General features: G+C 66.5%; 823 protein-coding genes, 10 tRNA genes, 1 pseudogene and 2 riboswitches (2 of these 836 cut by a window edge). Of the genes and pseudogenes, 447 read left to right on the forward strand and 387 right to left on the reverse strand.

The window, feature by feature from the left end; translation table 11 throughout:
* From boxA to AXYL_RS24910, 4 genes are all read right to left on the reverse strand, one after another.
* On the reverse strand, positions 1-132 hold the start of the coding sequence (gene boxA, locus AXYL_RS24895; RefSeq protein ID WP_013395640.1) for a benzoyl-CoA 2,3-epoxidase subunit BoxA. Its footprint begins 1,107 nt before the window's first position; only the first 132 of its 1,239 coding nucleotides appear in the window; its start codon is at positions 130-132; its stop codon lies beyond the left edge, outside the window.
* A 54-nt stretch (positions 133-186) separates the two neighbouring features.
* Entirely contained in the window at positions 187-1,614 is a 1,428-nt protein-coding gene (boxB, locus tag AXYL_RS24900) for a benzoyl-CoA 2,3-epoxidase subunit BoxB (RefSeq protein ID WP_013395641.1), read from the reverse strand.
* Between the two features lie 57 nt (positions 1,615-1,671).
* On the reverse strand, positions 1,672-3,330 hold the full coding sequence (gene boxC / locus AXYL_RS24905; protein WP_013395642.1) for a 2,3-epoxybenzoyl-CoA dihydrolase: 1,659 nt from the start codon (positions 3,328-3,330) through the stop codon (positions 1,672-1,674).
* Between the two features lie 143 nt (positions 3,331-3,473).
* Entirely contained in the window at positions 3,474-4,382 is a 909-nt protein-coding gene (locus tag AXYL_RS24910; RefSeq protein WP_013395643.1) for a helix-turn-helix transcriptional regulator, read from the reverse strand.
* Between the two features lie 180 nt (positions 4,383-4,562).
* On the opposite strand from AXYL_RS24910, the gene AXYL_RS24915 reads away from it, so the two are divergent.
* The 8 genes from AXYL_RS24915 to AXYL_RS24950 all read left to right on the forward strand — a co-directional run bounded on the left by AXYL_RS24915 (position 4,563) and on the right by AXYL_RS24950 (position 12,141).
* Positions 4,563-5,033 carry a DUF4863 family protein gene (locus AXYL_RS24915; RefSeq protein WP_013395644.1) on the forward strand — a complete coding sequence of 157 codons (471 nt, stop codon included), beginning with the start codon at positions 4,563-4,565 and terminating at the stop codon, positions 5,031-5,033.
* Between the two features lie 65 nt (positions 5,034-5,098).
* Entirely contained in the window at positions 5,099-6,658 is a 1,560-nt protein-coding gene (locus AXYL_RS24920; protein WP_013395645.1) for a benzoate-CoA ligase family protein, read from the forward strand.
* Positions 6,655-7,479, forward strand: a complete 825-nt coding sequence (locus tag AXYL_RS24925; protein WP_013395646.1) for an alpha/beta fold hydrolase — start codon at positions 6,655-6,657, stop codon at positions 7,477-7,479. Before AXYL_RS24920 ends, AXYL_RS24925 begins: the two co-directional genes overlap by 4 nt.
* Positions 7,480-7,515: 36 nt before the next feature.
* Positions 7,516-8,676: an ABC transporter substrate-binding protein gene (locus AXYL_RS24930; protein ID WP_013395647.1), complete on the forward strand. Its 1,161-nt coding sequence runs from the start codon at positions 7,516-7,518 to the stop codon at positions 8,674-8,676.
* 31 nt (positions 8,677-8,707) lie between these two features.
* On the forward strand, positions 8,708-9,589 hold the full coding sequence (locus AXYL_RS24935) for a branched-chain amino acid ABC transporter permease (RefSeq protein ID WP_013395648.1): 882 nt from the start codon (positions 8,708-8,710) through the stop codon (positions 9,587-9,589).
* Positions 9,590-9,591: 2 nt separating this feature from the next.
* Positions 9,592-10,677 (forward strand): branched-chain amino acid ABC transporter permease, encoded by a 1,086-nt coding sequence (locus tag AXYL_RS24940; RefSeq protein WP_013395649.1) that lies wholly within the window; start codon positions 9,592-9,594, stop codon positions 10,675-10,677.
* Positions 10,670-11,434, forward strand: a complete 765-nt coding sequence (locus AXYL_RS24945; RefSeq protein ID WP_013395650.1) for an ABC transporter ATP-binding protein — start codon at positions 10,670-10,672, stop codon at positions 11,432-11,434. Before AXYL_RS24940 ends, AXYL_RS24945 begins: the two co-directional genes overlap by 8 nt.
* A complete protein-coding gene (locus tag AXYL_RS24950; RefSeq protein ID WP_013395651.1) occupies positions 11,431-12,141 on the forward strand; it encodes an ABC transporter ATP-binding protein in 711 nt (236 codons plus the stop codon). Before AXYL_RS24945 ends, AXYL_RS24950 begins: the two co-directional genes overlap by 4 nt.
* 1 nt (position 12,142) lies before the next feature.
* Here the strand turns inward: AXYL_RS24950 and AXYL_RS24955 are convergent, their stop codons facing one another.
* From AXYL_RS24955 to AXYL_RS24975, 5 genes are read right to left on the reverse strand one after another with little or no spacing between them, the layout of a single operon-like run.
* Entirely contained in the window at positions 12,143-13,246 is a 1,104-nt protein-coding gene (locus AXYL_RS24955; protein WP_013395652.1) for an ABC transporter ATP-binding protein, read from the reverse strand.
* Entirely contained in the window at positions 13,243-14,046 is an 804-nt protein-coding gene (locus tag AXYL_RS24960) for an ABC transporter permease (protein WP_013395653.1), read from the reverse strand. The genes AXYL_RS24955 and AXYL_RS24960 overlap by 4 nt, the downstream gene beginning before the upstream one ends.
* Positions 14,043-14,870, reverse strand: a complete 828-nt coding sequence (locus tag AXYL_RS24965; RefSeq protein WP_013395654.1) for an ABC transporter permease — start codon at positions 14,868-14,870, stop codon at positions 14,043-14,045. Before AXYL_RS24965 ends, AXYL_RS24960 begins: the two co-directional genes overlap by 4 nt.
* A 4-nt stretch (positions 14,871-14,874) precedes the next feature.
* A complete protein-coding gene (locus tag AXYL_RS24970; RefSeq protein WP_013395655.1) occupies positions 14,875-16,512 on the reverse strand; it encodes an amidohydrolase in 1,638 nt (545 codons plus the stop codon).
* A gap of 9 nt (positions 16,513-16,521) precedes the next feature.
* Positions 16,522-17,643 carry an ABC transporter substrate-binding protein gene (locus AXYL_RS24975; protein ID WP_013395656.1) on the reverse strand — a complete coding sequence of 374 codons (1,122 nt, stop codon included), beginning with the start codon at positions 17,641-17,643 and terminating at the stop codon, positions 16,522-16,524.
* Between the two features lie 110 nt (positions 17,644-17,753).
* On the opposite strand from AXYL_RS24975, the gene AXYL_RS24980 reads away from it, so the two are divergent.
* Positions 17,754-18,710, forward strand: a complete 957-nt coding sequence (locus AXYL_RS24980) for a LysR family transcriptional regulator (protein WP_013395657.1) — start codon at positions 17,754-17,756, stop codon at positions 18,708-18,710.
* 14 nt (positions 18,711-18,724) lie between these two features.
* Here the strand turns inward: AXYL_RS24980 and AXYL_RS24985 are convergent, their stop codons facing one another.
* From AXYL_RS24985 to AXYL_RS25015, 7 genes are all read right to left on the reverse strand, one after another.
* On the reverse strand, positions 18,725-20,281 hold the full coding sequence (locus AXYL_RS24985) for an acetolactate synthase large subunit (RefSeq protein WP_013395658.1): 1,557 nt from the start codon (positions 20,279-20,281) through the stop codon (positions 18,725-18,727).
* A gap of 160 nt (positions 20,282-20,441) precedes the next feature.
* Positions 20,442-21,194 carry an amino acid ABC transporter ATP-binding protein gene (locus AXYL_RS24990; RefSeq protein WP_013395659.1) on the reverse strand — a complete coding sequence of 251 codons (753 nt, stop codon included), beginning with the start codon at positions 21,192-21,194 and terminating at the stop codon, positions 20,442-20,444.
* A gap of 4 nt (positions 21,195-21,198) precedes the next feature.
* Entirely contained in the window at positions 21,199-21,891 is a 693-nt protein-coding gene (locus AXYL_RS24995) for an amino acid ABC transporter permease (RefSeq protein WP_013395660.1), read from the reverse strand.
* Between the two features lie 30 nt (positions 21,892-21,921).
* On the reverse strand, positions 21,922-22,710 hold the full coding sequence (locus AXYL_RS25000) for an ABC transporter substrate-binding protein (RefSeq protein ID WP_013395661.1): 789 nt from the start codon (positions 22,708-22,710) through the stop codon (positions 21,922-21,924).
* 42 nt (positions 22,711-22,752) lie between these two features.
* Positions 22,753-23,661, reverse strand: a complete 909-nt coding sequence (locus tag AXYL_RS25005; protein WP_041656097.1) for an arginase family protein — start codon at positions 23,659-23,661, stop codon at positions 22,753-22,755.
* Positions 23,662-23,936: 275 nt separating this feature from the next.
* Positions 23,937-24,803, reverse strand: a complete 867-nt coding sequence (locus tag AXYL_RS25010) for an IclR family transcriptional regulator (RefSeq protein ID WP_013395663.1) — start codon at positions 24,801-24,803, stop codon at positions 23,937-23,939.
* A 120-nt stretch (positions 24,804-24,923) separates the two neighbouring features.
* Positions 24,924-25,946 carry an amino acid ABC transporter substrate-binding protein gene (locus AXYL_RS25015; RefSeq protein WP_013395664.1) on the reverse strand — a complete coding sequence of 341 codons (1,023 nt, stop codon included), beginning with the start codon at positions 25,944-25,946 and terminating at the stop codon, positions 24,924-24,926.
* Positions 25,947-26,280: 334 nt separating this feature from the next.
* Here AXYL_RS25015 and AXYL_RS25020 point away from each other — a divergent pair, with 334 nt between their 5' ends.
* The 4 genes from AXYL_RS25020 to AXYL_RS25035 are packed head-to-tail and all read left to right on the forward strand — an operon-like array spanning position 26,281 to position 29,471.
* Positions 26,281-27,279, forward strand: coding sequence for a Bug family tripartite tricarboxylate transporter substrate binding protein (locus AXYL_RS25020; RefSeq protein ID WP_013395665.1), 999 nt, complete (start codon positions 26,281-26,283; stop codon positions 27,277-27,279).
* Positions 27,280-27,294: 15 nt separating this feature from the next.
* Positions 27,295-27,975 carry a 3-oxoacid CoA-transferase subunit A gene (locus tag AXYL_RS25025; protein WP_013395666.1) on the forward strand — a complete coding sequence of 227 codons (681 nt, stop codon included), beginning with the start codon at positions 27,295-27,297 and terminating at the stop codon, positions 27,973-27,975.
* 27 nt (positions 27,976-28,002) lie between these two features.
* Entirely contained in the window at positions 28,003-28,644 is a 642-nt protein-coding gene (locus tag AXYL_RS25030; RefSeq protein WP_013395667.1) for a 3-oxoacid CoA-transferase subunit B, read from the forward strand.
* Positions 28,644-29,471: an IclR family transcriptional regulator C-terminal domain-containing protein gene (locus AXYL_RS25035; protein WP_013395668.1), complete on the forward strand. Its 828-nt coding sequence runs from the start codon at positions 28,644-28,646 to the stop codon at positions 29,469-29,471. Before AXYL_RS25030 ends, AXYL_RS25035 begins: the two co-directional genes overlap by 1 nt.
* Positions 29,472-29,481: 10 nt before the next feature.
* On the opposite strand, the gene AXYL_RS25040 is transcribed toward AXYL_RS25035, so the two are convergent.
* The 6 genes from AXYL_RS25040 to AXYL_RS25065 form a co-directional block, all read right to left on the reverse strand.
* Positions 29,482-30,534, reverse strand: coding sequence for an L-threonylcarbamoyladenylate synthase (locus AXYL_RS25040; protein WP_013395669.1), 1,053 nt, complete (start codon positions 30,532-30,534; stop codon positions 29,482-29,484).
* A 14-nt stretch (positions 30,535-30,548) separates the two neighbouring features.
* The gene (locus tag AXYL_RS25045; protein ID WP_013395670.1) at positions 30,549-31,739 is read right to left on the reverse strand and encodes a 5-(carboxyamino)imidazole ribonucleotide synthase; all 1,191 of its coding nucleotides are present in this window, start codon (positions 31,737-31,739) and stop codon (positions 30,549-30,551) included.
* Positions 31,740-31,744: 5 nt separating this feature from the next.
* Positions 31,745-32,266 carry a 5-(carboxyamino)imidazole ribonucleotide mutase gene (gene purE, locus AXYL_RS25050; RefSeq protein WP_013395671.1) on the reverse strand — a complete coding sequence of 174 codons (522 nt, stop codon included), beginning with the start codon at positions 32,264-32,266 and terminating at the stop codon, positions 31,745-31,747.
* A 100-nt stretch (positions 32,267-32,366) separates the two neighbouring features.
* The gene (locus tag AXYL_RS25055) at positions 32,367-32,939 is read right to left on the reverse strand and encodes a disulfide bond formation protein B (protein ID WP_013395672.1); all 573 of its coding nucleotides are present in this window, start codon (positions 32,937-32,939) and stop codon (positions 32,367-32,369) included.
* A gap of 10 nt (positions 32,940-32,949) precedes the next feature.
* The gene (locus AXYL_RS35160) at positions 32,950-33,108 is read right to left on the reverse strand and encodes a DUF5993 family protein (RefSeq protein ID WP_013395673.1); all 159 of its coding nucleotides are present in this window, start codon (positions 33,106-33,108) and stop codon (positions 32,950-32,952) included.
* 805 nt (positions 33,109-33,913) lie between these two features.
* Positions 33,914-34,795 (reverse strand): phosphoribosylaminoimidazolesuccinocarboxamide synthase, encoded by an 882-nt coding sequence (locus AXYL_RS25065; protein ID WP_013395674.1) that lies wholly within the window; start codon positions 34,793-34,795, stop codon positions 33,914-33,916.
* Between the two features lie 264 nt (positions 34,796-35,059).
* Here AXYL_RS25065 and AXYL_RS25070 point away from each other — a divergent pair, with 264 nt between their 5' ends.
* Positions 35,060-35,515 (forward strand): GFA family protein, encoded by a 456-nt coding sequence (locus tag AXYL_RS25070; protein ID WP_013395675.1) that lies wholly within the window; start codon positions 35,060-35,062, stop codon positions 35,513-35,515.
* Between the two features lie 100 nt (positions 35,516-35,615).
* Here the strand turns inward: AXYL_RS25070 and fba are convergent, their stop codons facing one another.
* Both fba and AXYL_RS25080 read right to left on the reverse strand, forming a co-directional pair.
* Positions 35,616-36,680: a class II fructose-bisphosphate aldolase gene (fba, locus tag AXYL_RS25075; protein ID WP_013395676.1), complete on the reverse strand. Its 1,065-nt coding sequence runs from the start codon at positions 36,678-36,680 to the stop codon at positions 35,616-35,618.
* A 210-nt stretch (positions 36,681-36,890) separates the two neighbouring features.
* Positions 36,891-37,790, reverse strand: coding sequence for an SMP-30/gluconolactonase/LRE family protein (locus tag AXYL_RS25080; protein ID WP_013395677.1), 900 nt, complete (start codon positions 37,788-37,790; stop codon positions 36,891-36,893).
* Between the two features lie 359 nt (positions 37,791-38,149).
* Between AXYL_RS25080 and AXYL_RS25085 the strand changes: the two genes are divergently transcribed.
* Together AXYL_RS25085 and AXYL_RS25090 are read left to right on the forward strand one after the other, a co-directional pair.
* Positions 38,150-39,448 carry a dicarboxylate/amino acid:cation symporter gene (locus AXYL_RS25085; protein ID WP_041656100.1) on the forward strand — a complete coding sequence of 433 codons (1,299 nt, stop codon included), beginning with the start codon at positions 38,150-38,152 and terminating at the stop codon, positions 39,446-39,448.
* 149 nt (positions 39,449-39,597) lie between these two features.
* Entirely contained in the window at positions 39,598-39,987 is a 390-nt protein-coding gene (locus AXYL_RS25090; RefSeq protein ID WP_041656102.1) for a hypothetical protein, read from the forward strand.
* Positions 39,988-40,000: 13 nt separating this feature from the next.
* On the opposite strand, the gene AXYL_RS25095 is transcribed toward AXYL_RS25090, so the two are convergent.
* The 9 genes from AXYL_RS25095 to phnG all read right to left on the reverse strand — a co-directional run bounded on the left by AXYL_RS25095 (position 40,001) and on the right by phnG (position 46,929).
* Positions 40,001-40,435, reverse strand: a complete 435-nt coding sequence (locus AXYL_RS25095; protein ID WP_013395680.1) for a hypothetical protein — start codon at positions 40,433-40,435, stop codon at positions 40,001-40,003.
* Positions 40,436-40,571: 136 nt separating this feature from the next.
* Positions 40,572-41,114 carry an MOSC domain-containing protein gene (locus AXYL_RS25100; protein ID WP_041656106.1) on the reverse strand — a complete coding sequence of 181 codons (543 nt, stop codon included), beginning with the start codon at positions 41,112-41,114 and terminating at the stop codon, positions 40,572-40,574.
* A gap of 21 nt (positions 41,115-41,135) precedes the next feature.
* Positions 41,136-42,335 carry an alpha-D-ribose 1-methylphosphonate 5-triphosphate diphosphatase gene (locus AXYL_RS25105; protein ID WP_013395682.1) on the reverse strand — a complete coding sequence of 400 codons (1,200 nt, stop codon included), beginning with the start codon at positions 42,333-42,335 and terminating at the stop codon, positions 41,136-41,138.
* Positions 42,335-43,057 (reverse strand): phosphonate C-P lyase system protein PhnL, encoded by a 723-nt coding sequence (gene phnL / locus AXYL_RS25110; RefSeq protein ID WP_013395683.1) that lies wholly within the window; start codon positions 43,055-43,057, stop codon positions 42,335-42,337. The genes AXYL_RS25105 and phnL overlap by 1 nt, the downstream gene beginning before the upstream one ends.
* A gap of 2 nt (positions 43,058-43,059) precedes the next feature.
* A complete protein-coding gene (gene phnK, locus AXYL_RS25115) occupies positions 43,060-43,836 on the reverse strand; it encodes a phosphonate C-P lyase system protein PhnK (protein WP_013395684.1) in 777 nt (258 codons plus the stop codon).
* On the reverse strand, positions 43,833-44,726 hold the full coding sequence (locus AXYL_RS25120) for an alpha-D-ribose 1-methylphosphonate 5-phosphate C-P-lyase PhnJ (RefSeq protein ID WP_013395685.1): 894 nt from the start codon (positions 44,724-44,726) through the stop codon (positions 43,833-43,835). The genes phnK and AXYL_RS25120 overlap by 4 nt, the downstream gene beginning before the upstream one ends.
* A complete protein-coding gene (locus AXYL_RS25125; protein ID WP_013395686.1) occupies positions 44,723-45,838 on the reverse strand; it encodes a carbon-phosphorus lyase complex subunit PhnI in 1,116 nt (371 codons plus the stop codon). The genes AXYL_RS25120 and AXYL_RS25125 overlap by 4 nt, the downstream gene beginning before the upstream one ends.
* Position 45,839: 1 nt before the next feature.
* The gene (phnH, locus tag AXYL_RS25130) at positions 45,840-46,457 is read right to left on the reverse strand and encodes a phosphonate C-P lyase system protein PhnH (protein WP_013395687.1); all 618 of its coding nucleotides are present in this window, start codon (positions 46,455-46,457) and stop codon (positions 45,840-45,842) included.
* A 1-nt stretch (position 46,458) separates the two neighbouring features.
* Entirely contained in the window at positions 46,459-46,929 is a 471-nt protein-coding gene (gene phnG, locus AXYL_RS25135) for a phosphonate C-P lyase system protein PhnG (RefSeq protein ID WP_013395688.1), read from the reverse strand.
* A 184-nt stretch (positions 46,930-47,113) separates the two neighbouring features.
* Between phnG and phnF the strand changes: the two genes are divergently transcribed.
* From phnF to phnN, 4 genes are all read left to right on the forward strand, one after another.
* Positions 47,114-47,836 carry a phosphonate metabolism transcriptional regulator PhnF gene (gene phnF, locus AXYL_RS25140; RefSeq protein WP_013395689.1) on the forward strand — a complete coding sequence of 241 codons (723 nt, stop codon included), beginning with the start codon at positions 47,114-47,116 and terminating at the stop codon, positions 47,834-47,836.
* Positions 47,837-47,939: 103 nt separating this feature from the next.
* Positions 47,940-49,139: an alpha-D-ribose 1-methylphosphonate 5-triphosphate diphosphatase gene (locus tag AXYL_RS25145; RefSeq protein WP_013395690.1), complete on the forward strand. Its 1,200-nt coding sequence runs from the start codon at positions 47,940-47,942 to the stop codon at positions 49,137-49,139.
* Between the two features lie 2 nt (positions 49,140-49,141).
* A complete protein-coding gene (locus AXYL_RS25150; protein WP_013395691.1) occupies positions 49,142-49,885 on the forward strand; it encodes a DUF1045 domain-containing protein in 744 nt (247 codons plus the stop codon).
* Positions 49,882-50,460, forward strand: a complete 579-nt coding sequence (phnN, locus tag AXYL_RS25155) for a phosphonate metabolism protein/1,5-bisphosphokinase (PRPP-forming) PhnN (RefSeq protein ID WP_013395692.1) — start codon at positions 49,882-49,884, stop codon at positions 50,458-50,460. Before AXYL_RS25150 ends, phnN begins: the two co-directional genes overlap by 4 nt.
* Before the next feature lie 9 nt (positions 50,461-50,469).
* On the opposite strand, the gene AXYL_RS25160 is transcribed toward phnN, so the two are convergent.
* Positions 50,470-51,441, reverse strand: a complete 972-nt coding sequence (locus tag AXYL_RS25160; RefSeq protein WP_013395693.1) for a LysR family transcriptional regulator — start codon at positions 51,439-51,441, stop codon at positions 50,470-50,472.
* Between the two features lie 106 nt (positions 51,442-51,547).
* Between AXYL_RS25160 and AXYL_RS25165 the strand changes: the two genes are divergently transcribed.
* Genes AXYL_RS25165 through AXYL_RS25175 form a run of 3 tightly spaced genes read left to right on the forward strand, consistent with a single transcriptional unit; the run spans position 51,548 to position 54,922 of the window.
* Complete coding sequence (locus tag AXYL_RS25165) at positions 51,548-53,383, forward strand: gamma-glutamyltransferase family protein (protein ID WP_013395694.1); 1,836 nt, start codon at positions 51,548-51,550, stop codon at positions 53,381-53,383.
* A gap of 55 nt (positions 53,384-53,438) precedes the next feature.
* Positions 53,439-54,413 (forward strand): Bug family tripartite tricarboxylate transporter substrate binding protein, encoded by a 975-nt coding sequence (locus tag AXYL_RS25170; protein WP_013395695.1) that lies wholly within the window; start codon positions 53,439-53,441, stop codon positions 54,411-54,413.
* Entirely contained in the window at positions 54,410-54,922 is a 513-nt protein-coding gene (locus AXYL_RS25175) for a GAF domain-containing protein (RefSeq protein WP_013395696.1), read from the forward strand. The genes AXYL_RS25170 and AXYL_RS25175 overlap by 4 nt, the downstream gene beginning before the upstream one ends.
* A gap of 30 nt (positions 54,923-54,952) precedes the next feature.
* Here the strand turns inward: AXYL_RS25175 and phnE (AXYL_RS25180) are convergent, their stop codons facing one another.
* The 3 genes from phnE (AXYL_RS25180) to phnC (AXYL_RS25190) form a co-directional block, all read right to left on the reverse strand.
* Complete coding sequence (gene phnE, locus AXYL_RS25180; RefSeq protein ID WP_013395697.1) at positions 54,953-55,747, reverse strand: phosphonate ABC transporter, permease protein PhnE; 795 nt, start codon at positions 55,745-55,747, stop codon at positions 54,953-54,955.
* 84 nt (positions 55,748-55,831) lie between these two features.
* Positions 55,832-56,812 (reverse strand): phosphonate ABC transporter substrate-binding protein, encoded by a 981-nt coding sequence (gene phnD, locus AXYL_RS25185; protein ID WP_013395698.1) that lies wholly within the window; start codon positions 56,810-56,812, stop codon positions 55,832-55,834.
* Between the two features lie 32 nt (positions 56,813-56,844).
* Entirely contained in the window at positions 56,845-57,681 is an 837-nt protein-coding gene (phnC, locus tag AXYL_RS25190) for a phosphonate ABC transporter ATP-binding protein (RefSeq protein WP_013395699.1), read from the reverse strand.
* Between the two features lie 197 nt (positions 57,682-57,878).
* Here phnC (AXYL_RS25190) and AXYL_RS25195 point away from each other — a divergent pair, with 197 nt between their 5' ends.
* The 5 genes from AXYL_RS25195 (at position 57,879) to AXYL_RS25215 (ending at position 60,467) form a co-directional block, all read left to right on the forward strand.
* The gene (locus tag AXYL_RS25195) at positions 57,879-58,310 is read left to right on the forward strand and encodes a GFA family protein (protein WP_013395700.1); all 432 of its coding nucleotides are present in this window, start codon (positions 57,879-57,881) and stop codon (positions 58,308-58,310) included.
* A 53-nt stretch (positions 58,311-58,363) separates the two neighbouring features.
* Positions 58,364-58,729: an ArsR/SmtB family transcription factor gene (locus AXYL_RS25200; protein ID WP_013395701.1), complete on the forward strand. Its 366-nt coding sequence runs from the start codon at positions 58,364-58,366 to the stop codon at positions 58,727-58,729.
* Positions 58,722-59,270 carry an SRPBCC family protein gene (locus AXYL_RS25205; protein WP_013395702.1) on the forward strand — a complete coding sequence of 183 codons (549 nt, stop codon included), beginning with the start codon at positions 58,722-58,724 and terminating at the stop codon, positions 59,268-59,270. Before AXYL_RS25200 ends, AXYL_RS25205 begins: the two co-directional genes overlap by 8 nt.
* A gap of 491 nt (positions 59,271-59,761) precedes the next feature.
* Positions 59,762-60,025 (forward strand): translation initiation factor IF-1, encoded by a 264-nt coding sequence (infA, locus tag AXYL_RS25210; protein ID WP_013395703.1) that lies wholly within the window; start codon positions 59,762-59,764, stop codon positions 60,023-60,025.
* A gap of 154 nt (positions 60,026-60,179) precedes the next feature.
* A complete protein-coding gene (locus AXYL_RS25215; RefSeq protein ID WP_013395704.1) occupies positions 60,180-60,467 on the forward strand; it encodes a hypothetical protein in 288 nt (95 codons plus the stop codon).
* A gap of 45 nt (positions 60,468-60,512) precedes the next feature.
* Here the strand turns inward: AXYL_RS25215 and AXYL_RS25220 are convergent, their stop codons facing one another.
* The 3 genes from AXYL_RS25220 to mog all read right to left on the reverse strand — a co-directional run bounded on the left by AXYL_RS25220 (position 60,513) and on the right by mog (position 62,417).
* Positions 60,513-61,379 (reverse strand): peptidoglycan DD-metalloendopeptidase family protein, encoded by an 867-nt coding sequence (locus AXYL_RS25220; protein ID WP_013395705.1) that lies wholly within the window; start codon positions 61,377-61,379, stop codon positions 60,513-60,515.
* A gap of 5 nt (positions 61,380-61,384) precedes the next feature.
* Positions 61,385-61,723, reverse strand: coding sequence for a hypothetical protein (locus AXYL_RS25225; RefSeq protein WP_013395706.1), 339 nt, complete (start codon positions 61,721-61,723; stop codon positions 61,385-61,387).
* Positions 61,724-61,784: 61 nt separating this feature from the next.
* Positions 61,785-62,417: a molybdopterin adenylyltransferase gene (mog, locus tag AXYL_RS25230; protein ID WP_013395707.1), complete on the reverse strand. Its 633-nt coding sequence runs from the start codon at positions 62,415-62,417 to the stop codon at positions 61,785-61,787.
* Positions 62,418-62,696: 279 nt separating this feature from the next.
* Here mog and AXYL_RS25235 point away from each other — a divergent pair, with 279 nt between their 5' ends.
* The 4 genes from AXYL_RS25235 (at position 62,697) to AXYL_RS25245 (ending at position 66,292) form a co-directional block, all read left to right on the forward strand.
* A complete protein-coding gene (locus tag AXYL_RS25235) occupies positions 62,697-63,821 on the forward strand; it encodes a D-alanyl-lipoteichoic acid biosynthesis protein DltD (protein WP_013395708.1) in 1,125 nt (374 codons plus the stop codon).
* Positions 63,822-63,834: 13 nt separating this feature from the next.
* Entirely contained in the window at positions 63,835-63,960 is a 126-nt protein-coding gene (locus AXYL_RS35420; RefSeq protein WP_013395709.1) for a hypothetical protein, read from the forward strand.
* Positions 63,961-64,064: 104 nt separating this feature from the next.
* Positions 64,065-65,540, forward strand: coding sequence for an inorganic phosphate transporter (locus tag AXYL_RS25240; RefSeq protein WP_013395710.1), 1,476 nt, complete (start codon positions 64,065-64,067; stop codon positions 65,538-65,540).
* Between the two features lie 74 nt (positions 65,541-65,614).
* Positions 65,615-66,292, forward strand: coding sequence for a DsbA family protein (locus AXYL_RS25245; RefSeq protein ID WP_013395711.1), 678 nt, complete (start codon positions 65,615-65,617; stop codon positions 66,290-66,292).
* Between the two features lie 16 nt (positions 66,293-66,308).
* Here the strand turns inward: AXYL_RS25245 and AXYL_RS25250 are convergent, their stop codons facing one another.
* Genes AXYL_RS25250 through AXYL_RS25270 form a run of 5 tightly spaced genes read right to left on the reverse strand, consistent with a single transcriptional unit; the run spans position 66,309 to position 69,344 of the window.
* On the reverse strand, positions 66,309-66,923 hold the full coding sequence (locus AXYL_RS25250; RefSeq protein WP_013395712.1) for a glutathione S-transferase family protein: 615 nt from the start codon (positions 66,921-66,923) through the stop codon (positions 66,309-66,311).
* A 42-nt stretch (positions 66,924-66,965) separates the two neighbouring features.
* Complete coding sequence (locus tag AXYL_RS25255; RefSeq protein WP_013395713.1) at positions 66,966-67,313, reverse strand: AzlD domain-containing protein; 348 nt, start codon at positions 67,311-67,313, stop codon at positions 66,966-66,968.
* Positions 67,310-68,023 (reverse strand): AzlC family ABC transporter permease, encoded by a 714-nt coding sequence (locus AXYL_RS25260; RefSeq protein WP_041654252.1) that lies wholly within the window; start codon positions 68,021-68,023, stop codon positions 67,310-67,312. Before AXYL_RS25260 ends, AXYL_RS25255 begins: the two co-directional genes overlap by 4 nt.
* A gap of 56 nt (positions 68,024-68,079) precedes the next feature.
* Positions 68,080-68,397, reverse strand: a complete 318-nt coding sequence (locus tag AXYL_RS25265) for a chaperone modulator CbpM (protein ID WP_041656119.1) — start codon at positions 68,395-68,397, stop codon at positions 68,080-68,082.
* A gap of 2 nt (positions 68,398-68,399) precedes the next feature.
* Complete coding sequence (locus AXYL_RS25270; RefSeq protein WP_013395716.1) at positions 68,400-69,344, reverse strand: DnaJ C-terminal domain-containing protein; 945 nt, start codon at positions 69,342-69,344, stop codon at positions 68,400-68,402.
* 182 nt (positions 69,345-69,526) lie between these two features.
* On the opposite strand from AXYL_RS25270, the gene AXYL_RS25275 reads away from it, so the two are divergent.
* The 7 genes from AXYL_RS25275 (at position 69,527) to fabI (ending at position 76,502) form a co-directional block, all read left to right on the forward strand.
* The gene (locus tag AXYL_RS25275) at positions 69,527-69,856 is read left to right on the forward strand and encodes a DHCW motif cupin fold protein (RefSeq protein ID WP_013395717.1); all 330 of its coding nucleotides are present in this window, start codon (positions 69,527-69,529) and stop codon (positions 69,854-69,856) included.
* Between the two features lie 107 nt (positions 69,857-69,963).
* A complete protein-coding gene (yfcF, locus tag AXYL_RS25280) occupies positions 69,964-70,599 on the forward strand; it encodes a glutathione transferase (RefSeq protein WP_013395718.1) in 636 nt (211 codons plus the stop codon).
* Between the two features lie 17 nt (positions 70,600-70,616).
* Positions 70,617-71,015: a VOC family protein gene (locus AXYL_RS25285; protein ID WP_013395719.1), complete on the forward strand. Its 399-nt coding sequence runs from the start codon at positions 70,617-70,619 to the stop codon at positions 71,013-71,015.
* 181 nt (positions 71,016-71,196) lie between these two features.
* On the forward strand, positions 71,197-73,575 hold the full coding sequence (locus AXYL_RS25290) for a DUF3141 domain-containing protein (RefSeq protein ID WP_013395720.1): 2,379 nt from the start codon (positions 71,197-71,199) through the stop codon (positions 73,573-73,575).
* Positions 73,572-74,516, forward strand: coding sequence for a phosphate acetyltransferase (locus AXYL_RS25295; protein ID WP_013395721.1), 945 nt, complete (start codon positions 73,572-73,574; stop codon positions 74,514-74,516). Before AXYL_RS25290 ends, AXYL_RS25295 begins: the two co-directional genes overlap by 4 nt.
* A 31-nt stretch (positions 74,517-74,547) precedes the next feature.
* Positions 74,548-75,732: an acetate/propionate family kinase gene (locus AXYL_RS25300; protein WP_013395722.1), complete on the forward strand. Its 1,185-nt coding sequence runs from the start codon at positions 74,548-74,550 to the stop codon at positions 75,730-75,732.
* Entirely contained in the window at positions 75,729-76,502 is a 774-nt protein-coding gene (gene fabI / locus AXYL_RS25305) for an enoyl-ACP reductase FabI (RefSeq protein ID WP_013395723.1), read from the forward strand. Before AXYL_RS25300 ends, fabI begins: the two co-directional genes overlap by 4 nt.
* A 2-nt stretch (positions 76,503-76,504) precedes the next feature.
* Here fabI and AXYL_RS25310 read toward each other — a convergent pair whose 3' ends face one another.
* The 4 genes from AXYL_RS25310 to tkt form a co-directional block, all read right to left on the reverse strand.
* Entirely contained in the window at positions 76,505-78,193 is a 1,689-nt protein-coding gene (locus AXYL_RS25310) for a SulP family inorganic anion transporter (RefSeq protein WP_013395724.1), read from the reverse strand.
* A gap of 156 nt (positions 78,194-78,349) precedes the next feature.
* Complete coding sequence (locus AXYL_RS25315; protein WP_013395725.1) at positions 78,350-79,546, reverse strand: phosphoglycerate kinase; 1,197 nt, start codon at positions 79,544-79,546, stop codon at positions 78,350-78,352.
* Between the two features lie 95 nt (positions 79,547-79,641).
* Positions 79,642-80,652, reverse strand: a complete 1,011-nt coding sequence (gap, locus tag AXYL_RS25320; protein WP_013395726.1) for a type I glyceraldehyde-3-phosphate dehydrogenase — start codon at positions 80,650-80,652, stop codon at positions 79,642-79,644.
* A 14-nt stretch (positions 80,653-80,666) separates the two neighbouring features.
* Positions 80,667-82,703: a transketolase gene (tkt, locus tag AXYL_RS25325; protein WP_013395727.1), complete on the reverse strand. Its 2,037-nt coding sequence runs from the start codon at positions 82,701-82,703 to the stop codon at positions 80,667-80,669.
* Positions 82,704-82,969: 266 nt separating this feature from the next.
* On the opposite strand from tkt, the gene AXYL_RS25330 reads away from it, so the two are divergent.
* Positions 82,970-83,701 carry a 16S rRNA (uracil(1498)-N(3))-methyltransferase gene (locus AXYL_RS25330; RefSeq protein WP_013395728.1) on the forward strand — a complete coding sequence of 244 codons (732 nt, stop codon included), beginning with the start codon at positions 82,970-82,972 and terminating at the stop codon, positions 83,699-83,701.
* A gap of 10 nt (positions 83,702-83,711) precedes the next feature.
* Here AXYL_RS25330 and AXYL_RS25335 read toward each other — a convergent pair whose 3' ends face one another.
* From AXYL_RS25335 to AXYL_RS25350, 4 genes are all read right to left on the reverse strand, one after another.
* Entirely contained in the window at positions 83,712-84,179 is a 468-nt protein-coding gene (locus AXYL_RS25335) for a barstar family protein (protein WP_013395729.1), read from the reverse strand.
* Positions 84,176-85,405 carry a patatin-like phospholipase family protein gene (locus AXYL_RS25340; protein WP_237709936.1) on the reverse strand — a complete coding sequence of 410 codons (1,230 nt, stop codon included), beginning with the start codon at positions 85,403-85,405 and terminating at the stop codon, positions 84,176-84,178. Before AXYL_RS25340 ends, AXYL_RS25335 begins: the two co-directional genes overlap by 4 nt.
* A complete protein-coding gene (locus AXYL_RS25345; protein ID WP_013395731.1) occupies positions 85,386-87,674 on the reverse strand; it encodes an NADP-dependent malic enzyme in 2,289 nt (762 codons plus the stop codon). Before AXYL_RS25345 ends, AXYL_RS25340 begins: the two co-directional genes overlap by 20 nt.
* A 142-nt stretch (positions 87,675-87,816) precedes the next feature.
* Entirely contained in the window at positions 87,817-88,704 is an 888-nt protein-coding gene (locus AXYL_RS25350) for an FAD-binding protein (protein WP_013395732.1), read from the reverse strand.
* 43 nt (positions 88,705-88,747) lie between these two features.
* Here AXYL_RS25350 and AXYL_RS25355 point away from each other — a divergent pair, with 43 nt between their 5' ends.
* Positions 88,748-89,908: a pyridoxal phosphate-dependent aminotransferase gene (locus tag AXYL_RS25355; protein ID WP_013395733.1), complete on the forward strand. Its 1,161-nt coding sequence runs from the start codon at positions 88,748-88,750 to the stop codon at positions 89,906-89,908.
* A gap of 58 nt (positions 89,909-89,966) precedes the next feature.
* Here the strand turns inward: AXYL_RS25355 and AXYL_RS25360 are convergent, their stop codons facing one another.
* Entirely contained in the window at positions 89,967-90,788 is an 822-nt protein-coding gene (locus AXYL_RS25360) for a lytic transglycosylase domain-containing protein (protein ID WP_013395734.1), read from the reverse strand.
* Between the two features lie 82 nt (positions 90,789-90,870).
* Here AXYL_RS25360 and ubiD point away from each other — a divergent pair, with 82 nt between their 5' ends.
* Positions 90,871-92,415 carry a 4-hydroxy-3-polyprenylbenzoate decarboxylase gene (gene ubiD / locus AXYL_RS25365; protein WP_013395735.1) on the forward strand — a complete coding sequence of 515 codons (1,545 nt, stop codon included), beginning with the start codon at positions 90,871-90,873 and terminating at the stop codon, positions 92,413-92,415.
* Positions 92,416-92,458: 43 nt separating this feature from the next.
* On the opposite strand, the gene AXYL_RS25370 is transcribed toward ubiD, so the two are convergent.
* From AXYL_RS25370 to AXYL_RS25415, 10 genes and pseudogenes are all read right to left on the reverse strand, one after another.
* The gene (locus AXYL_RS25370) at positions 92,459-93,466 is read right to left on the reverse strand and encodes a CAAX protease (RefSeq protein WP_237709937.1); all 1,008 of its coding nucleotides are present in this window, start codon (positions 93,464-93,466) and stop codon (positions 92,459-92,461) included.
* Between the two features lie 222 nt (positions 93,467-93,688).
* Positions 93,689-94,057, reverse strand: a complete 369-nt coding sequence (locus AXYL_RS25375) for a hypothetical protein (protein ID WP_013395737.1) — start codon at positions 94,055-94,057, stop codon at positions 93,689-93,691.
* A gap of 3 nt (positions 94,058-94,060) precedes the next feature.
* A complete protein-coding gene (locus AXYL_RS25380) occupies positions 94,061-94,477 on the reverse strand; it encodes a phage holin family protein (RefSeq protein ID WP_013395738.1) in 417 nt (138 codons plus the stop codon).
* Between the two features lie 69 nt (positions 94,478-94,546).
* Positions 94,547-94,864 (reverse strand): DUF883 family protein, encoded by a 318-nt coding sequence (locus tag AXYL_RS25385; protein ID WP_013395739.1) that lies wholly within the window; start codon positions 94,862-94,864, stop codon positions 94,547-94,549.
* An 83-nt stretch (positions 94,865-94,947) separates the two neighbouring features.
* Positions 94,948-95,673 carry a hypothetical protein gene (locus AXYL_RS25390; protein ID WP_013395740.1) on the reverse strand — a complete coding sequence of 242 codons (726 nt, stop codon included), beginning with the start codon at positions 95,671-95,673 and terminating at the stop codon, positions 94,948-94,950.
* A gap of 126 nt (positions 95,674-95,799) precedes the next feature.
* Positions 95,800-98,517 (reverse strand): nitrate reductase, encoded by a 2,718-nt coding sequence (locus AXYL_RS25395; RefSeq protein ID WP_148260632.1) that lies wholly within the window; start codon positions 98,515-98,517, stop codon positions 95,800-95,802.
* Between the two features lie 18 nt (positions 98,518-98,535).
* Positions 98,536-99,753, reverse strand: a pseudogene (locus AXYL_RS25400) (NAD(P)/FAD-dependent oxidoreductase); the annotation flags it as partial.
* Positions 99,754-99,761: 8 nt separating this feature from the next.
* A complete protein-coding gene (locus tag AXYL_RS25405) occupies positions 99,762-100,637 on the reverse strand; it encodes an ABC transporter ATP-binding protein (protein ID WP_013395743.1) in 876 nt (291 codons plus the stop codon).
* A gap of 4 nt (positions 100,638-100,641) precedes the next feature.
* The gene (gene ntrB / locus AXYL_RS25410; protein ID WP_013395744.1) at positions 100,642-101,472 is read right to left on the reverse strand and encodes a nitrate ABC transporter permease; all 831 of its coding nucleotides are present in this window, start codon (positions 101,470-101,472) and stop codon (positions 100,642-100,644) included.
* A 13-nt stretch (positions 101,473-101,485) separates the two neighbouring features.
* On the reverse strand, positions 101,486-102,787 hold the full coding sequence (locus AXYL_RS25415) for a CmpA/NrtA family ABC transporter substrate-binding protein (RefSeq protein WP_013395745.1): 1,302 nt from the start codon (positions 102,785-102,787) through the stop codon (positions 101,486-101,488).
* Positions 102,788-103,182: 395 nt separating this feature from the next.
* On the opposite strand from AXYL_RS25415, the gene AXYL_RS25420 reads away from it, so the two are divergent.
* Both AXYL_RS25420 and cysG read left to right on the forward strand, forming a co-directional pair.
* Positions 103,183-103,767 carry an ANTAR domain-containing response regulator gene (locus tag AXYL_RS25420; protein ID WP_013395746.1) on the forward strand — a complete coding sequence of 195 codons (585 nt, stop codon included), beginning with the start codon at positions 103,183-103,185 and terminating at the stop codon, positions 103,765-103,767.
* Positions 103,768-103,870: 103 nt separating this feature from the next.
* Complete coding sequence (gene cysG / locus AXYL_RS25425; protein WP_013395747.1) at positions 103,871-105,286, forward strand: siroheme synthase CysG; 1,416 nt, start codon at positions 103,871-103,873, stop codon at positions 105,284-105,286.
* A gap of 90 nt (positions 105,287-105,376) precedes the next feature.
* Here the strand turns inward: cysG and upp are convergent, their stop codons facing one another.
* The 3 genes from upp to AXYL_RS25440 form a co-directional block, all read right to left on the reverse strand.
* Positions 105,377-106,015, reverse strand: a complete 639-nt coding sequence (gene upp / locus AXYL_RS25430) for a uracil phosphoribosyltransferase (protein ID WP_013395748.1) — start codon at positions 106,013-106,015, stop codon at positions 105,377-105,379.
* A 76-nt stretch (positions 106,016-106,091) separates the two neighbouring features.
* Positions 106,092-107,540, reverse strand: a complete 1,449-nt coding sequence (dacB, locus tag AXYL_RS25435; protein ID WP_041654257.1) for a D-alanyl-D-alanine carboxypeptidase/D-alanyl-D-alanine-endopeptidase — start codon at positions 107,538-107,540, stop codon at positions 106,092-106,094.
* Between the two features lie 110 nt (positions 107,541-107,650).
* Positions 107,651-108,808 carry an ABC transporter substrate-binding protein gene (locus AXYL_RS25440; RefSeq protein WP_041654259.1) on the reverse strand — a complete coding sequence of 386 codons (1,158 nt, stop codon included), beginning with the start codon at positions 108,806-108,808 and terminating at the stop codon, positions 107,651-107,653.
* 235 nt (positions 108,809-109,043) lie between these two features.
* Between AXYL_RS25440 and AXYL_RS25445 the strand changes: the two genes are divergently transcribed.
* From AXYL_RS25445 to tgt, 3 genes are all read left to right on the forward strand, one after another.
* Entirely contained in the window at positions 109,044-109,859 is an 816-nt protein-coding gene (locus AXYL_RS25445; RefSeq protein WP_013395751.1) for an IclR family transcriptional regulator, read from the forward strand.
* A 136-nt stretch (positions 109,860-109,995) separates the two neighbouring features.
* A complete protein-coding gene (queA, locus tag AXYL_RS25450; protein ID WP_013395752.1) occupies positions 109,996-111,054 on the forward strand; it encodes a tRNA preQ1(34) S-adenosylmethionine ribosyltransferase-isomerase QueA in 1,059 nt (352 codons plus the stop codon).
* Complete coding sequence (tgt, locus tag AXYL_RS25455) at positions 111,051-112,187, forward strand: tRNA guanosine(34) transglycosylase Tgt (protein ID WP_013395753.1); 1,137 nt, start codon at positions 111,051-111,053, stop codon at positions 112,185-112,187. The genes queA and tgt overlap by 4 nt, the downstream gene beginning before the upstream one ends.
* Positions 112,188-112,200: 13 nt before the next feature.
* On the opposite strand, the gene AXYL_RS25460 is transcribed toward tgt, so the two are convergent.
* The gene (locus AXYL_RS25460) at positions 112,201-112,941 is read right to left on the reverse strand and encodes an IclR family transcriptional regulator (RefSeq protein ID WP_041654261.1); all 741 of its coding nucleotides are present in this window, start codon (positions 112,939-112,941) and stop codon (positions 112,201-112,203) included.
* Between the two features lie 227 nt (positions 112,942-113,168).
* Here AXYL_RS25460 and AXYL_RS25465 point away from each other — a divergent pair, with 227 nt between their 5' ends.
* The 10 genes from AXYL_RS25465 (at position 113,169) to secF (ending at position 126,452) form a co-directional block, all read left to right on the forward strand.
* Positions 113,169-114,782, forward strand: a complete 1,614-nt coding sequence (locus AXYL_RS25465; protein WP_013395755.1) for an acyl-CoA carboxylase subunit beta — start codon at positions 113,169-113,171, stop codon at positions 114,780-114,782.
* A gap of 28 nt (positions 114,783-114,810) precedes the next feature.
* A complete protein-coding gene (locus tag AXYL_RS25470) occupies positions 114,811-115,974 on the forward strand; it encodes an acyl-CoA dehydrogenase family protein (protein ID WP_013395756.1) in 1,164 nt (387 codons plus the stop codon).
* A 6-nt stretch (positions 115,975-115,980) separates the two neighbouring features.
* Positions 115,981-116,835 carry an enoyl-CoA hydratase/isomerase family protein gene (locus tag AXYL_RS25475; protein WP_013395757.1) on the forward strand — a complete coding sequence of 285 codons (855 nt, stop codon included), beginning with the start codon at positions 115,981-115,983 and terminating at the stop codon, positions 116,833-116,835.
* Positions 116,836-116,845: 10 nt separating this feature from the next.
* Complete coding sequence (locus AXYL_RS25480) at positions 116,846-118,876, forward strand: acetyl/propionyl/methylcrotonyl-CoA carboxylase subunit alpha (RefSeq protein WP_013395758.1); 2,031 nt, start codon at positions 116,846-116,848, stop codon at positions 118,874-118,876.
* Positions 118,873-120,672: an acyclic terpene utilization AtuA family protein gene (locus tag AXYL_RS25485; protein WP_013395759.1), complete on the forward strand. Its 1,800-nt coding sequence runs from the start codon at positions 118,873-118,875 to the stop codon at positions 120,670-120,672. The genes AXYL_RS25480 and AXYL_RS25485 overlap by 4 nt, the downstream gene beginning before the upstream one ends.
* Positions 120,673-120,740: 68 nt before the next feature.
* Entirely contained in the window at positions 120,741-121,715 is a 975-nt protein-coding gene (locus AXYL_RS25490; protein WP_013395760.1) for a tripartite tricarboxylate transporter substrate binding protein, read from the forward strand.
* A gap of 3 nt (positions 121,716-121,718) precedes the next feature.
* Entirely contained in the window at positions 121,719-122,939 is a 1,221-nt protein-coding gene (locus AXYL_RS25495) for a CaiB/BaiF CoA transferase family protein (protein WP_013395761.1), read from the forward strand.
* Positions 122,940-123,130: 191 nt separating this feature from the next.
* Positions 123,131-123,472 (forward strand): preprotein translocase subunit YajC, encoded by a 342-nt coding sequence (gene yajC / locus AXYL_RS25500; protein ID WP_013395762.1) that lies wholly within the window; start codon positions 123,131-123,133, stop codon positions 123,470-123,472.
* Between the two features lie 110 nt (positions 123,473-123,582).
* Positions 123,583-125,463, forward strand: coding sequence for a protein translocase subunit SecD (gene secD / locus AXYL_RS25505; protein ID WP_013395763.1), 1,881 nt, complete (start codon positions 123,583-123,585; stop codon positions 125,461-125,463).
* Between the two features lie 53 nt (positions 125,464-125,516).
* A complete protein-coding gene (gene secF / locus AXYL_RS25510) occupies positions 125,517-126,452 on the forward strand; it encodes a protein translocase subunit SecF (RefSeq protein WP_013395764.1) in 936 nt (311 codons plus the stop codon).
* A gap of 64 nt (positions 126,453-126,516) precedes the next feature.
* On the opposite strand, the gene AXYL_RS34475 is transcribed toward secF, so the two are convergent.
* A protein-coding gene (locus AXYL_RS34475) for an IS3 family transposase (protein WP_413772863.1) occupies positions 126,517-127,865 on the reverse strand; the annotation gives its coding sequence in 2 pieces (ribosomal slippage) (positions 126,517-127,395 and positions 127,398-127,865; 1,347 coding nt in all).
* Positions 127,866-127,932: 67 nt separating this feature from the next.
* A complete protein-coding gene (locus AXYL_RS25525; RefSeq protein WP_148260633.1) occupies positions 127,933-128,259 on the reverse strand; it encodes a hypothetical protein in 327 nt (108 codons plus the stop codon).
* 155 nt (positions 128,260-128,414) lie between these two features.
* On the opposite strand from AXYL_RS25525, the gene AXYL_RS25530 reads away from it, so the two are divergent.
* Positions 128,415-129,092, forward strand: a complete 678-nt coding sequence (locus AXYL_RS25530; protein ID WP_013395767.1) for a VOC family protein — start codon at positions 128,415-128,417, stop codon at positions 129,090-129,092.
* A 35-nt stretch (positions 129,093-129,127) separates the two neighbouring features.
* Positions 129,128-129,838, forward strand: coding sequence for an alanyl-tRNA editing protein (locus AXYL_RS25535; RefSeq protein WP_013395768.1), 711 nt, complete (start codon positions 129,128-129,130; stop codon positions 129,836-129,838).
* 551 nt (positions 129,839-130,389) lie between these two features.
* On the opposite strand, the gene AXYL_RS25540 is transcribed toward AXYL_RS25535, so the two are convergent.
* Positions 130,390-131,151, reverse strand: a complete 762-nt coding sequence (locus tag AXYL_RS25540; protein ID WP_013395769.1) for a phosphatase PAP2 family protein — start codon at positions 131,149-131,151, stop codon at positions 130,390-130,392.
* A 169-nt stretch (positions 131,152-131,320) separates the two neighbouring features.
* Here AXYL_RS25540 and miaB point away from each other — a divergent pair, with 169 nt between their 5' ends.
* From miaB to lnt, 5 genes are all read left to right on the forward strand, one after another.
* Positions 131,321-132,754: a tRNA (N6-isopentenyl adenosine(37)-C2)-methylthiotransferase MiaB gene (gene miaB / locus AXYL_RS25545; RefSeq protein WP_013395770.1), complete on the forward strand. Its 1,434-nt coding sequence runs from the start codon at positions 131,321-131,323 to the stop codon at positions 132,752-132,754.
* A complete protein-coding gene (locus AXYL_RS25550) occupies positions 132,751-133,776 on the forward strand; it encodes a PhoH family protein (RefSeq protein ID WP_013395771.1) in 1,026 nt (341 codons plus the stop codon). The genes miaB and AXYL_RS25550 overlap by 4 nt, the downstream gene beginning before the upstream one ends.
* Entirely contained in the window at positions 133,766-134,239 is a 474-nt protein-coding gene (gene ybeY / locus AXYL_RS25555; protein WP_013395772.1) for an rRNA maturation RNase YbeY, read from the forward strand. The genes AXYL_RS25550 and ybeY overlap by 11 nt, the downstream gene beginning before the upstream one ends.
* A gap of 153 nt (positions 134,240-134,392) precedes the next feature.
* A complete protein-coding gene (locus tag AXYL_RS25560) occupies positions 134,393-135,280 on the forward strand; it encodes an HlyC/CorC family transporter (RefSeq protein ID WP_013395773.1) in 888 nt (295 codons plus the stop codon).
* On the forward strand, positions 135,277-136,905 hold the full coding sequence (lnt, locus tag AXYL_RS25565) for an apolipoprotein N-acyltransferase (RefSeq protein WP_013395774.1): 1,629 nt from the start codon (positions 135,277-135,279) through the stop codon (positions 136,903-136,905). The genes AXYL_RS25560 and lnt overlap by 4 nt, the downstream gene beginning before the upstream one ends.
* 7 nt (positions 136,906-136,912) lie before the next feature.
* Here the strand turns inward: lnt and AXYL_RS25570 are convergent, their stop codons facing one another.
* On the reverse strand, positions 136,913-137,968 hold the full coding sequence (locus tag AXYL_RS25570) for an aldo/keto reductase (protein WP_013395775.1): 1,056 nt from the start codon (positions 137,966-137,968) through the stop codon (positions 136,913-136,915).
* A gap of 355 nt (positions 137,969-138,323) precedes the next feature.
* Between AXYL_RS25570 and AXYL_RS25575 the strand changes: the two genes are divergently transcribed.
* The 9 genes from AXYL_RS25575 to AXYL_RS25615 all read left to right on the forward strand — a co-directional run bounded on the left by AXYL_RS25575 (position 138,324) and on the right by AXYL_RS25615 (position 142,950).
* Positions 138,324-138,399 (forward strand) — tRNA-Ala (locus AXYL_RS25575).
* A gap of 39 nt (positions 138,400-138,438) precedes the next feature.
* A tRNA-Glu gene (locus AXYL_RS25580) sits at positions 138,439-138,514 on the forward strand.
* Positions 138,515-138,577: 63 nt separating this feature from the next.
* Positions 138,578-138,654, forward strand: a tRNA-Asp gene (locus AXYL_RS25585).
* 103 nt (positions 138,655-138,757) lie between these two features.
* Positions 138,758-138,833 (forward strand) — tRNA-Ala (locus tag AXYL_RS25590).
* A 39-nt stretch (positions 138,834-138,872) separates the two neighbouring features.
* A tRNA-Glu gene (locus AXYL_RS25595) sits at positions 138,873-138,948 on the forward strand.
* Positions 138,949-139,019: 71 nt separating this feature from the next.
* Positions 139,020-139,096 (forward strand) — tRNA-Asp (locus AXYL_RS25600).
* Between the two features lie 227 nt (positions 139,097-139,323).
* Complete coding sequence (locus AXYL_RS25605) at positions 139,324-140,817, forward strand: helix-turn-helix transcriptional regulator (RefSeq protein ID WP_013395776.1); 1,494 nt, start codon at positions 139,324-139,326, stop codon at positions 140,815-140,817.
* Between the two features lie 241 nt (positions 140,818-141,058).
* Complete coding sequence (gene bioB / locus AXYL_RS25610; protein WP_013395777.1) at positions 141,059-142,078, forward strand: biotin synthase BioB; 1,020 nt, start codon at positions 141,059-141,061, stop codon at positions 142,076-142,078.
* On the forward strand, positions 142,075-142,950 hold the full coding sequence (locus tag AXYL_RS25615) for an EamA family transporter (RefSeq protein WP_041656135.1): 876 nt from the start codon (positions 142,075-142,077) through the stop codon (positions 142,948-142,950). The genes bioB and AXYL_RS25615 overlap by 4 nt, the downstream gene beginning before the upstream one ends.
* A gap of 19 nt (positions 142,951-142,969) precedes the next feature.
* Here AXYL_RS25615 and AXYL_RS25620 read toward each other — a convergent pair whose 3' ends face one another.
* Both AXYL_RS25620 and AXYL_RS25625 read right to left on the reverse strand, forming a co-directional pair.
* Positions 142,970-144,340 carry an MFS transporter gene (locus tag AXYL_RS25620; RefSeq protein ID WP_013395779.1) on the reverse strand — a complete coding sequence of 457 codons (1,371 nt, stop codon included), beginning with the start codon at positions 144,338-144,340 and terminating at the stop codon, positions 142,970-142,972.
* 86 nt (positions 144,341-144,426) lie between these two features.
* Positions 144,427-144,930, reverse strand: coding sequence for a peroxiredoxin (locus AXYL_RS25625; protein ID WP_013395780.1), 504 nt, complete (start codon positions 144,928-144,930; stop codon positions 144,427-144,429).
* Positions 144,931-145,172: 242 nt separating this feature from the next.
* Here AXYL_RS25625 and AXYL_RS25630 point away from each other — a divergent pair, with 242 nt between their 5' ends.
* Positions 145,173-145,595 (forward strand): hypothetical protein, encoded by a 423-nt coding sequence (locus AXYL_RS25630; RefSeq protein ID WP_013395781.1) that lies wholly within the window; start codon positions 145,173-145,175, stop codon positions 145,593-145,595.
* 926 nt (positions 145,596-146,521) lie between these two features.
* On the opposite strand, the gene AXYL_RS25635 is transcribed toward AXYL_RS25630, so the two are convergent.
* Positions 146,522-147,400, reverse strand: coding sequence for a dienelactone hydrolase family protein (locus AXYL_RS25635; RefSeq protein WP_013395782.1), 879 nt, complete (start codon positions 147,398-147,400; stop codon positions 146,522-146,524).
* A gap of 63 nt (positions 147,401-147,463) precedes the next feature.
* Positions 147,464-151,201 (reverse strand): DUF748 domain-containing protein, encoded by a 3,738-nt coding sequence (locus tag AXYL_RS25640; RefSeq protein WP_041654264.1) that lies wholly within the window; start codon positions 151,199-151,201, stop codon positions 147,464-147,466.
* Between the two features lie 171 nt (positions 151,202-151,372).
* On the opposite strand from AXYL_RS25640, the gene moaC reads away from it, so the two are divergent.
* From moaC to glp, 5 genes are read left to right on the forward strand one after another with little or no spacing between them, the layout of a single operon-like run.
* The gene (moaC, locus tag AXYL_RS25645) at positions 151,373-151,861 is read left to right on the forward strand and encodes a cyclic pyranopterin monophosphate synthase MoaC (protein WP_041654266.1); all 489 of its coding nucleotides are present in this window, start codon (positions 151,373-151,375) and stop codon (positions 151,859-151,861) included.
* Positions 151,842-152,093, forward strand: coding sequence for a MoaD/ThiS family protein (locus tag AXYL_RS25650; protein ID WP_013395785.1), 252 nt, complete (start codon positions 151,842-151,844; stop codon positions 152,091-152,093). Before moaC ends, AXYL_RS25650 begins: the two co-directional genes overlap by 20 nt.
* A gap of 5 nt (positions 152,094-152,098) precedes the next feature.
* A complete protein-coding gene (locus AXYL_RS25655; protein ID WP_013395786.1) occupies positions 152,099-152,566 on the forward strand; it encodes a molybdenum cofactor biosynthesis protein MoaE in 468 nt (155 codons plus the stop codon).
* 20 nt (positions 152,567-152,586) lie between these two features.
* Positions 152,587-153,108: a molybdenum cofactor biosynthesis protein B gene (moaB, locus tag AXYL_RS25660; RefSeq protein WP_013395787.1), complete on the forward strand. Its 522-nt coding sequence runs from the start codon at positions 152,587-152,589 to the stop codon at positions 153,106-153,108.
* A 3-nt stretch (positions 153,109-153,111) separates the two neighbouring features.
* Positions 153,112-154,317, forward strand: a complete 1,206-nt coding sequence (gene glp / locus AXYL_RS25665) for a gephyrin-like molybdotransferase Glp (RefSeq protein WP_013395788.1) — start codon at positions 153,112-153,114, stop codon at positions 154,315-154,317.
* On the opposite strand, the gene mobA is transcribed toward glp, so the two are convergent.
* The 3 genes from mobA to AXYL_RS25680 all read right to left on the reverse strand — a co-directional run bounded on the left by mobA (position 154,302) and on the right by AXYL_RS25680 (position 157,136).
* Positions 154,302-154,850, reverse strand: a complete 549-nt coding sequence (gene mobA / locus AXYL_RS25670) for a molybdenum cofactor guanylyltransferase MobA (protein ID WP_413772877.1) — start codon at positions 154,848-154,850, stop codon at positions 154,302-154,304. The genes glp and mobA overlap by 16 nt on opposite strands.
* Before the next feature lie 67 nt (positions 154,851-154,917).
* Positions 154,918-156,021: a GTP 3',8-cyclase MoaA gene (gene moaA / locus AXYL_RS25675; protein WP_041656140.1), complete on the reverse strand. Its 1,104-nt coding sequence runs from the start codon at positions 156,019-156,021 to the stop codon at positions 154,918-154,920.
* A 35-nt stretch (positions 156,022-156,056) separates the two neighbouring features.
* On the reverse strand, positions 156,057-157,136 hold the full coding sequence (locus tag AXYL_RS25680) for a substrate-binding domain-containing protein (protein WP_013395791.1): 1,080 nt from the start codon (positions 157,134-157,136) through the stop codon (positions 156,057-156,059).
* 138 nt (positions 157,137-157,274) lie between these two features.
* Here AXYL_RS25680 and AXYL_RS25685 point away from each other — a divergent pair, with 138 nt between their 5' ends.
* From AXYL_RS25685 to AXYL_RS25715, 7 genes are all read left to right on the forward strand, one after another.
* Positions 157,275-157,832: a formate dehydrogenase subunit gamma gene (locus tag AXYL_RS25685; RefSeq protein WP_013395792.1), complete on the forward strand. Its 558-nt coding sequence runs from the start codon at positions 157,275-157,277 to the stop codon at positions 157,830-157,832.
* Positions 157,829-159,400: a formate dehydrogenase beta subunit gene (locus AXYL_RS25690; protein WP_013395793.1), complete on the forward strand. Its 1,572-nt coding sequence runs from the start codon at positions 157,829-157,831 to the stop codon at positions 159,398-159,400. The genes AXYL_RS25685 and AXYL_RS25690 overlap by 4 nt, the downstream gene beginning before the upstream one ends.
* A gap of 13 nt (positions 159,401-159,413) precedes the next feature.
* Entirely contained in the window at positions 159,414-162,290 is a 2,877-nt protein-coding gene (gene fdhF / locus AXYL_RS25695; RefSeq protein WP_013395794.1) for a formate dehydrogenase subunit alpha, read from the forward strand.
* A 28-nt stretch (positions 162,291-162,318) separates the two neighbouring features.
* Positions 162,319-163,140, forward strand: a complete 822-nt coding sequence (fdhD, locus tag AXYL_RS25700; RefSeq protein ID WP_013395795.1) for a formate dehydrogenase accessory sulfurtransferase FdhD — start codon at positions 162,319-162,321, stop codon at positions 163,138-163,140.
* 17 nt (positions 163,141-163,157) lie between these two features.
* Complete coding sequence (locus tag AXYL_RS25705) at positions 163,158-163,415, forward strand: formate dehydrogenase subunit delta (RefSeq protein WP_013395796.1); 258 nt, start codon at positions 163,158-163,160, stop codon at positions 163,413-163,415.
* Positions 163,416-163,521: 106 nt separating this feature from the next.
* On the forward strand, positions 163,522-165,189 hold the full coding sequence (locus tag AXYL_RS25710) for an OFA family MFS transporter (protein WP_013395797.1): 1,668 nt from the start codon (positions 163,522-163,524) through the stop codon (positions 165,187-165,189).
* A gap of 138 nt (positions 165,190-165,327) precedes the next feature.
* Entirely contained in the window at positions 165,328-166,446 is a 1,119-nt protein-coding gene (locus tag AXYL_RS25715) for a methyltransferase (RefSeq protein WP_013395798.1), read from the forward strand.
* A 22-nt stretch (positions 166,447-166,468) separates the two neighbouring features.
* Here the strand turns inward: AXYL_RS25715 and AXYL_RS25720 are convergent, their stop codons facing one another.
* From AXYL_RS25720 to AXYL_RS25730, 3 genes are read right to left on the reverse strand one after another with little or no spacing between them, the layout of a single operon-like run.
* Entirely contained in the window at positions 166,469-167,155 is a 687-nt protein-coding gene (locus AXYL_RS25720; RefSeq protein WP_013395799.1) for a DUF1345 domain-containing protein, read from the reverse strand.
* A gap of 34 nt (positions 167,156-167,189) precedes the next feature.
* Positions 167,190-167,714, reverse strand: a complete 525-nt coding sequence (locus tag AXYL_RS25725) for a chromate transporter (protein WP_013395800.1) — start codon at positions 167,712-167,714, stop codon at positions 167,190-167,192.
* Positions 167,711-168,289, reverse strand: coding sequence for a chromate transporter (locus tag AXYL_RS25730; protein ID WP_013395801.1), 579 nt, complete (start codon positions 168,287-168,289; stop codon positions 167,711-167,713). The genes AXYL_RS25725 and AXYL_RS25730 overlap by 4 nt, the downstream gene beginning before the upstream one ends.
* Before the next feature lie 125 nt (positions 168,290-168,414).
* Between AXYL_RS25730 and AXYL_RS25735 the strand changes: the two genes are divergently transcribed.
* From AXYL_RS25735 to AXYL_RS25750, 4 genes are all read left to right on the forward strand, one after another.
* On the forward strand, positions 168,415-169,335 hold the full coding sequence (locus tag AXYL_RS25735) for a LysR substrate-binding domain-containing protein (protein ID WP_013395802.1): 921 nt from the start codon (positions 168,415-168,417) through the stop codon (positions 169,333-169,335).
* Positions 169,336-169,381: 46 nt separating this feature from the next.
* A complete protein-coding gene (gene murI, locus AXYL_RS25740; protein ID WP_013395803.1) occupies positions 169,382-170,185 on the forward strand; it encodes a glutamate racemase in 804 nt (267 codons plus the stop codon).
* Between the two features lie 148 nt (positions 170,186-170,333).
* Complete coding sequence (locus AXYL_RS25745; RefSeq protein WP_041656145.1) at positions 170,334-170,759, forward strand: universal stress protein; 426 nt, start codon at positions 170,334-170,336, stop codon at positions 170,757-170,759.
* Positions 170,760-170,775: 16 nt separating this feature from the next.
* Entirely contained in the window at positions 170,776-171,204 is a 429-nt protein-coding gene (locus AXYL_RS25750) for a universal stress protein (RefSeq protein WP_013395805.1), read from the forward strand.
* Positions 171,205-171,219: 15 nt separating this feature from the next.
* Here the strand turns inward: AXYL_RS25750 and AXYL_RS25755 are convergent, their stop codons facing one another.
* From AXYL_RS25755 to AXYL_RS25765, 3 genes are read right to left on the reverse strand one after another with little or no spacing between them, the layout of a single operon-like run.
* Positions 171,220-172,596, reverse strand: a complete 1,377-nt coding sequence (locus AXYL_RS25755; protein ID WP_013395806.1) for a sensor histidine kinase — start codon at positions 172,594-172,596, stop codon at positions 171,220-171,222.
* Complete coding sequence (locus AXYL_RS25760) at positions 172,593-173,255, reverse strand: response regulator transcription factor (RefSeq protein ID WP_013395807.1); 663 nt, start codon at positions 173,253-173,255, stop codon at positions 172,593-172,595. Before AXYL_RS25760 ends, AXYL_RS25755 begins: the two co-directional genes overlap by 4 nt.
* On the reverse strand, positions 173,255-173,554 hold the full coding sequence (locus AXYL_RS25765; RefSeq protein WP_413772878.1) for a PepSY domain-containing protein: 300 nt from the start codon (positions 173,552-173,554) through the stop codon (positions 173,255-173,257). The genes AXYL_RS25760 and AXYL_RS25765 overlap by 1 nt, the downstream gene beginning before the upstream one ends.
* Positions 173,555-173,774: 220 nt before the next feature.
* Here AXYL_RS25765 and AXYL_RS25770 point away from each other — a divergent pair, with 220 nt between their 5' ends.
* The 6 genes from AXYL_RS25770 (at position 173,775) to AXYL_RS25795 (ending at position 180,679) form a co-directional block, all read left to right on the forward strand.
* Positions 173,775-174,086, forward strand: coding sequence for a PepSY domain-containing protein (locus AXYL_RS25770; RefSeq protein WP_013395809.1), 312 nt, complete (start codon positions 173,775-173,777; stop codon positions 174,084-174,086).
* Positions 174,087-174,160: 74 nt separating this feature from the next.
* Positions 174,161-175,504 (forward strand): ferric reductase-like transmembrane domain-containing protein, encoded by a 1,344-nt coding sequence (locus AXYL_RS25775; protein WP_041656149.1) that lies wholly within the window; start codon positions 174,161-174,163, stop codon positions 175,502-175,504.
* A 63-nt stretch (positions 175,505-175,567) separates the two neighbouring features.
* A complete protein-coding gene (locus AXYL_RS25780; protein ID WP_013395811.1) occupies positions 175,568-176,902 on the forward strand; it encodes a PQQ-dependent sugar dehydrogenase in 1,335 nt (444 codons plus the stop codon).
* 19 nt (positions 176,903-176,921) lie between these two features.
* Complete coding sequence (locus AXYL_RS25785; protein ID WP_013395812.1) at positions 176,922-177,626, forward strand: SDR family oxidoreductase; 705 nt, start codon at positions 176,922-176,924, stop codon at positions 177,624-177,626.
* Positions 177,627-177,725: 99 nt separating this feature from the next.
* Positions 177,726-179,291 carry a DUF1800 domain-containing protein gene (locus AXYL_RS25790; protein ID WP_013395813.1) on the forward strand — a complete coding sequence of 522 codons (1,566 nt, stop codon included), beginning with the start codon at positions 177,726-177,728 and terminating at the stop codon, positions 179,289-179,291.
* Entirely contained in the window at positions 179,288-180,679 is a 1,392-nt protein-coding gene (locus tag AXYL_RS25795; protein WP_013395814.1) for a DUF1501 domain-containing protein, read from the forward strand. Before AXYL_RS25790 ends, AXYL_RS25795 begins: the two co-directional genes overlap by 4 nt.
* 22 nt (positions 180,680-180,701) lie before the next feature.
* On the opposite strand, the gene AXYL_RS25800 is transcribed toward AXYL_RS25795, so the two are convergent.
* A complete protein-coding gene (locus tag AXYL_RS25800; RefSeq protein ID WP_013395815.1) occupies positions 180,702-182,339 on the reverse strand; it encodes an acyl-CoA synthetase in 1,638 nt (545 codons plus the stop codon).
* A gap of 36 nt (positions 182,340-182,375) precedes the next feature.
* A complete protein-coding gene (locus AXYL_RS25805) occupies positions 182,376-183,665 on the reverse strand; it encodes a hypothetical protein (protein ID WP_013395816.1) in 1,290 nt (429 codons plus the stop codon).
* 101 nt (positions 183,666-183,766) lie between these two features.
* Here AXYL_RS25805 and AXYL_RS25810 point away from each other — a divergent pair, with 101 nt between their 5' ends.
* From AXYL_RS25810 to AXYL_RS25890, 17 genes are all read left to right on the forward strand, one after another.
* Positions 183,767-184,606, forward strand: a complete 840-nt coding sequence (locus tag AXYL_RS25810) for a GntR family transcriptional regulator (protein WP_013395817.1) — start codon at positions 183,767-183,769, stop codon at positions 184,604-184,606.
* A 73-nt stretch (positions 184,607-184,679) separates the two neighbouring features.
* On the forward strand, positions 184,680-185,861 hold the full coding sequence (locus AXYL_RS25815; protein ID WP_013395818.1) for an ABC transporter substrate-binding protein: 1,182 nt from the start codon (positions 184,680-184,682) through the stop codon (positions 185,859-185,861).
* Between the two features lie 64 nt (positions 185,862-185,925).
* Positions 185,926-186,855, forward strand: a complete 930-nt coding sequence (locus AXYL_RS25820; protein WP_013395819.1) for a ferritin-like domain-containing protein — start codon at positions 185,926-185,928, stop codon at positions 186,853-186,855.
* Between the two features lie 15 nt (positions 186,856-186,870).
* Positions 186,871-187,776 (forward strand): hypothetical protein, encoded by a 906-nt coding sequence (locus tag AXYL_RS25825; protein ID WP_013395820.1) that lies wholly within the window; start codon positions 186,871-186,873, stop codon positions 187,774-187,776.
* Between the two features lie 19 nt (positions 187,777-187,795).
* The gene (locus AXYL_RS25830; RefSeq protein ID WP_013395821.1) at positions 187,796-188,680 is read left to right on the forward strand and encodes a branched-chain amino acid ABC transporter permease; all 885 of its coding nucleotides are present in this window, start codon (positions 187,796-187,798) and stop codon (positions 188,678-188,680) included.
* Positions 188,681-188,691: 11 nt separating this feature from the next.
* Positions 188,692-189,708, forward strand: a complete 1,017-nt coding sequence (locus AXYL_RS25835) for a branched-chain amino acid ABC transporter permease (RefSeq protein ID WP_013395822.1) — start codon at positions 188,692-188,694, stop codon at positions 189,706-189,708.
* Entirely contained in the window at positions 189,701-190,480 is a 780-nt protein-coding gene (locus tag AXYL_RS25840; protein WP_013395823.1) for an ABC transporter ATP-binding protein, read from the forward strand. The genes AXYL_RS25835 and AXYL_RS25840 overlap by 8 nt, the downstream gene beginning before the upstream one ends.
* Positions 190,473-191,186 carry an ABC transporter ATP-binding protein gene (locus AXYL_RS25845; protein WP_013395824.1) on the forward strand — a complete coding sequence of 238 codons (714 nt, stop codon included), beginning with the start codon at positions 190,473-190,475 and terminating at the stop codon, positions 191,184-191,186. The genes AXYL_RS25840 and AXYL_RS25845 overlap by 8 nt, the downstream gene beginning before the upstream one ends.
* A gap of 18 nt (positions 191,187-191,204) precedes the next feature.
* Positions 191,205-192,077 (forward strand): alpha/beta hydrolase, encoded by an 873-nt coding sequence (locus AXYL_RS25850; RefSeq protein ID WP_013395825.1) that lies wholly within the window; start codon positions 191,205-191,207, stop codon positions 192,075-192,077.
* A 19-nt stretch (positions 192,078-192,096) separates the two neighbouring features.
* Positions 192,097-192,489, forward strand: a complete 393-nt coding sequence (locus AXYL_RS25855) for a RidA family protein (RefSeq protein ID WP_013395826.1) — start codon at positions 192,097-192,099, stop codon at positions 192,487-192,489.
* A 34-nt stretch (positions 192,490-192,523) separates the two neighbouring features.
* Positions 192,524-193,285 (forward strand): SDR family NAD(P)-dependent oxidoreductase, encoded by a 762-nt coding sequence (locus AXYL_RS25860; protein WP_013395827.1) that lies wholly within the window; start codon positions 192,524-192,526, stop codon positions 193,283-193,285.
* Between the two features lie 14 nt (positions 193,286-193,299).
* Positions 193,300-194,523 (forward strand): acyl-CoA dehydrogenase family protein, encoded by a 1,224-nt coding sequence (locus AXYL_RS25865; protein ID WP_013395828.1) that lies wholly within the window; start codon positions 193,300-193,302, stop codon positions 194,521-194,523.
* The gene (locus tag AXYL_RS25870) at positions 194,520-195,563 is read left to right on the forward strand and encodes a phosphotransferase (RefSeq protein WP_013395829.1); all 1,044 of its coding nucleotides are present in this window, start codon (positions 194,520-194,522) and stop codon (positions 195,561-195,563) included. The genes AXYL_RS25865 and AXYL_RS25870 overlap by 4 nt, the downstream gene beginning before the upstream one ends.
* 144 nt (positions 195,564-195,707) lie before the next feature.
* Entirely contained in the window at positions 195,708-196,172 is a 465-nt protein-coding gene (locus AXYL_RS25875; protein WP_013395830.1) for a GNAT family N-acetyltransferase, read from the forward strand.
* 100 nt (positions 196,173-196,272) lie between these two features.
* Positions 196,273-196,641 (forward strand): hypothetical protein, encoded by a 369-nt coding sequence (locus AXYL_RS25880; RefSeq protein ID WP_013395831.1) that lies wholly within the window; start codon positions 196,273-196,275, stop codon positions 196,639-196,641.
* A gap of 30 nt (positions 196,642-196,671) precedes the next feature.
* Positions 196,672-197,184, forward strand: coding sequence for an RNA polymerase sigma factor (locus AXYL_RS25885; RefSeq protein ID WP_013395832.1), 513 nt, complete (start codon positions 196,672-196,674; stop codon positions 197,182-197,184).
* A gap of 1 nt (position 197,185) precedes the next feature.
* A complete protein-coding gene (locus AXYL_RS25890) occupies positions 197,186-198,001 on the forward strand; it encodes an anti-sigma factor family protein (protein ID WP_013395833.1) in 816 nt (271 codons plus the stop codon).
* On the opposite strand, the gene AXYL_RS25895 is transcribed toward AXYL_RS25890, so the two are convergent.
* From AXYL_RS25895 to atzF, 3 genes are read right to left on the reverse strand one after another with little or no spacing between them, the layout of a single operon-like run.
* Entirely contained in the window at positions 197,998-198,759 is a 762-nt protein-coding gene (locus tag AXYL_RS25895; RefSeq protein WP_013395834.1) for a GntR family transcriptional regulator, read from the reverse strand. The two genes, AXYL_RS25890 and AXYL_RS25895, sit on opposite strands and share 4 nt — an antisense overlap.
* 2 nt (positions 198,760-198,761) lie before the next feature.
* Complete coding sequence (gene uca / locus AXYL_RS25900; protein WP_013395835.1) at positions 198,762-202,421, reverse strand: urea carboxylase; 3,660 nt, start codon at positions 202,419-202,421, stop codon at positions 198,762-198,764.
* 44 nt (positions 202,422-202,465) lie between these two features.
* Positions 202,466-204,286 carry an allophanate hydrolase gene (atzF, locus tag AXYL_RS25905; RefSeq protein WP_013395836.1) on the reverse strand — a complete coding sequence of 607 codons (1,821 nt, stop codon included), beginning with the start codon at positions 204,284-204,286 and terminating at the stop codon, positions 202,466-202,468.
* A gap of 369 nt (positions 204,287-204,655) precedes the next feature.
* Here atzF and urtA point away from each other — a divergent pair, with 369 nt between their 5' ends.
* From urtA to AXYL_RS25955, 10 genes are all read left to right on the forward strand, one after another.
* On the forward strand, positions 204,656-205,909 hold the full coding sequence (gene urtA / locus AXYL_RS25910) for an urea ABC transporter substrate-binding protein (RefSeq protein ID WP_013395837.1): 1,254 nt from the start codon (positions 204,656-204,658) through the stop codon (positions 205,907-205,909).
* 20 nt (positions 205,910-205,929) lie between these two features.
* Positions 205,930-207,561 carry an urea ABC transporter permease subunit UrtB gene (urtB, locus tag AXYL_RS25915; protein ID WP_013395838.1) on the forward strand — a complete coding sequence of 544 codons (1,632 nt, stop codon included), beginning with the start codon at positions 205,930-205,932 and terminating at the stop codon, positions 207,559-207,561.
* A complete protein-coding gene (urtC, locus tag AXYL_RS25920; RefSeq protein ID WP_013395839.1) occupies positions 207,558-208,685 on the forward strand; it encodes an urea ABC transporter permease subunit UrtC in 1,128 nt (375 codons plus the stop codon). Before urtB ends, urtC begins: the two co-directional genes overlap by 4 nt.
* Positions 208,682-209,521: an urea ABC transporter ATP-binding protein UrtD gene (gene urtD / locus AXYL_RS25925; RefSeq protein ID WP_013395840.1), complete on the forward strand. Its 840-nt coding sequence runs from the start codon at positions 208,682-208,684 to the stop codon at positions 209,519-209,521. The genes urtC and urtD overlap by 4 nt, the downstream gene beginning before the upstream one ends.
* A gap of 1 nt (position 209,522) precedes the next feature.
* A complete protein-coding gene (gene urtE / locus AXYL_RS25930) occupies positions 209,523-210,221 on the forward strand; it encodes an urea ABC transporter ATP-binding subunit UrtE (protein WP_013395841.1) in 699 nt (232 codons plus the stop codon).
* Between the two features lie 75 nt (positions 210,222-210,296).
* On the forward strand, positions 210,297-210,710 hold the full coding sequence (locus AXYL_RS25935) for a DUF2946 domain-containing protein (protein ID WP_013395842.1): 414 nt from the start codon (positions 210,297-210,299) through the stop codon (positions 210,708-210,710).
* Between the two features lie 185 nt (positions 210,711-210,895).
* Positions 210,896-213,097 carry a TonB-dependent receptor gene (locus AXYL_RS25940; RefSeq protein WP_013395843.1) on the forward strand — a complete coding sequence of 734 codons (2,202 nt, stop codon included), beginning with the start codon at positions 210,896-210,898 and terminating at the stop codon, positions 213,095-213,097.
* 23 nt (positions 213,098-213,120) lie between these two features.
* Positions 213,121-214,650, forward strand: coding sequence for a PepSY-associated TM helix domain-containing protein (locus tag AXYL_RS25945; RefSeq protein WP_013395844.1), 1,530 nt, complete (start codon positions 213,121-213,123; stop codon positions 214,648-214,650).
* Positions 214,651-214,722: 72 nt separating this feature from the next.
* Positions 214,723-215,151, forward strand: coding sequence for an arsenate reductase (glutaredoxin) (gene arsC, locus AXYL_RS25950; protein WP_013395845.1), 429 nt, complete (start codon positions 214,723-214,725; stop codon positions 215,149-215,151).
* A gap of 92 nt (positions 215,152-215,243) precedes the next feature.
* Positions 215,244-215,849, forward strand: a complete 606-nt coding sequence (locus AXYL_RS25955; RefSeq protein WP_013395846.1) for a phosphatase PAP2 family protein — start codon at positions 215,244-215,246, stop codon at positions 215,847-215,849.
* Between the two features lie 13 nt (positions 215,850-215,862).
* On the opposite strand, the gene AXYL_RS25960 is transcribed toward AXYL_RS25955, so the two are convergent.
* The 4 genes from AXYL_RS25960 to ogt form a co-directional block, all read right to left on the reverse strand.
* The gene (locus AXYL_RS25960; RefSeq protein ID WP_013395847.1) at positions 215,863-216,843 is read right to left on the reverse strand and encodes a Bug family tripartite tricarboxylate transporter substrate binding protein; all 981 of its coding nucleotides are present in this window, start codon (positions 216,841-216,843) and stop codon (positions 215,863-215,865) included.
* Positions 216,844-216,951: 108 nt separating this feature from the next.
* Positions 216,952-218,037 carry a tartrate dehydrogenase gene (locus AXYL_RS25965; RefSeq protein WP_013395848.1) on the reverse strand — a complete coding sequence of 362 codons (1,086 nt, stop codon included), beginning with the start codon at positions 218,035-218,037 and terminating at the stop codon, positions 216,952-216,954.
* 207 nt (positions 218,038-218,244) lie between these two features.
* Positions 218,245-219,210 (reverse strand): DUF3829 domain-containing protein, encoded by a 966-nt coding sequence (locus AXYL_RS25970; RefSeq protein WP_013395849.1) that lies wholly within the window; start codon positions 219,208-219,210, stop codon positions 218,245-218,247.
* 73 nt (positions 219,211-219,283) lie between these two features.
* Positions 219,284-219,832: a methylated-DNA--[protein]-cysteine S-methyltransferase gene (gene ogt, locus AXYL_RS25975; protein ID WP_013395850.1), complete on the reverse strand. Its 549-nt coding sequence runs from the start codon at positions 219,830-219,832 to the stop codon at positions 219,284-219,286.
* 149 nt (positions 219,833-219,981) lie between these two features.
* On the opposite strand from ogt, the gene AXYL_RS25980 reads away from it, so the two are divergent.
* Entirely contained in the window at positions 219,982-221,427 is a 1,446-nt protein-coding gene (locus AXYL_RS25980) for an AlkA N-terminal domain-containing protein (protein WP_013395851.1), read from the forward strand.
* A 13-nt stretch (positions 221,428-221,440) separates the two neighbouring features.
* Here AXYL_RS25980 and AXYL_RS25985 read toward each other — a convergent pair whose 3' ends face one another.
* The 9 genes from AXYL_RS25985 to AXYL_RS26025 all read right to left on the reverse strand — a co-directional run bounded on the left by AXYL_RS25985 (position 221,441) and on the right by AXYL_RS26025 (position 230,937).
* Positions 221,441-222,346, reverse strand: coding sequence for a LysR family transcriptional regulator (locus tag AXYL_RS25985; RefSeq protein ID WP_013395852.1), 906 nt, complete (start codon positions 222,344-222,346; stop codon positions 221,441-221,443).
* Positions 222,347-222,395: 49 nt separating this feature from the next.
* A complete protein-coding gene (locus AXYL_RS25990) occupies positions 222,396-222,878 on the reverse strand; it encodes a YajQ family cyclic di-GMP-binding protein (protein ID WP_013395853.1) in 483 nt (160 codons plus the stop codon).
* Positions 222,879-222,957: 79 nt separating this feature from the next.
* On the reverse strand, positions 222,958-223,746 hold the full coding sequence (locus tag AXYL_RS25995; RefSeq protein WP_013395854.1) for a heme ABC transporter ATP-binding protein: 789 nt from the start codon (positions 223,744-223,746) through the stop codon (positions 222,958-222,960).
* The gene (locus AXYL_RS26000; RefSeq protein ID WP_041654275.1) at positions 223,743-224,741 is read right to left on the reverse strand and encodes a FecCD family ABC transporter permease; all 999 of its coding nucleotides are present in this window, start codon (positions 224,739-224,741) and stop codon (positions 223,743-223,745) included. Before AXYL_RS26000 ends, AXYL_RS25995 begins: the two co-directional genes overlap by 4 nt.
* Positions 224,725-225,558 carry a heme/hemin ABC transporter substrate-binding protein gene (locus AXYL_RS26005; protein ID WP_013395856.1) on the reverse strand — a complete coding sequence of 278 codons (834 nt, stop codon included), beginning with the start codon at positions 225,556-225,558 and terminating at the stop codon, positions 224,725-224,727. The genes AXYL_RS26000 and AXYL_RS26005 overlap by 17 nt, the downstream gene beginning before the upstream one ends.
* 18 nt (positions 225,559-225,576) lie before the next feature.
* Positions 225,577-226,623, reverse strand: coding sequence for a hemin-degrading factor (locus AXYL_RS26010; RefSeq protein WP_013395857.1), 1,047 nt, complete (start codon positions 226,621-226,623; stop codon positions 225,577-225,579).
* Positions 226,624-226,704: 81 nt separating this feature from the next.
* On the reverse strand, positions 226,705-229,260 hold the full coding sequence (locus AXYL_RS26015) for a TonB-dependent receptor (protein WP_013395858.1): 2,556 nt from the start codon (positions 229,258-229,260) through the stop codon (positions 226,705-226,707).
* A gap of 175 nt (positions 229,261-229,435) precedes the next feature.
* Entirely contained in the window at positions 229,436-230,449 is a 1,014-nt protein-coding gene (locus AXYL_RS26020) for a FecR domain-containing protein (RefSeq protein WP_013395859.1), read from the reverse strand.
* Positions 230,428-230,937 (reverse strand): sigma-70 family RNA polymerase sigma factor, encoded by a 510-nt coding sequence (locus tag AXYL_RS26025; protein WP_013395860.1) that lies wholly within the window; start codon positions 230,935-230,937, stop codon positions 230,428-230,430. The genes AXYL_RS26020 and AXYL_RS26025 overlap by 22 nt, the downstream gene beginning before the upstream one ends.
* A gap of 136 nt (positions 230,938-231,073) precedes the next feature.
* On the opposite strand from AXYL_RS26025, the gene AXYL_RS26030 reads away from it, so the two are divergent.
* The 4 genes from AXYL_RS26030 (at position 231,074) to AXYL_RS26045 (ending at position 233,873) form a co-directional block, all read left to right on the forward strand.
* The gene (locus AXYL_RS26030) at positions 231,074-231,541 is read left to right on the forward strand and encodes a CopD family protein (RefSeq protein ID WP_013395861.1); all 468 of its coding nucleotides are present in this window, start codon (positions 231,074-231,076) and stop codon (positions 231,539-231,541) included.
* Between the two features lie 143 nt (positions 231,542-231,684).
* Entirely contained in the window at positions 231,685-232,545 is an 861-nt protein-coding gene (locus AXYL_RS26035; protein WP_013395862.1) for a hypothetical protein, read from the forward strand.
* Between the two features lie 155 nt (positions 232,546-232,700).
* A complete protein-coding gene (locus tag AXYL_RS26040) occupies positions 232,701-233,390 on the forward strand; it encodes a helix-turn-helix transcriptional regulator (RefSeq protein ID WP_013395863.1) in 690 nt (229 codons plus the stop codon).
* A 69-nt stretch (positions 233,391-233,459) separates the two neighbouring features.
* The gene (locus AXYL_RS26045; protein ID WP_013395864.1) at positions 233,460-233,873 is read left to right on the forward strand and encodes a VOC family protein; all 414 of its coding nucleotides are present in this window, start codon (positions 233,460-233,462) and stop codon (positions 233,871-233,873) included.
* Positions 233,874-233,953: 80 nt separating this feature from the next.
* Here the strand turns inward: AXYL_RS26045 and AXYL_RS26050 are convergent, their stop codons facing one another.
* Both AXYL_RS26050 and kynU read right to left on the reverse strand, forming a co-directional pair.
* Positions 233,954-235,360 carry an amino acid permease gene (locus AXYL_RS26050; protein WP_013395865.1) on the reverse strand — a complete coding sequence of 469 codons (1,407 nt, stop codon included), beginning with the start codon at positions 235,358-235,360 and terminating at the stop codon, positions 233,954-233,956.
* A 77-nt stretch (positions 235,361-235,437) separates the two neighbouring features.
* Positions 235,438-236,688, reverse strand: a complete 1,251-nt coding sequence (gene kynU, locus AXYL_RS26055) for a kynureninase (RefSeq protein ID WP_013395866.1) — start codon at positions 236,686-236,688, stop codon at positions 235,438-235,440.
* A gap of 138 nt (positions 236,689-236,826) precedes the next feature.
* Between kynU and AXYL_RS26060 the strand changes: the two genes are divergently transcribed.
* Positions 236,827-237,300 carry an Lrp/AsnC family transcriptional regulator gene (locus tag AXYL_RS26060; protein WP_013395867.1) on the forward strand — a complete coding sequence of 158 codons (474 nt, stop codon included), beginning with the start codon at positions 236,827-236,829 and terminating at the stop codon, positions 237,298-237,300.
* 72 nt (positions 237,301-237,372) lie between these two features.
* Here AXYL_RS26060 and trhA read toward each other — a convergent pair whose 3' ends face one another.
* Together trhA and AXYL_RS26070 are read right to left on the reverse strand one after the other, a co-directional pair.
* Entirely contained in the window at positions 237,373-238,002 is a 630-nt protein-coding gene (gene trhA / locus AXYL_RS26065) for a PAQR family membrane homeostasis protein TrhA (RefSeq protein ID WP_013395868.1), read from the reverse strand.
* Between the two features lie 85 nt (positions 238,003-238,087).
* Positions 238,088-239,173, reverse strand: a complete 1,086-nt coding sequence (locus tag AXYL_RS26070; protein ID WP_013395869.1) for a P1 family peptidase — start codon at positions 239,171-239,173, stop codon at positions 238,088-238,090.
* A gap of 194 nt (positions 239,174-239,367) precedes the next feature.
* Between AXYL_RS26070 and AXYL_RS26075 the strand changes: the two genes are divergently transcribed.
* The 3 genes from AXYL_RS26075 to AXYL_RS26085 all read left to right on the forward strand — a co-directional run bounded on the left by AXYL_RS26075 (position 239,368) and on the right by AXYL_RS26085 (position 241,667).
* Positions 239,368-240,150, forward strand: coding sequence for an amino acid ABC transporter substrate-binding protein (locus AXYL_RS26075; protein ID WP_013395870.1), 783 nt, complete (start codon positions 239,368-239,370; stop codon positions 240,148-240,150).
* Between the two features lie 84 nt (positions 240,151-240,234).
* On the forward strand, positions 240,235-240,915 hold the full coding sequence (locus AXYL_RS26080) for an ABC transporter permease subunit (protein ID WP_041656162.1): 681 nt from the start codon (positions 240,235-240,237) through the stop codon (positions 240,913-240,915).
* Complete coding sequence (locus tag AXYL_RS26085; protein ID WP_013395872.1) at positions 240,912-241,667, forward strand: amino acid ABC transporter ATP-binding protein; 756 nt, start codon at positions 240,912-240,914, stop codon at positions 241,665-241,667. Before AXYL_RS26080 ends, AXYL_RS26085 begins: the two co-directional genes overlap by 4 nt.
* Positions 241,668-241,706: 39 nt before the next feature.
* Here AXYL_RS26085 and AXYL_RS26090 read toward each other — a convergent pair whose 3' ends face one another.
* The 7 genes from AXYL_RS26090 to AXYL_RS26120 form a co-directional block, all read right to left on the reverse strand.
* Positions 241,707-242,246 carry a hypothetical protein gene (locus AXYL_RS26090; RefSeq protein ID WP_013395873.1) on the reverse strand — a complete coding sequence of 180 codons (540 nt, stop codon included), beginning with the start codon at positions 242,244-242,246 and terminating at the stop codon, positions 241,707-241,709.
* A 114-nt stretch (positions 242,247-242,360) separates the two neighbouring features.
* Positions 242,361-244,520, reverse strand: coding sequence for a TonB-dependent receptor (locus AXYL_RS26095; RefSeq protein ID WP_013395874.1), 2,160 nt, complete (start codon positions 244,518-244,520; stop codon positions 242,361-242,363).
* 55 nt (positions 244,521-244,575) lie between these two features.
* On the reverse strand, positions 244,576-245,226 hold the full coding sequence (locus AXYL_RS26100) for a hypothetical protein (RefSeq protein ID WP_013395875.1): 651 nt from the start codon (positions 245,224-245,226) through the stop codon (positions 244,576-244,578).
* Positions 245,223-245,828 carry a hypothetical protein gene (locus AXYL_RS26105; RefSeq protein WP_013395876.1) on the reverse strand — a complete coding sequence of 202 codons (606 nt, stop codon included), beginning with the start codon at positions 245,826-245,828 and terminating at the stop codon, positions 245,223-245,225. The genes AXYL_RS26100 and AXYL_RS26105 overlap by 4 nt, the downstream gene beginning before the upstream one ends.
* Positions 245,829-245,831: 3 nt before the next feature.
* Entirely contained in the window at positions 245,832-246,569 is a 738-nt protein-coding gene (locus AXYL_RS26110; RefSeq protein ID WP_013395877.1) for an ABC transporter ATP-binding protein, read from the reverse strand.
* Positions 246,562-247,647: a FecCD family ABC transporter permease gene (locus tag AXYL_RS26115; protein WP_080551096.1), complete on the reverse strand. Its 1,086-nt coding sequence runs from the start codon at positions 247,645-247,647 to the stop codon at positions 246,562-246,564. The genes AXYL_RS26110 and AXYL_RS26115 overlap by 8 nt, the downstream gene beginning before the upstream one ends.
* Positions 247,631-248,701: an ABC transporter substrate-binding protein gene (locus AXYL_RS26120; RefSeq protein WP_013395879.1), complete on the reverse strand. Its 1,071-nt coding sequence runs from the start codon at positions 248,699-248,701 to the stop codon at positions 247,631-247,633. The genes AXYL_RS26115 and AXYL_RS26120 overlap by 17 nt, the downstream gene beginning before the upstream one ends.
* Before the next feature lie 112 nt (positions 248,702-248,813).
* On the opposite strand from AXYL_RS26120, the gene AXYL_RS26125 reads away from it, so the two are divergent.
* The gene (locus tag AXYL_RS26125; protein WP_148260634.1) at positions 248,814-249,509 is read left to right on the forward strand and encodes a Crp/Fnr family transcriptional regulator; all 696 of its coding nucleotides are present in this window, start codon (positions 248,814-248,816) and stop codon (positions 249,507-249,509) included.
* Positions 249,510-249,536: 27 nt separating this feature from the next.
* Here AXYL_RS26125 and AXYL_RS26130 read toward each other — a convergent pair whose 3' ends face one another.
* A complete protein-coding gene (locus AXYL_RS26130) occupies positions 249,537-250,220 on the reverse strand; it encodes a M23 family metallopeptidase (RefSeq protein ID WP_041654282.1) in 684 nt (227 codons plus the stop codon).
* 277 nt (positions 250,221-250,497) lie between these two features.
* On the opposite strand from AXYL_RS26130, the gene AXYL_RS26135 reads away from it, so the two are divergent.
* From AXYL_RS26135 to cyoD (AXYL_RS26190), 12 genes are all read left to right on the forward strand, one after another.
* Complete coding sequence (locus AXYL_RS26135; protein WP_013395882.1) at positions 250,498-251,787, forward strand: MASE1 domain-containing protein; 1,290 nt, start codon at positions 250,498-250,500, stop codon at positions 251,785-251,787.
* On the forward strand, positions 251,777-253,318 hold the full coding sequence (locus tag AXYL_RS26140; RefSeq protein WP_013395883.1) for an acyl-CoA-binding protein: 1,542 nt from the start codon (positions 251,777-251,779) through the stop codon (positions 253,316-253,318). The genes AXYL_RS26135 and AXYL_RS26140 overlap by 11 nt, the downstream gene beginning before the upstream one ends.
* Before the next feature lie 28 nt (positions 253,319-253,346).
* Positions 253,347-253,772 (forward strand): DUF2946 family protein, encoded by a 426-nt coding sequence (locus AXYL_RS26145; protein WP_013395884.1) that lies wholly within the window; start codon positions 253,347-253,349, stop codon positions 253,770-253,772.
* A 61-nt stretch (positions 253,773-253,833) separates the two neighbouring features.
* Entirely contained in the window at positions 253,834-254,457 is a 624-nt protein-coding gene (locus AXYL_RS26150) for an SCO family protein (protein WP_013395885.1), read from the forward strand.
* Positions 254,458-254,485: 28 nt separating this feature from the next.
* The gene (locus AXYL_RS26155; protein ID WP_013395886.1) at positions 254,486-254,980 is read left to right on the forward strand and encodes a copper chaperone PCu(A)C; all 495 of its coding nucleotides are present in this window, start codon (positions 254,486-254,488) and stop codon (positions 254,978-254,980) included.
* 250 nt (positions 254,981-255,230) lie between these two features.
* Positions 255,231-255,590, forward strand: coding sequence for a DUF4148 domain-containing protein (locus tag AXYL_RS26160; protein WP_013395887.1), 360 nt, complete (start codon positions 255,231-255,233; stop codon positions 255,588-255,590).
* Between the two features lie 234 nt (positions 255,591-255,824).
* Positions 255,825-257,027 (forward strand): ATP-binding protein, encoded by a 1,203-nt coding sequence (locus AXYL_RS26165; protein WP_013395888.1) that lies wholly within the window; start codon positions 255,825-255,827, stop codon positions 257,025-257,027.
* Positions 257,028-257,032: 5 nt separating this feature from the next.
* Complete coding sequence (locus AXYL_RS26170) at positions 257,033-257,584, forward strand: response regulator transcription factor (RefSeq protein WP_013395889.1); 552 nt, start codon at positions 257,033-257,035, stop codon at positions 257,582-257,584.
* Positions 257,585-257,842: 258 nt separating this feature from the next.
* Positions 257,843-258,751: a ubiquinol oxidase subunit II gene (gene cyoA, locus AXYL_RS26175; protein WP_013395890.1), complete on the forward strand. Its 909-nt coding sequence runs from the start codon at positions 257,843-257,845 to the stop codon at positions 258,749-258,751.
* A gap of 2 nt (positions 258,752-258,753) precedes the next feature.
* Positions 258,754-260,730, forward strand: coding sequence for a cytochrome o ubiquinol oxidase subunit I (cyoB, locus tag AXYL_RS26180; protein ID WP_013395891.1), 1,977 nt, complete (start codon positions 258,754-258,756; stop codon positions 260,728-260,730).
* Between the two features lie 3 nt (positions 260,731-260,733).
* Positions 260,734-261,348 (forward strand): cytochrome o ubiquinol oxidase subunit III, encoded by a 615-nt coding sequence (gene cyoC / locus AXYL_RS26185; protein ID WP_013395892.1) that lies wholly within the window; start codon positions 260,734-260,736, stop codon positions 261,346-261,348.
* Positions 261,348-261,698, forward strand: coding sequence for a cytochrome o ubiquinol oxidase subunit IV (gene cyoD, locus AXYL_RS26190; protein WP_013395893.1), 351 nt, complete (start codon positions 261,348-261,350; stop codon positions 261,696-261,698). The genes cyoC (AXYL_RS26185) and cyoD (AXYL_RS26190) overlap by 1 nt, the downstream gene beginning before the upstream one ends.
* An 82-nt stretch (positions 261,699-261,780) precedes the next feature.
* Here the strand turns inward: cyoD (AXYL_RS26190) and AXYL_RS26195 are convergent, their stop codons facing one another.
* The gene (locus AXYL_RS26195; RefSeq protein ID WP_013395894.1) at positions 261,781-264,297 is read right to left on the reverse strand and encodes an ankyrin repeat domain-containing protein; all 2,517 of its coding nucleotides are present in this window, start codon (positions 264,295-264,297) and stop codon (positions 261,781-261,783) included.
* Between the two features lie 178 nt (positions 264,298-264,475).
* Between AXYL_RS26195 and AXYL_RS26200 the strand changes: the two genes are divergently transcribed.
* Entirely contained in the window at positions 264,476-265,108 is a 633-nt protein-coding gene (locus AXYL_RS26200; protein ID WP_013395895.1) for a nitrogen fixation protein NifQ, read from the forward strand.
* Positions 265,109-265,117: 9 nt separating this feature from the next.
* Here the strand turns inward: AXYL_RS26200 and AXYL_RS26205 are convergent, their stop codons facing one another.
* Positions 265,118-267,202: a TonB-dependent receptor gene (locus AXYL_RS26205; protein ID WP_013395896.1), complete on the reverse strand. Its 2,085-nt coding sequence runs from the start codon at positions 267,200-267,202 to the stop codon at positions 265,118-265,120.
* Positions 267,203-267,280: 78 nt separating this feature from the next.
* Between AXYL_RS26205 and AXYL_RS26210 the strand changes: the two genes are divergently transcribed.
* The 3 genes from AXYL_RS26210 (at position 267,281) to AXYL_RS26220 (ending at position 268,757) form a co-directional block, all read left to right on the forward strand.
* Positions 267,281-267,496: a SlyX family protein gene (locus AXYL_RS26210; protein WP_013395897.1), complete on the forward strand. Its 216-nt coding sequence runs from the start codon at positions 267,281-267,283 to the stop codon at positions 267,494-267,496.
* A 286-nt stretch (positions 267,497-267,782) separates the two neighbouring features.
* On the forward strand, positions 267,783-268,139 hold the full coding sequence (locus tag AXYL_RS26215) for a DUF4148 domain-containing protein (protein WP_013395898.1): 357 nt from the start codon (positions 267,783-267,785) through the stop codon (positions 268,137-268,139).
* Positions 268,140-268,376: 237 nt separating this feature from the next.
* Positions 268,377-268,757 carry a hypothetical protein gene (locus tag AXYL_RS26220; RefSeq protein WP_013395899.1) on the forward strand — a complete coding sequence of 127 codons (381 nt, stop codon included), beginning with the start codon at positions 268,377-268,379 and terminating at the stop codon, positions 268,755-268,757.
* Positions 268,758-268,895: 138 nt separating this feature from the next.
* Here the strand turns inward: AXYL_RS26220 and AXYL_RS26225 are convergent, their stop codons facing one another.
* A complete protein-coding gene (locus tag AXYL_RS26225; protein ID WP_013395900.1) occupies positions 268,896-271,196 on the reverse strand; it encodes an NADP-dependent malic enzyme in 2,301 nt (766 codons plus the stop codon).
* Between the two features lie 107 nt (positions 271,197-271,303).
* Here AXYL_RS26225 and AXYL_RS26230 point away from each other — a divergent pair, with 107 nt between their 5' ends.
* From AXYL_RS26230 to AXYL_RS26250, 5 genes are all read left to right on the forward strand, one after another.
* Complete coding sequence (locus AXYL_RS26230; RefSeq protein WP_013395901.1) at positions 271,304-272,272, forward strand: LysR substrate-binding domain-containing protein; 969 nt, start codon at positions 271,304-271,306, stop codon at positions 272,270-272,272.
* 106 nt (positions 272,273-272,378) lie between these two features.
* Positions 272,379-272,927, forward strand: coding sequence for a hypothetical protein (locus AXYL_RS26235; protein WP_013395902.1), 549 nt, complete (start codon positions 272,379-272,381; stop codon positions 272,925-272,927).
* A complete protein-coding gene (locus tag AXYL_RS26240; RefSeq protein WP_013395903.1) occupies positions 272,924-273,418 on the forward strand; it encodes a hypothetical protein in 495 nt (164 codons plus the stop codon). Before AXYL_RS26235 ends, AXYL_RS26240 begins: the two co-directional genes overlap by 4 nt.
* Positions 273,419-273,554: 136 nt before the next feature.
* Positions 273,555-274,361, forward strand: coding sequence for an AraC family transcriptional regulator (locus AXYL_RS26245; protein WP_013395904.1), 807 nt, complete (start codon positions 273,555-273,557; stop codon positions 274,359-274,361).
* A gap of 82 nt (positions 274,362-274,443) precedes the next feature.
* Positions 274,444-275,400 (forward strand): DMT family transporter, encoded by a 957-nt coding sequence (locus tag AXYL_RS26250; protein ID WP_013395905.1) that lies wholly within the window; start codon positions 274,444-274,446, stop codon positions 275,398-275,400.
* Here the strand turns inward: AXYL_RS26250 and AXYL_RS26255 are convergent.
* Positions 275,387-275,869, reverse strand: coding sequence for a MarR family winged helix-turn-helix transcriptional regulator (locus AXYL_RS26255; RefSeq protein ID WP_013395906.1), 483 nt, complete (start codon positions 275,867-275,869; stop codon positions 275,387-275,389). The genes AXYL_RS26250 and AXYL_RS26255 overlap by 14 nt on opposite strands.
* A gap of 133 nt (positions 275,870-276,002) precedes the next feature.
* Between AXYL_RS26255 and AXYL_RS26260 the strand changes: the two genes are divergently transcribed.
* On the forward strand, positions 276,003-277,406 hold the full coding sequence (locus AXYL_RS26260; RefSeq protein ID WP_013395907.1) for an MATE family efflux transporter: 1,404 nt from the start codon (positions 276,003-276,005) through the stop codon (positions 277,404-277,406).
* 64 nt (positions 277,407-277,470) lie between these two features.
* Here AXYL_RS26260 and AXYL_RS26265 read toward each other — a convergent pair whose 3' ends face one another.
* Positions 277,471-278,361 carry a LysR family transcriptional regulator gene (locus AXYL_RS26265; RefSeq protein ID WP_013395908.1) on the reverse strand — a complete coding sequence of 297 codons (891 nt, stop codon included), beginning with the start codon at positions 278,359-278,361 and terminating at the stop codon, positions 277,471-277,473.
* A 124-nt stretch (positions 278,362-278,485) separates the two neighbouring features.
* Between AXYL_RS26265 and AXYL_RS26270 the strand changes: the two genes are divergently transcribed.
* Complete coding sequence (locus AXYL_RS26270) at positions 278,486-278,899, forward strand: hypothetical protein (RefSeq protein ID WP_041654287.1); 414 nt, start codon at positions 278,486-278,488, stop codon at positions 278,897-278,899.
* On the forward strand, positions 278,896-279,666 hold the full coding sequence (locus tag AXYL_RS26275; RefSeq protein ID WP_013395910.1) for a sulfite exporter TauE/SafE family protein: 771 nt from the start codon (positions 278,896-278,898) through the stop codon (positions 279,664-279,666). The genes AXYL_RS26270 and AXYL_RS26275 overlap by 4 nt, the downstream gene beginning before the upstream one ends.
* A gap of 9 nt (positions 279,667-279,675) precedes the next feature.
* On the opposite strand, the gene AXYL_RS26280 is transcribed toward AXYL_RS26275, so the two are convergent.
* Positions 279,676-280,500 carry an SDR family NAD(P)-dependent oxidoreductase gene (locus AXYL_RS26280; RefSeq protein ID WP_013395911.1) on the reverse strand — a complete coding sequence of 275 codons (825 nt, stop codon included), beginning with the start codon at positions 280,498-280,500 and terminating at the stop codon, positions 279,676-279,678.
* A gap of 219 nt (positions 280,501-280,719) precedes the next feature.
* Positions 280,720-280,869, reverse strand: coding sequence for a hypothetical protein (locus AXYL_RS35215; RefSeq protein WP_013395912.1), 150 nt, complete (start codon positions 280,867-280,869; stop codon positions 280,720-280,722).
* A gap of 244 nt (positions 280,870-281,113) precedes the next feature.
* On the opposite strand from AXYL_RS35215, the gene AXYL_RS26285 reads away from it, so the two are divergent.
* Complete coding sequence (locus AXYL_RS26285) at positions 281,114-281,446, forward strand: hypothetical protein (RefSeq protein ID WP_013395913.1); 333 nt, start codon at positions 281,114-281,116, stop codon at positions 281,444-281,446.
* Positions 281,447-281,477: 31 nt separating this feature from the next.
* Here the strand turns inward: AXYL_RS26285 and AXYL_RS26290 are convergent, their stop codons facing one another.
* Both AXYL_RS26290 and AXYL_RS26295 read right to left on the reverse strand, forming a co-directional pair.
* The gene (locus AXYL_RS26290; RefSeq protein WP_013395914.1) at positions 281,478-282,014 is read right to left on the reverse strand and encodes a GNAT family N-acetyltransferase; all 537 of its coding nucleotides are present in this window, start codon (positions 282,012-282,014) and stop codon (positions 281,478-281,480) included.
* A gap of 7 nt (positions 282,015-282,021) precedes the next feature.
* Entirely contained in the window at positions 282,022-282,594 is a 573-nt protein-coding gene (locus AXYL_RS26295) for a helix-turn-helix domain-containing protein (RefSeq protein ID WP_013395915.1), read from the reverse strand.
* A gap of 97 nt (positions 282,595-282,691) precedes the next feature.
* Between AXYL_RS26295 and AXYL_RS26300 the strand changes: the two genes are divergently transcribed.
* The 6 genes from AXYL_RS26300 to AXYL_RS26325 all read left to right on the forward strand — a co-directional run bounded on the left by AXYL_RS26300 (position 282,692) and on the right by AXYL_RS26325 (position 288,108).
* Entirely contained in the window at positions 282,692-284,236 is a 1,545-nt protein-coding gene (locus AXYL_RS26300; RefSeq protein ID WP_013395916.1) for a phospholipase D family protein, read from the forward strand.
* A 6-nt stretch (positions 284,237-284,242) separates the two neighbouring features.
* Positions 284,243-284,902, forward strand: a complete 660-nt coding sequence (gene alkB / locus AXYL_RS26305; RefSeq protein ID WP_013395917.1) for a DNA oxidative demethylase AlkB — start codon at positions 284,243-284,245, stop codon at positions 284,900-284,902.
* Between the two features lie 96 nt (positions 284,903-284,998).
* A complete protein-coding gene (locus AXYL_RS26310; protein WP_013395918.1) occupies positions 284,999-285,991 on the forward strand; it encodes a formylglycine-generating enzyme family protein in 993 nt (330 codons plus the stop codon).
* A gap of 53 nt (positions 285,992-286,044) precedes the next feature.
* On the forward strand, positions 286,045-286,854 hold the full coding sequence (locus AXYL_RS26315) for an AraC family transcriptional regulator (RefSeq protein ID WP_013395919.1): 810 nt from the start codon (positions 286,045-286,047) through the stop codon (positions 286,852-286,854).
* Between the two features lie 94 nt (positions 286,855-286,948).
* Positions 286,949-287,317, forward strand: coding sequence for a cupin domain-containing protein (locus AXYL_RS26320; protein ID WP_013395920.1), 369 nt, complete (start codon positions 286,949-286,951; stop codon positions 287,315-287,317).
* Between the two features lie 44 nt (positions 287,318-287,361).
* On the forward strand, positions 287,362-288,108 hold the full coding sequence (locus AXYL_RS26325) for an SDR family oxidoreductase (protein ID WP_013395921.1): 747 nt from the start codon (positions 287,362-287,364) through the stop codon (positions 288,106-288,108).
* Positions 288,109-288,124: 16 nt separating this feature from the next.
* Here the strand turns inward: AXYL_RS26325 and AXYL_RS26330 are convergent, their stop codons facing one another.
* The gene (locus AXYL_RS26330; RefSeq protein ID WP_013395922.1) at positions 288,125-288,643 is read right to left on the reverse strand and encodes an MgtC/SapB family protein; all 519 of its coding nucleotides are present in this window, start codon (positions 288,641-288,643) and stop codon (positions 288,125-288,127) included.
* A 152-nt stretch (positions 288,644-288,795) separates the two neighbouring features.
* Between AXYL_RS26330 and AXYL_RS26335 the strand changes: the two genes are divergently transcribed.
* Positions 288,796-289,569 (forward strand): SDR family oxidoreductase, encoded by a 774-nt coding sequence (locus AXYL_RS26335; protein WP_013395923.1) that lies wholly within the window; start codon positions 288,796-288,798, stop codon positions 289,567-289,569.
* 28 nt (positions 289,570-289,597) lie between these two features.
* Here the strand turns inward: AXYL_RS26335 and AXYL_RS26340 are convergent, their stop codons facing one another.
* The 3 genes from AXYL_RS26340 to AXYL_RS26350 form a co-directional block, all read right to left on the reverse strand.
* Entirely contained in the window at positions 289,598-290,287 is a 690-nt protein-coding gene (locus AXYL_RS26340; RefSeq protein WP_041656173.1) for an HAD family hydrolase, read from the reverse strand.
* Positions 290,288-290,367: 80 nt separating this feature from the next.
* On the reverse strand, positions 290,368-291,240 hold the full coding sequence (locus tag AXYL_RS26345) for an alpha/beta fold hydrolase (protein ID WP_013395925.1): 873 nt from the start codon (positions 291,238-291,240) through the stop codon (positions 290,368-290,370).
* Positions 291,241-291,269: 29 nt separating this feature from the next.
* On the reverse strand, positions 291,270-292,325 hold the full coding sequence (locus AXYL_RS26350) for a sugar phosphate isomerase/epimerase family protein (RefSeq protein WP_013395926.1): 1,056 nt from the start codon (positions 292,323-292,325) through the stop codon (positions 291,270-291,272).
* A 137-nt stretch (positions 292,326-292,462) separates the two neighbouring features.
* Between AXYL_RS26350 and AXYL_RS26355 the strand changes: the two genes are divergently transcribed.
* The 3 genes from AXYL_RS26355 (at position 292,463) to AXYL_RS26365 (ending at position 296,686) form a co-directional block, all read left to right on the forward strand.
* Entirely contained in the window at positions 292,463-293,059 is a 597-nt protein-coding gene (locus AXYL_RS26355; RefSeq protein ID WP_013395927.1) for a TetR/AcrR family transcriptional regulator, read from the forward strand.
* Between the two features lie 100 nt (positions 293,060-293,159).
* Positions 293,160-295,793, forward strand: a complete 2,634-nt coding sequence (acnA, locus tag AXYL_RS26360; RefSeq protein WP_013395928.1) for an aconitate hydratase AcnA — start codon at positions 293,160-293,162, stop codon at positions 295,791-295,793.
* Complete coding sequence (locus AXYL_RS26365) at positions 295,790-296,686, forward strand: GntR family transcriptional regulator (RefSeq protein WP_013395929.1); 897 nt, start codon at positions 295,790-295,792, stop codon at positions 296,684-296,686. Before acnA ends, AXYL_RS26365 begins: the two co-directional genes overlap by 4 nt.
* A 15-nt stretch (positions 296,687-296,701) precedes the next feature.
* Here the strand turns inward: AXYL_RS26365 and AXYL_RS26370 are convergent, their stop codons facing one another.
* The 10 genes from AXYL_RS26370 to AXYL_RS26415 all read right to left on the reverse strand — a co-directional run bounded on the left by AXYL_RS26370 (position 296,702) and on the right by AXYL_RS26415 (position 309,504).
* Positions 296,702-299,167, reverse strand: a complete 2,466-nt coding sequence (locus AXYL_RS26370; protein ID WP_013395930.1) for a TonB-dependent receptor — start codon at positions 299,165-299,167, stop codon at positions 296,702-296,704.
* A 96-nt stretch (positions 299,168-299,263) separates the two neighbouring features.
* Positions 299,264-300,226 carry a FecR domain-containing protein gene (locus AXYL_RS26375; protein ID WP_013395931.1) on the reverse strand — a complete coding sequence of 321 codons (963 nt, stop codon included), beginning with the start codon at positions 300,224-300,226 and terminating at the stop codon, positions 299,264-299,266.
* Positions 300,223-300,741, reverse strand: coding sequence for a sigma-70 family RNA polymerase sigma factor (locus AXYL_RS26380; RefSeq protein WP_041654293.1), 519 nt, complete (start codon positions 300,739-300,741; stop codon positions 300,223-300,225). Before AXYL_RS26380 ends, AXYL_RS26375 begins: the two co-directional genes overlap by 4 nt.
* 91 nt (positions 300,742-300,832) lie before the next feature.
* Positions 300,833-303,298, reverse strand: a complete 2,466-nt coding sequence (locus AXYL_RS26385) for a TonB-dependent siderophore receptor (RefSeq protein WP_013395933.1) — start codon at positions 303,296-303,298, stop codon at positions 300,833-300,835.
* Positions 303,299-303,419: 121 nt separating this feature from the next.
* Entirely contained in the window at positions 303,420-304,421 is a 1,002-nt protein-coding gene (locus tag AXYL_RS26390; RefSeq protein WP_013395934.1) for a FecR domain-containing protein, read from the reverse strand.
* Between the two features lie 11 nt (positions 304,422-304,432).
* Positions 304,433-304,942, reverse strand: coding sequence for a sigma-70 family RNA polymerase sigma factor (locus AXYL_RS26395; protein ID WP_013395935.1), 510 nt, complete (start codon positions 304,940-304,942; stop codon positions 304,433-304,435).
* 155 nt (positions 304,943-305,097) lie between these two features.
* The gene (gene fhuE / locus AXYL_RS26400) at positions 305,098-307,371 is read right to left on the reverse strand and encodes a ferric-rhodotorulic acid/ferric-coprogen receptor FhuE (protein ID WP_237709939.1); all 2,274 of its coding nucleotides are present in this window, start codon (positions 307,369-307,371) and stop codon (positions 305,098-305,100) included.
* 287 nt (positions 307,372-307,658) lie between these two features.
* Complete coding sequence (locus tag AXYL_RS26405) at positions 307,659-308,657, reverse strand: FecR family protein (RefSeq protein ID WP_013395937.1); 999 nt, start codon at positions 308,655-308,657, stop codon at positions 307,659-307,661.
* A complete protein-coding gene (locus tag AXYL_RS26410; protein ID WP_013395938.1) occupies positions 308,654-309,157 on the reverse strand; it encodes an RNA polymerase sigma factor in 504 nt (167 codons plus the stop codon). The genes AXYL_RS26405 and AXYL_RS26410 overlap by 4 nt, the downstream gene beginning before the upstream one ends.
* A 104-nt stretch (positions 309,158-309,261) precedes the next feature.
* Positions 309,262-309,504: a hypothetical protein gene (locus AXYL_RS26415; protein WP_013395939.1), complete on the reverse strand. Its 243-nt coding sequence runs from the start codon at positions 309,502-309,504 to the stop codon at positions 309,262-309,264.
* 245 nt (positions 309,505-309,749) lie between these two features.
* Between AXYL_RS26415 and AXYL_RS26420 the strand changes: the two genes are divergently transcribed.
* Positions 309,750-311,855: a PTS sugar transporter subunit IIC/EAL domain-containing protein gene (locus tag AXYL_RS26420; protein ID WP_013395940.1), complete on the forward strand. Its 2,106-nt coding sequence runs from the start codon at positions 309,750-309,752 to the stop codon at positions 311,853-311,855.
* Here the strand turns inward: AXYL_RS26420 and AXYL_RS26425 are convergent.
* Positions 311,848-312,729 carry a prohibitin family protein gene (locus tag AXYL_RS26425; RefSeq protein WP_041654296.1) on the reverse strand — a complete coding sequence of 294 codons (882 nt, stop codon included), beginning with the start codon at positions 312,727-312,729 and terminating at the stop codon, positions 311,848-311,850. The genes AXYL_RS26420 and AXYL_RS26425 overlap by 8 nt on opposite strands.
* Positions 312,730-313,019: 290 nt before the next feature.
* Here AXYL_RS26425 and AXYL_RS26430 point away from each other — a divergent pair, with 290 nt between their 5' ends.
* The 3 genes from AXYL_RS26430 (at position 313,020) to AXYL_RS26440 (ending at position 315,009) form a co-directional block, all read left to right on the forward strand.
* Positions 313,020-313,469, forward strand: coding sequence for an anti-virulence regulator CigR family protein (locus AXYL_RS26430; protein ID WP_013395943.1), 450 nt, complete (start codon positions 313,020-313,022; stop codon positions 313,467-313,469).
* A gap of 149 nt (positions 313,470-313,618) precedes the next feature.
* A complete protein-coding gene (locus tag AXYL_RS26435; protein ID WP_013395944.1) occupies positions 313,619-314,683 on the forward strand; it encodes a M4 family metallopeptidase in 1,065 nt (354 codons plus the stop codon).
* Complete coding sequence (locus AXYL_RS26440) at positions 314,680-315,009, forward strand: protealysin inhibitor emfourin (protein ID WP_013395945.1); 330 nt, start codon at positions 314,680-314,682, stop codon at positions 315,007-315,009. The genes AXYL_RS26435 and AXYL_RS26440 overlap by 4 nt, the downstream gene beginning before the upstream one ends.
* Here the strand turns inward: AXYL_RS26440 and AXYL_RS26445 are convergent.
* Complete coding sequence (locus tag AXYL_RS26445; protein WP_013395946.1) at positions 314,933-316,219, reverse strand: MFS transporter; 1,287 nt, start codon at positions 316,217-316,219, stop codon at positions 314,933-314,935. The two genes, AXYL_RS26440 and AXYL_RS26445, sit on opposite strands and share 77 nt — an antisense overlap.
* 81 nt (positions 316,220-316,300) lie before the next feature.
* Here AXYL_RS26445 and AXYL_RS26450 point away from each other — a divergent pair, with 81 nt between their 5' ends.
* Positions 316,301-317,098, forward strand: coding sequence for an AraC family transcriptional regulator (locus AXYL_RS26450; RefSeq protein ID WP_013395947.1), 798 nt, complete (start codon positions 316,301-316,303; stop codon positions 317,096-317,098).
* Here AXYL_RS26450 and AXYL_RS26455 read toward each other — a convergent pair.
* Positions 317,091-317,468, reverse strand: a complete 378-nt coding sequence (locus AXYL_RS26455; RefSeq protein WP_013395948.1) for a DUF4148 domain-containing protein — start codon at positions 317,466-317,468, stop codon at positions 317,091-317,093. The two genes, AXYL_RS26450 and AXYL_RS26455, sit on opposite strands and share 8 nt — an antisense overlap.
* Positions 317,469-317,738: 270 nt before the next feature.
* On the opposite strand from AXYL_RS26455, the gene AXYL_RS26460 reads away from it, so the two are divergent.
* The 3 genes from AXYL_RS26460 to AXYL_RS26470 are packed head-to-tail and all read left to right on the forward strand — an operon-like array spanning position 317,739 to position 321,790.
* Positions 317,739-319,256 carry an MFS transporter gene (locus AXYL_RS26460; protein ID WP_013395949.1) on the forward strand — a complete coding sequence of 506 codons (1,518 nt, stop codon included), beginning with the start codon at positions 317,739-317,741 and terminating at the stop codon, positions 319,254-319,256.
* 15 nt (positions 319,257-319,271) lie between these two features.
* The gene (locus AXYL_RS26465; protein ID WP_013395950.1) at positions 319,272-320,327 is read left to right on the forward strand and encodes an HlyD family secretion protein; all 1,056 of its coding nucleotides are present in this window, start codon (positions 319,272-319,274) and stop codon (positions 320,325-320,327) included.
* Positions 320,324-321,790, forward strand: coding sequence for an efflux transporter outer membrane subunit (locus AXYL_RS26470; RefSeq protein ID WP_013395951.1), 1,467 nt, complete (start codon positions 320,324-320,326; stop codon positions 321,788-321,790). Before AXYL_RS26465 ends, AXYL_RS26470 begins: the two co-directional genes overlap by 4 nt.
* Here AXYL_RS26470 and tam read toward each other — a convergent pair.
* On the reverse strand, positions 321,765-322,538 hold the full coding sequence (gene tam / locus AXYL_RS26475; RefSeq protein ID WP_013395952.1) for a trans-aconitate 2-methyltransferase: 774 nt from the start codon (positions 322,536-322,538) through the stop codon (positions 321,765-321,767). The two genes, AXYL_RS26470 and tam, sit on opposite strands and share 26 nt — an antisense overlap.
* Positions 322,539-322,664: 126 nt before the next feature.
* Positions 322,665-323,663, reverse strand: coding sequence for a TerC family protein (locus AXYL_RS26480; RefSeq protein ID WP_013395953.1), 999 nt, complete (start codon positions 323,661-323,663; stop codon positions 322,665-322,667).
* Positions 323,664-323,770: 107 nt separating this feature from the next.
* Between AXYL_RS26480 and AXYL_RS26485 the strand changes: the two genes are divergently transcribed.
* From AXYL_RS26485 to AXYL_RS26495, 3 genes are all read left to right on the forward strand, one after another.
* On the forward strand, positions 323,771-324,664 hold the full coding sequence (locus AXYL_RS26485; protein ID WP_041656179.1) for a LysR family transcriptional regulator: 894 nt from the start codon (positions 323,771-323,773) through the stop codon (positions 324,662-324,664).
* A gap of 84 nt (positions 324,665-324,748) precedes the next feature.
* Positions 324,749-325,147 carry a hypothetical protein gene (locus AXYL_RS26490; RefSeq protein WP_013395955.1) on the forward strand — a complete coding sequence of 133 codons (399 nt, stop codon included), beginning with the start codon at positions 324,749-324,751 and terminating at the stop codon, positions 325,145-325,147.
* A gap of 52 nt (positions 325,148-325,199) precedes the next feature.
* The gene (locus tag AXYL_RS26495) at positions 325,200-325,829 is read left to right on the forward strand and encodes a hypothetical protein (RefSeq protein WP_013395956.1); all 630 of its coding nucleotides are present in this window, start codon (positions 325,200-325,202) and stop codon (positions 325,827-325,829) included.
* Between the two features lie 6 nt (positions 325,830-325,835).
* Here the strand turns inward: AXYL_RS26495 and AXYL_RS26500 are convergent, their stop codons facing one another.
* The gene (locus tag AXYL_RS26500) at positions 325,836-326,237 is read right to left on the reverse strand and encodes a hypothetical protein (RefSeq protein ID WP_013395957.1); all 402 of its coding nucleotides are present in this window, start codon (positions 326,235-326,237) and stop codon (positions 325,836-325,838) included.
* Between the two features lie 145 nt (positions 326,238-326,382).
* Between AXYL_RS26500 and AXYL_RS26505 the strand changes: the two genes are divergently transcribed.
* Together AXYL_RS26505 and AXYL_RS26510 are read left to right on the forward strand one after the other, a co-directional pair.
* A complete protein-coding gene (locus AXYL_RS26505) occupies positions 326,383-326,964 on the forward strand; it encodes an XAC2610-related protein (protein WP_013395958.1) in 582 nt (193 codons plus the stop codon).
* Positions 326,965-327,092: 128 nt separating this feature from the next.
* Complete coding sequence (locus tag AXYL_RS26510; protein ID WP_013395959.1) at positions 327,093-328,136, forward strand: histone deacetylase family protein; 1,044 nt, start codon at positions 327,093-327,095, stop codon at positions 328,134-328,136.
* On the opposite strand, the gene AXYL_RS26515 is transcribed toward AXYL_RS26510, so the two are convergent.
* Positions 328,124-329,023, reverse strand: coding sequence for a LysR family transcriptional regulator (locus AXYL_RS26515; RefSeq protein WP_013395960.1), 900 nt, complete (start codon positions 329,021-329,023; stop codon positions 328,124-328,126). The two genes, AXYL_RS26510 and AXYL_RS26515, sit on opposite strands and share 13 nt — an antisense overlap.
* Before the next feature lie 149 nt (positions 329,024-329,172).
* Here AXYL_RS26515 and AXYL_RS26520 point away from each other — a divergent pair, with 149 nt between their 5' ends.
* Positions 329,173-330,501, forward strand: coding sequence for an aspartate aminotransferase family protein (locus AXYL_RS26520; RefSeq protein WP_013395961.1), 1,329 nt, complete (start codon positions 329,173-329,175; stop codon positions 330,499-330,501).
* A 50-nt stretch (positions 330,502-330,551) separates the two neighbouring features.
* On the forward strand, positions 330,552-331,568 hold the full coding sequence (locus AXYL_RS26525; protein ID WP_013395962.1) for an amino acid ABC transporter substrate-binding protein: 1,017 nt from the start codon (positions 330,552-330,554) through the stop codon (positions 331,566-331,568).
* A 70-nt stretch (positions 331,569-331,638) separates the two neighbouring features.
* Here the strand turns inward: AXYL_RS26525 and AXYL_RS26530 are convergent, their stop codons facing one another.
* Positions 331,639-332,958: an MFS transporter gene (locus AXYL_RS26530; protein WP_013395963.1), complete on the reverse strand. Its 1,320-nt coding sequence runs from the start codon at positions 332,956-332,958 to the stop codon at positions 331,639-331,641.
* Between the two features lie 222 nt (positions 332,959-333,180).
* On the opposite strand from AXYL_RS26530, the gene cyoA (AXYL_RS26535) reads away from it, so the two are divergent.
* The 8 genes from cyoA (AXYL_RS26535) (at position 333,181) to AXYL_RS26570 (ending at position 341,210) form a co-directional block, all read left to right on the forward strand.
* The gene (cyoA, locus tag AXYL_RS26535) at positions 333,181-334,221 is read left to right on the forward strand and encodes a ubiquinol oxidase subunit II (RefSeq protein WP_013395964.1); all 1,041 of its coding nucleotides are present in this window, start codon (positions 333,181-333,183) and stop codon (positions 334,219-334,221) included.
* 73 nt (positions 334,222-334,294) lie between these two features.
* Positions 334,295-336,298 (forward strand): cytochrome o ubiquinol oxidase subunit I, encoded by a 2,004-nt coding sequence (cyoB, locus tag AXYL_RS26540; RefSeq protein WP_013395965.1) that lies wholly within the window; start codon positions 334,295-334,297, stop codon positions 336,296-336,298.
* Positions 336,291-336,932, forward strand: a complete 642-nt coding sequence (gene cyoC, locus AXYL_RS26545) for a cytochrome o ubiquinol oxidase subunit III (RefSeq protein WP_013395966.1) — start codon at positions 336,291-336,293, stop codon at positions 336,930-336,932. The genes cyoB (AXYL_RS26540) and cyoC (AXYL_RS26545) overlap by 8 nt, the downstream gene beginning before the upstream one ends.
* Positions 336,929-337,333: a cytochrome o ubiquinol oxidase subunit IV gene (gene cyoD, locus AXYL_RS26550; RefSeq protein WP_013395967.1), complete on the forward strand. Its 405-nt coding sequence runs from the start codon at positions 336,929-336,931 to the stop codon at positions 337,331-337,333. The genes cyoC (AXYL_RS26545) and cyoD (AXYL_RS26550) overlap by 4 nt, the downstream gene beginning before the upstream one ends.
* Positions 337,333-338,112, forward strand: coding sequence for an SURF1 family protein (locus AXYL_RS26555; RefSeq protein WP_013395968.1), 780 nt, complete (start codon positions 337,333-337,335; stop codon positions 338,110-338,112). Before cyoD (AXYL_RS26550) ends, AXYL_RS26555 begins: the two co-directional genes overlap by 1 nt.
* Before the next feature lie 112 nt (positions 338,113-338,224).
* On the forward strand, positions 338,225-339,331 hold the full coding sequence (locus AXYL_RS26560; RefSeq protein ID WP_013395969.1) for a porin: 1,107 nt from the start codon (positions 338,225-338,227) through the stop codon (positions 339,329-339,331).
* A 135-nt stretch (positions 339,332-339,466) separates the two neighbouring features.
* Positions 339,467-339,850 (forward strand): hypothetical protein, encoded by a 384-nt coding sequence (locus AXYL_RS26565; protein WP_013395970.1) that lies wholly within the window; start codon positions 339,467-339,469, stop codon positions 339,848-339,850.
* 34 nt (positions 339,851-339,884) lie between these two features.
* Positions 339,885-341,210 (forward strand): ParB/Srx family N-terminal domain-containing protein, encoded by a 1,326-nt coding sequence (locus tag AXYL_RS26570; RefSeq protein WP_013395971.1) that lies wholly within the window; start codon positions 339,885-339,887, stop codon positions 341,208-341,210.
* A 23-nt stretch (positions 341,211-341,233) separates the two neighbouring features.
* Here the strand turns inward: AXYL_RS26570 and AXYL_RS26575 are convergent, their stop codons facing one another.
* On the reverse strand, positions 341,234-341,839 hold the full coding sequence (locus tag AXYL_RS26575) for a glutathione S-transferase family protein (RefSeq protein ID WP_013395972.1): 606 nt from the start codon (positions 341,837-341,839) through the stop codon (positions 341,234-341,236).
* A gap of 118 nt (positions 341,840-341,957) precedes the next feature.
* On the opposite strand from AXYL_RS26575, the gene AXYL_RS26580 reads away from it, so the two are divergent.
* The 4 genes from AXYL_RS26580 (at position 341,958) to AXYL_RS26595 (ending at position 345,029) form a co-directional block, all read left to right on the forward strand.
* Complete coding sequence (locus AXYL_RS26580; protein WP_013395973.1) at positions 341,958-342,941, forward strand: helix-turn-helix transcriptional regulator; 984 nt, start codon at positions 341,958-341,960, stop codon at positions 342,939-342,941.
* Positions 342,942-343,040: 99 nt separating this feature from the next.
* Positions 343,041-343,487 (forward strand): gas vesicle accessory protein GvpU, encoded by a 447-nt coding sequence (gene gvpU / locus AXYL_RS35230; RefSeq protein ID WP_013395974.1) that lies wholly within the window; start codon positions 343,041-343,043, stop codon positions 343,485-343,487.
* A 154-nt stretch (positions 343,488-343,641) separates the two neighbouring features.
* Positions 343,642-344,292, forward strand: a complete 651-nt coding sequence (locus tag AXYL_RS26590) for a response regulator (protein WP_013395975.1) — start codon at positions 343,642-343,644, stop codon at positions 344,290-344,292.
* A 41-nt stretch (positions 344,293-344,333) separates the two neighbouring features.
* Positions 344,334-345,029, forward strand: coding sequence for a pentapeptide repeat-containing protein (locus tag AXYL_RS26595; RefSeq protein ID WP_013395976.1), 696 nt, complete (start codon positions 344,334-344,336; stop codon positions 345,027-345,029).
* On the opposite strand, the gene AXYL_RS26600 is transcribed toward AXYL_RS26595, so the two are convergent.
* The 3 genes from AXYL_RS26600 to AXYL_RS26610 form a co-directional block, all read right to left on the reverse strand.
* Positions 345,009-346,004: a MarR family winged helix-turn-helix transcriptional regulator gene (locus tag AXYL_RS26600; protein WP_013395977.1), complete on the reverse strand. Its 996-nt coding sequence runs from the start codon at positions 346,002-346,004 to the stop codon at positions 345,009-345,011. The genes AXYL_RS26595 and AXYL_RS26600 overlap by 21 nt on opposite strands.
* A gap of 86 nt (positions 346,005-346,090) precedes the next feature.
* The gene (locus AXYL_RS26605; protein WP_013395978.1) at positions 346,091-346,735 is read right to left on the reverse strand and encodes a DNA-3-methyladenine glycosylase I; all 645 of its coding nucleotides are present in this window, start codon (positions 346,733-346,735) and stop codon (positions 346,091-346,093) included.
* Between the two features lie 8 nt (positions 346,736-346,743).
* A complete protein-coding gene (locus AXYL_RS26610; RefSeq protein ID WP_013395979.1) occupies positions 346,744-347,154 on the reverse strand; it encodes a lysozyme inhibitor LprI family protein in 411 nt (136 codons plus the stop codon).
* A 100-nt stretch (positions 347,155-347,254) separates the two neighbouring features.
* On the opposite strand from AXYL_RS26610, the gene AXYL_RS26615 reads away from it, so the two are divergent.
* The gene (locus AXYL_RS26615; RefSeq protein ID WP_041654302.1) at positions 347,255-348,073 is read left to right on the forward strand and encodes a metallophosphoesterase; all 819 of its coding nucleotides are present in this window, start codon (positions 347,255-347,257) and stop codon (positions 348,071-348,073) included.
* Here AXYL_RS26615 and AXYL_RS26620 read toward each other — a convergent pair.
* The 3 genes from AXYL_RS26620 to AXYL_RS26630 form a co-directional block, all read right to left on the reverse strand.
* Positions 348,063-350,252 (reverse strand): TonB-dependent siderophore receptor, encoded by a 2,190-nt coding sequence (locus tag AXYL_RS26620; RefSeq protein ID WP_013395981.1) that lies wholly within the window; start codon positions 350,250-350,252, stop codon positions 348,063-348,065. The two genes, AXYL_RS26615 and AXYL_RS26620, sit on opposite strands and share 11 nt — an antisense overlap.
* 109 nt (positions 350,253-350,361) lie before the next feature.
* On the reverse strand, positions 350,362-350,793 hold the full coding sequence (locus tag AXYL_RS26625; protein WP_013395982.1) for a YciI family protein: 432 nt from the start codon (positions 350,791-350,793) through the stop codon (positions 350,362-350,364).
* 195 nt (positions 350,794-350,988) lie between these two features.
* Positions 350,989-352,038 (reverse strand): NADP(H)-dependent aldo-keto reductase, encoded by a 1,050-nt coding sequence (locus AXYL_RS26630; RefSeq protein WP_013395983.1) that lies wholly within the window; start codon positions 352,036-352,038, stop codon positions 350,989-350,991.
* Between the two features lie 160 nt (positions 352,039-352,198).
* Between AXYL_RS26630 and AXYL_RS26635 the strand changes: the two genes are divergently transcribed.
* Positions 352,199-352,975, forward strand: coding sequence for a DUF4239 domain-containing protein (locus AXYL_RS26635; RefSeq protein ID WP_013395984.1), 777 nt, complete (start codon positions 352,199-352,201; stop codon positions 352,973-352,975).
* 33 nt (positions 352,976-353,008) lie between these two features.
* Here AXYL_RS26635 and fhuE (AXYL_RS26640) read toward each other — a convergent pair whose 3' ends face one another.
* From fhuE (AXYL_RS26640) to AXYL_RS26665, 6 genes are all read right to left on the reverse strand, one after another.
* Positions 353,009-355,204 carry a ferric-rhodotorulic acid/ferric-coprogen receptor FhuE gene (gene fhuE, locus AXYL_RS26640; protein ID WP_013395985.1) on the reverse strand — a complete coding sequence of 732 codons (2,196 nt, stop codon included), beginning with the start codon at positions 355,202-355,204 and terminating at the stop codon, positions 353,009-353,011.
* Between the two features lie 258 nt (positions 355,205-355,462).
* Positions 355,463-356,473 (reverse strand): Dyp-type peroxidase, encoded by a 1,011-nt coding sequence (locus AXYL_RS26645; protein ID WP_013395986.1) that lies wholly within the window; start codon positions 356,471-356,473, stop codon positions 355,463-355,465.
* 90 nt (positions 356,474-356,563) lie between these two features.
* Positions 356,564-357,352, reverse strand: coding sequence for an alpha/beta fold hydrolase (locus tag AXYL_RS26650; protein ID WP_041654305.1), 789 nt, complete (start codon positions 357,350-357,352; stop codon positions 356,564-356,566).
* Positions 357,353-357,423: 71 nt separating this feature from the next.
* Positions 357,424-357,732, reverse strand: coding sequence for a DUF1634 domain-containing protein (locus AXYL_RS26655; RefSeq protein WP_013395988.1), 309 nt, complete (start codon positions 357,730-357,732; stop codon positions 357,424-357,426).
* On the reverse strand, positions 357,729-358,586 hold the full coding sequence (locus AXYL_RS26660; RefSeq protein ID WP_013395989.1) for a sulfite exporter TauE/SafE family protein: 858 nt from the start codon (positions 358,584-358,586) through the stop codon (positions 357,729-357,731). Before AXYL_RS26660 ends, AXYL_RS26655 begins: the two co-directional genes overlap by 4 nt.
* Before the next feature lie 10 nt (positions 358,587-358,596).
* Entirely contained in the window at positions 358,597-359,340 is a 744-nt protein-coding gene (locus AXYL_RS26665) for a GntR family transcriptional regulator (protein ID WP_013395990.1), read from the reverse strand.
* A 137-nt stretch (positions 359,341-359,477) separates the two neighbouring features.
* Between AXYL_RS26665 and AXYL_RS26670 the strand changes: the two genes are divergently transcribed.
* On the forward strand, positions 359,478-359,987 hold the full coding sequence (locus AXYL_RS26670) for a DUF1993 family protein (protein WP_013395991.1): 510 nt from the start codon (positions 359,478-359,480) through the stop codon (positions 359,985-359,987).
* Between the two features lie 40 nt (positions 359,988-360,027).
* On the opposite strand, the gene AXYL_RS26675 is transcribed toward AXYL_RS26670, so the two are convergent.
* Complete coding sequence (locus tag AXYL_RS26675; protein WP_013395992.1) at positions 360,028-360,789, reverse strand: class II aldolase/adducin family protein; 762 nt, start codon at positions 360,787-360,789, stop codon at positions 360,028-360,030.
* Positions 360,790-360,994: 205 nt separating this feature from the next.
* Between AXYL_RS26675 and AXYL_RS26680 the strand changes: the two genes are divergently transcribed.
* Genes AXYL_RS26680 through AXYL_RS26710 form a run of 7 tightly spaced genes read left to right on the forward strand, consistent with a single transcriptional unit; the run spans position 360,995 to position 370,124 of the window.
* Complete coding sequence (locus AXYL_RS26680) at positions 360,995-362,524, forward strand: class I adenylate-forming enzyme family protein (protein ID WP_041656191.1); 1,530 nt, start codon at positions 360,995-360,997, stop codon at positions 362,522-362,524.
* A gap of 37 nt (positions 362,525-362,561) precedes the next feature.
* Entirely contained in the window at positions 362,562-363,551 is a 990-nt protein-coding gene (locus tag AXYL_RS26685) for a Bug family tripartite tricarboxylate transporter substrate binding protein (RefSeq protein ID WP_013395994.1), read from the forward strand.
* Positions 363,552-363,565: 14 nt separating this feature from the next.
* Positions 363,566-364,429, forward strand: a complete 864-nt coding sequence (locus tag AXYL_RS26690) for an IclR family transcriptional regulator (protein ID WP_013395995.1) — start codon at positions 363,566-363,568, stop codon at positions 364,427-364,429.
* A 26-nt stretch (positions 364,430-364,455) separates the two neighbouring features.
* Positions 364,456-365,640, forward strand: coding sequence for an acyl-CoA dehydrogenase family protein (locus AXYL_RS26695; protein WP_013395996.1), 1,185 nt, complete (start codon positions 364,456-364,458; stop codon positions 365,638-365,640).
* Positions 365,641-365,653: 13 nt separating this feature from the next.
* Positions 365,654-366,787 (forward strand): acyl-CoA dehydrogenase family protein, encoded by a 1,134-nt coding sequence (locus AXYL_RS26700; RefSeq protein ID WP_013395997.1) that lies wholly within the window; start codon positions 365,654-365,656, stop codon positions 366,785-366,787.
* Between the two features lie 32 nt (positions 366,788-366,819).
* Positions 366,820-368,928 (forward strand): 3-hydroxyacyl-CoA dehydrogenase NAD-binding domain-containing protein, encoded by a 2,109-nt coding sequence (locus tag AXYL_RS26705; RefSeq protein WP_013395998.1) that lies wholly within the window; start codon positions 366,820-366,822, stop codon positions 368,926-368,928.
* A 14-nt stretch (positions 368,929-368,942) separates the two neighbouring features.
* Positions 368,943-370,124 (forward strand): acetyl-CoA C-acyltransferase, encoded by a 1,182-nt coding sequence (locus AXYL_RS26710; protein WP_013395999.1) that lies wholly within the window; start codon positions 368,943-368,945, stop codon positions 370,122-370,124.
* Between the two features lie 430 nt (positions 370,125-370,554).
* On the opposite strand, the gene AXYL_RS26715 is transcribed toward AXYL_RS26710, so the two are convergent.
* From AXYL_RS26715 to AXYL_RS26730, 4 genes are all read right to left on the reverse strand, one after another.
* The gene (locus tag AXYL_RS26715; protein WP_013396000.1) at positions 370,555-371,547 is read right to left on the reverse strand and encodes a Bug family tripartite tricarboxylate transporter substrate binding protein; all 993 of its coding nucleotides are present in this window, start codon (positions 371,545-371,547) and stop codon (positions 370,555-370,557) included.
* 114 nt (positions 371,548-371,661) lie between these two features.
* Positions 371,662-372,573 carry a LysR family transcriptional regulator gene (locus tag AXYL_RS26720; RefSeq protein ID WP_013396001.1) on the reverse strand — a complete coding sequence of 304 codons (912 nt, stop codon included), beginning with the start codon at positions 372,571-372,573 and terminating at the stop codon, positions 371,662-371,664.
* A 39-nt stretch (positions 372,574-372,612) separates the two neighbouring features.
* Complete coding sequence (locus AXYL_RS26725) at positions 372,613-373,749, reverse strand: CaiB/BaiF CoA transferase family protein (protein WP_013396002.1); 1,137 nt, start codon at positions 373,747-373,749, stop codon at positions 372,613-372,615.
* Positions 373,749-374,543, reverse strand: coding sequence for an enoyl-CoA hydratase (locus AXYL_RS26730; RefSeq protein WP_013396003.1), 795 nt, complete (start codon positions 374,541-374,543; stop codon positions 373,749-373,751). The genes AXYL_RS26725 and AXYL_RS26730 overlap by 1 nt, the downstream gene beginning before the upstream one ends.
* 151 nt (positions 374,544-374,694) lie before the next feature.
* Between AXYL_RS26730 and AXYL_RS26735 the strand changes: the two genes are divergently transcribed.
* The 11 genes from AXYL_RS26735 to AXYL_RS26785 all read left to right on the forward strand — a co-directional run bounded on the left by AXYL_RS26735 (position 374,695) and on the right by AXYL_RS26785 (position 384,410).
* Entirely contained in the window at positions 374,695-375,615 is a 921-nt protein-coding gene (locus AXYL_RS26735) for a LysR family transcriptional regulator (protein ID WP_013396004.1), read from the forward strand.
* A gap of 165 nt (positions 375,616-375,780) precedes the next feature.
* Positions 375,781-376,743 carry a Bug family tripartite tricarboxylate transporter substrate binding protein gene (locus AXYL_RS26740; RefSeq protein WP_013396005.1) on the forward strand — a complete coding sequence of 321 codons (963 nt, stop codon included), beginning with the start codon at positions 375,781-375,783 and terminating at the stop codon, positions 376,741-376,743.
* Complete coding sequence (locus AXYL_RS26745) at positions 376,736-377,110, forward strand: Zn-ribbon domain-containing OB-fold protein (RefSeq protein ID WP_013396006.1); 375 nt, start codon at positions 376,736-376,738, stop codon at positions 377,108-377,110. Before AXYL_RS26740 ends, AXYL_RS26745 begins: the two co-directional genes overlap by 8 nt.
* Complete coding sequence (locus tag AXYL_RS26750) at positions 377,107-378,273, forward strand: acetyl-CoA acetyltransferase (protein ID WP_013396007.1); 1,167 nt, start codon at positions 377,107-377,109, stop codon at positions 378,271-378,273. Before AXYL_RS26745 ends, AXYL_RS26750 begins: the two co-directional genes overlap by 4 nt.
* Before the next feature lie 12 nt (positions 378,274-378,285).
* Complete coding sequence (locus AXYL_RS26755) at positions 378,286-379,191, forward strand: SDR family NAD(P)-dependent oxidoreductase (RefSeq protein WP_013396008.1); 906 nt, start codon at positions 378,286-378,288, stop codon at positions 379,189-379,191.
* Between the two features lie 7 nt (positions 379,192-379,198).
* Positions 379,199-380,074: a MaoC/PaaZ C-terminal domain-containing protein gene (locus tag AXYL_RS26760; RefSeq protein ID WP_013396009.1), complete on the forward strand. Its 876-nt coding sequence runs from the start codon at positions 379,199-379,201 to the stop codon at positions 380,072-380,074.
* On the forward strand, positions 380,071-380,739 hold the full coding sequence (locus AXYL_RS26765) for a 3-oxoacid CoA-transferase subunit A (protein ID WP_013396010.1): 669 nt from the start codon (positions 380,071-380,073) through the stop codon (positions 380,737-380,739). The genes AXYL_RS26760 and AXYL_RS26765 overlap by 4 nt, the downstream gene beginning before the upstream one ends.
* Positions 380,736-381,404 (forward strand): CoA-transferase, encoded by a 669-nt coding sequence (locus tag AXYL_RS26770; RefSeq protein WP_013396011.1) that lies wholly within the window; start codon positions 380,736-380,738, stop codon positions 381,402-381,404. The genes AXYL_RS26765 and AXYL_RS26770 overlap by 4 nt, the downstream gene beginning before the upstream one ends.
* A gap of 12 nt (positions 381,405-381,416) precedes the next feature.
* Entirely contained in the window at positions 381,417-382,592 is a 1,176-nt protein-coding gene (locus AXYL_RS26775; protein WP_013396012.1) for an acyl-CoA dehydrogenase family protein, read from the forward strand.
* Positions 382,585-383,541 carry an acyl-CoA dehydrogenase family protein gene (locus AXYL_RS26780; RefSeq protein WP_013396013.1) on the forward strand — a complete coding sequence of 319 codons (957 nt, stop codon included), beginning with the start codon at positions 382,585-382,587 and terminating at the stop codon, positions 383,539-383,541. Before AXYL_RS26775 ends, AXYL_RS26780 begins: the two co-directional genes overlap by 8 nt.
* A gap of 128 nt (positions 383,542-383,669) precedes the next feature.
* Positions 383,670-384,410, forward strand: coding sequence for a hypothetical protein (locus tag AXYL_RS26785; RefSeq protein ID WP_013396014.1), 741 nt, complete (start codon positions 383,670-383,672; stop codon positions 384,408-384,410).
* 11 nt (positions 384,411-384,421) lie between these two features.
* Here the strand turns inward: AXYL_RS26785 and AXYL_RS26790 are convergent, their stop codons facing one another.
* A complete protein-coding gene (locus AXYL_RS26790) occupies positions 384,422-385,867 on the reverse strand; it encodes an NAD-dependent succinate-semialdehyde dehydrogenase (protein ID WP_013396015.1) in 1,446 nt (481 codons plus the stop codon).
* Between AXYL_RS26790 and AXYL_RS35100 the strand changes: the two genes are divergently transcribed.
* Positions 385,851-385,994, forward strand: coding sequence for a hypothetical protein (locus tag AXYL_RS35100; protein ID WP_158307670.1), 144 nt, complete (start codon positions 385,851-385,853; stop codon positions 385,992-385,994). The two genes, AXYL_RS26790 and AXYL_RS35100, sit on opposite strands and share 17 nt — an antisense overlap.
* Positions 385,995-386,031: 37 nt before the next feature.
* Here AXYL_RS35100 and AXYL_RS26795 read toward each other — a convergent pair whose 3' ends face one another.
* The 5 genes from AXYL_RS26795 to AXYL_RS26815 form a co-directional block, all read right to left on the reverse strand.
* Positions 386,032-386,919 carry an NAD(P)-dependent oxidoreductase gene (locus AXYL_RS26795; RefSeq protein WP_013396016.1) on the reverse strand — a complete coding sequence of 296 codons (888 nt, stop codon included), beginning with the start codon at positions 386,917-386,919 and terminating at the stop codon, positions 386,032-386,034.
* 235 nt (positions 386,920-387,154) lie between these two features.
* On the reverse strand, positions 387,155-387,550 hold the full coding sequence (locus tag AXYL_RS26800; RefSeq protein ID WP_013396017.1) for a Zn-ribbon domain-containing OB-fold protein: 396 nt from the start codon (positions 387,548-387,550) through the stop codon (positions 387,155-387,157).
* Positions 387,551-387,573: 23 nt separating this feature from the next.
* Positions 387,574-388,746, reverse strand: coding sequence for a thiolase family protein (locus AXYL_RS26805; RefSeq protein WP_013396018.1), 1,173 nt, complete (start codon positions 388,744-388,746; stop codon positions 387,574-387,576).
* Between the two features lie 151 nt (positions 388,747-388,897).
* Positions 388,898-389,506 (reverse strand): LysE family translocator, encoded by a 609-nt coding sequence (locus AXYL_RS26810; RefSeq protein ID WP_013396019.1) that lies wholly within the window; start codon positions 389,504-389,506, stop codon positions 388,898-388,900.
* Positions 389,507-389,640: 134 nt separating this feature from the next.
* On the reverse strand, positions 389,641-392,226 hold the full coding sequence (locus tag AXYL_RS26815; protein WP_013396020.1) for a hypothetical protein: 2,586 nt from the start codon (positions 392,224-392,226) through the stop codon (positions 389,641-389,643).
* 397 nt (positions 392,227-392,623) lie between these two features.
* On the opposite strand from AXYL_RS26815, the gene AXYL_RS26820 reads away from it, so the two are divergent.
* The 5 genes from AXYL_RS26820 to AXYL_RS26840 all read left to right on the forward strand — a co-directional run bounded on the left by AXYL_RS26820 (position 392,624) and on the right by AXYL_RS26840 (position 395,792).
* Positions 392,624-393,802 carry a phage tail sheath family protein gene (locus AXYL_RS26820; protein ID WP_013396021.1) on the forward strand — a complete coding sequence of 393 codons (1,179 nt, stop codon included), beginning with the start codon at positions 392,624-392,626 and terminating at the stop codon, positions 393,800-393,802.
* Entirely contained in the window at positions 393,799-394,386 is a 588-nt protein-coding gene (locus AXYL_RS26825) for an ATP-binding protein (RefSeq protein WP_013396022.1), read from the forward strand. The genes AXYL_RS26820 and AXYL_RS26825 overlap by 4 nt, the downstream gene beginning before the upstream one ends.
* On the forward strand, positions 394,383-394,598 hold the full coding sequence (locus tag AXYL_RS26830) for a hypothetical protein (RefSeq protein ID WP_013396023.1): 216 nt from the start codon (positions 394,383-394,385) through the stop codon (positions 394,596-394,598). The genes AXYL_RS26825 and AXYL_RS26830 overlap by 4 nt, the downstream gene beginning before the upstream one ends.
* Positions 394,599-394,749: 151 nt before the next feature.
* Positions 394,750-395,289 carry a hypothetical protein gene (locus tag AXYL_RS26835; protein WP_049797862.1) on the forward strand — a complete coding sequence of 180 codons (540 nt, stop codon included), beginning with the start codon at positions 394,750-394,752 and terminating at the stop codon, positions 395,287-395,289.
* A gap of 89 nt (positions 395,290-395,378) precedes the next feature.
* Positions 395,379-395,792, forward strand: a complete 414-nt coding sequence (locus tag AXYL_RS26840) for a DsrE family protein (protein ID WP_013396025.1) — start codon at positions 395,379-395,381, stop codon at positions 395,790-395,792.
* On the opposite strand, the gene soxB is transcribed toward AXYL_RS26840, so the two are convergent.
* The 10 genes from soxB to AXYL_RS26890 form a co-directional block, all read right to left on the reverse strand.
* The gene (gene soxB / locus AXYL_RS26845) at positions 395,777-397,486 is read right to left on the reverse strand and encodes a thiosulfohydrolase SoxB (RefSeq protein ID WP_041656208.1); all 1,710 of its coding nucleotides are present in this window, start codon (positions 397,484-397,486) and stop codon (positions 395,777-395,779) included. The genes AXYL_RS26840 and soxB overlap by 16 nt on opposite strands.
* 34 nt (positions 397,487-397,520) lie before the next feature.
* The gene (locus AXYL_RS26850) at positions 397,521-398,027 is read right to left on the reverse strand and encodes a TlpA family protein disulfide reductase (protein WP_013396027.1); all 507 of its coding nucleotides are present in this window, start codon (positions 398,025-398,027) and stop codon (positions 397,521-397,523) included.
* A 23-nt stretch (positions 398,028-398,050) separates the two neighbouring features.
* Complete coding sequence (gene soxX, locus AXYL_RS26855; protein WP_013396028.1) at positions 398,051-398,707, reverse strand: sulfur oxidation c-type cytochrome SoxX; 657 nt, start codon at positions 398,705-398,707, stop codon at positions 398,051-398,053.
* A 10-nt stretch (positions 398,708-398,717) separates the two neighbouring features.
* Complete coding sequence (gene soxA, locus AXYL_RS26860; protein ID WP_013396029.1) at positions 398,718-399,542, reverse strand: sulfur oxidation c-type cytochrome SoxA; 825 nt, start codon at positions 399,540-399,542, stop codon at positions 398,718-398,720.
* Between the two features lie 87 nt (positions 399,543-399,629).
* Positions 399,630-399,944, reverse strand: coding sequence for a thiosulfate oxidation carrier complex protein SoxZ (gene soxZ, locus AXYL_RS26865; protein ID WP_013396030.1), 315 nt, complete (start codon positions 399,942-399,944; stop codon positions 399,630-399,632).
* A gap of 37 nt (positions 399,945-399,981) precedes the next feature.
* Positions 399,982-400,449, reverse strand: coding sequence for a thiosulfate oxidation carrier protein SoxY (gene soxY / locus AXYL_RS26870; RefSeq protein WP_041656212.1), 468 nt, complete (start codon positions 400,447-400,449; stop codon positions 399,982-399,984).
* A 40-nt stretch (positions 400,450-400,489) separates the two neighbouring features.
* Positions 400,490-401,650 carry a c-type cytochrome gene (locus AXYL_RS26875; RefSeq protein WP_049797863.1) on the reverse strand — a complete coding sequence of 387 codons (1,161 nt, stop codon included), beginning with the start codon at positions 401,648-401,650 and terminating at the stop codon, positions 400,490-400,492.
* Complete coding sequence (gene soxC, locus AXYL_RS26880; RefSeq protein WP_013396033.1) at positions 401,634-402,989, reverse strand: sulfite dehydrogenase; 1,356 nt, start codon at positions 402,987-402,989, stop codon at positions 401,634-401,636. The genes AXYL_RS26875 and soxC overlap by 17 nt, the downstream gene beginning before the upstream one ends.
* A 133-nt stretch (positions 402,990-403,122) precedes the next feature.
* Positions 403,123-404,382, reverse strand: coding sequence for an NAD(P)/FAD-dependent oxidoreductase (locus AXYL_RS26885; RefSeq protein WP_013396034.1), 1,260 nt, complete (start codon positions 404,380-404,382; stop codon positions 403,123-403,125).
* A complete protein-coding gene (locus AXYL_RS26890; RefSeq protein WP_013396035.1) occupies positions 404,379-404,720 on the reverse strand; it encodes a c-type cytochrome in 342 nt (113 codons plus the stop codon). The genes AXYL_RS26885 and AXYL_RS26890 overlap by 4 nt, the downstream gene beginning before the upstream one ends.
* Before the next feature lie 277 nt (positions 404,721-404,997).
* On the opposite strand from AXYL_RS26890, the gene AXYL_RS26895 reads away from it, so the two are divergent.
* Positions 404,998-405,981 carry a Bug family tripartite tricarboxylate transporter substrate binding protein gene (locus AXYL_RS26895; RefSeq protein ID WP_013396036.1) on the forward strand — a complete coding sequence of 328 codons (984 nt, stop codon included), beginning with the start codon at positions 404,998-405,000 and terminating at the stop codon, positions 405,979-405,981.
* A gap of 21 nt (positions 405,982-406,002) precedes the next feature.
* Entirely contained in the window at positions 406,003-407,193 is a 1,191-nt protein-coding gene (locus AXYL_RS26900) for a M24 family metallopeptidase (protein WP_013396037.1), read from the forward strand.
* On the opposite strand, the gene AXYL_RS26905 is transcribed toward AXYL_RS26900, so the two are convergent.
* Positions 407,186-408,145 (reverse strand): LysR family transcriptional regulator, encoded by a 960-nt coding sequence (locus AXYL_RS26905; protein ID WP_013396038.1) that lies wholly within the window; start codon positions 408,143-408,145, stop codon positions 407,186-407,188. The genes AXYL_RS26900 and AXYL_RS26905 overlap by 8 nt on opposite strands.
* 94 nt (positions 408,146-408,239) lie before the next feature.
* Here AXYL_RS26905 and AXYL_RS26910 point away from each other — a divergent pair, with 94 nt between their 5' ends.
* Entirely contained in the window at positions 408,240-408,767 is a 528-nt protein-coding gene (locus AXYL_RS26910; RefSeq protein ID WP_013396039.1) for a GAF domain-containing protein, read from the forward strand.
* The gene (locus tag AXYL_RS26915; RefSeq protein ID WP_013396040.1) at positions 408,764-409,735 is read left to right on the forward strand and encodes a Bug family tripartite tricarboxylate transporter substrate binding protein; all 972 of its coding nucleotides are present in this window, start codon (positions 408,764-408,766) and stop codon (positions 409,733-409,735) included. The genes AXYL_RS26910 and AXYL_RS26915 overlap by 4 nt, the downstream gene beginning before the upstream one ends.
* Before the next feature lie 57 nt (positions 409,736-409,792).
* Here the strand turns inward: AXYL_RS26915 and trpA are convergent, their stop codons facing one another.
* Together trpA and trpB are read right to left on the reverse strand one after the other, a co-directional pair.
* Positions 409,793-410,578, reverse strand: a complete 786-nt coding sequence (gene trpA / locus AXYL_RS26920; RefSeq protein WP_013396041.1) for a tryptophan synthase subunit alpha — start codon at positions 410,576-410,578, stop codon at positions 409,793-409,795.
* Entirely contained in the window at positions 410,575-411,783 is a 1,209-nt protein-coding gene (gene trpB / locus AXYL_RS26925; protein WP_013396042.1) for a tryptophan synthase subunit beta, read from the reverse strand. Before trpB ends, trpA begins: the two co-directional genes overlap by 4 nt.
* Before the next feature lie 116 nt (positions 411,784-411,899).
* On the opposite strand from trpB, the gene AXYL_RS26930 reads away from it, so the two are divergent.
* The 11 genes from AXYL_RS26930 to AXYL_RS26980 all read left to right on the forward strand — a co-directional run bounded on the left by AXYL_RS26930 (position 411,900) and on the right by AXYL_RS26980 (position 424,706).
* Positions 411,900-412,778: a LysR substrate-binding domain-containing protein gene (locus AXYL_RS26930; protein WP_013396043.1), complete on the forward strand. Its 879-nt coding sequence runs from the start codon at positions 411,900-411,902 to the stop codon at positions 412,776-412,778.
* A 67-nt stretch (positions 412,779-412,845) separates the two neighbouring features.
* Complete coding sequence (locus tag AXYL_RS26935) at positions 412,846-413,580, forward strand: hypothetical protein (protein WP_013396044.1); 735 nt, start codon at positions 412,846-412,848, stop codon at positions 413,578-413,580.
* Positions 413,581-413,719: 139 nt separating this feature from the next.
* On the forward strand, positions 413,720-415,801 hold the full coding sequence (locus tag AXYL_RS26940) for a PIG-L family deacetylase (RefSeq protein ID WP_013396045.1): 2,082 nt from the start codon (positions 413,720-413,722) through the stop codon (positions 415,799-415,801).
* Between the two features lie 55 nt (positions 415,802-415,856).
* On the forward strand, positions 415,857-416,600 hold the full coding sequence (locus tag AXYL_RS26945; RefSeq protein ID WP_013396046.1) for a helix-turn-helix domain-containing protein: 744 nt from the start codon (positions 415,857-415,859) through the stop codon (positions 416,598-416,600).
* 106 nt (positions 416,601-416,706) lie between these two features.
* On the forward strand, positions 416,707-417,690 hold the full coding sequence (locus AXYL_RS26950; protein WP_013396047.1) for a fumarylacetoacetate hydrolase family protein: 984 nt from the start codon (positions 416,707-416,709) through the stop codon (positions 417,688-417,690).
* 62 nt (positions 417,691-417,752) lie between these two features.
* Positions 417,753-418,739 carry a Bug family tripartite tricarboxylate transporter substrate binding protein gene (locus tag AXYL_RS26955; RefSeq protein WP_013396048.1) on the forward strand — a complete coding sequence of 329 codons (987 nt, stop codon included), beginning with the start codon at positions 417,753-417,755 and terminating at the stop codon, positions 418,737-418,739.
* Positions 418,740-418,770: 31 nt separating this feature from the next.
* Positions 418,771-419,586 carry a substrate-binding domain-containing protein gene (locus AXYL_RS26960; protein WP_013396049.1) on the forward strand — a complete coding sequence of 272 codons (816 nt, stop codon included), beginning with the start codon at positions 418,771-418,773 and terminating at the stop codon, positions 419,584-419,586.
* A 150-nt stretch (positions 419,587-419,736) separates the two neighbouring features.
* Positions 419,737-420,654, forward strand: a complete 918-nt coding sequence (locus AXYL_RS26965) for a LytTR family transcriptional regulator DNA-binding domain-containing protein (protein WP_237709940.1) — start codon at positions 419,737-419,739, stop codon at positions 420,652-420,654.
* A 152-nt stretch (positions 420,655-420,806) separates the two neighbouring features.
* Entirely contained in the window at positions 420,807-421,952 is a 1,146-nt protein-coding gene (gene ampH / locus AXYL_RS26970; RefSeq protein ID WP_041654315.1) for a D-alanyl-D-alanine-carboxypeptidase/endopeptidase AmpH, read from the forward strand.
* Positions 421,949-423,121: a hypothetical protein gene (locus AXYL_RS26975; RefSeq protein WP_237709941.1), complete on the forward strand. Its 1,173-nt coding sequence runs from the start codon at positions 421,949-421,951 to the stop codon at positions 423,119-423,121. The genes ampH and AXYL_RS26975 overlap by 4 nt, the downstream gene beginning before the upstream one ends.
* 7 nt (positions 423,122-423,128) lie before the next feature.
* Positions 423,129-424,706, forward strand: a complete 1,578-nt coding sequence (locus AXYL_RS26980; RefSeq protein ID WP_013396053.1) for a serine hydrolase — start codon at positions 423,129-423,131, stop codon at positions 424,704-424,706.
* A 20-nt stretch (positions 424,707-424,726) separates the two neighbouring features.
* Here the strand turns inward: AXYL_RS26980 and AXYL_RS26985 are convergent, their stop codons facing one another.
* On the reverse strand, positions 424,727-430,897 hold the full coding sequence (locus AXYL_RS26985) for an autotransporter outer membrane beta-barrel domain-containing protein (RefSeq protein ID WP_013396054.1): 6,171 nt from the start codon (positions 430,895-430,897) through the stop codon (positions 424,727-424,729).
* A 166-nt stretch (positions 430,898-431,063) separates the two neighbouring features.
* On the opposite strand from AXYL_RS26985, the gene AXYL_RS26990 reads away from it, so the two are divergent.
* The 3 genes from AXYL_RS26990 to AXYL_RS27000 all read left to right on the forward strand — a co-directional run bounded on the left by AXYL_RS26990 (position 431,064) and on the right by AXYL_RS27000 (position 435,659).
* Positions 431,064-431,675 (forward strand): class I SAM-dependent DNA methyltransferase, encoded by a 612-nt coding sequence (locus AXYL_RS26990; RefSeq protein ID WP_013396055.1) that lies wholly within the window; start codon positions 431,064-431,066, stop codon positions 431,673-431,675.
* Positions 431,676-431,919: 244 nt separating this feature from the next.
* The gene (locus AXYL_RS26995; RefSeq protein WP_013396056.1) at positions 431,920-434,283 is read left to right on the forward strand and encodes a D-xylulose 5-phosphate/D-fructose 6-phosphate phosphoketolase; all 2,364 of its coding nucleotides are present in this window, start codon (positions 431,920-431,922) and stop codon (positions 434,281-434,283) included.
* Positions 434,284-434,300: 17 nt separating this feature from the next.
* Entirely contained in the window at positions 434,301-435,659 is a 1,359-nt protein-coding gene (locus AXYL_RS27000) for an MBL fold metallo-hydrolase RNA specificity domain-containing protein (protein ID WP_013396057.1), read from the forward strand.
* Between the two features lie 71 nt (positions 435,660-435,730).
* Here AXYL_RS27000 and AXYL_RS27005 read toward each other — a convergent pair whose 3' ends face one another.
* From AXYL_RS27005 to AXYL_RS27035, 7 genes are all read right to left on the reverse strand, one after another.
* Positions 435,731-437,938 carry a TonB-dependent receptor gene (locus AXYL_RS27005; protein WP_013396058.1) on the reverse strand — a complete coding sequence of 736 codons (2,208 nt, stop codon included), beginning with the start codon at positions 437,936-437,938 and terminating at the stop codon, positions 435,731-435,733.
* Between the two features lie 100 nt (positions 437,939-438,038).
* Positions 438,039-439,046: a siderophore ABC transporter substrate-binding protein gene (locus AXYL_RS27010; protein ID WP_013396059.1), complete on the reverse strand. Its 1,008-nt coding sequence runs from the start codon at positions 439,044-439,046 to the stop codon at positions 438,039-438,041.
* Positions 439,043-439,819, reverse strand: a complete 777-nt coding sequence (locus AXYL_RS27015) for an ABC transporter ATP-binding protein (RefSeq protein WP_013396060.1) — start codon at positions 439,817-439,819, stop codon at positions 439,043-439,045. The genes AXYL_RS27010 and AXYL_RS27015 overlap by 4 nt, the downstream gene beginning before the upstream one ends.
* Positions 439,816-440,763 (reverse strand): iron chelate uptake ABC transporter family permease subunit, encoded by a 948-nt coding sequence (locus AXYL_RS27020; RefSeq protein WP_013396061.1) that lies wholly within the window; start codon positions 440,761-440,763, stop codon positions 439,816-439,818. The genes AXYL_RS27015 and AXYL_RS27020 overlap by 4 nt, the downstream gene beginning before the upstream one ends.
* Positions 440,763-441,704 carry an ABC transporter permease gene (locus AXYL_RS27025; protein ID WP_013396062.1) on the reverse strand — a complete coding sequence of 314 codons (942 nt, stop codon included), beginning with the start codon at positions 441,702-441,704 and terminating at the stop codon, positions 440,763-440,765. The genes AXYL_RS27020 and AXYL_RS27025 overlap by 1 nt, the downstream gene beginning before the upstream one ends.
* Positions 441,704-443,458 (reverse strand): ABC transporter ATP-binding protein, encoded by a 1,755-nt coding sequence (locus AXYL_RS27030; protein WP_013396063.1) that lies wholly within the window; start codon positions 443,456-443,458, stop codon positions 441,704-441,706. Before AXYL_RS27030 ends, AXYL_RS27025 begins: the two co-directional genes overlap by 1 nt.
* Positions 443,452-445,260, reverse strand: coding sequence for an ABC transporter ATP-binding protein (locus AXYL_RS27035; protein WP_013396064.1), 1,809 nt, complete (start codon positions 445,258-445,260; stop codon positions 443,452-443,454). The genes AXYL_RS27030 and AXYL_RS27035 overlap by 7 nt, the downstream gene beginning before the upstream one ends.
* Before the next feature lie 142 nt (positions 445,261-445,402).
* On the opposite strand from AXYL_RS27035, the gene AXYL_RS27040 reads away from it, so the two are divergent.
* The 4 genes from AXYL_RS27040 to AXYL_RS27055 all read left to right on the forward strand — a co-directional run bounded on the left by AXYL_RS27040 (position 445,403) and on the right by AXYL_RS27055 (position 449,169).
* Positions 445,403-446,077 carry a TetR/AcrR family transcriptional regulator gene (locus tag AXYL_RS27040; RefSeq protein ID WP_013396065.1) on the forward strand — a complete coding sequence of 225 codons (675 nt, stop codon included), beginning with the start codon at positions 445,403-445,405 and terminating at the stop codon, positions 446,075-446,077.
* Between the two features lie 144 nt (positions 446,078-446,221).
* Positions 446,222-446,845, forward strand: a complete 624-nt coding sequence (locus AXYL_RS27045) for a glutathione S-transferase family protein (protein ID WP_041654320.1) — start codon at positions 446,222-446,224, stop codon at positions 446,843-446,845.
* A gap of 98 nt (positions 446,846-446,943) precedes the next feature.
* Entirely contained in the window at positions 446,944-447,903 is a 960-nt protein-coding gene (locus tag AXYL_RS27050) for an LLM class oxidoreductase (RefSeq protein WP_013396067.1), read from the forward strand.
* A gap of 51 nt (positions 447,904-447,954) precedes the next feature.
* On the forward strand, positions 447,955-449,169 hold the full coding sequence (locus tag AXYL_RS27055; RefSeq protein WP_013396068.1) for a hypothetical protein: 1,215 nt from the start codon (positions 447,955-447,957) through the stop codon (positions 449,167-449,169).
* 14 nt (positions 449,170-449,183) lie between these two features.
* Here AXYL_RS27055 and AXYL_RS27060 read toward each other — a convergent pair whose 3' ends face one another.
* Together AXYL_RS27060 and AXYL_RS27065 are read right to left on the reverse strand one after the other, a co-directional pair.
* Complete coding sequence (locus AXYL_RS27060; RefSeq protein ID WP_013396069.1) at positions 449,184-450,404, reverse strand: hypothetical protein; 1,221 nt, start codon at positions 450,402-450,404, stop codon at positions 449,184-449,186.
* A gap of 55 nt (positions 450,405-450,459) precedes the next feature.
* Positions 450,460-451,509, reverse strand: a complete 1,050-nt coding sequence (locus AXYL_RS27065; protein WP_013396070.1) for a hypothetical protein — start codon at positions 451,507-451,509, stop codon at positions 450,460-450,462.
* Positions 451,510-451,829: 320 nt separating this feature from the next.
* On the opposite strand from AXYL_RS27065, the gene AXYL_RS27070 reads away from it, so the two are divergent.
* Entirely contained in the window at positions 451,830-452,489 is a 660-nt protein-coding gene (locus tag AXYL_RS27070; RefSeq protein WP_013396071.1) for a glutathione S-transferase family protein, read from the forward strand.
* Between the two features lie 19 nt (positions 452,490-452,508).
* On the opposite strand, the gene AXYL_RS27075 is transcribed toward AXYL_RS27070, so the two are convergent.
* From AXYL_RS27075 to AXYL_RS27105, 7 genes are all read right to left on the reverse strand, one after another.
* Positions 452,509-453,255 (reverse strand): citryl-CoA lyase, encoded by a 747-nt coding sequence (locus AXYL_RS27075; RefSeq protein WP_013396072.1) that lies wholly within the window; start codon positions 453,253-453,255, stop codon positions 452,509-452,511.
* A gap of 67 nt (positions 453,256-453,322) precedes the next feature.
* Positions 453,323-455,458, reverse strand: coding sequence for an acetate--CoA ligase family protein (locus AXYL_RS27080; protein ID WP_013396073.1), 2,136 nt, complete (start codon positions 455,456-455,458; stop codon positions 453,323-453,325).
* The gene (locus AXYL_RS27085) at positions 455,455-455,952 is read right to left on the reverse strand and encodes a MaoC family dehydratase (RefSeq protein ID WP_013396074.1); all 498 of its coding nucleotides are present in this window, start codon (positions 455,950-455,952) and stop codon (positions 455,455-455,457) included. Before AXYL_RS27085 ends, AXYL_RS27080 begins: the two co-directional genes overlap by 4 nt.
* Positions 455,949-456,698, reverse strand: coding sequence for an SDR family NAD(P)-dependent oxidoreductase (locus AXYL_RS27090; protein WP_013396075.1), 750 nt, complete (start codon positions 456,696-456,698; stop codon positions 455,949-455,951). The genes AXYL_RS27085 and AXYL_RS27090 overlap by 4 nt, the downstream gene beginning before the upstream one ends.
* A 60-nt stretch (positions 456,699-456,758) precedes the next feature.
* Positions 456,759-457,724, reverse strand: coding sequence for a Bug family tripartite tricarboxylate transporter substrate binding protein (locus AXYL_RS27095; RefSeq protein WP_013396076.1), 966 nt, complete (start codon positions 457,722-457,724; stop codon positions 456,759-456,761).
* Positions 457,725-457,746: 22 nt separating this feature from the next.
* Positions 457,747-459,210, reverse strand: coding sequence for an aldehyde dehydrogenase family protein (locus AXYL_RS27100; RefSeq protein WP_013396077.1), 1,464 nt, complete (start codon positions 459,208-459,210; stop codon positions 457,747-457,749).
* Between the two features lie 11 nt (positions 459,211-459,221).
* Positions 459,222-460,415 carry an iron-containing alcohol dehydrogenase family protein gene (locus AXYL_RS27105; protein ID WP_158307671.1) on the reverse strand — a complete coding sequence of 398 codons (1,194 nt, stop codon included), beginning with the start codon at positions 460,413-460,415 and terminating at the stop codon, positions 459,222-459,224.
* A gap of 81 nt (positions 460,416-460,496) precedes the next feature.
* Between AXYL_RS27105 and AXYL_RS27110 the strand changes: the two genes are divergently transcribed.
* The 4 genes from AXYL_RS27110 to AXYL_RS27125 all read left to right on the forward strand — a co-directional run bounded on the left by AXYL_RS27110 (position 460,497) and on the right by AXYL_RS27125 (position 464,732).
* The gene (locus AXYL_RS27110; protein ID WP_013396079.1) at positions 460,497-461,318 is read left to right on the forward strand and encodes an IclR family transcriptional regulator; all 822 of its coding nucleotides are present in this window, start codon (positions 460,497-460,499) and stop codon (positions 461,316-461,318) included.
* Positions 461,315-462,346 (forward strand): NAD(P)H-dependent flavin oxidoreductase, encoded by a 1,032-nt coding sequence (locus AXYL_RS27115; protein ID WP_013396080.1) that lies wholly within the window; start codon positions 461,315-461,317, stop codon positions 462,344-462,346. Before AXYL_RS27110 ends, AXYL_RS27115 begins: the two co-directional genes overlap by 4 nt.
* Before the next feature lie 258 nt (positions 462,347-462,604).
* The gene (locus tag AXYL_RS27120; protein ID WP_013396081.1) at positions 462,605-463,576 is read left to right on the forward strand and encodes a Bug family tripartite tricarboxylate transporter substrate binding protein; all 972 of its coding nucleotides are present in this window, start codon (positions 462,605-462,607) and stop codon (positions 463,574-463,576) included.
* Positions 463,577-463,580: 4 nt separating this feature from the next.
* Positions 463,581-464,732 carry an acyl-CoA dehydrogenase family protein gene (locus tag AXYL_RS27125; protein WP_013396082.1) on the forward strand — a complete coding sequence of 384 codons (1,152 nt, stop codon included), beginning with the start codon at positions 463,581-463,583 and terminating at the stop codon, positions 464,730-464,732.
* A 13-nt stretch (positions 464,733-464,745) separates the two neighbouring features.
* Here AXYL_RS27125 and AXYL_RS27130 read toward each other — a convergent pair whose 3' ends face one another.
* The gene (locus AXYL_RS27130) at positions 464,746-465,234 is read right to left on the reverse strand and encodes a sigma-70 family RNA polymerase sigma factor (protein ID WP_013396083.1); all 489 of its coding nucleotides are present in this window, start codon (positions 465,232-465,234) and stop codon (positions 464,746-464,748) included.
* Between the two features lie 137 nt (positions 465,235-465,371).
* Between AXYL_RS27130 and AXYL_RS27135 the strand changes: the two genes are divergently transcribed.
* The 4 genes from AXYL_RS27135 to AXYL_RS27150 all read left to right on the forward strand — a co-directional run bounded on the left by AXYL_RS27135 (position 465,372) and on the right by AXYL_RS27150 (position 470,244).
* Complete coding sequence (locus tag AXYL_RS27135) at positions 465,372-466,358, forward strand: FecR family protein (protein ID WP_013396084.1); 987 nt, start codon at positions 465,372-465,374, stop codon at positions 466,356-466,358.
* A 126-nt stretch (positions 466,359-466,484) separates the two neighbouring features.
* Positions 466,485-468,893, forward strand: coding sequence for a TonB-dependent siderophore receptor (locus tag AXYL_RS27140; RefSeq protein WP_013396085.1), 2,409 nt, complete (start codon positions 466,485-466,487; stop codon positions 468,891-468,893).
* A gap of 122 nt (positions 468,894-469,015) precedes the next feature.
* Positions 469,016-469,636, forward strand: coding sequence for an NAD(P)H-dependent oxidoreductase (locus tag AXYL_RS27145; RefSeq protein ID WP_013396086.1), 621 nt, complete (start codon positions 469,016-469,018; stop codon positions 469,634-469,636).
* Positions 469,633-470,244 (forward strand): TetR/AcrR family transcriptional regulator, encoded by a 612-nt coding sequence (locus AXYL_RS27150; protein ID WP_013396087.1) that lies wholly within the window; start codon positions 469,633-469,635, stop codon positions 470,242-470,244. Before AXYL_RS27145 ends, AXYL_RS27150 begins: the two co-directional genes overlap by 4 nt.
* Positions 470,245-470,330: 86 nt before the next feature.
* On the opposite strand, the gene AXYL_RS27155 is transcribed toward AXYL_RS27150, so the two are convergent.
* The 4 genes from AXYL_RS27155 to AXYL_RS27170 form a co-directional block, all read right to left on the reverse strand.
* Positions 470,331-471,344, reverse strand: a complete 1,014-nt coding sequence (locus AXYL_RS27155; protein ID WP_013396088.1) for a cyclase family protein — start codon at positions 471,342-471,344, stop codon at positions 470,331-470,333.
* 80 nt (positions 471,345-471,424) lie between these two features.
* The gene (locus AXYL_RS27160; protein ID WP_013396089.1) at positions 471,425-472,105 is read right to left on the reverse strand and encodes a DsbA family protein; all 681 of its coding nucleotides are present in this window, start codon (positions 472,103-472,105) and stop codon (positions 471,425-471,427) included.
* 80 nt (positions 472,106-472,185) lie between these two features.
* Positions 472,186-473,094, reverse strand: a complete 909-nt coding sequence (locus tag AXYL_RS27165) for a LysR family transcriptional regulator (protein ID WP_013396090.1) — start codon at positions 473,092-473,094, stop codon at positions 472,186-472,188.
* Positions 473,095-473,100: 6 nt separating this feature from the next.
* Entirely contained in the window at positions 473,101-473,568 is a 468-nt protein-coding gene (locus AXYL_RS27170) for a MarR family winged helix-turn-helix transcriptional regulator (protein WP_013396091.1), read from the reverse strand.
* Positions 473,569-473,757: 189 nt separating this feature from the next.
* Between AXYL_RS27170 and AXYL_RS27175 the strand changes: the two genes are divergently transcribed.
* The 6 genes from AXYL_RS27175 to AXYL_RS27200 all read left to right on the forward strand — a co-directional run bounded on the left by AXYL_RS27175 (position 473,758) and on the right by AXYL_RS27200 (position 480,935).
* On the forward strand, positions 473,758-474,210 hold the full coding sequence (locus AXYL_RS27175; protein ID WP_013396092.1) for an Ohr family peroxiredoxin: 453 nt from the start codon (positions 473,758-473,760) through the stop codon (positions 474,208-474,210).
* Between the two features lie 198 nt (positions 474,211-474,408).
* A complete protein-coding gene (locus tag AXYL_RS27180) occupies positions 474,409-476,121 on the forward strand; it encodes a cytochrome c biogenesis protein DipZ (RefSeq protein WP_013396094.1) in 1,713 nt (570 codons plus the stop codon).
* Between the two features lie 274 nt (positions 476,122-476,395).
* Positions 476,396-476,917, forward strand: coding sequence for a spore coat U domain-containing protein (locus AXYL_RS27185; protein ID WP_013396095.1), 522 nt, complete (start codon positions 476,396-476,398; stop codon positions 476,915-476,917).
* A 12-nt stretch (positions 476,918-476,929) separates the two neighbouring features.
* Complete coding sequence (locus tag AXYL_RS27190) at positions 476,930-477,658, forward strand: molecular chaperone (protein ID WP_080551101.1); 729 nt, start codon at positions 476,930-476,932, stop codon at positions 477,656-477,658.
* 32 nt (positions 477,659-477,690) lie between these two features.
* Entirely contained in the window at positions 477,691-479,970 is a 2,280-nt protein-coding gene (locus AXYL_RS27195) for a fimbria/pilus outer membrane usher protein (RefSeq protein ID WP_013396097.1), read from the forward strand.
* Positions 479,967-480,935 carry a spore coat protein U domain-containing protein gene (locus AXYL_RS27200; RefSeq protein WP_013396098.1) on the forward strand — a complete coding sequence of 323 codons (969 nt, stop codon included), beginning with the start codon at positions 479,967-479,969 and terminating at the stop codon, positions 480,933-480,935. The genes AXYL_RS27195 and AXYL_RS27200 overlap by 4 nt, the downstream gene beginning before the upstream one ends.
* Positions 480,936-480,938: 3 nt before the next feature.
* Here AXYL_RS27200 and AXYL_RS27205 read toward each other — a convergent pair whose 3' ends face one another.
* Positions 480,939-481,172 (reverse strand): hypothetical protein, encoded by a 234-nt coding sequence (locus AXYL_RS27205; protein WP_013396099.1) that lies wholly within the window; start codon positions 481,170-481,172, stop codon positions 480,939-480,941.
* Positions 481,173-481,400: 228 nt separating this feature from the next.
* Between AXYL_RS27205 and AXYL_RS27210 the strand changes: the two genes are divergently transcribed.
* Complete coding sequence (locus AXYL_RS27210) at positions 481,401-483,752, forward strand: mechanosensitive ion channel domain-containing protein (RefSeq protein WP_041656312.1); 2,352 nt, start codon at positions 481,401-481,403, stop codon at positions 483,750-483,752.
* A gap of 14 nt (positions 483,753-483,766) precedes the next feature.
* On the opposite strand, the gene AXYL_RS27215 is transcribed toward AXYL_RS27210, so the two are convergent.
* Entirely contained in the window at positions 483,767-484,429 is a 663-nt protein-coding gene (locus tag AXYL_RS27215; RefSeq protein WP_013396101.1) for a glutathione S-transferase family protein, read from the reverse strand.
* 146 nt (positions 484,430-484,575) lie between these two features.
* On the opposite strand from AXYL_RS27215, the gene AXYL_RS27220 reads away from it, so the two are divergent.
* On the forward strand, positions 484,576-484,905 hold the full coding sequence (locus AXYL_RS27220; RefSeq protein WP_013396102.1) for a winged helix-turn-helix transcriptional regulator: 330 nt from the start codon (positions 484,576-484,578) through the stop codon (positions 484,903-484,905).
* Between the two features lie 15 nt (positions 484,906-484,920).
* On the opposite strand, the gene fes is transcribed toward AXYL_RS27220, so the two are convergent.
* From fes to AXYL_RS27270, 10 genes are all read right to left on the reverse strand, one after another.
* Positions 484,921-486,510, reverse strand: coding sequence for an enterochelin esterase (gene fes / locus AXYL_RS27225; protein ID WP_237709942.1), 1,590 nt, complete (start codon positions 486,508-486,510; stop codon positions 484,921-484,923).
* Between the two features lie 60 nt (positions 486,511-486,570).
* On the reverse strand, positions 486,571-488,199 hold the full coding sequence (locus AXYL_RS27230) for a PepSY-associated TM helix domain-containing protein (protein WP_013396104.1): 1,629 nt from the start codon (positions 488,197-488,199) through the stop codon (positions 486,571-486,573).
* Between the two features lie 15 nt (positions 488,200-488,214).
* Complete coding sequence (locus AXYL_RS27235; protein WP_013396105.1) at positions 488,215-488,505, reverse strand: hypothetical protein; 291 nt, start codon at positions 488,503-488,505, stop codon at positions 488,215-488,217.
* Positions 488,492-488,779: a hypothetical protein gene (locus tag AXYL_RS27240; RefSeq protein WP_013396106.1), complete on the reverse strand. Its 288-nt coding sequence runs from the start codon at positions 488,777-488,779 to the stop codon at positions 488,492-488,494. Before AXYL_RS27240 ends, AXYL_RS27235 begins: the two co-directional genes overlap by 14 nt.
* 79 nt (positions 488,780-488,858) lie before the next feature.
* Entirely contained in the window at positions 488,859-491,033 is a 2,175-nt protein-coding gene (locus AXYL_RS27245; RefSeq protein ID WP_013396107.1) for a TonB-dependent receptor, read from the reverse strand.
* Positions 491,034-491,374: 341 nt separating this feature from the next.
* Positions 491,375-492,079 (reverse strand): substrate-binding domain-containing protein, encoded by a 705-nt coding sequence (locus AXYL_RS27250; RefSeq protein WP_080551102.1) that lies wholly within the window; start codon positions 492,077-492,079, stop codon positions 491,375-491,377.
* Entirely contained in the window at positions 492,037-493,203 is a 1,167-nt protein-coding gene (gene argE / locus AXYL_RS27255) for an acetylornithine deacetylase (RefSeq protein WP_013396109.1), read from the reverse strand. Before argE ends, AXYL_RS27250 begins: the two co-directional genes overlap by 43 nt.
* A complete protein-coding gene (locus tag AXYL_RS27260; RefSeq protein ID WP_041654330.1) occupies positions 493,200-494,168 on the reverse strand; it encodes a Bug family tripartite tricarboxylate transporter substrate binding protein in 969 nt (322 codons plus the stop codon). Before AXYL_RS27260 ends, argE begins: the two co-directional genes overlap by 4 nt.
* Before the next feature lie 74 nt (positions 494,169-494,242).
* Entirely contained in the window at positions 494,243-495,850 is a 1,608-nt protein-coding gene (locus AXYL_RS27265; protein WP_013396111.1) for a thiamine pyrophosphate-binding protein, read from the reverse strand.
* Positions 495,851-495,916: 66 nt separating this feature from the next.
* Entirely contained in the window at positions 495,917-497,116 is a 1,200-nt protein-coding gene (locus AXYL_RS27270) for a pyridoxal phosphate-dependent aminotransferase (RefSeq protein ID WP_041654332.1), read from the reverse strand.
* A gap of 73 nt (positions 497,117-497,189) precedes the next feature.
* On the opposite strand from AXYL_RS27270, the gene AXYL_RS27275 reads away from it, so the two are divergent.
* Together AXYL_RS27275 and AXYL_RS27280 are read left to right on the forward strand one after the other, a co-directional pair.
* Positions 497,190-498,089 (forward strand): LysR family transcriptional regulator, encoded by a 900-nt coding sequence (locus tag AXYL_RS27275; protein WP_013396113.1) that lies wholly within the window; start codon positions 497,190-497,192, stop codon positions 498,087-498,089.
* Between the two features lie 165 nt (positions 498,090-498,254).
* Positions 498,255-498,890: a lysozyme inhibitor LprI family protein gene (locus AXYL_RS27280; protein WP_237709943.1), complete on the forward strand. Its 636-nt coding sequence runs from the start codon at positions 498,255-498,257 to the stop codon at positions 498,888-498,890.
* A 91-nt stretch (positions 498,891-498,981) separates the two neighbouring features.
* Here the strand turns inward: AXYL_RS27280 and AXYL_RS27285 are convergent, their stop codons facing one another.
* Complete coding sequence (locus AXYL_RS27285) at positions 498,982-499,662, reverse strand: GntR family transcriptional regulator (protein ID WP_041656331.1); 681 nt, start codon at positions 499,660-499,662, stop codon at positions 498,982-498,984.
* Between the two features lie 187 nt (positions 499,663-499,849).
* Here AXYL_RS27285 and AXYL_RS27290 point away from each other — a divergent pair, with 187 nt between their 5' ends.
* The 7 genes from AXYL_RS27290 (at position 499,850) to AXYL_RS27320 (ending at position 507,880) form a co-directional block, all read left to right on the forward strand.
* Positions 499,850-500,845, forward strand: coding sequence for a Bug family tripartite tricarboxylate transporter substrate binding protein (locus tag AXYL_RS27290; protein WP_013396116.1), 996 nt, complete (start codon positions 499,850-499,852; stop codon positions 500,843-500,845).
* A 14-nt stretch (positions 500,846-500,859) separates the two neighbouring features.
* Positions 500,860-502,386 carry a M81 family metallopeptidase gene (locus AXYL_RS27295; RefSeq protein ID WP_013396117.1) on the forward strand — a complete coding sequence of 509 codons (1,527 nt, stop codon included), beginning with the start codon at positions 500,860-500,862 and terminating at the stop codon, positions 502,384-502,386.
* A 123-nt stretch (positions 502,387-502,509) separates the two neighbouring features.
* Positions 502,510-503,940 carry a pyridoxal phosphate-dependent decarboxylase family protein gene (locus tag AXYL_RS27300; protein WP_013396118.1) on the forward strand — a complete coding sequence of 477 codons (1,431 nt, stop codon included), beginning with the start codon at positions 502,510-502,512 and terminating at the stop codon, positions 503,938-503,940.
* 43 nt (positions 503,941-503,983) lie between these two features.
* Positions 503,984-505,105, forward strand: a complete 1,122-nt coding sequence (locus AXYL_RS27305; RefSeq protein WP_013396119.1) for an ABC transporter ATP-binding protein — start codon at positions 503,984-503,986, stop codon at positions 505,103-505,105.
* 11 nt (positions 505,106-505,116) lie between these two features.
* A complete protein-coding gene (locus AXYL_RS27310; protein WP_013396120.1) occupies positions 505,117-506,163 on the forward strand; it encodes an extracellular solute-binding protein in 1,047 nt (348 codons plus the stop codon).
* 2 nt (positions 506,164-506,165) lie between these two features.
* Positions 506,166-507,020 carry an ABC transporter permease gene (locus tag AXYL_RS27315; protein ID WP_013396121.1) on the forward strand — a complete coding sequence of 285 codons (855 nt, stop codon included), beginning with the start codon at positions 506,166-506,168 and terminating at the stop codon, positions 507,018-507,020.
* 26 nt (positions 507,021-507,046) lie between these two features.
* Positions 507,047-507,880, forward strand: coding sequence for an ABC transporter permease (locus AXYL_RS27320; protein WP_158307672.1), 834 nt, complete (start codon positions 507,047-507,049; stop codon positions 507,878-507,880).
* Between the two features lie 23 nt (positions 507,881-507,903).
* Here the strand turns inward: AXYL_RS27320 and AXYL_RS27325 are convergent, their stop codons facing one another.
* Both AXYL_RS27325 and AXYL_RS27330 read right to left on the reverse strand, forming a co-directional pair.
* On the reverse strand, positions 507,904-508,803 hold the full coding sequence (locus AXYL_RS27325; protein WP_013396123.1) for an arginase family protein: 900 nt from the start codon (positions 508,801-508,803) through the stop codon (positions 507,904-507,906).
* A gap of 148 nt (positions 508,804-508,951) precedes the next feature.
* The gene (locus tag AXYL_RS27330; protein ID WP_013396124.1) at positions 508,952-510,133 is read right to left on the reverse strand and encodes an MFS transporter; all 1,182 of its coding nucleotides are present in this window, start codon (positions 510,131-510,133) and stop codon (positions 508,952-508,954) included.
* A gap of 326 nt (positions 510,134-510,459) precedes the next feature.
* Here AXYL_RS27330 and AXYL_RS27335 point away from each other — a divergent pair, with 326 nt between their 5' ends.
* Positions 510,460-511,674: a GGDEF domain-containing protein gene (locus AXYL_RS27335; protein ID WP_013396125.1), complete on the forward strand. Its 1,215-nt coding sequence runs from the start codon at positions 510,460-510,462 to the stop codon at positions 511,672-511,674.
* Positions 511,675-511,745: 71 nt separating this feature from the next.
* On the opposite strand, the gene AXYL_RS27340 is transcribed toward AXYL_RS27335, so the two are convergent.
* The 6 genes from AXYL_RS27340 to AXYL_RS27365 all read right to left on the reverse strand — a co-directional run bounded on the left by AXYL_RS27340 (position 511,746) and on the right by AXYL_RS27365 (position 516,692).
* The gene (locus tag AXYL_RS27340; RefSeq protein WP_013396126.1) at positions 511,746-512,762 is read right to left on the reverse strand and encodes a hypothetical protein; all 1,017 of its coding nucleotides are present in this window, start codon (positions 512,760-512,762) and stop codon (positions 511,746-511,748) included.
* 1 nt (position 512,763) lies between these two features.
* A complete protein-coding gene (locus AXYL_RS27345) occupies positions 512,764-513,345 on the reverse strand; it encodes a hypothetical protein (protein WP_013396127.1) in 582 nt (193 codons plus the stop codon).
* 130 nt (positions 513,346-513,475) lie between these two features.
* On the reverse strand, positions 513,476-514,084 hold the full coding sequence (locus AXYL_RS27350) for a hypothetical protein (protein ID WP_013396128.1): 609 nt from the start codon (positions 514,082-514,084) through the stop codon (positions 513,476-513,478).
* 137 nt (positions 514,085-514,221) lie between these two features.
* A complete protein-coding gene (locus AXYL_RS27355; RefSeq protein ID WP_013396129.1) occupies positions 514,222-514,620 on the reverse strand; it encodes a hypothetical protein in 399 nt (132 codons plus the stop codon).
* An 11-nt stretch (positions 514,621-514,631) separates the two neighbouring features.
* Positions 514,632-515,561, reverse strand: a complete 930-nt coding sequence (locus AXYL_RS27360) for a DMT family transporter (protein WP_041654337.1) — start codon at positions 515,559-515,561, stop codon at positions 514,632-514,634.
* A gap of 153 nt (positions 515,562-515,714) precedes the next feature.
* A complete protein-coding gene (locus AXYL_RS27365) occupies positions 515,715-516,692 on the reverse strand; it encodes an alpha/beta fold hydrolase (protein ID WP_013396131.1) in 978 nt (325 codons plus the stop codon).
* Positions 516,693-516,764: 72 nt separating this feature from the next.
* Between AXYL_RS27365 and AXYL_RS27370 the strand changes: the two genes are divergently transcribed.
* On the forward strand, positions 516,765-517,190 hold the full coding sequence (locus AXYL_RS27370) for an RrF2 family transcriptional regulator (protein WP_013396132.1): 426 nt from the start codon (positions 516,765-516,767) through the stop codon (positions 517,188-517,190).
* Between the two features lie 51 nt (positions 517,191-517,241).
* On the opposite strand, the gene AXYL_RS27375 is transcribed toward AXYL_RS27370, so the two are convergent.
* Positions 517,242-518,225 carry a Bug family tripartite tricarboxylate transporter substrate binding protein gene (locus tag AXYL_RS27375; protein WP_013396133.1) on the reverse strand — a complete coding sequence of 328 codons (984 nt, stop codon included), beginning with the start codon at positions 518,223-518,225 and terminating at the stop codon, positions 517,242-517,244.
* A gap of 291 nt (positions 518,226-518,516) precedes the next feature.
* Positions 518,517-520,046: an MFS transporter gene (locus tag AXYL_RS27380; protein WP_013396134.1), complete on the reverse strand. Its 1,530-nt coding sequence runs from the start codon at positions 520,044-520,046 to the stop codon at positions 518,517-518,519.
* 175 nt (positions 520,047-520,221) lie between these two features.
* Between AXYL_RS27380 and AXYL_RS27385 the strand changes: the two genes are divergently transcribed.
* The 4 genes from AXYL_RS27385 (at position 520,222) to AXYL_RS27400 (ending at position 524,406) form a co-directional block, all read left to right on the forward strand.
* Complete coding sequence (locus tag AXYL_RS27385) at positions 520,222-521,121, forward strand: LysR family transcriptional regulator (protein ID WP_013396135.1); 900 nt, start codon at positions 520,222-520,224, stop codon at positions 521,119-521,121.
* A gap of 191 nt (positions 521,122-521,312) precedes the next feature.
* On the forward strand, positions 521,313-521,600 hold the full coding sequence (gene groES, locus AXYL_RS27390) for a co-chaperone GroES (RefSeq protein ID WP_006221616.1): 288 nt from the start codon (positions 521,313-521,315) through the stop codon (positions 521,598-521,600).
* Between the two features lie 37 nt (positions 521,601-521,637).
* Positions 521,638-523,278 (forward strand): chaperonin GroEL, encoded by a 1,641-nt coding sequence (gene groL / locus AXYL_RS27395; protein WP_013396136.1) that lies wholly within the window; start codon positions 521,638-521,640, stop codon positions 523,276-523,278.
* Positions 523,279-523,479: 201 nt separating this feature from the next.
* Positions 523,480-524,406: a YihY/virulence factor BrkB family protein gene (locus AXYL_RS27400; protein WP_013396137.1), complete on the forward strand. Its 927-nt coding sequence runs from the start codon at positions 523,480-523,482 to the stop codon at positions 524,404-524,406.
* Positions 524,407-524,417: 11 nt separating this feature from the next.
* Here the strand turns inward: AXYL_RS27400 and AXYL_RS27405 are convergent, their stop codons facing one another.
* Together AXYL_RS27405 and AXYL_RS27410 are read right to left on the reverse strand one after the other, a co-directional pair.
* Complete coding sequence (locus tag AXYL_RS27405; protein WP_013396138.1) at positions 524,418-524,915, reverse strand: MarR family winged helix-turn-helix transcriptional regulator; 498 nt, start codon at positions 524,913-524,915, stop codon at positions 524,418-524,420.
* An 82-nt stretch (positions 524,916-524,997) separates the two neighbouring features.
* On the reverse strand, positions 524,998-525,834 hold the full coding sequence (locus AXYL_RS27410; protein ID WP_013396139.1) for a helix-turn-helix domain-containing protein: 837 nt from the start codon (positions 525,832-525,834) through the stop codon (positions 524,998-525,000).
* Positions 525,835-525,981: 147 nt separating this feature from the next.
* Between AXYL_RS27410 and AXYL_RS27415 the strand changes: the two genes are divergently transcribed.
* The 6 genes from AXYL_RS27415 to AXYL_RS27440 all read left to right on the forward strand — a co-directional run bounded on the left by AXYL_RS27415 (position 525,982) and on the right by AXYL_RS27440 (position 531,291).
* The gene (locus AXYL_RS27415) at positions 525,982-526,536 is read left to right on the forward strand and encodes a GNAT family N-acetyltransferase (RefSeq protein WP_013396140.1); all 555 of its coding nucleotides are present in this window, start codon (positions 525,982-525,984) and stop codon (positions 526,534-526,536) included.
* Positions 526,537-526,614: 78 nt separating this feature from the next.
* Positions 526,615-528,072: a 2-hydroxymuconic semialdehyde dehydrogenase gene (locus tag AXYL_RS27420; protein ID WP_013396141.1), complete on the forward strand. Its 1,458-nt coding sequence runs from the start codon at positions 526,615-526,617 to the stop codon at positions 528,070-528,072.
* 24 nt (positions 528,073-528,096) lie between these two features.
* Entirely contained in the window at positions 528,097-528,552 is a 456-nt protein-coding gene (locus tag AXYL_RS27425) for a RidA family protein (RefSeq protein WP_013396142.1), read from the forward strand.
* A gap of 6 nt (positions 528,553-528,558) precedes the next feature.
* Positions 528,559-529,527, forward strand: a complete 969-nt coding sequence (locus tag AXYL_RS27430; RefSeq protein ID WP_013396143.1) for a LysR substrate-binding domain-containing protein — start codon at positions 528,559-528,561, stop codon at positions 529,525-529,527.
* Between the two features lie 139 nt (positions 529,528-529,666).
* On the forward strand, positions 529,667-530,218 hold the full coding sequence (locus tag AXYL_RS27435) for a 3-hydroxyanthranilate 3,4-dioxygenase (protein ID WP_013396144.1): 552 nt from the start codon (positions 529,667-529,669) through the stop codon (positions 530,216-530,218).
* A 62-nt stretch (positions 530,219-530,280) separates the two neighbouring features.
* A complete protein-coding gene (locus tag AXYL_RS27440) occupies positions 530,281-531,291 on the forward strand; it encodes an amidohydrolase family protein (protein WP_013396145.1) in 1,011 nt (336 codons plus the stop codon).
* A 28-nt stretch (positions 531,292-531,319) separates the two neighbouring features.
* On the opposite strand, the gene AXYL_RS27445 is transcribed toward AXYL_RS27440, so the two are convergent.
* From AXYL_RS27445 to AXYL_RS27495, 11 genes are all read right to left on the reverse strand, one after another.
* Positions 531,320-532,384, reverse strand: coding sequence for an Ldh family oxidoreductase (locus tag AXYL_RS27445; RefSeq protein WP_013396146.1), 1,065 nt, complete (start codon positions 532,382-532,384; stop codon positions 531,320-531,322).
* 40 nt (positions 532,385-532,424) lie between these two features.
* Positions 532,425-533,987 (reverse strand): mannitol dehydrogenase family protein, encoded by a 1,563-nt coding sequence (locus tag AXYL_RS27450; RefSeq protein WP_013396147.1) that lies wholly within the window; start codon positions 533,985-533,987, stop codon positions 532,425-532,427.
* Positions 533,988-533,990: 3 nt separating this feature from the next.
* Positions 533,991-535,202, reverse strand: a complete 1,212-nt coding sequence (gene manD / locus AXYL_RS27455; RefSeq protein ID WP_013396148.1) for a D-mannonate dehydratase ManD — start codon at positions 535,200-535,202, stop codon at positions 533,991-533,993.
* Between the two features lie 46 nt (positions 535,203-535,248).
* Complete coding sequence (locus AXYL_RS27460) at positions 535,249-536,784, reverse strand: UxaA family hydrolase (RefSeq protein ID WP_013396149.1); 1,536 nt, start codon at positions 536,782-536,784, stop codon at positions 535,249-535,251.
* 24 nt (positions 536,785-536,808) lie between these two features.
* Positions 536,809-537,675: a fumarylacetoacetate hydrolase family protein gene (locus AXYL_RS27465; protein ID WP_013396150.1), complete on the reverse strand. Its 867-nt coding sequence runs from the start codon at positions 537,673-537,675 to the stop codon at positions 536,809-536,811.
* 29 nt (positions 537,676-537,704) lie between these two features.
* Positions 537,705-538,451 carry an SDR family oxidoreductase gene (locus AXYL_RS27470; RefSeq protein ID WP_013396151.1) on the reverse strand — a complete coding sequence of 249 codons (747 nt, stop codon included), beginning with the start codon at positions 538,449-538,451 and terminating at the stop codon, positions 537,705-537,707.
* Positions 538,452-538,464: 13 nt separating this feature from the next.
* On the reverse strand, positions 538,465-539,871 hold the full coding sequence (locus tag AXYL_RS27475; RefSeq protein WP_013396152.1) for a TRAP transporter large permease: 1,407 nt from the start codon (positions 539,869-539,871) through the stop codon (positions 538,465-538,467).
* A gap of 44 nt (positions 539,872-539,915) precedes the next feature.
* A complete protein-coding gene (locus AXYL_RS27480) occupies positions 539,916-540,542 on the reverse strand; it encodes a TRAP transporter small permease (RefSeq protein ID WP_013396153.1) in 627 nt (208 codons plus the stop codon).
* A 64-nt stretch (positions 540,543-540,606) separates the two neighbouring features.
* Entirely contained in the window at positions 540,607-541,581 is a 975-nt protein-coding gene (locus AXYL_RS27485) for a sialic acid TRAP transporter substrate-binding protein SiaP (protein ID WP_013396154.1), read from the reverse strand.
* A 61-nt stretch (positions 541,582-541,642) separates the two neighbouring features.
* Positions 541,643-542,677 carry an L-idonate 5-dehydrogenase gene (locus AXYL_RS27490; RefSeq protein WP_013396155.1) on the reverse strand — a complete coding sequence of 345 codons (1,035 nt, stop codon included), beginning with the start codon at positions 542,675-542,677 and terminating at the stop codon, positions 541,643-541,645.
* 49 nt (positions 542,678-542,726) lie between these two features.
* Positions 542,727-543,464, reverse strand: a complete 738-nt coding sequence (locus AXYL_RS27495; protein ID WP_013396156.1) for a FadR/GntR family transcriptional regulator — start codon at positions 543,462-543,464, stop codon at positions 542,727-542,729.
* Between the two features lie 172 nt (positions 543,465-543,636).
* Here AXYL_RS27495 and AXYL_RS27500 point away from each other — a divergent pair, with 172 nt between their 5' ends.
* Genes AXYL_RS27500 through pyrF form a run of 3 tightly spaced genes read left to right on the forward strand, consistent with a single transcriptional unit; the run spans position 543,637 to position 546,229 of the window.
* Positions 543,637-544,035 (forward strand): diacylglycerol kinase, encoded by a 399-nt coding sequence (locus AXYL_RS27500; protein WP_013396157.1) that lies wholly within the window; start codon positions 543,637-543,639, stop codon positions 544,033-544,035.
* 49 nt (positions 544,036-544,084) lie between these two features.
* Positions 544,085-545,404: an NAD(P)/FAD-dependent oxidoreductase gene (locus AXYL_RS27505; RefSeq protein WP_041654339.1), complete on the forward strand. Its 1,320-nt coding sequence runs from the start codon at positions 544,085-544,087 to the stop codon at positions 545,402-545,404.
* Positions 545,405-545,410: 6 nt separating this feature from the next.
* Complete coding sequence (gene pyrF, locus AXYL_RS27510; RefSeq protein ID WP_013396159.1) at positions 545,411-546,229, forward strand: orotidine-5'-phosphate decarboxylase; 819 nt, start codon at positions 545,411-545,413, stop codon at positions 546,227-546,229.
* Positions 546,230-546,271: 42 nt separating this feature from the next.
* Here the strand turns inward: pyrF and AXYL_RS27515 are convergent, their stop codons facing one another.
* The 6 genes from AXYL_RS27515 to ribBA form a co-directional block, all read right to left on the reverse strand.
* Positions 546,272-546,838, reverse strand: a complete 567-nt coding sequence (locus tag AXYL_RS27515) for a CinA family protein (RefSeq protein ID WP_013396160.1) — start codon at positions 546,836-546,838, stop codon at positions 546,272-546,274.
* On the reverse strand, positions 546,835-547,341 hold the full coding sequence (locus AXYL_RS27520) for a phosphatidylglycerophosphatase A (protein WP_041656413.1): 507 nt from the start codon (positions 547,339-547,341) through the stop codon (positions 546,835-546,837). The genes AXYL_RS27515 and AXYL_RS27520 overlap by 4 nt, the downstream gene beginning before the upstream one ends.
* A gap of 56 nt (positions 547,342-547,397) precedes the next feature.
* Positions 547,398-548,363, reverse strand: a complete 966-nt coding sequence (gene thiL, locus AXYL_RS27525) for a thiamine-phosphate kinase (RefSeq protein WP_013396162.1) — start codon at positions 548,361-548,363, stop codon at positions 547,398-547,400.
* A 235-nt stretch (positions 548,364-548,598) separates the two neighbouring features.
* Positions 548,599-549,093 carry a transcription antitermination factor NusB gene (gene nusB / locus AXYL_RS27530; RefSeq protein ID WP_013396163.1) on the reverse strand — a complete coding sequence of 165 codons (495 nt, stop codon included), beginning with the start codon at positions 549,091-549,093 and terminating at the stop codon, positions 548,599-548,601.
* A complete protein-coding gene (gene ribH, locus AXYL_RS27535; protein ID WP_006391339.1) occupies positions 549,062-549,592 on the reverse strand; it encodes a 6,7-dimethyl-8-ribityllumazine synthase in 531 nt (176 codons plus the stop codon). Before ribH ends, nusB begins: the two co-directional genes overlap by 32 nt.
* A 10-nt stretch (positions 549,593-549,602) precedes the next feature.
* Complete coding sequence (gene ribBA / locus AXYL_RS27540; RefSeq protein ID WP_013396164.1) at positions 549,603-550,778, reverse strand: bifunctional 3,4-dihydroxy-2-butanone-4-phosphate synthase/GTP cyclohydrolase II; 1,176 nt, start codon at positions 550,776-550,778, stop codon at positions 549,603-549,605.
* A 151-nt stretch (positions 550,779-550,929) separates the two neighbouring features.
* Between ribBA and AXYL_RS27545 the strand changes: the two genes are divergently transcribed.
* From AXYL_RS27545 to phnE (AXYL_RS27570), 6 genes are all read left to right on the forward strand, one after another.
* Positions 550,930-551,745: an HAD-IIB family hydrolase gene (locus AXYL_RS27545; protein WP_013396165.1), complete on the forward strand. Its 816-nt coding sequence runs from the start codon at positions 550,930-550,932 to the stop codon at positions 551,743-551,745.
* Positions 551,746-551,757: 12 nt separating this feature from the next.
* Positions 551,758-552,576 (forward strand): IclR family transcriptional regulator, encoded by an 819-nt coding sequence (locus tag AXYL_RS27550; RefSeq protein WP_013396166.1) that lies wholly within the window; start codon positions 551,758-551,760, stop codon positions 552,574-552,576.
* A gap of 161 nt (positions 552,577-552,737) precedes the next feature.
* On the forward strand, positions 552,738-553,736 hold the full coding sequence (gene phnD, locus AXYL_RS27555; protein WP_013396167.1) for a phosphate/phosphite/phosphonate ABC transporter substrate-binding protein: 999 nt from the start codon (positions 552,738-552,740) through the stop codon (positions 553,734-553,736).
* A 6-nt stretch (positions 553,737-553,742) separates the two neighbouring features.
* Positions 553,743-554,513 (forward strand): phosphonate ABC transporter ATP-binding protein, encoded by a 771-nt coding sequence (gene phnC / locus AXYL_RS27560; RefSeq protein WP_013396168.1) that lies wholly within the window; start codon positions 553,743-553,745, stop codon positions 554,511-554,513.
* Positions 554,510-555,394, forward strand: coding sequence for a phosphonate ABC transporter, permease protein PhnE (gene phnE, locus AXYL_RS27565; RefSeq protein ID WP_041654340.1), 885 nt, complete (start codon positions 554,510-554,512; stop codon positions 555,392-555,394). Before phnC (AXYL_RS27560) ends, phnE (AXYL_RS27565) begins: the two co-directional genes overlap by 4 nt.
* Positions 555,391-556,215, forward strand: coding sequence for a phosphonate ABC transporter, permease protein PhnE (gene phnE, locus AXYL_RS27570; RefSeq protein ID WP_013396170.1), 825 nt, complete (start codon positions 555,391-555,393; stop codon positions 556,213-556,215). Before phnE (AXYL_RS27565) ends, phnE (AXYL_RS27570) begins: the two co-directional genes overlap by 4 nt.
* An 87-nt stretch (positions 556,216-556,302) precedes the next feature.
* Here the strand turns inward: phnE (AXYL_RS27570) and AXYL_RS35360 are convergent, their stop codons facing one another.
* Positions 556,303-562,251, reverse strand: a complete 5,949-nt coding sequence (locus AXYL_RS35360) for an autotransporter domain-containing protein (RefSeq protein ID WP_013396171.1) — start codon at positions 562,249-562,251, stop codon at positions 556,303-556,305.
* 340 nt (positions 562,252-562,591) lie between these two features.
* On the opposite strand from AXYL_RS35360, the gene AXYL_RS27580 reads away from it, so the two are divergent.
* The gene (locus tag AXYL_RS27580; protein ID WP_013396172.1) at positions 562,592-564,250 is read left to right on the forward strand and encodes a CYTH and CHAD domain-containing protein; all 1,659 of its coding nucleotides are present in this window, start codon (positions 562,592-562,594) and stop codon (positions 564,248-564,250) included.
* Between the two features lie 78 nt (positions 564,251-564,328).
* Here the strand turns inward: AXYL_RS27580 and ftsY are convergent, their stop codons facing one another.
* Positions 564,329-565,405 (reverse strand): signal recognition particle-docking protein FtsY, encoded by a 1,077-nt coding sequence (gene ftsY, locus AXYL_RS27585; RefSeq protein ID WP_049797867.1) that lies wholly within the window; start codon positions 565,403-565,405, stop codon positions 564,329-564,331.
* 343 nt (positions 565,406-565,748) lie between these two features.
* Between ftsY and rsmD the strand changes: the two genes are divergently transcribed.
* The 4 genes from rsmD to AXYL_RS27605 all read left to right on the forward strand — a co-directional run bounded on the left by rsmD (position 565,749) and on the right by AXYL_RS27605 (position 568,475).
* A complete protein-coding gene (rsmD, locus tag AXYL_RS27590) occupies positions 565,749-566,315 on the forward strand; it encodes a 16S rRNA (guanine(966)-N(2))-methyltransferase RsmD (protein ID WP_041654349.1) in 567 nt (188 codons plus the stop codon).
* 58 nt (positions 566,316-566,373) lie between these two features.
* Entirely contained in the window at positions 566,374-566,877 is a 504-nt protein-coding gene (gene coaD, locus AXYL_RS27595; protein WP_013396175.1) for a pantetheine-phosphate adenylyltransferase, read from the forward strand.
* Positions 566,878-567,003: 126 nt separating this feature from the next.
* Positions 567,004-567,255 carry a YfhL family 4Fe-4S dicluster ferredoxin gene (locus AXYL_RS27600; RefSeq protein WP_006385941.1) on the forward strand — a complete coding sequence of 84 codons (252 nt, stop codon included), beginning with the start codon at positions 567,004-567,006 and terminating at the stop codon, positions 567,253-567,255.
* The gene (locus tag AXYL_RS27605) at positions 567,252-568,475 is read left to right on the forward strand and encodes a benzoate/H(+) symporter BenE family transporter (RefSeq protein WP_013396176.1); all 1,224 of its coding nucleotides are present in this window, start codon (positions 567,252-567,254) and stop codon (positions 568,473-568,475) included. Before AXYL_RS27600 ends, AXYL_RS27605 begins: the two co-directional genes overlap by 4 nt.
* Positions 568,476-568,501: 26 nt before the next feature.
* Here AXYL_RS27605 and AXYL_RS27610 read toward each other — a convergent pair whose 3' ends face one another.
* Positions 568,502-568,888, reverse strand: coding sequence for an MOSC N-terminal beta barrel domain-containing protein (locus AXYL_RS27610; protein WP_013396177.1), 387 nt, complete (start codon positions 568,886-568,888; stop codon positions 568,502-568,504).
* Complete coding sequence (locus AXYL_RS27615; RefSeq protein ID WP_013396178.1) at positions 568,885-571,404, reverse strand: AsmA family protein; 2,520 nt, start codon at positions 571,402-571,404, stop codon at positions 568,885-568,887. Before AXYL_RS27615 ends, AXYL_RS27610 begins: the two co-directional genes overlap by 4 nt.
* A 394-nt stretch (positions 571,405-571,798) precedes the next feature.
* Here AXYL_RS27615 and AXYL_RS27620 point away from each other — a divergent pair, with 394 nt between their 5' ends.
* From AXYL_RS27620 to AXYL_RS27635, 4 genes are all read left to right on the forward strand, one after another.
* Complete coding sequence (locus AXYL_RS27620; RefSeq protein ID WP_013396179.1) at positions 571,799-573,397, forward strand: MDR family MFS transporter; 1,599 nt, start codon at positions 571,799-571,801, stop codon at positions 573,395-573,397.
* Positions 573,398-573,400: 3 nt separating this feature from the next.
* Positions 573,401-573,847: a MarR family winged helix-turn-helix transcriptional regulator gene (locus AXYL_RS27625; RefSeq protein ID WP_013396180.1), complete on the forward strand. Its 447-nt coding sequence runs from the start codon at positions 573,401-573,403 to the stop codon at positions 573,845-573,847.
* Positions 573,848-573,965: 118 nt separating this feature from the next.
* Positions 573,966-574,721: a sulfite exporter TauE/SafE family protein gene (locus tag AXYL_RS27630; protein WP_013396181.1), complete on the forward strand. Its 756-nt coding sequence runs from the start codon at positions 573,966-573,968 to the stop codon at positions 574,719-574,721.
* A gap of 35 nt (positions 574,722-574,756) precedes the next feature.
* Entirely contained in the window at positions 574,757-575,134 is a 378-nt protein-coding gene (locus AXYL_RS27635) for a hypothetical protein (RefSeq protein WP_013396182.1), read from the forward strand.
* Between the two features lie 232 nt (positions 575,135-575,366).
* On the opposite strand, the gene ychF is transcribed toward AXYL_RS27635, so the two are convergent.
* From ychF to AXYL_RS27680, 9 genes are all read right to left on the reverse strand, one after another.
* Positions 575,367-576,458, reverse strand: coding sequence for a redox-regulated ATPase YchF (gene ychF / locus AXYL_RS27640; RefSeq protein ID WP_013396183.1), 1,092 nt, complete (start codon positions 576,456-576,458; stop codon positions 575,367-575,369).
* Positions 576,459-576,555: 97 nt separating this feature from the next.
* Positions 576,556-577,341 carry a type II CAAX prenyl endopeptidase Rce1 family protein gene (locus AXYL_RS27645; protein WP_013396184.1) on the reverse strand — a complete coding sequence of 262 codons (786 nt, stop codon included), beginning with the start codon at positions 577,339-577,341 and terminating at the stop codon, positions 576,556-576,558.
* Positions 577,341-577,937 (reverse strand): aminoacyl-tRNA hydrolase, encoded by a 597-nt coding sequence (gene pth / locus AXYL_RS27650; RefSeq protein WP_013396185.1) that lies wholly within the window; start codon positions 577,935-577,937, stop codon positions 577,341-577,343. Before pth ends, AXYL_RS27645 begins: the two co-directional genes overlap by 1 nt.
* Positions 577,938-578,034: 97 nt before the next feature.
* The gene (locus tag AXYL_RS27655) at positions 578,035-578,649 is read right to left on the reverse strand and encodes a 50S ribosomal protein L25/general stress protein Ctc (RefSeq protein ID WP_013396186.1); all 615 of its coding nucleotides are present in this window, start codon (positions 578,647-578,649) and stop codon (positions 578,035-578,037) included.
* Positions 578,650-578,796: 147 nt separating this feature from the next.
* Positions 578,797-579,747, reverse strand: a complete 951-nt coding sequence (locus AXYL_RS27660; protein ID WP_006227587.1) for a ribose-phosphate pyrophosphokinase — start codon at positions 579,745-579,747, stop codon at positions 578,797-578,799.
* 140 nt (positions 579,748-579,887) lie between these two features.
* Positions 579,888-579,964: transfer RNA gene (locus tag AXYL_RS27665), tRNA-Gln, on the reverse strand.
* A 1-nt stretch (position 579,965) separates the two neighbouring features.
* Positions 579,966-580,877, reverse strand: a complete 912-nt coding sequence (ispE, locus tag AXYL_RS27670; RefSeq protein ID WP_013396187.1) for a 4-(cytidine 5'-diphospho)-2-C-methyl-D-erythritol kinase — start codon at positions 580,875-580,877, stop codon at positions 579,966-579,968.
* Between the two features lie 72 nt (positions 580,878-580,949).
* Positions 580,950-581,492 (reverse strand): lipoprotein insertase outer membrane protein LolB, encoded by a 543-nt coding sequence (lolB, locus tag AXYL_RS27675; RefSeq protein WP_049797959.1) that lies wholly within the window; start codon positions 581,490-581,492, stop codon positions 580,950-580,952.
* A 53-nt stretch (positions 581,493-581,545) separates the two neighbouring features.
* Entirely contained in the window at positions 581,546-583,432 is a 1,887-nt protein-coding gene (locus AXYL_RS27680; protein ID WP_041654355.1) for a tetratricopeptide repeat protein, read from the reverse strand.
* Between AXYL_RS27680 and mutM the strand changes: the two genes are divergently transcribed.
* The 4 genes from mutM to AXYL_RS27700 all read left to right on the forward strand — a co-directional run bounded on the left by mutM (position 583,431) and on the right by AXYL_RS27700 (position 587,347).
* Positions 583,431-584,258 (forward strand): bifunctional DNA-formamidopyrimidine glycosylase/DNA-(apurinic or apyrimidinic site) lyase, encoded by an 828-nt coding sequence (gene mutM, locus AXYL_RS27685; RefSeq protein WP_013396190.1) that lies wholly within the window; start codon positions 583,431-583,433, stop codon positions 584,256-584,258. The two genes, AXYL_RS27680 and mutM, sit on opposite strands and share 2 nt — an antisense overlap.
* 139 nt (positions 584,259-584,397) lie before the next feature.
* Positions 584,398-585,351, forward strand: a complete 954-nt coding sequence (locus AXYL_RS27690) for an MBL fold metallo-hydrolase (RefSeq protein ID WP_013396191.1) — start codon at positions 584,398-584,400, stop codon at positions 585,349-585,351.
* A gap of 111 nt (positions 585,352-585,462) precedes the next feature.
* Positions 585,463-587,133, forward strand: coding sequence for an FAD-dependent oxidoreductase (locus tag AXYL_RS27695; protein WP_013396192.1), 1,671 nt, complete (start codon positions 585,463-585,465; stop codon positions 587,131-587,133).
* A gap of 19 nt (positions 587,134-587,152) precedes the next feature.
* Entirely contained in the window at positions 587,153-587,347 is a 195-nt protein-coding gene (locus AXYL_RS27700; protein WP_013396193.1) for a DUF2783 domain-containing protein, read from the forward strand.
* Positions 587,348-587,353: 6 nt separating this feature from the next.
* Here AXYL_RS27700 and AXYL_RS27705 read toward each other — a convergent pair whose 3' ends face one another.
* Entirely contained in the window at positions 587,354-588,262 is a 909-nt protein-coding gene (locus AXYL_RS27705; RefSeq protein WP_013396194.1) for a LysR family transcriptional regulator, read from the reverse strand.
* 167 nt (positions 588,263-588,429) lie between these two features.
* Between AXYL_RS27705 and hmgA the strand changes: the two genes are divergently transcribed.
* Both hmgA and fahA read left to right on the forward strand, forming a co-directional pair.
* The gene (gene hmgA, locus AXYL_RS27710; RefSeq protein WP_013396195.1) at positions 588,430-589,728 is read left to right on the forward strand and encodes a homogentisate 1,2-dioxygenase; all 1,299 of its coding nucleotides are present in this window, start codon (positions 588,430-588,432) and stop codon (positions 589,726-589,728) included.
* A 125-nt stretch (positions 589,729-589,853) separates the two neighbouring features.
* Positions 589,854-591,173, forward strand: coding sequence for a fumarylacetoacetase (fahA, locus tag AXYL_RS27715; RefSeq protein WP_013396196.1), 1,320 nt, complete (start codon positions 589,854-589,856; stop codon positions 591,171-591,173).
* Here fahA and AXYL_RS27720 read toward each other — a convergent pair.
* From AXYL_RS27720 to AXYL_RS27755, 8 genes are all read right to left on the reverse strand, one after another.
* Positions 591,170-592,087, reverse strand: coding sequence for an acyltransferase (locus tag AXYL_RS27720; protein WP_041656426.1), 918 nt, complete (start codon positions 592,085-592,087; stop codon positions 591,170-591,172). The genes fahA and AXYL_RS27720 overlap by 4 nt on opposite strands.
* A 525-nt stretch (positions 592,088-592,612) precedes the next feature.
* Positions 592,613-594,508 (reverse strand): LTA synthase family protein, encoded by a 1,896-nt coding sequence (locus tag AXYL_RS27725; protein WP_013396198.1) that lies wholly within the window; start codon positions 594,506-594,508, stop codon positions 592,613-592,615.
* Between the two features lie 144 nt (positions 594,509-594,652).
* On the reverse strand, positions 594,653-595,381 hold the full coding sequence (locus tag AXYL_RS27730; protein ID WP_013396199.1) for a FadR/GntR family transcriptional regulator: 729 nt from the start codon (positions 595,379-595,381) through the stop codon (positions 594,653-594,655).
* 77 nt (positions 595,382-595,458) lie between these two features.
* Positions 595,459-596,193, reverse strand: coding sequence for a phosphatase PAP2 family protein (locus AXYL_RS27735; RefSeq protein WP_013396200.1), 735 nt, complete (start codon positions 596,191-596,193; stop codon positions 595,459-595,461).
* Between the two features lie 63 nt (positions 596,194-596,256).
* Entirely contained in the window at positions 596,257-597,627 is a 1,371-nt protein-coding gene (locus tag AXYL_RS27740; protein ID WP_013396201.1) for a sensor histidine kinase, read from the reverse strand.
* Complete coding sequence (locus AXYL_RS27745) at positions 597,624-598,340, reverse strand: response regulator transcription factor (protein ID WP_013396202.1); 717 nt, start codon at positions 598,338-598,340, stop codon at positions 597,624-597,626. Before AXYL_RS27745 ends, AXYL_RS27740 begins: the two co-directional genes overlap by 4 nt.
* Positions 598,341-598,365: 25 nt before the next feature.
* A complete protein-coding gene (locus tag AXYL_RS27750; protein ID WP_013396203.1) occupies positions 598,366-599,781 on the reverse strand; it encodes an FAD-binding oxidoreductase in 1,416 nt (471 codons plus the stop codon).
* Between the two features lie 116 nt (positions 599,782-599,897).
* Positions 599,898-600,527: a BPTD_3102 family carboxylase-like protein gene (locus AXYL_RS27755; RefSeq protein WP_041654358.1), complete on the reverse strand. Its 630-nt coding sequence runs from the start codon at positions 600,525-600,527 to the stop codon at positions 599,898-599,900.
* A gap of 332 nt (positions 600,528-600,859) precedes the next feature.
* On the opposite strand from AXYL_RS27755, the gene AXYL_RS27760 reads away from it, so the two are divergent.
* Both AXYL_RS27760 and pgi read left to right on the forward strand, forming a co-directional pair.
* Complete coding sequence (locus AXYL_RS27760) at positions 600,860-602,251, forward strand: phosphomannomutase/phosphoglucomutase (RefSeq protein ID WP_013396205.1); 1,392 nt, start codon at positions 600,860-600,862, stop codon at positions 602,249-602,251.
* 7 nt (positions 602,252-602,258) lie between these two features.
* Positions 602,259-603,812: a glucose-6-phosphate isomerase gene (pgi, locus tag AXYL_RS27765; RefSeq protein WP_013396206.1), complete on the forward strand. Its 1,554-nt coding sequence runs from the start codon at positions 602,259-602,261 to the stop codon at positions 603,810-603,812.
* A 26-nt stretch (positions 603,813-603,838) separates the two neighbouring features.
* On the opposite strand, the gene AXYL_RS27770 is transcribed toward pgi, so the two are convergent.
* The 10 genes from AXYL_RS27770 to coq7 all read right to left on the reverse strand — a co-directional run bounded on the left by AXYL_RS27770 (position 603,839) and on the right by coq7 (position 616,692).
* Positions 603,839-604,972, reverse strand: a complete 1,134-nt coding sequence (locus AXYL_RS27770) for a glycosyltransferase family 4 protein (RefSeq protein ID WP_013396207.1) — start codon at positions 604,970-604,972, stop codon at positions 603,839-603,841.
* On the reverse strand, positions 604,969-606,126 hold the full coding sequence (locus AXYL_RS27775; protein WP_013396208.1) for a glycosyltransferase family 4 protein: 1,158 nt from the start codon (positions 606,124-606,126) through the stop codon (positions 604,969-604,971). The genes AXYL_RS27770 and AXYL_RS27775 overlap by 4 nt, the downstream gene beginning before the upstream one ends.
* Positions 606,123-607,238, reverse strand: a complete 1,116-nt coding sequence (locus AXYL_RS27780; RefSeq protein ID WP_013396209.1) for a glycosyltransferase family 4 protein — start codon at positions 607,236-607,238, stop codon at positions 606,123-606,125. The genes AXYL_RS27775 and AXYL_RS27780 overlap by 4 nt, the downstream gene beginning before the upstream one ends.
* A 3-nt stretch (positions 607,239-607,241) precedes the next feature.
* Positions 607,242-609,173, reverse strand: coding sequence for an asparagine synthase (glutamine-hydrolyzing) (gene asnB / locus AXYL_RS27785; protein ID WP_013396210.1), 1,932 nt, complete (start codon positions 609,171-609,173; stop codon positions 607,242-607,244).
* Positions 609,174-609,218: 45 nt separating this feature from the next.
* Positions 609,219-610,361: a glycosyltransferase family 4 protein gene (locus tag AXYL_RS27790; RefSeq protein ID WP_013396211.1), complete on the reverse strand. Its 1,143-nt coding sequence runs from the start codon at positions 610,359-610,361 to the stop codon at positions 609,219-609,221.
* Complete coding sequence (gene murJ / locus AXYL_RS27795; RefSeq protein ID WP_013396212.1) at positions 610,362-611,711, reverse strand: murein biosynthesis integral membrane protein MurJ; 1,350 nt, start codon at positions 611,709-611,711, stop codon at positions 610,362-610,364. It abuts the gene before it with no gap.
* Position 611,712: 1 nt separating this feature from the next.
* Positions 611,713-612,738 (reverse strand): SDR family oxidoreductase, encoded by a 1,026-nt coding sequence (locus AXYL_RS27800; RefSeq protein WP_013396213.1) that lies wholly within the window; start codon positions 612,736-612,738, stop codon positions 611,713-611,715.
* A 9-nt stretch (positions 612,739-612,747) separates the two neighbouring features.
* Positions 612,748-614,025 carry a Vi polysaccharide biosynthesis UDP-N-acetylglucosamine C-6 dehydrogenase TviB gene (tviB, locus tag AXYL_RS27805; protein WP_013396214.1) on the reverse strand — a complete coding sequence of 426 codons (1,278 nt, stop codon included), beginning with the start codon at positions 614,023-614,025 and terminating at the stop codon, positions 612,748-612,750.
* A 103-nt stretch (positions 614,026-614,128) separates the two neighbouring features.
* The gene (locus AXYL_RS27810; protein ID WP_013396215.1) at positions 614,129-615,235 is read right to left on the reverse strand and encodes an MraY family glycosyltransferase; all 1,107 of its coding nucleotides are present in this window, start codon (positions 615,233-615,235) and stop codon (positions 614,129-614,131) included.
* 779 nt (positions 615,236-616,014) lie between these two features.
* Positions 616,015-616,692: a 2-polyprenyl-3-methyl-6-methoxy-1,4-benzoquinone monooxygenase gene (coq7, locus tag AXYL_RS27815; protein ID WP_013396216.1), complete on the reverse strand. Its 678-nt coding sequence runs from the start codon at positions 616,690-616,692 to the stop codon at positions 616,015-616,017.
* Between the two features lie 122 nt (positions 616,693-616,814).
* On the opposite strand from coq7, the gene AXYL_RS27820 reads away from it, so the two are divergent.
* The 4 genes from AXYL_RS27820 to AXYL_RS27835 all read left to right on the forward strand — a co-directional run bounded on the left by AXYL_RS27820 (position 616,815) and on the right by AXYL_RS27835 (position 621,332).
* Positions 616,815-617,258, forward strand: a complete 444-nt coding sequence (locus AXYL_RS27820; RefSeq protein WP_013396217.1) for an OsmC family protein — start codon at positions 616,815-616,817, stop codon at positions 617,256-617,258.
* A gap of 110 nt (positions 617,259-617,368) precedes the next feature.
* On the forward strand, positions 617,369-618,340 hold the full coding sequence (locus tag AXYL_RS27825; protein ID WP_013396218.1) for a thymidylate synthase: 972 nt from the start codon (positions 617,369-617,371) through the stop codon (positions 618,338-618,340).
* A gap of 358 nt (positions 618,341-618,698) precedes the next feature.
* The gene (locus AXYL_RS27830) at positions 618,699-620,762 is read left to right on the forward strand and encodes a putative bifunctional diguanylate cyclase/phosphodiesterase (RefSeq protein ID WP_013396219.1); all 2,064 of its coding nucleotides are present in this window, start codon (positions 618,699-618,701) and stop codon (positions 620,760-620,762) included.
* An 84-nt stretch (positions 620,763-620,846) separates the two neighbouring features.
* Positions 620,847-621,332: a dihydrofolate reductase gene (locus AXYL_RS27835; protein WP_013396220.1), complete on the forward strand. Its 486-nt coding sequence runs from the start codon at positions 620,847-620,849 to the stop codon at positions 621,330-621,332.
* Between the two features lies 1 nt (position 621,333).
* Here the strand turns inward: AXYL_RS27835 and AXYL_RS27840 are convergent, their stop codons facing one another.
* Positions 621,334-622,761, reverse strand: coding sequence for a PLP-dependent aminotransferase family protein (locus tag AXYL_RS27840; protein ID WP_013396221.1), 1,428 nt, complete (start codon positions 622,759-622,761; stop codon positions 621,334-621,336).
* 161 nt (positions 622,762-622,922) lie between these two features.
* Here AXYL_RS27840 and AXYL_RS27845 point away from each other — a divergent pair, with 161 nt between their 5' ends.
* From AXYL_RS27845 to AXYL_RS27890, 10 genes are all read left to right on the forward strand, one after another.
* Complete coding sequence (locus AXYL_RS27845; protein ID WP_013396222.1) at positions 622,923-624,248, forward strand: aspartate aminotransferase family protein; 1,326 nt, start codon at positions 622,923-622,925, stop codon at positions 624,246-624,248.
* Positions 624,249-624,342: 94 nt separating this feature from the next.
* Positions 624,343-625,836 (forward strand): CoA-acylating methylmalonate-semialdehyde dehydrogenase, encoded by a 1,494-nt coding sequence (locus AXYL_RS27850; RefSeq protein ID WP_013396223.1) that lies wholly within the window; start codon positions 624,343-624,345, stop codon positions 625,834-625,836.
* 250 nt (positions 625,837-626,086) lie between these two features.
* Positions 626,087-627,595, forward strand: coding sequence for a M81 family metallopeptidase (locus AXYL_RS27855; protein WP_013396224.1), 1,509 nt, complete (start codon positions 626,087-626,089; stop codon positions 627,593-627,595).
* An 82-nt stretch (positions 627,596-627,677) separates the two neighbouring features.
* Positions 627,678-629,243, forward strand: a complete 1,566-nt coding sequence (locus tag AXYL_RS27860) for an ABC transporter substrate-binding protein (protein ID WP_013396225.1) — start codon at positions 627,678-627,680, stop codon at positions 629,241-629,243.
* A 26-nt stretch (positions 629,244-629,269) separates the two neighbouring features.
* A complete protein-coding gene (locus AXYL_RS27865; protein WP_013396226.1) occupies positions 629,270-630,211 on the forward strand; it encodes an ABC transporter permease in 942 nt (313 codons plus the stop codon).
* 2 nt (positions 630,212-630,213) lie between these two features.
* The gene (locus tag AXYL_RS27870) at positions 630,214-631,119 is read left to right on the forward strand and encodes an ABC transporter permease (RefSeq protein ID WP_013396227.1); all 906 of its coding nucleotides are present in this window, start codon (positions 630,214-630,216) and stop codon (positions 631,117-631,119) included.
* A gap of 5 nt (positions 631,120-631,124) precedes the next feature.
* Positions 631,125-632,816: an ABC transporter ATP-binding protein gene (locus tag AXYL_RS27875; RefSeq protein ID WP_049797960.1), complete on the forward strand. Its 1,692-nt coding sequence runs from the start codon at positions 631,125-631,127 to the stop codon at positions 632,814-632,816.
* Between the two features lie 34 nt (positions 632,817-632,850).
* Positions 632,851-634,260, forward strand: coding sequence for an amidase (locus AXYL_RS27880; protein ID WP_013396229.1), 1,410 nt, complete (start codon positions 632,851-632,853; stop codon positions 634,258-634,260).
* A 33-nt stretch (positions 634,261-634,293) separates the two neighbouring features.
* Entirely contained in the window at positions 634,294-635,769 is a 1,476-nt protein-coding gene (locus AXYL_RS27885) for a M81 family metallopeptidase (protein ID WP_013396230.1), read from the forward strand.
* Between the two features lie 238 nt (positions 635,770-636,007).
* On the forward strand, positions 636,008-637,972 hold the full coding sequence (locus AXYL_RS27890; protein ID WP_013396231.1) for a DUF945 family protein: 1,965 nt from the start codon (positions 636,008-636,010) through the stop codon (positions 637,970-637,972).
* Positions 637,973-638,067: 95 nt separating this feature from the next.
* Here AXYL_RS27890 and gcvP read toward each other — a convergent pair whose 3' ends face one another.
* The 8 genes from gcvP to AXYL_RS27930 all read right to left on the reverse strand — a co-directional run bounded on the left by gcvP (position 638,068) and on the right by AXYL_RS27930 (position 648,885).
* Positions 638,068-640,941, reverse strand: coding sequence for an aminomethyl-transferring glycine dehydrogenase (gene gcvP / locus AXYL_RS27895; RefSeq protein ID WP_013396232.1), 2,874 nt, complete (start codon positions 640,939-640,941; stop codon positions 638,068-638,070).
* 102 nt (positions 640,942-641,043) lie between these two features.
* Entirely contained in the window at positions 641,044-641,421 is a 378-nt protein-coding gene (gcvH, locus tag AXYL_RS27900) for a glycine cleavage system protein GcvH (protein WP_013396233.1), read from the reverse strand.
* Between the two features lie 98 nt (positions 641,422-641,519).
* Positions 641,520-642,620 (reverse strand): glycine cleavage system aminomethyltransferase GcvT, encoded by a 1,101-nt coding sequence (gene gcvT / locus AXYL_RS27905; protein ID WP_013396234.1) that lies wholly within the window; start codon positions 642,618-642,620, stop codon positions 641,520-641,522.
* 86 nt (positions 642,621-642,706) lie between these two features.
* A riboswitch (glycine riboswitch) is annotated at positions 642,707-642,829 on the reverse strand.
* A 35-nt stretch (positions 642,830-642,864) separates the two neighbouring features.
* Positions 642,865-642,960: riboswitch (glycine riboswitch) on the reverse strand.
* Between the two features lie 55 nt (positions 642,961-643,015).
* Positions 643,016-643,909, reverse strand: a complete 894-nt coding sequence (locus AXYL_RS27910; RefSeq protein ID WP_013396235.1) for a ZIP family metal transporter — start codon at positions 643,907-643,909, stop codon at positions 643,016-643,018.
* A gap of 30 nt (positions 643,910-643,939) precedes the next feature.
* Positions 643,940-644,554, reverse strand: coding sequence for a superoxide dismutase (locus AXYL_RS27915; RefSeq protein ID WP_013396236.1), 615 nt, complete (start codon positions 644,552-644,554; stop codon positions 643,940-643,942).
* A 148-nt stretch (positions 644,555-644,702) separates the two neighbouring features.
* Positions 644,703-645,905, reverse strand: coding sequence for an NAD(P)/FAD-dependent oxidoreductase (locus AXYL_RS27920; RefSeq protein ID WP_013396237.1), 1,203 nt, complete (start codon positions 645,903-645,905; stop codon positions 644,703-644,705).
* Entirely contained in the window at positions 645,905-648,166 is a 2,262-nt protein-coding gene (locus AXYL_RS27925; protein ID WP_013396238.1) for an arginine/lysine/ornithine decarboxylase, read from the reverse strand. The genes AXYL_RS27920 and AXYL_RS27925 overlap by 1 nt, the downstream gene beginning before the upstream one ends.
* 266 nt (positions 648,167-648,432) lie before the next feature.
* Positions 648,433-648,885: a hypothetical protein gene (locus tag AXYL_RS27930; protein ID WP_013396239.1), complete on the reverse strand. Its 453-nt coding sequence runs from the start codon at positions 648,883-648,885 to the stop codon at positions 648,433-648,435.
* Between the two features lie 113 nt (positions 648,886-648,998).
* Here AXYL_RS27930 and AXYL_RS27935 point away from each other — a divergent pair, with 113 nt between their 5' ends.
* Positions 648,999-649,517 carry a GNAT family N-acetyltransferase gene (locus tag AXYL_RS27935; protein WP_013396240.1) on the forward strand — a complete coding sequence of 173 codons (519 nt, stop codon included), beginning with the start codon at positions 648,999-649,001 and terminating at the stop codon, positions 649,515-649,517.
* 55 nt (positions 649,518-649,572) lie between these two features.
* On the opposite strand, the gene AXYL_RS27940 is transcribed toward AXYL_RS27935, so the two are convergent.
* The gene (locus tag AXYL_RS27940) at positions 649,573-650,814 is read right to left on the reverse strand and encodes a sensor domain-containing diguanylate cyclase (RefSeq protein WP_013396241.1); all 1,242 of its coding nucleotides are present in this window, start codon (positions 650,812-650,814) and stop codon (positions 649,573-649,575) included.
* Positions 650,815-650,980: 166 nt separating this feature from the next.
* Here AXYL_RS27940 and AXYL_RS27945 point away from each other — a divergent pair, with 166 nt between their 5' ends.
* On the forward strand, positions 650,981-651,832 hold the full coding sequence (locus AXYL_RS27945) for a VOC family protein (RefSeq protein ID WP_013396242.1): 852 nt from the start codon (positions 650,981-650,983) through the stop codon (positions 651,830-651,832).
* A gap of 4 nt (positions 651,833-651,836) precedes the next feature.
* Here the strand turns inward: AXYL_RS27945 and dcd are convergent, their stop codons facing one another.
* From dcd to apbC, 4 genes are all read right to left on the reverse strand, one after another.
* A complete protein-coding gene (dcd, locus tag AXYL_RS27950; protein WP_041654363.1) occupies positions 651,837-652,400 on the reverse strand; it encodes a dCTP deaminase in 564 nt (187 codons plus the stop codon).
* A 101-nt stretch (positions 652,401-652,501) separates the two neighbouring features.
* Positions 652,502-656,230 carry a translocation/assembly module TamB domain-containing protein gene (locus AXYL_RS27955; RefSeq protein ID WP_013396244.1) on the reverse strand — a complete coding sequence of 1,243 codons (3,729 nt, stop codon included), beginning with the start codon at positions 656,228-656,230 and terminating at the stop codon, positions 652,502-652,504.
* Entirely contained in the window at positions 656,227-658,119 is a 1,893-nt protein-coding gene (locus tag AXYL_RS27960) for an autotransporter assembly complex protein TamA (protein WP_041654364.1), read from the reverse strand. The genes AXYL_RS27955 and AXYL_RS27960 overlap by 4 nt, the downstream gene beginning before the upstream one ends.
* Before the next feature lie 3 nt (positions 658,120-658,122).
* A complete protein-coding gene (apbC, locus tag AXYL_RS27965; protein WP_013396246.1) occupies positions 658,123-659,211 on the reverse strand; it encodes an iron-sulfur cluster carrier protein ApbC in 1,089 nt (362 codons plus the stop codon).
* A gap of 101 nt (positions 659,212-659,312) precedes the next feature.
* On the opposite strand from apbC, the gene AXYL_RS27970 reads away from it, so the two are divergent.
* Together AXYL_RS27970 and metG are read left to right on the forward strand one after the other, a co-directional pair.
* A complete protein-coding gene (locus AXYL_RS27970) occupies positions 659,313-659,588 on the forward strand; it encodes a hypothetical protein (protein ID WP_006226181.1) in 276 nt (91 codons plus the stop codon).
* 261 nt (positions 659,589-659,849) lie between these two features.
* Positions 659,850-661,916, forward strand: a complete 2,067-nt coding sequence (gene metG, locus AXYL_RS27975) for a methionine--tRNA ligase (RefSeq protein ID WP_013396248.1) — start codon at positions 659,850-659,852, stop codon at positions 661,914-661,916.
* Positions 661,917-661,983: 67 nt separating this feature from the next.
* Here the strand turns inward: metG and AXYL_RS27980 are convergent, their stop codons facing one another.
* The 3 genes from AXYL_RS27980 to AXYL_RS27990 form a co-directional block, all read right to left on the reverse strand.
* Positions 661,984-662,721 (reverse strand): sulfurtransferase, encoded by a 738-nt coding sequence (locus AXYL_RS27980; RefSeq protein WP_013396249.1) that lies wholly within the window; start codon positions 662,719-662,721, stop codon positions 661,984-661,986.
* An 85-nt stretch (positions 662,722-662,806) separates the two neighbouring features.
* Positions 662,807-663,604 (reverse strand): META and DUF4377 domain-containing protein, encoded by a 798-nt coding sequence (locus tag AXYL_RS27985; protein ID WP_013396250.1) that lies wholly within the window; start codon positions 663,602-663,604, stop codon positions 662,807-662,809.
* Positions 663,605-663,734: 130 nt separating this feature from the next.
* Positions 663,735-664,265 (reverse strand): META domain-containing protein, encoded by a 531-nt coding sequence (locus AXYL_RS27990; RefSeq protein WP_013396251.1) that lies wholly within the window; start codon positions 664,263-664,265, stop codon positions 663,735-663,737.
* Positions 664,266-664,589: 324 nt separating this feature from the next.
* On the opposite strand from AXYL_RS27990, the gene AXYL_RS27995 reads away from it, so the two are divergent.
* Positions 664,590-665,720 (forward strand): acyltransferase family protein, encoded by a 1,131-nt coding sequence (locus AXYL_RS27995; protein WP_237709946.1) that lies wholly within the window; start codon positions 664,590-664,592, stop codon positions 665,718-665,720.
* Here the strand turns inward: AXYL_RS27995 and AXYL_RS28000 are convergent.
* The gene (locus AXYL_RS28000) at positions 665,701-666,042 is read right to left on the reverse strand and encodes a helix-turn-helix domain-containing protein (protein WP_013396253.1); all 342 of its coding nucleotides are present in this window, start codon (positions 666,040-666,042) and stop codon (positions 665,701-665,703) included. The genes AXYL_RS27995 and AXYL_RS28000 overlap by 20 nt on opposite strands.
* Before the next feature lie 704 nt (positions 666,043-666,746).
* On the opposite strand from AXYL_RS28000, the gene AXYL_RS28005 reads away from it, so the two are divergent.
* Positions 666,747-667,562 carry a winged helix-turn-helix domain-containing protein gene (locus tag AXYL_RS28005; protein ID WP_013396254.1) on the forward strand — a complete coding sequence of 272 codons (816 nt, stop codon included), beginning with the start codon at positions 666,747-666,749 and terminating at the stop codon, positions 667,560-667,562.
* A 432-nt stretch (positions 667,563-667,994) separates the two neighbouring features.
* Positions 667,995-669,206, forward strand: coding sequence for a voltage-gated potassium channel protein (gene kch / locus AXYL_RS28010; RefSeq protein WP_041654366.1), 1,212 nt, complete (start codon positions 667,995-667,997; stop codon positions 669,204-669,206).
* A 3-nt stretch (positions 669,207-669,209) separates the two neighbouring features.
* Here the strand turns inward: kch and AXYL_RS28015 are convergent, their stop codons facing one another.
* Positions 669,210-670,793, reverse strand: a complete 1,584-nt coding sequence (locus AXYL_RS28015) for an EAL domain-containing protein (protein ID WP_013396256.1) — start codon at positions 670,791-670,793, stop codon at positions 669,210-669,212.
* 96 nt (positions 670,794-670,889) lie between these two features.
* Complete coding sequence (locus tag AXYL_RS28020; protein WP_013396257.1) at positions 670,890-671,507, reverse strand: TetR/AcrR family transcriptional regulator; 618 nt, start codon at positions 671,505-671,507, stop codon at positions 670,890-670,892.
* Between the two features lie 198 nt (positions 671,508-671,705).
* On the opposite strand from AXYL_RS28020, the gene AXYL_RS28025 reads away from it, so the two are divergent.
* The 6 genes from AXYL_RS28025 to phbB are packed head-to-tail and all read left to right on the forward strand — an operon-like array spanning position 671,706 to position 679,400.
* Positions 671,706-673,190: an efflux transporter outer membrane subunit gene (locus tag AXYL_RS28025; RefSeq protein WP_013396258.1), complete on the forward strand. Its 1,485-nt coding sequence runs from the start codon at positions 671,706-671,708 to the stop codon at positions 673,188-673,190.
* A 21-nt stretch (positions 673,191-673,211) separates the two neighbouring features.
* The gene (locus AXYL_RS28030) at positions 673,212-674,279 is read left to right on the forward strand and encodes an HlyD family secretion protein (protein ID WP_013396259.1); all 1,068 of its coding nucleotides are present in this window, start codon (positions 673,212-673,214) and stop codon (positions 674,277-674,279) included.
* Positions 674,279-677,023, forward strand: coding sequence for a ribosome-associated ATPase/putative transporter RbbA (gene rbbA, locus AXYL_RS28035; RefSeq protein WP_013396260.1), 2,745 nt, complete (start codon positions 674,279-674,281; stop codon positions 677,021-677,023). Before AXYL_RS28030 ends, rbbA begins: the two co-directional genes overlap by 1 nt.
* 1 nt (position 677,024) lies before the next feature.
* On the forward strand, positions 677,025-678,149 hold the full coding sequence (locus AXYL_RS28040) for an ABC transporter permease (protein WP_013396261.1): 1,125 nt from the start codon (positions 677,025-677,027) through the stop codon (positions 678,147-678,149).
* A 47-nt stretch (positions 678,150-678,196) separates the two neighbouring features.
* Positions 678,197-678,664, forward strand: a complete 468-nt coding sequence (locus AXYL_RS28045; RefSeq protein WP_013396262.1) for a hypothetical protein — start codon at positions 678,197-678,199, stop codon at positions 678,662-678,664.
* On the forward strand, positions 678,654-679,400 hold the full coding sequence (gene phbB / locus AXYL_RS28050; protein WP_013396263.1) for an acetoacetyl-CoA reductase: 747 nt from the start codon (positions 678,654-678,656) through the stop codon (positions 679,398-679,400). The genes AXYL_RS28045 and phbB overlap by 11 nt, the downstream gene beginning before the upstream one ends.
* Before the next feature lie 22 nt (positions 679,401-679,422).
* Here the strand turns inward: phbB and AXYL_RS28055 are convergent, their stop codons facing one another.
* Positions 679,423-680,319 (reverse strand): LysR family transcriptional regulator, encoded by an 897-nt coding sequence (locus AXYL_RS28055; protein ID WP_013396264.1) that lies wholly within the window; start codon positions 680,317-680,319, stop codon positions 679,423-679,425.
* 138 nt (positions 680,320-680,457) lie between these two features.
* Here AXYL_RS28055 and AXYL_RS28060 point away from each other — a divergent pair, with 138 nt between their 5' ends.
* The 9 genes from AXYL_RS28060 to AXYL_RS28095 all read left to right on the forward strand — a co-directional run bounded on the left by AXYL_RS28060 (position 680,458) and on the right by AXYL_RS28095 (position 690,500).
* Positions 680,458-681,075, forward strand: coding sequence for a nitroreductase family protein (locus AXYL_RS28060; RefSeq protein ID WP_013396265.1), 618 nt, complete (start codon positions 680,458-680,460; stop codon positions 681,073-681,075).
* A gap of 18 nt (positions 681,076-681,093) precedes the next feature.
* Positions 681,094-681,972, forward strand: a complete 879-nt coding sequence (locus AXYL_RS28065; RefSeq protein ID WP_013396266.1) for an EamA family transporter — start codon at positions 681,094-681,096, stop codon at positions 681,970-681,972.
* 383 nt (positions 681,973-682,355) lie between these two features.
* Positions 682,356-683,792, forward strand: coding sequence for a cytochrome ubiquinol oxidase subunit I (locus tag AXYL_RS28070; RefSeq protein ID WP_013396267.1), 1,437 nt, complete (start codon positions 682,356-682,358; stop codon positions 683,790-683,792).
* 4 nt (positions 683,793-683,796) lie between these two features.
* Positions 683,797-684,804, forward strand: a complete 1,008-nt coding sequence (gene cydB / locus AXYL_RS28075) for a cytochrome d ubiquinol oxidase subunit II (RefSeq protein WP_013396268.1) — start codon at positions 683,797-683,799, stop codon at positions 684,802-684,804.
* Complete coding sequence (locus AXYL_RS34480) at positions 684,804-684,947, forward strand: DUF2474 domain-containing protein (RefSeq protein ID WP_013396269.1); 144 nt, start codon at positions 684,804-684,806, stop codon at positions 684,945-684,947. The genes cydB and AXYL_RS34480 overlap by 1 nt, the downstream gene beginning before the upstream one ends.
* 27 nt (positions 684,948-684,974) lie before the next feature.
* Positions 684,975-686,384: a PLP-dependent aminotransferase family protein gene (locus AXYL_RS28080; RefSeq protein ID WP_013396270.1), complete on the forward strand. Its 1,410-nt coding sequence runs from the start codon at positions 684,975-684,977 to the stop codon at positions 686,382-686,384.
* A gap of 79 nt (positions 686,385-686,463) precedes the next feature.
* Positions 686,464-686,976: a sigma-70 family RNA polymerase sigma factor gene (locus tag AXYL_RS28085; protein ID WP_013396271.1), complete on the forward strand. Its 513-nt coding sequence runs from the start codon at positions 686,464-686,466 to the stop codon at positions 686,974-686,976.
* Positions 686,973-687,950 (forward strand): DUF4880 domain-containing protein, encoded by a 978-nt coding sequence (locus tag AXYL_RS28090; RefSeq protein WP_013396272.1) that lies wholly within the window; start codon positions 686,973-686,975, stop codon positions 687,948-687,950. The genes AXYL_RS28085 and AXYL_RS28090 overlap by 4 nt, the downstream gene beginning before the upstream one ends.
* Before the next feature lie 105 nt (positions 687,951-688,055).
* Positions 688,056-690,500 (forward strand): TonB-dependent siderophore receptor, encoded by a 2,445-nt coding sequence (locus AXYL_RS28095; protein WP_013396273.1) that lies wholly within the window; start codon positions 688,056-688,058, stop codon positions 690,498-690,500.
* Here AXYL_RS28095 and AXYL_RS28100 read toward each other — a convergent pair.
* The 19 genes from AXYL_RS28100 to AXYL_RS28190 all read right to left on the reverse strand — a co-directional run bounded on the left by AXYL_RS28100 (position 690,497) and on the right by AXYL_RS28190 (position 715,147).
* Positions 690,497-691,474 (reverse strand): Bug family tripartite tricarboxylate transporter substrate binding protein, encoded by a 978-nt coding sequence (locus tag AXYL_RS28100; protein WP_013396274.1) that lies wholly within the window; start codon positions 691,472-691,474, stop codon positions 690,497-690,499. The genes AXYL_RS28095 and AXYL_RS28100 overlap by 4 nt on opposite strands.
* A gap of 74 nt (positions 691,475-691,548) precedes the next feature.
* Positions 691,549-692,778, reverse strand: coding sequence for a tricarballylate utilization 4Fe-4S protein TcuB (gene tcuB / locus AXYL_RS28105; RefSeq protein ID WP_013396275.1), 1,230 nt, complete (start codon positions 692,776-692,778; stop codon positions 691,549-691,551).
* Complete coding sequence (tcuA, locus tag AXYL_RS28110) at positions 692,765-694,180, reverse strand: FAD-dependent tricarballylate dehydrogenase TcuA (protein WP_013396276.1); 1,416 nt, start codon at positions 694,178-694,180, stop codon at positions 692,765-692,767. The genes tcuB and tcuA overlap by 14 nt, the downstream gene beginning before the upstream one ends.
* A gap of 77 nt (positions 694,181-694,257) precedes the next feature.
* Positions 694,258-695,184, reverse strand: coding sequence for a LysR family transcriptional regulator (locus AXYL_RS28115; protein WP_013396277.1), 927 nt, complete (start codon positions 695,182-695,184; stop codon positions 694,258-694,260).
* Between the two features lie 62 nt (positions 695,185-695,246).
* On the reverse strand, positions 695,247-696,155 hold the full coding sequence (locus AXYL_RS28120; protein ID WP_013396278.1) for a c-type cytochrome: 909 nt from the start codon (positions 696,153-696,155) through the stop codon (positions 695,247-695,249).
* Entirely contained in the window at positions 696,148-697,494 is a 1,347-nt protein-coding gene (locus tag AXYL_RS28125; protein WP_013396279.1) for a cytochrome c, read from the reverse strand. The genes AXYL_RS28120 and AXYL_RS28125 overlap by 8 nt, the downstream gene beginning before the upstream one ends.
* Before the next feature lie 214 nt (positions 697,495-697,708).
* Positions 697,709-698,407: a glutathione S-transferase N-terminal domain-containing protein gene (locus tag AXYL_RS28130; RefSeq protein WP_013396280.1), complete on the reverse strand. Its 699-nt coding sequence runs from the start codon at positions 698,405-698,407 to the stop codon at positions 697,709-697,711.
* Positions 698,408-698,506: 99 nt separating this feature from the next.
* Positions 698,507-699,418, reverse strand: a complete 912-nt coding sequence (locus tag AXYL_RS28135; protein ID WP_237709948.1) for a DUF6708 domain-containing protein — start codon at positions 699,416-699,418, stop codon at positions 698,507-698,509.
* 17 nt (positions 699,419-699,435) lie between these two features.
* A complete protein-coding gene (locus tag AXYL_RS28140; RefSeq protein WP_013396282.1) occupies positions 699,436-702,072 on the reverse strand; it encodes a T6SS effector BTH_I2691 family protein in 2,637 nt (878 codons plus the stop codon).
* A complete protein-coding gene (locus AXYL_RS28145; RefSeq protein WP_013396283.1) occupies positions 702,062-702,907 on the reverse strand; it encodes a DUF4123 domain-containing protein in 846 nt (281 codons plus the stop codon). Before AXYL_RS28145 ends, AXYL_RS28140 begins: the two co-directional genes overlap by 11 nt.
* 17 nt (positions 702,908-702,924) lie before the next feature.
* Positions 702,925-705,627, reverse strand: a complete 2,703-nt coding sequence (locus AXYL_RS28150; protein WP_013396284.1) for a type VI secretion system Vgr family protein — start codon at positions 705,625-705,627, stop codon at positions 702,925-702,927.
* A 14-nt stretch (positions 705,628-705,641) separates the two neighbouring features.
* Positions 705,642-708,341 carry a type VI secretion system ATPase TssH gene (gene tssH, locus AXYL_RS28155; RefSeq protein WP_013396285.1) on the reverse strand — a complete coding sequence of 900 codons (2,700 nt, stop codon included), beginning with the start codon at positions 708,339-708,341 and terminating at the stop codon, positions 705,642-705,644.
* Between the two features lie 18 nt (positions 708,342-708,359).
* Positions 708,360-709,451, reverse strand: a complete 1,092-nt coding sequence (gene tssG / locus AXYL_RS28160; protein WP_041654374.1) for a type VI secretion system baseplate subunit TssG — start codon at positions 709,449-709,451, stop codon at positions 708,360-708,362.
* Positions 709,415-711,253 (reverse strand): type VI secretion system baseplate subunit TssF, encoded by a 1,839-nt coding sequence (gene tssF / locus AXYL_RS28165; RefSeq protein WP_013396287.1) that lies wholly within the window; start codon positions 711,251-711,253, stop codon positions 709,415-709,417. Before tssF ends, tssG begins: the two co-directional genes overlap by 37 nt.
* A gap of 54 nt (positions 711,254-711,307) precedes the next feature.
* Positions 711,308-711,796: a type VI secretion system baseplate subunit TssE gene (gene tssE, locus AXYL_RS28170; RefSeq protein WP_013396288.1), complete on the reverse strand. Its 489-nt coding sequence runs from the start codon at positions 711,794-711,796 to the stop codon at positions 711,308-711,310.
* Between the two features lie 62 nt (positions 711,797-711,858).
* Positions 711,859-712,362, reverse strand: coding sequence for an Hcp family type VI secretion system effector (locus AXYL_RS28175; RefSeq protein ID WP_006395404.1), 504 nt, complete (start codon positions 712,360-712,362; stop codon positions 711,859-711,861).
* A 40-nt stretch (positions 712,363-712,402) separates the two neighbouring features.
* Positions 712,403-713,896 (reverse strand): type VI secretion system contractile sheath large subunit, encoded by a 1,494-nt coding sequence (gene tssC, locus AXYL_RS28180; protein WP_013396289.1) that lies wholly within the window; start codon positions 713,894-713,896, stop codon positions 712,403-712,405.
* Positions 713,889-714,413 carry a type VI secretion system contractile sheath small subunit gene (gene tssB, locus AXYL_RS28185; RefSeq protein WP_013396290.1) on the reverse strand — a complete coding sequence of 175 codons (525 nt, stop codon included), beginning with the start codon at positions 714,411-714,413 and terminating at the stop codon, positions 713,889-713,891. Before tssB ends, tssC begins: the two co-directional genes overlap by 8 nt.
* A gap of 44 nt (positions 714,414-714,457) precedes the next feature.
* Positions 714,458-715,147: a hypothetical protein gene (locus AXYL_RS28190; protein ID WP_013396291.1), complete on the reverse strand. Its 690-nt coding sequence runs from the start codon at positions 715,145-715,147 to the stop codon at positions 714,458-714,460.
* Positions 715,148-715,336: 189 nt separating this feature from the next.
* Here AXYL_RS28190 and tssJ point away from each other — a divergent pair, with 189 nt between their 5' ends.
* The 5 genes from tssJ (at position 715,337) to AXYL_RS28220 (ending at position 724,019) form a co-directional block, all read left to right on the forward strand.
* Positions 715,337-715,954: a type VI secretion system lipoprotein TssJ gene (gene tssJ / locus AXYL_RS28195; protein ID WP_237709949.1), complete on the forward strand. Its 618-nt coding sequence runs from the start codon at positions 715,337-715,339 to the stop codon at positions 715,952-715,954.
* Between the two features lie 81 nt (positions 715,955-716,035).
* Positions 716,036-717,382, forward strand: coding sequence for a type VI secretion system baseplate subunit TssK (gene tssK / locus AXYL_RS28200; protein ID WP_013396293.1), 1,347 nt, complete (start codon positions 716,036-716,038; stop codon positions 717,380-717,382).
* 9 nt (positions 717,383-717,391) lie between these two features.
* Positions 717,392-718,171 (forward strand): type IVB secretion system protein IcmH/DotU, encoded by a 780-nt coding sequence (gene icmH / locus AXYL_RS28205; protein ID WP_013396294.1) that lies wholly within the window; start codon positions 717,392-717,394, stop codon positions 718,169-718,171.
* 39 nt (positions 718,172-718,210) lie between these two features.
* Positions 718,211-723,412, forward strand: coding sequence for a type VI secretion system tip protein TssI/VgrG (tssI, locus tag AXYL_RS34485; protein ID WP_013396295.1), 5,202 nt, complete (start codon positions 718,211-718,213; stop codon positions 723,410-723,412).
* Positions 723,393-724,019, forward strand: a complete 627-nt coding sequence (locus AXYL_RS28220; protein ID WP_013396296.1) for a hypothetical protein — start codon at positions 723,393-723,395, stop codon at positions 724,017-724,019. The genes tssI and AXYL_RS28220 overlap by 20 nt, the downstream gene beginning before the upstream one ends.
* A gap of 23 nt (positions 724,020-724,042) precedes the next feature.
* On the opposite strand, the gene AXYL_RS28225 is transcribed toward AXYL_RS28220, so the two are convergent.
* The 9 genes from AXYL_RS28225 to AXYL_RS28265 all read right to left on the reverse strand — a co-directional run bounded on the left by AXYL_RS28225 (position 724,043) and on the right by AXYL_RS28265 (position 732,993).
* Positions 724,043-724,393, reverse strand: coding sequence for a hypothetical protein (locus tag AXYL_RS28225; RefSeq protein WP_013396297.1), 351 nt, complete (start codon positions 724,391-724,393; stop codon positions 724,043-724,045).
* 19 nt (positions 724,394-724,412) lie between these two features.
* Positions 724,413-724,775 carry a hypothetical protein gene (locus AXYL_RS28230; protein WP_013396298.1) on the reverse strand — a complete coding sequence of 121 codons (363 nt, stop codon included), beginning with the start codon at positions 724,773-724,775 and terminating at the stop codon, positions 724,413-724,415.
* Positions 724,776-724,784: 9 nt separating this feature from the next.
* Complete coding sequence (locus AXYL_RS28235; protein WP_013396299.1) at positions 724,785-725,153, reverse strand: hypothetical protein; 369 nt, start codon at positions 725,151-725,153, stop codon at positions 724,785-724,787.
* Positions 725,146-725,463: a hypothetical protein gene (locus tag AXYL_RS28240; protein ID WP_125470144.1), complete on the reverse strand. Its 318-nt coding sequence runs from the start codon at positions 725,461-725,463 to the stop codon at positions 725,146-725,148. Before AXYL_RS28240 ends, AXYL_RS28235 begins: the two co-directional genes overlap by 8 nt.
* 169 nt (positions 725,464-725,632) lie before the next feature.
* Complete coding sequence (locus tag AXYL_RS28245; protein ID WP_013396302.1) at positions 725,633-725,989, reverse strand: hypothetical protein; 357 nt, start codon at positions 725,987-725,989, stop codon at positions 725,633-725,635.
* Complete coding sequence (locus AXYL_RS28250; protein WP_013396303.1) at positions 725,982-726,335, reverse strand: hypothetical protein; 354 nt, start codon at positions 726,333-726,335, stop codon at positions 725,982-725,984. The genes AXYL_RS28245 and AXYL_RS28250 overlap by 8 nt, the downstream gene beginning before the upstream one ends.
* A gap of 61 nt (positions 726,336-726,396) precedes the next feature.
* Positions 726,397-728,781 carry a phospholipase D-like domain-containing protein gene (locus AXYL_RS28255; protein ID WP_013396304.1) on the reverse strand — a complete coding sequence of 795 codons (2,385 nt, stop codon included), beginning with the start codon at positions 728,779-728,781 and terminating at the stop codon, positions 726,397-726,399.
* Between the two features lie 37 nt (positions 728,782-728,818).
* Positions 728,819-732,124 carry a type VI secretion system Vgr family protein gene (locus AXYL_RS28260; protein WP_013396305.1) on the reverse strand — a complete coding sequence of 1,102 codons (3,306 nt, stop codon included), beginning with the start codon at positions 732,122-732,124 and terminating at the stop codon, positions 728,819-728,821.
* Positions 732,125-732,150: 26 nt separating this feature from the next.
* On the reverse strand, positions 732,151-732,993 hold the full coding sequence (locus AXYL_RS28265) for a hypothetical protein (protein ID WP_041654379.1): 843 nt from the start codon (positions 732,991-732,993) through the stop codon (positions 732,151-732,153).
* Between the two features lie 238 nt (positions 732,994-733,231).
* Here AXYL_RS28265 and AXYL_RS28270 point away from each other — a divergent pair, with 238 nt between their 5' ends.
* From AXYL_RS28270 to AXYL_RS28290, 5 genes are all read left to right on the forward strand, one after another.
* Positions 733,232-734,083: a M15 family metallopeptidase gene (locus AXYL_RS28270; protein WP_013396307.1), complete on the forward strand. Its 852-nt coding sequence runs from the start codon at positions 733,232-733,234 to the stop codon at positions 734,081-734,083.
* Positions 734,084-734,111: 28 nt separating this feature from the next.
* Entirely contained in the window at positions 734,112-735,500 is a 1,389-nt protein-coding gene (locus AXYL_RS28275) for a hypothetical protein (protein ID WP_013396308.1), read from the forward strand.
* Between the two features lie 119 nt (positions 735,501-735,619).
* Positions 735,620-739,324, forward strand: coding sequence for a type VI secretion system membrane subunit TssM (gene tssM / locus AXYL_RS28280; protein WP_041656560.1), 3,705 nt, complete (start codon positions 735,620-735,622; stop codon positions 739,322-739,324).
* Positions 739,321-740,304 carry a type VI secretion system-associated protein TagF gene (tagF, locus tag AXYL_RS28285; protein ID WP_013396310.1) on the forward strand — a complete coding sequence of 328 codons (984 nt, stop codon included), beginning with the start codon at positions 739,321-739,323 and terminating at the stop codon, positions 740,302-740,304. Before tssM ends, tagF begins: the two co-directional genes overlap by 4 nt.
* A 2-nt stretch (positions 740,305-740,306) precedes the next feature.
* Positions 740,307-741,101, forward strand: a complete 795-nt coding sequence (locus tag AXYL_RS28290) for an OmpA family protein (RefSeq protein ID WP_013396311.1) — start codon at positions 740,307-740,309, stop codon at positions 741,099-741,101.
* 55 nt (positions 741,102-741,156) lie between these two features.
* On the opposite strand, the gene tssA is transcribed toward AXYL_RS28290, so the two are convergent.
* Positions 741,157-742,263: a type VI secretion system protein TssA gene (tssA, locus tag AXYL_RS28295; protein WP_013396312.1), complete on the reverse strand. Its 1,107-nt coding sequence runs from the start codon at positions 742,261-742,263 to the stop codon at positions 741,157-741,159.
* Between the two features lie 173 nt (positions 742,264-742,436).
* On the opposite strand from tssA, the gene AXYL_RS28300 reads away from it, so the two are divergent.
* The gene (locus AXYL_RS28300; RefSeq protein ID WP_013396313.1) at positions 742,437-742,688 is read left to right on the forward strand and encodes a hypothetical protein; all 252 of its coding nucleotides are present in this window, start codon (positions 742,437-742,439) and stop codon (positions 742,686-742,688) included.
* A gap of 36 nt (positions 742,689-742,724) precedes the next feature.
* Positions 742,725-742,994, forward strand: a complete 270-nt coding sequence (locus AXYL_RS28305; protein ID WP_013396314.1) for a PAAR domain-containing protein — start codon at positions 742,725-742,727, stop codon at positions 742,992-742,994.
* On the opposite strand, the gene AXYL_RS28310 is transcribed toward AXYL_RS28305, so the two are convergent.
* Positions 742,991-743,434, reverse strand: coding sequence for a hypothetical protein (locus AXYL_RS28310; protein WP_013396315.1), 444 nt, complete (start codon positions 743,432-743,434; stop codon positions 742,991-742,993). The genes AXYL_RS28305 and AXYL_RS28310 overlap by 4 nt on opposite strands.
* Positions 743,435-743,602: 168 nt before the next feature.
* Here AXYL_RS28310 and AXYL_RS28315 point away from each other — a divergent pair, with 168 nt between their 5' ends.
* Both AXYL_RS28315 and AXYL_RS35220 read left to right on the forward strand, forming a co-directional pair.
* Complete coding sequence (locus tag AXYL_RS28315) at positions 743,603-745,021, forward strand: tetratricopeptide repeat protein (protein WP_049797869.1); 1,419 nt, start codon at positions 743,603-743,605, stop codon at positions 745,019-745,021.
* 65 nt (positions 745,022-745,086) lie between these two features.
* Positions 745,087-745,251 (forward strand): hypothetical protein, encoded by a 165-nt coding sequence (locus tag AXYL_RS35220; protein WP_013396317.1) that lies wholly within the window; start codon positions 745,087-745,089, stop codon positions 745,249-745,251.
* A 12-nt stretch (positions 745,252-745,263) separates the two neighbouring features.
* On the opposite strand, the gene AXYL_RS28320 is transcribed toward AXYL_RS35220, so the two are convergent.
* Positions 745,264-746,019 carry a 5'-methylthioadenosine/adenosylhomocysteine nucleosidase gene (locus AXYL_RS28320; RefSeq protein ID WP_013396318.1) on the reverse strand — a complete coding sequence of 252 codons (756 nt, stop codon included), beginning with the start codon at positions 746,017-746,019 and terminating at the stop codon, positions 745,264-745,266.
* A 338-nt stretch (positions 746,020-746,357) separates the two neighbouring features.
* On the opposite strand from AXYL_RS28320, the gene AXYL_RS28325 reads away from it, so the two are divergent.
* Both AXYL_RS28325 and AXYL_RS28330 read left to right on the forward strand, forming a co-directional pair.
* Positions 746,358-747,398 (forward strand): DUF2235 domain-containing protein, encoded by a 1,041-nt coding sequence (locus AXYL_RS28325; protein WP_013396319.1) that lies wholly within the window; start codon positions 746,358-746,360, stop codon positions 747,396-747,398.
* Positions 747,399-747,595: 197 nt separating this feature from the next.
* Positions 747,596-749,362, forward strand: coding sequence for a sensor domain-containing diguanylate cyclase (locus AXYL_RS28330; RefSeq protein ID WP_013396320.1), 1,767 nt, complete (start codon positions 747,596-747,598; stop codon positions 749,360-749,362).
* A gap of 13 nt (positions 749,363-749,375) precedes the next feature.
* Here AXYL_RS28330 and AXYL_RS28335 read toward each other — a convergent pair whose 3' ends face one another.
* The gene (locus AXYL_RS28335) at positions 749,376-752,918 is read right to left on the reverse strand and encodes an indolepyruvate ferredoxin oxidoreductase family protein (RefSeq protein WP_013396321.1); all 3,543 of its coding nucleotides are present in this window, start codon (positions 752,916-752,918) and stop codon (positions 749,376-749,378) included.
* A gap of 102 nt (positions 752,919-753,020) precedes the next feature.
* Here AXYL_RS28335 and AXYL_RS28340 point away from each other — a divergent pair, with 102 nt between their 5' ends.
* Positions 753,021-753,926, forward strand: a complete 906-nt coding sequence (locus tag AXYL_RS28340) for a LysR substrate-binding domain-containing protein (protein WP_013396322.1) — start codon at positions 753,021-753,023, stop codon at positions 753,924-753,926.
* A gap of 8 nt (positions 753,927-753,934) precedes the next feature.
* Here AXYL_RS28340 and AXYL_RS28345 read toward each other — a convergent pair whose 3' ends face one another.
* Positions 753,935-754,843 (reverse strand): LysR family transcriptional regulator, encoded by a 909-nt coding sequence (locus AXYL_RS28345; RefSeq protein WP_013396323.1) that lies wholly within the window; start codon positions 754,841-754,843, stop codon positions 753,935-753,937.
* A gap of 126 nt (positions 754,844-754,969) precedes the next feature.
* Here AXYL_RS28345 and AXYL_RS28350 point away from each other — a divergent pair, with 126 nt between their 5' ends.
* The 8 genes from AXYL_RS28350 to prpF all read left to right on the forward strand — a co-directional run bounded on the left by AXYL_RS28350 (position 754,970) and on the right by prpF (position 766,068).
* The gene (locus tag AXYL_RS28350; protein ID WP_013396324.1) at positions 754,970-755,563 is read left to right on the forward strand and encodes an amino acid synthesis family protein; all 594 of its coding nucleotides are present in this window, start codon (positions 754,970-754,972) and stop codon (positions 755,561-755,563) included.
* On the forward strand, positions 755,560-756,348 hold the full coding sequence (locus AXYL_RS28355) for an alpha/beta fold hydrolase (protein WP_013396325.1): 789 nt from the start codon (positions 755,560-755,562) through the stop codon (positions 756,346-756,348). The genes AXYL_RS28350 and AXYL_RS28355 overlap by 4 nt, the downstream gene beginning before the upstream one ends.
* Positions 756,349-756,396: 48 nt before the next feature.
* Entirely contained in the window at positions 756,397-757,368 is a 972-nt protein-coding gene (locus tag AXYL_RS28360; RefSeq protein WP_013396326.1) for a Bug family tripartite tricarboxylate transporter substrate binding protein, read from the forward strand.
* Between the two features lie 106 nt (positions 757,369-757,474).
* Positions 757,475-759,367: a sigma-54-dependent Fis family transcriptional regulator gene (locus tag AXYL_RS28365; protein ID WP_013396327.1), complete on the forward strand. Its 1,893-nt coding sequence runs from the start codon at positions 757,475-757,477 to the stop codon at positions 759,365-759,367.
* 193 nt (positions 759,368-759,560) lie between these two features.
* Complete coding sequence (locus AXYL_RS28370; RefSeq protein WP_013396328.1) at positions 759,561-761,363, forward strand: NAD(P)/FAD-dependent oxidoreductase; 1,803 nt, start codon at positions 759,561-759,563, stop codon at positions 761,361-761,363.
* 139 nt (positions 761,364-761,502) lie between these two features.
* On the forward strand, positions 761,503-762,213 hold the full coding sequence (locus AXYL_RS28375) for a GntR family transcriptional regulator (RefSeq protein WP_013396329.1): 711 nt from the start codon (positions 761,503-761,505) through the stop codon (positions 762,211-762,213).
* Positions 762,210-764,819, forward strand: coding sequence for a Fe/S-dependent 2-methylisocitrate dehydratase AcnD (acnD, locus tag AXYL_RS28380; protein WP_013396330.1), 2,610 nt, complete (start codon positions 762,210-762,212; stop codon positions 764,817-764,819). The genes AXYL_RS28375 and acnD overlap by 4 nt, the downstream gene beginning before the upstream one ends.
* Before the next feature lie 64 nt (positions 764,820-764,883).
* Complete coding sequence (gene prpF / locus AXYL_RS28385) at positions 764,884-766,068, forward strand: 2-methylaconitate cis-trans isomerase PrpF (protein WP_013396331.1); 1,185 nt, start codon at positions 764,884-764,886, stop codon at positions 766,066-766,068.
* A gap of 65 nt (positions 766,069-766,133) precedes the next feature.
* Here the strand turns inward: prpF and AXYL_RS34975 are convergent, their stop codons facing one another.
* The 3 genes from AXYL_RS34975 to AXYL_RS28395 all read right to left on the reverse strand — a co-directional run bounded on the left by AXYL_RS34975 (position 766,134) and on the right by AXYL_RS28395 (position 769,776).
* Complete coding sequence (locus AXYL_RS34975) at positions 766,134-768,326, reverse strand: M48 family metalloprotease (RefSeq protein ID WP_013396332.1); 2,193 nt, start codon at positions 768,324-768,326, stop codon at positions 766,134-766,136.
* Positions 768,286-768,774, reverse strand: coding sequence for a hypothetical protein (locus tag AXYL_RS28390; RefSeq protein WP_041654384.1), 489 nt, complete (start codon positions 768,772-768,774; stop codon positions 768,286-768,288). Before AXYL_RS28390 ends, AXYL_RS34975 begins: the two co-directional genes overlap by 41 nt.
* Before the next feature lie 330 nt (positions 768,775-769,104).
* On the reverse strand, positions 769,105-769,776 hold the full coding sequence (locus AXYL_RS28395; protein WP_013396333.1) for an ankyrin repeat domain-containing protein: 672 nt from the start codon (positions 769,774-769,776) through the stop codon (positions 769,105-769,107).
* Between the two features lie 130 nt (positions 769,777-769,906).
* On the opposite strand from AXYL_RS28395, the gene AXYL_RS28400 reads away from it, so the two are divergent.
* A complete protein-coding gene (locus AXYL_RS28400) occupies positions 769,907-770,779 on the forward strand; it encodes a LysR family transcriptional regulator (RefSeq protein ID WP_013396334.1) in 873 nt (290 codons plus the stop codon).
* Here the strand turns inward: AXYL_RS28400 and AXYL_RS28405 are convergent.
* Positions 770,763-771,965, reverse strand: coding sequence for an amidohydrolase family protein (locus tag AXYL_RS28405; RefSeq protein WP_013396335.1), 1,203 nt, complete (start codon positions 771,963-771,965; stop codon positions 770,763-770,765). The genes AXYL_RS28400 and AXYL_RS28405 overlap by 17 nt on opposite strands.
* Before the next feature lie 637 nt (positions 771,966-772,602).
* On the opposite strand from AXYL_RS28405, the gene AXYL_RS28410 reads away from it, so the two are divergent.
* Positions 772,603-774,294, forward strand: a complete 1,692-nt coding sequence (locus tag AXYL_RS28410; protein WP_013396336.1) for a sodium:solute symporter family protein — start codon at positions 772,603-772,605, stop codon at positions 774,292-774,294.
* Between the two features lie 28 nt (positions 774,295-774,322).
* A complete protein-coding gene (locus tag AXYL_RS35365; RefSeq protein ID WP_013396337.1) occupies positions 774,323-774,445 on the forward strand; it encodes a putative transporter small subunit in 123 nt (40 codons plus the stop codon).
* Between the two features lie 17 nt (positions 774,446-774,462).
* Here AXYL_RS35365 and AXYL_RS28415 read toward each other — a convergent pair whose 3' ends face one another.
* Positions 774,463-775,605, reverse strand: a complete 1,143-nt coding sequence (locus tag AXYL_RS28415) for a glycosyltransferase (protein ID WP_013396338.1) — start codon at positions 775,603-775,605, stop codon at positions 774,463-774,465.
* A gap of 286 nt (positions 775,606-775,891) precedes the next feature.
* Between AXYL_RS28415 and AXYL_RS28420 the strand changes: the two genes are divergently transcribed.
* The 6 genes from AXYL_RS28420 (at position 775,892) to AXYL_RS28445 (ending at position 784,049) form a co-directional block, all read left to right on the forward strand.
* On the forward strand, positions 775,892-776,566 hold the full coding sequence (locus AXYL_RS28420) for a heavy metal response regulator transcription factor (RefSeq protein WP_013396339.1): 675 nt from the start codon (positions 775,892-775,894) through the stop codon (positions 776,564-776,566).
* Positions 776,563-777,945, forward strand: coding sequence for a heavy metal sensor histidine kinase (locus AXYL_RS28425; protein WP_013396340.1), 1,383 nt, complete (start codon positions 776,563-776,565; stop codon positions 777,943-777,945). The genes AXYL_RS28420 and AXYL_RS28425 overlap by 4 nt, the downstream gene beginning before the upstream one ends.
* A 76-nt stretch (positions 777,946-778,021) precedes the next feature.
* The gene (locus AXYL_RS28430; protein ID WP_013396341.1) at positions 778,022-778,513 is read left to right on the forward strand and encodes a plastocyanin/azurin family copper-binding protein; all 492 of its coding nucleotides are present in this window, start codon (positions 778,022-778,024) and stop codon (positions 778,511-778,513) included.
* A gap of 42 nt (positions 778,514-778,555) precedes the next feature.
* On the forward strand, positions 778,556-780,421 hold the full coding sequence (locus AXYL_RS28435; RefSeq protein ID WP_013396342.1) for a copper resistance system multicopper oxidase: 1,866 nt from the start codon (positions 778,556-778,558) through the stop codon (positions 780,419-780,421).
* Positions 780,422-780,429: 8 nt separating this feature from the next.
* Positions 780,430-781,377, forward strand: coding sequence for a copper resistance protein B (locus AXYL_RS28440; protein WP_013396343.1), 948 nt, complete (start codon positions 780,430-780,432; stop codon positions 781,375-781,377).
* Positions 781,378-781,568: 191 nt separating this feature from the next.
* A complete protein-coding gene (locus tag AXYL_RS28445; RefSeq protein WP_013396344.1) occupies positions 781,569-784,049 on the forward strand; it encodes a heavy metal translocating P-type ATPase in 2,481 nt (826 codons plus the stop codon).
* A 78-nt stretch (positions 784,050-784,127) separates the two neighbouring features.
* Here AXYL_RS28445 and AXYL_RS28450 read toward each other — a convergent pair whose 3' ends face one another.
* From AXYL_RS28450 to AXYL_RS28460, 3 genes are all read right to left on the reverse strand, one after another.
* The gene (locus tag AXYL_RS28450) at positions 784,128-785,663 is read right to left on the reverse strand and encodes an argininosuccinate lyase (protein WP_013396345.1); all 1,536 of its coding nucleotides are present in this window, start codon (positions 785,661-785,663) and stop codon (positions 784,128-784,130) included.
* Between the two features lie 103 nt (positions 785,664-785,766).
* On the reverse strand, positions 785,767-786,780 hold the full coding sequence (locus tag AXYL_RS28455) for an NADP-dependent oxidoreductase (RefSeq protein WP_013396346.1): 1,014 nt from the start codon (positions 786,778-786,780) through the stop codon (positions 785,767-785,769).
* A 36-nt stretch (positions 786,781-786,816) separates the two neighbouring features.
* Positions 786,817-787,431, reverse strand: a complete 615-nt coding sequence (locus AXYL_RS28460) for an NAD(P)H-dependent oxidoreductase (protein ID WP_013396347.1) — start codon at positions 787,429-787,431, stop codon at positions 786,817-786,819.
* Between the two features lie 103 nt (positions 787,432-787,534).
* Between AXYL_RS28460 and AXYL_RS28465 the strand changes: the two genes are divergently transcribed.
* Together AXYL_RS28465 and AXYL_RS28470 are read left to right on the forward strand one after the other, a co-directional pair.
* Positions 787,535-788,428, forward strand: coding sequence for a LysR family transcriptional regulator (locus AXYL_RS28465; RefSeq protein WP_013396348.1), 894 nt, complete (start codon positions 787,535-787,537; stop codon positions 788,426-788,428).
* 71 nt (positions 788,429-788,499) lie between these two features.
* The gene (locus tag AXYL_RS28470) at positions 788,500-789,408 is read left to right on the forward strand and encodes a LysR family transcriptional regulator (protein WP_013396349.1); all 909 of its coding nucleotides are present in this window, start codon (positions 788,500-788,502) and stop codon (positions 789,406-789,408) included.
* Between the two features lie 16 nt (positions 789,409-789,424).
* Here the strand turns inward: AXYL_RS28470 and AXYL_RS28475 are convergent, their stop codons facing one another.
* Positions 789,425-790,963 (reverse strand): AMP-binding protein, encoded by a 1,539-nt coding sequence (locus tag AXYL_RS28475; RefSeq protein ID WP_013396350.1) that lies wholly within the window; start codon positions 790,961-790,963, stop codon positions 789,425-789,427.
* Between the two features lie 297 nt (positions 790,964-791,260).
* Between AXYL_RS28475 and AXYL_RS28480 the strand changes: the two genes are divergently transcribed.
* From AXYL_RS28480 to AXYL_RS28510, 7 genes are all read left to right on the forward strand, one after another.
* Entirely contained in the window at positions 791,261-792,019 is a 759-nt protein-coding gene (locus tag AXYL_RS28480) for a class II aldolase/adducin family protein (protein ID WP_013396351.1), read from the forward strand.
* Between the two features lie 47 nt (positions 792,020-792,066).
* The gene (locus AXYL_RS28485) at positions 792,067-793,059 is read left to right on the forward strand and encodes a ketopantoate reductase family protein (RefSeq protein ID WP_013396352.1); all 993 of its coding nucleotides are present in this window, start codon (positions 792,067-792,069) and stop codon (positions 793,057-793,059) included.
* Between the two features lie 33 nt (positions 793,060-793,092).
* A complete protein-coding gene (locus tag AXYL_RS28490; protein ID WP_013396353.1) occupies positions 793,093-794,058 on the forward strand; it encodes a Bug family tripartite tricarboxylate transporter substrate binding protein in 966 nt (321 codons plus the stop codon).
* Positions 794,059-794,101: 43 nt separating this feature from the next.
* Positions 794,102-796,099: a flavin-containing monooxygenase gene (locus AXYL_RS28495; RefSeq protein WP_013396354.1), complete on the forward strand. Its 1,998-nt coding sequence runs from the start codon at positions 794,102-794,104 to the stop codon at positions 796,097-796,099.
* Positions 796,100-796,960 (forward strand): patatin-like phospholipase family protein, encoded by an 861-nt coding sequence (locus AXYL_RS28500; protein ID WP_013396355.1) that lies wholly within the window; start codon positions 796,100-796,102, stop codon positions 796,958-796,960.
* Between the two features lie 157 nt (positions 796,961-797,117).
* Complete coding sequence (locus AXYL_RS28505; RefSeq protein ID WP_041654392.1) at positions 797,118-798,317, forward strand: benzoate/H(+) symporter BenE family transporter; 1,200 nt, start codon at positions 797,118-797,120, stop codon at positions 798,315-798,317.
* A gap of 19 nt (positions 798,318-798,336) precedes the next feature.
* A complete protein-coding gene (locus tag AXYL_RS28510; RefSeq protein WP_013396357.1) occupies positions 798,337-799,659 on the forward strand; it encodes a serine hydroxymethyltransferase in 1,323 nt (440 codons plus the stop codon).
* Positions 799,660-799,665: 6 nt separating this feature from the next.
* Here the strand turns inward: AXYL_RS28510 and AXYL_RS28515 are convergent, their stop codons facing one another.
* A complete protein-coding gene (locus tag AXYL_RS28515) occupies positions 799,666-801,162 on the reverse strand; it encodes a PLP-dependent aminotransferase family protein (protein WP_013396358.1) in 1,497 nt (498 codons plus the stop codon).
* A gap of 131 nt (positions 801,163-801,293) precedes the next feature.
* Between AXYL_RS28515 and serC the strand changes: the two genes are divergently transcribed.
* Together serC and AXYL_RS28525 are read left to right on the forward strand one after the other, a co-directional pair.
* Positions 801,294-802,376, forward strand: a complete 1,083-nt coding sequence (gene serC / locus AXYL_RS28520; RefSeq protein ID WP_013396359.1) for a 3-phosphoserine/phosphohydroxythreonine transaminase — start codon at positions 801,294-801,296, stop codon at positions 802,374-802,376.
* Between the two features lie 54 nt (positions 802,377-802,430).
* On the forward strand, positions 802,431-803,336 hold the full coding sequence (locus tag AXYL_RS28525; RefSeq protein WP_013396360.1) for a LysR family transcriptional regulator: 906 nt from the start codon (positions 802,431-802,433) through the stop codon (positions 803,334-803,336).
* Positions 803,337-803,346: 10 nt separating this feature from the next.
* Here the strand turns inward: AXYL_RS28525 and AXYL_RS28530 are convergent, their stop codons facing one another.
* Together AXYL_RS28530 and AXYL_RS28535 are read right to left on the reverse strand one after the other, a co-directional pair.
* Complete coding sequence (locus AXYL_RS28530) at positions 803,347-804,312, reverse strand: Bug family tripartite tricarboxylate transporter substrate binding protein (RefSeq protein ID WP_013396361.1); 966 nt, start codon at positions 804,310-804,312, stop codon at positions 803,347-803,349.
* Positions 804,309-805,190, reverse strand: a complete 882-nt coding sequence (locus AXYL_RS28535; RefSeq protein WP_013396362.1) for a dihydrodipicolinate synthase family protein — start codon at positions 805,188-805,190, stop codon at positions 804,309-804,311. Before AXYL_RS28535 ends, AXYL_RS28530 begins: the two co-directional genes overlap by 4 nt.
* A gap of 174 nt (positions 805,191-805,364) precedes the next feature.
* Here AXYL_RS28535 and AXYL_RS28540 point away from each other — a divergent pair, with 174 nt between their 5' ends.
* From AXYL_RS28540 to AXYL_RS28550, 3 genes are all read left to right on the forward strand, one after another.
* Positions 805,365-805,811 (forward strand): cupin domain-containing protein, encoded by a 447-nt coding sequence (locus AXYL_RS28540; protein WP_013396363.1) that lies wholly within the window; start codon positions 805,365-805,367, stop codon positions 805,809-805,811.
* A gap of 107 nt (positions 805,812-805,918) precedes the next feature.
* On the forward strand, positions 805,919-806,896 hold the full coding sequence (locus tag AXYL_RS28545) for a tripartite tricarboxylate transporter substrate binding protein (RefSeq protein WP_013396364.1): 978 nt from the start codon (positions 805,919-805,921) through the stop codon (positions 806,894-806,896).
* A 33-nt stretch (positions 806,897-806,929) separates the two neighbouring features.
* Positions 806,930-807,673, forward strand: coding sequence for a GntR family transcriptional regulator (locus AXYL_RS28550; protein ID WP_013396365.1), 744 nt, complete (start codon positions 806,930-806,932; stop codon positions 807,671-807,673).
* A 12-nt stretch (positions 807,674-807,685) separates the two neighbouring features.
* Here the strand turns inward: AXYL_RS28550 and AXYL_RS28555 are convergent, their stop codons facing one another.
* From AXYL_RS28555 to AXYL_RS28570, 4 genes are all read right to left on the reverse strand, one after another.
* Positions 807,686-808,381: a glutamine amidotransferase gene (locus AXYL_RS28555; protein ID WP_013396366.1), complete on the reverse strand. Its 696-nt coding sequence runs from the start codon at positions 808,379-808,381 to the stop codon at positions 807,686-807,688.
* Between the two features lie 11 nt (positions 808,382-808,392).
* On the reverse strand, positions 808,393-808,665 hold the full coding sequence (locus AXYL_RS28560; protein ID WP_013396367.1) for a hypothetical protein: 273 nt from the start codon (positions 808,663-808,665) through the stop codon (positions 808,393-808,395).
* Positions 808,666-808,670: 5 nt separating this feature from the next.
* Positions 808,671-809,513, reverse strand: coding sequence for a YggS family pyridoxal phosphate-dependent enzyme (locus AXYL_RS28565; protein WP_013396368.1), 843 nt, complete (start codon positions 809,511-809,513; stop codon positions 808,671-808,673).
* 112 nt (positions 809,514-809,625) lie between these two features.
* Positions 809,626-810,492 (reverse strand): AraC family transcriptional regulator, encoded by an 867-nt coding sequence (locus tag AXYL_RS28570; protein ID WP_013396369.1) that lies wholly within the window; start codon positions 810,490-810,492, stop codon positions 809,626-809,628.
* Between the two features lie 122 nt (positions 810,493-810,614).
* Between AXYL_RS28570 and AXYL_RS28575 the strand changes: the two genes are divergently transcribed.
* The 3 genes from AXYL_RS28575 to asd all read left to right on the forward strand — a co-directional run bounded on the left by AXYL_RS28575 (position 810,615) and on the right by asd (position 812,763).
* Positions 810,615-811,160 (forward strand): carboxymuconolactone decarboxylase family protein, encoded by a 546-nt coding sequence (locus AXYL_RS28575; protein ID WP_013396370.1) that lies wholly within the window; start codon positions 810,615-810,617, stop codon positions 811,158-811,160.
* Between the two features lie 59 nt (positions 811,161-811,219).
* On the forward strand, positions 811,220-811,792 hold the full coding sequence (locus tag AXYL_RS28580) for a redoxin family protein (RefSeq protein WP_013396371.1): 573 nt from the start codon (positions 811,220-811,222) through the stop codon (positions 811,790-811,792).
* A 122-nt stretch (positions 811,793-811,914) separates the two neighbouring features.
* A complete protein-coding gene (asd, locus tag AXYL_RS28585) occupies positions 811,915-812,763 on the forward strand; it encodes an archaetidylserine decarboxylase (protein ID WP_013396372.1) in 849 nt (282 codons plus the stop codon).
* Positions 812,764-812,775: 12 nt separating this feature from the next.
* Here asd and ptsJ read toward each other — a convergent pair whose 3' ends face one another.
* Together ptsJ and AXYL_RS28595 are read right to left on the reverse strand one after the other, a co-directional pair.
* Positions 812,776-814,071 carry a transcriptional regulator PtsJ gene (gene ptsJ / locus AXYL_RS28590; RefSeq protein WP_013396373.1) on the reverse strand — a complete coding sequence of 432 codons (1,296 nt, stop codon included), beginning with the start codon at positions 814,069-814,071 and terminating at the stop codon, positions 812,776-812,778.
* 133 nt (positions 814,072-814,204) lie between these two features.
* A complete protein-coding gene (locus AXYL_RS28595) occupies positions 814,205-816,469 on the reverse strand; it encodes an Orn/Lys/Arg decarboxylase N-terminal domain-containing protein (RefSeq protein ID WP_013396374.1) in 2,265 nt (754 codons plus the stop codon).
* Positions 816,470-816,637: 168 nt separating this feature from the next.
* On the opposite strand from AXYL_RS28595, the gene AXYL_RS28600 reads away from it, so the two are divergent.
* Positions 816,638-816,712: transfer RNA gene (locus AXYL_RS28600), tRNA-Cys, on the forward strand.
* A 31-nt stretch (positions 816,713-816,743) separates the two neighbouring features.
* Here the strand turns inward: AXYL_RS28600 and AXYL_RS28605 are convergent.
* Entirely contained in the window at positions 816,744-817,628 is an 885-nt protein-coding gene (locus AXYL_RS28605; RefSeq protein ID WP_158307673.1) for a LysR family transcriptional regulator, read from the reverse strand.
* Positions 817,629-817,738: 110 nt separating this feature from the next.
* Between AXYL_RS28605 and AXYL_RS28610 the strand changes: the two genes are divergently transcribed.
* Genes AXYL_RS28610 through AXYL_RS28635 form a run of 6 tightly spaced genes read left to right on the forward strand, consistent with a single transcriptional unit; the run spans position 817,739 to position 822,690 of the window.
* Entirely contained in the window at positions 817,739-818,899 is a 1,161-nt protein-coding gene (locus AXYL_RS28610) for a M24 family metallopeptidase (protein WP_013396376.1), read from the forward strand.
* Between the two features lie 57 nt (positions 818,900-818,956).
* The gene (locus AXYL_RS28615; RefSeq protein WP_041654394.1) at positions 818,957-819,712 is read left to right on the forward strand and encodes an ABC transporter permease; all 756 of its coding nucleotides are present in this window, start codon (positions 818,957-818,959) and stop codon (positions 819,710-819,712) included.
* A 23-nt stretch (positions 819,713-819,735) separates the two neighbouring features.
* Positions 819,736-820,713, forward strand: a complete 978-nt coding sequence (locus AXYL_RS28620) for an ABC transporter substrate-binding protein (protein WP_013396378.1) — start codon at positions 819,736-819,738, stop codon at positions 820,711-820,713.
* 2 nt (positions 820,714-820,715) lie between these two features.
* Entirely contained in the window at positions 820,716-821,519 is an 804-nt protein-coding gene (locus tag AXYL_RS28625; protein WP_013396379.1) for an ABC transporter ATP-binding protein, read from the forward strand.
* Positions 821,516-822,256: an Asp/Glu/hydantoin racemase gene (locus tag AXYL_RS28630; RefSeq protein WP_013396380.1), complete on the forward strand. Its 741-nt coding sequence runs from the start codon at positions 821,516-821,518 to the stop codon at positions 822,254-822,256. Before AXYL_RS28625 ends, AXYL_RS28630 begins: the two co-directional genes overlap by 4 nt.
* A gap of 14 nt (positions 822,257-822,270) precedes the next feature.
* Positions 822,271-822,690 (forward strand): Lrp/AsnC family transcriptional regulator, encoded by a 420-nt coding sequence (locus AXYL_RS28635; RefSeq protein ID WP_013396381.1) that lies wholly within the window; start codon positions 822,271-822,273, stop codon positions 822,688-822,690.
* A gap of 15 nt (positions 822,691-822,705) precedes the next feature.
* Here AXYL_RS28635 and AXYL_RS28640 read toward each other — a convergent pair whose 3' ends face one another.
* Positions 822,706-823,785 (reverse strand): sensor histidine kinase, encoded by a 1,080-nt coding sequence (locus AXYL_RS28640; protein ID WP_013396382.1) that lies wholly within the window; start codon positions 823,783-823,785, stop codon positions 822,706-822,708.
* Positions 823,786-823,898: 113 nt separating this feature from the next.
* Here AXYL_RS28640 and AXYL_RS28645 point away from each other — a divergent pair, with 113 nt between their 5' ends.
* Positions 823,899-824,585 (forward strand): LytR/AlgR family response regulator transcription factor, encoded by a 687-nt coding sequence (locus AXYL_RS28645; protein WP_013396383.1) that lies wholly within the window; start codon positions 823,899-823,901, stop codon positions 824,583-824,585.
* A 162-nt stretch (positions 824,586-824,747) separates the two neighbouring features.
* Here the strand turns inward: AXYL_RS28645 and AXYL_RS28650 are convergent, their stop codons facing one another.
* A complete protein-coding gene (locus AXYL_RS28650) occupies positions 824,748-826,352 on the reverse strand; it encodes a gamma-glutamyltransferase family protein (RefSeq protein ID WP_013396384.1) in 1,605 nt (534 codons plus the stop codon).
* A 10-nt stretch (positions 826,353-826,362) separates the two neighbouring features.
* The gene (locus AXYL_RS28655; protein ID WP_013396385.1) at positions 826,363-827,382 is read right to left on the reverse strand and encodes a Bug family tripartite tricarboxylate transporter substrate binding protein; all 1,020 of its coding nucleotides are present in this window, start codon (positions 827,380-827,382) and stop codon (positions 826,363-826,365) included.
* 143 nt (positions 827,383-827,525) lie between these two features.
* Here AXYL_RS28655 and AXYL_RS28660 point away from each other — a divergent pair, with 143 nt between their 5' ends.
* The 6 genes from AXYL_RS28660 to AXYL_RS28685 all read left to right on the forward strand — a co-directional run bounded on the left by AXYL_RS28660 (position 827,526) and on the right by AXYL_RS28685 (position 834,820).
* Positions 827,526-828,440: a LysR family transcriptional regulator gene (locus AXYL_RS28660; protein WP_013396386.1), complete on the forward strand. Its 915-nt coding sequence runs from the start codon at positions 827,526-827,528 to the stop codon at positions 828,438-828,440.
* 155 nt (positions 828,441-828,595) lie between these two features.
* The gene (locus tag AXYL_RS28665; protein WP_237709950.1) at positions 828,596-830,149 is read left to right on the forward strand and encodes a sensor domain-containing diguanylate cyclase; all 1,554 of its coding nucleotides are present in this window, start codon (positions 828,596-828,598) and stop codon (positions 830,147-830,149) included.
* Positions 830,150-830,256: 107 nt separating this feature from the next.
* Positions 830,257-831,243 carry a Bug family tripartite tricarboxylate transporter substrate binding protein gene (locus tag AXYL_RS28670; RefSeq protein ID WP_013396388.1) on the forward strand — a complete coding sequence of 329 codons (987 nt, stop codon included), beginning with the start codon at positions 830,257-830,259 and terminating at the stop codon, positions 831,241-831,243.
* A gap of 40 nt (positions 831,244-831,283) precedes the next feature.
* On the forward strand, positions 831,284-832,195 hold the full coding sequence (locus AXYL_RS28675) for a fumarylacetoacetate hydrolase family protein (RefSeq protein ID WP_013396389.1): 912 nt from the start codon (positions 831,284-831,286) through the stop codon (positions 832,193-832,195).
* Positions 832,196-832,239: 44 nt separating this feature from the next.
* A complete protein-coding gene (locus tag AXYL_RS28680; RefSeq protein WP_013396390.1) occupies positions 832,240-833,442 on the forward strand; it encodes an aromatic amino acid transaminase in 1,203 nt (400 codons plus the stop codon).
* A gap of 52 nt (positions 833,443-833,494) precedes the next feature.
* Positions 833,495-834,820 carry a M20 metallopeptidase family protein gene (locus tag AXYL_RS28685; RefSeq protein ID WP_237709951.1) on the forward strand — a complete coding sequence of 442 codons (1,326 nt, stop codon included), beginning with the start codon at positions 833,495-833,497 and terminating at the stop codon, positions 834,818-834,820.
* 57 nt (positions 834,821-834,877) lie between these two features.
* Here the strand turns inward: AXYL_RS28685 and AXYL_RS28690 are convergent, their stop codons facing one another.
* The 7 genes from AXYL_RS28690 to AXYL_RS28720 form a co-directional block, all read right to left on the reverse strand.
* Positions 834,878-835,663 carry a crotonase/enoyl-CoA hydratase family protein gene (locus AXYL_RS28690; RefSeq protein ID WP_013396392.1) on the reverse strand — a complete coding sequence of 262 codons (786 nt, stop codon included), beginning with the start codon at positions 835,661-835,663 and terminating at the stop codon, positions 834,878-834,880.
* Positions 835,664-835,687: 24 nt separating this feature from the next.
* Complete coding sequence (locus AXYL_RS28695; RefSeq protein WP_013396393.1) at positions 835,688-836,695, reverse strand: acyl-CoA dehydrogenase family protein; 1,008 nt, start codon at positions 836,693-836,695, stop codon at positions 835,688-835,690.
* Positions 836,696-836,706: 11 nt separating this feature from the next.
* Entirely contained in the window at positions 836,707-837,870 is a 1,164-nt protein-coding gene (locus AXYL_RS28700; RefSeq protein WP_013396394.1) for an acyl-CoA dehydrogenase family protein, read from the reverse strand.
* On the reverse strand, positions 837,867-839,114 hold the full coding sequence (locus AXYL_RS28705) for a CaiB/BaiF CoA transferase family protein (RefSeq protein WP_013396395.1): 1,248 nt from the start codon (positions 839,112-839,114) through the stop codon (positions 837,867-837,869). Before AXYL_RS28705 ends, AXYL_RS28700 begins: the two co-directional genes overlap by 4 nt.
* On the reverse strand, positions 839,111-840,091 hold the full coding sequence (locus tag AXYL_RS28710) for a Bug family tripartite tricarboxylate transporter substrate binding protein (protein WP_013396396.1): 981 nt from the start codon (positions 840,089-840,091) through the stop codon (positions 839,111-839,113). The genes AXYL_RS28705 and AXYL_RS28710 overlap by 4 nt, the downstream gene beginning before the upstream one ends.
* 166 nt (positions 840,092-840,257) lie before the next feature.
* A complete protein-coding gene (locus AXYL_RS28715) occupies positions 840,258-841,241 on the reverse strand; it encodes a Bug family tripartite tricarboxylate transporter substrate binding protein (RefSeq protein WP_013396397.1) in 984 nt (327 codons plus the stop codon).
* A 27-nt stretch (positions 841,242-841,268) separates the two neighbouring features.
* Positions 841,269-842,054 (reverse strand): alpha/beta fold hydrolase, encoded by a 786-nt coding sequence (locus tag AXYL_RS28720; protein ID WP_013396398.1) that lies wholly within the window; start codon positions 842,052-842,054, stop codon positions 841,269-841,271.
* A 91-nt stretch (positions 842,055-842,145) separates the two neighbouring features.
* Between AXYL_RS28720 and AXYL_RS28725 the strand changes: the two genes are divergently transcribed.
* The 3 genes from AXYL_RS28725 (at position 842,146) to AXYL_RS28735 (ending at position 844,970) form a co-directional block, all read left to right on the forward strand.
* Positions 842,146-843,210, forward strand: coding sequence for a GlxA family transcriptional regulator (locus AXYL_RS28725; RefSeq protein WP_013396399.1), 1,065 nt, complete (start codon positions 842,146-842,148; stop codon positions 843,208-843,210).
* A gap of 202 nt (positions 843,211-843,412) precedes the next feature.
* Positions 843,413-843,910 carry a hypothetical protein gene (locus tag AXYL_RS28730; protein ID WP_013396400.1) on the forward strand — a complete coding sequence of 166 codons (498 nt, stop codon included), beginning with the start codon at positions 843,413-843,415 and terminating at the stop codon, positions 843,908-843,910.
* A gap of 97 nt (positions 843,911-844,007) precedes the next feature.
* Positions 844,008-844,970, forward strand: a complete 963-nt coding sequence (locus AXYL_RS28735) for a bifunctional GNAT family N-acetyltransferase/nucleoside diphosphate kinase regulator (protein WP_013396401.1) — start codon at positions 844,008-844,010, stop codon at positions 844,968-844,970.
* 69 nt (positions 844,971-845,039) lie between these two features.
* Here AXYL_RS28735 and AXYL_RS28740 read toward each other — a convergent pair whose 3' ends face one another.
* On the reverse strand, positions 845,040-846,296 hold the full coding sequence (locus AXYL_RS28740; protein ID WP_041654397.1) for a D-amino acid dehydrogenase: 1,257 nt from the start codon (positions 846,294-846,296) through the stop codon (positions 845,040-845,042).
* Between the two features lie 251 nt (positions 846,297-846,547).
* Here AXYL_RS28740 and AXYL_RS28745 point away from each other — a divergent pair, with 251 nt between their 5' ends.
* Positions 846,548-848,866: a molybdopterin-dependent oxidoreductase gene (locus tag AXYL_RS28745; protein WP_013396403.1), complete on the forward strand. Its 2,319-nt coding sequence runs from the start codon at positions 846,548-846,550 to the stop codon at positions 848,864-848,866.
* Positions 848,867-848,950: 84 nt separating this feature from the next.
* Here the strand turns inward: AXYL_RS28745 and AXYL_RS28750 are convergent, their stop codons facing one another.
* The 5 genes from AXYL_RS28750 to AXYL_RS28770 form a co-directional block, all read right to left on the reverse strand.
* Positions 848,951-849,970 (reverse strand): Bug family tripartite tricarboxylate transporter substrate binding protein, encoded by a 1,020-nt coding sequence (locus tag AXYL_RS28750; protein ID WP_148260640.1) that lies wholly within the window; start codon positions 849,968-849,970, stop codon positions 848,951-848,953.
* Between the two features lie 108 nt (positions 849,971-850,078).
* On the reverse strand, positions 850,079-850,858 hold the full coding sequence (locus AXYL_RS28755; protein WP_013396405.1) for an SDR family NAD(P)-dependent oxidoreductase: 780 nt from the start codon (positions 850,856-850,858) through the stop codon (positions 850,079-850,081).
* 130 nt (positions 850,859-850,988) lie between these two features.
* Positions 850,989-851,924: a 4-hydroxy-tetrahydrodipicolinate synthase family protein gene (locus AXYL_RS28760; protein WP_013396406.1), complete on the reverse strand. Its 936-nt coding sequence runs from the start codon at positions 851,922-851,924 to the stop codon at positions 850,989-850,991.
* A 40-nt stretch (positions 851,925-851,964) separates the two neighbouring features.
* Complete coding sequence (gene metC / locus AXYL_RS28765; RefSeq protein ID WP_013396407.1) at positions 851,965-853,185, reverse strand: cystathionine beta-lyase; 1,221 nt, start codon at positions 853,183-853,185, stop codon at positions 851,965-851,967.
* Between the two features lie 214 nt (positions 853,186-853,399).
* A complete protein-coding gene (locus AXYL_RS28770; RefSeq protein WP_013396408.1) occupies positions 853,400-854,359 on the reverse strand; it encodes a LysR family transcriptional regulator in 960 nt (319 codons plus the stop codon).
* Between the two features lie 180 nt (positions 854,360-854,539).
* Between AXYL_RS28770 and AXYL_RS28775 the strand changes: the two genes are divergently transcribed.
* Complete coding sequence (locus AXYL_RS28775; RefSeq protein ID WP_013396409.1) at positions 854,540-854,998, forward strand: Lrp/AsnC family transcriptional regulator; 459 nt, start codon at positions 854,540-854,542, stop codon at positions 854,996-854,998.
* Positions 854,999-855,069: 71 nt separating this feature from the next.
* Here AXYL_RS28775 and AXYL_RS28780 read toward each other — a convergent pair.
* Positions 855,070-855,143: transfer RNA gene (locus AXYL_RS28780), tRNA-Gly, on the reverse strand.
* Positions 855,144-855,328: 185 nt separating this feature from the next.
* Here AXYL_RS28780 and trmB point away from each other — a divergent pair.
* The 5 genes from trmB (at position 855,329) to lysM (ending at position 858,394) form a co-directional block, all read left to right on the forward strand.
* Positions 855,329-856,153, forward strand: coding sequence for a tRNA (guanosine(46)-N7)-methyltransferase TrmB (trmB, locus tag AXYL_RS28785; protein ID WP_013396410.1), 825 nt, complete (start codon positions 855,329-855,331; stop codon positions 856,151-856,153).
* Complete coding sequence (gene pip / locus AXYL_RS28790) at positions 856,153-857,091, forward strand: prolyl aminopeptidase (protein WP_013396411.1); 939 nt, start codon at positions 856,153-856,155, stop codon at positions 857,089-857,091. Before trmB ends, pip begins: the two co-directional genes overlap by 1 nt.
* Positions 857,092-857,105: 14 nt before the next feature.
* Complete coding sequence (gene thiS / locus AXYL_RS28795) at positions 857,106-857,306, forward strand: sulfur carrier protein ThiS (RefSeq protein WP_013396412.1); 201 nt, start codon at positions 857,106-857,108, stop codon at positions 857,304-857,306.
* Positions 857,307-857,587: 281 nt separating this feature from the next.
* The gene (locus AXYL_RS28800; RefSeq protein WP_013396413.1) at positions 857,588-857,905 is read left to right on the forward strand and encodes a hypothetical protein; all 318 of its coding nucleotides are present in this window, start codon (positions 857,588-857,590) and stop codon (positions 857,903-857,905) included.
* A 42-nt stretch (positions 857,906-857,947) separates the two neighbouring features.
* Complete coding sequence (gene lysM / locus AXYL_RS28805; RefSeq protein ID WP_013396414.1) at positions 857,948-858,394, forward strand: peptidoglycan-binding protein LysM; 447 nt, start codon at positions 857,948-857,950, stop codon at positions 858,392-858,394.
* A gap of 234 nt (positions 858,395-858,628) precedes the next feature.
* Here the strand turns inward: lysM and ffh are convergent, their stop codons facing one another.
* Positions 858,629-860,032 carry a signal recognition particle protein gene (gene ffh / locus AXYL_RS28810; RefSeq protein WP_013396415.1) on the reverse strand — a complete coding sequence of 468 codons (1,404 nt, stop codon included), beginning with the start codon at positions 860,030-860,032 and terminating at the stop codon, positions 858,629-858,631.
* 106 nt (positions 860,033-860,138) lie between these two features.
* Here ffh and AXYL_RS28815 point away from each other — a divergent pair, with 106 nt between their 5' ends.
* The 4 genes from AXYL_RS28815 to AXYL_RS28830 all read left to right on the forward strand — a co-directional run bounded on the left by AXYL_RS28815 (position 860,139) and on the right by AXYL_RS28830 (position 862,535).
* Positions 860,139-860,981 carry an inner membrane protein YpjD gene (locus AXYL_RS28815; RefSeq protein WP_013396416.1) on the forward strand — a complete coding sequence of 281 codons (843 nt, stop codon included), beginning with the start codon at positions 860,139-860,141 and terminating at the stop codon, positions 860,979-860,981.
* A 1-nt stretch (position 860,982) separates the two neighbouring features.
* Complete coding sequence (locus tag AXYL_RS35110; protein WP_013396417.1) at positions 860,983-861,246, forward strand: PP0621 family protein; 264 nt, start codon at positions 860,983-860,985, stop codon at positions 861,244-861,246.
* Positions 861,247-861,318: 72 nt separating this feature from the next.
* Positions 861,319-861,897, forward strand: coding sequence for a 1,6-anhydro-N-acetylmuramyl-L-alanine amidase AmpD (gene ampD, locus AXYL_RS28825; RefSeq protein ID WP_013396418.1), 579 nt, complete (start codon positions 861,319-861,321; stop codon positions 861,895-861,897).
* A 17-nt stretch (positions 861,898-861,914) separates the two neighbouring features.
* The gene (locus AXYL_RS28830) at positions 861,915-862,535 is read left to right on the forward strand and encodes a glutathione S-transferase family protein (RefSeq protein WP_013396419.1); all 621 of its coding nucleotides are present in this window, start codon (positions 861,915-861,917) and stop codon (positions 862,533-862,535) included.
* Between the two features lie 17 nt (positions 862,536-862,552).
* Here AXYL_RS28830 and AXYL_RS28835 read toward each other — a convergent pair whose 3' ends face one another.
* Positions 862,553-863,371, reverse strand: coding sequence for an IclR family transcriptional regulator (locus AXYL_RS28835; protein WP_049797872.1), 819 nt, complete (start codon positions 863,369-863,371; stop codon positions 862,553-862,555).
* Positions 863,372-863,700: 329 nt separating this feature from the next.
* Here AXYL_RS28835 and AXYL_RS28840 point away from each other — a divergent pair, with 329 nt between their 5' ends.
* From AXYL_RS28840 to AXYL_RS28855, 4 genes are read left to right on the forward strand one after another with little or no spacing between them, the layout of a single operon-like run.
* On the forward strand, positions 863,701-864,702 hold the full coding sequence (locus tag AXYL_RS28840; RefSeq protein WP_013396421.1) for a 2-dehydro-3-deoxygalactonokinase: 1,002 nt from the start codon (positions 863,701-863,703) through the stop codon (positions 864,700-864,702).
* Positions 864,703-864,711: 9 nt separating this feature from the next.
* On the forward strand, positions 864,712-865,365 hold the full coding sequence (locus AXYL_RS28845; RefSeq protein ID WP_013396422.1) for a 2-dehydro-3-deoxy-6-phosphogalactonate aldolase: 654 nt from the start codon (positions 864,712-864,714) through the stop codon (positions 865,363-865,365).
* Positions 865,362-866,510 carry a galactonate dehydratase gene (dgoD, locus tag AXYL_RS28850; RefSeq protein WP_013396423.1) on the forward strand — a complete coding sequence of 383 codons (1,149 nt, stop codon included), beginning with the start codon at positions 865,362-865,364 and terminating at the stop codon, positions 866,508-866,510. Before AXYL_RS28845 ends, dgoD begins: the two co-directional genes overlap by 4 nt.
* A gap of 46 nt (positions 866,511-866,556) precedes the next feature.
* On the forward strand, positions 866,557-867,867 hold the full coding sequence (locus AXYL_RS28855) for an MFS transporter (RefSeq protein WP_013396424.1): 1,311 nt from the start codon (positions 866,557-866,559) through the stop codon (positions 867,865-867,867).
* Positions 867,868-867,944: 77 nt separating this feature from the next.
* Here AXYL_RS28855 and AXYL_RS28860 read toward each other — a convergent pair whose 3' ends face one another.
* The 3 genes from AXYL_RS28860 to AXYL_RS28870 all read right to left on the reverse strand — a co-directional run bounded on the left by AXYL_RS28860 (position 867,945) and on the right by AXYL_RS28870 (position 870,910).
* On the reverse strand, positions 867,945-869,144 hold the full coding sequence (locus AXYL_RS28860; RefSeq protein WP_013396425.1) for an MFS transporter: 1,200 nt from the start codon (positions 869,142-869,144) through the stop codon (positions 867,945-867,947).
* A 205-nt stretch (positions 869,145-869,349) separates the two neighbouring features.
* Positions 869,350-870,123 (reverse strand): IclR family transcriptional regulator, encoded by a 774-nt coding sequence (locus AXYL_RS28865; RefSeq protein WP_013396426.1) that lies wholly within the window; start codon positions 870,121-870,123, stop codon positions 869,350-869,352.
* Positions 870,113-870,910: an IclR family transcriptional regulator gene (locus AXYL_RS28870; RefSeq protein WP_013396427.1), complete on the reverse strand. Its 798-nt coding sequence runs from the start codon at positions 870,908-870,910 to the stop codon at positions 870,113-870,115. Before AXYL_RS28870 ends, AXYL_RS28865 begins: the two co-directional genes overlap by 11 nt.
* 193 nt (positions 870,911-871,103) lie before the next feature.
* Between AXYL_RS28870 and AXYL_RS28875 the strand changes: the two genes are divergently transcribed.
* The 6 genes from AXYL_RS28875 (at position 871,104) to AXYL_RS28900 (ending at position 878,672) form a co-directional block, all read left to right on the forward strand.
* The gene (locus AXYL_RS28875) at positions 871,104-872,270 is read left to right on the forward strand and encodes an acyl-CoA dehydrogenase family protein (RefSeq protein WP_013396428.1); all 1,167 of its coding nucleotides are present in this window, start codon (positions 871,104-871,106) and stop codon (positions 872,268-872,270) included.
* A 63-nt stretch (positions 872,271-872,333) separates the two neighbouring features.
* Positions 872,334-873,317, forward strand: a complete 984-nt coding sequence (locus AXYL_RS28880; protein WP_013396429.1) for a Bug family tripartite tricarboxylate transporter substrate binding protein — start codon at positions 872,334-872,336, stop codon at positions 873,315-873,317.
* 28 nt (positions 873,318-873,345) lie between these two features.
* Entirely contained in the window at positions 873,346-874,317 is a 972-nt protein-coding gene (locus AXYL_RS28885; protein ID WP_013396430.1) for a tripartite tricarboxylate transporter substrate binding protein, read from the forward strand.
* 3 nt (positions 874,318-874,320) lie between these two features.
* Positions 874,321-875,490: an acyl-CoA dehydrogenase family protein gene (locus AXYL_RS28890; protein WP_013396431.1), complete on the forward strand. Its 1,170-nt coding sequence runs from the start codon at positions 874,321-874,323 to the stop codon at positions 875,488-875,490.
* A gap of 18 nt (positions 875,491-875,508) precedes the next feature.
* The gene (locus tag AXYL_RS28895; RefSeq protein WP_013396432.1) at positions 875,509-876,504 is read left to right on the forward strand and encodes an acryloyl-CoA reductase; all 996 of its coding nucleotides are present in this window, start codon (positions 875,509-875,511) and stop codon (positions 876,502-876,504) included.
* 17 nt (positions 876,505-876,521) lie between these two features.
* Positions 876,522-878,672, forward strand: coding sequence for an acetate--CoA ligase family protein (locus AXYL_RS28900; protein WP_013396433.1), 2,151 nt, complete (start codon positions 876,522-876,524; stop codon positions 878,670-878,672).
* A 19-nt stretch (positions 878,673-878,691) separates the two neighbouring features.
* Here the strand turns inward: AXYL_RS28900 and AXYL_RS28905 are convergent, their stop codons facing one another.
* The 4 genes from AXYL_RS28905 to AXYL_RS28920 form a co-directional block, all read right to left on the reverse strand.
* A complete protein-coding gene (locus AXYL_RS28905; protein WP_013396434.1) occupies positions 878,692-879,957 on the reverse strand; it encodes a type II toxin-antitoxin system HipA family toxin in 1,266 nt (421 codons plus the stop codon).
* Positions 879,954-880,223, reverse strand: a complete 270-nt coding sequence (locus AXYL_RS28910) for a helix-turn-helix domain-containing protein (protein WP_013396435.1) — start codon at positions 880,221-880,223, stop codon at positions 879,954-879,956. Before AXYL_RS28910 ends, AXYL_RS28905 begins: the two co-directional genes overlap by 4 nt.
* Positions 880,224-880,486: 263 nt before the next feature.
* Positions 880,487-882,385: a molecular chaperone HtpG gene (gene htpG / locus AXYL_RS28915; protein ID WP_013396436.1), complete on the reverse strand. Its 1,899-nt coding sequence runs from the start codon at positions 882,383-882,385 to the stop codon at positions 880,487-880,489.
* 172 nt (positions 882,386-882,557) lie between these two features.
* Positions 882,558-883,961, reverse strand: a complete 1,404-nt coding sequence (locus tag AXYL_RS28920; RefSeq protein ID WP_013396437.1) for a DKNYY domain-containing protein — start codon at positions 883,959-883,961, stop codon at positions 882,558-882,560.
* Positions 883,962-884,133: 172 nt separating this feature from the next.
* Between AXYL_RS28920 and AXYL_RS28925 the strand changes: the two genes are divergently transcribed.
* The 3 genes from AXYL_RS28925 to AXYL_RS28935 all read left to right on the forward strand — a co-directional run bounded on the left by AXYL_RS28925 (position 884,134) and on the right by AXYL_RS28935 (position 886,659).
* Complete coding sequence (locus AXYL_RS28925) at positions 884,134-885,522, forward strand: uracil-xanthine permease family protein (protein WP_013396438.1); 1,389 nt, start codon at positions 884,134-884,136, stop codon at positions 885,520-885,522.
* A gap of 168 nt (positions 885,523-885,690) precedes the next feature.
* Positions 885,691-885,775: transfer RNA gene (locus tag AXYL_RS28930), tRNA-Leu, on the forward strand.
* 254 nt (positions 885,776-886,029) lie between these two features.
* The gene (locus tag AXYL_RS28935) at positions 886,030-886,659 is read left to right on the forward strand and encodes an HAD family hydrolase (protein WP_013396439.1); all 630 of its coding nucleotides are present in this window, start codon (positions 886,030-886,032) and stop codon (positions 886,657-886,659) included.
* A gap of 83 nt (positions 886,660-886,742) precedes the next feature.
* Here AXYL_RS28935 and AXYL_RS28940 read toward each other — a convergent pair whose 3' ends face one another.
* Together AXYL_RS28940 and gstA are read right to left on the reverse strand one after the other, a co-directional pair.
* Complete coding sequence (locus tag AXYL_RS28940) at positions 886,743-887,732, reverse strand: tripartite tricarboxylate transporter substrate binding protein (RefSeq protein ID WP_013396440.1); 990 nt, start codon at positions 887,730-887,732, stop codon at positions 886,743-886,745.
* Positions 887,733-887,846: 114 nt separating this feature from the next.
* Positions 887,847-888,461 (reverse strand): glutathione transferase GstA, encoded by a 615-nt coding sequence (gstA, locus tag AXYL_RS28945; protein WP_013396441.1) that lies wholly within the window; start codon positions 888,459-888,461, stop codon positions 887,847-887,849.
* 96 nt (positions 888,462-888,557) lie between these two features.
* Here gstA and AXYL_RS28950 point away from each other — a divergent pair, with 96 nt between their 5' ends.
* A complete protein-coding gene (locus tag AXYL_RS28950; protein WP_013396442.1) occupies positions 888,558-889,466 on the forward strand; it encodes a LysR family transcriptional regulator in 909 nt (302 codons plus the stop codon).
* A 196-nt stretch (positions 889,467-889,662) separates the two neighbouring features.
* Here the strand turns inward: AXYL_RS28950 and AXYL_RS28955 are convergent, their stop codons facing one another.
* On the reverse strand, positions 889,663-890,502 hold the full coding sequence (locus tag AXYL_RS28955) for a DUF3800 domain-containing protein (protein ID WP_013396443.1): 840 nt from the start codon (positions 890,500-890,502) through the stop codon (positions 889,663-889,665).
* 301 nt (positions 890,503-890,803) lie between these two features.
* Here AXYL_RS28955 and AXYL_RS28960 point away from each other — a divergent pair, with 301 nt between their 5' ends.
* From AXYL_RS28960 to AXYL_RS28980, 5 genes are read left to right on the forward strand one after another with little or no spacing between them, the layout of a single operon-like run.
* Complete coding sequence (locus AXYL_RS28960) at positions 890,804-891,079, forward strand: hypothetical protein (RefSeq protein ID WP_013396444.1); 276 nt, start codon at positions 890,804-890,806, stop codon at positions 891,077-891,079.
* Between the two features lie 5 nt (positions 891,080-891,084).
* The gene (mdtN, locus tag AXYL_RS28965; protein ID WP_013396445.1) at positions 891,085-892,134 is read left to right on the forward strand and encodes a multidrug transporter subunit MdtN; all 1,050 of its coding nucleotides are present in this window, start codon (positions 891,085-891,087) and stop codon (positions 892,132-892,134) included.
* On the forward strand, positions 892,115-894,073 hold the full coding sequence (locus tag AXYL_RS28970; RefSeq protein WP_013396446.1) for an FUSC family protein: 1,959 nt from the start codon (positions 892,115-892,117) through the stop codon (positions 894,071-894,073). The genes mdtN and AXYL_RS28970 overlap by 20 nt, the downstream gene beginning before the upstream one ends.
* Complete coding sequence (locus AXYL_RS28975) at positions 894,060-895,607, forward strand: TolC family protein (protein WP_013396447.1); 1,548 nt, start codon at positions 894,060-894,062, stop codon at positions 895,605-895,607. Before AXYL_RS28970 ends, AXYL_RS28975 begins: the two co-directional genes overlap by 14 nt.
* Before the next feature lie 46 nt (positions 895,608-895,653).
* Positions 895,654-896,502 (forward strand): DMT family transporter, encoded by an 849-nt coding sequence (locus tag AXYL_RS28980; protein WP_013396448.1) that lies wholly within the window; start codon positions 895,654-895,656, stop codon positions 896,500-896,502.
* Between the two features lie 7 nt (positions 896,503-896,509).
* On the opposite strand, the gene AXYL_RS28985 is transcribed toward AXYL_RS28980, so the two are convergent.
* The gene (locus AXYL_RS28985) at positions 896,510-897,634 is read right to left on the reverse strand and encodes an FUSC family protein (RefSeq protein ID WP_013396449.1); all 1,125 of its coding nucleotides are present in this window, start codon (positions 897,632-897,634) and stop codon (positions 896,510-896,512) included.
* A 140-nt stretch (positions 897,635-897,774) separates the two neighbouring features.
* On the opposite strand from AXYL_RS28985, the gene AXYL_RS28990 reads away from it, so the two are divergent.
* Positions 897,775-898,791, forward strand: a complete 1,017-nt coding sequence (locus tag AXYL_RS28990; protein ID WP_013396450.1) for an amino acid ABC transporter substrate-binding protein — start codon at positions 897,775-897,777, stop codon at positions 898,789-898,791.
* A 32-nt stretch (positions 898,792-898,823) separates the two neighbouring features.
* On the opposite strand, the gene AXYL_RS28995 is transcribed toward AXYL_RS28990, so the two are convergent.
* Positions 898,824-899,744, reverse strand: a complete 921-nt coding sequence (locus AXYL_RS28995; protein ID WP_013396451.1) for a LysR family transcriptional regulator — start codon at positions 899,742-899,744, stop codon at positions 898,824-898,826.
* 192 nt (positions 899,745-899,936) lie between these two features.
* On the opposite strand from AXYL_RS28995, the gene AXYL_RS29000 reads away from it, so the two are divergent.
* The 3 genes from AXYL_RS29000 to AXYL_RS29010 all read left to right on the forward strand — a co-directional run bounded on the left by AXYL_RS29000 (position 899,937) and on the right by AXYL_RS29010 (position 902,811).
* On the forward strand, positions 899,937-900,911 hold the full coding sequence (locus tag AXYL_RS29000) for a tripartite tricarboxylate transporter substrate binding protein (RefSeq protein WP_013396452.1): 975 nt from the start codon (positions 899,937-899,939) through the stop codon (positions 900,909-900,911).
* Positions 900,912-900,922: 11 nt separating this feature from the next.
* Complete coding sequence (locus tag AXYL_RS29005) at positions 900,923-902,368, forward strand: M81 family metallopeptidase (RefSeq protein ID WP_013396453.1); 1,446 nt, start codon at positions 900,923-900,925, stop codon at positions 902,366-902,368.
* A gap of 161 nt (positions 902,369-902,529) precedes the next feature.
* A complete protein-coding gene (locus AXYL_RS29010; protein WP_006385706.1) occupies positions 902,530-902,811 on the forward strand; it encodes a peptidylprolyl isomerase in 282 nt (93 codons plus the stop codon).
* An 82-nt stretch (positions 902,812-902,893) separates the two neighbouring features.
* On the opposite strand, the gene AXYL_RS29015 is transcribed toward AXYL_RS29010, so the two are convergent.
* The 4 genes from AXYL_RS29015 to AXYL_RS29030 all read right to left on the reverse strand — a co-directional run bounded on the left by AXYL_RS29015 (position 902,894) and on the right by AXYL_RS29030 (position 907,163).
* Positions 902,894-903,634, reverse strand: a complete 741-nt coding sequence (locus AXYL_RS29015) for an ATP-binding cassette domain-containing protein (RefSeq protein WP_013396454.1) — start codon at positions 903,632-903,634, stop codon at positions 902,894-902,896.
* Positions 903,635-903,646: 12 nt separating this feature from the next.
* Positions 903,647-904,609, reverse strand: a complete 963-nt coding sequence (locus tag AXYL_RS29020; RefSeq protein ID WP_013396455.1) for a sugar ABC transporter substrate-binding protein — start codon at positions 904,607-904,609, stop codon at positions 903,647-903,649.
* A gap of 19 nt (positions 904,610-904,628) precedes the next feature.
* Positions 904,629-905,570 (reverse strand): ABC transporter permease, encoded by a 942-nt coding sequence (locus AXYL_RS29025; protein WP_013396456.1) that lies wholly within the window; start codon positions 905,568-905,570, stop codon positions 904,629-904,631.
* 84 nt (positions 905,571-905,654) lie between these two features.
* A complete protein-coding gene (locus AXYL_RS29030) occupies positions 905,655-907,163 on the reverse strand; it encodes a xylulokinase (protein ID WP_013396457.1) in 1,509 nt (502 codons plus the stop codon).
* A gap of 338 nt (positions 907,164-907,501) precedes the next feature.
* On the opposite strand from AXYL_RS29030, the gene AXYL_RS29035 reads away from it, so the two are divergent.
* Positions 907,502-908,071 carry the 5' portion of a 3-keto-5-aminohexanoate cleavage protein gene (locus AXYL_RS29035; RefSeq protein ID WP_013396458.1) on the forward strand. The gene runs 366 nt beyond the window's last position, so the window shows 570 of its 936 coding nt (coding positions 1-570); the start codon lies at positions 907,502-907,504; its stop codon lies beyond the right edge, outside the window.

The following is a 908,071-nucleotide window of genomic DNA, read 5'->3' on the forward strand; positions in this document are numbered from 1 at the left end:
CACCACGTAGTTGTTCGAATCGTGGGTGATCGCCTTGATCGGACAGGTTTCTTCGCAGGTATTGCAGCGGATGCAGATCTCGGGATCGATCAGATGCTGCTTCAGGACTTCTGCTGGTAAGGGAGCGTTCATCTCGGTCTTCCCCATGCTCCGGTAGGCGGCCGCGGGCGCGGCCGCCGCCCCGCTTTAGTTGAAACGGACGTAGTCGAAATTCACCGGCTGGCGGTTGATGCCCATGACGGGCGGCGCGATCCAGTTGGCGAACTTGCCCGGCTCGGTGACGCGGCCCATCAGCGATGCGACGAAGGCGCGGTCCTCGGGCGTGGGCAGCCACTTGTGGCTGTTGGCCTGCCATTGCGCTTCGGAAAGGATCTCGCCTTCGGGCGACATGCGTATGCCGGCCAGCGTGCCGATCTGGCGGTTGAAGGCCTTGTGCGGCACCTGCAGCCGGAACGGCACGCCGCTCTTTTCGATGACCTTGTTCCAGCGGCCGATGCCGGCGACCGAATCGCGGATGAAGTCGTCGCGCAGCACTTCATTCAAGGCGTTCAGCATCGGCACCTCGGTCTCGCGCAGCTGGCCGTTTTCCACGGTCAGCACGCGGTAGGTGTCGTTCTTCAACTGGTGGTCGTCGGTGCGCTTGCTCTCTTCGTAGCGGCCCTTCAGGCCCGAGCCGTAGAAGATGGCGGCATTGGACGACTGGTCCGCGCCAAACAGGTCGATGGTGACGCTGTAATGGAAGTTCAGATAGCGCTGGATGGTGGGCAGGTCGATCACGCCGGCCGCGCGCACGCTAGCCGAATCGTCGGTCTTGAGCTGGTTCATGACCTCGCAGGTGCGCTGGATGACGCGCGAGATGCCGGACTCGCCCACGAACATATGGTGCGCTTCCTCGGTCAGCATGAACTTGGTGGTGCGCGCCAGCGGATCGAAGCTGGACTCCGCCAACGCGCACAGCTGGAATTTGCCGTCGCGGTCGGTGAAGTAGGTGAACATATAGAAGGCCAGCCAGTCGGGCGTTTTCTCATTGAATGCGCCCAGGATGCGCGGGTTGTCGGAATCCCCCGAGCTGCGCTGCAACAGCGCATCGGCCTCTTCGCGGCCGTCGCGGCCGAAGTAGCGATGCAGCAGGTAGACCATGGCCCACAGGTGGCGGCCTTCCTCGACGTTGATCTGGAACAGGTTGCGCAGGTCGTACTGCGATGGCGCAGTCAGGCCCAGGTGGCGCTGCTGCTCGATCGAAGCCGGCTCGGTGTCGCCCTGCGTGACGATGATGCGGCGCAGGTTGGCGCGGTGCTCGCCAGGTACGTCCTGCCAGACGTCGCGGCCCATGTTTTCGCCGAAATGGATCTTGCGCTGGCCGTCCTGCGGCGCCAGGAAAATGCCCCAGCGGTAATCCGGCATCTTGACGTGGTTGAAGTGCGCCCAGCCGTCCGGCTGCACGCTGACCGCCGTGCGCAGGTAGACGTCGAAGCCATGGGAGCCGTCGGGCCCCATGTCCTGCCACCACTGCAGGTAGTTGGGCTGCCAATGCTCCAGCGCGCGCTGCAAGGTGCGGTCGCCGGACAGATTGACGTTGTTGGGGATCTTATCGCTGTAGTTGATTCCAGACATGTCTCGCTCCTGTTCCTTGGGGTGGCCGCGGTCACGCGGCGCGGTGTCGCGGGGCCGTCAGACCCGGTTCCAGTCGAATGCGGCTTGTTCGCCCTTGCCGTACAGTTTGAGCGCGCCCTTGTCGCCGGCGGCGTTGGGGCGGTTGAAGATCCAGTTCTGCCAGGCGGTGAGCCGGCCGAAAATGCGGGTCTCCATCGTTTCCTGGCCGCCGAAGCGCAGATTGGCTTCCAGGCCCGTCAGGGCGTCGGGCGAGAGCGCGCGGCGCTCTTCCAGCATCATTCGCACCTCGTCGTCCCAATCGATGTTGTCGGGCGCGTAGGTGACCAGGCCCAGCTCCAGCGCTTGCGTGGCCGACAGCCGCTGGTCCGCGCGCGCGCGCACCGCTTCCAAGGGGCCTTCCTCTTCGTAAAAGCGGCGCTGCAGCCGGCTCTGCCCATTGACCATGGGATAGGCGCCGAAATTGCGCGCGCCCACCACGATCTGTGCGGGCGCGGATTCGTCCTCGTTGTCCAGCATGTAGCTGCGGTCGGCGGCCAGCGCCAGTTCGAGCAAGGTGCCGGCAAAGCAGGAGCCCGGCTCGATCAGCGCGAACAGGCTGCGCGAGGTGACGTCCAGGCGCGCCAGCGTGCGGCGCAGCATGCCGGCCGTTTCGCGCACGAACCAGTGGTCGGCATGCTGTTGCAGGGCGGCATCGGCAGCCAGCACCAACGCGGCGTCGCCCTCGGTCTTGAGGGTCCAGGTGCCGATGTCCAGCTCATTGGTGCGCATGGTCAGGATGGCGTCGTCCAGTTCGCGCGCCATTTGCAAGGGCCACCAGGCGGCGCCGGCAGCGACGATGTCCCGCAGTTCAGTTTCCACCGCGCCTTCGGGCGCGCGGACCGTCCAGGTGGCCTGGCGCTTCTCGCGGTCCAACTGGATATCCACATAGCGGTAGGAAAGGCCGTCGGCGCTTTCGGTACGTTGCACCGGCGTCAGCGCGATGCCTTGCTCACTGGCCGGGCGGTCGCTGCCCTGCGCCAGCGCCTGCGCGCGTTCGCGCACGGCCTCCTCGAAGCGGGCCGGCTTGACCACCTCGTCCACCAGGCGCCAGTCCTTGGCGCGCTGGCCGCGCACGCCTTCGACCAGGGTGCAGAAGATGTCGGCGTGGTCGTGGCGCACGCGGCGCTTGTCGGTCACGCGGGTCAGGCCGCCGGTGCCCGGCAGCACGCCCAGCAGCGGCACCTCGGGCAGCGCGACGGCGGACGAGCGGTCGTCAATCAGCATGATCTCGTCGCAGGCCAGCGCCAGCTCATAACCGCCCCCGGCGCAGGCGCCATTGAGCGCCGCGATGAATTTCAGCCCGCTGTGGCGGCTGGAATCTTCGATGCCGTTGCGGGTTTCGTTGGTGAACTTGCAGAAGTTCACCTTCCAGGCGTGCGAGGACAAACCCAGCATGAAGATATTGGCGCCGGAACAGAAAATGCGGTCCTTCATGCTGGTCACGACCACGGTGCGTACTTCCGGATGTTCGAAACGGATGCGCTGCAAGGCGTCGTGCAGTTCGATGTCCACGCCCAGGTCGTAGGAATTCAGTTTGAGCTTGTAGCCCGGACGCAGGCCGCCGTCCTCGGCGACATCCATGGCCAGCGTGGCAACCGGGCCGTCGAAGCTCAGGCGCCAGTGGCGGTACTGCTCGGGATCGGTCCGGAAATCAACCCGATTGAGGGTGCTGCTCATAGTGTGTCTCCTCGTACGCCTGCCAAAACAGGAAAAATACTGCACCACATGAATTATTGTGCAGATTAGAGGACAAAAAAAGCCCCGTCAAGCGGGGCATGCACAAAAATGCATATTACCGGCCAGGCCGGCATCGAGCCAGCCTATAGCGGCAGGCCGCAGGCTTTGCGCACCTGGGTGCGCAGGCCGGCAAAGCTCTCCTGCACCTCCAGGTTGCTGGTGACCCAGGTGAGATCCGCCTTGGCGTAGAAGGCCTCGCGCCCGGCCAGGATGCGCTTCAGGTCGGCCATGGCCTCGTTGTTGCCCGACATGGGGCGGAAGTCGCCCTGCGCCATGACCCGGCCCATGTGCTCCTCGGGCGTGGCGCGCAGCCAGACCGTATAGCAATGCGCCAGCAGCAGGTTCAGCGTGGCCGGCTCGGACACCAGCCCGCCTGGCGTGGCCAGTACCATTTCCGGGTAGATCTGCACGGCTTCTTCCAGCGCCCGCCGTTCGTAGCGGCGATAGGCGTTGGGGCCGTACAGATTGTGGATCTCCAGGATGCTGCATCCCGCCACGCGCTCGATCTCGCGGTTCAGCTCCACGAAGGGATAGCCGAGATCGTCGGCCAGCATCTGGCCCAAGGTGGACTTGCCCGCGCCGCGCAGGCCGATCAGCGCCACGCGCTGGGTGCGATTGGGGCGCTGCGCGCCCGCTCCCACCCCGAACAGCTGGGTCAGGGCCTCGCGCGCGCGCTGCAGATCGGATTCCGTGCGGCCGCTGAGCAGTTCGCGGATCAATAGCCAATCGGGCGATTCGGTGGTGACGTCGCCCACCAGTTCGGCCAGCGCGCAGTTGAAGGCTCGGGCGATCTGCAGCAGCACCAGGATGGAGGCGTTGCCCACCCCGTGCTCCAGGTTGGCCAGATGACGCTCCGATACGCCGGTCACCTGCGACAGCCCCTTGCGGGTCATGCCGCGTATGGCCCGCAGGCGCCGCACCCGCTCGCCCAATGCCACCAGGAATGCTTCCCGCCTGGGTTCGGATGGCGCCGCGTCTAGCGCTTGATTCATGTTTACGTGACTCCGCAAAAACCCTGATTACCACGTTTTATGCACTATAGTGCTTGACCCTAATCAATGGAAGCACTATTTTTCCTTCATCGAGTCCAAAGCGGCTCGGCTCATGCGCAAAAAAACAGCAGTCGATTTCATCTCGATTCTGAAGCGCCGACAGTGTAAAGGAGGAGCCCGGTGAGTACGCCTGACCAATTCCATGCCCTGATGCGCGAGGTCGCGCGCCTGACGCAAGGCCAGCCGCTGGACGCCGCGCTGCAGGAAAGCCTGAACCGCGAAGCTGGCCCCCAAAGCGCCCTGTTCCAGGAGATATACGCCACCTGTAGGCAGGGCGTGGCCGAGGGCTGGATGTGCAGCCGGGAAGGCGGCGGCATCCGCTATGGCCGCGTCATCAAGCCGGCGCCGGACCTGGCGGACTGCTCGGTGGACGTGGTCGACATGAACGATCTGGCCGGCCCCCACCACGCCCATCCCAATGGCGAGATCGACATGATCATGCCGCTGACCGAGGGCGCCCGTTTCGACGGCCACGGCGCCGGCTGGCTGGTCTACGGCCCCGGCAGCGCGCACAGCCCGACCGTGAGCGGCGGCCGCGCCCTGGTGCTGTACCTGCTTCCGGGCGGCGCCATCGAATTCACGCGGTCCTAGCGCCGCCTTGCCGCCAGAAAAAAACACACCGCGCGGCCCCACCCACAGGACATCAGGAGACAACCGTGAACGCCTGTCCCGCCGAACTCAACTTCGCCAGCCACCTGGCGGCGCTCAACGCGCCGCGCGCGGCCAAGCCGGCCTACATCGACGACACGCGCCAGATCAGCTACGGCGAACTGGCGGAGCGGGTGGCGCGCATGGCCGGCGCGTTGCGCCAGCTGGGCCTGCGGCGCGAGGAGCGCATCCTGCTGCTGATGCAGGACAGCGTCGACTGGCCGGTGGTATTCCTGGGCGCGCTGCATGCGGGCGTGGTGCCGGTGGCCGTGAACACCCTGCTCACCGCCGACGACTACGCCTACATCATCGGCCACAGCCGCGTGAGCGCCGTGTTCGCGTCGGGCACCTTGCTGCCCGTGGTGCAGGCGGCGCTGGCGCAGGCTTCGGCCGACGTCGAACATCTGGTGGTCTCGCAGCCGGCCGGCCCTCTGCCCGAGGCCGCGCGCGAATTCGAATCGCTGCTGGCGGCGGCGCCGCTTGCGCCCGCGGCGCGCACCCTGTCCGACGAGATCGCCTTCTGGCTGTATTCCTCCGGCTCCACCGGCAAGCCCAAGGGCGTGGTCCACACCCACGGCAACCTGTGGCATACCGCCGAACTCTATGCCAAGCCCGTGCTCGGCATCCGCGAGGACGACGTGGTGTTCTCGGCCGCCAAGCTGTTCTTCGCCTATGGCCTGGGCAACGGGCTGACCTTTCCCCTATCGGTCGGCGCGACCGTCATCCTGATGGGCGAACGCCCCACGCCGCAGGCGGTGTTCCAGCGCCTGACCCGGCACCGGCCCACGGTGTTCTACGGCGTGCCCACGCTGTACGCCAGCATGCTGGCCTCGCCCGACCTGCCCCCGCGCGAACAGGTGGCCATGCGCATCTGCACGTCGGCCGGCGAAGCCCTGCCGCGCGACATCGGCGAACGCTACACGCGCCACTTCGGCTGCGAGATCCTGGATGGCATCGGCTCCACCGAGATGCTGCACATCTTCATCTCCAACCAGACCGGGCAGCTGCGCTACGGCACCACGGGCAAGCCGGTGCCCGGCTATGAAGTGCAGCTGCGCGACGACAGCGGCGCCCTGGTGCCGCCCGGCGCCATCGGCGACCTCTACATCAAAGGCCCGAGCGCGGCCCTGATGTACTGGAACAACCGCGACAAGACCCGCCAATGCTTCCTGGGCGACTGGCTCAAGAGCGGCGACAAGTACACCTGCGACGCGGACGGCTACTACACCTATGCCGGACGCAGCGACGACATGATCAAGGTCAGCGGCCAGTACGTGTCGCCGGTCGAGGTCGAGAACATCCTGGTGCAGCACGAAGCCGTGCTGGAAGCCGCGGTGATCGGCGTGCCGGACCATGACGGCCTGGTCAAGACCAAGGCCTATGTGGTGCTGCGTCCCGGCTTCGAGCCCGACGCCCAGACCGGCGCCGCCTTGCAGAACTACGTGAAGCAGCACCTGGCGCCGTTCAAGTATCCGCGCCAGATCAATTTCACCGAGGAACTGCCCAAGACCGCCACCGGGAAGATACAGCGCTTCCGCCTGCGCCAGCTGGAAGAGGCCACGCTATGAGCGCGTGCGACGTGGCCGAGACCGTCTTTGCCGAGTTCCATGCCGGCGGGCGCGACCTGCGCCTGGAATGCCAGTGGCTCGAGTCCGATCGCGCCGGCGCGCCGCTGCTGGTGTTCCTGCACGAAGGGCTGGGCTCGGTGTCCATGTGGAAGGACTGGCCCCGGCGCGTCTGCGAGGCGGCCGGCTGCCGCGGGCTGGTGTATTCGCGCTACGGCTACGGGCAATCGACGCCACGGCCACCCGAAGAAAAACGGCCGGTGGATTTCATGCACACCGAGGCGCGCGAGGTGCTGCCCGCCTTGCTGCGCGCCCTGGACGTGGACGCCGCGCGCGACAAGCCGGTACTGTTTGGCCACAGCGACGGCGGCTCCATCGCTCTGCTGTACGCCGCGATGCATCCGGACGCCGTCGCCGGCGTGGTGGCCGCGGCCCCGCACATCCTGGTCGAAGACGTCTCGGTCGCCAGCATCGCGCAGGCGCGCCAGGCCTATCTGGAAACCTACCTGCGCGCCCGGCTGGGCCGCTATCACGCGGACCCGGACTCGGCATTCTGGGGCTGGAACGACATCTGGCTGGACCCCGCGTTCCGCCGCTGGAACCTGGACGAATACCTGTCCCGCATCGCCTGTCCAGTGCTTGCCATCCAGGGCCTGGACGACGAATACGGCACCCTGGCGCAGATCCGCGGCATACGCCGGCTCGCGCCCCAGACCGAACTGCTGGAAATCCCCGACTGCGGCCATTCTGCGCACAAGGACCAGCCGGCCCGCGTTATCCAGGCCATCGCCGGCTTCGTCGGCGGCCTGGCACAACCCCGCTGACCTCGCGTCGGCCCATAACAAGCACGGAGACTAACCATGAACCACGCCCTGACCCGGGCTGCGCTCGCCGCGGCTCTGACGCTCGCCGCCACCGGCGCCCAGGCCGCCGACAAGATCAAGGTCGGCTTCATGCTGCCCTACAGCGGCACCTACGCCGCGCTGGGCAACGCCATCGAGAACGGCTTCAAGCTGTACGTCGCCGAGCAAGGCGGCAAGCTGGGCGGACGCGAGATCGAATACTTCAAGGTGGACGACGAGTCCAATCCCGCCAAGGCCGCCGAAAACGCCAATCGGCTGATCAAGCGCGACCAGGTCGACGTGCTGATCGGCACCGTGCACTCGGGCGTGGCGATGGCGCTGGCCAAGGCCGCCAAGGATGCCGACACCACCTTGATCGTGACCAACGCGGGCGCCAATGCCATCACCGGCCCGCTGTGCAGCCCGGGTATCTTCCGCACCTCGTTCACCAACTGGCAGCCCGCCTACGCCATGGGCCCGGTGGCCTTTGCCAAGGGCCACAAGACGGCCGTTACCATCACCTGGAAGTACGCGGCCGGCGACGAGGCCATCGGCGGCTTCAAGGAAGGCTTCGAGAAGGCCGGCGGCAAGGTCGTGAAGGAACTGAGCCTGCCGTTTCCCAACGTGGAGTTCCAGCCGCTGCTGACCGAGATCGCGGCGCTCAAACCGGACATGGTGTTCACGTTCTTCGCAGGCGGCGGGGCCGTGAAGTTCGTGCAGGACTACCATGCAGCCGGCCTGGGCAAGACCATCCCGCTGTACGGCTCCGGCTTCCTCACCGACGGCACACTCGAAGCCCAGGGCGCTTCCGCGCAAGGCCTGCTGACCACCCTGCACTATGCCGACGGCCTGAACACGCCGCGCGACAACGCCTTCCGCGCCGACTACAGCAAGGCCTACAAGGCGCAGCCCGATGTGTACGCGGTGCAGGGCTATGACGCGGCGCAGCTAATGCAGTCGGGCCTCGCCGCGGTCAAGGGCGACTTCGCCAAGAAGGAGGACTTCCGCAAGGCCATGCGCGGCGCCACGGTGGACAGCCCGCGCGGCCCCTTCACGCTGTCCAGCGCCGGCAACCCGGTGCAGGACATCTATCTGCGCCGCGTCGACGGGCTGGAGAACAAGGTCGTCGATGTCGCGGTGAAGAAGCTGGCCGATCCGGCCCGCGGCTGCAAGCTCTGACGCTGACCGCAATCCGCCACAGGGAGGCCCCATGGACATCAGCATCCTGCTCATCCAAAGCCTGAACGCATTCCAGTACGGCTTGCTGCTGTTCCTGGTGGCCAGCGGACTCACGCTGATCTTCGGCATCATGGGCATCATCAATCTGGCCCACGGCAGTTTCTACATGATAGGCGCGTACATGGCGTTCGCGCTGGGACCGGCCGTCGACCGCTGGCTGGGCGGCGGCTTCCTGGCCACGCTGGCGATCTGCGTGCTGGCCGCCGGCGCACTGGGCTATCTGCTGGAAGCCGCCTTCTTCAGCTACCTGTACAAGCGCAACCACCTGCAGCAGGTACTGATGACCTACGGCCTGATCCTGGTCTTCGAAGAGCTGCGCAGCATCCTGGTGGGCAACGACGTGCACGGCGTGCCCCTGCCCGCCTGGCTGCAAGGCAGCATCGCGCTGGGCGATGTCATGACCTATCCGGTCTACCGGCTGTTCATTTCGGCCGTCGGCATCGCGGTGGCGCTGCTGCTGTACTGGGTCATCACGCGCACGCGGCTGGGCATGATGCTGCGGGCGGGCGCCAGCAACCGCGAAATGATCGGCTCGCTGGGCATAGACATCAACAAGCTCTACCGCCTGGTATTCGCGGCCGGCGTGGCGCTGGCGGCCCTGGCGGGCAGCATCGCCGCGCCGGTGTCCTCGGTCTACCCCGGCATGGGCAACGGCGTGCTGATCATCTGCTTCGTGGTGGTCGTGATCGGCGGCATAGGCTCGATCCGTGGCGCCTTCCTGGCCGCGATGCTGGTGGGCGTGGTGGAAACCTTCGGCCAGGTGCTGTTTCCGTCCGCGGCAGGCGTGCTGGTGTATCTGCTGATGGCGTTCATACTTCTTTGCAAGCCCGAAGGGCTGTTCAAGCAGGGCTGACCATGTTGAACCGACTATTGCCCATTGCGGCGCTGCTGGCCCTGGCCGCCTTTGCCTGGAACGGCAGCGACTACTACACCGGCCTGGCGATCAAGATCATGATCTACGCGATCTTCGCGCTCAGCCTGCAACTGCTGGTAGGTGGCGCCGGACTGGTCAGCCTGGGCCATGCCGCCTTCTTCGGCATCGGCGCCTACGTCGCGGCACTGCTGTCGCCGGAATCCGAGGCCGCGGGCCTGTGGTGGCTGCTGCCGGCCGCGCTGCTCGCCGCCGCGGCCTATGCGCTCGTGACTGGCGCGCTGGCGCTGCGCACCCGCGGCGTGTATTTCATCATGGTCACACTGGCTTTCTCGCAGATGGCGTATTACGTTTTCCACGACACCAAGATTGGCGGCGGCAGCGACGGCATCTATCTGTACTTCCGGCCCGAGCTGTCCGTGGGCGGCTGGATGCCGTTCGACCTGGGCGACGCGCGGACCTTCTATTTCTTCGTGCTGGCCTGCCTGGCGCTGGCCTGGGGCTTTCTGGCGCTGCTGCGGCGTTCGCCTTTCGGCGCTGCGCTGGCCGGCATCCGCATCAACGAACAGCGCATGCGCGCGGCCGGCTACTCGACCTATCCGTACAAACTCGCCGCCTATGTGGTGGGCGCCACGCTGGCCAGCCTGGCGGGCTTTCTATTCGCCCTGAAGGACGGCTTCGTCACGCCCGAGCTGCTGGCCTGGGAACAATCCGGCCTGGTGCTGCTGATGGTGATCCTGGGTGGCATGGGCAGCCTGGGCGGCGCGGTGCTGGGCACCGTGGCACTGGTGCTGCTGCAGGAACTGTTCCAGTCGCAGGAACTGTTCGGCGACTACGCGCGCCATTGGCACCTGCCCCTGGGCATCGCCATCATCGCACTGGTGGCCTTGCTGCCCAATGGCCTGGCCGGATTGCCGGCTCAGTTGCGCCAGCGGCGCGCGGCGCGCAACGCTGCGCCCAGCCCGGGCCACGACGCCGCCCGCAATGCCGCGCCCAAGCCGGACACGGCCCCTTCCGGCCGTCCGCCGGCCCCTGCCCGCCTGCCCATCCAGGGAGAGCCCCATGTCTGACGTCCTGCTTGCCGCCAGCGCGGTCACGCGCCGCTTCGGCGGCCTGACGGCGGTCAACGGCGTGTCGCTGCAATTGCGACGCGGCCAGGTCCATGCCGTCATCGGCACCAACGGCGCGGGCAAGTCCACGCTGATCAACATCCTGTCGGGCGAACTCGCGCCCAGCAGCGGCCAGGTGATGCTGGGCGGCCGCGACATCACCGCCTGGCGCCAGCCCGACCGCGCCCGCGCCGGCCTGGGCCGCAGCTACCAGCGGTCCACCATCTTTCCCGAACTGAGCGTGTTCGAAAATTGCAGGCTGGCCGCCCAGGCGCGCCGCCAGCGCTTCTGGCATTGGTGGCGCTCGGCCGCGGAATGCCGCCACAGCGCGGACCTTGCGCGCCACGCGCTGGAACGCACCGGACTGGCCGACGAGGCCGCGCGCGAGGCCGGGCTGCTGCCGCACGGCCGCAAGCGCCAGCTTGAAATCGCCATGTGCCTGGCGGGCGAGCCGCAGGTGCTGCTGCTGGACGAACCCCTGGCCGGCATGGGACCGGAGGAAACCGACCGCATCCTGGAACTGCTGGAAGCGCTCAAGCCCGGCCACGCCATCCTGCTGGTGGAACACGACATGGACGCGGTCTTCCGCGTCGCCGAAACCATCACCGTCATGGTCAACGGCGCCGCCATCGCCAGCGGCAAGCCGGACGAGATCCGCGCCAACCCCGACGTGCGCACCGCGTACCTCGGCGAAGAGACGCATGGAGCCCCGCTATGACCGCATTGATCGAAGCCGGCGGCCTGCACGTCTATTACGGCGCCAGCCACGTGCTGCGCGGCATAGACATGCATATCGCGCCGGGAGAATCCGTCGGCCTGGTGGGCCGCAACGGCATGGGCAAGACCACGCTGATCCGCAGCCTGATGGGCCACGTCAAAAGCGCCCAGGGCAGTGTGCGGGTGGACGGGCGCGACTGCACCCGCGCGCAGCCGCATGCCATCGCCCGCATGGGCGTGGCCTACGTGCCTGAAGGACGCGGCATCTTTCCCAACCTGAACGTGCGCGAGAACCTGCAGGTGGCGGCGCGCGCCGGCCGGGACGGCCGCCAGGAATGGACCTATGCACGCGTGCTGGAGGTGTTTCCACGCCTGCAGGAACGCCTGGGCCATGGCGGCCAGCAGTTGTCGGGCGGCGAACAGCAGATGCTGGCCATAGGCCGGGCGCTGATGACCAACCCCGAACTGCTGATCCTGGACGAGGCTACCGAGGGCCTCGCGCCGCTGATCGTGGCCGAGATATGGAAGATCATCCGGCAGATCCGCACCAGCGGCATGTCCACCCTGATCGTGGACCGCAACTACCGCGCGGTGCTGGAACACACCGACCGCTGCCTGGTGATGGAAAAAGGCCAGATCGTGCAGGATGGCGAGAGCGCGTCGCTGGCCCGGCAGCCGGAGCAGCTGACGCGCTATCTGGGGGTATAGGTCAGGCCGGCTCCGCAGCATCCAGAACCGTGACGGCCGCGGCGTCCAGCACCACGCTTACATCGCCTCCCGGCCGCAAGTCCGCAAGACCAGGCGCGCCGGCGACCAACTCCAGATACAGCGGCGTGCCGCGAGGTGTGCGCAACAGGTAGTTGAGCAGATTGCCCGCATAGCTGAGCGCTTCTACCTTGGCCTGCAGGCCGGGATGCCCCGCAGGCGCCAGGCGTAACTGGTGCGGCCGCACCACCAGACGCACGTTGTCGCCGGCGGCATGCGCACGGCTGACGGCCCCCGCCTGTATCGTGCCCCCTTCGTAGTCCACCGCCACGCCGTCCTGGTCGACGGACCGCACCGTGCCTTCCAGCACGTTGCTGCGGCCCAGGAACTCGGCCACGAACAGGTTCGCCGGCCGCTCATAGAGTTCAGAAGGCGAGCCGATCTGCGCGATGCGGCCGTGGTTGAAGATCACGATGCGGTCCGACATGGACAAGGCCTCTTCCTGGTCGTGCGTCACATACAGGAACGACGCGCCGGACTCCTTGTTCAACTTGCGCAGTTCCCATTGCAGATCCGCGCGCAGCTTTTTATCCAGGGCGGATAGCGGTTCGTCCAGCAGCAGCGCGTCGGGCCGGTACACCAGCGCGCGCGCCAGCGCCACGCGCTGCTGCTGCCCGCCCGAAAGCTGCCGGGGATATCTTGCCGCGTAGGCGCCGAGCTGCACCTGCTCGAGCGCGGCGCGGGCGCGGCTGCGCGCCTCGGCCGCGGATACACCGCGTATCGACAAGGGGAACTTCACATTCTGTTCCACCGTCATGTGGGGAAACAGCGCATAGCCCTGGAACACCATGCCGAAACCCCGCTCCTCGGGCTGACGCCGCGTGATCGGTTCGCCCCTGTGGAAGATCTCGCCCGCAGTAGGCGTGACAAAGCCCGCGATCGACATCAGGGTGGTCGTCTTGCCGGATCCCGACGGGCCCAGCAGCGTGAGGAATTCTCCCGGAGCCAGCGAGAAATCGACGCCATCCAGCGCCACCGTGGCGCCGAACAACTTGCGCAGTCCCTGCACGCGCAGCAGGGGTTCAGATGAAGCAAGAGACGGATTCATGAGGGTTCCCGCTTTCCTTTCCGGTGCGCAAGCAAGCGCTCGACGCACAGGCAGATGAAGGTGATCAAGATCATCAAAGTAGCCACGGCCGCGATGGTGGGATCGACGTTCTCGTTGATTCCATCCCACATCGCGCGCGGCAACAGATAGACGTTGCGCGTGGTGATAAAGAGCAGCACGACCAGTTCATCCCAGGACACGATGAACGCGAAGATCGCGCCCGAAACGATGCCGGGCCGGATGCCGGGCAAAGTCACGCGCCGCAGGACTTGCAGGGGCCGCGCACCCATGGAACGGGCCGCCTGCTCCAGGCGCGGATCGAAATTGGCCAGGGCCGATCCGACCGACACGAACACGAAGGGCGTGGCGGCCACGACATGCGCCAGTACCACCCCGGTGTAGGTATCGAGCAAGCCCAGGTCGATGTACAGGCGGTAGTACGCCAGCGCGCCCACGATGGTGGGCACGATCAGCGGCAGCAAGGCAAGCATGCGAACCAGGCCGCCCATGCGCGCGCCCAGCTTCCACGCACCGATGGCGGCCGCGCAGCCCAGCGCGGTGGCGGCAAGCGTCGAAACCGCCGAAACGGCAACGCTCTGCAGCAGGCTGTCGCGCCAGACCGGGCTTTCCACCAGTTGCCTATAGTGTTGCAAGGACCAGGATTCCGCCGGAAACGACAGATAGCTGCGGTCGGTAAACGAAACGGGAATGACCACCAGCGCCGGCAGAAAAAGGTAGGCCAGCACCAGTGCCGCGACCAAGGCCGCCGCCGCGAACCACCATGAAGGACGTATGCTCATGGCGCACCGAACAGGGAAGGAACGCGCACACAGCGCGACATCAGGATCAAGCTCAGCACCACGGTGACCAGCAAGGCGCTGGCGAACGCGGTCGAGATTCCCCAGTTCATGGTTTCACTGATGCCGAACTCGATGTACTGCGCCACCATCACGGTCTTTCCTCCGCCCAGCAAGGCCGGCGTGATGAAGAACCCCAAGCAGAAGATGAAGACCAGCACCGCCGCTGCCAACACGCCCGGCAGGGACAGCGGCAGGTACACGCGCAGGAAGGTCTGCACCGGTCCGGCTCCCAGCGCGCGCGAGGCCGCCATCAACGACCGGTCCATGCCCAGCATGTTGGTCAGCATCGGCAACACCGCGTAGGGAATCATGTAGTGCACCATGCCTATCAGCACGCCGGTCTCGTTGCGCAACAGCGCCAGCGGCCGGTCGATCAGCCCCAGCGCCATCAGCGTCGCATTGACCACGCCCTCCTTCGACAACAACAGAACCCAGGCAAACGCCCGCACCAGCACCGACAGCCAGAACGGCACCAACAGGCATATCGTCATCCAGCTGCGCACCTGCTCAGGCACGTTGGCCATGACATAGGCCACCACGTAGCCCAGCGTCAGGGCAATGACCGTGGTCCAGATGCATACCCTGGCCGTGGTGGCCATGATCTTCAGATAGAGCGGTTCTGTGAACAGCGCCACATAATTGCCGATGCCCGCGACGGGCTCGGTGAAGCTGATCGCCAGGATGCGCAGGACCGGCAGCAGGAACAAACCTCCGACCAGCAACACCACGGGCAGAACCAGCACGGCGGGAAGCGAGCGCTGCATGGGTTCAGTCCTCCTCGGGAAGTTGATCCGCCCACGATGCAAGCGGCGAACGGAATACGGCGCGGCCGCCGACCAGCGTGGCGCGCACCGCGGCCTCCTTGATCTGGTCAGCGGGAATGCGATACAGGTCACGGTCCAGCACGATCAGGTCGGCCAGCTTGCCCGGCGCCAGCGTGCCCTTGCTTGCGTACTGGCGCTCGGCCCGCGCCGGATTGACGGTGTAGCAACGCATGGCCTCGTCCACCGAAATCGCCTGCGCAGCGCCGATCCCGGCCCCCGAGGCGGTCTTGCGATTGACCATCGACCACATGCCCAGGAAGGGATTGCGGTCGCATACCGGCGCGTCCGAATGCCCGCAGACCAGCACCCCCCGATCCAGCATGTCGCGGTGCGGCCACAGCCAAGGCCAGTCCGATTCGGGCCGGTTGCGCAGATAGGCGTCGCCCAGGTTGTAGGCAAAACCTGCCGCCGAGGAATCGATCACGCCCAGGCGCGCCATGCGCGCCTGGATCGCGGGCGGCGCGCAGCAGCAATGTTCGATGCGCGGCGGCACCGCGCCGGGATGCATGGCAAGCGCATGCTCGAACGCATCGAGCGCGAAATCGATGCCGCGGTCGCCGTTGCCGGTGGCCGCCGCCTGCAGGCCCGCGGCCATGACCCGGCCCACCTTGAAGGCCAGCTCCTCGGCGGAGAAATTCACGTCGCCGAATTCCTGCGGGGCATCCGTCTTGCCTGCCAGGGCAGCATAGGGCCGGTAGTACGCAGCGGTGCGGCCGCTGGTGCTGCCGTCCGATCCATACTCCACGCCGAGCAGGTGCAGGTATTCATCGCCAAAGCCAAAGCGCAGGCCCGACCGGATGACATCGTCGACCAAGGCTTCGTCGCGCCCGTTGAGCATCATGCCCACGCGCACGGGCAGCTTTCCCGCCGCATGCAGCTGGCGGTACGCCTGCATCGCCAGGGCGCTGGTCAGGGCGTTGTGCACGCTGGTGATACCCACCCTGGCCATCTCGCCGAAAATCGCCGGATAGCCTTCGAGGTAGTCGTCCACCCGGTCGCCCGCCGCGATATGCGTCGTGAAGGCGAAAACGCCACGGCCCCGCGCCATGCCCTCGGCCGGGTTCAGGCAATGCTCCGGAACCGTGCGCGCCAGGCCGCTGGCCGCGAGGCCGTCGAACGCGGCCTTGTTGGCCACGCCTACTTGCGCATCCCGTCGCAGCAGAAATACCGGCCGTCCCGGCGCCGCCGCGTCCAGCGCCGCCCGCGAGGGATAGCCGCCGATATCGTTCTCGTCCAGGCGAAATCCCAGGTACCAGGCGCCTGCTGGCGCGCTGCCGTGGAATGCCGCGATGCGCCACAGCAACGCCGCTGGCGAACCGATGCCGGAAAGATCGTCCCAGCGTCCGGCCTTGACCGCCTGTCCGTCCGGATGGCAATGGCTGTCATTGATCCCCGGCATGGCGAAGGCGCCGTCCAGGTCGATCTTCGCCGTGGCGGGCCCGGCCAGCGCCAGGCAGTCCGCGTCCGTGCCCGCGCCGACCACGCGGCCGTGTCGTATCGCCAGCGCCGACACGACGCCCAGGGTTTCATCGAGCGTGGCGATGCGGCCGCCATGCAACACCATATCCGCGTATGCGCTCATGTTGGCGGCTCAACCCGTGATGACTTTGACGTATTCGTTGTAGATGCGGTCCTGGTTCTCGCCATGCCAGGTCGCATCCGCCACGATCTGCTGACGGAAATTGTCATCGTCGGTGGGGTTGTCCTTGCGCAGTTCCGGCGGAACTAGCGCATTCGCCGCGGGGTTGGCCGGCCCGTTGCCCATCAGCCGCAACAACTCGATCTGGCTTTCCGGCGATTGCGTCGAGGCGATGAAGTCGAACACCTTGCGCCCGGCCGGGTTGCCCTTGGGCACCAGCCAGCCTGCGGGAATCAGGATGCCCTGGTTCCAGGTGAAATCGATGGTCGAGCCGGGTTCCCGCCGCATCACGGTCGCGCGGGTATGCCACACCAGTCCCATGCTGGCCTCGCCTTGCCGCAGCAATTGCTGGCTCTCGGCCCCCGTCTTCCAGAAGATCGCGTGCTCCTTGATCGCCGCGATCTTGTCCAGCGCGCGCTTCTCGTCGATGGGATAGATCTTAGCCGCCTCCGCGGGCACGCCATCGGCCATCAGCGCGGCCTCCAGCGAGGCCAGCACGCGGTCCGGCAAGATGCGCGTTCCAGGAAAGTCTTTCGTGTTCCAGAAATCGGCCCAGGTCCGGGGCACGCGATCGCCGAAGGCCTTCTTGTCATACGCCAGCACAAAGCTGTAGATGAAATGCGAGATCCCGTACTCGCTGCTGAAACCGGGCCGCACCTTATTGCGGTCGACGATCGTGTAGTCGATCGGTTCCAGATAGCCGCGCTTGCCCAGCGAATGCGCCGCGGCAAGATTGGCGTCGCACACGTCCCAGACTACGTTCTTCGATTCCACCATGGTGCGGATCTTGCCGAACGAAGGGCCGGTGCCATCGAACTCGACCTTGGTGCCGCTCGCCTTTTCAAAGGGCTTGCCCCATACGGTAGGCTGGTGCTTGATGGCGTCCCCGCCCCAGTTGCAGACGACGATCTTGCCCGCATCGGCGCGCGCGCGGCCCAGCGGCAACATGGCTGAAACGCCAGCCGCACCCAGCAAGGCCAGCAACTGGCGGCGGTGCGCGGAACTCAACGAGGGATCGCTCAGCGCAAGGCGCGCCGCATCGGTCAGGCAAGGGTCTTGCGTAGGCGTCTTCATCGGCTTGCTCCTGTTGGGGATAAGGGAGCGGGCATGATGACGGCGCCATTTCTTTCATGCAATATATGAGCTTTGCACCTATCCGTACTTCCCCCTAGGCCCTCTTGCTCATGAGCCCTCGCTCGCATCTCGGACTGGCCAGATCCCACGAACCGCGCGAACCCAGCTTCGCGCAATTGGGGGTATTCAACGCCATCATGATTTCAGGCTCGGTGTCGCGCGCGGCAAAGCTGTTGGGCATGACGCAATCCGCAGCCAGCAAGATGCTGCGCCAGCTCGAGGACGACACGGGCCTGCTGCTGTTCGAACGCGCGCACCAGCGCCTGGTGCCGACGCCGCAAGCGCTGCGGTTGCAGGAAAGCGTGGAGCATCTCTACGGATCCTATGGCGTGGTGCAGCGCCTGATCGGCAGCCTTGCCAATCCGGACCACGGCAACGTCACCGTGGCCGCCATACCCACGCAGGCAGCGACCTTCATTCCGCAAGCGGTCAAACACTTGCGCGAACGCCACCCCGGCATCACCGTTACGCTGGAAATCCTGGCCAACCAGCCGGTCGTCGACCGCGTGCTGAATGGACAGGCGGATTTCGGCCTGGTGCATGACATCACCGCCTCGCCCGACACGCACAACGAAGATCTCGGCCCACAGCACCTGGTCTGCGTCGCCGCTCGCGGCCACCGCTATGCCGGCCTGGATCACGTCACGGCGCAGGACCTGAAATCCGAGACCTTCCTCTCGTACGGCCCGCAGACGAATTTCGGGAGTTTCCTGGAGATCGCGTTCTCCGAGGCCGGCCTGCACATGCCGGTGTCAGTCGAGGTGACCTCCTCGGCGGCGCTGCTGGCGCTGATACGCGCGGGCGTGGGCGTGGGCCTGGTGGAGCCCGCCGCCATCGTGCCTTTTCCCGAAGACCAGTTCGTGGTCAGGCCTTTCCGTCCCAGCCTGCTGATCCATTCGCGCATTGTGCGCTCGCGCATACGGCCTCTGACGCGGCACGCCGAACTGCTGCTCGACGAATACCGCGCCGTCATCGCCGCGCCCCAGCCCGGCTATTTCCTGAACTGAGGCGCGCGGACCGTTCAGATCACCGCTTCGATCAGGAACGGGCCACGGCGCTTCAGGCCTTCCTGCAGCGCGCGCGCGAATCCTTCCACCGTGTCCACGCTGACCGCTTCCACGCCCATGCCGCGCGCCAGATGCGTCCAGTCCAGATACGGTTCCTCAAGGTCCAGCATGCGGCGGGCGTTGCGGCCCGGCTCCAGCACGCCCACGTTCTTCATCTCGCCGTGCAGCGTGGCGTAGGAACGGTTGGCCAGGATCACCGTCAGGCAGTCCAGGTTCTCGCGCGCCTGCGTCCACAGCGCCTGCAAGGTGTACATGCCGCTGCCGTCGGCCTGCAGGGTGACGACCTTGCGGTCGGGGCAGGCGACCGCGGCGCCGGTCGCCAGGGGCAGGCCGATGCCGATGGCGCCGCCCGTCAGCATCAGCCAGTCGTGCGGCGCGCTGCTGGCGCTGTAGATGGGAAACTCGCGGCCCTGGGTGATGGACTCGTCGCAGACAATGGCTTGCTCGGGCAGATGATGCGCGACCAGCACGTTGACGGCGGCGCCGGTCAGCTTGCCGGACTGCGGCACCTCGTAGTTGGCCGGAGCCGCCGCCAAGCGCGGCGCGTCCTGAGCAATGCCGAGTTCGTCGGCCAGCCACTCCAGCGCATGCGCCAGGTCCTGCTCGGGCGTGCCCAGCACCACCTGCTTGCAATCGGGCGGCGCCAACAGGCTGGGCTTGCCGGGATACGCGAAAAAGCCGACCGGCGCCTTCGCGCCCACCAGTACCAGATGGCGCACATCCTTCAGTTTGGCCACCGCCAGGTCGATGGGATACGGCAGGCGATCCACCGGCGTGCGCGCGCCGCCGCGCTCGATGCGGCGGTTCGAGGTTTCCGATACCAGCCGCACGCCGGTGGCGCGCGCGATGCGGCCGGCGGCGTTCAGCGCGCGCTCGCGCAGTGCGGTGCCGCCCAGCATCAGGGTCGTGACTTCGCCCGATCGGATCGCGGCGGCCGCCGCGCGCACCGCCTCGGCCGAGGTCTGGGCCAAGGCCTCGCCCTTGGCCAACACCGGCGCGGTGTTTTCCGGCAGATCCGTCCAGGCCGCGTCGGCCGGCAGGATCAGCGTGGCGATATTGCCGGGCGAACGGCGCGCCACGCTCACGGCCTCGGCGGCATCGGCGGACAGGTCGGCGGCCTGCATGGTGCGCTTGACCCAGTGCGACATCGGACGCGCGACGCCCTCGACGTCGCTGGTCAGCGGCGCGTCGTACTGGACGTGATAGGTGGCGTGGTCACCCACGATGTTGACCATGGGCGTGCGGGCGCGCTTGGCGTTGTGCAGGTTGGCCAGGCCGTTGCCCAGCCCGGGGCCCAGATGCAGCAGGGTGGCGGCAGGCTTGTCGGCCATGCGCGCGTAGCCGTCGGCCGCGCCCGTCACCACGCCTTCGAACAGGCCCAGCACGCAACGCATCTTCGGTTTGCGATCCAATGCCGCGACAAAGTGCATTTCAGATGTGCCCGGGTTCGCGAAGCAAACATCCACATCGTTGGCCAGCAAGGTATCGCAAAGACTATCAGCGCCGTTCATCGTTTTTCCCTGATCATTTTCCATGGGCGGTGCATGGGCGCATGTGCGCCCGCATGACATGCATGATAGGTAGCGTAGCCGAAACCGGCTAGAGCCATTTCAGGCCGTCGTCATGGAACCATTCCGCAGGTTCCGCCAAGCGGAATTTGCAGGGGCATCCTCAGCCCAGTATCTGCCCAAGGAAGGCCTGCGCGCGCTCGGTGCGCGGCGCGCGGAAGAAATTGTCCGGCGTGTCCGCTTCGACGATCGCCCCCTGGTCCATGAAAACCACCCGGTCGCCGACCTCGCGCGCAAAGCCCATCTCGTGCGTGACGCACACCATGGTCATGCCGTCGCTGGCCAGCGCCACCATGGTGTCCAGCACCTCTTTGACCATCTCCGGATCCAGCGCGGAAGTGGGCTCATCGAACAGCATGATCTTGGGCCGCATGCACAGGGCCCGCGCGATCGCCACGCGCTGCTTCTGGCCGCCGGACAGCTGACCCGGATACTTGGACGCGTGCTGCGGGATCTTCACCCGCTCCAGGTATTCCATGGCGCGCGCTTCGGCCTCCTCGCGCGGCACGCCTTTCACCAGCATCGGCGCCAGCGTGCAGTTATCCAATACGGTCAGATGCGGGAACAGGTTGAAGTGCTGGAACACCATGCCAACCTCTGCACGGATGCGTTCGATGTTCTTCAGGTCGTCGTTCAGTTCGATGCCGTCGACCACGATGCGGCCCTTCTGGTGTTCCTCCAGGCGGTTCATCAGCCTGATGGTGGTGGACTTGCCGGAACCGGACGGCCCGCACAGGATCAGTTTTTCTCCGGGCAGCACCTCCAGCGCCAGGTCGTCCAGTACCTTGAAGTCGCCATACCATTTGCATACGCCCTGCATGGTGATGATAGGGGCGGCGTAGTTCAATCCATCCATCGCATCAGGCCTTGGAAATGTCGTGGTTTTCGCCCGCGCCGCTCCAGTACCCCGGCACGGTCAAGCGCTTTTCGGAACGGCGGAACAGGTACGCCAGCACGCTGCACATGGCGAAGTAGATGACGCCCACCATGGTGTAGACGGTCAACGCCTGAAAGGTGGCGCCCGCCAGCATTTCGCCCGCGCGCATCAGTTCATAGACGCTGATGACGGCTACCAGCGAGGTTTCCTTGATCAGCACCAGCGCGTAATTGCCCAGCGCCGGGAACACGGTGCGCAACGCCTGCGGCAGTACGATGCGGCGCAGCCGCTGCACCTTGCCCAGGCCCAGCGCGCGCGCCGCCTCGTACTGGCCGCTATCTACCGACTGGATGCCGCTGCGGAACAGCTCCGCCAGATAGGCGCCGAAGTTCAGCGTCAGCCCCAGCACGCCGGCGACGAAACCGTTGATGACCACGCCCATCTCGGGCAGGCCGTAGTAGATGTAGAACAGCTGCAGCAGCAGCGGCGTGCCGCGTATCACGTCGATGTAGAAACGCGCGCCGCGGCTGAGCAGCCGCGATGGCGACAGGCGGCACAGACAGACGAGCAGGCCCAGGGCCACCGCCAGGAATGCCGAACAGAAAAACAGCGCCAGGGTCCAGACCGTCCCTTCGGCAAGGGGGGCCAGGTACATGCGCAGGGTCGCGAGATCCAAGTCGTGCTCCTTATCCGTGCCGGTGCGGCGTTACTTGCTCATCAGGTCGGCCACGCCCCACTTCTGCCCGATGGCGGCGAGCTCGCCGTTCTGCTTCATCTGCGCCAGTGCGCTGTTGACGGCCTCCAGCAGCGCGGCATTGCCCTTCTGCACCGCCATGCCCACCTGCCACTTGCGCTGCGGCTGGTAGCCCGTATCCAGCTTCACGCCCGGGATGTTCTTGGTCTTGATCTGGTAGATGATGCTGGGCGGATCCACGATGCCCAGGTCGATGCGGCCGGCGCGCACATCGGCCAGCAGCGTGGAGTAGTCCTGGTAAGTGGATACCTTGGTGCCGGGCATGTCCTTGATCATGTTGAACTGCACCGAGTCCACCAGCACGCCGACGCGCTGGCCTTTCATGTCCTCGAACTTGGCGTACTTTTTGTCGGCCTTGTCGCTGACCACGATGCCCTCGCCCCATTCATAGACCGGCGCCGAGAAATCGATGGCGCGGGCGCGTTCCTCGGTGATGAAGAGCGGCGCGGACATGACGTCGGCGCGGCCCGAGGTCAGCGTGGGAATCAAGCCGGAGAACGGCACATCGGATAGCTTGTCCGACACCTTGAGGTGCTTGGCCACGCCTGCGGCTACGTCCACCATGATGCCCTCCAGCTGGTTCGACTTCGGATTCTTGAAGCCGTGCGGCGGTGCGGATGCCGTGGTGACCACGTTCAGGCTCTGGTCCGCGCGGACCTCGTCCAGCGTGCGCGCCTGCGCGCCGGCATGGACCAGCAGGCTGGCAGCGGCCAGGCTCAACAGGATGGATTTGAGTTTCATCGTTTTCCCCTTGAATGAAGTTATCGGCGTGGCGGACCCGGCTCAGGCCGGACGCCCTTGCGGATACTGCTGCACCGCTACCGCCGCCAGCGCGCAGAATTCCTGCATGACGGTGGCGGCCAGGAAGGCCGTGGCTCCCTGCACGTCTTGCGGCGGCGACACGGTGTTGACGTCGAACGCCACGAAGTTCAGGCCCGCGAGCTGGCGCAGCAACGCCAACCCTTCCTTGGCCGTCAGTCCGCCCCACTCCGGCGTGCACACGCCCGGCGCGCAGGAGGGATCGAAGATGTCCATGTCGAAGCACAGGTACACCGGACGCTGGCCGATGCGCTGCTTGATCTGTTCCAGCGCGCCCTTCTGGTCCTGATCGAAATCGTCGTAAGGCAGGATCGTGTACCCGACCTCGCGCCCGAACTCCAATACGCCCGGCATGAAGGAACTGCCGCGCGTGCCGACGTGGAAGCTGGACGCCACGTCCAGCAGCCCCTCTTCGGCGGCGCGCGTGAACGTGGTGGCCGTGTTGTAGCCAGGAATGGGGTAGGTGTCGGTGTGCGAATCGAAATGCAGCACCACGAAATCCGGATGGCGGCGCGCCACGGCGCGCAGCTGCGGCAAGGTGACCGCGCCGTCGCCCCCCATGGAAATGGGAATGGCGCCCGAATCCAGGATGGCGCCGATGCCGGCCTCGATCAGCGGATAGGATGCGTCCGGATCGCCCGGATGGCAGGCCACGTTGCCCACATCGATGGCGCGCAGGAACTCCGGCGGGTTATCGATGCCGTGGCGCCGGAAGATGTCGATGGGCCGCAACAGCCTGGATTGCTCGCGGATCGCGTCCGGCCCCTGGCGCGAGCCGACCCGGAACGGATGCGTGCCGCAATCAAAGGGAATGCCCACCACGCAGGCCCGCGCCGCGCCCGAGCCGGCGGCGCGAACGGAAGGCAGGCCCATGAACCCGGCGACGGGATGAAAACAGACTTCGGCTGGCTGCTGCACAACTCGGCTCCTGTGTGACGACGCGTACCCAAGATCACTCGGGATCATTATTTAGATTCGATCAAATCGCTGTGCGATATGATCGTGTCGAAATAAGATTAGCGCGCATACAAGCACCCGGCCAATTAGGGATTTTCCCCTAATCGGCATTTTTATATCCGACTAATTTAGTATGAATAAAACGCTCAGCGCATCCGCGCGCAGGCGCTGGCGCGGGGCTTGGGCAGGACTTAGGCGTCGTCGCTGGCGAACGGCATGGCGTCGCGCAAGGCGCCGCCCGGCGGCTCCATTTCGTAGTAGGGACGCGACCGTCCCAGCGTGCGCGACGCGCTGATGGCGTGCGCCGTTTCCACCACTTGCGGGCCGAACACCGCCTGCGCCTGCTCGAACGACCAGCGGCTGGACGGAACCGACACGTTGACCGCCCCTATCGGCGTGCCGCCCGCATCCAGCACCGCGGCGCTGACCGTGATGTCCCCCGGATAGAACTCGCCGTTGGAGCGTGCATAGCCGTGGCGCCGCGCGAACTCCAGCTCGGACAGGAGCGCGTCCATATCCGTGATGGTGGCCGCCGTATAGGACTTACGGTCGCAGCGCTCCAGGAGGCCGCGCGCGACCACGGGATCCAGCCTGGCCAGCACCGCCCTGCCCGCCGCCGTGCAATACAGCGGCAGCCGCATGCCGACCGGCATGTTCACGAACATTTCCTTGTGGGTGGCAAAGCGCGCCACGTAGACCATGTCCAGGCCATCGGGCTCGGCCAGGCTGCAGGTTTCCTGGCTGTTGCGGTTGAGCGTATGCAGGAAAGGATTGCCGCCCAGCACCAGCGGGCTGGTCTGCACATACTTCATGCCCAGTTCCAACGACCAGGGCCCCAGCGAGAACTTCTTGCTCAGGGGATCCTTGCGCAGGTAGCCCAAGGTCCACAGGGTATGGGTGAAGCGCTGCACCGAACTCTTGCTCAGGCCCGTCGCTTCCGCCAATTCCGGCAGGGTCATGGCCGGCTGCCCCTCGCTGAAGGCCCGCAGGACGGAGACGCCGCGTGCCAGCGCGGCGATGAACAATGGGGAATCCTCGGCGTTTCGGGTCTGCGTCATGGCGCGTGGGGCGTCCAGTGGAAAGCGCATAGCGTACCGCATTACGGTGCGAACGTATCGCGTGGCGATGCCATAAAAAAACGGCCCGGAATACCGGGCCGTCTTGACGGGGCGCGAACCTTAACGGATCGGCCACGGATACATGGCGCCGCCCTTGTTCCACAGCGCGTTGGTGCCGCGTTGCAGGCCAAGCTTGCTGTCCTTGCCCACGTTGCGCTCGAACACTTCGCTGTAGTTGCCCACCGCCTTGATGGCGTTGTAGGCCCACTTTTCATCCAGCCCCATGTTCTTGCCCGCGCCCGGCGTCACGCCCAGGATGCGCGCAATATTGGGGTTGTTGCTCTTGAGCATTTCATCCACGTTCTTCTGCGTGATGCCGTATTCCTCGGCTTCCATCAGCGCGAACAGCGTCCAGCGCACGATGCCCAGCCAGTTCTCGTCGCCTTGGCGCACCATGGGGCCCAGCGGCTCCTTGGAGAAGCGCTCCGGCAGGATCTCGTAGTCGTCCGGCTTGGCGACCTGCGTGGCCCGCACCGCGGCCAGTTGCGAGGAATCGTCGGTGAAAGCGTCGCAGCGGCCCGACTCGAAGGCGCGCACGACCTCGGTCACCTTGTCGATCACCACCGGCTTGAACTCGATGTTGTTGGTGCGGAACCAGTCGGCCAGGTTGAGTTCGGTAGTGGTGCCCGGCTGCACGCAGACCGTGGCGCCGTTGAGCTCCTTGGCGCTTTTGACGCCCAGCTTCTTGTTCACCAGGATGCCCTGGCCGTCGTAGAAGCTGGCGGCCACCGCCGCCAGGCCCAGCGAGGTGTCGCGGGTCTGCGTCAAGGTGACGGTGCGCAGCAGCACGTCCACTTCGCCCGATTGCAGCGCCGTGAAGCGTTGCTGCGTGGACAGCGGCGTGCCCTTGAATTTGGTCGGATCACCGAACACGGCCGCCGCAACCGCGCGGCAGATGTCCACGTCCATGCCTTCCCATTCGCCCTTGCTGTTGGTGGCCGAAAAGCCGGATACGCCGTCGGTCAGGCCGCATTGCACGAATCCTTTTTTCTTCACGGCATCGAGGGTGGGCCCTGCCACCGCTGCCTGGGATGCGCAGGCCAGGGCAAGAGCGCTGGCTGCAAACAAGATGGAACGCTTCATGGTCGCTACTCCTGAGAGGGATGCCGCGCCGGCTTGTAAGCCGGCTGCGTTTGAAACCGAGCCCTGCCTTACTGGGCCGGCCGCCAGATTAAGCCATGTCCACGGCGTGAACAACGCAACGGCGCCTAGTGGAAACCCGGAGAACAGGCCGCTGTTCCAGAAGGTTGCCGAGCTGTCCGGTGAACGAACTTTATCCGTCCGCCGGGCCGCGATCGGCGCTTGCCTTGGTGCCATACTTTTTTCGCGTCCCGGGCCCGCCGCTGCCGGCGCCGCGATCTCTCAAAAATAACGGCCGCGCTTCCGATAGCGGCCGATTCATGGAGGAGACCAACCCATGCCCCATGCAAGCACCTTGCAGTCCCGCCGCAGCACCCTCAAGACCCTGCTGGGCACGGCCCTGGCGGCCGCAGGCCTGGCCGCCGGCGCCGTCCATGCGGCCGATGATTGGCCCAGCAAGCCCATCAAGGTCATCGTGCCGTACACGCCCGGCGGCTCGACCGACATCGTTACCCGCATCGTGATGGACAAGCTCGGCCCGCGCTTGAAGCAGACCATCATCATCGAAAACCGCCCCGGCGCCAACAGCAGCGTGGGCTCGGCCATCGCCGCCAAGGCGGAGGCGGATGGCTACACCTTTCTTTCCATCCTTCCGGCCTACATCATCAATTTCCATCTGTACAAGCTGGGCTACAAGCCGGCCGACCTGACGCCGGTGGTGCAGATGGCCGACCTGCCCCTGTTCCTGTTCGTGGCGGAAGAAATTCCGGTGAAGACGGTGGCCGAGCTGGTCGACTATGCGCGCAAGAATCCGGACAAGCTCACCTATGCCTCCAGCGGCAACGGTTCCAGCGCGCACCTGACCGGCGCCGACTTCGCGCTGCAAAGCAAGATCACGATGACGCACGTGGCCTACAAGGGCAGCGCGCCCATCCTGGCCGACCTGCTGGGCGGCAGGGTCTCGATGGTGTTCGACCCCATTCTCGTGCCCATGCAATACGTCAAGCAGAACCGGCTGAAGGCGCTGGCGTTCACCGGCAAGCAACGCTGGCCCACCGAACCCTCGATCCCGACCATGGAGGAAGCCGGCCTACCCGGTTTCGTCACCGGGTCCTGGGCCGGACTGATGGCGCCGGCCGGCACGCCCGCGCCCATCATCGAACGCATGGCGCGCGAGATCAGCGAAATCGTCAAGGAACCCGACGTCAAGCAGAAGTTCCTGGACGCGGGCTTCCTGCCGGCCAGCGGCACCACCGCGCAATTCGCGGAACTGATGAAGACGGACTCGACGCGCTACGCCGGGATCATCAAGCAGGCGCGCATCACCGTGGACTGAACGCGGAGCCCCACCATGATCGACAAGTTCTACGACACGCCCGAGTCCGCCGTCGCGGACATCCACGACGGCGCCACCGTGCTGATCAGCGGCTTCGGCGGCGCCGGCATGCCCACGGAACTGATCCACGCCCTGATCGCGCAGGGCGCGCGCGATCTCACCGTGGTCAGCAACAACGCTGGCAACCACGAGACCGGCCTGGCCGCGCTGATCAAGGCCGGGCGCGTGCGCAAGGTGGTCTGCTCGTTTCCCAAGGCCTCGCACTCCTGGGTCTTCGACGAGCTCTACCGCCAGGGCCGCATCGAACTGGAATGCGTGCCGCAAGGCACCATCGCCGAACGCCTGCGGGCGGCCGGCGCCGGCCTGGGCGGGTTCTATACGCCCACGGCCTACGGCACCGAACTGGCGCGCGGCAAGGAGACGCGCATGATCGACGGCCGCGGCCATGTCTTCGAGCTTCCCCTGCATGGCGACTTCGCGCTGGTGAAGGCCGATCTGGGCGACCGCTGGGGCAACCTCACCTACAACAAGAGCGCGCGCAACTTCGGCCCCGTCATGTGCATGGCGGCCAAGACCGCCATCGTGCAGGTACGCGCCAAGGTTGCGCTGGGCGAGCTCTCGCCCGAGGCGGTGGTGACGCCGGGCATCTTCGTCCAGCGCGTCACCCAGGTGGCCAACGCCGCCTTCTCCAGCTAGGACCCGTTCACACCAGAAGGAATCCGCATGTTCCAACCCCTGACCCGCGAGGCCATGGCGCGCCGCCTGGCCCAGGACATCCCCGACGGCAGCTACGTGAATCTGGGCATCGGCATGCCCGTGCTGGTGGCCGCGCACCTGCCCGCCGGCCGCGAGATCGTGCTGCACAGCGAAAACGGCATCCTGGGCATGGGACCGCCGCCCGCCGACGCCGATATCAACCTGGACTTGATCAACGCCGGCAAGCAGCCCGTGACCCTGCTCGCCGGCGGCGCCTACTTCCATCACGCGGATTCGTTCGCGATGATGCGCGGCGGCCACCTGGACATCTGCGTCATGGGCGGCATGCAGGTCGCCGCCAACGGCGACCTGGCCAACTGGTCGCTGGCCAAGCCGGGCGAGGCGCCGGCCGTGGGCGGCGCGATGGACCTGGCAGTGGGCGCGCGCAGCGTCTACATCATGATGGAACACAACAGCAAGAGCGGCGAACCCAAGATCGTCGAGCGCTGCACCTATCCGCTGACGGGCGCCGGCGTGGTGGACCGCATCTATACCGACCTGGCCGTGATCGAGGTCACGCCGGACGGGCTGCTGGTTCGGGATATGATCGACGGCATGACCCTCTCAGCCCTCCAGGCGCGCACCGGCGCGCCATTGCGCGCAGCCTGATGCGGCCCAATCTTCCCCCGCCCGGCTATGCCGCGCCGCTCGCGGCGGAAGATCATCCCGACCAGTTGCGCGGCGATCCGGACTACATGTTGACGCTGGCGCGCGGCCTGCATGTGATACGCGCCTTCGGCACCCGCCGCCATCCGCAGACCGCGGCCGAACTGAGCCGCCGCGCCGGCCTGCCGCGCGCCGTGGTGCAGCGCTGCCTGCACACCCTGATCCTGCTGGGCATCGCCGAGCAGCACGGCAGGCTCTATGTGCTGACCCCGCGCATCCTGGGCCTGGGCTACGCCTACTTCTCGTCCACGCCCTTCGTCTCGCTGGCGCAGCCGGTGCTGGAAGAGCTCAGCGCCACCATCAACGAGACCTGCGCCCTGGCCATCATGGAAGGCCACGAAATGCTGTATCTGGCGCGGTCAGAAGTCACGCGCCTGCTGGCCACCTCGATGGGGCTGGGCAGCAGGCTGCCGGCTTATTGCACGTCCATCGGGCGGGTGCTGCTGGCGCAGCTGCCGGAACCGGCGCTGGCGCGCTATTTCGCCGCGACCGAGCTGCAGCCATACACGGAATTCACCATCATCTCCGAAGACGGGCTGCGCGCGGAACTTGCCCGCATCCGCGAGCAGGACTATGCGGTCGTCGACCAGGAACTGGAACTGAATGTGCGCGCCATTTCCGTGGCCGTGCGCTCGGCCAGCGGCAAGGCCTGCGGCGCGGTCAACGTCAGCGTCAAGGCGGCGCGGGTGCCGCTGAACCGGCTGACGGAGGAGTTCCTGCCGCCGTTGCGGCAGGCGGTGGAGCGGATCGGGGAGTTTCTGGCGGCGTGAGGCGCAAGCCTCACAGATCCGTCGTATCCAGCGTGAAGGCAGCGGCGGCGCGACCGATTCGGTCGTTGACGGCGTGCCAGTCGTCGGTGGCGGGCGGCGCCTGCACGATGATGCGGGCATAGCCCTGCTGGTCCAGGTCGCGCAGCAGGCCGTAGAGCGCCTGCGCATAGCGCGCCGGATCGGCGGGCACGGCTTGCCATTGCACCCGGGCATCGAGCGCAGCGGGACGATCGCCGTAGGCGACCACCACCACCTTGCCCTCTGGCAGGCCCTGCCCCTGCACCACGTCGCGCAGACGGGCGTCGGTGGCCAGCTCGAGCGCCGTGCGTGGCGCGTAGTGCGCCTTCAGCGTGCCCGAGGCGCGCGGCGCGGCCGCGTCGGGCGCGAACACCTGCACGCCCAGCACGGCTTCGATCTGCGCGGCGCTGATGTGGCCGGGACGCAGCAGCACGGGGCCGGCGCCGCGGTCCAGGCGCGACAGATCCAGGATGGTGGATTCAATGCCGACTTCCGAAGCGCCGCCCTCCAGCACCGGCATGCCGGCCGCGACTTCCTCGGGGAACTCGCTGCGCACGTGCTCGGCGCGCGTCGGCGACACCTGGCCGAACTTATTGGCCGAAGGCGCCGCGACCCCGCCCTGCCCGTTGGGCTTGCCGGCGGCAAAGGCCGCCAACAACGCCTGGGCCACGGGATGCGAGGGGCAGCGGATGCCGATGCTGTCCTGGCCGCCGCTGACCGTGTCGACGATGTGCGGCGCGCGCTTGAGGATCAGCGTGAGCGGACCGGGCCAGAAGGCGTCGATCAGCAGGCGCGCCTCTTGCGGCACTTCCGCCGCCCAGTACGACAGGTCGCCTTGCGGCGCGATGTGCACGATGACGGGATGGTTGGACGGCCGGCCCTTGGCGGCGTAGATCTTGGCGACTGCCTGCGGGTTCTCCGCGTCCGCACCCAGGCCGTAGACGGTCTCGGTGGGGAAGGCGGCCAGTTCGCCGTCCAGCATGCGCTGCGCGGCTTGGGCGATCTCTGCGGCGCTGGCGGAAGCGGTCGGGGGCAAGGAAGTCATGGAGTCGCCACGCTTTACTCGGGAGCCTGCATGCCCAGCGCCGCCGCCACGCGGGCGGCGTCGTCGCGGGCCTGCTGCAGGGTGGGCGCCACGATCGTGATGTGGCCCATCTTGCGGCCGCGGCGCGCTTCGCGCTTGCCGTACAGGTGCAGTTTGGCCGTAGGCACGGCCAGCGCGGCAGCCCAGTCGGGCTCGCGTTGCGCGGTGGCGGTGGCCGACGGATACCAGATGTCGCCCAGGATGTTCAGCATGACGGCAGGCGCCAGCAGGTCGGAACCGCCCAGAGGCAGGCCGGCCATGGCGCGCGCCTGCTGTTCGAACTGGCTCGTCAGGCAGGCATCCATGGTGTAGTGGCCGCTGTTGTGCGGACGCGGCGCGATCTCGTTGACGATCAGGCTACCGTCCTTGAGCACGAAGAATTCCACGCACAGCACGCCGTGATAGCCCAGACCCTGGGCGATGGCTTGCGCGGCCTGCGTGGCGCGGGCCTGCCGTTCGGCGTGGGCCGCGTCCTGCTGCACGGGTGCGGCGGTCGACACCGCCAGGATGCCGTCGCGGTGCACGTTGCGCGCCACGGGAAACACCACGCTCGCGCCGTCGAAGCCGCGCGCCAGCACCACCGAGATTTCGTAGTCCAGCGGCATCAGCGCTTCCAGCACGCAAGCCACGCCGCCGAATTCGGCGAAGGCGGCCAGCGCTTCCTCGCGCGTGCCGATGCGGGCCTGGCCCTTGCCGTCATAGCCCAGGCGGGCGACTTTCAGGATGCCGGGAAACAGGTCTTGCGGCGCGGCACGCAGGTCGGCTTCGCTGCGGATGGCGGCGTGCGGCGCAACAGTGATGCCCTGCGAGGCGATGAAGGTCTTTTCGGCGATGCGGTCCTGCACGATGGCCACGGCATCTCCGGCCGGGCTGACGCGGCAGCGCGTGGCCAGCGTGCGCAGGCTGTCCGCGGGCACGTTCTCGAATTCGGTGGTCACGGCCTGACAGGTCTGCGCCAGGCGCTCGAGCCCGGCCTCGTCGTCGTAGGCCGCCTGGATATGCAGGTCGGCCACCATGCCCGCCGGGCATTCCGCGGCCGGATCCAGCACCGCGACCCTGTAGCCCAGGCTCTGGGCCGCGTGGCAGAACATGCGGCCCAGTTGGCCGCCGCCCAGCAATCCCAGCCAGCCGCCGGGAGCAATCATGAAAGCAGTCGATTGAGTCATTCTGATCAGGCCTCGGGCGGAACCTTCATGTCGCGCGCGGCTTGCGTCTGGCGGGCGCGGAACGCCACCAGCTTCTTGTGCAAGCCGGCATCCGTGCCCGCCAGGGTGGCGATCAGGTGCAACGCCGCATTGGCGGCGCCGGCTTCGCCGATCGCGAACGTGGCCACGGGCACGCCCTTGGGCATTTGCACGATGGACAGCAGCGAATCCTCGCCACGCAGGTACTTGGACGGGACCGGCACGCCGAACACCGGCACTTCGGTCAGCGCCGCCATCATGCCCGGCAGGTGCGCCGCGCCGCCGGCGCCGGCGATGATGCCGCGCAGGCCGCGCGCATGCGCCTCGGCGCCATACTCGGCCATGTCCTGCGGCATGCGGTGCGCGGAGATCACGCGGGCCTCGTGGGGCACGCCGAAGTCCTCCAGCATGGTGACCGCGTGCTTCATGACCTCCCAATCGCTGGAAGAACCCATAATCACGCCCACCACGGGGGTGGCCTCTGCCGCTGCGGAAGTCTTGGCTGTCATAACCGGTGTCGTAGAAGACCGCGGCGCAGGGCCGCGGAGAGTCAAAGGACCGCGGACGGATGCCGCGAAACCCGGTATTTTACCCGGCGCTGGCGCCGGGCTATGTGGCGGAGGGGGAATTCAGCCACTGGTAGCTGGTGGGGTTGTCCGGGCAAGGCCCGAAACCGCATTCCAGCGTGGTGCTGCCGACGTTGGCCAGCGCCATCAGGAAAAACAGGGCCATGACCAGCACGCCCAGCACCGATACCGGCTTGCGCAGCATGTTGTCGCCCCACTTGCGGTCGACCGCCAGCATCACCGTGCAAAACACGATGATGGCGATGAAGGCAATGAACGCCCAGGTGTAGAAGTGCAGGCCGAGCAGCGGCGAACCGTAGCCCGGATCGCCAGGAGCAATGTGCAGCAGCACCTGCCGGCCCGAGGCCAGCAGGCCGCCCAGCGCGCCCGCAATGCTCATTGCGTAGTGCAGCGGCGACGGACCCAGGCGCATATTCAACAGAAAGCCCATGCCGGCCAGCATCAGCGCCACGCGCTGCAACAGGCATAGCGGGCAAGGCAACTCGTCGTAGGCGATCTGCCAGAAGAAGGCCATGCCCAGGGCGCCGGTAATGCCCAGCAGCGCCAGGCCGTTGAGGATGCGCGAGCCGCGCGCGGGATTGCGGGAGAAGATCATCGCCCCGCCCTCAGAACGACAAGGCCAGCGGGCTGGTCATGTGGTACTGGCACCAGGCGGCGAACAGCGCCAGCGTCAGCAGCCAGAAGGTCACGCAGGGGCGGCGCCTGCCCAGCATGCCGAACCACACCGCGATCAGGCCAGTCAGGAAAGGCAACATCATTACCATGCTGGGAGCTCCTTTCTGGGGAACGTCCCCATGCAAGCAGCCTGGAATTATAACGTCACAATTCGCAATAAATCTTATCGAAAGCCCTGATAACACTTGCAGGGCAGGTGCTTTCGGGGCGAAAAAACCCGCTCCATCTGAACCGCCCCCTGGAAGTTGGACGTCAATCCAACTTCCAGGGAGCGGAGCGGCAGGGCTTCGAGCTTGCGGATGTCGGGGTTCTTAAGCCGCCGAGGCTGCCCTGCGCCATTCCGATGCTCGCCCCGGTGGGGCTGCGCTTCGGATGGCTCCGGGGTCCTCGGCTGACAGTCGCCCAATATGTTGGTTTTGGACCTCGTTCATGGGCAGATGCCGTGAGCCGGTGGCCGGGCGGAGGGATCCGAAGCGCAGCCCCACTGGGGCGAGCATCGGAATCCCGCAGTCCGGACGGCGGCGACTCAAGAACCCCGCCTCACAAAGCCGAAGTGCGGAACGGCAGGGCTTCGAGCTTGCGGATGTCGGGGTTCTTCAGCCGCCGAGGCTGCCCTGCGCCATTCCGATGCTCGCCCGGCGGGGCTGCGCTTCGGATGGCTCCGGGGTCCTCGGCTGGAAATTGCCAATGCGTTGGTTCGGACCCGTTCATGGGCAGATGCCGTGAGCCGGTGGCCGGGCGGAGGGATCCGAAGCGCAGCCCACCGGGCGAGCATCGGAATCCCGCAGTCCGGACGCCGGCGACTCAAGAACCCCGCCCCACAAAACCGAAGTGCGATCCGGATTTTCCAAATCCGGATCGCACTAGGAGCGGGCTTTCCTTGGCCGGCAGCGTTCAGGCGACCAGGCGGTCCAGGGCTTCGCGGTACTTGGCGGCGGTCTTTTCCAGCACGTCCTGCGGCAGGCGCGGCGCGGGCGGGGTCTTGTCCCAGGTCTGGGTTTCCAGCCAGTCGCGCACGAACTGCTTGTCGAACGAGGGCGGGCTGATGCCCACGCGGTAGCCGTCGGCCGGCCAGAAACGCGAAGAATCGGGCGTCAGCACTTCGTCCATCAGGTACAGCGTGCCATCGTCGTCCAGGCCGAATTCGAACTTGGTGTCGGCGATGATGATGCCCTTGGTAGCCGCGAACTTGGCGGCTTCGGCGTACAGCTTGAGAGTCACGTCGCGGATGCGCTCGGCCATTTCCTGACCGACTTCCTTGACCACGTGGGCGAAGTCCACGTTCTCGTCGTGCATGCCGAATTCGGCCTTGGCGGCGGGCGTGAAAATGGGTTCGGGCAACTGGCTGGCCTGCTGCAGGCCGGCGGGCAGCTTGATGCCGCAGACGGCGCCGGTGGCCTGATAGTCCTTCCAGCCGGAGCCGATCAGGTAGCCGCGGGCCACCGCTTCCACCAGGATGGGCTTCAAGCGCTTGACCACCACGGCGCGGCCGCGCACCTGGTCGACTTCATCCGGCGCCACCACGTCTTCGGCCTTGATGCCGGTGGAGTGGTTCGGCAGGATGTGGGCCAGCTTCTGCAGCCAGAACTCGGTCAGTTCGGTCAGCACCTGCCCCTTGCCGGGGATCGGGTCGTCAAGAATCACGTCGAAAGCGGAGATACGATCCGACGCGACGATCAGCAACTTGTCGTCGCCCACCGCGTACATGTCGCGCACCTTACCGCGGCCCAGCAGCGGCAAGGACTTGATGCTGGATTGATGCAAAGCAGAAGTCACGGGAATGGCCTATGGCAATAATGAAGATTCCCGCCACGGGCAGGCGCCAGGGCGGGAAGTAGAACGGAATCCGGGAACCGCGGGCAAGGCCGGCGCAGCGCGCGCGGGTCTTGCGAAGGGCATAGGTTACTGCAAATGGACAGGTTTTGCCGGGCCTCCCCTCGACGCCGCCCGGTGGCCGGGTTAGGCTCTGGCCTCCTATATGATGCGCGCCGGCCGCCTCTGGCGTCACGGCGCTGACCCCAAGCCCGGAGACAGAGTCGTATGCAGGATGCTTCCCCCAAACGCAGCGCCCACGCCGACGCGCAAGTGCACCTGACAGGCGGTTGCCAGTGCGGCGCCGTCCGCTACGCCATCACCGATGAACCCATCACGGCGGCGACCTGTCATTGCCGGGACTGCCAGTATTCCAGCGGCGGCGCCCCGGCCCATGCATTGATCTTCCCGACTGGCTCCATCACGCTGTTGCGCGGCAGTCCCAAGGAGCACCGCTACCGCGGCGAATCCGGCCATACCGTCATGCGCAGCTTCTGTACGGACTGCGGCACCCCGCTGTTCGGCAATTCGGCGGGCATGGGCTATGACATCGTGCGGGCCGGCTCGCTGGACGATCCGGAGGCGTTCCACGCCCGCGCCAGCCTCTGGACCGACTCGGCCCCATCCTGGCATCACGTGGACCGCAGCGTGCCGCACTTCCCCCGAAATTCGCCTGCGCCATAGTCCGTGGCGCAGAAAAAAAGAGCGGTCCGCCTGGGCGGACCGCTCTTTTATTGCACTTGGGCGCCGGACGCCCTTGGCGTCACGCGCCTGCTGCGGATGCTTATTGCACCACTTGAGCCAGCTTGCCCGACGCGTATTGCGCGGCGATCTCGGTCAGCGGCAGCGCCTTGATCTTGCTGGCGTTGCCGGCGGTGCCGAACTCGGTGTAGCGAGCCACACAGATCGCCTTGGCGGCGGCGCGGGCCGGCTTCAGATATTCGCGCGGATCGAACTTTTCCGGATTTTCGGCGAAGAAGCGGCGGATCGCGCCGGTCATGGCCAGACGGATATCGGTGTCGATATTGATCTTGCGCACGCCGTACTTGATGGCTTCCTGGATTTCCTCGACGGGCACGCCGTAGGTTTCCTTCATGTTGCCGCCGAATTCGCGGATCTCGGCCAGCAGTTCCTGCGGCACGCTGGAGCTGCCATGCATCACCAGGTGGGTGTTGGGCAGGCGGGCGTGGATTTCCTTGATGCGGGAGATCGACAGGATGTCGCCGGTGGGCTTGCGCGTGAACTTGTAGGCGCCGTGGCTGGTGCCGATGGCGATGGCCAGGGCGTCCAGCTGGGTGCGGCGCACGAAGTCGGCGGCTTGTTCCGGGTCGGTCAGCAGCTGGTCCATGGTCAGCTTGCCGTCGGCGCCGTGGCCGTCTTCCTTGTCGCCTTCCATGGTTTCCAGGGAACCCAGGCAGCCCAGTTCGCCTTCGACCGTCACGCCCAGCTTGTGGGCGGTGTCCACGACCTTCTTGGTCACTTCCACGTTGTAGTCGTAGTCGGCGATGGTCTTGCCGTCTTCCTTGAGCGAACCGTCCATCATGACGCTGGAGAAGCCCAGGTCGATGGCGCCTTGGCAGATCTTGGGCGACTGGCCGTGGTCCTGGTGCATGACCACGGGGATGTGCGGATAGGTTTCCACGGCGGCCTGGATCAGGTACTTCAGGAAGCCTTCGCCCGCGTACTTGCGCGCGCCGGCCGAGGCTTGCATGATCACCGGGCTGTCGGTCTCCGCAGCGGCTTCCATGATGGCCTGGACCTGTTCCAGGTTGTTGACGTTGAAAGCGGGAATGCCGTAACCGTGCTCGGCGGCGTGGTCGAGCAACTGGCGCATGGAGACTAGGGCCATGAGTGGTCCTCCTAAGTACTGTCTATTGAAAGATGGTTGAAGCCTTGCTGAATGGCGTGATTTTACGGGGGATTCGACGAAAGGTCTTGCAACCGCCCGTATCCGGTCCATTCAGATGAGCACGAAAGGCTCAGGCCGGCCTGCAACTCCCCCGAAGGACCGAGGGCGCGGCGGAGCCGCCAGGGCTCCGCGGCAAGGCGCTGGCCTATTTCAAGGCCGCCCGGCGTGGGGGACATCCACCCGCGTCATCAGGATCCGGCCTTCGTGCCTGGCGCGCCGGTTGGCTTCGATGAAATCGGGCGCGGCGGCCATGAACAGGGTCCGGCCGTCCGCTCCACCCAGGGCGGCGGCGAAAATGCCGAATTCTCCGGTGTCGATCTGCTCCAGGATCTTGCCGCCGCGTGCCACGCGCACGATGCGCTTGCCGATGGCGTCGGCCACCCACAAGGCCCCCTCCGCGTCCAGCGCGCCACCGTCGGGCCCGATGGCGGAAGCCGCAATCAGCACGCCCAGGTCGCCGCTGGCCGGCAAGGGGCCGAAATCGGCCCAGTCGCGGCGCGGACCCAGGCCGCCGTCGGCCAGGATGTCGAACTCGGAAATGCGGTTGCCGAAGGTTTCGTTGACGATCATGGTCTTGCCGTCCGGCGTGATGAACGAGCCATTGGGAAAGCACAGGCCATCGGCCACCTTCCGCACGGAACCGTCGGGATCGACGCGCACGATGCCGGTATTGCGGACCGGCTCGCCGGCCATCAGGTCAAAACCGAAATTGCCCACGTAGGCCCTGCCCTGCGCGTCCACGACCATGTCGTTGACCGGCCCGCCCGTCAGCGCCGACAGGTCGGCGTGCACGGCCAGCGCGCCGTCGGCCTCGCGGCGCAGGAGCTTGCGGTCCTTCATGGACGCGATCAGCAGGCGGCCGTCCGGCAGCCAGCCCAACCCGGACGGCTGTTGCGGCACCTGGCAGATCTGCTCGACCTTGCCGCCCAGGTCCACGGCGATGACCTGCTCGGTGTAGAAGTCCGACGCCCACAAGCGGTTCTCGTGCCAGCGCAGCCCCTCCAGATAGGTGTATCCGGACGCCAGCACGGACAATTCGCGTTTCGGCATTGCCTGGTCTCCTTGTGCGGCCCCAACGCGGGGGCCTGTTGTTCGCGTCGCCCGGCCACGCTCTTGCGGGTGCCGGGACTGGACCATTCTGGCATGGCGGCGGGCGATAGTGCAGCGGTGCCAAATTGATACAACTTCGGTATCGCCCGCCTTGCGCCGCCGCCCCAAGAAAACCGCCTCATCCGTCCCCGACCTGACAACTGCGCGTCAGGTGCGTGGCGTTAAGATCGCGCCCCAAGGGTAAACCCGAGCCTCGCGGCCAGCCCTGGCATTCCGTCTCCGGATCCTCTTGCCCGCCTCCATGCCGGCGCGCCCGCCTTCCCGGGCCAGGCAAACGATCCCCGTTTTCCGTTTTGATCATGAACACTAAGAAGCTGACGCGTTATATCGGCATCGCCATGGTGCTGGGCATCGTGGTGGGCTATTTCTGCCACAGGTACGCGCAGAACGAGAAGGAGGCGGCGCAAATTGCCTCGTACTTCAGTCTCATCACCGACATCTTCCTGCGCATGATCAAGATGATCATCGCGCCGCTGGTCTTCGCCACCCTGGTGACCGGCCTGGCCAGCATGAGCGACGCCAGCGCCGTGGGCCGCATCGGCATGCGCGCCATGGTCTGGTTCATCGCCGCCTCGGCGCTGTCGCTGCTGCTGGGCCTGGCGCTGGTCAACATCTTCCAGCCCGGCGCGCACATGAACCTGGCGCTGCCGGACGCGGGCCTGACTTCGGGCCTGAAGACCGGCGATTTCACGCTCAAGGCCTTCATCACGCACGTGTTCCCGCGCAGCATTGCCGAAGCCATGGCCAACAACGAGATCCTGCAGATCCTGGTGTTCTCGCTGTTCTTCGGCGCCGCCCTGTCCTTCATCCGCGGCAAGGGCCACAACACCATCTACAACCTGATCGACGAGCTGGCCAAGATCATGTTCCGGGTGACGGACTACGTGATGCGCTTCGCGCCCATCGGCGTGTTCGCCGCCATGGCCGCCGCCATCACCACCGAGGGCCTGGGCGTGCTGGTCAGCTACGGCAAGCTGATAGGCGAGTTCTACCTGGGACTGGCGCTGCTGTGGGCCATCCTGTTCGGCGTGGGCTACCTGTTCCTGGGCAAGTCCACCTTCCGCCTGGGCGGCCTGATCAAGGAACCCACGCTGCTGGCGTTCTCCACGGCCAGCAGCGAATCGGCCTACCCCAAGACCATCGAAGCGCTGACCCGCTTTGGCGTGCCCAAGCGCATCTCGGGCTTCGTCCTGCCGCTGGGCTACTCCTTCAACCTTGACGGCTCGATGATGTACCAGTCCTTCGCGGTGCTGTTCATCGCCCAGGCCTACAACATCCAGATGAGCTTTACGCAGCAGCTGACCCTGCTGCTGGTGCTGATGGTGACCAGCAAAGGCATGGCCGGCGTGGCGCGCGCCTCGCTCGTGGTGGTCGCGGCGACGCTGCCTATGTTCCATCTGCCCGAAGCCGGCCTGCTGCTGATCATGGGCATCGACCAGTTCTTCGACATGGGCCGCACGGCCACCAACGTGGTCGGCAACAGCCTGGCCACCGCCGTCATTTCCAAGCTGGAAGGCAATCGCGAGGACGCGGCTGAAAGCGAGCCCGCCGTTGCGGATAAAGCCCGCCCGGACCAGACCGCGAGCCAGAACGCCTGAGGCAACAGGCAATGAAAAACGGGCCGCATGGCCCGTTTTTTTTATGGCTTGCGCCAGCTTGACCGGCGCCATGGCCGGGAGCAACATAGAAACCCTTCGCTCCCGATCCCGGCGCGGCGCGCATGGGCGCCACGCTCAGTTCTCATGCCATGAAACGCTTAAGCCTGCGCTGCGCCCTGGCGGCCGCGGCCCTGATGTCCGCCGCTCCCGCCTCATACGCCTGGACCCGCATTTCCTGCGAGTTAGGCGGTACCGTGGCCAACCTGCCGGTTCTGATGCGTCAGTTCCGCACCGATGGCACGGAACTGACGCAGCTGATGTTCAGGCTGAAGGTCAGGAACGCGGACATACCCGAAGGCGCCCGCGCCGATACCGATTGCACCGAATTCGTCGGCCGCGAGATCGACGTAGTGCTTGAGAACATCGCCGCCGACACCGTGCGCAAGGGCAAGTCCCTGAAGATGCTCTACCGCTACGACGATTCGCTGGGGCAAAGCCAGGCGACCAAGTTCGAACTGGAGCGCCAGCAACGGCCCTAGGGCCTGTACCCCTTTAGTCGTTGACCGAGCACGAGACGGGCGCGCCGTCCTCGAATTCCACGTCGTAGGTATGCACCGGGTCCCAGGGCAGCGTGAACCACAGCTCGTAGCCGTCGCCGTCTTCGTCGAACAGCCACAGCGCGCGCAGCACGGCGTGTTGGGCCATGGCTTCGGCGGTTTCTTCCTGGGGCAGCTGGTTGTCGTCCAGGCCGAGCTTCTTGTAGTGCTCGTAGGAATAGTTTTCCAGCAGCAACTCGGCTGCGGCCAGGATCTGGTCGTCGAGGTCGTCGATGATGGCCTTGACCACCTTGGACGCGCTGCTGTCGGGTTCTTCGCCGTCAGTCTGGACCATCACGTGAATGGGCGGACGGCCCTTGCCGGCGGCGACGTTCTCCGCGGCCCACAGATCGGGCTCCTCGGGATCCTGGGTGAAATTGAATCGTGCCATCGCGAACTCCGGAAAAAGGGCCAGCGCGCCGCGGAAATCGCGGCCGCGCCTTCCCGCCATTTAACCAGATGCGCGGCCTCCCGGCTGCGCCTGCCGGCGATGTTTTTGCGACAGACTGCCCTTGCCTCTGCGGATATCAGACGCGCTCCAGCGGCAGATGCGGCAAGTCCGGCAGCGCCACGCGGATCGGATCGCCCGCGCTCACCGCCCCGCCTTCGATCACGACCCCCATGATGCCGGCGCGGCGCATCAGGCTGCCGTCCGGATGGCGGCCCAAAACGGCGGCGGTCAGGCCCTGCTGGTAGTTGTCGAGCTGCGAGCAAGGATTGCGCAGGCCGGTGATCTCGACCACCGCGTCCACGCCGATATGCAGGCGCGCCCCGCGCGGCAGGCCCAGCAGATCGATGCCGCGGGTGGTGATGTTCTCGCCCATGGTGCCTTCGGCCACGTTGAAGCCGGCCAATTGCAGTTCATCATGCAGCTCGCCGTGGATCAGATGGACCTGCCGCAGATTGGGCTGGGTGGGGTCTGCCTTGACGCGCGAACGGTGCTTGACCGTCACGCCCAGGTGGGCGTCGCCTTCCACCCCCAACCCCTTCAACAGCATGATCGCCGGCACGACCGGCTTGCTGAACCCGTGCACGGGGCTGCAAGCCACGGCGATCACGATGGGTTGCATCATCTCTCTCCAGTATCCGGATCAGGCCGTCACGGCCTGCGCCTCGGGTGTACGCTGCTCGCCCGCGCGCACGGGCGGATAGTGCGCCGAGAATACCAGCCGTCCCGCCGACCAGGTATGGCTGATCAGCGGTTGCGCGCCCACTTGCGCCACCGCCACCAGGTCCGCGCGCTGGCCCGGCGCGATGCGCCCGCGGTCGGACAGGCCGCAAGCCTGCGCCGGGTTCAGCGTGACCAGCGCAATCGCCTGCGGCAGCGTCAGGTCGGTTTGCGCGGCCACCGTGAACGCGGCGGCGATCAGCGCGGACGGCTGGTAGTCCGAACACAGGCAGCTGGCCACGCCCGCGCGGATGGCGTCGATGGCGCGCATCGAGCCGCTCTGGCTCTGGCCGCGCAGCACATTGGGCGCGCCCAGGATGGTGGGCAGGCCGCAGGACACCGCGGCACGCGCGGTATCCAGGGTGATCGGGAACTCGCTCATGGCCACGCCCAGGTTGCGCATGGTGGCGATGCGCTGGATCGAATCATCGTCATGGCTGGCGGTGGGGATGCCCAGTCCTTGCGCATGCGACAGCAGCGCCTCCACCCGCGTCACCGCCCCGTCCTTGGCGCGCGTCTTGGCCTGCGCGGCTTCTTCGGCCTGCTCGCGGCTCATGGCGTGGTTGCCCATCATGTATTGCAGATAGGACTCCAGCGTCTTGAACTGCCCCTGGCCGGGCGAATGGTCCATGACCGACAGCAGGTCCACCGCGCCCTCGTCCATCAGCGCGCGCAACACCTCCACCGAGGTGGCGTCGGTGACTTCATAGCGGCAATGGACGCGGTTGTCGACCAGGCTGTGCTGGCGGAAGGCGCGCACGGTGCGCACCACTTCCGCCGCGGTCTGGTTGTTGCGCACGCCCCATTCGCTGTTGGCGAAGGACAGCGCGTGATACGGCGTGGTGATGCCGGCCGCGGCATTGCGGCGGTCGACCTGGGCCACCGCGAAATCCAGCGGAAACAGCACCCGCGAACGCGGCTCGGCTTCCTTTTCGATGGCGTCGCAATGCAGATCGATCAGCCCCGGCAGCAAGGTCTGGCCGCAGAGATCGATCTCGCGGTCCGCGCGCGCGCCGGCAGGTTCGATGGCGACGATGCGACCATCGTCGATCAGCACGGCGCTGTCCTCCAGGACGCGGTCCTGCAGCACCACGCGGGCATGGGTGAGATAGGTGCTTTGCATCATTGCTCCAGGTCGGCCAGGGCGGGTTGGGCGGGACGCAAGGCCAGCGTCTGCGTGGCGACAGCGTCGCGCACTTCGGCATCGTGGAAGATGCCCAGCAGGCAACGGCCCTCGGCCATGGCCTCGCGGATCAGCGCGATCACGACCTGGCGGTTGTCGGCGTCCAGCGACGCGGTGGGCTCGTCCAGCAACAGGATGGGATGGCGGGCAATGAAGCCGCGCGCAATGTTCACGCGCTGCTGCTCGCCGCCCGAAAAGGTGGCGGGCGCCAGCCCCCACAGGCGCGGCGGCACGTTCAGGCGCTGCAGCAGGGTCGCGGCGCGGGAGCAGGCCTCGTCGGCGTCCACCCCCGCCGCACGCAGGGGTTCGGCCACCACGTCCAGCGCCGACACGCGTGGAATCACGCGCAGGAACTGGCTGACGTAGCCGATGACCTCGCGGCGCAGAGCCAGGATGCGCTGCTCGGGCGCGCCGGCCAGCTCCACCCATGCATCATTCCAGCGCACCCGGATGCTGCCCTCGGTGGCCAGATAGTTGCCGTAGAGGCAGCGCAGCAAGGTGCTCTTGCCGGTGCCGGACGGCCCCGCCAGCACCAGGCAATCGCCGGCGGCCGCATCGAAGTCGACCGACTCCAGCACGGGCAGGCGCATGCCGCCCTGGTTATGCAGGGTGAACATCTTTCCGAGGCCCCGCACCTCGATCATGGGAGTCTTTTCAGGCATGCTCAGCTCTGCAAAATGGAAGACACCAGCAACTGGGTGTAGGGATGCTGCGGATCGTCGAGGATCTGGTCGGTCAGGCCGCTTTCGACCACCTCGCCGCCGCGCATGACCAAGGTCCGGTGCGCCAGCAGGCGCGCCACGGCCAGATCATGGGTCACGACGATGGCGGCCAGGCCCAGGTCGGCCACCAGCTGGCGCAACAGGTCCAGCAGGCGCGCCTGCACCGACACGTCGAGCGAGGCGGTGGGCTCGTCCATGAACACCAGGCGCGGATGGGTCACCAGGTTGCGGGCGATCTGCAGGCGTTGCTGCATGCCGCCCGAGAACGAGGTGGGCCTGTCGTCCAGCCGGCCCGCGTCGATCTCCATCTTCTGCAGCCAGTTGCCCGCGGCCTGGCGCAGATCGCCATAGTGGCGATCGCCCACGGCCATCAGCCGCTCCGCGATGTTGGCGCCGGCGCTGACCTGCATGCGCAGGCCGTCCCTGGCGTTCTGCCGCACGAAGCCCCAATCGGTGCGCGACAGCAGGCGCAGGCGCGCTCCCGGCAACGCGGCCAGGTCGGTAAAGCCCTGGTCGCGAGTGTCGTACCAGACACTGCCCGCGTCCGGCCGGGTCTGGTACGACACGGCCGACAGCAGCGTGCTCTTGCCCGAGCCGGACTCGCCGACCACGCACAGTACTTCGCCGGGATACAGATCGAAGTTGACGTTGCGGCAGCCATGCACGCCGTCCCAGGTGCGCGTCATGTTGCGCACCGAAAGCAAAGGTTGGGCGTTCATGCCGCGGCCTCCTGGTTGGATTGTTGCGCGCCCTGCCGCGCCTGGCGGTCGTTGCAGTACTCGGTGTCGGAGCAGACGAAGCGGCGCGTGCCGGCGTCGTCCAGGATGATTTCGTCCAGATAGCTCTCGCGCGATCCGCACAGGTCGCAGCATTCGCTCCAGGTCTCCACGCGGAACGGATGGTCCTCGAAGTCCAGGCTTTTCACCGAGGTATAGGGCGGCACCGCGTAGACCCGCTTTTCGCGGCCCGCGCCGAACAGCATCAGCGCCGGGCTGCCATCCAGCTTGGGGTTGTCGAACTTGGGGATGGGCGAAGGCCGCATCATGTAGCGGCCGTTCACGATGACCGGATAGTCGTAGGTGGTGGCGATGTGGCCATGCTGGGCGATGTCTTCGTACAGCTTGACGTGCATGCCGCCGTATTCCGCCAGCGCGTGCATGGTGCGCGTCTCGGTTTCGCTGGGTTCCAGCCAGCGCAGCGGCTCGGGGATGGGCACCTGGAACACCATGATCTGCCCTTCCGCCAGCTGCGTCTCGGGGATGCGGTGGCGGGTCTGCACGATGGTGGCCGCGGGCGTGGACTCCGTCGTCGCCACGCCCGTGACGCGGCCGAAGAAGCGGCGGATGTTGATGGCGTTGGTGGTGTCGTCCGAGCCCTGGTCGATCACCTTGAGCACGTCGCGGGCGCCAATGATGGACGCCGTGACCTGGATGCCGCCGGTGCCCCAGCCATAGGGCAGCGGCATTTCGCGGCTGCCGAAGGGCACCTGGTAGCCGGGGATGGCGACGGCCTTGAGCAAGGCCCGGCGCAGCATGCGCTTGGTGGATTCGTCCAGGTAGGCGAAGTTGTAGTGGTCGTCGCGTTCGACCGTTGCGTGTTGCGTAGTCATGGGGAAACCGCCTCGTCCATCAGATCGGTGCGCGCGGCCTCGGGCGCGGCGCGTTCGGCGCGCATGCGCCGCAACAGTTCCAGATTGGCCTGGAAGTCCACGTAATGCGGCAGCTTCAAGTGCTGCACGAAGCCCGAGGCTTCGACGTTGTCGCTGTGGTAGAGCACGAACTCGTGGTCGTTGGCCGGGGAGTCGGCACGCTCGCCCAGGTCGCGCGCCTTGAGCGCGCGGTCCACCAGCGCCATCGACATGACCTTGCGTTCGCCGTAACCGAAGGTCAGCCCGTAGCCCCGGGTGAACTTCGGGCCTTCCTCAGCGCTGCCGGCGAACTGGCTCACCATCTGGCATTCGGTGATCTCGATCTCGCCCACGGTGACGGCGAATCCCAGTTCCTCGATATGCATTTCCACCTCCAGCGCGCCGTAGCGGATCTCGGCCGCGAAGGGGTGGGTGTTGCCGTAGCCGCGCTGGGTCGAATAGCCCATGGACAGCAGAAAGCCTTCATCGGCGCGCGCCAGGTTCTGCAGGCGGGCCGCGCGCGAGGCCGGAAAATCCAGCGGCTGGCGGGTCAGGTCGAAGGGTTCGGGATCGCCTTCCGGCACGGCTTCCGCGTCGATCAGGTCGTCGTGCGCCAGCAGGTCGGTGACGCGCGGCATGGCGCTGTCCAGGGCCTCGCCGCCCGGCGGCAAGGCGTCGGCCTCACGCTGCGCTTCCAGCGAAAAGTCCAGCAGGCGCTGGGTGTAGTCGTAGGTCGGCCCCAAGATCTGGCCGCCCGGGACATCCTTGAAGGTGGACGAGATGCGGCGCTGCAGGCGCATGCGGCCGGTGTCGATGGGCTGGGTGTAGCCGAAGCGCGACAAGGTGGTGCGATAGGCGCGCAGCAGGAACACGGCCTCGATCACGTCGCCCGCGGCCTGCTTGATGGCCAGCGCCGCCAGTTGCGGATCGTAGAGCGAGCCCTCGGCCATGACCCGCGACACCGCCAGCGGCATCTGTTCGCGGATCTGCTCCAGGCTCAGCTCGGGCACTTCGCGGTCGCCGCGCCGGTAGTCGTCCAGCATGCGGTAGGAATTGAGGATGGCGCGTTCGCCCCCTTTTACGGCTACGTACATGTCAGTTCTCCTTGCGCGTGCTGCGCGGCAGCGCGCAAATCCGCCGTTGCTGCGTCAGGAACACGTCGACGCCGAGCGGAAAGCGTTGATGATTGATGCGCCATTCGCGCCAGAAGCCTTCGGGCAGCCCGGCCACGCGCAGGACCTTTTGGCTCTGGATGCCCGGGCCGCTGAGGATGACGGGTTCTCCTTCCGACAGAGACTCGACTTCGATCAGCAAGGTGGTGGACAGATCGGGATAGGCCGGGTCGCCCTGGTGGCAGGACGACAGCGCCGGCGCCTTGCCGCCAGCGGGCACCGCGGCAAAGCGCGCCAACGACGGCGACGGCACGATGGGGCAGCCGCAATGAAAGCGCAGGAAGGCGATCGCGTCCGCGCTGACGCTCTCCGGCAGCCACAGCGGCGTGTCCACGTCCACCAGGGTCAGCAGCAGCGCGGTCATGGCGGGCGACAGACCGGCGGGCACGCCGGTTTCGGCCAGGATCTGGTTGATGCGCCCCGGATGGGCCAGCGCGTCGAGCGCGGCGCGGAACGTGGCCTGCGCGTCGCCGACCGGGTCCGCGAACCCCGGGAGCAGCGCCCGGCCCGAGGCCGCGGCGGCTTGTATCTGTTGTTGCATGTCAGTCCTCGCCTCGCACCATCGTGAAGAATTCCACCTTGGTCTGCGCCGCCACGCGGGCCTGGCGCTCGATCCGTTCCGCATGCAGGCGGGCCAGCGGCTGAATCAGCTGGGCCTGCACCGTGTCATGCCATTCCGGCAGTTGCAGCAATGCGTCGGCCACGGCGGCCTGTTCTGCGTGGCGCTGCGAGCGGCCTTGCACATAGGCGACGCCCACCACGCCCTCGTCCATCGTCACCGCGCAACGTGTCACGCTCATTTCGCCCAGATTGAAGCGGGCGCCGGTGCCGCCGCTGCGGGCGCGCACCATGGCCATGCCGGTCTGCGCCGGACGCAGCGTCCGGTGCTCGGGCTTGCCGGCCAGCGCGCAAAAGGCGCCGTCCAGCGCGGCCGGGTCGGCCAGCGCCAGCACGCGCATCCAGGCGGCGCGTTGCGCGCCCGCCGCATCCTGTCCTGTCTTGGGGTGATCCATTTTTTCCTCTAAACGTCTAGACGACTGGATGGAGTATGATCGCTTCGAAAACGAAGTTCAACAGCCTGGCGTGAATTTTTGATGACAGTTGCAGCCTGCCCGCAGCGCCTTTGCGGCGGCCGCCTCATGGTGCACAATCACTGCCATTCTTCATGAAGCTGATGTGACAGCACGAGCACACCCTATGGTCGAAAGAGGTTCCGGCATCGCCGTCTGGCGGCAAATCGGCGAAGCGCTTGCGGACGATATCCGCAACAAGCTCTATGCGGCAGGCGAACAGCTGCCGTCCGAGCCCGAGCTGGCCGCCAAGTTTTCCGTCAACCGCCACACCATCCGCCGCGCGATGGGCGAACTGGAACAAGGCGGCCTGGTCCGCATCGAGCAGGGCCGCGGCACCTTCGTCCAGGAACACGCGATCGACTACGCCATCGGCAAGCGCACGCGTTTTTCCGAGAACCTGCGCAGCCAGGGCATGCTGGGCCACCAGGAAGTCCTGGGCAGCCAGAGCCTGCGCGCGGGCGATATCGCCAAGCACCTGGGCCTGACCCGTACCGCGCCGCTGTTGCGCGTGCAGATCGTGGGCAAGGCCGAAAACCGCCCCATCAGCGTGTCGGAGCACTTCTTCGACGAAAAGCGTTTCCCTGATTTCGCGGAACGCCTGGCTTCCCTGCGCTCGATCTCCAAGGTCTACACCCACTACGGCATCGGCGACTACACGCGCAAGTGGTCGCGCATCACCGCCGCGCTGCCCACGCCCGAGATCGCCCGCCTGCTGGGCCAGCCCAAGACCCGCCCCATTCTTCAAGTAGAAGCCCTGAACGTAGACCAGCAAGGCGCGCCGCTGCAATACAGCGTCGCCCGCTTCGTCGGCGACATGGTGCAACTGATGGTGACGGACGACACCTGACATACAGGCGCCGCCTGCGCGCGCAGGCGGCGCGGAGCACTCATCCATACGGCTTAACTCATCTAGACATCTGGTTGTAATGCAATCCCGCTAACGTCACGCCATGAACACACACACGCACGCCCCCTCGCCCCTGGCCGGTGTCACAGGCCAACGCATCCTGACGCCGCGCGGCGTCGAGCAGGCCAGCCTGCGCTTCCATGGCGGACTGATCGAAGGCTCCGCCGCCGCGGCGCCGCGCGGCGCGCCCTGGTTCGATGCAGGCAATCTGCTGGTGCTGCCCGGCATCGTGGACCTGCACGGCGACGCCTTCGAACGCGCCGTCATGCCGCGGCCCAGTGTGACGTTTCCCTATGACAGCGCCTTGTTCGACGTGGACCGCCAACTGCTGGCCAACGGCATCACCACCGAATTCCACGGCGTCACGCTGTCCTGGGAAGGCGGCTTGCGCGGCGAGGCCTACGCCGAACGCATGTTCGACGCGCTGGAAAGAATGCGCCACCTGATGGGCGCGCGGCACTATGTGCACCTGCGCTTCGAAACGCACCACGTCGGCGGCCTGGAAACGGCCCAGCAATGGATACGCGACGGCCGCGTGCGCTTCCTGGCGCTGAACGACCACCTGCCCAGCATGGCGCGCCGCCTGGGCGACGAGCGCAAGCTGATGCAGTACGCCAACCGCGCCGAATGCGATCTCGACGTCTTCCAGGACCGCATCCGCGCCGCCATGTCGGCGGCCGATTCGGTGGCCGACGCTATGCGCGAACTGACCGCCTGCGCCCAGGAGTCCGGCCTGAAGGTAGCCTCGCACGACGATCCGGATGCCGCCACGCGCCGCTACTACCACCAGCTGGGCTGCGGCGTGGCGGAGTTTCCGCTGACCCGCGAAGCTGCCGGCGTGGCCCGCGACCTGGGCGATTCCGTGGTCTTCGGCGCGCCCAACGTCGTGCGCGGCGGCAGCCACACCGGCGCGCCCAGCGCCACTGACATGATCCGCGCCGGCCTCTGCGACATCCTGACGTCCGACTATTACTACCCTGCCCCGCTGGCCGCCGTGATGAAACTGGCCAACGACGGCGTGTTGCCGCTGGCGCAGGCCTGGGACCTGGTGTCGCTGAATCCGGCACGCGCCGCCGGCCTGAAGGACCGCGGCGCCCTGGCGCCCGGACTGATCGCCGATGCCATCGTGGTGGACGATCAGGTGCCGGGCCTGCCCCGCGTCTGCGCCGCGATCGTGGGCGGCGAACTGCGCTACGCCACGCGCGCATTCGGCGACGGCCACAGCCAGCGCATGGCGGCCTGACCATGCCGCTCGCACATCGCTACGCCCTCTACCTGGCGCCCACCGGCCCCTGGCGCGAACACGGCAGCCGCTGGCTGGGCCGTTGCGCCGACACCGGCGAAGCGCTGCCGCCGCTACCGGGGCAGGACGCGGACTCGCATGCCTGGACCACGGCGCCGCGCCACTATGGCTTGCACGCCACGCTCAAACCACCCTTCCGCCTGAACCCCGGCGTCAGTCCGCAGCAGCTCGACGCGGCCGCGCGCCAGCTGGCCGCTAACGGCAGCCCGTTCTCTCTGGAACTGGAGTGCGAGCCGCTGCGCGGCTTCCTGGCCTGGCGCATCGCCTCGTCCGACACGCAAGGCCAGGCGCGGATCCAGGCCTTGGCCGAGGCCGCCGTGCGCGACCTGGACCCTTTGCGCGCGCCGCCCACGGCCGACGAAACCGCCCGCCGCCAGCCGCAATCGCTGACTCCGGAGCAGCAATCCATGCTGGCGCGCTGGGGCTACCCCTATGTGTTCGAAACCTATGTTTTCCACATCACCCTGACCGGCAAGCTGGAAGGCAAGGCGCTGGCCCAGGCGCAGGCCGAAATCGCCGCCTTTGCAGACCCCTTGCGCGGGCAGGCCATGGCCGTGCCCGGCGTCAGCGTCTACGTGCAGCCTGCGCCGGGCGCGGACTTCGTCGCGGCGCGGCACTACGGCTTTGACGGCTCCAGCACCGACGCCGCGGGCGCCAGCTATCTGCAAGGACCGGCAGCGGCATGACCCCCTCCGTTCCCGCCGACGGCGCCCGGCTGATCTACCTGATGGGCGCGTCGGGCAGCGGCAAGGACACCTTGCTGCGCCTGCTGCGCGCGGAGTTGCGCGGCGACGAGCCCGTGCTGGTCGCGCATCGCTACATCACCCGCGACAGCGGCGATACCGAGGACGCGCTGCGCCTGACCGAAGACGAGTTCGGACGCCGCGCCGCCCTGGGCTGCTTCGCGTTGCGTTGGGCCAGCCATGGCTTGCAGTACGGGATCGGTATCGAGATAGACGCCTGGCTGTCCTGCGGCGCCGCGGTCATCATCAACGGTTCGCGCGCCCACCTGGAACAGGCGCACTCGCGCTACCCGGCCTTGACGGCGGTGGAAGTCACGGTCGACCCCGGCCAGCTCGCGCGCCGCCTGGCGGGACGCGGCCGCGAAAGCGCGGAACAGATCGCCCAGCGCCTGGCGCGCGCCACACAGCCTTTCCCCGTGCCTCTGCAGTGCCAACTGCTGCGTGTCAGCAACGACGCGGCGCCAGAGACGGCCGCCGCCACGCTGCTGGACATCGCGCGCGGCAAGCTGGCAGCGTAAGGGCGCGGTTCAGCGCCACTCGCCCGCGCCCTGAGCCCAGGGCGCGGCGGCATCGCCGCACAGATCCAGCAAGATGTCCGAAAAGCGCTCCTCGGCCGCCAGCGGCTGTTCGCGCTTGCGGCGGATCAGGTTGATCGGCGGCAACTCCCAGCCGAAATCCCAGGGCACCATGCCCAGCTTGCCGCGTTGGCAGAGTTCGCGCGCGATGTCTTCCGGCACCACCGAGATAAACGCCTCGTTCATGGTCAGCATGCCTTCGATCACATCGGTGGAGTACGCCTCCAGCACCGGCGACGGCGGCAGCAACTCGGCGCGGATGAAGTGCTCCACGATCAGTTGCCGCGTCGGCGTGTTGGCGGCCGGCAGCACCCAGTCCATCGCTGCCAACGCGGCCCAATCCGGTTCGCGCCGCGCCAGCCGCTGCGCGAGCCGGCCGTGCGCGATCAGGCGCGGCCGCTGGCGGTACAGCACGCGATGGATCAGGTCGTCCGGCGCAACGGTCGAGGTGGCGCGGCTGATGATGCAATCCAGTTCATGCCGGCGCAGCATCGGCACCAGATGGTCGGTGGTGGCGCGGTGCAGGCTGAGCGTGACGCCGTGGCGCTGGTGCAAACGGCTGATCGCCGCAGTGAGCAAGGCGCTGGACACGTAGGGCACCACGCCCACCTGCAGATGCGCGGAACGGCCGGCGTGCAAGGCCTCGACCTCGCGCGCCCACAGGTCCAGGTCGCTGAGCATGTGCCGCGCGCGCACCAGGGCCAGGTTGCCCAGCGGCGTGGCTTGCAGGCCGCGCCCGGTGCGCGTGAAAAGCGGCGCGCCGAAGATGTCCTCGATCTCCGTGAGCGCCTTGGTGACGGCGGGCTGGCTGATGCCCGCCGCGGCCGCCACGCGCGTCAGCGAGCCGTGCCGGGCGATCTCGATCAGCAACGTCAGGTGGCGATGCTTGAGACGGTTGGCGAGACGGGCGGCATCCCAGGTCACGATCTTTCCTATAACCAATTGGTTATTCAATTATGCCAACAAAGACAAAACCAGTTATTTCATGTCCCTATACTGCAAACACTCCCCTGCTGCCCGGACCGATCCCATGAGCGCTTCCTTCACCACCCGCCCCGAAATACGCGGCACCTTCGGCGTGGTCTCTTCCACCCACTGGCTGGCCTCCCAGGTGGCAATGGGCGTGCTGGAACGCGGCGGCAATGCCTATGACGCGGCGGTCGCCGGCGGCTTCACGCTGCAGATCGTGGAGCCGCACCTGAACGGCCCCGGCGGCGAAGTGCCCATTCTGTTCTGGAGCGAACAGGAGCAACGCATGCGCGCGCTATGCGGGCAGGGTCCTGCGCCCGCGCTGGCGACGCCGGCGTACTTCCGCAGCCTGGGCGTGGACCTGGTGCCGGGCATCGGCCTCTTGCCCGCCACCGTGCCCGGCGCCTTCGGGGCCTGGCTGACCTTGCTGCGCGATTACGGCACTTGGGAGTTGGCTGACGTGCTGCGCCCGGCCATCGACTACGCACGCAACGGCTTTCCGCTGGTGCCGCGCATCTCGCAGGCCATCCTGGCGGTGCAGGCGCTGTTCCGCGACGAATGGACCAGTTCGCGCGAGGTCTGGCTGCCCGATGGCCGCGTGCCCGCGCCCGACGCGCTGTTCCGTACGCCCGCCATCGCCGCCACCTACACCCGTATCCTGGACCAGGCGCACGCCAGCAGCAGCGACCGGCGCGGGCGCATCGACGCGGCGCTGGAGGCCTGGTACCGCGGCTTCGTGGCCGATGCCATCGACGACTACTACACCCATGCGGCGGTGCGCGACACCACCGGCCAGCGCAACCGCGGCTTGCTGCGCAAGTCCGACCTCGCCGATTGGCGCGCCAGCTACGACGAGCCCCTCACCGTCCAATACGGCCGCTACACCGTGGCCAAGTGCGGGGTCTGGTCGCAGGGCCCGGTCCACCTGCAGCAGTTGGCAATGCTGCGGCATTTGGGCCTGGACGGACTGGAGCCGACCTCGCCGCAATTCGTGCACTACGTGGCCGAGGCAGCCAAGCTGGCCTTCGCCGACCGCACCGCCTGGTACGGCGACCCCGACTTCGCGCAGGTGCCTTTGGACGCCCTGCTCAGCGATGACTACGCCCGCGCACGCGCGGCCGGCATCGGCGCCCGCGCTTCATCCGAGTTCCGGCCCGGCAGCCCGAACGGATTGGCGCCGCGCCTGCCCGACCTGGACGCAGCCGTGCGCACCCTGGCCGCGTCCGACACCCGCTTCGGCGTGGGCGAGCCGACCTTCGCGGCGCTGCCACCGGTAGCCGAATGGGCCGCGCGCGAGATCTTCGTGGGCGACACCTGCCAGATCGATGTCATCGACCGCGACGGCAACATGGTGGCCGCCACCCCGTCAGGCGGCTGGCTGTCGTCCAGCCCCGTGGTGCCCGGCCTGGGCTTCCCGCTGACCACCCGCCTGCAAATGACCTGGCTCGACGACGGCGTGCCGGGCCAGTTGCAACCGGGCAAGCGCCCTTGCACCACCTTGTCGCCCGGCCTGGCCCTGCGCGACGGCCAGCCCTACATGGCTTTCGGCACGCCGGGCGGCGATCAGCAGGACCAATGGACGGTGGCGTTCTTCCTGCGCCATGTCATGGGCATGAATCTGCAGGAGGCAATCGAAGCGCCCTCCTGGCACGTCGATCATTTCCCGGGCTCGTTCTGGCCTCGCAGCCTGACCTTGAACCGGCTGACCGTGGAATCGCGCATGCCGGCCGCCACGCTGGAGGCGTTGCGCGCGGCGGGCCACGAGGTCAAGGTAGGGCCGGACTGGTCGGAAGGCCGCATCAGCGCCTGTACTCGCGAACCTGCCGCCGGCGGCGGCCTGCTGCTGCGCGCCGGCGCCAACCCGCGCGGCATGCAGGGCTATGCCGCTGGCCGCTGAACCTGTTTCATCCAACCGGCAGACAGACCGGACACTACGCAAAGGGGTAAACACCATGACACTGCAATTCAAACGACTGCTGCGCACCTGCGCGCTGGGATTGGCGCTGGTCGCACCGGCGCTCACGCACGCCGCCTGGCCCGAAAAACCCATCACCCTGATCGTGCCCTGGGCCGCGGGCGGTTCCACCGACATCCTGGCGCGCGTGCTGTCCGAAGGCCTGACCCAGTCGCTGGGCCAACCCGTCATCGTGGAAAACCGCTCGGGCGCGTCCGGCAACATCGGCACCACCTTCGTGGCCCGCGCCAAGCCCGACGGCTACACCTTGCTGGTGGGCTCGATGAGCACCCACACGATGAACCAGGCGCTCTACTCCAGCATGCCGTTCGACGGCGTGAAGGACTTCACGCCCATCGCCGAACTCGCGCTGGTCACCAACACCCTGGTGGTGAACCCGTCGGTGCCGGCGTCCAACGTCAAGGAATTCATCGCCTACCTGAAGGCCAATCCCGGCACCGTGGCCTACGCTTCCGCCGGCCAGGGTTCCACCAACCATCTGAGCGCCGCGCTGTTCGAGAAGGCCGCCGGCGTGAAGATGATGCACATCCCCTATCGCGGCGGTGCGCCCGCGGTGCTGGACACCGTGGCCGGCCGCACCCAGGTGCTGTTCAGCGCCGGCACGCAGACCCTGCCGCACGTGCAGAACGACAAGCTGAAGCTCCTGGCCGTCACCGAGGAAGCGCGTTCGCCCCTGCTGCCCAAAGTACCCACGGTGGCCGAGACCCTGCCGGGCTATGAACTGTCGGTCTGGTACGGCGCCTTCGGCCCGGCAGGCATGCCACCCGAGCTGACCGCGCGCCTGAACCGCGAGATCAACCTGATCCTCAAGCGGCCCGAAGTCATCAAGAAAATGGGCGACATGGGCGTGCTGCTGACCGAGACCACGCCGGAACAGTTCGGCCAGATCCTGGCGCGCGACGCGGACAAGTACGGCAAGCTGATCAAAGAACTGGGCATCACCGCCGAATGACCGTCAGCATCCATCCCGCCCCGCCAGCGCAGGCCGGCGTTGCCGCCATCGCCCAGGCTTACGCCGCCGCCGATCCCGCCGCGGCCTTCCGCGCCATCGATGCCCATGCGCACGCCGCGCTGGCGCACACGCTGTGCACGGTCAACCGCTATGACGCGCAGGCCATGCGGGTGGTGCGGCTGTACAGCTCCAACCCCGAGGCCTATCCGCCCGGCGGCAGCAAGGACAAGAGCGGCACCGCCTGGGGCCGCCACGTCCTGCTGGAGCAGAAGTTGTTCGTGGGCGAAGGCGAGGAAGCGATCCGCGAGTTCTTCAATGACCACGACGCGATCCAGCGCCTGGGCCTGCGCTCCGTCATCAACGTGCCGGTGGTGTATGGCGAAGTCTGCCTGGGCACCGTCAACTTCCTGATGCCGCGCGCGGCGGTTTCGGACGCCGACGTGCAGGCTGCGCAGTTGGCGGGCCTGCTGGCCCTGCCGGCATTCCAGGCGCTGCGCCCGCAGGCCTGAAGCAGCGGGGCCCGCCTGGGCCCCGCGCCCTCAGATCAGCGCGCGGCGGATACGCGCCGAGGCCATGTCGATCACGACCACGAAGGCCACGATGATGATCATCACCGCGCAGGTTTCGGCGTAGCGGAAGCTGCGGATGATCTCCCACAATACGGTGCCGATGCCGCCCGCGCCCACGATGCCGACCACCGAGGCCGAGCGCACGTTGGATTCGAAGCGGTAGAGCGAATACGAGATCCACAGCGGCAGCACCTGCGGGATCACGCCGTAGACGATTTCCTCCAACGCATTCGCGCCAGTGGCGCGCACGCCCTCCACCGGCCGCGGATCGATCGCCTCGACCGCTTCCGAGAACAGCTTGGCCAGCACGCCGGTGGTATGCACCCACAGCGCCAGCACCCCGGCGAACGGGCCCAGGCCCACCGCCACGATGAACAGCATCGCGAACACCATTTCATTGATGGCGCGGCAGGCGTCCATCAGGCGCCGCATCGGCTGGTACACCCAGGCCGGCACGATGTTCGACGAGCACAGCAGCCCCAGCGGCACGGCCACCACGATGGCCAGGAAAGTGCCCCAGACCGCGATCTGCACGGTGACGATCATCTCGTCCAGGTACATGCGCCAGTCGCGGAAATTCGGCGGAAAGAAGTCAGCCGCGAACTCGGCCATGTTGCCCGAATCGCGCAGCAGGTCGAGGGGCCGCATGTCCGCGCCCTTCCACGACATGACCAGCAGCGCCAGCACGACGCCCCATACGAGCAGGACTGGCAGCGACGATCGCGGCGCGGCGGAAAGGCGAGAGGTCTGCATGGCTACGTTCATAAGAAAAGGCGATCCGCGTGATGGTTTTTTTGGTTGCGGGCCAGCCGGCGCGCCCCGCGGCGCGCCGGCTGGCCGGTAAGAGACTTATTGCTTGGCGGCGGGCTGGCCCAGGCTGGCCAGCTTGCTGTCCAGTTCGGCCAGCTGCTTCTGCTTTTCGGCCTGGCCCAGCGTGGCGTCGGCTTCGACCTTGGCCTTCTCGCGCGCCAGTTCGATCTGGCGGATCGGCACCAATTGCTGGTTGTCGGAGGGACGGAAGCCCTGGTAGGTCAGCGCCTTCAGGTTGGCCAGTTCGCGCTCGGCGTCCTTGCCCTTGCCGTAGTTGACGAAGAAGTCGCGGATGCGGGCCTTCAGGTCGGCGGGCAGGTCGCTGCGCATGACCAACGGATCCGCCGGGATCAGCGGCGACTTCCACAGCACGCGCACGCTGTCGTTGGCGTCCTTGCCGGTGTTCAGGCGATAACGCTCCAGCGCCTCGGTGTTGTTGACGGCCACGTCCACCTGCTTGTTGATGACCGACAGCAGATTGGTTTCGTGGTTGCTGGCGCGCACCGTCTTGAAGAAGGTCTTGGGCTCGATCTTGTTGGCGGCCCACAGGTAATAGCCCGGCACGGCCGTGCCCGAGGTCGAGTTGGGATCGCCCGCGCCGTAGCTCAACGTGCCGCCGCGCTTGAGCACGTCGTCCAGCGTCTTCAGGTTGCTGTCCTTGTTGACGATCAGCAGCGACCAGTAGCCGGGATTGCCGTCCTTGTCGATGACGGAGGCGAACACTTCGCCCTTGGCGCGGTCCACCGCTTCGATCGCGGACTTGTTGCCGAACCAGCCCATCTGCACCTTGTTGAAGCGCATGCCTTCGATGATGCCGGCGTAGTCGGACGCGAAGAAGGGCTTGACCGGCACGCCGATGGCGCGGCTCAGGTCGTCGATGACCGGCTGCCAGACCGACTTCAGGTTGGTGGAAGATTCCGTCGAGATGATGCCGAAGTTCAGGGTCTTGGCGTCTTCGGCGTGGACCTGGGTGGACAGGGCCGCGGCGGCGATCAGGGTGACAAAGGTTCTGCGTAGCATGGAAGGCTCCGGGATAAACGGGTCGGGAAGAATCAGGCGGCTTGCGCCAATCGGGACAGCGGCGCCATGCCGGGCATGGCCGGCGCTTGCGGCGCGTATTCGGGAAGCAACTCGCTCAGTTCGGAGCCGTACAGGTCGCTGAGCATGGACGGCGTCAGGTCCGCGGAAGGACCGTCATAGACCACCTTGCCGTGGCGCAGCGCGACCACCCGCGGGCAGTAGCGCAAGGCCACATCCACCTGGTGCAGCGACACCACCACCGCCACCTTGCGGCTGCGGTTGATCTGGGCCAGCGTGTCCATCACGCGGCGCGAGGATTCCGGGTCGAGCGAGGCGATGGGTTCGTCGGCCAGGATCACGCGGGCGTTCTGCACCAGGGTGCGGGCGATGGCCGCGCGCTGCTGCTGGCCGCCGGACAGCGTCGAAGCGCGTTGAAATGCGTAGTCGTCTATACCAACCTGGGCAAGCGCTTCGAGGCCTTGGCGCACTTCGCCGCGCAGGAACCAGCGCGTCAGGCTGCGCCACAGCGGCACGCGCGGCAGCAGGCCGGTCAGCACATTGGTGATGACCGGCAGGCGGCCCACCAGATTGAATTGCTGGAACACGAAACCGATGCCGGCGCGCGCGGAGCGCACGTCGCGGCTCAGGCGGCCGTCGCGCTGGATCATGCGGCCGTTGACGGCCACGCTTCCCGCATCGCCCGCCACGAAGCCCGACAGGTGACGCAGCAAGGTCGACTTGCCCGAACCCGAGGCGCCCAGCAAGGCAACCATCTCGCCGTCGGCCACTTGCAGGTTCACGCCGTCCAGCGCCTTGGCGCCGGCGTGGAAGCTCTTGCTGAGCCCTAGTACTTCGATGGCGTAAGTCATCGTTGAATCCCCATGGAATGTGTTCATGGCCGCATTCTGTTTTCGCGGCATGACAGCACGATGACCTGGGAATCGATTCATTTGGCGGAAAATAGGGACACCGCAATGATCTGAAAGACGTTCGTCATAAATGGCCGGTTCCAGCCCGGCGCGCCCAGGTATATTGGAAATATTCCCTCACCAGCCTGGCGTTCATCATGATCAAAGGTTCCTGCCTGTGCAGCCGAGTCGCCTACGAGATCAGCGGCCCGCTTACCGACGCCCTCAACTGCCATTGCACGATCTGCCGCAAAGCGCATGGCGCCGCGTTCCGCAGCCGGGCCACGGTCCAGGCCAAGGACTTCGCCTGGACGCGGGGCGAAAACCACGTCACGTGGTATTGCTCGTCCCCTGGCAGCTACCGCGGCTTCTGCGAAGCCTGCGGCACGCCCTTGCTGACCCGTTTCGATCAGACCCCGGACGTCTACGGCTTGCCGCTGGGTCCGCTGGACGATGACCCGGGCATCAAGCCGGCCGCCCATTGTCATGTGGCCAGCAAGGCGCCCTGGTTCGACATCAGCGACGATCTGCCGCAATACCCCGACGCGTATGGCGCGATGGAAGAAGACCATCCGCAAGCGGTTACATAAAAATTCAACCGAGAAGTTGAATTTCTTCGGGAGGGTGGGCTATATTCAACCTTATGGTTGAATCAAATCCCTCCCCCGTCCTCGATGCCGTCTTTCGCGCGCTGGCCGATCCCACGCGCCGCGACATGCTGCGCAGCCTGGCCCAGGGCGAGCAGACCATAGGCGAGCTGGCGGCGCCCCACAGCATGAGTTTCGCGGGCGCCTCCAAGCATGTGCAGGCCCTGGAACGCGCCGGCCTGGTCCGGCGCTCCATCCGCGGCCGCACGCATGTATGCAGCCTCAATCCGGAACCCATGGCCGAGGCCATGCAGTGGCTGCGCTTCTATGAACAATTCTGGTCGGGCAAGCTGGGCGCGCTGGAAGCCGCGCTCATCGCCAGCCGCCCCCCGGCCGCATCTTCTGGAGAACAACATGAGTGATCACGGCGTCGTCCTGGACCCCACCTCCATCCGCTTCACGCGGCTCCTGCCCGCCAGCGTCGACGAGGTCTGGGCCTTTCTCACTGAATCGGAAAAGCGGGGCCTCTGGCTGGCGTCCGGGGACATGGAACTGCGCGAGGGCGGCGGCGTCACGCTGCGCTTCATGCATGCCGACCTGTCCTCGGTGGCCGAGCCCGTGCCCGAGGCCTACAAACCGTATGAAGGCGGCGTCACCACGCAAGGCATCATCACGCGCTGCGAACCGCCGCGGTTGTTGGCGTTCACGTGGGGCGGCTCCCCCGGCCATCCGTCCGAAGTCACGTTCGAGCTGTCGCCCCAAGGCCAGGAGACACGCCTGGTGCTGACGCACCGCAAGCTGTCCTCGCGCGATGGCATGGTGGACGTGGCCGGCGGCTGGCATGTGCATCTGGGCGTGCTCGAAGCCCGGCTGGCCGGCCGCGCTCCAGGCCCGTTCTGGTCCGTTCTCGGCCGGGTGGAAGAAGAATATCGGGAGCGGATCCCGTCCGGCCAGAGTCGTTGAGCAACAACTATCACGGCGCAGTGACAGATAAATACTGGCTAATCGCTGCGCTTTGCAGTAACATAAGTCCGTGATTTTTCCGCAAAAACCGGGCTTCGGTCACTCTGCGTGCCAACCTGTACCCCCTGCGGGCATTGCTCCGGGCCAACCCAGGACGTGCCCGGCTTTGCCGGAACAACCCCGCCCCCACCGGGCGCACCGCCAACCCAACGGTCGCGGGGCCCGGCAGCAACAGATCCATCCCGCTTCTTCCGGCGATTTGCGCAAAACGCGCCGCCGCGACCAAGCCGCGCACCGCGCACACATTACCCTCGCGGCGCGAGTATCCGTCATTTCAGACATCCGCTTCGGATGCCGTGGCCCCTACCCGCGCTTGCCCGGACGTTTTACGTTCAAACCGCTGGATCCGCTAGTCCGGGTCCGACGCGCTTGCCGCCTTGCGCGGCGTGCCTTGCCGCCGGCATGGCTGCGCGTTTTGATAGGAGAAAAGAATGGCTAAAGAAGAACTCATCGAACTGGACGGCATCGTTGACGAAGTGCTGCCCGATAGCCGCTACCGCGTGAAGCTGGACAACGGCATCGAAGTCGGCGCCTACGCCTCCGGCCGCATCCGCAAGCACCGCATCCGCATCCTGGCGGGCGACCGCGTCACCCTGGAAATGTCGCCGTATGACCTGACCAAGGGCCGCATCAACTTCCGCCACAAGGACGAGCGCGGTCCCGCCCCGCAGCGTCCCCAGCAGTTCCGCCGCTAAGCCAGGACCACAGGGCCGGCCCCGCGCCGGCTCCCTTCCTTTCGCGCCAGCCCTAAACCTGGACCGCGAAATGCCGTAATGCGTGGAGCGCCCGTTCATGAAAGAATGGCGCCCTCTGCCAGGCGCAACGCCGGCAGGAAGAGCATGAAGCAAGATGGACCTGACACAAGATCTGCAAGCCGCCGCTGACCAGCTTACCCTTGCGCGAAGAAAATTCGTCAAGGGCGAGGAAGGCCTGCGCCTGCTGCACCAGTCGCGCGAGGCCTTCATCAACAGCCTGCGCAATACCGGCCTGACTTACGCCGACGCCAAGACCAAGTACGACAACTGTCTGGACGACCAGGAAGCCGAGCAGCTCCACGTGCGGCAGCAGATGGACTATGCGGAACGCGTGCACCAGCACGTGCTGCACCTGATCGCGCAGCAGGCCGCCACGGCCTGAAGGCGCGCGGAGCGGCCCCTGCGGCGCCCCCCGCCCCCAGCGGGATCAGGGTTTGAATGCCCCGATGAAGATGGCCGGATCGACGCGCGCGTCGTTCAGGCTGACGTTCCAGTGCAGATGCGGACCGGTCGCGCGGCCGGTCGCCCCCACCTTCCCCACCAGTCCGCCGCGCGGCACCTCGTCGCCGACTTTCACGTCGATGGCCGACATGTGGCAGAACATGCTGACGAAGCCCTGGCCATGGTCCAGGAACACCGTCTTGCCATTGAAGAAGTAATCCCCCACCAGCACCACCACACCTGCGGCCGGCGCCTTGATCGGCGTGCCCGAGGGTACGGCAAAATCCAGGCCCGAATGCGGATTGCGTTCCTCGCCATTGAAGAAGCGCCGCAGGCCGAACGGGCTGGACAGGCGGCCGCCGTTCACCGGACGGTCCAGCAGCAGGTTGCTGGGCGTGACGCCGGCGCGATAGGCGCGGTTGGCTGCGGCCTGCTCGGCCTGTTCGCGTTCGATGCGCTTCATGTCGTCCGGATCCGGATTGACCTGGCGCGGATTCTTCAGCGTGATGTGCTGGGCCTTGTATTCCTTGGCGCCTACCTTGAACGGCAGCGCGCGCTTGCCTTGCGCGTCCTTGACCTCCGCCTGCTGTTCGCCCGGCTTCACGCTGAGCGGGATGCCGACCACGGCGATCCACTGCTTGCCCTCTTCGCGCACCACCAGCACGCGCCGCCCCAGGAAAGTGACTTCGGGCGCGCGCTCGGCGTTGCCCAGGCCGAGGACAGCGACGCCGCCCGGCACGGGAACGTTGAGCTTGCGGCTGATGAAGCCGGCCTGCTGTGCGCGGGCCGGCAGGCCCAGGCAGAGAGCGGCCGCGGCCAAGCCCAGCCGCAGGACGTCGCGACGATGATGCATGGCGTTCACAGGCACAGGTTGGCGGGCTCGATGATGCTCTGGTCGCGGCGCGCGATGCGCGTGGACAGGCGCACGTCGGTCTTGCCCTTCCAGTGTATGGTCGTCAGCACGGCCTCGACCCCCAGGCTGTCTTCCTGGATCAGTTCAAAGCCGTTGCGCACCGCCTTCTGCTGGAAATTGATGCCCAGGTTCTTCCACGATTCCGCCACGCAGGCCGTGTAGTCCTCGGGCGTGCGCTGGGTGGAGCCGTAGAAGACCGGATCGCGGTCGCGCACGTCTTTGACGTTGGCGCAGGCCGACAAGGCTGCCAGGACAGTAAGGGACAAAACGGTGCGGACCTTCATGGCGATGGGACTCTCGAGCGGTGGGAGGTGAAAGGGGCGGCCAATATAACGCAGCGCCGGATCAAGCCTGCGGCGCGCGGCGGGCCGATTTGGGACGAAAGGCTGTAATGACTTCCGGCCGGGTCTCGGCGTACGGGCCGCCGATGAGATCGATGCAATAGGGGATGGCGGCGAAGATGCCCGGCACCAGCACGGCGCCGTCCTCGCCCTTCAGCCCTTCCAGCGTTTCACGGATGGATTTCGGCTGGCCGGGCAGGTTCACGATCAAGGCGGCATGGGCGGGAGTTTCCCGGATGACCGCCACCTGGCGCGACAGGATGGCCGTGGGCACGAAGCGCAGGCTGATCTGGCGCATCTGCTCGCCGAAGCCGGGCATTTCCTTGGTGGCGACGGCAAGCGTCGCCTCCGGCGTGACGTCGCGGCGCGCCGGACCGGTGCCGCCAGTGGTCAGGACCAGGTCGCAGCCGCAGCCGTCCACCAGCTCGATCAGCGTCTCCGAGATGCGCGCGGGCTCGTCGGGGATCAGCCGGTCCACCGCCTGCCAGGGCGAGGCCAGGGCACCGCCCAGCCATTCGCGCAGCGCGGGCAGTCCCAGGTCCTGGTACGTGCCGCTGGAGGCGCGGTCGGAAACGGACACCAGGCCCACGATCAGTTCGTCGGGGTGCTTGCGGGCGATACGGGTAGTGGTGGTCATGGGCTGCACGATCTGGGTAAGGGGCATGCGGGCGGCGCGGTTGCGGCGGCGGGCGAGGTCAATCATGGAAATCCAGAAGAACCCCGCCACAGCGATGCTATCGCATTCTTTCCCTGCGGGAATCGCGGCGGCAGGCCGCGCACCGGCGCCGGACCCTGTGGCAAAAAGGCGAATCGGCTTTGGCCCCGCTTTCCCGCGCTTGTTCCGGTCATTCCTGCTCGATAACATCCGCTAACAAACCTCCCCTATAGAGAGAGCCCCGCGCGGCATTGGTTCCCCATGTTCAAACGCACACTACGGCAGCATGCGCTGGCGGCGGCGCTGGCCCTGGCGGTGGCGACTGCCGCCGGGTGGGCCGCCCTGCACGCCCTGGCGCTGAAGACGGAGCCGGTGCCGGCGGCCGCGCCGGGCATCTACATCCCCAATCTGGGCAATACGCTGCAGGAACAGACGCGCAACCTGTCCCGCATGAGCCAGGCCTTGCGCACGGGCGACCGGCTGGTGATCCTGGGCTCGTCCGAGTTGACCAGCAACGACCTGCGTTTCGTGCCCTACCGCTACCTGGCCGACGAATTGCAGATGCCGGTGCTGGCCTACGGCCATTCGGGCTTCCAGTCGCTGGGCATGCAGCTGGTGCTGGCGGCGGTGGCCGAGGACTTGTCGCCGGCGTCGCGCGTGGTCGTGATGCTGTCGCCGGGGTGGTTCGACGGCGAGGGCGGGCTGGGGCCGGACGAATTCAAGGAGCACGCCAATCCGCTGCTGCCCCGCTTGCTGCGGCAGCCCGAGGGCCGCGCGGAGCTGGTCCGCTGGCTGCAGGCCAAGGGCGATGCGGGCGTCGCCTGGTCGATGGCGGCCGAGCAGGCTTACGTCTTCCGCCAGCGCCTGGTCGATCTATGGGCGCCCGCCCATGCGGCGCCCGCCCCCGAGCGCGAACGCGAGGGGCCGCCCACGGCCGCCCGGGTGGTCGATTGGGAAGCGCTGGCGGCCCAGGCGCAAGGCGCGGAACAAGCCCTGATGGGCGGCAACCGCTACGCGGTGCGAGACGAGTTCTTCAATAAATACCTGCGCAGCATTCCCGCAGGCGGCAAGACCGCCTATCAGCCGCAGCCGCTGACCGGCCGCGACGAGCTGCGCGAACTGGACGCCCTGATGGCTTTGCTGCGCCAGCGCGGCGTCGATGCCCTCTTTGTCATGCAGCCGCTGCACCCCCTGGCTTTCAAGGATCTGGACCGCTTCGGCCCGGTGCAGCGGGAAGTCGCGGCGCTGTGCCAGCGCTACGCCATGCGCTGCATGGATATGTACAGCGCCCCCTTCGAAGTGGGGACGCTGCGCGACGTGCAGCACCTGGGAGAGCTGGGCTGGCTGCGCGTGAACCAGAAGATCGCGGAAGTTTTCTACCCATGAAGGAAGGCCGGCAATGAAACGAACCCTGTGGCTGTGCCTGCTTTACCTGGGCGTCCTGGCGGTGATGCTGATCCAGGCGGACACTGCGGCGAACCTGGGCAAACCGATGGAAATCGAGTTCCAGTATTCGAAATTCTGACCCGGGGCGGGGTCCCTTGCCTGCACTTGGTAGCCGCAAGCAACCAGTGACAGGTCACAAATCTGCAATAATCGGCTCCTCTCGCCGGAACCTCCCCCGCCTCCATGTTCGACCTCTTCCACGGCCTAGACCTCTGGGTTGGCCTCAGCCTTGCGCTGGCCCTGACATTCGTCCTGGCCTTCGAATTCATCAACGGATTCCATGACACGGCGAACGCCGTGGCCACGGTCATCTACACCAAGGCCATGCCGCCGCATCTGGCGGTAGTGCTTTCCGGCATATTCAACTTCCTCGGCGTGCTGCTGGGCGGCGTGGGCGTGGCCTATGCCATCGTGCACCTGCTGCCGGTGGAACTGCTGATCAATGTGGACACGGGCCGCGGGCTGGCCATGGTGTTCGCCATGCTGGCCGCGGCCATCGCCTGGAACCTGGGCACCTGGTACTTCGGCATCCCGGCGTCCAGCTCGCACACGCTGATCGGCTCGATCCTGGGCGTGGGCCTGGCCAATGCGCTGATCACCGACCTGCCGCTGGCGGACGGCGTCAACTGGGGAAAGGCCATCGACATCGGCCTGTCCCTGGTGGTGTCGCCGGTGGCCGGCTTCCTGGTGGCGGGCGGCCTGCTGCTGGCGCTCAAGCGCTGGCTGCCGCTGTCGAAGATGCACAAGACGCCGGAACAGCGCCGCGCCCTCGACAACAAAAAGCATCCGCCCTTCTGGAACCGCCTGGTGCTGGTGCTGTCCGCCATGGGCGTGAGCTTCGTGCACGGCTCCAACGACGGCCAGAAAGGGATCGGCCTGATCATGCTGGTGCTGATCGGCATCGTCCCCGCCAATTTCGTGCTGGACACCAACAGCACCACCTACCAGATCGAACGCACCCGCGACGCCGCCAACCACCTGAACGTGTTCTACCAGCGCAACGAAGCCATGCTGGGCGACTACCTGGCGCTCAAGCGCGTGGACGCGACCACCGAGCTGCCGCGCAACTTCCGCTGCGATCCCGAGCTGACCATGCCGACCATCGCCGCGCTGCAGACCGATCTGCACGGCGTGTCGAATTACGCCGACCTGTCGGCCGAAAAGCGCATCTCCGTGCGCCGCTACCTGCTCTGCCTGGACGACACGGCCAAGAAGGTCGCGCGCATCGAAGGCCTGCCCGCGCGCGAACGCGCCGACCTGCAACGCCTGCGCGCCGATCTGACGGCCACCACCGAATACGCCCCCTTCTGGGTGATCGTGGCGGTCGCACTGGCGCTGGGCGCGGGCACCATGGTCGGCTGGCGCCGCGTGGTGCTGACGGTGGGCGAAAAGATCGGCAAGCAGGGCATGACCTATGCACAGGGCATGTCCGCACAGGTGACCGCCATGGGCGCCATCGGCATCGCCAACGTCTTCAGCCTGCCGGTGTCCACCACCCACGTGCTGTCCTCGGGCGTGGCCGGAACGATGATCGCCAACAAGAGCGGCCTGCAAGGCAGCACCGTGCGCAACATCCTGATGGCCTGGGTGCTGACCCTGCCCGCCTCGATGCTGCTGGCCGCCGGCCTGTTCTGGATTGGAGTGCAGATCGCCGGCTGATGGTCTTACGGCCGTGCAGGCAATCTGCACGGCCGATGCAACACTCTGGCTACCCTGCCAGGCTTCCGCCCGGCATGGCCCGCGTCTACCATGACGCCATGGCTACCTCAAATCCCATCCTGCATTACATTTTCGACCCGCTCTGCGGCTGGTGCTACGGCGCCGCGCCGCTGGTGGAAGCGGCTTGCGCCGTGCCCGGCCTGGACATCGCGCTGCACGGGGGCGGCATGATGACGGGCGGCAACCGCCAGCCGGTCACGGACAGGCTGCGCCGCTATGTCATGCCGCATGACGAACGCATCGCCGGCCTGACCGGCCAGCCCTTCGGCGACGACTACTACGACGGCCTGTTGCGCGATGAGGGCGCGGTGTTCGATTCGGAGCCGCCCACCACCGCCATCCTGGCCGCGCAGACGCTGGCCGGGCGCGGACTGGACATGCTCAAGCGCATCCAGCGCGCCCACTACGTGCAGGGCCTGCGCATCGCCGATCCGGCGGTGCTGGAGTCGCTGGCGGCCGACATCGGCCTGAACCCGGAAGCCTTCCGCGCCGCCTATGCCGCAGCCCAGGGGGCCGAAACCGCCGCGCACATCACCGCCAGCCGCAGGCTGCTGGCGCAGGTCGGCGGCAGCGGCTTTCCCACCCTGGCGCTGGAACGCGCTGGCGTCTACGAAATGCTGGAGCCCAGCCGCTACCTGGGCCGTCCCGAGGAATGGCAGGCAGACCTGCGCGCGCGCATCGGGCGCGGTTAAAGCCTGCGGCGGCGCCTCAGGCTTCCTCGATGTCCCCGTCGCGCTGCAAGGCCCGGTGCATGGCCGGGCGATCACCCAGCCGTTCCGCATAGGCGGTGAACACAGGCGTCTCAGGCACGATTTTTACTTGCATCATGTACTGCAGGGTGCCGCCCAGCACGATATCCACCGCCGAAAACCTGTCTCCCAGGAAAAATGGACGCGCCTGCAAGACCCGGGTCAAAACCTGCTCGACCTCGTCGGCCGACCCCCAGCCCAGCGCGCTGCCAGGGTGCGGCGTCTTGAAGGCTCGCTCGGCCATGGCAGGCTCGAACACGCCGGTGGAATACGCCAGCCAGGTCAGGTAAGGACCGCGCAGCGCGTCGCCCACGACCGGCCCCAGGCCGGCTTGCGGGAACAGATCGGTCAGATAAAGGGCAATGGCCGGCGTTTCGAAGACCGGCACGCCGTCATGTACCAAGGCCGGCACCTTGCGATGCGGATGGATGTCGATGTAGTCCGAGGGCATATGGCCCGCGCCGTCGCTGCCGCGGATGGACACCATTTCGGTGTCGTAGGGCACGCCCAGTTCTTCGAGCAGCCAAAGTATCCGGAACGACCGCGAGCGCGGCGCATGATAAAGCGTAAGCATGGTCGGCCTCCGTGGAAGTCCAACCATTTTGCTCCGCAGGCGTTACGCCGCCAAGGCCAGCAACACCCCGTATCCCGCCATGCCCAGCAGCACCGCGACGCCGGCATTGCTGACCAGGCGCGCAGCCACGGCGGTCACGACCAGGCCGCCGACGTAGGGGCCGATATTCGCCGCCTGGTCGCCAGCGGCCAGCAGGTCGGGCACGATCACCGCCGCCGCGATCCCGGCCAGCAGCGACGGCCCCAAGGCGGCCAGCGCCGAACCTTCGCGCGACAGGTGGCGCAGCAGCCGGCTGCGCTCGGACAGCATGAAAGGCAAGGCGCGCGTCAGGTAGGTGATGGCCGCCATGGCGATCACCGCGCCCCAGAAACCCAGTCCGTCGGTGTTCATGCGGACCTCCGCAGGCGATAGGCGGCGCAGCCGATGACCGCGCCGGCCAGGATGGCGAGGCTGGTATGGCCCAGCGCGGCCACGGCGCCGGCGCCGGCCACCGCCGCGATGATGGGCAGGCCCATGCCCCGCTTTGCGCTCTGGCACACCAGGGCCATGAACAGCGCGGGCAGCGCAAAGCGCATCACCTGGGACAGCATGGGGTAGTGGCGCTCCAGTCCGTCTCCCGCGTACACGCCGACGGCGGTCCCGGCGATCCAGGTCAGCCAGGCGCCCAGACCCAGCGCGATCATCCAGCGCTGGCGGCCCGCGGGCTCCACGGCCTGCAGGCGGTTGAAGGCCGTGGCGAAGACCTCATCGGTGAGCAGGAACGCAACCTTCAGGCGCTGATTCAGCGCCGCGGGCAGGAAACGCGACAGCAGCGGACCGTACAACAGATGGCGGGCGTTGAGCAGCGAGCACAGCGCCACCACCCATAGCCACGGGGTGCCGGCCTTGATGGAAGCGAGCAGCAGGAATTGGCTGGCGCCGGCGTAGACCAGCACGGAAATCAGCACCACTTGCAGCGGCGACAAGCCCGCCGCCACGCCGGCGATGCCGAAGGTCACGGCCACCGGGAAGTAGCCGATCATGACGGGCAGGCAAGATTTCAGGCCATCGATGCGGGCGCTGCCCGCAAGAGCGGGCGCGGGGGCAGGAGGTGTCTGCAAGGGTTTTCGCTGGTGTCGTTCCACAACCAGCTAGTTTACCCATCCGCGCACCGCCGTTACTTGTCTTCCAGGCCCAGCGCGCGCAGTTGCGCCTTCAGGCGGCGGACTTCCTGGCTCAGGTCCAGGATCAGCGCCGCCGCGTCCAGGCCCGCGCCATAGTCCCGCAACAGGCGGCGGGCGTCCAGCGCGCGCTGCAAGTCTGCGCTGTAGAAGCGCCATTCGGCGGGTCCCTGGCCGCTGGCGGTGACGATGCCGACCTCGACCAGGCGCACGACCCATTCGACTTCCTCGCCGCAGGCGCGGGCCAGATCGTCGGCGGACAGCGGCCGGGACTTGCCCACGACCGTGGCGCTGGTGACGACTATTTTTTTCATGGTCATACCCCCAGGTGGCGCCGCGGATTGAAGGGCAGGTCCTGCTGCAGCTTGCGGTAGGCCTCCTTGGCCGCCTCGCTGTCAGCGGGCGGCAAGACCAGGTCCAGCACCAGGTAAAGATCTCCCGGAGGATCGCCTGGAATGCCGCGGCCGCGCAGGCGCAGCTTGCGGCCGTTGGCTGACCCTGCGGGGATCGAGACTTCGACCGTGCCACCCGGCGTGGGCGCATGCACGCTGGCGCCCAATGCGGCTTCCCAGGGCGCCACCGGCAGCGTCATGTAGAGATCGCGGCCGTCGGCGCGGTAGCGCGGATGCGGCTTGAAGCGGACTTCCAGATAAAGGTCGCCGTTCTCGCCGCCGCCGTAGCCCGGCATGCCCTGCCCGGCCAGCCGGATGTACTGGCCTTCGCGCACGCCGGGGGGAATGCGCACGCTGAGCGTGCGGGTTTGCATGTGCGGGCGACCCTGATCGTCCATCTGCATGGAACGCAGGCTGATGTCGCGCGTGGCGCCCTTGAGCGCATCTTCGAGGTCCACCTCGATCGCGGCGTGGTGGTCCTCGCCGCGCGCGCGGAACTCCTGTTGCTGCTGCGTCCCGCCGCGCCGGCTGCGGCCGCCGAACAGCGAGGAGAAGAACTCGCTGAACTGCGCCTCGTCGCCGGGCGCCGCGCCGCGGTGGAATTCGAAGCCTTCGTCCCAGCCGGGCGGCGGCTGGAAGCTGCCCTCGGGCGATACGCCGGCGGCCAGATTGTCGTAGGCCAGGCGCTTTTCCTTGTCGCGCAGCACGTCGTAGGCTTCGTTGACGTCGCGCATGCGCGTCTCGGCGTCGCTTTCCTTGCTGACGTCGGGATGGTATTTGCGGGCGAGCTTGCGGTAGGCGCGCCGGATGTCGTCTTCGGAGGCCTCCCGCTCCACGCCTAGAATGCTGTAGTAGTCCTTGAACTCCATTTGCAGCCCTTGGCAAAGCGTTGCGGCCGCCTCCGGTTGCGCCGGATCCGGCCTGGGATATCAAGAAGATAGGGGTTATGGAGCGATTTTTCAATGCGCCAGGCCAAGCCTGTTCCCGGCCTGGCGTAGTATCTGTTCTTTCAACGGGGCGATTCCGCCCGGACCACAACGCAGGATTCACAATGAAGATGAGCAACATCCCCTTCGGCACCACCGACTGGTCCGAGGTGGAACGCACCGAACACGCCGGCGACACCGGCATGGCCTATTGGCGCACCCGGCAGTTCGGCGACCTGCGCGTGCGCATGGTCGAATACACGCCGGGCTACCTGGCCGACCACTGGTGCAGCAAGGGCCACATCCTGTTCTGCCTGGAAGGCGAACTGCACACCGAGCTGGAAGACGGACGGCAGTTCGTGCTGACGCCCGGCATGAGCTACCAGGTCGCGGACCAGGCCGAGCCGCACCGCTCGTCCACCGCCGTGGGCGCCAAGCTCTTCATCGTCGACTGAGGCCCCGGCGCGACAGGCCCCCCGCAGATGCGTTACGCTTTAAAGTGAAGTAGCCGCGGCCTGCCGCCGCGGCGCATGCCATTTGCCGTCTGACCGGAGACTAGATTTTGGGCGCCCCGCTTACGCTATTCGTCGATTCCCTGTTCCTCAGCCCCTACGCCATGTCGGCCTATGTGGCGCTGACTGAAAAACAGCTGCCGTTCGAGGTGCGCCCCATCGACCTGGAAGCGGGTGAGCAACGCATGCAGCCTTATCAAAGCCGCGCGCTGACCTCCCGGGTGCCGGCATTGACCCACGCGGACTTCTGCCTGACCGAGTCCAGCGCCATCACCGAATACCTGGAAGACGCCTTCCCCGCACCGGTGCACGCCGCGCTCTATCCGCGCGACCTGCGCCAGCGCGCCCGCGCCCGCCAGTTGCAGGCCTGGCTGCGCAGCGACCTGGGCGCGCTGCGCCAGGAACGGCCGACCGAAACCGTGTTCTACGGCGCCGCCGGTCTGCCGCTATCGGATGCCGCGCACGCCGCCGCGGCCAAGCTCATCCACGTGGGCACCCATCTGCTGGGCACGGGCCAGACTTCGGTGTTCGATGAATGGAGCATCGCGGATACGGATCTCGCGGTCATGCTCAAGCGTCTGTTCCAGGACGACCTGCCCGACGCCCTGCGCGCCTATGCCGATGCCCAGTGGCAGCGCCCCTCCGTCCAGAAATGGCTGGAGCACAACGCCGCCGCGCGCGCCTGACCCGAGCGGGAGCCGCGATGCAACTGCTGGATCACGTCTCCATCGCCGTTTCCCGCCTGGACACCGCCCGGCCCTTCTACGACGCCATCATGCAGGCGCTGGGCGCGGACAAGGTCTATGACCGCCCCGACGCGCTCGGCTACGGTGAACGCTGCCGGGCCGGCCACAGCCAGCACAGCTACCTGTCCGTATTCGCCGACGCCGCCGCCGCTGCCCCGGCCGCGCGCCGCCACTGGTGCTTCAAGGCGCCCAGCCGCGCCGCGGTCGACGCATTCCACGCCGCCGGCCTGGCCCATGAGGGGCGCGACGACGGCGCGCCGGGCCTGCGCGAGCATTATCATCCCCACTACTACGCCGCTTTCCTGCTGGACCCTTCGGGCAACCGCATCGAAGCAGTCTGCCACGACCCGGTTTGAACTGTCGCCCGGCTGCCCGGCCCTAAAGGGGACGGGGAGATCAGTCCCATTTGACCTGCGTCAAGACCCTTGATGTTGCACCGCAACATCAGTTGCGGTGTAATGGAGAGGTCAACTCGGCCGGTTCCACTCGGAATCGGCGCGGCGGTTCGCCGCCGCAAGCAACCTACAGGAGATCGCCATGGCCGGATCCGGCAACGATCGCGTACCCGCCCCGCCCTTCAACCCCTGGACGGCCGCCTACGAATACGCAGTGGACGCCTGGCAGCGCGGCGTGCTTTACGCCGATGTGATGCGCCAGCGCGGCAACCAGTACCACGAGCACATGGCCAAGCGCGCCCCGAATGTGCTGAGCATGGAATCCGAATTGGTGATGGACGGCCGCTGCCTGCCGCGGCCCGTCAACTACGGCCTGCTGCGCATCAAGCCGCCGGAAGGCGTGGAAACCGATCCCATCAAGCGCCCCTTCCTGGTGGTCGACCCGCGCGCCGGACACGGCCCCGGCATCGGCGGCTTCAAGCCCGAGAGCGAGATCGGCGTGGCGCTGCGCGCCGGCCACCCCTGCTACTTCGCCACCTTCCTGCCGCAGCCCATGCCGACCCAGACCGTCGAGGACGTGATGATGGCCGAGGCCCGCTTCCTCGAGGAAATCATCGCGCTGCACCCCAACGCCGAAGGCAAGCCGGTGGTGGTGGCCAACTGCCAGGCGGGCTGGCAGATCATGATGACTGCCGCAGTCCGCCCCGAACTGTTCGGCCCCATCATCGTGGCAGGCGCCCCCCTGTCCTACTGGGCCGGCTGGCGCGGCATGAACCCCATGCGCTACGCCGGTGGCCTGTTGGGCGGCAGCTGGCTCACCGCCATGACCAGCGACCTGGGCGACGGAAAATTCGACGGCGCCTGGCTGGTGCAGAACTTCGAGAACCTGAATCCGGCCAACACGCTGTGGTCCAAGCAGTACAACCTGTACGCCAATGTCGACACCGAGGCCAAGCGCTACCTGAGCTTCGAGAAATGGTGGGGCGGCCATGTCTTCCTGAACGGCCCGGAAATCCAGTACATCGTCGACAACCTGTTCGTGGGCAACCGCCTGGCCACCGCCGGCCTGGTGACCTCGGACGGCATCCGCATCGACCTGCGCAACATCCGCTCGCCCATCGTGGTGTTCTGCTCCAAGGGCGACAACATCACGCCCCCGCCGCAGGCGCTGGGCTGGATCCCCGACCTGTACCAGGACGAATCCGAAGTGCTGGCGCATGGCCAGACCATCGTCTATGCCGTGCATGAAAGCATCGGCCATCTGGGCATCTTCGTGTCCGGCAGCGTGGCGCGCAAGGAGCACCAGGAATTCACGTCCAACATCGACATGATCGACGTGCTGCCGCCGGGCATTTACCAGGCCGAGATCGCCGACAAGACGCCCGACACGCCCAACGCCGACCTGGCTTTCGGCAACTACGTGCTGTCGTTCGAGCAGCGCACGCTGGACGACGTGCGCGCCATCGTCGAGCGCAACGAAGAGGACGACCGGCGCTTCGCCGCCGTCGCCCGCATTTCCGACATCAACCTGGGCATGTACCGCAGCTTCGTGCAGCCCTGGCTGCGCGCCCTGGTGACGCCGCAGTCGGCGGAGTGGTCGCAGCGCCTGCATCCGCTGCGCCTGCCCTATGAACTGATCTCGGACCGCAATCCGGTCATCGCGCCCATCGCGCAGGTTGCCGAACAGGTGCGCGAACACCGCCAGCCTGCGTCGGCCGACAACCCCTTCCTGATGGCCCAGGAAATGTTCTCGAACCTGATCGAGACCAGCCTGAACATCTGGCAGGAACTGCGCGATTCCGCCGACGAACGCACCTTCATGGGCGTGTACGGTTCGCCTCTGGTGCAAGACCTGGCCGGCCTGGGCGCGCGCTCCGGCCCGCCGCGCAAGCATCCCGGCGTATCGCCCGAGCATCGCCGCTTCATGGAAGAGCGCGCCGCCGAGCTGCGTTCGCTGATGCTGGAAGGCGGCCTGCGCGTGGCTGCGATCCGCATGCTGCTGTATGTGTCGGGCGCCGAAGGCGGCCTGGACGAGCGCAGCTACGCGCTGATCCGCAAGATGCGCGCCGAATCCGACACCGCGCTGTCGCTGCAGGAATTCAAGGACATCATCCGCGACCAGGCCTTGATGATGACGCTGGATGCGGCTTCCGCCATCCAGGCCATACCGCATTTGCTGGAGGACGCGCCCGCCCCCGCGATCCGTGAAGCGCTGGACACCATGAAGCACGTGCTGGAAGCCGCCGAGCCGCTGAGCGAGGCCGCCCGCACCAGTCTGGACGAAATGGAACGCCTCTTCGAGTACGCCGAGCGCCGCGCGCAGAAGCGCGACGAGGCCCAGCAACCGGCGCCCAAGAAAGCGCCGGCGGTTGCGCGCAAATCGGTGCGCGCAGCGGCGGCCCGGCACGACGCGCCCTCGGCCGCGGCCGAACCTGCCGTCCCGGTGCGCGCCAAGCGCAGCGCCTCCGCCAAACCCGCCGCGCGTCCCGCGCGCAAATCCGCCAAGGCAAAATCCGCATGACGCTGCCCCCTACGTCCCATTACGACAGGCTCATCGCGCGCGCGCAGACGCTGGCGCCGGCGCATTGCGCCATCGCCCATCCTTGCGACGAACCCTCGCTGTCGGCTGCGCTGGAAGCGCGCGACCTGGGCCTGCTCAAGCCCATCCTGGTGGGTCCCGAGCAGAAGATCCGCGCCACCGCCGCCGAGCACAAGCTGAACCTGGGCGATGCCCGCATCGTCGACGCGCCGCACAGCCACGCGGCCGCTGAATGCGCGGTCGCGCTGGTGCGCAGCGGCGAAGCCGAACTGCTGATGAAAGGCAGCCTGCACACGGACGAACTCATGCATGAAGTGGTGGCGCGCAGCACCGGGCTGCGCAGCAGCCGGCGCATCAGCCACGTCTTCATCATGGAAGTGCCGACCTACGCGGAACCGCTCTTCATCACCGACGCCGCCATCAATATCTTCCCGGACCTGGAAACCAAGGCCGACATCATCCGCAACGTGATCGACCTGCACCACGGCTTGGGCCTGGGCGAGCCGCGCGTGGCCATCCTGTCGGCGGTCGAGCAGGTCAACCCCAGCATCCCCAGCACCATCGAAGCCGCCGCGCTGTGCAAGATGGCCGACCGCGGCCAGATCGCGGGCGGCCTGCTGGACGGCCCGCTGGCGCTGGATAACGCCATCAGCCCCGACGCCGCCCGCATCAAGGGCATCCGCTCGCCGGTGGCCGGCGTGGCTCAGGTGCTGGTCGTGCCTGATCTGGAAGCCGGCAACATGCTGGCCAAGAACCTGACCTTCCTGGCCAACGCCGAAGCGGCCGGTATCGTGCTGGGCGCGCGCGTGCCCATCATCCTGACCAGCCGCGCCGACAGCCCGCGCTCGCGCCTCGCGTCCTGCGCGGTGGCCGCCATCTACGCGCATCACCTGGCCCAGCAACAGGCCCGCCCGCTCGCTTGACGCGCCGCTCACCATCCGGAATCACAGCGCCATGACCGATACCATCCTCGTCATCAACGCCGGCAGTTCCAGCATCAAGTTCTACCTGTACGACATCGACGGCGCGCAGGAGCTGGCCCCGCGCCTGGGCGGCCAGCTCGAAGGCATAGGCACCTCGCACCCCAAGCTGAAAGTGCGCGATGCCGCCGGCCAGACCCTGGTCGAACGCGAGATCGCGCCCAGCCACGCGCCCGACGTGCCCAACGGCCAGGAAGTGGTCGGCACTTGGCTCAGCGGCCACCTCGGCGGCGCGCCGCTGGCCGTGGGCCACCGCGTGGTGCACGGCGGACCCGACCTGTCCGAGCCGGTACTGATCGACGACGCCATCCTGGCCAAGCTCGACACCTTCACCCCGCTGGCGCCGCTGCACCAGCCGAACAACCTGGCGCCCATCCGCGTGATCCGCGAGCGCCGCCCCTGGATCCCGCAAGTCGCCTGCTTCGACACCGCGTTCCACCGCAGCCATTCCGACGTGGCCGACCGCTACGCCCTGCCGGAACGGCTGTACCAGGAAGGCGTGCGCCGCTACGGCTTCCATGGCCTGTCCTACGAGTACATCGCGCAGCGCCTGCGGAAGGCGCTGCCGGACATCGCCGGCGGCAAGATCATCGTGGCCCATCTGGGCTCGGGCGTTTCCGCCTGCGCCATGCACCACGGCAAGAGCGTGGACAGCACCATGGGCTTCACCGCGCTGGAAGGCCTGCCCATGGGCACCCGCCCCGGCCGCCTGGATCCCGGCGTGGTGCTGTGGATGATGGAACGCGGCATGAACCACGACGAGATCGAGCACCTGCTCTATCACGATTGCGGCATGAAAGGCCTATCCGGCATCAGCAACGACATGCGCGAACTGCTGGCCAGCGACGCCCCTTCGGCCAAGCTGGCGCTGCAGTATTTCGCCTGGCGCGTGGCCGAGGGCATGATAGGCCTGGCCTGCGCCATGAACGGCGTGGACGGCATCGTCTTCACCGCGGGTGTGGGCGAGAACTCCGCCGAGATCCGCCAGGCCATCAGCGAGCACTGGGGCTGGCTGGGCATCAAGCTGGACCCGGAACGCAACGCCCGCCACGGGCCGCGCATCTCCGCCGACGACAGCCGCATCGGCGTCTACGTGGTGCGCACCAACGAAGAACTGATCATCGCCCAGCACACGCTGGCGCTGGTGAAGCAGCGATGAGCGCGGCACTGCCGCTGGCCGGCAAGCGCGGCCTGGTGACCGGCATCGCCAACGCGGACTCGATCGCCTGGGGCTGCGCCAAGGCCTTCCGCGCCCTGGGCGCGGAGCTGGCCGTGACCTACCTGAACGACAAGGCGCTGCGCCACGTGGAGCCGCTGGCCCGCCAGGTGGACGCGCCGCTGCTGCTGCCGCTGGACCTGACGCGCGCAGGCCAACTCGAGGCTGTCTTCGACAGCGTGGCCGCCGAATGGGGCCAGCTGGATTTCGTGCTGCACTCCATCGCCTTCGCGCCGCGCGACGATCTGCACGGCCGCGTGACCGACTGCTCGCGCGAGGGCTTCCTGCAGGCCATGGACCTGTCCTGCTGGTCCTTCATCCGCATGGCCAAGCTGGCCGAGCCGCTGATGCGCAAGGGCGGCGCGCTGTTCTGCATGAGCTACTACGGTTCGCAGATGGTGGTCGAGCACTACAACATGATGGGGCCGGTGAAGGCCGCGCTGGAATCCGCCACCCGCTACCTGGCGGCGGAACTGGGTCCGCAGGGCATACGCGTGCACGCGATATCGCCGGGACCGTTGAAGACGCGCGCCGCCTCGGGCATCGCCGAATTCGACACGCTGCTGGACCGCGCCCAGTCCAAGGCGCCCGCGCGCAGCCTGGTGTCCATCGACGACGTGGGCGAAGCCACCGCCTGGCTCGCCACCGACGCCGCCCGCCGCATGACCGGGCAGACGATATACATCGACGGCGGTTATCACATCATCGACTAGCGCTAGCCGAGCGCCGCGGGCGGCGCCTGGCGCCAGCGTTCGATCGCTTCCACCGCCTGCTCGGGACTGCCGAAGATCTTTTCACGGCCGATCTTCTTGACCAGGCCCGAGCGTTCCAGCGCGGTGCGGAACTGGCCGTGCCCGCCCGCGACCAGCAGCGTGATGCCGCGCTCGTCCAGCGCATGCTTCAATTCATACAACGCTTCGACCGCGTCGGCGTCGGCCTGGGTCATGGCTTCGGCATCCAGCACGAACCACTGCACGTCGCCCGCCTGCTCGATGATCTCGCGCGCACGCCGGCGAAAGGCGTCAGCGTTGAAGAACCACACCGATGACTCGAACAGCCAGATCACCGCGCCCGGCACCGGCTGGGCCTCGGGATTCAGGTGCAGCTTGCCCAGCACGGTTTCCCCGGGCAAGCGGCCCAGCAAGGCATCGCGCGGATTGCCGGACACGTACATCGCATACAGCAAGGTGGCGCCCACCGACACCGCCACGCCCTGCAGCACGCCAAAACCCACCACTCCCACCGCGGCCAGAATGCCGAACGCCAGCTCGATGCGCGAGATGCGCGCCAGGCGCATGAAGGCGTGGCCGTCGAACAGGCTGATGGCGGCCAGCAGCAGGATGGCCGACAGCACGGCCTGCGGCAGCCAGAACAGCGGCCCGCTCAAGAGGCTCACCACCACCGCCAGCGCCACCGCCGCGGTGACGCTGACCAGCGGCGAAGAACCGCCCGCCACCAGCCCCACCGCCGTGCGCGAGTCCGCGCCCGTCACCACGAAGCCCTGGAACAGGCCCGCCGCCATATTGGCCGCGCCAAAGCCCACCAGCTCGCGGTTGGGATCCACGTGTTCGCCCGTGCGCGCGGCGAAGCTGCGCGCCGTCACGATGCCGCTGGAAAAGCTGACCACCAAGACCCCCGCCGCGCCCAGCAGGATGCCGTCCAGGCCCTCCAGCCGCACCGGCAGGCTCAGCGCCGGCAAACCGGCGGGCACCTCGCCCACCACGGCGATGCCCAGCCCGGGAAAGTTGAACAGCCACGACAGCAGGCAGGCCAGCACCACCAGCAGGATGGGCCCTGGCCAGGTGGGCCGCCATCGCTTCACCGCCACCAGCAGCGCGCAGGAGGTCAGGCCCAGGATCAACGTCGGGATCTGGATTTCGGGCAGGCGCCGCGACAACTCCAGGAAGGGATGCACCAGGCCGCTGTTGCGCAGGCCCACCCCCGTCAGGCCGCTCAGCTGCGACAGGGCCAGCGTAATCGCCACCCCCGCCATGTAGCCGATCAGCACCGGTCGCGACAGCAGGTTGGCCAGCACGCCCAGCCGCAGCGCGCGCGCGATCAGGCAGCCCACGCCCACCGTCAAGGCGATGCCGGTGGCGGCCACCAGCCGGTCTTCCGGCGAGGTCAGCGCCATCCCGGTCAGGGTGGCGGCGATCAGGGTGCAGGTGGCCGTGTCCGGCCCGACGATCAAGGTGCGCGACGAACCGAACAAGGCGTAACCCAGCATCCCGGCGATGGCCGCCCACAGGCCGGCCACGGGCGGCACGCCCATCATGGCCGCGTAGGCCAGACCCACCGGCAGCGCCACCGCCGCCACGCTCAGCCCGGCGGTGACGTCGCGCCGCGCCGATTCCCGGGTGATGCCGCGGAAGTTGTTGAGGCCGGGAATGAAACGTAAGTTCATGATGCTGCGAGGGAAAATCGGGAAGGAAGCGCGCTCGGAGCGGCTGTTTGCGCCAAGGCTACACCAAGCCGGCCAAACCGGGGCAGCCGCCATCAAATAGCCTGCATGAAAAAGCCGCCCCATCGGGGCGGCTTCGGCTTTGCAGGGCAAACCGCTTTACTTGGCGTAGCGGGCTTCCAGCACGGCCACGGCGGGCAGGGTCTTGCCTTCCAGGAATTCCAGGAAAGCGCCGCCGCCGGTCGAGATGTAGCCGACCTGCTCGCCGATGCCGTACTTGGCGATGGCGGCCAGCGTGTCGCCGCCACCGGCGATCGAGAAGCCTGCCGATTCGGCGATCGCACGCGCCACCACTTCGGTGCCGTTGGCGAACTGGTCGAACTCGAACACGCCCACGGGGCCGTTCCAGACGATGGTGCCGGCTTGCTTCAGGATCTCGGCCAGTTGCGCCGCGGTCTTGGGGCCGATGTCCAGAATCATGTCGTCGTCGGCCACGTCTTCAGCCGCCTTGACGGTGGCTTCGGCGTCGGCGCCGAATGCCTTGGCGCACACCACGTCCACCGGAATCGGCACGGCCGCGCCGCGCTGCTTCATGATGTCGATCACGGCGCGCGCCTGGTCGACCTGGTCGGGTTCGGCCAACGACTTGCCGATGGACAGGCCGGCGGCCAGCATGAAGGTGTTGGCGATGCCGCCGCCCACCACCAACTGGTCGACCTTGTCGGCCAGCGATTGCAGGATCGACAGCTTGGTCGACACCTTGGAGCCGCCCACGATGGCGACCAGCGGGCGCTTGGGCTCGTGCAACGCACGGCCCAGGGCGTCCAGTTCGGCGGCCAGCAGCGGGCCGGCGCAGGCCACGGGCGCAAAGCGCGCGATGCCATGGGTGGTGGCTTCGGCGCGGTGGGCAGTGCCGAACGCGTCATTGACGTAGACGTCGCACAGCGCCGCCATCTTCCTGGACAGCGTCTCGTCGTCCTTCTTTTCGCCAACGTTGACGCGGCAGTTTTCCAGCAGCACGACCTGGCCGTGATCGACCTGGACGCCATCGACCCAGTCGCGCACCAGTTGCACAGGCATGCCCAGCAGTTCGGACAGGCGCTGGCCGACCTTGGCCAGCGAATCGGCGTCGGTCAGCACGCCTTCCTTGGGACGGCCCAGGTGCGACGTGACCATGACGGCGGCGCCAGCGTCCAGCGCCATGCGGATGCCGGGCACCGAGGCGCGGATGCGGGTGTCTTCGCTGATGCGGCCGGCGTCGTCGAACGGCACGTTCAGATCGGCGCGGATGAACACGCGCTTGCCGGACAGGGCGCCGGACTTGGCCAGCGCGGACAGAGTGTTGACCTTGGACATATTTGGATTCCTACGATGGGCGTACAAAGGGGACGAACCCATTTTCCGCAAGCGCGGAAAACAAATCCGTCCCCTCTATGGACTAGCCGTGTTGCTTACTTGGCCGACATCAGCGCGACGGTGGTGTCGAGCATGCGGTTCGAGAAGCCCCACTCGTTGTCGTACCAGGACGAGACCTTGACCAGGCGGCCCGAAACCTTGGTCAGCGACGCGTCAACGGTGCTGGAGGCCGGGTTGTGGTTGTAGTCCACCGAAACCAGGGGCTCGGTGTTGTAGTCCAGGATCCCCTTGAGCTCGCCTTCGGAGGCGGCCTTCAGGATGCCGTTCACTTCTTCGGCGGTCGTATCGCGGCTGGCCACGAACGACAGGTCGACCAGCGACACGTTGATGGTCGGGACGCGGATGGCGTAGCCGTCCAGCTTGCCGTTCAGTTCCGGCAGCACCAGGCCCACGGCGGCGGCGGCGCCGGTCTTCGTGGGGATCATGCTCATGGTGGCCGAACGCGCGCGGCGCAGGTCTTCGTGGTAGACGTCGGTCAGGACCTGGTCGTTGGTGTAGGCGTGGACGGTGGTCATCAGGCCGTTTTCCAGGCCCAGCTTGTCGTTCAGCGGCTTGACCAGCGGGGCCAGGCAGTTGGTGGTGCACGAAGCGTTGGAGATGACGGTGTCGGTGGCCTTCAGCACGCCGTGGTTCACGCCGTACACGATGGTGGCGTCAACATCCTTGCCGCCGGGGGCCGAGATGATGACTTTCTTGGCGCCGCCCTTGATGTGCGCGCCGGCCTTTTCCTTGGTCGTGAAGAAGCCCGTGCATTCCAGCACCACGTCGACCTTGAGCTCGCCCCAGGGCAGTTCGGCCGGGTTGCGGTTGGCCAGCACGCGGATCTTGTCGCCGTTGACGACCATGAAGTCGCCGTCGACTTCGACGGTGCCCGGGAACTTGCCGTGGGCGGTGTCGTAGCGCGTCAGGTGGGCGTTGGTCTTGGGATCGCCCAGGTCATTGATGGCGACGATTTCGATATCGTGCTTCTTGCCACCTTCGTAGTGGGCACGCAGGATGTTGCGGCCGATGCGACCGTAACCGTTGATGGCGACGCGAATAGTCATGACTGAGCTCCTTTTTACAAAACTTGCTTGACGGTCTCGGCCACCTTGTCGGCGGTCAGCCCGAAGAACTTGAACAGTGCACCGGCAGGCGCGGATTCACCGTAGCGGTCGATGCCGACGACGGCGCCTTCCAGGCCCACGTACTTGTGCCAGAAGGCGGTGATGCCGGCTTCGACGGCCACCCGCGGCAGGCCCTTGGGCAGCACGGATTGCTTCCAGGCGGCGTCCTGGCGGTCGAACACGTCGGTGCTGGGCATGGAGACCACGCGCACGGCGATGCCTTCCTTGGCCAGCTGCGCCTGCGCATCCAGTGCGATGGCGACTTCCGAGCCGGTGGCGATGATGACGGCGCGGGCGCCTTCGGCGTCGCGCAGCACATAGCCGCCGCGGGCGATGGCCTCGACGGTGGCGGCGTCGCGCGGCACGAACGGCAGGTTCTGGCGCGACAGCAACAGGGCGGTCGGGCCGCCGTCATGCACGTCCATGCCGATGCTGGTCGGGCGCGTCACGGCCGCGTTCCAGGCCACGGCGGTTTCGGCCGTATCGCAAGGACGCCACAGCGACAGGTTGGGAATCAGGCGCAGGCTGGAGGCGTGTTCGATCGACTGATGGGTCGGACCATCTTCGCCCAGGCCGATGGAGTCGTGGGTGAACACGTGCACCACACGCTGCTTCATCAGCGCAGCCATGCGGATGGCGTTGCGCGAGTAGTCGGAGAACGTCAGGAAGGTGCCGCCGAACGGCAGGTAGCCGCCGTGCAGGGCCACGCCGTTCATGATGGCGGCCATGCCGAATTCGCGCACGCCGTAGTTGATGTGGCGGCCGAACTGGATGCCCTTGTCGCCGGCGCGGACGGCGGCAACGCCCTTCCAGTCGGTGAAGTTGGAGCCCGTCAGGTCGGCCGAGCCACCCAGCATTTCCGGCAGCAGCGGCGCCAGCGCGGTGATGGCGAACTGCGAAGCCTTGCGGGTGGCGACGGTTTCAGCCTTTTCCAGCGTGGCGTCCAGGAACGCCTTGAACTGTTCGGCATAGCCGGCGGGCATTTCGCCCTTCATGCGGCGCGTGAATTCGGCGGCTTCGGCGGGGAATTCGGCGGCATAGGCGTCAAATGCCGACTGCCATTCAGCCTGGGCGGCGGCGCCCTGCTTGCGGCCATCCCAGCCATCGTAAATGTCTTGCGGAATCTGGAACGGCTCCGACGACCAGCCCAGCGCGGCGCGCGTGGCGGCGATTTCGTCCTTGCCCAGCGGCGCGCCGTGCACATTGTGCGTACCGGCCATATTGGGCGAACCCTTGCCGATGACGGTGCGGCAGACGATCAGCGTGGGCTTTTCCGATTGCTTGCGCGCAGCCTTGATGGCGGCGTCCACGGCGGCGACGTCATGGCCGTCCACGCCACGGATCACGTTCCAGCCGTAGCCTTCGAAGCGCTTGGCGGTGTCGTCGGCGAACCAGTGCTCGACGTGGCCATCGATGGAAATGCCGTTGTCGTCATACAGCACCACCAGCTTGCCCAGCTTGAGCGTGCCGGCCAGCGAGCAGACTTCATGCGAGATGCCTTCCATCAGGCAGCCGTCGCCGGTGAAGGCGTAGGTGTGATGGTCGACCAGCGTGTGGCCGGGCTTGTTGAACTCGGCGGCCAGCAGCGCTTCGGCCAGCGCCATGCCCACGGCATTGCCCAGGCCCTGGCCCAGCGGGCCGGTGGTCGTTTCCACGCCCGGGGTGATGCCCACTTCGGGGTGGCCCGGCGTCTTGGAATGCAGCTGGCGGAAATTCTTCAGTTCTTCGATCGGCAGGTCGTAGCCGGTCAGGTGCAGCAAGGCGTAGATCAGCATCGAGCCGTGGCCGTTGGACAGCACGAAGCGGTCGCGGTTGGCCCAGGCGGGATCCTTGGGATTGTGACGCAGGTTGCCGGCCCACAAGGCCTGGGCGATTTCCGCCATGCCCATGGGAGCACCCGGATGCCCGGAGTTCGCTTGTTGCACGGCGTCCATCGCGAGGGCGCGGATGGCATCCGCCAAGGCAAGTTTAGGGGCGGTCGGATTGCTCATTCGGAAGGCTCTTTGAAGCTGGCGGGCCTACGATCGAAATAGGGGCCAGTTGAGTAGGTTGCGAAGCATGGGATTTTAGCATCCAGGGGTTTCCCCGACGCCATCGGCCAGAAGGCGGCCCCGTGCTAGGCTACTGGCCCGAGAACAAGCGCCCCCACGCCGGGCCCGCTGCGCCGGCTAGCTGCTCCCCAAGAAGCGTTTTTTGCCTTGGAACGGCCCGGCGGCAAGAAAGTCTTTCTCCACATCAGATCAGTTTGCGCACATTCATGTCAGCCCCCCGTTTCTTCTGCGACATCCCCCTGACCGCCGGCGCCCGCGTGGCGCTGCCGGACGCCTTGGCGCACCATGCGCTGCGCGTCCTCCGGCTGCGCGCGGGCGAAGCCGTGGCGCTGTTCAACGGCCAGGGCGGCGAATATCCCGCCACCCTCGAAGTGGACGGCAAGGCCGGCTTTGCCCAACTGGGCCAATTCCTGCCGCGCGAGGCTGAACTGGCCGGACGCATTACTTTGGTGCAGGGGCTGCCCTCCGGGGACAAGATGGACTGGGTGGTGGAGAAGGCCGTGGAGCTGGGCGCCGCGCGCGTCTGCCCCATCGCCGCGCAGCGCAGCGTGCTGCAATTGTCGGGCCCCCGGCTCGACAAGCGCGTGGCGCACTGGCAGCGCATCGCGCAATCCGCCAGCGAACAATGCGGCCGCAACCGGCTGATGGCGGTGGACGCCCCGTTCACGCTGGCCGACTGGCTGCAACAGCCCGCCGACGGCCTGCGGCTAATGTGTCATCCCGAAGCGAGTGACGACCTTGCCGGCGCGCTGCGTGCCGTGCCGAACCTGCAGGCCCTGACCTTGCTGGTGGGGCCCGAAGGCGGATGGTCGGACAAGGAATTGGCCCAGGCCCGCGAGGCGGGCGTGCAGGCCGTGCGCTTCGGCCCCCGGGTGCTGCGCACCGAGACCGCGGGACTGGCGCTGCTGTCGGCGGCCAGCGCGCTGCTGGCCTGGTAAGGCGGTCAGATCAGTTGTCTTCGCCGTAGGGCGCTGCCGCCACGCCGGGCTCGGGGTCCGGATGGCGTCCGGCGTGCTCGATGACATACGAAAAAATGCGACCGTTTTCGCGCGCGAAATCCGCCGCGTCGGAGCACACGGTTTCGATGCGACCGGCGTCTTCTTCCAGCGCCGGATCGCCCGAATGCAGCTTGTACAGCCACAGCACCACGCCGGTCTTGTGGTCCAGCACGGTGTCGCACAGGCAGTCGTAGAGCGCGTCCAGGTTGCCGCCGAAGTACTCGGGGAAATCCACTGCCTTGACGATGGCGCGCAGCACCGCGGAACGGCTGCGGGCAGGATCGCAATTGGCGACGAACAGGGCCAGGCCAAGCTCATGGGCGGCATCCACCACGGCCTTCTTGTCCAGCCCGTCATGGGCCAGCGCACCGCCGCGCATCAGCTGCCGCTGCAGAGTAGATTGGCCATTGCGCGTCATGCCTGAGCCCCCTTGAAAAAGGCGATCACTTCGTCGTTACGCTGCATCGTATCGGCATAACCCAGTTCAATCAATCGCTTGGTGTAGCTGGATTCAAATAAGAGGTAGGACATCAGCGACCCGCCGCCGGGACGGTCTGGGTCGGACGATACACCGAGTACGCGGAAAAGGGCACGGGCCTGGGCCGGCATATCCTGCAAATGTTCCAGCGCCATGACATCCAGCGATTGGCTGGGGGTGATCGTCAGGACCTCGATGCGGCGCGCGTGGCCCTGCCCGCCGTCCGAACTGGACTGGTCCATCAGGAAGTTGATGCGCTCCAGGCGCTCGACGTCGGCCGACAGGCCGTCCAGGAAAATGCTGGCCAGCGCATGTCCGCCGACCTGGGCCAGCGAGGGATAAGGCGGCGAATCCTCGCGGTTTTCAGGGTGGGTTTCATCGCGGAAGCCCGTGCCTATCACCAGCACCCGATGCGCCCCCAGGTGTATCGCCGGACTGATGGGCGCAAGCTGGCGCATCGAGCCGTCGCCGCACCACTCCCCCTTGCCATGCACCTGCACCTGGCGGGCCGGGAAGACGAAGGGAATGGCGGACGAGGCCATCAGGTGGTCGATGCCGATGGGCGTGGGCAGCGCCAGCCGCAGATAGCGGTGCCAGGGCTCGATGGGCGTGTGCGCCTGGTAGAAGGTCAAGTGCTCGCCGCTGGTGTAGCCCGAGGCCGTGATCGCCAACGCCGACAGCGCGCCGCTTTCAAGATTGGTGCGCAGGTGCTGGAAGTCCAGCACCCGCTCCAGCAAGCCCTGCATGGGGCTGTTGTCCAGCAGCGAATGGGGCCGCTTGCGCGTCAGGCCCGAGTACATCCACCCCAGCGACAGCAAGCCCAGCCAGCGCACGCCGGTACGGATCAGGCCGGGCGCATCGGCCCGGTAGATCATGTCGGTATTCAGGGAGGACCACAGCCGGCGGATGCGGCGCACGCCCAGATGGGGCCGGTCGGCGCGGCAGGCCAGCGCGGCGGCGTTGATGGCGCCGGCGGAGGTGCCGCAGATGATGTGGAAAGGATTTTGAAAGCGCGAGTGCCAGTCCGGATCCAGCAACTCCATGATGGCGCTGAGCACGCCCACCTGATAGGCGGCGCGGGCGCCGCCTCCGGTCAGGACCAGGCCGGTCGGCGTGCGCGGGCACGCCGGACCGGGTGGCGTCACATCAACGCGGTGTATTGACATCGACCACCGTCATCGCGGTCATGTTGACGATGCGGCGCACGGTGGAACTGGAGGTCAGGATGTGCACCGGCGCGTTCGCGCCCAGCAGGAACGGACCCACCGCCACGTTGCCGCCCGCGGCCGTCTTGAGCAGGTTGTAGGCGATGTTGCCCGAGTCCACGTTCGGGCACACCAGCAGGTTGGCCTGGCCCTTGAGCGTGGACGACGGCAAGATACGCATGCGCAGCGCTTCATCCAGCGCGCAGTCGCCATGCATTTCGCCGTCGATCTCCAGGTCCGGCGCGGCCTGGCGCACCAACTCCAGCGCGCGGCGCATCTTCGCGCCCGAGGCCGAACTGCCCGAACCGAAGTTCGAACGCGACAGCAGCGCGATCTTGGGCGCCAGATACATGCGGCGCATCTCGTTGGCGGCGGCGATGGTGAATTCGGCGATCTGCTCGGCCGAGGGTTCGTCGTTGACATGCGTGTCCACCAGCACCACCGTGCGCTCATTCAGCAGCAGGATGTTCATGGCGGCGTACACATTGTGCCCAGGGCGACGGCCGATGACTTCGTCCACGAAGCGCAGATGGTCATGGTACGCGCCCACCGAACCGCAGACCATGCCGTCGGCATCACCCAGGCGCACCATCATCGCGCCGATCAGGGTCATGCGGCGGCGCATTTCCACGCGCGCCATTTCCTTGGTGATGCCACGACGGCACATCAGTTCCCAGTACGTGGTCCAGTACTGGTGGAAGCGCTCGTCGTATTCCGGGTTGGTGACTTCGACGTCCTCGCCCAGGCGCAGCCGCAGGCCCAGCTTTTCGATGCGGGTCAGCAGCACCGACGGACGGCCCACCAGAATGGGACGGGCCAGGCCTTCGTCCACGATCACCTGCACCGCGCGCAGCACGCGTTCGTCCTCGCCTTCGGCAAACACGATGCGGGCCGGAGCGCCTTCGCGCACGATGCGCTTGGCCGCCGAGAACAGCGGCTTCATGAAGGCGCCCGAGTGGTACACGAACTGCTGCAACTGCTCTTCGTAGGCTTCCAGGTCGGCCAGCGGACGCGTGGCCACGCCGCCTTCCATCGCGGCCTTGGCCACCGCCGGGGCGATGCGCACGATCAGGCGCGGATCGAAGGGCTTGGGGATCAGGTATTCAGGGCCGAACGAAATATCGTAGGTGCCATAGGCCGCCGCCACGACTTCGTTCTGTTCCTCTTCGGCCAGCTCGGCGATGGCGTAGACCGCCGCCTTTTCCATTTCGCGGGTGATGGTAGTGGCGCCCACGTCCAGCGCGCCGCGGAAGATGTAGGGGAAGCACAGCACGTTGTTGACCTGGTTCGGATAGTCCGAACGGCCGGTCGCCATGACCACGTCGTCGCGCACCGATTGCGCCAGTTCCGGCAGGATCTCGGGCGTGGGGTTGGCCAGCGCCAGGATCAGCGGGCGCGGGCCCATCGCCGCGACCATCTCGGGCTTGAGCACGCCGCCGGCCGACAGGCCCAGGAACACGTCGGCGTCCTGGATCACTTCGGCCAGCTTGCGGGCCTCGGTCTTCTGCGCGAAGCGCGCCTTGTCCGGGTCCATCAGCACGGTGCGGCCTTCGTAGACCACGCCTTCGATGTCGGTGACCCAGACATTTTCCAGCGGCAGGCCCAGGTCCACCATCAGGTCCAGGCAGGCCAGCGCGGCCGCGCCCGCGCCCGAGGTCACCACCTTGACCTGCTTGATGTCCTTGCCCACGACTTTCAGGCCGTTGATGAAGGCGGCCGACACGCAGATCGCGGTGCCGTGCTGGTCGTCATGGAAGACCGGGATCTTCATGCGCTCGCGCAGCTTGCGCTCCACGGTGAAGCATTCCGGCGCCTTGATGTCTTCAAGATTGATGCCGCCGAAGGTGGCTTCCAAGCCGGCGATGATCTCGACCAGCTTGTCCGGGTCGGTCTCGTTGATCTCGATGTCGAAGACGTCCAGGCCGGCGAACTTCTTGAACAGCACCGCCTTGCCTTCCATCACCGGCTTGGAGGCCAGCGCGCCGATGTTGCCCAGGCCCAGCACCGCGGTGCCGTTGGTGATCACGCCGACCAAGTTGCCGCGCGCCGTATAGCGGTACACATTGGCCGGGTCCGCAACGATTTCTTCACAGGCTGCCGCCACTCCAGGCGAGTACGCCAGGGCCAGGTCGCGCTGATTGGTGAGCTGCTTGGTCGGCGTAACCGAGATTTTGCCGGGGCGACCAAGCTCATGGTATTCAAGGGCGGCTTTGCGGAGATTGGCATCCATAGGGGCGTCTACTAGCTAGAGTGTGTGACACGAAAGGGGGGAATTCTATTCCGATGGCGGACGCCGCGATACCTCGGCAATCCCCGCCTGCCCCTTGGATAAGCATGCGCATCCCATGTTAGCGCCGGCTTACAAATTGTCGCTATTCCGCGATGTGGAATAGGGGAAAACGACCATCGGGATCGAATAGCGCCTTCACCCGGGAATCCAGCCGGGTGGTAGCCAGGCCGGGCGGCTCGTCCCCGCCCACGGGCGCTTGCGGCGCGGGCGCGGCCTCAGCCAGCGTCACCGCCTGCACCCAGGCCAGCGTGCCGCCGTGTCCCAGCAGCAGATGCGCCAGGTTGACGGTGGCGGGCGCTTCCGGCTTCAGGGCGTCCAGCCGGTAGCGGCCCAGCCAGCGCTCGCCGTCCCGGGTGGCGAAGGCATCGCCGCCCGAAGCCAGCTGGAACAACGCCGGGATCAGGCGCTGCACGGTGGCGGAACGCAGGGGCTGGACGTCCGACTCGCCGAAGGGTCCCAGGGTTTCCTCGATGCCGTCCGCCAGCATCACGTCCAGGGCCAGCACCCCCGAGTCCGCGCAGCGCCCGGCGGGCCAGTTGGCCTTGGCCGCCAGCCACGCGGCCAGCGTCAGGTCCGCGGGCAGGCCGGCGAACTGCCTCAGCCCGGCCTCGGCCAGCGCCGCCACCAGCGTCCCAGGCTGCGCGCGCCAGCGCCCGGTATCGCCGGACAGGCGCACCAGCCCGGTCAGGGCGGACGGATCCACCCGCAGAAGCGGGCCGCGGGTCGCCTCGAACGGTCCTTCGGCTCCCGCCAGCGCCAGCGTCACGCGGTATTCGGCGCAAAGCGTGCGCGCATGCGCCACGTCCGCGTCCCGCGCCGCTGCCAGCACGCCGCGGGGGCCGCCCTCTTCCGCCTCGCCCAGATCTCGGACGGATCCCTGGCAGAGCAGGGCCAGCCGCTCCATGAAGGCCGACCACGGGCTGCGGGCCGGACGACGGCCCAGGAGGAAAGCGCGCCGGGATGGCTGCATGACTACAATTCCTTTTTCACTACGAAACGCCTTCGAGAATCCGATGCCCCGCCTTGCCCATCGCACCAATGATTTCCTGACCTTCCAGGTAATGGAACTATTCAAGCAGGCGCAAGCGCTGCAGGCGGCGGGCAAGGACATTATCAGCCTGGGCATCGGCGAACCGGACTTTACCGCGCCCCCCCAGGTCGTGGAAGCGCTGGAGCGCGCGGCGCGCGCCGGCCTCAGCGGCTACAGCCCCTCGGCCGGCCTGACGCCGCTGCGCGAGGCCATCGCCCAGTTCTACCACGAGCAGTTCGGCGCCAAGATCAATCCGGCCCGCGTCATCGTCACCGCGGGCGCCTCCGGCGCCCTGACGCTGGCCTGCGCAGCGCTGGTCAACCAGGGCGGCGAAGTGCTGATGCCGGATCCGTCCTACCCCGCCAACAGTAATTTCGTGCTGGCGGTGGGGGGCGTGCCGCGCCTGATCCCCAGCACGGCGGCCAAGCGCTTCCAGCTGTCGGCGCAGGACGTGGCCAGCCACTGGACGCCCGCCACCCAGGGGGTGCTGGTCGCCTCGCCCAGCAACCCCACCGGCACGTCCATCGACCACGGCGAACTGGCCGAACTGCTGGCGCAGGTCCGCGCCCGCGACGGCTTCGCCATCGTCGATGAAATCTATCTGGGCCTGTCCTACGAAGGCCAACCACGCTCGGCCCTGACCCTGGACGACGACGTCATCGTCATCAACAGCTTCTCGAAGTACTTCCACATGACGGGCTGGCGCCTGGGCTGGATGATCGTGCCCGAGGACATGGTGGCGCCGGTGGAGAAAATCGCCGCCAGCCTGGCGATCTGCGCGCCCACGCTGGCGCAGCACGCTGCGCTGGCCTGCTTCTCGCCGGGCGCCATGAAGACCTTCGAGCACCGCCGCGAAGCCTTCAAGCAGCGCCGCGACTACCTGCTGCCGGAATTCGAGCGCCTGGGCATCCAGGTGCCGGTCAAGCCGGACGGCGCTTTCTATATCTATGCCGACATCGCCAACCTGGGCATGGACAGCGCCGCGTTCTCGCAGCGCCTGCTGCTGGAAGCCGGCGTGGCCGCCGTGCCGGGCCTGGACTTCGGGCCGGCCCATGGCGGCCACACCATGCGCTTTTCCTATGCCACCGGCCTGGACCGGCTGGAGGAGGCGGTCGCCCGCATCGGCCGCCTGCTGCAAGGCTGACCCCAAAAACAAAGCGCGTCCGCAGGGGACGCGCTTTGCAATCGGGCCGGGCCGGCTGTCAGTCGCGCGCCAGCGCGATGCCGGAGGCCAGCGCCAGGCGCCGGCGTTCCGCCTGCACCTTGGCGCCATAGCCGTTGTCGTCCGGTCCCGTGGAACCCACGTAACAGGCCAGGCCGCCATCCACCGAACCGCGGCGGTTGATGCAGTCGCGCAGGATGGTGGCGCCCACGCCGATATTGGCGGCGGGATCCAGCGCGGTCTTGCCGACCGCGTCGAATTTGTCCTGGTGCACGCTGGTCATCACCTGCATCAGCCCCTGGGCGCCCACATGGCTTTCGGCCAGGGGGTTATAGCGGGACTCGATGGCGATCACGGCCAGCACCAGCAGCGGGTCCAGCTGCTTTTCGCGGCTGACCTTGTACACGACGTTCAAGAGCGGGCCGGTGGCGTCATAGGCGACCTTGTACTTGCGCGAAATATAGTTGCGCAAGGCTTCCGCCTGAGGACCGGTGGCGGTCATCACGGCAGGCTTCTTGGGCGCCGGCGGGGCGACACGGGCTGGCCCCAGCATGCCGGTGGCATTGCTGGCGGGGGCAGTGGGAACGGCCATGGCAATTGCCGACGCACTGTCGGAACCCAGTTCGGAACCGGCTTCGGATTCGACGCCGGTTTGCATGGATGAAGGCGCTAGGGCGGTCAACAAGGCTTTGTGCACTTGCAATGCCTGGTCGCGCAAACCAGGCAGGGCGAATCCCATGCTTACCGTCACAATGACCGCAATGCCCAGATAAACGGAGCAGATGCGCAGGGACTCGGCAAGATATTGGTGCACTCCTTGGGCCAGGCTTCGGAACAGGCTGGCCACTGACGCATCGGGCATAAAACCTCCTGCGTTAAAAAAGAGGGAGTCAATGTTAACCTCTCTGTCTACCCAACATGTAACCAAATAGCTGGGATCTGTAGTGAAATACCGCGACCTTAGAGACTTCATCGCCCAACTTGAACGCATGGGCGAGCTCAGACGCATCGCTGCGCCGGTGTCCACCCGGCTGGAAATGACTGAAATATCGGACCGTGTCCTGCGCGCGGAAGGGCCCGCCCTGCTGTTTGAAAACGCGCAGCACAACGGGCAGCCCGCGCAGATGCCGGTGCTGACCAACCTGTTCGGCACCCCGGCCCGCGTGGCCCGCGGCATGGGCGCCGACGACGTCAGCGCCCTGCGCGACATCGGCGAACTGCTGGCATCGCTGCGCGAACCCGAAGCGCCCAAGGGCCTGCGCGACGCGCTGGCCAAGGTCTCGATGCTGAAGTCCGCGCTGTGGGACATGAGCCCCAAGAACGTCAAAAGCCCCGCCTGCCAGGAAATCGTCTGGGAAGGCAAGGACGTGGACCTGAACCGCCTGCCGATCCAGACCTGCTGGCCCGGCGACGTCGCGCCGCTCCTGACCTGGGGCCTGGTAATCACGCGCGGCCCCAACGCGCGCCGCCAGAACCTGGGCATCTACCGCCAGCAACTGCTGGGCCCCAACAAACTGATCATGCGCTGGCTGTCGCACCGCGGCGGCGCGCTGGACTTCCGCGACCACGCCCTGGCACATCCCGGCACGCCCTTCCCCATCGCCGTCGCCCTGGGCGCCGATCCGGCCACCACGCTGGGCGCGGTCACGCCCGTGCCCGACAGCCTGTCCGAATACCAGTTCGCGGGCCTGCTGCGCGGTTCCCGCACCGAGGTCGCCAAGGCCCTGGGCAGCGACCTGTCCGTGCCGGCCTGGGCGGAAATCGTGCTGGAAGGCCATCTGCTGCCGTCCTCCGACCCGCGCGCCATCGCGCCGGTCGTGCCCGAAGGCGTCAACCCGCCGCCGAACACCGATTACGAAATGGCGCTGGAAGGCCCCTATGGCGACCATACCGGCTACTACAACGAGCAGGACTGGTTCCCCGTCTTCACGGTGGAGCGGATCACGATGCGGCGCAATCCCATCTACCACTCCACCTACACCGGCAAACCGCCAGACGAGCCCGCGGTGCTGGGCGTGGCACTCAACGAGGTCTTCGTGCCGCTGCTGCGCCGCCAGTTGCCGGAAATCGTGGACTTCTACCTGCCGCCGGAAGGCTGCAGCTACCGCCTGGCGGTGGTCTCGATCCGCAAGCAATACGCCGGCCACGCCAAGCGCGTCATGTTCGGCCTGTGGAGCATCCTGCGCCAGTTCATGTACACCAAATTCATCGTGGTGGTGGACGAGGACATCAATCCGCGCGACTGGAAGGAAGTGGTGTGGGCGATGACCACCCGCATGGATCCGGTGCGCGACACCTTGCTGGTGGAGAACACCCCCATCGACTACCTGGACTTCGCCTCGCCGGTATCCGGCCTGGGCGGCAAGATGGGCATGGACGCCACCAACAAGTGGCCCGGCGAAACCAACCGCGAATGGGGCACGCCTATCGCCATGGATGCGGACGTCAAGAAGCGGGTGGATGAGATGTGGGGGCAGTTGGGCTTGTAGACTGCAGGCCGGCGCAACGTCCCTCCGATATGCAGCCCGGATTTCAGCGGGGCAGGATCAGAAAGCGTTGATCCTGCCCTGGCCCCAGCCTGGCGACCAAGGCGCTGTTCTCCTGCGCGCTACGCGCTACCAATCCAGTCAGCACGGCCAACGAATTGATCCGATGCGTCTGCGCCAAATGCTGAAAGCGTCTGATTTCAGCCGCCGAGCAGGCCCTTCGTGCGTCCCGCAGCAAGCCGTTGGCCTGCAACAACCGCAGGTTTTCCGGATGGACCAGCATCAGCAGGCTTTCCGCCTTTGCAGCCTTTTCCTGCAAGTGCTGCAAAGCGTCCGTTTCGGTCAGCACGCCATAGCGCTTCCAGGCCGGTTCATGGTGAAACAGGCGATTGCGGAAGTCGCGCAGCGTGGCGACCAGATCGTGCACGTGGGCCAGCATCGCGCCAGCCTGGCGCAACGGCCACTTTCCACGAAACACGGCAGACAAGTGCTTGGGCCAGATCAGCCCGCGCCCCATGAACTCCGCATCCAGCAGAAATTCCCAGGTCGAGAACTCCGTCTTGGCGATGATGCCGTGATGCTGCGGCGTTACGTTGCCGCGTGCTGCGTGGCGACGGCGCTGCTCGGCAACATAGTTGCGAGTCGCCTTGGCGAAGTTCTCTCGCACCGCTTGCACCGCATGCGGCGCATCCGCGCCGGATGCGAAGGAGCGATAACGTAGTTTTCCGCCCGCCCACCAGAACCGTCCCTGGTCAGCCACAAGCGCTTGATCGATGGCGTTGCGCAAGGTGACTTCCACCGCGCCCATCAACGGGTAGAGGGCGCCGCAGACGTGCGCATTCCATAGATACGCACCCATCAGTTCCACGTCGTTCGCCGGCTGGAACACACTTTGATAGCTGCTGATGCGCTCGTTCGTGATGAGCGCATCAATCAGCAGCGGACGGTACTGCAATGTATGGGGCATGTAGCCAAACCTGGAAGAAGGGTCAGGCCGTTGACGGCGGCCGACGGAAATACATACAATCTTCATAAGGTTGGTGATGGCTTCCAATGGGCGCAAGCCTACGACCCATCATGTAAGACCTGATACCCACCCCGGCCTGGAGCCGGGGCTTTTCTTTTCTGGCGCGGGGAACATCACGCCAATGCTATTTCTTCCCCGCTCCCCTAGGCCGAGCATCGGCGCAGTCCAGCAGAATGCGACGCTGAAGCCCCCCTTAAATGAAAAACCCGTCAACGTTCTGACGGGTTTTTCACAGGCAAAGCCGCAGCGTCAGCGTTGGCCAGTCGCCGCATCATCATCGCGCCGCGAGTTCTGCCAGGCCTTGAACAATTGCCAGCCGACAAAGGCGCCGCCGGCGATCTTCAAGAGCTTGGAGCGCTTGCCGCCGCGCATGATCATGGCGGACAACGATGAGCTGACGATGGGATAGCGCCGCGCCAGGCTGATGGCCTGCAAGGCCCAGCGCGATGCGCCGCCCGAGGCCAGGCCCGGCAGCAGTCCCTTGAGGAGCGCCGCAGGTTCCAGCTTGCGTCCGGTTGACGCGATGCTTTGCGCCAGCGATTCGCGTTCGATGGCGGCGCGGGCGCGCAGCAATTCGATGCGCACGGCGCGGTCGACCGTGGGAGACCTTTTCGTCATGCTTCAGCCCTCCTCGCGCCGGCGCGCCTGCGCTTCGTCGTCGTCCTGCGCGTCGCGCACCCGCTCCAGCAGTTCGGCGTCGCGCCCGAGTTCTTCGAGCGTGGCGGAGAACGGCGGCGCACCATAGACCAGCCCGTGGCGCACCGCCACCAGCAAGGCCACGCCGACCAGACCGTAGAAACCCGCCAGCAGGCCCAGGGCCAGATAGCGGTCTTCAGTGGGCCAGAACGCCACCGCGACCGTGACGGTGAAGACCAGCACCGCCAGCGTCAGGAACAGCAGCGCAGCAAACGCCATGCCCAAAAGCTTGAGCAGGCGCGCTTTTTCGTCCGCCGCTTCCAGCGCCAGCAATTCCAGGCGCGTGCGCAACAGCCCGACCACGCTGGAGGCAACGCCGAAAACAGATTTTCGTAGACCCATGGCTGAAAAGGACGCCGGGCGGGAAGCGCGGCCTTGCGCCCGCGCCGCCCGCCCGGATGTCCTGCCCTATCAGCGGCGGCTGATCAGCAAGCCGAGCAGCAGGCCGGTCACGCCTGCGATGCCGATGGCTTGCCAGGGATTGTCGTGCACGTAGTCATCGGTCGCGCGGGCAGCCTTGCGGCCGCGTTCCAGCACGGCGTCCTGTGCTTCGTACAGGGCTTCGCGCGTGCGCTTCAGGGACGTCAACGCGCGGTCGCGCAATTCGTTGGCCTTGTCGCCCGTGCTGCTGGCGGCTTCGCGCAGCAGGCTTTCGGCGTCATTCAGGCTGGACTTGACACTGTCGATGAGTTTTTCTTTTGCGACTTCTTCGGATTTTCTCGTGGCCATTATTTGAGCTCCTGTTGTGTGTCAATGACGGAACCATCATACCAGCCGCCATGCGGGACACACGGCGCGCTTGCTACGGGGTGCTACTTGATTTGCGTAATCTCAACGGCGGACTTGACGCCGCCCTGATCGATGTCCTGCTTCATCACCAGATTGATCGCCGGACAGTACCAGTCCGTCACGGTGGTGTTCATGCCCGGGATGGGAATGGTCAACCCCTGGAACGTGGCCATGGTCGGATCGGAGTTGCGGGTGTAGGTGATCGGATGGCAGGACTGCGAGCCCAGGGCCGTCTTCACCGACGTCTTCTGACCCACGGTTTTCTCGCCGATGCGCACGGTGGTGCTGGGCTGGCCGCCCACCGGCGCTTCCTTGCCGATCTTGAGGCGGAAGGACGAGCCGGGCAGCTTCTGGCCGGCGCTAAGCTGGCCGTCATAGGCGAAGAGACCCAGCATGCGCAGGTCGAACTGACCTTCGGAAGGCTTGGGCGCTTCGCCCGCGCTGGCATAGCGCAGAAAGGTGGCCTGGCCGCCCTTGACCGTCATCAGGTAGTCCAGCTTGGACTTGCCTGGCGGCAGGCCGGCATAACTGAACGTGGCCACGCCTTGCACGCGCGCGCGGCAGTTGTCGCCATTGCTTTTTGTAACTTCGGCGAAGGTCAGGTCGGCGCCCAGCGCCAGGTTGCCGGTGCCGGTCAGTTGCACCGCGCCGCCGTCATGCATGAACTGCGCATCGCACACGCCGGCCTGCGCCGCAGCGGCCGCGCCCAGCGCGCCCACCGTAAAAACCAGGGATGCCATTTTTCGCATCGTCACAAGCCACTCCATGAATCCGGAAAAAACCGCCCGCGCCTGGCGCAGGGTTGGCTTGATACTACACCGGTTGCAAAGCCCGGCGCGTGTCGGAACGTGTCGGCGCGGCCGCGCCAGCGGCGGCTACGCAGGGGTGTCAGCAAGCGCGGCGCGGCTGATCAGCGCCTGGATCTCCGGCACGCAGGAACCGCAGCCGGTGCCGCAGCCCAGGGTGGATTTCAAGGCCGCCAGATCGCAGCCTTGAGCGATGCCGGCCAGGATCGCGGCCTCGCTCACGCCGTTGCAGACGCAGACCGCGCGCGAGCGGACGGCCCCCGCGATCCGCCCCGTCAGCAGCGCCGCCACGCTGGCCGGCGCATCGCCGCCGCCGGCCCAGGACAGCAGCGCATCCTGCGCCCGCAGGTCGCCGGCCAGCAGGAAGCCATACAAGGCGCCATGCGCCACCCTGACCCTGCGCATCTGGCCGCGCGCGGGGTCGTCGAAAGCCACATCGGGCTCGAGCAGGCCCAGCGCATCCGCCATCGCTGCCAGCTCCTGCGCCGGCGGCGCGGCGCAGGCCGCCAGGCGCATGCGCACGCCGCCCGCGCCCACCGGCAGGACCACCGCGTAGTCGAAGCGCCGCAGCCACGGCGCCAGCCGCGCGCGCAGCGTGGCGCCGTCGCCCTGCAGCCAGCCGGCCGCCTGCCACGCCAGGCCGGCCGGTTCCGCGGACACGGCGCAGTGCTTGAGTTCGGGCTGGCGCGAAATGGGATCGGCGGCCGGATTGGTCAGCGCATTCACCCCCAGCCCGGCCATATAGGCGCTGCCCCAATGCATGGGCAGGAACACCTGCCCAGGCGCCAGCGCATCATCCGCCTGCACGGGTAGCACCACACTACCCCGGCGCGAGGCCAGCCTGGCCAGCGCGCCGGGCGCCAGCGCCAACCGGCGCATATCCTCGGGATGCATGGACACCCAGGGTTCCTCGACATGCTGCGTCAGCGCGCGGGCCAGGGACGTGCGCGCCATGGTGTGCCAGTGGTCGCGCAGGCGGCCGGTAGTAAGCCGCAGCGGATACTGCGGCGTAATGGCTTCGGCGACCGGCCGGTACTCCACGTCGCAGAACCGCGCACGTCCGCTGGCGGTGGGAAACACTCCATTGGCATACAGGCGCGCCGTGCCTTGCCCTTGCCGGTAGGGCCATTGCTGCGGCCCGTGCGCGTGCAGTGTCGCGTAATCCAGCGCGCTGTAGTCCAAGTCCCGGCCCGCCGTCGTACGGGCATGCTCGGCAAAGACTTCGCTTTCATCCCGGTAGGCGAACAGCGCCGCCTTGTGCGGGGCCATGCGGGCAGCCAGGCGCAGCGCGACCGCCTGCGCCAAGCGCCAGTCCGGCTGCGCATCGCCTGGCGGATCGATCGCCGCGCGCACGCGGCTGATGCGCCGTTCCGAATTGGTGACCGTGCCAGATTTCTCGGGCCAGGTCGCAGCCGGCAGCACCAGGTCGGCGTAAGCCAGCGTTTCGGTGCCTGCGTACGCCTCCTGCACGATGACGAACTCGGCGCGCTCCAGCGCCGCGCGAACCCGGGCCTGATCCGGCAAGGACTGCGCCGGGTTGGTGGCCGCGATCCACAGCACCTTGATGCGCCCTTCCAGCACCGCGTCGAACATCTCCAGCGCGGTGGCGCCCGGCGCCTGCGGCAAGGCGTCCACGCCCCACAACGCCGCGGTTTCCGCGCGATCCGAGGACGATGCGGGATCGCGGTGGCCCGGCAGCAGCGTGGCCATGCCGCCGGCCTCCCGGCCGCCCATCGCATTGGGTTGCCCCGTCAGCGAGAATGGCCCCGCGCCCGGCTTGCCGATCTGCCCGGTCGCCAGATGCAGGTGTATCAGCGCGGCGTTCTTGTCGGTGCCGCTGGCCGACTGGTTCAAGCCCATGGTGTAGAGCGACAGCGCCGCGCCCGCCGCGCCGAACCAGCGCGCCGCCTGGATGATGTCCGCTGCCGGCACGCCGCAGATCGCCTGCGCCGCTTGCGGCGTGTACTGCCGCACATGCTGCATCAGCGCCTCGAAGCCCTCGGTATGGCGCTGGATGTAGCCGTAGTCCAGCAAACCCTCCTGCTCCATGACATTGAGCATGGCGTGGAACAGGGCCACGTCGGTGCCTGGCGCCAACTGCAGGTGGAGGTCGGCGAACGCCGCGGTATCGGTGCGCCGCGGGTCCGCGACGATCACCTTCATGCCCGGGCGCAGCGCCCGCGCGGCCTCCAGCCGCCGGAACAGCACGGGATGCGCATACGCCATGTTGGAGCCGGCGATCAGCACCGTGTCCGCCAGGTCCAGGTCTTCGTAGCAGGCGGGCGGCGCGTCCGCGCCCAGGGTGCGCTTGTAGCCCGACACCGCGCTGGACATGCACAGGCGCGAATTGGTGTCGATGTTGTTGGTGCCGGCCAGCGCGCGCGCCAGCTTGTTGAAAACGGCGTAGTCCTCGGTCAGCAACTGCCCCGACAAATAGAAGCCCACGGCGTCCGGCCCATGCCGCGCAATCGTGTCGGCCAGCTTGGCCGCCGCGATATCCAGCGCCTGCTCCAGCGCGATGCTGCGCATGGCCTGGCCGCGCGTCTCGCGCCATTGCGCCGACAGCACCCGCGCGCCGTCGCGCCGCACCGTGTCCGCCAACGCCAGGCCTTTGCTGCACAGCCTGCCGCGGTTGGCGGGATGCTGCTCGTCGCCGCGCACGCGCAGCACGGCGCCATCGCGCGTCTCTACCCGCACGCCGCAGCCGGTGCCGCAATAGCAGCATACCGACGCCACTTCGCGCACGCCTTGCGGCGCCGCGTCCACGATATCGATCCGGCGAGCCATGGGCGCATCCATTTCCTATTCCCCCGCCGCGCCTTCGCCCTGCATGAGCCGTTCGCGCAGCGCGCCGATGCGCCGGCCCTCGCGGATCAGCCGCACATACCAGGCGCTGTCCGCCGTGTCGCCATACAGGCAGGCGCCCACCAGCTTGTCGTCGCGGATCACCAGTTTCTTGTAGACGCCGCCCGGGGTATCGGCCAGCGTGATCGCTTCGGTCTGCTCGCCTCCCGCGAAATCGCCGGCGGAAAACAGGTCGATGCCGGTGACCTTGAGACGGGTCGAAGTCACGCTGCCTTGGTAGCGCCCGATGCCATGCAGCGCCAGGTGATTGGCCGCCACTTTCGCCTGTTCGTACAGGGGCGCGACCAGCCCGTAGGCGGTGCCGCGATGGCTCACGCATTCGCCCACGGCGTAGATGCGCGGGTCATAGGTCTGCAAGGTATCGCTGACCACCACGCCACGATTCACATGCAGGCCGCAACGCTCGGCCAGTTCGGTGTTGGGCCTGACGCCCACAGCCATCACCACCAGGTCCGCCCGAATCTCTTCGCCGTCCGCGAAGCGCAGCGCGCGCACTCGTCCGTCGGTCCCGCCCAGGATCTCGCGGGTCTGGCGTCCCAGCAGGAACTTCAGGCCACGCGCCTCCAGGCCACGGCGCAGCATGGTTGCGGCGCCTTCGTCCAGCTGCCGGTCCAGCAGCGATTCCCCCAGATGCACCACGGACACGTCCATGCCGCGCGCGGCCAGGCCGTTGGCAGCCTCCAGGCCCAGCAGGCCGCCGCCTATCACCACTGCGTGCCGGTAGCGCGATGACGCCTCTATCATCCGGTTCACGTCGCCGATATCGCGAAAGGCGATGACGCCGTCCAGGTCGCTACCGGGCACCGGCAGAATGAACGGATTCGAGCCCGTGGCCAGCAGCAGCCGGTCATAGGGCGCCTCGGTGCCATCATCGGCCAGCACCACCCGGCGCGCGCGATTCACGGCGACCACCTTGCGCTCGAGCAGCAGACGAATGCCGTGACAGGCGTACCAGTCCTCGTCATTAAGCACGATGTCCCGCAAGCTCTGCTCGCCCGTCAGCACCGGCGACAGCAGGATGCGGTTGTAGTTGGGATACGGCTCAGCGCCGAACACCGTGATCTCGTACAGATCGGGCGCCAGCTTCAGCAGTTCTTCCAGCGTGCGCATGCCCGCCATGCCGTTGCCGACCACCACCAGCTTCTGCTTCGCATCCATGGCTGCCTCTAGGCGGCTGCGCGCGATGCGCCGGCCTCGGCCAGTGGCTGCGGGTCCACCGTCAGGGCCGCATTGGCCTGGTGCGCCGCCTGCGAACGCTCCGGGTTGCCATGGCGACGATGCAGAAAATCCACCACCGCGGCGCGGCACGCCAGATAGTCCGCGTCATTGGCCAGCCGTACGCGGTCGCGCGGCCGGGACAAGGGCACCGGCAGGATCTCGCCGATGGTCGCAGCCGGGCCATTGGTCAGCATCACGATGCGGTCGGATAGCAGCACGGCTTCATCCACGTCGTGCGTGACCATGACAGTGGTGGTGCGCGTCTTGGCGACGATCTTCAGCAACTCGTCTTGCAGGTGCGCGCGAGTCAGCGCATCGAGCGCGCCGAAGGGCTCGTCCATCAGCAGCACGCCCGGCTCGATCGCCAGCGCTCGCGCAATGCCCACGCGCTGCTTCATGCCACCGGATATTTCGCGCGGCAGCTTATTCTGCGCCGGCAACAGGCCCACCAGTTCCAGCGCGGCGCGTGTGCGCTCGTTCAGCTGCGCGCGCTTTTCCGTCGCGCCGAACACCCGTTCCACCGCCAAGTACACGTTCTGGAAGCAGCTCAGCCACGGCAGCAGCGAATGGTTCTGGAACACCACGGCGCGGTCCGGGCCGGGGCCGGTGATCTCGCGCTCAGCGCACAGCAGCACGCCGCTGGTGGGGCGGGTCAGGCCGGCGATGAGATTGAGCAAGGTCGACTTGCCGCAGCCGGAATGGCCGATCAAGGTGATGAACTCGCCCTGTTCCACGGTCAGGTCGATATCGCGCAACGCCACGAATGCGCCCTTGCGGGTGCTGAACGTCTGACCCACGCGCTCGATGCGTACGTATTTCTTCATGGCGCTATTCCTCGGTATAGGTGAAACGGCGGGCCAGGGCGACCAGCAGGGTTTCCAGTAGCAGCCCCACGATGCCGATCACGAAAATCGCGATGACGATGTGCTCCACTTTCAGGTTGTTCCATTCGTCCCAGAGCCAGAAGCCAATGCCGGTGCCGCCGGTCAGCATTTCCGCCGCCACGATCACCAGCCAGGCGGTGCCGATGGACAGCCGCACGCCGGTCAGCACGTAGGGCAGCACGGCGGGCAGCAGCACCTTGGTGGTTACTTTCCATTCGGACAGGTTCAGCACCCGCGCCACGTTCAGGTAGTCCTGCGGCACGCGCGACACGCCGACCGCGGTGTTGATGATCATGGGCCAGATCGAACAGATGAAAATGGCCCAGATGGCGGCCGGGTTGGCCGCCTTGAACAGCAACAGCCCCAGCGGCAGCCACGCCAGCGGCGACACCGGCCGCAGCAGGCTGACGATGGGCGAGAACATGGCCCGCACCGCCGCATAGCGGCCGATGGCGAAACCCGCCGGAATCCCGATCAGCGCGGCCAGGCCGAAGCCGATCGCCACGCGTTCCAGCGATGCCAGCAGGTTCCAGCCTATGCCTTTGTCATTCGGGCCGTTGTCGTAGAACGGATCGGAAAAGAGTTCGACGGCCGCGCGCCAGGTGACGCCGGGCGTGGGAATTTCCGGTATCCGCAGCGCCACCACCTGCCACACCAGCACAAACAATGCGAAGCCCGCCACGGGCCCTACCACGGCCCGCAGCGCGAGCTCCAGGCGTTCACGCCAAAGGGCAATGAATTCATCGCCGCGGCTCATCGTCGTTACGCTAGACATTGCATGCTCCCTTTCAGACCTTGACCTTGAATCCGTCGGCGTAGGCCGCGGGGTTGCTGCCGTCCCAGACCACGCCATCGATGAGTTTCGAGCTGCGCATCTCGCTGGCCGGCAGCGGCGCGCCGGCGGCCTGCGCCGCCTGCTTGTAGAGGTCGATACGGTTGACCTGTTTCGCCACCGTCAGGTAATCGGGATGATCTTTGAGCAGCCCCCAACGCTTGTGCTGGGTGAGGAACCACATGCCATCGCTCAGGTACGGGAAGTTGGCGGAACCATCGGCGTAAAAGCGCATGGCATGCTCGTCGGTCCAGCGCTTGCCCAGCCCGTCCTCGTAGCGGCCCAGCATGCGGTCGACGATGCCGCTGGCATCCGTGTTGACGTAGGATTTGGCCGCGATGGTCTCGGCGGCTTTCTGGCGGTTGGCGGGCGAGGCGTCGATCCATTTACCGGCCTCGAGTATCGCGGCCGTGACCGCGCGCGCGGTGTTCGGATGGCGCGACACGAAGTCCGCGCTCGTGCCCAGCACCTTCTCGGGGTGATCGGTCCAGATGCCCTGCGAGGTCACGGCCGTGTAGCCGATCTTGTCCAGGATGGCGCGCGCGCCCCAGGGCTCGCCCACGCAATAGCCATCCATGTTGCCCACGCGCATGTTGGCCACCATCTGCGGCGGCGGCACGGTGATGACCTTGGCGTCCTTCATGGGATGGATGCCATAGGAAGCCAGCCAGTAATACAGCCACATCGCGTGCGTGCCGGTGGGAAAGGTCTGCGCAAAGGTGTATTCGCGCTTGTCGGACGCCATCAATTTGGCCAGCGATTCGCCGTCGCGCACGCCCGCCTCCAGCAGCTTGTTCGACAGCGTGATGGCCTGGCCGTTCTGGTTCAGGCTCATCAGCACGGCCATGTCCTTCTTCGGCCCGCCTATGCCCATATGCACGCCGTAGACCATGCCGTACAGCACGTGCACCATGTCCAGTTCGCCGTTCATGAGCTTGTCGCGCACGGCGGCCCAGGAGGCTTCCTTGGAAGGCGTGATCGTCACGCCGTGCTTCTTGTCCAGGCCCAGCACCGAAGCCATCACGACCGAAGCGCAATCGGTCAGCGGAATGAAGCCGATCTTGACCTCGGTCTTCTCCGGCGCGTCGGTGCCGGCGGCCCAGGCGCCGGCGCGCACCAGCGGGTCGACCAGCGACAGCAGGCTGGCGCCGGCCACCGCGCGCGCCGTGCCGCAGAGCCATTTGCGGCGTCCGGCGTTGGCGCTGAGGTCCCCGCCGGCGGCGGCGTCGGTGGAGGGGCTACGGGTCGATGGCGTCATGCATGGCTCCTGGCAAAAAAAACGTCCCGCGCGCCATGGATTCCTATCCGGTGGCGCTGCGGAACGTCGTTGTCCCTGACCGCTGATCGCGGCGCGTTGCGTCGGGCCACCTTCATTGGCAGCCCGATTCCACTGAAGCAAATGCTGTGCCAGAAAGAAAAAACCATGGCCCGATGGGCCGCCAGGCCGCGCCTGCGCTGGCGCGGCCTGGCGTTGCGCCGCGGCGTCAGGGATGGCGGAAAACAGGGCGTGAACCAACTTGGTGCGCAGCCGGTTGCGGCAGCGCACCATCCGCGTGCGGTCCGCGCTCCGCCGCTGTGCGCGCCCCAGCGGCCTGCGCCGCAAAACGCGGTGGCATGGAACTTGCATGACTGGACGCATCAGAGGGGAATCACATGCTCAAGGTCATGCTGCTCAACGATGGCGAAGGACACGCGGCGTCGCTGCGGCAGACGCTCGCCGCGGCAGGCGTGCGCGTCGTGGCCGAAATGGCGCCGGACATGGATCTGGCCGCCGCCATTGCGCAGGCGGCGCCCGACGTGGTGCTGATCGACAGCGACGCGCCCGGCCGGGACACGCTGGAGAACGTTTGCGTGGCCAGCGAACACAGCGATCGCCCGGTCGTGATGTTCACCGACAACGGCAATCGCGAAACCATACGCAGCGCCTTGCGCGCCGGCGTCGCGGCCTACGTGGTGGGCGACGTGCCAGCCGGCCGCATCGAGCCGCTCTTGACGGTGGCGATCGAACGCTTCGCCATGGAGAAGTCGCGGCGCGAGGAGCTGCGCGAAGCGCAATTGCGCCTGGCCGACCGCCAATGGGTGGAAAAGGCCAAGGGCATCCTGATGAAGGCGCGTTCGATTTCCGAGGACGAGGCCCACGGCCTGCTGCGCCAACGCGCCATGCAAAGCCAGAAACGGCTGGGCGAGGTCGCCCGGGAAGTCGTGGAGATGAGCGCCTGGCTGGGCAAATCCACTTAATAAGCTTTGGTTATATGGAACAAAGAAATCAAAAGTTGTGGGGATGAAGCCCCCTTCCTATGATCCAACGACACTATGCCGGGTACGCCCGAGGCGGGCATTCATGAAGCTTTTCCCGATTTTTGCCGATCTGAAAGACAGGCTGGTCCTGGTGGTAGGCGGCGGCGCCGTCGCCGAACGCAAGACGCTCGCGCTGCTGGAAGCCTCGGCCGACGTGCTGCTGGGCGCGCCGGAACTGACGCCCGCCCTGGCCGCCCTGGCCGCTGAAGGCCGCATTCGCCATCTGTCCGGCCGTTTCAATCCCGCCTGGCTCGACGAGGTCTGGTTGGTGGTCGCCGCCACCGATGACCGCGACACCAACGCCGCCGTGTCCGAGGCCGCCGTCGCCCGGCGCATCTTCAGCAACGTGGTGGACGATCCTGAGCTGTCGTCCTTCCAGGTGCCGTCCATCGTCGACCGCTCACCCGTGATCGTCGCGATTTCCTCGTCTGGCGTGGCGCCGGTGCTGGCGCGTCGCATCCGGGAACGCATCGAATCGCTGTTCGACCATACTCTGGGCCAGTTGGCCGGGCTGGCCGCCAGCTACCGCAAGCGCATCCGCGCCAGCCATCCCGACCTGGGCGCGCGCCGCCGCTTCTACGACTGGCTGCTGGACGGCCCGGTGGCCGGCTTCCTGCGCCAGCAACAGCCGGCCCAGGCCGAGGCCGCGCTGGCGGCGGCATTGGCGGCGCCGCGTGCGCCCGACGCCGGCAGCGTGGTACTGGTGGGCGCTGGACCCGGCGACCCCGGCCTGTTGACGCTGAAAGCGCTGCGCGCGCTGAATGAAGCCGACGTCATCCTGCACGACCGCCTGGTCAGCAGCGAGGTCATGTCGCTGGCGCGCCGCGACGCCGAACGCGTATCGGTCGGCAAGCTGCCCGGCGAGGACCACAACGCCACTCAGGCGCGCATCCACAGGCTGATGGTCGAACATGCGCGCGCCGGCCGTCGCGTGGTGCGGCTCAAGGGCGGCGACGCCTTCATTTTCGGCCGGGGCGGAGAAGAGCTGGAGTACCTGCGCGCGCATGGCGTGCGCTATGAAGTAGTGCCCGGCATCACCGCCGCGCTGGCCTGTGCGGCCTACGCCGGCATCCCGTTGACGCATCGGGAACACGCCCAGTCCGTCCGCCTGATCACCGCGCACTGCCGCGAAGACGAAGACAACCTGGACTGGCCCGCGCTGGCCCGTGAAAAACAGACCCTGGCTTTCTACATGGGCGTCGGGCAACTGGATCTGCTGACCGGCCGCCTGCTGGCCCATGGCCGCGCGCCAGACACGCCCTTCGCCCTGATCGAAAACGGCAGCCGGCCCGAGCAGCGCGTGCTGTCCGGCACGCTGGAGCAACTGCCGGTCCTGGCGGCCGAGCACGCCATCCGCTCCCCCGCGCTCTTGATCGTGGGAGAGGTGGCGGGATTGGCGCCGCAACTGCAGTGGTTCGGCCAGCACATCGAGGGGCGGGTCGAGTGCATGGCGGCCTGACGCAGTGAGCACAGGCCGACCTCGCCAGGCCAAATGAAAAACGCCAGCCGCTTCCGGCTGGCGTTTTGGCTCATTGCCGTGCCCCGACCGCTATTCCGTCTTTTGGGTGGTGCCGAAGATACGGTCGCCGGCATCGCCCAGGCCAGGCATGATGTAGCCGTGCTCGTTCAGGCCGTCGTCGATGGACGCGGTGTAGATGTGCACGTCGGGGTGCTTGGCCAGCACCGCGTCGATGCCGACCGGCGCCGCGACCAGCACCAGGGCGCGGATTTCCTTGCAGCCGGCGCGCTTGAGCAGGTCGATCGCGGCGACCATGGAGCCGCCCGTGGCCAACATCGGATCGACGATCAGGGCCAGGCGCTGGTCCAGTTCGCCCACCAGGCGTTCCAGGTAGGTATGCGCTTCCAGCGTTTCTTCGTTGCGGGCCACGCCCACCACGCTGACCTTGGCGCCCGGAATCAGGCTGAGCACGCCGTCCAGCATGCCAATGCCGGCGCGCAGGATGGGCACCACGGTGACCTTCTTGCCGGCGATCTTCTCGACCTGCACCGAACCACACCAGCCCTCGACGGTGGCGGGCGCCAGCGGCAGGTCCTTGGACGCTTCGTAAGTGAGCAGCGCGCCCACTTCCTGCGACAGCTCACGGAAGCTCTTGGTGCTGAGGTCGGCGCGGCGCATGATCCCGAGCTTGTGGCGGATCAGCGGATGGCGGATTTCGTGCACGGGCATGTGCGTAACTCTCCAGAATATTGATAGACAGGGTTTTCGCCTCAGGCGGAACCATGACGGCGCGGCGCAGGCATGCTTATTGTTCGGTAAGCCAGGCGATCAGGGCGTCGTCGAAGGCGCGCACGGCGCCCGCCTGTTCGTGGTTGACGATGCTGACCACCACGTAGCGCTTGCCGCTGGCGCCCAGCACATAGCCCGCGATGGAGCGCACGTCGCGCAGCGAGCCGGTCTTCAGGTGGGCCATGCCCGCCGTGCCATCGCCCTTCAGGCGGCGGCGCACCGTGCCGTCCACGCCGGCGATCGCGAAAGAGGAGATGTACTCCGGCATGACGGGCGAGTTCCAGGCCACGGTCAGCATCGACGCCAGGCTGTCGGCCGACACCCGCGCATCGCGCGACAGGCCGGCGCCGTTGTCGATGACCAGTTCGGGCATGTCCAGGCCCTGCCTGGCCAGCAGTTCCTTGGCCACGGTTTCGCTGCTGGAGACGGTGGCAGGCCGCCGGCCGCGCTCGGCGCCCAGGGTCAGCAGCAAGGTGCGCGCCATGACGTTGTTGCTGCGCTTGTTGATCTGGCGGATCGCCTCGGCCAGCGTGGGCGAATCATGCGAGGCCAGCACCACCGCGTCGGGCGGCACCATGCCGGAACGGACCTGGCCCTTGAAGGTGCCTCCCAGCTCCTTCCAGAGCATGCGGAACACCTCGGTGGCGTAGTCGGGCTGCGACAGCGCCAGGCGGTACAGGCTGAATTCGCCGCAGGAGCCGGCCACCTTGCCGTTCACGCGGATGGTCACGCCCTGCTGGGTGATCAACGGTTCGGTGGTCACCACCGGCGCGCCCGGGCAACGGGCGTCGCTCCATTCGACGCGGCCCTCGATCTTCAGGCCCGGCAGCGGCGGATCGATCAGCGGCACCCATTTGTTGGCGGCGGGGTCCGGCGTGAACAGCAGCCGCAGCGCGCCAAAGCCCACCATCAAGGCGTCCGGGCTGGCGTTATAGGCCCGGTCCGGAGCGCCGTCGAAGGCGCCGGGGTCGGTCGCGACCTGGCCGAAGATGCTGCGGTCGATGACCAGGTCATTGATCTGCTTGACGCCGCGCAGGCGCAATTCGCGCAGCAGCACCCACAGGTCCTGCAACAGGAATTGCGGATCGCCCCCTGCCCGCAGGTACAGCGGGCCGCTCAGCACGCCCTTGGCGTCGGGCCGCGCGCCGGGCGCCGTCATGAACTCGGTGCGCCAGACGTAGTTGGGCCCCAGTTCGGACAGCGCGGCCCAGGTCGTGACCAGCTTCATCACCGAGGCGGGATTGCGCGACTCCTTGGCGTTCAACGCCACCAGCCGCGGCCCGCCCACCTCCTGCACCACCAGGGACAGGGAGCTGTCAGGCAGCTTGCTGGCCTTCCAGGCGTTCACCACGTTGGGCGGCAAGCCGGGAACCTGCGCCCCGGCCACCCCCGCCACCGCGGCCAGCAGCCCGCCGGCCAGCCATCGCTTCAGCCCGCCCATACGCATATTCGCTCGTCCCGTCATGCCACGCCCACCCGGTTGCTCGTCCTGCAAAACCGAGAGCATACAAAACCTGGAAGGATTGCGGCGTGGTGGGCCTTCCTCCCGCCACGCCCGAAGGAGCGAAATGCTCCCTACTTCTGCAGCCGCCACTTGCCGGAAGCGACGGTCGCCATCACCAGCGCCCGCTCATCCAGCCCGTTGTGGTCGGTGGGACTCATATTGACCACGCCGGTCGCGGTGGGCAGGTTCTTGACGTTTTCCAGCGCATCGCGCAGCGCCGCCCGGAACTCGGGCGTGCCGGGCTTGGCGGTCTTCAGCGCCACCGGGACGGCCTGCTGCAGCAGCAGGCCGACGTCCCAGGTATAGGCGGCGAACAGGGACACCGTGCCCGCGCCGTTGGCCGCCTCGTACTTCTTGGCGAAGGCCTGGGCGGTGGACTTGACGGGGTTGGTATCCGGCAGCAGGTCGGCCACCATCACCGGCCCCACCGGCACCCAGGCGCCCTCACAGGCATCGCCACAGACCCGCAGGAAGTCGTTGTTGGCCACGCCGTGGTTGAAATAGATCTTGCCCTTGTAGCCGCGCTCGCGCAGCGCCCGGGCCGGCATGGCGGCAGGCGTGCCCGAGGCGCCGACCACCACGGCGTCAGGCGCCGCGCCGATCACCTTCAGCGTCTGGGCCACGGCGGAAGTATCCGTGGGCGCAAAGGCTTCCTTGCCCACCACCTCGATACCGTGCTTTTTGGCCGCCTTCTCGATTTCCACCCAGAAGGTCTCGCCCAACGCGTTGTTGAAGCCGATGAAGGCCAGCTTCTTCACGCCGTTGGCCGCGGCGTGCCGCGCAATGCCTTCTGCCATCAGCGAATCGGAGTGCGGGGTCTTGAACACCCAGCGGCGCTTGTCGTCCACCGGCTCGATCAGCCGCGCCGACGAGGCCAGCGTGATCACGGGCGTGGTTCCGCTGGCCACGGTGTCCAGCATGGCCATGGTGTTGGGCGTGGTGGAAGAGCCGACGATCAGATCAACCTTGTTCTCCGAGATCAGCTTATGGGAATTGCTGACCGCACGGGTGGTGTCGGACGCGTCGTCCAGCACCACGTACTCGACCTTGACGCCGCCGATCTCGGTGGGCAGCAGGCTGATGGTGTTGCGTTCGGGGATGCCCAGCGAAGCCTGGGGACCGGTGGTGGACAGGGTGGCGCCGATTTTCACCTGGGCCAGCGCGGGCGCGGCGCCCGCGGCCAGCAGGGCGGCCAGCGTGGCGGCCATGAGGGTACGACTAGGGGTCATGCGGAGTCTCCTTGGATACGCGGATGTCTTATGCTTGGCGCCGATCCGCTACGGCGTGGAACTCTGGTTATACGGCGGGGAACCCGGCGGGCGGGTACCTCGGGGGCCCGCTGCGGGTTTGTCCGCAGAGGCTCGCGGCGCGGTGCGGCTGCGTCATTGCTGGTCTCCACGTTGCCAGTGACTGGCTGGCGCTGTATTTTTTAGTGATACACGTATTCTAATAAGAGACAAATTCATGTCAACAGATAGCAGCACGGGGATCCAATCAGCCGAAATCGCCCTGGACGTGCTGACCCGGCTGGCCGAATTGGGCGGCGCCCTGTCCGTGTCCGAACTGGGCCGCAGCCTGGACATGCCGCGTGCCAAGGTGCACCGCTACCTGGTGTCGCTGGAGCGGCGCGGTTATGTAGAGCAGGACGCGGCCAGCGCCCGCTATCGGCTAGGCCCGCAGGCCCTGCACACCGGGCTGGCGGCGCTGGCCGAGGTGGATTTCGTGAAGCTGGCCGCTGGCAGCCTGGACGGCCTGAGCGCCGCCATCGGCCAGACCGTATTCATTTCCGTCTGGGGCCAGCACGGCCCCACCATCGTGCAATGGCGCGACGCGCGGCTGCCGGTGACCGTCAACGTGCGGGTGGGCTCGGTGCTGCCGCTGCTCAACAGCGCCACCGGCCGGGTCTTCGCCGCCTGGCTGCCCGAATCCCTGGCCCTGCCGCGGGCGCTGGCCGAGTGGGATGCGCTGCGCGCCCATGACCCCGATGCCGCCCGGGTGCTGGACGCAACCGAACCGCCCGCCGATCCCGCCGCCGCGCTGCGCCGGCAATGGCAGGCGACGCGCCAGCGCGGCTACGCCAGCGTCAGCGGTCACTTGCTGCATGGCATCGCCTCGGCCGCGGTGCCGGTGCTGGACGCGCAAGGCCATCTGGCCGGCGCCTTCACCAGCCTGGGGCTGCACGGCAGCTTCGACCTGTCGCCGGACGGCGAACCCGTGCGGGCGCTGAGCGCGGCCGCGGCGGATTGTTCGCGCCGGCTGGGATGGAGCCCATCGCGCTGAACCGCGGGCGTGGCGGCCTTCCGTCCCCCGGCCGGGCGCCTCGATTTTGCGGCCGCTTTACAATACAGGGTTGCCCCGGGCCTGCCCGGCTCGTTTTCGCCCCTCTTTTTGCCGCCCTTGCCGGACGGATAGCCGCGTGACCCAGTCCCTCACCGTTGCCGATTTCAACTACGAACTGCCGCCCGAGCTCATCGCCCAGGCGCCCGCCGCCGAACGCACTGGCAGCCGCCTGCTGCACCTGGACGGCGCTGGCCAGCTGCATGACCGGCAGTTCGCCGACCTGGCCGCGCTGCTGCGTCCGCAAGACCTGCTGATCTTCAATGACACCCGCGTCATCAAGGCGCGGCTGAACGGCCACAAGATCACCGGCGGCAAGATCGAGGTGCTGGTCGAGCGTATCACCGAGCCCGACCGGGTCCTGGCCCACGTGCGCGCCAGCAAGTCGCCCGGCCCGGGCATGGTGCTGCGCCTGGCCGACGCCTTCGACGCCACCGTGCTGGGCCGCGAAGGCGAACTCTTCGACATCCGCTTCCCCGGCCCCGTGCTGGACTTGCTGGATGCCCACGGCGCGACGCCGCTGCCGCCCTACATCACGCACGAAGCCGATACCGGCGACGACGAGCGCTACCAAACGGTCTATGCCCGCGAGCCCGGCGCCGTGGCGGCCCCCACTGCCGGCCTGCATTTCGACCAGCCCACGCTGGACCGCCTGGCCGCGATGGGCGTCGAGCGCGCCTTCGTCACGCTGCACGTGGGCGCGGGCACCTTCCAGCCGGTGCGCGTGGACAATCTGGCCGACCACGTCATGCACGCCGAATGGTTCACCGTGCCGCAAGCCACGGTCGACGCGATCGCCGCCGCCCGCAGCCGCGGCGGCCGGGTCATCGCCGTCGGCACCACCAGCGTGCGCGCCCTGGAATCCGCGGCCGCCCAGACCGAAGGGCGCACCGCCCCCGGCCTGCCGCTGGCCGCCGCCCAGGGCGACACCCGTCTCTTCATCACCCCCGGTTACCGCTACCGCGTCATCGACGCCCTGGTCACCAACTTCCACCTGCCCCAGTCGACCCTGCTGATGCTGGTGTCGGCGCTGGCCGGCGTAGAACCGATACGCCGCGCCTACGCCCACGCCGTCGCCGAGCGCTACCGCTTCTTCAGCTATGGCGACGCCATGTTTATCGAGTCCCCCGCCCCATGACCGGACTGAATTTCGAACTGCTCGCCACCGACGGCGGCGCCCGCCGCGGCCGCATCACGCTGAACCACGGCGTGGTCGAGACGCCCATCTTCATGCCAGTCGGCACCTATGGCAGCGTCAAGGCCATGATGCCGCACGAACTGAAGGAAATCGGCTCGCAGATCGTGCTGGGCAACACCTTCCACCTGTGGCTGCGCCCGGGCACGGAAATCATGGAAAAGCACGGCGGCCTGCATGGCTTCATGCAGTGGGACAAGCCCATCCTGACGGATTCCGGCGGCTTCCAGGTGTTCAGCCTGCAAGGCATGCGCAAGATCACCGAGGAAGGCGTGAAGTTCGCCTCGCCGATCGACGGCGCGCGGCTGTTCCTGACGCCGGAAGAATCCATGCGCATCCAGCGCTCGCTGAATTCCGACATCGTCATGGTGTTCGACGAATGCACGCCCTATGAAATCGACGGCCGGCCCGCCACCGTCGAAGAAGCCGCCCGCTCCATGCGCATGTCGCTGCGCTGGGCGCGCCGCTCGCGCGAGGAATTCGACCGCCTGCAGAACCCCAACGCCCTGTTCGGCATCGTCCAGGGCGGCATGTACGAAGCCCTGCGCGATGAATCCCTGGCCGGGCTGCAAGAGATCGGCTTCCACGGCTACGCCATCGGCGGCTTGTCGGTCGGCGAGCCCAAGGAAGACATGATGCGCATCCTGGCGCACGTCACGCCCAAGCTGCCGGCCCAGGCGCCGCGCTACCTGATGGGCGTGGGCACGCCGGAAGACCTGGTCGAGGGCGTGAGCCGCGGCGTGGACATGTTCGACTGCGTCATGCCCACCCGCAACGCCCGCAACGGCTGGCTGTTCACGCGTTTCGGCGACGTCAAGATCCGCAATGCCAAATACCGCGACGACACCCGCCCGCTGGATCCCAGCTGCGGCTGCCATACCTGCGCGAACTTCTCGAGGGCCTACCTGCACCACCTGCAGCGCGCCAACGAAATCACCGGCGCGCGCCTGAACACCCTGCACAACCTGCATTTCTATCTGACCATCATGAAGGAAATGCGCGAAGCCATCGCCGAGGGCCGCTTCGACGCCTGGCGCGCGCAGTTCGCGGCAGACCGGGAGCGCGGCATCGAGTAGAGCGCGGCGCGGGCTAGCGGCGGGGGCCGATCTGGAAGCGGCGAAGCTCCTCGTCGATGGCCTGCGCCAATTCCGCGCCGCGACTGCGCGGCATGCGGTTCGCCGGCGCAACTATCCCTAGCGCCGCGGTGCCGCTGGCGCCGACGGCGAATGCCACGCCCACTCCCCCCACGCCTTGGCCGCTCACCTGGGTATAGCCTTGCGTGCGCGCCTGCCGAACCCAGCGCAGCAATTTCGACAGCGACAGGTCTTTCGCCAGGTATTGCCGCCGGTGGCGTTCGAAATGCGCTCCGATCCTGTCGTCGTCCCATTGCGCCAGCAACGCAAAGCTGGGAATACCCAACCCCAGCAGACGCGCTCCTCCCACGTAATCGGCGTAGGACCGGATGGGGCGCGAACCTTCCTCCAGATGCAGGCAGTGGCTGTAGTCGCCACTACGGACCACCAGGAAAGTGTGCTCATCCGAACGGCGCGCCAGCGCCTTCATGACGGGAACACAGATCTGCGTCAGCGGCGCCTGCGCCAACGCCACCAGGCCCATCCCCATCGACTCCAATCCCAGGCAATAGGCGCCGCTGACCGCGTCGCGCCTTGCATAGCCAGCGGATACGAGCACCGACAACATGCGATATGCGGTCGTCCGGTCGAGCCCCGAATGCGCCACCAGGTCGCGCAGCGCCATGCCGCCCGCCTGTTCGACGCTCAGTAGCCGCAGCAGGTCCAACGCCCGGCCGATGCTCTGTGCTCCGCGCACGGGCCGCGACGCCGAAACGGGGGAACAGGATCGTGTGGCAGTTGCGCGCGGCATGGTCGGCATTCCAGGGGTCTAGTCCAGATGGGTCGATCATAGCGAGATTGTCAGCGAGGCGGATTGTGCACATTGTGCACACACGGACAGATAGTCGTTGCCGCGTCTGCGCAGCTGGCCTGGAATGTCTCCACAACGGCCTGCAGCCACGAAAAACATAACCGCGACGAGACATGATTCCCTACCAATCCCGCCTTCCCGCCGGATCCCCCGCCTTCACCGAACAACGCGCCGGCATGCTGGCCCTCATCGCAGAAATGCGGGCGCTTGAACAACGCGCCCGCGACGCGTCCGAGCGCGCCGCACCGGCCTTCGCTCGGCGCGGCGCCTTGTTGCCGCGTGAACGTGTCGACCGCCTGCTTGACCCTGGCCGGCCTTTCCTGCCGCTGGCGACGCTGGCGGGATACGGCATGGATGGCGCCGACCTGGACGCCTGCGTACCGGGAGGGTCGCAGATCGCCGGGATCGGCTACGTCAGCGGCGTGCGCTGCATGGTCATCGCCACGGACTCCGGCATCGAGGCCGGCGCGCTCACGGAAGCCGGCAATATGAAGCTCATGCGCTGCCAGGAGATCGCGCTCGAGAACCGCCTGCCCTTCGTGCATCTGGTGGAGTCCGCCGGCGCCAACCTGCGCAAGTACCGAGTCGACAAATTCATCCGCGGCGGCGGCATGTTCTACAACCTGGCGCGCCTGTCGGCCGCCGGCCTGCCGGTCATCACCGTGGTGCATGGCTCATCGACCGCGGGCGGCGCCTACATGCCGGGCCTGTCCGACTACGTAATCATGGTGCGCAGACAGGCCAAGGCGTTCCTCGCCGGCCCCCCGTTACTCAAAGCGGCGACGGGCGAAGTGGCCAGCGCCGAAGAACTGGGCGGCGCCGACATGCACGCCCGCATCAGCGGCCTGGCCGAATACGTGGCGGAAGACGACGCCCACGCCATCGCCATCGCCCGCGCGGTGTTGGACACCCTGCCCTGGCCGCGGGCGGCCGCCGCGGGCATCGCCACTCCGCCACGCCTGGATCCGGACGAATTGGCTGGCGTCATGGTGCTGGAGCACCGCCGGCCCATCGATATGCGGGAAATCATTGCTCGCGTGGTGGACGATTCTCTTTGGCTCGACTTCAAGCCGGACTATGGCGCGCAGACAATCTGCGGACATGCCCGCATCGACGGCCACGCGGTGGGAGTCGTCAGCAACAACGGTCCCATCGATCCTGCAGGCGCGACCAAAGCAACGCAATTCATCCATCTCTGCAATCAATCCGGCACGCCGCTGCTGTTCTTGCAGAACACCACCGGCTTCATCGTGGGCCGCGCCTCGGAAGAGGCCGGCATGATCAAGCATGGCTCGAAGATGATCCAGGCTCTGTCCAACTCCCGCGTGCCGCAGATCACCATCCATTGCGGCGCCTCTTTCGGCGCGGGCAACTACGGCATGTGCGGACGCGCATTCCGCCCCCGCTTCTGCTTCTCGTGGCCCAATGCCCGCACCGCGGTCATGGGCGGCGAGCAAGCGGCCGGCACGCTGGAGATCATCGCCCGCCAGCAAGCCGAACGCGGCGGACGTCCCGTTGACGAGGCGGCCCTGGCCGCACAGAAGGCCGAAGTCATCGCGAATTTCGACCGGCAGGCCCGCGCCTTCTACACCAGCGGACACTTGCTCGACGACGGCGTGATCGATCCGCGGGACACCCGCGCGGTGCTCGCGTTCGTGCTTGCCACCATCGCCGAAGGCCAGGCGCGATCGCCGCAGCCGATGCAATTCGGCGTGCCGCGCTTCTGAAACCAATAACCAGAACCAAGGAGACGACATGCTCTACACCCAGCAACACCGCGAACTGATGGACAGCCTCAGGCGCTTCATCGCCGCCGAGATCGACCCTTACGTGGACGAATGGGAAGCCGCCGAGATCTTCCCGGCGCGCGAACTGTTCAGGAAGATGGGGCCACTGGGATACCTGGGCATTACGAAGCCCGAAGCCTACGGTGGCCTGGGCTTGGACTTCTCATACGCCATGGCGGCCTCCGAGGCCATGGGATACGCCCGCGCGCAAGGAGTCGCGATGGGCATCGGCGTACAGACCAATATGGCCACCCCCGCGCTGGCCGCGTTCGGCTCCGACGCGCTGCGCCAGGAGTTCCTGGCGCCCGCGATAGCTGGCGAGGCGGTCGCGTCCATCGGCGTATCCGAACAGGGCGCGGGATCGGATGTGGCATCTCTCAAGACCCGCGCGCGGCGCGACGGCGACGACTATGTGATCAGCGGATCGAAGATGTGGATCACCAATGGCACCCAGGCAGACTGGATCTGCCTGTTGTGCAATACCTCCGAGGGCAATCCGCACAAGAACAAGTCGCTCATCGTGGTGCCGCTGCGGGAAAACGGCAAACGCGTGCGCGGCGTCGAGGTGCAGAAGATCCGCAAGCTCGGCATGTGGAGTTCGGACACCGCGCAGATCTTCCTCGACGAAGTCCGCGTGCCCGTGCGCAACCGCATCGGCGAGGAAGGCATGGGCTTCATCTACCAGATGAAGCAGTTCCAGGAAGAGCGTCTGGACGGCGCAGCGCGGCGGCTGGCCGCCATCATGTGGATTCAGGAGACCGTGGACTACCTGCGGCAACGCCAGGCCTTCGGCCGCCCGCTGCTGGACAACCAGTACATCCAGTTCAAACTGGCCGAACTCAAGACCGAACTGGAGGCGCTGCGCGGGCTGATCTATCTTGCGACCCAAACCTATATCGAAGGCGGCGACGTCGTCGAGCTTGCGTCCATGGCCAAGCTGAAGGCAGGACGCCTGTCGCGCGAGATCACCGATTGGTGCATGCAATTCCAGGGCGGCATGGGCTACACCTGGGACAACCCGGTGTCCCGCGCCTATCGCGACTACCGGCTGTGCTCCATCGGCGGAGGCGCCGACGAGGTCATGCTGATGGTGATCGCCCGCCACATGGGCCTGATGGCCAAGAAAGCCTGAGGCCCCATGGAACACGTCTATCAGCATCTGATCGTCACGCGCCTGCGCGGCTTGTTGTTCGTGACGCTCAATCGTCCCGAAACGCGCAACGCGCTGGGCGCCGAAGTCGTGGCCGAAATGGACCGCGCCATTGCCGGCGCGCCCGGCGAGCCGCCGCCTCGGGCGGTGATCCTGCGTGGCAGCGGCGGCTTCTTCAGTGCCGGCGGCAACGTCGGCAACTTCTCCGCGCATCTTGGCGAACCCGCGCCGCAGCCCGACCCCGTAGCGGCGCGCAACCGCGAGTTCGGCCGCTTCATGGAGCGTCTGGCGGCGCTGCCCATGCCGGTCATCGCCGCCGTGGAAGGCGCGGCGATGGGCGGCGGCATGGGCCTGGCCTGCGCGGCGGACATCGTGCTGGCGACTCGGGACGCGCGCTTCGCGCTGAGCGAAACGCGGCTGGGCCTGATTCCGGCGCAGATCGCCCCCTTTGTCGTGGCGCGGCTGGGGTTGCGCGTCGCGCGCCGGCTGGGGATCAGCGGCGAGCGGATTCATGGAGAGGCAGCCCTGCGCCTGGGAATGGCGGACGAACTGGCTGACGACAGCGCATCGCTCGACATATTGCTGGCGCGCTGGCTTAGCGACATATGCGCCTGCGCGCCGCGCGCCAACGCGCTGATCAAGCCCCTGCTGGCCGAATGCTCCGCACCCCCTGCCGCCGCCAATGGCGCACTCGATCGCGCGGCCGCGCTGTTCGCCCGCTGCCTGCGCGACGAAGGCGCCGAAGGCATCGAGGCTTTCCGCAAGCGCCAGCCTCCGCGCTGGGCCGAAACCATTGCCGCCGAAGACGTGCGCCAGGCCTGCACCAGCCTGCTGGTCCCATAGTGAGAATCACATGATCCACTCCAAGCTTGTCCGACCCTTCCACACCCTGCTGATCGCCAACCGCGGCGAGATTGCACGCCGCATCATGCGCAGCGCGCGCAAGCTCGGCTACCGCAGCGTGGCGGTCTACTCGGACGCCGACACCGACAGCCTACATGTCCGCGAAGCCGACCTGGCCGCGCGGATCGGCGGACCGGCACCCGCCGATTCCTATCTGAATATCGAGGCGGTGCTGGCAGCGGCGCGCGCCACCGGCGCCGACGCAGTCCATCCCGGCTACGGCTTCCTGGCGGAGAACGAAGCGTTCGCGGCGGCCGTGGAGCAAGCCGGGCTGGTCTTCGTCGGCCCGCCGGCTGCGGCTATCGGCGCCATGGGCAACAAGGCTCGGGCAAAGGCCGCAATGAGCCGCGCCGATGTGCCCTGCATACCCGGCTATCAGGGCGCCGACCAGAGCATCGACGCCTTCGTCCGCGCCGCCGGCGACATCGGATTTCCCGTCATGGTGAAAGCGGCGGCAGGCGGCGGAGGCCGCGGCATGCGGCTGGTGCGGGACCCGGCCGCGCTGCCGGCGGCGCTCGCCTCCGCCCGCTCCGAAGCCGCAGCCGCGTTCGGCTCCGACGAGCTGATCCTGGAAAAGGCCATCGAGCGGCCGCGCCATGTCGAAATCCAGGTGCTGGCCGACAGCCACGGCCACGTCATCCACCTGGGCGAACGCGATTGTTCGGTGCAACGCCGCCACCAGAAGATCATCGAAGAAGCCCCGTCCCCGGCCGTGGACGACGCGCTGCGCGCATCGATGGGACAAGCCGCCGTGCGCAGCGCCCGCGCGCTTGGCTACCAGGGCGCCGGGACGATGGAATTCCTGCTCGCTCCCGACGGCAGCTACTACTTCATGGAAATGAACACCCGGCTGCAGGTCGAGCATGCAGTGACCGAAGCCGTCACGGGCCTGGATCTGGTCGAATGGCAATTGCGCGTCGCCGCGGGCGAAATGCTGGACATCGCCCAGGAAGCGGTGCGCATCGACGGCCACGCCATGGAACTGCGCCTTACCGCCGAGGACGTGCCCGCCGGCTTCCTGCCGCAAACCGGTGTCATGCGGCGCTGGCGTCCTCCCCTGGAAATGCCGGGCCTGCGGATCGACCACGGCCTGACCGAGGGTGGCGCCATCCCGCCCTACTACGATTCGATGATCGCCAAGCTGGTCGCCCACGGCCGCAATCGCGAGGAAGCCTGCCGCAAACTGCTGCGGGCGCTGGAACAATGCGTCGCGTTGGGCGTGCCCACCAATCAATCGTTCCTGGCCGACTGCCTGCACGATCCGGTCTTCGCCGCCGCCTCGGGCGTTCATACCGGGTTTGTCGAAGAACGCTTCGGCGCCAGCCTGGCCGCGCGCCCCATTCCCGATGCGGCGGCCGTGGCGTGGGCTGCCTTTGCCGCCCACGCCTGCATGATGGACTCCGCCGGTCCCGAACTCGCGCCGCCGCTTCCGGCATCGCGTCCTTGGCGCGTCGCCTTGACGCTGGATGCAGGTCGTTGGGACGTCTCGGTGACGGGCAGAGCCGGCGGCTGGTGGATCGAGATCACGCCCGCCGGAAGCGGCGCCGGACCCGCTCGGCTCGAACTGCGCGGCGCCCGTTGGCAAGGCCTGGACCGCAGCCGCCTGGAAGCCGAGGTGGACGGCGTCCGCGAAAGTATCTGGATAGCGCCGGGACCGGACGCAATGGGCTTGTTCCACCGGGGACAGGCCTGGGAGTTCCAAATGCCGCCTGCGCACCGGTCCCGCGCTGGCGCGCTTGCCAGCGGCACGCTCACGGCGCCGTTCACGGGCCGCATCCTGCATCTCTCGGTGGCGGCAGACGACCACGTCAGCGAGGGTGATCCGCTGATCATCATGGAGGCAATGAAAATGGAGCACACCTTGTACGCCCCGGTCGCCGGCCGTATCACCGATCTGGCGGCTCAGGCGGGCAGCCAAGCCGCCAAGGATCAGCCCTTGCTGCGCATCGTCCAGGAACCCGCCTTGCAGGCCACGCCATGAGCGCCGTGCGCATCGGCGGCGCCAGTGGATTCTGGGGCGATTCCGCCACCGCCACGCCGCAACTTCTGGACGTCCCCGGCATGCAGTACCTGGTGTATGACTACCTGGCCGAAACCACCATGTCCATCCTGGCCCGTGCTCGCGACAAGGATCCGGCGCTGGGATACGCCACCGACTTCGTCCAGGCGGCGATGGCGCCGCAATTGAGCCGTATCCTGGAGCGCGGCATACGCGTGGTGGCCAACGCGGGAGGCCTGAACCCCCTGGCATGCCGCGATGCCCTGGCGCAGGCCGCGGCGCGCCAAGGGCTGGCGCCTCGCATCGCCGTCGTCAGCGGCGACGACATCCTGCCTCTGCTGCCCGGGCTGCGCGAATCGGGCGTAGACGGCCTGCCCGAAGCACCGTACTCCGCCAATGCCTACACAGGCGCCCGGGGCATCGCGCTGGCGCTGGCGCAGGGCGCCCAGATCATCGTTACCGGCCGCTGCGTCGACAGCGCCATGGTGCTGGGCGTACTGGCCCACGAACATGGCTGGGCCTGGGACGAGTGGGACAAGCTCGCCGCCGGCACGCTCGCCGGCCACGTCATCGAATGCGGCGCGCAGGCCACCGGCGGTCTGTACACCGATTGGCAATCGGTGCCAGGGTGGGACAACATGGGCTATCCCGTCATCGATTGCGCCGCGGACGGCAGCTTCGTCCTTTCCAAACCCGCCGGCACCGGCGGCCTGATCGCTGCAGGGTGCGTCGCCGAACAGGTCCTGTACGAAATCGGCGATCCCGCCAGCTACCTGATGCCCGACGTCACCTGCGACTTCCGGCACGTCCACGTGACGCAGCTTGACGCGGACCGCGTCTCGGTCGGCGGCGCTCGTGGACGTCCCCCCACAAGCACTTACAAGGCCAATGCAACCTGGCGCGACGGCTACCAACTGGCGACCATGCTGGCCATCCGCGGCCCCGCAGCCCGCGCAAAGGCTGACAAGACCGCCGCGGCGCTGCTGGACCGCAGCCGGCGGATGCTGCGTGAACACGGTCTCGCGGACTATCGGGAAACCTGCGTGGAAATGCTGGGCTGCGAAGCACTCTACGGCCCGCATGCCCGGCATCTCCCCACCCGGGAGATTGTCCTGCGCATCGTGGTCCGGCATGAATCGGCCGCGGGCCTGGGCTTTCTGCAACGCGAATGCGCTTCCGCCGGAACCTCCATGGGGCCGGGCACCCGCTCGTCCTTCCAGGGACGCTCCGATATCCAGCCAGTGGTACGCGTCCACTCCTTCCTGTTGCCGAAAACTCTGCTGCAAGAGCACGTGCTGCTGGAAGACCGCGTCATCCCCGTACCGCCTGCGGCCGGCGACGCGCAGCCCGCCCACCTTGCCGCGGCGCAAGCCGAACCGGAGACGGAGCGGGACGAGCCAGCCGCAACGCCGGATGAAGGCCCGTTGGCGACTGTCGCGCTGCAGGCGCTGGCCTGGGCGCGCAGCGGCGACAAGGGTGATACGGAGAACATCGGCGTCATCGCGCGCCGCCCCGAGTTCCTTCCCCTGATCCGCAGGCAACTGGGCGCAGAGCAGGTGCGCGTGTACTTCGCGCACCTGGCACATGGCCCGGTCGAGCGCTTCGACGTGCCTGGTTTGCACGCCATGAACTTCGTGCTGAACGAGGCCCTGGGCGGCGGCGGAATGTCCAGCCTGCGTTCGGATCCCTTGGGAAAGTCCTATGCCCAGATGCTGCTAGACCATCCCATGCAAATTCCCCGGAGTTGGATTGAACATGGCTGGATCGCCCCGTCATAGCGCCGCAAACAGGCCCTGACCCGGCCGCGAATCACGCAGTCCCATAAAAAACAGAGGAGACATACAGCATGAGCCGGATCATCAGTAAAAGTATCGCCGCCCTAGCCATGGCCGGCCTTCTTGCTGGCGCGGGCAGCGCGGGCGCCGCATACCCGGAAAAGCCGCTGCGCGTGGTGGTGCCGTATACCGCGGGCGGCGTATCGGATGCGGTCGCGCGGCTCGTGACCCGCAAGCTGAGCGACGAAATCGGCCAACCGATAGTCGTCGAAAACCTGGGCGGTGCCAACGGTCAGATCGGCTCGGCCGCCGTCGCCCGGTCCGCGCCCGACGGCTATACCTTCCTGGTCGTCGTCATGGCGCATGCCATCAACCCCAGCCTCTATAAGAACATGACCTACGATCCGCTGCGCGACTTGCGCGGGATCAGCCTGTTCGGCCGCATTCCTTTGCTGCTGGTATCGAGCGCCCGCCTGCCGCCCCGCAATCTGGAGGAATTCCTGGCCTGGGCGCGGGCGAATCCCGACAGCGCCACGTTCGCCTCCAGCGGCGCAGGCTCGGGCGCGCATCTGGCGGCGGAAGAGTTCGCCCAGGTCAACAGCCTGCGCATCACCCATGTGCCTTACAAAGGCGTGGGACCCGCGCTACCCGACCTTTACTCCGGGCAGGTGGCCGCCATCTTCGATTCGGTGCAAACCATGATGCCGCAGGTCAAGGCGGGCAAGTTGCGCGCGCTGGCCATGACCAGCGCCAGCCGGTGGCCCGGTGCGCCCGACGTCCCCACCATGGCGGAGGCCGGGGTACCCGATTTCGTCGTGGGCAGCTGGATCGGCATGCTGGCTCCCGCCAAGGTGCCGGACGAGCGCGCCGAGCAGATTTCCGCGGCGGTCCAGCGCGTGCTTGACCAACCCGATGTGCGCGCCCAACTGATCGGCTATGGCATCGATCCGGTCGGCGGCAAGCCCGCGGCATTCGACAGCTTCATCGCCGACGAAGCCGGCCGCTGGGCCGACGTCATCGCCAAAGCCGGCATCCGCCTGGAGTAAGCCATGAGCCCCCGTATCCTGGAAGGCGTCAAAGTCCTGGACCTGACACGCGTGATCGCCGGACCGCTATGCACCCAGATCCTGGCCGACATGGGCGCCACCGTCTACAAGATAGAACGTCCCGGCGAAGGCGACGATACCCGTCGCATGGGCCCCTTCCTGCCTGACGGCCACGGCGGCGACAGCAACGACTCCGCGCTGTACCTGGCCTACAACCGCGGCAAGCATTCCGTGACGGTGGATATTTCCACGCCTGAAGGTGCGGAACTGGTACGCGATCTGGCGCTGCGCTGCGACGTCGTCATGGAAAACTACAAGGTCGGAACCCTGGCCAAGTACGGACTGGACCAGGCCGCGTTGGCCGCGGCCAAGCCCGCCCTGGTCTACTGCTCATTGACCGGCTTCGGACAGGACGGCCCCTACGCGCGGCGGCCAGCCTACGACTTTATCCTGCAAGGACTGGCCGGTGTAATGAGCACTTGCGGACACGCCGAGGGCGCGCCCGGCGGCGAGCCCATGCGCACAGCAATTCCCATCACGGACGTCGTCACCGGCCTGTACGCGGCCATCGCCATCCTGGGCGCCGTGCTGCACCAGCGGCAATCCGGCATGGGCCAGTTCGTGGACGCTTCCATGCTGGACGCTTCAGTGGCCCTCAACGGGCACCTGGCGGTGGGCTACCTCATGTCGGGGCAGTTGCCAAGCAGGCAAGGCAACACCAACCCCATCGCGGCCCCTTCCGAAGTGTTCGCCTGCACCGACGGCCGCATGATATTGGCCGCCGGCAACAACACCCAGTTCCACGCCCTTTGCGAGATCCTGGACCAGCCAGGGCTGGTGGACGATCCGCGCTTTTCCACGAATGCCTTGCGGGTCGCTCACAGAATCGAACTGCGCGATCTGCTGGCACCCCTGCTTGCCAGGCGGCGGCGCGCCGACCTGTTCCCGATCTTCGACCGGGCCGGCGTGCCCTCGGGACCGATCAATGACCTGTCCCAGGTTTTCGAAGACCCCCAGACATGTCACCGGCATCTCGCCCTGTCGCTGCCGCACCCCCGCGGGGGCAATGCCCCCATGCTGCGCAGCCCGCTGGACTTCTCGGCCACTCCTGTGCGCTATGGTCCGGCTCCCATGTTGGGGCAGCACAGCCTGGAGGTCCTGCGCGACGAACTGGGCCTGGACGACTTGCGGCTGGCCGATCTGCGCTCCCGCGCTATCATTTAGGGAAGCTGGGCCAGCGGCTCAGGGGCGGGCCTCCTCCCGCCACCTCTTGTCTTTTCCCGAACAGCCCCAAGTTAGGGCTCGCGCATAACCTCGCTACAATAGTCGGCTTGCCCTATCCATGGCTCGCGCGGGGATGGGCGCATAAAAACACAGACATAAACACCCAAACAGACTAAACGCAGGAGAATTCAATGTCCGTTATCGATACCGCCAGCCTCGTCGTGGCCCAGGCCGCCCCCGAGGGCAACGCGCTGATGGGCATGCTGCCCATCATCCTGATGTTCGTGATCCTCTATTTCCTGATGATCCGTCCCCAGATGAAGCGCCAGAAGGAACACCGCAATCTGATCGCCGCCCTGGCCAAGGGCGACGAAGTGGTTACCGCCGGCGGCATGCTCGGCAAGGTCACCAAGGTCAACGACAGCTACGTTACCGTCGAAGTCTCCGAACTGGCCGACAAGCCCGTCGAAGTGATCATGCAGAAGTCCTCGGTCTCGACCGTGCTGCCCAAGGGAACCATCAAGGCCCTGTAAGCGTCCCACAGGAGCCCCCATCGGGCTCTTGTGCTTGATGGCCCTGCCGCCGCCCGCCGCGCTCGCCGCCCGGGCGGCCCTTTCATCACTTTTACATGAAGTAGCCGGCAATGAACCGCTATCCCCTCTGGAAGTACATTACGGTCCTGGTCGCGGTCATCATCGGCCTGCTGTACACGCTTCCCAACTTCTACGGCGAGTCCCCGGCCGTCCAGGTTTCCAGCGCCAAGGCCACGATCAAGGTCGATCCAGCCATGCTGAACCGGGTCGATCAGATCCTGACCGACGCCAAGATCCCCAATGAAGGGGTCTACTACGAACAAAACGGCACGCTCGGCACCGTGCGCGCCCGCTTTACGTCGACCGACCTGCAGTTGCAGGCGCGCGACCTCATCGACAGATCCCTCAACACCGTCGCCGGCGACCCCCACTACACGGTCGCGCTGAACCTGCTGCCCGCCTCGCCCGCCTGGATGCGCGCCCTGGGCTGGTTCGCGCCCAAGCCCATGTACCTGGGCCTGGACCTGCGCGGCGGCGTGCACTTCCTGCTGCAAGTGGACATGCAGGGCGCCCTGACCGCCCGCTATGACTCCCTGGCCGCCGACGTGCGTTCGGTGCTGCGCGACCAGAAGGTCAACGTGGCCGGCGTCGAACGCTCGGGTCTGGCCATTGCCGCCACCTTCGCCAACGCGGACGACCGCGACCGCGCCATTTCCACCCTGCGCAGCCGCCTGCCCGACCTGGAATTCACTGAACGCGAAGAGAACGGCAAGCCGCTGCTGATGGCCGCCCTGAACCCGGCCGCCGTCACCCGCGTGCAGGATTCCGCGCTCAAGCAGAACATCAACACGCTGCACAACCGCATCAACGAACTGGGCGTGGCCGAACCTGTCATCCAGCAACAGGGCGCCGACCGCATCGTGGTCCAGCTGCCCGGCGTGCAGGACGTGGCCAAGGCCAAGGAACTGCTGGGCCGCACCGCCACGCTGGAAATCCGCATGGTCGACGACACCCCCGCCGCGCAAGCCGCGCTGCTGGGCGGCAGCGTGCCGTTCGGTCTCGAACGCTACAACGACCGCGACGGCCGTCCCATCCTGGTGCGCCGCCAGGTCATCCTGACCGGCGAAAACCTGCAGGACGCCCAGCCCGGCCGCGACTCGCAGACCCAGCAGGCCGCCGTCCACCTGACGCTGGATTCCAAGGGCGCCCGCATCTTCCGCGACGTCACCCGCGACAACATCGGCAAGCGCATGGCCATCCTGCTGTTTGAAAACGGCAAGGGCGAAGTGGTCACGGCCCCGGTCATCCGCGGCGAAATCGCCGGCGGCCAGGTGCAGATCTCGGGCAGCATGAGCTCCGAGGAAGCCGCCGACACCGCGCTGCTGTTGCGCGCCGGCGCCTTGGCTGCGCCCATGTCCATCATCGAGGAACGCACCATCGGCCCGAGCCTGGGCGCGGACAACATCGCCAAGGGCTTCTACTCGACGCTGTACGGCTTCCTGGCCATCGCCGTCTTCATCATCCTGTACTACCACCTGTTTGGCGTGTTCTCGACCATCGGCCTGACCATGAACGTGCTGCTGCTGCTGGCGCTGCTGTCCATGCTGCAGGCCACGCTGACCCTGCCGGGCATCGCGGCAATCGCGCTGACGCTGGGCATGGCCATCGACTCGAACGTGCTGATCAACGAGCGGATACGCGAGGAACTGCGCGCGGGCGCCAGTCCGCAGCAGGCCATCCATCACGGCTTCGAACGCGCCTGGGGCACCATTCTCGACTCGAACCTCACCACGCTGATCGTGGGCCTGGCGCTGCTGGCCTTCGGTTCGGGCCCGATCCGCGGCTTCGCCGTGGTGCACGTCCTGGGCATCCTGACCTCGATGTTCTCGTCGGTGGTGGGCGTACGCGCGCTGGCCAACCTCTGGTATGGCCGCAAGAAGAAGCTCACGTCGATCTCCATCGGTGAAGTCTGGAAACCGAAGACCAACTGAACATGAGCGCGGGCGGCCCGGCCGCCCGCCACAGATAAAGCCTAAGGCGAAAAATGGAATTTTTCCGTATTCACCGCACCATCCCGTTCATGCGCCACGCGTTGGTGCTGAACATCATCAGCTTCGTCACTTTCCTGGCGGCTGTCTTCTTCATCGTCACCCGCGGCTTCCACCTGTCGATCGAGTTCACCGGCGGCACGGTCATGGAAGTCAACTACGCCCAGACGGCGCAGCTTGAAAACGTGCGCGGCGTGGTCTCCAAGCTGGGCTACACCGACTTCCAGGTGCAGAACTTCGGCACCTCGCACGACGTCATGATCCGCCTGCCCTTGCAGGAAGGCCAGACCTCGGCCACCCAGAGCGAAACCGTCATGGCCGCGCTGAAGACCGCCGACTCCGGCGTCGAACTGCGCCGCGTCGAGTTCGTCGGCCCGCAGGTGGGCCAGGAACTGCTGCACAACGGGCTGATGGCCCTGCTCGTCGTGGTCATCGGCATCATGGTGTACCTGGGCTTCCGCTTCGAATGGAAGTTCGCCGTCGCCGGCGTGATCGCCAACCTGCACGACGTGGTGATCATCCTGGGCTTCTTCGCCTTCTTCCAGTGGGAATTCTCGCTGTCGGTGCTGGCGGGCGTGCTGGCGGTGCTGGGCTACTCCGTGAACGAATCCGTGGTCATCATGGACCGGATCCGCGAGAACTTCCGCAAGTACCGCAAGGCGGACGTGCACGAAGTCATCAACAGCGCCATCACGCAGACCATCTCGCGGACCATCATCACCCACGGTTCGACGCAGATGATGGTGCTGGCCATGCTGTTCTTCGGCGGCCCCACCCTGCACTACTTCGCCATGGCCCTGACCATCGGCATCTGGTTCGGCATCTACTCGTCGGTGTTCGTGGCCGCGGCCCTGGCCATGTGGCTGGGCGTCAAGCGCGAAGACTTGGTCAAGCCGGTCAAGAAGGAAGGCGAGGAAGGCGAAGCCGCCTGATTATTTCCGCTTGAAGAGAAACCCGCCGCATTGAACTGACCCCCAGAAGTTGGATGATCAGAAGCTAAAGCCCGAAGGCCTGAGCTCGGTACTGCACCGGACTCAGGCCTTTTAGCTTGAGTTTGATGCGTTCGTGATTGTAATAACGGATGTACTGGCGGATGCCCGCCTGTAACTGCGCGACGTTTTCGAAGCGATTCAGGTGGAAGAATTCGGACTTCAACGTGCCAAAGAAGCTCTCCATGGCGGCGTTGTCCAGACAATTTCCCCTGCGCGACATGCTTTGGGTAAGCGACCGATCTGCCAGCATGCGGCGGTATTGGGGATGTTGATACTGCCAGCCCTGGTCTGAGTGCAGGATGGGGCTGTCGGTGGGCTTGAGCCGCGCCAGCGCTTTCTTCACCATGGTGCCAATAAGCTTGAACACTGGCCGTTGGCTGGTCTCATAGGCCACGATCTCACCGTTATACAGGTCCATGACCGGCGACAGATACAGCTTTTCGCCTCGTACCTTGAACTCGGTCACATCGGTAACCCACTTTTGGTTCGGCCGCTCAGCAACGAAGTCGCGCGCCAGCACGTTGGCCGCCACGTGATGCGACTGGCCTCGGTAAGAGCGGTACTTTTTGACTCGCACCAACGACTTCAGGCCCAGCCTCTGCATCAGCTTCTGTACCGTTTTGTGATTCACTAATTCCCCCGCCTGGCGTAACGCGGCCGTGATCCGGCGATAGCCGTAGCGGCCCTTGTGGCGTGCATAGACCGCACTGATGCGTGCCTTCAAATCAGCGTACTGATCGGCAGCGCCCTGCGCCTTCAGGTGATAGTAGAACGTGCTGCGCGACAGTTTGGCTGCGCGCAGCAACCGTTCCAGCGGATGCTTATGCCTCAATTCTTGGACCACTTGCGCTTTGCAACGAGCGCTTGGGTCTTTTCCGCTTCGATCAAGGCATCGAGCTTTTTTAGGTAGTCCAGCTCCGCTCGCAGGTTCGCGACCTCTTCGCGTAGCTCCTCCTCGGTCATGTCTTTGGGCACTGGCTCGGGGGGATACTTATGTGGCATGGCGCGTTGTCCTCTCGGCTGGGGCTCCAACGCCCCAATACCATGCTTATGATACTGAGCGCGCCATTGGCCTATCGAACCCGCTGACCGAATATCGTAGAGCGCGACCACCTCTCGGTCTGACAGCCCCTCCCGCTCGGCGTGCTTCAACACCCTCAGCTTGAACTGCGCGTCATAGTGACCGGACTTCTTGGCCAAGGCCGCGCGCCCATGGATCTGAAAACCCGACACCCAACGCCGCAGCATCGAGTAGTCGACCTGCAGTTCAGCAGCAATCAACTCAATACTGTGTTGCCCTGATAAACATTTCTTGACCGCGCGCAGCTTAAAGCGCTCGTCGTACTTCGTCATGTAAAAACCCCCGAAGGTTGGATCTACGTCCAACTTTCGGGGGTCAGTTCACATTGCGGCGGGTTTTTTATTGCGCGGCGCCTGGCGGCTTCCGCTGGATCAGGAATCGCAATCCCGCCCGCAAGCCGAACGCGCAGGGGATGACAATGAACTGCAGCAAGCCTGCAAAAATCCAGGCCCAGGCCCAGCGGAAACGCCACGGAATGAATTCCTGCACCCCGTTGTCATCGAAGTACGGGTCATGACTGACAAGCGCCAGGCCGATCAGGTATGAAAACAGTGCGCATGCCGTGACGAAAAGCCAAAACCGGGTTGCGCTGGCCTTCAGGCCAAAACGCAGCCAATACACCGCGCTGGCCGCCAGGGAGGTCAGCAGGCTGACTGCGAACAGCAATGCGAAAAGATGGAAAACCATAGGGTCGATGTCCGCTGCCGGGGTCAGTCAGGCCGATGCGCCGGCGCGCAAGGCCGGGCGCGAGCACTGTACCGCAGGGCGCCGCCACGGTGTACGGGTACGGATCCGCGCGGATTCGCTACCATAGCCGCACCATGAAACTCGTCATCGATCACCTCGTCATCGCCGCCGCCGACCTGGACAGCGGCGCCGAATACGTCGCCGGACTGCTAGGCATCGCCCCCTCGGGCGGCGGCGCGCATCCCCGCATGGGCACCCACAACCGGGTGCTGGGCATGGCGGGCGGCATCTACCTCGAAGTCATCGCCATCGATCCGCGGGCCCCGGCGCCAGCGCGGCCGCGCTGGTTCGGACTGGATCAGGACGCAGTCCGCGCCCGCATCGCCCAGGGGCCCTACCTGGCACATTGGGCGGCTCGGGTGGAGGCGCCGCTGGACCTGACCCTCATGCAGGCCGAACATCCCGCGCGCATCCCTCCCGCCATCCCTATGGAACGCGGGCAGTTGCGCTGGCGGCTGACGGTGCCCGACGACGGCAGCCTGCCCGCGTGGCGCGAAGCCGGCCACGCGGCCGGCGACGGCCTGCTGCCCACGTTGATCCAATGGGACGTCGAGAATTATCCCGGCGTCAGCCTGCCGCCCCAGGACCTGGTCCTCAAGCAATTGTCCGGCAGCCATCCCCAGGCTGGACTGCTGCGCCAGGGCTTGGCCTGGCTGGGCGCCGACCACCTGATCCAGGTGGAACAGGCCGACGGGCCGCCCCGCCTGAGCGCGCAGATAGAAACGGCCGGCGGCCTGAAGATCCTGGCCTGAATCCGCCCCATCAAAAAACATCCGGAGACCTGTACATGCATGCCACCCGCAAGCGATTCGACGAAGACCCTTACCTGGACCGATGCGACGCCACCGTGATCGCGGTCAGCCCCGAAGGCGTCGAACTGGACGAGACCGTCTGCTACGCGCGCAGCGGCGGCCAGGCGGGCGACAGCGGCACGCTGACGCTGGCCGACGGCCGCGCGTTGGCGCTGACCGACACCGTGTATGCCGACGACCGCCAGCGCATCCTGCATGTGCTGGAAGGCGGGATGACGCCGCAAGTAGGCGACCGCGTCTCGGTGGCCATCGATTGGCCGCGGCGCCACCGGCTCATGCGCCTGCATACCTGCCTGCACCTGTTGGGCGCGCTGGTGCCCGCGCCCGTGACCGGCTGCAGCATTTCACCCGACTCGGCGCGGGTCGATTTCGACCTGCCCGAGTCCACGCTGGACAAGGCCGACCTGACCGAACGCCTGAACGCCTTGATCGAGGCCCGCACCGGCGTCAGCATCAACTGCATCACGCCCGAGCAACTGGCGGCCGAACCCGACCTGGTGCGCACCGTGGGCGCTGCGCCCCCGGCCGGCACCGCCAGCATACGCATCGTCGAAATCCCGGGCGTGGATCGCCAGCCCTGTGGTGGCACGCACGTGGCCAACACCGGCGAGATCGGCGCGGTGATCGTTACGAAGATCGAGAAAAAGAGCCGCACCAACCGGCGCGTCGTGGTGAATTTCGCGTAGGGCGTAGTCTGGAGCCGGCCCCTGGCCGGCTTCCGGACACTGGCTTATTTTGCTTCTTCGCAGGTTTGCGGGTTTGCAGGCGAAGGCCGTGTCGCTTCGTAGACCGCACGTCGTCGCGGACGGCTGGGTGGCGGGCGCGAGAGGATATTCATACGCAAGCCACCATCCCTCCCCCCCGACGGCGACACCACCAGAAAACCAATCGCCGCATTCGCGCCAGCGATCACAATCACACTTAAAACAATGACGTATGTATTAATCGGCCGCCCGCGCGGCCGATTAATACGGGCAGCCCAAGACTCGCCCCCGACCACAGCTCCAGCAGCGCCACAGGCCAAGACGCACGTAGCCCGTCGGCGCGGGCGGCGTGGCGGCTCGCAACCTCGATGCGCCCGAGGGAATCTGAAGGAAAGGCCGAAGGCCTTGACGAAGATGACGACGGGGCAGTCCGGAGCGAACGCTCCGGACCGCAATCGTGGGCGCGAGCCGCCACGCCGACCGCGCCGACGGGCGACCTACGAAGCACAAGCCAACGCCAGCAACAGCAACCCTTACTTTTTCCACCAGCGCCAAGGCGCGCGCAGGGGCCACTGATATTCGGCGCCCAACACCCGGGGCGCCAACACATGCCCGACCAGCACCGCGATGCCCGCGGCCGTCATCACATCGGACAGATAGTGGTCCAGATTGACCAGCCGGCTCATGGCCACCAGCACCGCCAGCAGCAGGAAGACCCAGCGCCAGCGCGGCGCCAGGATGCCTAGCGTCACCGCCACGGCGAACGCCGCATAGGTGTGGCTGGAGGGAAAGGAGTTGTAGAGCTGCACGCGCGAGAACGACTCGCCCAGCCCGTAGATGCCCTTCTCGAAGAACAGCTCGGGACGCGCCCGCGCCACCGAACGCTTAAGCACCAGCACCACCAGCCCGCCCACCGCCATCGTCGACAACATCAGCAGGCTGCCGCGCGCCATGCTGGCGTAGCTCATGCGCACCGGGTTGCGCCAGCCGCGCGCCAGGCCGACCAGCCCTATCACATAGAAGGCCAGCGCCACGCCGATATAGGGGCCGCTTTCGCCGAGCTCGCCGATCCATTCGAAGGATTCGTTCACGCCCTCGGAGACCGACTGCTTGATCCACACCGCCAGCGGCAGGTCCACCCACAGCGCGCAGGCGCTGGCGGCCAGCGCCAGGGCGCAGCCCAGCAGCACCCAGGTCAGCGCGGAAAACGGATTGCGGAACTGATCGGGCCCGGGGCCCGCCACGGCGTCGGTCACGGGAGCGGCCGCCGAAGGCGTCAGGGGATTGGTGTTCATCGGTACCGCTACAGGGAAATGAGAAATGTTCCTGGACCCCGGAATCGGCCCAGCACGCTATCGTAACGGCCTGGACGCGCCAGACCAAGAAGCAAATTCGGGCAAGGGTTAAAATCCCGGGTTTCCTACCTTTCTGCCCCCGGGATCTACACCCGTCACGGCGACCATCATGCAAGAAACCACTCTCAAGCGCGCCGACGCCGCGCACGACGGCGCCAGCGCCGCCCTCCCCGCCGCCCAAGCCGGCTCCCCCCGCAAGCTGTACATCCGCACCTTCGGCTGCCAGATGAACGAGTACGACTCGGACAAGATGGCCGACGTACTACGTGGCGACCAGGGCCTGGAACTCACCGACAACCCGGAAGACGCCGACGTCATCCTGTTCAACACCTGTTCGGTGCGCGAGAAGGCGCAGGAAAAGGTCTTCTCGGACCTGGGCCGGGTGCAGCACCTGAAGAAAACCAATCCCAACCTGGTGATCGGCGTGGGCGGCTGCGTGGCCAGCCAGGAAGGCGAGGCCATCGTCAAGCGCGCGCCCTACGTCGACGTGGTGTTCGGCCCGCAGACGCTGCACCGCCTGCCGGACCTGATCAAGCGCCGCCGCGACGAAGGCCGTTCGCAAGTGGACATCAGCTTCCCCGAGATCGAAAAATTCGACAACATGCCGCCCCCCCGCGTGGACGGCGCCACGGCGTTCGTCTCGATCATGGAAGGCTGTAGCAAGTACTGCAGCTTCTGCGTCGTGCCCTATACGCGCGGCGAGGAAGTCTCGCGCCCCTTCGAGGACGTGCTGGTGGAAGTCGCCGACCTGGCCGACCAGGGCGTGAAGGAAGTGACGCTGCTGGGCCAGAACGTCAACGCCTACCGCGGCCGCATGACGGACAGCGACGAGATCGCCGACTTCGCCATGCTGCTGGAGTACGTGCACGAAATCCCCGGCATCGAGCGCATCCGCTACACCACCTCGCACCCCAAGGAAATGACCCAGCGCATGGTGGACGCCTACGCCCGCCTGCCCAAGCTGGTGTCCTTCCTGCACCTGCCGGTGCAGGCCGGCAGCGACCGCGTGCTGGCCGGCATGAAGCGCGGCTACACCACCCTGGAATTCAAGTCGGTGGTGCGCCGCCTGCGCGCCGCGCGCCCCGACCTGACCCTGTCCTCTGACTTCATCGTCGGCTTTCCCGGCGAAACCGAGGAAGACTTCGAAAAGACCATGAAGCTGATCGAGGACGTCGGCTTCGACACCTCGTTCTCGTTCGTGTATTCGCGCCGCCCGGGCACCCCCGCCGCGGACCTGCAGGACGACACGCCGCAGGACGTGAAGCTGCGTCGCCTGCAACGCCTGCAAGCGCTGATCAACGAGCAGGCGGCCACGATCGCCCGCAACATGATCGGCACGCGCCAGCGCCTGCTGGTGGAAGGCCCCTCGCGCCGCGACCCGAACGAACTGATGGGCCGCACCGAGAACAACCGCATCGTGAACTTCGCCGCGCCCGCGCGGCTCATCGGACAAATGGTCGACGTCATCATCACCGAAGCGCACACCAACTCGCTGCGCGCCCGGGTCGCCGACGTGGACCGTACCCCCCAAGAGGCCGAATGACCACTCCCCGCTCCCGCGCCCGCCGCAGCATGCCCATCGTCGTCACCCTGGACGGCGACAACACCCATCTGGCCAACCTCTGCGGCCCGCTGGACGAGAACCTGCGGCAGCTGGCCGACGGCATGAACGTCAAGCTCTCGCGCCGCGGCAGCCGCGTCACCATCGAAGGCGAGCTGGCGGAGCTGGCCAGCCGGGTGCTGCGCCGCTTCCATGAGCAGGCCGTGCACCGCGCCCTGTCGGTCGACGATATCCAGCTCGGGCTGGTCGAGATCGGCGTCGGCCGGCAGGAACAGGAATTGAAGGAAGAGCAGGCCCGCGAGGCGGACCCGCTGCCCGCCCTGGACGACGAAAGCGACAGCATCGCCCTGCGCACCAAGCGCAGCGACCTGCGTCCGCGCACGCCGCGCCAGCGCGACTACTTGAACAACATCCTCAAGCACGACATCACCTTCGGCGTCGGCCCCGCCGGCACCGGCAAGACCTGGCTGGCCGTGGCCTGCGCCATCGACGCGATGGAGCGCGACACCGTGCAGCGCCTGGTGCTGACGCGCCCGGCGGTCGAGGCCGGCGAACGCCTGGGCTTCCTGCCCGGCGACCTGGCGCAGAAGGTCGACCCGTACCTGCGCCCGCTCTACGACGCGCTCTACGACCTGATGGGCTTCGAGAAGGTGCAGCGCCTGTTCGAAAAGCAGACCATCGAGATCGCGCCGCTGGCCTATATGCGCGGCCGCACGCTCAACCACGCCTTCGTCATCCTGGACGAAGCGCAGAACACCACGCCGGAACAGATGAAAATGTTCCTGACGCGGATCGGCTTCGGCAGCAAGGCCGTCATCACCGGCGACCCGTCCCAGGTGGACCTGCCGCGCGGCCAGGACAGCGGTCTGGCGCATGCGGTGAAGGTACTGCACGAGGTGCAAGGCATCGCCACCACCCGATTCACCAGCCGAGACGTCGTGCGCCATCCGCTGGTCGCACGCATCGTCGACGCCTACGACCGCGCCTCCGAAGATGAAGCCTGAACTGTCCCTGTCCGTACAGTACGGCGTCGAGGAAGCCCGCCTGCCCCGCTGGCGCCTGCGCCGCTGGGCCGAGCGCGCACTGGCGGCCGCAGCCGACGACGGCCTGGTGGCGTTCTCGGCCGCGGAGCTCAGCCTGCGCCTGGTCGGCGCGGCCGAGGGCCGGCGCCTGAACCGCGACTTCCGCGGCCGCGACTACGCCACCAATGTGCTGACCTTCGAGTACGGGGTGGATCCGCTGGGGGTTGCGCGCGGCGACATCGTCATGTGCGTGCCGGTGCTGGTGCGCGAGGCCCGCGAACAGCGCAAGGCCCTGCTGGACCACGCCGCGCACCTCACCATCCACGGCGTGCTGCACGCGCTGGGCTACGACCACATCAAGGCCCGCGACGCCAAGCGCATGGAAGCCCTGGAGACCGCCACCCTGGCCGACATGCGCATCGCCGATCCGTACGTGGCAGCCTGACTCTGCCCCTCGGGTCAACCCTGAGAGGATGCCGCGAAATGGCGGCCTGCAAGGCGCAGATGGCGGTGGTTCCCTTCATTTAACGGGCCGTCGTTACAAATTGCAGGCCAGTATCGGTTATGCTGGCCCCTCCATAACTTGTCCTCCCGGACGATGTCTGACCCTTACCCTGCTCCCGAAGCGACTCCTGCTCGCTCAGCCAAACCCGCCACCAAATCCCTTCTAGACCGCCTGCTTTCCCTTGTGCGCCGCCAGCCCGAGGACCGCGAAGGCATCAAGGCCGTTCTGGAAGCCGCGCACGAACGCCAGCTGCTCGACGCGGAATCCTACAAGATGATCAAGGGCGCGCTCGCCGTGTCCGAAGGCACTGTCGGCGACATCATGGTCCCGCGTTCGCGCATGGATCTGCTGGACGTCACGCAGCCCATCCCCTACCTGGTGGCCTCGGTCATCGAGACCGCCCACTCGCGCTTCCCCGTGTACGAAGGCGACCGCGACAACATCATCGGCATCCTGCTGGCCAAGGATCTGCTGCGCTGCATGCTGGAACCCGGCATCGAAGTGCGCACGCTGGTGCGGCCCGCCGTCTTCATCCCCGAATCCAAGCGCCTGAACGTGCTGCTGCACGAGTTCCGCGCCAGCCGCAACCACCAGGCCATCGTCATCGATGAGCATGGCGGCATTTCCGGCCTGGTCACGATGGAAGACGTGCTGGAACAGATCGTCGGCGACATCGAAGACGAATTCGACGAAACCGAGGAAGACTCCATCTTCCCCGAAGGCGAGAACCAGTGGCGCGTCCTGGCGGCCACCGACATCTCGCACTTCAACGAAGTGTTCGGCTGCCAACTGCCCGACGACGAGTACGACAGCGTCGGCGGCTGGATGGGCGGACAGCTGGGCCGCATCCCGCGCCGCGGCGACATCGCCGAGTTCGACGGCCTGCGCCTGGAAGTGGCCCGCGGCGACGCGCGTCGCGCCATCTGGCTGCGCGTCAAGCGCAACGCCGCGCCTCAAGCCTCACCCTCTTCCGACGAATGACCCAGTCCCCGCGCAGCCGTTACCTGCGCGGCGCCGCCGGCCTGGTGCTGGCGGGCGCCGTGCACGCCCTGACTTTCTCGCCCGGGCCCTTGCCGGATTGGGCGCTGGCGGTCACCCAGGTCCTGATGCTGGCCATCGCCGCGCGCGTCACCTTGTATGCGCCTTCCGCGAAACAGGCCTGGCTGCGCGGCTGGCTGTTCGGCTTCGCCAGCTATGCGCTGGGCTTGTACTGGATCTTCATCAGCCTGCACCGCTACGGCGATCTGGCCGCGCCGCTGGCCGTGGCCGCGGTGCTGGCGCTGTCGGCCTTCCTGGCCCTGTTCCCGGCCACCGCCAGCGCGCTGGCGCGCCGCTACGCGCCGCTGCTACCGGATTCTCCGCCTGCCCGCATCCTGTCAGGCACGCTGGCCTGGGCCGCGATGTGGGCCGCGTTCGAATGGCTGCGCGCCGTGCTGCTGACGGGCTTTCCCTGGCTCAACATCGGCTATGCGCAGGTCGACAGTCCCATCGCGGGCTGGGCACCGTTGCTCGGCGTGCATGGCATGGCCTTCTTGGCCGCCTTCGTCGCCGCGGCCCTGGCAAGCCTGTGGCAGCCCTCGCGCCGGGCCGGCGCCGGCTCGCGCCACGCCCTGGCTGCCGGCATCGCGCTGGCCTTGGCCGCTGCCGGCTGGCCGCTGTCCCGCATCGACTGGTCCACGCCGTCCGGCGATCCGCTGAACGTGCGCCTGGTCCAGGGCAACATCGGACAATCCCAGAAATTCGACCCCGCCCTGCTCGACCAGAGCCTGACGCGCCACCTGGACCTGGCGGCGATGCCGCCGGCGCCGGGCGTGCCCGCGCCACAACTGATCATCCTGCCGGAAACCGTGCTGCCGATCTTCCAGGACCAGCTCGATCCGCGCGCCTGGGCAGTCTGGCGCGACCTGGCGGCGCAGCGCAATACGACCATCGCCATGGGCGTGCCGCTGCACGACCGCGTCAACGGCCGCGACCGCTACACCAACAGCGTCATGGGCTTTGACGGCAATACGCCAGTCGAGCAGCTCGTGGCCGGCAACACCGCCATGCGCTACGACAAGCGCCACCTGGTGCCCTGGGGCGAGTACGTGCCGCCCGGCTTCCACTGGTTCGTGGACATGCTGAACATTCCGCTGGGCGACTTCGACCGCGGCGCGGTGCGCCAGACGCCCTTCGCGGTCGGCGGCCAGCACGTCGCGTTCAACATCTGCTACGAAGACCTGTTCGGACCGGACCTGCTGCCCGCGCTGCAGCCCGGCCCCAATGGCGAACCGGGCGCGACGATACTGGTGAACGTCAGCAACCTGGGCTGGTTCGGCGATTCCTGGGCCTTGCGCCAGCATCTGCAGATCGGCCGCCTGCGCACCATGGAAACGGCGCGTCCCATGCTGACCGCCACCAACACCGGCATTACCGCCGCTATCGACGCAAAGGGCCACGTGGCGGCCCAACTCGCGCCGCTGCAAGCCGGCGTGCTGCCGGTGGCGGTGCAAGGCATGACGGGGCTGACGCCCTATGCGCGCTTTGGCGACAAGACCGCGCTGGCCCTGATCGGCCTGGCGCTGATTGCCGCGTTCGGCAGCGGCCGCAAGACGCGCCGCGGCTGAAGCCGCCTCAGGCGAACAGATTGACCGGCAGCGCGCCGCTCTCCTCGGGCGGGCGCAGCGGTCCGGCCCCTGCCCCCGTGCGCTCGATCGCGTCCGCGATGGCGTCCATGTCCTCCGCGTCCAGCTCCAACGACGCCGCGCCCAGCAATCCATCCACCTGAGCCGCGCTGCGGGCGCCGACGATGGCGCCCGTCACGCCCGGCCAGGCCAATGTCCAGCCCGCGGCCACGGCCGCGACCGTGGCGCCATGGCGTTCGGCGATGGGCTTGAACGCATCAGCCAGCGCCAGGTTGCGCTCGATGCCGGGCGAGGTGAATTCCGCGTTGCGCGCGCGCCAGTCATCCGCCGGCAAGGCGCGGGCGCGCGCCACGCTGAAGCCGCCGGTCAACAGGCCGGACTGCATCGGGCTGTAGACGATCACGCCCGTGCCGTTCCTCTCGCACCACGGAATCAGGTCCGCGCCAGCCCCCCGCTGGATGGCCGAGAACGGCGGTTGCAGCGTATCCACGTGGCCCAGGGCTTCGGCCTGCTCCAATTGCGCAAGATTGTGGTTCGACAGGCCCACCGCCCTGACCTTGCCCTCCTGTTTCAGGTCCAGCAATTCCTGCCAGTACACCTCCAGGGGCGTGCCGTCGCCCGCCGGCCAGTGCATCTGGTAGAGATCGATGCGCTCCACGCCCAGCCGGCGCAACGAATCCTCGATTTCGCGCCGAATGCTGGCCGGCGCGCCGGTACGCCGCGGCATCGCCTGCGGCTGCTCCGCTGACCAGGTCAGGCCGCACTTGGTGAAGACGTAGGGCCGCGCGTCCGGCGCCATCTGCGCCAGCGCGCGGCGCACGATCTCCTCGGAATGTCCCAGCCCGTAAACCGCCGCGGTGTCGATCCAGTTGATGCCGCGCTCGACCGCGCGGCAAATCGCAGCCACCGAATCGGCGTCGTCCTGCGGTCCCCAGCCCACCGCCCAGCCGTTGCCGCCGATGGCCCACGCGCCGAGCCCGATGCGGGTGATGTCCATGCCGCTCTGGCCCAGCGGCCGCGTGGGAAACGAAGTCTTGTTGCTCATGGCGATGTCCGTGTGTGCCGATCCGGCATGGAAAATTTTCCGGATCGGCGAAAAAATTTTCCGCTCACGATAGCATTCTCACAAGCCTTTGATTTACTTGGATTCTGCATCAATCGCCCTGCCCAAGCCTGCGCAAAGAAAGAGCAAAAACGAGCAAAAAATCCCTTCCAACCCCCATTTTTTCGCGACTTTTGGGCTTTTTGCCCCGAAGCGACTTGCACACCCTATTTAGTTCGTGCATAATCTCGTTTCTTCGCCAACGGCACTAAACAAAACCGGCAACGAACTACGAAAAAGCACTCGGTAAAACGTGTGTTCGCCTTCGTAAAACGTTGAACGGGCTGATTAGAAAGACGGGGGTATAGCTCAGCTGGGAGAGCGCTTGCATGGCATGCAAGAGGTCAGCGGTTCGATCCCGCTTACCTCCACCAGTCAACGGCGAAGGATGCAGTACCAGTTTGCAAGTCCAAGTCCCCTTCGTCTAGAGGCCTAGGACATCACCCTTTCACGGTGAGTACAGGGGTTCGAATCCCCTAGGGGACGCCAGTCTTTCTGGCAGCAGTATGTAGTGATGCAGTTGAAGTGACTATGTTTTGAGTACGCCGCTGCGGAGCGGTAGTTCAGTTGGTTAGAATACCGGCCTGTCACGCCGGGGGTCGCGGGTTCGAGCCCCGTCCGCTCCGCCAAAAGCTCTCGCTCAGAGTCTTTCAAGAGCTCCGTTTTCGGGGCTTTTTTGCTTTATATAGTGTGAGACCTTGTTGTCTGAAGTTTGGGGCATCGAGGATCCTGGGGGGTATAGCTCAGCTGGGAGAGCGCTTGCATGGCATGCAAGAGGTCAGCGGTTCGATCCCGCTTACCTCCACCAGTCAGCAGTACGGTAGTAAAGTAGTTCTGTTTTGTTCAGGTCCCCTTCGTCTAGAGGCCTAGGACATCACCCTTTCACGGTGAGTACAGGGGTTCGAATCCCCTAGGGGACGCCAGTCTTTCTGGCATGTAGTACCAAGCTGCCTTGACACCGCAGTGCATTGAAGAAGTCAGAGTAAACCGCTGCGGAGCGGTAGTTCAGTTGGTTAGAATACCGGCCTGTCACGCCGGGGGTCGCGGGTTCGAGCCCCGTCCGCTCCGCCAAGCGCATCGCGCGGTTCGCAAGTCTGTCTGCTTCAGCATCCCTTGAAAGCTCCGGTTTCCGGAGCTTTTTTGCATTTCGGCCCGCCGCATTTGCCTCAATCATCGGCCGGCAGCCATCTTCTCTACCCTCCCCCCTACCCTCAGACTCGTCCATTTCGCCATCTGGACAGCCTTTCAGTGCGCCTTCATTCTCTTTGCGTCGTGCCCTGCGAAAAGAAGAGGACTACGTGACCGCGAACGCCGCCGCTCCCCATCCGCACCGCCAGCATCTGCAACGCATCATCGCGGGCCTGAACGAAGGCGTCATCCTGCTCGAGGCGGACGGCGCCATCGCCTGGGCCAATGCCAGTGCGCTCGCGCTGCATGGCGCCGGCACGCTGGATGAACTGGGCGGCACGCCCGCCGGCTATCGCAAGCGCTACACCCTCAGCTACCGCAACCGTCACCGCGTGCCAGCGCGCCAGTATCCGCTGGATCTCCTGGCCGCGGCCGAGCCATTCGACGAACTGCTGCTGGACCTGGCACGCAAGGACGACGGGGAATTCCGGCGCAACGTGCGCGCCAGCGGCCTGCACCTGGACGGCGGCGACGGGGCCGATTACCGCGTCCTGATCCTGCACGACCAGACCGGGCAGATCAACGCCGAAGAACGCTTTGAACGCGCCTTCGGCGCCAATCCCGCGCCCGCCCTGATCTGCCGCCTGTCCGACCTGCGCTACGTGAAGGTGAACCAGGGCTTCCTGGAAATGACCGGCTACGCGCGCGACGCCATACTGGGCAAGTCGGCCTACGAACTGGACGTGCTGGACGGTGGCGACGACAAGGACAACGCGGTCGCCAGGCTCAACGAAGGACAGACCATTGCGCAGCGCGAAGGCGTGCTGAAACTCGCGGACGGCAATGTGAAGTTCGTCATTGTCGCGGGACAGCCCATCGACATGCAGGGCGAGCCATGCATGCTGTTCACCTTCATCGACCTGGAAGGCCGCAAGCGCACCGAACTGGCCTTGCGCGAAAGCGAGGAGCGCTTCTCCAAGGCGTTCCGCCTGGCGCCCGTGCCCATGGCCGTCTGCGAGGGCGAGACGCTGCTCGCGCTGGACCTGAATGACGCCTTTGCCGCGGCCACCGGCGCCTCGTCTCAGGACGGCATCGGCCAAGCGCTGACCGGCCTGGGCCTGCAGTTCCCTGAAGAACTGGAGGCCAGCCTCAGGCGCGGCGAAAGCGCCCGCAACCGGGATGTCGCGTTGGCGGCCAAGGACGGCAGTCCGCTGGCTTGCCTGCTGTCGGCCGAACCCGTGACCATCGGCGGCCAGCCACGCGTGCTGCTGGCGATCCAGGACATCACGGAACGCAAGCGCTCCGAGACGGAACTGCTGACGGCGATCGAAGCCGTCATGCAGGACACCTCGTGGTTCAGCCGCAGCGTCATCGAAAAGCTGGCGCAACTGCGCGAACCCGCGCCCGCCACGCGCGACGTCGCCGAACTGGCGCAACTCACTTCGCGCGAGCGCGAGGTGCTGGGCCTGATGTGCCAGGGCCACGACGACGACAGCATCGCCCGGCAACTGAAGCTGTCGCGCAATACCGTGCGCAACCACGTGGCCACCATCTACAGCAAGATCGGCGTGCACCGCCGCAGCGCGGCCATCGTCTGGGCGCGGGACCGCGGCATCACCGGACACGAGCGCACGCGGGCGCGCGACAAGCGAGAACAGGCCTGACGCCTCTAAAATTTACAATCTGATGCAAAATAATGGACGTCCACGTGTCCCCGAAGATGTGAGCCACTTAGAAGCCGGTACCTGCCAAAATCGTCCATTTCCAGCAAAGGCAAGCCCAAGATACTGCTAATTTCCGCCAGACTGCCTGGATTGCGCAAACCCTGCGCAGCTTCTTACGATCCGCCGATCCCGCCCTTGCCTGCCAAGTGCCGCGATCCCGCAAGACCGAAAGGAGCCATCCATGCAGACCGCCTACATTCCCGTCCCGACCATCGCCAAGCCGGCCCCGGCTCCCGCCTGGAGCGCCGCCGACATCATGGCGCTCTACGAGCTGCCGTTCATGGATCTGGTGTTCCGGGCCCAGCAGACGCACCGCGCCCATTTCGATCCGAACGCCATCCAGCTGTCCAGCCTGCTGTCGATCAAGACCGGCGGCTGTCCCGAGGACTGCGCCTATTGCCCGCAGTCCTCGCACTACGACACCGGCCTGGACGCCGACAAGCTGATGCCGTTGGCGGACGTGGTAGCCGCGGCCCGCAAGGCCCAGGAAGGCGGCGCGCAGCGCTTCTGCATGGGCGCCGCCTGGCGCAGCCCCAAGCCGCACCACCTTGAGGCGGTGGCGGAGATGGTCAGCGCCGTGAAGGCCCTGGGCCTGGAAACCTGCGTCACCCTGGGCATGCTGCGCGAAGGCCAGGCCGAACAGCTCAAGCACGCCGGCCTGGACTACTACAACCACAACCTGGACACCTCGCCCGAGTTCTACGGCAAGATCATTTCCACCCGCACCTACCAGGACCGTCTGGACACGCTGGACCGGGTGCGCGACGCCGGCATCAGCGTATGCTGCGGCGGCATCGTGGGTCTGGGCGAATCGCGCCGCGAACGCGCCGGCCTGATCGCCCAGTTGGCCAGCATGGAGCCCTATCCCGAATCCGTGCCGATCAACAACCTGGTGCAGGTGGAAGGCACGCCGCTGGCCGGCGTGGAAGCCCTGGACCCGTTCGAGTTCGTGCGCACCATCGCCGTGGCCCGCATCGCCATGCCGCGCGCGGCGGTGCGCCTGTCCGCCGGCCGCGAAGCCATGGACGATGCGTTGCAGGCCCTGTGCTTCATGGCGGGCGCCAACTCCATGTTCTACGGCGACGCCCTGCTGACCACCGCCAATCCGCAGATGGAAGCCGACCAGCGCCTGCTGCAGCGCCTGGGCATGCGCATCGACGCCGCCCAGCACCAGCACCACGACGCCACGGCATGCCGCTGACGCCGGGCCTGCTCTACCTGCTGGCCAGCGTCGCCTGCAGCGTCACCGTGGCCGTGCTGCTGAAGCTGGCGCGGCGCTACCAGGTGGACGTGCGCCAGGCCATCGCCATGAACTATGCGGTCGCCGCCCTGCTCTGCTGGGCGGTGCTGCGCCCGGACCCGGCCGCATTGCTGGCGCCACAAACGCCCTGGCTGGTGCTGGCCGCGCTGGGCGTGTTGCTGCCCAGCGTGTTCCTGGCGATGGCCGCGGCCGTGCGCCATGCCGGCATCGTGCGCAGCGACGCGGCGCAACGCCTGTCCTTGTTCATCCCCTTGCTGGCGGCCTTCCTGCTGTTCGGCGAATCGGTCAGCGGCCGCAAGCTGGCCGCGATCTTGCTGGCGGCCAGCGCCTTGTACTGCCTGCTGCGCCGCCCCGCCCGCGCACAAGGGCCGGGTGAGGACCCGGCGGCGAGCAGCCGCGCCATGTGGCTGTGGCCGCTGGTCGTGTGGGTGGGCTATGGCGTGATCGACATTCTGTTCAAGCAGATGGCGCGCGCAGGCACTGCCTTCGCGGGCGGCTTGCTGCTCGCGTTCGTCATCGCCGGCCTGCTGATGCTCGCCTATCTGTTGGGAAGCCGGGTGCGCTGGCAGCTGCGCCACCTGGCCGCTGGCGCAGTGTTGGGCCTGGCGAACTTCGGCAACATCCTGACCTACATCCGCGCGCACCAGTCGCTGCCCGAGCATCCCGCGCTGGTATTCGCATCGATGAACATGGGCGTGATCACCCTGGGCACGCTGGTCGGCGCGCTGGCCTTCCGCGAACCCTTGACCCGGCTGAACCTGCTGGGCATCGCGCTGGCGCTGGCCGCCATCGTGCTGATGGCGCCCTGGTAAGGACGCCAGCCTCCCGGCCTCAGGTGCCGGTGCGCCTTTGGTCCGCGTCGTCCGCCTGGTCCGCGCTGGCCTCGCCAGGCAGGTCCTGCGCGGGCGGCTCGGCCGCCGCCACCGGCGCCACGTCGGGCTGCACCATTTCCATGGCGATGTCGGTTGCTGGATCCACCCGCGGATCCAGCACCGCCGCGGCCGGCGAACTCTGCAGCGTGTCCGGCATGGGCACGAAATGCGTGGGAGCCTCTTCCACCTGGTGCGCACCCGTGACGCGGGTGGGACGCACGTGCCAGACCAGGATCAGGGCGCAGGCGGAAATGAACACGTAGTACATGCTGGGCCCGGCCAGGGACATCAGCACCCCGGCAATCATCGGGCCGATGCAGGCCCCCACCCCGTAAGTCATGAGCAGCACGGCCGACAAGCTGACACGGCGCTCGGACTCCACGTGGTCGTTGGCAAAGGCCGCGCCCAGCGGATACAGGGTGAACTGCAGCACGCCAAAAACACAGGACATGGCCACCAGCGCCCAGTACGGCAGGACGATCCAGCCCCACATGACCACCGGCAGCAGCACCAGCAACAGCGCGTTGAAACGGATCAGGCCGGCGCGGTTGATGCGGTCGGACAGCCAGCCCATGGGCCATTGCGACAACAGGCCCGCGGTCACCGCGGCGGCCACGAAAATGGCCGCCTGCGAGGTGGACAGGCCGTGCTTGGCGCCGTAGACGGCCGCCAGCCCATAGAAGGCCCCGGACAGGTTGCCCGCCACGAACAGTACAGTCATCGACAGCGGCACGCGCCGCATGAAGAAACGGATGTCCAGCGGCGCCGGCAGCGGCGTGGGCGGGTGCGAACGCGCGGTGACGGCGATCGGCACCAGGCACAGCACCAGGCACATGGCCACCAGGGTCAAGGGCCGCAGATCCAGCGTGGCATAGGCGGTCAGGGCCAGCTGCCCCAGCACGGTGCCCAGGCCCGACACGACCATGTAGACGGAAAAGACGCGTCCGCGCTGGTGGTTTTCGGTCTGCTCATTGAGCCAGCTTTCGATGACCATGAACTCGGTCACCATCACGATGCCCGAAATGACGCGGAACACCAGCCACAACGGCATGGAGTCGACCAGCGTCTGCGCCAGGATCATGCTGGTGGCAACGGCCGCACAGGCGACGAACGCCCGGATATGGCCCACGCGGATGATGAGTTTGTGCCCCAGACGGGCGCCGCACACCAGGCCCAGGTAGTAGCCGGCGATCAGGGCGCCGATCCACACCTCGCTGACAGACTGCGCTGTCAGCCCGAGCCCCATGTAGGTATTGAACAGACCCGTGCCGATGAGCATCAGCAAGGTCGCGAAGTAAAGCGACGAGAAGGAGGAGATGGTGGCGAGCATGGCGTGGGCAACCGCTGCTGGCGGCAGCGCAACAGGCCGCGAAAGCGGCCCGCTGCACTAAGCGGTAAAACAGGAACTGCGTAGGATCAGACTTGCGACAGCATCGTGGCTGCGTCGCTGACTTCGAACTTGCCGGGGCCTTCGACGTTCAGCTGCTTGACCACGCCGTCGACGATCAGGGCCGAGTAGCGCTGCGAGCGCACGCCCATGCCGCGCTGGATCAGGTCCAGCTCCAGGCCCAGTTCCTTGGTCCACAGAGCGGAACCGTCGGCCAGCATGCGGACCTTGCCTTCCGTCTTCTGCTCGCGGCCCCAGGCGCCCATGACGAACGCGTCGTTGACCGACACGCACCAGATTTCATCGACGCCCTTGGCCTTCAGGGCAGCGGCCTGTTCCACATAGCCGGGCAGGTGCTTGGCCGAGCAGGTGGGCGTGAAGGCGCCCGGCAGGGCGAACAGCGCAATGGTCTTGCCGCGGGTCAGGTCGGCGACCTGGAACGCGTTGGGGCCCAGCGAGCAGCCGGCGCTTTCGGTTTCGATGAATTCGGTCAGGGTGCCGTCCGGCACGCGATCGCCGACTTTGATCGTCATGTAGATCTCCAGGAATGGGGGCAATGCACTGGGGCAGGAGCGCCCCACAGCCTCCATCATAGTTCTTGCGCGGTCGCCTTGCTGGCCGTCAGGCCCCCGGGAAAAAAAGATGCACAGTCTGAAACGACTCCATACCGTGCCTACACGGGTTCGAAACGGCTGATTGCCATAATGTTGTGGTTGCAATCACCGCCCGCGCACGCCGCGCAGCCGGCTGGCGGGCATCTAGCGGAGAGTCATCGATGCGCAAGATCTTGACCGGCCTGGCCCTGACGCTGGCCTCGGCTGCCACGGCCTGGGCCGCTCCGGATGCCGCCGAACAGGCCCAATACGATTCCTTCGTCGTCGCCGCCGGCGCCTCCAACGGCGCCGCCCGCGCCTGCGGCGCCTCCGAACCCGACCTGGCCCAGCACTTGACCACGTCCCGCAAGAACCTGCTGCAGTATGCGCAGGAGTATGGCTTTTCGGCGGGCGGCTATGACGGGCTGTTCCAGCAGGGACAGGCCCAGGGGAAGACGATGATGGAGGAGATGAAGCGCTCGGGGGTGGATGGATGCCGGGGGGTGCTGGGTAGCTTTCAGAACGAGAGGGTGATGGAGTACGAGGATATGAAGAGTGCTTTGGCTGAGGTCAGTGATGGGTTGCCGGGGGAGAAGGCGCAATAGCAGGTTCTGTTTCAGAAGCTTCAGGTTCTTGAGACGCCAGTCGCGGCGGCGGGCCCAGAGGCGCGGGGCAACGATTGCGGTCCGGAGCCTTCGCTCCGGACTTCCCCTTCGTCATCTTCGTCAAGGCCTTCGGCCTTTCCTTCAGATTCCCTCGGGCTTATCGACGCCCCGCGCCTCTGGGCCCGCCGCCGCAACTGGCTCTGCTGGCTAAAACTTCCCGGCCCCGGGGGCGAACGGTGTGCTTAGGGTTCTCGCCGCCGGTGGGGGCTGGCGATGGATCTTGCGGGGCCCGCCCCCGGCCGGCCGCGCGGGCGGCCTCTGGGGGCTTACGCGGTTTCTGGCGATTGACGATGACGCTGCGCGCTGGTGGAGGATCGGTTCGAACACCTACAACAGGTGGCCATGACGACCGTGATGTCTCGCGCTCCCGCCCGTCATTGTTTGGAATGGGGGGGAGTGCCAGTATTTGGCCTTCGACGCCAACAGACCACGCGCGAGCGAGATCTGACATTTCCTCCATCGCCACTTGAACCCCGACGCTGGATGGGTGGCGCGCGGGCGTAGTCTGCATGCGCAAACGACTACGCGCCGCGCGCCACCCATCACCGCCCCTCCCCCCTGACGGCAACGCCAGAAGAAATCCAATCGGCGCATTCGCGCCAGCGATCACAATCACACTCAAAACGATGACGTATGTATTAATCGGCCGCCCGCGCGGCCGATTAATACGGGCAGCCCAAGACTCGCCCCCGACCACAGCTCTAGCAGCGCTACAGGCCAAGATAGCGGCAGCCCGTCGTCGCGGGCGACCTACGAAAACCTGCGACGAACCCGTATAAACCCACGCAAAGAAAAGAACACTTACATAGATATAAAAACTACCTATGTAGGCCTACATTCCCAACCCGCGTCCAAAGAAACACATCTCAAAGCCCGTTCTGCTTGAACCAATCCAACATCCGCGTCCAAGCCTGCTCCGCCTCCGCCTTCCGATAAGAAGGCCGATAATCCGCATGAAACGCATGCGGCGCGTCCGGATACACATCGATCCGCGACGCCTTCGCCGCCGCTGGCCCCTGCGCCAGTTCCAGCCGCATCTTGTCCACGTCCGCCATCGAAATCCCGGCGTCCTTGCCGCCGTAAGCCCCCAGCACCTTCGCCTTCAGCTCATTCACCTGGCTCAGCACCGACTTGGGCTTCAGGTCCGAAGGCTGCCCGGCCAACTGGCCATACCAGGCCGCGCCGGCCTTGAGCTTCGGGTTGTGGGCGGCGTACAGCCAGACCTGGCGCCCGCCCCAGCAAAAGCCCACGATGCCCAGCCGGTCCGCATTGCCGCCATTGGACGCGGCCCAGGCCGCAGCCGAATCCAGGTCGGACATCACCTGCGCGTCCGGCACCTTGCCGATTATTTCGGCCTGCAGCTTGGGGATCTCGGTGTATTTGGACGGATCGCCCTGGCGCGCGAACAGTTCGGGCGCGACGGCCAGGTAGCCCTGGTGGGCCAGCCGGCGGCACACGTCCTGGATGTACTCGTGCACCCCGAAAATTTCCGACACCACCAGCACCGTCGGCAGGTCCTTCTTGCCCTTGGGCGCCGCCCGGTACGCGGGCATCTTGCCGTCCTTGACCGGAATGTCCACCTTGCCGGCCACCAGACCGTTGGCGTCCGTGGTGATCGCGGTCTGCGCCACGGCCTGCCCGGCCGCCAGCGAAAAACCCGTCGCCACCGTGGTGGCCATGAAACCCCGCCGATTCAGCCGCAAGGGCGGAAGCAGGCTGTCGAAGTGCGCGTCCTGGTCATTCATCGAGAATCTCCTGGCAAAAAGCCGGCAGGGGCGGCTGGGCGCCGCCTCCCGGACCAGCCTGGTTCACTTCAGGGAGAAGTCCACGCGCGAGGGTTGCCCCTCGTCCTTGATGCCATCCGCGTCCAGTTGCGGCGCAACGATGAACACGCGATCCGCGAGTCCTTCCTGGGCTTGCAGCTTCTCATAAACCGCCTGCGCGCGCGCATCGGCCAGTTGGCGCAACTGCTCGTCGCCCACGGGCGCCACGCTGCGCAGCATCTCCTCCATCTGCGCCGCCGGCACGGACTTGGACATGCCGATGAAGTTGCGCGGCTTGTCCTTGATGTCCGTGTCGTCGTAGACCTCTTCCAGGTACTTGGCGCGCTCCGCGCCCGATACCTCGACGCCCGCCGGGTTCGGCTTCTTGCCGCGCGGCGTGACGTCGGCGGCCTTGGCGGCGCGGATCTTGGCGTCGACCCAGGCCTGGCGCAGGCCTTCCATGTCGGTCTTGGGATCGGCGCGGCCGCTGATGTCCATCTTCAGGGCCGGACGGTCGGTCAGCGCCTTGATCAGCGTGTCGATGCGCTGCTGGCTGTCCTCGGTCAGCGCCGCGCTGCCGGGCGCGAACTCGACGTAGGACAGCTCCTCGCCGCCGCCAAAGGCCGAGGCCAGCAGACTGAAGGGCGAGGTGACGGCCTTGACCACCAGGTTCAGCAGCACGCGCACCACGATGCCGCCCACCGAGAACTCCGGATCGTCCAACGAACCGGAGATCGGCAGGTTGATGTCGATGTTGCCGCGCGAATCCTTCAGCAGCGCCACGGCCAGCAGCACCGGCAGCTTGGTCGCGTCGGGGCTGTTGGTCTTGTCGCCGAAGGTCAGCTGGTTGAGCACCACATGGTTGGTGGCTTGCAGCGCGCGGTCCTTGATCTTGTATTCCAGGTCCACCGACAGCTTGCCGCGCTTGATCGGGTAGCCCACGTACTTCGCGGAATAGGTGTTGAAGCGCGGCAGGTCCACGCCCTTGGCCGAGGCCTTCAGGTCCAGCGACAGGTACTTGGCGAAAGGCTGTACCACGCCGCTGATCGACAGCGGCGCGGTGGTGTAGACGCGGCCGGTGACCTTGACCTTGGCAGGCTGGGGATTGGTGGACGACACCGCCGTGATCGAGCCTTCGATGCTGGACAGCTCGGCCACGTAGTTGGGTTTGACGAAGCGGTCCGTGAAGGTCATGCGGCCGCGGTTCAGGGTGACGCTGTTCACCGAGATATCGGGCATGCCCCCGCCCCCCTTGGCGGCAGGCGTCGCGGGCGGCGGCGCGGCGCTGCGGCCGGGCGTCTGCGTGTCCTGGGTGATGGAGCCGCCGGCCTGACCTGGGGCCGCCACCAGATCCATGACGTTCAGGCGGCCTTGCGCATTGAGCAGCACGCGGCCGTAGAAATCCTCCAGCGCGATATCGCCCAGCTTGGCGCCGATCCTGTCGCCCGCCACCGAGATGTCCATGCCGGTAAAGCCCAGGCGCTTCCAGTTCAGGAAGTCGTCCTTGTTAACGCGGTCCTGCAGGTCCACGCCGGTGACTTCGACGCCGCCCTTCCAGTTGACCTTCATTGGCGCCGAACCGGCCGCGGCGGCGAACTCCGCGTTGCCTTTGGCGCCCAGCGTGATGGCGCGCACCGTGGCGTTCAGGCTGGAGGCGGCGTACGGCGCGAACGACGCGACGTTCAGTTCGGACAGGTCCACCGAGGTTTTCACGGTCAGCGGCTGCGGCGTGAATGCGCCCTTGAGATCCAGCTTGCCGTTGCCCTGGATGCCGGCGGCGGCCAGGGTAAAGTTGCTCTGTCCCGGCCCCATGGCCAGGCGGTCGGCGGTCACGCGCAAGCTTTGCAGCGCAATGTCCACGGCGGGCTTGAGGGATTCGTCGCGGGCCTTGAACTGCGTCAGGTCGGCCTGCACGGCGCTGGCGGACGCATCCACCGCGCCGTTCTTTTCCTGCACATGGACCTGCGCGCTGGCAGCCAGGCGGCCGTCCAGCAATGCGATCGGCGCCGCGTTGCGCACGGCCGGCGCCAGGGGCGCCAACGCGATATTGCCCAGGCGCACGCCCAGTTCCAGCGACAGCGGCTTGAGGACCAGCGGCCCTTTGGCGCGCAGCCAGCCGCCGTCGGTGCTGTTGTCCATGGTCAGCCACAGATTGATGGGCTGGCCCGGCACCTGCGGCAGGGCCACGCCCTCGACCGTCGCGGCCAAGCCGGTCATCACGTAGTCCAGCTTGCTGACGGCGTCGGTGACGTAGACCTCGCCTTCATGCAGGTTGAAGGCGTCCAGTTCGACCTTCCATTCCGCCGGCGCGGGCGCCGGCTGGGGGGCTGCGGCGTCCGCGGTGGCGGGCGCTGCGGGAGTCGTGGCGGACGGAGTGGCGGGAGCGCTGGCCGCTGCGGTAGCGTTTGCGGCGACAGACGCGTCGGATGGCGTCGCGGCAGGCGCGGAGGCTGCCGCGGGCGCGCCCGCGGATGCAGCGGGCACGGCCGGGGACGCCGGGGCGGAAGGCGCACCCTTCGCCGCGGCAGTTGCCGGAGCGGCGCCCTTGACGGCGGATCCCGGCGTTGCCGTCGCGGCCGGCGTGGCTGGCGTGGCTGGCGTGGCCTTGGTCGTGGCAGCGGCCGGACCTGCCTTGTCTCCCGCCTTGGCAGGATCCAATCCGCTGGCTTTACGCAGCTTGTCGGCCACCGGCGTGGCGGTCGGCTCGACACCGCCCAGCCGCTTCAGCCCGGCAACCACGTCCAGCCAGTTCAGATTTTCATTGGCGTAGCGGCGCACATGGATCTGCGGCGCCCACAGCCCCACCTCGCCCACATAGGCATGGCGCGCGATGGGCTCCAGTTCCAGGCGGGTGACGGTCAGCGCGCTCCAGGCGGCCAGGTTCGCGCCCGTGGTGTCGCGCAGGTCCAGGCGGCGCAAGCCCAGGTCGCCGACCACGCGGATCTTGGGCGGCGCGTCCTTGGGCTGCTCGAACACCACTTGCAGGTTCGAATCCAGCAACGCGCTCTCCACCTTGAACGGCAGCGGCATGGGCCAAACGTCCGCCCACTTTTCCAACTGCAGGCCATTGAAGGCCACGCGCAGCGTGGACGAGGGCACCTTGTCGAAGGGGCGCGCCACACCGTTCAAATCGAATGGGCTGCCGTTGATGCGCAAGTGCACGCGCGGCTGCACGTCGATGTCGGTGGCGTAGCCGAAAGTGGAAATGAACGGCACGCCCACACCCACTTCATCGACCACCTGCTTGCGACCGGTGACCTTGTCGTCCAGCGTGATCGAGCCGTTCTCGATCACCATGTTGTTCAGCGAAAAACGCGGCAGCCCTTCGTCCGGCTTGGCCGGTTCCTCGGGCTGGGCGGCCGTCAATTCGGCCACTCGTTGCTGAATATCAGAGAAATTGAAGCGCGTGACGTCCTCGCGGACGATGGCGATGTTAGGCTCGCGCAGCGTCATTCGATCGACGACCGGCGCAAACCAGAACAGGGAAGTCCAGGCCGCGCTGACGTCCAGCTCGGCCAGCGTCAAGAGCGGCGTCTGCGAATCGGGCTGGGCCACGGCCAGATCGCGCGCCCGGACGGTCAGCGTGAAGGGATTGAAGCTGATGTCGCCGACGGAGACGTCCCGCCCGATCATCTTGGAGACGTCCTGCACCAGGACGTTGTGCAGCACTTTGGGGACCTGCCAGGCGGCAACCCCGAAAAGGATAAGTACGAATGCCGCGATACCCAGAAGAATCTTGCCGACTCGGCGGGTGAACCGAAGCTTGGGCATCCGCAAGGGCATTGCGCGTCTCCTGATACGAATTGAAGGGCGAGCGTTTCCGTCCTTCTAATGACTACAGGCGCGATTATCGCGCCCCCTGCACTGCTCGTCTATCATAGGCGTATCGATGGGCCGATCCGGCCAGCCGGGACCGCCCTTTTCAATCATTAACAATTATCGCTCCCGATTCCCATGTCCACGCCCACCCCAACTTTGAGCCACCTGGATGAAGCCGGACAGGTCCGCATGGTCGACGTGATCGCCAAGACGGACACCGAGCGCGTGGCGATCGCCACCGCCAGCGTGCGCATGAACGCCATCGCCTACGGCCTCCTGACCCAGCCGGGCCAGGGCAAGGGCGAGGTCCTCAACACCGCCCGCGTCGCCGCCATCCTGGCCGCCAAGCGCTGCGCCGACACCATCCCGCTGTGCCACAGCCTGCCGCTGGCCTTCGTCGGCGTCGAGTTTTCGCTGGACGACGCGGAGCATCGCATCGACGTGCTGGCCACCTGCCGCACCAGCTACAAGACCGGCGTGGAAATGGAAGCCATGATGGCCTGCAGCGTTGCCGCGCTGACCATCTACGACATGTGCAAGGCTGCCGACAAAGGCATCGTCATCGAGCAAGTTCGCCTTAAGTACAAGGCAGGAGGAAAAAGCGGTGAATGGCGCAACGATTAATCTTCTTTACTTCGCGCGCGTCGCCGAACTGGTCGGCAAGCGCTCCGAAGCCTGGCCCCTGGAGGCCGAGTCCACCGGCGCGCAGCTGCTTGCCGCGCTGGGCGAACGCTACCCCCAGCTGGCGCCCTCCGCGCGCCTGAAGCTGGCCATCAACCAGACCCACGCCAAGCCGTCCGCGCCCATCCGGGCGGGCGACGAGGTCGCGGTATTCGAACCCGTCACCGGAGGTTGAACGCCATGATCAGCGTCCAGGAAGCCGATTTCGACGGCGCCGCGCTCACGGCCGCGCTGCGGGAGAGCGCCGGCCCGGGCGTGGGCGGCATCGTCACCTTCGTGGGCTATGTGCGCGACTACGCGCCCGACACGCCCACCGACACGCTCTTTCTCGAACACTACCCGGGCATGTGCGAACGCGAACTCGAAGAGATCGCCGCGACCGCCCGCGCCCGCTGGCACCTGGACGGCACGGTCATCGTGCACCGGGTCGGCGCGCTGCACCGCAACGCCCAGATCGTCTTCGTGGCGGCCGCCAGCGCCCACCGCGGCGATGCCTTCCGCGGCTGCGAGTACATCATCGACGCGCTCAAGACCCGCGCGCCCTTCTGGAAGCGCGAAACCCTCGCGGGCGGCAACAGCTTCTGGGTGGAGCAACGCCAATCCGACCAGGACCGCACGCAGTCCTGGGATGAAGACACCACCGTCTAGAAGATAGAAGAGGAGAATCCATGAGCGACGAAAGCCTTGTTTCGCTGGCCTGCGCCGTGCTGACGGTCAGCGACACCCGCAGCGCGGGCGACGACACCTCCGGCAACCTGCTGGCCCATAGCCTGGCTCATGCTGGCCATCAGTGCGTGCGCCGCGACCTGGTCAAGGACGACATCTATCAGATCCGCCGCGTCATCAGCGACTGGATCGCCGATCCCGAGGTGCAGGTGATCCTGACCACGGGCGGCACGGGCTTCTCGCATCGCGACCATACGCCCGAGGCCATCATGCCCCTGCTGGACCGCGAGATCCCCGGCTTCGGCGAACTGTTCCGCCAGATCTCCTACACCGAGATCGGCAGTTCCACCATCCAGTCGCGCGCCCTTGCAGGTTCGGCCAACCAGACGCTGATCTTCTGCCTGCCCGGGTCCAACAATGCCTGCGAAACCGCCTGGTCGCAGATCATCCGCGAACAGCTGGACAGCAGCCACCGCCCCTGCAATTTCGCCACCCAATTCAAGCAACGCGAAGAAGACAACTGACCCATGCTGGATTTTGATCAAGCCCAGACCCTGCTGGCCAATGCCGCGGGTCCGCTGCAACGCAGCGAAGAGGTGAGCCTGGCCGATACCGCCAGCCGCGTGCTGGCCGCCGACCTCAACGCCACCGTGGACATCCCGCCCGCCGACAACAGCGCCATGGACGGCTATGCCCTGCGCGTGGCGGATTGGGGCGCCGGCGTGCGCCTGCCCATCCAGCAGCGCTGTTATGCCGGCGAAATGCCCGAGCCGCTCAAACCCGGCCACGCCATCCGCCTGTTCACTGGCAGCCTGATCCCGGAAGGCGCGGATACGGTCGTCATGCAGGAAGACACTACCGAAGCCGACGGCCAGGTGGAAATCTCGCGCGCGCCCAAGCCCGGCCAGCACATCCGCCGCCGCGGCGAAGACACCATGGCCGGCGCGCCGTTGCTGGCCGCGGGCACCGTGCTGGAAGCGGCTCACGTGGCGTTGCTGGCCTCGCAAGGCCTGGCCCGCGTGCGGGTCGTCGGCCAGTTGCGCGTGGGCATCCTGACCACCGGCGACGAGCTGGTGCTGCCCGGCCAGCCACGCGCGGCCGAACAGATCTACAACTCCAACGGCCCCATGCTGGCCGCGCTGGCGCGCGGCATGGGCGCCCTGCCGGTGCACGTGCTGCACGCCCGCGACACCGAGGCCGACCTGCAGGCCGCCTTCAAGACGCTGCTGGCCGATTGCGACCTGGTGGTTAGCGTGGGCGGCGTGTCGGTGGGCGAACGCGATCTGGTCAAGCCCGCGTTGGCCTCGCTGGGCGGCGAACTCGCGCTCTGGAAGGTGCGCATGAAGCCGGGCAAGCCGGTGGCCCTGGCGCAGATCGACGGCAAGCCCGTGGTCGGACTGCCCGGCAATCCCGTGTCGGCCTACGCCGTGTTCACCCTGCTGGTGACGCCGCTGATGCGCCGCATGCAGGGCCGCGACACGCTGTTCCCGCCGACCAGCCAGCTGCCGCTGCGCACCGAGCATCCGCGCCAGGACAGCCGCGAGGAATTCCTGCGCGTGCAGCGCCGCCTGGCCGACGACGGCAGCGCCGAACTGGTGCCGTACGGCCACCAGGGTTCGGGCGTGATCAGTTCGCTGCCCTGGGCCACGGGCCTGGCCCGCCTACCGGCCGACGTGCCAGTACAGGACCAGGACAGGGTCGCCTACTACGACCTGCGTCACTGGCTGGCGTAGCGCTCGGCCCGCGCCAGTTCCTCTGGCGTGTTGACGTTCATGAAGGCCTCGGGCGCGTCGTCGAAGCAGGCTTCGACCGCGCCCGCCCTCGCCTGCCACAGCCCCACCTTGCGGTCGCCGGCTCGCAGGTACGCCAGCAGATTGGGCAATAGCGAGGTGCGCAGGGCCATGCAGGCCGAATGCCGCTGCCCGCCGGCCATCGCATATGCCATCGGCGCCTTGGCGGACTCGGCCGCGCCGACCAGGCGCACGGCCAGGTCTTGGGGCAGGAACGGCGTGTCGCAAGGCACCACCACCAGCCATGCGTCTTCCCGCGCCGCGGCCAGGCCCGCGGCGATACCCAGCAATGGTCCTTGCCAGGCGCCGAGTTCGGCTTCACCGTCCCGCAGCACCTCGCCGTACCGGGCATAAAGGTCCTCGTGGCGGTTGGCACTGATGATCAGGCGCGACACTTGCGGCGCCAGGCGGCGCGCGACGTGCGCCACCATGGGCTCGCCGCGCAGGGCCACCAGGCCCTTGTCCTGTCCGTTCATGCGCGTGCCCTGGCCGCCGGCCAGGATCAAGCCGGCGATTCCTGCGGGTGCGATCGCGGGCGAGGCTTCAGCCACCGATGTAGCTCATCTCGATCTTGCGCGCCGGATCGGCCATATTGCGGCCGCGCAGCTCGGAGTAATGGTCGTTGCGGCCCGCCCAGATGCCCGCGATGATGCCGGCAAGTTCGGCATCGCTGGCGCCGTCGCGCAGCGGGGCGCGCAGGTCGTAGCCGTCGTGCGCGAACAGGCACAGGAAGAGCTTGCCTTCCGGCGACAGGCGCGCGCGCGTACAGCCGCCGCAGAAGGCGTGGGTGACGCTGGAGATGACGCCGATCTCGCCGCCGCCGTCCAGGTACCGCCAACGTTCGGCTACGCGGCCCATTTCGCCACTGGCCACCGGCTCCAGCGGGTAGGCCGCGCCGATGCGGTCCAGCACTTCCTGGCTGGGCACCACCTCGGCCAGATTCCAGCCGTTGGTGTTGCCCACGTCCATGTATTCGATGAAACGCAAGATGTGGCCGGAATGGCGGAAGCGTTCGGCCATGGGCAGGATCTGGCCGTCGTTCAAGCCGCGCCGCACCACCATGTTGACCTTGACCGGCGCCAGCCCGGCCTCGGCCGCGGCGTCGACGCCGCGCAGCACGTCGTCGGGCGTGAAGCCGCTGTCGCTCATGCCCTGGAACATGGCCGGATCCAGCGCGTCCAGGCTGACGGTCACGCGCGTGAGTCCGGCGCTCTTGAGCGCGGCGGCCTTGCGCGCCAGCATGCTGCCGTTGGTGGTCAGGGTCAGGTCCAGCGGACGGCCCGCAGGCGTGCGCAGTTCCGCCAGTTGGCCCACCAGGTTCTCGATGTGCTTGCGCAGCAGCGGCTCGCCGCCGGTCAGGCGGATCTTTTCCACACCCAGCTGCGTGAAGATGCCGGCCAGGCGGCTGATTTCCTCGAACGACAACAACGCCGCATGCGGCATGAAGGTGTAGCTGCTGTCGAAGACTTCGCGCGGCATGCAGTAGGTGCAACGGAAGTTGCAGCGGTCCGTGACCGAGATCCGCAGATCGCGCAGGGGACGCGTGCGCGCGTCCAGCGCCGGCTGTCCGTGCGGCGGCAGTTCGCCGGGCACGGCAGGGGCCAGCGGACCGGTCCGGTGATCGGCGAGGAAAATCACTTTGCTCATGGGGACATCATATCCCGGCGCATCGCGTTCCGCGCTCATGGAAAAGCCTCCTGCAGGGACTGCAGCCGGCCCGTATCCTGGGCGTCATATCCCGCCAGCTGGCTGACGTAGCCGACGTAGTCGGGACTGCGCATGATGGACAGCAGGTCGCGCATGGCCGGCGTTTCCAGCGAGGACTTGCGGATGGCGAAGAAGTAGCGCTCACGCACCAGCGGGATGAAGTCCAGGCCGAAGCGGCAGGCCGCCGTCTCCACCCCCACGCCCGTGTCGGCCATGCCGCTGGCGATATGCGCGGCGATGGCCATGTGGGTGAATTCATTGGTTTCGTAGCCCTGGACCTCGCTGATCGAGACCCCCGCCCGCTGCAGCATCAGGCCCACCAGATAGCGGGTGCTGGAACCGATCTGGCGGTTGACGAAGCGCACGTCGGGCCGCGCCAGGTCCGCCATGCCGCGTATCTGCTTGGGATTGCCGGCGGTGACGAACAGGCCGGCATTGCGCACCGCCAGATGGATCAGCATGTATTCGTCCGCGTGCAGCCATTGCGCGTAGCGTTCCATGATGGGCGCTTCGAAATCGCCCAGCGGCACCTGGAAGCCCGCCAGGTCGCACTCGTGCCGCTCCAGCGAGGCCAGCGCCTCGATGGCGGTGCGGTAGCGCAGTTCCAGGCCCGGCTTGCGGTTGCCCATGTGCTGCATCAGCGATTCCACCGCGAAACCGTGGCTGGCGTGCAGCCGCAGGTGCGGGCCGCTTTCGGGCAGCAGGCGCTCCAGCTCTTCCTGCAGCTCCGACGCCATGCTGTCCAGCGTTGGCATCAGGCGCGCCTCGATGCGGCGGTTGGCCCACAGCAGGCGCTGCGCGAAAGGCGCCAGCTGCGTGCCCTGGCGGCGGTTGGTGATGAGCAATTGCGTGCCGAAAATGGCCTCGAAACGACGCAGCACGCCCCAGGCGTGCCGGTACGACAGGCCACAGGCGCGACAGGCGCCGGCGATGTTGCCGGTGGCGTCGATCGCCGACAGCAGCGCCAGCATGTCCTGCAGCGGTACGGGCGCCGGGTCGTCGTCTCCGCCCAGGCTCCACTGCGGCCGCAAGCCGATACGGAACTTATATGTCATTTATTTCTTATTGAAGACGGTGAATTACCCCGCTAGAGTACACAAATAATGCGGCTGGAAGGGTTTTTATATGCTTTTAAAAACATATAACCCAACAGAATCCAGCCCGACCCTACAGCAACACAGGAGGAGACCGACGTGCATCAGCGCGAGGCAACATCCGATCTGGCGTCCAGCGGCGGCGCCCGCGGCGGCCAGATGGCCCTGGACGCGGCCCAAGCGTCCCCCACCCCGGCCATCGCGGCCACCGCCCGCATACTCGCCCGGTTGAAGGACCAGCCCGGCCCGCTGCTCCCTGTGCTCCATGCGGTCCAGCATGAATTGGGCTGTATTCCGGCCCCGGCGGTGCAGACCATCGCCGAGGCCCTGAACCTGTCCCGCGCCGAGGTCCACGGCGTCATCACCTTCTATCCCCATTTCCGCAGCGAACCCGCGGCGCGCCATACCCTGGAGGTCTGCCGCGCCGAAGCCTGTCAGGCCATGGGCGGCGAACATCTTGCCGCCCATGCGCGCACGGCCTTGGGCTGTGATTTCCACGCCAACAGCAGGAACGGCGATTTCACCCTGGAGCCGGTGTACTGCCTGGGCCTGTGCGCCCAGTCGCCGGCGGTGATGATCGACGGCCGGCCTTATGCCCGCGTCACGCCGGAAAAGCTGGACCGTCTGCTGGCCCGCACGCTGGAGGACCGGTCATGAGCGCTCCTATCGTCATCTACGTGCCGCGTGACGCCGCGGCATTGGCCATGGACGCGGACACGGTCGCGCGCGACATCGAACGCGCCGCCGACGCCCGCGGCCTGTCGGTGCAGATCGTGCGCAACGGCTCGCGCGGCCTGCTGTGGCTGGAACCTCTGGTCGAAATCGCCACGCCGCAAGGCCGCATCGCCTACGGGCCGGTGCAGCCCGAGGACGTGGCCGCGCTGTTCGACGCGGACTGGCTGGCCGGCGGCGAGCACCCGCTGCGCCTGGGCCTGACCGAAGAAATCCCCTATCTGAAGCAGCAGGAACGCCTGACCTTCGCCCGCGTCGGCGTGACCGACCCGCTGTCGCTGCAGGACTATGCCGCCCATGGCGGCCTGCAGGGCCTGCAACGCGCCCTGACGATGGAGCCGGGGCAGATCGTCGATGAAATGGTGGCCTCGGGCCTGCGCGGCCGCGGCGGCGCGGCGTTTCCGACCGGCATCAAATGGAAGACGGTGGCCGGCACTCCCGGCGACCAGAAGTACATCGTCTGCAACGCGGACGAAGGCGACTCCGGCACCTTCGCCGACCGCCTGCTGATGGAAGGCGACCCCTATGTGCTGATCGAAGGCATGACCATCGCCGGCTTGGCGGTGGGCGCGACCTACGGCTACATCTACGTGCGCTCCGAATATCCGCAAGCCATCGACACCCTGGAAGCCGCCATCGCGCGGGCGCGCAGCGTGGGCTGGCTGGGCGACGACGTGCACGGCAGCGGCCGCCGCTTCGACCTGGAAGTGCGCAAGGGCGCGGGCGCCTACATCTGCGGCGAGGAAACCTCGCTGCTGGAAAGCCTCGAGGGCAAGCGCGGCGTGGTCCGCGCCAAGCCGCCGCTGCCGGCGATTTCGGGCCTGTTCGGCAAGCCCACCGTGATCAACAACGTGATTTCGCTGGCGACCGTGCCCATCATCCTGGCCAAGGGCGCGGCCTACTACCGCGACTACGGCGTGGGCCGCTCGCACGGCACGCTGCCGTTCCAGCTGGCCGGCAATCTCAAGCACGGCGGCCTGGTCGAGAAAGCCTTCGGCCTGAGCCTGCGCGACCTGTTGTACGGCTTTGGCGGCGGCAGCGCCTCCGGCCGCCCGCTGCGCGCGGTGCAGGTGGGCGGCCCGCTGGGCGCCTATCTGCCTGAATCGCAGTGGGATGTGCCGCTGGACTACGAGGCCTACATCCAGATCTCCGCCATGGTCGGCCACGGCGGGCTGGTGGCCTTCGACGACAGCGTCGACATGGCGCGCATGGCGCGCTACGCGATGGAGTTCTGTGCCATCGAGTCCTGTGGCAAATGCACGCCTTGCCGCATCGGCTCCACGCGCGGCGTGGAAACCATAGACAAGATCGTCGCGGGCGGCCCTGGCCGCGAACAGCAGGTGCATCTGCTGCGCGACCTGTGCGACACGATGCTGGGCGGATCGCTGTGCGCGCTGGGGGGCATGGCGCCCTACCCGGTGCTGTCCGCGCTGAACCACTTCCCGCAGGACTTCGGCATCGAGTCCTCCCAGTCTGCCGCCCACGCGGCCTGAACCCGAGACCGACATGCTAGAAACCGTCATCAAGCGCGATCGCGACCTGGGCACGCCGGCGCGCGAGTCCGCCGTAACCGTCACCCTGACCATAGACGGCCAGGAAATCACGGTGCCCGAGGGCACTTCGCTGATGCGCGCGGCCGCCGAGGCCGGCATCAACATCCCCAAGCTGTGCGCGACCGACAGCCTGGAACCCTTCGGCTCGTGCCGCCTGTGCCTGGTGCAGATCGAAGGCCGCCGCGGCTATCCCGCGTCGTGCACCACCCCGGCCGAGAACGGCATGGTGGTCTACACCGAAACCCCCAAGCTGCACGACCTGCGGCGCGGCGTGATGGAGCTGTACATCTCCGACCACCCGCTGGACTGCCTGACCTGCCCGGCCAACGGCGACTGTGAACTGCAGGACATGGCCGGCGTGGTGGGCCTGCGCAACGTGCGCTACGGCTACGACGGCGCCAACCACCTGAAGAGCGAAAAGGACGAGTCCAATCCGTACTTCACCTATGACGCGTCCAAGTGCATTGTCTGCAACCGCTGCGTGCGCGCCTGCGAGGAAACCCAGGGCACCTTCGCCCTGACGATCTCCGGCAAGGGCTTCGAATCGCGCGTGTCGCCGGGGCAGGACCAGCCCTTCCTGGACAGCGAATGCGTGTCCTGCGGCGCCTGCGTGCAAGCCTGTCCGACCTCCACCCTGCAGGAAAAGACCGTCATCATGATGGGCCAGGCCGAACACTCGGTCGTGACCACCTGCGCATACTGCGGCGTGGGCTGCGGCTTCAAGGCCGAAATGAAGGGCCAGGAAGTGGTGCGCATGGTGCCCTGGAAGGATGGCCAGGCCAACCGCGGCCACTCCTGCGTCAAGGGCCGCTTCGCCTGGGGCTACGCCACGCACAAGGAACGCGTGCTCAAGCCCATGATCCGCAAGCACATCACCGATTCCTGGAAGGAAGTGTCCTGGGACGAGGCGATCAACTACGCGGCCTCCGAATTCCGCCGCATCCAGGGCCAGTACGGCCGCGACGCGGTCGGCGGCATTACCTCGTCGCGCTGCACCAACGAGGAGACCTGGCTGGTGCAGAAGCTGGTGCGCGCCGCCTTCGGCACCAACAACGTCGACACCTGCGCGCGGGTGTGCCATTCGCCCACGGGCTATGGCCTGAAGCAGACGCTGGGCGAATCTGCCGGCACGCAGACCTTCGATTCCGTCATGCACACCGATGTGGTGATCGTGATGGGCGCCAACCCCAGCAGCGGCCATCCTGTGTTCGCCTCGCGCCTGAAGCGCCGCCTGCGCCAGGGCGCGCGCCTGATCGTGATCGATCCGCGCCGCATCGAACTGGTGAGTTCGCCGCACATCAAGGCCGACTTCCATCTGCAGGTGCGCCCCGGCACCAACACCGCGCTGCTGTCCTCGCTGGCGCACGTGATCGCCACCGAAAACCTGATCGCCGAAGACTTCGTGGCCGAGCGCTGCGAAGCCAAGGCCTTCAAGGAATGGCGCGATTTCGTCTCGCTGCCGGAAAACTCGCCGGAAGCCATGGAAGAAATCACCGGCGTGCCGGCGCAGGCCGTGCGCGGCGCGGCGCGCCTGTACGCCACCGGCGGCAACGGCTCCATCTACTACGGCCTGGGCGTAACCGAACACAGCCAGGGCTCCACCACCGTCATGGCCATCGCCAACCTGGCCATGGCCACCGGCAACGTCGGCCGCGAAGGCGTGGGCGTGAACCCGCTGCGCGGGCAGAACAACGTGCAGGGCTCTTGCGACATGGGCTCGTTCCCGCATGAGCTGCCGGGCTACCGCCACATTTCCGACAACACGGTGCGCGCGCAGTTCGAACAGGACTGGGGCGTGACCCTGCAGCCCGAACCCGGCCTGCGCATCCCCAACATGTTCGAGGCCGCGCTGGGCGGGACCTTCAAGGGCCTGTACTGCCAGGGCGAAGACATCGTGCAGTCGGACCCCAACACGCAGCACGTGGCAGCCTCGCTGGCTGCCATGGAATGCATCGTGGTGCAGGATCTGTTCCTCAATGAAACAGCCAAGTATGCCCACGTGTTCCTGCCCGGCTCCTCGTTCCTGGAAAAGGACGGCACCTTCACCAACGCCGAACGCCGCATCTCGCGCGTGCGCAAGGTGATGGAGCCCAAGAACGGCAAGTCCGACTGGGAAGTGACGGTGGCGCTGTCCAATGCGCTGGGCTATCCCATGGACTACAAGCATCCGCGCGAGATCATGGACGAGATCGCGCGCCTGACGCCCACGTTCTCCGGCGTCAGCTACGAAAAGCTGGACAAGCTGGGCAGCCTGCAATGGCCCTGCAACGACGAGGCGCCCGACGGCACGCCCATCATGCACATCGACGAGTTCGTGCGCGGCAAGGGCAAGTTCATGATCACCAAGTACGTGCCCACGGACGAGCGCAGCACGCGCCGCTTCCCGCTGCTGCTGACCACTGGCCGCATCCTGTCGCAATACAACGTGGGCGCGCAGACCCGGCGCACCCCCAACGTCATGTGGCATGGCGAGGACGTGCTGGAACTGCATCCGCAGGACGCCGAGGACCGCGGCGTGAAGGACGGCGACTGGGTCGGCATCCAGAGCCGCGCGGGCGAAACCGTGCTGCGGGCCACGCTGACCGACCGGGTGCAGCCAGGCGTGGTATACACCACCTTCCATTTCCCCGAGTCCGGCGCCAACGTCGTCACCACCGACAGTTCCGACTGGGCCACCAACTGCCCCGAATACAAGGTGACGGCCGTGCAGGTCACGCGGGTGTCCCAGCCTTCGGAATGGCAGCGCCAGTGGTCGCGCTTTGCGGATATCCAGCAAAAGCTGCTGCGCGAGCGTTCACGCGAAAACGAGGCGGCGCTGACCGGGAAATAACCGCCAGCCCAAACCGCCAGGACGCGCCATGCCCACGCCACCGCCTTCCCGCCCCGACTGCACGCAGGTTCAGGTCACCCGCGTGCGGGGCGGCGCCCTGGTCCCCGAGGTCGAAACCGACTCCGTGGCCGAGGAAACGCCGGTGGCGCTGGAGTTCAACGGCATCAGCCACGCCACCATGCTGGCCACGCCGTCCGATCTGGAGGACTTCGCGGTGGGCTTCGCGCTGTCCGAAGGCATCATCGACGGCGTCAGCGACGTGCGCGGCATCGACCTGCTGCCGCAATGCGACGGCATCGTGATCCAGCTGGAAATCTCCAGCGCCTGTGAAGTGCGGTTGAAGTCGCGGCGGCGCGCCATGGCCGGGCGCACCGGTTGCGGCCTGTGCGGCGTGGAAACACTGCCCGAGGTGCTGCGGCCGGTAGCGCCTGTCACCAATGGCGCGCCAGTGCGCATCCAGGCGGTGCTGGCGGCCATGCGCGACATGCGGGCCCGCCAGACCCTGCACGACCTTACCGGTGCGACCCATGCCGCCGGCTGGGCCGGCGCCGACGGCGCCGTGGCGCTGGTGCGCGAAGACGTCGGCCGGCACAACGCGCTGGACAAGCTGGTCGGCGCCCTGGCGCGCCAGGCCATGCATGCCGGCGACGGCATCATCGTGGTGTCCAGCCGCGCCAGCTTCGAAATGGTGCAGAAAACCGCCGCCGCCGGCGTCGCCGTGCTGGCGTCCGTCTCCGCGCCCACCGCGCTCGCCATCCGCCTGGCCCATGACGCCAACGTCAGCCTGCTGGGCTTTCTACGCGGCGAAGACGCCACCTTGTACACCCATCCCCTACGCATCATCTCCTGAACCGGACCTACGCAAGCATGGAAATCGGCAACCTGATCCGCATGGCCAACCGCATCGGCCAATTCTTCGAGGCCATGCCCGACCGGCAGGAAGCGCTGGAAGGCGTGGCCAACCATATCCACAAATTCTGGGAGCCGCGCATGCGCAACGAGCTCCTGAACTTTCTCGAACAAAACCCGGACGGCGATGCCGGCGGGGAACGGCTGCATCCGCTGGTGCTGGAAGCAGTCACGCAGAACCGTCAGCGCCTGACGCCGCTGGCCCGCGTGGCCTAGCGCAGCGGCGCGACGCAAGACAACAAGAGCATCACAAAAGAAGGCGGCGGGACCGGCCAGATGCCGGGCTACGCGCGCCACAGAGCGGCCCCCAAGAGGAGACAACATGCAAAGCACTGCCACGCTGGACCTGCCCGGTTCGAAGCCGGGATTTTTCGACAAGGAACGCACCATCGCCGGCCCGGGCTTCTCGCGCTGGCTGGTGCCCCCGGCCGCCCTGGCCATCCACCTGTGCATCGGCATGGCCTACGGGTTCTCGGTGTTCTGGCTGCCGCTGTCCAAGGTGGTGGGTGGCGCCAAGCCGCTGGCCTGCCCCGCGGACATGAGCCTCGTCGCCGAGTTGTTCGCCACCAACTGCGACTGGAAAATCTCGACCATGGGGTGGATGTACACCCTGTTCTTCGTGCTGCTGGGCTGCTCGGCCGCGCTGTGGGGCGGCTGGCTGGAACGCGCCGGCCCGCGCAAGGCGGGCGTGGTGTCGGCCCTGTGCTGGTGCGGCGGCCTGGTCATTTCGGCCATCGGCGTGTACTTGCACCAGATGTGGATGCTGTGGCTGGGGTCGGGCGTCATCGGCGGCATCGGCCTGGGCCTGGGCTATATCTCGCCCGTGAGCACGCTGATCAAGTGGTTCCCCGACCGCCGCGGCATGGCCACGGGCATGGCCATCATGGGCTTTGGCGGCGGCGCCATGATAGGCGCGCCGCTGGCCGACCTGCTGATGCGCCACTTCGCCACGCCCGATTCGCCGGGGGTCTGGCAGACCTTCCTGACCATGGCGGCGGTGTACTTCGTTTTCATGATGTCGGGCGCGCTGGGCTACCGCGTGCCGCCCACCGGCTGGAAGCCCGAGGGCTGGACCGCGCCGGCCAAGCATGCCGGCAACGCCATGATCACCAAGGGCCACGTGCACGTGCAGCGCGTCTGGGGCGTGCCGCAGTTCTGGCTGGTGTGGTGGGCGCTGTGCCTGAACGTCACTGCGGGCATCGGCATCCTGGGCATGGCCTCGCCGCTGCTGCAGGAAGTGTTCGGCGGCGGCCTGATCAACCAGCCTGAACTGGGCTACACGCAGCTGGACAAGAGCCAGTTGGCGGCCATCGCCGCCATCGCCGCCGGCTTCACCGGCCTGCTCAGCCTGTTCAACATCGGCGGCCGCTTCTTCTGGGCCAGCCTGTCCGACAAGCTGGGCCGCAAAACCACCTACTTCGTGTTCTTCGTGCTGGGCTTCGCGCTGTATTCGGCCATCCCCTGGACCGCGCATATCGGCGCGCTGGCCCTGTTCGTGGCCGCCTTCTGCATCATCCTGTCCATGTACGGCGGCGGCTTCTCCACCGTGCCGGCCTATCTGGCGGACCTGTTCGGCACGCAGATGGTGGGCGCCATCCACGGCCGGCTGCTGACGGCCTGGTCGGCGGCGGGCATTTTCGGGCCTGTGCTGGTGAACTACATCCGCGAATACCAGTTGTCCATCGGCGTGCCGCGCGCCCAGGTGTACGACATCACCATGTATATCCTGGCGGGCATGCTGGTGCTGGGCTTCCTGTGCAACCTGGCGATCCGGCCGGTGAACGCCAAGTACTTCATGAGCGACGAAGAACTGGCGCGCGAAAAGGCGCTGGCCCACGAACGCGCGGTCGCCACCGAAACGCATGGGGTCGGCGCATCCACGTTCCGCACGCCGGCGGCGCTGGTGGTATTCGCCTGGGCCTGCGTGGGCATTCCGCTGGCCTGGGGCATCTGGATCACCCTGCAGAAGGCGGTGGTGCTGTTCCACTAAGGCCGGCAACGGCAGGCGCGGCAGGCCACGCCTGCCGCGGCGGGGCGTGAAGCTGCTACATTGGCAGCCCGCGCCCCTTCTTTTTGCTTTCTCCATGACCACCCTGCCCCGCGCGCCCCGCCTTGCTGGAGCGACACGTTGACCGTCCCTGAAATCCGCTGGGAAGAAAACCAGACCCCCCATTCCGCCCGCTGGCGCTCCGAATCCGGCGCCGCGCCGCCCAAGCGCGTGGTGGTCGCGGACGACACCATGACGGCGGACATGGCCTACCGCCAGGCCTGCGAAGGCGTCGGCCTGCTGTGGCGCGGCGATTTCCAGAATGCGCGGCAACTGCTGCAGGCCATGACGCGGCGGGTCGACAAGCGCCCCCGCAAGCCCGTGGACACCCTGCTGGACGCCTTCAACCAGCACCGTCAGATCCAGTCGCAGCGCGCCCGCATCCTGGGCATGCTGCTGATTCCGTTCGACGCCGGCCACGGCATTCCGCTGCGCCGCGCGCCCGACGCGCAACTGGCCTGCGAGGAAGCCCATGGCCCGGCCGCCGAGCCCTATGTCGCGTCGCTGCGCGAACTGCTGGGCCTGATCGGCGCCTTCGAATGGCGCAAGAAAGGCGTGGAAATCCCCGCGCTGAACGCCCGCATCCATCCGCACTACGGCGTGTTTTCGCCGCTGCGCGGCGAGTACGTCGATCTGGTGGCGCGCACCCCGATGCCGCGCGGCAGCGTGGCCTTCGACATCGGCACCGGCACCGGCGTGCTGGCCGCCGTGATCGCACGCCGCGGCGGCAAGCGCGTCATCGCCACCGACACGGATCCCCGCGCCCTGGCCTGCGCCCGCGAAAACCTGGAGCGGCTGGGCCTGTCCAAGCAGGTCGAGGTCGAAGAAACGGACCTGTTCCCCGAGGGACGGGTATCGCTGATCGTCTGCAACCCGCCCTGGCTGCCGGCCCGCCCCAGCTCGCCCGTCGAGCATGCGGTCTACGATCCCGACAGCCGCATGCTGCGCGGCTTCCTGAATGGACTGGCGGCCCATCTGACGCCGAACGGCGAAGGCTGGCTGATCCTGTCGGATCTGGCCGAACACCTGGGCCTGCGCAGCCGCGAAGCGCTGCTGGAGATGACCAGCCAGGCCGGTCTGCAGGTCATCGAGCGCATCGACACGCGGCCCACGCATGGCCGCGCGCAAGATGCGAGCGACCCGCTGCACGCGGCGCGCTCGAAGGAAGTCACGTCCTTGTGGCGCCTGGGCGCCGCCTGAGGCATGGCCCCGCTGGGCGGTCCTAGGCCCGCCCGGCCGCCACGTTCACGCTGATGGCGATGATGAAGACGTTGAAGAAAAACGCGATGACACTATGCGTCAGCGCGGTGCGGCGCAAGCGCCGGTTCACGATCTGCACGTCCGATACCTGGAACGTCATGCCCAGCACCAGCGCGAAATAGGCGAAGTCCCAGTAGTCAGGATCTTCCGTACCCGGGAAATCCAGGCCCTTGTGCATAGCGTTGCGATGGCCGTAATAGCCATGCGCGTAGTGCAGCGCGAAGATCATGTTCATGTAGAGCCACGACAGGATGATGGTCGCGGCGGCGGCCAGCATGGCCAGTACGCTGCCCGCGCCGCTCTCGCCCCGCAACTCGACCCACAACGCCATCATCACCATGCAGGACAGCGCCACGCTGCTCCACAGCACGCCCGTGCGTCCGACATCCTGCTGCTGCGCGTGCTGGCGCATGGCCGCAGAACTGGTCCGGCCGAACACCCGCGCCGTCATCAGCAGGAACACCAGCGCCCCTGCGTCGAATCCCAGCAACAGCGCCAGGACCCACGGCACGCCCAGGGCGTAGAGCGCGCCCGCCGTGAGCAGCAGCAAGCCGGCGCACCCGACCAGACGCCGATGCGCGTGGAAGAACGGCAAGGCAGCGCCGGAAGCAGCGTCGTCCTCGGGATCGAAATCCTTGAGCGGCGGCATGCGGCGCTCCTTTAGACGTGAACAGGCCCTAACGCTAACCGATGCCGAGCAAACCGACCAGTGCGCCGCCGAACAGCAGCCATAGCGGATGGATGCGGGTGACGCTGCCCAGCAGCGCGACCACGGCGGTAATCACGCCCAGCAGCCAGGTATGCACCGAGGCTTCAGTGATGAGCGCCGCGCTGGCGGCCACCAGCCCCACGGTCATGGGGAAGATGCCGGCCTGGATCACCCCGCGCCAGGGGCGGTCCTTGAAGCGCTCCCAGAGCCCCAGGGCAATCACGGTGATGATGGACGATGGGCCGAACTTGGCGATGGTGGTGACCAGCACACCCAGGCCGCCAGCCACATGCCAGCCTACCAGCGTGACCACCATCAGGTTGGGGCCCGGAGCGGCCTGCCCCAGGGCGAACAGCGCGGAAAAGTCCGCTGCCGTCATCCAGCCGTGCACATCCACCACCTGGCGCTGCATCTCGGGCAGGATGGTGTTGCCGCCGCCGAATGCCAGCACGGACAGCTCGGAAAAGATCAGGGCCAGGGCAATCAGGGTATGGATCATCGACGTTGCCTCCAGACCATCAGGATGCTCAGCGGCGTCAGCACCGCCATGGTCGGCAGCAGCGGAATGCGCAGCACGGCGATGGCGATGAAGCAGGCCGTGGCCACCACGCCGGCCAGCCAGTCGCGGCGCTTGATCACCGGCAGCCCGATCTTCACGGCCATCGAGATCAGCAGGCCCGCGGCGGCCGCGGCCAGCCCGGCGAACAGGTGCTGGATGTGCGGATCGTTCTGGAAGCGGTCGTACACCATGCCCAGCAGCACCACGATGGCGGACGGCGCCAGGATCAGGCCCATCAGCGCCGCGAAGGCCCCGCGCGGGCCGCGGAACTTCATGCCCAGCGCCACCGACAGGTTGATGATGTTGCCGCCGGGCAGGAACTGGCACAGGCCCAGCAGATCGGTGAACTCGGCGCCGCTGAGCCAGCGGTGCTTTTCGACGACCATGCGGCGCGCCAGCGGCAGGGCACCGCCAAAGGCCGTCAGGCCAAGCATGAGGAATCCGTAGAACAATTGCCCGCAAGTGGGCGCGGGCCGGAGATCGGCCTCGGGGATGGAAGGTGCTGCGTTCATCATTTTTTTATGCCGGCGCCGGACAAGGGGCGCGGGGTGGAACAGGGGAAGACGACGAGATTGCAGCCTACTCTTCGCCCAGGATAATGTCTAATATATGACTATCTATATATTCATATCGGCTGAATATGGCATCCGTAGACTTGAGGCTGTTGCGCTACTTCCTGGCCGTGGCCGAGGAATCCCACCTGACCAAGGCCGCGGCGCGGCTGGGCATACGCCAGCCGCCGCTCAGCCAGCAGATCCGCGTGCTGGAGCAGGAGCTGGGCGTGACGCTGTTCCACCGCCTGCCGCGCGGCATGGAGCTGACCGAAAGCGGCCGCGCGCTGCTGGACGACGCGCGCAACATCGTGGCCCTGGTGGACCAGGCCGTCGAAGGCGTGCGGCGAGTATCGCTGGGCGAGGCCGGACGCCTGACCGTGGGCTTCACCGGATCGGCCGCCTTCCACCCCTTCGTGCCGTCCGTCATCCGGCGTTTCCGCGAGGCCGCGCCCAATGTGCGGCTGGTGCTGGAGGAAAGCAGCACCGGGGAGCTGATGGAGGCCGTGGGCGCGGGCCGCGTGGACGTGGCGTTCATCCGCGGCCCCTATGGGCTGGGTCCCGGCGTGGTAGTGGAGACGGTGCTGGAGGAACCGATGCTGGCCGCGTTTCCCGCCGACCATCCGGCCGTCAAGGGCCGGTCGCGCAAGCGCATCGCGCTATCCGAACTGGCCGACGAATCCTTGATCCTCTATCGCCGCCATAGCGGGCCAGGACTGTATGACGCCATCATCGCCGCCTGCGGTGCCGCCGGCTTCAGCCCCCGTGTGGCCCAGGAAGCGCCGCGCATGCTGTCCACCCTGAGCCTGGTGGCGGCAGGCCTGGGCGTGTCGCTGGTGCCGGCGTCGCTGCGCCGCGTGAACATCGAAGGCGTGGTCTACGTCAACCTGACCCAGCCCGCGGAGCTGCGCGCGCCGCTCAACCTCATCTGGCGCGACGAATCCCTGTCGGGCGCGACCCGCAAGCTGATCGACGAGGCCCGCCGGCAGCGGGAGGAATCGCTGGCCTGAGCACGCGGCGCTACACTGCCCCGCACCCGCACTCTGCATTGCAGCCATGTTTTCAGAATCCCCCATAGGCATCTACGATTCCGGCGTCGGCGGACTGAGCGTGCTGCGCGCCATCCGCGACGCGCTGCCCCACGAATACCTGCTGTACGTGGCCGACTCGGCCCATGTGCCCTACGGCGAAAAGACCCAGGACTACGTCGAGCAGCGCGCCAGCACCATCGCCGATTACTTCGTGTCGCGCCAGGCCAAGGCCATGGTGGTGGCTTGCAACACCGCGACCGCGGCGGCCATCGCCCAACTGCGCCAGCGCCATCCGCAACTGATCATCATCGGTGTGGAACCCGCCATCAAGCCCGCCGCGCACCTGACCAGTAGCGGCGTGGTGGGCGTGTTCGCCACCACCGGCACTCTGGCCAGCCCCAAATTCGCGGCGCTGGTCCAGCGCCAGGCCCCCGAAGTCCGCATCCTGTTCAGGCCCTGCCCCGAATGGGTGCGGCTGGTTGAACAAGGCGTGCTCAGCGGCCCCGAGGCCGAGGCCGCGGTGCGCGCTCCCGTGGCGGAGCTGCGCGAAGCCGGCGCCGATGTGCTGGTGCTGGGCTGCACCCACTTTCCTTTCCTGCGCGACGCGATCCAGGCGGCTGCCGGCCCCGGCGTGCCGCTGCTGGAAACCGGTGCGCCCGTGGCGCGCTGGCTGCGTCACCAGCTCCAGGAACGCGGCCTGCTGCGCGCCGACGGCCCGGGCGACCTGCGTCTGGAGACCAGCGGCTCGGCCGAGGCGCTGAGCGCGCTGGCCCCACGCCTGCTCGGACAAGCGCCCGCCGCACATACTTTGGAGCCGCGCTGGCGTTGATGACGCGTCGACCGCGCGCCCAGCGGACCCCGATTGCGCGCTGATTGCGCCCGGTTTGATCCCGCGCATGTCGCGCTAGTCCGATTCGGCGAATAATTCGGATACAGTGGACTACAACGCCGCCCGCGGCGCGCACAAGGAGACGCCCATGAAACGCATCCTGATCCCCGTGGACGGTTCGCAGCCCGCCGTCCATGCGGTCCAAGCCCTGCTCGACGCCCGCGGCTACGACCCCGTCGAACGCGTGGAACTGCTCACGGTCCAGATCCCCCTGAAGTCGGGCAAGATCGGCCGCGGCCTGTCGCAGGCCGAGATCGACGCCTACCACGAGGAAGAAGGCCGCCACGCGCTGCAGGCCGCCAGCGACCTGCTGACCCAGGCCGGCGTGCCCTTCCAGGCCCGCGTCGAAGTGGGCGCGGCGGCCGAGACCATCGTGCGCGTGGCCGACGAATCCGGCGCCGACGAAATCTACATGGGCTCGCGCGGGCTGGGCTCGGTGTCGTCCTGGTTCCTGGGTTCGGTCGCAACACGCGTCCTGCATCTGACGGAGTTGCCCGTCACTCTGGTCAAGTAACCGTCAAGGAGCATCCATGCTGAACATCCTGGTCCCTGTAGACGGCTCCGACAACGCCAACCGCGCCGTCCTGTATGCCCGCCAGCTGGCCCAAGGCGCCGGCGCCGCGCGCATCCATCTGCTCAACGTCCAGACGCCCGTGCAAGGCCGGGCCGGCCTGTCGCGCCTGATCACGCAGGACATGATCGACGAGTTCTACCTGCGCGAAGGCCAGGAGGCCACGGACGAGGCACGCAAGCTTCTGGACGTGACCGGCGCCGACTACACCAGCCACGTCGCATTCGGCCATGCGGCGACGGAAATCGCCGGCTACGCGCAAGACCACAACTGCGCACGCATCGTGATGGGCACGCGCGGCAACGGCACACTCGCGAACATCCTGATCGGCTCGGTCGCCAACCAGGTGCTGCAACTGGCCGAAGCGCCAGTCACGCTGGTCAAGTAAATCCGTGCGCCGGCCTCAGGCGGCCGGCAGCCACAGCGACACCCTCAAGCCCCCCAACGGCGAGCGCTCGGCCCGCACCTGGCCGCCATACGTGGTGGCCAGGTCGCGCACGATGTCCAATCCCAGGCCCGAACCCGGGCGCTGTTCATCCATGCGCACGCCGCGCAGGAAAATGCGTTCGCGCTCCTCGTCGGCAATGCCGGGGCCATCGTCGTCGATCTGGATGAGCAACTGGCCAGGGTCCGCCGCAAGCGCGGTGACCTGTACCTGGCGTTCGGCCCATTTGCAGGCGTTGTCCAGCAGGTTGCCGACCATCTCCTGCAAGTCCTGCTCTTCTCCGCGGAACACCAGGCCATCGGCAAACTCGGGCATTTCCAGCTGCAATCCGCGCTGCGCATACAGGCGCTGCATGACCCGCAACAGGCCCTCGATGGGCTTGCGCAAGGGCGTGCGGCTGTCGGCCGCGTCGGACGCCGCGGCGGCGCGGGCGCGCGCCAGGTGATAGTCGATCTGGCGGCGCGCCATGCCGACCTGCTCCTGCACCAGCGCCGCCAGCGGCCCTTCCTCGCGCGCCGCGGCATTGCCCAAGATCGTCAGCGGGGTCTTCACCGCATGCGCCAGATTGCCGGCCTGCGTGCGCGCGCGCTGCACCATGTCGGCGTTGACGGCCAGGACGCGGTTGAAATCATCGACCAGGGGCTGGATTTCGCTGGGAAAACTGCCCTCGATGCGCACGCTGGCCCCGCCATGCTGCCGGGCCAGCTGCCGCCTGAGCCTTGCCAGCGGCCGCAGGCCCACCATCACCTGGACCACGGCCGCCACGGTCAATCCAGCCGCCAGCGCGCCCAGCGAAATCAGCAGCATGTGGTTGAAGCGCCCTATCGGTTCAGCCAGCACCTGGCTGTCGGCCGCCACGATCAGGCGCAAGGGCGCGGCCTCGGTCTCGGCCGGTTCCAGCATGCGCGTCAACGCGGTGAGGCGGTGCTTTTCCGGCCCCGCGATGTCATAGACGCCATCCGCGTTGTCGGCGGCGGGCAGCGCCAGTACCTGGTCCCAAAGGGAACGCGAGCGCGCCGCGCCCACGGCCACCGGGCGGCCCTGCTCGTCGAGCCGGTCGATCTGCCAGTACAGGCCGGACAGTGGCTGCTCCAGCCTAGGATCGCTCAGCGGCGGCGATACCACCAGGCGGCCATCGGGAGCCACATTCACGGCGGCGGTCAGCTGGTTCAGGTGCAGGGTCAGTTCAGCGCGCAATTGCTCGGTGATGTGCTGGCGGAACAAGCTGCCCAGCCCCCAGCCGGCCAACACCACCGTGACCACGATCCAGGCCAGCGTGCCGGCCAGCAGGCGCCAGCGCAGCGAGCCGGGTGCGCGCGCGCCCTGCGGCATCATGCGGCGCAGGCCAGGCGATAACCCAGGCCGCGCACGGTTTCGATGGTGTCGGGCGGCAGCTTCTTGCGCAGCCGCCCGATGAACACGTCGATGGTGTTGGAATCGCGGTCGTGGTCCTGGGCGTAGACGTGCTCGGTCAGCTCGCTGCGCGAAATGACTTCGCCCGCGCGCTGCATCAGCACGGCCAGCACCTTGAATTCGTGGCTGGTCAGGGACAACGCCTGGCCGTCCACCGTGACCTTGGCCAGGCGCGTGTCCAGCATCAGCGGTCCGCAGCGCCATTGCGCGCTGGCGTGGCTGCTGGAGCGGCGCAGCAGCGCCCGCACCCGCGCCAGCAGCTCTTCCATGTGGAAAGGCTTGGTCAGATAATCGTCGGCGCCGGCATCGATGCCGGCGACCTTCTCGTGCCAGTTGTCGCGCGCCGTCAGGATCAGCACCGGCATGCCCTGGCCGCCGGCGCGCCATTGCTTGAGCACGGTCAGGCCGTCCATGACCGGCAGGCCCAGGTCCAGCACCACCACGTCGTAGGTCTCGACCGCGCCCATGTATTGGGCCGTCCCGCCATCGGCCGCCGTATCGACGGTATAGCCGGCCTGGCGCAAGGCGTCGGCCAATTGCGTGGCCAGGGTAGGTTCGTCTTCGACCACGAGTATGCGCATCAGTGCTTGTCCCGGAATTGGATGTCGCGCCCCTTCACGCCCAGCACCTTGCCGTCGCGCGCGTCGATCTTCAGCTTGACCAGCCGGCCGCCGCTTTGCAGCAGCCGGATCTCGTAGATGAACTCGCCATCGTCTTCCTCGAATTCGACCTTGACCACCTGCCCGGGATAGTCGCGCTCGACGATGTCCAGCACCGAGCGCAGGGGCAGGACCTTGCCGGCCTGCAGGGCCTGGCGCGCCTGCTCATGGTCGCTTTCGTCGGCCACGCCCGTGCCGGGGCCGACGGCCAGCGCCAACATCAGCGCGCCGCAGGACAGCCAGATTCGGGTACGCATTCCTCGGGTCATGGTCTCTTTCGCAATTCAGGGTCCGTCATAAGAGGCGATTCTCCGCCCAGTTATAGCGCCCGAAAAATGAACGGCACGTGAACGGCGGCTTCAGAATTGGTTCATCCGCACAACCGAATAATGCGGTCATGGTCGCCATTCCGGCAACCCGCAACAACCAAGGAGCCATTCCATGACCGCAATCCGCAACACCCTGGCCGCCCTGGCGCTTGGCGCCGCAACCCTCACCGGCGCGGCCGCCGTTCACGCCCAGACGCCGGCGCAAACGCCTGTCCAGCCCGCCGCCACGGCCCCTGCCAACGCGACGCTGACCGTGCGCCAGGTCTACGACACGCTGACCGCCGCAGGCTACCGCAACATCACCGAGATCGAGCTCGAACACGGCCGCTACGACGTCAAGGCCGACAACCCGCAAGGCCAACGCGTGAAGCTGCGGGTCGACGCTCAAAGCGGCGCCGTCCTGCGCAGCAAGATCAAGGACTGAAGCACCCGCGCGATCGCGCCTTGCCACGCTCCGCCCGCATCCGGCGGGCCGAGCGCCCCAACATGGATGTCATCATGAAACCGATAGGAACCGGCGCCGCCCTCGGCGGCTTCCTGCTTGCCCTTACCCTGGCCTGGGGCCTGGACGCGCTGATCCTGCAGCCGCCCGCCGCAGGCGCCTGGTACTGGATCGCGCGGCAGCAAGGCCTGTACCTCACGGGCGTCTGGTCCATCGGGCTGATGGCCTTGATCATGCTGCTGGCCTTGCGGCCGGTATGGCTGGAACGGCCGCTGGGCGGCATGGACAAGATCTACCGGCTGCACAAATGGGCCGGCATGCTCGCGGTGGGCGCCGGCGCCGCGCACTGGCTGCTGAAGCTGGCCAGCGGCCCGCTGAAGGGCCTGGCGGACGCGGGCAACCGTCCCGCCCGCGACGTCGTGCTGGCGCTGTTCGAAGGCTCGCGCGGCGTGGCCAAGGACCTGGGCGAATGGTCGATCTACCTGCTGCTTGCCATGCTGGCAATCACCCTGTGGCGGCGCTTTCCCTATCGGGCCTGGCGCCTCCTGCATCGCGTCATGCCGCTGCTATTCCTGGCGCTGGTGTTCCATACGGTGGCGCTGGCGCCGGCGTACTACTGGAGCGGTCCCGTGGGCCTGCTGCTGATTCCGCTGCTGGCCGCGGGCGCCTATGCCGCGCTGGTGGCGCTGCTGGGACGCGTTGGCCACGGCCGCCGCGCGCGCGGAAAGATCGTATCGCTGACCCACCAGCCGGACGGCATCATGGAGGTCAGCTGCGATCTCGACGCCAATTGGCGGCATCACCATGCGGGGCAATTCGCCTTCGTCACCTTCGACCGCAAGGAAGGCGCCCACCCGTACACCATCGCCAGCGCCCCCGTGCCTGGCGAGCGCCGCGTGACGTTCCAGATCAAGGCCCTGGGCGACTACACCCGCACGCTGGCGCGCACGCTGCGGATCGGCCAGGACGTCGCCGTGGAAGGACCCTATGGCCGCTTTCAGCTGGAACCCGACGCGGCTGGCGCCACGCAGGTCTGGGTGGCGGGGGGCATAGGCGTCACTCCCTTCCTCGCATGGCTGGAAGCGTTGCAGGCCGGCCAGGCGCAGCCGCCGCGCGTGTGGTTGCATTACTGCGTGCGCGACGCCGCGACCGATCCCTTCGTGCCGCTGCTGCGGGAGCGCTGCGCCGCGCTGGACTGCGTGACGCTGACGATACACAGCGCGCGTGACGGCAACACGCTGACGGCCGGCGCGCTGGCGCAGGGCGAGGTGGCCGCGGGCCGCGTCGCCGACGTCTGGTTCTGCGGACCCACCGGCCTGGCGGATGCGCTCAGGCGCGGGCTGCGCAAACTGGGCGGCGCGCACGTGCACTGGCACCAGGAAGCGTTCGAGATGCGCTGATCATCCCCGGGCCGGCGCGGGCCCAAGCGTATGATGGACCTCACCGCCCCCGGAGCATGCATCATGCCCACACCACGCCTTCTGCTGGCCGCCGCGATGGCCGTCGCCACCCTCAATGCCTGCGGCGAAATGGCCACGCTGCCGGTCGAGGCCGGCATGGGCCCTTCGCCCCAGCTGCCCGCCCCCAATCCCACCGCCATACCCACCGTGAAGACCGCCAAGGCCGTGGGCTGGCCCGCAGGCGCGCATCCCGTGGCCGCCGATGGCATGGCGGTGACCGAGTTCGCCAGCGGCCTGGACCATCCGCGCTGGCTGTACGTGCTGCCCAACGGCGACGTGCTGGTGGCAGAGACCAATGCACCGCCCAAGCCCGAATCGGCCTCGGGCGGATTCAAGGGCTGGGTCGCCGGCCTGGTCATGAAACGCGCCGGCGCCAGGACCGACAGCGCCAACCGCATCACCCTGCTGCGCGACACCAACCACGACGGCGTCGCCGACGCCCGTAGCGTGCTGCTGGAGGGCCTGAATTCGCCATTCGGCATGGCCTTGATCGGCAATCAGCTCTACGTGGCCAATGCCGACGCCGTGGTCCGCTTTCCGTATGAAGCCGGGCAGCAACGGATCAGCGCCGCTGGCGTGAAGGTCACCGACCTGCCGGCCGGCATCAACCACCACTGGACCAAGAACCTGCTGGCCAGCCCGGACGGCAGCAAGCTCTATGTGTCGGTAGGCTCCAACAGCAACGTCGGCGAAAACGGCATGGACATCGAAGAGGGACGCGCCGCCATCTGGGAGATCGACGTGGCCAGCGGCAACAAGCGCCTGTATGCCACCGGCCTGCGCAACCCGGTGGGCATGGCCTGGGCGCCCGACGGCAAGACGTTGTGGACCTCGGTCAACGAACGCGACGAGCTTGGCAGCGACCTGGTGCCCGACTACATGACCTCGGTGCGCGACGGCGGCTTCTACGGCTGGCCCTACAGCTACTTCGGCCAGCACGTCGACACCCGGGTGCAGCCGCCGCGCCCGGACCTGGTTGCGCGCGCCATCGTGCCCGATTACGCGCTGGGTCCGCACACGGCCTCGCTGGGGTTGGCCTGGTCGGGTGGCTCCAAGCTGCCCGCGCCCTACACCGACGGCATGTTCGTGGGCCAGCACGGTTCCTGGAACCGCGATCCGCGCAGCGGCTATAAGGTCATCTTCGTGCCCTTCCGCGACGGCAAGCCCGATGGCGCCGCGCGCGACGTGCTGACGGGCTTCTTGAACCAAAGCGGCGAAGCCCAGGGGCGGCCGGTAGGGGTAGCCATAGACCGCCAGGGCGGACTGCTGGTGGCGGACGACGTCGGCAATGTGGTGTGGCGGGTCGGTCCCGCTTCTACAATGGCCGCTCCCCAATAATTCAAGACCAGGAGTGAGCATGAGCACGGAAAAAGTGGCGATCGTCACCGCCGGCGGCAGCGGCATGGGCGCGGCGGCGGCGCGCAAACTGGCGGCCGACGGCTGGCGCGTGGCCATCCTGTCTTCCTCCGGCAAGGGCGAGGCCCTGGCGCAGGAACTGGACGGCCTGGGCATCACCGGGTCCAACCGCTCGCCCGAAGACCTGGCGCGGCTGGTGGACGCCACCCTGCAGAAATGGGGCAGGATCGACGCGGTAGTCAACAGCGCCGGCCACGGCCCCAAGGGTCCGCTGCTGGAAATCAGCGACGAGGACTGGCACCTGGGCATGGAGTTCTACCTGCTGAACGTGGTGCGCATCGCGCGCCTGGTCGCACCGGTGATGAAGCAGCAGAAATCCGGCGCCATCGTCAATATCTCGACCTATGCCACCTTCGAGCCGGAAGCGTTGTTCCCCACGTCTGGCGTGTTCCGCGCCGGGCTGGCCGCCTTCACCAAGGTGTTCGCCGACGAATACGCCGAACACAATGTGCGGATGAACAACGTGCTGCCGGGCTTCATCGACAGCCTGCCTGAAAAGGAAGACCGCCGCACGCGCATCCCGATGGGTCGCTACGGCACCGCCGAAGAGGTCGCGGACCTGATCGCCTTCCTGGCTTCCGACGCCTCTTCCTACATCACCGGCCAGAACATCCGCATCGACGGCGGCATCACGCGCTCGGTCTGACACCATCCTTTTGGACTAGTCCCTCGTTCGAATGACGGTATTGAAGCCCGCCCTGGGCTTCAGTACCGTAGGTTTTCGCATTCGACGAGGTGCCTGCGCATGTCCGCTACGCCGTCAGCGGCTGCGCCGCAGTCCGCCGATCTCTCCCACCGCAAACCCACCCCGGGCCAGGCCTCGCGCTTCCTGGCGCAGGCCACGTTCGGCCCCACGCCCGCCGACATCGACGCCGTGGTGCGCGACGGCTACGCGGCCTGGCTGGACGCGCAGCTGGCCATGCCGCCGTCGCAGACCCACTTCGATTGGCTGCTGCAACAAAAAAAGAACACCGAGGAGTTCAAGGGCAACGGCATCAACGCCCCCCTGGAATCCACGCTATGGCGCAAGTTCATCGCCGCGCCGGACCAGGTGCGCACGCGGGTGGCGTTCGCGCTGTCCGAGATCTTCGTGGTGGGCGTGTCGTCCATCACGGCGTCCTGGCCGCTGTTCGGCGCGGCCGGCTTCATGGACCTGCTGGCCGAGCATGCCCTGGGCAATTATCAGCAGCTGCTGACGGCGGTGACCCGCAACCTGTCCATGGGCTGCATGCTGACCTATCGCGGCAACCGCAAGGAAGATCCCAAGACCGGCCGCCATCCCGACGAGAACTACGCCCGCGAGGTCATGCAGCTGTTCAGCATCGGCCTGCTGGAGCTGGAGCCGGACGGCGCCGTCAGGATGGTGAACGGCGCGCCGGTGGAAACCTATGACAATGCCGACGTGCAGGGCCTGGCCAAGGTCTTCACCGGCTGGGACATCAACGGCCCGGAAACCGATGTGGAGTTCCACCGCCGGCCCATGGCCCTGAACAACGGACTGCATTCCCTGGCTGAAAAGCGCTTCCTGGGCGCGGTGGTGCCGGCGGGCACCGACGGCCACCTGTCGCTCAAGCGCGCCATGGAGGTGATCTGCGCCCACCCCAACGTGGCGCCCTTCATCGGCACGCAACTGATCCAGCGGCTGGTCACCAGTAATCCCAGCCGCGCCTATGTCGGACGCGTGTCCGCCGCCTTCAACGACGATGGCGCCGGCGCGCGCGGCAACCTGAGGGCGGTGGTGCGCGCAGTCCTGCTCGACCCCGAGGCGCGCAACCCCGACCTGGCCGCCCCCGGCTGGGGCAAGGTGCGCGAACCCATCGTGCGCTTTGCGGCCTGGGCGCGGGCGTTCGGCGCCACCTCCAACAACGGCGCCTGGGCCATGCCGGACACCACCGACAACACGATCCGGCTGGCCCAGAGCCCGATGCGTTCGGCCAGCGTCTTCAATTTCTTCCGCCCGCGCTACGTGCCGCCGGTGACGGAACTGGCGCGCCAGCACCTGGTGGCGCCGGAACTGCAGATCACCGACGAGACCAGCATCGCCGGCTACCTGAACTTCCTGGCCATCTATGTGGACCGGGGCTGGGAGGATCTGCAGACCCCCTACACCGCCGAGATCGCGCTGGCCCAGGATCCGTCCGCGCTGGTGGCGCGGGTGGCGCTGCTGCTGGCGGGCGACGCCTACTCCGCCGAGACCGCTGGCGCCATCGCGCGGGCCGTGGCAACCATACCCGCGGGCCGGCCGCGCGACCGGGTGCGCGCCTCTATCATGCTGGTGGCCGCCAGCCCCGAATACCTGGTGCAGAAATGAAGAGCTCCCGCTCCGATGCGCAGACCAGCCGCCGCGAATTCCTGCTGCGCGCCTGCGCGCTGGGCGCCACCGGGGCCGCCGCGCCGCTGGCGCTGAACCTGGCGGCCCTGGGCGCAGCGGCCGCGCAATCGGCGCCAGCTTCTTCCTACAAGGCGCTGGTCTGCGTGTTCCTGTATGGCGGAAACGACCCCTACAACTCGCTGGTGCCCTACGACGCGGCTTCATACAAGGCGTATGCCCAGGCGCGCACCGACATCGCGCTGCCGCGCGACGCCCTGCAGGCCACCGCGCTGCGCGGCAAGCAGCCCGCGCCCGGCGGCGTGCAGTTTGCACTGGCCCCGTCGCTGGCGCCGCTCAAGCCCTTGTACGAAAGCGGCGACATGGCGGTGCTGCTGAACATAGGCCCGCTGGTCGTGCCCACGTCCAAACAGGAATACATCGGCGCGCGCGTGCCCTTGCCGCCCAAGCTGTTCTCGCACAACGACCAGCAGTCGTACTGGCAGGCGCTGGCGCCGGAAGGCGCCGCATCGGGCTGGGCCGGAAGGCTGACGGACCTGTACGCTGACGCCAACGCGCAACGCACCTTCACGGGCATTACGGCGGGCGGCAGCAGCGTGCTGCTGGCCGGGCGCAAGATTGCCGGATACCGCGTGGGCATCCATGGTTCCACGCAGATAGACCCGCTGACCCGCGACATGTATGGCTCCAGCGCCTGCACCGCCTTGCTGCGCCAACTGATCACCCAGCCGCGCGAGCATCTGATGGAACGCGAGATGTCGCGCATCGCCGCGCAGTCCATCGACGCCGATGCACGCCTGCGCGCAGCGCTTGCCGACGTAGCCGTGCCCGGCGATTTCTCATCGCCACTCGCGCAGCAGTTGAAGATCGTCGCCCGCATCATCGCCGCCAGGCAGGCGCTGGGCGCGCGCCGTCAGGTCTTCTTCGTGTCGCAGAACGGCTATGACAATCACGCGGGCCTGAACGACACCCACCCCGCCCTGCTCAAGGAACTGGGCCAGGCCCTGGCCGCGTTCCAGCAGGCCTTGTCGGCGATAGGCGTGGCCGACCAGGTGACCACCTTCACCGCATCCGAATTCGGCCGCACCCTGGGTTCCAACGGCAACGGCTCGGACCATGGCTGGGGCTCGCACCACTTCGTGCTGGGCGGCGCCGTCCAGGGCGGCCGCTACTACGGCAGCCATCCGGAAATCGCCCTGGACGGCCCCGGCTTCGTCGACAACGGCCGCCTCTTGCCCACCCTGGCCGTGGACCAGTTGGGCGCGTCCCTGGGCGCCTGGTTCGGCGCTGGCCGCGAGGATCTGGGCCTGGTGTTCCCGAACCTGCGGCGCTTCGACGCGCAGGCGCTGGACCTGCTGCCGCGCGCCTAGAGCCGCGCCGGCAGCGGCGGGCTCATAGCTGCCGCGCCTGTTCGCGCAGCAGGTACTTCTGGATCTTGCCCGTGGCGGTCTTGGGCAGCGGGCCGAACACGAAGGTGCGCGGCACCTTGAAGCCCGCCAGCCGGGTGCGGCAGAAGCCGGTCAATTCGTCCGCGCTTGCCGCGCAGCCGTCCTTCAGCGTGACGAAGGCGCAGGGCGTCTCGCCCCATTTGGCGTCGGGCCGCGCCACCACCGCCGCTTCCAGCACGGCGGGGTGCGCGTACAAGACATCCTCGACCTCTACCGTCGAGATGTTCTCGCCGCCGGAGATGACGATGTCCTTGGCGCGGTCCTTGATCTGCATGTAGCCATCGGGGTGCACCACGGCCAGATCGCCGGTATGGAACCAGCCGCCCGCGAAGGCCTCGGCGGTGGCCTGGGGGTTCTTCAGATATCCCTTCATCAGCGTGTTGCCGCGCATCATGATTTCGCCCACGGTGACGCCGTCCGGCGGCACGGGGTCCAGGGTGGCGGGATCCAGCACGCGGACCTGTTCCATCGTGTGCTTGCGCACGCCGATGCGCGCCTTGAGCGCGGCCTGTTCCTCCAGCGGCAGATCGCTCCAGGCCTCGTGCCAGGCGCAGCTGATCGAAGGACCATAGCTCTCGGTCAGGCCATACAGGTGCGTGACGTCTATGCCCAGTTCATCCATCGCCGCAATCACGGCGGCCGGCGGCGGCGAGCCGCCCGTAAGCACCTGCACCGGACGCGAGGCGCGGCGCTTGATCTCCGGCGGACTGTTGATGAGCATGCCCAGCACCACCGGCGCGGCGCAGAAATAATCGACCCCGTGCGCCTGGATGGCATCGAAGACGGCGCCGGCCTCGACCCGCCGCAGGCACACGTTGGTTCCGGCCAGCAGCGCAATGGTCCAGGGAAAACTCCAGCCATTGCAATGGAACATCGGCAAGGTCCAGAGGTACACGGCATGCTGGCGCATGTCGCAGGCCAAGGCGTTGCCCATCGCATTCAGGTAAGCGCCGCGATGGTGGTACAGCACGCCCTTGGGGCTGCCGGTGGTGCCGGAGGTGTAGTTCAGGCACAGCGACTGCCATTCGTCCGCCGGCCAGGGGAATCCGGCCTGCGCATCGCCCGACGCCAGCAGCGCCTCGTAGCTCATTTCCCCGATCAGCTCGCCCGGCCCGCCGTACTCGGGGTCGTCGATGTCCACCACCCGGATCGGCCTGCGGCTCTTGGCCAGCGCCTGCGCCATGACGGGCGCGTACTCGCGGTCCGTCAGCAGCACCGTCGCTGCGCCGTGCTCCAGGATGAAGGCCAGCGTTTCCGCGTCCAGCCGGGTGTTCAGGGCGTTGAGCACCGCGCCCGCCATGGCGACGCCGAAATGGGCTTCGTACAGCGCCGGGATGTTGGGCGCCATCACGGCCACCGTATCGCCGGGCCGCACGCCCAGGCGCGCCAGCCCGCTGGCCAGCTGGCGGCAGCGCGCGTAGGTCTGCCGCCAGCTCTGGCGCAGCGCGCCATGGACGATGGCGGTGCGCTCCGGATAGACCTTGGCCGCGCGCTCGATGAATGTCAGCGGAGTAAGCGCCAGGTGGTTGGCGCTGTTGCGTGCGATATCCAGGACATGATGGTCGGGTGTGTCGGCGGGCATCGGAGTCTCACAGAGGCGAAACGCTCACCGCGCCCTTCAGGCGGCGGCTTGCGGGGACAGGCCGCGCAGCGTGGCGCGCAGCAGGGAATCGCTCAGGTCCGCGTCCGCCTGCATCAAGCGCTGCAGCAAGCGGTCGGGACTGTCGCCAGCAGTTTCCAGATGCCAGCCGTACAGGTGCAGTCCGTTCAGCACGTAGGCATCGTCCAGGCCTTCCAGCACGGCATGCCGGCGCGGCGCGCGCGCGGACGGCGGCAAGGCATTGTCGGCGCAGTCCGCCACCAGAATGGAAGTCGGCTTGGAAAAATAATCCGCCACCCGCGCGCGGGCTTGCTCGAGCCGGCGCAGTGCCGCGGCATCCAGCGGTTCATCCGCCAGACGCACTTTGAGCAGCACGTTGCGCTGGTCGAGTTCGACGATGTGCAGGTCTTTCTCGACCCAATCCGCATGGACCGGCACGTTCTTGCGGCGGAAGACTTCCGCGGCCGCCAACCCCGCTCCCAGGCCTTCGCCGGCAAGCAGCTGCTTGAAGAAATCCCGCTCGGCCATCGCGCGATCCAGTTCCTGCAGCTCCAGGTCGAGCGCATGGCGTTCGCGCAGGCACTGCGCGCGGCGGGCATGCAATTGCTCATCCGCCGCGCCGCGTTGCAGATCCAGCCACGCCGCCAGGCGCACGCCGCTGCGCTGGCCCAGGCGTTCTATGCAGCGGCGCAATTCCCGCAGGAACAGCGCCGCGCCCGCCTCGTCCTGGGCCAACCCCGGCGCCAGCGCCGGCAGCAGCAGCAGGCGGCCGGGCGGTTCGCTGGCGTAGCTGGCCAGCGTCATGCCCGACCCTGTCTCCAGAATGCTCGCGCCCGGCGCCGCAGACAAGGTCGCGCCAGGCTGAAAACAGCGCGCGGCTTCGGTGAAGAGCGTGCGGAAAGGCTCGCCCGCCTGCCGTGGCGCGGCGTCGCCCTCGAGCGCCTGGCTGCTCACCGTCCGGGGCAGGAGAGGCTCGGACCAATCGTAGGGAAGGATGTCTTGCAGGGTATGCACGCCCACCGTGCGCGGCGCGGGAACCAGGACGACCAGCGTGCCGCCCGCGCCCAGCAGGCGTTTGAACTGCTCGCGCCAGTGGCGGCTGGTGGCCAGCAGCCATTCCGAGGCGCCCACGCCCAACACCGGCGGATCGGTGCGTTCGCAGGCGGCCTCCAGCACCGGGTACAGCCCGGCGGGATCCCATATGAGCACGTCCGCCCGGTCCAGCGACGCGGGCTGATCAAAGGACAGGACGGCATCCAGGCCATGGGGCGCGAGTGCCAACGCAAGGTCGAGCGTAGAAATATTCATATCGCTAATCCGTACTTGACTTTCGAAATCAATATATCATAAAGTCTAGTTAACTAGACAAATATACAAATCCTATATACATATCCCGGAACCCAGCTGTCATGTCCACTATTACGAACGTACGCAGCGAGCCCCCCGTCGCCAGCCCCGTGGCGCTGGACCGGGACTCCCCTCTGCCGCTCTATGTGCAGATCAAGCGGCGCGTGCTGATGATGATCCTGAATTGGCAGCAGGAAAGCGACCGCTTCCACACTGATCATGAGCTGAGCGAGCAATTCGACGTCAGCCGCATGACGGTGCGGCAGGCCATCCAGGAACTGGTGGACGAGGGCTATCTGCGGCGGGTCCGCGGGTCCGGCACTTTCGTCTGCGCCCCCAAGATCGACGAGCAGTTCAGCCCGGCCATGGACTTCATCGACCAATGGTCGGCGCACGGCCGCCCCCTCAGCCTGCGGGTGCTGCACTGCGCCCAGGAGCCCGCCTCCAACGCCGTGGCGCGCGAGCTGGACGTGGCGCCGGGCACGCCGGTCTGGAGCATTCTGCGCCTGCGCACGGTTCAGCAGGTGCCGATTTCGATCGACTACCGCTATGTGCGCGTCGACCGCATCCCGCACATCGACGCCCGCCAGGCCGAGGCCGGTTCCCTGCTGGAACTGATCGGCCGCCAGGTCGAGCTGGCCTACGGCAACCTCAAGATCGAAGGCGGCGCGGTGCAGGCCGAACATGCCGACTACCTCAGCCTGCTGCCCGGAGACCCGGTGCTGACGCGGCACCTCGTGTATTTCGACAAACAGGATCGGCCGGTCATGTCCGGCCTGTCCCACTACCGCGCGGACCAGGTCCGGTACTCGGTGCGCGTGCCGCTGCAGAACGGCGCAGGCAAGACGGACCAGGTGTCGGACTCGCTCGAGTTCCGCAACCCCTCAGGCGTAGGGGACTAGCCCGACTACGTTTTCGCTGTTCGTGGAAGTTGCTGCACACCCCAAATCCCGCATCAGGTACAGGAGTAGCACCATGACTTGCATAAAGACGTTTCTGGAGTTCTCGCGGCGCGCAGCCATCGCGCTGCCGGCCGCCGCGCTGATGCTGGGCATGCACGCCGCCAGCGCGCAGGACGCGGTACGGATCGGGTCCATCCTGTCCGTGACCGGTCCCGCCGCCTTCCTCGGCGAAGACATGAAGGCCGGCATGGAAATGGCCATCGACGACATCAACGCCGCCGGCGGCATCGGCGGCAAGAAGGTCGAATGGGTGTTCTACGACGCCGAGAGCCAGACCGCCAAGGCGATCAACGCCACCAAGCGCCTGCTGTCCCAGGACAAGGTCGACATCATCGTCGGCGGCGGCAACATGAGCGGCATCGCCATGGCCATGGTGCCGATGGTCGACAAGGCCGCTACCCCCTTCATTTCCACCGAAGGCTCGATGCAGATCGTGATGCCGGTGGCGGAACGCAAGTACGTGTTCAAGAGCACCGTGGACGACGACCAGGTGATCGACCGGGTGCTGGACTACTTCGACAAGAAAGGCATCAAGCGCGCCGCCCTACTGGCCGACAACAGCGGCTTCGGCCAGAGCGCCGTCGAGCAGATGAAGCGGCTGGCCGCCAAGCGCGGCATCGACATCACCTATGAATCCTTCAACCCCGCCGACACCGACCTGACCCCGCAGCTCACGCGCATCAAGAACGCGTCGGTGCAGGCCATCATCTGCTGGACCGTGACCCCGGCCGGCGTGGTGTTCATCAAGCAGGCCCAGCAACTGGGCCTGGACAAGCTCACGCTGGTGCACAGCTACGGCTTCGTCGACCAGCGCTACATGAAACTGGCGGGCGACTCGGTCAAGGACCTGTTGCTGGTCAGCGTCAAGTTCCCGGTGGGCCAGGATCTGCCCGATGCCGACCCCATCAAGACCCGCATCGTGGACCTCAGCAAGCGCTTCGAGGCCCGCTACAAACGCAAGCCCAACCAGTTCGTGGCCCAGACCTACGACGCCATGATGCTGGCCCGCGCCGCCCTGGAAAAAAGCGGCGGCGACAAGGAAAAGACCCGCGAACAGCTGACCGCCATCACCGGCTACCAGGGCGTGGGCGGGGTCTTCAATTTCTCGCCCCAGCGCCACTCCGGCCTGGACAAGGACGACATCGTCATGCTCGGCTACCGGGACGGTCAATTCCGGCTGGCCGACTACAAGTAAGCAGTCCATCTCCGCAACCTCCACTCACGCGCGCCGCCGGCGCGGCAAACCTGGGAGTGCAGTCATGAACGTAGCAAGCGCCGAGCCGCGTACCATCCTGGACGATCCGGAAAGCATCTTTCCGCTGGACCTGGACACCCGGATCCCCAAGATCCGCGATCTCTACCACCTGGCGACGGTCAAGCAGTGGGACCCGCGCACTGACATCGATTGGCATTTGTTCGATGCCTCGCAGTACACGCCTGAACAGCGCTATGCGGCCCGACAGTACTGGAGCCGCCGCGCCTGGAGCGAGTACGGCGCCATTTCGGAAAGCCCTGCCTTGCAGATCCGCTTCTGCCACGACAAGTGCGAGCCCGACCTGCGGCTGTTCTTCACCATCCGCTCGCAGGAAGAAAGCCGCCACGCGGAGGCCTGCTTTCGCATGGCCGAAGCCCTGGGCGGCTACATGGAGCAGCCGGCCCAGGCCGCGTACCAGGGTTCGGTCGCCACCCACGGCGTGCGCAAGATGGCGCTCGACCCCGAGGTGTCGGTCGAGGCGATCCTTGCGGCGCTGGTCTGCGCCGCCGAGGAAATCGCGTTCGACGTCTTTCGCCACCTGGTGGAGATCACTCGCGATCCCGTCGCCAAGCAGATCTGCGCCCGCATTATGCGCGACGAGGTGCGGCACTGCGCGTTCGGCTGGCGCTTCCTCGACCACCGCATTCCGCAGATGTCGCCCGCCGAGATCAAGGTGGTGGAGAACGCCGTGATCAACATGATGGAAAAAGTCGAGCTCAACGGCTACCACAGCGCGTGGCTGGCGCCCGACAACCCGGCCTCGCGCGCCGAGATGGAGGTGGACCGGGTCACCTGGGAAGCCGGCCTGGGCTCCACGGTCGAGGAACTGGAGAAGCCCCTGTTCGTGGAAACGGTGCAGCGCGTGCGGCGCCAGATGGAGCCCTGGGGCGTGCACCTGCCCTTGCTGCATCACCCGAAGATCGGCGAATTCTGAATCCAAGGACCTGTCATGAACGCAGCTACGACCAGAATTCCCGTTGAGCGCCGCTTCCCGCTGACGCTCAAGCAGTCCATCACCTCGATCCGCGAACTGTACGAAACCGGCAAGCAGCAGCGCTGGGCGCCCGAAACCGACATTCCCTGGGCCAGCTTCGACATCGGCGCGCTCGACGCCCGGACCCGTGACGCGGCCCGCCTGACCTGGAGCCGCCGCGCCTGGGTGGAATACGCGGGCTTGAGCGAAACGCCGGCACTGCTGGTGCGCCTGTGCCTGGAGAGCGGCCGCGAATCCGATCCCAAGTACTTCCTCACTGTGCGCAACACCGAGGAAGCCTGGCAGATCGAGTGCTTCCACCGCTACGCCACGCTGTTGGGCGGCTACCTGAACCGCCCGCCCAGCCCGCAGCAGGAAGCCATCTTCAACCAATGCCGGCACCGCCAGGTGCTGGACGCCGCCTGCCATGCCGACGCCTTCTTCACCGCGCACGCGGCGGTCGAAGACGGACTGGAACTCGAACTGTTCCGGGCCTACCTGGAGAACGCCCGCGAGCCCGTGGCGCGCCGCATCCTGGAGCAGTGCGTGCAGGCCAAGGAACGCCACGCTACCTTCGGCTGGCTCTACGTCGCGGAACGCGCCGTCGCCTGGTCCGACGCCGACCGCAGCGCCGTGGCTGGGGCCGTGTCGGGCTATCTGAACGAGGTCGAACTGCGGGGCTATCACTGCCCCTGGCTGGCCGAACCCGATGGTCCCGAAAGCCAGGCCAACGCCCTGACGGCCGCGGCCGGCCTGGGCGCCGTATCCGCCGACAAGGAATACGAGATCCTGTGGTCGTACCTGGAAACGGTGACGCGGCGCCTGGCCGAATTCGGCGTCGAACTGCCGGGCATCGCGCTGGCTGCGCGCCGGCCCAACTGAGCCAGCACGGAACCCCGCCATGGATATGTCCGCGCAAATCGTCCAACTGCTGGTCGCCGGGATCACCACCGGCAGCATCTACGCCATCGTGGCGGTGGGGTTCAACGTCATTTTCAAGAGCACCGACGCCATCAACTTCGCCCAGGGCGAATGGGTCATGATGGGCGGCATGGTGGCGGCGGCCTGCTACGCGGTGGCCGAACTGCCGCTATGGCTGTCCTGTCTGGCGGCGGTAGCCCTGGTGGCCCTGGCGGGCGGCCTGTCCGAACGCCTGGTGATCCATCCGCTGAAGAAGCCCGCGCCGCTGCTGGTGACGCTGCTGAGCATCGGCCTGGCCATCTGCACCAAGAGCCTGGTGATGCTGGGGCTGGGCAAAACGCCCATGGGCTATCCCGCGTTTTCCGGCGACGCGCCCGTGCCGCTGGCGGGCGCGCAGATTCCGCCGCAGAGCTTCTGGGTGATGGGCGTGGCGCTGGTCTTCATGCTGGGGACGCACTTCTTCTTCGAGCGCACGCTGCTGGGCAAGACCCTGCGCGCCACGGCCATCGACCGCGACGCCGCCGCCCTGGTCGGCATCAACGTGCGGCGTTCGGTGACGGTGGCCTTCGTGCTGGCGGCGCTGGCCGGCGGCATCGCCGGCGTGATCATCGCGCCGCTGACCTTCACCTCCTATGACCACGGCACCATGCTCGGCTTCAAGGGCTTCAGCGCAGCCATGCTGGGCGGGCTGGGCAGCCTGCAGGGCGCCTTGCTCGGCGGCCTGCTGCTGGGCGTGATCGAGGCGCTGGGAGGCGGCCTGATTTCCTCGCAGTACAAGGATGCGCTGTCCTTCATCGTGCTGTTGCTGGTGCTGTTCTACCGTCCCCAGGGCTTGCTGGGCAAAGCCGAAATCAACAAGGTCTGAAGGGGGTGAAGATGAAATCAGAAATCCACCCGCACGGGGACGGCGGACACCGCGACCTGCGCATCCTGCTGGCGCTGTGGGGCCTTTTCCTGCTGTTTCCGCTGGTGGCGCCGAACAGCTATGCCGTGGGCCTGGCGGTGACGTTCAGCATCAACCTGATGCTGATCGCCAGCCTCAACCTGCTGATGGGCTACTGCGGGCAGATCTCCATGTGCCAGGCCGGCTTCTTCGGCCTGGGCGCCTATGTCAGCGGCGCCTTGTCGGCCAAGTACGGCGTTCCGGCGCTTGCCAGCATCCCGGCCGCGCTGGCGGTCGCAAGCACGGCGGCGCTGCTCATCGCCCTGCCCGTGCTGCGGCTGCGCGGACATTACCTGGCGATGGCCACGTTGGGATTCAACGCCATCCTGTCGGTGCTGTTCGTCGAGCTGGTGGACTTTACCGGCGGCCCCAACGGCCTGTCCGGGGTCGAGCCCATCACCGTCGCGGGCTACGCCTTCGATACCGACCGCCGCTTCTTCTACCTGGCCTGGGCTGCCGGCCTGTTGCTGATGTGGGGCTTCCTGAACCTGACCCGCTCGCGCATCGGCCGCGCCATGATCAGCGTGGCCGGCAGCGAGGTCGGCGCGGCCAGCCTCGGCATCAATACCTATGCGCTGAAGGTGGCGATCTTCGTGCTCTGCGCCGCGGTGGCGGCCCTGGCGGGCACTTTCTACGTGCACTTCAACCAGTTCGCGTCGCCGGAGACCTTCAGCTTCTCGGCCTCGGTGCTGCTGCTGGTCATGGTCGCGGTCGGCGGCTGGGGCAAGTATTGGGGACCGCTGTTCGGCGCGCTGGTCTATACCGCCGTACCGGAATTGCTGCGCGCCTTCCATGACGTCGAACTGCTGCTGTTCGGGCTGGGCATGATCCTGGTCCTGATGTTCTTTCCGGGAGGACTGGCGGGAATGGCGCAGCGCTTGTGCCGGCGTCCCAGAAGCTTGCCGGCTACCCCGGTGGCGGCAACAAAGGGCAAGGTGCGCCATGGCTGATCACGATTTCCTGTCGGTGCGGGACCTGGGCATCAACTTCGGCGGACTGGCCGCGCTTGCCGACCTGTCCTTCGACCTGAAGCAAGGCCAGATCAAGGGCCTGATCGGCCCCAACGGCGCGGGCAAGAGCACCTTGTTCAATATCGTCGCCGGCCTGCTGCATCCAGGGCGCGGCGAGGTGTGCTTTCGCGGCCGCCCGGTACGCGGCCTGCCGCCGCACCAGCGCGTCAGGCTGGGCATCGCCCGCACCTTCCAGAACCTGCAGATCTTCAAGGACCTGACGGTGCTGGAGAACGTCATGGTGGGTTGCCATGCGCGCTTCGGCTCCGGCCTGTGGGCCTGCATGCTGCGCACGCCCAGGCAGCGCCGTGACGAACGGCAGATGCGCGACATCGCGATGCAGCGGCTGGAGCAGCTGCACCTGGCCCGCCACGCCGACGTGCTGGCCGCGGACCTGAGCTTCGGCCAGGCCAAGATCCTCGAAATCGCGCGCGCCCTGGCCGCCGACCCCACCCTGCTGCTGCTGGACGAGCCCGTCGCCGGCGTGCCGCATGCCGAAGTGGCGCAGGTGGCGCAAGTCATCCGCGAAGTGAACGCCAGCGGGGTGACCGTGCTGCTGGTCGAGCACAACATGAGCTTCGTCATGCAGCTGTGCGACGACATCCTGGTGCTGAACTACGGCCGCAAGATCGCCGAAGGCCGGGCCGACGCGGTGCGCGCCGATCCCCTGGTGCTGCAGGCCTATCTCGGGGAGGACATGCCCGATGCTTGAAATCACCAACCTGTGCGCCTCGTATGGCGCGGGCGACGTGCTGCGCGAAACCAGCCTGGAGATTCCCGCCGGGCAAATCGGCTGCCTGCTCGGCGCCAACGGCGCCGGCAAGACCACGGTCATGCGCAGCCTGAGCGGCCTGCTGCGGCCCCTGCGCGGCAGCGTCCGCTTCGAAGGCGAAGCGATCGAGGCGCTGACCCCGGACCGCATCGTCGACCGCGGCATCGTGCTGGTGCCGGAAGGCCGGCGCGTGTTCGCGCCCCTGTCGGTCAGCGAAAACCTGGAGATGGGCGGCTACAAGCTGCTGAAGCAGCGCCGCCAGACGGAGTTCCGCCGCAATCTCGACTTCGTCCTGGACCTGTTCCCGCGGCTCTCCGAACGCGCCCGCCAGCCCGCCGGAACGTTGTCGGGCGGCGAACAGCAGATGGTTGCGATAGGCCGGGCGCTGATGAGCAGCCCGCGCCTGCTGATGCTGGACGAACCCTCCATGGGCCTCGCGCCCCTGGTCGTGAAGGACATCTTCCTGTCGCTGCGGCGGCTCAAGCAGGAAGGGCTGACGCTGTTCATCGCCGAACAGAACGCCAGGCTGACCTTGAGCGCCGCGGACTACGGCTACGTGCTGCAGGAAGGCCGGGTGGCGTATTCGGGCAGCGCCCAGGCGCTGCGCGACGATACACGGGTACAGGCTGCCTACCTGGGCGCCTGACAGGAGACAGGTGAAGCGATGACGTGTTCTTCCCAGGAGCAGGCGATCGATCCGGAGCAGGAAGCGCAGTACAACCTGCGCGCCCGGCATCCCGAACGCGAGGAAATCTACTTTACCTATGCGCGCCGCAGCGCGGACACGCGTAGCCGGCCCGAGGCCCGCCTGGACCTGCGCTTCGGCCAGCGGGCTTCCAGCGTGCTGGACCTGTTCGTGCCCGACCATGTGCCGGCGCCGCCGCTGCTGGTCTTCATCCATGGCGGCTACTGGCGCGCCCTGGACAAGCACGGCTTTTCGTTCATCGCCGACGAGTACCTGGCGCGCGGCGTGGCGGTGGCGCTGCCCAACTACACGCTGGCGCCGCACGCCAGCGTCTCCGACATCGTCGACGAGGCCTGCACGGCCGTGTCCTGGCTGACCGCGCAGGGCGAGCGCCACGGCTACGACGCCAGCCGCATCGTCTTGTCCGGCCATTCCGCGGGCGGGCATATGGCCGCCAGGGCCTTGTGCCGCGACCTGGTTCCCGCCCTGGCCGGCCGGATACGCGGCTACGTCGGGCTGAGCGGGCTGTTCGATCTGGAGCCGCTGCTGCGCACTTCCATCAACCGCGATCTCCATATGAGCGTGTCGGAAGCCCGCAACCTGGGGCTGTACCAGCGCGCCGCGCTGTACGAAGTCCCCATGGTGTTCGCGGCCGGCGCCCTGGAAACCGAGGGCTTTCGCGGGCAGAGCCGGGATTTTTCACAGCATTGCGCCAGCCACGGCTACCAGGTCGAAAACCTGGTGGTGCCGCAACGCAACCATTTCGATCTGCTGACCGATTTCGCCGGCGGCGGCTATCCGCTATTCAACAAGACGCTCGATCTGCTGCTGCCTGGCGCGGGCCGGGCCTGATCTTTCACGAGGAGTCCACATGGCAGGCCAACCACTCAATCCCGCGGGCGTCTGCGCCCCCCTGGGCCCCTATAGCCAGGGCGTGCTGACCGAAGGCGCCGGGCGCTGGCTGCACATCGCAGGCCAGGTGGGAGTATCGTCCGAGGGCGAGCTCGCAGCAGGCTTCGAAGCCCAGGCCCACGCTGCCTGGCGCAACATCCAGGCCATGCTGGAGGCCGCGGGGATGAATGCGGGCGACCTGGTCAAGGTCGTAACCTACATCACCGACGAAAGCCAGCTGCCGCTGCTCGGCCCCGTCAGGCTGGCCTATCTGGGCGAGGCCCGTCCCGCCGCGACCCTGGTCGTGGTGCGGGCCCTGGCGCGGCCGGAATGGCTGATCGAAGTGGAAGCGTCGGCGTACAAGCCTGCATGACCCCCGCGGCGGCAACGCCCGAAGGAGAGTGAGCATGTTCGAGGACCTACGCAACAAGCGGGCCCTGGTGACCGGCGCCTTCGGCGGACTGGGCGCGGAATTCGCGCGCACCCTGGCCGCCGCCGGCGCGCACGTGGCCCTGGCCGGACGCAGGCTGCAGGCCGGCGAGCAACTGGCCGCGGAACTGGCCGCCGCGGACCGGCGCAGCTGCGCCATCGCGCTGGACGTGACCCAACCCGACAGCGTCGCAGGCTTGTTCGATGCCGCGTCCGAGAGACTGGACGGCGCCATCGACATCCTGGTCAACAACGCCGGCATCACCACTACCCGTCCGGCGCTGGAACATACCGAGGCCGATTGGAGCGACGTGATCGACGTCAACCTGAACGGCACCTGGCGCGTGGCGCAGGCTGCCGGCCGCCACATGCAGGCGCACGGCGGCGGCAGCATCATCAACATCGCCTCCATCCTGGGGCTGCGCGTGGCTCAACAGGTGCCTGCCTACGCCGCCTCCAAGGCCGCGCTGATCCAGCTGACGCAGGCCCTGGCGCTGGAATGGGCGCGCCACGGCATCCGCGTCAATGCGCTCGCGCCCGGCTATATCGAAACCGACCTGAACCGCGAATTTTTCGCCAGCGACGCGGGACAGGCGCTGATCCGGCGCGTGCCGCAGCGCCGGCTCGGACAGGCGCGGGAGCTGTCGGCCCCGCTGCTGCTGCTGGCTTCCGACGCCTCTTCCTTCATGACCGGTTCCGTCCTGGTCGTGGACGGCGGACATCTCATTTCCACGCTCTGACCCCGGGACGCAACATGGACTTCAGCCTCACGCCAGAAATCGAAAGCTACCGCCTGCGCATCAAGGACTTCGTCGAAACCCACATCCTGCCAGTGGAGGCCGACCCTGCCTCCTACGACGAACACGAGAACATCCGCGACGAAGTCTTGCAGCCGCTGCGCCGCCGCGCCCGCGAGGCCGGGCTGTGGGCGCTGCAGATGCCGCGCGAACGCGGCGGCCAGGGGCTGTCGCGCGTCGGCATGGCGGCCTGCTACGAAGAAATGAACGTGTCGATCTTCGGCCCCGTGGTGTTCAACAGCGCGGCGCCCGACGACGGCAACATGATGGTGCTGGAGAAGGTCGCCACCGACGCGCAGAAGGCGCGCTGGTTGCAGCCCATCGTGGACGGCAAGGTACGCTCCTCGTTCGCCATGACCGAACCGCATCCGGGCAGCGGTTCGGATCCATCCATGATGCTCACCAGCGCCACCCTGCAAGACGGCAAGTGGCGCATCCACGGCAAGAAGTGGTTCATCACCGGCGCCGGCGTGGCGCAGCACTTCATCCTGATGGCCAAGACCTCGGACGATCCGCGCAAGGGCCTGACGGCCTTCCTCTTCGACGCGGACCAGCCCGGTTGGCGCATCGAGCGCCGCATCCCCATCATGGGGCCGGAGGAACACGGCGGCCACTGCGAACTGGTGTTCGACGGGCTGGAAATCCCCGATGAAAACCGCCTGCTCGGCGTGGGCGACGGCCTGAAGGTCACGCAGATCCGCCTGGGACCCGCGCGGCTGACGCATTGCATGCGCTGGCTGGGGCTGGCGCGCCGCTCCCTGGCCATCGCGCGCGACTACGTGGCAACCCGGCAGAGCTTCGGCACCGCGCTGGCCGAGCGCGAAGGCGTGCAATGGATGCTGGGCGAATGCGCCATGGCGATCGAGATCGGCCGCCTGTTGACGATGCGCGCCGCCGTCGCCCTGGACCAGGGCAGCTACGCGCGCAAGGAAGTCTCGATGGCGAAGATCGTCGTCTCCGAAACGCTGCACAAGGCGGTCGATACCGCCATCCAGCTGACCGGCGCGCGCGGCTATTCGCGCGATACGGCCTTGGCCTGGATCTACCGCTACGCGCGCCAGGCGCGGCTGGTCGATGGGGCATCCGAAGTGCACAAGATGGTGCTGGCGCGATTCCTGATGGACGAGGGCGACGAGTTCTGGCATTGGCAGGCGCAGGAACAGGCCGGGGCGCAATCGTGACGGGCGCGACAGTGGAGACGATTGCTGGCCAGGACGCGCTGGCCGCCTATCTGGTGCGTGCGGGCTATGCCGGGCAAGCCGGCGAAGTGGCGCTGCGCCGCCTGGCCGGCGGCCAATCGAATCCGACTTACATCGTGGCCACGGTCCGCGGCCAGTATGTGCTGCGCAAGCAGCCGGCGGGCAAGCTGTTGCCCTCGGCGCACGCCATCGACCGCGAGTTCCGGGTCATGCGGGCGCTGGAGCGCAGCGACGTGCCCGTGCCGCGCATGCTGGACTATTGCGCCGACGACAGCCTGCTGGGCACTCCCTTCTACCTGATGGACTATGTGCAGGGGCGCACCTTTGTCGACCCGGCCCTGCCAGGCCTGGACCCGGCCGAGCGCGGCGCGATCTACGCCGAAACCAGCCGCGTGCTCGCGGCCCTGCATGAGCTGGACTACGTGGCCCTGGGCCTGGAAAGCTACGGCCGGCCCGGCAACTACTATGCCCGGCAAATCTCGCGCTGGACGCGGCAGTACCGCGAAAGCCGGCCCGCGGCGGACCTGCCCGCCATGGAGTCGCTGATCGACTGGCTGCCCCGCAACATTCCCGCCAGCGACGAAACGCGGCTGGTGCATGGCGACTTCCGCCTGGACAACCTGATCTTCCACCCCACCGAGCCCCGCGCCCTGGCCTTGCTGGACTGGGAGCTTTCCACGCTGGGGCACCCGCTGGCGGACCTGGCCTATTACTGCATGTGCTGGCGAGTGTCGCCGCAGCTGTGGCGCGGCGTGGCCGGATCCGATCTCGGCGCGCTGGGGATCCCCACGGAGGACGAGGTCGTGGCGGCGTACTGCCGGGCGCGCGGGCTTGCCGGTGTCGCCGATTGGGGCTTTTACCTGGCCTACAGCTTCTTCCGCATGGCCGCCATCCTGCAGGGGGTCGCCGCGCGCGCCTCTGGCGGCAACGCGGCCGCCGACGACGCCCAGTCCATGGGCGCCAAGGTGGCGCCGCTGGCCGAGCTGGGGTGGGAGTGCGCGCGCAGCGGCGGCGCGGATTGAAGAACAGGATCAAAGGACCTGGTTGAGGAGCCGGGTCAATGAGCCGGCCGCCGTCGGCCGGGCTGGCGCCCGGGGCGCAACCGCTCTATAACCTGATAATCGGGCCGGCACGGCAGCCGGACGCCTCCTACCTCCCCCGCTTCCATGACCCAGACCTGCTCCCTGGCGCTGCAGCCCGCCACCGAAGACGACCTGCCCTTCCTGCTTGCCCTGCGCAAGACCACCATGCACGAGCACCTGCGGCGCGCGGGCGCGCCACAGGACGACGACTACCATCTGGCCCGCATCCTCTACCGCTTCGAGGACGCCCGCATCGTCTGGCTGGACGGCCGGCCCGCCGGGCTGTTCAAACATAGCCGGGACGCGGCCAGCTGGCGCATCGTGCAGATCCAGATCGACCCCGCCTTCCAGGGCCGCGGGCTGGGCCGCCGCCTGCTGGAAGGCGTGCTGGACGAGGCCGACGCCGAAGGCATCCCAGTCACCCTGAGCGTGCTGAAAGGCAACCCCGCCCGCCGCCTGTATGAAGCGCTGGGCTTCACCCCCGTGGAGGAAACCGAACTGGAACACGAAATGCGTTACGAACCCGGCGCGGTCCGGCCGGCAGGCTGACCCTTTGCAACTTCTTTCCGCCCGGCGGGAATAAAGCCCGGGCCGGCAGCGTCTGTAGAGGGCAGTCCCCCACTTTCCCTATCTACGTACGAGGCAAACCATGCGCAAACACATCGCCGCAGCCCTGGCCATCTCCGCCGCCGCCCTGTTTTCGGCCGGCGCCCAGGCCCAGGCCGTCAAGACCCAGGACGGCATGCTGGTCAACAGCGCCGGCATGACGCTTTACACCTTCGACAAGGATGCCGGCGGCAAGAGCGCCTGCAATGACCAGTGCGCCAAGATCTGGCCGCCCGTCATGGCCAGCGCCGACGCCAAGCCCATGGGCGACATGACCGTCATCACCCGCGACGACGGCACCAAGCAATGGGCCAGCAAGGGCAAGCCGCTGTACACCTACGCCAAGGATGCCAAGGCCGGCGACAAGACGGGCGACAACTTCAAGGAAGTCTGGCACGTCGCCAAGCCCTGAGCCCGTGTCCGCCAGCAAACGCAGCAATCCATGCGCGCCGAAGACGAAGCCCTGATCCTGGCCTGCATCCCCAGCCTGCGGCGCTACGCCCGCGGGCTGACGGGCGATCCCCACCGGGCCGACGACCTGGTCCAGGACACGCTGGAGCGCGCATGGAGTCGCTATTCGCGCTGGCAACGGCGCGGCGAGTTGCGCGCCTGGATGTTCGGCATCATGCACAACCATTTCATCGACGGCGTGCGCGCCAGCAGCCGGCGGGCCGAGCAGACCGCCCCGGGCGAACTGCCGGACGCCCCGGTGCGCGCCACGCAGACCGACCACCTGGAGGTGCGCGACCTGGACCGCTGCTTGCAAGCCCTGCCCGCCGAACAGCGGGAGGTATTGCTGCTGATCTGCGTGGAGGACCTGTCCTATCAGGAAACCGCCCGGATACTGGACGTGCCGATGGGCACGGTCATGTCGCGCCTGTCGCGCGCCCGCGAGAAGCTGGGCGCGCTGATGCAGGCGCGCGACACCGTCAGCAAGCTTCATCGCGTGAAATGACATGAACGAGAAACGCCTCCACGCAGTGCCCGGCGCGGGCACCCCGATTACCGAAGCCGACCTGCATGCCTATGCGGACGGCCAGTTGCCGCCGGCGCGCCGCGCCGAGGTCGAGACCTTCCTGGACGCGCATCCGCAGGACCAGGCCCGGGTCGACGAATGGCGCGAACAGCGGCGCCTGCTGCACGCCATGCTGGACCCGGTGCTGGACGAGCCGCTGCCGCTGCGCCTGCCCCTGGCGCGGCCCGCCACCCCCTGGCCCTGGCGCGCGCTGGCCGCGGGCGTGGCGATCGCTGCCATCAGCGCCAGCGCCGCCTGGATCACGCGCGGCGCCATGGATGCGCGCCATCTGCAAGCGGTGCTGGCCACCGCCAGCCCGGAGCGCGTCGCGGGCGGCTATGCCCAGCGCGCCGCCATCGCCCACGCGGTCTATGCGCCCGACATGGGCCGCCCCGTGGAAGTCGGCGCCGACAACGAGAAGGGCCTGGTCACCTGGCTGACCAAGCGCATGGGCGCGACCATGCGCCCGCCGTCCCTGTCGCAGGCCGGCTATGAGTTGGTGGGCGGACGCCTGCTGCCCGGCGGCGCGGGGCCGGTTGCGCTCTTCATGTACGGCGCAGCCGATGGCCAGCGCCTGACCTTGTACGTCACCCGCGAGGCTGCCGGTGGGCAGACCGCCTTCCAGTTCACCCAGGAGGGTCCGGTGCGGGTGTTCTATTGGGTCGAAGGCCAGTTCGGCTACGCGCTGTCGGGCGCAGTCAGCCGCGACGAGTTGCTGCGCGTGTCGCAGGAGGTTTACCAGCAGTTGCAGGGCTAGGGCGTATCCGCGCCTGCAGACGCCTGCCCCCGCCCGCCGGCGCGCTCGCGCGCCTCGTGCAGCATATGCAGCGTGATCTTGCGGACCTCGGCGCGGCTAATGCCGATATGCGAACGCAGCATGCGTGCCGCCTCGTCGGCGCGGCGCGCCAGCACCGCCCGCAAGATGGCCGCGTGCTCGTCGTAGGTGGCGTCGACGCGGAAATCCTTGGTGAAGTCCAGCCGCCGCACGATGCGTATCTTCTCGGTCACGTCGCGATGGATCTGCGCCATCTCGGGATTGCCGGCGGCGGCCACCAGCGCACAATGGAAGGCCTCGTCCAGTTGCGCCACCAAGCGTCCGTCCAGGATGCGCTGCCGCGGCGGCGCCAGCCACACGTCCTTCAGCGCGCCCAGAATGCCGGCCTCGTCCATGTGCTCGCGCGCGCACAGCCGTTCCACCGCGGCCTGCTCCAGCACCACCCGCACGTCGTACAGCGCCTCGAAGCGTTCGAAGTCGAAGGGCCGCACCTGCCAGCCGCTGCGCGGCCGCGGCAGCACATAGCCCTCGCGCTCCAGCCGCGCCAGTCCCAACCGCACCGGCGTGCGGCTGACACCCAGTCGGGCCGCCACCTCGGCCTCGGTGAAGCGCTCGCCCGGCAGCACTCGGAAGTCGAACAGGTCGTCCTTCAGGCGCTGATAAACCTGATCGGCCAGCGAGCCGGCCAAGGCCGGCGCCTGGCGGATGGCCGGAGCGGCCTGCTCGGATTCCAGACGCATGCTCAAACCACGGGGCAGGTCGCGTCTTCGGCCAGCACGATGAGCGGGTCACCGGCGTTCACGGGTTTGCCCGGCACGCAGCGGATCGCGGCAACGGTGCCGGAAGCGGGCGCAATGACCGATAGTTCCATCTTCATGGCTTCGACCACCACCAGCGTGTCGCCGGCCGCAACGCTCTGGCCCACCTGAACCGGAATCTTCCAGATGTTGCCGCACATGTCGGCGCTGACCAGGCTTTCGCCTTCTTTCAATGCCGCCTCGGCTTCGGGCTCGGGCGCAGCCGCGTCCTGCTCCACCGCGGCATCCTCGCTTTTCCACAAGGCGACCTCGGCATCGAAGGCGCTCTTCTGGCGCATCTGGAACGCCGCAATGCTGTCGGCCTCTTGCGCCAGGAAGCGCTGGTGCGCGGCGAAGTCGAACACCTCTTCCTCGATGCGGATCGTGGCCCGGCCTTCGCGGAAGTCCTCGCGCAGCAGATCGAGCTCAGCCTCGGTCACCGGGTAGAAGCGCACCTGATCGAAAAAGCGCAGCAGCCAGGGCTTGCCGTCCTGGAACACCGGGTTCTTCAGGAACTTGTTCCAGATGGGCAAGGTGCGTCCGACCAACTGATAGCCGCCGGGCGAATCCATGCCGTAGATGCACATGTACACACCGCCTATGCCCACGGTACCTTCGGCCGTGAACGTGCGGGCCGGGTTGTACTTGGAGGTCAGCAGGCGGTGGCGCGGGTCTATCGGCACCGCGCAAGGCGCGCCCAGGTAGACGTCGCCCAGGCCCATGATCAGATAGCTGGCGTCGAACACGATATCGCGGACCTGCTTGCGGCTGGCCAGGCCGTTGATGCGCTGGATGAAGTCCACGTTGTTCGGCAGCCAGGGCGCGCTGGCGCGCACTGTTTCCTGATAACGCTGCACCGCGCCCAGCGTGGCCGAGTCCTCGAACGCCATCGGCAGATAGACCACGCGGGTCGGCACCTTGAGCGTGGCCACATCGGCCAGGCCGGTCTCGATCCGCAGCAGGCGCTCGATCAGCGCGCCTTGCAGGACAACGCGGCTGTCGTAGCGGATCTGCAGCGAACGCACGCCCGGCGACAGCTCCAGCACGCCGGCGATGGGATCGGCGCTAAGCGCCTCCATCAGCAGGTGGATGCGCATGCGCAACGCCAGATCCAGCACGTTGTCACCGTATTCCAGCAGCAGATAGCCGTCGCCCGCCTGGCGGTAGGACACCGAGGGGCGCGTGCCCGCGGCGGCCAGCGCCGCCACGATGGGTTCCGCCGGCGCGGCATGCGTTGCGGCGGCGTCAGCGTGCCGGGGCATGTCGGCGGCCCGGGCTTGCGCGGGCGCCGCCAGCTCGGCCACGCTGCGGTCCTGCGCCGCCTCCAGCGCCACAGCCTGTTGATAATCGATCCGCACGAAACGGATACGATCGCCCGGCTTGACCTGCCCGACCTTCCACAATTCGGCGCGGGCGATGGTGACGGGGCAAACGAAGCCGCCCAGGCTGGGGCCGTCGCGCGTCAGGATGACGGGGCTGTCGCCGGTGAAGTTGATGCTGCCGATGGCGTACTCACAATCGTGGATGTTGGACGGATGCAGGCCGGCCTCGCCGCCGTCCTCGCGCGCCCAGGTCGGCTTGGGACCGATCAGGCGCACACCCAGCCGGTTGGAGTTGTAATGCACTTCCCAGTCCGCGGCGAAGAAGGTTTCGATGGCTTCGGGCCGGAAGAAATCCGGCGCGCCGTGCGGGCCGTAGAGCACGCCGATTTCCCAGGCGTTGCCGTACGCCGGGATCAGTTCGGCGGGCGCGGCCTGGGGTTCGCACATGGGCTCGCCGGCGTCATTGGCCAGCCCGGGGCGGACCCGTGGCAGCATGTCGCCCACGCGCAAAGTACGGCCGGCATGGCCACCGAACTGGCCCAACGCAAAGGTCGAACGGCTGCCTAGATAGACCGGCACGTCCAGGCCGTGACGCACGGCCAGATAGCTGCGGCAGCCCGACAGCGCACGGCCGGCTGCCAGCACCTGGCCGGACAGCACGGTCACCGGCGTCCACATGGGCATGGGTACGCCATCCAGCGTGGCTGCGCAGGCCGCGCCCGTCAGTGCCACGATGGCATCGCCGTGAAAACGCAAGGTAGGGCCGACCAGCGTGGCCTCGATGCCGGCTGCATCGGGCGCATTGCCGACGATGCGGTTGGCCATGCGGAAGGCATAGTCGTCCATCGGTCCCGAGGGCGGCACGCCGATGTCCCAGTAGCCTACCCGCCCCGGATAGTCCTGCACGCTGGTGTAGGTGCCAGCGGCCAGCACCTCGATCGCCGCGGGCCGGTACGTGAAGGTTTCCAGGAAGCGCGTGGACAGCTCTCCGGCTCGAAAGCGCGCGTCATCCACGATCTGCCGCAGATAGTCCAGGTTGGTGGCGATGCCATGCAGGCGGGTGCGGGCCAGCGCGTGCGCCAGCTTGTCCAGCGCGGCCTCGCGCGTGCCGGCGTGCACGATCAGCTTGGCCAGCATGGGGTCGTAGAACGCCGGCACCTCGGTGCCGGTTGCGACCCAGCCGTCCACCCGCAGGCCTTGCGGAAAGAACACATCGGTCAACACGCCCGGCGACGGCTGGAACTGGCGCAGCGGATCCTCGGCGTACAGGCGCACCTCGATCGACGCGCCCTGCGGCGCGCGCGACATGGCGGCGTAGTCCAGCGGCTCGCCCGCGGCCACGCGCAACATGCATTCCACCAGGTCCAGGCCGGTGACGGCTTCCGTCACGGGATGCTCGACCTGCAAACGGGTATTGACCTCCAGGAAATAGAAGCTGTCGCGCGCCGCGTCGTAGATGAACTCCACGGTGCCGGCGGAACGGTAGTTGACCGACTCGCCCAGCCGCACGGCGGCGGCGTGCAACGCCTGGCGCGTGGCGACGGGCAGCAGCGGCGCGGGCGTCTCTTCGATTACCTTCTGGTTGCGGCGCTGCACCGAGCAATCGCGTTCGCCCAAAGCCAGCACGCGGCCGGCGCCGTCGCCGAAGATCTGCACCTCGACGTGGCGCGCATTGTCGACGTAGCGCTCGATGAAGGCGCCGCCGTCGCTGAAGAAATGCTCGCCCATGCGCTGCACGCTATCGAAGGCCGCAGTCAGCTCGGCCTCGTTGTCGCAGCGCGAAAGGCCGATGCCGCCGCCGCCCGCCGTGCTCTTGAGCATCACCGGATAGCCTATGCGCTCAGCCTGCGACAGCGCTTCGCCCAGGCTGCCCAGCAAGCCCGTGCCCGGCGTCATCGGCACGCCGGCCTCGGCCGCCAGTTCGCGCGAACGGTGCTTCAGGCCGAACTCGCGGATCTGCAGCGGCGTCGGGCCGACGAACGCGATGCCGGCGTCCTCGCAGGCCTGCGCGAACTCGGCGCTTTCGGACAGGAAGCCGTAGCCGGGGTAGATGGCCTGCGCGCCATGCTCTCGGGCGGCGGCCAGCAGCAGGTCCATGCGCAGGTAGCTGTCGGCGGCCTTCTCGCCGCCCAGCGCCACGGCCACGTCGGCCGCGCGCACGTGGGCGGCATTGCGGTCCGGGTCGGAGTAGACGGCCACGCTGCGGATGCCCAGCCGCTTGAGGGTGCGGATGGCGCGGACGGCGATCTCGCCGCGGTTGGCAATCAGAACGGTATCGAACACGGTGCGACTCCCAGGTTTCTTGCGGGGGTTATCGAAAGCGGAGATCAGGCCAGGCTGGCCAGGTAGGCGCGCCAGCCGCCGAACTCCGTGATGTCGCGCGCGCCCTCCAGGCCGCGCGGCTCGCAGATGAAGCCCTTGACCTGCCGGCCGTCCGCCAGCTCCAACGTGCCGATGCCCAGCGGCGCGGGGATCTCGGCCACGAAGGCGCCGAAGGCAGCCAGCGGCACATCCCAGAGCTCGACCTCGATGGGCGCGCCGCTCGCGGACTTCACCAGGCCGGGCTTGGGCGGCGATGTTTTTGCCAGGGCATACAGGCGGTAATCGCCGGCTGTGTGCGTCTGCTCGACGAACACCGCGCGGCGCGAGGTCAGCTGATGGTTCAGCGGCATGCCGCGCAAGTGCGCGCCGACCACGGACACACGCACCGTGTCGCCCGCCGGCGCCCGGGCAGGGCTGATGGCGGGCAGCGGTGCGCCGGTGGCGCCCAGCGGCAGGCCGAGACGCGCCTGCCACTGGCGGCCAAACTGCGCCAGGGCATGGTCCTGCCACGCCAGCCCGATCAGCGTGATGCCTGCGGGCAGGCCGTCGTCGCGCATGCCGGCGGGCAGCGCCAGCGCCGACAGGTCCGCCAGGTTCGCAAAGTTGGTGTAGATCCCCAGCCGTGAATTCAGCGCCACCGGATCGGCGTCCAGTTGGGTGATGGTGTAGATCGACGGCGCGGTCGGCACGACCAACGCGTCGAAGCCCGCCAGCGACCGAAGGATGCGCCGCGCCAGATCCGCGCGCCGGTACTCCGCCTTGAACGCGTCCAGCGCGCTGTAGTTGGCGGCCTGCTCGACGATGCCGCGCACCACCGGATGGATGGCGCCAGGGTTCTTCTGCCACAGTGCTTCCACGGCGGCAAAGCGCTCGGCCACCCAGGGCCCCTGATACAGCAGCGCCGCCAGCTCGCTGAACGGCGTGAAGTCCATGGGCTCGACCGTCGCGCCGGACGCCTTCAGGACGCGTACCGCCGCGTCGAACGCGGCCGCCGCCTGCGCATCGCCGAAGAATTCCAGCTGCGCGGGTATCGCCAGCCTGGGCTGCGCCGGCCACGGATGTACGCTGCCTGCCGGCTGGGCGCGCGAATAGGGATCGCGCTCGTCGAAGCCGGCCGCGATATCGGCCACCAATTCCGCGTCATCCACCGTCAACGCGAACACCGACACGCAATCCTGCGTGCGGCATGCCGGCACCACGCCGGCCGTGCTGAGCCGGCCCTTGGTGGGTTTGAGGCCGACGATGTTGTTAAAGCCCGCCGGCACGCGACCCGAACCTGCGGTGTCGGTACCCAGCGAAAACGCCGCCAGGCCACGCGCTACGACGGACGCGGAGCCCGAACTGGAGCCGCCGCTGACGTATTCCGGATTGAAGGTATTGGCCACGGGGCCCAGCGGCGAACGCGTGCCCACCAGTCCGGTGGCGAACTGATCCAGGTTGGTCTTGCCCACCAGGATGGCGCCCGCCGCGCGCAGCCGGGCGACGACGGTGGCGTCCTGCTCAGGCGTATAGGCGAATTCCGGGCAGGCCGCCGTGGTGGGCCAGCCTGCGGCGTCGATGTTGTCCTTGATCGCAAACGGCACGCCATACAACGGCAGCCGCTTCAGATCGCCGCCGGCGGCTTCCAGCAACCCATGCAGGGCATCGAGCTGCCGCGCCAGCAGGGCACCGTCCACGCGCTTGATCCAGGCATTGTCCGGCTGGCCGCCGCGTTCGGCCCATGCAGCCAGCAGAGTCTCGGGCGTGGCGCCCTCATCGCGGTAGGCGGCCTGCCATTGCGCGATCGTCCATGCGACGGGGCCTTTGTGCGTTGCTACGGCGTTCATGCTGGAGTCCTTTCTTGTATACAAGTACGGATTCCCAAGCAATCGGCGTGCCATGTTGGCCGCCGCCCCGCGTTTTCCCCCTTCTCCTGCGGCGGCGCGCTCCAAGCCGCCAGGCGCGCATGACGACGCCCCGCCCCGCACGCACCGCCAACGAGCGCCGCGCGCACCCATGTTGTGCATGCGGCACCAGATCGATCACTGGCGTCTTGCGCGCCGCGCTCCACGATGCTCGCGTCCCATCCCCCCTGCATATAGCGGACCGCACGTCAGCGCGTGGTTGGCATGCCTTTTGCTTTGAGGTTCTGGTCGTCGGGTGTTGTTCAGATCGTTCTCGCCGGCGCGACCGGCACATTCCCATCAGGAGTCACCATGAAACGCAGACTAGCCCTTAAGCAACTGACCGCCGTGAGCCTGTTGGCCATGTCTGGATGGATGCCCCAGGTACACGCCGCCGAAGACACCATCAAAGTCGGCATCCTGCATTCGCTCTCGGGCACGATGGCAATCTCGGAAACGTCGCTGAAGGACGTTGCCCTGATGGCCATCGAGGAAATCAACGCCAATGGCGGCGTGATGGGCAAGAAGCTCGAAGCCGTGGTGGTGGACCCCGCGTCGAACTGGCCGCTGTTCGCCGAGAAGTCGCGCCAGCTTTTGTCCCAGGACAAGGTGGCGGTCGTCTTCGGCTGCTGGACCTCGGTGTCGCGCAAGTCCGTGCTGCCGGTGTTCAAGGAGCTCAACGGTCTGCTCTTCTACCCGGTGCAATACGAAGGCGAAGAGCTGGAAAAGAACGTGTTCTACACCGGCGCCGCGCCCAACCAGCAGGCCATACCCGCCGTCGAATACCTGATGAGCGAAGACGGCGGCGGGGCCAAGCGCTTCGTGCTGCTGGGCACCGACTACGTCTATCCGCGCACCACCAACAAGATCCTGCGCGCCTTCCTGCATTCCAAGGGAGTCAAGGACAGCGACATCGACGAGGTCTACACGCCCTTCGGCCATTCCGACTACCAGACCATCGTCGCTAACATCAAGAAGTTCGCCACCGGCGGCAAGACGGCCGTCATCTCAACCATCAACGGCGACTCCAACGTGCCCTTCTACAAGGAGCTGGGCAACGCCGGCCTGAAGGCCACCGACGTGCCGGTGGTGGCGTTCTCGGTCGGCGAAGAGGAATTGCGCGGCGTCGACGCCAAGCCGCTGGTAGGCCACCTGGCCGCGTGGAACTACTTCCAGTCGGTCAAGAACCCGGTCAACGACGCCTTCATCCAGAAGTGGAAGGCCTATGCCAAGACCAAGAACCTGCCCAACGCCAATACGGTGGTGACCAACGATCCGATGGAGGCCACCTACATCGGCATCCACATGTGGAAGCAGGCGGTGGAACAAGCCAAGACCACGGACGTGGACAAGGTAATCGCGGCCATGGGCGGCCAGAAGTTCAATGCGCCCGACGGCTACACCATCGAGATGGACCCGACCAACCACCACCTGCACAAGCCGGTCTACATCGGCGAGATCAAGGCGGACGGCCAGTTCAGCGTGGTGTGGAAGAGCAAGGGTCCGATCCGCGCCCAGCCCTGGAGCCCGTACATCCCGGGCAACGAAGGCAAGCAAGGTCTCTAACGCACTGGGAACAAGCAGCCATGCGCATCGCGGCAATCGCACTCTACTTGCGTCGTTTCCTGCTGGCTTGGCTGGTGTCCCTGCCGCTCGCTGCCGCCCCGGCGGCGGCCGGCGGCGTGGACCCAGCCCTGCTGGCGCCGCTGGCCGGCGACGACACGGACGCCAAGCTCCAGACGATTGCCGCGCTGGGCCAGTTGCCCGAACCCGAAGCGGCAGCGGTGCTGCAGGCGCTGGGCGAGGACCGGCTCTATGCCGCCCCCGATGGCCGCGTGCTGATCGGCAACGGCGGCGCGCGCGCCACCGACGCGGCCACGGGCGCCGCCGCCGAGCTGCCCGCGGACGCGGGCGCCATAGGCATCAACAACCGCCTGCGCCGCGCCATCGAGGCCGCGCTGGCCGGCTCACGCCTGTACTCCGAACAACCCGCCGAGCGTCTGGCGGCGGCTCGCCGCCTGCAACAAACCGGCGACCCGGCGCGCCTGCCCATGCTGGAGAAGGCCCTGGCCGCGGAAAAGAACGAGGCCGTGCGCGACGCGCTGCTGATCGCGCAGGCCAACCTGGAATTGAAGAGCAGCGATCCTGCCAAGCGGCGCCACGCGGTGGAGCTGCTGGGCGGCACCCGCAGCGCCGCCTTCCGCCCCACCCTGGCCGCCCTGGCCGAGGAACGCGACGGCGCTTACGCCGAGCCCGACGCCGGCGTGCGTGAGGCCGCCGGCCGTGCGCTCAAACAGATCGACCGCCACCTGACCACCATCGAATGGGCCGGCAACCTGTTCTACGGCATCAGCCTGGGCAGCGTGCTGCTGCTGGCGGCGCTGGGCCTGGCCATCACCTTCGGCCTGATGGGCGTGATCAACATGGCGCACGGCGAGCTGCTGATGATAGGCGCCTACGTGACCTATGTGGTGCAGACGGCGTTCCGCGCCTGGCTGCCGGGCTGGCTGGACTGGTACGTGCTGGCCGCGTTGCCGCTGGCCTTTGCCGTGACCGCGCTGGTCGGCATGGCGCTGGAGCGCACCGTCATACGCTGGCTCTATGGCCGGCCGCTGGAAACGCTGCTGGCCACCTGGGGCATCAGCCTGATCCTGATGCAGGGCGTGCGCACGCTGTTCGGCGCGCAGAACGTCGAGGTGGGCAATCCCGGCTGGATGTCCGGCGGCGTCACGGTGCTGGGCGGACTGGTGCTGAGCTACAACCGCCTGGTCATCATCGGCTTCGCCTTCTTCGTGGTGTTCCTGGTGTGGGCGCTGCTGAACCATACCCGCCTGGGCCTGTTCGTGCGCGCCATCACACAGAACCGCCGCATGGCCGACTGCGTGGGCGTACCCACCGGCCGCGTCGACATGCTGGCCTTCGGCCTGGGCTCCGGCATCGCCGGGCTGGCTGGGGTGGCGCTGTCCCAACTGGGCAATGTGGGACCGGACCTGGGCCGCGGCTACATCGTCGATTCGTTCATGGTGGTGGTGCTGGGCGGCGTGGGCCAATTGGCCGGCACCGTCATCGCCGCGCTAGGCCTGGGCGGCGTCAATAAATTCCTGGAGCCTTACACGGGAGCCGTCATGGCCAAGATCACCATCCTCGCGCTGATCGTGCTGTTCGTCCAAAAGCGGCCGCAAGGCCTGTTCGCCCCCCGCGGCCGGAGTGTCGAATGAAACAGAACGCGCTGACTGACCTCAATCTGCTGACCCGCCGCCCGCTGTACTCGGGCCGCGTATGGGCGGCCCTGGCCGCGGCCGTGGCGCTGCTGGCGCTGCTGCCCTGGCTGAATCTCGTCTTCCCGCCCGGCCATGCGCTGCATGTGTCGGCCTATGCCGTGGCGCTGCTGGGCAAGTTCATGTGCTACGCCATGGCGGCGCTGGCGCTGGATCTGGTGTGGGGCTATGCCGGCATCCTGTCGCTGGGACACGGCCTGTTCTTCGCGCTGGGCGGCTATGCGCACGGCATGTACCTGATGCGCGCCATCGGCCGCGACGGCGTCTACCAGAGCGATCTGCCCGACTTCATGGTATTCCTGGACTGGAAGAGCTACCCCTGGTACTGGTCCTTTACCGAACACTTCTGGTACGCCATGCTGCTGGTGGTGCTGGTACCGGGCGTGCTGGCCTTCGTGTTCGGCTACTTCGCCTTCCGCTCGCGCATCAAGGGCGTGTACTTTTCCATCATCACGCAGGCGTTGACCTTCGCCGCGATGCTGCTGTTCTTCCGCAACGACACAGGCTTCGGCGGCAACAACGGCTTCACCGACTTCAAGCGCATCCTGGGCTTCGACATCACCGCGCCGGGCACGCGCGCCGCGCTGTACTGGATCACGCTGGCGGCGCTGGCCGGCGCCCTGATCCTGGCGCGGCTGGTCACGCAGAGCAAGCTGGGCCGCGTACTGACCGCCGTGCGCGACGCCGAAAGCCGCCTGCGCTTCATCGGCTACGACCCTCTGGGCTTCAAGCTGTTCGTCTGGACCCTGTCCGCAGTGCTATGCGGCATCGCCGGCGCGCTCTACGTGCCGCAGGTCGGCATCATCAACCCCAGCGAGATGTCCACCGAGACCTCCATCGAAATGGTGATCTGGGTCGCCACCGGCGGGCGCGGCACGCTGGTCGGCCCCATCATCGGCGCAGGCGCCGTCAACGGCCTGAAGACCTGGTTCACCAGCGTGCTGCCGGAGTTCTGGCTGTATGCGCTGGGCCTGATCTTCGTACTGGTGACGCTGTTCCTGCCCACCGGCATCGTCGGCCTGGCGCGCCGCATCTCCGCCCGCATCCAGGGGAACAAGGCATGAGCAGCACGCATATCGAATCCGCCGCGCTCGACGGCGGCCCCAGCGGCGACGCCGGCTATGGCCGCGTCAACCCCAAGGGCCTGGACACCAGCCACGGCGCCATCCTCTACCTGGAAGGCATCACGGTCAGTTTCGACGGCTTCAAGGCCCTCAACGACCTGACGCTGGACATAGGCGTAGGCGAACTGCGCTGCATCATCGGCCCCAACGGCGCCGGCAAGACCACCATGATGGACGTCATCACCGGCAAGACCCGGCCCACTTCGGGCACGGCCTACTTCGGCCAGAGCATAGACCTCGCGACGCTCAACGAAGCGCAGATCGCGCATGCCGGCATCGGCCGCAAATTCCAGCGGCCCACGGTGTTCGAGCAGCACAGCGTGTTCGAAAACCTGGAGCTGGCGATGAAGACCGACAAGCGCGTGCGGCCCACGCTGTTCGCGCGGCTGAGCGGCGAACAGGCCGACAAGATCGGCGAGACGCTGGACCTGATCCGGCTGCGGCCGGAAGCGGCGCTGCCCGCCGGGTTGCTATCGCACGGCCAGAAGCAGTGGCTGGAGATCGGCATGCTGCTGATGCAGGAGCCGCAATTGCTGCTGCTGGACGAACCGGTGGCGGGCATGACCGACGCCGAGACCGAACGCACCGGCGAGCTGCTCAACGAGCTGCGCGGACGCCATTCGCTGATGGTGGTGGAGCATGACATGGACTTCGTCAACCAGATCGCGGGCAACGGCAAGGTCACGGTGCTGCATGAAGGCTCGGTGCTGGCCGAAGGACCGATGAGCAAGGTGCAGGCCGATCCGCGCGTCATCGAAGTTTATTTGGGGCGCTGAAATGCTGGACGTGAACGCGATCGACCAATACTACGGCGGCAGCCACACCCTGCGCGGCGTGTCGCTGTCCTTGCGCCAGGGCGAATGCCTGGCGCTGCTGGGCCGCAACGGCGTGGGCAAGACCACCTTGCTCAAATGCGTGATGGGCGTGCTGCCGGTGGCGCGCGGCGGCATCGCCTTCGACGGCGCCGACGTCACGCGCCTGGAGCCGCACCAGCGCGCCGCGCGCGGCATGGCCTATGTGCCGCAAGGCCGCGACATCTTCGCGCGGCTGACGGTGGAAGAGAACATCCTGATGGGCATGGCGGCCAAGCCGGCGGCGCGCGCCCGCCGTATCAAGGAAGAGGTGTACGAGCTGTTCCCGGTGCTGCGGACCATGCTGTCGCGCCGCGGCGGCGACCTGTCCGGCGGGCAGCAGCAACAACTGGCGATCGCCCGCGCCCTGGTGGCCGAGCCCAAGCTCATCATCCTGGACGAGCCCACCGAAGGCATCCAGCCGTCCATCATCAAGGACATCGCCCGCGTCATCCACATGCTGCGCCAGCGCGGCGACATCGCCATCCTGCTGTGCGAGCAGTACTTCGACTTCGCCCGCGAGCTGGCGGACCAGTTCGTGGTGCTGTCCCGCGGCGAGGTGGTGGCGCGCGGCGACCGCGGTGCGATCGATGGCGAGGACGTGCGGCGGCATCTGTCGGTCTAGGGCCTGAGCCGGGCCTCGATTATTCCTGGCATACGCTGGACGGCAGCCCCATCTGCTCCGATATAATCGGGCGCCATGTGCTCCGCTGCCTACCTGACCCGCCCTGCCGTCTGGATCGCGCTCGTCGCGATCCTGTGGGCGTCGTTGGCGCCGTCGCTGGCGAATGCGCTGAGCCTGTCTCCGGCCAGCCACAACGCCCATCGCATCAGCGTCGACTTCTGCACTAGCGAAGGCGCGGGACAAGCCTCATTCTCCCTGGAGGTGCCGGGCAACAACGATGACGGCAGCCAGGCGGACAGTCACGGCGACAGCCATCACTGCCCGTTGTGCCGCAACCCTGGCGCCGACGTGGGCATCCTGCCCGCGCCCGTTCCCGTCGTACCCGCCCCGCTCGGGCGCGCCATCACCTATCCGCCGCTGTTCTTCCTCGCGGCGCATCCTCTTCATGCCTGGAGCGCGGCGCAGCCGCGCGCACCGCCAGCAGTCTGAGCCGGCGCGCCCCGCCGCCTGACGGCGACCGGTCCGCGTCCGCACGCTGTTACCCCGCCGCCACCTTCCGTCCGCGCCGACCGCGCGTCCAGAGGCGTGCCGTCATTCAGGCTCATGCGCCCCGACCAGCCCCGCCCGTCCCCGGAGGGCAGCGGGGCGCGCGGGCCGGACCACCGGTTCCAGACATGAAGAAAACCACGACCTACACCCTGCTGCTGGGCGCGCTCGCCAGCGGCTCCGCCCAGGCCCAGCCCACGGAACCCGCCGTGCAAACCCTGGCGCCCACCACCGTGCATGGCGCAAGCGCCGAAGCGCCCGCCCCCAACGGCCCCATCAATCTGAACGCGCGCGACAGCACCGGCAGCCGCCTGGGCCTGACCCTGCGCGAAACGCCGGCCAGCGTCACCGTGATCTCGCGCGAGCAGATCGAGGCGCGCGGCTCCTTGAACACCCAGGAGATCGCCCGTGGCATCCCCGGCGTGGACAACGCCTCGCCGCCCGGCAATGCCGGCGCGGTCAGCTACCGCGGCTTCTCCGGCGGCCAGGTCTCGCAACTGTTCAACGGCATCTCCGTGCAGTACGACTCGATCGCAGCGCGGCCGGTGGACAGCTGGATCTATGACCGGGTCGAAGCGATAGGCGGCCCCTCCACCTTCCTGTTCGGCGCGGGCGCGGTGGGCGGCGCCATCAACTACGTCACCAAGCTGCCCGAGCGCGACACTTTCTACGACGGCCAGTTGCGGTTGGGTTCGTTCGACAGCCGCCAGCTATCGGTCGGCCTGAACCAGCAGCTGACGGGCGAGCCTGGCGGCCGCGGCCACTATCTGCGCATCGACGCCAATACCGATTCCAGCCACGGCTGGGTCGACGGCAACCATTCCCGCGCCAGCCAGGTGGCCGCCTCGCTGCTGTCCGACCTGGGCGCTGACGTGACCCAGACTTTCGCCTTCGAGTACCAGCGCGAACAGGTCGACCGCCCCTACTGGGGCACGCCGCTGAAAACCGGCGCCAACGGCGTGGTGCAGGGCACGGGCCGCATCCTGGATGGCACACGCTTCAAGAACTACAACGTCAACGATGGCCTGTACGAGCAGTCGGTGCTGTGGGCGCGCTCCTTGACCGAATGGCGCGCCGGCTCGAATCTGACCTTCAAGAACACGCTCTACTACTATCGCGCCGAACGCGATTACCGCAACCTGGAAAGCTACCGCCTGAACGCTGGCAACAGCCTGGTGCTGCGCTCCGGCGCGCTGCTGCAGCGCCACGAGCAAAGCCTGATCGGCAACCGCGTGGAAGGGCTGTACCGCTCGACCCTGGCCGGCCTGCCCAGCGACTGGTCCTTTGGTGTGGACGTCAGCCAGAACAAGATCACCCGCTATCCCACCAGCCTGCCCGCCCAGGTGGACGCGGTGGACCCCTACGACTTCTCGGCCGGCGATTTCTACGACATCCCCGGCATGAAGCGCGGCCATGTCGCCGACCGCGACAACCGCATCCGCACGCTGGCGCTGACGATGGAAAACCGCACCACGGTGCTGCCGGGCGTGGCCATCGTATCGGCGCTGCGCAAGGACTTCATCGACCTGGACCTGACCAACCGCCGCGCCGTCACCGCGGCTGCGCCCGCCAGCGCGCAGCGCAGCTACTCGCCGCTGACCGGACGGCTGGGCGTGAACTGGGAGCTGAGCCCGGAAGCTACGCTGTACGCGCAGTACGCCACCGCGGCGGATCCCCCGTCGGGCATCCTGGCGACGGCCTCGTTCGCCGACGTGCTGAGCAATGACAAGCTCAGTACCGGCAGGCAGGCCGAAGTGGGCGGCAAGTTCAACTTCTGGGACGGCCGCGGCACGGCCACCGTGGCGGTCTATGAGATCAAGCGCAAGAACATAGCAACCTCGGACCCGAACAATCCCGGCGTCAGCGTGCCCGTGGGCGCGCAATCGGCGCGCGGCATCGAACTGGCCGGCGGCCTGCAGCTGACGTCCCAGCTGTCCCTGCAAGGCAACGTCGCTTTCGTCGATCCCCAGTACGACGACTTCTCGCAATCGGTGGGCGGCGTGGCGGTCTCGCGCAACGGCAACGTGCCGACCAACACCCCGCGCCGCCTCGCCAACGTCTGGCTGGATTACGCCTTCCTGCCCGACTGGACCGCCAGCATGGCGGCGCGCTACGTGGGCCGCATGTACGCCGACGCCGCCAACACCGTGTGGACCCCGTCCTACACCGTGTTCGACGCGGCGCTGTCGCACCGCATCAACCGCAACCTCAGCGTGACGGCGCGCGTGCGCAACCTGACCGACAAGGTCTACGCCGCGAACGCGACGCCGACCATGTACTACCTGGGCGCCCCGCGCTCGGTCGAGCTCACCTTGCAGGCCCGCTTCTGAGCGGCGCGCCGGGACAGACCGCCATGAACACGACACTCCCCTCCCCGTCCCGGCATCGCGCCGGTCCGCCGCTGTCGGCGCGCGCCAAGCGCTGGCTGTACCTTATCCATCGCTGGACGGGCATCGTGCTGTGCTTGTTCTTCGCCATGTGGTTCATCTCCGGCGTGGTGATGATGTACGTGGGCTATCCCAAGCTCACGCCGCAGGAACGCCTGGCGCACCTGCCCGCGCTGGACGCCGCCACGATCGCCGTGACGCCCGCGCAGGCGTTGACAGCGGCGGGAACCAAGGACTCCGCTGGCCTGGTGCTGGCTGCGGCCCGCGGCGGCGCACCGGTCTATCTGGTTCCGACCGAGGCGCGCCGCGCGCCCAAGGTGGTGGACGCCGCCAGCGGCGCGCTGCTGCCCCCGGCCGACGCCGCGGCCGCGCTGGCCACGGCCCGCGCCTGGTCGGGCGGCCAGTATGCCGCCCATTACCAAGGCACGGTGGACGAGGACGCCTATACCCATTCGCGCGCGCTCGGTCCCGACCGGCCGCTGCACCGGGTGGACCTGGACGATCCGGCGCGCACGCGGCTCTATATCTCGTCCGCCACGGGCATGGTGGTGCTGGACGCCACCCGCGCCGAGCGCGTCTGGAACTACGCGGGCGCCTGGATCCACTGGCTGTATCCGTTCCGCGGCAACGCGCTGGACGGTTGGTGGCACGACATCGTGGTGTGGCTGTCGGTGGCCGGCGTATTGCTGGCAGTGACGGGGACGGTGGTCGGTATCCTGCGCTGGCGCTTTTCGCGGCCCTATGCCAGCGGCAGCCGCTCGCCCTACCGCGAGAACATCATGCGCTGGCACCACTGGAGCGGCCTGCTGTTCGCGGCCATCACCATCACCTGGATCTTCAGTGGGCTGATGTCGATGAACCCGTGGAAGCTGTTCAGCAGCGGCGCCCCGCCCCTGGCCCAGGCAGCCTATGCCGGCGCGCCGGGCGCCAGCCTGGCCGCGCCCGGCGAGCTGATCGCGGCCCTGCCCGCCACGCCGCGCGAACTGCGCTGGGCCCGCGCCGACGGCCAGGACGTGGTGCTGGCGCGCAGCGCCGCCGGCGCCCCCATGGTGCTGTCGGCCCGCGATGCGCAACCCCATGCGTTCGACCGGGCGGCCCTGCGCGCCGCCGCCGCCCGGCTGGTTCCCGGCGCGCGGCTCGCCAGCGCCGAAACACTGGAGGCCTACGACTTCTACTACTACGCCCGCGACGAGCACGCGATGCTGGGCCATGTCGAAAAGCCCTTGCCTGTGTGGCGCCTGGCCTATGACGATCCCCAAGCGACCTGGGTCTATCTGGACCCGCGCACGGGACAGATCGTCAGCCGGCAGGACAGCGGTTCGCGCGCGAGCCGCTGGCTGTTCGCCTTCCTGCATAGCTGGGACTGGACCGGCCTCTTGTCGCGCCGCCCGCTATGGGACGCCCTGCTGGTATTCCTGAGCCTGGGCGGCGCGGCGCTCAGCCTGACCGGCGCGGTGATAGGCTGGCGGCGGCTGGGCAAGAAGCTGCGGGCCTGAAGCGCTAGCGCCAATGCACTATGCTCACAGCCTTGCATGACGCATGACGACACACCGGAAAGAGGAGCTTCCATGTCCGACGTAACCATCTACCACAACCCCAAGTGCGGCACCTCGCGCAACACCCTGGCCATGATCCGCAACGCCGGCATCGAACCCGAAGTGGTGCTGTACCTGGAAACGCCGCCCTCGCGCGCCGCCCTTAAGGCACTGTTCAAGAAGGCTGGCGTCAGCGTGCGCGAGGCCCTGCGCGAGAAAGGCACGCCTTACCAGGAACTGGGCCTGGACGACGCCTCGCTCTCTGACGACGCGCTGCTGGACGCGATCGAACAGCACCCCATCCTGCTGAACCGTCCCTTTGTCTCGACGCCGCTGGGCGCACGCCTGTGCCGTCCCTCCGAACTGGTGCTGGATCTCCTGCCGGCGCCGCAGCAAGGCGCGTTCAGCAAGGAAGACGGCGAAGCCGTGATCGACGCGCAGGGCAAACGCATCCAGAAGTAAAAGGACGCAGTCCGGCGCCTTTTTGCAAGCGGACTGAAGGCTGGGTTCTTTACCATCGCGGCAATCGCTTTATTACGCCGCAATGACCAGTCATGAATTCTCTCGAAGGCCTCAACCAGTCCCTTTTTCTTTGGATCAACGCCGATCCGGCCACCCCTGTCTGGCAGATCCACGCCGCCATGCTGGTGGCCAACCGGCTGATCCTGCTGGTGCCGGCCGTCCTGGCCGCCCTGTGGCTGTGGGGCGGCCGGCCACAGCGCGACCTGGCGCTGAAGGCGCTGGCCGGCATTGCCGTGGCGCTGTTCGCCAGCTATCTGTGCGGCGCCCTGTGGCCGCATGCCCGGCCCTTCGTCATGGGGCTGGGGCAGGCGTTTTTTCCGCACAAGGCGACGTCCTCGTTCCCCAGCAACCACACCATCATCATCGCCACGCTGGCGTGCACGCTGATCCACGACCGGCGCTGGGCCGGCTGGGGCTGGCTGACGCTGGCCGCGGCGGTCCTGGTGGGCGCGTCGCGCGTCTACCTGGGCGTGCACTTCCCGCTGGACATCGTGGGCGGGCTCTTGCTGGCGCCTGTGGCAGCCGGACTCGCCGCGATGGCATGGAGCCGCTGCGGCGAGCCCCTCACGGGCGTGGCGCTAAGCCTGTACCGGAAGGTGTTGGCGCTGCCGATCGCGCGCGGCTGGATCCGCGCCTGAACGGACGCCGCGCTCAGTTGATCGCGACCTTGGCGTCCTTGACCAGTTTGGCGTAGTTCTCGGTGTCGGCGCCGATGCGCGCCTTCATCTCAGCCGGCGTGTCGCCGATCGGCACGGCGCCGATCTCCGCCATCCGCCGCGAGAAGTCGGGCGAACGGATGATCTTGACCATCTCGGCGTTCAGGCGCGCGACCACGTCCGCGGGCGTGGCCGCCGGCGCCAACACGCCGAACCAGGTGCCCATGTTGAAGGGCTTGAGGCCGGCCTCTTCCATCGTGGGCACGTCGGGCAGCGCGGCCGAGCGCTGATTGGTGGTGACGGCCAGCGCGCGCAGCTTGCCGCTCTGGATGTGCGCAAGCACCGGCGTCACGGTATCGAAGGACATGTCGATCTGGCCGCCCAGCAGGTCGGTGGTCAAGGGGCCGCTGCCCTTGTAGGGGACGTGCAGCAGCTGCACCTGCCCTTCCTTTTCGAACTGCGCGCCGATCAGGTGCTGTCCCGTGCCCATGCCGTTTGAGCCATAGGTCAGCTTGCCCGGCTGGCCTTGCGCCAGCTTCAGCAGGGCCTGCACGTTCTGCGCCGGCAGCTTGGGATTGACCACCAGCACGTTGGGCACCAGGGCCACCGTGGTCACCGGCGCGAAGTCCTTCTGGAAGTCGTAATGCAGGCTCTTGTAGACGCTGGTGGCGATGGTGTGGTGCACAGCGCCCATCAGCAGCGTGTAGCCGTCGGGCGCGGCCTTCGCCACGTAGTCCGCGCCCAGCGTCGAGCCCGCGCCGGGCTTGTTCTCCACCACCACCGGCTGGCCCAGGCTCTTGGCCAGTTCCTGGCCCAGCGCGCGCGCCAGCACATCGGTGGTGCCGCCGGCCGGAAACGGCACCACCAGGTTCACGGGGCGGACAGGATAGGCCTGCGCCTGCGCGCCACCGGCGAAAGACAGTCCGGCCAGGCAGGCCAGCGCCAGGACGCGCGCGGGTATGGTTCTCTTGTGCATGCTTGTCTCCTCGGTACGAATGGAATTCGCTTCTTGTCGTGGAGCCCGGAACGGGCCTGGGGTCTAGCGCCCCGGTCCCGCTACGGGCCTGCTTCGTGCCTGTTCCGTCTACGCGGCCCGGGCCCTGGCCGCGGCCGCCAGCTTGGCGCAGACCGCCGCCGTGACCTGCTCGGTAGTGGCGGTTCCGCCCAGGTCGCCCGTATGCAGCGACGGATCGGCGGTCACGCTTTCGATCGCCTGCATCAGCCGCGCGGCGGCCTGCGTTTCGCCCAGATGCTCCAGCAGCATGACCACGGACCAGAAAGTGCCGACCGGGTTGGCCAGCCCCTTGCCCATGATGTCGAAGGCCGAGCCGTGGATCGGTTCGAACATGGACGGATAACGGCGTTCGGGATCGATGTTGCCGGTGGGCGCGATGCCCAGGCTGCCGGCCAGCGCCGCCGCCAGGTCGCTGAGGATGTCGGCATGCAGGTTGGTGGCGACGATGGTGTCCAACGTGGCGGGGCGGTTCACCATGCGGGCGGTGGCGGCGTCGACCAGTTCCTTGTCCCAGGTCACGTCCGGGAACTCGCGGCTGACCTCCACGGCGATCTCGTCCCACATCACCATGGCGTGGCGCTGCGCGTTGGACTTGGTCACCACCGTGAGCAGCTTGCGCGGACGGGATTGCGCCAGCTTGAAGGCGAAGCGCAGGATGCGCTCGACGCCGGCGCGGGTCATGATGGAGACGTCGGTCGCAGCTTCCAGCGGGTGGCCCTGGTGCACCCGGCCGCCCACGCCGGAGTATTCGCCTTCGGAGTTCTCGCGCACGATGACCCAGTCCAGCTGGCTCGGCGCGCAGCGCTTGAGCGGCGCGTCGATACCCGGCAGGATGCGCGTCGGGCGCACGTTGGCGTACTGGTCGAAGCCCTGGCAGATCTTCAGCCGCAGGCCCCACAGGGTGATGTGGTCGGGAATATGCGGGTCGCCCGCCGAACCGAACAGGATGGCATCCTTGCCGCGCAGCGCGTCCAGGCCGTCGGCCGGCATCATGACGCCATGCTGGCGGTAATAATCGCCGCCCCAGTCGAAGTCCTCGAATTCGAAGCTCAGGCCGCCGTCCCGGGCCAGTTCCTGCATGATGCGCTGTCCGGCGGGAATCACTTCCTTGCCGATGCCGTCGCCGGGGATGGTTGCGATGCGATAGGTCTTCATGGGCCGACTGGGCTCCTTGCTGGTGAGATGCTGTCGGCACTGTACTGACGCCCGAGGGCGGCGGACGCAGTGGAATTCAAAACATCTTTTACCTGGAGTTGAAGGTGGAATGCGCAGGCGCCGATTTGAACGCGCAAATAAAACAGCGCCCGCATGGGGCGCTGTTTCGGGCCGCGGCCATGTCGCGGCCGCTGGCGGGCGCTGCCGTCAGCAGCGGCCGACGTTCAAGGTAGAGATCATGTTGTTGAAGTTCTGGCGCAGGCTGCCGGCGTCCATCTCGATGGTGAGGCGGATCATCTTGAATGCGCCAGTGCGCGCCGCTTCTTCCTTGTAGCGGCCGCTACTGGTGTTTTCAAGGATCTTTCGGCCGGAAGCCAGGAAGCTGTTGACGTTCATCATCATGCTGGAGCAGCCCTTGGGATCGGCCTCGCGGGTCTTCTTGTCAAAGCCCAGCGCCATCTCGTTCATCTTGTCCAACTCCTGCTTGAACGCCTCCTGGTCGGCGCCCAGGCCCGTGCCGTCGAACACGCCCGACGCCTTGTCCATCGTGGCCTTGCCGTAATAGACCAGGCCGGCGCGGTAATAGGCGACAGTGTCCTTCTCGGCCTTCTCGAACGCTGCCTTGGTATTGGCCGTGTCCCTGATGGAAATGCCGCGATAGAAGCCGTTTTCGGCCTTCACCACTTCGGTCAGCGCCGCGACGTAGGCCGGGCTCTTCTCGCGCGCCAGCGCGCCGTTGTCCGACAGGAAAGTCTTGGCTGCCGCGTAGTTCTGCAATTCGTTGCTCAGCGGCGCCAGCTTGCCCAGCGCGTCCGAAAATTCCTTGGCAGGCGCATCGATTTCGGCGATCGGCGTCTTCATCGCCAGCGCGCCGTCGAGTTTTTCCTTGGTGCGCAGGATGCTGGAATCGTTGCTGATGGAGAAATCCTTGAGCGGCTTGCCATCCTTCAGCGCCGGGACGACACGCGTCTGGTAGCGGTCCAGCGCCTCTTCGAAAGTCGTGGAGAGGCCATTCGCGGTGTCGACGTACTGGTTGTACTTGATGATCTCGGCCTGGGCGGTGGTCGGCTCGGACGCTTTCGCTTCCTTCTTGGCGCTATCGTCGCCACACGCGGCAAGCGCCAGCGTGACGGCCAGAACGGCGGACATGCGCAAGGGGCGCGGCATAAACATCTTTGTTTCCTGTTGCGGGTTGCTCTGAAGGGGACGGATGATATGCCTTTCAGATGCTTAACACGCTACAAATCTATTCAGCCCTGTCACAAGAATTTTCAAGCCATCTCTGCTCGTGATCCAGCAGCCAGCGCTTGCGATGCAGCCCCCCGCCATAACCGGTCAGGGAAGCATCCGCGCCCACGATGCGGTGGCAAGGCACGACGATGCCGATGGGATTCGCCCCGTTGGCCGCGCCCACCGCGCGTACGGCCGCGGGACGCGCGATGCGCTGCGCCAACGCGCCATAGCTGACCGATTGGCCGCCCGACACTTCCCGCAAGGCCCGCCACACCTCGCGCTGGAAATCGGTGCCGCCTGTAGCTACGTCCAGCGCGTCGATGGCGCGCACGTCGCCGTCGAAATAGTCCAGCAGCGCGCGCCGCGCGGGCGAGGCCTGGGCGGCATCATGCAGTTCCACGGCCTGGTTGCGGTACTGCCTGCGCAGCAGCAGGTGCATGCGCGATTCATAGTCTTCCCAGTCCACCGCGCGCAAGCGCTGCTGCTCGTCACTCAGGACCAGCATCAGGCCGATGGGGGTGGGAACGCGTTCAAGAAAGAAGGCCTGGGTTCGGGCGGACATGCGACGGGCTCCTGCGACGATGATCGATGAAAGCACTATAGGCTGGCGCGCGAAACTTGCGCTGGCGGTTTTCGGACAGGAATGCCACATCCACAACACTGTCCGAAAACCGCTAGATCCGGCGCCCGCAGCGGCGGTAGCATGATCCCATGGACCTGAACCACGACGCCTGCTATAGCGCCATCCAAGTGCGCGACGCCCGTTACGACGGCCGCTTCTTTACCGCCGTGAAGACCACGCGCATCTATTGCCGCCCGGTCTGTCCGGCGCGCACGCCGCTGTCGAAGAACGTGGCGTTCTACGCCACCGCGGCGGCGGCGCAGGAGGCCGGCTACCACCCTTGCCTGCGCTGCCGCCCGGAAACCGCACCTGAACTGGGACCTGGACATGAACTGCCGGACAGCGTGGCCCGCGCGCTGCAACTGATCGAACTAGGCGCATTGGACGAAGACGGCGTGGACGTGCTGGCGCAGCGCCTGGGCGTGGGCGAACGCCAGCTGCGGCGCCAGTTCCGCCAGCACCTGGGCGCCTCGCCCGTGGCCGTGGCCCAAACGCGGCGCGTGCTGCTGGCCAAGCAGCTGATCCACGAAACCCGGCTGCCGATGGCGGAAATCGCCTTCGCCTCGGGCTTTGGCAGCATCCGCCGCTTCAACGAGATCTTCCATGACCTTTTCGCGCGCGCCCCCGGGGACCTGCGGCGTTCCGGCAAGCCCGAGGTATCGGCGGCGCAAGAGGGCGAGATCAAGCTGCTGCTGCGCTACCGTCCTCCCTACGACTGGGACGCGATGCTGGGCTTCCTGCGGCTGCGCGCGATCCCCGGCATCGAGCAGGTCACGGAGGACAGCTATGCGCGCACCGTCCTGCTGGACGGCCACCAGGGCACGGTGACGGTGCGCCCGGGCCGCGGCAATGCGCTCGAAGCCACGGTGCGCTTTCCCCGGCTGCAAGCGCTGCCGGCCATCATCGCGCGCCTGCGCCGCGTCTTCGACCTGGCCAGCGATCCGGTCGCCATCGCCGCGCAATTCGCCAGCGACCCCGTCATGACCGAACTGATCCGGGCGCGGCCCGGCCTGCGCGTGCCCGGGGCCTGGGACGGCTTCGAGCTGGCCATGCGCGCCGTGCTGGGCCAGCAGATCACGGTAGTCGCGGCCATCCGCCTGGCAGGCAAGCTGGTGGCCGCGCACGGGGCAGCGATGGCGCGTCCAGAAGGCGGGCTGACGCATGTGTTTCCCTTGCCCGAAGCCGTGGCGGCCGCCGAGCTGGCGCCGCTGGGCATGCCGCGCAGCCGCGCGGCGACCTTGTCGGCGGTGGCCGCGGCGGCTGTGGCGGATAAACATCTATTCGATGCGGCCGGCGGCCTGGAGGACGCGGTGCGCCGGCTGCGCACCATACGCGGCGTGGGGGAATGGACGGCGCAATACATCGCCCTGCGCCAGTTGCGCGAGCCGGATGCGTTCCCGTCCGCCGACATCGGGTTGATACGGGCGCTGGAGAAACTGGAATCACGAGCCTACACGCCCGTGCAATTGTTGGCCCGCGCCGAGACGTGGCGGCCCTGGCGCGCCTACGCGGCGCAGCACCTGTGGTCGGCCTGAGCCGGGCCGGCCATCACCACCGGCTGTCCGCGCCCTTCCTGAAATACGCCACCAGGAAGTCCACGAATACGCGCACCTTGGCGGACAGGTGGTGCCTTTCCGGAAAGACCGCGTAGATGTCGGCTTGCGGCAAGGCGTAGTCTTCCAGCACCTGCACCAGCCTGCCGCTGCGCAGATAACGCGCCAGGTCCCATTCGGCGCGCTGCAGGATGCCCAGGCCGGCCAGGCCCCAGGTCAGCGTCACTTCGCCGTCGTTGCTGCTGAGATTGCCGCGCACCTTCACGGTCTCGCTGCGGCGGCCCTTGGTGAAACGCCACAAGCCGTACGCGGCTTCATTCTGCCGCAACACAATGCACTGGTGCCGCGCCAGGTCGTGCGGCGTGACGGGAACGCCATGGGTCTTCAAGTAGCCCGGCGATGCGCAGACCAGACGCCGGTTGGGCGCGATCTTGCGGGCGATGAGGCGGGTGTCGGGCAGGTCGCCGAAGCGCACCGCCACGTCGAAGGCGTCTTGCACGAAATCCGCCGGGCTGTCGGTCAGCTGCAATTGCAGCGACACCTCGGGATAGGCTTGGGCAAATTCCGCAATCGCGGGCGCGATGTAGCTGCGGCCGAAACCCAGCGGCGCGTTGACCTTGAGCAAGCCGCGCGGACTGTCCTGGCGGCTGGCGATCAACTGGTCCAGATCCTCGATCTCGCCCAGAATGCGGCGGGCGTTCTCCAGGTAGACCTCGCCTTCGGCGGTCAGGCTCAGGCGCCGCGTGCTGCGATTGACCAGCCGCACGCCCAGCCGCGCCTCGATCTGGGCCAGCCGCTTGCTGACCGCGGCCGGCGTGACGCCGAGCTCGCGGGCGGCGGCGGACATGCCGCCGGCGCGCACCAGTTCGACCACCAGCTGCAACTCATTGGAATGTCCCATGGCCCCCCTCGAGGTCGGCAGGGCGCCGCGCGCCCTGGCGCGGGGCGGATCAGTCGCGGAAGTTCTCGAACTGCAGCGGCAGGTCGACGTCGGTCTTCTTCAGCAGCGCGATGGCGGTCTGCAGGTCGTCGCGCTTCTTGCCGCTGATGCGCAGCTTGTCGCCGTTGATCTGCGATTCCACCTTGAGCTTGGCGTTCTTGATGGCGGCAATGAGTTTCTTGGCCACTGGCTGCTCGATGCCTTGCTTGATGGTGACCTTCTGGCGCGCGCCGCCCAGGTTTTCGAGGGGATCGGCCACGTCCAGGCAGCGCACGTCGATGCCGCGCGCCGACAGGCGGCCGCGCAGGATGTCCAGCATCTGCTTGAGCTGGAACGCGCTGGAAGCGACCTGGGTCACGACAAACTCGTCGAGTTCGAACTTGGCCTCGGTGCCCTTGAAATCGAAGCGGGTGGCCAGTTCGCGGTTGGCCTGGTCGACAGCGTTGGAGAGTTCGTGTTTGTCGACTTCGGAGACGACGTCAAAAGTAGGCATGACACGGGATCCTGTTGGGTAGATGTTGAAAAAGGCGAATACAAGCGTATCGCCTATTTTACCGACCCGGCAGCCCGCGTCACGCCATCAGCACCAGGAGGCGGCCGGCTTGCAGGGGATGCGGAATCACCTGGGCGTCGATGCCGTAAGCCAGATACAGATTGGCCGGCGTCAGGACCTCCGCCGGCGTGCCTTGCGCGATACCGCGCCCGCCGCAGAGCAGCAGCAGGCGATCGCACCAGCGCGCGGCCAGGTTCATGTCGTGCAGGATCACCAGTACGCCCGTATGGGCGCTGTGGGCCAGCTCCCAGGCGCGGCGCAGCAAATCGCCCTGGTGCTTGGGATCCAGGCTGGCGGTGGGTTCGTCCAGCAACAGGTAGCGCGGCTCGCCCTGCCCGCGCGCGGCATGGCACTGGACCAGCACGCGGGCGAACTGCACGCGCTGCTGTTCGCCGCCGGACAACTCCGGATAGCGCCGGCCCGCCAGATGCGCCGCATCGGCCTGGCCCAGCGCCTGCGTCACCAATTCGTCCACCGCCTGCGGCGGCAACTCCGGGAACGGATAGGCGCCCATGGCGACCACCTCGTGCACGCTCAGGTCGAAAGTCAGCCCGGGCTTTTGCGGCAGCACGGCGCGCTGGCGCGCCTGCTGCCGGTGCGGCAGCGCGGCCAGCGGGGTCGCGCTCAGGCTCAGCTGGCCGGCATCGGGCGTCAGTTCCGACGACAGCGCGCCCAGCAAGGTGGATTTGCCGGCGCCGTTGGCGCCCAGCAAGCCCACGACCTCTCCCGGCCGGATGTCCAGCGACACATCGGTGAGGATGCGCGCACCGCCGCGGCTCACGGTCAGGTTCTGTGCGGAAAGCGTCATCCGATCCTCCGTCCGCGCGCCAGCAGCCACAGGAAGAACGGTCCGCCGACCAGGCCGGTCACCAGGCCGATAGGCAGTTCCGCCGGCACGACCACGGTGCGCGCCAGCCAATCCGCGAGTATCAGCGCCAGCCCTCCCGCCAGAATGGTGGCGGGCAGCAGCCAGCGGTGGTTGGCGCCCAGCGTCATGCGGACCAGGTGAGGCACCACCAGCCCGACGAAGACGATCGTCCCCGTGGCGGCGACCAGCGGCCCCACGATCAGCGCGCTGGCCAGCACCAGCCTGGCCCGCACGCGCTTGAGCGTGTAGCCCAGGTGCTGGGCTTCGCGCTCGCCCAGCAGCAAAGCGTTCATGACGCGCCATTGGCTCGTCAGCCAGAGGCTGACCAGCAGCACCCATGGCCCCAGGAACGACAGCACTTTCCAGTTGGCGCCGCCCAGGCTGCCCATGTTCCAGAAGGTCAGGTCGCGCAGTTGCGCGTCGGTGGCAACGAAGGTGAACAGGCCGATCAGGCTGAACGCCATGGCCGTGATGGCCACGCCCGCCAGCAGCAGCCCGGCCACGCCCGGCACGCGCCGGCCCACCGCATAGGCGCAGAGCGTGGCGACCAGGCTGCCGGCGAAGGCCGAAGGCGCGGTGATCCAGAAGCCGCCCGAAGTCAGCACAATGGCGGCCACCGCGCCCAGCGCGCCGCCGGCCGATATGCCGATCAGGCCGGGCTCGGCCAGCGGATTGCGGAACAGCGCCTGCATGGCCGCGCCGGATACCGCCAGTCCGGCGCCCGCCACCAGCGCGAACAGGACGCGCGGCAGGCGGATGTCGATCAGCACATTGCGCCACAAGGCGTTTTCCGGCGTCGGCGCGCCCCACAGCAGGGAGGGCAGCTCGCGCAAAGGAATCGCCACCGCGCCGTTGGCGGTGGCGGCCACCACCGCGACCGCCAAGGCCACGGCGAGCAAGCCCAATGCCAGCGGCGCGCTAACGCGCCATGACATGCGCGACCTCCTGCTTGAGCTGGGTCAGCGCCAGCGGCAGGCGCGGCCCCATGCCCAGGATGAGCAGGTCGTCCATGACCACGATCCGGCGCTTTGCGGCGGCCTGGGTGGACGCGATGCCGGGCATGCGCAGGAAGGCATCCATGCCGCCACCCGCGTCCAGCGACGCCTGCGTGACCACGATCAGGTCAGGTGCGAGCGCGCCCAAGGCTTCGGCCGACAGGGGCTTGTAGCCCTGCTGGTCTTGCAGCACGTTCACCAGTCCCGCCAAATGCATGACTTCGTTGGCGGCGGTGTCGCGGCCAGCGCCTTGCGGCGAACCCGTGCGGTTGATCAGCAGCAGGGCCCGCGCGCGCGTCGCGGGCACCGCCTCGGCGCGCGCGAGTTCGCGCGTGACTTCCTCCACCATGCGTTCGCCCGCGGGCGCCACGCCCAACGCGTCGGCAATGCCGCGGATGCGCGACTTGAGCGAGTCCACCGACGGCGCGTCCGACACGGTGACGACCCGCAAGCCGACGTCCGCCAGGCGCTTGAGCGCGTCCGGCGGCCCGGCTTGTTCAGACGCCAGCACCAGATCAGGCTTGAGCGACAGCACGCCTTCCACCGGCACGGCCCGGTAGTAGCCGACGCGCGGCAGCTTGGTCGCGGCCTCGGGATAGAGGCTGGAGAGATCGTCTCCCACCAGCTTGTCGCCCTGCCCCAGCTGATACACGATTTCGGTCACGCTGCCGCCCAGGGTCACCACCCGGGTGGGCGGCGCGGCGTGCACGCTGAACGCCAAGGCCCAGCCTGCCGCCATTGCCAGCCATTTTTTCATCGCTACGTCCTTATGGAATCAGGCCGCCAGGGGCACACTGCACAGGCTGATCATCAGCTCGCGCCAGCCGGCCAGCTCCGGCTTGCCCGGCTTGCGTTCGCCGAAGAACTGCGCGATCAGGTCGCCGGTGGCGGAATACAGCTCCAGCGAGGTGACCCAGCCGTCCGAGGTCGGCTTGTTCACCACCCAGGCCGAGGCGATGGCGGTGGTGTCCAGATGCAGGTTGAACTTCGGGTCCAGCACGTTGTACCAGGGGCCGGTGCGGCGCAATTGCTGCACCGGGCCGGTGTGGATCTGGATCATGCCCCGGTTACCCACGAAACACATGATGGACAAGCCGGACTGCGCCGCGGATTCCAGCATGCGCTCGACGGCGTCGGCCGGCACCTGCTGCGCCAGGTCCTCGCCCGCGGCCACCAGCGCGGCCAGGCGCGACACCTTGAACTTGCGCAGCAAGGGGAAGAATTCGTGCGTGTCCTGCATGCCCAGCCAGGCCTCGCGCCATTGCGCGCAGTCCTCGACCCGGTCGGCGTCGGCGGCGGGAGCATAGGACTGGGTTTCCGGCCATTGCGCCTCGCCCGCGAACTTCGCGACCAGGGCGTCGTAGGCGGCCGCGTCGGTGGCCTCGGTGCGGTAGACCTTGTGCACCGCAACGCCCGCGCCGTCGAAGAACTGCAGGCTGTGGCGGCCGTCCTGCTCGACCGCCCAGGCCGACTTCCAGGACGTGAAGAAGACGCGCAGGTCGATGTCCGGTCCCAGCACCAGGCCTACCGGACCGTCGGCCTGGATGTCCTCATACACGCCGTGACGCTCGTGCACACACCAGTCGTTGCGCGTCAGCGCCATGACCGGACCCAGCGTGCCCAGTTCGCGGAAGATATCCTGGGGCGTGCCGTGCAAGGCCGCGGCTTTTAGGCCGCCGCATTCCGCCGCCACCCATTCGGCTTCGGACACGCCCAGCGCCTGCGCCAGGTTGCGGGCGCGCAGCTTGGGTTGCGAGGCCGCCAACGCGTCATTGCGGGCGCGCAGTTCCCGGGCGCGGGACGTGAAATCGGTATTGCTCATCGTGAGGCCCTCCGGCCGTTGCTAAGGTTTGCGTAGACCGCCGCCGCTCCAGTATCGATCGGACCGGCGGCGGGGTCTGGATCAATACTGGTATGTCAGTGAGACGCGCAGGCTGCGTCCCGGTTCCGTGTACCAATCGACCGGCCGCGGAATGGCGATGGCGCCGGCGGTCGGCACATTGATGGCCTCCCAGTACTTCTTGTCGAACAGGTTGAAAACGCCTGCCTGCACCTGCAGCCCCTTCACCGCGGCCGGACGCCAGTAGCCCATCAGGTCCACCACGCCGTAGCCGGGCGCCTGGAAGTCGGCATTGCGCGCCGTGGCCGTGGGCTCGGGGTACTCGACCTTGTTGCGCTTCAAGGCGGTGGTCAACATCGCGTCCACGCCCCACACGTCGCGGCCGTAGCCCAGGCCCAGCACCGCCTTCAACGGCGCCACCGAGTTCAAGTACTGCCCCGTCCCTTCATCCTTGCCCACGGCCCACGCCAGCGAGCCCCAGGTGCGCCAGCCCGGCGAGAACTTCCAGTGCGCGCTGGCTTCGGCGCCGTAGATGCGCACCTTGGCGCGGTTGACGTTGCCGGTCACGCCCAAGGGATACTGGCCGGCCCAGCCCGACTGCCACTGCGGCGACAATGCGTTCAGCGGCACGTCGCCGTCGATGAAGTTCTGGTAGCGGTTGTCGAACAACGATACCGCGCCGCCCAGGGAATCGGAACCGATCTTGGCGCCCAGCTCCCAGCCTTTGCTGGTTTCGGGCTTCAGATAGGGATTGCCCACGCGCAGGTAGGTGCCGGGGCCGCCGTAGTTGGTGTAGAGCTGCGTCGGGCTGGGCGCCTTGAAGCCGTAGGCGTACTGGGCGTAGAGGCTCAGTTCTTCCGCGGCCTTCCAGGTGGCCAGCAGCTTGGGCGAGAAACGGCTGCCGCTGTTGGACGGCGGCAGCGCGCCCGCATTCGGGTTGCTTTCGTAGCTGGCGGTGGACTGCGGCTTCTGCTCGTAGTGGTCGTAGCGCAGCGCCGGCATGATGGTGTAGCGGCCGTCGGCGAAGCTGAATTCGTCCTGCACCCACAGGGCCCACTGATTGCCCTTGGACTGCGGCACGTCGGCCTGGTTGGTGTGCAGCATGTCGCACAGGCGCGGGCCCATGGGCGCCGGCGTGCCGGAGGGAATCGCGGGGCAATTGTCGTAGCCGCTGGAGTACTGCTCGGTCTTGTTGCCGTACCATTCCGCGCCCGCTGTCCAGAGCTGCGACACGGTCGCGCCGGCCAGGCGTTTCGTGACTTCGGCATTGGCGCCGAACATGGTCTGGCGAATGGAATTGCTGCGGCCATAGGGACCGCTGGGGTAGCCGTAATAGTAGGGGTCACCCCGCCAACGATAGGCCCGGGAATCGACGCTGCGCACGCCGCTCAGCGAGCTGTCCAGCTGCAGGCGCTGCCAATAGACGACCGCGGTGGCCGTGTCGATCAGGCTGCCCTCGCCGGGCGCCTTATACGAGTAGTCGAAGGACACGCGCTGGCGCTCGGTTTCCTTGCGCGTGCTGTTCTCGCCGTAGAGATAGCTGGTGCCCGTGCCCTGCTCGAACATATTGTCGATGTCGGCATTGCGCTTGAAGTACTCACCTGTCAGGCCGAAGCGATGGCCGCCTTCGACGCGCTGCTGCAACTTCAGCAGGAAGCTGCGTTGATCGTAGTCTTCGGGGCTGGGCTCGCTGCGCTTGGAACCGTAGCCGCCCACGTCGGCGCGGTTGTCCAATGCGTGGCCGTTGCGCGCGCCGGCCTGCACCAGCCAGAACGTGTTGCTGTGGATCTGGCCGGCCAACGCGGCGTTGGCGCCCCAGCTGCTGTCGGCCGTGTCGTAATCGGTCTTGGCCAGCGCGCCGAAAGTCTTGCCGTCGGCCAGCAGGTCCGAAGGTTGCAGCGTGTACAGGTCGGCAATGCCGGAAATCGCGCCGGAGCCGCCGCCGCTGGCGTCGGCGCCTCGCACGATGTCCAGCCGCGACAGGCTGTTGAAGTCCACCGCCTCCAGGCCGCCCTTCAGGCCGCGCGCGCCGTCGTCCAGCCACGGCAGGCGGATGCCGTCCACGCGCGTCAGCACGCGGTCCTGGTCCAGGCCGCGGATGTTGATGCTGTTGCTCGTGCGGTTGAAATTCACGCCGGGTTCGGCGCGCTTGCCGAAGTCGCTCCAGTTCCTGACTTGCAGCTCATCCAGGCGCTTGCGGTCGGTGCTGGTTTCCCAGGCTGGCGCGACCGGCGCACCGTCGCCATCCACCTGGACCGGCGCCAGCTGCGTCACGTCCGCGGCCGTCACCGCCTGCAACACGTAGACCCGGGCGCTGCGCTCCTGCACGCCCAGGCCGCTGCCGGCCAGCAAGCGCGCGAAGCCTTCATTCACGGAATAAACGCCATCGAGACCCGGCGTGCGGCGCTGTCCCACCAGCGCCGCGTCGAACAGCACGGTCACGCCCGCGCTGTCGGCAAAGCGCGGCAGCGCCTCGGCCAGCGCGCCCGCGGGAATGCGATAGCCGCGCGCCTGGGTCTGCTGCGCAGACTGGGCCCATGCGCCGCTTGCAGGCAGCAGGGCGGCGGACAGCGTGGTCAACGCCAGCGCGGCATGCACGGCGGCTGCGACGCGGGTCATGCGGCATTGCAGGCCTCGGGCGGGTCGGGAGCCGCTTGCGCGGCCGGCGGGTAGATAAGCCATGGTCGTCCTTTCGATCCAAACGGTGGCGGCATTCGTTTGCCTCTACTGACCATGACCCTCGTGAAATCCGAATCGGACAGCTGGCCCTCCAGTTTTTTGTAACAGCGCGGATTCAGGCCTCGGCGGCCGCGCGCGCGGTGATCGTCACCCAGTACGGCGTGCGGTAGCGCACCTGCACCGGCAAGGTCGCGGGCAGCGCCGCCAGGACCGCATCGGTGTCGCGCACCTGGAACGCACCCGAGATGCGCAGGTGCGCGGCTTCGGGATCGCACCGCAAAATGCCGGGGCGGTAGCGGCCCAGTTCCGCCGCGAAGGCGTCCAGGCGCATGCGCTGGGCGTACAGCACGCCGCGCTGCCAGTCGCTGGCGTGCGGATCGGCGGGAGACGGCGGCGACACGCCCCCGGCCGTCAGGCTGCTCTGTTCGCCAGCCTCCAGGCTGACCAGGCCGCGCGGCTGCGCGGCGCTGCCAACGCGGACCCGCCCTTCCTGCACGCTGACCCGGCACAGCCCGCCTTCCTGGCGCACACAGAAGCGCGAGGCCTGCGCCTCGATATCGCCCAGGCTGGTGCGCACCACGAACGGGCGCGCCTGCGGCGCCGTGTCGGCCACGGCGTGCACCGCGATCTCGCCCGCGCGCAGGCGCAGCAGGCGGGCAGTGGAACTGAACATTACGTCGACGGCGCTGGCCGTGTTCAGCAGCAGCGTGGAGCCGTCCGCCAAGGCCACTTCGCGCCGCTCGCCCGGCGCGCTGCGATAGTCCGCGGTCCAGTCCAGCGGATCGGCGCGCCAGGCGGCCCAGCCCACGGGCCCGGCCACCACCAGCGCCACCAGCGTCTTGAGCGCGGCGCGGCGGTTCCTGAGTTCGGGCCGGTTCAAGGTCGCCATGCCCAGCGCCGCCGGAATCAGCCCGAAACGCTCGTTCACGCGTTGCGCGCGCTGCCAGGCATGCTCGTGCTCGGCCTTACTGGCGCGCCACAGTGCACAGGCGCGCTGGTCGGCATCGGTGGCGCGGTCGGAACTCAGCCGCAGCAGCCAGCGCGCGGCCTCGCGTGCCACGCCGCGTTCGACGGCGGGCAGCTCGGGCGCCGCTTCGGCCGGCGCGCTCAGATCGATGCCATGATGCATTGCTCGAATCCCTTGGCGATGTAGCGGTGGACGGTGCGCAGCGATATGTCGAGGCGGGCGGCGATCTCGCCATGGCTCAGGCCTTCGAGCTGCGCCATCAGGAATGCCTGGCGGGCCGACAGCGACAGGCCCGCCAACATCTCGTCGATTTCCTGCAGCGTTTCCAGGATGATCAGGCGCTGCTCGGCCGAGGGCGCCAGGGCCTCCGGCATCAGCGCCAGGGCTTCCAGGTAGGCCTGCTCCACCGAACGCCGCCGGTGGTGGTTGAGCAGCAGGCGCTTGGCGATGGTGGTCAGATAGGCGCGCGGCTCGCGCAGGACGTCCAGTTCATGGCGGTGGCGCAGCACCCGCACGAATGTGTCCTGCGCCAGGTCGGCCGCGTCGAAGCTGTTGCCCAGCTTGGCGCGCAGCCAGCCGTGCAGCCACCCATGGTGAGCGCGATACAACAAATGGACGTTGTCGCTGGCGGCGACCGCAGGATTCGGCACGGAGGACTCCCTGAACTAACAATCACAAATAGAAATCAATCTCATTCTAAATGCAAAACCATGATTCCGGTCAAGTCCGCGCGCCGCGCTTGACGGGGATATGATGGGGACGGATTCCTCCCTACAGGCCTGCCTCATGTTCTACGCCGCGCTCAAATTCATCCACCTGATGGCCGTGATCCTCTGGGTCGGGGGCATGCTGTTTGCGCACTGTTTCCTGCGGCCGGCGGCCGCGCAGTTGGAACCGCCAGTCCGGCTGCGGCTGATGGCGTCGGTGCTGGGTCCGTTCCTGAATGCCGTGCTGGCGGCCATCCTGCTGATCCTGGCGACCGGCGCGGCAATGATCGGCCAGGAAGCCAGCCAGGCGGCGCAAACGGGCGGCGCTTTCTTCATGCCGCGCAGCTGGACCCTCATGGCCTCGGGCGGCCTGGTCATGACGGCCATCTACGCCTATATCCGCTTCGTGCTCTACCCCCAGCTGCGGGCGGCGGTCGCCGCATCCGCCTGGCCGCAGGGCGGGCAGGCCATGGCCGGCATACGCCGCTGGGTCGGCATCAACCTGCTGCTGGGCATCGCCATCGTGGCCATCGTCTTTCTGGTGTAGGCGGATATCAACCGCCGGGTGCCAGCTATCGGGCATGCGCAGGCTGGTATCGGAATTCTTTTGCTTGGTGCAATACGCAGTACATCCGCGCTGGCCACACTGCGGGTGACTCTCGCGGGCCTACACAAACAAAAGGAATCTCCATGATCAAGCGTGTCTTCCAACTGGCCGCCCTCGGCCTGTTCGCCTCCGCCTCGGCCGCGCACGCCGCGGCCCCCATCGACAACAGCGCCCTGGACAAACCGGAATTCCGCGAGCACAAGGCCACCTACGGCGTGGTCTACCGCCTGCCCCAGGACGTCAATGCCATCCTGGACGCCAAGATCAACGCCACACTGAAGGCCGACCTGCTCAAGCTGGGCCTGAAGACCGAAGCCGAAACGCCCAACATGCCGCACGTGACGGTGGTGCACATCCACAGCGCCGACCCGCAAACGCCCGCCCGCATGTTGAAGGCCCTGCCCAAGCCGCCGGCCCCGCTGCAGGTCACGCTGAAGAACTTCTATCCGACCGAAGCCGCCAAGGGCGCGGGCCATCCCTGGTGGCTGGACCTGGGCGTGGTCAAGAGCGGCCAGGGCTTCGAAGACATGATGCGCTACAACACCGTCGCCACCGCCGCCCTGGCGCCGCTGCGCGACGGCCCGCTGCCGCGCGTCACCGGCCCGGTCTACGCCAAGATGGGCGATGCCGGAAAGGACCTGGTCAAGACCATGGGCGTGAGCGGCGTGAACATCATGCAGGACGGCAAGGAAGTGCGCGCGCACAACCCGCACACCACGCTGGTCTACAGCATGGCCTTGTACGACACGCGCCTGCAGGACGCCATGAAGCAGGAGTCCGACAAGTTCAACGCCGTGCTGCCCGACGGCATCAACACCACCTTCAAGGACGTCTCCATCGTCGAGATCGGCTTCGCCGGCAACGTGGTGCGCGAGATCTACCGCGTCAGCCTGGAGGACGGCTCGGCCATCGACGTGGCCACGGGCAAGAAGGTCGGGTCCTAAACGCCAGCTGCGGGAGCGGCCTCGCCGTTCCCGCTATAAAGTTCCAGCGCACCGACGGGCGACACGCAGCATGAAAGCGCGATCCGCTGATCGCTGCGGCCCCTGATGCTGCCATTTCGTGGCAGCATTATGGATCCGCCATCCCCGCCCGCCCCATGTCCCGCACCGAACGCCTCCTGGGCCTGCTGCAGACCTTGCGCTGCCATCGCCGCCCCGTCAGCGGCCGCCAGTTGGCCGCCGACCTTGGCGTCAGCATCCGCACGCTGTACCGCGACATCGCCACCCTGCAAGCGCAGGGCGCCGAGATCGAGGGCGAGCCGGGCGTGGGCTACGTGCTGCGGCCCGGCTTCATGCTGCCGCCGCTGATGTTCAGCACCGAAGAGATCGAGGCATTGGTGCTGGGCACCCGCTGGGTAGCGGACCGGGCCGACCCGCGCCTGGCGCAGGCCGCGAGCAATGCGCTGGCCAAGATCGGCGCAGTGCTGCCGGGCGAGCTGCGCGACGGACTGGATGCGATACCGCTGCTGGTCGGCCCCAGTTCGATGCGGGTGATAGATCGGGTGGACCTGGCGCTGATCCGCCACGCCATACGCTGCGAACAGAAAATCGACATCACCTACCGCGACGACAAGGGCGCCGATTCCGCGCGGCTGATCTGGCCGTTTGCGCTGGGCTTCTTCGACAGTGTGCGCATCGTCATGGCCTGGTGCGAACTGCGCCAGGATTTCCGCCATTTCCGCACCGACCGCATCGCCACCTTGACGCCCGGCCCGCGCTATCCCAAGCGCCGGCATGCCCTGCTCAAGGAGTGGCGCGCGATCGAACATACGCCCAAGAAATCCTGATGCAAGCTACTGCCAAAAACTGACAGCACCCCTGTCTAAGATGAGCGCGTCTACCACCCGGAGCGCATCATGTCAGACACCAATTTCGTCATTTTCTACGTCGAAAAGCCCGCCGCCAGCGCCGCGTTCTATAGCGCCCTGCTGCAGCGTCCGCCCGTCGAAAGCTCCCCGACCTTCGCGCTGTTCAGGCTGGATTCCGGCCTGATGCTGGGCCTGTGGTCGCGCTACACCGTGGAACCGGCCGCCGCCGGCCGCGGCGGCGCGACCGAACTGGCCTTCACCGTCCCCGACGCGCAGGCGCTGGACCGCCGCCATGTGGACTGGAGCCTGCGCGGCCTGCCCATCCTGCAAGCGCCCACCGACATGGATTTCGGCCGCACCTTCGTGGCGCTGGACCCCGACGGCCACCGGCTGCGCGTGTTCGCGCCGGCGCCGCAGGAACAGGCCGCGGAGCAGCACGCGCCCGCCATGGCCAGTGCCTGACGCGCGCATATGAAACGGGGGCCTGAGGCTCCCGCCTCAGCCCCCAAATCAGGCTTGCGCCCGAACCCGGCGCGGCAACATCAGGAGCGCTGATCGCGCGGGGTCAGCGCCACGGCTTCGCCGCGTCGGCGGAACAGCAGCTGGTACAGCGCGGCCAGCACCAGCAGGAACGGCACGCCGAACACCAGCGTCATCTTGAAGACGCTGGTGAAGTAGGTGGTGGCCAGAATAGCCAGCATCGCGCCCGCGCCCAGCAGGGTCAGCACCGGAAAGCCCGGCATGCGGAACGACAGCTTGCCCCCGCCTTCACGCGCCCAGCGGCGGCGAAAGCAATAGTGGGTCACGAAGATCATCATCCAGGTGAACAGCGCCCCGAACATCGAAATCGCCATCATCAGCGTGAACGAGGTCTCGGGATACAGCACGTTCAGCACCGCGGCAATGGCGATGCCGCTGGTCGACAGCAGCAAGGCGTTCAGCGGCGTGCCGTTGCGGCTCAGCCGGCCGAAGGCGGACGGCGCATGGCCGGCGCGCGACAGGCTGAACATCATGCGGGTGGTGATGTACAGCTGGCTGTTCATGGCCGACAGCGCCGCCACCAGCACGATGAAGTTGATGACGCCCGCGGCCCCCGGAATCTCCAGCGCCTGCATCACCTTGACGAAGGGACTGCCGCCCTTGCCGGCCTCGTCCCAGGGCACGATGGCCAGGATCAGCGCCAGCGTCAGCAAGTAGAACACCACCAGCCGGACGATGGTGGCGCGGAAGGCCTGCTTGACCGCGCGCTCGGGATCTTCGGCCTCGCCCGCCGCCACCGCAATCATCTCCACGCTGAGGTAGCTGAAGATCGAGATGACTACCGCGATCCACATGCCCCAGACGCCGTTCGGGAAGAAGCCGCCGTGCGAGGTGTACAGCGCCGTGCCGTACTGCGGATTGCCCCAGACCACGTAGGCGCCCAGGATGATGAAGGCCACGATGGCGGTGATCTTGATGGTCGAGAACCAGTATTCAACCGTGCCGAAAGTCTTGACGCTCATGGCGTTGATGAAGATCAGCACCGCCGAGAACAGGCAGACCCACTGCCAGCCCGGCACGTCCGGGAACCAGAACTTCATGTACTCCGCCACGGCGGTGACTTCCGTGCCCACCGCCAGCACCACGCAGGACCAGTACGCATAGCGCACCAGAAAGCCCGCCAGCGGGCCGACGTAGTGCTCGGCGTAGGCGCCGAACGAGCCCGAGGTGGAATGCGCCACCGTCATTTCCGCCAGGCAGCCCATCAGCAGCAGCGTGATCAGGCCGCCGATGGCGTAGCTGATGATGACGCTGGGTCCGGCGAAGCCGATGGCGAACTTGCTGCCCAGGAACAACCCCGTGCCTATGGCGCCGCCAATGGCGATCATGCTCATCTGGCCCGACGTCAGCCGCCGCTTCAGGCCCTGCTCGCGTTCGGCGATCTGGCCGAATCCTTTCTGTTGTTGCATTTGTCTCCTCCAGGTCCTGCGCTCTCTTGTGGATGTAGGGCCGGTTCGGCCCGCGCAATACGGCTGCGTCGCGGCGCTCAGGTCACGGCGGCGCGGTGCTTGAATTCCGGTTTGTCCCAGGAACGCGTGTCCAGCACGTCCTTCAGGATGTCGACGGCGTCCCATACGTCGGCGTAGCCGAAGTACAGCGGCGTCAGGCCAAAGCGCAGCACCTCGGGCTCGCGGTAGTCGCCGATCACGCCGCGCGCGATCAGCGCCTGCATCACCTCGAAGCCGTTGGGATGGCGGAAGCTGACGTGGCTGCCGCGGTCGGCGTGCTTGCGCGGCGTCACCAGCGTAAGGGGGTGCTCGGCGCAGCGTTCTTCGACCAACGCGATGAACAGGTCGCCCAAAGCCAGCGACTTCTTGCGCACCTCGGCCATGTCAGCGGCATGCGCCACGTCCAGACCGCATTCCACCAGCGACAGCGACACGATGGGTTGGGTGCCGCACAGATAGCGGCGCACGCCGCCCGCCGGCTCGTAGGCCACGGCCATGTCGAACGGCCGCGTGTGGCCCCACCAGCCGGACAGCGGCTGCCAGAAATCCTTGGTGTGGCGCGGCGCCACCCAGATGAAGGCGGGCGAGCCCGGGCCGCCGTTCAGGTACTTATAGGTGCAGCCCACGGCGAAGTCGGCGTTGGCGCCGTTCAGGTCCACCGGCACCGCGCCCGCGGCGTGCGCCAGGTCCCAGATGGCCAGCGCGCCGCGCTCGTGCGCCAGCGCGGTCACAGCGGCCATGTCGTGCATCTGGCCGCTGCGGTAGTTCACGTGCGACAGCAGCATCACCGCCACGGACTCGTCCAGCGCCTTTTCCAGGGGCAGTTCGTCGTCGATCAGGCGCATTTCGTAGCCCTGCTGCAGCAGGTCGATCATGCCCTGGATCATGTAGAGATCGGTGGGAAAGTTGTCGCGTTCGGACAGGATGACACGGCGCTGGGGGTGCTGATGCTGCTGGATGCGCAGGGCGGCGGCCAGCGCCTTGAAGATGTTCAGCGAGGTCGTGTCGGTCACGACCAGCTCGCCTTCGCGCGCGCCCAGCAGGCGGCCCAGCTTGTCGCCCAGGCGGGCGGGCAGTTCGAACCAGCCGGCGGTGTTCCAGCTGCGGATCAGGCCCGTGCCCCATTCCTGGCCGATCACGGCGGCGGCGCGGGCGGCGGCGTCCTTGGGCAGCACGCCCAGGGAATTGCCGTCCATGTAGAGCACGCCGGGCGGCAGGTCGAAACGGTCTTTGAGGGGCGCCAGGGGATCCTGGCGGTCGGCATTGACGCAGGCGTCGCGGGTGTTCATTTTCTGCTCCAAGAGGCTATATTCTGGGTACATACTATCAGCGCGATCGGGCTGATAAATTGCAAAATCAGGCGCGGAATACCCTAGGTTTCCGCATTGGATTGCACGTAGTCCGTATTTTTGGAATTTGATTGCACCATGCAGATCGACGCCATAGACCAGCGCATTCTTTACCGGCTGCAGGAAGACGGCCACCTCAGCAACCAGGACTTGGCCGAGCAGGTGGCGCTGTCGCCCTCGGCCTGCCTGCGGCGGGTGCGCGCCCTGGAGGAAAGCGGACTGATCCGCAACTATCGCGCCGTGCTGGACGCGGAAAAGCTGGGTTTCGAGCTGGAGGCCATCGTCCATGTGTCGCTGGACCAGTCGCGCCCGGGCTGGCACGAGGAGTTTCTGGCCGGCATCGCGCTGCATGATGAGATCACCGAGGCCAGCATCGTGACCGGCGCGTCCAACTACATCCTGACAGTCAGCACGCGCAATCTGAAGGCGTTCTCACTGTTCGTCGAAGACAAGCTAAGCAAGATCCCGGGCGTGCGGAATCTGTCCTCGCATATCGTCATGCGCAAAGTGAAGAACCGCGGCGGCATGCTGCCGCTGGCAAGCTGGCGCTAGACCGGCAGCGCCGGCTCGCCAGCGCGGGCATCGGCCCAGGCCTGGATTTACAGGCGCCGGAAACGGCCCGGATCAGGCCGGACTCAGCCTCAGGAAGCCGAACACCGTCACGAAGTGGCAGGCCGTGCCGCCCATGACGAACAGGTGCCAGATGCCGTGGGCATGCGGCCAGCGCTGGTCATTGGCGTAGAACAGGGTGCCGGCGGTATAAATCGCCGCGCCCGCCAGCAGCCAGGCGAGCCCGGCCGCGGACAAGGCGCCCGCTATCGGCGCTGCAAACATCACGCCCAGCCAGCCCATCGCCAGATACAGCGGCAGGGCCGGCGCCGCGCCGCGCGCCCACCACAGTTCGCGGCTGATGCCGACCGCGGCCAGCGCCCAGATCGCCACGCCCATGGCCGCGCCCCAGCCGTGCTCCACCGGCCCGTAGGCCAGCGGCGTGTAGGTGCCGGCGATCAGCAGGTAGATCGCGCAATGGTCGGCCTTGGCCCACAGCGCCTTGCGGCGGCCGCGGGTGCAATGGAACAGCACCGACGAGGCATAGACCGCGATCATCGACGCGGCGAACACGGCGCAGGCAACGACCTGCCGCGTGTCCACCTTCAGTTCGGCGGCGCGGGCGATCAGCGCGCCCGAGGCGGCCACGGCGAGCGCCAGGCCGGCCAGGTGCGTCGCGCCGTTGAATCGTTCGCCCTTGTACATGCACGCCCTCCGCCCGCCGGCCATGCGCCGGCGCCACCCATGATGGCCCGGTTGTGTGACAGGCCGAGGTCAGGGCGGCATGGCGTCAGGCGACGAAGTCCACCGCCGCCGGATAGCCTTCCAGCGCGCGCGCCGAGAGAATGGCGCGCTGCACCGCGATCGCCATGGCCTCGGCCGCCATCACGCCCAACAGCATCACGTTGCCCGGCTTGCCGGACGTGCCGGTGCCCAGCGCAAAGATGGTGTCGCCGTCCAGCATGGTGTGGATGGGATTGATGGTGCGGGCCAGGCCGTCATGCGCCATGCCGGCGATCTTCTGTGCCTGCGCCTTGGTCAGCTTGGCGTCCGTCGCGACCAGGCCGATGGTGGTGGCGGTGCCCGGCCGCATGGACTTGGGCAGGTCGCCCGCGAGGATGGCGGCTCGGGTATCCAGCAGCATCTTGCCGTCAGAGGTGCGCGCGCCGGCCAGGATGCGTCCGGTAGCCGGGTCCACCACGTCGCCCACCGCATTGACCGCGACGATGGCGCCCACGGTCACGCCCGCCACGGTCAGCGAGGCGCTGCCGATGCCGCCCTTCATGGCGCGCTTGGGGCCGTACAGCTTACCCACCGTCGCTCCGGCTCCGGCGCCCACGTTGCCCTCCTGCGGCGCGGCGTCGGTGGCCGACTTGCAGGCCTGGTAGCCCGCGGCCGCGTCCGGCCGGATCGAGGCGTCGCCCACCCCCAGGTCGAACAGGATGGCCGAGGGCACGATGGGCACATGCGCCACGCCCACGTCGAAGCCGATCTTCTTTTCTTCCAGATAGCGCATGACGCCCGAGGCCGCGTCCAGGCCAAAGGCGCTGCCGCCGGACAGCACCACCGCGTGCACTTTTTCGACCATGTTCACGGGATTGAGCAGGTCGGTTTCCCGTGTGCCGGGCGCCGCGCCGCGCACGTCGACCCCGGCGGTCGCGCCAGCCTCGGCGATGATGACGGTACAGCCCGTCGGGCGACGCGTGTCGGTGTAGTGCCCCACCCGCAGCCCCGCCACTTGCGTGATGCTGCCGCTGCCCGGCATCAGCCGCGTACCGTCCGCGGCCTGGGCGGGCATTGCGCTTGCCGCCGCCGCGCCTGCGGCCGCCATCATGAAAGCCCGCCTGTTCCATTGCTGTTCCACACCGCTCTCCATCGAAGTCCTGCCTGGATGAACCCCGGTCGCCGGGCGCCGGGGCATGGGTATCGCCATATGACTTGCAGCTATATTTTTACTATTCCTTATGCTTTGTGGAAAAATAGACGCGTTGTTAGAGTGCGGCTACGCCGGAGGGCATTGCAGGCACGGATGCTCTCCACCGAGATATCTGCCATCCGTGGAGCACCGCCATGAAACTCTTCCGTACGCTGTTCGTCGCCGGCCTGGTCCAGGTCGCCGCCTTGTCCGCGGCCCACGCCCAATCCGGACTGGACCAGATCAAATCCGCCGGCGTTTTCAAGATCGGCACCGAAGGCACCTACGCCCCCTTCACTTTCCACGACGCATCCGGGCAGCTTACCGGGTTTGACGTGGACATCGGCCGCGCCATCGCCGAACGCCTGGGCGTCAAGGCGCAATTCGTCGAAGGCAAGTGGGACGGCCTGATCGCCGGCCTGGACGCCAAGCGCTACGACGCGGTGATCAACCAGGTCGGCATCACCGACGCGCGCCGCGCCAAATACGATTTTTCCGATCCCTACATCTCGTCGGCCGCGGTGCTGATCGTGCGCGACGACAACACCAGCATCAAGTCCTTCGACGACCTGAAGGGCAAGAAGTCCGCCAACACGCTGACCAGCAACTTCGGCAAGCTGGCGCAACAGCACGGCGCGGAAGTGATCGCGGTGCAGGGCTTCAATGAAGCCATCGACCTGCTGACCTCGGGCCGGGTCGAGGCCACGGTGAACGACAACCTGTCGTTCCTGGACTTCAAGAAGCAGAAGCCCAATGCCAAGGTAAAGATCGCCGCCACCGACAAGACCGCCGAATTCAGCAATTCGGGCGTGCTGATCCGCAAGGGCAACCCCGAGCTGCAGGCCGCCATCAACAAGGCGCTGGCCGACATCAAGGCGGACGGCACCTACAAGACCATCTCGGTCAAGTACTTCGGCACGGACCTGTCGGCGCAATAAGCGAGCGGAGCGCACATGACGCTACCCCCCTGGCTGCAATCCGTCCTGCCCGACTGGCTGCTGGCGCAACTCGGCAACTGGGCGGTGCCGGCCTGGGTGCAGCTGATGCTGGACTCGTTCTGGCCGCTGCTGCACGCGGGGCTGATGTTCACGGTCCCGCTGACGTTGATGTCGTTCGCGCTGGGCCTGGCGCTGGCCTTCGTGGTGGCGCTGATCCGCCTGTTCGGCCCCGCGCCGCTGGTGGCCCTGGTGCGCTTCTACGTCTGGCTGATCCGCGGCACGCCGTTGCTGGTGCAGCTGTTCGTGATCTTCTACGGCCTGCCCAGCGTCGGCATCGTGCTGGACCCGCTGCCCGCCGCGCTGATCGGCTTCACCCTCAACGTCGGCGCGTACAACTCGGAAGTGATACGCGGCGCCATCGAGTCCATCACCAAGGGCCAGTGGGAAGCGGCCTATTCGCTGAGCATGACGCGGGCGCAGGCGCTGCGCCGGACCATCCTGCCGCAGGCGGCGCGGGTGGCGGTGCCGCCCCTGTCCAACTCCTTCATCGCGCTGGTCAAGGACACCTCGCTGGCGGCGGTGCTGACCGTGCCCGAGATCTTCCAGGCCGCGCAGCGCATCGCCGCCGTCACCTATGAACCGCTGATCCTGTACACCGAGGCGGCGCTGATCTACCTGGTGTTCAGCTCCGTCCTGTCCGCCGCGCAGGTCCGCCTGGAACGGCGCTTCGGCCAGCATGCGGTCTTTAACGAGAAAAACCGATGATCCGCCTGGAAAAGATAGAGAAGGCGTTCGGCGGCAATCCCGTGCTCAAGCAGGTGGATGTGAGCATCGCCGAAGGCAGCGTCACCGCCCTGATCGGTCCGTCCGGCAGCGGCAAAAGCACCCTGCTGCGCTGCGTGAACCTGCTGGAAGTTCCCGACCGCGGCACGCTGGAGATCGGGCCGGAAACGGTGCAATTCGAGCCCGGGCACAAGCTCTCGCGCGATCAGGTCCAGCGCGTGCGCAAGCAGACCGGCATGGTGTTCCAGAACTTCCAGCTATTCCCGCACCAGACCGTCATCGGCAACGTCATGGAAGGGCTGCTGACGGTACAGAAGTGGCCGCAGGACCGCGCGCGCGCCCGCGCCGAGGAACTGCTGCGCAAGGTCGGCATGCTGGAAAAGCGCGACGCCTGGCCCGCCAACCTGTCGGGCGGCCAGCAGCAGCGCGTGGCCATCGCCCGCGCGCTGGCGCCCGCGCCGCGCGTACTGTTGTGCGACGAGCCGACCTCGGCGCTGGACCCTGGCCTGGCGGCCGAAGTGGTGGACGTGCTGCGCCAGCTTGCAGCCGAAGGCATGACCATGCTGATGGCCACCCATGACCTGCGCCTGGCGGCCAGCGTGTCGCGCGAGGTGGTGTTCCTGCTGGACGGCACGGTGGTCGAATCCGGTGATTCGCGCACCCTGTTCAGCCAGCCGGCGGACCCGCGCACGGCCGCGTTCATTTCAACCTTGACGCAGGAAGCGGCGCTGTAGGACGGCGGAAGTCCCGCCCGGCCCGCCGCCCGTGCCGCCTCAGTTTTCGCTGTCCGTCACGACATAATCGAACAACGATTCCGGTTCGGCGACGACGACCCGCGCAGCGATGTCGCGCCGCAGCTGGGCGTGGACGCGCTGCGCGTCCGGCGCCGGATTACCGAGCAAATCAAAGAATTCCGGCGGCAGCACGCCGGGGCGCAGCACGCCCTGGACGCTGCGCGCGCCGCGGCGCAGATGGAAGCTGTACGACTTGTCCGCGCTGCGGCTGTAGCGCGCTTCGGGCAGCGTCAGGTCCACCGTGTAGCAGCCGCGCGTGACGGCGCGCGTGACGAATTCGAACGCGTCGCGCACGCCCGGGCCGGGATGCCCGCTGACGACGGACAACTCCTTGCGCGGCGCCGGCACGCCGTCTTGCTCCAGCTTCGGCAACGCGCCGCGCAGGCCCTGGAAGGTCAGCGCCAGCATGGCCAGCGCCCCATGGCCGTGATAGGCCTGGACGGCGTCGAAACAGATGGGCAGCGGCCCCTCCTCGGCCGTCACGGTCAAGGAGGAAGCGCGTTGTTCGGGGGTAGTCATGGAATATCTCCGTGTCGTGCGCGGTCACGGACCGCCGCCATGGCGGCCCGCTGGCGCAAAGATGGGTCTAGGGTTGAAGGACGCGCCAGGGCGCGCCCAGGTGGGCTGGCGAATTCAGAAGCGCGTGCGCAGCGTCAGGCTGAAGCTGCGGCCGGGTTCCAGCAGCGGATTCAGATCGGTCATGGCATAGGCCACGTTGGATGAGGTCGCCGCCGTGCGGTAGGCGCGGTCGAACAGGTTGTTCACGCCCAGCACGACCTGCGTATTGCCGGCCTGCGGCAGCCCCAGGCGATCCAGCTGGAACTGGGCGTACAGGTTCACGACACCGAAGCCCGCAGCCGGATATTCGGTGCGCTCGGCGTAGCGGCTCTGGCCCTTGGCCCACTGCAGTTCGCCGCTGAGCGCATAGGCTTCGTTGGGGCTCATGTATTGCACGCCCAGCAGGCCGCTGAAGGGCGCGATCGATTGCAGCGGCGTGTCCGTCGTGCGGTTGGTGCCGTGCAGGTAGCTGGCGTTGCCGTACAGATTGACCTCGCGGCTCAGCTGCCAGCGCCAATCCAGCTCCAGTCCCTGGATCCGCGCCCGGCCGACGTTGCGGCGCTGCGTGGCGGGCAGGCCCTCATAAGAGGTGGTGACGTTCTCCAGGAAGTCGCTGTAGTTGCTGCGGAAGGCGGTCAGGCCGACAGTGGCCTGCTCAAAGTGCAGCCGGGTGCCGGCTTCCACGGTGACGCCGCGTTCCGGCTTCAGGCCGGGGTTCGGAATGGTGTAGCTGGTTCCGGTATAGCCGCTGCTGAACATTTCCGAGGTCCACGGCATGCGGAACGAGCTGCCCACGCTGCCCAGCAATTCGACCACCTCGGTAGCGCGGTAGGCCAGCCCCAGGCTGCCGGTGGTGGCGGTTTCGGTGCTGTTCTGCGCGGCGCGGAACGCGGGCAGCAGATTGGGCGAGGGCAAGGGCTCCAGCCCCACGTCGGACTTGAACCAGTCGAAGCGGCCGCCTGCCGTAACGGTCCATTTCGGCGCGGGCTTCCATTCCGTGGTCAGGAATGCGCCGACGTTGGTCTGGTACTGGTCAGGGCCCGTCTTGGCATAGGACGTGCTGGTGGTCGTGGTGGTGCCGTTGGGGCGGCGCACGGTGATGTCGCTGCGCGATTCTGATCCGGGACGGCGTTCGTGCATGAAGTCCAGGCCGAAGGTCGTGTTGGTGTCGGCCCAGGGCACCGTTGCCGCAACGTTGCCGCCCCACACCACCGGCCCGATCACATTGCTGCGCGCATCCACCACGCGCGCCGGATTGGTCTGGTTGTGCGTGGCCATGACGGTGCCGAACTCGTTCACATAGACGCTGGCCTTGAGCGCGCTGATGACGCCATCGAACTCGCCGCTGTAGGCCAGCCTGCCCTGCTTGACCTTGAGCGGGTCGCGGCGGCTGTAGCTCAAGGGATATTGCGGCACCGTGCCGGCCGCGCCGTCCTTCACATAGGCCACGCGCGCGCTGGCCTCGATGCGCTGGCGCGCGTCGGGCATATAGCCCAGCACGATGCCGCCGCCCGCGCCGCGGAAGTCGCTGTTGGGCACTTCGCCCGCCGCGCTGTCGTAATTGCTGGCGCGGCGTCCGGTGGCGTAGACGCGCAGGTCGAAGCCGTCGCCGGCGCCTTCCAGCGCCACATTGCTCTGCACGCCATCGCCGTTGGTGTTGTACGTGACCGAGGCTTCGCCGCCATTCAACCCGAAGGGCTGGCTCAGATTGCCATGCGCCCGCTTGGTGACGAAGTTGACCAGTCCGCCCAGGCCGTCGCTGCCGAAACGCGAGGAGTTCGGCCCGCGCACCACCTCGACCTGTTCGATCTCGGTCGGGCTGATGAGCATGAACTGCAAGGTGTTGCGGCCGCGGAAGCGGTCGCCGTCGATGAACATCGGCACCCGCATGTCGTTGGTATTGAGTCCGCGCAGGAACAGCGTGCCGGCGATGCCGCCGCTACGGCTGACGGTGGCGTTGGGCACGCGGCCCAGCAGGTCCAGCGTGCTCATCGTGTTCAGCCGATCGATGTCCTGGCTGTCGACCACGCTGACGGCTTGCGTGACGTTATGATCGATCGAGGCGGCGGGCGGCGTGGCCCCCATGGGTCGCAGGCGGCCGTCATCGGGCTGGCCGTCGGCCGTGACCTGGATCGACGGCAATTGCGGTACGTCGGCCGCGGCGCTGGGCGCGGCGATGGCGGCGGTCAGCAGTCCGGCGCCGACCAAGGGGGCATAAAGATAGGAGCGTTGCATACATGCACACAAGAGAGGGGGCAAAATCGGAATGGGCGCGGCGGTCCGCGCCTCGTCAGGCGGGAGGCAGGTCTTGATCGATGGCCGGCGTGGAATCCCTCAGCCAGGGCAGGAAGCCGCGCAGGAACCGGCTGGAAGCGGGCATGAAGTAGCTGCCGTGGTGATACATCGGGTCCAGCGAGGTCACGATCAGGCGACCCGGCGTGCTGTGCCTGTCCTCGTACAGCACCGATCCAGCGCCGGCCTTGTCGATCAAGGACAGCGCGCCTGGCGGCGGTTCGAAGGAGCCGTGCTGGTGCCAGGTAGCGTCGGCCAGCGTCAGGGTGCTGAACAGCGGATGCGCGGGCGCCGCCAGGCGCAGGCCGGAATCGGCGCCCGGCTCTTTCCACCACCAGAAATTCACTTCGGACGGGGTCCAGCGCACGCCGTCCAGCCAGCGCTCGGAATGGGTTTCGCCCATGGCGACCAGGGTCTTGCCGGCGGCCAGGAAGCGGCGCCAGAGATCGCGGTGCGGTACCAGCAGATCCGGATTGCTGCGGCACGACACGATCAGCGCGTCGCAGCCCCGCAGCGCGGCCTCGTCCAGGTCGCGGAGGTATATCGTCCGGTCGATGTGAGGCATCAGCTCCGGCGTACGGAAGGTGCGATGGTGGTAGTAGGTGCCGGCGTCCAGCGCCGCGATCACGGGGGTGCGTCCTGCGGTCATGCCGCGTCTCCGTGCAGCCAGTCGAACAGTTGGGGAACGATGCGGCCGGCGCTGTCGGCGCTGCCGGCGTACATCCACAGGTCATTGCCGGAATGGACCAGCAGGCGTCCGCCTCCTGGCAGGGCCAGGACCCAGTCGATGGGCTGGGCATCGGGACCCAGCGTGTTGAGTACCTGCGCGCCGTCCGGCGCGGGATTGCCGCCGCGCGCATAGAAACCCGCCACGCCGCGCCGGAACGTCAGGTGTTCGGGGTCCACGCCGTCGAACACCGGATGGGACGCTGCACGCTGCACCCGCAGGCCCGCGATGCCTGCGCCGGATCCCGGCACGAAGGGCGCCAGCCAGCGCAGGAAGGGATAGGCGACATGGCCGTTGAAGACCAGCGTGCCGCCCGCTTCCAGATAGGCTTCCAGGAGCGCGCTGTGCTCCAGCAAGTAGCGCTGGTCGGTGTGCGCCGGGACCAACAGCGCGCGGTAGCCGGAAAGATCGCGTTCATGCAGCTGATACAGCGGCAGGCAGGCGGCGCGCGGCGCGGCGCCGCCAGTCAGCGCGGCAGGGCCGTCACCGGTCCAGTTGTTCAGGTAGGCAATGGTGTTTTTCATGGTTCAACGGAAAACAGGGATCACGCCCAGGATGTCGCCGGCTTCGCCGCGCAAGGTGGCCACGCGCACCGGCAGGCCGTACAGGCGGCTCAGGCGTTCGTCGACGCACATGGCGGAGGTCGGACCGGTTTCGCAGACATCGGCATGCATGAGCAGGGTCTGGTCGGCGATGTGCTGCGCGTGCTGCGGCTGGTGCGTGGTGAAGACCACGGCCAGGCCCTGTTCGCGCGCCAGCCGGCGCAGCAACGACAGGACCACGTCCTGATTGCGCAGGTCCAGGGCGGCCGCGGGCTCGTCCAGGATGATCATGGGACTGGCGCTGGCCATGGCGCGCGCGATGCAGGCCAGTTGCTGTTCGCCGCCGCTCAAGGCGTGGAAGGGACGGTCCGCCAGATGCGCCAAGCCAACTTCGCCCAGACATTCGCGGGCGATGCGCCAGTCGTGCGCGCCGGGCGATGCGTACCAGCGCAGATGGCGCGCGCGGCCCATGCTGACCATGGTCAGCACGTCATAGGCATAGAGCGTGTCGCTGCGCTGGGGCACATAGGCAGCGTGGCCCTGCAGACGGACGCTGCCCGCGGCAGGCGCGTTCAGTCCGAGAATGGTGCGCAGCAGCGTGGTCTTGCCGCGCCCGTTCGGTCCCAGCACCGCCAGGATCTGTCCGGCGGACAGGCTTAGCGACAGATCGCTCAAGAGGCGGCGGCCGCCGGCCTGCACGGCCAATTGCTTCAGCTCAAGCATGCTGCGCTCCCCCGCGCTGGGCGCGGCGCAACAGCCATGCGAACAGCGGCGCGCCGATCAGCGCGGTAATCACGCCCAGCGGAATCTCGGCGCTGGTGGCGCTGCGGGCCACGGTATCGACCCACACCATGTAGGTGCCGCCTATCAGGGCGCTGGCGGGCAGCAGCACCCGGTGGTCGGGACCGACCAGCATGCGCGCGATGTGCGGCACCACCAGCCCTACCCAACCCACGGTGCCCGATACGGCCACGCTGGCCGAGACCACCAGCGTGGCGCAGCCCAGCAGCAGCCAGCGCAAGGGCTCGACGGCAATGCCCATGGCGCTGGCCTGCTCGTCGCCCAGCGACAGCACATTGATGCGGAAGCGCAGCGCGTACAGCAGCGCCATGCCGGCCACGACGGGCGGCACGGCCGCCGCCAGCTTGGTATAGGTTGCGGTGGCGAAACTGCCCATCAGCCAGAACACGATGGCCGGCAGGCTGTCATTCGGATCGGCGAAGTAGGTGGTCAGCGAGATCAGCGCGGAAAAAAAGGCGCTGGTCACCACGCCCGCCAGCACCAGCATCAGAATGGTCGTGCGGCCGTTGGCGCGGCTCAGCAGATAGACGATGGCCACCGCCAGCAAGCCGCCGGCGAACGCCAGGCCCAGCGTCGCCCACAGCGACGAGAACAGCAGGATCGCCGCGCAGCCGCCAAATGCGGCGCCCGAGGAAATGCCCAGGATCTGCGGACCGACCAGCGGATTGCGAAAGGCGCCCTGCAACGCCGCACCGCACATGGCCAGGCTGGATCCTGCGAGCACCGCCAGCAGCACCCGCGGCAAGCGCACCTGCAAGACCACGCGATGCTCCGTGGCGCTGACCGACGGCAGCCAGGCCGCCAAACCGTCCGGCAAGGCGAGCCCGGCCAGGACGCTGGACACCTGCGACAGCGCGAGCGGATAGCGGCCGACGCAGAGCGCCGCCAGCACGGAAAGCGGCAGCGCCAGCGCCATCAGCAGCCACGGCCACGACCATGCGCCCTGGCGCGTGGGCACCGCCCTGCCCGGCGCGCGCGCCGTTTCAACGGAAGCGTTCATAGCCCGCGGCCCCTTGATTCATTTTCAGGCGCAGCACCGCGTCGATCTCGTCCGCGCCCGGCTGATAGCCATAGAGTTCGCCGTAGGCCCGGGCGATGTTGTCCCGCAAGGGCCAGGAGAATTTTTCCGGATGCAGCAGCAGGCTCAGCCACTGCCAATACAAGGGCGATTCCTGGCTGGGGGGATCCCACAGATAGCCGCCCAGCGGCACCTTGTAGACGCGGCGTTCGCGCACGGCGGGTATGTCGGCGAACAGCGGGTCGCGGTACAAGGTTTCCGGCGTCAACCCCGGTTCAAAGTTGTTCAGCAGGATCACCTCGGGCGCCCAGGCCATGATCTGTTCGATGTTCACGGTCTGGCCGCTGGCAATGGATGCGGAGACGTTGCGTCCGCCCGCCAGCGTGATGTCATCCTCGAAGCTGGTGTTGCCGCCCGCGGCGCGCAGCTGCGGCGCATGGCGCGACAGGTACAGCACGCCTGGCCGCTGGCCGGCCGGGATGGCATCCGTGACGGCGCGGATCTCCGCCCGCACTTGATCGCGCCAGCGCAACTGCGCTTGCGCGCGGGCCTCCTGGCCCAGCGACAGGCCGATCAGGCGTATCCATTCGCGGGTGCGGTCCTCGGTGCCGTACACCAGCGCCGCGGTCGGCAGCCCGGCATTGCGCAGGGGTGCGAGCAGGTCGTCGCCCATATGCCCCCATTGCCACACCAGGTCGGGCTGCATCTGCAGCAGCGTTTCCACATTGGGCACGAAACCGGAACGGGTGATGTCCGTGCGCACCGCCGCCGTGGCCGGGAAGATCCGCGCCAGCAACCCGTCCTTCATCAGGCCGTAGGCGCTGGGATGCATGCCAGCCAGGTGCTCCGCGCCCCCGTCCAGCGAGATCAACAGCGATCCGGCGGGCATGGGCAGGGTCACCGCGCGCTGCGTCGGGGCGGGCAGGCTGACGGCATTGCCCAGCATGTCCTTGAACACGATGGGCGTCGCGCCGGCGGCGGACGACAAGAGAGCGCCTGCCGCCACGGCGGCGCGGAAATACGCTGAGAAAGTCATGTGGGAGCTGGTTGCGCCGCTCGGCCCCGCCGTTGGCGACGGTCCGCGCAGTGGTACGATCACAAATAAGAATCAATCGCATTAATTTTATTGGCCCAGCCCCCCAGACCAAATGACTATTGTCAATTCACGATCCGCGCCCTTGATGGCGGCGCTGCGCCAGCACCCGTGGTTCGATGGCGTCGGCGATACCGCCCTGCTCGCCCTGGCGGAGCGCAGCCGCTGGCTGGAGTTCGGCGCGGGCGATACGATTTTTTCGGAAGGCCAGGCGGCTTCCTCCTGCCTGCTGGTGTGTGCGGGATCGCTGCAAGGCTTGCGCTACACCGCGGATGGCGGCGACAAGGTATTCGGCCATGTCGGCCCGGGCGGCTGGCTATCGGTGTCCTCGCTGTTCGAGGCCGCGCCGCGCCATCTGCACAGCGTGCGCGCACGCACCGACGGCAACGGCTGCCTGCTCAATGGCGAGGCCTTCCGCCAGCTCTGCCTGAACGACGCGCGCTTCGCCTGCCGCGTCATGGCGCACAGTGCCAACCTGATCCGTCATCACACGGACCAGATCGATTGGCTGACGTCGAGTTCGGCGGAAGAGCGCCTGGCTGAGTACATCCTGCGCGCGGGCAAGCCGCAGGGCAGCCAGCCCGTGGTGCTGCCGCTGAGCCATTCGCAGATTGCGGTCAAGCTGGGCATGCGCGCCGAAACGTTGAGCAGGATATTCGCCAAATGGCGGCGCCAGGGCTATATCTCGGACCGGCGCGGCGAGCTATGCATCCTGAAGCTGGATTCGCTCAAGCAGCTGGTGCATATCTAGCATCTACGGCACAGAGGGCCATGCGACTTACTTCGGCGGCAAGGATCCCGCCGGATCGACCGCCTGGCCGTCGTAGCGCAATTCGAAGTACAGGCCGATCTGCTTGCTATCGCTATTGCCCATTTCGGCAATCTTCTGGCCCTGGCTGACGCGCTGCCCTTCCTTGACCAGCAGCTTGCTGTTGTGCGCGTAGATGCTCAGAAAACTGGCGTTGTGCTTGACGATGACCAGATGGCCGTAGCCGCGCAGGCCGCTGCCGGAATAGGCCACGGTGCCTTGCGCCGCGGCCACCACCGGCGTGCCCGATGAGTTGCTGATGACGATGCCATTTGAGCCCGAGCCATCGTAGCCGCGCGTGACCTTGCCTTGGGCGGGCCAGACCAGCGAGATCGCGCCCGGCGGAGCGGTGCGGCGCTTGGCGGTCGAGGTCGACGACTTGGGCGAAGGCGCGGGCTTGCCGCGCGCCTTGCTGGGCGCGGTGGAGGTGCTGGCCTGCCCGGCCGGCGACTGGACCCGCAGCAATTGCCCGACCTCGATGGAATTGGAATTCGACAGATTGTTCCAGCGCACCAGATTGCTCACGCTGGTGCCCTGCTTGCGCGCGATCTGGGTCAGCGTGTCGCCCGATTGCACGCGGTAGTAGCCGGGCTGGACCTTGGTGGTGCCGCAGGCGCTCAGCAACGTCAACAGCGCGACCGCCAGGACGCACAACCAGCGGCGGGCGGACGGGCCTGTCCAGCCCCCGCTGGCGGGCGCTGCGGCTGTGGATGAAACGGAAACGGGCAAGGCCGGAGCGGACAAGGAGAGCACTGAAACCTGGGGCACTGAGGTGGAGTATCGGGATCTGAGTGCGTTCAAGGGTACCAAGATTTTGGCGGATTGGTGTGGCGCGAGCGCTTCGCGGGCCGGCGCGGAGCGTGTATAACCCGCAGATCGGGGCGAACGGTTTTCGCCGTGGATCAATGCGCCAGCAAGGACCCTCATGGGAATGAAAGACTCGTCCAGAAGAAACCCGCTCTGCCTGCTGTGGGCCATCCCCTACCTGCTTTGCGGCTGGTTCTCGCATCTGCTGAACGACCCGGTCAGCCATGCTTCGTTCGTGTGGCTGCCGCCCGGCGTGGCGGTCGGCGCCTACCTGCTGACGCGGCGCCGCGACTGGCCCTTGCTGCTGCTCGGCTTCTTCTGCGCGCAGTTGCTGCTGACCCTGGTCTGGCGCGGCCAGCCCATGACCGCGGTGGTGTTTGCGGTCACGGGCAGCCTGTCTTCGATGCTGGCCGCCTGGACGGTGCAGCGGCTGTCGCCGCGCAGGCACGGGCCTGGCTTCGTGGCCGCGCTGCTGGCCGGCGCCGTGGCCGGCGCGGCCTGCAGCGCGCTACTGGGCGGCGGCTGGCTGTGGCTGACGCAGGAGGCCGGCGCGCTGCTGCGGCTGCGCACCTGGGTGGTGGCCTATCTCGCCGGCATACTGATCCTGGCGCCGGCCTTCACGGGCTGGGCTCAGTTCCGCCCGCGCCGCTCCGGCGGCCCGCGCTTGCGCGACTTCGTGCTGGGGGCCGTGGCCTACGCGCTAATGATCGTGTCGACCTTCATGACCTTCGACGGCGACATGATCCGCAATCTGCCCTACGTCGTGTCGTTCGAGCTGACCTATCTGCCCCTGGTGTTCGCGGTGCTGATCGCGCTGGTATGGGGACCGCAAGGCGGCACGCTGGCGATGGTCACCTTGATGGTGATGGCGCTATACCAGAGCGCCCAGGGCGAAGGCCCCTTTGTCGAGGCCAATGATCCCTGGCACGTGCTGCTGGCCACCCAGGTCTACCTGGTGGTCACGGCGCTCTTGCTGCTGCTGGTCAACACCTTGCGCAGCGCCCGCGAGCAGGCGCAGGCCGACGCCGAGCAATGGCGCGGCCGCTTCGACCTGGCGCTGGCGGGCAGCCATCAACTCATGTACCGCTACGATCCGCATGACGGCGCGCTGGAGCTGGCGGGCGACCTGCAGGACGCGTTCGGGCTGTCCGCCGGCGCCATCGCCGACCTGGACTCGCTGCTGGCGCTTGCCCACCCGGACGATCGCGCCCGCCTGTCGATGCACTGGGCGGCGCGGCGCGCGGGCGCGCAGGACCGCACACCGCTGCCGTTCCGGCTGGCGCATGCCGACGGAGGCTGGCGCGTCGTCAGCGACCGCGGCTCGCCGCTGGCCGACTTCGACGGCAGCGTCGCGGTCGTGGCGGGCATGTGGCGCCTGGGAGAAATCGAGCGCGAGCCGGCCGATGTCCGCTAGCCCAGACAATTCCGGCACCGCTGCGCTGCTGATCCATGGCCTGGGCGGAACCCAGTACGACCTGGGATCCATGCACAAGGTGCTCAGGCGCGTCGGCATCGACACGCACAGCCTGACCCTGCCCGGGCACGGCACCACGCCGGAAGACCTGGTGTCGGTGCGCGCGGAGGCCTGGTTGGACGCCGTGACCGCCAAATACCATGAGATCGCCGACCGCTACGACACCCTGCACGTGATGGGCATGTGCCTGGGCGCGCTGCTGGCGGTCGAACTCTGCAAGCGGGTGGGCCACAAGAAGGGCAAGCTGGTATCGCTGGCCGCGCCGGTATTCATCGACGGCTGGAGCACGCCCTGGTATCGCGGCCTGCGCAAGCTGGTCTACCGCATTCCGGGCCTGGGCGCGCGCATGCGGGTCGAAGAGGAAGAGCCCTACGGCATCAAGAACGAACTGGTCCGCTCCATCGTCAAGGCCAAGTTCGAACGCGGCGAGAACTTCCACTACCGCTGGGTGCCGCTGGCCTGCGTGCGCGAAGTCGACCGGCTGCGCGGCTTCGTCAGGCGCGGGCTGGACCGCATCGGCTGCCCCACCCTGATCGTGCACGCCCACGAAGACGAGCTCACCTCCGTGCGCTCGGCCCATCTGCTGCACCAGCAGATCGCCGGCAGCCGGCTGGTGCTGCTGGACAACAGCTATCACATGATCTGCGTGGACAACGACCGCGACCGGGTCGCAGCCAATGTGCTCGAATTCATGGATCAGGATCCCGCCGCGGCGCAACCCGCGCGCGCCGCCGGACGCGCCGCCCCCATGGGCGCGGAGGACGTCGAACGTCTGCTCGAGGCCTACCGCGGTTCGCTGCTGGCTGGGAAATTCGAATTGCTGTTTCCCTTGTTCGCCGAGGACGTGGTCTGGAACGAGGCAGGCGACAGCCCCATCAGCGGCGTCTATGAAGGCCGCGGCGCGCTGATCGACCTGTTCTCGCGCCTGATGGACTACTCGCGCAACACTTTCGCCATCCAGGGCGTGGGCCCGCCCGCCCCCGCCGGCCGCTCCATCGCGCTGCCGCTGAGCTACCAGGTGCAGGACGGCGCGCAGTTGCATATGGGCGGCGCCACGCACACGCTGCGCCTGCGCAACAACGCCATCTCCAAGGTCAACGCCCAGGCCGACGACCCCACGCGCGACGATGCCATGTGGCGCCGGCTGGCCGCCGCCAGCGGCCGGGAGCCCGAGGGCGACGCCATCGACGCGGACACCCAGGCCCTGACGGCCGAAGCGCTGCCCGACGCCTTTGAAGCCGCGCTCATCGAGCGGCGGGCCCTGGCCCGCGAACCTTCGGCCGCCATCGCCATCCGGCTGTACGCCTGCGAGCAGCAGGCGCGCCACGGCGATGCGCCGGCCTCGCCCGAACCCGGCGCGACGCCGCTGGACCAGGTGCGGCACGCCGCCTGGCAACGGCTATCCGGCTTGCCGGCCGATCAGGCGCAGCGCCGCTACATCGCGCTGGTGCGGCGCTTGGACGCAGCCTGACGGCCTGCCTGCACACTAGAATACCGCCATGTCCCGCCTGACCCGCCTCCAGCACCTCGGCAGCGCCGCGCGCGCGCGGGGCGTGCTATGGCTGGCACTCCTGGCCCTGGCGCTACGCGCCCTGGTGCCCGCGGGCTACATGCCCGACGCCCGGGCGTTGCACGATGGCCGGCTGGAAGTCACCTTCTGCTCGGCCGCCGGCGACCTGTCGGCGCTGACGCTGGCGCTGTCGCCCGGCGACAAGAACAAGGCCGGACACGAAGCCGCCGAGGCCGGCGCGCTCTGCCCCTTCGGCCTGCTGGCGCATGTGGCGCCCGCGCCCGCTCCCGCGCTCACTCCCCTGCTGCTGGCCGCCGGCCGGCATGCGCTACCGGCGCCCGCGCGCGACGCGCCCCCCGTCCGGACCGCCTCGGGTCCGCCTCTCGGTTCCCGCGCCCCGCCATTCCTCGCCTGACTCCGCCTGCACGCGCGGCCCCGCCGCGCCCCTGGACGAACCGTCAACCGACGAGGTTTTCATGCATTCCCCCCTTCTGCGCGCGCCCGCTGGCGCGCCGCGCGCCCACGCGCCCGATCCGCGGCGCCGCCTGCTGCTGTCCTCTTTCGCCCTGCTGGCCCTGGCGGGCTGCGGCCCCGATGCGCCCAAGCTGCACGGCATGGACCTGTCCGGCATGCCGGCCGGCGACTTCCAGCTACAGGACACCGAGGGCCGCGAACGCCGGCTTGCCGACTACGCCGGCCAGCCGGTCATGCTGTTCTTCGGCTTCACGCAGTGCCCGGACATCTGCCCCACGGCGCTGACCCGCGCCGTCGAGATCAAGAGCCTGCTGGGCGCGGATGCCAAGAAGCTGCGCGTCCTCTTCATCACCGTCGATCCCGAGCGCGACACGCCGGAAATCCTGCGCGCTTATACCCAGGCTTTCGACCCGGATTTCGTCGGCCTGCGCGGCAATGCCGAGCAGACGCGCGCCGCTGCCCAGTCGTTCAAGGTCTTCTACCAGAAGGTCGCGACCGGCTCGTCCTACACCATGGACCACACCGCGCTGACCTACGTCATCGACGCCAGCGGCAAGCTGCGCATCGCCCTGCGCCACCAGCAAAGCGCGCAGGAATGCGTGGACGACCTGCGCACCGTGCTCTGACCCAAACCTATATATAGAGGCAACCATCATGAAAAAATCCGCGATCAAGTCCCTGGCGGCCGCCGCCTTCACCGTCTGCGCCCTGGCGGGCGCCCACCCCGCCGCGCTCGCCCAGGACGCCGCCCTGAAGGTGGACGACGCCTGGGTGCGCTCCACGGTGCCCAGCCAGCACGCCACCGGCGTCTTCATGCGACTGACCTCCGCCAATGCGGGCCGCCTGGTCGGCGTGGAATCGCAGGCCGCCAAGCATGTGGAAATCCATGAAATGGCGATGCAGGACAACGTCATGAAGATGCGCCAGGTGCCCGGCATCGCCCTGCCCGCAGAGCAGGCCGTGGAACTCAAGCCCGGCGGCTACCACGTGATGCTGATCGACCTGGCCGGCCAGATCTCGCCGGGCGACCACGTCGCCCTGACGCTCATCGTCGAGGACGCCGACAAGCGCCAGCGCCGCGTGGCGGTGGACGCGGTGGCGCGCCCGCTGAACGCGGCGGCCGCTCCCGCCGCCGGCCACGGCCACTGAGGCCCTGCCCGCAGCGTCCCCATGAAAGTGGCTTGACAGCAGTACTGCACGGCTGAAACAGCTTCCTTGCAACAAGGCCGCCCGCGGTGCAACGCCGCGCCGCGCGCCGGGTCGAATTGGAAAAGGCCCGGCGCGCCCTCGCGGTGCGCCCGGCCAGGCTTTCCCCGCATCCAGGAATCGTCCGCAAGCAGCATCGCGAACGAAGGCGCGGCCCTCCACGGCCGCAAGCTTTGATTGCCAGGAGCGTTTCATGAAGACCCTCAGCAGGACCTTATTGCTATGCGCCGGCTTGGCCGCCGCCGGGGCCGTCCAGGCCCAGACCACGCAGTACTCTCGCGATCTCTATGGTGACTGGCAGGTGTCCCGCACCGCCCCCGCCGCCAAGACCTCGGCCCAGGTCAGCGCCGAACTGGCCCAATCCAAGGCCGACGGCCAGTACTCGTTCGGCCAGGAAGACTACCCTCCTCCCGTCATGTCCCACCAGAGCGAAACCCGCGCCCAGGTGGAACAGGAACTGCAGCAGGCGCAGATCCAGGGGCAGATGGCGTCCGACCAGGAAGACTATCCTCCCCCCGCGATGGCCCACAGCGGCACCTCTGATATCCATTAATACAGAGGCGAGGCGACGGCAGACCCGGGCAGTTGGTGCGCATATCAGGGACGCATCATTCGCCCGCTGACCGGCGGCGGCTCCTGATTCGCCATACAATGCCTGCACATCCACCGCCGGCCTCCCCGCAGGCGCGGCGGCAGCCGGCCCCGCCGCCGCGCCCCGGATGCCAGCGTTCCGCGCAGCCGGGCGCCCGTAGCCGCCGGCAGCCAGCCGGCACCTCTGTGTCTGGATATGCCCGGTAGTTCCGCCTTTTCATTCCTGCGTACCCTCTGCAGCCTGCGCTGGCTCGCCATCGCGGGCCAGGCCGCCACCATCCTGCTAGCCAGCAGCGTCCTGGGCCTGGCCCTGCCGCTCGAGCCGCTGTGGATAGGCGTCGGCGCGCTGATCGGCTTCAACGTCTACGCCAGCCTGCGCCTGCGCCAGCGGCGCGACCTGTCCCACGCCACCGCCTTCGGCCATCTGTTCGTGGACATGGCGGTGCTGGCCTGGATGGTGGGCTGGAGCGGCGGCATCAGCAATCCGTTCGGCATGATGTTCCTGATCCTGACCGCGCTGGCGGCCCTGGCGCTGCCGCGCAACTGGGCGCTGGCCGCGGCGGTGGCGGGCATCTCGGGTTACGCCGTGGCCGCGATCTTCGGCCAGCCCCTGCGCGGCGACGTCGACACCCATACCCTGCTGCTCTGGGGCATGGGCGCCAATTTCCTGATTTCCGTGGTGGTGGTGCTGGTGTTTTCGACCCGCCTGGCCTCGGACCTGCGCGACCGCGAGCGCGAGCTGGCGCGGCTGCGCGAACGCTTCACCCGCAACGAAGGCATCGTCGCCCTGGCTACCCACGCCGCGGCGATGGCGCACGAACTGAACACGCCGCTGGCGACCATGACCCTGCTGGCCGACGAGATCGCCGCCGAGGTCAAGGACGAGGACCTGCGCGCCGACGTCTCCACCCTCAGCCAGCTGCTGGCCCTGTGCCGGGAACGTATCCGCAATCTGGCGGTCCCAACCGCGGTGGATCTGGTCCGCGTGGTGGGGCAATGGCGTTTGATCCGGCCGACCATCGACCTGCAACGCTCGGGCACCCTGCCCGGCCGCTTGCGGGTCGATCCGGCCATCGCCCACTTGCTGCAGGCCCTGCTGAACAATGCGGCGGACGCTGGCGAAGCCGCCGACGTGCCGCGCGTGGACCTGCATCTGGAGTACGGTTATGGCGCCCTGCGCGGCGAAGTCAGGGACTACGGACGGGGTTTCGATCCCGACCAGACCCTGCTGCCGGCGACCAGCCTGTTCAACAGCGGCAAACCGGGAGGGCTGGGCGTGGGCCTGGCGCTGTCGCACGCCACGGTGGAACAGATGGGCGGCGAAATGACCATGACCGCCGCCGAGGAAGGCGGCACGCGTATTCGCTTTTACCTCCCGCTGGGGAGTACCGGGACTTGAGTGCAATGAACCCAACCGATCTTGGCCTGCTGATCGACGACGACGAACTGTATGTGCGCACCTTGCAGCGCAGCCTGTCGCGCCGCGGCCTGGAAACCCGAACCGCCACCGGCATCGCCGAGGCGCTGCGCGTGGCCGAGGAAATCCGCCCCGCCTTCGCCCTGGTGGACCTGCGCCTGGGCGAGGACTCCGGCCTGACCCTGATCCGTCCGCTGCGCGCCTTGCGCGCCGACATGCGGATCCTGCTGGTCACCGGCTACGCCAGCGTGGCCACCGCGGTCGAGGCCATCAAGCGCGGTGCGGACGACTACCTGCCCAAGCCCGCCACGGCGCCCATGATCCTGCGCACGCTGGGCCTGGTAAAGCCGGAAAACGTTACGATCGAAACCACCATGACGCCCTTGCACCGCCTGGAATGGGAGCACATCCACCAGGCCCTGCACGAAACCGGCGGCAATGTTTCGGCGGCGGCGCGCCTCTTGGGCATGCATCGGCGCTCCCTGCAGCGCAAGCTGGCCAAGAAACCGGGGCCGGAACGCGAAGTCCTCGTGGACTGATTTGTGCGGATGCGACAAAACGTCGCATCCTACACATGCGGTGGTGCGACATATCGTCGCACCCGGGAACCTGGGGGCAGCCTCCTGCTCCCCTAGGAAAACCCTGAATCTGCCCCCCTTGGGGCGGAATCCTCCCAGGCAATGCGACCATTCGTCGCATGCTTGACCCAAATCAAGCCGATAGGATGGACGTTGCTGCCTAGCAGCATTCCAGTCTGCTGCTTTGCAGCATTTTCCACCTTCCATCCAAGGCTGTACGTGAAACACCCCCTCCTTGCGACCCTTACGCGCATTCTCAGCGTCGGCGCGGTCATGCTGCTTGGCGGCTGCAACATGGAAATCCTCTCCCCCAAGGGAGATATCGGCATCCAGGAAAGGACTTTGCTGTTCACGACGACCGGGCTCATGCTCATCGTCGTGATTCCGGTCATTGTCATGATCCTGGCCTTTGCCTGGAAATACCGCGCATCCAACACCAAAGCTGACTACCAGCCCAAGTGGGCCCACTCCACGGCAATCGAAGTCGTGGTCTGGACCGTCCCTTGTATCATCGTGGCCATCCTGGCCGTGATCACCTGGCGCTCGACGCACGCGCTGGATCCCTACAAGCCGCTCGTGTCCGAACACAAGCCGGTGACCATCGAGGTGGTCTCCCTGGATTGGAAGTGGCTGTTCATCTACCCCGAGTACGACATCGCCACGGTCAACGAGATCGCCTTCCCGGTCGATGTTCCGGTCAACTTCCGGATCACCTCGGCCACGGTCATGAACTCGTTCTTCATCCCCCAGCTGGGCAGCCAGATCTACTCGATGGCGGGCATGGAGACCAAGCTGCACCTGAACGCGCGCGAAGCCGGCACCTATGCGGGCATCTCGGCCAACTACAGCGGCGCCGGCTTCTCCGGCATGCGCTTCAAGGCCATCGCCATGTCTCAGGAAGGGTTCGACAACTGGGTCAAGGATGCCAAGGCCGCCCCGACCGCGCTGACCCCCGAGGTCTATGCGGAACTGGCCAAGCGCAGCGAGCGCAATCCGGTCGTCAAGTACTCCTCGGCGCCGCCCGCCATGTTTGATTTCATTCTTGGCAGCACCATGACCAAGATGGCCGGCGTGGACTCCGCCACGTGCACCCCCACGTCGAACAATCTGATCGCAGGAATTAACTAACAATGCTCGGGAAACTCACCCTCGAGGCCATTCCGTACCATGAACCCATCGTCATGGTTACGCTGGCCGCCGTGTGCCTGGGAGGCCTAGCGGTCTTCGGCGCCATCACCTACTTCCAGAAGTGGAAGTATCTCTGGACGGAATGGCTGACCTCGGTCGACCACAAGCGCATCGGCGTGATGTACATCATCGTCGCCCTGATCATGCTGCTGCGCGGCTTCGCCGACGCCATCATGATGCGTACCCAGCTGGCGGTCGCGTCCGCCGACTCGGCCGGCTTCCTGCCGCCGCACCACTACGACCAGATCTTCACCGCCCACGGCGTCATCATGATTTTCTTCATGGCGATGCCCTTCATCACCGGGCTGATGAACATCGTGGTGCCGCTGCAGATCGGCGCCCGCGACGTGGCCTACCCGTTCCTGAACTCGCTGAGCTTCTGGCTGTTCGGCGCCGGCGTCGCGCTGATGATGATCTCGCTGTTCGTGGGCGAATTCGCCGCGACCGGCTGGCTTGCCTATCCGCCGCTGTCCGGGCTGGACTACAGCCCAAGCGTGGGGGTGGATTACTACATCTGGGCGCTGCAGATATCGGGGCTGGGCACCACGCTTAGCGGCATCAACTTCATCGTGACCATCCTGCGCATGCGCGCGCCGGGCATGAGCCTGATGAAGATGCCGATCTTCACCTGGACCTCGCTGGTCACCAACGTCCTGATCGTCGCCGCCTTCCCGGTGCTGGCCGCCACGCTCGCGCTGTTGACGATGGACCGCTACCTGGGCACGCACTTCTTCACGAACGACATGGGCGGCAACGTCATGATGTACGTGAACCTGATCTGGATCTGGGGCCACCCCGAGGTCTACATCCTGGTGCTGCCGGCGTTTGGCGTGTACTCGGAAATCGTGGCCACCTTCGCCCGCAAGACCCTGTTCGGCTACAAGTCCATGGTCTACGCCACGGCCGCCATCGGCGTGCTGTCGTTCCTGGTCTGGCTGCACCACTTCTTCACCATGGGAGCGGGGGCCAACGTCAATGCCTTCTTCGGCATAGCGACAATGATCATCTCGATCCCGACGGGCGCGAAGATCTTCAACTGGCTGTTCACCATCTACCGCGGCCGCCTGCGCATCACCACGCCGGTGCTGTGGACGCTGGGCTTCATGATCGTGTTCGTCATCGGCGGCATGACCGGCGTGATGCTGGCCATCCCCGGCGTGTCCTTCGTGCTGCACAACAGCCTGTTCCTGATCGCCCACTTCCACAACACCATCATCGGTGGCGTGGTGTTCGGCTGCATCGCCGGCATGACCTACTGGTTCCCCAAGGCGTTCGGCTTCACGCTGAACGAGCGCCTGGGCCGCTACTCGTTCTACTGCTGGTTCGTCGGTTTCTTCATGGCCTTCATGCCCCTGTACATCCTGGGCTTCAAGGGCATGACGCGTCGCCTGAACCACTACGACAATCCCGAATGGCAGCCCTACCTGCTGGTCGCGCTGGCTGGCGCCGCGCTGATCATGCTGGGCATCTGGTTCCTGCTGCAGCAAGTGTTCGTCTCGGTTCGCCAGCGCAAGCAGAACCAGGACGTCACCGGCGATCCCTGGGATGGCCGCACGCTGGAATGGGCCATCTCTTCGCCCGCGCCTTTCTACAACTTCGCCCACGTGCCGCACGTTGACTCGCTGGACCAGTTCTGGGAAGACAAGCAGAACGGCAAGGCCTACAAGCGCCCGGCCAAGTACGAAGACATCCACATGCCGCGCAACACCGCCATGGGCGTGGTTATCGGCGCCTTTGGCCTGGTCATGTGCTTTGCGCTGATCTGGCACATCTGGTGGCTGTCCATCGTCGGTTTCGTCGGCATGGTCGGTTCGTTCATCGTCCGCGCCTATGACCGCGACGTCGACTACTGGGTCCCGGCCGCGGAAGTCGAACGCATCGAAAACGCTCACTTTGACAAAATGCAGAAGGCCGCCTGAGCCATGATTCAAGCCGTAGCCACTCACCCCCACGCGGGTCACGACGATCACGCGCATCACGACGATGGATCCAAGACCGTATTCGGTTTCTGGGTCTATCTGATGAGCGACTTGCTGATCTTTTCGGTGCTGTTCGCCACGTTCGCGGTGTTGTCCAACGCCACCGCGGGCGGCCCGACCGGCAAGGAACTGTTCGACCTGAAGTTCGTGCTGGTCGAAACGCTGTTGCTGCTGTTCTCCAGCTTCACCTTCGGCATGGCCAACCTGAACGTGCACGCCAACAACAAGAGCCGCGCCATGGGCTGGTTGATGGTGACGTTCCTGTTCGGCGCGGGCTTCATCGCGATGGAAGTCTATGAATTCCATCACCTGATCACCGAAGGCGCCGGCCCGGGCCGCAGTGCGTACCTGTCGGCGTTCTTCACGCTGATCGGCACGCACGGCCTGCACGTCACCTTCGGCCTGATCTGGATCATCGTCCTGCTGGACATGATCCGCCGCCATGGCCTGGACTCGATCAACAAGCGTCGCCTGGCGTGCCTGAGCCTGTTCTGGCACTTCCTGGACATTGTCTGGATCTGCGTCTTCACCTTCGTCTATCTCATGGGAGCCCTCTGATGTCGCACTCCGCTGCGGCCGCACACGGCCACGACGATCACGCCGCCGACCACGGCAGCCTGAAGTCCTACATCATCGGTTTCGTGCTCTCGCTGCTTCTCACCTTCGGCTCCTTCGGCCTGGTGATGAACGGCGGGCTGTCCCACACCATCACCATCATCGGTGTGGTGGCGCTGTGCGTGCTCCAGTTGCTGGTGCAACTGGTGTACTTCCTGCACATGGGCGCATCGAAGTCGGCCCGCGACAACCTGGCCACGTTCGTCTTCACCTTGATGATCATCTCCATCATCGTCGGCGGCTCCGCCTGGGTGCTGTACAACATGAACGTCAACATGGGTCACGCCATGTAATGACGGCTTGCCGTTGAAGCAAAAAAACAGGCGCCTCAGGGCGCCTGTTTTCTTGTGCGGCAATCCCGCGAACGCGCCGGTCTCAGGGCGCAGGCCGCAGGTTCAACGTCACGTTGGCGCGGCGCGCCAGTTCACTTGCGCTCAGGCCCACGAAAGGCTGCACGCGCGAACGCTGGTTCGGGTCGCAGGCGGACGCGGCCCCGGCGCCGTCCAGCACCTGCCGGACGGCGCGCGCGCCGGCCGGTCCCAAGGGGCTGCCGTCCTGGCTCAGTTGCCAGGCCAGCATGTCCGCCACCGCCGCGCCGCAGCGCCAGGGTGTGCGGTACAGGCCGGCGTCGTGCTCCAGCAGCATTTTCGCCTTGGCCTCCTGCCCCAACCTCAGCATGATGACCAGCGGCAATGCGTCGGCGCCGGCCACGCCTTGGATACGAATGCCTTGATCGGTGCGATCCGAGACATCGGCGCCCGCTCGCAGCCATTCCAGGTACAGGTCGTCCGGCAGCCACGGCAGGCTCAGCGGTGCGATGCGGTTGGCCTGCACGCCGGTCGCGTCGGATGCCTGCGTCAGGGGCACGCCGGCGGCCAGCAGGCGCGCGGCGGTGTCGCGCAGCCGGGCGCGCAGCCCCTCCCATTGCGGGCCGTTCTGTTTGACCGCCGCGCGGATCTCGACCTGGTTCCACACGCTCAACAGGCTGGACAGCGACTCCGGCGTCAGCGGCGCTTGCGGCTTGCCTGCGGCCTGGGCCAGTTGGTCCACCAACGCGGGCTGTATGTAGCGCACCGCCAGGCCCAGCGCTTCGCTCAAACCGTTGCGTTCCAACGCCTTGCCCGCGCCGTAGCCGCCCACGGCGGGATCCGCGCCATGGGCCAGCGCGAAACTCACCCGTTCGGGGATCGGATAGGCCACAGCGGGCGCCAACTCGCCGCTGAGCGATTCGCGCAAGGCTTCCAACAGCGGCGTTTCCCACATGGCGCGGTTGCCGTAGTACATGCGGACATAGGCGGCGTTGATGTCCGCGCCCTTGGCCAGCAGCTTCTCGGCGAACCAGAAGTTCTTCGGACTTTGCATGGCGGCGTGCAGCAACGAGCGCCCGTTCTTCTCGCGGGCGTTCGGGTTGGCGCCCTTGTCCAGCAGATAAAGCAGATTGTCCTTGTCGCCGCTGTAGTAGGAGATTCGCCGCATCAGCAACGGCGTGCCGCCGCTGTCCACCGCATCCACGGGCGCGCCCGCCGCGATCAGGGTGTCGGCCAGCGCATAGCGCTCGGCGGCCGGGCGCGTGTCCTGGCCGTCCGGCAGCGCGCTGGCCAGTAGCGGGTGGCCTTTGTTGGGGCCATCGGCCTTGGCGCCCGCAGCCAGCAGGATCCGCACGATCGCGAGCTGCTTGCGCGATACCGCCGCGGCCAGCGCCGATGTGCCGTTCTCGTTAACGCCGTCGGGGTCCTGCCCGCGCGCCAATTCGGCCTGTACCGCGGTCGCATCGCCCGCCTGGATCGCCTGGAAGATGGCCAGGCGCGGCCGGCAGGCCGCCGCGTCCAGGGCCGGGACGCTCAGCGCCCCCGCGATGCGACTGGAGATATTTCCGGGGATGGGCTCCTGCGCGGCCAGCCTGCGCGAACAATACTGGCGGTAGTCCTCGCGCGCCAGGGCCTCGAAGTAGCCGCGCTTCTCGCCCGCCCGTCCTGCCTGCTTCCAGCGGGCGTCGGCGCGGTTCAGAAAGGCGGCAGTGCGCGCCGGATCGCGCCGCAGCACCTCGCCAAGGATCAGGTCGGCCTCCTGCGCCTCGCCCGACTCGGCCAGCCAGAAACCGTAGTCGTTCAACGCGGTCAGTACCTGCGCATCCTTGCCAGCAGGATCGATCTCGCGATAGTCCTGCAGCAGCACGTAGCGGCGCAACGCGGCCAGCGCGGCGCCGAACTCGGCAGCCTTGGCGCGCGGAACGGCGCGCGCCGCCTGGTGCAGGGCCAGAAAGCCGGCCTGCGCGTCCACCGGCGCCCGCTGCTCGAAGCGCACCTGCGCCGGAAAGGTCTTCAGGCGGTTGGGATAGTCCAGCAACGCCGGCCGCAGCGCGGACGCAATGGCAGCCTTGCGCACATCGTCCCAAGGGCGGGTGCCGGTCACCACCGCAAGCGCGCCGTCCGCGGCCACCTCATAGGCCTCGCCCGTCGCGTCCACCAGAAAGCCCGCGGCGCGCGCCTCGTCCGCATCGTTGTAGGAATAGCCGACCCAGTAATGCGTCTCGCCGTTGCGCGGCGTCCTGACGCTCACCCGTTCCTCGCGCGACGCCTTCCAGGAAACCGGATCTATCGCCAGTGGCGCGGAACGGAAATCCAGCTTGAACTCCTTGCCCGTCTCGCGCACGTATCGGTACAGGTACAGCCGGTTCTCCAGTTGGCCCACCAGCACCGCGTCCTTGACGTTCTCGCTGCCCCACACGCGCCTCTCCGGTTCCTGCAGCGGATAGCGCGACAGCCGGCTGGCCTCGATGACTGCGCCGATGTCGAAAGCCCTGGCCGGCTGCGGCATGGCTGCAAGGCCGGCCAGCGCCAGCGCAACGGCGCCGCACAGGCGGGAAACGACGGGACGGAAGGAACGCGGCATGCGGAAGCTTCAGGGGACGGATAGGAAGGGGCCGATGATACGCGCCTTCCCGCGCCAATCTGGCAAGCCCCGCCATCGGTGCTTTACCGCAAAGACTGCGGACAACTTTCGTTATATATTCGACAACATAACGCTTTCATTAACAGCTTAATTATTCTGCGCCCAACGCTCCTCCGCCATGCACGCCGTTTCCATCGCCCCCACAGCCGCCCCGGCCTGTAGCGCCGAACCCACCCTGCGGTTCGCCAGCGCGCTGCTGCGCCATGCGCCGCCCGGCCATCCCGACGCGGGGTTCTTTGCCACCGTCATCGGCAAGAGCCTGGCCTGCGGCGACCTGGGACGCAGCGGCCTGTCGTCGCGGGAACTGGAAGGGCTGATCGCGCGCCTCTTTCCCGGCGCGCTGACGGGCCATGATTCCGCGCTGGCCGCCTTGCGCGAGCAGGCCGCCATCTACCCCGCCCGCAACATGGATGCGGCCCAGGCGGAATTCATGCCTCTGCTGCGCGCGCTGCTGGACACCTGGGCCGCGCCCGGCGCAAGCACCACGCCCTGGGTCAGCAGCGTGCTGGCGCACGCCTGTCTGCGGCCCGACCATCTGTGGCGGGACCTGGGCCTGTCCGGCCGCGAAGACGTGACCTTCCTGCTGGCGCGCCACTATCCGGGACTGGTGGTGCGCAATGTGCGCAACCTGCGGTGGAAGCAGTTCCTGGCCTATTCCGCCTGTGAGCAGGCGGGCCTGCCGCCCGCCGCCGCACCCGGCTGTCCGGCCTGCGAAGACTACGGTTTCTGCTATCCGGACATGCCGGACTGAACGCCAGCTTCAGAACCGGTAGGTCGCGCCTACGCCCATTCCCAGGCTGCGTCCGGCCGCCGGTTCGTAATAGCGTCCGTTGGTCTCGTTGACGATCACGGACCCGGCATAGCGCCGGTCGAACAGGTTATCCACACGCCCGTAGGCGTTCAGCTCCCAGGCCCCCGCCTTGAGCACGTAGCCCGCGCTCAGCGCCGCCACGAAGTAGCCGGGCGCATCGCCGTCGTTGGCGTCGTTCACATAGATCTTGCTGAGGAAACGCCCTTCCACCGAGGCCTGCCAGCCTTCGGGCGGCGCCCAAGCCAGCGAGGCATAGGCGGCCTGGCGCGCGATGCCGGGGATCTTGTTGCCGGCGCGGATATCGCCTGGCCCGTCGTCGGCATAGCGCGCATTCAGCCAGGTATAGGCGAGCTGCGCGCGCCCATGGCGCGCGAATTCGCCCGACCAGCCCAGTTCCACGCCGTCGCGCCGCGTGCGGCCGGCGTTCTGGTAGGTGGTCCGTCCGCCCGTGCTGCCCGCGGACACGATCTCGTCGTCGGTGCCGGTATGGAACACGGCGGCCGTCAGCAGGCCGCCCGCCATGCTGGCCTTCACGCCGGCTTCCAGATTGGTGCTGAGCGCGGGCGCCAGGCCGAAATTCAGGCCCGGCTGGCCGCCAGGACGGTAGGAGATCTCGTTGAGCGTTGGCGTCTCGAACCCCCGGCCATACGAAGCATAAAAATTCAGATCGGAATTCGGCGCATAGCGGATGGCTGCTACCGGCAAAGCCTTGCGATAGCGCGCGTCGCCGCTGTCGTCGGCATTGCCGGACACGATGTAATGGTCGTTGGAATCGAAGCTGACGGTGCTGTAGCGCAGACCCGCGTCCAGCGTCCAGCGCTCTGACATCTGCCAGGAGGCCTGCAGGTAAGGATCGGCGTTGTAGACGGTATTGGTTTCGTCGCGCCTGAGCGCGCCCTGCACGCCCAGTTGGCGGTTGGCGCCCTCGCCGCTGAAGTTCTGGTAGCCCTTGCGGTCTTCGCGCATGGAATCGTAGGCAAAGCCGCCGATCAGGGTCAGCGGCCTGCCCGCCATCGCCAGCTCGGAGGTCCAGCGCAGGTCCGCGCCGCCGTATTGCCGTTTCAGGTCGATGACGCCTCCAGCCTGGGTCGGCGCCATCTGCGCGGCAGGGGGGATCGCCTGGAATTGCGTGGTGTCGCGCTGGCCGTAATAGACCATCACCCGCAAGGTGTTGCGGCTGTCCACCATGCGCTCGTAGACCGCCCCGCCCTGGGTCTGCCTGACCGTCTTGCGGGTGTCGAACTGTTCGGCCAGGGGAGCCGCGCGCGGGTCGTCCTGGAATTGTTGGTACGTCAATCCCAGCGGATCTTGCGCCTTGAGGTCCACGCTATTGGCCACGATGGTCAGCCGGCTGGCGTCGTCCAGTTGCAGGCCCAGCTTGGCATTGGCCAGGTTCTTGCGCGCGGCGCTGTGGTCGCGGTAGCCGTCGGTGGTGAAACGCGTCAGGTCCAGCACGTAGTCCAGCCCGCCGTTGGCGCCGTTGGCGCGGGCGCCATGGCGCCATGTGCCGTAGCTGCCGCCCCAGCCGCTGGCCGTGAGCGACGGCGGTTCCACCCCGTCTTCGGTAAACACCTGGATCACGCCGCCCGAGGAATTGCCGTACAGCGCCGAAAACGGGCCGCGCAGCACTTCGACGCGGCCGATGGAACCGATGTCGATGTTCGACGTCTGCCCTTGCCCGTCCGGCATGGTGGCCGGTATGCCGTCCACGTACAGGCGCACGCCGCGCACGCCGAAGGTGGAGCGCGCGCCGAAGCCGCGGCTGGATATCTGCAGGTCCTGCGCGTAATTCTGGCGGTTCTGGATCTGCAGCCCGGGCACGCCGGCCAGGCCTTCGGACAGGTTGATGCCCGGCTGCTGCAGACGCATGGCCGCGCCTTCCACCACGTTCACCGAGGCCGGCGTGTCCAGCACCGAGGTGCCCAGGCGCGTCCCCGTCACCACCACCGCGGGCATCAGCGGTTCCGCCTCCTGCGCCCAGGCGGCCCCCGCTGGAAACGAGGCCAGCAGGCCATGCACGGCCCAACGCCCCATGCCCGTAAGCCACCACTGCCGCTGCGCCAAACACGCCTCCTGTAGGGGCCGCGGCGGGAATCGGTTCTAATACCCGCCATGGATAACTCGCAAGACATCGAACGCCGCCTGCTGGAGCTGGAGGTCAAGGCCAGCTTCTCGGACGACATGCTGGAACAGCTCAACCAGATCATCGTGCGCCAGCAACAGCAGATAGACCGGCTGATGCGTGAAGTGGCCGACCTGCGCCAGCAGACGCCCGAGGGCGGCGCCGCCTTCCGCAGCCTGCGCGACGAAATACCGCCGCACTACTGATACCGGCCGCGCCCGCCGCGCCGGTCTTCCCCACCTGCATCCAAAACCTCAGGGAACTACCGCGTTCCAGGCCTTCGTTCGCCTGGATAAAGCGTCCCTAATTCCATCCATGGAAAATATATCCTAAGAAAACGCCTATCTTTCCACTGATGGGAATATCTTTTACCAATACAAGGGTTTATCCCTACTCCGATTCAGCGCACTATTGAGCCATCGGGAAACAGCAACGAACCAGACGGATAGGCCGCCGATTCGCTCCCAAAGCTCTTGAAATCGGAGATTTACCATGAAGACCCTCGCTACCGCTTTGATGATGTCCCTGGCCGCGCTGAGCGCCGGCGCCTACGCCGCCTCGCCCAACATCGAACCCAACAACGTTCCGTTCCAAGGCGTCTACGGCACGCCGTATGAAGGCCCGACCCGCGCCCAGGTGCAAGCCGAACTGGCTGCCGCCAAGGCTGCCGGCCAGATGGCCGAAGTGGAACCGAACAACGTGCCGTTCCAAGGCGTCTACGGTACGCCCGCCACCGGCAAGACTCGCGCTGAAGTGCGCGCCGAACTGGCTGCCGCCCGCGCCGCCGGCCAGATGGCCGACGTGGAACCGAACAACGTGCCCTTCCAAGGCGTCTACCACGCCAACTGAGCGCACGCGGATTTACCCCTCCCCTTGTTGTACCTTGGCCGCCAGCATCTGGCGGCTTTTTTTCGTCTGTATGAAAGGCGGCTGCCGTGCTGCATAACACCGCTCTTTCTGCCTCGCAGTGTGGCCTCAAGGCAAAAACCGCCAGTTTCAGTCCGCCGCGCAAAGCACTGTTCCATCTGTTCGCGTACTATCGCCCCAAGATCAGGCATAACACTACGACTCAACAGGGAGCCCATCTTGAAACACACCCGCGTTCTCGCCTCTTTGCTGGTGGCTTGCGGCATCGCCGCGCCGGCGCTCGCCGCGCCTCCGGTGATGCTGAACAATGCCATCATCACGCAGATCCCCAAGGGCGATCAGCCCTCGTTCCACGAAGCCGTGGCGCAGTCGCTGAACAGCTCGGCCGACGGCCAGCGCACCCAGTGGAGCAGCACGCACCAGCCTAAAAAGGCCCCGCCCATCACCGTGCAGCTGACGCCCACGCAGACCAGCAAGGTCAAGGATGATCGCCTCTGCCGCTTCCTGGTCGGCGATTTCGCCCGCGGCGCCACCACGGAAAAATGGCAGTTCTGGTTCTGCAAGCAGCCCGACGGCACCTGGAAGGCCAGCAGCAACTAAGACTGCGCTGCGCTGAATTCCGGCGCGAGACCAACTTCTGCGTCAGCGCAAAAAAAGCGTGCCGCTCCATCATGGAGCGGCACGCTTTTTTTTTGCGCCGTGTCCGCGCGCGCCGAATAGGCGCGCGCAAGAACAGGATCAGGCCGAGGCTTCGGTCCGGTTGGCGTCCAGCACGGTCATCGCGGTCATGTTGATGATGCGGCGCACGGTGGAGCTGGAGGTCAGGATGTGCACCGGTGCATTGGCGCCCAGCAGGAACGGACCCACCGCCACGTTGCCGCCCGCGGCCGTCTTGAGCAGGTTGTAGGCGATGTTGCCCGAGTCCACGTTCGGGCACACCAGCAGGTTGGCCTGGCCCTTGAGCGAAGACGAGGGCAGGATACGCATGCGCAGCGCTTCATCCAGCGCGCAGTCGCCATGCATCTCGCCGTCGATCTCCAGGTCCGGCGCGGCCTGGCGCACCAGTTCCAGCGCGCGGCGCATCTTCGCGCCCGAGGCCGAACTGCCCGAACCGAAGTTCGAACGCGACAGCAGCGCGACCTTGGGCGCCAGGTTCATGCGGGCCATTTCCTGCGCCGCCATCACCGTGAACTCGGCGATCTGCTCGGCCGAGGGCTCGTCATTGACGTGCGTGTCCACCAGCACCACCGTACGCTCGTTGAGCAGCAGGATGTTCATGGCGGCGTACACATTGTGGCCAGGGCGGCGGCCGATGACTTCGTCCACGAAGCGCAGGTGGTCGTGATACGCGCCCACCGTGCCGCAGACCATGCCGTCGGCATCGCCCAGGTGCACCATCATCGCGCCGATCAGGGTCAGGCGGCGGCGCATTTCCACGCGCGCCATTTCCTTGGTGATGCCGCGGCGGCACATCAGTTCCCAGTACGTGGTCCAGTACTGGTGGAAGCGCTCGTCGTATTCCGGGTTGGTGACTTCGACGTCCTCGCCCAGGCGCAGGCGCAGGCCGAACTTCTCGATGCGCGACAACAGGACCGCGGGACGGCCCACCAGGATGGGACGGGCCAGGCCTTCGTCCACGATCACCTGCACCGCGCGCAGCACGCGTTCGTCTTCGCCTTCCGTGAACACGATGCGCGCCTTGCCGCCTTCGCGCACGATGCGCTTGGCCGCCGAGAACAGCGGCTTCATGAAGGCGCCCGAGTGGTACACGAACTGCTGCAGCTGTTCTTCGTAGGCTTCCAGGTCCGCCAGCGGACGCGTAGCCACGCCGCCTTCCATCGCGGCCTTGGCCACGGCAGGGGCGATGCGCACGATCAGGCGCGGATCGAAAGGCTTGGGAATCAGGTACTCAGGGCCGAACGAAATATCGTAGGTGCCATAGGCCGCCGCCACCACTTCGTTCTGCTCTTCCTCGGCCAGCTCGGCGATGGCGTAGACCGCCGCCTTTTCCATTTCGCGGGTGATGGTGGTGGCGCCCACGTCCAGCGCGCCGCGGAAGATGTAGGGGAAGCACAGCACGTTGTTGACCTGGTTCGGATAGTCCGAACGGCCGGTCGCCATGACGACGTCGTCGCGCACCGATTGCGCCACTTCCGGCAGGATCTCGGGCGTGGGATTGGCCAGCGCCAGGATCAGCGGGCGCGGACCCATCGCCGCGACCATCTCGGGCTTGAGCACGCCGCCGGCCGACAGGCCCAGGAATACGTCGGCGTCCTGGATCACTTCGGCCAGCTTGCGGGCCTCGGTCTTCTGCGCGAAGCGCGCCTTGTCCGGGTCCATCAGCACGGTGCGGCCTTCGTAGACCACGCCTTCGATGTCGGTGACCCAGACGTTTTCCAGCGGCAGGCCCAGGTCCACCATCAGGTCCAGGCAGGCCAGCGCGGCGGCGCCTGCACCGGAAGTCACCACCTTGACCTGCTTGATGTCCTTGCCCACGACCTTCAGGCCGTTGATGAAGGCGGCCGAAACCGTAATGGCCGTGCCGTGCTGGTCGTCATGGAAAACGGGGATCTTCATGCGCTCGCGCAGCTTGCGCTCGACGGTGAAGCATTCCGGGGCCTTGATGTCTTCGAGATTGATGCCGCCGAAGGTGGCTTCCAGGCCGGCGATGATCTCGACCAGCTTGTCCGGGTCGGTCTCGTTGATTTCGATGTCGTACACGTCCAGGCCGGCGAACTTCTTGAACAGCACCGCCTTGCCTTCCATCACCGGCTTGGAGGCCAGCGCGCCGATGTTGCCCAGGCCCAGCACCGCGGTGCCGTTGGTGATCACGCCCACCAGATTGCCGCGGCCGGTGTAGCGGTACACATTGGCCGGATCGGCCACGATTTCTTCACAGGCTGCCGCCACGCCAGGCGAGTACGCCAGGGCCAGGTCGCGCTGGTTGACCAGCGGCTTGGACGCCACGACGGAGATCTTCCCCGGGGTGGGGAACTCGTGATAGTCCAGTGCTGCCTGGCGGTCCGATTGCGTATTCATGGGGCAGAGCCTCCTTGTCTTGATATAGGAAAAATTCTAGGCTTCAATACATAAGCAGATCATTACTTTTTAATATCGTTCCATAATCTTTATCTTATGCATTGCCTATGACAGCCTTTGATCCGGACCTCGTTATCCGGAAACTGACCTCGCGGCTGAAGATGCGCCACCTGGTGCTGCTGCTGCAGATTGAGCAGCACGGCTCACTGACCCGGGTAGCCGAGCACATGGCCACCAGCCAGCCCGCCGTGACCAACGCCCTGGCGGAACTGGAAAGCATGTTCGACGTGCCCCTGTTCGAACGCTCGGTGCGCGGCATGACGCCCACGCCCCTGGGCGCGGTGGTGCTGGCGCGGGCCCGCGCCCTGGTCCACGACCTGGGCCATCTGGTCCAGGAAATGGAGGCCGTGGCGGCTGGCCACGCCGCCCATCTGCATATCGGCGTCATCCCTTTCGTGTCCGGACAGATGCTGTCGTCCGCCATCAGCCGCACCCTGCCCCAGGGCCGCCGCATTACCGCCACCATCCACGAAGGCCAGGGGCCAGCGCTGCTGCGGCAGTTGCGCGACCACACCCTGGACATGGTGGTGGGCTGGGCCACGCCCTCGGTCGACATGGAAAACCTGGGTTTCGAAGTGCTGTACCACCAGCAGCCGCGCCTGATCGCCAGCCGCCGGCTGGCCGCCCGCCTGGGCCGGTCGAAGCTGGAATGGAACCGGCTTGCCGACCTGGACTGGATCCTGGGCACGCCGGACAGCCCGATCCGCGAGCAGGTGTCCGAGATCTTCCTGCGGGCCGGGCTGGCGCCCCCGACGCCGTCGGTCCAGAGCGATTCGTCCAAGCTGATCGGCGAAATGATCGTGGCCAGCGACCGCGCCGTCGCCATCCTGCCCGCCGACATCGCCGACGAACTGGTGCGTATCGCCGGCGCGGCCATCGTGCCGTATTCCTTCGACTGGACCCTGCCGCCTATTGCCCTGTTCACGCGCGCCGGAGACTTGCGCCGCAACGTCGACGCGCTGTTCGCCGCCGCGCTGCGCGAGGCCTACACCAAGGGTGCGCGCGCGTCCGTCTGAACCGCGCGCGGCAAGAGAATTGCCAACAAATGCAAATACGCTCGCGCCGCGGCGGCGCGCGCTCCTATACTTCCCGCGCCAAGCAACAAGCAGGAGGGCACGCAGTTTGTTCACACTTCCGCCTATCAACCCGGGCCGCGGCGCGATCGCCCTCATCGCTCTGGCCGCGCTCGCCGGATTGTCCGGCTGCAGTTCGCTGCTGAGCGAAGGCACGGGCGCCGCGGCCGGTATCGCCGGCACCGCCATCGCCAACAAAGTCACTGACAACGCCACCGTCGCCACCGGCATCGGCCTGGGCGTGCAGGCCGGCGCCAAGGCCGCGCTGGCCTATGCCCAACGCAAGACCCGCGGCGAAGAGCAGGACGCCATCGCCATGGCCGCCGGTCCGCTGGCAGTGGGCAAGGTCGCCAACTGGCAGGTCAAGCACCAATTGCCCATCGAAAGCGACGCGCAGGGCCAGGTCACCGTCAGCCGGCTGATCGGCGGCGTGAATCTGGAATGCAAGGAAGTGGTCTTCTCCATCGACACGCCCGCCGACAAGGCCGGCGCCGATCCGCTGCGCGAGTTCTACGTCACCACCGTCTGCCGCGACGGCGAGCACTGGCGCTGGGCCAGCGCCGAGCCCGCCACCGCCCGCTGGGGTTCCCTGCAGTGAGGCGCGCCGCAAGTCTGCTGGCGCTGGCCGCCTGCCTGGGACTGGCCGGCTGCCAGAGTTCCTCCATCGGCGGCGCCACCGGCGCCGTGGTCGGCACCATCAGCGGCGCCGCCACCGCCAATCCGGTGGCGGGCTACGCCATCGGCGTCACGGTGCAGGCGGCGGTGGACGCCACGGTGAAGTACGTGCTGCGCGAATGGAAGAACGACCAGCAGAACGTCATGGCCAATGCGGCCGGCGCCCTGCCCATCGGCCAGGTGCGGCAATGGGAAATCCGCCAACCGCTGTCCGTGGGCAATGAGCGCGGCGGCATCCAGGTGGTGCGCGACATCGCCACGCCACTGACCCATTGCCGCGAAGTGCTGTTCACGGTGGAGCAAAAGGACGCACCCGCGCCCGCCTATGCCAGCATGATCTGCCAACAGCCAGGCGGCCAATGGAAGTGGGCCGCGGCCGAGCCCGCGGTGGCGCGCTGGAACGGGCTGCAATAGCGTGAACGGCTGAGCGCCCACGCGCGGACCGCAGGAGCGCCTGCCGCAGGGTCGCCTGCCGCAGGATCGCCTGCCGCTTGCTCCCCCCAGGGCCGGCGGGCGATACTGCCCGCAAGCCCTTTCCTCTCCATTCCCCATGAGCCCAGGCCAGTTCGTCATGCAACGCAGTGCGCTCGCCGGCGTACAGGCCGTGGCCGCGCACAGCCGGCACGCGTTCGCGCGCCACACGCACGAGCAGTTCGGCATAGGCGTCATGCGCCAGGGCGCGCAGGTCTCGGCCAGCGGCCGCGGCCAGGTCGAGGCCGGCCCCGGGCACGTCATCACGGTGAACCCCGGCGAAGTGCATGACGGCGCCCCCATCGGCAACGGCGGGCGCGCCTGGCAGATGCTGTACCTGGATGCCGAAGTGGTGGCCCAGGCCGCGGCCGAACTGGGTGCAAGCGGGGCCAGCTACGAATTCGAACACCCGGCGCAGGACCGCCCGGCGCTGGCGCGCGACGTGCTGGCGTTGTATGCGCAGGCCACCGCCGGCTCGACGCCCCTGGCCTGCGACGCGCTGCTGCTGCGCATCCTGGCGCAGGCGCGCGACCGCGACGCAGCGCGCCTGGCCCGGCCGCCGCGCGCCGCTCCCGACGCCATCCGCCATGCCCGCGCCCTGATCGACGACGACCCGGCTGCCGCGCTGTCCCTGGCCGACTTGGCCGCGGCCAGCGGCCTCAGCCGCTACCAGGTGCTGCGGGCCTTTGCCCGCGACACCGGCCTCACACCTCACGCCTACCAGGTGCAACGCCGGCTGCTGCTGGCGCGCAGCCTGATCCGACAGGGCTCGCCCCTGGCCGATGCCGCAACCGCGGTCGGTTTCGCCGACCAAAGCCACATGACGCGGCTGTTCGTGCGCGCCTACGGCGTATCGCCGCGGCGCTACGCGCTGGCCGCCAGCTGAGCGCTGCAATTTCGTTCAAGACCCGGGCTCGCCGGCCGGCTTAGCCTGTGCGCCTTGCTATCACAAAGGCGTGGATCGGGTCATGAACAATCGGATGCGGGGCTATTGCTATCTGGCAGCCGCCATGGTGCTGGTGGGCAGCACGGTGGCCGCCAGCAAAATCATCGGAACGGGTTTGCCCCCCTTCACCGCGACCGCCCTGCGCTTCGCGATCGCCCTGCCCTGCTTCGTCCTGCTGATGGCATTGACCGGCGCGCGCCTGCCGCGGCTGGACCGGCGCGACTGGCTGCTGCTGGTGGCCCAGGCCACCGCCGGCAGCGTCGGCTACACCACCCTGCTGATCGCCGGCCTGCAGCGCGCATCGGCGGTGGACGGCGGCATCATCCTGGGCACCTTGCCGCTGGTGTCCGCCGCCATTGCCATGCTGCTGCTGGGCGAACGCCCCGGCAAGGCCACGTTGGCCGCCATCGTCGCGGCGGCCTTCGGCGTCTGGCTGATGATGCACCATTCGGCCGGCGCGGGCGGCGCGAGCTCGTTGGTGGGCAATGCGCTGATCCTGGGCGCAGTGCTGTGCGAGGGACTGTTCATCCTGTTGAACAAGCGGCTGCGCCAGCCGGTGGCGCCGCTGGCGCTATCCACGCTCATGACAGGTTTCGGGCTGGCGTTCTCGGCCGTGGCCAGCGTGGCGGAAGCACCCTGGACCCTGGGCCTGCCTGCGCCGGCCCTGGCCGCGGTAGCCTATTACGCGCTGGTGCCCACGGTAGGCGGTTTCCTGCTCTGGTATGCGGGCGCGGCCCGCGTCAACGGCGCCGAAGCCGCCTTGTTCACCGCGCTTGCACCGGTGTCGGCGGTGGCGCTGGCCGCCGGACTGCTGGGCGAATCCCTGGCTCCCGCGCAACTGGCGGGCATGGCTTGCGTGCTGGGCGCGGTGGTGGCGCTGGGCTGGTCCGGGGTCCGCTCGCGCGGCAAGCCGCCAAGCGCCGGACCCGAAGCTCCCCGCCACGGCGAGCAAGCTCACACAGGCCCTAGCCGCGGCTGAACGCCAGCGCGAACTCGTCGGAAAAAATATCGGCCAGCGAGCGCCGCAACGCGGCTGCCCGCTCGGCGCCATAGGCGGCCTCGAAGCGGCGCTGCGCGTCCTTCCACAGGCGCTTGGACTCGGCCAGCTTGGCGCGGCCCGCCTCGGTCAGCGCCACGCGGCGGCTGCGGCCGTCCAAGGGGTCGCGCGACATCTGCACGTAGCCGTCGCGCTCCAGGGGCTTGAGGTTGTGCGCCAGCGCCGAGCGGTCCAGCACCATGATGCGCGCCAGGTCCGTCATGGACGGCGTGCCGGCGCGCGCGATGTGCACCAGGATGGAATGCTGCGACACCTTCAGGCCGCAAGGCGCCAGCACCGTGTCGTACAGCTGCGAGACGCGCCGGGTGGCCTTGCGCAGCGCCGCGCCGTTGCAGATGAGCGGATCGGGCGCAATCGGGGCGGCTGTAGCGGCAGGCTGTTCGTCAGACATGAGAGGCGCAAAAAAAGTGGAGGACGGCAAGGACTCAACGCTACCGCCGGGTTGGGTCCGAGTCTAGCCCATTCTTGACTTTTATTGGCATATGCACGTAAATATCCCAACGCCATCCACGGGTTCCTTCCCTATGTCCGCGCCCGCTGCTCCTCGCCCCGCCAACGCGCGCCTGCAGGCCATGCTGCACGCGCCCATCGCGCCCACGCTGGCGCGCCTGGCGTGGCCGAACATCCTGATGATGCTGGCGCAATCGTCCACGGGATTGATCGAGACCTGGTTCCTGGCGCGCCTGGGCACACCGGTGCTGGCAGGGGTGGCCCTGGTGGTGCCGGTGCTGATGCTGATGCAGAACATGTCGCAGGGCGCCATGGGCGGCGGCATCTCGGCCGCGGTGGCCAGGGCGCTGGGCGGCGGCCGGCAACGCGAAGCGGACCAGCTGGTGCTGCATGCCGTGGTGCTCAACGGTTTGCTCGGCCTGGCTTTTTGCGCGCTGCTGTTACTGGGCGGTCCGTGGCTGTACCGCAAGCTGGGCGCCGAGGGCGAGGCGCTGGTGGCAGCCCTGGCCTATTCCGACGTCATCTTCGGCGGCATCGTCCTGATGTGGCTGATGAACGCGTTCGCCAGCGCCATACGCGGCACCGGCAACATGCTGGTGCCTGGCGCCGTGATCTGCGGCGGCGCCTTGCTGCTGATCCCGCTGTCGCCCTGCCTGATCTTCGGCTGGGGGCCTTTCCCCGCGTTGGGCGTGGCCGGCGGCGGCTGGGCGCTGGTGATCTATTACGCCGTGGGCGCGCTGATCCTGGGCCTGTACTGCGCCAGCGGACGCAATGCGGCGCGGCTGCTCCCCAGCCGCCTGTACCCGGGCCTGATGCGCAACATCCTCAGCGTGGGCGCGCTGGCCACCATCAACCCGTTCCTGACCAATGCGCTGGTAGCGCTGACGGCAGCCCTGGTCGGCGCCTATGCCGGCACCGCGGCGGTCGCCGGCTACGGCATCGCCGTACGCCTGGAATACCTGCTGATGCCCATCGCCTTCGGCCTGGGCGCGCCCATGGTGGCAATGGTGGGGTCCAACATCGGCGCGGGCCAGCCCGAACGCGCCCTGCGCATCGCCCTGACCGGCGGCGCAATGGCCTTTGTGCTGGCCGAGGCCATCGGCCTGGCGGCCGCGTTCTTTCCCGAGGCCTGGCTGCGCCTGTTCGGCGCGCAGGACCACATGCTGGAAGCCGGCGCCAACTACCTGCGCACCGTCGGTCCGGTCTACGGCTTCTTTGCCCTGGGCTTCTCGATGTACTTCGCTTCGCAGGGTGCCGGCCGCCTGAAATGGCCGCTGATCGCGGGGGTCCTGCGCCTGCTGATTGCCATAGGCGCCGGCGGCATCGCCCTGCGCCTGACGGGATCGCTGAGCCTGTTCTTCGCGGTCGCGGCAGTGGCGATGTGCGTCTACGGCCTGATCATCCTGGGCGCCGTCGCGTCGGGCTCCTGGTTCGAACGCGCGCCGTTGCGCAAGCGCCGGCTGTTCGCGCGTTCATAGGCCGCGCTGCGGATGCGCGCGTACGCAACATCTTCTCAGCAGGCGGGAACGTCGCGCAGTACCTTCAGGACGCGGGCGCGTCGCGCAGCGCGTACTCCACCAGTTCGGCCGCATAGGCCGGCAGCGTGTCGCGCACGCACAGCACCAGGTCGCGCGCGGCCCAGTCGTCGGCCAGGGCCACGCGCCGCACGCCCGCCGCGCGGCCATAGCGCAACGCCGCCACGCGCGGCACGATGCCTATGCCCACGCCCTGCCCCACCATCCTGCACACCGCGTCGAAGCTGCGCAGCCGCACCCGGTACGACAGGGCCTTGCCTCCGCGGCGCGCATGATGCGCGATGTGCTCCTGCAAGGCGCTGCCTTCGACCAGTCCCACGAATTCCTGGTCGGCCACATCGGCCAGCAGCACCGACGCGCGGCCCGCCAACGCATGGTCCGGCGGCACGATCAGCGTCAAGGGGTCGTGCCGGAAGGTCTGCGTGCGCAGGCCGTGCAGATCGGCCGTATCGGCCAGCACGCCGATGTCGCAAGTCCCCGCGCGCAGCGCATCGGCAATCTCGTGGCTCAGCCGTTCTTCCAGGTCCACGGAGACGCGCGGATGGTCCTTGAGAAAGGCGCCCAGCACCGGCGGCAGGTACTCGCTGAGCGCGGTGGTGTTGCACAGCACGCGCACGTGCCCCTTCAACCCCAGGCCGTAGTGGTCCAGCTCGCCGCGCATGCGGTCCATCTGCGCCAGCACCACGCGCGCGTGGTGCGCCAGGGTGCGGCCCGCCGGCGTGGGCTCGACCCCGCGCGCCTCGCGCAGCAGCAGCGGCACGCCCAGCGTGTCCTCCATGCCGCGGATGCGTTCGCTGGCCGACGCCAGCGTCATGTGGGAACGCCGGGCCCCGGCCGTGATGGAGCCGGTTTCCTGCACATTGAGGAATAGCCGCAGATCGGTAAGGTCGAATCGCATGCAAAAAGCGTAGCACGGCGAGCCTCAGGCTGAGCCATAGGATCGCTACGCGAGATCCCGATACGGGTTCAAGGACGCAGGGGACCAAAATGAAGTCCCAGCCCTTTCAATCCGGGAAAAATCCATGAATATCCTCAAACCACGACGCGCCCCCGTTCACTGGCCTGCCCTCGCCCTGCTGGCCTTGACTCTGCATGGCTCAGGCATGGCCGAAGCCGGCAGCCTGGATCCGCACACCACGCCGGCGCAGAAATACGCGCTGGCGCTGGAAGCCCAGACCCAGGGCGACTATGCCGCCATGGCGCAGTGGCTGCGCGCCGCCGCGGGCGACGGCCATGCGCCCGCGCAGCGCATGCTGGGCATTGCGCTGCTCGGCGGCCCGGCCCTGTATGGGGAGTCCCTGCGCGCCGACCTGTGCGAAGGCCGGCAATGGCTGCTGCGCGCGGCGCGCCAGGACGGCGCGGGTACTGACGACGTCGCCTATGCCTTGTTCGGCCGTCCCCGCGCCGGCCTCACGGCCCACTGCGAGCCAGCATGACGCTTCCAGATCTGTTTCCCGGCAGCACGCCCGCGCTGCTTGCAATCGCCGTGTCCGTCTTCATCCTGGCCGGCGTGGTCAAGGGCGTGGTCGGACTGGGCCTGCCCACCATTTCCATGGCCATGCTGGCGCTGATCATGGCGCCGGCGCAGGCCGCGGCGCTGCTGATCGTGCCGTCGCTCATCACCAATCTCTGGCAAGCGCAGCCATGGCCCACGCTGCCCACGATGCTGCGCCGCATCGGCGCCATGCAGGCGGGTATTTGCGCAGGCACGATAGGCGGCGCGCTGTGGCTGGGGCCGCCCTCGGGACACTGGGCCAGCGTGTGTCTGGGGCTGGCGCTGGTGGCCTATGCCGCCTGGGGCCTGTTCGGCTCGCCGCCCAAGGCGCCGCAGCGGCATCAAGGGCTGGCGGGCGCTGCGGTCGGCGCCGTCACCGGCGTGATCACCGCTGCCACCGGCGTATTCGTGATCCCTGCGGTGCCCTATCTGCAAGCCCTGAACCTGGGCAAGGATGGCCTGATCCAGGCCATGGGCATCTCGTTCACGGTGTCCACCGTGGCGCTGGCGGCCGGCCTGGGCCTCAATGGCGGCTACACGTCCGCAACCGCCGGCGCATCCGTGCTGATGCTGCTGCCCGCGCTGATCGGCATGGCGCTGGGCACATGGCTGCGCGGCAAGCTATCGCAGCAAGCCTTCAAGCGCTGCTTCATGGTGAGCCTGGCGCTGCTGGGCGCCTACCAGGCCGTCCAGGGTTGGACGGCCTGAGCCCGGCAGTCAGGCCGCCATGCGCCTTTCGTCCACGAAGCCGATCGACACGGACATTTCGCGCCAGCGGGCCAGTTCCTGCTGCACCGACTGGATCTTGGCGCGCGCCTGATCGAAGGCGTCGCGGCCCAGGAACAGGTGCAGGGGCGCGTACTGCGCCTGCGCCGCATTGATCAGCGCCTGGGCCATTTTGGCCGGATCGCCCTCCGCATCGCGCGCCTGCGCATTGCGCGCCGCCAGTTCCGGCGTCGGCTCGCCGCTAGTGGCCCGGGGCGCGCGCAGCGCCCCCGGATACACCAGCGACACCCGGATGCCGAAAGGCGCGGCCTCGGCGGCCAGCGCTTCGGTCAGGCCGCTGACGGCAAACTTGGCGGCGCTGTAGGCGCCCCAATCGGCGCGGCCGCCATCGAAGCCCAGGATCGAAGAAATATTGAACACGTGGCCGCTGCGCTGCGCACGCATGCGCGGCAGGGCCGCGCGGATCACGTTCAGCGTGGCGAATACATTGATGTCGAACGTGCCGCGCAGGTCCTCGTCCGGCAGGCTGTCCAATGCGCCGCGCAGGCCATGGCCGGCGTTGTTCACCACCACGTCCAGCCCGCCGAAGGCCGTCACCGTGGCATCCACGGCACGCTGCACGTTGCGCGCATCGGCCAGATCCACCGTCAGGGGCAGGAACTGCCCCTCCAGCTTGGCGCCCACGGCGTCCAGCAGCGCATCGCCATCCGGCGACGTCGCCGCCACCTTATGGCCCCTATCCAGCAACATCTTCACCAGGACCAGACCCAACCCCGCGGAAGCGTCCGTCACCAACCAGATTTTTTCGGTATTCATGCGATTCCCTTCCCTTGCGTACGCTGCCGGCAACGCGCCCGGCAGCCCGGCGGAACCCGCGCATCCGCAATGAATGCGCCGCCCCGACCTTGGAAGAGATGGTAAGAATCGCGAGTCTGCGCGTACAGGCTCGTTCTTGCGTGAAACCTGCCTATTCCTGCAACGCTGTGTTCCGCGCCAGCCCGGCCCCTGCACACTGCATGGAGCCTTGCACAGGCCTCAGCCCAGCGCGCTGCGGTAGTGCTCGCTGTCGAAGGCCGGCGCGCTGGCCGCCTGCGGCGCGGCTGGCGCCTGCGCCGCCGCGCCCGGCGTCTCGACGCCGAAAAGGGAAAGTTCCGCGTTGACCAATGCCAGTATGAAATTTGCCATGATGACTCCTTGGATTTCGCGTCCGGACCAGCGCGGGCCGCGCAGGTCTTATAGAGGACATGGATGCCATGGTGCGGGCTTGCCCGCCGGCCGTCCATTTGCTTTGTTCAATGGCGCCGATTGACGGGATGCAAGCCGGGAGACGCCCGGGGCCGGAATGACGGATAATTCGGGTGTTTTCCGCGGCGCTGCGGGAAACAGCACTTTTTTCGGGCCTTGCGCCCGCCCGCATTCGGAGTCAGTCATGCATCGCGGTATCGAGGCGATCGAAAAATTCATGGAATCCATCGGCCTGGCCTGGCGCCCCGGCTCGACCGAGCGCGCCGAGCTGAAAGTCAGCTACCGCATCGGCAATACGCGTCCGCTGGGCATAGACCGCACGCTGGTCGAGTTCCACTGCGATCCCAAGCGCGCCAAGGTCTGGGTGCCGGAATTCTCCCGCACCAGTTTTCATCAGTGGTTCGAAGTGCCGTACCAGGAATTCGAATTCACGCCCGGCGGCTCGATGCTGAAGATCAAGGCCCCCGCGCGCGGCAACGCTCCGCCGTACAGCGTGGGCATCAAGCCCCTGGCCTGAGCCCTGCTGCCGCCCGCGGCGGCAGCGTCCCCTACAGCTGCTTGTACATGATGGTGGTGCCGTCCAGCTTGGCGGCATCATGCGGGTCGCGGCTGAAACCTGGTATCACTCCCACGGTCTGATAGCCCTGCGACGCATACAGCGGCTCGGCGCTGTCGCCCGTGCGCGTGTCCAGCGTAATCAGGCTGCGGCCCTGGCGCCGCGCCATGGCTTCCGTCTCGGCCAGCAAGGCCCGGGCGATACCGCGGCGGCGGAAATCCGGATGCACCAGCAGCTTGCGCACTTCGGCGCGGTGCGGCTGGTTGGGCGGCGTGTCCCAATCCAGCTGCACCGATCCCGCGATGCGTCCCTCCTGCCGTGCCACCCACAGCGCCGACTTGCCGCCAGCGATCGCCGGCAGCACCTTGGCACGCCAAAAGGCCTGCGCCTCCTCGGACGAATACGGCAGAACGAAGCTGACGCTGGCGCCGTCCTGCACGCAGGCGCGCAGCAGTTCGGCCAGCTCGGGCACGAGAGCGTCGGCGGCGTCCGCCGACAGAAGAATCAATTCGGGATTGGGATGGGACATGGTGGGCTCAGACAATGAAGAGCAGGTAGCGGGCGCCGCAATGCGGCGGGGTTGAAAATTCGCTGGCGCCGAACAGCTGATAACGCAGGCAATCGCCCTGGGACAGGCTATGCGCCTGCCCGTCGACCGTGATGGCCAGCTCGCCTTCCAGCATCAGCAGGTGATGTTCCAGCCCCGGCCGGGGCGAACTGTCATAGGCAATGCGCGCGCCGGCGGCCAGTTCGCAGGCCAGCACCTCGCCCGCCAGCCGCTGCGCCGGCGGCGACACCGAGCGGCGGCGAAAGCCGGCGCTGCCATCCACCCACACGGCTTGCGCCTGCTGCGGCACCAAGGGCGCGAAATCGTCCTCGACCATGCGCATCAGGCGCGACATGGTCAGGCCATATGCCCCGCACAGCTTGCCCAGCGCGCTGGCGGTGGGGCTGACCTCGGCGTTTTCCAGGCGGGACAAGGTGGCGCGGCTGAGGCCGGCGCGGCCGGCCAGCTCGTCCAGGGACCAGCCGCGCTCCTGGCGCAGCGCCTTGAGCCGGCCGGCAATGCGCCGGTCCAGATCGGCTTCGGGGATAGCATTATTTTCCATATAAGAGAATTTCTCTCAAATACGAAAAATCGTCAAGCCCCATGGGAAGACAGGAGCCGAAACCAGCGCGTTGCGCGATTTCGGCACAATACGGGTCATGTACCTGGCCAAACCCCTGATGATGACCGCACTCTGCCTGAGCCTTTTGAGCGGCTGCGGCTTGCCGCCGCTGGATAACCGCAGCGAATCCCGCGCCCTGACGCCCGAGGCGGCGCAGGATACCGCCCTGGGCCGGGCCATCGCCCCGCTGGCCGCCGCACATCCCGGCAAGTCTGGCATCCACCCCCTGCCCGACGCCTACGAGGCCTTCGCCGCCCGCATGCTGCTGGCGCGCGCCGCCGAGCGCAGCCTGGACGTGCAGTACTACATCTGGCACAAGGACATGACCGGCACCATGCTGCTGGAGGCCCTGCATGAAGCCGCCGACCGCGGCGTGCGCGTGCGGCTGCTGCTGGACGACAACGGCACCTCCGGGCTGGACCAGGAACTGTCGGCGCTGGATGCGCACCCGAACATCGAGGTGCGGCTGTACAACCCCTTCGTGCTGCGCTGGCCCAAGCCCCTGGGCTACCTGACGGACTTCAGCCGCCTGAACCGCCGCATGCACAACAAGTCCTTCACCGCCGACAACCAGGCCACCATCATCGGCGGCCGCAACATCGGCGACGAGTACTTCGGCGCAGCCAGCGGCGTGCTGTTCACCGACCTGGACGTGCTGTCCATCGGCGCCGCGGTCAATGACGTGTCGGTGGATTTCGACCGCTACTGGGCCAGCGACTCGGCCTACCCGGTAGACCGCATCCTGAAGAAAACCGCCCCCGGCGAGCTGGACGAACTGGAGCAGGCCGCCGCCCAGGTCGAGCGCTCTCCCGAAGCCGCCGCCTACGCCGAGGCCATGCACAAGCTGCCTTTCATCCAGCAGCTGCTGCGCGGCGACCTGACGCTGGAATGGGCCGACACCCGCATGGTCAGCGACGATCCGCGCAAAACGCTAGGCACAGCCCCGCCGGAGGCAATGCTGCCGCATCAGCTGCATGAAATCCTGGGCACGCCCAGCACCGACCTGGAACTGGTATCGCCCTACTTCGTGCCGACCGCGGTCGGCACCCAGTCCTTCGCGCAGATGGCGCAAAGCGGCGTCAAGGTCAAGGTGCTGACCAACGCGCTCGAGGCCACAGACGTGGCGGTGGTGCATTCCGGCTATGCCAAGCGCCGCAAGGACCTGCTGGCCGCCGGCGTCGAGCTCTTCGAGATGAAGCGCCAGGGCGGCGAGGTCGAGCGCAACAAGAGCATGGGTCCGTTCGGCAGCTCAGGCTCCAGCCTGCACGCCAAGACCTTCGCCGTCGACGGCAAGCGCATCTTCGTCGGCTCCTTCAACTTCGACCCGCGCTCGGCCAAGCTCAACACCGAACTGGGCTTCGTCATAGACAGCCCCACGCTGGCGCGGCACATTGCAGACGCCTTCGAGAAAGACATACCCAAGTCCGCCTACCGCGTCTGCCTGGATGACAAGGGCCAGCTCTATTGGCTGGAACAGCGCAACGGCGAAACCATACGGCATGACACCGAACCCGGCACCACGGTGTGGCAACGCCTGTCGCTATGGTTCGTGTCGCTGCTGCCGCTGGAACCGCTGCTGTAGGCTGACATGGCGACCAACCTGGACCTGTTTGGCGACGATGGCGCGGCGCAAGGCGGACGCGTCGCGCTCGGCCCGCAAGCCGTGGTGCTGCGCGGTTTTGCCCTGCCGGTGGTGGACGCCCTGCTCGCCGGGGTCGACGCCGTGGCTGCGCAAGCGCCCTTCCGCCACATGGACACGCCGGGTGGCTACACCATGTCCGTCGCGCTGACCAATTGCGGACAGCTGGGCTGGACCAGCGACGCGCGCGGCTATCGCTATGCGCGCATCGACCCGCTCTCCGGCCAGCCCTGGCCCGCCATGCCCGAGGCCTTTTTGCGCTTGGCGCAGACCGCCGCGGCCGAGGCCGGCTTTCCCGGCTTCGAGCCGGACGCCTGCCTGGTCAACCGCTACGAGCCCGGCTCGCGGCTGTCGTTGCATCAGGACAAGAACGAGCGCGACTACGGCGCGCCCATCGTCTCCGTATCCCTGGGCATGCCCGCCATGTTCCTCTTCGGCGGCGACCAGCGCACCGACAAGGCCAGCCGCACGCCGCTGTTCCATGGCGACGTCGTCGTGTGGGGCGGCGTCGACCGCCTGCGCTACCACGGCATCATGCCCATCAAGGATCTGCCGCACCCGCGGCTGGGCAGCCAGCGCATCAACTTCACCATCCGCCGCGCCGGCTGAACAGAGCCGCTCCGGCATGAGGGTTCCCCGCGTCTGGCCGGCCGGACGCGGCGGCTCTACTATTGCGCACCCTCATGCCCCGTCACCCGGAATCCCATGCGCACACGCACCGCCCTGGCTTTGCTCTGCACCTTGATATCGGCGCCTTCCTGGGCGGCTGAACCGCCCGCCGTGATCGAAAATTCGCTAGGCATGACCTTTGTCCGCGTGCCCGCCGGCACCTTCCAGATGGGCAGCGACGAGGCGCCCGAAGCGCTCGCGCAGGCCTATCCGCTGTATCCAGCGGACCGCTACGCCCAGCTGTCCGACGAAGCGCCCGTGCATGCCGTGCGCATCACCCGCGCGTTCTACATGGAGCGCACCGAAGTCACCGTGGGCCAGTTCCGACGCTTCATCGAAGCATCCGGCTACGTGCCCGAATCGGAAGCCGACGGCACCGGCGGCTATGGCTACAACCCGCAGTACGATGCCGACAAGTCCGAACGCGGCGATGCCTTCGAAGGGCGCGACCGCCGCTATTCCTGGCGCAATCCGGGTTTCGCGCAAGGCGACGACCACCCCGTGGTCAACATCAGCTGGAACGACGCCACGGCGCTGGCGCGCTGGCTGACCCAGACCGAAGGCAAGGTCTACCGCCTGCCCACGGAAGCCGAATGGGAATACGCCTGCCGCGCCGGCACGCGCACCCGCTACCAGAACGGCGACGATCCCGCCGCCATGCCCGACATCGGCAACGGCTTCGATGCGGACGCCGCGCCGCTGTGGCCCAAATGGCAGGCGCACGCCTCCGCCCGCGCCGACGGCCATGCCTTCACCGCCCCGGTCGCCAGCTACGCGCCCAATGCCTTCGGCCTGTACGACATGCACGGCAACGCCTGGGAATGGGTCTCGGACTGGTATGGCGAGGACTACTACGCGCACTCGCCGGTGGACGACCCGCAAGGCCCCGCCAGCGGCAACGTGCGCGTGCGCCGCGGCGGCTCCTGGCATACCTGGGCGCTGTACACGCGCGCCTCCTACCGCAACTGGAACACGCAGGAAACCCGCTATCCGCTGGTGGGCCTGCGGCTGCTGCGGGAGGCGGATTGAGGCCTGGCCTGGGTCTAGAATAGGCCGCAGCACGTATTCAAAAAGAGTTCCCCATGCCGCCCGCCACGCCCAAGCAGGACTGGATACTGCGCGCCGCGCCCTCGGGCCAGTTGGAGCGCATCGAGGCCTACTTCGGTGGCCATGGCTACGGCATGCACCGCCACGATACCTATGCCATCGGCCGCACCCTGTCCGGCGTGCAGAGTTTCCATTACCGCCGCGGGCTGCGGCACAGCCTGCCCGGCGGCACCATCGTGCTGCATCCGGACGAAGTCCACGACGGCCAGGCCGGCACCGAGGCCGGTTTCCATTACCGCATGATCTACGTGGAGCCGGCACTCATCCAGCAAATCCTGGGCGGACGGCCGCTGCCATTCATCCCGGGCGGCATCTCGGCGGATCCGCGGCTGTACGCGGCCAGCGCCAGCCTGCTGCAAGACACGCATGAGCCCATCGACCCGCTGCAGGAAGACGATGCGTTGTACGAGCTGAGCCATGCCCTGTGCGCCGCGGCCGGCGCCAAGCCGGGACGCCGCAGCGCCGACTACGCCGCCGCCGAGCGCGCGCGCCAGTACATCCACGCCTCGCTCGAACAGTCCATCACTCTGGAACAGTTGGCCAGCGCCGCGGCCACGGACCGCTGGAGCCTGTCGCGCGACTTCCGAGCGCTGTTCGGCACCAGCCCGTACCGCTACGTGATGCTGCGCCGCCTAGCTCAGGCCCGGCGCCTGATCGCCGCGGGCATGCCGCTGGCGCAAGCGGCCGCCGCGTCGGGCTTCACCGACCAGAGCCACCTGACGCACCGCCACGTCCAGACCTACGGCATGGCCCCCGACCGCTGGCGCCGCATGCTGAGCCGCTAGGCCTCCGGCTCCGCAAAGCTGCTCGATCGTACAAGACGCCGCCCGCGCGGCCTTCTATCCTGGGGTTTGTTCAACCCTCCATGAAGGTCGCGCCATGTCCGATATCCGCCCCGTCAACTTCGCCGACAAACTGGCGCTGTTTTCCGAACACTGGATGCCCAAGGTCGTCGCCGAAATGAACGACTACCAGTTCAAGCTGGTGAAGATCCAGGGCGAGTTCGTGTGGCACAGCCATGCCGACACCGACGAGACCTTCATCGTCATCGAAGGCCGCCTGCGCATCGAGCTACGCGACGGCCATATCGACCTGGGCCCCGGCGAAATGGCCGTGGTCCCCAAGGGCGTGGAGCACAAGCCCTGTGCCCCCGAAGAAGTCAAAATGCTGCTGATCGAGCCGCGCGGCGTGCGCAATACCGGCGACCAGGGCGGTCAGCGCAGCGCCCCCAACGACGTCTGGATCTGAGCCGGCCGCCATCTGCTAAGGTGAAAGCCCACAAGGAGTAAGCCATGTCCAGAATCATGCTCGTCACCGGCGGCGGCCGCGGCATCGGCGCCGCCGTCGCCAAGCTGGCCGCCCGCCGCGGCTACGCGGTAGGCGTCAACTACCACGCCAACGCCGATGCCGCGCAAGCGGTGGTCGAGGAAATCGTGCAAGGCGGCGGCCGCGCCGTCGCCCTGCAGGCCGATGTCTCGCAAGAGGACCAGGTGCTGCGCATGTACGACGAACTGGATCGGAAGCTGGGCCGCATCGACGCGCTGGTCAACAACGCCGGCATCCTGGAACAGCAGATGCGCGTGGACCAGATGAGCGCCGATCGCCTGCTCCGCGTCCTGTCCACCAATGTGATCGGCGCCTTCCTGTGCGCCCGCGAGGCGGTGCGCCGCATGTCGACGCGCCACGGCGGCCCAGGCGGCGCCATCGTCAATGTCTCGTCCGCGGCTGCCCGCCTGGGTTCGCCCAATGAATACGTGGACTATGCCGCGTCCAAGGGCGCCATGGACACCATGACCATAGGCCTGTCCAAGGAAGTCGCGCCCGAAGGCATCCGCGTCAATGGCGTGCGTCCCGGCACCATCTACACCGACATGCACGCCAGCGGCGGCGAACCCGGCCGGGTGGACCGCCTGAAAGGCGCAATTCCGCTGCGCCGCGGCGGCACCGTGGAAGAAGTGGCGGGCGCCGTCATGTGGTTGTTCTCGGACGAGGCCGGCTACACCAGCGGCTCCTTCATCGAGGTGTCCGGCGGCAGCTGAGGCGCCAGCTCCGACGCTACTTGGCGTCGGTGGAAATGACGCCGTGCTCCTGCCGGGCGGCGATGCGCGCCTCGACCCGGCGCAGCACCGCCAGCACGAACAGGGCCATTAGCGTGCTGACCACGGCGGTGGCCTCGCGCCCCATGCCCGCCGCCGCGCCGATCGCGGCCGTCATCCAGATGCCGGCCGCGGTGGTCAGCCCGCGGATCTCGCGTTCGCCGCTGAGCTTGATGATGGCGCCCGCGCCCAGGAAGCCGATGCCGGCGATCACGCCTTGCAGCACCCGGCTCAGGTCGCCGACCTGCATGCCGCCCTGCAACGGCACCAGCACGAAGATCGCCGCCCCCAGCGCCACCAGCATGTGGGTGCGCAGGCCTGCGTCCTTGCCGCTGCGCTCGCGCTCATAGCCCAGCAGGCCGCCCAGCAGCATCGCCACGCTCAGGCGCAGCACGATGCGGGTCGCCTCGCCCACATCGGGGATGTCGGCGAACTCACTGCGCACGGTGGACCAGATTTCCAGCCAGATTTCCGTCATCGCCGCCCCCTCGTGGGAAATGGTCGGACCAGCATAGCAGGCGCCGCCCGGCCGCCGCCATGCGCCGCACGCACTGGCACATGTGGGCACAACTGGTTTACAACCGAGCAGACGCCGCGCAGGGTCGCGGACGGAACTGACCGGAGGGTTACATGGATTTGCAGCTAGACGGTAAACGCGTGCTCATCACGGGCGCATCCAAGGGTATAGGCCTGGCTTGCGCGCGGGCCTTCGCCCGCGAAGGCGCCGAACCGGTACTGGTGGCGCGCGACGACGCTGCGCTGCGCGCGGCGGTCGAGGCCATACGCGAGCAGACCGGCAAGCAGGCTCGCGCCGTCACGCTGGACCTGGCCCTACCCGGCGCGGCGCAACGCCTGAGCCAGGAAGCAGGCGATATCGACATCCTGGTGAACAATGCCGGCGCGGTGCCGGGCGGCGCCCTCGACCAGGTTCAGGACGAACGCTGGCGCGCCGGCTGGGAACTGAAAGTCCACGGCTATATCGATCTGGCCCGCCACTACTACCCACGCATGCGCGAAGCCGGCGCGGGCGTCATCGCCAACATCATCGGCATGGCGGGCTCGGCGCCGCGCGCCGACTACATCTGCGGCGCGGCGGGCAATGCCTCGCTCATCGCCTTCACCCGCGCCCTGGGCGGGGACGCGCCGCGCCACGGTGTGCGCGTATTCGGCGTGAACCCCTCGCGCACCCGCACCGACCGGGTGCTGACGCTGGCCAAACAGCGCGCCCAGGCGCGCTGGGGCGACGAAAGCCGCTGGCAGGAAACCTTGTCGGACCTGCCCTTCGGACGCCTGATGGAACCCGGCGAAGTGGCCGACATGATCGTGTTCGGCGCCTCGCCGCGCGCCGGCTACCTGAGCGGCACGGTGATAGACCTGGACGGCGGCGAACAGTACGCGCGCTGAAGCCCGTCCGGCGCGCGCGCAGGCCGGATTAGGCGGCCTGGCGCCAAGCCGCCAGCAGCCCGGGCAGTGCGGCCATGTCGGTGAACACGTGGGCCACGCCCACATCGCGCAAGGCCTCGGCGCCGCTATGGCCGTTGGCGTCCGGGCTGTAGCCGAACACGGTGGCGCCGGCGGCCACTCCGGCGGTGGCGCCAGTCACCGTGTCTTCCACGATGGCGCAGCGCCTGGGGTCCACGCCCAGCGCCTGAGCGGCCGCCAGGTACACGTCCGGATAGGGCTTGCTGCGCGGCATTTCGTGGCCGCTGAAGACGCGTTCGCGAAAGCAATCGGCAATGCCGACCTTGGCCAGTTGCAACTCCACCTTGCGGCGGTCCGCGCCCGAGGCCACGGCAATGCGGCCGTCCAAGGCCGCATGCAGGGCCCGCACCGCATCCGGCGCGCCCGGAATTTCGAGCAGATCCCGGTCCAGCGCGGCATTGCGGCGCAGGCGGAACTGGTCGAACCAGTCGGGGATGATCTTGGCGCCCGTGCGGGACTCGATCAACGGCAGTTCGTCCCTGACGGCTTTGCCCGTGAAGATCTGCATGGTTTCCGCATGCGTAATGCCCCAGCCCAATTCATTGAGCATCTCGGTCAGCACGCGGCTGGTGATGGGTTCGGAATCGACCAGAACGCCATCGCAGTCGAACAGCACGGCATCGAAAGGGAAATCAGTCATTGCGGCAACATCGGGAAGGTCCATGAAGCGGGTAAGCATACTGCAAGCCTCCCCGCGTCCAGGTCGAAGCGCCGCCGCGCTCACCCCTCCGGCGACAGGAACGGCAGCAAGTGCTCCAGGAAGGCTTCGTGGCATTCCTCGGTGACGAAGTGGCCGCAATCCGCAATGATCGCCCCCTGCAAGTTCCTGGCATTCCCGCGCATGGTGACCAACGGCGCGTCGCGGGTCGCATGCTCGGCGCCGATGGCCAGCGTAGGCATTTCCAGCATGCGCTTGGCGCGCAGCGTGTTCTGCCGGATGGTCTCCGGGATGGCGCGGTAGTAGGCGAATCCGCCGCGCAGCCCGCCTGGCGCAGCGTAAGCGTCGATGTAGACCTCGGCCGCGACCCGGTCGCGGCGATGCGACCACTTGTCGAACATGAAGGTCAGATAGGCCTTCTCCCTGCCCGCGATCAGCGTCTCGGGCAGATCGTGCAACTGATTGAACATGAAGTGCCACAGGAAGATGTTCTCCTGCGGCGGCGCGAAGATGGTGGGCGCCGGGGCCAGTCCCGGGATGACGGCCTCAGTCAGGGCCAAGCGGCTCACCGCCTGCGGAAAATCGCTGGCCAGCGCGTAAGCCACCCACATGCCGATGTCGTGGCCCACCACCTGGTAGCGCGCGTGGCCCAGCTGCGCCATCAGCTGGTGCAGCGTGGCGGCGATCGCGCCGGTGTCATAGCCGGATGCAGGACGGTCGGAATCGCCTGTCCCGGGCGGATCCACCGCAATCGCCATGTAGCCTGCCTGCGCCAGCGCCGCCATGACGTGACGCCACGTGTACCAGGTCTGGGGCCAGCCCGGAATCAGCAGCACCGGCGTACCCGCGCCCGCCGTGGCGCAGTGAATGCGGTGCCCGTCGACCAGGACGTACTGGTGCGCGAAGGCGTCGAAGGAAGAATTCTGGTGTGTCATTGTTGCTGTCCGATGCGGCGCAAGGCCGCTCATGCGATGCCCAGCAGGGCGTTGATCTGTTGCTTGTCGATGGCGGCGCCAGCGAAATCGTCGAACACCTTGGACGTGACCGGGATGATGTGGCGGTTGATGAACTCCACGCCTTCGCGCGCGCCGGTCTCCTGGTCCTTCAGGCAGCACTCCCATTCCAGCGTGGCCCAGCCCTGGTAGTCGTATTGCGCCAGCTTCGAAAAGATCGCCTTGAAGTCCACCTGCCCGTCGCCCAGCGAGCGGAAGCGGCCGGCCCGATTTATCCAGGACTGGTATCCGCCATAGATGCCCTGCCGGCCGGTCGGATTGAATTCGGCATCCTTCACATGGAACATGCGGATGTGATCCTTGTAGATGTCCAGGTACTCCAGATAATTCAGCTGCTGCAGCACGAAGTGGCTGGGGTCGAACAGGATGGCGCAGCGCGCATGGCCGCCCACACGCTCGCGGAACATCTCGAACGAAATGCCGTCGTGCAGGTCTTCGCTGGGATGGATCTCGAAGCACAGGTTCACGCCCTGCTCGTCGCACTCGTCCAGGACCGGGAGCCAGCGCTTGGCGAGTTCATCGAAGGCCGCTTCGATCAAGCCTTCGGGACGCTGCGGAAACGGGAACAGGTAGGGCCAGGCCAGCGAACCCGAGAACGTGCCCATCTCGGTCAGCCCCAACCTGCGCGATGCGCGCGCCGTGTCCAGCAGGCCTTGCCGCGCCCAAGCCGTCCGGGCTTGCGGATTGCCGCGAGCCTCGGGCGGCGCGAAGTTGTCGACCATGGCGTCGTAGGCGGGATGGACCGCCAGCGACTGGCCATAGATGTGGCTGGTCAGTTCGCTGACCACCAGGCCATGCTCGGCCAGCGTGCCCTTGATCTCATCGCAATAGTCCTGGCTGGCGGCCGCCGTCGCGGCGTCGAAGAAGCGCTGGTCCCAGGCCGGAATCTGCAGGGCCTTGAAACCCACGCCCGCCGCCCATTCGGCGATGGCGGGCAGGCTGTTGAAGGGAGCGACGGCGTCGCTGAACTGGGCCAGGTGCAGGCTGGGGCCTTTGATCGTTTGCATGATTTTTTAAACCTAATTGTTTGTCGAACGACAAAGAATAGACGATGAACAGGTGCGACTGCAAGCGCCGGCTCCGCGCACATAGCCGCGCAGGCGCGGCGTTACACTGCGCCTCAGTTCATTTCAACGAGACCGTCATGGCAGGCAGACCCAGAGAATTCGACCGCGACCTGGCGCTTCAGCAAGCGATGCTTGCGTTCTGGAAGCAAGGCTACGAGGGCACGTCGATGGCGGACCTGGTGGCGGCAACGGGACTGGCTTCGGCGCGCCTCTACGCCGCCTTCGGTTCCAAGCAGGACTTGTTCCGCGAAGCCGTGGCGCGCTACGAGGCAGGCGACGGCGCCTTCGCCGAGAAGGCGCTGGAAGACACTGAAGGCGTGCGCGACGCCATCGCCAAACTGCTGGCCGACGCGGTAGGCACCTACACCCGACGCGGCCGTCCGCAAGGCTGCATGGTGGTGTCGGCCGCCACCAATTACGCCGCGGAAAACGAAGCCGTCATGGCATGGCTCACCAGCCATCGCAAGGCGCGCACGCAGTCCATCATCGACCGCCTCGAGGCCGCATTGCAGGCGGGCGAGCTCAAGCCCGGCACCGATGTACAGGCCTTGGGCGACTACTACGCCGTGGTGCTGCACGGCCTGTCGGTGCAAGCACGGGACGGCGTCGGCCGGGCCCGTCTCCTGGCCATGATCCCGCCTGCCCTGAGCGCGCTGGACGCCGTCATGCGCTAGCCCTGGCCCTGGGGCGCGAGCCTCTCCGGGGACATCGGGTCAAATCGTCCCCCATTCTCTTTAATTGCATTTTGACAATTCAATATGCAAAATGGCGGCTATGGACACCATCACCGCCACGCCCCGCCATGCCCGCTTCACCCTGAACGGCGCCAGCCATACTTGCCTGGACCTGCCCGGCATGTACGGCGCCGAGTACTTTCGCCTGCCGGTGGTGCTGCGGCTGCTGCTGGAGAATGCGCTGCGCAACATGCAAGGCACGGAACGTGACGCCGCTACCGCGGCGCTGTTCGGATGGTTGGCGCACGGCACCAGCGAGGCCGAGATCGCCTTCCAGCCCGGGCGCGTGCTGATGCACGACACCACCAGCACCCCGGCGCTGGTGGACATCGCCGCCATGCGAGATGCCCTGGCCGAAGCCGGCGTCGATCCTTCCACGCTGAATCCCGTGCTGCCCGTGGACGTGTCGGTGGATCATTCGCTGGCGGTGCAGTCCTATGCGCGCGCCGATGCGGCGTCGTTGAACCTGGACCTGGAACTGCGCCGCAACGCCGAGCGCTACCGCTTCCTGCGCTGGGCCTCCAAGGCCCTGTCCAACGTGCGCATCCATCCGCCAGGCACGGGCATCATGCACACCATCAACCTGGAGCAACTGGCCACCGTGGTCTGCGCGCGGGAAGACGGCGACGCCATCGCCCTGCATCCGGACATGATGATAGGCACCGACAGCCACACGCCCATGGTCAACGGCATCGGCGTGCTGGGTTGGGGCGTGGGCGGCCTGGAAGCGCAGACCGTGATGTTCGGCCTGCCCACACTACTGCGCATTCCCGATGTCATCGGCGTGCGCCTGAGCGGCGCGCTGGCGCCGGGAGTCAGCGCCACCGACCTGGCACTGACCGTGACCCAGCGCCTGCGCGCAATCGGGGTATCCGGGGAATTCGTGGAGTTCTACGGGCCGGGCGTGGCCACGCTGCCGGCCGGCAGCCGCTGCGTGGTCGCCAATATGGCGCCCGAGTACGGCGCCACCACGGGCTACTTCCCGATAGATACGCAAACGCTGGCCTACCTGCGCCAGACAGGCCGGCCCGAAGCGCTGATCGCGCAGGTCCAGGCCTACGCCGAACACGCCGGCATCGGCTACGACCCCGCCGCCGAGCCGCGCTACACCCGCGTCGTCGATATCGCGCTGGACCGCGTGCAGATGCATGTGGCGGGCCCCAGGCGGCCGCAAGACCTGCATCCCTACGGCCACACCAGGGCGATCCTGGCGGAACTGGCCTTCACGCCCTCGGCCGCCGCTGGCGGCCTGCCCCGCCACGCCATCGCGATCGCCGCCATCACGAGCTGCACCAACACCTCCGATCCACGCCTGTTGACCGCCGCCGGCCTGCTGGCCCGCAAGGCGCGCCAAGCCGGCCTGCGCGTGCCCGCCTGGGTGAAGACCTCGCTGGCCCCGGGTTCGCCCGCGGCCGCCGCATACCTCGCGCGCGCCGGGCTGCTGGACGATCTGGCCGCCGTGGGCTTCGACATCGTGGGTTACGGCTGTACTACCTGCATCGGCAATTCCGGCCCCCTGCCTGAAGCCGTGCGCGAGGCCATGGCGGCCGGCTCGGTCCATCCCGTGGCGGTGCTGTCCGGCAACCGCAACTTCGCCGGCCGCATCCATCCGGACCTGGACCTGGGCTTCCTGATGTCGCCAGCGCTAGTCATCGCGTTCGCGTTGGCCGGCGATGCCGAACGCGACCTGAGCCGCGAACCCGTACAAACTGGACCCGATGGCCGCGCCATCCATCTGCGCGAACTTTGGCCCGACGACGCCGACATCGACGCCGCGCTGGCCGCCGGCCAGCAACCGGCGGACTACCGCCACGCCTTCCAGATCGCCAGCGCCAACCCGGCCTGGCAGGCCCTGCAATCGCCGGACTCGGCGCGTTTTCCCTGGGACCCTGCCTCCACCGCCCTGCGCCGCCCGCCCTTCGCCAGCGTCGACGAGGCCAGCCAACTGGGCCGCTACACGGCGCATCCGCTGCTGGTGCTGGGCGACGATGTGACCACCGATCATCTGTCGCCCGCCAGCGCCATACCGCCGGACAGCCCGATCGCCGACTTCCTGGTCGAGCGCGGCGACGACCGCAACGACCTGAACGTGTTCGCCTCGCGGCGCGGCAACTGGCAGGTGATGCTGCGCGCGGCCTTCTACAGCAAGAGCCTGGTCAATCTGCTTTGCCCCGGCGCGCCGGTGGGCCACACGCTGCACGCGCCCAGCGGCCGGGTGGAGCCGATCTGGGAGGCCGCTGGCCGCTACGCCCGGGCCGGCCAACCCGTGGTCCTGGTGGCGGGCGAACGCTACGGCACGGGCTCCTCACGCGACTGGGCCGCCAAGGGCCAGCGGCTGTTGGGCATCCGCGCGGTGCTGGCGGTCAGCTTCGAACGCATCCATCGCTCCAACCTGATAGGCATGGGCATCCTGCCCTTGCGCCTGCCTGCGGGCGTCACGCCGGCCACGCTGCGGGTCCGGCCCGGCGACCGGATCGAGATCGACGCCCAGGCCGCCGCACTGGCGCCGCGCATGGCCGTGGCGGTGCGCATCCTGCGCGCCGGCGGCGCCGTCGAAACGCTACAGGCCACGGCAGCGGTCGAGACCCGGCTGGAAGTCAGGCTGCTGCGCATGGGCGGCGTCATTCCCGCTATCCTCTCGGACACCATCCATTCCGCCGCCCGCCACGCATGAGCGCCCAAACCAATACCGCCGCGAAAATCCTGGCCCTGATCCAGGAAGACCGCCTGCCCGCGGGTGCGCACCTGACCGCGCAGAAGCTCGCCGACCGGCTGCGACTGTCGCGCTCGCCCGTCAACGACGCGCTGGACGTCCTGGAGCAACGCGGCGTCGTTTCGCGCAAGCCCAACCGCGGCTATTTTCTGGCGCAGGATCACGCGACGCTGGCGCAAGCGCATGAGGATCTGGCGCCGCCCTCCGTGGACGACATCGTCACGCACAGCTACTTCAAGCTGGCCGACGAGCTGCTGCGCGGCGCGCTGCCCATGCAGTGCAGCGAGGCGCTGCTGCGCGCGCGCTATGGCCTGACGGCGGCGCAGACGCAGGCCCTGCTGGGCTGCATCGCGCAGGAAGGCTGGGCCAAGCGCAGACCGGGCTATGGCTGGGAATTTTCATCCATGATGACCACGCCCGACAGCCTGCTGCAGTCCTACCGCCTGCGCCTGGCGCTGGAGCCGGCGGCGCTGCTGGAACCGGGTTTTCGCATCGATAAACAAGTGCTGGCGCGCTGCCGCGCCGCTGAAAAGCACCTGCTGGACGGTGGCATCGCCACGGACACCGCGGACCAGCTGCATGAGCGCGGCGTGCGCTTTCATGAATCGCTGGTGGAAGCCTCGGGCAATCCCTTCTTCATCGACGCCATCAAGCGCGTCAACCGCGTGCGCCGGCTGCTGTCCTACCGTTCCATGCAGGACCGCAGCCGCTACCAGCAACATTGCGATCAGCACCTGGCCATCCTCGACCTGCTGGAACGCGAGCGCAACGAAGAGGCCTCAGCGGAACTGGCCAGCCATCTGCGCAGCACGCTGGACAACCTGGCCCGCATCAGCGGCATCCTGGCATCCTAGGCCGGCAAGTTCCGCTCAGAAGTCCATCGACGCGGACAGCATCAGTGTGCGCGGCACGCCCTGGGAAATCGTGCCGTACGACGCCACGCCCGACCAATAGGCGCGGTTGAAGACGTTGACCACATTCGCCCGCAGCGTGATGTCCTTGCCGTAGACCTTGGCGGCGTAACGCGCGCCCAGATCGAACGTGGTCCACGAAGGCACCGACTGCGTATTGGCCTGGTTGATGTATTCGCTGCCGGTGTGCATCATGCTGCCGGTCAAGGTCAGGCCCGCGACCCATGGCGTATCCCATTCCGCGCCCAGGTTGAGCGACACCTTGGGTACGCCCACGGGCCGGTTGCCCACCACGGCGCTATTGCCGGCGCGCGTCAGTTCCGCGTCCAGCAAGGTCACCCCGCCCAGCAGGCGCAGGCCGCGCCATGGTTCGCCGGCCAGGTTCAGTTCCAGACCGCGGTTGCGCTGCTCGCTGTCGGCGCCGTACACGCCGTTGGTCAGCTGGCCGCTGGGCTTGGTGATCTCGAAGGCGCTCAGGGTCAGCATGGCGCCGTCCAGGTCCACCTTCACTCCCACCTCTTTCTGCCTGGCCTTGTAGGGCTTGAACACCTGGCCCGCGTTGGACGCGGTGGCAGGCGCCACGTCGCCCTTGCTCAGGCCTTCGATGTAGTTGGCGTACAGCGAGACATTGCTCCAGGGCTTGACCACGATGCCCGCCAGCGGCGTGGTCGCGCTCTCGTCATAGCTGACGGTGCGCGCGCCAGTCGTGGCGTTGAAGTTGCGCGATTCGATGCGCTGCTGGCGCACGCCCAGGGTCAGCTGCGCGCGCTCGTCCAGGATGCTGAGCGTATCGGCCAGCGCCAGGCCGGAAAGGTCCGATGACGAAATCTTTGGCACATAGGCAGGCGCTGGAATGTATTGCTCCGGGCGCGTGATCGGATGATAGATGTTGGACGTGAGCGGCGTGCCCAACACGCTGGCCTGCTTGTTCCGGTCGCTGTACAGGCTGCCCATGAAGCTGATGGCGTGGCGCACCGGCCCCGTGTCCAGCTTGGCGCGCAGCCCCGCGTTGTAGGTGCTGCGGTTGACCTCGAACCGGAAGTTGTTCGGCGTGACCACCGTGTCGCCGGCCGCGTTGACGATGGTGGGCGTCTGGTCCGACAGGCGCGAAACATTGGTGTCCGAGCCGCCTGCGTCGGCAAAGACCGTCAGGCGGTCGCTGATGTCGTACTCCACCCGCAGCAGCGCCGATTGGCCATCGGACTTCCACCAGCCCCAGGGCTGGGTGGCGTTGCGCCGTCCATCCGCCGCATGCGGCACGTTTATGCCGGCGGCCACCAGGAAAGGTCGCGTGGGCGCGTCGATCTTCTCATTCTGCGTCAGCAGGTCCAGCGAGGCGCGCAACCGCTCGCCCTGATAATCCAGCGACAAGGCGCCGATATCGGTGCGCGAATACAGATTGTCCAGCGGCGTATCGCCCTGGCGGTGCATGCCGTTGATGCGCACGCCCCATTCGCCATCCTTGCCGAAGCGGCGGCTCAGGTCCGCGCGCGCGCCGAATTGCGAATCGCCCACATAGTCGGCGGACACGCGGCTCAGGTCCTCCGGCAGCGCCCGCTTGGGCACCATGTTGATCACCCCGCCCACGCCGCTATTGGGCGACATGCCGTACAGCAGCGCCGCCGGCCCTTTCAGCACTTCAACCCGTTCGATGTAATCGGTAAAGACGTGATAGTTGGGCGCCACGCCGTAAACCCCGTCAAAGGCGATCTCGCCCAGATTGCCTTCGCCGATGGGAAAGCCGCGGATGTAGAACGAATCGGTCACGCCGCCGATCTGGCCGGTGAAGCGCACCGAAGGTTCAACGTTCAGCGCGTCGGCCAAGGTTACCGCCTGGCGGTTCGCCAGCAGCTCCGAGGTGTAGCTGGTGACGTTGAACGGCGTGTCCATCACGTCGCGATTGCCCAGCAGGCCCAGGCGTCCGCCCCTGGCCACCTGGCCGCCCTCGTACTCGGCCGGCAAGGCGAACGGGGCCGCGCTGGCGCCGGCGACGGTGACCGTCGGCAGCACGGTCGCCGATTCATCCTGTCCCGAAGGCAGCTTGCGCAGGGAATAGGCGCCACCGCCCTGCTCCGACAAGGCATAGCCCGACCCCGACAGCAAACGGGAGAAGCCTTCCTTCACGGTATAGGCGCCGTCCAGTCCGTTGCTGCGCAGCCCCGACACCAGCGCCGGATCGAACGACAGCGGCACCCCCGCGGCGGCGGCGAACTGAGCCAGCGCGTCGCCCAGGGGTCCCGCCGGAATCGCGTAGGATTTACGCGCCGCAACGCTGACGGCTTCGGCGGCGGTGGCAGGCGCCGCCGCCCCCGCCGCGGCCGACAGCGCCAGTCCCATGCCGACGGCCCGGGCCACCGCCGCCAGGGGCGGCAAAACGGTTGTTCCACGAGCCGGGCGTGGCGAACGGGAGTTGCGGGAAACCATGAAGCTATCCTTCGTAAGGGTCGGGGTGGCGCGCGGTACGCGGCGGTTCACCCGGTACACCGGACGAAGCAGAAAAAAGTGTCAGCCCATTCGCGATTAGTTTGTAACGCCGGCGCGCGGAGCAACCGTCGTCCAGTACGGCGTGATCCGGCTCACCCTCACGGGCAGGGTTTTTTCCAGCAGCCGCAAGCTGGCATCGATGTCGTTCAAGGGAAAAGCCCCCGACACCCGCAGCCCCGCCACCGCCGGATCGCAGCGCAGCACGCCTCGCCGATACCGCCCCAGTTCATCCACTAGGTCCGCCAGCCGCCAGTTGCGCGCGGCCAGCATGCCTTGCTCCCAGGATGCCGCCGTCGCGTCCACCGCCGCCTGGGCCTGCACCTCGCGCCCATTGAAGACGGTCTGCTGTCCGGCCGGCAGCACCGTGGCGCTGCCTCCTGCCGACATGGGCCGGATCTCCACCGCTCCCTCGAACACCGCCACGCGCACAACGCTCCCTTCGTCGCGCACCATGAAGCGCGTGCCCAGCGCGCGGATTGCTCCCTGCGCGGTCTGGACCACAAAGGGCCGCTGCAGCTGCGGTGTATCGCGGCCCGTGGTCAGCAGGATTTCGCCTGCCCGCAGCCACAGCGTGCGCTGTTGCGCGGTGTAGTCGATGTCCACCGCACTGGCGGTGTTGAGCACCAGCTGCGTGCCGTCGGCCAGTTCCATGCGGCGCTGCTCGCCGGTCGCGGTGCGCGCATCCGCGCTCCATTCCCGCCAGGGCAACTCGCGTCCACCCAGCCAGGCCGCCGGCCCCAGCACCAGCAGGCCGGCCAGCGCCCGCAGCGCCTGCCGGCGTCCCGGACGATCCAGCCGCCGCAAGGTCTCGCCGGCGATCCTCGGCGGGACCTGCCCGAAGCCGCGCAACATGTCCTCGGCCCGCTGCCAGGCGGCGGCATGCGCAGCGCTGCGTGCGCGCCAGCGCTCGAACGCCTCTCGGTCCGATGGCGACAAGGTCTCGGATTGAAAGCGCACCAGCCAGCCGGCCGCTTCCTTCAGGATGGCAGGATCGATCACAGGTCGGTCTGGCTGGCGATCAGGCAAGCGGTCAGCGCTGCCTGCATATGGCGCTTGACGGTGGATAGCGACACGCCCAGGCCCTGCGCGATCGCGTCATAGCCCATGCCCTCGAATTGCGACAGCAGGAAGATCTCGCGGGTTTTGGCCGACAGCTTGCGCAGCGCGGCGTCGATGGCGCCCAGGGTCTCCAGGATCAAGGCGCGCGCCTCCGGCGAAGGCGCTTCCTGCTCGGGCAGTTGCGCGACGGCGGCCAGATAGGCCTCTTCCAGCGCGCGGCGGCGCCAGTGGTCCACCACCAAGCCCTTCGCGATATGGGTCAGCAGCGCGCGCGGTTCGGCGCCGGCTTCCGTCCGGCGCCGCCCGGCCATCAAGCGCACGAAGGTATCGTGGGCCAGGTCCGCCGCGTCGAAGGAATTGCCCAACTTCTTGCGCAGCCAGACCGACAGCCAGCCGTGATGGTCACGATAGAGCTTCGCGACGGGATCGGCGGGCGGGGAATCGGGCGTGGGCAAGGCGCACCTGGCAATAGAATGTAAATAGGAACCATTCATATTCTATCGTATGTACGCGCCCGGCCTCGCCCACCCCGGGCGCCATGGCCGCCTACAGCTTGGGCGCGTAGCGCAGCGTCAGCATCACGTTGCGGGGCTCGCCGTAGTAATTGTTGCTGCTGAGCGTGTTGTACGAAGGCACGTAGTACTTCTTGTCGAACACATTGTTAAGGTTCAGCCCGATGCTCAGTTCCGGCGTGGCCTGATAACCCAGCCGCGCATTCCAGATCGAGAATCCGGCCATGGTGAACTTGCGGTCCGAACTGATCGTATGCGTCTGCGTGTTGACGCCGGCGCCCACGCTCAGGCGGTTTAACGAGCCCGGCAGCCTGTAGTTGGCCCACAGGCGCAGCATATGCTTGGGCGTCCAGGTATTGAAGACCTTGCCCTGGTTGTCGGGGTCGTCCAGATACTTGGTGGTGTTGTAGGTATAGCCGGCATACAGCTCCAGGCCCTTGACGACTTCGCCCGAGACCTCGGCCTCCAGGCCCTGACTGCGCACCTTGCCCGCCGCGCGCGAGCAATACCAGCCATCGCACGCAAAGCCAGCGTCGTAGTCGTTGACCGCGCGGTTCTTGTGGTCGTAGCGGAACAACGCCAGCAGCGTATTGACGCGGCCCTCCGCGAGTTCGCCCTTGACGCCGATTTCGTAGTTGTTGCCCTCGATGGGCTTGAGCAGGCTGCCCGCTACGCTGCGCTCGGTCTGCGGTTCGAACACCGTTGTGTAGCTGGCATAGGCCGACCAGTTGTCGCTCAGCGAGTACACCAGGCCGGCGTAGGGAATGAAACGTCCCGAGGTGCTGGACGTGGTGGCGCTGCCGCCGCCGCTGTAGGTGTAGTCGTACCAGCCGACGCGCCCGCCGCCAATCAGCGCCAGGGATTCAGTGGGCTTGACGCGCCAGGTGCCGTAAATGCCCTTCTGGCGGATGTCGTAGGCGCTTCGCGAGTCATAGCCGCTGGCCTGGGCAATGGTGTCGATGTCCTGCCACGGACGATGGTGGTCGATATCGAAGATATTGCCGCCATCCTGCCAGACGCGCGTGAACCGGTCCTGCGTGGTCAGCTTGGAATAGTTGGCGCCGACCACGACCTCTTGCTTCATCCCCAGGGCGGTGAAGTCGCCGCTGACCGACATGTCCAGCCCGCGCTGCTTGCTGTGGAAGTCCACGCCGAAATCGCCATAGGACAGCCCGCTGCCGTCCGGCTGCACGGCATCCGCGACGCGCTGATGCACGGTCGTGTTCTTTTCATTCATGGCGACGCCGACCATCTTGAAGCGCCATGCGTCGTTGAAGCGGTGCGCCAGGTCGGCGTAAAAAATGGTCTGGTCGTTCTTCGCCCGGTTCCAGGTCGAACCCGTAAAGGTCGAACGCGGCAGGTCGATATCGCCTCCGTCCGCGTAGCGGGGATAGCCCACGAACATCGGCCGCGAGCGGCTGTAGCGGTTGCTGATCCCGATGCCTACCGTGGTGTCATCGCTGATGTCATAGTCCAGCGCGGCATACAGGTTGCGCGTCTTTTCCCACACATAGTCGATGTAGGAATGGCTTTGATCTTCATCCAGCACCACGCGGCCGCGCAAGGTGCCCGATTCGTTCAAGGGACTGCCCGCGTCCAACTGCAGGCCGTAGTGATCCCAGGAGCCGGCCTTGGCCGTTACCACCACCGCAGGCTCCGCCCCGCCGCGCTTGCGCACCAGGTTGATCGCGCCGCCCGGGCTGCCCGCCCCCTGCAACAGGCCGGCGGCGCCGCGCAGGATTTCCACGCGGTCATAGAACACCAGCGAGTCCTGCTCCCAGTTGCCCAGGCTGTAGCTGTTGCGCAGCAAGGACACGCCATCGTATTGCAGCAGGTCCACGGGGAAGCCGCGGGCGTTGATCGCCACCCCGGGACCCACGCCCTGCACGCCCACCATGCCGGTGGTGTTGTTCACCGCGTCCGGCAGGCTGACCATGTCCTGGTCATCCATGCGCTGCCGGGTCAGCACAGTGATGGATTGCGGAATGTCTTTCAAGGCCTGCGCCGTCTTGCCGATGGTGACGGCCGGCGAAGTGTAGGAGCCCGTGCCATCCGTGGTGGTGGCGTAGCTGCCCGTCACCGTGACCGGCGCCAAGGTCGCGGCCGCCCCCGCCGCCGCCGCTTGTCGCAGGCGATAGCCGCCCTCGGGGCGCGCCACGGCTTCCAGCCCGGTACCTGCCAGCAGGCGCTGCAGCGCCGTGTGGACAGCATAGGAACCCGTCACGCCCCCCGTCGCCGCGCCCGCCGTCAACGCGGGATCGGATGCCACCATGACGCCGGCCTGCACGCCGAACGCGCCCAGCGCCGCGCCTAGCGGGCCTGCTTCGATACTGAAGGCAACGACGCGCTGTCCGGACGCCGGCGCCTGGGCAAACGCGGCCGCCGGCCACAAGGCGACGGCCATCACGCCAGGCAGGGCGCAGCGCAGCGCGGCGCTCAAGGCCGTGCGCGGCAAGGGAAGGCGGACGAGGGCCGCGGCGCGGACTAGACGAGAAGACATGAATGGGTTCCCTGGCTCATGAAGAATCGGCGCAGCCTGAAGACCGGCTGCATTCTTTACATGAAGCGCGAGATCGGGATATCCGCCGCCGCTGTTACACAATAGTCCGGCCGCGCACGAATCACGCCAGTCCCACCGTGACCCAGTAGCGGGTATAGCGGCGCACGCGCACCGGCAGGACTTCCTGCAGCATGGCCAGCACCTGGTCGCTGTCCGCCAGCGGAAACGCCCCCACTACGCGCAGGCCGGCCGCCTCGCCCGAACAGCTCAAGCGGCCCGGACGATAACGTCCCAGTTCGCGCAGAAAGTCCGATAGCGGCATCTCGTCGGCGATCAGCATTCCGTCCAGCCACGCCGAGCTAGCCGCTTCCAGAGGCCCGGCGGCAAAGCCGCCAGCAGCCGAGAACTCCGCCTGCGCGCCGGCCGGCACCCGCCGCGGCAAGTCGTTCGGATCCAGGCCGCGCACGTCCACCGCGCCTTCCAGCACCGCCACCCGGATGCGGCCATCTTCCAGACCGCGCACCACGAAACGCGTGCCCACCGGCGTCAGCATGCCGGCACGCGTGCGCACCGTGAAAGGCCGGCCCAGCGGATCGCGCCCGGTAGTCACCTGGATCTCGCCTTCCAGCAGGACAAGTTCGCGCCGGCTCGCCGTGTAGCGCAGGTCCACCGCGCTGGCAGTGTTCAGTTCCAGCAGCGTGCCGTCCGGCAGCGTCACGGCGCGCCGCTCGCCGGTGCCGGTCCGCATATCTGCCGACAGCGCACGCACGGCGCCGCTTTGGCTCACGCCCCAGCCACCCAGGCCCAGGCCGGCCGCCGACACCATCCAACGGATGGCGTTGCGGCGCGACTGGATCAACGGCGCTTGCCGCAGCGTGCGCGCGGCCACCTCGCCGCCGGCTCCAGCAACGCCCGCCGCCACATCGCGCGTCAAGGCGTTCAGCCGTTGCCAGGCCAGCTCGTGCGCGGGCTGCGCAAGGCGCCAGTTTTCAAAACGCCTGCGGTCTTCGTCGGTCACGTCCTCGCGCAGCCGCGACCACCAGTCGGCGGCCTGGCGAACGATCTTGGGATCGACGGTTCCCGCTTCCGGCGCATGCGGCCGCAGCAGCTTGGCGTTTTCCATCCGGCCCGGCCTCAACCGTAGACGGCCGTGTAGCAATGCACCAGCGCGCGGGCCAGGGACTTCTGCACGGCGTTGGGCGTCAAGCCCAGCCGCTCGCCGATTTCGGCATAGGACATGCCGTCCACCTGCGCCATCAGGAAGATCCGGCGGCTGTTCATGGGCAGGCTGTCGAGCAGTTCGCAAACCTGTTCCAGGGCTTCCAGGATCAGGGCGCGTGCTTCGACCGAGGGTTCCACCGCCACCGGCTGCAACGCCACCGATTCGGCATAGGCCGCTTCCAGCGCGGCCCGCCTGGCCCGGCCGATCAGCAGGCGCGTGGCGATGGTGCGCAGATAGGCGCGCGGTTCGTTCAGCGGTTCGCGAAGGTCGGCGCGGATCAGCCGTTCAAACGTGTCGTGCGCCACGTCGGCCGCGTCGGACACATTGCCCAGCTTGCGTTGCAGCACGCTGCGCAACCATTGATGGTGAGCCTGATAGACCGATTGCACCTCGGCACGAGGAGCGAAGGTAGAGGATGGCATGATGGTGCGCCCGGGCGTCGCGGCCAGACGTTCCCACTTAATGAAAATGATTCGCAATTATAATTATCTTCGGCCTCTTTACAAGAACCATGGCTGGAAGCCCGCGGCGGCACGCCGCAAGCCGCGCCGGGCCCGCCCCGGCGCGCGCTGCACAATCAGAACTTGGCAGTCAGGTTGACGAACACGCTTCTGGGTTCGCCGTAATAGACCTGGTTGCCCACGCCGCCCAGGTAGTACTTCCTGTCGAACAGATTGTTCAGGTTCATCTGCGCGGACAGGCGTGAATTGAAGTCGTAGCGCGCCATCAGGTTGTAGATCGCGTAGGCCTTCTGCTTGACCGTGACCATGTTGTCGCCAGCGCTGACTTCGGAATAGCTCGACAGTTGCCAGTTGACGCCGCCGCCCACCGTCAGACGGCTCCATTCCCCCGGCAGTCGGTAAGTCGTAAACAACCTGGCCACCGCGCGCGGACGCTCGGGATTGACCGATACGCCCTGCGCGTCGCGGCTGGTGTAGTAGGTGCCGCCGGCATAGGCATTCCAGCCCTGCGCCAGTTGTCCGCTCACTTCCAGCTCGATGCCCTTGGTGGTGACGCCATCGGCGGTCGTGTAGGCTTGATCCGGCGTGCCTGGCACCAGCTTGTCGCCGTCCAGCACCGCCACCTTGCTTTGCTTGACCTTGAACAGCGCAACGGACGCATTCAACCTGCCGTCCAGGTATTCGCCCTTCAGGCCCACCTCGTAGTTCTGACCCTGCACCGGGTCCAGATAGTTGCCGCTGCTGTCGCGATTGTCCTGCGGCTGGAAGATGTCGGTATAGCTGGCGTAGGCAGAGTAGGTGTCGTTCAGGTCGACCACCAGGCCAGCGTATGGAATGAACTGGGAGTCCTTTTGATCGCGCGTGGGCGACTTCGATTCCCAGGTCGCGTAGCGGCCGCCGGTTATGGCGGTCAGGTTGTCGGTCAACGACCACCGCGCCGCGGCATAGACGCCGCGCTGGTGCGTGACCGTATCGCGCAGGCTGGCCTCGGTCCAGGTCGGCTGCGCGTACGATCCGTCCCACTCGTAGAAGTTGCCGGTGTCCGCCAGCGAAGCGCGGTCGAAACCATAACGGTAGAAGTCCTCGCCGTAGCGGCTGCGCATGGCGCCCACCACCAGTTCATGCTTGCGGCCAAGCAGGCTGAACGGCCCCGTGGCCTGCAAGTCCAGCGAGGTTTGTTGCGCGTAGGAATTCCAGTACCCCGGCAGTGCCGCCAGGCCAGTTCCCGTTGCCTGATCCAGATCGCCGTACAGGTACAGGAGCTTGGCGTCGTACTTGCTTTTACGCTGCGACCAGTCGGCCTTGACTTCCCAATCGTTGGCGAAGCGATGCTCCAGCGTGGCGAACACCGTCTGATTGGTCGTGTGCCAGTACGTCCAGTCCGCCGCCGTGGTCTTGGAACGCCGCCAGTCGGTCGGCGTGCCGTCGCTGAACACCACGGGCAGGCTGCCCCAGGTGGATCCGCGTGGACGCTTGTCCTGATAATCCGCCCCCACGCTCAGCCGGGTCGATGGCGTCAGATCGGCATCGATGACACCGTAGAACACCTTCTTGTTCGCATGATAAAGGTCGATATAGGAATCGCGCCCCTGATACAGCGCCACCATGCGCGCACGCACGGTGCCTTCCTGGTTCAAGGGCGTGGACATGTCCACCGTGCCCCGGTATTGATTCCACGAACCCGCACCGGCGCTGACCATCCCGGTGAATTCGCGGCTGTTGGCATGTTTGCGCACCAGGTTGATGGAAGCGCCCGGGTTGCCCGCACCGGTCATCAGCCCGGTGGCGCCGCGCACGACTTCGATGCGGTCGTAGATGAACGAATCATTGTCGGATTCGCCATACATCGACAGGCCGATGGTGGTGGGTACGCCGTCGTACTGCAGGCTGTCGATGTAGAAGCCGCGCGACCAGAAATCGGTGCGATCGGTATCTTCGCTGACCACCTGCACGCCAACCACATTGCCCATCACCTCGTCCAGCGAGCGCAGGTTCTGGTCATCGATGCGCTGACGCGTCACGACGCTGACGGACTGCGGGGTTTCGCGCAAGGACAGGGTCAGCCCGGTGGCTGCGGCCGAAGCCGGCGTCGTATAGGAACCGGTGCCTTCGGTCATCGCCGGATCCATGCTGCCCAGCACCGTGACCGGCGCCAGGCTGGCCACGCCGCCATCGCGCGACAGGATGATGCTGTCGCCCTGCCAGCGGTAGGTCACGCCCGAACCCTGCAGCAGGCTGCGCAACGCCTCCTCCGGATCCAGCCTGCCGCGCAGGCCCTTGCTGCTGACTCCGGCCACCACCTCGGGCGCGTAGAAGACACGCACCTTGGTTTGCGCCGCCCATTGCATCAAGGCATCTCCCAGCGGCTGTGCCGCGATATCGATCGACACGGCAGGCGCCTGGGCCCACGCGCTCGCGGGCGCACCTGCCGTCGCCAGGCTCAAGGCCAACACCAAGGAAGAAAGCATGAAACGGGGAGACGCGCACGCGAAACGCGTGGCCACGGGGAAATGCCGGGCTGCTGGAATAGTCACAAGTACCTGCTGTTCTGTTCGACGATACGGGGAACGTTTCCCGAAATGGAAACGCGGCGGCTGCCGCCTTCCTTCGTAGAACGAATCAGCCCAAGATAAACCTGAATCCCATTCTCATTTATTTTGTAACCGTGGCGCAGGACCTACCTGGCGCTGATGTCGAGGGTGCCGTCCGGGCCCGGCGTCAGCTTTACAGGCGCCACCGCCGGCAAGGCGTCGACCAGGGCTTCAGGGCGATCCAGGCTGAATGACGCCGACACCCTCAAGCGCCCCACCTTGTCGTCCGCCAGCCGCAATGGCGTGGACAAGTAGCGGTTCATATCCCGCACCACCTCGGCCAGCGGCGCGTTCTTGTACACCACCCGCCCTTCGCGCCAGGCGATCGCGCTCTGGACATCGGCGGGCGCAGGCACGCCGATCGCGCCGCTGCCCGGCACACGGATGCCGTCCCCCCCTCGCAGCACGGCATGGCCCATGTTCCACCAGCGGCCGCCCGACACCTCCACCGTGCCGGACGCCACCAGCACCGCCACCTGCTCTTCATCGCGCCGCACATCGAAGACCGTACCGGTCACGCGGACCACGCCGCTGCCAGCCCGCACGATGAATGGACGGGCCGCATCGGCACTGACGGTGAACAGGATCTCGCCACGGTCCAGCGCCACTTCCCGCCGTTCCGCATAAAGCCTTACGTCGGCGCGCGTGGCGCCATTGATCTCCAGCATGGAACCATCAGGCAGCGTCACCTGGCGGCGTTCGCCGCGTTCCGCGCTGAGCGTTGCGGTGTACGCCGGCACCTCTACCGGCAGGCTCCACCAAGCCACCAGCGCGGCTGCGCCCAAGGCCGCACAGCCCGCGGCAAAGCGCAGCGCAAGACGGCCCTGGCGCTGCGGCCTGGGTCGCGGCGGGACCTCCCCTCCGAGCAGCGTCCGGACTTGATCGCGGGACAGTCCGGCAGCCGCCCGCCCCAACTGCTGCATGCGGTCGAATTCGCGCGCGGCCTCGGAGTGGTCGCGCCGCCACCGGGCAAAGTCGCGTCGCTGGCGGCGCGTCAGTTCGCCCGAATGCCAGCGGGCGAACCACTGCGCCGCAGTATCCGCCTCGCGCTGCTCGCCGGGGTCATGGGGGGAAGGCATCGTCATGGATTGTGTTCACGCATGCGGTCGCGCACGAATTCGATCGCCCGCATGACGTAGCGTTCGATCATGTTCTTGGACAGGCCCATATGCTGAGCCACCTCGGCCTGCGTCCAGCCTTCGATGCGATTCAGGACGAAGGCTTCACGGCACTTGGGCGGCAATTCTGCCAGGACTTGGGCCAGGTCATCGGCCAGGCGCGACGCGCGCACCGGGGATTCCGGGTCGGTCCAGGCAGGCTGGTCGGCTTCGTCCAGCAGGTCCAGCGGCACATGCTCGGTCCGTTCCTGGCGGCGCCAGCGGTCGATCAAGCGATGCCCGGCAGCCTGGAACAAGTAGCTGCGCGCCTTCAACGCGACGCTGGCGTCCGCCTTCAGCAGGCGTTCGATGGCATCGTGCGCCGCGTCCTCCGCGTCATGCCTGTTGCCGACCCGCCGGCTCCATACCCCAACCAGCTCGTCATAGTAGGCGAGCCAGCCGGTGCGGGGCGGAGGAGAGCGGGACATGAACCGATCGGACAGCGAAGATGGCGACGCCGCGAATTTTACAAATAATTCTCATTATCGCAACTACGTGCCAAGACTCTTGCTAGCATCCCCGGCTCGCCCCGCTAGTAATCCATCGGGATGTGGCTCTGCGCCTCCCGCAGTTCCTGTATGTGGCGTTCGGCCTCTTGCTTCTCGACGGCGGGCGGCAAGGGCCGCCAGCTGACCATGTTGCCCGGCGTCTTCACTGGCATCCAGCCCAGCACGCTGTACAGCGTGATGGCAGTGCATCCGGTGTCGTACCGCGTTTCGTAGTATCCCTGCCGGTCCGGCTTGGTATCGCCGGACGTCCAATCCAACTGAGACATCCATGTCTCCTCAATCTGAAGCTTGTTGTCCCGCGCACCGGGCGAGCCCCTTGATCGTATAGCGGCCCTTCGCGCCCGTGCTGCCACCTTGCGCCCGCTTTGCAATTCTTGATAGAGGGGAATCCCTGACATTCTGATAGGTGCCGATTGCTAAACATGGAAAGCCGGGGCTAGGATGTAGCAAAATATTCTTACAAACACGGGAGCGGCGATCTTCGCTTGCACGGACTCTGGGGCGAACCGCCATGCCGAAACTGGCCCTGATGCGTTATCCAAAAGATCGGCTGGCCGCGCTGGCGGGCGCCAGCGGCTTGCGCGCCATACGCGAAGGCCTGCTCTGGACCCTGCCCTGCCTGCTGATCACGGCGCTGTTCCTGGTGCTGTCGGTCGTCGCCCGCCAACTGGGGCTGCCCGCCTCCGTGGTGGACCTGCTGACCGGCGTCCACGACAAGCTCTCAGGCATCATGCCGATCCTGGCGGGCACCTCCATCGGCTACATGCTGTCGTTCCGCCACCGCGTGCCGCATCTGCCGACCGCATTCCTGTGCCTGTCCTACGTGATGATCGCCGAGGGCCTGATGGCGCCCTATCCCCAGGCGGCCGCCACCCTGGTGCTCTTCATCGCCATTGTTTCGCCCCTGCTGACCGTGCCATTGATGGCCTGGCTGCACCGCCGCCGCTGGACCCAACTGGCGCCGGACGGGCTGATCACTGAAAACGTCCGCGACACGCTGAACATGGTCGTGCCCGGCCTGCTGACGGCCAGCCTGGTCGTGCTGGCGCTGTCCGCCGCGCTGCAGATCCCCGCCGTGGCGCAATTCAACATCCCCTTGAGCCTGGCATCGCTGGACAGCCCGTTCACCTCGGGCGCCCTGATGGCGGGATTGAACTCCCTGCTGTGGTTCTTCGGCATACACGGCTACCACGCCCTCGCCCCCCTGATGAGCGTGATGGACCAGGCGGCCATGCTGAACTCCGCCAGCCAGTCCGCCGGCTACGAAGGCATGTATGCCCTGAACAGCACGCTGCTGGGCGCTTTCGTCTTCATCGGCGGCGCGGGCGCGACGCTGTCGCTGGTGGTGGCCATGCTGCTGTTCGCGCGCAGCGAATCCCTGCGCGTGCTGGCGCTGGCCAGCCTGCCGGTGGCGCTCCTGAACGTGAACGAAATCCTGCTGTTCGGCCTGCCCCTGATCCTGAATCCGCGCCTGCTGGTGCCGTTCATCCTGGCGCCGGTGACCAACGCCATCCTCGCGCTGGCCGTGGTGCAGCTAGGCTGGCTGCCCTCCGCGACGACCACCCTGCCCCTGACCTCGCCGGTGCTGTTCAACGCCTATGTCGCCGCTGGCGGCCATCTGGGCGGGGTGGCGCTACAGCTCACGCTGGTGGCGATAGGCGTGTGCCTGTATGCGCCCTATGTGGTCGCGCTGGAACGTCAGCGCCAGGAAAGCGCCACCGTCTACTTCAAATCGCTGGATACCACCTTCACCCGGCTGCAAGAGGAATCGCTGCTGTACGCGCACGATCCGGTGGTGCAGACCTACGCCGACCGCGCGCGCCGCAACGCCGAGAACAGCCGTATTCGCACCATCAGCCAATACGATTTCCATCTGGAATTCCAGCCGCAAGTGTCATTGCGCAGCGGACTGTGCACCGGCTGCGAAGCCCTGTTGCGCGCCACCGGCCCCGACGGCGCGCGGCAGACGCCGGTGGAGTTCCTGCGCTGGCTCGCACAGGCGGACCTGATGCGGGAAGTGGATCTATGGGTGGCCAGGCAGGCCGTGCAGCAATGCCTGCAATGGCGCAAGCGCGACTTCGCCTTGCCGATGACCATCAACGTCACGGCTGGCACGCTGACGTCCGGCGACTACCTGGAAAAGCTGATCAAGGTGCTGGCGCAGGCCAGCGGGCAGATCTCGGTGGAGCTGACCGAAGACGCGCTGGTGGAGGATACCCAGGCGCTGCACACCGCCTTCGACCGCCTGCACGCGATAGGCGCGCGGGTCTACATCGACGACTTCGGCACCGGCTATTCGGCCTTGGGCTATCTGCACCAGTTCGAGATCGACGCGGTCAAGATCGACCGCAGCTTCGTCGTGGCGCAAGACAGCGACAGGGGCGCGCTGGTCCTGAACGGCCTGCTGCGCTTTTGCGAAGCGCTGAACCTGCAGATCGTGGTGGAAGGCGTGGAAACAGACCAGCAGCTGAAGGCGCTGGCATCCCCCGCCGAAATCATCGTGCAGGGGTGGTACTACAGCAAGGCTTTGTCGGGCGACAGTCTCATGGACTACGCGCGCCGGCGGCAGGCTGCGCCGCCGGAGCCTGCGCAGCCCTCGCCCGCCGCGCCTACTTGATGCCGATAAACGGCAGCGCCGAGCCCGGAACCTGCGTGGCCGGCAGCACGCCGTCCCACTTTTCCACCGCGTTCAGGCTCACCAGATTGGTGTTGGCGGCCAGGGCCTCGGCCTTGGCGCGGATCGCGGCCGCTTCGGCGTCGCCGCGCATGCGGATGCCGTCGGCCTCGGCCGTGAACTGCTGGCGGCGCGCGTCGGCTTCCGCCTTGGCCTTGACCACCTGGATCTCGGCCGTGATCATCGCCGTTTCCTTTTGCTGGCGGGTCGTCTCGATCTGCACCTGCGCCAGCATGCGCTGTTCGATCGAGTGTTCATAGGCCTGCGAGAAGCCGACTTCCTCGATCTGCACGCCCACCACCTGCACCGGCGCGCCTTCCATCGTCTTGAGCACGGCCGAGTTCACGTCCTGGCCCAGCTTCTGGCGCTCCTGGATGGCGCGCACCGCGGTGTACTGGCCGAACACGTTCTTCACCGAATCCGGCGTCTTGCGTTCCAGCACGCGCATCTGCAGATTGCTGATGGTGCCGTACTCCGAATACAGCTCGGCCACGTGCTCGGGCGGCACACGGTAGGTCACCGACACGCGCAGCGTGGCCGGCTGCTGGTCATAGCTGTAGGCTTCCAGTTTTTCAAACACGAACGTGTGGTCGCGCACCGACACCGTCATCACGTTGTCGATGAACGGGGTCTTGAAATCCAGGCCCGGTTCCGACACGCGCACCAGCTTGCCGTTGCGCAGCACCACGCCACGCTCGCCCTGATCGACCTGGAACCAGGAATCGAACGCCAGGAACAGGATCAGCACAAACAACACCGCCGTAATCACCGCGATCTTGATACCGCGCGGCTTTACAGCACCAATCGTCTTGACCATCTGGATATCTGTCGGCTTCACTTCGAATCCCTTTCTGATTTTGAACGTTTACGGTCCGAGAGCACGGCGGCGATGCCGCGCGCCAGCAGATAGGCGACCACGGCCGCCCCAACCAAGATCAGGAAATACCTCATCGTGCGTTCCCCCCCGGAAAATAAGCAGGGGATTCTATCGCGAGTGGAAGATCAAATGAATTGTGGCGATTGTTGCGATTGAATCCGCCGGCGAAAGTAGCGCTTGCCCAATGACGGCGCTACGCTAGGCTCCTCTACATAGCAGGAGCCGAAACCATGCGCCGCAAACGTTCGATGATCGTGGCCATCTTTGCCTGTGCCGTCGCGCTCGGTGCGCCGGCGCATGCCGCGCCGCCCGAAGGCAAGGGCAAGCCGGACCATGCCGGCCAGGGCAACGGCAATGGCAAGAACAAGGGCCAACAGAGCCAGGACAACGGCGTCAGCGTCACGCTCAGCACCGCCGGCATCACCGTTTCCACCGCGCGCAGCTACGCCGTGCAGGCGGGCGCTACCGGCTACGGCTCGCTGCCCCCGGGCATACGCAAGAATCTGGCGCGCGGCAAGCCCCTGCCTCCGGGGATCGCCAAGAAGATGGTGCCCGGCCCCATGCTGGCGCGCCTGCCCGTGCATCCCGGATACGAATGGCGCGTCGCGGGCAGCGACCTGATCCTCGTCGCCATCGCCACTGCCGTCGTGGCGGACGTACTCACGGGCGTGTTCAATTAGGCGTGAACGCGCGCCGGCTGCCGCGCCGCGGCGTCCATAGTTCCTAGCATCAGGCCGCACACTGTTACGTCCCTGCGCCAGACCTATCTGCTACCGTTGAATGGCCTCGCGCCGCGGCCCTGGCCCGGCGTCCACGACGGAGACCGCGCATGCCACGTCCTTCCGAATCCGCGCCCTTGATCGGTGTGATCCCCCCCTACATGCTGGATCGACTGGCGCAGCACGCCGACTCGCGGGTCAGCATGCCCGCGGTCAAGACGCTGATCATCGACCAGCAGCAGCGCAGCCTGCGCGAAATGGCGGTGCAGCCGCCACGCGCCAAGCCCGCCCGCCCGAAAAAGGCGGCGCCTGCCGGCACGCCCCAGCGCGCCGTGCACGATGCGGCCAACACCACCACTTTGCCCGGCAAGCTGGTGCGCGCCGAAGGCGCCCGCGCCAGCGGCGACGCGGCCGTGGACGAAGCCTATGAACACCTGGGATCGACCTACAAGCTGTTCTGGGACATCTACGAGCGCCACTCCATCGACGGCCAGGGACTGCCGCTGGTCGGCACCGTGCATTACGGCGAAGACTACGACAACGCCTTCTGGAACGGCGCGCAAATGGTGTTCGGCGATGGCGACGGCGAAGTGTTCAACCGCTTCACGGTCGCGGTGGACATCATCGGCCACGAGCTCACGCATGGCGTGATCGATGCCGAGGCCGCCCTGCTGTACCAGAGCCAGTCCGGCGCGCTGAACGAATCCCTGTGCGACGTGTTCGGCGCGCTGGTCAAGCAATACACCTTGGGACAGGACGCGCGCCAGGCCGATTGGCTGGTGGGCGCCGGTCTGTTCATGCCCAAGATCCGCGCCCGCGCGCTGCGTTCCATGGCCGAGCCTGGCAGCGCCTATGATGACCCCCTGCTGGGCAAGGACCCGCAGCCCGCCCACATGCGCGATTACGTGGACACGCCCAACGACAACGGCGGCGTGCACATCAACTCCGGCATTCCCAACCGCGCCTTCTACCTGGCGGCCACCGCACTGGAAGGCCCCGCCTGGGCCGGCGCGGGCCGCGTCTGGTACGACGCGCTGTGCGACAAGCGCCTGCGCCACGACGCCGACTTCGCGCAGTTCGCGAAACTGACGCTGGCGGTAGCGGCGGAACGCCATGGTCCAGCCGTGCGCGATGCCGTCGCGCGGGCCTGGGCCGGCGTGGGAGTCCAGACATGATCGAACTGCCCTCCCTGGACCTTGCGATGCTGGTGCGCCTGACCCGCGAAGGCGGACTGGCCTATGTGCCCGCGCTGGCGCAACCGCGCAGCATCGACCTCGTCACCTGCCCGCCGGACCTGCGGCAGGAAGTCTGCGACGCCCTGCAACGTTCCGCTCCAGTCGCCGTCCCGCGCTGTGCTGAAACCGGCGGCGACCAGCGCTATTTCCACGTGGAGGTCATCTACGAAGGCGACGACGTGGCGGACATCAGCTTCGACGTGCCGGAGACCGACGCGCCCGAGCCGCTGGTGCGCTTGTGGAAAAGCCGGGCCGGACAGGCTTGAGCGCGGCGTCGCGGTATTGGCCGATCTGGATGGCGCGGCCCGCATAGAGGCCGACAGCCGCCATCGCCAGGCATAAGGCCGCGCACAGGCCCAGCGCCACGGCCCAGTCACCTTGCGCGTCGTGCAGCGTGCCCACCAGCGCCGGTCCGCTGGCGGCGAACAGGTAGCCGACGCATTGCGCCATGCCCGACAGCGCCGCCGCCTGCTGCGCATGGCTGGCGCGCAAGCCCACGAATGCCAGGCCCAGGATAATGCCGCCGCCCGTGCCCAGGCCCATCAGGACGATCCACAGCGTCGCCCAGCCGGGCGCGGCGATCAGGCCAGCAAACGCGACGAACGAGGCTGCGGCAGAGAAGAAGGCGGCGCCGCGCTGATCCTTCAGGCGCCGCACCACGGGGGCCAGGAACAGCGCGGGGACGGCCGACATGAGCTGCAGCAGGCCATGCAGCGCACCAGCGCGTTCCGCCGTATAGCCGACGTCGCGCAGGATGGCCGGCAGCCAGCTCACGCCCACATAGAACACGAATGAATTGATGCCCAGGAACAGCGTCACCTGCCACGCCAGCGCAGAGCGCCACAGGCGGGGTCCATGCGGCGCATGCGCCGTGGATGCCGCGGGCGCGGTGCGATTGGCCAGTTGCGGCAGCCACAGCAGAGCGCTGGCCAGCGGCAACAGCAGCAGGCAGCCGGTGGAAAAGCGCCAGGTCGCGTCGGACAGGTTCGCCAGCGGTATGGCAACAGCGGACGCCAGGCCCGCGGCCAGGCTCATGGTCAGCACGTAAGCCGAGGTCAGGCTTGCAAGCTGCTGCGGAAAATCGCGCTTCAGCAGGCTGGGCAGCAGCACATTGCCGATGGCGATGCCGGATCCGATGACAGCGGTACCCAGGAACAGGCTCCAGGCCGGTCCCAGCGTGCGTACCAGGATGCCCCCCGCGATCAGCAGCATGGCGGCAAACAAGCTGCGCTCCAGGCCGTGGCGGCGCGCCATGCCCGCGGCGAACAGCGACACCACGGCAAAGGCCAGCAAAGGCAAGGTGATCAGCATGCCCGCGGCCATGGAGCTCAGCCCCAGCTGCTCGCGCAGCATACCTGTCAGCGGCGGCACGCCGGTAATGGGCGCGCGCAGCGCCATGGACATGCAGAGTATGCCCGCGATCAACAACACGGGATTGGCGGCGGGGTGTTTGGAAGCGAGAGGATGCGAGTTCATGCCGTCAGCTTAAGCATCGCCGTCCTCGCCGAATTTCGAGATAATGACAAATTATCCCTAAATTCGGTCAAAGCACATTCGATGCAGCGCCTGGACGACCCTGCCCCCTTCTTCAATCCCGATACCGGCTCGCAATGGACCTATGCCATGCGCGTGCATGCGGACGAGAACGACCAGGAATCTCCACCGCACCGGCACGCCATGGGCCAACTGGTGCTGTCCCTGCAAGGCGGCGTGACCTGCTCGGTGCCGCAGGGCCTGTGGATGGTGCCGCCGCAATGCGGCGTCTGGATCCCTGGCGGCGTGCCGCACAGCAACCGGGTCACGCAGAACGGACGCGTCTGCTTCCTGTTCGTGCCGCCCGACGCGCCGGGCCTGCCGGAGCAGTGCTGCACGCTGGCCATCTCGTCGCTGGTGCGCGAGCTGGTGGCCTATCTAGCCGACCTGCCCCCGGAGGAAACGGCAACGGCCCCCAACCGCAAGCTGGCCGAGGTGCTGGTCGATCAATTGGCGCGCATGCCGGCCGAGCAACTGCACCTGCCCATTTCCGAACACCCGCGCCTGCGCGAGATCGCCGACGCCCTGCACGCCGATCCCGCCGACCGCGGCACGGTGGCGCAATGGGGCCGCCGCGTCGCGATGAGCGAGCGCACGCTGGCGCGGCTGATCCGGCAGGAGCTCGGCATGAGCTTTGGCCGCTGGCGCCAGCAGATGCACATCATCCAGGCCTTGCAGCGCCTGTCCGCCGGCGTGTCGGTGCAGCGCACGGCGGAAGACCTGGGCTACGAGTCCGTCAGCGCCTTCATCACCATGTTCCGCAAGACCTTGGGCAAGACGCCTGCCCGCTACTTCGCGGACAAGGCGGAAGGAATCAATTGACGACGGGCGGGTAATCCAGTTCGCCCGATTTCATCAGGCCGCGCGTGCGCGCCTCGCGCAGTTCCGCGACCGTCTGGTCGCGGGTCTGGTCCGAGTGCGACGGCAGCGCGGGCGGATAGTCCTGCTCGCCGTACGTGACCAGTCCCGCCGCGCGCGCGGCGTCGAGTTCTTCGCGCACCTGTTGGCGGGTCTTGGTGCTGACATGAGGCAGATCCACCGGGTATTGCTGTTCGCCATAAGTCACCAGGCCGGCGGCCTTGGCTTCCATCAATTCGGCGCGCACCTGTTCGCGGGTCTTGCCTTCGGCATGCGCGGCGGCGCCAACGAGCGCCATGCTCAGCGCCAGGATGGAGAGTCGGAATGTGTTCATGAAATCCTCTGCGGTTAACGAGTGCTGCATTATTCGTTCGGCGGCCCGCCGGGATAAATCCCGCGCGGCGCAATCCAAGGTTGTGCCGCGCGCAAGCCTCCCTGCACGCCGGCGCCGCGACACCCGCACCCTTGCGTCCCATGCAAGGGTGGGTTGATCCAGGCATGGTTTTTCCGCCCCCCGCATCTACCTAGACTGAATAGCTCCGGTTATCCAAGGACGCTATTCCATGTTGTCTTCCTCATCCCCGGGCAGGAGCGGCCCACGATCATGACGGCCGCCGCTCCCCCCGCCCCGCCCGCCGCAGCGGCTTTCGGCTGGCGCATCCTGACCGGATTGCTAGGCGTGCTGCTGGCGGTGATCCTCGCCGGGCTCAATGAAAACGTGACCAAGATGGCGCTGCCGGACATCCGCGGCGCGCTGGGCATCGGCTACGACCAGGGCACCTGGTTCGTGGCCGTCTACGCCGCGGCCTCGGTATGCGCCATGGCGTTCGCGCCCTGGTGCTCGGTCACGTTTTCATTGCGCCGCTTCACGGTCGCGGCGCTGGCCGCCTTCGCGCTGTTCGGCGCGCTCTGCCCGTTTGCGCCCAACCTGCCCGTACTGCTGCTCCTGCGCACCCTGCAAGGGCTCGCGGGCGGCGCGCTGCCGCCCATGCTCATGACAGTGGCGCTGCGTTTCCTGCCGCCAGGCATCAAGCTCTACGGACTGGGCGGCTACGCCCTCACCGCCACCTTCGCCCCCAGCCTGGGCATACCGCTGGCCGCCTTCTGCACCGAGGTGCTGGGCTGGCGCTGGGCCTTCTGGCTGATCGTCGGCCCAGCGGCGCTCGCCGCCTGGGCCGTCTGGCGCGGCTTGCCCCAGGACCCGCTCAAGCTCGAACGGCTGCACCTGTTCGACTGGCGCGGCCTGCTGCTGGGCGCGCCGGCGCTATCCATGCTGGTCATCGGCCTGTTGCAGGGCGACCGGCTGGACTGGCTGAACTCGCCGCTGATCTCCGTGCTGCTGGGCGGCGGCAGCGTGCTGATGGTGCTGTTCATGATCAACGAATGGTCCCACCCCTTGCCGTTCTTCAAGATCCAGCTCTTGCGCCACCGCAATCTGAGCCATGCCTTGCTGACGCTGGGCGGCGTGCTGATCGTGCTGTTGGGCGTGATCCTGATTCCGTCGACGTTCCTGGCGCAACTGCGCGGCTATCGCCCGCTGGAAACGGCGCCGGTGTTGTTGACCATGGGCCTGCCGCAGCTGATTGCGCTGCCCCTGGTCGCCGCGCTGTGCAATCTGCGCCAGGTGGATTGCCGCTGGGTGCTGGCGGCAGGGCTGGGACTGCTGGCGCTGTCCTGCCTGCTCGGGTCGCAACTGACGCCGGTCTGGTCGCGCGAGCAGTTCTACCTGCTCGAAGCCGTGCAGATCTTCGCCCAGCCCATGGCCGTGATCCCGCTGCTGATGCTGGCCACCGGCGGCCTGGCGCCGCAGGACGGCCCCTGGGCGTCGTCCTGGTTCAACACCATCAAGGGCTTTGCCGCGGTGGCCGCCACCGGCCTGCTGGACGCGCTGACCACGTCGCGCCGCAATTACCACTCCAGCATGCTGGCCGACCAACTGGGCAACTTCCCACTGAGCACTGCAGGCGAAAGCGCGGCAGCGCTGTCACGCCGCATCCAGGAGCAGGCCGCCGTGCTGACCTCGGCCGATCTCTATCTGTGCATGGCCGGCGTGGCCGTGCTCCTCATCCTGCTGATCCCCTTCGTCGCGACCCGGATCTACCCTCCGCGCGCCGCGGCCTGAAATCGAGTCCATATCATGCCTTTCTCTCTCTTGACTTCTCCCCTTCCCCGCGCCGGCGCCCTCGGCGCCCTGGTCCTGCTGGCCTATGCAGGCTGGTCATGGTCCGCCACCGGCGCCGCCGAATCCACCGACGACGCCACCGTCGTCGCCGATCACACCATCGTCGCGCCGCAGGTATCCGGCTTCATCGACGCCGTGCTGGTCGAAGACAACCAGCCCGTCAAGCAAGGCCAACTGCTCGCGCGCATTGACGACCGCGACCATCGGGCCGCGCTGGCGGCCGCAAGCGCCGAACTCGCGGTCGCCAGCGCGCGCCTGTCGGACGCGGCCGCAACGCTGGAACGCCAGCAGGCCGTGATCGACCAGGCCATCGCCGTCACGCGCGCCGACCTGGCGGATATCCGCTATGCCGAAAGCGAAGCCCAGCGCCACCGCAGGCTGGCCAGCGAGGGCGCCGGCACGCAGCAGGCTTATGAACAGGCGCGCAGCCGGCTGGACATGGCGCAGGCGCGCCAGGCCGAACACACGGCCACCTTGCAGGCCGCGCGCAAGCAACGCGACGTGCTGGAAGCCAACCATGAGGCCGCGCAGGCCGGCCTGCTGCGCGCGCAGGCCCTGAAGGACCGCGCCGAACTCAATCTGTCGCATACCCAGGTCGTCTCCCCGATCGACGGTATCGTGGGCAGGCGCTCGCTGCGCGTGGGCGCCTATGTCAGCCCCGGCACGCCCATCCTCGCGGTGGTGCCGCTGCAGCAAGCCTATGTGGTGGCGAACTTCCGCGAAAAGCAGTTGACCCGCATGCGCCCGGGCCAGCCCGCCATCATCACGGTCGACGCCTATCCGGATACGCCGCTGCACGGCCGCGTGCAGAGCATCGCGCCGGCAACGGGCTTGAGCTTTTCGCCGGTGGTCCCCAGCAATGCCACCGGCAACTTCACCAAGGTGGCGCAGCGCCTGCCCGTCAAGATCGTGCTGGATGCGCCGGCCGACGGCGCGCCGCCGCTGCGCGCCGGCATGTCCGTCGAAGCCGTGGTCGATACCGGGGCGGCGGCAGAGGAGTCCGTGCAATGACCGCGCGCCACTTGATCCATGCCACGCTGGCCTGCACACTTTCCGCATTGGCGGGCTGCGCCGTGGGGCCCGACTTTAAGGCTCCCCAACCGCAGTTGCCCGCGCAATGGCGTATGGCCAACGAGTCCGCCGCCGGCAGCGTCCCCGTCCCGCAAGAGGTGAACAGGTCGTGGTGGGACAGCTTCGGCGATTCCACCCTGACCACCCTGATCGCCGAAGCGACCGGGGCCAACCTGGACATACGCATCGCCCACGAGCGCCTGCTGCAAAGCCGCGCCGCCCTGCGCGTGACCGAGGCCGACGGCCTGCCTGGAATCGGCGCAGGCGCAAGCTACAAGCGCGGCCAGAACAGCGAGGTCGGCCTGGCGGACCCTTCGGGGCGCGGCGGCAAGTCCTCGTTCAACCTGTGGCAAGCCGGCATGGACGCCAGCTGGGAACTGGACCTGTGGGGCCGCGTGCGGCGCGAAGTCGAGCAGGCCGGCGCGCAATCCGAGGCGGCGCTGGAGGCGCAGCGTGGCGTGGTGCTGGCCATCCGCGCCGAAACGGCACGCAACTACATCCTGTTGCGCGGCGCGCAGAACCAGCTGGACGTGCTGCGCAAGACACTCGCCAACGCCGAGCACAACCTCGCGCTGACCCGCTTGCGCCAGCGCGAAGGCGTGGCCACCGAACTGGACGTGTCGCAAGCCGATGCGCAGACCGCCGCCATCGAGGCCCGGGTGCCGCCGCTGGCGCTGCGCATCGACCAGTTGATGAATGCGCTGGCGCTGCTGTTGGAGCAACCGCCAGGCACGTTGCAGGAACGCCTGGCGGCCATCGGGCCGATCCCAGGCGGCCCGCTGCAGGTTCCCGTCGGGCTGCCCAGCGAACTGGCCGGGCGCCGGCCCGATATCCGGCGCGCGCAAGCCAATCTGCATGCGGCCGTGGCCGCGGTCGGCGTAGCGGAGGGCGATTTCTATCCGCGCATCACGCTCTCCGGCAACCTTGGCCTGCAAGCCTTGCAGCTGCGGGACCTGGACACCGACAACGCCGGCATCTTCGGCGTCGGCCCCGCATTGCAGATTCCCATTTTCCAGGGCGGCCGGCTGCGAGGCAGGCTGAGGCTGCGCGAATCGCAGGCTCAAGAGGCGGCGCTGCTGTATCAAAAAACCGTGCTGAACGCCTGGCACGAGGTCGACAACGCCATGACCGCCTATCAGGCGCAGCAGCTGACTCGCGCCAGCCTGGAGCGCGCCTCCGAGAGCGCCCGCCAGGCTCTGCTCAACGCGCAGCGCCAATATGCCGCGGGCGCGTCGGACTTCGTGAATGTGCTCAGCGCGCAGAACGCAGTGCTGGCCAGCGACCAGGAGCGCGTCTCGACCCAGGCCGCGGTGTCGCTGGTGCTGGTGGACCTGTACCGGTCATTGGGCGGCGGCTGGGAGCCCCCTGCCGGGGATCTCAGCCCTGCTTCGGCCCCGCAATGATGAACAGCCGCGGGAACGGCAGCAGCACCGTGCCGTCAGCCAGCGCCGGATACGCTTCTTCGATCAGCGACTGATAACGGGCCAGGAAACCGGCCTGCCCGGCCGCGTCCAGCCGGTCCAGGTAAGGCCGCAGCGCCGTGCCCTTGAACCATTCCACCACGGCTGCCGCGCCCGCCAGTGGATGGTGATAAGTCGTGCGCCACACGTCCAGCAGACCGCAATGCGGCTTGAGCAGTTCGTAGTACCAGGCGGCGCTGTGCCGCGGCGGATGCTTGAATCCGCCGATGGCGGCGGCCCAGGGCGCTTCGCCGGCCACCTGGCGCGCCAGGCGGTGGGCCGGCTCTTCCAGGTTGTCGGGCGTCTGCACCGCCAGGCTGCCGCCCGGGGCCAGCTTGCCGACCAGGCGCGGATACAGCGTCGCGTGGTCCGGCACCCATTGCAACGCGGCGTTCGCCAGGATCACGTCGTAGGTCCCGGGCGGATTCCACGTGGCGATGTCGGCCAGTTCGAATTGCATCCCCGGCAGGCGCTTTCTCGCCGACTGGAGCATGTCCTCCGAGCTGTCCATGCCGCTGACCTCGGCGTCCGGATAGCGGCTTGCCAGCACCTCGGTGGAGTTGCCCGGGCCGCAGCCCAGGTCGACCGCGCGCCTCACGTCCTGGTTGGGCAAGGCAGCGACCAGGTCCCGCACCGGGCGGGTGCGTTCGTTTTCAAAGGCGGAATACTGTTTGGCGGACCAGCTGGTCATGACGGCTCCTTGCGGCATTTGGACTGTCCAGCACTCTACGCCCGCCGCACTGGCGCGACAAATCCCAAAAAATGCGCCCGCCATATCCATCGGATATGGCGGGCGTCTTGCGTCAAACCGCGAGGCTTATTCCGCCGCGAGTTCCTGCTTGGACGCGTCCGAGCGGGTTTTCCACAGCGAGAACAACACGCCGCCAGCGATCAGGCCGAAGGTCACCGACAGCGATACAACCGCCGGCACCTTGCCGATGAAGCCGACCAGGAAGATCTTGGTGCCGATGAAAACCAGGACCAGGGCCAGCGCGTACTTCAGGTAGTGGAAGCGGTGGATCATCGCAGCCAGTGCAAAGTACAGCGCGCGCAGGCCCAGGATGGCGAAGATGTTGCTGGTGTAGACAATGAACGGATCGGTGGTAATGGCGAAGATCGCCGGCACCGAGTCCACCGCGAACAACAGGTCCACGAACTCGATCAACACCAGCGCCAGCAGCAACGGCGTGGCCCAGCGCACCTTCTTCGACGTGGCGGGATCCGTCTCCATCACCCAGAACGCGTTGCCGCGCAGCCCTTCCGTGACGCGCATGCGGCGCTTCAGGAACCTCAGGATCGGGTTGGACGCGATATCGGGCGTCTGGTCCGCGATCATCCACATCTTGATGCCGGTGAACACCAGGAAGGCGCCGAACAGATACAGCAGCCAGCCAAAGTTGCTGACCAGCGCCGCGCCCAGGCCTATCATGATGGCGCGCAGCACGATCACGCCGAGGATGCCCCAGAACAGCACGCGATGCTGGTATTGGCGCGGAATCGCGAAGAAACTGAAGATCAGCGCGATCACGAAGACGTTGTCCATCGACAGCGACTTCTCGATCATGAAGCCCGTGTAGTAGGCCATGCCGCTGGCGGAACCCATCTGCCACCAGACCCAGGCGCCGAACAACAGCGCCGCGCTGATGTAGCCGGCGGACAGCAGCAGGCTCTCGCGCACGCCGATCTCGCGGTCTTCCTTGTGCAGCACGCCCAGGTCAAAGGCCAGCAAGGCGACCACGATGCCGATGAATAGCAGCCAGCTCCAGGTCGGTGTGCCGAAGAAATCGGCGGAGAGTAAGGTGAGCAAGGTGTCCATGATGTTCCCGCTTGTGTTCGAAGGGGCTCATGATCCGGATCCCGGGCAGATGGAGAAATCAGCCTGAAAGTGAGTTAAGGTTCGAAAAAACCGAAGTGATTCCTGCCATGCTCAATTACCGACACCTGTATTACTTCTGGATGGTTGCCAAGGAAGGCGGGTTTTCCCGCGCCGCCGAAAGGCTGGACATGGCCATCCAGACCATCAGCGCGCAAGTGCGCGAACTGGAAAAAAACTTGGGCCACCAGTTGCTCAAGCCGGCCGGGCGCGGGGTGGCGCTGACCGACGCCGGCGAAGCCGCCTTCGCCCGCGCCGAAGAGATCTTCCAGATCGGCCAAGTGCTGCCCCAGGAGGTCCGCGCGGCGGCCACCAAGCCCGTCATGCGCCTGTCCGTGGGCCTGTCGGACGGCATTTCCAAGCTGGCCGCACAGGCTTTGCTGGGGCCGGTGCTGCACACCCCGGACCTGCGCCTGACCTGCCACGAAGGCGAGGTCGAGGAACTGCTGGGCGAACTGGCCCAGCACCACCTGGACCTGGTGCTGGCCGGCCAGGGCGCGCCTGCCAACCCCAACCTGCGCCTCACCAGCGACCGCCTGGTGTCCTCGCCAGTGGACTGGTACGGCCCCGCCAAGCTGGTGCGCAAGGCCGACACACAGGATTTCCCGCGCTGCCTGGAGCGCCTGCCGGTGCTGCTGCCCACCGGCCATTCGGTGCTGCGCCAGACGCTGGACCGCTGGTTCGGCGAACAAGGCATTTATCCCAATGTGGTGGGAGAATTCGAAGACAGCGCCCTGATGTCGGTGTTCGCGGCCCGCGGCCTGGGCGTGTTTCCGCTCAGCCGCCTGGGCGGCGGAGACATCGGCGTGCTGCGAGGCTTGCGCCCGCTGGCCCGCTGCGACGACGTGCACGAGGAAATCCACGCCATCCGCAACCGCCGCGGACAGCACCATCCGCTGGTGCAGATCGTGCTCGCCAAGGCAAAAACTTCGGTTTTTTCTTAATGTTTGTCACAACCACGCTGGTTTTTCAGAAATAGAATCCGCCTTATCGTGGCCCCTCTTTAGAAACATCGGAGTACCACCTCAATGAAAAAGATCATCTGGCTCGCCTTCGCGGTGCTTGCCGCACTCTGGACCGGGCTGGTTGCGCTGACGCTGCAGCTGACCAACTGGGTTCTGTCGACCATCGCCACGACCCAGGTGCCCGGCACGGCGTTGGACACGTCGCAATGGGTTCCGCCCGCCTGGGCCGCGGCCTGGGTCGACCCCGCCTGGCTGCAGACGCTGCAAGGCGGCCTGGTGTGGGCCGCGCAGGGCCTGAACCAGATGCTGCCCTTCGCCGGCAGCCTTGGCACGCTGATCTCGGTGCTGGCCTGGATCTTCTGGGGCTTCATCATGGTGGGCCTGCTGGTGCTGGCGCTGATCCTCCACTGGCTGGCCGGCAAGCGCGAGCAGGCCGCGGCGCCCGGCCGCCAAGTGGTGTAATAGGGCAGGCAACGCGGCAACCCGGCGCGCTGCCTCCATATAGGAGCGTGCCGTGTCCATCGTTCATTCCCCTGTCCCCAAGCTGTTCCTGGCGGCCCTGCTGGCCACGGCCGCCACGACAGCACAGGCCCATCCTGCGCGCGCCGCCTACGGCGTCGAGGTCTGCACGGTCACGGGGACTTCCGGGGAATACAGCGTGCGCGTGCGCAATACAGGTACTGCGCCCCTGGCCCGCGCCGAAATCAACGGCGTCAGCCTGGATTCCAAAGGGAACGCGGCCGGACCGCTCACGGTCAACCTGACCGACATCCCTCCCGGCAAATACAAGACCGCGGTGCTGGGCCGCCCGGGCAATGGCGCGGCGCTGGTCAGCATCGCCACCTATGTCAGCGCCAACGGCGCCGAAACGCATCAGCAGGATCTGTTTGCCGGCAAGGTGGCGCACGTCTCGCCAGGTTCGGCCTTGCAGTACACGCTGGCCCCCCTGGCCGTGCGCGGCTGGACCGTGGCCTACGGCACCAAGCAGGATCCCAAGCTGGAAGCCGGCAGCGCGGTGCTGCTGATCTACCCGGTCACCCTGGGCAAGAAGCGCGATGCGACGCGGCCAGACGCCGGACGCGCGCCAGCCGACGTGGTGCCGCTTGCGTCCTGCGGCGCTGCCGCTGGGGCGAAGAAGTCCTGAACACGCTCAGGTGCCGCTGAGCAGGTCACGCTCGTTCAAGAGCGCATAGACGATCTCGGGCCGGTTGTCGAAGCCGCGGCGGATGGCGGCGGGGATCGCCGTGCGCGTCTTGCGGCACAAGCCGAGCTGGTCCTCCAGCTGGATCGCAATGCCGCGCGACGTGCGCACCTCGTTTTCGCTGGGCGTGATGAGGATCACGATACCCAATTGCGCCTGGATGCGTCCCTGCATGGCGCGCAGGTCCTCCAGGCTGGAGATGTTCTCCAGCCGCGCCACCAGGCGTTTCTCCTCTTCCTTGGTCAACCGCAGCACGCGGATGTCCGCGGCCGGATCGGCCAGCAGCCGCTCGCGGTCGCACACGCATGCGCCCGGCGGACACTCTTGACGGAGGGGAAACGGAAAATTCATGGCGGGCGGAGCGCGTCGCGGCAATCTTGCGTATCTTGGAATTCTACCCAGGATCCACCGCCCGACGCGGGGCAAGGGATCCTGGTTTCCCCGCAAGCCGCTGCGGCATAATGCCTCACCGAGTCGACGGCGCGGAGGGCGCCCCATGAGAGCATTCTTGTCCGTGGCGGCGCTGGCCGCGCTGTCAGCGCTAAGCCAAAACGCCGCCGCGCGCGATTACCCCTATACGATCCGCCCCGGCCTGTCCGCCGTGGTAACGGTTTCCGAACTGCCTGAGCAGCGCCTGAGCGTACGCGTGGGCGACGGCACTGCGCAGGAAATCCCCCGCCTCGACGGCGACGAAGACATCGACCAGTTCCAGGACGTGGACGTGGACCATGACGGCTACCGGGACTTCGTCATCGGCCAGACCGGCGGGAGCACACAGGCCATTTCGCGCATATTCCTGTACCGCCCGCAGGAAGGACGCTTTCTCGAAATGCCGCATCCCGATGCCGCGGCCAGTCCCTGCCGCGGCTTCGTCAACCCCGTGTTCGACGCAAGCAAACCTGTCTTTTCCGTGGCGTGCCGCTACAGCGCCGACACCTATGGCTTCGAGGAATACCGGGTATGCCCGGACGGCACGGCGCAGGCCATTTCCTGGACACGGCGCGAAGGCGAGTCCGAGCGGCGCATTCCGCACCCGGGGTCCCAGGCCGGAAAATGCGTCGCGCGGCCTGGCCCTTAGGCGCGCACACGCCGGGAAGCACCCGCCCCAACCCGCGCCGTCGCGCGCCAGCCATGGCGCCGCAAGCATCGCGGCCGCTATAGTTGCGCTTCCGCCTTCCTGGCTCTACGTCCGAGGACACCCCCGCCGTGCTGATCTTCCACAACCCTGTCCATGACAAACATGCTGGCCGGCAGGAAATGTTCCGCGGCAAGCTGGTGCCCTGCCACGAGACCCCGGCGCGCCTGGAGTTCGTGCTGCAGGCGTTGCGCCAGCGCGGCATCGGAGAATTGCGCGTACCCTCGGCTGCGGACCTGGACTTGGTCAAGCGCGTGCACACGCCCCGCTACGTGGATTTCCTGGCCAACGCCTGGCACGATTGGGTTGCCCTGGACCCGGCCAACGCCGAACTGGACGTCCTGCCCTCGATCTGGCCCGTGCGCGGCTTCCGCCACGATATAGAACCCACCAACTTCGCCGCGCGCGTCGGCCTGTTCTCGTTCGACAGCGGCTGCCCGCTGACCGCCGGCACCTGGGAGGCCGCCACTGCGGGCGCCGCCTGCGCCATCGACGCCGCGCGCGCCGTATCCGCGGCGGGCGGCCCCCGCGCCGCCATGGCGCTCACGCGCCCGCCCGGCCACCATGCTGGTCCCGATTTCTTCGGCGGCTATTGCTTCCTGAACAATGCGGCGCTGGCCGCGCAGGCGCTACGCGAAGCCGGCGCCGAACGCGTCGCCATCGTGGACGTGGACTACCACCACGGCAACGGCACGCAGAGCATCTTCTACGAACGCGGCGACGTGCTGACCGTGTCGGTCCACGGCGACCCGACCACCGAGTACCCCTTTTATCTGGGCTATGCCGATGAGCGCGGCGCGGGCGCCGGCCTGGACGCCAACCTGAACCTGCCGCTGCCCGCCGGCACGGGCTTTGCCGCCTGGACCCAGGCGCTGGAACAAGGACTGGCGGCCGTGCGCGCCTTCAAGGCGGACGCGGTCGTGATCGCCTTGGGCGTGGACACCTACGAAGGCGACCCCATCTCCAAGTTCCAGCTCAAGAGCGCCGACTATCTGCACGTGGGCCGCCTGCTGGCCGGCCTGGGCCTGCCGGCTGTGTTCACGATGGAAGGCGGCTATGCCGTGGCGGACGTGGGCATCAACGTCGCCAACGTGCTGGAAGGCTACGCCGGCTGAGCGGTCGCGCGCATCCGCTGCCACATCGATTCCACCGCGGGGCGCGAGTCGGCGCGGTCCTTGAACGCCAGGATCGACACCTCGATATCCCATAGGCGGCTGGCCAGCGGCGCAAGATCCGCCGACGCCAGCCGCTGCACCGCGCTATCCGCGAGCCAGGCGACGCCCAGTTCCTGGGCGGCCATGTCGCCCAGCACGTCCGACATCTCGGCCTCGAACATGCGCACGCCATGCAACGGCGCCGCGGCCCCTTCGATCACCGCATCGATCAGGCGGCCGAAATAGACGTTGGCCGAGTACATCAGCAAAGGTACCGGCCGGGCTGCCGTGCCGGGCAGGTCCAAGCCGGTGCGCTCGATCAGCGCTCGCGCCGCGTATGGCCGAATCAGCTCGCGACCGAGCGTCAGGCAGTCGTAGCGCGCGGGATCCAGGGGCAAGGGCTGGGCGACCTGATGAAAGCAGATCAGGAAATCCGCCGCGCCCGAGGTGAAGGCCGACACCGTGTCGTGCACATTGCCCGTCTGCAGGCTGCAGCTGAGGAACTTGCCCTCGCTCCAGGTCCGCCACCATTTCGGCAAATGCGCGGTCGCCAGCGCATAGGAAGTCGCCAGACGCAGCTGATTCTGCGCCGGCACGCCCGCGATGCCGGCGCGCGCCTCAGCCAACTGGTTGATCAGCTCTATCGCCGCGCCACGGAAGCGTTCTCCCGCCTCGGTCAGCTGGGTGGGAAACGCCGTGCGGTCGATCAGGCGCGCGCCCGCCCAGTTCTCCAGGCTCTGGATGCGGCGGCTGAACGCGGCCTGCGACAGATTGCGCGCCTCGGCGGCGCGCGTGAAATTGCGCACCTCCGACAACGTGATGAAGTCCTGCAACCACCGGGTATCCATAGTGCTCCTTGCGTCATGCGTAATCCGCATCGGCCATGCGCGCGACGCATCGGCGCGCATGCTTAGTTCGCATTGGACGATGTCCGCGCCCTGCCCGACACTGCGGCCATCGGTTCCGCATTGGAGCCCACACGCCACGGAGTGTAAACATGGATGAAACCCTGCGCGCCGCTGCCCGCGAATATCTCGTACGCTACGGCGGCGATACCTTCCCCAATCTGTTTACGTCCGCCAAGGGCGCCATCGTGCGCGACGACACCGGGCGCGAGATCCTGGACTTCACCTCGGGCCAGATGTGCGCCACCATCGGCCACAACCATCCAGCCATCGTCGAGGCGGTACACAAGGCGGGCGAAACCGCCTTCCACTTTTTCAGCGGCATGATTCCGGAAGCTGTGGCCCAGCTGGCAGCCACCGTCGCACGCGACTGGATGCCCGCAGGCCTGAGCAAGTCGATCTTCGTCAACACCGGCTCGGAAAGCAACGAAATCGCCCTGCGCATGGCCAAGATGCACAAGAGCGGCTTCGAGATCCTGGCCATCGGCGGCTCCTGGCACGGCGTGACCAGCGGAGCCGGTTCGGTTTCCTATGCCAGCGACCGCAAGGGCTACGGCGTGCCGCCCGCCGGCGTGTTCGTCATGCCCGAACCCAACGCCTACCGTCCTTACATCGCCGGCATGGACGCCGAGCAATCCGCGCTGGCCTGCCTGGAGATCGGACTGAAGATGTTCGACATGGCTTCCGCCGGCAGGCCGGCCGCCATCATCGTCGAGCCCGTCATCAGCGCGGGCGGCGTGCTGGTGCCGCCCAAGTCCTACATGCAGGCGCTGCGGCAGGCGGCCGACGCGCGCGGCATGCTGCTGATCTTCGATGAGGCACAGACCGCATTCGGCCGCATCGGCTACCGCAGCGGCTCCGAGTACTTCGGCGTCACGCCCGACATCATGAGCGTGTCCAAGACGCTGGGCGGCGGCCTGCCGCTGGCCGCCGCCGTTACCACGCCCGCCATCGAACAGGACGTGCACGAGAAGGGCTTCACCTTCTACACCAGCCACGTATCGGACCCGTTGCCCGCCACGGTGGGCCTGGCCGTGCTGGATACCATCCAGCGCGAAGGCCTGATCGAACGCGCCCGGACCCAGGGGGACTACCTGCGCCGCGGCTTGCTGGAACTGCAGCAGCGCCATGAAGCCATCGGTGACGTGCGCGGCCTGGGCTTGCTGCTGGGCGTGGAGCTGGTGCGCGACCGCAATACCCGCGAACCCTATCACCAGCTCGGCGCCCTGACCACGCAGCGCTGCTTCGAACTGGGCCTGTCCATGAACATCCGTCGCCGTCCCGAACGCGGTTCGGTGTGGCGCATCGCGCCGCCCTTGACCGTGAGCAACGCCGAGATCGACCGCGCCATTGCGATCCTGGATCAGGCCCTGACTGAGAGCCTGGACAAGATCGCCAAGCCGGCCGCGCGCGCCGCCTGAAGCCCCTTTCCGCAACCATCCGGCGCCGGCCCGCCCGGCAGGAGAACGACATGCACCGACGCACATACGCCATCTGCGCCCTGGCGCTGGCCGCCGTATCCAGCCAGGCATTCGCCGGCCCCACGCTCGACACGGTACGCAAGCGGGGCTATCTGCAATGCGGCGTATCGACCGGCATACAAGGCTTTTCCGCGCCCGACAGCAAGGGGACCTGGCACGGCCTGGACGTAGACATGTGCCGCGCCATCGCGGCGACAGTGTTCAATGACGCGACGAAGTACCGCCTGACGCCGCTCACCACCCAGGCTCGCTTCACCGCGCTACAGTCCGGCGAGGTCGACGTGCTGACCCGCAACGTGACGCCCACAATGGCGCGCGACACCACGCTCGGCCTGCTGAGCGTGGCGGTCAACTACTACGACAGCCAGGGCGTGATGGTGTCGGACAAGCTGGGCGTGAAGAAGCTGCGCGAACTGGACGGCGCCACGGTCTGCGTGCAGCCGGGAACCGTGACCGAACTCGATCTGGCCGACTGGTTCCGCTCGCAGTCATTGCGCTTCAAGCCGGTCGTCATCGAGAAATACGACGAGATCGTGCGCGCCTTTTCGGCCGGACGCTGCGACGCCTTCACCTCCGACAAGTCGCAACTGGCCGCTTCCCGCATGACGTTGGAAAACCCCGAGAGCTATGTGATCCTGGACGAGAACATTTCGAAGAGCCCCCTCGGCCCCATGGTGCGCCAGGGCGACGACAACTGGATCAACATCGTGCGCTGGTCGCTGAACGCGATGCTGGAGGCCGAGGAATTCGGCATCACTTCGTCCAACGTCGATGCGCAGCTCAAGGCCAACAGCCCCAACGTGCAGCGCATCCTGGGCGTGACGCCCGGCATGGGGCGCAACATGGGCGTGGACGACAAATGGGCCTACAACATCGTCAAGCAAGTGGGCAATTACGGCGAAAGCTATGAGCGCAACCTGGGCATGAGCAGCCCGATGAAACTGCCGCGCGCGCTGAACGCGCAATGGCGCGACGGCGGCCTGATGTACGGCTGGCCGGTGCGCTAGCCCCGCCATTACACAAGAAAAAAGGCCGCGCCCGCGGAAATTCCGCGGGCGCGGCCTTGGTTTCATCCCTTCAATCCCGCGTTTCCAGCACCTTGTTGATGCGCAGCGCCAACAGCGTGCAGGCCGCACCGGACAGCAGATAGACGCTGACCGCCACCAGCCCGAAGCGCGCCGACAAGCCCAGAGCGACCAGCGGCGCGAACGCGGCGCCGATCAGCCAGGCCATGTCGGAAGTCAGCGCCGCGCCCGTGTAGCGGAAGCGGCGCGTGAAGTTCGCGGTAACGGTGCCCGAGGCCTGGCCGTAGGACAGTCCCAGCAGCGCGAAGCCCACCAGAATGAATGCGTCCTGCGCTTTCGGGCCGCCGCCCAGCAGCCAGGGTGTAAACAGCGCAAAAACGGCGATCAGCAAGGCCAGCAGGCCCAGCGTGGTGCGCCGGCCGATGCGGTCGGCCAGCCAGCCCGAGGCGATGGTGCCCAGGATGCCCAGCACTGCGCCTATGATCTGCACGACCAGCACGTCCTGGATCTGCTGGGTGGCGCTGACCGCGATCCACGATAGCGGAAACACCGTGACCAGGTGGAACAAGGCATAGCTGGCCAATGCCGCGAAGGCGCCGATGAACAGGTTGTAGCCTTGCTCGCGCACCATCTGCGTGGTGCTGATGGGTTCGAGCTCGCCCTCTTCCAGCAGTTGCGTGTATTCCTCGGTCACCACCAGCCGCAGCCGCGCGAACAGCGCCACCACGTTGATCGCGAACGCCACGAAGAAGGGATAGCGCCAGCCCCATTCCAGGAAATCGGCTTCGGTCAGCGTCACGTGCAGGAACAGGAACAACGCGCTGGCAACCATGAAGCCCACGGGCGCGCCCAGTTGGCCCAGCATCGAATACCAACCGCGGCGATTCGGCGGCGCATTCAAGGCCAGCAGCGACGGCAGCCCGTCCCATGAGCCGCCCAGCGCCAGGCCTTGCAGGCAGCGGAACAGCGCCAGCAGCGTGATCGCGTGCGCGCCGATGACGTTGTAGCCGGGCAGGAAGGCCATGCCCACGGTGGCGGTTCCCAGCAGGAACAAGGCAATGGTGAGTTTGGTCGCGCGCCCCCAGCGCCGCTGCGCCGCCATTGACAGCGCCGTGCCGATGGGCCGCATGATGAACGCGAACGAGAAGATGACGAAGGACCAGAGCGTGCCTTCCAGGCGCGGTTCAAAGGGGAAGAAGACCTGCGGAAACACCAGCACGCAGGCAATGCCGAAGACGAAGAAATCGAAGTATTCGGAAGCGCGCCCCACCACCACGCCCACCGCGATTTCACCCGGCGCCACCTTGGCGTGGCCGCCGCCGGCTGCGGGGACTGAAGGGGCATGACCGGGATATTGCGTGGTGGTCGCCATGTGAATGCTCGCTGAAAGGAGGTTCGGAACAGCCTGGCCTACGATCCTGAAACACACCCGCGCGCCTGCGGTCCATATCGCGCAGAGCCGCTCCGTTATTGGGATGCAGCCCTGGTCCGCGCGCGCCGCCCTGCACATTTTTGTTCTTTTTACCCTAGATTTTTCGCGGCTTCCAGCGTAGTGTTGCGTTTACTTCCCACGGTTACGTTTCGGGGTATGGTCATGCCGTCCTTCCCAAGGTTCCGCGGATTGGTCCTGATTGCCGCTCTGCCATTGCTCGCCGGATGCAATGCGGTCCTGCTCTCGCCGTCGGGCGACATCGCCTTGCAGCAGCGCAATCTGATCATCATTTCCACCGGCTTGATGCTGCTGATCATCGTGCCGGTGATCTTCCTGACGTTCCTGTTCGCGTGGCGCTATCGCGCCAGCAACAAGGATGCGCACTACGACCCCGACTGGAACCACTCCACCATGCTGGAGCTCCTGATCTGGGCGGCGCCGCTGCTGATCATCATTGCGCTGGGCGCGGTTACCTGGGTCAGCACCCACCAGCTGGACCCCTACCGCCCGCTCGCGCGCCTGTCCGAAGGCCGCGAAGTGCCGGCCGGCACCAAGCCGCTGGTGGTCGAAGTCGTGGCGCTGGACTGGAAATGGCTGTTCATCTATCCCGAACAGGGCATCGCGGCGGTGAACGAGATGGCGGCCCCCGTGGACCGTCCCATCCAGTTCCGGATCACCTCGTCCACGGTAATGAACTCCTTCTTCGTGCCCGCGCTGGCGGGCCAGATCTACGCCATGCCCGGCATGCAGACCACCTTGCACGCCGTGATTAACCACCCCGGCGAATATGAAGGCATTTCCGCCAACTACAGCGGCTCTGGCTTCTCCGGCATGCGCTTCAAGTTCCATGGGGTAGACCAGCAGGGCTTCGACCAGTGGGTGGCCAGCGCGCGCGCCTCCAGCGCCGCGCTCAGCCGCGACGCCTACCTGAAACTTGAACAGCCGAGCGAACGCAATCCGGTGCAGCTCTATGCCTCCAGCGCGCCCGGCCTGTTCGAAGCGATCGTCAACCGCTGCGTGGAGCCCAACCGCATGTGCATGCGCGACGCGATGGCGATCGACGCGCAGGGCGGCATGGGCATACCCGGCGCACTCAACGTCACCACCCTGGACGCCGGAACGCGCGAGCGCCTGGGCCTGACCGGCGCGCCGCGCAAGTACGTGGGCGCGATGTGCACGGCCACCGAAGGATTGGTCCTGTAGCGGATCGCTGGCGCACGGCGATCCGGATGATGCAAGGGCTTCGTGAAATTGCGGTCTTTTTGCTGGAATCGAGATGCCTGACCAACCAGACCTCACCAAGCTGATCTTCGGTAAGTTGACCTGGGAAGCCATTCCCTACCATGAACCGATCCTGCTCTTCACCTTCATCGCGGTCGCCATAGGCGGCATCGCGGTAGTGGGCGCCATCACCTACTACGGCAAGTGGGGCTATCTGTGGCGCGAGTGGTTCACCAGCATCGACCACAAGAAGATCGGCATCATGTACGTCATCCTGGGCATCGTGATGCTGCTGCGCGGCTTTGCCGACGCCATCATGATGCGCTTGCAGCAGGCGGTGGCTTTCGGCGATTCGGCGGGCTACCTGCCGCCGCACCACTACGACCAGATCTTCACCGCGCATGGCGTGATCATGATCTTCTTCGTGGCCATGCCGCTGGTCACGGGGCTGATGAACTACATCGTGCCCTTGCAGATCGGCGCGCGCGACGTGGCCTTTCCCTTCCTGAACAACTTCAGTTTCTGGATGACCACGGGCGGCGTGATCCTGGTCATGATGTCGCTGTTCGTGGGCGAATTCGCACGCACCGGCTGGCTGGCGTATCCGCCTTTATCAGGGATCATGCAGAGTCCCGACGTCGGCGTCGATTACTACATATGGGCCTTGCAGATAGCGGGGGTGGGCACGCTGCTGTCCGGGGTCAACCTGCTGGTCACCATCGTCAAGATGCGCGCGCCGGGCATGACGATGATGCGCATGCCCATCTTCACCTGGACCGCGCTGTGCACCAACGTGCTGATCGTGGCCGCCTTCCCGGTGCTGACCGCGGTGCTGGCGCTGCTGTCCATGGACCGCTACGTGGGCACCAACTTCTTCACCGCGGATTTCGGCGGCAACGCCATGATGTACGTGAACCTGATCTGGATCTGGGGCCACCCCGAGGTCTACATCCTGATCCTGCCGGCGTTCGGCATCTTCTCCGAAGTGGTCTCCACCTTCTGCCGCAAGCGCCTCTTCGGCTACGCGTCCATGGTGTATGCCACGGTCGTGATCACGGTGCTGTCGTACCTGGTTTGGCTGCACCACTTCTTCACCATGGGGTCGGGCGCCAGCGTGAACTCGTTCTTCGGGATCACCACCATGATCATCTCGATCCCGACGGGCGCGAAGATCTTCAACTGGCTGTTCACCATGTACCACGGCCGCATCCGCTTCGAGGTCCCCATGCTGTGGACCCTGGGCTTCATGGTGACCTTCGTGATCGGCGGCATGACGGGCGTGCTGCTGGCCGTGCCGCCCGCCGATTTCGTCCTGCACAACAGCCTGTTCCTGATCGCGCACTTCCATAACGTGATCATCGGCGGCGTGCTGTTCGGGCTGATGGCAGGCATCACGTACTGGTTTCCCAAGGCCTTCGGCTACAAGCTCGATCCATTCTGGGGCAAGTGCTCGTTCTGGTTCTGGCTGGTGGGCTTCTACGTCGCCTTCATGCCGCTTTACGTGCTGGGGCTGATGGGCGTGACGCGGCGCGTGAACCACTTCGAGGACATGTCGCTGCAGATCTGGTTCCAGGTGGCGGCCTTCGGCGCGCTGCTGATCGCCTGCGGCATTGCCAGCTTCCTGATCCAGCTGGTGGTCAGCTACCGCCGCCGCGAATCGCTGCGCGACACCACCGGCGACCCCTGGGATGGGCGCACGCTGGAATGGTCGACCTCGTCGCCGCCGCCCAACTACAACTTCGCCTTCACGCCGCGCGTGCATGACCAGGACGCCTGGTGGCAGATGAAGCAGCACGGCTACCTGCGGCCGCAACAGGGCTTCATTCCCATCCATATGCCCAAGAACACCTGGGCCGGCATCGTGCTGGCGGGGATCAGCGTCGTCATGGGTTTCGCGCTGATCTGGCACATGTGGCCGCTGGCCGTGCTGTCGTTCGCGGCGCTGATCCTGGTGTCCATCGTTCATACCTTCAACTACAAGCGCGACTACTACGTGCCGGCCGATGAGGTCGTGCGCGCCGAAGACGCCCGCACAAGGTTGCTAGCGAAAAATGTCTGATACCCTGGCCCCCAACCTGCCCGGCGGCGCCGCGCCGCCCGCGGAGCCCGTGTTCTACGTCGCGGGCGAACACCATCCCAAGAACGGCACCCTGCTGGGGTTCTGGGTCTACCTGATGAGCGACTGCCTCATCTTCGCCTGCCTGTTCGCCACCTACGGCGTGCTGGGCCGCAACTACGCGGCAGGCCCGTCCGGCGCCGACCTGTTCGACCTGCCGCTGGTGGCAGTGAATACCGCGCTGCTGCTGCTGTCGTCGATCACCTACGGTTTCGCCATGCTGGAGATGCGGCGCAACCGGGTCGGCGCCACCCAGCTGTGGCTGGCCGTGACCGGCATCCTGGGGCTGGGCTTCCTGTCGCTGGAACTGTATGAATTCGCGCACCTGATCCACCAGGGCGCCGGCCCTCAGCGCAGCGCCTTCCTGTCGTCCTTCTTCACGCTGGTCGGCACCCACGGGCTGCACGTCACCTTCGGCATCGTGTGGCTGGTGACGATGATGATCCAGGTGCAGATGCACGGGCTGATTCCCGAAAACCGCCGCCGCCTGATGTGCCTGTCCATGTTCTGGCACTTCCTGGACCTGATCTGGGTGGGCGTCTTCACCTTCGTGTACCTGATGGGAGTGCTGCCATGACCGCGCATCTGGAGCATCCGGCCGATCATGGCCATGGCGGCCATGACCATCACGACGATGATGACGGCGCCGCCCACGGCACTTTCAAGAGCTACATGACCGGCTTCGTGCTGGCCGCCGTCCTGACCGCCATCCCGTTCTGGCTGGTCATGGGCCGCGTCTTCACCGAATCCCGCACCACCGCGCTGGTGATCCTGGCGTTCGCCGTGGTGCAGATCGTGGTCCACATCATCTACTTCCTGCACATGGACACCAAGTCCGAAAGCGGCTGGAACATGTTGGCGTTAATATTCACGCTGGTGCTGGTCGTAATCACGCTCAGCGGATCCATCTGGATCATGTACCACCTCGACTCCAATATGATGCCCATGTCTACCCACGACATGCGGAAAATGCCCTGATGGCCGCAGTAAACGACTCTACTTCCCGCGACACCTCCTCCCGCAATCCGCGCAGCAAGATCACCCTGGTCATCCTGGGGGTGCTTGCTGTCGCCATTTTCGCGGGCCTGTGCGCCCTGGGCACCTGGCAGGTGCACCGGCTGGCCTGGAAACGCACCCTGATCGCGCAGGTCGAACAGCGCGCCCATGCGGCGCCCACGCCGGCTCCTGCCCAGGCCGAATGGCCCGCGCTGAGCTCCGACAACGCCGAATACCGCCGCGTCACGGCCACGGGCACCTACCTGTACGACCGCCAGACCCTGGTGCAGGCCGCAACCGAGCTGGGCAGCGGCTACTGGGTCATGACCCCGCTGCAGTTGCCCGAAGGCGGCACGGTGCTGGTCAACCGCGGCTTCGTGCTGCCCGAATGGCGCAAGAGCAAGTCCGCCATCCAGTCCGCGCCCGAACAGGCCAGCGTCACCGGCCTGCTGCGCATGGGCGAGCCCGGCCATGGCTTCCTGCGCAACAACGATCCGGCCACCAACCTCTGGTACTCGCGCGACCTGCCCGCCATCGCCGCGGCGCGCGGTCTGACCGACGTGGCGCCCTACTTCATCGACGCCGACGCGACGGGCAAGGACGGCAGCGGGCGCACTGCGCCGGTCGGCGGCCTGACCGTGCTGAACTTCCCCAACAACCACCTGGGTTACGCCATCACCTGGTACGCCCTGGCGGCCATGGTGCTGGTCGGCGCATTCATCTTCGTGCGCGAGGAAAAGCGGGCGCGCCGCAAGGGCTGAGCCTGCCGGCCGCGGCCGGTGTCCTACAATGAGGGCTGGGAACAGCGCTGGGCTACATGCTCGCGTGCTGTTCCCTTTTGTTTTTTCCACCCCTCTACAGGAGTCCCCAAGGATGAAAAAGACGCTGCTCGCAGCCGCAATGTTCACTACTTTTGCAGGCGTCGCTCAGGCAGAATCGTCGGTAACTCTCTATGGTGTCATCGACACCGGCATCGGCTACAACAAGATCAAAGGCGATGGATACGACGGTAGCAAGATAGGCATGATCAACGGCATCCAGGCCGGGTCGCGCTGGGGCCTGCGCGGCGCCGAGGACCTGGGCGACGGCCTGCGCGCCGTGTTCAAGCTGGAAAGCGGATTTGACTCGGCCAACGGCCAGCGCGGGCAATCCGGCCGCCTGTTCGGCCGCCAAGCCACCATCGGCCTGGCCAACGACGCCTGGGGCACGCTGGAGTTCGGCCGCCAGGCCACGGTGGGCTCGAACTACCTCGCCGACATCGACCCCTTCTACACCAGCTACACGCAGTCCAACATGGGCCTGGGGTTCAGCGCCGCCAACACCATGCGCTGGGACAACATGGTCATGTACAAGTCGCCATCCATGAGCGGCTTCGAGTTCGGCGTCGGCTACTCGTTCAATGCGGACGACACGGTGGCGGACCAGACGGGCTTTCGCACCGCCGACAACACCCGCGGCATCACCGCCGGCCTGCGCTATGTGCAGGGCCCGGTGAACGTCACGCTGACCTATGACCAGTTGAACGGCTCCAATCGCGGCGCCATCGATCATGACGCCACGCCGCGCCAGTACGCGCTGGGCCTGTCCTATGACCTGGAAGTGGTGAAGCTCGCCGCCGCCTACGGCCGTACCACCGACGGCTGGTTCGTCGGCCAGGATCTGCCGGCCGGCACGCCCTTCAGCGACGAATTCGGCACCAACCGTTTCGTTGACGGCTTCAAGGCCAACTCCTACATGCTGGGCGCCACCATGCCCATGGGCGGCGCCGGCAGCCTGTTCGCATCGTGGCAGCACGTATCGCCGAACAACGACAAGCTGACCGGCGGCGACGCCAACATGAACGTCTGGAGCGTGGGCTATACCTACGACCTGTCCAAGCGCACCAATCTGTACGCCTACGGTTCGTACGGCAAGGACTACGCCTTCATCGACGGCCTGAAGAGCACGGCCGCCGGCATCGGCGTGCGCCACACGTTCTAAAGCAAAGCGGCGGAGCGGCTGCGGGGCCGCCTCCGCCTATGGCGAATCCGTCCGATTCGCAGCCTCCTGGTACCGGGCTTTTTTAATATCGCCCGCGAGCCTGACGTCATTCGCATGTACGCCTAGGAGGCTCTCATGCACAAATCGCTCCCCCATGCTCCCGCCGGCCCTGCCGCTGGCACGCTCGCGGTGTACGCCGCGCTTGCGCCCGACCATCGCCAATTGATCCGGGACACCATGACCCAGGATCTCGACGCGCTGGAACAGGCCGCCGAAAAACCCGACGCCGTCGCCACGGCCCAGATGCTGCACCGCATACAGGGCGCGCTGCTGGCCCTGCAGATGCGGGCGCCCGCCTCGCACTTCGAAGCGCTGGAAGAGGAGCTTTCGACAGGCCTGTCCGCCGCCGCCGCCGCCCGCATCCACGATCAGGCCACCGTCGTGCGGGGCCTCATGGACAGACTGCATGCGTGGCAACCCGCTGCCGTGCAATCTTCAGGAAACACGCGTCCCTCATGATCGGCTATCTTTGAAACCAGATCCTGAACGGACCATGACCCCGACCTTCCGCCCCGCGCGCGCTTCCCTTCCCAACCGGCAACGCCTGTTGCGCATCCTGGCCGCGGCCTTGCTGCCGCTGGCCCTGGCGGCCTGCAACGGCGGCGGCGACGACCATGACGACGAACCCGTCGCCGTCACGCCTCCCCCCACCGGGGAAACGCCGCCGCCCGTCGAAACCCAGCCGCCTCGCAACACTGCCTACCTCGAAGCCAAGCCGGGCGACGTGATCCAGGTCCGCATCGAGGAACTGCACCCCACCCAAGCCGCCATCGGCTACGACCAGATCTACTACAAGCTGGGCCGCTGGCAAGGCGACTTCGAGCGCCCGACCTGGACCGACAAGCCGGTGCAGCAGCTGGACTACCTCAACCGCACGGTAGGCAAGAAGTTCGACGACTACTGCGAAGACATGGGCGGCGCCGAGCGCGCGCAGGAATTCCAGAGCATCGCCGAGGCGCGCGCCGCCCGCCTGGACCAGCCCGCCACCTACGCCTGCAAGAACGCCCCCGGCACCAATGCGGCCAACCTCAAGACCGTGGTGGTCGGCTGGGACGGCAATCTGTATCTGACCGACGGCCACCATACCTTCTCGTCGCTGCGCGAGATCGCCGATGGCGGCCCCAAGCTGCCGGTCTGGGTCAAGGTGGACGCCAACTACAGCAGCCTGCCCAACGCCGCCGCCTTCTGGCAGCGCATGGTCGACGAACGCCGCGCCTGGCTGCGCGACGGCCAGAACCAGCCCATCACCGTGGATCAGCTGCCCGCCCGCCTGGGCCTGGCCAGCGCCCAGGAGGCCGGCGGCATGCAGGAGGACCGCTACCGCTCGCTGGTGTACTTCACCCGCGACGTCGCCTACAGCAACGGCAACCTGCCGGAGTTCGCCGAGTTCCTGTGGGGCGACTGGCTGCGCCGCCAGGCCGCCGGCGGCCAACTGCCCGGCCTGGACCAGTACAAGATGATGGCGCCCGCCGCCCCCGCACAGATCCTCGCCGTCAGCACGCTGAACAAGAGCCTGGCGCCTGCCGGCGCGAGCGACAGCTATGCTGCCGCAGTGCGCGACGCCTCCCTGAAGATGGCGGCGCTCAAGGACGGCGACATCGTCTTCGACGACCGCGACGCCGCCGGCCTGGGGCGCATCGTCCTGGTGGCCGACGCTGCCAGCGGCTCGCCCACCAAGAAGGCGCGCGACACCCTGGAGGAACTGCCGCGCAACGATGCCAAGGCCGACGGCAGCCCGCGGGGCGCGGGCAAGCTGTGGTTCGCCGTGAACTACCGCAACTGCGGCAAGCCCGCGGCCGGCACCTGCTGGGGCTGGTAGGCCGCGGCGCCAGTCAGCCGGCGCTAGGCATCGATCTGCATGGCGGGCCGGGCCTGGACCCGGCCCAGCCATGCCTGCACATGCGGGTGCAAAGCCACCCTGGCGCCCAGATAGGCGCTATAGCCGACCACCGAACCCACCACCAGGTCGGCCAGCGAGTAGGCCGCGCCCAACATCCAGGGCTGCTGCGACAGATGGCCGTCCAACACGGCCAGCAATGCATCCACGTCGTCCAGCACGCGTTCCGCTTCGGCGCCGCCGGGCGCGCCCTCGGCCTGCGTGGCGAGAAACAGGCGCATCACCGCCGCACCGTAGCTGACATAGGACCAGGCGCACCACGACATCGCCAGCAGGCGTTCGGGCGTGCCGGCGGCAGGCCACAGGCCGCGCTCCACGCCGTAGCGCTCGCCCAGCCACAGTTGTATCGCCAGGGTCTCGAACAAGGGCGCGCCGTCCACCGTCAGGGTGGGAACCTTGCCGTTGGGGTTCAGGGCCAGGAATTCGGGGCGGCGCTGCTCGCCCGTCCTGATGTCCACCTTGACGCGTTCGTGCGGCACGGCCAGTTCGGCAAGCGCGCAGGCCACCGGGGTCGCGCTGGACATGGGGTGCCAATAGAAGACGATAGACATGGGCAAATCTCCAATTCAATCAAGGGATGAGCGTCGCGGCCCCTGCCGCTGACTACGGGAGCCACTGTAAAACCCATTGAGGACAGATTCCGCCCTCAATACGCGTTATCGTGCCTCCATGCTTACTTCCAGCAACCGCCTTCTGCGCCTGTTGTCGCTGCTGCAAACCCGCCGCCACTGGGCCGGGACCGACTTGGCCGCGACCCTTGTCATCCATCCCCGCACACTGCGGCGCGACATCGACAAGCTGCGCGAGCTCGGTTATCCCATCCATGCCAGCAGCGGCGTGGCAGGCGGCTATGCCTTCCGCGCAGGGCAAGCCCTCCCTCCCCTGCTTTTGGACGACGATGAAGCCCTGGCCGTGGCGCTCACCCTGCGCACCGCGGCCACCGGCACGGTGGGCGGCATAGAGGAAACCGCGCTGCGGGCCCTGGTGAAGCTGGAGCAGGCCATGCCGCAGCGCCTGCGCCGCCGGGTCGACGCCCTGCGCTCGGCCATCGTGCCCATACCGCGCGATGGCACCACCGTCGACGCCACCCTGCTCGCCACGCTGGCGGCCGCCTGCCGCGACCAGTTGCGGCTCGGCTTCGACTACGCGGACGGCAGGGGCCAAGCCAGCACCCGGCTGGTCGAACCGCAAGGGCTGGCGCATACGGGGTATCGCTGGTATCTGGTGGCCTGGGACCCTGCGCGCGACGACTGGCGCACCTTCCGCATCGACCGCATCGCGGGCGCCCCGCAGGTCGGCGCGCATTTCGCGCCGCGGCCTCCGCCCGAAGGCGGCGACCTGCGCGCCTACGTGTCGCGCTCGGTCAAGATGACGCCGCATCCGGAACCTGCGCGCGTGGTCCTGCACGCGCCGCGCGCCGTCATGGCCGCGCGGATCCCGCCCGGCGCCGGCCAGATCGAACCCCTGGACGAAACGCGCTGCCTGCTGCTATGCGCGGTGCCTTCCCTGGACGCGCTGGTGTATTGGCTGATGGCGCTGGACGTGGAGTTCGAGGTTCTGGCCCCTGCAGCGCTGCGGGACCGCCTGCGGCTGGCGGCCGGAAGGCTGGCTCGCGCCCTGGAAAAAATGCCAGCGCCCGAAGCCGGGGGATAGGGGTCGGATTTGGCTGTTTTTCGGGCGATCCCATTCTGTGTATTTCACCCGCGATTCGAGTATCTTGGCTGTTTTCCAAATATTCCAGAAGATCACGCCATGAGCACCGCTCCCAACGCCAGCCTGGGCGCCAGCGCCACGCCCGACGCCGACGCCTTTCTGCAATTCCTGGTCAACCTGGTGAACAACGGCAGCCAGATCGAGAGCATCGGCGTCACCCTGCAAATGGGCGGCATGCTGGTGTCGGGCTCCATCGTGTCCGGCGCCGACTACTTCGACAGCTTCGCGGCCAGCTTCACGGGGTCGCTGAACACCGTGGACGAAGCCACCCGCAAGGCCGTGCATGTCTCCCTGGCGGAGTTGGGCGACGTCTTCCGCGTGCCGCAGCCGGCGGATCCGCTGCCGAACTACATCCATCTCGCCGATGCCCTGTTCTTCACGGCCGATGGCACCCCCATCGCCGGACAGCCCACGCTCTGGCGCGGGCGCACCAGCGCGGTCGACGGCTTCATCCTGGGCCGCATGCAGGCCGAAGCGGCAATCTGAAGCCGCCTGGCGTCAGTTCCCGCCCCGCGCTCCCGCGCGGGGCGCGCAGCTTCGCAAAAACCACTACGCTATCGGTTTGCCTCCGACCCCAACCCCGAGCCCGACCGCCCTATCTCCGCTTGAAACCAGGGCTCGCCTGACGGCACTCCCCCGCATGGAAAGACTCCGAATCGTCCTGGTCGACGACCATCCCCTGGTCTTGATGGGGATGCGCGACCTGCTGGAAAAAGACCTCAATTTCGAGGTCACGGCCACCCTGCCCGGGCCAACCGCGTTGATCCAGCACCTGCAACGCGACGCGCCACACGTGGTCATCACCGACTATTCCATGCCCGGCGACGATACCTACGGCGATGGCATCCGCCTGGTCAAGTACCTGACGCGCCATTACCCGCAGGTCCAGATCGTGGTGCTGACCATGGTGTCGAATTCCATGATCATCTCGGCGCTCTACGATGCCGGCGTGGCTGCCGTCGTACTCAAGCGCGACAATCTCAGCGAAATCATGACCGCGCTGGAAACGCTGCATGCCGGCCGCAAATACTATCCGCCGGGCTTCCAGCGCGACGGCGCGCCCGATGAGCGCAGCAAGTTCATCGGCGAACGCATCAACAGCCTGTCGCCCAAGGAATTCGAGGTGCTGCGTCATTTCATCCGCGGCGAATCCATGATGCAGGTGGCCGAGGCGCTCAAGCGCAGCGTCAAGACGGTCAGCGGCCAGAAAATCTCGGCCATGCGCAAGCTCAACGTCCGCACCGACCAGGAACTGATCGCCTTCTGCGTGGAAAGCGAGATTTTCCAGTAGGCTTTCCGTCTTTTGCAGAAATTCAGGCAGGAACGCGCGGCATGACACAAGCAGCAATCGGGACAGTGACGGGCCAGGAAGTGGACCGCAAGATGATGCAGGCCTTGATCGAACAGTCCGCCGGGCGCGCGCTGTCGTTCCAGGACTGCGACTTCCAGGACGCCGATTTCTCGCGCCTGGATTTGCGCGGCGCGCAACTGACGGCCTGCGCCATCGCGGGAGCCTCCTTTCAGGGCGCCAACCTGGCGGACTCGGCCTGGCTGCGCTGCCGCGGCGGCCAGGTCAACTTCGCCTCGTGCGACGCCAGCGACGCCGTCTTCGAAAATTGCGATCTCAACAATGCCAACTGGCGTCGTGCACGGCTGGCTGCGGCCCGTTTCCAGGGCTGCAAGCTCACCGGCAGCGATTTCGACGGCATCGCCTGCCTGGGCTGGTCCCTGCGGGAATGCCTGCTGGTCGGCGCGCTGCTGCGCGGCCTGTCGTTTCGCAAGAGCGACGTGCAGCAGCTGGACTTCTCTGATGCCGACCTGACCGGCAGCGATTTCCGCGACACCGTATTCCATGGCGGCAGCCTGCGCAACGCCGTCCTGAAGAACGTACGCTTCGAAGGCGCGGACCTGCGCGAAGCCGACCTCGGCGGCCTGGACCTGAACTCGGCCGCGCGCCTGGCCGGCGCCACCATATCCAAGACTCAGGCGGCGGCGCTATTGGCCGAACTACGCATCAGCGTGATCTGAGGCGCGCTGGCTGCGGCGGACGAAGCGCTGCTCGACCACCACGCTGCCCCACTGCCTGCCTTCGGATTCCTCGGCCAGGGTGAAGCCCCCAGCCTCGTAGAGGTGCCTGGCGGCGTCCAGCCCCTTGAAGGTCCACAAGTAGGTTTCATCGTAGTTCGCGTCGGCAAAGGCCAGGGCCCGTGCCAGCAGCGCGCGGCCCACGCCCATGCCGCGCAGCGACTCGTCAACGATGAACCAGCGCAGGTGCGCCTGGCGCTTGGCCAGATCGCCATCGATGACGATGGAAGCCAGCGTCCTGCCGTTGTCCACGTACAGCCAGATGTTCTTGCCGGCGGCGGACAGGCTTTCGGCAAATTCGGCCAGCTGGGTCGCCACCTTGCGTTCGAAGTACACGCCGAATCCCGAGGCCTGTGCGTAATAGCGCGCATGCAGGCTGGCCACGTCGCCGATGCAGCCAGGCAGATAGCCGGCGCGGATCTGGTCTTCGATGCCGCTGGCGGCGGCAGGCGCGGTGTTGGGGTTCTCGTGCGACAGGGCGTCGGCATAGAGCGAGAGGAACCGTATCAGCGACTGCTGGTCCGCCGGCGCCAGCTGCCGCAAGGCGCGCGACACCTGGTCCGTGGCGAACTGGTCGATCTGGGCGCGCAGCTGGTTCCCCGCCTCGCTCAAGTGCAGCCGCGACGAGCGAGCGTCTTCGCTGTCGGCCTCGCGCGTCAGCAGTCCGGCAGACTCCAGCTTGGCGACCTGACGGCTGGTATTGGACTTGTCCAGCCTGAGGATGGCCGCCAGGTCGCGCGCCTGGATGCCGGGCTGCAGCCCGATCTCGATGATGGCGTGGACCGCGGACGGCGCCAGTTCGCTGCCTGCCAGCGAACTGCGCATGAAGCCCAGTTCGCGCACCAGTTTGCGGGAGAACTCCCGCAGGTCCCGGATGGTCTGGTCGCGGGATTGGACGGGGGGGTCGATGAGATCCATGGCGCGCCTTTAAAGTTGCGGTTCGCAACCAATATACTTGCGAAACGCAACCAACTCAACAATTTTATCGGCGTCCCTGCCGCGGCCTACTTGGGCCGCTTGAAGCCCGCGCGCGCCGCCTCGACCGCCTGGCGGCAGACGCAGCCGCTCATATGGTCGTTGACCATGCCCACAGCCTGCATGAAGGCATACATGGTCGTCGGCCCGACAAAGGTCCAGCCACGCTTTTTCAGTTCGCGCGACAGAGCCGCCGACGCTGGCGAGGTCGGATTGCCATTCCAGTAATCCAGGTCCACCGTCGCGGGCCGGTCCTGGACCGGCGGCTCATGGCGCCAGAGCCAGGCCGACAGCGAACCCGACTCATCGGCCAGGGCCTGCGCGCGCTTGGCGTTGTTGATGGCGGACAGGATCTTGCTGCGGTTGCGCACGATGCCGGCGTCACCCATCAGGCGTTCTACGTCACGCTCGGTGTAGCGCGCCACCCGCTCGAAATCGAAGTCGTCGAAGGCCGCGCGGAACGCTTCGCGCTTGCGCAAGATCGTGATCCAGGCCATGCCGGCCTGAAAACCCTCCAGGCAGATTTTCTCGTACAGGCGGCGGTCGTCCGCCACCGGCATGCCCCATTCGTGGTCGTGATAGTCGGGCATGGACGGCTGCCAGAAGCAGCGCGCCGCGCCCTGCCCGTCCGTGATCAGGCCTGGATTGGTCGGGCTCATCTCGTTGGTCTTCATGCGGTGGCTTACTGCTTGCCCGGCACCGGGCAGCTCAGATCGCCTTCCTCGCACTTCAAGTAGGCCCGCAATTCCTTGGTGCGCGCCTGCGTCAGCTTGTCCAGGCACAGACTCAGCGTCATGGGATAGGCGCTGCCGCCGGACGTGCTGCTGGACGCAAAGGCGCACTCCGCGTCGCGGAAGAACAGCCAGGCCTTCTGGGCGGCATGCAGCTGGGTCGTCGCGTCCCGGTCGTTCTTCAGGCGCGCGCCCACCTCCTTGTAGGCGGCGTTCAAGGCGGCGTCGGACTTGCGGTACGCCTGGTCGGCGCACAGGCTCATGTCCGTCTGCGTGGCCGCGTTGCCGCAGTCCAGCGGCTGCGCCTGCGCGTTGGCGGCCAGCGCAAGCGCGGCAGCGGCGGTCATGATGGCGATACGCATGGAATTCCTCCTGTGTGACTGGGTGAACCCGGAAAGTGTCGCATGGAACAATGACCCCATGCAGCGGCGGCTCCGTCGCCGGTGGCCTAAGATGGCGGCTATGAAGATCCAACTGCTCTCAGACTTGCACCTTGAAACCGACCCGGACTTCCTGGCGCGGCCCGCGCCCGGCGCCGATCTGCTGGTGCTGGCCGGAGACATAGGCTCCTACCGCCGCGGCTCGCTCATGACGGGGACCGACTTCGGCCTGGGCAGCTATGCGCCGCACAAGGGCTGGCCCACGCCCGTGGTGTACGTGCCTGGCAACCACGAGTACGACAACGTGGATTTCGACGAAACCCACGAGCGGCTGCGCGGGCTCTGCGAGGAACTCGGCATCCACTGGCTGGAACGCGAAACACTGGTGGTCGATGGGGTGCGCTTCATCGGCACCACGCTGTGGACGGATTTCGACGCGCTGGCAGCCCCCGGCGACACGGTGGGCGCGGCCCTGAAAAAGCGCGAAAAAGCTTTCCGCGCGGCCGACTTCTACCTGGAAAAGGCCGAGATGCGCCGCAACGGCGCGCCCTTCATGGCCGAGCAAATGCGCGAGCAGGGGCTGCTTTGCCAGCAATGGCTGCAGGACGCCCTGCGCGTGCCCCACGACGGCCCGACCGTGGCCATCACCCACTTCGCCCCCACGCTGGCAAGCGCCGATCCGCGCTACGGCGTCACCCCGGGCACCGCAGGGTTCTGCAATGCCCTGGACGCCCTGCTGCCCCTGGCCGACGTCTGGATGCACGGCCATCTCCACTGCCCGCAGGACTACGTGAAGGATGGCTGCCGCATCGTGGCCAATCCGCTGGGCTACGCCAAGAAGGGAGAGCAGCAGGACTTCGCGCCGGATCGGCTGTGGGAGGTAGCGGCGCCTAGAACTTGAGACTTGCGCTCAAGGCATAGGTGCGAGGATCGCCCGCCTTCACGTAGTCCGGGGATTGGTACAGCCAGTAGCGCTTGTCCGCCAGGTTGTTGATGCCCGCGCGGAACGTGGTTTCGTAGCCGTAGATGCGCGTGTCGTAGGTGGCGCCGATGTTGACGATGGCGTAGTCGGGTACCTGGACCGCGTTGGAAGCGCCCAGCATGGTGCTGCCGGTGTATTTCACGTCGGCCCTGAGCTTCAGGCCAGGCAGCTGCGGCACCGAGTATGCGACCTGGGCGGCGGCGACGAACTTGGGTGCGCCCGCGACGCGGTTGCCAGTGAAGCTGGAGCCCTTCTTGTATTCGGTGTCCAGGAACATCAGGCTGCCGCCCACGTTCCAGCTCGTGGCGATGCGCGTGGACGCTCCCAACTCCAGGCCTTGATAGATCGACTTGCCGTCCTGCACCAGCTCATTGGCGGCATTGGTGTATTCCGCCTTCTTCTCGATGCGGAACAGCGCAGCCGTGGCCGCCCAGCCATCCTGGTTGGTCTTGATGCCCAGTTCGTACTGCTTGCTCTTGAGCGGGTCCAATAGCGCGCCGTAGTTGGCATAGGTATTGCCCACCGACGCCCCCGGCTCCAGCGATTCGATGTAGCTGGCATAGGCCATGGTCTGCGGCGTGATGTTGTACATCAGCGCCACCGTCGGCGTCAGCACGCCGTTCTTGTCGTAGCGCGAATTGCGCGCCCCCGCCGCATCGAAGCCGACCTGCTCGTAGTTGGTATAGCGCAGACCGCCCAGCACGGACCAGCCGCCGGTCAGGTCTATGGTGTCGCTGGCGAACAGCGCCTTCTGCGTGATCTCGGCAGCGCGATACAGGTCCAGGCTGCCCTGGCTGTAGTAGGTGTTGGTGTTCTGGGAGCGCAGATTGCCCGTGCCTTGCAGCTGATACACGCCGTTGACGCTGTAGTCGTTCTTCTGCTTCTGCCATGACGCGCCGGCCACTACCTGATGCTTCAAGGGGCCGGTGTTGAACTTGCCTTCGACCATGCCCTGCCATTGGTTGTAGGCATAGGCTTCGCCGTAGTCCGAGCGGTAATCCTGGTAATCGCCCGCCTGGTTCTGCAGGAACAGCACCGATTCATTGCGGCGGGTCCGGGTGGAGCTGTAGCTGTAGTCGGTGCGCACTGACCAGTCGGAAGACAACTGGTACTTCAACCCGGTCGAATAAAAGCGGAATTTGTTGTCGGCATACGGGCCCTCGCCCACCAATCTGCCGTTGTCGTTGCGCACCGGCGACGGCAACTCCGAACCCGCCATCTGGCCCGCGTAGATGGTCGGCTCCTGGCCGATCGCCTTGCGGTCCTGGTAGATCGACTGGAAGTCCCAACTCAGCTTGTCGGTCAGGCGCGCATCCAGCGCCAGCGACACCGAATCCCGGTACAGCGAACCGCCGTTGTAGGTATTGCCCTCTTCATGCGTGGCGTTCAGGCGATAGCCGAACCTGCCCTCGCCGCCCACGCGTCCGCCCAGATCGACGTGCTCGCGCAAGAGTCCCTTGGACACATAGCCCAGTTCAATGCTGCGCACCGGCTCATCGGTCGGTTTCTTGGTGACGTAGTTGATCAGTCCACCTGGCGAACCGAAGCCGTACATGAAACCAGACGCGCCCTTGAGCAGGTCGATCTGCTCGAAGTGCTCGTAGGGCAAGGTTGTGACGTAGCTAAGGAAGGGCTTGCCGTCGATGCGGTAGGAATTCTGCCAATCCAGCGGCAGGCCGCGCACGCTCAGATAGCTCGCCCAGGCGCCGTAGGAGGCGCTGTTGTCGGTGACCGATGCGTCCAGGGCGAACACGTCGCCCAGCTTGCGGACCTGCCGCTCTTCGATATCCGCGGCGGTGACCACGGCCGTGGAAAACGGCGTCTCCAGCTGGCTGCGGTTGCCCAGCGCCCCACTGTTTACTGGCGCAGACAGATGCTCTAGCGTGTCGTCCACCGAGGTCGCGTTGACGGTCACTGCGGGCAACTGGGCCACGCCTTGCGTATCCCCCGCGCCCTTGGGCGGCGGCACGCCGGCAGCCTGGGCATGGACGCCCGCGGAATGGACGATGCCCAGGGTCAGGGCTAGGGCATAGGGCGCAACTGCATGCCGCGCGTGCTTGCGCGCGCGGCACTTCCTGGCGGAAGCGGGACGGACCACGTTGAATACTCCAGAGCGGGAGGGGAAGAAACAATTATTTTAATGAATAGGACTGATTCGCAATTTTATTATCAACTGAAAACTTCCCCATTCCGCTCAGGCATTGCGGTCACTGCTTGGACGCTTTCTCCAACTGGTCGCGCAGCCGTTCCTCCTGGGCGCGCAGCTCAGGCGTGAATTCGTCGCCGAAGTCCTCGGCCTCGTACAGCGGGCGGATTTCGATATCGGACGGGCCCGGCATTGGATTGGGACAGCGCTTGACCCACTCGATCGCCTCTTCCAGGGAAGCGCACTCCCAGAGCCAGTAGCCGGCGATCAGCTCCTTGGTTTCGGCGAAGGGACCGTCTATCACTTGCCGGCTGCTGCCGGAAAAATGTACCCGCGCCCCCGCGGAACTCGGTTTCAGGCCGTCGCCCGCCAGCATCACGCCCGCCTTCACCAGTTCCTCGTTGAACCGCCCCATGTCCTCCAACAACTGCTGAGTAGGCATCACCGCTGCTTCGCTATCGGCGGTGGCCCTGACTTGAACCATGAATCGCATCTCGGTCTCCTTGTGTGGATGGTGGAACTTGCATGCTCCATCGACACGACGAACCGCGCCAGGCGAAATCGACAATCGCCGCGAAAAAAAATGTATCCAAGGTCGGAGCGGCGCAACGTCCCCAATGAAAAAACCCATGACGCCCGGAGAGCATCATGGGTCCTGGCCCCCCTTGCGGACGGGACGCTCAGCCCGTCACGGCGCCGGATTCGGCTGGCGGGCGTGGATCTTGTCGATCGCCTCCAGCACTTCCGCCGACAGGGTCACGTCGATGCTGTCGATGTTCTCCTTCAGCTGCTCGACGGTGGTGGCACCGATCAGGTTACTGGTGACGAAGGGGCGCTGGTTGACCCAGGCCAGGGCCAGATGCGTAGGCGAAATGCCGTGCGCCCGCGCCAGCTCGACATAGGCGCGGGTGGCGGCCTCGGCCTGCTCGTTGCTGTAGCGGGTGAAGCGCGTGTACAGCGTCAGGCGGGCCCCGGCCGGGCGCGCGCCGTCCAGATACTTGCCGCAAAGCATGCCCATCGCCAGCGGCGAATAGGCCAGCAGGCCCACGCCTTCGTGGTGCGAGTACTCCGACAGGCCGATCTCGTAGACGCGGTTCAGCAGGCTGTAGGCGTTCTGGATGGTGGCGATGCGCGGCAGGCCCTTGTTCTCGGCATGGCGCAGGAACTGCCCCACGCCCCAGGGCGTTTCATTGGACACGCCGATGTGGCGCACCTTGCCGGCACGCACGAAGTCCTGCAGCACCTCCAGCGTCTCCTCGATCGGCACGGTGTATTCATCCTGGACCCAGGGATAGGACAGCTTGCCGAAGGTGGCCGTCGTGCGGTCGGGCCAGTGCAACTGGTACAGGTCCAGGTAATCCGTCTGCAGGCGCTTCAGGCTGGCGTCCAGGGCCTCGGTCAAGTTCTTGCGGTCCAGGTGGGTCTTGCCGTCGCGGATGTGGCCGGGGCGCTTGGCGTCGCGCACCGGGCCCGCAACCTTGCTGGCCAGCACGATGTCCTGGCGGCGCTTGCTGCGCGCCAGCCAGGTGCCGATATAGGTCTCGGTCAAGCCTTGCGTTTCGGGTTTGGGAGGCACCGGATACATCTCGGCAACGTCAACCAGATTGATGCCACGCTCCAGGGCGTAGTCCAGCTGCTGGTGCGCCTCGGCTTCGGTGTTCTGCTCGCCCCAGGTCATGGTGCCCAGTCCGATCAGGCTGACATCCAGGTCGGTACGGCCGAGTTTGCGGTATTTCAATTTCTGCTCCGTGCGGTGTCGCTTACAAGGGAAGCGACACCTTACTCCAAGACGGTTTTCAAGAACCTGGCAACTCGCTCCGGCTGCGGGTTATTCGCCCCTTGCCCGCCGCATTCCTCTCGGCATACGCTTTATCCCCAAATAACCACCAGGAATCGACGTGCTGCGCGAAATTGATGAAACCTATGTGTTCTTCATCTGCGTCATCGTTTGCCTGGCCATCATCGAGCTGGGCTTCCAGCTGGGACGCAAGCGCCGCCGGGCCTCCGACGACGCCGCCAAGACCCATATCGGCGCGCTCCAGACCGCCCTGCTGGGCCTGCTGGCGCTGCTGCTGGGCTTTACCTTCGCGATGTCGGTAACGCGCTTCGAGACGCGCAAGAACCTGGTGCTGGAAGAGGCCAACGCCATCGGCAACGCCTACTGGCGTTCGCAGCTGCTGCCTCCCGCCGCCCGCGAGCCCATCGCAAAGCTGTTGCTGGACTACACGACGACGGCGCTGGAGTTCAGCGACGCCGACAACGACAAGGAACGTCTGACAGCGGCCAGCGCGGCGTCGCGGCGCATCGAGCGCCAGATCCGGAGCACCGCGGCCAGCGTCCTGGAAAATCCGCCCTCGATTTCCGCGGTCATGTTCATCCAGGCCATCAACGAAATGGCGCAAGTCAACGAAAAACGCCGCGTCGCGCTGGAAAACCACGTTCCCGAGCCCGTCTTCTATCTGCTCTTCATCGTCACGGCGGGCGCCATGGGCTTCATCGCCTACGGCACCGGACTGCACAAGCGCAGGCGGCTGATCTCGACCGGCCTGTTCGCCATGCTTATTTCCCTGGTGCTGACCTTCATCCTGGACATCGACCAGCCCGCCACGGGCGTCATCATGGTCAGCCAGGAAAGCATGGTGCGGATGAAGACGACGCTGGAGCAGGAACGGTAGGCGCGCGGCGCCCCCGTCCCGGCTGCCGACGCATCAGTACTGATAGCGCATCGTCAGCATGGCGCTGCGGCCCGCACCCCACGCCCCCTGGCTGTAAAACCCGATCTGGCTGTAGTACTTGCGGTCGAACAGGTTATTCACATTGAGCTGGGCGCTCAGGTTGCGATTGAAGCGATAGCGAGCCATCAGATTGGTGATCGCGTAGCTGCCCTGGCCCACGCGCTCTTCGCCATTGGGTCCGGTGGCCATGGTGTACACATGGCTCTGCCAGTTGACGCCGCCGCCGACCGTCAGCCGGTTCCAGTCGCCGGGCAACTGATAGGTCGTGAACACGCGCACCAGGCTGCGCGGCTGATCGGTCTGTATCGCGTTGCCGTCTCCATCGCGCGCGGTCCAGTGCGACCAGCCTGCGGCCAGGTTCCAGCCCGGCATCACCTCACCCGAGACTTCCAGGTCGAAACCGCGGCTGCGCGTGCCCTGCGCGGCGGTATAAGCCTGATTGATGGTGCCGGGCACCATGTAGCCCGGATCAACCTGGGCCACATTGTCCTGCTCGATCTGGAACACGGCGGCGCTGGCGTTCAGCTTGCCCTCCAGGAATTCGCCTTTGATGCCGGCCTCGTAAGCCTTGCCCTCGAGAGGATCGAGCCAGCTACCGCTGCGGTCCTGATAGCTCTGCGGATTGAAGATTCCGGTGTAGCTGACGTAGGCGGTATAGGTATCGTTGATGTCGTAAAGCAACCCGGCATAGGGCGTGAATTCGTTCTTCTTGAAAGCTTGGCGGCTGCCGCCGCCGAAGCCGACCGAATCCGTCTCCCACGTGCTGTAGCGCCCGCCCACGATGAGCTTGAGCGGATCGGCGAGGTTCAGCCGCAAGGCGCCATACCAGCCCGTCTGCTTGGTGGTATAGCGGTTGGCGGTGACCGAGTCGCTGTTCCACTCCGGTTCCGGATACGAGCCGTCCCAGTCCAGGAAGTTGCCCACGGCTGCGCTTGACAGGGCCGAACGGTAGTCGAAATCGCCGTGCTGGCGGTTGAAGCTGGCGCCCACGACAGCTTCGTGGCGCCGGCCGAACAGTGTGAATGGACCGGACGCCTTCACATCCAGACTGTTCTGCTTGCGGTCTCCCAGATACCAGCTGGGCGATGCGCCCATGCCCAGGCCGGTATTGCGGTCGGGCCAGCCATAGAGATAAAGAAGCTTGGCGTCCATTTCGTTCTTGGAGTGCGATCCCACTGCGTTGACGGTCCAGCCGTTGTCGAAGCGGTGCTCCAGGCTGGCGAAGGCCCCCTGGGTGGTGCTGCCCCACGACGACCAATCCGCGCCCGTGTTCAGCGATCGGCTCCAGTCGGTGCGGCCGCCGTCCGCATACCATAGCGGGAAGCCGCCCCAACTGCTGCGTTTCGGATCGTTGTCCTGATAATTGAAACCCACGCTCAGCGTCGTGCGGGAAGTGATGTCGGCGTCCACCACGCCGTAGAAGATCTTCTTGCGGTTTTGGTAGCCGTCCAGGTAGGAATGATTGTCCTGGTAGGCCGAGACGATGCGCCCGCGCACGCTGCCGGCAGCGTTAAGCGGCGTCGACAGATCCACGGTGGCGCGGTAGGTGTCCCAGTTCCCGGCGCTGACGCTCATGTCCGCCTTGAACTCGCGGCTGGTGGCGCGCTTGCGCACCAGGTTGATCGATGCGGACGGATTGCCTGCACCGGTCAGCAAACCGGTCGCGCCGCGCACCACTTCGACGCGGTCGTAGATGATGGGGTCAAGCGATGATTCGCCCGCTGCGTAACCCGTGTCGAAGCTCGTCGGGATGCCGTCATACATGTAGTTGCTGACGCTGAACCCGCGCGAATTGAACGAATAGCGCTCGCTGTCATAGTTCTGCACCGAAATACCCGGTGTGCTCGCCATCACGTCGACCAGCGACAGCATGTTCTCGTCATCCATACGCTGGCGCGTGACTACCGTGACCGACTGCGGCGTTTCGCGCAATGTCAGCGGCAGCCCCGTGCTGGCGGCCGTGGCGCGCGGCGTATACGAACCGGTACCCTCGGTGGTCGTGCTGTCTGCATTGCCGATCACCTGCACGGACGGCAGGGTCGACACACCCTCCTCCTGCGCGACGGCCGCGCCGCATGCCAGCGCCATCAGCACCAGGCATGGCGTGCGCCGCAGGACGAAGCGTGGACGGATGAGACGAGCGTGGCCGGCAGGCCTGAGGTGTTGCATGTTGGCTTCCTTTCCCTGTTTGAAACTTCAAATCGGAAGAAAGTGTAATGCAAACAATTCTCAGGCGCGTTATTGATAAAGCCAAAACTACCGCGCAGAAAGGCGCGATTTTTGGGGACATAATCGCGGCAAGAGGCGCGCTGCCCGGACCGCGAAACGACTTCGCGTGGCATGGTCAGAATGAAAACTGGCGCGGCCACCATCGCGGCCGCGCCAGGAATTTTTGCTGGCGCAGCCAAGGCTGCGCCTCGATGCGCTTTAGTTGGCCTTGCCCGCCGATGCGAGCGTCGGCGCCGCAGGCTCGCCCGCATCCGTACAGGCAGCCGGGCTGCGCTCCGCGAGTTCCTCCAGCAGATCTGCCGAAGGCACGAAGAACAGGCCGCCCGTGACCGCGTGACTGAAGTCGAGCAGGCGGTCGTAGTTGCCGGGCGGACGCCCGACGAACATGTTCTCCAGCATCAGTTCAATGGGACGCGGCGAACGTGCGTAGCCGATGAAATAGGTACCGAACTCCCCTGCCCCCGGCCTGCCGAATGGCATGTTGTCGCGCAGGATCTTCAGTTCCTGGCCGTTTTCCTCGATGGTGGTCAGGGCGCTGTGCGAAGACGTAGGTTTGATGTCATCGTCGAGTTCGACGTTGGACCACTTGTGGCGGCCGATGACGCCTTCTTGGCCCTCCACCGTCAACGCGTTCCATGCCGCCATGTCGTGCAGGTATTTCTGCACCAGCACATAGCTGCCGCCGGCGAACTCGGCGTCCTCGTCGCCGATGACGGTGAAGTCGAACGCCTCGCGTCCTTCCGGGTTCTCGGTCCCGTCCACGAAGCCGATGATGGCGCGCCGGTCGAAGTAGCGGAAGCCATGGACTTCATCCACGACGGTCACGGCATCGCCCAGCCCGCCTAGCAGCAAGGTCGCCAGCTCGAAACAAAAATCCATCGAATCCGCGCGGATGTGCAGCAGCAGGTCTCCCGGCGTCGCGACGGCCAGGCGCTCTCCCGCGCCAAATTCGCGGAAAGGATGCAGCGCAGCTGGGCGCGGCGCGCCGAAAAGCGTGTCCCAGGCCGTGGAGCCGAAGGCGGTGACACAGGAAAGATTCTGCTCGGGCGCGCGCGTGGACACCGTGCGGACGACGCCTGCGATATCGGCGCACCAGTCACGCACGGTGCCGGCGGCGGCAGCCCCCTGGTTGAGCGTGGCGACGATGAAAATCGCGTGGCGGGTGGTCGTGTTGTGTACGGCTTGGGATTCGGGTTGACGGTCGGACATCGGATCGGGGACCTCAAGAAAACGAGCGCGGCGGCGCGGAAAGGCTAGTCCGATTCTAAGCGCGGACTGTGGATGAATGCACCGGGTTCGTCAGGGCACCGCCCTCAACCATTCGCTCACCACGTCCAGCACGATGCGGCTTTGTTCACGGTGGGGGACATGGCCGCAGTTCTCCAGCAGCAAGGGGCGCGCACCCGCCAAGGCGACGAGCTTGTCCTGATGCCTGGGGGAGCCGTATTCGTCGACTTCGCCGTGCAAGGCCAGCACCGGGCAACGGACCTGGCGCAGTTGCTCGTCCAGGTTCCAATCGGCGAAGTCCGGCGACAGCCAGGTGTCGATCCAGGCGCCCAGCACCCATGCGGCTTTTTCGCCGTGGTACTTCTTCAGGCGGTCCAGTTGGCCGGGTTCCGCAAAGCTCTGTTTGGCCGCGCGTATGCCTTCCAGCGTGCGGTCTTCCGCAAACATCTGCGCCGACTCGGTGATCAGCGCGCGGCAATCGTCGGCGTACACGCCGGCGCTGCAGACGGCCATGCCGCCGCCCACGCTGTGGCCGAACCCCACGAAGGCGCCGATGTTCAGTTCTTCGCGCAGGCTGCGGAACCCCTCGCGGGCCTCGTCTTCCACAAAGCCAGGCTCGAACACTGCCGTATTGGGATCGGAGCGGCCAAAACCCAGACGGTCGTAGGCGATGACGCTGCGTCCGGTCGCTTGCGCCAACTGTTCGGGGAAATCCCGCCACAATTCCACGCAACCCAGCGAATCGTGGAACATCACGATGGGCGCCGCGGCCACCGCCTCCCCTGCGGGGTCCCAGCGCCGCGCGTAAAGACGGCCCTGGCTGGTGTGCACGTAGACATCCTGGCTGGTAATGGCAAGCATGAAAAGTCCTGGGGAGAGTATGCGGCGATGCGCCATCGCACCGCGCTCCGATTATAGGAAAGCCCGCAGCCTCACCGCAGCCCGGACACCACGCCGGCTGCAATGATGAGCAGCACCAGCGCGGAAATCGCCATGTAGGCGTAGTCGCGTTCGCGCAGGAAGATGGCCAGCATCAGCGCCACCCGCGCCACCGGCAGCAGGATGAAGAGGGCAACCCCGGCCTTGACCAGTTCAAGCCCGCGCAGGCCGGCCGGCGCCTGCGGCAGGAAATCAAGGGCCATGCCCGCAGCGATGAGAGCCGAGGCAATCCATGTTCCATACCAGAGCAATCCGGCGATGACACGGTCGCGCCGCGCATGCTTGTCTGCCGCCTGGGTCATGTCGGGCCTCCAAGAATATGCACGCCCAGCGCGCTCAGCAGCATCTGCATCGCCAACAGGGCCAGCACCACCACGAAGAAAATGCGCAGCTTGTCGGCGGGCAGCCCCATCAGCATCCGGGCGCCCAGCAGCGCGCCGGCGACCGAACCCAGCGCGACGGGACCGGCGATGCCGATGTCGATGTCGCCGCGCACGAAGTAGGCGCCCGCGCTGGCTGCGGCCGTCACGCCGATCATGAAGTTGGAAGTGGCGGACGAGACCTTGATCGGCAGCTTCAGCGCCGCGTCCATGGCGGGGATCTTGAGCACGCCCGAGCCTATGCCGAGCAAGGCCGAAATCAGGCCCGCGCCATACATCAGCGACAGGCCCAGCGGCACGCGATCCACCTGATAGTGCACCTCGCGGCCCTGCGCTCGGTCGGGAAAGCTGGAATGCAGGCGCAACGCCGTGGCCCAGCTTGCGGCGTCGGGCGCGATTGCCACGGCCTCGCGGCGACGTGCCAGCATCTGCTGCGCGGACACGGCCAGGATGGCGGCGAACAAACCGTAGAGGAATTCGGTGGAGACAATGCCGATGAGAAACACGCCGGTCAGCGCGCCCAGCGTGGTGGCGGTCTCCAGCACGATCGCCAGCCGGACGTTGGTCAGCCGCCCCTTCAGGAATGGCGCGGCGCTGCCGCAGGAACAGGCAATCACCGAGATGATGCTGGCGCCGATGGCCACATGGATGTCCACGCCGAACAACAGCGTCAGGATGGGCACGATGAAGATGCCGCTGGCCATCCCCAGCACCCCGCCCAGCGCGCTGGCGCCGAAAGCGGCGGCGAACAGCCAGAAAAGGGTCGACGTCTCCATGGCCGCCGGCTCAGGCCCGCTTGCGCGGTTGCCGCGAGAGGCGGGTGGTGAACCGGATCAGGTCGCCGCGGTAATACAGCTTCTCGTAGTCGACCGGCCGCTGTCCCTCGGTGTAGGAAGTGCGCTCGATCAGGAAGATCGGGCTGCCCACGGCAACGCCCAGCGCCTGCGCGACGCGCTCGTCCGCCGTCACCGCTTCAAGCTGGTATTCGGCCTCGATCAGCGGCAGGTCGTAGCGCAGTTCCAGCAGATCGAAGATGGGTTCGGCTTCCAGGTCGTTGCTGGCGACCTTTACGCCTATGTCCAGCGGCAGATAGGTTTCGTCGAACGACATGGCCACGCCGTCCGCCAGCCGCACGCGCTCGATGCGGTAGACCTGCGCGCCGCGCGTCACGCCCAGTTGGCGCGCCACGTCTGCCGTGGCCGGCACCGGCCGCTTGTCCAGCAGGCGCGCCGTCGCCTGGCGGCCGAGCGCATCCATGTCTTCGACGAATCCGCTCAGCGCCGTCAGCGCCTGCGTCAGTTTGGGTTCCGTGACGAACGTGCCCTTGCCGCGCCGGATTTCCACCAGCCCGCGGGCAACCAGGTTTTCCACCGCCTTGCGCACCGTGGTGCGACTGACGGCGAAGCGCTCGATCAGTTGGTCTTCCGTCGGCAGTTGGCTGCCAGACGCCAGGCTGCCGGCCGCGATTTCCGCGGCCAGTGCCGTTTCCATCCGGGCATAGAGAGGCGCATTTTCGGATTGATTTTGCATGAAGACATCATAACATCATGATGTCATGATGATGAAAGCAGCTCCCCGCGTTACAACGGAGTCGCCAGCAACTGGTAGTCTTCGCAGGCCCGGCCGGCGCCTCCCGCGCCGGCGCCCACTCTCAAGCGAGACACGATATGAGCAGTTTCATGCACAGCGCCTCCGTTCCCGTCCTGACGCAAATGCTGTCGGCCCTGTCCGATGTGCTGAAGAAGGCGGAAGCCCAGGCCACGGAAAAGAACATCGATCCGGACGCCTATCTCGGCGCCCGCCTGTTCCCCGACATGTTCCCGCTGGCGCGTCAGGTGCAGATCGCGTCGGATTTTGCCAAAGGCATCGCCTCGCGCCTGGCCGGCGCGGAAGTGCCGTCGTGGCCGGACAGCGAAGCCAGCTTCGCCGGCCTGCAGGCCCTGATCGCCAAGACCTTGGAGCACCTGGGTTCCTTCGGCCCGGAACAGTTCGCGCAGAGCGAAGCCCGCGAGATCGTGCTGCGCCCTGGCACGCCGAAGGAAAAGAAGCTGAGCGGCAGCGCCTACCTGCTGCACTATGGCCTGCCGCAGTTCTTCTTCCACGTCACCACGGCCTACGACATCCTGCGCCACAACGGCGTGGAAATCGGCAAGCGCGATTACATGGGCAAGTATTGATCCACCACTGCGGGCCCCTCCCGCGGGGCCCGCATCCCCGCTACTCCGCGTAGCCGGGGTTGCGGCGATCCAGCCGGCGCAGCAAGCCCGGCCAGGCCAGCATGGCCTTGTGCGCGCGGTCGGCCTGCGATTCCACCGTCGCGTTCTTCAGGATGTCGGGCGGTATGTAGGTCAGCTCGCCGCCGGCCTGGGCCCGCACCTGCACCATGCAGGCGGCCTCCAGCCGGTGCATGGCCTGGAAGGCTTCGGCCATGCTCTGCCCCACGGTCAACAGGCCGTGGTTGCGCAGGATGAGATAAGAATTGCTGCCCAGGTCCCGCACCAGCCGCGGTTGTTCCTCGGGATTCAACGCCAGGCCTTCGTAGTCGTGGTAGCTGAGCGAGCGCAGCACGATGAACGCGAACTGCGACAGCGGCAGCAACCCGGCCTTCTGCGCCGACACCGCCACCCCGTTGATGGAATGCGTGTGCAGCACGCACATGGCGTCCTTGCGGGCCGCGTGGATACAGCTGTGGATGGTGAAGCCGGCCGGATTGATGTCGTATTCCGAGTCCATGACCTTGCGCCCATCGAGGTCGATCTTGATCAGGCTGGATGCGGTGATCTCGTCGAACATCATGCCGTAGGGGTTGATCAGGAAGTGTTCGGTCCCGGGCACCTTGGCCGTGATGTGGGTGAAGATCAGGTCATCCCAGCCGAACAGCGCCACCAGCCGGTATAGCGCCGCCAGATCCTTGCGGACCTCCCATTCCGTTGCGCTGACCTGTTCGCGCACGCTGGCGCCCTTGCCTGCCGTATCCATACTGTCTCCATTTTTCGATGATTGCCCGCGGCCACTGCGCGGGCGCTGACTGGCACTTTATTCGTTTTGCCCCAGGCCGGCACGCGGCGCGGCCAAGGAGCGGTCACCGCGGTTCACGAAGAATTCACATATGTGATGGAAATGGCGAGATGTCATTCCTATGATTCCGCTCAATAGCAGCCCAGTACAGACGCCCCGCCACACCATGTCCGTTGATCTACCCGATACCGATTTCCGCATACACCAGCTGGTCAGCCGGCACCTGCCTGGCCTGGCCGCGCATACCGCCCTGATTTCCGATGAAGGAAGCTGGACCTATGCGGAACTCGACACGGTGGTCGACGCGCTGGCCGCCTATCTGCGGACCCAGGGCCTGCGCGCTGGCGACCGCCTGCTGATCGCCGGGGAAAGCGGCGGCACCCAGCTGGCCGCCGTGCTGGCCTGCAGCCGGCTGGACGCCTGGGCCGTGGTCGTCAACGCCCGCATGACCGGCGTGGAAGTCGACGCCATCAAGGCGCACTGCCAGCCGCGGCTGCTGCTCGCCACCAGCGGCCTGTCGACGGAAGCCCAGGCCCACGGCCTGCGCCATGGCGCGCGCGAGGTCGAGCTTGCCGGCCTGCGCTTTGCCTGCACCGAAGCGGACCCCGCCGCGCAAGCCGAGCCGGCGCAGGCGGACTCGCGCGAACAGGTGGCGGTGATGATCTACACCAGCGGCACCACCGGCACGCCCAAGGGCGTGATGCTTACGCATGCCAACCTGGGCCATTCGTCCGCCGTCGCACGCCACGCGCGCGGCACCAGCCGCGATGACCGGATCTATTCGGCGCTGCCCATCTCGCACGTGTATGGCCTGAGCACCGTGGCCCTGGCCGCGCTCGGCGCCGGCGCGACGCTGCAATTGGGCAGCCGCTTCGACGTTGCGCACGCGATCGCCGCGCTGGCCGGCGGCATCACCATGCTGCACGGCGTACCCGCGATGTACGTGCGCCTGCTGCAGGCGCATGAGCAAGGCACGCCGATTCCCGCGCCGCGCGTGCGCCTGCTGCATTGCGGCGGCGCGCCGCTGGATCCGTCGCTCAAGGCGCGCATCGAAGCAATCTTCGGGGAACCCATCAACAACGGCTATGGCCTCACCGAGGCCTCGCCGACGATCAGCATGGTGCCCTACCGCCAACGGCGCGCCGACCTGAGCGTGGGTTATCTGATTCCGGGCATGCAGGCCCGCATCGTCGGTGAAGACGGCCAGGAAGTGGCGTCCGGGGAAGTCGGCGAACTGCAAGTGCGCGGCCCCAACATCATGAAGGGCTATTACAAGGCGCCCGAGCAGACCGCGCAGGCGCTGGACGCCGCGGGCTGGCTGCGCACCGGCGACCTGCTGCGCGCGGAGCCGGACGGCGCGCTGTTCGTCATGGGCCGGATCAAGGACCTGATCATTCGTTCGGGCTTCAACGTCTATCCCAGCGAAGTCGAGGCCGCGCTGAACGCCTATGCCGGCGTGCGCCAATCCTGCGTGGTTGGCGTACCACTCGACGGCGACGAGCAGATCATCGCCTTCGTCGAAGCGGAAGACGGCCTCAGCATCGAGGCGGAAGCCTTGCAGGCCTTTGCGCGCGAGCGCCTCGCGCCCTACAAGCGCCCGCAGAAAATCATCCTGCTTTCCAGGCTGCCAGCGGCAGATAATGGAAAGATCCTCCGCAAGGCCGTCGTCGACATGGCGCGCGCGCATTGCAACTGACTCACCAAAACAAAATACCCATCCACAGGAGACAACCATGAAATTCGCAGCACGAAGGCATTTCCTGGCGGCCGCCGCCGCCCTGGCCGCGGTTTGCAGCCTGCCGGCGCAGGCGGCCGACAACGCCTGGCCCGAGAAGCCGATCCGCTTCATCGTGCCCAGCGCCGCTGGCGGCGGGGCCGACACGGTTGCGCGCCTGTTGGCTCAGCACATCGGCGGCGTGCTCAAGCAACCGATCGTGGTCGAGAACCGCGCCGGGGGCTCGGGCGTGATCGCCGGCAATGCCGTGCTGGGCGCGCCGGCCGACGGCTACACCTTCATGCTGGGCTTCACCACCATGTCGCAATTGCCCGCGACCTCGACGGTCAAGATCCCGTACCAAGTGGACCGCGACTTCATTCCGGTATCCCTGGTGGCCCGCTCCTCCAACGTGCTCGTGGTCAATCGCAGCAGCGTGGACGTGGATTCGGTCAAGGCCCTGGTGGAAGCGCTGCGCGCCGCTCCCCAGAAATACAGCTACGGGTCCTACGGCAACGGTTCGACCGGCCATTTCCTGGGCGCCCAGTTCCTGCAGGAAACCAAGACCAGCGCCCAACACGTGCCGTACAAGGGCGCTGCGCCCATGATGTCCGACCTGCTGGGCGGCGTGGTCTCCTTCGCCTTTCCCGACATCGGCTCGGCCCTGCCGCACCTGAATTCCGACCGCCTGCGCGTGCTGGCCGTGACCGGCGACAAGCGCATGGCGACCCTGCCGCAGACGCCCACCATGACGGAACTGGGCTACCAGGGCTTCAACCTGGGCGCCTGGTTCGGCCTGTTCGCGGCCAAGGGCACGCCCGACGCCATCGTCCAGGCCATGTCGACGCAGATCGCCGACGCGGTCAAGGCGCCCGAGGTCCAGTCCAAGCTCGTCGGCATGAACCTGGATCCCGTGGGCAGCGATCCCAAGACCTTCGCCACGTTCTTCCAGACCGATCTGAAGCGCTGGGCAGAACTGGCAGACAAGGCCAATATCCGCACCGACTGATCCCGAGGCACGCCATGTCCCGTTCATCTCGCCGGCTCGAACTTCCTGACGCGTCCATCAAGGACAGCACGCGCGACCTGGGCCAGCGCTCGGTGAAGTCGGCCCAGCGCGTGCTCGAACTGATCGAGCTGCTCGAACAGCTCGGACGGCCCGTCACGCTGGCGGAGATCGTGCGCGCCAGCGGCTATCCGCAGTCCAGCACCTGGATGCTGGTGCAGACGCTGATGCGCATGGGCTATCTGTGCCACAACCCGGACGATGGCACCTACATGCCCAGCCTGCGGCTCAACATGCTGGGCGGCTGGGTGCATGACCTGGCCCTGCCCCGCAGCAACCTGCGCCTGGCCATGCGCGCACTGGGCGAACGGCTGGGCCTGAGCATCATCCTCGGCCAGCGCAGCGGCCGCTATGTGCAGTACGCCCACGTGCTCTACGGCGCCAAGGACCGCAAGACCCAAGTCCCCATCGGCGTAGTGCGTCCACTGATCGACACTGGCCTGGGCTACGCGCTGCTGGCGCAGTTGCCCGACGACGAAGTCTGCGCCATTGCCAGCGTCTGCCTGGCGCGCGCCGAGCACGAATCGCCGGTGACGACCCTGCGCCAGGTCCTGACCATTGTCGACAAGGCCCGCAGCGCCGGCTTCGTCTACTCGCACCGGCTGCAAAGCGCCAACCGCGCCTCCTTCTCCTTCGCGCTGGTCACCGACCCAGGCGCCGGCGACCACACCGGGCTGATGGGCCTGGCCATCGCCGGCACGCGCCAGGACGTGGCCGCGCGCCTGCGCGATATCCCCCGCACGGTCAATGAAGTTGCCGCCGAATTTCTGCCCGATGTCCCCATACACATCAAGGCCGCCCATCCCATTTCGCCGATCTGAAGGCGCCCCATAGAGCGATCATCACCATGGATATTGAAATCACGCCTGAAGAGCGGGAATTCCGCCAGGAAGTCCGCAGCTTCGCGCAGGCCCACCTGCCCGAAAGCGTCCGCCGCAAAGTGCTGTATGGCGAAAAACTGGAGAAGCACGAATACGTGGATTGGCAGCGGCATCTGCACCGCCAGGGCTGGATCGCGCCGGCATGGCCCGTGCAATACGGCGGCACCGGCTGGAGCCTGGGAAAACAGCGCATCTTCCTGCACGAGCTGGCCCTGCAATGCGCGCCCGAGACCATTCCATTCGGCATTTCCATGGTCGGCCCGGTGATCTACACATTCGGTTCGGACGAGCAGAAGGCGCAATACCTGCCCGCCATACTCGGTTCTGAAACCTGGTGGTGCCAGGGCTTTTCGGAACCCAACGCCGGCTCCGACCTGGCCTCGCTGCGCACCCGCGCGGTCGATTGCGGCGACCACTATCTGCTCAATGGCCAGAAAGCCTGGACCACCCACGGGCGCCATGCCGACATGATGTTCTGCCTGGCCCGCACCAGCGACACCGGCAAGCCACAGCAAGGCATTTCCTTCCTGCTGCTCGACATGAAGACCCCGGGCATCGAGGTCCGGCCGGTGCGCACCATCGATGAAGGCGCCAGCATCTGCGAAGTGTTCTTCAACGACGTCCGCGTGCCGAAGTCCGGCCTGGTCGGCAAGGAAGGCGAAGGCTGGACCTACGCCAAGTTCCTGCTCGGCCACGAGCGCGCCATGATCGCCCGCGTCGGCCGCTCGCGCATGCAGCTGGCGCGCGCGCAACGCCTGGCCTCGCATCCGCTGGCCGACGGCAGCCGTCCCATCGACAACCCGATCTACCGCCAGCGCCTGTGCGACATCGAAGCGCGCCTGCGCGCACTGGAATTGACCGAGTTGCGCGCCTTGTCGGCCTACCGCCCGGGATCCGGCTTCGACGTCGCCGATTCTTCCATGCTGAAGATCGAAGGCTCCGAGATCTGCCAGGCCCTGACCGAACTGCTGCTGGACCTCGCCGGCCGCTACGGCATGGTCTACACCGGCCGCTACACCCAGTCGCCCATCGGCGACGCCACGGCGCACGGCCTGCTGGGCGACCACCTGTTCAACCGCGTGGCCACGATTTACGGCGGCAGCTCCGAAATCCAGAAGTCCGTGATCGCCAAGAGCCGATTCCAGAAATAAGCAAGGACACGCCATGAATCTGAACCTCTCCGACGAACAAGCGATGATCCGCGCGAGCGTGTTCGATTATTTTTCGACCGCTTACGGCTTCGACCGCCATCTCGAACGGCTGGCCAACCCCGCCAAGACCGACCGCGCCGCCTGGCAGGCCATGGGCGAACTGGGCTGGCTGGGGCTCACCGTGCCGCAGGACGACGGCGGCCTGGGCCTGGGGCCGCAGGAAACCATGCTGTTGATGGAAGGCGCGGGCGCCTCGCTCAGCACCGAACCGCTGCTGGCCAGCGCGGTATTGACGGCGCCGCTGCTGGCGGGCGCGTCCGCGGGATCGCCTGCCGCGCAGGCGCTGGAAGCCGCAATCGCGGGCCAGGCCAGCCTGGCCCTGGCCTGGACTGAAGCCGATCGCGGCTTCGCGCCGCTGCAGGCGGATGCCCGCGCCGAACACGACGGCCAGGGCTGGCGCGTAAGCGGCCGCAAAACGCTGGTGGACAACGGCGCGGACGCCGACTGGCTGGTGGTGACGGCACATAGCGAAGCTGGCCTGGAACTGCTGCTGGTGCAAGGCAACGCCACGGGGCTGACCCGTACCGGCGCCCCGCTGGCCGACGGCGCCCGCAGCGCCGACCTGGTGTTCCAGAACACGCCGGCCGCGGCCTGCCTGGCCAGCGGCCAGGAAGCCCAAGCCCTGCTGCTGCGCGCCGTCTACCGCGGCCTCGCGGCCAGCTGCGCGGTGGCGCTGGGCGCCATCGAACGTACGCTGGAAATCTGCCGCGACTACCTGCACGAACGCAGCCAGTTCGGCAAGCCGCTGGCCGCGCTGCAAGTCCTGCAGCACCGCTACGTGGACATGCTGATCGCGGCCGAACGGGCGCGTTCCATGACCCTGCTGGCCGCGCTACGCGCGGACGAAGCCGCCGCTGGCGATGCCGAGGCGCAGCGCGATCTCAGCCTGGCCAAGCTGACCGTGGGCCGCAGCGCGCGCCACGTGGGCGGCCAGGCCATCCAGGTGCACGGCGGCATGGGCATGGCCTACGAATATCCCATCGGCCACTACTACCGCAAGCTGCTGTGCTGCGACGCGGCCTTCGGCTCGCAGGACGGCCATCTGGCCCTGCTGTCCGAAGGCTTGGCAGCGCCCGCCGACGCCTGACATCCGCTTTGATCATTCCTTCCTATCTCGCCATGGCAACCCCCGCAAACCAACGCATCCAGGCCACGCGACAGGACGACGTCCTGCTGCTGGGCCTGAACCACCCGCCCCTCAATACGCTGGACCATCCCCTGCGCCAGCAAGTGCATGAAGCCTTGCAGGCCGCCGCCCAGGATGCGTCGGTGCAAGCCATCGTGCTGCACGGCGCACAGGGCAACTTCAGCGCTGGCGCCGACATCCGCGAATTCGACCAACCCAGGCAGGCGCCCTGGGCCGGCGACGTCGCCAATCTCATCGCCGCCAGCAGCAAGCCCATCGTCGCGGCGCTGCAAGGCGTGGCCCTCGGCGGCGGCCTGGAGCTGGCGCTGGCAGCCCATGCCCGCGTCGGCGCCGCCAACGCCAGGCTGGGCCTGCCCGAGGTCAAGCTGGGCCTGCTGCCTGGCGGCGGCGGCACGCAACGCCTGCCCCGCCTGATCGGCGCGGCGGCTGCCCTGCCCCTGATCCTGGAAGGCCGTAGCGTGGACGGCAAGGCCGCGCTGACGCTGGGCCTGCTGGACCAAGTCTGCGACGAAGCCAGCCTGCTGGACTGCGCCGTGCGCAAGGCACGGGCGCTGTGCGCAGACCATGCCGCCGCGCGCCGCGGCGCCGCTGCGGCCGACGACAAGCAGGCCGGGCTGGCCGCCGTGGCAGCGCAACGCGAGCGCCTGGCCGCCAAGCCCCATTCCCTGCCGGCCCAGCATCTGCTGCTGGATTGCCTGCAAGCTGCGCTCGAACTGCCGCTGCAAGAGGGCCTGAAGGTCGAGCGCGAGGCCTTTCTGCAATGCGTGGCCAGCCCCGAGCACAAGGGCCTGGCGCACGCCTTCTTCGCCGAAAGACTGGCCGGAAAATCCCCGGCTGGCGCGGCCCGGCCGCGCCCCGTGCAACGCGCCGGCGTCATCGGCGGCGGCACCATGGGCGCCGGCATTGCCGTGGCCATGCTCGATGCCGGCCTGGACGTGGTGCTGATCGAACGCGACGCCGCCTCGCTGCAGGCCGGCCAGGAGCGGATCGACGGCGTCTACCAACGGCAGGTCAACTCGGGCAGGCTCGACGCGGCCACGCGCGAGCAGCGCCTTTCGCGCCTGAGCACGGCAACCGACTACGCGGCGCTGGCCGCGGTCGACCTGGTGGTCGAGGCGGTGTTCGAAGACATGGACGTGAAGACGCAAGTTTTCGCGCAGTTGGACCGGGTCTGCAAGCCCGGCGCCATCCTGGCCACCAATACCTCGTACCTGGACATCAACCAGATCGCGCGCAGCATCTCGCGTCCGCAAGACGTGATCGGGCTGCACTTCTTCTCGCCCGCCAACATCATGAAGCTGCTGGAAATCGTGGTGCCCGAGCAGGTCGCCGACGACGTGGTGGCGACGGGCTTCGCGCTGGCGCGGCGCCTGGGCAAGGTGCCGGTGCGCGCCGGCGTGTGCGACGGCTTCATCGGCAACCGCATTCTCTACGTGTACCGCGAGGCCGCCAACCACATGATGGAAGACGGCGCCTCGCCCTACCAGATCGACCAGGCGCTGGAACGCTTCGGCTATGCCATGGGACCGTTCCGCACCGCCGACCTGACCGGCGGCGACATCGGCTGGGCGACCCGCAAGCGCAAGGCCGCCACCCGCCCGCCCGAGGCCCGCTACGTGCAGGTGGCCGACCGGCTGTGCGAACGCGGCTGGTTCGGCCAGAAGACCGGCCGGGGCTATTACCTCTACCCTGAACGCGGCCAGCGCGGCAAGCCCGACGCCGAGGTGCTGGCGCTGATCGACCAGGAACGCGCCGCGCGCGGCATCGAAGCCCGCCCGTTCAGCGACGAGGACATCGTGCGGCGCTATATGGCCGCGCTGGTCAACGAGGCCGCCAAGGTCCTGGACGACGGCATCGCGCTGCGGCCCGCCGACATCGACGCCGCGCTGGTCAACGGCTACGGCTTTCCGCGCTGGCGCGGCGGCCCCATGAAATACGCCGACGACGTCGGCCTGGCGGCCGTCCTGGCCGACATCGAATCCTATGCCAAGGAAGACGCGGCGTTCTGGGCCCCCTCGGAACTGCTGCGGCGCCTGGCGCGCGAAGGCGCGACCTTCGGCAAACTGAACCAACCCCAATAAGGAATCGCCGCATCATGCGAGAAGCCGTCATCGTCGCCACCGCGCGCACGCCGCTCACCAAGTCCAAGCGCGGCGAGTTCAACATCACCCAGGGGCCGACCCTGGCCTCTTACGCCATCCAGGCAGCCGTGGAACGCGCGGGCGTGGATCCGCACAGCATCGAAGACGTGGTGCTGGGCTGCGGCTACCCGGAAGGCACCACCGGCCGCAACGTGGCCCGCCAGGCGGCGTTGCGCGCCGGCCTGCCGCAAAGCGTCGCCGGCGCCACCGTCAACCGCTTCTGCGCCTCCGGCCTGCAGGCCGTGGCCGATGCGGCGGCGCGCGTGGTCATGGGCCAATCCGGCCCGGTCGTAGCCGGCGGCGTGGAAAGCTGCTCGCTGCTGCGCACCCGCGACGACGGCGTCAGCGGCATCGATAGCTGGCTGCAGGACCAGATCCCCGGCCTCTACCTGCCCATGATCGCCACCGCCGATATCGTGGCGCAGCGCTACGGCATCAGCCGCGAGGATCAGGACGCCTTTGCCTTGCGCAGCCAGCAGCTCACCGCCGCGGCGCAGCGCGAAGGCCGCTATGCCGACGAGATCATTTCCGTGCGCGCCACCATGGAAATTACCGACAAGGCGACGGGCGAGATTCGCCGCGAAGACGTCACCGTCAGCGCCGACAACTGCAACCGCGCGTCCACCACCGCCGAAGGCCTGGCCGGTCTGGTTCCCGTCATGGGCCCGGACCGCTACGTGACCGCGGGCAATGCCTCGCAGCTGGCCGACGGCGCCTCGGCCTGCGTGCTGATGGACGCCCGCGACGCCGAACGCGCCAACCTCGAACCGCTGGGCGCCTTCCGCGGCTTGGCCGTGGCCGGCTGCGCTCCCGATGAAATGGGGATAGGCCCGGTCTACGCCGTGCCCCGCCTGCTGGAGCGCCACGGTCTGAAGGTCGAGGACATCGACCTGTGGGAGCTGAACGAGGCCTTCGCCTCGCAGGCGCTGTACTGCCAGCGCCGTCTGGGCATCCCGCTGGAGCGGCTCAACGTCAACGGCGGTTCGATCGCGGTGGGCCATCCCTTCGGCGTGACCGGCGCGCGCCTGACCGGCCATGTCCTGCTGGAAGGCAGGCGCCGTGGCGCCAAGTATGCGGTGGTCACCATGTGCGTGGGCGGCGGCATGGGCGCGGCGGGGTTGTTCGAGATCTTCTGAGTACGCAAAGGCGCGGGGTTGGGTTGCCCGTCATTCTCGGCCGCCCGGGCGGCCGAGAATGACATACATGATTTCGTAAATTTCTATTGTGTTCGCTGGCGCGGACGCGGTGAGCGGTTTGCTGATGTCCTTTAGCTTCCTGGGGTGGGCGGTGACGCCATCAGAAAATCAATCGCCGCATTCGCACCAGCGAACACAGTAGCAATCAAAAAAAAGCATGTATGTGTTATTCGGCCGCCCGCGCGGCCGAATAACACGGGCAGCCCAAGACTCGCCCCTGGCCACAGCTCCGGCAGCGCGACGACCCAAGACACACGTAGCCCGTCGGTGCGGGCGACCTACGAAGCACGAGCCGCAGCAACAGCAACAACCACAAAAACAGAGCAAAAAAAGAAGGGCGTCCGCGGACGCCCTTGCGGCTTCCCGCCGCTTACTGCGGTTCGATCTTCGCGTCGATCGCGCGTTGCGTCCAGACCTGGCGCTGCGATTGCGCGAAGGCCTGGTGTTCGGCCAAGGTGTTGGGCGAGACCTGCATGCCCAGGGACTCGAAACGCTGCAGCACGTCGGGTTCGCGCAGGATGGCGGCGACTTCCTGGTTCAGTTTCTGCGCGATGGCGTCGGGCGTCTTGGCCGGCACGGCCACGCCGACCCACACCACCAAGTCGAACTTCTGGTAACCCAGTTCCGCCAAGGTCGGCACGCCGGGGAATTCCTTGGCGCGCTCATGGCCCGTGTAGGCCAGGCCGCGCAGCTTGCCCGCCTGCATGAAGGAGGTGACCACGGACAGATCGGCGAACAGGTAGTCGACGTGGCCACCCAGCAGGTCGGTCACGGCCGGCGGCTGGCTCTTGTAGGGCACGCCGTTGGCGGCAGCGCCGGCCACGGTGTTGAAAGTGGCGCCGGCGATCTGGCTGGTGGGCGAGCCGTAGGCGTAGTTCAGGGGCTTGGCCTGCGTGGCCTTGACCAGTTCCTGCAGCGATTTGTAGGGCGCATCCTCGCGCACCACCAGCATCATCGGGATGGTGGCGATACGGATGACGTGGGTGAAGTCGCCAGTGGGATCGAACGGCAGCTTGCGGAACAGCGCCGGCGTGGCCGAGTGCGTCGAGCTGCTGGTGAGAATCAGCGTATAGCCGTCGGGCTGGGCGCGCGCGGCGAACGAGGCGCCGATGGTGCCGGACGCGCCCGGCTTGTTCTCGATCACGACCGGCACGTTCAGGCGCGGGCCGAGCTTTTCGGCAATGATGCGCGCGCTGGTGTCGGTGGCGCTGCCCGGCGAGAACGGCACGACGATGGTGATGGGCTTGTCGGGATAGGCGCCCTGCGCCAGCGCCGCGGGCGGCAGCGCGCCAGCCAGCGCGGTCAGGACGGTGAGGCTGCCAGCGGCCAGCAGGCTGCGGCGCACGCCGAACGGTCGATTCATGCTTGTCTCCTGTCAGGGGCCGCGGGTCGGCCTCTTTAACTCTGACCGTATGATGCTTGCGACCCGCTTATCCCAACAAGGGACTAATTTTCATAGACTTATTCCAAACCCAGATTAATTGCCTTCAGACTGGCGCTCGCGCAGATAGTCTTCGGTGGCCTGCAAAAAGGCTGAAGCCGCCAACGACAGACGCGCGTTGCGGCGCTGGATCAGCCAGAGCTCGTGCCCATGCTTGCGGGCGCCATCGATCTCCAGGATGCGCAAGCCCAGCTGCCGCGCCAAGTCGCAGGCATAGCCGGGCACCACGGTTATCCCCAGCCCCGCGCCGACCAGCTTCAGCGCCGAGACCAGCATGCCGGCCTCGATGCGGTAACGGAATTCCAGGTTCAGGTCGGCCGCCACGCGGTCCAGGCTGCGCCGCACGCTGTACACGTTGCGCAGCATGATGTGGTCGTGGGCGGCCACGTCGGCCCACGACACGGAACGCTTGCGCGTCAAAGCGTGGCGCGGCGCGCATACCGCGTACATGGTGTCGCGGTAGATGACCCGCGTGGCCAGTTCTTCCGAAGGGGTTTCGACCGAAACGATGCCGAAGTCGGCGCGGCCATTGCGCACGTGTTCTATGGTGTCGTCGGTGGACAGCTCGAACAGGTCCAGCTTCACGCTGGGATGGGCGCGGTGATAGTCGGCCACCACCTCGCCGAGCAACCCGACCATCATCAGCGGCGAGGTGGCCACGCCCACTGTGCCGCGTTCCAGCGTACGCAGGCCCGACATGCTGCGCTCGGCGGCGCGCACGGTGCCCAGGATTTCCTGGGCGTAGGCATAGAAATCCGCCGCGCCATCGCAGGGCGTGACGCTGCGGGTGGAGCGCTCGAACAGCGGCTGGCCGACCTCGGCCTCCAGTTCGGCGCAGAGCTTGCTGACGGCCGACTGGGTCACGAACGCCGCGCGCGCGGCCGCCGTGAAACTGCGCAGTTCGTAAAGCGCGCAAAACACGCGCAATTGCTTGAGAGTGATGTTCATGGTCGAAGTCGCCGCCAGGCGCCGCCGGCCATGCCGGCCTCAGCGCGCAGGCTCGAGCATATCGCGATCGGCGTCCTGGCGCGGCGCCTGGCGCTTGATCTCGCCCGGCGTGCGCGAAAAGCGCACCGGGATGCCCGCGGCCATCAAAGGCCCTTCGGTCGGGTGCTCCACGCGCTGGAAGAACCCCGTCGCCTGCAGGTGCGGATCCTCGAACAGGGCTTCCGGCGTGTTCACGCGCGAATGCGGGATGTCCGCGTCCGCCAGCAGCGCCAGCCACTCCCCGGTGCCGCGCAGCGCGACGATGTCCGCCAGGTCCTGGTAGAGCTCGTCGAAGTGCCGCGCGCGCGAGGTCGCGTCGACATAGCGCGGGTCCGCCGCCAGGTCGGCGCGTTCGGCCAGGGCGAAGAAGCGCCGCCATTGCGCATCGGTATAGGGCAGCAAGGCCAGATAGCCGTCGCGTGTGCGGTAGGGACGCCGCTGCGGCGACAGCACCCGGCTGTAGCCCATGGGTCCCAGCGGCGGCACGAAGCTGTGCCCGCTCATGTGCTCGACCAGAGTGAAGGAGACCAGCGTTTCGAACATGGGAATTTCGACCGCCTGCCCCGCTCCCGAACGCTCGCGCTCGTACAAGGCCATGGGAATCGCGTACGCCAGCGTCAGCCCCGCCACCTTGTCAGCGATGATGGTGTTGACGTAGGCCGGCGCGCCGCTGTTGCGGCCTTGCAGGTCTGCCATTCCGCTCATGGCCTGGATGATGTCGTCAAAAGCCGGACGGGCGGCGTAGGGGCCGTCCTGGCCGAAGCCCACCGCCGAGCAATGGATCAGGCGCGGATTGCGCGCGCGCAGCGTGTCAGCGTCCAGGCCCAGGCGCGCCAGCGCCGCCGGGCGCACGTTGGACACGAACACGTCGGCGCCGTCGATCAGGCGCAGCAGGCTGTCGCGGTCGGCCGGCGTCTTGGCGTCCAGCGTCACGCTGTACTTGTTGCGGTTGAGGTTCAGGTAGGCCGGCCCCATGCCCGGGCTCATCGCCGGGGCCGAGGTGCGGAACACGTCGCCTTCGGGCGCCTCGACCTTGATCACCTCCGCCCCCATGTCGGCCAGGATCTGGGTGCCGTACGGCCCCATGGCCACCGAAGTCATGTCGACGACCCGCACGCCCGCGAGCGGGCCAGCCATTACTTGGCCTCCTGCTGCTTCTTGCGGTTGACGAAGGGCGCCATGTAGCGGCGCGGCTCGTCGGTGGTGAAGGCCTCGCCGAACGCAGCCACGCTGCGGTCCAGGCCGGCTTCCACGGTGGACTCGCTCCAGTATTGCAGCAGCGCCTTCTGCGAGCGCACCGCGATCGGGCCGCTTTCGGCGATGGGCGCCACCGTGCGTTCGACCAGCGCGTCCAACGCGCCGGTTTCGCTGACGAATTCCAGGAAGCCCCACTGCTGCGCCTGCGCAGCGTCCACCGTCTCGCCGGTCAGCAGCAGCCAATTGGTGGGGCCGGGGCCGATGATGGCCGGCAACAGCACGGCGTGGATCACGGACGGGATGCCCACGCGCACCTCGGGCATGCCGAAGACCGCGTCCTTCGATCCCAGGCGGATGTCGCAGGCCGCGGCCAACTCCATGCCCGCGCCCAGGCAGAAGCCCGGAATACGGGCAATGGTGGGCACGGGAATCGCGGCCACCGCGTCGCACAGATCGCGCAGCCGGGTGATGAATTCGCGCGCGCCCTGCGGATCAAGCTCGGCCATCTCATATATGTTGGCGCCGCCCACGAAGGCGCGCTCGCCCGAACCGCGGATGACCACGGCGCGGGCATCGTCCTGGACCGCGATCCAGCGGGCGGCCTCGGTCAGGCTCAGCGTGACCGCCGAGGCCAGAATGTTCAGGCTCTTGGCGTCGTGGATCTGCAGGGTATAGACCCCGCGCTCGTCGCGGGTCACGAGGGCATGGGCGAAAGCAGGGATAGGCGCAGTCATGGAAACTCCAGCTAGGGTTATGGCCACCGATGCTAAGGGCAGGGTTTCATCACAACAAACGAGTAATTTTCATGAAATAAGTCTTAAATGGAATAAATACCGTAGCCCCGGTGGCTTGGTTACGATAGCCGCCTCTTGCGGGAGTCGCACCATGGGTATCACGCTGCGCCAGCTCCGGGCATTCTGCGCCGTGTACGAGCTGAAGAACTTCACCCGCGCCGCCGAGGCGCTCAACCTGACGCAGTCGACCGTCAGCAAGCTCTGCTCCGAACTGGAAAGGGCGATAGGCATGGCGCTGTTCGAGCGCTCGGCGCGCGGCGTCGAGCTGCTGGAGGGCGCGGCCGAGCTGTATGCCTACGCGCAGGAAACCTTCGGTTCGCTGCGCGCGGCCGAACGCAGCCTGAGCAGCCTGGCGGGGCTGGAGCGCGGCGAGGTCTCCATCGCGGCTTCGCCCATCATGATGCACACGCTGATCGCGCCGGTGGTGGCGCAATTCCATGCGCGCCACCCCAACATCGTCTTCGACCTGCATGAACTCACCGGCGACGAGGCCACCGAACACGTCCTGCACGGCAAGGCCGACCTGGGGCTGGTGGCGATGGAAAGCCAGGACCCCAGGCTGGACTGCCGCGTGGTCTATCGCGGCCCCATGTATGCCGTGGTGCCCGCCGGCCACCCCTTGGCGCGCCTCGACGAGACGCGCTGGCGCGAACTCGCCCGCTACCCGCACATCCTGCTGCGCGGCACCTACACCGTGCGCCGCAAGATGGACCAGATCCTGCAGGACCAGGGGCTGACGGTGCGCAGCGTGGCCCAGACCGGCAGCCTGACCACCGCCTTCGCCATGATCCGCGGCGGCATGGGCATTACCGTCATGCCGGGCTACGTGCGCAAGGTCTGCCAGGAAATGGGCCTGAAGGCGCTGTGCATCGCCGACCGGCCTCAGGCCCTGCACGAGCTGTCCGTCCTGCGCCGGGCCGACTACCGGCTGTCGCGCGCCGCGGCGGCATTTCTTGCCGCCTTCGAAGCACATCTTGGTGAACAGGGACAGCCCGCCGCGGCCGGCGATTAATCTCTTTCCTGAATGCCTTCATGATAATTAATCAATTGTTTGCATGATGGACCGCTTCCATCATTAGCGCGTCGAGGCCCCGCACCCCACGCGCTATCCAGACGGTCACCTCGACGCCATAACCATGCAGGGCAAATCAGCCCGCAGCACGAGGAGACCTCCAACATGACACTCAAGCCTGGCCTGAAGCAGCTGCTGACGCTGCTCGCCGTTGTTCCCGCCATCGCCGCCGCCGAGACCTATCCGGCCAAACCCGTCACCCTGGTGGTGGCCTACGCCCCCGGCGGCATGACCGACATCCTGACGCGGCGCATCGCGGCCGATCTGCAGACCCGCCTGGGCAAGCCCTTCGTGGTCGAGAACAAGCCGGGCGCCACCGGCCAGATCGCCACCGAGTACGTGTCGCGGCAGAAGCCGGACGGCTACACCATCCTGGTGGGCGCGACCAGCCACGTGATCAACCCCGTGCTGAAGAAGCTGCCCTACAACGCCCGCAAGGATTTCGCCCCGGTCGCGCTGCTGGCGGTCAGCCCGAACTTCCTGCTGGTCAACGCCAACCTGGGCATCAAGACTTTCGCGGACTTCAAGAGCTATGCGCAGAAGCAGCCCTCCGTGCCCTACGGCACGGCCGGCGCCGGCGGCGCGCCCCACATCGTCGGCGAACTGCTGCGCGCGCAAAGCGGCCTGCCGCTGATGCACGTGTCCTATCGCGGCGCGGGCCCGGCCATGACGGATCTGGTGTCGGGACAAGTGCCTGTCGGCATGGCCGAGTCGGTCACCGCCAACGCCTATCTGCAATCCGGCAAGATCGTGCCCCTGGCCATCGCTTCGGCCCAGCGCCAGTCGCGCTATCCCGACGTGCCCACGCTCAACGAGCTGGGCTACAAGGGCTTCGACCTGAGCACCTGGGTAGGCGTCTACGCCCCGGCCGGCACGCCCGCCGACATCGTGCAGACGCTGAACAGCGAGATCCGCAAATCGGTGATGCAGCCGGCCACGCAGGAGTACATCCGCTCCACCGGTTCCGAGCCGGGCGACATGGATCTGGGCCAGTACCAGAAGTTCGTCAGCGACGAAATGGACAAGTGGCAGGCCGTCATCACCCAGGCCGGGGTCAAGGATGAGTGAGGTCCGCATCGGCTCGCTGTCGCCGGAAGCCTATTTTGCCGAGGCGCTGCGCGCGGGACGCCTGGAAGTCCAGGTGTGCCGCAGCTGCGGACTCTCGTTCTTCTTCCCGCGCACGCACTGCACCCATTGCCGTTCGCAGGAATATGCCTGGCGGCCCATGCGCGCCGGCGCCACGCTCTATTCCTATTCGGAAATCCCCGCCACGCCGCAGGCGCCCGCGCGCAACGTCATCCTGGCCGACATGGACGAAGGCTTCCGCATGATGTCCACGCTGCTGGACGAAGGCGAGCCGCGCATCGGCATGCGGCTGACGGCCCGGCCCGACCCGCAGCGCGCCCGAGTGGTGTTTGGAAAGGAAGCGCCATGACGGACTGGAACAAGAACCTGCGCGGCGCCATCGCCATCACCGGCTGCGCCACGGCGGGCATAGGCGATGCGGGCGGCCTGAACGACCTGGAGATCACCTCCCTGGCGGTGCACGCCGCCGTGCGCGATGCCGGACTGCGCATGGAAGACATCGACGGCCTGATGAGCGCCAGCCTGTCCTCATCGATGTGGCTGAACAAGCTTTCCGAGTACCTGGGCCTGTACCCGCGCTTCATGGACAGCACCCAGATCGGCGGCGCGTCCTTCGTCGGCCATCTGCTGATCGCCGCGGCGGCGATCCAGGCCGGCCTGTGCCGCAATATCGTGATCGCCTACGGCGCCGCCCCGCGCGGCGGCAACGGCGTCTCGGCGACCTCGGGCGCCCGCGCGCGGCTGGATCCGTTTCCCTACGAGGAACCGTTCCAGCCCTTCAACCCGCCCACCAGCTACGCGCTGGCGACGCGCCGCCACATGCATGAGTACGGCACCACCCGCGAACAGTTGGCCGAAGTGGCGGTCGCCGCGCGCGCCTGGGCGCGGCTGAATCCGGAAGCCTACAAGCGCGAGCCGCTGTCCATCGCCGACGTGCTGGCCGCGCGCGTGATCTCCTCGCCGCTGACCGCGCGCGACTGCTGCCTGGTGACAGACGGCGCGGGCGCCATCGTGGTTACCGCCGCCGAACGCGTCGAGGCCGCCCGGCCCGTATACGTGCAAGGCACGGCCATGGCGCACTCGCATCGCCAGATCGCCTGCATGGCCGACCTGACACGTACCGTGGCGGGGCAAAGCGCCGACCTGGCGCGTGAGCGGGCCGGCGTGGCGCTGGCAGACATCGACCTGGTGCAGCTCTATGACGCCTTCACCATCAACCCCATCCTGTTCCTGGAGGACATGGGGTTTTGCGCCAAGGGCGAAGGCGGCGCCTTCGTGTCCGGCGGACGCATCGCTCCCGGCGGCGAGCTGCCGGTGAACACCAATGGCGGCGGGCTGTCCTGCGTGCACCCGGGCATGTACAGCATGTTCGGCCTGGTGGAAGCGGTACGCCAACTGCGCGGCGAATGCGGCGACCGGCAAGTCAAGCATGCGCGCACCGCGCTCGTGCACGGCAACGGCGGGGTGCTGAGCGCCCAGGCCACCACCGTGCTGACCAATTGGATGGACTGAGGGAGACTCGATATGCTGGAAGGAAAAGTAGTGGTCGTCACCGGCGCGGCCAACGGCATCGGCCGCGCCGCGGCCGTGGCCCTGGCGGCGCAAGGCGCCCGCGTGGTGGTCAACGACCTGAACGTGTCGCTGGACGGCACCAGCGCCTCGCAAAGCACGGCCGCGCAGGTAGTCGAGGAAATCCGCGCAGCGGGCGGCGAAGCCATCGCCAACGGCGACTCCGTAGCCGAGTACGCCAGCGCGCAGCGCATCATCGAGGCCGCCGCCGACACCTATGGCCGCGTGGACGCCGTGGTGAACAATGCCGGCATCGTGCGCGACAAGATGTTCCACAAGCTCACGCCCGAGGACTTCGATGCCGTGGTCAAGGTGCATCTGTATGGCTGCTTCAACCTCAGCCATGCCGCCGCGCGGCACTTCCGCGAACAGGGCGGCGGCAGCCTGGTCAACATGACCTCCAATTCTGCCGTCATCGGCAACCGCGGCCAGGCCAACTATTGCGCCGCCAAGCTCGGCATCGTCGGCCTGTCCAAGGCCATGGCGCTGGACATGGCCGCCTTCAACGTGCGCTCGAACTGCATTGCCCCGCTGGCCTGGAGCCGCATGACGGAGACCATTCCGGCCAAGACCGAGGAACAAGCGCGCCACGTCGAGAAAATCCGCCGCATGGGTCCGGAAACCATCGCGCCGCTGATCTGCTACCTGGCCTCGGACGCTTCCGCCGAGGTGTCTGGGCAGGTGTTCGCCATCCGCCTGAACGAGATCTTCCTGATGAGCCAGTCACGCCCGGTGCGCTCGGTGCATCGCTCGGATGGCTGGACCACGGAGAGCATTGCCGAGCACGGCATGGCCGCGTTGCGCGCGTCGTTCATGCCCCTGGACACTTCTGCCCAGGTGTTCGCCTGGGATCCGGTCTGAGGCTGTCATGGCGCTGGACTACCGCAGCCTGAAGTCGCACGTCTTCGCGCCGGAACGCCAGGCCTACGGCGAGGATGACTGCATCCTCTACGCCCTGGGCGTGGGCGCCGGCCTGTCCGACGACGAGACGGTCGGCGACGAAACGCAATTCATCTACGAGCAGGGCCTGCGCGCCCTGCCTGCCATGGCCTGCGTGCTGGCCTACCCCGGCTTCTGGATGCGCGATCCGCGCCACGGCCTGGACTGGAGCCAGGTGGTGCATGGCGAACAGCGCATGCGCTTCGCGCGCCGCCTGCCCGCAGGCGGCGAAGTCATCTGCCAGATGACAGTCGCGTGCATCGCCGACAAGCGCCCTGGCGCCTTCGTCGTAACGCAGCGCACGCTGAGCGACGCGGCGACGGGAAAGGAAATCGCCGTCATCGAACAGCTGAACATCTGCCGTGGCGACGGCGGTTACTCGGGTGGCGACGCCGCGCTCAGCGATGCGCTGGCCGTGCCCATCCCGGCGCCGCCCGCCACGCCGCCGGACAGCATCATCGTCCTGCCCACCAGCCGCAACCAGGGCGCGCTGTACCGCCTGAACGCCGACCGCAATCCACTGCACGTGGATCCGGCTGCCGCGCGGCGAGCAGGCTATGAACGCCCCATCCTGCACGGCGCGGCGCTGCTGGGCATGGTCAACCGCGCCCTCGAAGCCTGCCTGCGGCAATTGCCGGGCCTGCGCCTGGGGGAACTGGACCTGCGCTTCATGGCGCCGGTCTATCCCGGCCGGGATGTGGCTGTATCGCTATGGCGCCAGCCGCAAGGCCTGGCCCTGGCCTGCCACCAGGCCGGCGCCCTGTGCGCCCAGGGCCGCGCGGCCTGGGCCGAGGAGGAACAATGAAAGACAAGACTTGCGCAAACGTCGAGGAAGCCCTGCGCGGCATCGAATCCGGCGCCGTGATCTTCGTGGGCGGCTTTGGCGGCTCGGGCATACCCGCGCGCCTGCTGGCCGGCCTGCTGGCCAAGCAAGGCGTGGATGACCTGACCCTGATCAACAACAACGCCGGCGCCGGTGAAGCCAGCTTCCTGGCCCTGGTGGCATCGGGCCGCGTCAGCCGCATCGTCTGCTCCTACCCGCGCATGCCGGGCAACGACGTCATCCGCGAGCGGGTGCAGGCCGGCAAGCTGGCGGTGGAAGTCATGCCCCAAGGCACGCTGGTCGAACGCATCCGCGCCGGCGGCGCGGGCATGGGGCCGTTCTACTCGCCGACAGGCTATGGCACGCCCCTGGCCGAAGGCCGCGAAACGCGCGTGTTCGGCGGCCGCGGCTACGTGCTGGAGGAGCCGCTGCGCGCGGACTACGCCTTCATCCGCGCGCACCGGGCCGACCAGCTGGGCAATCTGGTCTACCGGCGCGCCCAGCGCAACTTCGGTCCAGTCATGTGCATGGCGGCCCGCAGCACCATCGTCGAAGTCGAAGAGATCCTGCCTTGCGGCGCGCTCGATCCCGACGCCATCGTCACGCCCAGCCTGTTCGTGCACCGCCTGTTGGGGAGTCCGCAATGAAAAGACTGTCACGCGAGCAATTGGCCGCCCTGGTGGCCGACGACCTGCCGGCCTATGCCGTGGTCAACCTGGGCATAGGCATGCCCACCATGGTCACCGACCGCCTCGATCCCGCGCGCGGCGTGCAGCTGCATAGCGAGAACGGCATCCTCGGCATGCGCCTGCTGCAAGACCACGAGACCGCCGACGGCGATCTCATCAACGCCAGCAAGCAGTCGATCGCGCTGACCGAGGGCGCCGCCATCTTCGACCACGTCTATTCCTTCTCCATCATGCGCGGCGGCCACATAGACATCACGGTGCTGGGCGCCTTCGAAGTGTCCTGCCACGGCGACCTGGCGAACTGGTCGCTGGGCGCGGACGATCCCATGCCGTCCGTGGGCGGGGCCATGGACCTGGCGGTAGGCGCGCGCAATGTCTGGGTCATGATGGAAGCGCTGACCCGCGAGGGCGCCCCGCGCCTGCGCAGCCGCTGTGGCCTGCCCCTGACCGGCGCGGGCGTGGTCGGGCGCGTCTATGCCGACATCGGCATCTTCGACGTGCGCGATGGGGCCTTCGTGCCCCTGGCCCTGGTGGACGGCCTGCTGCCTTCCGAACTGCACCGCTGGATCGACGCGCCGGTACGCGTCGAGGACGCGCCGCGCGTCCTGCATCCCAACTCCTGATTGCTCTCAACCATGATACGCACCGAACATTTTCTCGAAGACGCCGAGGCCTGGCTGCGCGCCGCGCTGGTCCAGCTGCGCGAGCAGTATCCGGTCACTGCCTCGCATACCCAGGAATGCCGCCAGGCCTGGAACCGCAAGCTGTGCGAGGCCGACCTCATCGCGCTGACCTGGCCGCGCGAATATGGCGGCCGCGAGCTCAGCACCGCAACGCTGATCGCCTTCCACGAACTGTGCGCGCGCCTGCATGCGCCGCAACCCATCAACAGCATCGCGCACGCCATCCTGGCGCCCACCCTGCTGCGCTTTGGCACGCCCGCGCAAAAGGCGCAGTTCCTGCCTGGCATCCGCGACGGCAGCGAGATCTGGTGCCAGGGATACTCCGAACCCCAGACCGGCTCCGACCTCTCTTCCGTGCGCACCCGCGCCAAAGCCGAAGCCGCCGGCTGGAACGTCAGCGGCCGCAAGATCTGGACCACCCAGGCGCATCTGGCCAAGTGGTGCTTCGCGCTGGTGCGGACCGATCCCGACAGCCAGGCCCATCGTGGCCTGAGCTTCATGCTCATCGACATGCAGGCCGAAGGCGTGCGAGTCGAGCCGATACGCCAGATGACCGGCGAGGCCGACTACAACGAAGTGCTGTTCGACGCCACGCCGGTGCCTGCAGGCCGCATCCTTGGCGAAGCCGGCGAGGGCTGGCGCATCGCCATGGCCGCCGCCGAGTACGAACGCGGCATCTACTTCATGCCGCGCGTCGTGCTGCTGGAAGACGAGCTTCAAAAACTGACCACGGCACTGGCGCAGGCCCCGCTGTCCCCGGACGAGCGCGCCGTGCAGGCGCGCCGCCTGCGCGAATTGGCGGACCTGTGCCAGGTCATACGCTGGCGCGTGGACCGTGTGCTGCGCGAGGTCGCCGCGGGCAACACGCCCGGCATCGACGGCGCCATGCTCAAGCTGCTGTGGAGCGAAACCCGCCAACGGGTCTGGGAACAACGCGTGGAGCTTCTGGGCGAGGCCGCCATCCTCGGCCCCCAAGCCGGCGCGCCCCATGCCGGGGAGGCCAGCGTGCTGCGCGAATTCCTGTGGTCGCGCGCCGAAACCATCGTAGCCGGCACCTCGGAAATCCAACGCAATATCGTGGGCGAACGCCTGCTCGGCCTGCCCAAGGACAGGGGACAACATGCATAGCGAAATCAGGACATTGCTGTCCTCCACCTTCGGCCGCCTGCTGGAAGAACAGCATCCCGCCGCCTACGCCCGCCGCGCGCTGCCGGCGGACGACGCCGCCCAGCGCGCTCTGTGGAAGGAGCTGGCAGAAGGAGGCTGGCTGGAAGCAGGCTCGGAAGCCTTCCAGGCCGAGTACGGCCCCGGCACCCCGCTCATGGGCGAATGGGCTGGACGCGCCCTGCTCACCCTGCCCTATGGCGCTTCGGCCTTTCTCGCCAGCGTCTTGCTGGCGCAAACGCCCGCCGTGGCGGACGTGCTGCTGGACCTGGCCGCGCATCCGGCCAGCATCCGCTGCGACCGCGCCGGCGACGAGCAGGGCTGGATCGACGCCTACGGCCCCACGGCCCAGTATCTGCGCCTGAGCCGTCAGGACCAGGTCTGGCTGTTGGCGCGGTACGACCCGGCGATGCTCGAATCGGTGCAGGGTCTGGATCCCACCGTGGCCTTGGCCCGCCTGCGCGGCCCTGCCCTGGCGCGGGCCGAATTACCCGCAGCGCGGGTCTTGCCTGCGCTGCAGAACCATCTGGCCTTCCTGCTCGCGCAACTGGTGGGCGCCGCGGCAACCTCGCTCGACCTGGCCATCGCCTACGCCAAGGAGCGCGAACAGTTCGGCCGGCCCATCGGACAGTTCCAGGCCATCAAGCATGCCCTGGTCGACGCCTGGACCGGCCTGGACAACAGCCGCTATGCCGTGGAGGCCTTGCAGGCAGCGCGCGCCACGGCCGATCCCGAGCTTGCGGCGCTGGCCGCGCGCCTGGCCGCCAGCGCGGCGCGGCGCGCTGTAAAGCTCTCCATCCAGGTGCATGGGGGCATAGGCTTCTCCTGGGAGCACGACGCCCAGCTTTACCTGAAACGCGTCTATCGGCTGGCGGTCGAGGTGCAGCGGCTGGCCGCGCTGATGCGGGACTAGCGTCCCGCCATGCGCCCGCCGGACGGGGCGCGGATGGCGGCGCCGTTAAGATAACGGCTTTCCACAGCCGTTATCCAGGCCGGTTCCTGCGCGGCGCAACCCTGCCCGCCCGGATCCTCCCGCATCCGATGCACCACGTCCCGCCACCGCAACGCCCATCCGGCCGCCTGACGTCCTACTACTGGAGCGGCGACGCCATGCGCAGCCGCAGCGTCAGCGATACCGTGCTGAGCGCCACGCTGGACTTGCCCGTGCCGCCCGCCCGCGTGCAGGCGGACTGGGAGCGCGAGATGGCCTCGCGCCTGTTCCTGGAACCCGGAGACGTGGAGCAGATGCCCCTGGCACGCACGCAGGCGCGCTGGCCCGACTACGGCCTTTGCCTGCAAGCCATGCGCGACTGGACGCAAGCGCTGGGATTGCCCGGCGTGCTGGCATCCGCCGACATCGCCCTCATGGCCTGCCGCGGCGCCCGCTACCACCATGACGGCACGCAATACGGCGGCGCCGCCTTCTGCAATCTGTTCCTGAGCGAAAACCGGGGCCTGGACGTGCATTTCCCGGCCACCGGCCTGCGCATCCCCCTGGTCCGCGGCACCGCCATGATTTTCGACACCGGCCAGCCGCATGGCGTCATCCTGCGGCGCGGCATGGGCTTTCGCGAGGCCGACTTCGCGGAAGGCCTGGATCTGGCGCAGTTGTTCCTGACCTGGGAACTGCCCATCGAAGACGCCCGCGTCGCGGGCGCGCTCGGCATCGAATTCGATGTCGATGCCGTGACGGCGCCGCAGCTGGACGAGGAACAGATCCGGGTGAACGGCGCGCGCGCCGCTATCGACCCGGAGTCCGGCTTGTGGCTGCTTGAGGAATGAAGCGGATCAGTTCAACACTGCGCCACGTATTTGAACTGTGTGAACTCGGACAGCCCTTCCACGCCGCCTTCCTTACCTAGTCCGCTCTGCTTGACCCCGCCAAACGGCGTTTCAGCCAGCGAGTGTTGGCAGTGGTTGACGCAGATCGTGCCGCTTTCAATGGCGTCCGTCGCATCGGCGATCGTGTCCGCCTGCTTGGTGAACACATAGGCAGCCAGACCGAACGGCAGGCGATTCGCCTCGGCGATGGCCTGGTCGAAAGTCGAGAAGGTGCCGACGATGGCCAACGGGCCGAAGGGCTCCACGTTGGCGGCGCGCCAGGTGTCGTCGTAGCCCTGCATGACGGTGGGCTGGAAGAAGTAGCCCCGGCTGCCGATGCGCTCGCCGCCCGCCAGGACCCGGCCACCCCGCGCACGGCCATCTTCCACCATGGACTGGATGGCTTCGACCCTGCGCGGATTGGCCAGCGGTCCCATCTGCACGCCTTCTTCCGTGCCCGGACCGACGCGCCAGTGGCGCGCAAGCTCGGCCATGCTGCGCGCGAACGGCTCGGCAATGGATTCGTGGACCAGCATGCGCGTGGGCGAGACGCAGATCTGGCCGCCGTTGCGCATCTTGGCCTGGATCAGGGTGCGCGCCGCGGCTTCGGGGTCGACATCCCCGAACACCAGGACCGGCGCATGGCCGCCCAGTTCCAGCACGCTGCGCTTGAGTCCTGCGGCCGCCATCTGGGCCACTTTCGTGCCGATCTCGGTCGAGCCCGTAAAGGTAACGGCGCGGATCAGGGGCGATTGGATCATCCGGTCGGATACCCTGCCCGGATTGCCAAACACCATGTTGAGCACCCCGGCAGGCAAACCGCTGTCGTGCAGCACGCGGGCCAGGAACAGGGCCGTGGCGGGCGTTTCCTCCGCCGGCTTGATCACTACGGTGCAACCGGCCGCGAGCGCGCTGGCGATCTTGCGGCTGGGCGTGATCGCAGGCGCATTCCAGCCTGAGAACGCCGCCACGGGACCAATGGGCTCGGGGACGACCATCTGCCGCATGCGCGGTTCGCGCGCGGGGATGATGCGGCCATAGATGCGGCGGCTCTCTTCGGCCGACCACTCGAACAATTCCGCCGTCTTGTCCACTTCAACCCGGGACTCGGTCAAGGGCTTGCCCTGTTCCCGCGTAATGATCCAGCTAAGCGCCTCCGAACGTTCACGCAGCAGTTGCGCCGCATTGCGCAGAATGGCCGACCGCTGCATCGGCGCGGTACGGCGCCAGGCGGGGAAGGCGGCGTCGGCAGCCTGCAGGGCGGCATCGACGTCCGCATCCGTGGCGTGGGGCAGTGCGCCCAGCGGTTGCTCCGTTGCGGGGTCAAGGACCTCGCTCTGCTCTCGCCCCGCCCCATCCAGCCATTCGCCGTTGATGTATAGCGCCAGCCGCGGATATTCCATGGCGTTCTTCGACATGATTATGGTCTCCTGTGCTTGCGCTCCACGCATCGCGGCGCAGGCGCTTTCGGTGCTGTCGTTGAGTGATGCCGACGCGCGCGATCACGCCGGCCCGGAACTTGTTTTCCGGATGACTTCTTCATGAATGGCCGATCCGCGCGACGCGCTGTCCGGCCGCCATTTCATTTCGTCGCGATCTGATTGATGAGGATCGGGAAGTAAGCCTGGCCGTCGCCCTGCGCCACCGCGCTCTGCAGCAGTTCCCGCGTGCGCGCAAGAATCGCGGCGTCCACACCGGAAGCTTCCGCCAGGGACGCGGCCAGCGATACGTCCTTGAGCGCATACGCAGTGGAGAAGCGCCCCTGCGAGAATTCGCGCGGCGCCAGGGCGCGGATGCCGACGACGTTCAGCGCCTGGCTGGCGGCGGACCCGGTGGACAGCACGTCCAGCAGCTGCTTGCCGTCTATGCCGGCGCGCTCGCAGATGAGCAGGGTCTCGGCCAGCACGGCCACATTCATCATCAGCACCATGTTGTTGGCGATCTTGACGATCTGCCCGCATCCAGTCCCGCCGCAGAGCACCACGTCGCTACCCATGCAATCCAGCAGCGGCCGCACGGCATCGAGGTCTTCCTGCGCACCCCCCACCATGATCAGCAAGGTGCCGTCGCGCGCCGCTTCGGGCATGCGCGCCACGGGCGCGTCCAGGAACCTCACGCCCTGTTCGGCGAGGCGGACCGCCAGGGCCCGCGTGCGCGCCACATCGCTGGTGCCGGTATCCACGATCAGGCGGGGCTTGCGCTCGCCGGACAGCAAGCCGTCGACGCCCAGGCAGACCTGCTCGACATGATCGATGCTGGGCAGGGACAGGAATACCACTTCGGCGTGCCCGGCCAAATCGCGAACGGACTGGTGCGCCACCGCACCGTCATTCAGCACACGCCCCACCGCCTGCTCGTGGATGTCATGCACATGCACGGGCAGCCCGGCCTTGCGGCACAAATTGCGACACATGGGTTCGCCCATGACGCCCAGCCCGATGAACCCGACCCGTTGAAACGCTACGCTCACTTTGCCTCCCGCCCTTGCGAGCGCTCCCTTGAATGGTCCACGTTCTGGACTGTATCGGACACCGATGACATGCCAGAAATGATATCCAACGGCGCCTCCCGCATCCAGGCAAGGCAAGCCGCAAATAGTCCAACATATGAAATAGCTGAACCATGAACATCGCCTGGAATTTTCCGATTCCAGGCGATGTTCATGCCTCGGTTCGAGATGGAATATCCGCCGGCCGCGGGCGGGCTCACTCAGCCAACGTGAACTTGGGCACCCGGTAGCCGTCGGGATGATCGGCATAGACCATGCGTACGGCGGCATCCAGTTCGAGGCGGCCGAGTTCTCGGCGATCCATGTACGAGATCATGATCGGGCCTTCTTCCAATTGCACCGCCACCACCACGTGGGGCGCCGGGTAGGCTGGCAGATACTTGCGATGAAAAACCGTCCAGGACAGGATCTTCGCCCTTCCCGAGACAGGAGCCCATTCGTAGTCCAGACTCAGCGATTCAGGGCAGGCCGGCCCTGGCGGATAGCGGAAGACGCCGTTTTCGGTGCAGCGCTGCAGGCGCATCTGTCCTTGATTGATGCTGTCCCACATTGGCGCATCGTAGGGCGAATACAGGCGGGGGGTTGCGCTCATGGTTTGCTTCCTGGCAGGCGGATTCATCGACCGTAGATGATGGACATGGCTTTGCCGGCCACGTCGGACACGTACTGGACATGCCGGCAATTCGGCACCTGGCGCGCGCCCAGGCCGCCGCGCACTTGCCGCACCGCCTCCACCTGGTGGTTCCAGCCCTGCATGTACGATTCCGACAGATGCCCGCCGCTGGTATTAACCGGCAACTTGCCGCCGACCCCGATGCCTTGTTCAGCGATGAAACGACCGGCTTCTCCTTGCCCGCAAAAGCCGAATCCCTCCAGCGCGAACAGGATGTGCGGGCTGAAGCTGTCGTACACCAGCAAGGCGTCGATATCCGCCGGTCCCACGCCTGCAGCCGCATACACTTGCTCTGCCGCGCGCTGCTGCGCCGGACGATAGAAATCGATCAACCGCGGCCCGAGGCTGGTTGCGTGATGGTTCAGGTCGGAGCGGCCCATGCCTTCGATGAGTACCGGCCGCGCGGCCGTCTTGCGCGCCCGGCCGGCCTCCATCACGATCAGCGCCACGCCGCCGTCATTGATCAGGCAGTAATCGTTCAAGCGCAGCGGCTGCGCGATGTAGTCGGCGGCCAGGTAGTCATCAAGCGTGATCGGCTTGCGCATGATCGCGTTGGGATTGAGGCTCGCCCACTGGCGCTGGCCTACCGCAACCTGGCCCAGGTCGCGCTCGCTGATCTGCCAAAGCTCCTTGTAGCGCTGGAACATCAACGCGTACAACGCGCCCTGCGAAGTCAGCCCCCAGGGACTGTGATAAACGTATGAAAGGAAGGCGCCGCCACCCATCGCTTCCGGGCCGCCATATTGCACCGCGGCCGAGCGCTGGTCGTTGCCGTAGACCAGCGCCACCACTTCCGCCAAGCCTGACCGGATGGCCATCACCGCCTGGAACACCGCCTGCACCGCGTCCGCCTGTCCGCCCCAACGCGGATCGATGTTCAGCACTTCTCCCATGCGCTCATAGGCCGTGGTCGGCCCGACGATCAGGCCGTCGATGTCTTCGCGCCGCAGGCCGGCGTCGTCCAGCGCGCGCTTGAACGCCAGCGTCGCATAGCCGTAGGAATCGAACGGCTTTTCGCCATTGCGGACCCGCCGGTAGTCCTCCACCCAATCCGTATGGCCCGTGCCGGCAATCGCCGCGACCCCGGCCGTGCCCTTTCCACTTAGATCCGCCACCGTCCATGTCTCCCTGTGTGAACCACCCATCGAGAGTCAGGCATGAGCTCTCCCAGACAAATTATCTGGAACGATCTGGAAAGACCATATGAAAGGTCCACATAGCGAAATTGAATCGGCGGCTATGGAAGCCCGGTGGGCAGGCCGGCGATCAGGACCCCGGCAGCGCCGCGCCCATGGCGGCGAACAGGCCGCCGCACACCTTGTTGAAGCGCCGGCCGGAGCGTTCCAGCCAGGGGCGCACGCGATGCGCCAGGCGCGCCAGCACATATTCGACAAGGAACTCGACCACCACGAAAGTCGCGGCCATGACCGCGAACTGCGTGTACAGGCTGCGGGCCGGGTCGATGAACTGCGGCAGGAAGGCGCCGTAGAAAAGCAGCGCCTTGGGATTGGAGATTGCTGACAGGAGGCCCTGGCTGAACATGCGCATGCCGCTTATGCGTGGCATGTCCGGGGCAGGCCGCAATTGCACACCCGGCGCGCGCCAGAGCTGGATGCCCAGCCAGATCAGATAGGCCCCGCCCGCCCACTTCAGCACCGTCAGCGCAGGCCCCCAGGCCTTGAGCAAGGCGCTGATGCCCAGCATCGACAAAGCGATCAGCGCCACGAATCCCACCGCGCCGCCGGCAATGGTGCACAACGCCTTGCGGTGTCCGTGCAGCGCGCCATGCGTCAGCGCAAGCAGGGTATTCGGTCCTGGGGTGACCGACAAACCGATGACCGCGACCAGATAGATGAGCCAGCTATGCAGCGCCATGACGGAATGCGTAAGAGAGGGGAAAGCGGCCAGTCTAGTCCGCGGCAGAGGGGTGCGCAAATGCGCCTGGACGAAAGACGGGGCCCGCAAAAGCCCCGCGAGCCGCCCAGGCGCTTGATCGAACAGCGCCAGACTCAGCGCCGGAATCCTCCCCCATGGAAGCCGCCGAAGCCGCCGCCCCAGCCACCCCGGCCGCGCCCCTGCCAGCCGCCGCCCTCCGCGCCGCCCATGCCGCGGTCGCGCCAACCTCCGCCCTGCCAGCCTCCGCCCTGCATGCCGCGATCCTGCCAGCCGCCGCCGTCCATGCCGCCGGTACGCTCGCTGGAATAATCGCGCGCCTGGCGCTGGCCGTTCAGGTAGTTGCTACCGGATTGCGCGCTGGGCTGCACCGATTGCCAGCCCGAGCTGGTGTGCTGTTGCCAGCCATTGTCGTTGTGCTCGTAGACATTGCCGTTGTGGTCGGCATACACGTTGCCGTTGTTCCACGCCATGCCGCTGCCCGTGTTGCGGTCGTAGGTGGCGCCGCGCCGGTCCATGCTGCTGACGCCGTCGCCGGCCGTGCCGGTCGCCGTGGCGGACGATATGGTGCTGCGGCCGGTGTTCGTGTTGGTGCGCACATCCTGGCGGCCGGCAGCCCATTGGCCGTCATCGTTGGCGACCACGCCCGCGCGCCCCGCGCCCGATGCGCCCGTCGCGGGGTTGTTGTAGGCGTCGCGCCGCCCGGCCGCCGCATTGCCGGTGTACTCGTTGTAGGCGGCGCCGCGCGAGCCTTCGAAGGCCGCGCCGGTCTGCGGGTTGTAGCCTTCGGCGTGCGTGCCTTGCCATTCGGTGCCGGTCCAGCCGTTCCATCCGGCTGCATGCGTGACCACGCCGGAACCGCCCCAGGCGCCGTAGACGTCCACCTTGTTGACGTTAACGCCGCCCCAATAGGGCGCACCCCAATAAGGCCCCCAATAGGGCGCGGCGCCGCCCCAGGTCTCGCCCGCGACAAAGCCGAAAGCGAAGCCCGTCGCCGTGGCGAAGGCCGCGTCGTAGCCATAGCTGGGCGGATAGCCGACCCAAGTGTCCTGCACGATGACCGGCGGGTAGGCGTAGCCCGTGCCGTACACCACGGTGCCGTCCGGACTGGCCACCACGCCCATGTAACCCGGCGTGTAGCCGAACACCACAGTCTGCGCGGTGGAGCCGTACACCTGCACGTAGGTGACGTAGTGCAGCGGCGAGCTGACGGGTATGGCGTAGATGGCGGCCGGCACATGGTCGGCCACGCGCCACGGTCCCCGGGCCGAGTCCGAAACGAACCACACGGCGCGCGACAAGGCGTAGTAACGCCCCTCGGCCTGGATCACCGGCACCTGCGAGTTGGCGGCGTAATACAGCGCCGTACCCTCGATGGGCCGCAGCGTAGGCTCGCCGCCGGCATATTCGACCTGCAGTTTCGCCGCGCTGCGCGACACCGTGGCGGTCTGCGGAATGGTCGAGGCGATCAGCGCCTCCTTGGCCTGCGGCGTGCCAGGCACCGAAGCCAGCACGCCCGATTGCGGATCGTGGGCCGGAATCCGCGCGAAATCGCGCGGCAATTGCTTGCCCGGCACGAAGGACCAGGGCCCGTCCAGGCTGGCGCCGCGAAACCAGCGGCCGGACACCAGCAGGTAGTAGCGGTTGTCGCCGGGATTCATGAACAGGGCATGATCGGCGTTGGCCACCGACAGCAACGAGGTTCCCGGCACGGGTCGCATTTCCGGCTGGCCGACAGTCACCAACAACTCGGCCGGCGTGGTGGACGCCGCGATGGCAGGGGCCCGGTGCGGTGGCTTGCCGCCATGTGGCATCAAGGGGTCGGGCTCGGACTTGCGCCGCGCCGCGTCGGCGGCGGCCAGCAATGCGGAGGACGGCTGCGGGTGGTCCGTCCACGGCCCGGCGGCGCCGCGCGCTTCGTACCAATGGCCGGCCGCCTGCAGAAAGTAACGGTCCGCGCCATCGGCCAGTATTAGCGCACGCGTATTGACCACCCGGCGCCAGCCCGCCGCGTCGGGCACCTCGGCCAGGACGGGCTCACCGTCTATCAGCACCAGCACAGTAGGCACCGTGCGGTAGATGATGCGCGGCGGCGCATTGTCCACCGGGACGGTCTTGGTGGCCGGATTGTTCTGGGACAGCGTATAGCTGAGTTGCAGCGCATCAAGCTGCGTAACCACGCCCTTGGCGGGCAGGCGCGCTTCGAGCTGCTTGCGCAGCCTGTCGGCCTCCTGGGGCGCGGTGGGCACCTGCACGCGCTCGATCCGGAAGTCCGACAGATGCACCAGGCCAGCCGGTTTGTTGACCTCGGCCCGGGCGGAAAAGTCGGCCACGCCGTAGGTCGGATTGCCCTTGGCGGCGCCGACCGCCACCGCCATGCGGCCCGAAATGCGATCGGCCTTCCAGCTGTCGATCTGCGGTTGATAGAGTTCCACCCGCGTGCCGTCGGCGGCCTCGAAACTGCGCGGCCACTGCAGCGACCGCGCGGCCTCAGCCTGGGCATCGGATGGTGACGGCGGCGTCTGGGTCGGGGTCTGTCCCTGCGCCTGCGCCGCGGTGGTCGGCGCCAGGCTGACGCCACAGGCCATGCCTGCCATGGCTACAGCAAGGGCAAGACGTGAAAGGCGTCCAGGCGGGCCTGCCGCCGCTGACGAGGTTGCCGGGAAATCACGCACGCGCCACAGTCGGGTCAGGCTATGCATCTTGCGCTCCTCGTTGAGGGCCGCAGCCGCCAGTCGGGCCCCCGGCCACTCGGATTTCCCGCAGCGCCGTCGCCACGGGCCATGCGTCTGCCGGCCCCCCAATCATGCGTCCTGGCTGGGCTGGCTTTTGAATAAGCAACAGAACGTTAACACCGCTGAAAAGCTATTGCCCGCTTTTCTCAGACCTTCTATAAAACATCTCATCAGGGCTGCTGCTTTTGCCCGATTGCCTTTCCGCTGCAATCCAACTAGAAGCGCGGCGCAACGCCCGCCACACGCCGGCACTCCCGCGCGTCGCGCCCAGGCCCGGACCTCTGTCCGCGGCATCCCGGCCGTCCCTCGAAGACTTTCCTGCTGCAAGCACACGCCGTCAAGTAGCCGTGGAAAGGAGCAGTTCATGGCCCCAGCCCTGAATCATCCCGGGGTGTATATCCAGGAAATGCCCGCGAGCGTACCCAGCATTGCTGGCGCGCCGACCTCGGTTGCCGCATTCCTGGGCACGGCCGTGCGCGGACCGCTCAACCAGCCGGTCCGGATCCTGGGCTTTGCCGACTACGAACGCGAGTTCGGCGGCCTGGTCGAGGACTGCGAACTCGGCTATGCGGTGCTTCAATTCTTCCTTAACGGCGGCGCCGAAGCCTGGGTCGTGCGCGTGGAACTGCCCACGCACAACGGACCGCAGGATGTGCACGCCGCCTTCATCGGCCAGCCCGCGCAGAGCCTGGGGCTCCATGCGCTGGACCAGGCCCATCCGTTCAATCTGCTATGCCTGCCCGGGGTCACCGACGGTGGCGTGCTTGCCGCTGCCGCGACCTACTGCAAGGAGCGGCGCGCCTTCATGATCGTCGATGCTCCGCCGGAGGCAACCGATGCAGCCTTCATGGCGGCGGCGGTCATGGGTACGGCGTTGCCCAAGTCCGACCATGCTGCGGTGTACTTCCCTTGGACCCGGACGGCCGATCCGCTGAAAATCGGCCAGCCCCGCCTGACTCCGCCCTGCGGCACCATCGCCGGTCTGTATGCGCGTACCGACAGCAATCGCGGCGTCTGGAAAGCGCCGGCCGGCACCGATGCCAGCCTCACCGGCGTCCTGTCGCTGGCCGCCACGGTCAGCGATGACGAAAGCCGGAACCTGAATGCGCTGGGCGTCAATTGCCTGCGCACTTTCCCCGGGCACGGCGCGGTCTGCTGGGGCGCGCGAACCTTGCAGGGCACCGACCACTTCGCCTCGGAATACAAGTACGTGCCGGTGCGGCGGCTGGCGCTGCATCTGGAGCGATCGCTCGGCCGAGGCACGCAGTGGGCCACGTTCGAACCCAACGACGAAGCGCTCTGGGCGCAGATCAGGCTGAACGTCGGCGCCTACATGAACGGGCTGTTCCGCCAGGGCGCCTTCCAGGGCGGCACGCCGCGCGACGCCTATCTGGTCAAGTGCGATGGCGAAACCACCACGCAGCAAGACATCGATCGTGGCGTGGTCAACATCCTGGTGGGATTCGCGCCGCTCAGGCCGGCCGAGTTCGTGGTCATCCGCGTCCGGCAACGCGCGGGCCGGACAGAAGGACAGCAGCCATGAACGTGCCTGCCGAATCGCGCATCCTCGCGCTGTGGGACACGGGCAGCCAGAGCCGCCCGCGCGCGCTGGCGCAGGCCGCCGAAGCGGCCGAGGCCCTGGCGCGGGAAACGGGACTGGAGCTGCGTCGCATCGACTTGTCGAAGATCGTCAGCAAGTACATCGCCGAGACCGAAAAGAATCTGAACCGCCTGTTCGAATCGGTGGAGCAACGCGGCGCCGTTCTGTTCTTTGACGAAGCCGACGCGCTTTTCGGCAAGCGCGCCGACATCAAGAATAGCCATGACCGCTACGCCAATATCGAGGTCAACTATCTGCTGCAACCCATGGAGTCATACCGCGGCCTGACGCTACGGGCCGCGGGTTTGAAGTCCAACCTGGACAGCGCGTTCCTGAGGCGGTTGCGCCTCGTGGTCCAGTTTCCGGCCGCTGCGGCGGATCAGCGCGCGCGCCTTTGGAGCCGCGCTTTTCCGATTGCGGACACCAGTACCGAAATCACCATGGCGCGCCTGCTGCAAGCCGTCCGCGCCGAACCAAGCCAACATGCCCGGCCCTTGCCTGGCGCCAAGACGAGAGGATATCCATGAAACCCGTCATCAACGAGTATGTCCGCGAACTCAGCCACCCCGGCTACGACGCGGCCCGACGCAATGCCTTCGTCGCCGCCATGGTGAGCAAGCGGCTGATGCGGCGCACGACGGACCAGCGCGAGGCGGGCGCGGCCGACGCAGCGCGGGCGAGCGCCCTCGCCGACAATGCCGCCAGCGCTGACGCGCGCGCCGGCAACGCCGAGACCTGAGCTTCGCGCGGCAGCAGGATGGCGCTGCGTCCGCCACGGACGCAGCGCGCGCAGGCTTGGCACGCCGGCGGGCACGGTATCATCAGGCCTGTTGCGCGGCTTGCTCCCGCAAGCATGCCACGCGTATCCCGCCCACATCCTGCATGACGCGATGAATCCCTTTATTTCGATCGGCATTCTGCTTCTAGGCGTTTTCGCCGCCATCGCTTACCGCAGGAAGCGGCAGCGCACGGCGGACGCTACAGGCCGGCGCCTCGGCAGCGATCTGCTCGCTGGCGGAGCGCTCTATGGCGTGGCGGCTCCCGCCATCGGCGGCGCTGGCGTCATACTGGGCTTGACGGCAGCCACCCGGGATCCGGAGACCTTGCTCATGCTGCTCTACGGATTGCCTTGGTTCTACCTCTTCGGCTTCGTGCCCGCCATGCTGTGCGGCGTGGTGGCTGGGGCGCTGCGGCCAGCGCGTTCGTCGTGGCTCGCCTGCGCGGGAATGGCAGCGGTGGGCGCGCTCTTTGGATTTGTCTTCCTGCTGGGCTTTGGCACCCACGAAAGGCCGTGGCAGGAACTCCTCGGCTTTCCCTTGACCGTGGGCGCCCTGCCCGGCGCCGTGAGCGCCTTCGTGTGCGCGCGCATCTTCTATGGCAAATCGCGCGGCAACAGCGCACCGGGCGGCGATGCGCCGCAAACGGCCTGAAGCCACGCAAGCACTTGCCCCAGGGCGCGCATGCGCTGATATCATGGCCAGGCGCCGCGGCACTGCTGCCGCACCCACGGGAGGCAAGTATGTTCAAAAAGCTGCTGGCATTGGTGTTGGGCATGGCATTGATGGGCACGGCAAGCGCCGCCCTGGCCGCGGACAAGGTCGTCTATCACGTCAACGACTCCGCCTCGCAGGCGCTTTCCGCGCTGCGCAACATGCGCAATCAGCTGGACACCGCGCCTGACACCTCCATCAAGCTGGTGGCCCATGCCGACGGCGTCGACTTCCTGATGACGGATTACAAGGACGCGGCCCAGGTCGGTCCGCTGATCTCTGCCCTGGCCGCGCGCGGCGTGGCCTTCGAGGTGTGCGAGATCACCCTCAAGAACCGCAAGCTGGCCAAGGACGCATTCGTGATGGAAGCGGACTTCACGCCCTCAGGCGTGGTCCGCATCACCCGGCTGCAGCAGGAAGGCTATTCCTACATCAAACCCTGATTGCCGGCGGCGCCCTTGACCTGCGGCTGGTTGGGACTTACCTGCGATATCGTCTTGCGGTCGCGCAGGTAGGCCGCCACCACATCCCATACGGGCTCGCCGGCAGCCCCTTCCGCCACCGGCGCCCACCCTGCCACCTTGTACTGCTTGTCGGCCTGCACCGGCGAGCCACCCAGGCGCATGTCGCTGATCCGCGCCCCCGCCGCGCCCGCCGGGTCGATCGCATACTGCAGCCCTCCCACGCGCACCATGTCGCCGCCCTGCTGGTAGTAGGGGTCCGGGTTGAACAGATTGTCGGCCACGTCTTCCAGAATGGTCTTGAGGGTGGCGCCGCTCATCTGCGTCACGGTGGTATGGGGATAGGTGATGGCGGTCTGGTCCAGCACGTTCTCCATGGTGATGGGCTGGCCCGGCAGCAGGCTGGTGCCCCAGCGGAATCCAGGCGAAAAGGCAATCTCCGCGTCCTTGACCTGCATCAGCGCATCCAGGATCACCTGATCGAAGGTGCCGTTGAAATTGCCGCGCCGGTACAGGGTTTCCTCGGTGGTGGCCAAGGGCTGCGACAGCTTTTGCGCATAGGGCGCGCGGATGCGTTCGACCAGCTGCGCCATGGCAGGGTCCGCTGGCAGGTACTGGGCGAACACCGGCATCAGCGTGTAGCGGAAGTCGGCCACCTTGCCGTCCTTGACGTCGAAATCCAGCACGCCGAGGAATTTGCCGTTGCTGCCGGCGTTGGTGACCAACGTCTTGCCGCCGGCGTTCTGCACCGCCACCGGGGCGGGCACGCCGTCATGCGTGTGGCCGCCCAGGATCGCGTCCAGGCCGCGCACGCGGGACGCCAATTTCAAGTCCACGTCCATGCCGTTGTGCGACAGCAGCACCACGGCCTGCGCGCCCTTGCCGCGCACCTCGTCTATGGTTTCCTGCAGCCGCTGTTCCTGGATGCCGAAGGTCCAGTCCGGCACCATGTAGCGCGGGTTGGCGATGGGCGTGTAGGGAAACGCCTGGCCGATCACGGCCAGCGGCACGCCGTTCATTTCTCGCATGGAATAAGGAGCGAACACCGCGTCGCCGAAGTCGCTGGTCTCGACGTTCTGCGCCAGGAACTCGACCTTGCCCTTCAGGTCTTTCTCCAGCACTTCCTGCACGCGGTCGGCGCCCAGCGTGAACTCCCAATGCGCCGTCATCATGTCCACGCCCAGCAGCAGGCAGGCATCCACCATGTCCTGTCCGCGGGTCCAGAGCGCGGTGCCCGAACCCTGCCAGGTGTCGCCGCCATCCAGCAGCAACGCGCCCGGCCGCGTGGCCTTCAGGCGCTTGATCAAGGTGGCCAGGTGGGCAAAGCCGCCGACCTTCCCGTACTGTCCCGCAGCCTGGGCGAAGTCCAGACAGGTAAAGGCGTAGGCCTGCGCCGAACCCGGCGCGATGCCATAGGCCTTCAGCAGATGCTCGCCCACCAGATGCGGCGCGCGGCCCGCGGCCTGCCCGAAGCCCAGGTTGACGCTGGGCTCGCGAAAGTAGATCGGCAAGAGCTGCGCATGGCAATCGGTGAAATGCAGGAAATGCACGTTGCCGAAGGCGGGCGTGTCATAGAACGCCTGCGCGGCCTGCGCCGCCGCGCGCGGATGGTGCGACAGGCCCATGCCGCCCGCGGAGGCGACCGCCAGCATCTGAAGAAACTCGCGTCGATTGATCATCGGTCCAACCGTGTAAGAGGAAGGGATGCGCTCAGGAGCGCGGCGTAGCGTGGCGCAGCAGTTCGAGCACATCCTCCTCGAACATTTCGCCGGGGATGGCCTCAAGCAGCTTGCCGTTCGCGTCCAGCACGAAGATTTCGGGGATGACGCGGCGCTTGCCGAACACTGCGCGCAGGGCCTCGTTGTCCATGGCTACGCCGAAGGTGTAGCCATGTTTGGCGATGTAGTCGCGCGCGGCCTGCTCATCCTTGTCGATGCTGACCGTCAGGATGCGCAGACCCTTGTCGCGAGCCGCCTCGGTGAGCTTCTGCAGATGCGGATTCTGCCGCGCGCAGTAGGGGCACCAGGAAGCCCAGTACTCCACCACCAGCGGCTTGCCCGCAAGATCGGCGGCAGACAGCCGGGTGCCGTCCAGCAACTGCACATCCGGCATCACGAGCTTGTCCCCCACCTTCGGCGGCGCCTGGGCATGGGCCGCTGCGGCGGCCAGCATGCCCGCGGCCAGCAGCAAGCGGCCGTATCTGGAAACAGCGTTCATGCGTCCTCCGCGCGCGGCCGTGTTCAAGGCTTGGCCTGGTCGTCATTGACGGCGGATTGCGGATCCAGCAGCAGCGCCATCACGTCCTTGAGTTGCTGTTCCGTCAGGATTCCGGCCGCGCCGAAGCGCGGCATGTTGGAACAGGGCATGGTGGCGTGCGAGTCGTAGATCTTGTTCCAGGTGTAGGCGACCATTTCCTTGCTGTTGCCGCGCAGCTTGCCGTACTGGTAGAGCGAGGGGCCGATGTTGCCAAACGAAATCTCGGCCTTGGTCATCTGGTGGCAGGCATAGCAGTTGCCGCCGTTGATCGTCTTGGCGGTGTCCGAGAACTGCAGGCCGCGGCCGTTCTGCGCCACTTTCTCGCCCTGCCGCCAATCGCCGATGTAGTTGCCGTCGGCGGGCGGCTTGACGTTGGCGGCGGCCTCCTGCGTGATCTTCAGGGCGGTGTCCGCCGGCATCTCGCCGCCTGCTTCGGCGATCGAACAGGCCCGCTGCATCGGCGACTGGTCAATCCGGTCCAACTTGGCGAGGCCGCGTTCGACGAATGAATCCTTCAGCTCCGCGACCAGCGCCTGGTGATCGACAGCCGCTTTCGGCGCCGGCTGCTGCGCTGCGGCGTTCGCCGCCAGAAGCAGGCCCAAGGCCGCCAGGCCGGGCCAGGTCGTGCGTATCTTGCGCATGATTCCCCCTTTACCGCTTGATGGCCGGGGCCATCATCTGGCCGCCGTTGGCGTTGACACCCAGGAACACGGTCAGGTCCACCGACGCGTCCGAACCGTACTTCAGCAAGGGCATGCGCTGCTGGCGGAAGCAGTCCTGCAGGCGCCATTGCATCGACCGCAATGCGCCTTGCGACACGCGATAGGCCGGCCAGCTGGCAAAGGCCGCGCGCGCGGGCTCCTGTTTGGTCAGGTTGGGCAGGTCCTGCAGACGGATGCGCTTGTTGTCGCCGGTATGGCAGGACGCACAGGAGAAATCGTACGGACCGCCGCGGTAGTAGAAGATGTCGCGGCCGCGCGCGTAGGCCGCCTGCTCCTTGGGATGACTCTGGGGCACGGCGATCTTCATGCCGCGCGACAGGCCTGCCACATACGCCACCAGCGCCTCGATATCGGTGGAGTACTGCCCGTCGCCCGAGAAGGGCTTCTTGGTGACCTCGGCGGCCTCCAGGCCTTGCAGCTGCACCATGCAATAGACCAGGCGGCTCTCCAGGTCCATGACGCGGCCGGCATCCTCGAAGTAGCGAGGCAGCTGCGCATACGCGCCCTTGACCACGCCGGCGCCCTGGCCCAGGTCGCACTTTTCCAACGAGGCCTTCTTCGGCCCGCGGCTTTCCTTCCACAGATCCTCGCCCGCCATCTCGATCAGCTCGGCCGGATTGCCGTCGGCCAGCATTTCGCGGTACTGCGCGATGCCCTGCGCCGTGTCCTGTTCGGTCGCGGCCCCGGCGAACCTCGCCCCAGCCAGCGCGAAGCCGGCCAGCGCACAGGCGGCGGCCATGCGTTTCCTATCCATGTATGTCTCCTCACGCGGTTGCCCTGCCGGCCTTGCGCGCCGGCGGGCGCTTATTGTTTGTCCGCCTTCATTCACACATCCGAAACGCTAGGTCACCGTGGTGGTGTCCGTGCGGGTCGCGCCTTCGCTGTCTTTCCACGTGACGCTGACCTTGTCGCCCTTGGCGCCGCCCTTGAACTTGAACGACAGGAACGGGTCGCGCGACACCGCTGGCCCCCATTGCGCCGCAAGCACCACCTTGTCGCCGTTCTTCACCACCACGTCCTGGATGAAATGCGCCGGCACCACCTTGCCTTCGGCGTCCTTGCGCTGCCCGGTTTCCATGATGTGGCTCATCAGGACCTTCACCTCGATCACGCCGTCTTTTTCCGCGGCGCGGATCCGCATCGGCCTTGCTTCCATGTGCTGTCTCCTTGATTGCTCGTAGCCGCTGCGCGGATCAACCGCCGCAGCCGCCCAGGGTCACCTTGATTTCCTTGTGCGCCGTGTAGTACTTGCCGTCGGCCTTCACCAGGGCGTACACGTCCGAGGTCTGGCCCATCTTCACGCGCGTCGCCACTTCGGGCTCGGTGCCTGCGGGCAGCGTGAAACTGGCAGCCAGGGCGTTCGGGTTCTTGGTGACCAGGATGGAGATCTGCTCGGTGTTGGGCAGCTTGCTGACCGCCCCCACCGGCACCACCGCGCCGTTCTCGGCAATGTCGGGAGCCACCAGCGTGATCTGGTCGCTGGCCACGGCGTCGCCGCCGCCCAGCGCCTTGATCACGTCCTGCATGCTCTTGGCATCGAAGGCCTGCTTGTTCCAGTCGGCCTGCACCGCCCAGGCCTGGCTGGGCCGCAGCAGGCCCGCCGCAACGGCCAGGCTGAGCACCGTGCCCAGGCCGACCACCTTGCGTCGCTGCCGATCGATGTGTTGTTGCGTCATAGCCGTCTCCTCTCTCCCTGAGTTTTCAACCCGGCGCGGGTGCGCCGGCCAGAATCCAGTCCACGATGCGTTTCAGGTCGTCGTCGCTGACGCCCGGGTTCGGCGGCATCGGCATGGCGCCCCAGACGCCGCCGCCGCCCTTGCGGATCTTCTGAACCAGCAGCGCATGCGCGTCCGCCTTGCCGTCGTACTTGGCCGCCACGTCGCGGTAGCTGGGTCCGATCATCTTGCGATCGGCCGCATGGCAGGCCACGCAGGTGCCGGACGTGGCCAGGCGGGCGCCCGCCAGGTCCGCGCCCGCCGGCTTGGCCGGCGCAGGCGCCGCCGTCGCGGTTGCGGTCTCCGGCTTGGCCGCGCCGGCCGCCGAAGCGATGGTCTGGCCGGCGTGCAGGCGCACGGCGTCGGCATTGCTGCCCGCAGCTCCGGTCAATGGCGGCGCCAGCGTGTTGGCGCCCCGCACAGGGCCGATCAGGCGGTTCTGCGCCGCGATGTCGCCATGGGCGTTGCGCGCGTAATCCGGCAGCTCGGAGGTGACCTTGATGGTCTCGACGCAATTGCTCATGCACGCCGTGTTCTGCGTATCGGGCTTATCCCCGGGCAGCCACATGCCATGCTCGCGCGTCATGCCGTTGCGGTTGGGCATGCGCGTCTGCACGTCGGCGATGTTCTTGTCGGAAAGTTCAAAATCCTCGGGCACGATTTCGCCCAGGTTCAGCAGATAGGCCGTGACGGCATAGACCTCGTCCGGCGACAGGGTCTTGGGCTGGTCCCAGGGCATGGCGCGATGGATGTAGTCCCACAGCGTGGAGACGGTACTGACCTTCATCAGCGTGGTGCGCTGCGGCTGGGAATTGCCGGCCAGGGCCGCGACGCGGCCGCTGCGGACGTCGTCGGCGGTGGTGCCGCCGACGATGGGCGTGAAGACCTCGTTGCTCTCGCCGAAGCTGCCATGGCAGGACGCGCACTTGCCTTCCCAGATATCGCCGCCGCGCAGCACCGTGCCGCTGCCGGGCGGCAGGCCTTTGAAATCCGGCCGCACATCGATGTCCCACGCCGCCACCTCGGCCGGCGTGGCGTCCCGCCCCACGCCGGGGAACTTCTCTGCTGCGTCTGCGCCCGGAGCCAGCATGGCCAGCCCCAGGCCCATACAGGCCAATGCCGCGCGCAGGCTATTCAACGTGGACATTGCTCACCTCTCCGCTCTCGGCCACCCGCCACGATTGAATGCCGTTGTTGTGATAGATGGAGCGCGTGCCGCGCACCTCGCGCAATTGGCCCGAACGCGGCTGGACATAGCCGGTCTCGTCCTGGGCGCGGCTTTGCAGGATGACGGGCGAACCGTCCCAGACCCAGTCGATGTTGAAGCGCGTCAGGCACTTGGTCAGCACCGGCCCTTCCAGCCGCGCCGTGCGCCAGTTGCGGCCGCCGTCCACCGACACATCGACCTGCTTGATCTTGCCGCGTCCCGACCAGGCCAGGCCGGAGATATTGCAGAAGCCCTTGTCCAGCAACACCTGCCCGCCCGACGGCGTGGTGATGACGGATTTGCATTCCTGGATCGAGGTGTACTGGCGATGCAGTCCCCCGGGCATCAGGTCGACGTAGTGGATGGTCTCGTCCTTGGCGTTCCAGGGCTGGTCGCCGACTTCGATGCGGCGCAGCCATTTGACCCACGACACGCCCTGCACGCCCGGCACCACCAGGCGCAGCGGATAGCCGTTCTCGGGCCGCAACATTTCGCCGTTCATGCCCCAGGCCACGATGGCGTCGTCCAGCGCCGCTTCCATCGAAATGGTGCGCGTCATGCTGGAACCGTCGGCGCCCTCGGCCAGCACGAACTTGCCGCGCTTGAGGTCGGCGCCGCAGTCTTCCAGCAGCACCGAAAGCGGCACGCCGGTGAACTCGCAACAGGACAGCATGCCGTGGGTGTACTGCACCGTTGGAACCGCCGCATTGCCCCATTCCGGGCCGCTGTTGGCGCCGCATTCGATGAAATGGATGCGCGACACGGACGGCAGGCGCATCAGGTCGTCCATGGTGTAGACCTTGGGCTGCGCCACCAGGCCATTGATCATGAAGCGGTGCTGCGCCGGGTCGATATCCACCCAGCCTTGATGATGGCGCTCGAAATGCAGCCCGCTCGGCGTAATGATGCCGAACAGGCCCTGCAAGGGCGCAAAGGCGACCGAGGAGGCGGGCACCCGGGTCAGGCCCGGCGACTGGCGCCGCTGCAGGTTGGCTTCGTACTTCGACGGCACGCCATAGGGCCGCGCGGCGACCGGCTGTCCCAGCGACGTCGTCCAGGGCCGCGGCGTCAGGATCATCTCGTCGCCGCCCGCCTTCTGCGCCAGCGCGTTGCCGCCCAGGCCGGCGGCCAGCGCGGCGCCCGCCGTCTGGAAGCTGCGCAGCAAAAAACCTCGCCGGGTGTCGTCCAGGCCATTGCGGGCAATGTCCTGCGCCAGATCGGCGGACACGAAATTCTCGGGCGCCTTGCGCAGGCGTCCCACTTTTGCCTCTCGATCCACCTTCCTCCTCCGTGGGTGTTACCCAGCTTCTTTATTTTCTGTAGTTATATGCAAATTATCTTTGCACATAAAGAAGCTGGTTGGCACGCTGCGCCGCAACACCCGGCGGCGTCTGCACGGTCAAACAAGGGGATCAGCCCAGCATGTCGCCCCAGATTGCCTGGGCCCAGGCCTGGGCATCAGGATTTTCCCTAGCGTTGGGTTCGGCCGACAATCCGCCGGCTCCGGCCACCGGCAGCATGGTCTTCGCCGCCGCGTCGTAGCGATGCACGCTGGCTACATGCATGACCTCGCGGTCGGAGGTGTAGCTGTAGCAGGTGTTGGCATACAGTGGCAGCGGATTGACGCTGCCGCCGCCAAGCAGTGCCAGCACGGCGGCGGCGCAGGTCTTGCCATGCTGGTTGGCCATGTGGCCGGACTTGGGCATCGCCGGTGCGACCTGGATCGCATCGCCCAGCACATGGATGCCGGGCACGGCCAGCGATTCGAAGGTCAGGAAGTCCACCTCGCACCAGGCGCCATTGGCGGTGGCCAGGCCGGCGTCCACCGCGATAGCCGCGGCGCGCATCGGCGGCACCACGTTCAACACGTCCGCCCGCACGGTTTCGCCCAGTTCAAACTGCACGCTCAGGCCCGCAGCATCCACCGCGACCGCCTCGAACTGCGGGGTGTATTCGATGTAGTCCGCGTAGGAATCGGCCCAGGCGCGGCGGAACAGCGCGGCCTTGGACGTGATGTCGGCGTTGGCGTCGAACACCAGCACCTTGGAGCGCGGCTTGTGCCGCTTGAAATACCACGCCACTTGGCAGGCCCGCTCGTACGGAGCGGGCGGGCAACGGTATGGCGCCAGCGGGATGGTCAGCACATAGTTGCCCCCGTCCGGCATCGCCTCCAGCTGGCGCCGCAGGGCCGCGGTCTGCGCGCCCGCCTTCCAGGCATGCAGGACCCGTTCCCGCGCGCCTGGCGCGTCCATGCCTTCGATGCGCTGCCACTGCATGTCCACGCCGGGCGAGAGAATCAGGCGGTCATACGACAAGCGCTCGCCACTGGTCAGCCGGACCTGCCGGGCCGCCGCATCAATGGCAAGCGCACGGTCGCGCAGCAGGCGCACGCCGTGGCGCGACAGACCGTCCCGGGCGACGGTGATGTCGGCCATGGACTTGCTGCCTCCCAGCACCAGATTCGACAGCGGACAGGAGACGAACACCGGGTTCTCATCAACCAGCGTGACATCGACCGCGCCCGCGCCCAGCAGCCGCAAATAGCGTGCGGCGGTGGCGCCGCCATAGCCGCCACCCACTACCACCACGCGCGGCTTGGCGGCGCGCGCGATAGGCGCCGCGGCCAGGGCGGCGCCTGCCGCCGCGGCCAGCAGGATGCTGCGCCGCTTCATGGGGCCGCCGCCGCAGGCTGCGCGGCAAACCAGCCGGCAATGCGGACGATCTCGGCGTCGCTGTAGCCCCGCGCGATCTGGCCCATGACGCTCCCGTCGGACGCCCCACCCGCAAGCGCCCGCATGCGTGCAGCGATCCAGTCGGCGGAGCGTCCCTCGAGCGGGGTAATGGCCGATGTCGGCCGCTGCGCGGAGGCATGACAGGTGACGCAGGCGGCCGCCCAGGCCTGCGCCTGCAGGTCGCTCTCCGCCGCGATGGCCGGACTGATCCACGCAGCGGGCAACAGCGCGCAAGCCAGCGCCGCGCTTGCTGAGGGTCGAAACGGCACGCCAGGCATGGTGGGTGACCCCTCCGTGTATGTCCGCATGCAGCGGATCTGAATGTAGGCAGGTACGGCAAAGCTGGTTCGCGGTCCGGCCGGGGACGCCAAGTATGTCCTCGACTGCGATGGACGTGCAAGCGAGCGCCGCATGCGGATACCCATGCGGTAACGCTTATGGATCCCTCAGTTTTTTTCATTGGGCACTAATAGGTCCCTTCCCCATAATCCGCCGGATGCCATCGCCGCGCGTCGCCGAGGCGGCTCCATTCAACGATTCCATGGGGAAATACACATGTTGCGAACCAAGCTGGCCCGCTGCCTGCGCACAGCCGGGCTTGCCTGCGGCCTGCTGACGGCGGTGGCCGCCACGGCCGCCGACTATCCGGACAAGCCGCTGAAGCTGGTCGTGCCGCAGGCCGCCGGCGGCGGCACCGACGTCATTGGCCGTCTCTGGGCCGACTACATGTCGCGGCGCCTGAATGTGGCCGTGGTCGTAGAGAACCGTCCCGGCGCCAACGGCATCCTGGCTTCCAGCCACGTCGCCAAACAGCCCGCCGACGGCTACACCGTCCTGATCAGCGGCATTTCGTACCTGGCATTCAATCCGCACATGTACAAGAACCTGCCCTACGACCCGGCCCGGGATTTCGACGGAATCAGTCTGCTGGTCAACACGCCCTTCCTTCTTGTCGCCAGTCCACAGGCCGGAATCCGCTCGTTTCAGGACCTGGTCGAAAGGGCCAAGGCCAATCCCGAAAGCCTGAACTTCGCCTCCGCCGGCAAGGGCAACTCCACGCATCTGGTGGTCGAAATGCTCGAGCAGCGCCAGGGGTTCAAGCTGACCCACGTGCCCTACAACGGCGCTGCGGCGGGGCTGACCAGCGTCATGGCGAACCAGACGCAACTCATGGCCGACGTGCTGAACACGGCCGCCGTGCAAGCCAAGGCAGGCAAGGTCGTGCCGCTGGCGGTGGTGGGCGCAAGCCGCGCGGCCAGCGTGCCGGACGTGCCAACGCTGGCTGAATTGGGCATCGCCAATTTTCCGCTGCCGGGCTGGTACGCGTTGGTTGCGCCCAAGGGCACGCCGCAGGCCGCCATCGAGCGGCTCAATACCGAAACCAGGCGCTTCTTCGAAGACCCCGCGGTGAGGGCGCGACTGCAGGAATTGCAGCTCGAGCCGCTGCCATCCTCGCCGCAAGCAGTCGCCGAAGCCGTTGCACGCGACAGCGCGGCCTGGGGACCACTGATACGCCAGCTCGGCCTGAACAACGATTGACCGCACCCCGAAAGGAATGACATGCCCAAGCTCAGCAACGCCGTCTGGCGCTATCGCCACGAAAAAATGACGGCCTTGATGGATGACCTCGCCGTCGACGCCATCATGTTCACCTCGGCGGACTTCTTCCAGTTCGCCAGCAACTTCCACACCGACGTCCTGCCTTGGGAGCGGCCCATCTTCGCGGTAGTGCCGCGCAACGGCACGCCCTTTCTCGTGATGAACGAACTGTCGACGCATCACATGCGCTTCTCGCAGGAACAAGGCAAGGTCTGGATCACCGACATCACCTACTATGCGGAGCACCCTCGCGTTACGGACCGCCTGCCGCTGATCACCCAGCTACCGGAAGTCCTGGCCGAACGGCTGCGGCAGGCCGGGCTTGCGCGCTCGCGCATCGCGGTCGAAGGCGGCAGCCCGGTGCTGGCGCAGTTGGGCCGCCTGCTGCCCGAGCTGACGCTGCGCGGCGCCACCGCGGAATGCCGCTCGCTGCGCTGGCAGAAGCACGACGAGGAAATCGCCGTGATGGCGGCCGCCGCGTCGATTTCCGACTGGATACAGGACAGGTACCGCGAGAACATCCGGCCCGGCAGGCTGGTGCAGGAACTGGATTGCGCCATGGCCGCGCTCTTCGTGCAAGAAGCCGCCGAACGCTTCCCCGGCGAACAATTCGAGGTCATCCGCTGTTGGACGCTGAGCGGCCCGGCCTCAGCGTCCCCGCATGGCGATGGCGCCTCTTGCGGTGCGCGGATCAAGGAAGGCGACGTGCTGGTCAACATCGTCATCCCGCGTTTGAACGGCCTCACCATCGAGAACGAACGCACCTGGTTCTGCGGCACGCCTTCGGCGGAACAAGCCAGGCTCTGGTCCGCGGCCAAGGCCGCCAACGAAGCGGCCATCGCCGCCGCCCGCACCGGCAACCCCGTCTGCATGATGGACGCCGCCGCGCAGGCCGAGATCGAAAAAGCCGGCTATGCCGGCTTCATCCGCCATCGCACCGGACATGCCGTCGGCATCATCCACCACGAGTACCCGGAAGACATGGCGTTCTGCCAGCGGCCGCTGCTGGCCAACGAGGTGTATTCCGCCGAGCCAGGCATCTATGCCTACGGCATCGGCGGTTTCCGCCTGGACGATACGGTGGTGGTGGGCGATACGCCCCGCGTGCTGACCGGCACGCCCAAGACGCTGGAGTACGCCACCGTCAGGTAGGCTGGCCGGCCCCTTCCTGCGCCAGGCTCTGCGCTTCCTCGCGCAGGATCTCGCGCAGCCAGGGCAGCACGATGCTGGGCGAATCCGCGGCCCACAGCATGCCGATGGGGCCGAACTCCAGCCGCGTGGGCGCCCGCGCGATGCTGATCAGATTGAGCCGCTCGTACATGTGCGCCACAGAACTGGCCAGCGTCGCCACGTACTCCCTGTCCTGCAGCAAGGACAGCAAGGCCACCAGCGAACTGGTTTCCACCGCGGGCTTGGGCGGCGCCAAGCCTGCGTCGACCAGGGCCTGGTCCAGCCTGACCCGTGACATCACGCCGGGCGGCGGCAGGATCCAGGGATAGCCCTGCGTGTCCGCCCACGTAGGCGCAGCCAGCCCGGCCAGCGGATGGCCGCGCCGGGTCACCAGGCTGAAGCTGTCGGTCATCAGCCACTGCCCGCACAATCCGGAACGGCTGGCGCGCAGATCCAGCGGCCCGATGATGAGATCGATCTCGTGGCGCGCCACGCGCTCGATCAGCGGATCCAGCAAACCCTCGACCAGTTCGATCTGCACGTCGGGCGCGCGCTGGTGCAGCGTGGCGATCGCGCGCGGCAGCAGCACCGGCGCGGCCGACAGGATGGTGCCGATATGCAGCCGTCCGGCCACGCCCGCCTTGACCGCCTCGATCTCCTCACCGGTGCGCGCGGTGTCGCCCAGGACACGGGTCGCGTAACGCCACAGCGCCCGTCCCGCCTCGGTCAGGGCCAGCGTCCTGCCGCGCGCAAACAAGGGCGTGCCGACCATGTCTTCCATATCGCTCAGCCAGTGCGACAGCGCGGGCTGCGTCATGTGCATGGCCTTGGCCGCGGCCGTGACGGTGCCGGCCTTTTCCAGGGCGATCAGCACTTCCAGATGGCGCAGCTTCAAGCGCCGCGTCCAGAGCAATTCGGTAAGGGGCGCAATCATGCGGAAATGGTAATGGATATCTCAGGTTTATTCATTGGCTGTCTATGGGGTTCGCGCACAAAATGGGCACCTCTCGAATCGACCTCATGCCCACATGCCAGCAAGCCTCTCTTCCCCTTCGTCCTTGAACACCGTGGCTTGCGGCCTGGCGCAAGGCGGCCAGCCCGAGAGCGGCCTGAACGCGCTGGGCGCGGCGCTACAGGAGCGCATCGGCTACCGCTTGTTTACCGTGCTGGTGCTGGACTGGAACGCGGGCCTGAGCCGGCGCTGCTTCTCGACCCAGCCGACGGCCTATCCCGCGGGCGGCAGCAAGCCGATACGCGAGGACAGCGAGTTCTACGCCGCGGTAGTGCTGCAGGGCGAACCCCGTCTGTGCATGGACCGCGACGACTGCGCGCGGGCCTTTCCCGACCACGAACTCATTGCGTCGCTGGGCTGCGAAAGCGCGGTCAACGTGCCGGTGCGCTGGAACGGGCGGACTCTGGGTTCATTGAACCTGCTGCACCAGGCGGGCTGGTACCGACGCGAGATGTACGCCGAGCTGGCCTGGTATTCGGCGCTGGCCATACCCGTAGTGCAAGACATTATTCGAACCACCCAAAACAATGAGGGGAAATCATGAAGCGCCTGCGCAGCTACTTCGCCGCCTTGCTGTTGTGCATCGGTCCCGCCGCCGCTCAGGCGGCCGCGGATGGCTATCCGGCCAAGCCCATCACCATCGTATATCCGTATGCGCCCGGGTCCGCCTCGGATACGCTGACTCGCCTGATCGCCGACTCGCTGCAGAAGCAGCTGGGCCAGCCCGTCATCGTCGAAAGCCGCCCTGGCGCGGGCGGATCCATCGCTACCGAGCACGTAGTGCGCGCAGCCCCCGACGGCTATACGCTGCTGCTGTCGGCCAGCGGCACCATCGCCGTCAATCCGCACATCTACAAGCTGCGCTACCAGCCCGTGAACGACCTGGCCCACATCTCCGTCGCGGTGGAAGTGCCCTTCGTGTTCGTGGTCAACAAGGACTTCCCGGCGCAGGACTATGCCGCATTCCAGGCGCTGTCGCGCCAGAAGCCCGCCGGACTGACTTCCGCCAATGCCGGTCTGGGAACGCAGGCCCACCTGACACAGGCCGCCTTCGCCAAGCAGGCCGGACTTAGCCTGAACATCGTCGCCTACAAGGGAGCCGCGCCCGCCGTGAACGACCTGATGGGCGGCCACATCGATTCGATGATGGACAACGCCGCCTCGCAGATTCCGTATGTCACCTCGGGCAAGACCACCGCGCTTTTCGTCACCAGCGATTATCGGTTCGACGCTTATCCGAAAGTCCCCACCGCCAAGGAGCTGGGCATCACTGGCCTGGTACCGGCTGGCTGGTTCGGGTTGGCCGCGCCCAAAGGCACGCCGGGGGCGGTGATAGACAAGCTCCACGGCGCTCTGGTCCAGGGCCTCAGGACTGCAGACACCGAGCGCAAGCTCAAGGAATTGGGCTGGGTGATCGTCGCCAACACGCCGCTACAGGCTCGCGAGCGCGTACAGGCCGACTTCACCCGCTTGGGTGAGGTCGCGAAGGAAATCGACCTGAAAGCCCAGTGACTCGGCTCAAGGCAGGGCCGTGCCGTCAGCCGGCATAGCTTTGGCGCAGCCTGCCGTTCACTGCCGCAGCGCCGCCGCCAACGTCCGCACCTCATCCAGCGCGCCCGCCACGCCCTGCTCCGCCAACACCTGCGCAAGCCGTGAACCGACCACCACCAGATCGGCATGCCGAGCCACGAGCCGGGCCTCGTCCGGCGAGCGCACGCCAAAGCCCGCGGCCACCGGCAGCCTCGTATGCGAGCGCAAGCGCTCCAGATCCTGCGCGATGCGGCGCTCGTCGGGCAGGTCCGCGCCCGTCGTGCCGGCCAGCATGATGTGATAGACGAAGCCGCTGGCGTCGCGTAGCAATCCCGCCAGCCGCGCGTCCTCGGACGTCGGCGCGGACATGCGGATCAGGTGCAGGCCATGCTCGCGCGCTTCCCGCCCGATATCGTCGGCATGCTCGACCGGCAGGTCGATGATGATCAGGCCGTCCACGCCCGCGGTGGCCGCGTCCCGGATGAAGCTTTCAACGCCATGCCGCAGGATGGGATTCAGATAACCCATCAGCACCATGGGCGTATGCGCGTCCGTATCGCGGAACTCGCGCACCAGAGCCAGCGTGCGCTTCAAGGTCTGGCCGCCGGCCAGCGCGCGGACGTTCGCCTGCTGCAGCACGGGGCCGTCCGCGACCGGATCGCTGAACGGCATGCCGAGTTCGATCACGTCCGCGCCCGCCGCGCACAAGCCGCGCAGCAGTTCCAGGCACGCGGCGGGATCGGGGTCGCCCGCCGCGAAGTAGGTAACCAGGCCGCTGCGTCCGGATTGGCGCAGCGCGGAAAGGGTTTGATCCAGCCGTGTCATGCCGCCACCTCGCCAAATTGCGTCACCGTGTCCATGTCCTTGTCGCCGCGCCCGCTCAAACACACGACCAGGATCTCGTTGCGCGCCATCCGCGGCGCCAGCTTGCGCACGTAGGCCAGCGCATGCGCGCTTTCCAGCGCGGGCAGGATGCCTTCCTTGCGCGTCAGCCAATGAAAGGCAGACACCGCCTCGGCGTCCGTGACGGACACGTAGTCCACGCGCTTGCGGTCATGCAGCAAGGCGTGTTCGGGACCCACGCCCGGATAGTCGAGCCCGGCCGATATCGAATGCGCATTGACGATCTGGCCATCGTCGTCCTGCAGGTAATAACTGCGGCAGCCGTGCAGCACGCCTTCGTGGCCGGCGCTGATGCTGGCCGCATGCGCGCCGCTGGCCAGGCCCAGCCCGCCTGCTTCGACGCCGTACAGGCGCACGTCCGCCAGCTCCAGGAAGGGATAGAAGAAGCCCATCGCGTTGGAGCCGCCGCCCACGCAAGCCACCATGGCGTCGGGCATGCGCCCGGTCTTGGCCGCGATCTGCTGACGCGTCTCTTCCCCGATCACTTTCTGGAACTCGCGCACCAGCCAGGGGTAAGGATGCGGGCCGGCGCCTGTGCCCAGCAGGTAGTACGTGTCGGCGGGATGCGCGATCCAATCGCGCAAGGCCTCGTTCATCGCATCCTTCAGCGTGGCGGTGCCGGCATGCACGGCGCGCACCTCGGCACCCAGCATGTGCATGCGGCGCACGTTGACGGATTGGCGCGCCATGTCCTCGGCGCCCATGTAGACCACGCAATCCAGGCCGAACAAGGCGCAGACCGTGGCAGTGGCCACGCCGTGCTGCCCCGCGCCGGTCTCGGCGATGATGCGGCGCTTGCCCATGCGGCGCGCCAGCAGGATCTGCCCCAGGCAGTTGTTGATCTTGTGCGCGCCGGTGTGGTTGAGGTCTTCGCGCTTGAGGTACACCTGCGCGCCGCCCAGCTCCTCGGAAACGCCACGGGCCAGGAACAGCGGGCTCGGCCGGCCCACATAATCGGCCAGCATGCCGCGGTAGGTCTGCCAGAAGTCCTCGTCCGACAGCGCGGCCTTGAACTGGCGTTCAAGCTCGTCCAGGGCGGGAACCAGCGTTTCGGGCATGTAGCGGCCGCCGTAAGGGCCGAATTGGCCGCGATTATCGGGAGCGGCCGGATGGATGGCGGATGGCATAAGGAAGAATCCCTTGGCAAGATGATGAGGATTTTTCCTTATGCTATCTTCATAAAAAACTTATTTGAATCAATGATTTGTTTACGATACACGTAAGCTGAACTAACAAACTGAACATGAGACGGCTGCCCTCCCTCAATGCCCTGCGCTTCTTCGACAGCGCCGCCCGCCAGGCGAGCTTCACCCTGGCCGCCAAGGAACTCTGCGTCACCCACAGCGCGGTCAGCCAACAGATCCGGCAGTTGGAAGAATGGCTGGGCTGCGCCTTGTTCGAGCGTCGCGCCGGGCGCGTCCACCTGACTGCCGCGGGCCTGGACCTGCAACGCTCCGCCCATGACGCCTTCGACCTGCTGGAACGCCGCTGCGATGAACTCAAGCGCCGCACTCAGCCGGCCGAGCTGGCGCTAGGCGCGCCTGCCAGTTTTCTGTCCAACTGGCTGATCCCGCGGCTTGAGCTTTTCGAAGCCCAGCATCCGGACATCCGCGTACGGCTGCAGACCGCCGCCGACGCGGCTTTGCTGAACACGCAGCGCGTGGACGCGCTGATCCTGGCCGGACGCGCCTGGCCGCAAGAATGGGACGTCACGCCCCTCTTCGCCGAAACCACAGGGCCGGTCTGCACCCCGGCCCTGGCCGCGCGTATCCGCAACGCGGCCGATGTGCTGGAGGCGCCGCTGCTGCACACCTCCTCACGGCCCGACGCCTGGAAGGATTGGGCGGCGCGCCAGGGCATCGCGCTTGCGCCACGGCAGCCGGGCCGCGAATTCGACCACCTGGGCCACATGCTGGAAGCCGCCGCCGCCGGCCTGGGCGTGGCCATCGCCCCCGCGGTGCTGGTGGAGTCCGACCTGCATCGGGGCCGCCTCGCCGCCCCGCTGGGTTTCGTTGAAAGCGGCGCGGCCTTCAGCCTGTGTTTGCGCAAGGATGCGGTGCGCGCCGATGCCGCGCACGAACGCTTGCGCGACTGGCTGCTGGCCAGCGCCGGCGCGGACTGATCCCGCCCGCAAGGCACGCGCTTACGAGTTACCCTTGCGCGTCACGCCTCCCGTCCGGAACCTACCCATGAAGAAAATCTGCGCGCTGCTGGGCCTGCTGCTTCCCGCGCTGGCCAGCGCCGCCTACAGTCTTTCCGCCACCGAGGCAGCGGTACTGGATGCCGTGCTGCGCGACGAACTCAACACCTACACGCAAGGCGGCAACAGCCTCATCGGCGCACGGCTCGGCCTGCCCGCCGCCACCGCCGAGGCCGTGTCCCGAGCCTATGCCAATGGCCCGACCGCGCGCTTTCCCGCCTCGCTGAACTTGACCATGCTGATCGCCGGCCCGGTCGCCGCCGGGACCTCGGACGGACAGATCGTGTCGTTCGCTACCTCCGGCTCGCCGACGGTCCGGGCGCACTTGCCTGCGGGCCTCGCGCCGGCCGGGCATCTGGCCCTGGCATGCCGCCGCATGGAATTGGCGGACGGTACTCCCACCTTCATGGAATGCCGCGACGGAACCCTCGCCGGCAAGGAAGAGACCGCCCGGCTGAAGGCCGATCTGGACAATTTCTATCTGGGCAAGCCGACCACTGTCCAGGTGTCCCAGCTGGCCGTCAACATATCGGTGTACGCCAGCCTGCTGGCGCCCGGCCACGGCTGCCCGAAGGACATCGACACCTGCCGCCAGGCCATCCAGGCCGTCGACGGCGCGGCCCAGAGCAAGCAACTGCCCATGGTCGTGCGGCGTTTCCAGCAGGCCGGGCTGGATCTCAGCCCGTACCAGGGCGATAAGGCCGCAGCCAAGCCGGGCCGCTAGCGCGGCGGGCCGGTCGCGCCGCGCCAAAACGGGGCCATGGCGCGGCCTGTACCGCCCCCATTTATCGTAATCGCGCGCCGCTATACTGGTCCCACCTCAATACCCCTTACGCGCCGCGCCTTTTCTGCTGCGCCTCGTTATGCACGTCTCGTTGGCCATGCTGCGCCCCCTTGGCCGGGCGCTACTCTGTACCGTCGCCACCCTGCTCTCCGCCCACGCGTTCGCCGCCCCGCCGACGCTGGCGCAATGCCACGGCATCAAGGACATGGCGTTCGTCGCCCACCTGGACGACGACCTGCTGTTCATGAACCCCGACATCGTCTCCAACATCCAGGCTGGCGGCTGTGTGCGGCTGGTCTACCTGACCGCCAGCGATGCCGGTGAAGGCGAGAGCTACATGCTGGGCCGCGAACGCGGCGTGCGCTCCGCCTACGCCTACATGGCGCATCAGCCGGACGAATGGAAGGAAGACGCTGGCGCCGCGGGCGGACACCGCATCGCGCGCTTCACCCTCAAGGGCAATCCGCGCGTGCAACTGTGGCACATGCGCCTGAAGGACCCTTGGCTGGGCAAGGGCTGGGGCAGCCTGACGCCGCTGAGCCGCACCGAATCCGAACCCGGACAGAACGTCGACACGCTGGGCCCCTACGCCGCATCCTATACGCGCGAACAGCTGATCGACACCCTGGCCGACCTGATCCGCCAATACGCCCCGACCACGGTGCGCCATCTAGACGACACGATTGCCGTGCCCTACACGCAGCTGTGCTGGCGCTGCGCCGGCCACGGGCATCCCGACCATATCGCCAGCGCGCGGCTGGCGCGCGAGGCCATGCTGCGCGCGCCCGGCAACTACGCCGAGATGGGCTATGTCGATTACCCCAGCCAGGAGCGCGCCACCAACCTTACCCAGGCAGAGATCGCCAGCAAGTCGCTGATCTTCCAGCACTACGCCTGGAACGACTACCACTATTGCGCCGGCCCCACCGGCTGCAAGGAACCCGCCGGCCCCGCCGCCGCCTGGGTGCAGCGCGCCTATTACGTGTCGCGCCAGGACATCGCGCCGCAGCTCTACCCGGACGGACGCGGCGGCCTGGTGGTGTTCGCCGCCGGTGAAACCAATGGCGCCGTCAACCGCTGGGACGCGGATCAGCGCCGCTGGCAAAGCCTGGGCGGCCGCACCAGCGGACCGCTGGTCTCGTTCACCCACGCCGACGGCACGGCCGGCCTGATGGCGCGCGACCCGCTGGGCGGCGTGTGGGCAAACAAGCAGCGCCACGACGGCACCTGGCAAGGCTGGCAGGCCCTGGGCGGCCTGCGCGTGACCCAGATTCCGGCGGTGGCGCCGCGCGGCGAAGCCGCCGCCGTGGCGCTGGGCTACGACGGCCTGCTGCACTGGATCACGCCATCCGGCGTGGACGGCAGCTGGAGCGTCTGGCAGGACCTGCCGCCGCTGGAAGGCGTGACCGGCGCGCCCGCCGCGGCGCTGGGCGGCGACGGCCGCTACGTCATCTTCGCCATCACCTCTGCAGGCGAGCTTTATTACACCCGCCAACTGCCGGCCGCCAAGGGCCAACTGCCGCAATGGCAGGACTGGCGCCGCGTACCCGCGCCGCAGGCAGCCGGCGGACTGGCCGCGATCCGCAACCACCAGAACCGCGTCGAACTCTATTTCCGCCAGCGCGGCAGCAACCATCTGACGCGGCTGATGGAGACCGGCGACACCACCGATCTCGACATGGACTGGGGCTCCCCCACCGACATGGGCGTGCCCTACATCGGCCGCCCGGCCATCAGCGCCGACGCCAGCGGCAACGTCATGCTCGCGCTGCTGGAACGCGCGGGCGGACAGCTCTGGCTGGTGGAGCGCGGCCGGCCAGCCAAGCTGGACGCCCAAGCTGCCTCGCCACCCGCGATCAATCTGGTCAACGGCACGCTTTACATCGTGGCCCGCGCCACCGGCGGCCCCCAGCGCTACGAGGTGCTGTCGCGCCACGATGGCAACTGGACCCACGGCTTGACGCTGGATGGCGTGCCATCCGCTGGCGGCGGCCCCTTCGAAACCGTGGCCGCGCGTCCCATCGACCTGCCCAAGCTCGGCGCCAACGACGCCAACAATGCGGCGGTGCTGCGGCCCTCCGTGGCAGATCCAGGCACGCTCAGCGTGGGCCGCATGCCGACCCAGGCCTCGCAGTCGGCGACGCCGACGAAGACGCAGTAGCCGGTGGAATGGCAGGGTGCCACATCCCCAGGGCGCAAACTCCAGGACCCCCACCATGGAACACATACGCAGCGTCTCCCGCGTCCTGCAACTGCTCCGGGCCCTGAACGAAACGCCCGAAACCTCGCTGCAGACCCTGCACGCTGCCACGGGTCTGCCCAAGGCAACCCTGCACAGGATGCTGGAAACACTACGCCAGGAAGGTTACGTGCGCGGAACCGGCGTCTCGGGCATCTACTGCCTGACAGCCAAGGTCATGGAGCTGAGCGCGGGCTGCGGCGACCGGCAGCGGGTGGTGGACATGGCCATGCCCATGCTGATCCGCGCCACGAAGATGTTGAAGTGGCCGTTGGCGATATCCACGCGGGATGAGGACGCCATGGTCGTGCGCTTCAGCACCATGCCCTACAGTCCCTTGGCGTCCCAGCCCAGCACCTACGGCCATCGCCTGCCCTTGGACAGGACGGCGGCGGGCCTGGCCTATCTGTCGTTCTGTTCCGAGGCAGAACGGATCGCCGCCCTGCAATTGCTGGGCAAAGACCGTGACCACACCGAAGGGGAGCAACTGCTTGCCCAACGCATCGACCAGACGCGGCGGCAGGGATACGGGCTGAGGCTGCCTGCGGCCCCCCGCGGTACCGCCACCCTGGCGGTACCGCTGATGGTGGCCGCCGAACTGGCGGCCTGCGTCTCGCTAACGACTTTCGGTTCCATCATGACGCCCGCCTTCATCAAGGCCCAGCTGCCTCCACTCCAGGAAGTCTGCAACGATCTGGCGGAAGCCATCCGCCTGAGCTGACGCCGTCCAGCGCAGCGTTCCGCCAGGCGGAAAGCTGCCACGGCGCGCTACGCTTCGCGACGGCACTTGTTTATCTTGGGGCCTCACCACCTCAAGGAACAACAGCATGAAGCTCGCCAGTTTTTGGGCAGCAGGACGCGATCGGATCGGGTTCGAGGACGCCGACGGCAATGTGGTCGACATCGCCGCGGCCGCGGCCAGCCAGGACATGGCGCAATTGGCGGAAAGCCGCAACGACCTGCTGTCCCTGCTGGAAACCGAACACGCCTCCTGGTGGCCGGCGTTGCGCGAACTGCACGGGTTGTACGGCTCCGGACAGCGTTCCGGCCTGCGGTTCTCTCCCGGTGACATTCTCTGGCATCCGCCCGTGCGCCGGCCCTCCAAGCTCTGTTGCCTGGCCTTGAACAACAGCGCCAACAGCGAACGCATTTTGTCCGGCCCCAAGCATCCGGCTGTGTTCGTGAAACCCTGGACCTCGATGACGGGCAACCGCTGCGCGCTGCAGATCCGGCCCGCCTACGGCCGCGTCCACCCCGAGCCGGAGCTCGCCGCCGTGATCGGACGCCGGGCCAGGAACGTGGCCGCGCCCGACGCCATGGCGCATGTGTTCGGCTACACGATACACAACGATTTCACTTCGCCCACCATGCGCGCGGAGGATACCTTCCACTATCGCGCCATCCATCCCGCCGCGGACGATCCCGAGCAGATCGAGTACGTCGATACCCATGTCAGCTACCCCGGCCGCTACAAATGCAGCGACACATTCTCGGCGGTGGGGCCTTGGCTGGTGAGTGCCGACGACATCGCGGACCCGCATGCGCTGGACGTGACCTGCAGCCATGACGGCAGACTGATCACCCAGGACAACACCGAGAACCTCTTCTTCAAGCTGCCCCAGGTCATCGAATTCCTGTCCTCGTACATGACGCTCATGCCGGGCGACATCATCTCGCTAGGCACCGCGCTGCGCCGATCGGGCGGCGGCATGGCCGTGCAGAACGTCAATCTTGCGACCCTGGGTGGAGAGGTGACTGTCGCCATATCCGGCCTGGGCGCCTTGAGCAATCACGTCGAAAGGCTGCCATAGAAATGAAGCGCGGCACCCCGACCCGTGGACACGGACCATCCAGCACTCCGAGGACATGAACCATGCAAGGCCATTCGAAATTCAAGGCCGTAAGGAAAATTGCCGCGCTGTGCGCCGGCCTGCTGTTCGCGGCGGGAGCGGCGCAAGCCGCGAGCTATCCGGACAAGCCGATAAAGCTGATCGTGGGCTTCGCACCCGGCGGCGCGAGCGACACGCTGGCGCGGCTGGTCGCGCAGCAGGCGTCGACCCGGCTGGGCCAGCAGATCATCGTCGAGAATCAGGCCGGCGCTGGCGGCAGCTTGGCCGCCAGGACCTTGGCCCGGGCCGAAGCCAATGGATACACCGTCATGCTGGGCAGTCCCGGCAGCATGATCATCAACCCCATCCTGCAACCCAAGCTTGCCTACGATCCCCGCAAGTTCACGCCGATCAGCCCGCTGGCGCGCATCAGCTATGCCTTGATGGTGCGCCAGAACCTGGAAGCGGATTCCGTCGCCCAGCTGGTGGAACTTTCGAAATCCACGCCCCACGGCCTGACAGTGGGTTCGGCGGGCATAGGCTCCAATACCCACCTGGTGGCCATGTCCTTCGTGGTCGGCACGGGTGCGCAACTGCGCCATATTCCCTACAAAGGCACCGCTCCCGCCATGGCCGACCTGATGGCCGGCAACATCGACGTGCTGTTCGATTCCGTCCCCGTGGTGCTGCCCCAGGTGCAGAGCGGGAAGATCAGGATCCTGGCCGTCACAGGCGCAAGCCGGGAAACCTTGTTCCCCGATGTCCCCACTATCGCGGATAGCGGCTGGCCGTCGTTTACCGCCAACAACTGGTTTGGCATCTTCGCCCCGCCGGACACGCCTGCCCCCGTGGTCCACAAGCTGAACGAGGCGTTCACTGCAACGTTGCAGGACGAAAGCGTGCGCGCCAACCTGGAATCCTCCGGCAACCGTCCGGCCCCGGGCACGCCGCAGGACCTCGCCAAGCTGGTGGAAACGGAAAGGCGGGACTACGAAAACACCATCAAACAAACCCATATCAGCCTGCAATAGGCCACGCCGCAACGGCGCGCAAGGAGACGACATGAAAAAGAGATCCCTGGCATTCCGGATTGCGCTGTTCTGGGCCACGGTGTTTTTTGGGGGTTCATTGCAGGCCGCGGACGGGGCGGCGGCCCAGCGCCCCAGCCACACCGTCAGCCTGCTTGCATCTGGCGCCGTTTCCGCCGTGCACGAACAACTGGAACCGTTCTATCGACAGGAATTGAACCTGGAGGTCGCTGCCAGCTTTGGTTCATCCTTGCCTTCCGTGCCGACCTCCGTGCCACGCCGCCTGGAACGCGGAGAGGCCGCGGACGTGGTGCTGACATCCAAGGACTCGCTAGCCAGGCTTGCCGCCCAGGGGCTGGTCGTTCCCGAAAGCCAGGTCGACATCATGAAATCCGCCCTGGGCCTGGCCGTACGCAGCGGCAGTCCGATACCGGAAATCGCCACGGAAGCACAGGCTGCGGCGGCGCTGCTGCGGGCTGGCTCGATCGCCTACTCATCCAGTCTGAGCGGCGTCTATTACGAAACCGAGATGCTCAAGAAAATGCGGATCGAAGAGCAAGTGTTGCCCAAAAGCCGCAAAATTTCGGGCGAAAAAGTCGGCGCCGTGGTCGCCCGGGGCGAGGCCGAAATCGGCATGCAGCAGGTCAGTGAGCTGCTGGCAGTTCCCGGCATCGCATTTGTCGGCAAGCTGCCAGAGTCGTTGCAGCAATACACCGTATTCTCGGCGGGCATCTCGGCGTCCGCGAAGAATCCGGAAGCGGCACGCGCCTTGATCGTGTTTCTGGCCCGGTCGCCCAACGTGCGCCAGGTCCTGTCGAGGAACGGACTGGAACCGGTGCATGCTCAGTAGAAACCCTTAGGTTCGACCGCCTCGAACTGGTACCGCTCCACGCCTTGCTGTTCTTGTAATCCATGGTTACCGGAGAGAAAATCCCCGCTGGGCGCGCGGCACGACTCGCGTCCGGACGCAGCGCCACGAAGCCGCCGGGGGACATCGCACGTGAAGGATGCAGGTCAGTACAACACGCACTCAGCCACCCTGCTCGAGCCCGATCCCTCATCGGACTGGCTCTACCACTGCGCGATGAGCCTGCTCAAGCTGCCAGCCGACGACGCGATCTCCGAGCAGCTGGCCTATATGGGCGAGACCTCCGACGTCGACCGCTCCTGGATGATCGAATACCGTCCCGACATGCTGCGCCTGCGCAACACCCACGAGTGGTGTCGGGGCCAGACCGAGCCCTTCGTCGCCGAACTCCAGGACGTGCCGACCACCCTGATCGCCTGGCTGCACAAGTTCATGGTGAAGGGCCTGGCGGTCGCCATCCATGACGTCAACGACCTGCCCCGCACCGCCCGCGCCATCCAGGTCGAGTTTCAGCGCCAGGGCAACAAGAGCGTGCTGAGCGTGCCCATATTCCACGACCAGAAGCTCTACGGCATCATCGGCTTCGACACCACGGTCCGGCACCGCACCTGGTCGGCCGACGAAGTCCGCGCCCTGTACCAGTGCGCCAACCTGATCGGACAGGCCAAGTACGGCAACGCCCGCGACCGCAGCCGCGCGGCCGGCTATGGCAACGTGACATCGGTGATCTATCTCAGCATGCGCGGCGTGGTGCGCGGCGTGCAGCCCGAAACCATCGTCGGCGTGCGCTCCGCCGGCAACTACAGCGAAATCTGGCTCGAGGATGGATCGATGGTGCTGGACTCGCGCGCGCTCGGCGTATGGTCGACCCTGCTGCCGGAGCAGACTTTCTTCCGGGTGCATCGGACCGCCATTGCAAACGCGTTGCATGTCATGGACGTGGACCGCCGCAGCGTCGACAAGTGGCTGATCAGGATGCGGGCCGTGGACGAGACCTGGCCGGTGTCCCGCTCCTACCGCAAACCGCTGCGCGAACGCATGGGAATCTGAATCCGGCGACCCGGCAGCGACGGCCCGGCAATATGCAGTTCGTCATGCCGGCATGTTGTTTCGTCCTGGCGGAAGTGGCCGCGCAACGAGTTTTTGGGATCATCGCGCATGCGGAGGAACACCCGTTCCTCGAGTCACCCAGAGAGAACCGCATGCTGACGTTCCGCCCCCCTACGCGCCTCGCCATCCTTGCCCTGAGCGCCGCCTGCGCGCTGGGCGCAAGCCAGGCCCGCGCGGCCGACCTGGCCTTGCAGGACGCCGTCTCCATGGCCGGCATGCAGCTGTACCTGAACTCCGGCGCACCCGGACTGCTCATCGCGGCGGTGCGCGGCGATGAAGTCGTGATCCAGGGCTATGGCGAAACCGCGCCGGGCAGCGGCGTGGAGCCCGATGGCCGTTCCATATTCAGGATCGCTTCAGTATCCAAGGTGTTCGCCGGCGATGTGCTGGCGGCGCTGGCGGCCAAGAACAAGCTCCAGCTGACCGATCCCCTGGCGAAGTATGCGCCGGAGCATGCCAAGGTCGACGCCAACGGCCGTCCGCTGACGCTGCTGGACCTGGCCACCCATTCGGCGGGCCTGCCGCGCGAACTGCCCAACCCGGACGCCAAGCCCTCCGACAACCCTTTCGCCGCATTCGACCGCGCCTATTACTGGAAGTGGGTCGGCAGCCACAAGCCGGCCTATGTGCCAGGCACGACCACGCTGTATTCAAACCTGGGCTACGGCCTGCTGGGCGACGCGCTGGCCAAGGCCGGCGGCGCGGACTACTCGACCGTGCTGGCCGACGAGGTCCTCAAGCCCGCCGGCATGACGGACACCACCAATGCGCTGAGCGATGCGCAGAAGAAACGCCTGATGACCGGCCTCGACCCCTTCGACAAGCCAGACCCGAACGCCGTGGTGCCCGACGTGATGTACGCCAGCGCCGGCGTCTACTCCACCGCCGACGACATGGCGCGCTGGATGCGCTGGCATCTGGACAGCGCAAAACAGTCCAAGGAAGCCGCCCTGTTGGCCCACACGATGTGGCTGCCCTATGACGGGCTGAAATCCGTCGTGGGCACGGAAGTCACCGACGCCGACGGCATGGGGCTGGGCTGGGTGGTGACCCTGCCGCGCAACGGCGCGCCCTTGCTGTTGGGCAAGAGCGGCGGCCTGGGCGGCTTCATGTCCTACGCCGTCCTGTCGCCCAACCGCGGATTGGGCGTGTTCGTCGTCGCCAGCCGCGTGAACTTCGCCATGTTCAACAACATCCACTCTCAGGTGCGTGAACTGGCGGCCGAGTTGGCGCGGTGAGCGGTAGGCGTCCCACGTTGCGCCAGGCCGCGGCGGCAGCGCTGCTGGCCGTGGCCGCGCAAGGCGCGTGCGCGCAGGAAGCCCGGGACATCTTCAAGACGGAGATTTTCCTCACGCCCTACAGCGAGTTGGGCGAAGGCGGCGAGACCTATCCGCGGCTGAACGGCAGGTTCTTGCTGATGACCGGCTACACCGGCTTCTTCGGCGTGCAGGACGACAACGGCCAGCTGCCGCGCTCGCACTGGAGCAGCGTGCAGCCCACGGCGGAAGCCGCGCTGGTGTTGCAGTTGAACCGGCAGTTTTCGGTTCGCGCCAAGGCGACGTTCAATTCGTCCACCAACGACACCAAGGACAACGCCTTTTCCGACCTGGGCGTGGACCTGGACAACCTGTTCGCCGCCTACACCGCGGACAACTACGCGCTGTATGGCGGCAAGATGGACCTGGGCTTTGGCGACGCCTGGCACGTGATCGACGGCTTGTACACAGGCTTCAACGAAAACTCGGAGTTCCGCGGCTCGATCGGGCTGGGGGGGCGCTACACCCTCGATACCACGGGCCAAGGCACGCATTCCGTGGCCGCCATCCTGTTCAAGCGCGACAACACCGCGATGAACCGCCGCTTCAGCCTGGACGGCGGTCTCATCGGACCGGATCAGCCGCCGCTGTTCAGCGACCAGTTGAAGTCCTTCATCCTCTCCTACGACTTCCGCGACCTGCCCGGGCTGGAAGGCTTGTCGGGCGGCCTGGACGCGGGCCGGCTGCATCTGGATCCCGGACAAGGCAAAAGCGCCAACACGGTGTCGGCCCGCTTGCGCTACGACACGCCGCTGGCCAACTCATGGAACCTGAGCTGGTTCAACGAAGCCACTTATTCCAGCGCCTTTCGCGGCGCTCCCGTCTCCAATGGCAACGGCGTAACCTCGGTGTCGCTGTCGCGCGACCGCTGGCAACTGACCGCCACGGCCGCCGTGCGCAAGTTGTCCGGCAGCGGCCAGAAGCTGGCGCAGCATGGTTTGCTGGACGACACGGATTGGGGAATTTCAGGCGCGGTCACCTATGTCACTCCCCTGGGTTTCATCGTGCAGGCCGGGCTCACGCATCAGCGCGACCAGGCCCTGCGCATCAACCAGGGCGTTATTCGCATCGCTTACCAAGCAGGATTCTGAGGCCATCATGAACCGCAAACATACGCTTATCACCGCCGCAATCGTACTTGCGCTGGGCAGCGCCCCGTCCGCCTGGTCGCAACCCGTGCCCATCGCCAACGGGCCGACCCCGCCCGCCGACGCGGTAGCGATCCCGGCCGGCAGCAAGGAACGCGCAGTGCAGGACCTGCCGCGAATCATCGCGGACATCATGCAGCGCAGCCAGGTACCGGGCATGGCGGTGGCGGTGGTCATCGACGGCAAGACCGTGCTGGCCCAAGGCTACGGCACGCGCGTAGCGGGCAAGCAGGCGCCGGTGGACGCGCAGACCGTGTTCCAGATCGCGTCCATCTCCAAGTCATTGTCGGCAACGGTGGCGGCCATCGAAATATCCAAGGGCAAGGCCGCCTGGGACGATCCGGTGTCGCGCTATCTGCCGGACTTCAGGCTGAGCAATGCCTACGTGTCCGAAAGCGCCACGATCGGCGACTTCTTCGCGCACCGCTCCGGCTTGCCTGGCACGGCGGGCGACGACCTCGAAGACCTGGGATTTTCCCGCCAGGACGTGATCGCCCGCCTGCGGCTGCTGCCGCTGGACGCGTTCCGCACGTCCTACCACTACGCCAACTTCAGCACCACCATAGGCGCGGAAGCGGTGGCCAAGGCCGCCGGACGCCCCTGGGAAGCGCTTGCCGATGAACAGCTGTTCAAGCCGCTGGGCATGAAGTCGACCAGCTACCGCTACGGCGACTTCGAGGCGCACGCCAATCGCGCCGTGCTGCATGCGTTCCAGAAAGGCAAGTTCGTGCCCTCGGGCCAGCGTGACGCGGACCAGCAGGCGCCCGCGGGCGGCGTGTCCTCCACGGTCGTCGATATGGCGGAATGGCTGAAGCTGCTGCTGGCTGACGGGCAGTACCAAGGCAAAGCCATGATCGCCCCGGGCGCGCTGCTGCCCGCATTGACGGCCCAGGCATTCAGCGCCCGTGCGCACGACCTGGATTCGCGTTCCGGCTTCTACGGCTACGGCTTCAACGTCAACACCGAACTGGGCGGACGCCCCTCGATGGGGCATTCGGGCGCCTTCCTGATGGGGACCGGGACGACGTTCAGGATCGTGCCGTCCGCCGGCATCGGCATCGTGGTGCTGACCAATGGCGCGCCGGTGGGCGCGGCCGAATCCGTCGCGGCATCGTTCATCGACACGGCGCTGTACGGCAAGCCCACGCGCGACTGGTTTGCGGCCTACAACGGCGCCATGAAGGCCTTTTTCGAACCCCAGGCCGATCTGTCCGGACAGGCCGAACCCGCCAAACCCGCGGCGTCGAAAGCGCTGTCGCAATACACCGGCAGGTTCGACAACCCCTACTACGGCCCTGCCGAAATCCAGGAAGCCAATGGCGTCCTGACCCTGGTGCTGGGTCCCAAGGGCATGCGCTTCCCCCTGCGCCATTGGGACGGCGACACCTACGCCTTCTCGCCCGCGGGCGAAGCCGAACTGGTGGCATCGCTGGCGTCCATCGTCTTCAAGATGGACCAGGGGCGGGCCCAGGGCTTCGACATCAAGTTCTACGACGACAGCGGCCTGGGCCGCTGGACCAGCAAGTAGCCGCCCCGCGCGCCGCCAGCTCAAAAACGGTAGGCGGCGCGCAGGGTCAGGGACTGGTCGCGGTATTCCCCATTGCCGCGCAAAGCGTATTCCGTCTTCAGCTCCACGCCCTTGGGCGTGACGTATTCCAGGCCTGCGGACAGATTGCCATAGGTCCTGGGCATGCCGGACCGCAGCGTGAACGGCGCCGCGCCTGGCACATTGAGCTGCATGGTGCTGACCACGTCGCCGCCGCTCAGAAAGCTCATCCCGCCGGCCACGTATGAGCGCAAGGTCGAGCCGTTGGCCAGGTCCTTGCGTCCGCCCAGTTCCATCATGGGCGAGACCATGAACGAGGTCGTGTCGTTGCCGCGCACCTTCAGGTTGAAGGCGCCCGCGCCTTGTTCGTCGTAGCCGTCCTGCCGGATGTGGTTCACGTCCAGGTCCATGTACGGCCGCAAGTACCAGGACGGCTGGCTGAATTCGTAGGCGGTGCGCAGCCTGGCCGCCAGAAAGGACGATTCCGGCTTGCTCTTGGCCACGCCGTCCAGCGTGCCGCGCGACATCCTGCTCTTCTCCACGCCGCCATGCACGGCAAGCGACACCTGCCACGGCGCATTGTTGTACTTCAAGGCCAGGCCGCCCGCGTAGGTATCGCTATTGCCCGAGAGATCCGAGGCCGAGGTGGTCTTGCCATAGGCGTAGCTCAGCGAACCGCCCAGGAACCAGTTGGTGGCGATCTCGCGCTGCGCGCCCAGCGTGAGCGTGCTCTGGCGCACGCGGTAGCCTTCGTCGTCCGAGGTGGCCTTGCGCTGGGTCCAGTTCGTGTCCAGACGGGTCCAGACGCAATCGCCCTCGCGCAGGATGGTGCTTTCTCCGACGAACGCCGGGCAGCTCATCATCCGGTTCATCGACGCGTAGGACGCATGCATCTGGTTGGCGGCGCGGGCGAACTGGCCGTCATGGGCGATGCGGTTCAAGGCGTCGCGGTACTGGTCCGCCGTCTGGATCCCCGTGAGCTTGTCGAAGGTGGCGGCATCGCTCTGTTTCCCCTGATCCCACAGCGCCTGCAACGAGTTCGCGATCCTCGCGCGATCCGCGCTCAGCGGCAATGCCGACGGGGTGAAATTGGCGTCGACCGAAATGAGCGGATCGCGCAAGCCGCCGGCGCCGTTGTTCTTCAGCGCATAGTTGAACAAGGGGCTGTCGCTTGCGGTCGCGGGCATGCTGTTTTGCGCGGCATCGAAATGGCCTATCCCCAGCCACACGTTCTTCACGGGATTGCGCAGCACGGGTCGGACCGTTCCCGCGAAGGTCGATGCGCCCGATACCGAGAGGAAGTCGCTGTTGTGGCCGCCAAAGTCCAGATCGGGCCGGTAGGTTCCCGTGTGGTTCAGCGCGCCCGTGATCCGGGTCGCGGCAAACACGCCCGGCCTGCCCGGATTCAGGATGCCGGCGCTGGCCAGATCGCCCTGGAAGCGGGCGCCGCTGTACAGGTTGGCGCCGGCGTTGTTATGGAAGAGGCTGCCGCTACCCATCAGCACGTCGCCCGCCACGGTTCCGCTATTGTTGACGACGGTCTGGCCGGCCACGTCGATCGCCGTCTTCGCCTGAATCGTGCCGGCATTGGTGATGGTGGTGCTGGCCAGCGGCGCGATGGCCAGGATGCCCGTGCCGGACTTGGCGTCGGCGCTTATCAAGGCATTCTGCTCCAGGCTGACCGAGACCGCCCGGCCTCCGCCATAGGCGCCATTGCTGATCGCGACCACGGCCGGCGAATTGGCGCCGGTGGCGACGACCTGCGCGGCATGGCCGATGGCCACGCTTACCGGCCCGCCGTATGCCGGGTAGTTGCCCGGCGTGCTGTATTGATAAAGTGCGCCGTCCTTGAACACGCCGCCCCCGCCCACGCTCATCGCCAGGATCGCGGGCGCGTTGGCGCCGGAAGTCTGGACAGTGCCGCCCGTGCCGATGGCCACGTTGATGCTGCCGCCATTGCCCTGGCCGCCGGTCAGTCCCGCGTTCTGTATGAGGCCCGTCGTGTATTGCGCGGACGACTGGTCGCCCGCCAGCCCGCCGCCGCCGCCCACGCTTTGCGCCAGGATGCCGGCGGCGCCTTTGCCCGAGGTCGCGACCGTACCCGAAATGGACAGGTTGACGGCATTGCCGTCGCCGCCTGCCGCCGGGGATCCGACGGGTTTCAAGGTCACGAGGCCGGGCCGCGTCGCCAGGCCGGCAATGCCGCCGCCCCCGCCTATGCTTTGCGCGACGATGCCATGCGAGTTCTTGCCGGCCGTGACGATGCTGCCGCCCACGTCCTGCGTCACGGTAACGCTTCCTCCCGGACCGACCATCGGCGAACTGGAGCCGAACGTGAGGTTCACCGCATTCGCGGCTGGCCCCGCGCCGTTATCCACCATGACCAGGCCGCCGCCGCCCCCTATGCTCTGCGCCAGCACGCCGAAGGACAGCGCGCCGTTCGTGACGACGCTGCCGCCCGTGTTGGCGACGCTGACACTGCCTCCGCCACCGGTGACGTTGCCCAGGAAGCCGCCTCCCCCAGCTTTCGCGGTGCTCCCCAGCTGAATGTCGATGCCCGTGAGAGACGCGCTGGACGACACGGCCGCCATGCCGCCTCCGCCGCCCACGCTTTGCGCCAGGATCCCTGGAGAGAACCACCCTTGCGTGGTGACGCGGCCAATGTTGTTGGCCACGCTCACCGTGCCGCCGGACGCCTGGACCATGCCGAAGGTGTTGGTGATGGACGGGTATTCGGCGCCCAACGCGACCGCCAGCGAGGCCTCCTGCTGGATGGCGGCAAGGCTGGCATTGCGCAGGACCAGCGTGCTGACCCCGCCGCCGCCACCCACGCTCTGCGCCATGAGCCCGGCAGAGCCGCCCGCCCGGGTCGCGAGCGTCCCGCCATGAACCACGCTGGCCGCGCCGCCCGTGCTGGTCGAGGAACCCTGCTTCGGGTCGCCCGCGGCACCCAGCGTGATCGCCGCGGCGGTCTGGTTCCACAGAAACAGGGGCTGGTCGACCACCGAAATGCCGCCGCCCCCGCCCACGCTCTGCGCGAGTATGCCCGGCGCCTGGTAATCCTGCGTGGAGATCTGGCTGGTCGCGGCGCTGGCGTCGACCATGACGGCGCCGCCCGCGCCGCTGGCTCCGTCCACCCCGCCGGCACGCACATTGACCAGGGAGCCCAGCAGTGACCCGCCTTTGGTGCCCAGGAGGCTGACGATGCGGGTGATCTTGTCGATGATCGCTGGGGCCTGGCTGCCCGCGCCGGCCGATACCACCGCCTGCAGATCCTGCCCGCTGGCTGTGCTTCTGCCGCCGCCACCGCCTATGCTCTGCGCGACGATGCCCGCCGAACCGCTGCCTTGCGTCGCAATGACTCCCGTGTTCGTCACGATGGCCGGATCCGCAGCGCTGCCGCCGCCCGCGCCCGCCTCACCGCCGTTGCCGCCAGTCTGGTGGGTGATGCTGGTTTGCGGCAGCGCGACGGTGAACAGATCCTGCACGCCCGACGCGGCGGCCTTGATCAGCGCATCGATACTGGACAGCAGGCTGGACGCGCCCGCCGAATCTATCGTGCCCGCATTGCCTCCCCCGCCGCCGATGCTCTGCGCCAGGATGCCGGGCGCGTGGTCTCCCGCCGTCGAGATGGCGCCGTCATTGCGCACATTGAAGGCGCTGGCGCCGTTCCCCGCGCCGCCATTGCCGCCGGTCGTGACGCCGACCGACAGATTGACGGCCTTGCTGAACGCCAGCTGCGGCGTCTGCTCCAGCCAGCTCGCGGCCTTGTCCAGCAAGCCCGCCAGACTGGCCGGCGAGCCCAGGATGTCATTGAACGAGTTGGCGTCGTGCGCCTGGACGATGCCGCCGTTGCCGCCGCCCCCGCCTATGCTTTGCGCGACCAGGCCAGCCGCCCCCGTCCCCTGGGTGGCGATGATGCCCGTGACGGCGTTGCCGGCCCGCACCCGTCCGCCGCTGCCGCCCTGGCCGCCCTGCCCGCCATGGCGCACGCTCAGTTGCAGGTCGACCAGCGAGTTGCCTATGGTCGGAATCTTGACCGGCGCCAGCACCCCGCCGCCATTGCCGCCGCCGCCTCCTATGCTCTGGACCACCGCCCCATTGCTTTGCGCGCCCGCGGTGTGGATACCCCCCGCATTCGTGAACGCGGCGGTCCCGCCGTCGCCCGCGCCTTGGCCCGCGCCGCCGTTGGACACCGCAACCGTGACCGTGCCGCTGGGCTTGTCACCCAAGGGCGGCGCGATCGTGATGGCGCGGGAGTTGGCCAGCCCGCCGCTGCCGCCGCCTCCGCCTATGCTTTGCGCCAGCACGCCATTGCTGTGCGCGCCCAGCGTCGTGATCGTTCCCTGGCTGGCCTGCGTGAATGAAACCAGGCTGCCGGAGCCGCCGCTGCCGCCCTTGCCGCCGGTCGCCACAGTGACGTTCAACCCCACGCCCACGCCGACCGCATTGGCCGATCCGCCGCTGCCGCCACCGCCGCCTATGCTCTGCAGGATCACGCCCGAGGCGTTGCCGGCGCGCGTCAGTATCTTGCCTTGCGAAGAAAACTGGACCAGCCCGCCATTGCCTGCCGCGCCGCCCGTGCCGCCGATCGCGACCGACGCGATCACGCCGGTGCTGTTGGCGTCGCCGCCCAACCCGCCCCCGCCGCCTATGCTCTGCAACAGCACCGCGGCGCTGTTGTCGCCCGAGGTGTCGATGCCGCCGCTATTGGCCATGGCGATACCGCCGCCCGCGCCGCCGGTTCCGCCATGCCCGCCGCCCACGGCGATGATGCCGTTGCTGGACGAGGCCAAGCCGCCGCCGCCGCCCGCGCTGTTGGCGATGACGGCGGCCGCATCGTTGCCGTAGGTGCTGATGCGGCCGGCATTGGTGATCGTGATCGCCTGGCCCGCGACCGCGCCGGCGCCGCCATTGCCGCCTTGTCCGAATGCGCCGTTGGCGCCCGCCGGGCCGCCTTCCCCGCCCAGCACGCTGGCCATGATGCCCTTCGCGCCGACAGTAGCGTTGGCGCCGGTCGTGATCGTGCCGGTATTGGTGATGACGATGGCGCCGGGCGCACCGCCCGCGCCGCCATTGTGGCCATCGAACCAGGAGCCGTTGCCGCCATTGCCGCCATTGCCGCCCTGGCTCAGCGCGTAGACGCCGATACCCCGATTGCCGTCGGTCTTGATGACGCCGCCGTTGCTGACGCTGACCTGGCCGGCATTGCCCCCCGCCGCGGCCTTGGTGTCGGTATCGTTGGCGGTCGACGCATTGCCGCCGATGGAACGGGCGATCACGCCATACACGCCGTCGCCATGGCCGTTGACCGCAGTCCCGGCCGAGGACATGAACGTAACAGCCGAGGCATCGCCGCCCCGCCCGGCATCGCTATGCCCGCCGAAGTCCCCCGTATGCTCGGCCGCCCCGGCCTGCCCGCCCGACGATATCAGTCCAACTCCGGCGCTGACGCCGTCCGGTCCCGGCCCGCGCGCGGTCACCGAGCTCGCGCCTTGCAGGATCACGGATGCCAAGCCTGCGCTGCCGCCATGGCCGGACGTGTACGCACTGTCGAAGCCATTGGCGATGGCGCTGTCGGTCCCCGCGCCGCCCCAGGATTGGACCGCAATGCCAAAGCCCGTGCCGACGATCGTGGCGTTGTTGAGCGTGATACGCGCCTGATGCCCGTCGCCGCCGATGCCGTAGCCGCCGTTGGGTCCGTCCGCATTGCCCCACAGGCCGCCGTTGCCGCCCGCCGAGTACAGGTCTATTCCCCGGCCCGCGGCATTGACCGTGCTGGCCGACAAGGTGTAATCGACGATCCGCCCGCCGCCGCCATTGCCGCCCCAATGGTTCACGTCGGCGTCCCTGCCGTTGCCGCCCTTGCCTCCGCTGACGTCGATCAGGATGCCGGTCTGACCGGGCGCACTGGCGCTGATGCGCTGGTTGCTGTCGGTCTGGACGAAGTCACGCTGGCCCCATTGCCCGTCATGGCCATTATTGGGGTGTTCGCCGCTGGAACAGCAGGTGCCGTCGGCGCCGCGAAACTGATAGGCCAGCGGCGCCGTCTGCGCCCAGGCCGGCCGCCCGAAGAGGTACACGGTGGAGATGCCTGCCTGCAAGCACAACGCCAGCCAGGTAAGCCGCAGGCCGTTGCGGCCGGGCTTTGGGATGTCTTGTTGTAGGGTCATGGCGGCGGCGGCGAAAATAGGGCAGATAGAGAAAATCGCCGTTCCCCGCCCGCTCCACAAGTCTGGGATGACGAATCAACCATCCTGGCTGATGAGCGGCGGATGGCCGCCACCAGCTCTGGATTGCCCAGGCATGGGAAAATCGCAACTCTCTGGGAACACCGACATGTCCACCTCGCCCGCCGACAATGTGATTTCGCTGTATCGCGAACACGCCGACGCCTTCGAGAAATTGCGCGGCAAGCAGCTGGTAGAACGCGCCTGGCTGGAGGCGTTCCTGGACCTGCTGCCCGGCCCCGCTCCCGAGGTGTTGGACATAGGCTGCGGCACCGGCATCCCCATCGCCCGCCATCTGATCGAACGCGGCTGCAGGCTGACCGGCGTGGATGCCTCGGACGCGCTGCTTGCGCGGGCAAGAGCCTCGTTCCCTGAACACAGCTGGATTGAAGCGGACATGCGCAGCCTGCCGCCCTTGCGCCCATTCCAGGGGCTGATCGCCTGGCACAGCTTCTTTCACCTGCGGCCGGAAGACCAGCGCCCCATGTTCGACGCCTTCGAGCGCCTGGCCGCGCCGGGCGCGGCGCTGATGTTCACCAGCGGGACCCATCTGGGCGAAGCCATCGGGCAATTCGAAGGCCAGCCGCTCTATCACGGCAGCCTGGACACCGCGGAGTATCGCGAACTGTTGCGCCAGACCGGCTTCGAAGTGATGCGCCACGTCGAAGCCGACAAGACCTGCGGCGGCGCGAACATCTGGCTGGCACAACGGCGCAGATAAAACCTTTGAGTTACCTCAAGGTTTGACCGGCGCACAACGCCGGACAACGCCCCTCTGCGCCATAATCAACATGCCGCGGTCCCTCATGGGCCGCGCGAGGCCCACCTAGCCTCTTCGGTTTCCCTCACCTCGATCAGGCGGACCCGGCACTCATACAAAGACTTATCCTCTCGCTACCCGGCGATGAAGGATACGCGAAGCGCCTTGCCGCCTTGTGCCAAGGCGAACTTCAAAGGACCCCGCGATGAAACTCCGCGAGTATTGGCTATCTGGCCATGGCCCCATCCAACACCGCGCCGAAACCGTGGACCGCGTCGACGCGCTGGTGCAGCGCCTGGCGGCCAGCGGCCAGGTCGCCAGCCCGGACGATGCCTACGCCATGCTGGCCGCGGCCGACCGCCTAAGCTGCGCGGCGATGAACGTGGTGGCGCATATGACCTATGCCCGCCGCATCGACCTGAACGGCGCGCCGCTGGGCGCCGAGGACTTCAAGCCCAACCCCGAGGGCCATACCGGCGGCTCGCTGAATATGGCGCCCGCCTTCGTCGCCTATCTGCTGGCCAATGCGCTCAGCGGCAAGACCCGCGGCTGGCTGATGGGCCAGGGCCATTGCGTGGCCGCCATCGAGGCCGTCAACGCTTTGACTGGCGACGTGTCGCCGGCGCAGCGCGGCCGCTATGACCGCAGCGAGGCCGGACTGGGGCGCCTGATCACGGACTTCTATTCCTACGCCATCGACGCGCGGGGATTGCCGGCCGTGCCGCTGGGCAGCCACGCCGGCCCCAACACTGCGGGCGCCGTGTCCGAAGGCGGCTACCTCGGCTTCGCCGGCCTGCAATACGTGCACATGCCCCTGCCGGGAGAAAGCCTGGTGGCCTTCCTGAGCGACGGCGCCTTCGAAGAACAACGCGGCTCCGACTGGGCCACGCGCTGGTGGCGCGCCGAGGATTGCGGCCAGGCCGTGCCGGTCATGATCCTCAATGGCCGCCGCATCGAGCAGCGCACGCAGATCGTGCAGGAAGGCGGCGCGCATTGGCTGGCGGAGGACCTGCGCCACAACGGCTTCGACCCGCTGATCGTCGACGGCCGCGATCCGGCAGCCATCGCCTGGGCCATCCTGGCTGCCGAGGAAGCGCTGGCCGCGAACCTGGCGGCGCCGGACTTCCAGTATCCCGCCCGGCTGCCCTATGTCATCGCCGAGACCGAGAAGGGATTCGGCTTTCCGGGCGCCGGCACCAATGCCGCGCACAACCTGCCGCTGGGCGGCAATCCGCACGCCGACAGCGCGGCGCGCGATGCCTTCAACGCCAGCGCCGCCCGGCTGTTCGTGCCGGAAGCGGAATTGGACGCGGCGCTGGCCACACTGGCCAATCACCAAGCGCAGCAACGCCCGCAGGAAAGCGGACACTCCATGGCGCACCGGCATCCCGACGCCCCCGCTCTGCCCGAACCTGCCTGGGAAACCACCGGCAACCAGGGCAGCGCCATGGCCGCGCTGGACCGCTGGTTCGTGGCGCTGGTGCGGGCCAACTCGGGCCTGCGGGTGCGCATCGGCAATCCGGACGAGCTGGCCAGCAACAAGATGGGCGGCACGCTGGGCTTGTTGAAGCACCGCGTCGACCATCCGGAGGCCGGCGTCGCCGAGGACCAGCACGGCGCCGTCATCACCGCCTTGAACGAGGAAGCCGTGGCCGCCGCCGCGCTCGCCAACAAGGGCGGCCTGAACCTCATCGTCAGCTACGAGGCCTTCGCGGTGAAGATGCTGGGCCTGCTGCGCCAGGAGATCATCTTCGCGCGCCGCAAGAAGGAACTGGGGCAGGCGCCGGGATGGCTGGCGGTGCCGCTGGTGGTCACCTCCCACACCTGGGAGAACGCCAAGAACGAGCAATCGCACCAGGACCCCACCATAGGCGAAGCCTTGCTGGGCGAAATGTCCGACACCTCCCGCGTGCTGTTCCCGGTCGACGGCAACAGCGCCGCAGCGGCGCTGCGCGCGGTCTATGCCCAGCGCGCCCAAGTGGCCTGCATGGTGGTGTCCAAGCGCGACGGCGCGCAGCGCTTCGACGCGCGGGCCGCGCAGGCCCTGGTCGAACAGGGCGCGGCCCACGTCGTGGGCGACCCGCAGAGCAGCGCGCTGCAATTCGTCGCCATCGGCGCCTACCAGCTCGAAGAGGCCCTGAAGGCGCGCGCCCATCTGGCGCGGCTGGGTCATGAATGCTGCGTGTCCGTGGTGCTGGAGCCCGGCCGCCTGCGAGCGCCGCGCGACGAACTGGAGGCTGCTTTCGTGCTGTCCGACGACGCCGTCCATGCGCTCTTCCCGCCCGGCCTGCCGCGCGTGCTGCTGTGCCACACGCGCCCCGAACCCATGCTGGGCGTGCTGCGCCGGCTGGACGGCGGCCCGGCCCGCACCCGGGCGCTGGGCTACATCAGCCGCGGCGGCACGCTGGACGTGCCCGGCATGCTATTCGCCAACCGCTGCACCTGGGCGCACGCGGTCGACGCTGCTGCCGCCGTAGCCGGCTGGCGCCGCGAGGACGTGCTGGATACGCCGCGACTGCAAGCCATCGACGGCAGGGGCGATCCCGCCGACCTCGCCACCCCTTCTTGATGCGGCACAAGGACATTATGCTCACACTGACCTGCCTGGGCGGCGCCGGTACCGTCACCGGCTCCAAGCACCTGCTGAGCCACGCGGACACCCGCCTGCTGATCGATTGCGGCCTGTTCCAGGGCCTGAAGAACCTGCGGGAACTCAACTGGCAGAGCTTGCCCCTGTCGCCGGCCGACATCGACGCGGTAGTGCTGACGCATGCCCACCTCGATCATTGCGGCTACCTGCCGCGGCTGGTGGCCGAGGGCTTCAAGGGCAAGATCCACGCCACGCCCGCGACCCGCGATGTCGCGGAGCTGATCCTGCTGGACAGCGCCAACCTGCAGGAAAAGGATGCGGACTTCGCCAACCGCAAAGGCTTTTCCAAGCACAAACCGGCGCTGCCGCTTTATCGCGTGGCCGACGCCGAACGCGCGCTGACGCGCTTTGCCGACGTGGCGCTGCACCAGGAGACCGCCCTGCCCGGCGGCGCGACGCTGACCTTGCGCCGCGCCGGCCACATCCTGGGCGCGACCACCGCGCAGATCGACATCGGCGGCATGCGCGTGGTGTTCTCCGGCGACCTGGGCCGCTACGACGATCCGGTGATGCACGATCCCGAACCTGTGCCGCGCGCCGACTACATCGTCATCGAGTCCACCTACGGCAACCGGCGCCATGATCCCGCCGATCCGGTCGAGGCCCTGGGCGCCGTCATCGAACGCACCGTGCAGCGCGGCGGCACAGTGGTCATCCCCGCCTTCGCCGTGGGCCGGGCGCAGACCCTGATCCACGCACTGTGGACGCTGCGCCAGGCCGGCCGGCTGCGGAACGTCCCGGTCTATCTGGACAGCCCCATGGCGACCAGCGCCACCGAACTGCTGGACCGCCATGCAGGGGAACACAAGCTGTCCCCGCGCGAGTACGAAGCCGCCTGCGCCGCCGTAACCTACGTGCGGGATGTCGAGGAATCCAAGGCGCTGTCGGCCAACCGCTACCCCAAGGTCATCATCTCGGCCAGCGGCATGGCCACGGGCGGGCGGGTGCTGCACCACATCGCCGCCTTTGGCAACGACCACCGCAACACCCTGCTCTTTTCCGGCTTCCAGGCAGCCGGCACGCGCGGCCGCAAGCTGCTCGACGGCGCCACCGAAACCAAGATCTACGGCCAGTGGACGCCCATCAAGGCCGAAGTCGCCGAACTGCCCATGCTGTCGGCCCACGCCGACAGCGATGAACTGATGCGCTGGCTGTCCGGCTTTCAAGAAGCGCCGCGGCGCGTCTTCATCGTCCATGGCGAACCCGAGGCCTCCGAGGCCCTGCGCGAGCGCATCGAACGCGAACTCAGCTGGCACGCCACCGTGCCGCTGCAGGACCACAGATATGAACTGTGAGCAGCGTCCCCGGCTGAAACTGCGCGCCAGGCCGGGGATATCGCCACGAATGCCGCCTGAAGCCCGCCCCGTCAAAACTCCATCGAGGCGGAAAGCATGAAGGTGCGCGGCGCGCCCAGGGCCAGGCTCGACAATTGCGGCATGCCCCAATAGGCCTTGTTCGTCAGATTGTTGACGGCGGCTCGCAGCACGATCGGGCGGTCGGCCACTCTGGTGGCGTAGCGCGCGCCCACGTCATAGGTCGTCCGTCCCGCCACCGACAGCGAGTTGTCGGCGCTGATGTACTGCTTGGAAACGGAGGTCGCATTGGCCGTCAGCGTCAGGCCTTGCAGCGCCGGCACATCCCATTCCACGCCCAGCTTGCCCTGGAGCTTGGGAACGCCGGTGGCCTGCTTGCCTTCGTTGGCGGCGACAGCAGTTTTGGTCACCTTGGGATTGATGTACGCGACCCCGCCCATCAGCCGCAAGCCACGCATCGGCTCGCCGAAGAAGCCCCATTCCACGCCCTGGTTGCGCTGCTCGCCGCCAAACGAGAACACGTTGGTGACGGGGTCCGTATAGCTGCTGGGCCGCTTGATCTCGAACAGGCTGACGGTATGGGTGAAATCCCCCAGATCGACCTTGATGCCGAGCTCCGTCTGCTTGGTCTTGTAGGGCGGGAACAGCTCCCCGGCGTTGGCGGCGGTGACTGGTGCGGTCTGGCCCTTGCTCAAGCCTTCGATGTAATTGGCGTACACGGAAATGTTGTCGGTCGCCTTGATCAGCAGCGCGGCGGCGGGCGTGGTGGCGCTGGCATCGTAGCGGCTGGTCCGCGCCCCGGTCGCGACGCTGTAGTTGTCGGTGCGGACCTCCTGCCGCCGCGCGCCCAGCGTCAGCTGCACCCGGTCCTCCGCGAAGGACAAGGTATCAGCCAGGCCGTAGCTGACCAGGCGGGTCTTGCTATGCAGGATCGGCGGCCAACTGGTGGCTGGCGCCGGCCCCCAGACCGGGTTGTAGATGTTGGTGACCCAGTCCGCCCCAGGCACCGTCCGGCGGCCGTAGTCGCGCTGGTTGTCCGAGTAGTACGTGGCATTCAGCACCCACTGGTGCTTGATGCCGCCAGTCTGCAGCTTGCCCCGCAAGCCGGCCTCTCCCGACGTTTTCTTCACGTTCATGTTCAACTGGCCCATCGAAGTGCGATAGTCGCCCGCCTCGTTGAACACCTGCGCCACCATGGCGCCGTTGTAGGTGTACTCGGACCGGCTCGTGCCCACCGCTGCGTAGGCCATCAGCTTGTCGCTCACGTCGAATTCGCCGCGGATCATGGCCGCCTTGTCCTGGTTCTTCACGTAGGCCCAGTCCGGATTCAGCAGGGTTTCGGGCTTGGGCGGCTTGGGCACGCCTATGCCCGGCGCCAGGTTGATGCCTCGGGTCACGCCGTCCACACGCTCATCGCTGTCATACATATCGATGGAAACGCGCGCGCGTTCGCCGCGCCAGTCCAGGCCCAACGCGGCCAGTTGCGCCTTTTTTTTCTGGTGATCGACTGCGCCATCGCCATCTCTGTACATGCCGTTAAAGCGCACGCCAAACTGCTGGTTCTCGCCGAAACGCCTTCCCAGGTCTATGTGCCCGCCGAACTGCGAATCCGACATGTAGGTGGTGGTCAGGCGCGTCAGAGGCTCCGCGCCTGCGCGCTTGGGCACCAGGTTGACGGTGCCGCCTACGGAACCGCCGGGCGGCATGCCGTTCAGCAATGCGGACGGCCCTTTCAGGACTTCGATGCGCTCGAACATTTCCGGCGAGGTCCGGTAGTACGGCGCCATGCCGAACAGCCCGCCAAATGAAATATCAGTGGTGCTGGAGCTGAAACCGCGGATCGAGTAGTTCTCGCTCCAGGCGCCGGTCACGCCGTTGCTGAACACCGAAGGATCGGTCCTGGCGATCACATCGGTGATGTCCTGGGCTTGCAGGTCCTCGATGTACTTTTCCGTGTAGCTGATGACGGAGAACGGCGTATCCATGAAATCGCGGTCGCCCAGAAAGCCCGCGCGGCCCCCATAGGTCACCTGCCCGCCCGCGTAGGGCGTGGCCGGCGCATCGGCCTGGCCGGTCACCGTCACGGCCGGCAGCGTTTTCACCGCCGCCTCGGCGGTCTGCTGGGCCCACGCCGCGGGAGCGGCGCCCAAGGTCAGTCCGAACAATGCTGCAGTCAGATGGTTGAGGGAAAGGACGGGGGTTGCGTACCTGGCGTGCAAGGAAGGACGTGCGACGCGGCCGCTATGGCGACGTTTGCTCATGGAATGCTCCGTTCAGTTGAGCTTTAGGTCGCCTTCGACATCAGGCGACTGGGAATCATTTACATATGAACCGGCAACTTGCCCCGATCCGCGGACGGCCTCAGTTCTGGTAGGCCTTGATGACGTCGTCGATCATGAGCTTCAGCGAGTTCACGCTGGCGGCCATGACGTACCAGGCTTGCGCATCGGCGAAGACCACGCGGCCGTGCTGGAAGGCGGCGGTCTGGCGTAAGAGCGGATTGGTCAAGGTCTCGGCGTTCAAGGTGGGGCCGCGCTCCATCACCGCGGTGCGATCCACCACGTAGAGGATGTCGGGATTGGCTTGCTGGATGAACTCGCTGGAGATGGGCTGGCCGTGCAGGCCGGCCTCGGCGGTGGGGCTGGCGGGCTTCACGCCCAGGGCCTTGAAAATGAAGCCGTAGCGCGACTGCATGCCGAATGAACTGAAGGCGCCGTTGTTGTGCAGCACGATGAGCGCTCTTTCGGGACGGTCCTGGATGAGGCGCTTCGCCTCCTGGACCTTGGCGTCGAGTTCGGCGGACTTGCCGCGGGCCAGGCTTTCCTTTTCAAAGATGCGCCCCAGCGTCAGGAGGTGGTCCTTGATGATCTCGATGTGATTGGCCTCGCTGTCCCGGTAGTCCACGTCGAAGTGGATGGTCGGAGCGATCTCGCTCAATTCCTTGTAGTGGTTGGCCTGCAGCGAGGTGATCAGAATCAGGTCTGGCTTGGCTGCGTGCACCCGTTCCAGATTGGGCTGGACGATAGCGCCCACGTCCAGCACGTCCGGCGCATCCTTGTACTTGGCAAGAAAATTCGGCACGAAGTCCTTCGGCATGCCGGCGACCGGTACGCCCAACTGGTCGAGGAAGTCCACCTCGTTCATATCCAGGGCCACCACGCGCTGTGGCAGCTTGCTGATCACGGTGGTCCCCAGCTTGTGCTGCACCGTGACAGTTTCGTAGGCGCGCTGCGTCGATGGGCTGGCGGCGGCCGGCTGTGCCGCCGCCTTCGGCGATTCGGCCGCTTCCTGGCCGCAGCCCTGCACCGCGGCCGCCGCGGCGGCCAGCAGGGCAAACGCCCATGCCCGGCGTCCGTGCTTGAGGATCATGTCAGTTCTCCTGATGGATTGAAGTAGTTGCACAGACGTCCGCGCGCGCCTTGCGTGATCTCGAAGTCCAGCCCATACAGCTCGCGCAACCGCTCCTCGGTCACGACCTGCGCCACGCTGCCGGCGCTATGCACCGACCCGCCCTTCATCGCGACGATGTGGTCGGAATAGCTGGCCGCGAAATTGATGTCGTGCACCACCAAGATCACGGTGCGGCCGTGCTCGTCGCACAGGCGGCGCAAGGCGCGCATGATCTGGACCGCATGCTTGATGTCGAGGTTGTTGAGCGGTTCGTCCAGCAACAGGCAATCCGTCTGCTGGGCGATCGTCATGGCCAGGAACGCCATCTGCCGCTGCCCGCCGCTGAGTTCGTCGAGATAGGCCGCGCGCAGCGGCTCCAGCGAGAGGAACGCGATGGCCTCGTCGATCAGGCGGCGGTCCTCCTGCGTCAACGCGCCGCGGCTGTAGGGAAACCGTCCGAAGGCAACGAGCTCTTCCACCGTCAGGCGCAGATTGAAGTCCGGCGATTGGCGCAGGGTGGCGACACGCTTGGCGTAATCGCCGATGCGGATATCCGACACCCTTGCGCCCTCGATCAGGACCTCGCCCTGGCTGGGTTCCAGCAGGCGGGCAGCCATCATCAGCAAGGTCGTCTTGCCCGCGCCGTTGGGACCGATTAGCGAGGTCAGCCGTCCTGCGGGAAACTGCAGGCTCACATCGCGCAGCACGGTCTTCGGACCATAGTTTTTCGAGAGATTCCGGATCGTGATCATGCCGTTCCCCGCGAGCGCGCCATCAGCGCCAGGAACCACGCGCCGCACACCAGGTTGACCAGGATGCCTACGCTGGTCCGGTAGTTGAAGAGATGTTCGACCGCAAGCTGGGCCAGGATGAAGATGGCGATGGCGATGGCGCAGCCGGTGGACAACGTGGCCCGGTGCCGGCGCGTACGCGTCAAGGCATAGGCCATGTTGGCGACGAAGATGCCCATGAACGCCGTGGGTCCGAGCAGGCTGGTCGACACCGCGACCAGCACCGCGATCAGCGCCAGATGCCGTCGCAAAACGCGCTGATAGTCCACACCCAGGGAAACGGCCTGGTCGCGCCCCAGGGAGATCACGTCCAGCGTCGGCAAGCTCTTGACGCCCGCCAGGCACACGCCCGCGACGATGAGGGCGGACACGAGCAGTTGCCCGGGCTCTGCCTTGTTGAAAGAGGCCTGGGTAAAGCCCAGCAGCATGGAGAACTCGCCTGGACTGGTCTTCAGCTGCACGAACTGCGTGAAGGTGCCGATCACCATCGTCAGCACCAACCCCACCAGCAGCAGGAAGTACACGTTCTGCCTGCCGTCGCGGAACAGCCAGCGATGGATGATCCATGAGTAGGCCAGCATCAGCAGCACCGACAGGAAGAAGTTGCCGTTCGCGCCGAGCAGGGCCAGGCTCTGCGCTCCCATGGCCAGGATCATGAGGGACTGGAACAGCAGGTAGACAGCCTCGTATCCCATGATGGCCGGCGTCAGGATCCGGTTGCCGGCAAGGGTCTGGAACACGATGGACGACCAGGCAATGCAGACGCCGCCGATGAGCATGGCCGCCAAGCGCGCGAGCCGCTTGGGGATGATGTAGCCGAAGTCGAAGTTGGAGCGGAAGAACAGGAAAGCCAGGGCCAATGCAATGACCGCCATCCACACCGCTCGCCGGGAGGCTGCAAGCATCACCTGTGCCTCCAGAAGATCAGCAGGAGGAACAGCACGCCTCCCACCCCGCCCGCGGTCAGGCCGATAGGCACTTCGAACGGGTAGATCAGCAGGCGGCCAAGGATGTCGCAGGCCAGCAGCAGCGAGGCGCCGCCCAACGCCACGATGGGCAGGGTGCGGCCCAGGTTGTCGCCGTAGCGCAGCGCGACCAGATTCGGAATGACCAGTCCCACGAAAGGAATGGCGCCGACCGTGATCACCGTGGCGGACACGGTGACGGCCACCAGCAGCAGCCCCAGCGCCACGGTGGCTGGATAGTTCAGGCCCAGGCTTGCGGCCATGCCTTCACCCATGCCGAGCACGGTGAAGCGGTGCGCGTACAGATAGGTCAGCGCGACGATGGGCAGGATCAGGTAGATGATCTCGTAGTTGCCCTGCACGATCTTGGAAAAATCGCCCAGCAGCCAGCCCTGCATGCTCTGCATGATGTTGTTGCGATAGGCGTAGAACTCCGCCATGGCGCTCAACACGCCGCCGTACATCAGGCCGATCACCGGCACCAGCACCGTGTTCTTGAATTTGACGCGGCGGACGATGGCCACGAACAGCAGGCTGGCCGCTAAGCAGAAGCCCAATGCGAACAGCATGCGGCCCGCCGTCCCGGCGGCGGGCATGAGCAGCATCGATGCCAGTATGCCGAGCTTGGCCGCGTCCAGTCCGCCCGAGGTTGCGGGTTCAACGAACTTGTTGCGCACGATGTGCTGGAGGATCACGCCGCAGACGGCCAAGCCGATGCCCGTCAGCACCACCGCCGCCAGACGCGGCAGCCGGCTCGCCGTCAGTGTCAGCCAGGCGTCGCCCGACAGCGAGAACAGCTGCGGCCATGCGATCTGGCGCGCGCCCACCAGCAGCGACGCGCCGCAAAGCACGATGAACAGGCCGAACAAGCTTGCGCGCATCAGTAACGCGCCCCGGCGATACGCCAGCCCTTGGCGGCTTGCCGCTGCGCCAGGAATTGCGCGTATCGCCCCTGGCGCGCGCGCAATGCCATGGGCGTGCCCTGCTCGACGACCCGCCCGTCCTCCAACACCACGATCTGGTCGGCCATCGCCACCGTGGAGAGCTGATGAGCGATCACCACCAGCGTGCACTGGCCGCGCAGCCGCGCCAGCGTCTCAGTGATGATGGCCTGATTCTCAGCGTCCAGCGCCGCGGTGGCCTCGTCGAGAAGCAGGATCGGCGCCTGGTTCAGCAGCGCGCGGGCGACGGCGATGCGCTGGCGCTCGCCGCCGGACAGGCGCGCACCGCCCTCGCCCACCGGCGTGTCCAGCCCTTGCGGCAGGCGCTCGGCGATGCCCGCCAAGCCCGCCTGGTTGGCGGCCTGCATCAGTTCGGCATCGCTGCAGCCGGGCCTGCCGGCGCGGATGTTGTCGGCAATGGAGCCCGTGAACAGGTAGTTGTCCTGGAAGACCTGGCTGATCTGGCCCGCCAGCCGCGCACTGGAAATCTGCCGCACATCCACGCCGCCGACCAGCACGCTGCCCTGGCTCGCGTCGAAGAAGCGCGCGATCAGCCGCGCCAACGTGGTCTTGCCGGAGCCGGATGCGCCGACCAGCGCGGTCATGCTGCCCGGTTCGACGCGCAGATCGACCCCGCGCAGCACCTCGGGCTGATCCTCGGCATAGCGGAAATGCACATCCCGCAGCTCGATCGACGCATCGCGCGGCTCCTGCGGCGCCGCGGGCTCCGGCAACGGCTGGACGGCGTACAGCGCGTCCACGGCGTCGAGTTGGCCGCGCGCGCCGCGCAGCACCTCGCCATAGCCGGCCACCTCCAGCAGCGCATCGATGTAGCGGACCGCCAGCAGCAGCGACACGATCGCGGCCACGATCTGTCCCGCCGCCAAGGGACTGCCCAGGATGCCGTCGATCCACCAGGCGGCGGCGATCAGCAGAACAGCGAAGACGGCCTGCACGGCCCAGACGTTGAGCACGGCCGCCCCGGCCGACAACCAGATCAGGCGCGCGCCCGACTGGCGCTGCTGCTCGACGGCCTGTTCGAGCAGGCGCGTGCCGCCGCCCTCGCCATTGAAGGCGCGCAGCACCGACTGGGCCTGGGCAAACTCGACCATGCGTTGGCTGGCGTCGGCAAAGCGCTGCTGAAAGGCATCATCCGCGCGCCGCGCCAACCTAGCCGTGAACTGCAGGACACCAGCCAGCAGCGGCAGCGCAGCCAGCGCGATCAGCCCCAGCAGCCAGTGCTGCGCAAACAGGGCCGCGACCAGCACCGCGGGCGTCACCACGCCGGCGATGACGGGAGTGAAGACGTGCGCGGGAAGCTGCGCCAGGGACATCATGCCCTGCGTCACGAGATGCCCCAGACGGGCCGTGTTCGCCGCCGTGAACCAGCCCACCGGCAGGCTCGCGACATGGTCGCCAAGACGATGGCGGGCGTCCTGCAGAATGGCGACGCCGACCCGCACGCCGGCCCGCTCCACACGGCGGCGCAGGCCCCAGCACAGCGCCACTCCGGCCAACAGCGCGGCCAGCCACGGCGCGGCCGCCCTCACGTTGCCTTCGAGCAGATGCGTGAGTAGCGGCACCAGCGCCGTAATCGTCAGTCCGCACAGCGCGCCGTAGGCGATGGCCATCGAGACGTAACGGCGCAGGACGGACGCATCCTTGCCGAGCAGCAGCATGAAGGTCTTCAGCATGACGCCTCCTCGGTCGCTTCGGAGGATGCATAGCCACCCTGCGCCCACAGCCGGGCATAGCAGCCGCCTTGCGCCAGCAATTGTTCATGCCTGCCTTGTTCGACGATGGCGCCGTCCTCGACCACGAGGATCCGGTCGGCATGCATCACCGTGTCCAGCCGGTGTGCGATCACCATCACCGTGCGCCCCCGGGCGAAGCGCGACAGCGCGCCCTGGACTGCCATCTCGTTGCCGGCGTCGGCCGCCGCCGTGGCCTCGTCCAGCACCAGCACGGGAGGATCCAGCAGCACCGCGCGCGCGATGCTGGCGCGCTGGAGTTCGCCGCCGGAGAGCTGCGCGTCCTCCCCGATCACCGAATCGTAGCCACGCGGCAACGCCAGGATGCGTTCATGGATATTGGCGGTGCGCGCGGCGTCCTCGATCTCTTGCTGGGTGGCGGACGGCCGGCCCAGCGCGATGTTGTCGCGCACGCTGGCATGGATCAGGCGCACCTCTTGCAGCACGAAGCCGATGCGCCGGTAGAGCTGCGCGCTCTCGATCCGCCGCAGGTCGGCGCCACCCAGCGTGATGTGCCCTTCATCGGGGTCGAAAAATCTCAGCAGCAGCCGCGCCAGCGTGGATTTGCCCGCGCCTGACGGACCGACGATGGCCGTGACCGTGCCGGGCTCCAGCGTGAAATTGATGTTGGACAGCGTCCGGCGTTCCCCGCCATAGGAGTAGCCCACGTTCTCGAACCGGACTTCATGGCCCTCGGGGATTTGCGCCTGTCCGGACGTCAGCGGTTCCAGCACGGGAGTCTCCAGCAGGGCCTGCACGCGCTGCGCCGCGCCCGCGGCGCTACCCAGGTCGTGCAGCAGCGTGTGCAGCAACAACAGCGGCGCGCATATTCCCGGCGCCACCAGCGCGAACGGCAGCAGGTCCACGGGCGCCATCCAGCCCAGGCCGACGAACAAGGTGCCAAAGCCCAATACCACGCCCAGCACCGTGACCGGCGCGATCATGGCGTGGGCATGGCCCATCGCCGCCACCAGCGGACGGGTAAAGCTGGCGAAGGCTTCGGCAAAGGCGTCGACGGCCTCGCGATAGCCGCGATGCGCCTTGCCCGCGTCGCCGAACGCCTTGACCACGGGAATGCCGCCCACGAACTCCACCGTTGCCCCGTTCAGGCGCCCAAGCCGCTCGACGAACTCCTGCATGTTCGCCGCTCCGGCCTTCATGGCCCGACGCAGGAACAGGAAGAAGCCGGGAAATGGCAACAGCGCCGCAAGCGCCATGCGCCAATCCTGCGCGAACAGGTAAGCAACCGAAATGACGATGGCGCCCGCGGCGCGTCCCACTGCCGTATAAAAATGGGCGGTCAGGCTGTGCAGCGTGCCAATGTCGTCCTGCATCGCCTGCTTGACCTCGCCCGACGCCTTGCTGGTGAACCAGCCCAACGGCACCTGGGACAGCCGCTGCGCCGCGGCCAGACGCAGGCGATGCGTAAGGCGGTTGTCGGCCAGATGGGCGGTCAGTTCGCCGGCCGAGATCAGCCCCATGCCCGCGAACATGCACGCGACGCTGGCGATGACGGTCCATCCGATATCGGTCCAGGCTGGCGCAGATGCGGAGTCCCCGGCGCCGAGGCCGGCGAAGACGATTCTGGCGATGTGCGCAATCCCTGCCAGCGGCACCAACGTGAGCATGGTGCCCACTGCGGCCAGCACAGCGGCTGCCATTAACTGCCCGCGTATGGGGGCCAGCACCAGGCCTAGCGGGCCGGGCTTTGCAGGCTTGGCCGCGGCTGCTTCAGAACTGCTCATGAAATCGAAGTGCTCAGATGTGGGTGATAATTATTTGCATCACTATAAACTAATTTCTCTAATTAGTTGCATGACCATAAACTAAATAAATCGGGCCGGGTTAAAGTGGCGGCTGGATGACGCCAGGAACCAAGGAACAGCCATGACACCGCCAGAGCGCCGCCCGGCGCGGGGACGCCCTCCCACCATCACCCGGGAGCGTATTGCCGACGCCGGCATTGCAATGGGCCTGCCGAACATCACCTTCGTCGGACTCGCGGCGGCGCTCGGCGTCAGCCATATGGCGCTGTACAAGCATGTGCCCAGCCTGGAAGAACTCAAGCGCCTGGTCGCCGAAGAGATCTTCAGCCGCTGGCAGATTCCGCAAGCCTGTAGCAACGAGCGCGGCGAATTGAAGCAGTACCTGACCCTGTTCGCCGCGTCCGTGCGGGAATTCGTCAAGGCGCATCCAGGCGTGACGCCCTATGTGATCCGCAGGCTGGCGGCCACCCCGTCCATGCTCGCGAAAATCACCGAGCAACAGCGCCATATCGCCGATGCCTACGGCATTTCCAGGGAGCAGTCCCGCATCCTGCTGGCGACCGTGGCCTTCCACGGCATGGCGGTCGCCGACACGGTGTATTCAGTCGCCGGGCTGGAGCCGGTGGTGGACGCGGAACGGGCGGCGGAAGAGTCCGAAATGGAAGGGGAACTGGATCAGGGCATGCAGGCGCTCATCATCGGCCTCTTGGCCATGCTGGAAGATGGCCCACGGCAAGCTGTTGCGGAACAGGCCAAAAAGCGTGTCCCTGCGCAGTTGAAGCAATCGCGCGGTTGACCTGCGGCGCAGGCATGGCCCTGCTTTTAGATTTCCTAAATTCAAGATTGAGAAATGATCGCTGTACCCGGTCTCTTCCAGGAAGGAGAATTTCCAGACCGCAGCGAATCCTGAATATCTAGCCAATCTTGAATGAGCAAGCCCATGCTGAACCTATACACCGACAGTTCTCCGAACGGCTACAAGGCCACGATTGCCCTCGAGGAACTGGCACTGCCCTACCGCCTGCATCACGTGCGCATCGCGCAGGGCGAGCACCGCCAGCCGGAGTTTCTTGCGCTGAACCCGCATGGCCGCATCCCGGCCCTCACCGACGAAGACACCGGGGTCGTGCTGTTCGAGTCGGCGGCAATACTGCTATACCTCGCTGAAAAAACCGGGAAGCTGCTGCCCGCGGACACCCAAGGCCGGTGGGAAGCGATCAAGTGGCTGCAATTCCATTCCAGTAGCGTCGGCCCCATCATCGGACAGCGCGTGAACTTCGAAGTGTTCGACAAGGCGCGCAACCCTGCCGCGCTGGAACGCTACCAACGCCTGACCGAGGATGCGCTCGCGGTGCTGGACCGCAGGCTGGCCGACCATTCCTATCTTGCTGGCGACACCTACTCCATCGCCGACATCGCGCATTTCGGCTGGAGCCATATCGCGCGCATCATCGACTTCGATTTCAGCCATCACCGGCATCTGAGCGCATGGCACGAACGCGTGGCGGCCCGGCCTGCGGTCGCCAAAGGCATCACCCTGCCTGCGCCGGCAACGGGCGCCTGAAAGCATCGAGGACTGTCGCAATGGATACCACTCACTCGCTCCATGACACGGCCGGAGCGTCGCACTTCGCCTTCTCCGCGCATCCCGGTTATCGGCGGATGTTCGCACCCGATCGCCTGACCCTGGGCATTTTCCTGCCGCTGCGCTTCTACGAAGGCAGCATGGCGGTCCTTGCGGGCCAGGCGGAACTGGTACGGCAGATCGACCGGCAGGACTTTGCTGCCGTCTGGGTGCGCGACGTGCCCTTGTACTCCCCTTCCTTCGGAGATGCCGGCCAGGTCTTCGATCCGTTCACCTACCTGGCATTTCTGGCGGCGCAAACGAAGAAGATCGCCTTGGCGACGGGGAGCGCAATCTTTTCCCTGCGCCACCCCATCGATCTGGCCAAGGCGGCGAACACCATCGACCAACTGTCGGGCGGGCGGCTGGTGCTGGGGATCGCATCGGGCGACCGGCCAGTCGAGTTTCCCGCTTATGGGCTGAACCATGACGAGCGCGCAACGCGTTTCGCCGAAGCTGTCTCGTACTTCCGCCAGCTCATGCGCCCAGGACGCCTGGAGATCGATTCGTCGCTGGGGCGCTTCAGCCGCGCGGAATTCCTGCCCAAGCCCGCTGCGGGCGTCATTCCGCTCATCGTCACCGGTTCGTCGGGGCAGTCCTTGCCGTGGATTGCCGAGCACGCCGATGGCTGGCTGACCTATCCCGATGCCACGGATACCCCGATGGGACCACAGCGCCTGGGCGAAAAAATCCGCGCCTGGCGCGCGCTGATACCCGATGGCGGCTTCCGTCCGCACATGACCAACGAATGGCTGGACCTGGCCGACGACCCCGACCATCCGCGCACGCCCTTGCACAACGGCTTCGTGCTGCGCACCGGCAGGAAAGGCTTGATCGCGTTGCTGGAGGAATGGCAGGCGGCCGGGGTCAATCACGCCGCGATCGGCATCCAGTTCTCGCAACGGCCTGCCGCGGAAGTGCTGCAGGAACTGGCGGAGGAAGTGCTGCCGCATTTCCCCACGCATCAGGGGCCGGCGACCTTGCCGGATGCCTGGTAGCCCACGGAGGCCGCTACGCTATCCTTGACGGTTTTCATCCCGCACCCCGTCATGGCGCAGCCCTCCGCCCGCATCCTCGAAGGAACCATCGACCAGATCCGCCTCGCGGTGCCTCTGGTGCGGCACGATGCGTTCCTGCGCATCGGAACAGAAGCCGTGATCGCCGCCGGGCTGGAGGCGCCGCAGATCAACCAGCTGCAGCGCTTGCACCAACAGGGCATCCCCGTGCGCATGGGCGTGATGGACGGCGAAGAAGAGCAGGCGGTCTTCTCCTGGGCGGTTCCAGCGCGCGGAGATCCCATCCCGCCGCGCTACTACCAGACCCTGAAACGGCGCGGCTGGCGCGAGGCCGCCATCGGCGGCGCGATCGCCGCGGCGTTCGTATGGCTGGCGTGGCTGCTCGGCATCGCCAGCCTCACGCGCGTGTTCCTGATGGTCTTTTCGCTGGTCGTCGCCCTGGTGGCGCTGGTAGTGGCGGGGTCGGCCTTGCATGGCCTCTGGCATAACCGCCGCCACCGTCCGTTGATACTGGCGAGCGAGGCGCTCTTCGATCCCGAGCAACGGCCCGCAGCCGGCTCGCCCTCCCCGCCGCCCAAGCCGCCACGCCTGGAGCCGCTATCGACGCAGGACGAAGGCGAACCGCCCATCGGACATGTGCGGGGCCATCTCGTCGGCCTCACGCATGAAATGCGCCAGGTCCACAAAGGTCCCAACTATGGCATCTACCGCTACGCCGTCAATGGCGAGAACTTTGTGATGATCGCCCAGGAAGCGTTCGGCGACGCGCTGCCCTTCCTGGCCGAGAACGACCGCGTCGAAATGGCGGTGCGCGCGGCCCCGGCCCACGACGGACAGCGCGTCGTCTATGCGCTGCGCAATCTTGAAGACGGCCGCTGCTATATGTGCCACCGCTACTACGGCGGCGAACAAGGCCGGGACACCCCCATCCGCGTAGGCATGAGCCAGCGCGCGCGCATGCTCAAGCTGATGGGCGCGCTGTTGCTGACCGCCTGGCTGTTCGTGGTCGGCCTGCAGTACTTCGCGGGATCGGACGATGGCTCGTTCCAGGACTTTCCCGAACTGGCGGTCTTCCTATTGGCGCTCTTCTTCGTCGTGTGGCTGGGCTTCGCCCTGCCCCTGCTGTGGCTGGACACGCGCTGGCGCATGGGCCGGCCCACCCGGCGCCAGCGTTTCACCCAGCGGCTCTACGCCATGCTGGATCTGGGCACGCCCCTCGCGCCATCGCGGCGCATTGAAGACGTATAGCGCGCACGCAGGCTTCAGTTGCCCAGCAGCTTCACGGTCTGCGGGTTGTAGCCGAAATACGCGCCGCCGCAGCCCGTATGGGCTTGCGCGGCGGCGGGCAGCCCGGTGGCGCGGACGGAGAGTTCGCCGCGCACGCGGATCTCCCGGTAGCGCTCGGCTGTCACCGTGCCGTCGGGCAGGAAGTACAGGCGCACGCGCAACAGGCCCTTGCCCGGATCCTTGCTACTCGCCGCGCTGAAGGCCGGCACATTTACCGTCGCCTCGCGCCAGATCCCGGGCTGTTCCAGCGTCTGCCAACGCACCCGCAAGGGCTGCTCCAGATCAAGTAGTACCGGGCTGCCGCCACGCACCGGATCGCAAGGCCGCGACAACACGCTGCGCGTCGCGTACGAACCCATGTCGTAGGCCTGGCCGTTGATCTCCACCCTGGCGATGGTCTGCGGCGTCAGGTTCTGCAGGCCGAATATCGCCAACCCAGGCATCCCCGCCGACTCCATCCGCTCATCGGTCGTGCCGGCGAAGCGCGCGAGGCCAGGCGCAACCTCGACGTGGTCGGCATAGTGGTAGTAGTGATAGACCACCACCTCAGCCTCGCCCTGCGAGGACGCCGAGGGCAGCTTGCCCAGATCGGGATACGGCAGGCGCTTCAACGGCACGGACGCGCCCGGGCTTCCGTCCTGGCTTGAGTACACGTAGTAGTCCACGCCGTCCTTCAGGCGCGCGCCCTGGTAGGGGAAATTCTCGCTGGCCGATGCCCCCTGGTTCGGATAGCGATGAAAGCGCGAAAACATGTATTGCACTGCCGACCCGGGCTCCAGGTACGGCGACGAGCCGGAAGACAAGCTTCCGCCGCGCCTGTCCGTCCAGATGGTGCGCCCGCTCAGATTGACGTGGACCTCATCGATCGCGGGGTGAGACGCCCGAAAGCGGTCGTACCGGCCCTGCTCGATGGAGTCGCTGACGGGCACGATGGCCAGGGCAAGCACCGCAGGCAGGAACATCAAGCCATGGACACGCCCCGGCACCTGGCCCTTGTCGCGCACCATGTACACGATCCAGCAAAGCGCCAACACCACGGCCAGCGGCCCGCCGAACAACACGCCATAGCTCAGCAGCGCCTGCGCGCCCCAACCGAGATTGGGGGTGGAAACGAACACGACGCCCAGGAATGCCAGCAGTCCCGCCAGCAGGAGGGAAACCGCGATGCCGAACCAGTAATCCCGGATCTTCTTCAAGTGGATCGTCCTCGTCAGTTGCGGCCTGGCAGCGCTGCGCCGCTACGCTGGCCGTCTATTTGCCCTTGCGCAGCGACAGCGGCACCCCCCAGACCGGGTCTTCCATACCCTGCTTGCCCAGCGGCGTGATCTGCATCGGTATCATCGTCGACAGGAGTTTACGGTGCTCATCGCTCACGTTCGCAAGCCGCTCGATGTACTTCTGCGTGAACTCCATGGGCGCCGGGCGAGTGTAGACGGTCAGGTCTTCAAGCGGGCATTCGATCATCTTGGGATCGACCGCGCGGCAGGCGGATTGCCGGTACTTGTAGCTAGGCGTCTTCAAATGCATACGCTGGCTCAGCACCAGTTGGCCGCCCTTGAGCGTGAAGCTTGCCAGCGCCTGCTGCGGCGGGATGCGGGCCTGCACCTTGATCGCCGGAATGTCGCGGGAATCGGTCTGTTCGACGTAGCCCGCCGCACCGAGCTGCGTGGTCTCGCTGTACTGCTGCTCGCCCCAGCTCACGCAGGCGCCCGAAGCCATGTGCACGGCGGTGCAGACCTTGCGCGTCTTGGTTTCGGTGCCGTAGGTAGCGTCGCGCCAGTTGGTTTCCCGGTAAAACTCGCGGTAGAGCTCGGGCGACAGATAGGCAGTGCCGTTGGCGCCGCGGCCAGAACCCACCTTGCCGCCCGGAGCGCCGACCTGCTCAAGCAGCGCATTCAGCTTGTAGTCGTCGCCGCCGGTCAGCAGGTATTTGCCGGGCGGCAGGATATGCACCTCGAAAGCCTGGAACAGATAAGTCGCGTTCTTGTCCCGCTGCAGCGCATTGGTCTCGAAACGGCGGCTGAAGGTGATCCGCGGGTCCTTTTCGAACATCCAGATGACGTGCGAGGTCCACTTGGTCATTTCCAACGCGTCGCCCAGCGAACGATGCGGCATGATATCGGCCACCAGCACCACGGCCATATCGTCCTTCAGCGCCGCGTCGATCAGGTCCAGCAGTTGAGCGTAGCGCGGATCGTTCCTGGTGCCCTCGGCGCTCAGGAACGGGTGCTGCGCGCAGCCCGACAGGGCCAGCGTGAGCGTCAGGGCGGACAGGGCAAGTCGCGGGCGCGTCAGGGTCATGGAGTGGTCCTTGGTGTAAGCGGTATCGGTCTGTTGAGCGCGGATACTACTGGCTCGGGGCCGGACCGCAATCCTTGCGTGACGGCTGAAACACGCCCTGGCCGGAGCTGATCCGGCGCGCCGCGGACTCACTCAAGCGCCCGGCCATGCATCTCGGCAGCGAGCCCAGCAACGGCGCGGGCTGCGAACCCGCGCCGCCCAGCCGCCAGGCGTGGGCACCCTGATCGCTGACACAAAGGGTTTGAAATTATTTGTTGCGATTGTTTCCCGTCTCGGCGACGCTAGGCGTCGTCCATAGCGATTCCGCCCGGAGACCCCCCATGTCGCTCGCGCTTTACGGCCATCCCTTTTCCTCCTACACGCAGAAGGTGTTGATCGCCCTGTACGAAAACGGCACCCCGTTCGAGTTCCGATGCATCGGCCCCGACACGCCGCAACACGCGGCCGAATGGCTGCGGCGCTGGCCTCTGCACAAGTTTCCGCTGCTGGAAGACGGGGACCGCAACGTCGCCGAGACCAGCATCATCATCGAGCACCTGCAGCTGGAGCATCCCGGTCCGCAGCGCCTGCTGCCCGCCGATCCCAAGGCCGCCCTGGAAGTGCGCTTCCTGGATCGCTTCTTCGACCTGCACGTCATGAACTGGACGCAGCATGCGGTCGGCGGCGCGCTGTCTGGCGACGAGGCCAAGCGCCGGGAAACGTTGGCGCTGGCCGTGGAAAAACTGGAAGTCGCCTACGCCTGGCTGGAAACGCATCTGGCCGGCAGGACCTGGGCGACTGGCGAGGACTTCACGCTGGCGGACTGCGCCGCCGCGCCGTCGCTGTTCTATGGCGACTGGACGCACCGGATCGCCGAGGCGTATCCGGTGTTGCGCGCGTATCGGGCGCGCCTGCTGGCGCGTCCGTCGTTCGCGCGGGCCGTGGAAGAAGCGCGGCCATACCGGCCGCTGTTCCCGCTGGGCGCGCCGGACCGGGACTGATTCCGGCCCGCCTGGAACCTCACTCGTTGCCGGCGGCCATGTCCCATACCTTCTGGGCGATGGGGTTCTTCTGTTCCTCGATGATGTGGGCCATCAGGCCCACCGAGCGGCCTATCATCGTCAGCGCCTTGCCCAGTTCCGGTGTCAGGCCCATGTCCAGCACGATGGCGCCCTTGGCCCCGGTGGCGTTCAACGGAATCTTGCGGCCCGACTGCCGGGCGGCCGCCGCGGCCAACTCCACGGCAAAGCGCGAATAGTTGCCGTAGTAGCCGCAGTCCCGGGCGATCTCGAACATCTTTTCGCAACGGGGATCGCCGTCCACGTGTATCGGATGCCCCACGCCAGGAATCTTGCGCTTGGCCGCTTTGTTGGCCTTGACGCATTCCTCGGCATACTGGCGCAGTTCCCCGTCCGTGTAGCTGTCCTGTGGGGGCAAGGCGTCGCGCAGGAAGCGCGCGGCGTATTCGATCACGCCCAGGAAACGGCTGCCGGCGCCCAGCAGTCCCGCCGCCAGGGCGCCCTGCATGGCCTCGGGCGCGCCATGCAGGGTCAGCCGCGCCGACAAGGCGCTGGGCGTGAGGCCATGATCGGTCGCGCTCACCAGGAACAGGTTGAGCATGGTCTTGAGCTGGGGCGTGGGGAACTCGCCCAGCAGCTCCAAGGCCAGAACGTCGATAAAGTCGCGCTTGAAGAGGTCCTGCACCAGGTCATGGCCACGCACCAGGATGGTATGGGCGTCGCCGCCGCCGATCTTGCTGTCGAACATCTGAAATCTCCGTATTTTTTTGGGGGCAGCGGCCTCCAGGATGGAGGACGGCCGCTGCACCGGTTCGCTATTCGATGACCGCGTCCAGGGCCACCACGCCCTGGCCCTGGTTCAGCACCACCAGCGGGTTGACCTCCAGCGATTGCACGCCATCGCCCAGGGCGGTGAACAATGCCGCGATGCGCTGCACGGCATCCACCAGAGCCGCCTTGTCCCGCGCCGGCAGGCCGCGATGGCTGGCCAGGCGGCGCGCGATGCGCGTCTGATCCAGCGCCTGCTCGATCTGCGCGCGGTTCGCGGGCAAGTGGCAGCGCGCCACGTCGGCGTCGACCTCCACCCACACGCCGCCCGCGCCCACGCTCAGCACCGGGCCGAAGACCTCGTCGCGATGCAGGCCCACCAGCATTTCAACGCCGTCCACCACCATTTCCGACACCAGCACGCCGCGGATGGCGGCGGCCGGCACCTGATGCCGCGCCGCGTTCGCGAGGATGCGTTCGAAAGCCTCGCGCACCTCGGCCTCATCGCGCAGCCGCAGCTGCACACCACCGATTTCGCTCTTGTGCAACACGCCGTCAGCCACCAGCTTGAGCGCCACGGGAAAGCCGATGGCGCGCGCCGCCGCTGCCGCCGCTTCAGCGGAAGCAGCCTGGGATTCCCTAGGCGAACGCACGCCATACTGCGCCAGCAGCGCCTTGGCCTGCGCTTCGTTGCAGGGCAGTTGAACGGCAGGCGCAGCTGCCGGCAAACCCGCGGGCGGAACGTCCTGAACCTCTTCCACAGATTGTTCCGCATATCCGCTGACGCGCTTGAGCGCCTGCATGGCATTGCGCAGGCTGTAGACGGGCGCGAAGCCTTCCTGGATCAACAGATCGTGGGCCGGTCCGCGGCGGCTGCTCATCCAGACGGGCACGAAAGCCTTGGCCCCGCCCCGCGCCACGGCCAGCATGTTGCGCACCAGTCCTTCGGTGCTGGCCGAATAGTTGGAAGTGATGGGATAGAGCACGGCATCGACGCCCGGATCGGCGAACAATGGCGCCAGGCAGCGCCGGGCCAGCTCCGGATCGGTCAGCGCCTTGGTGGTCAGGTCCACGGGATTGGTCAGCGCCGCGTAGGCAGGCGCATGCCGCGCCATCTCTGCCACCGTTGCGTCCGCCAGCACGGCCATGGCCAGACCGGCTTCGCCCACCTTGTCGGCCGACAGCACGCCCGCGCCGCCCGACGACGAATACACGCAGATATTGCGCAAGCTGCGCACGCCCACGCGCGATATCAGGCTGGCTACGTCCAGCAGCTCATCCAGGTCTTCCACGCGGATGACGCCGTACTGCGAGAACACCGCATCGTTGACGGCATCCTCTCCGGCCAGCGAGGCGGTGTGCGACTGCGCCGCCTTCTTGCCAAAATCCGAGCGGCCGATCTTCAGCGCGATCAGCGGCTTGCCCGCGCGGCGGGCGGCGGCCGCCGCCGCGATGAAGCGCGGGCCGCTGCGGATGCCTTCCATCACGGTGCAGATCAGGTCGGTGCCGGGATCATGCGCCAGCCAGTTGATGAAATCCGCGCTGTCCAGGTCCAGTTCGTTGCCGGTGGAGAACCAGCGCGAGAAGCACACGCCGCGTTCGTTGCCCTGCATCAGCGAACGGCCCAGGCCGCCGCCCTGCGTCACCAGGCCGATGCGCGAAAGCTTGCCGGTCCTGCCGTCGTTGCGGAATTCAGTGGAAAAGGTCAGTCCCAGGCGCGGCGCCAGCATGGTCATGCCCGCGCAGTTGGGGCCATACAGGCGCATGCCGCTGCGCTGGGCCAGTGCCAGCATCTCGGCCTCGACCGAGCGTCCCGCCTCGCCCAGTTCGGCAAAGCCGCCCGTGAACACGATGGCGTAGCGCACGCCTTTCTCGGCGCAAGCGCGCAGCGTGGCGACGGCGGATTCCGCCGGCACCAGCAACAAAGCCACATCGATGCCATGGACCGGCACCGCGTCCACGCTGGCATGCAAGGGCTTGCCGAAAAGCTCGCCGCCCTTGGGGTTGACCAGATGCACCTCGCCGTCGAAATCCGAATGCTCCAACACGTTGACCACGGTGGTGTGGCCGAGTGTGCCCGGCTTGCTGGAAGCGCCCACGATCATGACCGACCGCGGCCGCGTCAATTCCACCAGATCGTCGAAGCTGACCTTGGGATCGAACTGGGAAGGACTCGCGCTCATGCGGCCTCCGGTCGGCATTTCATCAAGGTGGTCCATTCGGATTCCACCACGGTCTCGCCGTTCTGGTTCTTCACCGTGCGCAGCATGGTGACACGTCCCGTTCCGGGGCGCTTCTGCGACAGCGTCTTCTCGCCTATGCTCAGCTCGACATGAATGGTGTCGCCGATGAGCACAGGCTTGCGCCATTGGCAGCGCAGTTCAGTCAGCGCCAGCCGGGTGCCGTCCATCAGGCGGTATACCGGCATGCGAGTGGTCAGGCCCGAGGCGATGGCCAGGGTCAGCATGCCGTGCGCGGCGCGCTGGCCGAAGGGATGGCCGGCGGCGAACACCGCGTCCGTGTGCAGGGCGTTGTAGTCGCCGGACAGCCCGGCGAACTGCACCACGTCGGCCTCGGTGACCGTGCGGCGCGGGCTCTCCCAGGATTGCCCGGACACCAGGTCCTCGAAGTACAGGCGCCGGCCCAGGTGTTCGTCCAGATCGAATGGCGTGCTCATGCGTAGCGCCCTCCCGTCACGTGCACGGTTTCGCCCGTGGTGAAACCCGCCAGGCGCGACGCAAGGAAGGCCACCGTAGCGGCCACGTCGGCCGGATCCCCAAGACGGCCGACCGGCGTGTTGGTCTTGGCGCGTTCGGTCAGGTCTTCATAGTCGGGGCGCTTCTGCATGCGCGGGGTCGAGATGACGCCGGGAGCGACCGCATTGGCGGTGATGCCGAACTTGCCGGACTCCAGCGCCAGCGAACGGGTGAAGCCGATCAGCCCGGCCTTGGCGGCCGAATAATTGGTCTGCCCCGGATTGCCCAGATGGGCGCGCGAGGCGATGTTGATGACACGGCCGAAGCGCTGCTCCATCATCAGCGGCAGCACGGCGCGCGAGCAATGGAAAGCGCCCAGCAGCGTCACGTCCAGCACCGCGTGCCAATCTTCCTCGGACATCTTGGTCAGATAGCGGTCGCGCGCGAAGCCCGCGTTGTTGACCAGAATGTCCACTTTCTGCCAACGCTGCGCCGCCTGCTGCACGGCGCTGCCTACCTCGTCCTTGTTGGTCACGTCGGCGCGCACGCCCAGCACCTGCCCGCCCAGGGCCGACAGTTCCTTGCAGGCCGATTCGATCGCCTCTTCATTGGCGTCGCACACCACCACATTGCAGCCTTCCTGCACGAAGCGCCTGGCCATTGCCATGCCCAAGGTGCCCGCGCCGCCCGTGATGAAAGCGGTGCAACCCTTCAATTCCAGATCCATGATGCCATTCCATTCAAGTTTCAATGTTCCTGCCGCGCCTGGCCCGACCGGGCCCGGCGTTCAATCGACCTGCAAGCGCGCCTGTTCCACCAAGGCCTTGGCGCCCGCCCGTTCCTTGGCCCAGAACGCCGCGAAGGCTTCCGGCGTGCTGCCCACCAGCGGCGTGTAGATGCGCGCAAAGCGCTCCCGGACCTCGGGCATCTGCAAGGTTTCGCGCAACGCGCCTGAGAACTTGTCGACGATGGGCTGGGGCGTGCCGGCGGGCATGACCACGGCCTGCCAGGTCGTCACCTTGAAGCCCGGCACCCCGGATTCGGCCACCGTGGGCACGTCGGGCATGTCGGACACGCGCTGGTCGCCGCTGACCGCAAGCGCGCGCAACGCGCCTTCCTTGATGAAGGGCGCAGTGGTGGAACGGCTGTCCACCATGAAGGACAGACGCCCGGCGATCAGGTCCTGCAAGGCCGGGGCGCTACCCTTGTAGGGCACGTGCGTCATCGGCGCGTTCAGGGCCAGCGACAGCGCGGCGCCGGCAACGTGCATGGAACTTCCATGTCCGGCGGAGCCGTACGAAAGGCCTGCGTCGGGCTTCTTCGCCGCCTGCACCAGGTCCTGCATGGTCTGGAACGGCGAAGACTTGGGTACCACCACCACCAGCGGCGAATCGGTCAATTGCGTGACCGGCACGAACGCCTTGCCCGGATCGACCTGCACACCCTTGTAGAGATAGGTGTTGATGGCCAGCGGTCCGACGTTGGCCCACAGCGCCGTGTAGCCGTCGGGGTCGGCCGTGGCCACGGCCTGGTTGGCGATATTGCCGTTGGCCCCTGGCTTGTAGATCGGCACGATGGGCTGCCCCAGCTTTTTCGACAGCTCGTCCTGCACCATCTTGAAAGCGATGTCCGAAGCGCCCCCGGGCGCGAAGCCGATGACCATGCGGATGGGCCGGTCGGGCCATTCCGCGTGCGCGCCCGCCGCCAGCACGCAGGCGGCCAGGCCCGAGGCCAGTTTGACGATGAACTTCATGTTGTCTCTCCTGGGCGACACGCTAGATGGTGGTGTCGTACTTGACGTTCTTGAGCTGTGTGTTTTCGTAGATGGCTTCCAGCCCGCGCTCCTTGCCGATGCCGGACTGCTTGTAGCCACCGAAGGGCGCGTCGAACGAGGTGCGCAGGCCCGTGTTGATGGCCACGCTGCCTGATTGCAGGCCGCGCGCCATGCGCAGGGCGCGGCCGCCGTCGCGTGTGTACAGCACCGCGGCCAGGCCGTAGCGCGTGTCGTTGGCGATGCGCAAGGCGTCGGCCTCGTCGCGGAAGCCGATGAGGGATTGCACCGGGCCGAAGATCTCGTCCTGCGCGCTTTGCATGCGTGCATGGGAGTTCAGCAGCAGCGTGGGCGACACGAAATAGCCCTTGGCCGTGTCGCCTTCCAGCTTCATGGTCCCGTAGTGCGCCGGCAGCGCGCCCTCTTCTTGCGCCAGCGCTACGTACTTTTCTACACGTTGCTTCTGGGCCGCGCTGACCAGCGGCCCCATCTCGGTGGCCGGGTCGGCGGGCGAGCCGATGCGCACGGCGTCCAGGCGTTGCGTCAATAGGCCCAGGAATTCCTCGCGCACGGATTCCTGCACCAGCAGACGGGTGCAGGCGATGCACACCTGGCCGGAGTTCTTGATGATGTCGCCCGCCGCCACGGCCGCGGCCTGGTCCAGTGGCGCGTCCTCGAAAACGATCAGCGGCGACTTGCCGCCCAATTCCAGCGTGACCCGCTTCACGTCCGCGGCGCCTGCCGCCAGAATGCGCGCGCCCGTCACGGTGCCGCCGGTGAACGACACCCGCGACACCAGCGGATGGGTGACCAGCCGTTCGCCCACCGTGGCGCCCGGGCCGTTGACCACGTTGACCACGCCCGGCGGAAAGCCGGCTTCCTCGAACAGGCGCGCCAGCGCCATGGTGGACAGCGGCGTCACCTCCGAGGGTTTGAGGATCACCGTATTGCCCGCGGCCAGCGCCGGACCAAGCTTGTTGACGGTAAGCGTCATCGGATAATTCCACGGCATGATGAGCGCGCATACGCCCAGCGGCTCGCGTATCGTGAAATTGAGCACATCGATGTTGCCCACGGGTATGGTCTCGCCGCGCAGGGCCGGAATGATGCCTGCGAAGTACTCCAGCGATGCCGGCATGCCCTTGAGCGAATCCAGCGAATGGGTAATGGGCTTGCCCACGTTCAGCGTTTCGATCCAGGCGAGCTTCTCGCGGTCGCGCTCGAACAACTCGGCCAGGCGCCGCAGCAGCTTGCCGCGCTGGGCTGGGGTGGTCTTGCGCCAATGCGTCTCGAAGGCGGTGTGCGCGGCCTGCACGGCGGCGTCGACGTCGGCGGCCGAGGCTTCATGCACATGGGCAAGCACCTGCGCCGTGGCCGGATTGAAGGTCTCGAACGTGCGGCCTTCGGCGCCTGCGCGCCAGCTTTCCCCGATCAACAGTTCGTAGGGGTGGGAATCTATGACATCCATGCGGGCGCTCCTTACGCGGCCATTTGCAGGTATAGGGATTGGATTTCTTCGTGCGCGAGTACGCGCGGATTGATGGGCATGGAGGCGCTCAGCATGGCCTGGCTGGCAAGCTGCGCGGCGTCCTGCGCCGACAGCGCCAATCCGGCGAAGCGCAGGGGAATGCCCGCCAGCCGCGCCAGCGACTCGACCGCCTCGATCAGGGCCGTGGCGTCCTGTTGTTCGTCTTCGCTGGCGGCTATGCCCAGGGCGCGTGCGGCCTCGGCGTAAGGTGTGGCGGCGGTCTGCGCCGTGTGGCGCGCCACCACGCTGAAGATCGGGCCCAGCACTTCCGCATGCGCCATATGGACCCGCGATTCCAGCGGCGTGCACATGGCATGCACCGCGTCCACCTTGCTCATGCCGATGGCGAGGCCCGCCATGTAGGCGCCCATCTGCATGTCGGCGCGCGCACGCAGGCTGTCCGGCGCGCGCAGCACGTCGGGCAGCGCCCGCATGCACAGGCGCAAGGCCTGCAAGGCCATGGCCTTGCCGACCGGGGAAGGATCGGTGTTGATCCACGCGCCCAGCGCATGCAGCACCGCGTCGAAGCCGCCTTGCGCGGTGGGGCGCAGCGGCAGGCTGAGCGTCAGATCGGGCTGCAACGCCACCAGCGACGGGCGTGCGCGCAGTGAACGGTACAGGCGCTTGCGGCCGTCGTCGCCCTGGATCAGCGCGGCCGAGCTGCTTTCGCTTCCGGTGCCCGAGGTCGTGGGCACGGCGATGAAGAGCGGATCAGTGCCTTCGACGGCGGAGTTCAGCCAGGCCTGTCCGCGCGGCGTCGCCAATTCGTCGGCTTCCAGTCCGCCAGCCAGACAGGCGTAAACCGCTTTGGCCACGTCGATGGCGCTGCCGCCGCCGACGGCCAGGATACTGGCGCAGTCCAGGTCGTGCGCCGTACCCAGCGCCGCCCGCACCTGCGCGATGGCGGGGTTAGGCACCACGCCGTCATAGACATGCCATTGCAGTCCCGGCACGGCCGCAAGCGCCGCCTCAACGGCAGGCCCCAGCGCCCCCCAGGTGCCGGCGTCGGTCACCACCAGCGGCAGGCGCAGGCGCGGGCCGGCAGCGGCGAGCGTTCTGGCCAGGGCGTCCGCGCCCCAGTGACAAACGCCCGGCCAAGCCATCACGCCCTGGGCCTGAAGCGCACAATCTTGCTGACCGCTCACATCGTCCTCCTGATCTTGCATAATTTGCTATGCGAATTTATAATTCATTTAGTGAATTGATAATAGAAAAGGAGCTTGTCCATGTCAAGAGCCTCATCCCGCACGCCCGCCAACGACGCAGTTGAAGACTCCGCCGAACCCGACCGCCAGTTCGTCACCGCGCTGGCCCGCGGGCTCGACATCCTGCGTTGCTTCAGCGCGGAACGGCGCATGTTGGGCACGACGGAACTGGCACATCTGACCGGCCTGGCCCAACCCACGGTCTGGCGGCTGTGCCATACCCTGCAAAAGACGGGATTCCTGACCGCCGTGCCGGGCAAGGACAAGCTGCAATTGGGCATCGCCGCCATCGCGCTGGGCGGCGCCGCGCTGGCGGGACAGGAAGCGCTGGACGTCATACGGCCGCTGCTGCAATCCCTGGCCGACCGCTACCAGGTGGCGGTGGCCCTGGGCCGGCGCGACGGCGACAGCATCGTCTACCTGCTGCGCTGCCAAGGGAACTCGCCGCTGCTGATGAACCTGCGCGTGGGTTCGCGCATTCCGCTGTTCCATAGCGCGATCGGCTGGGCCTACCTGGCCTGCTGCTCGCCCGAGGAACGCGAGACCCTGCTCCAGGAAGCCCGCGCATCCGGCAAGGCCGGCGACGCCGCGGAACAACAAGCCATCGCCGAAGCCATCGCCCTGTATGCGGAGCGCGGCTTCGTCTATCACGAGCGCCCCGCCTACCAGATCAATACGGTGGCCGCCGCCATCGAATTGCCCGCCGGCGAACGCTACGTGGTCAGCTGCGGCGGCCCTGCGGCGCTGCTGCCGCGATCGCTGATGCTCGACGAGGCGGGCCCCACGCTGCAGCGGCTGGCAGGCGAGTTGCAGCCCATCTTGCTGATGGGGAGGCACGTGTGAACCAGCCTCTCGCGCCGGCCGATGCCACTGAGGTTCCGCCACGCTGGCCCACCCGCATCACCGAACTGATGGGTATACGCTGGCCGCTGCTGCTGGGCGGCATGATGTGGCTGTCCGATGCGCGCCTGGTGGCCGCCATGGTGCGCGCCGGCGGCATGGGCTTCATCACCGCGCGCAGTTCGCGCACGGACGAGGATTTCAGGCAGGCGCTGCGCGACTGCGGCGAACTGACAGGCGGCCTGCCCTTCGGCGTCAACCTCACGCTGTCGCGCCGCGCGGCCCACAACGACGCCATGCTGACGCGGCTGCGCATCGCGCTGGAAGAAGGCGTGCGTCTCTTCGAGACGGCGGGGCTGCCGCCCACGCCGCTGCTGCCCACCCTGCGCGAGGCCGGCGCCATCGTCATCCATAAATGCGCGCACGTGCGCCACGCCGTCGCGGCGCAGAAGATGGGCGTGGACGCGGTCACCCTGGTCGGCATGGAAGAAGGCGGCCACCCAGGCAGCAATCAGCTGCCCACTTTCCTCAACGGCGCTTACGCCCTGGAACAGCTGCGCATTCCGCTGGCGCTGGGCGGCGGCATCGGCCACGGCCGGCAGATCGCCGCGGCGCTGGCGCTGGGCGCCGACGCGGTGGTGATGGGCAGCGTCTTCACGCCTGCGCTGGAAACCCCGGCGCACACCGCCTACAAGCAGCGGGTGGTCGACACCAGCGAACACGGCACCCGCGCCGTGCTCGGCAGCCTGGGCGACACCTGGCGCATCCTCGACAACGAAAACGCGCGCAAGGTCGCCGCCCTGGAGCAGGCCGGCGCGAACCGCTACGCGGACTTCGGCGAACTGATCAGCGGCGAGCGCACCCAGGCCCTTGCCTACCAGGCGGGCCAACACGAAGAAGGCATGCTGTCCATGGGACCGGCGGTGGGCTTTGCGCGAGCCATCGAGCCCGTGGAGAGCATCGTCCGGCGGCTGCAGCAGGAATGCGTGCAGGCCAGCGCGCGCTTCAGGCGGATGGTCGATTCCGCCTGAGTTCGATCCCGCGCCAGCGGAATGTTCCACAGCCCTGGATCCCTGCCCCGCCTTTGCGCGCGGCAGGGATTTTTCATGCGCATATGCGGCCGATTTGGCCGCAGGCCGCAAGCCCGTTATTGCGGCGTCCCGACAGCCGCAGTATCATCAATTCATTGAACGAATTATTAATTCGCTAAGTGAATTATAAAACGGACCACCCAAGAGTCCGCCAAGCGCATCACAAGCGCGCTCAACCCAGAAAAACAGGAGACAAGAATGAAGTTCAGCAAGTTGGTCGCGGCAGCCCTGCTGGCCGCCGGCTTCGCGACGGCGGCCACGGCCGGAGAATGGCCGGACAGGCCGATACGGGCAGTGATCGGGTTTGCGCCGGGAGGGCCTTCCGACATCGCGTTCAAGATGATGCAGGACGAATTGAGCAAGAAGCTCGGCCAGCCCGTCATCCCGGAGTACAAGCCGGGCGCCAACGGCAATCTCTCGCTGCTGGCCGCGGCCAGCGCCCCCGCCGACGGCTACACCATCCTGTGGACCAACGCGGCCACCATCGCCGTCAACCAGTACCTGTACAAAGATCTGAAGGTCGATCCGGCCAAGGCCTTCGCGCCCGTGGCGCAACTGACGGATTCGCCGCTGGTGGTGGTGGTGCCCAAGGATTCGCCCTACCAGACCATGGCGGACCTGATCGCCGCCATCAAGGCGGACAAGCAGGCCACGCTCACCTATGGATCGCCGGGTTACGGCAGTTCGGCGCACACCGCGGCCTCCTCGCTGGCGCTGGCGCTGAACACCAAACTCACGCACGTGCCGTACAAGGGCAGCGCCCCCGCACTGCAAGACCTGATCGCCGGACGGCTGACCTTCATGATCGACAGCCGCTCCAGTTCCCTCCCCTATATCAAGGACGGCATGCTGCGCCCGCTGGCCGTCAGCGGCGCCGCCCGCGTCAAGGATCTGCCGGACCTGCCCACCATCGCCGAGTCCGGCGTGCCGGGCTTCAAGGTCACCACCTGGCAGGCGGTAGTCGTCCCCGCTGGCACGCCCAAGCCCATCATCGACAAGCTGGCCCAGGCCCTGGAAGAAACTGCCGCCATGCCTATCGTGCAGGAACGGTTCGAGCGTATCGCCACGCCCTTGGTCAGCAGTTCGCCCGAGGCGTTCGCCAAGTTCTGGGCGGAGCACCGCGAGGTCACCCGCGATCTCGTGGAACGTGCCAACCTGAAGCTGGAGTAAACGCATGAGCAACATCGACCTGACGCCCGAACAGCAGGAACTCCAGCACAGCATCCGCCGCTTCATGCAGGCGGAAGTGGCGCCCATCGTGGCGCAGCACGAAAAGGCGCGGACCTTTCCGTTCGACCTCATGCCCAAGCTGGCGGAACTCGGCTACCTGGGCGGCAACCTGCCGGAAGACCAGGGCGGACACGGCATCGACATGCCCACCTGGGCCATGATGATGGAAGAGTTGGGCTACCACTGGCTGTCGCTGCGCACCATCGTCAACATCACCAACGGCTCCATCAAGCGTTTGGCCGCTCATGGCTCGCCGGCGCAGAAGGAGAAGTACCTCAAGCCGCTCATGGCCGGCCGCCTCAAGGCCTGCACCGGCCTGACGGAACCGAACACCGGCTCCAATATCGCCGGCATCCAGACGCGGGCCGAGCTGGTAGGCGACGAATGGGTCATCAACGGCCGCAAGCTGTGGATCACCAACGGCTGCGACGCCGACTTCGCCATGGTGGTCGCGCGCACATTCAGCCCCACCTGCGAAGGCAAACTGTCGACCTTCATCGTGGAACGAGCGCTTGCCAACTACGACGTGCGCAAGCTCGACACCATGGTGCTGCGCTGCACCGGCACGGCCGAACTCGGCTTCACCGACGTGCGCATCCCGAAGGAAAACCTGGTCGGCGTCGAAGGCGCGGCGCTCGCCGGCACCCTCAAAGGCCTGGACGCCGCGCGCCTGAACATCGCCATGGGCGCCGTCGGCGCCGCGCAGGCAGCCTTGGACATGTCCATCGACTACGCGAAACAGCGCGAACAGTTCGGCCGCCCCATCGGCAGCTTCCAGCTGGTGCAAAAGCACATCGTCGACATGACGGTCCGCGTCGAAGCGGCGCGCGCCCTGGGCATGCGCGCCGCCCACGCGCTGGAAGCCGGCAAGGACGTGCGCCAGGCCTGCTCCATCGCCAAGCTCTACGCCACCGAGGCCGCCCACGAAGTGGCCAACATGGCGCTGCAAGTGCACGGCGGGCTGGGATATTCGGAGGAGTACCCGATAGAGCGCATCTTCCGGGACACGCGCGGCGGCATGATTCCCGAAGGCACGACGGAGATCCAGACGCTGATCGCGGGGCGGGAGATCCTGGGGATGAACGCGATCAGCTAGGCAGCGGAAAAACCTAAACGCCGGCGTCGTGCTCCCAGGCACGCATCCGGGTGCGGCAATGCCGCAGCGCGCGCGTGAGATGCTTGTTCACCATGTCGGTGGATATGTCGAGCTTGCGGGCGATCTCGTCGTGAGACATGCCTTCGACCTGCCGCATCAGGAATGCGCGGCGGCACGCCGACGGCAGTTCATCCAGGGCCCGCTCCAGACGCGTCAATTGCTGACGGCGATATAGCTGCTCTTCCTGCAGCGGCGCCTCGCATCGCACGGCTTCCGCTTCGGCATCGAGCGACAGCGCCTGAATGCCGCGCCGGCTGCGGTACAGATCAGAGCAAAGATTGAGCGCAGCGCGAAACAGGAAGGCCCGCGGCTGGGCGATGACGCACTCAGCGTTGCGGTCCAGCACGCGCGCATAAGCCTCCTGGGCCACGTCGGCAGCGTCGTTCGCGTCGCCGAGCTTACGCCCTAGAAACCGCAGCAACTCTTTGTAGTACTGCTCCATTCGGACATTCCCCCGCGATGATTCCGAATAAGGCGCGACGGGTGAAATCCTGGATAATCCCACCTGATTCCATGCGTTCCACCCCTCGGCGCCGCAGCGCGACCGAAGTGTAACAAATCTCATTCATATTAACTGCCATGGCCGTCCCTCCCACGACTTTCTCCGGCAACCAGGATGATCTCCTGACCGAGCAGGCCGTCGAATGGTGCGTGCGCATACACGACGAATCCTGTTCCGAACAGGATCGCGCCGCTCTGCAGGCCTGGCTCGAGGCAGATCCGCGCCATGCCCGCGAGTACGAAGCGGTGCGTGATCTGTGGTCGCTGTCCCGGGAACTGCCGGCTACCCCCGCGACCGGAGCGGCTCCCGCCCGGGCATCGCGCACGCCGCGTCCCTACACCCGCTGGGCGCTCGGCGCCTGCGCGCTAACTCTGGGTTGTTGGGCCGCGGGTTGGTGGTTCGCCCTGCTCCCCAGTGCCTATCATCGGTATGCCAGCGGCACGCAGATGACCACCGTCACGTTGGGCGACGGCAGCGAGGTCGACATGAACATCGACACCTCCATGGTGTATCGCAACTACCGCGACACCCGGCGCGTACGCCTGAGCGACGGCGAGGCCTATTTCCGCGTGTCGCACGACGCTAACCAACCTTTCGTGGTGGAGGCGGGCCGCGGCACCATCACCGTTACCGGCACCGCATTCAATGTCTGGAAATCCGGCGATACCGTCGTCGTCACCCTGCTCGAAGGCAGCGTCGACTTGCGCACCGACACAGGCGGCAGGAAGGTAAGCATGCAAGCGCTGACGCAGGCGCGCTACACCGAACGCAACGAGCCGCAGACCCGTACCGTCAGCGGCTCGGCGTCGACCGCCTGGCGCAACGGCAAGCTGGTGCTCGACAACACCACGCTGCGGGACGCCATCATGCAGATCAACCGCTACCTGCCCGTCGAGGCGCGCTATACCTCGATCGACCCCGCCATCGCTGGCCTGCGCCTGGGAGGCACCTACGAAATACGCAATGTTGCCGAGCTGGCTCAGGCTCTGCCCAACATTCTTCCCGTCCGCTCCTTGCGGCGTCCGGACGGCAGCCTGGCCCTGGTGGCTGGCCCGGCGCCATAGCGCCCGGCTGACGCCTATTCGGCGTTAAAGTTTCATTTAGTTTCAATTTCCCGTTCCTAGCGGGGCCGCGGATTTCGTCTCAGGGATTGATAACGGTAATTATTTTCAATCCCTTTTGGACAGCCCATGCGAGCCAGATCGACCGCGTCCTCCCGCGCACCGCTTGTTCCCTTTATCCCCAACCGTTTCCTCCTGCCGCTGTTGGGGGCATGCGCGTGGCTAGGCGCCGCCTCGACGCAAGCAGCGCCGGTCGATATCGATATTCCATCCCAGAGCCTGTCACGCGCCTTGCATGAGCTTGGCAATCAGGCGCGGCTGCAGGTCCTGTATAGCCAGGACCTGGTCGAAGGCCTGCGCAGTCCGGGCGTACGTGGCCGCATGGAGCCAGCGGAGGCGTTGGAACGCCTGATAAACGGCCGCGGCATCCGCTATTCGATCCAGAACGACACGGTTACCCTGACCCCGCAGCCCCACACGGCCACGCTGCCGCCAGTACATGTCGTGGGGACCTTGCCCGACGCTGACACCTATGTCGCCACGGCCACACTGGCCGGCACCAAGACGGATACCCCGCTGATCGAAGTGCCGCAATCGATCTCGGTGGTCACGGCCGCGCAGATCCGGGAACAGAACCCGCAGACACTGGGCGATGCAGTGCGCTACATCCCTGGCATCGTGGTGCAGGAAGGCTTCAACCGCACCGATGACCCGTTCATCATTCGCGGCTTCGATGTCCGCACCAACCCGGGCGTCATGTTCCGCGACGGCCTGAAAGTGCCGCTACCGCATTACAGCGCGATGTCCGAGCCCTATGCACTCGATCGCATTGAAGTCGTGAAAGGCCCCGCGTCTGTCCTGTATGGCCAAGCCTCGCCTGGCGGGATCGTCAACGTGGTGTCGAAGCGGCCGACCGACACGCCCTTGCACGAACTGCAACTCAGCGGCGGCTCGCACAACAACAGGCAACTGGCGGGCGACTTCGGCGGCCCTCTCGATGACGCGGGGCGGCTCACTTACCGATTGACCGGCCTGGTGCGCGACGCCGACACCATGATCGACCATATTCCGGATGATCGTCTCTACCTGGCGCCCGCGCTCACCTGGCGCATTGCGCCCGACACCTCCCTGACCTTGCTTGCGAGCTACTTGAAGAACAAGACCATCAACAACGCCGGGTATCCGCTGGAAGGGTCGGTGCTACCCAATCCCAACGGCCGCATCGCGCGCGACCGTTTTACCGGCGAACCCGACTGGAGCAAGTGGAACCAGGAAGTGGGCAACGTGGGCTACCAATTCGCGCACCGCTTCAACGAAACATGGCAATTCAGGCAGAACCTTAACTACGCCCAATCCCGCAACCGGGTGAACCATGTGTACTGGAACACTTGGGTGCCCGGCAGCAATTTTTCGACAGCCGAACGCGGCGCCTACCGGCGCGACGACGACGCGCATGGCGTCAGCGTCGACAACCAGTTCGAAGCGAAGTGGGAGACTGGCCGTTTCAAACAGAACGTGCTGTTCGGCCTTGATTACACCGAGACTTCCTTCACGCGCAAGCAGTATGCCGGCTACAACAACCTGACGCCGATCAACTTCTTTGATCCCGTGTATGGGTCGTCCGTGGTCCTTCCGGCCGAGCCCAATACCTACACCAACGAGAAGCGCAGCCAGGTCGGCCTGTACCTGCAGGACCAGATCAAGTTCGACGACAAACTGGTACTGGTCCTCGGCGGCCGCTACGACAGCGCCGACAGCAAGACGCTCAACAAGCTCAATGACAGCAACACACGCACTGACGACAATGCGTTTACATACCGCGTCGGCTTGCTCTACCTGGCGGAAAATGGCGTGGCTCCGTACGTCAGCTACTCCACCTCATTCCAGCCTCAGACTGGCACTACCTCGCCCGCGCGCGGCACCGCCCCTTTCGACCCCACCAAGGGAAAACAATGGGAAGCTGGCGTGAAGTATCAGCCCAGCGGCTCGAACTCCTTCATCACCGCGTCCATATTCGAACTCACGCGTACCAACGTTCCCACGACCGATCCCGACAACTCCATCTACAACGTGCAGGAAGGCGAGGTCCGGTCGCGCGGTCTTGAACTGTCCGCTACCGCCAATCTGACTCCGGGATGGAACCTGATCGCGGCCTACACCTACACGGATGCCGAAATCACCAAGAGCAACTCCAACACGCTGGGCCGCACGCCCGAGGCCGTGCCGCGCAACATGGCCTCGCTTTGGTCCGACTACACCGTGCAATCCGGCGCGCTGGCAGGGTTGAATGTCGGAGCCGGCGTGCGCTACATCGGATCTTCCTTCAACGGCGCCAATACCGCCAAGGTCGGCGACTACACGCTGTTCGACGCTGCGCTGCGCTACGACCTTGGCGCGCGCAGCCCTGCGCTCAAGGGCTGGATGGCCGATCTGACCGTGCGCAACCTGTTCAACAAGGACTACGTGGCTTCGTGCACGTACGCCTGCTTCTTCGGAGAAAGCCGGACGGTGCTGGGCCGAGTGACGTATAAGTGGTAGCGGCCCGGCATCGCCTTGGCTGCCTTCCCCGGGGAACCGCCTCGCATTTCACATCAAAATCACAACCTACCAAAAGTAAGTTACTATTGGTAGGTTAACTATTTTGATGGAGTCGAGACGCCATGCATGCGCTCATTGTTGTCGCCCACCCCGATCCCGCATCGCTTACCCACGCGGTGGCACGACAGATAGCGGAAGGAATTTCCGCCTCTGATTCCCGGCATTCCTTCGAAATCGCCGATCTGGCCGCGGAAGGTTTCGATCCCAGATTCACCCAGCCGGATACGGCGCTGGCCATGGGCCGGGGCGAGCCGCTCGCGGAAGTCGCCGCGGAGCATGCGCGCCTGGAACGCGCGGATGCCCTGGTCCTGGTCTACCCCGTGTACTGGTGGTCTTTCCCAGGACTGCTCAAGGGCTGGATCGACCGGGTGTTCACCCAAGGCTGGGCCTATGAAGACGCGGACGGCAAGCTGGTCAAGAAGCTGCAGCGCCTCAAGGTGCATCTGGTGGCGCTGGGCGGGGCCAACCAGCGCACCTATGCGCGGCACGGCTACTTCGGCGCCATGAAGACGCAGATCGACCACGGCATCTTCGGCTACTGCGGCGCCCAAGTGGTCACGTCGGACTTGCTGCTGCCCTCGGACGCCGGTTTTCCCGCCGCGCATCTCGCGACCGCCCAGGCGATCGGCGGGAAGATTTTCTCCTCGCGTGCTGTAATCCGCGAGGAGGAAGTCGAACCATGACAGCAAAAGCACCAAGCACCGCCAAAGCCGCCACGCAGCGCCGGCTATCCCGCGACGAGCGCCAACGCCAGTTGCTCGATGTCGCCTGGCAACTGATCAGCGACGAAGGCACGGACGCGCTGACCCTGGGACGGCTGGCCGCGGAAGCTGGCATCACGAAGCCGGTGGCCTACGACCACTTCGGCACGCGCAATGGGCTGCTGGTGGCGCTGTATCAGGACTTCGATGTGCGCCAGACCGCGCTCATCGACGCCGCGATCGCCGCCAGCAAGCCGGCCTTGAAGGAAAAGGCCCGGGTCATTGCATCGGGCTACATCGAATGCGTCATGACCCAAGGGCGCGAGATTCCCGGCGTGCTGGCCGCGCTGAGCGGCTCGCCGGAACTGGCCGCCGTCAAGCACCAGTACCAGCAGGCTTTCATCGAAAAATGCCAGGCCATACTTGCGCCTTACGCCGGACCCGCGGGAATCCCGGCCGCCGGCATGTGGGCGATGCTTGGCGCGGCCGATGGCCTGGCGCACGCGGCCGTGGCCGGCGACATCAGCGTGGAACAGGCGCGCGACGAGTTGATGGAGACCATCTTGGCGATGGTCAAGCGCAGCAAATGATCCAGAGAAAACGCAGATCGCACTAAAGCAAGGACTCGCCGCCGCGCCCGCGCCCCCGGGCGCGGCGGCATCCCGCGTCTTATCGCTCAGCGCAGCGGCATCGCCACCGGACGCAGCGGCGCCGCATCGCCGCCGCGGATCTTCAGCGGTCCGCCGATGAAGGCGAATTCATAGACCTGGTCGCGCGACAACTCGTCCAGTGCCGCGAGCTCGATGATGGGTACGCCCTTCTGCGCCAGCAGATAGGTATGCAGCGGCACATAGTCGTCGGACACTTCAGAGGGGAAGGTCTCGAAGCTGAGATTGTCCGCCCCCAGGATCATGGCTCCGCCCTCCTCGACCAGGTAGCGCGCCGCGTCCAGGCCCATGCCTGGCGGCTTGGCCATGTAGGCCGCCGGATCGTTGTACAGCTTCATGCGGCCGGTGCGGATCAGCACGATGTCGCCCTCGCGCAGTTCGGTCTTCTGGCGCGCCAGCGCGGCCTTCAGGTCCTGCCGCGTGATGCGGTACTGGTCGGGCAGCATGTCCACGCCCTTGAGCGCGGCCACGTCGATCAAGACGCCGCGCGCCACCAGGGGCGGGAATTTTTCGATGCCGGTGCGCTTCCAGCCGCGGTCGCCCAGATGCTCGTCGGCACGGAAGCCGTTCCAGATCTTGCCGTGGATGCCAAAATGGTTGAGCGCGTCGATGTGCGTACCGGTGTGGCTGTACATCGAGAACGCCGTGCCGGTGTAGCTGCGCATGGCGTTCATGTCCTGGCCCACGCCCATGGGGTCGTCGACCTCCGTGCCACGCGGCGTGTGGGTCATCCAGAACTGGTAGTGGGGATCGCCCGCGTCCTGCCAGCTGGGCATGCCCACGTAGTATTCCGTGGCCAGGTCATAGACCTTGCCGCCGGCCACGCGCGACATGACCGCGGCGCGCGATTCGGGCGTGATCAGATTGAGGCGGCCGATTTCATCGTCCGGCCCCCAGGGGCTGATGCCAACCTCCTGGCCGGACGCGGGCGCCCGGGCAGGCGCGCCATGCGCGAAGACGTTGAAGCTGAGGGCGGCGCCCAGCGCCAGGCCGAGCAGTTTGCGGGTGTAGCGGATAGTCATGATGCACCTTGTGCGTGTGGCTGCCGTCCTGCGGACAGCAAAAAAAAGAAAAATGTGGACGATGGCCGGATACGCGACGATCAAGCGTCGGGCGAGGCCGGGATCAATGCCTGCAATCTGTCCCGCAACTCGGCCGTCGACATGGTCCGCAGGCGGGCCCGGTGCGGGCCGGCGATCAACGTAGGAATGGAATCGATGGCCAGCCGAGCGGCGGCCGCGCGGTCGGCCTGCACGCGTCGCAGCGCCTCTTCGCCCTGCATCAGTGCGGCGAATGCGCCGCGCTCGTGGCCCAGCCCGACGGCAATATCCAGCAGCTCGGCGCTATCGCCGACGTTGCGGTGCGCGCTCAGGTGAGCGTGCTGGATCGCGTCGAACATGTCCCAGTGGCCAGCCTCGCCGGCCAGCAGGTGGGCGGCCTGGCAGGCCAGCGCGCCGGCCATGCCGCTGGGATAATCGAATGGCTCGGCACGCATGCCCTCGACGTCGATGCGGGGCTGGTCGTCATGGCGGGCGCAGGCTTCCCAATGGCCCAGGATCACCTGCTTGGCGCGCTCCATCGAGCCAAACACCTGGCACATCTGTTCGGGCGAGTCCTGCAGCACGAAGCTGCGCTGGCGCACGGCAATGCCCAGTTCGGCAGCCACCTGGCGCAGGCGGGGAGACATTACATAGCACCAGCCGCAGACCACGTCATGGAAGAAGTCCACGGTCAGCGGCGCAGCGGGTGCGTAATCGGGTGTCGAAGTCATGTTGGCGTCCATCTCGTTTCAATGGACGCCAGCTTAAGGACGGGCCGGCGCGGGAGTAAGGTGTCCGCCGGCAGGACTTTATTAGCTGGCCGTCAACAATCGCCTTGCATCGCCGCCGGCAGGTGCGCCACCAGGAAATCCACAAAGGCCTTGACCTTGGGTTGCAGGTGGCGGCTGGTCGGATAGACCGCGTAGACATGGCGCGGCGCGGCCGGCAGCTGCGGCAACACGCGCACGAGCCGGCCGCTGGCGATGGCCGGCGCGGCCAGAAACGACGGCAGCGCGCCTATGCCCAGCCCCGCTTCCAGCAGATCCCGCAGCATCAGGCTGTTGTTGACCTGCACCTGCGCGGGTCCGGCCAGCGGATCCGCCTGCTGGCCGGTTTCCTCATCCGCAACGGCGCCAGGGCTTTCGGCCAGGCTATAGCTGAGGATGTCATGCCCCCGCAGCGCCTCCACGCTGTCCGGACGGCCGCGGCTGTCCAGGTAGGACGGCGCCGCGCACAGCACCTGCGTCAGCGACGCCAGCCGGCGCGCGATCAGCGACGAATCGTCCAGCTGGGCGCGCAGCCGGATCGACACATCGAAACCCTGCCCCACCGCGTCGACCAGCCGGTCCTCCATGGCCAGGTCCAGCCGCAGGTCGGGATACTGGCGCAGAAAGCGCGCCAGCAGCGGCGACAGCACGCTCAGGGCGAACGAGACCGGCGCGTTCACGCGCAGCCGCCCCGAGACCAGCCGGGATTCCCGCTTGACGGATTTTTCCAGCGCATCCAGCTCGTCCAGCAGCCGGCAACATTCGGCGTAGTAAGCCGCGCCCGTGTCGGTCAGGCTCATCTTGCGGGTGGTGCGCTGGATCAACACGGCGCCCAGATGGGATTCCAGCGCCCGCAGCTGCTTGCTGAGGCCGGCGGACGACATGTCCAGATTCTCGGCGGCCTTGGCGAGGCTGCCCAGTTCCACGATGCGCCGGAAGGCGCGCATGTAGTTGAAGGTGTCCACCTGCGCCTAGCCGCCGTTCGAACGTGCAGCCTCGACCAGGTTGTCGCGCAATTCGACTACCTGCTCCCTCAGCGACTTGAATTGATCGCTCGTGAGCCCGCAAGCATCGCTCAGATTGATGCTCGCGGTCTTCTCGCGCAACAGCCGACCTTCCTCGGTCAGGCAGATCCGCACCTGCCGTTCGTCCGCCGAATCGCGCACGCGTTCCAGATAGCCCATGCCTTCGAGCTTCTTGAGTATCGGCGTAAGGGTATTGGACTCCAGGAAGAGCTTTTCCCCCAGGCCGCTGACGGTCTGCGCGTCTTCCTCGAAAAGGGCGATCATCGTCACGTATTGCGTATAGGTCAGCCCCAGCGCATCGAGGATCGGACGGTACACCCGGCCGAATGCCAGGTTGGTCGAGTAAACGGCAAAGCAGAGGAATTCCGCGAGCTTTCTTTGCGACGGATCGGTGGCGGTCTTGGGCTTCTTCATCTGCACCTCGTGGATATCTGGCCTGATCAATGGCGTCACTTTACATCGCATACGATGTGGTCGCAAACGATTTGATACCAATTTCCCTTCGAACACGCTTGACCTGGGCATTCTCGATCTTTACCATGCGCTTCAATCGTATACGATTTAATCGAATTCGATGAAAATTTCAACTACCAGGAGCGCACCATGCCCACCCAAATCCAGAAAGTCCTCTTGACCGGCAAGACCCATACGACCCTCGCCCGCAACTACGCCTCGCAAGGCGGCGAGGAACGGCTCGACATCCGTCTTTCGACCCCCAACAACCCGGACCTGGTCCACGCTTTCGAAGATATCCAGCCGCATCCGACGGCGGAACAGCTTTTCGCCGGCGCCTGGTCCGCCTGCTACAGCAGCGCGCTGGAAGTCATCGCCAAGCAGATGAAAGTGCAATTGCCGGCCGATCGCGCGGTAGAGGTGGAAGTCGACCTGGGCATGTCGGGCAGCGCCTACCTGCTCCAGGCCCGCTTCAACGTGTTCCTGCCCGGACTGGACCCGGCCCTCGCCGAACAGATTGCCCACTCGGCCGACGAAATCTGCCCGTACTCGAAGGCCACCCGCGGCAACATCGACGTGAGCTTGAACGTGCATGTGTCCTGAGCGGGAATCGACGTGCGCAAGCTCTTGCTCGTACTCATCCTATTTGCCGGCGGGCTGGCGCACGAGCTGCGCAACCCGCTGAGCTGCCAGACCATCACAGCGCGCAAGGACATAGGCACGCGCCGGCAAAAGCGAGAGTCCTGAACCAGAGGCGGGCTCTCGCGCCCTTCCCCACTCTGCCCATAGCGGTGCATCCCCATGCTGATCATTCTTGTGGCCTTTCTCGGCGGCGTCCTCACCATCGTGAGCCCCTGCATCCTGCCCATCCTGCCTTTCGTGTTCGCACGCGGAGCGGGTTCATTCCGGACTCATGCCCTGCCCCTGCTCGCGGGCATGGCGGTCGCCTTTGCGGCAGTCGCGAGCCTCGCGGCGGTCGGCGGAGCCTGGGTCGTGACGCTCAGCGAGGGCGCGCGCTACGCCGCGATGGGATTGCTGGCGCTTTTCGGATTGGCGCTCTTGCTGCCCGCCGTGGGCGACTGGATGAGCAGGCCCCTGGTTGCGCTGGGCAACCGCTTGACCAGCGCGACGCCTGGCTCGGCTCGCACCGCTCCGCTGCTGTCCCTCGGGCTGGGCATAGGCACCGGCCTGCTGTGGGCGCCGTGCGCCGGTCCCATCCTGGGGCTGCTGCTCACCAGCGCGGCGCTCAACGGGGCCAACATCCAGACCTCCTTGCTGTTGCTGTCATTCGCATCCGGCGCGGCGGTGGCGCTGGCCGCGGCGCTCTGGCTGGGGCGCGGCATGGCGACAGCCCTGCGCCGCATGCTGCCGGCGGCCCATGGTTTGCGCCGGTTGGCTGGCGCCGCCGTCTTGGCCGGCGTTACCCTGCCGGCGCTCGGCTGGAACCCCGCGCTCCTGTCCAGCGCCTCTGCGCCGGGCGCCGCACGGCTGGAGCAGCAACTGGTCGAACAGCTGCGTCCGAGCGAACCCGCCCAAGCGGCGCCGCGCGTGAACGGTCCGCTGGCGTCGCTACCAGACGCCCGCGGCTGGCTGAATTCAGGCCCGCTCAGCGCGACCGATCTCGACGGCAAGATCGTGCTGGTCGACTTCTGGACCTACTCCTGCATCAACTGCCTGCGCACGCTGCCCTATCTGAAGACCTGGCACGACAAGTACAAGGATGCGGGGCTGGAAGTGATAGGCGTGCATACACCCGAATTCGCTTTCGAGAAGAGCCCGGCCAATGTGCGCCGCGCGGTCGCGGATCTGGGCATCCAGTACCCGGTCGCCCAGGACAACGAGTTCAAGATATGGCGCGCGTTCCGCAATCAGTCCTGGCCCGCCTTCTATCTGCTCGATGGCCAGGGCCGCTTACGGTACACCGTCGCGGGCGAACACGATTACGCGCAGACAGAGCGCATGATCCAGCGTCTGCTTGCCGAAGCAGGCCGGACGCTGCCCGACAGCGGCGTCGCCCTGCCCGCGGCTCACGGCGTGGAAGCGCCCCCGCAGTGGTCAACGCTGCATTCGGGCGAGAGCTACCTCGGTTACGGCAAGGCCACGAGCTACGCGCCGGGCGGCACCCCGATCAGGCAGGACCGGGACACGGCCTATGTCCCCGCCGCCGGACTGGGCGCCAACCAGTGGACGCTGGCCGGATCGTGGCGGCTGGAGCCGGAGCGCGCGGTGGTTACCGGCAACCACGGCCGCATCATCCAGCGCTTTCGCGCGCGCGACCTGCATATGGTGCTGGGCCCATCCGCCGATGGCCGGCCGGTGCGCTTTCGCGTCACGCTGGATGGCCGGCCGCCACTCGTCGATCACGGGACGGACGTCAATGAACAGGGCGAGGGAGTCATCGACCGGCAGAAGCTGTATCAATTGATCCGCCAGCAGGCGCCGGACCGCGACCGGGTCTTCCAGATCGAATTCCTGGAGCCAGGCGCAGAGGCTTACGCCTTTACGTTCGGCTAGGCAGACCCGCGCCGTTTCAAAATGAACGTCATCCAGGAATTCGGCGGCATCCAAAGGCTAGTCCATACCCCCGAAGTTGTGTCTTTTCCTTTCAGTTTTAGGCGAAGAACGGAACAAAGCACAGTCATGTTTCAACAACGGGATAAACGATATTCAATGGCCGCGGAAAACGCGCTCCTGAGACAGCAACCGAAGAAGTTGGAAATAATGCGAAATAAATTGCGTTGCCCCCTCCGCTAAGGTCGTTACAGCCATGACTTGAAGGAGAGCGAGCATGAAGGCCATCGGTTCTGCTGCGATTCTGTCTGCGACTATCGGCTTTTCCCTGCCCGGCGCGGCCCTGGCCCAGGTCTACGAGAACGGGAGTTCGACGGCGACTTTCAATGTGTCCCTGACCGTGCAGGCGAATTGCACGATTGCGGCCGATCCGCTGGTGTTTCCGTCCACCGGCCTCTTGAGCGCACCGGTAAACCAGGAAACGACGCTCAGGGTCACCTGCACCAATACCACTCCCTACAACGTGGGCCTGGATGCCGGGACCGCCACGGGGTCGACGATTGCAAACCGTCAGCTCGCAGGCACGGCGCCTGGCAATACCGGCACCAATGTGGGCTACCAGCTCTATCAAAACGCCGGCCGCACGACGGTGTGGGGCAACACCCAGGGTACGGACACCGTGGGCGGCACCGGCACGGGCACGGCCCAGGCGCTGACCGTCTACGGCCGGGTTCCGCCCCAGGCCGCCCCCGCGCCGGATACCTATCAATCGACGGTCACGGCCACCGTCTACTTCTAGCCCCGGATCGACATGACGATGCTTGGGATCGTTCGCCAGGCGGCGGGAGCCTGTCTCTTCGGCATGGCATTGCAGGCGCATGCCGCCAGCCTGCAGATCTCGCCGGTGATCCTGAACATGGATGGCGCGGAGCGCGCCACCAGCATGACCTTGCGCAACGAAGGCGCCGAGCCCATCTATGGCCAGGTCCGCGTCTACGCCTGGCGCCAGACCACGACCGAGGATGTGCTGCAGGAGACCGCGGCCCTGGTGGCTAGTCCGCCCATGATCCAGATCGCGCCGGGCGGCACGCAAGTCGTCCGCCTGTTGCAGCCCGAGGCCGCCAAGCGTCCGGGCGAAGCGTCGTATCGCCTGATCATCGACGAGATCGCGCCGCCCGACCCATTGCGGGCGACGGGCGTGCAGGTGCGGCTGCGTTACTCCGTGCCGGTGTTCGTGGGAGCCGCCCCGCAAATTCCGGCGCAACGGCACCTGACATGGTCCCTGGTACGCGATGGCCGCGATTGGGCCTTGCGGGTCGACAATAGCGGCGCGCACCGCGCCCAGCTCAGCGATGTGGCGCTCGTCGTCAATGGCAAGCGCCACAGCTTGCGGGACGGCTTGCTGGGCTATGTCCTGGGCGGCAGCGCGCGCCAATGGCCGCTGCCCTTCCAACCCGCGACGCACGGGGCGATCACGGTCGATGCGCGGGTCAACAGCGTTCCCGTCCAGGCGGACGTGCAAGCCGACACAGGGAAGTGAAACATTGCGCGCGCACCGCACAGCTGACACTGATGCTCGCCGTCGCAGCCGTTCATTGTGGCGCGCGGGCGCAGCCCGCCCCGGCGGCGGCCATCGGGCAAGCGGCCATCGAGGTCTATCTGAACGTCAGCTTCGGCGGCCAGCCCAGCCATCAAATCGCGCGTTTCGAAGACCAGCATGGCCGCCTGTCGGCGCGCGGCGCGGACTTGCGGGGGATGGGGATCGATACCCAGGCCCTGGGCATATCGGACGAGACACGCGTTCCCCTGGACCGGATTCCGGGCCTGCGGTACCGCTACGACGCGGCCGCGCAAGACGTCGATCTTGACATGCCGGTGCGCTATCGCATCCCGAATCGCATCGATGCGCGCGGCCTGAGCCCGGTTGCCGCCGCGACTGCGGATCGGGGACTGCTCATCAATTACGATCTTTATGCCCGCACCGACCGCGAGAACCCGCTGGCAATCTGGAGCGAACAACGCTATTTCGACCAGCACGGGGTCTTCAGCAACACCGGCACGGCTTATCTGTACCGCGACCTGCGGCGCTATGTCCGCTTCGATTCCAGCTGGACCCGCTCGGATCCCGCCACGCTGACCGCCACCCAGGTGGGCGACACCATTTCCGGATCGCTGGCCTGGTCGCGCTCGATACGCATGGGCGGCCTGCAATGGCGGCGCAATTTCTCATTGCGGCCCGACCTGGTCACATTTCCCATGCCGGATTTCGCCGGCAGCGCCGTGGTGCCGTCCGCCGTCGATGTCTACATCAACAACATCCGGCGCTATTCCGGCAATGTTCCCAGCGGCCCTTTCGTGGTGGACAACGTGGCCGGCATCACGGGCTACGGACAGGCCAATCTCATCACGCGCGACGCCCTGGGCAGGCCGGTTTCGCAGTCGGTTCCCATCTACATCGACACGCGGCTGCTGGCGCAAGGCATGTCCAGCTATTCGGTCGAAGCCGGCTTTCTGCGCCGCGCCTACGGCTGGCGATCGTTCGACTACAAGGACGATCCGGCGTTCAGCGGCACATGGCAATACGGCGTCTCGAACGCCCTGACCGTGGAAGCCCATGGCGAAGCCAGCGCCGGGCTGTACAACGCGGGCGCGGGCATGCTGGCGAAACTGGGCATGGCGGGCGTCATCAATGCGTCCCTGGCCGGCAGCCTGGGCCGGAACACGGGCCTGCAGGCCGGCCTGGGCTACCAGTATGTGGACGAGCGCTATTCCATCGACATACAAAGCCTGCGCGCGATCTCCGATTATGCGGACCTGGCGGGCAACGACGGCATCCCTGTGCCCCGCGCCAGCTACAGGGCGACGCTGGCCGTGCCATTGGGCGGCGGGCAAACCGTATCGCTGAGCTACATCGGCCAACGCTATCCAGGCGTCGAGGCCGCCCATATCGGATCGGTGGCCTACAGCAGCCGCCTGGGCAATCGCGCCACGCTGACCATGAGCGCCTATCAGGACTTCAATGACAGCGGCAGCCGGGGCGCATTCCTCAGCCTGGGCATCACCCTGGGCGACGTCTCGCTCAATGCCATGGCCGGACGCCAGGACGGCGGTACGTACACCAACGCCAGCGCGATCCGCAGCCCCGACTATGGCGGTGGATTCGGCTGGGGCGTGCAGGCCGGCACCTACGAGGCGGGCCGGTACGAACAAGGCTGGGGCCGCTACCTGGGACGCTACGGCGAAATCACATTGGGCGCGCAGCGCTACGACGGACGCACCACGGGAGAACTCGACGTCAATGGCGCCCTGGTGTTCATGGACGGCGTAGCGCAGGCGTCCCGGCGCATCGACGACGGCTTCGCGCTGGTTTCCGCCGGCGAGCCTGGCCTGCCCATCCTGCATCAGAACCGGGTCATCGGCCATACCGGCTCCGACGGCCATATGGTGGTGCCGGACCTGAACAGCTATCAGACCAATACGCTGGAGCTCGACGGCCTGGACCTGCCGCCCAACGCCCAGGTGTCCGCCTATGCGCTCGACGTGGTGCCGCAGTCCCGTTCCGGCGTGCTGGCGGAGTTCGGCATCACCCGGGAAGCCGCGGCCACGATCGATCTGGTGGACGGCGACGGCAAGCCGCTGCCGGTGGGCGCGCAGGTCGTGCACAGGGAAAGCGGGTCCGAAAGCGTGGTGGGCTACGGCAGCCAGACCTTCGTGCGCAATCTGGGCAAGCTCAATCATCTGGACGTGCGGGGACAGGATCTTGCCTGCACTGCGCGGTTCGCCTTCCAAGCGCCGGCAGACGGCAGCCTGCCACGTCTGGGACCAGTGGCTTGCGTGGAGCCGCAGCCATGAAACAGCTGATTGCCGCGTTGTTGCTGGCGGCCCTGTGGCTGGTGGGAAACAGCGCGCAGGCGCAGACCTGCACCGTGTCCATGGCCCCCATCACATTTCCGAACCTCAATCCGGTGCTCGGCTCGTCGGTGACGCAGACCGGCACGCTGAGTGTGACCTGCACTTGGGGACTGCTCACAGGGGGCTATGCCCGGGTGTGCGTGAGCCTGGGCATCGGCAGCGGATCAACCGTGCAAGACCCGCGGCAGATGGCTAATGGCGCCAACCGCCTGCAGTACCGGCTTGCGCCGAGCTCGTCCATGAGTCCGCCGTGGGGTTCGAGCGCCAACGGCTCGACGCCCGTCGTCGTCGACCTCACCCAGCCCCTGCTGGGAAGCCAGGCCACGGTCAACCAGCCCATCACCGGGCAGATCCTGCCAGGCCAATACACGGTGCCGACGGTCAATAACGCCACCACCGCCTACTCGGAAACCTTCCCTGGCGTGGCGACCTTCAACTACGGCTTCTCCATTCTGGTCCGGCCCGCGTGCGCATCGCTGACCTCCCGCGGCAGCTACAACTTCACGGTGCGCGCCAACGTGACCAACAACTGCACCATCTCCGCCAACCCCTTGAACTTCGGCTCGATGGCGGACTTTCGCTCTGCCCGCCTGGCCAATACGACGCTGGCGGTGCGCTGCACCAACAACGATGCCTACCGGATACGCCTGAACGGCGGCCAGAACGGCACCGTGAACCAGCGCTACCTGCGAGACACCACCGGCACGCGGCTGGTAAGGTATGACCTGCACACGTCGGCGGACCGCACGGTTCCCTGGGGCGACGGCACCGCGGGCACGGCATTCGTCACGGGCACGGGGACCGGCAACATCCAGCAGGTACAGGTCTATGGACGGGTACCCGCGCAGGCAGCGCCAGTTCCGGGGCAATACAGCGATGTGGTGACCGCCACCATCGAATTCTGATGGTCAGAACACCACCGTCCAGTGCTGTTCGCCCGCCGCGCGCTGCGCGTGCCAGGGCGTTCCTTGGGAACATCGCACCGCCGGCCGGGCCGGACCCGGGCTGACCGTGCAGAGGCTGGGGACCGTGAAGCGCACCAGCAACGGCGCAAGAGGCGCGGACTCTGCCTGGTGGACCGCCGGGCCGACGCCGCCAGCCAGCAGTAGTCCCAACGCCGGGAGTAAGAACTTGGAGGCCATGAAAAGCTCCAGACCAGAGTTGAGCCACTTGCAATAACGGCCACGCGCGACATTTCTTAATGCGCGACTCGACCCCGCCCCATTTTTTGACCAGATCGCACAGGAGATTCCCTAGTGGTTGGACCCGCAACGACAGCATCGATTCATTTCCCGCCCCACATCCACGCCGGCCCCCATTGGCGGCGCAGACGCGAGAGGCCCTGGTTGGCAGCCTTGCTGCTGGCGGCGATGCTGTGTTGCCTGTCCTTATCCTGGCAAGCCCAGGCCGCCGGGCTGCTGCAACCGCAGGCGGCGACATCATCTTCCGCCCTGACCCCGGCCGCGCTGGCCGACCTACTGGAGAATCCCGAGGCACGCAAGGCGCTGGTGGACGAGCTGCGGACGCAGGCAGCGGGTGCGAAGCCAGCTGCTCCCCGCGCCACGGGCGCGGCCCCAGTCCCCGCCGAACCCGGCCTGCAGGAACGCATGGCCGACAACGTCCAACGCTTTCTGACTGGCCTGGCGACCGACATGGGCCAGGGCGTGGAAGACATGCGCGCGCTGGCCTCGGGCGACAGCCTGCGGATGGACGGCGACGCCGCGGGCCATGCCTTGAAGCCTCTCGCGCTGGCTGCCGCCGCCGCCATCCTCGCCTTCATCCTGCTGCGGATGATCGCCATGTACATCTACGGCCGCATCGACCGCTGGGTCGCCGAACAGCGCCATCATCCCGAAGCGCCTCCCAAGCGCGGCGCGCCGACCTCCATGCGCGTGCTGTCCCGCCGCGCGGGCGCCATCGTGGGCGCGCTGGCCATCGATGCGGGCGTAGTGCTGCTCGCCGCCATGGCGGGCGGCGCCGCGGCCCTGTGGGGCACGCCGGGCCGCGGTACGCTGGACACGCTGGCGGCCGTGTTCCTGCGGGCCTTCGTGTCGGTGGAAATCGTCAAGGTGCTGATCCGCACGGTGTTCGCGGTGAAGCATCCGCACCTGCGCCTCCTCCCCATGACGGACGACAACGCCAGGTACTGGAATGCGTGGCTGCTGCGCATTGCCACCGCAGCCGGTTATGGCACGCTGCTGATAGACCCCGTGGTCTCGGCGTCGCTGTCGCCCGCACTCGGCCGTCTGGCCAACCTGCTGATCATGCTGGCGGTCTACGTCTACGCCGTGCGCGTCATCTGGCGCAACCGCCAGACGGTGCGCGGACACCTGGACCGGCGCGCCGCCAGCGCGACCACGTTCATGGGCTCGCGGCTGCACATCCTGGCGCGCGTATGGCATGTACTGGGCATAGGCTATTTCACCATCCTGCTGGTGGTCAGCCAGGTAGACCCGACCAATGCGCTGCCTTTCATGGCCCGCGCCACCGCGCAAACCCTGCTGGTGATCGGCGTGGGCAGCCTGCTGATCCTGCTGCTGAACACCGTACTGGCCAAGCCCATCAGGCTGCCGGACGACTTGCGCAAACGTTTGCCGCTGCTGGAGGCGCGCGTCAACGCCTATGTGCCCGCCACCTTGAAGCTGGTCGGCCTCATCATCCGCATTGTCCTGGTGCTGCTGGTCCTGGACGCGTGGCGCGCCTTCGACCTGTCGCGGTGGCTGGCCTCGGATGCCGGCGGCGCGGCTATCAAGATGACGGTGAACATCGTGATCGTGCTGCTGATCGCGGCCCTGGCCTGGACCGTGATCGCCAGCATCATCGAGCACCGCCTCAGCCAGCGCGAAGGCCGCGGCATGCCCAGCGCGCGCGAGCGCACCCTGCTGGCGCTGTTCCGCAACGCCGCGCTGATCGTCATCGTGACCATGACGCTGATGGTGCTGCTGTCGCAGATCGGCATCGACGTGGGGCCGCTGATTGCAGGCGCGGGCGTGGTCGGCCTGGCCATCGGCTTCGGCGCGCAGAAGCTGGTCCAGGACATCATCACGGGGATCTTCATCCAGCTCGAGAACGGCATGAACGAGAACGACGTGGTGCAGGTCGCGGGCGTGTTCGGCACGGTCGAGAAGATGACGATACGCTCGGTCGGCATACGCACGCTGGACGGCGGCTACCATCTGGTGCCGTTCTCGTCCGTGGACGTGGTGACTAACCACATGCGCGACTTCTCCTATCACCTGGGCGAATACACCATCGCGCATCGCGAAAGCGTGGACGACGCGATCGCGCATCTGCGCGCCGCCTTCGCCGAGTTGATGACCGACACGGTGCTGGGACCCGAGATCCTCGAAGACATCACGGTCGCCGGCGTCACCGCGGTCAACGAAAAGGGCGTGACCATCCGCATCCTGATCAAGACCACGCCGGGCATGCAGTGGGCGGTGCAGCGCGGCTACAACCGGCTCCTGAAAAAGCACTTCGACGCCGCCGGCATCGAACTGCCCTACCCGCACACCGTGGTGTACTTCGGCCAGGACAAGCGGGGCTACGCACCACCGGCGAATGTCTTCATGCAATCCGAGCGCGCCGACGAAGGCGAGGACGCCCGCGCGGCCGGGCACACCCGACGCCCGCTGGAACCCGCGCCGCGCGGCGAGGATTCGGCCGAGGTGCTGGGCAACGAACTCGAGGCGCACGAGGAAGGCGAAGCGCCGCGTACGTAGCGGTACGCGCGGGCTTACTTCCCGTAGGTCGCGATCACCGTTTCCAGCGGAACATGGCCCTTGCAGAGCCCCGAGTAGGCGGGGCTTCCGCCATCTTCCAGCGCGATGGCATATTGGACTGCCGGGTCGCTTTCCAGACGCTGCCGCAGCGCCGCCAGCTTGGGCCAGCGGGACTTTGCGGCGACCTCATGAAAATCCAGCCAGCGCGCCACGCCGACCAGCACCGCGTCCGCCAAGGTCGGACGGTCGCCCACCACGAACGGCGTGTCGCCCAGCATCGCCTCCAGCTTGTCGTGACGCTCGATGACGCGCTGCGCGCCCCATTCCCGCAGGGTCTTCTGCAAAGCCGGATCGGGCGGATCCATCTCCAGGGCGACCCAGTGCGGGGTGAAGGCGGCGGTGAAGCCGGTGTTCAGGAAGGCCATGAACTGATGCATGCGATCGGATTCGGGCGAAAGTGGATCGAAACTGATCCTGCGTTCGTTGTCCCGGTTCTCGATCCACCGCGCTATCGCCATGGTTTCCGTGAACACTGCTCCTCGTTCGCTGACGAATGCAGGCGTCTCGTGGCGCGCATTGATCCGCGCATAAGAAGGCAGCCGCATATCCCCAAGCATGTCCACGCGGCACAAGCGGTAGGGTTGGCCCAACCACTCCAGCGCGGCGACAAGCCCCATGGAACTTCCTAGCGGAAAGCCATAAACAAGAATGGGTTCCAAGATGATTTTCTCCGTAGATAAGGGTCACGCTGCGCAGCGGAATGAATTCTACGGATCTGATAGGCTAAGTAAATTACGCACATTTTTGTCACCATGACTCTCCCATGAAAGACCTGGTTTCGCGCTGCCCCATCGAAGAAGCCATGCAGATACTGAGCGGCAGATGGCCGACGCTGCTGATCTACTACCTCAAGGAAGGCACCAAGCGCTTCAGCGACCTGCGCCGCGACAATCCGACCATTTCGCATCGGATGCTGACGCTGGAGTTGCGCAAGCTGGAATTGGCCGGCATCGTCCGGCGCACCGATTTCGACGGTTATCCGCGGCGCGTGGAGTATGACCTCACGCCTTCGGGCAAGACGCTCGTGCCACTGCTGGATGCGCTGGGCGATTGGTGGGATGACAATGGAGCGGCGTCCGAAGACGCCGCCTGAGCAGGCCTATCAGCCCTAAGGCTGGACTTGCCCGCCGCCCTGCTTGCCCGTGCCGATCAAATCCAGCAGCCCATCCGACAAGGTTCCCCGCCAGACCAGGTAATCGTGCCCGCCCGCCACCTCGCGGTGCGTCACCAGATAGCCCTTGGCAAGCAGCACGTCACGCAGATGCCGGTTGGTCTCCAGAATGCCCGGCTGGCCGCCGCGTCCCGATTCGAACAGCCCCGCGCCGAGGAAGAATCGCACCGGCAGCTTGCGCACCGCGACGAATTGCCGCGTCAGCCATTGGTCTTCTTCGCCCGCGGGCGACCACCAATAGGAACCGGACTGGCTGAGCACATTGCCGAACACCTCGGGGTGGCGCAGCGCGGCATAGGCCGACGCCAGACCGCCGTAGCTGGAGCCGCCGATGACGGTACGCGCGGCTGGCGCACCGATGCCTTGTTTGCGCGCCCACGGCATCAGTTCTTTCGCGAGGAAGTCGGCGAAGTCCGGATTGGGCGGCAACTCCTGGCTGCGGGATTCGGCCGTGGGGTTGTCGATGAGCAGCGCCGCGGTCGGTGGAATGACGCCCGCCGCGATCATGTTGTCCAGGATGGTCGGCGTGGGCACGCGGCCCAGGTAGGCGCCGGCATCGAATAGCACCAGTACATGATTGTTTGCGGCACCGGGCTGCCAACCCGCGGGACGGTACAGGTGGATCTTGCGCGTGTTGCGCATGAGATCGCTGCGCAGTTCCATGGCCTCGACCGTTCCCCGTGGCACGTCCGCGCGGGCTTCGACCCAGGGCTGCGGCGGCGCTTGCGCCAGCTCCAGCATGGAATAGGTTTGAAACGCGTCGACGCCGCGCTCGGGGTAAGCCTTGGGATTGTGCGGATCGGCCTGCGCCGTGGCCAGGATCGCGCGGCGCCGCGCCATGCCGGAACCAGGTAGCTCCGGTACATCGGGCGCCAGGCGATATGACAGCCGCGTGGATCGTGGGACGACAAAGCTGGCATGCCATACATCGGAATCGCCCAGGCGCGCCAATTGCGCATGGTCCGACGACGGCCCGCCGAACAGGCGCACGTTGCGCTCGGCGCCACGCCACAGGAACGTGACGCGGTCATGTTGGGCATCGGCGGCTTCGACCAGCGGCGCGCCTTGCTGAGCCACCTCTGCCCAGAAGTCTTCCGTCGTTCCGCCTGCGGTCAGTGTCGCCGCCAGCGCGGCCAGGCGCGAGCTGTCGAGCGCAGGCGCTGGCGCGCGCTGTTCGGCAAGGGGTAGACGTTCCGTCACGGCCCACCTGAACACGCCCTGGCCCTGCGCGCGCACCGTGTAAAAGCCATCCGCCGGCGCCACCAGCATCAGCGCCCCGGCCGGCTTTTCCAGATCGCTCAGTCGACGCACGTGCTGGCCGGCGCTGTCCAACAGATCCAGGGTCACGCCGGAGTCGGCGGCCCAGGTACCAGCAAGGAATTCGCCTTTTTGCAGCGAAATCCGCTCGTCCACGTGGGCCTCGGGCGTCACGGCGCCTTGCTTGGACTGCGCCGCGGCCATGCCCGGTGTCACGACGGCCATCGAGACCGCCAGCGCCGCCGACGACATCCAATCCCGCCATTCCAATCTGTTCTCTCTACGCATATTCATCCGTTCATTTTTTCATGGCGCATTCGCCGCGATCCGCTATCCCTCGCGCGCAGCGAGCCGTCTCGGCGCCCATGCGCTGTCGGGCTCGCCCCGCCCGATCCTGCGCGCACTGGCCTTTGCCATCCAGGCAAACCCCAGCGCTGCCGCCAATGCCGTCGCATCCACTGCCAGCGCCGCGGCCGACGTGTGCGCCCAAAGCCCGGTGGCGGGCAGCAGGCCGCCCACCAGCGAGGTCGCCGGTATCGCCAGCGTCAACGCTGCCGCCAGCCATAGCAGGTGTACGCCCGCTGCCGCGCCCCCGCGCAGGAAAGCCCAGGCCACGCTGGCGAAGAACGCCGCGTAGTACAGCCCCTGGAGCCAGGCATTCAGATCACCTACATGCCCGCTCAACCATTTGGACGCGACCATCATCAATGAAATGCCGCATACGCATCCCAGGCAGACGCCCACGGTCGCCGATGCCATCAGCCTTGTGTCCAACCGCTGCACCGGAACCTCGCCGGTCTGCCGGTTGGCGCGCTTGCGGCGCGTTTCTATCCACAGCAGGTTGCCGCTATAGAACAGCCATGCGCCCGCTAACCCCAGCAGAAAATAGAGCCACTGCACCTCCGCGCCCCCGAAGGAAGCCATGTGCAGCGCGAAGAAGCTGCTGACCCAGAGGTTGGGCGTATCCTGCCCGCCCGGCAGATAATCGCGATTGAGCACCTTCCCGGTGTAAGGGTCGAGCGCCACGAAGCCGCCCCGCGCGCGCGGCGACACCGCGCTGTCGTCCTTGCCCCAGACGCGCACGATGGCGCGCGGGCCGGTGACTTGCTGATACTGCAACGTGTCGGGCTCGAAGCCCGGCGCCAAGCCGCGCGCCTGGGCCAGCAGTTCCCGGGGCGTCAGCATGTCTGCGGGATTCCTGGCCTCGCCACCTGGCGTGTTGCCGCCGGCGCGCTGGAAGACTGCCCCCAACTTGCCTTCGTACATCAGCTTGTCCTGCAGATCGTAGATGCCGTCATGAAACGCGAACACCACGGAACTGAGCGCCATGATGATGTGAAATGGCAGCGAAACGATGCCCACCACGTTGTGCGCGTCCAGCCACATGCGCTTCAGGTTCTTGCCGACCCGCAGGGCGAAGAAGTCTTTGACCAGCGACGGCAGCAGCACGATCACGCCCGACACCAGGGCGATTGCATAGAGCGATGCGACGACACCCATGAACCAGCGGTTGGGGTCGCTGTCCACGGGCAACCCCACTACGCGGTGGAGCACGTCGATGAACGACATCAGCCCGCTGGGCGAGGACTCCTCCAGCCGCAGTTCGCCGCCCGAATCCAGATAGGCCGCGTAATGGCGGAGCGACGACTCATCATGGTCGTCGGCCTGCCCGTCACGCACTTCCCAAGCCATGCGCGCCGGCACGTGCTCGGCATCCTGAAGATGGATGCTGAATCCCTTGGCCACGTCCGGCCGCGCCGCAAGCGTTCTGGCGATGAGGCCTGGCGTCTCGTCCAGCGGCACGGGCGCGACGGCTGCGGGCGGCGTTGCCCAACGGGTCAGGGGCTCCTTGAACACCGTCAGCGCGCCGGCATAGAAGGCAATGAAGAGCGCCATGCCTGTCAGGATGCCCGTCCAGGTATGGACCGATTTGTAGATGCGTATATAGTCGGCTCTCATGGTCGCAGGCCCTCCTCAGATCGCCTTGGCAAGATACAGCCCGCCATAGAGCAGCACGCAGGCGCCGCCCAGCCAGATCCAGGCGCGCAGGCCGCTGGCGAAAAAGTAGACCGTACTCGCAATGCCGAGCCAGACCGGAGGCACCAGCCACATGGCCAGCTGCGAGCGCGTTGCCAAAGGAATGCCGCCAGTCAATGCGGCAAGCGCCGCGCTTGCGCCCATGGCCAGCGCGAAGCCGAGCAACGCGCCTGCCAGGCTCTTGGATATCCAGTCGCGCCGGATCGGCGCTGGTTTAGCGGGCTTCATGCGTATCGCTTCGGCGCAAGCCTGCCAGCACGCCCAGATAGGGGATCAGGCTGAAGAACAGCATCAGGGCCGTACCGAACACGAACACAGACGCAACGGCAGAGAATGCGCGCAGGCAGCCCCAGCCGCCCAGCGTCAGCAGCAAAAAGCCCGTGGCGCGGGCGGGCAGAACCGGCCAGGAATCTACGCCCCAACGCTGGTTCGGCGAGGCGCGATAGATGCAGAAGCAGCCCACGAACAGGCTTGCCAGGCTGAGGAGTATTAGGACTTCCATGGTCATCCCTGGATGCAAGGTCCGCTACCTGACCGCCGATTCCTGCTCCGGACCGGCTGTCCGGAACAGGAGTCGGCGTTCAGAAACTGATGCTGGCGGAGGCGGTAACGGTGCGCGCCGGCCCCAGCGTCACGATAGGCGTCGTGTCGCTGAAACTGCCGGCGTAATAGTGCTTGTCGAACACGTTGTTGACGTTCAGGCGCAGCACCACGTCCCGGCCGTTGATCTGCGTGGCGTAGCGGGCGCCCAGGTCCAATTGGCCCCAGCCCGGAATCTGCAGCTTGTTGGCTGCGTCGGCGTATTGGCTCGACGTAGCCTGCACGCGCCCGCTCAGCGTCAGGCCGGGCACCCACGGCGTGTCCCATTCCAGTCCGGTGTTGGCCTGCCAGCGCGGCGCGCCCACCGCGGTGTTGCCGTCATAGCGACCATAGGAAGTCTTGACCTGCGTGCCCTGCGTATAAGTGACGCCGCCCAGCACGCGCACACCTGGAGCCAGCTCGCCGAAGGTATTCCATTCCACGCCACGGACGCGCTTCTCGCCGCCGTCCGCGTACGTCGGCTTGGACGTAGAGCCTTCCGTGACCAGCATGGGCTTGTCGATCTGGAAGAACGCCAAGGTATTGGTAAAGGTGCCAGCGTTCCACTTGACGCCCAGCTCCTGCTGCTTGGTCTTGTAGGGCGCGAACACCTGCCCATAGTTGCTGGCCGTGGTGTCCGTGACGCTATCGCCCTTGCTCAGGCCCTGCACGTAGTTGGCGTACAGCGAAACGTCCGGTCCCCAGGGCTTGACGACGATGGCGAAAGCGGGCGTCACGGCATCCTCGTCGTAGCGCGCGGTCGTCTTGCCCGTCTTGTCGAAATTCGTGGTCTTCACGCGCTGGTTGCGCAGGCCGCCAGTCAGGAGCAGCTTGTCGTCGAAGAAGGACATGGTGTCCACCAGCGCCAGGCTGGACAGCGTGTTCTCGGCGGTCTTGGGTGCGCTGCCGGGTACCGCCGGCATGACCGGCGTGATCGGGTCATAGATATTGGACTTGAAAGTCGATGCCGGCCCGGTGGCCGATCCGTCCTCCAGCTTCAGCAGGGAAGCCTGGAGCACCAGTTCGTGTCGCACGCTGCCCGTGATGAAGCGCGAACGCAGACCAGCATCGGCAGAGGTGGCGTCCGTGTAGGCGCGCTGCCCGATGATCGAACCGGTGAAATTGCCATTGGCGTCGATCTGCCGCGCATGGGTGCCGTTGATCAGGCCCGATTGATGGCTGTCGCGCCTGCCCACGCCGGCGAATGCCGACACGCTGTCATTGAAGCGGTACTCGGCGCGCGCCATGACGGCGTTGCTCTGGATGCTGCCGTAACCCGTGCTGAACTGGTTGATACGGGGATCGGGCGCGTCGGGCACGACGGAGCCACCGAACCAGAACATGGCGGGCGTGCCACCCGAGAACGACTCTTGGCTGTGATAAGCGTCTATCGACGCGCTGAAGGCGCTGCTGCGATAGTCCAACCCTGCGGACAGGAACTCGCGCTTTCTGGATTGGCCGTCCAGCGTGGTGGCGCCATCGCTGAAAGAACCATTGACGCGCGCGCCCCATTCATTGGCCGAACCGAAGCGGCGGCCGGCATCGATGGTCGTGCCCAGTTGGCCGTCGGCCTGCCAGTTCACGCCGAAGGTGGCATTGGGGGTGTCTTCCGCGCGCTTGGGCACCAGGTTGATCGTGCCGCCCACGGCGCCGCTGGGCGCCATGCCGCTGAACAAGGCGTTCGGGCCTTTCAACACCTCCACCCGCTCGACGAATTCCAACGGCGTGCGGCCCATGGGCGCCAGGCCATACATGCCATTGATCGCCACATCGTTCTGGTTGACGTCGAAGCCCCGGATCCGGAAGTTCTCGTAGGCATGTCCGCTAGACGTCGTGAACCGAACCGAAGGGTCGTTCGCCATGACGTCGGCAAGCGTGCGCGCCTGCTGGTTCTGGATCAGCTCGGAGGTATAGCTGGTGACGTTGAAGGGCGTATCCATCACGTCCTGGTTGCCCATCAAACCCAGACGCGCGCCCTGTGCCACCTGCCCTCCGGCGTAAGGCGCAGGTAAATCCTCATCCGACACCGACCCTGCAGTCACGGTGACGGGCTGCAGCGTCGTGGTTTGCGCGGCGGTCTGGGCACTGGCGCCAGCGGGAAGCATCAAGGACAGCGCAACGGCCGGGCTGAAGCATTGGGCGCACAGCGCGATTGTCAACGGAGTTTTCTTGGACACAATTCATCATTCCGATATTTAAATGCGAATGCTTATCAGATGAATTATATATTTGGAAAAAACTCAATGGACCGGAAATCTGTAGGTACGGTTCCGCAATCCGGTCGAATTTTCAGCGCAACTCGATAAAAATCAATGACTTATATTTTTTTGATTGACTTCCTGCGTGGGCGGCCGATCCGAACCCATGCCTCGGCCGCGCCCGGGATCATCAGAAGTCCATCGCGGCCGGCAGCATGAAGAGCCGCAGCGTATTCAACTCCGCGCCGCCCGATCCGTTTGCGACCCGGCAATCCTTGCTGAACAGGTTCTCGACATTGGCGCGCAACACCTGAGCGCGGTCAGGAACCCGGGTTCGTCAGCGCGCCCCAGTCCAGCATTGATGAAAGTGCAGCCGCCTCTGCGCGGCAAAAGTCCTGGAAATCCGCCACTGGCCCAGACAGCCGCACCTCGGGGTTCCTGAGTATTTCAAGCGATATGTTCAACGGCATGCCCTCCGTTTCCAGCGTAGCCAGGGCGTTTCGATGCAGGGCGGGCTGCACGGCGTGGCGCGGCAAAAATGCCAGCAGGTCGCTGCTCTGGACGATAGCTATTACTGCCTGGACCGAACCTAATCCGAGCGCAATATGCAAGGCACCGACGCCACTCTCGAATCTCTGCCGTACCGCGTCCTGGGCGGTTGCCGACGTCACCAGCCACGCCCATTGGGCTTGGTGGCGCATCATGTCCAGCGATATCGGCCCCACGCCCTGCGCCAAGGGATGCTGCGGCCGCGCGACGACCAGCCACGGTTCTTCCATCCAGCGACGGGCAAGCAATCCCGCCGTCCCGTCGACACCATGCATGAAGCCGACGTCCAGCTCGTTCTCCCGCAAACCGGCACAAATGGCTGCGGAGCTGAGAACCCGCAGCCGTATGGGTACGCCAGGATGTGTTTGGGCCCAGCGGACCAACAGCGGCGGCAGCAGGCAGGAGGCAGTCGCCTCTGCCGCACCTATGCGTATCACGGTCCGCCTGCCAGCAGCCGTTCCAGCACGGATTCGCACATCCCGAGCTGGCTGCGCAGGATGTACTCATCCGCCGTGTGGGCCTGAGCGATGTCGCCTGGCCCGCAAACCAAGGCCGGAATGCCGGCTTGCTGGTAGAGCCCGCCTTCCGTTGTGTAGGCCACGTGCCCGCCGGCCTGAGCCCCCGCCCGGAACAGGGCCTCCACCAGCATGTCGGTATCCGCCCGAGGCACCAATGCGGGCACCGATGTCCGCCGCATCAGCAGCACCTGCGATTCCGAGACCCTTTGCCGCATCGTCCCCTCAAGCTCCCTGGCGCGCTGATGGATGGGCGCCAATACGGCGTCGGGATCGACGCCTGGCAGAAACCGCAAGTCAAAGTCGAACTCTGCCTCCTCCGGGATCACATTCGACGCATGTCCGGAATGGACGCGGCAGACCGCCATCGTCGAGAACGGCACATAAAAGCCCTCGTCACGCGTTGCAGACCGCAATGCCTCAGCCTGCGCCGCGACTTCTGCCGCCAGGAAGCAAGCCGTCTGCGCGGCATTCACGCCCAGGCCGCTCATTGACGAGTGCTCTGCCCTACCCCGGATATTGCAGCGCCAGGAATGGCGGCCCTTGTGCGCACGCACCACCTCCATCCGGGTCGGCTCGCCGACGATGCACGCGGACGGCTGAATGCCGTGCTGCCGCAGGTCAGCCAGCAACCCTCGCACGCCTACACAGCCGATCTCTTCGTCATAGGTCAGCGCGATATGCACGGGCTGGGCCAGCCTGCCGCTGCCCAGGCGCCCCACGGTCGCCAGCACACAGGCGAGAAAGCCCTTCATGTCGCACGTGCCGCGGCCGTAGAGCCGCTCGCCTTCGTCGGTCAGGCGAAACGGATCCCGAGTCCAATCCTGCCCCGCCACCGGCACGACATCCGTATGGCCGGAAAGCAGGATTCCGCCCGCGCCGCCTCCAAGGCTGGCGAACAGGTTGGCGCGCTTGCGGTCCTCGCTGTATGTGTAGCGCACCGCGAAACCGATCTTGCGCAGAAATGATTCCGCCTGCGCCAGCAACTCAAGGTTGGAGTTGCTGCCGGATACGGTGGGCCAGGCGATCAACGATTCCAGCCAGGCTAGCGCTTCGCTGGAACAATCAAGAGATTGATCAGTCAATTGGCCTCCAGGGAAATGTTGCCGGCTTTGGCGACACGACGCCATTTGTCCAGTTCGGACTGGATATCGGCCATGAACGCCTCCGGTATGCCGCCTTGAGGCACCGCGCCCAACTGCGTGATGCGGCTGGCCACCTCCGGACTCTTCAGCGCGGCGGCGGCCGCCTCGCTGACACGTTGCACAAATGCCGCGGGCGTTCCTGCGGGCGCAACCAAGCCGAACCAGGCAGGGTCATTGAGTGCCTGCACACCGACCTGCGCAAACGTGGGAACGTCCGGCAGCTGCTCCACCCTGCCGGGCCAGGCTACCCCCAGCGCGCGCAAGCGCTTGCCCTGGATATGCGGCAATGACGCGGGCAGGTTGTCGCACAGCACGTCTACGTGGCCCGCGATGGCGTCCTGCAACGCCGGGCCGGCCCCACGGTACGGAATGTGCCGCATGGGCGCGCCCGTGGCCTGGGCAAGCAATTCACCCATCATGTGCCCCAGCGAGCCCACTCCCGGCGACCCGTAGGTGATGTCGCCGCCGCGCTGCTTGGCCAGTTCGATGAACTCTGCCATGTCCTGCGCTGGCAGGCCCGGATTGATGGAGATCACATTGGGCACCCGAGCCAGGTTGGAGATGGGCGCGAAATCCTTCAACGGGTCGTACGGCGGCTTTGCCAGCACCGCAGGCTGTATCGCATGCGTGCTCACGGTCGCCACCCCCAGCGTAAGCCCGTCGGCGGGCGCGCGCGCCACATAGCCCGCGCCGATCGCGCCGCCGGCACCGGCCCGGTTCTCCACGATTACCGTCATGCCCAGCCGTTCCGACATGGCCGGCGCAACAATGCGTGGAATCAGATCGCCAGAGCCTCCTGGCGCGAACGGCACCACGATCCTGACGATGCGGTCCTGGGCCCGCGCCACCACGGGCGCCGCGACCATCGATACAGCACATACCCTGAGAAAACAGCGTCGCTTCATTAGGCATTCCCCTTGGTTTTTTGAAGCTGGAAGTACTCTCCTGCCTGGTTGCTGCAATCCGTCCCGCGCGTGCCTCAGATCCGGTTGTCGTACGCCTTGCGCGAGATGCGGCAGGAGATGATCGAATACGTCTTTGCCGCCAGGGCCTCGCGTATCGCTCGCACCAGGCCCGCGCGGTCCTGCACGTCGAAGCCCAGGCCACCCATGCTCCTGGCCACGGCCGCAAAGTCCGTCCCGGGGAAATCCACCCCCAGGTTTGGCTGCCCGGTGCCGCGCTGCTTGATCTCGATCAGGGACAGGGACTCGTCCGCGAACACGAAGACAATGACTGGAGTCTTGGCGTCCCGGGCGGTCGCCAATTCGCCCAGTGTCATCTCCAGGCAGGCATCGCCCGTGAAGACCGCCACGGGGCGTTCGGGCTCCGCCAGCTTGGCGCCTATGCCCAGGGGCAAGGAGCAACCCATGGTGCAAAGACCCGACGACTGCATCAAGGTGCGCGGCTCGTAGCACTGCCAGGTCTGGGACAGCAGGATGCGGTGCGCGCCGCTGTCGACCGACGCCACGGTATTGGCCGGCATTTCCGCGCGCGCGACATCCACGATGGCGCCGGGGCCCCATTCTTCGTCGACGCGGTAGATGCTCGCCAGCGCACGCTTGATGGCCCTGACCTCGTCGTCCTGCCATTCCGATGCGGTGCGCAAGCCGTCGGCCAACACCTCCACCCCGCATTTGATGTCGCCCACGAAGCTGATCGCCGACTGGTGCATGTAATGCGTATTGCGGTTCGAGGACAGCTCGATCACGTGCGCGCCGTCTTCCCAGATGTTGCGCCAGCCCACCCGCATTTCGATCGGGTCATAGCCCAGCAACAGCACCACATCCGCCTCTTTGATCAGCGGCAGCACGATGCTGTCGGCCTTCGGCGAAAGGCCCATGCCGCCCACGGCCATCTCGTCGCGCTCGTCGATGATGCCCTTGGCCTTGTACGTGGTGATCAGCGGGATCCGGTGCTTCTGCACCAGCGCGCGGACCTGCTCCTCCGCGCGATGATGCAGGGCCTCCACACCGGCAATGATGACGGGGCGCTTGGCATTGCCCAACCACGACCGTGCCAATTCGAGCTGCTCGGTATGCGCGGGAACGGCCGGGGCCGGCTGGACGCGCCGGGCGCCCCTGGCCATAGCGGCCTCGGCGATGGCCACGCTGATCGGCACGTCGACATGAACCGGTCCGGGGGGATCGTCCATTGCTATGGCCAATGCCTTGTCCATGATGGCCTCTGCATTGCCCGGCGTCATGCGCAACGAGGCCTTGGTGATCGGCCGCATCAGGGCGGCATGGTCGAACACCTGATGGGTATAGGTGGCGGCTTCGTCCTCGTCGACGCAGCCGGTCAGGAAGATCATGGGCACGCGGTCCTGCAGCGCATTGGCCACCACGTTCACCGCATTGGCCACGCCGGGCCCCAAGGTGGCGACCAGCACGCCCGGCGCGCCAGTGCGGTGGAACACTCCCTCCGCCATGAAGCCGCCGGAGTTCTCATGCTTGACCAGAGTGAATTTGACCCCCGCTTCGTCCAGTCCACGCATGACGGACAGGACCTCGCCGCCAGGAATCCCGAATGCGTGGCGGCACCCTGCCTCGTACAGGCGTTTACCGATGATCTGCGAAACCGTGGACATGCAACATTCCCCTTTAGGAAGGCTTTGATACGAGTGCTTGAAAAATGGCGGCGGCAAACGCCGCGGCTATTGAAGATTGCCCAAGGAGGCGGCCATGCGGGCGGCTGCAATCTGCAGGTTTTGATCGGAGGTCGCGTACGAAAGGCGCATGAATCCCGGCATGCCGAAACCCGAACCCGGCACGGCAGCCACGCCCGCGCCCAGCAGGTATGACGCCAGCGCAACGTCATCCTCCAGACGTAGGCCGGCAGGCGTCTTGCGACCGATGAAACCGCGTACGTCGGGAAACAGGTAAAACGCGCCTTCCGGCCGCGGCGTCGCCAGGCCATCGATTTGCGCGAACTGCGCCAGCAGGTAATCGCGGCGTTGCTGGAAGATGCCGCAGCGGCGGCGCACCTCGTCCTGCGGCCCTGCGAGCGCGGCGACTGCGGCCGCCTGCGACACCGAGGACGTGTGGGAGTTGATCTGCATCTGCACTTTCGTCATGGCATCGATCAAGAACCTGGGGCCACAGGCGTAGCCCACCCGCCAGCCCGTCATCGAGTAGGCCTTGGATACGCCGTTGACGGTCAGGATCCGATGCGCCAGATCCGGCGCGATCTGCGCGAACGTGACGAAACTCCTGCCGTCATAGAGTATGTGTTCATAGATGTCGTCGACCATGATCAGGAAATCCTGATTGCGGCTGGACCGGATGACGGCGGCGAACTGCTCCAGCTGCTGTTGCGTGTAAGCGGTGCCGCTGGGGTTGCTGGGCGAGTTCAGGACCAGCCATTTGGTCTTCGGCGTAATGGCAGCCTCGAGCACCTGCGGATGCAGCGCATAGGCCTCATCCGGCGTCGTCGCCAAGGGGCGCAGCACGCCGCCATTCATCGACACGATATCGCTGTAAGACGCCCAATACGGGGCCGGGATCATCACCTCGTCCCCGGGCGACAAAGTGGCCAGGAAGGCCTGATAGATCACCTGCTTGCCGCCACAACCCACATTGATCTGCGCCAGCGTGCATTCAATGCCGTTGTCCCTGCGGAACTTCTCGGCGATCGCCTCGCGCAACAACGGGGTCCCGTTGATCGGCGTGTAACGCGTCTGGCCGTCAGCGATAGCGCGCGCCGCAGCCTCGCAGATATGGGCAGGCGTCGGGAAATCGGGTTCGCCCAGCGTCATGTCGATGACGCTGCGGCCCTGTTGAATGGCTTGGCGGGTCTGCTCTGCCATGACCTGGATGGGTGAGGAACGCAGAGTGGAAACGAGTGGCGAGAGCATGGACTTTTTCCGGTGGCAACGGGAATAAGTCTAGAATTCAAAGAATTCAACAACAATTGAATTTGAATTCAATATGACATCTCCGCTTGGACCCAATGCGCCAACCTTGCGTCAACTGGAGCTATTCCTGTCGCTCGCTGCGTCGGACGGCATCGCCAGCGGCGGCTCCAAGATAGGCATGACGCCGTCCACCACCAGCCACGTACTGCGTGCGCTCGAAACCACGCTGGGCACAGACCTGATTGATCGCAATGCTCCGCAGCTGGAACTCACCCATGCCGGGCAGCAGATACTGCCTCATGTGCGCGACCTGTTTGCCGCGATGCATCTCATCCAGGCAACGGCGGGCGCAAGCGCGGGCCTCAACAGCGGGATGCTTCGGTTGGGATCGTTTGGCCTGAGTTCCTCGTTGCAGCTACTTCCGCCGCTGCTGCAACGCTTTCGGCAGCTCTACCCCGGAATCGATGTACGGGTCTTCGAGAAAGCCGATGGCGAGATCGAACAGGACTTGATCGAGCGCCGGCTGGAGATCGGCGTCGTCACCCTGCCGAAAAGCAATTTCGACACCCTCCAATTGGCCGAGGACGAATTGGTTGCCGTGCTGCCGGAAGGACATGCGCTCGCTGCGGAGGCAGCCATCGACATCCGCCACCTGGGCCGCTATCCCTTGATCCTGACTCACGCCGGATCACAGAGCCTGGTTGCCAAAATGTTCGCGCGATCCGACACCGCGCCGAAGATTTCACACGAACTGACCCAGATGCTGTCGATCCTGGCGTTCGTGCAGAAGGGCGAAGGAATATCGGTAGTGGCATCGCTGGCATTGCCGGACGCCTATCCCGGCGTGGTCTACCGGCCTTTGCTGCCCAAGACGGCACGGCGCGTCGGACTGGCATGCCTGAACGAGAACCGCCTGTCTCCCGCGGCAGCAGCGTTCTGGAAACAGGCCAAGACCAGCCAGAGGAAGAAATAGCCCACGACGCGGCACGCGCGGTCATGCAGGCGGCAGACAGCGCAACAGCGTCCGCGCCGGTAAACTGCGCCGTTATCTCGGCGCCTGCGGGCTGCCCGAACCTGCACACAACCTGGAGCACTACACACGATGATCCGTCATCTGGTCTTTGCAGCATCGTTGGCCATGGCAGGCAGCGCCGCGGCTGCCCCCTCTTTCAACTGCGCCAAAGCCACGTCTCCGGTCGAAAAAGCCATTTGCGCCCACCCGGCGCTGGCTGACCAGGATGCGGCCATCGCGCAGCAGTACAAGGCTGTGCGTGCCAAGCTCGACGCCGAGGCGGTCAAATCGCTGACCTCCGATCAACGTTATTTCCTGAGCGTGCGGGACAACATCTATGCCGAGCCCTTTACGGGAAGCACTCCCGTCAAAGAGATCGGCACCAGCATGCGCTACCGCCTGGATTTTCTGAAGGCCATCAATCCCCAGCCAGCTGCCGGCTTCGTCGGCAAGTGGAAGAACCTCGAGGGTGAAATTGAAATCACCCGAACCGCCGACGGCCAATTGTTCGTGGCGGCCAACTCGGCCCAGCCCTACAACGGCCGCTGGGTCTGCGATCTGAGCGGCAAGGCGGTCGCCTCCGGCGACAGCCTGATCGTCAGCTATCAGGACGGGCCGCCCTGGACCCTGGACCTGACGCGCCGCGGCGCCGTGCTGATGGTGCGTGAAACGCCGCCCGCCGGGGTGGCAAACGACGGCTTCGGCCCGCCGTTCTGCGGCATGAATGGCAGCCTGGAGGGGGCTTGGTTCGCGGTGCGCTGAGCAGAGGGAAATTGGGCATGTTGAATGGACTTCATTCCGCTCAATAAAAAGCGGCGTGGTCCCACCACTCCACGCTCAACAACCGAAGCCCTCACACGTGGTTGATCAATGCGGCCGCGTCGAAAAGATTCGCTAAATAAGTAAGGGCTTCGGAAATGTCGGTCTCTATCAATTGCCGCGCCTTGCCACCGTCTCGCTTGCGCAAAGCATCGCATAGCTCATATCGCCATCCTGCGCGCACTTGTTGCACCATGCGGATGAAATCTGGATGCAACAGCCGGATGTAAGGACCGGTCTGCAGCCACAGCATTTCGATGTGCCGCACGAGTACGGGCATTTCGCTAGCCCGGTAAAGAGCGACCTGAAACTCGGCCACCTTTTGCGTGTCCTTTGCGATATCGCCCGAATGCCGGGCGGCCTCAACCTCGCCTGCCAACCGCTCCAGCACCTTGATGTCCGCCGCCGTCGCGTTCGCAGCGGCGCGTTCAGCAGCCAGGCCTTCCAACGAAAGGCGGATGTCCCGTAACTCCAGCACCCGTGCCTTCGACAATATGGGCACACGCACGGAGCGGCTGTGCTCCTGCGTCAGCACGCCTTCCGCAATGAGGCGATGCAGCGCCTCTCGAACCGGGGTCAGACTGACCTCGAATTCCGACGCGAGTTGCCGCAGCAGCAGTTTTTCCCCGGGCGCGAAACGCCCGCAGATCAGAGACCCACGAATGCCTTGATAGACGCTCTCGCGCATAGCTGTTTCTGGGGTTGCTTCGGACATGACACGCTGCATGACGGAGTTGAATGTGACATAAAACAGGGCCAATTCTCCCAGAATTTCGCACGGTGCACTCCGGCGTCCTTGCCTAGCTACGTGGCAAGGGAATTCCCTAGCGTTATTTTGTGATCACATTATTTTCCATAAGTGATATATTTCTGGAACAAAATCGACACTCCGGGGATTCGACATGGCCAACACCACGTCCCAGAATTGCAGCATTGATGCCAGCCCACGCGCGCACATAGCCCTCGCCGCCTTCCTTGCCCTCTCGAGCCTGGGGACAGCCGCCGCGGCGGCAGACTTTCCCAAGAACGAAATTCACCTCGTCGTAAATTACGGCCCCGGTGGTAACACCGATGTGGCTGCGCGCGTTCTGGCCAAGGGCATGGAAGCGAGACTGGGCCGACCCGTGGTGGTCGAAAACAAGCCCGGTGCGCTCGGGACGCTCGGCCCAGGCTATGTGGCGCGCCAGACGCCGGACGGCTATACCGTCGGCGTGGTCACTTATTCCACACAGGCCATCCTGCCGCACCTGATGAAGCTCCCCTATGGAGCTCAGGATTTCGCCTTCGTGGCTGGCGTGGGGCGATACCGTTACGGCATCGTGGTGCGCACCGATTCGCCCTACCTCACCCTGCAAGACTTGCTGAACGCCGCCAAGAAGGGAGATGGCGTTTTTCTCGGCTCACCCAGCGCCTCAGTCAACCTCGCGGTGCTCGAGCTAAGTCGCCAGACCGGAGGCAAGTTCGAACAAGTCCTGTACAAGTCCGGCACCGAGACTGTCAACGCCCTCCTGGGCAAGCAAATAGATGTCACCGTCGCGAACCCCTCCGACGTTCTACCGCACATGCAGGCCGGCAAACTGCGAATGATTGCGTCAGTGGGGCCGATGCGTTGGCCTGAGTACCCAGACGTACCAACGCTTCGGGAGAGCGGCTGGCCAGTGCAGATCGACTCGTCGATCGGGCTTGCGGCACCGCTCGGCACGCCGCCCGAGGTGCTTGCCATTTTGCAAGATGCAGCCCTCGCGGCAGTCCGTGATGCCGCGACGCTCGAGTCATTCGACAAGTTGGGCATGGACGCAATGCCGCTGAACGGCGCCGAATATGCCGCACAGTTAAAAAAGGGCCTCCAGGAAATGGGACAGATGATCCGCGACACGCAAATGCCGCGGATCAACTGAGCGTCTGAACTGGCATGAAAACCGAATCCTTGAAAATTCTTGTCGGCGGCTTTTTCCACGAAACCCATGCGTTCAACCCTCGCCCGACCACCGCAAGCGCATTTACATGGATCGAAGGCCCTGAACTCATAGCTGAGATGCAAGGTGCAGGCACCACCTTGGGAGGCATCGTTTCGGAGCTGACGCAACGGGAGCACACCGTGATACCCGTCCTCTTCGCCGAGGCGGCGCCTGGCGGCCCCGTCGATGAGGACGTGTATGAGAATCTCCTGACGCGATTCAAGACAAGCATCGAAAGCGCTCTTGACCAATTTGGACGAATCGACGGCATCGCGCTGGAGCTGCATGGGGCCATGGCCACCGCGTCGATCAGCGATGTCGAAGGCCACTTCCTTAAACTCTTGCGCACCTGGGTGGGCGAGGACGTACCAATTGCCGTCGGCCTGGATCTTCATTGCCATATAACGGCCGACATGCTGAGTGCGGCAGACATTGTCAGTGCCTGCAAGGAAAACCCCCATCGCGACGTCATGGACTGCGGCCGCCGCTGCGTCCAACTGCTGGAGGCTGCTGTCCGGAAGACGATCAAGCCGGTCTCGGTGCTCACTAAGGCGCGCATGATTCTGCCCGGAAATGCCGACACCAGTTCTGGCCCGCTCCACGCGCTACACGAGCAAGCCCGCCAGATGCTGCGTCAACACCCAGCGCTACTGGATATTTCTCTATTCAACGTTTTTCCCTACGCCAACGGCCAAGCCATGGGCCAGGGCGCGCTGGTCATCGCCGACGGCGATGCCGCGCTCGCCGCCAAGCTGGCCGAAAAATTGGCAGGCGATTTCTGGCTTCGACGTGACGAATTTCTGGATACGCTACCGACTACGGATGCGGCTCTCGAGAAGGTTCAGGAAAGTCCCGAAGAACGCCCATTTCTTTTGGCAGATATGGGAGATCGTGTGCTGGCTGGAGCGCCAGGCGACAGCATTGAAATCCTGCGCCATGCCCAGCATCGCCAGCGGCCGCTACGCGGCGCCGTAACAGTGACCGATGCACAGGCGGTCCAGCATGCGCATGCGCTTGGTGTCGGAGCTCGCTTCGTCGCCAGACTCGGGGGCCTTGATACGCCTGGCCTGTCGTCGCTGGAAACCCAAGCCGAGGTCATCGCCCTGGGCCCGGGGAGCTACGTCGTGAGCGGACCCTACAAGCAGGGAACGTTGATTCAGCTCGGCTCGACAGCTACTTTGCGCATGCCCGATGGTTCCGTCGTCATCGCCACCAGCCAGCCTGGACTGATACACGATCCGCAGGGGTTCCGCAGCCATGGCGTCGAGCCGGGCGAATTTGATTTTGTCGGGATCAAGTCGGGCTACCACTTCAAGCTGAACTTTGCGGGCATCGGGACGGCGCTCGCTGTCGCTACCCCGGGGCTTAGTATTTATGCTCCCGGCCGTTACGCCTGGAGTGATAGTCGGATTTGGCCCGAGCACGACGTAACGGCGGAACCTCTGCTGGGGCCTTGGTACTCGGTCGATCGTTTCGCCTAAGCCGGCGCGGCATATCGCGTCGCGTGGTCCGAGCGCGACATCTTTCATGCCTCGCAGAGAGGCCTTCTCGCAAAAGATGCAATCACATTGCACGTCGACCTTCCGGCGGGCATTCGCGCGTCCATGGAACTGGGCGCTCTCACGGAAATTTCGCGGATGACGATGGATCGTCTGGCCCACTCACGGGAATTCCCTATCTATTTTGTGATCACAAATTATATTGTTCGTGATATCTTAATTTTTCATTCACTTTCACATAAAGCACCTGCCATGACGACGCCTTATTCCCCCCCGTCCCCGCGAATCGAATTTCCAGCCACCGGCACGCCCTGGCCAACGCTGGAGAAGCGCTTGGACGACGCCAAGAATGGGGACTACCGCTGGGACGAAGGCAGGATGGCGCTCTATGTCTACTGGCTGGATGACGCGCTCGGAGCCGTATCGAAGAACGCCTCGGCAAAGTACTTCATGGAGAATGGCCTGGGCCGCAAGGCGTTCCCCAGTGTCCAGCGCCTGGAATCGGAAGTCGTCGACATGGCGCTGTCCCTGTTCAATGCTCCGGCTAGCGCCGCAGGCAGCTTCACTTCGGGTGGGACCGAGAGCATTTTCCAGGCGGTGAAATCGGCGCGTAGCCTGAAAAGAGCGACTGGGGTTGTAGCCGGCCACGAACGGCTCAAGATCGTGGTTCCGCGCTCAGCACACCCGGCCTTTAACAAGGCGGCGTATTACCTGGACATGGACGTGCAGCGTATTGCCATCCGCGACGATTTCCGGGTCGACGTCCAGGCGTTGAATGCCGCTGTTGACGAGCGCACGGCATTGATCGTGGGTTCCGCTCCGGCATATCCGCATGGAGTCTACGATTCGATCGCCGCACTTTCGGAGGTCGCGCTGAAGCACCACGTTCCGCTGCATGTGGACGCGTGCGTGGGCGGCTTTCTCGGCCCGTTCATGAAGCTCAATGGCGAACCCATTCCTGACTTTGATTTCTCGCTGCCTGGCGTCACAAGCATCTCGGCCGACATCCACAAGTACGGATTCGCCGCGAAAGGCGCCTCACTGATTCTTTATCGCAACGAAACCTTCAAACAACACCAACGCTTCGAATTCGACGATTGGCCCCGTGGCCACTACGAGACGGACACGTTTCTCGGCACACGCCCCGCCAGCCCCGTCGCCTCGGCGTGGGCGGTCTTGAATTACCTGGGCACCGAGGGATATCGGGGTATCGCCAAGATCGTGGCCGATACGCGCAATCGCATGATTCGAGGGATCGAAGACATCGAGGGTTTGGAGGTACTCCGTCCTCATAGCGAGCTTTCTTTCGTGCTTTATCGATCGCGAGATTCGTCGGTCGACATCAACGCTGTCGCTCAAGAGCTGGACAAAAAGGGATGGTTCGTCGGCGTCGGCGTGGATCCCGTGGCAATCCACTTCATGGTGAATCCGGTGCACCAATCGATCATGGACAGCTACCTGGACGACCTGCGCGCAGCCGTCAAAAACGTTCGCGATAACAAGCTGACGGCGCAAACCAACGCCCATACCTACTGAGCACCCAAGCACTGTAGCGCCAACAAGAATAGGGGGAGTCGATATGACAGCAATCACCATTGCGAAACTGTCCAAGCATTACGATGGCACGACCGCCTTGCGAGATTTGAATTTGCACGTGGAACAGGGGGAGTTCCTGACCATCCTCGGCCCAAGCGGCTCCGGCAAGAGCACTACGCTGGCCTTGATAGCCGGGCTTACGCTGCCCAGCGAAGGAGCAATTTTCCTCGGCCCGCGCGACGTCACCCGACTCCCCCCTGCACAGCGCAACATCGGTCTCGTCTTCCAAAGCTATGCACTCTTTCCCCATTTGTCGGTGCGCGAGAACATCGCGTTTCCTTTGCGAATCCGGCACAACGATGCCGCCGCAATAGACAAGAAGGTGAAGGAAGTGCTCGCGTTGCTGCGCCTGGACGGTCTGCAGAGCCGTCGGCCCGCGCAGTTGTCCGGCGGGCAACAACAGCGTGTAGCGCTCGCTCGAGCCTTGGTCTTCCAGCCCGACATCCTGCTGCTGGACGAACCCATGGGAGCGTTGGATAAACAACTGCGCGAAGAGGTGCAGGTGGAATTGCGGCGGCTGCAGCGTTCTCTGGGTACGACGACCATCCTTGTTACCCACGACCAGGAAGAGGCATTGTCCATGTCCGACCGGGTGATGCTCCTGGCGGATGGCATGATGCAGCAGGTCGGGTCGCCGCAGGAAATCTACTCGCGGCCAAGCAATTCGTTTGTGGCCGGTTTTCTGGGTACCGCCAATTTCCTGCGCGGCCGTCTTGCGACGGCAGACTCCAAGCTCATTCTTGACCTTGGAGAAGGCGAGAGGCTGGTAGTCCATCCCTCGGGCCTATCACAGCCACCAACGGACGGCGATCTCGTGCAGGCGATCGTCCGGCCCGAACGGGCCACACTATCCGCCCCATCTGCCGGGCACGCGGGCCTCAGAGGGCGCGTCCTGGACATTGTCTATCTGGGGCAGTCCATACGCTATCACGTCCAAACCAGCCAGGCGCGTCCGTTCATAGTCGCCGCCAGCGACGAAAAAGTCCGGTTCGCTATTGGAGACCATGTGGTTCTCTCATGGCCTGAAGACGCCGTCTGGCTGCTTCCGGAGAAACACCCTGCCGAATTGGCGCATCCCCCCGCCACTGTCACCCACCTGCACTAACGGAGTCCTTCATGGAACGTCGTACTTTCATCAAGTCGTCGCTGGCTACCATGGGCGCATGCGCCACCCCCACCCTGGTGCGTGCCGCAGCACCAGCGTCGGCAACGGTCAAGTCCATACGCATCATCGCGGCCGGGGGCCAGTCCGGCGAGGCTCTCCAAAAAGGTTACATCGATCCCTACACCGCGCGCACCGGCATCACGGTGCAACGGGAAGACACTACCGGAACGCCCCTGGGAAAACTGCGGGCGATGGTCGAATCCGGGCGCATCGACGCCGTGCTGCACGAAATCGGCGGCCCCGCCTTGGCCCAAGCCATGGCGCTTGACCTGCTGGCGCCTTTGGACTGGGCACGGATCGATCCCGATGCGATGTTCCCCGAGGCGCGGCACACACATGGGATGGGGTATCAGTATTTCTCGGTCGCGCTATCCGGACGGGCCGATGCCACTCCCTTGTCCAACTGGAAGGATTTCTGGGATACCACGAAGTTTCCGGGCTGGCGTTCACTGCCCGATATCCCGTACTACTCCCTACCCATCGCGTTGCTTGCCGATGGCGTGGCGCCCGAGAACCTCTACCCAATCGACTTCGATCGAGCCTTCGCCAGCCTGGAGCGGATCAAATCGCACGTACCGGTATGGTGGTCCAGCGGCGCCCAGCCCGCGCAACTGCTATTGGATAACGAAGTCCGCTACGCCGCCTCCTATTCGGGCCGCGTTGCGGGGAACCCAAAGCTGCGCCTGGAATTCAATCAGGGGCTGCTGAATATTGGTTACTTCGTCATGCCGCGAGGCGCCGCGCCGGCCCAAGCCAGCGCCGCCTTTGGTCTGCTCCATCAGATGACGCTGCCCGCTTCCCAGGCAGAGGCGGCGAAGATCATCCCCTATACCGGCAATAGTCCCTACCTGGACAAGCTGCTCCCGCAGGACAAGCTGGCGCAGTTCCCGACGAGCCGGGCCAATCGGGAAGTACAAATCCTCCCCAATGAAGCATTCTGGGCCGCCCATGCCTCCGTGGTCGAAAAGCGGTGGCAACTCTTCAAGCTAGGGCTTTGAAAATGCACCCGACGAAAAAAAGCGCTACGCTGCCGCGCAGCAGCCGGGCGGAGCTGAAGCTGGTCGCGCCATTGCTCATGCTGATGGTATTGGCTTTCAATCTACCGCTACTCGACACACTGATCCGCAGCTTCGGCTGGCCCCATCCGACGCTGGCGCACTATGGCGAGCTACTCGGCTCGCCGCTCTATCTGAAGGTCATCGCCAATACCTTCATCATCTCCGCGCTCGCCACGCTGGCCTGCATGGCGCTAGGCTATCCCTTGGCATACTGGATCAACGGTCTGACTCCCAGAGCACAGCTCTTCGCCCTTGCGCTCGTGGTCATCCCATTCTGGGTTAGCGTGCTCATCCGTACCTATGCCTGGATCATCCTGCTGGGCAACGCCGGCATCGTCAACGGCCTGTTGCAAGCTGGCGGTCTCATCGACGGTCCGATCGCATTCTTGTACAACCGCGGCGGCGTAACCCTCGGCGTGGTCAATGCCCTGCTGCCCTTTCTGGTACTGCCCCTGTACGCGGCAATGCGCAAAGTCGATCCAAGACTCCTGCATGCGGCGCGATCCCTGGGATCGACGGAATGGACGGCATTTTGGCGAATATTCTTGCCGCTGACTCTGCCCGCGCTCGCAGCGGGAGGGCTATTGGTGTTTCTGATGGCCCTCGGCTTCTACGTCACACCCATGATTCTGGGTGGCGGACGCGTACCAATGCTGGTCAACATGCTGGATTTGCTGATCAACCGCATGCCCGACTGGAACCTGGCATCCGCCATTTCCATCGCTCTGCTGCTTGCCTGCCTGGCGCTGTACGCCACAAGCAGAAGACTTGGGCGACTCAATCTACGTTCGTCATGAGGTCTCCCATGTCGTCAAGGCTTCTAATGGAAGAATCCAAGGCTATGCAGGACAGCAAGAGAATCCGCAAACCAGGCCCCGCCATACTGGCCGTCTACGCATCTCTTGTCCTGTTCTTCATTTGCATTCCCGTCGCCATCGTGGTGCCGATGTCCTTCTCGAGTTCCAGTACCCTGGAGTTCCCCCCGCCTGGCTACTCGTTGCGATGGTACGAAGCATTCTTCGGCGACCCGCGATGGATCGAAGCACTCCAGAACTCCGTATTCATTGCACTGATTTCGAGCCTTATCGCTCTTTGCCTCGGCAGCGTCGCCGCATACGGACTGGTTCGCGGCAGGTTCCGTGGCCGGTCTCTACTCGAGTTGAATTTCGCGGCGCCCATGGTGGTACCGCACGTCATTACAGGCGTCGCACTCTATATCTTCTTTGCCAACATTGGCCTGCTCGGAACCATGGGCGGACTTGTTCTGGCGCACGCGGTCCTGGCCGCGCCCTATGTCGTACTGGTGGTGTCCACCGGTCTGGCCGCGCTCGATGTCCGCGTCGAGCAGGTCGCCTGCACACTTGGCGCATCGCGCGCAATTGTGCTTTGGCGGGTGGTCGCGCCCAACATGGCTCCCAATCTATTCGCTGCCTGGCTATTCGCTTTCATGATCAGCTTTGACGAAATCACTGTCACGATTTTTCTGGCTGGGACGCACGACACGATACCCAAGCGCATGTTCACTCAGCTTCTCGAACGCATCGATCCCACCATTACCGCGGTCGCGACGATGCTGGTCGCGGTTTCCATCCTGATGGTGGCAGCAATTGCCGCGCTGATGCGACGCCCGAAATTAGAGCGCAGCAGCACTGGGTAGAGGTTGCGTTGCGGCATCCATGTTTACACCGACGACCCTGCCGTTCCGAGGGCTGCAGCCAGCAAATCGACCAGGCCGCGCCCGGCGCTGCCATCTTCGTCGAGATGCGGATTGTAGATAGTGATCTCAAGGCCGACTGCCTTGCCGCTCGACAGCGCAATCCGCAGCGCGGCCGTCAGCTCTTCCCACGACAAGCCGCCAGGCACGCGAAAATCGACAGCAGGCATGATGGCGTCGTCAAGGCAGTCTGCGTCAAGGTGGATAAAGAAGCCGTCAAGCTCTGTTCGCGTCAGGTGATCGACGGCCTGCCGCGCGGCAGCCTCGATGCCCATCGAACGCACTGCGGGGAGATCAAGCGTCTTGATCGTTTCAGGAAGAGGCTGGCTCCCGTACTCCTTTTGGTCGTCGTGATCGCGATACGCGAACGCAACTACGTCTTCAGGGCGGACTAGAGGACCGCGCCCTTCGATGTCGGTTAATAGCGGCGGACCGTAGCCGGTGACGAAGGCTAGGTCCATCGAGGCGCCTTCCCCGTTGGGTTCCGCCTCGGGCTGGAAAAAATCGGCGTTGCCGTCGATGAAGAGCAGACCATAGCGGCCGCGCCTGCGAAACGCGAGCATGGAACCCAGCAAGATTGTGCAATCGCCGCCTAGCAGAACCGGAAACTCGCCCGCGTCGAGCACCGCTTCCACCGCGTCGGCGAGCTTGGGCGACCACGCCGCAATGGCTTTGGCGTTCAGGGTGCCAGTATCAGGATCGGGCGTCGGATCCTTGGGAGGTACAGCCAATCGCCCGCCGTGACGCGCATGGATACGCTCAGCAAGGCCGTGGGCCAGGAGCTGATCAGGCAGGCGCTCAACACCGCAGGTCGCCAGCCCTAGCGTGGAAGGGGCTTCGAGGATTGCATAGGAGAGAGTCGGCATCAGCGTCTCCGCAGGCGGCTATTCCGCAGAAAATATGATGTCAGACTACAAATTACGGCGCGAAAGCTCAATCTGGCCCCCTATCTTCCGCTGCCCTGCCGGGACGCGGACGGCTCCCGATGCGATTGGGAGGCCTGGAACAGGGCTCTCAAGCCTGCGCGTTACGCGGCAGCCAGCGCCAGAACACGCCGGCCGCCACCAGGCCCAGCGTGCCTACGCCGAACGATGCGCCGCCGAGCGACACCAGGGCGGTCAGCACCGACAGCGCCACGGGCCCGCCGCTCGAGCCGAGGTCGGCCATGAAACGCCAGATGCCGAGGAACTGCGTGCGCGCGCCCGCTGGGGCGGCGTCGGCGCCCAGTGTCATCACGATGCCCGATCCGATGCCGTTGCCGAAGCCCAGCACCGCCGACGCCAGGATGAAGCTCGCCACTCCGTCCGTGAGCGGGATCGCCATCAGGCTCAGTCCCATCAGCAGCGTGCAAGGCAGTGCCACCCACAAGCGGCCGCGCTGGTCCATCACCTTGCCCGCGGGATAGAACACCGACATGTCGACTGCGGCGACCAGCCCGTAGATAAGCGAAGTGGTGGCGGCGTCGAGGCCCAGATGGTCTGCCCATAGGGGAATCACCACCTGGCGCGACGCGCGCAGCGCGCTGATCAGCATCACGCCCACGCCGAGCGTGGCGTACACGCCGCGATGGTCGCGCGCGACCTCGCCCATGCGCGCGCGCGGCGCGCCCGCGCCCGCTCCACCCGAGGGCTCGATGTCGGGCGCCTTGATGGCGATGAATCCCGCGCCGAGCATGGCGCAAACGGCAATCCAATAGGCGCCGTCGAGCCCCAGGAAATGAATCAGCGCCGCGCCCGCGAAGGGGCCGAAGAAGGTGCCGATCCGTGTCGTACCGCCGAGCGTGGACAAGGCGCGCGCCCTGTACGTCAGCGGCACGACTTCTATCATGTAGCTCTGGCGCGCCAGCTGAAACACCGACTGCGCGCACCCCTGCATCAGCATGGCCAGCGCCAGCACCCAGAGATTGGGCACGCCGATCACGAGCAGCAGGCCGACCACGCTCAACACCGCCGCGCCGGCCATGGCGCGCTTCTCGCCGAAGCGATGGGTGATCAGCGCGGACGGAATGTTGGAAAGCAACGAGCCGACCCCGATGAGGGCGGCGATCAGGCCGGCGGTCGCCATCGACGCGCCCTGATCGCGCGCGGTGAGCGCGATCACGGGAAGGATGGCGCCGTTGCTGATGCCATAGAGCAGCGACGGGCCGAACGCCGGCACGGCGATCTGCTTCAGATTGAACGAATCGGTTTGCGACATGGCGGGAGGTGAGAGATCGGCCGCCCGCCGCCTTGCCCCAGGGCAAGGGACCGGTCCGGCAGCCATCGGCGCGGAATGCCGAAAGTGTAGCTGGAGCCCCGCGCGCCCGGCTGTCGGCCAGCTGACAGCCGCCAGGTATCTCCCGGGCTGCTCAGCGTCCGGCGTATACCGGCTTTCGCTTTCCGGCGAACGCGGCTGCAACGCTTTGACAATCCTTGACGGTTAAGTCCTGGCGATACATTGCGACACACCGTAATATTTCTCACGCAAATTGTGTCGGCCGAGCATGCGCTCGACTGGGTACTGTTCCACGTATTCGCCTGTCCATGCCCGCAACCCTTCTTGAATGGTCCGTGCCCGCGGCGATCCTGATGTGCGCCATCGGACTCTGCGCCGCACGCTTCATTGGCTTCAATACGCTCCGGTGGGGCTACGCCCTGGCGTGCCTGGGCGTGGGCTACGCCGTCATGCTGGTGCAGGCCAGCGCACTTTCCCCATATAAACAGGTCGTCGAGGATGCTTTCATTCTGGGCGGCGTCATCCTGGCCTGCCGTGCCCTCCAAAGCCGCCGTCGCGGCCGGATTCCCCCCTACTTCGATGTTGCGGTCCTGCTTGCTTCGACGGCGATGGTAGTCGTCTCGGTAGTGCTGTTTGCCAGCGCAAGACTGGAGACGTTCTTCGTGCAAGCCTGTTGCGCGCTCGTGACCTGGCGAGCCGCGCTGTCCTTCGCCAGGCAGGCCGCGACTACGTCGGACAGGGTGCTCACCGCCGCATTCCTCTTCATCGCGCTGGTGTTGACGGGCCAGTGCATCCTGTACCTTGCCGCCCCGATAGCGCCGCTCGCAACGGGCGAATGGAGAACCTCTGTCTGGGGCATCCTGATCCAATACACCGGCCTGCTTGGAAGCATAGTCCTGACCTTCGCAGTCTTCATCGCCACGAGCTACGACGCCATAGAGAAATACCGCCGCCATGCCCATACCGACGCCTTGACGGGCCTGCTGAATCGCCAAGGACTTGATAACCTGCTTGCCTCCGCTTCCGGACGCCTTTTCTCGGATGCGGCGGCGCCGGCCGCGCTGATCATGGCCGACATCGACAACTTCAAACGCATCAACGATGACTTCGGCCATGCGTTTGGCGACATGGTGCTGGCGCGATTCGGCGCCCTGCTCAGGCCGCAGGCAGCCCCTCACATCCATGCAGCCCGGCTGGGCGGAGAAGAGTTCCTGCTGCTGCTGCCCGCGGCGAATCTGGAAAGCGCCACCGCGATCGCCGAGGATATCCGTACCAGTTTCGTGGCGCAGCGCTGGGCGCCGCAGGTTCCGAATTCGCGGTTCACTGCCAGCATGGGGGTGACCCTCATGCGAGCAGGAGAACCTTTCGCCAGCGCGTTGAAGCGAGCAGACGACCTGCTCTACGAGGCGAAGCGACGAGGTCGAAATTGCACGGTTGCGGGTGTAGCGCCGGCCGACACCAGGCATGGCCGCCACGAGCCTGGCGACAACGCAAGCACTCAAGCGTGTTGCGCACAGGTGTGATGTCACTGGCTCGGCCCGCGGCGCACGCAGCGATCCCGACAGGGCTCATTGCGGCGGGCAGCGCACCGCGCTCATAGCGTCATGACCGGCTCGTCTTCGATCCGAAAGAACAAGGCGCTCGGCCCCATGATGCCCGTCCCGTCCAGATACTCGAAGGCAACGCGCTGGCCCGGCGCGGCAGCTTGCCCGAAATGCTCGACCCGATACATCACGCCCCCGATGCGATAGTTGTGGACCAGCGTGGAAACGTTCGAGTTGGACGCGCGCAGGCGATAGGTCACGACTTCCTCGACCAATCCGCGTACCCCGTGCTTGTAGCGGGCGCGCTTCAGCCTGGGGCTGCGCATGCCCAGCACGAGCCCCATGAGGACGAAGAATGCGGCCAGCAGGATCAAGGGCCCCAGGAACAGGCTGCCGGCCAGCGGCACCAGCGCCAGCGCGTAGAAGAACTTGCGCAGGCTCAGTTCTTCCTTGCGCACGGTCTCGCGGTCGGCATCGCTGACTTCCTCGACCGAATTCCAGGCCTGCGCGCTCATCGGGTATTCAGCCCGCAATAGCACGGGCGGCGTACCGGGCAGCAGCGTCAGCAGATGCAGGCGCACGGGCAGGTTCGTCAGCGCCGCAGCCGTCACTGGCCGAAAGCCTTCGCGGGTGTCGCGCGTGATCTCGTTCCAGAACGGCAGGGCCACGTCCACGCGCTGCTCGCCGAAGATGTAGCAGATGCCGGGGATCTCGGCCGGAACGAAGCCGGTCAGGTGACCGGAAGCGATCTGCTTGGGTATCCGCCCCTTCAACGCCTGGTTGAAGCGGCGCCAAGCGCGCGGCAGCCGCAACAACCTGCGTCCAAGAAAGACCGCGAAGCACATCATCGCCACTGCGCACAACAGGACCACCACCCCGTCAGCGCCGCGGCGCAGACTGCGATCGGACGCGAACAGGACGACGAACACGATCGCGCTGCTCGCCAGCAGCAGGAACATCAGCCCCGCGAACACGGCCGTCAGGGATCTGCCGCGACGGCCACGGCGCAGCAGCACGATGTCCTCATCGGCCAGGGGTTCTTCCGTGACTTGCAGCATTGCGCTCATGCTACCCCGGCAGCTTGCCCTGCTTGCGCGCCGCGCGTTCGGCCAGCCGCTGCGCCATATCCTGCTGGCGCTGCATCAGATCGGCGATCTGTTCGGCGTAGAGATCGGTGAGGTCGCCGGCCAGCGGCTCCACATCGGTCAGGTCATCGATCGCCACGACCGTCCCCGCCTGGTCCAGGCCCCAGATCCGGCTACCGTCACCCACGATCTTCAGCACGGGCAGGATGCCGGACAAACCGGCCTCGGCGAGCTGGCGCTGCTGCGCCGAGATGCTGGCCCATTCGGGCAACTCCGGCGCATCGATGCCCAACAACACCAGACCGCGCCAGAAAGTCCAGGCGGGGCCGACCTCGAACTCCTTCGCATGCGGCCAGACTTCCTCGCGCGCCATCACGCACAGGCCGTTGGTACGCTGGCAGAAGGCCGCAAACGCCGCTGGCAGCGGGAAGCCTACAGCGGTCTCCAGACCGGCAATCGCCTCCGCATCGGGCGCGGGCGCGGCCACGACCTCAAAATGTTCGGTGTCCACGGGATCCAGGATTTCCCACATGCGTTGATGAAACTGTTCGGCGGTCATGGTCATGCAAGCATCCTGAAGCTAAGAAAAATCCTGGCTCGCCGCAAAGGCGGAAGCCTGGAGGGCGCACCACTATATCCTTGTTTGCGGCGGACCTGCCGATGCGAACGGATGGGCCACGGCGTGCCCAGCGCCCTCAGCCCCGCCGGCCAAACAGCATCGTCAATCCGAACAGCGCTCCCAGCCCGCCAACGATAGCCAGCGACATCGACGGCTCGCGCAAGCTCAGCGCCATGACCGCCGCACCCGCCCCCAGCACGATGATCAACAAGCCCGTCAGGCGTCCTGCCGTGGAACCATAGAAATGTGTGCGGCGCGCCGCCTGCGTACCAGCGGGCTGGCGCTTGTGCCACGCCGCCAAGGCCAGCTCAAACTCGCGCAACAGACGTTCACGTGTGGGCAGGTCCACTGCACTGACTAGCAACGTTGGCAGGCCGGGACGAACCAGCTTGAGATAATCGTCAGTGCCCCAGCGGGACAATTGCGCGAAGGCGACGGGAGAGCGGCGCGAAAACTCCAGCCCCTCGGACGTCACCTTGACGGTATTGCGTGTGGGAAAGCCCTTGAACGCCACCAGCGGCGGCACCAGCAACCCCAGCACCGCCAGCACAACCGCCAGAGCAATCGGCCCACGGTTGAACACCACCAGCATGAAGCTACCCGCCGCCAGGGCGAAGGCCAACGGCACCGACAACTGGTGCCATCGGGTATAGACCGAGGCCTGGATCCCTTCGTTGCTAGTCATGTTTGAGCCAATTGCATGTCGACTTCTCCGTGAATGACGCACGAGTCACGATCAGAGTGTAATCATGCGCCTGTGCGGAACCTGACGCGGCATTGCCTCCAAGCGCCAAATGGCCGCTTTGGATACGACGACTCAGGTCAAGATTCGCAGATCCAGTCCGTAGGCCGGTCATCCGCCGCAAATCGTACGGCCGGCCAATAGCCATCCATGAACCAAGTCGCGTCGCGCGGCGCCAGGTGCAGCACGTAGCCCCCGTCGGCCGCGACGATCAGGTCAGATGGCGTGAAGTGTTCCAGGAACGTCACAGAGGGATCTTCGGGGTCGCCGCTGTCGCGTCCCGCCTGCCAGAGGAAATGCAGCGCGGCGTCGCGGTGCGTCGCCAGCGCTTGAGCAATCGAGCGGGCCCGCGCCAGCAGCGGCGCCGCCGCCAGCGGATCGGCTGCGAGCAGCACCACGCGCAGCCGGCCGCCGTCGGCGGTCGCGCAGTCCAGCCAGGTCTCCTGGGCCAGCATGTTGTCGTGGGTATAGGGCTGCATGGAAGGACCGTTTATCGGCGCTGTCGCGCCTCGGCACGACGCCGGCCGACGTGCATGATCGCCATGCCCGAGATCGCAAGGGCGGCGCCGATGAACAGATTCGCGGGGGTGGCTTCGCCCAGCCAGAGACTGGAAAACAGCACGCCGAACACGGGCACCAGCGTGATGTAGCCGGAGGCCGCCCCGGCGCCCAGCGCCTTCACGCCTTCGAAGTACCAGGCGTAGGCGATCGCGGTCGCCCCGAACGCCAAAGCCAGCAGGCTACCCCAGGCGCTGGCCGGCGCCTGTCCCAGTCTCTGCCAAGCGGGAACGCCTTCCACGATCAGGCTGGTGAGCAGCAGCATCAGCGCGCCGATCACGGTGGTCACCGTGGTGGTGGTCAGGGCGTCCACGCCTTTGAGCACCAGCCGGCCGATCAGGGTGTAGGCCACCCAGCAGGCCACGCAGCCGAGCAGCAGCAGTTCGCCGATGCCCACGCCGGAGCCGGCGGCGGCTTGTGAAACCCCGCCGCCGATGGCGATATACGCACCGATGGCCGACAGAACCATGCCAGCCAGGATGGCGGGGTTGAGGTGTTCGCGGAACAGGATCGCCGCCAGCAACAGCGTCGCGCCCGGATTCAGCGTCACCACGATCGCGGCCTTGCCGGCCGGAACCAGCTGCAGGCTCAACATGAAGAAGCTGGAGTAACCAAAGACGCCCGCCAGCGCGGCGGCGGCCAGGCCGAGCCATTGATTGCGCGTCAGAGACTTCAAGCCCCGCAGCGCCGACGCGCGATGCATCCACAGGACCAACGCCACACTGGCAAACAGGAATCGAAGGCTGGCCGCGGCCAGTGGGGCCATGGACTGGGCGACGACCTTGCCCCAAGACCAGGACGCGCCCCAGAGCGCTGCCATGCCGACCAGGCGCAGGTGCGTGGCCATCAACGTATTTTTCATTTGTGCTTCGAAAGTGAGCCGCAGTGGTCGCGCGAGGCGACGGTGCAAACGCAAGGCATCGAGCTTGTCCATCCGTGACAGCAGTCAGTGCGCATGCGGGATTTTAGCTGGCGCAGTTTCAACGCGATATTGCAATATGGCTCCTTCGCACGCTCAAAGGCTCCTCAGGAAATCGACGAGCGCCTTGTTGACTGCCTCGGGGGCTTCCTGTTGCAACCAATGCCCCGCGCCGGGAATGACTTCAATAGCGCGCAGCTGAGGAACGAGGGCTGGCATGGCCGCGATGATCTGATCCATGCCGGGAATCGCCAAGCCAGTATCCCTTTCTCCTACGAGATAGAGCGCAGGCACATCCACCGTCTTTCCCTCCAAAGCCCCCTGTAGCGCCCAATTGCGGTCCAGATTCCGGTAATAGTTGAGGCCGCCACGAAAACCGCTGGCGGTGTAGCTTTGGACAAAGGTCGCCAGATCCGACGAAGTGAGCCAGACCGGCAGCGTCTCAGGGACAGGCAGCGAATGGAGCAAGCCCCGGCCAGCGGCGACCATGCCAAACGGATTGGGCGTGCCAGGGTCGTCACGCGGTCCGGCGTCGCCCGATGCCGCGAAGTAGATGGCGCGCAGGGTTGCGCTGATGTCGCGCTCGAATTCCCCTTCGGCAACTCCCGGCTCGTTGAAATAATGCGTGTAAAACGCGGCGGACTCGGTTTTGGGGAAGAGGCGGCTGGGTGCAACCGGCGCTCTGCGCATCATGGGAACGCCCAGGGCGACGACGGCCCGAAAGCGGTCCGGACGCAATTGGGCTGCCTGCCATGCGATGCTGGCGCCCCAATCGCCACCCACGATCACCGCATCATCGGCTCCCTCGCTTTCGATAAGCGCGACCAGGTCGCCAATGACATCCAATGTCGTGAACGCCGCCACATCCGTCGGACTGTCGCTGGCACCATAACCGCGCAAATCCGGGGCCACGGCGCGGAATCCCGCCCGCGCCAGGGCTGGAAGCTGGTGGCGCCAGGCATAAGCGGTCTCGGGGAAACCGTGGCACAGCACGACGAGTGGACCTTCGCCCTGGGCCGTGACATTGAGCGTGATGCCGTTGGCGGTCACATCGCGTGTTTCAAGGTCGATCATCGGGTTAGCTCTCAGGAAGTATCCGGCGCAGCTATAATACCGTAACACTTGTAGTTACGGTATTTCGATCCCATGGCCAATGACACCCGCCTTGCCCGTCTGCTGCACGTCTTGATCCACATGCATTTGCGCGGCGGCACGACCACTTCTGGAACGCTGGCCAAAATGCTGCATACGAATGAGGTGGTGGTTCGCCGATCCATGGCGGCGCTGCGCGCCGCCGGCATGGTGACCTCCACGGGCGGGCGCAATGGCGGCTGGGTACTGGCCAGGGGGCTGGAAACCATCACCGCGCGCGATGTCCATGAAGCCATCGCCCATGGCACGGTCTTTGCCATCGGGCCGGCCGACGACAATCCTGCCTGCCCCGTGGAACGAACGGCGAATCAATTAGTGGCGGATTCCCTGCGCGAAGGCGAGCATGCCTTGCTGCAACGCTTGGGCGCGGTATCGCTTTCCGAGCTTGCCGCGGAGATTGCCTCGCGCGAGGAAGGATGACGCCGTAGAGTTGAATGAGCTACGCAGGCGCAGCTTTTATCGTTGTTCTATCTACTGTTCTTTCAGCCCCAACGACTTCATCAACGGCGCGAACAATTTCTTTTCGTCCTGCACGCGCGCGGCATAGTCGGCCACGCGCAGCGGTAGCGCCTCGGCGCCCGCATCGAGAAAGCGCGCCTGGATCTCCGGCCGCGCGAGCACTTTGTTGATTTCGGCGTTCATGCGATCGACCACGTCATCGCGGGTGCCAGCGGCGGCATACACGCCGAACAGGCTGTCCGCGAACACACCGTCGATGCCGACCTCGGAAAAGGTTCGTATGTCGGGCGCCACGGCAGCGCGTTGCCGGCTCGCCACCGCAAGTACCTTCAGTTTGCCCGCTTGCACCATGGGAAAGACCGTGGCGGGTCCAAACGCGAAGTCGATCTGGCCCGCTGCCAGGTCTTGTATCGCCGGCGCCACGCCGCGATACGGCGCATGGGTAGCCTGCATGCCAGTAGCCTGCTTGAGCAGCTCGCCGGCCAGATGCGGCGTCGTGCCGTTTCCGGCCGAACCGTAATTGAGAGGATCGGGCCGCTTGCGCGCGTATTCCACGAACTCTTCGAGCGTATTGACGCCAAGCGAGGACCGGACAAACAGGAACAGCTGGCTGTTGGCCAGCAAGGCAACCGGCCGCAGGTCTCGCTGCGGATCGAACGGCATGCTGGCGAACATCAGTGGGTTGACCGATTCGGTCGTCGATGGATTGAGCAGGAAGGTATGGTTGTCTCCACCGTTGCGCACAACCTCGGCCCCCGCCACGTTGCCGCCCGCACCGCCCCGATTCTCCACGATAACGGTCTGCTTCAAGGCCTCGGCCAAGTGCGGCTGCACCGTGCGCGCCAGCACGTCGACCAACCCTCCGGGCGCCAGCCCCACCACCAGGCGCACGGGCTTGACGGGCCAGGCCTGAGACGGCGTTTGCGCATGGCTGCCCGTCGCCCAGCCGGTCAGCGCCAGCATCATCATGGCCAGACAACGTCTACGCAACAGCATGCGATTCTCCTTATGGGGGCTCACCCCGCGATCCCGCGCACGGTGCGTCACATGCCGCACCACGGTGAACCGCCTTGATGCCGCATCGCGGCGGCGGCCCTGCATCCGCCGCTCATTCTTCACAAAAGTTTAAGCATAAAGAATCCCGGATAACCCTAACTGCCGGCGACAAGCGCGGCTTGTCGAGACGGCTTCAGTCCAAATGACCTGCCCCCCGCAAATCCGTTTCGTGGCTTCTTCCCGCCCCACTCGGGGCGCTGAAAAGTGACGTGCCCCCCTAACCTGCGCGACTCAGTTATGCATCTTCGTTTTTCCCAACAGTAGAAACACCAAAACTGCTGTCGCTGCCGCAGCAGCTGCCAAGACAAGGAGCTGGAACTGAAAGGCGCTCTCATACACCTGCAGCAAGGAATTTTGTTCCATCATCGGTAGGTGAATCATGGCGTTTTGCAGGTCGCTCATCGCCAGCCGATTCGAAGCCTTTACCAACTCGCTCGTTCTCACGTGACCTGACGCGCCATCCTCGGCTGCAGCTGCCAAGCCCGATAGAATCCGAGCAGACAGGATGGCCCCGACCACTGCGATCGCGATGCCATCCCCAGCCAGACGAATCGCGTTGAAGATCCCCGCCGCCATGCCGGCCCGCTCTTTGGGCACCACGCTGACCGCCAGACCGTCCATAAGTCCCCATGGCAAACCGATACCCGCGCCGATCAGCAGCATCGCAGCCAAGCGGTTACTTTGGACATCGCCAGCAATGCCGTAACCCAACCAGGACAAACCGGCCGCGGCGATGACAAGGCCAATACTTGACAACACTCCGACATTGATCCAGCGCGCCAGTTGGCCTGCGATCAAAGGAACCACCAGTAATGGCGCAGACAACGCAATCATCATCTTCCCCGCCGCCAACGCGCTGTAGCCTTCCATCCCGATGAATCGGGCGGGCAAGATGATGAGCAGCACGATGTATGCATAGGCCGGCGCAACCGCCAACACCTGCACGCCTACAAAGCGCGCGTTAGCGAATAGGGAGAGGTCGAGCATAGGCTTGGCTCGCCGCAGTTCAATGAAGGCGAAGACGATCAACAGTCCAACGGCACTCGCCAAAGAAGTCAGTACCGACGTGTGGCCCCAGCCCTGCTCGGGGGCAAGGATGAGGCCGTAGGTGAGCACAGCGAGCCCGATAGTGAAGGTGATTGCTCCGGGCCAATCCAACCCCGTAGCTTCGGGATCACGTGTTTCACGTGCAAATAGCGCGATCAGGACGGAAGCAAGCAATGCAACCCCTGCCGGCGCTAGAAACACCCAATGCCAACCCACGGTATCGATCAAGAATCCGGCCAGGAACGGACCAAATGCAGCTCCCGCGCCAAAGGTCGTCCCAATCAAACTGAAAACACGAGTGCGTGCGTGTCCGTCGAACTCCTGTGTCAATGCGGCCATTGCGCCCGCGAACGCCGCAGCTGCCCCCAGCCCCTGGATCAACCTCAAAATGTCGATCCACAGAACGGATTGCATGAAAGGAATTGCAGCCGTAACGAGCGCGAACAGGACCATGCCAGCCAACCACAGCAGCTTGCGCCCATACGTGTCCGCCAGACTCCCTGCAGCTAGCGTCGCACTGCCGTAGGTAAGGATGTAGGCGTTGATGATCCAAGTAAGTTCCGCGGCGCTCCCCCCAAGGGCCTGATTGATTGAGGGCACCACCACAGCGGGGCCGGCGATGCTTAATGGGATGACCGCTGCTGTCAGGCAGCCAGTCAAGATTAATGGGGCTTTGTAGGCTGTCGAGCCTGCGGCTGAAGTGCTGACTGTCATCGGGTATCCAGGCAATAGGCCAAAGCCACGCAGGAATCCTCACGCCGCTGCTGGCTAAGGCGTGGGCGGAGTTCCGCTGTGGCACTCCCAATTAATGCTACAGAGGAATCAATATGGCAAAAATATGGGTAAATTCATCGCTGACATGACTAATTTGTCACTTATTGGAGGCGGAATGGATAGCCTGAGTGGTATGACAATTTTTGTGCTGGTCGCTGAGGTGCGTAGCTTCGCGGCTGCTGGGCGCCAATTGGGCGTCTCCGCATCGGCAATCAGCAAGGGGGTAGCCCGGCTCGAGGAAAAACTCGGCGTGCGCCTATTTCAGCGCAGTACCCGCAGCGTCGGCTTGACACCAGAAGGCACCCTGTTCCTTGAGCGCTGTCGACGGATCCTGGCTGAAATCGCCGCGGCAGAGAATGAATTGACCAGCACAACCGCCAGTCCTAAGGGCCGCCTGCGGGTGAGTCTGCCATTGGTCAGCGGTCTGATGCTGCCGGCAATATCGGCCTTTGCACATCGCTACCCTCAGATTGAGCTGGATCTGGACTTCAGCGACCGGCTAGTGGACGTCATCGCCGAAGGCTTCGATGCCGTGGTGCGTACGGGCGAACTCAGCGACTCCCGTTTGTTAAGCAAGCGCCTGGGCAGCAGCCGCTTCGTGTATGTCGGTGCGCCTGGTTACTTCGCACAACGAGGGACGCCGCTCCATCCGGAAGAACTGACGCAACACGCCTGTCTGATGCACCGATTTCCGACTACTGGCACGCTAGAGAAATGGCCATTTGTCCGCCCGCCATCGGAAACGGTGATTCGTCTGACGGCCAGCATGACCAGCAACCACGTCGAGACGCTACTGCATATGGCAGTGCAGGGCCACGGCATTGCCTGCCTGCCTGACTTTGCCGTTCAACCGGCATTGGAAAGTGGCGCGCTTCAGATTGTGCTGGATCGGTGGGCGGGTAGTTCCAGCACGTTTTGGGTCCTATGGCCGTCCAATCGGCAGCTATCTCCCCGAGTCCGGGCATTTGTAGATTTCATGGCAGAGAACCTATTTACTGAACCGAATCTTGTTTAGAAATTCGACTGAACTTCGGCATCAGTGTGGTTCGACGCTCGCCAGCTTCCCCCAATATGTAACAACCCGCCCCCTCCCCCTTGAACCCTAGAACATCATCCCTATAATTAGCACTCGACACCGGTGAGTGCTAACAAGCGTTCCCGGGCCTAACCGATCATTCCCTTCTCTTTTAGCAACAGGAGTTCCTCATGGCCTTGCGTCCCCTGGGCGATCGCGTGATCGTCAAACGCCTCGAAAACGAGCGCAAGACTGCATCGGGCATCGTTATCCCCGACAGCGCCGCTGAAAAGCCCGACCAGGGTGAAGTCGTGGCCGTCGGCCCCGGCAAGAAGACCGAAGACGGCAAGATCCTGCCGGTCGACCTGAAGGCTGGCGACAAGGTTCTGTTCGGCAAGTACGCCGGCCAGTCCGTGAAGGTTGACGGCGAAGAGCTGCTCGTCATCCGCGAGGACGAAATCCTCGCCGTGGTCCAGTAAACCCCGCCTCAAACGAATTTTCGAAGGAAGCTAAGAAATGGCTGCCAAGCAAGTATTGTTCGGTGACGACGCCCGCGTGCGCATCGTCCGCGGCGTGAATGTTCTCGCCAACGCTGTCAAGACCACCCTGGGTCCCAAGGGTCGCAACGTCGTGCTGGAGCGCTCGTTCGGCGCCCCGACCGTGACCAAGGACGGCGTCTCCGTCGCCAAGGAAATCGAACTGAAGGACAAGTTCGAAAACATCGGCGCTCAGCTGGTCAAGGACGTTGCCTCCAAGACCTCCGACAACGCCGGTGACGGCACCACCACCGCCACCGTGCTGGCCCAGGCCATCGTTCAGGAAGGCCTGAAGTACGTTGCCGCCGGTTTCAACCCGATCGACCTGAAGCGCGGCATCGACAAGGCTGTCGCCGCCGCCGTCGCTGAACTGAAGAAGCAATCCAAGCCGGTCACGACCAGCAAGGAAATCGCCCAGGTCGGCTCGATCTCCGCCAACAGCGACACCTCCATCGGCCAGATCATCGCTGACGCGATGGACAAGGTCGGCAAGGAAGGCGTCATCACCGTCGAAGACGGCAAGTCGCTGGAAAACGAGCTGGACGTCGTCGAAGGCATGCAATTCGACCGCGGCTACCTGTCGCCCTACTTCATCAACAACCCGGACAAGCAAGTTGCCGCTCTGGAAGATCCGTTTGTCCTGATTTTCGACAAGAAGATCAGCAACATCCGCGACCTGCTGCCCGTGCTGGAACAAGTTGCCAAGTCGAGCCGTCCCCTGCTGATCATTGCAGAAGACGTCGAAGGCGAAGCCCTGGCCACCCTGGTTGTGAACAACATCCGCGGCATCCTGAAGACGACCGCCGTCAAGGCTCCTGGCTTCGGCGACCGCCGCAAGGCCATGCTGGAAGACATCGCCATCCTGACGGGCGGCACGGTGATCTCCGAAGAAACCGGCATGTCGCTGGAAAAGGCCGGCCTGGCTGAACTGGGCCAAGCCAAGCGCATCGAAGTGGGCAAGGAAAACACGACCATCATCGACGGCGCTGGCGACAGCAAGTCGATCGAAGCTCGCGTCAAGCAAGTCCGCATCCAGATCGAAGAAGCCACGTCCGACTACGACCGTGAAAAGCTGCAAGAACGCGTGGCCAAGCTGGCCGGCGGCGTTGCCGTGATTCGCGTTGGCGCTGCCACGGAAGTCGAAATGAAGGAAAAGAAGGCTCGCGTCGAAGACGCCCTGCACGCTACCCGCGCTGCAGTGGAAGAAGGCGTTGTGGCTGGCGGCGGCGTTGCTCTGCTGCGCGCCAAGCAAGCCATCACCGACCTGAAGGGCGACACGCCTGACCAGAACGCCGGCATCAAGCTGATCCTGCGCGCTGTGGAAGAGCCCCTGCGCACCATCGTCACCAACGCCGGCGAAGAAGCCAGCGTCGTGGTCAGCAACGTGCTGAACGGCAAGGGCAACTACGGCTACAACGCCGCGACCGGCGAGTACACCGACCTGGTCGAGCAAGGCGTGCTGGATCCCACCAAGGTGACCCGCACCGCCCTGCAAAACGCCGCTTCCGTCGCCAGCCTGCTGCTGACCGCCGAAGCTGCCGTGGTCGAACTGGCCGAAGACAAGCCCGCTGCTCCGGCCATGCCCGGCGGCATGGGCGGCATGGGCGGCATGGACTTCTAAGTCCCGCTACCCTTGCAAGGCCTCCCCGGCTTCGGCCGGGGAATGCAGTATCCCGAAAAACCCCCGGTCCTTCGCCCCGGGGGTTTTTCTTTTTCTGCCGCAACGCGGCCTCGCCAAAGAACACGTTTGCGCACAATCTGCGGGTTTCGCCGCGGCGCATGCGTCCCTACAATAAAGGGTCCGCAGAACGAGCCTAGCCCCATGCGTTTTTCCAAGACCCTGTTGCGTGTACTGCGCCCGGCCGAAATCGGCGGGCTGTTGATGGACTCCGCCAAGCAGTGGTCCACCCATCGCGCCTCCAGCAAGGGCGCGGCGCTGGCGCTGTACATGGTGTTTTCGCTGGCGCCCATGCTGATCCTGGTGATCGCCGTGGCGGGCGCATTTTTTGGCGAGGATGCGGTGCGCTCGGAACTGTTCACGCAGTTGCGCGATTTGATCGGCGACCGCGGCGCGGAGGTGATCCAGACGGTGCTGGCCAGCGCCCACGAATCGGGCGGCGGCTGGATCGCGGCGCTGATATCGATTTTCGTGCTGATCTTCAGCGCCACCACGGCCTTCGCGGAATTGAAGGCCAGCCTGGACGAGCTGTGGGAAGTTTCCGCCAACCAGAAAAGCGGGCTGCACGGCATGGTGCGCAGCCGCATGCTGTCGTTCGGCCTGGTGCTGGTGCTGGCGCTATTCCTGCTGGTTTCACTGAGCGTGAACGCGGGCCTGGCCGCGGCGCGCAGCTATTACGGCGATTTGTGGACCGCGTCGTCCTTCGCGCTGGTGGCGGAGTGGATCTCCAACTTTTTTTCCTTCTCCATCGTGGTGGCGCTGTTCGCGGTGATCTTCAAGCTGCTGCCGAGTGCCAAGATTTCCTGGCCGGACGTGATACCCGGCGCGATCGTGACGGCGGCGCTGTTCCTGGTCGGCAAGTGGGGCATCGGCGTCTATCTCAGCCGTGGCGCGGCGGTGTCGGCGTACGGCGCGGCGGGATCGCTGATCGCGCTGCTGCTGTGGATCTACTATTCGGCGCAGATCTTCTTCTTTGGCGCGGTCTTCACGCGCCAGTTCGCGCTGCGCTTTGGCAGGAACAGCGCGTCCGCGCCAGCGCCGGCAGACTCAACGGCGGCGCCGGACGCCTGAATCCGACGCCGTCAGGCAGCGGCGTCGTCCTGTTGCTCCAGCCCCGCCATCAGACGCAGGCATTTCAGGAACACCGGCCGCAGCTCCTCCGGTATCGGCGCCAGCACTTCCGCTTCCACGGCCGCGTCCTGCGGCAGGATGCGCGCCAGCAGCGCGATGCCCTCTTCGGTGATCTCCAGCGCATAGGCCCGGCCGTCCTGGGCCGAGCGCTTGCGGCGCACATAGCCCTTCTTGGTCATGCGGGCGATCATTTCGGCAAAGGAATTGCGGTCCAGCGCGATCAGTTCGGCGATGCGGTTCTGGGTCGCACCGGGATTCTGGTAGACGGTGATCAGCAGCGCCTTCTGGCGCGGGGTCAGGTCTTCGTCGGGAAAGGCCTGCGCGAACAGGGCTTCGGCGCGGAAATGAGCCCGGCGCAGCAGATGGGACGCGACCTGGGTCAGATCGAACGCCTGCAAGGCCTGGGGAGCGGCCTGGTCGGCAGGGGCACGTCGGGATGTAGCGGTCATCGGGCTTCCAAGGGATGGATGTCAGCGGTCATGGCATTGTTCCGCAGTTCTATAAGATAGCTCACGCCCCTTTCAGGCTTCATCATGTCCTGCCTTTCCGGTAGTCGGTCAACCCCACGCCGGTATGGCGCTTGAAGAACTTGCCCAAATAGGAGGCGTCGGCGAAATGCAGCTCCTCTGCAATCTGCTGCACGGATTTCCCGGGCTGGGTAAGGCGCTTTTTTATCTCCAGCACGACCTGCCTGTCGATCAGCGTCTTGGGCGCGTCGTTGAAGAACCTCCTGCTCAACTGCGACAGGTAGTACGGAGTGATGTGCAGCAGCCCTGCATAGAATGCCACCCCGCGCTGTTGCACGCAGTGCTCCGAGATCAGTTCCCAGAATTTCCAGCAGACCGCCTCCGATCTGCTGAAGTCATTCTGCGTCCCGGCCCCAAGGCCTTCCGTCTTTTCGCAGATCCACAAGAACAGGTTTTGGACATGGTTGACGATCATGGTCCGCTTGTAGGTCCCGCACTGCTCATGGATCAGCGCGGCCTGGCCCTCCCAGGCCCTTGAATAACGTGGCGACAGCTTTTCCGCGGCGAAGAACGGCGAACGGCTCAAGAAGGAAAACAGGCTGTTGGGCAGGGCGTGCGCAATCTCCGCGGCGATCGACCGGTTCATCAAATAGCAGACGCACGAAAAGTCATCCGACTTGCGTTTGATGAGCGCGATGGAGTCTTCTGCCAGGACCAGCAGATCGCTTTTCTTCATGCGGTGTGGCTTGAAGTTCACTTCCCACTCAGCGCTACCTTCGCGGCAGATCAACACCGCCACATACGACAACGCCAAGGGGTGCCCCACCTGTCCGTCGAACTCATTGAGACCGATGCAGAAGTCTTCGAGGCCCGTATACGAGAGTTGAGAGAGAGTTTTCATTTATGCATAAATTCTAAAGGAATCCTCATAAATTTCGGCTCTTTGTTTTCATAATTACCTAATCTACTCAAGACTGTCTGTTATCAATCGCGTGGGCAACTCCTAGAATTCCAGCTGTTGTTTTCATTGCCGAAAGGAAGGGAAATCATGCTGCGCACCGAACGCCTCATCTTGCGGCCCTGGCACACCGACGACGCGCCGAGCCTGTTTGAGTATGCGAGCGACGAACGGATCGGCCCCGCCGCGGGCTGGCCCCCGCATACAAGCGTCGAACATAGCCGGGAGATCATCCAGACGATTTTTTCGCGGCCACTGGCCTATGCCTTGACACTGAAGGCAGACAACACCGCCATAGGCCTGGTGGCGTTGCTCATGGGGAAGGACAGCAATTTCGACATTGCCGATGATGAAGCCGAAATCGCGTATTGGATCGGCGTGCCGTTCTGGGGCCACGGACTGATTCCTGAAGCCGTCAGGGAGCTGATGCGCCACGCGTTTGAAACGTTGAACTTCAACGCGCTATGGTGCGGCTACTTCGCCGACAACGAGAAGTCGCGCAAGGCCCAGGAAAAGTGCGGCTTCAAGCATCATCACACCGAGGAGAACAAGTTCAATCAGTTCATGAACGACTACCGGACGGAGCATGTCAGCCGCATCGGCAAGGAAGAATGGCAGACGCTGGCGGCTTCGAAATCGCATTGACTTGAGGAGGGCTGCTGTCTATGATCCAAAATATAGTACGTATACGTATTTATTTTGCATCCCGACCGAGCCCTGCACATGACGATCCGACAATTGCGCAACTACATCGACGGCCGTTTTGAAGACGGCGCGTCCACCTTCGACAAGCACAGCCCGGTGGACGGGCGCCTGATCGCACAGGTCCACGAAGCCGGCCGCGACCAGGTGGACCGCGCGGTGGCGGCGGCGCATCGCGCCCTGCCGGCCTGGGCCGGGTTGCCGGTAGCCGCGCGCACCGACCATCTGCTGGCGCTGGCAGACGGCATTGCGCGGCGCTTCGATGATTTCCTGCAGGCCGAGATCGGCGACACGGGCAAGCCCGTGGGCTGGGCCGGGAAGATCGACATTCCACGCGGCGCGGCCAATTTCCGCGCCTTCGCGGAACTGGCACGCACGCTGGACATGGAAAGCTATATGACGGACACCCCGGACGGCAGGCAGGCGTTGAACTATGCCTACCGCAAGCCGTTGGGCGTGGTGGGCGTGATTTCGCCCTGGAACCTGCCGCTGCTGCTGCTGACCTGGAAGGTGGCCCCCGCACTGGCATTCGGCAATACGGTGATCATGAAACCGTCCGAAGTCACGCCGTCCACGGCCACGCTGCTGGCCGAGGTGGCGCACGACGCCGGACTGCCGGCTGGCGTATTGAACCTGGCGCACGGCTTTGGCCCGAACTCGGCGGGCGAATTCATGACCACGCACCCGGACATTGACGGCATCACCTTCACCGGCGAATCGGCCACGGGCGCCGCCATCATGCGGGCGGTTGCCCCCGGAGTGAAGCCGGTGTCCTTCGAACTAGGCGGCAAGAACGCGGCGCTGGTGTTCGCCGACGCCGACTTCGATGCGGCCGTGGACGGCGTGACGCAATCGGTGTTCGCCAATTGCGGGCAGGTCTGCCTCTGCACCGAGCGCGTCTACGTCGAGCGTCCGATCTACGAGCGCTTCGTCGCGGCGCTGGCGGCGCGGGCGGAAGCCTTGCGCATCGGCTGGCCCATGGATCCCGCCACGGAGATGGGGCCGCTGGTGTCGCGCGAGCATCGCGAGAAAGTGCTGTCGTACTTTGCCTTGGCGCGCGAGGAAGGCGCGACGGTGGTAGCGGGCGGCGGCGTGCCGGTATTCGACGATGCGCGCGACGACGGCGCCTATGTGCAGCCCACAATCTGGACCGGCCTGCCCGAGACTGCCCGCTGCATCAAGGAGGAAGTCTTCGGCCCGGTTTGCCACGTGGCGCCCTTCGATACCGAGGAAGAAGCCATCCGCCTGGCCAACGACACACGCTATGGGCTGGCGGCCGCGGTCTGGACCCAGAACCTCACGCGCGGCCACCGGGTGGCGCAGGCGATGAAGGTCGGACTGGCCTGGGTCAATTGCTGGTTCCTGCGCGACCTGCGCACGCCCTTCGGCGGCAGCGGCCTGTCGGGCATCGGCCGCGAAGGCGGACGCCATTCGCTGCATTTCTATACCGAACCGACCAACGTCTGCATTAAGCTCTGACCCATCCACGCAAAGGAAGACGCGATGAACCAGTCCCAGACAAGTCAACCCGGCCAGCCCGGCGTCAGCGCCACCGTCGTCGCCGGCAAGGCCACGCCGCGCGGCAAGTATCCGCACATCAAGCGCGCCGGTGATTTCCTGTATGTCTCCGGCACCAGCTCGCGCCTGCCCGACAACCGCATCGCGGGCGCCGAGGTCGACGCGATGGGTACCGCCACGCTGGATATCCGGGTGCAGACGCGCGCCGTCATCGAGAACATCCGCGACATCCTGGCCACGGCCGGCGCCACGCTGGCCGACGTGGTCGAGATCAGCACCTTCCTGGTCAACATGAACGACTTCGGCGGCTACAACCAGGTGTACGGCGAGTACTTCGACTCCGACGGCCCGGCCCGCACCACCGTCGCGGTGCATCAGCTGCCGCACCCGCAGCTGCTGATCGAGATCAAGGCCGTCGCCTACAAGCCGCAGGCGCGCTAGCGGCGCATGTCGGACTTCCGCATCACGCCCAACGCGCTCAGCCGCAAGCTGAAGCTGCACCAGATGCAAATCTTCGAACGCGTGCTGGCATGCCGTTCGCTGTCGCGCGCCGCCAGCGAGCTGCACCTGACCCAACCCACCGTCACCAAGGCCATCCACGAACTGGAAACCTTCTTCGGCGCCCCGCTGTTCGAGCGCTCCAACCGCGGCGTCACGCCGACGGAACTGGCCGTGGTGCTGGGCCGCCGGGTCCACGCCATGATGGCCGAGATCCGCTACATGGCCGACGACATCGACGCGGTACTGGGCGGCGCCAGCGGCCACGTGGTGGTGGGCACGCTGATCGCCGCGTCCGCCAAGCTGCTGCCCGAGGCCATTGCGCGCCTGATGACCGCGCACCCCGGCATCCAGGTCAGCGTGCGCGAAGGACCGACCTCGCAGTTGCTGCCCGCGCTGGCCACGGGCGACCTGGACATCGTGGTCGGCCGCCTGCCCGGCGCCGACATGGCAGCCATTTCCGGGGTGGCCGTGGACCATCACAAGCTGTACCGGGAGGAGCTATGCCTGGTGGCGCGCGCCGCCCATCCGCTGGCCGGCGCGCCGCCCGCGGCGCTGGCTGAACTGGCCGACCACATATGGATCCTGCCCGCCCCCAGCTCGCCGCTGCGCGCCTCGATCGAGCGCAGCTTCCTGGACGCCGGCCTGCGCCTGCCGGCCCGGCATGTCGAGTCGCTGTCCCTCCTGACCAATATCGGCGTGCTGATGCACAGCGACGCACTGGCGCTGCTGCCCTACGACGCGGCCGCGCCGTTCCTGGCCACGGGCATGCTGGCCCGATTGCCCACCGACGCCTTTGGCGCATTTGGCGACGTGGGCTACTCGGTGCGGGCGGACCGCCCGCTGACGCCCGCGTGCCAGCGTTTGGTGGACTATCTGAAGCAGATCGCGGCCCAACGCGCCGAAAGCGGCGGCTGAAGATCGGCCCAGGGTTATCCCGCCATAGACAACAGGCATATCCGGCGGCGTAATTTCTATTGTGCAGGCCCGCAAGGTCCCGCCTAGACTGCGGGCTATGGGGCAGCCCCGGTCCGCCCCCTGACTCCCGGAGATCCTCATGCCCGCCTATGGCCCGCCACTGAATTTCCAGCGCTGGATCGACGATCACGCGCACCTGCTCAAGCCGCCGGTCGGCAACCAGCAGATCTGGCAGGACGCCGACTTCATCGTCACCGTGGTCGGCGGCCCGAACCATCGCACCGACTACCACGACGATCCGCTGGAAGAGTTCTTCTACCAGTTGCGCGGCAACGCCTGGCTGTCGCTGTGGGTGGACGGCAAACCGGAGCGCGTGGACCTGAAGGAAGGCGACATCTTCCTGCTGCCGCCGCACGTGCGGCATTCGCCGCAACGCCCCGAGACCGACAGCGCCTGCCTGGTCATCGAACGCCAGCGCCCGCAGGGCCTGCTGGACGGCTTCGAATGGTATTGCCCGCAATGCGGCAGCCTGGTGCATCGCGTGGAGGTGCAGCTCAAGAGCATCGTGACCGACCTGCCGCCGCTGTTCCAGGCCTTCTATTCCAGCACCGAGAAGCGCACCTGTCCCGGTTGCGGCGAGATCCATCCGGGCAAGGGACACGCGCCTGCCGCACAGGCGGCTCCGGCCTAGCCGCCCTGTCCCACCTGGCCGCAATCCGTCAGGCTCCCGACCGACTTCCTTTCTATCTGCACATGACCCAGAAAATCGACATGCACGCGCACTTCTTCCCGCCGATCACCCGGCAGGAAGCGGCGGCGCTGGACCCCGTCAACGCGCCCTGGCTGCGGCTGGACGGAGACGGCTCCAGCGGCCAGATCATGGCGGGCGAGCGCCCCTTCCGCCCGGTGGACGCCACCTTGTGGGATCCGGCTTTGCGCCTGGAGCAGATGGACCGCAACGGCGTGGACCTGCAGATCCTGTGCGCCACGCCCATCATGTTCGGCTATTCCTACCCGGCACAGGCCGCCGCCGACTGGGCCGCCCGCATGAACGATCTGGCGCTTGAGCATTGCGCCCATGCGCCGGCGCGCCTGAAGGCGCTGGCGCAGGTGCCGCTGCAGGATCTGGACCTTGCCTGCAAGGAAGCGTCTCGGGCCCGCGCCGCCGGCCACCTGGGCGTGCAGATCGGCAACCACGTCGGCCCGCGCGACCTGGACGACGAAACCCTGGTGCAGTTCCTGATCCACTGCGCCAACAACGACATCCCGGTACTGGTGCACCCCTGGGACATGATGACCGACGGCCGCATGAAGAAATGGATGCTGCCGTGGCTGGTCGCCATGCCCGCCGAAACCCAGCTGGGCATTCTGTCGCTGATCCTGTCCGGCGCCTTCGAACGCATTCCGCGTAGCCTGAAGCTCTGCTTCGCGCACGGCGGCGGCAGCTTCGCCTTTCTGCTGGGCCGCGTGGACAATGCCTGGCGCCATCGCGACATCATCCGCCAGGACTGTCCGCAACTGCCCTCTTCCTATACCGACCGCTTCTACACCGACAGCGCGGTGTTCGATCCGCGCGCGCTGCGCCTGCTGATCGACGTGATGGGCGAAGACCGCGTGCTGCTGGGTTCGGACTATCCGTATCCGTTGGGCGAGCAGGAAGTGGGCAAGCTGGTGACCCACGCCGGCCTGCAGCAGGAAGTGCAGCAGAAGATCCTGTGCCGCAACACGGTGGAGTTCTTCGGCCTGGAGCGGCGCGCCGGGTGACCTAAACGGCCCGAAAGAATGGCTGCGATCACGCCACGGATTGCAATGGCGCGAACGGCGGCAAGGCCACCCCCAGCCTGCCGCTCCATTCGGCCATCTCAGCCTTGAGCGCCGGCGGCACCGGAATCCCCGTGGCCTGGCGCCGCGCCTGCGAGGCCAACTCGGGATCGCCCGGCATTCGTGGCGAGCCGGGCTGCGCCGCCAGTTCGGCCGCCATGCCCGCCGCCACCGCGGCCAGCACAGCGCCGCCTGCGAAGCGGGCGGGATCGATGGCGATGAAGAACGCCCCCAGTTCGCGCGGACGACCCAGCTGCTCGTACATGGGACCGATGTGCGGTCCGTGGGGATTGCCATTGAGCGGCCCGCACAGCAGTTCAACCATCATCGCCAGGCCATAGCCCTTGTGGCCGTACTCGCCACCCAGGGGCGTCAAGGCGCGGACGCGCGCAGCATCGGTCACGCCTTGCCCCTCGGCATCCAGCGCCACGCCCGCGGGCAACTCCGTGCCGTCGCGGCGCGCGTTCATGACGCGATTCCACGGGATTGAAGTCGTCGCCATGTCCAGGCACAGCGGCTCGCCGCCTTGCCTGGGAAAGGCGAAGGACACGGGATTCGTGCCGAAATACGGCTGCCGGCCGCCGAACGGCGCGGCGATTGCGTCGGAATGCGTGAAGGCGATGCCTATCAGTCCTTCCCGGGCTGCCGCGCGCGTGTACAGGCCGATGGCGCCGCAATGCGAAGAATCGCTGACGCCGACGGCGCCCACGCCAGCCTCGCGCGCCAGCGCCATCGCGGCCTCGTTGGCGCGGTGCGCGACCACGATGCCATGGCCCCTGCCGCCATGCGCCTGCGCGGTAGCCGGACCGCTCTGCTCGATACGGATGGCCGGCCGCGCCAGGATCGAGCCGTGGACGATCCGGTTCAGATAGTGCGGCAGCCGGGCGATGCCATGCGAGTCGATGCCCCACAAACTGGTCTGCGCCAGACTGGACGCCAGGCAAGAGGCATCGGCGTCGCTGAAATCCAGGGTCTGCAAGCAGGCCTCGCCCCATCGCCGCCACTGCGCCGCGTCCACGCTTTCCTGCCCTGCCATGCTGCGCTCCTTGTGGATGCAGGCGGCATGCCGCCTGCGGTCATGCGGCCGGCGCGGGTTGGACCGAACCTTCCCGTGCCTCGTCGCGCTCCAGGGCCTCCAGCGCGCCCAGCACGCCCAGCGTCCGCAGTCGCTCCAGATGCAAGGCCAACGCGTCGACGAAGACGGGCTTTCTGCCCAGGTCGCCGAAAACCGGCCGGAACCCGGCCAGCACCGTGGCCCGGCGATGCGCTGCCTGCGACGGCGACGAAGCCGTGGCGGCCACGTCGGCGCGCGCCAGCAGCTTGGCCAGCGCCCCGGCCAGTGGATCCTGGATGGAATAGACGTTGCCCTGTTCGTCGTAGCCACGCAGGTAGTGCAGCCATGCGGCCACGGCCATGGCCAGCCGGCTGAAATCGTCGCCCCGCTGCTTGCGGTCACGGATGGCGGCGAGCAGGCGCTGCGGCACCTTCTGCGAACCGTCCATCGCGACCTGCCGGGTGAGGTGCGGCAGTGCCGGATTGGCCACGCGCGCCAGGAAGCGCAGGCGATACTCATCCAGCCCCGACTCCGGAATGCCGCGCAGCGTGGGCCCAAGCTCCAGCCGCATCATGTCGTCAACGTAGCGGCGCAGCGCCGGCGTCGCGGCGGCCTCGCTGTTGGTGCGCAGGCCCAGCATCGAACCCAGGTAGGCGAATGCGGAATGCGGCGCGTTGACCATGCGCAGCTTGAGGCGTTCGTAGGGCGCGGCGTTGCGCACGAAGCTTGCGCCCGCGGTGTCCCAGGCGGGCCTGCCGGCCGCGAACTTGTCCTCGATGACCCAGTTCAGGAACGGCTCCCCAACCACGGGCCAGGCGTCCTCGAAGCCCAGGCGGTCCGCCACGCGCGCGCGATCTTCGTCCTGCGTGCCCGGCACGATGCGGTCCACCATGGAATTTGGAAACGTGCACTGGTTGTCGATCCACGCGGTCAGGCCGACATCGACCCGCAGCGCGAAGGCCAGCACCAGGCTGCGCAAGGTGTCGCCGTTGGCGTGCAGGTTGTCGCAGGACAGCAGCGTGACCGGCGGCAGGCCGCGCTCGCGCCGCAGCGCCAGGCCGTACACCAGCATGCCTATGGTGCTGCGCGGCCTGACCGGATGTTCCAGGTCGTGCGCGATGTCCGGGTCGTCCCAGCACAGGTGGCCGGTGGACGGTTCGTGGCTGTAGCCCTTCTCGGTGACCGTCAGGCTGACGATGCGGGTCTGGGCGGAGGCGATGCGCTCCAGTACCGCCTGAGGATCCTCCTCGGCCACCACGATGCGCAACACCGACCCGACCACCCGCAGTTGTTCCCGCGTCTGCCCATCCGGACCGGCGTCGCGCAGCGCCAGGGTGTACAGGCCGTCCTGCGGCGTCAGCGCATCGCGCGTGGCCGGGCTGCGCAGCGAAACCCCCACGATGCCCCAGCTAAGATCCCCGCTGGCGGCCATGGCCAGGTCGGTCACGGCCGCCTGATGGGCGCGGTGGAAGGCGCCTATGCCTAGATGCACGATGCCGGGCGTGACCCTGCTGCGGTCATACGCGGGGGATTCCACATCCTCGGGTAGATGCGACAGTGACTCCGAGTTCAAGCGTTCGAGCATGGATTACCAGTGCCATAGTGCGCCATCATGCGCCTGCCGGTTGACCGGCAGGTAGGCGCGTTGGTAGGGATATCTGGCGGCGAGCTCTTCGTCGATGTCGACGCCATGGCCCGGCGCGTCGCCAGGGTATAGCATGCCCTGGTTGAAGCTGTAAGCATGGGGAAACACTGCGTCGGTTTCATCGGTGTGCCGCATGTACTCCTGGATGCCGAAATTCGGCACCCACAGGTCGAAATGCAGGGCGGCCCCCATGCAGGCCGGCGACAGGTCGGTGGCGCCGTGGCAGCCGGTACGCACCTGGTAGAGCGCGGCCAGATCGGCAATGCGGCGCAGATGCGTGATGCCGCCCGCATGCACCACCGTGGCGCGGATGTAGTCGATCAGCTGGTTTTCGATCAGGTCCTTGCAATCCCAAATGGTGTTGAAGACCTCGCCCACCGCGATCGGTGTGACCGTGTGCTGGCGGATCAGCCGGAAGGCTTCCTGGTTCTCCGCAGGCGTGGCGTCCTCCATCCAGAACAGGCGGAATGGCTCCAGCGACTTGCCCAGGCGGCCAGCCTCGATGGGCGTGAGCCGGTGATGCACGTCGTGCAGCAGATGGGTGTCCCAGCCCACCGCATCGCGCACCCGCTGGAACAGGCGCGGCGCGTGGTCCAGGTACTTTTCCGTGGACCAGTCATGCTCGGACGGCAGCGAGCCGTCGGCGGGTTCGTAGAACATGCGGCCGCGCCCCACCCCATAGACCGAGTTCAGCCCCGGCACCCCGCTTTGCGCGCGGATGGCCAGGTAGCCCAGCTCGCGATAGCGCAGTACCTCGTCCACGGTTTCGTCGATGTCGCGGCCATTGGCGTGGCCGTAGACCATGACGCCCGAGCGGCTCTTGCCGCCCAGCAGCTGGTACAGCGGCATGCCCGCGGCCTTGGCCTTGATGTCCCACAACGCCGTATCCACGGCAGCGATCGCGGACATGGTGACCGGGCCGCGCCGCCAGTACGCGCCACGGTACAGGTATTGCCAGATGTCCTCGATCTGCTGCGGGTCGCGGCCGATCAGGCAAGGAATCACGTGCTCGGTCAGGTAGGCCGCCACGGCCAGTTCGCGGCCGTTGAGGGTCGCGTCGCCGATGCCATACAGGCCTTCATCGGTTTCTATCTTCAAGGTAACGAAGTTGCGGCCGGGGCTGCAGACGATGACGCGCGCTTGGGTAATCTTCATGGATGGTCCTGTGGAATGCTGGAAACCCCTGGCCGACGCCGGGCGCCTACATCACCGCGCCCAGCTGCCAAGGCACGAACTCGTTCTGGCCGTAGCCGTGTTCCTCGCTGCGCGTGCGCCGGCCCGAGGCCGTTTCCAGCATCAGACGGAATATGCGCTCGCCCATCTGGGCCACGCTTTGCGCGCCGTCAACCACTTCCCCACAATTGATGTCGATGTCGTCGGACTGCCGCTGCCACAGCGCCGTGTTGGTCGACAGTTTCAAGGACGGCGCTGGCGCACAGCCGTAGGCCGAACCGCGGCCGGTGGTGAAACAGATCAGGTTGGCGCCGCCGGCGACCTGGCCGGTGGCGGAAACCGGGTCGTAGCCCGGCGTATCCATGAACACCAGCCCGCGTTCGCGCACCGTCTCGGCATACTCATACACGTCGGCCAGACGGGTCGTGCCGCTCTTGGCGATGGCACCCAGGGACTTTTCCAGGATGGTGGTCAGCCCGCCAGCCTTGTTGCCAGCCGAAGGGTTGTTGTCCATTTCGGCGTCGTTGCGGGCGCAGTAGTCCTCCCACCAGCGCAGCCGGGCCAGCAGCTTGGCCGCCACCTCGGGCGTGGCCGCGCGCCGGGTGAGCAGATGTTCGCCGCCGTAGATCTCTGGCGTCTCCGACAGGATGGCGGTGCCGCCGTGGCGCACCAGCAGGTCCACGGCCGCTCCCAACGCCGGGTTGGCGCTGATGCCCGAATAGCCGTCGGAGCCGCCGCATTGCAGGCCTACGGTCAGCTTGCCGGCGGGTACGGGCTGGCGGCGGACCTGGTCGGCCTGCGCCAGCATGGCCCGCACCAGCTCGATGCCGTGCTCCACCGTCTTGCGCGTGCCGCCGGTCTCCTGGATGTTGAAGGTATGCAGCAAGCCGCTCTCGCGCAGCCCTTCCTGCTCCATCAGGCCGCCGATCTGATTGGTCTCGCAGCCCAGGCCCAGCACCAGCAGGCCCGCGAAATTGGGATGGCGGGCGTAGCCGCCCAGCGTGCGGCGCAAGAGGCGCAAGGGTTCGCCTTCGCTGCCGGTGGCGCAGCCCGCGCCATGCGTCAGCGCCACCACCCCGTCCACGTTGGGATATGCGGCCAGCACATCCGGATGGATGTCGCGGCGGAAATGATCGGCGATGGCGCGCGCGGCCGTGGCGGAACAGTTCACGCTGGTGAGGATGCCAATGTAGTTGCGGGTGGCGACGCGGCCATCGGCCCGCACGATGCCGTCGAACTGGGCGGGTTTGTCCACGTAGTCGGTGGCGCGCGCGTCGGCCCCCACGGCGTAGTCGCGCTCGAAGTCGGAGAACTCCAGGTTCTGGGTATGGACATGCGAGCCGGCCGGGATGTCGCAGCGCGCCACGCCTATGATCTGGTTGTAGCGCCGCACCGGCTGGCCGGCGGCGATGGCGCGCGTCGCCACCTTGTGCCCGGGCGGCACCAGCCCGCGCACGACGACGTTTTCGCCGGCCAGGCGCGTGCCGCCGGCCAGTTGGCGCCTGGCGATCACCACGTTGTCCGCCGGGTGGATGCGTATGACCACGTTATCGGTTTCTGACATGAGAGGCTCCTGGCGCGCTTGCGGCTAACCGTCGATCAGCGACGGATCCCAGGCATGGACGCGCTGCCGCTGCTCGCCCAGGCCGGCAATGCCCAGCCGCATCTCGTCGCCCGCCTTCAGGTACACAGGCGCAGGCTTCTGGCCCATGCCCACCCCTGGCGGCGTGCCGGTGCTGATCAGGTCGCCTGGATACAGGGTCATGAAACGGCTGACATAGGACACCAGTTGCGCCACGCCGAACACCATGGTGCGGGTGCTGCCGTTCTGATAGCGCCTGCCGTTGACCTCCAGCCACATGTCCAGCGCCTGCGGTTCGGCAATCTCGTCGGCGGTGACCAGCCACGGGCCGACGGGGCCGAAGGTGTCGCAACCCTTGCCCTTGTCCCAGGTGCCGCCGCGCTCGATCTGGTACTCGCGTTCGGACACGTCGTTCACCACGCAATAGCCGGCCACGTGCTTCATGGCGTCGGCTTCGCTGACGTAGCGGGCCCGGTCGCCGATCACCACGCCCAGCTCGACTTCCCAGTCGGTCTTGACGGAGGCTTGCGGCAGCACCACCGGATCATTGCAGCCGACCACGGCCGAGGTGGGTTTCATGAAAATCACCGGCTCGGCCGGCACCTGCAAGCCGGACTCAGCCGCATGGTCGGCGTAGTTCAGGCCGATGCAGATGAACTTGCCCATGCCGCTCCAGGGCGGCGCCAGGCGGCCCGGGCGATCCACCAGCGGCAGGCTGGCCGGGTCCAGCGCGCGCAGCGGCGCCAGGCCGGCCTGCGTGAGCGTGGCGGCGGCAATGTCCGGCAGCACGGCCGACAGATCCCGCACCTGCCCATTGGCATCAAGCATGCCGGGCTTCTCTGCGCCTTTCGCGCCATAACGCAACAATTTCATCGCATGTTCCTCGTGTGTGTCGTAGATGTTCAGTTCGACCAGCCGCCGTCGATGACCTGGGCGGTGCCGGTGGTGAAGGCGGACTCGTCGCTGGCCAGGTACAGCGCCAACAAGGCGATTTCCTCGGCGCTGCCGATGCGGCCCATGGGTTGGCGGGCAACGAAGGCGGCCTCGACGGCGGCCAACGTCTGTCCGCCAGCGCTGGCCTGCGCCTCGATGCGCTGGCGCAGCGAAGGCGATTCCACCGTGCCCGGGCAGATGGCGTTGCAGCGTATGCCCTGGCCCACGTAGTCCGCGGCCACCGACTTGGTCAGCCCGATCACCGCCGCCTTGGTGGCGCCGTAGACGCAGCGGTTGGGCGCGCCCTTGATGCTGGACGCCACCGAGGCCATGTTGACGATGGAGCCGCCGCCGCGCGCCAGCATACCGGGCAGGCAGGCGCGGATCATGCGGTACATGGACTTCACGTTCAGCTCGAACGAGAAGTCCCAGGCTGGTTCGTCGCAGTCCAGGATGGTCCCGGCATGCACGAAGCCGGCGCCGTTGAACAGCACGTCCACAGGCCCGGCCTCGGCGACCAGCTCGCCGATCGCGGCGGCGTCGGTCACGTCCAGCACGCGGCGCCGGCATCCCGCCAAAGTCTCGAGCGCCCCGCCGTTGATGTCCAACGCCAGCACGTCGGCGCCTTCGCGGGCATAGGCCTCGGCCACGGCGCGGCCTATGCCCTGGCCTGCGGCGGTGACGATGGCGGTCTTGCCTTGCAGTCTTCCGGTCATGACGATTTCCTCTTTACTTGGCCATGCCCATGACGGTTGGCAGCCAGAGCGTGATCTGCGGGATGTAGGTAATGGCGATCAGCGCCGCGAACAGCGGCACCAACCAGGGCAGGATGGCGACCGTGGTCCGTTCCACCGACAGCTTGGAAACGCGCGCCAGCACGAACAGCACCATGCCCATGGGCGGATGCAGCAGGCCTATCATCAGGTTAAGCGTCATGATCAGGCCGAAATGGATCGGGTCGATGCCAAGCTTGAGCACGATGGGCAGCAGGATAGGCACCAGGATGGTGATGGCGGCGATGGTGTCGATGAAGCAGCCCACGATCAGGATCAGCACGTTGGCCATCAGCAGGAATACCCACTTGTTCTGCGTCACGCTGAGAATGCCGTCGGTCAGCGCCTGGGCGGCCTGGGTAGTGGTCAGCAGCCAGGCGAACACCGAGGCGGCGGTGACGATGAACAGCACCGAGGCGGTGGTCTCTATGGTGTCGAAAGTGGCTTTGGCCAGGGTCCGCAAGGTCATGGACCGATAACGCACCAGTCCCAGGAACAGCGCCCATATCACCGCGGCCACGGCCGCCTCGGTGGGCGTGAACCAGCCCAGCGTCATGCCCCCGATCAGGATGACGGGCGCCATCAGCGCCATCACCGCCGAAAAGTTGTAGCGCCAGTCCAGCGCCAGCAACACCGCAAAGGCAATGCCCGCGGCCAGATTGGCCGACACGCCGGCTTGGGTCATGAGCCAGATAGCCAGCGGGAATGCCAGCACGATGCCGACCTCCAGCCCGGCTGCGCCCAGCCGCTTCCAGTCGAAAGACACATCGCCGCCCCAGTTGTTGCGGCGTGCGTAGTAGGCCACGGTCAACATCATCAGCACGGTCAGGACCGCGCCGGGGATCAGGCCCGCCAGGAACAGCGAACCGATGGATACGTTGGCCATCATGCCGTAGATCACGAAAGGCAGCGACGGCGGGATGATGGGCCCCAGCGTGGCCGAGGCGGCCGTCACGCCCACCGCGAACTCGGTCTCATAGCCGTGGTCCTTCATGGCCTTGATCTCGATGGTGCCCAGGCCCGCAGCGTCGGCGATGGCGGTGCCGGACATGCCGGCGAACACCACCGAGCCGATGATGTTCACCTGCCCCAGCCCGCCGCGCATCCAGCCCACCAGCGCCACGGCGAAGTTATAGATGCGGCCGGTGATGCCGGCGATGTTCATCAGGTTGCCGGCCAGGATGAAGAAAGGCACGGCCAGCAGCGGGAAGGACTCCACACCCGCGATCATGCGCTGCGCCACCACCACGTCGGGCACGCTGCCCGAGATCAGCACGAACAGCAGCGACGCGCCCGCCATGGCCACCGCCACCGGCAGGCCGAAGATCATCAACAGCAGAAAGGTTCCGATCAGTATGCCCATGTCTCGCTTCCGGTTGTCGTTGTCGGGTTCCGGGGCTGCCCCGGCTAGTCCTGCGACTCGTAGGCCGCGGGGTTTTCCAGGATGGAGTAGCCCTGGCGCCAGTTGCGCGCCGACACCTGCACCGAGCGCAGGAACATCAGGACGAACCCGGCCAGCGCCATCCAGTAGACATAGGCCTTGTTCCAGAACAGCGTGGTCATGGGCTCGTCGCCCACCAGGACGATGTAGCGGTAGGTAAGCCACACCGCATAGCCGAAGAACGCCGTGCGCAGCAGGTCGATGACGGTGGCCAGCGCCCGGCCGACAGGGCGCGGCAGATAGCGATACAGGAAGTCCACCTGGATGTGGCGGCAGGCCCGCACGCACATGGCCGAACCGATGAACACCACGCCGATCAGGCAATAGACGGCAAGTTCCTCGGTCCAGGCGTAGGAATCGTTCAGCACGTAGCGCGAAAAGAACTGCAGGAAGACCAGTAGCGCCATGACCCAGAAGATGCCCAGGCAGATCCAGTCCTCGGGCTGGTAGCCAGCCAGGCTGACCTCGTGCTGGTCGGCTTCCTCGAAACTGTGGACGATTTCTTCCGCCGTGGCGGGCGGCTGGTGCCCGGCGGGATGGACAGGGTTGTTGCTGGCGGCCGCCATGACGGCGGCCTTGGCATCTGAATGCATGGCGTTCCCCTTGTGCGGAATCGGACGGGTCGCTGCGGGGCCGCGCTGACGGCCCCGGGTGCGCTTACTTCACGGCCTGGATCCGTTCCCAATCCGATTTTTCGTAGCCGTACTGCTTGAACGGCACCTTCTCCAGCACGGTGTCGCGGAAATCCGCGACGTTCACTTCCGCCACGTTCAGGCCGCGCTTGCGGAACACCTCGACCATCTTCTTCTCGCTTTCGGCGACCTCGGCGGACGCCTTTTCCGCCGCCTGCTGCGCGACTTCGGAGAAGATCTTCTTGTCCTCGTCGGACAGGCTCTTCCACAACTTTCCCGAGATGACCGTGTTCAGGTGATCGACGATGTGGCCCGTGAGGATGATGTTCTTCTGCACTTCGTAGAACTTCTTGGCCTCGATGGTGGTGAGCGGATTCTCCTGCGCTTCCACGGTGCCGTTCTGCAAGGCCAGATAAACCTCGGCAAAGGCGATCGGCGCGGTATTGGCGCCGCAGGCGCGCGGCATGGCCAGATAGGCTGCCACGTCGGGCACGCGGATCTTCAGGCCCTTCATTTCGGAACACTTGGTGAAGGCGCGGTTGGAGGTGGTCTGGCGCGTGCCGTAGTACGTGGTGGCGACGATGTGGTTGCCGCTCTTCTCGTCGTAGCCGCGCGTGAGCTCTTTGTAGATGTCGCTCTTGGTGTAGGCGATCAGGTGCTCGGGATTGCGGAAGATGTAGGGGTAGTAAGTGACGCCGATGCGGGGAAAGCTCTTGGCCGCGAAGCTGGAGCCCGAGATGATGATGTCCACCGTGCCCAGGGTCAGGCCCTGGTTGATGTCGTTTTCCTTGCCCAGCTGCGAGGCCGGGTATACGTCGATCTGGTAGCGGCCGTTGGTGCGTTTGCCGATTTCCTGCGCCGCCCAGACGGAAGCGGTATGGAAGGGTTCGGATGTCTCGTACACGTGGGCCCACTTGAGCTTGGTCTGCGCCAGCACGCTGCCGCTGGCGGCGAGCGCCAGGGCGGCAACCAGCGCCTTGACGGCGTTGCCTAGGTTCATGTCGTCTCCTCGTTGTTTTTTGAATGCCCGGCGTGGCGGCCCATGGTGGGCCGCCAGCGGTTCATGCTTCAACTACAAGTTGCACCTTGGTACTGCGACTGCGATCCGCCGCCAGCTCGAAGGCCTCGAATGCCTGCGACAACGGCAACTGCGCGCTCATCAGGGGTCGCACGTCCACCTTGCGCGTACGCAGGTAAGAGACCGCCCAATCGAACTCCACACCCGCGCGGAACGCGCCGACATAGTCGAGCTCCCGCGCCATGATGTTGTTGGCCGGAAACGCGATGCCCTCGGCGGGCAGCGTTCCCACTTGCACGATGCGGCCGCCGCGCCGCGTCGCCGTCAGGCAGGTCGCCAGCGCCGCCGGACTGCCGGCGGCCTCGATGCTGATGTCGGCGATATCGGCCAGATCGGTGGGCGCGAGCAGGTCGCTGCGCATGGCCTCATCGGCGCCGACCTGACGCGCCATCTCCAGCGGCCGGTCGGCCACGTCCACCACCGTCACGCGCGCCGCGCCCGCCAGTCTGGCTGCCAACACGGTCATGCAGCCTATGGTGCCGCCCCCCGTCACCAGGACATGCTTGCCCATCATCGGTCCGGCCCGGTTGACGCCGTGCAGGCCGATGGACAGCGGCTCGGCACAGGCGATCTCGCCCAGCGAGACATCCTCTTCCGGCACCGGCGTCAGTTGCCGCTCGCCCATCACGAAGCGCTCGCGGAACATGCCTTGCACATGCGGATAGAGGCTGGCGCTGCCGAGAAAGCGCATATTGCGGCAAAGATTGTCGCGGCCGGCGCGGCAGTAATCGCAGCCGCCACAGGGATGAGAGGGATTGATCGCAACCTTCATGCCCGGCGCCACCGAGCGCACGGCCTCGCCGGTGCGCAGCACCACGCCCGAAGCCTCGTGGCCGGGGATGAGAGGCTCGCGGATGACGAAGGCGCCCACGCGGCCATGCAGGAAATAGTGCAGGTCGGAACCGCAGATGCCCGCAGCCCCCAGTCTCAGTTCCACCTCGTGCGGCGCCAGCGGCGCGACTTCGTCCGGTTCCAGGCGCAGGTCGCGCGCCCCGTGGATGCGACAGGCCAGCGTCATGGCGATTTTCTCCTGGTCATTCCGAACGGGGGGCACCGGCGCGTGATGCTCATGGTGTCGTCTGCTCCCGGCTGGCTAGCGGCTGGCCGGGAGCGTCCGCGCCGGGCCAGCTTGCGGTAAGGCGGTCATGCGAGCAGGCCAGATGGTGGTGCATGGCAGCACGCGCGCCGCGGTCGTCGCCGGCGCGGATGGCGTCGATCACCTTGCGATGCTCGGCGATGGCGGCCGCCCAACTGGAAGGATTTTCGAAGTAGTCGCCCAGCTTCACGGACAAGGGGTTGTGGCGCTCGTCGAACAGTTCGCTCACCACGCGCACCAGCACGGCATTGTTCGCCATCTCGGCGACGCGCAGATGGAACAGCCGGTCGCCGCGGATCGGCACGTTGCCGGCCAGCGCCTCGTCTTCCATGGTGCCGACGGCTTCGGCCAAACCATCCACCAGCGCGGGGGAGTTGCGCAACGCGGCCTGCGCGGCCAGTTCGCCTTCGATCACCTGGCGGGCGCGTATGGTTTCCAGCGGGCTCTCGGCCATCAGGCTGGCGCGCGGCCCCCCGGCCAGGCTTTGCACATAGACGCCCGAGCCCATGCGCACTTCCACCCAGCCTTCGACCTCCAGCGCGATCAGCGCCTCGCGTACCGAAGGGCGCGACACGCCCAACTTGAGCGCGAGATCGCGCTCGGGCGGCAGGCGCGCGCCGACCGGAAACTCGCCCGTCTCGATCAGCAAGCGGAGCTGGTCGGCGATCTGGCGGTACAGGCGGCGAGGTTCGATGGTCTGGATAGGCATGGACTGGATGGAAAATTCAGGCCAAAAGGTAAAGTGGCCTTACCAATTGACCAAATCTTGCGCCGCTGCTGCATAGGTCACAATTAGGGTTTGCCCAAAGATCCACGCGATGGCTTCGCGGGCAATGCATATCTGTTAAAAAGCCGCCACACCCAGCCCACTTTCAGCATCCATGTCACACAATCCGCATCACTCGCCCTACAAGAGCACAGGCGGCCTGCGTCGCATCCTCAATGCGCTGCGCTACTCCCTGCAGGGCCTGAAGGCCGCCATCAAGTACGAGGCGGCTTTCCGCCAGGAACTGGCGCTGGCCGTGCTGATGATTCCGGCCGCGTTCTTCCTCGGCCGAACCACGGTCGAAGTGTTTTTCCTGATCGGCACGGTAATCATGGTGCTGGCGGTGGAGTTGCTGAATTCCGCCATCGAAGCGCTGGCCGACGCGCTTTCGGTCGAATCGCACCCGCTGCTGGGACGCGCCAAGGACCTGGGCAGCGCCGCGGTGATGCTGCTGCTGATCTTCGCCGGGACGGTCTGGGTGGGCGTGGCCATCAGCCGTTTCGTCATGCATTGACACGGCTAGTCATCTCCGGGGAGATGCGCCGCTATTTATACTGGGAACCATGATGCCTAGATCGACGCCCGACTCTTCCGAGCGCATTGTCATCGTCGGCGGCGGCGCCGGCGGTCTGGAATTGGCGGCCAAGCTGGGCCGCGTGCATGGCCGGCAACACATCACGCTGGTCGACAGCCGCCCCTTCCATATCTGGAAACCCTCGCTGCATGAGGCTGCCGCGGGCACCTTGGACATCCACCAGGAAGGCCTGTCCTACCTGATGCTGGCCCATATGAACGGGTTTTCGTTCGCGCAAGGCCGCCTGGAACAGGTCGACCGCGAGCAACGCCGCATCACCCTGGACGCGGTGAACGACGCGCAGGGCCAGGAAGTCCTGCCGCGCCGCGAACTGGCCTACGACACCCTGGTGCTGGCGATGGGCAGCACCTCCAATTTCTTCAATACCCCCGGTGCGGCCGAACACGCGGTGACGCTGGACTCGACCGAAAACGCCGAGCAATTCCGCCTGACCATGCTCAAGGCCATGGCGCTGGTGGACCAGGCCAAGGTGCGCAACCCTTCGGCCCGGCTGGATCTGGTGATCGTGGGCGGCGGCGCCACCGGCGTCGAACTGGCGGTGGAACTGGTCGAGGCCAGCCACGTGGTCAGCGCCTACGGCCTGCCCAATTTCCAAGCCGAACGCGACCTGGCCATCACCCTGGTCGAGGGCGCGCCGCGCATCCTGTCGGCCCTGCCCGAAAAAATCTCAGTGGCGGCCACCAAGCGGCTGACCGAGTTGGGCATCCGGGTCGAAGCCTCCTGCCGGGTCTCCGAAGTCACGGCCGACAGCGTCAAGACGGCCGATGGCCGCGAATTCCCCGCCCAACTCTGCATGTGGGCCGCCGGCATCCAGGGTCCGGCCCTGCTGGCCGACCTGGGCCTGCCGCTGAACAAGGTGGGCCAGCTGGAAGTGAACGAGCGCCTGGAAACCGCCGATCCGCACATCCTGGCGCTGGGCGACTGCTGCGCCGCGCCCTGGCGCGACGGCCGCAGCGTGCCGGCCCGCGCGCAGGCCGCGCACCAGGAAGCCGACTACCTGGCCAAGAAGCTCACCGCGCGCCTGCGCCACGCGGCCGAGCCCACCGCGCCCTATGTCTACGAGGACCACGGTTCCCTGGTGTCGCTGGGCCAGGACGCCGGGGTCGGCAGCCTGATGGGCAAGCTGGCGGGGCGGGGACTGTTCGTAAGCGGTACACTGGCACGCCTGATGTACATGAGCCTGCACCTGATGCACCACAAGGCGGTGCTCGGCATCTCGCGTACCGCCTCCCTTGCCCTGGCCCGCCTGCTCATGCGGCGCACGCGCCCGCGGGTCAAACTGCACTGAACTCCCATGAATTTCCTGCAAAAACTCGAACACGCCTGGACCACCAGCAACTCGCTCCTGCAAGTCGGGCTGGATCCCGATCCGCAGCGCTTCCCGCGCGAATTGCAGGACAAGCCGGACGCCATCTTCCAGTTCTGCCGCGACATCGTGGACGCCACCGCGCCCTACGCCTGCAGCTTCAAGCCGCAGATCGCCTACTTCGCCGCGCACCGCGCCGAAGACCAGCTGGAAGCGCTGTGCCAGCACATTCGCGAGAAGCATCCGGACCTGCCCATCGTGCTGGACGCCAAGCGTGGCGACATCGGCTCCACCGCCGAAAACTATGCCCGCGAAGCCTACGAACGCTACCAGGCGCATGCGCTGACCGTCAGCCCCTACATGGGCCTGGACTCGGTCGAGCCCTACCTGGCGTGGCGCGACCGCGGCGTGATCGTGCTGTGCCGCACCTCCAACCCCGGCGGCTCGGACCTGCAATTCCTGAAGATGGACAATGGCGAGCCGCTGTACCTGCACGTCGCGGGCCTGGTCGCCGACAAATGGAACGCCAACGGCCAGTGCGGCCTGGTGGTGGGCGCGACCTTCCCGAATGAGCTGGCCGCGGTGCGCGAGCGCATCGGCGACGCGGTGCCCCTGCTGGTGCCGGGCATCGGCGCCCAGGGCGGCGACATCACCGCCACCGTGAACGCAGGCGCCAACGCGGCCCGCAGCGGCATGATGATCAACTCTTCCCGCGCCATCATCTACGCCAGCGGCGGCGACGACTGGCGCGAAGCCGCCGGCACGGCGGCCAAGGGCTTGCGCGACGCGATCAACGCGGTGCGCTGATCCGGCGGGGGTCTTGCACCCCCAGCCGCGGAAATCCTTACTTCAGCGCCGGTTGACCGGCGCTCCCAACAACTCCAGCAGGCCACGCAGCGCGTAATCCACCGCTGCCTGACGCACTTGCGCGCGGTCGCCCGGGAACACATGCGTGACGGCGCGGCTGCTGATGCCCTCGCCCGCACGCAGCGCGAAACCGAAGCACACCATGCCCACCGGCTTGCCGGGTGTGGCCCCGCCAGGACCGGCAATGCCGGTCGTCGATACCGCCACATGCGCAGCGGGGGACGCCAACAGCACGCCATTGGCCATCTCCAGCGCCACCGGTTCGCTGACGGCGCCGAAGTGGTGCAAGGCGTCGGGCGACACGTCCAGCTCGGAGACCTTGGCTTCGTTGCTGTAGGTGACGAAGCCGCGCTCGAACCAGTCGCTGGACCCCGCCACCGCGGTCATCGCGCCGGCCAGCAGGCCGCCGGTGCAGGATTCGGCCGTGCCCAGCATCCAACCCTTGCGCCGCAGCGTTTCGCCCAGCCTTTCGGCCAGCGCCAGCGACGTGGCCTGCGCCAGTTGCCCGGCCGACAGATTCGGCTGGCTGCCTTCTTGTTGTCCGCTCATCCCAAGACTCCAGTGCGCACGACCAGCGCCATGACCAGCAAGGCGTATGCGGCCGCCACGATATCGTCCCACATCACGCCGAAACCGCCCTTGATGTGGGCGTCGAAGAACTTGATGGGAGGCGGCTTGACGATGTCGAACGTGCGGAACAGCACGAACGCCAGCGCCTGCGACAACCAGCCCGCTGGCGTCAGCCAGAGCACCAGCCAGAACGCCACCATCTCGTCCCAGACCATTCCGACATGATCCGACTGCTGGAGTTCACGGCCGACGCGATGGCAGGCCCAGCATCCGTACAAAAAAGCCAGCGCCAGGAACACGCCGATTGCCAGGTCCGATGCGGCGGGCGCGGCGGCGACCCAGATCGCCCAGGCCAGCAGCGTGCCCCAGGTGCCCGAAGCCGGCCGGATCAGGCCGCTGCCGAAGCCGAAGGCAATGAGCCTCCCCGGATCCCGGCAGACCCAGGACAACGGCGGATATGCGGTCCGGGCGCGGTCGCGCATGGAGGTGGGACGATTGTCGGTCGCGGACATGGGGGTGAGGGTTGGAATGCGGCGGATCAGGCCGCGGGAAAGTGATCGAAACCCGCCGGCAGCTCGGCCAGGGGCTGGCCCTGGCTGTCCAGCACGGACAGGCCGGGCTGCGCCTGGGTCTGCCCCACGCGGGTGACGCGCGCGCCGGCCGACGCCGCCGCGGCCAGCACGGCCTCGCGCCGGGAGACGGGCGCGGTGAAGCATAGCTGGTAGACGTCGCCACCGCCCAGCACCGCGCGGCGCAGCGGCGCATCTTCCAGGGACGCCAGGGCGGCTGCCACGGGCATCTGCGCGTAATGCAGCGTGGCGCCCACGCGGCTGGCGGCCAGGATGTGGCCCAGGTCCTGCAGCAGGCCGTCGGAGAGGTCAATGGCGGCATGGGCGACGCCGCGCAGCGCCAGGCCCAGCGCCACCTGGGGCTGCGGCCATTCGAGGGCGCCACGGGTCGCCGCGAGCAGCGCCGGGTTGGCGGGGTACTGCCCGTCCAGCAGGCGGTAGGCGACGTCAGCCGCCCCCAGTTCGCCCGATACCCAGATGTCGTCCCCAGCGCGCGCGCCGTCGCGGCGCAAGGCCTGCCCGGCGGGTACTGCGCCGAACACGGTGACGCTGATGGCAAGGTCATGCGCGCTGCGGGTGGTGTCGCCGCCGATCAGCGGGCAGTCGTGAGCGCCGGCCAACGCATGGAAGCCTTCGGCGAACGCCGCCAGCCAGGGCTCGTCCAGCCGCGGCAAGGCCAGGCCCAGCACGCAGCCGATGGGACGGGCGCCCATGGCGGCCAGGTCGGACAAGTTCACCGCCAGGGCCTTGTGTCCCAGCGACTTCGGATCGACATCGGGAAAGAAATGGCGGCCTTCCAGCAGCAGGTCCGTGCTGGTAGCCACCTGCTCGCCGGGCGGGACCGGGAACAGGGCGCAATCATCGCCCACGCCCAGCAGGCCGGCAGGCGCCGCGCGGGTGAAATAGCGCGCGATCAAATCAAATTCGGACGCCAAGGCAACTCCGCAGTCCGGCGCAGCTGGCCGGCATTGAAACCACGGGGGCTTGCCGCCCCCACAAATCATGCGGCGCGCCCCGCAATCAGGAAGAAACCCCAACCCACACCTCGCGCGGCAAGACCTCGCGGCAAGAAACAGGTACCCCCCCAATCCGGGCCGCGCGGATCCGGCTCCGCCGGTCCGCAGCGGCGCCCCCCTGGGGGGGAAGCGCGCAGCGCTTCGGGGGGGGAGACTACCTCTTGTTGACTTCGTTCGCGCGCACGTCGGCCGCCAGCTTGTCCAGCACGCCGTTGACGAACTTGAAGCCGTCGGTGCCGCCGAACGACTTGGCCAGTTCGACGGCTTCATTGATGGCGACCTTGTACGGCACTTCGACGTGATGGATCAGTTCGAAGCTGCCGATCAGCAGGATGCCATGCTCGACAGGCGACAGTTCGGCCAGCGGACGGTCGACATAGGGCGTGAAACGCTGGCGCAACGCGGGCGCTTCGCGCAGCACGCCATGCAGCAAGGTCTTGAACCACTGCGCGTCGGCCTCGGAAAAGTCCTCGGTGTCGCGCAGATGGGCGTCGATCTCGCCGGCGTCCTGCGTGCCTTCGCCGCCACGCAGCAGCCACGCGTACACGCCCTGCAGGGCGAACTCGCGGGCGCGGCGGCGCGCGCTGCGCGCGTTGGCGCGGGCTTGCGCCGCGCTATCAGCGCTGGTCGTCGTCTTCTTCGTCGTCAAAATCTTCGTCCTCGTCTTCGTCGTCTTCGTCTTCTTCCTCGGGTTCCAGGGCCGCCACCAGGTTGGCCATTTCAACGGCCACCTGGGCGCAATCGCGGCCCTTGCCGGCGGCGCGCGCCTGCGCCTGCTCGTCGGTGTCGACGGTCAGCACGCCATTGGCGACGGGGATGCCGGTTTCCAGGGAAATACGGGTGATTGCAGTGGCCATTTCATTGCTGACCACTTCAAAGTGATAGGTCTCGCCGCGGATGACCGCGCCCAGCGCGATCAGGGCGTCGAATTCAAACGTTTCGGCCATGTGGGACAGGGCCACGCCCAGTTCCAGGGCGCCCGGAACGGTGGCGACCATCACGTCGCGCTCGTCCACGCCCAGTTCGGCCAGTTCCTTCAGGCACGCTTCGAGTTCGGCCTGGCCGATTTCCTCGTTGAAGCGGGCGCGTACGATGCCGATGTGCAGCCCTTCGCCGTTCAGGTCGGGGGTAAGGATGTAAGGGTTCATATGTCGGCCTTCAGTGTGTTGCGGGAGTATTCGGAGGGTCGCAATCGTAACCCGTAATGGTGAGCGAGAAGCCCGCCATGCTGGGCATCTTGCGCGGCCGGGCCAGCAGCTTCATCTGGCCCACGTTCAGGTCACGCAGAATCTGGGCGCCTATCCCGTAGGTACGCAGGCCGTAACGGTCGGCGTTGGCGGGGTTGGCCTGGGCCTTCGGGTCATTCCAGCCGGCAATCTGGCCGAACAGGTGCTCCGTGGACGACTGGCAATTCATCAGCACCAGCACCCCGGCAGGCGCAGCCGCAATCGCTTGCAGGGCCTGCGCCACGCCCCAGCTGTGCGGGCTGGCGCCGGTGTCCAGCACGTCCAGCACGGAGGCCGGTTCGTGCACGCGCACCAGCGTTTCGGCATCGGGAGTCACGTTACCATGCACCAGCGCCAAATGGGCGGAGCCGGTGGCGGCGTCTTCGTAGGCCACGGCCTCGAACTCGCCCCAGGCCGTCTGCATGGTGCGCTTGCCCACGCGCTTGACGATGGATTCGTGTTCGCTGCGGTACTGGATCAGGTCGGCGATGGTGCCGATCTTCAGGCCGTGCTCGCGGGCGAACTGCACCAGGTCCGGCAGGCGGGCCATGGTGCCGTCGGGCTTGAGGATTTCACAGATCACGGCGGCGGGCGTCAGGCCGGCCATGGCGGTCAGGTCGCAGCCTGCCTCGGTGTGGCCGGCGCGCACCAGCACGCCGCCGGGCACCGCGCGCACCGGGAAGATGTGGCCGGGCTGGACCAGGTCCGAGGGCTTGGCGTCGCGCGCCACCGCCACCTGGATGGTGCGGGCGCGGTCGGCGGCCGAAATACCGGTCTCGACGCCTTCGGCGGCCTCGATGGACTGGGTGAAGTTGGTGCCGTAGCGCGTGCCGTTGCGGGCCGCCATCAGGGGCAGGTCCAGCTGGCGGCAGCGCTCTTCGGTCAGGGTCAGGCAAACCAGGCCGCGGCCATGGGTCACCATGAAGTTGATGGCTTCGGGCGTGACGAATTCGGCGGCCATGACCAGGTCGCCCTCGTTTTCACGGTCTTCCTCGTCAACCAGGATGACGATGCGGCCGGCGCGCAGCTCGGCGATGATTTCGGCAACCGAAGCGATACCGAAGGATTCCGGCTCGGAGCCGGGCAAGGGGGACAACTGGACGGACATGGCGGGCACGTAAACCAGGCGGGAAAGCCCGGATTTTACCGCCCCTGGAGGCGGAACCCCTATCCGGCCCTGCCGGCCCCGCCCGGCGGGGGCCTCCGGTAAACTTTCGCCCGGAGACCACCCCTTAAAAACCGAGCCAAGGAAACCCCACATGCAAGCCCTTGCGGCCATGCCTTTGACCGTCGCGGCGGCCGTCCGCGTCGTGCTGACCGACATCGACGACACCCTGACCACCGAGGGCCGCCTGCCGGCGGACGCCTACGCGGCGCTGGAGCGCCTGGAGCAGGCCGGCATCCAGGTCGTGCCCATCACCGGCCGCCCGGCCGGCTGGTGCGACCATATCGCCCGCATGTGGCCGGTACGCGCCGTGGTCGGCGAGAACGGCGCGTTCTACTACGCCTATGACCGCCAGGCCCGCCGCATGACCACCCACTACTGGACCGACGCCGCCTCGCGCCAGGCCAGCCGCCGCAAGCTGGACGCCATCCGCGACCGCGTCCTGGCCGAAGTGCCCGGCGCCGCCGTGGCCAGCGACCAGGATTACCGCGTGGCCGACCTGGCCATCGATTTCTGCGAGGACGTGCCGGCCCTGCCCGATGCCGCCATCAGCCGCATCGTCCAGATCTTCGAGGAAGCCGGCGCCCAGGCCAAGGTCAGCTCCATCCACGTCAATGGCTGGTTCGGCAACTACGACAAGCTCACCATGACCCGCACCATGTTCCAGCGCGAGTTCGGCGCGGACGTGGCGAACGCCCTGGACAGCACTCTGTTCATCGGCGACTCGCCCAACGACGAGCCCATGTTCGCTTACTTCCCGATTTCGGTCGGCGTGGCCAATATCCAGGCCCAGCTGCACCGCCTGACGCACCGCCCCGCCTTCGTCGCCGCCTTCCATGGCGGTGCGGGCTTCGTCGAAATGGCCGACCGGCTGCTCGCCGCGCGGTCCACCCAAGTACAGCCGGCCTGAGGTCCGCACACCGTGGCGACATCCCCTTCTGCTTCCTCCCCGGCCGCCAACGACGGCCGCCGCAGCATCCAGTCGATCGAGGTGGGCGTGCCGCTGCTGGCCGCCCTGGTCGACGCCGGCAAGCCCCTGACCCTGCGCGACCTGGCCGCGGGCGCCGGCATGACCTCGGCCAAGGCGCACCCTTACCTGGTCAGCTTCATCCGCGTCGGCCTGGTGCAGCAGGACGCCATCACCGGCCAGTACGAGCTGGGCCCCTTCGCCCTGCAGATGGGGCTGGTGAGCCTGCAACGCCTGGACCCGGTGCGCGTCGCCATGCCGGAAATCGCCAAGCTGCAATCGGAAATCGGCCATACCCTGGGCATCGCGGTGCTGGGCTCGCACGGCCCCACCATGATCCACATGACCGAAGCCAGCTACCCGGTCCACGTGAACATGCGCAAGGGCACGGTGATGTCCATGCTGCACACGGCCACCGGCCTGGTGTTCGCGGCCTGGCTGCCGCCCAAGGTCAGCGAGCACTACATCGCGCGCGAGGAAGGCGACACCGCCGTCATCGCCAGCACGCCGCCCCCGCGCAAGGCCTCCCGCGCCAACATCGAGGCGCAGCTGGCCGACATCCGCGTGCACGGCATGGCGCGCGCGCTGGGCAACCCGCTGCCGGGCGTGGACGCGCTATCGGTGCCGGTGTTCGACAACACCGGCAATATCGTCCTGGCCCTGACCAGCCTGGGCCCCACCGGACTGTTCGACGTGGCCTGGGACGGCGCCATCGCCCGGCCGCTGCTGGCTTGCGCGCAGGAAATCTCGCGCAAGCTCGGGTATCGGAGCTGATAGTGTGAAATTCGCGCAAAAACGAACATAAATCGAACAAAACGAACAAAAGCCGAAAAGAAACACAGGGACTTTCCCGAGTGCGTCCCCTCCTCTTCCATGTTTGAATTCAGGTTGAATTAAGTGACACGTCACACAAACAAAGAAAGAGGAGACACAAGATGCAAGCTCTGCGCCTGCTTCAGGCGGCCACGCTGGCCGCCTTCGCCCTGGGTGCGTCCGCCGCGCAAGCCGCCGACGCCTGCTCCAACCGCGGCGACCTGGACCAGATGTACTGCGACGCCAACAAGGACCTGGTGGCCGACACGCCCACCGATCCGGCCAAGCTGAAGACGCCGTCCACCCTGGTGTTCACCTACACCCCGGTGGAAGACCCGGCGGTCTACGAAGACATCTTCAAGCCCTTCACCAAGCACCTGTCCGAATGCACGGGCAAGCGCGTGGTGTTCTATCAGGTGCAAAGCAACGCCGCGGAAATCGAGGCCATGCGCTCGGGCCGCCTGCACGTGGGCGGCTTCTCGACCGGCCCCACTGCCTTCGCCGTGAACATCGCGGGCGCCGTGCCGTTCGCGGTCAAGGGCTACGCCGACGGCTTCCAGGGCTACAACCTGATCGTCATCGTCAAGAAGGACAGCCCGTACCAGAAGCTGACCGACCTGAAGGGCAAGAAGCTGGCGCACACCGCGCCCTCGTCGAACTCGGGCCACATGGCGCCCGTGGCGCTGTTCCCCAAGGAAGGCCTGACCCCCGACAAGGACTACAAGGTCATCTTCTCCGGCAAGCACGACCAGTCCGTCATGGGCGTGAACTCCGGCGACTACGACGCCGCCGCCGTGGCCTCGGACGTGTTCAAGCGCATGGTCGAACGCGGCCAGGTCAAGGAAGCCGATTTCCGCGTGATCTACAAGAGCGAGAAGTTCCCGACCTCGTCGTTCGCCTACGCGCATGACCTGGAACCCAAGTTCCGCGACCAGATGCTCAAGTGCTTCTACGACTACCGCTTCCCGGCGGAAATGTCGAAGGCCTTCGACGGCGCCGACCGCTTCTATCCGGTGACCTACGAGAAGGACTGGGCCATCGTGCGCCAGGTCGCCGAATCCGGCGGCGAAAGCTTCAACCGCGCCGCTTACGACCGCGAATCCGCCAAGAGCAAGAAGTAATTCCGTATGACGACGTCGCTACGCATTTCCGGCCTGGTGAAGGAATACCGGGCCGGCCGGCCGGTACTCAACGGCATCGACCTGCAGATCGCGGGACAGGGGCTGACCGCCATCATCGGCCCCTCGGGCACCGGCAAGAGCACGCTACTGCGTTGCATCAACCGGCTGATCGAACCCACCAAGGGCGAGATCGTGCTGCAGTCGCAGGATGGATCCGTGGACCTGGCCCGCGTGCGTGGCGCGTCGCTGCGCCGCGCGCGCCGCCGCATCGGCATGGTGTTCCAGGAATACAACCTGGTCGAACGCCTGACGGTCATGGAAAACCTGCTGACCGGACGGCTGGGCTACACCTCCGCCGTGAAGGCGTGGATGCGCCGCTTCGAGCCCGAGGACATCCAGCATGCCTACAAGCTGCTGGACACCGTGGGCCTGGCGGGTTTCGCCGATCAGCGCGCCGACGCGCTGTCGGGCGGCCAGCGCCAGCGCGTGGGCATCGCCCGCGCGCTGATGCAGCGCCCGCAGTTGCTGCTGGCCGACGAGCCCACCTCCTCGCTCGATCCCAAGACCTCCGTCGAGATCATGGAATTGCTGTCCGAGCAGGGCAGCGCCACGGGCATCCCCGTCATCGTCAACATCCACGACGTCGAACTGGCGCGCCGCTACGCTACCCGCATCGTCGGCATGTCCGGTGGACATGTGGTCTATGACGGCGACGGCCAGGGGCTGGACGCCGCCATGCTCAAGACCATCTACGGAGGCGAGTCTTGGCTGGAATGATCCCACCCCAAGGCGCCCGCCCCTTCGCCATGTCCGGGCGCGCCAAGGCCGGCGTGCTGTTGCTGCTGGCCTATACGCTGTATGCCGGCGCGCAGCTGGACTTCAGCTGGGCCCGCTTCGAAACCGGCATGGGCCACGCGTCCACGTTCCTGGCGCGCATGTTCCCGCCCAACTTCGAAAAGCCCGCCACCTTGTGGAAGGGCATCGCGGAGAGCCTGGAAATCGCGGTGCTGGCCTCGGTGCTGGGCATCCTCATCGCCTTGCCCATCGGCCTGCTGGGCGCGCGCAACATGATGCCGACCTGGGTATCGTGGCCCGCCCGCGCCATCGTGGCGCTGTGCCGCGCGCTGCACCCTGTCATCGTCGCCATCCTGTTCGTCAAGGCCGTGGGCTTCGGCGCACTGGCCGGCATCCTGGCGCTGACGGTCGCGTCGGTCGGCTTCATTGGCAAGCTATTCACCGAAGCCATCGAGGAAATTTCGCTCAAGCAGGTAGAAGCGGTGCGAGCCACCGGCGCGTCGTTCGCCAACGTGATCATCTTCGGCGTGCTGCCGCAGGTGTTCGCCCGCTTCATCGGCTTTGCGACTTACCAGTTCGACTCCAACCTGCGCAACTCCACCATGGTGGGGATCGTGGGTGCGGGCGGCGTGGGCGGCACGCTGTTCTCGGCGTTCCAGCGCTTCGACTACGACTTCGTCAGCGCCATCCTGCTGACCCTGATCGCCATCATCATGCTGGGCGAAATCCTGGCCGGCTTCGTGCGCGCCGTGTTCCTGGACAACCTGGGCTTTGACCGCATCCTGCAAGGCCGCTTTGCCGGCGCGCGCGGCATCGGCAGCAGCGCAACGCCAGTCAAGCGCCGGGCGGAGGTGGACGAATGAACGCCCACGCCTCCACCCTGAATCCGGCGGGCTCGCCGCGCGTCTGGCAACGCTACAGCATGGGCCAGCGCCTGTTGCGCTTCGCGCTCTACCTGCTGGTGGTCGCGGCCATCGTGCAGGCGATCCGCGGCGTCGAGGTCATTCCGGAGTTCCTGTACGACGCGCCCGAGCAGATGGCCGACCTGTTCCGGCGCATGTGGCCGATAGACTGGGCCTACTACCCGGAAGGCGTGCATGGCGCGCTGATCGAGACGCTGCACATCGCCACGCTGGGCACCATCCTGTCCGTGGTGATGGCGGTGCCGGTAGGCCTGCTGGCGGCCAACAACCTCACGCCCAGCAAGACCGTCAACATGCTGGCCAGGCTGATCCTGGTATCCAGCCGCTCGGTCAACTCGCTGGTGTGGGCGCTGCTGTTCATCGCCATCTTCGGGCCGGGCGCCCTGGCCGGCACGCTGGCCATCGCCTTCCGCTCCATCGGCTTCGTCGGCAAGCTGGTGGGCGAAGCCATCGAGGAAGCGCAGCGCGGCCCCATCGAAGCCGTCACCGCCACCGGCGCCAGCAAGGCCTCGGTGATCTGGTACGCCTACTGGCCGCAGATCCGTCCGGCCTTCTGGTCCATCGTGCTGCTGCGCTGGGACATCAACGTGCGCGAATCGGCGGTACTGGGCCTGGTGGGCGCTGGCGGCATCGGCATGGCGCTGGACACGGCGCTGAACCTGTTCCAGTGGGACCGCGTGGCGCTGGTGCTGGCCGCCATCTTCGCCGTGGTCGTGGTGGCCGAGATCATCATTACCCAAGTCCGCAAACGCATCCTCTGACGCGTCTGCGGACTTCTACAGCGTTCCTTTGCCCCGCCCGGAAACGGGCGGTTTTTTTTGGCAACGCGCCGTGGATGCCGGCAAGGATCAGAAGCGCACGCTCAGGCCCGCCCTGACGCCGTGGTCCTGGGCCCCGCTGGCGAGCTGCCCTTGGTACGACAGATCGAACGAGACCTTGCGGGAGACCTGCACATCGAGTCCCGCCTCGAGCACAGCGCTGTTCTTGGCGATGGGCACACCGGCCACCGTAAAGGCATTGCCCGCGGCAAAGGCTTGGGTGGCGACAGGTTTCAAGTCGCCGAATGCATGGCGCCAGCCCAGCGATCCTTTGGCGGTGGCTTGCGCGCCGCCAAGTTCGAAGCCGGACGTGATCCGCGAACCCAGTGTCGTGTACGTGGTCTCGGTGGTCTGGCTGTTCGCGCGCAGCGCCGCCGCGCCGCCGCTCTCGGTATAGCCGTCGGTCTTGAGATTGACATAGGCCACATTGGCGAAAGGCTCGAACGCGGCAATGCCAGTGTCTATGCGATAGCTGAGGTCCGCGAACACCTGGGCGGTACGCCCGTCGTAGCTGGCCTTGAGCCGGTCTGAATAGCCGGGCATGGAGACCGAGCGTCGCGTGGCGATGTCGTGCCAGCTATAGCTCAGGCCGCCACGCAGGCCCAGCGCGCCCCACTGGCCGCCGCCGTAGGCGCCCAAGTGGTAGTTATCGCTATCGCCGGAGGAAGAGCGGTCCCGCACGTCGAAATCCGTGCGGCTGTAGGCCGCCATCAAGCCCAGGCGCCAAACGTCGGACACCGGGGCATCGACCCCCAGCAGGAAGCCGCCGGTCGAACTCTTGACCTGGGCGGCATTGCCGTCGCCATCGGTCTGGCGCCAGGAACCCAGGCCCTGGATCCAGCTGGCGGGGCCCATTGCAGTCGCTGCGGCCAGCTTGGCCCCGTCCCCGGCGGACGCCAGGACCGGCGCCGACGACGCCCCAACCGCGCCAACGGCCGAGCGCAAACGCTCGCTGGCGGCATCGCGCACATAACGGCTGTCCTCGAGCAGCACGGTCTTGGCCGATGCATGGATCTCGCCGGACAACTGGTCGAAGCTGGTGCGCAACAGACCCTTGTCATCCGGCATCACCGCCATCGCATCGTAGAGCTCGTTGCCTGCCGCCATGCCGATACTGTCGATGGCGGCGGCCGCCGCGCGCTGGTTGCGCGTCGCGGCGGCCGAGGCCATGGTTGTGGCATTGCGCGTCAACTCAAGTGACACGCGGCCCGCGCCATAGTCATAGCCCAGGCGCGGCGTCAGGAACGCGTAGTCCGACGTCACCGTATCGAACTGGCCGGACAAGGTCCCGTCCGCCGCCAGTATCGTGTAGACCGAACGCAAGCCATAGCCGCCGCTGAGGCCCACATGGGCCACGGAACCGCCATTGAGCGTAGCGTTGCCAGTAACGTGGACGAGATCGGCGTCGGCGCCCTGCGGATTGGTTTCCACGGCGTATCGCGCGCCATTCTCGATGACGAGGTCGCCATCGACGGTCAGCGTGCCGATGGAATTGCCCGGCGCCAGCGTGCCGCCGGCCGCCACGGTCACTGCCGAGCCGATTCCCGAGCCCACGGTCCCCACACCGCCGAGCACGCCGCCCGCGCCGATGTTGAGTGCGCCGCCCAGCTTGCCATTCAGGGCCAGCCGGCCGCCCTGGACCGTGGTGCTGCCGGTGAAGCCGGAACTGTCGCCAGTCAGGCCCAGCGTGCCGGCGCCGCTCTTGACCAGGGCGCCGCTGCCGGAAATGGCGCCGCCGAAGGTGGCGTTGGCGTTCTGCTCAAACACCAGCGTGCCATTGTTGTCGACGTCGCCCCGGATCGAGCTGGCATTGCCGATCAGCATGCCTTCCTGGATCCGGGTGTTGCCGTAGGCGTTGTCCGCGTTGTCCAACCGCAGCGTGCCGGCTCCGGTCTTGATCAGATCGGCATTGCCCGAGACTGCGCCGACCAGCCCCAACGTCGCCCCGCCCGCCACGTCGAAGCGTCCAGCCTGCGTGAGCGCCATGGCGCGCGCGGTATCGAAGGAGGCCGAAGCCGCCAGCGTGCCGCCAGTGAATGCCACGCCGCCAGCAGCCGCCCCCAGGTTCGCATCGCTGGCGACCTGCAACGTGCCGCCGGCTATCGTGGTGCCGCCGCTGTAGGTGTTGTTGCCGCTCAGGATCAGCGTGCCCGCGCCTGCCTTGAGCAGCGACCGTCCGTCCCAGCCCGTCGCAACGTTGGGCGCCTGGTCCGCCAGATCAGCGCCGACCACGAACCGGTTGGCGGCATCGCTCAGCGTGAACGTGCCATGCGCCAGATTGTTGTTCGCGGTCCAACTCAGGTCGTAGCTGGCGAGATACTGCAAGCCGTCGGCCGACTTGCGCGTATTGACCGTGAGATAGTCCACCGCGCCGTTGAAGCCGCCCACGCTCACCGCCCCGAAATCGCCGCGGATGCCGTCGCGAGTAGAGATCAGCACCTTGTCGAGCTGGCTGGCGCTGCCTATGCCACTGAGGGCGAAGGCGACGCCCTCGCCCAGCGTCAGTCCGCCCGCCTGCAAGGACGGGCCACCCGCGCCGGCAGCAATGTCCAGAAGGGTGCCATCCGCCAGATTGACATCGCCCGCCACCGCCAGCGTCGCCGGCCCCTGCACCGACAGGGCGCTGCCCGCAGCGCCAACGTTCAAGTTGCCCGTCAGGCTGTTGGCCGCGCCCGCTACGCCATCGCCATACTGCAAGACGCCGCCCGTGACCTCGGCCGATCCCCCCAGGACGCCCTGCACCACCAGCCGGCCGCCAGACACGGTTGTCTTGCCGAAGTAGGAATTGCTGCCGTCCAGGCTCAGCGTGCCCGCGCCGTTCTTGACGAGCGCGCCGTTGCCGGAGATGGCGCCGGCAAAGCGCGCATCGGCGGCCTGCTCGAACAGCAGCCTGCCGCTGTTGTTGATGTCGACATTGCCCGAGATCGAACCGGCATGGCCGATCAGTGTGCCGGCCCGCACCCAGGTATTGCCGTAGGCGTTGGCCCCATTGTCCAGGCGCAGCGTGCCCGCGCCGGACAGGAACAGGTCTCCACTGCCCGTTATGGCGCCGCCCAAGCCCAATGTCGTGCCGGCAGCCACGTCAAAACTGTTTGCCTTCGTCAGTTCGACCGTCCGCGCGGTATCGAAGCTGCCCATGGTCGCCAAGGTGCCGCCGTCGAAACTCAGACCGCCGGACGCGGCTCCCAGATTCGCATCGCTCGATACCTGCAACCGGCCTCCTGAAATCAGCGTGCCGCCGCCATAGCTGTTGCTGCCGCTCAGAACCAGCGTGCCATCGCCGCTCTTGGCCAGCGCGCCCGCTCCCGACACCGTGCCGGTCAGGCCCAGCGCGGCGCCAGCGGCCACGTCGAATCTTCCCGACTGCGCCAGCGACACGGTACGCGCGGTGTCGAACGAGGCCGTAGCGGCGAGCGCGCCGTCGCCGAAGGCCAGGCCGCCGGTAGCCGCGCCCAGATTGGCATCCCGGTCTATCTGCAGGGTGCCGCTGGCGATCGTCGTGCCGCCGCCGTGACTATTACTGCCGCTCAACACCATCGTGCCGGCGCCGTTCTTGACCAAGGCTCCAGTACCCGACACCGCGCCCGTCAGTCCCAGCGTGGTGTTCGCGGCCACGTCAAAACGCCCCGTCTGTTCCAGCGTAACGGCGCGTGCCATATCGAAGCTGGCGGTGGTCACCAGCGTGCCTTCGCCAAAGCGCAGCCCCCCGGCGGCGGCGCCCAGGTTGGCATCGCGATCGACCTGCAACGTGCCGCCCAGGATGGCCGTGCCGCCGCTGTAAGTGTTGGCGCCCTGCAGCACCAGCGTGCCTGCGCCAGCCTTGGTCAGGGTCTTGCCGTCCCAACCGGCGGCGACATTGGCGGCCTGGTCGGAAAGTGGCAACCCCAGCGTGAAGCTGTTCGACGCATCCGTCAGCGTGAAAGTGCCATGGGCCAGATTGTTGCTGGCGGTCCAGCTCAGGCCGTAGGTGGCGAGGTACTGCGTGTTGTCGGCGGACTTGTGCGTGTTGACGGTGAGATAGTCGACCTCTCCGGTGAAGCCGCCCACGCTGACGGCGCTGAAGTCGCCATCGATGCCGCCCGTGGGCGCGTGGATCAACACGGTATCGAGCGCGCTCTTGTCGGCGATGCCGCTCAGCCTGAACACCACGCCATCGCCCAGCGTGACCTTGTTTGCCTGCAATAGTGGACTGCCCGTGCCGGCCATCAAGTCCAGCACGGTACCGTCGGCCATTTCCACATCGCCCGCGACCGCCAGCGAGGCGCCCCGCTGCACCGCCAGCGTGCTGCCGGCGCCGGAGACCTTCAGGTTGTCGCTCAGGGAGTTGGCCGCGCCCGTGACGCCATTGCCGTACTGCAAGACCCCGCCCGTGACGGCGGCCGAACCTCCCAATTGGCCCAGCACCACCAGCTTGCCGCCGGACACCGTGGTCCTGCCGCGGAATGAGCCGTTGGCGCCGGTCAACAACGTGGTACCGGCTATCTGGTTCAGACTATGTGAGCCGGCGCCTGTACTCAACAGCGGCGTCGAAAACGTGTAGGCAGGCTCGGTATGGTTGAAGTTCACGGTCGCAATGCCGGCGCCGAACTGGATCGCGCTGGCATTGAGCGTGCCGGCGCCTACGGCCGGCTGCCCCGCCGCCGCGCCGATATTGATCGTGCCGGAGGTGGGAAAGATAAAAAACCGGTCCTGCGCCAGGGAAATGGCCCCTCCACCGTTCACGCCGACGCTCACTGTGCCGCCTTGCGCGATCGTCAGGCTGCCCGCCCCCGTTCCTATGCCGAACCCCAGGGTCATCGCGCCGCTGTTGTCCCAGGTGGAGCCGATGCCGCGGACAACGACGTTGCCGCTGCCGCCCATGCTGCCCACATAGCTGTCTTTGTTCGAGACAAAGCCCCCCGATTCGATGGTCAACGTGCCCTGTCCGTTGACATCGCCCACCCTGAGCTCGCCGCCATTGGTCCAGGCGGAGCCGCCCCCCGACACCAGAAAGGCGCCGCTGCCGTTCTGGGTGCGCCCGACAACGCCATCGACGCTGGTCGCATATCCTCCCGCCAGGACCGACACGCTGCCCCGCCCGCCTTCGGAACCAACCAGCAGCACCGCGCGATTGCTCCAAAGCGACCCGACACCGGAAACCGTCACTTTCGCCGCGTCGTTCTGCTGAGCATCCACCGTTGCAAACTGGTTCGAGACCGTGCCGCTACTGAAGATGCTCAGCTCTCCGGGCCCGGCGCCGCCGACAAAAAGGTTGTCCGTCAGCGCCCAGGTCGAACCGGGGCTGAACACGCTGACCCGGGCCGTGGCGCCGGGAGCTTGCCCGGCATCGATACGTCCTTCGGTGGTGCCCAGAATGTTGAGAATCTGCAGGCTCCCACCCGTGACGGTGGTCTTGCCGACGAAGCCTGAACTGTCGCCGACCAGCCGCGTGGAGCCCGCATAGTGATTGAGCTGATGCGTGCCTGCATCCCTGCTGACCAGCGCCGCGCCGAAGTCGTGGAAGTTGTTGGTGTTGAAGTTCAGCGTACCCGTGCCCGCGCCGAACTGGAGTAGCGACGTCGCCAGGAAGCCAGCGCCCACGGGTGCAGCGCCGGGAGCCGCGCCGATGTTGATCGTGCCATCAGCCGAGGCCGAGTCGGCCAGAATCACCGTGTAGCCCGGCGCTATCGTCATATGGCCGCCGTCGGCGGCGGTCAATGTTCCTACACCGGATATGCCCACATATAGCGGGGCGAAGGCCACCATATTTGGACCTGAGAAGGGTGCGTAAGTAGCATCGCCGGTAAGGGTGACCATCTGCCCCGCCTGCGCTTGGCCGGCCGCGCCCAGGGCCGCCAGCAGCATCGCCATCAAGGGCAGGCGTCTGCGCACGGATCTGCTTGCATGGCGGCCGCCCTTGCCTTGCCCACGGGCGTGCTCGCTTACAACCTGCCACAAGCCCGCGCTGCGGTTGAAGACAATGCGATACGTACGGTTCATGGCGCTCTTCTGTAATCGTGGCCCGCTGGGGCTGAGGCCAGGCGGACGCGTGTGGAATCGGATGGCACGGGCCGCGTAACCCGCCGATTACAATTAGAAAAGCGATTCGTAACCATGCATATCACTGAAACTGGGTAATTTCAGGGGTCACGAGTGCTCCAGCACAAACGGTCGCTATTGCACCAGTCCTCTGCCTCGACCAAGGATCCGCGCCCTGCACTCCGGTTGTTGATGCGCCGCAAACACGTCTATGCTCCATGTGAAATAAATATGACCGGTCATCAAATCGCCCGGCCCGTTTGATTAAGATCTCGGCTTTTGCCGTTGGACACCCGTCGCCATGTCGGAACAGGAATTGAAACTGCACGTGCCCGCGGCTTCGCGCCAGGCGGTGCAGCGAGAGATCAAGCAACGCGAGGCGACCCGTATCCGCCTGCATGCCATGTACTTCGATACGCCCGAACGCGAGCTTGCGCGGGCGCGCATCGCCATCCGGCTGCGCCAGGAAGGCCGCGACTGGGTGCAGACGCTGAAGATGCCCGGCATCAACGCCATCACCCGCATCGAACTCAATCACCCGCGGCCGGGCCCGGTGCTGGACCTGTCGGTATACGCCGGCACCGAAGTCGAAGCCGCGCTGGCGGCCGTCAAGGGCGAACTGGGCCTGCGCTACGAAACCGACGTGCAGCGCCTGCTGCGCAAGGTCCGCACGCGCTACGGCACAGTGGAACTGGCCTACGACACCGGCATCCTGCGCGCAGGCGCGCTGGAACTGCCCATTTCCGAGCTGGAATTCGAACTAGTGTCGGGACGCCCTGCCGCCATTTTCGCGGCGGCGCGCGGCTGGCAGCAGCGCCACAGCTTGGTGCTGGACCCGCGCAGCAAGTCCGAGCGCGGCGACGCGCTGGCCCAACTGGCGCAGCGCCTGGCAGATGCAGACGCCATCCCGGGCGATGACCTCGAAGCCCGCCGCGCCCAAGCCATCGCCCAGTTCTGGGCGCCGCGCGGCGCCGCATCGGTCAAGCTGCGCGAAGACATGACGGCGCCCCAGGCCATGGCGCGCATCGCGGCGGAATGCCTGGACCAGATCGCGCGCAACGCCTCGGTGCTGGCCGAGGTCGACACCGAAGGCGTGTACCGCGCCGGCAACTCCGAACACGTGCATCAGCTGCGCGTGGGCGTGCGCCGGCTACGCTCGGCCTGGAAACTGTTCGACGGCTGGATCGCGCCGATTCCCGACGCCCTGCTGCAAGGCGTGCGCACGCACTTCGCCGCCTTCGGCGCCAACCGCGATCAGGACGTGCTGAACGAAACCGTGGCGCCCGCGCTGATGCGCGCGGGCATGCCGGTGATCCCCATGGAAGCCGCGCCCCCGGAACAGGATGCGCGCAGCATCGCCGGCGGCAAGGCCTTCCAGGCCTGGCTGCTGGATCTGCTGGAATGGAGCCTGGACGTGCCGCCGGCCCTGCCCGCTGCGGACAACCAGACCATCGCCAACGGCACGCCCAGCGACGCCGCGCCCGAACCCGCCATCCGGCTGGAAGGCGGCGTGGCCGGTCCCAGCGTCAGGCCCACCATCATCCCCATGCTGGCCCCCGAACCCGATCCGCAACGCCTGCACAAACAGCTCGCGCGGCGCCTGCACCGCTGGCACAGCAAGGTGGCCGACCAGGGCACGCAATTCGCCACGCTGGACATCCCCACGCGCCACGAGCTGCGCAAGCGCGGCAAGCGCCTGCGCTACAGCCTGGCGTTCGCCGAATCGCTGCTGCCCTCGGGCAAGCTGCGCGGCTATCGCAAGCTGCTGTCGCGCGTGCAGGACGTGCTAGGCGAAATCAACGACCTGGCGGTGGCCAAGGACTACTACGAGTCGTGTACCGCCACCCACCCGCAAGCCTGGTTCGCCCTGGGCTGGATCAGCGCCCGCCTGGAAGAACTGGCGGACGACGCGCAGAAAGCCTTCGACGACCTGGCCGCCAGCAAACCATTCTGGAAGTGATGCGGGCTTGAATGCAAAAGGGACGGCATGCGCCGTCCCTTTGTTTTTGCCGACGCAAGCGCGCCGGATCCACGGACATCAATCCGCCAGCAAGGCCCCGGCGAACTCGTCCGCCACGAAGGGCTGCAGGTCTTCCAGGCTTTCGCCCACGCCGATCCAATACACCGGGATCGGGCGCACGCCCTGGCTGCCCGCGGCCACGGCGGCCAGCGTACCGCCCTTGGCGGTGCCATCCAGCTTGGTCACGACCAGGCCCGTCAGATTGATGGCGGCGTCGAAAGCGCGGATCTGCGCCAAGGCGTTCTGGCCAGTGTTGCCGTCCACCACCAGCAGCACCTCGTGCGGCGCGGCGGCATCCGCCTTGCCGATCACGCGGCGGATCTTCTTCAACTCTTCCATCAGGTGCAACTGCGTGGGCAGGCGGCCTGCGGTATCGACCATCACCACGCCCATGCCGCGCGCGCGGCCCGCGTTGACGGCGTCGAACGCCACCGCCGCCGGATCGCCGCCGTCCTGCGAGATCACCGTCACGTTGTTGCGGCTGCCCCATTCGATGAGCTGCTCGCGCGCGGCGGCGCGGAACGTGTCGCCGGCAGCCAGCAGCACGCTGGCGCCCTGGCGCTGGAAGGTGTGGGCCAGCTTGCCGATGGAAGTGGTCTTGCCGGCGCCATTGACGCCGGCGATCATGACAACCAGGGGCTGCGTGCGCTTCAGGTCGAAGGCGCGCTCCAGCGGACGCAGGTGGTCGGCCAGCAGCTGTCGCAGGGCCGTCTTCACCTTGGCCGGGTCCTCGATGCGTTCCTTCTTGACCCGGGCGCGCAGCGCGGTCAGGAGCTTTTCGGTGGCCTCCAGACCCGCATCGGCCATAATGAGCGCCGACTCGAGTTCCTCGAAGAGGTTCTCGTCGACCTTCACGCCGACGAAGATGCCGCCGATGCTCTGGCCCGTGCGCGACAGGCCCTGCTTCAAGCGGGACAGCCACGAGGCCTTCTTGGGAGCTTCAGCGACGGGTTCGGGAGCAGGCGCGGGAGCCGGTACGGCCGGTGGAGCCGCAACGGGAGCGGGCACGGAGATCGGCGCCGGCGTTGCTACCGCTGGCGCGGAAACCGCGACAGGTGCGGGAGCCGCCGCCGGGGCAGGCGCTGGCGTCGGCACAGGAGCTGGTGGCGACGCCTGAACGGGTGTCGGCGAAAACGCTACGGGCGCAACCGGCGCGGGCGTTGCAGCCGGCGCTTCCTGCGGCGCAGCAACAGGCGCAACAACCGGCGTTGCAGCCGGGGCAGCAGCAGCCGGGGCGATGACGGCCGGCGCGGCGGCGGCCGGTTCGATGCCCGGTTCGCGGCGCGGCTCGGGGGCCACAGGCGCCGGCGGCGCCGGCGTGACCGGGACGGCGGCGGGCTCGGCAGGCGCGGCTACGGCGTCTGCGACTTCCGGCGGCGGCGCGGGTTGGACCGGCGCGGCGGGCGGAGGGGATTTTTTCTTGAAGAAGCGGCTAAACATGGGTAACAAGTATATTCGTATCGTCGGGGGCCAATACAGACGCACCCCCATTGCCGTACCCGACGTGGAGACGCTGCGCCCCACGCCCGACCGGGTGCGCGAGACGCTGTTCAACTGGCTCAATCATCTATGGGGCGGCGAATTCGCCGACAAGCAGGTGCTGGATCTGTTCGCCGGCAGCGGCGCGCTCGGCTTCGAGGCGGCCTCGCGCGGCGTGGCGCATGTGCAGATGGTCGAGCGGGACAAGACGGCCGCGTCCGCGCTGCGGACACTGCGCGACAAGCTCAAAGCCGACATGATACGCATCCACGTGGGCGATGCCATGCAGGTCGCCGAACGCATGGATGCGTCCCGGTTTGACCTGATCATGCTGGATCCGCCCTTCGGCCAGGGCTGGCTGACGCGTCTGTGGCCGATTCTGCCGGGCATTCTGACCGAGCATGGGCTAGTCTACGTAGAGGCGGAAAGCCCCATCGAAGCCCCCGAAGGATTCACGATCTTGCGGCAAGACAAGGCAGGCGCGGTCCACTACCATCTGCTGGAATTTGCTGCATTGCGCAAATAGGTCAATAATCCGAGCTTCGGAGGATGGTGTACACCACTTATAACGGTACGGAGCTCGTATGATCACCGCTGTATATCCCGGCACTTTCGACCCGCTGACCAGAGGCCACGAGGATCTGGTCCGCCGTGCCGCCACGCTTTTCGACAAAGTCGTGGTCGGGATCGCCATTAGCCGCAACAAGAAGCCTTTCTTCAGCATCGACGAGCGCGTGGAAATCGCGCGCGAAGTGCTGGGCCACTATCCCAACGTGGAAGTGCAAAGCTTCGGCGGCCTGCTCAAGGACTTCGTGCGCGACCAGGGCGGCCGCGTCATCGTGCGGGGCCTGCGCGCCGTGTCCGACTTCGAGTACGAGTTCCAGATGGCTGGCATGAACCGCCATCTGCTGCCCGACGTCGAAACGCTGTTCATGACGCCCTCGGACCAGTACCAGTTCATCTCGGGCACCATCGTGCGCGAAATCGCGCAGTTGGGCGGCGACGTGAGCAAGTTCGTGTTTCCGTCGGTCGAGCGCTGGCTGCAGGAAAAGGCCAAGGAACGCCGCGAACAGTCCTGGCCGGGCTGAGCCCCGGCGGACAGGTATTGCTCCACCCTCGAAGGGCGCGCAGAGCGCCCTTCTTGCGCTGTGCGGCCGAGGCGGGCGGCGGCGCTACAATGCGCTTAGCCCCACCCGCCCAACCCGCAGCCCGCCATGGCCCTGACCATCACCGAAGAATGCATCAATTGCGACGTTTGCGAGCCCCAGTGCCCGAACGACGCAATCTCCATGGGTGAAGACTATTACGTCATCGACCCTGACCGGTGCACCGAATGCGTGGGCCACCACGACGAGCCGCAATGCAAGGTGGTCTGCCCGGTAGAGTGCATCGAGCTGCACCCGCAATGGAAAGAAGGCCAGGAACAGCTCATGGCCAAGTACCGCCGCCTGACCGGTGCCGCATGAGCGACGCCGCGCAGTCCAGCATCGACCTTCCCCCTTCCCGCCACCACGCCCGCCGCGACCTGTCCGCCTCGGCCATCGCCGCTGGCCTGGTCGCCGTCCTGGTCAGCTTCGGCGGCACCGCCGTGCTGATGGTGCAGGCAGGCCATACCGCGGGCCTGGATTCGGCCCACATCGGCTCCTGGATCGGTTCGCTCAGCCTGGCGTTCGGCTTGGGCGGCGCGGTATACAGCCTGCGCACGGGCCTGCCCATCGTCATGGCCTGGTCCACTCCCGGCGCGGCCCTGCTGGTCACCGCGCTGGCGGGCGTTCCGTTCAACGAAGCCATCGGCGCCTTCATCCTGGCGGCAGCCCTGACGCTGGCCTGCGGCCTGTTCGGCTGGATTGATCCCATCCTGCGCCGCATCCCCGGCGAAATCGCCGCGGCCATGCTGGCGGGCGTGCTGCTCAATTTCGGCATGGGCGTCTTCAGCAACATCAAGCAGCAACCCGCACTGGTGCTGGCGATGTGCGCGGCCTATCTGGTGTGCCGGCGCTGGGCGCCGCGCTACGCGGTGCTGGTCGTCATGCTGGTGGCCATCGCCCTCGCCTTCGGACTGAACCTGATCCAGCTGGACCTGCTGGACTGGCGCTTCACTGAATTCGTCTGGACCACGCCCGCGTTCAGCGCGCAGGCCGCGGTCAGCCTGGGCATTCCGCTGTTCGTCGTCGCGATGGCGTCGCAGAACCTGCCCGGTCTGGCCATCCTTCAGGCCGCCGGCTACCAGCCGCCCGCCTCGCGCCTGGTGGCGGCCACCGGCCTGCTGGGCCTGCTGGCCGCCCCCTTCGGCGCGCACAGCGTCACGATGGGCGCCATCAGCGCCGCCATCTGCACCGGTCCCGAAGCGCATGCGGACCCCTCCAAGCGCTACATCGCCGCCGCCACCTACGGCCTGGGCTATGTCGTGCTGAGCGTCGTGGCCGGCGCCGTGGCCGTGTTCTTCCAGGCCTTGCCCGCCGCCCTGCTGGCCGCGCTGGCCGGGCTGGCGCTGCTGGGCACCATCATGGGCGGCATGGCTGCGGCCATGGCCAACCCGCAACGCCGCGAAGCCGCGCTCATCACGCTGCTGGCCACCGCATCGGGTTTCAGTTTCTGGGGTATCGGATCGGCCTTCTGGGGCCTCGCGGCGGGCCTGCTGGCCCACGCGGCATTCGAGTTCAAGCGTTCGGGCGCTCAGGCCTGAAGCAGCCGAAGCGCGCCTGGGCCTATTCAGGCAGGCCAGGCGGCCACCGGCGTGTCGGGATGCACCTTCATGATGCGGCAAGGCACCTGCACGAAGTTGGAGATCCAGGCCGCGGCCAGTTCCCCTTCGTCGATCACGTCGACCACCTGCTCGCCCACCTTCATGCTGTAGCGCACGCTGTCGTCGTCTTCGATGACGTCCAGCGGAATATCCATGCGCAACATGCCCGGCGCCTTGAGCACCAGGTAGCCCAGCCGTAGTTCGACCGAGACCTCGGCCAGCCGCGGACACAGGGCGCGATTCAGCCACTGCCCTGAATCATTGGCGATCAGCCATTGCCGGTGGTAGCCCGCGGCCTCGGCCTGCGTGGTGGCGCCGCACTCGGCCACGGGTTGGAAGTGTCCGGCGTTCATTTGCCCAGCAATCCCTTCAAAGCTTTGTCGACGGCCGCGCCGCCCTTGCCCTTGCCCGTCACCGCTTCGCGCAGCTTGTTTTCCAGGCTGCGCTGCAGAATGCCGCCGATGGCGTCCTTCCACAGAACGGTGTAGGTCGGCTTGTCGAACGGGCCCTTGACGTGCACGGGAATGGTTACGTCCTTCAGGTCTATCAGTTCCTTGCCTTCCGGGTTGGCCGCCGGGTTGACGACGCGCGCACGCGCCACCAGGTCCAGCTCGCTCTTGACGAAGTCTATGGTGGCCGGTTCGCCTTGCGTCACGCGCAGCAGGGGCGACACCACGTTCAGGCGCTTTACCGCAGCCACGCCCTTGGTGAAGGCCAGGTCTGCGTCCATCTCGGAGAATTCCGTCTGCTTGCTGGTGTCGGAGGCGACGGTTTCGTTCTGCGATTCGGGCTTGAAGGCGGCCTTCAGCTCGCGCAGCGTCTGCGTCAGGTTGATGCCCTTGACCGCGCCATCGCGCAGGCGCAATTGCATGGTGCCGCCCAGGCCGCTCTTCATGGCATAGGCGTTGGCGCCCGCCGTCTTCAGGTCCAGCGCGAGGCTGCCCGTGCCGCTCAGCACGTTCTGGCGCGCCAGGTCCATCAGGAACGGTTCGATGGCGATTCCGGCCAGCGACATCTTGGTGGCCAGCTGGTTGCCCTGCGCGGCGTCCACCGACAGGTTGCCCGCCAGCTTGCCGCCGTAGAGGCCGGCCGTCAGGCTGGAAATGTCCAACTTGCCCTTGTCCAGCTTGACCGCGGCGCCGACGTCATCGGCCTTCAGGCCACGCACGACCAACTTGCCGACCTTGATCGTGCCGTTGACGCTGGGGCCGATCAGCGCCGACAGGTCGATCGTATCGTCGACCGGCTTGGCGGCAGCCGGCGCCGGGGCAGGTTGCGCCGGCTTGCCTTCTTCCTTCTTGGCTTCGGCGGGCGGCTTGGCCGCGGGCTGCGCAGGCGTTGCCGCCGCGGGCGGCACCAGCTTATCCAGGTCCAGCGTGTCCACCACCAGCGCGAAATTCACCTTCGGCGAGTCGCTCAGCTTGGTAATGTCCGCGCTCAGGTCGAACTTGCCGCCTTCCAGCACCGCGTTGATCTTGCTGGTGGCCTGATCCTTCAACAGGTCCGCCGTCACGCTGCCGATCACCGGGATCTGCAGGCTGCCCTTGGGCAAGCCGGGATCGGTAATGTTGACGTCGCCGCGCAGGCCGGACAGGCCGCCGCTGCGCTGCAGCAGGTTCAGGGACAACGGCGAGGCGAAGTTCAGCTTGACGATCCGTTCGCCGTTCTTGGACGTGCTGTCCAGCTTGGCTTCCTTGATATCCAGTTCGCCGGCGTTGCCGCTGATGCCGTTCAAGCCGAAGCTCGCGTCCAGGCCGCTGATGCGCACGCGGCCCGTGAGCGCTTCTCCCGTGGCCGAGGCCGGCGAGATGTTGAGCGCGGGCGCGTCCACGGCGAATTCGAAGGGACCGTCAGCCACGCCACCCTTGGCGCGGATGGCCAGCTTTTCGATCTGCAACTGGCTCTTGTGGGGGTCGATCGCCAGTTTGGGAATGGCGACGCTGGCGTCCACATTGGTGGCCCGGGCGGCGGGATCGGTGACGTCGCCCTGGAACACGACCTCCAGGCCGGCGATATCGAGCGCCGATTTCTGCCCATTGAAGGCCAGATTGCCGCGCACCGCCAGGCTCTTGGCTTCGGCGCCCGGCAGCTTGCCGTCCATGCGCAGGTCCAGTTTCTGCGCCGCATAGCGCTTGGCGGACGGATCCAGCGTCAACAGGGCCTGACCAGTCAGATTGGCGTCCACGCGTGGATTGCCGCCCTCGACGCGCGCGGTCATGCGCACGTCAAACGGCTGATTGAAGGTGACGCGGCCGGTGTTGGCGTTGATCTTGGTGACCGCCACCGCCATGCCGGTGATGGCGTCCTGCAGCTGCACCTGGCCGTCCTTCAGGTCCAGCCCGGCGATGTCGATCTGCATGTTGTTGCGCGGCTGCGGCAGGTTGCCGTTGGCCGGGGCCTGCACCGCGCTCTGCGCCGCGCCCGCCAAGGCTTCGGCGGGATTGGCCGGCGCCGCCGTGATCGGCGCGGTGCCGCCCACGAGATTGCTGAAATTGAACTGGCCCTGCTTGTCCCGCATCACACGGGCCTTGAAGCCGGTGATGGCCACGTGGTCCACCACAAAGCTGTTGGACAGCAGCGGCCACACCGCAACCGCCAGGCGGGTGCTGTCGATGGAAGCGAAAGTTTCCGGACTATTGGGCTCGGACAGCGACACGCCCTGCACCGACAGGCCGATGCGCGGGAAGAGCGACAGCTCGATCTCGCCGTCGATCGTCAACGTGCGTTGATAGCGTTGCTGGACAAGCTCTTCCAGCTTGTACTTGTACGCGTTGGGGTCGAATGTCAGCAAGAAGATGGCCAGGCCAACGACGGCCACGACAACCAACACTACCAGGCCTATCAAAATGCGCTTGAACCACGTTTTCATTGCTGCCCCGTCGGTACCTCGACTGGAAATCCTTGAATGCCGTCCGCAGCGCCAGGCGCGCGGAAGGTGCTTTGTCAGCGGAAAAACCGCCTGGCCTATGAAGCCATGGGCCTTTCAGGGCGTGCCCTGTCTCAAGCCGAGCCTGAGGCCGCAGCGCCGAAAAGGGGAATCTGCCAAGGAAAGCCTGATGAAGACGCCGGCTAGGCCAGCGTACAGATAGCGCTATCGTAACAAATCAGGCTGGCTTCGCGCCGGCCGCCGGGCAAGGCTGCGCAAAATCAGCACTATCCCCATCGCCCCCGCGCCTCGAAATCCGGCCCGGACCTGACAACTTTCTGTCTGAGGGATTGTAGGGCTAGAATGATTGACACATCAATCATTGATAGATCCAGCAATGTCCGCCCCCGCTCCCAGCACCCCGCATTCGCCCGGCCAGGTGCTCCCTTTCCGCCAGACCCTGCTCGCCATGCTGGGCATGTGCTTCGTCATGATGATGGTCGCGATCGACCAGACCGTGGTCGGCACCGCGCTTCCGACCATTGTGGCCGAACTCAAGGGCTTCGAACTGTATGCATGGGTAGCGACCTCTTACCTGCTGACTTCCGTCATCACCGTGCCCATCTTCGGCCGCTTGGGCGATTACTACGGGCGCAAGCCGTTCGTGGTGGCGGCCATTGTGCTGTTCACCCTGGCCTCGGTGCTGTGCGGCGCGGCCGACAGCATGTTCACGCTGGTCCTGGCCCGCGCCCTGCAAGGCATAGGCGGCGGCATGCTGGTAGGCACGGCGTTCGCGTCCATCCCCGACCTGTTTCCCGATCCCCACGTGCGGCTGCGCTGGCAGGTCATGCTGAGCTCCGCCTTCGGCATCGCCAACGCCGTGGGGCCGACCCTGGGCGGCGCGCTGACTGAGCACTACGGCTGGCGCTCGGTGTTCTACGTCAACCTGCCCATCGGCATACTCGGCCTGTGGTTCGTCACCCGCTATCTGCCGCACCTGCGCAACCACACGACCGGCCGCGTACGGCTGGACTGGCAGGGCGCGCTGCTCATCGCCCTGGCGCTGGGCAGCCTGCAACTGCTGGTCGAATTGCTGCCCAAGGAAGGGCTGAGCGGGTCCATCATGCTGCTGGGCGTGGGCAGCGCGATCGCCTTCGCCGTGCTGCTCTGGTGGGAACGACGCTGCCCGCATCCGCTACTGCCGCTGGACATGTTCCGCAACCGCGGCCTGGCCATGCTCTTCACGCTGGCCCTGCTGGTGGGCGTGACCATGTACTCGCTGCTGTTCTACGCGCCGCTGCTGCTGCAGGGCGGCTTCGGGCTGTCGCCCCAGGACGCGGGCCTGCTCATCACGCCCATGGTGGTCTTCATCACCGTGGGCAGCATCATCAACGGCCGCATCATCACCCGCATCCGCAATCCCAACTGCATGCTGTACGCGGGCTTCATCCTGATGGCGCTCTCGTGCCTGGGGATCGTCACCACCCATAGCTATACGTCACATGCGCTCATCGCCGCATACATGCTGATGGCCGGCCTGGGCATGGGCTTCATCATGCCCAACCTGACGGTCTTCGCGCAGCAGACCGCCGGCCGCAGCCACCTGGGCATCGCCACCGCGTTGCTGCAATCGCTGCGCATGATAGGCGGCATGCTGGGCACGGCGATCGTCGGCACCATGGTCAGCCACAGCTATTTCAGCGGCGTCGAATCCACGCTGCGCGGCGCTTCCGCCCGCTGGCTGCCCGAGCTGAACGACCCGCAAATGCTGGTCAATCCCCAGGCCCAGACGCAGTTCCTGGCACAATTGGCGCATCAAGGCCAGGACGGGACCTCGCTGATCGAGATCGCGCGCATCGCGCTCGTCGGCGCCATCCACGAAGGGCAACTGATCGCCCTGGCGGTTGCGGTGTTCGCGCTCTGGTGCGTGCGGCGCGTGCCGCCGGTCCAGTTGATCCGCCCCTCCAAATCAGAGCCGGCCGGCGTCGGAGAATAGCTTTTGCCCAAACAACAACAAGGCTTGCAGGTCATCCAGCACATGGGACAGGCCTACCGCGGCATGCAGAGCGCGTTCAGTAGCACGGTCGGCCACGCCCTGCCCCGCTGGCGCATCCTGCTGGCGCTGCATGAATGCGGCCAGTGTTCGCAGAAGCATCTGGCCGAACGCTGCCGGCTCGACCCCGCATCGCTCACGCGCCAGTTGCAGGCCATGGAAAAGCTGGGCTGGATCGCGCGCGCAGTGGACCCGCAAGACAACCGCCTGACCAACGCCAACCTCACGCCCGCCGGCCAGGCCGTGGTGGATGACGCCTTGCCCAAGCGGGCCGCCTTTTTCGAGGAATCGCTCAAGGGCTTGTCGGCTGCGGATATCGATACGTTGAATCGCGTGCTGAGCGTGCTGGAGGCGAATTTCCTGCGGGCTGGGGCGGACAAAGCGCCAAACTAGAACAGGCAGCGCCGCCATAAGAAGAGCGGTATCGGCCCATAGCCAAATGCGATTCGCGAGGAGTCGGGATCATCCAGAATACAGGCCGTTCCCCCACATAAGAACAAAGAGGCGGCAAATGGATTCTGTATATCTGGTGGTTACCCTGGGCGCGGTCATCGCGGGCTTCGTGCAGGGCCTGTCGGGCTTTGCGTTCGGCCTGGTGGCGATGTCGTTCTGGGCCTGGGTGCTGGATCCGCGCCTGGCCGCGACGCTCGCGGTCTTCGGCGCCCTGGTCGGACAGATCCTCGCCGCCATCACCGTGCGGCGCGGCTTCGACCTGTCGCGATTGCTGCCTTTCGTGGTCGGCGGCCTGTTCGGCATTCCGCTGGGCGTGGCGCTGCTGCCGCGCCTGGACATGGACTGGTTCAAGACCATCCTCGGCGCGCTGCTGGTGATCTGGTGTCCCGCCATGCTGTACGCCAAGAACCTGCCGAAGATCTCCGCGGGCGGCCGCGCCGCCGACGCGGCCGTCGGCATGGCCGGCGGCGTGCTGGGCGGCATCGGCGGCTTCACGGGCACGCTGCCCACCTTGTGGTGCACCCTGCGCGGCTTCGACAAGGACGCGCAACGCGCCATCATCCAGAACTTCAACCTGTCCATGCTGCTGGTGACCATGGGCACGTATCTGGCAAGCGGCATCGTCACGCGCGCCATGCTGCCCATGTTCGCCATCGTCGCCGCCGCCATGCTGGTGCCGGTGTTGCTGGGCGCGAAGCTTTACATAGGCATCAGCGAAGCGCGCTTCCGGCAGATCGTGCTGGGCTTGCTGACGGGATCGGGGGTTGCCTTGCTGGCGTCGGCAGTGCCGCGGCTGCTGGCGCGCGTGGCATAGTTCCGTGCATGCAACAGCACGGACAAGGAATACCCATGAATCCCGATCGTCACTACCTCGTCATCCAGGCCCATGCCAGCGAATTTCCCGAGCCCATGTTCGTACGCAAAGGAGATCGCGTGGCAGTTGGTGAGCGGTACGATGGCCCCGAGGGTTGGCCCGACTGGTATCACTGCACGCCCGCGAATCAGGAGGCCGGCTTCGTGCCGGCGCAATTCCTGGACCGCCATGCCGACGGCAGCGCTACGATGCTGGAGGATTTCACCAACAAGGAATTGGATGTCGCGGAAGGCGACATGTTGCGCGGTGAACGCGAATTGAATGGATGGGTATGGGCGGTCAGGCTCATAGACGGCGAGGCGGGCTGGGTGCCGCTTGAAAACTTACGTCTGTGCGGTCAAGCTATCTGCTGATGCGGTTCAACTCGGCCGCTACCGGTCAGCCCGCTATTCACCGCATGATTTGCGGCGAATAACCAGCCCATTCGCCGCAACTACTCATGGTCTCACCCTTCATGCCTTTCCCGCAAAGCCCTTCCGGGACGCGAGCGGCGCGCATTGCTCCTGGCGCTGCACCATGAAAAACACCCCAAAGATCGGACCGGGGTCCAATCTTTGGGGTGCATGGCGAAACGTTCAGCTTCGCTTAGACGTTGAACAAGAAGTTCATCACGTCCCCATCCTGCACGATGTATTCCTTGCCTTCCGCGCGCATCTTGCCCGCTTCCTTGGCGCCCTGCTCGCCCTTGTAGGTGATGAAATCTTCGTAGGCGATGGTCTGGGCGCGAATGAAGCCGCGTTCGAAGTCGGTGTGGATGACGCCGGCGGCCTGGGGCGCGGTGGCGCCGATCGGCACGGTCCAGGCGCGCACTTCCTTCACGCCCGCGGTGAAGTAGGTCTGCAGGCCCAGCAGCTTGAAGGCGGCGCGGATCAGGCGGTTCAGGCCGGGTTCTTCCATGCCCATATCGGACAAGAAGGCTTGGCGGTCGGCGTCGTCGAGGTCGACGATTTCGGATTCGATGGCGGCGCAGATGGCGACCACGGGCGCGTTGCGCGCGGCGGCGAACTCGCTCAGGCGGTCCAGCAGCGGATTGTTGGTGAAGCCGTCGTCGGCCACGTTGCCCACGTACATCGCGCGCTTGGCGGTGATGAAGCAGAGCTGGGCGATATCGGCCTTTTCCTCGGTCGTGAGGTCCAGCGCGCGGATCGGCTTGGCTTCGTTCAGCTGGGCGATGCACTTTTCCAGCACGGCCACGATGCGTTGCGATTCCTTGTCGCCCGAGCGCGCCGTCTTCTGATGGCGCTGCAGGGCCTTTTCAGCGGTCTGCAGGTCGGCCAGGGCCAGTTCGGTCTCGATGACTTCGATGTCGGCGATGGGATCGACCTTGCCGGCCACGTGGATCACGTTGGGATCTTCGAAGCAGCGCACCACGTTGACGATGGCGTCGGTTTCGCGGATGTGCGAGAGGAACTGGTTGCCCAGGCCTTCGCCCTTGCTCGCGCCGGCAACCAGGCCCGCGATGTCGACGAATTCGACGGTGGCGGACAGGATGCGTTCGGGCTTGACGATTTCAGCCAGCTTCTGCAGGCGCGGATCCGGCACTTCGACCACACCGACGTTGGGCTCGATGGTGCAGAACGGATAGTTCTCGGCGGCGATGCCGGCGCGGGTCAGAGCGTTGAAGAGTGTCGATTTGCCTACGTTGGGCAGGCCGACGATGCCGCATTGCAGAGCCATGGGAATCCTGTGTAAGTACGGTATTGATCGTTAACGTTCTAGTTTACCCTGGCCGGGCGCTCGAGCCCCGCCGGGGCGGCGGCCGTTGCGGCCCCGGTTAAGTCGCGGCGGCCGGGATCCAGCGCATGATGATCCAGATCATCAAAATAGGGCCGGCATTGAAAGCGGAGTGCAGCAGGATGGCCGCACCGATTCCGCGCCGCACGCGCATCCAGCCCAGCACCAGGCCCGTCAGCCATTGCGGCAGCACCAGCAGCGGCAACAGCCAATACGGCGTCTTGCTGTAGACGAAGTTGGTCAGGTGCACCGCGGCGAAGCTCAGCGCGACCAAGTGGAACACCAGGCCGAAGTGCTGCAGGTAATAGCGCCGCCAGGTGGTGTCCCAGCCTTGCAGCGGTTCGGCGCGCTGGCGCGCGCCCCAGCATGCCAGGATGACGAATGCGGCCAGCAGCAGGCCGGTCCAGACCTTGGGCCCCCACAGCACCACGGGCACCATCGCCGGGATCAACCACAGCGCCTGCCTGGGGCGGCGCAAGCCATAGCGGAACAGAATTTCTTCGACCAACGGCGCCCAGATCACGGCAGTCAGCCAGGGAATGTTGGTGGGATCAAGCCGATGCGTGACGCCACCCAGGCCGGCCGCGGCCACGGCAACAGGCCCCAGGGCGAACAGGTTCACGGCCCACAGCAGCGCAGCCCAGGCCAGCAGGCGGCCCGGCCCCAGGCCCGGCCACCAGTCGGCCACCAGGCCGCTCGCGGCTGCGCGGCCCGGCAGGCGCGAAGCCGGATGCGGGTGACGGATGAAACGCCAGAAATCCGCGACCTCGCTGCGAAAGCGCAGTTTTCCGCCAGACACCGATACCGATTGCCGCTGGTCTGTCATCAAGCCTCGTTGCCGCTATGCAGCTGACGCGTGGCCAAGGGGAAATCGCCGGCCAGCATCGCCGGCACCACCGCGCGGCAACGGTCGATGACCGCTTCGATTTCTTTCTGCTCTTCGCGACGTGGCGGATGCAGGACGAAGTCCGCCACCTGCTGGGCCAGGCCCAGCGTGCGCGGGTGACCGATGCCGATGCGCAGGCGCCAAAAGTTGGGGCTGCCCAGCGCCGCCTGAATGTCCTTCAGGCCATTGTGGCCCGCATGGCCGCCGCCCTGCTTCAGTTTCACCTGGCCGGGCATCAGGTCCAGCTCGTCGTGCAGCACCAGCACCTGCTCCGGCGTCAGCTTGTAGAAGCGGGCCAGCGCGCCGACCGCCTGGCCGGAACGGTTCATGTAGGTGTTGGGCTTCAACAGCAGCACGTTGTCCGCGCCCAGGCGGGACTTGGCCACCATGCCGAAAAAGGACTTCTCCAGCGCAAAGGAAGCGCGCAAGTCGTCCGCCAGGTGGTCGGCCAGCCAGAAGCCGGCGTTGTGCCGGGTGGTTTCGTAATCAGGGCCGGGATTACCCAGTCCCACGATGAGGCGTATAGGAGTAGACATGATGGGGGTGTTTAAACCAAAAAACCCTGCGCATGCAAATGCACACGCAGGGTTTCGGGTACCAGCCGCGGAAAGCCCGGGGGCTTTCCGGCAGGACTTAGGCGGCCGGAGCTTCGGCAGCGCCTTCGTCAGCGGCAGCGCCGCCCTTGACCACGGCCGTGGCGGCCAGCAGCGGGTTGGCGTCGCCGCCGTGGGGCACGTAGGTCACGCCCTTGGGCAGCTTGATGTCGGCCAGGTGGACCGATGCGCCAGGCAGCAGGTCCTTCAGGTCCACTTCGATGAACTGGGGCAGCGCTGCCGGCAGGCAGGTGACTTCCAGTTCGGTCAGGACGTGGCTGATGATGGCGCCGCCCAGCTTCACAGCCGGCGAGACTTCAGCGTTGATGAAGTGGAACGGGACCTTGGTGTGCAGGGCCTGGTTGGCGTCCACGCGCTGGAAGTCCACGTGCAGGACTTGCGGCTTGTAGGCGTGCCATTGAACCGAACGCAGCAGGACTTGCTCTTCCTTGGCTGCGCCTTCCAGCGCCATTTGCAGGATCGACGCGTGGAATTCTTCCTTGCGCAGGGCGTGGTAGATCTCGTTGTGGTCGAGTTCGATGTTCAGGGGGGCAGCCGTACCGCCATAAACGATGGCGGGAACGCGGCCCGCGCGGCGCAGGCGGCGGCTCGCACTCGAACCCTGGACGCTACGCGCAGTGGCATTGAATTTCATGGAAAACTCCAAAAACAATAAATGGCGAAGAGACTTCGCCGATTAGTGCACGGCACGCGAAATGCGCACCGTGTTTGTTGCGCCTTGCCGCGACCAGCAAGGCGCAAAACTCAGTATCCGGACTGCCCGTCCGAGGGACGCCGCGTCTTAGTCGACGAACAGCGAGCTGACCGATTCCGCGTTCGAGATACGCAGGATGGTCTCGCCCAGCAGCGCGGCGCACGACAGCTGGCGGATCTTGCCGCTGGCCTGGCCTTGCTCGGAGAGCGGAATGGTGTCGGTGACGACCAGCTCGTCCAGTTCCGACGCTTCGATGCGGTCGATGGCGCCGCCCGACAGCACGGGGTGCGTGCAATAGGCGTAAACGGCGCCGGCGCCGCGGTCCTTCAGGGCCTGGGCCGCCTTGCACAGCGTGCCGGCGGTGTCGACCATGTCGTCCATGATGATGCAGGTGCGGCCGTCGACTTCACCGATGATGTTCATCACTTCCGACACGTTGGCGCGCGGGCGGCGTTTGTCGATGATGGCCAGGTCGGCTTCCAGCTGCTTGGCCAGCGCGCGGGCCCGCACCACGCCGCCGATGTCCGGGGACACCACGACCAGGTTCGAGAAATTGCGGCGCCAGATGTCGCCCAGCAGGATCGGACCCGCGTAGATGTTGTCCACGGGGATATCGAAGAAGCCCTGGATCTGGTCGGCGTGCAGGTCCATGGTCAGGACTCGGTCGACGCCAGCCACTTGCAGCATGTTGGCCACGACCTTGGCCGAGATGGCCACGCGCGCCGAGCGCGGGCGGCGGTCCTGGCGGGCATAGCCGAAATAGGGAATCGCGGCGGTGATGCGGCCAGCGGAAGCGCGGCGCAAGGCATCGACCATCACCATGATTTCCATCAGGTTGTCGTTGGTAGGGGCACAGGTGGGCTGCAGGACGAAGACGTCCTTGCCGCGCACGTTCTCGTTGATCTCGACCATCACTTCGCCGTCCGAGAAGCGACCGACGGTCATCTTGCCCAGGGACATATCGAGGTGGTTGACTACGTCCACGGCCAGCCGAGTGTTGGCGGTGCCCGTGAAAATCATGAAGCTATCGTTTGCCATGATGGATGATGCGATGGTCGTTTTAAGACACTAACGAGGTGATGCGAGGTGATGCACCAGCGGACCCGGAAAATAAAAAAGCTGCTGAACCCGGGCCAGTGTCTTACAGGCGTGTTCAACAGCTTTTTTATGTATTCGGTTGGCTGGGGAGGAAGGATTCGAACCTTCGCATGCCGGAATCAAAATCCGGTGCCTTAACCAGCTTGGCGACTCCCCAACTATCTTGCAATCCAATTCCGCAACGGATGTTCAGCTAACCCAGTACATGCCTGCACTAACCGAAACCGTGGATGCGTTTGGCTGAATGTTTTATCAGCGCCGCGCATTATAGCGGATATTTCTGCTTCTGCCAAAACGGCTTCGGAGAGTTCGGAAAATTCGGCGAATAAACACGCACCAGATCCCGACATGCGAACTGGGGTTCCACGAAGGATTCCCTGTTCAGCAAGCCACCGCGATGCCCCAAGTACTTCTGGGTAAAGACGGTAGACCACCGGCTCCAAATCATTCCTGCCGAAGCGGGAAGTAGGCGAAGCAAGAAAGACCGCTATTGTGGTGGAAGAAGAATCCCTTGTCAAATCGGGTGCGGAAAATACTTGTGGGGTGGGTACGCTGGCGTCCGGTTGCGCCACCAGGTAGGCGCGTTCAGGCAGCGTCACCGCAGTCAGGTCTTCGCCCACGCCCTGGGCGAAAGCCGATTGCCCGAAGACGAACACGGGCACATCCGCCCCCAGGGGCAGGGCCAGCGCCATGAGTTCGCGCCGCGACAGCCCCGTGCCCCACAGCCTGTTCAAGGCGATCAGCACCGAGGCGGCATCGCTGGAGCCCCCTCCCAGGCCGCCACCCTGCGGAATACGTTTTTCCAGGCCTATCTGCACGCCCTGCTTCGTGCCTGTGGCCCGCTGCAGCGCGTGCGCGGCGCGCAAGGTCAGATCCTGCTCTTCAGGCACGCCCGGTAGCTCCGTGGCGCGACTGATGATGCCATCGGCGCGCAGGTCGAAGTGCAGGGTGTCGCACAGGTCGATGAAGCGGAAGACGGTCTGCAGCAGGTGGTAGCCATCGGCGCGCCGGCCCACGACGTGCAGGAATAGATTCAGCTTGGCGGGAGCGGGTACGTCGTAGAGAGTCACGGCTGGGCGAAAAAAAAACGGTAGCCCGATTTTACTGGCTACCGCTGGTTTCGAGCCGGCACGGCCCGCTGTTCAAGGCTGGTTGACGACCAGGCGCAGCATGATGCGGCGACCGGGCTCCTTGCGTTCCAGCACCAGCAATTGCGGACCCAGCGTGTCGTAGCGCGACAACCGCGCGCGCCAGCCGCCCTGCTCGAAAGCCGCCGGGCGGCCCAGCTCGTCGCGGGACACCTCGGTGGCCTCGGGCGTGGCGGCCAGCTTGCCGCGCAGCCAATCGCGCAGGCCGGACACGGGCATGCTGCTGCCCAGCGCTTCCTCGGCCAGGGCATCGGGATTGTCGGCGACCAGGCGGGTGCCGTCGGCCTTGGTCAGGCTGGCCGCGCCGGGCCGCCCTTCCACGCGCGCCTCGGTCGAGCCCAGGGGATTGGTCAGGTCCAGCACATAGTGGCGGCCGTCATCCGACCACGAGAAGCCGCCCTGCACGGCATTCTGCTTGCCGCTTTCCTCGTTGACGGTGATGGCGAAGCGGCCGATACGGGAGAACGCGTCGGCGCTGGCGCCTTCGATTGGCTTGGGCGTGGTGCAGGCGGCCAGCGTCGCCGCCAACATCGCCATCAGCAACCAGCGCAGCGGCGCCGCTGCGCCGAACACGCGTTGAACAACTGCCGTCACAGGCCGATCCCCAGGCGCTTGGCCACATCCTGAACCGTCTTGTTCTTGGGATCCTTCGCCACCGCGGCGCGCAGCAGCTCCGTAGCCTGGTCGCGCTTGCCCTGGGTCCAGAGGACTTCAGCCAGGTGAGCGGCGATGTCGGCTTCCGGACGCACGCTATAGGCGCGCCGCAGGTAGTCGGCGGCGGCCGCTGAATCGCCCATGCGGTACTTGACCCAGCCCATGCTGTCGAGGATGAACGGATCGTTGGGGGCCAGCTCCAGCGCTTGCGTGATCAGGTCCAGGGCCTCGGGCAGGCGCTGGTTGTGATCGGCCAGCGTGTAGCCCAGCGCGTTGTAGGCGTGCGCGTGATCCGGGTCCAGCGCAATGACCTGGCGCAACATGCGCTCCAGGTCGGCCAGGCGGTTCTGGCGTTCGTACAGCATGGCCAGTTCGTACTTGATCTCGACCGTGTCGGGCAGCGCTTGATCGGCAGCTTCCAGCACCGACACCGCCTGCTGCACGCGGTCGGCGTCGCGCAGGATCTGGGCCTTGGTCAGCACGCCCAGCGTGCGCTCTTCCTCGTCCTGGGGACCGGCGGCGTCGATCATGGCCAGCGCGTCGTCGATGCGGCCGCTCTTGGCGCGCAAGGCGGCCTGGCGCATGTGCACCGAGTAGCGCAGGGTCGGGTCGTCGATGCGGCCCAGTTCAGCGATGGCGTCGTCGTAGTGCCCCTGATCTTCGGCAATGCGGGCCAGCAGCACATGGGCATCGGCGGCGGCAGCGCCGGCGTCGGTCGCGCCGGGCACGGTGGCCCGCTGGCGCTGCTGCTGCACGTCCAGATACTGCTGCAGCAGACTCTTGGCCTGCGGCAATTGCCCGGCCTTATAGGCCAGTTGCGCCTGCATGAACAAGAGGTCGAAATCTTCCGGCGAACGGCGCGACATGGCCTGCAATTCAGCCAATGCGCCGTTGTAATCGCCGCTGTCGGCCAATTGGCCGGCCAGCATCAGGCGCACTTTGCGGGCGTTGGGATTGCGGGCGATGTAGGCACGCGCTTCGGTCTGCGCGCGCTGCGGGTCCACCCTGTAGCCGTACTCAAGCACACGCAGCGCGGCGGCTTCCGACTTCGGATCCGCAGCCAGGGCCGCACGCGACTCCTGCGCGGCGCGGGTGTAGTCGCCAGAGGCGGAGGCCACGTCCGCCAGCGCCAGATGCGCGGCCGGCAGCTTGCGCACGTTGTCGCTCAGGGATTCGTCCAGGATGCGCAAGGCCAGGCGGCGGTCATTCAACCGGCTCAGCACGGCCAAGGCCTGACCGATAGCGGCCGGCTTGTCGCGCGAGGAATCGATGCGGTTGCGCAAGGCCTGCGACAGCCCCTTGGTCTGGCCGTTGGCGGCGGCCAGCGCCAGTTCAGTGGAGCTGGCCTCCACGTCGTTGGGGGACAGGCGCGCCCAGACCCGGGCGGCGTCCAAGGCGCCAGGGAGGTTGCCGCCGGCCAGTTGGAATTCGAGGGCGCGGCGGGCCAGGCGCGGATCGCCGGTATCTCGCGCCAGGCCCAGCATGGTGGTAGCCGCCGAGCCGTACATGCCGCGCTGCGCGGCGATCTCGGACGCGAGCACGCGGTAAAAGATGTCGGCGGTCAGCGAGACATAGGGCAACTGCCCGGGGCGCAGCCGGATTACTTCGGTTTCAGGGTGGCGGCTCTGAGGCGCCATCCGTGGCCCGGTCGCATCGCGCGTCCGGCTGTCGGCGGCCTGGGCCGGCGGGGTCAGTATTGCTGCCAGCGCAAGCGCTAGCGCGGCGATCCCGATATTTATAGGTTTGAAAGACGACTTCACGCGGCCCGTCCGGTTGATGGCACAATCTTCGTACACGCAATTAATGATCTTACACTGGCTCATGCCGGAACTGCCTGAAGTCGAAACCACGCGCCGAGGAATCGACGCCGTCATCACCGGCCGGACGCTGACGCGGCTGGTCATCCATGAATCCCGCATGCGCTGGCCCATCCCCCCGGATCTGCCGGCCACGATCGCCGGCCGCGCGGTGCTGGAATGCGCGCGCCGCGGCAAGTACCTGCTGCTGCGGTTCGAACACGGCACCCAGATCGTGCATCTGGGCATGTCCGGGTCGCTGCGCAGCGTCGCCCCTGGCGAGTTCCTGCGCAAGCACGACCACGTCGAATGGATCTTCGAGGAAGCCGTGCTGCGCCTGCACGACCCGCGGCGCTTCGGCGCGGTGTTGTGGCACCCCGCCAGCGATGGCCCCGTCGATGTCCACCCCCTGCTGGCCAAGCTGGGCATCGAGCCCTTCGACCCGCGTTTCGACGGCGCCTGGCTGCACCGCCACTTCAAGAATCACAGCGCCGCCATCAAGCAGGTGCTGCTGGCCGGCATGGCAGTGGTGGGCGTGGGCAATATCTATGCGTCGGAAAGCCTGTTCCGCGCCCGCATCAACCCCAAGACGCCGGCCAACAAGCTGTCGCCCGCCCGCTGCGAGCGCCTGGCCGACATGGTGCGCGCCACCCTGGCCGACGCCCTGACTTCGGGCGGCAGCACGCTGCGCGACTATGTCGGGGCCACCGGCGAACCAGGCGCCTACTTCGAGATCCACGCCGCTGTCTATGAGCGCGAGGGCCAGCCCTGCCGGGTCTGCTCCACCCCGATACGGCGCATCGTGCAGGGGCAGCGGGCCACCTATTACTGCCCGAAATGCCAAAGAAACTGACCGGAGCCGACCCCAAAATCCGCGGGAAATCCCTGTAAAAACAAGGCCATTTGTTTATAGCAAACGTATTGCACAAACACTAACGTCGGGCTATATTCCTTCCACACACCCTATTCCTATAAAAGTGGAAGGAGCCTCCATGAGCAAGCAATTCGCCTCGCACGCAGACCTGGACGACAAGGTCGTCTCGTTCGAAAAACTGTCCGACAACGCCTATGCCTACACGGCCGAAGGCGACCCCAACACGGGCGTGATCATCGGCGACGAGGCCGTCATGGTGGTCGACACCCAGGCCACCCCGGTCATGGCGCAAGACGTGATCCGCCGCATCCGCGAAGTCACGGACAAGCCCATCAAGTACATCCTGCTGTCGCACTACCACGCCGTGCGCGTGTTTGGCGCGTCGGCCTACGACGCCCAGGAAATCCTGGCCAGCCGCGACACCTACGACCTGATCGCCGAACGCGGCGAGCAGGACAAGGCCAGCGAAATCGGCCGCTTCCCCCGCCTGTTCCGCAACGCCGAATCGATTCCGCCGGGCCTGGTCTGGCCGACGATGACGTTCAAGGGCGAAATGACCGTCAATCTGGGCAACCTGGAAGTCAAGCTGCTGCAAGTGGGCCGCGGCCACACCAAGGGCGACACCATCGCCTGGCTGCCCGAGCAGAAGATCCTGTTCGCCGGCGACCTGGTCGAATACCAGTCCACGCCGTACTGCGGCGATGCCTATTTCCGCGACTGGCCCAGCACGCTGGACGCCCTGTCGAGCTTTGAAGCCGAGAAGATGGTTCCGGGCCGTGGCCCCGCGCTGAAGAACGCCACCGAAGTCCGCCAGGGCTTGGCCGGCACGCGCGCCTTCCTGACCGATCTGTACGGCGCGGTGAACCGCGGCGTGGCTGAAGGCAAGGACCTGAAGACCATCTACCGCGAGGTCTACGACTTCATGAAGCCGCGATACAGCGACTGGGTGATCTTCGACCACTGCATGCCGTTCGACGTGTCGCGCGCCTATGACGAGGCCACCGGCCACACCCATCCGCGCATCTGGACCGACAAGCGCGACCTGGAGATGTGGGCGCAGCTGGAAGGCTGATCCCGACGGGCCGCCACGGCGGCCCTGCCCCGCTGCAACCGGAATCGCACGCCGCAAGGCAGCGCGCGGCTTCGTGACATAAAAACAATATCACCCACACAGGAGACAACCGTGGGAGACATCGACTTTCAGGCGATGGAATTCGCCTATGAAAAACACGCCGACCAGGCCGCCCGCGAGCTTGCGCGCCATCAGGTCGTGGTGGTGGGAGCCGGCCCGGTCGGCCTGACCACCGCACTGGATCTGGCCCGCCAGGGCGTACGCGTGGTGGTGCTGGACGACGACTTCCGCCTGTCTACCGGTTCCCGCGCCATCTGTTTCTCCAAGCGCACACTGGAAATCTGGGACCGCCTGGGCGTGGGCCAGCGCATGATCGACAAAGGCGTGTCGTGGAACGTGGGCAAGGTCTTCTTCCGCGAACAGGAAGTGTGGCGCTTCGACCTGCTGCCCGAACCCGGCCACCGCCGCCCGGCCTTCATCAACCTGCAGCAGTACTACGCCGAAGGCTATCTGTACGAGCAGGCGCGGCGGGAACCCAATATCGATCTACGCTGGAAGAACAAGGTCGCCGGCGTGGAGCAGCGCGACGACGGCGTGGTCCTGAACGTAGAGACCCCCGACGGCGCATACGCGCTGCATGCCGACTGGCTCATCGCCTGCGACGGCGCGCGTTCGCCGGTGCGCAAGCTGATCGGCCAGGAAAGCCATGGCCGCATCTTCCGCGACCGCTTCCTGATCGCCGACGTCAAGATGCAGGCGGATTTTCCGACCGAGCGCTGGTTCTGGTTCGATCCGCCGTTCCATCCCAACCAGTCCGTGCTGCTGCACCGCCAGCCCGACAACGTCTGGCGCATCGACTTCCAGCTGGGCTGGAACGCCGACCCGGTCGAGGCCGTCAAGCCTGAAAACGTGCTGCCGCGCATCCGCGCCTTGCTGGGCCCCGACGCCCGCTTCGAGCTGGAATGGGTCAGCGTCTACACTTTTGCGTGCGAACGCATGGACAAGTTCCGCCACGGCCGCGTCGTGTTCGCGGGCGACTCCGCCCACCGCGTGTCGCCGTTCGGCGCCCGGGGCGCCAACAGCGGCGTGCAGGACGCGGAGAATCTGGCCTGGAAGCTGAAGCTGGTGCTGGCCGGCCAGGCCCCCGAGACGCTGATCGACAGCTACGCCGCCGAACGCGAATACGCCGCCGACGAGAACATCCTCAATTCATCGCGCGCCACCGATTTCATCACGCCCAAGAGCGACATCAGCCGCAGCTTCCGCAATGCGGTGCTGAATCTGGCCAAGACCCATCCCTTCGCGCGCTCGCTGGTCAACAGCGGCCGCCTGTCGTTGCCCGCGACCTACGCCGGCTCGCCGCTGAACACCCCGGACACGGACGCCTTCAGCGGCCGCATGGTGCCGGGCGCGGTGGCGCTGGATGCTCCCGTGAACGCGCAGGATTGGTGGCTGGCGCAGCTGGACGGCGAATTCGTGCTGGCCCTTTTCTGCGGCGATGCACTGCCCGACCGGGACATGCTGCTCGCCTTGCAGGCCCTGCGCATGGCGCCGGTGCCGGTCAAGGCCGTGCTGGTCGCCAGCCCGCAGTGCGACCTGTCCGCGCTGCCCGGGGATTTGGCCGCCGTGACGGACCGCGAAGGCTGCCTGCGCAAGCGCTACGACGCGCAGGCCGGCACCGCCTACCTGATCCGCCCCGACCAACACGTCTGCGGCCGCTGGCGCGCCTTCAATGCCGCCGCCGTCGCCGCAGCAGTCGGCCGCGCCACGGGCCGCGCCTGAACTTCGAGATCACTCCATCATGCTGATTACCGAAACCAACCTGGTCTCGCCGGACGACTTCTACGAAGCGCTGATCGAGACCCACCGCGACCTCACCAACGAACAAAGCCAGGAACTCAACGCGGCGCTGATCCTGCTGCTGGCCAACCACCTGGGCGACATGGACGTGCTGCGCGAAGCCTTGCGCCAGGCGCGCGCGTCGGTGGCGCCGTAGACCCGTTCACGCTCCCACCGCGAACGTATTGACGATCAGCGCGCGCAACCACTGGTTGCCGCTGTCCCGGTCGACCCGGCGCTGCCAGTACATGTTCGTCTGCAGCGCCGGCACTCTGATCGGCGGCGTCATGAAACGCAGGCCGAACGGCGGCGCGGCGCTGGCAGCGAGTTTTTCGGGTACGGTGGCCAGCAAGTCGGTCGCGCTGACGATGTACGGCACGGCCGAAAAATGCGGCACGCTGAAGTGCTCCGCCAGGTCCACCCCGGCGCGCTCCATGGACTGATTCACCTGCCCGTAGGGCGCCGCGCGCGACACGATAAGGTGGCGCTCTGCCCGAAAAGCCTTGAGACTCATACCTGAGTGCGCCGTCGGATGCGCCTGTCTGAACAAGGTAGCGTAGCCCTGGCGAAACAGCATGCGCTGCAGCGTGCCCGCCCCCATTTCATCGAACGCGCCGATCGCCAGATCCACCCGTCCGGCCTCCATTTCCCGCGGCAGATCCGGTCCCTGCACCCGCACGGAATCGATGCGCACCAGCGGCGCCACCTGCACGCAGACCTCCATCAGGCGCGGCATGAAGTGGATCTCGCCCACGTCCGTCATCGCCACCCGGAAGCGCCGCGTGCTGGTCGCGGCATCGAAGACATCCTGGTCTTTCAGGGCTTGCGACAGCATGGTCAGCGCCTCGCTGACCGGGCCCGCCAGTCGTGTCGCGCGCGGCGTGGGCAACATGCCCTGCGCCGTGCGCACGAACAGGTCATCGCCGAATGCTTCCCGCAGGCGCCGCAGCGCATTGCTGACAGCGGGCTGCGACAGGTCCATGCGCCGCGCGACCGCCGATAGATTGCGGTCCTCCAGCAGGTGCTGGAACAGCAGCAGCAGATTCAGATCGACATCGCGCAACTCGGCCATACGCACCCCTACTATTCACAAAATTTATAGTCTCTATTTTTACATTCCCGTAGCCGAGGTGGGGTTTTTTTCCGACAATGGCATATCGGCCTCCCGGATATCTTCCGCACCGGCCACCCGTACCAGGCCGCGCGGCCAAGCACCGCGCCGCCGCTCAGGAGGATTCCATGGAACTGCAATACCAGACCGGCTTCGGCAACAGTTGCGCCACCGAGGCCCTGCCCGGGGCCCTGCCGCTGGGCCGCAACTCGCCGCAGCAATGCCCCTACGGCCTGTACGCCGAGCAGCTATCCGGCACCGCCTTCACCGCACCTCGCAGCGAAAACCGCCGCTCCTGGCTCTACCGCATCCGTCCCGGCGCGCAGCACAAGCCGTTCGAAGCCTTTGACGGCGCCACCGGCTGGCAAAGCACCTTCGGCCAGGGCCCCGTCACGCCCAACCAGCTGCGCTGGAGCCCGCTGCCCATTCCCGCCGCCCCCACCGACTTCCTGGAAGGCGTGAAGACCTGGGGTGGCAATGGCGCCCCCGACGAGCTGAGCGGCGTGGGCATCCACCTGTACGCCGCCAACCGCTCGATGCAAGGGCGCTACTTCTACAACGCCGACGGCGAACTGCTGCTGGTGCCTCAGGAAGGCCGCCTTCGCCTGGCCACGGAACTGGGCCTGATCGATCTGGAACCGCTGGAAATCGCCGTCATCCCGCGCGGCGTGCGCTTCCGCGTAGAGCTGCTGGACGGCAGCGCGCGCGGCTACATGCTGGAAAACTTCGGCGCCGCCATGCGCCTGCCCGAACTCGGTCCCATCGGCTCGAACTGCCTGGCCAACGCGCGCGACTTCAAGACGCCGGTGGCCTGGTATGAAGACGTCGAAGGCGACTTCGAACTGATCGCCAAGTTCACGGGCGGCTTCTGGCGCGCGTCCATCGACCATTCGCCGCTGAACGTGGTGGCCTGGCACGGCACGCACGCGCCGTACAAGTACGACCTGCGCAACTTCAACACCATCGGCTCCATCAGCTACGACCACCCGGACCCTTCGATCTTCACCGTGCTGACCGCGCCGTCGGACACCCCGGGAACGGCCAACATGGACTTCGCGATCTTCCCGCCGCGCATCCTGGCCATGGAAAACACCTTCCGTCCGCCCTGGTTCCATCGCAACATCGCCAGCGAATTCATGGGCCTGATCCAGGGCGTCTACGACGCCAAGGCCGACGGTTTCGCACCCGGCGGCGCCAGCCTGCACAACTGCATGAGCGGCCACGGCCCCGACGCCGAGACCTTCGAAAAGGCCTCCCACGCCGACACCAGCAAGGCCCACTACATCCGTGACACGATGGCGTTCATGTTCGAGACGCGACGCGTGATTCGCCCGACGGAGCAGGCGCTAGCCTCGGTAGAATTGCAAGGCGACTACTACCGGTGCTGGCAGGGCATCGCCAAGCATTTCGACCCCAACAAGGCGTGACGCGCAGAACCCCTGCTATCCACGCCCGCGGCGATGAGCGCAAGCTCATCGCCGTTTGGCATTTGAATTTTCCGGCGCCTGGCGCCCCGGCCACCGCACAACCACACTGAAAGAGACACGCAGCCATGACCACCACCATCAACGAAACCCACGACCCGTCCCTGAAGAGCTGGATCGCCAGCGCCAACACCGGCGAGTCGGATTTCCCGGTGCAGAACCTGCCCTACGCCTCCTTCCGCCGCAAGGGCACAACCGAATCATTCCGCCCCGGCGTGGCCATCGGCGACCAGATCCTGGACCTGGCCGCGCTGGCCGCCAAGCAGCCCTTCGAAGGCCTGGCGGCCGAAGCCCTGGCCGCTTGCGCCACGGACAGCCTGAACGCCTTGATGGCCCTGGGCCAGGCCCACTGGAGCGCCCTGCGCCTGGCGCTGTCGCGCGCGCTGCGCGAAGGCGCGGCCCTGCGCGGCGCCGTCGAGCCCCTGCTGGTCGCCCAGGCCGACGCCGAATACACCACGCCCGCCCGCATCGGCGACTACACCGACTTCTACATCTCGGTGCACCACGCCACCGCCGTGGGCAAACAATTCCGACCCGACAATCCCCTGCTGCCGAACTACAAGTGGGTGCCCATCGGCTACCACGGCCGCGCCTCCAGCATCGGCGTGGACCAGAAGTTCCCCCGTCCCGTCGGCCAGACCCGCCCCGCCAATGAAGGCGAGGCGCCGCAATTCGGCCCCTGCGCCCGCCTGGACTACGAACTGGAACTGGGCATATTCGTCGGCACCGGCAACGCCCAGGGCGACCGCATCAACCTGGCCGACGCCGAATCGCACGTGTTCGGCCTGTGCATCCTGAACGACTGGTCGGCGCGCGACATCCAGGCCTGGGAATACCAGCCCCTGGGTCCCTTCCTGGCCAAGAACTTCGCCTCCACGATCTCGCCCTGGATCGTCACCATGGAAGCGCTGGAGCCGTTCCGCACGCAATGGAACCGCGGCCCGTCCGAGCCGCAACCCATGCCCTACCTCGCCTCCGACGCGAACCGCGCCAAAGGCGCCTTCGACGTGCAGATGGAAGTCTTGCTGACCACCGAAAAATCGCGCGCCGACAAGCAGCCGCCCGCCTTCCTGTCGCGCAGCAACTTCCGCGATGCCTACTGGAACGTGGCGCAGCTGATCACCCACCACACGGTCAACGGCTGCAACCTGCAACCAGGCGACATGCTGGGCACCGGCACCCTGTCCGGCCCGCAGCCCTCGGAAGCCGGTTCGCTGCTCGAGCTGTGCAATGGCGGCAAAAACCCGATCGACCTGCCCTGGGGCGAAAAGCGCACCTTCCTGCAGGACGGCGACCAGGTCATCATGCGCGCCGAATGCGTGAAGGCCGGCTATCCGCGCATCGGCTTCGGCGCAAGCTCGGGCCTGGTGCTGCCGGCCCGCGTCTAATCGGCCTTGGCGTTCGACCGCGCACGCGCGGTCAGCGCCTCGATCTCATCGTCCTTCGCCTGCCACTGCTGGCCCAGCCAGTGGTGAAAGGCGGTGCGGAACGCCTTGTCTCCGGTGTAGTCGGCGTCGCAGAACTCCGGCGGCACCGGCAACTGCCGCATGCGCACCAGCACCTGGCCCGCGCGGCCGCAAGCCAGATCCCAAAAGCTGGGCGCGCCATCCGGATAGGCAATGGTGGCATCTATCATCGAGCGGAAACGCTTGCCCATCGCATTCAACGCCACCGCCAGCCCGCCCGCCTTGGGCTTGAGCAAATGGCGGTACGGCGCACCCTGCCCATCGCGCTTGGCTTGCGTAAACCGCGTGCCTTCCGCAAACACCATCACGCTGGTCGGCACCAAGGAAAACTTCGCGCAGGCCCGCCTTGCGGTCTCTTGATCCTGCCGGCCCAGATCCGGATTGCGGCGCAACGCCGCCTTGCCATGGCGCTTCATGAAGGGAAAGTCCAGCGCCCACCAGGCCAGACCGATCACCGGCACATAGATCAGCTGTTGCTTCAGAAAGAATTTCAGCAGCGGAATGCGCCGGTTCAGCGAATACTGCAACACAAAGATATCCGCCCAGGACTGATGATTGCAGTTGACCAAATACCAGTCCGCGTAGCGCAGCCCCGTATTGCCCTGGATATCCCAAGGCACCTGCTGGATCCGCGCCAACCACCCGGCATTGCTGGACACCCACGCCGTGGCAATACCGTTGAGCACAGGATCAATGCGCCGCCTGACCGCGGGAAACGGCAGCAACAACTTCAGCAACGAGATCGGAAACAACAGCAGGCACCAGAACAGCGTGCTGGCCGCCAGCCAAACGGTACTGACGACACCCGTAATCCACGCAAACCGCCCGCGCGGCAAGGGCAGTGCGCGGCGCCGCAGCGGCACATGGGAATCAGGCTTGTTTGATTGAGCGCCCGCAGCAGCGCGAGCAGCATCAGAAGACGATTCAGGAAAAGTCATGCGCCAGTTTCCTACCTTCAACAAAAATCCGACTTGCGCAGAATCAAGCCCACCACCAGCACGCAGCGCCATCCCCCAAAACAAGCCACCGCGTAAGCCCCAGACCGGCCGCCCGCGCGGCCGGTCTGGGGCGGGCACCGCAAGATCTTCCACCGTAACACTCCGGCAGCAAGAACCCTAAGAAAAATCCCCTCCCCAGCGGCCTGCGGCATTCAGCCACCAGAGCTTGGGGCGTCGGGGGCCTGGGGCGCCCGGGGCGTCGATAAGCCCAAGGGAATCCGTAGGGAGCCGAAGGCGGACAAGGATGACGCAGGGGCAGTCCGGAGCGAAGGCTCCGGACCGCAATCGTTGCCCCGCGCGCCCCAGGCCCCCGACGCCCCAAGCGCCCTAAGAACCTGCAACGTCCCGCATAAAAAGGCCACCTCAAGGCAACCGATACCGCTCTTCCCGATAAGCCCAACTAGCCCACAACGCATGCGCCAAGGCCTCTTCCGAGAGCTGAGAATCCAAAGGCTCCACCGGCGCATAAACCTCATCGCGCCCCACCGGCGCCGCCTCATACCGAAACTGCCGCGGCGGCTTCGAAGGTTCCAGCACCAGCAGTTGATCCCCCTGCAGATACCCGAAATTATCCGCGTACTGCATCATCGCCCGGTTCGGATCCCGCTGCGTCAGATCCGCGCCCAGCATCGGATTCACATTGTCCAGCCCGATCAAGGACAGCATGGTAGGCGCCATGTCGATCTGGCTCACCAACCGCTCATCCTGCCGCGGCGCAACCCCCGCCCCCAGAATCAGCGCAGGAATCTGGAAATGCCGCACCGGCACCGGAATGGAGCCATAGACCCGCGAATCGTGATCCGCGATCACCAGGAACACCGTGTTGTCCCAATACGGCGCCTTGCGCGCCTTGTCGAAAAACTGCCCCAGCGCCCAGTCCGCATAGCGCACCGTATTGTCCACCGTCGCCGGATCTCCCACCGGCTTGATGCGCCCTTCCGGATACTCCCACGGCGAATGGTTGGATACCGAGAACGCCAACGTAAACACAGGCTTGTCGCCATCCGCGCGCAGCAGCCGGTCCACCTGGTTGAACATATCCTCGTCCGACGCCCCCCAAGACCCCTCGAACACCGGATTGACGAACTTCGGACGATCCACGATCTCATCGAAACCGTTGCCCAGGAAAAACGCCCGCATATTGTCGAAGTGCGACTCGCCCCCGTACACGAAACGCGAGTGGTAGCCGTGCTTGCCCAGCACCTGAGCCAGCGTGAAGAACCCCGTCTGCGAGCGCGGCAGCTTCACCACCGCGTCCGCCACGCTCGGCAGGAATCCCGCCGTGACCGCCTCGATGCCCCGCACCGAGCGCGTGCCCGTCGCATAGGCCCGGTGGAACATCCAGCCTTCCTTGCCCAGCCGGTCGATATTCGGCGTCAGATCGCGCCCGCCCAGACTGCCTACATACTGCGCGCCCAGGCTCTCCTGCAAGATGATCACCAGGTTCAGCGGCTTGTCCCGGCGCACCGTCGCCTTCTGCTCGTGCAGGCTGGGATAGCGCGGATCCAGCGGCGCGCCCGTCAGCCCGGCCTTCTCGCGCACGATGGCATTCATCTCATCCACTGCCATCTTGGGATACATGGCGGCAGAGGAACGCTCATCGCGCATCCGGTAGGCGGCGTCAAACACGCTGTACAAGGAATTCAGCGCCAGCGAATTCACCATGGCATCGGAGCTGTAGGCCACCTTGGCCGGATTGATGGGACGATGCTCCAGCGTGCCGCGCGCACCCAGGAACACCAGCGCCAGGATCACGAACGAAGCCACCGGCCGCTTCCACCAGGACATGAACGGATCGCGCACGCGGGTGGGGAACAGCCGGACCGACAGCCAGGCGGCCAGCAGCAGCACCACCAAGGCCGCCAGCAGCACGCCCTTGTAGCCCTGCCACAGCATCGAACCGACTTCCTTCGGGTTGAGCAGATAGATGAAATAGAGCCGGTTGGGCCGCGTGTCGTACTCCGCGATGAACTGCGGCGTGGAGACTTCCAGCAACACATACAGCATCCACCAGACGCGGAACCACCAGGCGGTGATACGGGCCGCCAGCGGCCGGTGCCCGAACCAGGGCGAAAACACCGCCGGCAGCGCCATCACCATGGACATCAGGCAGACATCGATGCGCAGCCCGCCCAGCAGCAGCGGACCCAGCCCGCCGGCCGCTTCGACCCGGTCCCACATCCAGAAGGCCAGGCCCAGCCGCGACAGCGTCAGCAGCGCCAGGACGGCGATAACGAACCGTAGCGTCAGACGGCGCATGCGAGCGCCCTCCGCTGGCGCCGCAACGCCCGTTCAAATGTGGAAATACCGCCGTGTATGCCGAGCAGAGCCATGCCGCCTCGTGGTCAGAAATTTGAAAACGCGCAAAGATTAACGCGGTTTGGCGCGAGCCACCGGCCGCCCTTACTGGGCGCGCCGCAGCCGCTCGCGACTGTTGCTCAGATGCGTGCGCATGGCCGCACGCGCAGCCTCCGCATCCTGGCGCTGGATCGCACCGTAGATATCCTCATGTTCGAGATTCACGCGCGCCAGATAAGCGGCGCGGTCCTCGTGCGCGAACTTCGCCGAATTGATGCGGGTGCGCGGGATGATGGCCGAACCCAGATGCGACATGAGATCCGCGAAATAGCGGTTGTCCGTGGCTTGCGCGATCAGCAGATGGAACTGGAAATCCGGCGTGACAGTGTCTCCACCGCCGTCCAGCGCGCTCTTGAAGGCATCCAGCGCGCGCCTCATCTCGAGCAGTTGCGCCGGGCTGCGCCGGGCTGCGGCCAGGCCGGCCGCCTCGCTTTCCAGGCAGATGCGCAGCTCCAGCAGCACCAGCACGTCGCGCACCGTGGCGATATCGGCGGGATCCACGCGGAAATCGCCGCCGCCGCTGGGCTCCAGCGCATAAGTGCCCACGCCATGATGCGTCTCGACCAGGCCAGAGGCCTGCAGCCGGGACAACGCCTCGCGCACCACCGTCCGGCTGACGCCGAACTGGCGCATGATCTCGGACTCCGTCGGCAATTTGTCGCCGGGCCGGATGTTCCCGCCACGGATGCGTTCCGTGATGCTCTCGACCAGCCCCTGGGCCAGGTTCCGGGGACGACGCCGCGGCGTGACGGGAGTATCGGCGGGAACGTTCATTGGGAGTTGTCCGAAAGCAGTTGAGCACGGCCCGGGGCCGAGCATCGGCGCCCATTGTACTTTGGGGCGCCCTGCGGCTAGCGGTCCGAGCGGCTGGCGACCGGCCGGGCCACAATGAGGGGATAGAAAAACAGGGTCGCCAGGAACCACATCAGCGCCGCAGACCAGAGTGTCTGGCTGAGGAAATGGGCGCCCTGCAGAATGCGCACCACGGAAAAGCCTACGCCGGCCGCGATGCCTACGGCCAGGCCCCACCAGCGCCAGGTTGGGCGTCCCAGCGCCCAGCCGAAGAAATACAGGGTCAGCATCGAAAAGCCCGCGCCGGCATGGCCGCTGGGCAAGGCGCCGCCCGCCCCGGTTCGCGCCCATGTCCACCAGTGCGACGGATAGGGGGTATAGCCGCCCAGGAAGTCCAGGTCATACGGACGAGGCAGCGTCGTGTAATGCTTCAACTGGTTCACCAGCACTTGCCCGGCCAGGCAGGTTGCCGCCAGCGCCAACGCCGGCCCGCGCCACGCCCGCCAGGCCGGAATCCGATAGCTTGCCGCCGCCACGCCCACGGCGGCCAATCCTATCCCGATGGGCAAGGCCAGCACCATGCGGTGGCCGACCAGTTCCAGCCAACGATTCAGCCGCAGTGGAAAATCGTCCAGCGCCGGGTCGAACAGCGCCCGGGCGATACGCAGATCCAGCCCGGAAGCGTTGGCCCACCACGCCAGACAGGCCAGTGCCAGCGTGACCGCGGCGATATGGCTGAACAGATACGAGGCCGGCGTCGGCTGGCGCAGCGCGGGCGGCGATAAGGGCGGCATGGTGGGCGGCAGGCGGTCCGTCAGGCAAACGAGCAGCTTAGGTCCCGGACAGTCGAACTTTCGTCAAATTTGACCTTGCGCCCCGCTGGCCGCCTCCGTCGCCTGGTCCTCGCCGATCTCGAAACGCAGCGTGAAGCGGGTGCCGCGCTGCTCGCCCTGCCGGGAGGAATCGACGGTCAGCGACCAGCCTTGCATATCGCAGACGCGCTTGGCGATCGCCAAGCCCAGGCCGCGCGCCGTCTCGTCGGGGCTGCCCGCCCCGGAATCCCGCATGCGGCCGCTGTAATAGCGGCGGAACAGGAACGGCAGGTCCTCGGCGGCGATACCCTTGCCGTCGTCGCGCAATTCCAGCGCGCCGTCGGCCGCAATGCTGGCGGTCAGCGTCGCTGGCGCGGCGTGCTCGACCGCGTTGCGGACCAGATTGCGCAATACGGTCAGCAAGGCGTAGCGGTCCAGGGAGCGAACCTGGCCGGCGGAGATGCGGTTCTCGAACCCCAGCTTGGCCAAGCCCGCCTGGGCTTCATAGCCGCGCCAGGCATTGTCCATGCATTCCGCGAGGTCGACCGGCTCCGCCGGGCGCAGTTCATCGCGCGCCATGGCCCGCGCGCTCTCCAGTGAAACGATCACATCGTCCACGTTGTCCACCACGCGGGTCAGGCGCTGGCGCTGGTCCGGAGTCAGCGCTTGCGTCAGCAGCATCAATTCGCTGTCCGAACGGATCGCGGCCAAGGGCGTGCGCACCTCGTGGCTGAGATTGCCCGCGAACTCGCGCTCCCGGGCAATCGACCTGTCCACCTGGTTCTGCACCCGGTTGAAGGCCTCTATCAGCCGGCCCGCCTCGTCGTCACGCGTCACCGCCATGTCGGGCGACCCCGGCGCCCAGGTCGCCAACCGGTCGGTCAGGTCCAGCAGCGGGCCGACCGCGATGGCGGCCACGCGCCGCGACAGCGCATAGGCGCCCACCACGCAAATGGCGCCCACCCCCAGAACAATCAAGCCGAAGTCATGCACCCGCCCCTCGTTCTCGGTGGCGTCGTACAGCAGGTACACCTTGGCACGCGCCGTTTCGGCCACCATCACGTGCCAGGTGTAAGCGCCCGGCTCGACCAGGTGCAGGCCGCTATCCAGGGATTCGATTTCCTGGGGCATGCCGGCGGGGCGCTTGCCCTCCACGCTGACCCAGGCCCGCATGGAACCGCCCAGCTCGCGCACGCCGTCGCGCGGCAGGAAACCGTCGCTGACGCGCGCATGCTGCACCAGCCGGTCCATTTCGGTATTGAGAATGTCGTTGACCAGATCGTCTTCCATCTGATCGAAGGTCAGGTAGGCCAGCAGAGCCAGCGCCGTCACGAACAGCGCCACCGTTCCGGTCAGCGCCCACACCACGCGCTGAGTCAGGGTACCCCCGGCAGAGGCCGAAGAAACGCCGCTCATCTCGCCGCCCCGGCTTCCAGCGTCAGGCGCCAGCCGGTTCCGTGTATGGTCTCGATGCCGTCGAAACCGGCATCGGCCAAGGCGCGGCGCAACAGGTGGACCTGGCTGCGCAAGGCGTCCGACGAAGGCGGCTCGTTGCCCCAGAGCGTGGATTCCAGCTCCTCGCGCGACACCACCCTGCCGGGATCGCGCAACAGCGCTTCGATGATGAGGCTGGCCTTGCGCGTCAGGTGCACGGGGTTGCCGTTGACCGAGACGGCGCGGTTACGGGTGTCGTAGGACAAGGGGCCGAACGCCCGCACCGCGTCCACCGTCGCGCCCTTGGCGCGCTGGATCAGCGCGATCAGGCGCGCTTCCACCTCCAGCAGCGCGAAGGGTTTGGTCAGGTAATCGTCCGCCCCATGCGAGAACCCGGCCAACTTGTCTTCCAGGCTGTCGCGCGCCGTCAGCATCAACACCGGCACGTCCACGCGCATATCGTTGCGCAGCGTGTGCAGCACCGCGTTGCCGTCCATGCCCGGCAGGCCGATGTCCAGAACCAGGGCGTCGAAACGCTGCTCTTTCAGCCGCTCCAGCGCGGCCGGACCTGAATAGGCGGCATCGGGCAGGAAGCCGCGCGCCTCCAGGAAGGTGTATAGATTGCCGGAGATGACGGGGTCATCCTCGACGATCAACACCCTGTAATTCGCGCCCGCCGCGGGACTGGTTGCCATGGTTGCGATCCTCTGTCGTGCGCGGTCAGGCCCGCAGCACCTTGCCCGGATTCATCAGCCCTTGCGGGTCCAGCGCGCGCTTGATCCTGCGCATCAGATCCAGTTCGACGGCGCTCTTGTAGCGCGGCAGCTCGTCGAGCTTGAGCTGACCGACGCCATGTTCCGCGCTGATCGAACCGTTGTGCGCGTGCACGCTGTCGTGCACCACGCCGTAGATATCGCCTTGCAGCGCCAGCAGCTCGGCCTCGGTCTGCCCCGGCGCGTGGGCCACGTTGTAATGCAGGTTGCCGTCGCCCAGGTGGCCGAAGATCACGTGGCGCACGCCCGGAAAGCGCGCCTGCAGCAAGGCGTTGGTCTTGTGCACGAAAGCGGCGATGGCGGAGATCGGAATCGACACATCATGCTTGACCGACTTGCCCAACTCCGCCTCGGCCAGCGGAATGCTCTCGCGCAGATGCCACAGCGCCTTGCTTTGCGCCACGTTCGCGGCGATGGCGGCATCGTTCACCAGCCCGCTCTCGATGGCCTCGCCCAGCACGGTCTCGAAGCGTTCGCGCGCATGCGCCTCGCTTTCGCTATCGGACAACTCCAGCAGGGCGAACCACGGCGAGGCGGCGGAATTTCCCTCGAAGGGCAGGCGCTGCTGCGGGAACAGGCGCACGACCGCCTGCAGGCAAGCGCCGCTCATCAGCTCAAAACCGGTCAGCGCGGCGCCGAAGCCCGCGCGGGCGCGCGACAGCAATTCGACTGCCTGGTCGATGCCGTCCAGCGTCAGGAGTGCCGTGCACGAAGCCACCGGCCTTGGAAACAGTTTCAGCGTTGCGGCGGTGATGATGCCCAGCGTACCTTCGCTGCCTATGTACAGGTCGCGCAGGTCGTAGCCGGTATTGTCCTTGCGCAGGCCGCGCAGGCCGTTCCAGATCTCGCCTTCGGCGGTCACGACCTCCAGGCCCAGCGTCAGTTCGCGCGTGTTGCCATAGCGCAGCACCTGCGTGCCGCCGGCATTGGTCGCGAGGTTGCCCCCGATGGTGCAGCTGCCTTCCGCGGCCAAGCTCAACGGAAACAGCCGGCCGGCGGCCGCCGCCGCCTCCTGCACCGCCTGCAGGACGCAGCCCGCCTCCACGATGATCGTGTCGTTGTCGGTATCCAGGGCGCGCACGGCCGTCAAGCGGGCGGTGGACAGGATCACCGCGCTGCCGGAAAGGTCGGGCGTGGCCCCTCCGCACAAGCCGGTATTGCCGCCTTGCGGCACTATCGGCACGCCATGTGCGGCGCACAGTTTCACCGCTGCCGCCACCTCCGCGGTCGAGCCTGGACGGATCACCGCCAGCGCCGCACCTCGATAGCGGCGCCGCCAATCCAGCACATATGTGTCGGCGTCCGTGCCCGTCAGCACGTGAGAAGCGCCCAGAAGGGACTGTAGATCGCTCAGCAAGGTCATATGCGCCGCACTCGTAAGGCCTGGTCGCCCCAGGCTAGGGATGTGCGGACTATTGTAGGGGCTGAAATGCCCCGGGCGCGGCCCGGCGGACTCGCGCTGTCCGCCGGAAAAACAGTTCAGCCGACCGCCTGGTCCAGCCGCGCCCCAGTCAGGCCTGAGCAATAGGCCCGGGAGGCGATGCGGTTCATGAGAAAAGCCCGATCCACGCCCGCGGGGCCGGGCATTTCCGACAAGGCGCGATAGGCGCGGCGCAGGACCTCGCCCCGGGTCGCGCCGCATACCAGCAGCCGCGTGCACGGCAGGCGGCGGTCCACGCAGCCGTCGATACGCACTTCCAGCGCATGGGCGGCGACGGGCTCGCAGTCATGCACGGCCGCGCCGGAATGAGCCTGCGCCTGCGCGTCGATCACGCGGAACACGCCGCTGCGGTCGTCCAGCGCGAAGGCGACGGTGCCCATGCCCTGCCAGCCACGGTCCCGCGCCACGTCGGCGGCGACGGTGCGCAAGGCGCTTTCCACGGAAACAGGAAGATGCGGCGCCGGGGATTCGGCGATCAGGACGCGGGCGTCGCGCCAGACGCAACGCTCCCAAGCCCGGCCCGTGACCAGGCCGCCCGCTTCGGAAACGAACACGTGGATGTCGAGCCGGCGCTCGCGGCCCGCGGCCGGCCCGGCGTGATCCGTGGGCGGACCCCGCCGGCTTGAGGCGCCCCTGGATGACATGACAGTAGAAACTTTGGCGCCCATGGCCCCTCCCGGTCTTTCTGCTTGCATAGCAAGCGTATCACCTTCGGACGAAGAGCAACTTTTATGCCATGCCCCGCTCCCTGGGCCAGACCCCGGAACGTGGGCTCGATCCGCACCAGAACAAGGCACCCATGCCCGCGCGCGCACCAGATCAGCGCATACGCCCTGCCGTGCCGCCAGGACGGAAAACGCCCTACGCCGTCTGCCGGATGAAGGGGGAGCGCCAATGGGGGATAATTCCGCTTTATTCCCTAGCCGGGCGCGTTTTGATACACGGGTTTGCCAGAATCCGCGCCAGAACCCGAACTGCAACCCCTCATCAAGGAACCGCCGTGGGCAACAACACGCAATTTCCGGGATCGGTCTTCAAGGCCTATGACATCCGCGGCACCGTGCCCGACCTGATCGACGCCCGCTTCGCCCGCGCCCTGGGCGCGGCGCTGGCCGCCCGCGCGCGCGAGCAAGGCGTGCAGACCCTGGTCGTCGGCCGCGATGGCCGCCTGAGCAGCGAAATGCTATCGGTGGCGCTGCAGGAAGGCATGCTGGAAGGCGGCGTGGACACCCTGGACATCGGCATGGTGCCCACCCCCCTGGTCTACTTCGCCGCCAACGTCATGCAAACCGGCTCGGGTGTCGCCATCACCGGCAGCCACAACCCGCCCAAGTACAACGGCTTCAAGATGATGATGGGCGGCCGCGCGCTCTACGGCGAGGACGTGCAGGCCCTGGCCGCCAGCATGAACGGCGCCGCCAGCGCCCCGGCGGCGCGGCCCGGCGTGCGCCGCCAGCTGGACCTGGTGGCCGCTTACATCGCGCGCGTGGCATCGGGCGTCCAGCTGGCGCGACCCATGAAGATCGCCATCGATTGCGGCAACGGCGTGGCCGGCGCAGTCGCCCCGGCGCTGTTCCGCGCCCTGGGCTGCGAAGTCACCGAACTGTTCTGCGAAGTGGACGGCACCTTCCCCAACCATCATCCCGATCCTGCCGAGCCCAAGAATCTGCAGGACCTGATCAAGTGCGTGGCCGAGACCGACTGCGAGCTGGGCCTGGCATTCGACGGCGACGGCGACCGCCTGGGCGTGGTGACCAAATCGGGCCAGATCGTCTGGCCGGACCGTCAACTGGTGCTGTTCGCCCGCGATGTGCTGGACCGCAACCCGGGAGCGACCATCATCTATGACGTGAAGTGCAGCCGGCATGTCGGCCTGTCGGTCGAGGCCGCCGGCGGCGTGCCGCTGATGTGGAAGACCGGCCATTCGCTGGTGAAGGCCAAGCTGGCCGAGACCGGCGCTCCGCTGGCCGGCGAGATGAGCGGCCACATCTTCTTCAAGGAGCGCTGGTACGGCTTCGACGACGGCCTCTACACGGGCGCCCGCCTGCTGGAGATCGTGTCACGCGACGCCGACCCCTGCGCGGTGCTGGAAGCTCTCCCGCAAGACGTTTCCACGCCCGAACTGAAGCTGGAAATGGAAGAAGGCCAGCCTTTCACCCTGGTCCAGGCCCTGCAGGACCAGGGGCAGTTCCCCGGCGCGGACCGCGTGATCACGATCGACGGCGTGCGCGCGGAGTATCCGGACGGCTTCGGCCTGGCGCGCCCCTCGAATACCACTCCGGTAGTCGTGCTGCGCTTCGAAGCCCAGACGCCCGCGGCGCTGCAACGCATACAAGCCGACTTCCGCCGCGAGCTGAGCAAGCTCGCGCCCCAAGCCGATCTGCCTTTCTAGATTGCCTATGTCCTTATCGAACAGCCCTGCCTGGCAACAGTTCATCACGGCCACGCGCGCCGCGCCATGCCGCGGCGAGCAATTGCGCCTTATCAGTGCGCCCGGGCTGCGCCTGGATCTGAGTGCGCAGGCGTATTCTCCAGACCTGCAACAAGCCGAGGCCGCGCTGCTCGCGCAACAAGGCTTCGACGCGGCCCGGGCCTGCCTGTTCGACGGCGGCAACGCCAACTGGACCGAGCAACGCCCCGCCTGGCACACGGCCTTGCGCGCGCCGCAACCGCCCGCCAGGGTGGCCAAGGCCGTGCTGGCCGAGCGCGAGCGCATGCGAGAATTCGTGCGCCAGGCCGACGCGGCCGGACGCTATGGCAGTGTGCTGCACCTGGGCATAGGCGGCAGCGACTGGGGTCCGCGGCTGGTCACGCGCGCCCTGCGCCACGGCGGCGCGCGGCGCGAAGTGCGTTTCGCGTCCAACGTGGATTCGCATTCGGTTGCGGACGCGATGAGCCGGCTGGATCCCCACGACACCCTGGTCATCGTCGCCTCCAAGTCATTCACCACGACCGAGCCGCTGGCCAACGCCGAAGTCGCCATGAACTGGCTGCGCGACGCCGGCGTGGCCGATCCGATCAAGCAGGTCGTGGCGGTCACCGCCAACGTCGAGGCGGCCCTGAATCTGGGCATCCTGCCCGACCACATCTTCCAGATCTGGGACTGGGTGGGCGGACGCTATTCGCTCTGGTCCGCGATCAGCCTGCCGGTCGCGCTGGCGCTGGGCACCGACGCGTTCGACCAGTTGCTGGCGGGCGCCGCCGCCATGGACGAACATTTCCGCACCGCCCCCATCGAGGAAAATGCGCCCGTCCAGCTGGCGCTGGCGGGCGTCGTGAACCGCAGCGTGCTGGGCTACGACTCCCTGGTGATCGCACCCTACGATTCGCGGCTCTATCACATCGTGCCTTGGGCCCAACAGCTGGAAATGGAATCGCTCGGCAAGGTCGCCACCGCTGACGGCAGCCCGGCAGGCGTGCCCACCGGCCCGGCGGTCTGGGGCATGTCCGGCACCGACTGCCAGCACACCTTCTTCCAATGGCTGCACCAGGACACCCGGGGCGCTCCCGTCGACTTCATCCTGTGCGAAAAGCCCGACCACGCCTACGCGCGGCATCATGAACTGCTGATCGCCAACTGCCTGGCGCAGCGTTCCGCGTTGCTGCGCGGCAAGTCCTTCGAGGAAGCGCTGGCCGAAACCTCCGCCATCGAAAGCGATCCGGACCGCGCGCGACTGCTGGCGCAGCATCGCGTCCACCCGGGCGGGCGGCCGTCCTCGCTCATCGTGCTGCCGCACCTGGAGGCCTACATGCTGGGCGCGCTGCTGGCGCTATACGAGCACAAAGTGTTCACCCAGGGCGTGGTGTGGGGCATCAATCCCTTCGACCAATGGGGCGTGGAGTTCGGCAAGGCGTTGGCCAAAGGCATCATGCACGAGCTGAATTCGCAGCAAGCCAGCCAGCAAGATCCCTCTACCCGCTACTGGATCGACGCGATCACGCGCCGTCCTTGAGGACCGGCCAGCGCCGGCACTTCCGCTCAGGCGCCAAGCGCGTCGTAAATTTCCACTTGAAGGCGCGCCACGCGCTCGATATTGAACTCGCGCTCGGCCAGCGTCCTGCCCGCAGCGCCCATGGACTGGCGCAAGGCGGGATCCTCGGCCAGACGGGCAATGGCGTCCGCCAGCGCCTGCGCATCGCGCACCGGCACCAGCAGCCCGGTCTCGCCGGCCTCGATCGCATCGCGGCAGCCGGGAACGTCGGTGGTCACGACCGCCCGCGCGCAAGCGGCGGCCTCGATCAGCGATTTGGGCAGACCTTCCCGATAGGAAGGCAGCACGGCGATATGTGAAGCGGCGTACAGCGCGGCCACGTCGGAACGCTCGCCCAGCGCGCGCACGCAGCCTTCGCGCTGCCAGGCGTCCACGTCGTCCGGCGTCGCCGAAGCAGGATTGCCGGCATCCACGCCACCGACCAACTGCATCGTGACGGGCAAGCCGCGCTCGCGCAGCAGCCTTGCCGCCTGCACGAATTCCTGCACGCCCTTGTCGCGCAGCAGCCGTGCCACCATGGTGACCACGACCGGCGGCGCCGGCGGTTCGGGCTGGGCACTGTATTCGTTCAGATCCACGCCCGCGCCGCGGATCATGACGACCTGGGCGTCGCGCACCGCGCCCAGCGACTGGAGCAGATCGCGGTCGCTGGCGTTCTGGAAGATCACGCGACTGTTGGGGTGGCCCAGCGCCAGCCGGTACAGGTGCGCCACCACCGCGCGCACCAGCTTCATCTTCAGCGAATTGGACAGGAACACGAAGCCCAGGCCGGAGATCGCCGCGACCATGCCCGGCACGCGCGTCAAGCGCGCGGCGATGCCCCCGTAGAGCACGGGCTTGATCGTGACCAGATGCACGATCCGAGGCCGCAGGCGCCGGAACAAGCGGATCAAGGCCAGCAGCGTGCCCAGTTCCTGCAAGGGATGCTTGCCGCTACGCGTCATCGGAATCGCGTGGTGCGTCATGCCCAGCGCCTCGATCTCAGCCACTGCGGGGCCGTCCATCGTGGCGACGTGCACCTCATAGCCCGCCTGTTGCGCGGCCAGCGCCACCGGCACGCGGTGCGACATGAAGAAAGCCGGATTGTTGACGACAAACAGCAGGCGGCGCGCGGCGCTCATGCTTGTGCTCCTGAAATGCGGCGCCACACCGCGATGTAGCTATGCACCATGCGCACAAGGTCGAAATTTTCCAGCACACGGGCGCGGCCCGCCTCGCCTGCGCGTTCGCGGCCACGCGAGGCCACCTCGCGCAGGGCCGTCTCGATGCCGCGGGCCAGCGCCTCGGACTGCTCCGGCGGCACCACCACGCCGGCATCGCCGACAATGTAGGCGGCGTCGCCCACATCCGTCACGACGCAGTAGACGCCGCAAGCCATGGCCTCGGCCACTACGTTGGGGAAGCCCTCGGCGCAGCTGGACAGCACGTGCAGGTCCAGTCCATTCATCGCGGCAGGCACGTCGTCGCTAGGCCCCGCCAGCACCAGCCGGTCGCGCAAGCCCAGCCTGTCTATCAAGGCGGCCAGCTCGGCATTTGCCGGATCCATGCCGCGGCCTATCAGCACGCAACGCAGTCCGGCATCGCGGCCGTCGCGCACTAATGCCGCGACAGCGCGCAGCAGGTTGGCATGGTCCTTGAGCGGATCCCAGCGGGCCACGCAGCCGATGGCCGGCACGTCCTGCGGCAAGTCCCATTGCGCGCGCATGCGCACCCGGGCCTCGCCGTCGGGCGCATAGCGCGACAGATCATAGCCATTGGCGATCACCACCATGCGCTCGCGCGCATAGCCCTTGTCGGCATGGCGCTGCGCCGACTTCTGCGCGGCGCACACAATAGCCTTCGGTATGCGGCCCGACAGCAGCGCGCATGCCCGCAGCACCATGCGCGCCGAACGGCTGCTGCGTTCCAGATGCTCGCCAGAGTTGCGGATACCCCAGGCGATGGCGCGCACGCCCGCCAGGCGCGCCGCCAGGCCGCCGATCAGGTCGGCGTGGTACATCCAGGTCTGCACCGCGTCGGGACGCGTTGCGGCGATGAGCGAGCGCAACGCCATGAAACCGGCCAGGGTGATGCGCCCGCGCTTCATACCCAGCGCATGCACGGCGATGCCTGCAGCGCGCAGGCGTTCGCCATAGATACCCTCATCGGTGAGCGACACCACGACGTGCTCCACGTCCGCCTCGGGATAGGTGGCCAGGCGGAACAGCACGGACTCCGCGCCTCCCTGCCCCAGGCCGGTGATGATGTGCAGGACACGCAGCCGCCGCGCGTTCATCGCTCCTCCCGCACGGCATCGAACAATTCGTCCCACTCCCCCAGCACGCTGGTCAGCGCATAGCGCTGCCGCACCGCGAAAGCGCCACGCATGCCCAGCTGCTGGCGCAAGGAGAGGTCCCCCAGCAGGCGGCGCAGGGCCTCGCGCAGGGCATCGCGATTGCCGGCGGGTACCAGCAAGGCATCCTCGCCGTTGCGCGTCATTTCGCGCGGGCCGCTAGGGCAATCGAATGCCACGCAGGGTAGCCCCAGCGACATGGCTTCCAGCAACACATTGGGGAAGCCCTCCACCAGGGAACTCAGCACGAAAGCCTGCCCGCGCGCGAGCTCATCCCAGGGCGCCTCGGTCCGGCCGGGCAGGCTGACGCGGGACTGCAGACCCAGGCGCGCGACCTGCTGCTCCAGCGCGCCGCGTTCGGGGCCTTCGCCCCAGATGCGCAGGTTCCAGTCAGGAAAATCAGGCGCCAGCTGCCCGAACACGTCGATCAGCAGGTCGAATTGCTTGTCGGTGACCAGGCGTCCCATGGCCAGCAGCTCGCGGGGCGCGTCATCTTCACGCTGCGGCACCATCGGCGCGTCCAGCAGGGGCGCCGGCAAGGGGTTGGGAATGACGGCCAGGCGCTTGATGCCAGGCACCTGGCGGGCGAACGGACCGGCAGTGTCCTCCGCCTGCACCGTGACCATGTCGGCGCGGGGGTACAGAACGCGGCGCAGCTTGCGCCACACCGTTCCCGTCGTGGTCTCGGCCACCGGGTTGGTGCGCTCGCAAACGATGAGCGGCACGCCCAGCCCGCGGGTGGCAAGGATGGCGGCCACATTGACGTTGGTCAGGAAGGACACCACCACGTCCGGCTTGGACTCACGGATGTGCCGGCGCAGCGCCAACAGACGCTTGAACGCGGCCATGGCGCCCGACACGCGCGTACCCGCCAGATCCGCCAGCCAGGCCAGTTCGACCTTGTCCGACAGCGGATAGAAACAGGTTCCCTTGGACGAGTAGGTCGGCGTCAGGATGACGGAATCCCCGCGTTCGGCCCATGCGTTGACCAGCGTGGCGGCGACTCTTTCGGCGCCGCCCGCATGCATGGAACTGACCAGCATCAAGATTTTCATGCGTCAAAGACTCCCAACCGTTCCTCCCTGCTCCTTGGCGCCGCGATAGCGGTCGAGCCAGGCCTGCATCATCAGCACACCCCACAGATGGCTGTCCCAGTTCCGATGGCCAGAGGTGTGCTCGCGCCACTTACGCAGGATGGGCTCGGGTTCGAACCAGCCTTCCTGGCGCAGGCGCGCCGGATCCAGCAAGGCATCGGCCCACTCGCGCAGCGGGCCGCGCAACCAGGCGGCCAGGGGCACGGCGAAGCCGCGCTTGGGACGGTCCACCAGCGCCTGCGGCACATGGCGGTGCAGCACCTGGCGCAGCAGCCACTTGCCGGTATTGCCGCGCACCTTGTATTGGTGCGGCAGGCTCCAGGCGAATTCATACACGCGGTGGTCGATCAGCGGCACGCGGGTTTCCAGGCTGACGGCCATGGCCGCGCGATCCACCTTGACCAGGATGTCGTCCGGCAGATAGGTCACCGTGTCCAGCTTCATCATGGCTTCGAAGGTGGAGCCCTGCATCGCCCGGGCGAACTCGGACACCGGCTCCACGCCGCCCTTCACCACGCTGGACGGATCGGCCCAATACGACACGAAATGGCGGTAGAACTCGCCGCGCGTGTCGGCGCGCAGCAGCTCTCCCAGCTTGCCGACCTTGCCGCGCCAGGCGCCGCGCCCCGGCAGATGCGTGGATGCGCTGAGCAGCGCGCCGGCGGGCTTGCGCAGCAAGGCAGGAACGCGCTCGCATTGCTGCCACCAGTTGTTCACGCGGAAGTAGCGCGAATAGCCACCGAAAAGTTCGTCGCCGCCGTCGCCGGACAAGGCCACCGTGACGTGCTGGCGCGCCATGCGCGTCACCAGCGAGGTCGGGATCTGCGACGAATCCGCGAACGGTTCATCGTACATATCGGCCAGCGACGGCACCACGGCCAGCGCATCTTCCGCCGTCACGTATAGCTCGGTATGGTCGGTTCCCAGATGCGTGGCCACGGCCTTGGCGTGCTGCGCCTCGTCGTAGCCTTTCTCGTGAAAACCGATGGCGAAAGTGCGCACGGGCTGCGAGCTCTGCGACTGCATCAGCGCCACGATGGTGGACGAGTCGATGCCGCCCGACAGGAAGGCGCCCAGGCTCACATCCGACAGCATCTGGCCGCCGACCGCCTTGGACAGCACGCCCTCCAGCGCATCGGTGGCCTGCGCGTCGGATTCGAACGACAGCAGCGATTGCGCCGAGGTGTCGGCGGCCTCGCGGGCCGACCAGTACACGCGCGGCTCGGGCATGCGGCGGCTGCGGGTATCGTCGGCCGTGAATTCGACCCACGTACCCGGCGGCAGCTTGGCGATGCCTTGATAAATCGATTGCGGCGCGGGAATGTAGTTGTGCCGCATGAACGACGCCAGGGCGTTGCGGTTCAACTCGCGGCCGAAACCCGGAATCGGCATCAAGCCCTTGAGTTCTGAAGCGAACACCAGTTCCGCGCCCGAATAGCCGTAGTACAGCGGCTTTTCGCCCATGCGGTCGCGCGCCAGCATCAGCTTGCGCGAGGCGCGGTCCCACAGCGCGATGGCGAACATGCCCACCGCGGCCTGCAGGGTGGCCTCGATGCCCAGGGCGGTGAAACCCGCCAGCAGCGTTTCCGTGTCCGAATGGCCGCGCCAGGACGGCGCCAGCGCCGATTGCTCGAGCTGCTTGCGGATGTCCAGGTGGTTGTAGATCTCGCCGTTGAACACCATGACATAGCGGCCGCAGGCCGACGTCATGGGTTGATGGCCTGCCTCGGTCAGGTCAAGGATCGCCAGGCGCACGTGCGCCAGCGCCAGTTCGGCCTCGGTGTCTTCCCAGAATCCGTTGCTGTCCGGCCCGCGGTGGCGGATGCGACGGCAGCTTTCCGCCAACACCTGCGCCTTGTTCCCGACAGGGCCCCAAATCCCGACTATTCCGCACATGATGAAGTTCTCGTTATCACTGTAGCAACGGCGCGGCGCGCGGCCTCATCGGCCGGCTTCGCGCACGCCGTCAAAAAGTTCTTGCCATTTCTGCAGCACGCGCGCGGCCGAAAAACGGTCGCGCACCTCGGTCGCCGCCTGCGCCATGCGCAGACGGTCCGCGTCATTGCGCATGACGGCGTCCAGCGCCTGGCACAGCGCGCCCACGTCACCATTGGGGCGCACCAGTACGCCATCCACGCCTTCACGAATGATCTCGCGCGGTCCCGTGTCGCAATCGAACGATACGGCGGCCAGCCCGCTCGCCATGGATTCGAGCAAGGTATTGGACAGCCCCTCGAAGCGTGAAGTCAGCACGTACAGGTCGGCGCTGTCATACCAGTCGCCGACGTTGCCCGCACGCCCCGGCATGAAGACGCGCGACTCCAGACCGGCCTCGCTCACCTGCGCCTCGAGGGCGCGTCTTTCGCCGCCCTCGCCCAGGATAACCAGATCCCAGCCGGGATGCGATGCCGCCAGTTGCGCGTAGGCCTGGATCAGCAGGTCGAAACCCTTGTCGGCGTGCAGGCGGCCCACCGCCAGCAGCCGTTTGCGGCCGTCGCCCGACACGGGCCGCAGGACAGGCTCGGCGCGCGGCAATGGGAAGTGCACGGGGTTGGGGATGACGGCCAACTTGCTGCCCGGCACGTGCTGCGCCAACCAGTCGGCAGTGCCGCGGGTCAATGCGACCACGCTGGCCGCGCGCGGATACGTCAACCGGCGCAAGCGCTGCCAGAAGCCCGACAAAGTCTGCGAGGGCGGATGCGTATGCTCGGTCGCGACCACCTGGCAGGACAGGCCCGCGCAGGCCAGGACCGACAGCACCGAGGCGGTCGTCATCATGCCCAGCACGATGTCCGGACGGAACGACTTGACCACACGGCGCAAGGCGCGCACCCGCTGCACATTGCTCCAGATGCCGCGCAGGCCGCCGCCCTCGCCCGCCGTATGCAGCACCTCGCGGCGCACCTTGGGGTGCAGCGCGTAGACGTCACCCTCGGCGCTTGCCTGCGTCACCACCATTACCTCGCGGCCCATGCCCGCCCAATGCGCGCTCAGGTCGGCGGCCACGCGCTCCGCGCCGCCGCCATGCAGGGAATGGATGAATAGCAGGACGCGCGGCGCCGGGCCGGGATCGGTCTCGGGCATTCAATCGGCCTCTTTGGGTTCAGCCTTGCGCATCGCCACCACCAGATAGCACGCAAAGGACAACAGATACATGAGGCTGGTCGCCAGCATGATGCCGGCTGCGCCCATCTTGGGCGCCAGCACGGTATTCAACACCGCCTTCAGGGCGAAATTGGCGACGGCGATGGCAGCCATCACGCGGTAGCGGTTCTGGCTGGCCAGCAATTGCACCAGGATCAGCACGCCGAAGTAGAACGGCAGTTGCAGCAGCCCCCAGCGAAACACGTGGGCCACAGCCTGGGTATTCTCGGCGGTGAAGGCGCCGCGCTGGAACAGCACCGCCACGCCCCAAGGCGCCAGCACCCACCCCACGGCGACGGCGACAGCGCCCGCGGCCACCATCAGCACCGACCATTTCAGGGCCATGCCGCGCGCGCGAGCGGTATCGCCGCGCGCTTGCACATCAGCCAACACGGGCAAGGCCGCGCGCCCGACCGACACGGCGCCGATCCCCAGCACCAGCGACAGCAGCCGGCTGGCGTAGCCCAGCGTGGCGTTGGCGTTCGCGCCCAGGTTGGCGGCAGCGTACTGGTCCAACGGACCGACGAAGCTCATGGCGACTTGACCGATCAGCATCACGCCCGCGGCGCCCAGCAGTTCGGGCCAGTGCGGCGATTGCAGCGAGAACCGGGGCGCGCCCCAGAAACCGCCGTCGGCGCGCGCCGCCAGCCAGGCCAGCCAGACGGTCTGGATGGCGTAACCCACCAGCGTGCCCCACAACAGCGGCCCGACGCCGTCGGCGCTGGCGGCCAGCATCACCCAGGCCAGCGTCGCCACGGCGGGTACGCTGTCCAGCAAGGTATTGACGTGCCTTTCCTGCGCCCGCAGGCGCGCGGCGCTGATGCCGGCGATGAGCAGCAGCGCCGACACCGGGGCGAAGGCGGCAAGCAATTGGCCAGTCATGTCGCCCACGCGGGCCGACAAGCCCTGCCCCAGCACACCCACCACTTGCGGCCAGGCGAACCAGGTCAACAGCGCCAATGCAATGCCCGCGGCGGCGACCCAGCCCTGCAGTTCGCCGATGAACAGGTTTCTTTCAGCGGCGTCGGCGCGGCGCAACCGCACCAGCACCGGAATCAGGACCACCGACAACACGCCCACGATGGTGACCGGCAGCCAGGTGGCCATAGTCATCGTGAACTGGTAGGCGTCCACGGCGTCGCTGACGCCGTAGCGGTACGCCACCGCCATCTCCTTGATGGCGCCGGCGGCCTTGCCCAGCAGCAGGAACACCGCCACCCGGAAGGCACCCTTGAAGATGCGCTGGTGGTCCGGGTGGATGCTGCCGAGTTTTCTGACGAGTGCTTTCAAATCAACGCAGGAATTGCGTGTACCAGGGCATGGCCACTTCCAGGCCTTGCAGCACGGTGTGCGTCGGCTCGTAGCCCAACAGCCGGCCGGCCTTGCTGACGTCGGCCTGCGAGTGGCGCACATCGCCCGCGCGGAAATCGGCGTAGACCGGCTTCTTGCCGTAGGCCACGCCCTGAGTGCCCAGCGTCTGTACCAAAAAACCGAAGAGCTGGTTCAAGGTGCTGCGGCCGCTGACCGCAACGTTGTAGACCTGATTGCGACCCTCCGGCGCGGCCATGGCCGCAAGGATATTGGCCTGCACCGCGTTTTCCACGAAGCAGAAATCGCGGCTGGTCTCACCGTCGCCGTTGATGGTGACGTCCTCGTTCTGGATCATCGCAGCCGTCCACTTGGGGATCACGGCTGCGTAAGCGCCATTGGGGTTCTGACGCTTGCCGAACACGTTGAAATAGCGCAGGCCCACCGTTTCGAAACCATACGAGCGCGCGAACACGTCCGCGTAGAGCTCGTTGACGTACTTGGTGACCGCGTAGGGCGAAAGGGGCTTGCCGATGTTTTCCTCGACCTTGGGCAGCGCCGGATGGTCGCCGTAGGTCGAGCTGGAGGCTGCGTAGACAAAGGATTTGACTTCCTCGTCGCGCGCCGCCACCAGCATGTTCAGGAAACCGCCGATGTTCACCTCGTTGGTCGTGATCGGATCCTTCAGCGAACGCGGCACCGAGCCCAGCGCGGCCTGGTGCAGCACGAACTCCACCCCCTGCACCGCGCGACGGCAGGCTTCCAGGTCGCGGATATCGCCCTCGATGAAAGTGAACCGCGCCCACTGCTCGGGCGTGACAGAATCACGCACTTCGTCCAGGTTGTGCTGGAAACCCGTGGCGAAGTTGTCCAGGCCGGTCACGGTCTGGCCCAGCCTTAGCAGGGTTTCCAGCAAGTTCGAACCGATAAAGCCGGCGCAGCCGGTCACCAGCCACTTGCGCGGCGCAGACGAGAGTTCCTTCTTGGCAGTCTCAAAGCGGGAAGTCATGCTCGCTCCTTACAGACGCAGATCCGATTCATCGGGCGACAGCACGTACTTCAGGTCATAGAGGATATGCTCCGGCTTGCCCAGCTTGCGGATGCCGGTCGCGCCCATTTCGGTGAATTGATGATGCGCCACGCCGAGGATGACAGCGTCGTACTTGCCCTCTTCGAGGTTGGCCACCGGCGTGATGCCATATTCGTGTACGGCCTCTTCCGGATCGACCCATGGATCGTATACGTCAACCGCCACGTTGTAATCGCCCAGTTCCTTCACGATGTCGACAATGCGCGTATTGCGCAGGTCCGGGCAGTTTTCCTTGAATGCCAGGCCCATGACCAGCACGCGGGCGCCCTGCACGTGGATGCGGCGCTTGGTCATGGCCTTGACCAGCTGCGACACCACATATCCGCCCATGGAGTCGTTCAGGCGGCGGCCAGCCAGGATGATCTCCGGGTGATAGCCGATGGATTGCGCCTTGTGAGTCAGGTAGTACGGATCCACGCCAATGCAGTGGCCGCCCACCAAGCCCGGACGGAACGGCAGGAAGTTCCACTTGGTGCCCGCCGCCTGCAGCACAGCCTCGGTATCGATGCCCATCTTGTTGAAGATCAGGGCGAGCTCATTGATCAGCGCGATGTTCACGTCGCGCTGCGTGTTCTCGATCACCTTGGCAGCCTCGGCCACGCGGATGCTGGACGCCTTGTGCGTGCCGGCGACAATGATCTGCTGATACAGCTGGTCAACCAGTTCGGCGACTTCGGGCGTGGAGCCAGAGGTGACTTTTTTAATGGTGCTGACGCGATGCGCCTTGTCGCCCGGATTGATGCGCTCTGGGCTGTAGCCGGCATAGAAGTCCACGTTGAACTTCAGGCCCGACACGCGCTCCAGCACCGGCACGCAGTCTTCTTCCGTGGCGCCCGGGTAGACCGTGGACTCATAGATGACGATGTCGCCGCGCTTGAGGACCGCGCCGATGGTTTCGCTGGCCTTTACCAGCGGGGTCAAGTCCGGTTGCTTGTATTCGTCGATAGGCGTCGGAACAGTCACGATGTAAACGTTGGCCTGCCCCAGCACGGCGCGGTCGGCCGTGTAGCTCAGCTGGGTAGCTTCCTTCAGTTCTTCGTCGCTGACTTCCAGTGTGTGATCATGACCCGCCTTGAGCGCGTCGATGCGGCGCGTATTGATATCGAATCCGATGACCGAACGCTTCTTGCCGAACTCCACCGCCAGGGGCAGGCCGACATAGCCCAGGCCGACAACAGCGAGTTTCACATCTTGAATTCGCAACATAACTCTCCCTTCGCCGCAGAACGACTACGGCATTTTCAAAAATAGTCGGGTAACAGGATAGATAACCGGGCCCCGGGCGGCATGCTTGCCCGGGCGCCCAAAACTAATCGGAAGTCCGCAAAACGGAGGGCAGCAGCAGCCAGCCCGGCCGCCGCCAGGACACCAGCCGCGAATACAGCCAGATATAGACGGCGGCGAACACCACCAGGCTGGCGCACAGCGCCCAGGCGTTGTCCCACCAGATGGTGGCGGGCACCAGGCCGATCAGGGCCAGCACCCACATGTAAGGCGAGGCCAGCGCATTGCACAAGGCCGGCACCGCATGCCGCCGGCCCCGGCTGAACGTGACCCGGACCAGGCGGCGGAACACCAGCTGATGCAAGTGCAGCGCATCCGGCTGATCCACCGGCACGCCACGCTTGAAACGGCGGCGCCAGATCGAGAAGCCGGTTTCAAAGACGGGGTAGAACAGCACCGCCAGGGCATAGAACGGCGATACCGAGGGATTGCGCACTACCAGCAATACTGCCAGTTCGGCCAGCATGAAGCCCAGGAAGTACGCGCCGCCGTCGCCCAGGAACACGCGCCCGAACGGGAAATTCCACACCAGGAAGCCCAACGTGGCCGAGGCCAGGGCCGCCGCCACCAGGAAAATCGGCACGTCGCCTACCTGCAGCGCCACCAGGCTGATCGATACGGCCATCAGCGTGGCCACCATGCCTGCCAGGCCGTTCATGCCATCAACGATATTCAGCGCATGCGTACAGCCGCCCACCGCGAACATGGTGAACAGCAGCGACACCGGCCAGAAGGACAGCACGTAATCCACCGGCGCCATGCCGACGCGGCTGACGCCGCCCAGCAGCCACCAGGCGATCGCGGCCGACAGGAAGGCCGCGAGCAGGCGCTTGCTGGCGCCGATGTCCTTGGTGATGTCTTCGAGCAGGCCGGCGACGAACACAGGCAGCGCCGCGACGAACAGCGCGGGCCACAGCCAAGTCAGCGTCATGTTGCTGGGTCCGAGGACCAGCAGGCCCGCCAGCGTGCCCGCAAGCACGGCCAGACCGCCAACGCGGGGCGTGGCGCGGGAATGGTTGGCTTGGGGTTTATTGAGGTCGCTGTCGCCGGTAAAGGCGCCATGCCAGCGCTCCGACGCCACGATGAGTCCCCCCACCATGAATGCGACCACGCAAATGTACAGCCAGGTCACCGAATCACCTCTGGTTGGTCTATCGAGACAGGCCCGCCATTATCGGGGGCAGGTGTAACGCCCATATATGGGAGGAATAAGGAAGTGCAATTCACCGGCACAGAACGTAACGCCTGGCGCCTTGCCGTCGTGGCCGCGCCCGGCTCGCCATCTGACTGGACCGGCAAGGCGAAACCGCATAGGCGCGGAAATAGGGGGTTCATGAAATGATTGTAGAACTTTCCGTCTGTACGCACGCGAAAAATCCGAGGGAAAACGCGAAGATCCCCCTATGACGGAACCGCCGCGCAAGCGTATGGCCCATGCTTCGCCCCACTTAAATGGGGACGCATTTGAAATGTCGAAAAAAAAGCCCGAGATCGTAAGATCTCGGGCTAAATCCACCAAAGGAGGAGGGTGGAGGAGACAACCGTGGCATGTTGGGAGCTGGCCTGCCGCTCGCTACGCTTCCGGGGTTTTGCACCGCGCCGACTGCGTTTCAACATCCGATGAGTGAATAGTACCGAGGTTTTTTGTGCGATGCAAGAATTTTTTTAGCCTGCCGCACGAGAGATTTCTTGCGTTGCATTTTTGCCGCAAAACCTGATGCACCTGCCTGGAAACCCGCGTCAATCAATGTCCGTTCCAAAAACAGGGTTTCTGCCGAATGGGTAAACCCGCCCGGGGCTTACCCTAGCCAGCACCGGGTAATCCCGCTCTGGCTTTCGCACCGAAATGGTGCGCCCGGCACCAACTTGCAGCTATTTTTGCGCATTGCAACATTTTACCTGCCGAGCCGTTCAAACCCAGTAGGCCGTGGTCGTCATGACCTTGGACATGGCGCGCATTGCAGCTTTCACCGGGGCTGGCAGCGGTACGCCTCCGGCCGCTTCCGCGCTGGCGCGATGCTGCGCCTCGTCCTCTTTCATCTTCTGGACGATCTGGCGCGAGCGCTCGTCCTGCACCGGCAAGGTGCGCAGGTGTTCTTCCAGATGCGCTTCGACCTGCTTTTCGGTTTCCGCCATGAAACCCAGGTTGCGCGGCACGCCGGCATAGCTGGCCAGCACGCCCAGCGCGAACGAACCGGCGTACCAGACCGGGTTCAGCAGACTGGGACGGCTGCCCAGTTCGGTCAGCCGCTGATTGCACCAGGCCAGGTGATCAACTTCCTCGGACGCGGCATTCAGCAGCAGCGCCCGCGGCGCCGGTTCGCGGCAGACCGAGGCCTGTCCCCGGTACAGCGCCTGGGCGCAGACCTCGCCCACATGGTTCACGCGCATCAGCCCGGCCGCGTGGCGTTTTTCCTGGGCCGACAGGGCCTGCGGCGCCTCGTCGGCGGTGGCCGGATAGGGGCGGCCAGCCGTGGCGCTGCCGGACAGCACGCGCAACGCGCGGTCAGCCTCGGCCAGCAAGGCATCCACGGGGCTGATGCGGCGCAGGAAGGAAACGGGGCTGGGGCGGGACAGAGCGGTGGACATGGGCAACTCCTCGGCAAGGCAGGCGCGCACGCCCCTGATGCGGGGCGGGGCTCTCATGCCCGGAATTGTACGCAACAGGTATCATCAGCCATTGACAGCGCTCAAGCTCAAGGACACGACAAATGGAATGCACGATCGACTGGGGCGGCCCGAACGGCATGCTCTTCACCGCCAGCACCGGCAGCGGCCACGTGGCCGTCATGGACGGCGCCGTGGACGGCGGGGGGCACAACCTCGCCCCCCGCCCCATGGAAATGCTGCTGGCCGGCACCGGCGGCTGCACTGCGTACGACGTGGTGCTGATCCTCAAGCGCGGACGCCACGCCGTCAGCGGCTGCAGCGTCAAGCTCCAGGCCGATCGCGCCGATGCCGACCCCAAAGTCTTCACCCGCATCCATTTCGCCTTCACCGTCACCGGCCGCAATCTGCCGCGCGCCGCGGTGGAGCGCGCGGTGCAGCTGTCGCATGAGAAATACTGCTCGGCCTCGGCCATGCTGGAAAAAACCGCGGCGCTGACCTTCTCGGTCGAGATCGTCGACACGCAGGAAGCGCCCGCCGCCGCCTGAACCGCGCCCGCGTGGTGTAATTCGTCTATCCCTAACTTATAAGAGCCGCCGCGACCCACTCGCGGCGGCTGTTTGCGTCACCCGCCGGGCGAGCGTGCGCAAGGACCGCCATGAAACAATACCTGGACCTCGTTCAATCCATCCTGGACACCGGCGCGTGGCAGGAAAACCGCACGGGCATACGCACCCTGAGCATGCCGGGCGCATCGCTGCGCTTCGACCTGCAAAAGGGCTTTCCCGCGGTGACCACCAAGAAGCTGGCGTTCAAGTCCGCCATCGGCGAAATGGTCGGCTTCCTGCGCGCCTCGCGCAGCGCGGCGGAATTCCGCGAGCTCGGCTGCAAGGTCTGGGACCAGAACGCCAACGAAAACAGCCAGTGGCTGGCCAATCCGTACCGCGAAGGACCCGACGACCTGGGGCCGGTCTACGGGGTGCAATGGCGCCAGTGGCCGGCCTACAAGATGCTGGACGCCAGCCGCCCGGCGCAAATCGCCGACGCCCTGTCGCGCGGCTACGCCCAGGTGGCCGAGCTGGAGGAAGGCGGCGTGCCTAAGGTGCTGCTCTACAAGGCGGTGGACCAACTGCGCCAATGCCTGGACACCATCCATGAGCGTCCCGGCGACCGCCGCATCCTGTTCCATGGCTGGAACTGGGCGCAGATCGAGGAAATGGCGCTGCCGCCCTGCCACCTGCTCTACCAATTCCTGCCGAACGCGACGACCCGCGAAATATCGTTGTGCCTGTACATCCGCTCCAACGATGTCGGTCTGGGCACGCCGTTCAACCTCACCGAGGGCGCGGCCCTGCTGCATCTGGTCGGCCGGCTGACCGGCTACACACCGCGCTGGTTCACCTACTTCATCGGCGACGCGCACATCTACGAGAACCATCTGCCGATGCTGCGCGAACAGCTCACGCGCGAGCCCTACGAGGCGCCGACCCTGGTCCTGTCGGACCGCATCCCCGATTTCGCGGTCACCGGGCGCTACGAACCCGAATGGCTCGAGAAGGTGGAACCGGGCGACTTCTCGCTGTCCGGCTATACCCATCACGCCCCCCTCACCGCCGCCATGGCCGTATAAAACGCCCCGCCTGCGCAACCCAGGGCGGCAGGTGAAGATTGGTGAGCTTCTAGAAGCGCGTTTTCGGTATAACCCATCCCTTAGCCATGGACGTGTGTCCAGAAATTCCCGCGCGCCATTGCTTCCGACCGGCACCAGCCAGGCCGTGCCGGTCGCTCGCCGCGAAACCGGGCAATCCGCCCGGCAGCGCCGTCCGCCGGCGTTGCTCAGCCGCCCCCTTCTCAAGAAAGAGAGCACGTGCATCACCAGCGTCGTCCGCCGGATTTTGTCTTGCGACCGACTTGCAACCATAGACTACCAATTGATTTGATATGAAGCCCGCGCGGCGGCAGTATGCGCCAAGGACAGGACCCCACAAATGCTCGTCGGAACGTATAACCCTTCGCTCGTCCTCGTATCTCTAGGAGTCGCCATCCTGGCGTCGTACACGGCGTTGGGCATGGCCAATCGCGTCAGGGCCTCGAACGGGTTGCCCAGCGCGCGCTACTGGCTGGCGGGCGGCGCTTTCGCGATGGGCGTGGGCATCTGGTCCATGCATTTCGTCGGCATGCTGGCCTTCAGCCTGCCCATTGCCATGGGCTATGACTTACCCCTGACTGTCCTGTCGCTGGTCATCGCCATCGGCTGCTCTGCCTTCGCCTTGTGGACCGTGAGCAAGGACGAGTTGCCGCGGCGGCGGCTGATGATCGGCGCCCTGCTCATGGGCGCCGGCATCGCAGCCATGCACTACCTGGGCATGGCCGCCATGCTCATGGAACCGGGCATCGTCTACGACGCCAAGTGGTTCGCGCTATCCATCGTGATTGCCGTTGCCGCCTCCGGCGCGGCGCTGTGGATCACCTATCGCCTGCGCCACGGCGGTCCCCGCGTGGCCTGGTCGCGGCCGCTGGCGGCGGTGATCATGGGCATCGCCATCGTCGGCATGCACTACACCGGCATGGCCGCCGCCGGCTTCCCCGCCGGCAGCATCTGCATGGCGGCCAATAGCGGCATCTCGGCCGGCTGGCTGGCCATCGCCGTCACAGCGGTGACCTTGAGCGTGCTGGCCATCGCCCTGCTGGTCGCGGTGCTGGACAACCGGCTGGAAGCGCGCACATCGGCCCTGGCGTCCTCGCTGGCCGAAGCCAATGAAGAGCTGGTGCAACTGGCGCTGCACGACACGCTGACCAAACTGCCCAACCGCATCCTGCTGGAAGACCGGCTGGAGCAGGCGATAGAAAGCGCGACCCGGCGCAAGGGTTACTTCGCGGTGCTGTTCTTCGATCTGGATGGCTTCAAGGCGGTCAACGACGCCTACGGGCACCACACCGGCGACGCGCTGCTGATCGACCTGGCGCAGCGCATCCGCCTGACGCTGCGCACCCAGGACACGGTGGCGCGCCTGGGCGGGGACGAGTTCATTGTGCTGAGCGAAGTGGTCGAGCCCACGGACGCGGCCAACGTGGCCGACCGCCTGATCGACGCCATCGCCCGGCCGGTCACGGTCTACGGACATGAGGTGATGGTGACCTCCAGCGTGGGCATCGCCATCTATCCCAACAACGGCCAGGATACGCATGCCCTGCTGACCAACGCCGATGCGGCGATGTACCACGCCAAGCGCCTGGGCGGCACCGGCTACAGCTTCTTCGAGCCGTCCATGAACGCCGACGCGCATGAACAGATCGAACTGCTGCACGACCTGCGCCTGGCGCAGGAACGCAACCAGCTCGTCCTGCATTACCAACCCAAGTACGAAGCGCCTGCCGGCCCCATCATCGGCGCCGAGGCCCTGCTGCGCTGGAACCATCCGACGCGCGGCCTGGTGGGCCCGGACCAGTTCATCCCCACGGCGGAAAAGACCGGCCTGATCCTGTCCATCGGCGAATGGGTGATCAACGAGGCCTGCCGCCAGATGCGGGAATGGATCAACGCCGGCCAGGGCCACTGGACCGTCGCCGTCAATATTTCGGCCCTGCAGTTCGCCCACGCCAGCCTGGTGGAAACTGTGCGTTCGGCCCTGGAACGCCACGGCGTCCCGCCTGCCTGCCTGACCCTGGAAGTGACCGAATCCACCGCCATGCGCGACGCCGAGGCCAGCCTGGCGGTACTCAAGCGCCTGTCGAACCTGGGCGTGACGATTTCCATCGACGACTTCGGCACCGGCTATTCCAGCCTGCTCTACCTGAAGCGCTTGCCGGCTACCGAACTGAAGATCGACCGCGGTTTCGTCAACCAACTGGAAAACGACAACGAGGACGCCGCCATCGTGTCGGCCATCGTCGCGCTGGCGCAGCAACTGAACCTGCGCATCGTGGCCGAAGGCGTGGAAACGCCGGCGCAGCAGAAATTCCTGACCGGCCTGGGCTGCGATTCACTGCAGGGCTTCCTGCTGGGCAAACCCATGCCCGCCACCGAATTCCTGGAACACGCGGTCGACTGAGGCAGCCAGCGCGGCGCAGGCCGCCGCGCAAATTTGCTACGCTTGCCGTAGCCAACCGGCCGAACCTCTACCGTCCCGACCCGCATGCCCGCCAGCCTTACCCTCATCGTCGCCTATTCCGCCAATCGCGTCATCGGACGCGACAACGCCCTGCCCTGGAAACTGCCGGGCGATCTGGCGCACTTCAAGCGCAGCACCCTCGGCCATCCCATCATCATGGGCCGCAAGACCTGGGACTCGCTGGGCCGGCCGCTGCCCGGCCGCAGCAATATCGTGATCAGCCGCAATCCGGATTTCAGCGCCGCGGGCGCCATCGTGGTCCCATCGCTGGAGGCTGCCATCCAGGCCTGCGGCGACATCGACGCGGCCTTTGTCATAGGCGGCGCGCAGATCTACGCGCAGGCCCTGCCCCTGGCCCGGCGCGTCCTGGCCACCGAAGTCCGCGCCGAGGTCGAAGGCGATGCCTTCTTCCCGCTGCTGCCCGCCTTCCAATGGCAGGAAACGGCGCGCGAAGCACAGCCGGCCGAAAACGGCTACGAATACGATTTCGTGACCTACGAGCGGCAGTGACTCAGGCCGCCGCCCCGGCATTGCGCATGAAGCGCCAGAGTGCCGGCGCCTCCGAATAGGCCACGTTGAAGCGCACCCAGGGGGTATCGGCCTCGTCGGCCTCGAAATAGGAGCCAGGCGCCAGCCAGATGCCATCCTTGAGCGCCAGTTCCGCCAAACCATTGGCGCCACGCTCGCGCCATGGTCCGCCCACCTTGGCCCACAGGAACAGGCCGCCTTGCGGCCTCCCGTAGATCTCGAAGCCGTGCTGCGCCATCAGTTCGGCCACGCCCGCATGCGCCTCTGCCAGGCGCTCGCGGGTGCGAGCGATGTGGGCGCGGTAACGGCCCTCGCGGATGACCTGGTGCACGATGCGCTCCATGATCTCTGGCGAGGTCAGGCCCACCGCCATCTTGGTGCGCGCGATATCGCGCGCCAGATCGCGGTGCGCCACCACATAGCCCACCCGCACCGACGGACTGATGACCTTGGAGTAACCGCCCAGGTAGACCACGCGCCGCGCCCCGTCCAGGGCGGCCAGCATGGGCGTCACGCCGGGCGCGAGTTCGCGCGAGATATCGTCTTCCACCACCCACAGGCCGTGCCGCTCGGCCGCCTGCAGGATGCGGAAGGCATTGGCCATGCTGATGCTGGCGCCCGACGGATTCTGCAAGGCGGTATTGACGACCAGGGCCCGCGGCCGGTGGCGCGCCACCACCGCTTCCAGCGCCTCGCAGTCCAGCCCATCCAAGGTACGCGGCACGGGCACCGCGCGCATACCGGCCAGGCGCAACATCTGCAGCAGGTTGGCATAGGCGGGCTGCTCCACCACCACCGTGTCGCCCGGCCGCAGCAAAGTGCGTATCACCATGTCCAGCCCGTGCGTCACGCCCTGGGTCAGCACGACCTGCGAGGCCTCGACCTCCATGCCCTGCGCGCTAAGGCTGGCCGCGATGGTCTCGCGCAGCGGCGCATAGCCGTAGGGATGGCCGTAGTTCGCAATGCGCATGGCGGGTACCCGCCCCATGTGGCGCAGCGCCATGTGCAGCCCCTCTTCGTTCAGCCATTCGCCGGGCAGCCAGCCGCAGCCCGATTTGATGGGGATGGAATGGTCCGCGAAGATATCCGACAGCAGCCAGCCGGCGTTCAGGCGCGGCGGCTCCCAGGACGGCGGCTGGCTCGGGCGGGCCGGCGCGTCCGGCGTCGCGACCCGATAGCCCGCGCCCGGCCGTGCCGCCAGCCAGCCCAGCGATACCAGGCGGCTATAGGCGCTGGCCACCGTGAAGGTGCTGACCTCGTACAGGCGCGCGAACTCGCGTACCGAAGGTAGGGACATACCCGGACGCAGGGTCTGTTCTTCGATGGCCCGCAGGATGGCTGCAACCAGCTGCTCGACCAGAGTCGGCGCCTGTCCGCGGCCACGGGCGCGGTTTGGCTGAAAATCGATCACGGCATTAACTGTACAGTTGTGTCGCTGATAACTATACAGTTAGCCGCATTTGCGCGGATCGTATATTTTCATTCCCCTCCAGACGCACCAGAATCGTTTCAATCCCGCTGGCTGCACACCCGTCGCCCAAGTCCAGCGCTTGTCCGTCCCCTGGAGCCGCCATGAACGCCCCCGCCGAATTGCCTGACCTGTCCCACCTCTGGATGCCCTTCACTGCCAACAAGCAGTTCAAGGCCCATCCGCGCATGCTGGCGACCGCCAAGGGCATGTACTACACCTCGACCGACGGCCGCCAGATCCTGGACGGCACCGCCGGCCTGTGGTGCGTCAACGCCGGCCACGGCCGCGAGGAAATCGTCGCCGCGATCTCCCGCCAGGCGGGCGTGATGGACTACGCGCCAGGCTTCCAGCTGGGCCACCCGCTGGCCTTCGAAGCCGCCACCGCCGTCGCCGGCATGATGCCCCAGGGCCTGGACCGGGTCTTCTTCACGAACTCGGGTTCCGAATCCGTCGACACCTGCCTCAAGATCGCCCTGGCCTATCACCGCGCCCGCGGCGAAGGCCAGCGCACCCGCCTGATCGGCCGCGAACGCGGCTACCACGGGGTGGGCTTCGGCGGCATTTCGGTCGGCGGCATCTCGACCAACCGCAAGACGTTCTCCGGCGCGCTGCTGCCCGCCGTGGATCATTTGCCGCACACCCACAACATCGAGCAGAACGCCTATTCCAAGGGCCAGCCGGCCTGGGGCGCGCACCTGGCCGATGAACTCGAGCGCATCGTCGCCCTGCACGACCCCTCCACCATCGCCGCGGTCATCGTCGAACCCATGGCAGGCTCGACCGGCGTGCTGATTCCGCCCAAGGGCTATCTGGAAAAGCTGCGCGAGATCACCTCCAAGCACGGCATCCTGCTGATCTTCGACGAAGTCATCACCGCCTACGGCCGCCTGGGCGCCGCCACGGCATCCGAATTCTTCGGCGTCACGCCGGACATCATCGCCATGGCCAAGGGCGTGAGCAACGCCGCGGTGCCGGCCGGCGCCGTCGCGGTCAAGCGCGAAGTGCATGACGCCATCGTCAACGGCCCCGCCGGCGGCATCGAGTTCTTCCACGGCTACACCTATTCGGCGCACCCGCTCGCGGCCGCGGCCATCCTGGCCACGCTGGACATCTACCGCCGCGAAGACCTGTTCGGCCGCGCCCGCAAGCTGTCCGGCGCCTTCCAGGAAGCCGCCCACGGCCTGAAGGGCGCGCCGCACGTCATCGACGTGCGCAACCTGGGCCTGGTTTGCGGCATCGAGCTGGCGCCGCGCGCGGGCGCTCCCGGCGCACGTGCCGCCGAAGTGTTCCAGAAGTGCTTCGACAGCGGCTTGATGGTGCGCTACACCGGTGACATCATCGCGATCTCGCCCCCGCTGATCATCGAAGAAGCCCAGATCGGCCAGATCTTCGAACAGATCGGCAAGGTACTGAAAGAACTCGCCTGATACTGCGCCGCCCCGCGAGGGGCGGCATCTCGCCAGGGCGGCCCCAGGCCGCCCTCCGGCATTTTTCCAAGCCCCGGATTCGAGCGTTCGACCCATGAAGAAAATCCCCCATTTCATCAACGGCCAGCACTACGACGGCCGCAGCAACCGCTACGCCGACGGCTTCAACCCCGCCACCGGCGAAGTCACCTCCTCCATTCCGCTGGCGTCCAACGAAGAAGTGGCGCTGGCCGTGGCCGCCGCCCGCGCCGCCTTTCCGGCCTGGTCCGAAACGCCCGCGCTCAAGCGCGCGCGCATCCTGTTCAATTTCAAGGCGCTGCTGGACAAGCACCAGGACGAACTGGCCGAGCTGATCACGCGCGAACACGGCAAGGTCTTTTCCGACGCCAAGGGCGAAGTCACGCGCGGCATCGAAATCGTCGAATTCGCCTGCGGCATTCCGCAGTTGATGAAGGGCCAGTACTCCGACCAGATCGGCGGCGGCATCGACAACTGGAGCATGCGCCAGGCGCTGGGCGTGGTGGCCGGCATCACGCCGTTCAACTTCCCCATGATGGTGCCGTGCTGGATGTTCCCGGTCGCCATCGCCTGCGGCAACACCTTTGTGCTCAAGCCTTCCGAGCGCGATCCCTCGGCCTCGCTGCGCCTGGCTGAACTGCTGGCAGAGGCCGGCCTGCCCGCAGGCGTGTTCAACGTCGTGCATGGCGACAAGCAGGCCGTGGACGCGCTGATCGCGCACCCGGACGTGGAAGCCCTGTCCTTTGTCGGTTCGACCCCCATCGCCGAATACATCTACGCCGAAGGCACCCGCCGCGGCAAGCGCGTGCAGGCGCTGGGCGGCGCCAAGAACCACATGGTGATCATGCCCGACGCCGACCTCGACCAGGTCACCGACGCCCTGATGGGCGCGGCCTACGGCTCGGCCGGCGAGCGCTGCATGGCCATCTCGGTGGCGGTGGCAGTGGGCGACGTGGCCGACAAGGTGGTCGAGCGCCTGACTCCGCGCGTCAAGGCGCTGGTGGTCAAGGACGGCATGCAGGGCGACGCCGAAATGGGTCCGCTTGTCACCTCGCAGCATCGCAACAAGGTCCTGGGCTACATCGAGGACGGCATCGCCGCGGGCGCCACGCTGGTGGCCGACGGCCGCGGCCTGCAAGTGCCGGGCAACGAAAAGGGCTTCTTCCTCGGCGGCACGCTGTTCGACAACGTCAAGCCCGCCATGAACATCTACCGCGAAGAAATCTTCGGACCGGTGCTGTGCGTGGTGCGCGTGCCGGACTTCGCCTCGGCAGTGGCACTGATCAACGCCCATGAGTTCGGCAACGGCGTGGCCTGCTTCACGTCCGACGGCGGCGTGGCGCGCGCCTTCGCCCGCCAGATCAAGGTCGGCATGGTCGGCATCAACGTGCCCATTCCCGTGCCGATGGCCTGGCACTCCTTTGGCGGCTGGAAGCGTTCGCTGTTCGGCGACCATCACGCCTACGGCGAAGAAGGCATCCGCTTCTATTCGCGCTACAAGAGCGTGATGCAGCGCTGGCCGGACAGCATCGCCAAGGGCGCGGAATTCACGATGCCAGTGGCTGAGTGAGGGTCCCCCCCCGAAGCGCTGCGCGCTTCCCCCCCAGGGGGGCGTCGCTGCGGACCGGCGGAGCCGGATCCGCGCGACCCGGCTTGGGGGACGTTTTGCCTGATTGCGGCGTTGTGCCTGTTTTCGTTGCTCCTGTTTTCGTTGTGCCTGTTTTATGCGTGGCTGGTGGTGCGGTGGCGCCACTGTAGAACTGACTTGGGCGCGGCTTGGCCCGCGCCTTTCCTCACATCAAAACAACAAGGGGATCCTGATGCGCATCGGGATAGGCGGCTTTCAGCATGAAACCAATACGTTCGCGCCTTCGCGCGCGGCGTGGGAAGACTTTGCCGAGAAGGGCGGTGGCTGGCCCAAGCTGGTCAGCGGGCCCGCGATGTTCCAGGCGGTGGCGGGCGCCAACATTCCGGTGGCGGGATTTATTGAAGCCATGGGACGGCACACGCTGCTGCCCACCACCTGGGCGGCGGCCAGCCCCTCGGGGCCGGTCACCAAGGATGCATTCGAACGCATCAGCGCGATGATCCTGCAGGGTCTGTCGCTGGCGTTGCCGCTGGACGGCGTCTATCTCGACCTGCATGGCGCCATGGTCACCGAGCATCTGGACGATGGTGAAGGCGAGCTGCTCAGGCGCGTGCGCGAGCTGGTGGGCCCCGACGTACCCGTCGTCGCCAGCCTGGACCTGCACGCCAACGTGACCCGCGCCATGGTGCGCCACGCGGACGCGCTGATCTGCTACCGCACCTATCCGCACATCGACATGGCCGAAACCGGGCAACGCGCCGCCGAACTGCTGGCCGCGCGTCTGGCCGGCGCGCCGCGGCCCTGCGTGGCCCTGCGCGCGCTGCCCTACCTGATTTCGCTGTGCTGGCAGTCCACCGATATCGAACCCTCGCGCAGCCTGTACCGGATGGTGGGCGACATCGAGGCGCGCGGCGCTCTCAGCCTGTCGTTCGCCACGGGTTTTCCCGCGGCCGACTTCCCCGAATGCGCGCCCACGGTGTGGGCCTACGGCGCCACGCAAGTCGAAGCCGACGCCGCGGCCGACGAGATGACACGCGCCGTGCTCAACGCGGAACGCGACTTCGGCGGCAAGCTCTACACGCCCGACGAAGCCGTGCAGGAAGCCATGCGCCTGGCGCGCGACGCGCATAAACCCGTGGTCATCGCCGACGCGCAGGACAATCCGGGCGCTGGCGGCAGCTCGGACACCACCGGCGTGCTGCGTGCGCTGATCCGGCACGATGCGCGCGACACCGCCATTGGCCTGATCGTGGACCCTGCGGCGGCGCTGGCGGCCCATCGCGCGGGCACCGGAAACAAGGTACGCATTGCATTGGGTGGACACTCGGGTATTCCCGACGATGAGCCGCTGGACAGCGAGTTCATCGTCGAGAAAACGTCGGATGGACGCTTCGATACGCATGGCGCTTTCTATCGCGGCTTCCATATGGACCTGGGTCCCAGCGCCTGCCTGCGCGTAGGCGGGGTGCGCATCATCGTCGCGTCGAACAAGGTGCAGATGGCGGACCAGGAAATGTTCCGTTTCGCCGGCGTGGAGCCGCAACGCGCCGCGATCCTGGTGGTCAAGAGTTCCGCGCACTTCCGCGCCGATTTTACCGGCATCGCCCAGACGATCCTGGTGTGCGCGGCCCCCGGTTCCATGCTGATGGATGCGGCAAAACAACCATGGACACGGTTGCGTCCCGGCATCAGAATGGCGCCTTGCGGACCCGTCTTTTCGGACAGGCCCGCTACCGCCTGAAGCTCGCACGCCGCCCCAGCGCGGCGGATCAACGACGCAGCGGCGCGATGGCGCCGCTCACTACGCATCAAGGGGAACATTCATGCTGAAGTACGTCCGAGCGGCCGCGCTGGCCGGCGCCACCCTGATGATGGCTCACGGCGCCTACGCCGAGACCGTCATCAAGACGGTAATGCATTCGCCTCTGCGACTGACCGATCCGCATGCCACCACCGCGTACATCACGACGTGGCACGGCTACATGATTTACGACACCCTGCTGGCCACCGACGCGGACAACAAGATCCAGCCGCAGATGCTGGAAAAGTGGGAAGTCTCGCCCGACGGCAAAACCTACACCATGACCTTGCGCGACGGCCAGAAGTGGCATGACGGCAAGCCGGTGACCTCCGAGGACTGCGTCGCTTCGATCAAGCGCTGGGCCGCCGGCGACGGCATGGGCCGCACCCTGCTGAAGTTCACCGACAAGATCGAGGTCATCGACGACAAGAACTTCCGCATCGTCATGAAGGAACCCACGGACCTGGCTCTGCGCGCCCTGTCCAAGCCCACCGGCACCGCGCCCTTCATGATGCCCAAGCGCATCGCCGAACAGGCCATCGGCCAGCCCATCACCGACATGACCGGTTCGGGTCCGTTCAAGGTCATCGAATTCAAGCCCGGCGTGAAGACGGTCTACGCCAAGAACGCCGACTACGTGCCGCGCAAGGAACCCGCCAGCGGCCTGGCCGGCGGCAAGGTCGTCAACGTCGACAAGGTCGAGTGGGACGTCATGCCCGACGCGCTGACCACCGCCAACGCATTGTTGGGCGGCGAGATCGACTTCGTCGAACAGTTCCCCTACGATCTGCTGCCGATGATCGAAGGCAACAAGGATCTGAAGGAAGAGTCGCTCAGCCCGGTCGGCTACTTCACGATGTACCGCTTCAACTTCAAGTACCCGCCGTTCAACAACAAGAAGGTCCGCCAGGCCGCGATGTACGCCATCGGCCAGGAAGACGTGATGAAGGCGCTGGTCGGTAATCCCAAGTACTGGAAGACCTGCGCCTCGCTGTGGGGCTGCGGCACGCCGCTGGAAAGCGACATCGGCAAGGACATGGTGGTGCCGTCCAACATCGAAAAGGCCAAGGCGCTGCTGAAGGAAGCCGGCTACGACAACACGCCCATCCTGGTCATGCACGCGACCGACGTCGGCACCCTGTCGGCCCAACCGGTGGTGATGGCCCAGGCGCTGCGCAAGGCCGGTTTCAACGTCAACCTCGCCGCGATGGATTGGCAGAGCGTGGCCACCCGCCGCGCCTCGAAGGCCGCGCCCGCCGAAGGCGGCTGGAACATCCACAACACCAACTGGTACGCCACCGACGTGATGGACCCGGTCCGTTCCGCGCCGGCCGCGGCCAACGGCGACAACGCCTGGTTCGGCTGGCCCGACTTCCCGCAGATCGAGGAACTGCGCACCAAGATGGCGCTGACCTCCGACCCCGCGGAACAGAAGAAAATCGCCGAGGAAGTGCAGCGCATCGGCATCGATGAAGGCCTGTACGTGCCGCTGGGCCAGATGTCCGTGCCCACCGTCTACTCGACCAAGCTGTCGGGCCTGGTGCACGCGCCGGTGTTCGCGTTCTGGAACGTCAAGAAAGCCCCTTGACGGGCAAGTAGTTCAGGGGGAAATACATGCTGGCATTTGTCTCACGCCGGCTCCTCGCGACCATCCCCGTTCTGGTGATGGTCGCGGTGGTGGTCTTCGCGATATTGCGTTTCAGCCCGGGAGATCCGGCCATCATCATGGCGGGCGATGGCGCCACGCCCGAGCGTATCGTACAGATACGCCAGACGATGGGCCTGGACCAGCCGGTCATCAAGCAATTCTTCATCTGGGGCGGCAAGCTCCTGCAAGGCGACCTGGGCACGTCCCTCATGTCGGGCGTGCCGGTCACCAAGCTGATCGGCCAACGCCTTGAACCCTCGCTCAGCCTGGCGGTGCTGACCCTGGTGTTCACGCTGATCGTTGCCATCCCGCTGGGCGTGCTGGCCGCGTGGCGGCAAGGCAAGCTGCTGGACCGCGCCGTCATGGGCTTCTCGGTGCTGGGATTCTCGGTGCCGGTGTTCGTCACGGGCTATGTGCTGATCTGGCTCTTCGCCATCAAGCTGGGCTGGTTCAACGTGCAAGGCTACACGCCGCTGGAAAAAGGCTTCTGGCCCTACCTGCACCGCCTCATCCTGCCATCGCTGGCCCTGTCCACGGTCTACGTGGCACTGATCGCGCGCATCACGCGCACCAGCGTCATCGAGGTCATGGGCGAGGACTTCATCCGCACGGCGCGCTCCAAAGGCCTGGGCGAAACCGGCGTGCTGCTGGGCCATGCCCTGCGCAACGCCGCGGTGCCCATCGCCACGGTGGTGGGCCTGGGCATCGCGCTGCTGATCAGCGGCGTGGTCGTGACCGAATCGGTGTTCAACATCCCCGGCCTGGGCCGGCTGGTGGTGGAAGCCGTGCTGGCGCGCGACTACCCGGTCATCCAGGGCCTGACGCTCTTCTTCGCGTTCGTCTACGTGTTCATCAATCTGGTTGTCGATTGCGCCTACACGGTGTTCGACCCGCGGATCAGGTACTAACGATGCAAACGCCAACCGATGCCGCCGCGCAAGCGGCCGCCGATCTCCCCGGAGGCGGCACGCCCCAGGCCACCGCCTGGCGCCAGATCCGGCAGGGGCTCAAAAGCTGGCCCGTGATGCTGGCGCTGATCGTGCTGGTGGCCGTCGTCGCCATCGCGCTGTTCGCGCCGCTGCTGGGCACCGTCGACCCCACTTTCATCAACCCCGGCGCGCGCCTCAAGCCGCCCTTCTCCGATTACCTGCTGGGCACTGACGCGTTCGGCCGAGACGTCTGGTCGCGCGTGGCCTACGGCGCCCGCATCTCGCTGATTGCAGGCCTGGGCGCGGCGCTGGTCAGCGTCGCCCTCGGCCTGGTCATCGGCGTGATCGCGGGCTGGTTCCGCTCACTGGACGGGCTGATCATGCGCACCATGGACGCCATCATGGCCATCCCCGGCATCCTGCTGGCGATCGCCCTGGTGTCGGTCACGGGCGCCAGCATCACCACGGTGCTGGTGGCCATCACCATCCCGGAAATTCCGCGGGTGGTGCGGCTGGTGCGCGGCCAGATCCTGACCGTGCGCGGCGAACCCTACGTCGAAGCGGCGCTGGCCCTGGGCACGCCGCTGCCGCTGCTGCTGTGGCGCCACATGGTGCCCAGCACGATCGCGCCGCTGACGGTGCAGGGCACGTACGTCTTCGCCTCCGCCATGCTCACCGAAGCCATCCTGAGCTTCCTGGGCGCGGGCATCCCGCCCGAGATCGCCTCCTGGGGCAACATCATGTCCGAAGGGCGCATGTACTTCCGCATGCTGCCTGGCCTGATCCTGTTCCCCGGCCTGTTCCTGTCGCTGACCGTGCTCAGCGTGAACATCCTGGGCGACGCCTTGCGCGACGCGCTGGACCCGAAAATGGTGCGCAGGATCTGATGCCGATGACCTACTCTCCCATTCCTCCCGCGGGCGACACCTCGTCCGCCATCCTGGCCATCCGCAACCTCTCGGTCGAAGTCGCCGGCGCCGGCAACCGCGTCGTGCGCAACCTGAGCCTGGACGTGCACGCCGGCGAAACCGTGTGCGTGGTCGGCGAGTCCGGCTCGGGCAAGTCCGTCACTTCGCTGGCCGTCATGGGCCTGCTGCCGCCCGGCGTGCTGGGCGTCAGCGCGGGTTCCATCCGCGTCGAAGGCGAAGACGTGGTCAGCGCCACGCAGCGCCGCCTGCGCGAAATGCGCGCCACGCGCATGGCCATGGTGTTCCAGGAGCCCATGACCGCGCTGAACCCCGTGCACACCGTGGGCAAGCAGGTCGACGAAGTGCTGCGCCTGCACCGCAAGCAGATGTCGGCCGCGGAACGCCGCGCCAAGGTGCTGGACATGTTCCGCTCCGTGCACCTGCCCGACGTCGAACGCATCTTCGAGGCCTATCCGCATCAGCTGTCGGGCGGCCAGCGCCAGCGCATCGTCATCGCCATGGCGCTGATCCTGGAACCCAAGCTGCTGATCGCCGACGAGCCGACCACGGCGCTGGACGTCACCACGCAGAAGCAGATCCTGGCGCTCATCAAGGAACTGCAGGTCAAGCACCAGACCGCCGTGTTGTTCATCACGCACGACTTCGGCGTGGTGGCCGAGATCTCCGACCGCATCGTGGTGATGAACCGCGGCGACCTGATCGAAAGCGGCACGCGCAACGAAATCCTGGCCGAACCCAAGCAGTCCTACACCCGCCGCCTGGTGTCCTCCGTGCCCAGCCTGGTGCCCTCGCGCCGCGAGGCGCCGGCCGGCATGCCGGTGCTGCACGTCAAGGGGCTGGGCCGCACCTACGGCACCAAGAGTTCGCTGTTCTCGCGCCAGACCGCGCGCAGCGTGATCGCGGCCACCGACGTCAACCTGACGCTGCGCAAGGGCGAGATCCTGGGCATCGTGGGCGAATCCGGCTCGGGCAAGTCCACCGTGGCGCGCTGCATCGTGCGCCTGATCGAACCCACCGCCGGCCACATGATGATGGGCGGCGAAGACCTCAGCACCCTGTCCGGCGCGGCGCTGCGCCCCGTGCGCCGCCGCATCCAGATCGTGTTCCAGGATCCGTACCGCTCGCTGAATCCGCGCCGCACCGTCGGCGAATCCATCATCGAGGGCCTGCTGAACTTCGGCGTGGCCCGCGAGCAGGCCTTGAAGCGCGCCGGCGAAACGCTGAGCGTCGTGGGCCTGAGCCCGGACGCGATGAACCGTTATCCGCACCAGTTCTCCGGCGGCCAGCGCCAACGCATCTGCATCGCGCGCGCCCTGGTCATGGACCCGGAGGTCCTGGTGGCCGACGAGGCCGTCTCCGCCCTGGACGTGTCGGTACAGGCGCAGGTGCTGGAACTGCTGGAACAGGTGCGCCAGCGCACCGGCGTGGGCGTGCTGTTCATCACCCACGACCTGCGCGTGGCCGCGCAGATCTGCGACACCATCATGGTGATGCAGCGCGGCAAGGTCGTCGAGACCGGCTCCGCCGAAACCGTGCTGACCGAACCGCGCCACGAGTACACGCGGGCCCTGATCGACGCCGCCCCCGGACGCGACTGGGATTTCCGCAACTTCCGGCCGGTCGCCGCCGGCCTGGGCCACACCGCCGCGCCCTGAGACGCGCGCAGCCTGTACACACACTGGAACCGAAATGCCGCAACCGCATGAACTGTCCGCCGTGGAACTGCTCCAGGCCTACCGCAACAAGACGCTCTCGCCCGTCGAGGTCACCCGCTCGGTGCTGGACCATATTGCGCGCTGGGAGCCGCGGCTCAAGGCCACCTACGCTCTGGACGCGGATGGCGCGATGGCCCAGGCCCGCGCCTCTGAAGCCCGCTGGATGAAGGGCGAACCGCTGGCTACCGGAGGCCACACGCTGGATGGCGTGCCGGCCACCATCAAGGAAAACATTGCCACGCGCGGCGTGCCGGTGCCGCTGGGCACGGCCGCCACGGAACTGAAGCCCGCCGCCGCCGATGCGCCGCCGGCCGCCCGCATGCGCGAGGCCGGCGCGGTGCTGCTGGGCAAGACCACCATGCCCGACTTCGGCATGCTGTCCTCGGGCCTGTCCAGCTTCCATGAACTGACCCGCAATCCCTGGGATCTGTCCAAGAACCCGGGCGGCTCCAGCGCCGGCGCGGGCGCCGCGGCGGCGGCAGGCTACGGCCCGCTGCACATCGGCACCGACATCGGCGGCTCCGTGCGCCTGCCGGCGGCCTGGTGCGGCATCGCCACCCTCAAGCCCAGCCTGGGCCGCATCCCCATCGATCCGCCCTTCATGGGCCGCTGCGCCGGCCCCATGACCCGCACGGTCGCCGACTCGGCGCTCATGATGGGCGTGCTGTCGCAGCCCGATGCGCGCGACCACATGAGCCTGCCCTATCAGGACTTCGACTGGCTCGACCTCGAGCGCGACCTGCGCGGCCTGCGCATCGGCCTGCTGATGGACGCCGGCTGCGGCCTGCCCCTGGACCCCGAAATCCGCGCTGCGGTCGAGGCCGCGGCGCGCGCCTTCGAGGCCGCCGGCGCCATCGTGACGCCGATGCAGCCCTGGATGACGCCCGCCATGCTGGAAGGCGTGGACCGCTTCTGGCGCACCCGCTCGGCCATAGACCTGGCAGCCCTGCCCCAGGAACACCGCGACAAGATCCTGCCCTTCATCCGCACCTGGGCGGAAAGCGGCGGCGGCCAGTCCGGCGAGGACGTGTTCCGCAGCTATTACGAAACCATGAACGTGCGCGCCAAGACGGTCGCGGCCTGCGCGCCCTACGACTACGTGCTTTCGCCCGTGGCTCCGGTCGTCGCCTACAACGCCGAGTGGCCGTCGCCCACCAATGAAGTCGCGACCACCATGCACCACATCGGCTACACGCTCCCCTACAACATGAGCGAGCAGCCCGCGGCGTCCGTCAATTGCGGCTATACCAAGGCGGGCCTGCCCATCGGCCTGCAGATCGCCGGCGCGCGCTTTGACGACCTGGGCGTGCTGCGCATCGCGCGCGCCTGGGAAAGCATGCGGCCCGAACAACACCCCTGGCCCCAGCCTCCCCGGGCGGCCTGACCGATCCACCACAGCAAACCCACAGGAATTCCCATGCGTTGGCTTTTGGCAATGATCAAGCACGAGACGAATACGTTTTCGCCCGTGCCTACCCCGCTTGAACGCTTTTTCCGCGGCAATCCCGAAGTCCTGGCCGGCGAACGCGCCATCAAGGCCTACGAAAATACCGACAGCGGCCTGGGCGGCTATATCGAAGTGGCGCGCCGCGAGGGCGCCGAGATGGTCGTGCCGGTGGCGGCCGAGTCCTGGCCCAGCGGCCCCGCCAGCGCCGACACCCACGAGCGGCTGTGCAAGCTGGTCCTGGACGAGGTCCAGCGCGGCGGCTATGACGCCATCCTGCTGGACCTGCACGGCGCCATGGTCGCCGAAGGCGTGGAGGACGCCGAGGGCGACCTGCTGCGCCGCCTGCGCGAGATCGATCCGCACACGCCGGTGGCGGTGACGCTGGACATGCACGCCAACATCTACGATGACATCGTCAAGCACGCCACCGTCATCAGCGGCTTCCATACCTACCCGCACGTGGACATCCGCGCGGCGGGCCTGCGCGCCGCGAACGTGATCGCGCGCACGCTGAAGGGCGAGATCAAGCCCGTCATGTCCTGGGCCAACAAGCCCATGCTGCCGCACATCATGTGCCAGGGCACCCACGCCGCGCCCAACAAGCCGCTGCAGGAACGCTGCAAGGAGCTGGAAGCCGGCGGCGTGCTGGCCGCCTCGGTCTTCGTCGGTTTCCCGCACGCCGACATCCGTGAAGCCGGCCTGAGCGCCGTGGTCTGTACCGACGGCAACCTGGCCGACGCGCAGCGCTACCGCGACGAACTGCTGGACCAGGCCTGGAACGGCCGCGCCGACTGGGTGTTCCACCCCGAACCGCTGGCGCCCACCATCGCGCGGGCCAAGACCATCGAACAAGGCCCCGTCGTATTGCTGGACCACTACGACAACACTGGCTCCGGCGGCACCATGGACACCACCGCCGTGCTGGCCGAAGTGCTGCGCCAGGAACTGGAGAACGTGGTCTTCTACGCCATCTGCGACCCGCAGGCGGCGCAGCAGGCGGCAACGGCCGGCGTAGGCCAGACCATCACGATCAAGCTCGGCGGCAAGATGGCCATGCCCGCCATCAAGGAACCCAGCGAACCGCTGGAAATCACCGGCCGCGTCAAGCTGGTGTTCGACGGCGTCTACCTGAACCGCGGCCCCATGTACCGCGGCGTACGCAACGACACCGGCCTGACCGTCGTGATCGATACCGGCCGCGTGGAGATCGTGGTCGTGTCGCGCCACCAGGAGCCCTTCGACATCAATTGCCTGCTGTCGGCCGGCATCGATCCGCTACAAAAGCGCTACGTCGTGCTCAAGAGCCGGGTGCACTGGCGCGCGGGCTTCTCCGACATGGCCACGCAAGTGATTGAATGCACTGGCGTGGGCGTTACCACCTCGGATTACGGCCAGCTCGATTTCCAGCACGTGCGCCGCCCGATCTATCCCCTGGATCAGATGTAGTCCGCGACCCAGGCCTTTGCCCTGGAAAAGCCGGCGCACACGCGCCGGCTTTCATTTTGAAATCTTCTGTAACTGCGAGCGCGGTCACATGACCACCGGCCTCGGTATACTCGCCGCGGGCCTTACAGGCCGATGAATGCGCGTATTCCGATGGCGGACGCCAGCAACAGGGTCCAGCGGCCACAAGCAGCCGCCTGTCACCGGATATGACTCGACAATCAACGATACAAGCAGAACGATGAAAAAGAGCGTAGCGATCACCCTCGGCGTGGTCATAGTGGGAGCGGGAAGCTGGGTCGGGGCCACGTGGTACACCGGCAAGCGCATCGAGGAAAGCTCGCAGCGCCATCTGGCCGAAGCCAACGAGAAACTGGCCAAGATCACCCCTCTGTTCGGTCTGCGCATCGATCAGCTGAAGTACGAACGCGGCCTGTTCTCGACGCAGGCGCGCTATGGCGTGTCGCTGGTCAACGGCGACAAGCTCGGCGAGGACCTGCCCAAGGGCATGATCGAATTCGACGCGTCCATCGAACACGGCCCCTTCCCCAAGAGCGCCCTGGCGCGCGGCGCCATCGCCCCCAAGCTGGCGTTCACGCACGCCGAGCTCGCCAAGACCGACAACATCAAGGAACTGTTCGAGCTGACCAAGGGCGTAGCGCCCCTGAGCGCGGACACGGTCATCAATTTCGGCGGCTTCGCCACCTCCACCGCCAATATCGCCCCCGTGCAGATCACGCACGACGGCAATGCCGTCAACTTCAGCGGCATGGTGATCAACGGCACCTTCGACCGCGCGCTGCAGGCCGTCACGGCGCACGCCCTGGTCGAAACGCTGTCGGTGGACGGCGAAAAGTCGGATGACCCCGTCAAGATGCTGCTGTCCGGCCTGACCATGGACGTCAACAGCCGCATGGGCAAGTTCGGCCTGTCCGTCGGCGATTCGAGCGTCAAGCTCAAGCGCATCGACGTCACCCGCCCCGGTGATGACGTCAAGGTCTCGGTGGACAATCTGGGCTATGGCGTCAAGCTGACCGAAGACGACAAGAACGTCAATGTCGAAGCCACCTACCAGACCGGCACCATCACGCTGAACGACGTGGCGCTGGGCAACGGCCAGGCCGTGATCAAGCTCGCCAAGCTTGACGGCGCCGCCATCAAGCAGCTCTCGGACACCTACAACCAGATCGTGCGCCAATACATGCTGGGCGCCAGCGACGAAGGCCTGAAGGACGAACAGTTCGACGCCGTGCTGGAAAACGCCGGCAAGCTGCTCAACGGCAACCCCTCGTTCAGCATCGATCCGATCAGCTGGAAGACCGACAAGGGCGAAAGCAAGCTGAACTTCACGCTGGACCTGACCAATCCGCCCAACGTCAAGGATCTGACTCCCCAGGAGATCATGGTCAAGGCCATCAAGCAGATCGATGCCACCCTGGTCATCTCCAAGCCCATGGTGCGCGACCTGATCGTGCAGTACGCCGTCAAGAAGCAAGGCTTGACCGCGGAAAAGGCCGCCGAGGAAGCCGACGACCAGATGCGTTCGATGTCCGGCATGGCTGAAATGCTCAACGTCGGCAAGAACGACGGCGACAACATCATCGGCAAGTTCCACTTCGCCGATGGCATGGGCGACCTGAACGGCCAGAAGATCCCCGCCGATGAACTGTTCGCGGGCCTGCTGGGCGCGACCGGCATGGACGACGACATGGACGGCATGGAAGAGGAAGGCGAACCGGCCGAAGGCGCCGAGCTGGCCGCCCCCTCCGACACCGCCTCCGCGGCCGGCTACATGCAGGATTTCGACGTGGACACCGTAACGACCATGCTGGACGACATGGTCTACAACCCGCGCAAGCAGGATGGCGACGAAGGTCCTGTCCTGATCCTGGATCCCCGCGACACCGGCGCCAGCGAGCTGCGCGTCGACTTCCTGTGCAACGACTTCACCGAGAAGTGCCATGACCTCGTCGTGACCGCGACCTACAGCAGCAAGAAGCCGGTCTCGCTCAAGGCCATCAACGCCTGGAACCAGGAATACCGCTGGACGCGCGCCTACCTGGACGACAAGAACCGCGCCGTGCTGCAGATGGACATGAACTCGGAAGGCGGGATCGGCAAGGAAAACCTGCAGATCATGCTCAACACGTTCTTCAGCATCGCGGAAGACTTCGCCGTCACCAGCAAGGCCGCGCCGGCGAAGTAAATTTCAACCGACGCAGGACGAAAAAATCCCCCATCTTTCGGATGGGGGATTTTTTTTGCCCAGGCCCGGCTGGCGCCGGGCCTTGCGGTCCGCGCTTACGCGTAGGCTTCGATCGGCAGGCAGGCGCACACCAGGTTGCGGTCGCCGTAGGCATTGTCCACGCGGGCAACCGGCGGCCAGTACTTGGCGTCGCGCAGCGAGGCCACCGGATAGGCGGCTTGCTGGCGCGGATAGTCGTGCAGCCATTCCTCGGCCAGCAGCATCTGCGCGGTGTGCGGCGCGTTCTTCAGGACGTTGTCTTCCGCATCGCGCTCGCCGCGCTCGACCTGGGCGATTTCCTCGCGGATCGAGATCATCGCCTCAATGAAGCGGTCCAGTTCGGCCACGCCTTCCGATTCGGTCGGCTCGACCATCAGCGTGCCGGCCACCGGGAAGCTCATGGTGGGCGCATGGAAACCGTAGTCCATCAGGCGCTTGGCGATGTCTTCGGCGCTGATGCCGCTGGTTTCCTTGAGCGGACGCACGTCCAGGATGCACTCGTGCGCCACGCGGCCATTGCGGCCCGCGTACAGGACCGGATAGTGGTCGCGCAGGCGGGTGGCAATGTAGTTGGCGTTCAGGATCGCGACTTCGGTGGCGCGGCGCAGGCCGTCGGCGCCCATCAGCGAGATGTACACGAACGGAATGGGCAGGATGCCGGCAGAACCGAACGGAGCGGCCGACACGGGGCCGACCTTGGCGTCGCCGGGCAGCTTGCCCTGCTCGTTCACCACGCCCGGCAGGTAGGGCGCCAGGTGCGCGCGCACCGCCACCGGACCGACGCCGGGGCCGCCGCCGCCATGCGGAATGCAGAAGGTCTTGTGCAGGTTCAGGTGGGACACGTCCGAACCGAACTTGCCCGGCTGGGCCACGCCCACCATCGCGTTCATGTTGGCGCCATCCAGGTAGACCTGGCCGCCGGCCTGGTGCACCAGATCGCAGATCTCGGTGACGGCTTCCTCGAACACGCCGTGGGTCGACGGATACGTAATCATCAGGGCAGCCAGCTTGTCGCCGACCTGTTCGATCTTGGCGCGCAGGTCGGCCAGATCGACGTTGCCGTTGGCGTCGGAGGCCACCACCACCACGTCCATGCCGGCCAGTTGCGCCGAAGCCGGGTTGGTGCCGTGCGCCGACGACGGGATCAGGCAGATGTTGCGCTGATGCTGGCCGTTGGCCTGGTGGTAGCCGCGGATGGCCAAGAGGCCCGCGTACTCGCCCTGCGCGCCCGAGTTGGGCTGCAGGCTGATGTTGTCATAGCCGGTAATCTCGCACAGCGCGGCCGACAGACGGTCGATCAGCTCGTTGTAGCCCTGGCTTTGCGAAGCGGGCGCAAACGGGTGGATCAGCGCGAATTCGGGCCAGGTGATGGGGATCATCTCGGCGGTGGCGTTGAGCTTCATGGTGCAGGAGCCCAGCGGGATCATGGTGCGGTCCAGCGCCAGGTCCTTGTCGGCCAGCTTGCGCAGGTAGCGCAGCATGTCGGTTTCGGACTGCACGCTGGAGAACACCGGATGCGTCAGGATCGCGCTTGCGCGCGCCACGCCGGCAGGAATGCCGCTAGCGGCGGCCGCGTCCAGCGCGTCGATGTCGAGCTCGACGTCGTCGCGCTCCAGGCCGGCAGCGAAGACATTGACCAGCGCCTGCAGGTCAGCCACGGTGACGGTCTCGTCCAGGGAAACCGCCAGGCGTGCGCCGTCGACGCGGCGCAGGTTGATGCGCTCGCAATCGGCCGCGGTCAGGATGGCCGGGGTAGCCGCGCCGGTCTCCAGCAGCAGCGTGTCGAAGAAGGTGTCGTTGGCCACCTTCACGCCCAGCTTGACCAGCTCGGCGCGCAGGATGGCGGTGCTGCGCTGCACGCGCTCGGCGATGCGGCGGATGCCGGCCGGGCCGTGCCATACCGCGTACATGCCAGCCATGACGGCCAGCAGCACTTGCGCGGTGCAGATGTTGGAGGTGGCTTTCTCGCGGCGGATGTGCTGCTCGCGCGTTTGCAGCGCCAGGCGCATCGCGGGGTTGCCCTGCGCGTCCTTGGACACGCCGACCAAGCGGCCGGCCATGTTGCGCTTGAAGGCGTCCTTGCAGGCCATGAAGCCGGCATGCGGGCCGCCAAAACCGAACGGCACGCCGAAACGCTGGGCCGAACCGATGGCGATGTCCGCGCCCCATTCGCCCGGCGCGGCCAGCAGGGCCAGCGCCAGCAGGTCGGTCGCAACGGCCACGATGGCGCCTTGCGCGTGCGCGGCCTCGGCCAGCTTGCGGTAGTCGGCCACCGAGCCAGTGCTGTGCGGGTACTGCAGCAGCACGCCGAAGCACTCGGGCAGGCCCTCGGCCTCGTCGCCGATGGCGATCTCGATGTCCAGGCCTTCGGCGCGCGTGCGCACGACTTCGATGGTCTGGGGATGCACGTGGCGCGAAATGAAGAACACCGGGCTCTTCGACTTGGCGCTGCGGCGCGCCAGCGTCATGGCTTCGGCGGCGGCGGTGCTTTCGTCCAGCAACGAAGCGTTGGAAATGTCCAGCCCGGTCAGGTCGGCGACCATGGTCTGGTAGTTCAGCAGGGCTTCGAGGCGACCCTGGGAGATCTCAGGCTGGTAAGGCGTGTAGGCCGTGTACCAGGCGGGATTCTCAAGAATGTTGCGCAACACCACGTTGGGCGTTTGCGTGCCGTAGTACCCCTGGCCGATGTAGTTGCGGTAGACCTTGTTGCGGCCGGCGATCTGCTTCAGCTCGGCCAGCACGTCGGTTTCGCTGCGCGAGGCAGGCAGCGCCAGCGGGGCCTGGCTGCGGATCTTGGGCGGCACGACTTCTTCGATCAGAGCGTCCAGGCTGGCGCTGCCGATGACGGCGAGCATGGCGGCCTGGTCGGCGTCGGAGGGGCCGATGTGGCGGGGAATGAAGTCGGTATGGGTGTCTAGGGCGCGCGACATGGAGAGATCTCGGGATAGCGGGTGTCGTCGGAGAACGGACGGTATTGCATCTTGCGGATCGGGCGCGGGCTGGCGCTTGCGCGCCCGATCCGGACCAGCGGCTTAGCCGTTGGCGACGGCTTCGTAGCCGGCGGCGTCGAGCAACTTGTCGGCGTCGGCGGCGTTGACCGGCTTGATCTTGAAGATCCAGGCGGTGAAAGCCGAATCGTTGATCAGGTTGGGGTTGTTTTCCAGTTCTTCGTTGAAGGCGACGATCTCTCCGGCCACGGGAGCGTAGATGTCCGAAGCGGCCTTGACCGACTCGACCACGCCGGCGGTTTCACCGGCGTTCAGCTTGGCGCCGACCTTCACGTCGCCGACGAAGACCAGATCGCCCAATTGATCCTGGGCGGTATCGGTGATGCCGACGACGAACACGTCGCCTTCGGCTTTGACCCATTCATGGGACTCGGTGTACTTGCGATCGGTGGGCAGACTCATGGGAACTCCTGAGGGAATGCGGGTAGATGAATGGTGTTGCGCGCCTCGCGCGGGCGGCCGTCGCCCCAGGGGCCGGCGGCTCGCGCGAAGCTTCGAGTTTACGAGTGTTCGACCGCTTTGCCGTTACGCACGAACGGCAACTTGCAGGCCAGGGCAGGCACCCATTTGCCGCGGATGTCGACCTCGACCGTATCGCCCGGCTTCACGCCTTGCGGCAGCCGCGCGAAGCCGATCGACACGCCCAGCGTGGGCGACATGGTGCCGCTGGTGAGCTCGCCCGTGCCTTCCTTGGTGCGCACGGCCATGTGCGCGCGCATGACGCCGCGCTCTTGCAGCTTCAGGCCGATGAAGGTGGCGGGGGTGGCGAATTGTTCCAGCGCGTCGCGGCCGATGAAGCGGCGCTCGGCGTTTTTCAGGGACACGGTCCAGGTCAGGCCGGCCTGGTCGGGCTGGGTCAGCTCGTCCATGTCCTGGCCATAGAGATTCATGCCGGCTTCCAGGCGCAGCGTGTCGCGCGCGCCCAGACCGCAAGGGCGCACGCCCTGGGCGACCAGGTCGCGCCACAGCTGCACGACCTCGGCGGCGGGCAGCACGATTTCAAAACCGTCTTCGCCCGTGTAGCCAGTGCGGGCCACCAGAGTGTCGTCGCCCACGCGGGCGGCCACGAAGGCGGTCAGCGGCTCGCTGGCGGCTTGCCACGCCGGGCGCGCGGCCCAGACCTTGGCGCGGGCGTTGGGGCCCTGCACGGCCACCATGGCCAAATCGCGGCGCGGCGTGATGGCGACGTCGAACTGGCCGGCCTGCTTGACGCGCTGCATCCAGGCCACGTCCTTGTCGGCGGTGCCGGCGTTGACCACCACGCGCCATTCATCGGCGGCGAAGAAATAAATGATCAGGTCGTCGATCACGCCGCCCTGGGGGTTCAGCATGCAGCTATACAGCGCCTTGCCGGGCACGGTGAGCTTGGCCACGTCGTTGGCGACCAGGCGCTGAAGAAAGGCATAGGCGTCGGGGCCGATGACGTCGACGTTCAGCATGTGCGACACGTCGAACATGCCGGCGTCCTGGCGCACGGCGTGGTGTTCTTCCAGCTGCGAACCGTAGGCCAGCGGCATGTCCCAGCCGCCGAAGTCGACCATGCGGGCGCCAGAGGCGACGTGTTCTTCGGCCAGCGGGGTGCGTTTGAGGGTTGCGGACATGCGCGGAAACTCCGGGACGGCAGTGTTGCCAGGGTTACGGAATGCCGGTGGTGCACGGCGGCCTGCGCCTGCACTACGGCTGAATCTTCCGCCCCTCTGTCCTTTTGCCTGAGAGTTGCCCCGCATGGCGGGTTTGCACCTTCGGCGCCTGGGCTGCTCGCTATGTCCCTAGTTCAGGGGCGGCGCCAGGTCTCTCCAGAGTACTGTTTTGCCGGGTCCACACGGTGAGAAAACCGGGACGGGGCAAGCATGGGCGGTATGGGTTACCTGAGCGATTCCGGGCGAATTGCGCCTTCGGCGGCGGCCGGACGTACAGGCCGCTCTCTCCCGCAACATGCGTGACAGCGGCGCAAGCATACAACGAAAGCCGCGGCCAGGGAATGCCCGCGCGGGCCTCAACCCAGCGCCGTGTCCAGCAGCATCATCAGCACGAAGCCCAGCATCAGGCCGCAGGTCGCGTAGACCTCATGCCCCTTGCGGTGCGATTCCGGGATGATCTCGTGGCTGATCACGAACAGCATGGCGCCGGCGGCAAAGCCCAGGCCCCAGGGCAAGAGCGGCTCGGACCAGCCGACCACGGCGGCGCCCAATACTGCCCCCAGCGGTTCGACCAGCCCGGACAGCATGCCCAGCGCCACGGCGAACGCGCGCTGGTAGCCCGCAGCCAGCAGCGCCACGGCCACCACCAGGCCTTCGGGAATGTCCTGGATCGCGATGCCGGTGGCCAGCGCGGTGCCGCGCATGGCGTCGTTGCCCGCATAGCCCACGCCTATCGCCAGGCCCTCGGGTAGGTTGTGCAAGGTAATGGCGAAAACGAACAGCCAGGTGCGGCGCAGACGATGCGCCTCGATGCCTTCCCTGCCCTTGATGAAATGCTCATGCGGCAGCGTGCGGTCCATGAGCAGCAGCACCGCCGCCCCCAGCAGCAGGGCGGCGCCCACCGTCAGCCCGGCGCCCCAAGGGCCATAGCCCAGGTCGCGACCCGCCGCGATACCGGGCGCCACCAGCGAAAAGGCGCTGGCCGCCAGCATCACGCCGGCGCCGAAACCGAACATGCTGTCCTGCACTTTTTGCGGAATGCTGCGGGCGAACAGGATGGGCAGGGTGCCCAGCGCCGTGGCGGCGGCGGCCACCAGACCGCCCAGCAGGGCGTCGGCGACGTGCGGCGCGCGCACGTCCAGATAGGCCCACAGCTGGTGCAGGCCCAGGCAGGCCACCAATACGGCCAGGGTCCACACGCTGATGCTGGTGGCCGCCGGCCGCACGCGATGACGGCTGAATGTATTCATGTGCCGCTGCCCTCCTTGCCAGGAATGCGCTTAGCGCTGGGCCGCCGCGTAGCGGCGCGCCACTTCAGGCCAGTTCACGACATTGTAAAAGGCGCCGATGTACTCGGGCCGGCGGTTCTGGTACTTCAGGTAGTAGGCGTGTTCCCACACGTCCAGCCCCAGGATGGGCGTGTTGCCCTGCATCAGGGGGCTGTCCTGGTTGGCGCTGCTTTCCACCGTGAGCTTGCCGGCCGGCGTGACCGAGAGCCAGGCCCAACCGCTGCCGAAACGGGTCAGCGCGGCCTTGGTGAAAGCGTCGCGGAAAGCGGCCAGGCCGCCAAGCTCGGCTTCGATGACCGCCGCCAGGGCGCCATCCGGCTCGCCTCCGCCCTCGGGCGACATGACCGCCCAGAACAGGCTGTGGTTCGCATGGCCGCCGCCATGGTTGCGCACCGCGCCGCGGACGGCTTCGGGCAATTGCTCCAGCCGCGCCACCAGGGATTCAACCGGCTCGTCAGTGGCGATGCCCGCGCCCTCCAGCGCGGCGTTCAGACTGTTGACGTAGGTCTGATGGTGCTTGCTGTAGTGGATCTCCATCGTCATCGCGTCGATGTGAGGCTCCAGGGCGTCGTAGGTGTAAGGCAGGGGCGGAAGGGTGTAGGCCATGCATGTCTCCGTGGGATCCGCCCCCTGTTCAGGGTTTGGATCATTATCAGAAACATAAATGATAAGTATTTTTATTTAATATCACAACGGCAGGCTTCCAATTCCTGCCATAGCGCCGGCCTATCGGCGCCCTGCCCCGTCGGAAAAACTAGAGCGCCTTGCCGCAGGCGACACCGGAGGCCCAGGCCCACTGGAAGTTGTAGCCGCCCAGCCAGCCCGTCACGTCCACGGCCTCGCCGATGAAATAGAGGCCGGCGGCGGTCTTGGCCTGCATGGACTTCTGGTCCAGGCCGCGCGTGTCCACGCCGCCGCGCATCACTTCGGCCTTTTTGTAGCCGGCCGTGCCGCTGGGCACCAGGGTCCATTGATGGATGTCCTGCGCCAAGGCGCGCAGGGTTTTGTCCGGCGCGTCCGCCAGGCGCAATGCCGCCAGGCCGGGCTTGCCGCCCTGCTCCGCCAGATGCAGCCAGCGGTCGGCCAGGCGCTTGGGCCAGAGGCCCGCCAGCACGGTATGCAGCTGTTGCCGGTTGCCCGACTTCGATGCCAGCAGTTCCTCGGCCAAGTCGCGGCCGGGCGCCAGATCGATCACGATGGGCTCGCCGGGTTTCCAGTAGCTGGAGATCTGCAGGATGGCGGGACCGGACAGGCCGCGATGGGTGAACAGCAGATCCTCGAGGAACTCGCCACGCGCCTTGCCCTGCCCTGTTTGCAGATTGACCTCCAGCGCCACGCCGGACAATTCGGACAAAGATCGCCAGTGTTCGGCATCGAAGGTCAGCGGCACCAGGGCGGGCCGCGGCTCCACCACTTTCAGGCCGAACTGCCGCGCGATCTTCAGGCCGAAATCGGTGGCGCCCAACTGGGGAATGGCCATGCCGCCGGTGGCCACCACCAATTTCGCGGCCCGGATCGGGCCCTGGCTGGTACGCAGCTCGTAACCCTGTTCGCCATGGGCGATCTCGGCCACCGAACATCCCATGCGCCACTGCACCCTGCCCGCATCGCATTCGGCGCGCAGCATCTCGATGACGGATTCGCTGGAATCGTCGCAGAACAGCTGGCCGCGATGCTTCTCGTGCCAGGCGATGTGATGGCGCTTCATCAGCGCCAGGAAGTCCTGCGGCGTGTAGCCCGACAGGGCCGACCGGCAGAAATGCGGGTTTTCGGAAAGGAAGTTGGCGGGACCGGCGCCGATATTGGTGAAATTGCAGCGGCCGCCGCCGGAAATGCGGATTTTCTCCGCCAGGCGCTCGGCGTGGTCGACCAGCACCACGCGCAAGCCGCGCTGGCCGGCGACCGCGGCACACATCATGCCCGCGGCGCCGGCGCCCAGTACTGCTACATCGAACATCAGTCTTCGATCAGGCAGTCGACGTAGTAACGCTTTTCGCCGTCCGGACCCACTTCGTCGGCCAGGCCGTGGATGTAGGTTTCGAAGCCCGGGAAGCGCTGGTTGAACTCGCGCGCGAACTGCAGGTACTGGACGATGGTGCGGTTGAAGCGTTCGCCCGGGATCAGGAGCGGGATGCCCGGAGGATACGGCGTCAACAGCACGCCGGTGACGCGGCCTTCCAGCTTGTCGATGTCGACGCGCTCGACCTCGCGGTGCGCCATGCGGGCAAAGGCGTCCGACGGCTTCAGCGCCGGCACCATGTCGCTCAGGTACATCTCGGTGGTCAGGCGGGCCACGTCGCGCGCGCGGTAGGCCTCGTGGATCTCCTGGCACAGATCGCGCAGGCCCATGCGCTCGTAGCGGCGATGGTCGCGGCAGAATTCCGGCAGGATGCGCCACAGCGGCTGGTTGCGGTCGTAGTCGTCCTTGAACTGCTGCAAGGCGGTCAGCAGCGTGTTCCAGCGGCCCTTGGTGATGCCGATGGTGAACAGGATGAAGAACGAATACAGGCCGGTCTTCTCGACCACCACGCCGTGCTCGGTCAGGTACTTGGACACCAGCGCGGCCGGGATGCCGGTTTCGCCGAAGCTGCCCGACATGTCCAGGCCCGGGGTGATGATGGTGGCCTTGATCGGGTCCAGCATGTTGAAGCCTTCGGCCATTTCGCCGAAACCATGCCAGTGGTCGTTGGATTCCAGGATCCATTCGTCGCGGTTGCCGATGCCTTCGGACACCAGGCGGTTGGGGCCCCAGACCTTGAACCACCAGTCGTTCTTGCCGAACTCGGATTCCACCTTGCGCATGGCGCGGCGGAAGTCCAGGGCTTCGCGGATGCTCTCCTCGACCAGCGCGGTGCCTCCGGGCGGTTCCATCATGGCGGCGGCCACGTCGCAGGACGCGATGATCGCGTACTGGGGCGAGGTGGACGTGTGCATCAGGTAGGCTTCGTTGAAGACGTTGCGGTCCAGCTTGCGGGTCTCGGACTCCTGCACGATGATCTGCGAGGCCTGCGAGATGCCGGCCAGCAGCTTGTGCGTGGAGTGGGTGGCGAACACCATCGCGTCCTGGCTGCGCGGACGGTCCACGCCGATGGCGTGCATGTCCTGGTAGTACTCGTGGAACGACGCGTGCGGCAGCCAGGCTTCGTCGAAGTGCAGCGTGTCGACATAGCTGCCGAGCTGCTTCTTGATCATTTCCACGTTGTAGATGACGCCGTCATACGTGCTTTGCGTCAGCGTCAGGATGCGCGGATTCTTGTTCACCGCTTCGCGCGCGAAGGGGTTGGCTTCGATCTTCTTGCGGATGTTGTCCGGATGGAATTCTTCCAGCGGGATCGGGCCGATGATGCCCAGGTGGTTGCGCGTGGGGCGCAGGAACACCGGGATCGCGCCCGTCATCGTGATGGCGTGCAGGATCGACTTGTGGCAGTTGCGGTCCACCACCACCACGTCGCCCGCGGCGACGTTGGCATGCCACACCACCTTGTTGGAGGTGGAGGTGCCGTTGGTCACGAAGAAGCAGTGGTCGGCGTGGAAGATGCGCGCGGCATTCAATTCGGATTCGGCCACCGGGCCGGTGTGGTCCAGCAGCTGGCCCAGTTCGTCCACGGCGTTGCAGACGTCGGCGCGCAGCATGTTCTCGCCGAAGAACTGGTGGAACATCTGGCCCACCGGGCTCTTCAGGAACGCCACGCCGCCGGAGTGGCCCGGACAGTGCCAGGAGTAGGAACCGTCCTGCGCGTACTTGACCAGTTCGCGGAAGAACGGCGGCGGCAGGCTGTCGACGTAGCTGCGGGCTTCGCGGATGATGTGGCGCGCCACGAATTCGGGGGTGTCCTCGAACATGTGGATGAAGCCGTGCAGCTCGCGCAGGATGTCGTTCGGGATGTGCTCGGAAGTGCGCGTCTCGCCGTACAGGTAGATGGGGATGTCGGCGTTGCGAAAGCGCAGCTCGCCGATGAAGGCGCGCAGGTTCTTGATGGCGCTGGCCACGTCCTCGGGCGAATCCACGTCGAACTCTTCGTCGTCGATCGACAGGATGAAGGCGCTGGCCCGGCTCTGCTGCTGGGCGAACGAACTCAGGTCGCCGTAACTGGTCACCCCGATCACCTCGACGCCCTCGGCCTCGATCGCCGCGGACAGGGCGCGGATACCCAGACCGGACGCGTTCTCGGAACGGTAGTCTTCGTCGATGATGAAAATGGGGAAGCGGAATTTCATGCAGGCGCTCCTGGGGGCAAGGCGGGTTCGGACGCTTATCGCGGCGCGAGTGTACTTCTAGTAAAAATCCGCCTGATGACAGACGGCGCGAGCACCCGCCAGGGCGGCGGGAATGGCCGAATTGTAGGGCTGTTTTTCTTACAGTCCTAAGGGAAATCCCGGAAAGGCCCGGACGGCCGTTGTCATCGCGCCAAAAGCGGACGCTTTCAGCACAGAAACCCGGGCCGCGTCGGGGAGCAAACCGGCGCCCGCAGCGTTGCGCGACGCTAGCGGATGGTGCTCGCCTCGCCCGCCTGCAAGGCCGTCAGGAACTGTTCGAAATAGGGTGGGATGGCCTCGGCGGACCCGTAGCGGATGCGCCGCTCGACCTTGGCGATGGCGCCGAAGCAGACCTCGGTTCCGGGTTCGCCGCAGACCAGCACCACCGGATCCTCGTCGTCGCACACTTCGTACAGGCCGCCATGCGCGCGGCGTCCCACCTCGTAGAGGTAGGCGGCAGCGCCGACAGTCTGCATGGGGGTGAGAGGCAGGGTCCCGACGTGGGCGGCCTCCAGCGCTTCGTCCAGCGCATGGACGCTGGACGGTGTGTAGTCCAGCACGGCACCGGTAGAACCGGCTGCCTGGACAAATTCCTGCGCGGCATCCGCCACACGCGCCACGAACTCTTCCTGGACTTCGTCGCGCTTGGCGTCCTGGTTTATCTTGAGGAAACCGAACATCATTGGCTCCTTTGTGAAAACCGCAAGCGGCGTTAGGACCATTATAGGCAGCGTGCCCCCCTATACTGCCCAAACCACAGCCAAACGTTCCCTATTCCCAACACTTGCCGCCCATGCCTCCTGCCATTGTCCGACGCCTTGTTCCCGCCGATGCCGCGCCGTTGCGCCAATTGCGCCTGGACGCCCTGGTGGAAACCCCTGAATCGTTCGGATCGAGTTACGAAGAGGAACACACGCTGACATTGGAGGATATCCGCGGCTGGATTCAGCCTTCGGACGACAGCGCGATGTTCGGCGCGTTTTGCGGCGAGGCCCTGGCGGGCATCATCGGCGTGGGCCGGCAGCGCAAACTGAAGATGCGCCATAAGGCGCATATCTGGAGCATGTACGTGGCGCCGGCGCAGCGCGGCCAGGGCCTGGCCCGGCAGCTGATGCAAGCGGCAATTGCCCACGCCGAGGGCATGCGCGGCATCCGCCAGGTGCAGCTGAGCGTGACCGCCAACAATCTGGCCGCGACCGCGTTGTACCTCAGCCTGGGCTTCACCGAGTATGGGCGCGAGCGCGAAGCGTTGTGCGTGAACGGCGAACTCTACGATGAAGCGCTGATGGCGCTACCGCTGGCCGGCAAGTAGCGGGGCCGCGTCAGGCCGAGCCGCGTCAGGCCGAGCCGCGTCAGGCCGGGCCGCGTCAGGCCGCGCCCGCCCGCCGCCGCGTGCTGTAGGCTCGCACCTGATTGCGGCCCTCGTCCTTGGCCTTGTAGAGCGCCTGGTCCGCCGCCTTGATGACCGACTCGGGCGCGCGCAGGGCCTCGCTGCGCTCGGCCACGCCTATGCTGACCGTGACCCGCAACGGCCGGGCACTGCGCGCATCGCGCCCGCTGCGGCGGCGTAGGCCGATCTGGTCGGCCTTGGGGCGCGCTGGCTTGTCGCGCAGCCGCATCTGGTAGGCCTCGATGGAGCGCCTGACGCTTTCCAGATGCGGCATGCTTTCCGCCGCGGTCTTGCCGGGAAACACCAGGGTGAATTCCTCGCCGCCGTAGCGGTAGGCTTGGCCGCCGCCGGGCACGCGCCGCAACTGGGCCGCCACCATGCGCAGCACCTGATCGCCCACGTCGTGGCCGTGGGTGTCGTTGAAGGCCTTGAAATTGTCCACATCGGCCATCGCCAGCGTGTAGACGCGGCCCATGCGCTGCAGCCTCTCGTTCAGCGCGCGCCGGCCCGGCAGGCCGGTCAGCTCGTCGCGAAAGGCCATGTGGAAGCCTTCATGCGCCAGCGAAATGCACAGCGCCGTCAGCGCCGCGGTGGACATCAGCGCCAGTTCGATAGGGTGCTCCGCCCCGCGCGGCAAGGCCCAGGCCATGCACACAAAGCCCAGCCACTGCCCCGCCTGCTGCGGACGGCCATAGCGCAAGAGCAGCAGCGTCAGCGTCAGACCGGTGGCCAGCAAGGCAATCATTCCTTCGATCGGCACGCTCAAGTGCGCCAGCCTGCCCTGCACGGACAACATGCCGAGCAGATCGCTCACGCCTTCCTTGCCGGTCAGCGCAATCGCGGCCGCGCCGGCGGCGATCAGGCCGATGCGGGCGGCCAGGTCCAACAGCATGCTGGAACGTTCGGACCACAGGGCGTTGATGGTGTAGGCCAGCGACCACCACGCCAGCGCCGGCCCGACGGCCCAAGGCGCCTCGCTGGCCAGCGCGGGCCAGCCTGCGGTGGCGGCCAGCACGCTGAGCATCAGCACCATGGGTTGCGCGCGCTGGTACATCAGGCACACGGCGACGCCGATCAGCGCCATCACCCAGGGCACGAACGGCACGATCTGCGTCAGGGCCGGCGGCCATTCGCGCCACAGCAGCAACCCCACCGCGGCGGCCACCGGCAGCGCAGGATAGAACAACAGAGGCAGCCAGGGGATATGGGGGTAACGCACGGATCGGGGCTTTTCTAACGCTTGCGGAAATGACGTCGCCAAATCGGCAAACACATGTACTGTCTTTTACGGACGCGGCGGCGATGTTCTTTAGCGCATTGGCAAGTAACACCGGGCGCGGCGGCCATGATATGTTTTTCGCCCTTATCCAGCAGACGAAATCCCCATGCGCATCCTGGTCAACATCGACGTGCCCGATCTCGAACACGCCATCGACTTCTATCACCGCGCTTTCGGCCTGACGCTGCAACGCCGGCTGGGACCGAAAGCGGCCGAGATGGCAGGGGCGGACGCGCCCATCTATCTGCTGGAAAAGGCCGCCGGCACGCCCGCGGCCGGCGCCACGCGCCAGCCGCGCGACTACGCGCGCCACTGGACGCCGGTACACCTGGACGTGGTGGTGGAGGACGCGGACCGCGCGGTCGAGCAGGCGGTGGCCGCCGGCGCGCGCCTGGAAGACCCGGCCGTCTCGCATAACTGGGGCCGCATCGCCCACCTGAGCGATCCCTACGGGCACGGCATCTGCATCCTGCAGTTCCTGGGCCGGGGCTATGACGAAGTCGCCACGCCGCAGTTGCAGTACTCGCCGGTCTCGGAAGCCGATTTCGAGGACCTGCTGGCGCTGCGCATCGAAGCCATGCGTGAAAGCCTTGAGCGTCTGGGGCGCTTTGATCCCCAGCGCGCGCGTTCGCGCCTGCGCAGCACGTTCCAGCCGGAACATACCTGGTCCATCGAACTGGACGGCCAACGGCTAGGGTTTTACGCGTTGCGCCCGGAGGGCAACGGCTTGCGCCTGGATCACCTGTACATCCGTCCCGCTCTTCAGGGCGGGGGGCTGGGCGGCCAGGTCATGCGGATGATTCTGCAGGAGGCGGACCGCCAGGGTCTGCCAGTGCGCCTGGGCGCGCTGCGCGACAGCGATTCGAACCGCTTCTACCGCCGGCACGGGTTCGTGCAGACCGGCGAAAGCGAATGGGATATCGACTACCTGCGCGCGGCGCCCCGGCGCGCGGACTGAAGCTTCAGGTGCGCGGCAGGGTCACGCCACGCTGGCCCTGGTACTTGCCGCCGCGGTCACGGTAGGAGGTCTCGCAAACCTCGTCGCTTTCCAGGAACAGCATCTGCGCGCAGCCTTCGCCCGCGTAGATCTTGGCCGGCAGCGGCGTGGTGTTCGAAAATTCCAGCGTGACGTGGCCTTCCCATTCGGGTTCCAGCGGCGTGACGTTGACGATGATGCCGCAGCGCGCGTACGTGCTCTTGCCCAGGCAAACCGTCAGGACGCTGCGCGGGATGCGGAAATACTCGACCGTGCGGGCCAGCGCGAAGGAATTGGGCGGGATGATGCAGACGTCACCCTTGAAATCCACGAACGAGCCTTCGTCGAAGTTCTTGGGATCGACGATGGTGGAATTGATGTTCGTGAAGATCTTGAATTCGTCGGCGCAGCGCACGTCGTAGCCGTAGCTGCTGGTGCCGTAGCTGACGATGCGCCCGCCATTGGCCGTGCGGACCTGCCCTGCTTCGAAGGGTTCGATCATGCCGGCTTCGGCCTGGCGGCGGATCCAGCGGTCGCTTTTGATGCTCATGGTGGGAATGGTGCTAGGGAATGGAATGGACGCCATTTTATCCCGAGTGCGGATAGCCCCGCCGGCAGGGGCCGGGCGGCGCGATCCCGCCCGGCTTTGCCTCAGTTCCCCCAGAAGGTCCGGTAGACCAGCGCGATGCCGTTGACCGCCCCGCCCTTCAGGTCCACCGACAGGCCGCGCGCCAGCCGGTAGCTGGCCCGGCCGACGGTATCGCTGCCCGCCAGCGCCTGCTCCACGCTCAGCGTGATGCCATTGGCGAAAGTCTTGCTGGCCACCAGGAATTGCGTGGCAAGCTGGCTGTCGCTGTCCCGGTTGACGTCGCCGGCCACCGTGCGGTCCGGCAGGATGCTGCCCGAGCTACCGATGTTGCCCGTCTTGATGCTGACGTCGTCCAGGCCGAACTGCTTGTAGAACGGCTGTCCGCCGCCCAGCAGCGCCGTACCCACCGACATCAGCAGCGCGGCGTCGCCGCCGCTTTCGTCGGGGCCTCGGCCCAGCAGCAGCCAGGACAGTTTTTCCACGTCGCTGACGTCCGGATAGGACACCAGGTCGATGCGCGGCCGCTGGGCGGTGCCGACTACCTTGACGCCCGCCTCGACCTGTTCGCCCGTGCGCAGCGCCTCGATGTCCAGCAAGGGGTTGTCCAGGCGCCCCTGGAAGGTCAGCGTGCCGCGGCTCAGGCGCAGCTTCTGGCCGTAGGCCTCGATGCCGCCGCCACGGGTGCGCAGCGCGCCCACGCCGGTCAGGCGCCCGTCCTGCAGCAGGATCTGGATGGAGCCCAGCAGGCCGGCGTCCAATCCCATGCCGGTGATGTAGAAGCGCGGCCCCATGTCGAACTTCAGGTTCATGCTGGTCTGCAGCGGCGTGGAGACCGTTCCGGGGTCGTCGCCCGGCCGGCGCACCTTGACGTCGTCGTCCAGCGAAGGCACGCCCTGCAGGATTTCCAGGCTGAACCAGCCCGCGTCCGCCTTCAGGTCGCCCACGATGTCGATGCGCGGCATGGCCGCCTTCAGGTCGATGACGCCGGACACCATGGCGTAGCGGTCCGAGCGCTGCAGCGCCGGGAAGCGGTACAGGGTCAGCCGGATGTCGCCGCCGCCGTCGATGAAATTCCACTGTCCCTTGGCCTCGGCGTAGCCGCCCTTGGCCTCGGGGTTGGTGGTGATCCATTCCTTGGTGCGCCATTCGGCCGGCATCACCCGCAACGAGGCCGGGAAGCGCAGGCTATCCAGTACCACCCGGTCGCCGTCCAGGCGCGCGGACAAGGTGCCGTCGATCAGCCGCACACCGTCGTCGATGCGGACCACGCGCAGCTTGTCGCCGCGGATGTTGCCGTTGGCCGACCATTTTCCAGCCAGGGTGCCCTGGGCTTCCAGATTGGCCTTGACCGAGCCGCCGACCTCCATCGAGTCGCCCACGAACAGGCTGACCCAGGCCAGGTCGGCGATGTCGGCGTCCAGCTTGGCACGCAGCGGCTGGCGCGGGTCCAGCGCCATGCCGCCCTTGGCGTCCACCACCAGCACGGCGGTGCCGGTGCCGTTGACGACGCCCATCTTGTCGGTCGCCAGATTGATCTTGGCGTCCAGGCGGCTGGCATTGGCGGACGTCGGCGTAGCGGTCAGGTCCAGCACCAGCGCCTTCAAGCCCAGCGGGATCGGAGGATCGCCCGGTATCAGCAGATCGCCCTCGCGGCGCGCGATGCGCGCCTTGCCACCCAGCCGGCCGTCGAACTTCAGGTCCCACAGCACGTCCAGCGCGATGCGGCGCTGGCCCTCCGGCACCATCGCGTTGACGCGGCCGGGTCGCTTGCCCAGCTTGGCCGCGGCTTCGGGATCGACCGCGCCGATCACCTGGCGCGCCATGGCGGCCGTGATCACCAGGTTGTCGGCCTGGCCCGCGGTTTCCCAGCGCTTGCCGCCGCCCCGCGACCCCCGGTGCGCCAGCACCACGCGCTCCTTGCCGGGCAGGGTCAGGCTCAACGCCGTCTGCCCCACCTGCCATTGCCATTGCGGCTCCACGGCAGACGGCAGGAAGGCCAGCGTAACCGGCCGGTCCGCGGACACGGCAAAACCGGCGGTCTCGGCCGTAAGCCGCGAGAACGTGCCACGCCAACCCGCCAGCGCCGCGTCTGGCGTGCCCGCCGGCCCCTTGCCCCAGGAACCGGCAAAGGCGATGTTGGCCTTGGCGGGAGCCTCGCCCAGAACGCCCGGGCGCGGCTTGGGCGGCGTGTAGCCGGCGGCAAGCTCGCCGCGGTGCGAGGCCAGCGTACCCGCCAGCTTGCCCTTCACTTCCGCGCCGCCGGGGATGCCGGGCCAGAACGCGTCGAGCTGGGGCGCCTGGGCGTCCAGGGTCAACGCGCCGTCCTTGGCGTCCAGCTCGCCCTTGGCCTGGATCCGGTTGCGGCCCAGCTTCAGGTCCACGTCCAGGCCATGGATGCGCAGCCCGGCGAGCGGATCGGCGTCGGCAGCGACAGGCGCTGCGCCGGCCGCGGCGGTATCGGTCGACGGGGCTGCCGCGGCACCGGCCGCCGCGGCATCGGCCGCCGCGATATCTACCTGGGCCTTGAGCGCGCCGGTCAACGGTTGCTTGTTCCAGCGCGTACCCTCTTCGAAGCGCAGGTCCACCGCGGCATGGCGCAGCTGGCTCAGGTTCTCGATGTCGGCCCGCACCTCGCCGCGCAAGGTCAGCAACGCAGGCGGAATGTCCTTGCCCAGCCAGGGCGACAGATCCAGGCGCTGGGCGCTGATCGTGCCCGCGATGCGCTCGCGGCCCGCGCCCTGCGCGGTATCGGATTGCAGATCGAGCTGCGCGGCCAGGGTCGATTTGTCGGGCAGTTGCGCCTGCGCCCTGGCGCTGCGCAGCACCAGCGCCGTGCGCGGCGCCAGGTCGGCGGTCAGGTCCAGCAGCAGGCCGGACCCTTCGCCGTCCAGCTTGGCCTGGATACCATCCAGCGAACCGGCGGCATCGGCGCGCAGCACGACCTGGCAGGCGGGCCGGGGCGGCTCGGACGGCGCGGCGGGCGCGACCTTGGTTTCGTGCTTGGGATCGGCCTTGCCCTCGGCTTTAGGATCGACCTTGGCGCCGGCCTTGGGATCAGGTTTTTTGGCGACGCCCGCCTGACGTTCATACACGCTGCTCAGCTTATCGGCCTCGCACAGCGGCGAATCGGGGCCGGTTCCGCGCGCGGTCACGTCCAGCCGTGCGGCGAACGGCCAGGGATCGGCCATGCCTTGCAGTTCGGCCTGGCCGGAGATGTCCGCCTGCGCGGCCTCATGGCCCACGTGCAGGCTGGCGATGCGCAGTTGCGCGCCCTGCTTGCCTGCGGCGAAGGTGGCGTCCAGATTGCCCAGCGTCACGGGCAGCGGCTGGCCGTCCTGCTCCAACTGGAAGTCGCCCAGCGCCACCCGGTCCACGGCAATATCCACCGGCAGTTCCGGCAGCGAGAACGGCTCGCCATCATCCTCGGCAGGCGCCGTCTCGGGCGATGAGGCCAGGCCGATGTACACCGAGCCCGCCGAGACCTCGCGCACATGCAGCAGGCGATCGCCCAGGGCGCGCCAGTTCACGTCCAGATGCAGGTCGGTGATGTCGACGCGGGTACCGCCCGCGTCGAGGTCCAGCTTGCCCACCGACACGCCGCGCAGCAGCGAGCCGTTCACGTCCAGCGCCTGGCCGTTCAATTGCTGGGCGGCCGTGGTCAGGAGCAGCCGCGTGCCGTTCTGCGACCCGACCAGCCAGAACAGAAAGCCGCCCGCCAGCACCGCCAGCATGGCCAGGCCAGGCAACCACCACACCAGCACATGGCGCAGAAATTTGCGCAGGCCCTTCAAAACGCGATCCCCAAGGAAAAATGCAGGCGCAGGTCGCGGTCGCGCTGGCCGTAGGCCAAGTCGAGGAATAGCGGGCCGGCTGGGGTGCGCACCCGCGCGCCGACGCCGTAGCCCACCGCCATCGACATATCGCCAAACGATTCCGCGGCGTCGCCGGCGTCCACGAACACGCCCATGCCCCAGCGCTCATTGAAATAGTGGTCGTACTCGATGCTGCCGACCAGCAGCGTGGGCGCGCCCACCACGGCATCATCTTGCTTCACGCCGATGCTCTGATACTTGTAGCCGCGGATCGAACGCGCGCCGCCCGTGCGGAAGCCGAAATCGTCCGGCACCCGCACCTTGCTGTTGGACCACACCCGGCCGACTTCGCCGCGTACGGTCAGCACGTCCAGCTTGCCGATGGGCCACCATTTCTGCGCCCGCAGCCGGGCGCGGGTATAGGGTTCGCCGGTGTCCAGCGTCACGCCGACGCCGCCGCCGACCGCGATCAGGTTGCCCTCGCGCGGATCGTACTTGTTGTCCACGTCGCGGCGCAGCCATTCCGCAGTCGCGGTCAAGGTCGGCAGCGTGTATTGGTCGCCGCCGTCGATCTTCACGTGATCCTGCGCCAGCAGCAGGCCCCAGCGGGTCTCGTATTCCACCCGGCTGTTGCCCGCGCCCTTGCGCTCTTGCAGGCGCGTCGCGCCCAGGGCGTAGCGGGTCACGTCCAGCCCCTGGATGTCGGAGTGGTCGTAAAGCACGCCGAAGGAATCCTTGTAGCCGCGCTCGTTCGGCGGCAACAGGAAGTCCGCGTAGGCGCGCTGCTGCAAACGGTCCACGCTGAAGCCCGTCTCCATGGTGAGCGGCTGGCCGAAGACCACGTTCTGCCGGTACAGCGACTCCACCCGCACGCCGGCCTCGTCGTCCAGGCCGATCGACCCGGTGAAGCGCTTGGGCGGCGCTTCCACCACCCGCACCTGCACCGGCAAAGTCACCTCGCCGTTCGAGTCATAGGCGGGCGGCGGCGGCGGCATGGCGCCGGACACGGCGGGATCGCCCGCAGGCGTCGAGGCAGCCAGGTCGGTCGAACCAGGCGCGCGCGCGCGGTCCGCGTTCGGCGCGGGCGTCGGTTGCGCCGTGCCGGGCTGCTCGAGCGACACGAACGCGCCGCGGAAGAACGCGGTGGATTGCAGATCCTGCTGCCAGGTGTCCAGCTTGTTCTGGTCATAGGCGGCGCCCGGCGAATAGCGTACATAGCGCTCGACCAGCTTCTCGGGCACCCGTTTCAGGCCCTCGGTGGTGAGTTCGCCCATGCGCACCTGAGGGCCGCTGTCTATCGTGACGCGCAAGGCGGCCGAGGCCGTATCGGCCTCGATTTCCGCCTGCGACGCGGTCATGCGCGCCAGCATGAAGTCGCGCGAAGATATTTCGTCCAGCAGGCTCGACTTCGCCTTGTTCCAGTCGCTATTGATGAAAGGCTGGCCCGTCTTGAGCTGCCAATCGTCGCGCAGCTTCTGTACCCGCGAGGCGAACTCGGGCCGGGTAATGCGGCCGGTGAAATCAAGATCCACGGACGTGACCGTGGTGCGCTTGCCCGAGACGATGCTGATGTCCCAGGTTTCTCCGCCGATGTCGGTGCCGGCCTCGAGCTTCACCGTGGGCGAGAAATAACCCTGGGTGGCCAGGGCCGCCAGCGTCGCGTCGCGCGCGCGCCGGCGCAAGCGGTTGATTTCACCGCCGTCCTGATCTTCCGCCAGCCGCGCGATCGCATCGACCGCCTCGGTGATCGCCTGCAGGGCGGCCGGCGGCACGCCGCCCGGGTCCACGATGATTTCCGGGCGCTTGGCCCATGCCTCGCCCGTCATCACCACCAGTCCCGCCAAGAAGGCGCGTGCTGCCCACCGCATGCGTCAGGTCGGTTGCTGCACGACGATGGACGGGAATTTCCCGGCCATGTCGCGTGGCAGCGCGGCCACGCCAGCCGCCAGCTTGCGGGCAATGCCGCGGTACAGGGCCGCGGCTTCGCTGCCCGGATCCGACACCACGGTCGGCGAGCCGGCGTCGGTCTGCACGCGGATCGCCAGGGTCAGCGGCAGGCTGCCCAGCCAGGGGGTCTGGTACTGCTCGGCCATGCGCTGGCCGCCGCCCTCGCCGAAAATATGTTCGGCGTGCCCGCATTGCGAGCAGATATGGATGGCCATGTTCTCGACCACGCCCAGGATCGGCACGTCGACCTTCTGGAACATGCGCAAGCCCTTGCGCGCGTCCAGCAGCGCCACGTCCTGCGGCGTGGTGACGATGACGGCGCCCACCACCGGCACCTTCTGTGCCAGCGTCAAGGCCACGTCGCCCGTGCCCGGGGGCATGTCGACGATCAGGTAGTCGAGGTCGCGCCAGTTGGTCTGGCGCAGCAGCTGTTCCAGCGCCTGCGTCACCATGGGGCCGCGCCAGATGGCGGGCGAGTCGGCGTCGATCAGGAAGCCGATGGAGTTGGCCTGCAGGCCGTGACCCGTGAGCGGCTCCATGCTCTTGTTGTCCAGGCTTTCGGGGCGGCCCGAGATGCCCAGCATGGTCGGCACGCTGGGCCCGTAGATGTCCGCGTCCAGCACGCCCACCTTGGCGCCTTCGGCCGCCAGGGCCAGGGCCAGGTTGACGGCCGTGGTGCTCTTGCCCACGCCGCCCTTGCCGGAGGCCACCGCAATAATGTTGCGCACATTGGACAGCGGCTTCAGGCCCTTCTGCACCGCGTGGGCGGCGACCTTCCAGGTCACCTCGACCTGGGCATCGGCCACGCCGGCGGCGGCCAGCGCCGCCACGGCGATGTCCCGGACCTGTGCGCGCGCGGCGTCGGCGGGATAGCCCAGCTCCAGCGCCAGCGAAACGCGTCCGCCTTCCAGCTTGATGTCACGATCTTTTACAGAAACACCCAAATCCATACCAGTATTCGGGTCCTGCGCGGCGCGCAGCGCGGCGCGAATTTGTTCTATCGTTATACTCATGTCACTATGGTTCCGTAGGCAGCGCGGCTTCTGCGGCCCGCCATCCCCTAAAGGATAGCGGATACCCGGGAACCTTTCGCTGCGTTTTGCATCCGATCTTCATGACCAACACACTTATCCGCTTCTTTCGTGCCGTCCTATTCGCCGCCCTGGCCTTGATCGGCATGGCGATGGCGCTGGTGTTCATGCTTTCCACGGCAATCGCCGTGGCGATCCTGTACGTGGTCGCCAAGGTGCGCGGCAAACCTTTCGGCGTACGCGCCTATTGGAGCCAGCGCCAGGGCGCCCGCCCGGGACCGTTCCAGTCCGCCACCGCCCCCTTCGCCACGCAGCCGCGCGGCGACGTGATCGACGTCGAAGCCCGCGAAATCCGCTGACGGCGGCTTTTCAGCATGCTTGCGCCGCCCGCGGCGCAAGCGGGCCGTGGGCCTATGCGCCCACACAGCTGACTTGCCGGACGGCCCGCGGATGGCCGCCCCCCGCATCCGCGCCGGTTCCCGCATTCTTACGCAACCCGCCTGATTCGCTTGCCGCGAAGGGCGGGTTGAGCCATTGATGGGGCGTTGCCGGGCAAGTCCCCGCGCTTGCCCTAAAATGGCCGGCCTACCCCCTTTTTCCCTCAACCTCCAAAGACAACCATGTCTCGCACCCTTTTTGTCACCACTGCGCTGCCCTACGCCAACGGATCTTTCCACATCGGCCACATCATGGAGTACATCCAGGCCGATATCTGGGTTCGTTCGATGCGAATGGCGGGCCACACGGTGCACTTCGTGGGTGCGGATGATGCGCACGGCGCGCCCATCATGCTGAAGGCGGAAAAGGAAGGCATCACGCCGCAGGCCCTGGTGGCGCGCTACGCCGCCGAGCGCCCGCAGTACCTGAACGGCTTTCACATCCGCTTCGACCACTGGCATTCCACCGATTCGGCCGAAAACGTCGCCCTGTCGCAAGACATCTATCGCGCGTTGAAGGCCCAGGACCTGATCGAAACCCGCTCCATCGAGCAGTTCTACGATCCGGTCAAGGGCATGTTCCTGGCCGACCGTTACATCAAGGGCGAATGCCCCAAGTGCCACGCGAAGGACCAGTATGGCGATTCCTGCGAGGTCTGCGGCGCGGTCTACGCGCCCACCGAACTGATCAACCCGTACTCGGCGCTGACCGGCGCCACGCCGGTGCTGAAGTCCTCGGACCACTTCTTCTTCAAACTGTCCGATCCGCGCTGCGTGGAATTCCTGCAGCAGTGGACCACCGGCTCCAACGCCGCCGGCGGCAAGCACCTGCAGCCTGAAATGCTGGCCAAGACGCGCGAGTGGCTGGGCTCGGACGATGGCGAGGCCAAACTGGGCGACTGGGACATTTCCCGCGACGCACCCTATTTCGGCATCGAGATCCCGGACGCGCCGGGCAAGTACTTCTACGTCTGGCTGGACGCGCCCGTGGGCTACCTGGCCTCGCTGAAGTCATATTGCGCGGTCAAGGGCCTGGACTTCGACAAGCTGCTCGATCCGGCCGGCCCCACCGAGCAGGTCCATTTCATCGGCAAGGACATCGTGTATTTCCACGCGCTGTTCTGGCCCGCGATGCTGAAGTTCGCCGGCCGCAAGACGCCGGATGCCGTGAACGTACACGGCTTCATCACCGTCAGCGGCGAAAAAATGTCCAAGAGCCGCGGCACCGGCATTTCGCCGCTGCGCTACCTGGAACTCGGCATGAACGCCGAATGGATGCGCTACTACATCGCCGCCAAGCTGAACGCACGGGTCGAAGACATGGACTTCAACCCCGAGGACTTCATCGCCCGCGTCAACAGCGACCTGATCGGCAAGTACGTCAACATCGCCAGCCGCGCCGCCAGCTTCATCACCAAGCATTTCGATGGAGTCCTCGGCTATTCGGGCGACACCTCGGCGCTGGCCGCGGAGTACGCCGAACAGGCGGAGTCCATCCGCGCCGCGTTCGAAGCCCGCGAATACAACCGCGCCATCCGCGAAATCATGGCCTACGCCGATCGCCTCAACCAGGCGTTCGATACGGCTCAGCCCTGGGTCCTGGCCAAGGGCATCGCCACGGCCGATGACGCGCAGAAGGCCGCCCTGCAGGACATCTGCTCGCGCTCGCTGGCGGGCTTCAAGGCGCTGTCCGTGATGCTGGCGCCGGTGCTGCCCGAGCTGGCTGAACGCGTGGCCCTGGAACTGTTCGGCGCGCAGGCGCCGTTCACCTGGGCCGACGCCGCCGTGCTGCCGCAGCGCGTGGCGCCGTTCAAGCACCTGATGCAGCGCGTCGAACCGCAGATGCTGGAAGACCTGTTCGAGCCGCCGGCCGCCCCCGTGGTGGTGCCCGGCGGCGAGCCCATCGCCGAGACCATCTCGATCGACGACTTCGCCCGCGTCGACCTGCGCATCGCGCAGATCGTCAACTGCGAACACGTGGAAGGCTCGACCAAGCTGCTGCGCCTGACCCTGGATGCCGGCGAAGGCCGCCACCGCAACGTGTTCTCGGGCATCAAGTCGGCCTACAAGCCCGAAGACCTGATCGGCAAGCTGACCGTGCTGGTGGCCAACCTGGCCCCGCGCAAGATGAAGTTCGGCGTGTCCGAAGGCATGGTGCTGGCCGCCAGCCATGCGGATGAATCGGTGGACGCCGGCATCTACGTGCTGGAGCCGTTCCCCGGCGCCAAGCCCGGCATGCGCGTGCGCTAAACCCGCAACGCCGCGCTGAATGCAAAGAGCCCGCTGATGCGGGCTCTTTGTCATTGGAGTTCTGCGTTTACGCCTTGCTGGGCGCCAGCGCCGGATCCAGCGAAATGCGCTCGTCGAAGACGAAGCACTTGCCGTCATAGCCCGGGCCGCCGGTTTCCTCGAAGTACTTGAGGATGCCGCCGTCTAGCTGGTAGACGTTCTGAATGCCGACTTCGTTCATGTAGATGGCGGCCTTCTCGCAGCGGATTCCGCCGGTGCAGAAACTGACCACCGTCTTGCCCTCGAATTCCGCCCGGTGCGCCTGCACCGCCGCGGGAAACTGCGTAAAGCGCTCGATGCGCCAGTCGATGGCATTCTTGAAGGTGCCTTCGTCGACCTCGAAGGCGTTGCGCGTGTCCAGCATGACCACGGGCCGTCCGGCGTCGTCCACGCCGGCTTCCAGCCAGCGCGCCAGCGTGCGCGCGTCCACGCCGGGCGCGCGGCCTGCCTCGGGGCGGATCGCCGGGTGGTCCATGCGGATGATCTCGCGTTTGATCTTCACCAGCAGCTTGCGGAACGGCACGGTGTCGCTGTGGCTGAACTTCACTTCCAGATCGGCAAAGCGCGGATCGGCGCGCAGCGTGCGCAGGAAGGCGTCGATGCCGTCCGCCGCCCCCGCCAGGAACAGATTGATGCCCTCTTCGGCCAACAGGATGGTGCCCTTGAGCCCGGCCACGCCGGCCTCATCCAGAAGGCGGGCGCGCAACGCCGGCAGGGCATCCAGCGAAACGAATTTGTAAGCGGCGATATTTACGACGGCAGTCATGGAAAAGCGGAAAAAAGCGGGCGGCGAAAGGCGTAATAGTAAACGCTGGACGGTTTTCCCCGTCCGCCGCCCCGCTTGATCCCGCTCAACGATTGACGATTTCCTGCTCGACCACGGCGTCCAGCACCCAGTTCAGCGTCGACGCGTCGGCCGGCGGATTCGGGTTGCGGACCTCGACCACGCGCAAGCGGTAGCGCACGCCAGGCTGGAAGTTGAAACCCGTAATTTCACCGTACCAGAGCTGCCAGGGCTGGCCCGCGCCGTCGCGCACCTGGTAGCACATGGCGCGGCCCGCGCCAGCGGTGCAGGGCACGCGCTCCGAGTTCACGTAGACCAGTTTGGTCGGCCCCTGCTGACCGCCCGCGATGGGATCGGTGCGACGCCCGAAGTCCAGCCTGTCGCCCGAGCTGAGCACCCAGGTCATGCGCTGCGGATTATTGGCGTTGTCCACCGACGTGGCGGTGATGCTGGTCAGCGCGGCCAGGAAGTCCTGCTCCAGTTTCATGTTCTGCGGCGCGCAGGCCATCATGGTCGACACCGGACGTCCCTGCACGATCAGAAGACCGTTGGCGACGGTATAGGAACCGTTGTACTGATTGCAGCCGGAAAAGCCGGAAATACGCGGCGAGCCCTGGTCATGGATGAAGCTGGCCGTGAGCGGACGCGAATTGGAAGACGGATGCGGAATCTGCCGCAAGCCGCCGCCCGGCAAGGTCCAGCGCGCCAGGTCCCAACTGGTCTGGGCCAGCATGTCGGAGACGGAGGCCGGCTGGAAGCGGGGATCCTGTCCATCCGCGGCGCGCTGGGGCGGTGAAGAGCAGGCGGCCAGTCCAATGGACAACAGGCAAGGCGCAAGCCAGCGCAGGAACGCGGCAAAGGGCATGAGAGTCTCCCGGAAAAACGAGGAATGCCAGGCCCGCGCGTGGCGGCGGGCCGGACCACGCCATTGTAGGCTGGCTCCGGCACCGCTTTTCACGGCTTAACACTCTTTGATACGCGCTGCGCCGGCCACGTCAGGGCGTGGGCGGATCTTGCCGGCGCACGAATTCCAGCACGTCGCCGCCGCGCAGGTTGAAGGTCAGATGCCGCGGCGCCCCGCCGTTGTCCAACGTGAACGTGTCAATGGCGCTCAGGCCGCGCAGATAGTCCGCCTCCAGGCGGGCGCGTTCAGGCGCGGGGCAGGCCATGCGCGTGGCGGCCGGGGCATCGATGTAGAGCTTGCCGCCTTCGAGCTTGTACGTGCCCATGTAGCGGTTGCAGCCGGCAAAACCGTTGACGCGGTATTGCTTGCCCTGCGCCAGGAAGGTCAGGCGCACGGGTTCGCCGTTGTCGCCGTGCGGAATGTCGCGCAGCGCGCCACCCGCCTGCGTCCAGCGCACCAGTTCCCAACTGGTCTGGGCCAGCGAATCCGCGCTGCTGGCGGCATTGGCCGCGGCGGCGCCTTGCGGGCGCGCGCCTCCGGTCGTTCCTGCGCAGCCGGCCAGGGCCGCGGCCAGCAGGGCCGGGCCAAGCAAGCGGCAGCGCGTGGACAAGAGCTTAGGCATGTACGGAACTCCATCAATTTCACATACCCCGACTGTAACCGGCCTTGTGGCCTAGCACGCGCGTCCTCAGCCCATAAGCGGTATCCAAAAGCAGCACGGCGAGCTGGCGCCACGCTCCAATTGCATGGCCTTGCTGCATCGAACGCCCCATGGCGGCGGCGCATGTCGACGCGCAGAATCAGTACAGATCGCCATCCGGGCCAGGCCGGCACGCAAGGGTACGGACGCCGATCGCAACGACCGCAGGCGCAGGTGTCCGGCTCCTCAAGGGAGCCAAAAATAAGATCAATCCGGGGAGACACGGCGATGGGCTTTTTGAGAACCTTGTTGGCATTGTCAGTGGTGCTGGACCATTTGGGCGCAGGCGCCACCGATCACCTGGTAGGCGGCCGCCTCGCGGTACAGCTGTTCTACGTCATTTCGGGCTTTCTGATTTCCTATGTGCTCACCGCCACCGATCACTATCAAGGCGCGGTGGGCAAGTTCTATGCAAACCGCTTCCTGCGCCTGTTCCCGATCTATCTTGCGGTCGCCGCGCTGACGCTTGCGGCGCACGTGATGAGCGGCGGCGCATTCTTCCGCATCTACGATGCCCTGCCTTTCAGCGCCGAGCTATTCCTGGTGCTCTCCAACATTTTCATCATGGGCCAGGACTGGCTCATGTTCTTCGGCATCGAGCATTCCGCGCTGGCGTTCACCGGCAGCTTCGCGCATAGCGAAGTGCCGCTCTATGAAGGCTTGCTGGTGCCGCAGGCCTGGACGCTGGGCGTGGAGATGAGCTTCTATCTGGTCGCTCCCTTCATCCTGCATTCGCCGCGGCGGCTGCTGGCCTTGCTGGCTGCATCATTGGCGCTGCGCGGCGTGCTTATCGCCACCGGCATAGGCTTGAGCGACCCCTGGACCTACCGCTTCTTTCCGACGGAACTGGCGCTGTTCCTGCTCGGTTCGCTGTCGCACCAGGTGCTGTTGCCGCGCTACAAGGCTTGGACGCAGCGCGTCAAGCGCCTGCCCGAGATCGGCACGGCCGTGCTGGCGGCCTACTGTGTGCTGCACTTCTCGATCGCCATGAACCACAACGTGCGCGATGGCCTGGCCGTGCTGCTGTTCGTGGCGCTGTTGCCGCTGGCCTTCCTGTTCCAGTCGCGCCACAGGCTGGACAAGGCGATAGGCGAGCTGAGCTACCCGATCTACATCTGCCATTCGCTGGTGATCATGTTCTTCAAGTGGATGCTTGAAGAAGCGCACCTGGATCAGCCGCTGCTGTTCTCGGCCCTGGTGATCACGAGCACCATTGCATTCTCGGCCCTGCTCAACAGCGTGATTGCGGATCCCGTGGAACGCCTGCGCAGCCGCCTGCGCACCGACGACGATGCGTTGGCGCCCGCGGCCGGCTCCCGGCGGCGTCCTGCCAGCGCGCCCGCGCAGCCCCTCGGGTCTATTCGCCGCGTGCCTTGATGTAGGCGGCCAGCACCTGTTCGATCTGCCGCTTTTCCTGCGAACTCAGGCGCGCATAGGTGGCATAGGAGATGGTTTCGAACGGCCAGGCGGCGGGCAGCGCCACGCGCTCCGCGTCTGCCTGGCTGGCGCCGGCATCGGGATTCGACATCGGCCCTTCGCCGGTGCTGAGCCACATGGGATGGACGCACAGCGCGCGGGTCAGCTTGATCAGGGCATCGCTCGACGGCCGCCGGCGCTGCCCGCTTTCGTAGTTGCCGATAGCGCTTTGCGACAGGTTGCTCGCGGCCGCCAAGTCCTTTTGAGTCCATCCCTGAAGCATTCTTGCGTTGCGCAGACGATGGCTAAACGTGTCCACTCGATCAACCCGAGACATTAATAAGAATTTATTTATTTGATTAAAACATCCCGGCACTGGCGCCAAACAAACGGATTAAACCCCAATTGCGGGGCTAATCCGTAAATCGCGCCAACCAGCTGCCGGCGCACGCGCCAGACGCTTTGCAAAGGGCCCATGCGCCCTAAAAAAATCATATCTATCATCGGCTTGCCCGGCCGCACCGGTATCTCCGCGCAGCGGCTGCGATCTGCACGGCGGCGCCTCGCCAAGAAAAACTTGCGCGAGTTTATGGCGGTTAGAGTATTCAAAATGGAAAATAATGTATCGGCGATACATAATGAGTTAACACCGAATTCCCGAACCCGACCACAATTTCCAGCGTTTCCATAGCGCTGCGCCCGCGCTTTCTGTTACTGTCAGAAACTACAGATACGTATCTTCACAAAAAAACACGCCCGTGTTTAAATGAAACACGGGCGTGACTTCCAAGCAGCATCGAAGCATGGGCGGCCATCGGCGAAAGCACGAAACCAGGGGCAATCCCCCCGGCCTCGCGCCCATCCGAACAACACCGCCCGGCGCTCTCGCGCCCCGGCGCGCAGCACAGGGAGACGGGCATGACTCGCAGCGCCAGGCCTAGGCATCAGGCACAGCCGTCATGCCCCGTTTCCTCATTGGAAGCATCAATGAACAACACGCTGGATGTCATCTTTCTGGGCCACGACGATGCCAGGCATGCCGGACTCATCGAAGCCCTTGCCCACCTGGGTTTCAACGTCCGTCGCTGCCACGACCTGGCCGACGTCTACGACAGATACTCCCGCCGCCCCTGCCCGCTGGTGGTGCTGAAAGCGCCGCTGCCCGACATCCACAATGCCGCGGTTCGGCTGCGCGCGATCGACCGCGGCCTGGGCATCGTCGCCATCGCCACTTTCGCCGACGCCGAAAGCCGCATCCGCACGCTGCTCTGCGGCGCGGACGCCTGCCTGCCGCCGGACGTGTCGGGCCTGGAACTGGCGGCGGCGCTGCAGGCGCTGGTGCGCCGCGCGGTCGGCCTGGACGGCGCGGATACGGCGTCCGATGGACACGGGCCGGACGAGCCCATGCACGAGACCTGGCGCCTGGCGAACAAGGGCTGGACCCTGATCAGCCCCACGGGCCGGACCCTGGGGCTGACCACCGGCGAGCGCGACTTCCTGTCACGGCTGGTGAACGCCCCTGACCGCAAGGTCAGCCGCGACGCTTTCTACGCGGACGGCGTGGACGAGGCGGACAACGGCATCACGCGGCGCCGCTTCGTCGACGTCATGATCAGCCGCTTGCGGCGCAAGGCGACGGCCAACCAGATGACGCTGCCGATCCGCGCCGTGCATGGCTGGGGCTACATGTTCGCAGCGGATATCACGCTGGACCTGGATTTTCGGGTTATGGGGGAAGAGAGCCGGCTGGAGGCCCAGGATGGCTGGCGCCGCGAAACGGCTGACGCGAACGCGTCGACTTGAAGCCTGGCCCGCAAGGGGCCTGGGCGAAAAAAACGCGGCGCTGCCTCGAAAGGTTAAGACGCCGCGCTAAAACAACACGTGAACCTGGAGTCATCAGCCGGCACTGATGCCTACTACCTGGATCACGCGATTCCAACATTCGTGCCTCATACTGCTCACGTACGGTCAGACCGTGAACCTGGACCGGGTCTCTAGTCCCGGCACAAGCTGCAACGTGATCAACGCCAGGCGATTCCTCCGCTGCGTAAAACAGCGGGCGTCCCGCCCTTATCAGCGGCGTTCCTCGCGGATAGCCGTTTGATGCACGAAGTTTAGGACCTCGGACAGGTTTCCAGTAATTCTTTGTTGATAGCCTTCCATACATATCTGATATAGGGCGGCATGCCCCCTACAATGCCGGCAAAGGACCTGGACCCGTTCCCGCCAAACCCCATGCCCACACTGCCCGTTCCCCTGAAGCACCGCCTGCGCAAACTGTTGGCGCTGTTTCCGCCCAATTGGTGCCTGGCCATCCTGGTGGCGCTGGACGGCTATGCCTTCATGCATCCCGTGCTGCGCGAGGTGCGTGCACGCGAATACGGTTTCTGGCTCGCCATCGACAACTGGCATGAGGTCATGCGCGTGGTCGGCCTGCTGGAGATACCGCGTTTGGTGCTGGGGGTGGGGCTGCAGATCATTGCGTTGGGGCTGATCCTCAAGGCCCGCATCGCCTGGGCGTTTTCGCTGGTACTGCTGATTGGCGTCGGCACCTTCGCCATCATGGGCGACGGCGGCCGCGCCGGCCTGGGGATCTATACGCTGGTGCTCGTCATCGCACTGGTCGCCTACTGGCGCCGCTTCGACCGGGCCAGCGTCACGGCGGGTTCGCTGTTCGCCCTGGTCAGCATGCTGTCGCTGCTGATCTACGCGGTCTTCGGCACGCTCTACCTGGGCAACGAATTCAACCCGCCCATCACGGACGCCACCACCGCGCTCTATTTTTCCATCGTGTCCATGTCCACCGTGGGCTACGGCGACATCACCCCGCACAGCGGCACCGCGCGGCTGTTCACCGCGTCGATTATCATCCTGGGCATCACCATCTTCGCCACCTCCATCAGCGCTATCGCCGGGCCGGTGATCGGCGGCAATCTGAAACGGCTGGTCAAAGGCAGGTTCTCCACCGCCATGCGCAAAAATCACATCATCATCGCCGGCGCGACGCCCATCGCCATGAGCGTCTACGACGGCCTGCGGCGCCGCGGCGACGAAGTCACCGTCATCGTGCCTCCCGGCGTGCCGCAGGAATACCCGGCGGCCACGGACCTGATCGAAGGCGATCCTTCCAGCGTGGACGTGCTGCACAATGCGGGCGTGACGCGCGCGCGCTACGTGCTGGCGCTGCGCGACGACGATGCCGAGAACGCGTTCATCGTGCTGGCCGCGAAGGAAGCATGCGGCGAGAGCGGCGCCAAGACGGTGGCGCTCGTCAACACCAGCAAGCACCTGGAGAAGATCCGGCGGGTCAATCCCGACTTGGTGTTCTCCGTGCAACTGCTGGGCGCCGAGCTGCTGACCCGCGCCATCAACGGCGAGCCCATGGACAGCCAGAGCATCACCGACCTGTTCTTCGCCAAGGCCGCCCCGAACGGCAAGACCGCCTGAGGACTAAACCGCGCCGGGCTGTTCATGCCCGGCGTACCAGCGCACCAACTCGGCCGACGGCATGGGCCGCGCAAACAGATAGCCCTGGATGAACGCCACGCCGCGCGCCTTCAGGTAGTCGAACTGATACGGCGTTTCCACGCCCTCCGCCACCACCGACAGCCCCAGGCGATGCGCCAGCGTGATGATGGCGTCCAGCACCGGCGCCTCTTCGCCCGCGGGTCCGATGGCCTGCACGAAGCCCTGGTCGACTTTCAGGTAATCGACCGGAAACTTCTGCAGATAAGACAGCGAACAGTGGCCGGTGCCGAAGTCGTCGATCGCCACACGCACGCCCTGCGCGCGCAGGGCGTCGATATTGCGCCGGGCCTGGCCGTTGTCCGCGATCAGGCTGCGTTCGGTGATCTCCAGCACCACCAGCGGCTGCCGCGCCGCGACCTGATCCACGAAAGCCTGGACGTCAGGCAACAGTTCCGCGCTCGACAGGTGCTCGGCCGCGATGTTCACGCCGATGTGGAAGTCCGGCGGCGTGGGCCACGAGCCCATGTCGCGTTCGATCAACTTGAGCAGGTGCTGGGTCAGGGGGATGATCATGCCCCCGGCCTCGGCCTCGGCGATGAAGACGTCCGGACGCACCGGCCCGATGCCCGGCCGTTCCCAGCGCATCAGCGCCTCCACGCCCTCGCAGCGGCCCGTGGCCTGGCTATAGACCGGCTGGTAATGCACCTGGAACTCGTTGGCCCGCATGGCGCGGCGCAACTGCTCCTTGAACGACCGCCTGCTGGCTTGCAGGCGGTGCGTGCCCACCGCCAGTCCCAGCCCGAGCAGCAGCGCCACCGGCAGGTACGTCGCCATCGAGCGCGACCATGCGCGCACCAGGGTTTCGGGCGGAGCCAGCACGCTGACCCTCAGGCCGGCCGCGCTGTCCTCGCGCGCGTCCTCCTCGCGCAACGGCACCGCGCGCGCCGCCGCGCCGCCCCAGGAGTCGCTGCGGATCGGCGCGCCATGTTTGCCGACGACCAGTTCCAATTGCAGGTCGTCCATGGTGGCGACCGCGTTCACCAGGTCCTGCGCGTAGCGGCCGTCCACCACCACGATGCCGCTGCTGGCGCCGTCCGCGCTGGACTTGCCCAACAGAATGGCCGGACGGTCGGGCGCCAGCGGCGTGCCGGCCACGGACGTCTGCCATTGCGGCGACGACACGTCGACCTTCCATTTGCCGAAATCGTCGAGCGATGCGTCCACCGCTCCCACGGCCGATGAGCAATACACGCGCTTGTCGCGGACCAGGACCAGGGAACGGAAGTACGGGTTCAAGGTGCCCCAGCGCTGCAGCACAGGCAACACCTCGGCGCAGGGCTTGCCCGCAAGCTCCGTCACCCGCCCCAACATGTCCTGGGACTGCGCGAGGATGCTCTCGGCCTGGGCGCGCACGATGCGCGCCGCGGTCTCGCCTTCGAGCCGCTGCGCGCTGTGGGCCAGCAGCCAGGTCCAGCCGATGCAGGCCAGGATGGGCAGAATCAATGCCAGGGCCACCGGCAGATAACGCCAGGATGGGGTGTCGCCTGTCACTCCCGATGTCGCCATGTCACCTCGCCGCGTAGGTCGTGCATGGCCGCCGCGCGACCAGTCTGGATAGGACACCAAGCAGGGCGTAGCGTCAAGAAACTCTGCGCCCGTCCATCATGCCGATCCCTGCCGCAGAAGTTCGCAGATCAGCGCCACATGCGCCTGGCGCCGCTCGGGCAGGTCGATGCGCTCGCCTGGCCCCATCAGCACGGACATGACCAGGGTGTGCACGATGGGCGACAACAGCAGCCAGGGATGCTCGAGCGCCACGCAATCCGCGCACAGGCCGCGGGCCCGCGCGCGCTCCAGCAGCCGCGCGATGTCGGTCTGGTGAGCCTCCGCGGTCTCCTGCCGCCAGCGCGCGGCCAGGTGCGGCACGCGGCCGCTTTCGGCCAGCAGCAGCCGCATGGTGCTGATCATGGCCGGATTGCCCAGGCTGACATAGAGATGATTGACGATGCGTTCGGCCAGATGGCGCGGCGACTCGGCGCCGTCCACCACCGCGGCCACGTCGAGGCGCGAGGGGCTGAGGTGACGCGCCAGCAAGGCCTCGAAGACAGCTTCCTTGCTGTCGAAATGCGCATAAAGCCCGCCCTTGGACAGGCCCGCCCGCAGCGCGATGTCATCCATCCTGGCGCCGGCATAGCCCGCCTGCGAAAACTCCTGGAGCGCGGCGTCGAGGATCTGCCCGACCCGCACCGCTGGAGGAAGACGACGGCGCTGCATGACCATCTCTCTGCTCCCTGTGCATGTGCGGTTCATTAAAAACCGACCAGTCAGTCGTTACTTTGATCCTGATCAAGGAATGCCCAGCCGCCGCACTGCACAATAGCTGCAAGCATGAACCCGGTGCCGGGTCCGCCCCGAAGGCGGCGCCACAAGCCTGCCTGCCCAGGGACGCGCCCGGCCCACGCGCTGGAGAGACCCCGCATGACACGCCGCCCGTTTCCGGCCACGATCGCCGCGCGCTTCGTTCCCGCAGCCTTGCTGACGCTGCTGGCCAGCGGCTGCGTTTCCATGGCGCCCGATTACAACCGCCCCGCCCTGCCCGTGCCCGCCGCCTATATGGCCCCGGGTTCCGAAGCGACCGCAGCCAGCGCCGCCGCGGCGGCCGAGATCGGCTGGCGCACTTACTTCCCGGACCCGGCGCTGCAAACGCTGATATCCAGCGCCCTGGCCAACAACCGCGATCTGCGCCGCGCCCTGCTGCGCGTGGAAGAAGCGCGCGCGCTGTATGGCATACAGCGCGCCGACCAGTTCCCCACCATAGGCGTGCAGGCGGACGGGTCCCGCGCCCGCGTGCCGGGCGACCTGAACCTGACGGGGCAGCCGCTGGTTTCCAGCCAATATCAGGTGGGCCTGGGCATGGCCAGCTGGGAACTGGACTTCTGGGGCCGCGTGCGCAGCCTGAAGGACGCCGCATTACAGAACTACCTGGCCTCCGACGCCGCCGCGCGGGCCGCCACGCTGAGCCTGATCGCGGAAGTGGCGGACAGCTACCTGTCCCTGCGCGAACTGGATGAACGCCTGGCGCTGACGCGCGAGACCATCGCTTCGCGCGAAGAGTCGCTGCGCATCTTCCGCCGCCGTTTCGAAGAAGGTGCGATCTCCAAGCTGGACCTGACCCAGGTCGAGACGCTATGGCAGCAGGCCAAGGCGCTGGGCGCGGACCTGGAACAGACCCGCGCTGCTCAAGCCAATGCGCTGGAATTGCTGGTGGGCGCGCCCCTGAACCTGCCCAGGTTGCCTACACACCTGGACGATGATTCCGTCATGCGCGAACTACCGGCCGGCCTGCCCTCGGACCTGCTGGTCAACCGCCCCGACATCGTCGCCGCCGAGCACCAGCTCAAGGCCGCCAACGCCAACATCGGCGCGGCCCGCGCTGCCTTCCTGCCCACCATCACCTTGACCGGCGCCTTCGGCACCGCCAGCAGCGAGCTGGACGGCCTGTTCTCGGGCGGCAGCCGCGCCTGGAATTTCGCGCCCAGCATCAGCCTGCCGATCTTCGACGCCGGCCGCCGTTCTTCCAACCTGGACCTGACCGAAGCGCGCCGCGACCAGGCCGTGGCCGCCTACGAACAAACCATACAGACCGCCTTCAAGGACGTGTCCGACGCACTGTCCGCCCGTTACTGGCTGGCTGAGCAGGTCGACGTGCTGCGCGCCACCGTGGCGGCGCAGAGCGAGCGCGCCCGCCTGGCGCAGCTGCGCTACGACCATGGCGCCTCGCCCTATTTGGAGGTGCTGGACGCGCAGCGCGACCTGTTGGCGGCCCAGCAGAAGCTCGCGCAGACACGCCGTGCGCTGCTGTCCAGCCGGGTCCGGCTGTATGCGGCGCTGGGCGGCGGCACGCAAGCGCCCGCCGGGCCCCAGACCGCAGCCGCCGCCGCGCAAGACGCCAGCCCCCGATAAACCAAGAACCAAGGATCCCAAATGCGTCTGCCTACAAAAAAACTGGTCCCTGTCCTGATCGCGCTGGCGGTCGCCGCTGGCGGCTACTACGGCTGGCGGCTGTTGTCCGACAGCGGTCCGGGCGAAGGCTTCATCAGCGGCAATGGCCGCATCGAAGCCACCGAAATCGACGTGGCCGCCAAGCTGGCCGGCCGCGTGCAGGAGGTGCTGGCGGTCGAGGGCGACTTCGTCACCGCTGGACAGCCGCTGGCGCGCATGCAGATCGACACCTTGCAGGCGCAGCGCGAGGAAGCCCGCGCCCAACACCAGCAGGCCGTCAACGGCGCGGCCAGCGCCAGCGCGCAAGTGGCGCAGCGCGAAAGCGACAAGCTGGCCGCCGAGGCCGTGGTGGTGCAGCGCGAAAGCGAGCTGGACGCCGCGCGCCGCCGCCTGGCGCGCTCCGAGACGCTGTCCAAGGAAGGCGCCTCGTCCATCCAGGAGCTGGACGACGACCGCGCCCGCGTGCGCAGCGCGCAAGCCTCGGTGCATGCCGCCCGCGCGCAGGTCAAGGCCGCGCAAGCCGCCATCGACGCCGCGCGCGCCGCCGAGATCGGCGCGCAATCGGCCGTCACCGCCGCGCTGGCCACCATCGCCCGCATCGAAGCCGACATCGCCGACAGCGAGCTGCGCGCGCCGCGCGACGGCCGCGTGCAATACCGCGTGGCACAGCCCGGCGAAGTGCTGGGCGCAGGGGGCAAGGTGCTGAACATGGTGGACCTGTCCGACGTCTACATGACGTTCTTCCTGCCCGAGCAGGCGGCTGGCCGCGTGGCGTTGGGCCAGGACGTGCGCATCGTCCTCGACGCCGCGCCGCAATACGTCATTCCCGCCCAGGTGTCCTTCGTGGCCAGCACCGCGCAGTTCACGCCCAAGACGGTGGAGACCGCCAGCGAACGGCAAAAGCTGATGTTCCGCGTCAAGGCCCAGATCAGCCCCGAGCTGCTGCAGCGCCACCTGAAGCAGGTCAAGACCGGCCTGCCGGGCGTGGCCTGGCTGAAGCTCGACGCCGATGCGCAATGGCCCGCCAACCTTGAAGTCAAGGTGCCCTGATGGACTCCCCGGACACCGCCCCCGTGGTGACGCTGTCCGGCGTCAGCCTGCGCTACGGCAAGACGGTGGCGCTGGACGGCATCACGCTGGACATTCCTGCGGGACGCATGGTCGGGCTGATCGGCCCGGACGGCGTGGGCAAGTCCAGCCTGCTGGCCTTGATCGCCGGTTCGCGCGCCGTGCAGGAAGGCCGCGTGGACGTGCTGAACGGCGACATGGCCAGCCGCCGCCACCGCGACGCCGTCTGCCCGCGCATCGCCTACATGCCGCAGGGCCTGGGCAAGAACCTCTACCCCGCGCTGTCGGTCGAAGAAAACCTGCAATTCTTCGGCCGCCTGTTCGGCCATGACGAGGCCGAGCGCCGCCGGCGCATCGACAGCCTGACCCGCAGCACTGGCATGTCGGCCTTCCTGTCGCGTCCCGCCGGCAAACTGTCGGGCGGAATGAAGCAGAAGCTGGGCCTGTGCTGCGCCCTGATCCATGATCCCGACCTGCTGATCCTGGACGAGCCCACCACCGGCGTGGACCCGCTGGCGCGCGCGCAGTTCTGGGACCTGATCAACCAGATCCGCCGCGAACGCAGCGGCATGAGCGTGATCGTGGCCACGGCCTACATGGACGAGGCGCAACGCTTCGACTGGCTGATCGCCATGGACGAAGGCCGGGTGCTGGCCACGGGCACGCCCGCCGAACTGCAACAACGCACCGGTGCGGATTCGCTGGAAGCCGCTTTCATCGCGCTGCTGCCGGAAGAAAAGCGCCGCGGCCACAAGCCGGTGGAGATCATGCCGCTGGCCATCGACGACGACGCCGAGATCGCCATCGAGGCGCGCGACCTGACCATGCGCTTTGGCGACTTCGTCGCGGTGGATCACGTCAACTTCCGCATCCGCAAGGGCGAAATCTTCGGCTTCCTGGGCTCCAACGGCTGCGGCAAGTCCACCACCATGAAAATGCTGACGGGCCTGCTGCCCGCCAGCGAGGGCCAGGCCTGGCTGTTCGGCGCCGAGGTCGATCCCCGCAACATCGATACGCGCCGCCGCGTGGGCTATATGTCGCAGGCGTTCTCGCTGTATGGGGAACTGACCGTAAAGCAGAACCTGGTGCTGCATGCGCGCCTGTTCCACGTGCCGGAGTCCGAAATCCCGGCGCGCGTGGACGAGATGGCGCAGCGTTTCGACCTGGGCGAGGCGCTGGACACCTTGCCCGAGAACCTGCCCATGGGCGTGCGCCAGCGGCTATCGCTGGCCGTGGCCATGGTGCACAAGCCCGAACTGCTGATCCTGGACGAGCCGACCTCGGGCGTGGACCCGGTCGCGCGCGACAATTTCTGGCGGCTGCTGATCGCGCTGGCGCGCCACGACCAGGTCACCATCTTCATTTCCACCCACTTCATGAACGAGGCGCAGCGCTGCGACCGCATGTCGCTGATGCATGCGGGCAAGGTGCTGGTGAGCGCATCGCCGGATGAGATCACGCGGATGCGCGGCGCCAAGACGCTGGAAGAAGCGTTCATCGCCTACTTGATCGATGCGGGCGCCGGCACCCAGCCGGAAGACTCGCCCGACGCAGCCGCGCCAGCCATGGAACCCGCGCCCGCCGAGGCGCCGGAACACCGCGGCTTCAGCCTGCAGCGCATGCTGAGCTACATGTGGCGCGAATCGCTGGAGCTGCGCCGCGACCCGGTGCGCGCCACGCTGGCCCTGGCCGGGTCGCTGCTGCTGATGTTCGTGATGGGATTCGGCATCAGCATGGACGTGGAGGACCTGCGCTACGCGGTCATGGACCGCGACCAGACCGGCCTGAGCCACAACTACAGCCTGAATCTTGCGGGCTCGCGCTACTTCATCGAGCACCCGCCCATCACCAGCTACGAGGAGATGGACGCACGCATGCGCAGCGGCGAATTGTCGCTGGCCATCGAGATACCGCAAGGCTTCGCCCGCGACGCGGAACGCGGCAACGGCGCGCAGATCGGCGTCTGGATCGACGGCGCCATGCCGCAGCGCGCCGAAACCATACGCGGTTACGTGCTGGGCATGCACCAGGGCTGGCTGATGCAGCAGGCGCGCGAACGTCTGGGCGCGGACGCAACCCTGCCGGTCAGCGTGGAAACGCGCTTCCGCTACAACCCGGACGTGCGCAGCCTGCCCGCCATGGTGCCCGCGGTGATCCCGCTGCTGCTCCTGATGATGCCGGCGATGCTGACCGCGCTGGCAGTGGTGCGTGAAAAGGAACTGGGCTCCATCATCAATCTGTACGTCACGCCCGTCACGCGGCTGGAATTCCTGCTGGGCAAACAGGCGCCCTACGTGGCGCTGGCCATGCTGAATTTCCTCTTGATGACGTTGCTGGCGGTGACGCTGTTCGGGGTGCCGATCACCGGCAGCTTCCTGACGCTGCTGGTGGCCGCCCTGATCTACAACGTGGTGGCCACTGCCATCGGCCTCTTGGCCTCCACCTTCACGCGCAGCCAGATCGCGGCGCTGTTCTTCACCATGATAGGCACGCTGGTGCCCGCGGTGCAGTTCGCCGGCCTGCTCAACCCGGTGTCGTCGCTGGAAGGCGCGGGCCGCCTGATCGGGCAGATCTACCCCGCCACCCACATGCTGACCATCAGCCGCGGCGTCTTCAGCAAGGCCCTGGATTTTTCCAACCTGCAAGGCTCGTTCTGGCCGCTGCTGATCGCCATTCCCGTCATCCTGGGCGCCTCGGCGCTGCTGCTGAAGAAACAGGAGACCTGAGATGCGGCACCTGGCCAATATCTACCGCCTGGGCGTGAAGGAACTGTGGAGCCTGGCGCGCGACCCGATGATGCTGATCCTGATCCTCGTGTCGTTCACGCTGATGATCTACACGGCGGCCACGGCCGTGCCGGAAACCCTGCACAACGCCCCCATCGCCGTGGTGGACGAGGACGTCTCGCCCCTGTCCGCGCGCATCACCTCGGCCTTCTATCCGCCCCACTTCACGCCGCCGGAAGTGACAACCTCGGCCGAGGCCGATGCCGGCATGGACGCGGGACGCTACACCTTCTCGGTCAACATCCCGCCGAACTTCCAGCGCGACGTGCTGGCCGGCAGGCCCGCGGAAATCCAGTTGAACGTGGACGCGACCCGCATGAGCCAGGCGTTCACGGGCAGCAGCTACATCCAGCAGATCATCAACGACGAGATCAATGAATTCGTCAAACGCTACCGCGCGCCCACCGAACTGCCGGTGGAGCTGGCCGTGCGCATGCGCTTCAACCCCAATTTGACCCAGGCCTGGTTCGGCGCGCTGATGGAGATCATCAACAACGTCACCATGCTGTCCATCATCCTGACCGGCGCAGCGCTGATCCGCGAGCGCGAGCACGGCACCATCGAGCATCTGCTGGTCATGCCGGTGACGCCGACCGAAATCATGGTCGCCAAGGTCTGGTCGATGGGGCTGGTGGTTTTGGCGTCCGCTGGGCTATCGTTGACGTTCGTGGTACGCGGCTTGCTGCAAGTGCCGATCGAAGGATCGGTGGCGCTGTTCCTGGTCGGGGCGGCGCTGCACTTGTTCGCGACGACCTCTATGGGCATATTCATGGCCACGCTTGCGCGCAGCATGCCGCAGTTCGGCATGCTTCTGGTACTAGTGCTGCTGCCCCTGCAAATGCTGTCGGGTGGCACCACGCCGCGCGAAAGCATGCCGCAGTTCGTGCAAGACATCATGCTGGCCGCCCCCACCACCCACTTCGTGGAACTCGGCCAGGCCATTCTCTACCGCGGCGCGGGCTTGAGCGTCGTGTGGCAACCCTTCCTGGCGTTGGCGCTGATCGGCTCGGTGCTGTTCGCGTTCTCGCTGACACGCTTTCGCAAGACCCTCAGCCAGATGGCGTGAGGCCTGTGTATTCGTTACCCCTTACCACTCTCTTAAAAGGACGGATGATGAAGAAGACAACTGCCTCCATGCCTCAGGGCCTCGCCAGCGCCAATGCCGCCTACTGCCAGCGCATGGCCCAACTTGCGCAGGAAAGCCAGCAGCGCTGGCTCGAACTGGGCCGCCGCCTGGCCGGCGGCAATGCCGAACAATATCTCGCCACGCTGGCGCCGCTGCAGCAGTCCGGCAACTGGCAGGAGATCGCTCCCGCGCTGGGCGAGATCACCCGCAAGCAATGGCAAAGCCAGCTTGAAGCCAGTCAGGCCATCACCCACGCGCTGCTGGAAGAACAGGCCACCCTGGCCTCTGGCATCAGCGAAGCCATGACGGGTTGGCTGAAGCAGGCCAGCGGCGGCGCCATGGGCCTGGATGCTACGCCCATGGCTCAGATCTGGACGACCCTGTCCAACCAGATGGCGTCCGCATGCTCGGCCATGCGCGACGCGAGCAAGCCGGGAGCCCACCATGACGGCTGAACGCACAGCGCTCGTCACCGGCGGGGCCGGCTGCCTGGGGCAGGCCATCGCGCAGGCCCTGCATGCAGCCGGCCACAAGGTCATCATCACCTATCACTCCAGCGAAAGCGCGGCGCGGGCCTGGGTCGACGCGGAAGCGGCTCAGGGTCGCCGCTACGCCATGTACAAGGTGGACGTGGCCGACCATGACTCATGCCAGGCGCTGGCGCGGCGCCTGGAGGAAGACGGCCACCAGATCGACATCCTGATCAACAACGCCGGTCTCACCCGCGATGCCAGCCTGCGCAAGATGAGCTACGACAACTGGACGGAGGTCCTGCGCGGCAACCTGGATTCGATGTTCAACATGACGCAGCCGCTGTGCGGCGCCATGGCCGACCGCGGTTGGGGCCGCATCGTCAACATCTCGTCCGTCAACGGCAGCAAGGGTTCGTTCGGCCAGACCAACTACGCGGCCTCCAAGGCCGGCATTCACGGCTTCACCAAATCCCTGGCGCTGGAACTGGCCAGGAAGGGCGTGACCGTGAACACCGTTTCGCCCGGCTACCTGGCGACGCGCATGGTCGAGGCGGTGCCCGAAGAGGTATTGAAGGAGAAGATCCTGCCGCAGATCCCGCTGGGCCGGCTGGGCCGTCCGGAAGAGATCGGTGCGCTGGTCGCTTTCATCTGCAGCGACGCCGCTGGATTCATGACAGGCAGCAATGTCGCCATGAACGGCGGCCAGCACATGTATTGATGCGGCGCCGGGCCGCCGCGGCTCATTCCCGCGGCGCGCCCAGTTCTTCCAGCAGGAAATCGACGAAGGCGCGCACCTTGGCCACCATGTGACGGCGCGATGGATACACCGCATAAACGTAGGTCTCGTCCGGCTGCCAGTCCTGCAGCACCGCCTGCAGCGCGCCGCTGTCCAGGTCCTGCTGCACGTATATGCGCGGTACCAGGCTGACCCCGAAGCCCGCGCGCAACGCGTCGCGCACCGCCAGGCTGGAACTCACCCGATAGCGCCCCCGCACCGGCACGCGTTCGGTCTCGCCCGCGCGCTTGAAGGTCCATTCGTCCGCGTGGCCCGACAAGGTGAACTGCACCCGCTCCATGCCGCGCAGCGCCAGGGGCGAGGCCGGGAGGCCGTGGCGCTCGAAGTAAGCCGGCGCGCCGCAAAGCACGTGGTCCAGCGTCATCAGCTTGCGCGCCACCAGGCTGGAATCCTCCAGCCTGTCGGTGCCGCGGATCGCCACGTCGTAGCCTTCCTTGACGATGTCGATGCGGCGGTCCTCCAGATTGAGGTCCAGCGATACCTGCGGATAGCGTTCCAGGAAGCGCGGCATGGCGGCGGACAACCGGACCAGGCTCAGCGACATGGGCGCGCTGACCCGCAAGGTGCCCGAAGGCGCCTGCTGCAGCGGCCCCAGCGATTGCTCGGCTTCGCCCAGGTCGTCCAGGATGCGGGCCACCTGCTCGTAGTAGCGCGCGCCGGCTTCGGTCAGGCTCATGCGGCGGGTGGTGCGGTTGAGCAGCCGCGCCGCCAGGTGGGATTCCAGTTCGGCGATGTTCTTGCTGACCGCGGCCGGCGACAAGCCCATCTGCCGCGACGCAGCCGCGAAACCGCCCCGCTCCACCACTTGCCTGAAGACTTTCAACGCCGTCAGATGATCCATTGATTATTCACCATCAGTGAATGATATTGCCATCGATTTGGATATTATCGCCAATCTACGATTCAATTAGTCTGTGGTCATGGAATCGGCGTGCATGTGATGCGCCGGCAATCTCAGCAAATCCCAAGGATGGCAGCCATGAACCACGCCCTGACCGACGCAATCGCACAACGCAATTCCGCCAACTTCTTCGATCCCGCCCGCGGCGTGGACGACGACAACATCCACACCCTGATCTCCTGGGCCACCCGCGCCCCCACCGCCTTCAATCTGCAGAACTGGCGCTTCATCGCCGTGCGCAGCCAGGACGGCAAGCGCCGCTTGCGCGAGCTGGCCTGGAACCAGCCCAAGGTGAGCGAAGCGGCGGTGACCTTCATCGTGCTGGGCGTGCTGCCCCAGGCCGCCTGGATGGCCGAGCGCCTGCAAGGCTCGGTGGACGCGGGCTTCATGCCGGCAGCCATGGTGCCGTCGTGGGAAGCCGCCGCCAGCCGCCTCTATACCGACTCGCCGCAGACCCGCCGCGACGAGGCGGTGCGCAGCGCCACCTTCGGCGCTTCCACCCTGATGCTGGCGGGACAGGCCCAGGGCCTGGCGGCCAGCCCGATGACGGGCTTCGACGCCGCCGGCGTGACCGAAGCCTTCGGCTTGCGCCAGGAAGAAGTGCCGGTCATGCTGGTCGCCATGGGCTACGCGCAGGAAGGCAATTGGCCGCAGAAGCCGCGCCGCCCCGTCAACGACGTACTCGAACTCGCCTGAGCCCTTCGGAGCATGACCATGAACCGCGGTTCCGATCTGCTGTTGACTGCCCTGGCGCCCGCCATCTGGGGCAGCACCTATGTTGTCACCACCCTGATGCTGCCGCAGGACTACCCGCTGACGGTCGCCATGCTGCGCGCCCTGCCGGCCGGCCTCCTGCTGCTGCTGGCCGTGCGCCAACTGCCCCACGGCATTTGGTGGCTACGCACGTTCATCCTGGGCGCGCTGAACTTCTCCGTCTTCTGGGCCCTGCTGTTCGTGGCGGCCTACCGCCTGCCAGGCGGCGTGGCCGCGACGCTGGGCGCGATCCAGCCGCTGGTGGTGATCCTGCTGGCGCGCAGCCTGCTGGGCACGCCCGTGCGCGGCCTGTCGGTGCTGGCGGCGCTGGGCGGCCTGGGCGGCGTGGCGCTGCTGGTGCTGACGCCCAAGGCCGCGTTGGACCCCGTGGGCATCGCGGCCGGGCTGATCAGCGCGGCCTCGATGGCCCTGGGCACGGTGCTCAGCCGCCGCTGGCAGCCGCCAGTGTCGGCGCTCACTTTCACGTCCTGGCAGCTGACGGCGGGCGGCATCCTGCTGGTGCCGCTGGCTTTCGCCGTGGAACCCGCCCTGCCGCCGCTCACTGCCCTGAACGTGGCCGGCATCGCCTACCTGGGCCTGATCGGCGCGGCGCTGACCTATGTGCTCTGGTTCCGCGGCGTGGCGCGACTGGAACCCGCGGTGGTGTCCTCGCTGGGCTTTCTCAGCCCGATCACGGCGGTGCTGCTGGGCTGGGGCCTCCTGGGCCAGCAACTGAGCGCCGCGCAGATCGCCGGCATGGCGATCGTGGTCGCCAGCGTGTGGCTGAGCCAGCGCGCACAGCGCCCGGCCGTCGCCGCGCCCGCACCTCGTCCGCTGTAATACGCCGGCACGCCGAAGGCGCCACTGGCCAGCGCCTTCGGCGTAACGGTATCCGCGGCACGCGCCTGCACCTCTTAGAGGCCATGCGCCGACGGGCGGGCTGCGCCTCCAAACCAGCGTATCAGGGGACGCACCCGCCTTTTCTGTGCTGCTTTTTTTGTAACTTCGCAAACTGGAAAACAACCGCAGCACAGATATTTTCCCTATGAACAATGGATGCAGATCCTAGAATCCATCCCAACTGATCCGCTTTTTTCTTCTTTCTCTGAATCTGTACTGATAAGGGCCGCGGCTCTAACTTCAGGGTGTAGTTCAAACACCCGTCAGTGCACGCCGTCTTGTGGCGGTTGAGGCGCGCTGGCGTAGAAGTCAGGAATACCGCCATGGATAGCGACGCGCTATTGCTTGCCCGAATACAGTTCGGCTTCACCATCTCGTTTCACATCATCTTCCCCGCCATCACCATCGGCCTGGCCAGCTACCTCGCCGTGCTGGAAGGACTGTGGCTGCGCACGCGCAACACCGTCTACCGCGACCTCTACCATTTCTGGACCAAGATCTTCGCCGTCAACTTCGGCATGGGCGTGGTGTCCGGCCTGGTGATGGCGTATCAGTTCGGCACCAACTGGAGTTTCTTCTCCGATTTCGCCGGCAGCGTGACCGGGCCCCTGTTGGCCTATGAAGTGCTGACCGCCTTCTTCCTGGAAGCCGGCTTCCTCGGCGTGATGCTGTTCGGCTGGTCGCGCGTGGGGCCGGGCCTGCATTTCTTTTCGACCGTGATGGTGGCCCTGGGCACGCTGGTGTCGGCCACCTGGATCCTGGCGTCCAACAGCTGGATGCAGACGCCCGCCGGCTACGAAATCCTGGACGGCCGCGTGGTGCCCACGGACTGGCTGGCGGTCATCTTCAACCCGTCCTTCCCCTACCGCCTGGCGCACATGGGCATCGCCGCGTTCCTGGCGACCGCGCTGATGGTGGGCGCTTCCGGCGCCTGGCACCTGCTGCGCGGAGACCGCAGCCCCGCCGTGAAGAAGATGTTCGCGATGGCGATGGGCATGCTGCTGCTGGTGGCGCCGCTGCAAGCCGTGGTCGGCGACTTCCATGGCCTGAACACGCTGAAGCACCAGCCCGCCAAGATCGCCGCCATCGAAGGCCATTGGGAAAACGAGCCCGGCGCCGGCGTGCCGTTGACGCTGTTCGGCATCCCCGACATGGAGCGCGAGGAAACGCGCTACGCGGTGAACATCCCGCGCCTGGGCAGCCTGATCCTCACGCACAGCTGGGACGGCCAGTTCCCCGGCCTGAAGTCGTATCCGCCGGAAGACCGCCCCAACGCCACGGCCGTGTTCTGGTCGTTCCGCGTGATGGCGGGCCTGGGCATGCTGATGATCGCCCTGGCAGCCTGGGCGTTGTGGTCGCGCTGGCGCGGCAAGCTGTACGAATCGCGCTGGCTGCACCGCTTTGCGCTGTGGATGGGGCCGTCCGGGCTGATCGCCATCCTGGCGGGCTGGTATGTCACGGAGATCGGCCGCCAACCCTGGGTGGTGTATGGCGTCATGCGCACCGCCGACGCGGCCACGCCGCACGGGCTGGGCGAACTGACGCTGACGCTGGCGCTGTTCGTGGTGGTGTACCTGCTGGTGTTCGGCGCCGGCGTGTCGTACATGCTGCGCCTGATCCGCATGGGTCCCAGCCCCGCCCCCGGCCACGCGCCGCTGTCGGGCGGCCCGGGCGAACCGCGCCAGCCGTCGCGGCCGCTGTCGGCCGCCTCCACCCTGGCGGGCATCGAGCCCGCGCAACGCAAGCATTCGGGAGTCTGAGGCCATGGGCATCGACCTTGCACTGGTATGGGCCGTCATCATCCTGTTCGGCGTGATGATGTACGTGATCATGGATGGCTTCGATCTGGGCATCGGCATCCTCTTTCCGCTGATCAATGACCGCGAGGAACGCGACGTCATGGTCAACACCGTGGCGCCTGTGTGGGACGGCAACGAAACCTGGCTGGTGCTGGGCGGCGCCGGCCTGATGGCGGCGTTCCCGCTGGCCTACTCGGTGATCCTGAGCGCGCTGCACCTGCCGCTGGTGTTCATGCTGCTGGGCCTGATCTTCCGCGGCGTGGCGTTCGAATTCCGCTTCAAGGCGGACGAACACCACCGTCCGCTGTGGGACCGCGCCTTCGTGCTCGGCTCCGTGTGCGCCACCTTCTTCCAGGGCGTAACGCTGGGCGCCTACATCGAAGGCATCCCGGTGGTGGACCGCGCCTACCAGGGCGGCGCCTGGGACTGGATCAGCCCGTTCTCGCTGTTCACCGGCGCGGGACTGGTGGTGGCCTACGCGCTGCTCGGCTGCACCTGGCTCATCATGAAGACCGAAGGCCGCCTGCACCGCCACATGTGCGACATCGCCCGCCCGCTGACGCTGGCGCTGCTGGCCGTGATCGCGGCGCTCAGCGTCTGGACGCCGCTGGCGCAGCCGCAGATCGCGCAGCGCTGGTTCAGCCTGCCGAACATGTTCTGGTTCCTGCCGGTGCCACTGCTGGTCGCGGCGGCCGGCTTTGACCTCATCCGCCGCGTCAAGGGCATGCCCAACGCCGGTCCGTTCATGCTGTCGCTGGCGCTGCTGTTCCTGGGCTACAGCGGCCTGGGCATCAGCATCTGGCCCGCCATCATCCCGCCCGACGTGTCCATCTGGACCGCGTCCGCCCCGCCGCAAAGCCAGGGCTTCGCGCTGGTGGGAGCGCTGGCGATCATTCCGATTATCCTCATGTACACCGCCTGGTCGTACTACGTGTTCCGGGGCAAGGTGCGTCTCGGCGAGGAGTTCCACTGATGAACCACTCCCAACCCTCCCTGCCCTCGTGGCGCAGCCGCCTGCTCTGGCTGGCGATGATCTGGGCATGCAGCGTCGCGGCGCTGGGCGTGGCCGCCTATGCGCTGCGCCTGGTGATGCGAGCCATCGGCATGTCGACCTGATTCCGACCCACGCAAACGGACCCGCCCATGAAGCGCTATGAACGGCTGACAGAAGAAATCACCGCCTCGATCCGATCGGGCCTACTGCGGGCGGGCGACCGCCTGCCCTCGGTGCGGCAGACCAGCGCCAGCCGCGGGGTCAGCCCCTCGACGGTGTTCAAAGCCTACTACCTGCTGGAGGCGCGCGGCCTGATCCGCGCCCGCGACCGCTCCGGCTATTACGTGCTACGCGCGCCGCACGCCACGCTGCCGGAACTCGACGGCCTGTCCAGCGCCAACGCCGGGCGCCATCCGGTGGACGTCAGCGACAACGTGCTGCAGGTGCTCAACGCCACCCTGCGCCGCGACATGCTGCCCTTCGGCTCGGCCTTTCCCAACCCGTCGCTGCTGCCCTACGGACGCCTGGCGAAGTTCATGGCGTCCACGGTCCAGCGCCTGGATCCCTGGGGCTCGATCGACGACCTCAGCCCGGGCGACGCCGCGCTGCGCCGCGCCATCGCGCTGCGCTACCTGGCCGATGGCATGTCGGTGCCGGTGGACGACATCATCATCACCAACGGCGCGCTGGACGCGCTGAACCTGAGCCTGGCGGCGGTCACCAGCCCCGGCGACGCGGTCATCGTCGAGTCCCCCACCTTCTACGCCGCGCTGCAATCGCTGGAACGCAACCACCTGCACGCCATCGAAGTGGCCACGCATCCGCGCGAAGGCATAGACCTGCAAGCGCTGGAGCAAGCCATCCTGCGCCATCGCCCCAAGGCCTGCTGGCTCATGACCAACTTCCAGAATCCATTGGGCAGTCTGATGCCCGACGACAAGAAGGAAGCGCTGGTGCGGCTCTTGGCCAGCCACGACGTGGCGCTGATCGAGGACGACGTCTACGGCGAGCTGTACTTCGGCGAAAGCCGCCCGCGCCCGGCCAAGGCCTTCGATCGCGACGGCATCGTGATGCACTGCTCTTCGTTCTCCAAGACCCTGGCGCCGGGCTACCGCGTGGGCTGGGTGGCCGCCGGCCGTTACACGCGGCGCATCATGCGCAACAAGCTCACCACCAGCCTGGCGACGGCGGCGCCCACCCAGGCCGCCATCGCCGCCTATCTGGAAAAGGGCGGCTTCGACCGCCACCTGCGCCAATTCCGCCAGGCGCTGGCCCAGCAGCAAGGGGAACTGCTGCAAGCCATCGCCCGCTACTTTCCCAAGGGCACGCGCGCCACGCGGCCGCTGGGGGGCTACTTTGTATGGGTGGAGCTGCCGGCCCACATCGACACGCTCAAGGTGCACCGTGCGGCGCTCGGGCACGGCATCAGCATCGCCCCGGGTCCGCTGTTTTCGGCGTCCGGCGGCTTCGGCAACTTCCTGCGGTTGAACGGCGGGCATCCCTGGAATCCGGAGATGGAACAGGGCATGGCGACGCTGGGCAAGCTGCTGGCCGGCTAGCAGCACGTTGTCCTGACGGGCGATTCAAGTTATAAATGAGTGTTATTCTTATTGACACTGATTTGTGGCCCGGCCCTTCATGGATTCCCCCGCGTACAAGAACGTCCACCGGCTTTACGCGGAACACCATGACTGGCTGCTCGGCTGGCTGAACCGGCGCGTCAACAACCGCGCCGACGCCGCCGACCTCACGCAGGACACGTTTGTCCGCGTCCTCACCTCCGCCAATGCGACCACCCTGTCCGAACCTCGGGCTTATCTCCTGACACTGGCCCGCCGGCTCACCATCGACCTGTGGCGCGCGCGCGATGTCGAGGCGCGCTATCTGCAGGCGCTTGCGCTGGAGCAGGAGCCGATAGCGGCATCGCCCGAGACGCTCATCATGCTGAAGCAGGCGGTCATGGAAATAGACCACCTGCTGGATGGACTGCCGGTGCCGGTCAAGCACGCCTTCCTGCTGAACCGGCTGGATGGCATGACCCATCCCGCCATTGCGAAAACCCTGGGCCTGTCGCTGGCGACGGTGGAGCGCCACGTGAAGCGCGCCTTCCTGCACTGCCTCGCCGCGCGTCGCGCCGCGCAAGCGGCATGAGCGGCGCCTCTTTGCCGCGCCCCGCCTGCGACGCGCAGCTGGAACAGGCGGTCGACTGGATCGTGCTGCTGACGTCAGGCCAGGCCACCGACGGCGACCGCCAGCGCTTCGACCATTGGCTGGCCAGCCATCCGGACCATGCGCGCGCCTGGGCCGAGGTGGACGGCATCATGCAGCAGCCGCTGGCCAGGCTGCGAGGCGCGGCGGACACCGCCCCCGGCCCCGTCCGCGCCGCGCGGGCCGCCCTGTTGCAAAACAGCGGACTGGACCGGCGCCGCCTGCTGAAACTGACGATGCTGCTGTCCGGCGTATCCGCCGGCGCCCTGATCGCAGACCGCTACATTCCGCTTGCCGGACTGTCCGCGACCTATTCCACGCATACCGGGGAACGCCAGACCTACACGCTGGAGGACGGCTCCATGCTGACGCTCAACGCGCGTTCGGCCGCCGATGTGCGCTATGACGATACGCGGCGCCTTGTCCTGCTGCGCCAGGGCGGGCTCTATGCCGAGGCCCGCGCCGACAGCCGGCCCTTCGTGGTGCAGACCCGGTACGGCGCCGTGCATGGCGGCGCATCGCATCTGGCGGTCAGCCAGTTCGATACCTATGCCGTGGCCAGCGCTCTCGAAAGCACGCTGACCTTGCGGCCGGAACGCGGCAGTCCTCTGATACTGGCTCAAGCCGGCACGGCCGCCTTCGACCGTGACCGCGCCTGGCAACGGGAAGACGTCGCGCAAGCCAGCTGGCGCAGCGGCATCCTCAGCGTGCGCGATGCCCGCCTGGCCGAAGTCATCGAGCAGTTGCGTGCCTATCAAGCCGGCGTGATCCGCCTGTCGCCAGAGGCTGGTGCGCTACGCGTTTTCGGCGTGTTCCCGCTGGACGACCCGCGCCAGACCCTGCTGGCCCTGGGCGAAACCCTGCCGATACAAGTCCGTCGCTACGGTCCGTGGCTGACGCTGGTGGACTCGGCATAAGAAAAAAAACACGCCTTCGCGCGGCGATGAGGGGATTGAGGTTGGGTATCCGTCATTACCTGTGACGCAACCGAAATCCCTTTTCTTCGCCGGACATCTTGAATCATGAATTTCTCCTTGAGCCGTAGTGCGGCGCTCGTCGCCAGCGCTCTCAGCGCCTGCGCGTTGACGCCGTCCGCGACCGCACAGGACGCCGCCCCCACGCACCAGGCCGCGCAGTCCTACGACCTGCCCGCTGCCCCCTTGGCGGACACGCTGAGCCGGATCTCGCTGCATAGCGGCCGCACCATCTCGGCCAATGCCGAACTCGTCGCGGGCAGGCAAGCCGCGCCCGTGCGCGGCGCGCTGAGCGCCGAAGCCGCGGCGCGGCAGGCCCTGGCAGGCACGGGCCTGGAACTCGTCGTCACTCCCGCTGGGGTGCTGAGCGTGCGCCTCCAGCCCCATGCCGGCGCGGTGACATCGCTGGAGCCAGTCATGGTCACGGCCAGCAGCATCATCCCGCCCAGCGAGGGTACGGGTTCGTATACGGTGCCCGAATCCAGCTCGGCGACGCGTATGCGCCTGTCATTGCGCGAAACGCCGCAGTCCGTCACGGTCATCACGCGCCAGCAGATGGAAGACCAGGGCATCGTCACCATCGCCGACGCGCTGGAGCAAGCGCCCGGCGTGGTCGTCAGCCGCAGCAACTCCGAAGGCTACAGCTTCTATTCCCGCGGTTTCCAGCTGCAGAATTTCCAGTTCGACGGACTGCCCAGCCTGTCCAGCGACGGCGGCAACGTGCGCGACAACTACAGCATCAGCAGCTCGGTCATCTATGACCGCGTCGAGATCCTCAAGGGCGCCACCGGCCTGGTCAATGGCGCCGGCTATCCTTCGGGCGTCATCAACCTGATCCGCAAGCGGCCCAGCCGCGAGTTCCAGGGCAGCGTCACCGCCGGCGCCGGGTCCTGGGATCAGTACCGGGGCGAACTGGACCTGGGCGGCTCGCTGGCCGAGAACGGCAGGATACGCGGCCGGATGGTCGCCGCGGTGAACGACAGCGCCAGCTTCATCGACTACACGAAAACCCGCGAAGACGTGCTCTACGGCATCGTCGAGGCAGACATCACCCCGCGCACGACCGCAACGCTGGGTATCGAATACCAGAAGAACAAAAACGACGCCTCGTCCAACATCCATCTGCCCGCGTTCTACTCGGACGGCCGGCAGGCGAGCTTCTCGCGCTCGACCAATCCCGCCGACAAGTGGACTTGGCGCAATCACGAGACCACGCGCTACTTCGCCGACGTCACGCACACCTTCGACAACGACTGGCAGCTCAAGCTGGCCGCCGGGCATCGGAACTATTCCTCCCGCGAGATGATCGCGGGGATGGGCGGCTCATTCATCGACGCAAAGACGCACGCCATCAGCCACAGCCTCGGCCAAGCCAGCCTGTTCGATACGGATTCGCGCGAGAACAGCGTGGACCTGCAGGGCTCCGGCATGTACTCGCTGCTGGGCCGCCGCCACGACCTGGTGTTCGGCTACAACGCCGCGCGCACGCATTCGACGTCGCGACGCGATGATGGCCTGAGCGACACGATCATCAACGACGCCTTCAACTGGAACAACAACAGCTTCAAGCCCACGGTCTACAAACGCCTGCTGGACCATGATATCGAGGTGTCGCAGAAGATCCTCTATGGCGCCACCGTCCTGCATCCTACTGACAGGCTCGCATTCATCCTGGGCGGACGGCTCACCGACTACCGCTGGGAGCAGAATTCCGTCTTCAGCAGCGGCTTCCGCGGCAACTACGGCACCGAGGTGAAGAACAAATTCATCCCGTATGCCGGTATCACGTTCGATGTAGACGCCTATCACACCGTCTATGCCAGCTACACCGACGTGTTCAAGCCGCAGGCCTTCAACTTCGACGCCTCCAATCGCCAGCTGGATCCCATGACGGGCAAGAGCGTGGAAGTGGGCGCCAAGGGCGAATACCTGGACGGCCGGCTGAACGCCAGCGTCGCGTTGTTCCAGCTCAAGCAGGACAACGTCGCCGAACTGGATCCCAGCGGCGCCATGACGCCCACTGGCGGCACCGCCTACATCGCCGTACCCGGCGTAACGACCCGGGGAATCGAGCTGGAGGTATCCGGAGAATTGCTGCCCGGCTGGCAGGTGCATGCCGGTTATACCTACAGCCGCTCGCGCGACCGCGCCGGCGAGCGCGTCAGCACGACCCAGCCGAAGCAGCTGTTCAAGCTGGCCACCACCTATCGCCTGCCCGGAGACTGGCACCGCCTGACGGTGGGCGGCAACGTGCATTGGCAAGGAGGCACCTACTTCGCGCAGACCGTCAACGGCGCAAGCCGCCGCTTCACGCAAGACAGCTATGGCGTGCTCGGCCTGATGGCCGCCTATGACTTCAACAAGGACCTGCGCTTGACCGTGAACCTGAACAACATGCTGGACAAGACCTACTACTCCGGCATCGGCAACTACAACTCCGTCTACTACGGCGCGCCGCGCAACGTGCTGGCGCAGTTGCGCTACAAGTTCTAGTTCGCGGTCGCGCCCGAGTCCTTGACCGCCTTGGCCCAGGCCGCGATCTCGCTCTGGATGAAGGCGCCAAACGCCGCGGTGTTCAGGCTGGAAGCCTGCGCGCCCTCTTCCATCAGGCGCTGCTTGACGGCCGGCGCCGCCAGCGCGCCGCTCAGAGCCTGATTCAGCGTCGCAACTACCGCGTCCGGCGTGCCGGCCGGCGCGACGATGCCGTGCCACGACACGGCCTGGAACCCGGGCAGGCCCGATTCCGCCATGGTCGGAATGTCCGGCATGGCGGGCGAGCGCTGCGGCGAGGTGACCGCCAGCGCGCGCAGCGTGCCAGCCTTCACGTGCGGCAGAACGCCAGGGATGGTGGTGAACATGAAGTCGATCTGGCCGCCGATCAGGTCGGTGATGGCGGGGCTGCCGCCCTTGTAGGGAATGTGCGTGAACTGGAGCTTCGCGGCGCTCTTGAACATCTCGCCAGCCAGGTGGCCAGGCGTGCCCGCGCCGGCCGAGCCCATGTTGATCTTGTCGCCCTGCGACCGGATATAGGCGACCAGCTCCTGCACGTTCGCGGCCTGCACCTGCTTGCCCACCACCAGCACGTTGGGCACCGTGGCCAGCAGCGTCACCGGCGTAAAGTCTTTCACCGCGTCATAGGAGATGCGCGAGTACAACGACGGGTTGATGCCATGCGTGCTGGCGGTGGCCAGCAGCAGCGTGTAGCCGTCGGGCGCGGATGTCGCCACCTGTTTGGCGGCGATGGTGCCATTGGCGCCGCCCTTGTTGTCGATGACGATGGTCTGCCCCAGGGTCTTGGCGGCCTCGGCTGCAACCGTACGCGCAAGAATATCCGAGGTGCCGCCGGCCGAGTGCGGCACCACCAACGTGATCGGCTTCGAGGGGAAGGACTGGGCTTGCGCCGCCGGCAAGGCCGGCAGCAGACAGGCGGCCAGCGCGGCGCGCGCCAGCAAGGAAGTACGGAACATTGAAGTCTCCTGGTTTGTTATCGGTCGCGGCGCCGTCGGCGGGCGCCGTCAAATCCCCGCGACTACGCGGCCCTTCAGTCCGAGCCCAGCTGCAGCTTGTTGGGCTGGCGTTTCTCGATGGCCCACTTCAGCAGCGCGGCCGAACGGTAGATGCCATGGGCGAACTTGCCGTAGGGCAAGGTCAGGAACAGCGCCATCACCACGCCCAGATGAATCGCCAGCAGCAGCGCCATCGCGCCGCCGTCGCGGCCGGCCAACAAGGCCAGGCCGGTGGCGCTGGTCAGGAACAGCAGCGCAATGAAGCCGCGGTCCATGGGTTTTTGCGCCGCGTCGCCCTGCTGCGGATGACGCTTGAAGTTCAACCACAGCAGCCCCGCCGGCCCGATCAGCAGGCCGATGCCACCCGCCGTGCCCAGCAGCACCGGCGCGCTCCAGAACGGATACGGCGCCTGCAGGTCCAGCAGGTAGTGGTACAGCGTCGCGACGCAGGTGGCGGCGAAGCACAGCATGAACCCATAGAACGTGAAGTGATGGAACCGGCGGCGCCACAAGGTGAAGGCGTCGTCCGCGTTGTTGCAGCCCTTGCCATGCCCCCCATCCAGATAACGCAGCCGCAGCGCGTCGTGCGCCGCCTCCGCCACCGCAGCACCCGTGGCCGCCCCCGGGCTGACATTGCGCCAGAAGCGCGTCACGCCCACGCCCAAGGCCAGCATCGAGAATCCGAACACCACGCCGAACATCAGCGCCAGCGTGTTGTGCGGGAACACGGCATAGAAGTTGCCGGCCATCGGCTCGTGGAACAGGCCGCCCGCCATCAGCACGGCCAGCGTCAGGAACAGCGCCAGACCGGCGGCGGTCGCCAGCGACAACACCAGGCCATTGCGCTTGTACAGCGCGCCCAGCGCCGCGGGCCAGGCGTAATCGGTGTAGGTCTGCATCCGGACCCGGGCCATGGCCTGCGGCACGTTCACCGCGAACTCGTGCGGCGGCGCGTACTGGCAAGCGTGCAAACAGGCGCCGCAGTTGTGGCACAGATTGGCCAGGTAGTTCAGATCGGCTTTGCCGAATTCCAGGCGCCGGGTCATGGCGGGAAACACCGCGCAGAATCCTTCGCAATAGCGGCAGGCGTTGCAGATCTGCATGACGCGGGCGACTTCGGTTTCATCGCCGGTCAGAAGCTCCGCCTGGGGCTTGGCCTGTTTGCCTAGCCAGCGCACCGGCTGCTCGGCCATGACGGGCGCCGCCTCGGCATGCGGCGTGGAAAAGGACTGCGCCTCGCGCGCCAGGGCTTCAAGCTGCTTCATATCGTGCTTCCGCGTGGTGCCGGCCGCGCGCGGCGGCGGCGGCCCGGGTGCCGGCGATGCGGCCGAAGGCCGTGCCGATGGACATGCCCACCCCGGCCGTATAGCCCTTGCCCAGCACATTGCCGGCCATCATTTCGCCCGCGACGAACAGGTTGTCGCTGGGCATGTCGTTGAACCGGACCGCGGCGGTGTCATCCACCTTCAGGCCCAGGTAGGTAAAGGTGATGCCGGGCCGCAAGGCATAGCCATAGAATGGCGCGGTGTCGATGGGCCGCGCCCAGTGCGTCTTGGCCGGCGCCAGGCCCTCGGTATGGCAGTCGTCCAGCGCGGTGTGGTCGAACTTGCCGACGCGGCAGGCCGCGTTGTAGTCGCGCAGCGTCTGCTCGAACACCGCCGGATCCAGCCCCAGCTTCACGGCCAGTTCCGGCAAGGTGTCGGCCTGCACGCCGGGGAACACCGGCGGCATGAAGCGGCCGACGGCCTTGGCGTCGATGATGGAATAGGCGATCTGCCCCGGCTGCATGGCCGTCAGGCGGCCCCAGATGGCGTAGCGCTTGGGCCAGAAGTCCTCGCCTTCGTCATAGAAGCGGCGAGCCTCGCGGTTGACTACCACGCCCAACGATACGCAGTCGATGCGCGTGCAGATGCCGCCGTCGTACAGCGGCGCGCGCGCGTCGATGGCCACGCAATGCGACTGCGACGGATCGCCGATGCTGTCCGCGCCCGCATCCAGCATGAACTTCAGCAGCACGCCCATGTTGTAGCGGGTGCCGCGGATCAGGAAATTGTCGGCCGGCCATTCGCCGCGTTCGTTCTGGCCCCAGGCCTCGCGCAGCCACTCGCGGTTGGACTCGAAGCCGCCGGCCGCCAGCACACAGGCGCGCGCCTCGATGCGCTCAGCGCCGATGCGCGCGGCCACGAAGCGCCCGCCGTCCAGCTCCAGCGAGTCGACCGGGGCGTCGTAGCGGATCTGCACGCCCAGCGCCTCGGCACTGCGGTAGTAGGCGTTGACCAGAGCCTTGCCGCCGCCCATGAAGAAAGCGTTGGTGCGCGCTACGTGCAGCGCGCCCGACAGCGGCGGCTGGAAATTCACGCCGTGGCGGCGCATCCAGTCCCTACAGGTGGAGGATTCGCGGATGACCAGGCGCGCCAGATGCTCGTTGGTCAGCCCGCCCGTCACCTTGAGCAGGTCCTGCCAGTATTCTTCCTCGGGGTAGGCCTCGATCAGCACGTCCTGCGGCGCATCGTGCATGCAGCGCAGATTGCGCGTGTGCTGCGAGTTGCCGCCGCGCCACTCGCGCGGCGCCGCTTCCAGCAGCAGCACGCTGGCGCCGGCCTCTCGCGCCATCAGGGCCGCGCACAGCGCCGCGTTGCCCCCTCCCACCACCAAGACATCGACCATGCCATTGTTCCTCTTCCAAGGAACGGACTGTAGCGAGCAAGCGCACCCGCCGATATCAGCCAGGCGTCAACAGGTCTTCATGAATCGTGAAGGGTCACCACCGGCCATTTGCCCGCGCGCGCCAGCGTGCGCGAGACATCCGCCAGCACCAGGCGGGCAGCCAGGGCCGCGGGCGACAGCTCGTCCTCGGACAGGCTGGCCAGCAGATTGGGACGGTACAGGTGGGCGTCGTCGATGCGCGCCATGTGCAACTGACCCGGCGCGATCCGCGCCATGGCGGAACTGGGCTGGATGGTGGCCACATGACCCAGCTGCACCACGTCCATCAGCACCGGCAGGCCATCCACCTCCACCGCCACCAGCGGCGCGCGACCCGACTGCTGGTACGCGTGGTTGACCAGCGCGCGCAGCCCGTGGCGTCCGCTGGGCAGGACCAGCGGCAGATGCGCAATAGCTTCGATGCGGGTGGTGTCGCCTGCCGGCAAACCCGGCATGCCGGGATGGGCCAGCAGGAACAGCGGCTCGTCCAGCAAAGGCGTAATGCTCCAGCGCCGCGCGGATTCGGCCTGGAACACGATGGCCAGGTCCAGCAGGCGGCCGTTGAGCATGTCGCTCAAATGGCCCGACAGCGCCTCCACCAGATGCAGGCGGATGTCGGGATAACGCTCATTCATGGCTTGCACGAAGGGCGCGCCGAGGATGGCGGCGGTGGTGGAAGGCAGGCCCACGCTGACGTGGCCCGCCAGCCTGGCCTGCTGCGCCGCGTGCACCGCATCGTCGGCGTGGCGCAGCGCCAGCTGCGCCTGGCGGAAAAACGCCAGCCCCGCGTCGGTGGGCTCCACGCCGCTGGCGCTGCGCCGCAGCAGCCGGGTGGACAATTCGCCCTCCAGCCGGCTGATCTGCTGGCTGAGCGCCGAGGTCACCATGCCGATGGACTGCGCGGCGCGGCCGATGCTGCCCGCCTCCACGACGCGGACGAAGTAACGCAGTTGGCGCAGTTCCATGGGCGGCCCCGGCTTTCCATAAGGGATGACAGGGCCGATTGTAGAGGCTGGGCGGCGGCGCCTCAGTAGCGCGCGTCCTTCGGTTTCTTGCCTTGCGGCCAGTCCTTGTCCTTGCCCGCGAAATCCGGGCGCGGCATGTGGGTGAAGTATTCAGCCACGTCCACCGCGTCCTGGTCCGACAGCACGCCGCCCTCGCCCCAGCTGCCATGCGTGTTCACGCCCATCGGCATGCTGTTGCGGATGAAGGCCGCGGCCTTGTAGGTGCGCGCCAGGCCCGCGCCGATATTGAAGGACTCGTCGCCCCACAAGGGCGGAAAGGCGATATCGCCCGAATGGTCCTTCTTGCCCTCGCCATTGGCGCCGTGGCAGGACGCGCATTGGGCCGCATACAGGCTCTTGCCGCGCACCGCGTCGGGCACGAGCTTGGTGTCTATCGGCCAGGCGTTCTCGATCTGCACCTTGGCGCCGTGCGGCACGTCCTGGGCCAGCCACTTCATGTAGGCGATCATGGCCTGCATTTCCGCCGAGTCCTTCTCCAGCGGCTTGCCGTTCATCGAACGCATGAAGCAGCCGTTGATACGATCCTCCAGCGTCACCACCCGGTTGGCGCGCGGATTGAACTGCGGGAACGAATTGACCGTGTTGATGTAGGGCGCACCCAGCGGCTTCTTGCCACCCTGCACGTGGCAGCTATTGCAGTTCAGGCTGGCGCCCGTGTTCTGCGGCAGCAGGCGACGCGTCTCGGTCAGGAGACGCTTGCCGTAGTTGATCTGGTCCGCGTTGGGCTGCGCGGCGATCTGGGTGTCCGCTGGAATGGTGTAGTCCGGCAGGCGCTTGCCGTCCTTGTCCAGCACCGGGAAAGTGCTGCGCGCGCCTGGCGCCGCGGCCTCGGGTTCGGCCGTGGCAGCCGTCCAGCCGCCCACGGCGATGGCAGCTGCCAGCAGCGCGGCGATCCTGATGTGCTTACTCATGCTTGCCTCCGCCGATGTTCGGCTTCTTGCTGGCCAGGAACTCGCGGATATGCGCGACGTCCTTCTCGCCGATCGCGGGCGCCTGGTTGGTCCATCCTGTGCGGATGAAATTGATCACGTCTGTGATATCGCGGTCGCTCAGGTGCTTGAAGCCCGGCATCGCGAACGTCATGGCATCCGTGTCGTTGGATGGCATCCTGCCGCCTTCCAGCGTGATCTGGATGATGGATTGCGGGTTCTGCGCAAACACCGCCGAATTGCCCGCCAGCGCCGGGAAAATACGCGGCATGCCCTGCCCGTCGGCACGGTGGCACACCACGCACTGCTCCGCGTAGATGACCGCGCCGCGCGAGTCGTAGCGGCCATCGCGCAGGGACGCGGTGGTGCTGTCGGCCTTGGGCGGGAAGGCGGCGAGCTTGCCGCCCGCCGCAGGCAATTGCTTCAGGTAGGCCGCGATGCTGGCAAGGTCGCCATCGGTGAAATAGCGCGTGCTGTGCTCGACCACGTCGGCCATCGCGCCGAATGCCGCCACCTTGTCGGTGCGGCCCGTCTTCAGGAACAGCTCGATGTCCTGCGCGCTCCAGGATTGCAGGCCCTGAGCCTCGCCGCGCAGGCTCTTGGCGCGCCAGCCGTCGATCACCGCGCCGGACAGGAAGGCGTCGCCGTCCGCCAGGGACAGCGCCTGTTCCTGGTAGGCCAGGCCGCGCGGCGTGTGGCAGGCGCCGCAGTGGCCCGGGCCTTCGACCAGATAGGCGCCGCGCACCAGCTTTTCATCGGCGCCGGCCGGGGCCGCGAACTCGCGCTTGCCCGCGAACAGCAACTGCCACCAGGCCATGGGCCAGCGCATGTTCAGCGGCCACGGAATGGTGGAATCCGCGCTGGGCTGGCTGACGGGCTCCACCTGCGACATGAAGTAGGCGTACAGCGCCTGGACGTCCGCATCCGGCATGATGGCGTACGAGGGATACGGCATGGCCGGATACAGCGGCGTGCCGTCCTTGCGGATGCCGTACTGCACCGCGTTCTTGAAATCCGCGTAGCTGTAGCCGCCGATGCCCGTCTGCTTGTCGGGCGTGATGTTCGACGAATAAATGGTGCCGACCGGCGTCTGCATCGCCAGGCCGCCCGCGAAGGGCTTGCCATTGGGCACGCTGTGACAGGCCACGCAGTCGCCCGTGCGCGCGATGTAGGCGCCGGCCTCGGCCAACCGCCTGTCGTTGACGTCGACGGACGCCGCCGCGTCGGCCTTGCGATTCGCGGTCAGCAACTGCGCGCCGCCGATGGCCAGGCCCGCAGCCGCCAGCAGGCCCACCGCGACCTTGATCCCGATCCTCTTCATTACTGCCCTCCGTTGCACGCTGGGCAGCGTGCACGTCGGGGTGTTCGTACGGCCTGTCCAGCTTATGGAGGAAGCTTACGCCTTTCAGTAATAAGTTAATGACCGAAAAACATATAACTTGCGGGCTTGTTTGATTTGCCGCAAGCCCGCAGCGGACGACGGGAAACCGGAAGCACGCGGCCGCTCAGGCAGCGGCCGCGCAGCCGCCCACGACTCAGGCGGGTATCGTCAGGCCCCGGGTCACCGCCGGGCGGGCCACGAAAGCCTCCAGCACCCGGGCAACATTCTTGAAGCGCGAGAACTCCACCAGCTCGCCCGCGCCATAGAAGCCCACCAGATTGCGCACCCAGGGCAGGATGGCGATATCGGCAATGGTGTATTCATCGCCCATTACCCAGTCGCGCCCCGCCAGCCGTTGGTCCAGCACGTTCAACAGGCGCTTGGACTCCTCCGCATACCGGTCGCGCGGACGCTTGTCCTCGTAGTCCTTGCCGGCGAATTTGTGGAAGAAACCCAGCTGGCCGAACATCGGGCCGATGCCGCCCATCTGGAACATGATCCACTGCAGCGTCTCGTAGCGCCCCGCCGTGTCCGCCGGCAGGAACTTGCCCGCCTTGCTGGCCAGGTAGATCAGGATCGCGCCAGACTCGAACAGTGCCAACGGCTTGCCGTCGGGGCCATTGGGATCGAGGATGGCCGGAATCTTGTTGTTCGGGCTGAGCGACAGGAACTCGGGGGAAAACTGGTCCCGGGCGTCAAAGCTGACCCGGTGGACCTCGTAGGGCAGCCCGGTCTCCTCCAGCAGGATCGACACCTTCACGCCGTTGGGCGTGGGCAGCGAATACAGCTGGATGCGGTCGGGGTGCCGGGCGGGCCACTTCTTGGTGATGGGGAAGGCGCTGAGGTCGGTCATGCGGGGGGCTCCAGGGGGAGGGGCGGAATGGTCGGGGTAATCCTAGCGCAAATCCGCCTGGCGCAAATACAGGCGCCCGCGCCGCCGCAGGGGCCGCGCCTAGCGCAGATCCTCGGGATTCATCGACGCATCGCGCACGTATTTGTCGCCCGGCTCAGGCTGCAGCGTAGCCTCGATCTCCGGCGGAAACGCCGGGATTTTGCTGGTCTGCATGACCGCCCAGCGCATGATGGCGTGCAAGTAGTTGAACGGCATCATCATCAGATACATGAAGCCCGGACTTTGCGCGTCATTGGCGAAAACGCGCTCTTTGGAAAAGGCGAAGCTCTCGCGCTTGCCATCCACCGGCATGCAGTACAGGACCGCGTCCAGCACCGCCTGCGGGCCTTCCTCCATGTAGCGGCGCAGGAACTCCCAGTGCGAATAGGCGTTCTCCACGCGGCTGGTGGCGATGCAAAAGGCGAAGGTCTCCCGCACCGTGACGCCGTCCTCGGCCAGGATCAGGCCGCGTATGTCCCAGTTGAGCCAGCCGAACGTGCCCTTGCCCCGGCCCAGCGTGAAGTAGATCTTGTCCCAGGGCGCCGTCAAAACGGTGCCATCCAACCGGAACACATGCACCAGACGGTGCTTGCGATCCAGCGCAATGGGATAGTAGGTCCAGCGGAACATCTCCTTGCACGCGCCCCAGGCGCCAGCCAACCCCAGCGCGGCGAACATCGCCATGCCGAAGAAGATCGCCTCCCAGAGGCCATTCTCATTGGGCACGTTATCCACCACCAGAATCCAGGCCAGCATCAGGATGCCGCCCACGCCAAAGGCCACGCCTATGGCCCCGATCAAGGCGATGAAGCCCCGCCAGCCGTACCAGCGGTCCACCGACAGCAAGCTGTTGGAATTCATCTTCACGACGCAGAGCTGCGCCAGCAGCGGGACGTCGAGACGCTTCTTTTGCAGCAAGCGATGCTCGCGGTCGAACTCCGAAAGCGGACGATCGTTAGGGAACCTGGACATCAGTCCCGTAAAGTCCATCACGACCCTCCCAAGGCCACGCGCAGGCTGTTCATTTCTTGCTGCACCCCATAGTAGTAATCGGCCCCGGCCTGTCCCTGCAGTTTCCCCCACAGACAGCGCTTCAGCCATTCATCGATCTTGTTGCCCTTGAATTTCTCTATCAATATCGCCACGATGATCAGGAGCACCGCGGCGATCAGGCCCACGACCGTGGCTGACAGGGCGAACGCGCCGATGACAACCAGGCTGAGGATACCCGAGGCAAGGTAAAGCCCGCCCATCAGGCCGTTCTTTTCAATCGCGAATTGGTCTTTGGCGGATTTGAAATCGAACACAGCCATGATGACGCCGGTGACCACGCCTATGCGGCCGCCCCATCGCACCAGCAGAGAACCGGTGGTTTCAAGCCCCACCCCTATTCCCAGCCGCATGCCAGCGGCCTGTCGGCTCTTGAGCGCCACGCCCAATACGTCGGCCACCGAGCCGCCCGCCGATGCGATTCCGACCACGAATTTCCAGCTCGCGTCGCTGCGTTCGTGAGGCATGGCCGATTCCAGGTCGCTCCAGAGCTTGTACACCGCCACGGTCTGGAACAGGCAGCCGACGACGCCGACACGGACGTCCGTGTTGATCGCCGTGCGCCAGCGCGACAGTTCCCGGGCTTCGTATTCCTCGACCGTCATGGTGGTCTGGGCCAGCGCCCTGGCCCTATCGGCGGCCCGCAGGTCTGTTGACACATTGGCGGCGGCATCCCTGTCCACCAACATGAACCAGCGCTTCTTGTCGGTGCCTTCCAGCTGTTCGCCGCGCACTTCCAACCGCCGCAGTTCGTCCGCCACTGCCTGCTCCATCTGGCGCATGCTCACCTGACTGCCATGCTGGCGCAGGACCTCGCGGATCAGCGCGGCGCGGAAAGCCTTCTTGCCGCCCTCGACTTCCACGATTGCCACGTTCTGCCGCGCCAGCAGCCCGACGTACATCGCCAGCTTGCGCGCGATACCGCTATCCACGCCCAGCCTGAGTACATGTACTACCGGCCCCATGACCTGTTCCAGCAGGCGCGCGGTCTTGTCCATCTGCCCTTCGCTCAGCACCTTGAGCCCGGTCTTGTAGGCCTCGTGCAGATTGCCCCAAGGGATGGCCTTCCAGTCGAGCGCCGCTTCGTGCGCCTCGACCACCTTCTTGACCACGAAATCCTGGTTGTGAAACATGGCGCGCAGCAACAGGTTGCGCGTGTCGTCCGGTTCCCCCTGTAGCCAGTCCGCATACTGCTTGAAGCAAATGCGCTTGTCCTGGGTTCCGTCGATGCACAGCGCAAAAACCGTCTGGTAGACCGCTCCGCTATCCGCGTTGTTGGAGTCGTAGTTGCACTCAAACGAATCGAGCGTTTTCTGGCAGGTAATCCACGCCACGTGCGCCTTCGCCAGAGGCACGATGGTCGCGGCGTCGAATTGCGCCAGACGCTCGTCGAATCCTTTCTGCCACGCCCGGCGCGCGTTCTCGTCGTAATTGTCGAAGTACTTCGACCAGGCTTCCCAGCGAACCTTGCCGCGCTCGGCCTCGGTCGGATGGCGGTAGTCTTCCGCCTCGGCCATGCGCTGCTTCTTATTCTCCGGCATCAGCCAGTCCGCCAGCATCTGGCCCACCGCCAGCCCTCCGGCCCCCGACCCTCCCGGGCCGGCTCCCATGCTCGGGGTCGTGGTCCCATAGACGGTATGGTTGGTGGCATCCCGGCCTCTTTGCTCCAGAAACTCGCTCTCGGCCGACTGCATGATGATTTCGCTGAGCGACTCGATGGACTTCGACACGGTCAGGGGACGCAGGTCCTCCTTGTTCGACACGAAGTCGTCGAAGCGTATGCGCATCAGCCGCGCGATATCCTGCAGGATCCCGGTGCTGTCCGGCAGCGCCAGCATCAGGCCCTTGCCGGGCAGGAACGCCTCTGCGGCGTTCTCGATCATTTCCCCCATCCAGCCTTTCACGTCGTAATAGCCGACGGTGCTCCAACCCAGAAACTGCTGCTTCTGATGTTGATCCAGATCGCGCTTGCGATGCACCTGGTAGTCGGCGGCCGTGTCCTTCAGAGTCTTGATGCTCTTGGCATTCGCATGCTTGCCGCTGCTTAGCCAAGCCTGCACATCGAACTTGAACATGTGCCGCTCGCGCATGTCGGCGCCCTTCTTGCCCTTGTGCGCCTTGCACACATCCTTGGTCCACTGCACGTCCGAATATGCCAGCCAGACATAGGTCGCCTTTTTGGCGTTCGGAATGGTCAGCAGCGAAGCCTTGGCTTCGTGGTCCATCGTGCAAGTAAAGGTCCGGTCGCAGTCCTGCACCGGCTTGTCGAGGTCGAAGTTGTACAGGGTGGCGTTTTCGTTGACGTAGTAACCCTTCAGCTCAGAGCGCGCTTCGTCATAGACGTACAGATAGCCCGGGCGCAGCAGGCGCACGCCATAGCGCGCGCTGTCGCCCAGGGGCCTCTCGGCCAGCTGCGGCATGTTCAGGTCGCCGTCCAGCGCCGGAAAGGCGCCGTCGTTCTTCAGCACCGCGTAGCGCAGCGGCATGATGGGCAGGCCGATCCGGTGAAACGGGCAATCCTCCCCGCAATCCAGCGACGAGCGCTTCTTCCCGCAGTTCTTTGCATCATCGGCCATCGGGCTCTCCAGTTCGTTCCATATCCGCGCGCACGCTGGACCAATCTTCATCAGACAGATCCTGGACCGCAGCAAGGTAGGGGTAATCATCTTCGGGCCGCATTGCCGCCAGGCAGGCGCGTACCCGCTCGTGGCGGTGGAAGGCGGGGTGCACGTCCAGGCCATGCCGTGCAAACGCCTTGCGTTCCTGCGCCGTCGCCAGGCCCAACTCCCGGGCCGTGCGGAAATGCGCCATCACTGCCCGGCCCAGGGCGATGCGCCCGTCGGGCTCCAGCGTGTCCAGATCTGACAGCACTTCATTCAGGGCCTGCATCTGGGTCAAGGCGAAGGATTGCTCCACGCTCAACTTCGGGCGCGCCGCCGCCTCGGCGTCGGGGCGTGCCACGGCGCACCATTCGCCGTCCAGATGGAACACGAAGCGCTGCACCGGCCCGCAAAGCCAGGCCAGCTGCGCCGGGTCCAGCATCCATGGCAGCTGGACCAACACGCGCGGGTCGAAAAAACGGAAGAAGCACGGCCCTTGGCCCGCGATGTCGACGATCATCCGCGACCGCAGATGCGCGGCTACGGCATCGGCGGGCTGATCGGAGTGAAGCAACAGCCCCAGCCAGAGATCCCCGCCATCGAGCAAAGCCTGATTCAGGCTGGCCAGCGCCTGCGCCTTGTCCGCCGCTGGCATGGCGGACAGATCCACCAAGCGGGGCATGAGGCCCGGCATTTTCCGCAGCGCCGGCGGCACCAGGGCTTCGGCCTGGACGCAGGCCGGCACGCCGGGCGTCCGTTCATCCTGGATGAGGCCAAAGCCATAGGCGTTAAAAGCCTGGTAATCGAGCATGCCGCCGTCCTCCCGCCTCAGCCCAGCGGCACCACGGCGCCGCCCCGCTGGGCCGCGCCGCGCACCCGGGCTTCGCACAAGGGACTGGCTTCGTTGAAGGCCAGATTCGCCTGGCTGCTTTCCGGGCCGACCCAGTTATGCACGCCTGCCTTCAATTCGACCTTGCCCGGCGCATGCAGCTGAATGCCGCCGCCTTCCACCCGCATGTAGGCGCCACCCGCCGTTGCCAGCACGCGCTTGGCCGCCTGCACCGTCACGCCGGCCTGCGCCGAGGCGAAGGTCACCGCCTTTTCAGCGGACAGCGTCATCTTGGCGTCCTGGCTGTGCAGGCGCAGCTTGCCGCCGGCCGCATGCAGCAGCAGTCCCTGGCCCTGCACCGGGCTGCCGCCGGGCGCCTTGCGTCCCAGTGTGAACAGCACCGCGCCGCCGGCCACGCCCATCGCAACGTTGGCGCTGCTAACCCAGTTCACGTCCGGCGCCACCTGCGCCAGGGTCGCGCCGGCCACGAGAAATGCGTCGACCGGCGTGTACTGCCCGATACCGCTGGGCGCGCTCACCTGGAGCTGCGGTTCGCTATAGGCCGCGACGGGCTCGCCTTCGGGCGCGTCCTGTTTCGCATCGATCACCTCCAGCACGTGCTTCAGCGCGTCCTGCGCCGGCAGCGTTTCCGGATCGCCTTCCAGCACGGCCTTCTGCCGCGTTGCCGCCTGCGCCAGTTCCTCGGCCGCGCGCATCGCGTTCTCGATCTGCAGGCCCGCCTCCTCGCTATCCAGCAGCGCGCCCTTGGCGTTCTTGCGCGCGTCCGCGCTGATCAGCAGCCCCGCGCCGCCGCGCAGCGCCACCGCCTCGCGGGTCGACAGTTCCGCGCCGTGACCCAGGTCCTGCAGCCTTTCGTTGTCGCGCTGCTGCTTGATGTGTCCCAGGTTCAGGCGGCTCTCGGCCTGCGTGGTCGAAGCCGTCAGGCGCGACTGTCCCGGCGTGTCGTCGTGCACCAGCTGGTTGTAGCCGCCAGTACCCTGCCCGCTGCTGGCGAGCGCCTGCGTCTTGAAGCCGGACATCACCACGTTGTGCGCATGGCCGTCGGCGCCGCCGGCGAACCAGGCGGGCGCGTTACCGGTGGCGTTGGCGGCGCCGCCCTGCACCTGGTTGTGCGACGCGTCCTCGGCACCCGCGCCGTTGTAGAGCGCGCCAACCACCACGGGACGGTCGATGTCGCCGTGCAGGAACTCGACCAGCACTTCCTGACCGACGCGCGGCACAAAGTTGCCGCCCCAGTCGCCGCCTGCCACGGGCTCCGCGACGCGCACCCAGGTGCCCAGCTCATCCTTGGCGGGCGCGTTCTCGTCGCCCGAGGGATGTTCCAGGCGGCTGCTGGACGCCTTGCCGCGCTGCCAATGGAACTGCACCTTGACGCGATGATCGCGGTCGGTATGCACCGGCGCTTCCGCGCCCACCACCAGCGCGGTCTGCGCGCCGTACACGGTGGGCCGGGGATGCAGGCGCTCGCCATGTCCGTCGCGCGTGGCCTTGCGGAATTCAGTATCGATGCCGATGCAGGTAAACGTGTTGCGGTAGAAGTCGGCCTCGGCCGCCTCCGGACCGCTCTCGCCCAGCGCCTCGCGCACGGCGCGGCCCAGGTCCTCGTCGAAATTGTTGCGGGCCTCGTGCCGCACGGCGATCGCCACGTAGTCGGACCCGCCCTGCTGGTAGTGCCCGGTCAGTTCGAAGCGCTGGCCTGGCGCCAGCGTGCGCACGGTGCCCGCGCCCTCGCAGCTGTCCTGGCCCACGCGCAGCGCGGCCAGCGCAATATGCGCCAGGCGTTCGCCCTGCGCGCTGTCCTCGTAGGCGTACTGGCCGGGATAGTCGTTGACGACCAGATCCATCGCGCCCTTCGCGGCGCCGCCATCGACCTGCGCCGCTACTGGTCTGGCCTGGGCGCTGCGGTAGTCCCAGCTGGCCATGCGCACCGCGTTGGTCTGCCAGCGCGCGCGCCGGCTCCACTGCTGGATGCTGTCCTCGGTCTCCGTGACATCGGCGCGCGCGAAGCGCACGCTGGCCTGCGGGCCGGGCAGGAAGGCGCCGTTATGGTCGGCGATGATCAGCGTGTGGCTGCCCTCGCCTTCGCCGCCTTCGTGCTCCACCCAGTAGAACAGGCCCTCTTCGGCCAGCAGACGCTCGACGAAGGCATGGTCGGTCTCGCGGTACTGCACGGTCAGGCTGCGCTTGGCGTACGCGGCGCGGTCCTTCACCACCCAGCGCCACTGCGGCGCGAGGCCTCCTTGGTCCTTATAGTCGCCAAAGATGCTGTCGACGATTTCAAAGACCGTCTTGTCCTGATAGGCAAAGCTGTCGCGGCGCGCGCGCAGAAAAGCGAGCCAGGGCTCCAGCGTCAGCCCGTAGCGCGCCATACCACCGTTGGCGCCCTGGAACTGCGCCGCCGTGATGTAGCCGTTCCAGACGCGCGGCTGGTCGCGGCCCAATGCGGTCTGCAGGCGCAGGGTCGCCGGCTTTCCCAGCAGTTCGGACAAGGGAATGCCGGCATCGTCGGACAGGGCGGTCAGTTCGAGCCGGAACGCGCCGTCCGACAGGGTTTCCGTGGCGGATAGCGTTTCCGCCACGAGCCGGTTCGCGCCCAGCGGCGTGCGCAGGTCCAACAGGCGATTGGCCTGATCGACCGACGCGATCGACATTCGGGAAAGGCCGGTGTTGTCCAAAGGCATGTCAGGCTCCGGCGTCAGGCAAGGCGATAGCGGAAGTCGCCGTTCTTGCCGGCAGTCACGCGGATGCGGGCAATGGCCTCCCCTTGTGCCATGCGGCCCAGCACCTGCTCGGCGATCTGCGGCAACAGCGTGCCGTTGAGGATGTGGTCCACATTGCGCGCGCCGGTATCCACCTCGGTGCAACGCGCCAGCACGGCCTCCACCAGCGCCTCATCCCATTCGAACAGGGCGCGGTGGTTGGCCTGGACCCGCTGCGCGATACGCCCGAGCTTCAGCCCGATGATGCGGGCCAGCGCGTCGTCATCCACCGGGTAGTAGGCAATGGTCTTCATGCGGCCCAGGAAGGCGGGCTTGAAGGCCTTGTACAGCTGCGGCGTCAACAGTTCCTGCAAGGCCTCGGGGTCGGGCCGCTCTTCGACGCTCTTGTTCAGGCAAGCCTGCATGATGGCCGACGAGCCGACGTTGGACGTCAGGATGATGAGCGTGTTGCGGAAATCGATCTCGCGCCCTTCGGCGTCATCCATCACGCCCTTGTCGAACACCTGGAAGAACAACTCCAGCACGTCCGGATGGGCCTTCTCGATCTCGTCCAGCAGCACCACGCTGTAGGGCTGGCGGCGCACCGCCTCGGTCAGCACGCCGCCCTCGCCGTAGCCCACGTAGCCCGGCGGCGAGCCCTTCAGGCCCGATACGCTATGGGCCTCCTGGTACTCGCTCATGTTGATGGTGACCAGCTTGCGTTCACCGCCGTACAGCACATCCGCCACGGCCAGCGCGGTTTCGGTCTTGCCCACGCCCGAGGGGCCGATGAAGAGGAACACGCCCTTGGGCTTGTTGGGATCTTCCAGGCCGGCGCGCGCGGTGCGCACGCGCTGGGCGATGGCGTGCAGTGCATGGTCCTGGCCGATGACGCGCTCGGCCAGCAGGGGCTGCAGTTCCAGCACCGTGCGGATTTCGTCGTTGACCATGCGGCCCAGCGGAATGCCGGTCCAGGCCGACACGATCTCGGCGATGACCTGTGCGTCCACGAAGGCGGGCACCAGCGGCGCCTCGCCCTGCAAGGCGCGCAGCTGCTGCTGCAATTCGGCCAGTTGCGCCTGGCCGGGCGTGGCGGCGGGTTCGGCCGCCTTGCCCGAGCGGCGCTTGCCGGCGGGCTCTGGCGCGGCGTCCGCGCCCGCCGCCTCCAGCTCCTCGCGCAGCGCGTGGATCTGCCTGACCAGCTCGCTTTCCTGCGCCAGCCGCGCTTCCGCGTCCGTCAGCGCGGCGCGCGTGGCGTCCATTTCCAGGTCCAGTTCGCGCAGGCGCGCGGACTGTGCCGCGCCCGCCGCGGCTTCCCGGCGCAGGGCAGCACGCTCGGTCTCCAGGCGCGCCAGGCGGTGGCGCGCGTCGTCGATCAGCGCCGGCGTGGCGCTGCGGCCCAGGGCCACGCGCGCGCAGGCCGTGTCCAGCACGCTGACGGCCTTGTCCGGCAGTTGGCGGCCGCTGATGTAGCGGTGCGACAGGCGGGCCGCGGCGACGATGGCCTCGTCCAGCACGCGCACGCCAAAATGCTGCTCCATCAGCGGCGCCATGCCGCGCAGCATGCTGGCGGCCAGTTCCTCGCTGGGCTCTTCCACCTTGACGACCTGGAAGCGGCGCGCCAGCGCGGCGTCCTTCTCGAAGTACTTCTTGTATTCGCTCCAGGTGGTGGCGGCGATGGTGCGCAGCTCGCCACGCGCCAGCGCCGGCTTGAGCAGGTTGGCCGCATCGTTCTGCCCGGCCTGCCCGCCCGCGCCTATCATGGTGTGGGCTTCGTCGATGAACAGGATGATGGGCGTGGAGCTCTGTTTGACCTCGTCGATCACATTCTTCAGACGGTTTTCGAATTCGCCCTTGACGCTGGCGCCAGCCTGCAGCAAGCCCATGTCCAGCGTGCGCAGCGCGACGCCGGCCAGTGCCGGCGGCACGTCGCCCGCCACGATGCGCAGCGCCAGCCCTTCCACCACCGCAGTCTTGCCCACGCCGGCTTCGCCGGTCAGGATGGGATTGTTCTGGCGGCGGCGGGTCAGGATATCGATCATCTGGCGGATCTCGGCATCGCGGCCGATCACCGGGTCGATCTTGCCCTCGCGCGCCCTTTCCGTCAGGTTGGCGGTGTACTGGTCCAGCGCCGGCGTCTTGGACAGGCCGGCCGCGGCGGCCGCGCCATCCTGCCCGGCGTCGCCCGCCGGGCTGTCGCCCAGCGCCACCGACTGACCCGCCTCTTCGGAGCCCGCCGTCAGCGCGGCGTAGTCATGCTTCAGCTCGTCCAGGCGGAACGATTCGAACAGGCGCGAACCGCGCCGCGCCAACTGGGCCAGATCCGGTTCGGTCAGCAAGGCCAACAGCAGATGGCCGGAACGGATGCGAGTGGTCTGCGTGTCCAGCGAGGCGATCAGCCAGGCATGCTCGAACAGCCGCGGCAGATGCGGCGAGAACACCGGCGTGCGCGTGTTGCCATTCTTGAAGCCGCGGATTTCCGCGTTCAGGTCCGCTTCCAGCACCGCCGACTCGATGCCGCTGCGCCGCGCCACGATGCTGAAATCGCTGGCCGGCTTTTCCAGCAACGCCAGGAACAGGTGCTCCAGGTCCACCTCGTAGTGCCCCTGGGCCATGCACAGGCTGGCGGCGCGCTCGGCCGCCTGGCGGCAGGTCTGGTTGAGCTTTCCAATCAGGGTCTTCAAGGGTGTGGCCATGTTCTAGGTCGTCTAGTCTTAATGAATGGTGTGCAGTTCGTAGCTGGCGTCGTCGCGGTCGGACGCCACGGCCTCGGTGCAAAGAAAGGAATTCCAACCCAGGCGCGCGCCGCCGCCTTCGCCCAGCACGCTGCCGCCCACGTCTTCCTTGGCCATCACCAGCCGCACCTCGTACTCGAAGCTCATGCCGCCGAACATGGTCAGGAGCTTCTCCAGCGCCTGGGCGCGCGCGCCGCCGGGCAGGAAGTCCGTGAACGCCTCTTTGGACAGAGGGCCGATCCACAGCCGGATGCGCATGTCGCGTTGCCAGATGCGGTCGCCGGCCATGGCGGAGACGCCCAGCACCGCGCCAGGCATGCCCAGCTGCGTGCGGTTCTGCGGCGGTACGTGATACCAGCGCCCGACGAATTGCTCCACCCGCAGCGCCACCTGGAAATAGTCCGCCAGCACGCGTTGCAGATAAGCCGCCGAAACCGGCCGCTGGCGCGCCGCCGCGGCGTAGTGCGCCAGCGATTCGTCGAACACCCGGCCCTGTCCCGATTGCAGGCGGTCGCGCAGCGCCGGATGGCCTATGCCTCCCAACGCCAGCAGCAGCGGCAGGTAGTGATGGTCCTGTTCGGTCTCGTGCCGCACGGGCATGCGGTACTTTTTCCAGGCAGCGTAAAACAGCGCCGCCGCCCGGTTGGAGAAGATATCGAAGAAGGCGCGCGCGCCACGGTCGCGCCGCGAGCTTTCGCGGGTGCTCAGGATCTCGGTGTAATGCAGCGGCATGGCGCCCTGCGCGCCCAACAGGCCGAAGAACGCCGGCTCGATTTCCACCCGGCCCAGGTTGCCTGCCGCCAGCGCCGCCAATCTTGACTCGGTGTCCTCCAGCGCCTGGCCCTGCTTGTCATAGGCCGTCAGCGCCGCGATCTCGCTGGCGGGAAAAGCCAGCGACGACGAATTCAGGAAACGCAGGTGCGCGGGCACGGCATTGCGCGCGCGGCTGCCTTCCTGCCGGGCGAACCACGACTCCAGCACCCGCACGGCCTGGAAGAACTTGAAGCGCTGCGGCTCGGCCAGCAGTGATTCGATTACGCTAGGATCGCGTCGCCGTTGCATGGAGCGCACCGTAGGATTTCGTCCGCGCCGCGGCGCGACAGCACGACCAGCTGCACGAAGCTGTTGGCGTGCACGTAAAGGCCGAAGAAGCGGTTGATCACCGCCACGAAGGCATGCAGGCTGGTGCCGACGAAGTTGTCTTCGTTGATCGTCAGCCGGATTTCAATGCCGCGCACGAAGGTCGCGAAGGGCTCGCCAGGCATCCAGTGCGTGGCGGGCTTGTAGTCCAGTCCGACCAGCCCTTCTATCTGGCGCGCCGCCACCGCGGAATGCGACAGGTCATACAGCCGCAGCGTTTCCTTCAGCGCGGGCAGACCGCTATGCACCAGCGACAGATGGTTCAGCGCCAAGTGGGAAATGAGCCGCCAGTGCGCCGCCCGTCCCTGCTGAAAGCGGTGCGTGTGCGTGGGCCGGCGCAGCATGCGGATTTCGCGCGCGATCGAACCGCCTTCCAGGAACAGGTCGCCGCCCGGCTGCCCCACCGCCAGATGCGCGGGCAGGTCGCGGTTGGTGCATGTCAGCTCCAGGCTCAGGGTCTCGGTCTGCGGCAGCGAGGGATCGAAATCGATGTCCACGATGGACAGTTCCATTTCGTAGCCGGGGCTGCGCTCGGCCACCATGGAATTGCGCCGCGCGGTCCAGTAATGGCTGGCGCCATCGGGCGTCTCGCCATGATGCAGCGAATAGAAGGGCCGGAACTCCACCACCGAATCGCCCTGCGCGTTCTGCCGTACCTGGCGCACGCGGTCGATCGAATAAATCTCGTAGCCATAGGCGCGGCGCGCGTCTGCCACCACCGGATAGGAGGCCTGCGCATGGGTGACGCGGATGGGGTCGGCGCGCTGCGCGAACAGATTGACGACGGGCGTGCAGCCCAGCCGGAAGTTGTCGGACGAGGCCGATTCCAGCAGACGCGCCGTATTCGAGTCGGCGCGCACGCCCTTCAACGCCAGGTGCAGCGTGAATTCGCGCACCGGACCCGCCGCGCGCCGCAGCGCCGCCAGATCGATGTCGACGAAATTGAATTTCTCGGAGAACGCGAAGTACTCGGCCAGCAGCCGGTAGGCGGGATGCGAGCTGGCCGGGAAGTCGATCAGGGCTTCGTCCTCGGACAGCCCCACCTCTGCCAGCGGCACGTCCTGCATGCGGTTCCAGCGGCCCGGCTGCGTTTCCAGATAGGCCGCAGCCGTGCGCAGGAACAGACAGTCCCGCAGCGCGGCCACGAACGAGGGCTCGCCATGCAGGTAGACGCGCAGGCGGTCCACCGCCAGGTTTGAAAAGTTCTGCGTCTCGGCCAGGCAGGCCAGTGTCAGCGACAGCCGGCCCGTCACCCCTGCCGGCAGGCTGGCCGCCGACGGCGCGTTGGCCGTGGCGGCGAACACCGCCTGGCGGATGCTCACCGGCGCCAGAGTCACGTCGTATGCCGTGCGGAAACGGCACGCGACGCCGCGCACGGGGTGCGATTTCAGTTCCGTGCCGCGCGCCATGCGCACGGGCGCGGTCAGCTGCGAGGCCATGCCGCCCATATCGAACTGCGCCACCGAGCACGAGGGGAACGGGCGCAGGTAGTGCGGATACATCACCTCGAACAGCGCTTCCGTGAACTCCGGATAGTCGTCGTCCAGCTTCTTGTTGATGCGCGCGCCCAGCAGGGCGAACGATTCGATCATCCGCTCGACGTGCGGATCCTCGCAGGTTTCGCCGGACAGCCCGAGCCGCGCGGCGATCTTGGGATAGCGCTGCGCAAAATCGCGCGACGAACCGCGCAGAAAACCCAGTTCGCGTTCGTAGTAAGGCAGCAGTTCTTCCATCTTTCCCTTCTTCGCTGGCGGCATGCCGTCAGCGCCCGCGTGCATGGTTTGTTATCAGGCGGCGGCGGCCGCGGCCTTGGCCCGGCCCTTGCTCACCGAGTACTGCAAGGTCGACGGCTGCAGCGTCGCGTCGAACGTCACTGGCTCGTGGGCAGGCCCCACGTCCAGCATGGCGGTAATCGCGAAATACAGCACCGAGGTCGCGCGGCTGTCCACCTGCAGCAACACCCGCACATGCGTCAGGCGCGGCTCATGGCGGGCGATCGCCTGCTCCAGCGACCGGCAAATGAACTCGCGGTCGTAGTGGCTGGCCAGGCTCAGGCCGGAAAAATCCGACAGACCATAGGTCAGGATGGACCGCTGGCAATTCGGATAGCGCTTGAGCGAGTCTTCGGTGAAGACCATGCGCGTATTGAGCAGGGCCTCGATGTCGCGCGCGACCGTTTCCTTGATTTCTTCCACCGACAGGCGTCGCAGCGCATGCGGTGTCTGCCCGTCCCCGTCGAACAGCTTGTCGAACAGGCTGGGTTCGAATCCCTTCATCGCGGCCTCATTGGGCAAAGGCGCCGGACCGGCCGGGGCCTTTGCCATTCATGCGGTCAGGTTCAGACCGAGTACGTCTTGTCGTTCTTGGTGAGGCTCCATGCGCCCTGGGCATTACCGCCCTGGTTGCCGCCCACCTTCTGCTGCGTGTACTTCCACTGCACCGCGGCGTACTTCAGCGAGAACGATTCGTGCGGCAGGCCTTCGCTGACGACTTCCGGCGCCACGCGCGAGATGATCACGTACTTGAGCTTGATTTCCAGGTACTTGACGCGATTGCCTTCGCCGTCGGCGCGCAGGAAATCGATGGTCACTTCGTCGAAGGTGGTGCCGCCGGACGCGTGCTGATACAGCAGCGGGCTGACCACGTCCAGGTCCTTGGTGAAGACCATCTCGCCGTGCTCGGTGCGCTCGGCGGTATGGCCACCGGAGGTGGAGGCGGTAGCCGAACGCGGCTGGATGATCTCATGGCGCCACGATCCGACTTCGATCCAGTCCGGATGGTCTTTGTCCTGCGACTCGCCCTTGAGTGCGGGATTGCCGAATTTGACGTAGATGTCCTTCATTAATAGCCTCTCCAGTTAAAAACGTCGAATCTGACGGTGATCACGATTTCTGGGCCTGGGCGGGAAGTTCCGCAACCAGGCGCAGCGAAATCGAAAGCTCGTCGAGCTGAAAGTGAGGCCGCAAAAACGCCACGGCCCGGAACACGCCGGGACGTCCCGGCACTTCGGCAACCTGCACCGATGCCTCCCGCAAGGGGAACTGCGCCTTCTGTTCCTGGCTCGCGTTGTCGTCCAGCAGCACATACTGCGAGACCCAGCGGTTCAGGAAGCTCTCGACAGATTGCGCGGAGGCAAAGCTGCCGATCTTGTCTCGCATCATCGCTTTCAGGTAGTGCGCCACGCGCGATACCGAAAAGATGTATTGCAACTGCGCCGACAGCACCGCGTTGGCGTTGGCGCTGTCGGTGTTGTACTTCTTGGCCTTCTGCACCGACTGCGCACCGAAGAACGCGGCGTAGTCCGAGTTCTTGCAGTGCACCAGCGGGATCAGGCCGAGGTCGCTCAGTTCCTTTTCGCGCCGGTCGGTAATGGCGATTTCCGTCGGGCACTTCAGGGCGATCTCGCCGTCGTCGGTCTTGAAGGTGTGGGTCGGCAGGTTCTCGACCAGGCCGCCGCCCTCCACGCCGCGGATCGCCGCGCACCAGCCGAAGTCGGCGAAGGCGGCGGTCAGGCGCGCGCCGAAGGCCCAGGCGGCGTTGCACCACAAGTACTTGGCGTGATCGGTGCCGTCCACTTCCTCGACGAAGTTGAAGCCTTCCACCGAGGTGCCTTCCTTCGGGTCATACGGCAGGCGGCCCAGGAAGCGCGGCATGGTCAGGCCCACGTAACGCGAGTCTTCCGAGTCGCGGAAGCTGCGCCACTTGGTGTATTCCACGGTGTCGAACACCTTGGCCAGATCGCGCGGGCGGCCCAGGTCGGCAAAGCTGTCCAGGCCCAGCAGCTCGGGCGAGGCCGAGGCGATGAAGGGCGCGTGCGAGGCCGCCGCCACGTGCGACATCTGCTCGATGAAGTACATGTCCTCGGGCTGGCGCGTGACTTCGAAGTTGCCCAGCAGCGCGCCGAACGGCGAGCCGCCGAAGGTGCCGAACTCTTCTTCGTAGACCTTCTTGAACATCAGGCTCTGGTCGAAGTCGATGGCGGTCTGGAAGTCGCGCACCAAGTCGCGCTTGGTGACGTTGAGCACCTTGATCTTCAGCATCGGCCCGGTGTTGCTCTCCTGGCACAGGTAATGCAGGCCGCGCCAGGTGCTTTCCAGCTTCTGGAACTCGGCGCCATGCATCACTTCGCTCAGCTGGGCCGAGATCAGGCGGTCCAGTTCGGCCACGCGGGCGTCCAGCATCGCGGACAGGTTGTCCGATACGACGACGGTGCCCTTCATGACTTCGCGGGCCAGTTCGCCGATGAGATCCTTGGCGCGGTCGTGCTCGGCCGTGGACTTGGCCACGCGGCTCTGTTCGACGATCTGGTCCAGCAGGCCCGAGTCAGCCTCGGCGGCGGGCGCGGATACGTTCTGCGCGGCGGCGGAATTACTCATTGCTGCCTCCCTTGCCGTTCTTGCCGGCTTCGCTGGTCAGTTGCTGCAGTTTTTCCGTGCTGCTGAGCACTTCACCCAGCAGGTCTTCCAGCTTGTCGTTGCCGGCCAGCTTGTTGCGCAGGTCGGCCAGCTTGGTGCGGATGTCCAGGAGCTCCTTGAGCGGCTCGATCTGCTGCACCACCGCTTCCGGGCGGAAGTCCTCGACCGAACGGAACTTCAGGTCCACGCCGAAGGTGCCGCCTTCGTCGGTCAGGCGGTTCTTCACGCGGTAGGCGGCGCGCGGTTCCAGGCCGCGCATCACGTCGTCGAAGTTGTCGACGTCGATGTTGACGAACTTGCGGTCCTTCAGGCGCGGCAGTTCGGCTTCGGACTGCGCGCTGAAATCGCCGACCACGCCCACGACGAAAGGCAGTTCCTTCTGCTCGATCGCGTCGCCCTTTTCGACGTCATAGGTCAGCTGCACGCGCGGCGGACGTACTTTCTGGAGTCTTTTCTGAACGCTTTCTTTCTTAGCCATGGGGGCTCCAAGCGAAGTGCATAGTGAAGAGGCCGTGGGCCCGATCAGGGTTTGAGGAGATTGCCGAAAGGATCCGGCGCGCGGCCGGCCGGGGCCGCGCCAGTAGCCGCCGGAGCCGTGGACGGCGTTGCGGAGGGGTTCGCCGCGGGCTTCGCGACGGGGTTTGCAGCGGGGCCTGCAGCAGATGTTGCGGGCGTTGCGGCCGGCGTCGTCGCCGCCGCATTGGCGGCGGGCTTGGCCTGCTGCCCGGCGGCTGCGCCCTGTGCATCGTTGCGCCGCGGCTGGCGCGGACGCGGCGGCTTGTAGCCCTCGGGGAACAGCACGTCCTGGCCCAGGGTTTCACGCATGGCGGCAGCCAGCGCCACCGCATCGGTGCGGGCATTGCCGGCGAGCAGCGCATTGGCGCGCAGATCGGCCAGCGACTGCATTGCCACGCGCAAGCCGCCCACCGCGCGCACGGTCTTGGCTGTGAAGTCTTCGGGGTCGCGATTCAGCGCTTCATCGGCCGCGACGATGGCCTCGCCGTACTTCTGTTCGTCGAAGCGGATCTTCGCGATGTACGACCACGGCTCTCCGCGTGCGGGATTGAGCAGGGCGATTTCCTGGAACTCGGCGACCGCCTGATCGTTGCCCTTGCCCGCCAGGGTCTGCGTGGCGTGCGTCATCGACTGCTTGTACTCGGCGTCGGTCTGCGGCTTGGGGGACGTGGCGCAGCCCGCGAGGAAGGCCAGCATTCCGCTGATGAGGAGAACCCGGGATATGTGCATTTTTTTGGTATGTAGGAGGGTGTAACCAAGGCCGCGTATTTCAACAACCTTTTGTTAGCGCCACACTACAGTGCATTACGTCATGTAACTTGCCACGAAACTTCGCTCATCGTGCCGCGATCTGTATGTTGTCGCAGCCTTCCGGTATAAAGAGCCATGTCAAAACATCTCTATTTTTCTCGGTGCGTGGCGATGGCCGCCGTCATCGCGGCAAGCCCCGTAATCAGCGGTTGCGCGGCGGTTTCAGCGATCGGAGCGGTGGCGGGAATGACCGGCGGCATGATGGATATGGCGGGCCTGAAAAAGGACCCGAATGCGCCCGTCGATGTGAAATTGGCGATACACGCCGGAGAAAATTTGAATGCGAGTAGCGGCCAGCCCATGGCTGTGGTTACGAAAATATACTATTTGAAGAATGCCGAGGCATTTCAACGCGCACCGCTCACGCAATTGGTTGATACTGACGCCGAAAAGGCGGCATTGGGCGACAGCATCATCGCCTCGCGCGAAGTCACCCTGACGCCGGGACAGCGTTACGAGCACCTGGAAAAAGTGCCGAAAAACGCTGCCTACATCGCTGTCGCGGGCTTGTTCTACGCGCCCGCGCCGCAGCGCTGGAAATATGTATTCGAAGTAAAGACCGCCGAGGACAGCGGCATCGTCATGGGCGCCCATGCCTGCGCGATGTCCGTGGTCACTGGACAGATCGTGTTGCCGCCGGGCATGCCCGGCTTCGACCCGGCCCGCCTCGGCTCGGTGCAATGCCCGAGCTGAACGCGAGCCGCCCGCGCCCATGGCCGCGTCTCGCCGCCGTCATCAACGCCCTCTCTATATAAGAAGCAAGAGCCAAAAAACGTGAGCCATTCAGCGAAGATATTGTGGGGAGAGGGGCTGTTCCTGCGGCCCCAACACTTTCAACGCCAAGACGCGTACCACGAGGCCCGCCTCGCGGAAATGAGCCGCGCGCTGCATCCCTATGCGTGGGGCTTGCGCGCAGCGCGCTTCGACGCGGCGGCGCTTGCCAACGGCATGCTGCGCGCCACCGAGCTCTCCGCGATCTTTCCCGACGGCGAGATCTACAGCGCGCCCCACAACGACGACCTGCCGCCCGCGGTAGCGCTGGACGGCCTGGACGGCGCCAGCACGGCGGTGTTCTACCTGGCGCTGCATCCGATGAAGGACGTGGGCGGCAATTACCGCGACACGCGCCAGGAACAAGGCTTCGACGCGCGCTATGCGCATCAGGACAGCCCGGCGCCGGATCTCTACACCAACGCCAGCACGGCCGAACTTGCCTTCCTGCGCAAGAACGTGCGCCTGCTGTCGGAACACGAGCCGCGCGACGCGCTGCTGACCATCCCCGTGGCGCGCGTGCGCCGCACCGCCAGCGCCGGCTATGAACTGGACACCAGTTTCGTCGCCCCCAGCGTCACGGTGCAGGCTTGCAGCGCGCTGTTCGAGCAGCTGCGCCGTCTGCTTGACGCGCTGCAAGCCAAGGTCAACGCGCTGTATGGCTTTCACCGCGAGCCGAACAAGAACATCATCGAATTCCGCTCGGGCGACGTGGCCTCGTTCTGGCTGCTGCACACCTGCAACGAGGCTTATTCGGCGCTGTCGCACCTGTTCCACAATCCGCAGCTGCATCCCGAGCGCCTTTTCCAGGAGATGCTGCGCTTGGCGGGCGCGCTCATGACCTTCTCCAAGGTGCACACGCTGGCGGACCTGCCGGCCTACCAGCACGACGCGCCGGGCGCGGCCTTCGCGCAACTGGACGAGATCCTGCGCGACCTGCTCGACACCGTCATCTCCACCCGCTACTTCTCCATCGTGCTGGAAGAGCTGCGCCCCTCGTTCCATGTGGGCCGGCTGGACTCCGGCAAGCTCGACGAGACCACCGCGCTCTACCTGTCGGTGTCCGCCGCCACGCCGGCCAGCGAACTGGCCGAGACCGTGCCGCTGCGCTTCAAGGTGGGCGCGCCCGACGACGTGGAAAAGCTGGTGCTTTCCGCCATGCCCGGCGTGCAGCTCGTCTACACGCCGCAGGTGCCGCCCGCCGTGCCCGTCAAGCCGGGCGCGTGCTACTTCACCCTGCAGACGCGTGGCTCGCTATACGACCGCATGCTGCAGGCGCGCAGCATCGCCATCTATGCCCCCTCGGGCATACCCGATCTGAAACTGGACCTCATCGCCGTCACCCGCTAGAGCCTGCCCATGACCGCCGACGCGCCTTCCCTGATGCCCGGAGCCTCGCTCCCTCCCCGAGCCGCCGATTTTTACGGTTCGCGCCCCGCGAAGTCCTTGCTGGACCTGCTGTACGACGGCTTCCTGATGCTGTTCCTGCTGAAAAGCGGCCAGGAACCCGTCGACGCCGCTTCGTTCTCGGCGCGCGTGCAGCAGTTCCTGGCGGACTTCGAGCGCAGCGCCAAGAAGATGGATATCCCCGCCGAGGACGTCTACGCCACCAAGTACGCGTTCTGCGCCGCCGTGGACGAGACCGTGCTGAACTCCGGCTTTTCCATCCGCGACGCCTGGATGCTGCAACCGCTGCAGCTGACCCTGTTCGGCGAGCAGCTCGCCGGCGAGAACTTCTTTGCCCGCCTGGAAGACCTGCGCGCGCAGGGCGCGCCGCGCCTGCAATCGCTGGAAGTGTTCTATATGTGCCTGCTGCTGGGCTTCCAGGGCAAGTACATGATCGAAGGCCAGGAGAAGCTGGGCTATCTCACGGCGCGGCTGGGCGACGAGATCACGCTGCTGCGCGGCAAGCGCTCGGGCTTCGCGCCGCACTGGCCCCTGCCCGACAAGATCGCCCACACGCTCAAGCGCGACGTGCCGCTGTGGAGCATCGGCGCGCTGTTCGCGCTGCTGGGCCTGCTGGCCTATCTGGGCATGAGCCACTTCCTGAACCGCGACATGCAGACCGCCATGGCTCCGTACCATGACATCGTCAAGATCGGGCCGCGCGCCGCGCACCTGACCATCTCGCTCCCCTGATTCGCTACCCTGACAGCCGCAGGCCGACCGCTCCACACCATGACCGACCGTTCCCAAGCGCCCGCCGGATTCAGCAGCCTGGATGTTGCCGCCCTTTCCCAGAACGCCCGCATGCTGCAAGTGCGCACGCCGCTGGACGCGGCGCTCGCCGTAGAGCGCATGAGCCTGCGCGAAGGCGTCTCCGAACTGTTTGCCCTGACGCTGGACTGCCTGGCGTCCTCGGCCGAACTGGACGTACAGGCCCTGCTGGGCCGCGAGATCAGCGTCAGCGTGCTTCTGGCAGATGGCGGCAGGCGCCAATGGCATGCGGTGGTCGAAGGCGTGGACGCGCTGGGCGCCGACGGCGGCCTGGCGCGCTACCGGCTGCACGCCGCGCCCTGGCTGGCGGCCCTGGGCCTGCGCCGCGACAGCTTTCTGTTCCAGGACAAGTCGGTCACCGACATCCTCACCGAGATCTTCGCCGACTATCCGCAGGCGGCCTACTCCTTCGACATCGCCGAGCCGCCCGCGCCGCGCCCGCTGCGCACGCAGTACCGCGAAACCGATCTGGCTTTCGTACTGCGCCTGCTGGCCGAAACCGGCTTGAGCTTCCGCTTCGACCATCAGCAGGGCGAGCAGCAGGACGACGCCTCGGGCGGCGCGCGGCACCGGCTGGTCGTGTTCGACACTCGCGCGGCGCGGCCCGCCTGCCCCGACGCCACGCTGCGCTTTCACCGCAGCGACGCCACTGAAACCGAAGACAGCATCACGCGTTTCGGCGGGGCCCGCGCGGTGCAGTCCAACGCCGTCACCCGCCTGGCCTGGGACGACCGTAAGCTGCTTGCGCACGCGGCGCATGCGCAGTCCGACGTCCCGGCCGGCGCGGTGCCTCGGCTTGAAGACTACGACTACGATGGTCACGGCCGCTACGCCGACAGCGACGGCGCGGAACTTGCAGCCGCGCGCAGCCTGCAGGCGCATGAAGCTCGCATGGTGCGCTTTGACGGCGGCGGCACGGCCCGCCAGATGATGCCCGGCCATGACTTCACGCTGACCCAGCACAGCCGCTATGCCGCGGGTTCGGGCCAGGCCGTCGATGAGATGGGCGGCAACCGCTACACGTTGCTGCACGTTGAACACGAAGCCGCCAACAATCTGGGCAGCCAGGCCGCACGGGCGCTGGGCGAATCCGACCTGGAGCACGGCTCGTACCGCAACAGCTTCAGCGCCCTGCCTGCGGCCGCGCCGCTTGCGCCCGGCTGGCGCGCCAAGCCCACGGCCCCCGAGGGCCTGACAGCCGTGGTGATGGCCGCGCAGGACGCGCCCATTTCCTCGGGCCGCGACCTGCGCATCAAGGTGCAATTCCCCTGGCAGCGCGGCGCGCGTCCGCTGCCGGGCGGCCTGGCGCATCGCAGCCATGGCGACGACACTGGCAACGCGCCGGGCGACGACAGTTCCGGCACCTGGCTGCGCGTCGCCGGCGCGCAGGCCGGCCCCAATTGGGGCGCGCACCATCTGCCGCGCAAAGGCACCGAGGTCCTGGTCGAATTCCTGGACGGCGACATCGACCAGCCCGTGGCTTCGGCGCAGCTGTACAACGATGCCGACCTGCCGCCCTGGTCCGCCGGCGAGGACGCCGCGGCCAACCACCCTGGCACGCTCAGCGGCTGGCACAGCAAGGGCCTGGACGACGCGGGCCACAGCCAGTGGCTGTTCGACGACACGACCCGGCAGATGCGCACCCGCCTGTCCAGCTCCATCGGCGCCACGCAGCTGGGCCTGGGCTATCTGGTCGACCAGGCCGCGGACGAATCGAACCGCGGCGCATGGCGCGGCACCGGCTTCGAGCTGCGCTCGGATGCCTGGACCGTGGTGCGCTCCGGGCAAGGCATGCTCGTGTCCGCCAGCGCGCGCGAAGACGCACGGTCCACCCAGGCCGACGCACAGGAAGCGCTGACGCGCCTGCGCGGCGCGCAACATGCGGCGCAACGCCTGGATGCCGCGGGAACGAAGCGCCAGGCGCGCGCGCTCGCGGCCACCAGCCAATATGACGCGCTGACCCGCGCCATCGACCCCAAGGGCGATGGCCGCTATCCGGGCAGCGTTGGGGGCCAGCAGGCGGTCAAGGCCGGCGGCGGCGAACGCAGCGGCACCGAGGCGGTCGAGCGCATCGACGGCGCCCGCATGCTGATCGACGCGCCGTCCTCCCTCAACTTTGCCACGCCCGCCTCGGCCATCCTGCACGCCGGCGAGAACCTGCACGTCACTGCGCTGGCGGACGGCCACGTGGCCGCGCGCCAGACCTTCGCCACGGCTTCCGGCCGCTCCACCAGCCTGTTCGTCCAGGACGGAGGCATCCGCGCCGTCGCCGCCGAATCGCCGGTGTCGATCCACGCGCATACCGACATGCTGGAGATGCTGGCCGGCCAGGACATCACCGTCACATCCACCTCCGACAGCATCGAGATCCTCGCCAACAAGAGCATCACTTTGCAGGCCGCGGGCGCCAGCATCGTCATGAATGGCGGCGACATCCTGTTCAAGGGACCGGGCATGTTCTCGGTCAAGGGCGCGTCGCACAATCTGATCGGACCGGCCAGCGATGCGGCCGCGCTGCCCGCGCTGCCGTCCACGCAGGTGGGCGACCCGATGCTGGTCACGGCCGAGCTGGTGCACCGGCCCAAGGCCAAGCTGCAGGCGCAGGCCAGCTCCGGCCAGGCGCTGAATGCCGCCGGCGCGACTGGCTCGGTAGCCGCCACCGCACCTGCCGCCGCAGCCCCCACGGCGGCTGCGGCGGCAGGTGCGCAAGGCTCCGTGCTTGGCAGCGCGGGCGCCGCGCTTGCGAGCGGCGCGACTGCCGTATCCAAGGGCCTGACCGCCGCAGCCGAGGGCGCGTCGGGCATGCTGAACCAGGCCAAGACCCTGGCCGGCGAAGCGCTCAAGCCCGTGCAGGAATTGAGCGCGATGGCCGGCAAGACCCTCAAGGCCGCGAGCGATGCCGGCTCGGACCTGATGTCCGGCGCCATGACCAAGGCCGGCGGCATGGCCAAGACCGCCATGCAGAATGTAGCGCCCTCGTTCGCGAACGGCGCCGCGGCCTCGGCGGCAGGCAGCGCCACGCAATCCCTGGCCAGCATGGCGACGCCATCGCTGATGGATGGCGGCCTATCCACCATGACGCAGGGCGCAGGCGACGCGCTGGCCGGCGCCGTATCCATGCCCCAGGCGCTGACCGACGCGGCAGGCGCCGTGTCCAAGGCCGGAGGCATGGCGTCGCAGGCGTCGGACCTGGCCTCGCAGGCGTCCAGCCTCGCCACGCCGGCCGCGGGCGCCGGTCCATCCGCCTCGGGCGTGCTGTCGGGCGCTTCCGGCGCCGCCACGGCAATGGGCAACGCCACCGCCGCCTCCGCGCTGGGCGCCGCCTCCAGCCTGACAGCGGCCGGCAGCGGCGGCGTGGGATCCGCCATCGGCCCGGTCATGACCCAGGCCATGGGCGCCATGGGCGGCCGTCCCGCCGCGCTGAGCACGGCAGTGAACTCGCTGCTGACCATGCCCGACGTCAACCAGGGCAATCTGCCGGCGGTGGCGGGCGCGATCCTCAGCACGCCGGGCCTGACCGACTCCGCGATTCCGTCCGTGGTCGGCGCCATCCTGCAATCGCCCACGATATCCAGCGCCACGCTGCCCAAGGTGGCGGAGGCGATCATGAACATCCCCGCGGTGGCCAACTCGCCCTATCCGGCGATGGCCAAGCGGGTCATGGAAATGGCCGGCGTCAGCTTGCCCGGCCCCGTCGCCAAGCCTGCGGGCGCGGCCGGCGGCCAGGATGCAGGCGGCGCCGCCCCGGCCGGGACGCCGGATGCCGGCGCGCCCACGCCGTCCGCCTACCGGGCCAGGAGCGGCGCCAAGCTCCAGTACGTCAACCTGCGGGAAGAGGACGAGGTCTGGAACGACGGCCAGGCGCTCGACAGCCTGGACCGCCAGACCAACAAGCCCAGGATCCGCGTGCGCTTCAACAAGGGCGGCCAGCATCGCTTCAGCGTCAAGGTCAGCCCGCGTCCGGGCAACGCGGTGTACTCCGCGCGCGAGCAAAGCCGCCAGCCGCTGTATCGCGAACCCAATCAGCGCTCCTACAGCTACGTGACCGACGCCGACGGCACCAAGGTGGTCGACAACATCACCCTGCCCGCCGCCGGCCTGAACACCTATACGTTCGAGGTGGTGAACGACAAGAACCAGATCATCTCCACGGAACAGGTCGAAACCGCCCGCCGCCTGTATATCCAGGAGATCATGCTGCCCGGCCCCGAGACGCTGGCGCGCCGCCACGGCTTCCAGCCGACCGCGACGGAATACGCGCGGCACGGCGTGGACGTCGTGCAATTGCCGCCCGTCAGCGCGCGCGGCGACGCCAACATGGACGTGTTCACGGACGACGGTTATGAACGCCTGCGCCGGTTGGCCGCCTCCGTCTACCCGGGGTCGCAGGGCCCGGACCACGAGCCCTATACGCTGGTCGTCTGCCACATCGACCGGCTGGCCTCGATGCTGCCCGTCCAGCCCATTTACGTGCAAGCCTCGGCCGGTCCCGGCGCAGGCGACAAGCAGGTGCAGTTCGTCGGCGCCGATGGCAACCTCAGCTTCCTGTGGTATCACATCGAGCCTGGCGTGGACTGGTACGTCGAATGCCTGTTCGAGTACACCGACCCCGCGGCCGGCATCAGGCAGGTCGCCATACCCAAGGACCGACTGACCCCGGTGCCTTACGACCCGGCGAATCCCAAGGCCTGCCACGCCCTCAACATCCGCATGGCGGGCCTGGTTCCCGTGCCGACCTCGGGCAAGATCATCCTGAAGGTCCGCTTGATGGAAAGCTCCGCGGGCGGCGTGGCATTCCCCGGCACCAACCTCCTTGGCGTGGCGGCGATGAGCCCCTGGGAACCCAACACGCTGGATTATCTGCAGCAGACGCTGGTACACGAGATCGGCCACCTGATCGGCATGACGCCCAGCGGGCCCGAGTGGGCTCGGGCCCACCCGGACGAAGCCGAAATGGACTCGTCCAAACTCGACAAGGGGCCGTATTTCTATTCCCAGTTCGGCAACCACTGCCACTTCGGCCTGCCCGCCAGCCAGGCCGATCCCAGCCACACCGGCTCCTGCGTCATGTTCGGCGGCGACTGCGTCAGCATCCGCTTCTGCGCCAGCTGCGCCCAGGCCGTACGCAAGACGGACATGTCCAATGGCTGGCCCTCGTTCTGACGCGCAGCGCCGCCTGGCGCCGGCACTGGCCCTGCTGCTCGCGGCCGCGATGGCCATGGCCGCGCCTGTCGCCGCCACGGCCGCGCGCCCCACCCCTCATACCCAGAAGACCACGATGAATACCGACTGGATCGATCCGCCCTCGTTCGCCACCGCCCCCATCGGCACGGCGAACGACCACGCCTGCATCCCGCCCAACCATGGCAGCGACGACCAGCTCAACATCGCCGCGCCCGCACGCGTGCGTCCGCAAGCTTCCGGCGCGCTGGTCATCCCGGTCTGCGCGCAAGGCATCATCCCCGTATCGCAAAACCAGAAGCTGCCGCGTTTCGTCGCCGTCAATACGCAGACCAAGGCGGTCTATGAAGGCGTGGCCTACGAATACAAGCCGCGCAAGCGTCCCGGCATGGAGGTGGACGAAATCCCCAGCTCGCGTCCGCCCAAGGGCATCCCCATCAGCCCGGGCATCAGCGTCAGCACGCAGTTCAGCACCGACCTGGCGGCGCAGGTGCAGCTGCCGAAGGATCCGGCGGTCTACGAGGTGTATATCGAATCGAACGGCGTGCGCTCGAACACGGTGAAGATCGAAGTGCAGGCGGCGAAGTAAGCGGCCCGTTTGCGGCGGCTGCCTCAGCCGCCAGACTGGCGGCGCGGGCGGTTCCAGATCGCACCGCCCCATATCCAGCCCGCAAGGGCCAGCGCCAGCATCGCGATCATGAATTCCACCCGGTGCTGCTGCGGCACGGGATTGAGGTGGGACAAGGTCAGGAAAGGCTCCACCGACAGGAGCTCGGTAGCCGCAAGCGAACTGAAAAACATCGCCAGCACCAGTCCCGTAAAGCGCGGACGCGCGCCGCGCGTCTCCTTCTCGCCCGTGACGAACCAGAGCAGGCGGATAAGTTGTATCGCCGTCGCGGCGAACGGCACGCAGATGGCCAATGCCAGGGCCCCAAACGCAAGAAGATCGTAGATCGAGATCATGCGTCGAACCTGGCGGCGGCTAAGAAGCGCGGACCCCGATCATGCGCAGCACGCGGTCCCGGATCGACCGCCCATAAGCCCAGCACCAGACGGCCAGCGCCAGCATCGCAACGGTGAAGTAAGCCCTGGCCTCGATCGGCACCGGATTCATCTCCGAGATCGTCAGAAAGGGTTCATAGCCCACGAAATCGCTAGCGGCCAGGGTGCTGAAGATCAGCGCCAGCACCGGCCCCGTGAAATGCGGCCGATCGCCGCGCGTGGTCTTGTCGGCCCAGAAGAACCAATGGATGAAACGGCTCAGCTGGATGGTCACGGCGAACAGCGGAATGACGACGGCCAGCAGCAGGACGAAAAGGGCAACGAGGACTTGGGGCGGAAGCATGGCGGGATTTTAGCCGCTGTGGCGAAGGGCGCGGCGCCCGATACGCGCGCGCAACGCCAGCCCGAACACCGCCATTCCCATCGACAGGGACAGCAAGCGCAGAGCTTCCAGCGCCTTGTCGAAGTAGGCCGGTTTGCCAAACTGGGTGGCGACGCTGTAGCCGAAGACGGCGTACGCCATGCAAGCCAGCAGAAACACCGCCATCAGCGCAATCGTGGCATCGCGCACGGCGCGCCACGCTCTGGGCGACAGCCCCGGAAGGTTGGACTCCACACACAGCAGGATTCCAGCGCCCCACCAGAGCGGAACGATCTGGAAAATCCCCCAGGCCAGCAACTCGCCGGACTGCAGGACATTGGCGGGATATACCTCATTCATGGCCGCGCTCCCGCTTCGCCATTCTCCGATGGACCAGCAGGACGATCAAGGCGGTAAGTAGAGACGGGCTCATGTACGGCATCAGCCCAAGCAGCGGAAACTCGTAGCCGCTGTCATGGTTGGTCGCCAGCCAATAGAACATGCCCAGCAGGACCAGCGCGAATACCCAGACGGCCAGCATTCCAGCTGATATCCCGCGTCTGAAGGACCGCGTCCCCAGCCTGCCAAAATGCTGGGGCCACCGGCAGATGATCAGCGCCAGGATGCCCGCCGCCGGCACCAGGTAGGCCGTCGACTGGGCCATCAACATGCCAGACTCGGCAATCGCAGCAAGGACCGCACGCAAATTCTTCTCCCTGGGCTAGAACCGATGCTCTCAGCGCAATCTGTGGCGCAGCATCGGGCCGATCAGCGACAGGATCAGCGATGGTCCCAGATGATAGGGCAATCCGAGCGGCAGCGGGGACTGGAGCACGGCGTCATGAGTTCTGCCTGGATCGACGATGAATCCACAGCACAACTCCTGCCAATGCCAGGACGATCGACACCCACATCGTGGACAAGGTGCGTAGAGTAAGGTTCGTAAACCCGTGATCGTCGAAATAAACAGCCACCGCCGAACCGTATATTGCGTAGACAACTACGTACACCAGAAACAGCGCCATCAGCGCCACGATCACATTCCGCAAAAGACGCCAGATCGTCGAGCGCAACAATGGCAAGTCGGACTCGATACACAATAGCAAGCCGATGACCCATACCACGGGCAGCAACGATATCGTTTCCGTGGCGAAGGTCTCTCCCGCCTTTAGCAACGTAAGCGGAACATCAATCATCCTCTTCGCCTCTCGCGCGAGTCTTGTATCGGACGATCAATCCGATCAGAGACAAGACCAGCGACGGCGCCATATAGGCAAGAAAAGCGATCAGGACGAAACCATGCTCCCGGGAGTAGCTCCGCGAAACATAGAAGAGCAGAAAAGTTCCCACGATCGCCAACAGCCATACGGCCGCCATGACTATCGCGAGGCCCGTACGCGAGGCCGACGATCCCAACACGCCGAAGCGACGCGGCCAGACATGAACCGCAATCCCCACGACGCAGACTAGCGGGAGCACGTACACCAGGGCGTACGCGGTCTGAAACGCCATATCGGCAGCCCAGATCAAGAATTCACGCACGACTTGTCTCCTAGGGCGTCAACTGGCGGCACCCATTGCCGCACTGCGAACAAGAACCTCATCATGCGGCCTGTTCTTCTCTCTTGTTTTCAAGAATATCTTCCTTAGGCTTATTCGTCTGCTCCGCAATGACGCTATCCAGGACGCGTCCCGGCGGCTTCGGCGTATCGCCTTCGCCAGCTCCCCACGCCAAGGGCATTTCAACGAAAAACCCTTTAACTTTGGAACGCAAATAGGCAATTGCCTGTTCGATCTTATGCTCTGAATTCGCCATGTACGTCGGCTGCAAATCAGGCAACTTGGTGAAATCGTATTTCCCAGAGGGCGGACCGTCGACCAGAATATAGCCATCACGCAGCTTGCCGTCCGGCCCGACATTGCCGATTGGAACGCCGTTCACCTCGTACTTCTTGACCTGTGTATAGATCGGAGGGAAGGCTTTCCGTCCATCCAGGAGCTTGCGGAAACTGTTGCGAGGCGTATGCCGGAAAACAGCGCTGTATGCCTCGCGGTTATCGTGCGCGAGCTTCTGCAAAGCCTGGATGCTGGAGGGATCCAAAGGTCTCTCCAGGCTGATTCCTTGCGGTACCCCGGCGGCTTTCTGGACGCCCGTCGAGCCGCTCTCGACCATCATGCCAAAGTGCTTGCGCCAGAGCTTCATGCGCAGGTCTCGGGCGAATTTCCGCGTCACGACTCTCACGCCAGCGCCAACGTCGGTCATCGCAGCCCCGTCGTCGTCCACTACCACGGCGGCCAGTTCGGTATCGCCGTTCCCGTTCAGGCTGCGATCGTTGATATTCGCGCTGCCGATGATGGCGACCGCATCGTCGACGATGGTCAGCTTGCTGTGTACGTAGACCATTTCCGTAACGACACCCAGACGTGTCGAACCGTAATTCCGCAGATTCAACACCGTCAGGTACTTGCGCCATTCGTCCGCCATGCCCCAATTGGCAAGCGCAACAGCTATGTCCGCGTTCGTCTGGGCTGGCTGAGCCACCTTCCTGGTCTTGCTGTGCTTGGCGTACAGCGTGGCGTTGATTCGATGCACCAGGCTGTTGCGCGCGCGCTTGACGCCCTGTAGCGCCCACCACGTCTGGGAGAGGGTCGCCGGCTCTTCCAACAGGCCTTCCGGATGCTCGGGCAGTACCAGCCACACATGGAAGGGTCGGTCCGCATAGATGGCTGCCCCTATCGCATTGGCTAGTTCCGGAATGATGGGATTCGTCCCCGGCGAAGTTTTCTTGCCTAGCTGATCCACCCCGCAATCGGAAATGAAGAACTGATTCTCGATGTAGATGTAGGCCTGCGCCGACCGGATGCTGTTGACCATCGCATCCCGGATGCTGGTCTGATGGTTGGCCGCCCACTTCGCCCGGGCGGCCTGAACTATCTTGCGGCGCTTCGGGTTGGGAGTCTTCCAGTCGTCGTTGACGTACTTGTAATTGTCGCCCCAGAGTTTCAGTTCATCCTGCAACTGTTGCGACGAGGCCGAACGGCATATCTGCACCGTGGCATTGCCGCTGCCGCGCGTCTGCGGATCAAGCAAATGCTGAGACCCTTTCGCCCGGTCGAACCAACTCGCATCCATGCTGGGATCGAACACATTGGTACCCGCGCGCGCGAAGCTGTTCCAACGCAACACGAAGTTCAGAAAAACGTCGAAGGCCGCTGGTCCCTCGACTTTCATGGCCACGTCTTCCCATGGCTCCCGCGGCTGCCGCAAGGGATCGAGCAGAGTTCCGCCCAACGGAGGCTCAAATCCCGGCAGTCCCCCTGAGGCCCGGGTGAGGTCCAGTTCTGACTGGGTCGGCTTCCTGGCTGCCACAAGCTGCGCGTTGTACGCGTCGTTCAGCACGTGGATCTTCGGGTCGATGACGACATCGAAGGACGGCGTTTCCCAGCGGCCGTAGGCCAGATCGATTCCGCCCAGAAATGCTTTTTTTCCGTCCACCAGGACGAACTTCTGGTGATGGGAAAAAAAAGTGTTTGTTGCAGGAACCCGCCCCGTATTGGCATATTGCAGCATGACACGGATAGAACCCTTGCCCTTGGGCAAGCCATGCAACATGTCCTGTGTCGTGTCATCGTGCGTATCTAGAGCCATACTGATCGAATCGTAAAGCAGGATACGAACGTGCACGCCGCGCTCGATCGCGGCCGCCAGCAACGAAGACAAACGCCCCGGGTGGCCCTCCTCGCCGCGCCGCTCCAGTTCCACGTCGTAGTCCATCTGCCAGTCAGCGATCATGATGAAGCTTTGCGCCCCGCGGATCGCGGCCGCCACGGCCGCCATGTAGTCCCGGCCGGTGATGTAGGACTCGCAGCGGTTGCCGTAGCGCGGCATGGCGAAGGGCTGGTTCAGGTCGAAGTACTGGCCCGATACCGTCGTCATCGTGTCCGGGACGATCTGCGCGGTGTACTGGTCTATGTCGAGTTTATCCATGGCCTTTTTCTTGAACGCAAGCCGGCGGGCGGCTGCCTTATGCCTTCGTCTTGGGTTTGAGCGTCTCCATGCCCTGCGCCGACCCGTCGGCCAAGGCATGCTCGGACAGCCAGTCGGCGTGCGCCGTGTCCAGTTCCGAACCCTTGCGCGCAAAATTCAGGGCATCGAGGATCCGCTCCGACGTCGCCTGCTCCGAGCTTGTCGTCCAGCGCGCCGGCGTCATGGCTTGCGCGGTCAGGCCGCTGATCAGCCACACACGGCCAGGATTCGCCATCACTTCGCTGTGGACCGCGTACTGCTGCGCTTCCGACAGGTCGAGTTCGCCGCTGGCGGGCGTCTTCCCTTCGCCCAAGACCTCGGACCACTCCGAGGAATCGAACACCTGGGGATTGATGCGCCCACCCTGCTGAACCACGTTCAGTTCCGCAGGCACCTTCACGATGCGCCAAGTCTCGCCTTCCGGCGCGATGCCGTGCGCCCCCGGCATGTCCTGCAGGCGCAGCGCCAGCTTCATCGGTGCGGGCGCGCTCTGCACGAACACGGGCAGGGCATAGGACATCTGGTCCGGGCCCGCAAACTGCTTGTTCCCCGTCTTCACATCGATCCGCCCCGGCGCGGTCACCGTGATGTTGCCGCCTTCCAGCACGATGCTGGCGCCGGCCGCGGTGGCGATGCGGATGCGCTTGGGCGCGGCGTATTCGACAGAGGTCTGCGCGCTGCCGATGGTGATGTCCTTCTGCGCCTGCACGCGCAGGATGTCGTGCTGGGCCTGGACATGCACGTCGCCGGTGGCGGAGATCAGGTCCAGGCCGGAATCCGCGCCGCCCTGCTGCAGGCCGGCGACGATGCCCAGGCCCTGCCCGGTATGCACGCGCAGCGCGCCCATCACGGCCAGGTTCTGGTCCTTGCCGGCAGACCAGTGCACGGTCTCGCCGGCGGCGTATTGCATGTGTTCGCCGGCGACCTGCGCCAGGCCGGCGCGCGCGGCCATCAGCACGACCGGATCGGTGAGGTGCGGCACCTTGCCGTCGGCCGCCTGCGTGTGCTTGGCCGAGGCGTCGCCGCGCGCGCCATCCAGGCTGTCGCCCGCAACGGTGCCGGACACGGCACGATGCATGGCCGCGAGCGGCGCCTTGCCATCATCCAGCACACTGGCTTCGGGCCCCCTGGAGCCGAGCGCACTCGCCAGCCGCAGGCCCTGGTGCGCGCCGACCACGCCGTCCAGCGAACGCGCCATCTGGTCGGCCTGGCTGGCCAGCGCCTGCAAGCCCGCGGCTTCGCCTGCGGGGCCGGCGGTGGCGCCGGTCCCGGCGTAGGTGCTGAGCAGCACGCCCGCGCCGCCGCGCACGGCGCCGTAAGCGTCCGTGCGCAACTCGGCGCCCAGGCCGCGCAGGCCGCCACGGTAGTTGCCAGCCTGATGGATCAGGTGGCCCAGGTTCAGTTCACTGGCTTCCTGGCTGCTCTTGATCTGCAAACGCAGTTGTCCGTCGCTGTCGTCGAACACGATCTGGTTGTAGCCCGAGCCGCCGAACTCCTTGCTCTTGAAGCCGCTGAGCGCGGCGGCGTTGCGGTGGTTTTCGTCGCCGCCGGCCGCGCCATGCCAGGCGGGCGCGTTGCCTCCCGCCAGGTTCGCCTGGGCGCTGGGCGCGGTATCGCGCGCGGCGGCGTAGACCTGGGTGTCGGCCTGGCCGCCGTCGCGGCCGCCCGGCGTGGCGGGCGTGCCGCCCTCGCCGCGGCCGTTGTACAGCGCGCCCACGACGACGGGCTGATCCACGTCGTCGTCCAGGAAGCGCACCAGCACCTCCTGGCCGATGCGGGGCACGAAGCTCATGCCCATGCCTGCGCCCGATTGGCGCTGCGCCACGCGGGCCCAGCGGCTCTTGGCCAGCTCCTCCGCGCCGTCGGCCTGCCAATGGAAACGGATGCGCACGTCGCCGCGCTTGTTGCGCAGGATCTCGTCCTGCTCCCGCGGCTGCGCCGCGCCGTCCGCGTCCGTGACGATGGCTGTGTGCACACCATGGACCGAAGGCGCGCCGCTCAGGCGTGCGCCGCGCGCCTGCGGCAGGGCCGGCCGCCAGGGACGGTCGCAACGCACCGCCTGGAAGCGGTTGGCGTAGCCGACCTCGCGTGCTTTCGCCAGCACTTCAGCGTCGGGCCGCGCCGGATCGGCGCCCGCGCGCGCTGCGCCTGGCGCGTCGGGCGCCTCGGCATCCAGCGCCAGATGCGCGTCCAACCCGCCCAGACGCTGTGCCAGCGAGGCGCGGGTCTCGGGCGGCAGGTTGTTGATGCCGACGTGCTCGACCCGGTCCAGCACGAAGGCGGGTTCGAAGCCCTCTTCAGCGGCGGGACCCAGCGGAGACATGTTCTGCAAGGTGAAGCGCGTGCCAGAACGGAAGGTGCGCACGCCGCCCAGGCCGACAAAGGTCTCTGCAGCGGCCTGCACGGCTTCCATCGCCAAAGTCGCCTGGCGCCGCGCTTCGGCCTCATCGGCAAAGCTGCCGTGGCCGGCTACCTCGTACCATTCCAGGCCGGCGTCCTCGCCGCCATCGGTGGGACGCGCCAAGGCCTCGGCCGCCACCGCGCGCTTGCCGCCGCCGTGCCAGCCCAGGACAGTGACGCGATCCGGGCCGCGCCGCCACTGGCGCGCCAGGGCCTGCACGGTGTCGCGCGATTCGGTCGCGGCGGCGCGATGAAAGCGCACGCCGCCGCCCGCGGACTCGGCGTCCTCGGCCAAGCCACGGCTGTCGGCGAAGATCAGCGCCACATGCCGCGCGGGGACTTCGGGATCCTCGACCACCGTCCAGCCCAGTCCCGCTTCGGCCAGCAGGCGGCTGATGAAGGCGTAATCAGTTTCGCGGTACTGCGTGGTGTAGGGGCGCGGCGCCAGCCCTGCGAGCGCTTCGGACGCATCCGGCGCCACGCGATGCACATAGCCTTCGTACGCGCCCAGCACGTGGCCGATGATGTCCAGTATCGGGCGCGCTTCGAACACGCGGCTGTTGCGCTGCTGCGTGGCCAGCCACAGCCAGGGCGCGACCGTCAGGCGGTAACGCGCCAGGCCCGCGTCGCCCGACAGCAGTTCGGCTTCGCGGATCAGGCCGCTACGGCCCGTCCGGCTGCCGTCGGCGCGCGTGGTCCACAAGGTCACGGGGCGTCCGATCATGTCGCCCAAGTCCAGGCCGGCGTTGTCGGCCAGCGCGACCACGCGGGTCTGGGCGATGCCCGACAGGGCCTCGCGCGCGATCCAGCCCTCGACCTGCAGCGAGGCAAGCGCGCCCTCGCCTTCCAGGCTGTAGAGGCGGGCGTCGGAACTGAACAGGCCGGGCGTTGCAGTCGGATCCATTGCAGGAAAAAACCTTCTCTGAAGACTCAGGGTTCGACCTGGGCTTGCGGATTGGGGCATTCGGGCGCGGTGCCCCAATAGCCCGAACACACGCGCAAGCGGCATTGCTCGCTTTCCAGGAAGCCCAGCTTGCGGCATTGCTCCAGGCGCGCCGCCAGGGGCGAGCCCGGCAGTTCGCGGACAAAGACGCCGTCGTTCTTGTAGACCTTGGTGCCGGGCGGCGATGCGGGCGGCAAGCCGTAGGACATCAGTGCCGCCAGCAGCGCGGCGTCGGAATCGTTGCGCGGCGTCTTGGCGCGCTGCGGCGCGGCCTGGGACGGCGCCTTGGGCGAAGTTTGCGGCGTGTTCGTGCGCGCGCCGCCATTGGCGGCATGCTCCGCGCGTTGCACCGTTGGCCCAGCCGCCTTGGGTGCGGCGGCCTGCGCCTGCACCGCGGCGCGAGGCGGCGGCGCGGCGGTGACGGCCAGCGCCGACAAGGGATTCTCGGGCATGCGCTCCTCATCGGCAGTGGGACGTCCCAACTGCGCCAGGGGATGGTCTTCGATGACGGCCGCGGATGAAGGCTGCATGCCGGGATCGGCGGCGGCCACTCGGGCAGTCGGCGTGGGCGCAACGGCGGCGGGCGGCACCGATTGCGCGGCCGGCGGGGTGGATTCAGCGACCACAGGCAGCGGCGGCGTATCGAACACGCTGTACAGCACCGCGCCCGCGGCGCCTGTCAGCAACAACAGCAGCAAGGCCAGCGGCAAGCGGGAACGGCGCTTGGGCGCCAGGTGCTTGACCTCCGCATCCGGCGCGCGGCCCTCGAGCGCGGCGAGGATGCGCGAGGCCGCGCGTTCATCCGGTGACGGTGAGCGTCCTGCGAGCAAGCTGGGAACAGAGGTCGGTGATCGCGATCTTTTTTCGTCTTCTGCCATGCGAAGTCCCGTGTCTGCAGGGATGGTCTGCACCCCTGTAACCAAGGGGTTCGAGAATACCTGATGACTTCTTCCGCATCACCGTTTCTTGTTACGAGTTCTAAGTCACGGACGCGTTTTGCAACGTCCAAGCGCTTGCCTGAATCTCAAATAGAACAAAAGATTACGCCTTCGTAACTGAGGGACCTCCTTGCTGCTCCTGCTGCCTCTCTACTTTCTACTCGCCATCGGCGTCTCCGCGTTGTTCGTCTTCCCCTCTCTGCGGGAGGCCGCAGCACGGGGAGCGCGCGCGCTCGCGCAGGGGATACGCCAGGGTGTGACGCGCGGCGCTGGTCACGCCGGCGGGGCCGTGGGCGGCTCGGCGCAGGCGCTGCGCACGGGCGTCGGAAAGGCTGGCGGCGCGTTTTCGGCCTACCGCTGGCACATCGCCGCGGGCCTGCTGGTCGTGCTGCTTCCGTCACTTTTCGCTTTCGTCATGCGACACAATCACACATTTGTTTACGACGATCGGACCGCTGGTCCGGACCCTCGCATACAGGCGTTGTTGACCGGCGAAAGACTGGTCCCGCCGCCCCCTCTGCCGCCTGAAGTCTTCACTACGCGCGAAGTGGAACTGGTGCGTCCCAACCTGGGCGGCGCCAGCCGCGACTGGAACCTGCTGGACGCCGATTACCGCCAGCGCCTGCTGGCCGCGTACCGCGTGATGCGCGAAGAGCACGGCTACGAGATGGTGCTGATCGAAGGCTATCGCAGCCCGGACCGCCAGGCTGAACTCGCGAAGATGGGCTCGCACGTGACCAATGCCGGCGCTTATCAGAGCTATCACCAGTTCGGCTTGGCCGCGGACAGCGCCTTCCTGCGCGACGGCAAGGTGGTCGTGTCCGAAAAGGACCCCTGGGCCATGCGCGGCTACGAACTGTTTGGCGAAACCGCCGAGCGCGTCGGCCTGACCTGGGGCGGCCGCTGGAAGATGATGGACTTCGGCCATACCGAGCTGCGCCGACCCGGCGTCATGCGGCGCAACGGCGGAGCCGCGCAATGATCAACTCCGCAAACGTCAGAACGCATCGATGACCCGCATACTCAAAACCGGGCTGCTGCTGGCCCTAGTCTTCGGCGTGGTCTGGCTCGCCGTCATCATCTGGTGGCAGGAATCGCGCACGCTGCCCACGGGCGTGGACATCGGCCTCTATCTGTTCGCGCTGCCGCTGGCGCTGATTGGCGCGGCCTGGGGCGGAGCACGCATCATGCGTGCGCGCCGCGAGGCGCGAGCCGCGCCGGCGCAACCCGCGCAGGACGGCGCCGCGCAGGCTGCCGAGCCCGTACCCGAGGCCGCGCGCCTGCGCGTGCTGGCCAGCGCGGCCAGTGCTGCGACGGGCAGCGAGCCCGCCGCGATCCACGCGGCGCTGGCTGCGCAGCAGCGTCCGGACCTGGATCCCTCTTTCAAGAACACGCAGGGCTTTCCGGTCTTCAGCGCGCGCGCGCCGCAACTCGATACCGATGCGCTGCGCGCGGCAGCGCGCGAAGCCGGCGCCCCGGCCGTCGCGCTCGAAGAAGAGCGCCTGCGCGCAACCGCCCTGCTGGCGGAGGTAGTGGAGACGCTGTCGCAGGAGGCGCGCGGCATCGTGCTGAATCAGGGCGAGCCGCAACGCGACGAAGCCTGGCCGCTGCTGCAGCTGGAATTGCTGCTGCCGGCCGAATGGCCCGACGCCGTGCGCGACCATGCCGCGGACCAGGCGCGCGCGGCCGCGGCCTGGCCGGCCAGCCGCATCGTCCAGCGCCTGCACGCCGCGCCAGACGCACTCGCCTGCGACGGCCTGCTGCGCCAGCTAGCGCAGGAACCGCTGACCACGCGCAGCGCCGCGCTGCGCCTGGTCGCTGTCGCCGACTCCTACATCGATGCCACGCGCGTTGAGCGCTGGGACGCCGCCGGCCGGCTCATGTCCAACACCAATCCGCAGGGCCAAGTCCCCGGCGAAGCCGCGGCCGGCCTGTTGCTGGACTTGGCCGCCCAGGCGCCCGGCGGCGAGCCCGCGCCTAGCGACTTCGCGCTATCCCTGATCCTGTCGGCGCAGGCACAGCGCGCGGTCGCCGCCGACGCGCGCGGCGCGCTGCATGAACCCCGCCTGACCGAATTGGCCACGCAGTTCCTCGCGGAGCATGGTCAGCCCGCCGACGGCGTGGCATCGCTGATCAGCGATGCCGACCACCGCGGCAGCCGCCCGCTGGAGACCGCTGGCCTGGCCTCCGCGCTGTTTCCGGCGCTGGATCCGAACCAGGACTGCCTGGCAGTCGGCTCCGGCTGCGGCCACACCGGCGCGGCCGCGCATCTGCTGACCGTAGCCATCGCGGGCGCCGCCTGCGCCCAGGCCGGCGCGCCCGTGCTCGCCCTCATGACCCAGGACCCGGCGCTGCGGACGCTGGTGCTGGTGTCGCCCTCCGAACCCCTCCCCGCCTGACCCACAAGAACATAGCTCAAACCATGCGCAGCCCCTCCGATCTTCTATCCGGCACCTCCCGCGCCATCAGCGAAGGCCGCCATTGGTCTTCGCGCGCGCTGGCCAATCCGCGCACCTTCATGGCGCTGGGACTGCTGGCCCTGGTGGTATTCCTGTTCCTGTTCGCCGACACGGTAGAGATCGGCCTGGCCTGGGCCGGCATCGCCCTGGGCGTATGCGTGCTGCTGTGGCTGTGCGCCTATCTGTGGCGCCGGCGGCGCACCCGCAAGGCCAACAAGAACCTGGGCGACATGCTGGAACAGCAGGTGCAGACCGGCGCGGCCGCCAACCGCAACGACGTGGAAGCGCTGCGCACGCGGCTGACGCAGGCGGTGCGCACCATCAAGACCTCGAAGATCGGCCAGACCTCTGGCAACGAAGCCCTGTACGAACTGCCCTGGTACATCGTCATCGGCAACCCAGCCGCGGGCAAGAGCAGCGCCGTGATCAATTCCGGCCTACAGTTTCCCTTCGCGGACAAGAACGGCGCGGCGGTGCGCGGCGTGGGCGGCACGCGCAACTGCGACTGGTTCTTCACCACCGAAGGCATTCTGCTGGACACCGCCGGCCGCTACTCGGTGCACGAAGAAGACCGCAACGAATGGATGGGCTTCCTCGACCTGCTCAAGCGGCACCGTCCCAAGGCCCCCATCAACGGCATCATCGTGGCCGCCAGCATCGACGAGCTGACGGGCGCGGGACCCGAGTTCGCGATCAACCTGGCCAAGAACCTGCGCCAGCGCGTGCAGGAACTGACCGACCGCCTGGAAGTGTTCGCGCCGGTCTACATCATCTTCACCAAGGCCGACCTGATCTCGGGCTTCAGCGAGTTCTTCTCCGACAGCGACCAAAGCGAGCGCGACCGCGTGTGGGGCGCGACCCTGCCCTATGGCGCCGAGGAAAACCGCGACGTGCTGGCGCTGTTCGACAGCCGTTTCGACGAGCTGTACGAGGGCCTGAAGGAAATGGGCACGGCGCAGATCTCGCTGCGCAACAGCCGCGACCTGCCGCCGGGCCTGCTGACGTTTCCGCTGGAATTCGCCGGCATCAAGCCGGCGCTGCGGACCTTCCTGTCGACGCTGTTCGAGACCAATCCATTCCAATACAAGCCGGTGTTCCGCGGCTTCTACTTCACCAGCGCGCTGCAGGAAGGTGTCACGCAAAGCACTTCCACCGAGCGGCTGGCCGAACGCTTCGAGCTGCGTCCCGCGCAGCGCGCACAGACGCGCAGCGTGACCTCCAACAACGGCTTCTTCCTGCGCGACCTGTTCTCCAGCGTGATCTTCGCCGACAAGAAGCTGGTGCGCCAGCACGCCAGTCCCGCCAAGACGCGCATGCGCTACCTGGCCTTCTTCGGCCTGGTGCTGGCGCTGGGGCTGGTGCTGGGCGGTTGGAGCTGGTCCTACCTGGGCAACCGGCAACTGGCGCAGAACGTGCAGGCCGATCTCGACAAGGTGGTGCGCCTGCAAAGCGAGCGCACCGACCTGCAAAGCCGGCTGGAAGCGATGGAGATCCTGCAGGATCGCATCGAGCAGCTGGACCGCTATTCCTCCAGCCGGCCTTGGTCGCTGGGGCTGGGCCTGTATCAGGGCGACGTGCTGAAGGAGCGCCTGCTGGCCGAGTACTACAACGGCGCGCGCCAGTTCATGCTGGCGCCGGTGAAGACCAGCCTGGAGGACTTCCTGGCCAAGGTCGACACGTCCGCTACCGCAGCCAGTGGCGGCGCGCCCCAGCCTGCGCCGCAGCAGGCCCGCGCCGCCCACGCGGCGGGCGGTGACACCCTGTTCCAGGACGCCTCGCCCACCAACGCCGACGACGCCTACAACGCGCTCAAGACCTACCTGATGATGGCGAATCATCAGCATGTGGACCCCACCCACCTGTCCGACCAGATAACCCGCTTCTGGCGCGGCTGGCTGGAGACCAACCGCGGCGCCATGCCGCGCGACCAGTTGATCCGCAGCGCCGAGCGCCTGATCTCGTTCTATGTCGGCCGGGCGCAGGACGAAGGCTGGCCGCAGATCGACACCAATCTGGCATTGGTCGAGAAGACCCGCGGCAGCCTGCGCGCCGTGATGCAGGGCATGCCGGCGCGCGAACGCGCCTATGCCACCCTTAAGGCGCGCGCCGCCACCCGCTTCCAGGCCATGACGGTGGCGCGCATCGTCGGCGAGAACGACGCGGGCGTGGTCGCCGGCAGCTATGCCATCCCCGGCACGTTCACCCGCGAAGCCTGGGAGCAGTACATCCAGCCCGCCATCGGCGAGGCCGCCAAGAAGGAAGTGCAGACCAGCGACTGGGTGCTGGGCGTGAACGCCCGCGACGACCTGACGCTGGAAGGCAGCCCCGAGCAGATCCAGAAAAGCCTGGCGACGATGTACAAGACCGAGTACGCCGAGGAGTGGCAGAAATTCCTGCGCGGCGTGACGATCAAGCCCTTCACCAGCTTCGAGCAATCAGTGGGCGCGATGAACCGCCTGGGCGATCCTCAGACCTCGCCCATCGCCAAACTCATCAACACCACCTATGAACAGACCTCCTGGGACAACCCCTCGCTGATCAACGCCGGGCTGCAGCAGGCGCAGAGCGGCGTCGTGGGCTGGTTCAAGCGCGTCATCCTGCGCCAGACGCCGCCGTCCGCCGCGCCCGCCACCGCCGCCAACGGCGAAGCGATTCCGATGGGCCCCGTGGGACGCGAGTTCTCCGACGTGGCGCGCCTGGTGGTCACGCGCGACAACCAGTCGCTGCTGGGCAACTACATGGGCGCGCTATCGAAGATCCGCACCCGCTTCAACCTGCTGAACAACCAGGGCGATCCCGGCCCCGGCGCGCTGACGCTGATGCGCCAGACGCTGGAAGGCAAGGACTCGGAGCTGGCCGACGCGCTGAAGCTGGTGGACGAACAGATGCTGGCCGGCATGTCGGCGACGCAGCGCGAGACGCTGCGTCCGCTGCTGGTGCGTCCGCTGATCCAGGCCTATGCCGTGACCATGCAGCCGGCGGAATCCGAGCTGAACAAGGTCTGGAACGCACAGATCTATCGCCCGTTCAACCAGACGCTGGCGGAGAAATATCCCTTCGCCAGCCGCGCCAGCGTCGAGGCCAGCAGCGATGAAATCGGCCAGGTGTTCGGTCCACAGGGCAGCATCGCCAAGTACGTCAACGACACGCTGGGCCCGCTGACCGTGCGCCGCGGCGACATCCTGACGGCGCGCACCTGGGGCGACATGGGCGTGAGCCTGCAGCCCACCTTCACCGCCAACTTCGCACAGTGGGTGGCTCCGCTCTCCGGCGGCGCGGCCGGCAGCGGCGCAGCCAGCCAGCCGCAGACGCTGTTCCAGATCCAGCCCAAGCCCGCCGCCGGCGTGACCGAATACACCATCGAGATCGACGGACAGCAGCTGCGCTACCGCAACACCCCGCCGCAATGGGTCAATTTCGTGTGGCCCAACGCCCAGGGCGCCCCCGGCGCGCGCATCACCGCCACCACCTTCGATGGCAGCGTGGTCGAGATCGTCAACGAGCCCGGCCGCTTCGGCCTGGAGCGCCTGATCGCCACCGCCCAGCGCACCGCCAACGCCGACGGCAGCTTCAACATGAGCTGGGGTAAATCCAACGTGACGGTGCCGGTGAAGCTGCGCATCATCAGCAACGCCCAGGCGCCCGGCGCCGGCGGCAGCGAGCCCGGCGGCAGCCAGGGCCTGCGCAACCTGCGCCTGCCCTCGTCCGTGGTCGGCGCCTCTCCCGAATCCTCCGCCCAGACGCAACCCGGAGCGCCGCAATGAGCAACCCGCAGTCCCCCTTGTTCCGCACGGCCTACTTCGGCAAGATTCCCAGCCGCGGCGATTTCGTGAAGAACACCTCGCATCCGCAGCTGATGGCCACGCTGGACGCCTGGGTCGCCAGCACCATGGAGATGCTGGCGCAGGAACCGCACTGGAAGGCGCTGTACGACGAGGCCGAGCCCATGCCGTTCGCCATTCTGGGATCGCGCGGCAAGCTGGCCATCGCGGGCCACCTGCAACCCAGCCAGGACCTGTCGGGCCGCCGCTATCCCTTCCTGTCCGCCACCTCGGTGGAAGTGCAGAAGCCGCTGGCCTTTATCGCCCGCAGCCCCATCGCCTTCAGCCGCATGTGGAACCGTATGAGCGGCACCGCCGCACTGCTGATGCAGGACGGCGATCCCGCCTCCGCGCTACAGACTCTCAACGAATTGGAAGGCGAGATCCGCACCGCGGCCGACGACGGCTTCGACGCCTTCGTCGACCTGCAGACCGTGGAACGGCTGGAAGCGATGCTGCGCGGCAACGGCCACGCCGCGCGCGTGCATGACATCATCCTGGCGCTGGGCATCCTGCTGGGGCCGGTGATGTCCAGCGGCTCCTCGCAGCTGGACAAGGGCCTGTCGCTGCCGCTGCCGGACGATCCGCTCTACATCAATCTGGTGGCCGCCTACTGGATGACGCTGATCTCGCCCTTCCTGTCGCGCGCCGACTTCGAGATCACGATCTTCATCGGCCGCATCGCCGGCAAGCACCGGCTGGCCGTGGATTTCCGCGGCGCCTCGCCGCAGACGCTGGCCAGCCTGCTGTCCACGCCGCAGGCCTATGCCGAACAGCACATCGTGCTGGAGGACGCGCCCTGGGTCCGCAACCACATCTCGGCCAGCCACGGCCTGGCCAAGCTGTCCAGCTACCTGGACCAGCCGCGCCTGTCCTTGCGCCTGGCGCTGGACACCTTTCTTGAAGTCTTTACCGGAGCCTGACCATGCGCCTCTCATTTTTGCTCATGGCGGCGCTGTATGCCTGCACGGCCGCGGCCCAGGATGCGGCCACGGTGGTGCCCGCCAACGTCATTCCCCAGCCCGGCCAGGTCGTGGCCAGCGGCGCCGTACCGGACGAAGCCACCAAGGCCGACGTGCTGGCGCGGCTGCAGCAGGTGTACGGCGTGGGCAACGTCATCGACCAGATCGACGTGGGCGGCGTGGTCGCGCCGCCCAACTGGTCCGAGCATATCGGCAAGCTCATCGGCCAGCCGCTCAAGCAGATCAACCGCGGCCAGCTGGAAATCGACGGCACCCAGATCCGCCTGCGCGGCGAAGTGCAGAATGAAGCCTCGCGCCAGCAGATCGCCAGCGCCTTCGCGACCTCGCTCAACCCCACCTACAAGATCGTCAACGGCTTGCGCGTGTCGGCCAGCAAGGACGAACAGGGGCTGCTGGACCAGGTCCTGACCAATCGCGTGGTGGAATTCGAGACCGGCAGCGCCACGCTCACCACGCGCGGCCGCGAACTGCTGGACAAGGTGGCGGACGTGGTGCCCAAGCTGCACAGCGACAAGGTGCAGATCATCGGCCATACCGACAGCTCCGGCAGCCGCAGCACCAACCTGGCGTTGAGCCAGGCACGCGCCGATGCGGTCAAGACCTATCTGGTGGACAAGGGGCTGCCGCCCGCGCGCTTCGAGACGCTGGGAGCCGGACCTGACCAGCCGCTCGCCACCAACGCCACCGCGGAAGGCCGCGCCAAGAACCGCCGCATCGAGTTCCGCGCCAGCCGCTAGCAGTCTGGCGCCAGGCCGGCCCGCAGGGGCCGGCTCATGCAAGCAATGACTACGCTCAGCCGTTGTGGTCCGGCGGCTTGGGCACGCCCAGCAGCTCTTCCAGTCCGGACAGCGCGTCGCCGTTCTTGAGGACCGTGCGCAGCCACAGGTGCAGTGACATCTCGCCCCAGCTGGCGGCCTTGTCGGCCAGATAGGCCACGGGGCTGTGAGGCTCGGTGCGGCGGAAGAACTCCGCCACTTCGCGCAGCTGCGCCAGCGCCTGGTCGCGCGTTTGCAGCGGGCCGCGCGCAGGCGCGGACGCGGGCGCGGCGGGTACGGGATCGGCTGTGGACAAGGTCGGCTCCATCCGGGCGGTTGCGGGCGCGGCGGGGGCAGCGGCCGGCGCCGCGGTATCCGCGCGCACCAGCAGCCCGGCGTCGCGGGCGAAGCGGCGGGTCAGTTCGGTCACGTCGCGCAGCGCGTCGCGCACCGGCGAAAAAGCCGGGCCTTCGTCGCCCAGGCGCTCCGCCAGGGTCTGCTCCAACGTGTCCACCGCCGCGAAGCAGCTTTGCAGATTGCCTTCCAGTTCGGAGTAAAAGGCCGGCGGCGTGTCGCGGCGCGCGGCATCGAACTGATCCAGAGTGAGCTTGCCCCGGGTGATCTCGGCGGCATTCTGCGGCGCGCGCTTGACCGCATTGGCCAGTTGCGAGGCGCTGTCCCACAAGGCCGCGCCATAGCGTCCGCCTTCGGACTGCGTCAGCGGCAGTTCGCGGATCAGCTGTTGCGAGCGCGCCAGCAGCCAGGCCAGATTGCCCACGCGCTGCTGCACGTCGCCCTCGTCCGGCACGGGATGCAGGCCGTCCCAGTAGTGGCGGCACAGGCCGTCCACCAGCAGATAGCCATCGCGCAGGCCGGCAAAGCCGCGCGTCTTGGCCCAGGCTTCGGCCAGCCAGGCGGCCACGCGCACGTCCTTGCTCTGTTCGCGCAGCACCGTGGTGCAGATGCGGATGACTTCCGGCCAATCGGCCTCTTTGATGGCTATGACCCAATCGCCCTGGTCCAGGTTCGGATCATCGTGGCGGCGGGCTTCGCGTATGGCGTCGAACTCGGCGGAAAACACCAGGTCGGCGCCGCAAGGCGCATCGCCCGCAATGGGCTGCAGCAGTGTGTCGATATCGCTCATGTTGGTCTTGTCGGATGGCAGGATCGCGGCCGCCGGCCCCTGAGGCGGGCTACGCGAAGAGGACCGATCCTCCCATATCTGTAACGGCGTTGCGTTTGAAGATGACACGTCCTATTACAAAACGCATCACGGACCGTGGATATCATGCGGGTTCCCCAGGACAAGGAACCGCGATGAACAAGTCATTCCACATGATGCCCGACGGCCGCTTCATCAACGGCAAGCCGCGCCGCTGCCCGGACGGCAGCTACGTCGGCGACGGCGGCCCCATCACCCGCGCGCCGGACGGCACTTACGTCGCCGGCAAACCGCAGCGCGCGCCCGACGGCCGCTACCTGGGCGGCGACGGTCCGGTCCGCATGGCGCCCGACGGCACGTTCGTCATCGGCACGCCGCGGCAGGCTCCGGACGGCACCTATCTGTAAGCACACATAACCAAACTGACAGGGCAACAGGCAGCCATGGCGCAGCTATCGGTAATACGCAAGGGCGATCGCACCTCGCATGGCGGCGTGGTCGTCACGGGCGACGAAACAGTCATGATCTTCGGCCAGCCCATGGCCCGGCTGGGCGACCGCGTCACCTGCCCCAAGTGCGGCGGCAGCCACACCATCGTCGAGGGCGCGGCCGCCGTCAGTTCCGACCGGCGCACCGCACTGGAAGGCATGAAGACCTCCTGCGGCGCGACGCTGATCGCCAGCCAGCAGTTCTATCGGCTGGAGCAGGGCTAGACCGCAGGCCGCACGAACGCGCGCCGCAGTCCCAGACGCAGCGCCAGCACCGTGAACGCGATGGGCAGCACCATGTGCAGCTGCGCCACGAACAATTCCATGGTGGCCTCGCCCGGCGCCCAGGTATTGCCGAACACCTGCGGCGCCGGCGGCGCCAGATATAGCGCGACCAGCGCGGCGGCCAGCGTCGCCGCGCCCCGCCATGCGGCCGAGGCGCGCACCCGCGCCATGCGCTCGGCCAGCACCAGCGCCAGCACGCCGGCCAAGCCCGCCAAGGCGGAATCGACGTAGAACTCGAACGGCCCGTACAGAAAGGGCGCTTCCGGAATCATCCAACCGTAGGCGTCGGTCTTCAGCACCGACGTCAGGCAAGCGCCAAAGAGCGCCGCGGCGGCGGACAGCAGCAGGAAGTCACAGACACGCAGTAGCAGTTTCGGCATGATGGGGCAGGAATGCGCCGCGTGTAGCGGCGGGCGCGGACGCAAGCATGCCACAGGAGTGCGCCCGCCACATCCGGCCAACCAACTCGCTTGCGCGGCATCCGCCGTTCTCTGAGAGAATGGCCGCCTGTCTCACAGACCCCATCGATCAGACCACCAGCAGCACCCATGACGCTTCCGCCCTCCAGGCTGTACCCCTTGCTGTTGTCAGGCGCGCTCGCGTTGGCGCAGACCGTCTTTCCCGCACAAGCCGCTGGCAGCGCGTCCCCCAGGAAATCCGCGACCCACAGCACGCCCTCTGCACCGCCCGAGGGCATGCCCCAGTACGGCAAGGGCGGCCATGGGCGCTATCTGATCCTGAGGCTGGACAACAGCCGCGGCAACGCGATCGCCCCCAATACGCCCTACCGTCTGTTCCTGACCGAAAAAGGCCAGTCCATCGAGGGCACACCCAGCCAGGACGGCATCGTGCATGGCGTCACCGACGCGCTGGGCCGCAGCGCCTGGATCTGGACCCGCGATGCGCATCCTGTGAAGGACTACACGCTGATCCGGCGCATCGGCGACGGCGCCTGGGGCACCGTCTTCCAGCTGCAAACCAGCGGGGAAAAAGACCCGCTTGGAGGCTGGCCCTACCTCACCACCATGCAAGTGCGCTGGGGTGAACAGTGGGCGGACCTGGGCTACAGCACTACCCAGGGCAATACGGCGTACTTCAGCCACGACCGTCCAGCCGCCAGCTTGTCGATATCGGTCGACGCCAGCGTGGCTGAGAACCGGCAGTGCTTTGACGCATTGGACGCCATCAACCGCAGGTTCAGCCAGAACGATGCCACGGGCGCGCTGCAATTGGTGGACGCCACGGAATGCGGCGCGCAGCCGCGGCAACAGCTGGACATGGCCAATCTGCTGCTGATGGCCGGCCGGGCCGATCTGGCGCGGCAGTGGCTGGACCGCGCCCGCGCCGAGTCCTTGTCTGTCTCGTCCACGCCTGTGGATCACGATGAGCTTCACGAACGCTATAAACTTGAGCGTTTGCTGGGCCTGCCCCAGTTGGCATTGGAGGACGCCCTGGAACTGCAGCGCCGGCAAGCGCAGAAGCCCCAGGCGGATGAGCCCGACTGGGCCAACAGCATCGCCTACTACCTGGCGGATTTTCCCGAGCATCTGGCCGAAGCCGAAACCCAGGCGCGCAAATCGATCGAGACCCTCGGACCCGGGCCGTACAACCAGGGAACCCTGGGCTGGATCCTGACCCTGCGGGGCGACGTCGATGGCGGGCTGGCGCTCATGAAGCGGTCCTACCGCGAGATTCCGCGCAATGAGGAAATCGTGGCCGACTACGGCCTGGCGCTGTGGCGCCACGGCCAGCCCGAACTGGCCGCGCGGCTCTGGGACCAGGCCCAGACACAATGCGTCTGGGGCCAGCGCATGCACGACGCGCTGCGCGAGGCCGGCCAGCCGCACCCCTACTTCCAGGCGGCGAATTCCAGCGCGGTAGCGGTCTACCAGCAGCGTTGCTCCGCGCCGCAGACCAAGCGCAAGACCCGGCACGGCGAGCAGCGCAGCGCTGCCGCCGAAGCGTAAAATAGGCCCGGTAGACAAGCCGCGCACCGCACGCTCGCAATAGCGGGCTCGCGCAGGAGACCATCATGAAATCCGCCCTGATCCGCCTGCTTACCCTCATGGCTACGGCCCTGGTCCTGGCCGGCTGCGCGCCGGGCAATGGCGGCCCGCCCTATCCGGGCGCCGTCAATCCCTACAGCGAAGGCGGATTCCACGACGCCGGCCCCAACTATCCCGACACCGGCCGCTGAAAACCGCCCGCTTCAGGCTTCGCGCAACGCCCCCGACTTCAGCAGGGGCGCCAGGATGCCAGCGGTATAGACCCGCGCCAGATTCACCAGGAAATCGGTGAAGTCCGCCTTCGCGGCGTGGTCGGCCTGATCCGAGATCACGCGCAACACCGCGAAGGGCACGCCGAATTCGTAGCAGACCTGCGCCATCGCCCCGCCCTCCATTTCCAGGCAGAGCGCATCGGGCAGGCGCTGGCGCAGCTGGTGCGCATAGTCATTGCTGTTGACGAAAACGTCGCCGGTGGCGATGAGTCCATGGTGCACCCGCGGCGGCTGCGCGGCCTGTCCCGCAGGCAAATCCGCTTGGCCGCGCGCGAATTGTCCTGCGCTTTCCAGCAGCCGCGCGCTCAGGACCGCGTCCGCGTCGAAGCGTACGCGGCCCAGCAAGGGAATCTCGTGCTGACCGAACAGAGGACGCGCATCCATGTCGTGCTGCATCAGCGCGCTGGCCACGACCACATCGCCCACCGCCACGTCCTGGTGCAGGCCACCCGCCAGTCCCGTGAAGATCACCCGCGTGGCATGGAACTCCTGAATCACGATGGACGCGGTCGCGGCCGCAGCCACCTTGCCGATCCGGCTCAACGCAATCACGCAAGGCGTGCCCCACAAGGTGCCGACGTGGAAGTCGCGCATGGCGACATGGTGGATCGTGGCGCCCGGATCCATCGCCGCGAGCAGATCGGCGATTTCTTCGTGCAGGGCGCCAAGTATGGCTAAACGTCCCATGTACCTTTTCTCTGATCATGCGCGGCCCGCGGCCGCCCAGTGCGCAACATACCCCAAGCATGAAGCCACCGCCAACGGACGCCCCGGCGCGGGCGTGCAAGGCACGGATGGCGACTTTTGATGTAGTGCGGACGTCCTGCTGTGCGTGCGCCAGCCGGCAACGCCAGCAGCCGTCTTGGATGGCTACCGATTAGCTAGTCAAAAGTACGGTGTACATCCGATCAGCAGGGAAACCACCCGCCTGGATCGCTCCGCGCCGCGTGCTAGCTTACGTCGCGCAGGACGCGGGCCATGCAGCAAGCAGATTCATCGCAGGACTCAATCTGTGGAGAACGATCATGGTGAAGAATCTAGCCGTATTCTTCGATGGGACCTGGAACGAACCCAACGACCGCACCAACGTCTACGAACTCTACAAAGCGGCGCCCGAGACCTCCACGCAGGAAACGTTCTATATCGAAGGCGTGGGCACGCAAGGCCAAGGCCTGTGGGCCGCCATCGACAAGTTCGCCGGCGGCGCCTTTGGCGCGGGGCTGTCGGCCAACATCCGCGCGGGCTACCGCTGGCTTTGCCAGCGCCATGAAGCGCGCGACCGCATCTTCCTCTTCGGATTCAGCCGCGGCGCCTATTCCGCCCGCAGCCTGGCCGGCATGGTGCGCAAATGCGGCCTGCTGAACGATCCTTCCGACAACAACGTGGCCGAAGCCTATGCGCTTTATCGCGACGACTGCATCCCCACGTCGCTGGAGGCCTCGTCGTTCCGCGTGAACTTCTCGCGCGAGACGGACGTGCATTTCGTCGGCGTCTGGGACACGGTCGGCAGCCTGGGCATACCGGTGGGCGGCATCCCCTTCCCCGGTTTTTCGAAGTTCTACAACTTCCATGACACCGAACTGAGCAACCACGTCCATCACGCCTATCACGCCATCGCCACCAACGAGTTCCGCGAACCGTACTCGCCAACCCTGTGGACGCGCCTGGCCAATTCCGAGCCCCGGCCGCCCGAGAGGCCGGTCGAACAACGCTGGTTCATCGGCGCCCATTCCGACGTCGGCGGCGGCTACCGGGACGGCAGCCTGCAAACGCTGCCAGCCTCATGGCTGCAAGAGAAGGCCCGCCAGGCCGGCCTGGAAGCCGGGCTGGCGCAACGCATCGCCACCGACTATGAACAATGCCAGCCGCACGACTCCTATCGCGAGTTCACCGACAAAGTGCTGATCCATGTGAAAAAGCGCCCCAGGTTGTGGGATGGCGCGACCGTGCTCAACCTGACCGTGGACGAACGGCTGCTGAAGCGGTTCGGGCTCAGCCTGGACTTCCTGAAGGAGTATCCGGACTTCAAGGACGCACTCGAAAAACTGCCGGTCGCGCCACCGTGACCCGCCCGCCGCCCAAGGCGGCGCAGACGATGAAAGCACTCGCAACAGAGTGATGTAATGCGCTCAAAAATGAGACTTTGCGACTTAATACGATACAAACTTCGGCCCGTCGGACTGTGGCGGGAAAACCATGCTGCCCATGGCCCATTTCAAGTAACCTCCGGCCACCAGTCATTGTTCCGAGCCGATGTTTACGCATGTTCCGCAATGTCTTTGCTCTCAAATCCCTTGAAAGGTATTTCCTGACACTGGCTGCAGGCGTAGCGCTGCCGGTCTCCATGCTGACCGTGATCGTGGTGCAGCAGAACTGGCGGTCGCTGGCCGCCACTGACGATGCCATGCGAGGCTTCATCGTGGTCCGCACGACCCTCATGACGATGGAGGCGGTCTCCGCCGAACGCGGCCCCATGAACTCGGCGCTGGGTTCCGATCTGCCGGTCCCCGAACACATCCTGCAGGCGCTGGACCAGGCGCGCCAGCGCACCAACGCACAGATCGCCGACCTGCTTGCCCTCTACCGCGCGCCGCTCAATCCCAACGGCGCCCGCGAATTCACCAACATCCAGCGCATCCGCGAATCCCTGCTGAACGCCCGCGCCAGCGCCGACGCGGCGATTGCCGCGCCCCGCGCCAACGTCTCCGGCTACAACCTGTGGACGGTGGTCGGAGACATGGTCGCGCTGGTGCCCGAACTGCGTGCCGCCATGTCCGACGGCATCGGCCTGGTTGCCAGAAACCAGGGCGAGGACTTCGACCTGCTGTCCTTGGCGCTGCTGGCGGGCGAACTGCGCGAGCAGGCAGGGCTGGTGGGATCCACCTTTGCGCCGGCCCTGAGCAAACGCCGCACGCTCACCGCCAGCGACCAGTTGAGGATCGAGCGCGTGATCGGCCGCATCGACGAACTGCGCGCGCTGATCGAGGCCAACATCGCCAGCATGCCGCGCCATGCCTCATCGCTCGCCTACCGCGAACTGCAGCAGCAGTACTTCGGCGAGGGCATGAACTACCTCGACAGCGTGCGCGCCATTGCCGAGCGGGCCCCGGAAGATTCGCTCGTTTCGATGTACGAACTGGGCGCGAACTACGTGCCGCAGATGAAGTCCATCGTCCGGTTCCGCGATCTCATGCTCAACGACGTTGAACGACGCATCGGCGAAAACCGCCAGGCCGCGATCCGCGTCCTGCTGACCACCCTGGCGGCCGCGGCGATGCTCACCGCCGCCCTGATACTCGGGCTGGCCATGTTCCGCAAACGCGTCATCCGGCCCTTCGTCCGCGCCACCAACATCATCGGCGCCATCGCCAAAGGCGGCGAAGTGCCGGCCATCCCCGCGGGTCAGTACCGAGGCGAAGTGAACAGCATGTTCAAGGCCCTGGATGTGCTCAACGACAATGCTGCCGCCGTGCGCAAGCTGGAGCTGGAACGCGACCGCCTGATCCAAGACCTCGCCATCATGGCCGAAACGGATTTCCTCACCGGCCTGCTGAACCGCCGCGCTTTCGAAAAGCGCCTGGAAGCCGCGCTGGACGACATGCGCCACGACGATGGCGACGGCCTGACCTTCATCCTGTTCGACCTCGACCACTTCAAATCCATCAACGACACGCACGGCCACGCCACGGGCGACGAAGCGCTCAAGACCGTGGCGGACCTATGCCGCAGCACCTTCCGGCAATCCGACGTGGTTGCGCGCGTGGGCGGCGAAGAGTTCGCGGCGCTGTGCCGCAGCCGCCGTCCCGAACCCGTCCGGGACGTGGCCGAACGCATGCGCCTGAACATTGCGCGCACGCAGATCAGCGCCGGCGGCGCGGCCCGCTTCAGCATGACCGCCAGCTTCGGCGTCGCCCACGCCCGCAGCGGCGACACGGCGGCGCTGGAGAACCTGTCCCGCCGCGCCGACGAACTGCTGTACAAGGCGAAGCTGAACGGGCGTAATTGCGTACTGCTGGAGAACGCGGCTTGACGCAGCGCGCGCCTCAGGCCGCCAGCGTTTCCCGCGCCCGCCCCCGGTAGCGTTTCCACAGCCCGGCTTGCTGCGCGCGCACCCGTTCGACGTTCTGCTCCTTGACGTGGCCATAGCCGCGGATCGTGTCCGGCAGCGCGGCCAGTTCCAGCGCCGTGGCGCGATTGGTCGCGTCGAGCGTGCGTGAGAACTCCTCGGCCAGCGCCAGGTAGTCGGCGGCCAGTTGGCGTTCCATGCGGCGTTCGGCGGTCTGGCCGAATATGTCCAGCCAGGTGCCGCGCAGCCGCTTCATCGGCGCAAGCGCGCGGAACGCCAGCGCCATCCATGGACCATATATGCGCTTCTGCAGCCGCCCGCGCGCGTCGCGTCGCGCGAGCGCTGGCGGCGCCAGGTGATAACGCAGGCGATAGTCGCGGCCAGGTTCGCCTTCGAATTGCTCGCGCAGCCGCGCCTTGAAGGCCGGGTCCACGTATAGGCGCGCGACCTCGTATTCGTCCTTGTAGGTCATGAGCTTGGCGAGATGGCGCGCGACAGTCTGTGTCACCTCGAAGCGTTGCGGGTCCGCCAGCAAGGCCTCGCGCGCGCGCACCGCCGCCACCGCTGCCAGGAAGCGCGCGGCGTAGGCCTCGTCCTGGTAGGCGCGCACGTGTTGCGCCAGCCGCTGGATCTGGCCGTCCAGGGACTCCGGCAGCGCGACCACCTGCGCCCGCGGCGCCGGCTTGAGCACATCGGCGCCGCGGTGCGCGGCCTGCCGGCCGAGTTCGAAGGCCGCCAGGTTTTTCTCGACCGAGACGCCGTTCAGTTCGATCGCGCGCCGCAGGCTGTCCAGTGACAGCGGCAGCCCGCCCTGCTGCCAGGCATAGCCCAGTAGCAGAGGATTGGCGTAGATGGTGTCGCCGAGCAGGGCCTCGGCCAGCGGACCGGCCTCGATGAAATCGCAATTGCCGCCCGTGCTGCGCGCCAGCGCGGCCTCGGCCTGCGCGCCGGGAAAGCGCCAGCTGGGCTGCGACAGGAAGGCGGCGGTAGGCGCGGCGCTGCTGTTCACCACGGCGCGGCCATGGTCCGGCCGCAAGCGCGACAGTACTTCCGGCGACGCCGACACCAGCGCGTCGCAGCCGATGACCAGATCGGCCTCGCCCAGCGCCACGCGCGTGGCGTGCAAGTCCGCGGGCCGATGGGCCAGCTGCACGTGGCTGAGCACGGCGCCGCCCTTCTGCGCCAGCCCGGCCATGTCCAGCACCGTCACGCCCTTGCCTTCGAGATGCGCGGCCGCGCCCAGCAGCGCGCCTATGGTCACGACGCCGGTGCCGCCCACGCCCGCGATCACCACGCGATAGGCCCCTAGCGGGGGGATTTCCGCCAGGGCGGGCTGCGGTGGTTCGGGCAGTGTCGGGGATGTTTTCCCCGCGCCCGGCTTGCGCAGGATCGCGCCTTCCGCCGTGACGAAGCTGGGGCAGAAACCCTCCACGCAGGAGAAATCCTTGTTGCAGGACGATTGGTTGATGCGGCGCTTGGTACCCAGCGGCGTGTCCAGAGGCTCCACGGACAGGCAGTTGGATTGCACCGAACAGTCGCCGCAGCCTTCGCAGACCGCCTCGTTGATGAAGGCGCGGCGCGGTGGATCGGGATAGTCGCCTCGCTTGCGGCGGCGGCGCTTCTCGGTGGCGCAGGTCTGGTCGTAGATCAGCACCGTCGTGCCTTCGATGTCGCGCAGCGCGCGCTGCACCTCGTCGAGCGCCTTGCGGTGATACACCGCCACCGCCTGCGGCAACGCGGCGGCGCCCACGTACTTCTCCGGTTCGTCAGTCACCACCACGGTCTTGACCACGCCTTCGGCCTGCATCTGTGCGGCGATCTGCGGCACGGTCAGAACGCCGTCCACCGGCTGGCCGCCTGTCATGGCGACCGCGTCGTTGTAGAGGATCTTGTAGGTGATGCTGGCGCGCGCGGCCACCGCGGCGCGTATCGCCAGCAGCCCCGAATGAAAATAGGTGCCGTCGCCCAGGTTGGCGAAAATGTGGCGCTCGGACGTGAAATCCTTCTGGCCCAGCCAGGCAACGCCCTCGCCGCCCATCTGGCTGAAGGTGTCGGTATTGCGGTCCATCCACATCGCCATGTAGTGGCAGCCGATGCCGGCCACGGCGCGCGAGCCTTCGGGCACCCGAGTAGAGGTATTGTGCGGACAGCCCGAACAGAACCAGGGCTTGCGCTCTTCTACCAGGGTGGGCCGGGCGGCTTCGCGCTCCTTGGCATCGATGACTGCCAGCCGCGCCGCAATGCGCGCCCGCAGCGCGTCCGACAGGTCGGCCTTTTCCAGGCGCGCGGCGATGGCGCGGGCGATCAGTGCCGGCGACAGTTCGTGGCGCGCCGGCAGCAGCCAGCCGCCGCGCGGCGTGGACCACTCGCCGCCGCCGTTGTCGCGCTCGTCGAACTTGCCGTAGACGCGGGGCCGCACGTCGTCGCGCCAGTTGTAAAGCTCTTCCTTCAGCGCGTATTCCAGGATCTGGCGCTTTTCCTCCACCACCAGGATCTCTTTCAAGCCGGTGGCGAACTCGCGCGCGTCCTGCGCGTCCAGCGGCCAGATGCAGCCCACCTTCAGCACGCGGATGCCGGCTTCGCGACAGGCGGCCTCGTCCAGGCCCAGGTCGTTGAGCGCCTGGCGCACGTCCAGATAAGCCTTGCCGGCGGTCATGATGCCGAAGTGCGCCTGCGGCGAATCCAGCACCACGCGGTTCAGCTTGTTGGCACGCACATAGGCCAGCGCCGCATACCACTTGTGGTCCAGCAGCCGCGCCTCCTGCGCCAGCGGCGTGTCGGGCCAGCGGATGTTCAGGCCGCCTTCGGGCAGGGCGTTGTCTGGCAGCACGATCTGCACGCGGTCGGGATCCACTTCCACCGAGGCGCTGGACTCCACCACGTCGGTCACGCATTTCATGGCCACCCACAGCCCGGTGTAGCGACTCATCGCCCAGCCGTGCAGGCCGTAATCCAGGTATTCCTGCACATTGGACGGATACAGCACCGGTATGCCGCTGGCGATCAGCACGTGCTCGGACTGGTGTGCCACCGACGAGGACTTGGCGGCATGGTCGTCGCCCGCCAGCATCAACACGCCACCATGCTTCGAGCTGCCGGCGGAGTTGGCGTGCTTGAGCACGTCCACCGACCGGTCCACGCCTGGTCCCTTGCCGTACCACATGCCGAACACGCCATCGCGCGCCGCGCCCGGGAACAGGTTCAGCTGCTGCGAGCCCCACACTGCCGTGGCGGCCAGGTCCTCGTTCACGCCGGGCTGGAACACCACGTCGTTGGCCTGCAGGTGGCGCTTGGCCTTCCACAACGCCTGGTCCAGGCCGCCCAGCGGCGAGCCGCGATAGCCCGAGATATAGCCGCCCGTGTTCAGGCCGGCCTGCTGGTCGCGCTGCTTCTGCAACAACGGCAGCCGCACCAGGGCCTGGGTGCCGCTCAGGTAGATGCGCCCTTGGGTGCGGGTGTACTTGTCGTCCAGCGTCAGGCCATGGGTATCGGCCGCGCCTGCGGGTTGTGGGGCGTTCACGCTTGTCTCCTGCGTTGCGGTTTTTGGTGTTTTGCCGCAGTGTAGGAAGCAGGCTGGTTATCGTATATTCATATATTCAGGTATCAGGTATTCGATAAACACATGGCTAATGACGTCACCCTGCGCCAGCTGCGGTACTTTGCCGCGGCCGCGCGGACCGGCCGGTTTTCCATGGCCGCCGCCGACGAGCATGTCTCGCAGTCCGCCGTCACCAACGCCGTCCTGGCGCTGGAGGCGCAGCTGGGCGTGCGGCTGTTCGACCGCCATCCCCACGGCGTCACGCTGACGCCCGAAGGGCATAACTTCCATCAGCGCGCGCGCGAAGTGCTCGACTCCCTGGACGACGCCTTGCGTGAACCCGGCTTCCAGCGCTACGCATTGCGCGGCGCGGTGCGGATCGCGGCGTCCTACACGGTGCTGGGCTACTTCCTGCCCGACCTGCTGGCGCGCTTCCGGCGGCGCTATCCCGACGTAGAGCTGGATCTGGTCGACCTGGACCGCCCCGAGATCGAAGCCGCCGTGGCCAGCGGCGAGGTCGAGCTGGGCGTGGCGCTGCTATCCAATGTGGAGCGGCGCGAGCGCTTCGGACATCAGGTGCTGGTGCGCTCGCGGCGGCAGCTATGGACCGCGTCCGGCCATCCGCTGGCGCAGGCCTCGGCGCCGTCGCTGGCCGACATTGCCGGCCATCCCTACATCCTGCTGGAAATGGATGAAGGCGAACGCTCTGCCCTCGCTTATTGGCGCGCCCACGGCCTGCAACCGGACATCGCGTTCCGCACGCGCTCGATGGAGGCGCTGCGCGGGCTGGTTGCGCACGGCTTCGGCGTCACCATGCTGTCGGACATGGTCTACCGTCCCTGGTCGCTGGAAGGCCGCAAGATCGAGGCGGTGCCCATCACCGATGCCGTCCCGCCCATGGAGGCCGGCTTGCTCTGGGATCCGCAAGCGCGGCTGGCCAAGCCCGCCGAGGCTTTCCGCCAGTTCATGATCTACGCCTGCGGCGTCTGAGGCGCCCGCTACACCAGGATCGCGCCCTTGCGGCGCGTGAACTGGGCCAATGAACGCAAGGCCAGCGCGTGCATGGCCGCCACCGACGGCAGCAGCGTCTCTTCCTTGCGGGTCAGCACGCCCACGATGCGTTCCACCGTGGGCTCGGCCAGCGGCACGAAGGCCAGCCCGCTCGCGGCGGCCGGCCGCGCCAGCACCGGCAGCACGGTCACGCCCAGGCCGCTGACCACGCTGGCCAGGAGCGAAGCGCGGTTCGACACCACCATGAACGGGTCTTCGATGGCCCCGCCCAGTTGCCGGTTCTTCAGCGTGTCGAAGGTGGCGTTGCCTATCAGGCGCTCGCCCGCCAGCGCCGCCCAGGGCACGGGGCCGCGCCGCCGCGCCAGCGGATGGCTCTTGCGGCACACCAGGCCGAAGGCGTCGCGCGCCACGGGCGCGAAGGCCACCTCCGCGGTGCGCGGCACCTGTCCCGCCACGCCTACCTGTACTTCACCGCTCAGCACCAGCCGGTGCACATCCTGCGAGGACTCGTCGATGGCGCGGATGCGGATCGCGGGGTGGCTGCGCGCATAGCGCTCCAGCAGGCGCGGCAGCCATTCATCGGCCAGCGACGGCATCACCGCCAGCGACACCGGCCCCTGGCTGCCCAGGCCAAACTGGCGCGCCGCGTCCAGCACCCGGTCGTGGGTGACCAGCAATTCGCGGAACAGCGGCGCCACCGCAAGGCCCAGGGGCGTGAGCTGGGCGCGCTTGCCGGGTTCGAACAGCGGCGCCCCCAGCTGCTGCTCCAGGTCCTGCATGGCCGCCGACACCGCTGCCTGCGAACGGAACGTGCCTTCTGCCGCCAGGCGAAAACTGCCGTGGTCGGCCGCCAGCAGGAACTGGCGCAGGTGCTGGATCTTCAAGGGCGCGGACATGGATCGAAGGCATTGGAAAATTCGGATTTTCCGAAATTAACTTGAGTTAATTTGGATTGTCAAAACTCTGCTCCGCCGCGAACAATGGCCTCGTCTTTCATTCCTACAGGTACTGGAGCAGCGGTTATGTCTTTGCAAGTGCGCAAGGTAGTCAGCTATGTGGAAAAAACCCTGATCGAAGGCGGCCGCGCAGCCGAGCGGCCGCTGATGATGGTCATCGCCGCGGCCGTGATCCGCAATCCCTGGGCCGGCCAGCCGTTCCAGGAAGACCTGCGGCCCAAGATTATGGAAGCCGCGCCGCCCCTGGGCGAACTGCTGGTCGCGGAAATCCTGCGCCAGGCCGGCTCCGCCGATCAGGTCGAAGCCTATGGCAAGGCCGCGGTGGTGGGTACGGCCGGCGAAGTGGAACACGCGTCGGCGCTGATCCACACCTTGCGCTTCGGCAACGCCTATCGCGGCGCGGTCGGCGGCACCAGCTACCTGAGCTTCACCAATATGCGCGGCGGCCCCGGCTGCGTGATCACCGTGCCGCTGATGCACAAGCTCGACGAAGGCCTGCGCTCGCACTACCTGACCGTGCAGACCACCATCAACGACGCGCCCGCGCCTGACGAGATCGTGATCGCCCTGGGCGCGGCCACCTCCGGACGTCCGCATCACCGGATCGGCAACCGCTACTCGGACCTGCAGGAACTGGAACGCGAGGCGCAAGCCAAATGAGTCCGCATTCTCGGCGTACGGGACGCGGCGAGCCGCTGGTGCTGCTGCATGGCGTCGGCTTGGACCACACGCTGTGGGACGACCTGGCGCCGCTGCTGGAGCCGGATTTCGAGGTGCTGCGCTATGACATGCTGGGCCATGGCCACGCCCCCGCCATCGACGCCAGCGTAACGGTGCAGGATTTCATCGCGCAGCTGGACGCGGAACTGGACCGCGCCGGCTGGCAAAGCGCCAACCTGCTGGGTTACTCCATGGGCGGCCTGATCGCGGGCGCCTATGCCGCCGCCCGCCCGCAACGCGTCAAACGGCTGGCCCTGCTGAGCACAGTGTTCCGCCGCAGCCCCGAGGAAGCGCGCGCCGTGCTCGCGCGGCTGGACGCGGCGGCAACCCAAGACCCGCAAGCCGCCGCCCAAGTCTCGCTGCAACGCTGGTTCACGCCCGCGTTCCAGGCCGCGCGTCCAGAACGCGTGGCCAGCATCGGCCAGCGCCTGTTGCACAACAACCGCGCCAGCTTCCTGGCCGCATACCGCGTGTTCGCGCAGGGTGATCCGATATTGGCGCAGGCCGCGCCGGGGATCGCCTGCCCCGCCCTGGTGCTGACGGGTGAACTGGACGTCGGCTCGACCCCGCGCATGACGCTGGAGCTGGCCGAGGCCCTGCCCCACGCCCGCGCGCAGGTGGTACCGGGCCAGCGGCACATGCTGCCGGTGGAGGAGCCCGCCATCGTGGCGGCGGCGCTGCGTGGATTTTTTCTGGCGGAGGCCGGCGCACCGTCCTTGATTTAGAGACGGCCGGCCGTCAGCCCGCGTAGAGTGGATACGGAGACAAACAACATGAATCGCAGAACCATCCTGAAAAACATGGCGGCCCTGGCCCTCACGCCGCTGGCTGCCGCGGTCAGCAGCGCCGCCAGCGCGCGTGAAGCCCCCTTGCGCGTGATCGTGCCCTTCCCGCCGGGCGGCGGCACCGACGTGCTGGGCCGGGTGATCGCGGCCACGCTGGAAGGCGCGCTCGACCGGCCCGTGGTAGTCGAAAACAAGCCTGGCGCCAGCGGCATGCTGGGCGCCGACTACACCGCCAACGGCGCCAAGGACGGCAGCGTGCTGCTATTCGCCGGGCTGGTGCCTTCGGTGCGTTACTACGTCAGGCCGCCCGAGGACGTGCTCAAGCAGTTGGCGCCCGTCTGCCCCATTGCGCGTTCGCCCTACATGGTGGCGGTCAACGCCGACCTGCCCGCCAAGACGCTGGGCGAACTCGTCGCCCAGGCCAAGCGCGAGCCCAAGGGGCTGACCTTTGGCTCCCCCGGCAACGCCACGCCGCAGCACCTGGCAACCGAACTGCTGCAGGCAGCCTGCGGCATGGACATGCTGCACGTGCCCTACCGCGGCACAGGCCCGATGATGACGGACCTGCTGGGCGGACAGATCCAGGTGGTGGTCGCCACCGTCGCCGCCGTTGAACCATATCTGCAAGGCGGACGCCTGCGCGTGCTGGCCGTGACCAGCCCGGAGCGCCTGCCCAAGTATCCGGACATTCCGACGGTGGCCGAAAGCGGCTATCCCGGCTTCTCCGCGCAGATCCAGTTCGGCACTTATTGCGCCGCCGGCACGCCGGAGGCCGCCATCGCGGCGCTGAACCAGGGCATCAACCGCGCGCTGCAGACCGAGACCGTGCGCGCCAAGCTGGGCGAGCAGGGCTTCCAGCCCACCGGCGGCACGCCTGCGCAGCTGCAACAGGCGTTGCTGGCCGAAATACGCGACGTGGCGGGGCTGGTGCAGGCCGGCAAGGTCAAGATCGACCTGTAGCGTCCCCTTTCGTCCCGATGCTGGATAACCAGCATTTACAGGCGTGTCGTCCTCTGTGCATGCTGCCCGTTGATCCGGCGCAGATCGGGCGCAACATGGAGACGACATGCCTAGTCAGGAATCCCTGCACTCCGCCCATATCCGCGAGATCGAACAGGTCGGCCAGGGCCGGCCCACGCAGCGCGACGCGCACGTGGTCAGCAGCTGGCTGCGCTGCCTGGACCAGTACCGGCTGGACCCCGCCCAGGCCTGCGAAGCCTATATCGTGCCGGACGGCAGGCTGCGCGAACACCGCCAGCAGTCCGAAGCGCTGATCTCAATTGCGCGATCCGGCCTGGACCATCTGTTCCGCCAGGTCGCCGGCCAGAACTACGTGCTGCTGCTGGCCGACCGTCAGGGCGTCACCGTGGAGTTCCTGGGCGATGCGCAGCAGACCGCCAGCCTGCGCAAGGCCGGGCTTTATCTGGGGTCGGAATGGTCTGAACAGCGCGCCGGCACCTGCGCCGTGGGCGCCTGCCTGGAAAGCGGCGAAGCGCTCACCATCCACCAGACCGATCACTTCGACAATACCCACACGCCGCTGTCCTGCACCGCCGCGCCGATCTACAGCGCCGACGGCGAACTGGCGGCCGTGCTGGATATTTCGCTGCTCAGCTCCCCCATCCTGAAAGCCAGCCAGAACCTGGCGCTGCATCTGGTCACCAGCACCACGCGCCGCATCGAAATGGCCAACCTGATGGCGCGCACCAGCAATGAATGGGTGCTGCGCTTCGCGCGCTCTCCTGAATTCCTGGACGTGGATCCGGAGGCCGCGATCTCGCTGGACGGCTCCGGCCGCATCCTGGGCATGACGCATACCGGCGCCAAATTGCTGGCGCGCGCAGCCGGTCTGGACTGGCGCCATCCCGCCGGCCTGATCGGTCAACCCGTCACCCGTTTCTTCGATGTGCAACTGGACGACCTGCCGCGCTACACCCGCGCCCATGCGCCACAGCAGCGCCTGATCGTGGCCCGCGACGGCAATGCGCTGTTCGCGCACGCCATCGAACCCAACCGGCCGGCGCGCGGCGCCAGCATGGCGGTGCGCGGCGCGCCGTCCGCGCTGCGCGGCCTGGACGGCGGCGACGCCCGCATGGCGGCCATGCTGACGCGCGCCGCCAAGCTGGCCCGCCAGGGCCTGCCGCTCCTGCTGCAAGGCGAAACCGGCGTCGGCAAGGAATACCTGGCCCGCGCCATCCACGACGGCAGCCAGCGCGCGGGGCGCTTCGTCGCCGTGAATTGCGCGGCGATCCCCGAATCACTCATTGAAAGCGAGCTGTTCGGCTATCTGCCGGGAGCCTACACCGGCGCGGCCACCAAGGGCCGCAAGGGCTTGATCGAGGAGTCCGACGGCGGCACGCTGTTCCTGGACGAAATCGGCGACATGCCACTGGCGCTGCAAAGCCGCCTCCTGCGCGTCCTGGCCGAATCCGAGGTCACGCCCATCGGCGCCAACGCGCCGCGCGCCGTGCGCCTCTGCCTGGTGTCGGCCTCGCACCGCGACCTGGCCACGCTGGTGCGCGAGGGGCGCTTCCGCGAAGACCTCTATTACCGCATCAATGCCGCCACGCTGACCGTGCCGCCGCTGCGCGAACGCGCCGACCTGGAATGGCTCATCGCCCGCCTGCTGGCGCGCCACCAGGACGAATCCGGCGCCCCCGTGCTGGCGCCCGCCGCGTTGATGGCGCTGAAGGCGCACGCCTGGCCCGGCAACATCCGCGAACTCGCCAACGCCATCGCGGTGGCCGCCGCGCTGTGCGAGAACGGCGTGATCGAACCCGCCGACCTGCCCGACGCGCTGGCACCGGCAACAACCGCTGCCAGCCCGGCAGAGGCCGCCTTGCGCGCCATGCTGGCCAGCTGCGGCGGCAACGTCTCGGAAGCCGCGCGGCGCCTGGGCCTGGACCGTTCCACCGTGCATCGCCAGATGCGGCGCCACGGCCTGGCCTCGCGCTCCTGAGGCGCCACACCCCAACGCCACAGGTGTGGCGCGCCGCCACGGCCTGCCGCCCCGCCCTCCCGGGCAGCAAGGGTGGCACGCCGATTGCTTGATCGTTATCGACGCCCACCGGCCGGCACAGGCCGGGGCCGCCAGCAGACCGTCCCACGGTCCGCCTCGACAACGACGCCCGCCACGGGCAAGGAGACTAGACATGCAGACCGATCAAGCCGGCGCCGCCCTGGACGCCGTGCTCGCGCGCCTGAACACCGCGCTGGGCAACAAGGACATCGATGGCGTCGCCGCGCTGTTCCAGGACGACTGCTACTGGCGCGACCTGGTGCTGTTCACCTGGAACCTGCGCACGCTCGAAGGACACGAGCAGATACGCGACATGCTGCAACACCAGTTGGCGCAGGTGGAACCGGTGCGCTTCAGCCTGGACCCGAAAGAGACGGTGTCGCAAGAGGCCGGCCTGTTGCAAGGCTGGATCGAAATCGAGACCAACCGAGCCCGCGGCTACGGCCACATCCGCGTGCAGGACGGCAAGATCTGGACCCTACTGACCACCATGTCAGAACTCAAGGGACACGAGGAACCCAGCGGCCTGCGGCGGCCCAAGGGCGCCGAACACGGCAGCAGCCGCAGCCGCCAGACCTGGCTGGAAAAGCGCGAGCAGGAAGCCGCCGAACTCGGCTACCAAGCCCAGCCCTATGTGCTCATCATCGGCGGCGGCCAGGGCGGCATCGCGCTGGCCGCGCGCCTGCGCCAGCTGGACGTGCCCACCATCATCATCGAAAAGAACGAACGCGCCGGCGACAGCTGGAGAAAGCGCTACAAGTCCCTGTGCCTGCACGATCCGGTCTGGTACGACCACCTGCCCTACATCCCCTTCCCCGAAAACTGGCCGGTCTTCGCGCCCAAGGACAAGATCGGCGACTGGCTGGAGATGTACACGAAGATCATGGAGCTGAACTACTGGACCTCCACGGTCTGCCAATCGGCGCGCTACGACGAGCAGAAACAGGAATGGGAGGTCACGGTGCTGCGCGAGGGCCAGCCCGTGACGCTGCGGCCCAAGCAGCTGGTGCTGGCCACCGGCATGTCCGGCAAACCCAACGTCCCCAGCTTCCCCGGCCAGGACGAATTCCAGGGCGAACAGCAGCATTCCTCGCAACACCCCGGCCCCGACGCCTACCGCGGCAAGAACGTGGTCGTGATCGGCGCCAACAACTCCGCGCACGACATCTGCGCGGCGCTGTGGGAAGGCGGCGCCAACGTCACCATGGTGCAGCGCTCGTCCACCCACATTGTGCGTTCCGAGACCCTGATGGACATCGGCCTGGGCGGCCTGTATTCCGAACAGGCGCTGGCCAACGGCATGACCACGCGCAAGGCCGACCTGACCTTCGCCTCGCTGCCCTACAAGATCATGGCGCAGTTCCAGATCCCGCTCTACGAGCAGATGCGCGAGCGCGACGCCGGCTTCTACGCCAAGTTGGAAGACGCCGGCTTCATGCTGGACTGGGGTGACGATGGATCGGGCCTGTTCATGAAGTACCTGCGGCGCGGCTCCGGCTACTACATCGACGTGGGCGCCTGCGACCTGATCATCGACGGCAGCATCAAGCTGCAATCGCGTACCGATGTCAGCCACCTGACCCGCGACGCCGTGGTACTGAAATCCGGCGTCAAGCTGCCCGCGGACCTGGTGGTCTACGCCACCGGCTACGGTTCGATGAACGGCTGGGCCGCGGACCTGATCAGCCGCGACGTCGCCGACAAGGTCGGCAAGTGTTGGGGCCTGGGCTCGGACACCACCAAGGACCCCGGCCCCTGGGAAGGCGAACAGCGCAATATGTGGAAGCCCACGCAGCAGCAGGCCCTGTGGTTCCACGGCGGCAACCTGCACCAATCGCGGCATTACTCGCAGTACCTGTCGCTGCAGCTGAAGGCTCGGCAGGCGGGCGTGCCGGTGCAGGTCTATGGCTTGCAGGAGGTGCATCACAAGCGCTAGGCGCCCGTTCCATCCGGTTGCCGACCCCGGCAACCGGGCTTGCGCCCAGGTGGGCATCAGGGTAAATTGTTGACAATCCAGCGCCATACGGCGTTTTTTTCTGACCGTTTTCTCTAAAACCGGAAAGATTGTCAACACAATGAGCAAGGTGCTGACCCTGCCTGGCGCCGCCCCTGGCGATCACGAGACGCTTGCGGAACACATCTTCCGCAAGATCCAGTCCGCCATCGTCAAAGGCGAAATCGCCCCCGGCAGCAAGATTTCCGAGCCCGAACTGGCCCGCATCCATGGCGTCAGCCGCGGCCCGCTGCGCGAAGCCCTACATCGGCTGGAAGGCCAGAAGCTGCTGGTGCGCGTGCCCCATGCCGGCGCCCGCGTGGTGTCGCTGTCGCAGCAGGAACTGTCCGAACTCTACGAAATCCGCGAATCGCTGGAAGGCATGGCCTGCCGCCTGGCCGCCGAACGCATGCCGCCCTCCGAAATCGCCGAGCTGCGCGCCGTGCTGGAAGCGCACGAGCGCGACGAGGCCTTCCAGGCCGGACTGGGTTATTACCAGCAGGAAGGCGACTACGATTTCCACTACCGTATCGTCAAGGGCAGCGGCAACCAGATGCTGTTCCGCATGCTGTGCGACGAGCTCTACCAACTGGCGCGCATGTACCGCATCCAGTATTCGACAACGCCCAACCGCCCCCGGCAGGCTTACGCCGAACACCACCGCATTCTGGACGCCATCGCCGACGGCGATGGCGAGTTGGCTGAAATCCTGATGCGCCGCCACATCCGCGCATCCCGTATCAACATCGAACAGCAGATCGCGCAGGGCAACCTGCAGCGCACCGAGGCATGAACCAAAACTACCGCAAGCCCCTGCCCGGCACCCGCCTGGACTACTTCGACACCCGCGCCGCCGTCGAGGCGATTTCGCCCGGGGCCTATGACCGCCTGCCCTACACCTCGCGCGTGCTGGCGGAAAACCTGGTGCGCCGCTGCGATCCGGCCATGCTGACGGACTCGCTGAAGCAGCTGATCGAGCGCCGCCGCGACCTGGACTTCCCCTGGTTCCCGGCGCGCGTGGTCTGTCATGACATTCTGGGCCAGACCGCGCTGGTGGACCTGGCCGGCCTGCGCGACGCCATCGCCGACAAGGGCGGCGACCCCGCCAAGGTCAACCCGGTGGTGCCGGTGCAGCTGATCGTCGACCACTCGCTGGCCGTGGAGTACGGCGGCAACGATCCCGACGCCTTCGCCAAGAACCGCGCCGTGGAAGACCGCCGCAACGAAGACCGCTTCCATTTCATCGACTGGACCAAGCAGGCCTTCCGCAACATCGAGGTCGTGCCCCCGGGCAACGGCATCATGCACCAGATCAACCTGGAGCGGATGTCGCCCGTCATCTACACGCAGGACGGCGTGGCCTTCCCCGACACGCTGGTCGGCACCGACAGCCACACCCCGCACGTGGACGCGCTGGGCGTGATCGCCATCGGCGTGGGCGGCCTGGAAGCCGAAAACGTCATGCTGGGCCGCGCCTCGTGGATGCGCCTGCCCGACATCGTCGGCGTGGAGCTGACCGGCCGCGCCCAGCCCGGCATCACCGCCACCGACATCGTGCTGACCCTGACCGAATTCCTGCGCAAGGAGAAGGTCGTGGGCGCCTACCTGGAGTTCTACGGCGCAGGCGCCGCCAGCCTCACGCTGGGTGACCGCGCCACCATCTCGAACATGGCGCCCGAGTACGGCGCCACGGCCGCGATGTTCTCGATCGACCAGCAGACCATCGACTATCTGCGCCTGACCGGCCGCGAGGACGAGCAGATCGCCCTGGTCGAGAACTACGCCAAGACCGCGGGCCTGTGGTCCGACAGCCTGAAGAATGCCGAGTACGAGCGCGTGCTGCGCTTCGACCTGTCCAGCGTGGTGCGCACCCTGGCCGGCCCGTCCAATCCGCATCGCCGCCTGCCGGTCAGCGACCTGGCCGAACGCGGCATCTCCGGCGTGGTGGAAAACGAACCGGGCCTGATGCCCGACGGCGCCGTGATCATCGCCGCCATCACCAGCTGTACCAACACCAGCAATCCGCGCAACGTCATCGCCGCCGGCCTGCTGGCGCGCAACGCCAACCGCGCCGGCCTGAGCCGCAAGCCCTGGGTCAAGAGCTCGCTGGCGCCGGGATCCAAGGCCGTGTCGCTGTACCTGGACGAAGCCGGCCTGACCGCCGACCTGGAAAAGCTGGGCTTCGGCGTCGTCGCCTTCGCCTGTACCACTTGCAACGGCATGTCGGGCGCGCTGGACCCCGTGATCCAGCAGGAAATCATCGACCGCGACCTCTACGCCACCGCCGTGCTGTCCGGCAACCGCAACTTCGACGGCCGCATCCATCCCTATGCCAAGCAGGCCTTCCTGGCCTCGCCGCCGCTGGTGGTGGCCTACGCCATCGCCGGCACCATCCGCTTCGATATCGAACGCGACGTGCTGGGCACGGACGCCAGCGGCCGCGAGATCCGTCTGAAGGACATCTGGCCCAGCGACGAAGAGATCGACGCCGTGGTCAAGGCTGCGGTCAAGCCCGAGCAGTTCCGCAAGGTCTACGCCCCCATGTTCGGCATCCAGGACGACCGCAAGGCCGCCGTCAGCCCGCTGTACGCGTGGCGCGCGCAGAGCACCTACATCCGCCGCCCGCCCTACTGGGAAGGCGCGCTGGCCGGCGAACGCACGCTGCGCGGCATGCTGCCGCTGGCGGTCCTGGGCGACAACATCACCACCGACCACCTGTCGCCGTCCAACGCCATCCTGCTGGACAGCGCCGCCGGCGAATACCTCGACAAGATGGGCTTGCCGGAAGAGGACTTCAACTCCTACGCCACCCACCGCGGCGACCACCTCACCGCGCAGCGCGCCACCTTCGCCAACCCCAAGCTCTTCAACGAAATGGTGAAGAACGAAGACGGCACGGTGAAGCAGGGCTCGCTGGCCCGCGTGGAGCCCGAAGGCAAGGTCATGCGCATGTGGGAAGCCATCGAAACCTACATGGACCGCAAGCAGCCGCTGATCATCGTGGCCGGCGCCGACTACGGCCAGGGATCGTCGCGCGACTGGGCCGCCAAGGGCGTGCGCCTGGCCGGCGTGGAAGCCATCGTGGCCGAAGGCTTCGAACGCATCCACCGCACCAACCTGATCGGCATGGGCGTGCTGCCGCTGGAATTCAAGCCCGGCGTGAACCGCAAGACGCTGGGCCTGGACGGCACCGAAAGCTATGACGTCATCGGCGCACGCAAGCCGCGCGCCGACCTGACGTTGGTGATCCACCGCCGCAACGGCGAAACCGTCCAGGTCCCCGTGACCTGCCGCCTGGACACCGCCGAGGAAGTCTCGATCTACGAAGCCGGCGGCGTACTGCAGCGCTTCGCCCAGGACTTCCTGGAAGCCTCCGGCGCCGACAGGAAGGCCGGCTGATCCGTCATCGGCAAGGCGGGCGCCGCAACGCCCGCCGCCCCATACCCATCATCAGGACTGCCCCATGACCCATGCTCCCCAGACCAAGATAACCGCCACCTACATGCGCGGCGGCACCAGCAAAGGCGTGTTCTTCAAGCTCGACGACCTGCCCGAGTCCGCGCGCGCGCCCGGCGCCGCGCGCGACGCGCTGCTGATGCGCGTGATCGGCAGCCCCGATCCCTACGGCAAGCAGATCGACGGCATGGGCGCCGCCACCTCCAGCACCAGCAAGACCGTTATCGTCGGCAAGAGCACGCGTCCGGAGCATGACGTGGACTACCTGTTCGGCCAGGTCTCCATCGATCAGCCCTTCGTGGACTGGAGCGGCAACTGCGGCAACCTGTCGGCCGCCGTGGGGCCGTTCGCCATCACCAACGGCCTGGTCGACCCGGCCCGCGTGCCGCGGGACGGCATCGCCGTCGTGCGCATCTGGCAGGCCAACATCCAGAAGACCATCATCGCCCATGTGCCCATGACCGGTGGCGCCGTGCAGGAAACCGGCGACTTCGAACTGGACGGCGTGACCTTCCCCGCCGCCGAGCTGCGCCTGGAGTTCATGGATCCGGCCGAGGAAGGCGATGGCGGCTCCATGTTCCCGACCGGAAACCTGGTGGACGACCTGGAAGTGCCCGGCATCGGCACCTTCAAGGCCACCATGATCAACTCCGGCATCCCCACCATCTTCCTGGACGCCGAAGCCCTGGGCTATCGCGGCACGGAGCTGCAGGACGACATCAACGGCGACGCCGCCGCGCTGGCGCGCTTCGAGACCATCCGCGCCCACGGCGCCCTGCGCATGGGCCTGATCAAGAAGCTCGAAGAAGCCGCCAGCCGCCAGCACACGCCCAAGGTCGCCTTTGTGGCGGCCCCCAAGGAATACGTTTCCTCCAGCGGCAAGCAGATCGGCCAGGGCGACATCGACGTGCTGGTGCGCGCGCTCTCCATGGGCAAGTTGCACCACGCCATGATGGGCACCGCGTCCGTTGCCATCGCCACCGCCGCGGCAGTGCCGGGCACGCTGGTCAACCTGGCCGCGGGCGGCGGTGAACGCGACAACGTCTGCTTCGGCCATCCGTCGGGCACCTTGCGCGTCGGCGCCGAGGCCAAGCTGGTGGACGGCGAATGGAAGGTCACCAAGGCCCTCATGAGCCGCAGCGCCCGCGTACTGATGGAAGGCCGCGTGCACGTGCCGCGCGAGGGTTTCTGATTTTTTCAGTCCAAGAGCTGGCGGGAGACTCGGCCCGCCAGCACACCACGAGCTTAGCCCTACTCTCAATCAATTTTTTCCATTTCCCCTAAGAACCCCCATTTCCCCTCCCCGCTTTTGGCCCAAAGCCACATCTTCTTGCAGCCCTTGTCAGGAATAAAAACCTTGAAGGTCGGGAAATCCTGGCGCTCAACAATTGAGCCTACGCATCCTTCCTGACGGATTCGTCCAGCCTCACGGAAAACCCCATAGATTTTCCCATCGGGATATCTTTCAGACCATGATCCATCACCATTCTTGTCCCAAACTCGAACACCGGCCTTATCGCCGTAAGGGTAATCGAAGCTGAACTTGGTCGGGGGTCCCAATGTCTGCGGCTTCAGCGGCAATAAAAACAATGCCAGGACGACTGCGCCAGAAACAGCGACTGAGAATGCACCTCCTCCAGGCCTGACCAAATAGGGAGGCTTTGCGACGGGTAAAAGAGCAGTTACTTCACATACTGGCCAATCCGAATGAGGGAGTAATCTCTCCTGGTTTAAATCGCTCGGAGAATACGCTCTTTCACCGCGTAATTTGGCCCAAGCATATGAAGCAAAAACAGTCAGAAAAGCCAATCCACACCAGAATAAAAAAATCTCTCGCAACGACGGCAATCGAGCTCCGATCGGATTCGTAACAATTCCCCAGCCTTCCACCGATTTCAATCTAAAAATTCCTGCGTACTCATACACAAGGGGTGGCAAATAATTAACAATACCGTGCGAAAAAACCAAAGCCAGCAGGGTTAGCACGCCAAATCCTATGGGGCGAAGCATCCGTGAGGAAATAGGTCTCTTGGCTACAAACCGCACCATCAGACCACACGCAATTATCATCACCAGGAATATGAGCGAGGCGGAAATTGAAAAACCTACGGCGACATCAACCTTGTTCCTCGCCGGATCAGCCCCTAACAAGAAAATTTTCCCAACCGTCGTCAGCACCGTTTTCGAACTAAGCATACCCAAGATCGCGCCCAACGTTGCAAACCCCCAGACCTCAATCATGATCTGCACGGTTTCGCCCCAATAGCGCCATCGCGCGCGACGCGTCATCAATGTCCGATAGGCATGATGAAAAACCAAAAAACTCAACCCCATGAAAATAACAAAAAAGCACACTAGCACTGGAAAAAAATACATATCCGTCTGCACGCAGGCAACTAAATCATTCCAAAAGGTTTGGTTATTTTTCGGCGCATCACAGGAAAGACTTAGTGGTTGCGGCAACGAGGAAGCCACTCTGACGATTATCAACCCGGCAGCCAAACACAATAGTCTATCGACACGCCCCCACCCTGTGCCGGTCACAAGCCGTTCAAGCCTGTCGCGCGCAGAAGGATGGAACGAACGTAGCAACCGAAAGGCGAACGGCTTATCCTGAGCTAGCCGCGCCAGGTTATCGACAATGCCTTGCCTGTGGCCATGTTGTGCCGCTCCCTCGTCGGCCATGAACTCGCGCAAACGCATCATGTGGCGTAGGATCAGGCCGATCACCAAAGCACTGATTACCGAGGGAAAGCCCGCCACTCCTATCACGAGCGCGTTCGGACCAATCCCTCTGGCCACATCCAGTCCCGCCGCTTTCCATGCGGGCATCTTTTCGACAAACTGACTCCAAAAGTATCCTTGGAGCAAGGCAAAATTTATAATCAATAACAGGCAATATGCAATAAACGTATACCACGTTCCAATCAGCAGTAGAGTATCTCGCTTCGCCAAATGTATGCACTCATGCGCGAGAATACCGGCAGCTTGTGCTGGCACCTTCCTCCATAGCAGCCTGAGCCCTCCCCCGACGATGACGTACTGCCTCGGAAAAGTTAGAACGCAGCAAGCATTGGTATCTGTCAGGCTGGAAGTTGCAAGAAAGAGAGGGCTACGCTTGACCAAACCCCGCGCGATGCTCGTTGCTCCTGCATCCAATTCGGCATCAACGTCTGCCAACTTTCTGGGTCTGACTCGGGATAGCAGCCGACGCAGACGAAAATAACCAATCGCCCCTGCCAAGCCCAGCAGCAGCACTACTTGCGCCGCGCTTTCCAATACTGACCACTGTGGGTCTCTGTGACTGTTTCCCGTCCACCAAGCCAACCAGAGCGCGCCCAGATCCCTTTGCTGCGTGGCGTCCAAGACGATATATACCCACACAAGCAATAAGCCAATCCTAGTGTCATCAACGAGCGGGAGTTGATTGAGTCTTGCCGGCGTCGTCATCACTAGCCCCTAAGAACTGCGCGATAAGAGCATCGGCCAATGACTCCGCAGTGCGGGGGCTGAGCTTACGTACAGTGGCAGCGTGAACAATGGCTGCACGGATCTGCTGTGCCGATACGGAAATGCGACTGGGCATAGCGGGTGCCATGGATTGCACTGCACGCCGATCCAACGCCTTTTTCAGTGCGTCCTTACCGACATCCAATAGCGCATCAAAGAGTTTCGGCCAGATCGCTTGCATCACTGGAGCCGCCACCCCAAACAGCACCCCGGCCATCAATGGTATTTCGCTGGCGTCAAATGCTCCCGGCTGCCTGCCTATTTCTGCAGCGGCCATTCCTCGCGTTTCAACAATATCTGGCAGCAGTTCATATTCGGCGGGTTCCTCCTCTTCGAGAACCGACCCGATAGCCTGCCATATCTGGAGCTCTCCTTCGCTTATTTTCATAATCGCTTCCCACTATCTAGCTGACCCGATATTGGATGAACTTCCGAGGAGCATTTCATAAAAATCGAGAAAGGCTTGCAAATTTTATATAAGCTAGTTTGCCATCACCATAGTTATAATTTCCTAGTTAAAAATTACGCCCATACAATTTTTCCTACGTCAATAGTAAAACCACGTAACTGTCTCTGCGCTTACGACAAAAAGTCGCCGAATACGGCAATGCATAGCCATGTCGCTAAATTTACCGGCAGAGTTCTGAGTCGAACGCGGGCTCCCTACATGAAGAACGGGGCTTTCAAGCCCCGTTTTTTTTTGCCCGGCGCAAGCGCCTCAGCCCTTCGCTCCCGCAGCCTCCAGCAGACGCACAACCTCGGTCTGCCCGCGCTCGCGCGCATGGCGCAGCGGCGTCACGCCCTTGCCGTCGGCCAGATTGACGTCGGCGCCGGCTTCAATCAGGCGCTTGACGATGGCCTGGTGGCGCGCGCCGCCATCGCCCAGGATCACGGCTTCCAGCAAACCGGTCCAGCCCAGGTTGTTCACATGGTCCGCGTCCACGCCCGCGCGCAGCAGCATGTCCACCACCTCGACGTGGCCGCGTTCGCACGCGGGAATGAGGGCTGTGCCGCCGTAGCGATTGGTGCTTTTCAGGTCTGCCCCGTGCGCCAGCGTCAGCGCCAGGATCTCGCGCAAGCCGCGGGCGCCGGCCAGCAGGTAGGCGCTGTCGCGGATCGCGTTCTGCGCGTTGACGTTGGCGCCGGCTTCGATCAAGGCACGGGCGGCCTCGACGTGGTTGCCCTGGGTCGCGCGCAGCAGCGGCGTATTGCCTTCCGCATCGCGCGTGTCCACGGCGGCGCCCTGCCCCAGCAGCTGCTTGACGCGGGCAGCATCGCCATTGCCCGCCGCGGTCAGCAGCGCGGAGTCTGGACCGGCGGCCGCGGCCACGCCTCCCACGCTCAACAGGAATGCCGCCAGCCAGATGCGGCCTGCACGAAAGATAGGCATGAGTACTTCCTCCAGATCAACAGCCTTGGAGCCGGCCGAATCGGCTGACCGCCCCGCGAAGCGCCTAGTATGGCGGCCGGGCCAAGTATTATGAAATTAATTGGCTTGATAGATTCGAGTGGACATTCCAATGCTAGATCCTGTCCTGCTGCGTAGTTTCCTCACCGTCGTGGACACGGGCAACTTCACCCGCGCCAGCGAACTCCTGCACCTGACGCAATCCACGGTCAGCCAGCACGTCATCCGGCTGGAAGAGAACCTGGGCTGCCGCTTGCTGGACCGCACCCAACGCCATGTCCTGCCCACCGAGGAAGGCGAGCGCCTGCTGGGCTACGCTCGCAGCATCCTGCGCCTGGCCGACGAAGCGCGCGAAAGCGTGGCCGCCGCGCAGGCCAGCGCGGTGCTGCGCCTGGGCGCGCCGGAAGACTTCATGGGCGCGACGCTGATGCCCACCCTTGCCGCCGTCGAAGCGGCCTATCCACGGCTGCGCGTGGAAGTCGAAGGCGGACTCAGCCACGAGCTGCTGCGGCGCTACCGCGATGGCGAACTGGACCTGCTGCTGGTCAAGCAATGGGAAGTCGATGCCGATTGCGATGCGCACTGGCCCGAGCCCCTGTGCTGGATCACCGCGCGCAGTTCGCCGCCTCCCGCGCCCGATACCGCCGTGCCGCTGGTGGCGTTTCCGTCTGGCGCACTGTACCGGCAGGAAATGACCGCCATGCTGGAGACCAGCGGCAAGCCCTGGCACGTGCGCTTTTCCAGCCCCAGCCTGCCCAGCCTCAGCGCAGCGGTCGCAGCGGGATTGGGGATCAGTCTGCTGCCTTGCGCCTGCGCCACGGCCGAACACCGGCGGCTCACGCCCGAGGAAGGATTTCCCGCGCCTCGCGGCCTGCAACTGTCACTCTACGCGCGTGGCCGGCTCAGCGATGCCGGCCACGCGCTGCGGCGCGCGCTCCAGGACTTCTGCGAGGAACGCGCCGCGCAGGTCACGCCGCCGGCCTGACGTTGGCATAGGCCTGCGCAGCCTCGCCCACGGGTTCGCCCTTGCGGAACAGGAAGCGCTGCGCAGGCACGGCGGCGACCGCGGCCGCGCCGTTGGGAGCAGGCAGCGCCACGAAGTTTGCCTCGTTGCCAACCTGCAGGCCGTAGCCTTGCAGGCCCAGCACCTCCGCCCCGGCGTGCGACGCCATATGCAAGGCCGTCAGCAATTCGCCGTCCGTGTAGAAGCCCGAGCGGTAGCCGATCAGCATCGCGCGCTGCAGCATGTCGCCATTGCCATAGGGCCACCAGCAATCCTGGATGTTGTCGTTGCCCGTGAACACGCGCACGCCAGCCGCGAGCAGCGCCAGTACCGGCGGGAAGGCACGATCGCCCGGAGCATTCGTCATGATCGCCACGCCGGCTTCGGCCAGCTTGCGCGCCACGTCCTCCAGCTCCCGCTGGCCGACGTCGCCCAATGCGTAGGCATGACTGATGGCGACCCGGCCCGCGAGGCCCTGCGCCCGCGTGCGCGCGGCGATCCTCGCAATCTGTTCTACGCCCTGCTCGCCGGGCTCGTGCAGATGGATGTCTATCTTCGCGCCCAATCTTTCGGCGATGCCGAACACGCAATCGAGCTGCCCTTTTGCATCGCCGTCCAGGGTGGAAGGATCGATTCCGCCCACGACCTCGGCGCCTTCACGCACGGCTGCTTCCAGCCATTGCGGCGTACCGGGACAGGACATCACGCCGGCCTGCGGAAACGCCACCAGTTCGATATCGACGATGCCGCGCCACTTCTCGCGCGCCGCCATGACGGCGTGCAGATTGCCCAACCCGGTGGTGGCGTCGACGTCCACGTGGCAGCGCATCGCCACCGTGCCGAACGCCGCGGCTTGCGCGATGAGCGCATCGGCGCGCCCCTCGATGGGCGGCGCGGCGGCCAGTTCCTGCTTTTCGATGGCAAGCCGTTCGCGCAGGCTGGCCGCGGGCCGGTGCGGCCGCCAGCGGTCGCCGACGAAGCTCTTGTCCAGGTGGATATGGCCATCGACAAAGCCTGGCAGCACCAGGTGTCCGCGCAGGTCGGTCACCTGCGCCCCGCCCGCGACGAGCGGCTCGGCGCCCAGCGCCAGGATGCGGCCATCGCACACATGCAGGGATAGAGGATTGCCGTCGGCATCGACGGCATTGATGTATACGCGGTCTGTCATGTTTCGCCTTGGTATTGCGCGCAACCATGCCGCCGGCACGGCCGCTTGAGTGAACCCTGTCACCTTATCGAAGCGCGCCCGCCACGGCCAATTAAGTGTTGCGATACTTGCCAATGCGAAGCGCGATAGCGCGGCCCCGTCACTCGCGCCGGGTGTACGCCTGATGAACGCATGCTGGACTAGAGCGGGGTATGTCCCTATACTTGGCCGCTGTTGTAGTTCATTACGCATGCAGCCAGACGACGCACGTCGCCTGAAAGCATCCATCACAAGGCCGCGCACAGCGGCCCGGCGTGCAACGCCGAAACACCCAAACCCGGCCGTAAAGGCTGCGGAACAATTTTCCTGCTTACCAGGCAGGACCATCGCTCGCCGCATCGAGCAACGTCTAAAGCAACCAGCGTTCTGCGCAATGCGGCAGCAAGACACCTATACGGTGTGCCTTTTTGCTGTCCGTCCGAGGCCCGTGCTTGTCGCGCCCTTGCCGGGCAGGCATGCGATCGCGCCTACGGCCGCTCGCCTGGTGTTTCGGCTACGTCATCGGGGTTTGCCGCCCTGCGCATCCCGCGAAAAACGGCCTTCATGCAGCCATGACTGTCCGTCATGAACACGCTGTCAAGGAGAGAGGACGAAGACGATGCAAGAGACAGAATTCTTTCAGCTATCCAGCACCACCGCCATCCTGCTGCTCGTGGGCTTCTATGGCGCCACGTTCCTCATGTCGCTGCTGATCAGCCAGAAGAACGAAAACGCAGACGGCTACATGGTGTCGAACAACGCGGTCGGTTTCGGCCTGTCCACCGCCAGCATGATCGCCACCTGGATCTGGGCCGCATCGTTCTACGCCAGCGCCACATCGGGCTACAAGTACGGCCTGTCGGGCCCACTGCACTATGGCTTCTGGGGCGCGCTGATGATTCTCTTCATCTATCCCTTCGGCAAACGCTTTCGCCAGGTGGCCCCCAAGGCCCACACACTGGCCGAGGTCATCCATGCGCGGCATGGCACCTCCAGCCAGATGATCATGGCGGTTTCCAACATCGTGGGCAGCTGCATCAGCCTGATGGTGAACTTCACCGCGGCCGGCGCGCTGGTCTCGATCCTGAGCCCGCTGACCTTCATCCAGGGCGTGCTCATCGCCGGCCTGGGCGTGTTGTCCTACACGCTGTGGTCGGGATTCCGCACCTCGGTAATGACGGACTTTGCGCAGCTGGCCGCCATGATCATCGCGGCGGTCATCATCATTCCGCTCATCTTTTTCAATGCGGGCGGACCGGACCTGCTGTCGGAAAACATGTGGCGCCTGAGCGCCGACCAGGCGGACTTCTATTCCACCCGCGCCATCCTGGAACAGGGCGCCCCCTACTTCGTGGCCGTGCTGGCCTACGCCATCGGCAACCAGACCATCGCCCAGCGCCTGTTCGCGGTGCGCGAAGACCTGATCAAGCCCACCTTCCTCACCGCCACCGCCGGCTACGGCGCCGTCGTGATCGGCCTGGGCATGCTGGGACTGCTGGCGCTCTTCGTCGGCCTGGAACCCGCCAACGGCGACATGAACAACATCATCCCGCAGATGGCGTCGACCTATCTGCCGCCCTTCGGCATCGCGCTGTTCTTCCTGCTGGTGGTGGGCTCGCTGTCCTCGACCGCGGATTCCGATCTGGCCGCCCTGTCGGCCATCGTCATGACCGATGTGTACGCCAAGAATCTGGCCGGCGGCCGCCCCGATCCGCGTCGCATGCTGTGGTGGGGCCGCTGCACCATGATCGTCGCAACAATGATAGGCGTGATCTTCGCCAGCCTGCGCCTGGACATCCTGGTGATGCTGGTGTTCGTCGGCGCGCTGTGGGGCGCCATCGTCTTTCCCGTCATCGCCAGCTTCTACTGGGACCGCGTCGACAACCGCGCATTCGTCAGCGCCGTGCTCAGCGCCGTGGTCCTGTTCAGCATCGTGCGTTTCGAACTGCTGCCCATCACTGGCGGGCTCGCCGTGTTCTTCGAAATCTGCTCGGCCATCGGCGGCGGCGTGGTGCTGGGCCTCATGACGTTCGGCTTCTTCGGCCGCACCGCGGCCCTTGCCGTGGGCGCGGCGGGCATGCTCGTCATGCTGCCTGTTTTCGTGGGCACCCTGCGCGAATACATCGTCTTGATGGGCTCGCTGACCGCTTACGGCGTCAGCGCCACGGTCTGCGCCGGGCTGAGCCTGCTCAGCAAGCAACGCTTCGATTTCAGCTTGCTCGCAGAGCGCGTGACGTCCTTCCAGGAAGCGCAGGAAGCCATGTCGGCGGCGCCCGCCCAACGGCCCGAAATCCAGCCGGCCCAAGGCTGAACATTCCTCAAGCAACAAGGAGACTGATATGTGGTTGACGTTCTACTTCCTGGTGTGGCCCGCCATTTCCGCCCTTATCCTGGCCCTGCTGTGCGCGACGCTGTGGCAGGACATACGCGCGGCCAGGCGCAGTGGAAAATCGATGGTCTGACGAGCGGTCGTTGCCTTTCAGGCCAGCCGCAACGGACGTTGGGCCTGCGCCAGCGCCTCCAGGTAGACCGCGTGCGTGTCCGCCACGAAGCGCGACAAGGCGAAATCCCGCACGGCCTTTTCCCGGGCCGCGCGTCCCATCGGACCCAATAGTTGCGGCTGCGCCAGGATCTCGCGCAGCACATCCGCCACGGCCTCCGGCGCGCGCGCCGGAACCACCCAACCGTCCAATCCCGCGTGCACGTTCTCGGCCAGCCCGCCGGCATTGCTGACGATGACCGGCACGCCCATGGCCATCATCTCCCGGCAGGCGAACGAGATGGTCTCCATCTCCGAGGACAGCACGAATCCCAGGTCCAGCGCGGCCACGAACGACCGGACATCGTCCAGCAAGCCCGGAAAGATGACCTGATCTTCCATGCCCAGCTCACGCACGCGCCGGCGTTGCGGCTCCTCAGGCAGCTTGCCTGCGATCATGACGACGATGCGCTCGCGCTGGCTTGCCGGCAGCAGCGACACGGCCTCGACCATGTCCATCCAACGCTTGTAGTCCGCAGTGCCAGCGTTGCTGCCGACCACCAGGCGGCCCGCATGCGCCTCGGACAGCCAGCGGCGCCGGGCTTGCGCCACGGCTTCCTCTGCCTGCGGCCTGAACCGTTCCACGTCCACGCCATTGCGCACCGTGCGCAAGGCGCAGCGCCCGAATGCGCTGCCCATCAGTCTGCGACGCGTATGCTCGCACACGCAGATGACGAGGTCCGTCGCCATGCGCGCGCGCAGCAGCGCGCCGAAGCTGTTGGGGGGCCGGTCATTGTGCTGGGTGTACACCACCGCGGGGCTGTCGGCCCCCAGTCCCAGGCCTGCCAGCATGCACACGCGATGATCGGCCGAGCCGTTGACGTGCGCGACGTCGAATCGCTCCTGCAGCAGCAGCCGACGCAGCCTGCGAGCGTTGGGCAGCGCGGCCAGCATGCCTCCGCGGAAATCCAGCGCCTCGGCCCGCACGCCAGGCATCGCCGAGGCCGCCTTGAACAAGCGGCTTCCCGGCGGCGCGGCCACGACGATATCGTGCGCGTCGCGCAGCGCGCCCGCCAGCGACAGCACATAGGTGGTATGCCCGCCGCCATCGCCGCGATGGAAATTGGTGTACAGGATTCTCATCGCAGAGCGCCGGTTCAGGCGCCGGACGGACCGGCGACATCGGCCAGTATCCGCCTGAACTGCTGCGCACATTTCCACACGCAGGGTGCATAATGCGCCGCAACGCCGATTTCATCGTTGGCCGTTTCAAAGCTCTTCGAGATAGATTTTCGAGCACTCACGGATCGCTCCTTGTGTTTCAGCGCCGCCAAGCGGGAACTTGGCCGACACGCTGAACTCTACGCAGTCGGCAATTACAGAAGCCGGACCGACTCATTACATTTGTGCAAGGAAAGCGAGGCGCCCCATGCGTATCCTCTTGATCGAAGATGAAAGAAAGCTCGCGGACTACGTCCGCAAAGGACTGACCGAACACAACTACGTGGTCGACGTCGCCCGCGACGGCATAGACGGGCGGCACGCCGCCATCGAAGGCGACTACGACGTAGTGGTGCTGGACGTGATGCTGCCCGGCGTCGACGGCTTCGGCGTGCTGGCGGACCTGCGCAAGCACAAGCAGACGCCCGTCCTGATGCTGACCGCCCGCGACAAAGTGGAAGACCGGGTACGCGGCCTGGAGGGTGGCGCGGACGACTACCTCGTCAAGCCCTTCGCGTTTTCAGAGCTGCTGGCGCGGATCCAGGCGCTGCTGCGCCGCGGCCGCGGGCAGGAATCCACGCTGCTCAAACTCGCCGACCTGGAGATGGACCTGGCGCGGCGCAAGGCGCAAAGAGGCGGCATGCGCCTGGACCTGACGGCCAAGGAGTTCACGCTGCTGACGCTGATGCTGCGGCGCCATGGCCAGGTGCTGTCCAGGACCGTGCTTGCGGAGCAGGTCTGGGACATGAACTTCGACAGCGACACCAACGTCATCGAGGTGGCCGTGCGGCGCCTGCGGGCGAAGATCGACGACCCGTTCGAGACCAAGCTGCTGCATACCGTGCGCGGCATGGGCTATGTGCTGGAGCTGCGCGAAAAATGAAGCTGCCCCGCATCGCGTCCATCGAAATCCGGCTCACGCTGCTGCTCGGCGTCATCGCCCTGGTGGTGTCCAGCATTGCCGGATGCACCTTGTTCTGGGCGCTGAAGCGCGAGGTTCAGCGTCAGGAAATGACTGAGGTGGCAGGCAAGCTGGAGCTCATCAACCATCTCATCGGCATGCAGGCCACGCTAGCGCAGATGCAGGATCTGCGCGGCGCGCTGGACAACATCATGGTCGGCCACGGCAACCTCAAGACCTGGATCACGCTTGCGGACGGCAGCGTGTTCTACGGCGACGCGCCGCCCGTGGATATCCGGCCGCTCTCCGGGCGCGAGATCAGACTGCATACGCAGGACGGCTGGAACATGCGCGGACTGCGCGTGCCGCTGGAAGGTGCGCTGCTGCCCGGCGCCGAGCTCACCGTGGCCGTGAACCTGCGTCCCGGCACGCAGTTCCTGTATGCCTTTGCCACCGCGCTGGTCCTTATCTGCGTAGTCTGGGTCGGCGCCACCGTGGTGCTGTCTGCATGGGCGGTGCGGCGCTCCCTGTCGCCGATCCGCCGCCTGTCCCAACAGGCGTCCCGCATCCAGCCGGACAATCTTGCGGTGCGCCTGCCGGAACAGGGCATCGACCGGGAGCTACGCGAGTTCACCCATACCTTCAACGGCATGCTGGGCCGCGTGCAGACGGCCTACCAGCAGATGGAGGGCTTCAACGCCGACGTGGCCCATGAACTGCGCACGCCGCTGGCGACGCTGATCAGCGGCGCCGAGGTCAGCCTGTCATCTCCGCGTTCCGAGCAGGAACTGCGCGAGGTGCTGGAATCCAATCTGGAAGAGCTGGAAGGCTTGAAGGCCCTGGTCAACGACATGCTGTTCCTGGCCCGCGCCGACGGCGGCGAACCGGCGGGAGACCTGCAAGAGGTGAACGTGCGCCAGGAGGTCGCCCGCGTGGCCGAGTACTACGAGGCCGCCTTGGACGATGCCGGCGTCTCCCTGGCGGCGCACGGCGGCGCCGTCCTGATGGCCAACCCGCGGCTACTGCGGCGCGCCATCGCGAACCTGCTCAGCAACGCCATCCGGGCCACCCCTCGGGGACGCGGCATCGACCTTTATTGCGTCACCCGGCAGGATGAGATCGAAATCAGGGTGCGGAACCCCGGCGCGCCGATAGCGGCCCAGGCATTGCCGCGCATCTTCGACCGCTTCTACCGAGGCGACGATGCGCGCAGCCGGCGCGCCGACGGGCACGGCCTGGGCCTGGCCATCGTCCGGGCCATCGCCCGCATGCACGGCGGCAACGCGTTCGCCCGCTGCGGCGGACAGGGCACCGAAGTCGGCTTCACCCTGGCCCGGGCGCCGAACATTACAGGAAAGTAATCCTCCCGACAGGTTGCGGTGTGGAGCGCGTCACTAAAGTGGCGCCTCCACCCCAATTCGAGTCTAGAGGATACGCATGAAGAAACTGGTGAAACTCGCGCAGGGCGCCGTCGCCGCGGGCGCCTTTTTGCTTTCCTTCGGCGCCATGGCCGCCCCCGGCCACGGCGCAGGCCACGGCGGCGGCCATGATGCCGTCGCCGCCATCGGCAAGCCCGGCAACCCCGCCAAAGTCTCGCGCACGGTGGCCGTCGACATGACGGACGCCATGCGCTTCACCCCGGACAAGATCGACGTCAAGGCGGGCGAAACCATCCGCTTCAAGGTCACCAACTCCGGCAAGATCCGCCACGAAATGGTGCTGGGCACGCCCGCGGACCTGGACGGCCACTACCAGATGATGCTCAAGGATCCGGGCATGCGCCATGAAGAGCCGAACTCCGTGTCCCTGGAAGCAGGCAAGGCCGGCGACATCGTCTGGACCTTCGACAAGGCGGGCAGCGTCGCCTTTGCCTGCCTTGAGCCCGGACACTATCCCGCCGGCATGAAGGGCGCGGTTTCCGTCAAGTAATCCACTGCCGGGATGCCGGTCCGGCTACCGGGGAGATAGAGCATGAGTAGAGCAGTTTCGAATCCGCGCCGCCGGTTTGTGCAGGGCCTGGCCACGGGCGGCGCGCTGGCCGGCATGGGCCTGTGGAGTCCGTCGTCGTGGGCGCAGGCCGCCCCGGCGCGGCAGAGCGTGTTGTCGGGCACCGAGTTCGACCTGGAGATCGGCGAGAGCCCCGCCAACTTCACCGGCGCGCCCCGCATCGCGACCACGGTCAACGGCATGCTGCCCGCGCCCACGCTGCGCTGGCGCGAGGGCGACCGCGTCACGCTGCGCGTCACCAACCGCCTGCGCGAGGACACCTCGATCCACTGGCACGGCATCATCCTGCCCACCGGCATGGACGGCGTCCCCGGCCTGAGCTTTCCCGGCATCGCCCCCGGCGAGACCTTCACCTACCAGTTCGACGTGGGCCAGAGCGGCACGTACTGGTACCACAGCCATTCCGGCTTCCAGGAACAGACGGGGCTGTATGGCGCCATTGTGATCGATCCCAAGCGCCCCGACCCGGTGCGGGCCGACCGCGACTATGTCGTCCTGCTGTCCGACTGGACCGACGAAGACCCCATGAGCGTGTTCCGCAAGCTCAAGGTGATGCCCGACTACTACAACTACATCCAGCCCACCGTCGGCAGCCTGATTGACGACGCGGAGAAGTCCGGCTGGAAGAACGCGCTGAACGAACGTCTCATGTGGCAGAAGATGCGCATGAACCAGACCGACCTGGCCGACGTCTCGGGCGCCACCTACACCTTCCTTACCAACGGCAAATCTCCTGCGGGCAATTGGACCGGCCTGTTCCGTCCGGGCGAGCGCATCCGCCTGCGCTTCATCAACGGGTCGGCCATGACCTACTTCGATGTGCGCATCCCCGGCCTGAAGATGACGGTGGTGGCCGCCGACGGCCTGGCCGTGCGGCCCGTGGAGGTGGAAGAGTTCCGCATCGCCGTGGCCGAGACCTACGACGTCATCGTCGAACCGCAGGACGAGCGCGCCTACACCATCTTTTCGCAGGCCATGGACCGTTCCGGCTATGCCCGCGGCACGCTGGCGCCGCGCGAAGGCATGCAGGCCGAGGTGCCGGCGCTGGACCCGGTGCAAGTGCTGACCATGATGGACATGGGTATGGCGCACGACATGCCCGGCATGGACATGGGCGGGGGGCAGGCAGGGGGCATGGACCACGGCGCTCAAGGCGCGATGAACCATGGCGCGCAGGGCGGCATGAGTCAAGGCGCCATGGGTGGGATGAACCACGCCGGTATGGCTGGAATGGCGGGCATGAATCACGGCGGCATGGACCATGGCGCCATGTCCGGCAGCCCAGGCGCCAGCGAAGGCGGCATGGTCGAGGTCAAGCATCCCTACCCCGCCGAGCGCAGTCCCGCCAACTCCATGCTGCCCGACATCGTATCGACCCGCCTGGATGATCCCGGCGTGGGCCTGCGCAACAACGGCCGCCGCGTGCTGACCTATGCCGACCTGCACTCGATGGTCGAACCCGCGGACAACCGGCAGCCGACCCGAGAAATCGAGCTGCACCTGACCGGCAACATGGACCGCTACATGTGGTCGTTCAACGGACTGAAGTTCACCGAGGCCAAGCCCATCGTGCTCAAGTACGGCGAGCGCGTGCGCTTCGTGCTGGTCAACGACACCATGATGACGCACCCCATCCACCTGCACGGCTTGTGGAGCGACCTCGAGTCCGCCGACGGCAATTTCCAGGTGCGCAAGCACACGATCAGCCTGAACCCGGCGCAGCGCCTCAGCTACCGCGTCAGCGCGGACGCGCGCGGCAACTGGGCCTATCACTGCCACTTGCTGTTCCACATGGAGGCCGGCATGTTCCGCGCGGTCGTCGTGGAATAGGGGGAATAATGAGAACAACCACATCCAGAAAGCACTGGCCCGGGCTCGTCGCGGGCGCCGCCCTCCTTTCCGCCGCCTCCGGGCTGGCCCAGGCGCAAACGCCGGCCGGCACGATGAACGGCATGGACCACGGTTCGATGCCGGGGATGGATCACGGTGCCATGAAAGGCATGGATCACAGCACCATGCAGGACATGGACCATAGCTCGATGCCCGGCATGGACGAGTCCTCGCGCCAAGGCCCGCCGGTGGGTTCCCTGCCCTCCAGCGACGGCAGCACGGAGCAGCGCTACGCCGCCTACCGCATCCATCCGCACATGATGGACAACGTCGTCACCAGCCATCTGCTGTTCGACAAGCTCGGCGTCGCCTATGACCGCAACGAACAGACCAGCCTGCAATGGGACGGCCAGTTCTGGATCGGCCGCGACCTGAACAAGCTGTGGATCAAGAGCGAAGGCGATCGCCTCAACGGCAACACGGACGCCAAGATCGAAGCCTTCTGGAGCCACACGATTTCGCCGTTCTGGGACCTGCAGCTGGGCGCTCGGCGAGACTTTGGCACCGGTCCAAAGCGCAACTGGGCTGCATTCGGCGTGCAGGGCGTCGCGCCCTACGGCATCGAAACCGAGATCACCGGCTATGTCGGCGGTTCGGGCAGGACCGCGCTGGCGCTGAAGGCGGAATACGACCTGCTGCTCACGCAGCGCCTGATCCTTACGCCCGAGATCGAAGCCAGCCTGAATGGCAAGAATGACGAGGCGCGCGGCGTGGGCTCCGGCCTGTCCGACGCATCGTTCTCCTTGCGGCTGCGCTACGAAGTCACGCGCGAATTTGCGCCATATGTCGGCGTGTCGTTCGGACGCAAGTTCGGCAAGACCGCGAGCTACGCCAGCGAAGCGGGTGAAAGCCGCTCCGAGCGCGCCATCCTGGCGGGCGTGCGCATCTGGTTCTGAGCCTGGCCGGCGCCCCCTTTTCGGGTGCCGGCCTAAGCGCGTCCCCATTTTAGAAACCACCGGCTGCAACAACTGCGGCCGCTATTTTTTCCCTTGGACGACCCGCGGCAATCAAACGCTTGACCTTGACATCATTGGAATCTTTATAGTGCAGCCATCAGCATGAAATTCCAAGTTTTCAAGGAGCGGATATGAGTGCCATCCCAGCAAACAGCGTCGCGGTCAGCCTGCCCATCGAAGGCATGACCTGCGCCTCCTGCGTGGGTCGGGTCGAAAAGGCCTTGAAGGCCGTGCCGGGCGTCAACCAGGCCAGCGTCAACCTGGCGACCGAACGCGCCGACATCACGTTTGCAGGCGCGCCGGACGTCGCCGCCGCCGTACAGGCGGTGCAGAAAGCGGGTTACGCCGTCGCCGAAACCACGATCGAACTATCGGTCACCGGCATGACCTGCGCCTCCTGCGTGGGCCGCGTCGAGAAAGCCCTGAAGGCCGTACCCGGCGTCAGCAACGCCAGCGTCAACCTCGCCACCGAGCGCGCCAGCATCACAGCCGCCGGCGGCGTGCCCGCCAGCGCCCTGATCCAGGCCGTGGCCAAGGCTGGCTATGAAGCAAAGACCCTCTCGGCCGAAGCCAGCGACACCGACGCCGTGGCCGAACGCCAGGCCGCCGAACTGAAGTCGCTCAAGCGCGCCCTGACCATCGCCACGATCTTCGCGTTGCCGGTGTTCATCCTGGAAATGGGCGCCCACATCGTGCCGGCGTTCCACCACGTCATCGCCGAAACCATCGGCACGCAGAACAGCTGGTACCTGCAATTCGTGCTGGCCAGCATCGTGCTGTTCGGCCCCGGACTGCGCTTCTTCAAGAAGGGCATCCCCGCGCTGCTGCGCGGCGCCCCCGACATGAACTCGCTGGTGGCGGTGGGTACTTCCGCCGCCTACGCCTATTCGGTGGTCGCCACCTTCGCGGCCCAACTGCTGCCCGCCGGCACGGTCAACGTCTACTACGAGGCCGCCGCGGTCATCGTGGCGCTGATCCTGCTGGGCCGATACATGGAGGCCCGCGCCAAGGGCAACACGTCCGAAGCCATCAAGCGCCTGCTCGGCCTGCAAGCCAAGACCGCGCGCGTCGTTCGCAACGGCGCAACGCTGGAACTCGCCATCGAGGAAGTGGTGGCGGGCGACCTGATCGAAGTCCGCCCGGGCGAGCGCATCCCGGTGGACGGCGAAGTCGTGGAAGGCAACAGCTACATCGACGAGTCCATGATCAGCGGCGAACCCGTCCCGGTCGAGAAGCAGCCCGGCTCCGAAGTGGTCGGCGGCACCGTCAACCAGAACGGCGCGCTGACGTTCCGCGCCACCAAGGTCGGCGGCGACACGTTGCTGGCGCAGATCATCCGCATGGTCGAACAGGCGCAAGGATCCAAGCTGCCGATCCAGGCCATGGTGGACCGCATCACGATGTGGTTCGTGCCTGCCGTGATGGCGGCCGCGGTCGTGACCTTCATCATCTGGCTGACGTTCGGACCCGAGCCCGCCCTGACCTTCGCCCTGGTCAATGCCGTGGCCGTGCTGATCATCGCCTGCCCCTGCGCCATGGGCCTGGCCACGCCGACCTCGATCATGGTGGGCACGGGCCGCGCCGCGCAGATGGGCGTGCTGTTCCGCAAGGGCGAAGCGCTGCAGTCGCTGAAGGATGCCCAGGTCGTGGCCGTGGACAAGACCGGCACGCTGACCAAGGGCCGTCCCGAACTGACCGACCTGATCGTCGCGCCGGGCTTCGAACGCGCTGCCGTGTTGGGCAAGGTCGCCACCGTCGAAGCCAAGTCGGAACACCCGATCGCACAGGCCATCGTGGACGCGGCGCGCGGCGAGAACATCGCGCTGGGCACGATCTCGCAGTTCGAATCGATTACCGGCTTCGGCGTGAGCGCCCGCGTGGACGGCGACCTGGTGGAAATCGGCGCCGACCGTTACATGCGCGAACTGGGCCTGAGCGTCGAGTCCTTCGGCGCGGACGCCACGCGTCTGGGCGACGAGGGCAAGAGCCCGCTGTACGCCGCCATCAACGGCAAGCTGGCCGCCATGATCGCCGTGGCCGACCCCATCAAGGAAACCACGGCCGCCGCCATCCGCGCCCTGCATGACCTGGGCCTGAAGGTCGCCATGATCACCGGCGACAACCGCCGCACCGGCGAGGCCATCGCCCGCCAGCTCGGCATCGACGAAGTGGTCGCCGAAGTGCTGCCCGACGGCAAGGTCGCGGCGGTGCAGCGCCTGAAGCAGCAATATGGTCCCATCGCCTACGTCGGCGACGGCATCAATGACGCGCCGGCCCTGGCCGAAGCGGACGTGGGCCTGGCCATCGGCACCGGCACGGACATCGCCATCGAGGCTGCGGACGTGGTGCTGATGTCGGGCGACCTGGGCGGCGTGCCCAACGCCATCGCCCTGTCCAAGGCCACCATCCGCAACATCAAGCAGAACCTGTTCTGGGCCTTCGCCTACAACGTGGCCTTGATTCCGGTGGCGGCCGGCCTGCTGTATCCGGTCAACGGCAGCCTGCTGTCGCCGGTATTCGCGGCGGGCGCGATGGCCCTGTCCAGCGTGTTCGTCCTGAGCAACGCGCTGCGGCTACGCCGCTTCGCTGCGCCCTTCCCGGCCCGCAGCTAAGGCCCGCGCCACGTTCCCGCCCCAGGCCGCAAGCGCGGACTGCCAGCGGCCTGGCGACAGGCCGCCATGACCCGGCCCCTACTGGCCCTTCTCTTTCGGCGCGCTGGCAACCAGCGCGCCGAATTTCTTATCCAGGTCCGCCAGCGCATCGTTGATGTGGGCGCGGCGTTCCTTGATCCAGGCATCCTGTTCTGCCAACTGCGCGCGCGCCTCTTTCAGCATGCGCTCCATTTCCGCTGGCTGCGGACCACCCGAAGTCGCACGGTTCTTGACGATGGCGACCGGGTCCAGCGTCGAGCGGAACTCCGCCTCGCTCATCGGCAGTTCGTTGCCGTACTTCGAGTCCTTCATGGCATCGGCATAGATGCGGCGCGCCTGCTCATACGGAAAATCCAGCGGCTTGATATTGTTGGTCTTGGCGTAGCTCACGACCTCGGACGCGAAATGGTGACCGTCGCGGAACGGCAGCTTGTACTTGCGCATCAGCACGTCGGCCAGTTCCTGCGACGCCGTCCAGTCGCTGTTCAGCTCTTCCAGCGCCCGGTCGGGGCTGATGACCATGGCTTTCAGCACCCGGTCCCAACGCTTGAGCGCCGAGATGCCGGCGTCGACCATGGCGGAGTTCTGCTTCACGTCCTTGGGATCGCTCATGCCCGGCGTGATGTTGTGCGTCTGCACTACCGGCCCCATGGCCAGCGTCACGGCGGTCGACGCGTCGCTGCGGGTGTCGTTGAGCAGGCCGGGGTTGCGCTTCTGCGGCATGGCGCTGGACACGTAGGTGTTGCCGCCGCCCTCTTCCAGCAGGATCCAGGGACGCGGCTGGGCGTACTGGGTCATCACGTCCTCGACGAAGTTGCCGGTGCGCAGCGCGATGCTGGTGACGATGGCTGCGACTTCGACGGGCTGGTCCATGGATGAAATCTGCGAGGCGTCATAGGCATTGTCCACCAGCGCGGCAAAGCCCAGATACTGCGCCATGCGCTTGCGGTCCAGCGGCCAGCTGGTGCCGTTGAGCACCGTGGTGCCCATCGGCGAGCGGTCGATGCGCACATAGGCTTCGCGGATGCGCTGCGCGTCGCGCGCCATGCCGGCGGCCTGCCCCAGCAGATAGTGTCCGTAGCTGTTGGGCTGGGCCGCCACGCCGTTGGTGTAGTTCGGCACGATGGTCGCGGCATGCTTGCCCGCCAGTTCCACCAGGGTGGTGGACGTGGCGTTCAGCTGGGCCGCCAGATCCAGCAGCTTGTCGCGCAGGATGGCGCTGCGGTAGGTCGCGTGCATGTCCTGGCTGGAACGCCCCGCGTGCAGCAGCGTCACGTCCTCGCCCGCCGCCTTGATCAACAACGGTTCGAAGGTGATGACGCTGGACGGGCGCTTGGCGCCAGGCTGGTTGCCGTCGCTGATCACCTTGGCCACGCCGGCGGCCAGGCGCGGCGCCATGGACTTATCCAGCAACCCCTCGTCGGTGTTGATGACGGCGGTGGCCTTGTTGATTTCGCCCAGCCAGAAGAACGGATCGCGCGGCACGGAGGCCGCGGGCTGGGCTTGCTGGGCCGACGCCTGGGCGCCGAACGTGAAGGCAAGCGCGGCGCCCAGGGCGGGAAGTAGTTGTCTCATGGCTGTCTCGTTTGGATGGCGAGCGGCCAGTGTATCGGCGGGCCAGGCGGCGGGAAATGGCGGATTTCACCGAGCCTGCGGCCGGCCCGCGCGGGCCGGGTCTTCAGGACTTGGTCAGCCTGACCAGCATCTTTCCAGTGTTGGCGCCCTTGAACAGGCCGATGAATGCCTCCGGCGCGCGCTCCAGCCCGTCCACCACTGTTTCACGCAACTGCACCTGTCCCGCCTTGATCCACGCGCTCATGCGGGGAATGAACTCCGGCAGCACGTCGATGTGGTCGGAGGCGATCAGGCCCTGGAGCTTGATGCGCTTTTCGATGGCCGAGAACAGATTGCGCACGCCGATGGCCGGCTTGCCCTCGTTGTAGCCCGAGATCATGCCACACAGCACGAAACGCGCATGGTCGTTGGCCAAGGCCAACGCGCTGTCCAGATGGTCGCCGCCGACATTGTCGAAGTAGATGTCGATGCCCTGCGGCGCGGCCTGGGCCAGCGCCGCGGTCAGATCGGGCGCGTTGCGGTAATCGATGACCGCATCGGCCCCCGCCACGTCGCGCAGCCAGCGCGCTTTGTCCTCCGAACCGGCGGATGCCACGACGCGCAACCCCATCTGCTTCGCCATCTGGACCACCACGCTGCCGACCGCGCCGCTGGCTGCGGACACGAAGATGGTTTCACCCGCTTGCGCGTTGGCGATCCGAGTCAACCCCACGTATGCCGTCAGGCCAGGAAAGCCCAGGGCGCCCAGGTAGGTCTGCAAGGCGATGCCGTCGTCGGCAACGGCGGTGGCATGCGCGGCGTCGATCAACGCATGCTCGCGCCAGCCGGCGAAGTGCACCACTCGATCGCCCGCGGCAAAACGCGGATCGGCGCTCTGCTCGACCACGCCGACCGCCGCGCCTTCGAGCACCTGGTCCAGCGCGAAGGGCGCGATGTAGCTCTTGCGCTCATCCATGCGGCCGCGCATGTACGGGTCAACCGACATCCACAGATTACGCACCAGGATCTGCCCTGGCCGGGGCGCGGGCAGCGTGGTTTCGACCAGCGTGAAGTCGTCTGGCGTGGGCAGCCCCGTGGGGCGGTTTTTCAGGTGGATTTCCCGGGTGGTGATGGACATGGCGAACCTCATTGAAAAGAGTAGGGAAGGAAGTGTTCAGCGCGCGGGAGGAGTCCCGGCGCCTGTCGCGGCAAGCGAAAGGCCGAACCCGTATGCATCGGACAGGTTGCGATGCCGCGCGTCCTCGTCGCCGCTCTCGACGTCGAGGAACAGGTGCGTGCGCAGGTCGCTCACGCCGCTGTAATAGAGAATTCCGTGTTCGATCTGGGTGGAAATGGCGGCGCGGTAGCCGTACTCGTCATAGGCATGCGGGCCGGCGCCGCCGGTCGCGATCAGGCGCACGCGCTTGCCGGCCAGTCGACCCGGCTGTCCCCCGGCGGCGCCGAAAGCCCATCCCTTGGTGAAGACACGGTCGATCCAGCCCTTGGCCAACGCCGGCATGGCCCACCAGTAGATCGGGAACGCCAGCACGACCAGGTCTGCAGCCTCCACGCGCAATTGCTCGCGCCGCACGTCACCGGGCAAGGGTCCCTTGCCGCGGTAGAAATCCAGGTCGGCTTCGGTCATGCGTGGATCGAACGCCTCGGCGCGCAGATCGGCCCATATGACCCGCGCGTGGCCGCCGGACTGCACGCCGTTCACATAGCGCTCGGCAAGCGCCGCGGAGAATGTATCGGCCGGCGCGCCGGCGGTGATGACCAGGATGTTCATCTGGGTTCCTTCTGTCTTGATGACGATGAACCCATTGAATCATCTATAAAACAGATAAAATAGTTCAATATTTCGCAGGTATTTATCTAATTGGTAGATATATATGCCACCTAGAATCTCGCTGGAGCAATGGCAGGCCCTGGTCGCCGTGGTGGACGCTGGCGGCTACGCCCAGGCCGCCAGCGCGCTCAGCAAATCGCAGTCGACCATCAGCTATGCCATCCGCCAGATCGAGGAAAGGCTGGGCGTGGCGGTGTTCGCCATGGACGGACGCAAGGCCTTGCTGACGGACGACGGCAAGATCCTCTACCGGCGCGGCAAGTCGCTGGTGGGCGAAGCCCAGCGCCTGGAACGGGCGGCCGCCAATCTGGCAAAGGGGCGGGAGCAGATGCTGACCCTGGCCGTGGAAAGCCTGTTCCCGACGGACCTGCTGCTGCGCTGCCTGGACCAGATTGCCGGCGAGTTCCCCGAGACTCGCATCGAACTGCACGAATCGGTGGTCGGCGGCACGGATGAGCTGCTGCTCTCGGGCGAGGCCGACCTCGCCATCTGCGCCGACCACATCCCGGCCGGCCATGTCGGCGACGCGCTACTGCGCTACTGCGCGGTCGCTGCAGCGGCGCCCTCGCATCCCCTCCACCTGATGAACCGGCCGCTGTCGCTCGAAGACCTCAAGGCACACCGCCATCTGGTGATCCGCGACAGCGGCCGGCAGCGCTTGCGGCCCAGCGTCTGGGACGTCACCGAGCAGCGCATCACCTTCAGCCACAAGAGCACGTCGATACGCGCCGCGTGCATGGGCATGGGCTTCGCCTGGTATCCGGAAGACTGGATCCGCGAGCAGTTGGCCTCGGGCGAATTGAAGCCGCTGCCGCTGCAGGACGGCGCGCAGCGCTGGGGCGCTCTGTACCTCGTCTACCCCGATCCCGACGCGGCAGGGCCTGGCGCGCGCCGCCTGGGCCAGATACTGCGCGAGGAGAGCCAGAAATCCGCGTGAAACCGCGCCGCCGACAGCTTGGCCGCGTCCTTTAGCCTTAACATACGGCCCAAAAACCACTACATGCGCCCATGCCTCGTCCGAATCTGACCAATGCCGAAACCCTGTGCCAGATCGCCAAGCTGGGCAGTTTCCGCGCCGCGGCCGAGCGCCTGCACACCTCCCAACCCGCCGTCTCGGCGCGCATGAAGGAGCTGGAGCAGTCGCTGGGTTTTCCTCTCTTCGAAAAGCGCGGTCGCCGGCTGGAACTGACGGTGCCCGCGCGCCGCTTCGTCGAACGCGTGGAACCGCTGCTGCTGGCGGTGGAAGACGCCTTCACCGACGCGGAGGCCGTCAACAACGCGGCCGGCACGGTGCGTATCGGCATGGGCGAGATTTCCATGACCTGGTTTTCACGCGTGGTGCCCGAATTGCGCCGCGCCCTGCCGCGCATCTCCTACGAGATCGAACTGGACCTCGCGGTCAAGCTGCAGGAGCATCTGACGTCCGGCGCGCTGGACATTGCGATCATGGCCAATCATCTGCGCGACGACCAGTTCATCTGCGAATCGCTGGGCAAGACCCGCATGTCGTGGATGGTCTCGTCCCGGCTGCTGAGCGACGCTGACGGCCATCCGCGCACCATGCAATCGCTATTGCAGACAGAACCGCTGTGGTGCGTGTCGCGCCCGTCGGGCTTCTTCGGCCCGGCGCAGGACGAGCTGCGCGACATGGGCGCCAACCTGGACAATGTCTGCAGCTGCAATCGCCTGAACAGCCTGATCGAAGTCGTCGAAGCTGGCGGCGGCATCGCGCAGTTGCCGGAAATGATGGTGGCCGAACAGGTTCGCGCCGGCACCCTGGCGCTGGTGGACCCGACGCGGACTCCACTGACGCTGGAGTTCACCATTGCCATCCACCGCAACCAAGGCCAGGCCATCGTCCATCAGGTCGCCGAAGCCCTGACCCGGCTGGGCAAGGCCGCCACCAGCAAGGCCTGACGACCCACGGCGGCGTTCAGGCATCTAGCAGCGCCCGCTTCTGCACCTTACCGCTGGCGTTGCGCGGCAGCTCCGCCATGAACTGCACCTGTTCGGGCACCTTGAAGTACGCCAGCCGCTGGGCGCAAAAGGCCTTGATGGCATCCGCATCCGCCTGATGCCCGGCGTGCAGCACGATGAAGGCCTTGACCGACTGGTCACGGACCGGATCCGGTATGCCCACCACGGCCACGTCGCGCACGGCGGGATGCCCCATCAGGGCCTCCTCCACCTCCGCGGCCGAGATGTTCTCGCCGGCCCGCTTGATCACCTCTTTCTTGCGGCCGAAGAAAAAGAAGTTGCCCTTGGCGTCCTGATAGCCCAGATCTCCCGTATGCAGCCAGCCGCCTTCAAACACGGCCTGGGTAGCCGCCGGGTCGCGGTAATAGCCCAGGGTCAGCGTGCGCCCTGGACGCCCGCGCACCACGATCTCACCCACCGCGCCCGCGGCCACCGGCTGGTTGTCGTCGTCGACCACGAACACTTCGCGGTCGGGCGTGGCGCGCCCGATGGACGGGTAGGAGGACGGCGAGGCATGCGGCTGCAAGGTGATATAGAGCATGGTCTCGGACTGGCCGTAGCCGTTGCGCAGCGGGATGCGGAAGCGCTCGATGAACGCCGCGATCTCGGCTTCCGAAATATTGATGGCATAACCTGCGTAACGCACCTGGTGCGCCTGGTCGAAAGGCGTGGGCGGCTGGTTCAGCAAGGTGCGGCAGAGCATGCCGGACAGGCTGCATATCGTGATGCGGTGCTCGATGAGCTGGCGCAGGTAGCGCGTCGCGCTATAGCGTTCGCCGATCACAGCGGTGGCGCCCGCCGTCAGGCAGGACAGCACCGTCTCCTGGCAGTTGGCGTGGAACAGCGGCTTGTTGTTGAACACGCGGTCGCTGCGGCTCAGGCCGCTGTTGGCCGCACCCGCCTGGCCGCACCAGAGCAGGTTGGCCTGTGTCAGCATCACGCCCTTGGGCCGCGCCGACGTGCCAGAGGTGTACAGGATCTGCGCCAGGTCGTCGCTACCCTGGTCGGGCGCCTGGTAATCCGCCGGCGCCCCCGCCAGCGCGCCGCTCAGGCCTTCCGGTCCCAGGCTGCCGCGCGCAACCGCCACGATGTCCGGCGGCTGCGCCATGCCGGCGCAGACTTCGCGTATCAGGGCCTCGTGCGTCGGCTCCACCAGCGCCAGCGCAGGCTGGCAATGCTCAAGCTGGTAGGCGACTTCCGGCGCGGTCAGGTAGATGTTGCCCGCCACGATGACGGCGCCCGCCAGCATCAGGCCCATCCACAGCGGCACATACTCCGCAGTGTTGCCCATGAACACGAACACGCGGTCGCCCGGCATCACGCCGCGCGCCTGCAGGCCTGCGGCAAATCCGCGGGCCGCCTCGCGCAACTGGATGTAGCTCAACTGGCTGATGTCGCCGTTCTGGTACTCATGCACAATCGCCAGCCGATGCCCGTGGCATAGCGCCTGTTCATCGAGCAAATCCGTGATCGTGCGGTTTCCTGCAGCGTCCATCCAGCCTCCAGCTTTTCTGATTTTTCAATGGCGCGCAGACTTGTTGCAGGCGCGCCCATGGGTAGGAAAATCAGTATAGGCAGCGGCTTTTCGCCGCACTAGCCAAACGTTTTTATGCATATCCATCAAGGTTTTTCATGCATGCCGGCATGGCTGAATGATTGATGGGATTTATGCGTTTCCATCAAAACGTTTGCTTAGTCGGAAGCGGTCGGAAAACCTATACTCCGGTTGAAACAGGCCACGCGGCAAAAGCGCCGGCCAGACCAAGAAGAATGCAAAACCGGAGGAGTCGCCGTGCAAGAGGCATCGATCAAGGACCAGGTTTCGGCCGAGGAATGGGCAGTGCGGGTGGACCTCGCCGCGGCCTACAACCTGGCCGTCGAGATGCGCATGACGGATCACATCTACACGCATATCTCGGCGCGGGTTCCCGGCGCCAAGCCGCATTTCCTGATCAATGCCTACGGTCTGATGTTCAATGAGATCACCGCGTCCAACCTGGTCAAGGTGGACATCGAGGGCGGCATCCTTCTGGACCAGACCGGCCTGGGCATCAACCCCGCCGGCTTCGTCATCCATAGCGCCATCCACCGCGTCCGCCACGACGCGGCCTGTGTCATGCACACGCACACCGCCGCCGGCATCGCCGTGTCCGCGCAAGCGGCCGGGCTGCTCATGATTTCGCAGCATGCCATGCGCTTTCACGACCGCATCGGCTATCACGACTACGAAGGCGTCGCGCTGGACATGGACGAACAGCAACGCTTGATCGCCGACCTGGGTCCGCACAGCGCGATGATCCTGCGCAATCACGGCCTGCTGGTCTGCGGCGCCAGCGTGCCTGATGCTTTCGACGCCATGTTCTACCTGGAGCGCGCCTGCCAGGCGCAGGTCGCGGCGCTGGCCGGCGGCCTGCCGCTGGTGACGCCCGCCGCCGAAGTCGCCGAGAAGGTCGGCCGCCAGTTCGACCGTCTCGACCGCCCCTCCCGCCACAAGCACTGGCCTCCCCTGCTCCGGCTGCTGCAACGCATCCGGCCCGAATACCAGGAATAGCGGCAACCGCGCCGCCCTCCCGGCGGCCCTTTTTTCGCAGAGTAGAAATGGAAGATGCTCATCAATGCCGCGTCGCGGTATATGGTGCGGGCGCGATCGGCTGTCTGCTCGCCGCGCGCCTGGCCCAGGCAGGCTGCGAGGTGACCATGATCGCCCGCGGACAGACGCTGGCCGCCTTGCGGCAGCGTGGCGTCGGGTTGACGGCTGACGGCGTCACGCGCCACTACCCGGTGCGCGCCACCGACGATCCGCGCCAGGTGCGCGACGCGGACTACCTGATTCTTGCGGTCAAGCAACAGGCGCTGGACGATATCGCCGCGCACCTGGCGCCGATGCTCGCGCCGCAAGGCGCCGTGGTGCCGGCCGTGAACGGCATCCCCTGGTGGTATCTGGCCACGCTGGACAACCCGCTGGGCGATGCGCCACTGCAATCGGTCGATGGCCGCGGCATCCTCCGGCAAGCGCTGCCTTTGGACCGGGTGCTGGGCGCGGTGGTGTACATCGCGGCGAATTCCACCGCACCCGGCGTCGCGGCGCAGAACGCCCGCAACAATCTCATCCTCGGCGAGCCTGACGGCCACGTTTCCGCCCGAGCCAGCAGGCTGGCTGGCCTGCTGCGGACGTCGGGCCTGCAATGCGAGGTCAGCGCCGGGATCCATCAGGCGGTCTGGATCAAGGCAATGGGCAATGCCACCTTCAACCCCGTGAGCGTGCTGGCCAACGCCACCATGGAGGCCATGGTCCGCGATCCCTACCTTGGCAAGCTAGCGCGCGCCATGCTGGGCGAGTACCTGGCGCTGGGCCAGGCGCTCGGACTTGCGCTGCCGGTAACGGTGGAGCAACGCATGCAGGCCGCCGCCAGCGCCGGGGCCGCCAGGACCTCGATGCTGCAGGACGCCCTACTAGGAAAGCCGCTGGAAATCGACGCCCTGGTCGGCGCCATGATCGAGATCGCAGCAAAGCTGAACCTGGACATGCCCTACGCCAACACGGTGTGGGGACTGATCCGGCACCGGAACCTCAGCGCAGGCTCCACCTGAACGCCACACCTAGAAAACCACAGGAGACAAACCATGAAATGGCTATCGAACTGCCTGGCCGCAACCCTGATCTGCGCGGGTGCCGCCGCGCACGCCCAGGACTATCCCAACAAACCCATCAACATCGTGGTGCCCTTTACGCCTGGCGGCGTCACCGACGTGATGACCCGTCAGATCGCGGCCAAGCTGCAAAGCGATCTGGGCCAGCCGGTAGTGGTGGTCAACAAGCCCGGCGCCGGCACCATGATCGCCTCGGCCTATGTGGCCAAGGCGCCGGCCGATGGCTACACGCTGCTGATGGCGGCATCGTCCCTCGGCATCGCTCCCAGCCTGTACAAGAACACCGCGAATTACGACCCGGTCAAGGACTTCCAGCCCGTGTCGCTCATCGCCAGCGTGCCGCACGTGCTGGTGACGGGCAAGCAGGTCCAGGCATCCAACGTGAAGGACCTGATAGCCGCGCTCAAGAAAGACGGCAAGTCCGCCACCTTCGCGTCCTCCGGCAATGGCACTTCCAATCATCTGGAGGGCGAGCTGTTCGCCGCGCTGACCGGCCTGAAGATGACCCACATCCCCTACAAGGGCAGCGTGCCGGCGCTGACCTCTCTGGCGGGCGGCGAAGTCGACATGCTGTTCGTGGACATCGCGGCTGCTCAGCCCTTCCTCGACAGCGGCAAGGTGCGCCCGCTGGCCGTGACCACCAAGACCCGGTCCTCGGTGCTGCCCGACCTGCCCACCGTGGAGGAATCCGGCTTGCCCGGCTACGACGCCATGCCCTGGCTGGGCATCGTGGCGCCAGCCGGCACGCCGCCCGCGGTCGTCGAGAAGCTGCAGGCAGCCTTGCAGAAAATGAAGACGGCGCCCGACGTGCAGGAGCAATTCAAGAAGATGGGCCTGGACGCCTTGTTCACCAAGCCTGCCGACTTTGGCGCTTTCATCGTCAGCGACAGCGCCAAATGGGCCGAACTGATCAAGAAGTCCGGCGCCACCGCCGAATAGGCCGCAACCCCATATCCCCCGCCATTCCTGCAAGGACCCTTACATGCATCGCGATACCCCGGCCCCGGCAAACCCGCTAGGCAACGACGTGTGGGAGGCCACGCTCAAGCGTGCGCTGGCCAGCGCCAACATTCCCACGCTGCTCATGGTGCTGGTGCACCTGACGGGCGACACGCAATGGCTGTCCGGGCGCTACCAGTGCTCGCGCATCCGCGGCCTCGAAGACAACGATCCCGGCGGCCTGCCCGAAACCGTGCAGGAAGAGATCCGTGAAGCCGCGTACTCGGCCATTCTGCTCAACCGCCGCGGCCAGCCGCCCAGGCTGCCCGCACCCACGCATGAACAGTTGGTCTCCATGCTGCGCACCAGCATCGGGGAAGCGGTTCCTGACTCTTACGGCCCCATGATCGCCGCCTGGCTGGGGCTGGATCCGGACTTCGCGCTGGCGCAACGCGATGCGTTCCAGGTGCCGCGAGGCTATCGGGTCCTGGTCATCGGCGCAGGCGTGGCTGGCCTGTGCGCCGCGATCCGCCTGCAAGGCGCAGGCATTCCTTATGTGGTGATCGAGAAGAACGCCGAAGTCGGCGGCACCTGGTACGAGAACCGCTACCCCGGCGCGGGCGTGGACACACCCAACCATATCTACTCGTACTCCTTCGCCAAGCACGACTGGTCGCGCTACTTTGCCCTGCAGGGCGAGATCCAGGGCTATTTCGAAAGCGTCGCCGACCAGCATGGCGTGCGCGCCAACATCCGCTTCAATACGCGCGTTGAGTCCGCCCGCTACGACGAAGCCGCGCTGTGCTGGAACGTACGCACGATCAAGCAGGACGGCCAGATCGAGGACTATGCGGCGGACATCGTCATCAGCGCGGTAGGCCTGCTGAACGTGCCCAAGTTGCCCCCCATACCCGGCCTGGAGAGTTTCAAGGGTCCCTGCTTCCATACGGCGAACTGGCCGGAAGGCCTGGACCTGCGCGGCAAGAACGTGGGCATCATCGGCAACGGCGCCAGCTCCATGCAGGTCGTGCCAGCCATCGCCGACGACGTCCGCTCCCTGACCGTTTTCCAGCGCTCCAAGCAATGGGCCGCGCCGTTCGAGAAATTTCAGAAGCCCGTGCCCCAGGACGTCCGCTTCCTGCTGCGCGACGTGCCGTACTACCAAGAGTGGTATCGCCAGCGCTTGGCCTGGATCTTCAACGACCGGGTCCACGCGACCTTGCAAATCGATCCACAATGGCCGTATCCCGATCGCGCCATCAATGAGATCAACGACAAGCATCGCGAGCACTTCACCAGCTACATCAAGACGGAACTCGGCGAACGCCAGGATCTGCTGCCCGAGGTGCTGCCCGACTACCCGCCCTTCGGCAAGCGCATGCTGATGGACAACGGCTGGTTCCGCACCATGGCGCGGGACCACGTCAAGCTGGTCACGGGCGGCATCGCCCGGGTCACGGAAAGCGCGGTGGTGAGCGATAGCGGCAATGCGCATGAACTGGACGTGCTGGTGGTCGCGACCGGCTTCGACGCGATCAACCTGTTGTCCTCGTTCAAGCTCTACGGCCGCGGCGGACGCTCGATACGCGAGGCCTGGGACGAAAAGGGCGCCGAAGCCTTCATGGGCGTAGCCGCCCCGGGCTTTCCCAACCTGTTCATCCTGGCCGGCCCCAATACCGCGCTGGGCCATGGCGGCAGCGTCGTCGCCCTGCTGGAGACCCAGGTACGCTACGTCATGGGTCTATTGCAGCAAGGCCTGGCGCGGGCTGGAGGACGCTTCGAGATCGAGGTGCGCAAGGATCGCCATGACGCCTACAACGCGCGCGTGCAGGCCGCGCATGACCGCATGATCTGGACCCACAAGGGCATGAGCAACTGGTATCGCAACGCGCATGGCAAAGTGGTCGCGCCCACGCCGTTCCGCAATGACGACTACTGGCACATGCTGCGCAAGACGGACATGGGCGACTACCACTACCGCCCTGCGCCCAAGATTGGCGAGGCCGAGCCGTCCACCGCCACCCGCGTCGAGACTGCCTGAATGCCGTACGCGCAAAAGAGGCGCTGCCTGGTACTGGGCTGCGGCGGCGTGACCGGGCTGGCCTGGGAGATCGGCATCCTGGCGGGCCTGGCACGCCAGGATGTCGACCTCGCCGCCGCGGACCTGTTCATCGGTTGCTCCGCGGGTTCCGTCGCCAGCGCGCAACTGGCGCGGGGCGTCCCACCCATGCAGCTGCTGGCGACGCAACTGGGCGGAACAGGCGCCGAACAGTTCCGGCCGTATTCCCAACAAGCAGCCGACGACAAGAACCACGCGCTGTACGGCAAAGTGGGCGCCGACCTGCAGCTGGCACGGCGGCGCATCGGCGCCTATGCTTTGCGCAGCGCCACGCCCACACTGGCCGAACGCCGCGCCATTATCGCCGCCCGCCTCGGCGCAAGCGATTGGCCAAGCCGCCCCTTGCGTGTCGTTGCCGTCGACGCGCATAGCGGCGAGGGGCGCAGCTTCAGCGCCGCCGACCAGGTGGATTTCATCGACGCCATCGCCGCCAGCTGCGCCGTGCCGGGCGCCTGGCCGGCCGTACCCATCGACGGCTCGGCCTACATGGACGGCGGCATCCGTTCCATGACCAACGCCGACATGGCTGCCGGCTACAGCCAAGTCGTGGTGTTGGCGCCGCTGGGGTTTCGCGACGGCAATCCGGTCAGCGGGCATCTGCGGCATGAGCTGCAGGCGCTGCGCGAGGCCGGCAGCCAGGTCCAGGCCGTACTGCCCGACGAGGCCTGCGTACAGGCCATTAGCGACAACGTGTTGGACCCGGCGCGTCGTGCCGAGGCCGCCGAGGCCGGGCTGCGCCAGGCCACCGCAATCGCGCAAACGGTGCGGGAGGTGTGGCGCTAATCCTTCCCCGCATTCAAGGCGGGCACCGTGGATCCAGCCAGAAAGCGGTCTGCCCATGACTCTCAATGTGGCAGGTATCAACATACCGCGAGCAACCTAGACTCCCCGTTCAAGCCTGGCCGCACGGCCAGGCCCCACCATGAACGCGGAGCAATACATGAACGCATCGCCGGCAGGCCTGAGACCCGCCGATTTCTTTTCTCCCACCGTCGCGGCGCTGATTTCTGTGCTGGTGAACTACGGCGGCACCTTTGTGCTGGTGTTCCAGGCGGCTGAGCTGGCCGGACTGTCGCCGGCCCAGACCACTTCCTGGGTATGGGCGGTTTCCGTCGGAGTGGGCGTCACGGGCGCGCTGTTGAGCTGGCGCTACAAGGCGCCGATCATCACGGCCTGGTCCACGCCCGGCGTGGCGTTTCTTGCGACCGTGATGCCTTTCACACCCTATGGCGAGGTCATCGGCGCCTACATCCTGTCGGCGCTGGGCTTCATCGTGCTGGGCCTGTCCGGCGCTTTCGAAAAGCTGGTGCGCATGATTCCAGGCGGCATCGCCGCCGGCCTGCTCGCTGGCATCCTGCTGCAATTCGGAGTCAATGCCTTCGGCGGCGCCAGCGCCGATCCGCTGCTGGTCATCGTGCTGGTCATATCCTATGCGTTACTCAAACGCTTTACCTCGCGCTTCGCGGTGGTCGGCATCCTGGTCATCGGCCTGGGGCTCCTCATCGCGCAAGGCCGAATCGACTTCTCGGCCGTCCACCTCAGCCTGGCCGCGCCGGTCTTCCAGATGCCGCAGTTCTCGCTGCAGGCCTTGCTGGGCGTGGCCCTGCCGCTCTTCATCATCACGCTGACGGGGCAGTACATGCCCGGCATGCTGGTGCTGCGCAACGACGGCTACAAGACCAGCGCGAGCCCCATCCTGACCGTGACCGGACTGGGCTCGCTTGTCATGGCGCCGTTCGGCGCGCACGCCTTCAACGTGGCGGCGATCACCGCCGCGATCTGCACCGGCCGCGACGCGCATGCGGACCCCGCCAAGCGCTACATCGCTGGCTTGGCCTGCGGCGTGTTCTACATCCTGGTCGGCACGTTCGGCGTCACGCTGGCGACCTTGTTCATGGTTCTGCCCAAGGCCTTCATCACCACGCTGGCGGGACTAGCCCTACTGGGCGCCATCGGCGGCAGCCTGGCCAATGCGATGGCCGACGCCCGCACTCGGGAGACCGCCCTCATCACCTTCCTGGCCACCGCTGCCAACGTCACCCTGCTGGGCGTGGGCGGCGCGTTCTGGGGCCTGGTTGCCGGCCTGACCGCGCACCTGCTGATCCACGGTGGCCAGCGGACCCTGGCCGCCAACGCCTGACGCTTCTCATTGCCACATCATGCTCATCCAACCAGGAACCTCCGTGACGAACATTGCCCCGCCCGACAGCCTCGCGCTGCCTACCATCAGCGCCCTGCCCCTGTCACAAGCCGATCCCGGCATATGGGGCGCCATCGACGCCGAACGGCGCCGCCAGATGCACTCGATCGAACTGATCGCCTCCGAGAACTTCGTCAGCCGCGCGGTGCTGGAAGTCCAGGGCTCGGTGCTGACGAACAAGTATGCCGAGGGCTACCCAGGCCGCCGCTACTATGGCGGCTGCGTCAACGCCGACATGGCCGAGGAGATCGCCATCGAGCGCGCCACGCGCCTGTTCGGCGCCCGCTACGCCAACGTGCAGCCCCACTCCGGCAGCCAGGCGAACCAGGCAGTCTATCTGGCGCTGCTGGCGCCGGGGGACAAGATCCTCGGCCTGGACCTGAAGGCAGGCGGCCACCTGACCCACGGCTCCAAGGTCAACATGTCGGGACGCTGGCTGCAGGCGTTGAGTTATGGCGTCGATGCGGCCACGCATCTGGTGAACATGGATGAGGTCGAGCGCATTGCGCGTCAGGAAAGGCCCAAGCTCATCATCGCCGGCGGCTCGGCCTACTCGCGCACGCTGGACTTCGCGCGCTTTCGCGCCATCGCCGACGACGTGGGCGCGATCTTCATGGCGGACATGGCGCATTTTGCCGGATTGGCCGCGGCCGAAGCGTACCCCTCGCCGGTGCCGCACGCGCATGTCACCACCACCACCACGCACAAGACGCTGCGCGGCCCGCGCGGCGGCATGATCCTGACCAACGACGCCGAACTCGCCCGCAAGATCGATTCGGCCGTCTTCCCCGGTCTGCAAGGCGGTCCGCTGATGCACATCATCGCCGCCAAGGCCGTGGCCCTGGGCGAGGCGCTGCAGCCCGCGTTCCGGACCTATGCCCACGCGGTGGTCGAGAACGCCCGTGTCCTGTGCCGCCGGCTGGCGGAAGGCGGGCTTTCCATCGTGTCGGGCGGCACCGATTGCCACCTTGGTGTGGTCGACCTGAGGCCCTGGGGACTGGCCGGCAACACGGCGGAACAAGCCCTCGAACAGGTGGGCATCACCCTGAACAAGAACGCCGTTCCCAACGACGCCGCCAAGCCCGCCGTCACCTCCGGCATACGCGTGGGCAGCGCCGCCTGCACATCCCGCGGCATGGGTCCGGCTGAATTCCAGGAGATCGGCGACATGATCCTGGCCCTGCTGGGCGGCGTGCGCGCCGGGGCCGTCGACGCCCGCACGGAAAGCGCCATCCGCGAGGGTGTGGCCGGGCTGGCCAAGCGCTTCCCCCTGCCCTACTGAGTTGTTCTAGGCTTGCCTCAGCGTGTTCGACAGCCGCAGCACGGCGGCTTCGATTTCGTAGGCTGTCAGAGAGGCATAGCCCAGCAGCCAGCCCTGCTGTTTGTACTCGCCTGCGTACAGCCTGCTCAATCCGGGCAGGCGCAGGCCGGCGGCCTCGGCCTGGCGGATGGTCTTTTCCTCGGACCAGCCGCGTTCGAGCAGACACGGGATCTGCAAGCCGCCGGGAGGCCTGACAGCCTGCACAATGCCGCCCAGGTGCTTGCCCAGGGAATCCAGCAGCACCTGCCGGCGGCCGGCATACAGCTTGCGCATGGCCCGCACGTGCGAGTTGTAATGGCCGTCATCCATGAAGCGCGCCAGCGTCAGCTGCAGGATCTGCGGAGTATGTCCGTCCATGATGCTGCGCGCGCGGGCAAAGGCGTCGACCAGATCAGGCGGCAACGCCATGTATCCCATCCTGAGCCCTGGATACAGCGTCTTGCTGAACGTGCCCAGGTAGATGGTGCGCTGATGCAGGTCCAGGCCCTGCACGCAGGCGGTGGGCACGCCGTCGTAATGGAATTCGCTGTCGTAGTCGTCTTCGATGATCCACTTGCCGTGTTCCGCGGCCCAGTTGATCAGGTCCAGCCTGCGTTCGAGCGACAGCGTCACCCCGGTGGGGTACTGGTGCGACGGCGTCACGTACACGCAATTGGCGCCGCCGCGGTCCGCGCGCAGCAGGTCCAGGCGTATGCCCTGCGCGTCGACGTCGATAGGCGCGATGCGCGTCTCCGCGGATTCAAAGGCCTTGCGGGCGCCGAAGTAGCCGGGATTCTCCATCAGGATGGGCTTGCCGGCGTCCGCAAGCAATTGCGCGCACAGGAACAGGGCCTGGCGGGTGCTGCTCAGTACCAGGACCTGTTCGGGCAAGACCTTGGCGCCGCGTTCCAGGTTCAGGTAGGCGGCAATGGCGCGGCGCAGCGGTTCGGCGCCCTGCGGGTCTCCGTGCAGCAACACATGGGCGCGGTAGTCCTTCAGGACCTGGCGTTGCAGCCGTTCCCAGACATCGGTGGGAAACGTGCGGGTTTCCGGCAAGCCCGTGGCGAACGCCTTGATGACCTGTTGATCCGCGACGCCGCCGCTGTCCAGGATCATGCGTCCGCGCCGGCTCAGGCCCACCCCGGGCTGCGCCACGGCCGACCGCTGATCCCGCTTGGCCCGCCTGCGTGCGGCGCCTCGCAGCTCGGTGCCGACCGTCTCGGACACATAGCTGCCCGAGCCCTCGCGGCGCACGATATAGCCGTCACGGTGCAACTGCACGTAGGCATTTTCAACCGTGTCGCGCGCCACCCCCAGCGACTTCGCCAGGCCGCGGGTCGCGGGCAGCCTGAGGCCCGGCCCCAGCGCGCCGTCCAGGATCAGGGCGCACAGCGCCCGCTGAATACGCTGATGCAGGTCCAGCCGCTGGAGTTCCGCATCGTTCATGCGCATCTTCAGCGTATCCAGCTCGAATGTCTTTGCCATGCGGTCTGCTCACAGTAGGAAAACTGGCCTGTCCGGCCCGGCCATTCTATCCGTAGACTCTTCCGTTCGCCTCGGCAGACGCGGGCGCAACATTGCAAGAGCCCGCGCATGGCGGGGCAGGATCAGGAAACATGGCAAGGTCTTACAACTTCAGCGCCGGCCCGGCCGCGCTGCCGCTGGAAGTGCTGCAGGAAGCGCACGACGAGTTCTTCGATTTCGCGGGAACCGGCATGTCGGTGATGGAAATCAGCCACCGCTCGCGCGTATTCATCGATATCGCCCGCCAGGCCGAACTGGACCTGCGGGCCATCCTGCGGATTCCCGACCGCTACAAGGTGCTGTTCCTGCAAGGCGGCGCTACGCTGCAGTTCTCGCAGGTGCCGATGAATCTGCTGCGCGGCAAGGCGTCGGCGGACTACCTGCACACCGGGCTCTGGTCCGGCAAGGCCATCGAGGCGGCCCGACGCTATTGCGAGGTGCGCGTGGCGGCCAGCAGCGCGGCGTCCGGCTTCGACCGCGTGCCCGCCCCCGGCGAATGGCGGCTCGATCCGGACGCCGCCTATCTGCACTACACGGAAAACGAGACAGTGCATGGCCTGCAATTCGCGACCGCGCCGGACGCATCCGTTCCGCTGGTATGCGATGCCTGCTCCAGCCTGTTGTCGAAGCCCATCGACGTATCCCGGCACGGCCTGATCTACGCCGCCGCGCAAAAGAACATGGGACCGGCCGGCGTCACGGTGGTGGTGGTGGACGAGGCCTTGCTGGACGGCGCGCTGCCCATCACGCCCGACGTGCTGAACTATGCGTACGCGGCGCGGGCGGACTCCATGCTCAACACGCCCGCCACGTTCTCCTGGTACCTGACCGGACTGACGCTGCGCTGGATCCGCCGGAGCGGCGGGATAGAACGCATCCACCAGGCCAACCAGGCCAAGGCCTGGCTGCTGTACCGCGCCATCGACGCCAGCGACGGCTTTTACCTCAACAAGGTCCTGCCGGAATTCCGTTCGATCAACAACGTGCCGTTCTTCCTGGCCGATTCCTCCCTGGAACCCCTGTTTCTGCGCCAGGCCGAGAACGCCGGGCTGATGGGGCTGAAGGGCCATTCCCATACCGGCGGCATCCGGGCCAGTCTCTATAACGCGGTCGACCTGCCGGCAACGGCCGCGCTGGCCGATTTCATGACAGACTTCCTGCGCACGCACGGCTGATGCCGGCTTGCGCCGCGCGTCGGCCATGCCGATATAAAACACGGGGAAACCAGCATGGATTTCAGGCAGCTCAGACAGTTCGTCGTCCTGGCAACGGAATTGAACTATCGCAAGGCCGCCGCGCGGCTGCACATGACCCAGCCGCCGCTCAGCGTCGCCATCAAGCGGCTCGAAACCGAGATCGGCGCGGACCTGTTCGAACGCGACCGCCTGGGCGTGCGTCTCACGGTCGCCGGCGGGGCCTTCCTGGGCGAAGCCAAGCGCTTGCTGGAAGGCGCCGACGCCGCGCTGCAAACCGCGCGCGACGCGGCAGAGGGGCGCATGGGCGCCCTGCGCGTGTGCGCGGTGCCCAGCGCCGCCTTGAACCTGCTCCCGCGCATCCTGCCGGAATTCGCGCAGCGCTTTCCGCACATACGGCTGCGCCTGACCAGCGGCAGCACCGTCGGCATTCTGGCGGAGTTGCAGCGCGGCGAACTGGACGCGGCATTCCTGGTTCCACCCGCTTCCGGCGTGCCGGGCATCACGATCACCCCTCTGCCGCGAGAACGGCTGGTGCTGGCCGTGCCGGCGGGCCATCGACTGGCCGGCATGAAAAGCGCCAGGCTCTCGGACCTGACAGACGACGCCTTGGTGACCCTGGCCCATTCGGACAGCCCCGGCTTCGCCGGCGAAATCGTCGCGGCCTGCCAGCGGGCCGGATTCCATCCACGGGTCTTGCAGGAGTCGTCCCACGCCCTCATCAGCTTGCCGCTCATCGCCGGCGGCCTGGGGGTCGCCATCGTTCCGTCGGCACTGCGAAGGATCGCCATCGACAACGTGGCCTACGTGGACCTCGCGGACGTCGCGGGCGAACCGCTGACCTATGGCATGGCGCTGGCGGCGCCCGCCCAGTCCGTGAACCCCGCCGTTCGTTGGTTCATCGAGACGGCGCGCGAGGTGCTGGGCGCGCAAGCGCCCTGAAACCCCGGACTTACTGCTGCGGACGGGAAAGAATGCCCGCCCACTTCTTCTGTTCGGCGACGACTCTGCGCTCGAACGCTGCCTGGCTGGCGTCCACGGGTTCGCTGCCCCGCGCGTAGATCTTGTCCTGCACCGACGGGCTCTTGGCGACCGCGGCGATGGCTGTGTTCAAGCGCGCGACGACATCGGCCGGCGTGCCTTTGGGAACGGCAATGCCCGACAGGGACCCGCCTTCTACCTCCTTGCCCAGCACTTCCTTGACCGTAGGGATGTCGGGCAGGTTGGCCAGGCGGCGCGACGAGGTCACCGCGTAGGGACGAATCTGCTTCGCCTCGACGAAACCCACCGCGGTGACGGCGGAAACGGCCGTCAGATCCGTGTTGCGGCTCATCACCGCCGTCATGGATTCCGATCCGCTCTTGTAGGGCACATGCAGCATCTTCACCCCTGTCGCCTGTTGCAGCAGCTCCAGGACCTGGTAGTTGTCGGAGCCCTCGCCCGCCGTGGAAAACGCGATCTTGTCGGCCTGGACCGACGCGGCCTTGATGATTTCCGGCAACGACGCATATGGGCTGTCCACGCCCACGGCCAAGACCGTGGGTGTGTTCGCCAGCATGGCAACGTAGGTGAAGTCCTTGTTCGGGTCGTAGGGCAGCTTCTTGTAGATCAGCGGGTTGACGGCGACCATGCCATTGGTGATCACCAGCAGCGTGTAGCCATCGGCCGGCGACTTCGCCACTGCGCCTGCGGCGATCGAGCCGCCCGCGCCGCCGCGGTTCTCCACCACGACCGGCTGGCCCAGCTCCCGCGTGAGCCCTTCGGCGAACACCCGCGCCGTGGTGTCGGTCACGCCACCGGCGCCGAACGGCACGATCAGGCGTATGGGCTGGTCAGGATACGGGCCCGCCCAGGCCGCGGCGGCCGGAACCATCACACCCAGCAAAGCCGCCATGCAGCGGCGCAATCCCTTGTTCATCCGGCTATCTCCATTTTCTTGAGAATTTCTAGAAGTTGTTGCTGCAGGTCGGCCGTCAACGGCGCCAAGGGCGCGCGCAAGCGTCCGCTGTCGAAGCCGCGCAATTGCAGGCCCGCCGTGACGGTCCTGGGCAGGCCATGGTCCATGAGGAAATTCAACAGATCGATCTGCCGGCCAAACCACTCGTCCGCGCCGCGCGCGTCCCCGGCCATGGCGCAGCGGTAGAGGTTCAGGGCGTAGGACGCGCTGACGTTGGCCGACGCCGTGCACCAGCCCGCCGCGCCCTCCGCGAATCCGGTGCGCGCCATGCAGTTCAGGCCGATGTACACGGCCGTGCGGGCGGGGCAGGCCGCACGCAGCCTCGCGATCTTGGTGGGGTCGGGGCTGCTTTCCTTGATCATGGTGACGTTAGGAAGCTCCGCCAGCCGGGCCAGGAACTCGACGGGCAGGTCCATGCCCGTGGTGAACGGGTTGTTGTAGACCATTACCGGCGTGGAGACCGACTCGCAGACCTCGCGGTAGTAGGTGTGGATCTCGTCCTGAGTGAGTTTCCAGTAGGTGCTGGGCAATAGCTGCAAGGCCGCGGCGCCCGCGCGTTCGGCGTAGCGCGCATGGCGCACGGTGCTGGCCGTGCTCAGGCTGGACACGCCCGCCAGCACGGGCAGACGCCCGCGCGCAGCGCCGATGACGGTGTCGATGACGGCCTCGCGTTCGCCATCGTCCAGGTAGGGCAGGCAGCCGACGCTGCCCAGGGGCGCCAAGGCATGCACGCCCTCGCCGATCAGCCGTTCGACGTGCGCTTCCAACAGCGCGTGGTCCACCCGCCCGCGCTCATCGCAAGGCGTCAGCAGGTAGCCGATGATTCCCTTCAAATGCATAGCTCGCTTCTCCATGACGGCTTGCAGTCTAGGGAGGCCGCGCAGGGCGGTCCAATACCTATTTCCTGGGCGCCTGATATCTCCCGCCCGCGCTGCCGCCAGGCGAATCTTGTATCCAGTAATTCCCGCGCAAGGCCGATAGACTTTCCCGGCCAATTCACCAAGGAGCAAGCCATGAGCAGCAACGTCGTGCCGGAACAGACGCAGACCCACCACATGCCTGAGTACCGCAGGCCGGAGGACATGGAGTGGGAGATGGGCCGGTTCAAGAACAAGACGAAGTTCCTCTTCCACACACGAGCAGAACGCCCCACCGAGCCCAATGCCGGCTTTCTGCGCTATGAGCCGGGCGCGGGCTTCCGCCTGCACAAACACGATTTCGCCCAGGTCTGGTACGTGATCGAAGGGGAATTCAACATGGGCGGAAAGATGTACGGCCCGGGCACCGTGGTGTTCCATCCGGACCCGCACATCGAAGAAGCGCTCAGCACCGAGACAGGCGGCACCTTGTTCTTCGTCCAGTACCAGGGGCCCACGACCGGCGGGCGGCCGGTGTACGACGGCCGCATGAACATCCAGGGCGAACCGCCCGCGATCACCGAGCAGGACCTCGAACACTGATACCCGCGGTTCAACGGACGGCCGCCGCCACTCGCCGCCGTCCGCGGCAGGCCCGCCCTGCCGGGCTTGCACACAAAGAAATAGAAAATTCCAAGGAGACAAACATCATGCACGCCCCTTTTCTGCGCGCCTGCCTTGCGTCGTTGACGCTTTCGCTGCCGCTCACGCTGGCCAGCCCGTCCCAGGCCGTCGGCACCTGGCCCGAGCGGCCCATCACGCTGATCGTGCCCTTCGGCGCCGGCGGCATCACCGATCTCACGGCGCGCACGGTAGCCAGGCAGCTGCAAGCCGAGCTCGGCAAGCCGGTAGTCGTGGAAAACAAGCCCGGCGCGGGCGGGAATATCGCCGCCGACATCGTGGCCCGGGCCAAGCCCGACGGCTATACGCTGATGGTGATCACCAACGGCATGGTCGCGGTCAATCCTCTCATCCACAAGCAGCTGAACTACGACGCGCTCAAGGATTTCGCCTACGTGTCCATGATCGCCAACACGCCGCTGGCCCTGGTCGTGCCGGAAGCCTCGCCGATCCAGGACCTGCCAGCATTGGTCGCCCGCGCCCGCAGCCGGCCCGACGCGGTCTCCTACGCCAGCTCGGGACAAGGCACCTCGATCCACCAGGTGTTCGCCCTGATGCAGCAGCAAACCAGCGCCACGCTCATGCACGTGCCCTACAAGAGCGGCGCCGAGGCGGCCACCGCCCTGCTCTCCGGCGTGGTGGACGTGACTGCGGTCGAGACCGTGGTGGTCGGCCCGTTCATTCAGTCCGGCAAGATGCGAGCGCTGGGCGTAACCTCGGCACAGCGGGTGTCGAATCTGCCGGACGTTCCCGCCGCCCGCGAGACCCTGGGCGGCGATTTCGATGTAGGCTCGATATCGGGACTGGTCGCGCCTGCCGCGACGCCCAAGGACATACTCGACAAGCTGGAACGCGCCATGCAGGCGGTGGCTCAGAGCGAGGGCATGGCGCAGCTGTATGCGCAAGGCAGCCAGCCCATGCCCACGGGATCGCAGGTCTTCCTGGAACGCATGCTCCAGGAGCAAAAAAAGTGGCGGCGGGTATTCTCCGCGGACGCCGGAAAATAGCCACATAACCGTCAAGGACGTGGGAGTCAGGCCATGGATCGCACATATCCCGCCGCGGAAGAACTGGTGCAGCACCTGGTGGAGTCGATCTCCGCAAAGATCTTCAATGGCGTCTATGCGCCCGGGCAGAAGCTGCGGCAAGAGACGCTGGCGGAAGAATACGACGTCAGCCGCACGCCGGTGCGCGAAGCGTTCCGGCAGCTGGAGACCAAGGGCCTGATCGTGCAGCAGCCGCGCTACGGCGCCACGGTGGTGGCACCGACCATCAAGGACATCGGCGCCAACTACTGGCTGCGCGGCGAACTGGAAGGCATGGCGGCCGAGCTTGCGGCGCGCTGGATTTCCGACGCCGACCTGCAAAGGCTGCAGGCCACCCACACCGAATGCGCGCAGGCCGTCGGCGCGCTATACGCCGAGGTCAACGCGGGCAACGGGGCCACCCCGCGTCAGGCTGCCGCGCCCATGCAACACTGGGTCATCAAGAACCAGGAATTCCACGCCCTGATCTTCCGCGCCGCCGGCAATGCGTCGCTGGAACGCATCATCAAGGACCTGCACACTGACTACACCAAGAACATCCTCAATATGACCGTGCTGGGCATGTACGAGGCTCGCATGAAGAAAAATATCGAACACCATGCAGCCATCGTCCAGGCGCTGACCGCGCGCGACGCCGACGCCTCGCGCGCCGCCATGCGTTCGCATATCCATGAGTCGGGCGAGTTCGTGGTGGATTGGCTGCAAAAGCGCCCGGAGGGGCGCAAGCGACCGAGATAGCGCAGTACTGCCTCAGATCCCGTCCAACCATCGCTCCATCGCCGCACGCGCGCGACGTTCGAGCTCGGGGCCGTAAAGCCGGGCATCCTCGCGGATGACGGCGGGATCGATCTGCCGCAGGCTCAGTTCGCAGGCATGGCCGATCAGCCAGCGCTCGATCTGCGTGGAATCCGCTTCCAGGTGAAACTGCAGGCCCAGTATCCGGGGCCCCAGCGCGTACGCCTGGTTCGGGAAACCCGGCGTTTCGGCCAGACGCGCCGCGCCCTCGGGAATGGCGAACTGGTCCCCGTGCCAATGCAGCACGGGCACGTCCTGAACCACGCTCAGCACGGAATCCTGCCCTTGCGGCGTGAGCGTCAGCGGCGCATAGCCGATCTCGGCGCGTCCGGTGGACGCGACCTCCGCGCCCAGCGCCGCCGCCATGAGCTGCGCACCCAGGCAGATGCCCAGCGTCGGCTTGTCCTGACGCAGCCGGTGCGCGATGGCGCGCAGTTCCTGCTCCAGGAAGGGATAGCGCCCGGTTTCATAGACGCCTATGGGGCCGCCCAGGATCACGACGAGGTCGGCATTGCCGAGGGTGGCGGCGTCGATGGTGTCGACGCCCGCTTCCAGGTATCGCACGCTGTAGCCGCGCTCTGCCAGGACCGGCGCCAGTACGCCCAGGTCTTCGAAGGGCACGTGGCGGATCGCCAATGCGGTAAGGCTCATTCCGGATACTCCTATTGCGGGCTCGGATGGCGGTCCAATCCGCCCAGCAAGCCTTCGGGGGTTGAGACGAACACGTTTTCCGAAGCCAGTAGCCGGATGCCTTGCGGCGTGCTTTCGAGCAGGCGCCGCTCGCCATCCGCGACCAACAGGCTGAGCTGATAGCCGTCCTTGGCCGGCAGGCGTGCCGCGATGTCGCGGCTGTCGTCTAGCGCCGACGCGGCGGTGGATTCGAAATGGCCGATCAGGCGGCCGTCGCGTTTGATGATGAGTCGATACACCGGCATGCGCGCTACTCCTGGCCGTCGGACTCGCGCGATTCCGCGCTGTTGCCGGTAGGCCAGTAATAGGAATCGGGCGTGTTGCGCGCACCGAAGATGGCCTGTCCGACACGGACCACGGTGGCGCCTTCCTCGATGGCGATCTCGTAGTCACCGGACATGCCCATGGACAATTCATCCAGGCCTATCCCCGCGGGCGCTTCCTGGCGCAGCTGATCGCGCAGCGTGCGCAGCAGTACGAAGCACTCGCGCACGCGCGCCGCTTCGGCCGAGAACAGCGCCAGGGTCATCAGGCCGCGCACCCGCAGCCCCGAAAACGCGGGCAGTTCGCGCAGGAAGGCCGCCGTCTCCTCCGGCTGCAGTCCGTACTTGCTGGCCTCGCCGGAGGTATTGACCTGCACGAACACATCAAGCTGGCGGCCTTCCGCCTGCAACCGGCGGTCCAGCGCTTCGGCCACTCGCAGGCTGTCGAGCGCCTGGAACTCTGCCGCATAGCGGGCCACGAGCTTGGCCTTGTTGGTCTGCAGGTGGCCGATGACCGACCATCTCAAATCGGTCAGGTCCGCCATGGCTTCCCATTTCCGGGACACTTCCTGCAGCTTGTTCTCGCCGAGGTAGCGGCAGCCGGCCTCGTAGGCCAGCCGGATGCGCGCCTCTTCCACGGTCTTGCTCACGGGCAGCAGGCGTACCGTCGCCGGATCACGGCCGGCGCGCAGGGCCGCATCGGCAATTCGTCCGTTGACCGCGGCCAGATTGCGGCGGAAATCCTCGACCGACTGCGCCTGCGGCCAGCGGCCGTGCTGGTCGTGCTGTGTCTGGGTGCCGTTGTCTTGCCCTGGGCCTTGCTCGCTCATGCCTGAACCTCGCGTAGGAGTGGCGGCCGGCGTTTCCCACAACGCTTATGCCGCCCGCAGTTTTGTCATAGGTCAATATTATCACGATGGCGCCGGCACTTGCCGGCCACTGCTAGGCGTTGGCGGCCAGCCATTCGCGCGGTGAAACACCCATACGCTGCCGGAACGCCTTGGACAGCGAGGAAGCGCTGGCGAATCCCAATTCCGCGGCCACCAGCTTGACCGCTCGGCCGGATCGCATCATGGACGCCGCCAGGCTCAAGCGCCAGTCGGTCAGGTAGGCCGCAGGCGTGGCGCCGGTAGCATCCTTGAAGGCCGCCGCAAAGGCGCTGCGCGACATCCCCGCCATCGCTGCCATTCTGGCCAGGGACCAGTCTTCATAAGGCGAACGATGCAGCGCCACCAGCGCCCTGGCCAGGCGCGGATCCGACAGGCCCATCACCAGGCCGCTGGTCACGCCTACCTCCTCCGGATGGTCGAGTATCCATCTGAGCAGCTGGATCAGCACCACCTCGAACAGGCGGTCTGCCAGCAGGCGCGAGCCGCAGCGCACGTGATCGGCCTCGGCAAACAACAGATCCAGCGCGGGCCGCAAGCCTTCGACCGCGTCCAGCGGGATCCGCACCACGGACGGCAGCGACTGCACGATGGGATTGCGTTCGCCGCCATCGAAGTCCAGCGCCGCGCAGGTGAAGTCTGAGCCGTCCCGGGGAGGATTCACGAACTCGTGATGCACGGCGCGCGGATAGAACAACAGCGTCGGCTCGGACAGGCGCAGGCGCGGCGTGGCGGTCTCTCCCGGGCGATGCCGCACTTCCATCTCGCCGCGGCGCAACACGTGCAGAAAGCCGCGCCCCGGCACGGCTTCGAAGGCCTGGGTGCCGCATAGCGCGCCCGTGTGGAACAGCGTGGCACGCACCCGGAAACGGTCCAGCAATGCCGACAGCCGGTCAACTTGGGAAGGAACAGAATCGCTCATAGATTGGACGATAAGACAATTTTTATGGATTAAAAAACACCTTACGTCCAGACATTCTACGTACGATTTCTCCACCCCGTCCAAGACCGGCGGCCTTTTTTTCTTTTCCAGGAGTTACCGACATGTCCCGAGTTCCTCTTATCGATGCCAGCAGCGCCAGCGCCGACCGCAAGGCGCTGCTCACGCAGATCCACGGCGCCTTTGGCGCCACGCCGAACATGTTCAAGGCCGTCGCCAATTCGCCCGCGGCGCTGCAAAGCATGTGGGGCGCTTTCGGCGCCTTGGGCGGCGGCGTGATCCCGGCCAAGCTCGGCGAGCAGATCGCAGTCGCCGTGGCCGACCGCAATGCTTGCGAATACTGCCTTGCGGCCCACACGGCCCTGGGCCGCAAGGCCGGCGCCAGCGCCGAAGAAATGTCGGCCGCCCAAGGCGGCGAGGCCGCCGATCCCAGGACCGCCGCGGCGCTGCGCTTCGCGCTGAAGCTGGTGGAAGCGCGCGGACAGGTGAGCGAAGCCGACGTACAGGCCGTGCGCGCGGCAGGCTACAGCGACCAGGAGATCGTCGAGATCCTGGCGCACGTCGCGCTCAACCTGTTCACCAACTACGTCAACGTGGCCTTTGCCGTGCCGGTGGACTTCCCGACCGTGAAGCTGCGCCGGGCCGCCTGATCCAGCCCCGTGTGGGCGTGGCAAGACCGCCCCGCCCGCCACGCCACAGGAGCCTTCAGATGTCCCGATCCGACAACATGGCCGACGCAATGCCCCCGCCCTTGCTGGTGGACGAATGGCTGAATGCGGACAGCCCCATCGAACTCGCCGCGCTGCGCGGCAAGGTCGTGCTGCTGCACGCGTTCCAGATGCTGTGCCCTGGGTGCCTGTCGCATGGGCTGCCGCAAGCCGAACGCGTGCACAGGCTGTTCCGCGGCAAAGATGTCGCGGTCATCGGCCTGCATACCGTTTTCGAACACCACGACGTGATGAGTCCGGCCGCGCTGCGTGCCTTCAATCACGAGTATCGATGGAGCTTTCCCATCGGCATCGACCGCCCCGCCGCGTCCGGCGCCATCCCGATGACCATGCAGGCCTACGGGCTGCGCGGCACGCCCAGCCTGGTCCTGCTGGACCGCCGCGGACGCGTGCGCCTGCAGCACTTCGGCAGCATCGACGATTTGGCCCTGGGCGCCGCCATCGGCGGGCTGCTGGCCGAGGAGGATGTCCTTCCGAGCGGCGCTGCGGCGCCTGGAGAACCCACCCGCCAGGCCTGCGACGCGGAGAGTTGTCCCGCGCCGCCCCCGCGATAGGCGCATGCCATCCGCGCGCGTGGTGCAACGGCACAAATTTGTCCTATGTCATAATAAATAATAATTCAGGACAATATTCGCCCTACCGCCCGGGCATCTCGTCCGCGGCAACCACGAGCTTCATGTCTACGTCTCCTTCCCTGTTGTTCCAGCGCATCGCGCCCAAGCTCTGGCTGACGCGCTGCGCCGGCCGGCTGGCCTCATGCCGCCAAGCCTGGGTGGCCCAGCCGCTGATCCGCGGCTACGCCAAGTGGTATGGCATCGATCTCGACGAAGCCCTGCACGCCGACCCGAAGGCCTATGGCAGTTTTAATGCCTTCTTCACCCGGGCCTTGAAACCGGATGCCCGTAAATTGGCCGACGCGGACTGGACCAGTCCCGCGGATGGCACCGTGAGCCAGTTCGGCCGTATCAGCCTGGGGCAACTGATACAGGCCAAGCGGCGACAGTACAGCGCGGCTGCGCTGCTGGGCGACGCGGATCTGGCGCGGGCATTGGGCGGCGGCTGGTTCAGTACGATCTATCTGAGTCCGCGCGATTATCACCGCGTGCACATGCCTTGCGAGGGGCGGCTGCTGGGCATGCGCCATGTGCCGGGGACGCTCTACTCCGTCAAGCCGGAGATCGTGCAAGGCATGGACGGCTTGCTGGCGCGCAACGAACGGCTGGTGTGCTGGTTCGAGCATCCCCACCATGGCGTCTACGCCATGGTGCTGGTGGGAGCCGCCATCGTCGGCAGCATCGCCACGACCTGGCATGGCCTGGTGGCGCCGCACGGCCGGCGCATCCAGCAGTGGGACTACGGCAGCCTGGTGGCGCCCTTGCGCTTGCCGCAAGGCGCCGAGATGGGGCACTTCGAGTTGGGTTCGACCGTGGTAGTGCTGATGCCCGGCAGCGCCTGGCGCTTCCATCCAGATTGGAAAACGGGGCGGACGGTCAAGCTGGGACAAGCCATGGCCGACCAGCGTTGAAGCCGGTAGCGGCTAGCCCATGCTTTCCCGGATATCCCGCGCCAGCTTGCGGCACTGGCCAGGCTCGATCGCGGAGAGGGTGATGCGCAGGCCACGGACCGGTTCCTGGACCCCGAAGGCATCGCCATGGCGCACCAGCCAGCCGCGATGGGCCAGGGCCAGCGCGACCGCCTGGTCATCGGTATCCAACGGCACCCAGAGGTTGAGGCCGTCGCCGTCCGCCGCATACGCCACGCCCTGATCCAGCAAGGCGTTTTCCAGGGCCTTGCGGCGCTGTGCGTAATCCTTGCGGGCCAGCGCCATCTGCTTGGCGACCTCGGGCCGGCCCAGCGTGACCTCGACCATGTCTTGCAGCAGATGGCTGACCCAGCTGGTGCCGGAGGCCAGCCGCAACCGCAGTTGCCGCGACGTCGCGGGATCGCTGGCCACCATCGCCAGGCGCACGTCGGGCCCCAAGGTCTTGGAGAACGAGCGCACCAGAGCCCACCGCTGCGCGCCGGACGGCAGCACCGAGTGGTACGCCTTGCCCGACAACAAGGCGTAGTGATCATCCACGATGACCATGGCGTGGGGATACCTGGCCAACACCCGCGCCAGCGCTTTCGCCCGCTTTTCGCTCAGGCTGCAGCCTGTGGGGTTGTGGGCCCGCGGCGTCAGGATGACGGCCTGCGCGCCCTTGGCCAACGCCGCCTCCAGAGCGGCCGCCTGCATGCCTTCGGCGTCGACGGGCACGCCCAGCGCCTGCAGGCCGGCGATGCGCAGCATGTTGATGCTGCTCAGGAAGCATGGGTTCTCGACCGCCACCTTGTCGCCGGCCACCAGGTGCGAGCTGAGCAGCCGCTCGATGGCGTCCACCGCCCCATGGGTCAGGTTGATCTCGAAGGGCGCCGGGCAGTCCGGCGCGAACCAGACGCGGGCATAGCTTTCCAGCCCGGAATTGACGGTGGGCTCGCCGTACAGCCGCGGTTGATAAGGCCGGATAGCGAGGGCCGCGCTCAGGTCCGGCAGCCAGGCCGGGTTTGGATTGCCGCTGGCCAGGTCCGCCAGCGGCGAGTCCGACAGCGCGCCTTCCTGTTCCCCAGGGCCGGACTGGTCGCGGATGATGGTGCCCAGGCGGCCCTGGGTCAGGGCGATGCCCGCCGTCACCAGCCGCTTGTAGGCGGCGGCGACAGTATTGCGGTTGATATCCAGTTCGACCGCCAGATCCCGCACCGGCGGCAGCGCCTGGCCCGGCGGCAACTGCCCCGACTGAGCCATCGCGCGCACGCAATCGAAGATCTCTGCGGCGGTCTTTCCTTGTATTTTCATAGAGTCCTAAGACAATCCCGTTCCTGGCACGGACAGCGGCCGGGCCGCGTCAAGTCAATCGGGGGTGGCCGACTCCCGGCCTGGCCATCCCCGCGTAAGTTTGACACGGATTCCCCGTCCGCATAAAGCGGGCTTACCGCACGCAATCCACGTAATAGCGCAGGTTTCCGTCCGCGTCGCGCAGCTCGACAAAACCATGGATATCCGTGCCGAATCCCGGACATTCCCGGCTCAGTTCGCGGGAGAACTTCAGGTAATCGACGATGGTCCGGTTGAATACCTCGCCCGGGACCAAAACGGGTATGCCCGGGGGATAGGGCGTGATCAGGCTGGTGGTGATGCGGCCTTCCAGATGATCGATCTCCACCCTCTCGGTGCGCCGCTGCGCGATGCAGGCGTAGGCGTCGCAGGGCTTCATCGCCGGGATGACGTCGGTCAGGTACATGTCCGTGGTCAACCGGGCAATGTCATGCCGGGCATAGGTCGCATGCACGTGCTGGCACAGGTCGCGCAGGCCCATGCTCTCGTAGCGGGGGAACTTGCGGCAGAACTCCGGCAGGATCCGCCACATGGGCTGGTTGCGCCCATAGTCATCCTTGAACTGCTGCAACGCGGTCAGCAGCGAACTCCAGCGCCCCTTGGTGATGCCTATCGTGAACATGATGAAGAAACTGTACAGGCCGGTCTTTTCCACGATCACGCCATGTTCGGCCAGGAATTTGGTGACGATGGAGGCCGGAATGCCGCTGTCCGCGAAGTTGCCGTCCAGGTCCAGTCCGGGCGTCACGATGGTGGACTTGATCGGATCCAGCATGTTGAAGCCGTCGGCCAGCGGCCCGAAGCCGTGCCATGACGTGTCGCCGTCCCCGGCGCGGATGATCCAGTCCTCGGGCGAGCCTATGCCCTCCGGCGCCAGCGCCTCGGGTCCCCAGACCTTGAACCACCAGTCGCCGGCGGCAAAATGCGAGCCGACCTCTTGCATCGCGCGGCGGAAATCCAGCGCCTCGGCGATGCTCTCCTCCACCAGCACCGTGCCGCCAGGCGGCTCCATCATGGCCGCGGCGACGTCGCAGCTGGCGATGATGGCGTACTGCGGACTGGTGCTGGTGTGCATCAGATAAGACTCGTTGAAGAGGTGCCGGTCCAGCTGCCGCGTCATGGAGTCCTGCGCCAGCACGTGGCTGGCCTGGCTGATGCCGGCCAGCAGCTTGTGCGTGGACTGCGTGGAGAACACCAGGGATTCCCTGGGCCGCGCGCGCTGCTTGCCCATGCAGTGGTAGGCGCCATAGAACGGATGGAACACCGCGTGCGGCATCCAGGCCTCGTCGAAATGCAAGGCTTCCACATAGCCGTCCAGCGCGGCCTTGATCGTCTCGGTTTCGTAGATGATGCCGTCGTAGGTGGACTGCGTCAGCGCCATCACGCGCGGCCGGACCGCGTCGGCGTCCAGGTGCTTGAGCAGAGGATGGGCGCGCATCTTCTCGCGGATGGTCTCGACTTCGAACTCGCTGCGCGGGATCGGGCCGATGATGCCGAAATGGTTGCGCGTGGGGCGCAGGAAGACGGGGATGGCTCCGGTCATGACGATGCTGTGCAAAATCGACTTGTGGCAATTGCGGTCCACCAGCACCACATCTCCCGGCGCCACCATGTGATGCCACACGATCTTGTTGCTGGTGCTGGTTCCATTCGTCACGAAGTAGCAGTGATCCGCATTGAAGATGCGCGCCGCGTTGCGCTCGCTCGCGCCGATGGCGCCGTTGTGGTCCAACAGCTGGCCCAGTTCCTCCACCGCATTGCAGACGTCCGCGCGCAGCATGTTCTCGCCAAAGAACTGGTGGAACATCTGGCCGACTGGACTCTTCAGGAACGCCACCCCGCCGGAATGCCCTGGACAATGCCAGGAATAGGAGCCGTCCTCGGCGTAGTCCAGCAAGGCTTTCAGGAATGGTGGCTTGACGCCTTCCAGGTAGGCCCGGGCCTCGCGGATCAGGTGCCGCGCCACGAATTCCGGCGTGTCCTCGTACATGTGGATCACGCCTTGCAGTTCGCGCAGGATGTCGTTCGGAATGTGCCGCGCGGTCTTGGTTTCGCCGTAGACGTAGATCGGCACATCGGCGTTGCGCCGCCGCACTTCGCTGATGAATTCCCGCAAGGCCAGCAATGCCGGCGCCACGCCCACGCCGTGCGCCAGTTCCTCGTCGTCGATGGACAGGATGAAGGCGCTGGCGCGGCTTTGCTGCTGCGCGAACAGGCTGAGATCGCCGTAGCTGGTCGTGCCCAGCACATCGAAGCCCTCGGCCCTGATGGCCTCGGCCAATACCCGGATGCTCAGGCCGGAGGTGTTTTCCGAACGGAAGTCCTCGTCGATGATGACGATGGGAAACTGGAACTGCATTGCTGTCCTCGGTCAAACCCGGGCCACCCCCATGGCGGCCCGGTGGCAAGGACAGCCACGCGGCCCCGCTTACCGGTGGCCGCGCGAAACAGCAGTCCGTCCGCGTCGGACGCTTGCAATTTATTTTGTCCTCGAACACAATTATATATGTCTTAGGACAAAAAAATTGGCGCGGTGGCAGAGTGGCTATGCAGCAGGATTGCAAATCCGCATAGGTTGGTTCGATTCCAGCCCGCGCCTCCACTTTCCTGGCTAGGGGCGGGGGCCGGCCGCACTAGATCGAGTGATCGCGCAGGTGTTCCCGCAATGCGTCCGCGAAGGACAGCGCGATGACTGACGACGGCCAATGCTCGGGCCATACCAGGCTGAGATCGAACGAGGCGCCCGGCTCCAGCGGCCGCAGTTGATCCAGTCCGCCCGGGATGCGCGCGGCGGTCAGCCGGTCGACCAGCGCGATGCCCACGCCGCGCATCACCAGTTCCATCGCCACCGAGGTCCAGAACACCTGCACGCGCCGCCGCGCATAAACCTTCTGCTGCTCCAGCAGCGCTTCCAGCCAGAAGCGGGTGTGATCCAGGTTGTCGTAGATGATGAGATCGCGGCCGGCCAGTTGCTCCACGCGTATGGTGTCGAACTTTTCCAGCGGGTCGCCTGGGGGAATGGCGCAATACAGCTGCAAGCTGACCAGCGGCTCGGCCACGACGCCCGGATGCTGCCCCCCGTAGAAGCACACACCCATGTCCACCTGACGCGCAGCCACCCATTCGACGATGCGCGCCGAACTGCGTGTCTGCAAGGCCACGGAAATATTGGGGCGGTCGGCCATGAAGCTGGCGAGCACGTCCGGCATGACGGTCAGGGACAGCAGCGGCAAGGACGCGACGGTCAGGTGGCCCTGCTTTTCGCTGCCCAGGTCCTTGATGAAGCTGTCCAACTGCGAAAGGCCGGAAAAAAGCCGGTCGACCTGGCCATACAGCGCCCTGCCTTCCGGCGTGGGCAGCAGACGCCCGCCCTTGCGCACGAACAGGGCCACGCCCACGCGGCGCTCCAGCTGGGCGATGTACTTGCTGGCGGCAGGCTGCGAAATCAGCAGCACCTGCGCCGCCCGCGACACCGAGCCTTCCCGCATTACCGCCCTGAAGATTTCTATCTCTCGCACGTTCATGCGCCGACTATAACTATTTAGCTATAGACATGGCAATTATTGGTATTAGGCAGTTATGTAGATTGTTCCTAGGATGATCGCTCGACTTTCATCCAGGACCCATCGTGTCGGAAAACTATGCACCCATGGAATTGCCGTTCGGCCCGGACGTCTATGCCGCGAACCTCGCGCTGCTTGCGCGGGACATCCAGGCCCAGGGCCTGTCGGCGGCCATCCTGTTCGACCCCGAGAACATCTACTGGCTGACCGGCTACCGTTCCATCGGCTATTTCACGTTCCAGTGCCTGGTGGTCACGGCCGACGGCGGCATCGCCATGGTCTCGCGCCAGGTCAACCACGCCGTGGCGACCGGCAACCGCAACATCGCGCGCTTTGTAGCGATCGATGACATCAGCGACCCGGTCGAGGTGCTGGCGAGCTACTTGCGAGACATCCTGCTCCGCGGCCGCATCGGCCTGGAAACGACCTCCGGCTACCTCAGCGTGGCCGCCTACAAGCAGTTGCAGGCGCGTCTGGGCGAACGCCTGGCCGACTGGCAAGGGCCGATGGAAGAGGCGCGCAAGATCAAGACCGCGGTGCAGCTGGGATTCATGCGCCAGGCGGCGGATGCGGCGGTCGCCGGCATTGATGCGGCAGTGCGTGCGATCGCCGTGGGCGCCACCGAGAACGACCTCGCCGCCGCCATGCTGCACGGTGCCACCAAGGCCGGAAGCGAATACACCCGCGTGCCGTTGGTTGCCGTGGGCCGCGCCAGCGGCGTCTGCTTCACCACCTGGCAACGCCGCGAGCTCAAGCGGGGCGATCTGGTGTTCCTGGAGGCCGCGGCCAACATCAACCGCTATCACGCCATGATCTCGCGCAATTGCGTCGTGGGACGCGCCACCGAGCGGCAACGGTTCCTGGCCGGCACCGTCATTGCCGCGCTGGACGCCGCCATCGACGCCATCCGCCCCGGCGTCACGTCCGCCCAGGTGGACCAGGCCTGCCGGGCGGTATTCGAACGCGCCGGACTGGCGCATTACTTCGATCACCGCACCGCCTATGGCATAGGCATCGGCTTCCCGCCCAATTGGGCCGAGGGGCGCTTCCTGGCGCTACGCCCGGGAGATCCCACCGTGCTGGAACCGGGCATGACCTTCCACCTCGTGCCTTCGCTGTTCATGCCCGAAGGCGGCTTCATGGCCAGCGAAAGCGTGGCCGTTTCCGAGGATGGCTGCGAGGTGCTCACCCGCTACCCGCGCGAGTTGATCGAAATCGACGCCTGACCACCAAAACCGGCGCGCCAACAACATACAAGGGGAATTGCCGTGTTGAAGAACTGGATGTATCCAACCATCGCGGTCATCGGGGTGCTGCTGTTGTGGCACGTCTCGATACCGCTGTTCGGCCTGCCGGCCTATCTGCTGCCTCCGCCGCTGAGCGTGCTCGAACGACTGTGGACGGACTCCGCGTTCCTGGGCCATCACAGCTGGGTCACGTCCGTCGAAACGCTGGGCGGCTTTCTGCTGAGCATCGCGGTCGGCATACCGCTGGGCATCGTGTTGGTATGGTCGCGTCCGCTGGAGCGCGCCATCATGCCGCTGCTGGTGGTCTCGCAGGCGTTTCCCAAGGTGGCGGTCGCGCCGCTCATCATCATCTGGTTCGGCCTGGGCCTGTTTCCCAAGATCCTGATCGCATTCTCGGTGGCGTTCTTCCCCATCGTGGTCAGCACGGTCGCGGGCATGCGTTCGGTGGACGCGGACCTCAACGACCTGGCCCGTTCGATGCGGGCAGGCGCCCTGCGGACCTTTCTGCGCATCCGGCTGCCGTACGCGCTGCCGCAGATCTTCTCCGGCCTGAAGGTCGCCATCGCCTTCGCCACGGTGGGCGCGGTGGTGGGCGAATGGGTGGGCGCCGAAAGCGGCCTGGGCTACGTGCTGCTGTCGGCCAACGCCAACCTGGACACCACGCTGCTATTCGCCGTGCTGGTCGCGCTCATGCTCATCGGCCTGGTCTTCTACTACCTGGTCGAGTTTTCCGAACGCTTCCTGATCCCCTGGCACATCAGCGTGCGCAGCGACGCCCTGCCCTCTGTCTGACCCCGCCCTCCGGAGACACCATCATGAAATTCACGACCCGACTTGGCTGGACCCTGGCCTGCCTGCTGACCGCAGGCGCAGCCAACGCACAAGAGAAATTGAGCCTGCGCCTGGACTACAGCATCTACGGCACGCACGCGCCGCTGTACTACGGCATAGACAAAGGCCTATATAAGGCCGAAGGCATAGACCTGAGCATCGGCGAAGGCAGCGGCTCCAGCAATACCGCCAAGCTGGTGGCGCAAGGCATCGATCCCATCGGCTTCATGGATTACGGCACCATGCTCAAGGGCGTCGCCGCGGGCATGCCGCTGAAAGCCGTTTTCGCCGTGCACCAGCGCTCCCCCATGGTCATCATCAGCCATGCGGACGCACCGGTGCGCACGCCCAAGGACCTGGAAGGAAAAGTGCTGGGCATGAGCGCGTCCGAATCGACGGCGCAGATGTTCCCGGTGCTGGCCGCCCTGAACGGCGTGGACCAGAAGAAGATCAATGTCATCGCGCCGGCCGTGGGCACCAAGACCGCCCTGTTCCTGCAACGGCGCGCGGACGCCATCACCGGCGTGACCTACTTCCATATCCCCCCGCTGGAAGCGCAGGGCGCCAAGGTGCATTACTTCTTCTATGCCGACTTCGGCGTCAACGCGCTGGAAGGAGGACTGGCGGCCAATACCAAATGGCTGGCGGCCAACCCCGACACCGCACGCCGCTTCCTGCGCGCCACGCGCAAGGCCTACGAGGCGGCCCAGGCCGACCCCGCTGCCTCGGTCGACGCCCTGGTGCGCCAGCGGCCGGAACAGGCGCGCAACCGCGACCAACTGGTACGCCAGCTGCAGCTCTCGTTGCAGGCAGCCGGCACGCCCAATACCAAAGGGCTGCCGTTCGGGGTTTCTTCGGAAAAAGACTGGCAGGCCATGGTCGACCAGTTCGTACAGTCGAACCAGATCGCCAGCCCACTCCCGACCAGCGCGCTCTACACCAACGACTACAACAGGGAATAGACATGGCACACCACGCAGCCCTGGCGCTCGCCCCGGAAGCGGACGCGCCCGATACCGCCATCGACATCCGCGGCATGGTCCAGCGTTTCGGCTCCTACGTCGCGGTCGACGGCATCGACCTTGCCATACCCGAAGGCCAGTTCCTGTCCGTGCTCGGCCCGTCCGGCTGCGGCAAGAGCACGCTGATGCGGGCGGTCGCCGGCCTGACGCCGCCCTCCGCCGGCGAGATCCGCGTGCTGGGCCAACGCGTGACGGAACCGGGGGCCAACGTAGGCATCGTGTTCCAGCGCGCGGCGCTATTGCCGTGGCGCGACGTCACCAAGAACATCTCGCTGCAACTGGAGATGCGCAAGCTGCCCGCGGCGCGCTACGAGGCCCGGCTGCGCGAACTGATCAAGCTCAGCGGGCTGGAAGGCTTTGAGCAATGCCTGCCGCACCAGCTGTCCGGCGGCATGCAGCAGCGCGTGGCGCTGTGCCGCGCGCTTATCCACAACCCCGACATCCTGCTGATGGACGAGCCCTTCGGCGCCCTGGACGCCATGACGCGCGAAGCCATGAACCTGGAACTGCAGCGGGTCTGGCTGGAAAGCAAGAAGACCGTCATGTTCATTACCCACAGCATCTCGGAGGCGGTGTTTCTGTCCGACCGCGTGGTGGTGATGAGCAAGCGCCCGGGCCGCGTGGCGCTGTCCGTCGACATCGACCTGCCGCGGCCGCGCGACTACACCATGGTCGGCCATCCCAACTTCGTCAAGGCGACCACCGCCATACGCGAGTGCTTCGATGCGGCAGGGATGACGGAATGAATTCCATCCGCTACGACGCTGGCCCCTACCCCCGGGCGCGCATCGCCTTCCTGTGCGTGGCCAACGCCGGCCTGACCGAAGGGGAAATGCACGCCATGGCGCCCGAGGGCGTGGGCCTGAGCTTCGGCCGCGTGCCGATGGCGACGGCCTGCACCGTGCAAAGTCTGGCCGACACGGAAGGCGGGTTGCGCCAGGCCCTGGACAGCCTGGTTCCGGGACGCCGCGATATCGACGTGCTCTGCTACAACTGCACCGCCGGCAGCTTCGTGATCGGCAACGACAAAGTGCGCACGCAGCTGGCGCAGACTCGGCCCGGCTCGACCGCGACCACGTTGCTGGATGGCGTCGCGGCGGCGCTGGCCGCGGTCGGCGCCCGCCGCCTGGCCATTGCGACCGCGTACGACGACGCGGTCAACGCGCTGGAACGCGCCTACTTCGAAGGCGCGGGCCACGAAGTCGTCTCGCTGCAGGGCCTGGCACTGCCCGATGACGAAACCATGAACCGCGTCTCGCCCGACTATCTGTACGAATTCGCCTGCACCGTGGACCGGCCCGATGCGGACGCCGTCTTCATCAGCTGCGGCGCGCTGCGCTCCACCGCCGTCATCCAACGCCTGGAAGAAACGCTGGGCAAGCCCGTCATCGGCAGCAATCAAGCCAGCATGTGGCACTGCCTGCGGCTGGCGGGGATCGGCGACCGGATGGACGGCTACGGCCGGCTGTTCCGGGAACATTGAAATATGGACTCGCCATGGATGAAATCGATACCCGCTTGATCGCCATCCTGCGGCGCGACGCGCGCACGACGCTGGCCGCCCTGGCCAGCAAGGCGGGCGTGTCGCGCGGCACGGTCTCCAACCGCTTGCGCAAGCTGGAAGACGAGGGCGTCATTGCCGGCTACACGCTGAAGCTGCGTCCCGACTCCGATCAGGGCGGCCTGCGCGCCTGGATGGGCATTACCGTGGACGGCAACCAGACGCGCGCCGTGTTGGCCAACCTGCTGGGCGAGCCCAGCATCGAACAACTGCACGACACCAACGGCCGCTGGGACCTGCTGGCCGAAATACGCGCCGACTCCACGGCAGATCTGTCCAAGGTGCTGGAGCGCGTGCGGCTGATCAAAGGCATCGCCGCCACCGAAACCAGCATCCTGCTTGCGACCTACCGCTAATCACGGCCCCGCGCGCTACGCCGGCTCGGGAGCGCCGCGCAGCCGGATCTGTGCGACGGTTCTTTCCCCCCGCTGCTCCAGCAGGAATTCGTGCCTGTCCGGATACCTCAGCGCCAGGCGTCGGCACAGATTCCCCAGCCCGCTCCCGCCTTGGGCCAGATCGAAAGGCGCATGCAACCGGCCGGGATTTTCCACTTCAATGAGCAATTCCTCGCCCTGCAAGCGCGTGCGTATGCCGATCGGGAAATGCCCATGTTCCGAACGCATGCCATGCTTGATCGCGTTTTCCACCAGCCCCTGCAGCGTCATGTGCGGTAGGCAGACGTCCAGCGTGGCCGGATCGATCTGGCAGCGCAGTTCCAGTTGCTTGTCGAAACGCAGCGCCTGTATGCGCACGTAAGCCTCGGCGGCCTCGATCTCCTCTTCCAACCTGGGCAGGCCGCGTCCGCGCCGGTCCAGCGAATAGCGCAGGTACTCAGCCAGGCTGCGAGTCATTTCCTCCGCAATAGCGGGACGTTCGGCGATCTCGGCCACGATGGTGTTGAGCGAGTTGAACAGGAAGTGCGGTTCGATCTGCATTTGCAGATGTTCGAGTTCCAGCTTCAGAGAGCGCGTTTCCGCCTTCATCTTCGACAGGCGCTCGGTGCGCGCGCTCAGCTCGGCCGAGACGCCGAAATAGATCAGCGTCCAGATCGAGAGCATGCCCATGTAGTAGAGAAAACCCAGCCGGTATTGGTTACCCGGCAGCACCCGGATCGTGCCGGGCAGGAATAGGCCGTGAATGCCGTAGGCGATCGACGCCAGCAGGGCCGAGGCGGTCAGGCAGAACAGTACCGCGCAGACCAGCACCAACAGAGGCGGATCGCCCTTGCCCGCACGGCGGCCATGCAGCACGGCCGCCGCGCTGGTCAGGATGTATGCCAGCGGCTCCAGCGCCACCGTCAGCCAGAAGGCCGCATTGGCATTGGCGAATATCGCCAGCCGGATGAAAAAGCCCACCACCGCCAGAAACAGCCACCCCAAGGTCTGCGCCCGCCAGAAGCCGAGCGACGACTCGCCCGGACTCAAGCCCTGGCTGATGGGAATGAACTTCATGGACACGCCCTCCGGAGGGGCAAAGGGTTCTCTGGAAACTGCATAGGCCTTATATTTACCCGCGTGCCAGACCGAACGACTATACCCGCCACACCACGGCGCCAAGGAGGAAAATGCTGCGCGTGCTTGTCATCGACGATGAAGCCCCGGCGCGGCGCTACTTGCGCCGGCTGCTCGAAGCCTCGGGCGACGTCCTGGTCGCAGGCGAAGCTGCCACCCTTGAACAGGCGCGGGCCCTGATCCGCGAGCATCGTCCCGATGCCCTGTTCCTCGACATCGAACTGACTGCCGGCACCGGCTTCGATCTGCTGAACGAACTGGACGCCCCGCCCGCCGTCGTCTTCGTCACGGCGCACAGCGATTACGCGGCCCGCGCCTTCGACGTCCAGGCCGCCGATTATCTGCTCAAGCCCGTGCGGCCGGACCGGCTCGAACAGACGCTGGCAAGGCTGCGCCCGCGCGCCAGCGGCCACCTGACGCTGCGCACGCGTAACGGCACCAGGCTCATCAAGGTCCAGGAACTGACCTTGGCACAGGCCCAGGGCGACTACGTGCTGCTTTGCAGCGCCAGCCATGCGAACGAGCTGATGCATATCACCTTCAAGCGCCTGGCGGCCCAGTTGCCCTGCCCCCCCTTCTGCGCCCTGTCCCGGTCCGTCATCATGAATCTGGAGCATGTCTCCCATCTATCGCAGCTTCCCGGCGCCCAGACTGAGGTGGCGTTCAACAACGGTGTCGCTTCCGTCGTATTGGGCCGGGTCGCCACGCAGCGGCTGCGGCGCGCGGTGGCAATGCGCTGACGCGCTGAGCGCGGCGTAGCGGCCGGCGCCGGGGTTGGAACGCTTCGCCGCGCCGACTCAAGCCGAAAACGAGCAGATTGTCGTCGGCGGCTCGGGAGATATCACGCCTTTTTCGACGAAACGCGGGTTTGCCTCGACCAAACGCCGGTCAGGCGGGCGGCGTCAATAGCCTGTCGGGTAGCCGTCCTTGCGATGGTCCGACGCGGCCAGATACCCCCCTTGCTCCAGCCGCATAGCCATCTGCGCGCTGCCGAACTCCAGATCGAAACGCGGCGCCACGTCTACCTTGTGGCCGAAGGCGCGCAGTTGCTCGATGGCTTCCGGCGGGCAGTTCCATTCCACCGCCACACCCACGTTGTCGTCCTTGATGCGCCAGCGTGGCGCGTCGCTGGCAGCCTGCGGGTTCTGGCCAAAATCGGCCAGGCGGCTGGTGACTTGAAGATGACCCTGCGCCTGCATGGAACCGCCCATCAAGCCAAAGCTCATCAAGGGCTGCCCACCCTTCATCAAGAAACCGGGAATGATGGTGTGGAACGGCCGCTTGCCCGGCGCCACCACATTGGGATGCCCAGCCTTCGTGGAAAAGCCCCAGCCCCGGTTCTGCATGGCGATGCCCGTTCCCGGCACCACCACGCCGGAACCGAATCCCTTGAAGTTGGACTGGATGAACGACACCATGGTGCCATGCCTGTCGGCGGCGGTCAGATACACCGTACCGCCGCTGTGCGGATTGCCGGGCCGCGGGCCGCCCGCCCGGCCCGGATCTATCAGCTTGGCTCTTTCGGCCAGATAGGCGGGATCCAGCAGCTGTGCACTGGACACTTTCATGTGGGCCGGATCCCCGACGTGCTCGTACAGGTCGGCGAAGGCCAGCCGCATGGCTTCGATCTGCAAGTGCAGCGCGCGGCCGCTGTCGCGGCCGCAGGCCGCCAGGTCGAAGTGCTCCAACATGCCCAGGGCCATCAATGCGCCGATACCCTGGCCATTGGGACCGATCTCGAACAGTTCCAGGTCGCGGTAGCGCATGCCTATCGGCTCTACCCAATCGGCCGTATGGCTCGCCATGTCGGCCTCGGTGATGTAGCCGCCCGTGTTGCGCGCATGGGCGGCTATCGCCGCGGCCAGTTCGCCGCGGTAGAAGCTTTCGCCCTTGCTGCAGGCGATGCTCTCCAGCGTGGCGGCCTGGCCCGGACTGCGAAAGCGCTCTCCCGGCAAGGGCGCGCGGCCGCCTGGCGCAAAGGACTCGGCGAAGCCCGGCTGCCCGCTCAGGCGCGGCACTTGTTTCTGCCACTGGCGATGCACCGTGGGTGAGACCAGGTAGCCGTCCCGCGCATAGCGTATGGCGGGCTCGAACAGGTCCTCGAACGGCAGCGAACCGAATTTCTCCCAGATCGCGCGCCAGCCGGATACGGCGCCGGGCACCGTCACGCTGCCCCAGCCGATAGGATCCATGCCGTCCAGATGCGCGAACCTGGCCGTCTCCCAGGCGGCTGGCGCGCGCCCGGAAGCGTTCAGCCCATGCAGGCGACCGTTATGCCAGACGATCGCAAACATGTCGCCGCCTATGCCGTTCATGCACGGCTCCACGACCGTCAGCGCAATGGCGGTAGCCAGCGCCGCATCGATCGCGTTGCCGCCGCGCGCGTACATCTGCAGGCCGGCTGAGCTGGCCAAGGGCTGCGACGTGCTGACTACGTTGTCCGCCAGCACCGGCATGCGTTGCGATGGGTAGGGAAGCTGCCAGAAGGGATCGTTGGATATGGGCATGGGAGTCCGATCATTTGCCTGCGGTGATGTTCAAGGCCTTGACCTTGTCGCGCCAGAATGCCTGCTGGTCCAGGATGAACCGCGGCAGGGTCTGGGCCGGGATCTCGCTGATCTGAAAGCCCTGGGCCTCGATGGCCTTGCGGAATCCGGCATCGGCCTGCGCCTTGGCCAGCGCGCCAGCCACGATTTCCAGCCTGTCCTTGGAGGTCCCCTTGGGCGCCATCAGCGCGAACAGGTTCTCGGCCTCCAGGCCCTGCACGCCCAGCTCCTTGAGCGTGGGCACGTCGGGCATGACGGGCAGGCGCTTGGCGGAAGCCACGCCCAACACGTCGATGCGGCCACCCTGCTTGTGCGGCAGCGAGCTGGTCACGCTGTCGAACATGAAGACCGACGCGCCCGAAATCACCTCGGGCAAGGCCTGGCTGCTGCCCTTGTACGGGATCTGCAAGGCATCCACGCCCGCCTGCTCCTTGAAGATCTCGCCCTCCAGGTTCGACAGCGTGCCCGCGCCCATCGACGCGTAGTTGTACTTGCCCGGCGCCGCCTTCAGATAGGCCACCAGGCTGGCATAGTCCTTGATGCCCAGCGTCGCCGGCGTGACCAGGATGTGCGGGGCGCTCGCTATCGCGCCCACCGCCTCGAAATCACCGTCCAGCGACACCTGCTGCTTGCCGTTGAGGGCCTCGTAGATGGAATTGGACATCACCGACGAGATATACAGCGTGTAGCCGTCGGCCTCGGAACGCGCGGCTGCCTGCATGCCGATCAAACCGCCCGCACCGGGCCGGTTCAACACCACCACGGACTGGCCCAGTGTGTCTCCCAGCTTCTGGCTTAGCTCGCGCGCCAGAACGTCGGTGGCGCCGCCGGGCGGGAATGACAGGATCAGTTGGAGCGAGCGCTGCGGGAAATCCGCCGCCCCCGCTCCCGCCGCCGCCGACAGCGCAAGCGCGGCAAAGGTACCTTTCAAAAAGCCCAGTCCTTGCAGGCGCGTGACGGCGCGGCCCGATTTGCAAACAACATTAACCATGCGATTCCCCTTGGTTGAAGAGCCGCCGGCCGGGTCTGTTGCCCTTGCGTCCTGACGGCCCTGGTCGGCCCATTCTATGAATTGCTTTTGAGGCAATCAATATCAATAATTAGCATGCCAATTGCTATTTTGAGAATCATCATATGCTGAGTGCCGCGCACCGCTATTTCCTCGAAGTCGTACGCGCAGGCAGCATCAAGGACGCCGCCGCAACCTTGCACGTAGCGCCCTCGGCAATCAGCCGGCAAGTCGCCAAACTGGAGGACGACTGTGGCGCTGCCCTGTTCGAGCGCCGCCCGCACGGCATGGAACTGACCCGGGCCGGTGAAATGCTGGCCGACTATGTGCGCCGTGTCGCCATGGATGCCGAACACGTGCTGCGCGATATCCGCAGCCTGCGTCGCGCTGAACTGACCACCATCCGCATAGGGTCCAACGAGGCCGTGGCGCGCAACGTGCTACCGCCCATCCTGGGCGCCTACCGCGCCCTGCACCCCGAGGTCGCGTTCCAGGTGCACATTGCGTCGCCCGGCGTGGTGACGCAACGCCTGCGCGACGGCAGCATCGATCTGGGCCTGGCCTTCAGCCTGAATGCCGGCAGCGGCATCGCAGTGCGCTACGAAATCGTCTCGCCCGTGCGCGCCATCATGGTCCCAAGCCATCCGCTGGCCAGGCGCGCCAGCGTGTCGCTGGACGACCTGCGCCGCTACCCGATCGCGCTGACGGACTCCGGCACCACCGTGCGCCTGCTGTTCGACAATTCAGCAGCCGGAAGCGACGGGCCGCCCTTCGATGTCGCCTATTCCAGCAACTCGTCATCGGTCATCCGCGCCATCGTCGAAGCCGGCCATGCTGTCACGCTGGCTGGCGAAATCACGCTCGCCGAGCCCCTGCGCAGTGGTGCGCTGGTAGCCGTGGCGTTGCAGCAAGCCATGTTCGCCGAACGCACGCTGCAGGTGCAGACTGCCGGCCATGCCCGACTGCCCGAGGCGACGGGCGCATTCATACAGCACCTGATCGAGGCGCTATCCGCAAGCCAGCATCGACGCGATTCTTGACTTGCCGCAGGCTAGCCGCAAAACTGAATGCTCTACGCGCGCGCAGGCATGGCCGGGCGCAGCAGGCCCCGATTCAATGGTCAGAGAATTATTGAAGGAGCTCCGCATTGATCCCTGCAGCGATGCCCAGACTGAAGTTGCGCCGGCTGGTCACCGTGCTGGCGCTCGCCAGCGGAATCATTGCCTTCGCCAACACGCTGTACGCGGCCTACCTGGTCCAGCGCGAACAGCTCATCGCCACTACCCTGGAGGCCAACCGGGCCTACGCGGTCAAGCTGGCCGAGGTCACCGACCTATACATCGAATCCATACAGCGGCAGCTGGTCCTCTCCGCCGAACGCGCGCCTGGCCTGGTTGGATCCAAATCCGCCCTGGAGGACGAACTCGCGCGCCTCGTCCACCAGACAGACGGGGCCATGACTGCCGCCATTACCGACAGGAACGGCACCGTCCTGGCCACCGTTCCAGAAAATCCGGGCTTTGAAGGCAAGACGCTGGTTCGGCAGCAACCGATCACTGGCCCACAAAGATTGGCGGGACAGATATCGACGCCCTATGTGGGCATGGCGGGTCATCTGATTTTGGCTTTTTCAGAGCCCTACCTGGATGCCAAGGGCGCTTATGCCGGCGCCATCATCACCGCCCTGCCCCTGCGGCAAGGAAATGAATTCGACAAGCTGGTGGGCGATCATTTCTACCGCGACGGCTCCTACCTGTATGTCATCGATGGCGACGGGAACATCATCTATCACAAGGACAAGGAACGCATCGGCACCAGCGAAAGGAGCAACGCGGCGGTCGAGGCGGTGCTGCGGGGCGAGACCGGGGCGATGCCCGTGGTCAACACCCGCGGCACGCACCTGCTGGCCGGATACGCCGCGCTCAAGCATGGCGGCTGGGGCGTGGTGGCGCAACGCCCGCTGGACGAAACGCTGCGCCCGCTGCAGAGCCTGACCAGCAGGATCGTGCTCTACGCCCTGCCGGTGGGGCTGATCATGCTCCTGGTCATCTACCTGTTGGGCCGCTGGATCTCCAGGCCCCTGGAAGAACTGGCGCAGGTCATCGAACGGGACCAGCCCGGCGCCTCGGCTGGCGACCTCGGCAAGATCAAGAGCTGGTACTACGAGGCGGCACGGCTCAGAAACGCGGTAACCATGAGCCAGAATTCGCAGACCAGGCGCATCGACAAGCTGAGTTCCGACACCATCACCGACCCGATGACCGGCCTCATCAATCGAAGGGGCCTGGCGCTGCAAGTCACCGCGCTACAGCGGGCTCAACAGCCTTTCGCCGCGCTCGCGCTGGACCTGGACCACTTCAAACTTGTGAACGACACCTTCGGGCACGCGGCCGGCGATCAGGTGCTGATCGCGCTGGCCGGCATCCTCAGGACCTGCATCCGGGCGGAGGACGCGCCGTGCCGCGTCGGCGGCGAAGAGTTCCTGATCCTGATGCCGGACGCCTCGCGCGACACCGCGGGGAAGGTGGCCGAACGCATCCGGGCGGCGACGGCAAGCCAGGTCATGCCGCAAGGAGTGGGACAAGTCACGGTCTCCATCGGCATCGCGCTATGGCCGTCCGATGATCCCGACATCGACAAAGTCCTAGCCAAGGCCGATCAGGCTTTGTACCGAGCGAAGCATTCGGGGCGCGATCGGGTGGAAGCATGGTCGGCCGTGGAAGCCAGTCCCGAAGATACGCGGAATTAAAATTCCTATCGGTTTTCACCCGATGACGAATCTTCATCAGACGGTTTTCACCAGGCATCTACAATCCTGGCCAGGGTCAACTCAAATAAAAAGACCGTGGAGACAAGATGAAGACAGCCATGCCTGGTGGGACCTCCTTTATCACCCGACTCAAGTACCTGGCGCTGGCCGGCCTGTTCATGGCGGCTTCAGGCCATGCGCAGCAGCAGCCCGCCAAGCTCGTTGTCGGCCTGCCCGCCGGCGGATCGTTCGACACCATCGCCAGGATCGTGGCGGAGAAGCTTCCCAGCCATCTGGAGCGGCCAGTGGTGGTGGAGAACCGCCCCGGCGCGCAGACGCGCATCGCCATCCAGGCGGTAAAGAGCGCGGCGCCCGATGGCAACAATCTGCTGGTCGCGCCGGGCGTGGCCATCTTCCTCTACCCGCACCTGTTCCGCCAGCTCAGCTACGACCCCTTCACCGACCTCAAGCCTGTCACACAGCTGGTGAGCTGGGACATCGTGCTCGCCGTCGCGGCGGACAGTCCCATCACCTCGTTCCAGGAATTCCAAACCTGGACCAGACAGAATCCGGGCAAGACGTTCTACGGCACATCCGGCACCGGCAGCCTGCAGCATTTCCTGGGCGTATCGCTGGCCAAGCGTCTGGACACGCCGCTTGAGCACATCGCCTTCAAGGGCGGCAAGGACGCCGTCACAGCGCTGCTGGGCGGCCATATCAATGCCATTGTGATGGACGCGGGCGAAGTGGTCCCGTTGGCACAGGCGGGCAAGCTGCGCGTCCTGGCGACTTTCAGCGCGCAGCGCGAACCGGCGCTGCCGCAAACCCCGACCATGCGCGAGCTGGGGCTGGGCGAGCTGGAGACCTCGGGCTGGGCGGGGCTGTATGCGCCGGCCGGCACGCCGGAGCCGGTCATCCACAAACTGAACACGGCCGTGAACGAAATCCTCGCCCTGCCCGACGTGGCCAGGCGCGTCGCCGAACTGGGCATGCGGCCGGCCGGCGGCACGCCGGAAGCGGTCGATGCGCTGGCGCGCGAACAACTCGATCAATGGCGCGATACGGTGGCTCAGTCAGGCTTCGTGATCGACTGAGCGCCGCCTCCCTCTCTCCCTTATCACCGGATCAATACCCATGTTTGCATTGACCACTCTCGACGTCGCCTCCCGCCCCGTCGCCTGCCTGGAGATCGATGGCAGCCACTATCCGCTGGCCGCTTGCGCGCGGGTACTGGACCTGCCGGCGCTGGATGCATCCGTGCGGGACCTCTTCGAGGACTGGCCGCGTTCGCTGGCGCTGCTGGAACTGGCGGCCGCGCGCCGCACCGCGCTGGCGGGCCACGAAGTCGCCGGGCCGGTCCGCCACCTGGCGCCGCTGCAGTATCCCGGCAAAGTGCTCTGCGCCGGGGCCAACTACCATGATCACCTGGCGGAAATGAATGTGCCGAATGCCGCGGACAAATCCGCGCAGCGCCTTTTTTTCTTCTTCAAGCCGCCCCGCCAGGCCGTGGTCGGCGAAGGCGCGACGGTACACATGCCCATCGACTGCCAACGCCTGGACTGGGAAATCGAGCTGGCGCTGGTGATAGGCAAGACAGCCAGGAACGTGAGCCTGGAAGACGCGCTCCACCATGTGGCGGCGTACACGGTAGCCGTCGACATGTCGGCGCGTGACCTCAATAAGGCGCCCGACACCTTCTACAAGCTGGATTGGGTGGCAGGCAAGGCGCATGACACCAGCTGTCCGCTCGGCCCCAGGCTGGTGCCCGCAACCTTCATCCCCGACCCCATGGACCTGGGCATGAAGCTCAGCGTCAATGGCCAGCTCAAGCAAGACGCCCGCAGCAGCGGCATGGTCTTCGACATACGCGAACAGCTGGTGACCCTGAGCCGCATCATGACGCTGGAGCCCGGCGATCTAGTGCTGACCGGCACCCCCGCCGGCGTGGGCGCGCCACAAGGCACTTTCCTGAAGATCGGCGACGAAATCAGCGCCACGATCGAGGGCATCGGCACCCTGGCGGTGCAGATTCAGGCATCGCGCTGAAATCCTGGCCGGCCACGGCCGCATCTTCCTCATGAGGCAGTTCCATGCAGTCTCTATTCTCTCCCCTGCCCGCTGCGGCCGGCGACACGATCTTCGCCCTGGTTGAAGCCTTCCAGAACGACCCCGCGCCCCATAAGGTCAGTCTCAGCATCGGCACCTACTTTGACGCGGACGGCAGCATCCCCGTCATGCGCGCCGTTCGCCAGGCGCGTGCAGCGCTCATCCAGGCGGGCAAGCCGCATCCCTACCTGCCCATTCCCGGTTCGGCGTCATACCGCGACGCCACCAGATCGCTGGTTCTCGGCGCCGATGGCCCGGCGCCGGCGCGCGTGGTGACGGCGCAAAGTGTGGGCGGCACTGGCGCCTTGAGGCTCGGCGCCGACCTGCTGCGTCGTACCTGCCCCGAAGCAGCGGTCTGGGTCAGCGATCCGACCTGGGAGAACCACGACCAGATCTTTCGCCAGGCGGGCTTCACGGTGCATGAGTACCCCTACTACGACGCCGCGACCGCCACTGTCCGCTTCGCGCAGATGCATGACGCGTTGCAAGCCCTGCCTGCCGGCTCCATCGTCGTGCTGCACGCCAGCTGCCACAACCCCACGGGCGTGGACCTGTCTCCAGACCAGTGGCAGGCGCTGACCGAACTGTTTGCGCGCCAGGGCCTGATTCCGTTCTTCGACCTGGCCTATCAAGGATTCGGACTCGGCCTGGACGCGGACGCCGAGCCCATCCGGGCGATGGCGCGCGCCGGCGTGGAGTGTTTGGTCGCCAGCTCTTTCTCCAAGAATTTCTCCCTGTACGGCGAACGCTGCGGCGCCCTGAACGTCGTGTGCCACGACGCGGCCGCCGCGGACCGCGCGCTGGGCCAGCTCAAGCTGCTGATACGCAGCAATTACTCAACGCCTCCCACTTTTGGCGCCGCGCTGGTTGCTTCCGTCCTGAATGATCCCGCGCTGCGGCAACTCTGGGCCGAAGAACTTGAGCAGATGCGCGTGCGGCTTGTGGGTCTGCGCGCTCGTTTGTCCAACGCGCTGGCGCAACTGACTGGCGAACCCGATGCCTGGCACTATATCGAGCGACAGCACGGCCTATTCAGCTACATGCGGCTCAGTCCTCAGCAGGTGGAATCGCTGCGCCGCGAGCATGCCGTGTACCTGCTGAAGTCCGGCAGGCTCTGCGTTGCCGGCCTGACCGACGGCAATATCGATCACGTCGCACGCGCCATCGCGGCCTGCGCGCGAAGCTGAGCATTCTTCCCATCGCCCGGGGCCCGAGGCGACCATTCGATTGGAGCAAGGCATGACCGCACCCTCCCGGCTTCTCGCCGCAAGTTTCGGAATGACGCTAGGCATGGTCCTGGCCTCGCCCGTCGCCGCCTCCGGCGCCGACCTGCTGCAGAACGGCCTGCAACGGGCCGACCAGACCGAGCCTGACGTGATCGCATGGCGGCGCCACATCCACCAGCATCCGGAACTGTCGTATCAGGAGACCGAAACGGCGAAATACATCGCCGACGCCTTGCGCGCCATGCCGGGCATCACCATCGAGACCGGGATAGCGCGCACAGGAATAAAGGCCGTGCTCAAGGGCGGCAAGCCGGGGCCCGTGGTGGCGCTGCGCGCCGACATGGACGCCCTGCCCGTCGAGGAACGCAATGACCTGCCGTTCCGCTCCCAAGCCAAGGCCACCTGGCGCGGGGAGCAGGTGTCCGTGTCCCATGCCTGCGGCCATGACACTCACGTGGCGATGTTGCTGGGCGCGGCCCGCGCCTTGTCGGCCATGCGCGAGGAACTGCCCGGCACCATCGTCTTCCTGTTCCAGCCGGCCGAGGAATGGGGGCCCGACAAGGAGCCCAGTGGTGCCCGGGCCATGATTGCGCAAGGCGTGCTGGAGAATCCCAAAGTGGATGTGGTCTTCGGCCAGCACATAGGCGCTGGCGCTCCCTCTGGCACCATCGCCTACCGGGCCGGACCCACCATGGCCAGCGGCGACCGCTTCGAAATCTCGCTGCATGGCAAGGGTGGTCACGGCGGCAGGCCATGGACCGCCAATCCGGCGCTTGTGCCGGCAGCCGAACTGACCCTGGCGCTGCAAGGCATCACCAGCAGCAAGGTGGATCAATCGGACGGCGTCACCGTGCTGTCCATCGGCATGCTGCAAAGCGGGCGGCGCCCGAACATCCTGCCAGAGAACGCTGAACTGGCAGGCACCGTGCGCTCCCTGTCATCGCGGAACCAAGGCATCGTGCACGAGGCCATCCGCACGCGGACCGAGCATATTGCGCAAGCCTATGGCCTGAAATCCAAGGTCGACATATACACGGGCTACGAGGTCGTCGACAACGACAAAGCGCTGACTCGCAGCCTGATACCAGCATGGCAGGCGGCAGCCGGAGCCGGCAAGGCCGTCGAAATGCCGGCGCCATCGACCGGCAGCGAGGACTTCGGCGCCTATGGCGTCAGCGGCAAAGTGCCTTCGGTCTTCTGGTTCATCAATGCCTCGCCTTATGGCGACAAGGGCGGCGCGCCCAACCATTCACCGGAATTCGCCATTGATGAAAGCGCGCTGCGCGTTGGCGTGCGGGCGTTGGTGGCTTCCGCGCTGACGTATATGGACAGGCAGTAGGAAGGACGCCCCAAGCCCTGGACTGCCGACACGTCACGCCAATGACCGTGCCGCCACTCAAAACCGCGGCGCGCGCTTCTCAATGAAGGCGGTGACTGCCTCGCGGTGTTCGGCGGTCTTGTGGGCCAGGGCCTGATAACTGGCGGACAGTTCCAGCAAGGAGGCCAGGCTGCTCTGCTGGCCCTCGCGCAGCAGGCGCTTGGTCATGCGCATGACGCCGCCCGGATTGGCCGCAATCTTCGCGGCAAGCGTCCTGGCGGCCGGCAGCAGCTCCGCCGCCGGCACCACCCTGCTGACCAGGCCGCAAGCCAGCGCATCCTGCGCGCTGATGGCCTCCCCGGTGTAGGCCATTTCGCTGGCCTTGGCCATGCCCACCGCCCGCGGCAGCAGCCACGCGCCGCCATCACCCGGCACGATGCCGACGCGCACGAAGCTCTCGGCGAAGGTGGCCGTATCGGCGGCGATGCGGATGTCGCACATGCAGGCGATATCCAGGCCCGCGCCGATGGCCGGACCGTTGACGGCGCAGATCACGGGTACGTCCAGGCCGTGCAGCGCCAGCGGAATTCGCTGGATGCCTTGGCGATATTCTTCGCAGATCCGCTCGGGCGTCAGCGCGTCGTCGAAGAAGCGGCGCATGTCCTTGACGTTGCCGCCCGAACTGAAGATAGGTCCGGCCGCCGTCAGGATCAGTACCTTCACGCCCGCGTCCTGCCGTATGTCGGCGCACAGTTGCACGATCTCTTCGATGGCGGTGTTGCCGGTCAGCGCATTGCGTGTTTCCGGCTGGTTCATGGTGGCGACGACGATGCCGCCGTCGCGTTCTATCTGCAAAAAGGCCATGCCAGAATCTCCTGTAAACCGGGCTTATGCCGAAACATCGGTAATCGCACGCACCAGGTCCAGGGTCGGCCCTGCGTGCGCGAACAGCGCCTCTCCGGCCACGTCCTGCCAGTACGCTTCGCTGCCGGCCGTCTGACGCCAGGCATGCAGGCGGCGCGTGTAGAGCTGCAAATCGTATTCTTCCGTAAAGCCTATCGCGCCATGCACCGCATGCGCCAGCTCGGCCACCACCAGCGCCGCCTCGCTGCAACGCGCCTTGGCGACCGCTACCCGCAGCCGGTCAGGCGCCACGCCCTCGGCATGGCAACCCAACTGCGCCGCCATGCGCGCAGCGCAGACATGCTCGCTCATGACGGCCAGCTGATGCTGGATCGCCTGGAACTTGCCGATGGGTCGGCCGAACTGCTGGCGCTCATTGGCGTACTGCAAGGTCCGTTCCAGCACGCTGCCCAGCGCGCCGGCCATCTGCGGCGCGACCACGCAGGCCTGCAAGGTCCGGACGTCGATGGCTGCGTCGATCGCCACCAGCGGCGCGGTCGCGACCTGGGCCGGCTCCCAGCGCATGGCGGCGTCCAGCGCGAGCGCGTGCGGCTCCCGGCGCGCCTGCCCGGTGTCGAGCAGGCGCCAGGCGCCATCAGCCTGCACCAAGACACTGTCTGCCACCCGGGCGCCACGCACCAGCGCACACTGCCACGCGCCGTCAGCCTGTTGCCGCCCGCTCGCCAGGCCGATGCTGCCTGCCGGCCGCTGCGTGGCAGGCAGCAGCGCTCGTGCGATCATGGTTTCACCCAGCAGCAAGGGCAGCGCGTGCGCGCCGCATTGCTCCAGCACGCCGAACACCTGTTCCAGGTTCAGCCCGGAGCCGCCGTCGTCTTCACCGAGCAGTGCATCGGCCAGGCCGGCGGCCTCCAACTGCTGCCAGAGCCGGCGGGCGGACTCGCCGCCCGCCTCGATATCGCGCACCGCCTGCGGCGTGCAATGGTCCGCCAACACCTGGCGCGCAGCATCGGCGTACAGATCGTTATCGCTCATGTCATGCTCCTTCAACGCAGGCCCAGGCCGCGCGCGATCATGCCGCGCAGGATCTCGCGGGTGCCGCCCCGCAAGGAGAACGAGGGTGAGGCCTCCGTCACGTACTTCAGCGTCATCAGCAATTCCACCGGTATGTCCTCCGCCTCGCGCGAGTACAGGTCTTCCGCGATCCAGGCCGGGATCATCTGCTCCAGCGTGGTACCCAGTTCCTTGACCAGCGCCGCCTCCACGATGGGGCTGGCGCCGCGCGTCAGTTTCTCCTGCACCGATACCGACATGGCCCGCAGCGGCGTCAGTTGGCCCAGCACCTTGCCGGCCAGCCGCTGGGCCGAGGGCGTGCGATTGGCCGGCAGGCGCGCATAGTCCAGCCATTGATCGAACAGCACGATGCTGGAGTACAGCCGTTCCGGACCGCTACGCTCGAACGCCAGTTCGGCCGTCACCTGCTCCCAGCCCTGCCCTTCGGCGCCCACCAGCGCATCGGCGCCCAGCTGCACGTTATCGAAGAACACTTCGCAAAAGTGGCTGTCGCCCGACAGGTCCTCGATAGGCCGAACCGTCACGCCGGGTAGGGACAGGTCGACGATGACTTGGGACAGGCCCTTGTGCCGGTCCTCCGGCCCGCCCGAGGTGCGCACCAGGGCGATCATGTACTGGCAGTGATGGGCGTTGGTAGTCCAGATCTTCTGCCCATTGAGCAGCCAGCCGCGGTCGTTCGGCATGGCGCGCGTGCGCACGCTGGCCAGGTCCGACCCGGAGTTCGGTTCGCTCATGCCTATGCAGAAGAAAGACTCGCCGCGGCAGATGCGGGGAACATGGAAGCGCTTCTGCGCTTCCGTGCCGTACTTGAGAATGAGCGGCGCGCTTTGCCGGTCCGCGATCCAGTGCGACCCGACCGGTGCGCCAGCGTTGAGGAACTCTTCCACCAGCACATAGCGCGCGAAGGCGCTGCGTCCGCCGCCGCCGTACTCGCGCGGCAGGGTCAGGCCGATCCAGCCGCGTTCGCCGACACTGCGGCTGAAGGCGGTGTCGTAGCCGCCCCAGGAACGCGCCCGGATATGCGCCGGCATGTCGCGCACGGCCTCCTGGAGGAAAGCGCGGACGGCGGGGCGCAAGGCCTCGTCTTCGGGCGGAATGCGCGTCAGCGGCAACGCAAGTGAATTCAGGCTGCTCATCCCAGGACTCCATTGGTTCGATGCGTATGCAGGGTGTCTGCGTTCAGGCCCAGAAAACGGGCCAGGACGGCATCGGTATGCTGGCCCAGCTGCGGCGGCGCGTGGCGGTAGCTCACCGGCGTATCCGACAGGCGGATGGGGCTGGCGACCAGCGGCACTTCGCCGGCCTGCGGGTGCAGCATGCTCATCTTCAGGCCACGCGCCTGGACCTGCGGATCCTCGAACACGTCCGCGACGGTATTGATGGGGCCGCAAGGCACGCCATGCTGTTCCAGCAGATCGATCCAATCGCGCGTGCTGCGGGTGACGGTGATGGCGCGCAAGCCTTCGATCAACGCATCGCGATGCGCGATCCGCGCCGCATTGCGCGCAAAGCGCTCGTCCTCGGCCCACTGCGGCCGTTCGATGGCGACGCACAGCCGCGCGAATTGTCCATCGTTACCCACGGCCAGGATCATGTGCCCGTCCGCCGTCGGAAAATCCTGATAAGGCAGGGTATTGGGATGCGCATTGCCCATGCGACGCGGCGCCTGCTGGCCGTACAGGTAGTTCATGGCCTGGTTGCCCAGGCAGGCAACGCCCACGTCCAGCAGGGCCAGATCGATATGCTGGCCGCGCCCGGTATGCTCACGCGCCTGCAGCGCCGCCAGTATGGCGGTGCTGGCGTATAGCCCCGTCAAGATGTCGGTCAGCGCCACGCCCACTTTCATGGGCCCGCCGCCGGGCATGCCATCGGGATGGCCGGTGATGCTCATCAGCCCGCCCATGCCTTGAATCAGAAAGTCGTAGCCGGCGCGGTGCGCGTACGGACCATCCTGGCCAAAGCCCGTGACCGAGCAATACACCAGCCTGGGATTCAGCTGGCTCAGCGCGGCATAGTCCAGGCCGTACTGCGCAAGTCCGCCGGTCTTGAAGTTCTCGATCAGCACGTCGCATTGCTGCGCCAGCCGCCGCACCAGTTCCTGCCCCTCGGGCTTGGTGAAATCGATGCTGACCGACTGCTTGTTGCGATTGGCGCACATGTAATAGGCGGATTCGCCGGTGGGCTGTCCGGCGGGATCGGTCACGTAGGGCGGCCCCCAGGCGCGGGTGTCGTCGCCCGTCCCCGGCCGCTCCACCTTGATCACTTCGGCGCCCAGGTCGCCCAGCGTCTGGGCGGCCCAGGGGCCGGCCAGCACGCGCGACAGATCGAGTACTTTCACATTCTGCAGGGCTGGTGCCGTCATGGCCGCCTCTTCCTTCATTGTTGGGGAACGTTGGCCTTCTTGACGATGCGCTGCCAGAGCGCGATCTCCTTCTGCTGGAATTCGCGCATCTGCGAGGGGCCGCCCGTCATCGGCGTGGCGCCCAGGCGTTCATAGAAGGCGCGGGTTTCGGGCATCTTGGAGATGCGGGTGAACAGCTCGGCCAGGCGCTCGGTCTGCTCGGCTGGCGTCTTGGCGCTGACCATCGCGCCGACCCAGGTATAGGCCTCGAATCCAGGCAAGCCGGCCTCTGCCGCCGTCGGCACGTCGGGCGAAGTCCCGACACGCTGATCCGACGCCACCGCTACCACCTTCACGCGGCCGTCCTTGGCCAGCTCCTGCACCGCGGTGACTTCGGCGAAGGTGTAGTCCACCGTGCCCGCGGCCACCGCCATGATGGCGTCGCCTGCGCCCTTGAACGGCACATGGACCGTCTTCAGGCCGGCGCTGTCGTTCAACAATTCGCCCATCAGCTGATAGCCCGCCGACCCCGCTCCGAAATTCACCTTGCCCGGATTGGCCTGGGCATAGGCGATCAGGTCCTTCAATGTGCTGTACGACGCCTGAGGGCTGACGGCCAGCATGGCGGGCGAGCGCATCATCATGGTCAGCGGCGCGAAATCCTTGACGGCGTCATAGGGCAGCGCCTTGAACAGCGCCGCATTGACCGCCAGCGTCGAATTGCTGCCGATGAAAACCGTGTACCCATCGGCCGGCGCCGACAGCGCGTTCTTCACCGCGATGAAGCCATTGGCGCCCGGTTTGTTCTCCACCACCACAGGCTGCCCGGTCAGTTCCTGCAGCTGACGAGCGAAGTAGCGGGCCGAGGTATCGGTGCCGCTGCCCGGGCCGAACGGCACGACGAACTTGATCGGACGGGAGGGGAAGGTTTCGGCCTGCGCTACGGCCTGATGGCCGGCGGCGCCAAGCAACGCGGCAGCCAACACGGCCGTCAGCATTTGTCTGCGGTGCAGCATGGAAGTCTCCTTGGGTGGAAGGCTGGCCGCTCTAGACGGCGGTCCTGGCCTGGTGGTCCAGTGGATGACTTTAGGCGTGCTTGATGGGTCTGTCTAATATTAAGAATTTGATATTCGATATTGAATCTATATCAGCAGACCCAGATATCCGGAAGGCGTCCGATGATCAATGCGCCGTCACGCCAAGCTCCTTGATCAACCTTGGCACCACCGCATATTCCTCCCGGTACTCCCGCAGGAATTCCTCCGGCGAATTGCCTACGGCATCAAAACCGATGTTTGCCAGATACTTGCCGAACTCCGGATCGCGCACCACCTGCTGCGCGGCCGTCGCGAGCTTTTGCACCACATCCGCGGGCATGCCTGCCGGGCCGCTCAAGCCGACCCAGGCCTTGTTCTTGAATATGAAGGCGTCGTATCCCGCTTCGGCGAAGGTCTGGACCTCCGGCAGCAGCGCCGAGCGCCTGTCGCCGATGACAGCGATGGCCTTGACCTTGCCGTCCGCGATCATGGGCGCGGCAATGCTGGTGGAAGTGAAGGTAAACGCCAACTGCCCGCCCAGCAGATCGGTCATTGCCGGCGGCGAACCCTTGTATGGGACTTCGATGAACGTTGCCGAAGACTGCCTGGCCAGGCTCTCCATGATCAGTTGCGGGTATGAGCCTGGGCCGTATGACCCATAGGCCAGGGGAATCTGTGCTGCCCGCGCTTCCTCGACCGCCCCAGTCAGATCGCTGGCTTGCATCGTCTTGTTGGCGATGAGCACCGGACCGGAGGCGGCAATCTTGCTGATCAAGGTGAAGTCTCGCTGCGGGTCGTAAGGCACCTTCATGGTGACGACCGAAGAGATGAGCGCGTCGCCCACGCTCAGCATCAAGGTATAGCCGTCGGGCTTGGCGCGCGCGACTTCGGTCGCACCGATGGTGCTGCCAGCGCCGGGCTTGTTTTCAATCACGATGGGCGTGCCGAGTTGCGCCGACATCAGTTCGCCCAGTTTGCGTCCGATGGCGTCGATAGGCGCGCCCGCGGGAGAGGGAACGATCCAGCGGATAGGCCGGTTCGGGTAGCCGGCTTGCGCCATGGCGCCGACGCTAGCCAGCGCCATGGCGCATGCCAGCCCGAATCCCAATGTTCCTTTAATGGCAGTCATTTTGTCTCCTCCTTGCAGCATCGGGAGCTAGTTGTGCGCGTCCAGGAACTGAAGCACCACGCGATTGAATTCGTCCGGCGTTTCGAAGTACGGAGAGTGGCCCGAGTCTTCAAAGGTGTATTTCTGGCTGTTGGGCAGCAGTCTCGCGACCAGATGGTGGCTTTCCGGCGTGAGAAAATCGTCGTGGCTTCCCCCCGTCATCAAGGTCGGCACGCGGTAGCCCTCGAACTCGACAGGATGGATCTTGACGTCGTCGGCCTGCATGGTCAGCGCCAGGAAGCCCTTGGGATTGAGCGCCTTGATGCAGCCATACAGGTGCAGCATCTCGGGCCGGGCTTCGACGTTCTTGCGGTTCCAGCCGATGCTCTTGCTGCGCAGGTCGTGGCGGCCATCATCGAAGGTCTTGCCGGCCTTGCGCAGGATTTCCCAGGTCTCGGGCGAATAGGCAGGCGTCGGCGAGCCGCTGATGAACAGCGTCTGCACTCGCTCGGGGTGCTTCACGGCCAGCGGCAGGCCGGCCCATGCGCCCAGCGACTGGCACACGAGGTTGACTTTGCCTATGCCTTCCTGATCCAGGATCGCCAGCACGTCGGCGGGGTAATGGCGCGGATGGTTGCTCTCCGGGGCGCAGGGAGAATTCTTGAACCCCCTCAGGTCCATCACGATGACCTTGTAGTTCCTGGCGAAGAACGGCACCTGCTGATACCAGCATATGGTGTTGCCGCCGCCTCCATGGATGAATAGGACGGGCGCGCCGTCGCCATAGGTTTCGTAGTAGATGCGGGTGTCGTCGGGTGCGATGGCGTAAGGCACGAAAGGCTCCTCGGAGGGGTCGGTTGATCTAATATTTGCGTGTTGATTTTGTTCGATCCTCTGCGGAAAGACCGCGCTCCAAACAGACATCATGGGTGCCGCTCCAGACAACTACCCTCTGCATGTAGACCTGCTGCAGCCTGCCGGCAGGTTGAACGGCCCCGTCCATGCCGCGATAGATACTTTCCGCACCGCGAACGGCATCGCCCGCAGCCGTAGCGGGCAGTCCTCCGGGCATGTCGTGACCTGGTCCTGCGTTTACGACCCTTTGATGGCGGCGCAGGAACCGGAGGCCGAACACCTGTGCTTCATGCCGCCGGGCGCGCCGGATCGGGCAATGGAGCGCGCCATCTTGGTGCCGCCGCTGGAAACGGTTTCAGTGCCTCAGTTGCGCGCCAGCGTGGCAAGCAACGAAGCGGTGCTGCGCGAAATCCGCGGCGCGGTGGCGGACGGGCGCTACGTTTGCGCGATCGGCACCGGCGTCTGGCTGGTTGCGGCGGCAGGCGTCCTGGACAAGATGCAGGCGCCGGTGCAGTGGGCGTACCAGTCGGGCTTCGCGCGCGCCCATCCGGACCTGGCCATCGCCAACGATCCGATTGTCTGGGCCAACGAGCGCATCCTGCTGGCCGGGACGCCTTCATTGGCCTATGACTGCGTGCTTGAACTGATGGAACGCACTGGGATCGCCGGACTGGCCGGCGCGTCGCGCGACAAGCTTGTCTTCGATCCCGCGCGGCAGTTCATCGCCTCGACGCTGCCGATCGAGAAAGTCAGCGGCCTCACGCGCGACAGCCCGCTGTATCGGGCCGCGCATTGGCTATTGGCGCATGCACAAGAAGCCGTCACGATAGGCGACGCCGCCCAGCATGCGGCGGTCAGTGAAAGAACCCTGGCACGCCTGTTCCGGATGCACCTGGCGATCACGCCTCATGAATTCCTCACTGACATACGGATGCGGAAAAGCCAGATGTGGCTGGAAGTGACGCTGCGCTCGGTGGAGGACATTGCCAATGACTGCGGCTATCTGGATGTCGCGGCCTTCCGCCGCGCCTTCAAGCGCAAGTTCGGCCTGACGCCGGCGGATTACCGGCGCGAGTACACGCAGCGGGGGCCGCGGGCGCGGTGGAAGATGGAGCGGTATGGGAGCGAGGATTAAGGGTCCCGCGAGAGCGGAACTTTTGGCCTCGGCAAGTTCCGGAAGTCGCATGTCGAGTCCTGGACGGCAATGTGGCATGCAAGAATACGTAGCGCGTGCCACGACGAAAACCGACTACTGAGAAGGCCGGGACTGCACGTGGAATACTCAGGGAACCTTGAACACTATGGGAGTTTCAGCGGTGGCTAGCCATAGGCTGCGTATGCTTCTCGGCGGGGCGGCTTCGATCACCTTTTCCTGGTATTGCTTCCACGGATTGGCGTGGCTTGCACGCAGTGTCGGGATCGTTCCGATCGCGCACTTCGATCCGCCCGTCAGCCAATGGATCCTGATCGGCGACCCGATACTTCAAGGCTGGCACAAGGTCAGCGTATCCGAAGACTTTACGCTAGCCGGCATCGCGCTCATTTTCCTGACCCTGGTGTTGTCCTATTACGTCGCACGTGTGGCCTATCACCTCAGTTTCGCGAAGGTCTTTACCCGTTACGACCGTTGGTTTCTCGCGGGATGGATAGTAGGCGCGCCGTTGATGGCCGCGGTGGGGCACCTGCTCGTCGTCCTGGTGTTCGAGCATTCCTGGGCGCAGGAATGGCCCACGCTTTCCGGCGTGGCCGTGCTGATCGCTTTTTCCGTGTCGGCAAAACTGTTCGTGGATTCCTGGCAGTGGATCATGCGCCGGCGCAGGGTTCATCCGATCTGACACGCCTCTCCGGCCTTGCAAGCGACGCCCGCTTCCAGCCTGTCCTGCATCCATCCGCATTCCGTCCTAAAATGCGCGGTTTGCCGAAAGAACCGTCATGGCCATCGCCATGAAGGGCTTTCATCCTTTACAAATTAGTGTGGTGAAGATGAACAAGCCTTTCATTTCGTTGTGCCCGGAAATTACCCGGACACACGCGCTGACGCTGATGGATTGGTTGGAAGATGAGCGCGTGACCTGCTACCTGAGCGATTCGCGCCATGTTTCCCGCTTCATCGAGCAAGCCATCGATCGGACTCAGCTGCCGATCCTGACCCATCTGTTCAACCAGGGTGGCCGGTTCTTCATGGCCTATGACCGGCACGACGTCCCGGTGGGCTTTGTCCGCCTCGTCAAGACCGGCACGGACTGCGAGATCGTCCTGGTCATCGGAGACTGCGACAACTGGGGTCGGAACCTCGGCGCCAGCACGATCCGCGAAGGCATGAAACTGGCCTTCCTCGATATGCGGGCCCAGAAGCTCATCGCCAAGATCCACCCGGACAACGCGCGCTCGCTGAAGACCTTTCTGCGCACCGGCTTTCTGCTTGAAAGCGAAACGCCGACGCTGAAGTCATTTTCCATGACTGCGGGGCGTTATCTCCGCCTCTTGCGCGAAGGCGCCGTTGTCGACTCCACGGATATCTACGTCACTGAGATCGACAAGGCCCGGCTCAAGAGCCTGATAGAACTCGAGCAAGGACCGACTATTGTCGAACTCGAGCACGAGCTTGAGCGAGCCATCGTCGTCACGCCGCAGCAGGTGGCGCGGAACGTGGTCACGATGAACTCCAGGGCCTTGCTGCAGCTGGACGACGAAGAAATGGAAGTGGCCCTGGTCTACCCTGAAGACGCAGACAGCAGCGCCGGAAAGTTTTCCGTGTGTTCCGACGTCGGCGCCGCCATCCTGGGCTATCAGGAGGGGGATGCCATCGACTGGAGGATTTCGGACCGGACTCGCCGGATCGGGATCAGGAAAGTGCTTTACCAGCCGGAAGCCGCGGGCGATTTCCACCTGTAGACCGGCATTCGCCGCTCAGCCGCGCAGGTCCTCAATTGAACCCGAAAGTGCCAGCGTTGCATCGGCATGCTACCTTCGAAAGCGCTCAATCGTGAGTCCCTCGAGGTCGATTTCAGGCTTGCGGCCGCACACCAGATCCGCGACGACTCGGGAGGTTCCGCAAGCCTGGGTCCAGCCGTTCGAGCCATGGCCGCTATTGAGAAACAGCCCGTCCCAACCAGAGATTCCGAGTATGGGGGGACCATCCGGCGTCATGGGGCGCAGGCCCGCCCAAAAGGTAGCGTTCGCGTAGTCAATGCCATTTGGGAACAGGCTACGCACCGCTCGGACCAGTACATCCTTGCGGCCTGCCTTCAATGACAAGCCGTGGCCAACCAGTTCGGCCATGCCCGCCGCGCGGATTCTGTTGCCCAGTCGGGAAATCATTACCTTATTGTGTTCATCCATGACCGACATATTGGGCGCTTGACCAGCATGGGTCACCCGCGCGCTAATGGAATAGCCCTTGAGCGGATAGATGGGAAGCTTGATCCCCAGCGGCGCAAGCAATGCCGGAGCCTGGTTGCCCAAGGCGACAACCGTGGCATCGGCCTTCAGTACGCCGCCTGAGGACTCGGCGCCCACCACCCGCCCGCCCTCATGCAGCAATCGCCGCACATCGGTGTCGAAGCGGAACTTCACGCCTGCACGCTGAAGCCAGGTGGTCAATGCCTGGCAGAAAATGTGGCTATCGCCGGAGGCATCGGACGGCAAATGAAGGCCGCCCGCGATCTTGGCGGTGGCGTCTCGCAAGGCTGGCTCGACCGCCAGCGCATCGCGTCCGTTCAACACGCCGTGGGGAATGCCGAATTCCTTCAATGCGCTGGCGGCAATATTGCCGTACTGGCACTCCGCTTCGGTCTGGAATAGCTGCAACACGCCGCCCGCATGAAAATCGAACGCGATCTGCGTTTCGGCCATAAGCTGTTTCAGGCAAGCGAGGCTATAGTGGGCCACGCGCTGCATGCGCAGTTTGTTGACGCGAAATCGCGGCGCATTGCATTCCATCAGCCATCGCCTGGTCCAACGTAGCCTTTCAAATTCCGGCCAAAGCGAAAAGCGCACCGGAGCATCGGCCTTCAACGCCATCTTCAATACCTTGATCGGCATTCCCGGCGCGGCCCATGGCGCTGCAAAGCTCGGACACAAACCACCCGCATTGCCGAAGCTTGTTTCCATTCCTGCCGCCGAGTGGCGCTCTATGACTTCGACTTCGTGGCCTTCGCGGCAGAGATAGTAGGCCGTTGCGGCACCGACTACGCCGGATCCGAGGATGAGAACTTTCATGGGCGTGGTTGTCTGGGTCTATCGTGATATCTGAGGCGTAGTCGGAAGGCGAAAACCGGCGGCGTCGCGCCTGACCGGATTCAAGAATAAAGGGTGCCGAAGTGAAATTTATTTCATTGTTCTGACGCCAATCCGCGCGAATGGAAAGAAAATTCACCGGCGGTGTTGTTAGCATTAATGGCGCGTTGAATATCCGCAATCGGTCCGGATCCTCGAAATGCGCGAGCCCTGGGCCAGAACCTCGTCAAATCATGACTGAACAGATTCGCCGCTTCCCCTCGCTCTCACACTGGGGCGCCTTCACCGCGGTCACACAAGGCGGCCGGCTGATCGATTGCGAGCCGTTCGCCCATGACAGCGCGCCCTCGGGCATCCTGCAATCGATGCCTGCCATGGTCCACTCGCCGCTACGGGTGAATCGGCCAGCCATACGGAAGGGATGGCTGCGCGATCGGCACTTGTGCGACGGGAGCGAGCGCGGACGTGACGACTACGTCGAGGTCAGTTGGGACGAAGCCCTTGCAGCGGTCCATTCGGAACTCCAGCGCGTGAGGACGGAGCATGGCAGCGAGGCCATCTTTGGTGGCTCATATGGCTGGTCATCGGCGGGCCGCTTGCACCATGCGCGCACCCAGACGCACCGGTTCCTGAATGCCGGCGGCGGCTTTACGAATCAGGCGGGGAACTACAGCTGGGGCACTGCGCAGTTCCTGCTGCCCCATGTGATCGGCACCTATACGCCGGTGACCGGCCGTGTGACAGACTGGAACAGTGTCACGAGCCATACGCGGCTATTGATCGCATTCGGCGGCATGCCGCTGCGCAACACTCAGATCACGTCAGGCGGCGCCGGCGACCATCCCGTGCCCGGGCAGCTCGAACGGGCGGTGGCGGCGGGCATGGAGCTTGTGGTCATCAGCCCAACCAGGGGGGATGTTCCTGCCGGCGTGCGCGCGCGCTGGATTCCCATTCGTCCCAACACGGACGCCGCCCTGATGCTGGCAATGATGCAGGCGCTGATCGCCGATGGCATCCAGGACGAGGAGTTCCTCCAGCTCCATTGCGTTGGATTTCCGGCCTTGCGCGACTATCTCGAAGGCAAGACAGACGGAACCCCCAAGACGCCCGAATGGGCCCAGGCGATCTGTGATGTCCCGGCCGAGACGATCCGCGCGCTCGCGCGCCAGGCACGCAACGTTCGCACCATGCTGACTTGCGCATGGTCATTGCAACGCGCTCATCGCGGCGAACAGCCGTACTGGGCAAGCATTGCGCTTGCCGCTGCGTTGGGGCATATCGGGCTGCCCGGCGGGGGCTTTGCATTTGGACATGCCTCCATGAATGGCGCCGGAAACCCGCGCATGGAGATTGCGGGGCCCGCCATGGAATCGGGGCGCAATCCGACCGGCTCGGTGATTCCTGTTGCCCGGGTCACCGACATGCTGCTGCATCCTGGCCAGCGCTACGAATTCAATGGGCGCGAAGGCACTTATCCGGACATCAAGATGGTGTACTGGGCCGGCGGCAATCCCTTCCATCATCAGCAGGACCTGAATCGATTCAGCCGGGCATGGAGCCGGCCGCAAACGATAGTTGCTCACGAGATTTGGTGGACGCCCATGGCGCGCCGCTCGGACATCGTGCTGCCGGCGACCACCACGCTGGAAAGAAATGACATCGGCGGATCGACTCGGGATCGCCACGTATTCGCCATGCACCAGGCTCTGGCGCCGATCGGCTCCAGCCGCAATGACTTCGACATATACCGGGAACTGGCCGCGCTGGGCGGCTATGAACATGGTTTTACCGAAGGCCGTGGCGAGATGGAGTGGGTGCGGCATATCTACGAAGCCATGGCCAAGGAATGGCGCGGCAGTGGCCATATGGCCCCCGAGTTCGACGCTTTCTGGAGCCGGGGATTCGTGGACATACCCGAGCCTGAAAGACCATTTGTGCTGTTCGAAGAGTTCCGTCGCGATCCCCAGGGAAACCCGCTGCGTACGCCGTCTGGTCGCATCGAGCTGTATTCCGAGAAAATCGCCGGATTCGGTTATGCCGACTGTCCGCCCCACCCTTGCTGGCTGACGCCGGACGAGTGGCTTGGATCACCCAAGGCAGCCCGGTGGCCGCTGCACCTGCTCACCCCGCAGCCCGCTGGCAAGCTCCATTCCCAAATGGATGGCGGCAAGACATCGGTGGATCTCAAGATCAATGACCGGGAAGCGCTGCGCATCTCGCCGTCGGATGCGCAAGCGCGGCGCATCGGCCAACATGATCTCGTCAAGGTCTACAACGACCGCGGCGCGTGCCTTGCAACCGCGGTTATCGACGCCGACCTCAAGCCTGGGGTGGTGGCCCTGCCTACGGGAGCTTGGTTTGACGCTGCCGACGAGAATCTGGAGATACACGGCAACCCCAACGTGCTGACGATCGACGTGGGCACTTCCCGCTTGACTCAGGGAAGCAGCGCCCAGTCCGCGCTGGTGGAGGTGATGCGTTGGGAAGAAGCTGCGCCCTTGGTCCGGGCTCTGGAAATACCGGCAATCGTCAAATCGGATCGCGCCGCATAGCCATCTGGTCCAAGGCCGGACGCGCCGTTGCCGCGGCGCTCAGAGCGCCCCTCTATGGGGCGCTCTGGTTCATGGGAAATAGCCTCAGTCCGCGGTGATATTGGCCTGCTTGATGATGGCGCTGTATTTGTCCGTTTCGGCCTGGATGTACTGCGTGAAGTCCGCGCTGTTCCTGTAGGAGCTTTCAAAGCCGAGGTTATCGAGTTGCTCCTTCATGCTGGCGGACGTCATGACTTTCTGCGTGGCAACTTCCAGCTTCTTGAGTATCGGCTCCGGCAACTTGGCTGGCGCCCACAAGCCGTACCAGGAATAAAACTCGAAATTCTTCAGCCCGGCTTCGCGCATCGTTGGAACTTCCGGAAGCAAGGGGCTGCGCTTGTCGCCGGTTACCGCCAACGCGCGTATCTTGCCCGACTTGACCATGGGCAGCGAGGAGAGCATCGGATCGGCCAGCGCGTGAACCTGCCCGCCGATCAAATCGGTCAAGGCAGGGCCGCCGCCTTTATAGAGGACGATCGGAATCTTCAGATCGGAAAGCCCGCCTTCATATGCGAACTGCGCAATGGCGAGGTGCCCCGCCGAGCCAAAGCCCGTGGTTGCAAAATTGTATTTGTTGGGAGCAGCCTTCACCACGCCGACGAATTCCTGCACGGTCTTCGCAGGGACATCGTTGTTCACGCTGAATATCAATGCGCCCTGGGCGAGACCGCTGATGGGAGTGAAGTCCTTCACTGCATCGAAGGTCATCTTCTTCCCATAAAGCAACGGGTTGATGTTGTGGATCGAGGCATTCAGGTACAAGGTATAGCCATCTGCCGCTGAACGCGCGACCACGCCTGCACCCACCATCCCGGACGCCCCCGCCCTGTTGTCGATGATGACCGATTGCTTCAGCTCCTCGCCGAGCTTCACGGCAAATATGCGAGCGAGGCCGTCGACGGAACCGCCAGGAGGATGAGGCACCACGATGGTAATCGGGCGGCTGGGATAGGAGGCGTCCGACTTCGATTGCGCCTGTACTGAACCTAGCACGGCCAAGCCACCGACAACGGCCGCAATACCTTTCATGCAAAAGCGGCGAGAACTAAATGGGGTATTACGCATGACGAACGATCTCATTGAAAATGGTTGGGCAACGAGTACCGCTCCCCTCCCCGGACCCGCAATCCATGAAGGAGGGGGGTGTGGAAAGCGGGGATGATCGTAGGCGAATCAGTAGGTGCCTGGATAGGCGGCGCCGTCTATTAAGATATTCTGTCCGCATATATAGCCGGATTGGGCCGCACAGATGTATGCGCAAAGCGCGCCCAATTCCTCGGGCTCACCGTAGCGTCCAGCAGGATTGTTGGATCCGCGCTCCGTCCACAACTGTTCAAAACTCTTGCCGCCTGGCTCCAGCATTCCTTCTATGTGATGCCGCTGCGCATCAGTGGCGAAGACGCCCGGAAGCAGATTGTTGATGGTGACGTTGTGCCGCACCGTCTGGCGGGCCAGGCCCGCAACAAAACCCACCAGGCAGGAGCGCGCACCGTTGGAAAGCCCGAGTTCAAGCTGCGGCGTTTTGACGCTGCGCGAAACGATATTCACAATGCGGCCGAAGCGGCGTTCCATCATGCCGTCAACGACCCGCCGGATCATGTCGATCGGCCCGAGAGCCATGGCATCAAGGGCTGCATGCCAATCAGACTGGGTCCACTGGCGAAAGTCACCGGGCGGCGCCCCGTCCGCATTGTTGACCAGGATATCGGGCGCGGGGCACACCGAAAGCGCTGCCATCCGCCCTTCATCCGTGGTGATATTGGCAACCGCATAGCGGACCCGGGTTCCCGTGGCCGCCGTGATTTCATCAGCTGCCTGGGCCAGCGTGCTTTCCGTGCGCGCCGCGATGGTCACGTTGACGCCTTCGCTCGCCAACTGTTGGGCGCAGGCGCGGCCCATTCCCTTGCTGCCGCCGAAAACCAGCGCATGGCGGCCTCGAATTCCCAAATCCATAGCGTTTCCTATTGCAAAGGCGCAGCCCGAGCCATGCCATGAAATGGCCGGAAAGGCGTTCCGTCAGCAGGAAGCCGCAGGGCGGACAATCTTCCGACGCACGTCCTTTCCGGACTGGTCCAGCAACGGATCACGCGGCCTTCAGCTGCAGCGAATTCCAGCCGTACTTCTTGTCGAGGCCCAGCGCCTTGACCGCGCGCAGGCCCTTGAGCAAGGGCTCCCCTTCCAGCGCGCGCAGCGGCTTGCGCAGTTCGCCTGCCGGCAGGCCCACGGCCTTCATCAGCGATTTGATGGCCACGGGATTGATGGCCGAGTACGAGTAGTGCAGCAATTGCAGATTGCGCAAATAGGACTCGCGGAAGCTGAAGCTGACCTCGGGCGACGTCCAGGGCTGGGAAATCTCGGTCAACTCTGCCGGCGCAATATTGCCGGTCATGTTGGCCGTGCCATGGCCGCCCAGGCTCATGGTCGGCACGACCAGGCCCAGGTTGGGCGAATCGCAGCACATCACGGACACGTCGGGCGCGCCATACAGCACCTGCGCCACCTGGCCCACGCGCGTGGTGGATTCCTTGTGGACCACGTAGTTCGGGTGCTTGAAGATGCGCAGCAGCTGGTCCCAGTGCAGGTCGCTCTTGACGCGCGGCGGATTGTTGTAGATGCCCAGCGGCAGGTCGGTGGCGTCGGCGATTTCGAGGAAATAGCTTTCGATGTCCGATTCGGAGGCGCAGATGTAGGCGGGCGCGGCCAGGATGGCGCCATCGGCGCCGTTGGCCTTCGCAAAGCGCAGGTAATCCATGGTCGCCTCGGTGTTGTTGCCGGTGCAGCCATAGAAAAGCTTCATCTTGCCGGTCTTCATCTTCGCGGTTTCCACGATGATGTCCTGACGCTCTTTTTGCGACAGCATGGAAACCTCGCCCGTGGATCCCATGATGAGTACGGCGCTGGTGCCGTTGTCTTCCTGGAATTTCAGCAGCTCGCGGAAAGCTTCGTAATCGGGGCTGCCGTCCTTGTTGAACGGGGTAATCAGGGCCACGAAGGACCCGGTGATCTTCATCTTGCTCATGTATATCTCCAATAATGGCCGAGTCAAAAATGGGTGAGGCTCAAGCCGAGCGGGCGACTTCGTTCCGATTATCTTGCTGCTGCGCCTCCTGGCAGGAAACCATCGCAGCCAAACCCTGTTTCAGGTCGGCGATCAGGTCTTCCGGGTCTTCCAGCCCCACATGCATGCGTACAGCCTTGCCCTTGTGAGGCCAGCGATCGCCGTGGTGCTTACCCGGACTGAACGGTATGGCCAGGCTCTCATATCCACCCCAGGACACGCCGATTCCGAAATGATGCAGCGTATCGACAAAGGCGGTCACTGATTCGTCATCGCTTGCGCGCAGGACCACTGTGAATAGGCCGCTCGCCCCTTTGAAATCACGCTTCCAGATGGCGTGACCCGGATGCGACGGCAGCGCTGGATGCACCACGGCCTCGACCTCGGCCTGCTGCTCCAGCCATTGGGCCACGCGGATTCCCGACGCCATATGCTTTTGCAGCCGCACGCCCAAGGTGCGCAGCCCGCGCAGCGCCAGAAAGATATCGTCGGGACTGGCCGTCTGGCCCATTTCCTGCGTCGTCTCCTTGACCTTGGGCCAGGTGGCCTGGTTGCAGGTCACCACGCCTAGCATGGCATCCGAATGGCCCACGATGTACTTGGTCGCGGCGTGGATGGACACATCGACGCCATGCTCGAAGGCCTTGAAGAACAAGGGCGTGGCCCAGGTATTGTCCATGACGACGAAGGCGCCGTGCGCATGCGCGACTGCCGCGATGGCAGGAATGTCCTGGATTTCGAGTGTTTCGGAACCCGGTGATTCGACAAATACGACACGCGTATTGGGCCGCATGAGCGATTCAATGCTCTTGCCGCAAGCAGGGTCGTAGACCTGTACGTCGACCCCGAAACGGCTAAGCACGCGATCGAGGAAAGAGCGGGTCGGGGAATAGGCGCTATACGACACCAGGATATGGTCACCGGCCTTGAGCAATGCGGTGAGCGCCGTGGCAATGGCCGCCAGGCCCGAGGGAAAGACCAAGGAGCGGTGGCCGCCTTCCAGGGCGGCCATGGCCTCCTCGAACGCGTGGGTAGTGGCGGTTCCATAGCGGCCATAGGTGGTGGCGCCCGGCTCTTGCGCGGCGCGAGCGCGCTTCATGCCTTCCCATTCCGCCATGCTCCCCGCGAGTATCGTCGATGCCCTGCAGATGGGGGTATTCACCAGGCCACCAAAACGTTCCGGATGCCGGCCTGCGCTGACGAGTTGAGTGCTTTCCCTCATGAACTTCAATCTCCGTGGATGCACGGCCAGCGCTTCCACGGGAAGTCGGTGACCACTGATGACGTGATCAAGTCTATGAGGATAGTGGGTGAAAACTCTTCGATTTTTTACCCCTTTCGGAGGCAAAAAGAGAAAAATAATCACCGCCGAATCCTGACAATCTGACGCGGGCGGGCCGGCTATGCCGGGTCAGGCCCGGCACGGATGAAAGGCCTCAGCTTCGGACAGCGGAGCGCGTGCGTTTCGGCCTGCTTGCGTTGAGGGAGCTCCACCGGCCCGCGCGCTCTTCGATGGTGGTGGGAAAAATCTCCAGGCAAAGCTTGTGCAGCGTACGGACAAACGGATTCGATTTCAGGAACATGGCTTCGCCGAAATAGATGGGAATCCTCGGCGCGTTGGGAAGCGCGATGCAGTTCAGGCGCCGATCCGACTCGTCGATGCACCAGGTGGGCAGCAATGCGAAGCCCAGCCCTTCATCGACGCAACGCTTGACGCTCATGCTGGTCGAGGTAGACACCGCGACCTTGGGCTGCTCGTTGCCGACCGACAAATAGTCCAGTGCAATATTGCGGAGCATCTGGCCGGGTTCATATGTCACCAGCGGCCGCCCAAGCGCCCATTCCGGAACCGCCTTTTCATCGGCTGGCGCGGGCCAGTTCGACGGGAACGCCAGCGCCGGTTGATAGTGGCAGATAACGCGTTGCGGAATCACGGTATCGCCAAAATAGCGCTCGCTCAAACAGACATCCAGCGAGCCGTTGCGTATCAGTTCCGGCAGCGAGACGTCCTTTTCGTAGCCAACAATCTCGACGTTGGGATACATCCGCCGAAACTTCGTCAGCACCGGCGGCAGCAGGTAGTAGAAGATCGCGTGCGGCATCCCGATACGGATGACTGGCCGCTCCTTATCGATCAGGCTGCCCAGGCGCGTCAGCATGACATCGAATTCCGGCGCCAGCAGCCGGTAAAGGCTGGTGCCGCGCGGCGTGAGCTTGATCGACTTGGCGCCGCGCCCAGCGATCACCAGCTTCTCGCCGACGCGCTGCTCGAGGCGCCGGATGTGATTGGCCACCGACTGGTAGGTGATGTTCAGCCGGCGCGCCGCGGCGGAATAGGTCCCCTCCTGTGCGACGAGGAAAAAAGTCTGCGTGAGAGTAAGGTCCACCTCTTGCATCGCGCCTCCGGCTTGCCGGCTCAAATATAAAATTTCTTGTAGGTTTGGCTCGATGAATTGTATCGCCCCGAGGTGAGACCGCCTATAACATCGACCTCAGGTTTGGCCTCCGAACCGCGCAGCAGCACCGGCATCCTGGATATGTTCGCCGCGCAAAAGGGAGGGTAAGTTGAGTGAGCCATGGACAAGAAAGATCGGTGCATCCTCGCGTTGCTTCAGACAGATGCGCGCCTCTCGAACAATGAAATCGCGGAACAGGTCCACCTGTCACCGACCGCGTGCTGGAAGCGGATTCAGCACTTGCAGGCGTCCGGCCTGATTCGCCGCCAGGTTTGCCTGCTGGACAACAACAAGGCGGGGCTGGGCGTGACGGTGTTCGTCTCGATAAAGACGAATCGCCATGACCTCAATTGGCTTGAAAAATTCTCGCTCGGCGTCAAGGATATGCCCGAGGTCATGGAGTTCTATCGGATGACCGGCGACACCGACTACCTTCTCAAGGTGGTGGTGCCCGATATCGCGGGGTTCGACTTCGTCTACAAGAAGCTCATCCAGGTCGCTGAACTGTTTGACGTCAGTTCGAGTTTTGCCATGGAGGAACTCAAGTACACCACGGCGTTGCCGCTAGACCATCTTTGATTCGCAAGCGCGGCAAGCCCCTGCCCTAGGGATTGGCATCCCAAAGCGACGGGTTGGATGTGGGGCGTAATTGGAGCGGGTGATGGGAATCGAACCCACGCTTGAGGCTTGGGAAGCCGCCGTTCTACCATTGAACTACACCCGCTCGGGTGTCGTGCCCTCGGCGCAAAGCCGAAGCAGAGGCGGCGATTATAGCGCGCCTTTTCTCGTGGCCGGATGCCTGCCGCCGCCGTACTCCGACGGGCCTCGGCCTACGCGGATTAAATATGTCCCCAATTTAGTGCATCTGGGCGACAGCGGCGCGCCGGACCTGCCACTACAATCCGGGCTATGAATACGAACACCCCCGAAAACAACCCTGCGACCGCCCCGGCCCCGGCTGCCGCAAGCACCCCCGCGACGCCTGGCGGCGAGGCCGCGCAGGCCGCCGTTTCCCCGGAAACCCAGGCGGCGCTGGCCAGTACCGCGCACGCCCCCAACAGCCCCGGCGCGACCCATATCCGCAGCTTCGTGCATCGCCGCGGCCACATCACCCAGGGCCAGTTGGCCGCGCTCGAGCGCCTGATGGGCCAATGGTCCATCCCCTATGCGCCGCGCCGCCTGGATCCCGCCGCCGCTTTCGGCCGGCAGGCGCCGACGGTGCTGGAGATCGGCTTCGGCATGGGCGAAACCACCGAGAAAATCGCGCTGGCGCGTCCGGACGACAACTTCCTGGGCGTGGAGGTTTTCAACGCCGGCGTCGGCTCGCTGCTGCGCCGCATTGAAGACTCCAGCATCCCGAACCTGCGCATCATCCAGCACGACGCAGTGGAAGTGGTGCGCGACATGATCGCCCCCGATTCGCTGGCCGGCGTGCACATCTATTTTCCGGATCCGTGGCCCAAGAAGCGCCATCACAAGCGCCGCCTGATCCAGCCCGCGTTCATTTCGCTGCTTGCCAGCCGCATCGCGCCGGGCGGCTACATCCATTGCGCCACCGACTGGGAAGACTACGCGGTGCAGATGCTGGAAGTGCTGGGCAACGAGCCGCAGCTTGCCAATACCGCGGACGGCTACGCGCCGCGCCCTGATTACCGCCCTCTCACCAAATTCGAGAACCGCGGCCTGCGCCTGGGCCACGGCGTCTGGGACCTTATCTTCAAGCGAGTCGCCTGATGCTATACCCGCCCATCGAACCCTACCGCCAAGGCACCCTGGACACTGGCGACGGCCACCAGATCTATTGGGAACTCTGCGGCAATCCTCAGGGCAAGCCCGCCGTGTTCCTGCATGGCGGACCCGGCAGCGGCTGCTCGCCCGTGCATCGCCAGCTGTTCGATCCGCAGCGCTATAACGTGCTGCTGTTCGATCAACGCGGCTGCGGCCGTTCGCAGCCCCACGCCAGCCTGGAGAACAACACGACCTGGGATCTGGTGTCCGACATCGAGCGCCTGCGCTCCGAGGTCATGGGCGCGGAAAAATGGCTGGTGTTCGGCGGGTCCTGGGGGTCGACGCTGGCGCTGGCCTATGCGGAAACGCACGTGTCCCACGTCAGCGAGCTGGTGCTGCGCGGCATCTTCAGCCTGCGCCGCTCGGAGATCCACTGGTTCTATCAGGAAGGCGCGTCGTGGCTGTTCCCCGACCGCTGGGAAGAGTACCTGGCGCCGATTCCGGAAGATGAACGCGGCGATCTGGTGGCGGCGTATCACAAGCGCCTGACGGGCGACGATCCGGCCGAGCAATTGCGCGCGGCCAAGGCCTGGAGCAAATGGGAAGACAGCACCATCACGCTGCTGCCCAGCCCGCGCCATCAGCAAAGCCATGCCGCCGACCGCGCCGCGCTGGCTTTCGCCCGCATCGAGAACCACTACTTCGTGAATCGCGGCTTCATGGAAGAAGGCCAATTGCTTCGCGACGCGCATAAGCTGCGCGGTATACCCGGCACCATCGTGCAGGGCCGCTACGACGTCTGCACGCCGGCGCGCACCGCCTGGGATCTGCACCGCGCCTGGCCCGAGGCCGAATTCCACCTGGTCCCGGACGCGGGCCATGCGTTTGACGAACCCGGCACGTTGGCGCGGCTGATCGCGGCCACCGACGGCTATGCGCGATAACTGAGGAGACCTGCATGCACATCACCCTGAACGGAGACGCACGGGAGTTCCCGCTGGACACGACCGTGAACGAACTGCTGGAGGCCCTGGGCTATGCCGGCAAGCGCGTGGCGGTGGAACGCAACGGCGAAATCGTGCCCAAGAGCCAACATGAGCAGACCGCGTTGACGGACGGCGACCAGATCGAGATCGTCGTGGCCGTGGGCGGCGGCTGACGCCAGCGCCGCACTGAAAAGCTGTACAGACAAGGGCCGCTGCGATAGCGGCCCTTGTCGCATGAAGCCGCGCGCCGGATGCGGTTTAGACCCGCCGCGGTGCGTTCCCTGCAAACTGACCAGCATTCTTGCGTAGTCTGCCAACAGGCTAGCAACCTGTTACACGTTAACCCCTCGTCGCGCGGGGAATGTGCGAGTCATAATCGTTCCTGCTGGTTTCGTACTCTTGTCTTGCAGTTGTTCTAGCGTTGCACATCGCCCTCATGGGCAGAGGAGGCATCATGAACACCGCAGTCATCATCAACCTGATCATCCAGCTTGTCGCCGGCGCTGCCGGGGGCAATGGCTTGGGAAAGATGCTCCAGCAGTTCAATCTGGGTCCATTGGGCAACACCATCGCGGGCGCCATCGGCGGCCTGGCGGGCGGTTCCTGGCTAGCCCCGATGATCACCGCGGGAGCCGACGCGGTTGCAGCGAGCAATACGGGACTGGATCTTTCCGCGATCGCCAGCAGCGTGGTCGGCGGCGGCGTGGGTGGCGCCGTGCTGACCTTGATCGCCGGCATCGTGCGCAAAATGTTCATGGGCCAAAAGCCCTGAAGGCACTGGTTTTCTCACCGCAACATAGATAAAGGAAACACTATGGGTCTGCTCAATTTCATCAAGGACGTTGGAGAAAAGCTCTTCGGCGCCAGCGAGGCCAAGGCCGCGACGGCGGACGAATTGAAGAAAGAGCTGGATAAGCACGGCCTGAATGCCGACGGCTTGCAGATCTCGGTCGATGGCGACAAGGTCACGGTGGCGGGCGAGGCCCTCAGCACGGAAGCGGCAGAGAAGATCACTCTGGCGCTGGGCAACACCGTGGGCGTGGCCCAGGTGGACAACCAACTGAAGGTGAAACAGGCCGCGCCGGAAGCCAAGATGTACACGGTGCAGAAGGGCGACAACCTGTGGAAGATTGCCGAAGCGCAGTATGGCAAGGGCCAGGGCGCCAAGAACAACCTGATCTTCGAAGCCAACAAGCCCATGCTGACCAGCCCCGACAAGATCTACCCGGGCCAGGTGCTGCGCATCCCGCCCCTGTCCTGATCACTGACGGAAATCGGACAAGCTGGAAAGCACCCATGCGCTTTCCGGCTTGCATCGCGGCAGGCGCCCCCTGCTAGCCGCGATTACTTGGCCAGACGCAATGTCTGGCCATTTTTTTGTCTTTTCCCGCCGGGCCGCCCCGGGGAAAAAGCGCCCCCTTGGGGGGCAGCAAGCGAGCGAAGCGAGTGCGGCGGGGGGCACAGCAAGCGCACGCCGTGCGCGCGCCGTGGGGCATCACTTCATCAAGCGGCCCATTCCCTTCATGCCGCCCATGGCGCGCATCATCTTGGCCATGCCGCCCTTCTTCATTTGCTTCATCATGCCCTGCATCTGCTCGAACTGCGCCAGCAGGCGGTTGACCTCTTGCACCGGCACGCCGGAACCGGCCGCGATGCGGCGCTTGCGCGAGGCCTTGATGAGTTCAGGCTTGGCGCGTTCGGCCGCCGTCATGGAATTCAGGATGCCTTCGGTGCGGCGCAGCTGTTTTTCAGCTTGCCCGCCCTGCAGCTGGCCTGCGGCCTGCTGGAACTGCGCGGGCAGCTTTTCCAGCAGCGAGCCCATGTCGCCCAGCTTCTTCACCTGGCCGAGCTGGTCGCGGAAGTCGTTCAGGTCGAACTTGTTGCCCGACTTGATCTTCGCGGCCAGCTTCTGGGCTTCGGCGATGTCGATGTTCTTCTGCGCTTGCTCGACCAGCGAGACGATGTCGCCCATGCCCAGCACGCGCTGCGCCATGCGCTCGGGGTAGAACGGCTCCAGGCCGTCCAGCTTTTCCGAGACGCCGACGAACTTCAGGGGCTTGCCGGTGACGTGGCGCACCGACAGGGCCGCGCCGCCGCGGGCGTCGCCGTCCAGCTTGGTCAGCACCACGCCGGTCAGCGGCAGCGCTTCGGCGAAGGCGCGCGCGGTGTTGACCGCGTCCTGGCCCTGCATGGCGTCGACCACGAACAGCGTTTCAACCGGCTTGACCAGGTCGTGCAACGCGCGGATCTCGCGCATCATGGCCTCGTCGATGCCCAGGCGGCCGGCCGTGTCCAGGATCAGCACGTCATAGTGATGGCGGCGCGCGTGGTCCACCGCGTTGCGGGCGATGTCCTCGGGCTTCTGGCTGGGGTCGGACGGCAGGAAGTCCACGCCCACCTGCGCCGCCACGCTCTTCAACTGGTCGATAGCGGCCGGGCGATACACGTCGGCGGACACCACCAGCACTTTCTTCTTGCCGGTCTTGCGGCCGTGCTGGGTGTGCTGGCCTTCGGAGAGCCAGCGCGCCAGCTTGCCGGTGGTGGTGGTCTTGCCGGCGCCCTGCAGGCCTGCCATCAGGATGACGGCAGGCGGCTGCACGGCCAGCGACAGTTCGCCGGAGTCGGCGCCCAGGTCGCCGCCCATGAGGGACGTCAGTTCCTTGTGGACCACGCCCACCAGGGCCTGGCCGGGGCTGAGGCTGCTGGCGACTTCTTCGCCCAGCGCCTTTTCCTTCACCCGCGCGACGAACTCGCGCACGACGGGCAACGCCACGTCGGCTTCCAGCAGCGCCATGCGCACTTCGCGCAGCATCTCCTGGGTGTTGGCCTCGGTCAGGCGGGCTTCCCCTCGCAGCGTCTTGACGACGCGCGACAGGCGTTGAGTTAGGTTATCGAGCATGAGAGGCGTTTCCGCTTAAACTAGTTGATTGAACGGTGGCCGCAGGCGCGGATTCTGCGCTTTCGGGCGGCATGCGCCCCAAGGCCCCATCCAGACAACGGTTTCTATGTCACTAGGCATTGTATTTCACACGGCGGCTGCCTTGGCGTACGCAGTGCTGGGAGGGTCGCTTTGGATCCGCCTGGCCCGCGGCGGCGGCGTGGAACAGACCGGCAAGATCGCCCGCCTGTGCCTGCTGGGAGCCCTGGTTCTGCATGGAATCGGGCTGCAACAATCGATGTTGGGAGCCCAGCATCTGTTCATAGGCTGGGCGCTGGCCCTGTCCGCGGCCATCTGGCTGGGCATGGTCGTGTTCTGGCTGGAAAGCCTGCTGGTGCGCATAGACGGCCTGCAATTGCTGCTGCTGCCCGCCGCCACCCTTGCCAGCGGCCTGGCCGCGCTCTTCCCGCAGGGGCAGTTCGTGCCCCATGCCAATGACGCCTGGCTGCGCGTCCACCTGCTGATCGCGCTGGCGGCCTACGGCCTGATCACCATCGCCGCGCTGCACGCCATGATGATGGCGCTGCTGGACCGCCACCTGCATCGCCCGCTGGAAGCTCCCGCCGAACGCAGCATCGTCGGCCGAGTGCTGGATTCCCAGCCGCCGCTGCTAGTGCAGGAACAGCTGCTGTTCCGCATCATCTGGATCGGCTTCGTCGTACTGACGCTGGCCGTGGGCACCGGTTCGGTGGCTTCCATGAAGCTGACGGGCAAGATCCTGCCGTTCGACCACAAGACCGTCTTCACCCTGCTGTCCTGGCTGACCTTCGGCGTGCTGCTGGCCGGACGCCACATCTGGGGCTGGCGCGGCCGTGTCGCCCTGCGCTGGACGCTGACGGGTTTCGGGTTCCTGATTCTGGCCTATACCGGCAGCCGGTTCGTGCTGGAAATGATTTTGCATCGAGGTTGAAGTGGGCAAGTTGCTGTTCTGGATTGTTCTGATCATCCTGGTGCTGTTCGTGGCCCGCCTGGCCGGACGCATGGCGGCTGCGCGCCAGGCCGGCGCGCAGGACGCCAAAAAGGCCAAGACTGGCGCGGGCGGACCCAAACCGCTGGAATCCATGGTGCGCTGCGCCCACTGTGGCATTCATCTGCCCCGCTCCGAGGCCTTGCAGCAGAACGGCCAGACCTGGTGCAGCGCGGAACACGCGCGCCTGGGCCCCGCCAGGCACTGAGCCCCCCGATTAGAGGCTAGCCGCCCCGCACGGCATAATGCGTGTTGGAAACCACACGCATGCTCTCTTCCCATGGCCTTGCTTCTGGATCGTCATGGCTGGCTGGCGCCGGCCCCGGGCGTTTCGCTCATGCCCTCCCCCAACCGCGACGCGCGCCCCGCCGGCGCGCAGGTGTCGCTGCTGGTGCTGCACAACATCAGCCTGCCGCCCGGGCAATTCGGCGGTCCTGAAGTTGCCGGGCTGTTCCTGAATACGCTGGACTACGGGTCGCATCCCTGGCTGGAACGGCTGCGCGGCCTGCGCGTGTCGGCGCATTTCTTCATCCGCCGCGACGGCAGCATCATCCAGTTCGTCGCCACCGACGAGCGCGCCTGGCACGCAGGCGTTTCGCGCCATGCGGGCCGCGAGCGCTGCAACGACTTCTCCATCGGCATAGAGCTTGAAGGCACGGATACCCTGCCCTATGCCGAACCGCAGTACCTGGCGCTGCGCAAGCTGACGCCGGCGCTGCGCGCGCGCTATCCTCTTGCCGCCGCCTGGGGCCACGAGCACATCGCGCCGGGGCGCAAGACCGACCCCGGGCCCGCTTTCAACTGGACGCGCTTTGCGCGCGACAGCGGCTTTGCACGGCGGCAGCTGCCGCCCGTCTGACACTACAAGGAATGGTTATGTTGAAGATCTGGGGACGCCTGACTTCCGTCAACGTTCAGAAAGTCATGCTGGCGGTGCGCGAACTGGCCCTGCCGCATTCCTTCACGCAGGCCGGCGGCCCGTTCGGCGCGGTCGACACGCCCGAGTTCGCCAAGCTGAATCCCAACCGGACGGTGCCCGTCATCGACGACGGCGGCTTCGTGCTGTGGGAATCGAACGCTATCGTGCGTTACCTGGCTGCGCGCTACGGCGCGGGCAGCCTGTGGCCGGAAGACGCGTGCATGCGCGCGGACGCCGACCGCTGGATGGACTGGCAAGCCACCGAATGGCAGGGCGTCATGGGTCCGGCCTTCCTGGGCCTGATCCGCACGCCCGAGGCCAAGCGCGACCAGGCCGCGATTGAAAACTCGGTCAAGCGTTCCAATGCGCGCGCCCTGATCCTGGACCAGGCCCTGCAAGGCCGCGAGTTCATCGCCGGGCGCCACTTGACCATGGGCGACATCGCCCTGGTCTGCTCCGCCCACCGCTGGCTGGCATTGCCGATCGAGCGCCCCGACACGCCAGCGCTATCGGCCTGGTATCGCCGCGTCATGATGCGTCCGGCCCCGCAGGGCGTGCTGACGCTGCCGCTGGAATAAGGCGCGGGGCCGCGGCCTCAGCCGCGGTCCACCTTCCACCCCAGTTCCGCTGAAATCCCCGCCGCCGCGCCCTGCACGACGGCGACCATGTCGCGCATGCGCTCCAGCGACATGTAGGGCACCGTGCTCGATACGCTGATGGCGGCGACGATGCCGCTGGAGGCGTCGCGCACCGGCGCCGCCACGCAGCGGATCGACGGTTCGTTGTCTTCGAGGTCGAAGGCATAGCCGTTGGCGGCATAGTCACGCATGCGGTCGCGGAAGATCTCCCAGGTCTGGCTGCCGCCGGGCGCGCGTGACGACACCGGCGCGCCGACGCGGTATAGCGCCTTCCATTGCGGCTCTTCGGTATCCAGCAGCAGCGCCTTGCCCACGCCGGTGGCGGCCAGCGGCATGCGGTGCCCCACGCGCGAGCGCATTTCCAGCCCCTTCTTGCCGGGGATCTTTTCCAGGTACAGGACCTCGTCGTTGTCGCGCACGGCGAGATGGATGGTGTCGCCCGTCTGTTCCGCCAGGCCGTCCAGGTAGGGACGCGCCAGCGTCGCCATGGGGAAGGCCTCGCGCGCCTGGAAGCCCAGTTCGATCAGCTTGGGTCCCAGCACATAACCCACGCCAGGCAAGGACCGCAGATAGCGCTCCTGCACCAGGCAGCTGGCCAAGCGGTGCGTGGTGCTGCGCGCCACGCCGATGCGAGCGCAGATTTCCTTCAGGTCGCGCGCGCCGGTGGCCACCGCCTGCACCACTGCCAAACCGCGCATCAGCGTCTGCGTGCCTGCGGGCGCCGCGGCATCGGGATCCAAGGTGGGCGTGCGGTCGGGAGTCTGCAAGGTGGTCATGAAAACGGGGTTGGCGACAAAGAGAACGAGTGCAAGCATAACCGCCAAGATCGCGGCCGGATGCCGGGAAAAGGCGCGCTTTCCGGGCGGTGCCCCAGAAAGGGCGCAGGATGGCGAAGCGACTATCACCAGCCATTATTCCCTGTATGTGGGATTTAATTCTATATTTTGAGATTTTTCAAGCACTGATCTAGAATTTTTCCCATCGCCCGCCGCGCGCTGCAAGCGTCCTGCGGGCATCAGACAACAAGGTCCGCAGACCCCTGCTCCGCGCCAGCCCCACCGCGCGTCCGCAGCCGGATTTGCGGCCGGAAACGAGACAGCTTCTGATGACTACCGGATCTCCCGCCCGCGCGGCGCTCATCGCGCTGGATTGGGGTACTTCCTCGCTGCGCGCCTACCGGCTGGATGCCGCCGGCCGCACGCTGGACACGCGCCACCTGCCCTGGGGCATCATGCGCCTGCCGCAGCCGCTGCAGGACGGCGCCGCCACCACCGCCCTGTCGGGCTTCGAACTGGCCTTTGAGCAGGCTTGCGGCGACTGGCTGCGCGCCGAGCCCAATCTGCCGGTGATCGCCTGCGGCATGGTCGGCAGCGCCCAGGGCTGGAAGGAAGCCGCCTACCTGGACGTGCCCGTCGACCTGCAGCGCATCGGCACGCTGCTGACCAAGGTCGAACGCGAGGCTGGCCCTTCCCTGCATATCGTGCCCGGCCTGATCCAGCGCCATGGCCTGCCCAACGTGATACGCGGCGAAGAGACCCAGGTCGTCGGCGTGATGGCGGACCAGGCGACCCGCAGCGCCGACAGCGTCCTGATCGGCCTGCCCGGCACGCATTCGAAGTGGGTCAGCGCCCGCCGCGGCCGAGTCACGCACTTCGACACCTTCATGACCGGCGAGGTCTATGCCGCTCTGCGCGGCCACACCATCCTGGGCCGGACCATGGCCGACGCCGCCAGCGCCGACATGGCCGCCTTCGAGCGCGGCCTGAAAGTGGCTGGCGCACCCGCCGGCCGCGCCGGCGTGCTGTCCACCATCTTCAGCACGCGCGCGCTCGGCCTGACCGGCGAGCTGGCGCCAGAGTCGCAAGCCGACTATCTGTCGGGCCTGCTCATCGGCCATGAAATTGCCGCGCTGGCCGACATGCTGCAACAGCAGGGCGAACTGCCCCGCATCGTGCTTTGCGGCGATCCCGCGCTGTGCCGCCGCTACATCCAGGCCATGCAGCATTACGGCCTGGGCACGCCCGAGCAGGCGCAGAACGCCACCGAGCGCGGCCTCTGGCACCTGGCCGTCTGCGCCGGGCTGATCGCCTCGCCCTCCAAGGAATAGGAACCCGACATGAACCACCCCGGTCTGCAAACCGCCATGGCCCACTGCGGCCTGATCGCCATCCTGCGCGGCATTACGCCGGCCGAGGCCGAAGCCATAGGGCTGGAACTCTATGCCGCGGGCTTCCGCCTGATCGAAGTGCCGCTGAATTCGCCCGACCCGCTGGACAGCATCCGCGCCATGCGCGCGGCGCTCCCCACCGACTGCCTGATCGGCGCCGGCACCGTGCTGGATCCCGAGGACTGCGCCCGCGTCCAGCAGGCGGGCGGCGAACTGATCGTCATGCCGCACAGCGACGCCGCCGTGATCCGCGCGGCCAAAGCGCTAGGCATGGCCTCCTGCCCCGGCGTGGCCACGCCCACCGAAGCCTACGCGGCCCTGGCGGCAGGCGCCGACGTGCTGAAGATGTTCCCGGCCGAGCAGCTCGGCCCCGCCGTGCTGAAAGCCTGGCGCGCCGTGCTGCGCCCGCCGATCGCGCTGGCGCCCGTGGGCGGCATCACGCCCGACAACATCGCCATTTACGCCCAGGCGGGCGCCAGCGGCTTCGGCCTGGGCTCCGCCTTGTACAAACCCGGCCTGTCGGCCGCCGCAGTCGGCCAGAACGCGCGCGCATTCATCGCGGCCTGGCAACGCGCCTATCCCGCCCAGGAGACCCAAGCATGAAGATCACCAAGCTCACCACCTACATCGTGCCGCCGCGGTGGTGCTTCCTGAAGATTGAAACGGACGAGGGCATCGTCGGCTGGGGCGAGCCCGTCGTCGAAGGCCGCGCGCATTCGGTCGCCGCCGCAGTCGAGGAACTGTCCGACTACCTGATCGGCAAAGACCCCCGCAACATCGAAGACCACTGGACCGTGCTGTACCGCGGCGGCTTCTACCGCGGCGGCGCCATCCACATGAGCGCGCTGGCCGGCATCGACCAGGCCTTGTGGGACATCAAGGGCAAGCACCTGGGCGTGCCCGTATCGCAGCTGCTGGGCGGCAACGTGCGCGACCGCATCCGCGTGTATTCGTGGATCGGCGGCGACCGCCCCGCCGACACCGCCGCGGCCGCCAAGAGCGCCGTGGAGCGCGGCTTCACCGCCGTGAAGATGAACGGCACCGAAGAACTGCAGTACATCGATTCCTTCGACAAGGTCGAGAAGTGCCTGGAGAACGTCGCCGCCGTGCGCGACGCGGTCGGCCCCAACGTCGGCATAGGCGTGGACTTCCACGGCCGCGTGCACAAGCCCATGGCCAAGGTGCTGATGAAGGAGCTGGATCCGTTCAAGCTCATGTTCATCGAAGAGCCGGTGCTGAGCGAACACTACGAAGCGCTGAAGGAACTGGCGCCGCTGACCTCCACCCCGATCGCGCTGGGCGAACGCCTGTTCTCGCGCTGGGACTTCAAGCGCGTGCTGTCCGAAGGCTATGTGGACATCATCCAACCCGATCCCTCGCACGCCGGCGGCATCACCGAAACCCGCAAGATCGCGGCCATGGCCGAAGCCTACGACGTGGCGCTGGCCCTGCACTGCCCGCTGGGCCCGATCGCGCTGGCCACCTGCCTGCAGATCGACGCCGGTTGCTACAACGCCTTCATCCAGGAACAGAGCCTGGGCATCCACTACAACGCCGCCAACGACCTGCTGGACTACGTCAGCAATCGCGAAGTCTTCGCCTACGAAGACGGCATGGTCGCGATTCCGCAAGGCCCCGGCCTGGGCATCGAGGTCAACGAGGAATACGTGAAGGAACGCGCCGCCGTGGGCCACCGCTGGCGCAACCCGGTCTGGCGCCACGCCGACGGCAGCTTCGCCGAATGGTAAGCCGTCCGCCATCCGCCGATAGATAAAGAGAAAGAGGAGACAGCCCTTGTCCACAGCCACCCACACCGGCCTGCAAAGCGCCCAGCGCCCCACGCGCAGCCGGTACCTCATCATGGTGATGCTGTTCATCACCGTCGTCATCAACTACCTGGACCGCAGCAACCTGTCCATCGCCGCGCCGGCGCTGAAGGACGAGTTCGGCCTGGACACCGTGCATGAAGGTCTGATCCTGTCGGCCTTCGGCTGGACCTACGCCGCCATGCAGATCCCCGGCGGCTGGCTGGTGGACCGCGTGTCGCCGCGCGTGCTGTACGCGGCCGCGCTGATCCTGTGGTCGGCGGCCACGTTCTTCATGGGCTTTGCCGGCAGCTTCGTGATCCTGTTCGTGCTGCGCCTGGCCGTGGGCGCGCTGGAAGCGCCGGCCTATCCGATCAACAACCGCGTCGTCACCACTTGGTTCCCGGAACGCGAACGCGCCACCGCCATCGGCTTCTATACCTCGGGCCAGTTCGTGGGCCTGGCGTTCCTGACGCCGGTGCTGGCGTGGCTGCAGCATCACTACGGCTGGCACATGGTGTTCGTCAGCACCGGGCTGCTGGGCATCGTGTGGGGCGTGCTGTGGTTCATGATCTACCGCGAGCCGCGCCAGTTCAAGGGCGCCAACGCAGCGGAAATCGAGCTGATCCAGCAAGGCGGCGGAGTGGTCGACCTGGACCGCAGCGTCAAGGAAAAGAAGGCCCCCTTCAACTGGAACGACCTGGGCCTGGTCATGAGCAAGCGCAAGCTGTGGGGCGTGTACCTGGGCCAGTTCTGCCTGACCTCCACGCTGTGGTTCTTCCTGACCTGGTTCCCCACCTACCTGGTGAAGTACCGCGGGATGGACTTCATCAAGTCCGGCTTCCTGGCGTCGGTGCCGTTCCTGGCGGCCTTCGTCGGCGTGCTGTGCTCGGGCGTGCTGTCCGACTTTCTGATCCGCCGCGGCGCCACCATCGGCCTGGCGCGCAAGCTGCCCATCATCCTGGGACTCTTGATCTCCACCTCGATGATCGGCGCGAACTTCACCGATTCCACGCCCTGGGTGATCTTCTTCCTGGCGGTGGCTTTCTTCGGCAACGGGCTGGCGTCCATCACTTGGTCGCTGGTGTCGACGCTGGCGCCCGTACGCCTGTTGGGACTGACGGGCGGCGTGTTCAACTTCGTCGGCAATCTGTCGTCGATCTGCACGCCCATCGTGATCGGCTTCCTGGTGACCAAGGACAGCTTCGCGCCGGCCATCGTGTATGTGTCGTCGCTGGCCTTGCTGGGCGCGCTGTCGTACATCCTGCTGGTGGGAAAGGTGGAGCGGATCGAGGCTTGATCGTTCCGGTTTCCCGGCATGGAAAAAGGGCGCCTGCATGCACAGGCGCCCTTTTTTACTTGGCGTCCATCGCCGCCTCAGCAGCCTTGCACGGCCAGCTTCCGCTGGCGCTGGTTGCTGGCGCGCTGCCACAGCACCAGGCCCAGGCCGGCCGCGGCGATCAGGGCGCCGACCACGGGCACCGCGGCATAGCCCATGCCCGCCGAGATCACGCCCCCGCCAGCCGCCGCGCCCACCGCGTTGCCCAGGTTGAAGGCGCCCACGTTCACCGACGAGGCCAGGCCCGGCGCGTCGGTGGCGGCGCGCATGACACGCATCTGCAGCGGCGGCACCACGGCGAACGTGCCGAAGCCGAAGATCAGCAGTGCAATGGCGGCGCCGACCGGCGTGGCCGCCAGCCACGGGAACGCCAGCAGATCCGCGATGATCAGCACCAGGAAAGCGATCAGGCTGCCGTCCAGCGAACGGTCGGCGAAGCGCCCGCCCACCGTATTGCCGATGGTGAAACCGACGCCGATCAGCACCAGCATCGCCGTGACGAAGTTGGGCGAGGCGCCCGTCAGTTCGGCCAGGGTCGGCGCCACATAGGTGTAGAGCGTGAACATCGCGCCCGCGCCCAGCACCGTGGTCAGCAAGGCCACCAGCACCACCGGGCTTTTCAGCACGGCCAGCTCGCGGCGGATGTCGGGACGGCGTCCGGCCTCGCCCGCCGGCAACGCGAACCACAGCGACAACATCGCGATCAGGCCCAGTACCGAGGTCGCGGCGAATGACATGCGCCAGCCGATGACCTGCCCGAGCCAGGTAGCCGCCGGCACCCCGCCCACGTTGGCGATGGTCAACCCCAGGAACATGGTAGCGACGGCGCTGGCCTGCTTGTGGCGCGGCACCACGCTGGCGGCCACCAGCGAACCCAGACCGAAGAACGCGCCGTGGTTCAGGCTGGTGACCAGGCGCGCCAGCAGCAGGGTCGTGTAGTTGGGCGACAGCGCGGACAGCACATTGCCCACCGTGAAGATCGCCATCAACATCAGCAGCGCGTTGCGGCGCGACCAGCGCGACAGGGCCAGCGTCATCAGCGGCGCGCCTACCATCACGCCGATGGCGTAGGCGCTGATCAACATGCCGGCGCTGGGGATGGACACGTCCACCCCTTCGGCGATGACGGGCAACAGGCCCATGGGAGAAAACTCGGTCACGCCGATGCCGAAGGCACCGACGGCGAGCGCCAACAATGGCAGGCCGGCCTTTACCGGCTGGGAGTCCTGGGGATGCATGTGGTTTCCTTGGGTTCGATTGCGCCGACCGGGGCGTTTCGGGAGCGGGCCGGCGCGGATGGCCGGGGCGCGGGAAAGGCCCGATCGGAAGGCAGGCGCCCAGTATGCCGCTGCGATCCTTGCGGAAAAAGACGGGAAACAGCGAAACACTTTTGACTTGGAGTCATGAATTCCGGACGCCAGCTGGCTGGGCGCCCCAGGAACGCTAGGCCAGTCCCAACAGCCTTTCCGTCTCGCGCGCCAAGGCGACCAGCCGCGGGCCGATGTCGGCCGCGCGTTCGCGGTAAGGACCGTCGCCCGCCGGCACGCCGCAATTGAAGACATACAGCAGCGACTGGTAAGGCCGCCCCAGCGGCGCGGCAAAGCCGTAGGCGTCCGGACGCCACTCCAGGTTGTTGCCGCAATAGCCCTTGCGTTCCAGATCGCGGCGCGCGGCCGCCAGATTGGGGACGTGGGTCTCGTAGTGGCGTGCATCCGCCACGCGCAGCTGGTTCAGCACGGCAGCCCGCTCTTCGTCCGAAACTCGCGCCAGCCACGCCTTGCCGGCGGCGCTGGACAGCAAGGGCAGCGAAGCGCCGATGTCCGGCCGGGTTTGCAAGGCCTCGTTGGACCTCGCCGTTTCCACGTACACCATCTGCAAGCGGTCGCGCACCACCAGGGACACGGCGCCCCGCGCATGGTCGGCCAACTGCTTCATCAACGGCCGCGCCAACTGCCGGATCTGCATGCTGGCCAGCAGCGGATAGCTCAGCGCCAGCACCGAGGCGCCCAGCCGGTAGCGCGCCGGGTCGCCCTCGCGTTGCAAAAAACCCAGTTCGACCAGCGTGTGGGTCAGCCGCGCCACGGCGCTACGCGACAGGCCGGTCTGCTGCGCGAAGTCCTTGTTGGCCAGCACCGGCCGGTCAGCCCGGAAGCAGGCCAGGATATCGATGCCGCGCGCCAGCGTGGTGGTGAATTCGCGGTCCTGGTCACTCGTCATGCTGACGCTCCAGCATTTTTTCGACGCGCGCCACCAGCGTCAGCAGGCGCGGCGCGATACGCCCGCGCAGGTCGCCCGGGCGCAGCCGCGTGACGGGCACGCCGCAGTTGAACACCAGCGCCTGGCCATCGACGCGCGTGCGCATGGGTACCGCCACCGCGTGCACGTCCGAGTGCCAATCGCCCTGCCCCACGCAATAGCCGTACTCGGCGTAGTCGCGCCGCGCCTGCTCCCAGTCCGGCGCGTGGCGGCGCCACACGGCCGGGTCCTGGCGCCGCAGCGCCGCCAGCACGGGTTCGGCCTCGTCGTCCGGCGCGTGCGCCAGCCAGGCGCGCCCCATGGCCGAGGGCAGCAGCGGCAGCAAGGCGCCGATATCCGGGCGGAAGGACACGGCGTCATGGCCGCGGCAGGTTTCCACATACACCATGTTCAAACCGTGATGCATGCCCAACGAGGCCGAGCCGCCAGCCGCATCGGCCAGCCGCTTCATCAGCGGACGCGCCAGTTGCCGGACCTTGATACTGGCCAGAAGCGGATAGCTCAGCGACAGCACCGCGGTACCCAGCCGGTAGCGGCGCAGGCCCGCGTCGTAGCGCAGCAGGCCGCGCTGCATCAGGGTGGTGGTCAGCCGTGAAATCGTGGCCTTGGACAGGCCGGTTCGGTCCGCCAGTTCGCGGTTGCTGAGCGCGGGTTCGCCGTGCCGGAAGGCCTGCAGCACCGACAAGCCGTGCGCCAGCGTGGTGGCGAAGGCGGGGTCGGCATGGCGCTCGCCCGGGCTGGTGGTCATGGTCGCGATCCTGATCCCGGGACGCGCGGAATGCGCGGCCCGTTCCTGAGAATCATAGAGCAGCGGTCGCCCCACCAGCACGCGTCACGTTCAAGATATCGAAACATTTGTCTCAAATCCCGCAGCCTTTTGCTAGCCTGGATTCAACACGGCGCGGCACCCATCAGCGCCCATGATGAAACGGAGACTAGCCATGATCAGGGACCCCGACGGTTTCCCGCAATTCCTCGAATCGCTGCGCCGTTACGTGCGCGAGCAACTGGCGCCGCGCGAAGCCGAGGTCGCCCGCCTGGACGAGGTGCCGCAGGACCTGGTCGCCAGCATGGCCGCGCAAGGGCTGTTCGGCTACTCCATCCCGGAGCAATACGGCGGCGCGGGCATGACGACCGAAGAGCTGATCCTGGCCGCGATGGAGCTGTCGCAATGCTCGGTGGCATTCCGCGCCCGGGTCGGCACCAATACCGGCATCGGTTCCGAAGCGCTGGTGGCCGACGGCACCGATGCACAGAAAACCCGCTACCTGCCGTTGCTGGCGTCCGGCGAACTGACCGGCTGCTTCGCCCTGACCGAGCCGCAGGCGGGATCCGACGCCACCGCCCTGCGCACCACCGCCGTGCGCGACGGCGACCACTATGTGCTGAACGGCGAGAAGTGCTTCATCACCAATGCGCCGCTGGCGGGCCTGTTCACCGTCATGGCGCGCACCGATCCGCAAGCGCCCGGCGCCAAGGGCATCACCGCCTTCATCGTGGAGCGCGGCACGCCGGGCCTGTCCACCGGCCAGCCCTACGACAAGATGGGCCAGGCCGGATCGCCCGTGTCCTCCGTGCATTTCCAGGACTGCCGCGTGCCCGCTGCCAATATCATCGGCGGCCAGGAAGGCCTGGGCTTCAAGACCGCCATGAAGGTGCTGAACAAGCAGCGCATCCATCTGGCGGCGCTGTGCATAGGCCCGGCCATGCGCATGCTGGACGACACGCTGCGCTTCGTGGCCGAGCGCCAGCAATTCGGCAAGCCGCTGATGGACTTCCAGCTGATCCAGGCCATGCTGGCCGATTGCCAGACCGAGATCCAGGCCGCCCGCGCGCTGGTGCTGCAAACCGCCCGCGAACGCGACGCGGGCGCGGACGTGACGCTGAATGCATCGATCTGCAAGTACTTCGCGTCGGAAATGTGCGGCCGCGTGGCTGACCGCTGCGTGCAGATGCATGGCGGCTATGGCTACATCGCCGACCATGGCATCGAACGCTTCTACCGCGACGTGCGCCTGTTCCGCCTGTACGAAGGCACCAGCCAGATCCATCAATTGAATATCGCCCGCCACACGCTGACCCAGGCGGGCTATACGCCCGGCCGCTAGGGCACTACCGGGACCGCAGCCGCAAGAAGCCGGCGGCCCATCAAACCAAAGGAGACTTCCATCATGCTGCACAAGCACCTGCCGAAGTGGATCGGCGCAATGGCCGCCGCCCTCACCTGCGCCGCGCTGCCGCCGCAAGCCGCGGCCGCCTACCCCGACAAGCCCGTGAGACTGATCGTGCCGTTCGCCCCGGGCGGCTCGACCGACATCCTGGGACGCCTGCTGGCCGAGGCCTTGCACCCCATCCTGGGCCAGCCCGTCATCGTCGAGAACAAGCCCGGCGCCGGCGGCAACATCGGCGGCGACTTCGTGGCGCGCGCCGCACCCGACGGCTACACGCTGCTGCTGGCAGCGGCGGGACCCACGGTCGTCAATCCCAGCCTGTACGCCAACATGCCGTTCAACCCGGCCAAGGACCTGGCGCCCATCACCTGCCTGGAGCGCGAGCACAACCTGATGGTAGTGACGAAATCGATGCCGGTGAAGACGCTGCAGGAGTTCCTGCAATACGCGCGCAACAACCCCGGCAAGCTGTCCTTCGGCTCGCCGGGCAACGGCTCGCCCGCCCAGCTGGCCGGGGAACTACTCAAGCAGCAGACTGGCATCCAGGCCGAGCACGTGCCGTACAAAGGCTCCGGCCCCGCCATCACCGACCTGGTGGCTGGCCACATCGATTTCATGATCGACAACATGCCGGCCCTGCTGCCGCAGGTCAAGGCCGGCGGGCTGCGCGCGCTGGCCGTGCCCAGCGACCAGCGCGCCACCGCCGCGCCCGACATCCCCACTTTCGACGAGGCCGGCCAGAAGGGCTTTGTGGTGATGGCCTGGAAGGGCCTGATGGCGCCGGCCGGCACCGATCCGGCGGTAATCGAGCGCCTGCACGCGGCCGTGGTCAAGGCACTGCAGGACCCGCAGTTACGCGCGCGCTTCCAGGAGCTGGGCGCCGAACCGCTGGCCAGCACGCCGGCCGAATTCGCCAAGCAGATCGCGGACGAAACCGCCTGGTGGGCAAAGCTGGTGCAGTCCACCGGCACCCGCATCCAATAGTCCATCGGTCCATCGCGGAGAAATTGCCATGCCATCCTTCATCCGAACGCTGCACGCCTTGTGCGCGGCCGCCGTACTGGCCGCGGCCGGGAACGCGCAGGCCGCCGCCTATCCCGACAAGCCGGTGCGCCTGATCGTGCCCTATGCGGCCGGTGGCGGCACCGACACCGCGGCGCGCATGATCGCCCGCAAGCTGGCGCCCTTGCTGGGCCAGCCCGTGGTGGTCGAAAACAAGCCCGGCGGCGCCACGCAGATCGGCACCGCCTATGTCGCCAGCGCCGCGCCCGACGGATATACCTTGCTGATGGGCACGGCCAACCTGGCGACCAATAGCGTGCTGTACGCCAAGCTGCCCTACGACGTGAAGAAGGATCTTGCGCCGGTCGCGTGGGCCACGGACGTGCCGGTCTACCTGCTGTTGCCGGCCGCCAGCCCCTGGCGCACGCTGGAGGACCTCAAGCGCGCCGCCGCGCAGCAGCAGGGCCTGACCTACGCCACGGCCGGCACCGGCAGCATTCCGCATCTGGCGGGCGAACAGTTCGCGCACCGGACCGGCATCGCGCTGCGGCACATTCCCTACAAGGGCAGCAGCGAAGCCGCCACCGCGCTGGTCGGCGGACAGGTCCAGCTGAGCTTCGACAATCTGGCGCCGGTTCTTGCGCAGGTCAAGGCCGGCCGCCTGCGGGCCGTCGCCATTGCCGCGCAGGCGCGCAATCCCGAGATGCCCGACGTACCCACGCTGGCCGAGCTGGGCGTGCCGCTGGCGGCCTCGTCCTGGTGGGGCGTGATGGCGCCGGCGCGTACGCCGAAGGACGTGATCGCCCTGCTGAACCGGCAGCTCAACAGCGTGCTGGCCGATCCTGAAGTGCGCAGCTACTTCGCCGGGCTGGGCATGCAAGCCACCGGCGGCACGCCCGAAGCCTTCGGCCAGCACATCGCCGACGAAACCGACAGATGGCGCGCCGTGGTCAAGCAGGCTGGCGTGAAGATCGAGGAATAAACCATGCAGTCCAAGCAAGAACATGCCAGCGGCGACGCCCTGCAAGACCTGTGCGCGCGCGTGCGCCGCTTCGTGGACGAGGTCGCAATACCCGCCGAGTCCCCCGCCATCGCCCGCGACGTAAGCGCGCTGGACAGCTGCGTCGCCCGCTTGCGCACCCAGGCCCGCGAGGCCGGCCTGTATGCGCCGCAGCTGCCCGAGGAATGGGGCGGGCTGGGGCTGGGCTGGCGCGCGCTGGCGCAGGTGCTGGAGGAAGCGGGACGCGGATTCCTGGGGCCCGCCGCGCTGAACTGCGCCGCGCCCGACCAGCCCAACATGCTGACGCTGCTGCGCCTGGGCAACCCTGCCCAGCAGGAACGCTTCCTCGCGCCGCTGGTGCGCGGCGAGCAGCGCGCCTGCTTCGCCATGACCGAGCCCGCACCCGGCGCCGGCTCCGATCCGTCCATGCTGCGCACCCGCGCCGAGCGGCGCGGCGCGCGCTGGGTGCTGAACGGCCACAAGCAATTCATCAGCGGCGGCGTGGGCGCGGATTTCGCGCTGGTGCTGGCGCGCGCGGAAGCCGGCGTCACGCTGTTCCTGGTGCCTGCCGATACGCCCGGCTATCGCGTAGTGCGCGATATCGGCATGGTCACGGGCTACCAGATCGGCGGCCACGCCGAGATCTTGCTGCAGGACTGCGAGGTCGGCGACGAGGCCGTGCTGGGCGAACCCGGCCGTGGCCTGGAATATGCACAGCTGCGGCTGGAACCCGCCCGCCTGTCCCATTGCATGCGCTACATCGGCCGCGCGCGGCGCGCGCTGGAGACGGCGCAAGCCTATGTGGTGCAGCGCGACTCCTTCGGCTCGCGCCTGGCGGACCTGCAGCAGATCCAGGCCATGGTCGCGGATTCGCACATCGACCTGCACGCCAGTCGGCTCATGACGCTGGACTGCGCCGGCCGCATGGACGAAGGCCTGTCGGTGAAGCAGCACAGCGCCATGACCAAGGTCTTCGTGTCCGAAGCCGTGAACCGCGTGGCCGACCGCGCCGTGCAGATGATGGGCGCGTCGGGCCTGTCCGACGACACACCCGTAGCCATGGTCTGGCAGGAAATGCGCCCCTTCCGCATCTACGACGGCGCCAATGAACTGCACCGCGCCACGCTGGCGCGCCGGCTGCTGGCGCAAGCCTGAACCGCAATGGAGACGAGCATGCAGAATCCCGAATTCCAAGCCTACCGCCTGCACGCAGGCGCGACGGGCGAGCCGCCGCAAGGCCGCTACGACACCCTGACCACGGACCAGCTGTCCGCGGGCGACACGCTCATCAAGGTGGCCTACGCCGGCCTCAACTACAAGGACGCGCTGGCCCAGGCCGGGCGCGGCGGCATCGTCCGCGAATATCCGCGCATCGGCGGCATCGACCTCTCGGGTACCGTGGTGCATTCCGCCGACCCGGCTCTCGCGCCCGGCCAGGAGGTCGTGGTGCACGGCTTCGGCATCGGCGTGGATTGCGACGGCGGCTATGCCGAGTACGCGCGGGTGCGCCATGACTGGGTGCTGCCGCTGCCCGCCGGCATCGGGCTGCGCGACGCCGCCGTGCTGGGCGCCGCGGGCTATACCGCCGCGCTGTCGCTGCACTGGATGGAGCACTGCGGACTGACGCCGGAGCACGGCGAGGTGCTGGTCACCGGCGCCACCGGCGGCGTCGCCGGCGTCGCCATCGACATTCTGAGCCAGCGCGGCTACCGCGTCTGCGCCATGTCAGGCAAGCCGGATGCGGAGAACTATCTGCGCTCATTGGGCGCGCGGGAGGTGATGGCCCCGCCCGACCTGTCCGCCGGCATCAAGCCGCTCATGAGCGCGCGCTGGGCGGGCGTGGTCGACTCCGTGGGCGGCCCGCTGCTGGCGCACGCCCTGGCCAGCCTGAAGCCGGACGGCGTGGCCGCCGCCTTCGGCAATGCGGGCGGGGCGGAACTGCCCACCTCGGTCATCCCCTTCATCCTGCGCGGCGTCAAGCTGCTGGGCATCAACGCCAACAGCCCCATGCCGCTGCGGCGCCAGGTATGGAACAAGCTTGCCGCCGAATACCACCCCGCGCATCTCGACCTGATCGCGCGCGTCATCGAACCCCGCGAACTGCCCCAGGCACTGGCCGCCATGCTCGAACGCGGCAGCACCGGCCGCAGCGTCGTGCGTTTCTCCTGATCCTTCATCGCCACATCATGACCGACACTTCCCTGTCCCGCCTCTTCGATCCGCAAGCGATCGCCATCGTCGGCGCCTCGGCCACGCCGGGCAAGATCGGCGCGATGCCGATCAGCCTGCTGCTGCAGCACGGCTACGGCGGCCGCATCATTCCCGTCAACCCGCGTGCGGACGTCATCGCCGGGCTCCCCGTCATACCCGGTCTGGACGCGCTGGACGCGGACGTGGACCTGGCCATCCTGGCCGTGCCGGCCGCCCACGCCGCGCAGGCGCTGGAACGCGCCCGGCCCGGCCAGGTCGGCGCGGCGGTGGTGTTCACTTCCGGCTTCTCCGAGACCGGCGCACACGGCGCCGGGCAACAGGAACGGCTCTGCGCCATCGCGCGCGAGCGCGGCATCCGGCTGCTGGGTCCCAATTGCCTGGGCTTCATGAACGTGCGGCGCAATGTCTATGCCACCTTCTCGCCCGCGCCGGCCAACGGCGTGGTCGCCCCCGGCGGCATCGGCATGGTGTCGCAGAGCGGCGCGTTCGGCGCCTACGCCTACAGCATGGCGCGCGAACGCGGCCTGGGCCTGTCGCACTGGATCAGCACCGGCAACGAGGCCGACATCGACGTCGCCGACTGCATCGAATGGCTGGCGCGCGACGCCGATACCCGCGTCATCATGGCCTACATGGAAGGCTGCCGCGACGGCGCCAAGCTGCGCCGCGCGCTGGCCGCGGCGCGCGCGGCGGGCAAGCCCGTGGTCGTCACCAAGATCGGCCGCACCCAGGCCGGCGCGCAAGCCGCGGCTTCGCACACTGCTGCCCTGGCCGGCGACGACGCCGTGTACGACGCGCTATTCCGCCAGTACGGCGCTCTGCGCGCGCGCACCATCGAGGAATTCTTCAACCTGGGCTATGCGCTGGACACCTGGAAACGGCCGCCGCAAGGCCGGCGTCTGGGGATTTTCACCATCTCGGGCGGAGTCGGCGCGTTGATGGCCGACGAAGCCGCCGACACCGGCCTGGCGCTGCCCGAGCCCGCCGCCGACGCGCAAGCCCGGCTGCTGGAGCGCGTGCCCTTCGCCAGCGGTCGCAACCCGGTGGACGTCACCGGCCAGGCCGTGTCCGAACCTGGGCTGCTGCTGGCCACCGCCGACGACATGCTGGCCGATGGCCGCTATGACGCCCTGGCCGTCTTCCTGGCCGCCGCTGGATCCTCCGAGATCCTGTGGCCCACCTTCGAGGCCTTCGCGCGGCAGATGCAGGCCCGCCATCCGGACGTGCCGCTGGCGATCAGCGCGCTGTTCCCACCCGCGCGCCGCCGCGAACTGGAACAGCTGGGCTGCCTGGTCTTCCCCGATCCCAGCGCCGCCATCCGCACGATAGGCGCGGTGGCCGGGCTGGCGGCCAATGCGGATCACGACAAGGCTGAGGAAGATCGCGCAACCCAGTCAGCCGACACGCCGCCACTGCTGGACGCCTATAACGAAGTTCAGGCAATGGAGCTGCTGCGCCAAGCCGGCTTGCCCGCCTCTCCCTGCACGCTGGCCACCGACGCCGACGCCGCGGTGCGCGCCGTCGCCGCCATGAGCGCAACCGGCCGCGACGCCTCGGGCGATAGCGTCCCCGTGGTGCTCAAGGTGGTCTCGCCCGACATCACGCACAAGAGCGACGTGGGCGGCGTGAAGCTCAATATCCGCGGCGAAGACGCCGTGCAGCGCGCCTACGCCGACATCATGGCCTCGGTGCGCCAGCACCGGCCCGACGCCCGCATCGATGGCGTACTCGTCGCCCCCATGGCGCCCAAGGGCGTGGAATGCATCGCCGGCGTGCATTGCGATCCGGTCTTCGGCCCGGTCGTCATGTTCGGGTTGGGCGGCGTCTTCGTCGAAGTGCTCAAGGACGTGAGCTTCCGCCTCGCGCCCTTCGGCCGCGACGAGGCCATGGCGATGATCCGCGAGATCAAGGGCTACGCGCTGCTGCAAGGCGCGCGCGGCGCGCCCCCTTGCGACATCGATGCGCTGGCCGACGCGCTGGCGGCTCTGTCCCGTTTCGCCCACGCGCGTAGCGCGGACTTCAGTTCGGTGGAGATCAATCCCTTGCTGGCGCTGCCTGAGGGGCAAGGCGCCATGGCGCTGGATGCAGTGGTGATACGGGGCGGGGGAGCTGCCCAGACGGTCTAACCCATGCGGCCACGGGCGGCTACGCGCCCATTGCCCACCGCTTGGCATGCTTGCGGGTGTTGGCCTTGATCCAGCGCCCCAAGCGCTCGATCAGCGTGCGCTCCGCGCCCTCCGACACCTGCGTCATCAGCCCTGCCTGCACCTCGTCCAATGCCGCGGGAAGCGCAACCACCAAGGACTCCCCTACCGCCCTGACGTAGCGCAGGGCAAAGCCCAACTCCTTGGCCATGGCCGCGATATGTTCCGCGCCGATGCTGCCCGGCTTCATTTCGCTGCCAATCGCAAACGCGAAATTGCGAGCCAGCCCGGAGTACATGCCCGTGCACATCAGGTCATAAAAGGGAGCCAGCCGGTACAGGCCGTCCGGCGTCTGCAGCACGGACAGGTTCTTGGCATGGCTATCGTTGTTGCCGACGCACAAGTTGAAGAATATCCATTGCAGGAAACGCTTCAAATCCGCGGCGCCGATGCCCATGCCTCCCAACAACTCCCGACATTGCTGCAGCGATGGACCGCCGTCGGACTCATACTTCACGTCGGACGGCTTGCCGGCCAGCTGGCAGAGATCCAACTGATGAAGCCGCAGCAAGCCGCCCTTGCCATCAGGCTTGCGGTCATACCGCGTAATCAAGCATGCGTGCGTATCGGGCTGATAGCGGACTTCCGCCACGCCCAGGCCCATTCTGGCGGCCAGCTGCATGACCAGCGTCTCGTTCAAGGCCGACGACCACACGCCGTCCAGGCCGCGAATATCCGGCTTCAGAATATGCGTGGACGGCGCCGCACCCTCGGGAATCGCCGGCGAACCATCGGGCATGACCGTCAATAGGAGCTTGTCTTGCGCCCCGGCCAGAGAAATGCGGGCGCCCTCGGCGTTCTCTGCCGCCAACGCGGGTACAACCACGTCCTGCAAGCGCACTGCCACGTCCTGCCACGTCGCAGGCCGGTGGCGCGCCGGCGCGGGGCGTTCGCCTTGCGGCAATATGGTCAACCCACTGGCGGTGTCCCCGCCCACGCTGCGCAACAGGCCGAAGACCGTGGTGGCATGGCGGCTGACCTGCAGGAACTTGCGCACATGCCCTTCGGGCAACAGGTTTTCAAAGAATGCATGCACCGCATCGTCCGCATGATCGCCGCTGCGCAAAGGCACCGATGGCGAAATGGCGTGCGCGCCAGCCCAATTCAGCCAGGCGTCGTCATACACGAAGCGCAACGGCCGCTCGTCGAACAAGCGGCCGACCTTGCGGTCCGCGTGATAGATGTCCAGCGCATCGGCCGCGCTCATGGCAGCCTCGGGCGCTTGGGCCCCACCTGCACTTCCAGGCCCAGCAGATCCAGCATGTCCAGCACCTTCTGCAATTGCAGCGTGGGCTTGCCGCGCTCCAGATCCACCACATAGCGGTTGCCGGTGCCGGACAGGCCGGCCAAGTCAGTTTGCAGCAAACCCTGCGAGCGCCGGACGGCCTTCACCAGCTCGCCCAGTTCGGTCGAGGTGCGGATCGTTACGCCGGCCCCGCCTGCAAGCGCGGCCGGAATATCGTTCGCGGGCATGATCGTCTCCAAAATTACCGTTCGGTAATTTTAGGGCAATAATATGATCGGCGTGGCAAAAAAATTACCGAGCGGGAAAAATTTACCGCAGCGCGGTTTTCTTAGCCCTAAAAATTACCGAACGGGAATAATTTTTTCGATCCAGGCCTGATTTCCACACAAGATTACCGATCGGTAATTTTGCGGCCATCGTCCATGGAGCGGCGCCCCAGACGAAAAAAAGGCGCCCAAGGCGCCTTTTCGTCTTCAAGCACGCGTCCCGCTTACTTCAGCAGCAACGCATTCAGCCGCTTCACAAACGCAGCCGGGTCGGCAATCTGCGCGCCTTCGGCCAGCAGAGCCTGATCCAGCAGCAGACGCGCCCACTGGTCGAACTCGCCGTCTTCGGCGGCGCGGATGCGGGCCAGCAACGGGTGCTCGGGATTGATTTCCAGCACCGGCTTGACGTTGGGGGCTTCCTGGCCGGCGGCCTTGAGCATGCGCAGCAGGTGCGGGCTGAGTTCGTTCTGGCCCACCACCACGCAAGCCGGCGAATCCACCAGGCGCAGGGTCACGCGCACTTCCTTGACCTGGTCTTCCAGCGTCTTCTGCAGACGCTCGACCAGCGGTTTGAAGTCCTCGGCCACTTCGGCCTGGTGCTTCTTTTCTTCCTCGTCGGCCAGCTCGGCCAGGTCCAGGCCGCCCTTGGCCACCGAGACCAGCGACTTGCCGTCGAATTCACGCAGGTAGGACAGCATCCATTCGTCCACGCGGTCCGACAGCAGCAGGACTTCGATGCCCTTCTTGCGGAAGATTTCCAGATGCGGACTGTTGCTGGCGGCGGCGAAGGTATCCGCCGTGACGTAGTAGATCTTGTCCTGGCCTTCCTTCATGCGCGACACGTAGTCGGCGAAGGACACGGTCTGGGCCTGGTCGCCCGTCTGCGTCGACGCGAAGCGCATGAGCTTGGCGATGCGTTCCAGGTTGGCCGAGTCCTCGCCCGCGCCTTCCTTCAGTACCTGGCCAAACTCCGACCAGAACGTGGCGTAGTCTTCCGGCTTGTTCTCCGCCATGTCTTCCAGCAGCGACAAGATGCGCTTGGCCGAACCTTCGCGGATCGCGCGCACGTCGCGGCTTTCCTGCAGGATTTCACGCGACACGTTCAGCGGCAGGTCCGCCGAATCGATCACGCCGCGCACGAAGCGCAGGTACGAGGGCAGCAGCTGGTCGGCATCGTCCATGATGAAGACGCGCTTCACGTACAGCTTCACGCCGTGGCGGCCGTCGCGGTCCCACATGTCCATGGGCGCATGCTTGGGCACGTACAGCAGCTGCGTGTATTCGCTGCGGCCTTCGACGCGGTTGTGGGTCCAGGCCAGCGGGTCGTCGTAGTCGTGCGACACCGTCTTGTAGAACTCGCGGTACTGCTCTTCCGTGACGTCGGACTTGCTGCGGGCCCACAGTGCATTGGCCTGGTTCACCGTTTCCAGTTCGTCGGTCTTGACCTGCTCGCCCTTTTCCTGGTCCCACTCTTCCTTGGCCATGCGGATGGGCAGGGAGATGTGGTCCGAATAGCGGCGCAGGATCTCGCGCAGCTTCCAGCCGTTGAGCAATTCGTCTTCGTCGGCGCGCAGATGCAGCGTGACGTCCGTGCCGCGCGAGGCTTTTTCAGCGGCGGCGATGGTGAATTCGCCCTGGCCGTCCGATTCCCACTGGATCGCGTCCGTGGCGCCGGCGCGGCGGCTGACCACGGTGACCTTGTCGGCCACGATGAAGGAGGAATAGAAGCCCACGCCGAACTGGCCGATCAGCTGCGCGTCCTTCTGCTTGTCGCCCGTCAGCTGCGAGAAGAATTCCCGCGTGCCGGAACGCGCGATCGTGCCCAGGTTGGCCACGGCCTCATCGCGCGACAGGCCGATGCCGTTGTCGGAGATGGTGATGGTGCGTGCAGCCTTGTCGTAACTGACCGTAATGGCCAGTTCGCCATTGCCTTCCAGCAGTTCGGGCTGGTCGATGGCCTCGAAGCGCAGCTTGTCGCAGGCGTCCGATGCGTTCGATACCAGCTCGCGCAGGAAGATCTCCTTGTTGCTGTACAGCGAATGGATCATCAGGTGCAGCAGCTGCTTCACCTCTGCCTGGAACCCCAGGGTTTCGGACGTGGAAGGCGTGGCGGTTTGGCTCATAGTTCTACGTGGCTAGGTAAGTAAATTGGGGACAGTGATTGGCTGCCGGGACATCTGGCCCGCGCGGCCGCCGGGAAACCCTATTGATGTGGGGGCCAATGGCGCGCTTTCAAGGGCGGGCGGGAATTCCCCCTACCGATCGTAGCCCCCCATTTCGGGCAGGGGCGGCGCCTCAGAAAATCGAGAACACCTTGCGGTAGCGTGTTTTCGCCTCCAGCACGGTTTCATGCTGCGGCACCGCCAGCTTGCCGGCCCGGATCAGCTTCCGGATGTCGGCGGCCGTGATCTGCCGCGTCTCTTGCGAGCGCAGCAGGAAATCCGCCGTACCGCGGTCCAGGATCTGATAGATCGAATGGAAAATCAGCTGCGAAGGGCCCAACTCGTCGAGGTAATAGAGTTTCTCTCCCTTCTGCCAGACCGTGCCGAAGTTGTGATAAACCACGCCGCGCTTGTTCCATTCCCCAGCCGGCGCATCCGTCAGCTGGTTGATCAGCGTGGAACGGGACACCAGCCCTCCGCCGCTGCCCCGCGAGTTGCGGGCCCAGGCTTCCTGCGCCTGCAGGAACAACGTCTGCCTGCCGTCCGTGTACACGTAGGGCGACAGGGCGGTGTATGTGTCCGAAGCCAACGGATCGTCGCCGGCCCGCTCCACCTGCCGCGTCTGCGCGTTGTAGAAATAGATGCCGTCCTTGCTGCGGAACAGCGCCTGGTACACATGCCGGCCGTGCTCGCTCAGCAGCCGGTACGGCGCATGCGCCGCGTCGAAGGGCTGCGCGCCCACGTACACCATGCCGTCGCGCGGATCGCGGAGATAGGGCTGGCGGTACAGGTCGCCCACCATGAAGGTGTACAGCGCGGGATCGTCCGACAGCGGCAGCAACTGCTCGTGGAAATAGACGCGGCGGCCATCGGCAAAGAAATCGTCGCTGGGCCGCACGTCGCCATCCCTGCCCGCTGGCAGGCGGCGCAGCGAGGCCGGCCCTGCCTGCGGCATTTCGCGGCCCCGGTAGTACACACGTTCGTCGTCGGTGGCCAGCTCGCGGTCCAGCAGCGGCCGGTAGGACCGGGCGCTGGCCGGCAGGGCGACGAACGGATACAGATAGGTCTGTGGCTTGGGGCCGGCATCCGCCTGGTACAGGACCTTCTGCCAGAACTCGTCCAGCATGCCCAGTTCCTCGTTGCGCACACTGTGCATCGAACAGAAATACGTGACCGCGCCATCGCTGAAATAACTGTTGCCCAGGTAACGCGCCGGCGCCGGCTTCATGCCCGGCAGGACCTGGTTGCCGCAATACACGTGGCGCTGGTCCCTGGCCGCCTGCCTGCCATCGAAAGCCCCGGTATCGAAGGCCGCGAAACTGGCCGGATCGGCCTCGTCCATGCGGTAATAGCCGTTGCTGGGAACGGCGGCGTAGACGCCGCCCTGATAATTCTTATAGATGCTGCTGCCGTAGGACTGCCCGCGGTCCACCGACGCGAAATCGTCGCCGTCCATCAGCCAGAACAGCAGGAACATCGGCAGCGCGGCGATGATCAGGACCAGCGTGATCACGGCCCATTTGGCGCGTTTTTGCATGGAATGGCGGGGCTGACCTGCCTTTGATTGGCGACCAGGGATTCTAACCAGCGGCAGCGAGCCCGGTCCCGTCTCCGGCCCACTCCCGGTCCGTCCCCGGACGCCGCGGAGCCTTCCCCGCTAAAATCCCGCACTTTCCTCCCCTACCCCGACCCTGGCCGGCCCATCCGCCATGCAACCCGCCTCCCTGACCCAACCCGCCCCCCACGGCTCATCCGACGCCGACCCCAGCCCTGACCTGGTCTACGGTCCCGACGATCGCCCCGCGCCTCCCGTCGCCTTCGTCGCCGCCCTGCAGCACCTGCTGGCTATCCTGGTTCCCATCGTCACCCCCGGCCTGCTGATCTGCCAGGCCCTGGGCGTCAGCAGCCGCGACACCACCCTGATCGTGTCCATGTCGCTGGTCATTTCCGGCATCGCCACCTACGTCCAGTGCAAGCGCTTCGGCCCCCTGGGCGCCGGACTGCTGATCGTGCAGGGCACCAGCTTCAACTTCGTCGGCCCGCTGATCGCCGGCGGCTCGGTCATGGTCAAGCAAGGCACCCCGGTCGAAGCCGTCATGGCCGCGATCTTCGGCGTGGTCATCGCCGGCTCCTTCGTCGAAATGGGCATCAGCCGCATCCTGCCCTTCGTCAAACGCCTGATCACCCCGCTGGTCACCGGCATCGTGGTGCTGCTCATCGGCCTGACGCTGATCAAGGTCGGCCTCATCAGCATGGGTGGCGGCTACAGCGCCATGGGCAACGGCACCTTCGCCAGCGCCGAGAACCTGACCCTGTCCGGCCTGGTCCTGGGCACCATCATCCTGCTGAACCGCGTACCGGTCGTGTGGGTGCGCAGCACTGCCCTGGTGCTGGCCTTGGCCGTCGGCTACATCGCCGCCGCCTACATGGGCCGCCTGGACTTCACCGGCGCCCGCGAAGCCGCCCTGTTCCAGATCCCCACGCCGCTGCACTTCGGCCTGGGCTTCTCCTGGGCGCTGTTCGTGCCCATGCTGATCATCTACCTGGTCACGTCGCTGGAAGCCATCGGCGACGTCACCGCCACCAGCAAGGTCTCCAAGCAGCCCGTCGAAGGCCCGCTGTGGATGCAGCGCATCAAGGGCGGCGTCCTGGTCAACGGCGCGAACTCGCTCCTGGCCGGCGTGTTCAATACCTTCCCCAGCTCGGTCTTCGCGCAGAACAACGGCGTGATCCAGCTGACCGGCATCGCCAGCCGCCACGTCGGCGTGTGGATCGCCGGCATGCTGATCCTGCTGGGCCTGTTCCCGGCCGTGGCCGGCATCCTGCAGGCCGTGCCCGAACCCGTGCTGGGCGGCGCCGCCATGGTCATGTTCGGCGCGGTCGCCGCGTCCGGCATCAACATCCTGGCCGGCATCCACCTGGACCGCCGCGCGCTGCTCATCATCGCCGTGTCCCTGGCCCTGGGCCTGGGCGTGTCGCAAGTGCCGGAAATCCTGTCGCACCTGCCCCATGCCGTGAAGAGCGTGCTGGAGTCGGGCGTGGCCACCGGCGGTATCTGCGCGCTGGTGATGAACTGGTTCCTGCCTGAGAAAAGGTAAGGCTGCCGGGCTCCTCAGGGAACTGGTTCTGGCCCCCGCCTGCGGGTGGGACCGGCTCCCTGACAGAGGTCCGGTCCCAAGGCCGCCTGACAATTTATGAAAGACCGCATATAATCGCCGTCTTCGCTTCTCCCGCGACCGTCATCTGGACGTGTCCGCGACCTCCTAGCCCGGGTGGTGAAATTGGTAGACGCAGGGGACTCAAAATCCCCCGCCGCAAGGCGTGCCGGTTCGATTCCGGCCCCGGGCACCAGAATTCAAAAAGCCGTTGACGTTCGCCGTCAACGGCTTTTTTCATGGCGAAATGCCGCACGCGGCCTACGCACGTGTTCATTTCAACGCTCCACGCGCAACGGACGCTCTCCAATACGTGCAACGTATACGCCTCAAGCTGGCGGACGATAGCGAGACTTGGACCAAATTCAGCCGCTAGAATTTCCTCGCAGCAAGGTTGGTTCCGACCACCGACCGCGCTGTGCAAGCCTACTCTGACAAGCCGGAGGTTCGATGGCAATCAAGGCCGTAGCATTCGACGTATTTGGAACATTGGTCCGCATAGAACGGCCCACCCGCCCGTTCCGGAAGCTGGTCCGCCTGCTGCATGAGGCGGGCCGCCGGCGCCAGAGCGACGACGGCGTCCGGGCGATGAGCAATGCGATAGACCTGAGACAGACAGCCAGCTTGTTCGGCGGCATGGTCAGCGAAGAGAACATGCGCGCCCTGGAAGCCGAATTGCTTGAAGAAATCCAATCAATCACGCTATTCGCTGATGCTGCCCCGACTCTTTCCGCTTTGAAAGATCGAGGAATCAAAATAGCGCTTTGCTCCAACCTCGCAGCGCCATATGGGCCTCCGGTACTGGATTTGCTGCCCGTCCAACCGGATTTTTGCGCCTGGTCATACGAAGCCGGCGCCGTGAAGCCACAGCCCGAAATCTACCGATACCTCTGCGATGGTATTGCGTGCCAGCCCGAAGAGATACTTATGATCGGCGACACCATTGAAGCCGATATGGTCGGGCCTCGGAAATTTGGCATGCATGGGTACCACTTGGACAGGCACGCGACGGCGACGCGTTCAAGTGAATCGGTGGATTCGCTGAATGACGTGCTGACTATCCTGGCTGCTCGCTATTGATGAATAGCCTATGAGTCAACGGGGTGAAATTGTCGTGTGGCCCCCCCCTGCCGCCTGGGCCGGGGCCCAAGCGGCAGAGGCAATCAATTAACAGTCACGCCCGCCTCGCGCACCACCTCACCCCACAAAGCAATCTCCTTCACGATCTGATCGCGAAAATCCTGCGGGCTACCCGGCGCTGCTGCTTCCCCGGTGGCCTTGAGGCGATCAGCCATCTCGGGCATGACAACCGCCGCATTGATCGCCGCGTTGAGCTTGGCCTGCACTTGTGCCGGCACGCCCTTGGGTGCGATGATGCCGTACCACACCGTCACGTCGTACGGCACACCGGCCTCGCGCACGGTGGGGATATCCGGCGCCGAGGACACGCGCTGCGGCAAGGTCACTGCCAGCACCTTCAGGCGCTTGTCCTCGCGGTAAGGCAGCGTCGAGCCCGCCGTGGTCAGCATCACGTTGACCTGGCCCGAGACGGTGTCAGTCAACGCCGGCGCCGACCCCTTGTAGGGAATGTGGACCATGGTGATACCGGCCGTCTTCAGGAAGGCCTCCATCGCCAGATGCGATATCCCGCCGGTGCCGGACGAGGCATAGGTCAACCCGCCCGGTTTCTTCTTGGCCAGGGCCACCAGATCGCCCAGGTTGTCCGCCGGCACGCCAGGATTGACCGACACGAAGAAAGGCGCGCGCGCGATCATGCCGATCGGCGTCATGTCCTCCACCGGATCGAACGGCAGCTTGTACAGGCTGGGGTTGACGGAATAGCTATTGGAAATCAAGGTCAGGGTGTAGCCATCGGGCGCAGCCCTCAGGCCCTGCTCCACGCCCAGCTTGCCGCCCGCGCCGGGGCGGTTCTCCACCACCACCGGCTGCTTCAGGCCATCGGACAGCAACTGACCCAGCAGGCGCGCGATCCCGTCATTGCCGCCTCCGGCGGCAAAGGGCACGATCAGCTTGATCGGCTGCGTAGGATAGTCATCCGCGTGCGCATTGGAAACCGATGCGGCAAACGCCACGGCAGCCAGCGTCATCCCCAATACCGCCCTGCCCAGTTTGGCGCCGGATAGCATCGTCATATTTCTCTCCTCCTTGATCGGCCGCTGCGCGACCACGTTATGTGATGAAAGGCGCAAGACTACAACTTAACGAGTGAAGTTGCAGTCTTGCGCCTTTCTTTCATGCCGCTTCATTCAAAACGCGGCGGCCTGCGCTTCCGCCCTCAGCGCTGCCAGCACAGCCGGACGCTCCCCAATACGAGCGACATACGCCGCCAGGAACGGCCAACGGTCCAACTCAATCGCGAAGAACCGGCACCACCCCATCACCGTAAACAGATAGGCATCCGCCACGCTGAACTGCTGGCCCAGCAAATAGCCGCTCTCGGCAAGGATGCCGTCCAGGTAATCGAAGCGTTTGAAGAGCCGTTCGCGGAAGTGCGCCTTGGCGGCTTCGGGCAAGGCCGATTGAAACAAGGGCGCCGATCCTGCGTGGATCTCGCTGGTTAGGAAGTTCAGCCACTCCTGCAGCCGCGTGCGTTCACGCGTGCCATTGGGTGGCGCCAGCTGCATGCCAGGACGCAGGTCGGCCAGGTACTGAACGATGGCCGGTCCTTCAGTGAGCACATCGCCATCATCCAGCTCCAGCGCGGCGACATAGCCCTTGGGGTTGATCGTGCGGAAATCGCGGCCGTCCGCGGTCTGCTTGGTCTGGTTGTTCACCTTGACCAGTTCGAAGGGCAATTCCAGTTCGCGCAAGACGATGTGCGGCGACAGCGAGCAGGTATGCGGGGCGTAGTAGAGCTTCATGACATCTCCGGGAAACAACAGAGGGCAGTCTCTCGCGCCACGGTGCACAGGTAAAATTAATGCTCAAATTCCTCATCATTAGCTCAGCTACTTAATATGTTGAACCTGGGACATTGGCGCTTGCTGGTCGCGACGGCCGACACAGGCAACATTTCCCGCGCCGCCGAGCGCGTGGGCATTACCCAATCCGGCGCCAGCCAGGCCATCGCGCAACTGGAAGCGTCGCTGGGACTCCAGGTGTTCACCCGCTCCCGCAAGGAAGTGGCGGTAACGGCGCTGGGCGAACAGGTCATCGATCACGCCCGCGCGATGCTGTCTCACCTGGAGTCCATCCGCGCACTGGCCGACGACAGCCAGGGACTGAGCCAGGGCCGCATCCGGCTGGGCAGCTTTCCCTCTGTCATCTCGACGCTGCTGCCGCCTCTCCTGCACGGCTTCCGGCAGCGTCACCCCGGCATCGAGGTGGTGGCCTTGGAGGGTACGGATGAAGAGGTCGAGGAATGGCTATCGCGCGGCGCCATCGATCTGGGCGTGGTGATGAATCCCGCAACGCACAGGCAAGCCCTGATCCTGGGCCGCGACCGCTGGATGGCGCTGCTGCCCGGCACGCATGCGCTCAGCCGCCGCGCATCGTCGCGGGGCGTCGCATTGGCCGAGCTGGCCGATGAACCATTCATTCTGGCGACCGGCGGCTGCGCCGTGAATGGTCTGAGCCTGGCCCGCAAGGCCGAGCTGGAGCTCAACGACATCCGCGTCACGGTCCGCGATTGGGCCAGCGCCTGCGCATTGGTGCGAGAGGGCATGGGGGTTGCGGTGGTTCCCGAGTCCACCCTGCCCTCGGACATGCGCCAATTGCGGGCCTTGCCGCTAGCGCCGGCGGCGCGCCGGGAGTTCGGACTGGTGCCCTCCACCGCCGGGCGGCAATCCGCAGCAGTCGGGGCGCTGTGGCAGCATGCGGCCCTGGGTGTGAACGCGAAAGCTGCCGCCAAAGCACGTGCCGGCTGAGGCCTTTGTTCCGATGCAGGTCGCAGCACAAACAAAATCAAGCCCTGGTACGATTCGCCGCCCCGGAAGGCAGGGTGCGGCCTCCCACGCCTCACATTGCGGATTCCGGGCGGCTGAAGTAAATTTCACTCAGCCCTTCGTTCAGCGAACGCCCAAGTTCCACTTGGGACACTTATGTAGCTGGCGCGGGGCTTTTCTATTTCCCTTTCGCATATTCCGGCCGGATTTCGACTTCGGCAGGCATGAATAGCCAATGGCGATAGCCATGGCGCCAACGGTTTACCGCGTTCCCTTGCACTCCTGTGCTAACCCCAATATTGAATCCCGGATAAATGCCCCGTATTTGGGCGTTGGCGAACTTGTATACCGCCTCTTTCGCCCTGGTTCTCTTGCCGCGCACTCGCTCTCCCGCGGGCTTCTCCAAGTGCTTGTCGTTGAGGCGGAACTGCATAGCGCCCATCACTACATCCAGCGCTTGCAGAATCACATGCTCCTTTGAGTCGATTTCGGCAAGCTGGTCACGCCTGATACGAATCCCTGCCTCTCTGAAAGCGGCGCTTTTGTTGAGCCGCGCAACATAGTCCTTGAACTCCGCACACTTTTCCGCCTTATCTGGCAGCTTGTCGAAATAAATGCGCAAATGGGTTATCCCAGGGCCATTGGCGGAGTGCTGCAATCCGAACGCGTGCTTTACAAACTGGTAATACAAGACGAAGAATGCCCTCTCACGCTGTTCGCGGGTCAGGTTTTTGGCCGCGAAGTAATTTTGCGTGAACATGACGCGCAGCTTCAGCTTTGCCTCGCGGACCAGTAGAAATACCGTATCCAACAACGCCATGTATTTGTCTGCGTAAGCTTCGCTGATTTTCTGCCACTTCACCTCAGCCCCAAGGTTGAGCTCAACCTTCCTGGCCTCCAAGGTCGCAACGACCTCGTCCAGATGGTGCGATTCGACGAGCGCACCGCCGTAGAAGTTCGAAAAGTGCTTGCCCGAGATATCGGACTCGTCGCAGTAGAGAACCAACTCACGGGACATAGGTTTTACATTGCAGCAGAGGAGAAGCCATTCTCCATCGCAAGCAGTGCGGGACGCATCCTGACGCAGTGACAAATGCGTCACTCTCCGATTTCGAAGCCGTTTGCCAGAACCCCGCGCAAACCAGGCGAACCGTCCTGAGCACTTTCTCCGAGAGGTCCGGCAATGTGTCATACCAGCCACAGCATGCGCCGGCACCCGCCGCGCCCAACCGCAAGCCGGAACAACCCCCTAAACGGCACAGCAAGACGGTGCTATTCTCGCCGTCAGTACCCCGACACAGGCGACGTGCCAAGACACCATGCCGAATCAGCCGCCGTTACTTCGAGCCACGGGCGCTGCGGCGGCCTTGCTGGCCCTGCAGGGATGCAGCCTCAGCGGCGCGCCCTACGTGATCTTCGGGGCGTACTTTCCCAAATGGCTGCTGGCCTCGCTGATCGGCGTGGCGGCGGCGTTGGCGGCCCATCGTATTTTCGTCGCCACCGGGTGGAACGCCCGGATCCCCCTGCAGCTGTCCGTCTGTAGCGCCATCGGCCTGATCGTCGCAGTGCTGTTCTGGGCCCTGGGAACGAGGTAAGCGCGATGAAACTTGCCGGCAAGCGCAAGCAACCCGCCATCGGCCGCCTGATTGCCCTGGTCATCATCGCGCTGGGTATCTTCGCCCTGGCCTTTGCCTACCGTCGCAGTTCCAACTATCCCTCGACCGACGATGCCACGATAGACGCCGACGTGGTCCATGTGGCGACGCCGGTCGGCGGACGCCTCGTCAAACTGCCCGTGCGCGAGAACCAGCGCGTCGCCAAGGGCGAGCTGCTCTTCGAGATCGACCCCGAGCCCTACCGCCTGACCGTGAACCAGGCCGAGGCGGACCTGGCGATGGCCCGCGCGGCGCTGGAGACCCGGCGCCGGACGCTGATCGTCGAACGCGCGAATTCCAGCGTGGCCGACGAACAGCTGCGCCGCGCTCAAGCCAATCATGGCCTGGCCGCACGCACGGAGAAACGGCTGGCGCCGCTGGCGGCGCAGGGCTACGTGCCGACGCAGCAATACGACCAGGCCCAGGTCGCGCTGCGCGACGCCGAAGTGTCCCTGAAGCAGGCCCGGCAGCAACAAGCCGCCGCGGCCGAAGCGATCGGCGACGAAGCCGAGGCCCAGGCCGCGGTGCAAGCCCGCGAAGCTGCGCTCGCCCGCGCCCGCCATGCGCTCAACGATACGGTGGTGCGCGCGCCCCACGAAGGCTACGTGACGGGTCTGTCGGTGCTGACCGGCGAGACGGTCGCGCCCAGCCAGTCCCTATTCACGCTGGTCGCGGCGGACGAATGGTTCGCGGTCGCCAACTTCCGCGAGACCGACCTGGCCCGGATCGCGGAAGGCGACTGCGCCACCGTGTACTCCATGATCGACCGCACGCAGGCGATGCAAGGCAAGGTGGTGGGCATAGGCGCGGGCGTGCTCGACGGCGAGCGCATCAATATTCCGCACGCGTTGCCGCTGGTGCAGCGCTCGGTCAACTGGGTCCGCGTTGCGCAGCGGTTCCCGGTCCGGGTTCAATTGGAGGAGCCGCCAGCCACGCTGGTGCGCATGGGCGCCAGCGCCGTGGTCGAGGTCCGCCATGGCCCGGCCTGCCGCTGATTCCAACGCCCTGAGTCTCGCCGCGCTACGCCGGCTGCTGACGCCTTTTCCCGGACGTGGCGAGATGACGCTGCGCATGACGGTGATCTGCGTGCTGACCGCGCTGGTCGCCAGCGCCTACGGCACGCCCGAGGCGGCGCTGTCCGTTTACGTGGTCTTCTTCCTGTTGCGTCCCGACCGTGTGACCAGCGCCGTGCTGTCCACGGCGCTGCTGGTGCTGGTCACGCTGGTGATAGGCCTGATCCTGCTGGTGACGCAAGCCAGCATCGACTATCCGGTCTTGCGCGTCTCGGCCATGACGCTGCTGTCCATCGGCCTGCTCTACCTGACGTCCGCCAGCAAGCTGCGGCCGGTGGGCGCCATCCTGGCAATGATCGTGGGTTTTGGGCTAGACATGATGGGCAGCGTCCCGATAGGCGAGGTCAGCACGCGCATCCTCCTGTATGCCTGGCTCATGGTCGCGATTCCCGTGAGCCTCGCCATCGTCGTCAGCGTGGTGCTCGCCCCTTCTCCGCGCCGCCTCGCCTGCGGCCGCCTGGCGCGCCGGCTGCGGCAAGGCGCTCAACGCCTGACCGAATCCGGGCCCGGAGACTCCGAATTCGACGGGGTCCTGCACGAAGGCAACAAGCAGATCCTGACCTGGCTGAAGCTGTCGGTCGTGGAAGGCAGTTCCAGCCGCGCCGACGCGGCCGCGCTGCGCCAAGCCGCCGTCTCCAGCATCGCCATCCTTGGCGCCATCGACGTGCTGTGCGACGAGACCGGGCCAGGCCTGCCCCCCGCCCTGGCCCACCCGCTTGCGCGCACATTGGACGAGATGGCGGACATGCTGGAGCAAGGCGGCTATCCCGTGGACGTAGAGCTGGACCTGCCTTCCGCCACCGCGCTGTCTCTCGCCGCCCGGGCCGCCTACGACGAACTGTGCCAGGCTATCGCCGGCTACGCCGTACCCGTTCCCGACGCCATCCCCACCGCTCCGACCCAGCGCGGCGGTTTCTTCCTGCCCGACGCCGGCAGCAATCCCGAACACATCGCCTATGCCCTGAAGACCACCGGCGCCGCCATGTTCTGCTACCTGCTTTACACCCTGTTGGACTGGCCCGGCATCCACACCTGCTTCATCACCTGCTACATCGTGTCGCTGGGTACCTCCGGAGAAACCGTGCAGAAGCTGCGCCTGCGCCTGATCGGTTGCCTCATCGGCGCCGCAACCGGCACGGCCGCCCTGGTGTTCCTCGTACCGCACATGGACTCGGTCGGCTCGCTGCTGGCGCTGGTCGGCGCCGCCTCCGCCGTCTCGGCCTGGATCGCGGTCGGCCCGCCCCGGATCGCCTACGCGGGCTTCCAGATCGCCTTCGCGTTCTTCCTGTGCGTCATACAAGGCCCCGGCCCGGGTTTCGACCTGACCATCGCACGCGACCGCACTATCGGCATTCTGCTGGGCAATATCGTCGTCTACCTGGTTTTCACGCGTATCTGGCCGGTCAGTATCGGCACCCGCGTGGACCAGGCCCTGGCTGCACTGCGCGAACAATGGCATGCGGTGGCAACGTCGGGCGATCAGCGCCACGCCCTGGCAGCCGAGGCCCTGGCTGCTGGGCGCGAAGCCGCACAGAACCTCGCCCTGGCCGTCCACGAACCGTCCTGGGTGCGACCAGACGATCAGTGGCGGGACTCCCGCCGCGATGCCCTGGCCAGACTGTCGGCCATCGCTGCGCCCCTGACGCTGGCAGCCGGTCGCGCCCCGGGCGACCCCGCGCTGATGGCGCGCCTGAACCGCGCGGGCTCCCCCGGCGTATACGCGCCGGCACCCAGCCCCGCCCGGCGGACCGACACGACGCTTTCGGCGCTACTGCTGTTGATCGACGCAAGAGCCGCGCGCGCCGCCCCCGTCCCACCTGCCCGCCCTGCCAAGGAATCCACGGCCCATGCCCCAGCCTGAGACGCCGCGCCTGTCCGCCCGCCTGCTCGGGCTGGCCCTGCTGCTGAACCTGGCGGGCTGTGCCACCTCGTCTCTGGACTTGGCCCCGCCGCGCCCGGACCGTCCCTGGAATCCGTCCACCAACGCCGATGGCGCCATCGTCCCAGGCCCCGGCCAGGCCGACCGCCCGGATGCCTCTTATACGCTGCCGCCCAACGCCGGCGTCGCCGCGTTGCCCGCCAGCCCCGAGATCGACGCCAGCCACGAGTACTCGCTGCCCGAGCTCATCGACCTGGCCCAATCCGCCAACCCGCGCACTCGCATTGCTTGGAACACCGCCCGCAACACGGCGCTGGCCGCGGGCATCGCCAAGAGCATCTACCTGCCGCAGTTGGCGGCCAGCGCGATCACCGGCTGGAATCATGGCCGCTGGGCCAACGACACCCCATTGGGTGAATCGAGCGCCGACAACAACAACCACGGCACCCTCTCCGTGCTGTCGCTGCAATGGCTGCTGTTCGATTTCGGCGGCAAGCAGGCCCGCGTGCAGGCGGCCGAACAGGCCTCCATCGCCAGCAACATCGCGCTCACCGCCATACACCAGCAGGTCATCCAGGAAGTCAGCGTCGCGTACCACGGCTACATTGCGTCGCGCTCGCGCACGGTGAATGCGCACCAGGGCCAGATCAACGCCAACACCCTGCTGGATGCCGCGAACGCGCGCTACCGGCAAGGACAAGGCACCGTGGTCGAAGTGGCCCAGGCCACGCAGAACCGCGAACAGGCCCGGCTTGGGCTCGTGGTCGCGGAAGGCGTCGAACAGGACTCGTATCTGGGGCTGATCACCGCCATGGGCATCTCGCCCCTGTCCAAGCCCCGCATCGCCGCGCAAGCCGACCGCCCCCTGAACCCCGGGCTGAGCCAGCCCGTGGAACAGATCATCGCCGACGCCCTGGTGCGCCGCCCCGACGTGCTCGCCGCCTACGCGGCGGAGCGGGCCGAACAGGCCAAGGCCCGCGCCGCCGACTCGGATTTCCTGCCCAAGGTCTTCGTGTCGGCGTCCACGTCCTACGCCTCCGGCCGTTCCTCCATCACTGCCGTGCCCGCCCTGGGCCAACAGGCCGCGACCGTCAATCTGGACGGCAACCGCTCCGGCTCCAACGTCTTCCTGGGCGTCACGCTGCCCTTGTATGACGGCGGCATGCGGTCCGCGATCCGGATGCAGGCACAGAACGACGCCGCCAGCGCCGGCGAACGTCTCAGCCGCGCCAAGCAGGAGGCGACGCGCCAGATCGTCGCGGCCCAGAACGCCCTGCGCTCCGGTATCGCCGCGAACGAGGCTGCCGCCTCATTGCTCAAGGCCGGCCGCACCACCTACGACGCCGCACTGGCCTCCTACCGCCACGGCATAGGCTCCCTGATCGACGTCACCCTGGCGCAGAGCCAAATGCTGGCGGCGCAGAACGCCTATGCCGACAGCCTGAGCAATGCCCGCTCGGCCGCGACCGTGCTGGCCGTCGCGACCGGCAGGGTAGCGCTGCCGGACGAACGCTGAACCACAGGCCTGCAATGCCATCGCACCGCCACCCGGCTCCCACGCCATGACGCCCCGCCTCCTCGCGCTGACCGTGCTCTCGATGCTGGCCTTCGCCGGCAACTCGCTGCTGTGCCGCCTCGCGCTCAAGCAGACCGCGATCGATCCCGCCACCTTCGTCGCCATCCGCATCGGGTCCGGCGCGCTGGTGCTGTGGCTGGTGTTGCGGCTGCGCAAGCCCGCCGGGCGTGTGGAAGGCAATTGGCATGGGGCGTTTGCGTTGCTGGCCTATGCCCTGGCATTCTCCTATGCCTACACGCAAATCCCCGCCGGCACGGGCGCCTTGCTGCTGTTCGCGTCGATCCAAATCAGCATGATTCTGTACGGGCTCTTCATCGGCGAAAGACTGAGCATCACGCAGAGCCTGGGCATAGGCCTGGCGGCGGCCGGCTTGGTCATCCTGATGCTGCCCGGTGTCAGCGCGCCGCCGTTGTTGCATGCCTTGCTGATGATCGTGGCAGGCATTGCCTGGGGCGCCTATTCATTGCTGGGCCGCGGCGCCAAGGATGCGGCGTCGGCAACGGCAGGAAATTTCATCCGCGCCACACCCGTCGCCCTGGTGCTGTTCCTGCTGCATGCCCTGACCTCGCGCGTGGGCTACGACGCTGCGGGGGTGGCATACGCCGTGGCGTCCGGCGCGGTGACCTCGGGCCTGGGCTATGTCCTCTGGTACGCGGCGCTCAAGGGCCTGAAAGTCACCCACGCCGCCACCGTGCAGCTCAGCGTGCCAGTGCTCACGGCGTTCGGCGGGACCCTGTTCCTGGATGAACCCGTGACCGGCATCCTGATCGCCGCCTCGGCGCTGATACTGCTGGGCATCGCGCTGGTGGTGCTGGTTAAAAAGCGGCCGGCTTGACGGCCCTTCAATTCACGCGCTTGGGCAGCACCGCCCGCATCCAGCGCGACAAGCGCGGCCGGATGCGCTGGTTATGCAGCAGCACGGCACCCACGGCGCCGATAAACGCACCGACCACCGTATCCAGGAAGCGCGCCTCGATGACGGCCGCAGGATAGCCCTGGCCCAGGTGCGGCGCCTCAGCCAGAAAGATCGTCAGCGGCGTAATCAGCACCACAGCGCTGGCATAGTGGCGCACCACCAGCGTTTCTATGCCGAACGACAGCGCCATCATCACCAGGCTCAGGGTCCATACGTTCAGAGGCAGGCTCAACAAGGCCCATGCCACGCACAGGCCCACGGCGGTACCCAGGATACGGTGCAGCTGGCGGTTCCAGGCTGCCATCAGGGTGGCGCCCTGGATGATGGCCAGGCAGCTGACAGGCACCCAATAGGGCCGCGGCAATTGCAGCAGCTCGGCCACCAGCAGGGACACGCCCACGAACAGGCCGATGATCACGGAGTCGTAAACCACGAAATCGAACGTAGGCCTGGGCAGCGCGGTTTCGGGCGGCGGCGGCGCGACCCGCGTCATGTGCAGGGAGTACACAAACGCCACCAGGCATGCGACCAGACTACCCAGGGCCACCATGCCGACACGCGTGGGGATTTCCTGCACGCTCCCCGGCGTGTAGGCCGCGATCGCGGTTGCCATGATGTAGAACAGGCTGCCCGGCGGCCCCAGCCGGTAGCAGCGGCAGACCATGTTCACCACCATGGCGATAAAGGTCAGCGCCAACAGCATTACCGTGGGCCAGAACTGCGTCAGCGCGCCCACCGCATAGCAGGCCACCATGCCGAAGGACGCAGCCAGCAGCATCATCATGCGGTGCTGCAACGAGGAATTGGGCAGGCTCAGGAACACCATGCCGCCCAGGCTGGACATCAGGCCGTAATCCATACGCCCGAAATAGGCGCCGACCAGCAAGGGCAGCCCCGAAGACAGAGCCGCGGCCAGGGGCATCTCCCAGGGCCTATCGCTGGCGTTGACCCGAATCAGTTCGCGCCACACGCCCAGCAGCCGCGCCTTGGCCCAGGCGTACCCGCGCCACGCAGCTGGGCCGCGCCCGGAGGGTTCTTTGTTCTTGTTCATGGACAGGCCTGTGGAAAATTCCGCTCGACGGATTTAACGGGAATTCCCTGATTCTCCCCCCTTATGCCGCTGGCTACCATTCGCCGCACCTCAGCCTTCGGCTGATCGCTACAAATGCGCCGTACGGCGCGGAGACATCCATGAAAGCACTCAAACTCGCCGCGGCAGGCACCGCCTTACTCATTTCGTCCTTGACCGCCCACGCCGGCGCGACTTTCGAGGCGGTCAAGAGCAAGGGCTTCGTCCAATGCGGCGTGTCCACCGGCGTCGCCGGCTTTTCGGTGAACGACAGCAAGGGCGGCTGGATCGGCCTGGACGTGGACCTGTGCCGCGCGCTGGCCATCACCATGTTCGGCGACGCCTCCAAGGCCAAGATCATGGCCGTCAGCGCGCTGCAGCGCTTCACCGCCCTGCAGTCCGGCGAAGTCGACGTCCTGCCCCGCAACACCACGCTCTCGCTGACCCGCGACACCACGCTGGGCCTGATCGGCGTGGCCGTGAACTACTACGACAGCCAGGGCATCATGGTGAACAAGTCCCTGAACGTGAAAAGCGCCAAGGAACTGGACGGCGCCACGGTTTGCGTGCAGCCCGGCACCACCACCGAACTGAACCTGGCCGACTGGTTCCGCTCGCAGAACATCGTCTTCAAGCCCGTGGTGGTGGAACGCCTGGACGAGATCATCCGCGCCTTCGCGGTGGGCCGTTGCGATGCTTTTACCGGCGACAAATCGCAACTGGCCGCGGCGCGCAGCAATCTGGAGAACCCGGAAAAGTACGACATCCTGCCGGAGAACTTCTCCAAGGAGCCGCTGGGCCCCATGGTCCGCCAGGGCGACGAGCAATGGTTCAACGTGGTCCGCTGGACTCTGTTCGCCATGCTGGAAGCCGAGGAATACGGCATCACCTCCAAGAACGTCGATGAAATGCTCAAGAGCACCAATCCCAACGTGCAGCGCCTGCTGGGCGTGACCCCGGGCATGGGCAAGAACCTGGGAGTGGATGACAAGTGGGCCTACAACATCATCAAGAATATCGGCAACTACGGCGAAAGCTTTGAGAAGAACCTCGGCCCCAGCAGCCCGCTGAAGCTGCCGCGCGGCCTGAACGCCTCTTACCGCGATGGCGGCTTGATGTACGGCTGGCCGGTGCGCTAAGCACGCAGCAAGACCTTGCCAGGCATCGCCCGCTACGGCTTCGCGCCGTGGAACAACGGCGATGCCTGGATTCTTCCCAGCATCCCTCTTGCCGCACTGGTCAGCGGCCGATTGGCGCGCACGATCAGCCGCGTCTGCGCCGCCTCGAAGATGGGATTGGTGGTGCGCAGCGCCACCAGTTCGCCTCTGGCGACTTCCTTCACCACCGAATTCGCCGACGTGAAGGTCAGGCCCAGGCGGCTTTCCACATAACGCTTCAAGGTCACGATCGAGTTGGCAATGAAGCTGGGCGACAGCACGATGTTCTCCGAGAGCTCGGCCATCTCAATCAACTGGCGCAGGCCGAACCCCGGCCCCATGAGCGCGATCGGATGGCTCGCCACGTCCTTCAGCGTCGGCCGCTTGCGTTGCCGCGCCAGCGGATGATCCGGCCACGCGATCACGCACAGCGGATGGTTGCGCGTATGGACCACGCGTATGCCGGGGTCCGCCGGGGCGCCGAACACCACGCCGATATGTGCGTCGTCGTGCACCACGGCGCGCACCGCGTCGGAAGCGCCTGCCACCTTCAGCGATACCCGCACGCCGGGATGCTGTCGGCAGAATTCGTCCACCACGCCGCTCATCAGGATGTCCACGAATCCCTCGCTGGTGACGATCTGGATATCGCCGCGTTGCAAGCCGTTGACCTCGTCCAGCCGGGCGCGCAGGGCCTGCTCGCTGGCCTGCCGGTCGCGGCAATGATCCATCACGATGGCCGCCATATCGGTGGGCACGATGCCGCGGCCCTTGCGCTCCAGCAGCGCCACGCCCAGCTCCGTTTCGAGCAGCTGGATCTGGCGGCTGACGATGGACGGCTCCACACCTAGGCGCTCGGCGGCGCCGCGCACCGACCCGGTCGTCACCGCCTCGAAGAAGTATTGCAGGCGCCGCGCGCTCAAACCTCCGTCCATGCTTGTCCCCTTTTCTACGATTTCTTCAAATCGTTGCCTTTTTAGCAACAAACTTCCTCTCAGCTTACATTGATTTACAGGGCTGCGATTGCGAATAATGCGCGTACTTTCAAATCCGCTCGGTTGCGAGCCGCAAGCTGGAAACCAGCGGCGGCGGCAATGCGAGGTAACGCCCATTTCGAGCCTTAAAGCATGAAACTCTTCGCTTCGATCCTCGCTGCCGCAACCCTGAGCGTGTTCACTCAACAGGCCGCATTCGCCTCGCCGGAAGCCGCCTACCCGAGCAAGCCCGTCAAGGTCGTGGTCGGCTACGCGCCTGGCGGCTCGTCCGACGCCGTGGCGCGGCTGATCGCCGGCCGCCTGTCGGACAAGCTGGGTCAGACCTTCGTGGTCGAGAACCGCCCCGGCGCCGCCAGCAACATCGCCGCCGCCACCGTGGCGCGCTCGCCCAACGACGGCTACACCATCCTGCTGGGCTCGAACGCCAGCACCATCAACGTGTCGCTGTACAAGGAGCTGTCCTTCGACTTCCAGAAGGACTTCGCGCCGGTGGCGCTGCTGACGCGCTTCCCCAACATCATGGTGGTGAACAACACCGTGCCGGCCAAGACCGTGCAGGAGTTCATCACCTACGCCAAGGCCAACCCCAAGAATATCTTCTTCGCCTCGTCCGGCGCAGGATCGTCGACCCGCCTGTCGGCTGAACTGTTCAAGATGATGACCGGCGTGGAAATGGAGCACGTGCAGTACAAGGGCAGCGCGCCCGCCCTCACCGACCTGATGGCGGGCCGCATCCAGGTGATGTTCGATACGGCGCCTTCCGTCATGCAGCTCATCCAGGGCGGCAAGCTGCGCGCGCTGGGCGTCACCAGCGCTACCGTCCAGCCCTTCGCGCCCGAGATCCCCACCATCGACGCCACCGTCAAGGGTTACGAGATGACGTCCTGGTACGCGCTGTTCACGCCGGCCGGCACGCCCGCGGGCATCGTGGAAAAGCTGAACAAGGAAGTCAACGCGATCCTGGCTGAGAAGGAAATCCAGGAAAAGCTCGCCGGCATGGTCGCCACGCCCGGCGGCGGCACGACTGAAGAGCTGCGCCAACACGTCGCTTCCGAAATCGCCAAGTACGCCGACGTGGTCAAGGCATCCGGCGCCACCGCGGACTAAGCACTCGTACCATGCGCGTTTTCACCGGTTCGCTGTCCACGGAGACCAATACGTTCGCTCCGCTGCCCACCTCGCTGGATGATTTTTCCGACCGGGGCTATTACCCCGCCGGCACCCATCCTCCCGAGATGACCATCTTCAGCGGACCCCTGTGGGCAGCGCGCCAGCGCGGCGCGCAACACGGCTGGACCGTGATCGAAGGCATGGCCGCCGGCGCCCAACCCGGCGGCGTCACCACCCGCCATGCTTACGAAACGCTGCGTGATGAACTGCTGCGCGACCTGCAGCAGGCCCTGCCCGTCGACATGGTGGTGCTGGGCCTGCACGGCGCCATGGTGGCCGATGGTTATGAAGACTGCGAAGGCGACCTGCTGACGCGGATACGCAAGATCGTCGGCCCCGGAGTCGTGGTGGGCGCGGAACTGGATCCGCACTGCCACCTGTCGGAGGCCATGGTGTCCAACGCCGACATGCTGGTCGCGTATAAGGAATATCCCCACACCGACATACGCGAACGCGCGCTGGAACTGGTGGACTTCTGCGCGGCCATCGTCGAGCGTCGCATCGCGCCCGTCGCGGCCGTCGTTGACTGCGGGATGGTCGTCACCATCCGCACGCCGCAGGAACCGGCGCGCGGCTACATCGACCGCATTAGCGCGCTGGAGGGCAAAGACGGCATCCTCTCCATTTCCGTGGTGCACAGCTTCGCCTGGGGCGACGTGCCAGACATGGGGACCAAGCTGCTGGTCTATGCCGACGGCGACACCCAGGCCGCCCAGCAGCTCGCACGGCGCCTGGCTGACGAGCTGATAGGCATGCGCGAAGTGTTGACGCCTGTCTATCCCAAACCGGACGTAGCCATCGACCAGGCTCTGGCATACGGCGTAACGCCTGTCGTCATTGCCGATGCGGCCGACAATCCCGGCGGCGGCGGTGCGGGGGACTCAACCTTCCTGCTGCGGCGTCTGCTGGAACGCGGCATGCGCAATGTGGCGATAGGCCCCATGTGGGACCCGATCGCCGTCCGCATCGCCTTCAGCGCCGGCGTGGGCGCGCGTTTGCCCTTGCGCATTGGGGGCAAGATCAGCCCGCTGTCTGGAGAGCCTCTGGATCTGATGTGCACGGTCAAGGCGCTGGTGCCGGACATGGTCATGACGGGGTTGTCCGGATCGCCAGCAGTGGTGGGGAATTCTGCGCTGGTCGAGGCCGATGGCATCGAGATCGTATTGATCACGGTGCGGGCCCAGGCCATGGATACCGATGTTTTCACCCAGCTGGGATGCCGGTTGGAGGAAAAGACGCTGATCGTGGTGAAGTCGGCGCAGCACTTCCAGGCTTCGTTCTCGAAGGTGGCGCGGAAGGTCGTGTTTGCGGACGCGCCGGGGTCGGCGGCGTTGGATTTGAGGGGATTGGCGTACGAGCATATCCAAAGGCCAAAGTGGCCGATTGATATGTGACAAAATTTGCGGTGCACCTGCATCCGGGCCTGTTGTATTGAAGGGATACACAACAGTCGCCAGCGGTTCATCGTCGGCGAGTTACCCTAGCCAATCCAGCGCCCGTCCGCTGAATGCGTTACTCTCCCCCTCCCCAATTCAAGTCCGCAAGGAGCCCCCAAATGGCACAAGCCTCCGCCCGTCACATCCTCGTCTCCACCGAAGCCAAGGCTAACGAACTGAAGACAGCCATCGAAAACGGCGCCGACTTTGCTCAGCTGGCCAAGGAAAACTCCAGCTGCCCGTCCTCGCGCGACGGCGGCAACCTGGGTACGTTTGGTCCGGGTCAGATGGTCAAGGAATTCGACACCGTGGTGTTCAGCGCCCCGGTCGGCGAAGTCCAGGGCCCGGTGAAGACGCAATTCGGCTACCACCTGGTTGAAGTGACCAGCCGCAAGGACTAAGTCCCTACACTGCACGTCAAAAGGCCGGCGCCAGGAGAATCTGGCGCCGGCCTTTTTTTCCGCTCAGCCTAGAGCGGAGAATCTATTCCTTGCCCGTCATCACCATATGCGCCAGCGCATCCGCGTCCAGTCCGGCCACGTCGCGCTCGATGACTTTGGCGCCGCTCTTCAGGATCGCGACCCGGTCCGCAAGCGCCACCACGTCGGCCATGTTGTGGCTGATGAGGATGACGGTGCGGCCTTCCTCGCGCAGTTTGCGCACCAGGTTCAGCACCAGCGCGGTTTCCTTGACGCCCAGCGCGGCGGTGGGTTCGTCCATGATGACGACGCGGGCGTCCCAGCGCAGGGCGCGGGCGATGGCGACGGCCTGGCGCTGGCCGCCGGACATGCGTTCCACGGGCCGGTCCATGTCGTCGATGGGCACGGACAGGCGCTGCAAGTAACCGCGCGCGTCCTGGGCCATGCGGCGCTTGTCCAGGATGCTGAGCGGGCCCACGCGGCGCACCAGTTCGGCGCCCATGAAAATGTTCTCCCAGATCGACAGGCGCGGAGCCAGCGCCAGATCCTGGTAGATAGTGGCGATGCCTTGCACCAGGGCGTCGTGGGGCGAGCCGAACACGACCTGTTTGCCGTTCAGGCTCATCGCGCCGCCGCTGGGTTCCTGCGCGCCGGAGATGATGCGGATGAGCGTGGACTTGCCCGCGCCGTTGTCGCCACAGATGGCCATGACCTTGCCCTGAGGCACGTCCAGGTCCACGCCTTTCAGGGCTTCGACGGCGCCGTAGGATTTCTTGATCTGGCGTAGCGACAACGCGGCGGTCATGACTGCGGGCTCTTACTTGGCGGGTTGCAGGAATTTCTGGACGTTGCTGGCGTCGACCAGGACCGAGTCCATGAACAGGTAGGGGCCGGCGGCGATGGTTTCCCTGGGCTCCTTCTTCACGACGATGCGGTCGATGGCGTAGATGGCCTTGGTGCCCATCTGCTCGAAGGGAATCATCATGGTGGCGGTGATGAGGCTGTTGGGATCAGCGATGCGGCGGTAGGTTTCCGGGCTACCGTCGACGGACACCAGGGTGATGTCGCCCTTCTTCATGCCCTGGGCCTGCAGCAGGTCGTCGATGACATAGGCCTGGCCGTCGAACGAGGCCCAGATGCCTTTGAACTGGCCCTGGTGGCGCAGCAGCAGCGCCTGCATGCCGTTGCGCACGTCGTCGCGCCAGCTCTGGGTGCGGGCCATGCTGAACTTGGCCAGGTCCTTGACCGCGGTGTTTTCGGTCAGGACGGCGTCCAGCATCTTGCCGCGGATGCGGGTGCCGGAGTTGCCGTCGAAGCGGGCGGACAGGATGTTGCCTTGGTAGCCCATCTTGCCCAGCAGGTACAGCACGGACTGGGCGCCGGTGGCGTATTCGTTGACCTCGACGTCGAACAGCATGTGGGGGCTGGCGCCCGACATCACGCCGACTACCGGAATGCCCTTTTCCTTGGCGGCTTGCAGCTGCGCATCGGTTTCGACGGGCTTGCCCATGGCGATGACGATAGCGTCGACCTTCTTATTAACCAGGGTGTCGAGCTGTTCGGCCAGCTTGGGTAGCGACCCTTCAGCGTTCAACTGGGTAACCGTCCAACCTTTTGCACGGGCGGCTTCGGCAGCGGCGTTGGCAACGCGGGCATGGGTTTCCGAGGACATCTGGAACGCCACCACGCCCACGTCGAAGGCGTGCGCGGCGGCGCCCATGGCCAGGGCCTGCACGGAAAACGCGGCCAACAGCAGATTGCGCATCAAGGATTTACGCATGGTTATCTTCCCCTTCCGATCAGAATTTGAAAGCCGCTTTCTTCAGCACGGCCGATGACACCGCGACCGACGCGATGATGATGAAGCCCAGGACGATGTCCTGCACGTAGTACGGCGCGCCCATGAGGACCAGGCCGTTGCCCAGCACCTTGAGGATCAGCGCGGCAACCAGCGTGCCGGGTATGTTGGCGTGGCCGGGATTGAACATGGTCATGCCCAGCAGCACCGCGGCAATCGCATACAGGAAGTAGTCGCCGGCCATATTGGGCGCGGCGGACGACAGGCTGGACGTGAGCAGCACAGCCGCCAGGCCCGCGCACAGGCCGGACAAAGCCAGGCCTATGCTTTTCATGGCGCGGATGTTGATGCCGGCCAGCCGTGCGGATTCGCCGGCCTCGCCCGTGGCTGTCATGCGCGCGCCGGTGCGGGTCCACTTGACCAGGAAGAATGCGAGCAGGACCGTACCCAGCATCCACAGCACCAGGGCGGGAATGCCGAAAGGCTTGCCACGGGCCAGATCGGTGAAGGCAGCGGGCCAGCGGCCCACATAGGACACGCCATCGGTCAGCATGAAGGCAAAGCCGCGCGCCATGGCGGCCATGCCCAGGGTGGCGATAAGCGAAGGCACGCGCAGTCGCGTGACGGCGACGCCATTCACCAGCCCGCACAAGAGGCCCACGCCCAGGCCCGCGCCTATGGCCAGGAGCACCGGCTGACCGGTATGCACCAAGGCGCCGGTGACGACGGCCGCCAGGCTGGCGACGTCGGCGACGGACAAATCCAGTTCGGCCGTGACCAGCGCCAGCGTGAAGCCGATGGCGATGATGGCCAGGAAACTGGTTTCCTTGGCGATGTTCAGAAGATTGTTGGGCGCCGCGAAATTCGGGGCCGCCAATGCGAAAAAGCCCACCAGGACCAATCCCGCGATTGCCGTGCCGTACTTCTCCAGGATGCCGCGCATCGACTCGACCCTTGCTGCGTTTTGTTTGTTATGCAGGCGCATGGCTGCGCCCCGCTGATGGCGTCGTAGTTTATACCCGGGCCATCAACCCATGTCGATGCCGGCCAGCGCGCGCGATACCGGCGCCAGCGCGGCTTCCGCGGCGCGGAACTGGTGGTACATGCGGCGATAGGCATGGGCCCGCTCGGCTTGCGGCTCGTAGCGTTGCGCCACGCGCACCAGCGCGTCCTGGGCGGCCGCGAAGCTGCCGTAGCGCCCCACGCCCGTCCACGCGGCAACCGCCGCGCCGAGCACCCCGGGCTGCTCGGCCTGGCCGACCACCAGCGGACGTTCGCAGATGTCCGCCTTGACCTGGCACCACTGGGCATTGGACGCCGCGCCGCCGCCGAAGCGGATCTCTCCGACGGGGCTGCCCAGCGCGCTTTCAGCGCGTTCCAGCACGATACGGTTGAGGAAGGCCACGCCTTCCAGCACGGCCCAGGCCAGGTCGCCGGGGCCGTGGCGGCGGTTCAGTCCGAGGAAGGCGCCGCGCAGGTGCGGATCCCAGTAAGGCACCCGTTCGCCCTGCAGATAGGGCAGGAACAGGGCCGGCTGCGGGTCGCGCGGCGCATCCAGCAAGGCGTCCATGGCCTCGCCCACGCCAGCCATGCCTTCGTCGCCCAGGCGGCCCAACAGGGGCAAGAGCCACGCCACCGTATCAGCGCCGTTCTGGCCAGGCCCGCCGATCTGGTGATGGCCGCCGCCCCAATCCACCGTCATCAGGCCTTGCGCCTGCACCGGCTCGGCGCCCACGGCACCGAAGACTTCGGTGGTACCGGAGATGTTGTAGGCATAGCCCGGCCGCAAGGCGCCCAGGCCGGCCACGGCCGCCCAGGTGTCGTTGGCGCAGGCCACCACAGGGCGTCCAGACAGTCGCGCCAGCGCGCCCGGCAGGCCCGCTTGCACCGTGCCTACGACCTCCAGCGGATCGAGCAGGCGCGGCACCCAGGCCGGATTGGCGCCCGCCGCCGTCAGCAGATCGGCGCAATCGGGCCCGGCCGTCGCGGCCGCCGCCAGCCGCGCCATCGACACGCTGTCACTCACGGCGCGTCCGGTCAGGCGGAAATTCAGATAATCCTTGGGTTCCAGAACCACTCGCACCCGAGCCGCATTCTGAGGCTCGGCGCGCAGCAGCCATGCCACGCGCGCCCAAGGATGAAAGGCGTTGATCTGCGCATGTTCGGGATGGGCAGACGGCATGGACGCGAGCCACGCGCCTACGTCCGCCGCCGCGCGCGTATCCCGCCAAGTGATCGCGGGCCGGATGGCGGCGCCATGCGCGTCGATGAAGACCTGCGTGCGCGTGACGCCGCAAATCGCAATAGCCTCCACCGCGTTGAAAGCCGTGTTTGACTGCGCCGCCAGGGCATCGACCAGGGCTTGCAGGCCGCCCCACCAGGCATCGGCGTCGATCTCGTCCCAGCCGGGTTGAGCGGCAAGGCTGGCGCGCGCCGGGCTGTCGATGAAACAGGAATGCGCGATGCCGCCGCGCGCGTCCACCAATGCGGCGCGAAAGCGCGTGCCGCCGAGATCCACCGCCAGGACGTAGCTCATGCCGGCACCTGTATCAGGCGGATCTGGCCGCGCCCGGGCTGCATGGCCCGCAGCGGGCGGAGGGTCTGGATATCAAGCATGGGAGGCGACTTCTGCGTGATCGGATGGCCGTCGGAACGGGCGTTCCGGCATAGGCAAATTGTAGTCCTGTCAGGAATCCCGCGCAGCGCCGGCCCCCTTCGTCGCTGCACCGCAGCACCGGAAATCCTATCAATTGATTATTTCTGTTCAGGTGACACGGGCCGCGGCCCTGGGACAGAATGGCCCACACCCGGAGGAGACAGCCGGGGCCATGAAAACCACTAGAACCGCATGCGCAAGCGCGCAGCCCGAGGCCCATGAAACAGTCCAGGAACAAGGTCATCATCACCTGCGCCATCACCGGATCGGTCCACACGCCGTCGATGTCGCCGCATCTGCCCGTCACGCCCGATGAGATCGCGCAATCCGCGCTGGATGCCGCCCAGGCCGGCGCGGCCATCGTGCACCTGCATGCGCGCCAGCCCGATACCGGGCAGCCTACCCAGGATCCCGCGTTGTACGCGCAGTTCCTGCCGCGCATCAAGAATGGCTCGGACGTGGTGATCAACATCACGACTGGCGGTTCTCCCGTACTGCCCATCGCCGATCGCATGGCGCCTGCGCTGCAATTCAAGCCCGAGGTCGCATCGCTGAACATGGGCTCGATGAACTTCGGCATGTACGAGCTGCTGGAGCGTTTCAAGGAATTCAAGCACGCCTGGGAACGCCCCTATCTGGAAGGCAGCAACGACCTGATCTTCAAGAACACCTTCAAGGACATCGAACATATCCTGACCTCGTGCGGCGACAACGGCACGCGCTTCGAGATCGAGTGCTACGACATCGGGCATCTGTACACCGCGGCGCATTTCGTGGACCGCAAGCTG

It is taken from the genome of Achromobacter xylosoxidans A8 (assembly GCF_000165835.1).
Lineage (GTDB): Bacteria > Pseudomonadota > Gammaproteobacteria > Burkholderiales > Burkholderiaceae_B > Achromobacter > Achromobacter xylosoxidans_B.

Bases quoted from the DNA above. Each gene is read 5' to 3' on its own strand.
- AXYL_RS28190 (WP_013396291.1), bottom strand. From the start codon at position 715,147: ATGCTGGCCTTCCTCGCGGGCTGCGCCACGTCCCCCAAGCCGCAGACC.
- AXYL_RS28545 (WP_013396364.1), top strand. From the start codon at position 805,919: ATGCACGCCCCTTTTCTGCGCGCCTGCCTTGCGTCGTTGACGCTTTCG.
- AXYL_RS26895 (WP_013396036.1), top strand. From the start codon at position 404,998: ATGTTGCGAACCAAGCTGGCCCGCTGCCTGCGCACAGCCGGGCTTGCC.
- AXYL_RS26770 (WP_013396011.1), top strand. From the start codon at position 380,736: ATGAAAAGACTGTCACGCGAGCAATTGGCCGCCCTGGTGGCCGACGAC.
- tcuA (WP_013396276.1), bottom strand. From the start codon at position 694,180: ATGGTCGATGTCTTGGTGGTGGGAGGGGGCAACGCGGCGCTGTGCGCG.
- AXYL_RS25620 (WP_013395779.1), bottom strand. From the start codon at position 144,340: ATGCTCGCCACCATCTCCTCCTTCTCGTCGCTTTACTTCGCGACCTTG.
- AXYL_RS26505 (WP_013395958.1), top strand. From the start codon at position 326,383: ATGAGAGCATTCTTGTCCGTGGCGGCGCTGGCCGCGCTGTCAGCGCTA.
- AXYL_RS26750 (WP_013396007.1), top strand. From the start codon at position 377,107: ATGACGGACTGGAACAAGAACCTGCGCGGCGCCATCGCCATCACCGGC.
- AXYL_RS28890 (WP_013396431.1), top strand. From the start codon at position 874,321: ATGCAGTCCAAGCAAGAACATGCCAGCGGCGACGCCCTGCAAGACCTG.
- AXYL_RS28400 (WP_013396334.1), top strand. From the start codon at position 769,907: ATGCTAGATCCTGTCCTGCTGCGTAGTTTCCTCACCGTCGTGGACACG.
- AXYL_RS25835 (WP_013395822.1), top strand. From the start codon at position 188,692: ATGAAATCAGAAATCCACCCGCACGGGGACGGCGGACACCGCGACCTG.
- AXYL_RS28365 (WP_013396327.1), top strand. From the start codon at position 757,475: ATGCCTAGTCAGGAATCCCTGCACTCCGCCCATATCCGCGAGATCGAA.
- AXYL_RS35420 (WP_013395709.1), top strand. From the start codon at position 63,835: ATGAAACGAACCCTGTGGCTGTGCCTGCTTTACCTGGGCGTCCTGGCG.
- phnC (WP_013396168.1), top strand. From the start codon at position 553,743: ATGACGACGTCGCTACGCATTTCCGGCCTGGTGAAGGAATACCGGGCC.
- AXYL_RS28490 (WP_013396353.1), top strand. From the start codon at position 793,093: ATGAAATGGCTATCGAACTGCCTGGCCGCAACCCTGATCTGCGCGGGT.
- AXYL_RS26405 (WP_013395937.1), bottom strand. From the start codon at position 308,657: ATGACGATGCCTTCCCCCCATGACCCCGGCGAGCAGCGCGAGGCGGAT.
- AXYL_RS25080 (WP_013395677.1), bottom strand. From the start codon at position 37,790: ATGCCGAAACGCGAATTGTCCGTGCTGGCGTCCGGATACACCTATCTG.
- AXYL_RS28755 (WP_013396405.1), bottom strand. From the start codon at position 850,858: ATGGATTTGGGAATTCGAGGCCGCCATGCGCTGGTTTTCGGCGGCAGC.
- AXYL_RS26560 (WP_013395969.1), top strand. From the start codon at position 338,225: ATGAAAAAGACGCTGCTCGCAGCCGCAATGTTCACTACTTTTGCAGGC.
- AXYL_RS25000 (WP_013395661.1), bottom strand. From the start codon at position 22,710: ATGAAACTCAAATCCATCCTGTTGAGCCTGGCCGCTGCCAGCCTGCTG.
- AXYL_RS35215 (WP_013395912.1), bottom strand. From the start codon at position 280,869: ATGGCAAATTTCATACTGGCATTGGTCAACGCGGAACTTTCCCTTTTC.
- AXYL_RS25315 (WP_013395725.1), bottom strand. From the start codon at position 79,546: ATGTCCAAGGTCAACACTCTGTCCGCGCTGGCCAAGTCCGGCGCCCTG.
- AXYL_RS25810 (WP_013395817.1), top strand. From the start codon at position 183,767: ATGTCCACTATTACGAACGTACGCAGCGAGCCCCCCGTCGCCAGCCCC.
- AXYL_RS28375 (WP_013396329.1), top strand. From the start codon at position 761,503: ATGAGCAAGGTGCTGACCCTGCCTGGCGCCGCCCCTGGCGATCACGAG.
- AXYL_RS25960 (WP_013395847.1), bottom strand. From the start codon at position 216,843: ATGCACAAGAGAACCATACCCGCGCGCGTCCTGGCGCTGGCCTGCCTG.
- AXYL_RS25955 (WP_013395846.1), top strand. From the start codon at position 215,244: ATGAATTCTCTCGAAGGCCTCAACCAGTCCCTTTTTCTTTGGATCAAC.
- AXYL_RS26555 (WP_013395968.1), top strand. From the start codon at position 337,333: ATGGCCGCAGTAAACGACTCTACTTCCCGCGACACCTCCTCCCGCAAT.
- AXYL_RS27375 (WP_013396133.1), bottom strand. From the start codon at position 518,225: ATGCTGTTGCGTAGACGTTGTCTGGCCATGATGATGCTGGCGCTGACC.
- gvpU (WP_013395974.1), top strand. From the start codon at position 343,041: ATGAGCACCGCTCCCAACGCCAGCCTGGGCGCCAGCGCCACGCCCGAC.
- AXYL_RS26350 (WP_013395926.1), bottom strand. From the start codon at position 292,325: ATGCAAACGATCAAAGGCCCCAGCCTGCACCTGGCCCAGTTCAGCGAC.
- AXYL_RS26930 (WP_013396043.1), top strand. From the start codon at position 411,900: ATGAGACGGCTGCCCTCCCTCAATGCCCTGCGCTTCTTCGACAGCGCC.
- AXYL_RS24980 (WP_013395657.1), top strand. From the start codon at position 17,754: ATGAGCCCTCGCTCGCATCTCGGACTGGCCAGATCCCACGAACCGCGC.
- AXYL_RS26310 (WP_013395918.1), top strand. From the start codon at position 284,999: ATGCGCACACGCACCGCCCTGGCTTTGCTCTGCACCTTGATATCGGCG.
- AXYL_RS26695 (WP_013395996.1), top strand. From the start codon at position 364,456: ATGGATATTGAAATCACGCCTGAAGAGCGGGAATTCCGCCAGGAAGTC.
- AXYL_RS27230 (WP_013396104.1), bottom strand. From the start codon at position 488,199: ATGAGAGCCGACTATATACGCATCTACAAATCGGTCCATACCTGGACG.
- AXYL_RS25355 (WP_013395733.1), top strand. From the start codon at position 88,748: ATGCCCCGCCTTGCCCATCGCACCAATGATTTCCTGACCTTCCAGGTA.
- AXYL_RS25005 (WP_041656097.1), bottom strand. From the start codon at position 23,661: ATGGGCCTGCCTTCCGTTCGCGCCGCCGGCTCGGGCGCGGCGCGGGCC.
- AXYL_RS27380 (WP_013396134.1), bottom strand. From the start codon at position 520,046: ATGACAGTCAGCACTTCAGCCGCAGGCTCGACAGCCTACAAAGCCCCA.
- AXYL_RS27100 (WP_013396077.1), bottom strand. From the start codon at position 459,210: ATGGATGTCATAGATTCCCACCCCTACGAACTGTTGATCGGGGAAAGC.
- AXYL_RS26290 (WP_013395914.1), bottom strand. From the start codon at position 282,014: ATGTCCCATCCCAATCCCGAATTGATTCTTCTGTCGGCGGACGCCGCC.
- prpF (WP_013396331.1), top strand. From the start codon at position 764,884: ATGACCCATGCTCCCCAGACCAAGATAACCGCCACCTACATGCGCGGC.
- phnF (WP_013395689.1), top strand. From the start codon at position 47,114: ATGGTCGAAAGAGGTTCCGGCATCGCCGTCTGGCGGCAAATCGGCGAA.
- AXYL_RS25760 (WP_013395807.1), bottom strand. From the start codon at position 173,255: ATGCGCATACTCGTGGTCGAAGACGAACCTACCCTGGCCACGCAATTG.
- AXYL_RS28350 (WP_013396324.1), top strand. From the start codon at position 754,970: ATGTCTTTGCAAGTGCGCAAGGTAGTCAGCTATGTGGAAAAAACCCTG.
- AXYL_RS27265 (WP_013396111.1), bottom strand. From the start codon at position 495,850: ATGTCCACGGTTTCGCAGATCATCGGTAAACGCCTGTACGAGGCAGGG.
- AXYL_RS25310 (WP_013395724.1), bottom strand. From the start codon at position 78,193: ATGAACTTACGTTTCATTCCCGGCCTCAACAACTTCCGCGGCATCACC.
- AXYL_RS25815 (WP_013395818.1), top strand. From the start codon at position 184,680: ATGACTTGCATAAAGACGTTTCTGGAGTTCTCGCGGCGCGCAGCCATC.
- AXYL_RS27885 (WP_013396230.1), top strand. From the start codon at position 634,294: ATGCGTTGGCTTTTGGCAATGATCAAGCACGAGACGAATACGTTTTCG.
- AXYL_RS28525 (WP_013396360.1), top strand. From the start codon at position 802,431: ATGGATTTCAGGCAGCTCAGACAGTTCGTCGTCCTGGCAACGGAATTG.
- AXYL_RS26530 (WP_013395963.1), bottom strand. From the start codon at position 332,958: ATGGCGACCACCACGCAATATCCCGGTCATGCCCCTTCAGTCCCCGCA.
- AXYL_RS24950 (WP_013395651.1), top strand. From the start codon at position 11,431: ATGACCGCATTGATCGAAGCCGGCGGCCTGCACGTCTATTACGGCGCC.
- AXYL_RS25195 (WP_013395700.1), top strand. From the start codon at position 57,879: ATGATCAAAGGTTCCTGCCTGTGCAGCCGAGTCGCCTACGAGATCAGC.
- glp (WP_013395788.1), top strand. From the start codon at position 153,112: ATGCTGGATTTTGATCAAGCCCAGACCCTGCTGGCCAATGCCGCGGGT.
- AXYL_RS25790 (WP_013395813.1), top strand. From the start codon at position 177,726: ATGTCCGCTACGCCGTCAGCGGCTGCGCCGCAGTCCGCCGATCTCTCC.
- AXYL_RS26985 (WP_013396054.1), bottom strand. From the start codon at position 430,897: ATGACCCTACAACAAGACATCCCAAAGCCCGGCCGCAACGGCCTGCGG.
- AXYL_RS27440 (WP_013396145.1), top strand. From the start codon at position 530,281: ATGACCCAGAAAATCGACATGCACGCGCACTTCTTCCCGCCGATCACC.
- ybeY (WP_013395772.1), top strand. From the start codon at position 133,766: ATGAAGCCTGAACTGTCCCTGTCCGTACAGTACGGCGTCGAGGAAGCC.
- AXYL_RS28440 (WP_013396343.1), top strand. From the start codon at position 780,430: ATGAGAACAACCACATCCAGAAAGCACTGGCCCGGGCTCGTCGCGGGC.
- AXYL_RS26355 (WP_013395927.1), top strand. From the start codon at position 292,463: ATGGCAGGCAGACCCAGAGAATTCGACCGCGACCTGGCGCTTCAGCAA.
- urtD (WP_013395840.1), top strand. From the start codon at position 208,682: ATGAGCAGCACGCATATCGAATCCGCCGCGCTCGACGGCGGCCCCAGC.
- AXYL_RS26915 (WP_013396040.1), top strand. From the start codon at position 408,764: ATGAAGCGCCTGCGCAGCTACTTCGCCGCCTTGCTGTTGTGCATCGGT.
- AXYL_RS28020 (WP_013396257.1), bottom strand. From the start codon at position 671,507: ATGGTCATGCAGCGCCGTCGTCTTCCTCCAGCGGTGCGGGTCGGGCAG.
- AXYL_RS27945 (WP_013396242.1), top strand. From the start codon at position 650,981: ATGCGCATCCTGGTCAACATCGACGTGCCCGATCTCGAACACGCCATC.
- ychF (WP_013396183.1), bottom strand. From the start codon at position 576,458: ATGGCTCTGCAATGCGGCATCGTCGGCCTGCCCAACGTAGGCAAATCG.
- AXYL_RS25225 (WP_013395706.1), bottom strand. From the start codon at position 61,723: ATGAAGGTCCGCACCGTTTTGTCCCTTACTGTCCTGGCAGCCTTGTCG.
- AXYL_RS27320 (WP_158307672.1), top strand. From the start codon at position 507,047: ATGGAAGAATCCAAGGCTATGCAGGACAGCAAGAGAATCCGCAAACCA.
- mog (WP_013395707.1), bottom strand. From the start codon at position 62,417: ATGACCACCACTACCCGTATCGCCCGCAAGCACCCCGACGAACTGATC.
- AXYL_RS28150 (WP_013396284.1), bottom strand. From the start codon at position 705,627: ATGCCTTTGGACAACACCGGCCTTTCCCGAATGTCGATCGCGTCGGTC.
- asd (WP_013396372.1), top strand. From the start codon at position 811,915: ATGTCTACGTCTCCTTCCCTGTTGTTCCAGCGCATCGCGCCCAAGCTC.
- AXYL_RS26730 (WP_013396003.1), bottom strand. From the start codon at position 374,543: ATGACTGCGCCTATCCCTGCTTTCGCCCATGCCCTCGTGACCCGCGAC.
- AXYL_RS25085 (WP_041656100.1), top strand. From the start codon at position 38,150: ATGAACACTAAGAAGCTGACGCGTTATATCGGCATCGCCATGGTGCTG.
- AXYL_RS28415 (WP_013396338.1), bottom strand. From the start codon at position 775,605: ATGAGAATCCTGTACACCAATTTCCATCGCGGCGATGGCGGCGGGCAT.
- AXYL_RS25255 (WP_013395713.1), bottom strand. From the start codon at position 67,313: ATGAACACCGACGGACTGGGTTTCTGGGGCGCGGTGATCGCCATGGCG.
- AXYL_RS25350 (WP_013395732.1), bottom strand. From the start codon at position 88,704: ATGCAGCCATCCCGGCGCGCTTTCCTCCTGGGCCGTCGTCCGGCCCGC.
- AXYL_RS26675 (WP_013395992.1), bottom strand. From the start codon at position 360,789: ATGGATACGGCAGGCAAGGGCGCCAGCGTGCGCGAACAGGTCAGCGCA.
- AXYL_RS27825 (WP_013396218.1), top strand. From the start codon at position 617,369: ATGAAACAATACCTGGACCTCGTTCAATCCATCCTGGACACCGGCGCG.
- AXYL_RS25895 (WP_013395834.1), bottom strand. From the start codon at position 198,759: ATGCGTCTGGAATCCGAGCAGGCCGCTCCGGCCATCCGCCAGGCGCCG.
- AXYL_RS26435 (WP_013395944.1), top strand. From the start codon at position 313,619: ATGCCACGTCCTTCCGAATCCGCGCCCTTGATCGGTGTGATCCCCCCC.
- AXYL_RS26950 (WP_013396047.1), top strand. From the start codon at position 416,707: ATGAAGCTCGCCAGTTTTTGGGCAGCAGGACGCGATCGGATCGGGTTC.
- AXYL_RS28925 (WP_013396438.1), top strand. From the start codon at position 884,134: ATGCAACCCGCCTCCCTGACCCAACCCGCCCCCCACGGCTCATCCGAC.
- AXYL_RS27180 (WP_013396094.1), top strand. From the start codon at position 474,409: ATGCTGATCATTCTTGTGGCCTTTCTCGGCGGCGTCCTCACCATCGTG.
- AXYL_RS25245 (WP_013395711.1), top strand. From the start codon at position 65,615: ATGGCCCGCGTCTACCATGACGCCATGGCTACCTCAAATCCCATCCTG.
- manD (WP_013396148.1), bottom strand. From the start codon at position 535,202: ATGAAGATTACCCAAGCGCGCGTCATCGTCTGCAGCCCCGGCCGCAAC.
- AXYL_RS25990 (WP_013395853.1), bottom strand. From the start codon at position 222,878: ATGCCTACTTTTGACGTCGTCTCCGAAGTCGACAAACACGAACTCTCC.
- AXYL_RS25235 (WP_013395708.1), top strand. From the start codon at position 62,697: ATGTTCAAACGCACACTACGGCAGCATGCGCTGGCGGCGGCGCTGGCC.
- AXYL_RS35160 (WP_013395673.1), bottom strand. From the start codon at position 33,108: ATGGTAATGATGTTGCCTTTCCTGACTGGCCTGATCGCGGTGTGGTTC.
- AXYL_RS27610 (WP_013396177.1), bottom strand. From the start codon at position 568,888: ATGAACGCCGGACACTTCCAACCCGTGGCCGAGTGCGGCGCCACCACG.
- AXYL_RS28705 (WP_013396395.1), bottom strand. From the start codon at position 839,114: ATGAAGGAAGAGGCGGCCATGACGGCACCAGCCCTGCAGAATGTGAAA.
- AXYL_RS27400 (WP_013396137.1), top strand. From the start codon at position 523,480: ATGCGTTTTTCCAAGACCCTGTTGCGTGTACTGCGCCCGGCCGAAATC.
- AXYL_RS25705 (WP_013395796.1), top strand. From the start codon at position 163,158: ATGGAAATCGGCAACCTGATCCGCATGGCCAACCGCATCGGCCAATTC.
- AXYL_RS29010 (WP_006385706.1), top strand. From the start codon at position 902,530: ATGGCACAAGCCTCCGCCCGTCACATCCTCGTCTCCACCGAAGCCAAG.
- phnG (WP_013395688.1), bottom strand. From the start codon at position 46,929: ATGGATCACCCCAAGACAGGACAGGATGCGGCGGGCGCGCAACGCGCC.
- AXYL_RS28255 (WP_013396304.1), bottom strand. From the start codon at position 728,781: ATGGATAAACTCGACATAGACCAGTACACCGCGCAGATCGTCCCGGAC.
- AXYL_RS26325 (WP_013395921.1), top strand. From the start codon at position 287,362: ATGTCCAGAATCATGCTCGTCACCGGCGGCGGCCGCGGCATCGGCGCC.
- AXYL_RS26075 (WP_013395870.1), top strand. From the start codon at position 239,368: ATGAAACTCTTCCGTACGCTGTTCGTCGCCGGCCTGGTCCAGGTCGCC.
- AXYL_RS26135 (WP_013395882.1), top strand. From the start codon at position 250,498: ATGAAAGACTCGTCCAGAAGAAACCCGCTCTGCCTGCTGTGGGCCATC.
- AXYL_RS27110 (WP_013396079.1), top strand. From the start codon at position 460,497: ATGTCAAGAGCCTCATCCCGCACGCCCGCCAACGACGCAGTTGAAGAC.
- AXYL_RS26205 (WP_013395896.1), bottom strand. From the start codon at position 267,202: ATGGGGCGTTGGGCCGTGCATGGCCTGCTGGCCTCGTTTCCAGCGGGG.
- boxC (WP_013395642.1), bottom strand. From the start codon at position 3,330: ATGAGCAGCACCCTCAATCGGGTTGATTTCCGGACCGATCCCGAGCAG.
- AXYL_RS28500 (WP_013396355.1), top strand. From the start codon at position 796,100: ATGCCGTACGCGCAAAAGAGGCGCTGCCTGGTACTGGGCTGCGGCGGC.
- AXYL_RS28995 (WP_013396451.1), bottom strand. From the start codon at position 899,744: ATGGACGGAGGTTTGAGCGCGCGGCGCCTGCAATACTTCTTCGAGGCG.
- AXYL_RS27220 (WP_013396102.1), top strand. From the start codon at position 484,576: ATGAAAGACCTGGTTTCGCGCTGCCCCATCGAAGAAGCCATGCAGATA.
- AXYL_RS28875 (WP_013396428.1), top strand. From the start codon at position 871,104: ATGATCAGGGACCCCGACGGTTTCCCGCAATTCCTCGAATCGCTGCGC.
- AXYL_RS25470 (WP_013395756.1), top strand. From the start codon at position 114,811: ATGCTCTACACCCAGCAACACCGCGAACTGATGGACAGCCTCAGGCGC.
- AXYL_RS27520 (WP_041656413.1), bottom strand. From the start codon at position 547,341: ATGCGCGACCGCGCCCGGACCGCATATCCGCCGTTGTCCTGGGTCTGC.
- AXYL_RS26270 (WP_041654287.1), top strand. From the start codon at position 278,486: ATGAATATCCTCAAACCACGACGCGCCCCCGTTCACTGGCCTGCCCTC.
- tgt (WP_013395753.1), top strand. From the start codon at position 111,051: ATGACCGGACTGAATTTCGAACTGCTCGCCACCGACGGCGGCGCCCGC.
- AXYL_RS27495 (WP_013396156.1), bottom strand. From the start codon at position 543,464: ATGCCTATCCAGACCATCGAACCTCGCCGCCTGTACCGCCAGATCGCC.
- AXYL_RS27005 (WP_013396058.1), bottom strand. From the start codon at position 437,938: ATGAGCAAACGTCGCCATAGCGGCCGCGTCGCACGTCCTTCCTTGCAC.
- AXYL_RS28290 (WP_013396311.1), top strand. From the start codon at position 740,307: ATGCGCCTCTCATTTTTGCTCATGGCGGCGCTGTATGCCTGCACGGCC.
- AXYL_RS25485 (WP_013395759.1), top strand. From the start codon at position 118,873: ATGAGCGCCGTGCGCATCGGCGGCGCCAGTGGATTCTGGGGCGATTCC.
- AXYL_RS28650 (WP_013396384.1), bottom strand. From the start codon at position 826,352: ATGCCCATATCCAACGATCCCTTCTGGCAGCTTCCCTACCCATCGCAA.
- AXYL_RS28725 (WP_013396399.1), top strand. From the start codon at position 842,146: ATGGGTGCCGCTCCAGACAACTACCCTCTGCATGTAGACCTGCTGCAG.
- AXYL_RS27280 (WP_237709943.1), top strand. From the start codon at position 498,255: ATGGCAGGCAGCGCCGCGGCTGCCCCCTCTTTCAACTGCGCCAAAGCC.
- AXYL_RS28175 (WP_006395404.1), bottom strand. From the start codon at position 712,362: ATGAAGGACATCTACGTCAAATTCGGCAATCCCGCACTCAAGGGCGAG.
- AXYL_RS28495 (WP_013396354.1), top strand. From the start codon at position 794,102: ATGCATCGCGATACCCCGGCCCCGGCAAACCCGCTAGGCAACGACGTG.
- AXYL_RS26060 (WP_013395867.1), top strand. From the start codon at position 236,827: ATGCAGATCGACGCCATAGACCAGCGCATTCTTTACCGGCTGCAGGAA.
- AXYL_RS26160 (WP_013395887.1), top strand. From the start codon at position 255,231: ATGAAGACCCTCAGCAGGACCTTATTGCTATGCGCCGGCTTGGCCGCC.
- phnN (WP_013395692.1), top strand. From the start codon at position 49,882: ATGACCCCCTCCGTTCCCGCCGACGGCGCCCGGCTGATCTACCTGATG.
- htpG (WP_013396436.1), bottom strand. From the start codon at position 882,385: ATGAGCCAAACCGCCACGCCTTCCACGTCCGAAACCCTGGGGTTCCAG.
- AXYL_RS27425 (WP_013396142.1), top strand. From the start codon at position 528,097: ATGAACCAGTCCCAGACAAGTCAACCCGGCCAGCCCGGCGTCAGCGCC.
- AXYL_RS25830 (WP_013395821.1), top strand. From the start codon at position 187,796: ATGGATATGTCCGCGCAAATCGTCCAACTGCTGGTCGCCGGGATCACC.
- AXYL_RS29030 (WP_013396457.1), bottom strand. From the start codon at position 907,163: ATGAGCTACGTCCTGGCGGTGGATCTCGGCGGCACGCGCTTTCGCGCC.
- AXYL_RS26825 (WP_013396022.1), top strand. From the start codon at position 393,799: ATGAACGTGCCTGCCGAATCGCGCATCCTCGCGCTGTGGGACACGGGC.
- rbbA (WP_013396260.1), top strand. From the start codon at position 674,279: ATGGACTCCCCGGACACCGCCCCCGTGGTGACGCTGTCCGGCGTCAGC.
- AXYL_RS28140 (WP_013396282.1), bottom strand. From the start codon at position 702,072: ATGGCCGATGATGCAAAGAACTGCGGGAAGAAGCGCTCGTCGCTGGAT.
- AXYL_RS27730 (WP_013396199.1), bottom strand. From the start codon at position 595,381: ATGAACGTTCCCGCCGATACTCCCGTCACGCCGCGGCGTCGTCCCCGG.
- miaB (WP_013395770.1), top strand. From the start codon at position 131,321: ATGCAAGAAACCACTCTCAAGCGCGCCGACGCCGCGCACGACGGCGCC.
- AXYL_RS27705 (WP_013396194.1), bottom strand. From the start codon at position 588,262: ATGGCCGAGTTGCGCGATGTCGATCTGAATCTGCTGCTGCTGTTCCAG.
- AXYL_RS26195 (WP_013395894.1), bottom strand. From the start codon at position 264,297: ATGCCGCGTTCCTTCCGTCCCGTCGTTTCCCGCCTGTGCGGCGCCGTT.
- AXYL_RS26525 (WP_013395962.1), top strand. From the start codon at position 330,552: ATGCACCGACGCACATACGCCATCTGCGCCCTGGCGCTGGCCGCCGTA.
- AXYL_RS28070 (WP_013396267.1), top strand. From the start codon at position 682,356: ATGGATAGCGACGCGCTATTGCTTGCCCGAATACAGTTCGGCTTCACC.
- AXYL_RS27660 (WP_006227587.1), bottom strand. From the start codon at position 579,747: ATGGCAAACGATAGCTTCATGATTTTCACGGGCACCGCCAACACTCGG.
- AXYL_RS28840 (WP_013396421.1), top strand. From the start codon at position 863,701: ATGACTACCGGATCTCCCGCCCGCGCGGCGCTCATCGCGCTGGATTGG.
- AXYL_RS27160 (WP_013396089.1), bottom strand. From the start codon at position 472,105: ATGGACGCCAACATGACTTCGACACCCGATTACGCACCCGCTGCGCCG.
- AXYL_RS25465 (WP_013395755.1), top strand. From the start codon at position 113,169: ATGATTCCCTACCAATCCCGCCTTCCCGCCGGATCCCCCGCCTTCACC.
- AXYL_RS25495 (WP_013395761.1), top strand. From the start codon at position 121,719: ATGAGCCCCCGTATCCTGGAAGGCGTCAAAGTCCTGGACCTGACACGC.
- AXYL_RS25220 (WP_013395705.1), bottom strand. From the start codon at position 61,379: ATGCATCATCGTCGCGACGTCCTGCGGCTGGGCTTGGCCGCGGCCGCT.
- groL (WP_013396136.1), top strand. From the start codon at position 521,638: ATGGCTGCCAAGCAAGTATTGTTCGGTGACGACGCCCGCGTGCGCATC.
- AXYL_RS26140 (WP_013395883.1), top strand. From the start codon at position 251,777: ATGTCCGCTAGCCCAGACAATTCCGGCACCGCTGCGCTGCTGATCCAT.
- AXYL_RS28985 (WP_013396449.1), bottom strand. From the start codon at position 897,634: ATGAACAAGAACAAAGAACCCTCCGGGCGCGGCCCAGCTGCGTGGCGC.
- AXYL_RS27620 (WP_013396179.1), top strand. From the start codon at position 571,799: ATGTCCGCCCCCGCTCCCAGCACCCCGCATTCGCCCGGCCAGGTGCTC.
- AXYL_RS26425 (WP_041654296.1), bottom strand. From the start codon at position 312,729: ATGGTCAAGACGATTGGTGCTGTAAAGCCGCGCGGTATCAAGATCGCG.
- AXYL_RS28905 (WP_013396434.1), bottom strand. From the start codon at position 879,957: ATGAGCGCGGCCGATGCGCTGGACATCTATCACGCGGACCGCAAGGTC.
- AXYL_RS28370 (WP_013396328.1), top strand. From the start codon at position 759,561: ATGCAGACCGATCAAGCCGGCGCCGCCCTGGACGCCGTGCTCGCGCGC.
- tssH (WP_013396285.1), bottom strand. From the start codon at position 708,341: ATGGCCACACCCTTGAAGACCCTGATTGGAAAGCTCAACCAGACCTGC.
- gap (WP_013395726.1), bottom strand. From the start codon at position 80,652: ATGACTATTCGCGTCGCCATCAACGGTTACGGTCGCATCGGCCGCAAC.
- AXYL_RS26105 (WP_013395876.1), bottom strand. From the start codon at position 245,828: ATGAAAAACACCATTGCCTACCTGAACAACTGGACCGGTGACGGCCCT.
- AXYL_RS25795 (WP_013395814.1), top strand. From the start codon at position 179,288: ATGAAGAGCTCCCGCTCCGATGCGCAGACCAGCCGCCGCGAATTCCTG.
- AXYL_RS28000 (WP_013396253.1), bottom strand. From the start codon at position 666,042: ATGCTTCAGGGATGGACTCAAAAGGACTTGGCGGCCGCGAGCAACCTG.
- AXYL_RS25390 (WP_013395740.1), bottom strand. From the start codon at position 95,673: ATGCGAAAAATGGCATCCCTGGTTTTTACGGTGGGCGCGCTGGGCGCG.
- AXYL_RS28240 (WP_125470144.1), bottom strand. From the start codon at position 725,463: ATGTTGATGGCCCAGTCGACGGCCTACCTGGTGCCGGCGGCGGGCATC.
- AXYL_RS26850 (WP_013396027.1), bottom strand. From the start codon at position 398,027: ATGAACGCTGTTTCCAGATACGGCCGCTTGCTGCTGGCCGCGGGCATG.
- AXYL_RS26150 (WP_013395885.1), top strand. From the start codon at position 253,834: ATGCATTCCCCCCTTCTGCGCGCGCCCGCTGGCGCGCCGCGCGCCCAC.
- AXYL_RS24955 (WP_013395652.1), bottom strand. From the start codon at position 13,246: ATGAATCCGTCTCTTGCTTCATCTGAACCCCTGCTGCGCGTGCAGGGA.
- metC (WP_013396407.1), bottom strand. From the start codon at position 853,185: ATGAGGGAAAGCACTCAACTCGTCAGCGCAGGCCGGCATCCGGAACGT.
- AXYL_RS27580 (WP_013396172.1), top strand. From the start codon at position 562,592: ATGTCGGAACAGGAATTGAAACTGCACGTGCCCGCGGCTTCGCGCCAG.
- AXYL_RS25045 (WP_013395670.1), bottom strand. From the start codon at position 31,739: ATGACTCAATCGACTGCTTTCATGATTGCTCCCGGCGGCTGGCTGGGA.
- AXYL_RS28760 (WP_013396406.1), bottom strand. From the start codon at position 851,924: ATGAGCAAGATGAAGATCACCGGGTCCTTCGTGGCCCTGATTACCCCG.
- hmgA (WP_013396195.1), top strand. From the start codon at position 588,430: ATGGAACTGCAATACCAGACCGGCTTCGGCAACAGTTGCGCCACCGAG.
- AXYL_RS25295 (WP_013395721.1), top strand. From the start codon at position 73,572: ATGACGCTGCCCCCTACGTCCCATTACGACAGGCTCATCGCGCGCGCG.
- AXYL_RS27125 (WP_013396082.1), top strand. From the start codon at position 463,581: ATGAGCAACATCGACCTGACGCCCGAACAGCAGGAACTCCAGCACAGC.
- phnL (WP_013395683.1), bottom strand. From the start codon at position 43,057: ATGCCTGAAAAGACTCCCATGATCGAGGTGCGGGGCCTCGGAAAGATG.
- AXYL_RS28310 (WP_013396315.1), bottom strand. From the start codon at position 743,434: ATGCCGAAACTGCTACTGCGTGTCTGTGACTTCCTGCTGCTGTCCGCC.
- coq7 (WP_013396216.1), bottom strand. From the start codon at position 616,692: ATGTCCACCGCTCTGTCCCGCCCCAGCCCCGTTTCCTTCCTGCGCCGC.
- AXYL_RS26370 (WP_013395930.1), bottom strand. From the start codon at position 299,167: ATGGTTTCCCGCAACTCCCGTTCGCCACGCCCGGCTCGTGGAACAACC.
- AXYL_RS25415 (WP_013395745.1), bottom strand. From the start codon at position 102,787: ATGACGCCATCGACCCGTAGCCCCTCCACCGACGCCGCCGCCGGCGGG.
- cyoD (WP_013395893.1), top strand. From the start codon at position 261,348: ATGTCGCACTCCGCTGCGGCCGCACACGGCCACGACGATCACGCCGCC.
- AXYL_RS27300 (WP_013396118.1), top strand. From the start codon at position 502,510: ATGGAACTGGGCGCTCTCACGGAAATTTCGCGGATGACGATGGATCGT.
- tkt (WP_013395727.1), bottom strand. From the start codon at position 82,703: ATGAGCAATCCGACCGCCCCTAAACTTGCCTTGGCGGATGCCATCCGC.
- purE (WP_013395671.1), bottom strand. From the start codon at position 32,266: ATGACAGCCAAGACTTCCGCAGCGGCAGAGGCCACCCCCGTGGTGGGC.
- AXYL_RS24990 (WP_013395659.1), bottom strand. From the start codon at position 21,194: ATGGATGGATTGAACTACGCCGCCCCTATCATCACCATGCAGGGCGTA.
- AXYL_RS28955 (WP_013396443.1), bottom strand. From the start codon at position 890,502: ATGTCCCGTGAGTTGGTTCTCTACTGCGACGAGTCCGATATCTCGGGC.
- bioB (WP_013395777.1), top strand. From the start codon at position 141,059: ATGCAGACCGCCTACATTCCCGTCCCGACCATCGCCAAGCCGGCCCCG.
- AXYL_RS25440 (WP_041654259.1), bottom strand. From the start codon at position 108,808: ATGACCCCTAGTCGTACCCTCATGGCCGCCACGCTGGCCGCCCTGCTG.
- AXYL_RS28630 (WP_013396380.1), top strand. From the start codon at position 821,516: ATGAATTCCATCCGCTACGACGCTGGCCCCTACCCCCGGGCGCGCATC.
- AXYL_RS27045 (WP_041654320.1), top strand. From the start codon at position 446,222: ATGCTGAACCTATACACCGACAGTTCTCCGAACGGCTACAAGGCCACG.
- AXYL_RS28095 (WP_013396273.1), top strand. From the start codon at position 688,056: ATGAATTTCTCCTTGAGCCGTAGTGCGGCGCTCGTCGCCAGCGCTCTC.
- AXYL_RS27050 (WP_013396067.1), top strand. From the start codon at position 446,944: ATGTTCGCACCCGATCGCCTGACCCTGGGCATTTTCCTGCCGCTGCGC.
- AXYL_RS26715 (WP_013396000.1), bottom strand. From the start codon at position 371,547: ATGAATCGACCGTTCGGCGTGCGCCGCAGCCTGCTGGCCGCTGGCAGC.
- AXYL_RS26940 (WP_013396045.1), top strand. From the start codon at position 413,720: ATGCACGTCTCGTTGGCCATGCTGCGCCCCCTTGGCCGGGCGCTACTC.
- AXYL_RS27365 (WP_013396131.1), bottom strand. From the start codon at position 516,692: ATGATCGACCTTGAAACACGCGATGTGACCGCCAACGGCATCACGCTC.
- AXYL_RS28340 (WP_013396322.1), top strand. From the start codon at position 753,021: ATGGCTAATGACGTCACCCTGCGCCAGCTGCGGTACTTTGCCGCGGCC.
- AXYL_RS26610 (WP_013395979.1), bottom strand. From the start codon at position 347,154: ATGCGTATCGCCATCATGACCGCCGCTGCCGCGCTTGCGCTGGCCGCC.
- AXYL_RS28595 (WP_013396374.1), bottom strand. From the start codon at position 816,469: ATGCAGTTCCAGTTTCCCATCGTCATCATCGACGAGGACTTCCGTTCG.
- AXYL_RS27745 (WP_013396202.1), bottom strand. From the start codon at position 598,340: ATGGCAACCAGTCCCGCGGCGGGCGCGAATTACAGGGTGTTGATCGTC.
- AXYL_RS28345 (WP_013396323.1), bottom strand. From the start codon at position 754,843: ATGTCCGCGCCCTTGAAGATCCAGCACCTGCGCCAGTTCCTGCTGGCG.
- AXYL_RS25445 (WP_013395751.1), top strand. From the start codon at position 109,044: ATGTCAACAGATAGCAGCACGGGGATCCAATCAGCCGAAATCGCCCTG.
- AXYL_RS27850 (WP_013396223.1), top strand. From the start codon at position 624,343: ATGAAGAAAATCCCCCATTTCATCAACGGCCAGCACTACGACGGCCGC.
- AXYL_RS26960 (WP_013396049.1), top strand. From the start codon at position 418,771: ATGAAAAAGAGATCCCTGGCATTCCGGATTGCGCTGTTCTGGGCCACG.
- AXYL_RS25125 (WP_013395686.1), bottom strand. From the start codon at position 45,838: ATGTACGTAGCCGTAAAAGGGGGCGAACGCGCCATCCTCAATTCCTAC.
- AXYL_RS28830 (WP_013396419.1), top strand. From the start codon at position 861,915: ATGTTGAAGATCTGGGGACGCCTGACTTCCGTCAACGTTCAGAAAGTC.
- AXYL_RS25630 (WP_013395781.1), top strand. From the start codon at position 145,173: ATGCGCAAGATCTTGACCGGCCTGGCCCTGACGCTGGCCTCGGCTGCC.
- AXYL_RS26295 (WP_013395915.1), bottom strand. From the start codon at position 282,594: ATGGAAAATAATGCTATCCCCGAAGCCGATCTGGACCGGCGCATTGCC.
- AXYL_RS25725 (WP_013395800.1), bottom strand. From the start codon at position 167,714: ATGATCCATACCCTGATTGCCCTGGCCCTGATCTTTTCCGAGCTGTCC.
- AXYL_RS25335 (WP_013395729.1), bottom strand. From the start codon at position 84,179: ATGACGCGCAATGGCCAATCTACTCTGCAGCGGCAGCTGATGCGCGGC.
- AXYL_RS29000 (WP_013396452.1), top strand. From the start codon at position 899,937: ATGAAACTCTTCGCTTCGATCCTCGCTGCCGCAACCCTGAGCGTGTTC.
- AXYL_RS26830 (WP_013396023.1), top strand. From the start codon at position 394,383: ATGAAACCCGTCATCAACGAGTATGTCCGCGAACTCAGCCACCCCGGC.
- AXYL_RS27260 (WP_041654330.1), bottom strand. From the start codon at position 494,168: ATGAAGCGACGCTGTTTTCTCAGGGTATGTGCTGTATCGATGGTCGCG.
- cyoA (WP_013395964.1), top strand. From the start codon at position 333,181: ATGCCGTCCTTCCCAAGGTTCCGCGGATTGGTCCTGATTGCCGCTCTG.
- soxX (WP_013396028.1), bottom strand. From the start codon at position 398,707: ATGCGCAAGATACGCACGACCTGGCCCGGCCTGGCGGCCTTGGGCCTG.
- AXYL_RS26210 (WP_013395897.1), top strand. From the start codon at position 267,281: ATGGATAACTCGCAAGACATCGAACGCCGCCTGCTGGAGCTGGAGGTC.
- AXYL_RS26330 (WP_013395922.1), bottom strand. From the start codon at position 288,643: ATGACGGAAATCTGGCTGGAAATCTGGTCCACCGTGCGCAGTGAGTTC.
- AXYL_RS28750 (WP_148260640.1), bottom strand. From the start codon at position 849,970: ATGCGTAATACCCCATTTAGTTCTCGCCGCTTTTGCATGAAAGGTATT.
- AXYL_RS28660 (WP_013396386.1), top strand. From the start codon at position 827,526: ATGCTGAGTGCCGCGCACCGCTATTTCCTCGAAGTCGTACGCGCAGGC.
- AXYL_RS24960 (WP_013395653.1), bottom strand. From the start codon at position 14,046: ATGAGCATACGTCCTTCATGGTGGTTCGCGGCGGCGGCCTTGGTCGCG.
- AXYL_RS26665 (WP_013395990.1), bottom strand. From the start codon at position 359,340: ATGCAAAATCAATCCGAAAATGCGCCTCTCTATGCCCGGATGGAAACG.
- AXYL_RS26580 (WP_013395973.1), top strand. From the start codon at position 341,958: ATGCTTACTTCCAGCAACCGCCTTCTGCGCCTGTTGTCGCTGCTGCAA.
- fabI (WP_013395723.1), top strand. From the start codon at position 75,729: ATGAGCGCGGCACTGCCGCTGGCCGGCAAGCGCGGCCTGGTGACCGGC.
- AXYL_RS27465 (WP_013396150.1), bottom strand. From the start codon at position 537,675: ATGAAATTGTTGCGTTATGGCGCGAAAGGCGCAGAGAAGCCCGGCATG.
- AXYL_RS27385 (WP_013396135.1), top strand. From the start codon at position 520,222: ATGGATAGCCTGAGTGGTATGACAATTTTTGTGCTGGTCGCTGAGGTG.
- AXYL_RS27935 (WP_013396240.1), top strand. From the start codon at position 648,999: ATGCCTCCTGCCATTGTCCGACGCCTTGTTCCCGCCGATGCCGCGCCG.
- tssM (WP_041656560.1), top strand. From the start codon at position 735,620: ATGGCGCTGGGACTGCTGGCCCTGGTGGTATTCCTGTTCCTGTTCGCC.
- AXYL_RS28920 (WP_013396437.1), bottom strand. From the start codon at position 883,961: ATGCAAAAACGCGCCAAATGGGCCGTGATCACGCTGGTCCTGATCATC.
- AXYL_RS26760 (WP_013396009.1), top strand. From the start codon at position 379,199: ATGGCGCTGGACTACCGCAGCCTGAAGTCGCACGTCTTCGCGCCGGAA.
- AXYL_RS27015 (WP_013396060.1), bottom strand. From the start codon at position 439,819: ATGATCACGATCCGGAATCTCTCGAAAAACTATGGTCCGAAGACCGTG.
- AXYL_RS28015 (WP_013396256.1), bottom strand. From the start codon at position 670,793: ATGGCGACATCGGGAGTGACAGGCGACACCCCATCCTGGCGTTATCTG.
- AXYL_RS28880 (WP_013396429.1), top strand. From the start codon at position 872,334: ATGCTGCACAAGCACCTGCCGAAGTGGATCGGCGCAATGGCCGCCGCC.
- AXYL_RS28740 (WP_041654397.1), bottom strand. From the start codon at position 846,296: ATGAAAGTTCTCATCCTCGGATCCGGCGTAGTCGGTGCCGCAACGGCC.
- AXYL_RS24940 (WP_013395649.1), top strand. From the start codon at position 9,592: ATGTTGAACCGACTATTGCCCATTGCGGCGCTGCTGGCCCTGGCCGCC.
- tssB (WP_013396290.1), bottom strand. From the start codon at position 714,413: ATGGCTAAGAAAGAAAGCGTTCAGAAAAGACTCCAGAAAGTACGTCCG.
- AXYL_RS28860 (WP_013396425.1), bottom strand. From the start codon at position 869,144: ATGCATCCCCAGGACTCCCAGCCGGTAAAGGCCGGCCTGCCATTGTTG.
- AXYL_RS35365 (WP_013396337.1), top strand. From the start codon at position 774,323: ATGTGGTTGACGTTCTACTTCCTGGTGTGGCCCGCCATTTCCGCCCTT.
- AXYL_RS28670 (WP_013396388.1), top strand. From the start codon at position 830,257: ATGAAGACAGCCATGCCTGGTGGGACCTCCTTTATCACCCGACTCAAG.
- AXYL_RS26020 (WP_013395859.1), bottom strand. From the start codon at position 230,449: ATGCATCATGGCATCGATCTGAGCGCGCCGGCCGAAGCGGCGCCCGAG.
- AXYL_RS27750 (WP_013396203.1), bottom strand. From the start codon at position 599,781: ATGACCTTGCTGAGCGATCTACAGTCCCTTCTGGGCGCTTCTCACGTG.
- AXYL_RS26655 (WP_013395988.1), bottom strand. From the start codon at position 357,732: ATGACCCAGGCGGCAGACAAGCATGCGCGGCGCGACCGTGTCATCGCC.
- AXYL_RS25165 (WP_013395694.1), top strand. From the start codon at position 51,548: ATGAGCGCTTCCTTCACCACCCGCCCCGAAATACGCGGCACCTTCGGC.
- AXYL_RS27915 (WP_013396236.1), bottom strand. From the start codon at position 644,554: ATGGCCTACACCCTTCCGCCCCTGCCTTACACCTACGACGCCCTGGAG.
- AXYL_RS26520 (WP_013395961.1), top strand. From the start codon at position 329,173: ATGGATGAAACCCTGCGCGCCGCTGCCCGCGAATATCTCGTACGCTAC.
- AXYL_RS28355 (WP_013396325.1), top strand. From the start codon at position 755,560: ATGAGTCCGCATTCTCGGCGTACGGGACGCGGCGAGCCGCTGGTGCTG.
- AXYL_RS28055 (WP_013396264.1), bottom strand. From the start codon at position 680,319: ATGGATCATCTGACGGCGTTGAAAGTCTTCAGGCAAGTGGTGGAGCGG.
- AXYL_RS27340 (WP_013396126.1), bottom strand. From the start codon at position 512,762: ATGAGCGCAATGCTGCAAGTCACGGAAGAACCCCTGGCCGATGAGGAC.
- AXYL_RS26285 (WP_013395913.1), top strand. From the start codon at position 281,114: ATGCATCGCGGTATCGAGGCGATCGAAAAATTCATGGAATCCATCGGC.
- AXYL_RS28085 (WP_013396271.1), top strand. From the start codon at position 686,464: ATGGATTCCCCCGCGTACAAGAACGTCCACCGGCTTTACGCGGAACAC.
- AXYL_RS28580 (WP_013396371.1), top strand. From the start codon at position 811,220: ATGTCCCGATCCGACAACATGGCCGACGCAATGCCCCCGCCCTTGCTG.
- AXYL_RS26415 (WP_013395939.1), bottom strand. From the start codon at position 309,504: ATGTCTCAGTTGGATTGGACGTCCGGCGATACCAAGCCGGACCGGCAG.
- AXYL_RS27875 (WP_049797960.1), top strand. From the start codon at position 631,125: ATGACCTACTCTCCCATTCCTCCCGCGGGCGACACCTCGTCCGCCATC.
- AXYL_RS26690 (WP_013395995.1), top strand. From the start codon at position 363,566: ATGTCCCGTTCATCTCGCCGGCTCGAACTTCCTGACGCGTCCATCAAG.
- AXYL_RS28815 (WP_013396416.1), top strand. From the start codon at position 860,139: ATGTCACTAGGCATTGTATTTCACACGGCGGCTGCCTTGGCGTACGCA.
- AXYL_RS35220 (WP_013396317.1), top strand. From the start codon at position 745,087: ATGAAATCCGCCCTGATCCGCCTGCTTACCCTCATGGCTACGGCCCTG.
- mutM (WP_013396190.1), top strand. From the start codon at position 583,431: ATGCCGGAACTGCCTGAAGTCGAAACCACGCGCCGAGGAATCGACGCC.
- AXYL_RS28420 (WP_013396339.1), top strand. From the start codon at position 775,892: ATGCGTATCCTCTTGATCGAAGATGAAAGAAAGCTCGCGGACTACGTC.
- pip (WP_013396411.1), top strand. From the start codon at position 856,153: ATGCTATACCCGCCCATCGAACCCTACCGCCAAGGCACCCTGGACACT.
- urtC (WP_013395839.1), top strand. From the start codon at position 207,558: ATGAAACAGAACGCGCTGACTGACCTCAATCTGCTGACCCGCCGCCCG.
- tviB (WP_013396214.1), bottom strand. From the start codon at position 614,025: ATGTTGCGAATTCAAGATGTGAAACTCGCTGTTGTCGGCCTGGGCTAT.
- AXYL_RS26320 (WP_013395920.1), top strand. From the start codon at position 286,949: ATGTCCGATATCCGCCCCGTCAACTTCGCCGACAAACTGGCGCTGTTT.
- AXYL_RS28060 (WP_013396265.1), top strand. From the start codon at position 680,458: ATGAACCACGCCCTGACCGACGCAATCGCACAACGCAATTCCGCCAAC.
- moaA (WP_041656140.1), bottom strand. From the start codon at position 156,021: ATGAGCAAAGTGATTTTCCTCGCCGATCACCGGACCGGTCCGCTGGCC.
- AXYL_RS26800 (WP_013396017.1), bottom strand. From the start codon at position 387,550: ATGAGCGCAACCCCCCGCCTGTATTCGCCCTACGATGCGCCAATGTGG.
- AXYL_RS27800 (WP_013396213.1), bottom strand. From the start codon at position 612,738: ATGACTTCCCGCTTTGAGACTGCCAAGAAGGAACTCTCGTCTGCGCCG.
- dgoD (WP_013396423.1), top strand. From the start codon at position 865,362: ATGAAGATCACCAAGCTCACCACCTACATCGTGCCGCCGCGGTGGTGC.
- AXYL_RS27690 (WP_013396191.1), top strand. From the start codon at position 584,398: ATGAGCAAGCAATTCGCCTCGCACGCAGACCTGGACGACAAGGTCGTC.
- AXYL_RS26990 (WP_013396055.1), top strand. From the start codon at position 431,064: ATGTCCACCTCGCCCGCCGACAATGTGATTTCGCTGTATCGCGAACAC.
- rsmD (WP_041654349.1), top strand. From the start codon at position 565,749: ATGGGTAACAAGTATATTCGTATCGTCGGGGGCCAATACAGACGCACC.
- AXYL_RS26420 (WP_013395940.1), top strand. From the start codon at position 309,750: ATGCCGAAACTGGCCCTGATGCGTTATCCAAAAGATCGGCTGGCCGCG.
- AXYL_RS27010 (WP_013396059.1), bottom strand. From the start codon at position 439,046: ATGATCCTCAAGCACGGACGCCGGGCATGGGCGTTTGCCCTGCTGGCC.
- AXYL_RS28615 (WP_041654394.1), top strand. From the start codon at position 818,957: ATGTATCCAACCATCGCGGTCATCGGGGTGCTGCTGTTGTGGCACGTC.
- AXYL_RS28090 (WP_013396272.1), top strand. From the start codon at position 686,973: ATGAGCGGCGCCTCTTTGCCGCGCCCCGCCTGCGACGCGCAGCTGGAA.
- AXYL_RS28235 (WP_013396299.1), bottom strand. From the start codon at position 725,153: ATGAATGAGGTATATCCCGCCAATGTCCTGCAGTCCGGCGAGTTGCTG.
- ampD (WP_013396418.1), top strand. From the start codon at position 861,319: ATGGCCTTGCTTCTGGATCGTCATGGCTGGCTGGCGCCGGCCCCGGGC.
- AXYL_RS26145 (WP_013395884.1), top strand. From the start codon at position 253,347: ATGTCCCGCCTGACCCGCCTCCAGCACCTCGGCAGCGCCGCGCGCGCG.
- AXYL_RS28485 (WP_013396352.1), top strand. From the start codon at position 792,067: ATGGAAGATGCTCATCAATGCCGCGTCGCGGTATATGGTGCGGGCGCG.
- kynU (WP_013395866.1), bottom strand. From the start codon at position 236,688: ATGAACACCCGCGACGCCTGCGTCAATGCCGACCGCCAGGATCCCCTG.
- AXYL_RS28425 (WP_013396340.1), top strand. From the start codon at position 776,563: ATGAAGCTGCCCCGCATCGCGTCCATCGAAATCCGGCTCACGCTGCTG.
- AXYL_RS28570 (WP_013396369.1), bottom strand. From the start codon at position 810,492: ATGAGCGATTCTGTTCCTTCCCAAGTTGACCGGCTGTCGGCATTGCTG.
- AXYL_RS28045 (WP_013396262.1), top strand. From the start codon at position 678,197: ATGAAGAAGACAACTGCCTCCATGCCTCAGGGCCTCGCCAGCGCCAAT.
- AXYL_RS26820 (WP_013396021.1), top strand. From the start codon at position 392,624: ATGGCCCCAGCCCTGAATCATCCCGGGGTGTATATCCAGGAAATGCCC.
- AXYL_RS26595 (WP_013395976.1), top strand. From the start codon at position 344,334: ATGACACAAGCAGCAATCGGGACAGTGACGGGCCAGGAAGTGGACCGC.
- AXYL_RS26980 (WP_013396053.1), top strand. From the start codon at position 423,129: ATGAACCGCAAACATACGCTTATCACCGCCGCAATCGTACTTGCGCTG.
- phnE (WP_041654340.1), top strand. From the start codon at position 554,510: ATGATCCCACCCCAAGGCGCCCGCCCCTTCGCCATGTCCGGGCGCGCC.
- AXYL_RS25540 (WP_013395769.1), bottom strand. From the start codon at position 131,151: ATGAACACCAATCCCCTGACGCCTTCGGCGGCCGCTCCCGTGACCGAC.
- AXYL_RS27185 (WP_013396095.1), top strand. From the start codon at position 476,396: ATGAAGGCCATCGGTTCTGCTGCGATTCTGTCTGCGACTATCGGCTTT.
- AXYL_RS27430 (WP_013396143.1), top strand. From the start codon at position 528,559: ATGTCGGACTTCCGCATCACGCCCAACGCGCTCAGCCGCAAGCTGAAG.
- AXYL_RS27145 (WP_013396086.1), top strand. From the start codon at position 469,016: ATGCATGCGCTCATTGTTGTCGCCCACCCCGATCCCGCATCGCTTACC.
- AXYL_RS28845 (WP_013396422.1), top strand. From the start codon at position 864,712: ATGAACCACCCCGGTCTGCAAACCGCCATGGCCCACTGCGGCCTGATC.
- AXYL_RS27615 (WP_013396178.1), bottom strand. From the start codon at position 571,404: ATGAAAACGTGGTTCAAGCGCATTTTGATAGGCCTGGTAGTGTTGGTT.
- AXYL_RS27200 (WP_013396098.1), top strand. From the start codon at position 479,967: ATGAAACAGCTGATTGCCGCGTTGTTGCTGGCGGCCCTGTGGCTGGTG.
- AXYL_RS26775 (WP_013396012.1), top strand. From the start codon at position 381,417: ATGATACGCACCGAACATTTTCTCGAAGACGCCGAGGCCTGGCTGCGC.
- AXYL_RS26900 (WP_013396037.1), top strand. From the start codon at position 406,003: ATGCCCAAGCTCAGCAACGCCGTCTGGCGCTATCGCCACGAAAAAATG.
- AXYL_RS28220 (WP_013396296.1), top strand. From the start codon at position 723,393: ATGGCTGGCCCTCGTTCTGACGCGCAGCGCCGCCTGGCGCCGGCACTG.
- AXYL_RS25150 (WP_013395691.1), top strand. From the start codon at position 49,142: ATGCCGCTCGCACATCGCTACGCCCTCTACCTGGCGCCCACCGGCCCC.
- cysG (WP_013395747.1), top strand. From the start codon at position 103,871: ATGAAGCTTTTCCCGATTTTTGCCGATCTGAAAGACAGGCTGGTCCTG.
- AXYL_RS25875 (WP_013395830.1), top strand. From the start codon at position 195,708: ATGACCCAGACCTGCTCCCTGGCGCTGCAGCCCGCCACCGAAGACGAC.
- AXYL_RS25570 (WP_013395775.1), bottom strand. From the start codon at position 137,968: ATGAGCAACAAGACTTCGTTTCCCACGCGGCCGCTGGGCCAGAGCGGC.
- AXYL_RS26230 (WP_013395901.1), top strand. From the start codon at position 271,304: ATGACAGCCTTTGATCCGGACCTCGTTATCCGGAAACTGACCTCGCGG.
- AXYL_RS25385 (WP_013395739.1), bottom strand. From the start codon at position 94,864: ATGGCCACGAGAAAATCCGAAGAAGTCGCAAAAGAAAAACTCATCGAC.
- AXYL_RS24930 (WP_013395647.1), top strand. From the start codon at position 7,516: ATGAACCACGCCCTGACCCGGGCTGCGCTCGCCGCGGCTCTGACGCTC.
- AXYL_RS28620 (WP_013396378.1), top strand. From the start codon at position 819,736: ATGAAATTCACGACCCGACTTGGCTGGACCCTGGCCTGCCTGCTGACC.
- AXYL_RS25055 (WP_013395672.1), bottom strand. From the start codon at position 32,939: ATGATCTTCTCCCGCAATCCCGCGCGCGGCTCGCGCATCCTCAACGGC.
- AXYL_RS25890 (WP_013395833.1), top strand. From the start codon at position 197,186: ATGAACGAGAAACGCCTCCACGCAGTGCCCGGCGCGGGCACCCCGATT.
- AXYL_RS27680 (WP_041654355.1), bottom strand. From the start codon at position 583,432: ATGAGCCAGTGTAAGATCATTAATTGCGTGTACGAAGATTGTGCCATC.
- AXYL_RS26995 (WP_013396056.1), top strand. From the start codon at position 431,920: ATGAAACTCCGCGAGTATTGGCTATCTGGCCATGGCCCCATCCAACAC.
- AXYL_RS26725 (WP_013396002.1), bottom strand. From the start codon at position 373,749: ATGGCTGGCCCGCTCGCGGGCGTGCGGGTCGTCGACATGACTTCGGTG.
- phnD (WP_013395698.1), bottom strand. From the start codon at position 56,812: ATGCTACGCAGAACCTTTGTCACCCTGATCGCCGCCGCGGCCCTGTCC.
- AXYL_RS26450 (WP_013395947.1), top strand. From the start codon at position 316,301: ATGCAGCGCCTGGACGACCCTGCCCCCTTCTTCAATCCCGATACCGGC.
- gcvP (WP_013396232.1), bottom strand. From the start codon at position 640,941: ATGTCGCGCGCCCTAGACACCCATACCGACTTCATTCCCCGCCACATC.
- AXYL_RS26575 (WP_013395972.1), bottom strand. From the start codon at position 341,839: ATGTCTATCGTCTTCTATTGGCACCCCATGTCCAGCGCGACCCCGGTG.
- AXYL_RS27790 (WP_013396211.1), bottom strand. From the start codon at position 610,361: ATGCCCGAGACCGATCCCGGCCCGGCGCCGCGCGTCCTGCTATTCATC.
- AXYL_RS28410 (WP_013396336.1), top strand. From the start codon at position 772,603: ATGCAAGAGACAGAATTCTTTCAGCTATCCAGCACCACCGCCATCCTG.
- ampH (WP_041654315.1), top strand. From the start codon at position 420,807: ATGCTGACGTTCCGCCCCCCTACGCGCCTCGCCATCCTTGCCCTGAGC.
- pyrF (WP_013396159.1), top strand. From the start codon at position 545,411: ATGAATTTCCTGCAAAAACTCGAACACGCCTGGACCACCAGCAACTCG.
- AXYL_RS27485 (WP_013396154.1), bottom strand. From the start codon at position 541,581: ATGAACCTAGGCAACGCCGTCAAGGCGCTGGTTGCCGCCCTGGCGCTC.
- AXYL_RS28980 (WP_013396448.1), top strand. From the start codon at position 895,654: ATGACGCCCCGCCTCCTCGCGCTGACCGTGCTCTCGATGCTGGCCTTC.
- AXYL_RS27170 (WP_013396091.1), bottom strand. From the start codon at position 473,568: ATGAAGAAGCCCAAGACCGCCACCGATCCGTCGCAAAGAAAGCTCGCG.
- AXYL_RS25070 (WP_013395675.1), top strand. From the start codon at position 35,060: ATGCAGGATGCTTCCCCCAAACGCAGCGCCCACGCCGACGCGCAAGTG.
- AXYL_RS25625 (WP_013395780.1), bottom strand. From the start codon at position 144,930: ATGACGATCAAAGTCGGCGATCGCGTGCCGGACGGCACCCTGACCGAA.
- AXYL_RS25935 (WP_013395842.1), top strand. From the start codon at position 210,297: ATGTGCTCCGCTGCCTACCTGACCCGCCCTGCCGTCTGGATCGCGCTC.
- AXYL_RS28320 (WP_013396318.1), bottom strand. From the start codon at position 746,019: ATGGGACGTTTAGCCATACTTGGCGCCCTGCACGAAGAAATCGCCGAT.
- AXYL_RS25640 (WP_041654264.1), bottom strand. From the start codon at position 151,201: ATGCCCTTGCGGATGCCCAAGCTTCGGTTCACCCGCCGAGTCGGCAAG.
- AXYL_RS27075 (WP_013396072.1), bottom strand. From the start codon at position 453,255: ATGTTCGACAGCAAGATCGGCGGCGGCGACGCCCATACCATCCTGGTG.
- AXYL_RS27155 (WP_013396088.1), bottom strand. From the start codon at position 471,344: ATGACTATCCGCTACACCCGCAAACTGCTCGGCCTGGCGCTGGGCGCC.
- tssC (WP_013396289.1), bottom strand. From the start codon at position 713,896: ATGAGTAATTCCGCCGCCGCGCAGAACGTATCCGCGCCCGCCGCCGAG.
- AXYL_RS29025 (WP_013396456.1), bottom strand. From the start codon at position 905,570: ATGCGCGGCATCCTGGAGAAGTACGGCACGGCAATCGCGGGATTGGTC.
- AXYL_RS25205 (WP_013395702.1), top strand. From the start codon at position 58,722: ATGAGTGATCACGGCGTCGTCCTGGACCCCACCTCCATCCGCTTCACG.
- AXYL_RS26440 (WP_013395945.1), top strand. From the start codon at position 314,680: ATGATCGAACTGCCCTCCCTGGACCTTGCGATGCTGGTGCGCCTGACC.
- phbB (WP_013396263.1), top strand. From the start codon at position 678,654: ATGACGGCTGAACGCACAGCGCTCGTCACCGGCGGGGCCGGCTGCCTG.
- AXYL_RS28655 (WP_013396385.1), bottom strand. From the start codon at position 827,382: ATGGTTAATGTTGTTTGCAAATCGGGCCGCGCCGTCACGCGCCTGCAA.
- AXYL_RS26515 (WP_013395960.1), bottom strand. From the start codon at position 329,023: ATGGATACCCGGTGGTTGCAGGACTTCATCACGTTGTCGGAGGTGCGC.
- AXYL_RS27275 (WP_013396113.1), top strand. From the start codon at position 497,190: ATGACATCTCCGCTTGGACCCAATGCGCCAACCTTGCGTCAACTGGAG.
- AXYL_RS28530 (WP_013396361.1), bottom strand. From the start codon at position 804,312: ATGAACAAGGGATTGCGCCGCTGCATGGCGGCTTTGCTGGGTGTGATG.
- AXYL_RS25375 (WP_013395737.1), bottom strand. From the start codon at position 94,057: ATGACGAAAAGGTCTCCCACGGTCGACCGCGCCGTGCGCATCGAATTG.
- AXYL_RS27415 (WP_013396140.1), top strand. From the start codon at position 525,982: ATGCTGCGCACCGAACGCCTCATCTTGCGGCCCTGGCACACCGACGAC.
- infA (WP_013395703.1), top strand. From the start codon at position 59,762: ATGGCTAAAGAAGAACTCATCGAACTGGACGGCATCGTTGACGAAGTG.
- AXYL_RS25755 (WP_013395806.1), bottom strand. From the start codon at position 172,596: ATGATGCCGCAGGGCGCGCGCGCACCCGGCTCGCTGCGCTGGCGCCTG.
- AXYL_RS26570 (WP_013395971.1), top strand. From the start codon at position 339,885: ATGACCCCGACCTTCCGCCCCGCGCGCGCTTCCCTTCCCAACCGGCAA.
- AXYL_RS25765 (WP_413772878.1), bottom strand. From the start codon at position 173,554: ATGTTGGCGCTGGCCGTCGGCCCCGGCACGGGCGTGGCCGACGAAAGC.
- AXYL_RS28990 (WP_013396450.1), top strand. From the start codon at position 897,775: ATGAAAGCACTCAAACTCGCCGCGGCAGGCACCGCCTTACTCATTTCG.
- AXYL_RS27020 (WP_013396061.1), bottom strand. From the start codon at position 440,763: ATGCTTGCAGCCTCCCGGCGAGCGGTGTGGATGGCGGTCATTGCATTG.
- AXYL_RS25720 (WP_013395799.1), bottom strand. From the start codon at position 167,155: ATGCCGCCGCTCAAGGATTTCGATCCCGAGGACGACGCTGCTTCCGGC.
- cyoB (WP_013395891.1), top strand. From the start codon at position 258,754: ATGCTCGGGAAACTCACCCTCGAGGCCATTCCGTACCATGAACCCATC.
- AXYL_RS27215 (WP_013396101.1), bottom strand. From the start codon at position 484,429: ATGGGGCTTGTCGCCGCGCTGGAGTGGTTGGGCCAACCCTACCGCTTG.
- AXYL_RS28260 (WP_013396305.1), bottom strand. From the start codon at position 732,124: ATGGATCCGACTGCAACGCCCGGCCTGTTCAGTTCCGACGCCCGCCTC.
- AXYL_RS28315 (WP_049797869.1), top strand. From the start codon at position 743,603: ATGACGCTTCCGCCCTCCAGGCTGTACCCCTTGCTGTTGTCAGGCGCG.
- AXYL_RS26840 (WP_013396025.1), top strand. From the start codon at position 395,379: ATGTTCAAAAAGCTGCTGGCATTGGTGTTGGGCATGGCATTGATGGGC.
- AXYL_RS27285 (WP_041656331.1), bottom strand. From the start codon at position 499,662: ATGTCCGAAGCAACCCCAGAAACAGCTATGCGCGAGAGCGTCTATCAA.
- gcvT (WP_013396234.1), bottom strand. From the start codon at position 642,620: ATGTCCGCAACCCTCAAACGCACCCCGCTGGCCGAAGAACACGTCGCC.
- ntrB (WP_013395744.1), bottom strand. From the start codon at position 101,472: ATGTCTAGCGTAACGACGATGAGCCGCGGCGATGAATTCATTGCCCTT.
- AXYL_RS28115 (WP_013396277.1), bottom strand. From the start codon at position 695,184: ATGGAACTGCGCCAACTGCGTTACTTCGTCCGCGTCGTGGAGGCGGGC.
- trpA (WP_013396041.1), bottom strand. From the start codon at position 410,578: ATGACACGGCTGGATCAAACCCTTTCCGCGCTGCGCCAATCCGGACGC.
- kch (WP_041654366.1), top strand. From the start codon at position 667,995: ATGCCCACACTGCCCGTTCCCCTGAAGCACCGCCTGCGCAAACTGTTG.
- AXYL_RS25030 (WP_013395667.1), top strand. From the start codon at position 28,003: ATGTTCCAACCCCTGACCCGCGAGGCCATGGCGCGCCGCCTGGCCCAG.
- AXYL_RS27470 (WP_013396151.1), bottom strand. From the start codon at position 538,451: ATGACCGGAAGACTGCAAGGCAAGACCGCCATCGTCACCGCCGCAGGC.
- AXYL_RS26385 (WP_013395933.1), bottom strand. From the start codon at position 303,298: ATGTCTTCTCGTCTAGTCCGCGCCGCGGCCCTCGTCCGCCTTCCCTTG.
- atzF (WP_013395836.1), bottom strand. From the start codon at position 204,286: ATGAACGCCGTAGCAACGCACAAAGGCCCCGTCGCATGGACGATCGCG.
- AXYL_RS26215 (WP_013395898.1), top strand. From the start codon at position 267,783: ATGAAGACCCTCGCTACCGCTTTGATGATGTCCCTGGCCGCGCTGAGC.
- AXYL_RS25780 (WP_013395811.1), top strand. From the start codon at position 175,568: ATGCCCACACCACGCCTTCTGCTGGCCGCCGCGATGGCCGTCGCCACC.
- lolB (WP_049797959.1), bottom strand. From the start codon at position 581,492: ATGGCGATGTTGGCGGCGACGCTGGCCGCCTGCACCACGCCCAAGCCA.
- AXYL_RS26875 (WP_049797863.1), bottom strand. From the start codon at position 401,650: ATGTCCACGTTGAATAGCCTGCGCGCGGCATTGGCCTGTATGGGCCTG.
- AXYL_RS26095 (WP_013395874.1), bottom strand. From the start codon at position 244,520: ATGCAACGCTCCTATCTTTATGCCCCCTTGGTCGGCGCCGGACTGCTG.
- tam (WP_013395952.1), bottom strand. From the start codon at position 322,538: ATGACCAGCTGGTCCGCCAAACAGTATTCCGCCTTTGAAAACGAACGC.
- groES (WP_006221616.1), top strand. From the start codon at position 521,313: ATGGCCTTGCGTCCCCTGGGCGATCGCGTGATCGTCAAACGCCTCGAA.
- AXYL_RS28080 (WP_013396270.1), top strand. From the start codon at position 684,975: ATGAAGCGCTATGAACGGCTGACAGAAGAAATCACCGCCTCGATCCGA.
- AXYL_RS27295 (WP_013396117.1), top strand. From the start codon at position 500,860: ATGAAAACCGAATCCTTGAAAATTCTTGTCGGCGGCTTTTTCCACGAA.
- AXYL_RS27780 (WP_013396209.1), bottom strand. From the start codon at position 607,238: ATGAAAATCTTGATGCTGGTCAGTTCCATGCATGCGGGCGGCGCCGAA.
- AXYL_RS28710 (WP_013396396.1), bottom strand. From the start codon at position 840,091: ATGCTGCACCGCAGACAAATGCTGACGGCCGTGTTGGCTGCCGCGTTG.
- AXYL_RS26890 (WP_013396035.1), bottom strand. From the start codon at position 404,720: ATGCCTGGCGTGCCGTTTCGACCCTCAGCAAGCGCGGCGCTGGCTTGC.
- AXYL_RS24945 (WP_013395650.1), top strand. From the start codon at position 10,670: ATGTCTGACGTCCTGCTTGCCGCCAGCGCGGTCACGCGCCGCTTCGGC.
- dcd (WP_041654363.1), bottom strand. From the start codon at position 652,400: ATGAGCATCAAAAGCGACCGCTGGATCCGCCGCCAGGCCGAAGCCGGC.
- AXYL_RS25380 (WP_013395738.1), bottom strand. From the start codon at position 94,477: ATGGGTCTACGAAAATCTGTTTTCGGCGTTGCCTCCAGCGTGGTCGGG.
- fdhF (WP_013395794.1), top strand. From the start codon at position 159,414: ATGCTAGAAACCGTCATCAAGCGCGATCGCGACCTGGGCACGCCGGCG.
- AXYL_RS26745 (WP_013396006.1), top strand. From the start codon at position 376,736: ATGAGTGAGGTCCGCATCGGCTCGCTGTCGCCGGAAGCCTATTTTGCC.
- secD (WP_013395763.1), top strand. From the start codon at position 123,583: ATGAACCGCTATCCCCTCTGGAAGTACATTACGGTCCTGGTCGCGGTC.
- AXYL_RS26070 (WP_013395869.1), bottom strand. From the start codon at position 239,173: ATGGAGAGCGGTGTGGAACAGCAATGGAACAGGCGGGCTTTCATGATG.
- mobA (WP_413772877.1), bottom strand. From the start codon at position 154,850: ATGAACGGACAGGACAAGGGCCTGGTGGCCCTGCGCGGCGAGCCCATG.
- AXYL_RS26165 (WP_013395888.1), top strand. From the start codon at position 255,825: ATGCCCGGTAGTTCCGCCTTTTCATTCCTGCGTACCCTCTGCAGCCTG.
- AXYL_RS28635 (WP_013396381.1), top strand. From the start codon at position 822,271: ATGGATGAAATCGATACCCGCTTGATCGCCATCCTGCGGCGCGACGCG.
- thiS (WP_013396412.1), top strand. From the start codon at position 857,106: ATGCACATCACCCTGAACGGAGACGCACGGGAGTTCCCGCTGGACACG.
- AXYL_RS25490 (WP_013395760.1), top strand. From the start codon at position 120,741: ATGAGCCGGATCATCAGTAAAAGTATCGCCGCCCTAGCCATGGCCGGC.
- AXYL_RS25020 (WP_013395665.1), top strand. From the start codon at position 26,281: ATGCCCCATGCAAGCACCTTGCAGTCCCGCCGCAGCACCCTCAAGACC.
- AXYL_RS28835 (WP_049797872.1), bottom strand. From the start codon at position 863,371: ATGACCACCTTGCAGACTCCCGACCGCACGCCCACCTTGGATCCCGAT.
- AXYL_RS27700 (WP_013396193.1), top strand. From the start codon at position 587,153: ATGCTGATTACCGAAACCAACCTGGTCTCGCCGGACGACTTCTACGAA.
- cyoC (WP_013395892.1), top strand. From the start codon at position 260,734: ATGATTCAAGCCGTAGCCACTCACCCCCACGCGGGTCACGACGATCAC.
- AXYL_RS24935 (WP_013395648.1), top strand. From the start codon at position 8,708: ATGGACATCAGCATCCTGCTCATCCAAAGCCTGAACGCATTCCAGTAC.
- AXYL_RS28470 (WP_013396349.1), top strand. From the start codon at position 788,500: ATGCCTCGTCCGAATCTGACCAATGCCGAAACCCTGTGCCAGATCGCC.
- AXYL_RS26155 (WP_013395886.1), top strand. From the start codon at position 254,486: ATGAAAAAATCCGCGATCAAGTCCCTGGCGGCCGCCGCCTTCACCGTC.
- AXYL_RS27235 (WP_013396105.1), bottom strand. From the start codon at position 488,505: ATGAAGCCCGCTAAACCAGCGCCGATCCGGCGCGACTGGATATCCAAG.
- AXYL_RS25860 (WP_013395827.1), top strand. From the start codon at position 192,524: ATGTTCGAGGACCTACGCAACAAGCGGGCCCTGGTGACCGGCGCCTTC.
- AXYL_RS28540 (WP_013396363.1), top strand. From the start codon at position 805,365: ATGAGCAGCAACGTCGTGCCGGAACAGACGCAGACCCACCACATGCCT.
- AXYL_RS34975 (WP_013396332.1), bottom strand. From the start codon at position 768,326: ATGACGACGCCGGCAAGACTCAATCAACTCCCGCTCGTTGATGACACT.
- AXYL_RS26340 (WP_041656173.1), bottom strand. From the start codon at position 290,287: ATGACTGATTTCCCTTTCGATGCCGTGCTGTTCGACTGCGATGGCGTT.
- AXYL_RS26395 (WP_013395935.1), bottom strand. From the start codon at position 304,942: ATGCCATCCTCTACCTTCGCTCCTCGTGCCGAGGTGCAATCGGTCTAT.
- AXYL_RS25655 (WP_013395786.1), top strand. From the start codon at position 152,099: ATGATCAGCGTCCAGGAAGCCGATTTCGACGGCGCCGCGCTCACGGCC.
- AXYL_RS25475 (WP_013395757.1), top strand. From the start codon at position 115,981: ATGGAACACGTCTATCAGCATCTGATCGTCACGCGCCTGCGCGGCTTG.
- AXYL_RS27725 (WP_013396198.1), bottom strand. From the start codon at position 594,508: ATGCGCCGTCTGACGCTACGGTTCGTTATCGCCGTCCTGGCGCTGCTG.
- phnD (WP_013396167.1), top strand. From the start codon at position 552,738: ATGCAAGCTCTGCGCCTGCTTCAGGCGGCCACGCTGGCCGCCTTCGCC.
- AXYL_RS26670 (WP_013395991.1), top strand. From the start codon at position 359,478: ATGAGCAGTTTCATGCACAGCGCCTCCGTTCCCGTCCTGACGCAAATG.
- AXYL_RS28030 (WP_013396259.1), top strand. From the start codon at position 673,212: ATGCGTCTGCCTACAAAAAAACTGGTCCCTGTCCTGATCGCGCTGGCG.
- AXYL_RS26810 (WP_013396019.1), bottom strand. From the start codon at position 389,506: ATGGCGCTGCATAGCTGGCTCATCTATCTGGTCGCGGTCATCGGTTTG.
- AXYL_RS27920 (WP_013396237.1), bottom strand. From the start codon at position 645,905: ATGTTCGATGTAGCAGTACTGGGCGCCGGCGCCGCGGGCATGATGTGT.
- AXYL_RS26125 (WP_148260634.1), top strand. From the start codon at position 248,814: ATGACTATTGTCAATTCACGATCCGCGCCCTTGATGGCGGCGCTGCGC.
- AXYL_RS28870 (WP_013396427.1), bottom strand. From the start codon at position 870,910: ATGACCACCAGCCCGGGCGAGCGCCATGCCGACCCCGCCTTCGCCACC.
- AXYL_RS27330 (WP_013396124.1), bottom strand. From the start codon at position 510,133: ATGTCGCAAACCGATTCGTTCAATCTGAAGCAGATCGCCGTGCCGGCG.
- coaD (WP_013396175.1), top strand. From the start codon at position 566,374: ATGATCACCGCTGTATATCCCGGCACTTTCGACCCGCTGACCAGAGGC.
- AXYL_RS26910 (WP_013396039.1), top strand. From the start codon at position 408,240: ATGCCAGCAAGCCTCTCTTCCCCTTCGTCCTTGAACACCGTGGCTTGC.
- AXYL_RS26225 (WP_013395900.1), bottom strand. From the start codon at position 271,196: ATGAATACGCAATCGGACCGCCAGGCAGCACTGGACTATCACGAGTTC.
- AXYL_RS28680 (WP_013396390.1), top strand. From the start codon at position 832,240: ATGCAGTCTCTATTCTCTCCCCTGCCCGCTGCGGCCGGCGACACGATC.
- ribH (WP_006391339.1), bottom strand. From the start codon at position 549,592: ATGAACCCTTACATCCTTACCCCCGACCTGAACGGCGAAGGGCTGCAC.
- AXYL_RS26410 (WP_013395938.1), bottom strand. From the start codon at position 309,157: ATGTCCCGCTCTCCTCCGCCCCGCACCGGCTGGCTCGCCTACTATGAC.
- AXYL_RS28510 (WP_013396357.1), top strand. From the start codon at position 798,337: ATGCTCATCCAACCAGGAACCTCCGTGACGAACATTGCCCCGCCCGAC.
- AXYL_RS28395 (WP_013396333.1), bottom strand. From the start codon at position 769,776: ATGCCTATCTTTCGTGCAGGCCGCATCTGGCTGGCGGCATTCCTGTTG.
- AXYL_RS27055 (WP_013396068.1), top strand. From the start codon at position 447,955: ATGGCGCAGCCCTCCGCCCGCATCCTCGAAGGAACCATCGACCAGATC.
- AXYL_RS27315 (WP_013396121.1), top strand. From the start codon at position 506,166: ATGCACCCGACGAAAAAAAGCGCTACGCTGCCGCGCAGCAGCCGGGCG.
- AXYL_RS26430 (WP_013395943.1), top strand. From the start codon at position 313,020: ATGCGCCGCAAACGTTCGATGATCGTGGCCATCTTTGCCTGTGCCGTC.
- AXYL_RS27325 (WP_013396123.1), bottom strand. From the start codon at position 508,803: ATGCCGACTCTCTCCTATGCAATCCTCGAAGCCCCTTCCACGCTAGGG.
- AXYL_RS24975 (WP_013395656.1), bottom strand. From the start codon at position 17,643: ATGAAGACGCCTACGCAAGACCCTTGCCTGACCGATGCGGCGCGCCTT.
- AXYL_RS27205 (WP_013396099.1), bottom strand. From the start codon at position 481,172: ATGGCCTCCAAGTTCTTACTCCCGGCGTTGGGACTACTGCTGGCTGGC.
- AXYL_RS27120 (WP_013396081.1), top strand. From the start codon at position 462,605: ATGAAGTTCAGCAAGTTGGTCGCGGCAGCCCTGCTGGCCGCCGGCTTC.
- AXYL_RS24985 (WP_013395658.1), bottom strand. From the start codon at position 20,281: ATGAACGGCGCTGATAGTCTTTGCGATACCTTGCTGGCCAACGATGTG.
- asnB (WP_013396210.1), bottom strand. From the start codon at position 609,173: ATGTGCGGAATAGTCGGGATTTGGGGCCCTGTCGGGAACAAGGCGCAG.
- AXYL_RS25690 (WP_013395793.1), top strand. From the start codon at position 157,829: ATGAGCGCTCCTATCGTCATCTACGTGCCGCGTGACGCCGCGGCATTG.
- AXYL_RS25940 (WP_013395843.1), top strand. From the start codon at position 210,896: ATGAAGAAAACCACGACCTACACCCTGCTGCTGGGCGCGCTCGCCAGC.
- AXYL_RS27740 (WP_013396201.1), bottom strand. From the start codon at position 597,627: ATGAGCGGCGTTTCTTCGGCCTCTGCCGGGGGTACCCTGACTCAGCGC.
- AXYL_RS25120 (WP_013395685.1), bottom strand. From the start codon at position 44,726: ATGACTACGCAACACGCAACGGTCGAACGCGACGACCACTACAACTTC.
- boxB (WP_013395641.1), bottom strand. From the start codon at position 1,614: ATGTCTGGAATCAACTACAGCGATAAGATCCCCAACAACGTCAATCTG.
- AXYL_RS28390 (WP_041654384.1), bottom strand. From the start codon at position 768,774: ATGAAAATAAGCGAAGGAGAGCTCCAGATATGGCAGGCTATCGGGTCG.
- AXYL_RS26030 (WP_013395861.1), top strand. From the start codon at position 231,074: ATGTTCTACGCCGCGCTCAAATTCATCCACCTGATGGCCGTGATCCTC.
- AXYL_RS27305 (WP_013396119.1), top strand. From the start codon at position 503,984: ATGACAGCAATCACCATTGCGAAACTGTCCAAGCATTACGATGGCACG.
- trmB (WP_013396410.1), top strand. From the start codon at position 855,329: ATGAATACGAACACCCCCGAAAACAACCCTGCGACCGCCCCGGCCCCG.
- AXYL_RS25395 (WP_148260632.1), bottom strand. From the start codon at position 98,517: ATGGCTCGCCGGATCGATATCGTGGACGCGGCGCCGCAAGGCGTGCGC.
- AXYL_RS25170 (WP_013395695.1), top strand. From the start codon at position 53,439: ATGACACTGCAATTCAAACGACTGCTGCGCACCTGCGCGCTGGGATTG.
- AXYL_RS25880 (WP_013395831.1), top strand. From the start codon at position 196,273: ATGCGCAAACACATCGCCGCAGCCCTGGCCATCTCCGCCGCCGCCCTG.
- tcuB (WP_013396275.1), bottom strand. From the start codon at position 692,778: ATGAAGCAGCTTGAAGCCCTGGCGCGCGAGGCGCAGTCCTTTTCCACG.
- AXYL_RS28565 (WP_013396368.1), bottom strand. From the start codon at position 809,513: ATGAGCGAGCAAGGCCCAGGGCAAGACAACGGCACCCAGACACAGCAC.
- ribBA (WP_013396164.1), bottom strand. From the start codon at position 550,778: ATGTCCGTCCAGTTGTCCCCCTTGCCCGGCTCCGAGCCGGAATCCTTC.
- AXYL_RS28690 (WP_013396392.1), bottom strand. From the start codon at position 835,663: ATGGCCTTTTTGCAGATAGAACGCGACGGCGGCATCGTCGTCGCCACC.
- AXYL_RS27505 (WP_041654339.1), top strand. From the start codon at position 544,085: ATGATGCCTAGATCGACGCCCGACTCTTCCGAGCGCATTGTCATCGTC.
- AXYL_RS28135 (WP_237709948.1), bottom strand. From the start codon at position 699,418: ATGTCCAGGTTCCCTAACGATCGTCCGCTTTCGGAGTTCGACCGCGAG.
- AXYL_RS25865 (WP_013395828.1), top strand. From the start codon at position 193,300: ATGGACTTCAGCCTCACGCCAGAAATCGAAAGCTACCGCCTGCGCATC.
- ogt (WP_013395850.1), bottom strand. From the start codon at position 219,832: ATGTCCGCCCGAACCCAGGCCTTCTTTCTTGAACGCGTTCCCACCCCC.
- AXYL_RS28465 (WP_013396348.1), top strand. From the start codon at position 787,535: ATGCCACCTAGAATCTCGCTGGAGCAATGGCAGGCCCTGGTCGCCGTG.
- urtB (WP_013395838.1), top strand. From the start codon at position 205,930: ATGCGCATCGCGGCAATCGCACTCTACTTGCGTCGTTTCCTGCTGGCT.
- AXYL_RS27290 (WP_013396116.1), top strand. From the start codon at position 499,850: ATGGCCAACACCACGTCCCAGAATTGCAGCATTGATGCCAGCCCACGC.
- AXYL_RS25095 (WP_013395680.1), bottom strand. From the start codon at position 40,435: ATGGCACGATTCAATTTCACCCAGGATCCCGAGGAGCCCGATCTGTGG.
- AXYL_RS28325 (WP_013396319.1), top strand. From the start codon at position 746,358: ATGGTGAAGAATCTAGCCGTATTCTTCGATGGGACCTGGAACGAACCC.
- AXYL_RS28715 (WP_013396397.1), bottom strand. From the start codon at position 841,241: ATGACTGCCATTAAAGGAACATTGGGATTCGGGCTGGCATGCGCCATG.
- AXYL_RS26605 (WP_013395978.1), bottom strand. From the start codon at position 346,735: ATGAAGACCAACGAGATGAGCCCGACCAATCCAGGCCTGATCACGGAC.
- AXYL_RS26365 (WP_013395929.1), top strand. From the start codon at position 295,790: ATGAGCGCCCAAACCAATACCGCCGCGAAAATCCTGGCCCTGATCCAG.
- AXYL_RS25040 (WP_013395669.1), bottom strand. From the start codon at position 30,534: ATGACTTCCTTGCCCCCGACCGCTTCCGCCAGCGCCGCAGAGATCGCC.
- AXYL_RS27140 (WP_013396085.1), top strand. From the start codon at position 466,485: ATGCGAGCCAGATCGACCGCGTCCTCCCGCGCACCGCTTGTTCCCTTT.
- urtA (WP_013395837.1), top strand. From the start codon at position 204,656: ATGAAACGCAGACTAGCCCTTAAGCAACTGACCGCCGTGAGCCTGTTG.
- phnK (WP_013395684.1), bottom strand. From the start codon at position 43,836: ATGAACGCCCAACCTTTGCTTTCGGTGCGCAACATGACGCGCACCTGG.
- AXYL_RS28100 (WP_013396274.1), bottom strand. From the start codon at position 691,474: ATGTTCCGTACTTCCTTGCTGGCGCGCGCCGCGCTGGCCGCCTGTCTG.
- AXYL_RS29005 (WP_013396453.1), top strand. From the start codon at position 900,923: ATGCGCGTTTTCACCGGTTCGCTGTCCACGGAGACCAATACGTTCGCT.
- AXYL_RS26590 (WP_013395975.1), top strand. From the start codon at position 343,642: ATGGAAAGACTCCGAATCGTCCTGGTCGACGACCATCCCCTGGTCTTG.
- AXYL_RS28895 (WP_013396432.1), top strand. From the start codon at position 875,509: ATGCAGAATCCCGAATTCCAAGCCTACCGCCTGCACGCAGGCGCGACG.
- AXYL_RS26700 (WP_013395997.1), top strand. From the start codon at position 365,654: ATGAATCTGAACCTCTCCGACGAACAAGCGATGATCCGCGCGAGCGTG.
- AXYL_RS25840 (WP_013395823.1), top strand. From the start codon at position 189,701: ATGGCTGATCACGATTTCCTGTCGGTGCGGGACCTGGGCATCAACTTC.
- AXYL_RS27910 (WP_013396235.1), bottom strand. From the start codon at position 643,909: ATGAATACATTCAGCCGTCATCGCGTGCGGCCGGCGGCCACCAGCATC.
- phnE (WP_013395697.1), bottom strand. From the start codon at position 55,747: ATGAACGTAGCCATGCAGACCTCTCGCCTTTCCGCCGCGCCGCGATCG.
- AXYL_RS27990 (WP_013396251.1), bottom strand. From the start codon at position 664,265: ATGCCTAAGCTCTTGTCCACGCGCTGCCGCTTGCTTGGCCCGGCCCTG.
- AXYL_RS28005 (WP_013396254.1), top strand. From the start codon at position 666,747: ATGAACAACACGCTGGATGTCATCTTTCTGGGCCACGACGATGCCAGG.
- AXYL_RS25285 (WP_013395719.1), top strand. From the start codon at position 70,617: ATGCAACTGCTGGATCACGTCTCCATCGCCGTTTCCCGCCTGGACACC.
- AXYL_RS25735 (WP_013395802.1), top strand. From the start codon at position 168,415: ATGGCATCCGTAGACTTGAGGCTGTTGCGCTACTTCCTGGCCGTGGCC.
- AXYL_RS26945 (WP_013396046.1), top strand. From the start codon at position 415,857: ATGGAACACATACGCAGCGTCTCCCGCGTCCTGCAACTGCTCCGGGCC.
- tagF (WP_013396310.1), top strand. From the start codon at position 739,321: ATGAGCAACCCGCAGTCCCCCTTGTTCCGCACGGCCTACTTCGGCAAG.
- AXYL_RS26100 (WP_013395875.1), bottom strand. From the start codon at position 245,226: ATGACCGCAGGACGCACCCCCGTGATCGCGGCGCTGGACGCCGGCACC.
- AXYL_RS25145 (WP_013395690.1), top strand. From the start codon at position 47,940: ATGAACACACACACGCACGCCCCCTCGCCCCTGGCCGGTGTCACAGGC.
- AXYL_RS28405 (WP_013396335.1), bottom strand. From the start codon at position 771,965: ATGACAGACCGCGTATACATCAATGCCGTCGATGCCGACGGCAATCCT.
- AXYL_RS25730 (WP_013395801.1), bottom strand. From the start codon at position 168,289: ATGATGAACGCAGCACCTTCCATCCCCGAGGCCGATCTCCGGCCCGCG.
- AXYL_RS26090 (WP_013395873.1), bottom strand. From the start codon at position 242,246: ATGACTACCCCCGAACAACGCGCTTCCTCCTTGACCGTGACGGCCGAG.
- urtE (WP_013395841.1), top strand. From the start codon at position 209,523: ATGCTGGACGTGAACGCGATCGACCAATACTACGGCGGCAGCCACACC.
- AXYL_RS26260 (WP_013395907.1), top strand. From the start codon at position 276,003: ATGTCCGCGCCCGCTGCTCCTCGCCCCGCCAACGCGCGCCTGCAGGCC.
- AXYL_RS26565 (WP_013395970.1), top strand. From the start codon at position 339,467: ATGCACAAATCGCTCCCCCATGCTCCCGCCGGCCCTGCCGCTGGCACG.
- AXYL_RS28300 (WP_013396313.1), top strand. From the start codon at position 742,437: ATGAACAAGTCATTCCACATGATGCCCGACGGCCGCTTCATCAACGGC.
- AXYL_RS28645 (WP_013396383.1), top strand. From the start codon at position 823,899: ATGCTGCGCGTGCTTGTCATCGACGATGAAGCCCCGGCGCGGCGCTAC.
- AXYL_RS27360 (WP_041654337.1), bottom strand. From the start codon at position 515,561: ATGAAAAATACGTTGATGGCCACGCACCTGCGCCTGGTCGGCATGGCA.
- AXYL_RS27960 (WP_041654364.1), bottom strand. From the start codon at position 658,119: ATGCGGTGGGCAGCACGCGCCTTCTTGGCGGGACTGGTGGTGATGACG.
- lysM (WP_013396414.1), top strand. From the start codon at position 857,948: ATGGGTCTGCTCAATTTCATCAAGGACGTTGGAGAAAAGCTCTTCGGC.
- AXYL_RS26755 (WP_013396008.1), top strand. From the start codon at position 378,286: ATGCTGGAAGGAAAAGTAGTGGTCGTCACCGGCGCGGCCAACGGCATC.
- AXYL_RS25680 (WP_013395791.1), bottom strand. From the start codon at position 157,136: ATGACATATAAGTTCCGTATCGGCTTGCGGCCGCAGTGGAGCCTGGGC.
- fahA (WP_013396196.1), top strand. From the start codon at position 589,854: ATGACCACCACCATCAACGAAACCCACGACCCGTCCCTGAAGAGCTGG.
- cyoC (WP_013395966.1), top strand. From the start codon at position 336,291: ATGTCTGATACCCTGGCCCCCAACCTGCCCGGCGGCGCCGCGCCGCCC.
- AXYL_RS28575 (WP_013396370.1), top strand. From the start codon at position 810,615: ATGTCCCGAGTTCCTCTTATCGATGCCAGCAGCGCCAGCGCCGACCGC.
- AXYL_RS26710 (WP_013395999.1), top strand. From the start codon at position 368,943: ATGCGAGAAGCCGTCATCGTCGCCACCGCGCGCACGCCGCTCACCAAG.
- AXYL_RS25635 (WP_013395782.1), bottom strand. From the start codon at position 147,400: ATGAATGACCAGGACGCGCACTTCGACAGCCTGCTTCCGCCCTTGCGG.
- AXYL_RS27545 (WP_013396165.1), top strand. From the start codon at position 550,930: ATGCAAGCCCTTGCGGCCATGCCTTTGACCGTCGCGGCGGCCGTCCGC.
- AXYL_RS27070 (WP_013396071.1), top strand. From the start codon at position 451,830: ATGTCGCTCGCGCTTTACGGCCATCCCTTTTCCTCCTACACGCAGAAG.
- AXYL_RS26280 (WP_013395911.1), bottom strand. From the start codon at position 280,500: ATGAATACCGAAAAAATCTGGTTGGTGACGGACGCTTCCGCGGGGTTG.
- AXYL_RS26000 (WP_041654275.1), bottom strand. From the start codon at position 224,741: ATGTCATGGCGCGTTAGCGCGCCGCTGGCATTGGGCTTGCTCGCCGTG.
- AXYL_RS35360 (WP_013396171.1), bottom strand. From the start codon at position 562,251: ATGAACCGTACGTATCGCATTGTCTTCAACCGCAGCGCGGGCTTGTGG.
- AXYL_RS26170 (WP_013395889.1), top strand. From the start codon at position 257,033: ATGAACCCAACCGATCTTGGCCTGCTGATCGACGACGACGAACTGTAT.
- AXYL_RS26200 (WP_013395895.1), top strand. From the start codon at position 264,476: ATGCACGCCGTTTCCATCGCCCCCACAGCCGCCCCGGCCTGTAGCGCC.
- AXYL_RS29020 (WP_013396455.1), bottom strand. From the start codon at position 904,609: ATGCGTAAATCCTTGATGCGCAATCTGCTGTTGGCCGCGTTTTCCGTG.
- AXYL_RS27870 (WP_013396227.1), top strand. From the start codon at position 630,214: ATGCAAACGCCAACCGATGCCGCCGCGCAAGCGGCCGCCGATCTCCCC.
- AXYL_RS27835 (WP_013396220.1), top strand. From the start codon at position 620,847: ATGCCCGCCAGCCTTACCCTCATCGTCGCCTATTCCGCCAATCGCGTC.
- fhuE (WP_013395985.1), bottom strand. From the start codon at position 355,204: ATGCAACACCTCAGGCCTGCCGGCCACGCTCGTCTCATCCGTCCACGC.
- AXYL_RS25995 (WP_013395854.1), bottom strand. From the start codon at position 223,746: ATGACGCTTTCCGCACAGAACCTGACCGTGAGCCGCGGCGGTGCGCGC.
- phnH (WP_013395687.1), bottom strand. From the start codon at position 46,457: ATGCAACAACAGATACAAGCCGCCGCGGCCTCGGGCCGGGCGCTGCTC.
- AXYL_RS27030 (WP_013396063.1), bottom strand. From the start codon at position 443,458: ATGCTGAAGACCTTCATGCTGCTGCTCGGCAAGGATGCGTCCGTCCTG.
- AXYL_RS26480 (WP_013395953.1), bottom strand. From the start codon at position 323,663: ATGGACACCTTGCTCACCTTACTCTCCGCCGATTTCTTCGGCACACCG.
- cyoB (WP_013395965.1), top strand. From the start codon at position 334,295: ATGCCTGACCAACCAGACCTCACCAAGCTGATCTTCGGTAAGTTGACC.
- cydB (WP_013396268.1), top strand. From the start codon at position 683,797: ATGGGCATCGACCTTGCACTGGTATGGGCCGTCATCATCCTGTTCGGC.
- AXYL_RS26720 (WP_013396001.1), bottom strand. From the start codon at position 372,573: ATGAACATCACTCTCAAGCAATTGCGCGTGTTTTGCGCGCTTTACGAA.
- AXYL_RS26835 (WP_049797862.1), top strand. From the start codon at position 394,750: ATGAATCCCTTTATTTCGATCGGCATTCTGCTTCTAGGCGTTTTCGCC.
- apbC (WP_013396246.1), bottom strand. From the start codon at position 659,211: ATGAGTATAACGATAGAACAAATTCGCGCCGCGCTGCGCGCCGCGCAG.
- AXYL_RS28230 (WP_013396298.1), bottom strand. From the start codon at position 724,775: ATGCTTCCGCCCCAAGTCCTCGTTGCCCTTTTCGTCCTGCTGCTGGCC.
- AXYL_RS28800 (WP_013396413.1), top strand. From the start codon at position 857,588: ATGAACACCGCAGTCATCATCAACCTGATCATCCAGCTTGTCGCCGGC.
- acnA (WP_013395928.1), top strand. From the start codon at position 293,160: ATGGACACCATCACCGCCACGCCCCGCCATGCCCGCTTCACCCTGAAC.
- AXYL_RS26035 (WP_013395862.1), top strand. From the start codon at position 231,685: ATGATCAAGCGTGTCTTCCAACTGGCCGCCCTCGGCCTGTTCGCCTCC.
- AXYL_RS25215 (WP_013395704.1), top strand. From the start codon at position 60,180: ATGGACCTGACACAAGATCTGCAAGCCGCCGCTGACCAGCTTACCCTT.
- cyoD (WP_013395967.1), top strand. From the start codon at position 336,929: ATGACCGCGCATCTGGAGCATCCGGCCGATCATGGCCATGGCGGCCAT.
- AXYL_RS26680 (WP_041656191.1), top strand. From the start codon at position 360,995: ATGTCCGTTGATCTACCCGATACCGATTTCCGCATACACCAGCTGGTC.
- AXYL_RS26740 (WP_013396005.1), top strand. From the start codon at position 375,781: ATGACACTCAAGCCTGGCCTGAAGCAGCTGCTGACGCTGCTCGCCGTT.
- AXYL_RS27830 (WP_013396219.1), top strand. From the start codon at position 618,699: ATGCTCGTCGGAACGTATAACCCTTCGCTCGTCCTCGTATCTCTAGGA.
- AXYL_RS27635 (WP_013396182.1), top strand. From the start codon at position 574,757: ATGAATCCCGATCGTCACTACCTCGTCATCCAGGCCCATGCCAGCGAA.
- AXYL_RS27405 (WP_013396138.1), bottom strand. From the start codon at position 524,915: ATGACCGCTACATCCCGACGTGCCCCTGCCGACCAGGCCGCTCCCCAG.
- AXYL_RS27970 (WP_006226181.1), top strand. From the start codon at position 659,313: ATGACCAACACACTTATCCGCTTCTTTCGTGCCGTCCTATTCGCCGCC.
- AXYL_RS27855 (WP_013396224.1), top strand. From the start codon at position 626,087: ATGCGCATCGGGATAGGCGGCTTTCAGCATGAAACCAATACGTTCGCG.
- mdtN (WP_013396445.1), top strand. From the start codon at position 891,085: ATGAAACTTGCCGGCAAGCGCAAGCAACCCGCCATCGGCCGCCTGATT.
- AXYL_RS27775 (WP_013396208.1), bottom strand. From the start codon at position 606,126: ATGAACGCGCGGCGGCTGCGTGTCCTGCACATCATCACCGGCCTGGGG.
- AXYL_RS24925 (WP_013395646.1), top strand. From the start codon at position 6,655: ATGAGCGCGTGCGACGTGGCCGAGACCGTCTTTGCCGAGTTCCATGCC.
- AXYL_RS27175 (WP_013396092.1), top strand. From the start codon at position 473,758: ATGCCCACCCAAATCCAGAAAGTCCTCTTGACCGGCAAGACCCATACG.
- AXYL_RS25800 (WP_013395815.1), bottom strand. From the start codon at position 182,339: ATGCCCGCCGACACACCCGACCATCATGTCCTGGATATCGCACGCAAC.
- AXYL_RS26050 (WP_013395865.1), bottom strand. From the start codon at position 235,360: ATGCAACAACAGAAAGGATTCGGCCAGATCGCCGAACGCGAGCAGGGC.
- AXYL_RS25090 (WP_041656102.1), top strand. From the start codon at position 39,598: ATGAAACGCTTAAGCCTGCGCTGCGCCCTGGCGGCCGCGGCCCTGATG.
- AXYL_RS27475 (WP_013396152.1), bottom strand. From the start codon at position 539,871: ATGGGCATACTGATCGGAACCTTTCTGCTGTTGATGATCTTCGGCCTG.
- AXYL_RS27000 (WP_013396057.1), top strand. From the start codon at position 434,301: ATGCTCACACTGACCTGCCTGGGCGGCGCCGGTACCGTCACCGGCTCC.
- AXYL_RS28360 (WP_013396326.1), top strand. From the start codon at position 756,397: ATGAATCGCAGAACCATCCTGAAAAACATGGCGGCCCTGGCCCTCACG.
- AXYL_RS26005 (WP_013395856.1), bottom strand. From the start codon at position 225,558: ATGAAAAAATGGCTGGCAATGGCGGCAGGCTGGGCCTTGGCGTTCAGC.
- AXYL_RS25345 (WP_013395731.1), bottom strand. From the start codon at position 87,674: ATGGATGCCAATCTCCGCAAAGCCGCCCTTGAATACCATGAGCTTGGT.
- AXYL_RS27190 (WP_080551101.1), top strand. From the start codon at position 476,930: ATGACGATGCTTGGGATCGTTCGCCAGGCGGCGGGAGCCTGTCTCTTC.
- AXYL_RS27600 (WP_006385941.1), top strand. From the start codon at position 567,004: ATGGCCCTGACCATCACCGAAGAATGCATCAATTGCGACGTTTGCGAG.
- AXYL_RS27210 (WP_041656312.1), top strand. From the start codon at position 481,401: ATGCTGTGTTGCCTGTCCTTATCCTGGCAAGCCCAGGCCGCCGGGCTG.
- AXYL_RS27025 (WP_013396062.1), bottom strand. From the start codon at position 441,704: ATGCGCGCAAGCTTGTTCGGCCTGTTCATCGTGCTTTGCGGCGCGTCG.
- AXYL_RS26485 (WP_041656179.1), top strand. From the start codon at position 323,771: ATGCTCAATTACCGACACCTGTATTACTTCTGGATGGTTGCCAAGGAA.
- AXYL_RS28940 (WP_013396440.1), bottom strand. From the start codon at position 887,732: ATGACGATGCTATCCGGCGCCAAACTGGGCAGGGCGGTATTGGGGATG.
- AXYL_RS25785 (WP_013395812.1), top strand. From the start codon at position 176,922: ATGAGCACGGAAAAAGTGGCGATCGTCACCGCCGGCGGCAGCGGCATG.
- AXYL_RS25270 (WP_013395716.1), bottom strand. From the start codon at position 69,344: ATGGAGTTCAAGGACTACTACAGCATTCTAGGCGTGGAGCGGGAGGCC.
- AXYL_RS27035 (WP_013396064.1), bottom strand. From the start codon at position 445,260: ATGAGCAGTTCTGAAGCAGCCGCGGCCAAGCCTGCAAAGCCCGGCCCG.
- AXYL_RS26765 (WP_013396010.1), top strand. From the start codon at position 380,071: ATGAAAGACAAGACTTGCGCAAACGTCGAGGAAGCCCTGCGCGGCATC.
- AXYL_RS27820 (WP_013396217.1), top strand. From the start codon at position 616,815: ATGGAATGCACGATCGACTGGGGCGGCCCGAACGGCATGCTCTTCACC.
- AXYL_RS24970 (WP_013395655.1), bottom strand. From the start codon at position 16,512: ATGAGCGCATACGCGGATATGGTGTTGCATGGCGGCCGCATCGCCACG.
- AXYL_RS26460 (WP_013395949.1), top strand. From the start codon at position 317,739: ATGACGGCCGCCGCTCCCCCCGCCCCGCCCGCCGCAGCGGCTTTCGGC.
- lnt (WP_013395774.1), top strand. From the start codon at position 135,277: ATGACCCAGTCCCCGCGCAGCCGTTACCTGCGCGGCGCCGCCGGCCTG.
- AXYL_RS27270 (WP_041654332.1), bottom strand. From the start codon at position 497,116: ATGCTCTCGCCACTCGTTTCCACTCTGCGTTCCTCACCCATCCAGGTC.
- AXYL_RS34480 (WP_013396269.1), top strand. From the start codon at position 684,804: ATGAACCACTCCCAACCCTCCCTGCCCTCGTGGCGCAGCCGCCTGCTC.
- AXYL_RS28475 (WP_013396350.1), bottom strand. From the start codon at position 790,963: ATGGACGCTGCAGGAAACCGCACGATCACGGATTTGCTCGATGAACAG.
- soxA (WP_013396029.1), bottom strand. From the start codon at position 399,542: ATGGATAGGAAACGCATGGCCGCCGCCTGTGCGCTGGCCGGCTTCGCG.
- AXYL_RS28130 (WP_013396280.1), bottom strand. From the start codon at position 698,407: ATGACCGACCTCAGCGCCTTCCCCATCACCAAGAAGTGGCCCGCCCGG.
- secF (WP_013395764.1), top strand. From the start codon at position 125,517: ATGGAATTTTTCCGTATTCACCGCACCATCCCGTTCATGCGCCACGCG.
- AXYL_RS25550 (WP_013395771.1), top strand. From the start codon at position 132,751: ATGACCACTCCCCGCTCCCGCGCCCGCCGCAGCATGCCCATCGTCGTC.
- AXYL_RS25855 (WP_013395826.1), top strand. From the start codon at position 192,097: ATGGCAGGCCAACCACTCAATCCCGCGGGCGTCTGCGCCCCCCTGGGC.
- AXYL_RS27445 (WP_013396146.1), bottom strand. From the start codon at position 532,384: ATGGCAGGGCAGGAAAGCGTGGACGCGGCGCAGTGGCGGCGATGGGGC.
- AXYL_RS25420 (WP_013395746.1), top strand. From the start codon at position 103,183: ATGCTCAAGGTCATGCTGCTCAACGATGGCGAAGGACACGCGGCGTCG.
- AXYL_RS28025 (WP_013396258.1), top strand. From the start codon at position 671,706: ATGACACGCCGCCCGTTTCCGGCCACGATCGCCGCGCGCTTCGTTCCC.
- AXYL_RS28910 (WP_013396435.1), bottom strand. From the start codon at position 880,223: ATGCCCGCGAACGATATTCCGGCCGCGCTTGCAGGCGGGGCCGGCGTA.
- gstA (WP_013396441.1), bottom strand. From the start codon at position 888,461: ATGAAGCTCTACTACGCCCCGCATACCTGCTCGCTGTCGCCGCACATC.
- AXYL_RS28950 (WP_013396442.1), top strand. From the start codon at position 888,558: ATGTTGAACCTGGGACATTGGCGCTTGCTGGTCGCGACGGCCGACACA.
- AXYL_RS27655 (WP_013396186.1), bottom strand. From the start codon at position 578,649: ATGAAATTCAATGCCACTGCGCGTAGCGTCCAGGGTTCGAGTGCGAGC.
- AXYL_RS26935 (WP_013396044.1), top strand. From the start codon at position 412,846: ATGAAGAAAATCTGCGCGCTGCTGGGCCTGCTGCTTCCCGCGCTGGCC.
- AXYL_RS26390 (WP_013395934.1), bottom strand. From the start codon at position 304,421: ATGGAAAACGCCAAGCTGCTGCGGCCGCATGCGCCGGAAGCGGGAACC.
- AXYL_RS28430 (WP_013396341.1), top strand. From the start codon at position 778,022: ATGAAGAAACTGGTGAAACTCGCGCAGGGCGCCGTCGCCGCGGGCGCC.
- AXYL_RS27630 (WP_013396181.1), top strand. From the start codon at position 573,966: ATGGATTCTGTATATCTGGTGGTTACCCTGGGCGCGGTCATCGCGGGC.
- AXYL_RS25015 (WP_013395664.1), bottom strand. From the start codon at position 25,946: ATGAAGCGTTCCATCTTGTTTGCAGCCAGCGCTCTTGCCCTGGCCTGC.
- AXYL_RS26785 (WP_013396014.1), top strand. From the start codon at position 383,670: ATGCACCACGTCCCGCCACCGCAACGCCCATCCGGCCGCCTGACGTCC.
- metG (WP_013396248.1), top strand. From the start codon at position 659,850: ATGTCTCGCACCCTTTTTGTCACCACTGCGCTGCCCTACGCCAACGGA.
- AXYL_RS28675 (WP_013396389.1), top strand. From the start codon at position 831,284: ATGTTTGCATTGACCACTCTCGACGTCGCCTCCCGCCCCGTCGCCTGC.
- AXYL_RS26600 (WP_013395977.1), bottom strand. From the start codon at position 346,004: ATGGATCTCATCGACCCCCCCGTCCAATCCCGCGACCAGACCATCCGG.
- AXYL_RS26705 (WP_013395998.1), top strand. From the start codon at position 366,820: ATGGCAACCCCCGCAAACCAACGCATCCAGGCCACGCGACAGGACGAC.
- dacB (WP_041654257.1), bottom strand. From the start codon at position 107,540: ATGACGGGACGAGCGAATATGCGTATGGGCGGGCTGAAGCGATGGCTG.
- AXYL_RS25745 (WP_041656145.1), top strand. From the start codon at position 170,334: ATGAAACGCATCCTGATCCCCGTGGACGGTTCGCAGCCCGCCGTCCAT.
- AXYL_RS28885 (WP_013396430.1), top strand. From the start codon at position 873,346: ATGCCATCCTTCATCCGAACGCTGCACGCCTTGTGCGCGGCCGCCGTA.
- AXYL_RS27370 (WP_013396132.1), top strand. From the start codon at position 516,765: ATGGCCAATGACACCCGCCTTGCCCGTCTGCTGCACGTCTTGATCCAC.
- AXYL_RS27755 (WP_041654358.1), bottom strand. From the start codon at position 600,527: ATGGGCGCCAAAGTTTCTACTGTCATGTCATCCAGGGGCGCCTCAAGC.
- AXYL_RS27150 (WP_013396087.1), top strand. From the start codon at position 469,633: ATGACAGCAAAAGCACCAAGCACCGCCAAAGCCGCCACGCAGCGCCGG.
- acnD (WP_013396330.1), top strand. From the start codon at position 762,210: ATGAACCAAAACTACCGCAAGCCCCTGCCCGGCACCCGCCTGGACTAC.
- AXYL_RS25105 (WP_013395682.1), bottom strand. From the start codon at position 42,335: ATGCAAAGCACCTATCTCACCCATGCCCGCGTGGTGCTGCAGGACCGC.
- AXYL_RS25965 (WP_013395848.1), bottom strand. From the start codon at position 218,037: ATGAAGACCTATCGCATCGCAACCATCCCCGGCGACGGCATCGGCAAG.
- AXYL_RS26120 (WP_013395879.1), bottom strand. From the start codon at position 248,701: ATGACTTTCTCAGCGTATTTCCGCGCCGCCGTGGCGGCAGGCGCTCTC.
- AXYL_RS27420 (WP_013396141.1), top strand. From the start codon at position 526,615: ATGACGATCCGACAATTGCGCAACTACATCGACGGCCGTTTTGAAGAC.
- AXYL_RS27080 (WP_013396073.1), bottom strand. From the start codon at position 455,458: ATGAGCGCGAGTCCTTCCCAGTTCGATCCCAAGGTCAGCTTCGACGAT.
- AXYL_RS26345 (WP_013395925.1), bottom strand. From the start codon at position 291,240: ATGACACACCAGAATTCTTCCTTCGACGCCTTCGCGCACCAGTACGTC.
- AXYL_RS27860 (WP_013396225.1), top strand. From the start codon at position 627,678: ATGCTGAAGTACGTCCGAGCGGCCGCGCTGGCCGGCGCCACCCTGATG.
- AXYL_RS26015 (WP_013395858.1), bottom strand. From the start codon at position 229,260: ATGACCCGCGTCGCAGCCGCCGTGCATGCCGCGCTGGCGTTGACCACG.
- alkB (WP_013395917.1), top strand. From the start codon at position 284,243: ATGGCGACCAACCTGGACCTGTTTGGCGACGATGGCGCGGCGCAAGGC.
- AXYL_RS25850 (WP_013395825.1), top strand. From the start codon at position 191,205: ATGACGTGTTCTTCCCAGGAGCAGGCGATCGATCCGGAGCAGGAAGCG.
- AXYL_RS25970 (WP_013395849.1), bottom strand. From the start codon at position 219,210: ATGTTTATGCCGCGCCCCTTGCGCATGTCCGCCGTTCTGGCCGTCACG.
- AXYL_RS28515 (WP_013396358.1), bottom strand. From the start codon at position 801,162: ATGGCAAAGACATTCGAGCTGGATACGCTGAAGATGCGCATGAACGAT.
- AXYL_RS28445 (WP_013396344.1), top strand. From the start codon at position 781,569: ATGAGTGCCATCCCAGCAAACAGCGTCGCGGTCAGCCTGCCCATCGAA.
- AXYL_RS26245 (WP_013395904.1), top strand. From the start codon at position 273,555: ATGAGCCCAGGCCAGTTCGTCATGCAACGCAGTGCGCTCGCCGGCGTA.
- AXYL_RS28125 (WP_013396279.1), bottom strand. From the start codon at position 697,494: ATGAAGAGGATCGGGATCAAGGTCGCGGTGGGCCTGCTGGCGGCTGCG.
- AXYL_RS25360 (WP_013395734.1), bottom strand. From the start codon at position 90,788: ATGCCCGATGCGTCAGTGGCCAGCCTGTTCCGAAGCCTGGCCCAAGGA.
- AXYL_RS28550 (WP_013396365.1), top strand. From the start codon at position 806,930: ATGGATCGCACATATCCCGCCGCGGAAGAACTGGTGCAGCACCTGGTG.
- AXYL_RS26045 (WP_013395864.1), top strand. From the start codon at position 233,460: ATGTCAGACACCAATTTCGTCATTTTCTACGTCGAAAAGCCCGCCGCC.
- AXYL_RS28700 (WP_013396394.1), bottom strand. From the start codon at position 837,870: ATGAGCAGCCTGAATTCACTTGCGTTGCCGCTGACGCGCATTCCGCCC.
- AXYL_RS25025 (WP_013395666.1), top strand. From the start codon at position 27,295: ATGATCGACAAGTTCTACGACACGCCCGAGTCCGCCGTCGCGGACATC.
- AXYL_RS27240 (WP_013396106.1), bottom strand. From the start codon at position 488,779: ATGGAAGTCCTAATACTCCTCAGCCTGGCAAGCCTGTTCGTGGGCTGC.
- AXYL_RS27090 (WP_013396075.1), bottom strand. From the start codon at position 456,698: ATGGATCTGGAATTGAAGGGTTGCACCGCTTTCATCACGGGCGGCGCG.
- AXYL_RS25405 (WP_013395743.1), bottom strand. From the start codon at position 100,637: ATGAAGAAATACGTACGCATCGAGCGCGTGGGTCAGACGTTCAGCACC.
- AXYL_RS25250 (WP_013395712.1), bottom strand. From the start codon at position 66,923: ATGCTTACGCTTTATCATGCGCCGCGCTCGCGGTCGTTCCGGATACTT.
- tssA (WP_013396312.1), bottom strand. From the start codon at position 742,263: ATGAGCGATATCGACACACTGCTGCAGCCCATTGCGGGCGATGCGCCT.
- AXYL_RS27930 (WP_013396239.1), bottom strand. From the start codon at position 648,885: ATGTTCGGTTTCCTCAAGATAAACCAGGACGCCAAGCGCGACGAAGTC.
- AXYL_RS28770 (WP_013396408.1), bottom strand. From the start codon at position 854,359: ATGCAAGAGGTGGACCTTACTCTCACGCAGACTTTTTTCCTCGTCGCA.
- upp (WP_013395748.1), bottom strand. From the start codon at position 106,015: ATGCCCGTGCACGAAATCCGCCATCCGCTGATCCGCCACAAGCTCGGG.
- AXYL_RS25480 (WP_013395758.1), top strand. From the start codon at position 116,846: ATGATCCACTCCAAGCTTGTCCGACCCTTCCACACCCTGCTGATCGCC.
- AXYL_RS27845 (WP_013396222.1), top strand. From the start codon at position 622,923: ATGAACGCCCCCGCCGAATTGCCTGACCTGTCCCACCTCTGGATGCCC.
- AXYL_RS27515 (WP_013396160.1), bottom strand. From the start codon at position 546,838: ATGAGCGGACAACAAGAAGGCAGCCAGCCGAATCTGTCGGCCGGGCAA.
- AXYL_RS26490 (WP_013395955.1), top strand. From the start codon at position 324,749: ATGAAAAAGATCATCTGGCTCGCCTTCGCGGTGCTTGCCGCACTCTGG.
- AXYL_RS26335 (WP_013395923.1), top strand. From the start codon at position 288,796: ATGGATTTGCAGCTAGACGGTAAACGCGTGCTCATCACGGGCGCATCC.
- AXYL_RS28865 (WP_013396426.1), bottom strand. From the start codon at position 870,123: ATGACGAGTGACCAGGACCGCGAATTCACCACCACGCTGGCGCGCGGC.
- AXYL_RS26250 (WP_013395905.1), top strand. From the start codon at position 274,444: ATGAACAATCGGATGCGGGGCTATTGCTATCTGGCAGCCGCCATGGTG.
- AXYL_RS27335 (WP_013396125.1), top strand. From the start codon at position 510,460: ATGCCCGCAACCCTTCTTGAATGGTCCGTGCCCGCGGCGATCCTGATG.
- AXYL_RS28970 (WP_013396446.1), top strand. From the start codon at position 892,115: ATGGCCCGGCCTGCCGCTGATTCCAACGCCCTGAGTCTCGCCGCGCTA.
- moaC (WP_041654266.1), top strand. From the start codon at position 151,373: ATGTCCACGCCCACCCCAACTTTGAGCCACCTGGATGAAGCCGGACAG.
- AXYL_RS27880 (WP_013396229.1), top strand. From the start codon at position 632,851: ATGCCGCAACCGCATGAACTGTCCGCCGTGGAACTGCTCCAGGCCTAC.
- AXYL_RS27130 (WP_013396083.1), bottom strand. From the start codon at position 465,234: ATGGAGCAGTACTACAAAGAGTTGCTGCGGTTTCTAGGGCGTAAGCTC.
- AXYL_RS26905 (WP_013396038.1), bottom strand. From the start codon at position 408,145: ATGATTGCGCCCCTTACCGAATTGCTCTGGACGCGGCGCTTGAAGCTG.
- AXYL_RS26315 (WP_013395919.1), top strand. From the start codon at position 286,045: ATGCCGCCCGCCACGCCCAAGCAGGACTGGATACTGCGCGCCGCGCCC.
- AXYL_RS28775 (WP_013396409.1), top strand. From the start codon at position 854,540: ATGGACAAGAAAGATCGGTGCATCCTCGCGTTGCTTCAGACAGATGCG.
- AXYL_RS27095 (WP_013396076.1), bottom strand. From the start codon at position 457,724: ATGAAGTTCATCGTCAAACTGGCCTCGGGCCTGGCCGCCTGCGTGCTG.
- AXYL_RS27865 (WP_013396226.1), top strand. From the start codon at position 629,270: ATGCTGGCATTTGTCTCACGCCGGCTCCTCGCGACCATCCCCGTTCTG.
- trhA (WP_013395868.1), bottom strand. From the start codon at position 238,002: ATGTACAAGGGCGAACGATTCAACGGCGCGACGCACCTGGCCGGCCTG.
- AXYL_RS26470 (WP_013395951.1), top strand. From the start codon at position 320,324: ATGACCGCGCGCCACTTGATCCATGCCACGCTGGCCTGCACACTTTCC.
- phnC (WP_013395699.1), bottom strand. From the start codon at position 57,681: ATGACTTACGCCATCGAAGTACTAGGGCTCAGCAAGAGCTTCCACGCC.
- AXYL_RS27195 (WP_013396097.1), top strand. From the start codon at position 477,691: ATGCTCGCCGTCGCAGCCGTTCATTGTGGCGCGCGGGCGCAGCCCGCC.
- AXYL_RS26455 (WP_013395948.1), bottom strand. From the start codon at position 317,468: ATGAACACATTCCGACTCTCCATCCTGGCGCTGAGCATGGCGCTCGTT.
- tssE (WP_013396288.1), bottom strand. From the start codon at position 711,796: ATGAAGGGATTCGAACCCAGCCTGTTCGACAAGCTGTTCGACGGGGAC.
- AXYL_RS25805 (WP_013395816.1), bottom strand. From the start codon at position 183,665: ATGAATATTTCTACGCTCGACCTTGCGTTGGCACTCGCGCCCCATGGC.
- AXYL_RS27490 (WP_013396155.1), bottom strand. From the start codon at position 542,677: ATGACGCTGGCCTGTCGCATCCACGGGGCGCGCGACCTGCGCCTGGAA.
- AXYL_RS27040 (WP_013396065.1), top strand. From the start codon at position 445,403: ATGACACCGCCAGAGCGCCGCCCGGCGCGGGGACGCCCTCCCACCATC.
- AXYL_RS28040 (WP_013396261.1), top strand. From the start codon at position 677,025: ATGCGGCACCTGGCCAATATCTACCGCCTGGGCGTGAAGGAACTGTGG.
- AXYL_RS26300 (WP_013395916.1), top strand. From the start codon at position 282,692: ATGTACCTGGCCAAACCCCTGATGATGACCGCACTCTGCCTGAGCCTT.
- AXYL_RS26275 (WP_013395910.1), top strand. From the start codon at position 278,896: ATGACGCTTCCAGATCTGTTTCCCGGCAGCACGCCCGCGCTGCTTGCA.
- AXYL_RS25175 (WP_013395696.1), top strand. From the start codon at position 54,410: ATGACCGTCAGCATCCATCCCGCCCCGCCAGCGCAGGCCGGCGTTGCC.
- AXYL_RS25710 (WP_013395797.1), top strand. From the start codon at position 163,522: ATGCAAAGCACTGCCACGCTGGACCTGCCCGGTTCGAAGCCGGGATTT.
- AXYL_RS27310 (WP_013396120.1), top strand. From the start codon at position 505,117: ATGGAACGTCGTACTTTCATCAAGTCGTCGCTGGCTACCATGGGCGCA.
- AXYL_RS25980 (WP_013395851.1), top strand. From the start codon at position 219,982: ATGGACCTGAACCACGACGCCTGCTATAGCGCCATCCAAGTGCGCGAC.
- serC (WP_013396359.1), top strand. From the start codon at position 801,294: ATGGCAAGGTCTTACAACTTCAGCGCCGGCCCGGCCGCGCTGCCGCTG.
- AXYL_RS28460 (WP_013396347.1), bottom strand. From the start codon at position 787,431: ATGAACATCCTGGTCATCACCGCCGGCGCGCCGGCCGATACATTCTCC.
- AXYL_RS28625 (WP_013396379.1), top strand. From the start codon at position 820,716: ATGGCACACCACGCAGCCCTGGCGCTCGCCCCGGAAGCGGACGCGCCC.
- AXYL_RS27435 (WP_013396144.1), top strand. From the start codon at position 529,667: ATGCCCGCCTATGGCCCGCCACTGAATTTCCAGCGCTGGATCGACGAT.
- arsC (WP_013395845.1), top strand. From the start codon at position 214,723: ATGTCCGACGTAACCATCTACCACAACCCCAAGTGCGGCACCTCGCGC.
- AXYL_RS25300 (WP_013395722.1), top strand. From the start codon at position 74,548: ATGACCGATACCATCCTCGTCATCAACGCCGGCAGTTCCAGCATCAAG.
- AXYL_RS28685 (WP_237709951.1), top strand. From the start codon at position 833,495: ATGACCGCACCCTCCCGGCTTCTCGCCGCAAGTTTCGGAATGACGCTA.
- AXYL_RS26465 (WP_013395950.1), top strand. From the start codon at position 319,272: ATGCCTTTCTCTCTCTTGACTTCTCCCCTTCCCCGCGCCGGCGCCCTC.
- AXYL_RS25770 (WP_013395809.1), top strand. From the start codon at position 173,775: ATGACCGCAATCCGCAACACCCTGGCCGCCCTGGCGCTTGGCGCCGCA.
- AXYL_RS27770 (WP_013396207.1), bottom strand. From the start codon at position 604,972: ATGAGCGCCGCGCGCCGCCTGCTGTTTGTCGTCAACAATCCGGCTTTC.
- AXYL_RS28505 (WP_041654392.1), top strand. From the start codon at position 797,118: ATGAACGCATCGCCGGCAGGCCTGAGACCCGCCGATTTCTTTTCTCCC.
- AXYL_RS35100 (WP_158307670.1), top strand. From the start codon at position 385,851: ATGGCGTTCTTCGACATGATTATGGTCTCCTGTGCTTGCGCTCCACGC.
- AXYL_RS25100 (WP_041656106.1), bottom strand. From the start codon at position 41,114: ATGCAACCCATCGTGATCGCCGTGGCTTGCAGCCCCGTGCACGGGTTC.
- AXYL_RS25560 (WP_013395773.1), top strand. From the start codon at position 134,393: ATGTCTGACCCTTACCCTGCTCCCGAAGCGACTCCTGCTCGCTCAGCC.
- AXYL_RS28695 (WP_013396393.1), bottom strand. From the start codon at position 836,695: ATGAGCGATAACGATCTGTACGCCGATGCTGCGCGCCAGGTGTTGGCG.
- AXYL_RS28745 (WP_013396403.1), top strand. From the start codon at position 846,548: ATGACTGAACAGATTCGCCGCTTCCCCTCGCTCTCACACTGGGGCGCC.
- AXYL_RS27890 (WP_013396231.1), top strand. From the start codon at position 636,008: ATGAAAAAGAGCGTAGCGATCACCCTCGGCGTGGTCATAGTGGGAGCG.
- AXYL_RS26735 (WP_013396004.1), top strand. From the start codon at position 374,695: ATGGGTATCACGCTGCGCCAGCTCCGGGCATTCTGCGCCGTGTACGAG.
- fba (WP_013395676.1), bottom strand. From the start codon at position 36,680: ATGGCCCTAGTCTCCATGCGCCAGTTGCTCGACCACGCCGCCGAGCAC.
- AXYL_RS25265 (WP_041656119.1), bottom strand. From the start codon at position 68,397: ATGAAAAAAATAGTCGTCACCAGCGCCACGGTCGTGGGCAAGTCCCGG.
- AXYL_RS28435 (WP_013396342.1), top strand. From the start codon at position 778,556: ATGAGTAGAGCAGTTTCGAATCCGCGCCGCCGGTTTGTGCAGGGCCTG.
- AXYL_RS28120 (WP_013396278.1), bottom strand. From the start codon at position 696,155: ATGAGTAAGCACATCAGGATCGCCGCGCTGCTGGCAGCTGCCATCGCC.
- AXYL_RS28330 (WP_013396320.1), top strand. From the start codon at position 747,596: ATGTTCCGCAATGTCTTTGCTCTCAAATCCCTTGAAAGGTATTTCCTG.
- pth (WP_013396185.1), bottom strand. From the start codon at position 577,937: ATGTCTACTCCTATACGCCTCATCGTGGGACTGGGTAATCCCGGCCCT.
- AXYL_RS27065 (WP_013396070.1), bottom strand. From the start codon at position 451,509: ATGACCCTGACGCGCCCGCGACTTGCCCTGTCCGCCCTGACGCTCACG.
- AXYL_RS28960 (WP_013396444.1), top strand. From the start codon at position 890,804: ATGCCGAATCAGCCGCCGTTACTTCGAGCCACGGGCGCTGCGGCGGCC.
- AXYL_RS26685 (WP_013395994.1), top strand. From the start codon at position 362,562: ATGAAATTCGCAGCACGAAGGCATTTCCTGGCGGCCGCCGCCGCCCTG.
- AXYL_RS26445 (WP_013395946.1), bottom strand. From the start codon at position 316,219: ATGAACTCGCATCCTCTCGCTTCCAAACACCCCGCCGCCAATCCCGTG.
- AXYL_RS28455 (WP_013396346.1), bottom strand. From the start codon at position 786,780: ATGTCCATCACCACCCGGGAAATCCACCTGAAAAACCGCCCCACGGGG.
- AXYL_RS25945 (WP_013395844.1), top strand. From the start codon at position 213,121: ATGAACACGACACTCCCCTCCCCGTCCCGGCATCGCGCCGGTCCGCCG.
- AXYL_RS24910 (WP_013395643.1), bottom strand. From the start codon at position 4,382: ATGAATCAAGCGCTAGACGCGGCGCCATCCGAACCCAGGCGGGAAGCA.
- AXYL_RS27450 (WP_013396147.1), bottom strand. From the start codon at position 533,987: ATGCTCGAACGCTTGAACTCGGAGTCACTGTCGCATCTACCCGAGGAT.
- AXYL_RS26010 (WP_013395857.1), bottom strand. From the start codon at position 226,623: ATGAGCAATACCGATTTCACGTCCCGCGCCCGGGAACTGCGCGCCCGC.
- yajC (WP_013395762.1), top strand. From the start codon at position 123,131: ATGTCCGTTATCGATACCGCCAGCCTCGTCGTGGCCCAGGCCGCCCCC.
- ffh (WP_013396415.1), bottom strand. From the start codon at position 860,032: ATGCTCGATAACCTAACTCAACGCCTGTCGCGCGTCGTCAAGACGCTG.
- AXYL_RS28225 (WP_013396297.1), bottom strand. From the start codon at position 724,393: ATGATCTCGATCTACGATCTTCTTGCGTTTGGGGCCCTGGCATTGGCC.
- AXYL_RS26790 (WP_013396015.1), bottom strand. From the start codon at position 385,867: ATGTCGAAGAACGCCATGGAATATCCGCGGCTGGCGCTATACATCAAC.
- AXYL_RS26265 (WP_013395908.1), bottom strand. From the start codon at position 278,361: ATGCGATTCGACCTTACCGATCTGCGGCTATTCCTCAATGTGCAGGAA.
- tssI (WP_013396295.1), top strand. From the start codon at position 718,211: ATGACCGACCGTTCCCAAGCGCCCGCCGGATTCAGCAGCCTGGATGTT.
- murI (WP_013395803.1), top strand. From the start codon at position 169,382: ATGTTTTCAGAATCCCCCATAGGCATCTACGATTCCGGCGTCGGCGGA.
- phnE (WP_013396170.1), top strand. From the start codon at position 555,391: ATGAACGCCCACGCCTCCACCCTGAATCCGGCGGGCTCGCCGCGCGTC.
- AXYL_RS25290 (WP_013395720.1), top strand. From the start codon at position 71,197: ATGGCCGGATCCGGCAACGATCGCGTACCCGCCCCGCCCTTCAACCCC.
- AXYL_RS26085 (WP_013395872.1), top strand. From the start codon at position 240,912: ATGATCCGCCTGGAAAAGATAGAGAAGGCGTTCGGCGGCAATCCCGTG.
- AXYL_RS25825 (WP_013395820.1), top strand. From the start codon at position 186,871: ATGAACGCAGCTACGACCAGAATTCCCGTTGAGCGCCGCTTCCCGCTG.
- AXYL_RS26115 (WP_080551096.1), bottom strand. From the start codon at position 247,647: ATGAACGCTTCCGTTGAAACGGCGCGCGCGCCGGGCAGGGCGGTGCCC.
- AXYL_RS26650 (WP_041654305.1), bottom strand. From the start codon at position 357,352: ATGCTTGCCATTACCAGCCAGGATGTCTACGTGCACACCAGCCAGGGC.
- AXYL_RS27985 (WP_013396250.1), bottom strand. From the start codon at position 663,604: ATGCCCTTTGCCGCGTTCCTGCGCTGGCTTGCGCCTTGCCTGTTGTCC.
- AXYL_RS28975 (WP_013396447.1), top strand. From the start codon at position 894,060: ATGCCCCAGCCTGAGACGCCGCGCCTGTCCGCCCGCCTGCTCGGGCTG.
- AXYL_RS26955 (WP_013396048.1), top strand. From the start codon at position 417,753: ATGCAAGGCCATTCGAAATTCAAGGCCGTAAGGAAAATTGCCGCGCTG.
- AXYL_RS28275 (WP_013396308.1), top strand. From the start codon at position 734,112: ATGACCCGCATACTCAAAACCGGGCTGCTGCTGGCCCTAGTCTTCGGC.
- gcvH (WP_013396233.1), bottom strand. From the start codon at position 641,421: ATGAGTCTGCCCACCGATCGCAAGTACACCGAGTCCCATGAATGGGTC.
- AXYL_RS25330 (WP_013395728.1), top strand. From the start codon at position 82,970: ATGTCAGCCCCCCGTTTCTTCTGCGACATCCCCCTGACCGCCGGCGCC.
- ptsJ (WP_013396373.1), bottom strand. From the start codon at position 814,071: ATGAAAATACAAGGAAAGACCGCCGCAGAGATCTTCGATTGCGTGCGC.
- AXYL_RS27925 (WP_013396238.1), bottom strand. From the start codon at position 648,166: ATGAAATTCCGCTTCCCCATTTTCATCATCGACGAAGACTACCGTTCC.
- AXYL_RS28145 (WP_013396283.1), bottom strand. From the start codon at position 702,907: ATGCTCGATTACCAGGCTTTTAACGCCTATGGCTTTGGCCTCATCCAG.
- AXYL_RS25275 (WP_013395717.1), top strand. From the start codon at position 69,527: ATGAAGATGAGCAACATCCCCTTCGGCACCACCGACTGGTCCGAGGTG.
- trpB (WP_013396042.1), bottom strand. From the start codon at position 411,783: ATGCCATCCGCCATCCATCCGGCCGCTCCCGATAATCGCGGCCAATTC.
- AXYL_RS26040 (WP_013395863.1), top strand. From the start codon at position 232,701: ATGTCCCGCACCGAACGCCTCCTGGGCCTGCTGCAGACCTTGCGCTGC.
- AXYL_RS25775 (WP_041656149.1), top strand. From the start codon at position 174,161: ATGAAACCGATAGGAACCGGCGCCGCCCTCGGCGGCTTCCTGCTTGCC.
- AXYL_RS26615 (WP_041654302.1), top strand. From the start codon at position 347,255: ATGAAGATCCAACTGCTCTCAGACTTGCACCTTGAAACCGACCCGGAC.
- AXYL_RS25985 (WP_013395852.1), bottom strand. From the start codon at position 222,346: ATGGGACATTCCAATGAGTTGCAGCTGGTGGTCGAACTGGTGCGCGCC.
- AXYL_RS25845 (WP_013395824.1), top strand. From the start codon at position 190,473: ATGCTTGAAATCACCAACCTGTGCGCCTCGTATGGCGCGGGCGACGTG.
- AXYL_RS25535 (WP_013395768.1), top strand. From the start codon at position 129,128: ATGCATGCCACCCGCAAGCGATTCGACGAAGACCCTTACCTGGACCGA.
- AXYL_RS27460 (WP_013396149.1), bottom strand. From the start codon at position 536,784: ATGTCAGAAACCGATAACGTGGTCATACGCATCCACCCGGCGGACAAC.
- AXYL_RS26500 (WP_013395957.1), bottom strand. From the start codon at position 326,237: ATGAATTTTCCGTTTCCCCTCCGTCAAGAGTGTCCGCCGGGCGCATGC.
- AXYL_RS28065 (WP_013396266.1), top strand. From the start codon at position 681,094: ATGAACCGCGGTTCCGATCTGCTGTTGACTGCCCTGGCGCCCGCCATC.
- AXYL_RS28935 (WP_013396439.1), top strand. From the start codon at position 886,030: ATGGCAATCAAGGCCGTAGCATTCGACGTATTTGGAACATTGGTCCGC.
- AXYL_RS28450 (WP_013396345.1), bottom strand. From the start codon at position 785,663: ATGAGACAACTACTTCCCGCCCTGGGCGCCGCGCTTGCCTTCACGTTC.
- AXYL_RS28735 (WP_013396401.1), top strand. From the start codon at position 844,008: ATGGCCATCGCCATGAAGGGCTTTCATCCTTTACAAATTAGTGTGGTG.
- AXYL_RS28245 (WP_013396302.1), bottom strand. From the start codon at position 725,989: ATGATTGATGTTCCGCTTACGTTGCTAAAGGCGGGAGAGACCTTCGCC.
- AXYL_RS27980 (WP_013396249.1), bottom strand. From the start codon at position 662,721: ATGACTGCCGTCGTAAATATCGCCGCTTACAAATTCGTTTCGCTGGAT.
- AXYL_RS26110 (WP_013395877.1), bottom strand. From the start codon at position 246,569: ATGCTTGAGCTGAAGCAATTGGCCGTGCAGGCCGGCGGCCGCCGCCTC.
- AXYL_RS28900 (WP_013396433.1), top strand. From the start codon at position 876,522: ATGACCGACACTTCCCTGTCCCGCCTCTTCGATCCGCAAGCGATCGCC.
- AXYL_RS27605 (WP_013396176.1), top strand. From the start codon at position 567,252: ATGAGCGACGCCGCGCAGTCCAGCATCGACCTTCCCCCTTCCCGCCAC.
- AXYL_RS29015 (WP_013396454.1), bottom strand. From the start codon at position 903,634: ATGACCGCCGCGTTGTCGCTACGCCAGATCAAGAAATCCTACGGCGCC.
- AXYL_RS27085 (WP_013396074.1), bottom strand. From the start codon at position 455,952: ATGAGCACGCCATTCGATCTGGACGAACACCTGGGCCGGCGCCTGTAC.
- AXYL_RS27410 (WP_013396139.1), bottom strand. From the start codon at position 525,834: ATGAAAACTCTCTCTCAACTCTCGTATACGGGCCTCGAAGACTTCTGC.
- AXYL_RS25240 (WP_013395710.1), top strand. From the start codon at position 64,065: ATGTTCGACCTCTTCCACGGCCTAGACCTCTGGGTTGGCCTCAGCCTT.
- AXYL_RS25035 (WP_013395668.1), top strand. From the start codon at position 28,644: ATGCGGCCCAATCTTCCCCCGCCCGGCTATGCCGCGCCGCTCGCGGCG.
- AXYL_RS26645 (WP_013395986.1), bottom strand. From the start codon at position 356,473: ATGTCCGACCGTCAACCCGAATCCCAAGCCGTACACAACACGACCACC.
- AXYL_RS25750 (WP_013395805.1), top strand. From the start codon at position 170,776: ATGCTGAACATCCTGGTCCCTGTAGACGGCTCCGACAACGCCAACCGC.
- AXYL_RS27345 (WP_013396127.1), bottom strand. From the start codon at position 513,345: ATGACCATGACCGCCGAACAGTTTCATCAACGCATGTGGGAAATCCTG.
- AXYL_RS27500 (WP_013396157.1), top strand. From the start codon at position 543,637: ATGTCACACAATCCGCATCACTCGCCCTACAAGAGCACAGGCGGCCTG.
- AXYL_RS25200 (WP_013395701.1), top strand. From the start codon at position 58,364: ATGGTTGAATCAAATCCCTCCCCCGTCCTCGATGCCGTCTTTCGCGCG.
- AXYL_RS28305 (WP_013396314.1), top strand. From the start codon at position 742,725: ATGGCGCAGCTATCGGTAATACGCAAGGGCGATCGCACCTCGCATGGC.
- AXYL_RS28560 (WP_013396367.1), bottom strand. From the start codon at position 808,665: ATGCCGGTGTATCGACTCATCATCAAACGCGACGGCCGCCTGATCGGC.
- AXYL_RS27355 (WP_013396129.1), bottom strand. From the start codon at position 514,620: ATGCAGCCCTATACCCACGACAACATGCTGGCCCAGGAGACCTGGCTG.
- AXYL_RS27645 (WP_013396184.1), bottom strand. From the start codon at position 577,341: ATGACAGACCAGCGGCAATCGGTATCGGTGTCTGGCGGAAAACTGCGC.
- AXYL_RS26625 (WP_013395982.1), bottom strand. From the start codon at position 350,793: ATGCGATTCATGGTTCAAGTCAGGGCCACCGCCGATAGCGAAGCAGCG.
- AXYL_RS25010 (WP_013395663.1), bottom strand. From the start codon at position 24,803: ATGACGCAGACCCGAAACGCCGAGGATTCCCCATTGTTCATCGCCGCG.
- AXYL_RS27735 (WP_013396200.1), bottom strand. From the start codon at position 596,193: ATGCCGCCCTTATCGCCGCCCGCGCTGCGCCAGCCGACGCCGGCCTCG.
- AXYL_RS26255 (WP_013395906.1), bottom strand. From the start codon at position 275,869: ATGTCTGACGAACAGCCTGCCGCTACAGCCGCCCCGATTGCGCCCGAT.
- AXYL_RS26660 (WP_013395989.1), bottom strand. From the start codon at position 358,586: ATGGAGACGTCGACCCTTTTCTGGCTGTTCGCCGCCGCTTTCGGCGCC.
- AXYL_RS28535 (WP_013396362.1), bottom strand. From the start codon at position 805,190: ATGCATTTGAAGGGAATCATCGGCTACCTGCTGACGCCTTGCGATGAG.
- AXYL_RS25340 (WP_237709936.1), bottom strand. From the start codon at position 85,405: ATGTCAATACACCGCGTTGATGTGACGCCACCCGGTCCGGCGTGCCCG.
- AXYL_RS27480 (WP_013396153.1), bottom strand. From the start codon at position 540,542: ATGCATTCAGATGCCAAGGCCGCCGTCATGGCGGCCGCCAGCAACAAC.
- soxZ (WP_013396030.1), bottom strand. From the start codon at position 399,944: ATGGAAGCAAGGCCGATGCGGATCCGCGCCGCGGAAAAAGACGGCGTG.
- AXYL_RS25820 (WP_013395819.1), top strand. From the start codon at position 185,926: ATGAACGTAGCAAGCGCCGAGCCGCGTACCATCCTGGACGATCCGGAA.
- AXYL_RS25530 (WP_013395767.1), top strand. From the start codon at position 128,415: ATGAAACTCGTCATCGATCACCTCGTCATCGCCGCCGCCGACCTGGAC.
- pgi (WP_013396206.1), top strand. From the start codon at position 602,259: ATGTCCTTATCGAACAGCCCTGCCTGGCAACAGTTCATCACGGCCACG.
- AXYL_RS26885 (WP_013396034.1), bottom strand. From the start codon at position 404,382: ATGAAGCGGCGCAGCATCCTGCTGGCCGCGGCGGCAGGCGCCGCCCTG.
- moaB (WP_013395787.1), top strand. From the start codon at position 152,587: ATGAGCGACGAAAGCCTTGTTTCGCTGGCCTGCGCCGTGCTGACGGTC.
- fdhD (WP_013395795.1), top strand. From the start codon at position 162,319: ATGCCCACGCCACCGCCTTCCCGCCCCGACTGCACGCAGGTTCAGGTC.
- tssJ (WP_237709949.1), top strand. From the start codon at position 715,337: ATGTCAAAACATCTCTATTTTTCTCGGTGCGTGGCGATGGCCGCCGTC.
- AXYL_RS27135 (WP_013396084.1), top strand. From the start codon at position 465,372: ATGGCCGTCCCTCCCACGACTTTCTCCGGCAACCAGGATGATCTCCTG.
- AXYL_RS27350 (WP_013396128.1), bottom strand. From the start codon at position 514,084: ATGACTAGCAACGAAGGGATCCAGGCCTCGGTCTATACCCGATGGCAC.
- AXYL_RS28555 (WP_013396366.1), bottom strand. From the start codon at position 808,381: ATGAGCCTTACCGCATTGGCGATCCGCCACGTGCCCTTCGAAGACCTG.
- AXYL_RS25885 (WP_013395832.1), top strand. From the start codon at position 196,672: ATGCGCGCCGAAGACGAAGCCCTGATCCTGGCCTGCATCCCCAGCCTG.
- tssF (WP_013396287.1), bottom strand. From the start codon at position 711,253: ATGGAAGAACTGCTGCCTTACTACGAACGCGAACTGGGTTTTCTGCGC.
- AXYL_RS26815 (WP_013396020.1), bottom strand. From the start codon at position 392,226: ATGCATAGCCTGACCCGACTGTGGCGCGTGCGTGATTTCCCGGCAACC.
- AXYL_RS28640 (WP_013396382.1), bottom strand. From the start codon at position 823,785: ATGAAGTTCATTCCCATCAGCCAGGGCTTGAGTCCGGGCGAGTCGTCG.
- AXYL_RS26780 (WP_013396013.1), top strand. From the start codon at position 382,585: ATGCATAGCGAAATCAGGACATTGCTGTCCTCCACCTTCGGCCGCCTG.
- icmH (WP_013396294.1), top strand. From the start codon at position 717,392: ATGACCGCCGACGCGCCTTCCCTGATGCCCGGAGCCTCGCTCCCTCCC.
- AXYL_RS24965 (WP_013395654.1), bottom strand. From the start codon at position 14,870: ATGCAGCGCTCGCTTCCCGCCGTGCTGGTTCTGCCCGTGGTGTTGCTG.
- AXYL_RS28730 (WP_013396400.1), top strand. From the start codon at position 843,413: ATGCTTCTCGGCGGGGCGGCTTCGATCACCTTTTCCTGGTATTGCTTC.